This is a genomic window from Bordetella avium, assembly GCF_034424645.1.
In the GTDB taxonomy this organism is placed as follows: Bacteria; Pseudomonadota; Gammaproteobacteria; order Burkholderiales; family Burkholderiaceae_B; genus Bordetella; species Bordetella avium.
The window spans coordinates 1,025,719-1,948,464 of record NZ_CP139969.1 but is presented as its reverse complement, the minus strand read 5'-3'; the positions used below and the strand labels follow the sequence as shown (position 1 = coordinate 1,948,464).

General features: G+C 61.3%; 811 protein-coding genes, 16 tRNA genes, 7 rRNA genes and 12 pseudogenes (1 of these 846 only partly in view). 335 read left to right on the top strand and 511 right to left on the bottom strand.

The features are described from left to right. Together U0029_RS09100 and U0029_RS09095 are read left to right on the top strand one after the other, a co-directional pair. On the top strand, positions 1-761 hold the 3' portion of the coding sequence (locus tag U0029_RS09100) for a site-specific integrase (RefSeq protein WP_370510828.1). 352 nt of this gene lie to the left of the window's left edge; the window shows 761 of its 1,113 coding nt (coding positions 353-1,113); its start codon lies beyond the left edge, outside the window; its stop codon occupies positions 759-761. Positions 762-838: 77 nt separating this feature from the next. Beyond that, complete coding sequence (locus U0029_RS09095) at positions 839-1,120, top strand: peptidylprolyl isomerase (protein ID WP_012417461.1); 282 nt, start codon at positions 839-841, stop codon at positions 1,118-1,120. 111 nt (positions 1,121-1,231) lie between these two features. Here U0029_RS09095 and U0029_RS09090 read toward each other — a convergent pair whose 3' ends face one another. After that, positions 1,232-1,696 carry a GNAT family N-acetyltransferase gene (locus tag U0029_RS09090; protein ID WP_039051765.1) on the bottom strand — a complete coding sequence of 155 codons (465 nt, stop codon included), beginning with the start codon at positions 1,694-1,696 and terminating at the stop codon, positions 1,232-1,234. A 227-nt stretch (positions 1,697-1,923) separates the two neighbouring features. Beyond that, complete coding sequence (locus U0029_RS09085; protein ID WP_231838452.1) at positions 1,924-2,283, bottom strand: YunC family protein; 360 nt, start codon at positions 2,281-2,283, stop codon at positions 1,924-1,926. Here U0029_RS09085 and U0029_RS09080 point away from each other — a divergent pair. The 5 genes and pseudogenes from U0029_RS09080 to U0029_RS09060 all read left to right on the top strand — a co-directional run bounded on the left by U0029_RS09080 (position 2,282) and on the right by U0029_RS09060 (position 5,505). Further along, positions 2,282-2,500, top strand: coding sequence for a SlyX family protein (locus U0029_RS09080; protein ID WP_012417465.1), 219 nt, complete (start codon positions 2,282-2,284; stop codon positions 2,498-2,500). The genes U0029_RS09085 and U0029_RS09080 overlap by 2 nt on opposite strands. A gap of 14 nt (positions 2,501-2,514) precedes the next feature. Beyond that, positions 2,515-3,297: a deaminated glutathione amidase gene (locus tag U0029_RS09075; RefSeq protein WP_012417466.1), complete on the top strand. Its 783-nt coding sequence runs from the start codon at positions 2,515-2,517 to the stop codon at positions 3,295-3,297. A 147-nt stretch (positions 3,298-3,444) separates the two neighbouring features. Then, positions 3,445-3,737, top strand: a pseudogene (locus tag U0029_RS09070) (nucleotidyl transferase AbiEii/AbiGii toxin family protein); the annotation flags it as partial. A gap of 41 nt (positions 3,738-3,778) precedes the next feature. After that, a complete protein-coding gene (locus U0029_RS09065; protein WP_012417468.1) occupies positions 3,779-4,645 on the top strand; it encodes a GntR family transcriptional regulator in 867 nt (288 codons plus the stop codon). Positions 4,646-4,881: 236 nt separating this feature from the next. Continuing rightward, complete coding sequence (locus tag U0029_RS09060) at positions 4,882-5,505, top strand: glutamine amidotransferase (RefSeq protein WP_236824224.1); 624 nt, start codon at positions 4,882-4,884, stop codon at positions 5,503-5,505. A 5-nt stretch (positions 5,506-5,510) separates the two neighbouring features. On the opposite strand, the gene U0029_RS09055 is transcribed toward U0029_RS09060, so the two are convergent. Beyond that, the gene (locus U0029_RS09055) at positions 5,511-6,371 is read right to left on the bottom strand and encodes a LysR family transcriptional regulator (protein ID WP_012417470.1); all 861 of its coding nucleotides are present in this window, start codon (positions 6,369-6,371) and stop codon (positions 5,511-5,513) included. Positions 6,372-6,523: 152 nt separating this feature from the next. On the opposite strand from U0029_RS09055, the pseudogene U0029_RS09050 reads away from it, so the two are divergent. Further along, positions 6,524-7,897 (top strand): annotated as a pseudogene (locus U0029_RS09050) (MFS transporter). Positions 7,898-7,986: 89 nt separating this feature from the next. Here the strand turns inward: U0029_RS09050 and U0029_RS09045 are convergent. Genes U0029_RS09045 through U0029_RS09035 form a run of 3 tightly spaced genes read right to left on the bottom strand, consistent with a single transcriptional unit; the run spans position 7,987 to position 12,371 of the window. After that, the gene (locus tag U0029_RS09045; RefSeq protein ID WP_114852547.1) at positions 7,987-10,158 is read right to left on the bottom strand and encodes a phosphocholine-specific phospholipase C; all 2,172 of its coding nucleotides are present in this window, start codon (positions 10,156-10,158) and stop codon (positions 7,987-7,989) included. Positions 10,159-10,193: 35 nt separating this feature from the next. Next, a complete protein-coding gene (locus tag U0029_RS09040) occupies positions 10,194-10,370 on the bottom strand; it encodes a hypothetical protein (protein WP_164855535.1) in 177 nt (58 codons plus the stop codon). 21 nt (positions 10,371-10,391) lie between these two features. Continuing rightward, positions 10,392-12,371: an alkaline phosphatase family protein gene (locus U0029_RS09035; RefSeq protein ID WP_169507417.1), complete on the bottom strand. Its 1,980-nt coding sequence runs from the start codon at positions 12,369-12,371 to the stop codon at positions 10,392-10,394. Between the two features lie 366 nt (positions 12,372-12,737). On the opposite strand from U0029_RS09035, the gene U0029_RS09030 reads away from it, so the two are divergent. The 4 genes from U0029_RS09030 to U0029_RS09015 all read left to right on the top strand — a co-directional run bounded on the left by U0029_RS09030 (position 12,738) and on the right by U0029_RS09015 (position 16,557). Further along, the gene (locus U0029_RS09030) at positions 12,738-14,093 is read left to right on the top strand and encodes a c-type cytochrome (protein WP_114852511.1); all 1,356 of its coding nucleotides are present in this window, start codon (positions 12,738-12,740) and stop codon (positions 14,091-14,093) included. Beyond that, positions 14,086-14,994: a c-type cytochrome gene (locus U0029_RS09025; protein WP_169507419.1), complete on the top strand. Its 909-nt coding sequence runs from the start codon at positions 14,086-14,088 to the stop codon at positions 14,992-14,994. Before U0029_RS09030 ends, U0029_RS09025 begins: the two co-directional genes overlap by 8 nt. Positions 14,995-15,351: 357 nt before the next feature. Next, positions 15,352-16,065 (top strand): MgtC/SapB family protein, encoded by a 714-nt coding sequence (locus U0029_RS09020; protein WP_114852509.1) that lies wholly within the window; start codon positions 15,352-15,354, stop codon positions 16,063-16,065. A gap of 48 nt (positions 16,066-16,113) precedes the next feature. Next, the gene (locus U0029_RS09015) at positions 16,114-16,557 is read left to right on the top strand and encodes a MaoC family dehydratase (protein WP_114852508.1); all 444 of its coding nucleotides are present in this window, start codon (positions 16,114-16,116) and stop codon (positions 16,555-16,557) included. A 7-nt stretch (positions 16,558-16,564) separates the two neighbouring features. On the opposite strand, the gene U0029_RS09010 is transcribed toward U0029_RS09015, so the two are convergent. Genes U0029_RS09010 through U0029_RS09000 form a run of 3 tightly spaced genes read right to left on the bottom strand, consistent with a single transcriptional unit; the run spans position 16,565 to position 18,639 of the window. After that, positions 16,565-18,178, bottom strand: coding sequence for a VRR-NUC domain-containing protein (locus U0029_RS09010; RefSeq protein WP_114852507.1), 1,614 nt, complete (start codon positions 18,176-18,178; stop codon positions 16,565-16,567). 39 nt (positions 18,179-18,217) lie between these two features. Beyond that, positions 18,218-18,340 (bottom strand): hypothetical protein, encoded by a 123-nt coding sequence (locus U0029_RS09005; RefSeq protein ID WP_256682172.1) that lies wholly within the window; start codon positions 18,338-18,340, stop codon positions 18,218-18,220. 56 nt (positions 18,341-18,396) lie between these two features. Then, a complete protein-coding gene (locus tag U0029_RS09000; protein WP_039051766.1) occupies positions 18,397-18,639 on the bottom strand; it encodes a hypothetical protein in 243 nt (80 codons plus the stop codon). Positions 18,640-19,067: 428 nt separating this feature from the next. On the opposite strand from U0029_RS09000, the gene U0029_RS08995 reads away from it, so the two are divergent. The 6 genes from U0029_RS08995 to U0029_RS08970 all read left to right on the top strand — a co-directional run bounded on the left by U0029_RS08995 (position 19,068) and on the right by U0029_RS08970 (position 26,529). Beyond that, on the top strand, positions 19,068-20,486 hold the full coding sequence (locus U0029_RS08995) for an efflux transporter outer membrane subunit (protein WP_012417482.1): 1,419 nt from the start codon (positions 19,068-19,070) through the stop codon (positions 20,484-20,486). Continuing rightward, entirely contained in the window at positions 20,483-21,547 is a 1,065-nt protein-coding gene (locus tag U0029_RS08990) for an HlyD family secretion protein (protein ID WP_012417483.1), read from the top strand. Before U0029_RS08995 ends, U0029_RS08990 begins: the two co-directional genes overlap by 4 nt. Further along, entirely contained in the window at positions 21,547-24,267 is a 2,721-nt protein-coding gene (gene rbbA, locus U0029_RS08985) for a ribosome-associated ATPase/putative transporter RbbA (RefSeq protein WP_114852506.1), read from the top strand. The genes U0029_RS08990 and rbbA overlap by 1 nt, the downstream gene beginning before the upstream one ends. A 3-nt stretch (positions 24,268-24,270) precedes the next feature. Further along, entirely contained in the window at positions 24,271-25,398 is a 1,128-nt protein-coding gene (locus U0029_RS08980; RefSeq protein WP_114852505.1) for an ABC transporter permease, read from the top strand. A 37-nt stretch (positions 25,399-25,435) separates the two neighbouring features. Further along, entirely contained in the window at positions 25,436-25,885 is a 450-nt protein-coding gene (locus U0029_RS08975; RefSeq protein WP_114852504.1) for a hypothetical protein, read from the top strand. A gap of 236 nt (positions 25,886-26,121) precedes the next feature. After that, positions 26,122-26,529 carry a DoxX family protein gene (locus tag U0029_RS08970; protein WP_012417487.1) on the top strand — a complete coding sequence of 136 codons (408 nt, stop codon included), beginning with the start codon at positions 26,122-26,124 and terminating at the stop codon, positions 26,527-26,529. Positions 26,530-26,599: 70 nt separating this feature from the next. Here U0029_RS08970 and U0029_RS08965 read toward each other — a convergent pair whose 3' ends face one another. Beyond that, on the bottom strand, positions 26,600-27,265 hold the full coding sequence (locus U0029_RS08965) for an ankyrin repeat domain-containing protein (RefSeq protein ID WP_114852545.1): 666 nt from the start codon (positions 27,263-27,265) through the stop codon (positions 26,600-26,602). A gap of 167 nt (positions 27,266-27,432) precedes the next feature. Between U0029_RS08965 and U0029_RS08960 the strand changes: the two genes are divergently transcribed. Beyond that, positions 27,433-27,924, top strand: a complete 492-nt coding sequence (locus tag U0029_RS08960; RefSeq protein ID WP_012417489.1) for a GlcG/HbpS family heme-binding protein — start codon at positions 27,433-27,435, stop codon at positions 27,922-27,924. On the opposite strand, the pseudogene U0029_RS08955 reads toward U0029_RS08960, so the two are convergent. Further along, positions 27,887-28,681 (bottom strand): annotated as a pseudogene (locus tag U0029_RS08955) (amidohydrolase family protein). The gene U0029_RS08960 and the pseudogene U0029_RS08955 overlap by 38 nt on opposite strands. Further along, positions 28,618-29,124, bottom strand: coding sequence for an amidohydrolase family protein (locus U0029_RS08950; protein WP_236824227.1), 507 nt, complete (start codon positions 29,122-29,124; stop codon positions 28,618-28,620). Before U0029_RS08950 ends, U0029_RS08955 begins: the two are co-directional and overlap by 64 nt. Positions 29,125-29,320: 196 nt before the next feature. On the opposite strand from U0029_RS08950, the gene U0029_RS08945 reads away from it, so the two are divergent. From U0029_RS08945 to U0029_RS08925, 5 genes are all read left to right on the top strand, one after another. Beyond that, complete coding sequence (locus U0029_RS08945) at positions 29,321-30,976, top strand: MFS transporter (RefSeq protein ID WP_114852503.1); 1,656 nt, start codon at positions 29,321-29,323, stop codon at positions 30,974-30,976. Positions 30,977-31,040: 64 nt separating this feature from the next. After that, a complete protein-coding gene (locus U0029_RS08940) occupies positions 31,041-32,069 on the top strand; it encodes a carbon-nitrogen hydrolase family protein (protein ID WP_114852502.1) in 1,029 nt (342 codons plus the stop codon). Further along, entirely contained in the window at positions 32,066-32,821 is a 756-nt protein-coding gene (locus U0029_RS08935; RefSeq protein WP_114852501.1) for a maleate cis-trans isomerase family protein, read from the top strand. The genes U0029_RS08940 and U0029_RS08935 overlap by 4 nt, the downstream gene beginning before the upstream one ends. A gap of 96 nt (positions 32,822-32,917) precedes the next feature. Beyond that, a complete protein-coding gene (locus tag U0029_RS08930; RefSeq protein ID WP_114852500.1) occupies positions 32,918-33,763 on the top strand; it encodes an IclR family transcriptional regulator in 846 nt (281 codons plus the stop codon). 697 nt (positions 33,764-34,460) lie between these two features. Beyond that, a complete protein-coding gene (locus tag U0029_RS08925) occupies positions 34,461-35,840 on the top strand; it encodes a flavin-containing monooxygenase (protein ID WP_114852499.1) in 1,380 nt (459 codons plus the stop codon). A gap of 97 nt (positions 35,841-35,937) precedes the next feature. On the opposite strand, the gene U0029_RS08920 is transcribed toward U0029_RS08925, so the two are convergent. Further along, entirely contained in the window at positions 35,938-37,365 is a 1,428-nt protein-coding gene (locus U0029_RS08920; RefSeq protein WP_114852498.1) for an amidase, read from the bottom strand. A gap of 99 nt (positions 37,366-37,464) precedes the next feature. Continuing rightward, complete coding sequence (locus tag U0029_RS08915) at positions 37,465-38,769, bottom strand: MFS transporter (protein WP_012417493.1); 1,305 nt, start codon at positions 38,767-38,769, stop codon at positions 37,465-37,467. A gap of 80 nt (positions 38,770-38,849) precedes the next feature. On the opposite strand from U0029_RS08915, the gene U0029_RS08910 reads away from it, so the two are divergent. Further along, complete coding sequence (locus U0029_RS08910) at positions 38,850-39,839, top strand: Lrp/AsnC family transcriptional regulator (protein WP_114852497.1); 990 nt, start codon at positions 38,850-38,852, stop codon at positions 39,837-39,839. A 25-nt stretch (positions 39,840-39,864) separates the two neighbouring features. Here U0029_RS08910 and U0029_RS08905 read toward each other — a convergent pair whose 3' ends face one another. The 4 genes from U0029_RS08905 to U0029_RS08890 all read right to left on the bottom strand — a co-directional run bounded on the left by U0029_RS08905 (position 39,865) and on the right by U0029_RS08890 (position 43,819). Then, positions 39,865-40,971, bottom strand: coding sequence for a GTPase (locus U0029_RS08905; protein WP_114852496.1), 1,107 nt, complete (start codon positions 40,969-40,971; stop codon positions 39,865-39,867). A gap of 485 nt (positions 40,972-41,456) precedes the next feature. Further along, entirely contained in the window at positions 41,457-41,888 is a 432-nt protein-coding gene (locus U0029_RS08900; RefSeq protein WP_012417497.1) for a YgiW/YdeI family stress tolerance OB fold protein, read from the bottom strand. 85 nt (positions 41,889-41,973) lie between these two features. Further along, positions 41,974-42,330, bottom strand: coding sequence for an arsenate reductase (glutaredoxin) (arsC, locus tag U0029_RS08895; RefSeq protein WP_114852495.1), 357 nt, complete (start codon positions 42,328-42,330; stop codon positions 41,974-41,976). Between the two features lie 37 nt (positions 42,331-42,367). Then, a complete protein-coding gene (locus tag U0029_RS08890) occupies positions 42,368-43,819 on the bottom strand; it encodes a CoA transferase (RefSeq protein ID WP_114852494.1) in 1,452 nt (483 codons plus the stop codon). A gap of 212 nt (positions 43,820-44,031) precedes the next feature. On the opposite strand from U0029_RS08890, the gene phrB reads away from it, so the two are divergent. After that, positions 44,032-45,456 (top strand): deoxyribodipyrimidine photo-lyase, encoded by a 1,425-nt coding sequence (gene phrB, locus U0029_RS08885; protein WP_039051770.1) that lies wholly within the window; start codon positions 44,032-44,034, stop codon positions 45,454-45,456. Here phrB and U0029_RS08880 read toward each other — a convergent pair. Beyond that, entirely contained in the window at positions 45,453-45,776 is a 324-nt protein-coding gene (locus U0029_RS08880; protein ID WP_012417501.1) for a tetratricopeptide repeat protein, read from the bottom strand. The genes phrB and U0029_RS08880 overlap by 4 nt on opposite strands. Before the next feature lie 130 nt (positions 45,777-45,906). Between U0029_RS08880 and U0029_RS08875 the strand changes: the two genes are divergently transcribed. The 4 genes from U0029_RS08875 to U0029_RS08860 all read left to right on the top strand — a co-directional run bounded on the left by U0029_RS08875 (position 45,907) and on the right by U0029_RS08860 (position 48,405). Beyond that, positions 45,907-46,401, top strand: coding sequence for a glutathione peroxidase (locus U0029_RS08875; RefSeq protein WP_114852493.1), 495 nt, complete (start codon positions 45,907-45,909; stop codon positions 46,399-46,401). A 100-nt stretch (positions 46,402-46,501) separates the two neighbouring features. Further along, positions 46,502-46,777, top strand: a complete 276-nt coding sequence (locus U0029_RS08870) for a lipoate protein ligase C-terminal domain-containing protein (RefSeq protein WP_012417503.1) — start codon at positions 46,502-46,504, stop codon at positions 46,775-46,777. After that, positions 46,774-47,550, top strand: coding sequence for a lipoate--protein ligase family protein (locus tag U0029_RS08865; RefSeq protein WP_012417504.1), 777 nt, complete (start codon positions 46,774-46,776; stop codon positions 47,548-47,550). Before U0029_RS08870 ends, U0029_RS08865 begins: the two co-directional genes overlap by 4 nt. Positions 47,551-47,589: 39 nt before the next feature. Further along, complete coding sequence (locus tag U0029_RS08860) at positions 47,590-48,405, top strand: RsiV family protein (protein WP_114852492.1); 816 nt, start codon at positions 47,590-47,592, stop codon at positions 48,403-48,405. Positions 48,406-48,579: 174 nt separating this feature from the next. On the opposite strand, the gene U0029_RS08855 is transcribed toward U0029_RS08860, so the two are convergent. Then, a complete protein-coding gene (locus tag U0029_RS08855) occupies positions 48,580-49,869 on the bottom strand; it encodes a Glu/Leu/Phe/Val family dehydrogenase (protein ID WP_114852491.1) in 1,290 nt (429 codons plus the stop codon). Positions 49,870-50,293: 424 nt separating this feature from the next. Next, a complete protein-coding gene (locus U0029_RS08850; RefSeq protein WP_114852490.1) occupies positions 50,294-51,700 on the bottom strand; it encodes an aminotransferase-like domain-containing protein in 1,407 nt (468 codons plus the stop codon). Between the two features lie 846 nt (positions 51,701-52,546). Between U0029_RS08850 and U0029_RS08845 the strand changes: the two genes are divergently transcribed. Both U0029_RS08845 and U0029_RS08840 read left to right on the top strand, forming a co-directional pair. Then, positions 52,547-53,836, top strand: coding sequence for an MFS transporter (locus U0029_RS08845; protein ID WP_114852489.1), 1,290 nt, complete (start codon positions 52,547-52,549; stop codon positions 53,834-53,836). A 68-nt stretch (positions 53,837-53,904) separates the two neighbouring features. Beyond that, on the top strand, positions 53,905-54,027 hold the full coding sequence (locus U0029_RS08840) for a PepSY domain-containing protein (protein WP_236824228.1): 123 nt from the start codon (positions 53,905-53,907) through the stop codon (positions 54,025-54,027). Between the two features lie 24 nt (positions 54,028-54,051). Here the strand turns inward: U0029_RS08840 and ssuE are convergent, their stop codons facing one another. The 8 genes from ssuE to U0029_RS08800 form a co-directional block, all read right to left on the bottom strand. Continuing rightward, positions 54,052-54,639, bottom strand: coding sequence for an NADPH-dependent FMN reductase (ssuE, locus tag U0029_RS08835; protein ID WP_039051773.1), 588 nt, complete (start codon positions 54,637-54,639; stop codon positions 54,052-54,054). Positions 54,640-54,737: 98 nt separating this feature from the next. Further along, complete coding sequence (locus U0029_RS08830; protein WP_114852488.1) at positions 54,738-55,859, bottom strand: MsnO8 family LLM class oxidoreductase; 1,122 nt, start codon at positions 55,857-55,859, stop codon at positions 54,738-54,740. Then, a complete protein-coding gene (locus U0029_RS08825) occupies positions 55,856-57,166 on the bottom strand; it encodes an LLM class flavin-dependent oxidoreductase (protein ID WP_114852487.1) in 1,311 nt (436 codons plus the stop codon). The genes U0029_RS08830 and U0029_RS08825 overlap by 4 nt, the downstream gene beginning before the upstream one ends. A gap of 5 nt (positions 57,167-57,171) precedes the next feature. Further along, on the bottom strand, positions 57,172-58,161 hold the full coding sequence (locus tag U0029_RS08820; protein ID WP_012417516.1) for an LLM class flavin-dependent oxidoreductase: 990 nt from the start codon (positions 58,159-58,161) through the stop codon (positions 57,172-57,174). A gap of 13 nt (positions 58,162-58,174) precedes the next feature. After that, positions 58,175-59,791 (bottom strand): dipeptide ABC transporter ATP-binding protein, encoded by a 1,617-nt coding sequence (locus U0029_RS08815; RefSeq protein WP_114852486.1) that lies wholly within the window; start codon positions 59,789-59,791, stop codon positions 58,175-58,177. Then, positions 59,788-60,375, bottom strand: coding sequence for an ABC transporter permease (locus U0029_RS08810; protein ID WP_211308647.1), 588 nt, complete (start codon positions 60,373-60,375; stop codon positions 59,788-59,790). Before U0029_RS08810 ends, U0029_RS08815 begins: the two co-directional genes overlap by 4 nt. 237 nt (positions 60,376-60,612) lie before the next feature. After that, the gene (locus tag U0029_RS08805; protein ID WP_114852485.1) at positions 60,613-61,584 is read right to left on the bottom strand and encodes an ABC transporter permease; all 972 of its coding nucleotides are present in this window, start codon (positions 61,582-61,584) and stop codon (positions 60,613-60,615) included. 9 nt (positions 61,585-61,593) lie between these two features. Beyond that, positions 61,594-63,174 carry an ABC transporter substrate-binding protein gene (locus tag U0029_RS08800; protein WP_012417520.1) on the bottom strand — a complete coding sequence of 527 codons (1,581 nt, stop codon included), beginning with the start codon at positions 63,172-63,174 and terminating at the stop codon, positions 61,594-61,596. Positions 63,175-63,405: 231 nt separating this feature from the next. Between U0029_RS08800 and U0029_RS08795 the strand changes: the two genes are divergently transcribed. Together U0029_RS08795 and U0029_RS08790 are read left to right on the top strand one after the other, a co-directional pair. Beyond that, a complete protein-coding gene (locus U0029_RS08795) occupies positions 63,406-63,909 on the top strand; it encodes a PadR family transcriptional regulator (RefSeq protein WP_114852484.1) in 504 nt (167 codons plus the stop codon). A 14-nt stretch (positions 63,910-63,923) separates the two neighbouring features. Beyond that, positions 63,924-64,229 carry a DUF3861 domain-containing protein gene (locus U0029_RS08790; RefSeq protein ID WP_012417522.1) on the top strand — a complete coding sequence of 102 codons (306 nt, stop codon included), beginning with the start codon at positions 63,924-63,926 and terminating at the stop codon, positions 64,227-64,229. Positions 64,230-64,253: 24 nt separating this feature from the next. On the opposite strand, the gene U0029_RS08785 is transcribed toward U0029_RS08790, so the two are convergent. Together U0029_RS08785 and U0029_RS08780 are read right to left on the bottom strand one after the other, a co-directional pair. After that, positions 64,254-65,108, bottom strand: coding sequence for an alpha/beta hydrolase (locus tag U0029_RS08785; protein WP_114852483.1), 855 nt, complete (start codon positions 65,106-65,108; stop codon positions 64,254-64,256). Beyond that, entirely contained in the window at positions 65,108-67,315 is a 2,208-nt protein-coding gene (locus tag U0029_RS08780; protein WP_012417524.1) for a TonB-dependent siderophore receptor, read from the bottom strand. The genes U0029_RS08785 and U0029_RS08780 overlap by 1 nt, the downstream gene beginning before the upstream one ends. Before the next feature lie 118 nt (positions 67,316-67,433). On the opposite strand from U0029_RS08780, the gene U0029_RS08775 reads away from it, so the two are divergent. Continuing rightward, a complete protein-coding gene (locus U0029_RS08775; RefSeq protein ID WP_249037544.1) occupies positions 67,434-68,357 on the top strand; it encodes a helix-turn-helix transcriptional regulator in 924 nt (307 codons plus the stop codon). Here U0029_RS08775 and U0029_RS08770 read toward each other — a convergent pair. Both U0029_RS08770 and U0029_RS08765 read right to left on the bottom strand, forming a co-directional pair. After that, on the bottom strand, positions 68,354-69,382 hold the full coding sequence (locus tag U0029_RS08770; protein WP_114852482.1) for a GGDEF domain-containing protein: 1,029 nt from the start codon (positions 69,380-69,382) through the stop codon (positions 68,354-68,356). The two genes, U0029_RS08775 and U0029_RS08770, sit on opposite strands and share 4 nt — an antisense overlap. Positions 69,383-69,426: 44 nt before the next feature. Continuing rightward, positions 69,427-69,636, bottom strand: coding sequence for an Arm DNA-binding domain-containing protein (locus tag U0029_RS08765; protein ID WP_114852481.1), 210 nt, complete (start codon positions 69,634-69,636; stop codon positions 69,427-69,429). A gap of 315 nt (positions 69,637-69,951) precedes the next feature. Here U0029_RS08765 and U0029_RS08760 point away from each other — a divergent pair, with 315 nt between their 5' ends. The 6 genes from U0029_RS08760 (at position 69,952) to U0029_RS08735 (ending at position 78,518) form a co-directional block, all read left to right on the top strand. Beyond that, complete coding sequence (locus U0029_RS08760; RefSeq protein WP_114852480.1) at positions 69,952-70,836, top strand: hypothetical protein; 885 nt, start codon at positions 69,952-69,954, stop codon at positions 70,834-70,836. 302 nt (positions 70,837-71,138) lie between these two features. Then, a complete protein-coding gene (locus U0029_RS08755) occupies positions 71,139-73,367 on the top strand; it encodes an NADP-dependent isocitrate dehydrogenase (protein ID WP_114852479.1) in 2,229 nt (742 codons plus the stop codon). A gap of 276 nt (positions 73,368-73,643) precedes the next feature. Continuing rightward, the gene (locus U0029_RS08750; RefSeq protein WP_114852478.1) at positions 73,644-74,102 is read left to right on the top strand and encodes a tripartite tricarboxylate transporter TctB family protein; all 459 of its coding nucleotides are present in this window, start codon (positions 73,644-73,646) and stop codon (positions 74,100-74,102) included. A 7-nt stretch (positions 74,103-74,109) separates the two neighbouring features. After that, a complete protein-coding gene (locus tag U0029_RS08745) occupies positions 74,110-75,627 on the top strand; it encodes a tripartite tricarboxylate transporter permease (protein WP_114852477.1) in 1,518 nt (505 codons plus the stop codon). Positions 75,628-76,187: 560 nt separating this feature from the next. After that, complete coding sequence (locus U0029_RS08740; protein WP_114852476.1) at positions 76,188-76,562, top strand: hypothetical protein; 375 nt, start codon at positions 76,188-76,190, stop codon at positions 76,560-76,562. A gap of 405 nt (positions 76,563-76,967) precedes the next feature. Further along, positions 76,968-78,518, top strand: a complete 1,551-nt coding sequence (locus U0029_RS08735; protein WP_169507420.1) for an autotransporter family protein — start codon at positions 76,968-76,970, stop codon at positions 78,516-78,518. A gap of 280 nt (positions 78,519-78,798) precedes the next feature. On the opposite strand, the gene U0029_RS08730 is transcribed toward U0029_RS08735, so the two are convergent. The 3 genes from U0029_RS08730 to U0029_RS08720 are packed head-to-tail and all read right to left on the bottom strand — an operon-like array spanning position 78,799 to position 81,019. Beyond that, complete coding sequence (locus tag U0029_RS08730) at positions 78,799-79,551, bottom strand: amino acid ABC transporter ATP-binding protein (RefSeq protein ID WP_114852026.1); 753 nt, start codon at positions 79,549-79,551, stop codon at positions 78,799-78,801. A 7-nt stretch (positions 79,552-79,558) separates the two neighbouring features. Then, on the bottom strand, positions 79,559-80,212 hold the full coding sequence (locus tag U0029_RS08725) for an amino acid ABC transporter permease (RefSeq protein ID WP_012417535.1): 654 nt from the start codon (positions 80,210-80,212) through the stop codon (positions 79,559-79,561). A gap of 24 nt (positions 80,213-80,236) precedes the next feature. After that, entirely contained in the window at positions 80,237-81,019 is a 783-nt protein-coding gene (locus U0029_RS08720; protein ID WP_039052130.1) for an amino acid ABC transporter substrate-binding protein, read from the bottom strand. A 458-nt stretch (positions 81,020-81,477) separates the two neighbouring features. Between U0029_RS08720 and U0029_RS08715 the strand changes: the two genes are divergently transcribed. Next, complete coding sequence (locus tag U0029_RS08715; RefSeq protein WP_114852025.1) at positions 81,478-81,813, top strand: DUF4148 domain-containing protein; 336 nt, start codon at positions 81,478-81,480, stop codon at positions 81,811-81,813. A gap of 263 nt (positions 81,814-82,076) precedes the next feature. Here U0029_RS08715 and U0029_RS08710 read toward each other — a convergent pair whose 3' ends face one another. Next, a complete protein-coding gene (locus U0029_RS08710; protein WP_086935783.1) occupies positions 82,077-83,636 on the bottom strand; it encodes an EAL domain-containing protein in 1,560 nt (519 codons plus the stop codon). Positions 83,637-83,696: 60 nt separating this feature from the next. Beyond that, complete coding sequence (locus U0029_RS08705) at positions 83,697-84,437, bottom strand: hypothetical protein (protein ID WP_114852024.1); 741 nt, start codon at positions 84,435-84,437, stop codon at positions 83,697-83,699. A gap of 206 nt (positions 84,438-84,643) precedes the next feature. Here U0029_RS08705 and U0029_RS08700 point away from each other — a divergent pair, with 206 nt between their 5' ends. Next, the gene (locus U0029_RS08700) at positions 84,644-85,414 is read left to right on the top strand and encodes a hydratase (RefSeq protein ID WP_114852023.1); all 771 of its coding nucleotides are present in this window, start codon (positions 84,644-84,646) and stop codon (positions 85,412-85,414) included. A gap of 4 nt (positions 85,415-85,418) precedes the next feature. Here U0029_RS08700 and U0029_RS08695 read toward each other — a convergent pair whose 3' ends face one another. After that, a complete protein-coding gene (locus U0029_RS08695; protein WP_012417541.1) occupies positions 85,419-86,948 on the bottom strand; it encodes a TerC family protein in 1,530 nt (509 codons plus the stop codon). Positions 86,949-87,714: 766 nt separating this feature from the next. On the opposite strand from U0029_RS08695, the gene U0029_RS08690 reads away from it, so the two are divergent. From U0029_RS08690 to U0029_RS08650, 9 genes are all read left to right on the top strand, one after another. Beyond that, on the top strand, positions 87,715-88,914 hold the full coding sequence (locus U0029_RS08690; protein WP_114852022.1) for an EAL domain-containing response regulator: 1,200 nt from the start codon (positions 87,715-87,717) through the stop codon (positions 88,912-88,914). 426 nt (positions 88,915-89,340) lie between these two features. Further along, a complete protein-coding gene (bvgA, locus tag U0029_RS08685; protein WP_114852021.1) occupies positions 89,341-89,964 on the top strand; it encodes a virulence response regulator transcription factor BvgA in 624 nt (207 codons plus the stop codon). 117 nt (positions 89,965-90,081) lie between these two features. Further along, positions 90,082-93,624 carry a transporter substrate-binding domain-containing protein gene (locus U0029_RS08680; protein WP_249037541.1) on the top strand — a complete coding sequence of 1,181 codons (3,543 nt, stop codon included), beginning with the start codon at positions 90,082-90,084 and terminating at the stop codon, positions 93,622-93,624. Between the two features lie 66 nt (positions 93,625-93,690). Continuing rightward, positions 93,691-95,715 carry a site-specific recombinase gene (locus U0029_RS08675; protein WP_114852020.1) on the top strand — a complete coding sequence of 675 codons (2,025 nt, stop codon included), beginning with the start codon at positions 93,691-93,693 and terminating at the stop codon, positions 95,713-95,715. A gap of 253 nt (positions 95,716-95,968) precedes the next feature. Next, positions 95,969-96,694 carry a FadR/GntR family transcriptional regulator gene (locus U0029_RS08670; protein ID WP_012417547.1) on the top strand — a complete coding sequence of 242 codons (726 nt, stop codon included), beginning with the start codon at positions 95,969-95,971 and terminating at the stop codon, positions 96,692-96,694. A gap of 155 nt (positions 96,695-96,849) precedes the next feature. Next, complete coding sequence (locus U0029_RS08665) at positions 96,850-98,553, top strand: thiamine pyrophosphate-binding protein (RefSeq protein ID WP_114852019.1); 1,704 nt, start codon at positions 96,850-96,852, stop codon at positions 98,551-98,553. 153 nt (positions 98,554-98,706) lie between these two features. Then, positions 98,707-99,192, top strand: a complete 486-nt coding sequence (locus U0029_RS08660) for a hypothetical protein (RefSeq protein ID WP_114852018.1) — start codon at positions 98,707-98,709, stop codon at positions 99,190-99,192. A 76-nt stretch (positions 99,193-99,268) separates the two neighbouring features. Beyond that, positions 99,269-100,153, top strand: a complete 885-nt coding sequence (gene asd, locus U0029_RS08655; protein ID WP_114852017.1) for an archaetidylserine decarboxylase — start codon at positions 99,269-99,271, stop codon at positions 100,151-100,153. Positions 100,154-100,336: 183 nt separating this feature from the next. Then, a complete protein-coding gene (locus U0029_RS08650; protein ID WP_012417551.1) occupies positions 100,337-101,515 on the top strand; it encodes an alpha-hydroxy acid oxidase in 1,179 nt (392 codons plus the stop codon). Here the strand turns inward: U0029_RS08650 and U0029_RS08645 are convergent. The 3 genes from U0029_RS08645 to U0029_RS08635 form a co-directional block, all read right to left on the bottom strand. After that, the gene (locus U0029_RS08645; protein WP_012417552.1) at positions 101,493-102,317 is read right to left on the bottom strand and encodes a MetQ/NlpA family ABC transporter substrate-binding protein; all 825 of its coding nucleotides are present in this window, start codon (positions 102,315-102,317) and stop codon (positions 101,493-101,495) included. The genes U0029_RS08650 and U0029_RS08645 overlap by 23 nt on opposite strands. Positions 102,318-102,410: 93 nt before the next feature. Beyond that, complete coding sequence (locus U0029_RS08640) at positions 102,411-102,959, bottom strand: GNAT family N-acetyltransferase (protein ID WP_164855692.1); 549 nt, start codon at positions 102,957-102,959, stop codon at positions 102,411-102,413. 8 nt (positions 102,960-102,967) lie between these two features. Continuing rightward, on the bottom strand, positions 102,968-103,378 hold the full coding sequence (locus U0029_RS08635) for an RNA-binding S4 domain-containing protein (RefSeq protein ID WP_012417554.1): 411 nt from the start codon (positions 103,376-103,378) through the stop codon (positions 102,968-102,970). A gap of 54 nt (positions 103,379-103,432) precedes the next feature. Here U0029_RS08635 and U0029_RS08630 point away from each other — a divergent pair, with 54 nt between their 5' ends. From U0029_RS08630 to cuyB, 4 genes are all read left to right on the top strand, one after another. Beyond that, positions 103,433-103,810: a DUF423 domain-containing protein gene (locus U0029_RS08630; protein ID WP_012417555.1), complete on the top strand. Its 378-nt coding sequence runs from the start codon at positions 103,433-103,435 to the stop codon at positions 103,808-103,810. Positions 103,811-103,815: 5 nt separating this feature from the next. Then, the gene (locus U0029_RS08625) at positions 103,816-104,706 is read left to right on the top strand and encodes a DMT family transporter (RefSeq protein WP_114852015.1); all 891 of its coding nucleotides are present in this window, start codon (positions 103,816-103,818) and stop codon (positions 104,704-104,706) included. A 91-nt stretch (positions 104,707-104,797) separates the two neighbouring features. Continuing rightward, positions 104,798-105,412 carry a glutathione S-transferase family protein gene (locus U0029_RS08620; RefSeq protein ID WP_012417557.1) on the top strand — a complete coding sequence of 205 codons (615 nt, stop codon included), beginning with the start codon at positions 104,798-104,800 and terminating at the stop codon, positions 105,410-105,412. Between the two features lie 254 nt (positions 105,413-105,666). Further along, positions 105,667-106,398: a cysteate racemase gene (cuyB, locus tag U0029_RS08615; protein WP_012417558.1), complete on the top strand. Its 732-nt coding sequence runs from the start codon at positions 105,667-105,669 to the stop codon at positions 106,396-106,398. Between the two features lie 55 nt (positions 106,399-106,453). On the opposite strand, the gene U0029_RS08610 is transcribed toward cuyB, so the two are convergent. From U0029_RS08610 to proC, 8 genes are all read right to left on the bottom strand, one after another. Further along, positions 106,454-107,155: an ABC transporter ATP-binding protein gene (locus tag U0029_RS08610; protein ID WP_012417559.1), complete on the bottom strand. Its 702-nt coding sequence runs from the start codon at positions 107,153-107,155 to the stop codon at positions 106,454-106,456. Continuing rightward, positions 107,156-107,923 carry a high-affinity branched-chain amino acid ABC transporter ATP-binding protein LivG gene (gene livG / locus U0029_RS08605; RefSeq protein ID WP_012417560.1) on the bottom strand — a complete coding sequence of 256 codons (768 nt, stop codon included), beginning with the start codon at positions 107,921-107,923 and terminating at the stop codon, positions 107,156-107,158. Next, the gene (locus U0029_RS08600) at positions 107,920-109,161 is read right to left on the bottom strand and encodes a high-affinity branched-chain amino acid ABC transporter permease LivM (protein WP_012417561.1); all 1,242 of its coding nucleotides are present in this window, start codon (positions 109,159-109,161) and stop codon (positions 107,920-107,922) included. The genes livG and U0029_RS08600 overlap by 4 nt, the downstream gene beginning before the upstream one ends. Further along, positions 109,161-110,087, bottom strand: a complete 927-nt coding sequence (gene livH / locus U0029_RS08595) for a high-affinity branched-chain amino acid ABC transporter permease LivH (protein ID WP_012417562.1) — start codon at positions 110,085-110,087, stop codon at positions 109,161-109,163. Before livH ends, U0029_RS08600 begins: the two co-directional genes overlap by 1 nt. A 103-nt stretch (positions 110,088-110,190) precedes the next feature. After that, positions 110,191-111,306, bottom strand: a complete 1,116-nt coding sequence (locus U0029_RS08590; RefSeq protein WP_012417563.1) for a branched-chain amino acid ABC transporter substrate-binding protein — start codon at positions 111,304-111,306, stop codon at positions 110,191-110,193. A gap of 247 nt (positions 111,307-111,553) precedes the next feature. Beyond that, positions 111,554-111,880, bottom strand: a complete 327-nt coding sequence (locus tag U0029_RS08585) for a hypothetical protein (protein ID WP_119651591.1) — start codon at positions 111,878-111,880, stop codon at positions 111,554-111,556. Next, the gene (locus tag U0029_RS08580) at positions 111,877-112,413 is read right to left on the bottom strand and encodes a queuosine precursor transporter (protein ID WP_114852041.1); all 537 of its coding nucleotides are present in this window, start codon (positions 112,411-112,413) and stop codon (positions 111,877-111,879) included. The genes U0029_RS08585 and U0029_RS08580 overlap by 4 nt, the downstream gene beginning before the upstream one ends. Before the next feature lie 14 nt (positions 112,414-112,427). After that, complete coding sequence (gene proC, locus U0029_RS08575) at positions 112,428-113,261, bottom strand: pyrroline-5-carboxylate reductase (protein WP_114852014.1); 834 nt, start codon at positions 113,259-113,261, stop codon at positions 112,428-112,430. A gap of 194 nt (positions 113,262-113,455) precedes the next feature. On the opposite strand from proC, the gene ugpB reads away from it, so the two are divergent. The 4 genes from ugpB to U0029_RS08555 all read left to right on the top strand — a co-directional run bounded on the left by ugpB (position 113,456) and on the right by U0029_RS08555 (position 117,917). After that, a complete protein-coding gene (ugpB, locus tag U0029_RS08570) occupies positions 113,456-114,766 on the top strand; it encodes a sn-glycerol-3-phosphate ABC transporter substrate-binding protein UgpB (protein WP_114852013.1) in 1,311 nt (436 codons plus the stop codon). A gap of 258 nt (positions 114,767-115,024) precedes the next feature. Continuing rightward, positions 115,025-115,906: a sn-glycerol-3-phosphate ABC transporter permease UgpA gene (gene ugpA / locus U0029_RS08565; RefSeq protein WP_114852012.1), complete on the top strand. Its 882-nt coding sequence runs from the start codon at positions 115,025-115,027 to the stop codon at positions 115,904-115,906. Between the two features lie 27 nt (positions 115,907-115,933). Then, the gene (ugpE, locus tag U0029_RS08560; RefSeq protein WP_012417569.1) at positions 115,934-116,785 is read left to right on the top strand and encodes a sn-glycerol-3-phosphate ABC transporter permease UgpE; all 852 of its coding nucleotides are present in this window, start codon (positions 115,934-115,936) and stop codon (positions 116,783-116,785) included. A gap of 46 nt (positions 116,786-116,831) precedes the next feature. Continuing rightward, positions 116,832-117,917 carry a sn-glycerol-3-phosphate import ATP-binding protein UgpC gene (locus U0029_RS08555; protein ID WP_114852011.1) on the top strand — a complete coding sequence of 362 codons (1,086 nt, stop codon included), beginning with the start codon at positions 116,832-116,834 and terminating at the stop codon, positions 117,915-117,917. A gap of 85 nt (positions 117,918-118,002) precedes the next feature. On the opposite strand, the gene U0029_RS08550 is transcribed toward U0029_RS08555, so the two are convergent. Then, positions 118,003-119,124 (bottom strand): branched-chain amino acid ABC transporter substrate-binding protein, encoded by a 1,122-nt coding sequence (locus U0029_RS08550; protein ID WP_114852010.1) that lies wholly within the window; start codon positions 119,122-119,124, stop codon positions 118,003-118,005. A gap of 187 nt (positions 119,125-119,311) precedes the next feature. Between U0029_RS08550 and U0029_RS08545 the strand changes: the two genes are divergently transcribed. Further along, a complete protein-coding gene (locus tag U0029_RS08545; RefSeq protein ID WP_114852040.1) occupies positions 119,312-119,920 on the top strand; it encodes an RBBP9/YdeN family alpha/beta hydrolase in 609 nt (202 codons plus the stop codon). Positions 119,921-119,924: 4 nt separating this feature from the next. Here U0029_RS08545 and U0029_RS08540 read toward each other — a convergent pair whose 3' ends face one another. The 12 genes from U0029_RS08540 to U0029_RS08485 form a co-directional block, all read right to left on the bottom strand. Then, positions 119,925-120,425 (bottom strand): Dps family protein, encoded by a 501-nt coding sequence (locus U0029_RS08540; RefSeq protein WP_012417573.1) that lies wholly within the window; start codon positions 120,423-120,425, stop codon positions 119,925-119,927. A gap of 66 nt (positions 120,426-120,491) precedes the next feature. Beyond that, a complete protein-coding gene (locus U0029_RS08535) occupies positions 120,492-120,908 on the bottom strand; it encodes a hypothetical protein (RefSeq protein ID WP_012417574.1) in 417 nt (138 codons plus the stop codon). Next, the gene (locus U0029_RS08530; protein WP_114852009.1) at positions 120,905-122,518 is read right to left on the bottom strand and encodes a GMC family oxidoreductase; all 1,614 of its coding nucleotides are present in this window, start codon (positions 122,516-122,518) and stop codon (positions 120,905-120,907) included. Before U0029_RS08530 ends, U0029_RS08535 begins: the two co-directional genes overlap by 4 nt. After that, positions 122,515-124,005: an aldehyde dehydrogenase family protein gene (locus tag U0029_RS08525; RefSeq protein ID WP_114852008.1), complete on the bottom strand. Its 1,491-nt coding sequence runs from the start codon at positions 124,003-124,005 to the stop codon at positions 122,515-122,517. Before U0029_RS08525 ends, U0029_RS08530 begins: the two co-directional genes overlap by 4 nt. Positions 124,006-124,018: 13 nt before the next feature. After that, complete coding sequence (locus tag U0029_RS08520; protein ID WP_114852007.1) at positions 124,019-125,032, bottom strand: ABC transporter substrate-binding protein; 1,014 nt, start codon at positions 125,030-125,032, stop codon at positions 124,019-124,021. Between the two features lie 26 nt (positions 125,033-125,058). After that, complete coding sequence (locus U0029_RS08515) at positions 125,059-125,847, bottom strand: ABC transporter permease (protein ID WP_249037540.1); 789 nt, start codon at positions 125,845-125,847, stop codon at positions 125,059-125,061. 17 nt (positions 125,848-125,864) lie between these two features. Beyond that, positions 125,865-126,683 carry an ABC transporter ATP-binding protein gene (locus tag U0029_RS08510; RefSeq protein WP_236824151.1) on the bottom strand — a complete coding sequence of 273 codons (819 nt, stop codon included), beginning with the start codon at positions 126,681-126,683 and terminating at the stop codon, positions 125,865-125,867. Between the two features lie 8 nt (positions 126,684-126,691). After that, positions 126,692-127,294 carry a glutathione S-transferase family protein gene (locus tag U0029_RS08505; protein ID WP_114852004.1) on the bottom strand — a complete coding sequence of 201 codons (603 nt, stop codon included), beginning with the start codon at positions 127,292-127,294 and terminating at the stop codon, positions 126,692-126,694. Between the two features lie 39 nt (positions 127,295-127,333). Next, entirely contained in the window at positions 127,334-127,711 is a 378-nt protein-coding gene (locus U0029_RS08500; RefSeq protein WP_114852003.1) for a RidA family protein, read from the bottom strand. A 2-nt stretch (positions 127,712-127,713) separates the two neighbouring features. Beyond that, positions 127,714-128,850 (bottom strand): LVIVD repeat-containing protein, encoded by a 1,137-nt coding sequence (locus U0029_RS08495; RefSeq protein ID WP_012417582.1) that lies wholly within the window; start codon positions 128,848-128,850, stop codon positions 127,714-127,716. Positions 128,851-128,862: 12 nt separating this feature from the next. Beyond that, on the bottom strand, positions 128,863-129,705 hold the full coding sequence (locus U0029_RS08490) for a cupin domain-containing protein (RefSeq protein WP_211308642.1): 843 nt from the start codon (positions 129,703-129,705) through the stop codon (positions 128,863-128,865). Between the two features lie 6 nt (positions 129,706-129,711). Further along, a complete protein-coding gene (locus tag U0029_RS08485; RefSeq protein WP_211308641.1) occupies positions 129,712-129,984 on the bottom strand; it encodes a hypothetical protein in 273 nt (90 codons plus the stop codon). A gap of 263 nt (positions 129,985-130,247) precedes the next feature. On the opposite strand from U0029_RS08485, the gene U0029_RS08480 reads away from it, so the two are divergent. Beyond that, complete coding sequence (locus U0029_RS08480) at positions 130,248-130,919, top strand: FadR/GntR family transcriptional regulator (RefSeq protein WP_012417584.1); 672 nt, start codon at positions 130,248-130,250, stop codon at positions 130,917-130,919. A 2-nt stretch (positions 130,920-130,921) separates the two neighbouring features. Here U0029_RS08480 and U0029_RS08475 read toward each other — a convergent pair whose 3' ends face one another. Continuing rightward, on the bottom strand, positions 130,922-132,427 hold the full coding sequence (locus tag U0029_RS08475; protein WP_114852001.1) for a CoA-acylating methylmalonate-semialdehyde dehydrogenase: 1,506 nt from the start codon (positions 132,425-132,427) through the stop codon (positions 130,922-130,924). Positions 132,428-132,567: 140 nt separating this feature from the next. Between U0029_RS08475 and U0029_RS08470 the strand changes: the two genes are divergently transcribed. Further along, positions 132,568-133,521, top strand: coding sequence for a LysR family transcriptional regulator (locus U0029_RS08470; protein WP_012417586.1), 954 nt, complete (start codon positions 132,568-132,570; stop codon positions 133,519-133,521). Here U0029_RS08470 and U0029_RS08465 read toward each other — a convergent pair. The 4 genes from U0029_RS08465 to U0029_RS08450 all read right to left on the bottom strand — a co-directional run bounded on the left by U0029_RS08465 (position 133,443) and on the right by U0029_RS08450 (position 138,285). After that, positions 133,443-134,408 (bottom strand): LysR substrate-binding domain-containing protein, encoded by a 966-nt coding sequence (locus tag U0029_RS08465; RefSeq protein ID WP_012417587.1) that lies wholly within the window; start codon positions 134,406-134,408, stop codon positions 133,443-133,445. The genes U0029_RS08470 and U0029_RS08465 overlap by 79 nt on opposite strands. Before the next feature lie 55 nt (positions 134,409-134,463). After that, the gene (gene recG, locus U0029_RS08460; protein ID WP_115600727.1) at positions 134,464-136,518 is read right to left on the bottom strand and encodes an ATP-dependent DNA helicase RecG; all 2,055 of its coding nucleotides are present in this window, start codon (positions 136,516-136,518) and stop codon (positions 134,464-134,466) included. Positions 136,519-136,529: 11 nt separating this feature from the next. Beyond that, entirely contained in the window at positions 136,530-136,916 is a 387-nt protein-coding gene (locus U0029_RS08455; RefSeq protein ID WP_012417589.1) for a Rid family detoxifying hydrolase, read from the bottom strand. A gap of 592 nt (positions 136,917-137,508) precedes the next feature. After that, positions 137,509-138,285 (bottom strand): ferredoxin--NADP reductase, encoded by a 777-nt coding sequence (locus tag U0029_RS08450; RefSeq protein WP_114851999.1) that lies wholly within the window; start codon positions 138,283-138,285, stop codon positions 137,509-137,511. 329 nt (positions 138,286-138,614) lie between these two features. Here U0029_RS08450 and U0029_RS08445 point away from each other — a divergent pair, with 329 nt between their 5' ends. The 3 genes from U0029_RS08445 to U0029_RS08435 all read left to right on the top strand — a co-directional run bounded on the left by U0029_RS08445 (position 138,615) and on the right by U0029_RS08435 (position 142,251). After that, on the top strand, positions 138,615-139,658 hold the full coding sequence (locus tag U0029_RS08445) for a Fe(3+) ABC transporter substrate-binding protein (RefSeq protein ID WP_162790347.1): 1,044 nt from the start codon (positions 138,615-138,617) through the stop codon (positions 139,656-139,658). A 105-nt stretch (positions 139,659-139,763) separates the two neighbouring features. Then, complete coding sequence (locus tag U0029_RS08440; RefSeq protein ID WP_012417592.1) at positions 139,764-141,422, top strand: ABC transporter permease; 1,659 nt, start codon at positions 139,764-139,766, stop codon at positions 141,420-141,422. A 4-nt stretch (positions 141,423-141,426) separates the two neighbouring features. Further along, a complete protein-coding gene (locus U0029_RS08435) occupies positions 141,427-142,251 on the top strand; it encodes an ABC transporter ATP-binding protein (RefSeq protein ID WP_049794151.1) in 825 nt (274 codons plus the stop codon). Here the strand turns inward: U0029_RS08435 and U0029_RS08430 are convergent. Continuing rightward, positions 142,185-143,087 (bottom strand): pirin family protein, encoded by a 903-nt coding sequence (locus U0029_RS08430; RefSeq protein ID WP_012417594.1) that lies wholly within the window; start codon positions 143,085-143,087, stop codon positions 142,185-142,187. The two genes, U0029_RS08435 and U0029_RS08430, sit on opposite strands and share 67 nt — an antisense overlap. A 37-nt stretch (positions 143,088-143,124) precedes the next feature. After that, positions 143,125-143,823, bottom strand: coding sequence for a pirin family protein (locus tag U0029_RS08425; RefSeq protein ID WP_012417595.1), 699 nt, complete (start codon positions 143,821-143,823; stop codon positions 143,125-143,127). 146 nt (positions 143,824-143,969) lie between these two features. On the opposite strand from U0029_RS08425, the gene U0029_RS08420 reads away from it, so the two are divergent. After that, positions 143,970-144,920 (top strand): LysR family transcriptional regulator, encoded by a 951-nt coding sequence (locus tag U0029_RS08420; RefSeq protein WP_012417596.1) that lies wholly within the window; start codon positions 143,970-143,972, stop codon positions 144,918-144,920. Between the two features lie 140 nt (positions 144,921-145,060). Here the strand turns inward: U0029_RS08420 and ntrC are convergent, their stop codons facing one another. The 5 genes from ntrC to rdgB form a co-directional block, all read right to left on the bottom strand. Then, complete coding sequence (gene ntrC / locus U0029_RS08415; RefSeq protein WP_114851998.1) at positions 145,061-146,536, bottom strand: nitrogen regulation protein NR(I); 1,476 nt, start codon at positions 146,534-146,536, stop codon at positions 145,061-145,063. Next, entirely contained in the window at positions 146,536-147,597 is a 1,062-nt protein-coding gene (gene glnL, locus U0029_RS08410; protein ID WP_012417598.1) for a nitrogen regulation protein NR(II), read from the bottom strand. Before glnL ends, ntrC begins: the two co-directional genes overlap by 1 nt. A gap of 93 nt (positions 147,598-147,690) precedes the next feature. Further along, positions 147,691-149,103 carry a type I glutamate--ammonia ligase gene (glnA, locus tag U0029_RS08405; RefSeq protein WP_114851997.1) on the bottom strand — a complete coding sequence of 471 codons (1,413 nt, stop codon included), beginning with the start codon at positions 149,101-149,103 and terminating at the stop codon, positions 147,691-147,693. Between the two features lie 181 nt (positions 149,104-149,284). After that, positions 149,285-150,502 (bottom strand): radical SAM family heme chaperone HemW, encoded by a 1,218-nt coding sequence (gene hemW / locus U0029_RS08400; protein WP_012417600.1) that lies wholly within the window; start codon positions 150,500-150,502, stop codon positions 149,285-149,287. A gap of 10 nt (positions 150,503-150,512) precedes the next feature. Beyond that, positions 150,513-151,136 (bottom strand): RdgB/HAM1 family non-canonical purine NTP pyrophosphatase, encoded by a 624-nt coding sequence (gene rdgB / locus U0029_RS08395; RefSeq protein WP_039051464.1) that lies wholly within the window; start codon positions 151,134-151,136, stop codon positions 150,513-150,515. A gap of 132 nt (positions 151,137-151,268) precedes the next feature. Between rdgB and U0029_RS08390 the strand changes: the two genes are divergently transcribed. Beyond that, the gene (locus tag U0029_RS08390; protein WP_114851996.1) at positions 151,269-153,074 is read left to right on the top strand and encodes an EAL domain-containing protein; all 1,806 of its coding nucleotides are present in this window, start codon (positions 151,269-151,271) and stop codon (positions 153,072-153,074) included. Here U0029_RS08390 and U0029_RS08385 read toward each other — a convergent pair. Then, on the bottom strand, positions 152,994-154,637 hold the full coding sequence (locus U0029_RS08385; RefSeq protein WP_114851995.1) for a methyl-accepting chemotaxis protein: 1,644 nt from the start codon (positions 154,635-154,637) through the stop codon (positions 152,994-152,996). The genes U0029_RS08390 and U0029_RS08385 overlap by 81 nt on opposite strands. A gap of 271 nt (positions 154,638-154,908) precedes the next feature. Next, positions 154,909-155,643, bottom strand: a complete 735-nt coding sequence (gene rph, locus U0029_RS08380; protein WP_012417604.1) for a ribonuclease PH — start codon at positions 155,641-155,643, stop codon at positions 154,909-154,911. Between the two features lie 126 nt (positions 155,644-155,769). Between rph and U0029_RS08375 the strand changes: the two genes are divergently transcribed. The 3 genes and pseudogenes from U0029_RS08375 (at position 155,770) to U0029_RS08365 (ending at position 158,823) form a co-directional block, all read left to right on the top strand. Further along, positions 155,770-156,702 (top strand): YicC/YloC family endoribonuclease, encoded by a 933-nt coding sequence (locus U0029_RS08375; RefSeq protein WP_114851994.1) that lies wholly within the window; start codon positions 155,770-155,772, stop codon positions 156,700-156,702. A 238-nt stretch (positions 156,703-156,940) separates the two neighbouring features. Next, positions 156,941-157,639 (top strand): annotated as a pseudogene (locus U0029_RS08370) (hydroxymethylglutaryl-CoA lyase); the annotation flags it as partial. Next, the gene (locus U0029_RS08365) at positions 157,636-158,823 is read left to right on the top strand and encodes a CaiB/BaiF CoA transferase family protein (RefSeq protein ID WP_114851992.1); all 1,188 of its coding nucleotides are present in this window, start codon (positions 157,636-157,638) and stop codon (positions 158,821-158,823) included. The pseudogene U0029_RS08370 and the gene U0029_RS08365, both read left to right, overlap by 4 nt. A gap of 282 nt (positions 158,824-159,105) precedes the next feature. On the opposite strand, the gene U0029_RS08360 is transcribed toward U0029_RS08365, so the two are convergent. The 13 genes from U0029_RS08360 to U0029_RS08300 all read right to left on the bottom strand — a co-directional run bounded on the left by U0029_RS08360 (position 159,106) and on the right by U0029_RS08300 (position 207,430). Next, on the bottom strand, positions 159,106-159,891 hold the full coding sequence (locus tag U0029_RS08360) for an efflux RND transporter periplasmic adaptor subunit (RefSeq protein WP_114851991.1): 786 nt from the start codon (positions 159,889-159,891) through the stop codon (positions 159,106-159,108). A 5-nt stretch (positions 159,892-159,896) separates the two neighbouring features. Then, a complete protein-coding gene (locus tag U0029_RS08355; protein ID WP_012417608.1) occupies positions 159,897-161,879 on the bottom strand; it encodes a preprotein translocase subunit SecA in 1,983 nt (660 codons plus the stop codon). Between the two features lies 1 nt (position 161,880). Continuing rightward, positions 161,881-164,034, bottom strand: coding sequence for an HlyD family efflux transporter periplasmic adaptor subunit (locus U0029_RS08350; protein ID WP_114851990.1), 2,154 nt, complete (start codon positions 164,032-164,034; stop codon positions 161,881-161,883). A gap of 9 nt (positions 164,035-164,043) precedes the next feature. After that, the gene (locus U0029_RS08345) at positions 164,044-165,867 is read right to left on the bottom strand and encodes an HlyD family efflux transporter periplasmic adaptor subunit (protein WP_012417610.1); all 1,824 of its coding nucleotides are present in this window, start codon (positions 165,865-165,867) and stop codon (positions 164,044-164,046) included. Next, positions 165,860-190,984, bottom strand: coding sequence for a beta strand repeat-containing protein (locus U0029_RS08340; RefSeq protein ID WP_147294799.1), 25,125 nt, complete (start codon positions 190,982-190,984; stop codon positions 165,860-165,862). Before U0029_RS08340 ends, U0029_RS08345 begins: the two co-directional genes overlap by 8 nt. Continuing rightward, the gene (locus U0029_RS08335) at positions 190,926-198,278 is read right to left on the bottom strand and encodes a DUF4347 domain-containing protein (RefSeq protein ID WP_114851988.1); all 7,353 of its coding nucleotides are present in this window, start codon (positions 198,276-198,278) and stop codon (positions 190,926-190,928) included. The genes U0029_RS08340 and U0029_RS08335 overlap by 59 nt, the downstream gene beginning before the upstream one ends. Positions 198,279-198,377: 99 nt before the next feature. Then, the gene (locus tag U0029_RS08330) at positions 198,378-199,979 is read right to left on the bottom strand and encodes a TolC family outer membrane protein (RefSeq protein WP_114851987.1); all 1,602 of its coding nucleotides are present in this window, start codon (positions 199,977-199,979) and stop codon (positions 198,378-198,380) included. Next, a complete protein-coding gene (locus U0029_RS08325) occupies positions 199,972-200,814 on the bottom strand; it encodes a hypothetical protein (protein WP_012417614.1) in 843 nt (280 codons plus the stop codon). The genes U0029_RS08330 and U0029_RS08325 overlap by 8 nt, the downstream gene beginning before the upstream one ends. 11 nt (positions 200,815-200,825) lie before the next feature. Next, positions 200,826-201,593, bottom strand: coding sequence for a SapC family protein (locus U0029_RS08320; RefSeq protein ID WP_039051466.1), 768 nt, complete (start codon positions 201,591-201,593; stop codon positions 200,826-200,828). A gap of 244 nt (positions 201,594-201,837) precedes the next feature. Beyond that, positions 201,838-203,679 carry a sensor histidine kinase gene (locus U0029_RS08315; protein ID WP_114851986.1) on the bottom strand — a complete coding sequence of 614 codons (1,842 nt, stop codon included), beginning with the start codon at positions 203,677-203,679 and terminating at the stop codon, positions 201,838-201,840. Beyond that, entirely contained in the window at positions 203,676-204,353 is a 678-nt protein-coding gene (locus U0029_RS08310; RefSeq protein WP_114851985.1) for a response regulator transcription factor, read from the bottom strand. The genes U0029_RS08315 and U0029_RS08310 overlap by 4 nt, the downstream gene beginning before the upstream one ends. 252 nt (positions 204,354-204,605) lie before the next feature. Continuing rightward, complete coding sequence (locus tag U0029_RS08305) at positions 204,606-205,871, bottom strand: ParB/Srx family N-terminal domain-containing protein (RefSeq protein WP_012417618.1); 1,266 nt, start codon at positions 205,869-205,871, stop codon at positions 204,606-204,608. A gap of 68 nt (positions 205,872-205,939) precedes the next feature. Beyond that, a complete protein-coding gene (locus tag U0029_RS08300; RefSeq protein WP_114851984.1) occupies positions 205,940-207,430 on the bottom strand; it encodes an AMP nucleosidase in 1,491 nt (496 codons plus the stop codon). Between the two features lie 235 nt (positions 207,431-207,665). Between U0029_RS08300 and U0029_RS08295 the strand changes: the two genes are divergently transcribed. After that, the gene (locus U0029_RS08295; protein WP_012417620.1) at positions 207,666-208,244 is read left to right on the top strand and encodes a C40 family peptidase; all 579 of its coding nucleotides are present in this window, start codon (positions 207,666-207,668) and stop codon (positions 208,242-208,244) included. A 53-nt stretch (positions 208,245-208,297) separates the two neighbouring features. On the opposite strand, the gene U0029_RS08290 is transcribed toward U0029_RS08295, so the two are convergent. Further along, on the bottom strand, positions 208,298-209,068 hold the full coding sequence (locus U0029_RS08290) for an SDR family oxidoreductase (protein ID WP_012417621.1): 771 nt from the start codon (positions 209,066-209,068) through the stop codon (positions 208,298-208,300). Positions 209,069-209,203: 135 nt separating this feature from the next. Between U0029_RS08290 and gmk the strand changes: the two genes are divergently transcribed. The 3 genes from gmk to U0029_RS08275 are packed head-to-tail and all read left to right on the top strand — an operon-like array spanning position 209,204 to position 212,365. Then, positions 209,204-209,836: a guanylate kinase gene (gene gmk, locus U0029_RS08285; RefSeq protein ID WP_012417622.1), complete on the top strand. Its 633-nt coding sequence runs from the start codon at positions 209,204-209,206 to the stop codon at positions 209,834-209,836. A 31-nt stretch (positions 209,837-209,867) separates the two neighbouring features. Next, a complete protein-coding gene (gene rpoZ / locus U0029_RS08280; protein WP_003811126.1) occupies positions 209,868-210,071 on the top strand; it encodes a DNA-directed RNA polymerase subunit omega in 204 nt (67 codons plus the stop codon). A 23-nt stretch (positions 210,072-210,094) separates the two neighbouring features. After that, complete coding sequence (locus tag U0029_RS08275; protein ID WP_012417623.1) at positions 210,095-212,365, top strand: RelA/SpoT family protein; 2,271 nt, start codon at positions 210,095-210,097, stop codon at positions 212,363-212,365. A gap of 44 nt (positions 212,366-212,409) precedes the next feature. Here the strand turns inward: U0029_RS08275 and glnQ are convergent, their stop codons facing one another. The 10 genes from glnQ to U0029_RS08225 form a co-directional block, all read right to left on the bottom strand. Beyond that, positions 212,410-213,138, bottom strand: coding sequence for a glutamine ABC transporter ATP-binding protein GlnQ (gene glnQ / locus U0029_RS08270; protein ID WP_114851983.1), 729 nt, complete (start codon positions 213,136-213,138; stop codon positions 212,410-212,412). Next, on the bottom strand, positions 213,135-213,794 hold the full coding sequence (gene glnP, locus U0029_RS08265) for a glutamine ABC transporter permease GlnP (RefSeq protein ID WP_039051467.1): 660 nt from the start codon (positions 213,792-213,794) through the stop codon (positions 213,135-213,137). The genes glnQ and glnP overlap by 4 nt, the downstream gene beginning before the upstream one ends. A gap of 80 nt (positions 213,795-213,874) precedes the next feature. Then, entirely contained in the window at positions 213,875-214,621 is a 747-nt protein-coding gene (glnH, locus tag U0029_RS08260) for a glutamine ABC transporter substrate-binding protein GlnH (RefSeq protein WP_012417626.1), read from the bottom strand. A gap of 230 nt (positions 214,622-214,851) precedes the next feature. After that, positions 214,852-216,630 carry a ShlB/FhaC/HecB family hemolysin secretion/activation protein gene (locus U0029_RS08255; RefSeq protein WP_169507421.1) on the bottom strand — a complete coding sequence of 593 codons (1,779 nt, stop codon included), beginning with the start codon at positions 216,628-216,630 and terminating at the stop codon, positions 214,852-214,854. Next, a complete protein-coding gene (locus U0029_RS08250; RefSeq protein WP_147400050.1) occupies positions 216,623-217,747 on the bottom strand; it encodes a fimbrial protein in 1,125 nt (374 codons plus the stop codon). Before U0029_RS08250 ends, U0029_RS08255 begins: the two co-directional genes overlap by 8 nt. Beyond that, positions 217,744-220,254: a fimbria/pilus outer membrane usher protein gene (locus U0029_RS08245; protein ID WP_114851981.1), complete on the bottom strand. Its 2,511-nt coding sequence runs from the start codon at positions 220,252-220,254 to the stop codon at positions 217,744-217,746. Before U0029_RS08245 ends, U0029_RS08250 begins: the two co-directional genes overlap by 4 nt. Before the next feature lie 21 nt (positions 220,255-220,275). Next, entirely contained in the window at positions 220,276-220,989 is a 714-nt protein-coding gene (locus tag U0029_RS08240; RefSeq protein ID WP_169507422.1) for a fimbrial biogenesis chaperone, read from the bottom strand. 209 nt (positions 220,990-221,198) lie between these two features. Beyond that, positions 221,199-221,795, bottom strand: a complete 597-nt coding sequence (locus tag U0029_RS08235) for a fimbrial protein (RefSeq protein ID WP_012417631.1) — start codon at positions 221,793-221,795, stop codon at positions 221,199-221,201. A 522-nt stretch (positions 221,796-222,317) separates the two neighbouring features. Beyond that, the gene (locus tag U0029_RS08230; protein ID WP_147294798.1) at positions 222,318-230,243 is read right to left on the bottom strand and encodes a two-partner secretion domain-containing protein; all 7,926 of its coding nucleotides are present in this window, start codon (positions 230,241-230,243) and stop codon (positions 222,318-222,320) included. A 405-nt stretch (positions 230,244-230,648) separates the two neighbouring features. Then, positions 230,649-231,323 carry an ABC transporter ATP-binding protein gene (locus tag U0029_RS08225; protein WP_012417633.1) on the bottom strand — a complete coding sequence of 225 codons (675 nt, stop codon included), beginning with the start codon at positions 231,321-231,323 and terminating at the stop codon, positions 230,649-230,651. Between U0029_RS08225 and U0029_RS08220 the strand changes: the two genes are divergently transcribed. After that, the gene (locus U0029_RS08220) at positions 231,322-231,978 is read left to right on the top strand and encodes an arylesterase (RefSeq protein ID WP_039052191.1); all 657 of its coding nucleotides are present in this window, start codon (positions 231,322-231,324) and stop codon (positions 231,976-231,978) included. The two genes, U0029_RS08225 and U0029_RS08220, sit on opposite strands and share 2 nt — an antisense overlap. On the opposite strand, the gene U0029_RS08215 is transcribed toward U0029_RS08220, so the two are convergent. Continuing rightward, positions 231,963-233,909 (bottom strand): SurA N-terminal domain-containing protein, encoded by a 1,947-nt coding sequence (locus U0029_RS08215; RefSeq protein WP_012417635.1) that lies wholly within the window; start codon positions 233,907-233,909, stop codon positions 231,963-231,965. The genes U0029_RS08220 and U0029_RS08215 overlap by 16 nt on opposite strands. A 261-nt stretch (positions 233,910-234,170) precedes the next feature. Here U0029_RS08215 and ugpQ point away from each other — a divergent pair, with 261 nt between their 5' ends. Together ugpQ and U0029_RS08205 are read left to right on the top strand one after the other, a co-directional pair. After that, positions 234,171-234,920, top strand: a complete 750-nt coding sequence (gene ugpQ / locus U0029_RS08210; RefSeq protein WP_012417636.1) for a glycerophosphodiester phosphodiesterase — start codon at positions 234,171-234,173, stop codon at positions 234,918-234,920. A gap of 9 nt (positions 234,921-234,929) precedes the next feature. Further along, positions 234,930-235,793, top strand: a complete 864-nt coding sequence (locus U0029_RS08205) for a 23S rRNA (adenine(2030)-N(6))-methyltransferase RlmJ (RefSeq protein ID WP_114851979.1) — start codon at positions 234,930-234,932, stop codon at positions 235,791-235,793. A 6-nt stretch (positions 235,794-235,799) separates the two neighbouring features. On the opposite strand, the gene U0029_RS08200 is transcribed toward U0029_RS08205, so the two are convergent. The 3 genes from U0029_RS08200 to U0029_RS08190 form a co-directional block, all read right to left on the bottom strand. Further along, positions 235,800-237,194, bottom strand: coding sequence for a dihydrolipoyl dehydrogenase (locus U0029_RS08200; RefSeq protein ID WP_114851978.1), 1,395 nt, complete (start codon positions 237,192-237,194; stop codon positions 235,800-235,802). A gap of 72 nt (positions 237,195-237,266) precedes the next feature. After that, a complete protein-coding gene (locus U0029_RS08195) occupies positions 237,267-237,995 on the bottom strand; it encodes a glutathione peroxidase (protein WP_012417639.1) in 729 nt (242 codons plus the stop codon). 153 nt (positions 237,996-238,148) lie between these two features. Continuing rightward, positions 238,149-238,352, bottom strand: coding sequence for a heavy-metal-associated domain-containing protein (locus U0029_RS08190; RefSeq protein WP_012417640.1), 204 nt, complete (start codon positions 238,350-238,352; stop codon positions 238,149-238,151). Positions 238,353-238,756: 404 nt separating this feature from the next. On the opposite strand from U0029_RS08190, the gene cueR reads away from it, so the two are divergent. Then, entirely contained in the window at positions 238,757-239,152 is a 396-nt protein-coding gene (gene cueR / locus U0029_RS08185) for a Cu(I)-responsive transcriptional regulator (RefSeq protein ID WP_012417641.1), read from the top strand. Here cueR and rlmD read toward each other — a convergent pair. The 6 genes from rlmD to surE form a co-directional block, all read right to left on the bottom strand. Then, on the bottom strand, positions 239,149-240,579 hold the full coding sequence (gene rlmD, locus U0029_RS08180; RefSeq protein ID WP_114851977.1) for a 23S rRNA (uracil(1939)-C(5))-methyltransferase RlmD: 1,431 nt from the start codon (positions 240,577-240,579) through the stop codon (positions 239,149-239,151). The genes cueR and rlmD overlap by 4 nt on opposite strands. A 148-nt stretch (positions 240,580-240,727) precedes the next feature. Next, entirely contained in the window at positions 240,728-241,240 is a 513-nt protein-coding gene (locus U0029_RS08175; protein WP_114851976.1) for a Spy/CpxP family protein refolding chaperone, read from the bottom strand. Between the two features lie 103 nt (positions 241,241-241,343). Then, on the bottom strand, positions 241,344-242,123 hold the full coding sequence (locus U0029_RS08170; protein ID WP_012417644.1) for a 3'-5' exonuclease: 780 nt from the start codon (positions 242,121-242,123) through the stop codon (positions 241,344-241,346). Further along, positions 242,120-242,971, bottom strand: a complete 852-nt coding sequence (locus U0029_RS08165; protein WP_012417645.1) for a peptidoglycan DD-metalloendopeptidase family protein — start codon at positions 242,969-242,971, stop codon at positions 242,120-242,122. The genes U0029_RS08170 and U0029_RS08165 overlap by 4 nt, the downstream gene beginning before the upstream one ends. 17 nt (positions 242,972-242,988) lie before the next feature. Beyond that, a complete protein-coding gene (locus U0029_RS08160; protein ID WP_012417646.1) occupies positions 242,989-243,783 on the bottom strand; it encodes a protein-L-isoaspartate(D-aspartate) O-methyltransferase in 795 nt (264 codons plus the stop codon). Then, complete coding sequence (gene surE, locus U0029_RS08155) at positions 243,768-244,526, bottom strand: 5'/3'-nucleotidase SurE (RefSeq protein WP_012417647.1); 759 nt, start codon at positions 244,524-244,526, stop codon at positions 243,768-243,770. The genes U0029_RS08160 and surE overlap by 16 nt, the downstream gene beginning before the upstream one ends. 169 nt (positions 244,527-244,695) lie before the next feature. Here surE and plsY point away from each other — a divergent pair, with 169 nt between their 5' ends. Then, complete coding sequence (gene plsY / locus U0029_RS08150; RefSeq protein ID WP_012417648.1) at positions 244,696-245,334, top strand: glycerol-3-phosphate 1-O-acyltransferase PlsY; 639 nt, start codon at positions 244,696-244,698, stop codon at positions 245,332-245,334. 152 nt (positions 245,335-245,486) lie between these two features. Here plsY and tsaD read toward each other — a convergent pair whose 3' ends face one another. Then, the gene (gene tsaD, locus U0029_RS08145) at positions 245,487-246,524 is read right to left on the bottom strand and encodes a tRNA (adenosine(37)-N6)-threonylcarbamoyltransferase complex transferase subunit TsaD (RefSeq protein ID WP_114851975.1); all 1,038 of its coding nucleotides are present in this window, start codon (positions 246,522-246,524) and stop codon (positions 245,487-245,489) included. 98 nt (positions 246,525-246,622) lie between these two features. On the opposite strand from tsaD, the gene U0029_RS08140 reads away from it, so the two are divergent. The 3 genes from U0029_RS08140 to trxA (U0029_RS08130) all read left to right on the top strand — a co-directional run bounded on the left by U0029_RS08140 (position 246,623) and on the right by trxA (U0029_RS08130) (position 249,577). Next, positions 246,623-247,915: an NCS2 family permease gene (locus U0029_RS08140; protein ID WP_114851974.1), complete on the top strand. Its 1,293-nt coding sequence runs from the start codon at positions 246,623-246,625 to the stop codon at positions 247,913-247,915. Positions 247,916-248,068: 153 nt separating this feature from the next. Beyond that, positions 248,069-249,082 (top strand): LLM class flavin-dependent oxidoreductase, encoded by a 1,014-nt coding sequence (locus tag U0029_RS08135; RefSeq protein WP_114851973.1) that lies wholly within the window; start codon positions 248,069-248,071, stop codon positions 249,080-249,082. A gap of 111 nt (positions 249,083-249,193) precedes the next feature. Next, on the top strand, positions 249,194-249,577 hold the full coding sequence (gene trxA, locus U0029_RS08130) for a thioredoxin (RefSeq protein WP_114851972.1): 384 nt from the start codon (positions 249,194-249,196) through the stop codon (positions 249,575-249,577). A 2-nt stretch (positions 249,578-249,579) separates the two neighbouring features. On the opposite strand, the gene U0029_RS08125 is transcribed toward trxA (U0029_RS08130), so the two are convergent. The 19 genes from U0029_RS08125 to U0029_RS08035 form a co-directional block, all read right to left on the bottom strand. Next, entirely contained in the window at positions 249,580-250,182 is a 603-nt protein-coding gene (locus tag U0029_RS08125; protein WP_114852034.1) for an IMPACT family protein, read from the bottom strand. A 22-nt stretch (positions 250,183-250,204) separates the two neighbouring features. Next, entirely contained in the window at positions 250,205-250,996 is a 792-nt protein-coding gene (locus tag U0029_RS08120; RefSeq protein ID WP_114851971.1) for a type 2 periplasmic-binding domain-containing protein, read from the bottom strand. Next, positions 250,993-251,739 (bottom strand): ABC transporter permease, encoded by a 747-nt coding sequence (locus tag U0029_RS08115; RefSeq protein WP_039052188.1) that lies wholly within the window; start codon positions 251,737-251,739, stop codon positions 250,993-250,995. Before U0029_RS08115 ends, U0029_RS08120 begins: the two co-directional genes overlap by 4 nt. Positions 251,740-251,756: 17 nt before the next feature. After that, the gene (locus U0029_RS08110) at positions 251,757-252,755 is read right to left on the bottom strand and encodes an ABC transporter substrate-binding protein (protein ID WP_012417656.1); all 999 of its coding nucleotides are present in this window, start codon (positions 252,753-252,755) and stop codon (positions 251,757-251,759) included. Positions 252,756-252,783: 28 nt separating this feature from the next. After that, entirely contained in the window at positions 252,784-253,542 is a 759-nt protein-coding gene (locus U0029_RS08105; protein ID WP_012417657.1) for an ABC transporter ATP-binding protein, read from the bottom strand. A 163-nt stretch (positions 253,543-253,705) separates the two neighbouring features. After that, positions 253,706-255,310 (bottom strand): ABC-F family ATPase, encoded by a 1,605-nt coding sequence (locus U0029_RS08100; protein WP_039052187.1) that lies wholly within the window; start codon positions 255,308-255,310, stop codon positions 253,706-253,708. Between the two features lie 199 nt (positions 255,311-255,509). Then, complete coding sequence (locus U0029_RS08095; protein ID WP_114851970.1) at positions 255,510-256,469, bottom strand: LD-carboxypeptidase; 960 nt, start codon at positions 256,467-256,469, stop codon at positions 255,510-255,512. Then, positions 256,466-256,942 carry a tRNA adenosine(34) deaminase TadA gene (gene tadA, locus U0029_RS08090; protein WP_039052186.1) on the bottom strand — a complete coding sequence of 159 codons (477 nt, stop codon included), beginning with the start codon at positions 256,940-256,942 and terminating at the stop codon, positions 256,466-256,468. Before tadA ends, U0029_RS08095 begins: the two co-directional genes overlap by 4 nt. Continuing rightward, the gene (locus tag U0029_RS08085) at positions 256,932-257,780 is read right to left on the bottom strand and encodes a haloacid dehalogenase-like hydrolase (RefSeq protein ID WP_012417661.1); all 849 of its coding nucleotides are present in this window, start codon (positions 257,778-257,780) and stop codon (positions 256,932-256,934) included. Before U0029_RS08085 ends, tadA begins: the two co-directional genes overlap by 11 nt. A gap of 85 nt (positions 257,781-257,865) precedes the next feature. Further along, positions 257,866-258,291 carry a hypothetical protein gene (locus U0029_RS08080; protein ID WP_012417662.1) on the bottom strand — a complete coding sequence of 142 codons (426 nt, stop codon included), beginning with the start codon at positions 258,289-258,291 and terminating at the stop codon, positions 257,866-257,868. Between the two features lie 106 nt (positions 258,292-258,397). Continuing rightward, positions 258,398-258,751: a monovalent cation/H(+) antiporter subunit G gene (gene mnhG / locus U0029_RS08075; RefSeq protein ID WP_012417663.1), complete on the bottom strand. Its 354-nt coding sequence runs from the start codon at positions 258,749-258,751 to the stop codon at positions 258,398-258,400. After that, positions 258,748-259,029 (bottom strand): K+/H+ antiporter subunit F, encoded by a 282-nt coding sequence (locus U0029_RS08070; RefSeq protein ID WP_012417664.1) that lies wholly within the window; start codon positions 259,027-259,029, stop codon positions 258,748-258,750. Before U0029_RS08070 ends, mnhG begins: the two co-directional genes overlap by 4 nt. Continuing rightward, the gene (locus U0029_RS08065; RefSeq protein WP_012417665.1) at positions 259,029-259,511 is read right to left on the bottom strand and encodes a Na+/H+ antiporter subunit E; all 483 of its coding nucleotides are present in this window, start codon (positions 259,509-259,511) and stop codon (positions 259,029-259,031) included. The genes U0029_RS08070 and U0029_RS08065 overlap by 1 nt, the downstream gene beginning before the upstream one ends. Before the next feature lies 1 nt (position 259,512). Further along, entirely contained in the window at positions 259,513-261,135 is a 1,623-nt protein-coding gene (locus tag U0029_RS08060; protein WP_012417666.1) for a monovalent cation/H+ antiporter subunit D, read from the bottom strand. Next, positions 261,132-261,476: a Na+/H+ antiporter subunit C gene (locus tag U0029_RS08055; protein WP_012417667.1), complete on the bottom strand. Its 345-nt coding sequence runs from the start codon at positions 261,474-261,476 to the stop codon at positions 261,132-261,134. Before U0029_RS08055 ends, U0029_RS08060 begins: the two co-directional genes overlap by 4 nt. A gap of 1 nt (position 261,477) precedes the next feature. Beyond that, positions 261,478-264,405 (bottom strand): monovalent cation/H+ antiporter subunit A, encoded by a 2,928-nt coding sequence (locus U0029_RS08050; RefSeq protein WP_114851969.1) that lies wholly within the window; start codon positions 264,403-264,405, stop codon positions 261,478-261,480. Positions 264,406-264,791: 386 nt separating this feature from the next. After that, positions 264,792-267,413, bottom strand: a complete 2,622-nt coding sequence (locus U0029_RS08045) for an AAA family ATPase (protein WP_114851968.1) — start codon at positions 267,411-267,413, stop codon at positions 264,792-264,794. Next, complete coding sequence (locus U0029_RS08040; protein ID WP_012417670.1) at positions 267,410-268,525, bottom strand: metallophosphoesterase family protein; 1,116 nt, start codon at positions 268,523-268,525, stop codon at positions 267,410-267,412. Before U0029_RS08040 ends, U0029_RS08045 begins: the two co-directional genes overlap by 4 nt. 40 nt (positions 268,526-268,565) lie before the next feature. Continuing rightward, a complete protein-coding gene (locus U0029_RS08035; RefSeq protein ID WP_012417671.1) occupies positions 268,566-269,867 on the bottom strand; it encodes a D-amino acid dehydrogenase in 1,302 nt (433 codons plus the stop codon). A 138-nt stretch (positions 269,868-270,005) separates the two neighbouring features. Here U0029_RS08035 and U0029_RS08030 point away from each other — a divergent pair, with 138 nt between their 5' ends. The 9 genes from U0029_RS08030 (at position 270,006) to U0029_RS07990 (ending at position 278,452) form a co-directional block, all read left to right on the top strand. After that, positions 270,006-270,473, top strand: coding sequence for a winged helix-turn-helix transcriptional regulator (locus tag U0029_RS08030; RefSeq protein WP_012417672.1), 468 nt, complete (start codon positions 270,006-270,008; stop codon positions 270,471-270,473). 352 nt (positions 270,474-270,825) lie between these two features. Beyond that, complete coding sequence (locus U0029_RS08025) at positions 270,826-271,455, top strand: DUF502 domain-containing protein (protein WP_012417673.1); 630 nt, start codon at positions 270,826-270,828, stop codon at positions 271,453-271,455. Between the two features lie 83 nt (positions 271,456-271,538). Further along, on the top strand, positions 271,539-272,669 hold the full coding sequence (locus U0029_RS08020) for a hypothetical protein (protein WP_012417674.1): 1,131 nt from the start codon (positions 271,539-271,541) through the stop codon (positions 272,667-272,669). Positions 272,670-272,698: 29 nt separating this feature from the next. After that, positions 272,699-274,000, top strand: a complete 1,302-nt coding sequence (locus tag U0029_RS08015; RefSeq protein WP_114851967.1) for a UDP-N-acetylglucosamine 1-carboxyvinyltransferase — start codon at positions 272,699-272,701, stop codon at positions 273,998-274,000. A gap of 161 nt (positions 274,001-274,161) precedes the next feature. Further along, the gene (locus tag U0029_RS08010; RefSeq protein WP_162790345.1) at positions 274,162-274,923 is read left to right on the top strand and encodes a DeoR/GlpR family DNA-binding transcription regulator; all 762 of its coding nucleotides are present in this window, start codon (positions 274,162-274,164) and stop codon (positions 274,921-274,923) included. A 28-nt stretch (positions 274,924-274,951) separates the two neighbouring features. After that, complete coding sequence (locus tag U0029_RS08005) at positions 274,952-276,553, top strand: glycerol-3-phosphate dehydrogenase/oxidase (protein WP_114851965.1); 1,602 nt, start codon at positions 274,952-274,954, stop codon at positions 276,551-276,553. A 70-nt stretch (positions 276,554-276,623) separates the two neighbouring features. Then, positions 276,624-277,112, top strand: a complete 489-nt coding sequence (locus U0029_RS08000; protein WP_039052185.1) for a YbaK/prolyl-tRNA synthetase associated domain-containing protein — start codon at positions 276,624-276,626, stop codon at positions 277,110-277,112. A 1-nt stretch (position 277,113) separates the two neighbouring features. Continuing rightward, positions 277,114-277,881 (top strand): NRDE family protein, encoded by a 768-nt coding sequence (locus U0029_RS07995; protein ID WP_012417679.1) that lies wholly within the window; start codon positions 277,114-277,116, stop codon positions 277,879-277,881. 130 nt (positions 277,882-278,011) lie between these two features. Continuing rightward, the gene (locus U0029_RS07990) at positions 278,012-278,452 is read left to right on the top strand and encodes a carboxypeptidase-like regulatory domain-containing protein (RefSeq protein ID WP_012417680.1); all 441 of its coding nucleotides are present in this window, start codon (positions 278,012-278,014) and stop codon (positions 278,450-278,452) included. A gap of 92 nt (positions 278,453-278,544) precedes the next feature. Here the strand turns inward: U0029_RS07990 and U0029_RS07985 are convergent, their stop codons facing one another. After that, the gene (locus U0029_RS07985) at positions 278,545-278,934 is read right to left on the bottom strand and encodes an MAPEG family protein (RefSeq protein WP_012417681.1); all 390 of its coding nucleotides are present in this window, start codon (positions 278,932-278,934) and stop codon (positions 278,545-278,547) included. Between the two features lie 137 nt (positions 278,935-279,071). Here U0029_RS07985 and U0029_RS07980 point away from each other — a divergent pair, with 137 nt between their 5' ends. Further along, the gene (locus U0029_RS07980) at positions 279,072-279,893 is read left to right on the top strand and encodes a CPBP family intramembrane glutamic endopeptidase (protein WP_114851964.1); all 822 of its coding nucleotides are present in this window, start codon (positions 279,072-279,074) and stop codon (positions 279,891-279,893) included. A 161-nt stretch (positions 279,894-280,054) separates the two neighbouring features. Here U0029_RS07980 and arfB read toward each other — a convergent pair whose 3' ends face one another. Beyond that, positions 280,055-280,471 carry an alternative ribosome rescue aminoacyl-tRNA hydrolase ArfB gene (gene arfB, locus U0029_RS07975; RefSeq protein WP_114851963.1) on the bottom strand — a complete coding sequence of 139 codons (417 nt, stop codon included), beginning with the start codon at positions 280,469-280,471 and terminating at the stop codon, positions 280,055-280,057. Between the two features lie 449 nt (positions 280,472-280,920). On the opposite strand from arfB, the gene U0029_RS07970 reads away from it, so the two are divergent. The 8 genes from U0029_RS07970 (at position 280,921) to U0029_RS07935 (ending at position 288,445) form a co-directional block, all read left to right on the top strand. Next, positions 280,921-281,940, top strand: a complete 1,020-nt coding sequence (locus tag U0029_RS07970; protein ID WP_012417684.1) for a glycosyltransferase family 9 protein — start codon at positions 280,921-280,923, stop codon at positions 281,938-281,940. A gap of 88 nt (positions 281,941-282,028) precedes the next feature. Next, positions 282,029-282,661, top strand: a complete 633-nt coding sequence (queE, locus tag U0029_RS07965) for a 7-carboxy-7-deazaguanine synthase (protein ID WP_012417685.1) — start codon at positions 282,029-282,031, stop codon at positions 282,659-282,661. Between the two features lie 28 nt (positions 282,662-282,689). Then, positions 282,690-283,136: a 6-carboxytetrahydropterin synthase QueD gene (gene queD, locus U0029_RS07960; protein ID WP_039052184.1), complete on the top strand. Its 447-nt coding sequence runs from the start codon at positions 282,690-282,692 to the stop codon at positions 283,134-283,136. A gap of 224 nt (positions 283,137-283,360) precedes the next feature. Beyond that, entirely contained in the window at positions 283,361-283,828 is a 468-nt protein-coding gene (locus U0029_RS07955; RefSeq protein WP_012417687.1) for a MarR family winged helix-turn-helix transcriptional regulator, read from the top strand. Continuing rightward, a complete protein-coding gene (locus U0029_RS07950; protein ID WP_012417688.1) occupies positions 283,825-285,864 on the top strand; it encodes an FUSC family protein in 2,040 nt (679 codons plus the stop codon). The genes U0029_RS07955 and U0029_RS07950 overlap by 4 nt, the downstream gene beginning before the upstream one ends. Positions 285,865-285,869: 5 nt before the next feature. After that, entirely contained in the window at positions 285,870-286,082 is a 213-nt protein-coding gene (locus U0029_RS07945; RefSeq protein ID WP_012417689.1) for a DUF1656 domain-containing protein, read from the top strand. Between the two features lie 4 nt (positions 286,083-286,086). Continuing rightward, positions 286,087-286,977, top strand: a complete 891-nt coding sequence (locus U0029_RS07940; protein ID WP_012417690.1) for an efflux RND transporter periplasmic adaptor subunit — start codon at positions 286,087-286,089, stop codon at positions 286,975-286,977. Positions 286,978-287,005: 28 nt separating this feature from the next. Further along, a complete protein-coding gene (locus U0029_RS07935; protein WP_114851962.1) occupies positions 287,006-288,445 on the top strand; it encodes an efflux transporter outer membrane subunit in 1,440 nt (479 codons plus the stop codon). Positions 288,446-288,447: 2 nt separating this feature from the next. On the opposite strand, the gene ypfH is transcribed toward U0029_RS07935, so the two are convergent. Next, a complete protein-coding gene (gene ypfH, locus U0029_RS07930) occupies positions 288,448-289,158 on the bottom strand; it encodes an esterase (RefSeq protein WP_012417692.1) in 711 nt (236 codons plus the stop codon). Positions 289,159-289,351: 193 nt separating this feature from the next. On the opposite strand from ypfH, the gene imuA reads away from it, so the two are divergent. From imuA to U0029_RS07915, 3 genes are read left to right on the top strand one after another with little or no spacing between them, the layout of a single operon-like run. Next, positions 289,352-290,053, top strand: coding sequence for a translesion DNA synthesis-associated protein ImuA (gene imuA / locus U0029_RS07925; RefSeq protein WP_114852032.1), 702 nt, complete (start codon positions 289,352-289,354; stop codon positions 290,051-290,053). Beyond that, positions 289,986-291,437 (top strand): Y-family DNA polymerase, encoded by a 1,452-nt coding sequence (locus tag U0029_RS07920; RefSeq protein ID WP_039052183.1) that lies wholly within the window; start codon positions 289,986-289,988, stop codon positions 291,435-291,437. The genes imuA and U0029_RS07920 overlap by 68 nt, the downstream gene beginning before the upstream one ends. A 15-nt stretch (positions 291,438-291,452) precedes the next feature. Then, positions 291,453-294,599, top strand: a complete 3,147-nt coding sequence (locus U0029_RS07915) for an error-prone DNA polymerase (RefSeq protein ID WP_114852031.1) — start codon at positions 291,453-291,455, stop codon at positions 294,597-294,599. A 3-nt stretch (positions 294,600-294,602) separates the two neighbouring features. On the opposite strand, the gene U0029_RS07910 is transcribed toward U0029_RS07915, so the two are convergent. From U0029_RS07910 to hmpA, 3 genes are all read right to left on the bottom strand, one after another. Further along, complete coding sequence (locus U0029_RS07910) at positions 294,603-295,844, bottom strand: D-amino acid dehydrogenase (protein WP_012417696.1); 1,242 nt, start codon at positions 295,842-295,844, stop codon at positions 294,603-294,605. Between the two features lie 115 nt (positions 295,845-295,959). Beyond that, entirely contained in the window at positions 295,960-296,397 is a 438-nt protein-coding gene (locus tag U0029_RS07905) for an Rrf2 family transcriptional regulator (protein ID WP_114852030.1), read from the bottom strand. A gap of 25 nt (positions 296,398-296,422) precedes the next feature. After that, positions 296,423-297,649 carry an NO-inducible flavohemoprotein gene (gene hmpA / locus U0029_RS07900; RefSeq protein ID WP_012417698.1) on the bottom strand — a complete coding sequence of 409 codons (1,227 nt, stop codon included), beginning with the start codon at positions 297,647-297,649 and terminating at the stop codon, positions 296,423-296,425. A 132-nt stretch (positions 297,650-297,781) separates the two neighbouring features. On the opposite strand from hmpA, the gene U0029_RS07895 reads away from it, so the two are divergent. Continuing rightward, on the top strand, positions 297,782-298,243 hold the full coding sequence (locus U0029_RS07895) for a GatB/YqeY domain-containing protein (protein ID WP_012417699.1): 462 nt from the start codon (positions 297,782-297,784) through the stop codon (positions 298,241-298,243). Between the two features lie 5 nt (positions 298,244-298,248). Here U0029_RS07895 and dinB read toward each other — a convergent pair whose 3' ends face one another. Further along, positions 298,249-299,331 carry a DNA polymerase IV gene (gene dinB / locus U0029_RS07890; RefSeq protein WP_114851961.1) on the bottom strand — a complete coding sequence of 361 codons (1,083 nt, stop codon included), beginning with the start codon at positions 299,329-299,331 and terminating at the stop codon, positions 298,249-298,251. Positions 299,332-299,497: 166 nt separating this feature from the next. Between dinB and U0029_RS07885 the strand changes: the two genes are divergently transcribed. Continuing rightward, positions 299,498-299,896, top strand: coding sequence for a PaaI family thioesterase (locus U0029_RS07885; protein WP_114852029.1), 399 nt, complete (start codon positions 299,498-299,500; stop codon positions 299,894-299,896). A gap of 7 nt (positions 299,897-299,903) precedes the next feature. Here U0029_RS07885 and U0029_RS07880 read toward each other — a convergent pair whose 3' ends face one another. Further along, positions 299,904-300,350 (bottom strand): BPTD_2524 family lipoprotein, encoded by a 447-nt coding sequence (locus U0029_RS07880; RefSeq protein WP_012417702.1) that lies wholly within the window; start codon positions 300,348-300,350, stop codon positions 299,904-299,906. Positions 300,351-300,505: 155 nt separating this feature from the next. On the opposite strand from U0029_RS07880, the gene U0029_RS07875 reads away from it, so the two are divergent. Together U0029_RS07875 and U0029_RS07870 are read left to right on the top strand one after the other, a co-directional pair. Continuing rightward, positions 300,506-302,410 (top strand): S9 family peptidase, encoded by a 1,905-nt coding sequence (locus tag U0029_RS07875; RefSeq protein ID WP_370510840.1) that lies wholly within the window; start codon positions 300,506-300,508, stop codon positions 302,408-302,410. A gap of 121 nt (positions 302,411-302,531) precedes the next feature. Beyond that, complete coding sequence (locus tag U0029_RS07870; protein ID WP_012417704.1) at positions 302,532-305,048, top strand: penicillin-binding protein 1A; 2,517 nt, start codon at positions 302,532-302,534, stop codon at positions 305,046-305,048. A 7-nt stretch (positions 305,049-305,055) separates the two neighbouring features. Here the strand turns inward: U0029_RS07870 and U0029_RS07865 are convergent, their stop codons facing one another. Further along, positions 305,056-305,772, bottom strand: a complete 717-nt coding sequence (locus U0029_RS07865) for a serine/threonine protein phosphatase (protein ID WP_012417705.1) — start codon at positions 305,770-305,772, stop codon at positions 305,056-305,058. 129 nt (positions 305,773-305,901) lie between these two features. Here U0029_RS07865 and U0029_RS07860 point away from each other — a divergent pair, with 129 nt between their 5' ends. The 4 genes from U0029_RS07860 (at position 305,902) to U0029_RS07845 (ending at position 309,193) form a co-directional block, all read left to right on the top strand. Continuing rightward, a complete protein-coding gene (locus U0029_RS07860) occupies positions 305,902-307,068 on the top strand; it encodes a PepSY-associated TM helix domain-containing protein (RefSeq protein WP_114851960.1) in 1,167 nt (388 codons plus the stop codon). Beyond that, positions 307,065-307,247, top strand: a complete 183-nt coding sequence (locus U0029_RS07855) for a hypothetical protein (protein ID WP_012417707.1) — start codon at positions 307,065-307,067, stop codon at positions 307,245-307,247. Before U0029_RS07860 ends, U0029_RS07855 begins: the two co-directional genes overlap by 4 nt. Before the next feature lie 235 nt (positions 307,248-307,482). Continuing rightward, positions 307,483-308,538, top strand: coding sequence for a DUF2776 domain-containing protein (locus U0029_RS07850; RefSeq protein ID WP_114851959.1), 1,056 nt, complete (start codon positions 307,483-307,485; stop codon positions 308,536-308,538). A gap of 280 nt (positions 308,539-308,818) precedes the next feature. Next, a complete protein-coding gene (locus U0029_RS07845) occupies positions 308,819-309,193 on the top strand; it encodes a Rieske (2Fe-2S) protein (protein ID WP_012417709.1) in 375 nt (124 codons plus the stop codon). A gap of 57 nt (positions 309,194-309,250) precedes the next feature. Here U0029_RS07845 and U0029_RS07840 read toward each other — a convergent pair whose 3' ends face one another. The 5 genes from U0029_RS07840 to U0029_RS07820 form a co-directional block, all read right to left on the bottom strand. Then, complete coding sequence (locus tag U0029_RS07840) at positions 309,251-310,315, bottom strand: AGE family epimerase/isomerase (protein ID WP_114851958.1); 1,065 nt, start codon at positions 310,313-310,315, stop codon at positions 309,251-309,253. A 130-nt stretch (positions 310,316-310,445) separates the two neighbouring features. Continuing rightward, positions 310,446-310,658: a hypothetical protein gene (locus U0029_RS07835; protein WP_012417711.1), complete on the bottom strand. Its 213-nt coding sequence runs from the start codon at positions 310,656-310,658 to the stop codon at positions 310,446-310,448. A 157-nt stretch (positions 310,659-310,815) separates the two neighbouring features. Then, positions 310,816-311,028 carry a hypothetical protein gene (locus U0029_RS07830; protein WP_169507426.1) on the bottom strand — a complete coding sequence of 71 codons (213 nt, stop codon included), beginning with the start codon at positions 311,026-311,028 and terminating at the stop codon, positions 310,816-310,818. Between the two features lie 256 nt (positions 311,029-311,284). Beyond that, a complete protein-coding gene (locus U0029_RS07825) occupies positions 311,285-312,703 on the bottom strand; it encodes a heavy metal sensor histidine kinase (protein WP_012417713.1) in 1,419 nt (472 codons plus the stop codon). Then, a complete protein-coding gene (locus U0029_RS07820) occupies positions 312,700-313,371 on the bottom strand; it encodes a heavy metal response regulator transcription factor (RefSeq protein ID WP_039052037.1) in 672 nt (223 codons plus the stop codon). The genes U0029_RS07825 and U0029_RS07820 overlap by 4 nt, the downstream gene beginning before the upstream one ends. 147 nt (positions 313,372-313,518) lie before the next feature. Here U0029_RS07820 and U0029_RS07815 point away from each other — a divergent pair, with 147 nt between their 5' ends. Together U0029_RS07815 and uraH are read left to right on the top strand one after the other, a co-directional pair. Beyond that, positions 313,519-314,004: a GlcG/HbpS family heme-binding protein gene (locus U0029_RS07815; protein WP_012417715.1), complete on the top strand. Its 486-nt coding sequence runs from the start codon at positions 313,519-313,521 to the stop codon at positions 314,002-314,004. A gap of 13 nt (positions 314,005-314,017) precedes the next feature. After that, positions 314,018-314,437 carry a hydroxyisourate hydrolase gene (uraH, locus tag U0029_RS07810; protein WP_012417716.1) on the top strand — a complete coding sequence of 140 codons (420 nt, stop codon included), beginning with the start codon at positions 314,018-314,020 and terminating at the stop codon, positions 314,435-314,437. 52 nt (positions 314,438-314,489) lie between these two features. Here the strand turns inward: uraH and U0029_RS07805 are convergent, their stop codons facing one another. The 3 genes from U0029_RS07805 to U0029_RS07795 form a co-directional block, all read right to left on the bottom strand. Beyond that, the gene (locus U0029_RS07805) at positions 314,490-314,774 is read right to left on the bottom strand and encodes a CsbD family protein (RefSeq protein WP_039052038.1); all 285 of its coding nucleotides are present in this window, start codon (positions 314,772-314,774) and stop codon (positions 314,490-314,492) included. Positions 314,775-314,819: 45 nt separating this feature from the next. Continuing rightward, positions 314,820-315,407: a BPSL1445 family SYLF domain-containing lipoprotein gene (locus U0029_RS07800; protein ID WP_012417718.1), complete on the bottom strand. Its 588-nt coding sequence runs from the start codon at positions 315,405-315,407 to the stop codon at positions 314,820-314,822. 172 nt (positions 315,408-315,579) lie between these two features. Beyond that, entirely contained in the window at positions 315,580-316,503 is a 924-nt protein-coding gene (locus U0029_RS07795) for a DMT family transporter (RefSeq protein WP_012417719.1), read from the bottom strand. A 150-nt stretch (positions 316,504-316,653) separates the two neighbouring features. On the opposite strand from U0029_RS07795, the gene U0029_RS07790 reads away from it, so the two are divergent. From U0029_RS07790 to U0029_RS07775, 4 genes are all read left to right on the top strand, one after another. After that, entirely contained in the window at positions 316,654-317,124 is a 471-nt protein-coding gene (locus U0029_RS07790; protein ID WP_012417720.1) for an Lrp/AsnC family transcriptional regulator, read from the top strand. A 48-nt stretch (positions 317,125-317,172) separates the two neighbouring features. After that, on the top strand, positions 317,173-317,451 hold the full coding sequence (locus U0029_RS07785) for a hypothetical protein (RefSeq protein ID WP_012417721.1): 279 nt from the start codon (positions 317,173-317,175) through the stop codon (positions 317,449-317,451). A gap of 88 nt (positions 317,452-317,539) precedes the next feature. Further along, positions 317,540-317,773 (top strand): hypothetical protein, encoded by a 234-nt coding sequence (locus U0029_RS07780; protein ID WP_114851957.1) that lies wholly within the window; start codon positions 317,540-317,542, stop codon positions 317,771-317,773. A 254-nt stretch (positions 317,774-318,027) separates the two neighbouring features. Continuing rightward, positions 318,028-319,989: a BCCT family transporter gene (locus U0029_RS07775; RefSeq protein ID WP_012417723.1), complete on the top strand. Its 1,962-nt coding sequence runs from the start codon at positions 318,028-318,030 to the stop codon at positions 319,987-319,989. 183 nt (positions 319,990-320,172) lie between these two features. Here U0029_RS07775 and U0029_RS07770 read toward each other — a convergent pair whose 3' ends face one another. The 11 genes and pseudogenes from U0029_RS07770 to U0029_RS07720 all read right to left on the bottom strand — a co-directional run bounded on the left by U0029_RS07770 (position 320,173) and on the right by U0029_RS07720 (position 331,809). Further along, positions 320,173-321,054 (bottom strand): DNA/RNA non-specific endonuclease, encoded by an 882-nt coding sequence (locus U0029_RS07770; RefSeq protein ID WP_169507427.1) that lies wholly within the window; start codon positions 321,052-321,054, stop codon positions 320,173-320,175. 2,109 nt (positions 321,055-323,163) lie between these two features. Next, the gene (locus U0029_RS07765; RefSeq protein ID WP_231838483.1) at positions 323,164-323,685 is read right to left on the bottom strand and encodes a ribonuclease domain-containing protein; all 522 of its coding nucleotides are present in this window, start codon (positions 323,683-323,685) and stop codon (positions 323,164-323,166) included. Between the two features lie 393 nt (positions 323,686-324,078). Beyond that, positions 324,079-324,155, bottom strand: a tRNA-Pro gene (locus U0029_RS07760). A gap of 365 nt (positions 324,156-324,520) precedes the next feature. Then, positions 324,521-324,892 (bottom strand): MerR family transcriptional regulator, encoded by a 372-nt coding sequence (locus U0029_RS07755; protein WP_012417731.1) that lies wholly within the window; start codon positions 324,890-324,892, stop codon positions 324,521-324,523. A gap of 57 nt (positions 324,893-324,949) precedes the next feature. Then, positions 324,950-325,300, bottom strand: coding sequence for an integration host factor subunit alpha (locus U0029_RS07750; RefSeq protein ID WP_012417732.1), 351 nt, complete (start codon positions 325,298-325,300; stop codon positions 324,950-324,952). Between the two features lie 2 nt (positions 325,301-325,302). Further along, complete coding sequence (gene pheT, locus U0029_RS07745; protein ID WP_012417733.1) at positions 325,303-327,717, bottom strand: phenylalanine--tRNA ligase subunit beta; 2,415 nt, start codon at positions 327,715-327,717, stop codon at positions 325,303-325,305. A 12-nt stretch (positions 327,718-327,729) separates the two neighbouring features. Beyond that, complete coding sequence (pheS, locus tag U0029_RS07740; RefSeq protein WP_012417734.1) at positions 327,730-328,752, bottom strand: phenylalanine--tRNA ligase subunit alpha; 1,023 nt, start codon at positions 328,750-328,752, stop codon at positions 327,730-327,732. Positions 328,753-328,824: 72 nt separating this feature from the next. Next, positions 328,825-329,184 (bottom strand): 50S ribosomal protein L20, encoded by a 360-nt coding sequence (gene rplT / locus U0029_RS07735; RefSeq protein ID WP_012417735.1) that lies wholly within the window; start codon positions 329,182-329,184, stop codon positions 328,825-328,827. A 15-nt stretch (positions 329,185-329,199) separates the two neighbouring features. After that, positions 329,200-329,397 carry a 50S ribosomal protein L35 gene (gene rpmI, locus U0029_RS07730; protein ID WP_005012868.1) on the bottom strand — a complete coding sequence of 66 codons (198 nt, stop codon included), beginning with the start codon at positions 329,395-329,397 and terminating at the stop codon, positions 329,200-329,202. Between the two features lie 352 nt (positions 329,398-329,749). Beyond that, positions 329,750-331,269, bottom strand: a pseudogene (locus U0029_RS07725) (YifB family Mg chelatase-like AAA ATPase). 276 nt (positions 331,270-331,545) lie between these two features. After that, complete coding sequence (locus tag U0029_RS07720; RefSeq protein ID WP_012417737.1) at positions 331,546-331,809, bottom strand: accessory factor UbiK family protein; 264 nt, start codon at positions 331,807-331,809, stop codon at positions 331,546-331,548. Positions 331,810-332,206: 397 nt separating this feature from the next. On the opposite strand from U0029_RS07720, the gene U0029_RS07715 reads away from it, so the two are divergent. Then, on the top strand, positions 332,207-333,403 hold the full coding sequence (locus U0029_RS07715; protein ID WP_012417738.1) for an NAD(P)/FAD-dependent oxidoreductase: 1,197 nt from the start codon (positions 332,207-332,209) through the stop codon (positions 333,401-333,403). A 370-nt stretch (positions 333,404-333,773) separates the two neighbouring features. On the opposite strand, the gene U0029_RS07710 is transcribed toward U0029_RS07715, so the two are convergent. After that, positions 333,774-334,031 (bottom strand): hypothetical protein, encoded by a 258-nt coding sequence (locus U0029_RS07710; protein WP_039052041.1) that lies wholly within the window; start codon positions 334,029-334,031, stop codon positions 333,774-333,776. On the opposite strand from U0029_RS07710, the gene U0029_RS07705 reads away from it, so the two are divergent. Continuing rightward, on the top strand, positions 334,030-334,368 hold the full coding sequence (locus U0029_RS07705) for a P-II family nitrogen regulator (RefSeq protein ID WP_012417739.1): 339 nt from the start codon (positions 334,030-334,032) through the stop codon (positions 334,366-334,368). The genes U0029_RS07710 and U0029_RS07705 overlap by 2 nt on opposite strands. Before the next feature lie 35 nt (positions 334,369-334,403). Beyond that, complete coding sequence (gene amt / locus U0029_RS07700) at positions 334,404-335,642, top strand: ammonium transporter (RefSeq protein ID WP_012417740.1); 1,239 nt, start codon at positions 334,404-334,406, stop codon at positions 335,640-335,642. Between the two features lie 162 nt (positions 335,643-335,804). On the opposite strand, the gene U0029_RS07695 is transcribed toward amt, so the two are convergent. The 8 genes and pseudogenes from U0029_RS07695 to U0029_RS07660 form a co-directional block, all read right to left on the bottom strand. After that, a complete protein-coding gene (locus U0029_RS07695) occupies positions 335,805-336,293 on the bottom strand; it encodes a nuclear transport factor 2 family protein (RefSeq protein ID WP_012417741.1) in 489 nt (162 codons plus the stop codon). 2 nt (positions 336,294-336,295) lie between these two features. Then, the gene (locus tag U0029_RS07690) at positions 336,296-337,078 is read right to left on the bottom strand and encodes an SDR family NAD(P)-dependent oxidoreductase (protein WP_039052042.1); all 783 of its coding nucleotides are present in this window, start codon (positions 337,076-337,078) and stop codon (positions 336,296-336,298) included. Positions 337,079-337,082: 4 nt separating this feature from the next. Beyond that, complete coding sequence (locus tag U0029_RS07685; protein ID WP_012417743.1) at positions 337,083-337,619, bottom strand: DUF3833 domain-containing protein; 537 nt, start codon at positions 337,617-337,619, stop codon at positions 337,083-337,085. Further along, entirely contained in the window at positions 337,616-338,938 is a 1,323-nt protein-coding gene (locus U0029_RS07680) for an MFS transporter (protein ID WP_012417744.1), read from the bottom strand. Before U0029_RS07680 ends, U0029_RS07685 begins: the two co-directional genes overlap by 4 nt. Then, positions 338,935-339,513: a chalcone isomerase family protein gene (locus U0029_RS07675; protein ID WP_012417745.1), complete on the bottom strand. Its 579-nt coding sequence runs from the start codon at positions 339,511-339,513 to the stop codon at positions 338,935-338,937. Before U0029_RS07675 ends, U0029_RS07680 begins: the two co-directional genes overlap by 4 nt. Before the next feature lie 23 nt (positions 339,514-339,536). Then, a complete protein-coding gene (locus U0029_RS07670) occupies positions 339,537-340,757 on the bottom strand; it encodes an SAM-dependent methyltransferase (protein WP_012417746.1) in 1,221 nt (406 codons plus the stop codon). Between the two features lie 2 nt (positions 340,758-340,759). Next, positions 340,760-341,579: pseudogene (locus U0029_RS07665) on the bottom strand (DUF1365 domain-containing protein). Beyond that, the gene (locus U0029_RS07660) at positions 341,576-342,874 is read right to left on the bottom strand and encodes an NAD(P)/FAD-dependent oxidoreductase (RefSeq protein WP_012417748.1); all 1,299 of its coding nucleotides are present in this window, start codon (positions 342,872-342,874) and stop codon (positions 341,576-341,578) included. The pseudogene U0029_RS07665 and the gene U0029_RS07660 overlap by 4 nt, the downstream one beginning before the upstream one ends. Before the next feature lie 313 nt (positions 342,875-343,187). Between U0029_RS07660 and U0029_RS07655 the strand changes: the two genes are divergently transcribed. Next, the gene (locus U0029_RS07655) at positions 343,188-344,096 is read left to right on the top strand and encodes a TIGR01777 family oxidoreductase (protein WP_012417749.1); all 909 of its coding nucleotides are present in this window, start codon (positions 343,188-343,190) and stop codon (positions 344,094-344,096) included. A 171-nt stretch (positions 344,097-344,267) separates the two neighbouring features. Here the strand turns inward: U0029_RS07655 and putA are convergent, their stop codons facing one another. The 8 genes from putA to clpS form a co-directional block, all read right to left on the bottom strand. Further along, the gene (gene putA / locus U0029_RS07650; protein ID WP_012417750.1) at positions 344,268-348,074 is read right to left on the bottom strand and encodes a trifunctional transcriptional regulator/proline dehydrogenase/L-glutamate gamma-semialdehyde dehydrogenase; all 3,807 of its coding nucleotides are present in this window, start codon (positions 348,072-348,074) and stop codon (positions 344,268-344,270) included. Positions 348,075-348,218: 144 nt separating this feature from the next. Next, complete coding sequence (locus U0029_RS07645; RefSeq protein ID WP_012417751.1) at positions 348,219-348,869, bottom strand: PqiC family protein; 651 nt, start codon at positions 348,867-348,869, stop codon at positions 348,219-348,221. Positions 348,870-348,873: 4 nt separating this feature from the next. After that, a complete protein-coding gene (locus tag U0029_RS07640) occupies positions 348,874-350,541 on the bottom strand; it encodes a PqiB family protein (protein ID WP_012417752.1) in 1,668 nt (555 codons plus the stop codon). A 31-nt stretch (positions 350,542-350,572) separates the two neighbouring features. After that, entirely contained in the window at positions 350,573-351,874 is a 1,302-nt protein-coding gene (locus U0029_RS07635; protein WP_012417753.1) for a paraquat-inducible protein A, read from the bottom strand. Positions 351,875-351,876: 2 nt separating this feature from the next. Further along, a complete protein-coding gene (gene clpA, locus U0029_RS07630; RefSeq protein WP_114851956.1) occupies positions 351,877-354,180 on the bottom strand; it encodes an ATP-dependent Clp protease ATP-binding subunit ClpA in 2,304 nt (767 codons plus the stop codon). Positions 354,181-354,233: 53 nt separating this feature from the next. Continuing rightward, positions 354,234-356,357: a penicillin-binding protein 1C gene (gene pbpC, locus U0029_RS07625; RefSeq protein ID WP_012417755.1), complete on the bottom strand. Its 2,124-nt coding sequence runs from the start codon at positions 356,355-356,357 to the stop codon at positions 354,234-354,236. Between the two features lie 17 nt (positions 356,358-356,374). Further along, positions 356,375-361,534: an alpha-2-macroglobulin family protein gene (locus U0029_RS07620; RefSeq protein WP_114851955.1), complete on the bottom strand. Its 5,160-nt coding sequence runs from the start codon at positions 361,532-361,534 to the stop codon at positions 356,375-356,377. Between the two features lie 115 nt (positions 361,535-361,649). After that, the gene (clpS, locus tag U0029_RS07615) at positions 361,650-361,964 is read right to left on the bottom strand and encodes an ATP-dependent Clp protease adapter ClpS (RefSeq protein WP_012417757.1); all 315 of its coding nucleotides are present in this window, start codon (positions 361,962-361,964) and stop codon (positions 361,650-361,652) included. Between the two features lie 222 nt (positions 361,965-362,186). On the opposite strand from clpS, the gene U0029_RS07610 reads away from it, so the two are divergent. Both U0029_RS07610 and U0029_RS07605 read left to right on the top strand, forming a co-directional pair. Beyond that, the gene (locus tag U0029_RS07610; RefSeq protein ID WP_012417758.1) at positions 362,187-362,432 is read left to right on the top strand and encodes a cold-shock protein; all 246 of its coding nucleotides are present in this window, start codon (positions 362,187-362,189) and stop codon (positions 362,430-362,432) included. 129 nt (positions 362,433-362,561) lie between these two features. Further along, the gene (locus U0029_RS07605) at positions 362,562-363,011 is read left to right on the top strand and encodes a DUF192 domain-containing protein (RefSeq protein ID WP_012417759.1); all 450 of its coding nucleotides are present in this window, start codon (positions 362,562-362,564) and stop codon (positions 363,009-363,011) included. A gap of 109 nt (positions 363,012-363,120) precedes the next feature. Here U0029_RS07605 and pcaF read toward each other — a convergent pair whose 3' ends face one another. The 3 genes from pcaF to xseA form a co-directional block, all read right to left on the bottom strand. Further along, entirely contained in the window at positions 363,121-364,326 is a 1,206-nt protein-coding gene (gene pcaF, locus U0029_RS07600; protein WP_114851954.1) for a 3-oxoadipyl-CoA thiolase, read from the bottom strand. A gap of 185 nt (positions 364,327-364,511) precedes the next feature. Continuing rightward, entirely contained in the window at positions 364,512-365,090 is a 579-nt protein-coding gene (gene sodB, locus U0029_RS07595; RefSeq protein WP_114851953.1) for a superoxide dismutase [Fe], read from the bottom strand. Positions 365,091-365,182: 92 nt separating this feature from the next. Beyond that, positions 365,183-366,541, bottom strand: coding sequence for an exodeoxyribonuclease VII large subunit (gene xseA, locus U0029_RS07590; RefSeq protein ID WP_012417763.1), 1,359 nt, complete (start codon positions 366,539-366,541; stop codon positions 365,183-365,185). Positions 366,542-366,886: 345 nt separating this feature from the next. Here xseA and U0029_RS07585 point away from each other — a divergent pair, with 345 nt between their 5' ends. The 11 genes and pseudogenes from U0029_RS07585 to U0029_RS07535 all read left to right on the top strand — a co-directional run bounded on the left by U0029_RS07585 (position 366,887) and on the right by U0029_RS07535 (position 376,095). After that, the gene (locus U0029_RS07585; protein ID WP_012417764.1) at positions 366,887-367,483 is read left to right on the top strand and encodes a MotA/TolQ/ExbB proton channel family protein; all 597 of its coding nucleotides are present in this window, start codon (positions 366,887-366,889) and stop codon (positions 367,481-367,483) included. Then, entirely contained in the window at positions 367,480-367,887 is a 408-nt protein-coding gene (locus U0029_RS07580; RefSeq protein WP_012417765.1) for an ExbD/TolR family protein, read from the top strand. The genes U0029_RS07585 and U0029_RS07580 overlap by 4 nt, the downstream gene beginning before the upstream one ends. After that, on the top strand, positions 367,884-368,912 hold the full coding sequence (gene lpxK, locus U0029_RS07575; RefSeq protein ID WP_012417766.1) for a tetraacyldisaccharide 4'-kinase: 1,029 nt from the start codon (positions 367,884-367,886) through the stop codon (positions 368,910-368,912). The genes U0029_RS07580 and lpxK overlap by 4 nt, the downstream gene beginning before the upstream one ends. A 27-nt stretch (positions 368,913-368,939) precedes the next feature. Next, positions 368,940-369,131: a Trm112 family protein gene (locus U0029_RS07570; RefSeq protein WP_012417767.1), complete on the top strand. Its 192-nt coding sequence runs from the start codon at positions 368,940-368,942 to the stop codon at positions 369,129-369,131. After that, a complete protein-coding gene (kdsB, locus tag U0029_RS07565) occupies positions 369,128-369,952 on the top strand; it encodes a 3-deoxy-manno-octulosonate cytidylyltransferase (RefSeq protein WP_114851952.1) in 825 nt (274 codons plus the stop codon). Before U0029_RS07570 ends, kdsB begins: the two co-directional genes overlap by 4 nt. 96 nt (positions 369,953-370,048) lie before the next feature. Then, positions 370,049-370,705: an adenylate kinase gene (gene adk / locus U0029_RS07560; RefSeq protein ID WP_012417769.1), complete on the top strand. Its 657-nt coding sequence runs from the start codon at positions 370,049-370,051 to the stop codon at positions 370,703-370,705. Positions 370,706-370,784: 79 nt separating this feature from the next. Further along, positions 370,785-371,543: a 3-hydroxyacyl-CoA dehydrogenase gene (locus tag U0029_RS07555; protein WP_012417770.1), complete on the top strand. Its 759-nt coding sequence runs from the start codon at positions 370,785-370,787 to the stop codon at positions 371,541-371,543. 60 nt (positions 371,544-371,603) lie between these two features. Further along, complete coding sequence (murJ, locus tag U0029_RS07550; RefSeq protein ID WP_012417771.1) at positions 371,604-373,163, top strand: murein biosynthesis integral membrane protein MurJ; 1,560 nt, start codon at positions 371,604-371,606, stop codon at positions 373,161-373,163. Positions 373,164-373,419: 256 nt separating this feature from the next. After that, positions 373,420-374,427, top strand: coding sequence for a FecR domain-containing protein (locus U0029_RS07545; RefSeq protein WP_039051378.1), 1,008 nt, complete (start codon positions 373,420-373,422; stop codon positions 374,425-374,427). Positions 374,428-374,628: 201 nt separating this feature from the next. Continuing rightward, complete coding sequence (rpsT, locus tag U0029_RS07540; RefSeq protein ID WP_012417773.1) at positions 374,629-374,892, top strand: 30S ribosomal protein S20; 264 nt, start codon at positions 374,629-374,631, stop codon at positions 374,890-374,892. A gap of 257 nt (positions 374,893-375,149) precedes the next feature. Beyond that, positions 375,150-376,095, top strand: a pseudogene (locus tag U0029_RS07535) (2-hydroxyacid dehydrogenase). A 71-nt stretch (positions 376,096-376,166) separates the two neighbouring features. Here U0029_RS07535 and U0029_RS07530 read toward each other — a convergent pair. Further along, positions 376,167-376,457, bottom strand: coding sequence for a DUF3579 domain-containing protein (locus tag U0029_RS07530; RefSeq protein WP_012417776.1), 291 nt, complete (start codon positions 376,455-376,457; stop codon positions 376,167-376,169). A gap of 157 nt (positions 376,458-376,614) precedes the next feature. Here U0029_RS07530 and U0029_RS07525 point away from each other — a divergent pair, with 157 nt between their 5' ends. From U0029_RS07525 to argG, 3 genes are all read left to right on the top strand, one after another. Beyond that, positions 376,615-377,796 carry an acetylornithine transaminase gene (locus tag U0029_RS07525; protein ID WP_012417777.1) on the top strand — a complete coding sequence of 394 codons (1,182 nt, stop codon included), beginning with the start codon at positions 376,615-376,617 and terminating at the stop codon, positions 377,794-377,796. 53 nt (positions 377,797-377,849) lie between these two features. After that, positions 377,850-378,791, top strand: coding sequence for an ornithine carbamoyltransferase (argF, locus tag U0029_RS07520; protein ID WP_012417778.1), 942 nt, complete (start codon positions 377,850-377,852; stop codon positions 378,789-378,791). A gap of 102 nt (positions 378,792-378,893) precedes the next feature. Then, positions 378,894-380,225 carry an argininosuccinate synthase gene (gene argG, locus U0029_RS07515; RefSeq protein ID WP_012417779.1) on the top strand — a complete coding sequence of 444 codons (1,332 nt, stop codon included), beginning with the start codon at positions 378,894-378,896 and terminating at the stop codon, positions 380,223-380,225. A 69-nt stretch (positions 380,226-380,294) separates the two neighbouring features. Here the strand turns inward: argG and U0029_RS07510 are convergent, their stop codons facing one another. From U0029_RS07510 to rnr, 12 genes are all read right to left on the bottom strand, one after another. Beyond that, complete coding sequence (locus tag U0029_RS07510; protein WP_236824153.1) at positions 380,295-381,290, bottom strand: FkbM family methyltransferase; 996 nt, start codon at positions 381,288-381,290, stop codon at positions 380,295-380,297. 361 nt (positions 381,291-381,651) lie between these two features. Next, the gene (locus tag U0029_RS07505) at positions 381,652-383,532 is read right to left on the bottom strand and encodes a potassium transporter Kup (RefSeq protein WP_012417781.1); all 1,881 of its coding nucleotides are present in this window, start codon (positions 383,530-383,532) and stop codon (positions 381,652-381,654) included. Beyond that, on the bottom strand, positions 383,516-384,643 hold the full coding sequence (locus tag U0029_RS07500; protein ID WP_049794211.1) for a sensor histidine kinase: 1,128 nt from the start codon (positions 384,641-384,643) through the stop codon (positions 383,516-383,518). The genes U0029_RS07505 and U0029_RS07500 overlap by 17 nt, the downstream gene beginning before the upstream one ends. Positions 384,644-384,767: 124 nt before the next feature. After that, on the bottom strand, positions 384,768-385,439 hold the full coding sequence (locus U0029_RS07495) for a response regulator (RefSeq protein ID WP_012417783.1): 672 nt from the start codon (positions 385,437-385,439) through the stop codon (positions 384,768-384,770). A gap of 94 nt (positions 385,440-385,533) precedes the next feature. Further along, a complete protein-coding gene (locus U0029_RS07490; RefSeq protein ID WP_012417784.1) occupies positions 385,534-385,968 on the bottom strand; it encodes an ExbD/TolR family protein in 435 nt (144 codons plus the stop codon). Continuing rightward, entirely contained in the window at positions 385,968-386,882 is a 915-nt protein-coding gene (locus U0029_RS07485; RefSeq protein ID WP_114851950.1) for a MotA/TolQ/ExbB proton channel family protein, read from the bottom strand. The genes U0029_RS07490 and U0029_RS07485 overlap by 1 nt, the downstream gene beginning before the upstream one ends. A gap of 19 nt (positions 386,883-386,901) precedes the next feature. Beyond that, complete coding sequence (locus tag U0029_RS07480; RefSeq protein WP_114851949.1) at positions 386,902-387,699, bottom strand: energy transducer TonB; 798 nt, start codon at positions 387,697-387,699, stop codon at positions 386,902-386,904. A gap of 428 nt (positions 387,700-388,127) precedes the next feature. Beyond that, positions 388,128-388,203, bottom strand: a tRNA-Val gene (locus U0029_RS07475). 112 nt (positions 388,204-388,315) lie between these two features. After that, on the bottom strand, positions 388,316-388,588 hold the full coding sequence (locus U0029_RS07470) for an HU family DNA-binding protein (RefSeq protein WP_005012769.1): 273 nt from the start codon (positions 388,586-388,588) through the stop codon (positions 388,316-388,318). A gap of 315 nt (positions 388,589-388,903) precedes the next feature. Continuing rightward, the gene (locus U0029_RS07465) at positions 388,904-390,154 is read right to left on the bottom strand and encodes a cystathionine gamma-synthase family protein (protein WP_012417787.1); all 1,251 of its coding nucleotides are present in this window, start codon (positions 390,152-390,154) and stop codon (positions 388,904-388,906) included. A 45-nt stretch (positions 390,155-390,199) separates the two neighbouring features. Then, positions 390,200-390,940 carry a 23S rRNA (guanosine(2251)-2'-O)-methyltransferase RlmB gene (rlmB, locus tag U0029_RS07460; protein ID WP_012417788.1) on the bottom strand — a complete coding sequence of 247 codons (741 nt, stop codon included), beginning with the start codon at positions 390,938-390,940 and terminating at the stop codon, positions 390,200-390,202. 98 nt (positions 390,941-391,038) lie between these two features. Next, on the bottom strand, positions 391,039-393,510 hold the full coding sequence (gene rnr / locus U0029_RS07455) for a ribonuclease R (RefSeq protein ID WP_114851948.1): 2,472 nt from the start codon (positions 393,508-393,510) through the stop codon (positions 391,039-391,041). Between the two features lie 129 nt (positions 393,511-393,639). Here rnr and U0029_RS07450 point away from each other — a divergent pair. Beyond that, positions 393,640-393,724: transfer RNA gene (locus tag U0029_RS07450), tRNA-Leu, on the top strand. 124 nt (positions 393,725-393,848) lie between these two features. Here U0029_RS07450 and U0029_RS07445 read toward each other — a convergent pair. Next, on the bottom strand, positions 393,849-394,454 hold the full coding sequence (locus tag U0029_RS07445) for a tRNA-uridine aminocarboxypropyltransferase (RefSeq protein WP_012417790.1): 606 nt from the start codon (positions 394,452-394,454) through the stop codon (positions 393,849-393,851). 137 nt (positions 394,455-394,591) lie between these two features. On the opposite strand from U0029_RS07445, the gene U0029_RS07440 reads away from it, so the two are divergent. Together U0029_RS07440 and U0029_RS07435 are read left to right on the top strand one after the other, a co-directional pair. Then, a tRNA-Leu gene (locus U0029_RS07440) sits at positions 394,592-394,676 on the top strand. A 149-nt stretch (positions 394,677-394,825) separates the two neighbouring features. Further along, positions 394,826-394,910, top strand: a tRNA-Leu gene (locus U0029_RS07435). Between the two features lie 114 nt (positions 394,911-395,024). Here the strand turns inward: U0029_RS07435 and U0029_RS07430 are convergent. Further along, complete coding sequence (locus U0029_RS07430; RefSeq protein WP_012417791.1) at positions 395,025-395,465, bottom strand: GNAT family N-acetyltransferase; 441 nt, start codon at positions 395,463-395,465, stop codon at positions 395,025-395,027. A gap of 144 nt (positions 395,466-395,609) precedes the next feature. Between U0029_RS07430 and U0029_RS07425 the strand changes: the two genes are divergently transcribed. Both U0029_RS07425 and U0029_RS07420 read left to right on the top strand, forming a co-directional pair. Continuing rightward, entirely contained in the window at positions 395,610-396,893 is a 1,284-nt protein-coding gene (locus tag U0029_RS07425; RefSeq protein WP_114851947.1) for an arsenic transporter, read from the top strand. A gap of 57 nt (positions 396,894-396,950) precedes the next feature. Further along, complete coding sequence (locus U0029_RS07420) at positions 396,951-398,159, top strand: YeeE/YedE family protein (protein WP_012417793.1); 1,209 nt, start codon at positions 396,951-396,953, stop codon at positions 398,157-398,159. A gap of 74 nt (positions 398,160-398,233) precedes the next feature. Here U0029_RS07420 and U0029_RS07415 read toward each other — a convergent pair whose 3' ends face one another. Then, positions 398,234-398,752 carry a DMT family transporter gene (locus U0029_RS07415; protein WP_012417794.1) on the bottom strand — a complete coding sequence of 173 codons (519 nt, stop codon included), beginning with the start codon at positions 398,750-398,752 and terminating at the stop codon, positions 398,234-398,236. Between the two features lie 96 nt (positions 398,753-398,848). Here U0029_RS07415 and U0029_RS07410 point away from each other — a divergent pair, with 96 nt between their 5' ends. The 5 genes from U0029_RS07410 to U0029_RS07390 all read left to right on the top strand — a co-directional run bounded on the left by U0029_RS07410 (position 398,849) and on the right by U0029_RS07390 (position 405,853). Beyond that, a complete protein-coding gene (locus U0029_RS07410) occupies positions 398,849-399,760 on the top strand; it encodes a LysR family transcriptional regulator (protein ID WP_012417795.1) in 912 nt (303 codons plus the stop codon). Positions 399,761-399,816: 56 nt separating this feature from the next. After that, complete coding sequence (locus U0029_RS07405; RefSeq protein ID WP_114851946.1) at positions 399,817-401,469, top strand: FMN-binding glutamate synthase family protein; 1,653 nt, start codon at positions 399,817-399,819, stop codon at positions 401,467-401,469. A 178-nt stretch (positions 401,470-401,647) separates the two neighbouring features. Then, positions 401,648-401,724 (top strand) — tRNA-Met (locus U0029_RS07400). A 1,568-nt stretch (positions 401,725-403,292) separates the two neighbouring features. Further along, positions 403,293-404,450, top strand: a complete 1,158-nt coding sequence (locus U0029_RS07395; protein WP_147294797.1) for a GGDEF domain-containing protein — start codon at positions 403,293-403,295, stop codon at positions 404,448-404,450. Between the two features lie 50 nt (positions 404,451-404,500). Further along, complete coding sequence (locus U0029_RS07390; RefSeq protein WP_012417798.1) at positions 404,501-405,853, top strand: diguanylate cyclase; 1,353 nt, start codon at positions 404,501-404,503, stop codon at positions 405,851-405,853. Here U0029_RS07390 and U0029_RS07385 read toward each other — a convergent pair whose 3' ends face one another. Genes U0029_RS07385 through U0029_RS07370 form a run of 4 tightly spaced genes read right to left on the bottom strand, consistent with a single transcriptional unit; the run spans position 405,854 to position 408,682 of the window. Next, positions 405,854-406,231, bottom strand: coding sequence for a hypothetical protein (locus tag U0029_RS07385; protein WP_012417799.1), 378 nt, complete (start codon positions 406,229-406,231; stop codon positions 405,854-405,856). It lies immediately after the preceding gene. A gap of 51 nt (positions 406,232-406,282) precedes the next feature. After that, positions 406,283-406,867, bottom strand: coding sequence for a spermidine N1-acetyltransferase (gene speG / locus U0029_RS07380; protein WP_114851944.1), 585 nt, complete (start codon positions 406,865-406,867; stop codon positions 406,283-406,285). A 20-nt stretch (positions 406,868-406,887) separates the two neighbouring features. Then, positions 406,888-407,529, bottom strand: a complete 642-nt coding sequence (locus U0029_RS07375) for an isochorismatase family protein (protein WP_012417801.1) — start codon at positions 407,527-407,529, stop codon at positions 406,888-406,890. A gap of 28 nt (positions 407,530-407,557) precedes the next feature. After that, the gene (locus tag U0029_RS07370; protein WP_012417802.1) at positions 407,558-408,682 is read right to left on the bottom strand and encodes an AI-2E family transporter; all 1,125 of its coding nucleotides are present in this window, start codon (positions 408,680-408,682) and stop codon (positions 407,558-407,560) included. A gap of 971 nt (positions 408,683-409,653) precedes the next feature. On the opposite strand from U0029_RS07370, the gene U0029_RS07365 reads away from it, so the two are divergent. Both U0029_RS07365 and U0029_RS07360 read left to right on the top strand, forming a co-directional pair. Beyond that, positions 409,654-409,935: a hypothetical protein gene (locus U0029_RS07365; protein ID WP_012417804.1), complete on the top strand. Its 282-nt coding sequence runs from the start codon at positions 409,654-409,656 to the stop codon at positions 409,933-409,935. Between the two features lie 65 nt (positions 409,936-410,000). Then, positions 410,001-410,675 carry a cytochrome b/b6 domain-containing protein gene (locus U0029_RS07360; protein WP_012417805.1) on the top strand — a complete coding sequence of 225 codons (675 nt, stop codon included), beginning with the start codon at positions 410,001-410,003 and terminating at the stop codon, positions 410,673-410,675. 66 nt (positions 410,676-410,741) lie between these two features. Here U0029_RS07360 and U0029_RS07355 read toward each other — a convergent pair whose 3' ends face one another. Both U0029_RS07355 and purB read right to left on the bottom strand, forming a co-directional pair. Further along, the gene (locus U0029_RS07355; protein WP_012417806.1) at positions 410,742-411,185 is read right to left on the bottom strand and encodes a c-type cytochrome; all 444 of its coding nucleotides are present in this window, start codon (positions 411,183-411,185) and stop codon (positions 410,742-410,744) included. Positions 411,186-411,246: 61 nt separating this feature from the next. Beyond that, a complete protein-coding gene (purB, locus tag U0029_RS07350) occupies positions 411,247-412,623 on the bottom strand; it encodes an adenylosuccinate lyase (protein WP_012417807.1) in 1,377 nt (458 codons plus the stop codon). Between the two features lie 144 nt (positions 412,624-412,767). Here purB and U0029_RS07345 point away from each other — a divergent pair, with 144 nt between their 5' ends. Then, on the top strand, positions 412,768-413,376 hold the full coding sequence (locus U0029_RS07345; RefSeq protein WP_114851943.1) for a glutathione S-transferase: 609 nt from the start codon (positions 412,768-412,770) through the stop codon (positions 413,374-413,376). 10 nt (positions 413,377-413,386) lie between these two features. On the opposite strand, the gene U0029_RS07340 is transcribed toward U0029_RS07345, so the two are convergent. After that, entirely contained in the window at positions 413,387-414,205 is an 819-nt protein-coding gene (locus U0029_RS07340; RefSeq protein WP_039051376.1) for a sulfite exporter TauE/SafE family protein, read from the bottom strand. A 64-nt stretch (positions 414,206-414,269) separates the two neighbouring features. Beyond that, complete coding sequence (mnmA, locus tag U0029_RS07335) at positions 414,270-415,382, bottom strand: tRNA 2-thiouridine(34) synthase MnmA (RefSeq protein ID WP_012417810.1); 1,113 nt, start codon at positions 415,380-415,382, stop codon at positions 414,270-414,272. A 150-nt stretch (positions 415,383-415,532) separates the two neighbouring features. Here mnmA and U0029_RS07330 point away from each other — a divergent pair. From U0029_RS07330 to U0029_RS07320, 3 genes and pseudogenes are all read left to right on the top strand, one after another. Beyond that, positions 415,533-416,651, top strand: a pseudogene (locus U0029_RS07330) (Re/Si-specific NAD(P)(+) transhydrogenase subunit alpha). 1 nt (position 416,652) lies between these two features. Further along, complete coding sequence (locus U0029_RS07325; protein ID WP_012417811.1) at positions 416,653-416,961, top strand: NAD(P) transhydrogenase subunit alpha; 309 nt, start codon at positions 416,653-416,655, stop codon at positions 416,959-416,961. Then, a complete protein-coding gene (locus U0029_RS07320) occupies positions 416,958-418,403 on the top strand; it encodes an NAD(P)(+) transhydrogenase (Re/Si-specific) subunit beta (protein WP_114851942.1) in 1,446 nt (481 codons plus the stop codon). The genes U0029_RS07325 and U0029_RS07320 overlap by 4 nt, the downstream gene beginning before the upstream one ends. Here U0029_RS07320 and glcF read toward each other — a convergent pair. The 6 genes from glcF to tldD form a co-directional block, all read right to left on the bottom strand. Further along, the gene (gene glcF / locus U0029_RS07315; RefSeq protein ID WP_012417813.1) at positions 418,400-419,635 is read right to left on the bottom strand and encodes a glycolate oxidase subunit GlcF; all 1,236 of its coding nucleotides are present in this window, start codon (positions 419,633-419,635) and stop codon (positions 418,400-418,402) included. The genes U0029_RS07320 and glcF overlap by 4 nt on opposite strands. 10 nt (positions 419,636-419,645) lie before the next feature. Further along, on the bottom strand, positions 419,646-420,749 hold the full coding sequence (glcE, locus tag U0029_RS07310) for a glycolate oxidase subunit GlcE (protein WP_012417814.1): 1,104 nt from the start codon (positions 420,747-420,749) through the stop codon (positions 419,646-419,648). Positions 420,750-420,758: 9 nt separating this feature from the next. Further along, positions 420,759-422,258, bottom strand: a complete 1,500-nt coding sequence (locus U0029_RS07305; RefSeq protein ID WP_012417815.1) for an FAD-linked oxidase C-terminal domain-containing protein — start codon at positions 422,256-422,258, stop codon at positions 420,759-420,761. Positions 422,259-422,429: 171 nt separating this feature from the next. Next, on the bottom strand, positions 422,430-423,839 hold the full coding sequence (locus U0029_RS07300) for an FAD-binding oxidoreductase (protein WP_012417816.1): 1,410 nt from the start codon (positions 423,837-423,839) through the stop codon (positions 422,430-422,432). Between the two features lie 192 nt (positions 423,840-424,031). After that, on the bottom strand, positions 424,032-425,105 hold the full coding sequence (aroG, locus tag U0029_RS07295) for a 3-deoxy-7-phosphoheptulonate synthase AroG (protein ID WP_039051374.1): 1,074 nt from the start codon (positions 425,103-425,105) through the stop codon (positions 424,032-424,034). A gap of 263 nt (positions 425,106-425,368) precedes the next feature. After that, a complete protein-coding gene (gene tldD / locus U0029_RS07290; RefSeq protein ID WP_012417818.1) occupies positions 425,369-426,829 on the bottom strand; it encodes a metalloprotease TldD in 1,461 nt (486 codons plus the stop codon). A 544-nt stretch (positions 426,830-427,373) separates the two neighbouring features. Here tldD and U0029_RS07285 point away from each other — a divergent pair. Continuing rightward, the gene (locus U0029_RS07285) at positions 427,374-427,736 is read left to right on the top strand and encodes an H-NS histone family protein (protein ID WP_012417819.1); all 363 of its coding nucleotides are present in this window, start codon (positions 427,374-427,376) and stop codon (positions 427,734-427,736) included. Between the two features lie 60 nt (positions 427,737-427,796). Here the strand turns inward: U0029_RS07285 and U0029_RS07280 are convergent, their stop codons facing one another. Further along, a complete protein-coding gene (locus U0029_RS07280) occupies positions 427,797-428,441 on the bottom strand; it encodes a DUF4136 domain-containing protein (RefSeq protein ID WP_012417820.1) in 645 nt (214 codons plus the stop codon). A 152-nt stretch (positions 428,442-428,593) separates the two neighbouring features. Here U0029_RS07280 and pepN point away from each other — a divergent pair, with 152 nt between their 5' ends. Both pepN and U0029_RS07270 read left to right on the top strand, forming a co-directional pair. Beyond that, positions 428,594-431,290, top strand: a complete 2,697-nt coding sequence (pepN, locus tag U0029_RS07275) for an aminopeptidase N (protein ID WP_114851941.1) — start codon at positions 428,594-428,596, stop codon at positions 431,288-431,290. Between the two features lie 8 nt (positions 431,291-431,298). Then, positions 431,299-432,315, top strand: a complete 1,017-nt coding sequence (locus tag U0029_RS07270) for a class 1 fructose-bisphosphatase (RefSeq protein WP_012417822.1) — start codon at positions 431,299-431,301, stop codon at positions 432,313-432,315. A 122-nt stretch (positions 432,316-432,437) separates the two neighbouring features. On the opposite strand, the gene U0029_RS07265 is transcribed toward U0029_RS07270, so the two are convergent. The 5 genes from U0029_RS07265 to alaC all read right to left on the bottom strand — a co-directional run bounded on the left by U0029_RS07265 (position 432,438) and on the right by alaC (position 447,333). Continuing rightward, positions 432,438-442,466: a C80 family cysteine peptidase gene (locus U0029_RS07265; protein WP_115600707.1), complete on the bottom strand. Its 10,029-nt coding sequence runs from the start codon at positions 442,464-442,466 to the stop codon at positions 432,438-432,440. Positions 442,467-442,727: 261 nt separating this feature from the next. Then, complete coding sequence (locus tag U0029_RS07260; protein WP_012417823.1) at positions 442,728-442,949, bottom strand: YgdI/YgdR family lipoprotein; 222 nt, start codon at positions 442,947-442,949, stop codon at positions 442,728-442,730. Positions 442,950-443,438: 489 nt separating this feature from the next. After that, positions 443,439-444,848, bottom strand: coding sequence for a threonine synthase (gene thrC, locus U0029_RS07255; RefSeq protein WP_012417824.1), 1,410 nt, complete (start codon positions 444,846-444,848; stop codon positions 443,439-443,441). Further along, the gene (locus U0029_RS07250) at positions 444,845-446,149 is read right to left on the bottom strand and encodes a homoserine dehydrogenase (RefSeq protein ID WP_114852767.1); all 1,305 of its coding nucleotides are present in this window, start codon (positions 446,147-446,149) and stop codon (positions 444,845-444,847) included. The genes thrC and U0029_RS07250 overlap by 4 nt, the downstream gene beginning before the upstream one ends. Continuing rightward, on the bottom strand, positions 446,146-447,333 hold the full coding sequence (gene alaC / locus U0029_RS07245; protein WP_012417826.1) for an alanine transaminase: 1,188 nt from the start codon (positions 447,331-447,333) through the stop codon (positions 446,146-446,148). The genes U0029_RS07250 and alaC overlap by 4 nt, the downstream gene beginning before the upstream one ends. A 224-nt stretch (positions 447,334-447,557) precedes the next feature. Between alaC and U0029_RS07240 the strand changes: the two genes are divergently transcribed. The 5 genes from U0029_RS07240 (at position 447,558) to U0029_RS07220 (ending at position 452,341) form a co-directional block, all read left to right on the top strand. Continuing rightward, on the top strand, positions 447,558-448,019 hold the full coding sequence (locus U0029_RS07240; RefSeq protein ID WP_012417827.1) for an Mth938-like domain-containing protein: 462 nt from the start codon (positions 447,558-447,560) through the stop codon (positions 448,017-448,019). Beyond that, the gene (locus U0029_RS07235) at positions 448,016-448,480 is read left to right on the top strand and encodes a peroxiredoxin (protein WP_012417828.1); all 465 of its coding nucleotides are present in this window, start codon (positions 448,016-448,018) and stop codon (positions 448,478-448,480) included. Before U0029_RS07240 ends, U0029_RS07235 begins: the two co-directional genes overlap by 4 nt. A 49-nt stretch (positions 448,481-448,529) precedes the next feature. Beyond that, a complete protein-coding gene (locus U0029_RS07230) occupies positions 448,530-450,176 on the top strand; it encodes a PhoH family protein (RefSeq protein ID WP_114852766.1) in 1,647 nt (548 codons plus the stop codon). 150 nt (positions 450,177-450,326) lie between these two features. Next, positions 450,327-451,298 (top strand): 4-hydroxythreonine-4-phosphate dehydrogenase PdxA, encoded by a 972-nt coding sequence (gene pdxA / locus U0029_RS07225; RefSeq protein WP_012417830.1) that lies wholly within the window; start codon positions 450,327-450,329, stop codon positions 451,296-451,298. Positions 451,299-451,384: 86 nt separating this feature from the next. Continuing rightward, on the top strand, positions 451,385-452,341 hold the full coding sequence (locus U0029_RS07220) for a bile acid:sodium symporter family protein (RefSeq protein WP_012417831.1): 957 nt from the start codon (positions 451,385-451,387) through the stop codon (positions 452,339-452,341). A gap of 54 nt (positions 452,342-452,395) precedes the next feature. On the opposite strand, the gene U0029_RS07215 is transcribed toward U0029_RS07220, so the two are convergent. From U0029_RS07215 to U0029_RS07170, 10 genes are all read right to left on the bottom strand, one after another. Beyond that, positions 452,396-453,769: a replicative DNA helicase gene (locus U0029_RS07215; RefSeq protein ID WP_012417832.1), complete on the bottom strand. Its 1,374-nt coding sequence runs from the start codon at positions 453,767-453,769 to the stop codon at positions 452,396-452,398. Then, positions 453,766-454,599: a BUD32 family EKC/KEOPS complex subunit gene (locus U0029_RS07210; protein ID WP_039051944.1), complete on the bottom strand. Its 834-nt coding sequence runs from the start codon at positions 454,597-454,599 to the stop codon at positions 453,766-453,768. The genes U0029_RS07215 and U0029_RS07210 overlap by 4 nt, the downstream gene beginning before the upstream one ends. Positions 454,600-454,711: 112 nt before the next feature. Further along, positions 454,712-455,167, bottom strand: coding sequence for a 50S ribosomal protein L9 (gene rplI / locus U0029_RS07205; RefSeq protein ID WP_012417834.1), 456 nt, complete (start codon positions 455,165-455,167; stop codon positions 454,712-454,714). 14 nt (positions 455,168-455,181) lie between these two features. After that, the gene (rpsR, locus tag U0029_RS07200; RefSeq protein WP_005012641.1) at positions 455,182-455,454 is read right to left on the bottom strand and encodes a 30S ribosomal protein S18; all 273 of its coding nucleotides are present in this window, start codon (positions 455,452-455,454) and stop codon (positions 455,182-455,184) included. Between the two features lie 92 nt (positions 455,455-455,546). Next, a complete protein-coding gene (gene priB / locus U0029_RS07195) occupies positions 455,547-455,870 on the bottom strand; it encodes a primosomal replication protein N (protein ID WP_012417835.1) in 324 nt (107 codons plus the stop codon). A 52-nt stretch (positions 455,871-455,922) separates the two neighbouring features. After that, a complete protein-coding gene (gene rpsF / locus U0029_RS07190; RefSeq protein WP_012417836.1) occupies positions 455,923-456,297 on the bottom strand; it encodes a 30S ribosomal protein S6 in 375 nt (124 codons plus the stop codon). Positions 456,298-456,528: 231 nt separating this feature from the next. Then, entirely contained in the window at positions 456,529-457,326 is a 798-nt protein-coding gene (folE2, locus tag U0029_RS07185) for a GTP cyclohydrolase FolE2 (protein WP_012417837.1), read from the bottom strand. Positions 457,327-457,475: 149 nt separating this feature from the next. Next, on the bottom strand, positions 457,476-459,338 hold the full coding sequence (gene dxs / locus U0029_RS07180) for a 1-deoxy-D-xylulose-5-phosphate synthase (RefSeq protein WP_114852765.1): 1,863 nt from the start codon (positions 459,336-459,338) through the stop codon (positions 457,476-457,478). 42 nt (positions 459,339-459,380) lie between these two features. Beyond that, positions 459,381-460,292, bottom strand: coding sequence for a polyprenyl synthetase family protein (locus tag U0029_RS07175; RefSeq protein WP_012417839.1), 912 nt, complete (start codon positions 460,290-460,292; stop codon positions 459,381-459,383). An 8-nt stretch (positions 460,293-460,300) separates the two neighbouring features. Beyond that, positions 460,301-460,537: an exodeoxyribonuclease VII small subunit gene (locus U0029_RS07170; RefSeq protein ID WP_012417840.1), complete on the bottom strand. Its 237-nt coding sequence runs from the start codon at positions 460,535-460,537 to the stop codon at positions 460,301-460,303. A 321-nt stretch (positions 460,538-460,858) separates the two neighbouring features. On the opposite strand from U0029_RS07170, the gene U0029_RS07165 reads away from it, so the two are divergent. Next, a complete protein-coding gene (locus tag U0029_RS07165; protein ID WP_012417841.1) occupies positions 460,859-462,010 on the top strand; it encodes an aromatic ring-hydroxylating oxygenase subunit alpha in 1,152 nt (383 codons plus the stop codon). A gap of 119 nt (positions 462,011-462,129) precedes the next feature. After that, positions 462,130-462,699: a phosphonate degradation HD-domain oxygenase gene (locus tag U0029_RS07160; RefSeq protein WP_114852764.1), complete on the top strand. Its 570-nt coding sequence runs from the start codon at positions 462,130-462,132 to the stop codon at positions 462,697-462,699. Between the two features lie 40 nt (positions 462,700-462,739). Here U0029_RS07160 and U0029_RS07155 read toward each other — a convergent pair whose 3' ends face one another. Beyond that, complete coding sequence (locus U0029_RS07155) at positions 462,740-463,582, bottom strand: sulfurtransferase (protein ID WP_012417843.1); 843 nt, start codon at positions 463,580-463,582, stop codon at positions 462,740-462,742. A gap of 31 nt (positions 463,583-463,613) precedes the next feature. Next, positions 463,614-464,468: a DMT family transporter gene (locus U0029_RS07150; protein WP_012417844.1), complete on the bottom strand. Its 855-nt coding sequence runs from the start codon at positions 464,466-464,468 to the stop codon at positions 463,614-463,616. Positions 464,469-464,639: 171 nt separating this feature from the next. Here U0029_RS07150 and htpX point away from each other — a divergent pair, with 171 nt between their 5' ends. Continuing rightward, positions 464,640-465,521 (top strand): protease HtpX, encoded by an 882-nt coding sequence (gene htpX / locus U0029_RS07145; protein WP_012417845.1) that lies wholly within the window; start codon positions 464,640-464,642, stop codon positions 465,519-465,521. A 38-nt stretch (positions 465,522-465,559) separates the two neighbouring features. Here the strand turns inward: htpX and U0029_RS07140 are convergent, their stop codons facing one another. The 3 genes from U0029_RS07140 to U0029_RS07130 all read right to left on the bottom strand — a co-directional run bounded on the left by U0029_RS07140 (position 465,560) and on the right by U0029_RS07130 (position 469,364). Further along, positions 465,560-467,176, bottom strand: coding sequence for a DUF6065 family protein (locus tag U0029_RS07140; RefSeq protein ID WP_114852763.1), 1,617 nt, complete (start codon positions 467,174-467,176; stop codon positions 465,560-465,562). A 216-nt stretch (positions 467,177-467,392) separates the two neighbouring features. Then, the gene (locus U0029_RS07135) at positions 467,393-468,382 is read right to left on the bottom strand and encodes a quinone oxidoreductase family protein (RefSeq protein ID WP_012417847.1); all 990 of its coding nucleotides are present in this window, start codon (positions 468,380-468,382) and stop codon (positions 467,393-467,395) included. Between the two features lie 31 nt (positions 468,383-468,413). Beyond that, positions 468,414-469,364: a DMT family transporter gene (locus tag U0029_RS07130; protein WP_114852762.1), complete on the bottom strand. Its 951-nt coding sequence runs from the start codon at positions 469,362-469,364 to the stop codon at positions 468,414-468,416. Between the two features lie 99 nt (positions 469,365-469,463). Between U0029_RS07130 and U0029_RS07125 the strand changes: the two genes are divergently transcribed. From U0029_RS07125 to U0029_RS07105, 5 genes are all read left to right on the top strand, one after another. Continuing rightward, positions 469,464-470,321 (top strand): DMT family transporter, encoded by an 858-nt coding sequence (locus U0029_RS07125; protein ID WP_114852761.1) that lies wholly within the window; start codon positions 469,464-469,466, stop codon positions 470,319-470,321. Between the two features lie 52 nt (positions 470,322-470,373). After that, positions 470,374-470,874: a MarR family winged helix-turn-helix transcriptional regulator gene (locus U0029_RS07120; RefSeq protein ID WP_012417850.1), complete on the top strand. Its 501-nt coding sequence runs from the start codon at positions 470,374-470,376 to the stop codon at positions 470,872-470,874. 120 nt (positions 470,875-470,994) lie between these two features. Next, positions 470,995-472,419, top strand: coding sequence for an efflux transporter outer membrane subunit (locus tag U0029_RS07115; RefSeq protein WP_114852760.1), 1,425 nt, complete (start codon positions 470,995-470,997; stop codon positions 472,417-472,419). Between the two features lie 9 nt (positions 472,420-472,428). Then, on the top strand, positions 472,429-473,616 hold the full coding sequence (locus tag U0029_RS07110) for an HlyD family secretion protein (protein WP_114852759.1): 1,188 nt from the start codon (positions 472,429-472,431) through the stop codon (positions 473,614-473,616). Next, positions 473,613-475,199, top strand: coding sequence for a DHA2 family efflux MFS transporter permease subunit (locus U0029_RS07105; protein WP_012417853.1), 1,587 nt, complete (start codon positions 473,613-473,615; stop codon positions 475,197-475,199). Before U0029_RS07110 ends, U0029_RS07105 begins: the two co-directional genes overlap by 4 nt. A 50-nt stretch (positions 475,200-475,249) precedes the next feature. Here U0029_RS07105 and U0029_RS07100 read toward each other — a convergent pair whose 3' ends face one another. Together U0029_RS07100 and pdxR are read right to left on the bottom strand one after the other, a co-directional pair. Further along, the gene (locus tag U0029_RS07100) at positions 475,250-476,317 is read right to left on the bottom strand and encodes a tartrate dehydrogenase (protein ID WP_114852758.1); all 1,068 of its coding nucleotides are present in this window, start codon (positions 476,315-476,317) and stop codon (positions 475,250-475,252) included. Positions 476,318-476,376: 59 nt separating this feature from the next. Beyond that, positions 476,377-477,921, bottom strand: a complete 1,545-nt coding sequence (pdxR, locus tag U0029_RS07095) for a MocR-like pyridoxine biosynthesis transcription factor PdxR (RefSeq protein ID WP_082011709.1) — start codon at positions 477,919-477,921, stop codon at positions 476,377-476,379. Between the two features lie 336 nt (positions 477,922-478,257). Here pdxR and U0029_RS07090 point away from each other — a divergent pair, with 336 nt between their 5' ends. The 10 genes from U0029_RS07090 (at position 478,258) to U0029_RS07045 (ending at position 489,768) form a co-directional block, all read left to right on the top strand. Then, positions 478,258-479,850, top strand: coding sequence for an ABC transporter substrate-binding protein (locus tag U0029_RS07090; protein ID WP_086935793.1), 1,593 nt, complete (start codon positions 478,258-478,260; stop codon positions 479,848-479,850). 91 nt (positions 479,851-479,941) lie between these two features. Next, positions 479,942-480,958 carry an ABC transporter permease gene (locus U0029_RS07085; RefSeq protein WP_012417857.1) on the top strand — a complete coding sequence of 339 codons (1,017 nt, stop codon included), beginning with the start codon at positions 479,942-479,944 and terminating at the stop codon, positions 480,956-480,958. Then, positions 480,955-481,794: an ABC transporter permease gene (locus U0029_RS07080; RefSeq protein ID WP_012417858.1), complete on the top strand. Its 840-nt coding sequence runs from the start codon at positions 480,955-480,957 to the stop codon at positions 481,792-481,794. The genes U0029_RS07085 and U0029_RS07080 overlap by 4 nt, the downstream gene beginning before the upstream one ends. Before the next feature lie 10 nt (positions 481,795-481,804). Continuing rightward, the gene (locus U0029_RS07075; protein ID WP_012417859.1) at positions 481,805-483,445 is read left to right on the top strand and encodes an ABC transporter ATP-binding protein; all 1,641 of its coding nucleotides are present in this window, start codon (positions 481,805-481,807) and stop codon (positions 483,443-483,445) included. 2 nt (positions 483,446-483,447) lie between these two features. Then, positions 483,448-484,734: a 4-aminobutyrate--2-oxoglutarate transaminase gene (gene gabT / locus U0029_RS07070; protein ID WP_012417860.1), complete on the top strand. Its 1,287-nt coding sequence runs from the start codon at positions 483,448-483,450 to the stop codon at positions 484,732-484,734. An 18-nt stretch (positions 484,735-484,752) separates the two neighbouring features. Continuing rightward, a complete protein-coding gene (locus U0029_RS07065; protein ID WP_012417861.1) occupies positions 484,753-485,043 on the top strand; it encodes a cupin domain-containing protein in 291 nt (96 codons plus the stop codon). Positions 485,044-485,063: 20 nt separating this feature from the next. Continuing rightward, the gene (locus U0029_RS07060; protein WP_114852757.1) at positions 485,064-486,128 is read left to right on the top strand and encodes a histone deacetylase family protein; all 1,065 of its coding nucleotides are present in this window, start codon (positions 485,064-485,066) and stop codon (positions 486,126-486,128) included. Positions 486,129-486,143: 15 nt separating this feature from the next. Further along, entirely contained in the window at positions 486,144-487,406 is a 1,263-nt protein-coding gene (locus U0029_RS07055) for a Zn-dependent hydrolase (protein WP_114852756.1), read from the top strand. Continuing rightward, a complete protein-coding gene (locus U0029_RS07050; RefSeq protein WP_012417864.1) occupies positions 487,403-488,290 on the top strand; it encodes a DMT family transporter in 888 nt (295 codons plus the stop codon). Before U0029_RS07055 ends, U0029_RS07050 begins: the two co-directional genes overlap by 4 nt. Further along, positions 488,287-489,768: an aldehyde dehydrogenase gene (locus tag U0029_RS07045; RefSeq protein WP_012417865.1), complete on the top strand. Its 1,482-nt coding sequence runs from the start codon at positions 488,287-488,289 to the stop codon at positions 489,766-489,768. Before U0029_RS07050 ends, U0029_RS07045 begins: the two co-directional genes overlap by 4 nt. A gap of 49 nt (positions 489,769-489,817) precedes the next feature. Here the strand turns inward: U0029_RS07045 and U0029_RS07040 are convergent, their stop codons facing one another. Then, positions 489,818-490,750, bottom strand: coding sequence for a 2-hydroxyacid dehydrogenase (locus U0029_RS07040; RefSeq protein WP_114852755.1), 933 nt, complete (start codon positions 490,748-490,750; stop codon positions 489,818-489,820). Between the two features lie 113 nt (positions 490,751-490,863). Between U0029_RS07040 and U0029_RS07035 the strand changes: the two genes are divergently transcribed. Beyond that, complete coding sequence (locus U0029_RS07035) at positions 490,864-492,237, top strand: aspartate aminotransferase family protein (protein ID WP_114852754.1); 1,374 nt, start codon at positions 490,864-490,866, stop codon at positions 492,235-492,237. Positions 492,238-492,434: 197 nt separating this feature from the next. On the opposite strand, the gene U0029_RS17275 is transcribed toward U0029_RS07035, so the two are convergent. Next, positions 492,435-492,749, bottom strand: a complete 315-nt coding sequence (locus tag U0029_RS17275) for a helicase HerA-like domain-containing protein (protein WP_407655216.1) — start codon at positions 492,747-492,749, stop codon at positions 492,435-492,437. 212 nt (positions 492,750-492,961) lie between these two features. Between U0029_RS17275 and U0029_RS07030 the strand changes: the two genes are divergently transcribed. The 7 genes from U0029_RS07030 to U0029_RS07000 all read left to right on the top strand — a co-directional run bounded on the left by U0029_RS07030 (position 492,962) and on the right by U0029_RS07000 (position 498,131). Beyond that, positions 492,962-493,693, top strand: a complete 732-nt coding sequence (locus U0029_RS07030) for a YebC/PmpR family DNA-binding transcriptional regulator (protein WP_012417869.1) — start codon at positions 492,962-492,964, stop codon at positions 493,691-493,693. A 103-nt stretch (positions 493,694-493,796) separates the two neighbouring features. Beyond that, positions 493,797-495,098 (top strand): phosphoribosylamine--glycine ligase, encoded by a 1,302-nt coding sequence (gene purD / locus U0029_RS07025; protein ID WP_039051948.1) that lies wholly within the window; start codon positions 493,797-493,799, stop codon positions 495,096-495,098. Next, entirely contained in the window at positions 495,095-496,009 is a 915-nt protein-coding gene (gene hemF, locus U0029_RS07020) for an oxygen-dependent coproporphyrinogen oxidase (RefSeq protein ID WP_114852752.1), read from the top strand. The genes purD and hemF overlap by 4 nt, the downstream gene beginning before the upstream one ends. Further along, positions 496,006-496,599: a nicotinate (nicotinamide) nucleotide adenylyltransferase gene (nadD, locus tag U0029_RS07015; RefSeq protein ID WP_114852769.1), complete on the top strand. Its 594-nt coding sequence runs from the start codon at positions 496,006-496,008 to the stop codon at positions 496,597-496,599. Before hemF ends, nadD begins: the two co-directional genes overlap by 4 nt. A 37-nt stretch (positions 496,600-496,636) precedes the next feature. Beyond that, positions 496,637-497,047 carry a ribosome silencing factor gene (gene rsfS / locus U0029_RS07010; protein ID WP_012417873.1) on the top strand — a complete coding sequence of 137 codons (411 nt, stop codon included), beginning with the start codon at positions 496,637-496,639 and terminating at the stop codon, positions 497,045-497,047. Positions 497,048-497,050: 3 nt separating this feature from the next. Next, entirely contained in the window at positions 497,051-497,521 is a 471-nt protein-coding gene (rlmH, locus tag U0029_RS07005; protein WP_012417874.1) for a 23S rRNA (pseudouridine(1915)-N(3))-methyltransferase RlmH, read from the top strand. 4 nt (positions 497,522-497,525) lie between these two features. After that, positions 497,526-498,131 (top strand): Maf family protein, encoded by a 606-nt coding sequence (locus tag U0029_RS07000; RefSeq protein ID WP_012417875.1) that lies wholly within the window; start codon positions 497,526-497,528, stop codon positions 498,129-498,131. Positions 498,132-498,204: 73 nt separating this feature from the next. Here the strand turns inward: U0029_RS07000 and U0029_RS06995 are convergent, their stop codons facing one another. From U0029_RS06995 to U0029_RS06975, 5 genes are all read right to left on the bottom strand, one after another. After that, a complete protein-coding gene (locus U0029_RS06995) occupies positions 498,205-498,909 on the bottom strand; it encodes a 2OG-Fe(II) oxygenase (protein WP_039051949.1) in 705 nt (234 codons plus the stop codon). Continuing rightward, the gene (locus U0029_RS06990) at positions 498,893-499,519 is read right to left on the bottom strand and encodes a DNA-3-methyladenine glycosylase family protein (RefSeq protein ID WP_012417877.1); all 627 of its coding nucleotides are present in this window, start codon (positions 499,517-499,519) and stop codon (positions 498,893-498,895) included. Before U0029_RS06990 ends, U0029_RS06995 begins: the two co-directional genes overlap by 17 nt. A 5-nt stretch (positions 499,520-499,524) precedes the next feature. Further along, positions 499,525-500,211 carry a 2OG-Fe(II) oxygenase gene (locus tag U0029_RS06985; protein WP_012417878.1) on the bottom strand — a complete coding sequence of 229 codons (687 nt, stop codon included), beginning with the start codon at positions 500,209-500,211 and terminating at the stop codon, positions 499,525-499,527. Next, positions 500,208-500,762, bottom strand: a complete 555-nt coding sequence (locus tag U0029_RS06980; protein ID WP_114852751.1) for a methylated-DNA--[protein]-cysteine S-methyltransferase — start codon at positions 500,760-500,762, stop codon at positions 500,208-500,210. The genes U0029_RS06985 and U0029_RS06980 overlap by 4 nt, the downstream gene beginning before the upstream one ends. A gap of 163 nt (positions 500,763-500,925) precedes the next feature. Next, on the bottom strand, positions 500,926-502,263 hold the full coding sequence (locus U0029_RS06975) for a dicarboxylate/amino acid:cation symporter (protein ID WP_012417880.1): 1,338 nt from the start codon (positions 502,261-502,263) through the stop codon (positions 500,926-500,928). Between the two features lie 240 nt (positions 502,264-502,503). Here U0029_RS06975 and U0029_RS06970 point away from each other — a divergent pair, with 240 nt between their 5' ends. The 3 genes from U0029_RS06970 to U0029_RS06960 are packed head-to-tail and all read left to right on the top strand — an operon-like array spanning position 502,504 to position 505,825. Then, the gene (locus U0029_RS06970; protein ID WP_249037551.1) at positions 502,504-504,129 is read left to right on the top strand and encodes a sensor histidine kinase; all 1,626 of its coding nucleotides are present in this window, start codon (positions 502,504-502,506) and stop codon (positions 504,127-504,129) included. Continuing rightward, positions 504,099-504,428 carry an ATP-binding protein gene (locus U0029_RS06965; RefSeq protein WP_249037550.1) on the top strand — a complete coding sequence of 110 codons (330 nt, stop codon included), beginning with the start codon at positions 504,099-504,101 and terminating at the stop codon, positions 504,426-504,428. Before U0029_RS06970 ends, U0029_RS06965 begins: the two co-directional genes overlap by 31 nt. Further along, positions 504,428-505,825 (top strand): sigma-54-dependent transcriptional regulator, encoded by a 1,398-nt coding sequence (locus U0029_RS06960; RefSeq protein WP_114852750.1) that lies wholly within the window; start codon positions 504,428-504,430, stop codon positions 505,823-505,825. The genes U0029_RS06965 and U0029_RS06960 overlap by 1 nt, the downstream gene beginning before the upstream one ends. Here the strand turns inward: U0029_RS06960 and U0029_RS06955 are convergent. From U0029_RS06955 to U0029_RS06945, 3 genes are all read right to left on the bottom strand, one after another. Beyond that, complete coding sequence (locus U0029_RS06955; protein ID WP_012417883.1) at positions 505,811-506,773, bottom strand: threo-3-hydroxy-L-aspartate ammonia-lyase; 963 nt, start codon at positions 506,771-506,773, stop codon at positions 505,811-505,813. The genes U0029_RS06960 and U0029_RS06955 overlap by 15 nt on opposite strands. A 93-nt stretch (positions 506,774-506,866) precedes the next feature. Beyond that, complete coding sequence (locus U0029_RS06950; protein WP_114852749.1) at positions 506,867-507,502, bottom strand: helix-turn-helix transcriptional regulator; 636 nt, start codon at positions 507,500-507,502, stop codon at positions 506,867-506,869. 138 nt (positions 507,503-507,640) lie between these two features. Further along, the gene (locus U0029_RS06945; RefSeq protein WP_236824155.1) at positions 507,641-508,312 is read right to left on the bottom strand and encodes an HD domain-containing protein; all 672 of its coding nucleotides are present in this window, start codon (positions 508,310-508,312) and stop codon (positions 507,641-507,643) included. 163 nt (positions 508,313-508,475) lie between these two features. On the opposite strand from U0029_RS06945, the gene U0029_RS06940 reads away from it, so the two are divergent. From U0029_RS06940 to U0029_RS06925, 4 genes are all read left to right on the top strand, one after another. Continuing rightward, entirely contained in the window at positions 508,476-510,002 is a 1,527-nt protein-coding gene (locus tag U0029_RS06940; protein ID WP_236824156.1) for a class I SAM-dependent methyltransferase, read from the top strand. Positions 510,003-510,293: 291 nt separating this feature from the next. Continuing rightward, positions 510,294-511,604: an MFS transporter gene (locus U0029_RS06935; protein WP_012417886.1), complete on the top strand. Its 1,311-nt coding sequence runs from the start codon at positions 510,294-510,296 to the stop codon at positions 511,602-511,604. A 16-nt stretch (positions 511,605-511,620) separates the two neighbouring features. Next, complete coding sequence (locus U0029_RS06930; RefSeq protein ID WP_114852746.1) at positions 511,621-512,640, top strand: histone deacetylase family protein; 1,020 nt, start codon at positions 511,621-511,623, stop codon at positions 512,638-512,640. Positions 512,641-513,007: 367 nt separating this feature from the next. After that, positions 513,008-514,006: a LysR family transcriptional regulator gene (locus tag U0029_RS06925; protein WP_114852768.1), complete on the top strand. Its 999-nt coding sequence runs from the start codon at positions 513,008-513,010 to the stop codon at positions 514,004-514,006. A gap of 470 nt (positions 514,007-514,476) precedes the next feature. Here U0029_RS06925 and rrf (U0029_RS06920) read toward each other — a convergent pair. From rrf (U0029_RS06920) to U0029_RS06900, 5 genes are all read right to left on the bottom strand, one after another. Then, positions 514,477-514,589, bottom strand: a 5S ribosomal RNA gene (gene rrf, locus U0029_RS06920). Between the two features lie 136 nt (positions 514,590-514,725). Next, a 23S ribosomal RNA gene (locus tag U0029_RS06915) occupies positions 514,726-517,607 on the bottom strand. 331 nt (positions 517,608-517,938) lie between these two features. Continuing rightward, positions 517,939-518,014, bottom strand: a tRNA-Ala gene (locus tag U0029_RS06910). A gap of 7 nt (positions 518,015-518,021) precedes the next feature. Further along, positions 518,022-518,098 (bottom strand) — tRNA-Ile (locus U0029_RS06905). Between the two features lie 92 nt (positions 518,099-518,190). Further along, positions 518,191-519,721: ribosomal RNA gene (locus tag U0029_RS06900) — 16S ribosomal RNA — on the bottom strand. The 16S, 23S and 5S rRNA genes sit together here with 2 tRNA genes alongside, the layout of an rRNA operon. Before the next feature lie 973 nt (positions 519,722-520,694). Here U0029_RS06900 and rng point away from each other — a divergent pair. After that, entirely contained in the window at positions 520,695-522,158 is a 1,464-nt protein-coding gene (rng, locus tag U0029_RS06895; RefSeq protein ID WP_114852854.1) for a ribonuclease G, read from the top strand. Positions 522,159-522,317: 159 nt separating this feature from the next. Beyond that, positions 522,318-523,619, top strand: a complete 1,302-nt coding sequence (locus U0029_RS06890) for a tyrosine-type recombinase/integrase (protein WP_114852853.1) — start codon at positions 522,318-522,320, stop codon at positions 523,617-523,619. 1 nt (position 523,620) lies between these two features. Here the strand turns inward: U0029_RS06890 and U0029_RS06885 are convergent, their stop codons facing one another. From U0029_RS06885 to U0029_RS06775, 23 genes are all read right to left on the bottom strand, one after another. Further along, positions 523,621-524,085, bottom strand: coding sequence for a hypothetical protein (locus U0029_RS06885; protein WP_147294796.1), 465 nt, complete (start codon positions 524,083-524,085; stop codon positions 523,621-523,623). Further along, on the bottom strand, positions 524,064-524,519 hold the full coding sequence (locus tag U0029_RS06880) for a lysozyme (protein ID WP_114852851.1): 456 nt from the start codon (positions 524,517-524,519) through the stop codon (positions 524,064-524,066). Before U0029_RS06880 ends, U0029_RS06885 begins: the two co-directional genes overlap by 22 nt. After that, positions 524,512-524,724, bottom strand: coding sequence for a hypothetical protein (locus tag U0029_RS06875; protein WP_039051913.1), 213 nt, complete (start codon positions 524,722-524,724; stop codon positions 524,512-524,514). The genes U0029_RS06880 and U0029_RS06875 overlap by 8 nt, the downstream gene beginning before the upstream one ends. 77 nt (positions 524,725-524,801) lie before the next feature. Continuing rightward, positions 524,802-525,152, bottom strand: coding sequence for a hypothetical protein (locus U0029_RS06870; protein WP_147400178.1), 351 nt, complete (start codon positions 525,150-525,152; stop codon positions 524,802-524,804). Positions 525,153-525,190: 38 nt separating this feature from the next. Then, positions 525,191-526,906: a hypothetical protein gene (locus U0029_RS06865; RefSeq protein WP_147294795.1), complete on the bottom strand. Its 1,716-nt coding sequence runs from the start codon at positions 526,904-526,906 to the stop codon at positions 525,191-525,193. A 41-nt stretch (positions 526,907-526,947) separates the two neighbouring features. Further along, positions 526,948-528,609 (bottom strand): phage terminase large subunit, encoded by a 1,662-nt coding sequence (terL, locus tag U0029_RS06860; RefSeq protein WP_114852848.1) that lies wholly within the window; start codon positions 528,607-528,609, stop codon positions 526,948-526,950. After that, positions 528,606-528,977 (bottom strand): hypothetical protein, encoded by a 372-nt coding sequence (locus tag U0029_RS06855; RefSeq protein WP_114852847.1) that lies wholly within the window; start codon positions 528,975-528,977, stop codon positions 528,606-528,608. The genes terL (U0029_RS06860) and U0029_RS06855 overlap by 4 nt, the downstream gene beginning before the upstream one ends. A gap of 1 nt (position 528,978) precedes the next feature. Continuing rightward, complete coding sequence (locus U0029_RS06850; RefSeq protein ID WP_114852846.1) at positions 528,979-531,279, bottom strand: hypothetical protein; 2,301 nt, start codon at positions 531,277-531,279, stop codon at positions 528,979-528,981. A gap of 188 nt (positions 531,280-531,467) precedes the next feature. Next, positions 531,468-533,354: a hypothetical protein gene (locus U0029_RS06845; RefSeq protein ID WP_114852845.1), complete on the bottom strand. Its 1,887-nt coding sequence runs from the start codon at positions 533,352-533,354 to the stop codon at positions 531,468-531,470. Positions 533,355-533,357: 3 nt separating this feature from the next. Next, the gene (locus U0029_RS06840) at positions 533,358-535,358 is read right to left on the bottom strand and encodes a hypothetical protein (protein WP_114852844.1); all 2,001 of its coding nucleotides are present in this window, start codon (positions 535,356-535,358) and stop codon (positions 533,358-533,360) included. 2 nt (positions 535,359-535,360) lie between these two features. After that, positions 535,361-535,915: a hypothetical protein gene (locus U0029_RS06835; RefSeq protein ID WP_114852843.1), complete on the bottom strand. Its 555-nt coding sequence runs from the start codon at positions 535,913-535,915 to the stop codon at positions 535,361-535,363. Next, the gene (locus tag U0029_RS06830; protein WP_114852842.1) at positions 535,905-536,360 is read right to left on the bottom strand and encodes a GNAT family N-acetyltransferase; all 456 of its coding nucleotides are present in this window, start codon (positions 536,358-536,360) and stop codon (positions 535,905-535,907) included. The genes U0029_RS06835 and U0029_RS06830 overlap by 11 nt, the downstream gene beginning before the upstream one ends. Continuing rightward, positions 536,357-538,528, bottom strand: coding sequence for a hypothetical protein (locus U0029_RS06825; RefSeq protein ID WP_114852841.1), 2,172 nt, complete (start codon positions 538,526-538,528; stop codon positions 536,357-536,359). Before U0029_RS06825 ends, U0029_RS06830 begins: the two co-directional genes overlap by 4 nt. A 1-nt stretch (position 538,529) precedes the next feature. Continuing rightward, positions 538,530-539,105, bottom strand: coding sequence for a hypothetical protein (locus tag U0029_RS06820; protein ID WP_114852840.1), 576 nt, complete (start codon positions 539,103-539,105; stop codon positions 538,530-538,532). A gap of 79 nt (positions 539,106-539,184) precedes the next feature. Then, complete coding sequence (locus tag U0029_RS06815) at positions 539,185-539,643, bottom strand: hypothetical protein (RefSeq protein WP_114852839.1); 459 nt, start codon at positions 539,641-539,643, stop codon at positions 539,185-539,187. 22 nt (positions 539,644-539,665) lie between these two features. After that, on the bottom strand, positions 539,666-540,535 hold the full coding sequence (locus U0029_RS06810; protein ID WP_114852838.1) for a phage capsid protein: 870 nt from the start codon (positions 540,533-540,535) through the stop codon (positions 539,666-539,668). Positions 540,536-540,729: 194 nt separating this feature from the next. Beyond that, entirely contained in the window at positions 540,730-541,611 is an 882-nt protein-coding gene (locus U0029_RS06805) for a hypothetical protein (RefSeq protein ID WP_114852837.1), read from the bottom strand. Then, a complete protein-coding gene (locus U0029_RS06800; RefSeq protein ID WP_114852836.1) occupies positions 541,611-541,844 on the bottom strand; it encodes a Bbp19 family protein in 234 nt (77 codons plus the stop codon). The genes U0029_RS06805 and U0029_RS06800 overlap by 1 nt, the downstream gene beginning before the upstream one ends. Beyond that, complete coding sequence (locus U0029_RS06795; RefSeq protein WP_114852835.1) at positions 541,841-543,472, bottom strand: portal protein; 1,632 nt, start codon at positions 543,470-543,472, stop codon at positions 541,841-541,843. Before U0029_RS06795 ends, U0029_RS06800 begins: the two co-directional genes overlap by 4 nt. Positions 543,473-543,751: 279 nt before the next feature. Continuing rightward, entirely contained in the window at positions 543,752-544,087 is a 336-nt protein-coding gene (locus tag U0029_RS06790; protein ID WP_114852833.1) for a hypothetical protein, read from the bottom strand. Between the two features lie 337 nt (positions 544,088-544,424). After that, positions 544,425-545,141: a hypothetical protein gene (locus U0029_RS06785; RefSeq protein ID WP_114852831.1), complete on the bottom strand. Its 717-nt coding sequence runs from the start codon at positions 545,139-545,141 to the stop codon at positions 544,425-544,427. Beyond that, positions 545,138-545,620 carry a hypothetical protein gene (locus U0029_RS06780; RefSeq protein ID WP_114852830.1) on the bottom strand — a complete coding sequence of 161 codons (483 nt, stop codon included), beginning with the start codon at positions 545,618-545,620 and terminating at the stop codon, positions 545,138-545,140. Before U0029_RS06780 ends, U0029_RS06785 begins: the two co-directional genes overlap by 4 nt. Next, positions 545,617-546,573 (bottom strand): YdaU family protein, encoded by a 957-nt coding sequence (locus U0029_RS06775; protein ID WP_114852829.1) that lies wholly within the window; start codon positions 546,571-546,573, stop codon positions 545,617-545,619. The genes U0029_RS06780 and U0029_RS06775 overlap by 4 nt, the downstream gene beginning before the upstream one ends. Before the next feature lie 38 nt (positions 546,574-546,611). On the opposite strand from U0029_RS06775, the gene U0029_RS06770 reads away from it, so the two are divergent. Beyond that, positions 546,612-546,758, top strand: a complete 147-nt coding sequence (locus tag U0029_RS06770) for a hypothetical protein (protein ID WP_162790407.1) — start codon at positions 546,612-546,614, stop codon at positions 546,756-546,758. 25 nt (positions 546,759-546,783) lie between these two features. Here U0029_RS06770 and U0029_RS06765 read toward each other — a convergent pair whose 3' ends face one another. Continuing rightward, positions 546,784-547,098, bottom strand: a complete 315-nt coding sequence (locus U0029_RS06765; RefSeq protein ID WP_114852828.1) for a CII family transcriptional regulator — start codon at positions 547,096-547,098, stop codon at positions 546,784-546,786. 35 nt (positions 547,099-547,133) lie between these two features. On the opposite strand from U0029_RS06765, the gene U0029_RS06760 reads away from it, so the two are divergent. From U0029_RS06760 to U0029_RS06665, 20 genes are all read left to right on the top strand, one after another. Further along, positions 547,134-547,298: a DUF4471 domain-containing protein gene (locus U0029_RS06760; protein ID WP_162790406.1), complete on the top strand. Its 165-nt coding sequence runs from the start codon at positions 547,134-547,136 to the stop codon at positions 547,296-547,298. Positions 547,299-547,357: 59 nt separating this feature from the next. Further along, entirely contained in the window at positions 547,358-547,660 is a 303-nt protein-coding gene (locus U0029_RS06755; protein ID WP_162790405.1) for a hypothetical protein, read from the top strand. Beyond that, positions 547,657-548,061 (top strand): helix-turn-helix domain-containing protein, encoded by a 405-nt coding sequence (locus U0029_RS06750; RefSeq protein ID WP_119564455.1) that lies wholly within the window; start codon positions 547,657-547,659, stop codon positions 548,059-548,061. The genes U0029_RS06755 and U0029_RS06750 overlap by 4 nt, the downstream gene beginning before the upstream one ends. 794 nt (positions 548,062-548,855) lie before the next feature. After that, on the top strand, positions 548,856-549,059 hold the full coding sequence (locus U0029_RS06745; protein WP_114852825.1) for a hypothetical protein: 204 nt from the start codon (positions 548,856-548,858) through the stop codon (positions 549,057-549,059). A 96-nt stretch (positions 549,060-549,155) separates the two neighbouring features. Continuing rightward, positions 549,156-549,299, top strand: coding sequence for a hypothetical protein (locus U0029_RS06740; RefSeq protein ID WP_162790404.1), 144 nt, complete (start codon positions 549,156-549,158; stop codon positions 549,297-549,299). Positions 549,300-549,340: 41 nt separating this feature from the next. After that, positions 549,341-549,616 (top strand): hypothetical protein, encoded by a 276-nt coding sequence (locus tag U0029_RS06735; protein WP_114852824.1) that lies wholly within the window; start codon positions 549,341-549,343, stop codon positions 549,614-549,616. 421 nt (positions 549,617-550,037) lie between these two features. Further along, on the top strand, positions 550,038-550,364 hold the full coding sequence (locus tag U0029_RS06730) for a hypothetical protein (protein ID WP_115600706.1): 327 nt from the start codon (positions 550,038-550,040) through the stop codon (positions 550,362-550,364). A gap of 100 nt (positions 550,365-550,464) precedes the next feature. Beyond that, a complete protein-coding gene (locus U0029_RS06725) occupies positions 550,465-550,749 on the top strand; it encodes a hypothetical protein (protein WP_114852953.1) in 285 nt (94 codons plus the stop codon). Beyond that, a complete protein-coding gene (locus U0029_RS06720; protein ID WP_115600705.1) occupies positions 550,746-551,231 on the top strand; it encodes an HNH endonuclease in 486 nt (161 codons plus the stop codon). The genes U0029_RS06725 and U0029_RS06720 overlap by 4 nt, the downstream gene beginning before the upstream one ends. Beyond that, positions 551,228-551,422 (top strand): hypothetical protein, encoded by a 195-nt coding sequence (locus U0029_RS06715; protein WP_115600704.1) that lies wholly within the window; start codon positions 551,228-551,230, stop codon positions 551,420-551,422. Before U0029_RS06720 ends, U0029_RS06715 begins: the two co-directional genes overlap by 4 nt. A gap of 3 nt (positions 551,423-551,425) precedes the next feature. Next, positions 551,426-551,878 (top strand): hypothetical protein, encoded by a 453-nt coding sequence (locus U0029_RS06710; protein ID WP_115600703.1) that lies wholly within the window; start codon positions 551,426-551,428, stop codon positions 551,876-551,878. Further along, on the top strand, positions 551,875-552,729 hold the full coding sequence (locus tag U0029_RS06705) for a PD-(D/E)XK nuclease-like domain-containing protein (RefSeq protein WP_115600702.1): 855 nt from the start codon (positions 551,875-551,877) through the stop codon (positions 552,727-552,729). The genes U0029_RS06710 and U0029_RS06705 overlap by 4 nt, the downstream gene beginning before the upstream one ends. An 11-nt stretch (positions 552,730-552,740) precedes the next feature. Next, positions 552,741-553,757, top strand: coding sequence for a recombination protein RecT (gene recT, locus U0029_RS06700; RefSeq protein ID WP_115600701.1), 1,017 nt, complete (start codon positions 552,741-552,743; stop codon positions 553,755-553,757). A gap of 85 nt (positions 553,758-553,842) precedes the next feature. Further along, on the top strand, positions 553,843-554,364 hold the full coding sequence (locus U0029_RS06695) for a hypothetical protein (protein WP_114852662.1): 522 nt from the start codon (positions 553,843-553,845) through the stop codon (positions 554,362-554,364). Between the two features lie 81 nt (positions 554,365-554,445). Then, a complete protein-coding gene (locus U0029_RS06690) occupies positions 554,446-554,949 on the top strand; it encodes a hypothetical protein (protein ID WP_114852661.1) in 504 nt (167 codons plus the stop codon). After that, complete coding sequence (locus U0029_RS06685) at positions 554,946-555,806, top strand: hypothetical protein (RefSeq protein WP_174930161.1); 861 nt, start codon at positions 554,946-554,948, stop codon at positions 555,804-555,806. The genes U0029_RS06690 and U0029_RS06685 overlap by 4 nt, the downstream gene beginning before the upstream one ends. Continuing rightward, a complete protein-coding gene (locus U0029_RS06680) occupies positions 555,807-556,307 on the top strand; it encodes a class I SAM-dependent methyltransferase (RefSeq protein ID WP_012416964.1) in 501 nt (166 codons plus the stop codon). It begins immediately after the preceding gene. Positions 556,308-556,310: 3 nt separating this feature from the next. After that, complete coding sequence (locus tag U0029_RS06675; RefSeq protein WP_114852660.1) at positions 556,311-557,345, top strand: DNA cytosine methyltransferase; 1,035 nt, start codon at positions 556,311-556,313, stop codon at positions 557,343-557,345. Continuing rightward, a complete protein-coding gene (locus U0029_RS06670; RefSeq protein ID WP_114852659.1) occupies positions 557,342-557,671 on the top strand; it encodes a hypothetical protein in 330 nt (109 codons plus the stop codon). Before U0029_RS06675 ends, U0029_RS06670 begins: the two co-directional genes overlap by 4 nt. A gap of 20 nt (positions 557,672-557,691) precedes the next feature. Continuing rightward, a complete protein-coding gene (locus tag U0029_RS06665) occupies positions 557,692-557,955 on the top strand; it encodes a helix-turn-helix transcriptional regulator (protein ID WP_256682167.1) in 264 nt (87 codons plus the stop codon). Between the two features lie 134 nt (positions 557,956-558,089). On the opposite strand, the gene msbA is transcribed toward U0029_RS06665, so the two are convergent. Continuing rightward, positions 558,090-559,865: a lipid A export permease/ATP-binding protein MsbA gene (msbA, locus tag U0029_RS06660; protein ID WP_012417890.1), complete on the bottom strand. Its 1,776-nt coding sequence runs from the start codon at positions 559,863-559,865 to the stop codon at positions 558,090-558,092. A 97-nt stretch (positions 559,866-559,962) separates the two neighbouring features. Between msbA and U0029_RS06655 the strand changes: the two genes are divergently transcribed. From U0029_RS06655 to U0029_RS06645, 3 genes are read left to right on the top strand one after another with little or no spacing between them, the layout of a single operon-like run. Then, entirely contained in the window at positions 559,963-560,931 is a 969-nt protein-coding gene (locus U0029_RS06655) for a glycosyltransferase family 9 protein (protein WP_012417891.1), read from the top strand. A 13-nt stretch (positions 560,932-560,944) separates the two neighbouring features. Continuing rightward, positions 560,945-561,709: a YdcF family protein gene (locus tag U0029_RS06650; RefSeq protein WP_114852658.1), complete on the top strand. Its 765-nt coding sequence runs from the start codon at positions 560,945-560,947 to the stop codon at positions 561,707-561,709. 2 nt (positions 561,710-561,711) lie between these two features. Next, a complete protein-coding gene (locus U0029_RS06645; RefSeq protein WP_147294794.1) occupies positions 561,712-561,981 on the top strand; it encodes a YkgJ family cysteine cluster protein in 270 nt (89 codons plus the stop codon). Between the two features lie 5 nt (positions 561,982-561,986). Here the strand turns inward: U0029_RS06645 and U0029_RS06640 are convergent, their stop codons facing one another. From U0029_RS06640 to dnaE, 7 genes are read right to left on the bottom strand one after another with little or no spacing between them, the layout of a single operon-like run. After that, positions 561,987-563,123, bottom strand: a complete 1,137-nt coding sequence (locus U0029_RS06640) for a glycosyltransferase family 4 protein (protein ID WP_114852656.1) — start codon at positions 563,121-563,123, stop codon at positions 561,987-561,989. Beyond that, on the bottom strand, positions 563,101-563,826 hold the full coding sequence (locus tag U0029_RS06635; RefSeq protein ID WP_114852655.1) for a polysaccharide deacetylase family protein: 726 nt from the start codon (positions 563,824-563,826) through the stop codon (positions 563,101-563,103). The genes U0029_RS06640 and U0029_RS06635 overlap by 23 nt, the downstream gene beginning before the upstream one ends. Positions 563,827-563,853: 27 nt before the next feature. After that, on the bottom strand, positions 563,854-564,963 hold the full coding sequence (locus U0029_RS06630; RefSeq protein ID WP_114852654.1) for a glycosyltransferase family 4 protein: 1,110 nt from the start codon (positions 564,961-564,963) through the stop codon (positions 563,854-563,856). Then, positions 564,960-565,718, bottom strand: coding sequence for a glycosyltransferase family 2 protein (locus U0029_RS06625; protein ID WP_114852653.1), 759 nt, complete (start codon positions 565,716-565,718; stop codon positions 564,960-564,962). Before U0029_RS06625 ends, U0029_RS06630 begins: the two co-directional genes overlap by 4 nt. Beyond that, positions 565,715-566,563 (bottom strand): polysaccharide deacetylase family protein, encoded by an 849-nt coding sequence (locus tag U0029_RS06620; RefSeq protein WP_012417898.1) that lies wholly within the window; start codon positions 566,561-566,563, stop codon positions 565,715-565,717. The genes U0029_RS06625 and U0029_RS06620 overlap by 4 nt, the downstream gene beginning before the upstream one ends. Further along, the gene (locus U0029_RS06615) at positions 566,560-567,660 is read right to left on the bottom strand and encodes a glycosyltransferase family 4 protein (protein WP_012417899.1); all 1,101 of its coding nucleotides are present in this window, start codon (positions 567,658-567,660) and stop codon (positions 566,560-566,562) included. The genes U0029_RS06620 and U0029_RS06615 overlap by 4 nt, the downstream gene beginning before the upstream one ends. Beyond that, positions 567,660-571,151: a DNA polymerase III subunit alpha gene (dnaE, locus tag U0029_RS06610; RefSeq protein WP_012417900.1), complete on the bottom strand. Its 3,492-nt coding sequence runs from the start codon at positions 571,149-571,151 to the stop codon at positions 567,660-567,662. Before dnaE ends, U0029_RS06615 begins: the two co-directional genes overlap by 1 nt. Before the next feature lie 138 nt (positions 571,152-571,289). On the opposite strand from dnaE, the gene lpxO reads away from it, so the two are divergent. Continuing rightward, positions 571,290-572,189, top strand: coding sequence for a lipid A hydroxylase LpxO (gene lpxO / locus U0029_RS06605; protein WP_114852652.1), 900 nt, complete (start codon positions 571,290-571,292; stop codon positions 572,187-572,189). A gap of 57 nt (positions 572,190-572,246) precedes the next feature. On the opposite strand, the gene hrpA is transcribed toward lpxO, so the two are convergent. Next, positions 572,247-576,134 carry an ATP-dependent RNA helicase HrpA gene (gene hrpA / locus U0029_RS06600; RefSeq protein ID WP_114852651.1) on the bottom strand — a complete coding sequence of 1,296 codons (3,888 nt, stop codon included), beginning with the start codon at positions 576,132-576,134 and terminating at the stop codon, positions 572,247-572,249. A gap of 207 nt (positions 576,135-576,341) precedes the next feature. Here hrpA and argA point away from each other — a divergent pair, with 207 nt between their 5' ends. Beyond that, positions 576,342-577,697, top strand: a complete 1,356-nt coding sequence (gene argA / locus U0029_RS06595; RefSeq protein ID WP_012417903.1) for an amino-acid N-acetyltransferase — start codon at positions 576,342-576,344, stop codon at positions 577,695-577,697. 109 nt (positions 577,698-577,806) lie between these two features. Further along, positions 577,807-578,079 (top strand): oxidative damage protection protein, encoded by a 273-nt coding sequence (locus U0029_RS06590; protein ID WP_012417904.1) that lies wholly within the window; start codon positions 577,807-577,809, stop codon positions 578,077-578,079. A gap of 125 nt (positions 578,080-578,204) precedes the next feature. Here U0029_RS06590 and U0029_RS06585 read toward each other — a convergent pair whose 3' ends face one another. The 4 genes from U0029_RS06585 to U0029_RS06570 all read right to left on the bottom strand — a co-directional run bounded on the left by U0029_RS06585 (position 578,205) and on the right by U0029_RS06570 (position 581,718). After that, a complete protein-coding gene (locus U0029_RS06585) occupies positions 578,205-578,711 on the bottom strand; it encodes a GNAT family N-acetyltransferase (protein WP_114852650.1) in 507 nt (168 codons plus the stop codon). Positions 578,712-578,831: 120 nt separating this feature from the next. After that, positions 578,832-579,560, bottom strand: a complete 729-nt coding sequence (phoU, locus tag U0029_RS06580) for a phosphate signaling complex protein PhoU (RefSeq protein ID WP_012417906.1) — start codon at positions 579,558-579,560, stop codon at positions 578,832-578,834. Positions 579,561-579,713: 153 nt separating this feature from the next. After that, on the bottom strand, positions 579,714-580,388 hold the full coding sequence (gene rpiA / locus U0029_RS06575) for a ribose-5-phosphate isomerase RpiA (protein ID WP_012417907.1): 675 nt from the start codon (positions 580,386-580,388) through the stop codon (positions 579,714-579,716). An 85-nt stretch (positions 580,389-580,473) separates the two neighbouring features. Beyond that, positions 580,474-581,718: a DNA recombination protein RmuC gene (locus U0029_RS06570; RefSeq protein ID WP_114852649.1), complete on the bottom strand. Its 1,245-nt coding sequence runs from the start codon at positions 581,716-581,718 to the stop codon at positions 580,474-580,476. Positions 581,719-581,913: 195 nt separating this feature from the next. Between U0029_RS06570 and U0029_RS06565 the strand changes: the two genes are divergently transcribed. Next, positions 581,914-582,603 carry a PhoP regulatory network YrbL family protein gene (locus U0029_RS06565; protein ID WP_012417909.1) on the top strand — a complete coding sequence of 230 codons (690 nt, stop codon included), beginning with the start codon at positions 581,914-581,916 and terminating at the stop codon, positions 582,601-582,603. On the opposite strand, the gene U0029_RS06560 is transcribed toward U0029_RS06565, so the two are convergent. From U0029_RS06560 to U0029_RS06520, 9 genes are all read right to left on the bottom strand, one after another. Next, positions 582,604-583,296, bottom strand: coding sequence for a DNA-3-methyladenine glycosylase (locus U0029_RS06560; protein WP_114852648.1), 693 nt, complete (start codon positions 583,294-583,296; stop codon positions 582,604-582,606). It abuts the gene before it with no gap. 1 nt (position 583,297) lies between these two features. Then, entirely contained in the window at positions 583,298-583,648 is a 351-nt protein-coding gene (locus tag U0029_RS06555) for an arsenate reductase (protein ID WP_012417911.1), read from the bottom strand. Continuing rightward, positions 583,645-584,451 carry an ABC transporter permease subunit gene (locus tag U0029_RS06550; RefSeq protein WP_012417912.1) on the bottom strand — a complete coding sequence of 269 codons (807 nt, stop codon included), beginning with the start codon at positions 584,449-584,451 and terminating at the stop codon, positions 583,645-583,647. Before U0029_RS06550 ends, U0029_RS06555 begins: the two co-directional genes overlap by 4 nt. Further along, entirely contained in the window at positions 584,448-585,350 is a 903-nt protein-coding gene (locus U0029_RS06545; protein WP_012417913.1) for an ABC transporter permease subunit, read from the bottom strand. The genes U0029_RS06550 and U0029_RS06545 overlap by 4 nt, the downstream gene beginning before the upstream one ends. After that, entirely contained in the window at positions 585,347-586,474 is a 1,128-nt protein-coding gene (locus U0029_RS06540; RefSeq protein WP_012417914.1) for an ABC transporter ATP-binding protein, read from the bottom strand. Before U0029_RS06540 ends, U0029_RS06545 begins: the two co-directional genes overlap by 4 nt. A gap of 6 nt (positions 586,475-586,480) precedes the next feature. Next, complete coding sequence (locus tag U0029_RS06535) at positions 586,481-587,584, bottom strand: polyamine ABC transporter substrate-binding protein (protein WP_114852647.1); 1,104 nt, start codon at positions 587,582-587,584, stop codon at positions 586,481-586,483. A gap of 140 nt (positions 587,585-587,724) precedes the next feature. Continuing rightward, complete coding sequence (locus U0029_RS06530) at positions 587,725-588,378, bottom strand: 3-deoxy-D-manno-octulosonic acid kinase (RefSeq protein ID WP_231838749.1); 654 nt, start codon at positions 588,376-588,378, stop codon at positions 587,725-587,727. Between the two features lie 34 nt (positions 588,379-588,412). Continuing rightward, positions 588,413-588,838: a group II truncated hemoglobin gene (locus U0029_RS06525; RefSeq protein ID WP_012417917.1), complete on the bottom strand. Its 426-nt coding sequence runs from the start codon at positions 588,836-588,838 to the stop codon at positions 588,413-588,415. Further along, entirely contained in the window at positions 588,838-591,354 is a 2,517-nt protein-coding gene (locus tag U0029_RS06520) for an ABC transporter permease (protein ID WP_114852646.1), read from the bottom strand. Before U0029_RS06520 ends, U0029_RS06525 begins: the two co-directional genes overlap by 1 nt. Before the next feature lie 110 nt (positions 591,355-591,464). Here U0029_RS06520 and U0029_RS06515 point away from each other — a divergent pair, with 110 nt between their 5' ends. From U0029_RS06515 to U0029_RS06490, 6 genes are all read left to right on the top strand, one after another. Continuing rightward, entirely contained in the window at positions 591,465-592,439 is a 975-nt protein-coding gene (locus tag U0029_RS06515; protein ID WP_012417919.1) for a TRAP transporter substrate-binding protein, read from the top strand. 59 nt (positions 592,440-592,498) lie between these two features. Then, positions 592,499-592,999, top strand: a complete 501-nt coding sequence (locus U0029_RS06510) for a TRAP transporter small permease (RefSeq protein WP_012417920.1) — start codon at positions 592,499-592,501, stop codon at positions 592,997-592,999. Between the two features lie 33 nt (positions 593,000-593,032). Further along, entirely contained in the window at positions 593,033-594,310 is a 1,278-nt protein-coding gene (locus U0029_RS06505; protein ID WP_012417921.1) for a TRAP transporter large permease, read from the top strand. A gap of 304 nt (positions 594,311-594,614) precedes the next feature. Further along, positions 594,615-595,844 carry a formamidase gene (gene fmdA / locus U0029_RS06500; protein WP_012417922.1) on the top strand — a complete coding sequence of 410 codons (1,230 nt, stop codon included), beginning with the start codon at positions 594,615-594,617 and terminating at the stop codon, positions 595,842-595,844. Positions 595,845-595,854: 10 nt separating this feature from the next. Continuing rightward, positions 595,855-596,178, top strand: coding sequence for a zinc ribbon domain-containing protein (locus tag U0029_RS06495; protein ID WP_012417923.1), 324 nt, complete (start codon positions 595,855-595,857; stop codon positions 596,176-596,178). A 384-nt stretch (positions 596,179-596,562) separates the two neighbouring features. Beyond that, positions 596,563-597,561, top strand: a complete 999-nt coding sequence (locus U0029_RS06490) for an SLAC1 anion channel family protein (RefSeq protein ID WP_012417924.1) — start codon at positions 596,563-596,565, stop codon at positions 597,559-597,561. Positions 597,562-597,853: 292 nt separating this feature from the next. On the opposite strand, the gene U0029_RS06485 is transcribed toward U0029_RS06490, so the two are convergent. The 11 genes from U0029_RS06485 to U0029_RS06435 all read right to left on the bottom strand — a co-directional run bounded on the left by U0029_RS06485 (position 597,854) and on the right by U0029_RS06435 (position 609,415). Next, a tRNA-Val gene (locus U0029_RS06485) sits at positions 597,854-597,930 on the bottom strand. A gap of 132 nt (positions 597,931-598,062) precedes the next feature. Then, complete coding sequence (locus U0029_RS06480; protein ID WP_012417925.1) at positions 598,063-598,722, bottom strand: phosphoribosylanthranilate isomerase; 660 nt, start codon at positions 598,720-598,722, stop codon at positions 598,063-598,065. A 46-nt stretch (positions 598,723-598,768) separates the two neighbouring features. Then, positions 598,769-599,572, bottom strand: coding sequence for a tRNA pseudouridine(38-40) synthase TruA (gene truA / locus U0029_RS06475; protein ID WP_012417926.1), 804 nt, complete (start codon positions 599,570-599,572; stop codon positions 598,769-598,771). Positions 599,573-599,578: 6 nt separating this feature from the next. Beyond that, on the bottom strand, positions 599,579-601,093 hold the full coding sequence (locus U0029_RS06470; protein WP_114852645.1) for a type IV pilus assembly protein FimV: 1,515 nt from the start codon (positions 601,091-601,093) through the stop codon (positions 599,579-599,581). 180 nt (positions 601,094-601,273) lie between these two features. After that, positions 601,274-602,404 carry an aspartate-semialdehyde dehydrogenase gene (gene asd, locus U0029_RS06465; protein ID WP_114852644.1) on the bottom strand — a complete coding sequence of 377 codons (1,131 nt, stop codon included), beginning with the start codon at positions 602,402-602,404 and terminating at the stop codon, positions 601,274-601,276. A 132-nt stretch (positions 602,405-602,536) separates the two neighbouring features. Then, positions 602,537-603,613 (bottom strand): 3-isopropylmalate dehydrogenase, encoded by a 1,077-nt coding sequence (gene leuB / locus U0029_RS06460; RefSeq protein WP_012417929.1) that lies wholly within the window; start codon positions 603,611-603,613, stop codon positions 602,537-602,539. Between the two features lie 55 nt (positions 603,614-603,668). After that, the gene (gene leuD, locus U0029_RS06455) at positions 603,669-604,319 is read right to left on the bottom strand and encodes a 3-isopropylmalate dehydratase small subunit (RefSeq protein WP_114852643.1); all 651 of its coding nucleotides are present in this window, start codon (positions 604,317-604,319) and stop codon (positions 603,669-603,671) included. A gap of 13 nt (positions 604,320-604,332) precedes the next feature. Continuing rightward, positions 604,333-605,736, bottom strand: coding sequence for a 3-isopropylmalate dehydratase large subunit (gene leuC, locus U0029_RS06450; protein ID WP_039051934.1), 1,404 nt, complete (start codon positions 605,734-605,736; stop codon positions 604,333-604,335). Positions 605,737-606,120: 384 nt separating this feature from the next. After that, the gene (locus tag U0029_RS06445; RefSeq protein ID WP_012417933.1) at positions 606,121-606,939 is read right to left on the bottom strand and encodes a M48 family metallopeptidase; all 819 of its coding nucleotides are present in this window, start codon (positions 606,937-606,939) and stop codon (positions 606,121-606,123) included. A gap of 14 nt (positions 606,940-606,953) precedes the next feature. Further along, complete coding sequence (gene aroC, locus U0029_RS06440; protein ID WP_114852642.1) at positions 606,954-608,012, bottom strand: chorismate synthase; 1,059 nt, start codon at positions 608,010-608,012, stop codon at positions 606,954-606,956. Between the two features lie 38 nt (positions 608,013-608,050). After that, positions 608,051-609,415: a putative bifunctional diguanylate cyclase/phosphodiesterase gene (locus U0029_RS06435; RefSeq protein WP_162790386.1), complete on the bottom strand. Its 1,365-nt coding sequence runs from the start codon at positions 609,413-609,415 to the stop codon at positions 608,051-608,053. A 275-nt stretch (positions 609,416-609,690) separates the two neighbouring features. Here U0029_RS06435 and U0029_RS06430 point away from each other — a divergent pair, with 275 nt between their 5' ends. Beyond that, positions 609,691-612,363 (top strand): ATP-binding protein, encoded by a 2,673-nt coding sequence (locus U0029_RS06430; protein ID WP_370510827.1) that lies wholly within the window; start codon positions 609,691-609,693, stop codon positions 612,361-612,363. A 12-nt stretch (positions 612,364-612,375) separates the two neighbouring features. On the opposite strand, the gene U0029_RS06425 is transcribed toward U0029_RS06430, so the two are convergent. Next, a complete protein-coding gene (locus U0029_RS06425; RefSeq protein WP_012417937.1) occupies positions 612,376-613,101 on the bottom strand; it encodes a response regulator transcription factor in 726 nt (241 codons plus the stop codon). Between the two features lie 149 nt (positions 613,102-613,250). Further along, a complete protein-coding gene (locus tag U0029_RS06420) occupies positions 613,251-614,723 on the bottom strand; it encodes a protein adenylyltransferase SelO (protein ID WP_169507430.1) in 1,473 nt (490 codons plus the stop codon). A 216-nt stretch (positions 614,724-614,939) separates the two neighbouring features. On the opposite strand from U0029_RS06420, the gene U0029_RS06415 reads away from it, so the two are divergent. Continuing rightward, positions 614,940-616,256: a YihY family inner membrane protein gene (locus U0029_RS06415; RefSeq protein ID WP_012417939.1), complete on the top strand. Its 1,317-nt coding sequence runs from the start codon at positions 614,940-614,942 to the stop codon at positions 616,254-616,256. A 64-nt stretch (positions 616,257-616,320) separates the two neighbouring features. Continuing rightward, a complete protein-coding gene (locus U0029_RS06410) occupies positions 616,321-616,776 on the top strand; it encodes a CBS domain-containing protein (protein ID WP_012417940.1) in 456 nt (151 codons plus the stop codon). Between the two features lie 42 nt (positions 616,777-616,818). Here the strand turns inward: U0029_RS06410 and dusA are convergent, their stop codons facing one another. After that, the gene (dusA, locus tag U0029_RS06405; RefSeq protein ID WP_039051918.1) at positions 616,819-617,766 is read right to left on the bottom strand and encodes a tRNA dihydrouridine(20/20a) synthase DusA; all 948 of its coding nucleotides are present in this window, start codon (positions 617,764-617,766) and stop codon (positions 616,819-616,821) included. Positions 617,767-617,950: 184 nt separating this feature from the next. Here dusA and U0029_RS06400 point away from each other — a divergent pair, with 184 nt between their 5' ends. After that, positions 617,951-618,919, top strand: coding sequence for a homoserine kinase (locus tag U0029_RS06400; protein ID WP_012417942.1), 969 nt, complete (start codon positions 617,951-617,953; stop codon positions 618,917-618,919). A 66-nt stretch (positions 618,920-618,985) separates the two neighbouring features. After that, the gene (locus U0029_RS06395) at positions 618,986-619,789 is read left to right on the top strand and encodes a BPSS1780 family membrane protein (RefSeq protein ID WP_012417943.1); all 804 of its coding nucleotides are present in this window, start codon (positions 618,986-618,988) and stop codon (positions 619,787-619,789) included. Here U0029_RS06395 and U0029_RS06390 read toward each other — a convergent pair. From U0029_RS06390 to U0029_RS06345, 10 genes and pseudogenes are all read right to left on the bottom strand, one after another. Next, a pseudogene (locus U0029_RS06390) lies at positions 619,787-620,029 on the bottom strand (DUF192 domain-containing protein); the annotation flags it as partial. The gene U0029_RS06395 and the pseudogene U0029_RS06390 overlap by 3 nt on opposite strands. After that, the gene (locus tag U0029_RS06385; protein ID WP_012417944.1) at positions 620,026-620,877 is read right to left on the bottom strand and encodes a type II secretion system F family protein; all 852 of its coding nucleotides are present in this window, start codon (positions 620,875-620,877) and stop codon (positions 620,026-620,028) included. The pseudogene U0029_RS06390 and the gene U0029_RS06385, both read right to left, overlap by 4 nt. Then, the gene (locus U0029_RS06380) at positions 620,874-621,722 is read right to left on the bottom strand and encodes a type II secretion system F family protein (protein ID WP_114852638.1); all 849 of its coding nucleotides are present in this window, start codon (positions 621,720-621,722) and stop codon (positions 620,874-620,876) included. Before U0029_RS06380 ends, U0029_RS06385 begins: the two co-directional genes overlap by 4 nt. Further along, positions 621,719-623,245, bottom strand: a complete 1,527-nt coding sequence (locus U0029_RS06375) for an ATPase, T2SS/T4P/T4SS family (protein WP_114852637.1) — start codon at positions 623,243-623,245, stop codon at positions 621,719-621,721. The genes U0029_RS06380 and U0029_RS06375 overlap by 4 nt, the downstream gene beginning before the upstream one ends. Continuing rightward, positions 623,245-624,525 (bottom strand): type II and III secretion system protein family protein, encoded by a 1,281-nt coding sequence (locus U0029_RS06370; protein ID WP_012417947.1) that lies wholly within the window; start codon positions 624,523-624,525, stop codon positions 623,245-623,247. Before U0029_RS06370 ends, U0029_RS06375 begins: the two co-directional genes overlap by 1 nt. After that, positions 624,522-625,334, bottom strand: coding sequence for a Flp pilus assembly protein CpaB (cpaB, locus tag U0029_RS06365; protein WP_169507431.1), 813 nt, complete (start codon positions 625,332-625,334; stop codon positions 624,522-624,524). The genes U0029_RS06370 and cpaB overlap by 4 nt, the downstream gene beginning before the upstream one ends. Next, a complete protein-coding gene (locus U0029_RS06360) occupies positions 625,327-625,905 on the bottom strand; it encodes a hypothetical protein (RefSeq protein WP_012417949.1) in 579 nt (192 codons plus the stop codon). The genes cpaB and U0029_RS06360 overlap by 8 nt, the downstream gene beginning before the upstream one ends. Continuing rightward, a complete protein-coding gene (locus U0029_RS06355; protein WP_012417950.1) occupies positions 625,898-626,635 on the bottom strand; it encodes a hypothetical protein in 738 nt (245 codons plus the stop codon). Before U0029_RS06355 ends, U0029_RS06360 begins: the two co-directional genes overlap by 8 nt. Continuing rightward, positions 626,632-627,924: a pilus assembly protein gene (locus tag U0029_RS06350; protein WP_236824157.1), complete on the bottom strand. Its 1,293-nt coding sequence runs from the start codon at positions 627,922-627,924 to the stop codon at positions 626,632-626,634. Before U0029_RS06350 ends, U0029_RS06355 begins: the two co-directional genes overlap by 4 nt. Before the next feature lie 44 nt (positions 627,925-627,968). Next, positions 627,969-628,229, bottom strand: coding sequence for a hypothetical protein (locus U0029_RS06345; protein ID WP_039051546.1), 261 nt, complete (start codon positions 628,227-628,229; stop codon positions 627,969-627,971). A gap of 245 nt (positions 628,230-628,474) precedes the next feature. Between U0029_RS06345 and U0029_RS06340 the strand changes: the two genes are divergently transcribed. Both U0029_RS06340 and lon read left to right on the top strand, forming a co-directional pair. Then, positions 628,475-628,882 (top strand): Hsp20/alpha crystallin family protein, encoded by a 408-nt coding sequence (locus tag U0029_RS06340; protein ID WP_012417953.1) that lies wholly within the window; start codon positions 628,475-628,477, stop codon positions 628,880-628,882. After that, positions 628,879-631,206, top strand: a complete 2,328-nt coding sequence (gene lon / locus U0029_RS06335; RefSeq protein ID WP_012417954.1) for an endopeptidase La — start codon at positions 628,879-628,881, stop codon at positions 631,204-631,206. The genes U0029_RS06340 and lon overlap by 4 nt, the downstream gene beginning before the upstream one ends. Positions 631,207-631,520: 314 nt before the next feature. On the opposite strand, the gene U0029_RS06330 is transcribed toward lon, so the two are convergent. From U0029_RS06330 to metE, 14 genes are all read right to left on the bottom strand, one after another. Further along, positions 631,521-631,652 carry an entericidin A/B family lipoprotein gene (locus tag U0029_RS06330; RefSeq protein ID WP_012417955.1) on the bottom strand — a complete coding sequence of 44 codons (132 nt, stop codon included), beginning with the start codon at positions 631,650-631,652 and terminating at the stop codon, positions 631,521-631,523. Between the two features lie 19 nt (positions 631,653-631,671). Further along, on the bottom strand, positions 631,672-632,367 hold the full coding sequence (locus U0029_RS06325) for a fumarylacetoacetate hydrolase family protein (RefSeq protein ID WP_114852635.1): 696 nt from the start codon (positions 632,365-632,367) through the stop codon (positions 631,672-631,674). Positions 632,368-632,611: 244 nt separating this feature from the next. Next, positions 632,612-633,145: an inorganic diphosphatase gene (ppa, locus tag U0029_RS06320; protein ID WP_114852634.1), complete on the bottom strand. Its 534-nt coding sequence runs from the start codon at positions 633,143-633,145 to the stop codon at positions 632,612-632,614. A gap of 35 nt (positions 633,146-633,180) precedes the next feature. Continuing rightward, positions 633,181-634,737, bottom strand: a complete 1,557-nt coding sequence (locus tag U0029_RS06315) for a heme biosynthesis HemY N-terminal domain-containing protein (protein WP_114852633.1) — start codon at positions 634,735-634,737, stop codon at positions 633,181-633,183. Positions 634,738-634,741: 4 nt separating this feature from the next. After that, a complete protein-coding gene (locus U0029_RS06310) occupies positions 634,742-635,893 on the bottom strand; it encodes a uroporphyrinogen-III C-methyltransferase (protein WP_114852632.1) in 1,152 nt (383 codons plus the stop codon). A gap of 36 nt (positions 635,894-635,929) precedes the next feature. Further along, positions 635,930-636,709, bottom strand: coding sequence for a uroporphyrinogen-III synthase (locus U0029_RS06305; protein WP_039051545.1), 780 nt, complete (start codon positions 636,707-636,709; stop codon positions 635,930-635,932). A 17-nt stretch (positions 636,710-636,726) separates the two neighbouring features. Then, positions 636,727-637,671 carry a hydroxymethylbilane synthase gene (gene hemC, locus U0029_RS06300; RefSeq protein ID WP_039051544.1) on the bottom strand — a complete coding sequence of 315 codons (945 nt, stop codon included), beginning with the start codon at positions 637,669-637,671 and terminating at the stop codon, positions 636,727-636,729. A 9-nt stretch (positions 637,672-637,680) separates the two neighbouring features. Continuing rightward, positions 637,681-637,803, bottom strand: coding sequence for a hypothetical protein (locus U0029_RS06295; RefSeq protein WP_041937527.1), 123 nt, complete (start codon positions 637,801-637,803; stop codon positions 637,681-637,683). Further along, positions 637,784-638,512: a TerC family protein gene (locus tag U0029_RS06290; RefSeq protein WP_114852631.1), complete on the bottom strand. Its 729-nt coding sequence runs from the start codon at positions 638,510-638,512 to the stop codon at positions 637,784-637,786. Before U0029_RS06290 ends, U0029_RS06295 begins: the two co-directional genes overlap by 20 nt. A 125-nt stretch (positions 638,513-638,637) precedes the next feature. Further along, complete coding sequence (locus tag U0029_RS06285; protein ID WP_012417963.1) at positions 638,638-639,336, bottom strand: TerC family protein; 699 nt, start codon at positions 639,334-639,336, stop codon at positions 638,638-638,640. Positions 639,337-639,613: 277 nt separating this feature from the next. Next, positions 639,614-640,495: a succinate--CoA ligase subunit alpha gene (sucD, locus tag U0029_RS06280; protein WP_012417964.1), complete on the bottom strand. Its 882-nt coding sequence runs from the start codon at positions 640,493-640,495 to the stop codon at positions 639,614-639,616. Between the two features lie 21 nt (positions 640,496-640,516). Continuing rightward, a complete protein-coding gene (gene sucC, locus U0029_RS06275) occupies positions 640,517-641,677 on the bottom strand; it encodes an ADP-forming succinate--CoA ligase subunit beta (RefSeq protein ID WP_012417965.1) in 1,161 nt (386 codons plus the stop codon). A gap of 10 nt (positions 641,678-641,687) precedes the next feature. Further along, positions 641,688-642,290 (bottom strand): DUF2889 domain-containing protein, encoded by a 603-nt coding sequence (locus U0029_RS06270; protein WP_012417966.1) that lies wholly within the window; start codon positions 642,288-642,290, stop codon positions 641,688-641,690. Positions 642,291-642,507: 217 nt separating this feature from the next. Continuing rightward, entirely contained in the window at positions 642,508-644,808 is a 2,301-nt protein-coding gene (gene metE / locus U0029_RS06265) for a 5-methyltetrahydropteroyltriglutamate--homocysteine S-methyltransferase (RefSeq protein WP_114852630.1), read from the bottom strand. Positions 644,809-644,947: 139 nt separating this feature from the next. Here metE and U0029_RS06260 point away from each other — a divergent pair, with 139 nt between their 5' ends. After that, positions 644,948-645,868: a LysR family transcriptional regulator gene (locus U0029_RS06260; protein ID WP_012417968.1), complete on the top strand. Its 921-nt coding sequence runs from the start codon at positions 644,948-644,950 to the stop codon at positions 645,866-645,868. 12 nt (positions 645,869-645,880) lie between these two features. Here the strand turns inward: U0029_RS06260 and recX are convergent, their stop codons facing one another. Together recX and recA are read right to left on the bottom strand one after the other, a co-directional pair. After that, positions 645,881-646,420 carry a recombination regulator RecX gene (gene recX / locus U0029_RS06255; RefSeq protein WP_114852629.1) on the bottom strand — a complete coding sequence of 180 codons (540 nt, stop codon included), beginning with the start codon at positions 646,418-646,420 and terminating at the stop codon, positions 645,881-645,883. Positions 646,421-646,444: 24 nt separating this feature from the next. Further along, positions 646,445-647,506, bottom strand: a complete 1,062-nt coding sequence (gene recA / locus U0029_RS06250; protein ID WP_012417970.1) for a recombinase RecA — start codon at positions 647,504-647,506, stop codon at positions 646,445-646,447. Positions 647,507-647,838: 332 nt separating this feature from the next. On the opposite strand from recA, the gene U0029_RS06245 reads away from it, so the two are divergent. The 4 genes from U0029_RS06245 (at position 647,839) to U0029_RS06230 (ending at position 653,302) form a co-directional block, all read left to right on the top strand. Continuing rightward, a complete protein-coding gene (locus U0029_RS06245) occupies positions 647,839-648,534 on the top strand; it encodes a response regulator transcription factor (RefSeq protein ID WP_114852628.1) in 696 nt (231 codons plus the stop codon). 103 nt (positions 648,535-648,637) lie between these two features. Next, positions 648,638-650,023 (top strand): sensor histidine kinase, encoded by a 1,386-nt coding sequence (locus tag U0029_RS06240; protein ID WP_012417972.1) that lies wholly within the window; start codon positions 648,638-648,640, stop codon positions 650,021-650,023. A gap of 179 nt (positions 650,024-650,202) precedes the next feature. After that, positions 650,203-651,873, top strand: a complete 1,671-nt coding sequence (locus U0029_RS06235; RefSeq protein ID WP_012417973.1) for an MFS transporter — start codon at positions 650,203-650,205, stop codon at positions 651,871-651,873. Positions 651,874-652,399: 526 nt separating this feature from the next. After that, entirely contained in the window at positions 652,400-653,302 is a 903-nt protein-coding gene (locus U0029_RS06230) for a recombination-associated protein RdgC (protein ID WP_012417974.1), read from the top strand. 45 nt (positions 653,303-653,347) lie between these two features. Here the strand turns inward: U0029_RS06230 and U0029_RS06225 are convergent, their stop codons facing one another. From U0029_RS06225 to U0029_RS06200, 6 genes are all read right to left on the bottom strand, one after another. Further along, positions 653,348-654,643, bottom strand: coding sequence for an aspartate carbamoyltransferase (locus tag U0029_RS06225; protein WP_012417975.1), 1,296 nt, complete (start codon positions 654,641-654,643; stop codon positions 653,348-653,350). Between the two features lie 84 nt (positions 654,644-654,727). Beyond that, a complete protein-coding gene (locus U0029_RS06220) occupies positions 654,728-655,090 on the bottom strand; it encodes a hypothetical protein (protein WP_012417976.1) in 363 nt (120 codons plus the stop codon). Between the two features lie 9 nt (positions 655,091-655,099). Further along, positions 655,100-655,528 carry a BPTD_2524 family lipoprotein gene (locus U0029_RS06215; protein ID WP_012417977.1) on the bottom strand — a complete coding sequence of 143 codons (429 nt, stop codon included), beginning with the start codon at positions 655,526-655,528 and terminating at the stop codon, positions 655,100-655,102. Positions 655,529-655,625: 97 nt separating this feature from the next. After that, entirely contained in the window at positions 655,626-655,757 is a 132-nt protein-coding gene (locus U0029_RS06210) for an entericidin A/B family lipoprotein (protein WP_012417978.1), read from the bottom strand. Between the two features lie 138 nt (positions 655,758-655,895). Next, a complete protein-coding gene (locus U0029_RS06205; RefSeq protein ID WP_012417979.1) occupies positions 655,896-656,234 on the bottom strand; it encodes a hypothetical protein in 339 nt (112 codons plus the stop codon). Between the two features lie 155 nt (positions 656,235-656,389). Continuing rightward, positions 656,390-656,466: transfer RNA gene (locus U0029_RS06200), tRNA-Met, on the bottom strand. A gap of 484 nt (positions 656,467-656,950) precedes the next feature. Here U0029_RS06200 and U0029_RS06195 point away from each other — a divergent pair. Then, positions 656,951-658,387 (top strand): aminotransferase-like domain-containing protein, encoded by a 1,437-nt coding sequence (locus U0029_RS06195; RefSeq protein WP_114852627.1) that lies wholly within the window; start codon positions 656,951-656,953, stop codon positions 658,385-658,387. A 104-nt stretch (positions 658,388-658,491) separates the two neighbouring features. On the opposite strand, the gene U0029_RS06190 is transcribed toward U0029_RS06195, so the two are convergent. Next, positions 658,492-658,737, bottom strand: a complete 246-nt coding sequence (locus U0029_RS06190) for a hypothetical protein (RefSeq protein ID WP_012417982.1) — start codon at positions 658,735-658,737, stop codon at positions 658,492-658,494. 160 nt (positions 658,738-658,897) lie between these two features. On the opposite strand from U0029_RS06190, the gene U0029_RS06185 reads away from it, so the two are divergent. Then, complete coding sequence (locus U0029_RS06185; RefSeq protein WP_012417983.1) at positions 658,898-659,209, top strand: hypothetical protein; 312 nt, start codon at positions 658,898-658,900, stop codon at positions 659,207-659,209. Between the two features lie 385 nt (positions 659,210-659,594). On the opposite strand, the gene U0029_RS06180 is transcribed toward U0029_RS06185, so the two are convergent. Continuing rightward, entirely contained in the window at positions 659,595-660,236 is a 642-nt protein-coding gene (locus tag U0029_RS06180; RefSeq protein ID WP_114852626.1) for an HD-GYP domain-containing protein, read from the bottom strand. Positions 660,237-660,424: 188 nt separating this feature from the next. Here U0029_RS06180 and U0029_RS06175 point away from each other — a divergent pair, with 188 nt between their 5' ends. Both U0029_RS06175 and U0029_RS06170 read left to right on the top strand, forming a co-directional pair. Then, the gene (locus U0029_RS06175) at positions 660,425-660,685 is read left to right on the top strand and encodes a hypothetical protein (protein ID WP_012417986.1); all 261 of its coding nucleotides are present in this window, start codon (positions 660,425-660,427) and stop codon (positions 660,683-660,685) included. Between the two features lie 606 nt (positions 660,686-661,291). Further along, positions 661,292-662,011 carry a DUF2569 domain-containing protein gene (locus U0029_RS06170; protein ID WP_012417987.1) on the top strand — a complete coding sequence of 240 codons (720 nt, stop codon included), beginning with the start codon at positions 661,292-661,294 and terminating at the stop codon, positions 662,009-662,011. A 132-nt stretch (positions 662,012-662,143) separates the two neighbouring features. Here U0029_RS06170 and U0029_RS06165 read toward each other — a convergent pair whose 3' ends face one another. Together U0029_RS06165 and U0029_RS06160 are read right to left on the bottom strand one after the other, a co-directional pair. Continuing rightward, the gene (locus tag U0029_RS06165; RefSeq protein ID WP_012417988.1) at positions 662,144-662,353 is read right to left on the bottom strand and encodes a cold-shock protein; all 210 of its coding nucleotides are present in this window, start codon (positions 662,351-662,353) and stop codon (positions 662,144-662,146) included. Between the two features lie 150 nt (positions 662,354-662,503). Further along, a complete protein-coding gene (locus U0029_RS06160) occupies positions 662,504-662,932 on the bottom strand; it encodes a bleomycin resistance protein (protein WP_012417989.1) in 429 nt (142 codons plus the stop codon). A gap of 618 nt (positions 662,933-663,550) precedes the next feature. Between U0029_RS06160 and U0029_RS06155 the strand changes: the two genes are divergently transcribed. The 4 genes from U0029_RS06155 (at position 663,551) to U0029_RS06140 (ending at position 665,252) form a co-directional block, all read left to right on the top strand. Continuing rightward, positions 663,551-663,715 carry a hypothetical protein gene (locus U0029_RS06155; RefSeq protein ID WP_162790385.1) on the top strand — a complete coding sequence of 55 codons (165 nt, stop codon included), beginning with the start codon at positions 663,551-663,553 and terminating at the stop codon, positions 663,713-663,715. A 42-nt stretch (positions 663,716-663,757) separates the two neighbouring features. Continuing rightward, positions 663,758-664,042 carry an XRE family transcriptional regulator gene (locus U0029_RS06150; protein WP_114852663.1) on the top strand — a complete coding sequence of 95 codons (285 nt, stop codon included), beginning with the start codon at positions 663,758-663,760 and terminating at the stop codon, positions 664,040-664,042. Positions 664,043-664,431: 389 nt separating this feature from the next. Continuing rightward, positions 664,432-664,887 carry a Panacea domain-containing protein gene (locus U0029_RS06145; protein ID WP_114852920.1) on the top strand — a complete coding sequence of 152 codons (456 nt, stop codon included), beginning with the start codon at positions 664,432-664,434 and terminating at the stop codon, positions 664,885-664,887. Further along, a complete protein-coding gene (locus tag U0029_RS06140; RefSeq protein WP_114852919.1) occupies positions 664,884-665,252 on the top strand; it encodes a hypothetical protein in 369 nt (122 codons plus the stop codon). Before U0029_RS06145 ends, U0029_RS06140 begins: the two co-directional genes overlap by 4 nt. Before the next feature lie 326 nt (positions 665,253-665,578). Here U0029_RS06140 and U0029_RS06135 read toward each other — a convergent pair whose 3' ends face one another. The 19 genes from U0029_RS06135 to U0029_RS06045 all read right to left on the bottom strand — a co-directional run bounded on the left by U0029_RS06135 (position 665,579) and on the right by U0029_RS06045 (position 678,649). Beyond that, positions 665,579-665,932: a hypothetical protein gene (locus tag U0029_RS06135; RefSeq protein ID WP_147400054.1), complete on the bottom strand. Its 354-nt coding sequence runs from the start codon at positions 665,930-665,932 to the stop codon at positions 665,579-665,581. An 11-nt stretch (positions 665,933-665,943) separates the two neighbouring features. Next, entirely contained in the window at positions 665,944-666,486 is a 543-nt protein-coding gene (locus U0029_RS06130) for a lysozyme (protein ID WP_114852917.1), read from the bottom strand. Then, positions 666,483-666,713: a holin gene (locus tag U0029_RS06125; protein ID WP_236824158.1), complete on the bottom strand. Its 231-nt coding sequence runs from the start codon at positions 666,711-666,713 to the stop codon at positions 666,483-666,485. Before U0029_RS06125 ends, U0029_RS06130 begins: the two co-directional genes overlap by 4 nt. A gap of 262 nt (positions 666,714-666,975) precedes the next feature. Further along, positions 666,976-668,124, bottom strand: coding sequence for a glycine-rich domain-containing protein (locus tag U0029_RS06120; RefSeq protein WP_162790410.1), 1,149 nt, complete (start codon positions 668,122-668,124; stop codon positions 666,976-666,978). Positions 668,125-668,126: 2 nt separating this feature from the next. Then, positions 668,127-668,777, bottom strand: coding sequence for a DUF2612 domain-containing protein (locus U0029_RS06115; RefSeq protein WP_114852915.1), 651 nt, complete (start codon positions 668,775-668,777; stop codon positions 668,127-668,129). Beyond that, the gene (locus U0029_RS06110) at positions 668,774-669,964 is read right to left on the bottom strand and encodes a baseplate J/gp47 family protein (RefSeq protein WP_114852914.1); all 1,191 of its coding nucleotides are present in this window, start codon (positions 669,962-669,964) and stop codon (positions 668,774-668,776) included. The genes U0029_RS06115 and U0029_RS06110 overlap by 4 nt, the downstream gene beginning before the upstream one ends. Beyond that, a complete protein-coding gene (locus U0029_RS06105; protein ID WP_114852913.1) occupies positions 669,957-670,301 on the bottom strand; it encodes a hypothetical protein in 345 nt (114 codons plus the stop codon). Before U0029_RS06105 ends, U0029_RS06110 begins: the two co-directional genes overlap by 8 nt. After that, positions 670,298-671,005, bottom strand: a complete 708-nt coding sequence (locus U0029_RS06100) for a Gp138 family membrane-puncturing spike protein (RefSeq protein WP_114852912.1) — start codon at positions 671,003-671,005, stop codon at positions 670,298-670,300. The genes U0029_RS06105 and U0029_RS06100 overlap by 4 nt, the downstream gene beginning before the upstream one ends. Then, positions 670,990-671,817 (bottom strand): baseplate hub protein, encoded by an 828-nt coding sequence (locus U0029_RS06095; protein WP_114852911.1) that lies wholly within the window; start codon positions 671,815-671,817, stop codon positions 670,990-670,992. The genes U0029_RS06100 and U0029_RS06095 overlap by 16 nt, the downstream gene beginning before the upstream one ends. Next, positions 671,807-672,118: a phage baseplate plug family protein gene (locus tag U0029_RS06090; protein WP_114852910.1), complete on the bottom strand. Its 312-nt coding sequence runs from the start codon at positions 672,116-672,118 to the stop codon at positions 671,807-671,809. Before U0029_RS06090 ends, U0029_RS06095 begins: the two co-directional genes overlap by 11 nt. Next, a complete protein-coding gene (locus tag U0029_RS06085; protein ID WP_041937568.1) occupies positions 672,106-672,606 on the bottom strand; it encodes a phage baseplate protein in 501 nt (166 codons plus the stop codon). The genes U0029_RS06090 and U0029_RS06085 overlap by 13 nt, the downstream gene beginning before the upstream one ends. 47 nt (positions 672,607-672,653) lie before the next feature. Further along, positions 672,654-674,267 carry a phage tail tape measure protein gene (locus U0029_RS06080; protein ID WP_114852908.1) on the bottom strand — a complete coding sequence of 538 codons (1,614 nt, stop codon included), beginning with the start codon at positions 674,265-674,267 and terminating at the stop codon, positions 672,654-672,656. A 120-nt stretch (positions 674,268-674,387) separates the two neighbouring features. Beyond that, positions 674,388-674,813 carry a hypothetical protein gene (locus tag U0029_RS06075; protein WP_114852906.1) on the bottom strand — a complete coding sequence of 142 codons (426 nt, stop codon included), beginning with the start codon at positions 674,811-674,813 and terminating at the stop codon, positions 674,388-674,390. A gap of 11 nt (positions 674,814-674,824) precedes the next feature. Continuing rightward, positions 674,825-675,286, bottom strand: coding sequence for a phage tail fiber protein (locus U0029_RS06070; RefSeq protein WP_114852905.1), 462 nt, complete (start codon positions 675,284-675,286; stop codon positions 674,825-674,827). Positions 675,287-675,345: 59 nt separating this feature from the next. Continuing rightward, positions 675,346-676,854, bottom strand: a complete 1,509-nt coding sequence (locus U0029_RS06065) for a DUF3383 domain-containing protein (protein ID WP_114852904.1) — start codon at positions 676,852-676,854, stop codon at positions 675,346-675,348. An 8-nt stretch (positions 676,855-676,862) separates the two neighbouring features. Further along, on the bottom strand, positions 676,863-677,390 hold the full coding sequence (locus U0029_RS06060; protein WP_114852903.1) for a phage gateway protein: 528 nt from the start codon (positions 677,388-677,390) through the stop codon (positions 676,863-676,865). Further along, positions 677,371-677,754, bottom strand: a complete 384-nt coding sequence (locus U0029_RS06055) for a phage collar protein (RefSeq protein WP_114852902.1) — start codon at positions 677,752-677,754, stop codon at positions 677,371-677,373. The genes U0029_RS06060 and U0029_RS06055 overlap by 20 nt, the downstream gene beginning before the upstream one ends. Continuing rightward, positions 677,751-678,227, bottom strand: a complete 477-nt coding sequence (locus U0029_RS06050; RefSeq protein WP_114852901.1) for a phage virion morphogenesis protein — start codon at positions 678,225-678,227, stop codon at positions 677,751-677,753. The genes U0029_RS06055 and U0029_RS06050 overlap by 4 nt, the downstream gene beginning before the upstream one ends. Next, positions 678,224-678,649 (bottom strand): DUF4054 domain-containing protein, encoded by a 426-nt coding sequence (locus U0029_RS06045; protein WP_012417001.1) that lies wholly within the window; start codon positions 678,647-678,649, stop codon positions 678,224-678,226. The genes U0029_RS06050 and U0029_RS06045 overlap by 4 nt, the downstream gene beginning before the upstream one ends. On the opposite strand from U0029_RS06045, the gene U0029_RS06040 reads away from it, so the two are divergent. Beyond that, the gene (locus U0029_RS06040; protein ID WP_162790409.1) at positions 678,648-679,067 is read left to right on the top strand and encodes a hypothetical protein; all 420 of its coding nucleotides are present in this window, start codon (positions 678,648-678,650) and stop codon (positions 679,065-679,067) included. The two genes, U0029_RS06045 and U0029_RS06040, sit on opposite strands and share 2 nt — an antisense overlap. 34 nt (positions 679,068-679,101) lie before the next feature. Here the strand turns inward: U0029_RS06040 and U0029_RS06035 are convergent, their stop codons facing one another. The 9 genes from U0029_RS06035 to U0029_RS05995 form a co-directional block, all read right to left on the bottom strand. Next, positions 679,102-680,181, bottom strand: a complete 1,080-nt coding sequence (locus tag U0029_RS06035; RefSeq protein WP_012416999.1) for a major capsid family protein — start codon at positions 680,179-680,181, stop codon at positions 679,102-679,104. Positions 680,182-680,196: 15 nt separating this feature from the next. Next, complete coding sequence (locus U0029_RS06030; protein ID WP_114852899.1) at positions 680,197-680,664, bottom strand: structural cement protein Gp24; 468 nt, start codon at positions 680,662-680,664, stop codon at positions 680,197-680,199. A gap of 2 nt (positions 680,665-680,666) precedes the next feature. Next, entirely contained in the window at positions 680,667-681,917 is a 1,251-nt protein-coding gene (locus U0029_RS06025) for a DUF2213 domain-containing protein (RefSeq protein ID WP_115600699.1), read from the bottom strand. Then, a complete protein-coding gene (locus tag U0029_RS06020) occupies positions 681,910-682,758 on the bottom strand; it encodes a phage head morphogenesis protein (RefSeq protein ID WP_115600698.1) in 849 nt (282 codons plus the stop codon). Before U0029_RS06020 ends, U0029_RS06025 begins: the two co-directional genes overlap by 8 nt. Beyond that, complete coding sequence (locus U0029_RS06015) at positions 682,703-684,178, bottom strand: phage portal protein (RefSeq protein ID WP_115600697.1); 1,476 nt, start codon at positions 684,176-684,178, stop codon at positions 682,703-682,705. The genes U0029_RS06020 and U0029_RS06015 overlap by 56 nt, the downstream gene beginning before the upstream one ends. Then, the gene (gene terL, locus U0029_RS06010; protein ID WP_211435886.1) at positions 684,175-685,596 is read right to left on the bottom strand and encodes a phage terminase large subunit; all 1,422 of its coding nucleotides are present in this window, start codon (positions 685,594-685,596) and stop codon (positions 684,175-684,177) included. The genes U0029_RS06015 and terL (U0029_RS06010) overlap by 4 nt, the downstream gene beginning before the upstream one ends. Continuing rightward, entirely contained in the window at positions 685,577-686,011 is a 435-nt protein-coding gene (locus tag U0029_RS06005; protein ID WP_115600695.1) for a terminase small subunit, read from the bottom strand. Before U0029_RS06005 ends, terL (U0029_RS06010) begins: the two co-directional genes overlap by 20 nt. A 37-nt stretch (positions 686,012-686,048) precedes the next feature. Then, the gene (locus U0029_RS06000) at positions 686,049-686,417 is read right to left on the bottom strand and encodes a hypothetical protein (RefSeq protein ID WP_115600694.1); all 369 of its coding nucleotides are present in this window, start codon (positions 686,415-686,417) and stop codon (positions 686,049-686,051) included. A 74-nt stretch (positions 686,418-686,491) separates the two neighbouring features. Then, the gene (locus tag U0029_RS05995; protein WP_115600693.1) at positions 686,492-686,998 is read right to left on the bottom strand and encodes a Rha family transcriptional regulator; all 507 of its coding nucleotides are present in this window, start codon (positions 686,996-686,998) and stop codon (positions 686,492-686,494) included. A gap of 190 nt (positions 686,999-687,188) precedes the next feature. Between U0029_RS05995 and U0029_RS05990 the strand changes: the two genes are divergently transcribed. Continuing rightward, positions 687,189-687,455, top strand: coding sequence for a BrnT family toxin (locus tag U0029_RS05990; RefSeq protein WP_114852977.1), 267 nt, complete (start codon positions 687,189-687,191; stop codon positions 687,453-687,455). Continuing rightward, entirely contained in the window at positions 687,442-687,720 is a 279-nt protein-coding gene (locus U0029_RS05985) for a BrnA antitoxin family protein (RefSeq protein WP_114852978.1), read from the top strand. Before U0029_RS05990 ends, U0029_RS05985 begins: the two co-directional genes overlap by 14 nt. A gap of 654 nt (positions 687,721-688,374) precedes the next feature. On the opposite strand, the gene U0029_RS05980 is transcribed toward U0029_RS05985, so the two are convergent. From U0029_RS05980 to U0029_RS05945, 8 genes are all read right to left on the bottom strand, one after another. Next, on the bottom strand, positions 688,375-688,776 hold the full coding sequence (locus tag U0029_RS05980) for a hypothetical protein (RefSeq protein ID WP_115600692.1): 402 nt from the start codon (positions 688,774-688,776) through the stop codon (positions 688,375-688,377). Positions 688,777-689,262: 486 nt separating this feature from the next. Further along, positions 689,263-689,640 (bottom strand): endonuclease, encoded by a 378-nt coding sequence (locus U0029_RS05975; RefSeq protein ID WP_115600690.1) that lies wholly within the window; start codon positions 689,638-689,640, stop codon positions 689,263-689,265. Further along, positions 689,641-691,011, bottom strand: a complete 1,371-nt coding sequence (gene dnaB, locus U0029_RS05970; protein WP_114852951.1) for a replicative DNA helicase — start codon at positions 691,009-691,011, stop codon at positions 689,641-689,643. Between the two features lie 13 nt (positions 691,012-691,024). Continuing rightward, positions 691,025-691,258 (bottom strand): hypothetical protein, encoded by a 234-nt coding sequence (locus U0029_RS05965; RefSeq protein ID WP_115600688.1) that lies wholly within the window; start codon positions 691,256-691,258, stop codon positions 691,025-691,027. 264 nt (positions 691,259-691,522) lie between these two features. Further along, positions 691,523-692,353 (bottom strand): hypothetical protein, encoded by an 831-nt coding sequence (locus U0029_RS05960; protein WP_115600686.1) that lies wholly within the window; start codon positions 692,351-692,353, stop codon positions 691,523-691,525. Beyond that, the gene (locus tag U0029_RS05955) at positions 692,353-692,874 is read right to left on the bottom strand and encodes a hypothetical protein (RefSeq protein ID WP_174930158.1); all 522 of its coding nucleotides are present in this window, start codon (positions 692,872-692,874) and stop codon (positions 692,353-692,355) included. The genes U0029_RS05960 and U0029_RS05955 overlap by 1 nt, the downstream gene beginning before the upstream one ends. Next, on the bottom strand, positions 692,871-693,281 hold the full coding sequence (locus U0029_RS05950) for a recombination protein NinB (RefSeq protein ID WP_114852950.1): 411 nt from the start codon (positions 693,279-693,281) through the stop codon (positions 692,871-692,873). Before U0029_RS05950 ends, U0029_RS05955 begins: the two co-directional genes overlap by 4 nt. Then, positions 693,205-693,597, bottom strand: coding sequence for a hypothetical protein (locus U0029_RS05945; protein WP_147294791.1), 393 nt, complete (start codon positions 693,595-693,597; stop codon positions 693,205-693,207). Before U0029_RS05945 ends, U0029_RS05950 begins: the two co-directional genes overlap by 77 nt. Positions 693,598-693,683: 86 nt before the next feature. Here U0029_RS05945 and U0029_RS05940 point away from each other — a divergent pair, with 86 nt between their 5' ends. Further along, on the top strand, positions 693,684-693,848 hold the full coding sequence (locus U0029_RS05940) for a hypothetical protein (protein ID WP_164855672.1): 165 nt from the start codon (positions 693,684-693,686) through the stop codon (positions 693,846-693,848). A gap of 70 nt (positions 693,849-693,918) precedes the next feature. Continuing rightward, positions 693,919-694,167, top strand: a complete 249-nt coding sequence (locus U0029_RS05935; protein ID WP_114852948.1) for a hypothetical protein — start codon at positions 693,919-693,921, stop codon at positions 694,165-694,167. A gap of 128 nt (positions 694,168-694,295) precedes the next feature. On the opposite strand, the gene U0029_RS05930 is transcribed toward U0029_RS05935, so the two are convergent. Next, positions 694,296-694,577, bottom strand: a complete 282-nt coding sequence (locus tag U0029_RS05930) for a transcriptional regulator (protein ID WP_170147582.1) — start codon at positions 694,575-694,577, stop codon at positions 694,296-694,298. Positions 694,578-694,650: 73 nt separating this feature from the next. On the opposite strand from U0029_RS05930, the gene U0029_RS05925 reads away from it, so the two are divergent. The 7 genes from U0029_RS05925 (at position 694,651) to U0029_RS05895 (ending at position 699,788) form a co-directional block, all read left to right on the top strand. Further along, positions 694,651-695,691: a S24 family peptidase gene (locus U0029_RS05925; protein ID WP_115600683.1), complete on the top strand. Its 1,041-nt coding sequence runs from the start codon at positions 694,651-694,653 to the stop codon at positions 695,689-695,691. Between the two features lie 233 nt (positions 695,692-695,924). Then, the gene (locus U0029_RS05920) at positions 695,925-696,752 is read left to right on the top strand and encodes a DUF6414 family protein (protein WP_127815134.1); all 828 of its coding nucleotides are present in this window, start codon (positions 695,925-695,927) and stop codon (positions 696,750-696,752) included. Positions 696,753-697,043: 291 nt separating this feature from the next. After that, the gene (locus U0029_RS05915) at positions 697,044-697,835 is read left to right on the top strand and encodes an OB-fold protein (RefSeq protein WP_119536246.1); all 792 of its coding nucleotides are present in this window, start codon (positions 697,044-697,046) and stop codon (positions 697,833-697,835) included. A gap of 637 nt (positions 697,836-698,472) precedes the next feature. Continuing rightward, complete coding sequence (locus U0029_RS05910) at positions 698,473-698,799, top strand: hypothetical protein (RefSeq protein ID WP_039052263.1); 327 nt, start codon at positions 698,473-698,475, stop codon at positions 698,797-698,799. Between the two features lie 100 nt (positions 698,800-698,899). Beyond that, a complete protein-coding gene (locus tag U0029_RS05905; RefSeq protein WP_114852953.1) occupies positions 698,900-699,184 on the top strand; it encodes a hypothetical protein in 285 nt (94 codons plus the stop codon). Further along, complete coding sequence (locus tag U0029_RS05900; protein WP_114852954.1) at positions 699,181-699,666, top strand: HNH endonuclease; 486 nt, start codon at positions 699,181-699,183, stop codon at positions 699,664-699,666. Before U0029_RS05905 ends, U0029_RS05900 begins: the two co-directional genes overlap by 4 nt. Further along, positions 699,663-699,788 (top strand): hypothetical protein, encoded by a 126-nt coding sequence (locus U0029_RS05895; RefSeq protein WP_012416097.1) that lies wholly within the window; start codon positions 699,663-699,665, stop codon positions 699,786-699,788. The genes U0029_RS05900 and U0029_RS05895 overlap by 4 nt, the downstream gene beginning before the upstream one ends. Here U0029_RS05895 and U0029_RS05890 read toward each other — a convergent pair whose 3' ends face one another. Further along, on the bottom strand, positions 699,789-700,088 hold the full coding sequence (locus tag U0029_RS05890; protein WP_115600682.1) for a CCDC90 family protein: 300 nt from the start codon (positions 700,086-700,088) through the stop codon (positions 699,789-699,791). It lies immediately after the preceding gene. Positions 700,089-700,440: 352 nt separating this feature from the next. Here U0029_RS05890 and U0029_RS05885 point away from each other — a divergent pair, with 352 nt between their 5' ends. The 10 genes and pseudogenes from U0029_RS05885 to U0029_RS05850 all read left to right on the top strand — a co-directional run bounded on the left by U0029_RS05885 (position 700,441) and on the right by U0029_RS05850 (position 706,238). After that, the gene (locus U0029_RS05885; protein WP_115600681.1) at positions 700,441-701,187 is read left to right on the top strand and encodes a BRO-N domain-containing protein; all 747 of its coding nucleotides are present in this window, start codon (positions 700,441-700,443) and stop codon (positions 701,185-701,187) included. Between the two features lie 89 nt (positions 701,188-701,276). Beyond that, a complete protein-coding gene (locus tag U0029_RS05880; protein ID WP_114852958.1) occupies positions 701,277-701,564 on the top strand; it encodes a hypothetical protein in 288 nt (95 codons plus the stop codon). Continuing rightward, positions 701,561-701,746, top strand: a complete 186-nt coding sequence (locus U0029_RS05875; protein WP_114852959.1) for a hypothetical protein — start codon at positions 701,561-701,563, stop codon at positions 701,744-701,746. The genes U0029_RS05880 and U0029_RS05875 overlap by 4 nt, the downstream gene beginning before the upstream one ends. Before the next feature lie 3 nt (positions 701,747-701,749). Next, positions 701,750-702,604, top strand: coding sequence for a PD-(D/E)XK nuclease-like domain-containing protein (locus tag U0029_RS05870; protein WP_114852960.1), 855 nt, complete (start codon positions 701,750-701,752; stop codon positions 702,602-702,604). A gap of 11 nt (positions 702,605-702,615) precedes the next feature. Further along, positions 702,616-703,632 (top strand): recombination protein RecT, encoded by a 1,017-nt coding sequence (gene recT / locus U0029_RS05865; protein ID WP_115600680.1) that lies wholly within the window; start codon positions 702,616-702,618, stop codon positions 703,630-703,632. Positions 703,633-703,764: 132 nt separating this feature from the next. Further along, positions 703,765-704,277, top strand: coding sequence for a hypothetical protein (locus U0029_RS05860; RefSeq protein ID WP_114852552.1), 513 nt, complete (start codon positions 703,765-703,767; stop codon positions 704,275-704,277). Then, complete coding sequence (locus U0029_RS05855; RefSeq protein WP_049794114.1) at positions 704,277-704,570, top strand: hypothetical protein; 294 nt, start codon at positions 704,277-704,279, stop codon at positions 704,568-704,570. The genes U0029_RS05860 and U0029_RS05855 overlap by 1 nt, the downstream gene beginning before the upstream one ends. Before the next feature lie 167 nt (positions 704,571-704,737). Continuing rightward, a complete protein-coding gene (locus tag U0029_RS17270; protein WP_114852554.1) occupies positions 704,738-705,007 on the top strand; it encodes a Lar family restriction alleviation protein in 270 nt (89 codons plus the stop codon). An 89-nt stretch (positions 705,008-705,096) separates the two neighbouring features. After that, positions 705,097-705,192 (top strand): annotated as a pseudogene (locus U0029_RS17265) (hypothetical protein); the annotation flags it as partial. A 53-nt stretch (positions 705,193-705,245) separates the two neighbouring features. Continuing rightward, complete coding sequence (locus U0029_RS05850) at positions 705,246-706,238, top strand: tyrosine-type recombinase/integrase (protein ID WP_236824160.1); 993 nt, start codon at positions 705,246-705,248, stop codon at positions 706,236-706,238. A gap of 24 nt (positions 706,239-706,262) precedes the next feature. Here U0029_RS05850 and U0029_RS05845 read toward each other — a convergent pair. From U0029_RS05845 to ndk, 20 genes are all read right to left on the bottom strand, one after another. Beyond that, positions 706,263-706,341, bottom strand: a tRNA-Ile gene (locus tag U0029_RS05845). Positions 706,342-706,348: 7 nt separating this feature from the next. Then, positions 706,349-708,613: an RNA polymerase sigma factor RpoD gene (gene rpoD, locus U0029_RS05840; protein WP_039051541.1), complete on the bottom strand. Its 2,265-nt coding sequence runs from the start codon at positions 708,611-708,613 to the stop codon at positions 706,349-706,351. Between the two features lie 752 nt (positions 708,614-709,365). After that, positions 709,366-711,390: a DNA primase gene (dnaG, locus tag U0029_RS05835; RefSeq protein WP_114852557.1), complete on the bottom strand. Its 2,025-nt coding sequence runs from the start codon at positions 711,388-711,390 to the stop codon at positions 709,366-709,368. Positions 711,391-711,407: 17 nt separating this feature from the next. Continuing rightward, positions 711,408-711,620, bottom strand: coding sequence for a 30S ribosomal protein S21 (gene rpsU, locus U0029_RS05830; protein ID WP_012417992.1), 213 nt, complete (start codon positions 711,618-711,620; stop codon positions 711,408-711,410). A 309-nt stretch (positions 711,621-711,929) separates the two neighbouring features. Further along, complete coding sequence (locus U0029_RS05825) at positions 711,930-712,469, bottom strand: phosphoribosyltransferase (RefSeq protein ID WP_012417993.1); 540 nt, start codon at positions 712,467-712,469, stop codon at positions 711,930-711,932. Between the two features lie 126 nt (positions 712,470-712,595). Beyond that, positions 712,596-713,891, bottom strand: coding sequence for an adenylosuccinate synthase (locus tag U0029_RS05820; RefSeq protein ID WP_012417994.1), 1,296 nt, complete (start codon positions 713,889-713,891; stop codon positions 712,596-712,598). 75 nt (positions 713,892-713,966) lie between these two features. Next, positions 713,967-715,124 (bottom strand): ATP phosphoribosyltransferase regulatory subunit, encoded by a 1,158-nt coding sequence (locus U0029_RS05815; RefSeq protein WP_012417995.1) that lies wholly within the window; start codon positions 715,122-715,124, stop codon positions 713,967-713,969. A 369-nt stretch (positions 715,125-715,493) separates the two neighbouring features. Next, entirely contained in the window at positions 715,494-716,381 is an 888-nt protein-coding gene (hflC, locus tag U0029_RS05810) for a protease modulator HflC (RefSeq protein WP_012417996.1), read from the bottom strand. An 18-nt stretch (positions 716,382-716,399) separates the two neighbouring features. Then, positions 716,400-717,701 carry an FtsH protease activity modulator HflK gene (hflK, locus tag U0029_RS05805; RefSeq protein WP_012417997.1) on the bottom strand — a complete coding sequence of 434 codons (1,302 nt, stop codon included), beginning with the start codon at positions 717,699-717,701 and terminating at the stop codon, positions 716,400-716,402. Further along, positions 717,667-718,773: a GTPase HflX gene (gene hflX, locus U0029_RS05800; RefSeq protein WP_012417998.1), complete on the bottom strand. Its 1,107-nt coding sequence runs from the start codon at positions 718,771-718,773 to the stop codon at positions 717,667-717,669. The genes hflK and hflX overlap by 35 nt, the downstream gene beginning before the upstream one ends. Positions 718,774-718,860: 87 nt before the next feature. After that, on the bottom strand, positions 718,861-719,097 hold the full coding sequence (hfq, locus tag U0029_RS05795) for an RNA chaperone Hfq (RefSeq protein WP_012417999.1): 237 nt from the start codon (positions 719,095-719,097) through the stop codon (positions 718,861-718,863). A 160-nt stretch (positions 719,098-719,257) separates the two neighbouring features. Further along, positions 719,258-720,334 (bottom strand): histidinol-phosphate transaminase, encoded by a 1,077-nt coding sequence (hisC, locus tag U0029_RS05790; RefSeq protein WP_114852558.1) that lies wholly within the window; start codon positions 720,332-720,334, stop codon positions 719,258-719,260. Beyond that, positions 720,331-721,686, bottom strand: coding sequence for a ribosome biogenesis GTPase Der (der, locus tag U0029_RS05785; RefSeq protein WP_039051540.1), 1,356 nt, complete (start codon positions 721,684-721,686; stop codon positions 720,331-720,333). The genes hisC and der overlap by 4 nt, the downstream gene beginning before the upstream one ends. Positions 721,687-721,712: 26 nt before the next feature. Further along, positions 721,713-722,873: an outer membrane protein assembly factor BamB gene (bamB, locus tag U0029_RS05780; protein WP_012418002.1), complete on the bottom strand. Its 1,161-nt coding sequence runs from the start codon at positions 722,871-722,873 to the stop codon at positions 721,713-721,715. A 2-nt stretch (positions 722,874-722,875) separates the two neighbouring features. Next, on the bottom strand, positions 722,876-723,514 hold the full coding sequence (locus U0029_RS05775) for a YfgM family protein (protein WP_012418003.1): 639 nt from the start codon (positions 723,512-723,514) through the stop codon (positions 722,876-722,878). A gap of 2 nt (positions 723,515-723,516) precedes the next feature. After that, the gene (gene hisS / locus U0029_RS05770) at positions 723,517-724,803 is read right to left on the bottom strand and encodes a histidine--tRNA ligase (RefSeq protein WP_012418004.1); all 1,287 of its coding nucleotides are present in this window, start codon (positions 724,801-724,803) and stop codon (positions 723,517-723,519) included. Between the two features lie 46 nt (positions 724,804-724,849). Then, complete coding sequence (ispG, locus tag U0029_RS05765) at positions 724,850-726,136, bottom strand: flavodoxin-dependent (E)-4-hydroxy-3-methylbut-2-enyl-diphosphate synthase (RefSeq protein ID WP_012418005.1); 1,287 nt, start codon at positions 726,134-726,136, stop codon at positions 724,850-724,852. A 12-nt stretch (positions 726,137-726,148) separates the two neighbouring features. After that, positions 726,149-726,637, bottom strand: a complete 489-nt coding sequence (locus U0029_RS05760) for a helix-turn-helix domain-containing protein (protein WP_012418006.1) — start codon at positions 726,635-726,637, stop codon at positions 726,149-726,151. Next, positions 726,634-727,782, bottom strand: a complete 1,149-nt coding sequence (gene rlmN / locus U0029_RS05755; RefSeq protein ID WP_012418007.1) for a 23S rRNA (adenine(2503)-C(2))-methyltransferase RlmN — start codon at positions 727,780-727,782, stop codon at positions 726,634-726,636. Before rlmN ends, U0029_RS05760 begins: the two co-directional genes overlap by 4 nt. A gap of 35 nt (positions 727,783-727,817) precedes the next feature. Continuing rightward, on the bottom strand, positions 727,818-728,243 hold the full coding sequence (gene ndk / locus U0029_RS05750) for a nucleoside-diphosphate kinase (protein WP_012418008.1): 426 nt from the start codon (positions 728,241-728,243) through the stop codon (positions 727,818-727,820). A gap of 315 nt (positions 728,244-728,558) precedes the next feature. On the opposite strand from ndk, the gene U0029_RS05745 reads away from it, so the two are divergent. Then, positions 728,559-731,444 (top strand): valine--tRNA ligase, encoded by a 2,886-nt coding sequence (locus tag U0029_RS05745; RefSeq protein ID WP_114852559.1) that lies wholly within the window; start codon positions 728,559-728,561, stop codon positions 731,442-731,444. A gap of 379 nt (positions 731,445-731,823) precedes the next feature. On the opposite strand, the gene trmD is transcribed toward U0029_RS05745, so the two are convergent. From trmD to rpsP, 3 genes are all read right to left on the bottom strand, one after another. Next, positions 731,824-732,636 carry a tRNA (guanosine(37)-N1)-methyltransferase TrmD gene (trmD, locus tag U0029_RS05740; RefSeq protein ID WP_012418010.1) on the bottom strand — a complete coding sequence of 271 codons (813 nt, stop codon included), beginning with the start codon at positions 732,634-732,636 and terminating at the stop codon, positions 731,824-731,826. Beyond that, a complete protein-coding gene (gene rimM / locus U0029_RS05735) occupies positions 732,636-733,208 on the bottom strand; it encodes a ribosome maturation factor RimM (protein WP_012418011.1) in 573 nt (190 codons plus the stop codon). Before rimM ends, trmD begins: the two co-directional genes overlap by 1 nt. 327 nt (positions 733,209-733,535) lie before the next feature. Then, positions 733,536-733,796 carry a 30S ribosomal protein S16 gene (gene rpsP, locus U0029_RS05730; protein ID WP_012418013.1) on the bottom strand — a complete coding sequence of 87 codons (261 nt, stop codon included), beginning with the start codon at positions 733,794-733,796 and terminating at the stop codon, positions 733,536-733,538. A gap of 338 nt (positions 733,797-734,134) precedes the next feature. Between rpsP and U0029_RS05725 the strand changes: the two genes are divergently transcribed. Continuing rightward, positions 734,135-734,746, top strand: coding sequence for a hypothetical protein (locus U0029_RS05725; RefSeq protein ID WP_012418015.1), 612 nt, complete (start codon positions 734,135-734,137; stop codon positions 734,744-734,746). 100 nt (positions 734,747-734,846) lie between these two features. Here U0029_RS05725 and U0029_RS05720 read toward each other — a convergent pair whose 3' ends face one another. From U0029_RS05720 to panD, 14 genes are all read right to left on the bottom strand, one after another. Continuing rightward, positions 734,847-735,098, bottom strand: a complete 252-nt coding sequence (locus tag U0029_RS05720) for a sulfurtransferase TusA family protein (RefSeq protein WP_012418016.1) — start codon at positions 735,096-735,098, stop codon at positions 734,847-734,849. Further along, a complete protein-coding gene (gene alaS / locus U0029_RS05715) occupies positions 735,085-737,706 on the bottom strand; it encodes an alanine--tRNA ligase (protein ID WP_012418017.1) in 2,622 nt (873 codons plus the stop codon). The genes U0029_RS05720 and alaS overlap by 14 nt, the downstream gene beginning before the upstream one ends. A 77-nt stretch (positions 737,707-737,783) precedes the next feature. After that, positions 737,784-738,782 carry a PulJ/GspJ family protein gene (locus tag U0029_RS05710; protein ID WP_039051539.1) on the bottom strand — a complete coding sequence of 333 codons (999 nt, stop codon included), beginning with the start codon at positions 738,780-738,782 and terminating at the stop codon, positions 737,784-737,786. Beyond that, on the bottom strand, positions 738,779-739,372 hold the full coding sequence (locus tag U0029_RS05705; RefSeq protein WP_039051538.1) for a type 4 pilus major pilin: 594 nt from the start codon (positions 739,370-739,372) through the stop codon (positions 738,779-738,781). Before U0029_RS05705 ends, U0029_RS05710 begins: the two co-directional genes overlap by 4 nt. A gap of 26 nt (positions 739,373-739,398) precedes the next feature. Then, on the bottom strand, positions 739,399-740,499 hold the full coding sequence (locus U0029_RS05700; protein ID WP_012418020.1) for a hypothetical protein: 1,101 nt from the start codon (positions 740,497-740,499) through the stop codon (positions 739,399-739,401). Beyond that, positions 740,492-742,006: a GspE/PulE family protein gene (locus tag U0029_RS05695; RefSeq protein ID WP_012418021.1), complete on the bottom strand. Its 1,515-nt coding sequence runs from the start codon at positions 742,004-742,006 to the stop codon at positions 740,492-740,494. The genes U0029_RS05700 and U0029_RS05695 overlap by 8 nt, the downstream gene beginning before the upstream one ends. Beyond that, positions 741,999-742,421, bottom strand: a complete 423-nt coding sequence (locus tag U0029_RS05690) for a hypothetical protein (RefSeq protein WP_012418022.1) — start codon at positions 742,419-742,421, stop codon at positions 741,999-742,001. The genes U0029_RS05695 and U0029_RS05690 overlap by 8 nt, the downstream gene beginning before the upstream one ends. Continuing rightward, on the bottom strand, positions 742,405-743,502 hold the full coding sequence (locus U0029_RS05685; RefSeq protein WP_114852561.1) for a pilus assembly protein: 1,098 nt from the start codon (positions 743,500-743,502) through the stop codon (positions 742,405-742,407). The genes U0029_RS05690 and U0029_RS05685 overlap by 17 nt, the downstream gene beginning before the upstream one ends. Then, positions 743,495-745,057 (bottom strand): pilus assembly protein, encoded by a 1,563-nt coding sequence (locus U0029_RS05680; protein WP_012418024.1) that lies wholly within the window; start codon positions 745,055-745,057, stop codon positions 743,495-743,497. The genes U0029_RS05685 and U0029_RS05680 overlap by 8 nt, the downstream gene beginning before the upstream one ends. After that, positions 745,054-745,848, bottom strand: coding sequence for a TcpQ domain-containing protein (locus U0029_RS05675; protein WP_012418025.1), 795 nt, complete (start codon positions 745,846-745,848; stop codon positions 745,054-745,056). Before U0029_RS05675 ends, U0029_RS05680 begins: the two co-directional genes overlap by 4 nt. Before the next feature lie 535 nt (positions 745,849-746,383). Further along, positions 746,384-747,715 carry an extracellular solute-binding protein gene (locus tag U0029_RS05670; protein ID WP_012418026.1) on the bottom strand — a complete coding sequence of 444 codons (1,332 nt, stop codon included), beginning with the start codon at positions 747,713-747,715 and terminating at the stop codon, positions 746,384-746,386. Positions 747,716-747,719: 4 nt separating this feature from the next. Continuing rightward, entirely contained in the window at positions 747,720-748,976 is a 1,257-nt protein-coding gene (locus tag U0029_RS05665) for a D-amino acid dehydrogenase (RefSeq protein WP_012418027.1), read from the bottom strand. Positions 748,977-749,220: 244 nt separating this feature from the next. Next, the gene (locus tag U0029_RS05660; protein ID WP_012418028.1) at positions 749,221-750,264 is read right to left on the bottom strand and encodes a CDP-6-deoxy-delta-3,4-glucoseen reductase; all 1,044 of its coding nucleotides are present in this window, start codon (positions 750,262-750,264) and stop codon (positions 749,221-749,223) included. A 51-nt stretch (positions 750,265-750,315) separates the two neighbouring features. Next, positions 750,316-750,684 (bottom strand): aspartate 1-decarboxylase, encoded by a 369-nt coding sequence (gene panD / locus U0029_RS05655; RefSeq protein WP_012418029.1) that lies wholly within the window; start codon positions 750,682-750,684, stop codon positions 750,316-750,318. A 254-nt stretch (positions 750,685-750,938) separates the two neighbouring features. On the opposite strand from panD, the gene sugE reads away from it, so the two are divergent. Further along, complete coding sequence (gene sugE / locus U0029_RS05650; RefSeq protein WP_012418030.1) at positions 750,939-751,256, top strand: quaternary ammonium compound efflux SMR transporter SugE; 318 nt, start codon at positions 750,939-750,941, stop codon at positions 751,254-751,256. A 13-nt stretch (positions 751,257-751,269) separates the two neighbouring features. Here the strand turns inward: sugE and U0029_RS05645 are convergent, their stop codons facing one another. From U0029_RS05645 to parE, 9 genes are all read right to left on the bottom strand, one after another. Further along, positions 751,270-752,145, bottom strand: a complete 876-nt coding sequence (locus U0029_RS05645) for an MOSC domain-containing protein (protein WP_039051556.1) — start codon at positions 752,143-752,145, stop codon at positions 751,270-751,272. 237 nt (positions 752,146-752,382) lie between these two features. Beyond that, positions 752,383-753,309, bottom strand: coding sequence for an ectoine hydroxylase (gene thpD, locus U0029_RS05640; RefSeq protein ID WP_114852581.1), 927 nt, complete (start codon positions 753,307-753,309; stop codon positions 752,383-752,385). A gap of 14 nt (positions 753,310-753,323) precedes the next feature. Further along, on the bottom strand, positions 753,324-753,722 hold the full coding sequence (locus U0029_RS05635) for an ectoine synthase (RefSeq protein WP_012418033.1): 399 nt from the start codon (positions 753,720-753,722) through the stop codon (positions 753,324-753,326). Further along, positions 753,719-755,026 (bottom strand): diaminobutyrate--2-oxoglutarate transaminase, encoded by a 1,308-nt coding sequence (gene ectB, locus U0029_RS05630; protein WP_012418034.1) that lies wholly within the window; start codon positions 755,024-755,026, stop codon positions 753,719-753,721. The genes U0029_RS05635 and ectB overlap by 4 nt, the downstream gene beginning before the upstream one ends. Positions 755,027-755,128: 102 nt before the next feature. Next, complete coding sequence (gene ectA, locus U0029_RS05625) at positions 755,129-755,659, bottom strand: diaminobutyrate acetyltransferase (protein ID WP_370510838.1); 531 nt, start codon at positions 755,657-755,659, stop codon at positions 755,129-755,131. A 35-nt stretch (positions 755,660-755,694) separates the two neighbouring features. Next, complete coding sequence (locus tag U0029_RS05620) at positions 755,695-756,234, bottom strand: MarR family winged helix-turn-helix transcriptional regulator (protein WP_012418036.1); 540 nt, start codon at positions 756,232-756,234, stop codon at positions 755,695-755,697. 217 nt (positions 756,235-756,451) lie between these two features. Continuing rightward, a complete protein-coding gene (parC, locus tag U0029_RS05615) occupies positions 756,452-758,770 on the bottom strand; it encodes a DNA topoisomerase IV subunit A (RefSeq protein ID WP_012418037.1) in 2,319 nt (772 codons plus the stop codon). Between the two features lie 13 nt (positions 758,771-758,783). Next, entirely contained in the window at positions 758,784-759,371 is a 588-nt protein-coding gene (locus tag U0029_RS05610) for a YcxB family protein (RefSeq protein WP_012418038.1), read from the bottom strand. Next, positions 759,371-761,332, bottom strand: a complete 1,962-nt coding sequence (gene parE, locus U0029_RS05605; protein ID WP_039051536.1) for a DNA topoisomerase IV subunit B — start codon at positions 761,330-761,332, stop codon at positions 759,371-759,373. The genes U0029_RS05610 and parE overlap by 1 nt, the downstream gene beginning before the upstream one ends. Positions 761,333-761,596: 264 nt before the next feature. Between parE and trxA (U0029_RS05600) the strand changes: the two genes are divergently transcribed. Together trxA (U0029_RS05600) and rho are read left to right on the top strand one after the other, a co-directional pair. Next, positions 761,597-761,923 (top strand): thioredoxin TrxA, encoded by a 327-nt coding sequence (trxA, locus tag U0029_RS05600; protein WP_029578873.1) that lies wholly within the window; start codon positions 761,597-761,599, stop codon positions 761,921-761,923. Positions 761,924-762,036: 113 nt separating this feature from the next. After that, the gene (rho, locus tag U0029_RS05595; RefSeq protein WP_012418041.1) at positions 762,037-763,293 is read left to right on the top strand and encodes a transcription termination factor Rho; all 1,257 of its coding nucleotides are present in this window, start codon (positions 762,037-762,039) and stop codon (positions 763,291-763,293) included. An 81-nt stretch (positions 763,294-763,374) separates the two neighbouring features. Here the strand turns inward: rho and U0029_RS05590 are convergent, their stop codons facing one another. Next, entirely contained in the window at positions 763,375-766,980 is a 3,606-nt protein-coding gene (locus U0029_RS05590) for a YhdP family protein (RefSeq protein ID WP_162790379.1), read from the bottom strand. 83 nt (positions 766,981-767,063) lie between these two features. On the opposite strand from U0029_RS05590, the gene glnE reads away from it, so the two are divergent. Next, positions 767,064-769,835: a bifunctional [glutamate--ammonia ligase]-adenylyl-L-tyrosine phosphorylase/[glutamate--ammonia-ligase] adenylyltransferase gene (glnE, locus tag U0029_RS05585; RefSeq protein WP_114852582.1), complete on the top strand. Its 2,772-nt coding sequence runs from the start codon at positions 767,064-767,066 to the stop codon at positions 769,833-769,835. 54 nt (positions 769,836-769,889) lie between these two features. Continuing rightward, a complete protein-coding gene (locus U0029_RS05580) occupies positions 769,890-770,564 on the top strand; it encodes an epoxyqueuosine reductase QueH (protein ID WP_012418044.1) in 675 nt (224 codons plus the stop codon). A 33-nt stretch (positions 770,565-770,597) separates the two neighbouring features. On the opposite strand, the gene U0029_RS05575 is transcribed toward U0029_RS05580, so the two are convergent. Next, positions 770,598-771,989 (bottom strand): L-serine ammonia-lyase, encoded by a 1,392-nt coding sequence (locus U0029_RS05575; RefSeq protein ID WP_114852563.1) that lies wholly within the window; start codon positions 771,987-771,989, stop codon positions 770,598-770,600. Between the two features lie 171 nt (positions 771,990-772,160). On the opposite strand from U0029_RS05575, the gene U0029_RS05570 reads away from it, so the two are divergent. Then, positions 772,161-773,825, top strand: a complete 1,665-nt coding sequence (locus U0029_RS05570) for a Na/Pi cotransporter family protein (protein WP_012418046.1) — start codon at positions 772,161-772,163, stop codon at positions 773,823-773,825. A 38-nt stretch (positions 773,826-773,863) separates the two neighbouring features. Here the strand turns inward: U0029_RS05570 and U0029_RS05565 are convergent, their stop codons facing one another. From U0029_RS05565 to polA, 3 genes are all read right to left on the bottom strand, one after another. Next, complete coding sequence (locus tag U0029_RS05565; RefSeq protein WP_012418047.1) at positions 773,864-774,655, bottom strand: dienelactone hydrolase family protein; 792 nt, start codon at positions 774,653-774,655, stop codon at positions 773,864-773,866. Positions 774,656-774,688: 33 nt separating this feature from the next. Beyond that, on the bottom strand, positions 774,689-775,525 hold the full coding sequence (locus U0029_RS05560; protein WP_012418048.1) for a ZIP family metal transporter: 837 nt from the start codon (positions 775,523-775,525) through the stop codon (positions 774,689-774,691). A 116-nt stretch (positions 775,526-775,641) separates the two neighbouring features. Then, positions 775,642-778,356: a DNA polymerase I gene (gene polA / locus U0029_RS05555; protein WP_114852564.1), complete on the bottom strand. Its 2,715-nt coding sequence runs from the start codon at positions 778,354-778,356 to the stop codon at positions 775,642-775,644. Between polA and U0029_RS05550 the strand changes: the two genes are divergently transcribed. Together U0029_RS05550 and U0029_RS05545 are read left to right on the top strand one after the other, a co-directional pair. Further along, positions 778,355-779,038: an LOG family protein gene (locus U0029_RS05550; protein WP_445607617.1), complete on the top strand. Its 684-nt coding sequence runs from the start codon at positions 778,355-778,357 to the stop codon at positions 779,036-779,038. The genes polA and U0029_RS05550 overlap by 2 nt on opposite strands. Before the next feature lie 88 nt (positions 779,039-779,126). Further along, on the top strand, positions 779,127-779,564 hold the full coding sequence (locus U0029_RS05545; protein WP_114852565.1) for a hypothetical protein: 438 nt from the start codon (positions 779,127-779,129) through the stop codon (positions 779,562-779,564). Between the two features lie 65 nt (positions 779,565-779,629). On the opposite strand, the gene typA is transcribed toward U0029_RS05545, so the two are convergent. The 8 genes from typA to scpB form a co-directional block, all read right to left on the bottom strand. Next, a complete protein-coding gene (gene typA / locus U0029_RS05540) occupies positions 779,630-781,450 on the bottom strand; it encodes a translational GTPase TypA (protein ID WP_012418052.1) in 1,821 nt (606 codons plus the stop codon). 16 nt (positions 781,451-781,466) lie between these two features. Continuing rightward, positions 781,467-782,201, bottom strand: coding sequence for a tRNA pseudouridine(55) synthase TruB (gene truB / locus U0029_RS05535; protein ID WP_012418053.1), 735 nt, complete (start codon positions 782,199-782,201; stop codon positions 781,467-781,469). A 42-nt stretch (positions 782,202-782,243) separates the two neighbouring features. Continuing rightward, positions 782,244-782,642 (bottom strand): 30S ribosome-binding factor RbfA, encoded by a 399-nt coding sequence (gene rbfA, locus U0029_RS05530; protein WP_012418054.1) that lies wholly within the window; start codon positions 782,640-782,642, stop codon positions 782,244-782,246. Positions 782,643-782,667: 25 nt separating this feature from the next. Then, the gene (gene infB / locus U0029_RS05525) at positions 782,668-785,772 is read right to left on the bottom strand and encodes a translation initiation factor IF-2 (protein WP_114852566.1); all 3,105 of its coding nucleotides are present in this window, start codon (positions 785,770-785,772) and stop codon (positions 782,668-782,670) included. A gap of 76 nt (positions 785,773-785,848) precedes the next feature. Then, positions 785,849-787,327 carry a transcription termination factor NusA gene (gene nusA / locus U0029_RS05520; protein WP_012418056.1) on the bottom strand — a complete coding sequence of 493 codons (1,479 nt, stop codon included), beginning with the start codon at positions 787,325-787,327 and terminating at the stop codon, positions 785,849-785,851. Next, entirely contained in the window at positions 787,324-787,803 is a 480-nt protein-coding gene (gene rimP / locus U0029_RS05515; RefSeq protein WP_012418057.1) for a ribosome maturation factor RimP, read from the bottom strand. The genes nusA and rimP overlap by 4 nt, the downstream gene beginning before the upstream one ends. A gap of 449 nt (positions 787,804-788,252) precedes the next feature. Next, positions 788,253-789,935, bottom strand: a complete 1,683-nt coding sequence (gene rluB, locus U0029_RS05510; protein ID WP_039051535.1) for a 23S rRNA pseudouridine(2605) synthase RluB — start codon at positions 789,933-789,935, stop codon at positions 788,253-788,255. A gap of 41 nt (positions 789,936-789,976) precedes the next feature. Then, positions 789,977-790,972, bottom strand: a complete 996-nt coding sequence (gene scpB, locus U0029_RS05505; protein WP_012418059.1) for an SMC-Scp complex subunit ScpB — start codon at positions 790,970-790,972, stop codon at positions 789,977-789,979. Between the two features lie 69 nt (positions 790,973-791,041). On the opposite strand from scpB, the gene U0029_RS05500 reads away from it, so the two are divergent. After that, positions 791,042-791,118 (top strand) — tRNA-Met (locus U0029_RS05500). A gap of 781 nt (positions 791,119-791,899) precedes the next feature. On the opposite strand, the gene U0029_RS05495 is transcribed toward U0029_RS05500, so the two are convergent. From U0029_RS05495 to U0029_RS05470, 6 genes are all read right to left on the bottom strand, one after another. After that, positions 791,900-793,093 carry a CobW family GTP-binding protein gene (locus U0029_RS05495; RefSeq protein WP_012418062.1) on the bottom strand — a complete coding sequence of 398 codons (1,194 nt, stop codon included), beginning with the start codon at positions 793,091-793,093 and terminating at the stop codon, positions 791,900-791,902. 28 nt (positions 793,094-793,121) lie between these two features. Beyond that, positions 793,122-793,197: transfer RNA gene (locus tag U0029_RS05490), tRNA-Asn, on the bottom strand. Positions 793,198-793,386: 189 nt separating this feature from the next. Continuing rightward, positions 793,387-793,462, bottom strand: a tRNA-Thr gene (locus tag U0029_RS05485). A 112-nt stretch (positions 793,463-793,574) separates the two neighbouring features. Further along, on the bottom strand, positions 793,575-794,219 hold the full coding sequence (gene maiA, locus U0029_RS05480; protein ID WP_012418063.1) for a maleylacetoacetate isomerase: 645 nt from the start codon (positions 794,217-794,219) through the stop codon (positions 793,575-793,577). Positions 794,220-794,281: 62 nt separating this feature from the next. Next, entirely contained in the window at positions 794,282-795,259 is a 978-nt protein-coding gene (ispH, locus tag U0029_RS05475) for a 4-hydroxy-3-methylbut-2-enyl diphosphate reductase (RefSeq protein ID WP_169507468.1), read from the bottom strand. 8 nt (positions 795,260-795,267) lie between these two features. After that, positions 795,268-795,723, bottom strand: a complete 456-nt coding sequence (locus U0029_RS05470; protein WP_012418065.1) for an FKBP-type peptidyl-prolyl cis-trans isomerase — start codon at positions 795,721-795,723, stop codon at positions 795,268-795,270. A gap of 73 nt (positions 795,724-795,796) precedes the next feature. Between U0029_RS05470 and radC the strand changes: the two genes are divergently transcribed. The 6 genes from radC to U0029_RS05440 all read left to right on the top strand — a co-directional run bounded on the left by radC (position 795,797) and on the right by U0029_RS05440 (position 801,856). Then, positions 795,797-796,474 carry a RadC family protein gene (gene radC / locus U0029_RS05465; RefSeq protein ID WP_012418066.1) on the top strand — a complete coding sequence of 226 codons (678 nt, stop codon included), beginning with the start codon at positions 795,797-795,799 and terminating at the stop codon, positions 796,472-796,474. Between the two features lie 101 nt (positions 796,475-796,575). Continuing rightward, positions 796,576-797,205, top strand: a complete 630-nt coding sequence (gene kynB / locus U0029_RS05460) for an arylformamidase (RefSeq protein ID WP_114852567.1) — start codon at positions 796,576-796,578, stop codon at positions 797,203-797,205. A 92-nt stretch (positions 797,206-797,297) separates the two neighbouring features. Next, positions 797,298-798,137, top strand: a complete 840-nt coding sequence (gene kynA, locus U0029_RS05455) for a tryptophan 2,3-dioxygenase (protein WP_114852568.1) — start codon at positions 797,298-797,300, stop codon at positions 798,135-798,137. A 175-nt stretch (positions 798,138-798,312) separates the two neighbouring features. Further along, on the top strand, positions 798,313-798,576 hold the full coding sequence (locus tag U0029_RS05450; protein ID WP_012418069.1) for a type B 50S ribosomal protein L31: 264 nt from the start codon (positions 798,313-798,315) through the stop codon (positions 798,574-798,576). A 161-nt stretch (positions 798,577-798,737) separates the two neighbouring features. Beyond that, positions 798,738-800,468 carry an ArnT family glycosyltransferase gene (locus tag U0029_RS05445; RefSeq protein ID WP_114852583.1) on the top strand — a complete coding sequence of 577 codons (1,731 nt, stop codon included), beginning with the start codon at positions 798,738-798,740 and terminating at the stop codon, positions 800,466-800,468. After that, a complete protein-coding gene (locus U0029_RS05440) occupies positions 800,465-801,856 on the top strand; it encodes an MATE family efflux transporter (protein ID WP_012418071.1) in 1,392 nt (463 codons plus the stop codon). The genes U0029_RS05445 and U0029_RS05440 overlap by 4 nt, the downstream gene beginning before the upstream one ends. Before the next feature lie 56 nt (positions 801,857-801,912). Here the strand turns inward: U0029_RS05440 and U0029_RS05435 are convergent, their stop codons facing one another. From U0029_RS05435 to radA, 3 genes are all read right to left on the bottom strand, one after another. After that, a complete protein-coding gene (locus U0029_RS05435) occupies positions 801,913-802,119 on the bottom strand; it encodes a hypothetical protein (protein WP_012418072.1) in 207 nt (68 codons plus the stop codon). 159 nt (positions 802,120-802,278) lie between these two features. Beyond that, positions 802,279-803,034, bottom strand: a complete 756-nt coding sequence (locus U0029_RS05430) for a sulfite exporter TauE/SafE family protein (protein ID WP_114852584.1) — start codon at positions 803,032-803,034, stop codon at positions 802,279-802,281. 64 nt (positions 803,035-803,098) lie between these two features. Then, positions 803,099-804,457 (bottom strand): DNA repair protein RadA, encoded by a 1,359-nt coding sequence (gene radA / locus U0029_RS05425; protein ID WP_039052141.1) that lies wholly within the window; start codon positions 804,455-804,457, stop codon positions 803,099-803,101. Positions 804,458-804,620: 163 nt separating this feature from the next. Between radA and U0029_RS05420 the strand changes: the two genes are divergently transcribed. After that, positions 804,621-805,223 carry a hypothetical protein gene (locus tag U0029_RS05420; RefSeq protein WP_169507435.1) on the top strand — a complete coding sequence of 201 codons (603 nt, stop codon included), beginning with the start codon at positions 804,621-804,623 and terminating at the stop codon, positions 805,221-805,223. 16 nt (positions 805,224-805,239) lie between these two features. On the opposite strand, the gene U0029_RS05415 is transcribed toward U0029_RS05420, so the two are convergent. Beyond that, positions 805,240-805,956, bottom strand: a complete 717-nt coding sequence (locus tag U0029_RS05415; RefSeq protein ID WP_114852569.1) for an SDR family oxidoreductase — start codon at positions 805,954-805,956, stop codon at positions 805,240-805,242. 112 nt (positions 805,957-806,068) lie between these two features. Beyond that, positions 806,069-807,193, bottom strand: a complete 1,125-nt coding sequence (alr, locus tag U0029_RS05410; protein WP_012418077.1) for an alanine racemase — start codon at positions 807,191-807,193, stop codon at positions 806,069-806,071. Between the two features lie 100 nt (positions 807,194-807,293). Here alr and hpnC point away from each other — a divergent pair, with 100 nt between their 5' ends. Genes hpnC through hpnE form a run of 3 tightly spaced genes read left to right on the top strand, consistent with a single transcriptional unit; the run spans position 807,294 to position 810,282 of the window. Beyond that, positions 807,294-808,115, top strand: coding sequence for a squalene synthase HpnC (gene hpnC, locus U0029_RS05405; RefSeq protein WP_012418078.1), 822 nt, complete (start codon positions 807,294-807,296; stop codon positions 808,113-808,115). Continuing rightward, complete coding sequence (gene hpnD, locus U0029_RS05400) at positions 808,112-808,975, top strand: presqualene diphosphate synthase HpnD (RefSeq protein WP_114852570.1); 864 nt, start codon at positions 808,112-808,114, stop codon at positions 808,973-808,975. Before hpnC ends, hpnD begins: the two co-directional genes overlap by 4 nt. Beyond that, the gene (hpnE, locus tag U0029_RS05395; protein ID WP_114852571.1) at positions 808,972-810,282 is read left to right on the top strand and encodes a hydroxysqualene dehydroxylase HpnE; all 1,311 of its coding nucleotides are present in this window, start codon (positions 808,972-808,974) and stop codon (positions 810,280-810,282) included. Before hpnD ends, hpnE begins: the two co-directional genes overlap by 4 nt. Before the next feature lie 2 nt (positions 810,283-810,284). Here hpnE and crcB read toward each other — a convergent pair whose 3' ends face one another. The 3 genes from crcB to U0029_RS05380 form a co-directional block, all read right to left on the bottom strand. Further along, on the bottom strand, positions 810,285-810,665 hold the full coding sequence (gene crcB, locus U0029_RS05390; RefSeq protein ID WP_039052149.1) for a fluoride efflux transporter CrcB: 381 nt from the start codon (positions 810,663-810,665) through the stop codon (positions 810,285-810,287). 22 nt (positions 810,666-810,687) lie between these two features. After that, the gene (locus U0029_RS05385; RefSeq protein WP_012418082.1) at positions 810,688-811,248 is read right to left on the bottom strand and encodes an HdeD family acid-resistance protein; all 561 of its coding nucleotides are present in this window, start codon (positions 811,246-811,248) and stop codon (positions 810,688-810,690) included. Between the two features lie 203 nt (positions 811,249-811,451). Beyond that, positions 811,452-812,900, bottom strand: a complete 1,449-nt coding sequence (locus tag U0029_RS05380) for an N-acyl-D-amino-acid deacylase family protein (protein ID WP_012418083.1) — start codon at positions 812,898-812,900, stop codon at positions 811,452-811,454. 110 nt (positions 812,901-813,010) lie between these two features. Between U0029_RS05380 and U0029_RS05375 the strand changes: the two genes are divergently transcribed. Next, the gene (locus tag U0029_RS05375) at positions 813,011-814,021 is read left to right on the top strand and encodes a LysR family transcriptional regulator (protein WP_114852587.1); all 1,011 of its coding nucleotides are present in this window, start codon (positions 813,011-813,013) and stop codon (positions 814,019-814,021) included. On the opposite strand, the gene clpB is transcribed toward U0029_RS05375, so the two are convergent. Further along, a complete protein-coding gene (clpB, locus tag U0029_RS05370; RefSeq protein WP_039052142.1) occupies positions 814,002-816,605 on the bottom strand; it encodes an ATP-dependent chaperone ClpB in 2,604 nt (867 codons plus the stop codon). The two genes, U0029_RS05375 and clpB, sit on opposite strands and share 20 nt — an antisense overlap. Before the next feature lie 397 nt (positions 816,606-817,002). Between clpB and fnr the strand changes: the two genes are divergently transcribed. Continuing rightward, on the top strand, positions 817,003-817,731 hold the full coding sequence (fnr, locus tag U0029_RS05365) for a fumarate/nitrate reduction transcriptional regulator Fnr (RefSeq protein ID WP_012418086.1): 729 nt from the start codon (positions 817,003-817,005) through the stop codon (positions 817,729-817,731). 6 nt (positions 817,732-817,737) lie between these two features. Then, the gene (locus tag U0029_RS05360) at positions 817,738-818,853 is read left to right on the top strand and encodes a hypothetical protein (protein WP_012418087.1); all 1,116 of its coding nucleotides are present in this window, start codon (positions 817,738-817,740) and stop codon (positions 818,851-818,853) included. Here the strand turns inward: U0029_RS05360 and U0029_RS05355 are convergent. From U0029_RS05355 to U0029_RS05345, 3 genes are all read right to left on the bottom strand, one after another. Further along, positions 818,850-819,191 carry a 2Fe-2S iron-sulfur cluster-binding protein gene (locus U0029_RS05355; RefSeq protein WP_012418088.1) on the bottom strand — a complete coding sequence of 114 codons (342 nt, stop codon included), beginning with the start codon at positions 819,189-819,191 and terminating at the stop codon, positions 818,850-818,852. The genes U0029_RS05360 and U0029_RS05355 overlap by 4 nt on opposite strands. Then, positions 819,188-819,772 carry an NUDIX domain-containing protein gene (locus tag U0029_RS05350; protein WP_012418089.1) on the bottom strand — a complete coding sequence of 195 codons (585 nt, stop codon included), beginning with the start codon at positions 819,770-819,772 and terminating at the stop codon, positions 819,188-819,190. Before U0029_RS05350 ends, U0029_RS05355 begins: the two co-directional genes overlap by 4 nt. A gap of 68 nt (positions 819,773-819,840) precedes the next feature. Beyond that, the gene (locus U0029_RS05345) at positions 819,841-820,605 is read right to left on the bottom strand and encodes a sulfite exporter TauE/SafE family protein (protein WP_012418090.1); all 765 of its coding nucleotides are present in this window, start codon (positions 820,603-820,605) and stop codon (positions 819,841-819,843) included. An 83-nt stretch (positions 820,606-820,688) separates the two neighbouring features. Between U0029_RS05345 and U0029_RS05340 the strand changes: the two genes are divergently transcribed. Further along, positions 820,689-821,582: a LysR substrate-binding domain-containing protein gene (locus tag U0029_RS05340; protein ID WP_114852572.1), complete on the top strand. Its 894-nt coding sequence runs from the start codon at positions 820,689-820,691 to the stop codon at positions 821,580-821,582. Positions 821,583-821,591: 9 nt separating this feature from the next. Here U0029_RS05340 and U0029_RS05335 read toward each other — a convergent pair whose 3' ends face one another. Next, positions 821,592-821,831, bottom strand: a complete 240-nt coding sequence (locus U0029_RS05335; protein ID WP_012418092.1) for a DUF3820 family protein — start codon at positions 821,829-821,831, stop codon at positions 821,592-821,594. 70 nt (positions 821,832-821,901) lie between these two features. Then, entirely contained in the window at positions 821,902-822,222 is a 321-nt protein-coding gene (locus U0029_RS05330; RefSeq protein ID WP_012418093.1) for a hypothetical protein, read from the bottom strand. A gap of 155 nt (positions 822,223-822,377) precedes the next feature. Here U0029_RS05330 and U0029_RS05325 point away from each other — a divergent pair, with 155 nt between their 5' ends. Both U0029_RS05325 and U0029_RS05320 read left to right on the top strand, forming a co-directional pair. Further along, the gene (locus tag U0029_RS05325; RefSeq protein ID WP_039052152.1) at positions 822,378-824,087 is read left to right on the top strand and encodes a M14 family metallopeptidase; all 1,710 of its coding nucleotides are present in this window, start codon (positions 822,378-822,380) and stop codon (positions 824,085-824,087) included. Positions 824,088-824,150: 63 nt separating this feature from the next. After that, positions 824,151-824,576 (top strand): copper resistance protein NlpE, encoded by a 426-nt coding sequence (locus U0029_RS05320; RefSeq protein ID WP_012418095.1) that lies wholly within the window; start codon positions 824,151-824,153, stop codon positions 824,574-824,576. Here U0029_RS05320 and U0029_RS05315 read toward each other — a convergent pair. After that, positions 824,568-824,753 carry an oxidoreductase-like domain-containing protein gene (locus U0029_RS05315; RefSeq protein WP_114852573.1) on the bottom strand — a complete coding sequence of 62 codons (186 nt, stop codon included), beginning with the start codon at positions 824,751-824,753 and terminating at the stop codon, positions 824,568-824,570. The two genes, U0029_RS05320 and U0029_RS05315, sit on opposite strands and share 9 nt — an antisense overlap. A 115-nt stretch (positions 824,754-824,868) precedes the next feature. On the opposite strand from U0029_RS05315, the gene U0029_RS05310 reads away from it, so the two are divergent. Beyond that, positions 824,869-825,501 (top strand): hypothetical protein, encoded by a 633-nt coding sequence (locus tag U0029_RS05310; protein ID WP_114852574.1) that lies wholly within the window; start codon positions 824,869-824,871, stop codon positions 825,499-825,501. 17 nt (positions 825,502-825,518) lie between these two features. Here U0029_RS05310 and U0029_RS05305 read toward each other — a convergent pair whose 3' ends face one another. Further along, complete coding sequence (locus U0029_RS05305) at positions 825,519-826,052, bottom strand: OsmC family protein (protein WP_114852575.1); 534 nt, start codon at positions 826,050-826,052, stop codon at positions 825,519-825,521. Positions 826,053-826,326: 274 nt separating this feature from the next. Between U0029_RS05305 and U0029_RS05300 the strand changes: the two genes are divergently transcribed. Then, positions 826,327-826,539, top strand: a complete 213-nt coding sequence (locus U0029_RS05300; protein WP_012418099.1) for a YdcH family protein — start codon at positions 826,327-826,329, stop codon at positions 826,537-826,539. A 109-nt stretch (positions 826,540-826,648) separates the two neighbouring features. On the opposite strand, the gene U0029_RS05295 is transcribed toward U0029_RS05300, so the two are convergent. After that, positions 826,649-827,911: an MFS transporter gene (locus U0029_RS05295; RefSeq protein ID WP_012418100.1), complete on the bottom strand. Its 1,263-nt coding sequence runs from the start codon at positions 827,909-827,911 to the stop codon at positions 826,649-826,651. 107 nt (positions 827,912-828,018) lie between these two features. Between U0029_RS05295 and U0029_RS05290 the strand changes: the two are divergent. From U0029_RS05290 to U0029_RS05275, 4 genes and pseudogenes are all read left to right on the top strand, one after another. Next, positions 828,019-828,160 (top strand): annotated as a pseudogene (locus tag U0029_RS05290) (LysR family transcriptional regulator); the annotation flags it as partial. Between the two features lie 185 nt (positions 828,161-828,345). Then, positions 828,346-829,149, top strand: a complete 804-nt coding sequence (locus tag U0029_RS05285) for an aspartate dehydrogenase (protein ID WP_039052144.1) — start codon at positions 828,346-828,348, stop codon at positions 829,147-829,149. Between the two features lie 144 nt (positions 829,150-829,293). Further along, positions 829,294-831,372 (top strand): putative bifunctional diguanylate cyclase/phosphodiesterase, encoded by a 2,079-nt coding sequence (locus tag U0029_RS05280; protein ID WP_114852576.1) that lies wholly within the window; start codon positions 829,294-829,296, stop codon positions 831,370-831,372. Between the two features lie 93 nt (positions 831,373-831,465). Beyond that, entirely contained in the window at positions 831,466-832,581 is a 1,116-nt protein-coding gene (locus U0029_RS05275; protein ID WP_012418103.1) for an AI-2E family transporter, read from the top strand. On the opposite strand, the gene U0029_RS05270 is transcribed toward U0029_RS05275, so the two are convergent. The 5 genes from U0029_RS05270 to U0029_RS05250 all read right to left on the bottom strand — a co-directional run bounded on the left by U0029_RS05270 (position 832,553) and on the right by U0029_RS05250 (position 836,750). After that, a complete protein-coding gene (locus tag U0029_RS05270) occupies positions 832,553-833,314 on the bottom strand; it encodes an ABC transporter permease (RefSeq protein ID WP_012418104.1) in 762 nt (253 codons plus the stop codon). The genes U0029_RS05275 and U0029_RS05270 overlap by 29 nt on opposite strands. Beyond that, positions 833,311-834,243: an ABC transporter ATP-binding protein gene (locus U0029_RS05265; protein ID WP_039052145.1), complete on the bottom strand. Its 933-nt coding sequence runs from the start codon at positions 834,241-834,243 to the stop codon at positions 833,311-833,313. Before U0029_RS05265 ends, U0029_RS05270 begins: the two co-directional genes overlap by 4 nt. A 152-nt stretch (positions 834,244-834,395) precedes the next feature. Then, the gene (locus U0029_RS05260; RefSeq protein ID WP_012418106.1) at positions 834,396-834,821 is read right to left on the bottom strand and encodes an organic hydroperoxide resistance protein; all 426 of its coding nucleotides are present in this window, start codon (positions 834,819-834,821) and stop codon (positions 834,396-834,398) included. Positions 834,822-834,950: 129 nt separating this feature from the next. Then, positions 834,951-835,412 carry a MarR family winged helix-turn-helix transcriptional regulator gene (locus U0029_RS05255; protein ID WP_039052146.1) on the bottom strand — a complete coding sequence of 154 codons (462 nt, stop codon included), beginning with the start codon at positions 835,410-835,412 and terminating at the stop codon, positions 834,951-834,953. Positions 835,413-835,490: 78 nt separating this feature from the next. After that, a complete protein-coding gene (locus tag U0029_RS05250) occupies positions 835,491-836,750 on the bottom strand; it encodes an adenosylmethionine--8-amino-7-oxononanoate transaminase (protein ID WP_012418108.1) in 1,260 nt (419 codons plus the stop codon). A 95-nt stretch (positions 836,751-836,845) separates the two neighbouring features. Here U0029_RS05250 and U0029_RS05245 point away from each other — a divergent pair, with 95 nt between their 5' ends. Genes U0029_RS05245 through bioD form a run of 3 tightly spaced genes read left to right on the top strand, consistent with a single transcriptional unit; the run spans position 836,846 to position 840,029 of the window. Continuing rightward, positions 836,846-838,000 carry an aminotransferase class I/II-fold pyridoxal phosphate-dependent enzyme gene (locus U0029_RS05245; protein ID WP_114852577.1) on the top strand — a complete coding sequence of 385 codons (1,155 nt, stop codon included), beginning with the start codon at positions 836,846-836,848 and terminating at the stop codon, positions 837,998-838,000. Continuing rightward, on the top strand, positions 837,997-838,635 hold the full coding sequence (locus U0029_RS05240; protein WP_114852578.1) for an alpha/beta fold hydrolase: 639 nt from the start codon (positions 837,997-837,999) through the stop codon (positions 838,633-838,635). Before U0029_RS05245 ends, U0029_RS05240 begins: the two co-directional genes overlap by 4 nt. After that, the gene (gene bioD, locus U0029_RS05235; RefSeq protein WP_114852579.1) at positions 838,632-840,029 is read left to right on the top strand and encodes a dethiobiotin synthase; all 1,398 of its coding nucleotides are present in this window, start codon (positions 838,632-838,634) and stop codon (positions 840,027-840,029) included. Before U0029_RS05240 ends, bioD begins: the two co-directional genes overlap by 4 nt. Positions 840,030-840,122: 93 nt before the next feature. Here bioD and U0029_RS05230 read toward each other — a convergent pair whose 3' ends face one another. Next, positions 840,123-843,347 (bottom strand): autotransporter outer membrane beta-barrel domain-containing protein, encoded by a 3,225-nt coding sequence (locus U0029_RS05230; protein ID WP_115600679.1) that lies wholly within the window; start codon positions 843,345-843,347, stop codon positions 840,123-840,125. Continuing rightward, positions 843,344-845,539, bottom strand: coding sequence for an ESPR domain-containing protein (locus tag U0029_RS05225; protein WP_115600678.1), 2,196 nt, complete (start codon positions 845,537-845,539; stop codon positions 843,344-843,346). Before U0029_RS05225 ends, U0029_RS05230 begins: the two co-directional genes overlap by 4 nt. A 420-nt stretch (positions 845,540-845,959) precedes the next feature. Here U0029_RS05225 and queF point away from each other — a divergent pair, with 420 nt between their 5' ends. After that, positions 845,960-846,781: an NADPH-dependent 7-cyano-7-deazaguanine reductase QueF gene (gene queF / locus U0029_RS05220; protein WP_114852800.1), complete on the top strand. Its 822-nt coding sequence runs from the start codon at positions 845,960-845,962 to the stop codon at positions 846,779-846,781. Between the two features lie 13 nt (positions 846,782-846,794). Here the strand turns inward: queF and U0029_RS05215 are convergent, their stop codons facing one another. The 11 genes from U0029_RS05215 to U0029_RS05165 form a co-directional block, all read right to left on the bottom strand. Further along, a complete protein-coding gene (locus U0029_RS05215) occupies positions 846,795-848,024 on the bottom strand; it encodes an MFS transporter (protein ID WP_012418113.1) in 1,230 nt (409 codons plus the stop codon). Positions 848,025-848,153: 129 nt separating this feature from the next. Continuing rightward, positions 848,154-848,726: a CDP-diacylglycerol--glycerol-3-phosphate 3-phosphatidyltransferase gene (pgsA, locus tag U0029_RS05210; RefSeq protein ID WP_012418114.1), complete on the bottom strand. Its 573-nt coding sequence runs from the start codon at positions 848,724-848,726 to the stop codon at positions 848,154-848,156. A gap of 42 nt (positions 848,727-848,768) precedes the next feature. Beyond that, on the bottom strand, positions 848,769-850,592 hold the full coding sequence (gene uvrC / locus U0029_RS05205; RefSeq protein ID WP_114852799.1) for an excinuclease ABC subunit UvrC: 1,824 nt from the start codon (positions 850,590-850,592) through the stop codon (positions 848,769-848,771). After that, complete coding sequence (gene nagZ / locus U0029_RS05200; protein WP_012418116.1) at positions 850,555-851,607, bottom strand: beta-N-acetylhexosaminidase; 1,053 nt, start codon at positions 851,605-851,607, stop codon at positions 850,555-850,557. The genes uvrC and nagZ overlap by 38 nt, the downstream gene beginning before the upstream one ends. Positions 851,608-851,617: 10 nt before the next feature. Next, positions 851,618-852,061, bottom strand: coding sequence for a holo-ACP synthase (gene acpS / locus U0029_RS05195; RefSeq protein ID WP_114852798.1), 444 nt, complete (start codon positions 852,059-852,061; stop codon positions 851,618-851,620). 115 nt (positions 852,062-852,176) lie between these two features. Next, positions 852,177-852,902: a pyridoxine 5'-phosphate synthase gene (gene pdxJ / locus U0029_RS05190; protein ID WP_012418118.1), complete on the bottom strand. Its 726-nt coding sequence runs from the start codon at positions 852,900-852,902 to the stop codon at positions 852,177-852,179. Further along, entirely contained in the window at positions 852,899-854,425 is a 1,527-nt protein-coding gene (locus U0029_RS05185; RefSeq protein ID WP_012418119.1) for an efflux transporter outer membrane subunit, read from the bottom strand. Before U0029_RS05185 ends, pdxJ begins: the two co-directional genes overlap by 4 nt. Further along, positions 854,422-857,646: an efflux RND transporter permease subunit gene (locus U0029_RS05180; RefSeq protein WP_114852797.1), complete on the bottom strand. Its 3,225-nt coding sequence runs from the start codon at positions 857,644-857,646 to the stop codon at positions 854,422-854,424. Before U0029_RS05180 ends, U0029_RS05185 begins: the two co-directional genes overlap by 4 nt. 60 nt (positions 857,647-857,706) lie before the next feature. Further along, positions 857,707-858,891: an efflux RND transporter periplasmic adaptor subunit gene (locus tag U0029_RS05175; protein WP_012418121.1), complete on the bottom strand. Its 1,185-nt coding sequence runs from the start codon at positions 858,889-858,891 to the stop codon at positions 857,707-857,709. A 187-nt stretch (positions 858,892-859,078) separates the two neighbouring features. After that, the gene (locus U0029_RS05170) at positions 859,079-859,462 is read right to left on the bottom strand and encodes a helix-turn-helix domain-containing protein (RefSeq protein ID WP_012418122.1); all 384 of its coding nucleotides are present in this window, start codon (positions 859,460-859,462) and stop codon (positions 859,079-859,081) included. A 616-nt stretch (positions 859,463-860,078) separates the two neighbouring features. Continuing rightward, positions 860,079-860,669, bottom strand: a complete 591-nt coding sequence (locus tag U0029_RS05165) for a DUF4136 domain-containing protein (RefSeq protein WP_114852796.1) — start codon at positions 860,667-860,669, stop codon at positions 860,079-860,081. Positions 860,670-860,764: 95 nt separating this feature from the next. Here U0029_RS05165 and U0029_RS05160 point away from each other — a divergent pair, with 95 nt between their 5' ends. Further along, positions 860,765-861,568, top strand: coding sequence for a TOBE domain-containing protein (locus U0029_RS05160; protein WP_114852795.1), 804 nt, complete (start codon positions 860,765-860,767; stop codon positions 861,566-861,568). Here U0029_RS05160 and U0029_RS05155 read toward each other — a convergent pair. The 6 genes from U0029_RS05155 to U0029_RS05130 all read right to left on the bottom strand — a co-directional run bounded on the left by U0029_RS05155 (position 861,527) and on the right by U0029_RS05130 (position 866,542). Further along, positions 861,527-862,264, bottom strand: a complete 738-nt coding sequence (locus U0029_RS05155; protein WP_012418125.1) for an ATP-binding cassette domain-containing protein — start codon at positions 862,262-862,264, stop codon at positions 861,527-861,529. The genes U0029_RS05160 and U0029_RS05155 overlap by 42 nt on opposite strands. Continuing rightward, the gene (modB, locus tag U0029_RS05150; protein WP_012418126.1) at positions 862,261-862,935 is read right to left on the bottom strand and encodes a molybdate ABC transporter permease subunit; all 675 of its coding nucleotides are present in this window, start codon (positions 862,933-862,935) and stop codon (positions 862,261-862,263) included. The genes U0029_RS05155 and modB overlap by 4 nt, the downstream gene beginning before the upstream one ends. Positions 862,936-862,945: 10 nt before the next feature. Further along, positions 862,946-863,701: a molybdate ABC transporter substrate-binding protein gene (modA, locus tag U0029_RS05145; protein ID WP_114852794.1), complete on the bottom strand. Its 756-nt coding sequence runs from the start codon at positions 863,699-863,701 to the stop codon at positions 862,946-862,948. Between the two features lie 104 nt (positions 863,702-863,805). Continuing rightward, entirely contained in the window at positions 863,806-864,600 is a 795-nt protein-coding gene (locus U0029_RS05140) for an ABC transporter ATP-binding protein (RefSeq protein WP_012418128.1), read from the bottom strand. Position 864,601: 1 nt separating this feature from the next. Further along, positions 864,602-865,492: an ABC transporter permease gene (locus U0029_RS05135; RefSeq protein ID WP_114852793.1), complete on the bottom strand. Its 891-nt coding sequence runs from the start codon at positions 865,490-865,492 to the stop codon at positions 864,602-864,604. Positions 865,493-865,573: 81 nt separating this feature from the next. Further along, positions 865,574-866,542: an ABC transporter substrate-binding protein gene (locus U0029_RS05130; protein ID WP_012418130.1), complete on the bottom strand. Its 969-nt coding sequence runs from the start codon at positions 866,540-866,542 to the stop codon at positions 865,574-865,576. A 204-nt stretch (positions 866,543-866,746) separates the two neighbouring features. On the opposite strand from U0029_RS05130, the pseudogene U0029_RS05125 reads away from it, so the two are divergent. Next, positions 866,747-867,440, top strand: a pseudogene (locus U0029_RS05125) (aldo/keto reductase). Between the two features lie 20 nt (positions 867,441-867,460). On the opposite strand, the gene sodC reads toward U0029_RS05125, so the two are convergent. Together sodC and U0029_RS05115 are read right to left on the bottom strand one after the other, a co-directional pair. Then, positions 867,461-867,985, bottom strand: coding sequence for a superoxide dismutase family protein (gene sodC / locus U0029_RS05120; protein WP_012418132.1), 525 nt, complete (start codon positions 867,983-867,985; stop codon positions 867,461-867,463). 124 nt (positions 867,986-868,109) lie between these two features. After that, entirely contained in the window at positions 868,110-868,880 is a 771-nt protein-coding gene (locus tag U0029_RS05115; protein WP_114852792.1) for a class I SAM-dependent methyltransferase, read from the bottom strand. A gap of 37 nt (positions 868,881-868,917) precedes the next feature. Between U0029_RS05115 and U0029_RS05110 the strand changes: the two genes are divergently transcribed. Continuing rightward, entirely contained in the window at positions 868,918-870,498 is a 1,581-nt protein-coding gene (locus U0029_RS05110; protein WP_012418134.1) for a gamma-glutamyltransferase, read from the top strand. Between the two features lie 11 nt (positions 870,499-870,509). Here U0029_RS05110 and bktB read toward each other — a convergent pair whose 3' ends face one another. The 6 genes from bktB to U0029_RS05080 all read right to left on the bottom strand — a co-directional run bounded on the left by bktB (position 870,510) and on the right by U0029_RS05080 (position 877,730). Next, complete coding sequence (gene bktB / locus U0029_RS05105) at positions 870,510-871,691, bottom strand: beta-ketothiolase BktB (RefSeq protein ID WP_012418135.1); 1,182 nt, start codon at positions 871,689-871,691, stop codon at positions 870,510-870,512. A 131-nt stretch (positions 871,692-871,822) separates the two neighbouring features. Beyond that, on the bottom strand, positions 871,823-872,317 hold the full coding sequence (locus tag U0029_RS05100; protein WP_114852791.1) for a GNAT family N-acetyltransferase: 495 nt from the start codon (positions 872,315-872,317) through the stop codon (positions 871,823-871,825). Positions 872,318-872,512: 195 nt separating this feature from the next. Next, positions 872,513-873,751 (bottom strand): quaternary amine ABC transporter ATP-binding protein, encoded by a 1,239-nt coding sequence (locus U0029_RS05095; protein ID WP_012418137.1) that lies wholly within the window; start codon positions 873,749-873,751, stop codon positions 872,513-872,515. Continuing rightward, the gene (locus U0029_RS05090) at positions 873,748-874,605 is read right to left on the bottom strand and encodes an ABC transporter permease (RefSeq protein ID WP_012418138.1); all 858 of its coding nucleotides are present in this window, start codon (positions 874,603-874,605) and stop codon (positions 873,748-873,750) included. Before U0029_RS05090 ends, U0029_RS05095 begins: the two co-directional genes overlap by 4 nt. A gap of 84 nt (positions 874,606-874,689) precedes the next feature. Next, on the bottom strand, positions 874,690-875,685 hold the full coding sequence (locus tag U0029_RS05085; protein WP_012418139.1) for an ABC transporter substrate-binding protein: 996 nt from the start codon (positions 875,683-875,685) through the stop codon (positions 874,690-874,692). A gap of 788 nt (positions 875,686-876,473) precedes the next feature. Next, entirely contained in the window at positions 876,474-877,730 is a 1,257-nt protein-coding gene (locus U0029_RS05080) for a class I SAM-dependent methyltransferase (RefSeq protein WP_114852802.1), read from the bottom strand. A gap of 223 nt (positions 877,731-877,953) precedes the next feature. On the opposite strand from U0029_RS05080, the gene U0029_RS05075 reads away from it, so the two are divergent. The 4 genes from U0029_RS05075 to U0029_RS05060 all read left to right on the top strand — a co-directional run bounded on the left by U0029_RS05075 (position 877,954) and on the right by U0029_RS05060 (position 881,351). Beyond that, positions 877,954-879,120, top strand: coding sequence for a Bcr/CflA family multidrug efflux MFS transporter (locus U0029_RS05075; protein ID WP_012418143.1), 1,167 nt, complete (start codon positions 877,954-877,956; stop codon positions 879,118-879,120). Positions 879,121-879,421: 301 nt separating this feature from the next. Beyond that, complete coding sequence (gene rpmB, locus U0029_RS05070; RefSeq protein ID WP_003810297.1) at positions 879,422-879,658, top strand: 50S ribosomal protein L28; 237 nt, start codon at positions 879,422-879,424, stop codon at positions 879,656-879,658. A 77-nt stretch (positions 879,659-879,735) separates the two neighbouring features. Further along, positions 879,736-879,903: a 50S ribosomal protein L33 gene (gene rpmG / locus U0029_RS05065; RefSeq protein WP_003810296.1), complete on the top strand. Its 168-nt coding sequence runs from the start codon at positions 879,736-879,738 to the stop codon at positions 879,901-879,903. A 203-nt stretch (positions 879,904-880,106) separates the two neighbouring features. Further along, a complete protein-coding gene (locus U0029_RS05060) occupies positions 880,107-881,351 on the top strand; it encodes an ABC transporter substrate-binding protein (protein WP_162790399.1) in 1,245 nt (414 codons plus the stop codon). Here the strand turns inward: U0029_RS05060 and U0029_RS05055 are convergent. After that, entirely contained in the window at positions 881,285-882,994 is a 1,710-nt protein-coding gene (locus U0029_RS05055; protein WP_082011666.1) for a SulP family inorganic anion transporter, read from the bottom strand. The genes U0029_RS05060 and U0029_RS05055 overlap by 67 nt on opposite strands. Before the next feature lie 306 nt (positions 882,995-883,300). Between U0029_RS05055 and U0029_RS05050 the strand changes: the two genes are divergently transcribed. From U0029_RS05050 to U0029_RS05010, 9 genes are all read left to right on the top strand, one after another. Next, on the top strand, positions 883,301-883,777 hold the full coding sequence (locus U0029_RS05050) for an HU family DNA-binding protein (RefSeq protein ID WP_039051592.1): 477 nt from the start codon (positions 883,301-883,303) through the stop codon (positions 883,775-883,777). Between the two features lie 130 nt (positions 883,778-883,907). Continuing rightward, positions 883,908-884,420 (top strand): MarR family winged helix-turn-helix transcriptional regulator, encoded by a 513-nt coding sequence (locus U0029_RS05045; RefSeq protein WP_012418147.1) that lies wholly within the window; start codon positions 883,908-883,910, stop codon positions 884,418-884,420. A 20-nt stretch (positions 884,421-884,440) separates the two neighbouring features. Then, on the top strand, positions 884,441-885,607 hold the full coding sequence (locus tag U0029_RS05040; protein WP_326998538.1) for an MFS transporter: 1,167 nt from the start codon (positions 884,441-884,443) through the stop codon (positions 885,605-885,607). 75 nt (positions 885,608-885,682) lie between these two features. Further along, positions 885,683-888,340 carry a leucine--tRNA ligase gene (gene leuS, locus U0029_RS05035; RefSeq protein ID WP_114852789.1) on the top strand — a complete coding sequence of 886 codons (2,658 nt, stop codon included), beginning with the start codon at positions 885,683-885,685 and terminating at the stop codon, positions 888,338-888,340. Between the two features lie 11 nt (positions 888,341-888,351). Further along, complete coding sequence (locus U0029_RS05030; RefSeq protein WP_114852788.1) at positions 888,352-889,029, top strand: LPS-assembly lipoprotein LptE; 678 nt, start codon at positions 888,352-888,354, stop codon at positions 889,027-889,029. Beyond that, positions 889,029-890,078, top strand: coding sequence for a DNA polymerase III subunit delta (gene holA / locus U0029_RS05025; protein WP_012418151.1), 1,050 nt, complete (start codon positions 889,029-889,031; stop codon positions 890,076-890,078). The genes U0029_RS05030 and holA overlap by 1 nt, the downstream gene beginning before the upstream one ends. Before the next feature lie 28 nt (positions 890,079-890,106). Beyond that, complete coding sequence (locus tag U0029_RS05020) at positions 890,107-891,366, top strand: glutamate-5-semialdehyde dehydrogenase (protein ID WP_114852787.1); 1,260 nt, start codon at positions 890,107-890,109, stop codon at positions 891,364-891,366. Positions 891,367-891,374: 8 nt separating this feature from the next. Beyond that, on the top strand, positions 891,375-891,764 hold the full coding sequence (locus U0029_RS05015) for a hypothetical protein (protein ID WP_012418153.1): 390 nt from the start codon (positions 891,375-891,377) through the stop codon (positions 891,762-891,764). 3 nt (positions 891,765-891,767) lie between these two features. Further along, positions 891,768-892,292 (top strand): GNAT family N-acetyltransferase, encoded by a 525-nt coding sequence (locus tag U0029_RS05010; RefSeq protein WP_114852786.1) that lies wholly within the window; start codon positions 891,768-891,770, stop codon positions 892,290-892,292. Between the two features lie 4 nt (positions 892,293-892,296). Here U0029_RS05010 and U0029_RS05005 read toward each other — a convergent pair whose 3' ends face one another. Further along, positions 892,297-893,688 carry an amidase family protein gene (locus U0029_RS05005; RefSeq protein WP_114852785.1) on the bottom strand — a complete coding sequence of 464 codons (1,392 nt, stop codon included), beginning with the start codon at positions 893,686-893,688 and terminating at the stop codon, positions 892,297-892,299. Positions 893,689-893,949: 261 nt separating this feature from the next. On the opposite strand from U0029_RS05005, the gene U0029_RS05000 reads away from it, so the two are divergent. Both U0029_RS05000 and U0029_RS04995 read left to right on the top strand, forming a co-directional pair. Continuing rightward, positions 893,950-894,222 carry a GNAT family N-acetyltransferase gene (locus U0029_RS05000; protein WP_114852784.1) on the top strand — a complete coding sequence of 91 codons (273 nt, stop codon included), beginning with the start codon at positions 893,950-893,952 and terminating at the stop codon, positions 894,220-894,222. Positions 894,223-894,224: 2 nt separating this feature from the next. Continuing rightward, on the top strand, positions 894,225-894,614 hold the full coding sequence (locus U0029_RS04995) for a YchJ family protein (RefSeq protein WP_114852783.1): 390 nt from the start codon (positions 894,225-894,227) through the stop codon (positions 894,612-894,614). Positions 894,615-894,826: 212 nt separating this feature from the next. Here the strand turns inward: U0029_RS04995 and rrf (U0029_RS04990) are convergent. From rrf (U0029_RS04990) to U0029_RS04960, 7 genes are all read right to left on the bottom strand, one after another. After that, positions 894,827-894,939, bottom strand: a 5S ribosomal RNA gene (rrf, locus tag U0029_RS04990). A 174-nt stretch (positions 894,940-895,113) separates the two neighbouring features. Then, a 5S ribosomal RNA gene (rrf, locus tag U0029_RS04985) occupies positions 895,114-895,226 on the bottom strand. A 136-nt stretch (positions 895,227-895,362) separates the two neighbouring features. Further along, a 23S ribosomal RNA gene (locus U0029_RS04980) occupies positions 895,363-898,244 on the bottom strand. Between the two features lie 331 nt (positions 898,245-898,575). Further along, positions 898,576-898,651, bottom strand: a tRNA-Ala gene (locus U0029_RS04975). 7 nt (positions 898,652-898,658) lie between these two features. Beyond that, a tRNA-Ile gene (locus tag U0029_RS04970) sits at positions 898,659-898,735 on the bottom strand. A gap of 92 nt (positions 898,736-898,827) precedes the next feature. Beyond that, positions 898,828-900,358, bottom strand: a 16S ribosomal RNA gene (locus U0029_RS04965). Positions 900,359-901,459: 1,101 nt separating this feature from the next. Then, positions 901,460-902,974, bottom strand: a complete 1,515-nt coding sequence (locus U0029_RS04960; RefSeq protein ID WP_114852353.1) for an acetyl-CoA hydrolase/transferase family protein — start codon at positions 902,972-902,974, stop codon at positions 901,460-901,462. Between the two features lie 233 nt (positions 902,975-903,207). Between U0029_RS04960 and U0029_RS04955 the strand changes: the two genes are divergently transcribed. Further along, positions 903,208-904,116, top strand: coding sequence for a LysR family transcriptional regulator (locus U0029_RS04955; RefSeq protein ID WP_114852352.1), 909 nt, complete (start codon positions 903,208-903,210; stop codon positions 904,114-904,116). A gap of 88 nt (positions 904,117-904,204) precedes the next feature. Next, positions 904,205-906,520, top strand: coding sequence for a DUF3772 domain-containing protein (locus tag U0029_RS04950; RefSeq protein WP_236841016.1), 2,316 nt, complete (start codon positions 904,205-904,207; stop codon positions 906,518-906,520). A 304-nt stretch (positions 906,521-906,824) separates the two neighbouring features. Here U0029_RS04950 and U0029_RS04945 read toward each other — a convergent pair whose 3' ends face one another. Both U0029_RS04945 and U0029_RS04940 read right to left on the bottom strand, forming a co-directional pair. Beyond that, positions 906,825-907,595 carry a sulfite exporter TauE/SafE family protein gene (locus U0029_RS04945; protein ID WP_012418161.1) on the bottom strand — a complete coding sequence of 257 codons (771 nt, stop codon included), beginning with the start codon at positions 907,593-907,595 and terminating at the stop codon, positions 906,825-906,827. Beyond that, entirely contained in the window at positions 907,592-908,473 is an 882-nt protein-coding gene (locus U0029_RS04940) for an EamA family transporter (RefSeq protein WP_012418162.1), read from the bottom strand. Before U0029_RS04940 ends, U0029_RS04945 begins: the two co-directional genes overlap by 4 nt. A gap of 158 nt (positions 908,474-908,631) precedes the next feature. Between U0029_RS04940 and U0029_RS04935 the strand changes: the two genes are divergently transcribed. Then, complete coding sequence (locus U0029_RS04935; RefSeq protein WP_039052203.1) at positions 908,632-908,922, top strand: antibiotic biosynthesis monooxygenase family protein; 291 nt, start codon at positions 908,632-908,634, stop codon at positions 908,920-908,922. On the opposite strand, the gene U0029_RS04930 is transcribed toward U0029_RS04935, so the two are convergent. Both U0029_RS04930 and U0029_RS04925 read right to left on the bottom strand, forming a co-directional pair. Then, the gene (locus tag U0029_RS04930; protein ID WP_039052202.1) at positions 908,915-909,268 is read right to left on the bottom strand and encodes a nucleotide pyrophosphohydrolase; all 354 of its coding nucleotides are present in this window, start codon (positions 909,266-909,268) and stop codon (positions 908,915-908,917) included. The two genes, U0029_RS04935 and U0029_RS04930, sit on opposite strands and share 8 nt — an antisense overlap. 10 nt (positions 909,269-909,278) lie before the next feature. Next, positions 909,279-909,860, bottom strand: coding sequence for a 3'-5' exonuclease (locus U0029_RS04925; protein ID WP_169507436.1), 582 nt, complete (start codon positions 909,858-909,860; stop codon positions 909,279-909,281). 161 nt (positions 909,861-910,021) lie between these two features. Between U0029_RS04925 and acnB the strand changes: the two genes are divergently transcribed. Next, positions 910,022-912,613: a bifunctional aconitate hydratase 2/2-methylisocitrate dehydratase gene (gene acnB / locus U0029_RS04920; RefSeq protein WP_012418166.1), complete on the top strand. Its 2,592-nt coding sequence runs from the start codon at positions 910,022-910,024 to the stop codon at positions 912,611-912,613. Between the two features lie 67 nt (positions 912,614-912,680). Here acnB and U0029_RS04915 read toward each other — a convergent pair whose 3' ends face one another. Then, the gene (locus U0029_RS04915; protein ID WP_114852349.1) at positions 912,681-914,942 is read right to left on the bottom strand and encodes an FdhF/YdeP family oxidoreductase; all 2,262 of its coding nucleotides are present in this window, start codon (positions 914,940-914,942) and stop codon (positions 912,681-912,683) included. 145 nt (positions 914,943-915,087) lie between these two features. Here U0029_RS04915 and U0029_RS04910 point away from each other — a divergent pair, with 145 nt between their 5' ends. After that, positions 915,088-915,738 (top strand): YoaK family protein, encoded by a 651-nt coding sequence (locus tag U0029_RS04910; protein ID WP_114852348.1) that lies wholly within the window; start codon positions 915,088-915,090, stop codon positions 915,736-915,738. Positions 915,739-915,784: 46 nt separating this feature from the next. Here the strand turns inward: U0029_RS04910 and U0029_RS04905 are convergent, their stop codons facing one another. Next, on the bottom strand, positions 915,785-917,965 hold the full coding sequence (locus tag U0029_RS04905) for a TonB-dependent receptor (RefSeq protein ID WP_114852367.1): 2,181 nt from the start codon (positions 917,963-917,965) through the stop codon (positions 915,785-915,787). Positions 917,966-918,251: 286 nt separating this feature from the next. On the opposite strand from U0029_RS04905, the gene U0029_RS04900 reads away from it, so the two are divergent. Then, a complete protein-coding gene (locus U0029_RS04900) occupies positions 918,252-918,854 on the top strand; it encodes a transglycosylase SLT domain-containing protein (protein WP_114852366.1) in 603 nt (200 codons plus the stop codon). Positions 918,855-919,091: 237 nt separating this feature from the next. Further along, entirely contained in the window at positions 919,092-921,797 is a 2,706-nt protein-coding gene (gene acnA, locus U0029_RS04895; protein ID WP_012418170.1) for an aconitate hydratase AcnA, read from the top strand. An 89-nt stretch (positions 921,798-921,886) separates the two neighbouring features. Here the strand turns inward: acnA and U0029_RS04890 are convergent, their stop codons facing one another. After that, positions 921,887-922,663 (bottom strand): DODA-type extradiol aromatic ring-opening family dioxygenase, encoded by a 777-nt coding sequence (locus U0029_RS04890; RefSeq protein WP_114852347.1) that lies wholly within the window; start codon positions 922,661-922,663, stop codon positions 921,887-921,889. Positions 922,664-922,746 lie beyond the last annotated feature (83 nt).

The window sequence follows — 922,746 nt, the reverse complement described above, 5'->3', positions numbered from 1 at the left end:
AAGGCGCGCTCGGCCCGTTGAAACTGTCTACGGTGCGGCACCGGCTGGCGGTGCTATCGGAGGCGCATGAAACCCAGGGGCAACCCAACCCCTGCCGCGAACGCGCTGTGCGGGCCCTGATGGCGCGCAGCCGCGCCGCCTATGCCCGGCGCGGCGAGCTGCCCCAAGGCAAAGACGCCCTCACCCGTGAACCGCTGGAACAACTACTGGCCACCTGTGATGATTCGCTGATCGGCCTGCGCGACCGCGCCATGCTCTTGTTCGCCTGGGCCAGCGGCGGACGCCGCCGCTCTGAAGTGGTGGCTGCCACGATGGAGAACACGCGGCCCACGCCTGGCGGTTATCTCTATACGCTGGCGCACTCAAAAACCAATCAGGAGGGTCGGGCCCGCCCCGACATGTACAAGCCGGTCGTGGGCCGTGCCGCGCAGGCGCTGACGGCATGGCTGGAGGCTGCCGGCATCACTGAGGGCGCCCTGTTCCGGCGCGTGCGCCGTGGCGGCATCGTGGCCGAGCCGCTGGGGGCCGAAGCCCTGCGCCGCATGGTGCAGACACGCGCCCGGCAAGCGGGCCTGACAGGGGATTATGCGGCGCACAGTCTGCGCGCCGGTTTCATTACCGAAGCAGGCCGTCAGGGCCTGCCTTTGGCGGAAGTCATGGCCTTGAGCGGCCACGCCAGCGTTGCTACCGTCATGCATTACCACCGCGCCGGCGCCGCCGTGTCGTCCAAGGCTGCCCGCCTGCTCGATGAGGAAGACTGAGGACGGCTACACTATCGGTCCCGTCGGGCCTTGCCCGCATTTTTCATGCGGGCCTCAGGCCCGCTCAGGAGCACACCATGGCACAAGCCTCTGCCCGCCATATTCTCGTCTCGACCGAAGCTCGCGCTCAGGAACTCAAGACCGCTATTCAGAACGGCGCCGATTTCGCCGAAGTCGCCCGTGAAAACTCGAGCTGCCCGTCTGCCCGCCAAGGCGGCGACCTGGGTACTTTCGGCCCCGGCGAAATGGTTCGCGAATTCGACCAGGTGGTGTTCAGTGCCCCGGTGAACGAAGTGCAAGGCCCGGTCAAGACTCAGTTCGGCTATCACCTGGTCGAAGTGACCAGCCGCCGCGACTGATACGCGTCAGGGTTAGCTGGCGCCCAAGCCGGCTAAGGCCTTAAAGCGCGACGCCGCGCTTTAAGGCGATGGCCTCGGCCTGAGGCGCGATCTTGCCTGCCCTCGGCGCGCTTACAGGTCCCGGCCCAGAAACCGGGTGCCTGGCACGGGGTTTTCCGTGACCGGCTCTGCCGCCTGAAAGCCCAGGGACTCGTACAAATACTGCGCGGCCAGAAACTCTGGCAACACGTCCAGACAGATGCGACCATAGCCCGCCGCACGCGCTTCCTGCAAAATGCGCTCCATCAGTTGGCGGCCTAATTGGCGCCCACGCGCCTCGGGGCGCACATAAACCCGCTTCATCTCACAGGTGCGCGCATCCACCTCGCGAAATCCGCCACAGCCCACTACTCCCGCCTTGCTCCAGGCCATCAGCATCAGGCCGCGTGGCGCAGCATATCTGCCAGGCAGGCCATCAAGCTCTTCCTCGTAGTTTTGATACTCAAGGCTTACCCGGGTACTGCCAAGGTACTCGCGGATGATGCCGATCAAGGCATCACGGTCCTGCGGAAAACGAGCGGCTTGGATCTCAAACATGACATACCATCCAGGAGCGCTGCAAGCGCAAAGAAAACGAAAAAACCTGCGCCGTTGCCGGGGCAGGTTTTGCAACGAGCATCAGCGCGGCGCATGCCATTGTTTGACAATGGCCGACAAGAGTCCAGGCCTGCAACAGGCGAATGAGTCTGTATCGCCCGGCCCACATTGTCAAACTCCAAGCTGGCAGACGGCTGAATTCCCGCGGCCACGCCAGATTTAGCAGATTATTTGAATACAGCCAGCGCCTCGGCTCCCGTCATCCCCGTGCGCAAGCCCAGCGCCTGGGCAGCCTGACTGACGGCGATCAGTGGCGCCGCAAGCATTTGCTCATGATCGACCACGCCGGTAACGATGGCCGCAGCCTCTGCGGTTTTGTCAAAGGTCGCCACGTTCAGGTAGCCGCAGGCCAAAATGCCGCGGCTGCCCTTGAGCAGTAGCAAGGGACGGGCCAATTCATGGCGGATTTGCTCGAAGTCCTTGAGCGTGACGGTCATGGTGATCCAGGTAAAGAAGAGATCGCTCATTGTGTCATGGCGCACGGCGATTGGCGCGGCAGGCACGCTCTGCGGTTTAATAGCCACCATGGAAACTGAACAAGAACTCGCCGCGCGTGTGACCGAGCTGGAAATCAAGCTGGGCTTTGCCGAAGACCTGCTGGATCGCCTCAATCTGCTGGTATTCGAGCAGCAAAAGCAGATCGAGGCGATGGCGGGCCAGATCGGCCATTTGCGCAATCAGCAAAGCGATGGCAGCGGCGGCCCCTGGCGCAGTCTGCTCGACGAGCGCCCGCCGCATTACTGAACCTGGAGATCTTCATGAAAATTGCCATGGGGCAATTCGCTGTCCGTCCCGTCTGGGAAGAAAACGCCGTGCTCTGCCGCGAACTCATCGAGCGCGCTCGTGCCGGTGGCGCCGACGCACTGGTGCTGCCCGAGGGGGTTCTGGCGCGCGATATCACCGACCCAGACCTGGTCAAGCGTTCTGCCCAGCCCATCGATGGCCCTTTCATGTCTGCCCTGCTGCAAGCCAGCCACGGCCTGACGGTGTTTTTCTGCGTGCATATTCCGGCGGACGACGGCAAGCTCTGGAATGTGCAGTTCGCCTTGCGCGACGGCCGCATTGTGGCGCAGTACCGCAAACTGCATCTGTACGATGCCTTTAACGTGCAGGAATCGATCAATGTATCGCCCGGCGCGGACATCCCGCCGTTAGTCGAGGTCGCCGGACTGAAAATCGGCATGATGACCTGCTATGACCTGCGCTTTCCGGAGTTGGCCCGACGCCTGGCGCTGGACGGCGCCGACCTGTTGGTGGCGCCCTCGGCCTGGGTGCGCGGCCCGCTCAAGGAAATGCACTGGCAGGTGCTATGCCAGGCCCGCGCGCTGGAAAACACTTGCTACGTCGTGGCCACCGGCGAATGCGGCCCGCGCAATATCGGCGCCAGCATGACGGTCGATCCGCTGGGCGTCATCATTGCGCGCGCCGCCGAAACCGATGCGTTGGTGTTTGTGGATATCGACCCCGCCCGCATCGCGCAGGCACGCCTATCCTTGCCCGTGCTGCAAAACCGGCGCTTCGGCCGCCCGGAACTGGCCTGAGCGCCATCCGCGCAAGCACACCGCCCATCGCTTGCGCCTGACAGCGCCTGGCGAAGGGGTTCGCGACGCTTGCGCCCATGCCTGCGCTGAGGCATGGGCGCGGCTTACCGCAGCCGATGGCGAAGACCATCGGCCAGGAGACGATGCGTGGTTGAGGCCTTCTTCGGTTTAAGCAGGCAGGATCGCCTCGAATATGCCCGCGCCGAGACCGGCCGCCCCGCCCATCTGCTCGAAAAAGACATCTGGGTGGTCGCACCCTATTCGCATCCCCGCTTGCTCCGGACCTGACGTTTAAAGGCGGGACCTCCCTATCCAAGGTTATAAACTGATCGACCGTTTCTCCGAAGACGTCGATCTCAGCCTATGACATCCGCAAGCTGATCCTGGGCCTGGTCGGAGAGCGCAACGAACTGCCGGCCAGCCGCAGCCAGGCAAGCCGAAGTCCGCTACCATCTGTTTCCGCCGATGCGCTTTCCCTTCCATGGCCACTGATCTTCACCCCACCGCCCTGCAAGTTGACCTGGCGCGCCAGATTGCCGAGGATTTGGCCGGTGGCCGCTATGCGCCAGGCGATCACCTTACCGAAGCGTCGCTGGCACGGCACTACGCCGTATCGCGCACCCCCGTGCGCGGCGCGCTCAAGCTGCTGGCTGCGCAAGGACTGATCACGCACCGTCGCCACAGTGGCTACACTGCGGCGGCGCTGGCGCCGGATAGGCCAGCGCCGCGCATTCAGGGCAAGGGTCCTACGCAAGGGGAGCTCTACCGCCGGCTGATCGATGACCGGGCCCGCCGCGAGCTGCCCGAAACCTTCACCGAAAGCGAGCTGCATCAGCGTTATGGCGCCCCGCGCGCCATCCTGAGCAAGACGCTGCTGCAACTGTCGGCCGACGGTCTGCTGGAAAAACGCAAAGGCCACGGCTGGCGATTCGCGCCGTCATTGGACAGCGCCGAGGCCGTGGCCGAAAGCTATCGTTTCCGCATGACGGTGGAATGCGCCGGCCTGCTGGAACCCAGCTTCAAGATAGACCAGGCGGCCTTGAAGCGGATGCGCGCCGCGCACGAAACCCTGAGCGAGAACATTTCGGCCACCGAGTTCTTCGCGCTCAATGCCTCGTTTCATGAAATGCTGGCCCGTTTCTCGGGCAACCGCCATATCTTGCAGGCGGTGCAGCAGCAAAACCAATTGCGCCGCCTCGAAGAGCATGCAGCGTTTTACCGTCACTCGCGCTTTGTCGACTCGTCCTCGGAACATCTGCGCATCATCGAGGCGCTGGAGGCCGGCGACAACGAATGGGCCTCGCAGTTGCTGCGCCAGCATCTGAAATCCTCGCTCAAAGCCTCTTGAGCAGTGGGACGGCCGCCTCTGCCCCCAGAGCATAGGCTCAGACCATACCGCAGTAACGGTCTCGCATGCCATCCGCTATGATTGCCCTACCGATTCTGTCAATGTCGGCCTTGGCCGCGCGGCGTCATGTTCAGCACATCCCACCCCCACTCTCGCCGCAAGCGGCTGCCGCTCTTGATCGTACAGTTGGGCCGTCCGCCCGAGGATCTCGTCCGCCAAGTGGGCGAACAGGCCGATTGGTTCGCGTCCTGCCCGATGAGGCCCTGCTCGTGGCGCGGCCTCATCTGGACGAACCCTTGCCCGCAGCGGACCGCTTTCGCGGCGTCGTGCTGTCCGGTTCCTGGGATATGGTGACCGACCGCCAAACCTGGAGCGAACGCACTGGGGACTGGTTGCGCGAGATCGTACCTGCTGGCAAGCCTGTCCTGGGCGTTTGCTATGGCCATCAACTGATGGCCGATGCCCTGGGCGGTCAGGTGGACGATCACCCCGATGGCCTCGAGCTGGGCACGCATCATGTCGAGCGCCTGCAGGCCGTGGATGATGACCCGGTGCTGGGCGGGCTGCCCCCCGGTTTTTATGCCCACCTCTCTCATTCGCAAAGCGTGTTGCGCCCGCCCGAGGGCGCGGTCACCCTGGCCCGCTCGGCGCACGATGCCCATCAAATCCTGCGCTACGGCCGCCGGGCCTGGTCGCTGCAATTCCACCCCGAATTTACGGCGGACCTGCTGCGCCGCTGCATTGTCCGCCGCCGCGAGGCCCTGGCCGAAGCCGGCCACGATGCGCAGACCATGCTTGCGCGCCTGCGCGACACGCCAGAAGCACATGGCATACTGAGGCGTTTCGCCGCCCTGCCCTGACCGGCCTATACCGTCGTCCAATCGCCGCGCAATTCGCTGTCGCGCAGAATTTCCAGCAAGGTGTCGGCGGGCCGGCTCAGCTGCGCTGCGCCCAGCGCCACAAACTCTACGTCCGGCAAGGCTGGCAAACGATGGGCATTGACGGGCGGCGCCAACCCCCGGCCGCTCATGAATTGCGGCCGCACCGTCAGGCCCAGGCCGCCACGGGCGGCGGCGCTGCTGCCTGCCAGAGAGCTGCTGGTACAGACGATGCGCCAACTGGCTCCCGCCACCGCCAGCGCGTCCAGCACCACAGACCGCGTCACGCTGGGTTCGGCCGCCAGCACCAGGGGCAAGGGCTGGTCCAGCGCCACTTCGGTGCCGCTGCGCGCGATCCACTGGAGATGACTCGTGAACAGGCGCGTGCCCCGGGTTTCGCCCAAACGGCGCTTGCCCACCAGCAGATCAATGGCGCCGGCGTCCAGCAACTCATACAGCCGGCCCGTCATCGCAATGGTGATTTGTAGTTCCACATCGGGATGCGCGTTGCGAAACGCCGCAAGAATGCTCGGCAAGGGTCCGAGCGCAATATCGTCGGAACAGCCTAGCCGTACCCGGCCCCGCAAGCGCGGCGTACGGAACTGCGATTCGGCATGCGCCATGGCTTCGAGGATCAGCCGCGCATGCACCAACATGGCCTCGCCGTCTGGCGTCAGCGCCACCCTGTGCGTGTCCCGCGCCAGCAAACGCCGGCCTACGCTGCTCTCAAGGCGGCGGATATGTTCGCTGACGGTGGATTGGGTCAGGCCCAGCGTGCGGCCGGCTGCCGAAAAGCTGTGCGAGGCGGCGACGGTTGCAAAAGTGTGAAGCCAAAGGGGATTGAGCATATTCCCAGATGATGGTGTCTCTTTGCTTATCGAAATATTCGATTGCAGTCAGTGTACCTAACGAATATCCCGATAGGGTCGTAACAACTAGAATCACTCCATCGGACGCAACGTAGGCGTCGCCACCCCGCTTCTAGGAGCGCAGTTCTCCCATGCCGAATTCCACCGCCCATACCGCCATGCTATGGACCATCGCTGGCGGTTTTTTCATGCAGGCGCTGGACACCACCATCATTAACACGGCCCTGCCGTCGATGGCCGACAGTCTGGGCGTGTCAGCGCTGGAAATGCAGCCCGTGGTGGTAGCCTACACCTTGACGATGGCGCTGCTGACACCCGCCTCGGGTTGGCTGTCGGATCGTTTTGGTTCGCGGCGGGTGTATTTCGCCTCGATTCTGCTCTTCGTTCTGGGATCGCTGTTCTGTGCGGGCGCGCAGTCCTTGCCGCAGCTTATCGCGGCGCGCGTTGTGCAAGGTGTGGGAGGGGCCATGCTCTTGCCCGTCGGCCGGCTGGCCGTGCTGCGTGCGATTCGGGGTGAGGCCTATGTGGCGGCCCTGGCCATGATTTCCATTGCCGGTCAGGTCGGCCCGATTGTCGGCCCCAGCCTGGGCGGCTGGTTTGTGCAGTCCTTGAGCTGGCACGCGATTTTTCTGATCAATGTGCCGGTCGGGGCACTGGGGCTGTTGGGCGTATGGAAGTTCATGCCCGATGACGGCCTGATCGATCCCCCGCGCTTTGACTGGCTGGGGGGCGGCCTGCTTTCGCTTTGCATGGTGAGCTTTTCGCTGGCCCTGGAAAACCCTGCGCAATCGCACCGCCTGCTGGTGTCAGGGCTATTGCTGGCATGCAGTGTGGCGGCGGTGGCGGGCTATTTCATTCATGCGCGCCGTCATCCCAACCCCCTGTTTCGTATCGGTCTGCTGCGCGAACCGAATTTTGGCGTAGGTCTGGCCGGCAACCTGGTCTGCCGCATCGGCTCAAGCGCGGTCCCCTTTCTGCTGCCTCTGCTTTTGCAATTGCAACTGGGGTATAGCCCCCTGCATTCCGGCCTGATGCTGCTGCCTGCCGCCATTTCGGGCGCCATCGCCAAAGGCTGGATCGCGCCCCTGCTGAGGCGTTTCGGCTATGCGTCTTTTCTGGTATGTAACACGATCACGGTAGGCGCTTCCATCGCGGCCTTCGCCCTGTTCTCTGCAAGCACACCGCTATGGCTGGAAATTGCCATCCTCTGCGTTTTCGGCGCCAGCAACTCTATGCAGTTCGCCGCCATGAACGGGGTCACGCTTAAAGGGCTGTCAAGCAAGGACGCGGGCAGCGGCAACAGCCTGTTTTCCATGGTGTAGATGCTGGCCATCGGCCTGGGCGTATCGATCGGCGGCGGGGTGGTGTCCGGCCTTTCGGCTGATGGCGATACCGTCAATGCCTTTCGCATCGCTTTTGTGGTCACGGGCATGTTCACCCTGGCCTCGGCCTTGATATTCCGCCGTATCGACGCACAACCGGCGGCGCGCCCGCAGACTGCGTGAGCCCAAGCCGCCCGAGACGAAAAAGCCGCTTTCCTGTCAGGAAAGCGGGTCCAAGCACAGTGCAACGTGTTTCGGGATTCGCCGCCGGTTTATTGGCCCATGGCCGGGTCGGTGACCGAGGGTTTGCCGGTTTCCACGCGGCCGGCGAAACGGCGCGCATAGCTCGGGTCTTCCGTCATGCGCACGGTGAAGTCGTACCAGGCGCCGCTGTTGGCCAGAGCCCAGTGCTGATCGACCTTGCCGCCCGGGGGGACGGTCAGCGTCCAACGTTCGTTGTTGACGTAGTAGGCGTTAGGCGTGATGTCGAAATTGCAGGCGGTTTTGCCGTTGTTGCTGAGCGTGACGTAGACGTCACCATTGGCGATGTCGTAGCAGACTCGCGTTTCGGCGTCGAGCGCTGCGGTGCGCGCCAGGGCAAGATCGCCCGTGAAGTGGCGGTGATAGCCGTTGGGGCCGAGCACCCAGAGGTCGTATTTGCCGCCGTCGGCGCTAGCATCCCAACTGCCTTCCAGTTGTTTGCCAGGCTCGACCGTGTAGCGGCGCGGCAGACGGTCCAGATGCAGGCGGTCATAGACATGGAACACGCCGGTGGCCTCACCCGTATTGGCGAAGATGAGCCATATGGCGCCCGAACTGGACTGGGTTCGGGCGCTGGTGTGCAACTCGTAAGGCAAGGCGCGCGAGGGACGCACGCCCGGCTCTTGCACCGGCTTGACCTGGTTGGCTTCGGCGGGCAGCGGTACGGCAGCTTTAGCCTGTTGGTCGGCGCGCAACTGGTCAGAGCCGCCGCGAGTCAGCAGGTTCAGATTGGGCAGCGTGTCGTCATTGGGCGTCACGAAGTTGAACGCCGAGGTCAGATCACCCATCGCCGCACGGCGCCAGGGGCTGATATTCAGCTCTGCCACCCCGAAACGGGCCTCCAGGAAGCGCAACACCGACGTGTGATCGAAAGCTTGCGAGTTCACCCAACCGCCACGGCTCCACGGCGAGACCACGTACATGGGCACGCGCGGCCCGGGGCCATAAACGCGGTTGTCGGGCGCGTCCGAGGCCGAGGCGCGGGTATGGCGCTCCAGATCGGTGTTAACCGTTGAGGCGCCGGCCATAGAGCCGTCAGGATTGATCGAGGGCGCTGCCGGCGGCGGGACATGATCGAAATAGCCGTCGTTTTCGTCGAAGTTGATCAGAAATACCGTCTTGCTCCAGATGGCGGGATTGGAGGTCAAGGCATCGAGCGCGGCCTGTATATACCAGGCGCCCTGGACCGGGCTGGAGGGCCCGGGATGTTCGGAGTAATCGGCCGGCGCCACGATCCAGGAAACCTGCGGCAAGGTGCCATTGGCGACGTCGTCGCGCAAGGCTTGCAGAAATCCGCCGTCGGGCATGGTGTTGGCCACGCCTTTGTACAGCGGATTGCCGCCATCAGCGGCCGGCGTCCAGGGGGTGTAGGGCGAACCGTTTGCGCTGTTGCCGGCCAGCTCGTTGGCGCGGCGGTACTGTTGGAAACCGGCCAGCGGATTGTCGGTGAAGTTGTCCGGCAGGTTTTGGTAGACCCGCCAGCTCACGCCCGCTTCCTGCAGACGCTCGGGATAGGTTTTCCAGCTCCAACCCGCCGTCGATGCTCCGAGGCTGTCCAGACGGTTGCGAGTCGAGGGGCCGCCGCCCTGCGCCAGCGGGTCGTTGGTGCCGGTCCAGTGGAAGAGTCGGTTGGTGTTCGTCCCGCCGTGCGATGCGCAATGATAGGCGTCACACAGCGTGAAGGCTTCGGCCAGCGCAAACTGAAATTCCATTTCCGTTTGCTTGTAATAGCCCATCGATTGATTCTGCTTGTAGCGGGGCCATTGGTTCATGCGGCCGCCATCCCAGGCGTTTTGGGCATCCGGATAGTCGTGAGGCGTGCCGGCCACCCGCTGAGCATTGCCTTGCGTGCTGTCCAGGTGGTAAGGCATTACCACGCGCGTGCCATTGCTTTGCTCCCACACGCTGCGGTTGTTCGCCAGCGGGATCGTTATACGGTCGCCAAAGCCGCGCACCCCTTTATAGGTGCCGAAATACATATCAAAAGAGCGGTTCTCCTGCATCAGGATGACCACGTGTTCAACGTCGTTGATCGTGCCGGTGCGGTTGTTGGCGGGAATGGCCAGCGCGCGGCGGATCGAGGGGGGGAACATCGACAAGGCGGCCAGGCCGGCGGTGGACACCGCCGCATTACGCAGGAAGCGGCGCTTGCCAACGTGGATCAGGTCTTTTGGGGACGTCACGGATTCAATTCCTATCTTGTTCAATAAGGCGAGGCTCAGGGCGCGCAACGCAATTCAGGCTTGGCGGGCGTGGTGGGTGCGGTGGGATTGCCGGGCTGGCCACCGTTATCCGAGGATTTGTCATCGTCGCCACCGCAGGCCGTGAGGGCGGCAGCGACCATAAGGGCCGCGCCAAGGCGAAGAAAACCACGCGTAATCAAAGACTTGTACATGCTGGTTCGTTCCTTGCTCAATCAGGGAAATAGTTCGTTGATGGACTTGCCGGACATGGCGGCCGAACGAATCTCTTGCTCGGTCAGAGCGCGCGACCAGAAGGCCAGGTCGTCGTAGTACATGGTGTAAGGGCCCTTAGTGCCTGCGCAGCACACGCCATAGCTGCCGGTGCCGTCTTCGTTAAGCCCCAGAAAAGGGCCCAAGCCAGCGATCTCGTTAAAGTTGGCCAAGGTGATGGCCTTGCTAAAGCTGCGGAAACCGAATTCGGGGTCCAGGGTGTAGGCCTTCATGATCTTGGCCGTTTTGTCCACCGACATCGCGATATAGATAGGCTTATTAGGGGTGAACTTCACGCCCTCAATGTCGGTGCGCACACGGCCACTCGCCAAGTTGAAACGCAGTTCCGGACCCGCCCATTGCGCGATGGTGATCCCCGAGTTGGCGCCAGAGTTGTAGTCTTTGTTCCCGACAATGGAGCGATCATTGGCCGTGCCGTCAGATTGGTACCAAAAACCGATGGTGAATGCGTTCGGCGTGGTGAGCAGACCTGCGGTGTAGTTCAGCTTGAAGGCGCCAATCGGGTCGCCGCTGCGGTCGTTCTTGAACATCTTTCCGAATACGCCGCTATTGACGAAGGCCGGTTGCTGCACACCGTCAAAAGCCGTTATCTGGGCGCCGCTGGCGAGCTTGTCGCTCAGGTCTCCCTCGAAAGGAAAGAACATCGTTAGATCGTTGCGCAACGATGCCAGCAAGGGAACGGGCTTGGCGTAGATCACCTTGGCCTGCGTCGCCGTCACGACCTTGCCGGCGCTTACGCGATAGTTCAGCACGTGCAAGCCTTCGCTATCGAAAACGAGGTTGCTGTCTACATACTCGGATGCCGTGCCCGGCAGACGGGCGATCTCGGCGCCATCCCGGCTGATCACGATTTCGTCGGCGGGATCTCCCACACGCACCCAGCTCAAGGTGACTTTTTTGTTATCGACGGCGGTACGCGTGGACAGGCGGCGCACGGCGCGCGCTTCGCCCAATGGGGTGCCCGCCATATCGTAGTCGGCCGGGTTCGCATCCAGATGAGCCAGCACCGTGGGCAAGACATCGGCGGCGCTGGGCAAGGCGTACCAATTGTTGTCCCACACGCCATCGTAAGCGCTGTCATCGGCGCTAGCTCCCAGCATGGCGGGCAGACTCGTCGCCACGACAATGGTTTTGTTGGCCGATAGCGCCAGCCCATCGGCGGTGCCGTTACTGCCCAGACCGTGGCTGGAAACCACGACAGTCAGCCAGTTCTCTTCAGGATGGGCAGCGCGGCGATCAGCGGTCTGACGGTTCAAGGCGCCAATCGCGGCGTCTGTGCGGCGCAACACGTCTTGATAGGCGCCAGTAAAACCCACATCGCCAGCCGTTTTTTCAGGTGCGCCGAATTGAGCTACGACGACGTCATATCCTTCGTTGATGCGGTCACGTGCCTGTGAGGCCACACAATCGTCCACGCCGGCGCAATCGGTAAGCGCTTGCAAATAGCCGGCATCGCGGTCACGGCCCACCATGCTGGCGACCAGGCTCGAATTCGCTGCAAAGGCACTGCGCACCGCGGGGTGTGCGGTCTTGACTCGTTCAAACAGGCTGGGCGTTTTATAGGCCTGGCCCGCCACATTGGAGCGCACGCCGTGCTGATCTGCCCATTGCCCTGTCAGCAATGTGGCCCAGCTCGGCGCGATCAGGGTGGATTGCTGGGTGACGGCGCCGGTTTCTCCCCCCGTCCAGGCACGCGAGAGGGTCAGTGTGCCGAGATTGGCGAGCGACTTGTCGGCCACACCGCGGCGTAGCGCGTCATAGGTCAAGCCATCTACCCCGACAAACAAGACCTTGTTAGCCTTAGCCGTGCCCGGCGTCGTCGCAGGCTTAGCGTTGTCGTCATCGTCGCCACCGCCGCAGCCGGCTAGAACGCCGGTGGCCATCAACAAGGCGCACCACCTTTTCCAACTTATTCCTTTCATGCTTCTCGTCTCTCGTCAGGGTTTCCACGCACGGCGACATATTGGCCAGCCAACGTGAATCCCCCATGAAAGGAGGGCGAGAAATCCTGATCAGTCGATCAGTTTTTTTGAGTTCTATCGTCCAGACGAGAAGGGCGTGAGCCCAGGAGAACGGTGGCCTGCGCCATCTCAAGCAGAAAGCGCGACGCGAGCCCGAAGCGCGGCCGCTAGCCATACGATGCTTGCGCGGGTTAACACTTTTTTGCGTTAAATCAAGCGTCCCTGTTTTTTATATTCATGATGGGAATAAGGATATAACCCAAGCATTTAAGCTGCCACCATAGGCTGGAACCGCTCTGAACACGAGCGCCAGTGCATGAGGGTTATATGAAAAAAACGTCGAGAAAAACCAAGATACTCTGGGGCAGCGCCATCATCGCGCTAGGGATCGCAGCGGCTGTCGGTGGCGCGCACCTGATCACGGCACTGCGCGGCGATGCCGTGGACGCAAAGCCGGAAACGGACGCCGGCATGCTGGCGCGGGGCGCCTACATTGCCCGAAGCGCGGATTGCGTGGCTTGTCACAGCACGCCTGGCGGGGCGCCGTTTGCTGGCGGGCTAGCCATGCAGACGCCGGTCGGCGCGATTTATTCCACCAATATCACCCCCGACCCAGACACCGGCATAGGTCAGTATAGCTACGCCGATTTTGTGCGCGCTGTGCAGCACGGCGTGCGCAAAGACGGCACGCCGCTCTATCCGGCCATGCCCTACCCCTCTTACGTCATCATGCCGCAGGCCGATATGCAGGCGCTCTACGCCTGGTTCATGGCCGAGGTCCAACCCGTCAGCCAGGCTAATGCCAAGGCGGACATCCCCTGGCCGCTGAATATGCGCTGGCCCATGGCCTGGTGGCAGTTGCTTTTCGCGCCGGAGCGCAGTTTCACGGCGCCCGAAGCCACCGATGCGCGCATTGCGCGTGGCGCGTATCTGGTGGAAGGGCCGGGGCATTGCGGCGCCTGTCATACGCCGCGTGGTCTGGCCTATCAGGAAAAGGCCATGTCGCTCGCGGACGGCGACAGCTTTCTGAGCGGCGCGGTGATCGACGGCTGGCGTGCCAAGAGCCTACGTGGCGAAGCACAGGGTCTGCAATCCTGGGACGAGCCGGAAATCGTTGATTTTCTGCGCACGGGCCGCACCGCCAAAGTCGCCGCGTTCGGGGCGATGGCCGATGTGGTCGAGCACAGCACGCGCTACTTCACGGACGATGATTTGCAAAGTATCGCCGCCTATTTGAAACAGCTTCCGCCCACGCCGGGCAAGCTGCGCGAATTCGCACCCAAGGCCGACACCACAACAGCCAAGCTGCTCGAAGGTCGTTACGACACGCGCGGCGCGCAGCTTTATATGGAGTACTGCGTGACCTGTCACCGTGCCGACGGCCAGGGCGTGCCGCGCATCTTCCCTGCCTTGGCTGGCAATTCGGCGGTGTTCGCGCAATATCCGCAGTCCGTCATACAAATCACGCTGGAGGGCGGTCATATGCCCGCCAACGAGGTGGACCGCATGGCCTTCGCCATGCCCGCTTTCCGTTCATTGAGCGATGAAGACATCGCCTCCGTCATCAGTTTTATCCGTGCCGGCTGGACCAATCAGGCTCCCGCCGTGTCTGCCGCCGACGTCGCGCAGATCCGCGATTTCGTCGCCAACAAGAGCCCGAATGCGGGAGAACGTCATGAGTAAATCCGTCCGCGCGCTGACCGCCGCGCTTACCCTGCTCTGCCTGGGTTTTGCCCTGCCCGCATCGGGCGCCGAGATAGGAGCCGACAAGGGAGCTGGCCCCTATGCCGTGAAAGACAAGGACGGCAAGCCCCTGCCCGACTACTTCATTCCCGATGACGCCAAGATCGGGCTGGAATCCAATGCGGAACAGATCCGCTTGGGGCAGCGTCTGCTTAACGACACCGCCCGGCTGCTGCCCGGCAATGTGGGCGCTGCCATGAACTGCAATAGCTGCCACGTGCAGCAAGGCAAAAAACCGCTGGGCGCGCCTTATATCAACACATTCAATAGCTTTCCGCAGTACAACCCGCGCGCTGATCGTGTCGTCACGCTGGCGGACCGCATCAACGGCTGTTTTCAGCGCTCGATGAACGGCAAGCCCCTGGGCAAAGAATCACCAGAAATGGAGGCGATGATTGCCTATATGAAGTGGTTGGCTCAGGACGTACCGCATGGCGCCAAGGTGCAAATCGCCAATGCCTGGCCGATCGACACCGCGCTGGTGCCCGATCCCGCACGCGGCAAAACCCTGTACGGCACCTATTGCGCGGCCTGTCATGGCAGCAATGGTGAGGGTCAGAAGAATGCCGCAGGCCAGGTCGTGTTCCCGCCGCTATGGGGCGACGCGTCCTTCAACATCGGCGCGGGCCTGGCACGAACCTACAAGGCGGCCGCTTTCATACGCAACAACATGCCTATGGGAGTCCATACCCAGGGCGCATGGGGAGAGGGCGGCGGCGTGTTGAGTGATCAGGATGCCGTCGATATCGCCGAGTTCTTCACCCATATGCCGCGTCCGGATTTCGCTGGTAAGGACCGGGACTGGCCCAAGGGCAACAAGCCCAAGGATGCCCGTTATTGAGCCGTGGCGCGCTCGCATCACCGAGCCAGCGAAAACCGGGTGGCCCCGGGTTTTCGCTGGCGAAGCCGCTTGCAGCCCTCCTATAATGCCTTGACCCTAGGGCTAAGAGAGGCAGCCTGGGCTTGGACAAAAATCGCCCAGGGAAGCCTGGCCGACTACGCTGACCTCTAGCGGGCTGTACAACGCCCCGTTGCGCCTCAGGCAAGAACAGCCTCTTAAGTAGCGTTTGCCCGTCCGATCGCGCAGCGCAACAGGGCTGTCACATGGCTCGCAGACAATCCCTCACAGCCATGAGACCCAGGCCTGCGCCCTGCTACCGGCTTTCCTTACCCCTGACAGGTTGTCAGAACAACAATCATGAAAAACTTCGACAACATCCAGTGGCTCTCGCTGGCCAATACCATCGTCAGCCTCACCACGGCGTTTGTGCTGGGCTCGCTGATCGGCTTTGAACGCCAGGTTCGCCAGCGCACGGCCGGTCTGCGCACCAATGTGCTGGTATCCGTGGGCGCAGCGATCTTCGTGGACCTGGCTTTTCGCATCGGCGGCGCGGATGGCGGCGCCAGAGTGATCTCTTATGTGGTGTCCGGCGTGGGTTTTCTTGGCGCGGGCGCCATCATGCGTGAAGGCGGCAGCATACGCGGCCTGAATACGGCGGCTACCCTCTGGGGGTCGGCGGCCATCGGCGCTTGCGCTGGCGCATCCATGATGTTCGAGGCCATCATGGCGGCCTTGTTCGTATTGGCTGCCAACACACTGCTGCGCCCCGTGGTCAGCTACGTCAACCGCCAGCCGGTCGAGCCTCACCAAACCGAAGTCAGCACGGTCATCCACCTCATTACGGGCGCGGGCCAGCAGCAGCAGGCGCTGGCTCGTCTGGAGGAGGTGCTGGAGGCCGAACAACTGCCTCTGTCTGAACTGAAGATCGATCAGTTCGGCGATGCCGATGTCGAAATCGAGGCCACGCTCGCCGAAGCCTCGATTCAAGACAAGGATCTGGACCGGGTGGCCGCCATCCTGGCCGCCTCGCCGGCGATCCGGCAGGCGTTCTGGTCAGCCAACACTCTCTGACGCCAACCTTGCCTCCTATAATCGACCCACGACGTCAGGAGACAGGGCATGTCCAGCAAGCGCTATCTGGAAGACCTCGCAGTTGGTGACACCTACGTAAGCGGCGAATATACCGTCACTTACGACGACATCATTGCGTTCGCGCAACGTTACGACCCCCAGCCCTTTCATTTGAGCGAAGCGGCCGCTGCGAACTCGCTGTTCGGCGGCCTTGCGGCCAGCGGCTGGCATACGGCCGCCATCAGCATGCGTTTGCTGGTAGACAGCCTGCCTCTGGCGGGTGGCCTTATCGGCGCGGGCGCAGAGATCGTCTGGCCCCGCCCCACCCGTCCCGGCGACACCTTGCGGGTGCGTAGCGAGATCCTGCAAATCACGCCGTCGCACTCCAAGCCGGACCGCGCCATCGTGCTGATGCAAAGCGACACCCTCAATCAGAACGCTGAAGCTGTCCAGCGCTTGACCTCAAAACTGGTCGTGTTTCGACGGCCCTGACCCGGGATCAGGGGGATAGCCAACTGACATGGCAGACACGCGCGGCAATCCCATGCTGTGCGCAATAGCGCAGCCAGGCGATCTGATTGTCTTGCAAGCGGTCGCCTGGTCCTTTGACCTCGATAAGCTCGTAGCGGCGTTCGGCCGGCCAGAAACGGATCAGATCCGGCAGACCGCTACGATTTGCCCGCAAATCTGACAACAGACGCTGGAACAGGCAGCGCAAATCGGCAGATGGCAGACAATCGAGCGCCTGCTCCAGCAAGTCCGGCGCGAGCAGGGTCCATTGCACAAAGGGCGATTGCAGGCCCTGCTTCTCGGCATAGCGCTGGCGGATGACGCCACGATAGCTGCCGTCATCGAGCCGCGCCAGAGCGCGTTCGAAGAGCGCAGCGCGGCGGACAACAAAATCCGGCGCATACAAATCAGCCGGACCGCGCTGAAAGGGATGAAAAAATGCGCCTGGCAGAGGAGCAAAGATGGCCTCCCAGCACAACAGGCCAAACAGTGCGTTGATCAGCCCGCTCTCGACAAAATACACCGGACTATGTGGGCTGGTGAGATGGTCGCGCACCGCAAGCTCCACGCTCTGCGCGTGGACAGGCAAATAGAGGCGGTCGGAGACCAGGTCGGAGGGGGGGGCTTCTGGTGGCGCGGCCTGGCGCAGCGCTCGCCGCAAGCGCTTTAGCATGCGCGCCATGCGCTGGGCCTCGTTATCGTCCTCGGGCTGCCCGGCAGCCTCAAGCGCTAGTGAGTAGGCCTCTTGCAGCCTGCCCTGCTGCTCCAGCACCCGGGCCAGACGATGCCGCGCACCGCGATAGGCGCTGGCGCGGTAAGCCTCTTCGGCGCATGCCCAATCATGCTCGCGTTCGCAGGCCTGCCCGATTGCCATCAGCAGGCGGGCACGGCGGTCCATCAGCCAAGGATTGCCACTCGCCGCCTCGCGCACGGCGGCAAGCAAGGCGGGGCTGGGGCCATCGGTTTCAAGCGCCTCGCGCCAGTCATGCAGGCACAGATAGGCATCGATATCGGCCCGGCTCTGGAAAGCGCGCGAATCTCTCGAGAAGTCTACGGCCTCGTATTGGTATACGCCAAGATCGGCTAATACCAGTTCATCCCACTGCTGACGTAGATTGCCGAAGAACATCAGGCGCAGCCGCTGGCAAACCGGCCCGACCTGCACCTGCCAGACGGCTGCGCGCTCGCCCGGCCACCAGGCGCTATGCGTGCGCGCCGGCCCCAAGCTCTGCAAAAGCAGATCCTTGCGCGGCAAGGGCCCTGCCGCATGACCGGCCAGCCGGGCCAGCTCCGACTTGGTGTAGAGACGCCCCAGATCTGCCGCACTTAGTTCGGGGTTGTCGCGCAACCACCCCATTGCCAAAAGCGGCGCTGCGGCCGCCGCGATATCGCCGATTTCTTCGTACTCGAGTTTTCCCGCCCGGAAGATTTCCCCCTTGCGCGCCATCAAACGCACCAAAAGCGCCTGCGACGCTTGCGGCAAGTGGCTAAAGCGGGAGAGAAAATCGCGCTCTTGCGAGTCCAGCAGGTCATCGTAGCGGGCCGCCACCCAGGCCAGCGCCCGCTGAAAATTATGCAGGTAGTAAAAGCGGTGCGGTGGCAATCTCGGTACTGGGCAATGCGGGATGACGATAGCGTCCGATCATAGCAGCCCCTGCGCCAGCGGCCGGTTTTTGCGCGGCGTGTCGCTATCGGGCTCGGCCGGGAGGTCGCCGGGCTCGAGATCGAGCGGCGAGGCCGGGGTATGTGTGAGACGGCGGATCATGTTGAAACCTCCCGCTGCCCGCCAAGCGCGCAGCTAGCAGTTGAAATAGCCTGCGCTCAAAAAATCGAGGATCGGGCATTGCGGGCCCGCGGCTGCGGTTCGGAGCCATCCGCCCAGTTCGATTCCGTGACTTCATCGGCAGCGGCCGGCGTCGGCGAACCGGGAGGTCTCTTGGGCGGGAAGTTGGGCACATCGACCAGGCTGGTGGGAGGCAACACCTTGGCATTGATGCTGACCTGCGAGCCGGAGGCAGCGTTGGCGGACGGAGAAACGACCGTCTTGTCGGCAGGGGTATTCATGACAGCTCCTGTTCGTGGACGCCCAGGGCGGGCGCGGGCCATTCAGAATTCGTGCAACGGACCCCAGCATGACTGCCCGCCGCCGGATTGGCAATTGCGGTCAGCCCTGGCGTCAGTTTGAGACAAAACTATGAAGCTCTGTTTTAACCCAAAATCATGGCTATGCAAGAGGCATCGTGTTCTCTGCAAAGAACGCGGTGTTGGGCGCAGATGTGCGCCAGTTGCACAATTCATCCGACTCGCAGACACTAGGACATATCCTGCAAGACATCAGCGCCTAAATTTGCCGCTTAGCGGCTTGATCTCTATCAAGACCCCTCTTTCAGTACTGTAAGAAAATTGTCAGGTAGTTGAAAACTGGCCGCTGCAGATCTCGGGCGACAACGGCGGGCAGCACGGCATGCAACGTTGTTTTGGAGAAGTCACGCATGCTCTCCCGTTTGTTCGGCTTTGCGCTGGCGGCCGGCCTGCTTTCGGGTTGCCTCTCATTGGCTCCGAAGTATGAGCGTGGGCCTTTGCCGGTTCCAGCCAGCTTTGCGCACAGCACCGCAGACAGTACGCCGGTAGCCGCCCTGGCCTGGCCATCTTTTTATACTGACCCGCAACTACGCAGCCTGATCGAGCGATCGCTCGCGAACAACCGCGACCTGCGCCTGGCGGTGCTGCGGGTGGCCGAGGCACGCGCGGCGTTTGGTATTCAACGCGCCGACCAATTCCCTACCTTAGGCCTGACGGCCGAAGGGGGCCGCCAGCGCACGCCGGCCGATCTCAGCATTACGGGTCAGCCGATGGTGGCGTCGCAGTACCAGGTGGGGGTAGGTCTGGCCTCATGGGAGCTGGATTTCTGGGGCCGCGTGCGCGATCTGAAAGACGCGGCGCTAGAGAACTATCTGGCCACAGACGCAGCCCGACAAGCGGCTACGCTTTCTCTTATCAGCCAGGTGGCCGATGCCTATCTGAGCCTGCGTGCGCTGGATGAACGCCTAGCGCTGACCCGCGCCACCATCGCCAGCCGGGCGGCTTCTCTGCACATTTTCCAGCGCCGCTTCGAAGTCGGGGCGACATCCAAGCTCGATCTCACCCAGGTTGAGACGCTATGGCAACAAGCCACGGTCCTTGGCGCCGAGCTGGAACAGACGCGCGCCGCCCAGGCGCAGGTCTTGCAGCAACTGGTCGGCGAGCCCCTGGACCTGCCCCAGGCGCGCGGCGGGCTGAATGAGGTCACACTCATGCATGAACTCCCGCCCGGCTTGCCTTCGGACCTGCTTAGCAACCGGCCAGACATCGTCGCGGCGGAGCATACGCTCAAAGCGGGTAACGCCAATATCGGCGCAGCACGCGCCGCGTTTTTCCCCCGCATCACGCTGACCGGCCTGTTTGGCACAGCCAGCAATGAGTTGGACGGCCTGTTCGGAGGCGGCAGCCGAGCCTGGCAGTTTGTTCCCAACCTCAATCTGCCGATTTTCGATGCGGGACGCCGCGAGGCCAATCTCGACTTGGCCCGCGCGCGTCAGCAACAAGCCCTCGCGCAATACGAAAAAACCATACAGACCGCCTTTCGCGAGGTGGCCGACGCCCTGTCCGCCCGCCATTGGCTGACCGAGCAGGTCGATGTGCTGGCCGCGACAGTGCAAGCGCAGGCCGAACGCAAACGTCTGGCACAGCTACGTTACGACCACGGCGCTTCCCCCTTTCTTGAGGTCCTGGATGCCGAGCGGGCCTTGCTGGAAGCCCAACAACAATGGGTGCGCACCCGCCGCGCCCTGCTCGCCAGCCAGGTCGCGCTTTATGCCGCGCTGGGCGGCGGCGCTCAAGCCCTGAATGCTCCCGGAGAGACGTCCCGATGAAATCCCGCCGTAAATACTTGCCCGTCGCCATTCTTGCCCTTGTCGTCTTGGGCGGCTATTATGGCTGGATGGCCTTGCAAGCGCGCGGCCCCGGCGAGGGTTTCGCGGGAGGTAATGGCCGTATCGAGGCCACCGAAATCGACGTAGCCACCAAACTGCCCGGACGAGTCGAGGATGTTTTGGTCAATGAAGGCGATTTCGTTACGGCGGGTCAGCCCTTGGCGCGGATGCAGATCGACACGCTCAACGCGCAACGCGAAGAAGCGCGAGCCCAGCATCAACGCGCCGTCAACGCCGAGGCCAGCGCCCGTGCGCAAATCGCGCTGCGCGAAAGCGACAAGGCGGCCGCTCAGGCCGTGGTCGCACAGCGTGAGAGCGAGCTGGACGCTGCCCGGCGCCGCCTGGCCCGCTCGCAGACCCTATCCAAAGAGGGCGCCGCCTCCCTGCAAGAGCTGGATGATGACCGGGCGCGCATGAAAAGCAGCGAGGCGGCTGTCGTGGCGGCCCGAGCCCAGGTGGCGTCGGCGCAGGCCGCCATTGAAGCCGCCAAGGCCGAAGCGATCGGCGCTGCATCCGCGGTGACGGCGGCTGAGGCCACCGTGGCCCGGATTCAAGCAGACATCGCTGACAGCGAGCTGCGCGCGCCACGAGACGGCCGGGTGCAGTACCGCGTCGCCCAACCCGGCGAGGTGCTGGGTGCGGGAGGCAAGGTGCTGAATATGGTTGACCTGTCGGACGTCTACATGACCTTTTTCCTTCCCGAACAGGCCGCCGGGCAGGTCGGACTGGGCAGCGAGGTGCACATCGTGTTGGACGCCGCGCCGCAATACGTCATCCCTGCGACGATCAGCTATGTGGCCAGCACCGCGCAGTTCACGCCCAAAACCGTAGAGACCGCCAGCGAACGCCAGAAGCTGATGTTCCGCGTCAAGGCCCAGATCAGCCCCGAACTGTTGCAACGCCACCTGACCCAGGTGAAAACGGGGCTGCCCGGCATGGCCTGGGTGAAGCTGGATAAGGGCGCCGAGTGGCCTGCCGAACTGGAAGTGCGGGTGCCTTGATGAGCGCCCCGGTTGTACGCCTGGAACATGTCAGCCTGCACTACGGCAAGACCGTCGCGCTGGAAGACTTGACCCAGGATGTGCCGGCCGGCCTCATGGTCGGTCTGATCGGTCCCGATGGGGTGGGCAAATCCAGTCTGCTGTCACTGGTGTCGGGCGCGCGCGCGGTGCAGCAAGGCCGGGTCATGGTGCTGGGCGGCGATATGGCCGACGCAGGGCACCGCGAACGGGTCTGTCCGCGCATTGCCTATATGCCGCAGGGCCTGGGCAAAAATCTCTATCCCACGCTGTCCGTAGAAGAAAACCTGCAGTTTTTCGGCCGCCTCTTCGGTCATGACGCCTCCGAGCGCCGGCGCCGCATCGATGCCCTGACACGCGCCACCGGCATGGCCGCTTTCCTGGACAGACCGGCCGGCAAGCTGTCTGGCGGGATGAAGCAAAAGCTCGGGCTTTGTTGTGCGCTCATCCATGATCCGGACCTTTTGGTTCTGGACGAACCTACCACGGGCGTCGACCCGCTGGCGCGCGCCCAATTCTGGGATCTCATCTCCGAGATTCGGCAGGAACGGCCCGGGATGAGCGTTATCGTCGCCACAGCCTATATGGACGAGGCGCAGCGCTTTGACTGGCTGATTGCGATGGACGCAGGGCGCATTCTCGCCACCGGGACGCCAGCCGATCTGCTTGCCGCCAGCCAGCGTCAAACGCTGGAAGAGGCCTTTATTGCGCTCTTGCCGGACGAAAAAAAACGCGGTCACCAAGCCGTGAAGATCCGTCCGCTTGCGCTGGATGCGGATGCTGAAACCGCGATCGAGGCCCGCGACCTCACCATGCGGTTTGGCGACTTCGTGGCGGTGGACCACGTCAACTTCCGCATCCGGCGAGGCGAAATTTTCGGCTTTCTGGGTTCAAACGGCTGCGGCAAGTCAACCACCATGAAGATGTTGACCGGCCTGCTGCCAGCCAGCGAAGGCCAGGCCTGGTTATTTGGTCACGAGGTCGATCCGCGAGATATCGACACGCGCCGCCGCGTTGGCTACATGTCGCAGGCGTTCTCGCTTTATGGCGAACTTACGGTGCGCCAGAACCTGGTGCTGCACGCGAGGCTGTTCCATGTCCCTGAGGCCGACATCGATCAGCGTGTGGCCGACATGGCGGCGCGTTTCGATCTGGCCGACGTGCTGGACGTGCTGCCCGAGAATCTCCCGCTGGGCGTGCGTCAGCGCCTGTCACTGGCGGTGGCGATGGTGCACAAACCGGAGTTGCTGATTCTCGATGAGCCCACATCGGGGGTGGACCCGGTAGCGCGCGATAACTTCTGGCGCCTGCTGATCGCGCTGGCGCGCGACGATAAGGTCACGATTTTCATCTCTACCCACTTCATGAACGAGGCCCAGCGCTGCGATCGCATCTCGCTCATGCACGCAGGGCGCGTGCTGGTCAGCGACACGCCCGATGCCATCACGCGCCAGCGCGACGCCGCCACGCTGGAAGAGGCTTTTATCGCCTATCTGGTCGAGGCCGGCGCAGGCACGACACCCGAGCAAGAGCAGGCCACGCCCGATGCCGCGCCGCCTATGCCCGCCCATACCCGCGGCTTTCAGCTCGGCCGGGCGATCAGCTATATGTGGCGCGAATCCCTGGAACTGCGGCGTGACCCGGTACGCGCCACGCTGGCCCTGGTGGGTTCGCTGTTGCTGATGTTCGTCATGGGTTATGGCATCAGCATGGATGTCGAAGACCTGCGCTATGCCGTGCTGGACCGCGACCAGACCAGCCTGAGTCAGAACTACGCCCTTAACCTGTCAGGCTCGCGCTACTTTATCGAGCGCCCTCCCCTGACAGACTATGACGACCTGGACCAGCGCATGCGATCCGGCGAACTATCGCTGGCCATCGAGATCCCGCCGGGCTTCGCCCGAGATACGCAACGCGGCGCCAAGACGCAGATCGGCGTCTGGATCGACGGCGCCATGCCTCAGCGCGCCGAGACGGTGCGCGGCTATGTGCAGGGCATGCACATGGGCTGGTTGTTGAGCAAGGCGCGCGAGCAGGGCAATGGGGCGGCGGGTATGCCCGTCGATATCGAAACCCGATTCCGCTACAACCCCGATGTGCGCAGCCTGCCCGCCATGGTTCCCGCCATCATTCCGCTCTTGTTGTTGATGATGCCCGCCATGCTGACCGCACTGGCGGTCGTGCGGGAGAAAGAGCTGGGCTCCATCATCAATCTGTATGTCACGCCTGTCACCCGACTGGAATTCCTGCTCGGCAAACAGGCGCCTTACGTGGTGCTGGCCATGCTGAATTTTCTGCTCATGGTGCTGCTGGCGGTTACGGTATTCAATGTGCCGGTCACGGGCAACCTGGCCACCCTGCTGCTGGCTGCGCTGATCTATAGCGTGATTTCAACCGCCATCGGGCTGTTGGCCTCGACCTTCACGCGCAGCCAGATTGCCGCCTTGTTTTTCACCATGATAGGCACGATGGTGCCCGCCGTGCAGTTCGCCGGCCTGATCAATCCCGTGCCTTCGCTGGAAGGCGCTGGTCGGCTGATCGGGGAAATCTATCCGGCTACCCATATGCTGACCATCACGCGCGGCGTGTTCAGCAAGGCCTTGAGCCTGCCTGATCTGTACAGCGCCTTCTTGCCCCTGCTCATCGCTGTGCCCATCATTCTGGGCGCGTCGGTATTGCTGCTTAAAAAGCAGGAGAGCTGATCCATGCGCCGTCATCTGGCCAACATCTATCGTCTGGGCATCAAGGAACTGTGGAGCCTGGCGCGGGACCCCATGATGCTGATCCTGATCGTGGTGGCTTTCACCGTCATGATTTATACCGCAGCCACCGCCGTGCCCGAATCGCTGCATCATGCCACCATCGCCGTCGTCGACGAGGATGCCTCGCCGCTGTCGCAACGCATCGTCTCGGCCTTTTACCCGCCGCACTTCACCCGGCCGGCCATCGTGACGCCGGCCGAGGTCGATCGCGGCATGGATCGAGGCTTATACACTTTCGCGCTGAACATCCCGCCCAACTTTCAGCGTGACGTGCTGGCCGGCAGACCGGCCGCCATCCAGTTGAACGTGGATGCGACCCGTATGAGTCAAGCCTTTACCGGCAGCGGTTACATCCAGCAGATTATCAACGACGAGATCGAGACCTTTATCAAGCGTTACCGCCAGATTGCCGCCCCGCCCGTAGATCTGGCCGTGCGCATGCGTTTCAATCCCAACCTGACGCAATCCTGGTTCGGGGCCATGATGGAAATCATCAACAACGTCACCATGCTGTCTATCATCCTGACCGGCGCGGCACTGATCCGGGAGCGCGAGCATGGGACCATTGAGCACCTGCTGGTGATGCCCGTCACCCCGACGGAGATCATGCTCGCCAAGGTGTGGTCGATGGGGCTGGTCGTTTTGATCGCCGCCGGCCTTTCGCTCGGTCTCATCGTGCGAGCGGCGCTGCATATTCCCATCGAAGGTTCGATCGCCCTGTTCCTGACCGGCGTGGCGCTGCATTTGTTTGCTACCACCTCAATGGGGATTTTTATGGCCACGCTTGCGCGCAGCATGCCGCAGTTCGGCATGTTGCTCGTGCTGGTGCTGCTGCCGCTGCAAATGCTCTCCGGCGGCATGACGCCGCGCGAAAGCATGCCGCAGTTCGTGCAGGACATCATGCTGGCCGCGCCCACCACCCACTTCGTGGAATTGGGCCAGGCCATTCTGTACCGGGGCGCCGGCCTGAGCGTGGTGTGGCAGCCCTTTCTGGCCCTGTTCATCATCGGCAGTCTACTGTTCGCGTTTTCGCTACGGCGGTTTCGCAAAACCCTCAGCCAACTCGCCTGAGGACAGGCCCCTCTGTTTCACCCCGCAAGGAAGGTTCATGAAGCAAACACCCCGCACGCCATCGCCTGCCTCGATCGTCGAGGCCAACCTCGCCTGCTGTCAACGCCTGGCGGCTGTGGCCCAGGAAAGTCAGGCGCGCTGGACTGAGCTCGGTCAGCGCGCCTGGGCCGCTCATATTGAACGCTGTCCATCCATGTTTGCAGCGCTTACGCAAACGCGTAGCTGGCCTGATTTTGCCCCTGCGCTGGGCGCGTTGGCACGGGATTATTGGCAGGAAGGCCTGAACGCCGCCGAGGCGCTCACGCACACCGTCCTGCAAGACCAGGCCAGGTTGGCAGCAGGCTGGTCCGCAGCCTTGAATGCCTGGCTGCACGATGCCGCCCATGTCTGCCGGGGCAACACGCAAGCCAGCAAAATCTGGAGCGCGATGGCTGAGCAGATGCGCGCTGCGACCCGGTCTTTGCAGCTGGCCCCAGTGGGGCGCTGAGGGCGGTTTCCAAACGCCGCCGCGCCGGCCAAGGCAGTGATAGCGCGCAAGCCATGGAACCCGGGCGCCGTGTCGCGCCCTAGAGGCCTAGGCTGGCTGCGCGGGGCCGGCTCATTCCCAACACATGCTGACAGTTCCGGCCGTGCTTGTGTCTGACGAATGGAGTTTGTAATATGGCCCGCGCCAGCCCGCCCGGGCACTGGCTTTTCTGACTGACCTTTTCTCGCGAGACTTTTATGATCAGATCCGACGACACCGGCAAGCTCGTTTTGCGCCTCGCGCTGGGCATCATGATTCTGCTGCACGGCCTAGCCAAGTTGAGCACGGGAGTCGGCCCCATTGTAGAAATGATCAGTTCGCGTGGCTTGCCCGGCTTTCTGGCCTACGGCGTGTATGTGGGGGAAATCATTGCCCCCCTGCTGCTCATCCTCGGCCTCTACACCCGGGTGGGCGCTTTCATCATCTTCGTCAACATGGTCGTTGCCCTGATGCTGGTGCATTCCGGCCAGTTCGGCAGCATCAACCCGAAAACCGGCGGCTGGTCGCTGGAGCTGCAAGGTATGTTCCTGTTTAGCGCGCTGGCCCTGTTCTTTACTGGCGCAGGCCGCTTCAGCCTGGGCGGAGCCGGCGGACGCTGGAACTAATTGCCGCTGCGGGGCAGGCTCGCCTGGCCCAGACGCGCAAACCACGCCGCTGTCCTGGGCCAGCCCGGCTTCAGCGGCGTGCCTGCTGCAACAACTGCGCCATGCCGTCATAACCACGTTGCCGCGCATGCGCCAACGGCGTGACACCCTCGCCGTCAGCGAGCTCGGGATCAGCCCCCGCATCGAGCAGCAAACCGACGATTTGCGTATGACGCGACCCGCCATCTCCCAGCATGATGGCCTCCAGCAAGGCGGTCCAGCCCAAACGGTTGACGTGATCGACCGCCACCCCGGCCTCAAGAAGCAGGCGCACGGTCTCCACATGCCCCCGTTCTGCCGCGGGGATGAGGGCCGTGCCGCCATAGCGATTCGTGCTGTTGAGGACGGCGCCATGCGCCAAGGTCATGCGCAGGATAGCGTTCAGACCTCGCGCGCCAGCATAGAGATAGGGGCTGTCCTGGATGCCGTCTTTCGCATTGACGTCTGCGCCAGCGTCGATCAGGATGCGCGCGGCTTCCACCTGGTTATGGTGGGCCGCAAGCAGCAAGGGCGTGGCGCCCGTGGCGTCGCGCGCTTCGATGTCTGCGCCGTCATCCAGCGCTGCGCGCAAGGCCGGCAGATCGCCTTGCTCGGCAGCCCGCAGCAAGATGGCATCGCCATCGCTTGCCGCCACCGGCGCGGCGAAAGACGCCGATAGCGCCAGCGCACCGGCAACAAGTGCTTTCCACCCTGTCATCTCCACCTCCGCCCCGTTCTCGAATACGCAATCGTACAAGAGCGAATTGCCTGGCACCCAGAGAGTGTGTTATAAGCCGAGATAGCCGCCCGGCATCTGCCTAGGGACGGTCTGCGGGTCAAGCTAGCGATGCTGCACCCGGCAGATAATTTTTTCAGGAGACCTCCATGACGCTTATCCGCCCCGCCCTGTTTGCCCTGATGGCCACCGCCTTGTCGCCGATGGCCAGCGCCCAAGTACTGCAAGAAAAAAACTTGCCGCTGACAATCGCTGCCGACATCGCGCAGCAGGCCGTGCAGATCTGCCTGGCCGAAGGCTACAACGTTACGGCCGCCGTGGTTGACCGCTCCGGCACGCTGCGCGCCCTGATGCGCGCCGACAATGCCGCACCGCATACGGTCAATGCCGCACAGCGCAAGGCCTACACCTCCGCATCGACACGCAACCTGACCTCCACCGTGGCCGACAACATCCAGAAAAACCCTGCCGCCAGCCAGTTGGCCGCGGTTGAGGGCTTTCTGGTTCTGGCGGGCGGCGCGCCCATCAAGGCCGGCAATGAGGTCATCGGTGCGGTCGGCGTAGGCGGCGCTCCGGGAGGCCAGCTCGATGAGGCCTGCGCCCTCAAGGCGATTGAAAAAGTTCAGGCCAAACTGAAGTAAAACCCGCCGGCCCGTTGCGGGCCATAAGGGTGTTATGTCTGTGGCCCGTCAAACTTGACGCGCCACAGACGCCCATGGCGCACCACCGTGCGCGCCGCAGGCGCCGTCGCCAGGCCGCAGTGCCATTGGGCGCAGGCAGCACCACGAAATTCGCCACATTGCCCGGCCGCAGGCCATAGCCTTGCAGGCCCAGCACCTGGGCACCGTCCTCCGTCGCCATTTCCAGCGCCACGCGTAGCGCTTCATCGGTATAAAAGCCGCTGCGATAGGCGACCAGCATGGCTCGCTGCAACATATCGCCATTGCCGAAGGGCCACCAGGCATCCTGGATATTGTCGTTGCCGGAAAAAATCCGGACGCCCGCTTACCTCAAACGTAAAACCGGCGGAAAAGCGCGATGGCCTGGCGCATTAGTCATGATTGATACACCCGCTTCGCTTAGCAACTGCGCCAGCCGGTCCAATTCGCCGTCATCGAGATCCCCCAGGCCATAGGCATGGCTGACGGCGACACGCCCGCCCAAGCCCATTGCGCGCGTGCGCCTGGCAATACGTGTCAGTTGCGCGGCGCAGATTTCACCCGGTTTGTGCAGGTGGATGTCGATCTTTGCGCTGTGGCGATCGGCCAGGCCGAACACGACATCCAGTTGTCCATCGGCATCCCCGTCCAGCTTGCTTGGGTCTATGCCGCCGATCACTTGCGCCCCTTCACGCAGCGCCGCCTCCAGCCACTGTGCCGTACCAGGACAGGACAGCACACCTGCCTGTGGAAAGGCCACCAGCCTATGTCCATTACGCTGCGCCAGCGCTCGCAGGCACGCATTACCGCATGCAGATGTGTCAGCTCGGTCGAGGCGTCCACGTCAACATGGCTGCGCATGGCCAGGGTACCCCAACTGGCGGCTAGGCGCAGCAAGGCGTTGGCGCGCACCTCGATAGACGCTGCTGCCGCCAGTTCGCGCTTTTCGACGGCGAGACGATCACGAAATCGCTTGACTGGTTCGTGCGGATGCCATTTCTCGCCGACGAAACGCTTATCCAGATGAATGTGACCGTTCACAAAGCCGAGTAGAACCAACTGTCCCTTGAGGTCAAGCACCTCGGCCTGGGCCGTATCCGGCCGTTCGGGCCCAAAGGTCTCGATACCCGCCTCCCGCAGCACGATATGCAAGGGTTCGCCCAGCGCATCCACCCCATTCACGAAGATCTATTTGTTCATATCCCTCCCTGAGCAAGCCTCGGCCGGACCAAAGCTTGCAAGGTAAGGGGAATATGCACCAGCGACAAATTCCCCACGAATCGATCTATCCGGGCTAACCCTAGTTACTCGATCACGATTAAAAATTTGATAATGTCATGTCAGTTTGATAAAGCCAAAACTAAGCAAGGGGTTTTTAATGAGTACATTACCCGCCGCCGCACCGTCGCCCGCGGTCTTACCCGCCCTTAGCCGCAAGGAAGAGCGGCAGGTGGTCATTGCGTCCACCGTCGGCACGTTGTTCGAGTGGTATGACTTTTTCATCTACGGCGCATTGGCTGTATTCATGAGCCAGGTGCTGTTCCCGCAGGACAATCCCACGGTGTCTTTGTTGGCCGCCTTGGGCGCGTTGGCCGTAGGCTTCATCATTCGCCCCTTGGGTGCTGTGATGTTCGGCTACCTCGGTGACAAGTTGGGGCGCAAATACACTTTCCTGGTCACCGTGGTGATGATGGGCGGCGCCACCGTTTTAATCGGCTGCCTGCCGAGCTATGAAAGCGCCGGCCACCTGTCATGGATTCTGCTGCTGACCCTGCGCGTCATTCAGGGCCTGGCCGTTGGAGGAGAGTACGGCGGCGCGGTTATCTACGTGGCCGAACATTGCGAGCCCAAACGTCGCGGCCTGTTGACCGGCTGGATTCAAATCACCTCGTCGGCCGGGCTGGTGCTGTCCTTGCTGGTCATTGTGGGCACCCAGGCCAGCATGAGCGCCGAGGACTTTCGCCAGTGGGGCTGGCGTTTGCCCTTCCTGCTGTCCATCGTGATGCTGGCCATTTCCGTCTATGTGCGCGCCAAATTGCACGAATCTCCTGTATTTACCCGCATGAAGCAGCAGAATCGTCTGTCGCGTAATCCGGTCAAGGAGACATTCGGGCAATGGGCCAACCTTAAACTGGTTCTGATTGCGCTGGTCGGCGTTACCGCAGGTCAGGGAGCTACCTATTTCACTGGCCAGTTCTATGTGATGATCTTCCTGCAACAGGCAGTGCAATTGAGCCAGCAGCAAGTCAATCAATTGTTAATCATCGGTTTCCTGATCGGCGCGCCCAGCTTTGTGCTCTTTGGCTGGCTGTCCGATAAGATTGGCCGCAAATGGCTGATGATGGGTGGCCTGTTCACTGCCGCGCTGGGTTACCACCCCATGTTCAACGCGCTTCTCGAGGCCGGCAATCCTGCCCTGGCCCGCGCGATGCAAACCACGCCGGTCCTGATTCACGCGGAAACAAGCGGCGGCGCATGCGAGTTTGGTCTGCAAGCGGCGCTGGTAGGCACCCACCTGGATCACAAAAAACTCTGCGTGCAGGCCAAGAAATTCCTCGTCTCGCAAGGGATCAACTTCGAGTACGCGGTTCCCGTGCCGGGTCAGCAGATCGCCATGTCAGTGGGCGGCGCGACCGTCAATGGTTTTGATGCCGCCGCCTATCGCCAGGCGCTGACGCAGGCCGGCTATCCCAAGGGCGCGGACCCGACGGCTGTCAATCGTCTGGCCATCATCGCCATCCTGGTGTTGATGACCGCGGTGGTCGCGATGGTATACGGGCCGGTGGCCTCCTATCTGGTGGAACTGTTCCCGCCCCGCATCCGCTACACGGCGCTGTCGTTCCCCTATCACATCGGGGCCGGCATCTTCGGCGGCATCGTACCCTTTACGGCCACCTATCTGGCCCAGGCTAGCGGCAATATCTTCGGCGGCCTTATGTACCCGGTCACCGTCACCGCCGTGGTCGGCGTATTGGGGGTCATCCTGCTGCCCAACACCCGCGCCCTAGCGATCGACCACGACGCGCGCGCCTGAAGCACTCCGTCCGGGCAGGGCAAGGCCCTGCCCTTCCTCTTTCTTTCTTGAGCCTGATACTCCTATGCTAGAACTCCCCCGTTTCAAAGCGGCGGCGGTCCAGACTGCCCCGGTCTTTCTCGATACCGACGCCACCGTCGATAAAGTGCTGCGCCTGATCGCCGAAGCCGCCAGCAATGGCGCGCAACTGGTCGCTTTCCCGGAAGTATTCGTGGCCGGCTATCCCTATTGGAGCTGGATCGGCAACCCAGTGCAGGGCAGTCCCTGGTTCGAGCGCCTGGCACGCTCGGCCATCGAGCTGCCTGGCCCCGAAATCGCAAAAATCGCCGCTACTGCCGCCCGCCACCACATCAATGTCGTGGTTGGTGTCAATGAGCGCAGCCGCCACGGTATCGGCACGATCTACAACACCCTGGTCACCATCGGGGATAACGGCCGTATCCTGGGCCGCCACCGCAAGCTGGTGCCTACCTGGGCGGAAAAGCTTACCTGGACGCCTGGCGACGGCTCGGCGCTGCGCGTGCACAACACCTCGATCGGCCCGCTGGGTGCACTGGCCTGCGGAGAAAACACCAATACCCTGGCGCGCTTCGCGCTGCTGGCCCAGGGAGAACTGGTGCATGTGGCGAACTACATCGCTTTGCCTGTTGCACCGAACGACTACGACATGGCCGATGCCATCAAAGTCCGCTCCGCTGCCCATAGTTTCGAAGGCAAGTTGTTCACCATTGTGTCCTGCTCGACCATCTCAGAGGAAATTATCCGCGCGCTAGAGAGCGATTTCCCGCAGGCGCGCGAATTGTTGACACGGCGCAACAGCGCCTTCTCTGGTTTTATCGGCCCGGACGGCCGCTGCATAGGCGAGCCTCTGATCGACGACGAAGGCATCGTCTATGCCGAGATCGACTTGTCGCGCTGCATACAGCCCCGCCAGATGCATGACATCGTCGGCCATTACAACCGCTTCGACGTGTTCGATCTGCGCGTCAATCGCCGCGCCCTGTACCCAGCCCGCTTTGACGATAGCCAGGCGGCCGAAGACCTGAATATCGGCCTGCCCGCCGTCCAGTTGCCCGAGGAGCCTCAGTCATGAATGCGCGTTCCTATCGCATCGGCCAGATAGTGCCCTCGTCAAACACCACGATGGAAACCGAAATCCCAGCCATTTTGCGCGCACGCGAGGCCATCGAGCCCGAACGCTTCACCTTCCATTCCAGCCGCATGCGCATGAAGCAGGTCACCAAGGAAGAACTGGCGGCGATGGATGCGGATAGCGACCGCTGCGCGCTGGAGCTTTCCGATGCGCGTGTCGATGTGCTGGGCTATGCCTGCCTGGTGGCCATCATGAGCATGGGACGCGGCTATCACCGCGTTTCCGAGCAGCGCTTAGGACAACGCACGGCCGATAATGGCGCCGCCGCGCCCGTGGTAACCAGCGCGGGAGCCCTGGTTGACAGTCTGCATGCGCTGGGCGCCAAACGCATTTCCTTGCTCGCGCCCTATATGAAGCCGCTCACCCAACTGGTCATCGACTACATCGAGAACGAAGGCATCGAAGTCGTGGACAGCCTTTCGCTCGAGATCCCCGACAACCTGGAAGTCGGGCGTCAGGACCCGCGCGCGCCCATCGACATCACCAAGCGACTCAACACCCGTGGCGTGGATGTTGTGGTCGCCTCGGCCTGTGTGCAAATGCCTTCGCTGCCTTCGATCCAAGCCATCGAGGATCGCGTCGGTATTCCTGTCATCTCGTCATCAGTCGCCACCACGTACCAGATGCTCAAGAAGCTGCAGCTCGGCACGGCTGTCCCAGGCTTTGGCGCCCTGCTGTCGGGCCGCTATTAACGCCGTTGGCAGCCGTCGCTGTTTCGCCCGCTTTGCGGCAGGGCTGGCCGTTTGATAGTACAGTCACGGCCGGCCCGTCCAATTCCGTGAAATGCGATGTCAACGCCTGATCAAGCTGCCAAACCCGCCTACAAAGCTGCCCCGGCCGATGCTGCCAAGAAAGCAGCGCAGCGCGGCATTCAATCCGTCGAAACAGGATTCAAAATCCTCGATGTGCTGATGCGCGCCGGCTCGGCGCTGCCGCTCAGCCGCATCGCCGAGGAAAGCGCTCTGACGGTCGCCAACACGCATTACTACCTAGTCAGTTTCCAACGGGTAGGCATCGTTCAACAAGAGCCGGACACCGGTCACTATGGGCTGGGCACTTATGCGCTTAAGCTGGGCGTGGCCGCTCTGGAGCAGTTCGACGTCTATAAACTTGCCCGGCCTGCCATGATGGATATCAGCGCTCGCAGTGGACACACCGTCTTTCTGGGCGTCTGGGGCAATAAAGGCCCGACCATCGTTAATCGTGTGGAAGGCGGCAAAAGCCAGCCTCTGCTGGAGCTGCGTGTGGGCAGTGTGTTGCCCCTCTTGTCGTCGGCGCTGGGGCGCAATTTTGCCGCGCATCTGCCTGCTGCGCTCATCGCGGATCTGGTGCGCGATGAACTGGCCCTGCGCGAACCGCTGGCCGACCCGTCGCGCAACGATGTCCCCAACACTGAGGCCGAGGTAGAAGACATGCTGGCGCGCATCCGGGCGCAGGGCTTCAGCCGCTGCCGCAATACGCTACTGCCGAATTTCACCTCGCTCTCGGCGCCCGTGTTCGATCTGTCGGGCACTATCATTGCTGCGCTGACCGTCATGGGCCCCACTCATCTCATGCAGACCGAACAGCAGACCTTGGATCTGCTCAAACACCATGCTGCCGAGATTTCGCAAACCGCCGGTCTCTACGGTTGAACCCTAGGCGCGCAACGCCTGACTTGCCATCCTCGCCAAATGCGCTTATGGTGATAAGGTCTGACTCAAAACAGACTTGATCTACCGGCATTGCTCAGTTTCAGCTCAGAAGCTCTGCCATCCACCCGTATTGCAGACGACCTCGGCGCCAGCCCTGGCAGTCAGGCAAGGGAATCTATCAGAGGCCGCGCGGCTTGCGCGCTCCTCTGTCGCTTTTGTCACCGCCGGCCCGACAGCGCATGCGCCAGGGGGCTGCCTTGCAACAGGCCGCACACGGCGCGGCCCATTCCCAAACGGCCACCAGCCGTCAAGTTTGTTCTGAGCAGACGTCAACGTGGCGCTCAAGGTATTGCCCACGCATAAGAAAAGGAAAAAATCCCGTATGACAGCGAGTCATTGCATCTATAGCTTATCCGGCCCCCGCCAAGCGCAACGCAGCCGCGGACAGGGGCCGGCCCCGCACACTCCCCTCCTCACTCTCGTCACGCCCGCCTATCTGCGCCTGCTGACGCTGCTCTTCTCTGCGGCCATTCCCCCGCGCGACGTGCTTCTGGCCCAACTGCGCAAACGCCCGGTTCCTCCACCCGCGGCCTAGCGCGTCTTCCCCTGCCTTGTTGTCTCTGATTCCCGCGTTCATACGCCGGGATAGGGATCGTGTTGTCTTTTTTTCTACGAACTTCCTGTGGAGGAACTTTCTATGACGATTCGCGTAGCCATTATCGGCGCTGGCCCCAGTGGTCTGGCACAGTTGCGCGCCTTCCAAGACGCCCACGCCCAAGGCGCGGACATGCCCGAAGTCGTCTGCTATGAAAAGCAGAGCGATTGGGGAGGCATGTGGAACTACACCTGGCGCACCGGCCTGGATGAAAATGGTGAGCCGGTGCACGGCAGCATGTATCGCTACCTCTGGTCCAACGGCCCCAAGGAATGCCTGGAATTCGCCGACTACAGCTTCGACGAGCATTTCGGCCGCCCGATTTCCTCTTATCCGCCGCGCGAAGTCCTTTGGGACTATATCCAGGGCCGTGTCCAGAAGGCGGGGGTGCGCAAGTACATCCGCTTTAACACCGTCGTCAAAGCGATTACCTTCGATGAGAGCAGCCAGACCTTCACCGTGACGGCGCAGGATTACAGCAGGCAGGAAGAAACGTCGCAGGTCTTTGACTATGTCGTCGTGGCGACCGGGCATTTTTCCACGCCCAACGTCCCGGACTTCGCGGGCTTCGAGCGTTTTACCGGTCGCATTCTGCACGCCCATGACTTCCGCGATGCGGTCGAATTCCGCGATAAACAGGTGCTGATCGTGGGCAGCAGCTACTCCGCCGAAGACATCGGCTCGCAATGCTACAAGTATGGCGCCCGCTCGATCACCACGGCCTACCGCAGCCGGCCCATGGGTTACGACTGGCCCGAAGGCTGGGAGGAACGCCCGCAGTTGGAGCGCGTGAACGGCAACAAAGCCTATTTCATCGACGGATCAAGCAAAGAAGTGGACGCCATCATCCTCTGCACCGGCTACCAACATCATTTCCCCTTTCTGCCACAGGAACTGACGCTCTCGACCAACAACCGCCTTTGGCCGCTGGGCCTCTATCAGGGCGTGGTCTGGGAAGACAATCCGCGCCTGTTCTATCTCGGGATGCAGGACCTCTGGTACAGCTTCAATATGTTCGACGCCCAGGCCTGGTTCGCCCGCGACGTGATGTTGGGCCGCATTGCGTTGCCGCCGCGGCAGGCTATGCGCGCCGACAGCCAGCGCTGGCGTGACTACGAAGAAAGCCTTAGCTGCACCGCCTCCATGTACGAGTTCCAGGGGCGCTACATTAGCAACCTGATCGCCCAGACCGACTACCCGGACTTCGACATCGATGCCGTAAACACCATCTTTCTGCAGTGGAAAGAGGATAAAAAGCGCGACATCATGGGCTATCGTGACCGCTGCTACCGTTCGGTCATGACAGGAACCAAGGCCTCGCGCCACCACACCCGCTGGCTGGATGCTGTGGATGACTCACTTGACGAGTATCTGCGCGAAACCGCCCCGAGCCGGGCGCGCGCCATGGCGCAGACGCACTAAGGGCAAACCGGCCCGGCATGCCGGGCCGGTGTTCTGAGTAAGGCCGAGCGCTTAGTACGCTTACCGCGCTTGCTGCGCCGCGCTCAATGCGCGAGCCTTATAGGCCCCAGGCTGCCAGATCCGGCCGGCGCGCCGGCCCGGCCAAGACAGGTTCCAGGCTTGCCGCCCAATCCAGCAAGATCGCGTCGCCACCGGCGGGCGCCATCAATTGAACCCCGCCTGGCATGCCCTGCTCATCAAAGCCCCCGGGCAGGGAAATCGCCGCCGCGCCCAGAAAATTGGCCGGACGCAGGAGTTGGCCCAGTCCGGCATGGCGCAGGTCTTGCGGATCGAGAGCCTGCGCGGCCTGATCGCTGGCGGGCATGAGTAAGGCGCCAAACCCGTGCATCGCCTGAGAAAACGCCATCATGTCCGCCTGACGGCGGCGCAGCACGGCTTCGTATTCTGCCGGGCTGATGCGCCCGCCCGCAGCGATGCGATCACGCACAACACTCCAAAGCGGTTGCGCGGCGTCTCGCGCCAGCTCGCCGTAATAACGATAGGCCTCGTAGCCCAACACCACCGAGTTGTCTTGCGCCATGCGTGCGAAAGACAGCGACTGAGGAGGCGTCCAGGTCTCCAGGGCAATACCCGATTGAGCCAGGCGCGTCAGCGTCCGCTCCCATAGCGCGATGGTGTCCGCGTCCAGCAAGGCGGGCCAGGCCTCGGGCGCCAGCACAGCCAAAGGACCGGCAACCGGCAAAGCGGGACGCCGCAGCCCCGCCACACAAGACGGTGGCAAGGCCAGCGTGGCCTCATCGTCGATATCCGGGCCGGCCAGCGCGGTGGCCAGCGCCCGGGCATCGCTCACCGAACGCGCAATCGGACCAAGCACGTCCAGGGTATCCGAGAGCGGCAGCACACCCGCGCGGCTGATGAGACCCGACGAAGGCTTATAGCCCACTAGGCCATTCAGGGTTGCGGGCGCACGCACGGACCCCCCTGTGTCTCCGCCAAGGGCAATCGGGGCCAGGCCCGCTGCGACCGCCACGCCCGAACCGCTCGAAGAACCGCCCGGCGCGCGGGCGAGCGCCGCATCCCAGGGATTACGGGCCGTGCCCTGCGTGACGTTCTGCCCCGACAGGCCGAAGGCGAACTCAGTCATGCGGGTTTTACCCAACACCACCATGCCTTGAGCGGCCAACAGCCGCAATGCGGCTGCCGTCTGTGTGCTGATCTGCCCTGCGCGCGCCTGCGAGCCCAACGTCGCCTCGGTGCCTTCCCATTGCACGGAGTCTTTCACGGCGACCGGCACACCATGCAAAGGGCCAAGCGCGAGCCCGGCGGCCAGCAGGCGGTCTGCGGCATCTGCCTGCGCCAGGGCCCGTTCAGCGGTCACCACGGTAAAAGCCTTGAGCGCCGAGCCCCGCTCGATGCGATCCAGAAAATGCGTGGCGGCCTGACGGGCGCTCAGACGGCCTTGCCGGATCTGGCGGCCAATCTCCAGGGCGTCTTGGAAATGCAGGGCGGTATCGTGTTCAGACATGAAATTTCCTGAAAAAACCCGCTTTGCGGGTTGCCCGGAACGCCTGCAAACGGAATTCCGGGCGCTGTCCGGCCCTGGGGGCCGAAGGCCACAACTGCGTCAACGAAGCTTCTGTCCCACGGTCTCGGGCATGCGGATAAAGGTGAACAGCGTAATCACCGCGCCAGCCAGCACGTAGTAGAAGAACCAGCGTTCCATACCGTTGCTTTGCAGCCAGGTCAGCAGATAGGGCGTCGTGCCGCCCAACAAGGCCACGACCAGGTTATACGGCGTACCAATACCGACGGCGCGCACGCTGGTGGGAAACTGTTCGGACATGATGGCGGGGGCAATCGAGGTGTACATGGCGTACAGCACCAGGCCAAACAATTCCACCAAAAGGATAGAACCGAAAGACGGGCCCAGCGTGGTCATCAGCGGATAGAAAAACACCAGATAACCCGCAGCGAAGACGATAAGCTGCGGCTTACGTCCAATTCGATCCGACAAGGCGCCAAACAGGGGTTGAACCAACATGAACACGATCAGCGCGACGGTGTTGGCGGCAAATGCCACTTTGGGGTCAGCCTGCACCTGACGGATGGCGTAGGTGGGCACATAGGCCACGAATATATAGAAAGCGAAGGTCGTCAAAATGGAAAAGCCCACGATGCGCAGCACTTCCACCGGGTGCTCGCGCAACAAGGTGCGCAGCGGCTGTTTTTCCACGCCTGCCTTCTTGCTTTCCGAGAACGCCTCCGTCTCCGGAATGGCGCGGCGAATCCACAGACCTGCCAGACCACCCAGCGCGCCCAACAGGAAGGGGATGCGCCAGCCCCAGGCCGCCATGTCGGCTTTGCTCAAGGTCGAAGTGAGAAGCCAGCCTACGGCCGATGCAGCGAGAATACCGACCGCCGCGCTAAAAAACACGAAGCTAGAGTAGAACCCCCGCCGCTTGGGCGGCGCCATTTCCGCCAGGAAAGTCGTGGCCGAGGCATACTCTCCCCCGAGAGACAGGCCTTGCAACAGCCGGGCGGCCGTCAGCAACAGGGGCGCGGCCAGGCCTATCGTTGCATAGGTCGGGGTCACGGCAATAATGAGCGAGCCGCCGGCCATCATCAGAATCGTCAAACCCAGCGCCGCCTTGCGGCCGTAGCGATCCGAGAAAATGCCCAACAGCCACCCACCCACGGGCCGCATGAAAAAGCCGACGGCAAAAATGCCGAAGGTCGCCAACAAGGCGGCGGTCTCATTCCCTTCAGGAAAAAACTGGCTAGAGAAGAAAATGGCGAAAGACGCGTAAATGGTCCAGTCGAACCATTCAACGGCATTGCCTACACTGCCGGCCAGAATGGTGCGGGCGCGCGACACAGGCGCAGTGGCGGCTCCCTGCTTGGCGCGCTGGGAATGGGAGGGACTGCTCATGAAATCCTCAAATGCGGTTTATTTATCGTCAAACTAAATGCTAATTTTTAATTTTTTAGCAATCCGCGAAAGTTAATTTAATGGATATTGACACGTCAAGTAAGGGTAAGCCCTTAATGCCCCCAATAGATGACACGGATCTCGCCTGTCTGATTGCCCTACAGGCGGACCCGCGCGCCTCCTGGCGCGAGCTGGGCGCAGCCTCTGGCATCGCCGAGCGCACCGTCGCGCGGCGTATCAAGCGCCTGCTCGATACCGAAGCCTTGCGCGTCATCGCCGAAACCGATCCCCTGGCAGCCGGTCGCGGCGTGGTCCTGCATGCCTGGATGCGTTGCCGGGCCGGTTGCATACCCGATGTCGCCGAGCGGCTGGCGCGTCTCGAAAACTGCCAATTGGTCGTCACCCTCGCCGGATCGGCAGATCTGATGGCAGAACTGACACTGGCCGACGAGGCCGATATGCCTGACTTGGTGACACGCGTCCTGCCCTCCATGGCGGGCGTCGAACGGGTCGACGCGCGGTTGGTGCTGCGCGCCTTCCGGCGTGCGGGCCAATGGCGTATCCGTGCTGAAAGCTATCAGGCGCCAGACGCCATGCCCGCTGCCCCCCCCGCGGGGCTCAACGATGCGGAACAACGCATGGCCGCCTGGCTCAAGCGCGACGGACGCGCCAGCCTGGCCGAACTGGCGGAACAATGCGGAGTGAGTGAGCCGACGGCACAACGCATGCTGCAAAGCCTGGTGGAGCGGCGCGCGCTGTCTTTCCGGGTCGAGGTGGAGCCCGCACTCGTCGGTTTTCCGGTTGAAGCCGTGGTGTCAGTCCAGGTCCGCCCCCAGGCGGTCAACACGCTGGCGGATCATCTGGCCCGCGACCCCAACACCCGCTGCCTGTTCGGCACCAGCGGCGCCTCGCAACTTTTCTGGCATGTTCTGTGTCAGGACAGCGCCCAGCTCTGGGATGTCGTGACCCGCCGCCTGGGTGAGCGAGAGGGCGTGCTCAACAGTGATGTGGCGGTTGTGATGCGTGCTCACAAACGCTGCGGCATCGTCCGGGCAGACCATCCCACCTGAGCGCGGCCAGGGGGGCCAGGCAGCCTCAGAGGCCGGGCAGGCGTTGCTTCAGTGCCTGCGCGATCATTGCCAGATCGATGTCTTTGCCGGGGTGCTTCTGGCAGAAGTCATACAGCACCGCCACATAGGCATTACCCAGCAGCTTGGTAATCGTGGCGGCGGTGGTGGCGGCGATCGCGCCGCCCACCGCGCTGCCCGCGCCCGGGATGAACTTCAGCATGCCCGAAACCACCGAACGGCCGATCAGGGTTGCCGCCGATGCGCCCAAGGTGGATGTCACCAGCGTGGTGATCGCCGCCGTATCGAGCTCCATGCCGAAGGTGATACCGATCTTGGCAATCATGCCTACCTGGATAGGCACCAGTGCGAACGCATCCGAAAACGGAATAGGCGCAGCAGCGGCCGAAGCAGCCAGCCCGGCTGCGACGCTCACCTCGATGTCAGCCCGCTTTTTTTTTACTTCCAGGGCTTTTTGGTGCCGGGTGGACAGGGCATTGGCATAGGCCCGCTGCTGCCCTTCGGGAACGACAGAGGCCGTCGCTCCGATCAACTCGTCCAGTCCCATCGGTGGCAGTTCGGCGTCCAGCTCTTCGATCCATTCGGGCAAGGCGCGCACAGCCACCACTGTCCTGGCACGAGGTAAAAGACGGCGCGCCTCGGCCAGAAAAACGCTGTTTTTTCTTGCCTTGGTCAACACCACGATCACAGGTATGCCCTGATCCGCCAACATGCCGCAAAGATCCACCTCCGCGTCTTCGATACGATGGCTGCTGTCCTGAATACACAGCCAGGCGGCATGGACATGCTGGTTCGGGTCCTCTGCAGCAGCCCGCTCACGGACGAGATCCGCCAGTGCCTGGCGCGAGCCGGCGTAATCCGCCATCTCCAAGCCGCGGGTGTCGATGATGGTCAGGGGATGGCCTGGCCGGGTATAGGCCTGCGTGGACTGCGTCACCGGTTTGCCTGCGCCCGTTCGGGCCAGTTCACCGCGAAACACCGTGTTGACCAGTGTGCTCTTGCCCACGCCGGTTTTACCGGCGATCAAGAGGTTCACCCTGCCCGCCCCCTGCGTCGCCGTGCGAATGGCGTCAGCGATAGCGTCTTGCAAGGTGTCGGGGCGATAATCGGTCATAGTGTAGGAACGCGGAAAAGGCCTGTCCCGCATAATAACCCCAGGCCTTCAGTCAATTGCGTGCGCAGAACGCCTGCCGTCGGCCCGCCACGGCTCATCAAATCCAAGGGTGGACTCAGATCGACGAGTTTGTAATCAATCGACCTGACTGATGCGCTTTAATGGACAGGCTATTGGGCATTTATCCCGCCCGTATGTGGCCTAATTCCGATTAGCTTAAGAGCGATAGGACCAATAGCAGTCCCGACGGCCCGAACCGCGTCGGGGCGGCTCAGGGACGGCCAGAGCCGGCGCGCCCGACATGAAACGGGCACCGCACCACGATATGCCGACTGCGCCGGGGCTGCATCCCGATCACTCCGGCGAAAACCGCATCAATGGGGGTAAGCGGGAAAGACAGGACGGCGAACGCCCGCAGCATAGAGAGGGCCGGCCCCGTCCCGAAGGCCATGGCCCAGGCTGAAATCAATGGACGGGCCTGGCTGTTACGGAGCGGGGGCTTTGACAGCGGGTTGGGCAGCCGCCCCGTCCTGGATGATGCGCAGCGATTTCACGTCCACCTCGGATAAGCCGACAAGCTCGCGATCCAGCTCTCCCGAGACCTCAACCAAGGTCTGGGGGCCGACGGGCGTACCGCGTGGAAACAAATGGGGGTCGATTTCCACCCGGATCTGGCCGGTGCCATCGTCGAGCAGGTACTTCTCGTGATTGATCTGGCGCACCAGATGGCCGCGCAGCGTGACATGGGCATCATCCGGTGCGTTTTTCATCATCTGGCTGATGGACATATTGGGATTGACCTGGGGCCCGACATACTGCGCCGAAGCGGGCGCCAGCCATAGCAGCGCCAGCATGCCCGAGGCGAGACTGAGCCCGAGCAGCGAGGGACGAAGCAAAGATTTGCGCAAAACAGACATCACTCTCTCCTATGTGTAATAAGAGAGAGCACTCTATCCAGCGTTTTATCAGGCGATAGGCGAAAAACCGAGAATGGGACTTGCCTTACCCCAGTATGTCGTTCAAGACCTCAGCCGGACGGCAGAGGCGCACGCCCTTTTCCGTCATGACAAAGGGGCGATTGATCAAAATCGGGTTGTCGAGCATCGCATTCAGCAGATCTTCGTCCGTCAGCTGCGGATCATCCAGCTTCAACTCCTGAAAAATCGCCTCTTTGGCACGGATGGCGTCACGCACCTGCAAACCGGCTTGCTGAATCAGGCCTGCCAGCGTCTGGCGCGATGGCGGGGTTTTCAGATATTCGATCACCGTCACGTCATAGCCCGCATCCTGCAGCGCCTGCAAAGCGGTGCGCGAGGTGCCGCAACGCGGATTGTGATAAATCGTGGCGGAATGAGGCATCGGGAATCTCCAGCAACAAAGCGCTCAGTCTAGCAGTCTAGGAAGATGGCCAAGCTGCCGGATGGGTGCCCGGCGGTACGGAGGGACGCGCCCACCCTGCGGGCGTAAGCGAAAACCGGGCCGCATGTGGAACGGCGCTCAGGGTGCCAAACCCGGATGGCGAGGTTTCAAGCAGGCTGCCGATCTCGGGCATCGGACAGGATAAGCCGCCCGGCACGCGGCCCAGTCTACGCAACCACAAACCCGTTCGCGCCAGCGACACGCGCACATGCCAGCTACCGCCTTCTGTCGCCTGACGGGCCAACGCGGCCTGCACGCCAAACGCCATGAGAAAACCCGAGGCGTAATCCAGAATCTGCATCGGCAAGGGCTTGGGGCTGGACTGCCCCGCCGCCTCGGCTTCGGCCTGATTAAAACCCGTGGCCGTCTGGACCAGAGAGTCAAAGCCCCGGCGGGCAGCCCACGGACCCTGCGGACCATAGGCCGACAAGGAGGCGTAGACAATACCCGGGCGAATACGCGCAACCTCCTGCGGGCCAAACCCCAACGCCTGCATCCCGCCCGGCCGGTATCCCTGCATAAACACATGAGCGCTGCGCAAGAGATGGCCCAACGCGATACGGCCGTCTGCGGTTTCCAGATCGGCATGGGCCGAAAGCTTGCCCCGGCTCGTATCGATGATGTTGTCGATATTGGGCAGATGTGGCGAGTTGACCAGCATCACATCGGCCCCATAAGCCGCCAGGGTGCGCCCACCAACCGGGCCGGCGATGATACGGGTAAGGTCGAGCACGCGAATGCCTTGCAGGGGCCGGGCTTCGGGGCCATATTTGGGCCATGGCCGGGGATCGGCGTCGCCGATGCGCTCGATGCTGACCAAGGCCTGACCGGCCAGCGCAGCGGCCTGCGGGAGGGCATCCCACTCATGGAAGCTGCGCATGGCCGCCACCACCAGACCGGCATCGGCCGCCACCTGCTCGAATTCCAGCGCCTTCCAGCGCTGCAAGGCCTGGGCTACGTCTTCGCGTGTAGCGCCGGCCGGACATCCCAACAGCGCCAGCGCCCCATCCCGGTGATGCGCGAAATTGGCGTGAATGCGCACCCAGCCCCCGTCACCGCAGCGATAGCTGCCCGATAGCTTGTCCCAGAGATCGGGGGTTACGCCATTGATCACAAAATGGCTGCGGCACTCCTGCGCGGCCGCAAGCATATCAACCGCGACCTGCTGGCGCGGCCTGCCGCGCAAATGCCAGATCTCCGCTGCGGCCAGGCCCGCAGCAGCGATACTGACCTGAGCTGCCGTGCCCACGGCAAACGAGGAAGGCAGAACCGGCTCAGCACCACGCAGCGCGACATGCTCGAGGGAGACATCGGGCAAGCCGGCCTCACTCCAGATATCGTGCAAGGCCTCTATCGAGGCAGCCCCGCCTTTGCTTTGATTGGCTCGGGCGCGGCTGAAGCGCCGGTGCAGATCCGCTAGATGTCCCATAAAACTTGTATTCGTCTGTTCTTGGCAGGACGATTACATGATCCTGAAGCCTTAACGTCAAGCCGCAGCGCCGCCCACCTGTTTCATGGTTTGACCGCCAGGCCGGCGGCGCCACGAGATTGGCACAGTTGGTCACATCCTTCCCAGAGTCTTTCATCCTCTAGGACGCAACGGCTAGAATGACGCCCCACCCCCCTTGGCTCCTTCCGCTGATGAACACGCTGGTCTGGCTGCGCAGCGATCTGCGCCTGCATGACAACCCCGCCCTGGCCGCCGCCGCCGCGCAAGGCCACACCCACGCGCTTTTTTTCGCCGCGCCGGGCCAATGGCAATCGCATGGCGATGCCGCAATCAAAATCGATTTCTGGCGCCGCAATCTCGTGGCCCTACATCAGGCGCTGGCCGAGCTGGGCTTCGACTTGTCGGTAATCACGCTGCAAGACTGGTCAGAAGCGCCTCAAGCCCTGGCCCAATTTTGCAGGCAGCACCGGATCGAAAGCGTACATGTCAACGCCGAGTGGGGCATCAATGAGCGCCGCCGTGATGGGGCCTGCGCGCAGCGGCTGCAAGCCGAGGGCATTGCGTTCGAAGTGCATCAGGGAGGCACCCTGTTGCCCCCTGGCAGCGTGCGCAACGGCAAGGGAGACCCCTACCGGGTGTTTACCCCTTACGCGCGGGCTTGCCGCGAAAAACTGCGCGTGGCCCCGCCCGCGCCCGTGCGCGCTCCCAAAGCCCAGGGGCCTGCCTTTGCACCAGCCGAGTTCGATTGGCCCCCCAGTGCGGAATTTCCCGCTCAGGCCGCCACACTCTGGCCAGCAGGAGAAACGGCTGCGCATGAACGCCTGCGTGCCTTTCTGGACGACGGTCTGATGCGTTATCACGAACGCCGCGACCTGCCCGCCGTGCCCGGAACCAGCGCCCTTTCCCCCTATCTGGCCTGCGGCGTCCTGTCCCCTGCGCAATGCCTGCGTGCCGCGCTGCGGGCCAACCAGGGAGAAATAGATAGCGGACAGACCGGGCCTCGCGTATGGATAACCGAAATTCTCTGGCGGGAGTTCTATCAGCATCTGCTGGCAGCCTATCCGGCTCTGTCCATGCATCAGCCCATGCGTCCTGAGACCGCCTACCTCGCCTGGCGCGACGCGCCGCAGGACGCAGCGGCCTGGCGGGCAGGACGCACCGGCATTCCCATCGTTGACGCCGCTCAGCGTCAATTGCTGGCGACCGGCTGGATGCACAATCGGCTGCGCATGATCAGCGCCATGTTTCTTTCCAAGAATCTGCTGATCGACTGGCGTTTGGGCGAAGCCTGGTTCATGGCTCATCTGATCGACGGCGAACTGGCGGCCAACAATGGCGGCTGGCAATGGAGCGCCTCCACGGGCGCCGACGCCGTTCCCTATTTCCGAGTATTCAATCCGATTACGCAATCCCAGAAATTTGACCCTGACGGGGTTTTTCTTCGCCGCTGGCTGCCCGAACTCGCCAATCTGGACAGCAAATCCATTCATGAACCATCGGACGCGCAGCGACGCGCGAGCGCTTACCCAAAAGCAATCGTCGATCTGAAAAGCAGCCGCCTGCGGGCCATAGAGGCCTTCTCGCGCCTGCCCCCTGCCGCCGCGCTGGGCGACTAATAGCCCTGTTTTTCGAGGCGGCGCAGAAAGACGGTCAATTCTTTGACGACCTGCTGATCGCCATGCTCTTGGGCGGCCTGCATGCCGGCCTCCCAGGCCTGCCGTGCGCCCTGGGGGTCGCCTGCGTCGAGGAGCGCCCGGCCCAGCCACTTCCAGGCCACCGAATACTTGGGGTCAAACCCCAGGGCGGCGCGCAGATGCGTGACGGCCGCGCTCAGCTCACCTTGCTCGGCATAGGCCTTACCCAGGGAAAAGCGCAGCAGCAGATTGTCTCGGCCTTGGGCCAACATGGCCTCCAGGCGTTCAGTCAGGGCTTGCATGGGACTCCAGGGATTCAAATGAGAACAGGCGCCATGATAGCGGTTGACTACTAGCGAATGCGATTTTTGCGCCGTCGGGCGCGCTACACTGACGGCCGGGCCAGTCTGGCTCGTTTTCACCGGAGGCTGCATGACCACCTTTTATGACTTCAGCGCACCATCCCTCAGCGCCGAGCCCATTCCCTTATCGCAATGGCGTGGTCAAGTCGTGCTGGTGGTCAACGTGGCTTCCCAATGCGGTTTCACGCCGCAATACTCCGGCCTAGAGGCGCTGTATCAGCGCTTCGGAGCGCAGGGTTTCACGGTGCTGGGCTTTCCCTGCAACCAATTTGGCCGCCAGGAACCCGGCGATGCCGACGAGATCCGCCGGTTCTGCGACACCCGCTACGGCATTACCTTCCCCCTGTTCGCCAAGATCGACGTCAATGGTGGCGACGCTCACCCGCTCTTTCGCTGGCTGAAGTCGCAAAAACCCGGCGTGCTGGGCACCGAGGCTATCAAATGGAACTTCACCAAGTTCCTGATCGGCCGCGACGGACAGGTGCTGGCCCGCTACGCGCCGACTGACGCGCCCGACAGCCTTGTTGCCGATATCGAAAAAGCCCTGGCTGCACCCGCCGCCTGAACGCAGAGCGCCGCGCGACTTCTTGTTATTTTTGAGCTGGGCTTTCATGCGACGCATACGGGCATGAAACTCACGCTGCCCTAATTTTTCGGAGACAGCCATGCATGGCGAATACAAAGTTCCCGGCGGCAAACTCGTCGTCGCCGATCTGAGGGTGCATAACGGCCTGCTGACCGATGTTCGGATCAGCGGGGATTTTTTTCTTGAGCCGCCCGAAGCCCTGGACGCCATCAACCACGCCCTGAGCGGTCTGCCGGCCGAGGCAGATGAAGCGCAATTGAGCGAGGCGGTCGCCCGGGCCCTGCCCGCTGACGCCGAATTATTCGGCTTTTCGCCGGATGCCGTGGCCGTCGTCGTACGGAGGGCGCTCGCATGACTCGCCCCGACTGGAAAGACTACGACTGGCAATTGCTGCATGAAGCGCCTCAGATGCCGCTTACGCATATGGCGCTCGATGCGCTCATCACCGACGAGGTCGGGGCGGGCCTGCGTCCGCCGACGCTGCGCATCTGGGAATGGGCCGCGCCGGCCGTCGTCATCGGCCGCTTCCAATCATTGAAAAACGAAGTCGACCCCGACGGCGCCGCTCGCCACGGCGTCACCGTGGTGCGCCGCGTCAGCGGCGGCGGCGCCATGTTCATCGAGCCCGGCAACACCATTACCTACTCGCTTTCCGTTCCCCAGGATTTCGTGGCCGGCATGAGCTTCCAAGACTCCTACGCCTTTCTTGACGCTTGGGTCATCAAGGCGCTCCATGATCTGGGGATCAAAGCCTGGTATCAGCCCCTCAATGACATCGCCTCCGATGCCGGCAAAATTGGCGGCGCCGCCCAGGCGCGCCGTGGCAAAGCCGTGCTGCATCATGTCACCATGGCCTATGACATCGACGCTGACAAGCTGGTCGAGGTATTGCGCATCGGCCGCGAGAAACTCTCGGATAAGGGTACGACCAGCGCCAAAAAGCGCGTTGATCCGCTACGCAGCCAAACTGGTCTGGCGCGAGAGGTCATCATCGAGCGCATGATCCAGACCTTCCGCAATATGGCCCCACTCACCCAGGTGCCGCTAGACAGCGGCGTGCTGGCTCGGGCCCAAGCCCAAGTCGAAGAAAAATTCGGCACCCAGGAGTGGCTGACGCTGGTACCCTGAGCCGTCCCATCCGGGACAGGTATTCGCCTGCGAGGTCTTATGTTCCCTTCCTCATCCCTGCGGCTGGCGGCCTGCGCCAGCCTCGCCTTTCTGGCGGCCTGCTCCAGCGCGCCGCCGGCCACCATCAGTCTTCCTCCCGGCGCTACGGCGCAGAGCGCGCCGCAGCCTGGCGCGGCCAGCAGCATCGGGGAAGTCCGCACGCAACGCATCGAATGGAAAGGCAGCAAACCCGGCTGCGAAGGGGAGTGCCCGACCATAGAAATCGATAGCGTCGCCTTTCCCGACATTCCCAGGCTGTCGCTGGCCGTGGATGAAACCCTGGCCAGCCTCACCGGCATCGACAGTAAACTGCGTGGCCAATACAACAATCTGTCGGAATTCACTCAGTATTTCTGGCGCACGGCCCAAGGCCGCGACGCGACGGTGTTCAAGGCCAGCGTGAAAAACGTCGGACAAGGTGTGGTCTCGGTCGAGTTGCACACGGGACAGTATTTCACCGGCGCCGCCCACGGCATCCCCGCCACGGTATTCCTCAACTGGCAACTGGCCGGCGGTCATCTGTTGCAGTTGGATGACCTGCTCATTCCCGGCCGACGCGCCCAATACGTGGAAGCGCTACGCCAGGCGCACCAACAGTGGCTGGCCAGCAACGAAGACGCCAAGCGTGATCCGGTCGCCTATAACCGTATATGGCCCTTTCAGAGCACGGATAACGTCGCCTTTAGCCGCGATGGTCTGGTCGCCAAGTACGATGCCTATTCCATCGCGCCCTACTCTCAAGGTGAACCGGAACTGCTGCTGCCCTGGAGCGCGCTGCAAGGCATCATCAAACCCGAATACCTCGGCAAACCCTGAGCGCTCCCCTTAGCGGCAGCGCAGCAGGATATTGTCGCTAGCCGCCTCGCTACGCCGAACGTGCGTGAACGTTGGCCCAGTTCAGCGCATTGCGATATGGCGTCATCGCGAAAAAAAACCGCAGGGCAAGCCCTGCGGTTTTCCTGGAACAACCGGCCTGAGAGGACCGGCTAATCAGGGGTAGAGACCACGCACCTGGCGCGCTTGCAAAATGCGGGTGCAGGCCACAATGAAGGCGGCCGTGCGCAAGGTGACATTATGTTCGCGGGCCACCTGGGCGATGCCGGCATAGGCTTCACGCATAATGCGTTCCAGGCGTTGGTTGATTTCTTCCTCGCTCCAGAAAAAGCTGGAGAAATCCTGCACCCACTCGAAGTACGACACGGTCACGCCGCCAGCGTTGGCCAACACGTCGGGAACGACGTAGATGCCATTTTCGCGCAGAATGTCGTCGGCTTCGGGGGTGGTCGGGCCGTTGGCGCCTTCCACCACAATCTTAGCGCGCACCTTGGGCGCATTGACGGCCGTGATTTGCGATTCCAATGCAGCGGGGATTAGGAAGTCGGTTTCCAGCCCCCAGAACTCTGCGTTGTCGAGCGCTTGGGCACCCGCAAAGCCCCCTACACCACCCGTTGCGGCCACATGGGCCAGCAGTTTATGCACATCGAGCCCGGCCGCATGATGGACGGTGCCGGTATGGTCCTGAGCAGCGATCACTTTGGCGCCTGCCTCATGGAACAGACGGGCGGCCGTGCCGCCCACGTTGCCAAAACCTTGTACGATGACCTTGGCGCCGGCGACTTCGACGTTGCGATCACGGGCCGCCTCGCAGGCCACCACGAAAACACCGCGACCGGTCGCCTCGACACGACCGAGACTGCCGCCCAGGGCGATGGGCTTGCCTGTGACGACGCCTGTGGCCGTGGCCCCCTCGTTCATCGAGTAGGTGTCCATCATCCACGCCATGGTCTGGGCGTTGGTGTTGACGTCAGGCGCGGGAATATCCTTGGACGGCCCGATGATTACGCCGATTTCACTGGTATAGCGGCGCGTGACGCGCTCCAGCTCGGACTGCGAGAACAGCCTCGGGTCCAGGCGCACCCCCCCCTTGGCGCCGCCATAAGGCAGGTTAACGGCTGCGTTCTTGATCGACATCCAGGCGGCGAGCGCCATCACTTCCGACAGCGTCACGTCCTGATGGAAACGCACGCCGCCCTTGCCTGGACCACGCGAGGTGTTGTGCTGCACGCGATAGCCCTCGAAATGGGCAATGCGGCCGTTGTCCAGCTCGATGGGCACATCGACGACCAGGGCGCGCTTGGGACGCTTGAGCGTCTCGACCCAACGCGCCAGCGAGCCCAGGTAGGGCGTGACGCGATCGACCTGTTGCAAATAAACCCCCCAAGGACCGAGGTGCTCGGCATCGAGGTAGGACGGCAATGCATGTACTGGAGCTTGTGACATAGGAGCGCTCTCCGGGCTGAGTTTGGCGAATTTTACCCGCGACATTAATATGTCCCCTAAATTGTTGCCAATTTATTTAATGGTGACACATCTAGAACCAACAACGACGTTTCCTATAGTGGCGCTCTCCCCCTGCCTGCGCAAGAGGCCGTGAAATAACAGCCGGCGTGCGGCGCACCGCCTGCGCGCCATGACAGACCCGCGGCGACATTCCAGCCTGCGCCTCACCAAGAATCGGGTCTGTGCTGGCAGGCTGCTGGCCCGCCCAAGATTCCAGGACAGACGCTCAATAGAGGCCTGCATGGCCGCTGCTCAGAAAAGCGATAAACCGCCCGCCCGGCGCCGGCGTTTCAAGTTTGACGCGAGACAGGCAGGCCTCAAGTCAGGCCGGTCGACATCCATTCGCGCAGGGCGGCGCTTCTGCTCACACCACGCCTGAGACCCTGGGCAGGCCCGGGTCGGCGAGAATGCCTGCTAAACGGCGCAGGCCGATTTCGAGGGCGGCCAGATCAGCCGCCCCTCCCAGAGAGATGCGCACAGCGTGGGGCACGCGGTCTAGCGCGCTGAAGGCTGCCGAGGGGGTCACGCCCAGACCCTGATCCTGGGCCGCCCGGATCAAACGGTGCTCATCCCAACCCGGCGGCAAGGTCAGCCAGCGATGCAGGCCGCCAGGATGGGCCAGCGAAGCGGTCGGAAGAATACCGGCCGCCAATGTCTGACGGCGTTCCAGCTCGGCACGAACCTCTCCCAGCCATCGCTGCGCCGCGCCGCTTTCTATCATTTGGGTCGCCACCGCCGTCATCCAGGCTGAGGGCATTAGCGTGATGGAGCGCAGCGCATCGAGCAGCGGCGCTTGCGGCTCGCCGGCCGGCGTCACGATATAGGCGGTGCGCAGCCCCGGCGCCAGGGTCTTGGACAGGGTGCTGACATAGAACACCGGCGCGCCGCCTTGATAGCTGGCGAATGGCGCCGGCGCATCGCCTGCCAGCAAGTAATAGGGATCATCTTCAATAATAGCCACGCCGTGCCGGCTGGCGATGTCGTAAATCTCCGCGCGCCGCGGAGCCGACATGGTGATGGTGGTCGGGTTGTGTATCGTCGGATTGAGGTAGAGCAGCGCCGGGCGGCGCGCAACGCATGCCTGCTCCAACGCCTGCGGCAACATGCCCTGCTCATCGCCAGGCACCGGACAAATCTCCCGGCGCAAGGTGCTGGCGGCAGCCAGCAGGCCCGGATAGGTCAGCGTGTCGGTCAGCACCCCATCCCCTTCACGGCTGCGCGCCAGCATCAGCCCAGCCAGCGCCGTCTGCGCGCCCGAGCAGACAATCACCCGAGCGCGCTCGATACGACCCAAGACCGGGCGTAACCATAATGCACCGGCCTCACGGTCCAGCGCCGCACCAGGCCCGACGTGATAGCTCATCAGGGCATCTTTGGACAGGCGCGCCTGCGCATGGGCGGCCGCTAGCTGCAAGGCGCGGCCAAACGCGACACTACCGGTCAAGGGCGGGATATTCATGCTCAGATCCACGGTAGACCCGGCGTCGCCGCTGATTTCAGCAGGTAAGGCGATATAGGTCCCGCGGGCGCCATGCACGGCCAGCAGACCGGAAGCGCGCAAGGCATTGTAGGCACGGGTCACGGTCGTGAGGTCCACGCCCAACTGCTGCGCCAGTTCGCGCTGCGGGGGAAGTCGATCGCCCGGCAACAGGCGTTGCTCGCGCGCGGCATCGATCACTTGTTGCGCAATCTGCTGATAACGCGGCCCCCTGCCCGGTGACAGGGGTTTCAACCAAGACAGCTCCGCTACATTGCCCTTCTTTCTGCTCATACTGCATGTATCCTTTCTGCATGGTGGCCGGATGCCATACAAACTTATATTCGCGCCTGTATGCAATTTTTCATAGGCGAAGACCGTTTGGGCATCGCGAGTGCTGCGCCCGCTACGGCGACGCCAGCCAGCGCCGCCGGCCAAGACGGGCTCAGGATGCAAGGTCAAGCATGATGTCCGGAACCCGCCTCCCGCCGTTGTCGGCAGCATCCGGCGCAAGCTTGCCATCCCCCATCGGGGCGCGCCGAGGGTCCGGCGCGTTCCGCTGAAGCATGATGGTCACACCTTCCGTGATTGTATGGAAATCCCCTCTTGAACTCGACCCCTGACGCAGACTGAGCCTCGCGGTCTATCCTAGCCCTATCGCATCAACGCCTGCGGCCGCAAGCGGCGGTTTGCTTATGTCTATCTGGAAGCGGCCTGCAGAAAATAGGCAGATTAGCCCCTGCGCCGACATCCCGCCCCGAGCGCAGCCGCTTGAGGGCATATATCCATACATTTTTTATACAAAATACAGGGCAGCTTATATTTTGCATGGTTTGTGATGGCTCTAATGCTGCGCTACACTCTCATCGTCCCGCCATATCTGCGGCCGAGCATCGCCGAGGGCCAGCCCGCCCCGTTGCAGTACCTCCATAAGTCTGCCTCGTCATACGTCACGAGCGCGCCTCGCGTGCGCCGCGCCGCCTCTCTCAGCGTGCCTAGTTGCCACTGGCAGGCCTCCTACCCGGATCAAACCTACGCCTGCGCTGCGCATCCAAAAGCTGCACGGTGACACCCCGCGTGCCAAGAATCGCGCGCGCCCCTTTGCTGGCGCGCTGTTGTTTATTGATCGAACGAGCCTCCATGTCTTCCGCTTCTGCCCCCAGCGCTCCCGCTGGACGACGTATCAACTCCCCATTCCAGGTGTTGACCGCTAGCCTCATCGGCACCACCATCGAATTCTTCGACTTCTACGTTTACGCAACCGCCGCCGTGCTGGTGTTCCCGACGCTGTTCTTTCCCAACAGCGATCCGACGACTGCCCTGCTCGCATCGTTCGCCACCTTCTCCATCGCCTTTTTCGCTCGCCCGGTAGGCGCCCTGGTCTTTGGGCACTATGGCGATCGCATTGGCCGCAAAAAAACCCTGATCGCCGCCTTGCTAACCATGGGAATTTCCACCGTGGTCATCGGCCTGCTCCCCAGCTACGAGACCGCTGGCGTGGTCGCGCCTTTGCTGCTCGCGCTGTGCCGTTTCGGCCAGGGTTTCGGTCTGGGCGGCGAATGGGGCGGCGCGCTGCTGCTCGCCACGGAAAACGCCACCGAGAAAAACAAGAGCTGGTACGGCATGTTTCCCCAACTGGGCGCCCCAGTCGGGCTGTTTCTAGCGTCCGGCGCGTTCTGGGCGCTCATGCACTTCATTTCGCAGGAAGCCCTGCTGTCTTGGGGCTGGCGCATTCCCTTCCTGGCATCGGCCGCGTTGATCGCCGTGGGCCTGTGGGTACGCTTCTCGATCACTGAAACGCCGGAATTCGCCCGTGCCGCCGAAAAGCGCGAGCAGGTGGCCGTGCCCGCCATGGAGCTGTTCCGCCATCACAAGCGCAGCCTTTTTCTGGGTATCTTCCTGGGCCTCATGACTTTTGTCATGTTCTACATCTGCTCGGCCTATTTGCTGTCGTACAACGTCAAAACGGCCGGCATGCCCTTCATCGAGGCGCTGACCATCCAGCTCTATTCCTCGTTGTTCTTTGGCGGCGCGACCATCATCGCGGGCCTGCTGGGCGACAAGCTGGGCCGTCGCCGCGTGCTGATCGGCACCGCCTTGGCCACGGGCATTTTCGCCTTCCTGGTCGGCCCGCTGCTGACCTCGGGCGACACCGGCATCATCGTGTTCGCCATGCTGGGCATGACTATTTTCGGCGTGAACTATGGCGTGATGGGCACCGCCCTGGCCGAGCCCTTCCCCACCCGAGTGCGCTACACCGGCTCATCCATCGCTTTCAATGTGTCGGGCATTCTGGGCGCTTCGCTGGCGCCCTATATCGCCACCTGGCTGCAACTGCACTACGGCATCCAGTCGGTGGGCTACTACCTGCTCGCCGCGACCCTGATCAGCCTGTATTGCATAGTCGTCTCTCCCGCCAACAAGCTATAGGGGGCCGCGCCCACACCGCCTACCGGCCAGGGGCCGATACGGCTGCTGGACGAACTGGCGCAGGCGCGGTGATCTACCCCTTACACACGGGCGAGTTGGGCGGCGTCGCGGGCCAAGGCCTGGTGGCGCTGTTGGGCCTGGCGCGCTGGGCATCAGCGGCATCTGGCTATGGTGGCGCCGACGCGGCCTGAAGCGCCGTGCCTGAGGCCCGCAGTTCAAGCGATGGCGGCAATGGCCTCGGGCAAACGCACTTCCTGCTTGGCGGCGATACGGGGCTTGGCGCCCAAGGCCGCAAGCACCGAGGCGACGGCTTCGTTTAGCCGCTCATGAATGGCCTCCGAGATACGCAGGGCGCCCGTCTCATCAAAACCCACGTCCTGGTCCGTGGCATAGACCCCGGCCAGAATATGCCGCGCGCCCAGCGCGGACAGCACGGGTTTGAGCCCGTATTCCAGCGCCAGCAGATGCGCCGAGCTACCGCCCGTGGCGATGGGCAGCACGATCTTGCCTGCCAGGGCTTTTTCATCCAGAAGGTCCAGCAGCGCCTTTAGACCGCCCGCCAAAGAGGCCTTGTAAATCGGCGTAGAGACGACAAGAACGCGGGCGTCAGCGACCTGAGCGCGCAGGGTGCCGGCGGACGCGCCGGCATAATGCCCTTCGATCAAGTCCTGCGCGGGCACATCCCTCAGCCCGATCTCGCGGATAGCCTGCCCGTGGCGGGCGAGCGCTTGCGCGACATGACGCAGCAGCCCAGAAGAACGGGAACGAAGGGAAGGACTGCCTGCCAGAGTAAGTATCGTCATGATTGCGGCGATGGCGGCGCGAGCCGGCACATAGAGAGGAGGTAGGGGAATTCTGGCAGTGACACCGGCTCCCCGTAAAATACCGGCTTCACATGTCCTTATGCGTCCTTATGGCGTCCTTGTGCGAACCAGGCTCCCGCCAGCAAAGCAAAAGACGCCAGCCTGTCCTGGTGCCGGTAGGCATTGGTGGTGACAAGCAGCTCGTCGGCCTCGGTCGCCCTTTGCAGGACACGCAGGCTTTCAGCCACGCCCCGTGCGTCTCCCAGGAACTGGGTCTCGAGACGGTCGCGCACCAATTCGGGGTCGATCCCCGACAGATCGACCGTATCGGGCGCCGGATAGGGCTGCGCACCCTGCCCGCTGCGAATGCCGTGCACCCATGCGGCATAGGGTCTGGCCAGATAGCGGGCTTGGGCCAGGTTCTCGGCCACCAATACATCGGCCGACACCATCAAATAGGGGCGCGACAATCGCGGCGAGGGGCGGAAAGCGCTGCGATAGGCTTCGATGGCGTCGAACACGGTCGCTGGACTGACGTGATAATTGACCGCCAAAGGCAAACCCCGTTCGGCGGCCACCCGCGCTGACTCGCCCGCCGACGATCCCAGCACCCACACATCCAGGTCCGCGCCGACCCCAGGCATGGCCTGTGCAGGGCTGCCATCCTCGAATAGATAATCGCCGTTGATCAACTGAAAAATCGTCTCCACCGCCGCAGCCAGCGACAGGGGCTGCGCCCCAGGGTGCTGCAATAGCCGATCACGCGCCAGACTGCGCTGCGGCGTCATGGGTGGCGGCGCCGGCACCTTGACGCCCCGCACGATACGAGGCCCGGCCTGCTCCACGGCTTGGGCCAAGAAGGCGTGCGCCCGCTCTCGAGCAGCCAGCCCCCGGCCCAGACCCAGGTCGATCCGACCAGGATACAGCGCCTCCAGCGTGCCGAAAGACTCCACCACCGACAGCGGGGTATGGTAGCCCAACAGCGTCGCGCCCGACCCGACACGGATGCGTTCGGTCACGGCCGCTACCTGCCCGATGACCACGGGTGTGGCTGAACTGGCCAGCCCGCCTGATAGATGATGCTCGGCCAGCCAGTAGCGGTGATAACCCAGGCGCTCGGCTTGACGCGCCAGATCCAGGGTTTCGTTCAATGCGAGGCGCGCATTGCCGCCGGCGCGCACGGGGGCCAGATCCAGCACAGACAAAGGAACGACGCTCACGCCACGGCCTCCCGTTTGACCTGGCTTGAAACTGGCAAACCCAGATGGTCGCGCAGGGTCAGGCCGGTGTAATCCTGGCGGAACACGCCCCTTTCCTGCAATAGAGGCACCACCCTGTCCACAAAACCCTCCAGGCCCGAAGGGATCAGATGGGGAACGAGGATGAAACCATCGCTGGCATCGGATTGCACATAATGGTTGATGTCATCGGCCACCTGCGCGGGCGTGCCGACAAAGTCCTGACGCCCGGTGACATGGATGATGAGCTCGCGGATGCTTAGCTTGTCGCGCTGGGCAATCTCGCGCCAGCGCCGCGCCGTCTCCAACGTGTCGTCGTACTGCCTCGTGCGCCCGCGCGCCACGGTACTTTCCGAGACATCGGGCTCGATGTCTGGCAGGGGGCCGTCCGGGTCATAGGCAGACAGGTCACGGTTCCAGAGCTGCTCCAGCAACACCAGCGCCGTCTGCGGGCTGACCTGCTGGCGGCGCACGCGGGCATAGTTGTCTGCGGCCTCCTCGGGCGTATCGCCCAGCACCACCCCCACGCCAGGAAGAATCTTCAGCGCATGGTCGGCACGGCCATACTTGGGAAGACGATCTTTGACGTCCCGGTAGAAGGCCTGGCCCTTTTCCAGCGAGCCGTGGCGCGTGAAAATGGCGTCGGCCGACGCCGCCGCAAACTCGCGCCCGTCATTGGAATCACCTGCCTGGAAAATCACCGGCTGCCCCTGCGGCAAAGCGCCGGTCTGCAAACGCCCGCGAATGTCGAACTGTTTACCCTGGTAGTCGAAGCCACCCTCGCCGTCATCGCCGCCCTCCCACAGATGTCGGGCCAGCGCGACAAATTCCCGCGCGCGCTCATAGCGCTCACTATGCGGCAGATAGGCGCCACGGCGAAAGTTCTCGCCTGTAAACGCGCCGGGCGAGGTCACCACATTCCAGGCGGCACGGCCTGCAGACAGGATATCCAAGCTCGCCAGTTGGCGGGCCAGGTTATAGGGTTCATTAAACGTGGCATTGAGCGTGCCGGCCAGACCGATGCGCGAGGTGACGGCGGCCAGCGCCGCCAGCACGACTAGGGTGTTGGGACGGCCTACGACATCCAGATCATGCAAGCGGCCACGCTGCTCACGCAGGCGCAAGCCCTCGGCCAAAAAGAGAAAGTCCAGTTTTCCGCGTTCGGCCGTTTGCGCGAAACGCTCGAACGAGGCGAATTCGATCTGACTGCCCGCCTCGGGGTCGCTCCAGACAGTGTTGTGGTTCACGCCCGGAAAATGGGCGCCGAGAATCACTTGTTTCAGTGCCATGATGCTTATCCTTCAAGGGTGGCGCGATAACGATTGATGGCCGGGGGCAGGCCCAGACGCGCTCGCAAAGGACCGCTGCCGGCAGCGGGCGCACCGCGCAGCAGGGGCAGGAATTCAAGATTGATGCGGTCAAGATCGGTGTCCAGACGGCGCGGATGCAGCCGCAAACCGGCATAACCCTGCGCGATCAGGCCACGGGCCTGCTCGGCCAGTTCGGCCGGGCTGCCGCGAAACACCGGCGCGCCGTCCGCGTCTGCCGCCGACGGTTCTGTTTCAAACGCCACGGCAAGATCGGCATACAGGCGCACGCCTGCGGCATTCACCCATTGCGGGGCGAACAGAATATCGGCCTGGGCCCGCGCCCAGTCCAGATCCGCCGGTTCTCGCCAGACCACGGCTAAGGGCGGCTGCCCCTGCGGCGGGCGCGGCACGATGGACGGCCCCCTTACAAACAGGTGCTCACCCTGGTAGTCCACATAGTGCAGCTTGTCGCGATCAATGAAACGGCCCGTCGCGGCATCCCGGATAATGCTGTCTTCTTCCCAGCTATCCCACAGCCGGCGAACCACCTCGACCGCATCGGCCGCATCGTGATAGATGGCAGCGCGCTCCTGCGGCACGCCGTACAGCGTTTCGCCGGTGCGCGCGTAAAGCGCGGCCGTTTCTGCAACGGCCGGCACTGCGGGAATCACGCCCGCCCGCCCCTGGCTCACATAATCCAGCGTGGCAATCGCAGTCGAGACATGAAAGGGCTCATGCTGCGTGACCGGCGCCGTGGCGAATAGCCCGATGCGCTGGGTCAGCGGCCCCATCGCGGCCGCCAGCAGGCTGGCGTCAAGGGCTGTCTGCCCTACCCCAGCTAAAGCCTGGTCGCCCAGGGTCAGAAAGTCCAGGCCGGCTCGGTCGGCACGCAAGGCGGCCCAGATCCAGCTCTGCGGACCCGCCACGCCTTCGTGCTTGATTTCGTTCAAGGCAATGCCAATGGGAAATGTCATGATCCCTCGCGGCCTAGGCAGCCAGCGCCATCGGAAAGGTGGAAGAAAACGCATGACGGCGGCCCGGAATATCGGCCAGCAGGCTGCGCGTATACGGATGTGCGGGCGCGGAAAACAGGGTTTGCGCAGGCCCCTGCTCCACCACGCGGCCCTGACGCAGCACGACGACATGGTCGGAAACCTGGCGGATGACCGATAGGTCATGCGAAACAAAGAGATAGCTCATCCCGCGCTCTTGCTGCAGACGCTGGAGCAGCGTCAGAATGCGCGCTTGCACCGACACATCCAGCGCGGACACCGGCTCATCCAGGACGATAAGCTCGGGTTCGATGGCCAGCGCGCGGGCGATGGCCACGCGCTGGCGTTGGCCGCCCGACAAGCTCCCGGGCCTGCGATCCAGCATGGCGGGGTCCAGCTCCACGGCGGCCAACAGTTCTGCGGCGCGATCCCTCCGCGTGCGAGGCAGGCCCATTCCGAAGGCCGTCAAAGGCTCAGCGATAATCTGCGCCAGCGTCAGGCGCGGATTCAATGAAACAAAGGGGTTCTGATACATCACCTGAACACGGCGGCGGAAATCGCGCAGCGCGCGGCGGTCAAGATGCGTCACGTTCGTCCCATCAAACCAGACCTCGCCTGAGCTGGGCGCTTCCAGGCATAGCGCGATGCGCGCCGTCGTGGATTTGCCTGAACCCGACTCTCCCACCAGCCCTGTCGTTCCGTGACGCGGCACATGAAAGGACACCTCGTCCACGGCCTGAAAGGACTGCGCTCCCCGGCCAAAGCGCTTGGACAGCGCATGTAGACGCAGAATGGCATGACGGGCGGGCGCCGGTTCGCGTGTCGGGCCCTCGGTCAAACCCGGCGCGGCGGCCAGCAGGGCCCGCGTGTAGGGGTGCTGCGGAGCCTGGCGCAGTTGGCGCGACGTGCCGGCCTCAACAATGCGGCCATGCTGCATCACCAGCACCCGGTCGGCCCTGTCGAAAGCAACGCCCAGGTCATGGGTGATCAACAGTACGGCGGCCCCCCGAGCGCGTGACAGGGTCTCCAGTTGATCCAGCACCTGACGCTGGACAGTCACATCCAGGGCGCTGGTCGGTTCGTCGGCAATCAACAAGGCAGGCCGATGCGCCAACGCCATGCCGATCAGCACGCGCTGACGCTGGCCGCCGGACAACTCATGCGGATAGCGCTCCGCCACCCGCTCCGGCAAACCCACTTCGCGCAGGATTTCTGCCGCCCGCAAGAAGGCCTGCGCGCGGCCTACCCCATGCACCGTCAGCGCCTCGCGGATCTGCCGACCGATGCCTTGCACCGGGTCCAGCGACTGCGCCGGATCTTGCGGCACGAGACCAATATGGCGTCCGCGCAGCGCCTGCCAGCGCGCCTCATGCGCCTGCCCCAAGGCCTCACCATTGAGCACCACCTCACCCGCCGTCATGCGGGCATTGGCAGGCAGCAGGCCCGCCAATGCAGCGGCAGTCGTGGATTTGCCTGACCCGGACTCCCCCACCAGCGCCACAATTTCGCCAGGCTGAAGTATGAGATCCAGCTCATGAACCACCTGACGCCACACTCCGGTGGGCGCTTGATAGGACAGCGCCAAACCCTGAACCCGCAGTATTTCACTCATTGCTCCCCCTGGTCCTGCGCATAACGTGCAATACGGTTAGCCGCCAGCACAACCGCGGCGACCACGAGACCCGGCAGCGTGGTGTACCACCAGGCGCTGGCGATATAGTTGCGGCCCTCGGCGACCAACAGGCCCCATTCCGGCTGCGGCGGCGGCGCGCCGAAACCGAGAAAACTCAGCGACGAAACCGCCAGCACGGCCGCGCCGAACTCCAGGGCAGCCAGCGACAGCACCGGACCGGCCGCGTGCGGCGCGATATGGCGCAGCAACACGCCGCCCAGACCCACGCCCGAGGCGACTGCCGCCTCAACAAACAGCGCGCCGCGCCAGCGTAAAACCTCTCCGCGCATCAGGCGGGCAAAGGTCGCCACATAGGAAAAACCCACGGCAATCGCGATATGCACCGTGCCAAAACCCAGCACGGTCACAATAGCCATGGACAGCAGCAGGGTCGGAATCGCCATCAAGGTATCGGCGCAGCGCATCAGCACGGACTCAACACGCCCTCCCGCAAAGCCCGCAATCAATCCCAGGCCGCCGCCCAAAAAAAGCGCGATCAACACCGCCAGCGCGGTTGCTTGCAAGGAAAGCGCCGTGCCGTATACCGTACGGGCAATACACGTCCCGGCCCAGATGGTCCGTACCGAACCAATGCGCAAAAGAAGGCGGCTGCAAAGCCTGCTGCGGCACGCCGCGCAAGGGGTCAGCGCTGGTGAACACGCCGGGGAAGAAGGCCCAGCCCAAGACCAGCACAATCACTGCCAGACTCAGGGCTAGCGAAAGCGGCACCCGCCGTAGCGGCGTAGTGATGGTCAATAGCGTCATGCCAAGGCCCTCCCACGACTGCGGCTGATGCGCGGGTCCAGCAAGGGATAAAGCAGATCGACCGCCAGACTGACCGTGACGAAAACGGCGGCGGCGAACATCACCACGCCTTGCACCACCGGAATGTCCTTGACGGCAACGGCGCTCTGGGCGAGCCTGCCGATGCCATCGCGCGAGAACACGGTTTCCGTCACCACGGCGCCCGCCAACAAATTGCCCATCAGCACGCCCGCCATCGTGAGGACCGGAATCGCCGCGTTGGGAAACACATGACCGAGCAGCAGGCGGCGGCGCGATACGCCCTTGGCGCGCAACGCTTCGACAAAAGGCTGCCGCCGGGTCAGCGCCAGAGAGCGCGCCAACACCTGCGCCAAGGCGGCAGCGGTCGGAATCGCCAGCGTGATGGCCGGCAGCACCAAGGACTGCCAGCCCTCATTGCCCATGGCGGGAAACCAAGGCAGGCTGAAGGAAAAAGCCTGTAGCAACAAGAGGCCGACCCAAAAGGTGGGCAGGCACACGCCGATGGTCGGCAAGGACTGCAAAAAATCCTCCAGCCGACGGCCCCGCGCGCCAGCCGCCGCCAACGCCAGTCCCACGCCGACGACCAGCGCGATCAGCAATGCGGCGGCGGCAAGCGCCGCCGTGGCGGGCGCGGCATCGGCCAGCATGCTCACCACGGGCTTGCCGCTCTGAATCGAGTTGCCCAGATCCAGATGCAAGGCGCCCGATAGCGCCAGCAGGTATTGCTTCCACAAAGGATCGTCGAGGTGATACTCGGCGCGCAATGCCGCCACCTGGGCCGGATCGACCACGCTGGCATCGCTCTGGTTGAGCATGATGCTGATCGGATCGCTCGGCAAAATATAGAGAATCAGAAAACTCACGGTGTAGGCAGCCCACAGCACCAGAGCGGCCTGCGCCAGACGCCGCCCCAAGTACTGCCAATCACCCGGCTCAGCCCTGCTCATGGCGGCTCCTCAACGCTTGATCCACGTGTCATAGAACTGCAAACGCGACGAGGCGTCGTAATGCAGGCCGTGGACATGCTTGCCTAGTCCGGTCACGGTCGCCAGCTCCACCAGCGGTACGGCGTGGCCCTCTTCCACCAGCAACTCGGCGGCGCGGTTCACCAGCGCTTTACGCTCGGCGGCATCTAGCGTGGCGGCCGAGCGGGCCAGCACCTCGTCCACGTCTGCGGCCTGACGCAGGTTCACATTACGACCGCTGGCCTGGAATACGGTGCGGATAATGTCCGGATCGGCACGGGTCAGGTTATAGAACTGCAAGGGCGCTTTGCCGGTATCCCGAATCGCATTCACCTGACCGATCACACCCTTTTTTAGCTGCAAGTCCACCCCAATGGCGCGCAATTGCTGCTGGATGAGCTCCAGATAGGTCACGGACTGCCAGTAATCCAGGCGAAAGGCCAAACGTTCGCCGTTCTTCACACGAATGCCATCCGGTCCTGGCACCCAACCCTCCTCCTCCAACAGCTTGATCGCGCCTTCCGGGTCATAGGCCAGCGCCTCGGGCTGCGCCTGATAAAGCGGCGTGGTGGAAGCCAGCACCGAGCTGGCCGGACGCTGATACCGCGACAAAATGGCCTGTAATTCAGGGCGGTTGATGCCTTTTACCAAGGCGCGGCGGACAGCGCGTGATGATCCCGGACTAATGGATTCGTTCGGGAACAGGGTATAGACCAGGCCCGGATTGGCACGCGCCAACACGGGCAGTCCACGGGCCTCCAGCAAGGGCTCATCCTGGGGCGGCACCTCGGTGTTGACGTCGATCTGGCGCGACAACAGGCTGCCCGTGCGCACGCCAGACTCCGGGATTACGCGAAACTCAATGCCCTCCAGATAGGCGCGGCCTTGATGCGCAGCCAGCGATGACGGCCAGCCGTAATCATCACGACGCGACAATCTGGCGGACTGGTTTTGCGTATAGCTGTCCAGCTTGAAAGGCCCGGTGCCGATCACCTTGCCCTGGCAGCGCGCCTCATAGGACTCAGCCAAGGTGGCCTTGGAGAGCAAGCCCATGCTCATGGTCGACGTGGCTTGTAGAAACTGCGCGTTAGGGCTTTTGAAAATCACCACAACCGTGCGCGGGTCGGGGGTTTCGATCCGGTCTAGGCCCGCCAGATAGGTCGAGGCCAGCGAGGCCCGGGCGCCCATCTTCACGATGCCCTCAAAGTTAGCCTTCACAACCTCGGCATCCAGAGGCGTACCGTCGGAAAACCTCACGCCATCGCGCAATACAAAGCGAAAGCGGCGGCTATCGTCTTCCACCTCCCAATGCGTCGCCAGCCAGGGCACGACGTCCCCGGTCTTGGGGTCCTGGTCAGTCAGCGAGTCGGTGATCTGGCGGGCAATATTCAGGGCCGTGTTATTGCCGGGCTGCTGCGGGTCCACGCAAAGCGGGTCACCTGCCAGCGCCACTTTCAACACCCCACCGGATTGCGGGGCCGCCATCAGCGCCGGCGCGCACAAGGCCAGCAGCAGGGGCGCATAGCGCCATTGTCGAACGATGTCTCGCTTAGGGCTTGCAGAGAAATGCATGGGCTCTTACCTGTGTTTGAGTGACCAGGCATCACTCTAAACAGCCCTTTCTGCCGCCCTAAATACATTCTCCGGATTTAAAAATCCGGCAGTTGCTAATGCACTGCGCATATACATAAGCCGAAAAAAGCCGTCGGCGCCATGCTAAATCGCTTGACTTACGATAGATCTAAGATATATCTTTATCGTTATATTTACGATATATCTTAGATCTATCTCAAGAGACCAAACATGCACTCTCATCATGTCCGTGGCGGTGATCCTTTCGAACAAGAAGGCGGCCGCCGCCGCGAGCGTGTCTTCCCGCCAGGCGCCATCCGCCTGTTGGCGCTGTCCATATTGGCCAGCCAACCCTGCCATGGTTACGAAGTCATCCGGGCCATTGGCGCCCTGGTGGGCGGCGACTATAGCCCCAGCCCCGGCACCATCTATCCCACGCTGGCGCTACTCGAAGACATGGGCCTGGCCACGGCCAGCGTCCTAGATGATGGCCGCAAGCAATACCGCATCACCCCGGCCGGGCAGCAGCACCTCGATGCCCATGCCGAAGACCTGGAACGGGTGCGCCGCCGCCTGGCGCAAGAACGCCCTGCGCGTCCGCCCCAACTGCAACGCGCCATCGAAAACTTCCGCGCGGCGCTACGTCTGCGCCTGGAGGCCGACCGCGACGCAGCCACGCTGGAACGCCTGATTGCCATCATTGACCGCGCCGCTGTCGATATCGGCCGCGCCTAAAGAAGAGAAGCACGATGAAACAACACCGCTACCGCATCACGGTCGAACATCTGGCCGACGCCCATGGCCAGCCCTCGACCCATGCTGGCCCGCTACAGTTCGAAACCGGCAACCACGACGACATCCTGGCCATCGTGGAACGCGTCAAACAGCGCGGCGACCTCGACGCACGCTCCGCGACGGCGATGGCCGTGGGCTTGAAGCTATTCGGTGAAATCATGCTGGAAAACCGCAGCCACCCGCTTTTTGCGGCGTTTCGGCCCCACTTCGCCGATTTCATGAAACATCTTAAAAGCGGTGTGCCTCAGGCCGGCGCTTGATCCCGAGATCCGGGCGGCGTTTTGCTAAGGCCGCCCTTCGGTCAGGGTGGCCACGGCCGAGGCCGGCAACATGGGGCCATGACCCAGCTCGGGAAACTCGCGCAAGCTGACCTGTAAGCCAGGCTTGGCCGCCAACAGGCGGGCGATGGACGCCGTGTCGCCCGTGGTGGCCCGCCCGGCCATCCGCTCCTGGCCTCCTATCATCAGGCGCAAGCTCAGCGGGACTGACGGCTGCCAGGCCGCCAATCTTTCCTGCATATAGGGCGCGTTCCACCACAGGGATGGGCTGGCCGCCACATAGTGCTGGAAGCTCTCGGGGCGGGTTAGCAAGGTCTCCAGAACAAACAGCCCGCCATAAGAATGGCCATAAAGCGTCTGCCGCTCGGGATCGACCGGCACCTGGCTGGCCACCCAGGGTTTGACTTGGTCTTCAATAAAGGCCAGCCACTGCGCCGCCCCGCCGTTGCGCCGTCCCTGGGCGCGCGGGTCGGGCGTGCCTTGAGCGCCCGCGCCGGGCAGACGCGGCGTGTAATCCCAGGCCCGCGCCGCGCCGTCCACACGGCCTGGACTGTCATACGCGATGCCCACCACCACGGCCTCGGGCTTGAAGGCATCCGCCTTGGCCAACGCCTGAAACGCAGCCGTGCCGTCCAGCATATAGACCACCGGCCACCCCATTGCCGGCGCCGGCCCGAGCGGAGCCCAGAGATAGATGCGCGCGGCGGTCAGCCCCCCCTCGCGGGGCATGATCTCTTGTTGAACCAGTCCCAGAAGGCCCAGGCGGGCCCGCTCAAGCGCAGGGTCGAAATCTTGCGGCTGCGGCTGAGCCGAGACGCCCCCCGCCGCAAGCAACAGCAAGACAGCCAGCGCGCGCCGCATCAGTAACTCACCGTCATGGTCGCGTAGTAAGCGCGGCCCGGCTCGTTATAAGTCGCCGCGCCCGCGGTGGACGCATTGCCTTCACGGTACTGGCGCTTGTCGAACAGATTGCTCACACCCACCCGGAAACGCAGGTTCTTATTGACCTCGTAGCCCGTGCTCAGACCCGCGAGGGCGTAGGGGTTGACGCTTTGCAGACCATCACCCGACAGCGTGTTGCCCGTGCGCTCGTTGACCGACGGGCCCTGCTGCTTGCCGTAATAGGTCAGGTTGGCCTGGAAAGACAGCTTTTCGGTATAGAACCAGTCCAAGGTGCTGTTGATCGTGTACTTGGGAATCACGCTCAGCGGCTGCCCAGAACTCTTGTTCTTGGACGTGATCATGTAAGTGAAGTTGGTATTCCAGTCCAAGTTGGCGGCAAGCGGCACAAACAGATTGCCTTCCAAGCCTTCGACCACGGCTTTGCCGCTATTGGCCCATTGCAGCACGCGCGCGCCATTGTTCAGACGGTACAGCACGTCCGTGCTCGAGATGATTTTGTTTTTGTAATCGTTGCGGAAGTAAGCCATCGAGGTGCGCCACGTGCCCGGGTCGTACTCGAAGCCGATTTCCTTGTTGACGCTGATTTCCGGCGAAAGATTGTCATTGCCGACCAGATAGCAACCATTGGAATTAGTCTGCGAGGCCAGGCAACCCTGACCCCGGCTATAGAGCAGATAGTTCGGGTTGGACTGATACAGATTGGGGGCCTTGTAAGCGCGCGCGATACCGCCCTTGATCTTGAAGGCGTCGGTCGCGGCCCAGGAGGCGTTCAGGCTGGGACTCCAGTTATTACCGAACTTGGAGGTGTAATCCAGGCGCATCCCCGGGGTCAGGGTGACATCCTGGCTGGCTTCAATATTGTCCTCGACAAACAGCGCATAGCTGCTCTGCGTCGCCTTGGGATCGCGATTGGCCGGGCTGGTGCCGCCTATCGTGCCGCCGGTATAGGTCTGCCGCAGGCCGCTGGGGTCCTCCAGCGATTCATGCAGGTATTCCGCGCCCACCGTCAGCATCTGGCTCAAGCCCAGGTTCAAGGGCAGGTTCACTTCGCCCGCTGCGCGCCAGTTTTTCAGGCGCGCCGTTGCGAAACCATTACCGTTGGGCGCGCCTTCTGGGCCGCCCGCCAAGCCTTCCTCACGGCGGGAGTTACGGGTGTAGTCGTAGGCGATGTTGGCCCGCGTCGTTCCCCAATCGTACGCGCCGCGATGCGTCAAGGCGAAGTTGTCGCGGTACATGATGTTGGTTTCCTTGCCATACAGGGCATCGGAAATCGCCGTATTGGCGTTGTTCATGGTATCGCCCGCGAACAGATTGCCCTGGCGGCTGAAACCCGCGTCCAGATCAAAGGTGTTGCGCGAATCGGGCTTCCAAGAGAACAGCGCGTTCATGTCCTGATTGATCACGCCCTCGCGCCCTGCGGTCGTGGTCACGCCATTGGTGCCGGCCGGCGCATAACCCGCGTTGATGTCACGTGCATCCGGATTGGTCTTGTTGTAGTTGCCATAAACACGCATCGACAGCGTGTCGTTGATGGGCGTGGACAGACTCACATTGACCCGGTTGGTGTTGCCTTCCTTGCTGCTTTCGGGCTGGTTGACATAATAGGTCGCACGCGCCGTGGGTTTTTCCGCCGGGCGCTTGGTGATGATGTTCACCACCCCGCCCATCGCACCCGACCCATAACGGGCCGCGGCCGGGCCGCGTATGACCTCGATACGCTCCACGTCCTCGGCCGGCACCCAATTCGAGTCGCCACGCGTGTCGCGGTCGCCGTTCCAGCCATAGCGCACCGAGTTACGCGAACTCACCGGCTTGCCATCAATCATGATCAGGGTGTTTTCCGGACCCATGCCGCGGATATCGATCTGACGATTGTTACCCCGCGCGCCGCTGGCGCTGTTACCCGTCAGGTTCACGCCTGGTTCACGCCGAATGATGTCCGCCAAATCATTCACCGGCGGACGGCGCTGAATTTCCTCGGCGGTAATGATGGAAACCCCCAGCGATTCCTTGACCTCCTCTTCGGCCGTGCCCAAGACCTGCACAGCGGGCAGATCCTTGACCTGCGAAGGGTCGTGCAACTGGGTCTGCGCCACCGCCGAACCGGCAACCGAAAGCAGAACCACCGAACCGGCGTACTGCCGCGAAAAACGCACGAGCGACATGCAAAACTCCCGTCAGGTGACACTCCCTATCTTGAGTGTCACTTTTTATATAACAATGATTTGTATTACTATTTGTTTTCACTAATTATGTCAGTTTGTCTAGCTAGCGGTCTTTGCCGTGCCACCACAAACCTTTGCCCAAGCACCAAATGACGGAACGCTTCTGCGCCACCCCTATCTGAGCGCGCTGGCCGAAAGCCGCGCCTGCTTCGAGGGCCTGCTAGAAACCCATCAGCTCGGCTTCGGCCTGACCTTGCAGCGTGTTGACTGGCGCGACCTGCAAGGGGTGCCCATGCGCGGCCATGAAGGGCCGGGGCTGTACCTCGTGCTGATGCTGGCGGGTGGCACCGACCTGAGCGCCGAGGGCAAGCTGCTAATGCAGGCGCTCGCAGGCCACGGCGTCATCTGGGGCGCAACCGCGCGCCACGAAGTCCAGCGGCAGTCACGACGCGGCGACATCGAGCGCGGCCTCATCCTGCGCATCAGCACGTCCTGGCTGAATGAGCGCGGCTGCCGGGTGTTGCGGCAACTGGCGCAAACCCACCTGGAGCCGCGGCGCTGGCAACTCTCACGCTGCTCCCTGGCCCGGGTGCAGCAAGTGCTGCATCCTCCGAGGCAGAGCGCCGATCTGCTGCCGCTTTATCTAGAGGCGCGCGTGCTGGAGTTGCTGCGTGAATCGGCCCTGGCGCTACGCGAAGAGCGCACCGCAGAACCGCCGCTGACACAACGCAAATACCTGCGCATGGTGCAGGTGCGGGACTTACTGGAAAGCGGTCAGGCCGACGACTGGCCCTTGGCCCGCATCGCAGCCGAGCATCACCTCAGCGTCAACACCCTGCAACGGCATTTCCGCGCCGCATGGAATAGCTCGATCGCCGAGTACCGGCGAGATGCCCGTCTGCGCCGGGCCCGGGCTGCGCTGGAGCGCGAGGGTGTCAGTGTCGCGGATGCCGCCGAGATCGCGGGCTATAGCAGCCCGGCCAACTTCGCCACGGCCTTTCGCCGCGCCTACGGGATTGCGCCGCGTGGCGTGCGAACCTAGCCTGCGGCATCCAGCCTGGCGGCCTGCCGCGAGCGCTTGACCTCATACATGCGCGCATCGGCCAGGCGCACCGCCTGGTCTGCATCCAAGGCGTCGCGAGGACCGATAAGGGCCACGCCCACACTGGCGCCGTCATAGGGCAGGGTCAAGCCACCCAAGGCGTAATCCCCTGAAGAGGCATCCTGCACACGCTGTTGCAAGGCCCGGGCTGCCTGCTCGGCCTGCTCACGGCCCTGCGGGCCCGACGCCAGCAAGAGAAACTCGTCGCCGCCCAGACGGCCTAACACGTCGTCTGGACGCAATGCCCCCGCGACACGGGCGCCCAGCGCACGCAGAAAGGCATCGCCGACCTGATGGCCGTAGTTGTCATTGACCTGTTTGAACCCGTCGAGATCCATCAGCCCGACCAGCAGGGTTTCGTCTTTTACTCTGGCGCGACTCAGCATAAGCTCGAGCGCCTGGAATAAAGCACGCCGATTGGGCAGGCCTGTCAAAGCGTCATGCATGGCAAAGTCACGCAATTGCTGATTGGCGTCCTGAACCTGCGTAATCAGCATTTCGCGCTCAATAAAACTGGCCACCAGGCTAGAGAACAGGACGATCACGGCTTGGGCATCCTCGCGCATGGGCTTGATGCTGGCGCTGGCAGCACAGATGGTGCCCAGCAGATGGCCGTCTTTGGCGCGCACGGGCGCGCTGAGATAGGTCTTGATGCCCAAGGCCCGCGCGGCATCTGAATCCCCCCAACGGCTGGCGACATCATTGGTGTACATACAGCCCTCGGCCAGCGCACGGCGGCACAGGGTGTCCGACCAGCTCACTTCCAAACCTTCAGGGATCTGCATGTCCCCCGCATTGCGGGCGTAATCGACCCGCTGGCGGTTTTGGCTCAGATCAATGGATGTCAGATAGGTGGATTCCATGTCCGTGACCGTGCTCAGCATGTCGAGCAAGGGGCGCGTGAGCTGCTCCAGGGTTCCGGCGGCAGGCAAAGAGGCAGACAGTTGCGAGATGAGTGAATTCAAGGCTCAGATCACAAAGATGGGCTGGTCATCCGATCCTAGCCCGGCTATTGCGCTTTAGGCAAGTTGGCGGGCGGGCGGTACTCGCCGCGCGCGATGGCCTCGATAATGGCGGCCCGCTGCCCAGCCGCTTTTTTCAGGTTGGCGGCCGTGGGCTTAAGGCGCAATCGCTGCACATGCTGACGGCCCTCGAACACAAAGCCGATCTCGATGGACGACTCCGATGCCGGGCGCACGCCCTCAAACCCCTTGCTCATTGCTTATGCTCCTGCTCTTGCCCATCAGGCCTGAAGTGCCATTATCGCCCGTGCTTTCCATTCCCGCCCCGGCTTCGTACAATAGCCGCCCATGACCGGCCTCGCCCCCCACCTGCTCAACATTTGCACGCCCGCCCTGCCGCGCGCGCGCCAGGCCGGCGTTTCCCCAACGCTCGCCGCAGATGATTAAGCCCGGCGACCACCTCCCTCTGTTCTAAGCGCATTCATTCTAGGTCGTCGGGCACATCCCGCGCCCTCAAGCGTTCGTCTCCGACGCACGCGCAAACCCGCCAGCTGGCGGGCGGAAGGAATTGCATGGACATCACCAAAGCCTTCATCAAGGCCAAACAACCCTGCGCGGACGGCTTTCGCTGGTATGTGCGCAACGCCCGCCAGGAAAGCAGCTACCAAGAGATCCTGGACGCGCTGGTCGCGGACGGTCGGATCAACGACGCCTGTTGGCTGCTGGATCAATTCGGCCCCACCGACGCCGTGCTCACGCTCGATCACGTCGATGCTGACGCCCTGATTTTCGCGGGCACCATTCATGTGCGCGGAACGATCGAGGTAGCAACCATGCTGCGCGCCGGCCGCGATATCCGTGCCGGCGGTGGCATTGCTTCGGGCGGCAGCGTCATTGCGGGCGGCGACATCAAGAGCGGCGCTGCCCTGCGGGCCGCAGAAAAGTTACGGGCCGCAGGCCTGATCCAGGCAGAATGGAATGTGCATTCGGGCTCCGAACTGGAGTGTGAATCCCTGCGCGCCGGCTGGGACTTACTGAGTCAGGGCCCGGCCCGCATCGCGGGTGACTGTAGCCTCGGCGAAGGCCTTACTGCCCTGCAAGACTTCTATTGCGCCAAGGGTCTGCGCACCGGCGGCGCGATTGATGCCGCCCAGCGCTTGCAAACCGGCCATGGCATCGAGTGCGGCGCCGATCTGCGTGCCGGCGGCCATCTCGAGGCGGGCTGGGGGATCAAAGCACGCGGCGACATCCACGCCGAAGGCAGCATCCGGGCGGGCGAAAGTCTGTCCGCCGAGGGCCAAATCAAGGCCGGCGACGGCTATGGCGTCTATGCCGGCGTCGAAGTCAGCGAACATGCCTGGGAGTCCAGCGCCCGTGTTCATGCTAATCGCCCCCCTCAGGAACTGCGCAGCGGTTGGTGGGCCGGCCCCCTGCCCGGCCTCGGACTGGCGTTCTGAATCTTCGGCCTGCAAGCCTGGCCGATTCAGGCTCGCCCGCCGGACGGCGCAGGCATTACAATCTGAAGATGTGGCGGCCCAGCCGCTTCCCACAGGGGAGGCGCGTGCCGGCATAACCAGGCAAGACGCTGCCCGGGATGCGCCCGCTTTTCCGCTCTGACGAGCGGCCAAGCGAACGCCTCTCGGCTCGCGGCGCTCAGCGGCGGCGCGTCTACCTGCTTGAACACTCCCGACAAACTCTACCGCGCATCGCGCAAAGTATGTCCGGATGCGCGCCGCGCACACGGGCAGTCAAAAAGACTATGTCTAACACTCCCAAGATCATCTACACCTTCACCGACGAAGCGCCGGCCCTGGCCACGCGTTCGCTGCTGCCGATTATTCAAACCTTTGCCAAGCCCGCCGGTATCACCTTCGAAACCCGCGACATCTCCCTGGCAGGCCGCATCATCGCCGTGTTCCCCGAGTTCCTGACCGAGTCGCAACGCATTGGCGACGCCCTGGCCGAACTCGGCGCACTGGCGCTCAAACCCGAAGCCAACATCATCAAGCTGCCCAACATCAGCGCGTCGATGCCTCAGCTCAAGGCCGCCATCAAAGAGCTCCAGGAGCAAGGCTATAAGCTGCCCGACTATCCTGATGAGCCCAAGACCGATGCCGAGCGTGACATCAAGGCCCGCTACGACAAGGTCAAGGGCAGCGCCGTGAACCCGGTGCTGCGCGAAGGCAACTCCGACCGCCGCGCTCCGCTGTCGGTCAAGAACTACGCCCGCAAGCATCCCCACAAGATGGGCGCCTGGTCCGCCGACTCCAAGTCGCACGTCGCCAGCATGGAAAGCGGCGACTTCTACGGCTCCGAAAACTCGGTCACGCTGACCGAGGCGGGAAATCTGTCGATCGAACTAACGGCCGCTGACGGCAGCAAGACGGTCCTGAAGGACAAGGTCGCCGTCAAGGCAGGCGAAGTCATCGACAGCGCCGTGCTGTCCACCGCCAAGCTGCGCAGCTTCCTGCAAGCTCAGATCGACGATGCCCGCCAGCAAGGCGTGCTGTTCTCGGTGCACCTGAAGGCCACCATGATGAAGGTCTCCGACCCCGTCATCTTCGGCCACGTGGTTTCCGTGTTCTACAAAGAGGTGTTGGCCAAGCACGCCGACGCCCTCAAGCAGGCTGGCTTCGATCCGAATAACGGTATCGGCGACCTGTATGCCAAGCTGGGCAGCCTGAGCGCCGACCAGCAAGCCGCCATCAAGGCCGACATCGAAGCCCTGTACCAGGCTCAGCCCGGGCTGGCCATGGTGAACTCCGACAAGGGCATCACCAATCTGCATGTGCCCAGCGACGTGATCGTCGACGCCTCCATGCCGGCCATGATCCGTGACTCGGGCAAGATGTGGAATGCCGCCGGCCAACTGCAAGACACCAAGGCTGTCATCCCCGACCGCTCCTATGCCGGCGTCTACCAGGCCGTCATCGAAGACTGCAAGCGCAATGGCGCCTTCGACCCGGTAACCATGGGCAGCGTGCCCAACGTGGGCCTGATGGCCCAGGCCGCCGAAGAATACGGTTCGCACAACAAGACCTTCATCATCCCGGCCGACGGCGTGGTGCGCGTGCTCGACGCCAACGGCAAGGCCCTGCTCGAACAAACCGTCGAGGCCGGCGACATCTGGCGCATGTGCCAGACCAAGGATGCCGCCATCCAGGATTGGGTCAAGCTGGCCGTCACCCGCGCGCGCGCCTCGAATACGCCGGCCGTGTTCTGGCTCGATGAAAAGCGCGCCCACGACGCCCAATTGATCGCCAAGGTCAACACCTACCTGAAAAACCACGATACCAGCGGCCTGGATCTGCGCATCCTGCCGCCCATCGAGGCCACCCTGTTCTCAGTCGAACGCATCCGCGCCGGCAAGGACACCATCTCGGTCACCGGCAACGTGCTGCGCGACTATCTGACCGACCTGTTCCCCATCATGGAACTGGGCACCAGCGCCAAGATGTTGTCCATCGTGCCGCTGATGGCCGGCGGCGCACTGCTGGAAACCGGCGCAGGCGGTTCGGCGCCTAAGCATGTGCAGCAATTCCTCGAAGAGGGCTTCCTGCGCTGGGATTCGCTGGGCGAGTTCATGGCCCTGGCGGCCTCGTTGGAACACCTGAGCACCGCCTATGGCAATGCCCGCGCCAGCGTGTTGGCCAAAGCCCTGGATCAGGCCACTGGCAAGTTCCTGGATAACAACAAGTCGCCCGAGCGTAAGGTCGGCGGTCTGGACAACCGCGGCAGCCACTTTTATCTGGGCATGTACTGGGCGCAGGCCGTGGCGGAACAAACCGAAGATAAGGAACTGGCCGCGCTGTTCGCGCCGGTTGCCGCAGCGCTGGTCGCCAACGAAGCCAAGATTCTCGACGAACTGAAGGCCGCTCAAGGCAAGCCGGTCGATATCGGTGGCTACTACCAGCCCAATGCCGAGAAGAGCACCCAGGCCATGCGCCCGAGCGCTACGCTCAACAGCATCCTGGCGTCTATCGCCTGATCGCTTCGCGCATCATGGCAAGCGGCCTTCGGGCCGCTTTTTTTTGCGCGTCGCCCCGCCACCCGTCTTACTAGACGCAAAGCCATCCCGGCTTTCTTCTGAGAAATTCGAATGAAAGCAGAATGAAACTTAATGACGTTTTACCAGGATTTACCCGAACTTAATCATTAATTGAAAGCGGAACGGAAGTTTCGGCTTTTAGACTGCACGCCTTTTCAACCTAACGTCAGCTTTGCTTAAGACAGTCGTCAGCCAAAAATACTAGGAGACTTAAAGATGCAGCAAGACGCAAGGCCCGCCCGCCGGGAATGGGTGGCCGGCGGCACCATGATCGTGTTGGGGCTGGCGGCATTCGCCCAGGCCACGACGTATCAACTGGGCACGCTGGGTCGTATGGGGCCGGGCATGTTCCCGGCGATTCTGGGTGTGCTGCTGGCGCTGCTCGGCATAGGTATCGCTTTTAGCCGCCAGCCCGCCGAAGACGCCGCAGAGGCCACGTCGCCGCAATGGCGCGGCTGGGGCTGCATCACGGGCGGCCTGCTCGCCTTCATGCTGCTTGGGCAATATGGCGGCCTGATCCCCGCCACCCTCGCCCTGGTTTTCATCTCCGCGCTGGGCGATCGACAGCACAGCGTCAAAACCGCCGCCCTGCTCGCCGTCGGCGTGACGCTTCTTGGCGTCGCCATCTTCTCCTGGGGCCTGCAATTGCAGGTTCCTTTGCTGCGCTGGGGCTAAACACATCATGGAAATTCTGAACAACCTAGCTCAGGGCTTTACCGTCGCGTTCGCCCTCGACAACCTCATGTGGGCAGCCTTCGGCGTCTTCATGGGCAATCTCATCGGCGTGCTGCCGGGAATGGGCGTGCTGGCGGCCATCTCCATCCTGCTGCCCCTCACCTACACCATGACGCCGACGGCGGCCCTGGTTATGTTATCTGGCATCTACTACGGCTCGCAGTATGGCGGCGGCATCACCTCCATCATGCTCAATCTGCCGGGTACCGCCTCGCACGCGGTGGCTTGCCTGGACGGCAACCCACTGGCGCGCAATGGCAAGGCGGGGTCGGCGCTGTTCATGCTGATGTTCTCGTCCTTCTGCGGCGCATCCGTCGGCATTCTCGCGATGATTCTGTTCTCGCCCATGCTGGTGGACATCGCGTTCAAGTTCGGCCCTGCCGAATACTTCTCGATGATGATGCTGGGCCTCTTGGCCGGCGCCACGCTGGCCAAGGGTTCGGCGCTCAAGGGGGTGGCCATGGTGACCGTAGGCCTGCTGCTAGGCGTGGTCGGCACCGACGTTAACACCGGCACCATGCGCTTTCACTTCGGCATCCTGGAACTGAGCGACGGCCTCCAGATCGTAGCGCTCGCCATGGGCCTGTTCGGTGTGGCGGATTTTCTGAAGAACATCAACCAGATCGGCGACGGCGCGGCGATCAATACCGGCAAGATCGGTCTAAGCTCCATGCGCCCGCAGCCAGGCGATATCAAGCAATCGCGCGGCGCCCTGGTGCGCGGCACGGCGATCGGCGCCGCCTTCGGCATCCTGCCCGGGACCGGCCCCACGATCGCTTCTTTCATCTCCTATGCGACAGAAAAAAAGGTGGCGCGCGAGCCACAACGCTTTGGCCGCGGCGCAATCGAAGGCATCGCCGGCCCCGAGGCCGCCACCAGCGCCTCCACGCAGACCGGCTTTATCCCGACCATGAGCCTGGGCATCCCTGGCGATCCGGTCATGGCGCTGATGTTAGGCGCGCTTATCATTCACGGCATCCAACCCGGACCGCAAATGATGATCGAGCACGCCGATATGTTCTGGGGGCTGATCGCCAGCTTCTGGGTCGGCAACGTGCTGCTGCTGCTCTTGAACCTGCCGCTGATCGGCATGTGGGTGCGCCTACTGTCGGTGCCTTTTCGCTATCTCTTCCCCGCCGCGCTCTTCTTTGTTTGCGTGGGGGTTTACAGCACCAACAACAATCTCTTCGACGTCGGCATGGTCACCTTCTTTGGGATCGCCGGCTATCTGCTCATGCGCCTGCGCTTTGAGCCCGCGCCGCTGCTGCTCGGCTTTGTGCTGGGCCCCATGGTGGAAGAAAACTTCCGCCGCGCCCTCCTGCTGTCGCGGGGTGACCTGGCCGTCTTCGTGACGCGCCCCATCAGCCTGGGCTTTGTCATCGCCTGCGTGGCCCTGATCCTGCTGCTGGTCGTTTCCGCCGTGCGCCAACGCACCCACCAAAAAGCCCTCGCGCTGCAACACTAATCATCATGACGCTACGCCGTCCCGGCCAAGCCGGGCGGCACGTCTCTCCCACGGGGCCCAACACAGGCCATATCGCCATCCGCTCAATCAGCGCGATCCGCACATCAGTGCGTCCACCCCTACCGTTTAATATTTGAGACCTGTACGATTTTTGTGCTTCAGGAAAGAAGGTTTAATTCCTCAAAAAAACCTGTCTGCCCACATTCTTTCCTGGAAGCTCGTGCTGTGTCCGTCGCCAAAACGCCTGCCTCGAAGACCAGCCCCGACCTGCGCCACCCGCTGTCGCCACAAGCCTCCTCTCGCCGGTTGAAAGGTCAGGTAAGCACACCCTCCCCACTCACTGAGCGCAACACGCGCAAACCACGGCGGTATGCCATACGCAGTAATCACCATGGGTACAGGCCAGCAACCACCGCATCGCCGTTTGACTGTCTTTCCGGCTTATCTCTCGATTCTAGGACGGGAAGCTCGCGCTAACGCGATTCCTGAGCGCATGGGCTGCCGCGTGCTCCGCAAGTTCATACAACTAGCGTCGCATCACTGAGCGACAAGGACATTTTATGCACGCCACCCCTCTACGCGCGTTGAGTTCTGTGCAGGCTCTGCCGCACCCACAGCCGTTGATGCCCGTAATGCCCAAAAAGATGCTGGCCGTAATCCTCGCGCTGCTCGCTTGGGATCACACAATGGCGGCCCCCCTTCTGGTAAACGGAACAAACGAAGTGGCGAGTGGCGACTACACCGTAACCAGTACAGATACCAACTCTGCCGCGCTACAGGCGATTAATAGCGGATCGATCACAGCAACAAATAAAGTGTCTTCGTATGCTTCAGGTGACAACCGGTACGGCGTTTACGCCAATACCGGCGGATATATTCACCTTAACGGAGGCGTCGACGTCCAGACCAACGGTGTAAATGGCTACGGTTTCTAAGCTGAGTCAGACAGCAGTGAAATTTTCGCCACCGGCGCCAAGATATCGACCAGCGGCGATTCTGCGTTCGGGGTGTATTCCTTCAACGGCGGCGACATTCAGATGGAGAATAGCCAAATCATCACGTCAGGCAGGGGCGCTCATGCGGTACGGATTGACGATCCCGCCAACGCGGGACAGAGCAGGGTGTCAATGAAGAAAAGCACACTCAGCACAAGCGCCGACGCTACACATGGCGTCTCGTTTGGTACAGACGGCTCGTTCGACCTTTACGATGGCGCCATCACCACTCGGGGCGCAGATTCCGCCGCGATCCACATCGCGGCAGGGGCATCAGCGACCGTTATTTCGGATTCCAAACTCGTATCTGAGCGAGGAAGCGCTTTCCTGTCCGAAGGTGGTTCAATGGCGGCATTGATTGTCAAAAGTCATATTGCCGGCGCAAAGGCGCTGTGGGAACTCAATGCGCCGACGAGCGAATTGGAAATCGAAGCCGACAGCGTCGTGCTTGTCGGTCGAACGACTCAGGTCAACGGCGCTCGATCCGAGCTAAGTATGTACGGCGAGTCAACATGGTGGGTAACGGGTGACTCGCAAGTCACGGAACTTACGACAAGCTCCAGCGCCATTCGATTCACCCCAGTCAATGGTGCCAATCCTGCTTTGTATCGCACCTTGACTGTAGAACAGTATTATTCGGATGAGGGTGAGCTCACCCTCAATACACATCTCGCTGGCGACAACTCCCCCAGTGACCGGCTCGTCATCGATGGCGGCAGGGCCAGGGGCAGCACGCTGGTCCAGATCAGAAATAGCGGGGGAACGGGTGCCCAGACCAAGAACGGCATCCTGGTCATCGACGCCATCAATGGCGCCACCACCACCACCGACGCCTTCGCGCTAGAGGGCCGCGCGGTGGCCGGGCCTTACGAGTACCGCCTGCTGCGCGGCGCCACCGACGGCAGCAATGCCGAGGCCTGGTATCTGCGCTCGGAAAAAATCAATAACCAGCCGGATGAGCCCCTCTACCGCCCCGAAGTCGGCGCCTATCTGGCCAACCAGTTCTTCGCTCAGCAATTCCTGACCCACACCCTCGATGACCGGCGCGGCGATCAGCCCACCTCCCCGGCCCAAGCCACTCAGCGTCTGCCCCACGCCTCCTGGCTGCGCATGACAGGCGCCCACGCCAAGGGCAACACCGGCGACGGCAACCACAGCGCCAAGACCGACGTCTTCACCCTGCATGGCGGCGCCGACCTCTATGAACAGGCCTCCGCCGATGGCCAGGGCAAAACCTATGCCGGCCTCATGGCCAGCTATGGCGTGGGCAGCTCACGCGCCCGCGCCGACGGCAACCCCTATCGCGCCAACGGCCGCAGCCAAGCCTGGAGCCTGGGCGCCTACGGCACCTGGTATGGCAACGACTTGACCCGCCTGGGCCCCTACGTCGATACCTGGGCCCAGATCGGCACCTTCCGCAACCGCGTCGAAGGCCAGTTGCTCGAAAAAGAAAAATACCAGGCCCACGGTTGGGCCCTGTCCGCCGAAACCGGCTATGCCGCCGCCCTCAGCGGCCGCTGGGTCATCGAACCCCAGGCCCAGCTCATCTACCTGGGCTACCGCCAATCCGGCTTCACCGAAAACACCGGCGTGCGCATCGGCAGCGCCAACGCCGATGGCCTGCTCACCCGCCTGGGCGCCCGCCTCTACCACCAGGCCGACACCTTCCAGCCCTATCTTGCCGCCAACTGGTGGCGCTCCAGCATCGAGCCCACCGTCCGTATGGACGGCAAACGCATCGACAACATGTATCCCCAATCCCGCTACGAACTCAAGACAGGCCTTAACGCGCGCCTGGCCAAAAGCTGGACCGGCTGGACCAGCCTGTCAGGCAACTGGGGCAAGCAGGATTACCGCGAATACGCCCTGCGCGCAGGGGTGCAGTATCAGTTCTAAAGCGGGACAAACCGAGGCGAAGCCCCCGGCTAAGGTTACGGATGAGGTGATGGTGACGCCCGGCAGGCCAGTGTCACCTGGCTGCGCCCCGACACATAGCCGAGCACCGCCGCAAACACGGCTTGGCGGGTCCGCAACGGGGCGGCTTGGCTCAGGCAGGCGTTTCGCCCCTGCCAGCCAAGCCAGCCTGTGCAGACGCGCAGCCCGCGTCAAGATAAGTCTGCGGCGTCGGCCCACCATGCATAGTGAGCCAAAGATTGCCAATGCCGCCGGCGCAGCGCTACAGCATCTGCCCCAGAAACGCCTTGGTGCGCGCCTGTTGCGGCGCGTCGAAAAACTGCTGCGACGGCGCTTCTTCGACAATACGCCCTTGGTCCATGAAAATGACGCGATGGGCGGCCTCTCGGGCGAAACCCATTTCATGGGTGACGACCAGCATGGTCATATGTTCTTCGGCCAATTGCCGCATGGTGCGCAACACCTCGACCGTCAGCTCCGGGTCCAGCGCCGAAGTCGGCTCATCGAAGAGCATGATGTCAGGCTCCATGGCCAGCGCCCGGGCAATCGCCACCCGCTGCTTCTGACCGCCCGACAACCGCCCCGGATAATTATCGCGCTTATTGAGCAGCCCCACTTTGCGCAGCAGCTCCTCCGCCTTGGGCACAATCGCGTCGCGCTTCATGCCCTTGACGACCATCGGCGCTTCGATGACGTTCTGCAAAACCGTCATGTGCGGAAAGAGATTGAAGGACTGAAACACCATACCCATTTTGCGGCAGATGCGGCGCACCTCGGCATCGCTGACATAGATGCTGTGGCCGTCCGGCGCCCCGCGCGCGAGCATCTCGCCTTCGATGGCGATACTGCCCTGATCGATCGTCTCCAGATGATTCAGGCAGCGCAAAAACGTGCTCTTGCCCGATCCCGACGGCCCGATCACGGCCACTACCTCCCCTTGTGCAAGACTGAGCGACAGCCCATCCAGCACCCGCGTCCCGCCAAAAGATTTGACGATGCCCAGGGCATCGATCATGGGCAGATTACTCGTCATACTTGGCATAGCGTTTTTCCAGGTGCTGGAAGAACCAGGTCAGCACCAGCGTCATCAGAAGGTAAAAGGCCGCCGCCACCAGAAACGGGGTGGTGGTGAAATCCCGCTGCACGATGCCGCGCGCGGTGCGCAAAATGTCATTGAGCGCCAGCACGTAGATCAGCGACGTATCTTTGACCAGCGTGATGGTCTCATTGCTCATGGGGGGCAACACGCGCTGCACCATCTGCGGCAGTACGATACGGCGCATGGTCTGCAAATACGACATCCCCAGCACCTTGCTGCCTTCATACTGCCCACGATCCACCGATAGGATGCCCGCGCGAAAAATCTCGGCGAAATAGGCGGCGTAATTCAGGGCGAAGGCCACGATGGCGGCCGGGAAGTCAGGCAGCCGAACGCCGATCACCGGCACGAAAGGCAGAGCAAAATAGATGAACAGCAGCTGCAACATCAGCGGCGTGCCGCGCATCAGCCATATATAGGCGTTCACCAAACGCGACAGCAGCCGGAAACGGGAAAGGCGCGCCAGGGCCAGCAACAGCCCCAGCGGCACGGCCAGGGCCAGCGTGATGAAGAACAGCGACAGGGTGACCTTGGCGCCGTCGGCCATCGGCCCCAACAAAGATATTACGTAGTCCATACGGAGGTTGGGGCCCTGCCCTGCTTACTTAATGATGTCGGCGCCGAACCACTGCGTGGCGATGCGGCCCGAGGTGCCGTCCTGCTTCATGTCGGCCAGCGTGCGGTCCAGCTTGGCATGCAAGTCGGTATCGTCTTTGCGCACGCCTACGCCATAGTCTTCGGTGCCGAAGTTTTCATCCAGAACACGATACTCGCCCGGACGCTTGGAGGCCAGATAACGGCCCACCACCTCATCCACCACGACGCCATCCAGGCGGGTGGCCGACAAATCCATCAGGGCCGTCACGTTGTCGCCGAACAGCTTGAGCTCCTTCAGGCTCTTGGCCACAGCTTCCTCTTTCTTGATGGCATCGACGGCGCTGCTGCCATCTTGAGCCCCGAGAACGCGGCCGGCCAGATCGGCCTTGGTCTGAATAGGCGAGGATGCGGTCACCAGAATGATCTGGTGATTCGCCATATAGGGCTGGGTGAAAGCGATATTCTTCTTACGTTCGTCGGTGATCGTCAGGCCGTTCCAGAGCACATCCACGCGCTTGCCATTGAGCTCAGCCTCCTTGGCGCTCCAGTCAATAGGCTTGAACTCGACTTCGACGCCCATACGGCGACTGGCCTCCCGGGCCATGTCGATGTCAAAACCGACCAGTTGATTCTTCTCGTCGCGAAAACCCATGGGCGGGAAATTGTCATCCAGGCCCACCACAACCTTCTTAGGAGCGGCCGGCGCGGCGGCCTGCGGGGTGTTATCGCTCTGGCCGCAGGCGGCAAGCAAAGCGGACATCATCAAAACAGCACTGAGTTTTTTCATTTGAGATAAGCGCAAGAAGCGCGAGAACGAGAAAGGCCGGGCCGAACCCGTGATTATATCGGCACCCCTCGATCTGCGCCTTTTGCTCCCCTTCCCTGCCAGCCGGCACTGGCTGCCTCGGGCGAGGCTAAGCGGCTCGTATAGGAGAGACGCGCGTATCTGCGCGTTTTAATTCGAAAACGAACCGCTGCCCGCCTTTGTTCATGGGCAGGCATGGCGTGCTGCGAGCAATGGCTTAGGCTATCCTCCCCAAATCTCGATAGTGGAACGCGATAAAATGGGAAATAAAACCCTAGCACCCCCTATATTACATCGATAAATGGAATAATCTTTTCAAAAAATCCGGGTTTATCCTAGTCTACGTACCGCGCACAATGCAGGCATTGGGAAACACAAACGAACTTTGACGGGCTATCCGCCGGGTCCGATCCCAGGAACCCCAGACCAAAGGAAAGACTATGAAAACCCTCAGCACCGCTGTACTGATGTCCTTGACCCTATTGACCGCTGCTGCCCAGGCCTCGCAAAACATCGAGCCCAACAACATCCCCTATCAAGGCGTGTACGGCCAGCAAGACAGCCAAGCGAAAACCCGCGCCCAAGTGGCTCAGGAACTGGCCCAAGCCAAGGCCGATGGTCAGTACACTACCGGCGAACTGGACTACCCGCCCACCCTCGCAATCCAGTCCGGCAAGTCCCGCGCAGAAGTCGCCCAGGAGCTTGCCCAAGCCAAGGCAAAGGGTGAATACACCTTTGGCGAACTGGACTACCCGCCCCACGCCAACGGATTCTGATGCGGCAAAGCGCCAAAAGCTCCGCCCGAGCCGGGCCAGCGAGCGCAAGGCCATAAGAAAAGCCGGCCCTTGCGCCGGCTTTTCTTATGGCTTGCCGCCACAGCTTAGTCAGCGTCAGTTGTGCCGGCAGACAAAGAGAGCCTCCCGCTGCAGGTCCTTGCTGTCTTTCCTGGTGGCTAGTCTCTGCACGGCAAGCATCGCAAGCCGGCGACAGGCCGGGCTCGCCACCAAAGCCCGCTTCCGCAACGGACTGCGGTTTCAATTCAGCTTAAGGAAACCTGCTCCCGGTACCAGTCGGCAAATACCTGCGCCCGCATGGGCTCGGCCACCAGAAAACCCTGCACATACGCCACGTCCCGGGCCAACAGATAGTCCAACTGTCCACGCGTGCTCACGCCTTCGGCAACGACCTCCAGTTCGAGGCGACGGGCCAGCGCCAAAATCATGTCCAAAATGGGCGACTCCTGCTGCGCATTTTCAATGCCGACAATAAACGTCTTGTCGACCTTGAGGTAATCCACCGGAAACTGTTGCAGATAAGCCAGCGAACAATAGCCCGAACCGAAATCATCGATCGCGATGCTGACGCCGCTCGTGCGCACTGCTCGGATATTGCTCAAGGCCTGGGCGGCATCCTCCACCAGACTGCGCTCGGTCAACTCCAGAACCAGGTGCGGAGACCATGGCGCGATCCGGGCTGCAAACGCCGCAACATCACTCACGAACTCCCGATGCAGCAAATGCTCGGCGGCCAGGTTCACACTCAAATGAAAGCCTGCCGGCAGATTCATTTGAGGCAAGTCTTGCGCAATCAGCCCCAAGGCGTGACGGGTCAAGGGCACGATTGCCCCTTCCGCCTCCGCCGCCGCGATGAACACCTCGGGGCTGATCGCACCCGCCCCAGGATGCCGCCAACGCATCAGCGCCTCGGCTCCCTCGCAGCGCCCACTTTTGGATGAATAAATGGGTTGGTACTCCATGTGGAACTCCCCCGCCCGCATCGCACGGCGGATCTGATCCTGCACGGAAGTCTGCTGCAGCTGCAAATGGCGTAAAGCCCACACCATCAAACAGCTCACCAACAAAGCCAGCGGCAAGAAACCGATCAGAATGCGCGTCCATTCTTTGATGACCTCTGATTCGGGCAGCATCACCTCGATGCTGACTGGCACCCCTGCCGAGGTGAATGCCTCACGCGCCATCACCCCCTCATCACCGCCGGCCACCGCCGGGCGGCTAAGCAGATTGCCGCCACCCTGCATCTTGAATTCGACGCGGTGGCCACCGAGCGCCGCCACGGAGTCCAGCATCTCCTGGAGATACTGGCCGTCGACCACGGCCACGGCGCGGCGTCCGCCATGACCGGAAGCGCCGACCAGCAAAGCAGGCCGCTCCCGCATGAAAGGCATACCGTCCACCAGACGCAACCAGCGCCCCGGCGGCGCCTCCCAACGCCAGGACGGCGTATTGGCGCGCGCCACCACGAGGTTGGTGGCGCAATAAGGCTGCTGCCCCTGCAACAGTAACAAGGAGCGGAAATAGGGCTTTGTGTTGAGTGTGCGTACCAATACGGGCCGCGCTTCGGCGCAAGTGCCGCGCAACAGGGGCAACATCATGTCGACCGCCTGCCAGGCCTCATTCAGGATATGCCCGATCTGATTACGGGCCATGGCAGCCTTTGCATCGGCCTGAGCCTGGGTCAAGCGCTGCGCGGCCATCCAGCTCACGACAAGACAGACCACCAAAGGCACTAGAAACACTAGCGTTAGCGAAAAACAGCGCCACAGCTTTCCGGGCAGCACGGTAAAACTGGCATGTCGCACGCCCTTCCTCCTTGTGTGCACCCGAAATCCAGATTAATGAGCGTACCTGAGTTCCGGCGTTCAGGCTTGTTCGCGCCGGCGCAAGACCACCCAAGCGAGCAACATCAGCCCTCCCGCCCCCAACAAGCCCGCCCCCGCGTAATACACCGGACGGGCGCGGCTCGCATGTTCGGCATGCAGATCGGCGCGGGCGATGGCTTTGGCATCGGCCCCCGCCGCCAAAGACGCCGGACCCGGCGGCGCCACAATATAAGCAAAGGCCAGCAAGACCCCACCCAGCAAGATCAGAAACAGCGCCCCCCACCCCAGGGCGGCGATCCGCGGCGCACGCCCCCCTGCACGGCGGGCTGCTTTCTCGGCCTTGGCTGTTTTCTCGACCTTGGCCAGTTTGGCGCTTGCCTTACTGGAGACCGCTGGCGTTTCCGCCTTGGCTTGCGGCTCACGCAGGCGCCGCCACAAGCCCGGCATGGCCGCAGCCAAGCCTAAGGCCACGGTAGCGCCCATTAGCGCCGCAGCCGACACATGACTATTGCCCGCAAGCCAGTTGGGTTGGCCCATGGCGATGCCGCGCCCCAGCCAAGCGTGCAAAGCATGCCCGCTGGCATAACAGCCCAGCAACGCCACCACCACACACAACAGTACTGCCGCAGCACTTACCAGATCCTGATGACGCTCATCGGGCAGCGTTCGCACCGCGCGGCGCACGAAGTACAGGCACACCATGCTCACCGCAAGGAAAATTGCCGTGCACGCCAAAGCAAGAGAAAAACCAAACAGAAAGCGCGCGAGCGCCAAGGTCATCGAAGAAGCCATTATTGCAATAGAGGGCCCGCATACCTGTTGCGGCACCGTAACCTTGACTAATCAAATCAGCGGCTTGTTTACCATATCTACAATCAAAAATCTAAAAAATAAGAAAGCACGACGGGCATCAGCGCAGAAAGTGAAATCCCGCCGCGCCTTGATGGCATAGAGTCCCGGAGCGTAGACTAAGCCTTTTGCCTCTCATGTCCGAACCCATCCAGTTTTATGCTGGCGCTCCCGCTGCCGCCCGCATTCTGCGCAAGGCCCGGCATGCGCCGGGTGAGCGTTTGCCCGAGACCTGCCGCCCCGCCACTCAAGGCCAGGCGCTAGCGGTCCAGCAAGCCCAATCCGCGTTGCGATTAGTCGAAGGCGACCCCATCGCCGCATGGAAATGTGGTCTACCGCTGCCGGACAAACTACGTTTGGCGCCCATTTATGTAAGCGGCTTGCAACGTGCGGGCCCGTTAAGCTTGGGTCGAGGCCAGGTGCGCATAGAACCAGAAATCGCTTTCGAGCTGCGCCACGACCTACCGCCGCGCGCAAAGCCCTATGCGCAAGCGGAAATCGAGGCCTCGATCGGCGGCGCCCGACTAGCGCTGGAGGTGATCGGCAGCCGCTACCGTGAACCGCAACATCTGCCTCACATCGAATTACTGGCGGACCATCTCAATAATGATGGCCTCGTGTTGGGGCCCGCTATTACCCAGGCCGCGCCCGCCACGATGCCGCTTACACTGCATATCGAGGGTCAGGCCGAACGCCTGATCGACGGCCGGCATCCTGACGGCGAGCCGCTTGCCGGCCTATATTGGCTGGTCAATTATCTGCGCGAAAACGGCAAGGGTCTGGTTGCAGGCCAGCACATCATTACCGGCTCGTATGCGGGTGTCATCGATGTGCCGGCCCGAGGCCGCGTCAGCCTACGCTACGGCGACCTAGGCACGCTGGAGCTGGAACTACACGAACGCGCCTGAGCCGTCAGGCCAGCCGCCGCGCATGGACCTGGGCAATGCGGCGGCCATCCAGGCGGGTCACCTCGAACTCCCAATCGCGCCAGCGCGTCTTTCCACCAGCGATGGGCAGACTGCCTGCCGCCCGCAGCACACACCCCGCCAGCGTGGCGTCATCATCATAGTCCAGCACCAACTCCGGCGCGCCGATGATGCGTGCGGCCTCGGGCGTGGCCAACCGGCCGTCAAGCAACCAGGAACCATCCGCCATCTGCGCAGCGCCGGAGACGGTGTCGCCCGGATGTTCAGGCAGATCCCCCGCCACCGCAGTCAGCAAATCCATCGGCGTGACCAAGCCTTCGCAGACCCCGTGCTCATCGACCACGATCAACAGATGATCGCGAGATTCGCGCATGGCGGCCAGCAGCTTGATGACGGGAACGGTCTCCGGCACGTAATGCGGCTCCTGGGCCAACTCGATAAGATCCACCGCGCCCGGTACGCGCAGCGGCCCCAGCACATCTTTGAAGTGCAATACCCCCACAACATTGGCCGGATCGCCATCACACAACGGCAAGCGCGAGTGGCCCGAGGCAAATTTGTTGAGCACAGTCTGGGCGTCGTCCTTCACATCAAGCCACACCATTTCGCCACGCGGCACCATGATGCTGCGCAGATCGCGCTCACCCATCGACAACACCCCCTCGATGAGGCTGCTCTCCTCGGGTGCGAAGGCGGCTTCCTCATCCAGGCCCATATCGGGCTCGGCCGTCGACTCGCGTCCGCCGCGCAATAGCTTCAGCACCGCGCGTGCGGTGCGCTCGCGCCGTCCCAGCCCAGATACATCGCGATTACGCTGCGCCAGCTGGTTGAACACTTCGATAAGAATCGCAAAACCGATGGCGGCGTAGAGGTAGCCCTTCGGAATCTCGTACCCCAAACCTTCAGCCACGAGGCTGAAACCGATCATCAACAACAGGCCCAGACAGAGGATCACCACCGTCGGATGACGGCCGACAAAAGCCATCAGCGGCCGGCTGGCCAACATCATGACGACCATCGCCACGACCACCGCCGTCATCATGATGCTTAGATCCTGCACCATGCCCACGGCCGTAATGACCGAATCCAGCGAAAACACGGCATCCAAGACCACAATCTGCGCGATCACCTGCCAAAACACCGCATAGTGCTGGCGATCCCCGCTGACATGCGATCGGCCTTCCACGCGCTCATGCAATTCCATCGTGCCTTTGAATAGCAGAAAGAGCCCGCCAAAAATCAGGATCAGATCGCGGCCAGAAATTTCCGCGCCCAACACCGTGAACAAGGGCGCGGTCAGCGTCACGACCCAGGCGATGCTGGCCAGCAACCCCAGGCGCATCACGAGCGCCAGCGTCAGGCCCAGCATGCGTGCCTGATTGCGCTGATGCGCGGGAAGCTTGTCGGCCAAAATGGCGATGAACACAAGATTGTCGATGCCCAGCACGATCTCCAGAACGATCAGTGTGGCAAGCCCAACCCAGGCGGTAGGATCGGACATCCAATCAAATAACATCAACCAACCTCAAATAGAAACGCCCATGGCCACGCGCAGACAGGCGTAGCCATGGGCCTTTGATAGAAAGGACATTCAGCGCAGCAAGCAGCTGAATAGAAAAAGCGGGTGTCCGCAGGCGGACAAGGTATCGCGGCACAGTGCCGCATCGAGACGGAGGCTCTTCGGTCATAAATGGGGAAACATCGCGCTATGCGGCGACGGGCTTCCCGAGGCTCTTACAGGAACCTGAATATTATCAGATTCGTTTCTACAGCCTGCTCGGCGAGGCCCAAAACGGTCCAGGCAGACAACATGGCTTGACAGGTGCACCGACCGACGCCGAAGCCGCCACCCTAAAGTTGTTGGGCCGACCACCGTTAACGTCGTGGGCCACGGCTTGTGTGCAACAGTCGTCACAATCAGACTTGCCTTGGATTTCAGCATTGCCGATAGACTCCAAAGATTGTTCTGATAGTTTGAGGGATTCAGGGTGACGAATGCGGTAATAACGCGTCTCGTGCCCCGATATTTTGCCGATTCGAGTGATCGCAGACACATTATCGTTAAGGCAGCGCAGGGCCCCTCCACAGAGGCAAAGCCCCGTTGTCGACAATATACGGGGCATGATCTTGGAAATTTGTGTTCAACCAGATATAAAAAAAGATATAAATTGCAAGAATTGCATCCCCTGCAGCGCGGAGCCCGTGCTAGCCGCAGGTCTTGCTCCTCCCATCCTTCATACGCTCCTTAACGTTTGCGTCAACCCTGATTCTCACGACCCCGCATGAAACAGCCGGCCGTCCTCGTCATCGAAGACCATCCCGTGCAACGTCTGGTCCTTGTTCGAGCCCTCGAAATGCTCGGGTTCACCCGTATCATTCAAGCTCAGGAAGGTAACCATGCCCTCAGCCAGCTTGAGGAGCATGGCGTTGCCGACATTGTCATCTGCGACGTGCGCACCCCAGGCATGGACGGCACGCAGTTCCTGCGAGAGGCCAGCCAGCGAAAGCTGGTGAAGTCCGTCATCCTGAGCAGCGATGTCTCCAGCGACCTGACTGCTGCCATTCTGCATATGGCCAGCCTGTCGGGCCTTCAGGTGTTGGGCGATCTCGGAAAACCGCTCAAACTGAGCCGGCTGGAATCCTTGCTGCGCCGCTACGAAAGCGATTCCGCGCAACCCGCAGGCAATAAGGCAAGCTCCGCGCCAGAGCCGCCCAGCCCTGAGGCCATTCGTGCCGGACTCGATCGTGGCGAATTCATTCCTTACTATCAGCCCAAGTTCGATGTCCGCACGCTGCAACCGGCCGGGGCCGAAATTCTGGCGCGCTGGAACCACCCCATACTTGGCCTTTTGCCGCCCTCCTACTTCATCGAGGCCATCAAAGACTGCAACGAAATTGACCGTCTGACACTCGCCCTGGCCGACCAGGCGATGGCGCAGACCGCACGTTCGGCACTCACCGGCCGGGGTGCAAGCCTCGCCCTCAACGTCGAAACATGCCAGTTGGGTAACGCCCAGCTCCTAAATGACCTGATCGCCGCCCTCGAGCGGTATGCCCTGCCAGCCACGGCTCTCACCTTAGAGGTGACGGAAACCGGCCTGCTGTCCGTGCAGGCCGCCACACTGGAGACCCTGGTTCGTCTTCGCCTATTGGGTTGCACCGTATCGATCGACGACTTCGGCACAGGGTTCTCCTCTATGGAAAGATTGTGCAATCTGCCGTTCAATCAACTCAAGATTGACGCCTCATTCGTGCGGCGACTGCCAGGCGATGCCCGCAGTGAAAGCGTCATTGCAGCCACACTTTCCCTAGCTGAAAGCCTGGGTATCACCGTGGTCGCAGAAGGCATTGAAACCGCCGACCAGCGCAACGCGCTATTGGATATGCGTTGTGCACTGGGTCAAGGCTATTGGTATGCACGCCCAATGTCTGGCGACGAGTATGAAACCTGGTTGTTCAACCCCATGGTGGCAAATACCTGATCAGGCGCTCACCCCTGCCCGTGCGGCCCTCGACGCAAGCGGCTTTCGGTCAAGCTGAGTTTTATCGTCCTATTCGATATTGCGCTTTATCTTGCCCGGCAGGCTCGTCAAGCGCCGCTTGTCATGCTTTGTCGGTCAGGCTCGCGAGGTGAGACAGGAAGAACGCGGCTAGTCTGAGGTTGAAACGATGCCCTAGGGCATAGCCTATTAGGTCTGATTTTTAATGGTCGCACCGTAGAGGAAATTTTTGCAACATGTAGTTTTAAACACACTAAAACTGCGGCATTGTCATATAAACCGCGCCATTCTTGTTGTCTTTCTTTCGATGCGATGGATGCCTTGAATGAAATACGCGCTGGCTGACTACATCTTTTCAAACATAATAACGATCATTACAACTGAAGATTTGTGAGGCAGCGCACCGCCATGCAAAAGCTACTGATTATTGACGATCATCCCGTCATCCGCTTTGCCCTAAAAGCATTGATGGAGAAGGAAGGTTTCGAGGTCGTAGGCGAAACTGACAATGGTCTGGACGGCATCAGCATGGCGCGCGAGATGCTGCCCAACCTCGTCATCCTTGACATCGGCATCCCCAAACTGGACGGCCTAGAGGTGCTGACTCGTCTACAAGGCCTGCGCCTACCCATGCATGTATTGATACTGACCGGTCAGCAACCCGCCCTGTTTGCACGCCGATGCCTGAATGCCGGTGCGGCCGGCTTTGTCTCTAAACACGGCAACCTCCAGGAAGTGGTAGACGCCGCGAAGGCCGTGGTGGCGGGTTATACCTACTTCCCTAAAACCACGCTCACCGAGATCCGTGGCGTCGAAAGCCAGGACGACGCCATGATGATTTCGTCCTTATCCAACCGTGAGTTGGCGGTCTTGCAGCTTCTGGCGCAAGGCCTCACCAACAAAGATATCGCCGATAGCATGTTTCTCAGCAACAAGACCATCAGCACCTATAAAACCCGTTTGCTGCAAAAGCTGAACGCCACGACGCTTGTCGAGCTTATCGACATGGCTAAACGCAATAATCTGGGATAAACCGTGGGCTTAAAGAGCTGCTGGAGGCGGACATCATTTCTGCTTGCATTCCTCTTTGCCCTGCTCTGCGGCTCTCCGGCTTTCGCCGTCGTACCCTTGGCAGGAACCCCGATCCCTTTGGGTTCCGCAGCCGAAATCCCAAGACTGACCATTGCGCTCAATAACGAGGACTGGCAGTGGCTTGCCGAGAAACGCGAGTTTCGCGTAGGCATTTTTGCGCCGGATTATGCGCCATTCCAGTTTACTCAGGATGGCCGGTTTCGCGGCATAAATGCCGACTACCTGAAACTCATCAGTTATAGCCTCGGCCTTATCCCGGTCGTAATGATCTATCCGGACCGGGACAGTGCTTTGCACGCACTGGCGGATGGGAAAATCGATGCCGTCGACGATGTCGATGGCGCCGCCCTGATGGGGCAGCATTTCGTCAACACCCGGCCTTATATCAGCAATCCCGCCGTACTGGCGGTGCGGCGCTCAATGCCCCCCCTGCCTTCCGATCTCGGCAGCCTGCTCATTGCCGTCAATCCGCGTTCTCAGCCTGCAGCCATGGTGCATGAGGGGCCGCAACTCCGCTGGCAAACCTACCCCAACCCGCTGCTCGGGCTGAGCGCAGTGGCCTATGGCCAGGCAGATGCCTACATAGGCGACCCGCTCGCGATCGCCTATTACATCACCGCTGGCGTGTTCAACGATTTGCAGGTCCAGCGCCACAGCGACCTGGGCACTCGCGCCAATACCTACACCCTGTCGACAAACAGCAAGACATTGCGTGCGATCCTGAATCAGACCATCGCAAGCATTCCGGAGATCTGGCGTCAGAACGTGGTCTACCGCTGGGGCCTGCCTGGCGGAGTCCTGTTCCCTCCTCCCATGCCCGCCTTGACCGAAAGGGAGAAACGCTGGCTGCAACGGCACAAAGAAGTCCCCGTGGTGTCACTCAATGTTTTTCCGCCATTTTCGATGCAGAACCGGAATGACACCGAACTTTCCGGCATGTCGATTGATGTGTTGCGCCGGATTGGGCAGATAACCGGCCTGCGTTTCAATTTGCGCGGTGTTGATTCCAGCGCCGAAATGGAATCCGCACTCAAGGACGGCACGGCCGAAATGAGTGCTGGCCTGTTCTGGAGCGAAGAGCGCGAAGACACGCTGGATTTCAGCTCGCCCTACCTGACGACCGCATTTGTACTGGTCGGCCGACGCGATGCGGCCCACTTGCCGGCCAATACGGATCTGGCCGGTATGCGAATTGCCAGCATCAGCAGCAGCCCCGTCCTGGAGGCACTGCGCAAACACTATCCGCAAAGCGAGATCGTGCTTGTTGGCAGCCCCAATGAAGCCCTGCTTGCCGTGCTGAACGGTAAGGTCGATTACGCAGTACAGACGCAGATCGGAGCGAATTTCTATCTAAGTAACTATTTTCGCAATGAACTGGCCATCGCCACCGCCTTGAACACGCCGCCCGTGCGTCTGGCGTTTGCGTTCTCGCGCGATCAGGACGAGTTGCGCGGCATTATCGACAAAGCCATCACCAGCCTGCCAGCCGACGACCAGATTTATCTCTTGAATCGCTGGCGTATGGAGACTGCGCCCGATATCAACACCTGGTATGCCTATCGTGGCGAGATCTATCTGCTGATTGGCGCCGGCATTATTTCTTCCTTGATTTTCCTGGCCTGGATTTACTATTTGCGTCGCCAGATAGGCAAACGGCGAGCGGCGGAACGCGCCTTGAGCGATCAGCTAGCCTTCATGCGCGTGCTGATCGACGGTATCCCCAACCCCGTATTCGTGCGTGATCGGGAGGGGCGTATGGTGACCTGCAACCGCAGCTACCTCGAGACCTTTGACGTCACGCGTGATGCGGTGCAAGGGCGCACCCTGATCGACTCGCCGATCGGCCTGGAAGACCCGGAGCAGGCAAAAACCGTCCACCAGCAATATCTGGACGCCATGCAGCACAACAGCGGCGCCGTATTCCAGGATATTGAGGTCACGCTGCATGGAGAAAAGCGCTATATCTATCATTGGTTGCTGCCCTACAGCGACTCGCTCGGTCGCGTCAAAGGCCTGATCGGGGGCTGGACCGACCTCACCGAGCGCATCCGCTTACTGCGCGATCTGCATGAAGCCAAGGAAGAAGCTGACGCCGCCAACCGCGCCAAATCCACCTTCCTGGCCACCATGAGCCACGAAATCCGTACTCCGATGAATGCCATCATCGGCATGTTGGAACTGGAACTGCGCCGGCCTGCGGATCAGGCCACGGATCGCAGCGCCCTACAGATCACTTACGACTCTGCCCGCTCCCTGCTCGACCTGATCGGCGATATTCTCGATATTTCCAAGATCGAGGCAGACCGCCTGGAGCTTTCGCCTCACCCCACCGATCTGCGCAAACTGCTTGATGGGATCATCAATGTGTTCCAGGGACTGGCCCGCCAGCATGGTCTATCGCTGACCTTGCAGATCGATCCGCCTCATCCGCCACATGTCTTGCTGGACGCTACCCGCCTGAAACAGGTGATCTCCAATCTTGTCAGTAATGCCTTGAAATTCACCGAGGTCGGCGGGGTGATCGTCAGTCTGAAGGTAAGGACGGAAGAGGACGGCCGGGCGAAAATCGAGCTCGCCGTGGACGACAGCGGCCCCGGGATCAGCTCGGCCGACCGCCAGCGCCTGTTTGAACCTTTTACTCAGGTGCATGATCAGGCCAAGGCCGCGCGCGCGGCAGGTACCGGCCTGGGCCTGGTGATCAGCCGTCGCCTCATTGAGGCCATGGGCGGCCACTTCGATCTGAGCAGCATTCCTGGCAAAGGCACCCGCATCGACGTGCTTCTCAATGCCGACATCACCACTGCCGTCGAAGAAACCGCCAGTCCCGAGACCGAGCCCGCCACCACACCGGCACGCCTGAATGTGCTCGTGATCGACGACCACCCGCCTAACCGCCTGTTGATGTGCCAGCAACTGGCCTTTATCGGCCACGATGCCCAGGAGGCCGCCGACGGTCCGAAAGGGCTGGCGCTGTGGCGGCAACATGATTTCGACGTCATCCTCACTGACTGCAACATGCCTGGGATGAGCGGCTATGCCTTGGCGCGTGAGATCCGTCGCATCGAAACGGAAGAGTCCCGTCCGCGCACGCCCATCTATGCCATCACGGCCTCTGCACAGGCTGAAGAATTCGCCCGATGCGAGGCCGCAGGCATGGACGGCTGCCTGTTCAAACCGTTGGATATCGACGCACTGAGCAAGCATTTGCTTCCGATCGCCCTCGCCAAGACCTCCGCCCCAATGCAGCAAACATCCCCGTCCTCTCCCGTGACCTTTCAGCCGCAAGGCTTGCTTGACCTCACACAGGGAGACGCGGTCATGATACGCAACCTCGTCGAGACGCTCATCAATACCAATCGCGAGGATGCCGAACATCTGCTGCAATCCATCGACGATCCCGAGGCCGTCGCGGATCTGGCGCACCGCATCGCAGGCGGCGCGCGCGTGGTGGCCGCCACGCAAACCGCCGATCTGGCCGTCGCCCTGGAAGCCGACGCCCGCGGTGGCCAGACAGATAACGCACAAGCCGTGCAGGCCCTGGTCGAGGCGATGCGGCAACTGGAGGCCGAACTTCAGGCGTGGTTGGCGTCGCGTGCCTGACTATCCGGCATCATAGCCGCGTGATAGTCTCGCCCCCCTCCTTTCAGGTGTTTAGGTAATTCAGATATGTGGCGATTCTGGCAACGCTGGAAAGCCTCGCGAACAGCGGGTCAACAATTGGACAGCCTGCTGGCGGCCGCAAGACCGGACGCCGAGCTGGTGGATCGGAATCTCTGGGCTATCGAGCTCTCTCACTGGGTTCGCCGTGGCCGCGCGCCAGACGGCAGCCAGGGCATCCATCCGCAGCATGCGCGTCTGCGTTATCTGCTGCATGTTCTGGATCGTCAACCTGAGACCCGGGAGCGCTTTGCGCGAACGCTGCGGTCCATCCTGACCGACAACGATCCCACCTCTCTCTTTTGCGACACCGGAGTGGCGTCTCACCCCGGATTCTGGGGTGAGGTCTGGGAGCGTCTGCAGGCGCGCTTTGTTCCTCCCGCCCCCAATCGCAGCGACATGTTCGCCCTGTTTTCCCTGGTGTTCACCGAACCCACGGACGCAGACTGGCTGCGCGATATGGACGACGATACGCTGCAACGGCTACAAGAGTTGCTGCAATTGCCCGATGTTGGCGGCCCTTCAAACCAGGTTCCGGGTTTCGAACAAGCCCTGACCAGCAGCATGCAAGTGCTGGTGAGCCAGGTTCGCGCCACCGGCATGAGCCAAGCGATACGCTCGCGTCTGCCCGGACCGGTTGCCGAAACCCCTTTTTTTAAACTCGCCGCCGCCTGTGCCGAGCTCTGTAACCCTGCCATCTGGCGCAATCCAACCGCTTTCGGACAGGCCCTGGCCTATTTCCGCGCCTTGCTGGAGGAATGCCGCATCAGCGCTAGCAATGTTTACCAAGAGCTGGAGCAGAATGGCGTTTCAGTCGAGGTCGTATTCCAGATTGAGCGCATGAAACTGCGTCTGCACCGCATCGAATTACTGCTGGGCGTGTGGGTGGACCCGACTCAGCGCAACAAGCATATCCACCTGGTGATCGAGCTTATCCACTCCACCCAGGCAAGGCGCAGCGTACGGCATCTGGCGGCCACTTCCTTTGCGCATCTGGCCCGGCGCGTCATGGAGCGCAGCGCCCAAACGGGCGAGCACTATATTGCCCGGGACAGGCGCGAATACCGCTCGATGGTCAAGGCGGCCTTGGGCGGCGGCCTGTTCACGGTAGTCACCGTCTACCTCAAGTTCGCAATCTACGCCTTGCACGCCGGGCGCTTCATGGAGGGCTTGCTGGCCTCGCTCAATTATGCGGGGAGTTTTCTGGCCATTCATTTCGCCCACTTCACGCTTGCAACCAAACAGCCTGCCATGACCGGCCCGGCGCTGGCTCACCGGCTGGATGCCGCTGACACGCCGCAGGGCCGAGAAGCCTTCGTGAACGACACCATCGCGATGATCCGCTCCAATGCGGCAGCCATCTTCGGCAATCTGGCCGCCGTGTTCCCGGTGGCGTATGCCGTGCAATGGCTGGCCGTCAATCTGCTGCATAAACCGCTGCTCACCCCGGAAAAAGCGCAGCAAACCATAGACTCCTTCTCCCTCTTCGGCATGACGCCGCTCTACGCTGCCGCCACGGGTGTACTGCTTTGGCTGTCCAGCCTCGCTGCAGGCTGGGCGGATAACTGGTTTGCCCTGCGTCGGGTACACGATGCCATGATGTACAACCGCAGGCTTTGCTACGCCTTGGGGGAGCGCGGCGCTCAGCGCCTGGCTGGGTTCTGGCAACGCAATATTTCCGGCATCGCCGGCAATGTATCCCTGGGTCTTTTGCTTGGCCTGGGGCCGGAGATTATCGCCTTTGTGGGCCCCACTGTCGAAGTGCGGCATGTCACGCTGAGCACCGGCTCGCTCGGCGCCGCCATTGGCGTGCTTGGGTGGGGTGTCGTAGATACCGGCGCCTTCTGGCAAGCCGTGGCAGGGATCGCGCTGATGGGGGTTTTGAACGTGGCCATCTGCTTTGCGCTCGCCTTCAATCTGGCCTTACGCTCGCGCGGGCTCAAACGCAGCGATCGGCTGAGTCTCAGCCGTGCCGTGCGCCAGCGCATCTTCCAATACCCTGGCCAGCTCATCTGGCCGCCGCGCAACACCTAAGCTCCGCCGGGGTCGGACGGCATCATGGTCTCGCCCTCACGGCGGCGCTAGCTCCACTCAGGTATTGCTGGCCGGGCTCGGCGACGGCGCCATGATGTCGCCTTACTGAGGGGCTGAGAGGTCAATCCTGCCCGCCTCGGCGGCCGGATAGATAGTGGTTTTCCCTAGACTGACGATGTCGCCATTTTTTTATCAGACTCACTCGCGTATAGTCCAGTGGCCTGACCACTGAACCACCTGACATCTCAATCGCATGCCTATTTTTCAAGCGGTGGCCTCCACCCGGCTCTATCGCATGATCGCGGACCAGATTGCCGGGCGCATCCGCGCCGGAGACTTCGAAGCCGGCGGCCGCCTGCCTGCCGAACGCGATTTGGCCGAACAACTCCAGGTCAGCCGGGCTTCCGTGCGCGAAGCGCTGATCGCGCTGGAAATCGAAGGCTATGTCGAGGTGCGGGTAGGGACGGGCGTATTTGTGTGCGCTCCCCGCGAAGATGGCCAATATGGCGGCGTGCAGAACACCATCGCCGGGCAAGAACGCACCGACATCGGTCCTTTCGATCTGCTGGAAACCCGCTTGCTGCTGGAGCCTGAATGCGTCGCCCTAACGGCCGAAAAGGCATCGCCGGCGCAAATCGCAGCCATCCGCGCCGCCCACGAAGACATGTCCCTGACGGATAGCCCCAGTCTGCACGATCAGGCGTTTCATGGCGCCATCGCGGCGGCCTGCGGCAATGCGGCGCTGGCTGCGGCCATCTCGCATATCTGGCATCTGAGCACCATCAGCCCGCTGTTCAGCCGTCTGGAAACACATTTTGTGACGACAAGGGTATGGAGCGTAGCCCACGAAGAACACAGCCGCATCCTGGCTGCCATTGTCGAGCGTGATCCGCTACGAGCCCGCCATGCCATGCACGACCATCTCGTCGGCATCCTGGCGCGGCTGCGCGAGGACTTCGCCGCCGGTGCCATCCGATGACGCCCTGACGCCTCTCGTTTCCTTTCGTGCCTGGCAGGCGCCCCTTGCGACCTGCGTTTTAACTGCGGTTCCGCTACCGCCTATCCACTTACCGTCCACAAGACCTCACCGCGCGCGCCCACCGAATCAAGGGCCGCCGCCCTAGGAGATCATTCATGAGCCACACACTCGTCGAACGCAACGGAGGCCAGATTCTGATGCAGCAGTTGCGCATCCACGGCGCACGCCGCGTATTCATGATTCCGGGCGAGAGCTATCTGCCCTGCATCGACGCGCTGAACGAACATCAAGGGGTTATCGACCCCATCGTGTGCCGCCAAGAAAGCGGCGCCGCCTATATGGCGGAGGCCTATGGCAAGCTCACCGGCGAGCCGGGCATCTGTTTCGTGACGCGTGGCCCCGGCGCAACCAACGCCAGCATCGGGGTGCATACCGCCTTTCAAGACTCCACGCCGATGATTCTGTTCGTAGGCCAGGTCGGCAACGATTTCTACGAACGTGAAGCCTTGCAGGAAATCGACTATCGGCGCATGTTTGGCCAAATGGCAAAATGGGTGGCGCAGATCGACCGCACCGACCGCATACCGGAATTCATTGCACGCGCCTACACCGTAGCCACCAGCGGCCGGCCAGGCCCGGTCGTGCTGGCCCTGCCCGAGGACACGCTCTGGGGCCGCGCCACGGTCGCCGACATGCCGCGTTATCAGCGTAACCACAGCACACCGAGCGCGGCCGATCTTACCCGTATGACCGCGCTGCTGGACGTAGCCGAGCGCCCGTTTCTGCTGCTAGGCGGCACCGGCTGGGACAATACGGCCATCGCGCAGATCGCCAGCTTTGCCGAACGTTTCGAACTGCCGGTCGGCACAGCCTGGCGCCGCCTGGAGTGCTTTGACCAACGTCATCCTAATGCGGCCGGGCACGTGGGCTGGGGCATGACGCCGGCGCTGCGCGCGCGCCTGCGCGATGCGGACCTGGTGCTCGCCGTGGGCACCCGCATGGGCGAAGCCACGACTGAAGGCTACACCCTCATTGAAAGCCCGGTGCCGCGTCAGCAGTTGATCCATGTCTATCCCGACCCCTGCGAACTGGGGCGCGTATTCGCGCCGACCCAAAGCATCGTGGCAGATCCCGCCAATTTCGCCGCGGCGGTCGTCGAGTTGCGTCCTGGCCACCGCGTCTCGCGCTCGGCCCTTGTCGTGCAGGCGCATCAGGATTATCTGGATAGCACCCAGCCCCTGCCCTCCCCCGGCCCCATGAGCCTGGATGAGGCAGCCGCCGAGGTCAACGCGGCCATTCCGGAGGATGCCTGCATTACCGTGGGTGCCGGCAACTATGCCCTGTATCCACACCGCTATCGCCGCTTCACCGGACCGGGCACCAGCCTCGCACCCACCGTCGGCTCGATGGGTTACGGCCTGCCCGCCGCCATCTCCGCCAAGCTGGAAAACCCCGAGCGCACGGTAGTCTGCTACGCGGGCGACGGCTGCTTCCAGATGAATATGCAAGAGCTGGGTGTCGCGCTGCAATACCGCCTGGGCATCGTCGTTTTGGTATTCAATAATGGCATGTGGGGCACCATCCGCGCCCACCAAGAACGCGACTTTCCCGCCCGCACGATTGCGCTTACCTTCCAGAATCCCGACTTTACCCAAATCATCCGGGGCTACGGCGGCTATGGCGAAGCGGTTGATCGGAGCGCCGACTTCGCTCCGGCCCTGGAGCGCGCCCTGGCCTTTGCCCGCGACGAAAGCCTGCCAGCCTTGCTGGAGATCCGCTACGACGCCGACGGTATCGCGCCGGGTGAAACCCTGACGGCGATCCGCCAGGCCGCGCTCGCCCGCCAGGCCGCCCACTGAAGCCACCCACTAAGCTTGAAAGACGCCTCCCGGCTCTAGGGCCGGAAGGCGTCTGCTGACACAGGCGCTTAGCCGTTCGCGAGTCGCTCGGCCATAATTAGAAAGGATGAGTACAATTCAGCGCCTTGCCCATCCTGCCATTCAAGGCCCGCAATGCTCCAGCCGTTTCTGACCATTTTTCTGTACACCGAAGAGCAACGCGGCAACCAGTTGGTAGAGTCCGAAGTCATCGGTATGTTGTCTGACATCTCCGGCTCGGATAAAGTCGTGGTCATCCGTGATCCGCACACCCGCATCCAATTTGTCTATCGTGTCGAGCACGACAGCAACAACCTGGACGCCGTCGCCATCACCGAACTCGACGCCGGGCTTTTCACAGGCAAGCACACCACCCACATCAACGGTATGAGCTATCGACTTGGCCCGCCCGAGGCAGCGCTCAAACTGATGCGGGGCAAAACCCAGTGGATTCAGGACAAAGGCTCGATTCTGTCCGTGCTGCTGCATAATGCGGCGGCCCGCAGCGCCAGCTTTAGCGGACGCCGCATCCAACGCGATCGCCTGACCGTCGTACCGCCCGGCACGCTCGTCGAACGGCTGATACCCGATGGCGAAACCGAGACAGCGCCGGCCGTCTGAGGTCTAACTAACGTTACACTCCAGCCTTGTCTTGATTTGCCGGGGCGGTATGCGCCCGTCCCCCTCCAGGGTATCCATGTCCATCAAAGACCAGATCTTTATCGCCAGCCAGCATCTCGCGCCCCATCACCTTGTGTCCCGGGGCATGGGCCTATTGGCCGACAGCCGTATTCCAGCGCTGAAGAACGCCATGATCTCGCGCTTCGTGCAGCGCTATAACGTCGATATGAGCGAGGCCCTGGTCGAAGATCCATTGGCCTATCCCTGCTTCAATGATTTCTTCACCCGCGCGCTCAAGCCGGATGCGCGGCCTCTCGATGACGATAGCGCCAATGTCCTGTCTCCGGCCGATGGCACCATCAGCCAACTGGGTCCCATCCGCGAGGGCCGTATTTTCCAGGCCAAGGGGCACAGCTTCGGCCTGACCGCCCTGCTGGGCGGAGATGCAGAACGCGCCGCGCCCTTTGAAGGCGGCGATTTCGCCACCATCTACCTGTCTCCGCGCGACTATCACCGAGTGCACATGCCGGTGACGGGCACGCTGCGCGAAATGGTGCACGTGCCGGGCCGCCTGTTTTCGGTCAACCCCCTGACCGCCAACACTGTGCCCGATCTCTTTGCCCGTAACGAACGGGTCGTGTGTATTTTCGACACGGCCTATGGCCCCATGGCTGTCATACTGGTCGGCGCCATGATTGTGGCCTCGGTGGAAACGGTCTGGGCCGGACTGGTCACGCCGCACAAGCGCGAAGTCCGCAGCACGCGCTACGGCCCGCAAGAGCCCATCGTCCTGGAGCGCGGCGCCGAAATGGGCCGTTTCAAGCTCGGCTCGACTGCAATCGTGTTGTTTGGCCCTGGCCGTATCCGCTGGTTTGACACGCCTTCGGTACGCGGCCCGATCCGCATGGGTGAGACCCTGGCGCTACCCGCCAACCACCTTGAAGACGTGCCGGCGGTTTGATCCCGCCTGGCGGCGGCTCTGCCGGCTTTTGCCCGGCCAGCGGCCGCGCCAAATCCGAGCAGCTCTCGCTGCAGTTATTCTAAAAAAGCGAATAAACATTGACGTATTTATTCGCTTTTTGCCATTTCTATCCCCTGGTAGATTGCCGGTCTTTGGCGCATGTGGCGCCCGTCCGGAGTCCCGATGTCATCCCCTCTGCCCCGCGTGCTACAACGCGTCCTGTCACTCGACGATTTCGAACAGGCGGCGAAACGGACCCTGCCACGCCCCATCTTTGGCTACATCGCGGGAGCGGCTGAAAACAATCAATCGCGCGATGATAATCGCGCCGTTTTCCATGAGTTGGGCTTCGTGCCCCGCGTACTGCGCAACGTCGCGGCGCGGGATCAATCGGTAGAGCTATTCGGCACCCGTTATGCCACGCCCTTCGGGATTGCGCCCATGGGTATTACCGCGCTGTCCACCTATCGCGGCGACATCGTGCTGGCCCAGGCGGCCCGCGAAGCCGGCATCGCCGCCATCATGAGCGCCACCTCGCTCATCCGCCTGGAAGAGGTCGCACAGGCCGCACCGGACACCTGGTTTCAAGCCTATCTTCCCGGTGACGTCGAGCGCATCGACGCACTAGTGGACCGCGTCGCCGCCGCCGGCTACCGGCAGTTGGTGCTCACGGTGGATATCCCGGTGTCTGCCAACCGGGAGAATAACGTGCGCACCGGTTTCTCCACGCCGCTCAAACCCAGCTTGCGGCTGGCCTGGGACGGCATGACCCGCCCGCGCTGGACGGCAGGCGTGTTCCTGCGCACGCTGGTCCGCCACGGCATGCCGCATTTCGAGAATTCCTTCGCCACACGCGGCGCGCCCATCATGTCGGCCAGTGTGTTGCGTGATTTCAGCGCCCGGGACCATCTCAACTGGGAACACGTGGCGCGTATCCGCGCCCGCTGGAAGGGAGAGCTCATCATCAAAGGCATCATGCATCCCGCAGACGCGAGCATGGCACGCGAATACGGGGCGGACGGCATTATCGTCTCCAACCACGGCGGGCGACAACTCGATGGAGCCGTCTCGCCGATGCGCGTGCTGCCCGAGGTCGCCCGCGCCGCCGGCAAAATGGTGGTGATGATGGATAGCGGCATCCGGCGCGGCAGCGATGTGCTCAAGGCGCTGGCCCTGGGCGCGCACTTCGTCTTTGTCGGCCGGCCCTTCAACTACGCGGCGGCGGTAGGCGGCCAGGCGGGGGTCGCGCACGCTATCGAGCTGCTGCGCGCAGAGGTTGACCGCAACATGGCCATGCTGGGCATCCTCTCACCCGCAGACATGAACGCTTCCCTGCTGCTCACTCCCAGGGGAAACGGATAAGATCGCCGTACAGACGCTCGAGTGTCGCCTTGACCTCGGGAGAGCGCTGATAGATCTCGATGAACTTCAGCAGGCGCGGGTCCTGCGCCTTTTGCGGCGTGGCGACCCAACGGATTGCATAACGCTTGATGCTATCCGGGTCCGTATTGTCGAAGGCCAGCCCCTCTTTCTCGTCGATGCCTGCATGTTTGGCGAAGGTGGTGTAGGTGACGGACGCCGTCACATCGTCAAAGGTGCGGGCAGATTGAGAACCCTCTACCTGCACCAGCTTGATGCCTCGCGGATTCTCGGTCACATCTTGCAGGCCTGCCCGCTGCCCTACCCCCGGTTTCAGCTTGATGAGGCCGATATGCTCCAACAGCAGCAAGGCTCGGCCCGTGTTCACCGGGTCGTTAGGAACAGCAATCGTCGCGCCCTGCGGCACCTCATCGCCCTTCTTCAGTTTTTTGGAGAAAAGCCCTATCGTGGTCGAATAGCCGTAGGCAAGCGGCGTGAGCTGTGTACCGCGGCTTTGATTGAACAATTGCAGAAACGGTTCGTGCTGAAAAAAATTGGCATCGATGGAGCCATCGGCCACCGCGATATTCGGCAACACCCAGTCGCTAAACTCAACCAGCTTGACATCCAGGCCCTGCGCAGCAGCCTGACGCACGGCAATCTCGGCCGCCTCATTGGCCACGCTGGCAATCACGCCGATGCGCAAAGGCGGCTCGCCAGCGGCAGCCGCCACACCTGGCAACAACACCAGGGGAAACAGGCCAAGCGCCAGAACTCGCAAGGCGCGAAATAGGTTTTTGTTCATGTCCGATCCTGCCTATAACAAGGCCGCGCCGGCGGCCAACACCCGGATTGTGCCCCAAGCCGCTGAGCAACAGCGGCCTTACCCCTGGACCTCTTACGGGTTTGGACGCTCGAGCTGATACCGCACATGGCACCGCAAAGCATGGCCCGGCGGCAGCAGCGGATGCTCGAATTCGCCGGCGTAACGCATGCCCAGCGTTTCCATGACACGCCGTGAGCGCACATTGGCAGGCACCGTGAACGCATCGATGCGCGGCAGATTCAGCGTCCCGAAGCCGTGTGCCACGCAAGCGCGCGCGGCTTCGATCGCATAGCCCCGCCCCCAAAACGGCCGCGCCAAGCGCCAGGCGATCTCGACTGCGGGCGTGAAATCCGCCTCGAAAGGCACCCGGTTAAGACCCACGAAACCGATGAAATCGCCCTCTTTCCCCGTCGCCTCGAGGCATTGCACCGCCCATAGGCCAAAGCCATGATCATCCATGCGTTGGCGCAGGCGGTTCGCCAGGGCATCGCTCTGCTCACGCGTCAGCGTGGCCGGAAAATGGGCCATGACATCAGGGTCGGCATTCAAATCAGCAAATGCAGGCAGATCGGCGTCATGCCAGTTGCGCACTATCAAACGGGGAGTCTGTAATACGATCACGATAAACCTCAAGGTTTGCCACGCCAGGCGTCAATCAAACGGCGGTCGCGCTTGGTCGGACGGCCATCGCTGATGCCCTGTGCGGGCTCCGGGGCCAGACGACGCATTTCTGCCGCGCGCTCGCGCCGGGCCTGGCTCTCGGGCGTTTCTTCATAGAGCTGTCGCGCCGCCGATGCAGGCCCTCTCACGCCACTGACGCCGCGCACCCAGACCTCCATGGGCGGGTCCTCCTTGCGCACGCTCACCCGATCGCCCGCGCTCACCTCACGTGCCGGTTTGGCCAATTGATCATTAACCAGCACCCGGCCGCGCCCAATCTCGTCCGCCGCCAGACTGCGCGTTTTGTAAAAGCGCGCAGCCCAGAGCCATTTGTCCAATCTGAGCTTCTCGGTCACACTACTATCCTTGAAAATGACCATGCAATGATAGCCGTTGCGGCCACCGGCCCCGCCGCTGCTTTACCCGAGGACTTCATGCCCGACCGCCCCTTCATCATTCTTGCCGCGCTCAATATGATCATCGCCGTGGGCGCAGGGGCATTCGGCGCGCATGGTCTCAAACGGGTTCTCGATGCCGACATGCTAGCCGTCTGGCAGACCGGCGTCCTGTATCAGCTCGTCCATGCCCTCGGGCTGTTCGCCGTGGCCTGGTTGACCACCCGCTACAACGGCGCGCTGTTGCCCCTGGCCGGCTGGCTGATGTTCGCCGGCATTGTGCTGTTTAGCGGCAGCCTCTATCTGCTGGCCGTCACGGGCACGCGGCTACTTGGCGCCATCACGCCACTGGGCGGCGTGGCTTTCCTGCTTTCCTGGGCCCTGATCGCCTGGGCCGTCATCCGCAACCCTCAGTAATTCTCATGGCCTCACCCTCCCATGCGCCCGCTCAGGGCGCCAGCCCTCTTGCGGGCATCGCCTGCGTCATTGCAGGCATTTTTTGCCTGACGCTGAGCGACGCCCAGGCCAAATGGCTGGGCGATCACTATTCGCCCATACAGATTCTGTTCCTGCGCTCCTTGATCGCCATGCCCTTCGTGCTGGCGTTGGCGGTCGGCCTGGGCGGGCGGCCTGCGCTGCGCACCCAACATCTGAATGTGCACTTATTACGCGGCGCCATCAATGTCGTGTCAGCGAGCTGCTTCTACCTGGGCCTGCGTTATCTGCCCTTGGCCGAAAATACCGCTATCGCCTTTGCCGCGCCGCTGTTCGTCACCGCGCTGTCCGTGCTGATCCTGAAAGAAAAAGTGGATGCGCGCCGATGGCTGGCCGTTGGCGCAGGCTTTGCCGGCGTGGTGATCATCGTGCGCCCTGGCTCCGCAAGTTTTCAACTCGCCGCACTGCTGCCGCTGATTACCGCCCTGCTCTACGCCTTGATGATGATTACAGCGCGAGCCATCGGCAAAGGAGAGGGCATGCTGACCACGATGTTTTACATCGTCTTAGGTCAATTAGTGGCCAGCGCAGTCCTTATCCCCTGGTTCTGGGATACCCCGCGCACGCAAGATCTGCCCCTGTTCGTGGGCGTAGCACTGTTCAGCACGCTGGGGCTTACGCTGATCACACAGGGGTTTCGCATCGGACCCGCCTCTGCGGTCGCGCCTTTCGACTACACCGGGCTGCTGTGGGCCACCCTTTTAGGCTGGCTGATCTGGCGTGAAACACCCGAACTGTCTGCCGCCATCGGCGCGCTGTTCATCGCCGGCAGCGGCCTGTATATCGCCTGGGTGGAAACCCGGCGTCGCACACGATGAAGCGCATCCCGATGCGATGCCCCGCGAAGACAGCGGCAGGCGTACCATAGCGACAGGACGGATTGCGTCCGCTTTGTGGAGATCCAACTCAATGAAACTGTATTACTTGCCTGGCGCTTGCTCGCTGGCTGCGCACATCGTGCTCGAATGGATTGGCAAGCCCTATGAAACGGTCGCCGTATCCCGGGATCAGCCCAAGAGCCCCGAGTTTCTGAAGATCAGCCCCCTGGGCGCCGTCCCCGCCCTGACCGACGGCGATCTGTCGCTGACGCAAAACATCGCCATCCTCGAGTATCTGGCCGAATCCGCGCCGCAGGCTCGCCTCCTTGGCGATGGCAGCATCGCCGCCCGGGCAGAAACCCGTCGCTGGCTAGGCATGGTCAATTCGGATATTCACAAAACCTTCTCGCTGGTCTTTGGCCCGCAACGGTTTATTGACGACGAAGCCGGCCAAAAGGCCCTGGCGGCCGGCGCCGCCCGTCAGTTGCGCCTGCTCTACGGCGTGGTCAACGAGCGCCTGAACGGTAGGCCGTTCCTGACCGGCGATCATCCCGGCCTCGCCGACGCCTATCTCTTTGTCACCTTGCGCTGGGCTCAGGCCAAACAGATCGACCTCAGCGGCTACGACCAGCTGGCAGGATTCTCCGAGCGCATGGCAGCCGATCCGAAAGTACAGGCGGCCCTGAAGGCCGAAGGTCTCGCCTGAGGACTTTTGCCTGTCCGTGCTGGCCGGCCCCGTGCTGGCCAGCATTTTTTTGCTGATCTAGGGTAAACCCTGGATTAATGAGATGGTCCGCAGTATCATCAAGCTATAAATTTTTGATCGGCAAAGCCCGTCCCCGGTTTTGGCTCTGATGTTCCTATCCGTTGGCCGGCCTTAGCCGTAGAGGGTCCGGCCTTCTTCCCTGCGAATGGCCTTTTCACGACAGGCGAGCCGCCTGTCCGCTACACCGCTTTGTCATGAATTCATCCGCTTCTTGTTATCTAGGCGTTCTCGGAGGCATGGGCCCCTTGGCAGGCGCCGCCTTCGCTATGCGTCTGGCAGCCCTGACCCCCGCCAGCGTCGACCAACAACATATTCCCACCCTGCTGCTGAATGATCCGCGCATTCCGGATCGCAGCACCGCACGCCTGTTCGGCGGCGCCGATCCCTGGCCCGCCATGTTGCGCGGCATACGGATGCTTAACGCGTCTGGCGCCCGCGCCATCGCCGTGCCCTGCAACACGGCCCACCTTTGGTACGAACAGATGGCGGCTGCCTCCGATTGCGAAGTCCTGCATATCATCGAAGCCGTTGCACAAGACCTGCGCCGCCAGGGAATCCACCGAGGCCGCATCGGCTTGATGGGCACTGCCGCGACACTGAGCATGGGCCTATACCAACAGACGCTGGAAAAACACGGCTATACCTGCATCGTGCCGACCGAAGAAGAAATCGACACGCTATGCATGGCCTCGATCCGCGCGGTGAAGGCCAATCAGCTTGAAGAATCCTTCGCACCGGCAGTCGAATGTATCCAGCGGCTGCGTACGCGGGGTGCCGATGCCGTCGTGCTAGGCTGCACCGAACTACCGCTGGCCGTGCCCCACGCGCTGCGCAAAGGTCTGGGCATCCCTCTGACAGACTCGATCGACGCCCTGGCGCTCGCCGCAATCGAGCACTACCAGGCGGCCGAAGCGCTGAGCGCCTGAACACGCACAGACCCAGCCCCGGCTGCTGGAAACGGCAGCCGGGGCTGGGTCTGTGTTAAGCACCCAGATAGGCTTTGCGCACCTCGTCATTGACCAGCAGATTGGCGCCCGTGTCGTGCAACACGACCCGGCCATTCTCGAGCACATAGCCGCGGTCAGCCACTTGCAAGGCCTTGTTGGCGTTCTGTTCCACCAGAAATACCGTCACACCCTCATCGCGAATCGTGCGGATGATCTCGAAAATCTGCGCGATGATCAGCGGCGCCAGCCCCAGCGTCGGCTCATCAAGCAGCAACAGCCGTGGCCGCGTCATCAGGGCGCGGCCGATGGCCAGCATCTGCTGTTCGCCGCCTGACATGGTGCCGGCCCGCTGCGCGGCGCGCTCCTTCAAGCGCGGAAAAAGCTTGAACACATGCTCCAAGCCCTGCTCGATCTGAGCGCGGCTAGAGAAAAAACCGCCCATCATGAGATTTTCGGTGACGGTCAGGTCTTTGAATACCCGGCGTCCTTCAGGCGAAATCGCGATGCCGTTACGCATGATGAGGTGCGTAGACTCGTTGGTGATGTCCTTGCCCTCGAAGGTGATGCAGCCTTCGCGCGCGCGCGGCTCGCCGCACACCGTCATCAGCAAAGTGGTCTTGCCCGCGCCATTGGCGCCGATCAACGTGACGATCTCGCCCTTGTTGACCTCCACCGTCACGCCATCGAGCGCCTGAATGGCGCCGTAGTAAGTGTGGATGTTTTCCAGCTTGAGCATTTATTCTTCCCCCAGATAGGCCTTGATGACGCGCGGATCATTGCGCACCTCGTCGGGGGTGCCTGTCGTGATGGGCTTGCCGTGCTCCATGACCAGAATACGGTCGGAAATGCCCATGATCAGACTCATATCGTGCTCAATCAGCAATACCGCCACGCCGAACTCGCGGCGCAACTGATCGATCAGTTTTTGCAGGTCGCGTTTTTCCTGGGGATTCAGTCCGGCGGCCGGCTCGTCCAGCATGAGCAGACGCGGCTTGGTAATCATGCAGCGCGCGATCTCCAGACGACGCTGGTGGCCATACGCCAGATTTCCCGCTTCGCGGTTGGCGAACTCGCGCAGACCCATGAAGTCCAGCCATTGGGCAGCACGCGCCAGCGCATCGGCCTCGGCCTTGCGGTAAGACTTCAGCTTCAGCAGACCGGGCAGCAGCCTTGACTCCACCTGAGTATGCTGCGCCACGAGGAGGTTTTCCAGCACCGTCAACTGCTTGAACAGGCGCACGTTCTGGAATGTGCGCACCAGGCCATGATGCGCCACCTTATGGCTGGGCAAGCCATGGATGGACCGTCCATCCATGGTGATCTCGCCTGCGCTGGGCTTATAAAAGCCGCCCACGCAATTAAATACCGTGGTCTTGCCAGCGCCGTTCGGGCCGATGATGGCGAACACTTCGTCGCGCTTGACCTCGAAGGCCACACTATCGACCGCCAACAGGCCGCCAAAGCGCATCGTCAGTCCGGAGACTTTCAACAAGGTTTGACTCATTTACCCAGCTCCACGTGAGGACGCTTCATGGGCAACAACCCCTGCGGACGCCACATCATCATCAACACCATCACCAGACCGAACAAGAGCATGCGGTATTCGGCGAACTCTCGCGCCACCTCGGGCAGTACCGTCAGGAGAATCGCCGCCAGAATCACGCCAATCTGCGAACCCATGCCGCCCAACACCACGATGGCCAAAATCAGGGCCGACTCGATGAAGGTGAAAGACTCCGGGTTGACCATACCCTGGCGGGCGGCAAAAAAAGCGCCACCGAAACCGGCGAACATGGCGCCCAGCGTAAATGCCGACAATTTGATACGCGTGGGATTCAGCCCCAGCGAACGGCAGGCGATTTCATCTTCGCGCAAAGCCTCCCAGGCACGGCCCACGGGCATACGGATCAAGCGCGTGGAGACAAACAGCGTGATCAATGCCAGCGCCAGCGCCATCAGATAAAGATAGATGACCATGTGTTGATTCTGGAAGGTGAAGCCGAAGAACTCATGAAAGGTCTGCGTGCCCTCCTGGCTGGCGCGGCGCGTAAGCTCAAGGCCAAAGAACGTCGGCTTGGGGATGCCCGAAATACCGTCGGGCCCGCCCGTCACGGAACTGAGATTGATGAGCAGCAGACGGATGATCTCGCCAAAGCCCAGCGTCACGATCGCCAGATAGTCGCCTCGCAGCCGCAGCACCGGAAAACCCAGAATGAATCCGAACACGGCCGCCATCGCCCCGGACATCGGCAAGGCCTCCCAAAAACCCCAGCCCGCCCAGTGATACAACAGGGCGTAGGTATAGGCGCCCACCGCATAAAAGCCCACAAAACCCAGATCGAGCAGACCGGCGAAGCCCACCACAATATTCAGGCCCAGGCCCAGCATGACGTAAATCAGCACCAGCGTGGCAATATCGACCGAACTGCGGCCCGCAAAGAAAGGCCAGATCAATGCGGCCAGCAGCAACAGCATAAACAGCCATTTCGTGTTGCCGGCGCTAGGCGTCGACGGCAGCGTGGGCATCACCTTGCGCAATTGCCGGAAAGGCTGGGCCAGCCACGGCTTGAGCAGTTGAAAGACGAAAACCACAGCTACCGCCAGCGCCACCAGATCCCAGCGGGGCTCCAGCGTAGTGCGCGCGCCCTGACGAATGAGCTGCAAGCCGAAGACCGGCGTGATGATCACGGCCGTCAGCACAGCCGCCATCGTGGCGTTTTTGAGTGATTGATTATTGGCCATCAGACTTTCTCTACTTCAGGTTTACCGAGCAATCCGGTGGGCCGGAACAGCAAGATCAGCACCAACAGCCCAAAGGCGACAATGTCCTTGTACTGCGACGAAATATAGGCGGCGGCGAAAGTCTCGGCCAGGCCCAGCAGCACGCCGCCCAACATGGCGCCGGGAATGCTGCCAATGCCGCCCAGCACCGCAGCGGTGAAGGCTTTGATGCCCGCCAGAAACCCAATAAAGGGATTGAGCTTGCCGATCGTGATGGCGATCAGGATACCGCCCACGGCAGCCAATCCGGCACCCATCACAAACGTGAAGGAGATCACGCGGTTGGTGTCGATACCCAGCAACTTGGCCATGTGCATGTCTTGCGAGCAGGCGCGCGACGCGCGCCCCAAGCGCGAGTACTTGATGAACAGTGTCAGCGCAATCATCAGGATCACGGTCACGACGATGATCATGACGCGCGAATAAGGCACCGTCACATCAAAACCGGAGCCCATATGAAACTGCAGCGCACCCGAAATCAGCGAGGGAACCGCCATATCGCGCGCGCCCTGCCCCAGGGCAATCCAGTTCTGCAAAAAGATGGACATACCGATCGCGGAGATCAGCGCCACTAGCCTGGGGCTGCCGCGCACGGGCCGATAGGCCACGCGCTCCACGGTATAGCCATAAACGCCGGTCACCACGATTGCAACCACCAGCATGGCGGCGATGATAAAAGGCAAAGGAATGCCGCTGCTGGTGCCGATGGCCGTCAGCGTCACCAAACCTACATAGGCGCCGATCATATAGATCTCGCCATGCGCGAAGTTGATCATGCCGATGATGCCGTAGACCATTGTGTAGCCAATGGCGATCAAGGCATAGATCGCGCCCAGAGACAGTCCATTGAAGAACTGCTGGGTCAACTGGGGGATAAGATCGTGCATATTGCGAATGCTCCAAATAGCTCCGGCCCCGGTAGCGCCTAACCGGAGCCGGAAACTTTGGCTCAGCGTTGGGGACTGGCGATCAGCCAGTCACGCGGAGTGTTTACAGCTGGGTCTTCTTGCCGTTCTTGTCCCACTTGAAGACCGCGAACTCAAAATCCTTCAAATCACCCTTGGCGTCGAATTCGACTTTGCCAATGGAGGTATCGAAGGCCGATTTGTGCATATAGTCAGCCACCTTGGCGGGATCTTCACCGACGGCGTTGATGCTGTCCGCCAACACCTGGACCGCTGCATAGGCAGGCATCTGGAAGGCGCCGTCCGGATCGCGCTTGGCGTCCTTGAAAGCCTTCACGATGCCTTCGTTGCCAGGCAGTTTGGTGAAATCGGAGGGCAGCGTGACCAGCAGGCCATCGATGGCCGGACCCGCGATAGCAACCAGATCCTGGTTGGCGGTGCCCTCAGGCCCCATGAACTGCACGTTCAGGCCCTGTTCGCGCGACTGGCGAAGCAGCAGCCCCAACTCGGGGTGATAGCCGCCGAAGTATACAAAATCTACGCCCGCTGCTTTGAGTTTTGTGATGATTGCCGAGTAGTCGCTATCGCCGACGTTGATGCCCTCGTACAGCGCCACATTGACCTTGTTGCGTTCCAGCGCATCCTTGACCTGAGAGGCCACGCCCGAACCATAGGTTTGCTTGTCATGCAGCACGGCGACCTTCTTGGGTTTGACCGTGTTGGCGATGTAACGCGCCGCGAAGGGCCCCTGCTGGTCATCGCGCCCGATGGTGCGGAAGAAGTAATGCGGCTTGATGGTGTCGGTGACCAGGGGCGACGTCGCGCCCGGGGTGATGGCCACGATACCTTCCTGCTCATAGATGTTCACGGCGGGCACGGTGACCCCCGAGCAGGCATGGGCCACGGCGAACTTGGCACCCGAATTGACCACCCGGTTGGCGGCGGGCACGGCCTGTTTGGGTTCGCAACCATCATCGATGAGAATAGGCTCGAGCTTCTTGCCTTTGACCCCGCCCTTGGCATTGATGGTTTCGATGGCGGTCAGCGCGCCGGCCTGAATCTGATCGCCATACTGGGTATTAGGGCCGGTCATGGGCTGAGGAATACCGATTTTGATCGTATCGGCTGCGTGGGCGGCGCCGGCCAAAGCCAGTGCGCCAATCGCGAGAGCAAGCGGGGTAAAGCAATGCGGCAACTTCATGCAAATTCTCCCGGCAAGAGGTGTAGAGCGGATTCAACGATAGGCGAAATTTTTCTTTTTCCGCGGGCCTTGTTCACATGAGGCCTGAGTGAAGACTAGGCACACTATGTCGCCGGTATTCTGAAAGCAAGCGCCCGCAGGTGTCACTGCGTGGAATCCCCAATATTCCCACGGCGCGTTGAATCAGGGGTGGATGGCGGGAATAGCAGGCAGGTTCGGCGACGTAAGACTCACGTAAGCTTGTCACTTAGCAAACACGATTCCCACGCAAAAAGGCGAGTCCGCCTGCGCAAATGACGAAGCACGCGATGGGCAGCCACGGAAGATGCACGACATCCCAATCGGAAGGCGCCAGCACCACGATGGCCAGCACGACGATCGCGCACAAGCCACGCACACACATGACGCCTGTCACACCAGAAACCTGCTTGAGCTGCTCAGCGGAAAGACCTGCAAAGTAAAAACTCTTGGGAGCGACCGGAACGTCCGCTTGTTTTAGAAAACAAGGGATAGCACTAAGCTGAAGCAGGCGGAAGGGGAGATCGCCCGGCGAGAGCCGGGCGCCGTTGGTCAACGGGTTTGCGGCAGGTCGGAGGGGCGCGCCAGATTCCACATGAGGGCGCGGAACGGGGCCAGCATGCTGATATTGATAGCCAGCTTGATGGCAAGATCTCCCGCAAGCCAGGTGATCCAGGGTGTTCCTGTGGCGGCGAAGGCCACACTGAAGAAAATGACGGTGTCGGCGGTGGCGCCGATCACGCCGGATACCAGGGGCGCCCGCCACCAGCGCTGATCGCGCAGACGATCAAAGATTTGAATGTCGATCAATTGCGCACAGATATAGGCTAGGCCGGACGCCAGCGCAATACGGGGGGAGGCCACCCAGACGGAGATGAATAGCGCGGCCGCGAAACCGAACCAGGCCACCCGGCGGGCGGCCGCCGGCCCAAAGCGCCGGTTCAGGACATCCGTCACGAGGAAAGCCACGGGATACGACAGACCGCCCCAGGTGAGCCAGTTGTTCAGCGGCACTTGAACCAGAATATTGGAGCCGACCACGACGGCGCCCATGCAAGTGACGGCGATCAGAAACTGATAGCCGCGCATGACTTCAAAACGACTCACTGCCCGAACTCCTGAGCCAGTTCTCGCGAACGGCGGGCAGCGGCCTGCATGGCGCGCTCAACGATGGCGCGAAGATCGGCCTCGTTGAAGATATTCAGCGCGGCGGCCGTCGTACCGCCCTTGGAAGTGACGCGCTCCCGTAGCACCGAGGGCGGCTCCGTCGAGACCTGAGCCAGACGCGTGGCGCCCGCGAAGGTGCCCAAGGCCAGCTTGCGGGCCTGCTCGGGGTTCAGGCCTACCGCCAGACCGCCAGCGATGAGTGCCTCGAGAAAGAGAAAGACATAGGCCGGGCCACTGCCCGACAGCGCAGTTACCGCATCCAGCGCGGTATCGTCGGCGACCCAGACCACGTCGCCCACGGCCGCCAGCAACTGCTCGGCCAACTTGCGATCCTGCGCGTCCACGCCATCGAGCGCCGCCATGCCCGTCATGCCCTGCCCGACCAAGGCAGGCGTATTGGGCATGCAACGCACCAGCCGGCGCCACGGAAGATCCGGCCCGCCCAGCCAGCCCGCCAGCGTGTCGGCGCGCAGACCGGCCGCCACACTGATGACCAGGGTGTCCGGCGACAACCAGGGACGGGTGGCCTCGACCACCTCACGCATGACCTGGGGTTTGACCGCGTAGATCCAGACCCGGCAACGCGACAAGGCGGCATCGGGCGCAGCGGCGGCTGTCATGCCCGCCGCCAGCCAGGCGGCATGCGCGTCGGCATTGATCTCGACCACATGAATGTTGCTGGCCGGACACAGCTTGCCGACCAGACCCTGCGCCAGGGCGGAGGCCATATTGCCGCCGCCAATGAAGGCGATAGAAAGTTGCTTGTCCATGGGAAGTGATTGTAAACCGGCTCACCCGGATGCAGAATAAGACGAGCTTTTCTACCGCCCTGCCCGATCGCGCGCTAATTGACAGCCCGACTGAGCGGTGTAAAGTCACGCCTCTGTCACAAACTATTCATAAAGTGTAATGCTTCACGCGCGGCCATCCCCCGCGCGGCTGCTTAAACCGGAGGAACAACTTCATGCGACCCCAACGTCTCGCCCTTGCTGCCGCCCTTGTCGCGGCCTTTGCAAGCGCCTCGGCCCACGCGGCCACTGAAATCCAATTCTGGCATTCCATGGAAGGCGCCCTGGGCGACCGCGTCAACGGGCTGGTTGAAGAGTTCAACAAGCAAAACCCCGATTACCAGGTCAAGGCAATCTACAAAGGCAATTACGGCGAGTCCATGAACGCCGGCATCGCCGCCTTCCGCGCAGGCAACGCCCCTGACGTGCTCCAGGTCTTTGAAGTGGGCACGGCCACCATGATGAACGCCAAGGGCGCCATCAAGCCGGTCCAACAGATGTCTGAAGAGGCGGGCGAGCCGCTCAACCCCAAGGACTTCATCGGCGCAGTGGCCGGTTATTACGCCTCGCCCGAAGGCAAGCTCGTGTCGATGCCGTTCAACAGCTCGACCGTCGTGTTCTATTACAACAAAGACGCCTTCAAAAAAGCGGGGCTGGATCCCGAGAAGCCGCCCAAGACCTGGGAAGAGCTGGCCGCTGCCGGACAAAAACTGAAGGCTGCTGGCCAGGAATGCGGTTACACCACCTCGTGGCCGTCGTGGACGCAGCTTGAAACCTTCTCGGCCTGGCATAACGTGCCTTACGCCACCAAGGACAATGGCTTTGGCGGCCTTGACGCCCGCCTGAGCGTCGATACCCCCCTGCATGTCCGCCACCTGGAGAACTTGGCCAAGCTCGGCAAGGAAGGTATTTTCATGTACGGTGGCCGCGGCGATGAGCCTAACTCGCTGTTCATCAGCGGCAAGTGCGCCATGATCACGGGCTCCAGCGGTTTGCGTGCCAACATCATGAAGAACGCCAAGTTCGAGTTCGGCACCTCCACCGTGCCCTACTACGCCGACGTTAAGGGCGCACCGCAGAACGCCATCATCGGCGGCGCCTCGCTGTGGGTATTCGCCAACAAGAAGCCCGAGGTCTACAAGGGTGTCTCGAAGTTCTTCAAATTCCTGTCGAGCCCGGAAGTCGCCGCTCGCTGGCACCAGCAGACCGGTTATGTCCCCGTGACCGTGGCCGCCTACGACCTGACCCAGAAGCAGGGCTTCTACGACAAGAACCCCGGCACCGATGTGGGCGTCAAGCAGCTCAACGTCGAGACCACCGCGCAATCGCGTGGTCTGCGTCTGGGTTATCTGCCCCAGATCCGCGAAATCGAAGACGCTGAAATCGAGCGCATCGTGTCGGGCAAGGTCAGCGCCAAAGAAGGCCTGCAATCGGTCGTCAAGCGTGGCAACGATCTGCTCGAAAAATTCGAAAAAAGCGTGAAGTAAACTTGGAGCCCGACCCCTCCATTCGGTGGGGCCGGGCCAGCCATCCCTTGAGGCAAGCAACATCCTGGTTCCGCAGCAGTCCCATACAGCCTAGGCTGAGGGGGCTTTCTGCGGCCTTTGCGTTTAACGTAGTTGACCGGCTGAACCCGTGGCGGCGCGGCCGGTAGTGGTCACGAACGCTCTTCCTCTCCACCCGTCGGACTTGCCCGTCGGTTTTTTTTGCAATTCGCGGCTTTGCCGCTCTTCTCGTCCAGCCCCATGGAAAAACGTGTCGTATTCGGCCACAAGACGCTGCCCTATCTGCTGCTCGCCCCGCAGCTAATCATCACGCTGATCTTCTTCTTCCTGCCTGCCGGGCAGGCGATGTGGCAATCCCTGCGTCTCGAAGACGCGTTTGGCCTGTCATCCGAATTTGTCGGACTGGACAATTTCGCCGAACTCTTTTCTCAACCGTCCTATCTTGATTCCTTCAAGGTGACGGCGGTGTTTTCCATCCTGGTCGCTTCCGTGGGGCTGTCGGTCTCGCTGCTGCTGGCCGTGATGGCTGACCGCGTGATTCGCGGCGCAGGTCTGTACAAAACCCTGCTGATCTGGCCTTATGCCGTCGCTCCTGCCGTCGTCGGCGTGCTGTGGCTGTTCATGTTCTCTCCCTCGGTTGGCGTACTGGCCGTCGCCTTGACCAATCTGGGCGTGAACTGGAACCCCCGCCTCAACGGCAACCAGGCCATGCTACTGGTGCTGATTGCTGCCGTCTGGAAGCAGATTTCCTATAACTTCCTGTTCTTTTTGGCCGGCCTGCAATCGATCCCGCGCTCGCTGATCGAAGCCGCAGCGATTGACGGCGCCTCTCCGGTGCGCCGTTTCTGGTCTATCGTCTTCCCGCTATTGTCGCCCACCACCTTCTTCCTGCTGGTGGTCAACATCATCTACGCCTTCTTCGACACCTTCGCCGTGGTGGACACCACGACCCAGGGGGGCCCAGGCACGTCAACGGCGATTCTGGTCTACAAGGTGTATAGCGATGGCTTCCGAGGCCTGGACTTGGGCTCATCCGCCGCGCAATCCGTCGTGCTGATGCTCATCGTGATCGGCCTGACGGTAGTGCAGTTCCGCTATATCGACCGCAAAGTGCAGTACTGATTTTCGAATACAAGGTTAGCAACCATCATGGTAGAACGCCGTCCTTGGCTAGACGCTCTGGCCCACATCATCCTGCTCTGCGGGGTGATGCTGGTCGCCTTCCCGATTTACGTCACCTTCGTGGCGTCCACCCAAACCGCGCAGGAAGTGGCTTCCGCGCCCATGTCGCTTTTGCCAGGTAAGCATTTCGTCGACAACTACATGCAGGCGCTGTTCGCCGGCTCCGGCGGTGGCTCGCATGGTGCGCCGGTCGGCCGCATGATGTATGTCAGCCTCATCATGGCGCTGGGCATCGCCCTGGGCAAAATCGCCATTTCGCTACTGTCGGCCTTCGCGGTGGTGTATTTCCGCTTTCCTGGCCGCATGTTGTGCTTCTGGATGATCTTCGTCACCCTGATGCTGCCGGTCGAGGTCCGCATCGCGCCGACCTATAAGGTCGTGGCCGACCTCGGGCTGCTTAATAGCTACGCCGGGCTGACGCTGCCGCTGATTGCTTCGGCGACGGCAACCTTTTTGTTCCGGCAGTTTTTCCTGACCGTGCCCGACGAGCTGATCGAAGCCGCCCGCATCGATGGCGCAGGCCCTGTGCGTTTCTTTTTCGATGTGCTGCTGCCGCTGGCGCGCACCAGCATCGCCGCTCTCTTCGTCATCCAGTTCATCTATGGCTGGAACCAGTATCTCTGGCCCCTGCTCGTGACGACCCAGGAAGACATGTACCCTGTGGTGATCGGCATCAAGCGCATGATCAGCGGCGGTGACAGCGTGACCGAATGGAACATCACCATGGCGACTGCCATACTGGCCATGATCCCGCCCGTTCTGGTCGTGATCCTGATGCAGAAATGGTTCGTCAAGGGCCTGGTAGACACCGAAAAGTGACCGGCGCCCCGCCCTTCCGACAAGATATCGCAGACGAATAATCCGTATGACTACCCTAAGCTTCCGCAATCTCAAGAAAACCTATGCCGGCAATGTGCCGGTGATCCATGGCATCGACATGGAAATCAAGGATGGCGAGTTCATCGTCATCGTCGGCCCCTCCGGCTGCGGCAAATCGACACTGATGCGCATGGTCGCAGGCCTGGAAACCGTGACCAGCGGCGAAATTCTGATCGACGACAAACCGGTCAATGATCTGGAGCCCGCCGAACGCGATATCGCGATGGTGTTCCAGAACTACGCGCTGTATCCGCACATGAGCGTGTTCGAGAACATGGCCTATGGCCTGAAGATCCGCAAAGTGCCCAAGGCCGAAATTCAGAAACGCGTCGAAGAGGCCGCGCAGATTCTCGAACTGGGCAAGCTGCTCGACCGTCGCCCGCGTCAACTCTCGGGCGGCCAGCGCCAGCGGGTCGCCATGGGCCGCGCCATCGTGCGTGAGCCCAAGGTCTTCCTGTTCGATGAGCCGCTGTCCAACCTGGACGCCAAGCTGCGCGTAGCGATGCGCCTGGAAATCCTCAAGCTGCACCGCCGCCTGCACACCACCAGCCTCTACGTGACCCACGACCAGGTAGAGGCCATGACGCTGGCCCATCGCATGGTCGTCATGTATCAGGGTGTGCCGGAACAGATCGGCACCCCGATGGAGGTGTTCGAAAAGCCGGCATCCACATTTGTTGCCGGCTTTATCGGCTCGCCGCCGATGAACCTCATCGAGGTGGACGTCGCGGGAGACGGCACCATGACCGCCGAAGGCATGCCGCTGCAAATTTCCCCGCTGCAAGTCCCGTCGGCCGTGCGTGGCCGCAAGATCATCATGGGCCTGCGCCCCGAGCACATGCTGCTCAATGCCGAAGGCATCCCGGTCGAGATCGAGATGATCGAAACCCTGGGTTCGGAACAACTGGTCCATGGCCGCCGCGGCAAACACATGCTGGTCGTGCGCTGCACCACCCGCCAGTTATCGGAATCCACAGTCAAAGTCGGCGACACGATGAACATCGGTCCCGATGGCCGCCACGACCTGCACTGGTTCGAGCCCGATACAGGCCGCCGCGTCCAGGGCCTCTGACACCCTGCCGCCATTGCGACGCTGCGCAAAGGCGGCGCCAGAAACCACAAAGCCGCCCTATCATCGGGCGGCTTTGTGATTTGGCTTACTTGAACACGCTCTTGCTGCCGTCCTTGTGCCAGGTGTAGACCTGGAATTCAAAGTCGGTCAGGTCGCCCTGTTTGTTCCAGGCGGTTTTGCCGATCGGCGTTTCAATGGCATTGGCGTGCAAATACTTGGCCACCTTGGCGGGATCGGTGCTGCCGGCGCCCTTGATGCCATCGGCAATCGCCTGCGTGGCGGCGTAGGCCGTCAATTGGAAGGCGCCGCTCGGGTTACGCTTTTTGTCCTGGAACGCCTTCACAATGGAGGCATTGGCGGGGTTTTGAGTGAAGTCAGCCGGCAGGGTCAACAGCATGCCTTCGACGGCGTCACCGGCAATGGCGTTGATATCCGGATTACCGACGCCTTCCGGGCCCATGAAGCGGGTCTTGACGCCCTGCTCCGCCGCCTGGCGCAGCAAGAGACCCATTTCAGGGTGATAGCCGCCGAAATACACGAAATCAATACCGTTGCTCTTGAGCTTGGTAATGACGGCCGAGTAGTCGCTGTCGCCGGCATTGATGCCCTCGAACACCGGCACCTTCACGCCGCCCTTTTCGAGGTCATTTTTGACGGCGGTGGCAATGCCCTGCCCATATGACTGCTTGTCATGCAGCACCGCGACACGCTGGGGTTTGATTTTTTCCAGAATGAACTTGGCGGCAGCCGGACCTTGCTGGTCGTCGCGGCCGATGGTGCGGAAAATGAACTCGTAGCCTTTGCCATCGGTCACGGCCGGGGAGGTCGCCGACGGGGTGATCATCACCACGCCCTCATTGTTGTAGATCTCGGTCGCGGCGATCGTCGCGCCCGAGCACACATGGCCCACGACAAAACCAATCTTGGCATTGACGACGCGGTTAGCCGCCACCGGGCCCTGCTTGGGCTCGCAGCCGTCGTCGATCACGACCGCTTCAAGCTTCTGACCGTTAACGCCACCGGCGGCATTGATCTGCTCGATCGCCGTGTTGACCCCTTCGCGCACCATGTCGCCATACTGGGTCACGGGGCCCGTCGTTGGGCCGACCACGCCGATCTTGATATTCTCTGCCTGGGCGCCAGCGGCAAGACCCAAAGCCAGACCGCAGGCGGCCAGAATCGGGGTCAAACGAAATGGTGTGTTCATGGGGCTACTCCTTTCAGTGGCGTATTGTCGTTGATATACCGGCGGGCGCCAGCCCGCGCTTTTTCGCAGGGCAAGCATAACCGAAGGCTTGCGCCTTAAGCATACGGGGCATCTATACGGATGGCGATATATGCAATTGCCCATATATTCGTTGGGGCTGGATAGCCTGACAGGCAATATAGCCAGCATGAGACTCCAACCCATCATCATCCCCGGGTGGAAAGACTCCGGCCCCGGACACTGGCAGACCCTTTGGGCGGATAGCCTGCCTCATGCGCGCCGCTTATCGCAGCGCGACTGGCAGAATCCTGATCGGAATGCGTGGATCGCCGCACTCTCGACCGCCGTGAACGAGGCGACCGCGCCCGTCATGTTGATCGCACACAGCCTGGGCTGCCTGGTGGCTGCCGCGCTGCCGCCAGCCCTGCACCCGCGGGTGGCGGGTGCATTGCTCGTCGCGCCCGCAGACGTCGAGCGGCCAGACGTTCCAGATTGCCTGCGGGATTTTGCACCCGTGCCGCGCCAGCCTCTGCCTTTCCAGAGCGTCGTTGTCGCCAGCGACAACGACGCCTATTGCTCTCTGGTAAGAGCGCAAGCCTTCGCCCAGGATTGGGGCAGCCGCTTTGTGATCCTAAGTGAAGCGGGTCACATCAATGCGGAGAGCGGCCTGGGCAATTGGCCACAAGGCCTGAAGATTTTGGGCGCGCTGCGCCGCCGCTCAGTCTGGCGGGTGTCGCCACCCATCCAACGCGTCCCGCCCGTGCCAGCGCTAAGCGATAGCTTGCGGCCTGCTTGAAACATCACTCCAACAGGCTGCGCAGCATCCAGGCATTTTTTTCGTGCACATCCAGACGCTGCGTCAGCAAATCGGCAGTCGGCTGGTCATTGGCGGCATCGGCCTGTTCAAACGCGGCGCGGGCCGTTTTGGCGACCGCCTCATTGCCCTTGACCAGCAGACGCACCATTTCCATAGCCTCGGGGACTTCGGAAGGCTCTTCGATGGAAGTCAGCTTGCCATACTCGCGATAGGTGCCCGGCGCATAATGACCTAGGGCGCGAATACGTTCTGCGATGGCGTCGAGCGCGCCCCACTCTTCGGTGTACTGGCCCATAAACATGGTGTGCAGGGTATTGAACAAGGGGCCTGTCACATTCCAGTGGAAGTTGTGGGTCATCAGATAGAGCGAGTACGAATCTGCCAGCAACTTGGAAAGTTCAGCGGCAACGGCGGCGCGATCTTTGTCAGAAATACCGATATTGATACGCGGCGCGGTGCTGCTGTTTTTGGTCGATTTTGCCATGTCATGCTCCTTGCGACGGAAACAGTTTAAGAATACCACTGAGTACAGCTAGCTGGGCAGTCGCACTTAGCAGCAATCACAAAGCAGTTCGTCGTTGATGACATTACGTGGCCTGGCTCCCAAGCGGCCGAAGCCGAAAGCGGCCAGCACGTCCTGGCAGACCTCCATCGCCTGAGCTTCGTCCTCGACGTCGCTTACCTTAGGCCAGGTCACGAGAACTCGTCGTCGGCGCATATCGTCCAAAAAGGCAGCCGGCACGCTATCGCCCACCACGGTCACCGACTGCACCCCGACCGGCACACGTCCATGACATAAGCCCGTCAGGATGCCAGACGACACAATGAGCGCTGCGGTGTCGTCGGGAAGACATTCATCCGCCGCCCGGCATTCAACGGCGAAAAAGTCATCCAGGCGTTCATGAGCCGCAGCGGCCAGGGGCAAAAGACTGACACAGCGGTGCCGTTGCAAGGCAAGCCCGATCATGCGTGCGCCTCCCGTATCCAGTCGGCGGCACGCTCGGCCAACATCAGCACCGGGGCATTGATATTGCCCGAAGTCAGATCCGGCATGACTGAAGCATCCACAATCCGCAGGCCCTCGAGGCCCAGACAACGCATACGGCTATCCACCACGGCCTGCGCATCCGTCTCAGCCCCCATGCGGCAGGTCCCTCCGGGATGGTGCACGGTGATGGCCGTGCGTCGGATAAAGGCGTCCAGCGCCGCGTCGTCTTCCGTCGCCGTCCCTGGCAGCAGTTCGGCCGCGACATAATCGCCCAGCGCCGGCTGGCGCAGTAAGTCGCGAGCGATACGCACCGAGTCCCTCACCCGCTCACGATCCAAAGGACTGGCCAGAAAATTCTGGTCGATACGCGGCGCCGCCAGCGGGTCCGCGCTCGCCACCGTAATGCGTCCCCGGCTGTGAGGGTGTAAGAGCACGGTGCGCACGGCAAAGCCGTCGTCAAACGGCTTGCGCAGGGGCGGCAACCAGGGATGCGCATTAAAAGGCGCCGCGGTCAGCAAAAACTGCAAATCCGGCGTCTCGGCCCCCTCTTGTTGTACAAAACCCACCACGCCGCCGGGGACATCGCCGGCGAAACCTTCGCCGCCCAGATAGGCCCGGGCCATAGAAAGCCCTATCCGATCGGCGCGCAGCGCCCGAACAAAAGGTCCCGCCTCGCGCCGCCGCGCGGTCACAATCACCGAGATATGGTCTTGAAGATTGGCCCCCACGCCCGGCCGATCCAAGCGCAGACCAATACCGGCGGCCTCAAGCACCTTGGCCGGCCCGATCCCGGAGTGCATCAGGATGGCCGGGGTGTTGATCGCACCCGCGGATAGAATCACCTCGCAGACAGCGTGCGCTTTATGCTCGCGCCCGCCCTGCAGGTAGCGCAGACCCGTCACGCGCTCGCCTGCGAATTCCAGACCCAGCACATGAGCGCCGGTCTCCACCCTCAGATTGGGACGCGCCAGCGCAGGACGCAAGTAAGCCGTGGCAGCACTGCAACGTCGCCCGCGCCGTATCGACATCTGCAAACGAGAAAACCCGCCCTGCGGCTGCGCGTTATAGTCCTCCAGCCAGGGATGTCCCGCCTGTCGGCTCGCCAGGGCGAAGGCGTCCAGCAAGCTATCCTCGTAGCGGCAACGCTGCACGCGCAGCGGTCCGCCCGCGCCACGCGCCTCGTTACCGCCCTCCTCCCAATCCTCCAGCCGGCGAAAATAGGGCAACGTTTGCGCAAAGCGCCATTCGGGCAATTGATAATCGCGCGCCCAGCGCGCGAAATCCCCTGGATGGCCCCTCACGAAGGCCATGGCATTGGTGGAGGAGCTTCCGCCGACCACCTTGCCTCGGGCGCACTCGATGGCCCGCCCGTCCGCGTGTTCGGCGGGCTCGGCGTCATAGCCCCAATCGTGCAAGCGCTTCTGCAATATCTTTCCCCAACCCAAGGGGATATGGATCAAGGGATCGCGATCCCAGGGCCCCGCCTCCAATAGCAGGACACGCGCCTGACCGCCAGCGCTGAGGCGATTGGCCAGCACACAGCCGGCCGACCCGGCCCCTACGATGATGAAGTCATACTCCGCTGTCATTGCCTGCCCACCTGCCGTAGGTTCACATGTACGTTTTTTTCTCGGGTAAACGACAGCATTTCGCCGAAGCATTCATCGCGGCCGATGCCGGATTGCCTGACGCCGCCATAGGGAGCACCGAGAAAATGCTTGCCCACTTCGTTGATCCAAACGAAGCCGGCGTCAATCTCGCGGGCAAGGCGGTGAGCCCGCGCCAGATCGGTCGTCCAGATGGCCGCCGTCAGCCCGACATCCAAAGCCTGGATCTCGGCCAGCAGGGTGGCTTCGTCATCCCAGGGAAGAATCGCCAGCACGGGTCCGAACAATTCTTCACGGGCTAAGGCAGAGTGGGCGGCCACATCGCAGAACACGGTCGGTTCCAGATAGTGCCCTCCCGGCGGCACCCCCATTTGCGGGATGCCCCCGCCATAGAGCAGGCGCGCGCCAGCAGTGCGCGCTTCATCAATGGCTTTTTTGACTCGGTCGCGGTGCTGCGCGCTGATCATGGCGCCCATGGTGGTAGCCGGGTCTGTCGGGTCGCCCGGCACATAGGCGGCGCAAGCCTGCGCCACCTGTTCGCAGACCTCGTCATAGATCGCCCGATGAACAAAGGCGCGGCTGGTCGAGCCGCAGGACTGTCCGCACCAGGTGAAATTCATGCCATCGACAATGGCGCGCGCCGCCAGCACCGGATCGACGTCTGCGCAGGCGACAAAAGGATTCTTGCCTCCCAGCTCGAGGGCAAGGGGTTTGATGCGGTCGGCGGCGGCCTGCATGACCTTGCGTCCCGTGTCGATGCTTCCTACCAGCCCGATCATGTCCACATCGGCGCTGGCCGCCAGCGCGGCGCCAGCCGGCCCGTCGCCAGGCAGGATGGACAGCACACCGGGCGGCAATAAATCACCGATCAGTTCCGCACAGCGCAGCGCCGACAAGGGCGCCTGCGCCGGCGGCTTAATGATGACCGCATTACCGGCCGCCAAGGGAGCAGCCAGCTTGCCCATTGCAAAAAGCAAGGGATGATTAAAGGCCACGATACGGGCGACCACGCCGACGGGTTCGCGCTCGGTATAGTTTAGCGCCTCATGGCCCATGGGAATGGTGTCACCCTTGAGTTCCGTGACCAGGCCTGCGAAGAAGTCCATCAGCGCGGCGGCGACCATGACGTCTGACCCCATCTCACTCACCGGGTTGCCACAGTCCAGAGCGTCGAGCAGCGCCAGTTCTGCCGCATGCTCGCGCAGACGCTGGCCAATTCTGCGCAGCGCCGCCGCACGCGCCAGCGGCGGCGTCTTGCGCCAAATCTGGAAGCCCTCCCGGGCGGCCTTCGTCGCCAAGGCCACATCTTCGGCCGTGGCCTTGGCCACACGTGTCAGCCGCTCACCTGTGCCAGGCGCTTCAACCTCTAACCAACCGTCCGCCACCGGACGGTGCCAGCCTCCACCATAAAAAAGATCGGTGTGCGCGGGCAGGACAACCGGACCCGACGCCGTATCGTGCGTATGCATTCCCGACTCCCTCTTAACGCTTGATAGGCTGGGCCTGTTCGAGAAAACGCATGTCATAGCCTTTACTGTCGTCAAAAGATGGCGCCAGCGCACCCTGCTCCTTGTACAGCGCCGCCGTCGACTTCCACAGCCCGTCATTGATCCAGCCCAGGCCATGCCGGGCGGTGTCATCGCTAAAGAAGGTGAAGTCCAGATCGGCCTGCAATTGGGCGACCAGCATGTCTTTCTTGTCCTTGTACTCGGGGTTGTATTTGATGAGCACCTCGGCGGCGCCCTGGGGATCATTAACCACGTCGGCAAAACCCTTGATATATGCGGCTACGAAGCGCCGCACCAGATCGGGCCGCTGGGCGACTGTTTTGTCGGAGGTAAACATGCCCGAACCATAGCTCTGTATGCCCAGGTCCGCGCCATGCAGCACCGACAAAGAACCCGGCCCCCCAGCTTTGCGCTCCAGCTCTGGCACCTCGGCATCGATATAACCCGGCACCACGTTCACCCGGTTTAGCAACAGAAAATTCTCATAGGGTGGCGCCACCGTGGACTGCTTAATATCGTTGAGCGAGAGCCCGTTTTTAGCGAGTGCCGCCTTCAAAAAAATATAGGTCGAACCAGCGGGATGCACCCCGACATTGGCGCCCTTGAGCTGTTGCACATTCTGGAGGTCAAAGTTTTTTTTGACGGAAATAATGGCCAGCGGCGTTTTCTGGTTGACGGCCACCAGCGCCGTATTGGCCACACCCTGAGTACGTCCCACCATCAATGTGGGCAGATCCGAAAAGCCGAAATCCGCATTGCCATTGGCCACGAGACGCAAAGCATCGGTCGAACCCGTGCCCTTGCGTATTGCGGCCACATCGATCCCCTGCGCGTCGAAATACCCTTTGTCCTTGGCGACAAAGAACGGCGCGTGGTTGCCGCGCACCACCCAATCCAGTTGCACCGACACCGGGTCTTTGGCCTGCGCCATACCCGCCACCAGGCTCAACGCGCCCGCCAAGGCAATTTTTTTCCATCGTTTGAACATTTTTTTCCCCTTTTTAATGAGTAAGGTCAATGCACTGCCCAAGCCAGAAAGCGCGCCTCGAGCAATTCGATGATGTAGTAAAAAACCACGCCCAACACTGACACTTGCACCAGGGCCGCAAACACCAGCGCGGTGTCCATCTGACTCGATGCGAACTGGATCATGTAACCCAATCCGGCCGAAGCGCCCACAAACTCCCCCACGATGGCCCCAATCACGCTGAGCGTGATCGCCACTTTCATGCCTGCCATCAGTGCCGGGAGCGATGCAGGAATCTTCACCCGCGCCAGCACCTGATTCGGCGTCGCGCCGATGGACTGAAGCAGGGACACGAGATTGGCGTCGGCCGCCCGCAGCCCGACCAGCATGTTCAATGTCACGGGAAAGAAAGCCCTGATCACGATCAGGGCAACTTTGGGCAGCAGGTCATACCCAAACCACAGGATGAGCAGCGGCGCCAAGGCAATCTTAGGCACGTTCTGAAACAGCACAATGAGCGGATAGCTCGCGCGGCCAAACCAAGCGAATCTGTCCACCAGTAGCGCGACCGCGATGCCCACGATGCACGAGTAAACAAAACCGTAGAGAATCTCGGCCCCGGTCACCAAGGAGGCTTGCATCAGCTCTGCCTGACGCTCCAGCAGCACAGCGAAGATGCTGGACGGCGCGGGCAAGACGAAGGCAGACACGTCCAGAACCCACACGCAGACCTCCCAGACCGCCAGGATAAGCACGACCAGCATGATGCTGGGCGTGGCCGCGCGCAGGGCCTGAGACAACCGCCCTGCGGGCACCATGGTGGAATGATTTTTCATGGTTGTGCTGGTATCCATCATGCGTGGCCCTGTGCGTGTCCGGCCTTGAGCAGCTGTCGCAACTCAAAGGACTTTTGATGAAAGATCGGATCGGAAAAGGTCGATTCGTTTTTAGGCTGCGGCAAACCAATCTCCAGGCGCTGGACGATACGGGCCGGGTTGGTCGCCATGACATACACGCTGTCCGAGAGATAGACCGCCTCGTCAATGGAGTGCGTCACAAAAACAATGGTCTTGCCCGTGCGCCGCCATATATCGAGCAGAAAATCACTCATGGTCTCGCGCGTAATGGCGTCCAAAGCGCCAAAGGGCTCGTCCATCATCAATACTTCCGGGTCTAGCGCCAGCGCGCGGGCAATCGACACCCGCTGGCGCATGCCGCCGGAGAGTTGCTTGGGATACCGATCTGCGGCGTACTCCAGCCCCACCAGACTCAGCATCTCACGCCCCCGGCGCTGGATCTCTTGCTTGGGGCGAGCATGGACAAGCTCCATGAGCGAACACACATTCTCCAATGCGGTTTTCCAGGGCATCAGCGCCGCTTCCTGAAAAACCATGCCCACTCGGCGCTGGCGCACTGCCTCGGCCGGCCGGACTCCCGCTACGGAAACCTCTCCCGCGGTCGGCGGCACCAATCCGGCGAAGACCTTGAGCAAGGTGCTCTTGCCGCAGCCGGAGGGCCCGATGATGGACGTGAAGGAACCCTTGGCAATTTCCACATCAATGCCTTGCAGCACGCGCACGCGGCCGGCACGGGTATCGAAGTCGACATTCAGCCCCTGAGCCCGTATCTGCGCGCCAACAACCGGCGCGACGGGATTCGCAAGCGTCGCCATAGCCTGCCTCAACCCGCAGCTACAGCGGCGGCAAAGGCTGGCCTTTGCTCGATACGGTCCATCCATTGGCGCAAATGCGGCAGCGAGGGCTTGGCATGCGGAAACTTCAGACAGCGCCGCACCAGCGGCGCCAGACAAATATCCGCCAGCGAAAAGGACTCGCCCGCCATCCAGACCTTGTCAGCGAGATGCGCATCCAGTAGCGAGAGTTCGGCCGTCAGCAGCTTGGTGGCCGTCTCGCTGAGCTCCTGCGGCGGCAGTTTGGCTTCTTTGAAGCCAGCAAGATAGGCCACGTTCAATGAAGCCAGCGTCCAGTCCATCCAACGCTCGACCTGACTGCGCGCGACCGGCTGCTCTGGGTAGAGGTTGACAGCCTGCTTGATATTCGCCACGTAGCGAAGAATGGTGTGAGACTCCCAGATATACGACTGGCCATCGCGCAAGGTGGGCACCTTCTGCGTCGGATTCAGCGCCTTGTACTGTGGCGTGAGCGTCGTACCCTCGAAGGTCTTGCCGTAATCGAAGCGCTTGTACTCCGCCCCCAACTCTTCCAGCAGGAACAACACTTTCTGCACATTGCCCGAGGTGGCACGTCCCAAAACTTCCAACATGATCAAACTCCCTTGAAATATCGTTATCGCCGCCGTGCTTTACAGCGGCTTATAGGCAATGCATTCGATCTCGATCTTGGTATCGATGACGGCTCGCGCCTCTACCGTGGTGCGCGCCAACATGCCATCGGGAAAAAACGTCTTGAACACGCCGTTATAGCGGCCGAAATCCCGCGCATCTTCAAGATAGGTCGTGACCTTGACCACATCGCTCAACTCGCAACCGGCTTCTTGCAACACACGGCGCATCGCTTCGATCGTGACCTGCGTCAGGTGCTCTATGGTTCCATCCACCATGGCGCCGTTCTCGTCTTTGGCCACCTGGCCGGAAACAAAGACACAATCGCCGGCACGCACCGCAGGATGAAACGGCAGATTCGGGTTCTTCTTGCCAAAGGCTTGCTGGGCATAGCTCATGTTCAGGCTCCGTAGACAGTGCTTTCAATGATGTCCAGACCGCGCTGGCGGTCCAGCAGATAGATCAGGCCCCGATCGTCGGTGGTCACGTCGTTGGATGAGGCGCGCTCGCAGCCCGATGGCGGGTCGGGTTCGTAGTAACCGACCTCTCGCGGACGGAAGGGATCGCTGATATCCACTAAGCGCAGCCCTTTTGCGAACCACGCAAAGGGCAAGACCGTGCCGCTGAACTTCTCCGCAGGCTGATGGCAACCCGACATGGCTTCTCGCGGCTGCCCGTCAGGGTCAACGCCCTCGACTTGGAAGGTGGAAATGGGCATAGGCTGGTGCTCATCCGTGATGTCGAACAGCCAGGTAAACGCGGGCGGCGATGGTCGCAACTTCGCCACATCTTCGTCCGCAACGACCAGGACCTTACGACCCTTGAGCAGACCAGGGATGGGCAGTGCCGTATGGGTCGGGTGAGGATGGGCCGGCCCCGTATTGAACTGCGACACCAATTTGGGCCGCGACATATCCTCGATGTCGAGGATGAACATCCCGTGATGCCAATACGACACGTAAAGGCGGTTGCCCATGCGCAGGGGATGGTGGCAACGCGGCGGCACATAGTTGTCCCAAGGATAAATCTCGCCCCCGTCCACATGCTGCCCAGGTATCCACCAGCGGCCCACCTCCTCGGGCCGGGCCGGATCTTTCAAGTCGAGGATCTTGACGATGTTGCCGACATAGCCGGGGGCTGTTGGCGAGATATAGGCATAGCGGCCATCGAAGTCATAGCGATGGACACCCCCGCCCTGTGTGCCGGTCTTCCAATGGGTGATCAGCCGTGGCTTTTCAGGGCGGCTCACGTCGTAGATACCCAGCCCCCCGCCGAAATCGTCCGCGCCGCTGCGGAACTTCTCGTAGTTGACGATCATCAGGCCATCCTGAGACCTCACTTTATGGGAGTGCCAGCCCATCGGCACTTCCAGCGAAGCCAGCAGGCGCGGCCTGCGCGGATCGGCAACGTCATAAATCGAAGTGCCATAGGGCGGGCGCATATGGGAGACGAACATTGTCCTTCCCTCGACCCAGACCTGTCCGCCGCCCTCGCAATCGATATGGGCAAGCAGGGAGGTGTTCCATTGTTTAGCCAAGTTCCAACTCCCTCAAACCAGCTCGATCAGATCACCCTGGGGCGTGCGCGACCATTGGTGAAACAGCCCCATGGCGCGCATGACGGGCTCGTCACTGGCAATAAAGAGGATCAGCGGCTCGCTCGCATCATTGCGATAACGCACCCAGTTTTCGCTGGGCACGGCAACGGTGTCGAAAGGTTCAAGCGGATAAGTCTGCTCGCCCACTGTCATCGTGCCGCTACCGGAAAAAGGCGACACCAGTAAATTAGCGGTCTGCTTCAGGGGCAGCGTGGTTTCGCCGGGACGCACCATCTGCATGAAAAAGGTCATGGTGCGATACACCGGACCGCCGCGCAGCGGGTGGGTATACTCGATCAGCACCCCCTCATGCGGCGACTCGTCCCAGTCACGAAAGCGGTGCAGCAGTTCACGCATGGCCTCGTAGCAGTAGACGAACATGGGCGAGGAGTCGCCGCCGCCCCGGCGATGATCCAGAAAACGGGGCGTCAGACCGCCGATTCCGTAGACCATGCGTGAATACTCGGTCTGAAAACGCGCGCTTTGCTTGCGCACCACTTCGCCGTTTTCTTGGTAGTCATGCTGGAAAGACAAGGCATTGAGGTTCTCGACTAGGGGATAGTCCAGCACCGACAGATTGACGGCGGGCTCATTGCCCAGATTGCCATGGTTGTGCCAGGTGTCCCTCGGCGTGAGCACCATATCGCCAGGCAAAAAAGTGATGTCCTCGCCCTCGACGCCAGTGAAATTCTGCTTGCCGGTCAGCCCAAAGCGCACCGCGCTCGCCGTGTGGGCATGAGGCGGCATGAGTTCGTTGGGATCGTTCTGCCGGTAGGCGGTGTAGAGCGTGGACACCGTCGCTCACCGGGGCGCGAGACCAGGGTTGATCAGTATGAGCGAGCGCCGGTCCGTATTTTCCGTGGAGATCAGGCGTGCGGATTGCGCCAACAAGGGCTGGATATCATCGCGATAAGACCATCGGTGGACAACGGGTTGGGACCCATTCATCAACTGCTTGATGTCGTCGTGCTCTTGGTCTTCACGCGCCCAGAACGGGAACATGTTTTTACGCTCGATTTCGCCATACATCGACTGGAGTTCCGCCGTGCGGCTAGTCGTCGTGCTCGCTTGCATGAGATTCCCCTTGTTTGGTTATTTCCATTCAACGGGGAAAATCTAATAACAACCAATGGTTGTGTAAACATGATTATGGGTTGTTTATGGAAAACCCCTAATTAAACTGATAACTATAGATATAAACTATATTTATCTATTTAAAATCAACAAGATATACAACATCAACCATTAACAACCAATAAACAACCAATACGGGTTTACGATATTGCCCAAAACCTCTTTGGCCATAATAAGATGTAAAAAACAGGAGACGGCGCGACATGCCACGTACCAGGCAACCCGAGGTTTCGAACGATGTAGCGCGGCTGATCACTCAAGTCCGCGCCATGATCGGCAAAGGTGAGGAGTTGCCCCCCGAGCGGGAGTTGGCAGACCTATTGAATGTCAACCGGCATCGCTTGCGTCTGGCGCTGGAAACCATGCGGGAAGCCGCGGAGCTGCCGCGGCCCGTCATTCGGCGCAATGACAGCCCGGTGCTCAAAAGCGATGTCGTGGTGCAAGGCACCAATGCGCTCGAAGTGGTCGAGCTACGCATGGTGCTGGAGCCTGCGATTGCACGGCTGGCGGCCGTCCGGGCTTCGCCGGTACAGATCGCTAAAATCCAGGAAGCCGCCACCACGCCCCGTGGCGTGACGCGCACCATAGGCGATATTGCCTTCCATAAATTACTTGCGGATAGTTCAGGCAACCAACTGGCGGCGAGTCTGTACGCGTTTTTGCGGCGTGTCGGCGCAGATCATCGCCTGCATGTGCCCTCGGTCAGCGAAATCACGCGCGAGCGCATACAACAGCGCGATGCAGAACACCGCGCCATCGCCGAAGCCATCGCCGCCCGCTCGCCCGATGCGGCCGAGCAGGCCATGCGCCAACATCTACGGCGCGTGCAGCGTGAGATCGCCGACCGCTTGAGCCCTCTGGCGGCGTCGGCCTGATCTCAACCTGAACGGGGCATCGTGAGCGACAGGCCGGCAGCCTGAGCCGCCCATCGTTGCATCACGCTTTTCTGACGGGTATAGAAGCGCACCCCTTCTTCGCCATAGACATGCAAATCGCCGAATAATGACTGTTTCCAGCCGCCAAAACCCTGCCACGAAGCCGGCACCGGTATCGGCACGTTGACACCCACCATGCCGACTTCGATGCCTTGCGCGAAGGTGTGCGCAGCCGTGCCGCTGTCGGTATAGAGGCTCACACCATTGGCGAACTCATGTGAGTTAATGAGGCGGATGGCCTCCTGCAAACTATCAACATGCAGGCAGGACAGCACCGGGCCAAAGATCTCCTCGCGGTAGATACGCATCGAAGGCTGAACCGAATCAAACACCGTGGGGCCTAGCCAATAGCCATTTTCGCAGCCCGGGCCACAAGCGCGCCCATCGATGGCTCGACCATCAAGCAGCAAATCCGCCCCCTCAGCCATTCCGCAGGCAATGTAAGCCGCGATGCGATCACGCGCGGCCTCGCTGACGATCGGCCCCATGTCGGCATCTGGCTGTGTGCCTCGTGCGACTTTCAAAGCCCGCGCCCGGCTCAGGATCTGCGGCAATACCGCAGCGCCAGCCCCGCCCACGAACACCACGACAGAAGCCGCCATGCAGCGCTCTCCCGCGCTGCCAAACGCTGCGCCCACCACGGCATCCGCAGCCGCTTGCGGGTCGGCATCCGGCATGATCACCAAATGATTTTTAGCTCCGCCCAACGCCTGCACCCGTTTTCCCGCACGCGCCCCACGCTCATAGATTTTGCGGGCGATGGCAGTCGAACCCACGAAGGACAGGGCCTTGACATCAGGGTGGTCGAGCAATGCGTTGACGGCCTGCTCGCCGCCCTGAACGACACTGGCCAAACCGTCAGGCAGACCCGCTTCGCGCAGCAACGCCGCCAGCATGAGGGACGGCGAGGCATCCAGCGGGCTGGGCTTGAGCACAAAAGCGTTTCCCGTCACCAAGGCCACCGGCATCATCCAAAGCGGCACCATCACAGGAAAATTAAATGGGGTGACGCCCGCCACCACACCCAGCGGCTCACGCTGCACCCAGTTGTCGATGCCTCCGCCCACGTTGATCGACATCGCCCCCTTGAGCAGTTGGGGAGCGCCGCAGGCGAATTCGACCACCTCGATGCCCCGCATGACCTCCCCTTGGGCATCAGCATGCACCTTGCCGTGCTCTCGCGTGATGAGGCGCGCCAACTCCTCTTTATTGCGCTCGAGCAGACCCAGAAAACGCGTCAGCACTCGCGCCCGATGCAAGGGACTTTTCGCGGCCCAGGCAGGCTGCGCCGCACAGGCAGCGGCCACCGCCCGGTCAACGGCGCCCGCCCCGCCCATATCCACCTCGGCGACCACTTCAGCCGTGGCGGGATCATGAATAGACTGGTGGCCATGTTCTGCGTCGACTTCGGGCCGGCCATTGATCCAGTGTGTAACCTGAGCATCCATATTGCGCTCCCCTGTTCATAGGAAAACGTCAGTCTAGGTAAAGACCGCCTCGCCACATATCCCTTATAGTTAGACAGACTGTTTAATTAAATAAACAATTTATGCACTCCCTCCCTCTCGAGCATTTGGCAGATCTGAAAATGCTGACCGTGCTGGCGGACACCCGCAGCTTCACCGCCGCCGCGCAACGCCTGGGTGTTTCCAAGTCCTTGATCAGCCTGCGCATGAAGGCCTTGGAACAAGCGCTGGGAGTGAGCCTGCTGTTGCGCACGACGCGATCCGTACGCCCCACGGAGGCGGGGGCATTGCTGATCGACCGCTCCCGCCCTGCCCTGGACACGCTGGAAGCGAGCTTTGGAGAGGTGCGCAACCTTACCCGGGCGCCGCGCGGGCGCTTGCGGCTGACCGCACCCGTGGCGCTGGGACGCCAGCATCTGGGGCCGCTGCTGGCCCGGCTGGGGCATGCCTATCCCGATATCGCGCTCGAGGTTTATCTATCTGATCGTTTCGTGAATCTGAGGCAGGAGGGCTATGACTTCGCCTTGCGCCATGCGGATCAGGTGTCCGACGCCTATGTGAGCAAACGGCTGTGCGCCACCCGCGCCTATTTGGTTGCCAGCCCGGAATATCTGGCGCGTCAGGGACGCCCCACGCACCCCTCGGAACTGAGCCGCCACCGCTGCCTGCTTTATCGCGGCGACGAGCGTAATCCGCAGTGGTCGTTCTCACCGCGCCATGGACGCGGCGCCGCCGTGCATGTCAAACCCACGGGCAGCCTGACCATCAACAACAGCGAACTGCTGCGCGAGAGCGCAGGCAATGGACTGGGAATCGCGATGGTGCCGGATTTCAGCCTGGGCGGTGAGCTGGAGGCCGTGCTGCCCGATTGGGACTGCTATGCCGGCTTTGGCCGCTCGCTCTACCTGCTCAAGCCGTTTTCCGCGACGCCCACTGAGGCCCATCGCCTGGTCGAGCAGGCACTGATCGATTACTTCCGACCAGGGTCCGCTGGTGCTCAGGCCAGCAAGGACTCGCCCTGGGATTGGGCGGCCTCGTCATCGAGCATGGTGACGCCTGGCAAGCCGCAAGCATAAACCGCCTGGGCCAGCGCCTCGACGGCCGCCATGCGCGGAAAACTGCGCCGCCACGCCAGCACGACGCGCCGCGTCGGGGCGGCGCCCTCAAAGGGCACATAAGTAATCAGGCTTTTGCTAGTGGCCTGTTCAGGAACCGCCGTAACCGGCAATACGGTCACGCCGATGCCGGCCGCCACCATATGCCGGATAGTTTCCAGCGACGAGCCTTCGAAAGTCCGCTGAATACCATCGCTCGTCGCCGCGAAACGCGACAGCTCCGGACAGACCTCCAGCACTTGATCGCGAAAACAATGGCCGCTGCCCAGCAGCAGCATGGTCTGCTGCTTGAGGTCTTGGGCATCGATGGACTGGCGCTGCGCCCACTCGTGATCGTTCGGCACGGCCACCAGGAAGGGCTCGTCGTAAAGCGGCTGCGTAACCAGGCCCGCCTCGGGCAAGGGCAAGGCCATGATGGCGCAATCGATCTCGCCTTGGCGCAGCAGCTCCACCAGCCTCACCGTGAAATTCTCTTGCAACAACAGCGGCATTTGCGGCGTACGCTCGATCTGCAATGGCACCAGACGCGGCAGCAAATAGGGGCCTATGGTGTGAATCACCCCCACTCGCAAGGGCCCGGCCAGCGGGTCATGGCCTTGCCGCGCAATCTCTTTGATGCTGGCGCTTTCCTCGAGCACCTTTTGGGCCTGCGCGACGATGCGCTGGCCTATGGGGGTAACGCCCACCTCGGAGCCACCCCGCTCGAACAGGGTGACACCCAGCTCGTCTTCCAGTTTGCGGATCGCAACCGACAGCGTCGGCTGACTGACGAAACAGGCTTCGGCGGCGCGGCCAAAATGACGCTCCCGCGCCACTGCCACGATGTATTTGAGTTCGGTCAGCGTCATCGTGTCCGTTCCTGAAAAAGGGCTCGCTTACCGCGACCCGCGTAAAAAAACGAAATCATGTTCTGAGAAAATCCTCGCGCCCACGCATCCAGCGCGCCAGATGCGCCTGCACTGCGCCGCCGTCATGCTGGCGCAGCCACGCCGCCGTGTCGCGCGCCGCCTCCGCCAGCTCAATGTCTTGATCGATATTGGCGAACCGCAAAAGCTCCATGCCCGACTGACGCGTGCCGAGAAACTCGCCTGGCCCCCGCAGTTCGAGATCACGGCGCGCGATCTCGAACCCATCGCTGGTCTCGAACATCGCGCGCAGCCGCTCGCGCGCAACCTGGGAGAGCGGGGTCTGGTAGAGCAGCACGCAAACCGATTCGGCCTCTCCCCGCCCCACCCGCCCACGCAACTGATGCAGTTGCGCCAGACCGAAGCGCTCCGCGTGTTCGATCACCATGAGCGAGGCGTTCGGCACGTCAACCCCGACTTCGATGACGGTGGTGGCGACCAGCAAATCGACATCGCCAGCGCGAAAAGCCTCCATGACCGCCGCTTTTTCGGTCTGCGGCAAACGGCCATGCACCAGGCCGACGCGCAGATCAGGCAGTTCAACTCGCATGGTTTCGTAAGTATCGACCGCCGTCTGTAATTGCAGGGCTTCGCTTTCTTCAACCAGCGGACAGACCCAATAAGCCTGCCGTCCGGCGCGTGCCGCCTGGGCAATATGCGCGATAAGCTCATCTCGCCGCCCCTCGGAGAGCAATTTGGTGAGGACAGGCGTGCGCCCAGGCGGAAGCTCGTCGATCACGGACACGTCGAGGTCCGCGAAAAAGGTCATCGCCAGAGTGCGGGGAATGGGCGTGGCGCTCATGCTGAGTTGATGCGGCACCACCCGGCCTTCGGCCTCCTCACCCTTGCGGCTGAGGGCCAGGCGCTGGCCAACCCCAAAGCGGTGTTGCTCATCCACGATGGACAAACCCAGCCGAGGGAAGTTCACGTGATCTTGGATGAGCGCCTGCGTGCCCACCACCAATTGCACCTCCCCTGCCTCGATCGCCTCCGCCGCCTTGCGGCGGTTCTTAAGGGTCAGGCTGCCGCTCAACCAGGCCACCGATACCCCCAGCGGTTCCAGCCAGGCGGCAAGCTTGCGGAAATGCTGCTCCGCCAGAATTTCGGTCGGCGCCATCAGCGCCACCTGAAAGCCATTCGCGATGGCCTGCGCCGCCGCAACCGCGGCCACAACCGTTTTGCCGCTGCCCACATCCCCTTGCAATAAGCGGTGCATGGGATAAGGCCGCGCCAGATCCGTAGCGATCTCGGCCACGACGCGCTGCTGCGCGCCGGTCAGGGTGAACGGCAAAGCCGCATACAAACGCGCCGTCAGGCCCGCCGGCTTGGTATCAGGCGCCATGCTGGGCGCGCGTTTGTCGTGGCGAGCCGCCCGGGCGGCGGCCAATGAGAGCTGCTGCGCCAACAACTCATCGAATTTGATGCGCCGCCAGGCGGGATGGGTGCGTTCGCTCAGGTCGCGCTCGGCGATACCGGGCGGTGGCGCATGCAAGAGGCGCACCGCTTCGTTGAAAGGCAGCAGCCCATAACGTTGACGCACCGCCTCAGGCAGGGTGTCATCCAGGGCCAGGCCCGCCAAGGCCTGCGTCACGGCGCGCCGCAGCACAGGCTGGGTCAGCCCGTCGGTGCTCGGGTATACCGGCGTGAGCGCGGTCGGCAATGCGCCATCGGCATTGCTCATGCGCGGATGCACCATCTCGCGCCCGAACATGCCGCCACGCACATCCCCTCGGGCGCGCAAGCGACGCCCTGAATTCAATTGTTTTTGCTGGCTGGGATAAAAGTTCAGCCAGCGCAGATGCAATTCTCCGCTATCGTCCGCGATAACGGCCGTCAATTGCCGCCGCGGACGATACAGCACGTCGGAACGCAGGATCTCTCCCTCGACCTGGGCCGGAAAACCGGGCCGTGTCTCTGCAATCGGGATGATCCGGGTTTCATCTTCATAGCGCAGCGGCAGATGCAGCACAAAATCCTCGGGCTCGACGAGACCGAGGTTGCGAAGACGGCGTTCGATCAGCGAACCGCGGTCCGCCTTGGCCGGTGCTGGCATGCCCGCCTGGCTCACAGCACCAGAATGGCCTCGACCTCGAACTGGGCGCCCTTGGGCAAGCTCGCCACGCCTATCGTGGAACGGGCCGGAAAAGGCTGGGGAATGATTTCCGCCATGATGGCGTTGGCCGCCGCAAATTTGCCCAGATCGGTCAAGAACAAGGTGAGTTTTACGATGTTGTTCAAGCTGCCGCCGGCTTCTTTGATGACCGCTTCCATATTGGCGAATGCCTGACGCACCTGACCATCGAAGTTTTCGGACACCAGATCGCCGGTTCCGGGCTCCAGGCCGATCTGGCCGGAGAGATAAACCGTCTTCGAACCCGTAACGGCAACCGCTTGCGAATACGGGCCAACGGCGGCGGGCGCCGCATCGGTATGAATGATTTGTTTGCTCATGAGCAATTCCTTGGTGACGGATCTAATGACTATCGAAGTTTAGCCAGCAATAGACGCTTGCGAAAGTGCCGCCGCAGCCTATGCCGCTCGCTCAAGCCTGCTGAAATGCGCCGCTGCGGACATTGTTGCGACACACAACCGGACTCTCGCCCTGCCGTAGACGCTCAGAACGGCCGCTGCCCTAGCTGCGAGCGTCGAGAGGCTGATGCTGGCCTGGTTGCTGCAGGCAAGGCCTGGCCTTAGGCTATCAGGCCGGAAGCGCTATTTTTGCAATCAAGAGGCTTTTCTGCCCGCGACGACTAAGCCCGCGATGGCACTGTAGATAGACGGCGTCCAAGGCGCAGGCCTATTTAAGCCCTGACGGCGGGTATCGGACCGGCTCGCTCACTGCCGATACCGCTATCGGCCTGCGCCACACGGGCCGCAGCATCATCGCTGCCGCGTTTATCGCGACGTCGATGCACCTGGGGAAGGGGTGCTGCTCAATTGGGACGGCACCATTGACGGCACAAGGCCCGGACAAGCCTGCATTGTTGCAGGCCTTGAAGCGGCCGCGCGCGCCTGCCAAGGAGCAAGCCGCGCGCGCAAGCGCTTATTTTTCGACGAAGGCGCGTTCGTAGACGTAATCGCCGGCTTCGCCCACGCCTGCCGAGACTTCAAAGCCGCGGGCATCGAGCATGGCGCGAATATCGGTCAACATGTGCGGGCTGCCGCAAATCATGCCTCGGTCGGTTTCCGGATTCAGTGGCGGCAAGCCGATGTCCTGGAATAGCTTGCCGTTCTCGACCAGTTCCGTGATGCGGCCCTGATTGCGAAAAGGTTCGCGAGTGACCGTCGGGTAGTAAATCAGCTTGTCACGCACGAATTCGCCGAAGAATTCATTGTTCGGCAATTCGTTCTGGATGTAGTCGGCGTAGGCCAGCTCACTGACATAACGCACCCCATGGAGCAGCACGACCTTCTCGAAGCGCTCATAGACCTCGGGGTCTTTGATGATGCTCATGAAAGGCGCCAGGCCAGTGCCGGTGGCGAACAGATACAGGTTTTTCCCCGGCCGCAGATCATGGGCCACAAGCGTGCCGACCGGCTTGCGGCTGACCAGAATGTGATCGCCCTCTTTCAGATGTTGCAGGCGCGAGGTCAGGGGGCCGTCCTGGACCTTGATGCTCAGAAACTCGAGGTTTTCTTCGTAGTTGGCGCTGGCGATGCTGTAGGCGCGCATCAGCGGCTTGCCTTCGACTTCCAGGCCGATCATGACGAAATGCCCGTTATGAAAACGCAGCGCAGCGTCGCGGGTGGTCTTGAACGAAAAAAGCGTGTCGTTCCAGTGGTGCACGCTCAGGACGCGCTCGGTATTGAAAGCAGCCATATTATTTGTCGAGTTGTGGCGCCGTGGGCTCCACCAGATGGACCTAGGGTATTCACCGAGTTTACTCCATCTATCTGATAATTGCTCTCATTAGTGCTTATACCCATATCCCTCACAGACTGTTTATTGCCCGTGTTTCTGAGGGGCGGCCATGCTGCGTCAATACCGCGCGTAGCGACGTTTTGCCCGATTCGTCCTGCTAATACGCAAGAGAAAGCTTTCGTTCAGTTGAACGGCCGGACGCTTCCTGCTATCTTGCGGCTCTTGTTGATAATCATTTTCGTTATGGCTGCGTTACTGCGGCCAGCCTCTTGCTGGAGAGCCTGTTCATGAAGAAGCGTCCCGCCCTCACCTCCCTGCTGCGCGCCCTGGCACTTGCCGGCGCGGCCTCCTTCGCGACTCAGGCCGGCGCAGCCGAAGAGGTAAGCCTCTACACGACTCGCGAACCCAAACTCATTCAACCGCTGCTGGATGCCTTCACCAAGGACACCGGCATCAAGGTCAACACCGTCTTTGTCAAAGACGGTCTGCTCGAGCGCGTCAAGGCTGAAGGCGACAAATCGCCTGCCGACGTGCTCATGACCGTCGATATCGGCAACCTGATCGATCTGGTCGATGGCGGGGTCACGCAAGCGGTCAAGTCCGACACGCTCAACAGCGTCATTCCGGCCAACCTGCGCGGCGCTGATGGCAAGTGGTATGCCCTGTCGCTGCGCGACCGCGTCCTCTATGCCGAAAAAGACCTCAAACTCGACAAGATCAGCTACGAAGACCTGGCCGATCCCAAGTGGAAAGGCAAGGTTTGCATCCGCTCGGGCCAGCACCCCTACAACACCGCGCTGATCGCCTCCATGATCGCCCACGACGGCGCCGAAGCCACCGAAAAATGGCTGCGCAGCGTCAAAGCCAATCTGGCCCGCAAGGCGGCTGGCGGCGATCGCGACGTGGCGCGCGACATCCTGGGCGGCATCTGCGATATCGGCCTGGCCAATGCCTATTACGTCGGCCACATGAAAAATGCCGAGCCAGGCACCGATGCGCGCAAATGGGGCGACGCCATCAAGGTGATCCGACCGACCTTCGCCAATGGCAAGAGCCAGGGCACCCACGTTAATGTGAGCGGCGCCGCTGTGGCCGCCCATGCGCCGCACAAGGCAAATGCCGTCAAACTGCTGGAGTTCCTGGTTTCCGAGCCGGCTCAGACCCTCTACGCCCAAGCCAACTACGAGTACCCGGTTCGCAAGGGGGTGAAACTGGACCCGGTCGTGGCCAGCTTCGGGGAGTTGGTAATTGATCCGCTGCCCGTCGCCGAAGTGGCCAAGTTCCGCAAGCAGGCCAGCGAGCTGGTCGACAAGGTCGGCTTCGACAACTAAGCCGGTCTGCCGGGCTGAGTCAGCCCGGCGCTTGCGTATCTTGCGGCGATTTTCAGCACTTCCTGACAAGGCGGCCATACGGCCGCTATTTGTCTTTCTCAGATGATGTTTAAGCTCTCTCTAGCACGACCTGCTGGCGCCGCATTGCGTGGACGCGGCTGGTTACTGGCCGCCGCCCTTATCGCCCTGGCCGTTCTGGCCCCGCTGATCAGCCTGGGCTGGTGGGCCTTGCATGCTGACCTGTCGCATTGGCGTCACCTGGCCACCTATGTCTTGCCTCAGGCGCTGGCCAACACCAGCTTGTTGCTGCTCGGTGTCGGCGCCCTCGTGTGCCTGCTGGGCACAGGGGCTGCATGGCTCGTGACCGCTTATGACTTTCCCAGCCGCAAGATACTGACCTGGGCGCTCTTGCTGCCCCTGGCCGTCCCCACCTACATCATCGCGTTCGCCTACCTGGATCTGCTGCACCCTATCGGCCCAGTGCAGTCGCTCATCCGCAGCGTGCTGGGCTTTGATAGCCCGCGGCAGTTCCGGCTTCCCGATTTGCGGTCCCTGGGCGGAGCCATTTTCGTTCTGGGTTTCGTGCTCTACCCCTATGTCTACCTGAGCACCCGCGTCATGTTCATGACGCAGGCGGCCAGCCTGATAGAGGCCGCGCGCACGCTCGGCGCCTCGCGTCTGGGCGTGTTCTTCCGAGTGGCCTTGCCGCTCGCACGCCCGGCCATCGCCGTCGGCGTCAGCCTGGCCTTGCTGGAAACGCTCAACGACATCGGCGCCTCTGAATTCCTGGGCGTGCAGACGCTTACCGTGTCGGTCTACACCACCTGGATCACCCGCTCGGACCTGGCAGGCGCCGCCCAGATCGCGCTGACCATGCTGGCCTTCGTGATCGCGCTGCTCTGGCTTGAGCGACGGGGACGCAAACGCCAGCGTTACGCCAATACGCAACGCATGCGGCCCATGCAAGCGCAACGCCTGCGCGGTGCAAGCGCTTGCGCCGCCATCGTACTGGGCTGGATTCCTGTGGTGCTGGGGTTTGCCGCACCCGCGCTGTATCTGCTGGCAGAAACCTATAAACGCCTGCATCTGGTGGGCGGGGTGTCGGGACAATTGCTTAGCAGTCTGGGCAACACGCTGATGGTCGCGGCAAGCGCCACCCTCATCACCCTGCTCTGCGGTCTGACCGTGGCCTGGGCCTCGCGCAACCTGAGCGCAGGCGGCGGGCTGGCGCGGGCTGGCACTCGCATCGCCAGTCTGGGCTATGCCGTACCGGGTACTGTGCTCGCGATTGGCCTGCTCACGCCGTTTGCCTGGATAGACCGCGCGGCCGGTCAGCTACTGGGCCTGCCCGGCATGTTGCTCATGGGCAGCATGGCGGCCCTGATCTGTGCTTACACCATCCGTTTTCTGGCGATTTCAGCAGGCGGCGTCGAGGCTGGCCTGGCCCGCATACCCCCATCGTTGGAACAGGTCTCGCGCCTGCTCGGTGAGAACGCCAGCAGCACCCTGCGCCGCGTGCACCTGCCCTTATTGCGTCCTGCGCTGGCCGCCGCTGCGCTACTCGTTTTTGTCGATACCATGAAAGAGCTGCCCGCCACGCTGCTGCTGCGGCCCATGAACTTCGACACCCTGGCGACCTGGCTTTATGCCGAAGCGGCGCGCGGCACCTACGAAGAAGGCGCGGTGGCCGCCCTGGCCATCGTGCTGGCCGGTCTGGCGCCGGTTATTCTGCTTGCACGCACCCATCTCAAGATAGGACGTTGACGCTGTGCCCGATTTCCTCGAACTTGAACATCTCGTCTTGGGCTATGACACGCCGCAGGGCCTGAAAACCGTCGTTCAAGACCTCAGCTTCGGCCTGCCCGCAGGCCAGATTGGCTGCCTGCTGGGCGAATCCGGCTGCGGCAAGACCACGGCGCTGCGTGCCATCGCGGGCTTTGAACCGCTGCGCGCGGGTCGTATTTCTCTGGGGGGTCGCTTGCTGTCGTCCACCACGACACAAATCGTGCCAGAGAAACGCAATGTCGGCATGATGTTCCAGGACTACGCGCTGTTTCCACATCTGACCGTAGCGCAGAACGTGGCCTTCGGCCTGCGCCGCTTGCCCAAGGAGAAACAAGCCCAACGCGTCACGGAAATGCTGGAGCTGGTCGGACTGGAACAGGCTGCCCAGAGCTATCCCCACGAAATTTCAGGGGGTCAACAACAGCGCGTCGCGCTGGCCCGTGCGCTGGCGCCTTCGCCCGAACTGCTGTTGCTGGACGAACCTTTTTCCAATCTGGACGTCGATACCCGCGAACGCCTGGCCTTCGAGGTGCGTGACATTCTCAAGGCGACGGGCCACACCGCCATCCTGGTCACGCACAATCAGGCCGAAGCCTTCGCCATCGCTGATCGCATAGGCATCATGCAGGCCGGACGGCTGGCGCAATGGGATACGCCCTACAAGCTGCGCCATGCCCCCGCCTCCGAGTTCGTGAGCGGCTATATCCGGCGCGAAGCCCTGCAAGCCCAACGCGAAGCCGCCTACGCCCGGGGCGGGCGCGGTGAAGGTAATGGAACAAACTCCGTTTCATCGCCCGGCACGACTTGATCAAAGCGGTTGCGCAGCCAATCGGCCTTGGCTTGCTCGATACGGTCTTTGCTGCTGGACACGAAGTTCCACCAGATAAAACGCGGGCCATCCAATGGCTCGCCACCCAAGACGGCAAAGCGCGCCGCAGTGCGCGCCCGCAGAGTCACCGGACAGCCCGCCTTGAAGACTAGCAAGCGTCCTGGCTCGAATACCTGACCGTCCACCTCAAGCTCGCCCTGGACCAGATAGGCACCGCGCTCTTCATACTCGGCTGGCAGATGCAGACGGGCGCCCGCCTGCATCTGCACATCGCCATAGAACAGGGGCGATAAGGTCGGCACTTGCGAGGTCTGACCAAAGAGGCTGCCCGCCACCAGTTGCAGGTTTACCCCCTCGCCTTCGATGACTGCCTGCGCTTGGCGTCCGTAGTGAGCAAAGCCCGGCTCGCACTCTTCATGGGCCTTCATGAGCCCGACCCAAAGCTGTAGGCCGGCCAAGCGCTGGCCGGACCGGCGGCTTTGCGGCGACATGCGCTCAGAATGCACGATGCCTCGGCCCGCCGTCATCCAGTTCACCTCGCCAGGCAGAATCGTCTGGACATGGCCTGCGCTATCGCGGTGGACGATATTGCCCTCGTAGAGATAGGTCACGGTGGCGAGCCCGATGTGGGGATGGGGCCGCACATCGAGACCGGTTCCGGCCGCAAAACTGGCCGGCCCCATTTCGTCCAGAAAGACAAAGGGACCGATTGCCCGTCGCTGAGCGGAAGGCAGGGCGCGGCGCACCTCGAACCCGCCCAGATCGCTGCTGCGCGGCACGACGATCGTCTCCAGACTGTTTACAGGACCGGACATAAGCGGCTCCCTATCGAAAAGTGAAACACCCGGCTGCTCAAGGCAGATCGAACACCAGCACTTCAGCCCCATCACCATCCCGCAGGTGCACGGCGTCTTCCGCCACCAGCGCCATCCCGTCACCAGCCTGGAGCGCATGGCCATTGACCGTCAGGCTGCCCCTTGCGACCTGCACCCAGGCGCGGCGGCCGGCGGCCAGCGTCAAGCTGGCCTGTTCCGCGCCATCGAATAGCCCTGCGTACAAGCGCGCATTCTGGTGGATGCGCAACGATTCTTCAGCGCCATCGGGCGACGCCATCTGGCAGAGCCTGCCGCGCTTGCTGGCATCGTCGAAGGTCTTTTGTTCGTACTCGGGCTCAATGCCGGTCACATCCGGCTCAATCCAGATCTGGAGCAAATGCGTGGCGGCATCGGGCTGCGGATTGAACTCGGAGTGCAGCACTCCCCGGCCAGCGCTCATGCGTTGCAGATCGCCAGGGCGAATCGTCGAGCCCGATCCCATGCTGTCTTTGTGCGCTACCGCGCCTTCCAGCACATAGGTAATGATCTCCATGTCGCGATGGCCATGGGTGCCAAAGCCGCGACCGGCAGCAATGCGATCATCATTGATGACGCGCAGCGGGCCAAACCCCATATGGGCCGGATCGTAGTAGTTGGCAAACGAGAAGGAATGATGGCTGTCCAACCAGCCGTGATTGGCATGACCGCGTGCTGCGGCGGGACGAAGGGTAATCATGATGCGCTCCTTATTCCAATAATATGAACGGCCTTGACGACCGTCGCCAACCGGCGGCGTTCACTGCATGGAAACCATTGTGCGCGTTTGACTGCGACTTTTAGACCAGTAGAATTGAAGCAATCATTCAAAAATTTTGAACGATCATGACCCTTTCTCGTGTCACCCCGCCCTCCATCGGCGCCATCACCCCGGAGCTCTTGCTCATGGTCGATGCCATTGCCCGCCACGGCAGCTTTGCGCGCGCTGCGCGCGAGCTGGGCAAGGTGCCTTCGGCCGTCACCTACGCCGTGCGCAAACTCGAGGACAGCCTGGACGCCCTGCTCTTTGATCGCTCTGGCCATCGGGCTCAACTGACTCCGGCCGGGCAGATGTTGCTGCGAGACGGCCGCCACCTGCTGCACAGCCTCGATGATCTGGCTTGCCGCGTCAAGCGTATTGCCACCGGCTGGGAGGTCGAGCTGCGCATTGCCATCAGCGCCGTGCTGCCCATCGAGCCCTTATTCGATCTGATGCGAGATTTCCAGGCTTTGCAAAGCGGCACCAGTCTGCGGCTGTCTGAAGAGGTGCTAGGCGGCGCCTGGGATGCGCTGGCGGCAGGCCGCGCGGACCTCATCATCGGCGCCGATGCATCCGGCGCGCCCTCAGGCGGCTACCGCAGCGTCGCAATGGGTCAGACCCAGTTTGGCTTCTGTGTCGCACCGCAGCACCCGCTGGCCAGGCTGGGCCGCGCGCTTACCGAGCAGGATATCGCCCAATATACGGCCATTGTCGTGGCCGATACCTCACGCGACCTGCCGCCGCGCAGCCGCGGCCTCTTGCCCACCCGCGATATCATGGTCATGCCCAATATGCGCGCCAAAATCGAAGCGCAGATACGCGGACTGGGCTGCGGACACCTGCCGCTGACACGGGCGGCCAAGGCCATTACCGAGGGCCAGCTCGTCGTATGCGCCACTGAAAACCTGCCGCCTCCAACCGAACAAGTGCTTTATGCATGGCGCCCGGAGCATCCCGGTCAGGCGCTGAACTGGTGGCTGGACAAACTCAAGTCGCCCCGTCTTTGCGAACGTTTGTTGGGCGTCTCGACGGAATAAGCCTTCGCGACCGTCTGGAAGACCATCGCGGCGCCTAGCGCCAGCCTCATGCAAGCGCCCGCATACCGCCGTCTTTCACCCCGGCGCAGCAGCGCAAAGCCGCTTGGGAAGCGGCCTTGGATTGAAGGAAAGGGATGGGCTTATTCATCGGCGATGCCCAGCTCGCGCAGCTTGCGGGTGATGGTGTTGCGGCCTATGCCCAGACGGGAGGCGGCCTCGACGCGGCGGCCACGGCTGGCGTCCAGCGCGCTTTGCAGCAGGATTTTCTCGAACTGCCGCGTCAGCGTGGCCATGACGGCCGGCTCGCCGCGCTCAAGACGGAATTGCGCGTCGCGCAGCAGCGCTTCCTGCCAGTTGCGAGGAGAGGCTTCCTCAGCGGCAGGGCTGGACAGCACTGCCGAAAACTGCGGATTGGGCCGGTTACCCACGACACGCAGCGGCACATCGGGCGTAGCGTGCTCCATCGCCCGGATCTCGGGCGGCAGATCATTGCGGTCTACAGTCTGCCCCGGCGCCATGACGGTGAGCCAATGACAGAAGTTCTCCAACTGGCGCACATTGCCCGGAAAATCGAAGCGGGTGAGCGCCGTGATGGCTTCCGGTGTCAGGCGCTTGACGGGCACGCCCAGCGAACGCGCGCTGGCGATCAGAAAATGGTTGGCCAGGGCGGGAATGTCCTCGGTACGCTCACGCAGGGGAGGCAGGCGCAGCCGTATCACGTTCAGACGATGGAACAGGTCTTCGCGGAACAAGCCCTGCTCCACGCGCCGCTCCAGCGGCTGGTGCGTGGCGGCAACGATGCGCACATCTACCCGCACGGGCTGAGAGCCGCCAACACGGTAAAAGCTGCCTTCGGCCAAAACGCGCAGCAAGCGGGTTTGCAACTCGATGGGCATATCGCCGATTTCATCGAGAAAAAGCGTGCCGCCATGGGCTTCTTCAAAGCGCCCCCGACGCAAGGTATTGGCGCCGGTGAAGGCTCCGCGCTCATGGCCGAACAATTCGGCCTCCAGCAGGTCGCGCGGAATGGCGGCGGCGTTCAGCGCCACGAAGGGGCCGCTGGCGCGAGCCCCGTGGCCATGCAGAGCGCGCGCCACAAGCTCTTTACCCGTGCCGGACTCGCCCGTGATCAAGACCGTTACCTTGGACTGGGCGAGGCGACCTATGGCGCGGAACACCTCTTGCATGGCGGTCGATGACGATTGCGTCATCATGTAGCGGTCGCTGGCGACCGGCTCGGCGGCCGCTTCGGGCGCGACTTCCTGCATGGCGCGCTGGATCAGGGCGACGGCTTCGTTGACGTCAAAAGGCTTGGCTAGGTAATCAAAGGCGCCGCGCTGGAAGGCCGATACCGTGCTGTCGAGGTCCGCAAACGCGGTCATGACGATGACGGGCAGGGCCGCATGATGCTCCTTGATCCGGCGCAGCAGCTCTAGACCATCCCCGCCCGGCATGCGGATATCGGAAACCAGCACCGACGGCGTGTCGCGCTCCAAGGCGTCGAGCACATCGCCAGCCTGGGAAAAGCTGCGCGTGGGAATGCCCGCGCGGGCCAGCGCTTTCTCAAGCACCCAGCGGATGGCCTGATCGTCATCAACGATCCATACGGGTTTCATCAAAGGGGCTCCATCGGGAGGACCAGGCGGAACTCGGTATGCCGTGGCCGGGATTCAAATTCGATGATGCCGCCGTGCTGCTGCACAAAGTCCTGGGCCAGACTCAGGCCCAGGCCAGTTCCGCCCGCGCGGGCGGTGACCAAGGGGTGAAAAATACGATCACGGATATGCTCAGGCACGCCTGGACCGTTATCGATGATGGACAGCACCAGCGCCAGACGATGCTGGCGATGAGCCAGCATGACTTGACGCGCCACCCGCGTGCGCAGGGTGATCTGGCCGCGCGGTACATCGGGTCGGGCATGCTGCAACACCAGCTCCTGTGCCGCGTTACGGGCTACGTTGAGCACAGCTTGCATAAGCCGGGCCGCGTCACCCTGCAAATCCGGCACCGAGGCATCGTAATCGCGCACCAGACCGACGTCATCGCGGAACTCCGCCTGAATAAGGGCGCAAACACGCTCGCATATTTCGTGGATATTGACCGGCCGGGCATTGAGCGGAACCCGCTGCGGCCCACTCAGACGATCCACCAGCGCTTGCAGGCGATCGGCTTCCGAGATGATGACTTGCGTGTACTCGGCCAGGGCCGCGCTGGGCAATTCCGCCTCGAGCAATTGGGCCGCGCCACGCAAGCCGCCCAACGGATTTTTCACTTCGTGCGCGAGATTACGCAGCAGCTCACGGTGAGCGTCGATCTCATCGACGAGACGGTGATTACGGTCCGCCAGGACGCGCTGTTCGATTTCACGGATTTCCAGCAGCACGGGCCATTGCTGAGCAGGACAGCAAACCGTCGTGACGGTCACCTCGATGGAATCCGTGGCGCGACGCAGGGACAGGAGCTGACGCACGTCCGCAAACTTGCCGGCGACGGCACTGTCTATCGAGTTCTGAAGCGCTTGGGGCTGGTCAAAGAGTGTGGGCGCTGCGTATCCACGCAATTGCTTGCGGGAACGGCCGAACAGGTCTTCGGCGGAGGCGTTGGCATATACGATATGGCCATTTCCGTCCAACAGCAAAACGGAGGTGGCGAGCAACTCAAAAGCTTCGACATTCATTATGCACGGCTCCGGGGCGGGGCGAGCCCGCAGGCATCGCCCCTTACAGACCCGGCCGCACCAAGGCGGGCCGGGGCCTTCAGCCTTAGAGCATTACAGGCTGTAGTACATGTCGAACTCCACGGGATGGGTCGTCATGCGCAGACGCGTGACTTCACCCATCTTGAGCTCGATGTAGGCATCCAGCATTTCATTGCTGAACACGCCACCACGGGTCAGGAACTCGCGGTCCTTGTCGAGCGCAGCCAGCGCTTCTTCGAGCGAGGCGCACACGGTCGGGATCTTGGCGTCTTCTTCCGGCGGCAGATCGTACAGATTCTTGTCGGCCGGATCGCCGGGGTGAATCTTGTTCTGCACACCGTCCAGACCCGCCATCATCAGGGCCGAGAAAGCCAGGTAGGGGTTGGCCAGCGGGTCCGGGAAGCGGCTTTCGATACGGCGGGCCTTGGGGTTGCCCACGTAAGGGATGCGGATCGAAGCCGAGCGGTTGCGGGCCGAGTAAGCCAGCTTGACCGGCGCTTCGAAGTGCGGCACCAGACGCTTGTAGGAGTTCGTGCCGGGGTTGGTGATGGCGTTCAGGGCACGGGCGTGCTTGATGATGCCGCCGATGTAGTACAGGGCGAAATCAGACAAGCCAGCGTAGCCATTGCCTGCGAACAGGTTTTGGCCGTCCTTCCAGATGGACTGGTGCACGTGCATGCCGGAACCGTTGTCGCCGACGATGGGCTTGGGCATGAAGGTTGCGGTCTTGCCATAGGCATGAGCCACGTTATGAATCACGTACTTCATGATCTGGTTCCAGTCGGCGCGGGTCACCAGCGTGCTGAACTTGGTGCCGATTTCCAACTGGCCGGGGGCCGCCACTTCATGGTGGTGCACTTCGACCGGCACACCCATCTGCTCCATGAGCAGGCACATTTCGGAACGCATGTCCTGGAAGGAATCGACCGGCGGGACGGGGAAATAGCCGCCCTTGACGCCCGGACGGTGGCCCATGTTGCCGCCTTCGAATTCCAGGCCGGTCGACCAGGGGGCCTCTTCCGACTTGATCTTCACGAAGGTGCCCGACATGTCCGTGTTCCAGGTCACGCCGTCGAAGACAAAGAATTCGGGTTCCGGACCGAAGAAAGCGGTGTCGCCCAGGCCGGAGGACTTGAGATAAGCTTCGGCGCGCTTGGCGATCGAACGCGGATCGCAGTCATAGCCCTTCATGTCGGAGGGCTCGACGACGTCGCAGCTCAGGATCAGCGTCGTTTCTTCGCGGAAGGGGTCCAGATTGGCGGTGGCCACATCAGGGATGAGCAGCATGTCGGAAGCTTCGATACCCTTCCAGCCCGGAATCGACGAACCGTCGAAAGCCTGACCTGCCTCGAGCTTTTCTTCATCGACGGTGTGAGCCGGCACCGAGACGTGGTGCTCACGGCCAAGCGTGTCGGTGAATCGGAAGTCCACGAATTTGACTTCGTTGTCGGCGATCAGTTTGATTACGTCTTGGGGGCTTGCCATGTCATCTCCATTGGATAAAAGCGTCACGGGCATAGCGCCCGACAAGCATCCAGAATCAAAGCAAGATGCGTGCCAGGTTTAGTTCAAGGGCAACCCCGAGAAACAGACCATTTAACGCTCAATTAAGCACCATTATGGTGCAAAAGATAGGGCATAAACGCCCTATCGTGGTGCCAAACCATTACAGAAAGATTTCCTGCAAATCATTGAGAAAGCGCCAACCCAGTGCAGTCGCCCGCAAACGGGTCGGGTCCGCGTCGAGCAGGCCCCGCTGGCTGGCCGCATCCAGCTGGTGCGCGATAGCGGCCAAAGACAAACCGGTGCGCTCCGAAAAGCTGCTGGCCGCCACCCCGTCTTTGAGGCGCAAGGCATTGAGCATGAACTCGAAAGGCAGCTCATCAGGCCCGACCTGGCGGTTTTCAGCGACATGGCTGCCATCGCGGGCCATCGCCCGCTGCATCCAGGACTCCGGATTACGATGACGCGCTTCGCGCACGATGCGGTCATGAAAAGACAGCTTACCGTGAGCGCCCGGCCCCAGGCCGAGATAGTCGCCAAACTCCCAATAATTCACATTGTGCTTGCAGCGGGCACCCTGCCGGGCATAGGCCGAGACTTCGTAACGCGCCAGCCCCGCATCGGCCAGCGTGGCTTCGACAGCGTCTTGCATGGCGGCGCTATCATCGTCATCGGGCAGCTCGGGCGGGTACTTGGCAAATACCGTGTTCGGCTCCAGGGTCAGGTGATAGAGCGATAAATGCTCGGTGCCGAAAGACAGCGCCTCGCGCAGATCGGCCACACAGGCATTGATGTCCTGTCCCGGCAAGGCGAACATCACATCCAGATTGACCCGCGATACGGCGCGCTGCGCCATCTCGATCGCCGCGCGCGCCTGAGCCGAATCGTGAATGCGGCCCAGCTTGTGCAGCTGGGCGTCGTCAAAACTCTGGATGCCCAGGGAAAAACGCGTCACGCCGCTCGCTGCGTAATCAAGAAAACGGCTGGCTTCCGCCGTGCCGGGATTGGCCTCCATCGTGATCTCTGCATCCGGCAGCAGATTGAGACAGGCCCGCAGCATGGCGAGCAGTTCATCCAGACCGGCGGCCGACAACAGGCTGGGCGTGCCTCCGCCGATAAAAACAGAGATGACCTGACGCCCCCATACCAGCGGAACCGCCTGCTCGAGATCGGCGCGCAAGGCATCAAGATAGGCGCGTTCGGGGATGTCCTGCCCCGGCATCGCATGGGAATTGAAGTCGCAATAGGGGCATTTGCGCACACACCAGGGCACATGCACGTAAACCGATAGCGGCGGCAGGCTGGTTAGCGCGGCGCCAGCCGGCACGAGAATGGAGGACTTGAGCGGCGCAGCGCTGCGGATCGGAATGGTGATGGCCATATTGCAGCGCTCAGATCGCGCTCAGTTTGCCCAACAGCTCACGCAGGGCGCGGGCGCGGTGGCTGACAGCGTTCTTTTCTTCGGGGGGCAATTGGGCGGCGCTGCGGTCCAGATCCGGCAAATAGAAATAAGGATCGTAGCCAAAGCCATGGGCTCCGGCAGGAGCCAGCGCGATCTCGCCATGCCAATGCCCCTCCCCGATCAAAGGACAGGGGTCATCCGCATGACGCACCAGCACCAGCAAGGCGACATACCAGGCGCGCCGGTCGGCCTGACCCTGCATGCGTTCCAGCAGTAAAGCATTATTGGCGGCATCGCTCTTGGCCGCGCCTGTTTCGCGCTGCGCGAAACGGGCGGAATACACGCCGGGCGCGCCGCCCAGAGCATGTACGCACAAGCCGGAATCGTCGGCCAGGGCCGGCAAGCCGGTCGCCAGACTGGCGTGGCGCGCCTTGGCCAAGGCGTTCTCGACAAAGGTGACATGCGGCTCTTCGGCTTCGGACACGCCCAGGTCGCCCTGCGGCACGAGCTCAATGCCTAAGGGAGCAAAAAGCGCCGCGAATTCACGCAATTTGCCCGGATTATTCGACGCCAGCACAACGCGGCGCAATGGAGATGAGGTAGCTGCAAACATAGCCGCTATTGTAATCGCCGGCTAAGCCTGGGTGACTTCGCCACGAAGCATGACAAATTGAAACAAGCCGGAAATGAAGCCTAGTCATGATGCAGGCTCTGCCGCTGACAGCGGCGCTTCGCGATGCCAAGCATGAACGCCCAGCCCGCCTCGACAACATCTATTGCCCACCTGCCCTGGCTGATCCAGCGGCGCATGCTGCAACCCTGCTATCAGCCCTTGGTCGATCTGAGCCAGGGCCGGGTCCACGAGCATGAGAGCCTGATCCGAGGGCCGGCAGGCAGTCCGCTGCACCTGCCCGACGCGCTGTTCGCCGCAGCGCGCCGCACGGGCTTGCGCCATGAACTGGAGTGGGAGTGTTTTCGTGCAGGCGCGGCAAACTACGCACGCCAGACCGGAGACGGCAAACTATTCCTCAACCTGTCGGGCTCGGCCATTATCGACTATTGGGAGCGCTGGGGCCGGGATTTGCCGCAGCGTCTGCTGGGCGATACCGGCCTGACGGCTTCGCGCATCGTGATCGAACTGACCGACCATAACCCCGAATCCGAAGACCTCGCCACGCTGCGCCAGGCGCTGCAATGCCTGCGCCAATCCGGCATGAAGCTGGCGCTGGATGACTACGGCGTCGGCCACGCCTCGCTGCAACTTTGGATGGAGCTGCGCCCGGATCTGGTGAAAATCGACCGCTATTTCTTTCGCGACATCCACCGCGATGCAAACCGGCTGGCCGTTGTGCGCGGCATGGTCGCGGTTGCGCAGCAGTTGAATACCGCCATCGTCGCCGAGGGCATCGAAACTCAGGAAGACCTGCTCATCATCGGGGATCTCGGCATCCGTTACGCGCAAGGCTGGTGCCTGGGCCACCCGCAGCACGAAGCGGCCTACGGTTTGCCTGCCGCGCTGGCGTCGACATTGCCGCTTGCCCCACGCGCGGCCAACACTGCGGGCTCAGGCCGCACGGCCCTGGATCTGCGGGTCGAGGCCCCGGCCGTCTATCTGAACAGGCATAGCAATGATGACGTTCACCGCCTGTTTCAGGAACAGCGCCACCTGCACTCGCTGGCGGTGCTGGACGATCAGGACCGCCCCATCGGCATCATCAACCGCCGCGACTTTCTCGAACACTATGCGCAGCGCTACACCCGCGATCTCTTTGGCCGCAACCGCTGCGACACCTTTATGAACGCCGAGCCGGTGCTGGTCGATATCGGCGCCTCCATCGACCAGCTCAGCCACGTCTTAACCTCCGAAGACCAGCGTTATCTGGCAGATGGCTTCGTCGTCACGCGCCACAGCCGCTACGACGGCCTGGGCACGGGCGAGGCCCTGGTGCGCTCGGTGACGGAAATCCGTCTGGAGGCGGCGCGGTACGCCAATCCACTCACCGCGCTGCCCGGCAACATCCCCATCAGCAAACACATTGCCCAGTTGCTGGACAGCCCAGGCGAGTTCGTGATCGGCTATGCCGATCTGAACAATTTCAAGCCCTTCAATGACGTCTATGGCTATTGGCGCGGCGATGACATGATTCTGCTCTGCGCCGAAACCATCAAGCGCCATTGCGACGCTCAGCGCGACTTCGTGGGCCATGTGGGTGGCGACGACTTTATCGTCGCCCTGCGCAGCCCTGACTGGCAGGAACGGCTGTCACGCACAATCGAAGAATTCAATGAGCGCGCCGTCGGGCTCTATGACGGCCAGGGGCGCAAGCAAGGCGGCATCCATGCCGAAGACCGCTACGGCAGCCTGCGTTTTTTTCCCTTTGTGACGCTAGGCATCGGCGCCCTGCTGGTGCAACCCGCGCTGCTGACCGATAGGGCGAGCAGCAAGCGCGTGCGGCCTGAAGACATCGCCTCAGCGGCCGCCCACGTCAAGCACAAGGTCAAGCATGGGAACCTGCCCATGGTGTTGGAAACCTACCGCCCTCCGCGCTGAATCCTGGGATTGGCCATCGCGCAGGCGGAACACCGACACCGCCGTGCGCAACCTCTGCGCCTCGCTTTCCAGCGCCATCGCGGCCGCCGCCGTCTCTTTAGCCATCGCTGCGTTCTCCTGCGTGCCTCGATCTACCTCGGCCATGGCCAGATTCACGGCGGCGATCCCGGCAGCCTGCTCGGCGCTAGCGCGCGAAATATCCCCGACCCGCAGCATGACGCAATCCACCGCCGACACCATGGCGTCCATGGCGCTGCCGGCCTGCGAGACATGGCGCGAGCCCAGCGCCACGCGTTCGCTTGAGGCCTCGATCAGCGCTTTGATCTCGCGCGCGGCTTGCGCGCTGCGCTGCGCCAGGGCGCGGACTTCGACGGCAACGACCGCAAAACCCCTACCCTGCTCGCCGGCACGCGCCGCCTCGACAGCCGCGTTCAGAGCCAGGATATTGGTCTGGAAAGCAATGCTGTCGACCACGCCCACAATCTCGCCGATACGCTCGGCGGAGGTCGCAATTTCCTGCATGCTGCGCACGGCGTCGTTGACCGCGCCGCCGCCCTCGCGCGCCAGACGCGAGGCGCCCTCGGCCTGACGGCTAGCTTCGTCGGCGTTGTGCGCGGTCTGCCTCACCGTGTTCGCCAACCCCGACATGCTGGCGGCCGTTTCCTGCAAGGTCGCGGCCTGGCGCGCTGCGCGCGTGGACATATGGCCTGCCCCATGGGCGATCTCACTAACACCTTCGTGTATGGCCTCAACCCCGCCACGCACGCTGGCCACCGCCTGTGTCAACCCGCCCTGCATGCGATCCATGGCGCGGTACAGCACGCCCACCTCGTTGTCGCCGCGCCTGGCGATCGCGGCGGTGAGGTCACCGTCGGCCATCCGCTCGAAATGATGGCCGGCCTCGGTCAATGGCCGCAGCACCGCAAGGCGAAAGTAGAGGCGGATCAGCAGCGCCAGTGCAGCCACGGCGGCCAGCAGCAGGACAGCAGCCACCCCGGCCCGATCCACCCGCTGTCCGGCCTGGTCCAGCATCTCTCGGCCCTGCGCCCGGGCCAGTCCTTGATAAGCGTCTACGGCCGTCATATAGCTTTCGGTCGCGGCAGGCAGCGTTTTTACACTGAGCTGATTGGCCTGAATCCCGTTCCAAGCCTTGATGGCCACGGCTAGCGGTGCGAGCGCCTTGTCCGCCAGATTGACATAGGCCGCGAGCACAGCGTCATAATGCGCCTCGCCTGCATCGGGAATGGCGCGCAGGCGCCCTGCGCTCTCATTCGCCTGTTTGAGCACGGCCTCGGCGCGCGCCAATGCGGCATTACGGTCAGCTTCGAGACCGCCTTCCATATAGGTTTTGGCGTCGGTCAATAGCGCCCGCGCCTGAAACAACCGGGCCGTGGTGTCACTCAAGGCATTGGCGCGCTCAATATTGCCTCGGCCCAAAGCCGCTATCTGTGTACGGTTATCACGCAACACCACAAGCCCTGCGGCGGCGGCCACGACAAACAGCAAAACAAAGACCGCCATTGTTGAGGTCAGGGCCGTCGCGACCCGCAGATTCTTAGTCATAGCCATCCAAGGCAAAGGCCCCCTATCGTCCCGGGCGCGTTGCGCTTGATTATCCTGGTCAACAATGGCAATTTCTTGACATCAGCAGGACGGGCACTGCCGCGAACAGCTGCGGTATCACCGGCCAGGCCGGCGCCGCCACCAGGCCTTTCCCTCTTGCAGAGAGCCCCTCGCCGCCCATTTCGGGCAATATGATTCTGGCCTATGTGGCCGAGCGGGCTGAGCCTGCCGCGCTTCTTCTCGAAAAGCAGCAGGCCCGCGCAGGCCGGACCTAGGCCCGCGCCGCGCGCTGTTCGGCCACCAGCTTGGCGATGCCGCCTTCGGCCAGCGTCAGCATGGTATCGAGCTGAGCCCGCGTGAAGGTCGCCTCCTCGCCAGTGCCCTGCACTTCCACAAAGGCGCCCGCGCCGGTCATGATGACGTTCACATCCGCTTCGCAGGCCGAATCTTCTTCGTAGTTCAGGTCAAGCACGGCGCGCCCGCCCACCAGGCCCACCGACACGGCGGCCACATGATCGCGGATCGGGTTCTGCGTCAAAAGGCCACGCTCCATCAGCAAAGCCACCGCATCGGCGGCCGCCACCCAGGCGCCGGTGATGCTGGCGCAGCGCGTGCCGCCGTCGGCCTGCAACACATCGCAATCAAGATGCAGCGTGCGCTCGCCCAGCGCCTTCAGATCAAACACCGCCCTCAGACTGCGTCCGATAAGGCGCTGGATTTCCTGCGTCCGGCCGCTCTGCTTGCCGCGTGCGGCCTCGCGATCGCCGCGCGTATGGGTGGCGCGCGGCAACATACCGTATTCGGCCGTTACCCAACCCTCGCCCTTGCCCTTGAGAAAAGGCGGCACTTTTTCGAGCACGCTGGCCGTGCACAAGACCTGTGTGTTGCCCGCCACGACCAGCACGGAGCCTTCGGCATAGCGCGTGAATCCGCGCTTGAGGCTGAAGGCGCGCAGCGTATCGACAGCACGGCCATCAGCGCGCAGGGAGAGGTCGGAAGTCGTCATGGCACACTCCAAAAAAAGGCCAAAGCAGAACGGAATGGCGTGATTGTACGTGTGGGGTAAGGTTCTTCGGTTATCCTGCCGGCATCTTTCAGGGCGCATGCCCTCGTATTTCCAGGAATATCCATCATGATTCGCAGCATGACCGCGTTCGGCAACGCCCGTGTCGATCTCGAACAAGGCTCTCTCTCGCTTGAACTGCGCAGCGTAAACAGCCGGTTTCTCGATCTTTATTTCCGCCTGCCCGACGAACTGCGCCACACCGAGACTCCGCTGCGGGAATTGCTGACCAGCCAACTGGCCCGGGGCAAGGTCGAAGTCCGCGTGAGCTTCACGCGCAATGCCAGCGCCGAAGTCACACAGCTCGACCCCGAATGGCTGGGACGTCTGGCCGAACAACTGGAGGCGGCGCGGCGTGTTCTGCCCGAAGTCGGCGCCCCGCGCCTGGTGGAACTGTTCAATTGGCCTGGCCAACGCGGCAATGACGCGCTCGACCCGCAGATCTGGGGCGCCGCCTGCCTCAGCGCCGGCCAACAGGCGCTCAGCCAGTTACAGGAGGGCCGCAAGCGCGAAGGCGAGCGTCTGGCCGCCATGATGCGCGAATGCGCCGAAGGCGTCGGAGGCATCGTCGATCTCGTTGAAGCCCATCTGCCCCAATTGTTGGCTGAGCACCGCGAAAAACTCGCCACCAAACTGCGCGAAAGCCTCGAAGCCGCCTTCCCCGGCGGCTTTGCGCACATCAGCGGCGCCGAACTAAGCGAACGAGTCGCCCAGGAAGCCGGGCTGTTCGCCCTGCGCATCGACGTCGCCGAAGAACTCTCGCGCCTGCGCTCGCACCTGGACGAACTGCGTCATCTGCTGACCGAGGGCGGCGGCAAACCGGGCGGCAAAGCCCAGTCCAAGGGCAGCGCCGGCAAACGCCTGGACTTCCTGTTCCAGGAAATGAACCGTGAAGCCAATACCCTCGGCTCCAAGGCGGGCAGCCTGGAAGTCACCCGCGCTGCGATGGACCTGAAACTGCTTATCGAACAAATGCGCGAGCAGGCGCAGAACCTAGAGTGATAGAGGTAGACTGGCCTGGCGCAGCCAACCGGGCTCGTCAGGCATTCACGGGCCACTCCCCTTACCCTGGCGCCGCTTCCAACGGCTATCGGCCCTAAGCTGAGCAGGAACGCCTCGGCGATGAAGGTTTATGGCATGCCGCCGAGCTGTTCCGTCACGGCCCGCGCCGTGCGGACAACCTCGTGCACGTGCGCCATGTTCAAACGCTCTGCCGGCATGGTCAAGGTGACCGCGCCGACTAAGCGGCGCGCAGGCCGCTTTCGAGGTGGGCGTGCACAAGCTCACCATTCCCGTCTCTGTTACCGAAGCCCATAGCCTGGCGAATGTGCGCAAAACCCATAAACAGGTGTTTGCGGACCTGGCGGCCATTATCGACCTGCGCCAAACCCACTACCCGCAGATATCCGTAGAAGCCGGTCTGTCTGTCGCCTTCGGCTGCACCCTGCAAGGGCCGGTGAGCGATGACGAGACATTGCGCATCGCTTATCGCGCCGCAGCCTGCGGCGTGGACGAGGTTGGCCTGTCCGACACCAGCGGCTATGCCGAGCCACGCCAGGTCCGCCGGCTTTTCCGAAAGCTTCATGCCGCCGTTGGCGATAAAGCCGGCGGCGCGCACTTTCACAACACGCGAGGCCAGGGCCTGGCCAATGTCATGGCAGCGCTGGACGCGGGCGTCACGACCTTCGACGCCAGCCAGGGCGGCATCGGCGGCTGCCCCTATGCGCCCGGCGCCAGCGGCAACATCGTGACCGAGGATCTCGTCTTTCTGCTCGAAGCCATGGGCTTGGACACCGGCATCGACTTGCCTCGCTTGATCGCCGCACGCGACGCCTTGCGCGCCGGCCTGCCCGGCGAACCGCTCTATGGCATGGTCGCCGAGGCAGGCCTGCCCAAGGGCTTTTTGCACGCTCATCAACAATCAGGTCTTGAACCATGAATCTAAACGACCAGCCCCTGCCCTTGGCCGGCGTACATGTCATCGAATTTACGCATATGGTCATGGGGCCATCCTGCGGCATGATACTGGCCGACCTGGGCGCGGAAGTCATCAAGGTCGAGCCCCTACAGGGCGATAGCACACGCCGCCTGCTTGGTTCGGGCGTAGGCTTTTTTCCTACCTTCAACCGCAATAAAAAAAGCATTGCGATCGACGTCAAAAGCGCTCAGGGCAAGGAAATTGTCCATAAGCTGCTCGCCTGCGCCGATGTTTTCAGCGAAAACTTTAAATCCGGCGCAATGGCCGCACTGGGTTTCGATTACCCCACGCTCTCGCGCTCGAACGAAAGACTCATCTATGTCTCGCACAAGGGGTTTCTTCCGGGGCCCTACGACAAGCGCACCGCGCTAGATGAAGTGGTGCAAATGATGGGCGGCCTCGCCTATATGACCGGCCCCGTGGGCCAGCCGCTGCGAGCCGGCGCCTCCGTAAACGATATTATGGGCGGCATGTTCGGCGCGATCGGCGTGCTGGCCGCGCTGCGCGCGCGTGAATCGACAGGCAAGGGGCAAGAGGTGCTTTCTTCGCTGTTCGAAAACAATGTATTCCTCGTCGCCACGCACATGATGCAGTACGCCATGACCGGCAAGCCGGCTGCGCCGATGCCAAGCCGCATCTCGGCCTGGGGCATCTATGACGTGTTCACCGTCAAAAACGACGAGCAAATTTTCCTGGCAGTCGTGTCCGACACACAGTGGCGCCTGTTCTGCCAGACCTTCGGCTTCGACGACCTGCTGGCGGACCCGCGATTCACGACGAATAACCAGCGCGTCAGCGAGCGCTCATGGATGATGCCTGAACTACGCCAGCGCATGGCGCGATGGGAGGCTGCGCATATTGCCCAAGAGTTCGAAGCGGCAGGCCTGCCCCACGCGCCCATCAACGCGCCGCATGAGCTCTTCGACGACCCGCATCTGCTCGCAACCGGCGGCTTGGCGCGCGTCGAGGTTCCAGATGGGCCGGCAACGCTCACCCCCATGCTGCCGCTCATGTTGGATGGCAAACGCTTGCCTCTGCGCAGCCATCCGCCCGCCTTGGGCGCAGAGACCGACAATATTCTGGCGTCCCTCGGCTACAGCGGAGCCGATATCGCGGCGCTGCGCGAGGCTGGCGTGGTCGGCTGAGGCTTAGAAAACGATTAGGACCACGCGTCGCCACACCGCGGATGTGGTCCTCTCTCAACACGCACGATAGAACTCTGGGCAGGTTTACCGCTAGCGCAGCAGCGGGCCCCATGAGAGTTTCGCCTTAGCCGTTTTAGGCCATCGCGAACGACCTTAGACCCGGTGCAAGACACAAAACGATGCTCCCACCAGATACCGGCATGATGCGGCCAGGACAGACTGCGAGCCCCCAGACCACGACCGGGGTTCGCCCCCTGCGGCCTGGCGCCTACCCACCCCGGCTCAAAACCGCACCGAGCACCGTATGCCCGCCGGAATGGCATTGCCTTTGTTCGGAATAGTGAGCAAGACGATAAAGGTGCCGCTGGCCGCATCCATCACGCGGTCGATGCGCCAGACCTTGGCTTGCAGGGTCTGGCTGCTGATGGCCGGATTGATGCTGACCTGCGCGTCGGCGTCGGCCTTGATGCGGCCATACAGGCCTTCGGGGACCGCCACCTTGACCACCAGCGGGTCGATCTGAGCCAGCTTGACGATTTTATTGTCGTTGACCCGATCACCCGGCCCGGCATAGCGTTCGGCCACCACGCCGTCAAAAGGGCTTTTGATGCTGCGTTCGGCAAGAATGGCCTGTTGCAACGCCACCTGCAACTGCGCCTGCCGGCTGCGCGAGCTCATCTCATCATAGTCGCCGGCCGGCAGTAACTTGCGCTTGTAGAGATCGGCATTGCGATCCACCACCCGGCCCAGATAGGCGGCTTCGGCGCGGCGCAGGCCCAGGGTGGCCTCATCCACATGGGTATTCAATTCGGCGATCACCTGCCCTTTCTTGACGGTGTCGCCGCGTTGCACCAGGACGCGCTCGAGCACGCCCGCAGCAGGGCTGCCCAGCTCAGACACCTGAAAAGGTTCGATCAGGCAGGCCATAGGCCGGGCCAGGCCATCAGCAGGCGCGCCGTTCAAGGGCACCAGCGCAGGGTCCGGGAGCAGGCTTTGCGCTTGCGGTGCTGAAGAGACCAGCAGCAGGGCCAGGCTGGCGCAGCGCGAGAAAGAGAAGGTTTTCATCATGGAGGTCAGTCACCCTGCCCAGAAAAAGACAGCGAATTTTCGAGTTCTTCGTCCGCAGACACCATGGCGCGGCGTTCGCGGGCCAGTTTTCTTTCCGTGCGCGCCTGAGCGTGGCGCAGCCAATGCGCAGCCAGCCCGCGCCAGCCGGGGCCTTGCGCGGCCAGCAGGGTATTCATCGGCCCGGCCCAGAGGCTATTTTTGACGCTGTCGAGCACGGCATCTTCTAAAGAGAGTATCGCCTCCGTATGGCCGGGGTCGCCCTGGCGGCCGCTGCGGCCCTCCAGTTGGCGGTCGATGCGCGCCGACTCATGGCGTTCCGTCAGGATGACGTGCAGCCCCCCGGCTTGGCGGGCCGCCGCCGACAAGGGGATATCCGTACCCCGGCCGGCCATGTTGGTGGCAATCATGATGCTGCCGACTTCGCCTGCCCGCGCGATGAGGGAAGCCTCATCGGCATCCTGCTTGGCATTGAGCAGCACAACAGGCAGGGCCGCGTCGGCCAGGACACGGGCCAACTCCTCCGAAGCGGCCACCGAACGTGTGCCGATCAGCACGGGCACGCCGCGCCCGTGCAGCTCGCGGCAACGCTCGCGCACCGCCGACCATTTCTCCGCCATGGTCCGATACACACTATCGGGGGCATGTAGACGCCGCGATGGACGGTGTGTCGGAATGCGCACGACCGGCAGGTTATAGACTCGCCCGAGTTCGCCACGGATCTCGGCGGCCGTACCGGTCATGCCGGCCAGCCGCAGATAATGTTTGAAAAACCGTTGGTAGCTGATGCTTTTGAGCGTGACCCGCGGATCGCTCAGTTCCAGCCCTTCTTTGTGCTCGATCATCTGGTGCACGCCCTGCCCCCAGGATCGGTCGGGCATGACCCGCCCGGTGAATTCATCCACCACCATGACCTTGCCATCGCGCACGATGTACTGCTCATCCCGCTTGTAGAGATGCAGTACCGTCAACGCGCTCAGGATCAGCTCTTCGCGCCGAAAGGGAATGCTCCAGGGCGCGGGCCATGCCGCGCAAGCCTCGCGCAGATACGCCCGCCCGGCCTCGGTCAGCACGACGCGCCGCGCTGCGGGCTGAACACGGTAATGGCCTGCCTGCATGGCCTGAGCCAGCGCTAAGGCCTGACCCGTCACCGCGCCGCCATCCTCCTTCTGGGAGCCGGAGATGATCAGGGGGGTGCGCGCCTCATCGACCAGCACACTGTCGGCCTCATCCACAATGGCAAAGCACAGACCGCGCAGAAACAGTTCAGACAGCCGGCCTGAGCCGCCCCGCAGGCGCTCCAGGCGCAGACGGTCCTCGTCCTTGTCATCGTCCAGCACGATGAGGTCACGTAAATAGTCAAACACCAGGGTCTTGTTCGAGCAGTAGACGATGTCGGCCTGATAGGCCAGGCGGCGCTGTGCCGGCTCCATGTCCATGCTGACCCAGCGCACAGTCAGGCCCAGGGCCTCGTAGAGCGGCGACATGATCTGCGCATCACGCTCGACCAGATAGTCATTGGTGGTGATGACGTGCACGGGCAGACCGGCCAGCGCGGCGGTGGCGGCAGGCAGAGTCGCCGTCAGGGTCTTGCCTTCGCCCGTATTCATTTCGGCCACCATGCCTTGCAGCATGGCCCAGCCGCCCAGCAACTGCACATCGAAATGCGCCTTGCCCAAAGCCAGCTTACCGGCCTGACGCACCAGCGCAAAGGCGCGCGCGGCGCTAGCTTGAGTAATGCCATCGCAGCGCAGTTCGAAAGCCACCTCGTCGGCGCGCGCACGCACCCCGGCAAGGTCCAGTCCGGCCAGCAATGCCGCCTCGGCGTGAACCTGTTTCAGGATACGGCGGGTGCGCCACAGCGGCTGGCGGCGCTTGCGCGACAGCCAGCGCAAGACCGCAGTGCCCCAGGCTTCCAGTTTATTGGCATGCCGTTCGCTTTCCTTCTCGGGATAAAGCGGGTCAGGCGCGAGGGCGGAAAAACTCTCCATCTCACACCCTCAGCTGACGCAACACCATCTGGCGCACGCTGTCATAGAGCTGCGCCGCCAGAGGCCGGGGCTCATGAGAAAATTTGACATAGACCCGGGCGCCGAGATAGGCCCGCGGGGCATCCTCGGGCAGCAACAGGTCCATCACGAAGAGGTTCTCAGCCGATTTGGCGCGCCCCTCCTGGGATTTGCGCGGGTCCACACCGATGCTGCCGCCGCCCTGCAAGCTCAGGGCCAGGCTAGGCAGTTCATCGGTAGCCGCCGGCACCTCGCGTGCAATACGGGCAGAGAATTCACGGGCCGGGTCCTGAACCAGCCGGACGCGGACGTCCTTCAAAGAGCGATGGATGTGCTCCAGGCTGGATTGCGGCACGACGACCCGCACCGTCTCGGCATCGCTCAAGACATAGCCGAGCAGCTCGCCCCGCTGAACGTAGCGGCCTGTCGTGTCCTCGGGCTGAGCCGGGACATAACGCCCCGCGTGCGGGCTGCGCACCTGCTGCGAGGCCACTTCCTGGCCGATGGCCCGGCGTTCGGTCTGTAGACTCTGCCACTGATGCTGCGCGATGGCCGCCTGCACCTGATTGTGCGCATGGGCCTGAACATAGCGGGCCTGATACTCGTCCACCTGCGCGGCCAACATGGCGTCCCGTCGCAGCAGCTCATCGTTTTCCAACCGCAACAAGGGGGTGCCGGCCGACACGGGCGCGTCATCGGCGGCCTGGCGCTCGCGCACAAAGCCCGCCACCGGCGCGCGCACCTGGGCCGAAGGCGGCACCCAGACCACGCCTTCGGTATCGGTGGCCGACGGCACAGGCACGGCGCCGACCAGCCCGACGACAGCCAGCGCACAGAGTGCCGTGATGAGGTAGGAGCGGCCGCGATGGGCCTGGATTTGCGGATCGGTGAACAATTGGCGCCCCAAGCGCCACAAAGGCATGACAATGGTGCTGAACATCGCCCAGCAGGCCAGCAGAACGCCAAAGAAAAAGAACTGCCCTGCCACCAGAAAAATAGCCAAAAACATGATGAACATGCGGTAAACAAAAGACAGCACCGCATAGCCCACAAACCACAGTCGTTCGCCACGGCTGGCGCGCGGCGGCTCAACAGCGGCCAGCCGCAGCACATAGCGCTTGACCAGATAGCCCATCCAGGCATTGGCCCGCTGCCCGAGATTCGGGATCTCGATCGCATCGGATAGCACGTAGTAACCGTCATAGCGCAGCAAGGGATTGCCGTTCATGAACAGCGTGGAGACCCCGCAGAGGATGATGACGTTGTAGGCCAGTGAGCGGGCCAGGCCGGGCTCGAGCTGCGTCCAGACGATCATGGCCAGCGCGGCCAGGAAGAGCTCGACCAAAATCCCCGCTGCGCCGACTAGCATGCGCCAGCGTTTGTCAGCGAAACCGGCTGCGGCGGAGGCATCCACATACGGAATGGGCACCAGCAGCAAAAACATAACGCCGATTTCATGCACCTCGCCGCCACACGCCTTCACCGCACAGGCGTGCCCCAATTCATGGATGGCCTTGACGAAGGGATAGACCAGCGCCATGGCCAGCACATTGCCCGCCGAAAACACCTGGTCCCAGACGTTATGGGTCAAGGCCTGCCAGTTCATCGCGCCTAGCGACGCGCCATAAAGCACCACCACTAGCCATAACAAGCCGCCGATCCAGGTAAACATCCAGCGGTAATAAGGCAGGCCTGCGCTTAGCCAGCGGTCGGGGTCCACCAGCGGCAGCTTCAGCGCGCTGGGATTGCCGATGTATTGCTTGATTTTCTGGGCGCGCTGGCGCCGACGCCGCTGGACCAGATCGCGGACATCCGGGGCGCGGTCTGTGACCAGCACATCAGCCCGATGCAATTGGGCCAGCAGGCGGATAACCTCATCCTGCGGCATCGCATCGTCCTCGAACTGCTGACAGGCGAGTTCCCAGATTTCCTGCACGCTGCGCCGCCCGTCCATCAGGCTGATCAGCAAATTGGCCTCGGGCGTGTAACGGTGAAATTCGCCATTACTCTGGTCCTGCATCACGTACCAGGTCTGCCCGCGATAAACATGCCGGTGGATGTGGATGTGCGAACGTAGGCGCGGACGCAGCGTGCTGACCCGATGCCAGGAATTACTATAGAGAGCCGTCACTGCCATATGCGATGCCTATCCGAACCAGGCCCACCACTTCAGGCGCAGCCAGTCGAAAAATCCATGAGTCCAGATCCAGGCATAGCGGCGCTCGCCGATATCAATGCGGCCCACCCCCTCCATGCCGGGGCGCAGCACCGCCGGCGACTCGGCATCCAGGCTGGCCTCGAGGCGAAACACCGTCTTGCCCTCCTGCACCTGGGCCAGAGGCACGATGCGCGTCACCGTGAACGGAATTTGCCGGTCCGGCATGGCGGCCAAGGCGACCCGGCCGGTCTGCCCCACCGCCACATCATCGATCTGGCGATCCTCGACATCCAGCCACAGGCGGTATCCGCTCAGGGGCGATAGTTTGAACAGCTCCTGTCCGCGTTTGACCGACTCACCCAGTTGCTGGCTGAGATCACCACTCACCAGTACGCCATCAAACGGCGCTCGCAAACTGGCGCGGGATATCTGATCACGATAGAACTGGATTTGCGCCATCGCCTGCCGGGCCTGAGCCTGGGCGATAGCTGCTGCGGCATTGTCTCCCCGCGCCATGGCCTCCTCGGCCTGCCGGCGATACTGCACCTCGAGGTTGCCCGCGCGCAGCAGCTCCAGATCGGTATCGCGGGTGTCGAGCACGGCCAGCACCTCACCCTGCTTGACCTCGTCGCCGGCGCGCCGTTGCGCCTGCGCGATATAGCCGTCAAAGGGCGCGGCCACCACGCGCTGCACCTCGCCTTGAACGGTGGCGCTGGCTGCGACCCGGTAAGGGCCATGCGCCAGCAGCGCAAACAACGCCAGCGCCAGCGCCGCCAAGAGCAGCAGTTTACGGCCGATATGATGGGGACCAAAGAGCCGCGCGGCCTCCTGCAACAAAAAGTCGCGCCCCTTGCGCCACCAAGGCCGCTCCTGTTGGAGGCGCTGGTAGAGCACCCGGCCCGCCAACAGGGCCACGCTCTGGCAAAGCGCTATGCTTTGCCGGTCAAATGGCTGATCATCGGGGCGCTCAAAGAGCAAGGCGCCGCGTGCCTCACCCTCTGGCGCGAACGGAACGGTCAGCACATTACGATTACCGAAGCCGCGCGCGAGGCTTTGATGGGCGCGCAACTGAAGCGTCCGATCGGCGTCTTGAGGCAAGCAAATCGTCGTGTTCTGGTCGATCGCCTCGTCCATCGCTTCGGCCACGGCCTGCAGCAAATTCATGTTCTGCACCAGACGGCTGCTATGCGACAAGGCATGCACCTTGACGCGGCCGTCCTGCCGAAAGCCGATACTCACGCGGTCACAGTCCAGCCGGGTGGCCATATCGGTCACCAGCGTCAGGGCGACATCTTTGAACTTTCCTTCCTTCAGAGACCGCGCAACACTGTTGACGACATACATCAGGCGGTCGATGGTCTGGGCGCTGTCCGTGCGCTGCGCTTGCAGCAACCATGCCTGCAACACCCCCGATCCCCAGCGCAGAGCCTGCACGATAGGCTCGGGCGTCTGGGCAGCGGTTTCGAAAGCCACAACGCCGAACAGGGCTTCCCCCAACACGATCGGATAAGCCACCACCAGCTCAAGACCGTCGGCCGCAACCGCCACCTCCCGACTCTGAAGACAATCATCGACCACGCCATAGAAAGCCGCAGCCGCGTGACTGCCGGCCGGCACCTGCGCCACGGCCTCGAAAGGCCCGGTGTCCGGCTCACCCAAAACGAGGGCGCCATGGCGCACCCCGGTGAGCTGGCTGGCCTGCAAGGCCAGCCAGGCTTGCAAAAAAGCCTGGCGGTCCGTGGATGACGACAACGCCGACCACCAGGCCAGGTCCGCGCGCTTCACCTGCGCGGCAAGGAAAGGATCACTCATCCTCACTGATGGCCTGCGCCGCCTCCTCAAGTTTGCGGGTCACTCGAGGCCCGGCTTTGCGACGGACCCTCGGCTCCCAGGTATGGGTTTTGGAATTGAACACCACAGACCCCGTCATGCCGAGCGCGCCGGACAAGCCCAGTATGCCGACGCCGGCTGCCAAAGCCGCCTGTTGCTCCGGTGTCGCCTGCGACGGATCGGCAGTCTCAGCGGCTTGCTGCCCTTGGGCTTGTTGCTCCTGGACAGCGGCCTGTTCGTCGACTGGCCCCTGCTCAGTGATAGGCGCTTCCTCCGTGGCCGGGACTGGTTCCGCCGCGGAAGTCTGTGCCGTGCTTGGGGCGCTACCACCCGCCTCGGTCCCCATGTCCGTGCGCATAAACACTTCATGCGGGCTCCTGCGGCCCGAAGCATAGTCCGAAAACCCCTTACCGTGGTGGCCGACGACGATGTCTGGCGCTTGCGCGGAAGTATTGACTCGCGTTTCGGTCTGCGCTTGCGCATCCGACACGGCCCCCCCGCTAGCCGGCATCGTTGCGGTAAACACCGTAGGCGCCCCCCGCAGCAAGGCTTGAGGCCAGGAAAACAGCGATTCCATCGTCTGGGTGATGAGGTCGGGTTTATTGCTCCCCATCCCGAAACGGGCCAGGTTGAGGATGCGCCCGCTCGCCGGATCGAGATAGATCGCAGCAAAGTCGCCCACCATCACGTCCTTGTTCAGATTGCCTCTGATCAGCGCCGAGCCCAGTCCGCCCAGCATGAAGTTGCCGGCCGTGCCGCCCAACAGGATGTTATTGCCGCCAAAGGCAATATCGATGGTCTCGATCACGGCAAAGCGGTCATTGACAAAGCTCACCCTGCCATTGTCCCCAAACATGGCGTTGCTCGCCACACCGCTTTCCAGCACATCGTTGCCTACACCACCTATCATCACGCCCGCGCCATTGTTATAGAGCGAGTCGTTGCCGCCCTTGGAGGGGAGGATGGACGAGAAAGACTGGATACGGCCGGCTGCCGTAAACAGCGCCAGCCCGGCGTTGCCGGCGATGAGGTTGAAGCCGCCCGCCGCCCGGATCGTGTCATTACCCAGGCCGCCAAGCAGCACATTGCGGCCGCTGCCCACCGCAATGCTGTTATTGCCGCTTGCCGGCACATCCAGGGTTTCCAGCGCCACCAGGCCGGTGCCAGACAGATAGCGCGCCTGGCCTCCCGCTGCGGCAGCGTCGATAAAGTCTCCGCGGATACGCAGATAGTTCAGCGGCTCCACCGTCACCATACGCCCGAAGTTGGCAAAAACGATATTGTTGCCATCGCCCGCCGTGATGGTGTTGCTCCCGCCCGCAAGCAGATCCGCCGAGCGGCCGATGGCCGCTTGTGCGGCTTGCTCCGGGGTGAGCACGAGTGTCAGCGCATCCCTTGATTGCCGGTCCACCGTGGCGCGCATATCCATGGGGCGGGACAGATCAATATTCATGCCCGCATTGCCGAACACGATGTTGTTGCCCTGCCCGGCGTGGATGACGTTGTTGCCGCCGCCACCGGCAATGAGATCGTTACCCGAACCGCCGTAGATCAGCGCGTCTCCCGCGCCGCCATAAAGAATCACGCCCTGGCTGGCGCCCCGCGCATCCAGCACGCTCTTGCCTGCCTGAGCAAACTGCAAAGCCTGCCCCGCCTGCCTTTGGCCGGCTGTGGCCGTGTAATAGCGGTCATCCTGGCTGGTCGAACCGAAGAGCAAGACCGGCCGGTCATTCCCGCCCACGGTAGTGCCCGCGACCACCAGCGTATTGTTGCCTCCGCCGCCTTGCACCAGGGTTACCGTCCTTGCCGGGGCGTGCCGCACGGTGTAGCTGTCATCCCCCTGGCCCAGCAGGGTGTTCACCGACTGCACGCCATGGAACACAATGCCGCGGTCATAGGCATGAACACCGGCCTCGCTCGTCAGGCTGAAGCTGCCCGCCGCCGCACCGAGGCCTGCGGTCATACCCAGGCCGGTAATACGGCCGAAATTGCCCGCCAGCGGATTGCTGTAAACCTGGCCCAGACCGCTCATTTGCTCGGCCTGGTCCTGCATGCCGACCTGACCCGTCAACATCCCGTCATCGAACACCCGGATACGGTTATTGGCCGGTTCAGCCGAGGTCTGGCCCGCCTGGCGCGAGCCAAGCGGCGCATCCCGTTCGCTGGGCAAACTAACGCCAGCACGCAAGTTGCTGTCGTAGTCTGGCTTATCCAGTTTGCCACCCTCGATCAGCAAACCGCCTTGGATGCCGGACACATCATGAGGCTGATCCGGGTAGTTGGCATAGCCCACCTCACTTAGCGGGTCGATGCGGATCACCGGCTGATCCGTGGCGCGCGGGGTCGAAATCTTGCCAGAACCATTGACCGACCCGTTAGAAGCAGAGCCTGCAATCGGCACGACAATGGCAGGCAAGGCCACATCCTGCAAACCGGGCAAGGTGGTCAGCAAAGATGCCGACAAAGCCAAATCGCGTCCCGCCAGATCCAGCACCGGCAGACCCATGCCAGCGCCACTCTCCAGCTTGATCAGTACCTGCTGCGTCTCCCCCCAAGCCTGATTGCCCAGACCGTTTGCGTCAAAACTCAGCACCACGCTCTCGTGCCAGGTCTGGCCACCGTCGGTCGACAGCAAGAGGCCACGACCCCGCATCCCTTGCAAGACCGCAGCCAGACTGTCGCTCTGTGACAGGCCCGAGCCTTGCGCGAGCGAACCGTATAAGGCCGACGCCAGCATATTGCCGGTCAGCGACACATAGGCCTGACCGCTGGCCGGGCGCGGCAGCACACTGGGGTCCAGATTGACCGTCAGCGCCAAGCTGCCGCCCCCCTGGGCATCCAGAGCGCCGGGCTGAGTAGAGATGACGACCGGCTGACGGCCATCGAATACCCCGTGCGAACCAGCGTGACCCGACACAATGGTGTTGCGCTCGACATCACCCGACAGATCGAAGGTGTTGCTGCCGCTGCCGCCGATCAGGGTGGTGATCACATTGCTACGCGTGGACAACACATAGATATGGTCGTTACCCTCGCACGCATCGAGATTGACGCGCTGGATATTTTGATAGCTGGTGTTCAAACCGGCGCCACGGATGCCCTCCTGGGTCAGCACGAAAGCATCGTCCTCTTCGGTGCCCAGCACCGTATAGGTGTTCATGCCCTCGCCGCCATCGATGTTCAAAGGCCCGTTGATCACATAGCCACGCTTGCCATCCGCCTGCACCTGCTCTTCTTTGAAGGCATAGACCATAAAGGCGTCGTCGCGTTTGCCGCCATGCAGCGACAGGGTTGCGGCGTTGCTGTAGACGCGGAATACGTTGACGCTGTTTTGCGCACCATAAATCGTCATGCCGTAAGCATTGCCGCGCGACAAATAGCCTTGCGTGGTGCGCGCGGTGTGGATTTCATCCCCCGCCGCCAGGTTGGAAGGCAAGCGCTGCGACCCGAACAACTGACCGATCTGAAACTCGTTCTTTTTGGCGGGATCGCTGCCCAGGCCGCCGTCAATCGTAAGAGGCGCGCTGCTGCCGTCGATATAGAAACGATTGCCGCCGTCCACCCCATTCAAACGTAAGCCGCCCGTCGAGCTGCGGTCATAGTTCACACGTTGCACCTCATCGGCGTAAGCCGCGCCTTGCGGCGTCAACTTGGCAACAAAATGCTCGCGCACCAGAAAGGTCTCGTCCTGGGCCGTGCCATTGATGGTCAGCTGGTTGACCCCTGCGAGGTTTTCATTGCCCTGGCCGTCGCTATGGTGAACATTGATCACGATAGCGACCAGGGTCTCGGCCAGATTGACGATGACGCGGTTAGACCCGGCGCCGCCATCGACATCCACACGGTCAACCTGACCCGCCGTGCTCTGCTGGCTTGTCAGAGAGGGAAGCTTATCCAGCACGATTAAGTCGTTGCCGGACCCGCCGGAAATAGCGATCCCCCCCGCCAATGAGCGCGCCGACAGATAGAGGTAATCGTCGCCTTCGCCACCCAGCACGGTCGCACCGGCGCCTAGCAGAATCTGTGTCATCCAGATTTTGTCATGGCCTGCCCCGGCTTCGACGTGCAAGTGGCCGAAGAAATCCGCCCGATCCAGGGTAATGAGATCCTGGCCGTCGCCGCTCAGAATCGTGGTGGCGCCCTGCTGGCGGGTGTGAGACAGCAGTACGGTGTTTTCCCCATCGCCTGCGGTGATGTGCAAGCTGCCCAGCCCCTCGGTATGCAAGAGGGTGATCTGATCATCGCCGATGCCCGTCGTCATGGCGGTGTCGCCGCCTACGGTCACCGTCTCCAGACGGACGATGTTGTCGCCCGCGCCCGAGCTGATCGTCAGCCCACCCGTCAGGCCGCTGTCCAACAGCGTGATCTGGTCGGCGCCGATGCCCGTCGTCATGGCGGTGTCGCCGCCTACGGTCACCGTCTCCAGACGGACGAGGTTGTCGCCGTCGCCCGAGCTGATCGTCAGATCGCCCGTCAGGCCACTGTCCAGCACGGTGATCTGGTCGGCGCCGATGCCCGCCGTAATGGCGGTGTCTGCGCCGACCGTCACCGTGTCCAGACGGACGATGTTGTCGCCATCGCCCGAGCTGATCGTCAGCCCACCCGCCAAGCTGCTGTCCAACACGGTGATCTGGTCAGCGCCGATGCCCGCCGTGATGGCGGTGTCTGCGCCGACCGTCACCGTATCCAAACGAACGGTGTTGTCGCCCGCGCCCGCGCTGATCGTCAGATCGCCGCTCAGGCCGCTGTCCAACAGCGTGATCTGGTCAGCGCCGATGCCCGCCGTGATGGCGGTGTCTGCGCCAACCATCACCGTCTCCAAACGGACGATGTTGTCGCCATCGCCCGAGCTGATCGTCAGCCCACCCGCCAGGCTGCTATCCAACAGCGTGATCTGGTCAGCCCCGATGCCCGCCGTGATGGCGGTGTCCCCGCCGACCGTCACCGTGTCCAGACGGACGATGTTGTCGCCGTCGCCCGAGCTGATCGTCAGTCCACCCGTCAGGCTGCTGTCCAACACGGTGATCTGGTCAGCGCCGATGCCCGCCGTGATGGCGGTGTCTGCGCCGACCGTCACCGTATCCAAACGAACGGTGTTGTCGCCCGCGCCCGCGCTGATCGTCAGATCGCCCGTCAGGCCGCTGTCCAACAGCGTGATCTGGTCGGCGCCGATGCCCGCTGTGATGGCGGTGTCTGCGCCGACCGTCATCGTGTCCAGACGGACGATGTTGTCGCCGTCGCCCGAGCTGATCGTCAGCCCACCCGCCAGGCTGCTATCCAACAGCGTGATCTGGTCGGCGCCGATGCCCGTCGTGATGGCGGTGTCGCCACCCACGGTCACCGTGTCTAGAAGCACTACCTTCACGCCGTCGCCGGCACGGATCGTCAGATCGCCCGTCAGGCCGCTGTCCAGCACGGTGATCTGGTCGGCACCGATGCCCGTGTTGATCGCGCTATCGCCGCCGACTGTCACCGTTTCCAAACGCACGGTGTTGTCGCCCGCGCCCGCGTTGATCGTCAGGTCACCCGTCAGATCGCTGTCCAGCACGGTGATCTGGTCGGCGCCGAGACCCGTCGTGATGGCGGTATCGCCACCCACGGTCACCCTGTCCAGCAGCACGAGGTTGTCGCCATCGCCTGCCTCGATCGTCAACCGGTCAGCAATCTGCGAGGCCCGGACAACCATCGTGTCCTTGCCCGCCGCACTCGAGACGTTGACGCTGCCCCGCACCTCGGTGGCATCCAGCGTCGCCGTGTTTTCGCCCGCGGCCAGCGAAATCGTCAACTGCTGCTGTGTGATCAGCCGCGCACGGATCTGAATATCATCCTGGCCGGAGCCAGCCACGATGTCCATCAGGCGGCCCTGGGTCAGCTCCCCATTGTCAGCCAGGGCGCCGCCAACCTCGGCCGTCGCGCTCAACAAGATAGTCGTGGCGCCCGTATCGCTGCCATGAAGGCTGATCTCAGGAGCCAGCATGCGGCCTTGCACCGTGAGGGTGCTCGCCTTGCCCAGGCTGCCCCGGTCGTCCCGGTCAACGCGCATATTGATGCGCTGCCCGGCGGCAATCAGGCCCGAGGACTGCCCATTGCCCGCTACCAAGAGATTGTTGCCGGCCAGCAGGCTGGCCACAGCCGTCGCCCGCAGAACTGCATCAGCGGACAGCACCATATCGCCGCCATTGCCCGCCTGATCCGAACGCGCGGCCAGCCATACATTGCGCGCCTGGATGGCACCCACGTTCAGCCCCAAGGTGCGCACCGCACCCTGGGCGTCGCTGCCCTCTGCCATCTGAATCAGCGCCACGTCCCCAAGGGCCTGCACATTGATGGTGGACTGCGAGCCGATGGCCGCGACGATCAGCGCATCATTAGCGCTTGCCCCGGCGACATCCGCCTTTCTATAGTCGCCTACCGATCCGCCTGCCTGGAAATACAGATTACCGCCGATGACAACCGGCGTATTGCGCGCATCGGAAAGTCCGGCGTGCATGACCTTGTCATTGACGATGTCTGTCTGGCTGGAGAGCCGGATATCAGCACGGCTGCGCGACTCGATATGGGCCAGCGCCAAACGATGCGCGCCCACTTGGCTGACGGCAATCGAGCCCTGCGCCGACGCCATCAAATAGCCCGAGAGATCGGTGCGCAAGGGCTGATCCACCCCGCCGATGCGACCAGCCAGCGCGCCCAACCAGGCATTTCCGGCGGTCAAGGCCGCCTGCCCGGCTGTCGTTCCATTGACGATGTCCACCAGCGCGTACAAGCGCGCATCCCCGCGCTGGCCTTGGCTGTCCATCACCTCGACACCGCCTAGCCTCAGGCTTTGCATGCCGTACACATTCAGGCTGCTACCGGCCTGAGCCTTGAGCAGCGCTGCGGCATCGCCCGACGGCAGATCGACCAGCAGCGGCGAGCCTTCCTGGCTAAGATCCGAGCCCAGCTGCCCGACAGCATGGCCGGCAATCAGCACCACCTCGCGGGCGTAACCCAAGGCGTCCAGCGCCTGAGGCGCCAGCTCGCTCAGCGAGACGTTGGCGAACTGGCGCTGCCCCGGCGTCATGGCATTCAGGATGGACTCGCCCGCCTGCAAGCTGACGTTGCCGGCCGCGATCACCTGGCCCACGCGCAGATTCGCCTGCGCCTGGTAGCTGGACCCCGCCTGTGCCGTGCCTTGGGTATTGGCCAGCGCAAGATTGAGGTCCTCAGCGCCTTGCTGCGCCACTCTCGCGACCCCCCCTGCTTCGACATAGAGCGCATGCCCGGACTGCAAGCGCAGCTGCAAGGCCTTGCTGCCGTCGTACTGATAAACGCCATTGCCGTCGCGCGTGCCGCCCGCGATGTCCTGCTTGGCCACCAGGCTTACCTTGCCCTGGCTGATCAGCGCCCCACTGCCCGTTCCGATAATAGAACCCGATTGGGCGTTGATCGTAATGCCCTTCGCGCCCCGCACCTCACCCAAGCGGAGATTGCCCTGAGGGGAATCCAGGCCCACCGTCGTATCGCTATAGGCGGACACCACGCCGCTTACGGCCTGCACGGCTAGCGAGCGGGTCAGGTTCACGGTCAGATAGCGGGCATCGCGCATATCGCTGACCAACGCGCCGGCTTGCAGCGCAGCGCCACTCGCGCCATCGCGTGCGATGAAAGGCACCGGGACCGCTCTCCAGACCGTGTCGAGCACCCCGTTGCCAATGTCTACGATATGCAGCTTATTGGCGCGTGCGGCATCGATATTGGCTTGCAACTGCGCACGCTGCGCATCCGTTGCCGCCAGTTTGCTGTTGTACACAAACACATCGGCCGTGTTCTTAAACAAGCCGAAGTTCTCCGCGAAGAGGAATTGCAACTCGCTGCCTGCCGCCAGGGTGCTGCCCAGCAAGAGCGCTTCGTCGTTAGACAGCAGCGGATTCACGGCCTGCCAGAGACTGCTATCAGAAAAGTCTATGCTGCCGCGATCCAGCGACACCGTGCCAGCCGGGCCGATGTAGCGGTAGACCGCTCGATACACCCCGGCCAGATTAGAAGCATTGACGCGCGACAGCAGCGCTTTGTCGGCCTCCGGCAGAGAGTCAAAGATATTGGCCCTTTCCTGCTCCCCAACGGTGCTGAGGTCGGGGAGCTTCAAGGTGTACTCCCCTAGCTCCGCGCCGATAGCCCCCTGGCCCGAGGTACGCAACACAATGTCCTGACCCGCTTTGATGTTCAGGAAGCGGTCGGCCTGCGGTGCGCCTTCGGCATCGCTTTCAATGTCGAACACCTGTTCATTGATGGTGGGAGACAGCGGATACAGCAGGTTGTTTTCGATATTGCGCAGGGCCGCCGACGTGAAATAGAAGAAATATCCGGTCTGGTAAGTCGCACCGTAGCGCGCCCGCTCTTCGGCGCTCTGGGCCGGCGCCTCATCCTTCAATACATAGTTGCGCGTATAGGCCCGGGCGCCCGCAAGATCGGAGGCTTGGAAATCGAGCGTAAGGGCCTGCCCCATATTGGGATACAGGGCCAGCAAACCGTCGTTCTGACCAGCGCCGGTCTGATAGAGCATGGCGTCGCTGCGTGTCGCCGCCAGCCGGATGGTCCCATCGGCGTCAACGATGGCGTAATAGACCGTATCGGCGCGCAGGCCCCCCACCGCATCGCGGAAATAGATCTCGTCGCCTGTCACCAGTGCGCGCAAACCGCCCTGGCCATCGTCCACGATAAACCTGTCCTGAAGCTTGAAGCTGCCCGCGCCCACGGCGCTGAGGGCGGAAGAGGCCCCCGCAACCGCCGTCATGCGCTCGCGCCAGTAGCTATGATATTCGGCGGTTTGCGCCTGTTCCTGCTCGATTACGTAGTCATAGACCGCCTGGTTGCGTATCGACTTCAACAAGCCCGCCAAACCCGCCGCGTCCAGAATGGAGGGCAGGAAGTTGGGGTTATAGGCCTGCCCCTGCAACTGTCCGTGCAAGGCCAACATCTGCTCGCTCAGGCCGCCCGTTGCAAGCACGTCCTGCGTCTGAAACACCCGTGTGCTTACGGTAAACATGCCGCGCAGATCTGCGGCGGCAAAACCCGCGAGCAACTGGGGCGTAATCCCGGCATCGGTAAAGAGCGCCTTGGCCAGTGCCTGGCCTTGCGGCGTTTGCATCAGCAAGGCGATTTGTTGATGCAGCACGGCCTGTTCCTTGGAGACGAACAGGCGAATGGTGTTGCCATTTTCTATCAACACGTAATAGGCAACATTGTTTTGCAGGCTGACCGTAGAACCGTCTTTGGCCTGTACGCCATTCAGGTAAACACGGTCGTAGTTCGCCAGATTGCGATAGCCGGTCACATTGCCTTGGGCATCGAGCAGCGGCACGATATTCAGGCTGTCCAGCTTGATGACGTTATCGCTGGCAACAGAAGCGCCTGCCGCCGAGGTGTCCAAAAGCCTGACCGTCACCGCGCCGGGAGATGCCCCCGCTGATTGCAGCAATTGCTCGAGCGTGAGCGCCTTGCCATTGGCCAGGAAAGCGTTATCAACCGAGTCCGCCAGCGTCACCACACGGCCATTCACACTCTTGATGTAATACACCAGAGACTGACCCGAGCGTCCAAAACTCAACTCCACCCGCTGCCCCTGGAACAAGGCGTCATTGCCCGACAGCGTCAAGGACACCGCGCCCGATGAGGACAGCGCCTGCTGAGAGAAGCCCTTTTCGGTCAGGCGGATGCCGGCATTGATGACCATGCCGTTCAGATTGGGGGTGTAATGCTGGCGCCAGTCCGCATCGTTGATATTGGTGTTCCGATAGGCGTCCAAATTCTCCAACTGCGTTTTCTCGGCGTAGAGCTTGCCCTCGAAAACGATGCGGCCTTTCAGCCAGGCGCTGTCCGGGCTCTGCGCCGTCAGCGGGTTGCCGAATTCATCCACCACCGTCAGCACCCGCAGATCACCGCCATCGTAGAGATGCAGTTGCTGGCCTGTCGGGCCGGAACCGTCGTTGCCGATGAACAGGCCCAGGCCGGTCAAAGAGAGGTTCTGATTGCTGCTCAACAGGGTTTTAATCGTATGCAGCAGCTGCGTACGCTCGGCCTGGCTCAGGCTGGATGTGCTCAGATCCCAGGTAAAGCCATTGCCCAGATCTACGAAAGACGTGTACGCAGCACCGCTGGCGGTGTATTGGTAGTAGGTAAGGTTGCCCGTGCCATTGACGATGGAACGGCTATCGATCTGCACACTGCCCTGCTGCAAGGCCTGTGCCCCCAGGCCGCGTTGCAGCACATAGCCCACATTGGCGTCATTGCTGCCGCGTCCCAAACCAGTCAGGCCAAACACGATGGCCGGCGGCAAGGACTGGGCAAGCACGATGCCGGCGCCGTCTTTGACGTAATAGCTCGCCAGGGTGACGCTGTCGTCAAGCACCAGCGACAGATAGTTGTCGCTGCGAGACACCCCCAAGGACGCTGACCCATCGGCGCGCAGCAGATCCAGAGACTGGATGCGCCGGATAACCTCGACGCCGTCGATGGTCAGCTTGATCTCGCTGCCAACTATCCCATTGGCGGGATGGTTCAGCCATGCCACATACTCGGATACCGACAGGCCATCGGGAACCTGCCACCCCAAGGCGTTGCCCGCCAGGGCGATCGTATTGCGGGTCGTGGTGCGCTCGATGACAGAACCTGCGCTGTGCGCCCCGGTTTGAGTCAAGACATCGTAGATCGAGCCCGGGCCGGTATAGATACGCGACATAGGATTGGCCGCGTTATAGGCGTCGATCATGGCGATCACACGCGCACTGACGTCGGTATCGCCCGCGGACAGGCCCGACACCATGCTGCCGGGCTCAGGCACTGGCGGCAACAGAACACCCGTCTGGCCGCTTTGCTCCCCAGCGCTAAACTGGCCGGCATCATTGCCGAACACCAGGCTCACGCTCGTCTGGTTATTGCCCAGATTACCCACATAGGGCGCCTTAAGCGTGATCAACACCGTATCAAAGCTCTGCGACCAGGCGTAGCCTCCGCTGTCCAGCACCGGCAGAACCTGATCGATCAGCAGACGCTGGCCGCCAATTTCCACATAGCTGAACTGGCGCAGGGCCGCCAAAGCCTCCGCATCCCTGCTGCCATTGAGCATTTGGGCGAGCTGCGCGCGCTGCGCCTGCGTCAGCGTCAGTCGCAATATGGTGGAGCCCAGCACCTGACTGGCCCCCGTTGCAGGCAAGGTAAAACTAATGGGCAGGTTCTCATCGGAACGCTCGTTCACGCCGGCCAGGCCATAGGCCGGGCCATACAGCACACCCTGGCTGCCCGCGGTGTAACCCAGCGCCGCCATCGATACGGGCGCGGCAAACTGGCCCGACACCGTGTCATAGACCGCAAACTGGAAGCGATAGCTCAGCCCGTCATTGGACAGAGCAATCAGTTTGCCTAGCACTTCCTCGCGCAGATTGCCGTTCAGGCTGTTGTTATAGGCCAGCCGCACCAGGCGGCCGCTATCGACAGCGGCCTTGAGCATGGCCTCGTATTGGCCGAGGCTGTTGAAGGTCACGGTCAAATACTGGCCATCGCCTTCCAGCGCGGTGCTCAGATAGGTCCCGGCGCCGCCCAGGCTGATGTTGGCCGTCTGCAAGGCGCGCACCCCTGACCAATAGCCTTCGTATTGGGCCAGTTGCGCGGCCATATCGGCCAGAATCTTTGCCGTGACCGCCGGATAGGCCTTCTGGGTCGCCGTGCGCGTATCGGCCAGCTCGCCATCGAGCAGCGAGCCGCCGTTAAGGGTAATGCTCACGCTGCCCAACTGCGAGTACACCGATGCCTGCGGATTGGCCCAGTTCACCGGCTTGACCAGCACCAGATCGGCATTGGCGACGTTCTGCGCCACATAGATGCTCTTATCCGCACCCGCAGCCCCCCCTGCCAAACCCGCCTGGGCGGCGAAACCCTGGCGGGCCTGAATCGTCAAGGCGCGCGCCGCTGTTCCGATGGCGCCATAGCCCGCGTTCAGCTCCACCCGGTTGCCGGACACCACTGTCGCGTTGCCTGCCGACGCATGCGAGAAGATCCCGTTCAGCGCCTCGACATACACCGTGCCGGCCGACGAGGCCACTTTCTGCAAAAAGGCCTTGGAGCCTGCGCCGCCCTCCGAGAAATAGGTCAGACGGATATCGTTGCGGGCTTCGGCACGGGTATAGCCCGAAGAACCCAGGATATTGAGCTGAATTGCGCCGCTCAAGGCCAGGGCCGTCACATTGACTGTCGCCCCATCCGCAGGAATCTGGCCATCCGGCTTACGCACCAGAACACCCACATCGCCCCGGGTGGAGATCGATGTGGGCTTGGCCGCCGACACCGCCTCGATGTAGACGCTTTGACCATTGCCGACGGTGATGTTGCCCCCCAGGGTGACATCGCCATTGCTGCGGATATAGACCGCGTTGGGCTGCGTGCTGGAACCCAGGAAAGTGAGGTTGACATCCTGCGAAGCAGGCACATAGAAAGTGAAGAGCTCCTGCTGCTTTTTCTCGACAATCTGCGTCAGCGTCGTGGTCTTCACGCGCAACCAGCCCCCGCCGCTATGGTAGGGGCCTTCGTTGCGCAAAATGACGTTTGTGTTGAACTTACGATAGCTGACCACAAAGCTGGAGCTATCGATTTGCTGATTCGTGCCCGCCACATTGCCCGGCACGATTACGTCATTGAGCTTGCCGCTGCCCTGCAATTGCCCCTTCAAGACATCAGGCACGGACGAAGCATCGGTATAGGCCACGACGGTCGACACCAGCACCGGACGCGGCTGGGTGTAGATCACGGTGGGCCCGGTCTTGGTGGTGTTGCGGTCGGTCAGCCAGCCCAGCGGATCGACATTCTCGCCAATCAGGTTCAGGTTCTTGGTGACATAAATCGTGGTGGCGGTATTGCTGGAGTCCCACCCCATGACCCACACCATGACCTGACCCGCTGCGGGCTTGTAAGTGGTGGTCAAAGCATTGCCCAGGCTGCCCACCAAGGCGGTCTGGCCTTTGCCATCCCGCACGCCCTGGCCATTGTCGTAGACCCAGACCCAGCCCGGCTGGCCCAGACCCGGGTTGCTCACTTGAACGAATTTGTTCCAGACCGTGTGCACGACCTGGTTCTGGCCATTGAGTTCGTAGAGATCGCGCTGGCCGCGCGCCGTATCGACAATGTCGATGCGGCCACGGCGGTAGGTGCTTACATCGATGTCGCCCGTCACCAGGGCATAGTTGGTTTGATTATCGATATGCACTGAAGCGTAGCCATTGGCCACGATCAGATTGCCATTTCCGACGGAAACGATCTGCCCGGTCAGGGTGATACTGCCGCCCGCCAGACGCACGGGGTCGAGAATAATGGTTTGGGTGGCGTAATCGAAGCGTCCCGTGATGGCGCCAAAACGCTTCATCGAGCCATCGGCGCTGTACGACACACCACGGCTGGCATAGCCGCTGTTATCCTGCAAAGACTTGTCCCGATCGCCCTGGAACGAGGCATCGATGCGGATATAGGCATCGGTCACGCCGCTTTGGATCTTGCCGTCGATGTTCAGCGTCAGAGCCGCAATATTGACCGCGCCCAGCGCAAAGATGCGCGAATCGCGCGCCGCCGTATCCGCATTCAGATACGAAGCAAAAGACCCGAGGTTTTGATAGCCCCATTTGAGCAGCACATCCAGATCCGTCTCTTTGGCGCTGGTGCTCTGGCTATTGTTTTTGAGCGAGTTGATGACGGACTGCCAGCTGTTTTGCAACAGGGTCGGATCGGCGCCGCTATTGAACCAGCCCTCGCTTTGCAGGCTGAAATTGCCCTTGGCCTGGATGTCCAGGCTCTGCGCCGAGATGGTGCCGCTGACATTGATGCTGCCCAGCGCATTGACTACCGACACCTTACCCAGGGGGTTGACGACTGCGCCCAAGAGGTTCAGGTCTACCGGCGAACGGCCCATCAGGCTGCGCATCTCTGCGTCCAGCGCACCGCCGAAGGGATCGGCTGCCCAGCCGTTTTCCATTTGCAACACCCGGACTTCGGCGACGCCCGCGCCGCCCGAGCCCTTGACCGACAGGTCATTGACATACAGATGGCCGGTCTTGAAGACCTTCATTTCGCCATCAGACCCCGGACGAATGATGGTGCCGTCCATGACGACGGCATCCTGCACATTCATCAGCATCGGCGAATCATTGACGACGTTGATCTGGGTATTGGCCCGGGTCTCGATGCCCTGGGCCTTCACGCCGCTGACATCCGCCGCGTTGACATAGACCGAGCCCCCCGACGCGTACAGATTCGGAATCTCGACATAAAAAGTCTGGAAGGAATCGAGGTACTGCCCCTTGGCGTCCACCATCTGCAAGCTTTGCAGCTGCTGCTGCAAGGCCAGGATATTGGCCTGGTAACGCGCGACGGCCTGCGGGTCCGAGGCGTGCGAAGCCTGCATCCGCGTCAGGGTCCGTATCTGTTCGCTGATGATGTTTTGCTGGCTGCCATAGCGCAGCACGGGCTGGCCCAGATCCACCGTCTTGAGCACATAGTAAATACTGCCCACCTTGTCGGCCGCGAACTGGCCGAAATCCCAGGGCAGCGCGCCCTCGCGATCGGCGTCCTTGAGCGTAGACGGATTTTTCTTCCAATAGCTGTTGCCGAAGTTCTCGGTGGCGAGGTTCAGGTTACGACTATCCAGACTGTCGTAATAGTAATAATCGTTGCCCTTCTTGATCACCATGCCAGTGCTGACGTTGACTTCGATGTCCTCGGCACGGAAAGCGGTCAGCTCATAGCGCATGTCGATATTCACCGTGCCGCCTGCGCCGTCCAAACTGGTCGAATTCGCGCCCAGCAGCTTTTCGATGATGGCCCGCACCAGGGGCGAGTTCGCATCGAAAACCACCTTGGGATCGTTCTGCGTGGGCAATGTCAGCCCTTGCAGCCCCTTGAGCAGCTCGGCCGGGATGACAAAGATGTTGGCGGCATTATTGACCCCGGCGATGATGCGTGTCGCCGCCGAGGTGGCGACCAGGCTGGAGCGCTTGTCGACCACCCCGCTGGCCAGCTTGACCGTCGGGTTGAGGTTCAGGCCTATCACCTGCACTGAACCATTCACCTGCGCCTGATCCAGCGAAGAGGGATTGGTTTCCAGACGCACATTGCGTTGCGCCTTGATCAGGGAGCCCGTGCTCACCGCGCCATCGATCACGATGGTGTTGATCTGCCGCGCCGTCGCGCCGCTCCCGACCAGAGGCACCTGCGCCACCCCCACCATGGTGAAGGACACCGTGTCATTGGCGATGAGGTAGCCCGTGGACAGGGGATCGGTGGCCTTGCCGCTGCCGGCCAGCACCACGACATTGTCGCCCTCGATCGAGGCATTATTGACCTCGATGCTATTGCGCACCGTCAGGTTGTTATTGCTGTCCGTCTTGCTGGCGCTGGAGACCGATACGACCAGCATATCGCTGATGGTCGTGGTCACCCCGCGTGTGTTCGTCGCTAGCGTGACGTCACCAAAGGTATTGCGCAAGAAAGCGCCATTGACCTTCACCTGGGCCAGCGTCCCCTCGGTGCTCAGATGATTGCTTGACCAGGTAACGGTAAAGCCCGATACACCGGTAATCTTATTGCGCTGTACATAGGTGATGTCATTGGTCGCCACCAGATCCAACATGCCTGGGCTATCGTAATTCCCCTGGGCCTGCACCACCGTCATGCCAGCGGAATCGATCGTGTCGGAAGCCGAACGCGAGCCACTGACCTCGATGACAGACTGCGGGCGTATCGTGACCTCATGACGGCTGACATCGGCGCCTACCGCCTTGACCGAGTAAGCGCTAAGCGCCGATTCGCCCCGGATCGTCTGGTTTGCGCGGATATCCACCTTATTGCCCACGACCTGGGCGCCCGTGCTGATCCCGACATAGGCTCTGCCGCCCAGGTCCACACTGATCTTGCCCTGCCGTCCGGCAACCAGGGCAATCGTGCCCGCATCCATGCTGACGTTGACCGACTGCGACTGCGTGACAGCAAGACTCAAGAGCGCTGCTTTGACACGGGCGCCATTGCGGATCTCGACCCCGGCATCCAGATTCGTCGTCAGTTTGGCGCTATCGACCGACACCGTCAGGCCACCGACCTCCAGCGAGCGCGCCTCGGCCTGCAAGCCGGCGACGCCGTTGCGGTCGGTGCGGCTATCGACCATCACACCCACCACATCGGCGGTCAGGCTGGCGTTGTCGGCCACCGCCTTGAGCGAGCCGCCCAAGCGCGTCTCGGCGCTCATCACGCCTACGCCGACCACCCCGCCCGTGATGGACTTGGCGTAGGCGCGGCCGAAGTAACTGCCCTGCGCATGGACATTCACCATGCCAGGGCTGCTATCCTGACCCGCTGTCACCCGCACGCCATTGAGGACTGCGCCATCGCGCGCCTCGGCCAGCGTCTGGGTCGCGATATCAACCAGGGCCAGATTGGTATTGACAGCCAGCCCCGTGGTTGCCGCCACGCCGGCGGTCTGGGTGCGGCCGAAGTCCACAGCCACTCGCGCATTGACATCGACAACCGGTGCCGACACGGTAGCCTGAGCGACCCTAGCCGTTGTCTTATCGCGTGCGATATTCTCCGCAATCCCCACCCCCACGGCCGCGCCAATCGCGCCGACGGCGATGCTGACCTGGGTCAGATCGATGTTGGCCAGCACTTTGGTATCCGCCAACACCGACACCAGGCCCAAGGCACCGACCTGACCGTTGCCGGTGATCCTGGCGCTGACCTCATTGCTTGTGTTGTTGCTGACGCGCACCCCGGCGCCCGCCCCCGACAGGCTGATTGCCCCGGCCGGGCTGCTGGCAAGCGAGATCGAGGCGGTCACCGCCTCCAGATCGCGCAGCGCGACATTTTCCAGAGCCTGCACCGACAGCGTGTCGTAGGCGCCGAGCTGCTTGCCGCCTGCCGTATCCAGATAGGCCTGGATCACATTCTCGACCACCGTGTCGACCAGCGACACAACCAGCGCGACGGCGGCGCCGGGCGCCAGCACCACGGATGCCGCCACCCCATAGGCGGTGGACTTGAGGATTTTGCTATCGTCTTTGGCGCGCACGGTGAGCGATCCACCGGCGTCAGCCAGGCCTGCCATCACGGTCGAGCCCTGAATATAAGCCGAGGTCCGTGTCGCAAAGCGATTGCTGACCTGCACGCCCGATGCCGCCACGGACACCCCGGCGCCGACCACTGCCAGCGCCCCCGCGAAATTCACGCTGCTTAGCGTCTCGGACGAGCTTGCCAGGACATTCACATTGCCCTTTTTGACCTCGACCTGGCTGTCCTGGATATAGGCTTGCGCGCCATTGTGGCGCGCAAGCCCATCACCGGCATAGGCGCCGAAGCGGTTGCTGGCCAGGGACAGGCCCATGCTCCCGCCCAGACCCACGCCGCTCACGCTGGCCGACACCGCCCCCGTCACGGCCGTAATCGCCGCATGGTTATCGGCCGTCACCGACACCCCCGTGCCGGCATGGACACTGGAGGCCAGCACGCGGCTGCTTACCTCATTGGCCACCACTTGCTGACTGCCCGCCCCCGCGCCGGACAGCGCCACGCCGCCCAGCGAGCCCGCAACCGAGGCCGCCACGGCAACGCTGTTCAGGCTCGTGGTCTCGGCGGATGCGACACTCAGGCTATCCGAAACCGAGATGATGGAGCCGTCAAGCTGCGCCTGCACGCGGGACGCCGCGATATTGCTGACATCGGTGGCGCCGATCGCCACCGAGCCGCCCGTGACCGACATCGCCAGCGAAGCGCCGACCGCTTTGGCATCCAGCTTGCTGTCATTGTTGGCCGATATCGTCAGGCTCGCCATCTGCGCACCCGCGCCTGAGGACAAGATACTGTTATCGACAGAGGCCCGGACGTCGCCCAGCGACTTGTTGCGCGCCAGCGCCGCCCCCACCGACAATGCCAGATTGGAACCCGTGCCCGCCGCGCTGGCGCCGATAGCCGTCGCCTGCAAGACCGAGCTGTTTGTCGCTCGGACGGCAAGGCTGGCCGCAGCGCGCACATTGGGATCAATCTGCTTCACATCATCGACATAGGCCTGAGTCTGCGCGCGCGAAGTATTGAAAGCCGAAGCGCCGGCGCCCGCGATGGCCACCCCCTGCATGGCCACCGCCACCGCGCCAGCGCCCACCTTGGCCTGCAAGCCCTGCACGCTGTTGGCGGCGACAGACACCGCCCCCAGATTGGACAAACGGCTATGCGTCAAACCGGCTCGCGCGCCCGCCGTCTCGCTGATCACGTTCTCAGCCAGCGAAGCGCCGATGGCCAAAGAGGCGCCGGCGGCGGTAAAGCCCACACTGGCCACGACCACGGTCGCCTCGATATTGCCCTGCATGCGCGCGTCGATGACCAGCGCATTGCCGCCATTGCCGCTGATGCTGGCGCCATTGACCAGCGCGGTCGCCGACGAGCCGATCAGGTTAAAAGCATTGGCGCCGCCTCCTGCCAGCGACGCGCCGCCCAGACCGGCGCTGACGCTGACCGACACGGCCACGGACACCGTGGTGATCCGCGCCTGGCTGTCCGCCTTGACCGTCACCGCAGGCGTGCCGACCAGACTCACCCCGTCCATAGCGGCCAGGGCGGCGTTGTTGATCTCGTTCTGCGCCAGAGAAGCCGCAACCGACAGAGCCGCCGAGAGGCCCAGCGACAGAGCCGCCGTGACCGCCACGGCGGCAATCGTGCTGTGGATGGCCGCTTGATCCAAGGCTTTGATCGACACGCTGCCCGCCTTGAACGGCAAGGCCTGGCCCTGGTCGCTGATACGGGCAACGATGCGGGTCTGTATTTTGTTGACCGCGCGCGCGCCGGCGCCCGCGCCTGAAACAGACAGGCCCAAGCCATCGACCACCGGCGGCGCATAAGCCACCGACACCGCCACGGCCCCTGCCACCACGACCGCATCGATGGTCTGCTGACGCGCCACCGAGCCATCGGCGTTCAAGCGGACGTTGCGGGCGTCGACCGTCACCGCCCCGGCGATGACGCGGCTATTATCGATAGCCGCCACAATATCGTTGGCCGCGCGCGCCGCGTCTAGCGGCACCACCTGTCCGGCGCCATCGACGTCATAGCCAATCACGTTTTCGGCCATTGCGACACCGATCGCCGCGGAGGCTGCCGCGTATTGGCTGACCGACACCGAGGCCGACATGCCCAACACCACGGCATTGATGCGCGATAGCCCCAGTGCCTCGACAAGCAAGGCCCCCGGCACGCCAGCCGCGCCGCTCGTATCGATAACCGCGTTATGGATCTGGGCATGCACGCTGGCGGAAATCACGTTGCGCGCCAGCGCCCCGCCTCCCCCGATGGCCGCATTGAGGCTGCTGCCCGCCGACACGGCCACCGAAGCGCCTAGCACAACCGCCAAGATATCGGCCTGCTGGGTTGCGTTGACGACCACCTGGCCGCCGGCCGTCGCGACACTGCTGCCGGATATCGTAGCTTCAACCGTGTTGAAAATCTTATTGACCGCGACACTGGTGCCCACGGCAATCGCCACCCCGCCTGCACCGGCCTGTACGGCCACCGCGCCGCCCACGGCAATGGCCGTGATGCTGGCCGTATCCGAGGCGCTGACACGGACCCCTGAGCCGTTCAGGCGTAGCTGCGCATCCTCTACCTTGGCCCGCACGACCGTCGCAATATGGCTGATGGCCACCGAGACGCCGATGGAGGCCCCGGCGCCCACGCCGCCTGCAGAAACCGCAAGGCCCAGGGCGCCTGCCACGGTCACGATGCGGCTCCTGTTTTCGGCGCTGACCCGGACCTCGCCCTGATTCAGGGTAGCGCTCGATGGCATGTCCACCCGCGTGAGGCTCGCCTCGACCGAGCCCGCGATCGTATTGCCGCTGCCAGCGCCCGCCCCCGCGCCCGCAAAGCCCTGCCCTGCGGCGACCGAGGTGGCCACGCCTATCGTGGCCGATACGATTTGCGACGCATTGATCGCTTCCACGGCCAAGCCGGTCTGGGTACGAACCCGCGTCGTGCCGGCCGCATTGCCGGCGCCCGCGCCATGAATATAGGCCAGGGTATGGTTGGCCACCTCGTTGTCGGTGGCCGCCACCCCGGCGGCAATGCCCACGCCGCTACCGGGTGACACCGCGCCCCCCAGCCCTCCCGCGACGGCCAATACATAGCCCTCATCGCCCGCATGCACCGCCACGCCGGGCACACTGCCCGACTGCGCCAGCGATTCGATCAGGCGGGCGTTGCGGATGCCCGCTTCATTACGGCTGTTAACGCGGTTGATGGACACCGAACCGCCCACCGATACCGCCACCGTGCCCACAGCGACGCTGCCCGCCACGGTCACATTATGGATGGCGCCCGAGAACAGCGATGTCACCTGAACGTGCTCGGCCCGCACCGCGCCTTCGGTATCCCGGATGTGCGCTGTGATAGCATGGGACCGCGACACCCCCAGCGGCGAGCCGCCCACATAGTTGTACGCCAGGCTGGCGCCCACCGCGACGCTCGCCCCGCTGCTGCCCAATCCCAGGGCCACCGCGCCAGCCAGGCTGTTGATGGTGGAGCTATCGTTGGCCTGCACCAAGAGGTCACGGTCGGCGCTCACCGCCTGGTTGGCCGCTGTTTCGCCCACTTCCGCCGTAATGGTGTTGGCTATCCAGTTCAACACCGCCGAGCCGCCAAACCCGACATTGGCTCCCGAGCCGCCGACAGCGACCGCACCGCTGACGGCCATCGCCGCAATCTGCGCGTCCAGTCCGGGTGGCAGATCGTCGGGACGACCGAAAGTGGACTGCAGCACAATATCCCCGGCCGCTACCAGCGAAGAACGCAAGGCGCCGGCATACACCGTGTCGAACACCCGATTGACGGCAAAAGCCATGCCGGCCGCGACGCGGCCTCCCGCCGACACCGCGACATTGCCCGCCAGCGCCGATATGCTGGCCGTATCCCGCGCCAGAATACGGATATCGCCCGTGGTGGCGCGGATGGTGGCATCCGTGATGCTGGCCTGCACCGTGTTCTGCAGGGTGTTAACCGCCAAAGAACCGCTAACAGCCACACCCGCTCCGCCGGCCAGGCCGACCGACACGTTATAAATGCTGGCGCGCGCTTCGGCGCTGACCTGCACGGCCTGCGCCGTAAGCTGGGTGCCGCGGATGGCCGCCTTCACGCCATTGCGGATATCGGCCACGCCGACAGAAGCACCGATGGCCGCCGACGTGCCCTGCGTGAGCGACACGCCCAGCGCGCCCGTCGCCGTCACGATGCGGCTGCTATCCTGCGCCGAGACAGACAGGCGGCCCGAGGAGGCATTCACCTGAGCCGCGCTAGCCGTGTTGTCGATCACTGCCTGGACTTCAGTGCGTGACAGGTTCACACCAATCGCGCCCGCGCCGCCCAGGGACTTCCCGCCCGCGCCGGCCACGGTAATGCTTAACATGCTGTTCGTCAGACTGTGGCCCTGGGTCAGCGCGGCGATATCCAGCGTGATCAGGCCACCGCTATCCAAGCGATTGACCACCTTCTGCAAGCTGATGCCGCCGCTGCCGCTGCCCGCGCCCAGCGCGATGGCGATGCCGTCGCGGGCATTTTGCAAAGAGGAGGCCAGACGATAGCCAAAGCCACCGTCGCCGGAGACATTGATGACGTAATAACGCTCCCCGTCGACCAGGCCATCGACGACACGGCCCTGGCTGCGGTACACCACCAGATCCCCAGTCGCCAGCCCCTGGTCAGCGCCGAAGCGCAAACTGTTTTCTCCCGCCACCTGGGTTCGGATCTGCGTCGCCCTCAAGGTCGCGTCCTGAGCCTGGCCTTGGGTGATCGTGGTCTGCTCGGTGCCGTCGCTCTTGGTCGTGGTCCTTGACTCAGAGGTTTGACGCTCCACCTGCACCCGGGTAATCCCAATCAAGGCATCGGGGTTAAGCGCTATGGGCTTGCCCTGTCCGTCGAACTGCTTGTTGCCCTCGGCGTCGGTCCGGTAGTAGCTATAACGCCCTGTCGTCGTGTTGAACTCGGCGACATAGCCCAGCTCGGCCAGGCTCACCGCGCTGCCATCGAGATGGCTAAAGCGCAGCGTCACACTGTCGATGACCTGCACCACATAGACGTGATCATCATTCAGACCGGTCAGTACGCCATTGGCGCCCAGCTTGATCACCACCTTGTCGCCGTTGGCGAGACCGTGGGCCTTGGGCAGTGTCAGACTGCCGTCCGCGCTGAGCTTGCCGCCCGCCGGATTGTCCACGCTGAAACGCTGTAGCTCGCCGCCGACCGTCGCACCGCTGAGATCGACCACCTTACCCTGGCCGTCGCGCAACTGGAACGACACCTGGCCGTCGACCGTCCTGACCAGGCCGCTCACGTAATAACTGACGCCGACTGCGAGTACATCCTGGCCCTGGCGCACAATGCGATGAGCCAGAACATCTTCGAGTTTGCCATTCGCGAGAGAACCGCTATAGATAATCGCGGCGCCTTCCTGCAAACCCTCGAACGGGGCATGGATAATCAGGCGGTTATTGACCTGGTCCAGGTCCACCGTGGCATCCGCGCCATGGAAGGGCTGTAAATTCACCGTGTTCGCTTCCTGCATGCGCACATGAGCGAAGCGGATGCCCGAGACATTCTGCACGGCAGCGAATTCCAGGGCCTTGCCGCGCAGCGCGTCTTCCTGCGTAGCAGCCAGCTGGATGATGGCCTGGCCATCGGGCGCCGTGCGCCGGATGATGTAGTAAACGCGGTCAGCACTGAGGCTGCTGCCATCGGCGAGCCGGATATTGCCGGCGCCCGCGCTCAAGTAAATGCCATCTCCGGTCTGCCAACCCGAGAACTCGCCGCCTGCCGGGCTCTGCCCTCCAGGCAGCCCGGCGCTCCCGCTGACGTCCTTACCATTGATGATCTCAGCAGCCAGCCCGTCAAAAACCAGGCTGCTGCCCCCCTGGTTGATCCGGATATCACCATCGTTGACGGCCAGCACATCGCCGCCGCTCAACTGGGCGTTGCCGCCTGCGGCCAGCGGATCGACCAGGCCCGCGAAAACATTCACGTCGCCGCGCGTCGCGCGCACATCGCTGCGCACAATCGCGGCCGTCACCTTGGGGTGGGTCGCCGGATCGCCGTTTTCAGCCACATTGGCCAGCTGCACCTGCGCGCCCGAGTCCGCCAATTGCTTATCGTCGAAACTCAGCAGACTGCGGTCAAAAGCGGTGTTGCCGCCCATGATATTGACGGCCACCGCCAGGCCCGCCGCCGCGCCCTCCAGGGCGACGGCGCCCGCCACGGTAATCGCGTAAAGCGCCGAAGCATCCGACGCATTGACGCGCACGGCTTGCCCGTTAAAACCCGCGCTCTGGCCCGCCGCGACCGTGCTGTCGGAGATCCGCGCTTCGGTCGCGCCGCGCATCATATTCACATTGACGGCCCCGGCCAGGGCGAACTTCTTGGCCAGTGCGCCAGCCGCGCCGACCGATACCATGAGCGGCGAGGCGTGAGCCGACACGTCCACCTTGCCCTTCACATCGATATTGCTGTGCTCGATCAAAGCACTGGTGCGTGAACTGAATTCATTCACGCTAACCGAAGCGCCCACCGCCGCCGTGCCGCCCTGCGTCATGGCGGCGCCGCCTGTCACGGCGACCAGCGTGGCGTTTCCGGTGGCGCGGACCGTCACGGCATTCGCCTGAATGACACTGCTGCCGGGCACTGCCGTGTTATTGCTGTAGCGCGGCAGGACATAGGCCGCCACGGCCGATTGCAGGCGGTTGACCTGCACCGAACCGGCGCCGGCAAAGCCGCTCTGCCCCGTCCCCACGCCAACGCCCACCGCACCGCCGCCCAGGGCGGACCGGTCCTCGGCGGTAATGCTGAGCAGCCCGCCGCCGGCCGTGTTGACGGTCGACCCCTGGACACCAGCCAACACCGCATTCGCAATCTGGTTATAGCTGATGGCGATGCCCACGCCCGCCTTCTTGCCCACGCCCGCCGCGCCGGTAACCGCCACCAGCGTGGTTTTGTCCAGCGCCTCGACATGCACATCGCTACCGCTGGTCCGCGCGCCGCCATAGCGGACACTGCTGTTCAGGATATAGCTTTCGATGCGGTTGCCCACCACATTCACCGTCACCGATCCGCCCAGGCCCGCGCCATCGTTCGCCTTGCCCAAGGCCCCGGCAAACCCCACGATCACCTGGCTGGACTCGGCCGACACCGACACCTTGCCGGTATAGAGCAGATCCGTCGCCTGACGGATGGCCGCCTCGACCCGTGTATTGCTGACATTCACGGCCACGGCGGCGCCTACCCCCGCCTTGCCTTCGGAGACCGCGCCAGAGCCGGCCACCGTCGCCACCACACTGCTGTCCTTGGCCGTGACCTGGACATCACGCGCCTTGATCGTCGCCACATTCCCCAAACGGGCGATATTGCTGTAGTCCGCGACGGTCAGCGCGACCGACCCTGCCACCGCGATGCCCTTCTGGCCGCTCGCTCCCGCCAGACCGGCCGCCAGCGTCGCGGCCACCCCCTGGCGGCGCGCCGACAGCGCCAGATCACCCGCCACGATCAAACTGCCCGCCAACGCCACTTCGGCGCGCGCCTGTCCGCTCAGCACATTCATGCCGAACGCGCCTGCGATGCCCACATTGGTCTGCGCCGTATCGGATTTCGATTGCGCCATCGCACCGGAAAGCGCTAGCGCATGCGTCGTATTCTGGGCTTCGATGCGGGCCGCGCCGCCAATGGTGAGGGCAAGACCCGCAGCATTGACATAGGCCTGAGCAAAGTCATTCACTATGTTCGCCGCGACCGATCCGGCAAGCGCCACACCGGTCTTGGACTGCGGCTTGCTGTCTGCGCCGCCACTGCCGCCGCCGGCATCCTGCGTCAACGTCGAGGTCGACGCTCCGATCTGCTTGAGGATGTCAGACAGCGACGAGACCTCGCCGGGGTTGGCCGGGCTTGCCCCGGCTCCCGGCGTCGCGCCTCCCTGGCTAGGAGGCGCCTTGACCGACAGGACATCACCCGATGCGGCATCATCCGAACTCGGCGGCGACGTGCTGACCCGCGATCCCGATCGCAAGATTGCCGACAAAGCCCTTGTTATGCGCGCTGATCAACAGCTCTGCGGCCGAAAACTCACCGGCCGGGCCGGTCTGCGCGCGGCTATCGTCCAAACGCTGGCCGATCAAGGCCTGGGTGTCCCGAGTGATGCTATTGATGCCTACACTCATGCCGATGCCGACCGTCTCGGAGCGCGCCACGGCGCCCGCGACCGTGCCTACCCAGGTCGCGTCATTCGCCACGACAGCGGCCTTGCCCGAGGCATTCACCACCGCCCCCCGCCCGACCTGCGCCACGGTGGTGGCGCTGGTCACATTGACCAACACCACCCCGTTGACCGCCATGGTCTTAGCCTGGCCGCCCGATGCGCCCACCGTCACGGAGATCAATTCATTCGAGGCGTCGACAGTCAGATCGCCCGAACGAATACGGGCCGTGTTGCTGACCAGGGCCTGGGTGTCATGCGTCGCCACCTTGACATACACCGACACGCCGATGGCAGAACCTTCCTTGGAACCACTGCCATAGTCAAAGCCGCTGACCGTGGGCTTCAAAAAGCCCTTGGCCATTTCCTTTCCGTACGACAAACGCCCTTGATCCTCGCCTCGCGGACCCGCCTCGCTCAGAAAGCCCGTGCCGCCTATCTCCATCTGCGGCAGGATGATGTTGCCCACCAGATTCATGCGCTGGGTCGAGTTCAGGGCGGTCACATTGACCGCGCCATCCCCGGCGGCAGCCCGCGTATCCAACTCGCCCGACACGATGGCCTGTGTCTGGGTCGCCTGCACATCGATGGTAAAGGCGCCGGACAGCGCCAGTTTTTTGCTTTTGGCGGTCGCGCTGGCCCAGGTGCTGAAACTGGATGAAATCCCCCCGGTGCTCGTGAGGGTGGCCTGCAAGTTATTGAGAAACTCGAGGCCGGCGTCTTTCGCAACGCCCGCCTTTTCCTGGTTGCCATCGGCCTTGTCCCAGGCGCCCTGGATATCCTTGAACGGCGAGTACAGGTTATAGAGCCAAAGACCGTCCGGGTCGATCTGGTTCAGCGTCTGGCTGGAGACAGAGATATCACCGCCCCGGCTCACCACCACGGCCCCGCCGGCGATCTCTGCCCGGGTCTTGACGTTCTCGATGCTGATCACCACGGCGCCTGCGGCGCCCAAATCCGAACCATCGCCGCCCGGATTGCGCTGGACCTGATCCGTGGTCAAGCCATTCTTTTCTTTGAGAAAATCGCTCTTCTCTTTGATCGCCGCGTCGTCAACCCCGCTCATCACCGTGAACTGGGTGCTGTACGAGGTGAGCGCGCCAATCTCCACATCGCCACCCGCCGTGTTGATACGCGCCGTATCACCAATATGCACCGTGGTGCTGAGCGTGCTCATGGCCATGCCAAGCGCCGCCCCGACCTGGAACTCCGTCGATGACTTGCCGGATTCTTTCTCGACGGACTCGTCGTAAGCCACAATCTCTTTAGCCTGATTTTTGGCCTTGACGTCACGCATCGTCTCGCCAAAGCTGCGGCTATTGCTGTCTTCCAGCAAGGCGCCGAAAAAGGCCTTCACCAATTGTGAGCCCTTGCCTAGCCCCTGGCGCGCGGCCCCGGCAGCCGGGTCCGTCACCTTGCTCATCACCGCAGACTTGCTCTCGTTCTTGACCTGGTCGGCGTAATCGCTGCCGGTGGCGGCCTTGCCGCCCAAAATGGTCTGCACCGATATCGCACTGCCGCCATCGGCGGTCTCGGCCTGCACGATCACCTTGCCTTCGTCGCGGGCCTGAATCTTGCCGTCCATCTGAACGGAGGTGTTGATCTGGTTATAGGCAAACGCCACGGCCACACCCACCTTGGCATAGCTCGCGTTATAGCGGCCCTTCTCGGCGGTCGAGGCGGGATCGTCCGCATCCACGGCCTGGGTATCGTCACTGGAGGCCATTTCCCCCGAGGCTTCAAGCGTGATCGTCACCGTATGGTCGGTTTTGGCGAAAACGGTGATATCTCCACCCTCGCCGCTCTCGACCAGCACAATAGGGCCAGCGCCGATGTCGGCGCGCAGGCCGGTTTGCAGCACGGCCGTGCTGCCGACGTTAACCGAGGCGTCGCTGATCACCACGCTCACACCCACGGCAATCACTGCCGGCACGCTATCCAGACGGCCGGCGCTACCCAGGGAAATCCCATCACCCATATGCTCGGGTGTCAGCTCGATCGTCAGGGTCTGCTCGTTGTGTGCGCCCACGGTAATCGTCTTGGACGCCGTCAAGGAGCCATTGAGGGTGATGTGCGCAACATTCTGCAAGACCCCTACCGCCACCCCTGCCACCTTGGCAACGGTGGGGCTGAGTTCCATTTCTACGGTATTGCTCGCCAAGACCGAAATATCGCTGTTGGAAACCAGCTTGGCATTGACGCCGATGTCGATATTCGTCTTGTATGTCACGCCGGCCCAGGTCGCAATCGCACTGGCCGCATCCGCAAAAGTCTTCAGCGCCTCGAGCGCCTTGTTCTTGCCATCCAGCAAGGTGCCCAGAAAACCGCTTTGGCTTTCCCCCTTGTCCGCCGCCTGGTACGAGCCGCTATCCAGCGTGGCCTCAATGCGGATCCCGTCGCCCTCATCGTCGGTGGCCCACAGGGTCGCATTCTTGACCGTAACGTCGGCCTCGACCGTATAAATCTGGGCAAATGCACTGCGCCAGGGGCGATAGCTTTGCGCCACGACCTGGATGGCCCCGGCCGTCAGCAAAATATTGGCGCCGCTATCCTGGCCCAGGGTAATAAACTGCCCTTCCAGCCGCAGGGTATGGTCGCGATCCACCGTCACGTCATGCGTGACCGTGTACGACTTGCCGGTAATCGTCACGTTGCGGCCAGGCGCATCCAGACCAATATTGCGGTCCACGACCCCCTTGTCGCCCAGATCAAAAATGTAGTCAACGGCGTCCGTATTGGCGCCGAGCACGATGCCGTTCAGCGCGCCCCCGCTGTCCAGCATGCTGGACAGCGTAGTGACGGTCTGCCCATCTTGCTGCTTGACCATCTGCAAGCGGTTGTTGCTGCCGCCCGCTTGCGCCAGCGACACCTCCACGCCCTGCGCCGCGCCAGCCTCAGGCAGTTGCACCACAAAGCTGACGTCGCTGCGATTACCCTTGAGCACATTGCTGCCGCCGTAGCTGACCAGGCTGACCGGCGCCGTCCAGGTCGAGGCATCCAGAGTCACGCGCCCGCTTTCGTTCACCGCAATCAGGGTGGCGTCCGTCATCACTCCAGGCGCGAAATACACAATCCCGCCCTGCACGCCGCCGCTGACATAGCGCACCACCGACGGTGACAGCACGACGTCGCGAGTCGTGTTGACCACCAGATGATTAACCGCGCCCGCAAGGGCGATGATGCGGTTGCCGCCTCCTGTCTCGTTGTTTCCCGTGCCGTACTGAATGCTGAAGGTGTTCTCACCGCCGCCCGAACGGATCTGCGCATTGGCGCCCGCCAGGATAAATTCCGTGTTGTGCGCGATGGCCAGCACCGCTCCCTGGAACACCCCATTGGCGTCAGACTTGCGTTGCAGCTCACTGCCCGCCAGCAGGCCCAACTGATGGGCGGCCTGCGACAACACGACCGTAGACGACGACACCGTACCATCGGCGTTCAGCTTGGCACGCATGCCGGGCATCAAGGTGAACGCCCCGGAATAACCGGCATCGCGCGCGGCCTGGCTATAGCGGATCTCGAGGCGGCCATCGGCACTCAGCCCCGCCTCCAAGGCATAAAGATAGTCCCATCGCGTGCTCGTATCCGAAGCCGGCAGCGGCTTGCCCGCATTGGGGCCTTCCACGGCGATGCGAATGGGCTGGCCGGCCGCGTTCACCATCACGCCGGCCTTGATGGCATCAAGCAGGCCCTGAATGGTGCTCACACCCTCCAGGCCGATATCCACGCGGGCATTGCCTGCATTCGGGAAAACTACGCTCAAGGCCGGCCCCGTGCTGCTCTGGTAGCCCAAATCCTTCAAATAGCTCTGGGTCGTCAGGCCGCTAAAGCCCGTCGTGTCCACCTTGCGGCCGTCGCCCTGCACCGTGATGGAAAAATCCTTGACGCGGGTGAAGGTCGAGACCAGCACCTGCCCGCCCGTGCGGGTAAAGGTCAGTTCGCCATTGCTCAAACGCAAATCATTATTGCCCGTGGCGACCAGAATCCGGTTCTCGCCGGCCGAACCGATCACATTGCTGGCGTGGGTATTGCCGATGACAAAGGTGTTGTCCGTGCCCGCATGGGCGTCTATCGTCACCACGCCCTTGAAGGCCGAGGTGTCGATCCAATTTCGGTATTCGCCGCCCAAGACCTTGGCGGACGTGATGTTGCGGTAGTTAGAACCGCTGCTCGCGCTCGCGTCACGCTGAATCCAGCCGTCCCAGCCGCCCACGCCGCCACTATCTCGCAGCGCCAGCCAGCCCGCCCCCTGACTGGTGAGCAAGGCTGCGCGCAGCGCCTCGTCTGTCGCCCCGGTCAGACCGTCGGCCAGCACCACCAGCTCCGTGCTGGCCCCTGCCCCGCTACCTCCGGTGATGTCATAGCTGCCACCCAGCAGAATGATCTGATGCCGGCTGCCCGCGCCGCTGCCGGCCTTGATCACCCCGGCTGCCATCAGGCCGCTGACCAACACCGTATTGCCCTGAAAAGCCGAGGCATCGATTGCGCTGGCATTCAAACCGCCATTGAGCTCGGCATCCGTGAAACGGCCATACAAACGGTTCGACAACACCGGCGCAATCGCCACCGGGCTGCCATCGCCCGCATAAACCGCCGTCAGCGCCGTCTCGCTCAACTGGAAACTCCAGTTGCCCTTTTCCGAGAGGGTATTGCTTTTGGCCGCCGACTGCGCCCAGAGCTCGTTATCGCCTTGGTAGCCCGTAAAGACGTTGTGGCCCAGACCGCCGCGCAGGATGTTGTCGCCTGCGCTGCCAATCAGCGTCAGGTCGCCGCTATAGCCCGAGCCGTCTAGCGTCACGAGGGTGCGCGCATGATCCGGCGCGCCCGCCGCCGCCTGATTATTAATCGTGCGATAGTCTTGTAGGGTGACGGCATTCACACCGTAGAGTCGGACGGTCTGGGCTGTGCTGGCGCCCGGCGGCGTCGTGGTCAGCAGGGCCGAGGTGGCGCCGCCCGTGAGTACGGCGTCGCTTTTCACGCCGCCGACATACTCCGTACTGCCGCCACTCAGACTGCCGTTGCCGAAAATCAAGTCGTTGCCGCCACCGCCGGCGATGCGGTTCACCCCCCGGTTATGCGCCACGGTGATGATGTTGTCGCCCAGGCTGCCCACAATATCATTGCTGTAGAGTCCCCCCGCGCCGATGACGTTGCTGACATTCATCACCCCCGCCATGCCCGTGGCGTCATAAAGCGCGGTCGCCTCGTCCTGATAATTCAGGTTGACGGTCACATTGGCCTCATAGGCCGAGTAATCCAGCGTGGTCTTGCCCTCGACCCCGACGAAAATCTGGATATCCAGATTGCTGACCAGGGCCGTCGCGCCAGAAAAATTCCGCTGCGCTCCCGTGCTGTCGACACCCGCCCCCATGTAAACGGTCACCCCGCCCTGCGTCAGCACGCGAGCCGTGATGTCAGCGCCGAATTGGGAGAGGTCCAGGGTGTTGCCGCTTTGGCCTGCCTGCTGGGTCAGGGAAAAACCGAAGGTGTTAGCGCCGACGATGAAGGTGTTGCCGCCGCCGCTGCTTTTGATAATGTCTTGCGCGGTCGTGATCGTGACCGTGGTGCCGCCCACCACCGTGATACGGTTGCCGCCCTGCGCCGATCCCTTGATCGCGCCAATGGCCCGCACATAGCCGAAGCCGGTCGGCGGCGGCACTTCTTGGCTATTGCCGCCCGCCGTAGGCCCGGAAAGGTCGACCGTCACACCCGTGGCGTAGCCGCTGTAGTCCAGCAGGGTTTTGCCGCTTTGCGACGTGCCCACCAGATTGAAGGTCTTGTCGCCTATCTTCAGGCTTTGGCTGCCATCGGCGGACTTGAACACCACATTGACCGTATGCTCGGTCCAGTTATTGTTGCCATCAACGGTGCTGTAGCGGATCTGGTAGCTGTCCTGATTGCTGATGATGGCCGTGACATTGCCCTTGATGGCCGAGAAATCCAGCGTATTGTTGCTGTTCTCGTCGTCCGCATTGCGCACCCAGACGCCGTTTTCCTGCTTCATGCCCTGACGCAATTCAATGGTCGTCGTCGTGGCCGTGGAGCTGTTGTTAAAGACAAAGGTATTGTCGCTGCCATAGGCCAGCAGCTTGTCATGCGTTGCCACGGCCGTCAGGGTGGACCCGCCCGTCTGTAAGCCTGTCGAGGTCGCCATCAGGCCATCCCAAGGCGCCACGGTCAGCGTCGTGGCCTCGATGCTGCCATGACGGTAATCCAGCAGCCAATCGCCCCCCAGTGCCGCGCTGCCCACGCTATGCGTGGCAGCGGCCACATCCGCCCGCGTAATGGCCGACAGGCTGTCGATAAACTTCACGCCTCCCCGGCCTGCCGCCACATTACAGCCATAAAGCAGAATATCGCCACCCTCGGCCATCGCATCGCCCCAGGCGCGCAACTGATTCTTGTAAGCGTCGAGCCCGCCTTCGCCCAGGCTGGCAGAACCTAGCGAAAGCGAACCCGCGCTGCCATGGCTCATGATCTGCAAGGCCGCCAAATCTTTATGCTGCGCCAAAACCTGGGTGATCTGGTCCACGCCGTCGTAACGGCCGTCCAACACAATGATTTCCGTATCGTGGCTGCGCAAGACCTGCAACTGCGGGCCCTCGCCCGTCGGTGTGGCCAGCCCGCCCAAGCCCTCGGTCTTGCCGCTCAGCAAGCTGTAAAGCCCCTGCACCATCTGCTCTGCATTGTCGATGGACGGGTCAACAAAAATAATCTGACGCACCGGCGTTTGCGCCGACTGCGTGGTATAGCCCGCTACAGACAGCCCTGGCTCGGCCGGCAACCCGGCTTTGGCAGCCTGCGCGGCTTGAGCATACTGGCCCAGGGACATCGACTCGCCAAGTGTCCCGGACTGCTGGAAAGCCGCCCGCTCCACCAGATAGGGATGGGTCCCGGGTGCGCTTGGCTTTTTCGCCTGAGGATGGGCCTGGTCTGGATGGGCCGGCGCCACGATAGGCGCCTCATCGGAGGCCTGCGGCGCAGGCGGCAATACCAATTCGGCCGACATCAGATAGCGCCGCTCAAGAGCCTCGAACAGCGGCCGGCGGCGGAACAGCGATTGCTGCACCTCGCGAGAGGAAGCGCCAGTCCACAGTTTGCGTGCCAGTTTCTTGATGCTCATGTCGCTATCCAATACTCAATGTCGCCGGCGCCATCCCGGCCAAAAATAGGTAGTGCCATCTTTGAAGATGGCCTGTTCTTGCCACGCAGACAGCGCGCGCTACATGATTTGCTGGCTTATCGCCGCAATATCTGCCGCATTCAACATGCCTGCCGCCTGCTTGAGTTTCAAACCATCGAGCACGAAGTTGTAGCCCGCCTCGGCCTGCTGCCGCTTCGCGTTGTACAAATTACGGGTGGCGTCCAGCACGCTGACGATATCGTTCAGGCCCGCCCGAAAACCCTCTTCTTTCTGCTTGAGCGCCAGTTCAAACGACTTCACGGAACTGTCCAGCGCCTTGATGCGGTCCATGCCGATCACGATGTTCTGGAAAGAAGAAAACACCTGGCGCTGCACCTTGCGGCGGGCCAGGCTCAGCTCCGACGAGGCCGCGCCCAAACGGCTTGCCGCAGCCCGGCTCATGGCCTGGGTGTAACCGCCCTGAAAAATAGGCACGCTCAGATTGACGCTAACGCGGGTATCGCCCACCGTGCTGCCGCCACCGAAAAGACTGCCGCCGGTTTCATTGCGTCCGGTCGAGGCGCGCAAGGCGACGCTGGGATAATAGCCAGCCCGCTGTACAGAGACTTCCTTCTCCGCCACCGCCACCGCTGCCGCCGCAGCGCGGATATACCAGTTCTGCTCCAGCGCCGTGCGCAGCCAAAGCTGCGCATCATTGGGTTGCGGCAGGCTCATGGGCAGGTCTTTACGCACGCGGCGCAACTTCACATTGCCAAAGCCGATAATCTCTTGCAGCGCCTGCTGTTTGTCCAGATAGTCATGGCGGGCCAATAAGGTATTGGCCTGCTGCAAGTCCAGCCGGGCCTGCACTTCGCTCACGCCCACCTCGGTTTCCTGTCCGCTGTGATAGCGCGCCTGCACCAGCTCCATCTGCTTTTGCGTCGTATCGCGCTCGGCCTCGGTCAAGTCGATCTGGTCTTGGGAGGCCAGAATGCTCAGATAAGCGGTCGCCGTACGCAGCATCAGATCCTGCTGAGCATAGGCATAGCTGGCCACCTCTTTGCGCTCGGCTTCCTGCGCCTGGCGCCACTTGTGATACGCACCCAAATCGAAAATGGGCTGCGTCAACGTCAGCGCCCACCCGGTCTCGGTCCAATTGGCCTGTCCGGCCTGATACACGGCGTTGGCGCTATTGACCACATTCTGCTTGACCTGAGCGCGGTTGTACTCGCCGGTCACGCCAGGCAAGAGTCCCGCCCGAGAGGCCGTCACGCCATAGCCCACCGCTTGCAGCTCCTGGTAGGCGCCGCGCAGCTGCGGATCGTTCTGCAAAGCCATCAGATAGACCTGATCCAAGGTCATCGGCTCCGTCTGCGCGGGCAGCTCGGCGGCGTTATACGCCGGCATGTCATCGGCATCATAGGCCGCAGGCGCCGGAAAAGCCGTCTGCCTATCGAAGACCGGCGCGGGCACCGGCTCGATCTGATCCATGCGCGCGCTCGGCGCCGGCTGGGCAAAGCCCGAGTCCTCCTGAGGGCCGGACAGCCCCGTCTTCAAGAGCCAGGCATCGGTCCGCACCTGAGTGGGCGTCGCCTCGGCAAGATGCGATCCACCCGAGGCGCAGGCGCCCAGGCCCAGGATCGTGGCGCCCATCAGCAAGACCGTACGGGCAGGCCGTACAAAGAGATTGTTGTCAGTCATAGTAGACAGTCAGGAACTCATGGCCATCCCGCCCCGTGCCCGCAGCCAGGCTATACAAGCTGCGCGGTTCGTCGGGCACGAGAAATCCCAATACCTCGCTTGCCGGCAGCGCCAGGCTAGCGGCCAAACGCAGCAAATCGGGAATGAAACCGCGTAGCGGCAGATCCGCGCCGCGAAAGGTCACCGTGAAAGAGTCTCGCCGGGTCTCGGCTTCGTCGACTTCTAGAAACATGAAATGTCTGGGATCGGCCACCGCCGCCGCACGGGCAATGACATCGCAGGCCATGTCGCGCAGCGCCGGTCGGGTCAGACGGGCCAGATGGGCTTGCAAATAGGCGTCGAATGCTTCGGCGCTGTCCAGGTAGCGCATGCGATAGCCCGTGACGGCCGCCACGCCGGAATCGGCAGGCCGCCACTTATACCCACAGCCCAATGGCAGCACGCCAAATTGCCGCAAGGCCTCGGGCGCGGGCATGAACTCCAGGTAAATGCGATAGGTATCGCCCCCCTGGGCATCCGGCTCATAGGCAAAGAACATGGCGCGCGCCTGCTCCATGTCTTGCAGGATGCGCATCCACAAGCTCTGCGGAACCGCCAGATCTCGCGGCAGCGTGGAGAAATCCAGTCGGCCCCAGTGCTCGCGTTGCACCCCGAGCAGAAAGCGGTTGCCCACCAGCCCGGTTAGCGAGAACTTCATCGACCACTCGACGCCGTCGATCTGCTTGCCCTTGAAGACGGACAGCAAACGATCCGCCCAAAAACGCCGCTCCCCCCGCAGGGTATGCAGGGGGATGTGGATGTCGCCGGCAGCCGCCTCGGGCGTCGCAGCTTGCATATCGGCCGCCCTCAGGCCACCGATGCTTCGGGCTCAGCCGCTTGCTGCGCCGTTTGGCGGCGCTGTTCGTCGAGCATGGCAGCTAGACGCGCCACATTGCCCAGGGAGGCGCGATGCAACTCGATCAGACGCAAAATGCCCGAGCGATGCAGCTCCAGCACGCGCGCATCGTCAATACCCGCAAACTTCTGATCGTCCACGACCCAGAAACCGCTCAGGTAGCGATCACCGCCCGCTTGGGAGATCGTGATGGTCTTAGCCACCAACAGGCCCAGCTCGTTCAGACGCTGCGCCATCTGTTTAGTCAGCTCCATCTCGCCTTGGAACACGCGCAGGAACTCCATCATCTGGTTCAGATAAGCGGTTTCCTTGCCGTCCTCGAACAGGGCCACACCCTCAGCATTGTTGATCCCCGGATAGGACTCATCGATGCACACCGCAAGGCGGTCCGCCTCCGAGGTCGTGCCCAGAACAAAGGGATAGCGGCGGGCAAAAGCCGGCACATAGGTATCGGCCTTCCACAAACCGTCCGGCGTCACAAACAGGTTGGAGCGATCTTCCAGCCCCAGCAGCACGGCCACATGGAAATGACCCTGCTCATCACCCACGAAAACAATGGGGTAATGACGCCCCGCATCAGCGAACTCGCTCGCCGCGATCGGCAAAGCATTGGTCTCGCGGGCAAAGGCGTAGTGATCGGGTTGAATCTGAATTTTGGTGTCTTGGTGTGCGGCACGATCCAGGGCCACGGCGCGTTCATAAAAAACGGTTGCGGACATTGCGAGCATTCCTCCTTGAAACTGTTACCAATTCTTATAAACATCCGCAAACGCTACCGGTCCCGAGCCGACGCCAAAAGCCGTAATGGTTCTTTCGGAAACGCGGGACGTGGGAGCATCGAAGTCAGATGCTAGAAATCGAAACAATTAGACTGAATTCTGCCAATGCTCGCTATGCCTGAAACTGGGTATTTCAAAGAGGTTGAACGTAATAACTAGACACTTACCGGCATATTTGAAATTTTCAGCGCACAGGGGGTAGGCTTGCCGTCAGCAGGGTATGTCCGGGTCGCGAAGCCAGCTCCAAAAATCCGCCCACGCGGGCGATACGGGCCTGCATACTGCGCATGCCCACGCTCAGCCCAGACTGCAACACGGCCTGCACATCAAAGCCGACGCCATCGTCTTCCACACTCAACATCAGACCCTGCTCGGCCGTATGCCGCAACACCACTTTCACCTTGTTTGCCTGGCTGTGTTTGACCACATTGGTCAGGGACTCTTCGAGCAAGCGGGTCAAGGCCAGGCATTGTTTTGCGTCCGGCCGCTGTGCCCAGGCTGAGGCAATCTCCCAGGACACGGCAATATCCAAGGCCTCGAAGAGCACCGTGAAGCGGTGTCGCAGGGGCGCAATCCACTCCCCGGGCGATGCGGGCACCGGCATGTCTTCACTGGCCCCGCTATCTATGGTTTGCCGCAAATCATCCCGGATCTGCCTCAAAATGGAGAGCACCTGCTGGCTACGCAAAGGCTCGTCGGTCTGCTCCACCAGGGCCATCATGCGGACCACCGATCCGCCCGGCCCGTCATGCAAGTCATGGGCCAATTGCAAACGATCTTGTAGACGGGCATTGGCCAAGGCCAGCGAATGCTCCAGGGCCAGCGAAGCGCGCAGCTCGGCGCGAGCCTGTTGCACGCTCTGCGCCAACTCCTGGTTAAACCGCTCGACCTTGGAGATATTGCGAGAGATACGCATCCCCAACACGGCCGCCATCGACAGTGTCGCCGCAATGCTGGTGAAGGGGGTGTAAACCGTATCGGTCTGGATCAAGCCGAACGCGGACAGAAAATCATGCACACCCGCCACCAGAAACACCAGCAAACAGGCGGCCATGATCAGATGATCAGGTTCGCGGGTTTTCCAGGCATGAAAGGGAAACTGAATACAGTTGGCAAAGAACACGAAGGAAGGCAGGACCACGCTGGCGACTACGGCCGGGACCAGATAAGCGTCCGGCGCCAGGGCCAACAAGGCCAAAAGCCCCAGGTTACAGGCCCAGAGAGCGCGTTCGATGCGGGGCAAGGATTGGCCGCCGAAACGCCAGGTGAACATGCAAAAACCGGCGACGTACAACACGAGGGCCATGGTGTTGGCTCGCAGCGCCATCGCAGAATCTGCGAAAGGCCAGGGCGACGTCATCAACACATTGGCCACAAACAGCGCCCAGCACAGGGTGCAAAAGGCGTACCAGCCATAGTCGCGCTGAGAGCGCCGCACGACCCAGACGCAGAAAAACAGGCCGCTCAGCGACAGCGACACCACCAAATTCAGAATATAGCGGCTGCGTTGGCGCCAGAATGTGTCATCGTACAAAGCCTGGATCTGCGCTGCCGGCCCGATATGCACTGGCCCCAACCCTGCACCGAAGTCCGCGCGCCCGACCACCCTCACCCACAGGGTATTGACACCCTTATGCAGCGAGGAGGCGGGCAATACCCAATACCGCGGCATATTCCAGCTACGCGACAAGGGCTCGACCAGGCTCGCGTCGCGCCAAAGCAGGTCGTCGTTGCTGTAGACCTCGCCCGCCATCTTGATTGCAGGCAGCAACAGCCCCAGCGCCGCCCCACAATGCGATTGCCATTCGATGCGGTACCACACACTGCCGCGATAATCCGGCCAGCGGCTACGCCACGCATCGGGCAGGGTCACGGTTTGCCAGGTCTGTAGCTGGCTGGGCATCTGACCCTCGGCGGCCTGCGCGGCTGCTACCCGCAGGATGTCTGCACTACACTCGGAAGCCGCCAACACCCGGGCCGACACCAGGCAACTCAGCAGACAGCACAACGCCAGCAGCGTTTTCAATCCAGCAGCCCGCGCACCCTTGCGGCATGAATCGCCTGGGTTCGGGAAGACACAAGCAGTTTGCGGTAGACGTGCTTGACGTGGCGCTCGACCGTATAACGCGACAAATGCAATTGCTCCGCGATCTCGCGATTGCCCAGGCCCGACGCCACCAGACGCAAAATTTGCGCCTCGCGCGGGCTCAGCGGCCCCGTATTGTCGGCTTGTCCCACCAGCGGAATACGGAACTCATGCAAGAGGCGCCGCGCCAGGAAGGGATCGATGGGCGCTCCACCGCTCAGCACGCTGCGGATGGCGATACTCACCTCCAGATCATCACGCTCTTTGAGCACATAGCCACAGGCGCCGGCGCGCAAAGCCGCCAGGATCGCCTCTTCCGAAGTCCAGCCGGAAATCACCAAAATCGCCATCTCGGAATCGGCAGCGCGCATCTCGGCAATCAGATCCACACCGCTGCCATCAGGCAAACCTAGATCGACCAGCGCCAGGGCGACCGTTTGCCGTGCCAACTCGGTGCGCGCCTGCGCCAGCGAACCCGCGAACCTCAGCGCGGACGGGGCATAGCCCAGGCGCAGCAACACTTGCTCCAAACGCTTACAAAGCAAGGGCTCGTCCTCGATCAGCAAGACGGGAGCGCGCAGCAACGAGTCAAGAACGGGAAGCTGAAAGGACATATCGGCGGGGATGACTGCGACAAACTATTAAGATTATGCCAAATTAGGGGACTTACATCCCTATTTGCATCTCATACGCTCATAGTCTTGCATATCCTTTCACAGTACTTCTACCAAGACCTATAGGCGCCGTTTCCTCGCAATATTATTACAACGTAATAATTCCATATATCCGACAGGCCGTGGCGCCGGCCTTTCCTGGTCAAAAACGGGAGGCCAAGCCCCGCCGCGCAAGCTCAAGGCGGCCGCGCGTCACCATCCCCAGCAAGTGCCAGGCGCCGGCTTGCCGCAATGGCGGTAGCTCGCCGAATAGCGCAGTTTGCCGCCCGTGCGCGGCGAACCATCGCTCTTGACGTCCATGCGCGGCAGCTCCTCCAACGCATCGCGTGCCGCCTTGGTCGGCGTGCCGGCCTCCTGCCCCGCCAAGAGCGTGAAATGGCCTAATTGCCGAGCCGTCGTATCGCCGAACACGGCATCGCCACCGGCCAGCGTATTCATGCGCAGGGCGGCGTCCCGCACCAAGGCCGCATAACTATCATTGCTGCCCGCCACGCTCAGGTCTTTTTTCAGTGTGCTCTCCGCCAGCACGCTGGCAAGCGGCGCGGACGGGCCGGTCTTGTAGTTAGACAGCGGCGCAAGGCTGCCATTGGCGGTCTGCCGACGCAGCCAATCCCCCCAAAGAAACTCGGCAAACTCCGGCAGTCCGCCATTGGAGTACGCCACATCGCGGGTGAAATAGACCAGCGAGCGATACGGATCATCCTGCATGCCACCCGGCTCTTCAGCATGGGCCAGCCCTAGCCGTTTGGGTAACTGGTCTACCGTGATGGGCTGATTATCGCCATCGCGCAGCCAGGCCTTGCGCTCGTCAACCAGGCGTTGCCAGAAGGCCTCGCGCGTCGGGATATGGCTGTAATTGGCGTCCACCTTGACCCAGACCTTCAGCTTGGGGCCGCCGTCAGCGATCTCGCGCAGCGCCGAGAAAGAATGGTGGCCATCCGTCAGATAAAGATTGCCGTCCCAACCCACCACCACGGTTTTCAGCGCCTCGGGATGGGCGCCGGGCTCATCCAGGCAGGTGAATGTAGACGGATCATCCAGCCGCGCACGCTCCGCCTCCTGAACAGAGGCAAAAGGCTGGGCACGGGCGCTGCGTCCGGTATCTTCGCAATAGTCGTCAAATTTCTTGCCGATGGTGCGATTCAGATAATCCAGGTACGGCATCGAGTTCCGAGGCCAGGTCGGACGGCTGAAGTCGCCCTGCCAGCGGCCCAGCTTGTAATAGATCTGGTCGTAACCGATCGCGCCCTGCGTCGGGTTCAGCTCCTCGATACGCACGCCGATCACGTCGCCGGCCTGGGCTGCCAGATAAGCGCTATTACGCCCGGAAGAGGCGGCCGCCGGCTTATCATCCTCATGATCCCCGCCACCGCAGGCGGCCAGCGCGAGGGGCAAGGCCAAAACGGCGAACGCGGCCAAAGCGCGGCGATAGCGAATTCCAGAGCGCAACACGAACATATCCCTCTTCCCGGATTGAGTACAGAAGCCGGAGTATGGTCTTCGATTATTACGCCGACATAGACAGCCTATTGAAACGCCGTTTCCGTGAACGAGCGCAGCTTGCGCGAATGCAAGCGTTCGGGCGCCATCTCACGCAATAACTCCAGCGCTTTGATTCCGATCTCCAGATGCTGATTCACCTGACGGCGATAAAAGGCGCTGGCCATGCACGGCAGCTTGAGTTCGCCATGCAAGGGCTTATCGGACACGCACAACAGCGTGCCATAGGGCACCCGGAAACGGAAGCCATTCGCCGCGATCGTGGCCGACTCCATGTCCAGCGCAATCGCACGCGACTGCGCGAAGCGCTGCACCAGCTCGCCCTGGTCGCGCAACTCCCAATTGCGGTTGTCTATCGTGGCCACCGTCCCGGTGCGCATAATGCGTTTCAGATCCCAGCCCGACAGCCCGGCCACCTCCTGAACGGCCTGCTCTAGCGCCACCTGCACCTCCGCCAGCGCCGGCACCGGCACCCAGGTGGGCAAATCGGCATCCAACACATGGTCATCGCGCACATAGCCATGCGCCAACACATAATCGCCCAGACGCTGCGAATCGCGCAGGCCAGCGCAATGACCCAACATCAGCCAGGCATGCGGGCGCAGCACGGCGATATGGTCGGTAATCGTCTTGGCGTTCGAGGGTCCTACCCCAATGTTCACCAAGGTGATGCCCGAATGATTCGGTCGGATCAAATGATAGGCCGGCATTTGCGGCAAACGCTGCGAGGGATCGGGCGGCGCGGCCACTTCACCCCGCCGGGTGATGCGGTTACCCGGCTCGACCAGCGCATCGTAATCACCGCCGCCCTGGGCCATCAGCGCGCGGGCCCGGGCGCAAAATTCATCGACATAAAACTGATAATTCGTGAACAACACGAAATTCTGAAAGTGCGAAGGCGCGGTGGCCGAATAGTGCTGCAAGCGATGCAGCGAGTAATCGACCCGCGTGGCCGTGAACGGCGCAAGCGGATTCGGCTCGCCATCGCGGCCCCGCCAGGAACCATTGACGATGGCGTCGTCCGTGACGGCAAGATCAGGCACATCGAACAGATCTCGCAGCGGCCGCTTCAGGCTTTCCAGATGCTCACCCTCGACATAGGTTCCTTCCGGAAATGCAAAATGCAAGGGAATCGGCATGTCCGATTCGCCGACCTCCACGGGCACCCCGTGGTTCTGCAATAAAAGCCCGATTTGCTCGATCAGATAGTCCGTAAACAGGGCCGGCTGTGTGATGGTGGTCTGATAACGGCCCGGTTCGGCGACATGTCCATAAGACAGACGTGAATCGATGGGATCATAGGTCTGCACCGAAATCCGCACGGCGGGGTAATACGCGCGCACACGGCCGTCCAGATCACGTCCATGCAAGACATCCCGAAAGGCCTGACGCAAAAAGTCCGTATTGCGGTCATAAATCTGGGTCAGGCGCTCGACCGCCGCTTGCGCATCGTCGAAACGCTCGAAGGGCACGGGGTCCGGCCGGTAAAGAGTGGCTGCTGAATACACTGCGCTCATCTGATTTTCCTGCGCGGCCAAGGCGGCACGCTGCGCCGATTATGCCGCATCGGCCTGTAGGCCATATTGCAAGCCTAGATTCTCGCTGAAAGATGGAAAATATAATGAAACACTATTTCATAACCTATTATCCCTCCCGCTGGTAAGGTTGCGCTTTTGCCATCGGCTTAACGCCAGGAACTGCTAGCCGTTCCTGAAGCCATCCGCCCACACTTTGCTGTCCGAAAGTGCCCGCATGACTCCATCTACGCGAAAAGTACGCCGACTCAGACCCACCCTATTCTCGATTTTCTGCGCCCCATTACTGGCGCTCTGTTTTTTCGGTGCGGCGCAAGCTTCACTACCGCCCATTGCGATGGGCAGCCTTCAAGGGCTGCGCCTCAGCAACGAGCCCACCGTGCCCACACTGCGCGACCGCATCGTGCAGGCCGGTCTCGCCAAGATCGGCACGCCCTATATCTGGGGCGGCGATGACCTCGATGGCTTCGACTGCAGCGGCCTGGCGCTCTTCGTGTTCCGCGAAACGGCCGGCATCGACCTGCCGCGCACCTCACGCGCCCAGCGCCAATCGGGCCATAGTGTGAGCCGCCAGCAGTTGCGTCCTGGCGATCTGGTGTTTTTCGCGACGCACCGGCGCGGCGTCACCTCGCACGTCGGCATCTATATCGGACGTAACCAGTTTGTCCACGCTCCCTCGCGCGGCTCGCATGTCCGCATCGACAAACTCGATAATCGCTACTGGGCCAAACGCTATGTCGGCGCCCGCAGCTATCTCAAAGACGCTCCCACCCAAATGCTGGCGCACCTGCGCTAAGTCCTACGCAGCAAGACGCGAAGCCGCCCGTCGGGCGGTTTCGCCCCCTGGGATTAGCCCCGCCCCACAAAAGGCATGGTGGTCGCCATAATGGTCATGAACTGCACATTGGTGTCCAAAGGCAATTGCGCCATGGCGGCCACCGCCTGCGCTACATGCGCCACATCCATACGCGGTTCTGCGCGCGTGCTGCCATCGGCCTGCAACACCCCCTGCGCCATGCGCTCGGTCATATCGGTCGCCGCATTGCCGATATCGATTTGCCCGCAGGCGATGTCATAGGCACGGCAATCGAGCGAAATCGACTTAGTCAAGCCGGTTACCGCATGCTTGGTCGCGGTATACGCGATCGAGTTCGGGCGCGGGGTATGAGACGAGATCGAACCATTATTAATGATGCGCCCTCCTCGCGGGCTTTGCGCCTTCATCAGGCGGATCGCGGCTTGCGCGCACAAAAACATGCCGGTGAGATTGGTGTCCACCACCGAACGCCAGACTTCCACCGGCAGGTCTTCAATCGGGACCGCTGGCGCACCGCGTCCGGCATTGTTAAAGAGCACATCCAAGCGGCCGTACTCTCGTTGCGCCTCGTCGAACAAGGCACGCACTTGGGCTTCCTGCGTGACGTCGGCAGGCACCACCAGCGCACGCGCGCCATCTGCGCCCGCCGAAATACGCGTCTGCTCCAAGGGCTCACGGCGCCGCCCGGCCAGCACCACCTTATAGCCCTGCGCCAGAAACTCCAGCGCAACTGCCCGGCCAATGCCAGTACCCGCGCCGGTCACCAGCGCTACCCGCGACCCGGGCGTGAGGATTGACTGCATCGTGCTCTCCCGCATTTATCTGTAACGCGAGAATCCTACCGCAAAGCCTTATGTCGGACCGAAAGTAGGGAAAATTGGCGCGCAAGCCGCCTCTTTTGCTATGCTTCGCCTCTCACACCGTGCGTTTTTTTCCTCATGTCTGCTCATTCCGGCAATGTATTCATGGTCGTGGCCCCCAGCGGCGCCGGCAAATCCAGCCTGGTTCGCGCTTTGCTCGACCGAGACCCCTCCATCGTGCTGTCTATATCCAGCACAACGCGAGCGCCGCGCCCCGGCGAGCAGGACGGCCGCGACTATCATTTCGTGACCAAAGAAGCCTTCCTCGCCCAGCGCGAGGCCAACAACCTGCTGGAATGGGCCGAGGTGCACGGCAATTTCTACGGCACCCCACGCGGGCGCATCGACGCGGCCACTGCCGCAGGCCAGGACGTCCTGCTCGAAATCGACTGGCAAGGCGCGCGCCAGGTCAAGCAGCGCTACCCTGAAGCCATTGGCATCTTTATCTTGCCGCCATCCATCGAAGCCTTGCAGGAGCGCTTAAAAGCGCGCGGCCAGGATTCCGAGCAAGTGATTTCGCGCCGTTTGCTCGCTGCGGGCGGCGAAATCGCCCACGCGCCAGAATGCGAATATGTTATTATTAATCAAGAATTTAGCTTAGCCCTGTCGGAACTGACGCAGATCATCAGCGCCGCTCGGCTGCGTTTCTCGTCTCAGGCCGTGCGCAACGCCGAATTGTTCGCCCAGCTCGGCATCCCCGCATCGCACTGAACCCCCTCTTTTCGCACCCAGGTATTTCTCCATGGCCCGTATCACTGTCGAAGATTGTCTGAACCAGATCCCCAACCGATTCAAGCTCACGCTGGCCGCGACCTACCGCGCCCGCGAGCTGGCCCAGGGCCATGCCCCGCGCCTGGACAGCAAGGACAAGCCGACCGTGACCGCCTTGCGCGAAATCGCCTCGGGCCTCACCGGCCTGGAAATGCTCCGTAAAGTCCCGACCTGATTCGGGCCGGGGAGGCGGCTAGCATGGCTTTTCCCGGGTTGAAGTATGCCTCTTCGGGTCTGCTCGCCGCGCTGCGAGCCGGGTCTCGCCTAGGGCGGCGAAACAGCAAAAAGACGCTGGCCGACGGCGGCGGCGGTGCTCCGGAAAGTCCTCCGATCGCATCGCTGGCCCCCCTGACCGAAATCATCAGCACCTATCTCGACCCCAAAGAGGTCGAGCGTGTGCGCGAAGCCTATCGCTTCGCAGACCAGGCCCATTTGGGCCAGTTCCGGGCTTCCGGCGAGCCCTATATTTCTCATCCCATTGCCGTCACCGAGATCTGTGCAGGCTGGAAACTGGACGTGCATGCCCTGTCGGCGGCCCTGCTGCACGATGTCATCGAAGACCAGGGTGTCAGCAAACAAGAGCTAGCCGAGCGCTTCAGTCCCGAAGTCGCGGAGTTGGTTGACGGTCTGTCCAAACTCGAGCGGCTGGACTTCGCCACCAAGGCGGAGCAGCAAGCCGAGAGTTTCCGCAAAATGCTGCTGGCGATGGCGCGCGACGTGCGCGTCATTCTCATCAAGCTGGCCGACCGTCTGCACAATATGCGCACGCTGGATGCGGTCAGCGCCGAGAAGCGACGGCGCATTGCCCGCGAAACGCTCGAGATCTACGCGCCCATTGCTCACCGACTGGGTCTGAACCTGCTGTTTCGCGAGCTGCAAGACCTGTGCTTCGCAGCCATGCACCCCAATCGCTATCAAGTGCTTTACAAGGCGGTGCTGGCCGCGCGCGGCAATCGGCGCGAAGTCATCGGCAAAATTCAGGATGCCGTGCGGGCCGCCCTGCCCGCCGCCGGCATCGAGGCCGAGGTTTCCGGCCGCGAGAAAACGCTCTACGGCATCTACCGCAAAATGGCGGACCAGAAAAAGAGCTTTTCCGAGGTTCTGGATATCTACGGCTTTCGCGTGGTGGTGCACACGCTGCCGGAGTGCTATCTGGCATTGGGCACGCTGCATCAGCTATACCGCCCCGTTCCTGGCAAATTCAAAGACTACATCGCCATTCCAAAAATCAACGGCTATCAGTCCTTGCACACGACGCTGGTCGGCCCTTACGGCACCCCCGTCGAGTTCCAGGTCCGCACACGTGACATGCACCATATCGCCGAAGAAGGCGTGGCCTCGCACTGGCTGTACAAAGACGCCGATCTGACGCTCAATGATCTGCAAAAACGCACCCATCAATGGTTGCAGTCGTTGCTCGACATCCAAAGCCAAACCGGCGACTCGGGCGAGTTCCTCGAACACGTCAAGGTGGATCTCTTCCCTGACGCCGTCTATGTGTTCACCCCGCGCGGCAAAATCATTTCCCTGCCCCGAGGCGCCACGCCGGTCGATCTGGCCTATGCCATCCATACCGATATCGGCAACCAGGCTGTAGCTGCCAAGGTCAACAACGAATTCGTGCCGCTGCGCACCGAGCTGGCCAGCGGCGACACGGTCGAGATCATCACCTCGCCGGCCTCGCGCCCCAATGCGCAGTGGCTCAACTACGTGCGCACCGGCCGCGCCCGCTCTGAAATCCGCCACTTTCTGCGCACCGTCCGTTACGAAGAATCGGTCGCCTTTGGCGAGCGCCTGCTGTCCCAGACCCTGCAAGAATTACACATGCCCATGCCAGCGGCCGATGATCCTGCCTGGAGCAAGCTGGCACGCAGCACCGGCGCCAGCTCACGCGATGAAATCCTGGCCGACATCGGCCTGGGCAAACGCCTGGCCGCTGTCGTGGCGCGCCGTTTCGCGCCCGAGAATGACCTGCTCGCCACCACGGCGGCCGATGTCGATGAAATCACATCGGCCCGCGCCGCACCTATCCTGATCCAAGGCAATGAAGGCCAGGCGGTGCAATTGGCACCCTGCTGCGGGCCGCTGCCCGGCGATCCTATCATCGCCGGGATGAGACTGGGCCATGGCTTGGTCGTGCATACGGCAGACTGCCCGGTCGCCATGCGCCAGCGGCTGCGCGAACCCGAACGCTGGGTAACGGTCGCCTGGGACAAGCAAACCGCCAAGCATCTGCCCACCCGCCTGGACATCGTCACGCGTAACGAACGCGGCGTGCTGGGGCGCATCGCCGCCGAAGTCACGGCCGCCGACGCCAATATCGTGCACGTCACGATGCATGATGACGCCGTCTCCACCGTGGCCTTACATCTCACCGTGCAGGTCGACAACCGCAAGCACCTGGCTCAGGTCATACGCGCTATCCGGCACGTACCGCAGGTGCAGAAAATCGTTCGCGTCAAAGGTTGAGGCTCCGCCAAACACCCTGCCCTGCGACGGGCGCCCCGGCCTTATCAGGCCACGTGCTGTAGAAAATCTTTCAGTCGCTGGCTGGGCGGATCATTCAAAAGCGCCTCGGGCGGACCATCATGGGCCAGCTTGCCGCCATCGATAAACAGCAAACGGCTGCCCACCTTGCGCGCGAACTCCATTTCGTGGGTCACCACCACCATCGTCATCCCTTCTTCGGCCAGATCGCGCATCACCTTCAACACCTCATGACGCAATTCCGGGTCAAGTGCCGAGGTCGGTTCATCAAACAGCATCAGCTTGGGTTTGATCGCCAAGGCGCGGGCAATCGCCACGCGCTGTTGCTGGCCACCGGAAAGCTCGGAAGGATAGTGATTCATCCGCTCAGACAAGCCCACTTTGCCCAGCAGTTCACGCGCCATCTGGCGCGCTGCCTCACGGCTGAGACCGCGCGTATGCACTGGACCGAACATGACGTTCTCCAAGGCCGTCATCTGCGGAAACAGATTGAACTGCTGGAACACCATGCCCGCCTCGCGCCGGATGGTGCGCACATCTTCCTCAGAGCCCCGCACGCTAAAACCATCCACGCGCAGATCCCCGCCATCGATGGTTTCCAGCACATTGATGCAACGTAGAAAGGTGGATTTGCCGGAACCGGAAGGCCCGACCACCACGACGACCTCACCCGCATCGATATTGACCGTGATGCCATTGAGCACCGTCGCATCACCAAAGCGCTTGATGACGTCTTTGAATTCAACCATGCTCATAGTATGCGCATCCTCTTTTCCAGCAGACGCAGGCCCAACGCCATCAAACCCGTAAGAATCAAATAAACAATCGCCACCGCCGACCAGATTTCAACGGCACGGAAATTGCTCGCCATGATTTCCTGGCCCTGACGTGTGAGCTCTGCGACACCAATCACGATAAACAGCGAAGAATCCTTCAAGCTGATGATGCACTGATTGCCCAGCGAAGGAATCATGCGCCGGAAGGCGACCGGCCCGATGATATGACAGAGAATCTTCCAAAACGGCAAGCCCATGGCCTGGCCAGCTTCTTTCAGCCCTCGGGCCACCGACAGCAAAGAACCGCGCACGATTTCAGCGATGTAGGCGCCCGAATTGATCATCAGCGTCACGATGGCGGCCGACTCCGCCTCGACCCGCATCCCCGGGATCATGAGGGGCAGGGCAAAATAGATAAACATGACCTGCACGACTATCGGCGTGCCGCGAATAATCGCGACATAAATCTGCGCAATGATCGCGACCGCCCGAGGCCCGTAAGCACGGGCCACACCGGCCAGCGCTCCCAGAATAAAACCGCCGACCAAGCCCCAGAAGGTGATCTTGACGGTCATGATTGTGCCCTCAAGCAAATTGGGCAAGGCATCCCAGATTACGGCTACATCAAAATTCACGCTTCCCCCTTCAGGCAAAAGATGGCCGCCCGCGAGTCAACCCGCGCTGCGGCCACCCTGTCCTTTACACCTTAGCCATCTTAGGGCTGCTTGCCAAACCACTTGGCGTAAATCTTCTCGTATTCGCCGTTAGCCTTTAGGGTAGCCAAGGCCTTGTTCACCTCGGCAACCATCGGGCTTCCTTTGGGGAAGGCGATCCCGTAATAATCGCCGCTCTTGACCGTGCCCACGACCTTCACGCGGCCCTTGCCGGCGGTATTGGCGTAATACTGGACGTTAGGCGTGTCATGCACGGCAGCATCCACGCGACCCGTCGCCAGCTCCAGATAGGCGTTGTCGATATTGGGAAAAAGTTTGAGCTTGGCATCGGGCACCTGGCTCTTGAGGTAATCCACCGTGGCGGTGCCCGTCTTGACGGCAACCGTCTTTCCGGAGAGGTCCTTGGCGTTCTTGATGCTGTTATTGTTGTCTGCGACCAGAATAGCCAGCCCGCTTTCATAGTAGGGATCGGAGAAGTCGATCACCTTTTTGCGATCATCGCGAATGGTGATGCCAGCCAGGGCCGCATCGATGTTCTTGGTCTGCAAGCCCGGAATAATGCCGTTGAAATCCATGGGTTGCAGCTTGTACTTCAGCTTGAGTTCCTTGGCGATGGCGGACCACAGGTCAATATCAAAACCCGTATAGGTATTGCCTTGCTTGAACTCGAACGGCACAAACGCCGTATCGGTCGCAACGATCAGCTCTTTATCCTGGGCTACTGCCATCGAACCCGACATCGCAGTGGAAAAGCCTATCAGCACCGCAGCGACTTTCGTCTTGATCATGGATTTCTCCCTATGGTTCCATAGGCGGCATCCGGACTCTCCGGCGAGCCGCATTGTTGCGCCGGCCCGCCTGGCGCACGGGTTGGCTTGAAGGGATGTTAACGCATCCCTTTCCTGGCTACACAAGCAATTCGGGTAGGGTCTGCCCGGGCTGGCCTCCAGCCCAGCCTGGAACAGGCTTCGTCAATCAAGACCGTCCCGGCTAGGATGTCATGGCGAAGCATGCCCGATCAAAAGAAAATTGAGGTATTGATGTACCACACAGGCTTTTTAGATAGCCCCGCCTGCGTCACCAAGGCCTTGGAATAAGTGGCCGACATACTCCAATGAGAGGTGTTGATCCGCAGACCGGTAGCCCAGCTCGCCATACGTACCGACCGTGCGCCAGGGCTGTTTTGCTTGAGCAGGCCGCCATCCAGCCCCAGGAACGGCGCCAAGCGCACCCCTCCCCACCACGGCTGGGTAAAGGGCATGCTGACCGTATTGGTGAGATACATCCCCTTGTCGCCGCTTTGCAATGTAGAACGGTTGAAGCCTCGCACCGTGTATTCATCTCCCAGCGTCAGTTGATAGCTATTCAACAGCATCTGGCGCGACTGCTGGAAACCGAACTGCGACTGCACGCTGATAATGCGGTCGGCGGGCGCGAAATTGGCCTGCCATGAGGCCGTGCCATTCACACGCGACACATTGCCGATGGCCTCGTACTGATTGAATGCCGCGTACTGCCCGTTGTTGATGCCCAGACCACGATTCCAGGACAGGTCTGCAAACAGCGCGTACCGGCCCTGCTGCTTGCTCCACTGAATGCCCAGCGTGCCATCGCTATAGTGCTTGCTATTGACCGCCAACAGGGTATTCGCGAGATAGTTCTTGTTTTGCTGGGTTTTCAAAACACCATACACGCTGAACTGGGAAGTCGCGTCGCGGTAGAGCGTTCGAGTCAAACGTACGCTGAGTTTGCGCGAATTGCCTGTCGAGGGATAGGAATACCCCGGCCCTTTGAGCAGGCTTTTATAGTTGCTAAAACCCGCTTGCACATCGAACCGGGTATATCCGAGAGGCACACGCCAGGCCATGTCATAGGATTTCTCACCATAATTGGCCGCATCGGAATAATGCCGCTGGCTAGTCAACATCGTGAGCGTATCGTTAATTCCCAGCAAATCTCCCGCCGAGACAGAAAGATTGTATTTATCGCGACCGAGACCAGACGAGTCCTGCCCTGAATTATCGCGCCCCAAGGAAAAACGCAGCCAATCGTTACGCACCACAGTAAGGTCCAGATACGAATAACCGTAGTCCTCGGCTGGCGCCACGGTCACTGTCACCTGTTTGAACCCATTGTTCAAATTTTCGATGGCCTGATCCATATCGCGGATATTCAGGATGGCATTGCGCCAATTCGGCATGGCCCAGCCCACCATCGCGCTTTCACGCCAACCTTCGAGGGGTTTGCCGTTGATGCGCCAACCTTTGATCCTGCCCCAATTGACACGCAGCTTTAGACGACCGTCGACCACGGCGGGGTTATCCAGGGCGATATTCGATGTCACATAGCCCTGCTCATAGAGTTTCGCGCTCAGGCTACGCACCACCTCGAACACACCACGGTTGTTCAGGGGTCGGTTCAAATAAGATTTCACCAGGGTGTCGACATCGAACAGCGGCGCCACCGGGCCAAAGTCCAGGTCAACGCCGCTCAAGGACACGGTATGGCCTTCCTCTTTCAAATGCGGTGCTTGCGGCGGGGCTGGCAGCCTGAGATCTGTGCCGGGTTGCTGATTCAAGGCGCGGTCGATGCGCTGCTGCTGAAGCTCGCGCTCCATGCGATTTTGCTGAATATTGAGGTCGCGCTGGCCCGGCGTGAGCGGCTGCTGGCCAGACAATTCGGGTGGCGGCACGACCGCAGACGCAGCGCGCGGCTGAGCATAGGCCAGCCAGGGTAGAAGACATAGGAAGGCGCACTGCAGCGCACGCCGGGACATCGCGTAGAAGGGCTTAGTCATAGTTCAGAGTGACGGTGTAAATGACTTCAATCGGACCGGTCGTGACGTCCCGTTTGGTTTGGTAGTAGCGGGCGCGCAATGGCACGGAGATATGGCTGTAGCTGTCAGCGACCAGCTGGCTTTTCAGATCTCGGCGTTGAGAGAAATCCCAGGGGTGCTCGCCGCTTGAGCCATCCATCAGCTGGATGCCGACGCCGCGCGTATCTGCCGCGTCGCCAAGCCCGACACCGGGCACGGAGTCGTAAGGAAAGCCCGGCTTGATGGATAGATTGACCGGGCCGTCTCCATAACACTCGAGCGCCAGGTCAAATGGCGAGTCCGCCAATACCGTGCCGATGCCAGTGAAATCCGCACGGCGCGCATTCGCCAGACGCTTAACGATGTTGTTGTACGAGCAACCTTCTACGCGAAAGCGCAGGCTCGCGGTCAAATCAAATGAAACGGGAGTTTCGGCCAGCACAACGGCACCGGGCTCGCCGTAGTTGAGCACCAACTGCACAACCATCAAGTCGTTGTAATTGCCTATCCGCCCCGTGCCCACACGCACAGCCGGTCGTGTTTGAATAGGTTGATAACTGATGGCAATCTTGCCTGCCTCTACAGCCATAGGGATGGGATTAACATCCGTAAGATACTCAACCGTTCCGAGCACCCATCCGCCCTTGCCCTCGGAGTCGATAGGCAAAGCGCCCCCTTTCGAATCCGCGATGTGCAGGCCGAATCCGTAGTTCTCCAGTTGCGGAATGATCAAGGTCGATGTCGCGGGGTCCATGGTGAAACCCGCCCCGGGCCGAAGCACCAGCGTAACGTCGTTAAGACCGGACTGGAACTCATCATAGAGGGACGAGGGCTCCGCTACCTGGATATAACAATTGACGTAGACGGTGCCGACCGTGACATGACTGAACAGCTCCCCGACTTTCGAGCCCGGCGTGCTGCGGATCGGCGTTCCGGACGGACTCGGGATGCTAAGCGGCGTGCAACGGGACTCCTGGATATCGGGGTTCGTCACCTGGGCATGCGCGCCGCGCGCACCCAACATGCCTAACATCAGCAGGCTCAGGCAGAACCATGCCCAGGTTCGCCCGCATCGTTTTATAAGGAATAAGATATTCATTTTGTGTTCTCGCAGCGCAAGGAAATCGAGGGCAAACCACCCAGACCTGTTTTTTTGTCATCGCCCAGTTCATAAGGCGTGCGGCATACCGTGCCGTCGCTCAACACGGCCTTGAGCACGCCCTGGCTGGGCAAGCCGCGCAGCAAGGCGCGTCCCCCCTGCCCCGCCGTGCCCAGCGTTTTCCCTTCGGCGTCTGTAATGGCCGTGCCGAAGGGAAAACGTGAGCGATAGGGCTTGCCCACCACTAGCAGGGCAGACTGCTCACGGCGGGTGGAGAACACCAGGGGCACCACAGCGCCGGCGCGCGGGATCGCCTCTTCGACCGTGGATTGCAGCTCCACGTCTAGCGAGAGGTTCTCGGGGGAGATCTGCACTTCGTTAAGGGAATACGGCGACAAAGACACCAGGCCGTAGCCGTCGTCATTCAGGCTGGCATTGGCCATATTGCCGATGCTGGCCCCGCCCGCATCGCGCGCCTCGATCAGGCCGACGCTCTCAGAGAGCGTCTGCCCCAGCGTGATGCCCCCTTTATGCACCAGCAAGCCGCCGCTGCCGTTGACCGACAGCTGGGTGTTCTGCGCCTGCTGAGACAAGGTGCCACCAACACGTCCGTAGCGCCCTGCGTAGGAAGCGTTCATGCCGTAGCTCATCTCGCGGTCGCTGCGCGAGACGTCGACGCCATAAGACAGCGCGCGGTCCTCGCCCAGAACGGCGTCATAACCCACGCGCTCCACGCGATGGCCGCCCGTCTGCTGCTGCACGCTCGTTCGGATCGTGCCATTGAAGCGCGACAAGGGAATGGCAAGATTCAGCATGAACTGACGCTGCTGTCCATACTTGGAGCCGCTGTTGGTGCTGGCCTCCAAGGACAGGCCCACGCCATTGATCTGCGTGCCGTAGTTGAGCGTCCACTGCATCCTTCTGGCAGAAGAGCCCCAGTAGTCGCGCACCGAACCCGAGAGATAGAGGCTGCCGTAACGACCCAAGGGCTGGTTAAGCGCCAAACTGAATTCGCCTCGGGGCCGGCCCATCCGCCACTCGCCTGATCCGCTGGACAGCGCATCGGACAACGTCCAGAACCGTTCGGACGAGTAGCGCAAGGTCGCGAGACGCAGGACCGTGCCGGTGGGCTCCAGGGTCTTGCTATAAGACAGGCGATAGCTATTGCCGAAGTACTGGCGCCCCTGGACAGGCCTGGTCCTCGCCGAGGTCGAGTCGAGGCTGAAAGCCCCCCAAGCCGTATTGAACGCAGCGCCCATCACGACAGCGGCGTAATTCTGGCCAGCGACTAGCCCCCCGCCATAGAGATTGAAACCATCTGATACGCCCCAGCGGCCGGTCGCCTGCATAAGCAAGGGCTCCGGTCCGCCCCGATAACCGCCCTTATAGCGCCCGGCACCCACCGAGTACTGCACCGTACCGGGACGAATCAGGCGCACGGCATTGCCGAAAGGCACGCTAAAGCGCTGCACCGAACCATCGGCCTCGGTCACCGTGACATGCAGATCGCCGCCGTAGCCCACCGGCGAATAGTCGTCGATCGCGAACGGGCCGGGCGCAACCTGGCCCTGATAGATGACACTATTGGCCTGCATGATCTTGACGGTTGCCTGCGTGGACGCAACGCCCCGCACGGTAGGCCGGTAAAGACGCTCCGAATAGGGCAGCATCGCCGGATCGGTGGAAAGCAAAGCGCCGCGCATGCCATAAGTACTAAAGTACTCAGAGCCGGCATAGATATCGCCCATCACCACGCGGGCACGCCAGGCGGGCACATCGGTCTGCAGCCAGGTGCGTTGCGACCGGAACAGGGTCTTGCCGTCGCTGTGGTTCAGGAAGGCGCTATTGCGCAAATACCAGCCACCCACATTCAATCCGCTGTTGAACAAAGCCGACAGCGATTGAAACCTTCCCGATCCGTAATCGGCCCGGTGATAGCTATAGCTGTAATTGCTGCGAAATGCCGTGATACCCGTCTGCCACTGGTCCGGGGAAACATCGCGCAGCCGCTTTCTCAGCACATAAGCCTGCGGCACGCTGATGGCTAACTGGCTGGTCGAGTAATCAAAGTTCTCCAGACTGTCGGGATATATCTCGGTCACACCGACGCAATCTCCGGCAGACAGTCGTGCCTGCAAGGCCGGACTCAGCACCTTGATATTGATACCTAGCGTCTCGAGCTGCTCTTGCGAAAAACAGGCGCGCGCGTTCTCGGCCTTGCCCTCCGCTTGCTTGGCGGGCAGAAAACTCACGGTCATGGACAGCGCACGCTGGTCATTGAGCTGCACCTCAACGCGATGCACGCCAGGCTGCAGCACATTGCGCCGAGAAAAGCGCGTCAAATCCGTTTTGCTGGCCGACCCCCACAACATCATGGGGTTGAATTGCAGGTCAGCGTATTGCTCTGTGCTCGCCTGCGGATCGGTACTCGCCTGTGCGCCCCCCCACGACAAAAAGGCGGCGCTCAAGGCCAGACGCAGCAGTTTGGGCTTATGGGGGATAAACATGGGTAACACGCCTCTTGCCTTTTACTTACCGACGTCTTTCTCGTAATGCTGAATAGCGCCCAGATCGCTAATGGCGGCGTAGCGCATTTGAGTCGGCGCGGACTTGCCGATATCGAGCTTGGCGCTCGAAAAAGGTGCGATCATCAAAGCGGGAAAGCGTTGGCTCGGCGCCTCCTTGGAGCCACCGAAATTCAGTTCGCTCAGGTTCACGTAATAGGGCGTGGGATTGCTGACCTCGAGCTTGCCGGCGCCTGCCAGCTTGAAAGTCAGGTCGGCTGGCGCGGCATCGGCCGTACCGGATAAGCCCTTGGGCCGATAGAAGAACTTCAGGCGCGAACGCACACTGATTTGCAAAATCGCGCCAGCATCCTGATCACCCTGCGGCTTGGGCGGCACATCCAGCACATTCAGCCAAAAAATCGACTCTCTATCCTTGGGCAGGGCCTCGCCGCCTGCCGTATGGAAAATGCGCAAGGTTTGCCCCTTGCCCGGCTCGATGCGAGCCAAGGGCGGCGTCAGAAAAAAGGGCACCTCCATTTGATCGGGCGTCGCGTCGGCCCGACCATCATCCAGCCAGGCCTGCATCAGGGATGGCACACTGCCATCATTGGTCATCTTGACAACGACTTCCGGCGCACCCTCACGGTAGACAACGCGTGTGCCTTCGATCACCAAACTGGCTTGAGCATCCTGAGCAAAACCGGTGGCAAGAAATACCAGGCCGAGAGAGAACAAAACATGCTTTGTTCGGGAGCGAACCGCTCGGAACCCAGAGGTTCCGGGCTTGGATAACGCGCCCCAGGATGGGGTTTTCATGATGGGAATCCAAAGAAAGTCGCCCACAGCCTCTCGCCGGGGTTTCCAGAGGGGAAACCCCGAAATTCGCGTCAGGCAGGACGGGATCAAAAAAGGGCGGAGAGGCCGCAGGCCATCCCTGTTACGCCTCAGGGGTACATGACAGAGAATTGCACCGAGGTTCCAACACGACCTGCGGCGATAGCACCAGTCGATGTTCGCTTGTATCGCGCGAGAAATCGCGCGATGGCGCTGTTATCCGTCACTCGGAAGGTATTGCCGGCCAATTGCTGATCAGCGGCTACCGCACCCATCGGAATCTGCACCCCATCAAGACCTGCGATCTCGATGCGCAGATTGTCTGCCTCGGTAGCGGCGGCGCCTGCGGCAGGAATGACGGAATCTGCTGAGGCAAGCTTGTAAGGAATCAAAGTGCCGGTGGCGAAGTCCGTCGTATGGCCAGGCTCAAAATAAATATGGACATCGTTGTTATTCAGCGTGGCGGGACATTGCGTAAGCCTGATGTCGAACACCGTCGCACCTGCGGTGTCACCCACATTCTTGACTGCCGAAGTAGATATCTTCGGAAGTCGCACATCGATATTGGCGGGCGGCTGCGCGCCCTGGATCAGACATGTGCTGTCAACGATTTCACCGCGAATAGTGATCGTGCCGTCTGCCGCATGGGCGGCCCCAAAGACGCCAATCATGCCGATGAAGAATAAGGTTTTTTTGATCGTATGCATGGTATTTGTAGAGACTTAACAATAAGAATTCCACGCAAAAACGCACATAAAGTATCAAGAAAAATAGTGCTCTATTCAGAACTTCCTGATACCAAAGTGCATATATGCGTTAAACAGAATCCTATTGATATCTACCAATGCAAAATATCAGCCAAAGCCCCGATGGACGTAGGATTATTCCTAACGGCAGGACTATAAAGCGCGGCCACTTCTTTGGCTCGTTAAGCATCTGGCTAACGCTCCAGGAAGAAATGTCCCGCATGGGCCACAACACAAAACGCATAGTTATTTGAATTTCCTGCGTTGTGGCAAACACATTCGATGCTTAGCACCGAAGGGGGATGCTGATTATTTTCTGAGCATGCGCAAACCTTTCAAACCGATAACGACTTCTTGACACTTTTCGCTTCGGTATAGACAAAAACAAGGCCTGAGTTCGGCGCCATACCGAAACTCAGGCCTTAACCCTGCACAGCAGGATCAGCCTGCTAAGCCGACCCTCTGCCTCAGAGCGGACTGCAACTACTTGACCGAGCGATAGGTAACCCGGTAGTTCTGACCTCCCTCATCAATAATCTTAAGACGCAGCTCCTGCTTGGCCCCCTGAGCGGGGCTAGACATCATCAAGAAGCCATCTAACTTCATCACATCTCCGCGCTTCTTCAGCACGACAGTTGTTGGACCATCCGGGCCAACCACGGTAAGCGTTACAGGTTTTTGTAACTTCCCTCCTGGACCATCTTTCATCAAGTTCATCGCAGAAACCTTACCCTGCAAGTCCTTCACCTGCTTCTGCACCTCATAACGGGCCGTCGATGGAGAGGGCCTGGGCTGAGCCTTGGGTTTAGGCGCAGGCTTCGGACCATCCACCTCGTCCTTCGGCGGCGGATCGACCTTCTTCACCTTCGGCGGCGGCGGCGGCGGTGGCGGCGGAGGATCGACCTTCTTCACCTTCGGCGGCGGCGGCGGCGGCGGCGGCGGCGGAGGATCGACCTTCTTCACCTTCGGCGGCGGCGGCGGCGGCGGCGGCGGAGGATCGACCTTCTTCACCTTCGGCGGCGGCGGCGGCGGTGGCGGCGGAGGATCGACCTTCTTCACCTTCGGCGGCGGCGGCGGCGGCGGTGGCGGCGGAGGATCGACCTTCTTCACCTTCGGCGGTGGCGGCGGCGGCGGTGGCGGCGGAGGATCGACCTTCTTCACCTTCGGCGGCGGCGGCGGCGGCGGCGGCGGAGGATCGACCTTCTTCACCTTCGGCGGCGGCGGCGGCGGTGGCGGCGGAGGATCGACCTTCTTCACCTTCGGCGGCGGCGGCGGCGGCGGTGGCGGCGGAGGATCGACCTTCTTCACCTTCGGCGGTGGCGGCGGCGGCGGTGGCGGCGGAGGATCGACCTTCTTCACCTTCGGCGGTGGCGGTGGCGGTGGCGGTGGCGGTGGCGGCGGCGGCGGCGGATCAATCTTATTCTTCCGCTCTCTCATCAGAAATTTCGGCTTAGACGTCGGAACCGACAACACCGACTCACCGCCAGCGTAATACTCCTCCCGGGTTACGACGACTTCTTTGCTGGGATCAGTACTGACACTTCCATGAACGCCGCCGCGCGCTTTGGTACCGACGTTAATGACCACATTATTTGTGGACTCGACGTGATCGCGTGCATCACGGCCATATTCAAAGTTGACCATGGGCAGGCCAGTGGTTGGATTAACTGCAAAATTCGCACCACCCTTGCCTCCATCCTTATCGATTTTGTCGTGCAGTTTCGTGGCATTAATGCTGCCACCCACGCCAATATGTCCTTCTTTGGTGGACGACACTAAATGGGAGCCCGTCATGCCCAGACTGCCTCCGGTCTTCAGGGTAAGCGGGCCACCCGCCGTGATACCGGCCTGTTGCGTTACGACGCGGGCGTTGTCGTGGTGATGTTCAGCCGAGCCACCGAGTGAGGCTGAGGCAGAGACCAGCGTATTGCTATTAACACTTATCACTGCACCAACCGCCCAGTTGCCACCATTGGCCTCGCGCTTGATGTCATTCTGCAGGCTTTTTATCGTCGTATCCCCACCGACCACCACGTTTGCGCTGTGATCCGCTTTCACCGTGGCGCCAATCAAGCCCAGGTTCTTACCGGCTTTGATGTCGATATTCTGCGCCCCAAGGGTGGCGTTCTCATAGGTCGTCGAGTTTTCGTGGCTGACCAGATGCGTCCCCGAGAGCGTCGCCCATATGCCAGCGCCGGCTGAACGGAGTGGCGCATTGACGCCATAACTTCTGCCCACGTCCAGACCCACGCGATGATCCTCGCCGCTAGAGGTTGTCGTGGACTTGGCTGCGCGCAAGGACACGTCGCCCCTGGCATCAAGCTCCACCTTATTCCCTCCGGAGAACTGAGTTCCGACCAGATCGATATCGCCCTTTGTGGCATTGAATGAAACATTGCCGCCGATACGCTGGGTGTTCTCTTTCGTGTGGGTCGAGGATTGACGCTGCCAAAAAACGTCGGCACCGACATGCTCTCCCGCTGACACGGTATCGTCAAAAAGTAGTTGAGTCGCTTCAGTCGCCGCCATGGCAGCGGCCAGCGCCGGGTCCACCTTCCGTTTGGGATCATCCACGGTCTGGGCAATCATGTCGCCAAATCTTGAAGACGTCGTGAGGAGTGACGATTTGGCATAGGCCTGATACCCGACAGAGAAGCCGACCTTGGAATAATCGCGCTTTTCCTTATCTACGTACTTGGTGGTTTTGATTTCATTCGCCGTAAGGCTCAGCCCGCCATCCTGTTGCTGACTTTGATCGTCGCCGGCCCGGTGGTTATTAATATCGGCACCGCCGATATCCGCCATGCTGCCGACTTTGATCAAGCCATTGCCAACATTGAACACGCCATTGCTATAGGTCTCGGCCTGCCGGGTTTCCTTTTCTGAAGAAATGGAAGCGCCGAGGTTAAACGTCGCGCCACCACTATTGGGGCCTGCGCGCCCGGCATAGGTTTGCAGGCCATCTTCAGTGTCAAAGCCAGCGCTGGCCGAATACCCGCCGGCGCCAACATCCATGCCCACCAAGATCTGCCTCTTGTCTTCCTTGAAGTCGTGGTAGCTATCGTTCTTACCCGCCTCCAGCTTCAGATTGCCACCAACATCGATATCGCTGTTTGTGGCCTGGACATTGCCTCCGGTGACCGTCAGATCACCTGTTGTATTAATTTTGAGGGCCTTGGTACTGATATCGGTACCCGCCGAGTTGGCCTGAGCGCTTTTCTCTATGGTATTGGTTTGAGACAGGAAGGAGAAAAATTCACCCAAACCATTATGCACGGTGTGCCTATACTCCGATCCGACCTCTTTTACGTCGCCGAGATGGACATTGTCAGCCTTGAGAGAGACACTGCCTTGCGAGGCGATCGTTGCGCCTTCGGTGGTGATCGCCTTGGCGCTTAAATTGACGCTTTGCTGGCCGTTAACTTGATCAGCCCTTAAGTCTCGAACCAACCTGCCCTTATCGTCGTGTGTCATGCCGACGATGATTTCCAGCTTGTCTTTGGCATCCAGCGTGACGCGCTTGGCATTGATCGCGCCGCCAGAGATACGAATATTTTGGCCGTGCAAATCCACGTTTTCTTTGCTGAAAGCACCGCCCAGCACACCACCGGTGCTCGTGAAAGCGATGTTGCCGCTGTCCGCGCCAGCGCCGCGCGCATCGACATGCACCCCGGCGTCGCCCATGAAAACCGCGTTATACACGGCAACATCGGCGCCGTTGGTTTTCGCATTGATAGCGCCAGCGGAGGCGATCACCGCGCCGCCGCGCTTGCGGCTGTCTTCTGCTGCTTTCTTGCTCTGTTTGGCCAGATAGACGCGCGGCACCATAACGGGCTTACCCTCGATATTGGCCCAGACATACCAGACTATATCGTTTTCAAGACCGCTGATTTGTTTCTCGGTCAGCGCCTCACCCACCTTCAAGCCCAGCGCACCGGCCTGAGCCGCGGCGTTATCCATCATTGCCTTGACCAGCGATGCGCCTTGCAGGATGTCACGCCCTTCGGCGCCTGCCAACAAACGCGCGCGCTCGCGTTGAATCATCTGGGTGTCAAAATAATTGTCACCCAATACGCGCACGCCTTGATGCGGCTGGTAACCCACTTGCTGGAAGAAATACGAGGAGCCGTAAAACTGGCCCTGATCGATATAGGCCAGGCGAGTTTCGTAATAAGGCTTAGGCAGTGCATCGCCGCTCGCCTCGCTCGCCTGCGCGGCGAGCTTGTCGGGCGCGCGCCCGAAGACGAAGCGGTTACCCAGCAACTCCTGCAACACGGGATCTTGGGAGATCAGGTCATCCTTGCCGACATAGGACATGCCATCGCCTGACGCGAATACCGCATCCAGCGTACCGGTAACGATGGCCACATCGGCCTTGCCGATATTGGCGTGGCCACGCTGCGCTGCGGTGAGCTGCGCTTCGGAGGCGGACTGGGTAGCGTTGCCGCCCAGCATGATTTTCCCGCCCGTGATTTCCACGCCCTTGCGGCCCGCCATGACGGTTTGCGCATCAGGGTAAAAGTCCATCGCCGCACGCTTGCCCGCCTTGGCCTCGGTCCAGCGCACATGGCGCTGGGTGGCGTCAAGAGCACGCCAATCAGAGCCCATCACATGGTTGAGCATTTTGTTGAACTCGGGCGCATGGGTCATATCCGCAGACATCAACACCGTAGCGACGTCAGCGGGATGGTAGCCATAGGCAACAAAAAGCGTCACCCACCAATTCGGGTCGGAAAACACGAAGTCCAGCAGATCGTACAGGCTGGGGAATGCACGCTCATCGACGTTCGCCAGCGCTAAGGAATCCACGACGCTGGTCACATAATGGCCACCCACGTTCTGCTTGAAAAAGTCAATGACATTTAATGGCTTGGACAAGGAACGGTTATCGGTAGACCCGTCGGCTTTCAGCACTTTGCCGGCCAGCACAATGCCCTCGTTATAGATCTGGCTGCCCTGCCCCTTTTGCTCATGTTGATTGAGATGAATATCGCCGCTAGCGAGCATGAGCCCCTGTTTGACACTGAGGGTTGACATCGGGCGGCGAACAGAGAAGTCATCGATTTTCGTTCGCACCCAACGACCCACACGCCAATGCCCCAGATTCTTTTGTGTAACAACGTTTTCCGGCTTGTCGGGGCTAAAACCGCCAACCTCTCCCGACAACTCGGAAAGGTTCTCGGTGCGTGGCGCATCGATCACCAGGTTGTTGCCGGCGTCAATGCGGCCCACGCGATTCCGAACCCGGTTTGATCCTTGGAGCGTGATGTCGCCATCCTGCGTCATGATCCAGGCGTCACGCTCATTGTTGATATTCCGGCCAGACAAGCTGATATTCTGGCCGGCCCACATCAGGGCCCCGGCCTCATTGATAATATCGCCCTGAGCAGTCAGCGTCAGATTTTGCGGCGTGACAATCTGGTTATCGTTATCGATATCGCCCTGAGTGGCTTTCAATACGATATTGCCCGGGTTCTGGATGGCATCGCGCACACGCAGGGAACGGGCCTCATAGGTCAGCGTACCATTGGCTACGGCGGCCTTGCGTTCGGGATCGATTTCAAGGCCATCAGTATTGGTGACCGTGAAACTGGCATTCGCACCTGCGCTGATATGGCCGGTATTGCGATAATCACCAATGTTGGAAACGATATCATTTACAGCCGCAATTTTGCCGGCATTATTCAGCGCACTTGCATTGAGCCCAGCATCGCTGGCGCTGATGCTGCCGCTCTCGGCATTGTCAAGCTCAGCTGCTTTGACGCTCAGTTGCTGCTTGACCAATACTTCGCCTGCATTGCGCATCTGATCCCGCACATCGAAGGTGGCGGTGTCGGCCTGAAGTTTGGCGCCGAGCAGGTTATCGAGCGAGCCTGCGCTCACGGTCAGACCGGCATTGGAGCGGATGGTGCCGCCATTCCTAAACTGTTCGGCTACCTTCAGCGTGGCGCCCTTGTTGCCGATGATCGTAGCCTCGGCCTGGTTGCGCAGGTTTTGGGCTTGGACAACCAGGGCCTGGCTTTCGACGCGGCCTTCATTGTTCACATCGCCTTTCACTGTGGCGTCCAGCGAACGTGTGCCTCGCAATACGGCCGAGGAGCCCTTATTGTCCAGATGCTGCGCCTCCAGCGTGAGATTGACGCCTTGCAGCTTGCCCAGATTTTCCACCGACCCACGGGCTTGAATATTGCCTGCGCCACTAATGGAGACCGAACCCGTGTTATGCAGATTATGGGTCGACAAGGACAATTGCTTGACCGAAACCCGCCCCTTGCCATCAATATCCGTATCGCCTGCAGCGCTCAGGCTAACCTTACTGAGACTAACGAATTTGCCGCCAAGATGAATCGTGTTGGCCGTGGCTTGCACGTCACTGCCGACGCCGACCTGCACCTCACCCGTGCTGCGCAGGGCGTCTTCCACCTTAATGCTGACGCCACCGCCTCGAACAGTAAGCTTGCCCTGATTGTCGAACTGCCGCCCGCTTACGGTAAGCCCATCACTCAGAATCCTACCGGCGGAAACAATATCGGGGCTCCCCTCTTGACCTGCGTCGGCAGCGAGGCCGCCCAGCGTGAGACGGCCCCCTGCGTTCAACACACCCTGGTTGTTGATGGACGCATTCGCACCGATAAGCAAAGCCCCTTTATCCGCCAGGACGGTCCCGGTATTAGAGAACTTGCCCGCCGCCAGCAGCTGGACATCCTGATCCGACAGCACCGCAAAGGCGTTATCGATGTTCTGCCCGCTCAGCGCCAATTTATTCTTTGTCCGCAGAATCCCCTTGTTCTCGATCAGACTGGTGGCCTTGACCTCAAGACCGTGCGCGCTCAGCAGCATGCCCCCGTTGTTGTGAAGGCTGCCCGCTTTCAGTTGAATATCACCCTGGTGCGCACGGATCCCCGCGTCGGAGCTGATCTCCGCCCCCGGCAACGCTTGGCCCGTCAGGCCATCCCGTACAACAGGGACCCCATTCTCCAGCGTAATCGACGCATTATTGATGGTCTCGCCGTCGACACGTACCGCACTCAGCGTACCAGCCATCGTTATACTACCGCTCACGTCGATGGTGGCAGGTTGCTGTTCAGAGCCCTTCACGTCAATCAAGGCGTGGTTAATGTGCACATTTGAGGCTTTGAGCTCGAGGGAATCGGTGTCGATGTAGCGGCTGACGACAACACCGCCGTCGCTCGCCGCGACACTGAGCCGCCCGCCTGTAGAAGACTTTCCATCGCTGACTGCGCCAGTCTCTGGCCCCAGCCACAACACTCCCGAGACAGTCTGGAGATTGGCATCCCCCTTAACATTGAAAGCATCAATCGAGAGCCCGGATTGCGCCTTGAGCGTCAGATTCTGCCGCGCGACTGCTGTGCCAACCGAAGCGGCCGCACCCGATACGGTGCTGATATTTTTGCCCTGAGTCTTGCCGACTTGAATATTGCCGTCAGCCTGAACACTGATGTCGTTCTCTGAGCTCAAACTGCCAGGCTGGCGCACGCCCAGGCCTGCATCCGTGGCGATCAGGGTGATTGCCTTGCCGTGCATGGCGCCAGCAGCGCTGCCATCGATGGCGTACCCGCCACCATCCTGAGCCGCAGCGCGGGCAACCCGTGTTTTCGCTGTATGGGTACGCGTAGCGGTGTCAAAAACCGAAGTGCCCGCGATGGCCTTGATGTCGGACTTCTGGCCGGAGCTGCCGATAGCGCCATCAATTTGGATCAGTTTGGCGACCATGTCAAACGTTTTCAGGCCATCCGTGTTGACGCCTTCATCGCCCACAGTGAGCCTACCTTTGTCGACGGCAAGCGATACCGAGCCCCCCCGTACGGTGGGAACGCCGGTCGTCAGCGTCAAGCTACCGGCGTTCAGGGTGGTCAAGCCATTGACAGTAATGCCATTCGGATTGGCGACGATGAGATCCGCCTTATTGCCAAAGACCTCCAGCGTGCCGGCCAAAGAACTGGGACTGGTGCCCGTCACCTCTGCCAGAATAGACTTGGCGGCATGACCGCTGAGATTCGGATTGGCCAGGACTCTGCCCGCAATATGGGACTGCCCGTCGTGCAGGCTATTGTTGAATACAACGCCGGGCCGCATTACGTTCAACTGCTGCAACTGGGTATGTGAAAGCCCCTGCGCGTTGGGTGCGGCAATATTAATAACAGGCACGCCGGTACGGGCCTCGATCACCGCGCTTTTGTTATTAGCAGCGACAACCTCTGCCGCAGCAAAGTCCGGTATGGCAAAGGCAAGAAGAATCGCCGAAGATAATTGACAGGCCCTAGGCACCCCCCCTAATTTTCGGCGTGCGCGAGTGCTTTTTTTGCGCCCGGCGGTTTTGATTTCAGCAATCGGAACATACATTCCCAGTATCTTGCTGAATACAAGTCGATAAAGCGAAGCGTTCACGTTTTGCACCCGTGCTAACGATTATAGAACGTCCGGGGTATCGGTGCATCCACTATTTCTGACAGTCCGGACATGAAGTACTGTGACTGTAGGAAATATTCGTGCAGCGCAACATGCCACAACTTCTATGAGATATGTAGGAATTTTCTCTATTTAGATTTGATGAATAGCCTCAGACAGACAATCCATCTCTCTGGCGCACCCGCATGGTAAATAGCGCTTACCCAGTTGATCGCAAACTATGGATCGAGAAGAGATCAACATCCGCAGCCTAAGCCATCATTTTCAGCCGGAATTGATCGAGTGCGAGAGATTATCGGCAGAGAATATCCGCGTAAGAACCACGTCGGCTCTGCCGTGTCTGGCCTGAGCCTGCGGCGCGCTCCCAGGGTGGTAGCGGGCCGCTCAGGTTTGCAATCGGCCGGCGGCCAAGACTAGCTGGCGGTCGCAACGCCGGGCCAGGCCAGGGTCGTGGGTCACCAACACCAGGGTGGCGCCGCGCTCACGCTGTAGCTCGAACATGAGGTCGATGATGGTCTGGCCGGTCGCCACGTCTAGGCTGCCAGTCGGCTCATCGGCAAAGAGCAGATCCGGCTCGACTACGAAGGCCCTCGCCAGAGAAACGCGCTGCTGTTCGCCGCCCGAGAGGGTGCGTGGATAATGATGCAGGCGTGTGCCCAGCCCGACACGCTCCAGCATGGCTTGCGCCGCACGGCGGATCTCAGCGCGACCCGCCAGTTCCATGGGCAGCATGACATTTTCGAGCGCCGTTAAGTTGGGCAGCAATTGGAAAGACTGAAAGACAAAGCCCAAATGACGGGCGCGCAATCGGGCCCGCCCGTCTTCATCGAGCGAGAATAAATCTTGTCCAGCGAGATGAATTTTGCCCTGTGAAGGAACGTCCAACCCGGCCAGCAGTCCCAAGAGGGTGGACTTACCCGAACCCGAGCTGCCCGTAATAGCGACAGCCTCGCCAGCCCTGACCGTAAAATCAAGGCCATCGAGTAGGATGAGCTCACCTGAGGCATCGGCCACCCGCTTGCTCAAACCAACCACTTCTATCGCGTTCCTGCTATCCATGCGTTTATTTTTCCGTGTTTTGTCAGTATCGCTGTTCAGCCTGGCGATGCTGCCGCCGGCTCAAGCTCAGACTGCATCTGCTACCCAGGGTTCCCATACCATCCTGGTGGTCGGCGACAGTCTTTCTGCCGAATATGGCCTGAAACGGGGCGCGGGCTGGGTGCCGCTTCTGGCGCAGCGCGTGTCAGAACAATACCCGAATTATCGGGTGGTCAATGCGAGCATCAGCGGCGACACCACCAGCGGCGGCAAGGCGCGTCTGCCTGCTTTGCTGACTCAGCACCAACCCGCGGTGGTGGTGCTGGAACTAGGCTCCAATGACGCCCTGCGCGGCCTGCCCCTGAACATGACGCAAGACAATCTGAGCGCCATGACGCAACAGGCCAAATCGGCAGGCGCCAAAGTGCTGATCGTGGGTATGCAGATACCGCCCAACTATGGCCGCGATTACACCGAGCGTTTCGCCAAGGTGTTCCAGAATGTGGCGGAAAAAGAAAAGGCCCGGCTGGTGCCCTTCCTGATGGAAGGAATCGCAACAGACCGGGCGCTCTTTCAGGCCGATGGGATACACCCCAATGAAATGGCCCAGCCCGCATTGTTGAACAATGTATGGCCGGGCCTTCAGCCCTTGCTATCAGATCAGGCCGGAGGCTGATCCCCCTTGATGGCGAGGCCGGCAGCAGGCAGCACTTGCACCTTGTAGGCCTCGCGCAGCATCTTCAGCACGGCTTGATCTTCAGCCTCCCCCCAGGCGCTACCCAACTGGCTGGCAAGCGTGGCGGCCGCCTGAGGATCAGCTTGGCCCGCTTCGACCTTGTCCAGACGCAGCACGACGTAGTCACTACCCGATGCCACACCGGTATAGGCCGGCAGTTTGGCGGCATCCAGACGCATCACCGCCTCGAGCAGCGAACGCGGTAGGTTGCCACTGTCCTGGCGCGAAACGGTTTGGGGCGCCGAGAAACCCTGATCGCTATCCTGGGCTTGCGAAGCCTTGAGGGCTTCTTCGCCGGCCTGGCGAGCCGCCTGAGCCGAACGTTCATCGAGCAAGCGGGCACGAATGCTGTCTTTGACCTTGTCGAGCGGGGGAATATGCGACGGTTCGAGCACAGCCACTCGCAAAGCCAGCAGGGTGTCAGGCGCCAGTTCGATCACACCCGTGTTTTGCTTTTCACGCAGCACGTCGTTGGCGAACAAGGCCTGGCGTACGCGGGGATTATCCAGCAAGGCGGCATCCGGGCTTGCTGCGGCGGAACCCGCGCCCGCCTGATCGGCCGGCAACAGGCCGCTACGGCTGATGCCGGCAGCCGTGCGCAGTTTAAGGCCCAGGGCGTCCGCGGCAGGTTGCAGGCTGTCGCGCTGATCGTAGACGGCGCTTTGCAACTTGGTGGCCATTTCGGCAAAACGGGCCGAAGCGAGCTGCTTGCGAATTTCGTTGGTGATTTGTTCTTTGACTTCCGCCAGCGGTTTGATTTGCGCAGGCTTGATGTCGGTGACCTTGATGATATGGAAGCCAAAGGGGCTTTCAACCACACCTGACACGCCATCCTTGGGCAGCCCGTCAATGGCCTGTTGCACCGAAGGCGGCACCGAATTGGCGGCGATCCAACCCAGATCACCGCCGCGCGCGGCGGAACCGGCGTCTTGCGAGTCCTTCTTGGCAAGTTCAGCAAAGCTGGCCGGATTGGCCGCCGCCTCGCGGGCGATCGCTTCGGCCTTGGCTCGCGCCTTGTCGCGCGCCTCGCCGGAAGCGGGGGCTTCGATCAGGATGTGGCTGGCCCGGCGTTGCTCGGGGGTGCCGAAGCGGTTCTTGTTTTGTTCGTAGTAGCTGGCGATATCCTCGTCTTTGACCTGTACGCCCTGCGTCGCGGCGGCTTCGTCGAGCACCAGATATTGCGCCTGCACTTGCTCAGGGATGCGCAACGATTCTTTGTTGGCGTCGTACCAGGCCTGAATGTCTTGAGGGCTGACATTGACTTTGGAGCGGTAGTCCGCCGCCAGGAAGCTGCGCAACTGAATGGTGCGCTTCTGGGTCAGGGCTTGCTCGACATTGTTGACCACTTCTTGCGGCACGCGGGCGGACAAGCCAATCGGCTCGAGCACGCGGGCCACGGCCAGATCGCGGCGCAAACCGTTTTCAAAAGAGGTGGGTGACAAACCTTGAGCAGCCAGCACCTGACGATAGCGTTCTGGCGAGAAGCGGCCATCATCTTGCACCTGCGGAATCGCGGCAATCGTGTTGCGCAGCGTTTCATCTGAGACCGAAAAGCGGTTATCGGCCGCAACCATGAGCAGCAAACGCTGATCGATCAACTGGTTGAGCAGCTGCTCGCGCAGCGCCGGGGTGTCGATGACGGCCGGGTCGAACTGGCTGCCCATGCGCTGGCGGAATTGCTCCAACTGGTTGCGGTGGGCGGCGTCAAACTGCGGCTGCGTAATTCCCTGCCCTCCGATATTGGCGAGCTCAACCTCGGTATTGACGAAGCTGCTATAGCCCTGCACGCCAACAATCGCGAACGATGGCACGACCAGAACCAGCAAGATGAACTGCATCCAACGCCGATGGGTGCGAATAAATTCAAACATGTATTTCCTGTTGCCAGATTGGCGCGGCCCCGTGCCAAGCCAAACGCATAAAAAAGGGCGAAACCTATTCGCCCGGACGCTCGCCCGGACCCCACGCGTGAAAACGCGCCGGGCCAGTCGCCGGAGTTTACCATCTCCGGAGGCCCTGCCTACTGCTCTGTCAGCCAGACCGCCCGTATGATTAAAGAGTATCCTTGCAAGCCGTGAAAGCCAGCGTTTTCACAATGTTTCCGACGCGCATCCGTTATTGAGGTCTCGCACATGACGTCTCCCCTGCCGGCCTGGCCCTATTCCCCCTATATTGCTCACCGTGGCGGCGGCCATCTGGCCCCTGAAAATACCCTGGCCGCCATGCATGTCGGCGCCGCCCACGGTTTCACGATGTTCGAATTCGACGTCAAACTGAGCCGCGACAATATCGCCATCTTGTTGCATGACGACGATGTCGACCGCACCAGCAACGGCCACGGCCCCGCCAAGGACAAGACGTTCGCGGAATTGTCGCTGCTGGATGCAGGAAGCTGGCATTCGCCGGCGTATGCGGGCGAGCCCATGGCGAGTTTTGTATCAGTCGCGCGTTACACCCTTGCCAATGGCATCGCCTGCAATGTGGAGATCAAGCCCTGCCCCGGCCGCGAAGCCGAAACCGGCGCCGAGGTTGCCCGCCTGTGCGCGGAATACTGGAAAGACGCCGACGTACCGCCCCTGCTGTCTTCATTTGAAGAGCCGGCGCTGGCCGAAGCACAGCGCGTCGCACCGCATTTACCGCGTGCCTTGCTGGTCGAGAAAGTACCCGCCGATTGGCTGGAGCGTTTGAAAAAATACGAGTGCGTCGCCCTCAACATCAACCAGAAAGACGCCACACCGGAACTGATCAACGCGGTTCACGCGGCCGGCTATCGCATCGCGACCTGGACCGTGAACGACCCGACGCGCGCACGTGAGCTGCTGGACTGGGGCGTGGACGGCATTTTTACGGATAAGCTGGCCGACATCCGGCCAGCGATGTAAAGGGACGCCGTGTTCAGTTATCGCCACGCTTTTCACGCCGGCAACCATGCCGACGTTCTGAAGCACGCCATCTTGGTCCATACGCTGGATTACATGAACCGCAAGGATGCGCCTTACTGGGTGGTGGACACCCATGCCGGCGCAGGCCTGTACGCCCTGGACGGCGATTGGGCCAATAAGAACGCCGAGTACGCCGATGGTGTTGCACGCCTGTGGTCTCGCAATGACTTGCCGCCGATTCTGGCCGACTATATTCGCCGGGTACAGGACTACAACCCGAATGGTGAGCTGCGTCATTATCCCGGCTCGCCCTGGCTGACGCTGGACGCGCTGCGCGACCGCGACCGTCTGCGGATGTTCGAAATGCATCCGAGCGAATCCGAGGTCTTGGTTGGCAATCTTGAACAGCGCGATCGCCTCTCCCTGCGGCAGGCGACGGTGTACGCAAGCGATGGCTTCGAAGGCTTGAAGGCACTGTTGCCTCCCCCGACGCGCCGAGGACTGGTCCTGATTGACCCTTCTTATGAGGATAAGCAGGACTATCGCCGCACGCTCACTGCCGTCAAGGAAGGCATCAAGCGCTTTTCGACCGGCACCTATGCGGTGTGGTATCCGCTCGTGCAGCGCCGCGAAGTCGCCGACATGACGCGCCAGCTAGAACGCCTGCCGGTCAAGAGTTGGCTGCATGCTAGCCTGACCGTCAAGCGTCCGGCAGCCAATGGTTTCGGCTTGCATGGCAGCGGCATGCTGCTGATCAATCCGCCGTGGACGCTTAACGCAGCCTTGAAAGAAGCCATGCCTTTTCTGGCTCGCGAACTGGCCCAGGATGACCGGGCCGGCTTCTCGCTGCAATACGTCGAGAACCCGGCCTGACCGGACTCAGGCAGCGGCCAGACGGCTTGCCGCATCGCGTAAGGCGGTGCGCAGCCCCTCCTCGATAACCGGATGGTAGAACGGCATTTCGAGCATGCGCGCCACGGTCAATTCCTGTTGAGCAGCCCAAGCCAGCAGGTGACCGATATGCTCGGCGCTCGGACCAATCATTTCGGCGCCCAGGAATCGGCCGCTGCCGATTTCGGCATAAACGTGCAGGAGACCGCGATTCTTGCGCATAACACGCGAGCGCCCCTGATCGCTGAAGTCCACCGCTCCGGTGACGAACTCGCCAGGGCGCAGACGCGCATAAGACGTGCCGACCAGTGCGATCTGCGGATCAGAGAAAACCACAGCCAGCGGCGCGCGCCGTAAGCCCGGGCGTATGTCCGGATAGCGCGCCGCGTTGTCACCTGCGATGCGGCCCTCGTCGGCTGCTTCGTGCAACAGCGGCGCATCGGCATTGGCATCACCGGCGATGAAGATGGCGGACTGTCCGGCCTGCATGGTGAGACGGTCAAAGTGCGGCACACCCCGCGCATCGAGCTCGAGCGTCGTGTTTTCCAACCCCAGTTTATCGACGTTGGGACGCCGGCCGGTCGCCACCAGTGCATAGTCAAACCGCTCCACGCACTCGGTGTTATCGAGCGTGATGTAACGGATTTCGACTTCGTCACCGATACGGCGAGTCTCAAGAACGCGGGCATCGGGATCGAGGTAAAACTCGGACTGGAATACTTTACGGGCGGCCTGGCGCACGGCGGGATCGCTTATGCCGGCCAGGCTGCCGCTGACGCCAAACACGCGTACATGCACACCAAGACGGGCCAAAGCCTGGCCCAACTCAAGACCGATAACGCCGGGGCCGAACACCGCCACGCGGCCCGGCAGGCTGTCCCAGGCGAACACATCGTCATTGACGACGAGGCGATCGCCTAAGGCAAGAAACGGCGCCGGAATCGCGGGACGCGAGCCCGAGGCGATGACCACGCGGCAGGCATGCACCTCGGTATGGTCATCGACCCGCAGCACGGTATCGCTTAGAAAGCGGGCATACCCGTGCAACTTGTCTTGGGCGGGCAGATGTTCGACTCCTTCGACCACAAAGCCCACAAAACGGTCGCGCTCGCGCTTGACCCGCGCCATGACGGCCTGGCCGTCCACGCTTACCGGCCCGCCGATATGCACGCCGAACGCACTGGTATTTTGAGCCGCATGCGCGGCCTCCGCCGCAGCGATCAGCAATTTGGAAGGCATGCAACCCACACGGGCGCAGGTCGTGCCGTAAGGACCGCCTTCGATGATGAGGGCTTGCTTGCCCGCTGCGCGCGCGGCGCGGTAGGCGGCCAGGCCGGCGGTGCCGGCGCCGATGATAGCAATATCGGTATGCAGGATCTTCATGTGTACTCTCTGAGGCGCGTGCTGCCGCCAGTCTGGCGGCAGCGGTCCAGTGGCAGGCGGCTGCCCGGCAAATCAGGCGAAGTGCGCCTTCAAGTGATCAAGGCCGCCGATGAGCTTGCCGTTGATGAAGATCTGAGGCGCCGTCCCTGCACCCGACACCGCGCCGATCACGCGGCTGCGCACTTTGTGCTCCAGCGGAATGTCGATGGGATCGTAACCGCGCTCATCCAGCAAGGCTTTCGCTTCGATGCAGAAGGGGCAGCCGGCCTTGGAAAACACCACAACCTGATCCGGCTTTTTGGCAGCGGGCGCAATATGCGCCAGCATCGTATCCGCATCCGACACTTCGAAAGGATCGCCTTCTTTTTCAGGCTCGATGAACATTTTGCGCACCACACCGTCTTCGACCAGCATGGAATAGCGCCAACTACGCTTGCCGAAACCCAAATCACTTTTGTCAACCAGCATGCCCATGCCGGCAGTGAATTCGCCATTACCGTCGGGCAGCAGAGTGATGTGGGTGGACTCCTGATCTTTCGCCCACTCGTTCATGACGAAGCTGTCATTCACCGATACGCAGACGATGGCATCCACACCGTGGGCAAAGAAGGTCGGCGCAAGTTCGTTGTAGCGTGGCAAATGCGTTGAGGAGCAGGTAGGCGTGAATGCGCCGGGCAAGGAAAAGACCACGACCGTCTTGTTCTTGAATATATCGTCAGTGCCAACTTTCTTCCAGTTGTTCTCCTCACGCACGGGAAACATTACGTTGGGAACACGTTGGCCTTCACGATTTTGCAGCATCTCGCTCTCCGGGTACTGGGGTAGTTCAAAGTTTCTGTCTTGGTGGCGCTGCCGTCAGCGCCACCGAAAGCAAAACTATAAACTTTCACTATCAAAGAATCCAATTCAATTATTTTAATTAATTGATAGTAAATTCCAATCGCCGGCTAGCTATCAATTTATTTTCTTTGGATCATAGCCAGCGTTACGGATCGCAGCCTCAATGGCTGCCGCAGCTTCGGACGGATTGACCGAGACACGATGCGCAGAAAGATCCACACTGACTTCTGCACCAGGCACAGCGGCCTGCACAGCCTGCGTAATGGTCTTGGCACAATGACCGCAAGTCATATCGGAAACAGTGAAAACGACGCTCATGTTGAACTCCTGGAAAATGGCGGCCAACAGCCACCGTGAACCCAGCTTAAGGCTTCCCATGATGGTAAGGTCAAGCATAGAATGAAGCCCGATCCTCCCCCAACTGGAAAGATGACACTGGCTACAGCAGACTATCAGGAAGCCGCTCTCATGAGGCGGTTTTAGTTTGCTAGCGGCCGTATTGACTCCGCTACTGGCTCCACTATTGGCTCCGCTATTAACGACGCGACCTGGGCGTCATGCATCCTAGGTTGGCACAGCAGCGCGATGCGCCGCAAGCCACCCAGATCCACCATGGAAACGGCGCCAGGCGGGCGGCAAAGAGCCGAGTCAGGTGGCGGTCGTGCCGTCCATGCCGGACAAGGTCCGGCGCCAAACAACCCAGCGTGCAAGGGAATACAGCCATGAATATCGGTGAAGCCGCGCGAGCCAGCGGCATTTCGGCCAAGATGATCCGCTATTACGAGAGCATAGGCCTGATCCATGCGGTTTCGCGTAGCGAAGCCGGCTACCGCCGCTATGGCGAAGACGATCTGCACACATTGCAGTTCATCCGGCGCGCACGCAATCTGGGGTTTTCGGTAGAACAGATGCAAGAGCTGCTAGCCTTGTGGCGCGACCGCAGCCGCGCGAGCGCCGATGTCAAACGCATAGCGCTACAACATGTGGCCGAACTGGAGCGCAAGGCCGACGAACTGCGAGAAATGGCCGATACGCTCAAGCATCTGGCCCGCCATTGTCATGGCGATGGCAGGCCAGACTGCCCCATCATCGCCGGCCTGAGCCAGCTTCCTGCTTAAGCAGGCTGTTCGCTGGCAGCGCCGGCCTGGGCCGTTGCTTCGGCCGCCTCCTGCGCAGCCAGCTCTGCCTTGAGGCGAGCCTGCTGCTGCACATGCAGCACTTCGTCATCGGCTAGCGACTCGAACACGGCGATAGACTCGACGTGGCCGGTATGCGGGAACATATTGATGACGCCGGCCGCCTTTAACACGTAGCCGCCTTCATGGACCATGATAGCGGCATCGCGAGCGAGGGTTGCCGGATTACAGGACACGTACACAATGCGGCGAGGGCGCTCAGCGGGCGTGAGCTGGGACAGCGCCTGCGCCACGGCGTGCGCCCCCTCGCGCGGCGGATCGATCAGCATGCGGTCGAAATAGCCCAGGCCGCGCAGCCAGGATACATCGACCTCAAACAGATTCAGCGTTGCGAAACGGGTGCGGCCTTCGAGGCCATGGCGAGCCGCCGCTTCCAGGGCGCGATCAGTCAGCGCTTTGCTGCCCTCGACACCCACGGCTTCGCGACCCTGCGTGGCCAGCGGCAGCGTGAAGTTGCCTAGGCCGCAGAACAGATCCGCCACGCGGTCAGTGGGCTGAACTTCCAATAACTTCAGCGCACGCGACACCATCGAACGATTGATCGCGTGATTCACCTGGGTGAAGTCGGTCGGCCGATACGGCATGCGTAAACCGAACTCGGGCATGGTGTAAGCCAGAGTATCGCCATGGGCGGGATCGAGCGGATGCACCGTATCAGGCCCCTTGGACTGCAACCACCATTGCACGTTATGGCGGGCCGCAAAATCGCGCAGAACCGTGATGTCATGATCGTTGAGCGGCTCGATATGGCGCAGCACCAAGGCGGTCACCCCCTCGCCTAGCGCCACTTCGATCTGCGGTATACGCTCGGGACGCGACAGGGCTGCGATCATGGCGCGCAAGGGCAAAAGCAGATCGCTCACATGGCGCGGCAGCACATGGCATTCACGCATGTCGGCCACATAGCTGCTTTTGCGTTCGTGAAAGCCCACCAGCACGCCACCCTTCTTGGGCACCACACGCACCGACAGGCGAGCGCGATAGCGATAGCCCCATGTCGGGCCGTGCAGCGGCGGCAAGACGCGCTGAGGCCGGATCTTGCCCACATGCCAGAAAGTGTCTTCGAGCGCACGCTGCTTGATGGCCACCTGCGAGGTGGGCTCCAGATGCTGCATGGCACAGCCGCCACATACGCCGAAGTGGGGGCAGCGCGGCTCAACGCGTTGTGACGAGGGCGTGAGCACCGTCTCCACGCGCGCGATCTCATAAGAGGGTTTGCGGCGCACCGTGGCGGCGTACACCCGCTCCCCGGGCAAGGCGCCCTCGACGAACACGACTTTGCCATCGCGGCGGGCAATACCCCTGGCTTCCAGGTCCAGGGATTCGATTTTCAGAACTTCGTCGACCATCTCGCAAGCGTCCAGTTTGTAAGGCAGCCGGGCATTGTAAGCCAGCCCGCGCCCTCCCCGCCCGGAACACCGCCGAGGCAGCCGCCCTCATGGAGAGGGCGGGCCGACACGCTTAGCCGGGCTGTTTGGGCTGGGTTTGGACGCCGGGCTAGCGACGCTGATGGTCACGGCGCTCGTGCTGGCGGTCCTGGCGTTCTTTGACGAGCTGAGTGACCTGAGCGCGCTGACCATCATTCAGGCTGTCCCAAACTGCCAACCATTGATCGCGCACCTGCACGCGCTGCGCTTCGAATTGGGCGTGGCGCTTGTCTGCATCGGCCTCCAGGGCGCGGGGATCGAGCTTGCCAGCCTTAATCTGCGCATCAAGCAGTTCCTGACGGGCACGGCCGGCTTCGCGGTGATGCTGCATAGCGGCTTGCGAAGCCGCATGCGCCTTGTCGAACAGCGCCTGCTGCTTAGCATCGAGCTTGAGCCCGTCAACCTGGACTTTGGACAGCGGGCCGATGCCGGGAATCCAGATCCCATCATCCATCATGGGACCACGATGATTACCGGCATGGACCGGCCCACCAGGCGCCGCCGTCGCCGGAGCGACAGCCACGCCAGCAGCGATTGCCATGGCCAGAGCGGCCAGCGAATTACGAACAAGGGTGCGGGACATGATTTATCTCCTGAAAAAGTAGCAAGCGAAGCCATTATGCGAGTCGTCCGGTTTCATACGGGTTTCGCTGACAGCCTGTGTTGTTTCAGTTGATTGCCGGGAGTCAGGCGGCGTCCCAGGCAGCCAGATATTCTTTCCAGTGGGTCGCATCGCTGGCGGCCAGCGTGTCGCGCACCAAAGAAATCTCGGCGTCATACGATGTCTGGTCAAGCTCGCCACGCAGAAAACGGAAGCGGCAATAAACCAGCCAGGTGTTGACGACGTCGGTTTCGCAATAGGCGCGCACGGCATCTGCCTGGCCTTGGTTCCAGGCTTCCCAGACTTTACTGCCATCCATGCCGAGTTTGCCGGGAAACCCGCAGAGTTTGGCCAGATCGTCGAGCGGCGCATTGGCCCGGCCGTTGTACTTGGCCAGCACGTCCATCAGGTCGATATGGCGTGTGTGGTAACGGCTGAGGTAGTTGTTGTATTTGAAGTCGCGGTCTTCGTCGCCCCAATCCCAGTAGCGGGGCGCCGGCACGCCATGAATAAGGCTACGGTAGTGCAGCACCGGCAAGTCAAAGCCCGAGCCGTTCCAACTGACCAGACGCGGCGTGTAACGCTCGATCGTTTTGAAAAAGCCCGCCAGGAGCGCGGATTCGGGATCATCGGGCTGGCCCAGCGTCTTGACGCGAAAGCCCTGATCGTCGCGGAACACGCAGCCGATGACGGCAACGCGATGCAGATGCAGCGGCAGAAAGTCATGACCAACCGCCTCGCGCCGGGCGGCGAAAGCACGTTCGGCGACTTCGAGGTCGTTGATATCCGCGCCCCAGCCATGCAGCCGGCGCAGGCCGGCCACATCGGGCAGGGTTTCCAGATCGAAAACCAGAGTGGGCGTCATCGCGCGGGCAAATACTGCATGGGGTCAACGGGAGTGCCCTGACGGCGGATCTCGAAGTGCAGCTTGGGCGAGGAGGCGTCGGACTGGCCCAACTCGGCGACCTTGGCGCCGCGTTTGACGTCCTGGCCAGTTTTTACGAGCAGCGTCCGGTTGTGGGCATAGGCCGTAATGAAGCCGTTTTGGTGATTAATGATGATCAGATTACCCAAGCCTCGCACCCCATTGCCGCTATACATGACCTTGCCATCGGCTGCGGCCAGAACGGCATCGCCCGGATTACCGGCGAAGTCGATGCCTTTGCTGCTGCTGTTGAAGGTCTGGATGATCTGGCCATGCGAAGGCCAGCCCCAACTGATCACGTTGGCGTCTGCGGCGCGTGCAGGCTGTTTGATCTCAGCAGGCGGCGGCGTAGAGGGAGCCGGCGTAGGCTCGGACGAAACCGGCTCAGGGCTGCTTTCGACCGGTTCCAGCGGCTTGGCGGGAATTCTGCCGCCGGTAATCGCTTGCGCCCCCGAAGAGGCGACCACGGTGCCGCCACTCAGTTTCAACACCTGGCCGACGTGGATCTGATTCGGGTCGGACAGGCTGTTAAGACGCTTGATCGTGTCGATATCGACATTGTTCGAGCGCGCGATTTTGTACAGCGTGTCGCCAGGCTTGACCACATAGGAGCCCTGTGCAGGTGCGGCTGTGGCGGCGGCGGGCTGATTGGTGAGGTCGACCACGGGTGCTCGCGGACCTTTGGAGGCACAGCCAGCCAGGGCAAGCAAGCCAAGCACACCGGCCAGCCTCAAGGGCCGCTGGGGAACCGCGAAAAAAACGGCCAGTAGGGACTGCCCGTTGAGCATACGAATCTCCTGTTTGCTCAAGATTGTATTCCTGCCTTCAAAGGAACGAACCGCACGGCCTCAAGCTCCATGCGCTTCCAGCTTGCGGTGCCAGTTCGTTCTATCAATACCAGTCGTTGGCTGGTCGAGCCCTCGGGCGCGATCAGCCGGCCGCCCGGCGCCAATTGGTTCAGAAGCGCCTGGGGAATGGCCAGGCCGGCGGCTGCCACAACAATAGCATCGAATGGGGCGACGCCGGGTACGCCCTGTGTGCCATCGCCGTAGATCAGGCGCACACGTGTGGAAAGCCGCAAGGCGCGCAGATTGGCGCGGGCCAACTCGTACAGGCCGCGTATGCGCTCAATGGAGTGCACCTCGCGCACAAACTGGGCGAGCACGGCGGCCTGATAGCCGCAACCCGCGCCGACCTCAAGCACGCGAGACGGCGCCCTCGCCTCGCAGACGGCAGCAATCATGCGCGCCACGACCCAGGGCTGAGAAATGGTTTGAGAATGGCCGATGGGCAAGGCGGCATCTTCGTAGGCGCGGCTCGCCAGGGCCTCATCGACGAAAGTATGGCGAGGCACTGCGGCCATCGCGTCGAGCACACGGTCATCGGTGATGCCCATCTGACGCAAACGCTGCACCATGGCCAGGCGCAAGCGGTCGGAATTCAGGCCCAGATTGGCCGAGCTGGCCGCCGGCCTGAGGGGCTCGGGACGCGGCAGGGTCGCGGTGGAGATGCGGGTATTGCTGTTAGCCGGCGTGTAGCCATCCAAGCCCTGCCGCGAATAAACGCCAGAACCGTCTTTCGAACCTACAGGTTTGCGCATAGCGGGTCCGCCCATTGGCCCAGTTGCTCAAGCTGAGCATATTGTGTCAGGTCCAGCCGGAGTGGCGTGAGGGAAACCGCGCCATCGGCAATGGCATGAAAATCCGTACCTGGCGTGGCGTCGGCCGCCAGGCCGACCGGACCAATCCAGTACACCGTGTCGCCGTAGGGCGTGGTAGTGCGCACGACGGGCTCGGCGGGATGACGCTTGCCCAGGCGCGTGACACGCACACCGCGCAGATCTTCGTAGCGACGGTTGGGAATATTGACGTTGAGCAGGGCTGGCACGCCCAAGGGCGCAGCGATCTGGCGCTCGACGATGCGGCGCGCCGCGCGCGCGGCGGATTCGAGATGCTCCCAACCCTTATCGACCAGCGAAAAAGCGATGGCGGGAATGCCGAACAAATGCGCTTCGCTCGCGGCCGCCACCGTACCGGAATAAAGCGTGTCATCCCCCAGGTTGGCGCCATTATTGATCCCTGACACCACCAGATCGGGTCGGGTGTCCATCAGGCCGGTCAGGGCAACGTGAACGCAATCGGTAGGCGTGCCATTGACGTAAAGGAAACCGTTGGCGGCCTGACGCACCGACAGAGGCCGGTTAAGGGTAAGCGAATTGGATGCGCCGCTATGGTTGGTTTCTGGCGCGACCACGGTCAACTCACCCAGATCCGACAAGGCCTCGACCAGCGCCTCCAGCCCAGGGGCGTTATAGCCATCGTCGTTGGAAACCAGAATACGCATCATTTCTCCGTGAAACGGCCCGACGGCCGGCAGGCTGGGATTGTACCGTCAGCGCGGTGACAATCGGCGCAATAACGAGTGGACAGGGCGCGTGAGCGGGGTAGAATCGCCAGCCACAACAATATGCGGCGCGCACGCGCGCCGTCTAGCAGAGGACATCCGATACGCCATGATTCTGACCGAGCCCTCGCCGCTGTTCGCAGCGCTCCTGATCGTGCTGGCCTATCTTATCGGCTGCGTGCCGTTCGCCGTCGTCGTCAGCAAGCTGATGGGCTTGAAAGATCCGCGCAGCTATGGATCGAAAAATCCAGGCGCCACCAACGTGCTGCGTACGGGCAATAAAACCGCCGCCGCCCTCACGCTGCTGGGCGATGCCGCCAAAGGCTGGTTCGCGCTCTGGCTGGCGCTCAAGCTTGCGCCCGGCCTGTCGTCCTTGGGCTACGGCCTGGTGCTGATTGCCGTGTTTCTGGGCCATCTTTATCCCGTTTCCCTGGGCTTCAAGGGCGGCAAGGGGGTGGCGACGGCGCTGGGCGTTCTGTTTGCGGTCAGCCCCTGGCTGGCGCTGGCGACCGTGGCGACCTGGCTTCTGGTCGCCGTGGTAACGCGCTATTCGTCGCTAGCGGCATTGGTGGCCGCCTTTCTCGCCCCCGTGTATTACTTTTTCGGCGGCGGCACGATCTGGCCCTTGAACGCGCCGACAGCGGCGGCGCTGGTCGGCGTGAGCGCCCTGCTTTTTTATCGGCACAGCGCCAATATCGACCGCCTGATCAAAGGCAAGGAAAGCCGCATCGGCAGCAAAAAAGCCTGAACGGGCAGGCCGGACTTCAAACCTGCAGCACAGCGCGAAAAGCGGGCTAAACCACAAAGCACCGTCTGCCGCACGCACCGAGGTCCAGGGCTCGAAGCCGCCGCGCCGCCCGTCGCGGCGTGAGGCCTGCTCTGGCATGAGCGTTCAAGGGCTCAGCCCCTCTCCAGTTCCGCCAGATCCCAACGTGGGCGCACAGTGAAGGCGTGATCACCCTGTTCGAGATTGGCCAGACCGGCCTTGACGCGCTCGGCGGCGGCAAAGGCGATCATGGCGCCGTTGTCGGTGCACAGCGAAAGCGGCGGGAAATAGGCAGTGGCTTTCATGCGCGGCAACACCTCGGCCAGACGCTGGCGCAGCAGGCTGTTGGCCCCTACGCCGCCCGCCACCACAAGCCGCTTCAGGCCAGTCTGCTTGAGTGCACGGATGGATTTGGCCGCCAGCACTTCAATAATGGCGGCCTGCGTTGCGGCGGCCAGATCGGCCCGGGCCTGCTCGTCCAGCGCACCCTCGCGCGTGGCGGCCTTGACCCGCGTCAACACGGCGGTCTTGAGACCGCTGAAACTGAAATCCAGATCACCACTGTGCAACATGGGCCGGGGCAGATCGAAACGGCTGGCGTCGCCCTGCTCGGCCAGACGCGATAGCGCCGGGCCGCCCGGATAGCCCAGCCCCATCAGCTTGGCGGATTTATCAAAAGCCTCGCCAGCGGCATCGTCCAGTGTTTCGCCCAGCAAGACATAACGGCCCACGCCGTCCACCCGCATCAATTGGGTATGACCGCCCGACACCAGCAGGGCCACGAAGGGGAATTCGGGGCGCGGGTCAGCCAACAGCGGAGACAACAGATGTCCTTCCAGATGGTGGATGGCAATGGCCGGCAGGCCCAATGACCAGGCCAAAGACTGCGCCACGCTGGCGCCAACCAGCAGCGCGCCAGCCAGCCCAGGCCCGGCGGTATAGGCCACGGCGCCGACATCTTCGCGGCGCAGACCGGCCTGCGCCAGCACTTCGCGGGTAAGGGGGACGATACGGCGGATGTGGTCACGCGAGGCCAGCTCTGGCACGACACCGCCGTATTCCTGATGCATGGCGATCTGGGAATGCAGCGCGTGGGCCAGCAGGCCGCGTTGCGTACAAACGGCAGCGACGCCCGTTTCGTCGCAGGAGCTTTCAAAACCGAGAATAATCATGGCTCTGGAGTTTACACGGTGCGAAAATACGCCCGCACGCGGCAAGCCGCGTTTTTTTCTTTGACTATACAGCGCTGCATATACAGCCGGGGATACTAATGCTGGAGAAGCTATTCAAACTGCGTGAGCATGGCACCACGCCAAAAACAGAGGTGGTGGCCGGGCTGACGACCTTCCTGACGATGTCATACATCATCTTCGTCAACCCGGACATTCTGTCTGCGACCGGCATGGACCGCGACGCCATTTTTGTGGCGACCTGTCTGGCTGCCGCACTGGGCTCGCTGATCATGGCGCTGGTGGCGAACTGGCCTATCGGCATGGCGCCGGGCATGGGTCTGAACGCCTTTTTCGCCTTTACCGTGGTCAAGGCCATGGGTTATAGCTGGGAACAGGCGCTGGGCGCGGTGTTCATTTCGGGCATTATCTTCCTCATTCTGACCATTTCCGGTATTCGCGCCTGGCTGATCCGCGGCATTCCGCATTCATTGCGCAGCGCCATTGCAGCCGGTATCGGCCTGTTTCTGGCCATCATCGCGCTGTCGAGCGCCGGCATCGTCGTGGCGAACCCCGCCACCAAGGTCGCCTTGGGCGATCTGCGGGGCCACGGCCCCCTGTTCGCGATCCTGGGCTTTTTCATCATTGCCGTACTGGACGCCCTGCGCGTGCGCGGAGCCATCCTGATCGGCATTCTGGTCGTGACGGTGTTGTCGATGGCCTTGGGCTATAACGAATTCCGAGGCGTGTTCTCCGCCCCGCCCAGCCTCGCGCCGACCTTTATGAAACTGGACATCATGGGCGCGCTGCACACCGGTCTGGTGAACGTGATCCTGGTGTTTGTGCTGGTTGAGGTCTTCGATGCCACTGGCACGCTGATGGGTGTGGCCAAACGCGCCGGCCTGGTCCCCGAGGACCGTCCCAACAATCTGGGCCGCGCGCTGTTCGCCGACAGTACCGCCATCGTGGCCGGCTCCGTGCTTGGCACCAGCAGCACCACCGCCTTCGTCGAAAGCGCCTCGGGCGTACAGGCTGGCGGACGCACCGGCATGACGGCGCTGGTCGTGGCCTTGCTGTTCCTGGCCGCCCTGTTCATTTCGCCGCTGGCCAGTTCCGTGCCCGCCTACGCCACAGCGCCTGCCCTGCTCTACGTGGCCGGCCTGATGATGCGCGAACTGATCGAGATCGATTGGAACGAGGTGTCGGAAGCCACGCCAGCGGCCTTGACGGCCCTGGTGATGCCCTTTACCTACTCGATCGCCAACGGCCTGGCCTTCGGCTTCATCAGCTACGTCGTGCTCAAGACCTTCACGGGTCGCCTGCGCGAAGTGCATCCGGCGACCTGGCTGGTGGCGGCGCTCTTCGTGATCCGCTACGCCTTCTTCCCCACCTAAGCAGGCGGCATCGGGTCGATATAGGCAAACTATCGACCCGACCGGCGGCAAGGTTGCTCGGACCCTGGCTCGAAAAGGCCGATACACTTCGTGGATAGCAAACCATCTTTCCATGGCTGACGCCGCGTCAGCATGACGACGGAGTCTGTATCCATGAGCCCCTTGGCCGCCATTCCCTTTTCGGTCCTTGACCTTGCCCCCATCGTTCAGGGCCGCACGGCCGCTGACGCGTTCCGCAACACGGTGGATCTGGCGCAGCATGTCGAGCGGCTGGGCTATCAGCGCTTCTGGCTGGCCGAACATCACAACATCACCGGCGTGGCCAGCAGCGCCACCGCCGTACTGATCGGCCTGGTGGCCGGCAAAACCCATACCCTGCGCGTCGGCTCGGGCGGCATCATGCTGCCCAACCACGCGCCGCTCATCATCGCCGAACAGTTCGGCACGCTGGAAAGCCTCTACCCGGGCCGCATCGACCTGGGCCTGGGCCGCGCGCCCGGCAGCGATGGCGCAACACAGCATGCTTTGCGGCGCAGCCCGCGCAGCGGGCTGGAGTTTCCGGCACTGGTCGAAGAGCTGCGCGCCCTGCTGGGGCCCGAGCGTCCCGGCCAGACCGTGCGCGCCATCCCTGGCGCCGGACTGAACGTGCCGATCTGGCTGTTGGGTTCGAGCGATTTTTCGGCCCGCATGGCTGCCGAACTGGGCCTGCCCTTCTCGTTCGCAGGACACTTCTCGCCCGAAGGCATGGCCGCCATGCGCCTGTACCGCCACCTGTTCAAGCCGTCGGCCGCCCTACCGCGCCCGCACGCCATGATAGGCGTGCCCGTGGTCGCGGCCCCCACCGATGAAGAAGCGCAGTTCCTGTCCACGACCCAACAACTCAAGTTTCTGTCTCTTGTGCGCGGCCATCGCCTGCCATTGCACCCCCCCGTCGAAACCATGGACGGGCACTGGAACGAATGGGAGCGCGCAGCCGTCGAGCAGAAGCTTGCGGCGGCCATCGTGGGCGGCCCCGATACGGTAAAACGCAAACTGGAAGACCTGATCGCACGCACCGAGGCCGATGAGGTCATGATTGTTTCAGATTTCTATCGCCATGAAGACCGGCTGCGCTCTTATGAGATCGTGGCTTCCCTGAAGCAGGCTGGCGTCGGCCGTCCTGTCTGAACACAACACGCGGGGTCCGCGTTTGGCGGACCCGCACTTGAATCGCGGTCCTGAATCGCGCAAACTGGGTAACACTCGCCCTTACCGCCGTCACCCGGCAAGGACTACGCCATGAGCATCGTCGAACTTAGCAAAGATTCTTTCCAGGAAGCCATCAAGCCTGATGGCACGCTGATTATCGATTTCTGGGCCCCCTGGTGCGGCCCCTGCCGTGGCTTTGCTCCGGTATTTGAACAGGCCGCAGAAAAGCACCCCGACGTCACCTTCGCCAAGGTCAACACTGACGTCGAACAGGAACTGGCCGGTGCGCTGGGCATCCGTTCCATTCCGACCCTGATGGTCTTCCGCGAAAAAGTGCTGCTATTCTCGCAAGCCGGCGCCCTGAGCGCGGGCCAGCTCGAAGAATTGCTGACCAAGGTCAAAGAAGTCGATATGGCCCAGGTTCACCGCGACATCGCACAAGCTCGCGAAAAGCCCGAAGGCGAACAGGCCTGAGATCAGTCAAGCGCGGCCTGCGGCAGCGCTTCCCACCCGGATTGCCCCCGGGTAATGTTGGCGGCGGCGCGAGCCAATTCGGCTTGCACTGCGGCTGGCATTTCCAGCGTCAGCGCCACCCCCAGCTCATCGAACACCTCATCGAGCACAACGGCGCCCGCCGACCCGAGTCGAGCGCGCAACAAGGCCAGCTCGGCGAAACCGCAGCGGCAGCGCACACGCACCATCGGAATAATGTCTAGATACATCCCGGCGCGCAGGCAATTTGCGGCGCAACCGCCGTAAGCGCGCACCAGACCGCCCGCCCCCAGCTTGATTCCCCCGAACCAACGCACCACCAGCACCGCCACGCGGTCCAGACCCTGGCCGTCTATGGCCTGCAAGATCGGCCGCCCGGCCGTGCCTCCTGGCTCGCCATCATCGTTGTAGCGATATTCGTTGCCGATGCGATAAGCCCAGCAATTATGGGTCGCCTCGGCCACCGTGTGGGCCGCGAAAAACGCCATCGCCTCGGCCACGCTTGCCACCGGCGCGGCATGCGCGGCAAAACGGCTTTTCTTGATGTCTTCTTCGAAGGAGCAGGCGGCGGCGAGAGTCTGGAGCATACCCCCGGATTGTACCGGCGCTTCAGCCATGGCAGTCGGCCACTTCCTGGTCCAGATACACATCGAAGGCTAGGTCGCGAGCCCATTTATTTGCCAGCGCCGTCCAAAAACCCGTCGCCCGCCAGGCGCGCATCTCCAGCCTTAGCCAATCGGCCTCGGCCGGCGCAGCCAGCCAGCCCAGTTCGGCCCGGCCTCCCTCTGCCGGCAGAGAAAACGCAAACTTGCGCCACTCCGGCAAACGCATCAGCGGCGCCCACACACTATCGTCGATCAGACCGATATCGCAACGGCCTTCGCGAACGCCCACCAAGGCATCGGATGGGGCGGCATAGGTTTGCACAGTGGCGCCATAACGCCGGGCCAGCGCCTCGGCTCGGTTGTTGCTTTGCGCCATGCAAACACGCTTGCCGGCCACTTCCGACCATTGGCGCAGGGGGGTGTCGTTGCGGATGACGGCTTTGGGCTGGCCGCTATAACCGCTGCCTACCCAATACGGTCCCATCGGCGCGGTATCGACACGATCGGCTAGCACGACGTCGGCGCGCCCCTGGGCCAACGCCTCGCTGGCCTGCTCAGCCGGCACCACAACCAGCACCAAGGGCAGACCGAGCCGCTCGGCCAGCTTGGCCGCCACCGGCATATCGAGACGCTCGGGCGTGCGGACTTTCGCGCCCGCAGGCAAGTCCGCCGTCTGGGCCGGTATGCCCACGCGTAGCTCGCCGCGCGCCCGGGCCTGGGAGAACGCCACATCCGCCTGAGCCGCCCAAGGCGCGGCGGCAAGACAAAGCAGCAATCCCGTAATGAGCCGTCTCATACGTATTGGTAGCGCAGCAAGCGCTGCTTGAGCTTTTCGAGTACGAGCTGATCAATCAACGCGGCCAGTACGGCGATGACCAAAATATTAGTCATGACGCCGGTCATATCGGCAATCTCACCCGAGTAAGACAGCGAACGACCCAGGCCTTTGCCAAAGCCGATCAGCATTTCCGCCGAGATCAGTGCACGCCAGGCGTTGCCGAAAGCCAGTTGCGCGCCGGTGATCAGTTCCGGCATGACGGCCGGCAGATAAACGCGCTTGACCAAACCCCAGGGCGTGGCGCCCATCACGCGAGCCGCCGATACGTGCACACGCTGCACCGATTCGGTCGCGTTCATCACACTGAGGGCCGCCGGGAAGAAGGCCGACAGCGCCACCACGACAATAATGGGCGTATTGCCGAAACCCATCACGATGAGAAAGAGCGGCACCCAGGCAATAGAAGGGATGGACTGCAAAATGACAATGGCGCTGCGCAGCACTTCACGGAAGAAGAACAGCAAGGCGGCGATCAGGCCAAAGCCTATACCCGCCAGCAGCGCCAGCCCATAGCCTGCGCCAAGGCGCATCAAGGTGCCGGTCAGCGACTGATGGAAGCTGGGTTTGCCGACTTCCTCGGTCAGACGATGCAGCACCGTGGGCACGCCGGGCATGAGAAAGTCGGGAAGTATCCAGGCCGCGACCTGCCAAATCAAGAGGATGAAAAGCACGCCAAGCCCCCCCGCAAGGTGCTTGCGCATACCCGTGACACGTGAGTTCAAAGCTTACGAGCCTCTTGCCAGGACAGATCAACGATGGAAGACACGTCATAAGGCTTGCCATCACGGGTCTTGAGCGAGCCCTGGGCCTGCAGAATATCGGCGATTTCCTGCATGCGTCGGGTGTCCTTGTCGGTCAGGGCCGGCGTGAACACCTGGGTGCGGATCGCCTCGCTAATGACTGTTTCTCGCGGCAGTTCACCGCGCGTCAGGGTTTTGAGCGTGGGTTCGGCGATAAAGTAAGAAGCGATCAGCTTAGAGGCCTCATCCGGCCGCTGTTGCAACAGATCAATGGCCGCCCTTTGGGCATCCAGGGCCTTCCAGACATCATCCTTGCGTTTGTTCAGCGTGTCGCCCGAGGTGATCACCACCATGCAGGGGAAAGGCCAGGCCTGGCCGACCTCATAAATCTGCTTGACCGGCGCCACCAACTGCGCAATACGGTCATAGGGTTCAAACAGAAAGGCCGCGTCCACCCGCTTGCCGACCAGTGATTGCACCGCCACCGCCGGGCTCACACCCATGACGTTGACATCGCCCTCACCCAGCTTGCCTTCCTTGAGCACCACGCCCTTGAGCACCACGTCGGCCGTGCTGCCTTCGGCCTGCGAGGCCAGCGTCTTGCCCTTCAGGCCGGCAATGTCCTTGATGCCCGAGTCGTCACGCACCAGCAGGGAGTGGTAACCCTGTTGCGCACCGCCGACCACCTTCAGATCCGCCCCCTTGGAAGCCCAGGCTACGGCATTGGTGAAGCCCAGCACACCAATATCGAGCTGACCGCCGACGATGGCCTTGATGAGGTCTGTGCCTGACTTGAATTCAATGAGTTCGGTGTCCAGACCGGCGTTTTTGTAAAAACCGCCCTCTTGAGCGACGATGGCCTGCGCATCATCCATGACACGCAGATAGCCTACGCGGAATTTTTCGGCCGCCATGGCGGGCGCGGCTGCCAGAAGCGCTGCGGCCAGCGGCAGGGTTAGCCATTGCTTGAATTTCATGATGGAGCTCCAGTTACAGGGCACGGGCTTACGCCGCCTGAGCGACGTGGTCTTGACCCACGGCAATGCCCAAAAGGCGCAAAATTTCGCGTTTTTCGTCGACCAGACCCGACAAATCATGGGTTTTGCTGCGATGCGCGAGGTTGAACTCACGCAATACCCGCGCCGGACGGGGCGAGAAGACCACAATACGGTCGGCCAGGAACAAAGCCTCATCGACGTCGTGGGTAACGAGCAGCACCGTGGGTTTTTCCTCGAGGATCAACTGCCGCAGCACATCCTGGAGACTCAGACGGGTCAAGGCATCCAGGGCGCCGAAGGGCTCGTCCATCAACAAGGTTTGCGGCTGGGCGATAAACGCCCGCGCCAGCGCGGCGCGTTGGCGCATTCCGCCCGAAACCTGGTGCGGGTAATAGGCTTCAAAACCACCCAGTCCGACGCGGTCCAGCCAGGCCTGTGCGCCAGCGCGGGCCTCGCGCTTGGGGGTTTTCTGAAATTCCAGCGCCAGCGCAACGTTGTCACGCAGGGTCAGCCAGGGATAGAGCGCATGTTCCTGAAAGACCAGCGTGCGACTGGGATGCGGCCCGCTCACGGGCAGACCATCTGCCAGCACACGCCCCTGATTTGCCTGTTCAAGACCGGCAGCCAAATGCAGCAAGGTGGATTTGCCGCAGCCCGAAGGTCCGACCAGAGCCACGAGTTCGCCAGACGTGAATTCACTGCTGAAGCCATCGACGACACGCAGGTCGCCGAATTGCTTGTAGACGTGATCGAAGGTCAGATTCATGAATGCGGGTGCCAGACAGATAAGCGCCTAATCTAGCAATCCGCTATATAAATCCAAACGATATTTATCTAATTTTTTAAAAACTTTTAGTTATAAAAATACAAAACGGCACGGGGTCACCGTGCCGTCTGGACCACACCGGGGCGCTCACCCCGGAAAGGATTCAGCTTTCGATACCGCGCGATGCGAGGTAGTCTTCATAGCCGCCGCGGTAATCGACGATCTCGCCAGAGGGCAGGATTTCAATCACGCGCGTGGCCAGCCCCGATACGAACTCGCGGTCATGCGAGACAAACACCAAGGTCCCCTCGAACTTCTCTAACGCAAATTGCAGCGATTCGATGGACTCCATATCGAGGTGATTGGTGGGCTCGTCCAGCAACAACACGTTGTGGCGGCCCAGCATCAAACGACCAAAAGTCATGCGGTTTTTTTCGCCGCCCGACAGCACTTTGGGCGCCTTGGGCAAGTCATCGCTGGAGAACAGCAGACGGCCCAGTGCCGAACGAATGGCCTGATCGTCATCGCCGGGCTGGCGGTAATTCGCCATCCAGTCAAACAGATTGATATCGGTTTGCAGGAATTGATCGGAAACATCCTGAGCCATGTAACCGATATCTGCGTTGTCCGACCACTTCACCGAACCCGAGTCGGGCGCGACGTCCCCGGCCAATAAACGCAGCAGGGTCGTCTTGCCGACACCGTTGGCGCCGATGATGGCGATTTTTTCGCCGGCTTCGACCATCGCCGAAAAATCACGGATGACGGGCGCATCATAGCTCTTGCTCAGGCGCTCGAGCGTGACCGCTTGACGGTGCATGACCTTGTTTTGCTCGAAGCGGATGTAGGGGTTCTGGCGCGACGACGGCTTGACCACGACCTGCTCCGCCTTGATGCGGTCGATCTGCTTGAGACGCGACGTGGCCTGGCGTGACTTGGACTTGTTGGCGGCAAAGCGGCGAACGAAGTCCTGCAATTCGGTGATGCGTTCCTTGGCCTTGGCGTTATTGGCCGTCAGACGCTCACGGGCCTGGGTCGAGGCCAGCATGTAATCGTCGTAGTTGCCGGGATAGATGCGGATGTCACCGTAATCCACATCGGCCATGTGGGTGCAAACCTGGTTCAGGAAGTGACGATCATGGCTGATGATGATCATGGTGCTCTGATAACCGTTGAGCACGTTTTCCAGCCAGCGGATGGTGTTGATGTCCAGGTTGTTGGTCGGCTCATCCAGCAGCAGCACATCGGGATTGGAGAACAGCGCCTGCGCCAGCAGGACGCGCAGTTTCCAGCCCGGCGCGACTTCGCGCATCAGCAGATTGTGCTGATCGACGCCGATTTCCAAACCCAGCAACAATTCGCCCGCGCGCGCCTCGGCGGTATAACCGTCGTACTCGGCGAACTTGGCTTCAAGCTCGGCCGCGCGCATGTAGTCGTCTTCGGTCGCTTCGGGATTGGCGTAGATGGCGTCACGCTCGGACATGGCGCCCCACATCTCGGTGTGGCCCATCATGACCACATCGAGCACGCGCACATCTTCAAATGCGAACTGATCCTGGCGCAGCTTGCCCAGGCGCACGCCTGGGTCCAGGGATACATTACCGGCGGAGGCTTCGAGGTCGCCACCGATGATCTTCATGAAGGTGGACTTACCCGAACCGTTGGCCCCGATCAGGCCGTACCGGTTACCTTCGCCGAACTTGACGCTGACGTTCTCGAAAAGCGGTTTGGGCCCAAACTGAATGGTGAGATTGGCGGTAGAGATCACGGTGGCTGATTAGACTGGTGCTGGCTGCGAACGACTGGACACCCGTAACGGGCGAAGAGGCATCATGGCCTAAAAAAGGCCATAAGCGAGAGGGGTAAACCCGGTAGTGTACCAAGCCCGATGAATTTTCGCTCCCGCCCGAGACGAAAGGCCCGCGACACCCGGCCCTGAGGGCCAGGCGCCAACCGGACCAAGGCGCTTAGTGGTGGTGCTCGTCGATCACCAGATGGGCGAGGCCGCGCTCGGTGGCCAGGCCAACCTTTTTGCCTATGGGCAAGGTGGCCTTGGTATCGCCATGACCGTAAGGCAGGCCCGTGATGACAGGCACCTTGGCTTCACGGCGCAGCCATTTAATAACCTCAGACAAGTCATAGCCGCCATCGTGCGCGGCCAGCTTGTATTCGGTGAAAGTGCCTAGCACGATGGCTTTCTGACGCTGCAAAACACCGGCCATCAAGAGCTGGGCCAACATGCGCTCGATGCGGTAAGGATGCTCGGCCACGTCTTCCAGCACCAGGATGCCGCCGCGCACCTTGGGAAAGTAAGGGGTGCCCATGAGGGACATCATGGTGGCGAGATTACCGCCCCACAGCACACCACGCGCATCGACCGGATCAGCATCCTGGGTTTCAAAACTGAGGATTTCCAGCTCACCGCGCATGATTTCACCGAACAACGCCACGGTCAGTTCATCGGCGCGCTTACCGCCGAAATCCCGCACAGCGGTCGCACCGGTATAGCTCACCGCCCCTGTCTGCGCCAGCAGAGCCAGGTTGAAGGCCGTAAAGTCGCTCATGCCGACAAAACGCTTGCCGCTGTCGGCCACCGCCTTCCAGTCGATATGCGGTAAGAGGCGCGACAGGCCATAGCCGCCACGGGTGGCCATCACGATGGGCTGCTTTTGCTTGAGCGCGCGCGCCAAGCCGGCCAAACGCTGTTTGTCGGTGCCGGCAAAACGCTGATGAACGGCCAGCGCGGCCCGGTCTACCGCCGTTTTGAAACCTTCGGCCGCGAGGCGCTCGCGGGCCCGCTCCACCGTCTGCGGATCACTCACGGCCGATGAAGGCGAAATCAGATAAATGCCAGTTGCCGCCTCAGGCTGGTGGGTGCATGCCGCGCTGCAAGTATGGTCGTGCTCGTGGGGGATATTTTTCTTCATGCCGGAATTTCCTTTTTGCGACGTTCGCGAAAGAACGCCCGCAGCAGATCGCCGCAGGGCGGCGCGAGCACCCCCCCCACGACCGTAGTGTGATGATTGAGTTGGGCAACCGCGCCGACATCGAGAACGCTGCCGCAGGCACCGGTTTTTGGATCATGCGCACCGAATACCACGCGTGTCAGGCGCGCATGCAACATGGCGCCGATGCACATGACACAGGGCTCCAGCGTGACATAGAGCGTCAAGCCGGGCAGGCGGTAGTTGGCCAGATGGCGGCTCGCTGCTCTCAAGGCCATGACTTCAGCGTGCGCCGTGGGATCGGAATCGAGGATGGTGCGGTTGTAACCCGCCCCCAGCACCCTGCCCTCGCCATCGACCACCACGGCGCCGACCGGCACCTCGCCCTGATCGTAAGCCAGGCGGGCCTGCTCGAGCGCCATGTGCATATAGATTTCGTCGGCGTCAACCACCATAAGCCCTCGACTTCAAGGACACACTGCCCGCCAGACTCACGAGGGCCGCCTCCAGCAATTGATACAGCTCGGCCTCTTCGTCGTAGCGGGCGAAATTAAGATTGGACACCCGGCCGTCTTCGACAAAACCCCAGGCACGGCTGCGTTTGTCACGGTGATTGGGGTCCCAGACGCCGAAGGCATAGCCGCCCGCACGACGGATCAGGGAAAAACAGGGAATATCCGTGTAGCCGTCACCCACGAAAACCATCTGATCAAAGGGGACGCGCAGCCGATCGCCAGGCACCTTGCGGTTGACTTCGAAGGGTTTGTTGCGAAACTCCGGGCCGACCAGGCCTTTCTGGATGTGAAACAGGTAGCGCGTCTTGTCGGTAAAACTGACAATGCGGCGCGGGAAACAGATACCGCCCATCTCATCGTAAATAAATTCCGAAGCCCAGATATCGGTGAAGGCGGCTGCGATAGGCGTCGCACGCACGATATCGCCGATACCGCTGGAAATGAGATAGAACTCCAGCTGGATGCGGGGATGCGCGGCGCGCACGGCATCACGCAGCCGATCGAACAGGGTGGTGACGCCCTTGTGCAGCGGCAGCCGCGCGCCCCACTGCTGTAAGCGCTCACGCGTGATGGCGCCATGCGTGCCACGACGCGATAGCGCTATCATCTGATACAGATAGGCGGGCACCGGGTCCCAATCGCCTTGCGAGAGCAAGGGATCGACCGCATCTTTCCAGAACGAGGCCGTATCGACGCCTATGCTCTCCAGAAAGCCGGTCGTGCTGTCCGGGGCCAGCGTGTCGTCGAAGTCGAATACCAGGGCAATGACGTCGGACATTCAGAGAGGACTCAAGTGGGCAAGCCAACATTTTGCCTGAATGCGGCGAGGGACGCTGCAAGCAGGCTGCTGGCGTGCCAGGCCATCAGGGCGCGGAGCCCGACGCCCCGGCGGGGATGGGTATGACGGTTTCACGCAAGATTGCGCCGCTGGACACGCTGCCCCGTGTAGTCGTTACCGCAGGGTTATTCATCTGCGTCAGGCAGTCCCGGCGCTGCGTGTCGGGCAGGCTGTCGCAGCGCCGCGTGCGATTACGTGCGAAATCGCCGCTGCCATTGCTCAGCCCCTGGTTCTTGGCCGCCTCCCGTGCTGCCGCCGCCTCGCGCAGACAGGCCTGCCGGTCACCGGCGTCTAGGCCCGCGTTGCAGCGCGCCACTTCGCGTTGATAGACCGCGCCAGGAGAGTCATCGGGCGCCGCATGCGCGGCGGTCCACGCCGCAGCGCCTAGCAAGAGCAACGCGCGCAGCGCGGCGCGCAGGGAAACACGGCTCATGGCGATGGCATACCTCATGGTTTTCTCCCGTCAGAATGCAAAAATCCGTCGCGCGTTTCAGGCGCCAGCTAGCAACATAGCACGAGCGTCGCTGCGCTATAGTGCCGGGCCGCTGGGCCGATCATCATGGCTCGCTGCTGTTATGCGGGCTATTGGGTCCGACCTCAGCATCCCGATTGCGATAGACGGCGGCGCGCATCAGCAACATTCCGGTGACTGGCGACGTCAATACCAGCAGGATGACGATGACGACTTCATGAAATACCGGCCGCGAGGCTTGGTAAGAAAAGACCAGCATGGAGGCCAGCAGCACGCTGCAAGCGCCCAGGGTATTGGCCAGCGTCGGGGCATGGATGCGTGCATAAAAATGCCCGAAACGCAGCAGGCCGACCGCACCGGTCAGGGCCAGCATGCCGCCTGCGATCAACAACAGGCTGGCCGGCACGGCGATCCACCAGGGGATGTCAGCGGGAATCATGGTTCGATCACTTCCCCGCGCAGCAGAAACTTGGCCATTGCGGTTGAGCCGACAAAGCCGAACAGCGCAATCAAAAGCGCAATGTCGAAATACACGCCGGTGCCGACGCGGATACCGAACACCAGCATGATGAGCATGGCCTGGATATAAACCGCGTCCAGTCCCAGCACACGATCCTGGGCGGTGGGGCCGCGCAACACACGAATCACCGCGCAGCCCAGCCCCACGGCGAAACAAATCAGCGCGAACGACGCGGACCAATACAACAGAACGTCCATTATTCGAATACCTCCATCAACGTGCGCTCATAGCGCCCCTTGACCAGCGCTACCCATTCGTCCTCGTTCTGCAGGTCCAGCACGTGCAGGGTCAGGCCTTTGCTATCCGAAATATCGACCAGCACCGTGCCGGGCGTGTAGGTCAGGATGCAGGCCAGCATGGCGATGCCATGGGGATCGCGCATCGTCAGGGGAATCGTCAGAAAACCGGGTGACATCTCGGCGCGGGGACGCCAGATCAGCAGCGTGACCGCCCAGTTGGAACGAATGATGTCTATCAGCACCCGGCAAAACAGGCCAGGCAGCAGGTAAAAGCGGCGCGGCCTGGACTTCAAAGGCCGCAGACGCGTGGAGGCCCAGCCCAACCAGATGGCCAAAGCCGCGCCAAAAGCTATCTGGCCCAGCGAAAGCGATTGGTTGAGCAAGAGCCAGAGGAAAAACATACCCAGCGGCAAGAGCATTTTGCTGAAAACGTCACGCATCTCAGTGCCCTCCCCCCAACACACGCACAGGCTGCTTGGACAGCACCGCATTGACATAGTCGGCCGGCGCATCCAGCGATTGCGCCGCAGCGTCCAAATAGGCCGAGACCGGACCCGCGCCCGCAGCAAGGGCAACGCAAAGCAGAATCAGCACGGCAACCGGGCCGGCCTCCAGCAAGCGCAAACGGGGAGTGCTGCGGTCTTCGCTGCTCCAGAAAACGCGGATGCCCGTGCGCCCCAACGCGATCAGACCCGCCAGACCCGACAGCAATACCCCCGCCACCAGCAACCAGGCATCCATGGGCGGCGCCGAGGTATTGGCCGCCGACACGGCCGCCGAAAGCAGCGAAAACTTGGCCACGAAACCCGACAAGGGCGGCAACCCCGTCACCAGCAAAGCGCAGGCAACAAAGGCCAGACCGAGAAAGGCCATCGCGGCCGGAATGGCAACGCCCACCACATCGTCGGAACGCGAGGCGGGATCATCGAGGTCGAAATTGTCCATCGTGACAGCCAGCACATTCGCCCCGAAGCTGCGCGTGCGCTCGATGAGCTCCACCAACAGGAAGAAGGCCGAGGTCCCCAGCACCGAGCTGATCAGATAAAACAGCGCGGGTCCGGTCAAGGTGACGCCTGGCATACCTAATGCGGTGAGCAGGGTTCCGGCGGAAACGATGACGCAATAGCCCACCAATTTCTCGAGTTGCTGCGACGCCAGAATCCCCACCCCGCCGAAAATCAGCGTGGCCAGCCCTACGGCGAACATCCAATCCAGGCTGAAGGCCGCGGGCGCGCCTGTAGGCAGCAGCAAAGATCCAATGCGCAACAGCGAATAAATACCGACCTTGGTCATGATGGAGAACATGGCCGCTACGGGCGGGCAAGCCGACCCGTAGCCGCTGACCAGCCAGAAGTTCAGCGGCCAGGCCCCCGCCTTGACCAAAAAGGCCACGCCCAGAATGGCGGCCCCGGCCTCGAACAGACGGCGGTCGCTACCTACGAGTTGGCCGGCGCGCACCGCCAGGTCCGCCATATTCAGTGTCCCAGTCACCCCGTAAATCAGCGCGATACTGATCAGAAGCAGGAAGGACGCAACGAGATTGACGGCAATGTATTGCAGACCTGCGCTCACGCGGGCGCCGCCCGAACCATGCAGCAGCAAACCATAGGATGCCGCCAGCAGCACCTCGAAGAACACGAAGAGATTGAACAGATCGCCCGTCAGGAAGGCGCCATTGAGGCCCATGAGCAGGAACTGGAACAGCGAATGAAAATGCACGCCCGCCCGGTCCCAGCGAGCCAGCGAATAGACGAGCGTCGCCAGACCCAGCGTCGCCGTGAGTGTGAGCATGATGGCCGCGAGACGGTCGACCACCAGCACGATGCCAAACGGTGCAGGCCAGTCGCCGGGCAGATAGACACCAATGCCATCAGGCCAGATGTCATAGGCGCCCGCCGCCAAGGCCAGCAGCGCGATGGCGCTGAGCAGTTGCACCAGGGTGGAAGCAACTGCGATAAAAGCCCGCTCGCGCCGCCGCGTATCCGCCAGCAGCAGCATAAGGGCGCCAGCCACCAACGGTACCGCTATGGGATAGATAGGGAGATGTTGCTGCCAATCGATCAAGATTCGGGCTCCCGGCCGTCAACGTGGTCGGTGCCCCTGAAGCCGCGCGAGGCCAACAGCACCACAAGAAACAAGGCCGTCGTCGCAAAGCCGATAACGATGGCGGTCAGAACCAGCGCCTGCGGCAAAGGGTCCGCGTAGGCGCCGGGGTCTGGCGGCGCCAGCGGGTCGACCACCGGAGGACGCCCCACCGTCAGACGCCCCATGCCGAAAATGAAGAGATTGACGGCATAGGAAATGAGCGACAGGCCCATGATGACCTGGAAGGTTCGTGGCCGCAGCAGCAGCCACACGCCTGAACCTACCAGCACGCCGACGGCGACTGCGTATATCCATTCCATCTCAAACTCCTTTCATCGCGGCCTCGGCCTCGGCCTGCGCCTCGGACACCAGCTTGCGCTGGGCGCGCAAGGATTGGTGCGCCAGGGCGACCAGCACCAGTACCGTTGCGCCCACGACCAACATATAAACGCCCAGATCGAACAACAACACGCTGGAGAGATGAACCTCGCCGATCAGCGGCACGTGGACATCCCAGGCCAGCGCGGACATGAAGGGCCGTAAAGCGAACCAGGACGACATGGCAGCCGCCCCCGCCGCCAACAGGCCCAGACCGACCCAGCGCTGCGGATTCAGGCGGCTGCGCGACTCGACCCAGTACACCCCGCCCACCATGTATTGCAGAATGACCGAGGTCGCCATGACCAGGCCGCCGACGAAACCGCCGCCCGGCAGATTATGGCCACGCAACAGCAAATAGACCGAGATCAGCACTGCCACTGGCAAGAGCAGACGCACCAGCACGGCCGGAATCCGCATGACACCCTGAGGCAGCGGGGCTTTGACATCGGGACTGGCTGGCGGCTGACCGGGCTCCAAACCATCCTGCTCACGCTGCTGACGCGGCATTTCGATACTTTCCTGAGCCGGCCGAAAACGGCGCAACAGTGCATAGACCGTCAGCGCCACAATGCCAAGCACAGTGATTTCACCCAGGGTGTCGAAGCCCCGGAAATCCACCAGCAGCACATTCACGACATTGGTGCCGCCCCCCTCAGGCAGAGCCTGCTCGACGAAAAACGACGAAATCGTGTCGCCCACCGGGCGGGTCAGCATGGCATAGGTGATGGCGCTCATGGAGATGCCCGCCAGCGCCGCCAGGCCCAAATCGCGCGTGCGCCGGGCGCGCGCCTTCCAGTCCGGACGTTCATCGTCGCTTTCGCTCACGATACGGCGCGGCAGCCAGCGCAACCCCAACAGCAACAGCACCACCGTCACGACCTCCACGGCCAATTGAGTCAGGGCCAGATCGGGAGCGGAAAACCACACAAAGGTCAGGCAGGTGACGATGCCCGCGCCGCCCGACAGCGTGAGCGAAGCCAGCCGATGGTATTTGGCCTGATAGGCCGCGCCCAGTGCGCAGGCGCCGCCAGCCAGCCACAGAATCAAAAAGACGGGATCGGCGGGCGTACGCGGCCCCATGCCATCTAGCCAGCCGGACACCCGCAAGGGCATCCAGGCAACCAACAGCGTGGCGCTCACAATGACTAGCATCTGCACCTGCAGGCGCGGCGAAGACGCCCGGCGCAGCAGCCAACGCGCGCCCATGGCACTGACTTCGAGCAGATACTCAAAAGTGCGCCGCCCGTCCAGGCGGTAAATAAAGGGCACTTTACCCGGATTGGCCGCCTGATGAGCGCGCAGGACCAGATACAACAACACCCCGGCCGACATCGCGACCAGACTCATAACCAGCGGCAGATTGAAGCCATGCCAGACAGCCAGGCTGAACTGCGGCATGCCTGGACCCAGAATGCTCTGTGCGGCGATGTGCAAAACCGGCCCGACAGTCAGTCCGGGCAATACGCCGATCACCAGGCACAGCAATACCAGCAAGGCACTGGGCAACAGCATCCAGCGCGGCGGCTCATGCGGCGCGCGCGGCAGATCCGTCGCCGGTGGGCCGAAAAACACCTGCACGATAAAGCGCAGCGAATAGGCCACGCTAAAGGCGCCCGCGATAGTGGCCATCAGCGGCAAGCCATACTCCAGGAAGCGGTCGCCGGTGATGAAGGTGGTTTCGGCGAAGAACATTTCCTTGGACAGAAAGCCATTGAGCAGCGGCACGCCCGCCATGGACGCGGCCGCCACCATGGCCATGGTGGCGGTAAGCGGCATGGCCGAGTACAGGCCGCTCAGGCGACTGATATCGCGGGTGCCGGTTTCGTGGTCCACGATGCCGGCGGCCATGAACAGCGAGGCCTTGAAAATAGCGTGATTGACCATGTGAAAGACCGCCGCCACCAGGGCCAGCGGACTATTCAGGCCCAGCAGCAGCGTGATCAAACCCAAATGACTGATGGTGGAGTACGCCAGCACCCCTTTCATATCTTGCTGGAAAATAGCGGCATACGCGCCCAAAACCAGCGAGATCAAGCCCGCACCGCCAATGATCCAGAACCAGGCATCGGTGCCGGCCAGGAGTGGCCAGAAACGCGCCAGCAGAAACACGCCGGCCTTCACCATCGTGGCCGAATGCAAATAGGCCGACACCGGCGTAGGCGCCGCCATCGCATTGGGCAGCCAAAACTGGAACGGGAATTGCGCGCTCTTGGTGAGCGCGCCCAGGGCCACCAGGGCCAGCGCAGCCGGATACCAGGGGTGGGCGCGCACGATGTCGCCCGCACGCAGCACCACATCCATGTCATAGCTGCCGACGATATGGCCCAGCAGCAACACCCCGCCCAACAGGCAGAGTCCGCCTGCGCCGGTGACGGTCAGAGCCATGCGTGCGCCGCGCCGCGCGTCGGCGCGGTGGTGCCAATAGGCGATCAGCATGAAGGATGCCAGGCTGGTCATTTCCCAGAACAGGACAAGCTGGATCAGGTTGCCCGACAGCACCACGCCCAGCATGGCGGCCATAAAGGCTTGGAAAAACGAGAAAAAGCGCGGCACCGGGTCTTGCGGTGACATGTAGTAGCGCGCATAGAGCACAACCAGCGTGCCTATGAGCGACACAATCAGAGAAAACAGCCAGGCAAAGCCGTCCATGCGCAACGCGAACTGCAAGCCCAAGGCGGGAGCCCAGGGAATATCGACGCGTATCACCTCTCCCGCCGCGATCTGGGGATAGAGGCTGGCTACCAGCAAGGTGGAACCCAATGCAACGAGACCTGCCAGCCAGGCCTCGGCATTACGGGCATTGGCAGGCAACAACGCTGCGCACAGACTGCCAACAAAGGGCAGAGCGAGTATGAGTATTAGCGACATGGCGCTCCGGGATAGGTCCGGCTCAACCCTGCCACGGAACGCGACAGAAAAGCCTGAAGCCAAGTTGGCGATCGGCCCTGACGCGACCCATCAGCGCTAACCGCCGTCTTGAAAGACAACAAGTCCAACCGGGCGGCGGGCGCACCGATTGGGTAGTACGGAAGGGGTTGCTGGCAAAATCGGCCAGGAGACTCAGACGAAAAATATCAGATTATTGTAAGTTTCGCACGATTCACAGCACGTACCGCGAGGATACTTGCAGATTGATAACGCAATCGCAGAAATTTGCTGCGCCGCGATATTTATCCATTTTGCTGTCTTCTTCGCTTAACTTGCAGGGGCGGTCTTTACGACCCAGACCGCCCGGCGCCAGAAATCGGGAAATATCAGGGCAACTCGCGCAGGACGACACCCATGTCTTGCCAGGCGTCGGCGTGACAGGTGAACAGCAGGATTTGATGGCGGGTCGCGGCGTCGAACAAGGCCCGTTTGACCAGATCGCGCCGCCTGCTGTCGGCATGCACCAGCGCGTCATCGAGCACCAGCAAGGTAGGCCGGCCCGCCTCGCGCAGCAGGTCAGCATAGGCCAGGCGCGCCAGCAAGCCCAGTTGCTCACGAGTGCCGAAACTTAAGGCCTCCAGCGCGTCATGCGTTCCCCCTCGGACCAAGGCCAGGGGCTGCAACTGCTCATCCAGACTCAGGTCTGCACCGGGAAACAACAGCGCCAGATAATGCGCCAAACGCTCAGACAAAGGCCGCAGCAGACGCCGGGTTGCGGTGTCACGCTGCTCGCCAAGCAGACGCCAGAGCAAATCCAATGCTGCGGCGCGGCGTTCATAGTCGGCTCGCAAGCGGCCAGCCCGCTGCCAGGCGGCCTCGGTTTCGGCCAGCCGCTCGCCAACGGCCTGCGCCCCGGCCTGCTCCAGCTTGCCTTGCAGGCTCAATAAGCGGGCATGGCGTTCTTGCTGGGCCTGCCGCGCCAGTTCGGCAGAGCGCGCATAGCGCTCGGCATCCTGTTTCAGCAACTCCGGCCGATGCGCGGCCAGGGCCGACTCGGCCTCGCGCGCCTGCAGCGCACGCTCCTGCTCGGTTTGTTCGGCCTGGGCGAATTGCGCCGCCCGCAGCGCCCGGCGCGCTGCCTGCGCAGCGTCGTCAAACGCCGACTGGCGGCTCTGATACTGCTCCTGCAGCAAGGCTGCCCGGCTGGACGCCTGAGCCTGGCCGGCATCCGCCTCGCGCGCCTGCCGCTCGGCGGCCTGCGCCGCCGCCGTCGTCCGCTGTACGGCATCCTTGGCCGCAGGCAGGCGCGCATCCAGATCGGCCTCGCCGCCCAGGTCGGCGCCATGCAGTTGTGCTTGCAGGCGTTCGCGGGTTTGCCGCGCTTGAGCCAAAGCGGCCTGCAAGGCAGCCCCCCCTTGAGGGGCCAGGGCATGAAGCGCCTGCTTCGCCTGCGCCAGCTCACGCTCGAGTTGTGTAGCATGCGCCAACCGTGCTTCGGCCTGAGCCAGGCTGCCGGCAGCCAATGCTGTCAGCCCTTGCTCCAGACGGGCCTGGACCTCGGCACGCTCACGCCTTAAGGCCGGCAGATCCTGGCCACCCGGCTCAATAATGAGCCGGCCCAAACCCGGCAAAGACAACTCGGCCGCCTCGGCCAAGAGCGTCTCCCCCTCTCCTTGCAGCATTTGCTGCCCCAAGGACAGGCTCACACCGGCGTCAAGCAGATGGCGAATGCGGGTGGCGCCTGCCTCCAGACGCAGACGCAGCGCCTCTTCTTCGCGCTGCAGCTGGCGCAATGCCGTCACCGCCTGGGCATCAATGCGCACCTCCTGCCACTCAGCCAGCAAAGCCGCCACCTGGGATTCGCCCGTCTGCACCGCCGCCAGCGCCGCGCCCAGGCGCTCTTCTTCCGCACACGCTTGCCGCAGCCAGTCGCGGGCCTGTCGCAGACGCTGCTGTTCCTGCACGGCCTCAAGCGCCGCGCGGGCGCTTTGCAACGCCGCCTCGGCATGCACGCGGGCTTGAGCCATGCGGGCGCCTGTGTCGTTATGCTGGGCCAACTCACGCGCCGCCGCCTGCGACTGGGCATGCAGGTGGCGTAACTCTTCTTCGTCGCGCCGATCGCGAGCCGCCTGATCCCGCAACGCCTGGGCCAGCCTCGCAGCCTCATTGGCCTCTTGGCGAAGGCGCTGGACCCGCTCTTGTTCGATGGCCAAGGCCTGGAGTTGGGCGCGGGCCTGGGCGGCCTGCTGCTCCAGGGCGACCCAAGGCGCTTCGCGCTCGGCGCGCTCGTACTCGGCGCGCCACTGCGCCAGCCGGTCTACATCGGCATCCAGCTCGGCGCGTTCGCGCAACAGGGCCTCACGCGCCTCTCCCAAACGGACATAGGCCTCCTCGGCAGCCTTGTACACGCCCTTGGGCTTGCCGCCCCGGGCATCCAGCAGGGCGGCGCGGGCCTCCTGCACCTGGGCAAAAAGACGATCACCGTCCGTGCTGGCCAGTTCGCCGCTGATCTGCGTAAGCGCCTCCCGCACTTGCCCATCGGCGTGGCGCGCGGGTTCGGCAATATCCTGCCCACTGCCTTGAGTGATCCACAGCAGTCCGGGCACCCCTGCATGCTCGGGCTTGCTCTGCCCCCGCCCCGGAATCTCGAAGCCCAACAAGCGCGCCAGCGTCTGCTCGGCCTCTTCACCCTCCAGACGGCTGCCGTCGATCCGCAGCTCGCAACGGGCCTTATGTAAAAAATGCTTTTGCAGCGCATAGTGGCGCCCGCCATGCTCGAACTCGATGCAGACGGTCGGACGCGCGCCCGCCATGCCATAAGGGGCCAAGTCCGCCACCTTGCTGGTGTTGTAGCGCTCGAGAAACGCGGCTCGCAAGGCCATCGCGTAAGTCGATTTCCCGGCCTCGTTCGGCCCGGCGATGATGTTGAGCCCGGCATCCAGACCATCGAGCACAACCGGCTCACGGAATTTACGGAACTCTTGCAAAGCGATGCGATGCAGCCTCATGCCCCGCCCTCCTCACGCGCCATGCGAAGTAAGAGCTGCATAGCTTCCCGGGCTACCGGCGCGGTTTGCGGGTCGGCCTGCATGGCACGCAAGCGCGCCGCCACATCACTCAGATAACCGCCGCCGTCCAGCAGGGAGAAATCGGCGTCGTCGGGCTCCAGGCTCAAGGCATCCGGCTCCAGGCGCAAGGCGCGCAAATGCGCTTCGGCTCGGCCTATAGACTGCGTCAAACGCTCCCAAGCGGCAAGCGACACACGACCGCGCAGCGTCAGGCGCAAGACGTCATCGGCCTGCAGCGTCTGCAAACGGGCCTCCAGCATCTCGGCATCGGCCGGCAATTCCAGGTCGACATCCCAGGCCTGCCAGCGGTAACGCCCGACCCGCACCGCCTCGACTTCGGGCTGCGCGCCGCCCAGCCGAACGTGCAGCGCATAGCCCGGCTCATTGCCGCGAAAACGGTCGGTCTCGGGCGTGCCCGCATACCAACAGCGGTCTGTCACGCGCAGGCAGCCGTGCCAATCACCCAGCGCCAGATAGTCCAGGCGGGCCGTGTCGGCGCGGTCAGGGGCAATCGGATTGGCCGCATCGGCCGAGTCGGGCAAACGGCCCGTCACGCTGCCATGGGCCAAGCCGACACGCGGCAACCCGGCCGGCGTTTCAAGGCTGTCGAACCCCCGTGTGACGTCGTCATAGGTGTGCCGTTGCGTGAGCGGCGCAGCCAGCACCGCCAACTCAGGCAAGAGCACGACGCCAGGCTCCAGCGCCAGATGCACATTGGCCGGAATGCAAGCGAGTTTGCGCGCGCGGGTCCACACACTCTCGGCCAGCGCGGCATCATGATTGCCAGGAATCATGACCCAGGGCCCGGCATAGCCCTCCAGCGCACCGAAGAGTCTTCTAATCAGGCGGTCCGAAACCGCCTGTGTGTCGAACACATCGCCGGCCACCAGCACGGCGCACACGCCGCGCTCGCGGGCGATCGCGGCCAGGCGCGCGACGGCCTCCAGCCTGGCCTCGGCCAGCACTGCGGCATCGTCGTCATCGAATTGGCCGTATTGCCGGCCGATCTGCCAATCGGCAGTATGCAGAAAAGAAGGCGGACGGGAGCTCATGGCCGGATTGTGGCACAAGCCCCGCCTCAGGATGAACGCGTCAGGCGCGGCCCTGCTTCAGGTCCAACCCGCCTGCAGGCGAAGCTTTGCCCTGGTAACGCGACAACGCCAGGTCGTCGGCGCGGATGGCCGGCTGATGGCCCATCACGATGTCCGCCATGAGCTTGCCGGAGCCGCAGGCCATGGTCCAACCCAGGGTGCCATGACCGGTATTCAGGAAGAGATTGTCATAACGGGTGGCGCCAACGATGGGCGTACTGTCCGGTGTCATGGGACGCAGGCCTGTCCAGAACTCGGCCGCAGCCACATCTCCGCACCCAGGGAAGAGATCCTGCACCACCATTTCGAGCGTGGCGCGGCGCTGCGGACGCAGCGTCAGATCGAAACCGGCCAGTTCCGCCATGCCCCCCACGCGGATGCGCTGGTCGAAACGGGTAATCGCGATCTTGTAGGTTTCATCCAAAACCGTCGAAACAGGCGAGGCCTGCGCGTCGCGCATGGGAATAGTGAGCGAATAGCCCTTGACCGGATAAACCGGCAGATCCAGACCGAGCGGGCCGAGGAAGCCGCGCGTGTAGCTGCCGAAGGCCGCCACATAAGCGTCGGCCTGCATAGGCTCGCCGCCGACCCGCACGCCCGTCACGCGGCCATTCTCCAGCACCATGCCTTCGACTGCCTGATTGAAGTGAAAACGTGCACCCAGATTCGCGGCGGCTTCGGCCAGCGCGCGCGTAAACAGGCGACAATCGCCCGTTTCGTCATTGGGCAGGCGCAAGCCGCCAGCCAACTTGTGCAGCGAACGCGCCAGGGCAGGCTCGGCGCCCGGCAGCGCATCGCGGTCCAGCACTTCGTAAGGCACGCCCACCTCTTCAAGCACGGCGATATCGCGCCGCGCCGCCTCGAGTTGCGCCTCGGTGCGGAAAAGCTGCAATGTGCCCTGGGTGCGCTGTTCGTACTGAATGCCGGTGCTGTCACGCAGCTCGCGTAGGCAATCGCGGCTGTATTCGGCCAGGCGCAACATGCGTTCTTTGTTGACGGTATAGCGGTCTGCCGTGCAATTGGCCAGCATGGCCGCCATCCAGCGCCATTGCCACAGGCTGCCGTCGGCTCGAAGAGCCAGCGGCGCATGTTTCTGGAACAGCCATTTCAAGGCCTTGAGCGGGATGCCAGGCGCTGCCCAAGGCGTGGAATAGCCCGGCGACACCTGACCGGCATTGGCGTAACTGGTCTCGTCGGCGGGTCCGGGCTGGCGGTCCAACACGGTGACCTGCGCCCCCTGCCGAGCCAGATAAAAAGCGGTTGTGGTGCCGATAACGCCGCTGCCCAGAACGATGATATGCATGAGGATCCCCGTGATCTCGCTCGAACTCCAAGAATCCGGGTAGTGTAAAACCCCGTTAGCAGTGAAAATCACTAAAATCTTTAGATTGATATCAGATTTTCACTTCTTATCCCTTTGTTTTTGCCTCGCCTAAGTGAAATGCGTGAACTCGACCGCACCGACCGCAAAATCCTCGACATACTGCAACGCAACGGGCGTATATCCATCACCGAACTGGCCGAACAGGTCAACCTGTCGGCCACGCCCTGCTCCGAGCGCGTCAAACGCCTGGAACGCGATGGCGTGATCGCCGGCTACCACGCGCGCCTCAACCCGGTGGCACTGGGCAAAAACCTGCTGGTCTTTCTCGAAATCCGGCTGTCCGCCAAATCGGGCGATGTCTTCGATAAAGTCAAAAAAGAGCTGATGTACGTGCCCGAAGTGATGGAATGCCATCTGGTGTCTGGCGACTTTGACTATCTGGTCAAGGCCCGCCTGACGGAAATGGCCGAGTACCGCCGCCTGCTGGGCGAGATTCTCAAGCGCCTGCCCGCATCCGCCGAATCGCACAGCTACGTCGTCATGGAAGAAATCAAGGAATCCCTCTACCTGCCCCTCGATCCCTGACCCCCGCATTGAACACCCAGCAAACACGCCGCATCCGTCCTCTCCCTTGGTGATGGCGGCAAAACATCCCACGACGCGCGCCCTCGGGGGCAGCAAGCGCCCCGGGCGCACGCAGCGTGGGGGGCTTGCCCCGCCGCCGAGCCGTCCCGAGGCGGGCAGCGCCCCCCTCGGGGGGCAGCAAGCGCGCCAAGCGCGCGCAGCGTGGGGGTTTGCCCCGCCGCCGGGCCGCCCCAAGGCGGGTAGCGCCCCCTCGGGGGGCAGCAAGCGCGCCAAGCGCGCGCAGCGTGGGGGGTTTTTTTTGTACCATTGGCGCCTGACATGGGCAGGCAAACCGCCCGCCCGGAGCTTTTTTATGACCCGACGCCTTTACCGCTATTTCTTTCTCGGGCTGATCACGATTTTGCCGATCGCGCTCACGCTCTATCTGCTCTTTGTTTTCCTGGCGTGGACGGAAGCCATCGCGCTGACTTTCGTTCGCCCTTTTATCGGCGACTTCTATATACCTGGCCTGGGCCTGCTGTTGGGCATACTCGTCATTCTGGCCATCGGCTATCTGGTTTCCAAAGAAAGAGTCCAGCGGCTGCTGCTGTTGGTGGAAATGCCTTTTACCAACCTGCCAGTCATCAAGAGCATCTACTCGTCGATTAAGAGTTTTGCCGACTATTTTTCGTCCGGGTCCAAGGCCACTTCGCAGCAGGTGGTCATATTGCGCATACCCGGTCAGGCCCTGGAGCTGGTCGGTCTGGTGACCCGGCGCGGCATGGAAGGCTTGCCTGCGGGGTTTCTGCCCGGCGAACGGGTGGCGGTCTATCTGCCCATGGGGTATATGATCGGCGGCTATACCGTTTTCGTGCCCACCGAATGGGTCGTACCCATCAATATGTCGGTCGAAGAAGCCATGCGCTCCTCGCTCATCGCCTGGATGGCCCGCGCGGAGCATCAAACACCGCCGACTCCGCCCCACACGGATCAGCCCTCCTGATTTATGCTTGACGGACAGACAAGGCGCTTCGCCCTGTCTGCTCCCGCCGCCCGGCCGGCGTTTGTCACCCAGGTGCGTTATCCATGCAGCACAATGATGTCTCTTCCTTCCGAGATGCGGGCGGCATCCGCATTTTCCCCAGCTCGCCCGCCGCCTTGAGCCAGGCGCAGGCGTTTCTGTACTCGCGCGATTTACAAGCCTATGCCACGAGCCGCCTCGCGCCCGATGGCGCCGTCTGCATCCAAGCCCTGCCTGATTTCGCCCGGCAGCATCTGCCTCAAGGTGACACGACCGGCCTGGTTCACGACCTGAAGCTGGATACCGCTGGCAGCGATGCTGCCCTTGAAACGGAAATCGTGCTGGCCATGCTGGCTTGTCCCGTCGCCTTTCCCTTTCCTGATGTGGCCGAGCTGGAAGCGGCCCTGCGCATCCGGCGCAACATCGTGCGCGCGGCAACGCGCACCGCGCTGGCCTTCGACACGGAAAAGGCCGAACGGCCTGCCGATTACTGGGCCTACGATGAAGCGACCGGCTTCACCATCGTGCCAGGCCGCTCGCTCATCGATGGCCTGACCCTCGCCACCCAGCCGCAGGTCTCTGGCCAGACTTACTCCTTCTCTTGCTACCGGGCAACCGAATACGTGACCGTGCTCGGGATTGCGCTGGAAGTGCGCGATAGCCATCCGGCGCTGTACACGCGCCTGCAGCGCCAATGGGAAACCCGAGCCGTGATGTCGGGCCGCTTTCATGAAGCCTTTTTGCGTGAATACGGCTCGATGGACGCGCCCCTGCCGCCCCGCTTTTATGTCCCGGGCGACCGCCTTTGGTTCCGCAACCCCGACGCCCACTCCTCGAATGTCGAAGGCTATGAGGGCTCTTGGGTGTTTTACCTGGGGTCGGGTCTGTTCAATAATTTCTGGAAACGCGATCAGCCTTATACGCTGACGCACAAATGCCTGGAAATCTTCCATTGGCGCGACGGCGCTCAGGTCGACGCCGGGGGCAAGCTTTTTATCAACGAAGATATCGTCGAAGCCCGGGTCCGCGAAACCCAAGCCGATCCCGCGGCCCGGCAAGCCGTGCTCGAGCGCATGCTGCGCATCCGTGACCCACAAGGGGTTTACGCGGAGGGCGGCTGTATCGACGCCACCCGGGAATGCGCCCGCTGGGTGCTCCCGGGTCACGCCGAGATCGCGCTGCCTGAGTTCCCCTGATCCGGGCCTGCCTTTTTTATCCGAGAACAATGTCCAATCTCATCGTCCACGGCGGTACGCCGCTAAGCGGAAAAATCGTCCCTTCAGCCAACAAAAACGCCGTTCTGCCCATCCTTTGCGCCACGCTCCTCACGGATCAACCGCTGCGGCTGATCGGCGTGCCGGAAATCACGGACGTCAAGAAAATCCTCGACATCTTCCGCATGCTAGGCAGCGAGGTGTCCGTCGATTACGCCACCGGCGTGCTCGAGCTGCACCATCGCGACACCTGCTTCGATCCGGCACAGCATCATCTGCCCGAAGAAATGCGCTCGTCCATCATGCTCGTGCCCCCGCTGCTGGCGCGTTTCGGCGTGGCGCGCCTGGAAAATGACGTCAAGGGCTGCACGCTGGGCGTGCGCGAGATCGATCCCCACGTCGAAGTCTTCGAGCGCTTTGGCGCCCGCGTCGAGCGAGCCCCTGACTCTTTGATTGCACGTGCCGATGGCCAGATGCGCGCTAACCAGCATTGGCTGGATTACGCCTCGGTCACGACCACCGAAAATTTTGCGCTTTGCGCCGCGTCAGCCGCAGGGGTATCTACCCTGGTCAATGCAGCCTCCGAGCCGCATGTCCAAGAGTTTTGCCGCTTTCTGGAAATGCTGGGCGTGCCCATCGAAGGCATCGGCACCTCGCATCTGCGCATCGAGGGCGGCCGAAAACTGAAGGGCGGCGAGTTCCGTTTCGATGAAGACTTTCACGAAATCGCCACCTTTCTCGCGCTCGGCGCTATCACTGGCGGCTCGATCATTGTCAAAAACTCCGCGCCCGCGCAGTTCCCGCTGATCGACCGCACTTTCGCCAAATTCGGTGTCGAGGTGGAGCATCGCGATGGCTGGTCGCAGGCCCACAGCGATGGACCGCTGCGCGTACGCCGCCCCTTCACGCAAAACATCCTGACCAAGGTCGAGGCGGCGCCCTGGCCCTATCTCCCCGTCGATCTGCTGCCTATTTTCATCGCGCTCGGCGTACGCGCCGAGGGTAGCGCCATGTTCTGGAACAAAGTCTACGACGGCGCGATGGGCTGGTCGGTCGAACTCTCGAAATTTGGCGCACACGTTTTTCTGTCGGACCCGCACCGCCTCATCACCTTTGGCGGCCTGCCGCTCAGCCCAGCCAAGGTCGAAAGCCCCTACATCATCCGCGTCGCCATTGCACTGTTGATGCTGGCGGCCAGCATCGAGGGCCGCTCCGAGATCACCAATGCGCTGCCCATCCGCCGCGCGCATCCGAATTTCGTGGAAAACCTTTGCTCGGTCGGCGCCCGAGTCGAATGGACCCACGGCGACTGAACGCAAGCCGGCTAAGCTCACCCACAGGGGACGGACCTAAAATCCGCCCCTTTTTTTGCCTAAACACGACGCGATCTTGTTCGAATTTTTGCAAAAAAGAAAACAAAAGAATTTTCTCTTGGGATTGTTGATTTTCGATTTTGTTGTTTTATCATAAGACCATGACACTGAATCCACGCCAAAGCGCTTTGCTCGAACAGGTCCGCTCCCAGGGATCGGCCTCCATCGAGGAATTGGCGCGCGCCTTCGACGTCACGCTGCAAACCGTGCGGCGGGACGTCAATCTGCTTGCCGAGGCGGGGATGCTGTCGCGCTTTCATGGCGGTGTGCGCAGTGAACCATCCACCATCGAGAACATCACCTATCGCCAGCGCCAGGGCCTGCATGCCGAAGGCAAACGGCGCATCGCCGAAGCCGTGGCGCGACAGGTTCCTGATGGCTGCTCGCTGCTGATCAATATCGGCACCACCACCGAGGCCATTGCGCGTGCGCTGCTACAGCATCGCGGGCTGCGTGTCATCACCAATAATCTGCATGTGGCCGACATTTTGTCGGATAACCCGGATTGCGAGGTCATTGTGGCCGGCGGCGTCGTGCGCTCGCGCGATCGCGGCATCACCGGCGAAGCCACCATCGATTTCATCCGACAGTTCAAGGTCGATATCGGCCTGATCGGCATTTCCGGCATCGAAGCCGACGGTACGCTACGCGACTACGATTTCCGCGAAGTGCTCGTGGCCCGCACGATCATCGAACAGTCACGCGAAGTCTGGCTGGCCGCCGACAGCAGTAAGTTCCAGCGCCAGGCCATGGTCGAACTGGCCCCCATCTCCCGCATCAGCCGTTTTTTCACCGACGCCGAACCCGCGCCTCAGTTGGCCCAGGTCCTGCACGATGCGGGCGTGCATGTGTCGGCTTCCTGAACACGCTTTTCCTTTCTCTCCCTACACCATGAACTCCACCACCTCTGCCGCCATGCCCCCCCGCGCCGACCTGCTGGCCCGCATGGATGCGGCCGACTCCTGGGACGTCATCGTCATCGGCGGCGGCGCAACCGGCCTGGGCACCGCTGTTGACGCGGCGGCGCGCGGCTTTCGCACGCTGCTCATCGAAGCTGCGGACTTCGCCAAAGGCACCTCGAGCAAAGCGACCAAGCTGGTTCACGGCGGGGTGCGCTATCTGGCCCAGGGCAACATCAGCCTGGTGCGCGAAGCCCTGCACGAGCGAGGCCTGCTCAGCCGCAATGCCCCCCATCTGGCCTGGCCTCTGGGCTTTGTCGTGCCCGCCTACACACTGCTCGACCAGCCCTTCTACGGCATCGGCCTGAAGATGTACGACCTGCTGGCCGGAAAACTCAATCTGGCCTCCAGCCGCCTGCTGTCGCGCATAGAAACGCTGCGTCACGCCAGCACGCTGGCGCCCGTGGTGCAGGGCAAGCGCCTGCGTGGCGGCGTGCTCTATTACGATGGCCAATTCGATGACGCCCGCCTTGCGGTGGCGCTCATGCGCACGCTGTTCGATCTGGGCGGAACGGCTGTCAACTATGTGCGCGTCACCGGCCTGACCCGCGATGCGCAAGGCAAGATTGATGGGGTGGAAACCGAAGACACCCTTAGCGGGGCACGCCACACGCTGCATGCCAAATGCGTCGTCAACGCCACGGGTGTTTGGGTGGACGCCGTGCGCCGCATGGATGATCCGGCCGCGCAGGCCATCGTCTCCCCCAGCCAGGGCGTGCACCTGACCCTGCCGCGCGATTTCCTGCCCGGCGATGACGCCATTCTGGTGCCCAAGACGGACGATGGCCGAGTGCTCTTCATGGTGCCCTGGAACGGCCACACCATCGTTGGCACGACCGACACGGCCCGCCAGGATCTGCCGACCGATCCGCGCCCCTTACCGGGCGAGGTCGATTTCATTCTGGAAACGGCCGGCCGCTATCTTACGCGCCAACCCACGCGTGCCGATGTCACCAGCGTCTGGGCCGGCCTGCGCCCGCTGGTCAAAGCCAGTGGAGATGCCTCCACCAAATCGCTGTCGCGCGAGCACACGATTCTGGTTGCACAGAGCGGCCTCATCACCGTTACCGGCGGCAAATGGACCACCTACCGGCGTATGGCGCAGGATGTGGTCGATACCGCCATCGAAAAACGCCTCTTGCCGCAAGCTGCCTGCCGCAGCGCCGAACTGCCCTTGCACGGTGCGCCGGCTCCGGGCGCCGGCCTGCTGGCGCCGCAGGGCACGCCCGACAGTTACTACGGCACCGATCTGCCTGTTCTGCGGGCCTTACCAGGCGCCGACCGCATTCTCGTGCAGGCCAGCGGCCTGAGCGAAGCCCATGTGCGTTATGCGGCCCGCTACGAACTCGCCCGCACGGTCGAAGACGTGCTGGCGCGCCGTAATCGCGCGCTGTTCCTGGATGCCGCCGCTGCTCAGGCAGCCGCGCCGGAGGTCGCCCGCATTCTGGCCGAAGAGCTCGGCCATGATGCCGATTGGCAAACCCGCACGCTGGCTGACTTCCAGGCCATCGCCGAGAGTTTCAAACTGGCCTGAACCGCCTACGCCCGCGGCCAAGCGAAGCCGCGGGCGTATGATGACGCTTTGCCACGCCCTTCCTGATTTCATGGACGTTTTCCAGCAACTGCAAAACCTGCTGAGCGCGCAGGCGGCCGATTTTCGCCTTTTGCGTCATCCCGCCGCCGGCAAATCCGTCGAAGTGGCCGCGATACGCGGCACCGAAGTCAGCCAGGGCGCCAAGGCGCTGGTCTGCCGCGTAAAAATCAGCGCCAAGCAACGCAAACACGTGCTGGCGGTGTTCCCGGCCGACGGCCAGGCCGACCTGGATGCGATCGCCTTAGCAGCGGGCGGTAAAAAGGCCGCGTTGGCCACCCACGAACTGGCTCGCGAACTGACCGGCTGCGAGATCGGCGCCATCCCGCCTTTCTCATTCAACACCGAGCTGCATCTCATCGTGGACCCATCGCTGCGACAGCGCCACGACGAGATCGTGTTCAACGCCGGCCGCCTCGACGCCTCCATCATCATGCGCACCGAAGATTATTTCCGCATCGCGCAGCCCGAGCTGGCCCGTTTCGTGCGAACAGCCGACTGACATGTGCCTGGCCGTCCTTGCCCTGAACGCCCTGCCCGGCCTGCCGGTGCTGATCGCAGCGAATCGCGACGAGTTCCACGCCCGGCCCGCAGCACCGGCTGCGGCCTGGCCCAGCGGCATCTATGCGGGCCGCGACCTGCTGGCGGGCGGAACCTGGATGGGCGCAGCCCGCAATGGCCATTACGCCATCCTCACCAACTACCGCGAAGTGGGCCGGCACCTGCCTGACGCCCCCTCGCGCGGCAAGCTGGCCGAACACTTTCTGGCCGGCGATTTGCCCGCGCGCGATTACATCGCCAGCGTGGCTCGCGAGGGCGGGCGTTACAACGGCTTCAACCTTATCGTGGGCGACAGGCAAGACGCCTGGTACTACGGCAATCGTGGCGGCGAACCGCGCCTGCTGAAGGACGGACTTTATGCGCTGTCCAACCATCTGCTGGACAGCCCCTGGCCCAAGTCACTGCGGCTCAAACATGCCGTTAGGCAAACATTCGAACATGGGCTGGATCTGCCCGCCCTGTTCGCCGCGCTTGGCGATCGCACGGTTGCCGAGGATGCCTCGCTGCCGGACACCGGTCTGCCGCGGGAGCGCGAACGTCTGTTGAGCAGCCCCTTTATCGTCAGCGCCGACTACGGCACGCGCTGCTCCACCGTTTTGCTATGGCGGGCCAATGGCCAGGGCGAACTGGTCGAGCGGCGTTTCGATTCCGCCGCCCGCTTGACAGGCGAAACCGCGTTGCATTTTCATCTGCCAGGCACCGTAAGTTGATCCGTATCAGGGCATCCAGCCCGGGTCAGCTTCCAGAGCCAAGCATTATGTCGTAGCATCGCCCGAGAGGATTGCGCAGGCCTGCGCAATCCTTATCGTTTCCCCATTTCCCTGGTAAGGAGTGTCTGTCATGAAGAAAATCCACGAACGTTCGCTGCTCGCCGCATTGCTGATGGCCGGCGCGATGACGGTCAGCGGCGCAGCGCTGGCACAGGACTTGCCTCTGCTGCCCCAGACCCAGCAACAGGGCGACGTTCAATTCTTGTCGGGCGGTATCGGCGACGGCCAATCGGGCGCCATCAAGGCCGCCGCCAGCAAGTACCGCCTGATGCTCACCTTCGTCCAGCGCGGCCCAGGCGGCGTTGGCGAATACCTGGCCGACATCCCGGTCGATATCGTCAATGCCAAGGGCCAGTCCGTTCTCAAGACCGTGGCGCAAGGGCCCTTCCTGCTGGCCAATCTGCCGGCGGGCAGCTACACCGTGAAAGCCAGCTCCAATGGCGCCGAAAAATCCACCCGCGTCACGATCGGCAAATCGGGCACCGCGCGCGCCATCTTCGAGTGGCGTTAAGCCACGAGGCCGGCCCGGCCCTGACAGCTGCCGGCACGACCCGGCTGGGCTGTCGAGATATCAGCAGGGCTGTGCCGGGGGCACTGCCCCCGCTACCCCCCGGCAGCCTGCAGCCCGGCATACAGGATCAGCAGGTTGAGCGCGAATGCCGCCACCCAGCTCAGTGAGCGCAGGCTGCCATAACCGCCCACATACAGCGCCAGATACACCAGGCGCACGGTCACCCAGGCCCCCATCAGCACCGCCAGATGCGCCAGGGGCGCCTGCGCATACAGGGCGAACAGCACCGCCGCATAGAAGAAAGGCAGCGCCTCATAACTGTTAGCCTGCGCCGCATTGGCGCGCGCGCGCCAGCCCTTCTGCGCTTGCAGCCAAAGCCGCGGCTCACGGTTGTCGAACCCCTCGCCCCCCAACTTGCTAGAAATCGATGCCACCAAAGGCAGCAAGGCAGCCGCCACCATCAACGCCACGATATGTATCATGCCTCTCCCCTCGGCCAGCCACACGCCGGCCCTGCGCGACCTTAGCATCCCGCCTCTCGGATTTCACGCGTATTTGTAGGCCGCTAAGCGGGCGATGCATGCCATGCTTACAATCCGCGCATTCAACGAGGCGCTGCATGACCGACTCCCTGACCTGGATATTCATCTTCTGCGCTTACGCGCTCTTGTGGTGGCCGGCGGCGCGCAAAGCCGGGCTGGCGCTGCTGATCTGCGGCCTGGGCCTCGCGGCAGCACAGAGCGCGCTCACACTGCCGTCGCTACTGGCCTTTGCTCTCCTGATTGCCAGCGGATGGCTGGTGCGCGGCACAAGGCAGGCCTGGCTCGGCCACCTGATCTTCATCATCACGGCCATCGCCCTGGCCTTACATCTGCTGCCTGGTTTCCATAACCCGCTCATCATCGACAGCACCGCGCTCAAACCCGGCTCCACGCCGATGCGTCTTTATTTCAACCTCGATAAACCCCTGATCGCCTGGTGGGTGCTGCTGGTCATGGCGCCCCCTTTTCTGCGCTTTGGCTGGCAGGACAGCCTGCGCACCGGGCTGCAAGCCGGTATCGCGGCGGCCATCTGCTGCCTGGGGCTGGCCTGGGTGCTGGGCGCGCTCGCCTGGTCACCGGGCTGGCCAAGCCAGGGATGGCCATGGCTGCTTAATAATGCCCTGCTCGTCACCATGGCAGAAGAGGCGTTTTTCCGCGCTTATATTCAACGCGGGCTTGCCCTGCGCCTGGGGCCTGCACCAGCCTGCCTCCTCGCCGCGCTGCTATTCGGCCTGGCGCATTTCGCGGGGGGGCCTGCCCTCATCGGATTAGCCGCGCTCGCCGGCCTTTTCTACGGCTGGGCGTTTCATCGCGGCGGCCTCGCCGCCGCCGTGCTGGCCCATCTGCTGCTGAACACCCTGCATCTGGCCTTGTTCAGCTATCCCGCTCTGGCGCACTGAAGCGCGCCGGAGAGCTGGCCCGCCTGCAAGGGCCGCGCACTCAATACGGATCCGAAACACCGCCTGAAGCCGTCAGGCGCCAGCCCTTGCTGACCTCGATTTCGGATTGCAGACCGGCGTGGGGTGGATGAGCGTCGCGGGCCTGTCCAAGGTGACCCGGCTCACTCCTGCCCCACCCGCCCTCGCAAGCGCTTGACGTCGCCGCGCTGCACTTTACGCTGCACGCGGCGGCGCTGCGAGGCCCTGGTGGGCCGCGTCGCGCGGCGCGGCGGGTCTTTGAACAGGGCTTGCCGCAACACCGCCAAGAGGCGTTCGATGGCGTCGGCGCGATTTTTGTCCTGGCTGCGAAAGGCCTGCGCCTTGATGACCAATACCCCTTCTTTGGACAGGCGGCTATCGGGCAAGGCCAGTACGGCCTGCTTGACCGCATCGGGCAAAGACGATGCGGGCACGTCGAAGCGCAGATGCACCGCGCTCGACACCTTATTGACATTTTGTCCCCCTGCACCCTGGGCACGGATCATTCCAAAGTCCAGCTCGCGTTCATCGAGGTAAAGGGAGTCTTTGATGTGGAGCATAGTTTTTTAAATCGATCAATTGGGCTGTGATGAAGCCAGCGCATAGAAAAAGAAAGTTTGCAGGAGGGCGCCGGGGCAGGAGCATAAAGCGCGAGCAAAAAATCTGCGCTCAAGGCTGGTTTCCCAAGCACTAAAAGCTAGCCAGCCCTAAGGGGAATGGGCTATCGTCCGAGCCATTGCGAGCGGTCTGCCGGTAACACGCGCCTCCCATGGCCTGCCCGCCCTTACAGGGAACACCCGAACCAATGTCCTGATGCTCATATTTTCAGCCACAGGCTTATGACCTGGGCTAGGCAGACGCATGGGCTGCGCGGCTGATGTGAGGAATAGATAATCTTGCAAACTTTCTGATATATATCGAGACAACAAGGTCTCCGTTAGTCTCGCGCAAGAGAATCTGCGGTCCAAAAATTTTCAATCGATAGCGAACACCTTCTTCATCAAACATCATGTTCAAACCGTCTCCCGGCTCTCGTACTGCTGCGCGCAATTGCGCCATTTATCTTTCTGGCGGCATTGGTGACGGCGTGCTCGGCATGATGTTCGCCCAGGCCCTGGCGGAACAAACCGGCGGCAAAGTGTCCTTGCTGATGACTCAAGCCGAGCCGGCACTGGAGCTATTTCGCGCTCAGCCCTATGTGCGAGAGGTGGTATCACTCCAAGCCGTGCATCAGTCACGCGGCTGGAAGCGCATCTCAGATCTGCAGCAAGTACTGAAGAGCAAGAACTACGACGCACTGTTTTTATTCTCGTTTCGCAACCATGTGGCCTTGGCGGCCCGCCTGGCGGGGATTCCTCAGCGTGTGGGTTTCGTACGTTACCACCAGCCGCATCTCGCGGCCCTGCTCACGCATCGGACTTGGGTGCGTCGCAAGGGAACGCCACATCCAGATACCTATACCTGGTTGCCTTTAGTGTTTGCCAAGGCCGGATATCGGTTTGAACCCCGTTACCCTGCATTATTTTGCAAACCCTCGGCTAAGGCCAAGGCAGAGCAGTTACTCGGGAAGATGCCCCGTATCGTCGGATTCGGTTTGAACGGCTCTCAGCCTTATAAGCGTTACAGCAGCCAGGGGTTTGCCGAGGTCGCTCGGCTGCTGCACGAGCGCGACGCCGGACTCAGCTTCTTGTTGATCGGCGGCAGCGATGTCGCGCATATTGCGCAGGATATCCGTGCCCTGCTGCCAGATACCATCACCGTGCTGGACGCGACGCAACAGGACGCGGAAATCTGCGATAGCCAGGCGCTCATCGCGCGTTGCACCGTGTTTGCTTCCAACGATAGTATGGGCATGCATATCGCAGTCGCCCATGGTGTGCCCACGATCGGGCTTTTCGGCGCTACACCCGCAATGCGTTACGCCCCCTGGTTGCACGTCATCGAACCCGTCGGAGATAAACACATGGACGCGATTGCGCCAGCGGTAGTAGCCGATGCGGTCTGGGATTGTCTGGCATCCTGTCGTTGAGAGACCGGGCGGGGAGGAGTTGGACGGGTCCAACACCCGCTAAAATGCCATGTCTCTCCCCCCAACCGGCGCTTCCGGCCGGCTGTTCATGACTTACTCCGCCAAAGAAATTTTCAAGACGCTGCAGGGCGAAGGCGCCCAGGCGGGCCGGGCGGCGGTCTTTTGCCGTTTTTCCGGCTGCAACCTATGGTCGGGCCGCGAAAGCGATCGCGCGGCAGCGGCCTGCACCTTCTGTGACACCGATTTTGTCGGTAGCGATGGCGAGGGCGGAGGCAAGTTCCGTGACGCGCAAGCCCTGGCCGACACGATTGCCCGCACCTGGGGCCCGGACAGGGCCGGGCGTTATGTGGTGTTCACGGGCGGCGAGCCTTTGCTCCAGTTGGATGAAGCCTTGATCGACGCCGTGCATGCCCAGGGTTTCACGATCGCCATCGAAACCAATGGCACGCTGCCTGTGCCAGCGGGCGTGGATTGGATCTGTGTCAGTCCCAAAGGCCGCGCACCGGTGGTGCAAACCCGTGGCCAGGAGCTCAAGCTGGTGTTCCCTCAGGTCGAAGCGCCGCCCGAAGCCTTTGCCGGGCTGGATTTCGAGCACTTTTTTTTGCAGCCGCTGGATAGCCCATTGCGCCGCGCGCATACCGAGGCGGCAGTGCAGTACTGCATGGCGCATCCGCAATGGCGCTTGAGTGTGCAGACCCATAAATACATAGGCATTCCATGATTGTTCGTTTTATCTGCGGGGTTCGCCCGTGATTGCTGTCACCCGCAAGCTGGAGTTCGACGCCGGCCACCGCATTCCCGACCACCGTAGCCAATGCCGCAATCTACACGGCCATCGCTATGTGCTAGAGATCACCTTGAGCGGCGATGTTGTCGAGGCGCCCGGCCAGTCCGACACGGGGATGGTGATGGATTTCTCGGAAATCAAACACATTGCCAAGACACATATCGTGGACGTCTGGGACCATGCTTTTCTGGTCTATGAGGGCGATACTGCCGTGCGGGAGTTTCTGGCCACCCTGCCCGGGCACAAGACGGTAGTGTTGGACCGTATCCCGACGGCTGAAAACCTGGCCGCCATTATTTTTGCGCGGCTCGCGCCGCACTATCAGAGCGCCTACGGCAATGCACTGCGCCTGTCACGCGTTCGACTCTACGAAACGCCCAACTGCTGGGCGGATTGCGACGGCCACTGATTTCTCTTCGGCAAGGCCCTCCCCCTTTTCTTGCGGATAGTCCGTCCGGCCTTAGCGGCCGGGTGCGGCCCACCCTGTGCGTTCAAGACGGCGGCTACCGCCTCGACGAGACGGGCCTCCGTGCGGCGCAATTATTAGCAAGCCATTGATATAAGTAGAATCCCTAGCAATACTAGTGTAAGCTATCTATTAGCTTCCTACTTAATAGCTTGTGATGGATTCCCATGAACACGCCCACCGACTCTCAGCTCATGAACATGACCGCGAACCTCATGGTGTTGTCGCGGGCCTACCGCAGCGCGGCCGACAAGGCCCTGGTGGATTTTGGTTTGTCACAGGCCACGGCCTGGCCGGTGATTCTGACTGGCCGCCTGGGTGACGGTGTGCGCCAGGGCGCGCTGGCCGAAGCGCTGGGTGTGGAAGGCCCGTCGCTGGTACGGGTGCTGGATCAGTTGGTAGCGGCCGGTCTGATGGAGCGGCGCGAAGCCACCCAAGATCGGCGAGCCAAGACGATACATCTGACCGCCTCGGGCAAGGCGCTGTGCGAGCAGGTCGAAGCAGTGCTGGTGCAGTTACGCCGCCAACTGTTTAAGGACGTGCCACAGGAAGATTTGACGGTTTGCCTGAGCGTGCTGGAACAGTTGAAGACTGCCTTGGGCCGTGAGTCCGCCGCGGCGGGTTTCAAGCCATGAAACCGCCTACGCTGGAAGAAGCGCTATTCTCGCTAAAGAGTTTTATGGGCGCCATGGCCGCTTTATATCTCTCTTACAGCATCGGCCTGCCAAGACCGTTCTGGGCCATGACGACCGCCTATATTGTGTCGCAACCCTGGTCCGGCGCGGTGCGCTCCAAGGCAGTTTACCGCCTGGGCGGGACCTTCTTCGGCTCAGCGATGACGGTCTATACCGTGCCCCGGCTGGCCAACTATCCCGTGCTGATGACACTGGTGATGGTGTTGTGGGTGGGCATCTGCCTCTATGTGGCCTTGCTGGACCGCACACCGCGCTCCTACCTTTTTATGCTGGCGGGCTATACGGCCGCGATGATCGGCTTTCCCAGCGTCAGCGACCCGGCCACCGTATTTGACACGGCGCTGGCGCGGGTGGAGGAAATCAGCCTTGGCATCATCTGCGCCACGCTGGCACATAGCCTGGTGCTGCCGCGCGGCATCGGGCGGCCCTTGATGAGCCGGCTGGACGCCACGGTACGCGACGCCCGCATTTGGGTGCAGGAAGTGCTCAAGACACTGGGCCTGGGCGGCAAAGAGGCCAAAGACCGCCGCACATTGGCCAACGACATCACGCAACTGCGCTTGATGGCCACGCACGTGCCTTTTGACACGGGCAATATCCGCTGGACAGCGAATGCGCTGCGAGCCATGCAAGATCACATCGTCGCCATCACGCCGACCGTGTCGGCCATCGAGGACCGGCTACAGGCGCTGGCGGCCAGCGGCCGTGAGCTGCCGGCGCCGGTACGCGCCGTGATGGATGATATTTCAGCGTGGATGGACAACAGTGCCAGCGCCACCCGCGAACAGGCTGCGCAGTTGCGCGCCCGGCTGGTGGCGCTGACGCCGCCCATGCGTGCGGAATCGAGCTGGAACGAGGCCTTGCTGGCCAGCCTGCTGACCCGACTGCGCGAACTGGTGGAAAGCTATGACGCCTGCCTGGTCGTGCGGCTAGACATCCGGGACGGCCTGCAAGGCCGTCCGCGTCCGGCGCCGCGCCGCCTGACACGCGGTCCGGCCCTGCACCGCGATCATCAACTGGCCCTGCTATCGGCGCTGGGCGCAGGCCTGGCGATTTCCGTCTGCTGCCTGTTCTGGATCGGCACGGCCTGGACCAATGGCGCGACCGCAGCGCTAATGGCGGCTATTGCGAGCTGTTTTTTCGCCGCGCAGGACGACCCGGTGCCCGGCATCATGCAGTTTTTGAAATACACCATTGCGTCGATCCCGCTGTCGGCCTTGTATCTGCTGGGCATCATGCCGGCGCTGCACTCGTTTGAAATGCTGGCGCTGACGCTGTTTCCGGTCGCCTTTGTGGTCGGCATCCTGCTCACACGGCCAGCCTCGGTAGGCAAGGCCATGGCGGTGTTTTTCGGCTTGAGCGGCACCCTGGCCCTGCATGACACCCATACCGCCGACATCGTGTCCTTTCTGGATACGACGCTGGCGCAATGTATCGGCGTGGCGCTGGCGGCCATCATCACCGCCATTTTCCGTTCGGTAAGCGTGGAATGGAGCGCTCGCCGTCTGCAAAGCGCCAACTGGAAAGAACTCGCCACGCTGGCCCGCGGTCAGCGCGTCCTGAACCGGCAGGCCTTTGCGGCACGCCTGCTGGACCGCATCGGCCTGCTGCAACCACGGCTGGCCATCACGCAGCGCCAGGACGATCAATTCGCCAGTGACGCATTGAAGGATCTGCGCGTGGGCAAAGACATCGCCGAATTGCAACGCGCCCGGCCTCATATGCCGGTAGCAGATGCGGCCATTGAGCCGGTGCTGCGCGGCCTGGCGGACTGTTTTGAAGCGCGTCTGGCCGGTAAAAGCAAAGCGCGTCCGGCCGATCTGCTGGCCCGCATCGACCGCGCCTTGCAAAGCGTATGCGCCACGCCGGACGCTGGCGAAACGGCCCGGGAGCGTGCCGTGGTGGCCTTGGTGGGCATCCGCCGCGCCTTTTATCCGGATGCCCAGGTCTACCGCCCTGTGTTCCAGGAGGCCTGAGCACCATGATTGGCGAATTCAACTTCTACGGCGTTTATTTTCCCTGGCTGCTGGTGCTGGCCCTGCCAGCGCTGGGCCTGAGCTGGATGTTGCGGCGCCTGCTGGCGCGCGCGGGTCTTTACCGTTTTGTGTGGCATCCGGCGCTGTTCGACCTCGCGCTGACGGTCGTGCTGCTGTATGGCGTTTTTTTGATTTCCCCATATTTTTTTCAGGGATAGCAGTATGAAACTTCCCAACTCGCTCCGCCCGGCCGCGCTGGGCAAGTACGCAGTCACCGCGCTGGCCATTCTCGCGGCGCTGTTTGCCGGTTGGCAGCTTTGGGTGCATTACGAGCTTGAGCCCTGGACGCGTGACGGCCGGGTGAAGGCCAATATCGTGCAGGTGGCGCCTGATGTGTCCGGCCTGGTTACCGCCGTGCCCGTACGCGATAACCAGAGCGTCAAGGCAGGCGATACGCTGTTTGAGATCGACCGCGCACGCTTTCAACTGGCCTTTGATCAGGCCGAGGCCGCCTTGCAGGCCCAGCAGGTGGCGCGCGACCAGGCTGCGCGCGATGTCAAACGCAATCGTGCGCTGGGCCAGCTGGTTTCAGCCGAAATACGGGAGCAAAGCGAGACCCGCCTGCATCAAAGCGAGGCCGCGCTGGCGCAGGCCGAGGTGCAATTGAATCTGGCCCGCCTGAACCTGGAGCGCAGCCGCGTGGTAGCGGCAAGCGATGGCCGCGTCACCAATCTTGATCTGCGCGTGGGATCTTATGCCAACGCCGGCCGAGCCGTCATGGCCCTGGTGGATGCCGGCTCCTTCTACATCGAAGGCTATTTCGAAGAAACCAAACTGCCCCGCATCCACGAAGGAGACCCGGTTCTGGTGACCCTGATGGGCGATTCTCGACAAATCCAGGGCCATGTGGAAAGCGTAGCGATGGGGATTGCCGATCGCGATCGCAGCACCAGCGCCAACCTGCTGCCCAACGTCAACCCGACTTTCAACTGGGTGCGTCTGGCCCAGCGCATTCCGGTACGCGTGAAGATAGATCAGGCTCCCGACGACCTAAGGCTGGTGGCCGGCCAGACCGCGACCGTGGCCATCGATACCGCCTCCGCCAAGCACTGATTCCCCCCTCTTTTCTGGACTCGACGCCATGCCCATTCGCACCCTGACTTCGCTGACATTGGCGCTCGCGCTGGCGGGTTGCGGCGCCGTGGGCAGGGACTACCGCCTGCCCGCAGACGCCGTGGCGCAACGCGCGGCAGCCCAAGCCCCCTTCGCCCAGGCCGACGCGCATCGCTATCAATCAAATGAACTGCCGCCGCACTGGTGGCGGCTGTATAAAGACCCGGTGCTCGATCAATTGATAACATCCGCCTTCACGGCCAATACCGATCTGCGCGCAGCGGCAGCCAATCTGGAACGCGCCCAGGCCATGACGCGCGAAGCTCAGGCGCAGCAGTTGCCAACGGTGGGGGTGAACGCTGCACCGACTTTCGGCCATGTCTCCGGCGTCCAGGAACTGCAACCCGATGTCCGTCCGCAAGACCGCTGGTCATACGCTGCCGGCGCCAGCATTTCCTATCAGATTGATTTGTTCGGGCAAATCCGCCGCGCCATCGAAGCCGCACGCGACGATGCCCAGGCAGCGCAGGCAGCCTATGACGCCACCCGTGTGACCGTCGCAGCCGAGACCGCCCGTGCCTATGCGGACCTGTGCTCGGCAGGGATGCAACTGGCCTCGGCGCGGCGATCGGTCGCTGTGCAACAAGAGTCGGTCAATGCGGTTCAACGCCTGCAAAACGCCGGACGCGGCACCGCGCTGGATCTATCTCGCGCCAGCAGCCAGCTCGCGCAATTGCAGGCCGAACTGCCGCCTTTCGAGGCGCGGCAACGCAGCGCGTTTTATCGATTGGCCGCCCTCACGGGGCGGCTGCCCGCTGAGTTGCCGCAAAAGCTGATGCAATGCGCGCAGGCACCGCGCCTGACGCAAGCCATTCCGGTGGGCGACGGCGCGGCGCTGCTGCGCCGGCGCCCGGATATCCGTCAGGCCGAGCGCAGCCTGGCGGCGGCCACCGCTCGCGTCGGCGTGGCCACAGCGGATCTTTACCCCAAGATTTCATTAGGTTTGTCGGGGGCCTCGGGCGGTCCCGCCACGCGCTTTGGCGATCGCGGCACCTTAAGCTGGAGCATCGGGCCTTTGATCACCTGGACGCTGCCCAATACTGGCGCGGCGCAGGCCCGTATTGCCCAAGCCGAAGCATCCACCAAGGCGGCCTTGGCGCGCTTTGACGGTACGGTGCTCAATGCGCTGCGCGAAACCGAAAGCGCCCTAGTCAGCTATGCCCGGCAACTGGACCGCGACAGCGCCCTGCGCGCCGCGCGCGACCAAAGCGTCCTGGCCGCCCGACAGGCGCGCCAACTCTTCCAGATAGGCAAGACCGACTATCTGAGCGTGCTGGATGCCGAACGCACGCTGGCTGGCAATGAAAGCGCACTGGCGGCGTCGCAAGCGGCTCTGTCCGACGATCAGATCGAACTGTTTCTTACGCTGGGCGGGGGCTGGGAAGACCCGGCGCCCGCCATGCCTTGATCTCAATGTACGGAACTGCCTTCGGGCGGCGTCTGATTCAGGCCGAGCGCAGCCTCCCAACTGCGCAAAGGCACACAGGTTTTGAGGCGCACGATGGCACGCTCAATAAGCGCCGGATGCAACTCATGGCCCACCGAGCTGGCGATATCAATCGTGGCATCGCCATGCAGTTCGGCAAGCCGGGCCTGGGCAGCCTGGGCATGCACGGCCTCAATCACCGGGTCGGCCGCGCCATGCAGGATATGGATGGTGGTGTATTGCGGCGGCGCCTTGGGCAAGCTGGCGTAGCGGCCTGAAAACGCCATGACCCGACCGGCCAGCCCATCATGGGCCTGCACAGCCTCCAAGGCCATGATGGCGCCTTGCGAGAAACCGGCTAGGGCGGTGTCCGACTGCAACAGGCCCAAACGCTGCTGCTGAGCCTGGATATAGCTCACCAGGGACGGCAAGGCGGCGGCCACCCGCTCAGGACGGTTGGTTTCGGTCACGCCACGAATAGAGAACCACTGACGGCCCTCGCCGCCGCCGTCAAACGGCTGGGCGCCCGCAGGAATCAGCACAGCCGAAGCCGGAAAGGCCTGGCGCAAGGCCTGGGCCAGATTCTCCAAGCTGGCGGGCGTGCCGCCGACGCCATGCAACAGAATAAAGAGCTGCTTGATTTCGATTTCGGGTTCGGGCAACAGCTCAATAGCGGTAGTAATGGTTGTACTCATGATGCGTATCCGGTGAGATGGCGGGTCTGGCCCGCCCTGCTTGCATTCTAGGCGCTGTCAGGTTTTCACGCGCAGCAAACGGCAGCCGACGCAGGTCCAGCCCTCTGACGCACGACTTGCCGCCTAGGGGCGCTGGGAAATTTCCGGTATGATCTACTGTATATTAATACAGTATATTTCCGCTATTCCGGCCATGCCCGCACCCGAACATATCCACCCCGCCCTCTGGAGGGCCACGCAACTGGCTCGGGCCAGCGCACGCGTCGTCCCCACGGGCTATGCCGACTTATCGGCCCAATTGCCCGAGGGCGGCTGGCCGGTGGGCAGCCTGACCGAATTGCTCTTGCCCCATCCGGGCAGTGGCGAATTACGTCTGCTGTCCACGGCCTTGCGCGGCCAGCAAGACAGCCGCCCGGTCGCGCTGGTGCAGCCCCCTTTCACGCCACATATCGCGGCCTGGCGGCAATGGCGCATCGCGCCCGAACGCCTGCTCTGGATCGCGCCCGCCAAACTGGCCGACACGCTCTGGGCTACCGAACAGGTGCTCAAACACGCCAGTTGCACGGCGTTGTTGTGCTGGCTGCCGCAAGTGCGGCCCGAGTCTTTGCGCCGGCTGCATTTGGCCGCCCAGGCCAGCGACACGCTGTTTTTCGTGTTGCGCCCGGCCCAGGCGGCGCACGGCGCCTCACCCGCGCCTTTGCGCCTGGCCCTAGCCCCCGCTCAGGACGGTCTGTCGGTGCAGATTCTCAAACGCCGTGGCCCGGTGTGCGAAAACCCGGTCTTTCTGTCTTTCGACGCACCTGTCCAAGCCATCGCTCTAGCTGCCCATGCGACTCTGGATCGCCATTCATCTTCATCACCTGTCGCTGGACAGCACGCATACCCGGTGGCATGAGCCGGAACGCTGCTGCGCCGTCATCGAACAGGAACGCATCGCCGCACTATCGCCCGCCGCACGCGCGCGGGGCCTGACGCCCGGCATGCGGCGCGCCAGCGCCCTGGCCCTGGCGCCCGACGCCGAGTTGCAGGTCCGCGATCCCGCTGCCGAAACAAGCCGCCTCCACGAGGCTGCGCTGGCGCTGCTGCAATACACCCCGCAACTGGCTTTGCGCGAACCCGATGCGCTGCTGCTCGACGTGGGCGCCAGCCTGCAACTGTTTCGAGGTCCGCGCGCCCTGGCCAGGCGGGTGCGCGCCACGCTGGCCGCGCTGAACCTGAGTGCCCGGCTGGGTATGGCGCCCACCGCGCAGGGCGCCTGGCTGCTGGCGCTGGGCAAAGCGCCGCCCGCCCTGCATATGGACAGCCTGATCCGGCGGCTGGACCGCCTGCCCCTGACCCTGCTAGCCGAAGCCGCCTCGCAGGCCTCCTGGCTGCAAGGCCTGGGCTGCGCTACCTTGGCCGACACACGTGCCCTGCCCAGGGGCGGTTTACAACGCCGCGCCGGCACGGCCTTGCTGCTGGCGCTGGACCGCGCCTATGGCCTAGCCAATGAAGCGCACCGCTGGCACGAACCGCCGCCGCGCTTTGCCGCTCGCATCGAATTCATGGACTACGTTGAGCAGGCCGACGCCCTGATGAGCGTGGCTGCACGCCTGACCGAACAATTAAGCGGCTGGCTGCATGCCCGCCGCCGCGCTGTGCGCAGCATGACGCTGTCCCTGGAACACGAACGCGGCCGCCGCGCCCGCGAGCCCTCCTTGCTCACACTGGCCATGGCTGAACCGATCTGGCATAACAGCCACCTCCTGGGCTTGTTGCGCGAGCGCCTGGCGCGTTTTGAACTGGCTGCGCCAGTCATTGCCGTGGTTTTGTCGGCACAGGAAACCGAAACGCCCGTCGTCGCCAGCCAGACATTATTCCCCGAGCCAGGCGGCAATGCCGCCGACCATGCCCGCCTGCTGGATCTGCTGGCGGCGCGTCTGGGCCCGGCTGCTGTGCGGCAGGCCTATCCTCAAGCGGATCACCGCCCCGAAGTCGCCAATCAGTGGCAGCCCGCACATCAGGGCCTACGTCTGCGCGACACTCCGCCTGCCGGGCCGCTGGACCGTCCGTTCTGGCTGGTCGAGCCCGCCCGCGCCCTGCAAGAGCGGGGCCATCGCCCGATTTATCAGGGCCAGCCGCTACGCCTGCTGCGGGGGCCCGAACGCATCGAAAGCGGCTGGTGGGACGCCACGCTTACCCAGCGCGATTATTTTGTGGCCGAAGACGAGGCGGGCGCCCGCTACTGGCTGTATCGCGAGCATGGCGAACATTGGTTTCTTCACGGGCTGTACGCCTGAGACAACATGGCCATGATGTCTGCCCTGCTACCCGGCTATGCCGAACTGGATTGTCAATCCAACTTCAGCTTCCTGACCGGCGCTTCGCATCCCGAAGAGTTGGTCGAGCGCGCCGCAAAACTGGGCTATGCCGCATTGGCAATCACCGACGAATGCTCGCTGGCCGGGGTGGTGCGCGCCCATGTCGAGGCAGGCAAGCATCCTGGGCTGAAACTCTTGATCGGCAGCCGCCTGCGTTTGGACAACGGGACGCATACCCCCATCGAGCTGGTATTGCTGGCCTGTGACAAAGAAGGCTATGGCAATCTGGCCGAACTGATCACCCTGGGCCGAACCCGCGCCGTGAAAGGCCAGTATCTGCTGCGCCCGGCCGATCTGACCGCCCAAGGCCCGGAAGGCGGCGTGCCGGGTTGCCTGGCTATTCTCACACCGGCCTATGGCCAGGCGCCCGCCGAAATGGCCGCGCAAGCGCAATGGCTGGCCCGTCACTTTCCAGGGCGGGCCTGGGTGGGCCTGGCGCAATTGCAGCGCTCTCGTGATGACCTGCACCGCGCCGCCGTGCAGGCTGCCGCGCAAGCGGCCAATCTGCCGCTGGCCGCCATCAGCCAGGCGCAGATGCATGTGCGCTCACGTAAACCGCTGCACGATACCTTGGCGGCGATCCGCAGCGGGCGCAGCGTTGCCGAGTGCGGCTACGATCTGGCCGCCAACGCCGAACGCCACCTGCGTTCGCGGCTGCGTCTGGCCGGCCTCTACCCCGCTTCGGCGCTGCATCAAACCCTGGCCATCGCTGAGCGCTGCACCTTCTCTCTCGATGAAATCTGCTACGAATATCCCGACGAGATCGTACCAGCGGGTGAAACCCCCGCATCTTATCTGCGCCGCGCCACCTATGAAGGCGCGGCCGCGCGCTTTCCTGATGGCATTCCGGCACAGGTTCGCAAGCTCATCGAAAAGGAACTGGCCCTTATCATCGAGCTGCGCTACGAAGCCTATTTTCTGACCGTACACGACATCGTGCGCTTTGCCCGCAGCGCCGGCATTCTTTGCCAAGGGCGGGGTTCGGCGGCCAATTCGGCGGTCTGCTTCTGTCTGGGCATCACGGCGGTCGATCCCAGCAATGGCAATGCGCTGTTCGAACGCTTCATCAGCAAAGAACGCAACGAACCGCCCGACATCGACGTCGATTTCGAACACCAGCGCCGCGAAGAAGTCATTCAATACATTTATCGCAAATACGGCCGCCCGCGCGCCGCGCTCACGGCCGTGGTGATCTCGTACCGGCCGCGCAGTGTGCTGCGCGACACCGGACGCGCTCTGGGCCTGGATCAAGCCCTCATCGACGCTGTGGCGCGCGCCCATCAGTGGTGGGACGGCAAGAAAGAAATGCTGCGCACCCTGGGCCAATGCGGGCTCGACCCCGGCTCGCGGGTGGCGCGGCAGTGGGCCATTCTTGCCGAAACCCTGATCGGCTTTCCGCGCCATCTGTCCCAACATCCGGGTGGCTTCGTGATTTCGCGCGGGAAACTGTCGCGCCTGGTGCCGATTGAAAATGCAACCATGGAGGACCGCAGTGTCGTGCAATGGGATAAAGATGATCTCGATGCCCTAGGTCTGCTCAAGGTGGACGTGCTGGCGCTAGGCATGCTGTCAGCGCTGCGGCGCGCGCTTGAGCTGGTCAGCCAGCGGCGCGCCCAGCCCCTGGCTCTGCATCAGATTCCGCCCGATGACCGCGCCACCTACGACATGATTTGCCGCGCCGACACCGTCGGCGTGTTCCAAATCGAATCGCGCGCGCAAATGAGCATGCTGCCGCGCTTGCAGCCCCGCGCCTATTACGATCTGGTGGTGCAGGTCGCCATCGTGCGCCCCGGCCCCATCCAGGGGGGCATGGTGCATCCCTATCTGCGCCGGCGCCAGGGCAAAGAGCCCATCAGCTATCCCGGCAAGGCGATCGAAAAAGTACTGGAACGTACCCAGGGCGTGCCCATCTTCCAAGAGCAGGTCATGCAGATCGCCGTGGAGGCCGCCGGCTTCACTCCCGGCGAGGCTGACCAGCTGCGCCGCTCGATGGCGGCCTGGCGGCGCAAAGGCGGGGTCGATAAATTCCGTCTCAAACTGATCGGCGGCCTGCTGGCTCACGGTTATGGCCTGGACTTCGCCGAAGCCCTGTTCCGCCAGATCGAAGGTTTTGGCGAATACGGCTTTCCCGAAAGCCACGCCGCCAGCTTCGCGCAGCTTGCCTATGCCAGCGCCTGGATCAAATGCCACGAGCCCGAGGCCTTTCTGGCGGCCTTGCTGAACTCACAGCCCATGGGGTTTTATGCGCCCGCGCAATTGGTGCAAGACGCCCGCCGCCACGGGGTCGTCGTGCTGCCGGTGGATATCACGCGCAGTCGCTGGGAGGCGGGATTCGAAACACTGCCCGGCCAATCGCGTCCCGCTGTCCGCCTGGGCTTGAATCAAATCCGGGGACTCAAACAAGAGGCCGGGGAACGCATCGCAGCCGCGCACCGTGAACAGCCTTACCGCGATGTCGCCGACCTGGGCCGGCGCGCGCGCCTGAACCGTCAGGAACTCGATGCCCTGGCCGCCGCCGATGCTTTGCGGCCTCTGGCCGGCCACCGGCGGCAGGCGCGCTGGCAGGCCGCAAGCGGCGTGTATCGCCGCGACCTGCTGCATGAGGCGCCCGTGATCGAAACCGAGCACCCTGCCCTGCCCGCGCCCAGCGAAGGCCAGACTGTCGTGGCCGATTACGAGAGCCTGGGCTTGAGCCTGCGCCGCCATCCCTTGTCATTGTTGCGCGCCGAACTGGCCGAGCGCCGTTTCGAACCGGCCAGCGTGCTCAACACCTATCCCGACCGCCGGCTGGCGCGGGCCTGCGGCATCGTCACCGTGCGCCAGCGGCCGCAAACGGCCAAAGGCACGATCTTCGTCACCATCGAAGATGAGACCGGCCCGGTCCATGTGGTGGTACGCAAAGAGCTAATGGAGCGCCAGCGTCGCGAACTATTGAGCGCCGTGTTGCTCGGGGTCTACGGCACCTGGCAGAACATCGACAATGTGCGCAATCTGGTAGCGCAGCGGCTGGTGGATCTGTCGCCGCTGCTGCGCCGGCTCGATGAGGATGGCCTGTCCGCGCGCAGCCGCGACTTCCATTGATGCTCAGGGCTGGAACGGCCGAGGATCGATGGGCGGCTCCAGATTGTTCATCAGCGAGTTCAGAAGCGCCGCACTGCCGCAGGCCATCGTAAAGCCCAGCGCGCCCTGGCCGATATTGAGCCAGAGATTATCGGCCACGCGAGCCCGACCGATGAGCGGCTTGCCGGTCGGCGTTGCCGGCCGCAACCCCGCCCAAGGCTCGGCCTGACTCAGATCCAGCGAGGGGAACGTCTCGGCAACCTGCCGCTTGAGCAGGGCGATACGCGCCGGATCGATACCGCGGTCATGGCTGCCGATATCCACCATAGCCGCCATGCGCAGCGCCTGGCCCACGCGGGCATAGACGATGCGGCGTTCATAGTCGGTCACGCTGATCGAGGGCCCTACACCAGGCTCCACGGGTACCGTCAAGCTATAGCCCTTCAAGGGATATAGCGGCACGTCCTGACCCAGGGGCTTGAGCAAGGCTCGCGTACCCACCCCCGTCGCCAGCACGACCGTGTCAGCGCGAATATCACCCTGCTTGCTATGCAGCGCCACCACGCGCCGACCCTCGCGCCGCAAGCCCGAGACCGTGGTGCTCATCAGGCATTCGACATTGCTGAAACGCTGCAAACGCTCGAACAAAGACACCGTGAACTGGTGACAATCGCCTGCCTCTTCGCTGGGGGTATAGACCGCGCCTGCCAGGCTGCTTCCCATGCCCGCCAATGCCGGTTCCAAGGCCAGGGTCTCGGCGGCATCCAGCACGCGCTGCTCGGCGCCGAGGCTGGCCTGATACTCCGCCAGCTTGCGCGCCTTGTCCAAGAGCTCGGGGCTGCGGTAGGCGATCAACTTACCGTTGCGCAGATGACCGAATTCGATGTTTTCTTCATCAAGCAGGCGGTGCAGCACATCGCGGCTCAGATAAGACAGCGTTTGCAACTCGGCCGTCGAGCGCCGCGCCGTACCGGCGTTGCAGGCCAGCGCGAACTGCAAACACCAGCGCCATTGGTGCGGATCGAGACGCGGTCGAAAACGCAGAGGCGAATCCGCATGCAACAGCCAACCCGGCACGCTAGGCAGCACGCCCGGCCCGGCCAAGGGTGCGACATAGCTATAACTGAGCTGACCGCCATTGGCGTGGCTGGACACCTCGGCCGGACGGGACTCGCTATCGATCAACACGACCTCATGGCCTTCGCGCGCCAGAAAGTAGGCCGTGGTAACGCCGATGACCCCGGCGCCCATCACACATACCCGCATAACCTTGTTACCCGCTCAAGACAAAGCGTCATTCTGCGAACGGGGTGCGCCCGCCGCAAATGCCTATCTGGCGGGCAGCCATAACCTAAGGTTGGGCCTGAGCGCCCCAGCCGCTTCAAGCCGCCCGGTGCAGGCGGATGAGGGCCTCTGACGTGGGCAGGCCTACCAATTCGGCCAGGCTGTGCTGATTCAAGCTGTCGTAAAACCCCCGCAGGCTGTCATTGAGCACGCCGGCCAGCCGGCACACACCTTGCAGCGCACAGGGCGGTTCGGCGCAGTCCACCAGGCTGCCCTGGTGTTCCAGCACCCTCAGCAGATCGCCCAAGCGATAGCTTGCGGCCGGACGGGCCAGCGCCAGCCCGCCCCCCTTGCCCCGGGTGGCGGCAACCCAGCCCTGCTGCGACATGAAATGGACCACCTTCACCAGATGATTGCGTGAAATCGCAAAGCGTTCGGCGATCTCAGGGATCGTCACGGTTTTTTCGCGGTCGCGGCATTGCGTCAGATACATCAGGACGCGCAGGCCAAAATCGGTGAATCGGGTCAGTTGCATGGCGGGTGTAAAAATGTCGACGGCCTTAGCAGCCGGGCCCGCCCGTGCCGAACGCTTCGGCATGGATGCGCCCTGCCGGCACGCCCAGCGCGCTCAGGGCATCGAACTGCTCACGCATGAAGGGTAGCGGGCCGCAGAGATAATAATCGGCATCGGGCAAGATCACATCGGCGGCAATGCGCCGCCAGTCTATACGGCCCTCGTAATCGTAGTCCACGCCCGGACGGTCCGATGCCGCCACCCGCTCGTAAAACACATGCCGGCGCACATTGGCATATCGCGCCACAGCCACGTTGACCGCATCGCGCATGGCATGCACCGCTTTTTCGCGGCAGGCGTGCACAAAGCGCAGCTCACGCGCCGGCTCACCGGCTGTCTGACACCCCAGCACCGTATTGAGCATGGCCATCATCGGCGTGATACCCACCCCCCCGGAAATCAGCACGACCGGTGTGGTCGCCTTCGTGTCGAGCACAAACTCGCCCTGCGGCGGCGCCACATCCAGCACATCCCCCTCCTCGATGTGATCGTGCAAATGCGTCGACACCTGCCCGGCCGGGCCGGCGCCGCCCGCTTCGCGCTTGACTGAAATGCGCAGGCTGTCCTTGCCCGGCGCATCCGACAGACTGTATTGGCGCGGCTGCATCAGGCCCAGCTCGGGCAGATAGAGACGCACCGACAGATATTGACCCGGCAGAAAGCTGGGCAGCGGGCCGCCATCGGCCGGGCGGAGATAGAACGAGGTGATTTCCGCACTCTCCACGACCTTGCCCACCACCTTGAAGCCGCGCCAGCCCGTCCAGCCGCCAGGCTGAGCGGCCGAAGCGGCATAGCGCGCCGACTCCATGCCAATCAGCACATCGGCCAATTGTCCATAAGCCGCCGCCCAGGCCTCGATCAGCGCGTCACTGGCCGCCTCGCCCAAAACCTCGCGGATCGAGGCCAGCAAATGCCTGCCGACGATGGCGTAATGCTCCGGCCTAATCCCTAAGCTGACGTGCTTGTGCGCCACCCGTTCAAGCACCGGAGCTAGCACGGATGGGTCATCGATATGCTCGGCGTAGGCCGCTACCGCCAGCGCCAAGGCCTGCTGCTGCTGGCCGTTGTGCTGATGCCCCAGGTTGAACACCTGCTTGAGTTCCGGGTTGCCACTTAACATGCGGGTATAAAAATGACGCGTGAGGGCTTCGCCCTGGGTTTTCAGGACAGGCGCGCTGGATTTGACCAGTTCTCGGACGCTTGCGGACAACATGGAGGACTCCTCGTAAAACACGGGATAGATCGGTTAAAGATGTATTTATTTTACACCTTTAAAACTGACTTGCACCGCTACCAGGCGGGCGGTTAAAACACGGGCTTTGCTGCAACCCTCAAGGACCCCGCCATGAGCACCGACTCGCTCAAGACCGCATTACTCGACGCCCAGAAACAGGCCATGCGCGCCAAAGACAGCGCCCGCCTGGCCACCCTGCGTTTTCTGCTGGCCGCGGTCAAGCAGAAAGAAGTCGATGAGCGCCGCGACGTCAGCGACGCCGAGATCACCGCCATCATCGAAAAACAGGTCAAGCAGCGGCGTGAATCCATCGCCGCCTTCGAGGCCGCCGGCCGCACGGAAACCGCAGAACAGGAAAAGGCCGAACTGTTGGTGCTGCAAGAGTTCCTGCCTCAAGCCGCCAGCGCAGAAGAGGTCGAAGCCGCCATTGCCGCCGCCCTGGCTGAGGTGCAGGCTCAGGGTGTGACCGGCCCTGCTGTCATGGGCAAGGTGATGGCGATTCTCAAGGCTGCCCTGGCAGGCCGCGCCGACATGTCGCAGTTGTCGCAACAGGTCAAGGCCCGTCTGTCCTGAGCCGGCTAGAAAGCGCCGCCAAACAAATCAGGCTGGCGCGCGCTTTGAGCGGGGTCGGTGAAATTGCTCATGCCGACCCCCGCCAGCCGGTAGCGTGTATGCGCCGGCAAATCCACGCGCGCGCATAGGCGGCGCGCAATCGCCGCCAGCTCTTCGGCCGACGACGGCGGCTGCGACAGTGTGAGGCTGCGTGTAAGCAAACGGAAACGATCGGTTTTGAGCTTGAGCACTGCCGTTCGCCCCAACTGGCCTTTTTTGCGCGCCTGCTCCCACACCCGCGCCGCAAGGCGGTCCAGCGCCTCACCCAGGTCGGCCAGGCGCAGATCGCGCTCAAAAGTATTCTCGGCGGACACCTGCTGCAGCGGCTGATCGGGCTGCACCTCGCGCTCGTCCAGGCCCCGCGCCAGCTCATGGAGCCGCAAGCCGTGCCGACCGAAGTGATGCTCCAGCTCGGCTGGCGCGCACGTGGCCAGATCACCGACGGTGTGAATGCCCAAGGACTCCAGCCGGGCCTGCGTTACCCGGCCCACGCCAGGCACCTTGCGCACCGGCAGCGGCTGGAGAAACTCCAGCACCTTGGCCGGCCGCAGCACGAACAGACCGTCGGGCTTGTTCCAGTCAGAAGCGATCTTGGCCAGAAATTTATTCGGCGCCACCCCTGCTGAAGCCGTCAGGCCGGTTTCGCGCTGGATCTGGGCACGGATGGCCTCGGCGACTGCGGTCGCCGAGGGCAAACCCAACTTGTTGACCGTAACATCCAGGTAAGCCTCGTCGAGCGACAGCGGCTCGATCAAGTCGGTATGGCGCGAAAAAATCTCGCGTACCTGGCGCGACACCGCCCGATAACGGTTGAAATCCGGCGGCACATACACCGCGTCCGGACAGAGCCGCTGAGCCCGCGACACGGCCATGGCGGAATGCACGCCGAAGTGCCGCGCTTCATAAGAGGCCGCGCACACCACCGAACGCGCGCCCGTCCAGGCCACCACGACCGGCTGGCCGCGTAACTCGGGGCGGTCGCGCTGCTCGACGGATGCATAAAACGCATCCATGTCGATATGCACGATTTTTCGGATTTCTGACGGCATGGCGGCGCCCTGGCCCAGACAAACTACTGGATAAATATACGGTATCGCTATTATGACCCGAGTCGCCCCGCCGCGCAGCCCCGGCCCGTTGCCGGCCATGCAAAGTCCAGGCCCGGCCAGCTTTTCGCGCTACATTCTAGGCCCCACGCGGCACCTAACCATAAGCATGAACGAGACAACACACGATTACTTCGGCCTCAGCATTCCTCTGATGGATTACCTGGGCCTCATCCCTGAGTCTGCCGAAAACGGCGTGGCGCGCTGCCGCCTGCCCTGGCGGCGAGAACTGACCAACAGCCGCGGCCACGTCCATGGCGGCACGATGATGGCGGTGCTGGATTTCACCCTGAGCGCAGCCGCGCGCGGTGATCGGCTTGATCTGGGCATGGCGACGATAGACATGAGCACCAGCTTTATGACGCCCGGCATGGGCGATCTGGTGATCGAGGCCCGCTGTCTGCGCAAAGGCAGTTCCATCGCCTTCTGCGAGGGCGAAATCCGCGAACTGGTGGCCAAGGCGTCGGCCACCTTCAAGCTGGTCCGGCAGCGGCCGGGCAGCGACTAAGCCGGGATCAGCGCGGCCGGGGCAGCTTCCAGACCTCTTCCTTGGGCTGCGGCGAACCCGGCATATAAGCCACACAAGACGGCAGGCCATAGGTAATGGCGTCTTTCATGGCGCGCACGGCATCGCTGTTCCAGATGCTGCGCCCCCACATATTGATATGGGCGGTCGAAGACTGCGGGCCGGTGGATTTGATTTCCACCCGTGCCATTTCATTGCTGCCAAAGGGGGGAAGCACGCGCATCACGGCCGTCGTCTCATTGAGCTGCCCCTCCACGCGATAGCCCCCCTGCCCGACCAAGCAGCGCTGCGCCTGTGCGACGGCGGCGTCATAGGCTGCCTTAAGGGGCACCTGAGCCTGCACCTCGCCGGATACGGCGCCGTCATTGGGGCCGGTGCCGACCGCGCATCCAGCCAGAGCCAGGACAAGGCTGGCGAGAGAGATGGCTTTGAACATGATTCCTCCGAGAAACTGCGCCGCATTATCCCGCATTCAGACCGGTTCGACACCTGCCAAAATCCTGTGGCATGATCGAAAGCCTCTGGCGCCTGCACGGTGCCTGTCGCCGCCGTTCCCGGCGGCGCAAGATGACGGAGGTAATTGTGTTCAAAATGCTAACCCGCGCCCTGCTGACAGCAGGCATGATCGGCACCGCGCTAGGCGCCTCGGCCCAGCCGCCGCGCCAATACCCTCTGAAAGATTTCTTCCGCAATCCCGAGCGCGGTTTTTTCCGCTTGGCCGATGACGGCCAGACGCTGGGCTTTATGCAGCCAGTCAGCGTTGATGGCCATCCGCCGCGCATGAATATCTATGTGCAGGCGCTCGCCGATGGGCGCCCGCAGGGCGAAGCGCGCAAACTGACTACCGAAACCGCGCGTGATATCAGCAACTTCTTCTGGAAAGGCGGGGATACCGTCCTCTATCAGAAGGACTTCGGCGGCGATGAGAATTTCCACGTCGTGGCGGTCGACACTATCAGCGGAAAAATTACCGATCTCACCCCCTTTGACGGCGTTCGTGCTGACATCATCGACGAACTGGCCGATGATCCCGACCATGTTCTCATCTCGCACAACCAGCGTGACCCGCAGGTCTTTGACGTCTACCGAGTCAACGTGCGCACCGGTCAATCCACGCAGGTCGCCCAGAATCCAGGCAATGTGGTCGGCTGGCAGACCGACCATGCGGGCCGTGTACGGGCGGCTATCGTCAGCGACGGCCTGAACACCACCCTGCTCTACCGAGACGACGAAGCCTCACCCTTCCGTCCCTTGATCACCACCGACTACCGCACCAGCGTCAGTCCTGCTTTTTTCACCTTCGACGACAAAAAGCTCTACGCCCTGTCCAACCGGGGCCGCGATCGCCAGGCGCTGGTCGTGATCGACCCGGCCCAGCCCGACGTCGAAGAAAAAATCTTCGAAGCCGACACGGTAGACCTCGATGGCGCCGGCTTCTCGCGCAAGCGCAAGGTACTCACACTGGCCGCCTACCAGACCGACAAGCCGCAGCACCGTTTCTTCGACGAAGACACCCGCAAGCTGTTCGACGATCTGCAAGGTCATCTGCCGGGCTATGAGGTCAGCGTGCAAAGCTGGAACTTGGACGAAGATCGCTTCATCGTCGCCGCCTACAACGACCGCACGCCGGGCGCCCGCTACCTGTACGACGCCCGAAAAGACACGCTGCACAAGCTGGCCGATATCAATCCCTCTCTGCCCGAGGCCGACATGGCCACGGTCCAGCCCATCCAATACACCGCCCGTGACGGCCTGACCATCCACGGTTATCTGACCCTGCCTAAAGGGCGGGACCCCAAAAACCTGGCGTGCATTGTGAACCCGCACGGCGGCCCCTGGGCGCGCGACGGTTGGGGCTATAACCCCGAAGTGCAATTCCTCGCCAACCGGGGCTTCTGCATATTGCAGATGAATTTCCGAGGCTCCACCGGCTATGGCCGCAAATTTTGGGAAGCCAGCTTCGGCCAATGGGGCCTGGCCATGCAGGATGACATCACGGATGGCGTCAAATGGCTGATCGACCAGGGCATCGCCGATCCCAAGCGCATCGGCATCTACGGCGGCAGCTATGGCGGCTATGCCACGCTGGCGGGTATTACTTTCACACCGGATCTGTACGCTGCCGCAGTCGATTACGTTGGGGTGTCCAACCTCTTTACCTTCATGCAGACCATTCCGCCCTACTGGAAGCCCATGCTCGCAAAGATGCAAGACATGGTCGGCGACCCGGTACAAGACAAGGACCGTCTGACAGCCACCTCGCCAGCCCTGCACGTTGACCGCATCAAAACGCCGCTCTTTATCGCCCAGGGCGCCAAAGACCCCCGCGTGAACAAAGCCGAAAGCGACCAGGTCGTCGAGGCTTTGCGACGCCGGGGTGTCGAGGTGGAATACATGGTGAAAGACAACGAAGGGCACGGTTTCCACAACGAAGAGAACAAATTCGAGTTCTACGACGCCATGGAAAAATTCTTCGTCCAACATCTGAAACCTTGACGACTGTCCCGCCTTGAATCAGGGACAGACTTGACATGGCGGGCTCGCCCGCCATGTTTGGTTACGGAAACCTTTGCACCATCAGACCGGTCTATACAGTTCTGCCATAGAATCGGCTCCGATGAATCACGCACCACAACCCTCTGACCGCCCGGCCAAGACCGGCCGCATTCGCCGCATCCTCCTGCAGGCCGCCGTCGCGGCCGGCGGTCTTGCCGTCTGCGGGGCCATCACCCTGGGACTGGCCATCGCGCTGGCCTGGCCCAGTCTGCCCGAACTGCACGCCATGACGGACTATCGCCCCAGGGTGCCGCTGCGCGTCTACACCGCCGACAAGGTCTTGATCGGCGAGTTCGGCGAAGAGCATCGCAACGTGCTGCGGTTTGACGAAATCCCCAAAGTCATGCGTGACGCCGTGCTGGCTGCCGAAGACGATCGCTTCTATACGCACAGCGGCATCGATTGGACGGGCGTGCTGCGGGCTGGCCTGACCAACCTGGTCAAAATGTCCAAAACACAAGGCGCCAGCACCATCACTATGCAGGTGGCGCGTAACTTCTATCTTTCCTCAGAGAAAACCTATTCGCGCAAGTTCTACGAACTGCTGCTGACCTACAAAATTGAATCCGAGCTCACCAAGGATCAAATTCTTGAGCTCTACATGAACCAGATTTACCTGGGCCACCGCGCCTACGGTTTCGCCGCGGCCGCCCGGACCTATTTCGGCAAGCCGCTGGCTGACATCACGCCGGCCGAAGCGGCCATGCTGGCCGGCATTCCCAAGGCCCCCTCGCGCTCCAATCCCCTGTCCAACTTCAGCCGCGCCAAGGCCCGCCAGGGTTATGTGCTGAGCCGCATGCAGGCCCTGGGCTACCTCACGCCGCAACAGGTCGAAGCCGCACGCGCCGAAAAAATCGTGGTGCGCGGCGCCGAAGGCGGGCCCGAACGCGGCTTCAAGGTGCACGGCGAGTACCCCGCCGAACTGGTGCGCCAACTCATGTACGGCGTTTTCCAGGAAGACGCCTATACGCATGGCTTCGATGTCTATACCACCATCGACTCCAAGGCCCAGGAAGCGGCCTATAACGCTGTACGCGAGGGCGTGCTCGACTACACCCGGCGTGCGCCCTACCCTGGCCCCGAGGGCCAGGTCGATCTGCCGGCGGATGTACCGCGCGAAGAACTGGACGAAATCCTCGACGGCGTTCAGGAAGAACACCCTGACAGCGATGGCCTTTATGCCGCCGTCGTGCTCTCGGCCAGCCCCACTGAAATCAAGGTAGCGCGCAGCGGCAACGACATCATCACCATCAACGACAAAAAAGCGCTGGCGGTGGTGGCGCGCGCCCTCAACCCCAAGGCCAGCGCCCAACAGCGTCTGCAGCGAGGCTCAGTGGTCTACATCCACCAGAACGGCGATAGCTGGGAAATCATCAATATGCCCGCCCTGCAAGCCGCGCTGGTATCGCTTAACCCCCAGGACGGCGCCATACGCGCCATGATCGGCGGCTTCGATTACTACCGCGGTTCCTTTAACCGCGTCACGCAGGCCTGGCGCCAGCCGGGCTCGACGATCAAGCCCTTTATCTACGCAGCGGCGCTGGAGCGCGGCTTCACACCAGGCACGCAGATCTCCGACCAACCGTTCATGCAGACCGCCGCGCAAACCGGCTCGCGTGACTGGCAGCCCAAGAACGACGGCGACCGCTACGAGCCCATGCTGACCCTGCGCGAAGGGCTTTACCGTTCCAAAAACATGGTGTCGATCCGTCTGCTACAGGCCATCACGCCGCAGTACGGCCAGGACTATCTCTCGCGCTTTGGCTTTGACAGCAAACGCTGGCCCGCCGTGCTGCCGATCGCCCTCGGGGCCGGCTCAGCCACCCCATTGCAGGTGGCTAATGCCTATAGCGTGTTCGCCAACGGCGGCTATCTGCTCAATCCCTATTTGATCGATCGCGTGACGGACTCCTCGGGCAAGGTACTCATGCAGGCCAAGCCTCTGGTGGCTGGAGACGAAAGCGCCCGTGCGATCGACCCACGCACGGCCTGGGTGATCGATGACATCATGCACGACACCACGGTCAAAGGCACGGCCGCGCGCGTCTATCGCACGCTCAAGCGCAATGACCTCGCGGGCAAGACGGGCACCACTAACGGCGCGGTAGATGTCTGGTTTTCTGGCTATAACCGCGACATGGTCACGACAGTCTGGATGGGCTTCGATCAGCCTCGCAGCCTCGGCACCAATGAGTTCGGTAGCGGGCTGGCCCTGACCACCTGGCTAGACTATGCCACCCCCATGCTCAAAGGCGTGGCGCAGACACCGCGCGCGCCCATGCCACAAGGCCTGATTGCGGATAAGGGCAACTACTATTTCAGTGAATTCCCGCCAGGGCAATCCATCGCCGCCCTAGACCTGAGCACGGGGGACGCGCTCTCCGACTTCCTGAACAACTACCGCCCCTCAGAGGACAGCAACACACGTGTGCGCCAGCCAGGACAGACGCCGGACTCCTCGTTAAGCATTCCTGTGCCGGCCGCGCCGCCCCTGTCCGCGGCACCGCCGACCGTCAAGCCAACGACCAACGTCGGCGCCGTCAGCCAGCCCAGGGCGCTGCCCCCTCAACCCCTCTGAACGCCGATCAAGATCCGCCCACCCGGACCGGGCGTGGCCAAGCAGATAGGCTGTCCAGCGCCAGCAGGGTGAAATACCCCTCATCCTGCCAACCAGCCGTATCAATATGATAGACATTGCCCAAAACCAGCGGCTCAGGCACCACCGTGTGCCCAGTAACAACCGCCCGCACATTGGCGACACCCGCCGTGTTATGGGTCTGCAAACGTTCACGAGACCATTGCGCCCGTGCGCGGTCCTCCGGGGTCAACGCCACTAAGCAAGACCAATCCTGCACCGGGCTGTCGGCATGGACCAACACCACCGGCCCGGCCTGAGTGGCCACCTCGATCAAGACCGGCAAGGCCTCATAGCATTGAGCCAGGACGCGCTGCCGTTCAGGCGGCAAATCCAGAAACCAGCCTCCGCCATTACGCCGCCAGATGTTCTGATCCAACATGCCACTGCGCACATGGCGGATCGCCATATCTTCATGATTGCCCTGCACCGCAAAAAACCACGGGGCTTGCAGCCAGACGGCCGCCGCCAGGCTGTCCGGCCCGCGGTCAATGAGGTCGCCCACCGAAAACAGGCGGTCACGCCCCGACTCAAAGCCCATCTCGTCTAGCGCCTGCTGCAAGCGGCAAAAATGGCCGTGAATATCGCCCACGGCGAAATCCCTGCCGCGCAGATTGCGCGGCAGGCGCAATACGCCATCCGGGCCAAGGGAAACGCAAGAAGACATAAGCAGAATTAAAGCACTTTGACGGTGTTGCGGGCAGCGATATTGCACTATGATGTTGAGAATAAATACCATTCGCAGCATCATGCGAGCTTTCCATTCCGATGACCTGCCGGAACTCCCATCCGCGCCATGACCTCCGCCGCAAAAATCAAAACTTGGTATTGGGTCCACAAATGGACCAGCCTGGTCTGCACACTGTTCCTGCTCATTATCTGTGTGACGGGGCTGCCGCTAATCTTTCATCACGAGATCGATGACTGGCTCAATGAGGGCAAGCCCGCCGCAGAACTCCCTGCCGGCACACCGCGCGCCAGCGCGGACCAGCTCGCCGCAACCGCCCAGGCGCTCTACCCCAACGAGCGGATCGACTATATCTACTTCGATCCCGAAGCGCCCGAACAGGTCTACGTCGGCATGACACCCGACCCACAAAAATCCGCGGAGCTCGGCCACGCGGTGCGCCTCGACAGCCGCAGCGCCGAATTGCTGCGCGACGGCCCGCTCTACAGCGCCGATCGTTTCTCGTTCACCGGCATCATGCTGGCGCTGCATACCGACCTGTACGCAGGGCTGGGCGGCGAACTGTTTCTCGGCTTCATGGGCCTGTTGTTCTGCATCGCCCTCATCTCAGGCGCTGTGCTCTACGGCCCCTTCATGAAAAAACTCGAGTTCGGCACGGTGCGCGCCGGACGTTCGTCCCGTATCAAATGGCTAGATCTGCACAACCTCCTCGGTATCGTCACCCTGGTCTGGGCGCTTGTCGTCGGTTTCACCGGCGTGATCAACGAATTGTCTACGCCGCTGTTCCGCCTATGGCAGCTCAATACGCTGACCTCGCTGCTCGAACCCTATCGAGGCAAGCCGGTTCCACAGCAAGTCGCCTCGCCCCAAGCCGTCGCCGAAGCCGCTGCCCAGGCGCTGCCCGGCAATACCATCACCAATATCGCCTACCCCGGCAATCTGTACGGTAGCCCTCAGCATTTCACTGTCTGGATGCGGGGCGACACCCCCCTCACCTCCAAACTGCATACCCCCGTGTTGGTTGATGCCGTCAGCGGCGAACTCACCACGGTCGCCGCCATGCCCTGGTATCTGACCATGCTGGAACTCTCCCGGCCCCTGCATTTTGGCGATTACGGCGGCCTGCCTTTGAAGATCATCTGGGCACTGCTCGATCTGATCGCCATCGTGGTGCTCGCCAGCGGCCTCTATCTCTGGATCGCACGCCGTAAAACAAACGATGCCCGGGTGGCCGAGCTGCTGCGCAAACACCAAACCCAAAGGACGCCCACATGAACCCGCGCCCGCACTTCTGGTTTGTCTGGCGCGCACCGCTCTATCTTGGCCTGCTGACCCTCTTCGGCCTGCTCTCGGCGCTGCTGGGCACCGGCATTTGGCACTGGGCCTCCTGGATCGCCCTATCCTGGCTTTTGCTTGTCATGGGCTGGCACTGGCTGCGGCAGCCCCAAAGCTAGCAGCCCAGCCCCCGCTGCGCTCCACGGATCGCGGCAAGGGCTTGTCGGCCTGTGCACGGCAAGGCGTAAAAATTCATGCCGCCTGCTATCTGACCTGTCCGAAACTATGGGGGTATACGCTTAAGGCCGCTACCATCAGTCGTTTTTCGAAATAAAGACCTCTAAAATCTTTCGAACCGATAACGTAGCGTTACCAAATGAACGCTGCGCCTGCAACGATTTAATAGGTGAGGTCATGAATTACGGCATCAGCGTGCTCTTCAGACTAATCCCTCTGGTCATGGGTGTGATTTGCCTGTGCCTCGGATTGCTCGTGCTGCGCGACAGCACCAACCCAGGCGGCTACACGGCCGGTCATGTCCTGATTTCCTTGACTGCCATTTGCTACGCCTTGTTCACGACGGCTAGCGTAATCATTTTGCAGCTACTAGGAAATTTCAACCGTTCCTGGCTATTCCTTCTGCCCTTCAGCGGCTATGCCCTGGCTGCCCTGACCATGGGCTGGGGCTTGTCGATCACCAGCATTCCCCGCCCTGCCGACGCCTTCGTGTCCGGGCATGTCGTGTTCGGCGTGGGCATGATTGCGGCCTGCGTCGCCACGGTCGCGGCCGCTTCGGTGCGCTTCACCCTGATTCCCAAAAACTCCGCCGGCACACACGCTAGCGGCGTCCCTGCGGCGGCTTATTCGCGCGGCGCGGCGCTCATCCTGATGGCCGTGCCCTTGGTCTGCACCCTAATCGGGGCCATCTGGGGTGGCAGTTTGCTCGCCGACCAGGACACCATGGAAAACGTGGTGGCGGGCCATGTACTAATAGGCATCGCCATGGTCTGCGCCAGCCTGATCGCCCTGGTCGCCACCGTCGCCCGTCAGACTCGCAACCTCTTTGACGAAAAAGAGCGTTGGTACTGGACGGCGTGGGTGCTGGTGATGGGCACCGCCGCCCTCTTGCTGGGCATCTACGTTCTCTCGACCGGCACGCAAGGCTACCGCCTGGCTCCCGGCATCGTGCTGGTCGGCCTGGGCATGATTTGCTACAGCATTGTCTCCAAGGTCTTGCTTTTGGCCCTGGTCTGGCGGCGCGAAAGCAAGCTGGCCAACCGCGTCCCGCTGATCCCGGTGCTCACTTGTCTGGCCTGCCTGTTCTGCGCCGCCTTCCTGGCGGAGGCCAACGTAACCGACCCGAACTATTTCATCGCCTCGCGCATTCTGACGGGCCTGGGCGCGGTGTGCTTCACGCTGTTTTCCATCGTGTCCATCCTGGAAGCCGGCACGTCGAAAAAGTCGGCCTGAGCGGTCCGCCCACCTACGCAGTAGCTCGGGATCAGAAGCCAGTCAACTGACCCGGGCAGCCTGCCCGCTACTGCGTAAGCCGGCCACATCCAGATCCGGCGTCAGATAGCCGTTAACGGGATAATGCTCTGGTTGGCCAGGCTAGCTTCCTGATTGCCATCGGCACGCCGCCCGACCGAAAAGGCTCCGGACTCGCACAACGAAGACTCGGGCTTTGCGCAGCCCCCCGCCGCGCAGGCGCCCGTGGCAAAATGAGCGCCCGTCTTCCTTGGAAACCCGCATGTCGTCTGCCGTCTATGTTTGCGATGCCCCCGCCCTGAGCAATGGCGGCCTGGGCGTAAAACTGCCCGTCACCGACGGCTCGGGCCGCACGACAGTTTTTTTCGTGCGCTATCAAAACAAGGTATATGGCTATCTCAACCGCTGCACCCACGTGGGGGTAGAAATGGATTGGGAGAGCAGCTTTTTCACACGGGCAGGCGATCTCATCATGTGCGCGCGCCACGGCGCCACCTACCACCCCGACACAGGGGTTTGCGCAGGCGGTGCCTGCCGAAACAGCCGACTGACCGCGCTGCAAGTAGAAGAGCGGGACAACGCTGTCTACTGGCTACCTTCTGGCAAGATTCGGCCCGTGGACGACAACGTCGGCTAAAGGCAAGGCGGTCACAAGCCCATGCGCTGGAATCACGACGCATCGACAACGCGGGCTTTAGCCGAGATAGCCCGTCCAGAGATGATAGGGTGTCGTGCTCGGCATATCGGCCCGCAGCACCTTGCCCTCCGGGCTCAACACCTCATGCCACCCTCCCGCATGCAGAAAGCGCTCACGAAGCGCCTGTAACTGCCGCAGCCGTTGCGGGCTGTGGATCAGCCCTAGGTAGCGCGCGTATTCGGTCTGAGCCCAGATCCGCTCCTGCGCATCCAGCACCGAGCCATCCGGCGCCAGCGCAGCGCAAACGCCGCAACTTTGCGGCGACACCCCATGCGCTTGCCCCCAAGCCGCTGCAAGCGGCGCGGCCGATGCCAGCTCCAGGCCGTCAAAAACCTCGGGAGCACTATCCAGCAAGGCGTACCACTCGAATTGATGGCCAGGCTCGATGCGGTTACCCGGCTGTCCGCTGGGCAGTTCCAACACGCAATGCGTCTCGGGATCGACATAAACATCAAAAACCTGCCGCGCCAGATCGCGCAGCCGCTCGGCAAACCAAGCCGGCTCCACCAGACAGGCCGCGGCAAGATAGGCCTCGGTCAGGTGCATGACGGGATTCTGTTCCGGGCCACGTACTGTCCGGCCCTGCTCGTCGCGGGCAGCGATATACAGACCATCGCGGTCACGAAACCGGCCTTCGATATCGCGTGCGGTGGCCAGCAAAAGCTTGTGCGCATCGGCACGCCTCGTACGCTCGAACCATGCCGCACAGGCCAAGAGCACAAACGCGTGGGTGTAAAGATCTTGCGTGGCATCCAGTGGCTGGCCGTCGGCGTCGACGCTGTAGTACCAGCCGCCCGAAGGATTGCGAAAGTAAGTGCGCAAGGCGTCGAACAATCGGCCAGCATGCTGCTCGCCCCCTGGCGTGCGCGCATAAACAAACACCTGACGGGCACAGGCCATCGCCCGATAACGCGTGACCGGCAAAGGCCCCGCCTCGGTCAAGGCCTCGAAAGGCAGGTCAAGCTCAGTATTGAACCCGGTGCTGCGCCACAGGGGCAGCACCACATCGTCAAAATGCTGGCGCAAAGCGGATTGGATTTCAGCGAGTGCGGAGAGAGACATACCTGCTGGCTAGAATAGGCACGTTGCGGTCAAACGGCAGCATAACTCAAGTCCCGCGGCAAGCTGCGTCATACTAAAAGACAGGGGCCAGCCTATTAGCGGCTGGCCCGGATGTCGACAAGCGTCAAGTTTAACGATAGACGTTTTCGCGTAACCAATCTTGTGCGAACGACTCTGCGCGATCACGCGCCTCATCGAGCGAGGCACATGTGCCGAGGTAAGAAAACGCGGCGTCGATCTCAGTTCCGCCCTCGGCCGTGACAGTCAGCAAAACACCGTACCCGCCCGTGTCCATCGCTGCGGTGGACAGATCTATCAGTACTTCCTGGTCGCGAAGCTGCATGGCGTCCTCCCAGTGCGCTCAAGTCGGCCGGATGGCCGTCTTGTCAACAAAGAGCGGGGGGTTAATCAGACTAATCCCCGCCTTTAGTAGTTCGACTGCCCTGTTTCTTACAAGTTCAATCTTTTATTCAGCGCAACAGCCTGTTCCATTGGCGCGCCTAATGGCGGTGAATCGCCCCCGGCCCTTCCATATGCAATGCCAGCCTTCCTTTCTCAGTGATTAGCAGTTGGCCATCGGCAGCGCGTTCGACGCAACGCAGGGTCAGCAAAGCATCGGCGAAACTCTCGGGCACCTGCGCTTGCGCGCCCTGTTCGGCGATGATCTGCAACCAATACGCCAGCTCGCCCTGTTGAAACTGATGCCTTGCCATGTTGACGCAAACCTCACTATGGAAAGAGCAGACCATATCATGCTCCGGGAAAGTGCGGCCCAATAACTCGTATCTGCTCGATTCCCCGTCATCGCTCAGCTTGCGAAACAGCGCAAGCGCGGCATGCCGGCTGTCCTCTACAAGAACAGGTTCGCTTCTGTCTCCCCGGGCCTTGCCTAGCGGTAAAGAGCCGGCCATTCATCAAGGCCGCTATCGATACGAACATAAGCCCTGCGCCGCCATGCTTAGTTTTTTATCACACCCCCGACAGATTGTCTGATCTTTTCTCGGGTATCGCGCCGGTCTTGAGAGGCATCGAAGCCCCCGGCAGATACAGAAAAATAACCGTACCGGCCTCATCACTCGTCGCCCAGACTCGGCCGCCATGCTGCTCGGCAATCGCACGAACAATGGCCAAGCCCAGGCCGCTACCCTCCCGAGACCCGGCGCGCGACGGATCGCAACGATAAAAGCGCTCGAAAATGCGTGACAAGTCTTCCCGAGCGATCGCCTCCCCCTTGCTGTGAACCGATATTTCCGCCCCCTGCCCGCGGCACTGGACGGATAACACCACCTCTGTTCCCGCCTCACCATAGCGAATGGCGTTCGCCAGCAAATTCGCCAAGGCCCGCCGCAGCAAGACACTGTCGGCACGGACATCGCAGGCGACAAGGTAGCGCAGGACCATTCCCCGCTCCTGGGCCATGCCCTCGAAATACGCGCATAGCTGCTGCGACAACTGACACATATCCACCAGGGCACAATCCGGTGCGGATTCACAGGCACGCACCCGCGCCAAAAACAGCATGCCGTCAATCAAGCGGTTCAGGCGTTCATACTCTTCCAGATGCGACAGCAGCACCTCCTCGTAGACCGCCGCCTCGCGGGGCCGCTGCACCGTGCGCTGCGTCTGCCCCATCAAAATGCTCAAGGGAGTGCGCAACTCATGAGCCAGGTCCTCCGAGTAGCGCGACAAGCGTTCGAAACCTTCCTGCAAACGGTCCAGCATGCCATCCAGCGCGCGGGCCATCTGGCCCAGTTCCAGGTAGGCATCATCGTCATGCAAACGCTCGCGCAAGCCAGTCACGTTGATGCCTGACACCTTGCCTGCCAACACGCGCAGACCCCTCAACCCCCGCCAGCTCAGTGCGTAGGCCAGAGCAAAAGCCACCACGCCTCCCGCCAGAAGCGCAACCAGCAAGCGTTGGCGATACATCGCGAGCATGGCATCGCGTTCCTGAAGATCCAGAGCCGCAACCAGCATCCCCGCGCCTTTGGACCTGGGACGCCAAGCCAGCCGCAAATGCCTCGCACCAACGATATCGGTACGGAAACCCACCATGGCGCCGATCGCAGACAAATCGGGGGTAGGCAAGCCTCGGCCATTAATGGTCAGCAGCACCTCACCCGAGATACCCAGCACCCACAGCACGCTGTCGCGGCGACCCATCATGCTGTCGAAAATCAGGGGCCGCTTGCGCAGCAAATCCAGGCTTTCCGCGTCCTGCAGCAGGCCGTCCATGCGCGCCAGACGCCGCTCCAGCGCCTGGTCATCGCTGGCTGCGAGTTGCCGCGCCAAGCCATAGTAGAGATAGGCCCCCAGACCCCCCAACACCACCAGACTGAGCAAGGCGAACGCCAGGCTCAGATGCAGACGTAGCGAACGCGGCCTCATTCGCACAATGCCAGCCGATAGCCCATCCCCCGAACGGTATGAATGAGCCGGTCGGGATAGGGCTCGTCAATTTTCATGCGCAAGCGCCGGATCGCGACATCCACGACATTCGTGTCGCAATCAAAGTTCATCAACCATACATGCGAGGCAATCATGGTGCGCGTCAGCACCTCGCCCTGACGCTCCAACAATAAGCGCAGCAAGACAAACTCTTTGGCAGTCAGACGGATCAAGCGGCCAGCACGGCGTACCTCAAAGCGACCGACGACCATCTCCAGATCGCCGAGGCGCAGGACATCCTGGCACTGCACAGGCCCCCTACGCAACAAAGATCGGACACGCGCCAGCAATTCAGCGTAGGAAAACGGCTTAATCAGATAGTCGTCACCCCCCAGCTCCAGACCTTTGACACGATCCTGGACACTGTCACGCGCACTCAAAAACAAAACTGGCGTGCTGGCCCTGCGTCGGATGACACGCAAGACTTCCCACCCATCCATGCCGGGCAGCATCACATCAAGCAGCACCAGATCAAAAAGCGCCGATTCAAAACAATGCTGAGCGCTGCGGCCGTCACGGGCTACAGTCACGGCATAGCCGGACTCAGCCAGCCCCCCTGCAAGATAGTCGGCTGTCTTAGGCTCATCCTCGACGATCAATATCCGCACGCGCCCTCCTGCTCTCCCTCCGGAAAGAGAAACAATCTAGCGCGCAGTCTAGGCCGTCGGGATTACAGAATTGTCATTTTCCTGCCATTTGGGTGAGCGCCCCTACAGCTTATCTTATGCATGTGCAAGGTGTAGATAGGAGAGCACATGCCTTTAAAACTGTTCATTTGCCTGCTTGGCCTGGTCAGCCTACCCACCCTCGCGGCCCCGCCAGTACTACAGCAGCAAGAGGTATCCCTGGCGCTGGCGCAAGATCTCATCAACGAAACGCTGCGCCAATGCCAGGCGCAAGGACGCGATGCCGTGGTTGCCGTCGTGGACCGTGGCGGCAATCTGGTGGCCCTGCAACGCGCCGACAATATCGGACCGCACAACAGCTTGGCGGCCCAGCGCAAAGCCTATACCGCGCTATCGACCAAGACCAAAACAAGCGAGCTTGCGGAACGTGCGCGAACCACGCCCACGGCGCAAAACCTCGTGACGCTGCCAGAACTGCTCTTGCTGGGCGGTGGTCTGCCCCTCAAGGTTCAGGGACAAGTCATCGGCGCCATTGGCGTCGCCGGCACGGGCAGCGCCGACGCTGACGATCAATGCGCGCTGCGCGCGATTGCGAAACTCCTTCCCAACTCATGACACAGGAATCACCATGAAAACCATCGCTCTGATCCGTGCTTCTGTTTTGAGCGCCAGCCTGTTGATTGCCGGCCAAGCCATGGCCGAGGGCAATCCGCTCAGCGTCCATGTGCTGAATCTTGAAACCGGACTGCCTTCGTCGGGCGTCGCCGTCACGCTGGAAAAAGCCCAAGGCGAGCAGCAATGGAAGCTGTTGTCCTCGGGCGTCACCAACGAGGTTGGCCGCATCTCGGCGCTGTTTCCTGCCGGGGCCAGCCTGGAACCAGGCACCTACAAAGTCACATTCAAGACCGGAAAATGGTTTGCCGAGCATCAAGGCAAAACCTTCTTTCCCGAAGTGCCCGTCATCTTCTCTGTAGACGGTTCGGTCAAGCACTATCACATCCCGCTTTTGCTAAGCCCTTATGGCTTCTCCACCTACCGGGGTAATTGAACCCGGCGGGCATGCCTGCCTGCGGCGGATGCGCAGGCAGGCAGGCGGGCAATCAGTGACGTCGCTGGATCGACCCGGCAACGCGGCCCAGCAGATAGGCGAGCGCCCCCACGACGAGCAGCGAACCCACAGGGTGGCGGCGCACCACCGACTGCACGGTATCGGCCACGTCGTCATAGCTGTCGCTCACGCAGCCGGCAACACCCTGGATCTTGCCTTCGACCTGCCGCGCCAGACCCCTGGCGCGCAAACCGACGTCCTCGGCCACCACACCCAAAGCCTCCTCACCGCGTCCTGCCAACTCCTTGACCTTGCCGGCCACCGTATCGTTCGCCATCGTGCGCTCCTTGTCGTGGTTGAGTATCAAGCCCTGCAGAAAGGCTTAGAGATTGAGCTTGTTGATCTTGGTGCCTTCGAGCGAGATGCCCGCCATCAGGCCCGCGTTATTCAGCACAAAGCCGATCACCGGCTGTTGCGCAGTACGGGTGTCGATATGACCATTCGCGCCGATCGTAGCGACCGCAACAAAGGCGTCAACGCCGGCGGTCCAGCCGTCACTGTTGCGGAATTTGTTCAAGGCATCCTGTGTCATGAAGAGCACGACGATAGCCTTGGATTGCGCCCCCGCCTGAAAACCGACCGAGCCGCCTGCCGTGCTGTAGTAGGCCGTATCTACCCCGCCGACGCGCAACACCCCCTTGCCGTATTGCGCTCCGACGATAAAGCCCGCGCTCACCACCGAGGGGAACACCAGCACACCCTTGGCTTCCCGAACCAGCGCGCGCGCATCTGGCGAAGCCTCATACAGCCGCGACAGCGTTGCATCAGCGCCGGCATCGATCTGCTGGCGTTGGCTTTGCGCCGAACCGCTGTCCTGTGCATTGGTCGCGGTGCAGCCGGAAAAGACCAGGCCTGCCAAAGCCACCGTCGCGGCGGCCATGCCGATGCGTTTGAAGCGAGCGTTAAACATGGGAAGTCTCCGTGCCAGGGTTGATATGCCCTTAACCTTATACAAACTCCCGCACCCTGACTTGGCGCCCAGGCATTCTGCGAAGCAAAAAATGGCACCAGCTGTAACTCGTACTACTACGAAACCCCGAATGAAAGCGCGAATACTCTCGTGCCTTTGCAGAAACATTTTGTCATTCTTGCGCCCGCACAAAAAAACCCGTCAGTCGAGGGAGGCATTTTTCTCCTAAGGCCGACACCATCACACTGGCGCCAATAAAGACCAGCCCCCAGAGCAAATCGGCAGACAGGCGCTCCTTAAACACCCAGGACGACACCACCAGACCGATCAGCGGCACGCAGAGCATGGCGATTGACGTCGCCACAGGGGGCATGCGCTGCGTCATGGTCAGCACCACGATAAAGGTCAAGGCGGTGGCCAGCGGCCCCGTGTAGGCAATCAAGGGCCAGACCTCGGGCTGCGCCAGAAACACCGGCGCGCCATCGCGCAGCCAGGCCAACGCGATAAGAGGCAGGCAAGCCAGGCCGGTCTGCCAGGGAATCATCTCTACACCCAGCCTGACGGAGCGCCCCGCGCGCAGTTGCACGATATTGCAAGCCCAAGCGAAGGAGGCGCCCAGCAACATACCCAGTCCCACGACCAACTGCGGCTGCCATGGGCTGAAGGCGGGTGCCACAATCATGCCGATACCGGCATAGCTCAACAAGGTGGCCAGCCATTGGACGGCTGACAAACGCTCCTTGAGCCACAATGCCGACAGGGGAATGACCCAGACAGAAGTCGCATAGGCAATGATGGAGGCGCGTCCGGGCGGCACATATTGCAAAGCCCAGAGAGCAAGGGCGGTGAAAGCGGCCATCTGCAACAAACCCACGCCGGCGACCAGCGGCCATTGCGCTGCGCTCGGGCGGCGCAAACGGCCCAGCGCGCCCAGTACTAACAGGCTCACCAGCGTCGCCGAACCAAAACGGCAGGCCGCCAGCCACAGCGGGCTCATGTGAGCCAGGCCCAATTTCATGATCGGCCAATTCCCCCCCCACACGAACACCGCGCAAATCAGGGGAAGAAGCTTGCGGGCCGATTGAAACTGATGCATGAATCCAGACTGCCGAAACCCGCCTCGGAAAGAAGCGGTGAACGAGCGACAGTCTATCGGCGGCCCCCTGTTCGGAGCTGCTGCAATACGCGGCCATCCGCTATGATGGCAGCATGTTCGAGCTGTTTTTTAAACAACAACCATCCAATCATGCCTGACATCACGCTAGACGCCACAGACATCCGGATTTTGAACGAATTGCAGCGCGATGCGCGCCTGTCCAATGTCGAGTTGGCCCAGCGCGTCAACCTTTCCCCCTCCCCCTGCCTGGCGCGGGTGCGAAAACTGGAAAACGACGGCCTTATCGACCGACGCGTCACCCTGCTCAATGCCCGCAAGCTGGGCTTGAAGGTCAATGTATTCATTCAGATCTCGCTCGATAAGCAGCGCAAAGCCACGCTCGATGTTTTTGAGCGCGAAATCGCCGTACTGCCGGAAATCATGGAGTGTTATCTCATGTCGGGCGATGCCGATTATCTGGTGCGAGCCCTGGTCGAAGACGTCGATGCGCTGGAGCGCCTGATCGTCGAACGCATCACCCGCATTCCTGGTGTGGCCAGCATTCGTTCCAGCTTCGCGCTCAAGCAAGTGCTCTACACCACGGCCGTGCCCTTGCGCTGAAGCTGCCCGGGCAATCGCCTACACTGCCGGTTTAGCTCTGGAAATCACATGGAAAATCAAGAAGTCCTCGTCGCTTTCGCTCAAGCCATCCAGGAATTGGCCGCCAAGACCGCAACGGCCGAGTCCGCCCTGCACTGCCTCATCGAAGCACAAGACCCCGACACCCGCGCCCGTTTCGGCGCAGCGTTCGAGACCATCGCCGCCGGCCTGATCGCGCCGCGCGCCGACCGGCCGCTCACCGGTCATGCGCTCGGCCAGCTCAACCTGGCCGTCAATGCCTATCTGGAAGCGGCAGGCCGCGATCCCATCACGCCGCCCGAAGCTTGAAGCGCGTCGGGGGCTGCACAAAAAAAGGTTTCGCGGTAGCATCAGACAAACGGCAGAGACCCTCCGCTCGGCCCTTCAAGGGGATGACATGAGCAAGATCAACGTACTGCGCTTGCTACACCTTTCCGACACCAATCCCGTCGTGGCCGAACGGCTTCGGCCCTTCGAAGGCTGCAGCGTCATGGCGGTGCTCGACACCCTCGCAGGTCTTTCTTCCGAGTTCGGCCTGCCCTTCACGAGCGATGAAGCCCGTGCCGTGCTGACCAGCCACGAGGGTTTGCCGCGCTATTTGGCCGGCGGCTACAACGACGGCCTGGGCTGACCCGCAGCGCCTTCCTTTCCCAAGCTCCCCCTGGCCTGCCTTCAACACACCCTAGGCGGCCTACCGTCCGCGCCCGGCCGCAGAGCGAACGGGGTAGCGCTTAAAAACCAGACACATCGAAAGACCTAAGACATGCAAAATTCGATCCGCGTTCGGCGAGGCATGAATGACGCAAGGCCTTTGCTTTGGTGCGCATAGTGACCCCCTAGGGTTAGCTAAGGTAATAATCGGGATACAAGGCTCCGGGAGGGCATATGACACAACAGGCGCGCATTCAGATCATTAAGCCCGTTTTCTTTACATCGGGGGCCATCATCCTGGCCCTCGTGTTGTTCGCTGTCATTACGCCAGGCCATGCGCAACGCGTCTTCGGCGCGGTACAAGCCTGGATTTTCGGCAATGCCAGTTGGTTTTATATGCTGGCCGTGGCCACGGTGCTCGTCACGATGGTGCTGATCGCGTTCAGCCGCTACGGCGACATCAAGCTTGGCCCGGACCACAGCCAGCCGGACTATCGCGACCCCACCTGGTACGCCATGCTCTTCGCAGCCGGCATGGGTATCGGTCTGATGTTCTTCGGCGTGGCCGAACCGGTCATGCATTTTCTCGATCCGCCGCTGGGTGAGGGCGGCACGCCGGAAGCCGCGCGCGAAGCAATGAGCATCACCTTTTTCCACTGGGGCCTGCACGGTTGGGCGGTCTATGCGGCCGTGGCGCTCATCCTGGCGTACTTTTCTTTCCGCCACGGTCTGCCGCTCACCCTGCGTTCGGCGCTCTACCCCATCTTGGGCGACCGCATCTACGGCCCCATCGGCCACGCGGTCGATATCTTCGCCATCATCGGCACGGTGCTGGGCGTAGCCACCTCGCTCGGCCTGGGCGTGGCGCAGATGAACGCAGGCCTGAACTATCTGTTTGGCCTGCCCATCAGCACGCCGGTGCAGATCGTGCTCATCGTGATCGCCTGCGGCATGGCCACGCTCTCGGCCGCCAGCGGCCTGAACAAGGGCGTTCGCTATCTGTCCGAAGCCAATATGGTCATGGCAGTTCTGCTGCTGCTATTCGTGCTGTTTACGGGCCCCACCGTCTTTCTGCTGCAAGCCTTTGTTGAAAACGTCGGGGTTTATCTCTCGGGCATTGTCGCCCGCACCTTCAACCTGTACGCCTACGAGAAAACCGACTGGATCGGCGGCTGGACGCTGTTCTACTGGGGCTGGTGGATATCCTGGTCGCCCTTTGTCGGCGTATTCGTAGCGCGTATTTCGCGTGGGCGCACCATCCGGCAATTCCTGGCCGGCATGCTGCTGATGCCTACGGGCTTCACCTTTCTGTGGATGACGGTGTTCGGCGACAGCGCCATCTACCATATCCTCACCGGCGGGATGTCTGACTTCGGCCAGGCCATACGCGCCGACAGCTCGCTGGCGCTATTCGTCTTCCTAGAGCAGTTCCCATGGACGAGCGTGATCTCCTTTTTCTGCGTGATCATGGTGCTGATCTTCTTCGTCACCTCCGCAGACACGGGCGCCCTGGTCGTGGACATGCTGGCATCGGGCAAAGATAACGCGCCTGTCTGGCAACGTGTGTTCTGGTCAGTGCTAATGGGCGCGCTCGCCATCGCCCTGCTGCTGGCGGACGGGCTCAAAGCCCTGCAAACGGCCACCATCGCCAGCGCCCTGCCCTTCTCCATCGTCATTCTGGTGTCCGTTTACGGGCTAATTAAGGCGCTGAGGCTGGACAGCGCCAAACGGCGTTTGCGCTACCATCGCACCAGCCGGGGCGCGGTGCGCCCCAATGCCGAAAACTGGCAGCGCCGCATTCGCAACATGGTCATGATGCCGCGCCGTGCCCACGTGCAGCGTTTCATTTCCGATGTGGCGCGCCCCGCCATGGACGATGTCGCCGAAGAACTCGGCAAAGAAGGCTATGTCTGCAAAGTGGAAGACGGCGCTGAGGGCCAGGTCAGTCTGCATGTCGCCCACCACGGGGAATACCTCGACTTCAGCTACTCCGTCATTCCCGTAGCAGAAATCCGCCCCAGCCTGACGCCGGAGGACGCGCTCGACGAAGAAGAGCGCCGCTACTTCCGGGCCGAGGTTCACCTCGGTGAAGGCGGGCAGGACTACGACATCATGGGCTGGAGCCGCGCTGAAGTCATCGGCGATATCCTCGACCAGTACGAGCGCCACCGCCATTATCTGCATGTCGTAAGCTGACCCGTCCCAGCCTCGGTGGTCCGGCGCCATCCCGGTACTGCCTAGGCTGCTGGAGAAGCAGAATCAGTCTGCGGCGCAACAGCCCAAGCGGCCGCGTTGAAGTCAGGCCCATCGCGGGGAGCAACTGGGGCAGCCTGAACAAAGCCGCCCGCACAACAAGGACTGAAGCCCGCCCGGGGCGGCTCAGCCCTTGGGCAGCAGACGCATCCCGGTCCGTTTTACAAACTCTTCATAGCTGATCGGATCGGGAACCTTGCTCACATCGGGGCTATTGGCCTGCCAATGCACCCAGGAGCGACCCGTCGTGGCGTCGTATACCAGCTTGAAGATCTCGCTTGGCACCGCCACGCCCGAACCACCTATGGTCTTGGGCTTATCCCGATATACCGGCCCGGTAAACACATAGACATCCCCGCCAGCGCGCATCGCATAACGGCGGGTGTCCTGCTCGACGCGGCTCCAGGGGCCGGCGTTGTGCTTCTGATCCTGGGGCACCATATTGGCCAGAGAAAAACTCTGCGCCATAGCTTCCTTGGTCGCCATATCGCCCGCAGGCGCCATATGCCCGCGCGAGTACCCCGAACCTCGATAGTCATTTAGTTCCGCACGCTCTGCGCTCGGCAAACGCGCCTCGGCGTAGAACTTGTCGGTACGCGCCATGCCCTGCGCCTGCTGCAAACTGTCACGATTCAGACGCTCGACCACCACCACCGGCGTCTTGGTCTGACCGTTGTGCAAAATGGCGAAGGCGGAAAAACACAGCTCGCGCAGCCCCTTGCTGGCGGGCACCAGCGGCGTTTGGCCCTGCGGGAAAAACTGCGGACAGTCAGCGAACCGGGTCTGCACCATCTCCCCGACAGGCGCAGCAAGGGGGGCCGTCTGTGTCGACGTGGACCAGCCCAGGCGGTGCAACACCTCGGCAGGCGAGATCCCGAGCTCGGGCGCCAGCGCATAAGTCGCGGCGCCAAAACTGACCAAAGAAGAAACGATCAAAGCCCGGAGAAAGCCCTTGGGCTTATTGGCGGATCGGGAAGTACGTCGTGGGGCTGAGGTTCGGCGCGTCATTGTTACTTAAGTCTGGCTTGCCGGGCTGCTTATTGCCGGCTTGGACCAGGATTGTAGATGACACACAAATAGCATCAGGCCGGACTAATACCTGTAGACACCTCTGCTCACCAACCCACGCCCCCATCACAGAGACGCCCGCCACACTCACTTATTGACGCTCTCTCTACGCACATTGCCACCATGGCAACTTGCGGACCTGCCATTGACTAGGCGCCTCGCGCATTTTGGACGACCACAGGGACAGCGATACAAGCACCCTGGCCGACTGATCATGGACCGGGCCAAGCTGCGACAAGATGTATGGACCCAAAGAAAATCTGCTCACGCCAGAATCGAAGAATCTGATGTGAGCATGAAGAGGAAATACGACACTAAATGTTGGACGGCCAAGCACCAAAACGCGCGAGTGCTGGGAATCACCCAGGACATGGGTTACCCCGCGAGCATGAGGCCAGGTTAGGTGGCGCTTTAAACACAACAGATATTTAGCCCTCTATCTCGCTCATTTCACATATCGCTTGTTACCGCCACTCGTAACGCAATACCGCCCTCCCCGCGGCCCCGTACATACTGAACCAGAGCCACAAGAGCAGGAGGATGAGGTGGCGTCAGAAGGAGATGTAGGCTTCTTGCCTATCGAAGGCTGCGCCCCTCCCGATGCAGCCGGAGAAACTGATGACTGGCTTCGCGCCAGCGAGTCATAACATTTAAGCCTCGCTTCATTCGCCTGTCGCACCGCACAGGCCTGAAGATCCGTTGCCAAGTCAGCCTGAACCACCTGTGACAACGTAAGGCTTAAGAAAACAAACATACTCAACAGCAGGCGCATACTCATCTCCAACAGTCGATTGACTCTAAAAATTACTCGAATATATTTCCACTCACTTAAATACAGGCTAAAAATCAAAGGAGCAGCCAACAAAAACTCTGCACTTTTGCACGGATTTTTCTTTTTGTATTGAGCTTTGCAGCACGCAGCGCCAGCAGAACACCTTAAAGAGCACTGAAGCTCAGCTCAAACCGAGCCATCTGGTCCTGAAACTCGACCATGCATGATTGCTTTGTCGTAACAAACTCCAAAAACGGCGCACACTTCGAGGCCCGACAAGTTCAAACGAAAAAAATAACTGCAGCTAACGGGTAACGGTTGAGGAGGAAACGGCAAAGTTGATGGCACGACACCGTGCAGATCACCATCTAGACCCGCTGGCATCCCCCGGTAATCGGCACAGCATTCTCCACCGCAATAAAAAACATCACGAAACTCTTCCTCTAACAAAACTGGCCCCCGCGAAAGCGGGGGGTCGCCATGAAAGGCTTTCGCAACGACATCGCACCGAGCACCGCTGACCTGATACGGCTGAACACTGATCTGGCCATGACGTGCCACGATCTTGCTGACCTGTCCGCAGTTTCTGGCCATCGTCCCTAGCGAAAGTACAGAGGTGGCGCGTCGTCCCGGGAAATGAGCGCACTGATGCGCTTCCTTCTGGCATCGCTTGACGCTGCCAGAGTCAGAAATAGAAGCCGTCCTGGCAAAGATGCGGGAAATCGGCGCAGAGCTCGACTTCAGGGAAGCCGGCGTAACACTTGGCGTATCGCCATCGGTGCGTCCGCCTTTCAGCGCGGCGCTATGAAGCGCCTGAATATTGGTCTACACTTTCTGGGCCTGTAGGGCGAGCTGTGTCACCCCTACGCGAAAGTCCGATAGTGTCGAGAGTCGTATCGGAGGCCAAAGTCCCGCCTTGTGCGGGGCTTTGTTATTTGCGCTAGACAAGCGCCGATTTGCTCAAGCCATCTTAGGCAGGCTCGCCCGTCAGCCCCGCTATTCGGGCGCGCCCAACGCCTGCACATAGCCCAGAAGCCCATTCAACGGGTCAGCCCATCCCGCAGCATCCGCTACCACCTTAGCAAGGCTTAGCAAAGCGCGCGCGGGCAGATGGAGCCGCCAATCGATCACGGAATCTTGAACAGGCCGCGGATCTAGCGCGAAAGCTGCCGAGATTGCGCAGGATTCCAGCTACGTCGTATACGGCGTGACTATGACCAGGTGACAGCCCCGGCTCATGAATAGAACACGAGACCTGGCCCGAGGTAGCGTTGCCTTCAATCGCAGGCATCCATCTCAACAAAGTGCGCATAGAGGTCTGTGCTAATAAACATCTGGCGGCTGCGCAGGTTGTAAACAAGCCGCTTGGAACTCCGATAGCCTTTCACAACATCTAAATCTGCGCTGTACCACTTTTCATTACCGGGAAGCGATGGGTTGCGATAAACATCGCCGCCGATCCACTTCTGGTCCGTGAGCTTAATCCCCCACAGGGACTCAGAGCTTTTCCCGGACCAGCCAAGTCGCTTCGCTTCATCGGAGGTTATGTACACCGAAGGCAGTCTCCCTAACTTTCCAATATGCCGAACGGTACGCGCTAGCGACGCAATCGATTCAATCTGCGCCACGCCGCTATCGGCTAAAAATTTGTTGATGGCTTTGATCTCAGCTTCACACGTATTTAGCCCGCGAGCCTGCGCACTTCCTACCGTTATGAACATGGCTATTGCAGCTGAAACCGCCACTATTCTTGCCCCCATTGTTTTTTCTCCTCGATCAAAAGCGGCGAACTGTAGCACCGATTAAGCACCACCTTTATCTGCACCGGGTAGCCGAATCTGAACAAGAACCCCCGAAAGGCAATAGCACGACCAAAAACGGAAGTCATGCCTATCGAGAACGAGGTAATAAACGAGGGCACCACCACCGGCCTTCCGCTCCGAAGCGGGCTCTGGCACATTGACCCGCAGGTCAAAGGGTATGGATGCCTTTGCGAGAGCACTGCCGCAGGGCAAAACGCCGAAATGTGGGGCAGATCAACCGAAGACAAGCCTGCAAAGACTTAGCCGATAGCGCAGGCCCCAGGTCCTGCCCTCACGCTGCTAAAGCGCGGCTCAGTATCTGAAATCAGGCAAAAATCACGCACATAGGAAAGGGGCCAGTGATTTTCATCACTGGCCCCTCGATCTTTCTGGTCGGGACGGCGGGATTCGAACTCGCGACCCCTTGCACCCCATGCAAGTGCGCTACCAGGCTGCGCTACGCCCCGAAAGAGAACGTAACTATAGCAGGAAAATTTTGGTTTTGCACCTGCAACGTCACTTTTTTCATGAAATTGGCATTATTTTTTATAGACCGCTCATTAATTGAGCAAGATATCGACCCCTATCTGCGGCCATTGCGCAGTTCTTGCGCAAATTTCAGGCTTGACCGCCTGCATCGCCCCCGTAACGCCGTTTGGCCCGCCCGATAGGATGAAGCAATATCGCCAACTGGCTAAGGGATACTCGCCCACGATCCTGGATGAGCGCCAAATCCCTACCGGCCTACGAGGCAGATATGGCTTGATGCAGACAAGAAAAAACCCCGCCGGTGTGGGCGGGGTCATCCATGGCTGCGGCCAGCCGGCGAGGCTTAGAGGCTGGCGGCCAGGCTGGCTGAGATATCGTGCAGCTCATTGCGCAGCGCCTGCAACTCCGCCGCGGACAGACGCACCGCCGAGGCCTCGGTGCTGGACGCATCGCCTCCCAGCCGGTTGCGCGCGCCGCTGATCGTAAAGCCCTGCTCGTAGAGCAAGGAACGGATGCGGCGGATCAGCAGCACTTCGTGATGCTGGTAATAGCGGCGGTTACCGCGCCGTTTGACAGGTTTGAGTTGAGTGAATTCCTGTTCCCAGTACCGCAGCACATGGGGCTTCACACCACACAGCTCACTGACCTCGCCGATGGTGAAGTAACGTTTGGCGGGAATGGGCGGTAGCGTGACAGTCGATTCAGTTTTAGTCATGGATGAATTTTATGCCGCGTAACGTCAGGGACCGTTAACAATTACCGACAAAGCGTATCACTCCGCCGCTTCGTCATCAGAGACCTCGGCGGGATTGCCGCTTTGCTCGACCGTGCTCTTTAATTTCTGGCTGGCATGAAAGGTCACCACTCGTCTCGCAGCGATAGGAATGGTCTCGCCGGTTTTGGGATTGCGCCCAGGACGCGGCGGTTTGTCGCGGACCTGGAAATTTCCGAAACCGGAGAGTTTGACCGAATCGCCACGCGCCAGAGCTTCGCGGATTTCTTCGAAGAAGGTATCCACGATGTCCTTGGCTTCGCGCTTGTTCAGGCCGACCCGCTCAAAGAGCAGTTCGGCCAGCTCAGCCTTCGTTAAGGTGCGCGGTTCGGCAAGCATAGCGTTTCCCATGATCAAACCCGCTGGCGCGCACCATGCGCGCTGATCAAAGCATCCCTGATACGGCTGATGCAGTCTGACACTCGCGCCTCGTCCAGGGTCACAGCGCTGTCCTGAAGCCAGAAGCGGAAGGCAAGGCTTTTCTCGGCAGCGACCCCTTGCTGGGGCTTGTCGCGCCAGACATCGAACAGACGCACGTCCTGCACGACAGCCAGTTGCGGATCGGCCTTGATCAACGAGGCAACCGTATCAAGCATAGCCTGAAGACTGACGGACTCGTCAACCCACAAAGCCAGGTCTCGCTGGACAAGCGGCTGGCGCGACAGTTCGCGCACAACCGGCAACTGCCCTTCGGACAGCACGCCTGCGTCGATTTCAAACACCACGGGCGCCTGAGCCAGATCGGCCTGACGCGCCCATTGCGGATGCAACTCGCCCACCCAGCCCACGGTCTGGCCGGCAAGCTCGATGCGAGCCGCACGTCCGGGGTGCAGCGCGGGATGGCGGTCGGCCACGAAACGCAGTTCGCTGGCGCGAATGCCGAACAGGCTTTCCACGTCCATCTTGACGTCGTAGAAATCCACCGCACGGGTCGGTTCGCCCCACTGCTCTTCGTTGGCGGGGCCCCAAGCAGCGCCAGCCAGCTTAAGCGGCTGGCGCACACCCGCGACTTCGAGCGGGCCATCGGCCAACTGCGCATCGCGCATAAACACTCGGCCCAGCTCGAACAAACGCACCCGCGACTGCTTACGGTTGGCGTTGTGACGGATGATGGCCACCAGACCCGCGATCAGGCTGGAGCGCATGACCGACAGATGGCTGGCGATCGGGTTGAGCAGGCGCACAGGATGTTGGTTGCCGGCGTAATCGCGCTCCCAGTCGGCTTCAACAAAGCTGTAGTTCACCACTTCCTGGTAGTCACGTGCGGCAACCGCGCGACGCAGCGCATGCGGCCCGCGGCGTACTTCGGCTTGCGCGTGCATGCTGGCGCGCGCCACGGGCGGCTCGCTCGGAATGCGCTCGAAACCGTAAATGCGGGCAACCTCTTCGATGAGGTCCTCTTCGATCTCGATGTCGAAACGATAGGAGGGTGGCGTGACGATGAAATCATCGCCCTCGGTCGTGAAGACCAGACCAAGACGGGTGAAGATCTGCGCCACCTCGTCATGCGACACGGGCACGCCCAGCACGCGGTGACAGCGCGCCAGACGCATGCGCACCGGCGGACGCGCCGGCAGATTTACGATCTGGTCATCGATGGGACCCGCCTGACCGCCGCAGATATCCAGAATCAGCGCGGTGATGAGTTCGATATGTTCGGGGATGTTGCCGAAGTCCACACCGCGTTCGAAACGGTGGCTGGCTTCGGAGCTGAACTTGTAGCGTCGGGCGCGGCCGGCGATCGCGCCGGGCCACCAAAAAGCCGCCTCAAGATAGATGTTCTGGGTGTCGAGCGTGACCGAGGTGGCTTCGCCGCCCATGATGCCGGCCAGGCTTTCCACCACATCGCCCGCCGTGATGACGCCGACTTTTTCGTCGAGTTCGATATGCGTGCCGCTCAGAAGCTCGAGTTTCTCGCCCTTGCGCGCCCAGCGCACGGTCAAGTCGCCGTCGATCTTGTCCAGATCGAAGACATGCGAAGGACGGCCGACTTCGAGCATGACGTAGTTGGAGATATCCACCAAGGCGGACACCGAACGCTGACCGGCCCGCTCCAGGCGCGTCTTCATCCAGTCTGGCGTGGCGGCGCGGGCATTGACGCCCCGGATCACACGGCCGGCAAAGCGGCCGCATAGCTCGGGCGCCTCAATGCGCACCGGCAGGCGGGCATCGATCTGCACCGGTACGGCCTGGGCCTGAGGCGCGTTGAGCGGCGCGCCCGTCAAGGCAGCGACTTCGCGGGCGACCCCCAGAATGGAAAGGCAGTCGGCGCGGTTGGGCGTGAGCTTGAGAACGAAGAGCGTGTCATCGAGGTCGAGCGCCTGCCGGATATCCGTGCCCGGCGTAAAGCGATCGGGCAATTCCAGCAGACCGCCGTGGTCTTGCGACAAACCCAATTCCCGAGCTGAACACAACATGCCCGACGAGGCGACGCCCCGCATTTTGGCTACGCCGATCTTGATGTTGCCCGGCAGTTGCGCTCCCACCCGTGCCAAGGGCACCAGCAGGCCAGCGGCCGCATTGGGCGCTCCGCAAACGATTTGCAGCAGCTCGCCGCTGCCATCATCGACCTTGCAAACGCGCAGTTTGTCTGCGTCAGGGTGTGCTGCGGCCTCGACGATGCGCGCTACGACCACGCCGCTGAAAGGCGGCGCGGCGGTCTGGGTTTCTTCGACTTCCAGACCCGCCATCGTGAGCTGATGCGCGAGTTCTTCGGTACCAATGGCCGGATTGACCAGCGTGCGCAGCCAGGATTCGGAAAATTGCATGATCAGCCGTCTTTATTCGTTGAACTGGCGCAGGAAGCGCAAATCGCCTTCGTAGAACTGGCGCAGGTCGTTCACGCCATAACGCAGCATGGTCAGACGCTCCAGCCCGGAGCCGAAGGCAAAGCCGATATAGCGTTCCGGGTCCAGGCCGAAGTTGCGCACCACTTGGGGATGCACTTGACCCGACCCCGAGATTTCCAGCCAGCGGCCACGATTGGGTCCGGAGGTGAACATCATGTCGATTTCGGCCGACGGTTCGGTAAAGGGGAAGAATGAAGGGCGGAAACGCACGACCAGGTCGTCGCTTTCAAAAAAGCAGCGCAGGAAGTCGGTATAGACGCCTTTCAAATCCGCGAAAGAAATGTCTTCGGCGATCCACAGACCCTCGACCTGGTGAAACATGGGAGAGTGCGTGGCGTCGCTATCCACACGATAGGTCCGCCCCGGGGCGATGACCTTGATCGGCGGCTTGTGCATGCGCGCATAGCGCACCTGCATGGGGCTAGTGTGCGTGCGCAGCAGCAGCGGCAGGCCCTCGGCGTCTTGCATATCGACGTAGAAGGTGTCCTGCATAGACCGCGCTGGATGGTCCAGCGGATTGTTCAGCGCGGTGAAATTGGTCCAGTCGTTTTCAACTTCGGGGCCATCGGCCACATCGAAGCCGATCGAGCGGAAGATGGCTTCAACCCGTTCCCAGGTGCGGATCACCGGATGAATGCCGCCTGCGGCGCGTCCGCGGCCGGGCAAGGTGACATCGATGGTTTCCGAGGCCAGGCGGGCATCAAGCTCGGCCTGCGCGAGTTCGGCGCGGCGGGCATTGAGCAGTTCCTCGACCTTTTGCTTGGCCTGATTGATACGGCCGCCGGCTTCGCGCTTGGCAACCGGATCGAGCTGCGCCAGCCCTTTGAGCAGGAGGGTCAGCGCGCCCTCTTTGCCCAGGAAACGCGCTTTGGCGTTTTCCAGCGCGGCCGCATCAGTCGCGGCGGCGAATCGTTCTTGAGCCTGGGAAACCAGGTCGTCAACCGGTAAAGTCATGAGAATAAGCCTTCAAAACGCAAACGGGGCCCATCGAGCCCCGTTTGCAGCGATCCGCGAGAATGAACGCGATCAGGCAGCCAACGCAGCCTTGGCTTGTTGCACGATAGCGGCAAAGCCAGCCTTGTCACGCACGGCCAGATCGGCCAGCACCTTGCGGTCGAGTTCGATCGCAGCCTTCTTCAGACCGGCGATGAACACGCTGTAGCTCAGGCCCTGTTCACGCACAGCGGCGTTGATACGGGTGATCCACAGAGCGCGGAAGGTGCGCTTCTTGTTGCGGCGGTCACGGTAGGCGTACTGACCAGCACGCATGACCGCCTGCTTGGCGATACGGAACACATTGCCACGGCGGCCACGGTAACCCTTGGCGGCGGCAATGACTTTCTTGTGACGAGCGCGGGCGGTAACGCCACGTTTAACGCGAGGCATAGTAAATCTCCCTTATCAAGCGAAAGGCATCATCGCCTTGACGGAGGCGATGTTGGTTTCATGGACCGCAGCCGAACCGCGCAGCTGGCGCTTGTTCTTGGTGGTCTTCTTGGTCAGGATATGACGCTTGAACGCCTGACCGCGCTTGATGGAGCCGCTGCCGCGGACCTGAAAACGCTTGGCAGCGCTTTTCTTGGTCTTCATCTTGGGCATGATGATTCCTAAAACAATTTGTTGATATTCATGGCAACAGGTGGTCAACCGCCCAAGAGGATTCGGCCAACACTTGGCATACCCGCGCCACTTCTCTTTTGCACTACTTACTTTTTGCTTACTTTCTTACTTACTACTTTCTGAACCACGTCTTTCCCCTACGCCTTGTCCGCCAGCAAAGCTGCCTGACAAATGTGGGAAAGCCTTTGATTATATGGCGATTTCTGTTGGCTTGTCGAGTAGCATGCCAATTTGGCGCCCGGAAAACGCACTCGCCTGCCCCACACGCCCTGGTAAGCGCCCGACCACAGCCGCGCGCGCCCAGGCAGCGCCGCCCTATCCCGCCCCCGAGCTAGCGCCGCAACGCCGAGCCTTCCGCAGCCGCCCGATACTGCAAGGCTTCGGCCAAATGGGTTTGCGCGATGGCCTCCTCTGCAGCGAGATCGGCCACGCTGCGAGCGATGCGCAGCACGCGGTGGCTAGCCCGAGCCGAGCTGCCCAGGTGGCGCATGGCTTGCCCGAACCATCGCCCAGTTTTGTCGTCGAGCGCGGCGTGGCGGGCCAGTGCCGAGACGGGCAGCTGCCCGTTCAGCCCGCCCTGACGCCGCCATTGCCGCTGCCGGCAGGCGATAACGCGCTGCCGCACGGTGGCGGAAGCCTCGCCGGGCGGGCCGGCCAGGCAATCGGGGTCAACGGGAGGCAACCACAGGTGCAGATCGATGCGGTCGCGTAAGGGACCGCCGATGCGGTCGACATAACGGGCCACCTGATCCGGTGCACACGCGTAGGATGGCCGCGCCAGCCGCAAGGGCAGGGATTCATGGCAGCCACCAACTGGAAACGCGCCGGATAGCGCAGACTGGCGGCGGCCCGCGCAATGACCACCTCGCCGGATTCCATCGGCTCGCGCAGCGCCTGCAAAGCACGGCGCTCGAACTCGGGCAGCTCATCGAGAAACAGCACGCCCTGATGGGCGCGCGAGATTTCACCGGGCCGGGGCGGTGAGCCGCCGCCAATCAGGGCGGCGGCGGTTGCGCCATGATGCGGCGCACGGAAAGGCGGCACGCCAAAGGGCGGCTCATCGCCGCCTGCCAGCCGGGCAATGGCGGCCGCCTCCAGCGCAGCCCTATCGTCGAGTTCGGGCAGCAGGCCCGGCAGACGCTGCGCCAACATACTCTTACCGGCCCCTGGCGGCCCGCACATAAGCATGCTGTGCCCCCCTGCCGCCGCGATTTCCAGCGCCCGCCGCGCCCCCGGCTGTCCTCGCACCTCTGACAGACAGAGGCCTGGCGGCGCGAGCGGCCGGGCCGGCGCCTGGGCAGACGGCAACGGCGCCTGCCCGGCAAGATGGGCGGCCACTTCGGCCAGGCAACGCGCCGACAAGACAGACAGGCCGGGCACCCGTGCGGCCTGGGCGGCGCTTTCTTCGGGAAGAATCAGTATCGGCTTGCGCTGCGCCGCCTTGCACTGCGCACCTGCCACACCCAAGGCGAGCGCCAGCGGGTCGGCCACCGGCACCAAGGCACCGGACAGGGACAGCTCACCGGCCAGCACCAGATTGTCATCGGGCGGCAACAGGGCAATCTGCCCCGAGGCCATGAGCAGGCACAGGGCAATGGGCAGATCGAAGCGCGAGGAAGCCTTGGGCAGATCGGCCGGCGACAGATTAATGGTGATACGCCCGCCCGACGGAAACTCGAAGCCGCTGTTAATAATGGCCGCCCTGACCCGCTCTCGGCTTTCGCGGACTTCGAGATCAGGCAGGCCCACTACAGTAAAGGCGGGCAGGCCCGGCCCCAGATGGGCTTCGACACGCACGGCAAGCGTCTGCAAACCCAGGAGGGCGCGGCTGGAAAGCACGGCTAAGGTCATGAGGCAAGGGCGTAAAAGCAAGGCCCTCAGTATGCGTGCCGCCGTGGAAAAAGACCGGCCAGGGTGACAGGGCGGCCCCTTGGGGATAGTCCCTGTGATCAGCCGGACTCTTGATCAAGCTCGCATCAAACCAAGCAGGAAGGTGAAGCATCCGGGATACGCCCGGAATTTGCCTGGCGCGTTGTGCGCGCTTGTCGTGTCACAGGCACCCGCCTTGCGCGGCGATCGAAACGCCGGACAAGCTGATCCGGCGCTGCCTCTGCAGACCCTGGGAACTCAGTCTTTGGACTGATCGTTGATCAGGGCATTGACGCGCTCTTCGAGTTGCTGCACCTGCGCCGACAACTGGTCGATGCGCGTGCGTGCGCGGGCCAGCAGATCGGCCTGCACGTCGAATTCTTCACGGGTGATCAGATCCAGCCGCGCAAAGCCCTGCGTGAGCATGGCGCGCACATTGCGCTCGACGTCGGCAGCAGGGCTGCGGGCGATGAGATCCGAGAGGTTTTTTTGGATGTCTTCCATCCATTGGGTGCGATTCATGATGCCCTCGCTAAAATAGTCATAAGCTAAGTGTAGTCTGGGATGGAAAAAAAAGCGGGCCGCGCTGGCGCCGTGCGGCGGTCACCAGGCCGACGTCATCAAAGGCGGACCGGACCCGCGCCGGAAAATCAACGTCAACGCGGGGTTTCAGGTAGAGTTCGCGGCTTAGGTAAAGCAGCGTGTCAGGCGTGCTGCGCACGTAAGCGGCCTTATCGATACCTCTGCGCAGGCCCGTGGCCAGGCGGGCTTGCCATGGTGCGTACCGCGCTGGCCCCTGTCCGCGAGGCCGGGCAGGCGCCGAGTTCGCAGCCGCAACATCAGCGCGCCTGACCAGGGCGCAAGCTGCGGCGGACCACCGCGGCGCAGATCTGACAAGACAAGGACTCACGGAACACCCATGCGCAACATCGTCATCATCGGCGGCGGACACGCCGCAGCACAGCTTTGCAGCGGCCTGACAGGGGCGGCCATCACGCTGATCAGCGAAGAGGCCCATTTGCCCTATCATCGGCCGCCCCTGTCCAAGACCTTTATCAAGGACGAGGAGGCCGAGCTCAATCCGCTGCGTCCGGCCAACGCCTATGAGGAGGCAGGTGTGCGCCTGCTGCTGGGCAAGACGGCCATAGCCATTGACCCGGCTGCGCGCACCGTCACACTGGGCTGCGGCGATGTCGTCGCCTATGACGAGCTGGTGCTGGCCACTGGCGCACGCCCCCGTCGCATCGCCGCGCTGGAGCCCGCCCCCGCCAATCTGCACTATCTGCGCAACGCCGCAGACGCGCGGGCGCTGCGCGTCGCCCTGCAAGCCGCCCAGCACGTCACCGTGCTGGGCGGCGGCTTCATCGGCCTGGAAATCGCGGCCACCGCCGCCGCACTGGGCAAGGCGGTCACCGTATTTGAAAGCCAGCCCCGCTTGCTAGCCCGCTCCACCTCGCAAGAAGCATCCGAACACATCCGCGCCAATCTGGAAGCCGCAGGTGTCACGCTGCATCTGAATGCGCATGTGGAAGGCTTCGAGCTTGCCGGCGGTCTGGTCACGGCGCTGCACGCCAACGGGCAGACCCATCCTGTCGAGGTTCTGGTCGCAGGCATCGGGGCCGTACCGGAGACGCGGCTGGCCGAGGCCGCCGGCCTGGCGGTAGACAATGGCATCATCGTCGATAGCCTGATGCGCACGTCCCTGCCCCACATCTACGCCATCGGCGACTGTTCAGCCTTTCCCTATGCACGAGAGGGCCGGCCCCTGCGCCTCGAATCGGTGCAAAACGCCAACGACCAAGCGCGTACACTCGCCGCCGTCCTTTCTGGCGCACCTGCCGAATACACCGCCCTGCCCTGGTTCTGGTCAGATCAAGGCGCGCTGCGCCTGCAGATAGCGGGCCTGGCCCCCGCAGGCACGCAACGCCGTCTGCGTCCGGGCGCCAAACCCGGCAGCCTGTCCATTTTGCATTTCCTGGACGGCCGGCTGGTGTGCGTTGAATCTATCAACGCACCGCTCGATCACATGGCCGCCCGCAAGCTGCTCGAACTCCCCGAGCATCCGCCCGCCGAGGTATTGCTCGACCCTGGGATTGCACTCAAAACCCATTGCTGAGCCCGCCTGGCAAGCCTGATCATTGCCGCGCCGGCCACGCAGCCGGCGTTTTTTAGCTGTTTGCCCTGCTGCAACAAAAAAAAGCGGCCCGCAAGCGGCGCCGCCTTCTAAAGCACAGGAGAAAAACAGAATCGCCGGGGAAAGCGATCCGGAGCTGGCCGCCCTAGGCCAACTCCCCTGGCATGGCGGACACCGATTGCCGCGGCCCCCACCATTGCCGCAGACAAAGCCCGCAGCGCGTCAATTCTTCCCGAGGCCTCCCCAGGCGGCAAGCCATGAGCTGTAAAGCAGAATTTCAGTCGTGACAGGGTGTTCCAGCACCCGAGCAAGAAATGCCCGCTAAAAGGCGGCATCCCTGAGGAAGCTGTCCCTAAATTTCTGTTGCCGCCGACTCGCCAGCCATCGCAATTCGCAACACTTTTGCAAAACCGCTGGCTGCCTGCTGCCCGCCGCAAGCGCCCGCCTTGGCATGCACCATTTTAATGCGCCGCGCCTTCTGTTTTGCCCCACGATGGAGCAGCCGCACCGTTTTGCCTGCACGGCGTCTGCCGCTGCCCGCTGGCAACAAGGTGGCACGGAACTTGCTTGAATGCTGATGCCCAGGTGCAACCATAAAAGGAATAGCCATGAAACTTGTCATCGCCATCATCAAGCCATTCAAGCTGGACGAAGTGCGCGTGGCGCTGTCGGACATCGGCATCCAAGGACTGACGGTGACCGAAGTCAAAGGCTTCGGACGCCAGAAAGGTCATACGGAGCTTTATCGCGGAGCCGAATACGCCGTCGATTTTCTGCCCAAACTGCGTGTAGAAGCTGCCGTGCCCGACCACATCGTCGATCAGGTGGTGGAGGCCATCGAACAGGCCGCTCGCACCGGCAAGATCGGCGACGGCAAGATTTTCACCTCTCCGCTGGAACAGGTGATCCGCATCCGCACCGGCGAATCGGGCGAGAACGCGCTCTGAACACTCGGCGCAACAGACTATTGGAGCCATGAAAAATGGATAAAGCAGATGTTTCCTGGCTGCTGGTTTCGACCCTGCTCGTATTGATGATGGCAGTGCCGGGCCTGGCCTTGTTTTACGGCGGATTGGTGCGCAGCAAAAACGTGTTGTCCGTGCTGATTCAAGTGCTTTGCACCTTCGCGCTAGCGGTGGTGCTGTGGTTTATCTACGGTTATTCGCTGGCCTTCACCCAAGGCAATGCCTTTGTGGGCGGGCTGTCGAGGATGTTTTTCTCGGGGATGTTCAACCCTGCGGATGGCAGCTACACCATGACAGGCACGTTGCCGGAACTGCTGTTCGCGTCGTTCCAGGCCACTTTCGCAGGCATTACCTGCGCACTGGTTGTGGGCAGCTTCGCTGAACGGGCGCGCTTTTCGGCCGTGCTGGTGTTCACGGTAATCTGGTTCACCTTTGCCTACATCCCGATCGCACATATGGTGTGGTTCGCCTCTGAAACGGCGCCTGGCCTCTTGAACGCTCAAGGCGCGCTGGATTATGCAGGCGGCACCGTGGTGCATATCAACGCTGGCGTGGCTGGGTTGGTGGGCGCCTATGTCATCGGCAAGCGCGTGGGCTATGGCCGCGAAGCGATGCAGCCCCACAATCTGCCCATGACCTACATCGGCGCCATGCTGTTGTGGGTAGGTTGGTTCGGCTTTAACGCGGGCTCGGCATTGGCCGCCAATGAAGGCGCAACCCTTGCGCTGTTCAATACGATGGTAGCCACCGCCGCCGCCGTGCTGGCCTGGACGTTCACCGAATGGTCCATCAAGGGCAAGCCCTCCATGCTGGGTGCGGCCTCGGGCGCAGTGGCCGGCCTGGTCGGAATTACGCCAGCGGCCGGCCTGGTAGGTCCGGTGGGCGCATTCGTGATTGGTCTGCTCGCTGGCATGATCTGCGTCTGGGGCGTCAATGGCCTGAAGCGCATGCTGCGCGCCGATGATTCGCTGGATGTGTTCGGCGTGCATGGCGTGGGCGGCATCGTCGGCGCGCTCCTGACGGGCGTGTTCAACGCCAAAGTCCTGGGCGGGCCCGGCCTCGATAGCGCCAGCCTGATCCCCGGCCAGGTCTGGGTGCAGCTCGAAGGTGTGTTGCTGACTGTGGTGTGGTCGGCCGTGGTGGCCCTGGTAGCCTACAAAATTGCAGACAAACTCTGCGGTCTGCGCGTACCCGAGGACCAGGAACGTGAAGGGCTGGATGTCACCAGCCACGGCGAGTCGGCTTATCACAGCTGATCGCTTTCCCGTCGACACAAACGGCGCCGCAAGGCGCCGTTTGTCATAGGATGCGCTGGATCATGGGGCGGATACGGGAATATCGCACGCCGTCTTCACGGCGGGTTTACCCAAGCGTGGCGCGCGGAAGATACCCGCCAGCATCGCGGCCGAGGCGGCAGCTCAAGACGATGAGCGACGCGCCGGGCCGCTGGCGCAGGCCGATCTGCGCAACCAGCGCATCAGGCTACCCAGGACAGGCAGTTTTTCATAGAGCTCTTCAGCGGCATCCCAGTAATCGCGATGCATTGCCACGCGGCCCTGAGCGTCAAAACGCACCAAGGTGGCGCCCTGAATGCATTGTTCCACCTGCGGCCGCCAGCGGCGCATGCGGAAACGGAACTCCCAACCAAGAAAAGCCTGATCCCCCTGCACCATGTTGTGGATGACGGTAAAACGCGGCTGATCTAATGTGGCGAACATATGCTCGAAGATTCGCGCAATAGCTGCCAGGCCCCGCACATCGTTGAAGGGATCTTTGAAATGCGCATCAGGCGCGTAATACGCATCTAGGCTGGCTAGCCGTTCCGGCGAGAGCTGCTCGTAAAACGCAATCAGCCGCTGAGCGGCGGCGGCCACATCGCCACTAACGGCAGGAAGTTGTGTAGACATGCTCACAGGCCCGTCACGCGGTGCACGATTGAGAAATACCAGCGGTAGGGCAGGCAGCGCAGCAACCTGAGCACACGCGTGAAGCGTTTGGGAAAGTGCATCTCGAACGCTCCCTTTTCCCAACCGCGCACGATGGCGGCGGCCGCCTGCGGGGGAGTAAGCAGGGCCGGCATGGGAAAGGTGTTTTGTGCGGTGAGCGGGGTGTCGACGAAACCCGGATTGACCAGGCTGACCCCTACGCCTTTGGGACGCAGATCGAGAAACAGGTTTTCCGCAAGATTGATCAATGCCGCCTTGGTGGGCCCGTAGGCCAGACTTTGGGGCAGACCGCGCCAACCGGCCACACTCGCGACCAGACTCAGGTGCGCCCCGCGCCCCGCGCCTGCCGCTTGCAACATCGCGGGCAACACGGCGGCCAGCACATGCAGCGCGCCTGCGACATTCACCTGTTGGTGCCGCAGCAGCTCAGGCAGGTCTAGCGCTTGCGCGGACATCGGACGAAAATAGCCAGCGCAGTAACACACCAGATCCAGCGGGCCACCTGCCAGAAGCTGCTTCGCCGCATCGGCGCTCGCCTGGGCATCCGTCACATCGAAGGCCAGCGCCTGGCTGCCGGGGTGATCGCGCACGAAGCCGTCCAGCAGGGCTTGCTGGCGCGCCGAAACACATACCTGCGCGCCACGTTCGTGCAGTAAGGCTGCGACGGCGCGCCCGATGCCGCTGGACGCGCCTATCAACCACACACGTTTGCCGCGCCAGTCGGTAATGGGGGGATTGAGCGGCACGGTTTTATTCCTTGCTAAAGGACAGCAGCACCTCACCCAGCTTGAAGCCGAATTTGCTCATGGTGGCGCGGTTAATCATCACCTGCTCATTGATCAGGAACATCCAGTCATCGAACTGCACGTCGTAGGTCTTGCCGTCCACCGGCAGGCGCAGCGTGTAGTTCCAGCGAAAGGCATTCCCTGCGGTCTGCCCCTGGGCCTCTCCCACCACATCATCGGCGCGGCCGGTATAACGCCCGTCCGCATGCTTAGTCAGGCGCCAGACTCGACGCTCGGTCGTGCCATCGGAATAGGTGAAAGCCTCGTCCAATACGCCCTGATTCCCTTCCCAGTGGCAATCCATCACCACCGTGAAACGGCGAGCCACCTCACCACTGCGCTTTTGAAAAATGCCATAGGCATGAATGCGGCCATTGAAGTACTTATCAAGCTCCAGCAGCGGACGCTGCTGTGCATAGTCGCTGACCTGGGGACCGGAGCAGCCCATCAAAGCAGCAGCGCTGGCAAACAGGGCCATCAAGGCGAAGCGGCGGGTAGTCATGGTGTGAGCCCTCGAGAGAGGTTGGACGGTACGATCAACAGCCGGTGCAGCAGCCCGGCGGCGATCAGCTTAAAAGCACAAGGCACTAAGGCGTAGATCCAGACCAGGCGGTGTAAGGCTTGCGTGTCCTGGCTGCCGGGCACATAGCCCAGCCACTGCAAAAGCGGCAGCATCGCCCCTGCGGCCAAGGCCAGATTGAGCTTGGTGGCCAGATTCCACCATCCCAGGTAGCTGCCATCATGCACGCCTTGCGCGCCATGGCGCTCGATCAGCAAAGCCAGCAAGGCGCCGGGCACGGCGAGGTCAGCTCCAAGCGCCGCGCCCGACAGCACACAGATCAGGGCAAAGGCCGCCACCTGCCCGCTGCTCAAGGCGGCCGCCCAGCTAAAACAGGCCACGGCCAGCAACATGCCGGCAAGCCAGCTGCGTTCCAGCCCGAATCGGCGGACCACCCGCAACCAAGCGGGCAAAGACAGGGCGGCGCTGACAAAATACAGCACCAAAAACCCGGCAATCTGCGCTGAAGTGGCCAATAGCCAATCCTGGGCAAAAAACAGCATCAGGGCGGAGGGAATGGCGCTGGCGATGCCATTGCACAAAAACACCGCCAGCAAGCGCCGGAAAGATGCATCGCTCAATGGCTGCCACAGAGGCGGCTTCTGTCCTGGCCCCACGGATGACAATGGCGGCGCCTCTGCGAACGGTGGGCGCGGCGCCTGCCAAAGCGCCAACCATCCGACCAGCAGCGCGAGCGTGAACACCCCCAACATGAGGCCGGCCCCCCAGGCTACCGACAACGCACTGGCCGTGACTACCCCGATCAGGCTCGGCCCCTCGCGCCAGGCGACAATGCGGCTGCGCTGAACGGCGTCGCCGCCCAGGCGCACACCCCAGGCCTGATGGGCGATGAGCAACAGGCTATGCGCGAGACAGGTTAATAAAAGCCCCGCCACCATCCACAGCGCCAGCGCCCCCGCTCCCTGCACACGGGGGAAAAACAGCCCCGCCATGCCCGCGCCGAGGACTACAGCGGAAATCCCGATCACCCCAAGCACCGCCCCCAGCGTACGGCGGAACAAAAAGTCGCTCAGACGTCCCAACAAGGGCTCGGCGCCGGCATCGATCAGCCGCACCAACATCAGCAAAGCGCCCACTGTGGCCAGTGGCAGACCCAGCTCGCTGGCGTAGAAATGCGGCAACACCACATACAAGGGCAGCGCGGCGAAAGCCAGCGGCAAACCTAGCAGACCATAGGACAGCCCGGCGCGCCAAGAAAGCGGCAGCGAGGGATTCCACGGTCGTGTTGGATTGGGAATCATGATTTGGGCGCCAGCAAGGCGCTGCGCAGGCCGGGTTCCGAAGTACGGGGGGACAACCAGATATCGAAAAAACGGCGCGCCAGCTCAGCATCCTCACTCATGCCCAGAAACTCATCGCCACGCCAAAGCATCATGCCCTGCCCTGGCTGATACAGGCCCGTTAAGCGCTCACCTGCCTGTACGTCGGGAAACAGGGCCGTCAGCGCAGTTGACCAGCGCTGCACCTGTTCAGCCGGCAGGCTGCCCTGGCGTTCGATTTCCTCAATGGAACGCCTGGCGATATCGGCGCCCTTGAAAGCGCGGTGATACGTGAGTTCCAACGCCAGGGGTTGGGCGGCAATGTCAGCCGCATCAAACTGCGGGCCCACCCACAGACGGGCATCGTAAATACGCAGCCCCCATATACGCAGTTGTCCCTGCCCCCAGACCCCGGCGCCGGGTAGCACCTGCTGCATGAAGGCGGGAGGCGCGTCCTGCGCCGCCATTGCGGGGGCTACACTGGCCCAGGCTAACCAAAGAGCCACGCCCAAAGCGCTGAGGTGGCATTGCAGGGAGGAAAAGAGGCGATCAGTCATGGGCACCTCGCGCAGGCAACAAATCAGTCTTTCACCAAGATGTACTGCGCAACATCGATGTTCCCGCTATCGAAGGCGGCCTCGCAGTACGCCAGATAAAACTCCCAGGTGCGCAGAAACTGGGTATCGAAGCCGAGCGCTAGCACCTGAGCGCCCTGCTGCATGAACTGCTGCCGCCAGCGGCGCAGCGTTTCGGCGTAGTCGGGACCGAAAGAAAAAGCCTCGACCACGCGCAGACCCGCTTGCTGCGCCTCGGCCCGAAAACGCGCGGGACTGGGCAGGCAGCCACCGGGAAAGACATATTGCTGAATGAAGTCCGTGCCCCGCACATAGCGCTCGAACAGGGCATCGTCGATGACGATGCTTTGCACGCAAGCACGTCCGCCGGGCTTGAGCAGACGCGCCAATGTGGAAAAATAGCTGGGCCAATAAGCCTGACCCACGGCTTCCACCATTTCGATGGAACAAATGGCGTCAAAAGGCGGGTCTTGAATGTCGCGGTAATCCTGCAGGCGCAGATCCGCCTGAGATGCCAGGCCAGCCTGATGCAGGCGCTGCTGGGCATAGGCCAGTTGTTCGGAAGACAGGGTCACCCCCGTGACATGGGCCTGGAACTCGCCGGCCGCCATCTCGGCCAGCGCCCCCCAGCCGCAGCCGATCTCCAGCAAGCGGCAGCCCGGCCGCAGCTCGGCGCCATGTAAGGCGCGGCGCACCTTGGCGTGTTGGGCCTGCGTCAAATCCCCCGCCAGATTGCCCTGAAACCAGGCCGAGGAATAATTCATGCTCGGGTCCAGCCACAATCGGTAGAAGGCATTGCCCAGATCGTAGTGGGCGTGAATGTTGCGCCGGCTGCCGGCGCGGGTGTTGCGGTTGAGCAGATGTTTGAGCCGGTAGGCCAGGCGCCCCCACCAGCTGCCGTACACTAGAGACTCTAGCGCCTGGCGGTTGGCCAACATGAGACGCAGCAGGTCAGCCACGTTCGGCGTGCTCCAGTCTCCGGCGATATAGGCTTCGGCCAGGCCAATATCACCCGAACGCAGCACCGCGGCGAACACCCCCCAATCGCGCAGAACCAAGCTGGCATGCGGTTGTCCACCTTGACCCAGTTGCAGCGTACTGCCGTCGGGCAGCTCCAGATGCAGCGTGCCCTGCTGCAAACGCTGCAATACACGCAGGCAGTGACGCGCCACGCTGGGCAATCCGGCCGGCAACGATAAGGGGAGCGAAGCGGGGGAAGTGTTCATGATCAAGAGTCGGTTGCAGAGGAACGAGACACAGGCTGGGCGGGCGCCCGGGGCTTGGAATGAAACGGCACCCGCTTCAAGTACAACAGGAAAGCATGCCAGAGAATGCGAGTCATCACGCCTAGCGTGAGCAAGGGGTATCGCCACAGAGCGCGGCGACGGCTGGCGGCAGTGAGCGGCTCCAGCCGCCCCGCCATGCCGGTCAGCAGCAGTGGACCTTGCGCGTCGTGATAGTCGATGCGCACCCTCGCGGCATCCAGGCCCTCTGCGCCCACCCGACGAAACTCAAAGTGATAGGCGCCCTCCACGACGCAAAAAGGCGAGACATGAAACCTCTTGCAGGCCTGCAGCGTCTGACCATAGCGCGGATGATCTAGCAGATAGGCATGACGCTCGCCAAAGGTGTTGTTCACCTCTGCCACAATGGCGCGCAAGCTGCCATCCTTGCGGTGGCAGTACCAGAAACTCACGGGCTTGAAGCTGTAACCCAGCACCCGCGGATAGCACTGTAACCAGACTTCTCCCTGAGCATCGTTAATGCCCTCGGCTTGCAGCAAAGCCTCGAGCCAGGCCAGTGCCCCGCCCTCTTGCGGGCCGATGCCATGATCCCTGTCGTGAAACGAGAGCGCCCCGGCGCGATTGAGCGCCAACACCCCTGCGGCCTCGGGCCGTTCTCGCAGGGTACGCATGGGCAGCATCAAAAAAAAAAGTGGGAACGATGAAGCGGTGGCGACGGGGCCGAAGACGGGTATGCCACACATGCCCGAAGCCGATGTGCGGCACAGCGGCCTGTGGCGCCTCGCGGGATGTTGGGTGATTCATACGGCCCGCTGCCAGTGGGCCAGCAGGGCGTCAGCCGCACGGTAGCCCGACTGCAGACCGTCTTCATGAAAACCATAGCCCGTCCAGGCGCCGGCATACCAGGTGTGTTGGCCGCCTTGCAACTGCGGCACCTGCTTCTGCGCGGCCAAGGCCGCCAGATCGAACACCGGATGCTCGTAATCAAACTCGCCCAGCACAAGCGAGGATTCGATGCGGCTCACCGGATTGAGCGACACCAGCACCGGCTGCGCAAAGGGCAGCGGCTGTAAACGGTTGATCCAGTAATGCAAACAAACGCGTGCTGACTCTTGCCTATCGTCCGCCGCACGCTCGTAGTTCCAGGCTGCCCACGCCGCGCGGCGCCGGGGCATCACCCTGGTGTCTGTGTGCAACACGGCGCGATTGGGCTGATAGCGGATGGCGCCCAACACCTGCTGTTCAAGCACGCTGGGCTGAGCCAGCAGACGCAAAGCCTGATCGCTGTGCACGGCCAGCACCACGGCGTCAAAATGCTCCGCACCGCTGCTGGAGCGAATAAGCACGCCGCCGGCATGACGTTCGATGCGCATGACCGGAGTGGCCAGGCGGGCATCCAAGCCCGGCAACAGGGCGCTCACGTATTGCCGCGCGCCACCGGCCACCGTGCGCCACTGTGGCCGGTTCTGCACTTGAATCAGGCCATGGTTGTGGCAAAAGCGCACCATCGTCGCCACAGGAAAGCGCAGCATCTGGTCAGTCGGGCAGCTCCAGATACAGCCCAGCATCGGCAGAAAATACCAGTGGCGAAACGCCGCGCCAAAGCCATGCTGATCCAGAAACTCCCCCAAGGGCTGCGCCAGCGCCTGCTCTTGGCCCCCTTCTGCCAGCGCGGTGCACAGACGGTTAAAACGCAGCAGCTCAGCGAGCATCCCCAAAAAACGCGGGCGCAACAGGTTCCGCTTCTGGGCAAACACTGTCGCTAGGTTAGAGCCATTCCATTCCAACGCCTGCGCGCCCAAGGCGCCCGCACCCGGCACCTGGACAGAAAACGACATGTCTGAAGGAACGGTGCGCACCTGCAAGGCATCGAGCAGTGCTATCAAGCCGGGATAGGTACGCTCGTTTAACACCAGAAAGCCGGTGTCCACACCCTGTGTCACAGGTTGACCCCGGGCATCGGGCAGGCTCACATCGACGGTGTGAGTGTGCCCGCCAAAATAGGCTTGCGCCTCGAACAACGTGACATGCGCCTGACCACGCAGCCGATGAGCGGCTGCCAAACCCGAGATACCCGACCCGATTACTGCAACTTTCATAGCTTGGGCAATGCCTGGTGGTGACGGACGCCGCACAACTGTGCCGTCCTTGTACGGTGGCGTAATCTACCTTATAAAACAAAAACAATCTTGTTATTAATAATTATTGCAATAAATCGCGTGCTCTGAACAGCCCGATGATGCGTCAGATCGAGTTAGCCAAAGGGTGGCTCTGCGGGCCGCTGGCGTGATCGGCCTGGGGGCTGCGATACTTGAAAAATGATCGATAAAAAGTCCGTGGCGTCCAGGCGAGCCAGACGGTTTACCTGAATCTCAGGCGGACGCCCCCTGCGACGCATTCAAGGAAGACATCATGCGCATCCTGCTCACTGGCGGCACCGGCCTCATCGGCCAGGCTTTATGCCGGCACTGGCAAAGCCAGGGCCACACCCTAAGCGTCTGGAGCCGCGACCCGCAGAAAGTCGCGCAGCTGTGCAGCGGCGCGCAGGGAGTCGCACAATTGCCAGCGCTTGATGACGGTCCGCCAATCGATGCCGTCGTCAATCTGGCAGGCGCCCCGATCGCGGATCGCCCCTGGACGGCAGCACGGCGCAATGTGCTGTGGCGCAGCCGTATCGACCTGACGCATACCCTGGTTGACTGGATGGGGCGGCAATCCAGCCCTCCTGGCATACTGCTTTCAGCCTCGGCAGTCGGCTGGTATGGAGACCGGGGAGACACCCTGCTCGATGAGTTCAATCCGCCCGGAAATAACGACTTCGGCAGCCGCTTATGCATGGCCTGGGAACAAGAGGCGGAGCGTGCCCGCAGCCATGGCGTGCGAGTGGCCTGTTTGCGGATTGCGCCAGTATTGGCCTCAAAAGGCGGCATGCTGGCGCGCTTACTCCCGGTATACCGGCTGGGTCTAGGCGGGCGCCTGGGTAGCGGCCAGCAATGGATGCCCTGGATACACCTGGACGATCTGGTCAACCTGTTTGACCATCTGCTACACGCAAGCCATGCCAGCGGCCCCTTCAATGCCTGCTCGCCGCAGGCCACGCGCAACATTAGCTTCACCCGGACGCTGGCGGGCGCACTTCACCGCCCGGCGCTATTCCCTGTGCCCGCCTGGACCTTGCGCCTGGGGCTGGGCGAGATGTCGGTGTTGCTGCTCGGCGGCCAGCGCCTGGCGCCGCGCCGCACCCAGGACTCGGGCTTCATCTGGCAATACCCCGAGCTGTCCGATGCGCTGGAGCAGGTGTTGCGCGGCTCGCGGCATTAAGCCGCGCTCCCTCTTTCCAGCGCCCTGACAGCCGGCCGGCACAGGGGCAAGCATCCGTTTTCGGCGGCTAGGGCCCGCCAAATCTGGCTGGCGAGCGCAAGCGCATAGCCCTCACCGTCCCCCCCCCCTTTTGAAGATGAGCCGAGACGCCTTCTCGGCTTGCCTCAGCGCTTAACCGATAGTCATCAGGCTGGCGTTACCTCCAGCAGCAGCCGTATTCACGCTGCATGAACGCTCGTTGAGCAGGCGTTCGGCCACATAGCTCGCGCCTGCAGCCAACTCGTCGGGACTCAAACCATGTACAGCCAAAATAGGCCCTTCACGGCGGGCAATACGCTGGTTCAGCGCTTTAAGCGCGTCGCCATCGCCCTCAAAAAGCACGGCCTGAAAGTCTGCGGCATCCACCTCGGCATCCTCGAGCAAGGCAACCTGGCCCTCGCGCGCGGCGCTCTCCAGCGTCGCCAGCAGCTCGCGGGCCGCAGGCGTATCAGCGAACCACGCCAGATTGCCCGTGGCCTGAGCCGCCGCCCATTGCGCCCGGGCCCCCGCCGCCGTGGCAGCCACGCAATACACGGCGCCACGCGGCTCGACCCGATAGGTGTTGGTTTCTCCGGTGGGCCCCGGCAGCGTGAGGGTCAGGGGCATCTGCCCTTCCAGACCCGGCGGCAGGCCGGCAGGACGCATCGACAGCAAACGGTAGAGATACAGCGGACCGCCCGCCTTGGGACCGGTGCCCGACAGATGCTCACCACCGAACGGCTGCACACCCACTACGGCGCCCACGATATTGCGGTTGACATAAATATTGCCTGCCTGGACCGACTCGGTCACGCGGGCTACCGTTTCGTCGATGCGAGTATGCACACCGAAGGTCAGGCCATAGCCGGTGCCATTGATGGACTCGATGACGCGATCCAGGTCATCGCGTGCGTAGCGCACCACATGCAGCACCGGACCGAATACTTCGCGTTTAAGCTCGGCGATATCATTAATTTCGATCAGCGTGGGCGGCACGAAGGTACCGAAACGGCACTCGGCGCCGCCTTCAATCTGAACGATCTCATGGCCGGCGGCCCGCATGCTCTCAATGTGACGCAGAATGTTCTGGCGCGCTTCGGCATCAATCACCGGCCCCACATCCGTGGATAGACGATCGGGGTTGCCCATACGCAGCTCGCGCATCGCGCCGCGCAACATCGTCAATACATGATCGGCATTATCTTCCTGCACGCAAAGCACGCGCAGAGCCGAACAACGCTGACCCGCCGAATCAAAGGCCGAGGACAGCACATCGAACACCACCTGCTCGGACAGCGCGGAGGAGTCCACCACCATGGCATTCTGCCCCCCCGTCTCGGCAATAAGCGGAATGGTGTGGCCACGATCATCCAGACGATCGGCCAGATTACGGGCGATCAAACGCGCCACCTCGGTCGAGCCCGTGAACATCACACCGCGCACGGACGCGTGCGCCACCAGTTGGGCGCCCACGGTTTCGCCTTTGCCCGGCAGCAATTGCACTGCCCCCGCCGGCACCCCGGCGGCGCGCAGAATGGCGACGGCCTGGGCTGCGATCAGCGGCGTCTGTTCCGCCGGCTTGGCCAGCACGGTATTACCGGCCGCCAGGGCCGCCGCCACCTGCCCCGTAAAAATAGCCAGCGGGAAGTTCCAGGGGCTGATACACAGCACGCTACCCAGCGGGCGGTGCGTGTCATTGTCAAACTCGCGCTCGGCCTGATCCGCGTAATAACGCAGAAAATCTACGGCCTCACGGACTTCAGCAATGGCATTAGGCAGGGTCTTGCCCGCCTCGCGCACGATCAGACCCAGCAGCGTCTGCATCTGTTCTTCGAGCAGTTGCGCGGCACGGCGCAGACACTGTGCACGCTCGGCAACCGGGGTGGCTTGCCAGATGGGCGCGGTATTCGCAGCGGCGCGCAGCGCGGCTTCGACATCATGGCTGTCGGCCTCGATGAGGCGCCCAACCCCATCGCGCTGATCTGCCGGGTTCAAGACATCTTGAGCCCGGGACTCATCCCAGACGAACTCGCTTTCACCCAACATGGGCGCCGCACGCCAGGGCATGCCTGCACTGGCCAGCAGGGCCGCCGACAACGAGCCCAGGCGATGCTCGTTGGACAGGTCCAGGCCCGCCGAATTGGCCCGGGCATGACCGTAGAGCTCACGCGGCAGGGGGATCTTGTCGTGCGGCGCTCCCAGAGGCACGATGCGTGCAGCGGCTTCCACCGGGTCGGCCACCAATTGCTCTACCGGAATGCTGTCATCGCCAATCAGGTTGACAAAAGAGGTGTTGGCGCCGTTTTCGAGCAGGCGGCGCACCAAATAGGCCAGCAGCGTCTCATGCGTGCCCACCGGCGCGTAAATACGGCAGGGGCGGTTCAGCTTGCCCTGCGCGAGCGGGCCCACCACCTCGTCGTACAGCGGCTCGCCCATGCCATGCAGGCACTGGAACTCATACTGGCCCGGGTAGTAGTTCTGCCCGGCCAAATGATAGATCGCCGCGAGGGTATAGGCGTTATGCGTGGCGAACTGGGGGTAGACGGCCTCGGGAACGGCCAGCAATTTGCGGGCGCAGGCCAGATAGGCCACATCGGTGTAAAGCTTGCGGGTGTAGACCGGATAGCCCTCCAGGCCATCCACCTGGGCGCGCTTGATCTCACTATCCCAATAAGCGCCTTTGACCAGGCGCACCATGATGCGGTGGCCGCTGCGGCGAGCCAGATCGATCACGTAGTCGATCACGAAGGGCGCGCGCTTCTGGTAGGCCTGGATCACAAAGCCGATGCCGTTCCAACCCTCGAGTTCGGGGGTAAAACACAGTGCTTCCAGCAAATCGAGCGAAATCTCCAGACGATCAGCTTCTTCGGCATCGATATTCAGGCCGATATCGTACTGGCGCGCCAAAATGGCGAGCTTCTTCACGCGAGGCAACAGTTCACTCATCACGCGCTCGCGCTGTGCGCGCGAATAACGCGGATGCAGGGCCGAGAGCTTGATGGAAATGCCCGGCCCCTCGTAGATACCCCGTCCGGCCGCAGCTTTGCCGATGGCATGGATGGCCTGCTCATACGCCGCGTTGTAACGCTCGGCATCCTGGGCGGTGGTGGCCGCCTCGCCCAACATATCGTAGGAGTACCGAAAGCCCCGGCTCTCCATTTTGCGGTTGTTGGCCAGGGCTTCAGAAATGGTCTGGCCGGAGACGAACTGCTCACCCATCATGCGCATGGCCATATTCACGCCCTTGCGCACCAGGGGCTCGCCGCCCTTGCCGATCAGACGGGTCAGCGCCTTGGACAGGGATTGCTCGCTGCTTACGGCCACCAGCTTGCCGGTGATCATCAAACCCCAGGTCGCCGCATTGACGAACAAGGATTGCGAACCGCCCATGTGCGACTTCCAGTCGCCGCGCGACACCTTGTCGCGGATCAGGGCATCGCGCGTGGCCCGGTCCGGGATGCGCAGCAAAGCCTCGGCCAGGCACATCAGGGCCACCCCTTCCTGGCTGGACAGAGAGAACTCCTGGATCAGCCCCTCTACGCCCCCGCCCGTGCGCTTGGCGCGCAGCGTCTGGACCAGCTTGGCGGCCATGGCATGGATTTTTTCCAAGTGCGGCATGCGCGCCTGACCCAGCAACAGGGGCACGCACTCGGGCTCAGGCCGACGATAGGCGGCAGTAATGGCGGCCCGCAACACCGACTGCGGTTGCACGTCCTGGCCGAACTCGTAAAAAGGCGGCGTGGCTCCCGCTTGGCCGCCGGCATCTTCCTCGGCGCCGTCTTCTCCCGAGCCGAGATGCGCCATCTCGGGGGGCAAATGGCCGCGTTCGATTTTTTCCAGATAGGCCACCAGAGCCTGTTTGTGCAACCAGTGCGGAGTGCACTGGAGCTTTTGTGCTGCCGCCTTGAGGCGATCCCGCAACGCGTCATCGACCTTGACGCCCAGGGTCGTGCTAGCCATAGCGATTTGGATTCCTTGAAATTGCACGGTAGGCGGCCGCCTGGCCGCCCCAACCGGCGGAACCCGATGCTAAAGAAGTTGCACCCCTCAATATATTAAGGTTAACCCTTATAAAAATAGGTTAACCTTCAGATTAGACAGCGCTTATCGGCTTTCATCCGCCAGAACCGTGCACACAGGGATATGAACCTCCGGACCTGCCGCATCGGCCCGCTGGCCACCATGACGAATGCCCGAGGCTATCGTACGGGCCAAGAGCGCAACCGCCTGCTGCTGCGCTGTTACCAATGAGGCCACATCTTCGGCCCCCACCGGCATTGTCACGACAGTGCGGCACAATAAGGCCCCACCCTTGAGGCTGACCGGCCGCACGCGCCACGTTACATCCAGCACCGTCGGACCTTTATCGCTCATATCGAAGCGCTGCACGTCGGTCTGAACCCGCCAAAGCGGCGTGCCCAAGGGAGGCCGCAGCACACCCGCATCCAGGGCACCCAGGTCACGCGTCAGGCCATCCACCAGCGCCGAACGCAATTCATCGCCAAGCGGCGCACTCCAGCGGTCAGAGTAGAGCGGCGCAATACTGCCCGTGCCGGTACGCAACATGATTTGCGGCTGATCAGCCTGAGGCGTCACGGCCACCGGCAGCACCTCGACCATGAAGCCAGCATCGCCTTTGATAGGCGTCGCTGCCGGCGGCGCCTGCAAGGTGTAATACCGCGCTGGCGGCGAAGCCCCGCAGGCGACCAGGAGTGATAGCAGAGAGAGGGCAAGCGCCGGACGGATGTATTTCATGAAATCAGTTCCTGACAGACCCGAAGCCGGGGATGGGGTCCTTGCCCCGGCCACGCAGCAAGGCCTCGGGGTTGGCCTGGAGATAATCCGCCAGATTACGCAGGGCACGCGCCGCCTGCGACATCTCACGCATGGAACGCTCGGCATTGATAGGCAGGGAAGCATCCGGCGAGAACAACTCATTGAGCTGCGCCAGCGAGCGGCGGGCTTCCTTCAGCACCGCTGCCGTATCAGGTGCGACGGTCTTATCCAGGCGCTCCATGAGCTTCGAGGTGTTGGCCAGCGTCAAACGCAAGTCCTGACCGATCTGGTCGAAGGGGATTTTCTCGATCTTGGACACAATGCTGCCGATCTGATCCTGCAACTGATCGAACTGCCCCGGAATGGTCGGGATAGTGGCCGGATCGGTCTGCACATACTTGACGGGCGGAACCTTGGAAAAATGGTCAAGCACGATATACATCTGACCGGTCAGCAAATTGCTCGAACGCAGTTGCGCCCTCAAACCGTACTCGACCAGCACCGCCAGAGTGCGGCTCGGTGCCAGATCGCGTGTGCCGGTATCGCGTTCCAGCCCCTTGACGATCTCATCAAACAAACCGCCCAGACGTTCTGGATAGATGGTCGCATCGACCAAGCCAAAGAAGCGCTTGTTTTTGGCGTCGAAATCGATGGCCACATTGGTGACATCACCCAAGGTAATCCCCTGGAAGTCGATAGGTGCGCCCACTGCCAGACCGCGCACCGACTGGTCAAACCGCATACGAATGTGGAAGGGGGTACCGTCGGTGTTGACCTTGGCAGCCTGCTCGCCGCCATACAGCTTGAAGCGGCTGTCCGCCTTGGCCGGCTCGGCGTCGCGCCGCACCACGTTCTCGAAGGCGACCCCGCCCAGTAGCAGCGACACCATGGATTGGGTGCGCACCTTGAGGCCGGAGGCATCGAGCGAAAAATCCACCCCGCTCGCATTCCAAAAACGCGCGCCCTCGGTCACGAAGCGGTCATTGGGCGCGTCGATAAAGACCTGCACGTCAACCGATTTGCCATCGTCGCTGAGTGCATAGGCGATGACCCGCCCGACATTAATGCGCCGGTAATAAACCGGCGAACCGATATCCAGCGAACCCAGATTCTCGGCGCGCAGCGTGAAGCGTTTTCCCGGCCTGTCGTACTCGACGGCGGGCGGCGTCTCCAAGCCCACGAAAAACGCTTTAACAGGTTTTCTGTCCAGCTCCTCGGGGTTGCCGATGGCGTCCACACCGATATAGGCGCCCGACAGCAAAGTACCCAGACCCGATACGCCGCTCAAGCCCAAGCGCGGGCGCACCACCCAGAAATTCGTGCCCTCGCGCGCCATATTGGCGACCTCTTTCACGAGCTCCGCCTTGACCAACACTTTGCTGCGGTCCGTATTGAAATGAATGCCGGTGACCGTGCCCACCACGACGTCCTTGTAGCGCAGCTGAGTCTTGCCCACCTCCAAGCCTTCGGCCGTGTTGAACTCGATGGTGATGTCCGGCCCGGCCTGCATCCAAGTGCGCACGACCAGGGACAAGCCGGCCAGCGCCGCCACCAGCGGCACCAGCCAGATCCAGGAGATACGCGAACGCTCTTTCCTGCTCAGTTTGACCCGGCCCAACGGGGTACCCGGCGATTCAGTCGGCTCCGCCATACTGCGCACTTCCTTGTAATAAACCTGCCATTCAGGACTTGGACGCGCTAAGCGCGGCGTCCGGCTGGGCGGCAGGCCATTCAGCCTGCTGTTCGAGATCCCAGGCGCAACGCAAGTCAAAACTCATCGCGGATAACATGGTCAGCACCACGACCAGGCCGAACGAGGTCGCCCCTGCGCCGGCGCTGATCGCCATCAGCCCCGGGAAATCCGCCAGCGCGGCCAGAATAATGACCACGAAAACGTCGAGCATGGACCACTGCCCGATGAACTCTACCATTTGATAAAGACGCGTGCGTTGCCGCAGATTGGTGGTGCTGCGCCATTGCAATGTCAAGGCCAAAAAGGCCAGCGACAACAGCTTGGTGAGCGGCACTGCGATACTGGCAATAAAAACGATCATGGCAATATCCCAAGAGCCCATCTCCCAGAGTTCGACCACGCCGCCCAGAATAGTGTGTGAACTATCGCCCGTAATGGAACTGATCTGCATCACCGGCAAGACATTGGCCGGAATATAAAGAATGGCCGCCGCCAGCAGCAAGGCCCAGGTGCGCGCCAGCGTCTCGGGCTTACGGTAATGCAGCACGGCATCGCAGCGGCAGCAGTGCCCGTCAAATCCGGCATTCAGCGCCTGCACCTGCCCGCAAACATGGCAATCGGCCAACACGGTATCCGCATCCATGGACGGGATATGCACCGGCACTACCCCAGCGCGCTCGGCCAGACGCCAAATCTCTGGCGTAGACAGTCGGCTTAACATGGTGAGCAACACCGTCAGGCAGGCAAGGGCTAAAAGCCCTATGCGCGGCTCGACCACCGCCATGCTCGCCAACTTGACTGCCGACACCACCACGCCCAGCAGAAAAACCGGCACCATGCTCCAGGGACGCAACAAGCCCAGGCCGCGAACCACTCGACGAAACCCGACTGGCAGGCTGGCGCGCGACAAGGGACCCAGCACCCACAAGAGCCCGAAAAGCTGCAACAAGGGAATAAGAAAACCCACCGCACCTGTCATGATGGCCACGGCGTAATGCCCCTGCCGCCATGTGATGCCCACGGCATCGAGCAGGGTCGCTTCTCTTGTCATGCCTTGCACAGACAAGGCCGCCACCGGATAGGCATTGGCCACCACGAACAGGGTAAAACCCGTGATCGCCAGCGCCAGCCAACTCGACAGCGTCAGCCTGCTATAACGCCAAAGCGTAGCGTCACAGCGCTCGCATGCCGCTTTCTCGCCCGGGTCGAGACTATGCCAACGGTAAACGCTGGCACAGTGCTCGCAGGCGATAAGAGAATGGCGCGGCGTATCGGCGCGCTGGCCGGCCAAGATCAGTCAACCAGCTCGACTTGTGGATTGTCCTTGGCAGTGGGCTCGGGTTTACCCGCGTCATCAAAAGACAGCACCACTTTGTCGTCCTCGTTCAGATCCACCGTGACATTGCCGCCATCAACCAGACGGCCAAAAAGCAGCTCGTCTGCCAGCGCGCGGCGTATCGTGTCCTGGATAAGGCGTTGCATAGGTCGCGCGCCCATCAGAGGATCGAAGCCATGCTTGGCCAGATAGTCGCGCAGCTTCTCGGTAAACACCGCCTCTACCCGGCGCTCATGCAACTGGTCTTCGAGCTGCATGAGGAATTTGTCGACCACCCGCAGAATGATGTCGCGGTTCAGTGCGGCAAAGGGGATGATGGCATCCAGACGGTTGCGGAACTCCGGCGTGAACATCCGGCGGATTTCCGCCATTTCGTCGCCCGCCACGCGGCTGTTGGTAAAACCGATCGCTGCGCGGTTAAGCGTTTCGGCGCCGGCATTCGTGGTCATAATGAGAATGACGTTGCGGAAATCGGCCTTGCGTCCATTGTTGTCCGTCAGGGTGCCGTGATCCATGACCTGCAACAGGATATTGAAAATATCCGGGTGAGCTTTTTCGATTTCATCGAGCAGCAGCACACAATGCGGCTGCTTGGTGATGGCTTCAGTCAGCAGACCGCCCTGGTCGAAACCCACATAGCCCGGCGGCGCGCCGATCAGGCGCGACACCGCGTGGCGCTCCATGTACTCGGACATATCAAAACGCAGCAGTTCCACGCCCAGGGTGAAGGCGAGCTGGCGGGCGACCTCGGTCTTGCCCACGCCCGTGGGTCCAGAGAACAGGAAGGCACCGATGGGTTTTTCAGGACGACCCAGACCAGAACGCGCCATTTTGATAGAAGCCGCCAAGGCATCGATCGCCTGATCCTGCCCGAACACGACGGTTTTCAGATCGCGGTCCAAAGTGGCGAGCCTGCTGCGGTCATCGTTGGAAACCGACTGCGGCGGAATGCGCGCAATCTTGGAAACGATGGCTTCGATCTCGGCCTTGCCAATGACTTTCTTCTGGCGCGAGCGCGGCAACAGACGCTGAGCCACACCCGCCTCGTCGATGACGTCGATGGCCTTGTCCGGCAGGTGGCGGTCGTTGATGTAACGCGCCGAGAGTTCGGCGGCCGCGCTCAGCGCCGCTGCCGAATACCGCACGCTGTGATGCTCTTCGAACCGGCTTTTCAAGCCGCGCAGAATCTGGACGGTCTGCTCGACGCTGGGCTCGGGCACATCGATTTTCTGGAAGCGGCGCGACAGAGCGTGGTCTTTCTCAAACACGCCACGATACTCGGTGTAAGTGGTCGCGCCGATGCACTTCAACTGCCCCGACGACAAAGCGGGCTTGAGCAGATTGGAGGCATCCAGCGTGCCGCCCGACGCCGATCCGGCGCCGATCAGGGTATGGATTTCGTCGATGAACAGAATTGCGTCAGGATTCCCGCGAATCTGTTTGAGCACACCCTTGAGACGCTGTTCAAAATCGCCGCGATACTTGGTGCCGGCCAACAAGGCGCCCATATCCAGCGAATAAACGTGGGCCGACTGCAAAATCTCGGGCACTTCGCCGCGCGTGATGCGCCAAGCCAGGCCTTCCGCGATGGCGGTCTTGCCGACACCGGCCTCTCCGACCAGCAGCGGATTGTTCTTGCGCCGGCGGCACAGCACCTGAATCACACGCTCAACCTCGTGTTCGCGACCGATCAGGGGATCGATGCGGCCCGCCTCGGCGGCCGCGTTCAGATCGTTGGCATACTGATCGAGTGGCGACTGGCGGGCTTCGCTGCCCTCCTCGCTGGCGCTCTGCGGTTCTTTCTGCACGGGCTCATCCTGCGGCTGCTTGGTGATGCCATGCGACAGAAAATTGACGACATCCAGCCGCGTCACACCCTGCTGCTGCAGGTAATAAACCGCGTGAGAGTCTTTCTCGCCAAAAATGGCGACCAGCACGTTGGCGCCGGTAACCGGCTTTTTGCCCGTGCCGCCTGCCGAGACATGCATGATGGCACGCTGAATCACGCGCTGAAAACCCAGCGTAGGCTGCGTATCGACCTCGGCGCCACTCGGAATGACGGGCGTATTTTCCGTGACAAACTGACGCAGGTTACGGCGCAAGTCATCCAGATTGGCAGCGCAGGCGCGCAGCACCTCCACCGCCGAGGCGTTGTCCAGCAACGCGAGCAGGAGATGCTCGACAGTAATAAATTCATGTCGGGCCGACCGGGCCTCGACAAAGGCCATATGCAGGCTGACTTCAAGCTCTTGGGAAATCACGCTTCCTCCGTAACGCACGAAGCGGCAAGTACACGCTTCATATTCTATGCCGATCAGGGCGTAACACCAGCGATTTCAAACTCTAGACCAGTGTATCGCCCCGCCTCGTCCATAACCGTCAACCGATGACGCCCATTGTGCGACAGAGACAGACTCTGTGTTTCACCAGCCCGGCCTGGGCGATAAAGCCCGCCGTCCAACATCCACCAAACCTGACCTTCAGCCCCTTGCACCCCCACATCGAGGGTGACCACGCGAGACCCTGGCACAGGCCGCAATACCGCTCCCTGAGCCACGCCTTCAATCTGCATGGCGCCGCGATCAGCATACCCTGCAAATGAGGGCGGAACGGTTTCGTTCAAGACCCACGCCACACGTTGCTCCGGGCAGACCCCGCCCGGCGCGCTTTCCAGACGCCAGCCCAAAGGCCAGCATGTCACGGCCACCTGCACCGAATCGGGACGCTGACGCGCGCGCGGCGCACCCGCCGGCAGCGCCGACACGACATCGCGCAACAGCGGCGCCGCCACATTGGCCCCGAAAAAACCGGGGTTTGGCGTACCATCGGGCCGCCCGACCCAGACGCCCAGCGTCCACTGATCTGTCACCCCGATCGCCCAGGCATCACGAAATCCAAAGCTGGTGCCCGTTTTCCAGGCCAAGGCCCTCTCGGGCCCGCCCTGCTCGAACAAGGGTCTTTCAGGATGGCCGCCTGATTCGAGAATATCGCGGATAATCCAGGCTGCGCCTGCGCTCATGGCGCGGTTCTCGCGCTTGGGATCGGCAGGCGACAACCTGGCCTGGCCCGACACCCCGCCACGCGCCAGCGCACGATAAGCGCCCACCAACTCTTCGAGCGTAGTGCCACCGCCGCCCAGGATCAGGCTCAGATTGGGGGTGGCGCCCGCAGGTAAACGCAAGCGCACGCCAGCATTGAGCATAACCGAAGAAAAGCGCGCCGGCCCGACACGGTCCAGCAGATCCACCGCCGGCACATTCAAGGAACGCTGCAAGGCGCTGGAAACACTCACCGGACCGGAAAACGAAGCCTGAAAATTACCCGGAGCATAGCCGCCGAAGGACATCGGCACATCCATGAGCAGGCTTTCTGAATGCACTAAGCCATCATCCAGCGCCAAGGCATAAAGAAACGGCTTGAGCGTCGAGCCGGGCGAGCGCACGGCACGCACCATATCCACATGCGCATAGCGCGAATCATCGGAAAAATCTGCCGAACCCGCATACGCCTTAATCTCCAGGCTGTCGTTGTCCATCACCAACACGGCCATCGACACTTTCGGCGGCAGGCCGTCGATACGATCGAGCAGCATGCGCTCAACGGTCGCCTGCATGTCCGCATCCAGCGTGCTTTCAACGACTGTCTGCCGGCTTGCGGCGAGTAAGCGTTGCGCGGCCAGCGGCGCGAGCCAGCGAGCCCGCAAAGGTGGCGCGACGACGTTCTCGATACGCGCATCGGCCACGCGCGCCGGCGTCCAGACCGACAACTCGGCCATGCGTGCCAGCACCTTGTCCCGCGCCACGCGAGCCGCCTCGGGATGCCGGTCCGGACGCAAACGGGACGGCGCCTGAGGCAAAGCGGTGAGCAAGGCTGCTTCGGCATCGCTCAAGTCCCGCGCTGACTTGCCCAGCCACATCCGCGAGCCCATCTCGACCCCCTCGACAATGCCCCCCATCGGCGCATGGGCCAGATACATGGCCAGAATCTCATCTTTGCCGTAATGCCATTCGAGCTGCAAAGCACGCCAGACCTGCCTCAGCTTGGCGCGCATACTGCGCGAGGGCTGCCCGGCGAGCGCCGGGTCCAGCATGCGCGCCACCTGCATGGTGAGCGTCGAACCTCCCGACACAATGCGGCCATGGGCCACCCATTGCCATGCCGCCCGCGCCAAGGCCCAGGGATTGATTCCGGGATGCGCGTAGAACCAACGATCTTCGTAAGTAAGCAGGGTCTGCACATAGCGGGGCGACACCTGATCCGGCGTCACCGGATAGCGCCACACGCCATCGCGGCTGGGATAGGTGCGCAAAGGTGTGCCGTCGGCGGCGACCACCACGCGCGCCCCTGCCGATCCGATAGGCGGCAGGGGATAGGCGCGATCGAGCGCCAGAAAAGCCGCCAACAGCAGGGCCACGGCGACAGCGCTGGCCAGGGCCAAGCGCCGCCACCGCGGCTTTAGTTGCGAGGTTTGCGGTCGCGGATCTCGATGTTGTTCCACGTGTCGCCCACACCGCGCAGTCCAGGCCGGTACATATCTTCGGCCACGACGGGCGGCACACTGTAGCGACCCGGCGTGACCACGCGCGCCAGATAAAAGATATCAACCTTACCCCGGCCCAGCGCTGCAGCCGCTACATAACGGTCATCACGGAACTCGCGATGCTTGATATTGGGGTTGGCCATCGCATCCGCCACGCGGCGGCCGCCTATCTCCCAATCCTGCATCTCAGGACTTTGCATGAGATTGAGATTCTCCACTTCGAAACCCGCCGGCACGCGATCCACCAACAAGGCATCAGGTACGTACTGCGTGGCGTCCGCCTGAATCCAGACCACCAGCATGTCGCCAGTCTGCAAAGTGCCGCCATCCCAGGCGCTGCCATCCGGGCGATACCAGCCGCGCATCAAGCCAATGACATCGTTGCGCGGCTTGGGCGCAGCCAGCGGCGTGCCCTGCGCATCGATCTCGACAAACAGCGATTGATTACCCGTGTTGCGCAAGCGGGTCGTGGCTAGCTCGCTAGGTTTCAGCGCCAGCGTCTGATCCTGCGAGCCCGTCAGATTGCGGCTGCCCGCCTGTTGCAGCGATGCCTCCCAGGGCCTGCTGCGGTCACCCCCCGCAGCATTGGCAGCCAGCAGCAAAGCCATCTGCTCCTGCGTGGACAGATAGGGGCGGTTGCCCAAACGCGCCGAGGCCTGCTCCAGCAAGGTTTCATTGCGCGGGTCACGCAAGCCGTACTGATTGACCAAGGCATAGGCCTGCGCGTAATCGCGCACACCGCTGCCATAGTCACCCAGCCACTCATCGTAATTGCCCGAGCCACGGCGCGTGATGCCGTAGGCCCGTGTCAAACCCTGATCCAGGGCCGCCTTCATGCGGCCTTCGTCACCCAGCAGTTTGAAAGCCGCCGCCAACTGAATGAGCGGCAGCGGCGAACGGGCGCGCTCACCATAGTTGTCGAACAACTGGCGCACGGTCGACAAGGGGGCTTTGCCGTCACGCGCGAGCACTAGCGCCGTGGCGGCCAGACCAGCAAAACGGCGGTGGTCGTTGCGCAACACCTCGACGCTGCCGCTATCGATACGGCCGCTTTCCAGGCCCTTGCGCAGATTGGCCGACCAGTTGCCGAAGCTGTTGGACGTTTGCTGCAACTGCTCCAACAACCATTGGCGTGTGCGCTCCAAGCTATCGTCGGAGACGCTAAAGCCGCGATCGCGAGCATCCTGCATAAAGCCCAAGGCGTAGGCGCTCAGCCAGGTATCGCGGTTGCTGTAATCACCCCAAAGCGAATAGGCGCCTGTCGTGCCGCGCATCCCCGACAACCGGGCCAGCGCGCCATCGATCTTGGCCTGACGCTCGGCTATCGTGCGCAGCGGCAGGCTGAATCGATTGGCCGCCGCCTCATCGAGCATGACCCAGGGCATAGTGGCGCTGATGGTCTGCTCGGTGCAGCCATAGGGATAGTTCAACAGCCCTTCCACCAAACGATTGACGTTCAGCGGCGGTCGGTTGGACAGGGTCAGCGAAATCGTCGCCGAATCGGCATGCCAGCCCGCGAGCTGTTCGGCCGGCGGCGTCCATTCCTCGCCGGGATTCAGACGCATGCGCCGGACCCGGCGCTCCGACGCATAGGCCGGTTGCACCTGCAAAACCGACTCACGGGTGATGTTCAAACCATCGCCCTCAACCACCAGGCGCATAAGCCCCAGCCCATAAGAGCCTGTCGTAGTGGCCACAAAACGCAGCGTCGTGCGCTCCTTGTCTTTCAGCGTGACCGTGCGGGTGCTGTCATTGATCGCCAGCGGGTCCAGTGCCTGAAGCTTGACCGTCAGCTTGCGCGTCGCGCCGCTAAGATTGGTCAAGTCCAGCGCCACGGCTGCCTGGTCGCCCGGCGTGATGAAACGCGGCATATTCAGCTCAGCCACCACGGGCGCGGCCACCTGCATTTCGGTGTCGGCGCTCCCATAACGCTCGCCCGTGAACGCCACTGCCATCAAGCGCAGGGTCCCATTGAAGTCCGGCAGATCCAGCTTGATATCGGCTTCGCCCTTGGCATCGAGCGCCACGACACCCGAGAACAGATCTACCAGCTTGACCTTTTTGGGCAGGCTGCGGCTATCGCCGCGCATCGCCGCGTCGCCGCCCCACTTGAGTCTGCCCTGCGTGCCATCCATTTTCTCGATGAGCTTGCCATACATGTCCAGCAGCTCCGGCGCATAGCGATGCTTGCCGAAAAAGAAATCCATCGGATCTGGCGTGGCGTACTGATTGATGTTGAGAATGCCGACATCGACCGCCGACAACGTGACATAGGCCTTGCCGGCGCCAGCGCCGTCAACCTTGACGCGCACCGTAATGGGCTTTTCCGGCTCGACCTTGGCCGGGGCGTTGAGGCTCACGGCCAGCTTGCGATCGGCGCTGGCTATAGGCAGATAGGCCAAACCGAGCGCGCGCGCCGGCGTGATACGGTCACCCTCGCTGCCAGGACGGAAGACCGTTGCCGACACATAGAGGTCGTGGCGCTTCCAGGCCGCGTCCACCGGGATTTCCACGTCCGTGCCCGTAGCCTTGACCGGCACCCATTGCGACCACAGCATGCGGTCACCTTCCACCGTGACAAGGGCCTGCCCGTCATGTGGCGGGACCACTGTCATGCGAACTTTGTCGCCCGGCTTGGCCGGCAAATCCTGCATTTTCAGTTGGACCCGATCCGGACGATTGCCCACGGCGTCGGAGTCCTGTGCGTTCCAACCTGCGTAGAAGCGGTAACGTGCCACCTGTCCCGTCTGCGGATCGACGATCTCCAGACGATAGCGGCCCCACTTCACTTCCACGCTGACATTCCCCCGCTCACCGATATCGATGGCGCGCGAGTCCGTCAGCTCTTCAGTTTCGGTATAGCCACTATTCCAGCCTCGCTGATCATCGAAACGCCAGTAATACTGACGCTCTTCGCGAAACAGACGTAGCTGGGCGCCATTGACAGGCTGGGGCTTACCCGTCGCATCAACGCGGATAATCTCGAAGCCTGCGGGTGCGCCCTCACGCGCCACGTCGCGGTCAAACAAGGGGCGCAGGCCAATCAGTGTTTCAGCGGGCCAGACACTGCGTTCGATCGAACGCACGACGGGACGCCCGCCGGACTCCAGCAAACTCACCGACAGGCGCACCTTCATGGGGGAATGGCTGCCTTCGACCTGAGGATCGACCGTGATCTCACCCCTGCCCTGCCCGTCCAGTTCGGTATCGGGCAATTCTTCAAAGCGGCGGCGCGTATCGTCGGCCACATCGCCAAAAATGAAGCCTGGCCACTGCTGCGGCAAGGCGAAGCGGTCACGCTTGACCTGGAAACTGGACAGCACCCGGTTGCCCGCCGCGGGTGCGCCATACAGGTAGTCCCCCTGCATATCCACCTGCCAGGCTTCGTCAGGCGACAAAACCGGCTGATCGGAACTGAGAGCCAGCTTCATGCGCTCCGGCAAAAACTCCTCAACTTGGAAGGACCAGGTGCTATCCGCCACCTTGGCGGCCGGATCGACGCGCAACTCCAGCAACCAGGTGCCGGTTTGCGCATCCAGAGGAAGATCGACGGCCTGCTCGACATAGTTCGGCAGGCCTTGGGAGGGATGCCACAGACTCGTGCGCGTGACGCGGCCATCGGGCCGCTTGATCGTGGCCGTCAGCGGGCTCAAAGGCAAGGGCCGGCCGTCCAGGTCGCGGGATAGCACCGACACGTGGAATTGCTCGCCTGGGCGGTAAAGATTACGGCCTGCGTAAACGAAAAGATTGTTGCTGCGCGCAGGATAGCCACCGATGTCGTACTCTGACAAATCGAGTGCCGGGTCACCCAGGGCCAACACCGTCATTTCCTTGCCGCGCGTGGCGCGCATGACGCGAGCGTTGGCGTGCGAACCGTCAAAGCGCACATGCCCCTTGGCATCAGCCTCAGCCTGCGCCAGCGTCTTGCCCGAACCGTCGAGCAGCTCGATCCTTACCCCCGGCAGTGGCTGCCCGGTCTTGAGCGACACGGCGTAGGCCTCGCTACGATCCGAGTAACGGCGCGCATGCAGCCCCACGTCGCTGACGTAAAAATAGGTCGTCTGATACTCATAGCGGAAGCGGCCCGGCTGGCTCATTACGGCAACATAAATGCCCGGCTCCTGCAATGCCTCGATGTGTTCGACCGGCAGGAAGGTCACATGCCGCCGATTAGGCTTTTCATCGGTAAGGAAACGCCCCTGATAGACGCTGGTGGTCAGGGTATTGAGGCGATCCAGATCCCAGGTGCTGACTGTGCCCTTGAGGCTGCGGTTATCGGCATAACGCCAGTCATCCTCGTCCTCGTCGTGGGACGCTTTACCCACGCCCAGCACGGTATCGAAAAACTCGGGTACGCGCTGCGGTTCAACGCGCAGAAATTGCACATCCACTTCGGGCATATTGACCGTGGCCACCGGCAAACCGCCATTCTGGCCTGCGGGCAACACAACGCCACGACTGGCGAAATAGAACGAGGGCGGCATGGCCTGCGTCGCCACATCGCAACGCGCGTCCTGCGGCAACGCGCCAGCCGCGCCTGGCAACCCCTCCCGCACGGCAATCGCATAGCGTTTTAGCGGCTGCACATAAGGGAAATACACCACGCGCGGGTTATCGCCCACCACCCAACCGCCTTGCACCACCTTGCCTTGCGGCGCATCAGGACGGCCGTTGGCCGCCTGACGCTGGCCGCCGGAGTCCTGCGCGCCGTCCTGGTCTGGCGCGAGCGCGCCCAACTCCGTCACCTGAAGATAGCGGTTGAGATCCGCCTTGCGGTCAACCGGCTGCGTAAAAGTCAGCGCCAGCGCCAGCGTATCGTTGTACTGGCGTGGCTGGCAGCTCAAGGCCGCGAAAGGATCGGGTTTTCCGAGCATGGCCTGACCGGCGGGCTGAGGCGCAGCAGACTGCGGCACACTCTGCGCGGCTTTCTCGACATCCCTGAGCACCGCCTGCTCTGCCTTGTGCGTCGCCTCTGGCGCAAGTGAGCGTGGTGCGGCCCACCAGCCCAAACCCACAGCGCCGGCCAGCACAGCCGCCGCTCCCAGTCCTAGCCAGACCTTTTTGTTACTCGCCAAGGCTCACCTCAATCAGCGACTTCTCAGACCTCCGCGCCACGATACTTACTAGCCACGATAGGCCTTACTAATAAATTTTTGAATATGAAAAAATACAGCAGAGGCAAACGGCGGCCTAAACCGGTTCCATAATGCATTGCAAGGGATGCTGCCGTGCCCGCGCATACTGCGCGACCTGCGCAATGCGCGTAGCCGCCACATCACGCACATAAACACCACAAATACCGCGGCCTTCGTGATGCACTTGCAGCATGATGCGGGTTGCTTCTTCCTGGTTTTTGCCGAAAAACTTCTGCAAAACCTTCACCACGAATTCCATCGGGGTGTAATCGTCATTCAAAAGCACAACCTGGTACATAGGTGGCGGCGCGGTGCGCGCCGACTGTTTTTCGGCAACCAAATCGTGTTGCGAATCTAAGGTAGAACTCATAGGGCGGCTATTCTATTTAATCGTCCAAATATTCGCGTCGCGCTTACTCAAAATTACACACGGACATGCGTAGTTTCCATACTTGACGCCAGAAAGAAAAGGGGCGCATTATCCAGACATTCGGTGCCTTTCAGCTTGCTGCGAGTGCCACCGTTTCCGGATGGGCCGCAGGCCAGGCCTCGGCCCTTTCGTCCAACATACGATTCAAAAGAGGCAGTCCGCATGTCTGACACGACCGCAACCGCCGTCCAAGGGGACAATCCGAAATCCACCGGCACCGTCAAATGGTTTAACGACGCCAAGGGATTTGGCTTCATTACACCCGATGATGGCGGTGAAGATCTGTTCGCGCATTTTTCGTCGATCCAGATGAACGGTTTCAAAACCCTGAAAGAAGGTCAGAAAGTCTCATTTGAGATTATCCAAGGCCCAAAGGGCAAGCAAGCACTGAATATTACGTCAGCCTGAAGCAGCGGACACCCGCTATTATGCAGGCGGAGCCCCAGGCTCCGCCTTTTCATTTGCCAGCGCCTAAGCTACAACATCCGCTCGGCCTTGCTGCCACTCCCAGACAACGTCGCCATCCTCAAGCCTTACATGCAGAACTTCTCCGCCCGCCTGGCCGCCTGGGCCGTCCTGTCCCTTACAGCATCTCTGGCCATGGCGCAGCAGGGCCCCCACCAGAACACCCTGCCGACCACCCAGCTCTCGACAGGCATCCATGTGATTCAGGCCGAGGTCGCCCATACCGAGCAAGAACGCCAGGTCGGCCTCATGAACCGCACGGAGTTGCCCGGCAACAGCGGCATGCTCTTTGTATTCGAGGCGCCTGATGTGCAATGCTTCTGGATGCGCAACACGCCCCTGCCGCTCTCGATCGCGTTTATCGCCGATAACGGCACCATCACGAACATCGAAGACATGGCGCCTCAAACCGATGATGCCCATTGCTCGCGCAAGCCAGTGCGTTACGCCCTGGAAATGAGCCAGGGCTGGTTCGCCCAGCGCGGCGTGAAGGCCGGCTCAAAGATAGACGGCCTACCCTGACTTGCCTCAGGGGCGCGAACCCGGCCAGCGCCGGGCCCGCAAGCTGCGCCACCCTGTGGCAACAGCCTGACAGCGTCCCATCGAGGAGCGCTTGTCTGCCCTGATGGCTTCAAACCCGCTCGATAATCAGCGCGATACCCTGACCCACACCGATGCACATGGTGCACAAGGCATAGCGGCCACCAGTGCGATGCAACTGGTTGATGGCCGTCGTGGCCAGACGAGCGCCGCTGGCGCCCAAAGGATGTCCCAGAGCAATCGCGCCGCCGTTCGGATTGACGCGGGCATCATCATCATCGATGCCCAGATCACGCAGCACGGCCAAACCCTGAGCGGCAAAGGCTTCGTTCAACTCGATCACATCCATCTGCGCCAAGGTCAGGCCGGTATGGGCCAATACCTTGCGCGTCGCGGGTGCCGGACCCATGCCCATGATACGCGGCGCAACGCCAGCGGTAGCCATGCCAACCACGCGGGCACGGGGCGTCAGGCCATGACGGGCAGCGGCCTTTTCATCGGCCAACAGCAAAGCAGCGGCACCATCATTCACACCCGAAGCATTGCCGGCCGTGACGCTGCCACCCTCACGCACCACACCCTTGAGCCTGCCCAAGGCTTCCAGGCTGGTTTCGCGCGGGTGCTCGTCCTTGTCGACCACGATGGCATCCCCCTTTTTCTGGGGGATGATTACCAGCGTGATTTCGGCATCGAAATAACCAGCCTTCTGCGCGCTGGCCGTTTTCTGCTGGCTGGCCAAGGCGAATTTGTCCTGGTCCGCGCGCGAAATCTTGAAATCATCAGCCACGTTTTCCGCCGTTTCGGGCATGGAATCCACGCCGTACTGGGCTTTCATCAGTTTGTTGATGAAACGCCAGCCGATGGTGGTGTCATAAATAGCGGCGCTGCGCGAAAAAGCGCTGTCAGCCTTGCCCATCACAAAGGGCGCACGGCTCATGCTCTCCACGCCGCCAGCCAACATCAGGCCCGCCTCGCCGGCGCGGATAGCGCGCGCAGCCGTACCGATCGCGTCCAAACCCGAACCGCAGAGGCGATTCAACGTAGAACCCGGCACTTCGATGGGCAAACCCGCCAGCAGCGTCGCCATGCGCGCCACATTCCGGTTATCTTCGCCGGCCTGATTGGCGCAACCGAAGATGGCGTCATCCAACTCTTCCCAGCGCACATGCGGATTGCGCGCCATGAGCGCCTTGATCGGAATAGCGGCCAGATCATCGGCCCTTACCGAAGCCAGGGCGCCGCCATAACGGCCAAAAGGAGTACGGATCGCATCACAGATAAAGGCTTGCTGGGTCATGGCTCGTCAGAAAATGGATGGAAGAAAAAGGATGACGGCCATGTTACCGCAGGGTCCGCCGCCTCACCGGGGTGCAACACCTTGGTGTCCAGGCTGCGGACGTCGTCCACCTTATGGACAAAAAACAGCCCGGCGAATGCCGGGCTGTTCGATCGTGCTTGGCGCGAACGCCAATCGCCTGTTTATCAGGCGAAGTTCTTCGCGGCGAATTCCCAGTTCACCAGAGCCCAGAAGTTTTCCAGGTACTTGGGACGGGCGTTGCGGTAATCGATGTAATAGGCGTGCTCCCAGACGTCACAGGTCAGGAGCGCCTTGTCAGCGGTGGTCAGGGGGGTGACGGCATTGCTGGTGTTGACGATGTCCAGGCTGCCGTCAGCCTTCTTGACCAGCCAGGTCCAGCCCGAGCCGAAGTTGCCGGCGGCCGATTTGTTGAAGGCTTCCTTGAAAGCCTCAACGCTGCCCCACTTGGCCTTGATGGCGTCTGCCAGGGCGCCGCTGGGCTCGCCGCCGCCATTGGGCGAGAGGCTGTTCCAGTAGAAGGTGTGGTTCCAGACCTGGGCGGCGTTGTTGAAAATGCCACCCGAGGACTTCTTGACGATGTCTTCCAGCGAGGCGTTCTCGAACTCGGTGCCCGGAACCAGATTGTTCAGGTTGGTGACGTAGGTCTGATGGTGCTTGCCGTAGTGGAACTCCAGCGTCTCTTTAGAGATGCGGGGGGCCAGCGCGTCCAGCGCATAAGGCAGAGGGGGAAGAGTATGTGCCATAGTCGATTCCTTCTTTGTTGAATGCACGATCAAGCCGTTTCATTGTATCGGCTCTTTCGGCGGGTTCGCTTTAATCCTGGCTCGGCGCGGGGTTAACGGCGGGGCTGAACGTCAGTAATGTCTGCCTGCACGCGCCCCTGGGCCAGATCGATGCGGACACCCTCGCCCACCACCAGCGCCGAGGCATTGCTCACGACTCGCCCCTGCGCATCGCGCAGCACGGCATAACCACGCGCCAGGGTGTGCTCGGGGTCCAAAGCGCGCAGTTGCGCCGCCAGCGCCTGAAGCCGAACTCCCCGCTCAGCCAAGCCGGCTTGCTGCCCCCGCAGCAGGCGCTGCGCCAGGCTTTGCACTCTATCCTGTACCCGTGCAGTCTGAGGCGCTCGGCGCGCCAGGCGCTGCGCCAGGCCCGTCAGGCGTGCAGCGCTGGCCGCCAAAGGACGCTGCGCCGATGCGGCCAGCCGGTGCCGCAGGGTATTGAGACGTTCACACTGATGCGCCAATCGTTGGGCAGGCGACACCAATTGCGCACTGGCACGATCCAGACGCTGCGCCGCCAGATCCAGACGCCTTTGCTGGGCACGGGACAAACGCGAGGCCGCATGCCCCAGAGCGCTCAACAGCTCAGCGCGCGGGACGCAGGCCAACTCGGCCGCCGCAGTCGGCGTAGGCGCCCTCAGGTCTGCGACGAAGTCCGCAATGGTGAAGTCTGTTTCGTGCCCGACCCCGCTGATGACGGGGATGGCGCAATCCGCAACGGCACGAGCCAGATCCTCGTCATTGAAACTCCACAGGTCTTCGATGCTGCCGCCACCACGCACCAGCAAGAGCGTATCGACCTCACGACGCGCACTGGCCTGGCGCACCTGGGCCGCCAACCGAGAGGCTGCATCGGCCCCCTGAACCGGGGCCGGATAGATCACGATCTCCACTTGAGGCGCCCTGCGCGCCAGCGCCGAAAGCACGTCGCGCAACGCCGCCGCCTGCAAAGACGTCACCACACCGATGGCACGCGGCAGGCGCAGCGGCACGCGTTTGCGGCTGGCGTCAAACAGGCCTTCGGAGGCCAGCTTGTCCTTCAGGCGCGAAAAGGCCTCGAACAGATTCCCCACACCCGCCCGACGCATGGCATCGGCCTGCAACTGGTAATCGCCCCGGGGTTCATAGAGGGAAACTCGGCCCCGGATCTCGACCTCATCACCCGGGCGCGGCACAAAACCGACCATCGAAGCACGGCCGCGAAACATCACCGTGCGCACAGCGGCACCTGCGTCCTTGAGTGTGAAATACCAATGCCCGGAGGCGGCCTGCGTAAAGTTCGAGACTTCGCCGCGAACCCATAAGGGCGGGATGCTGCGCTCCATCAACTGCCCCACGGCTTGGTTTAGCTGGGCGACAGACAGGATATCCCGCGCAAATACGTCATCTTTGGCAGCGAATCCAGTTGTCATAGGGCTCCGGAGTGCGAAATATGTCCACAGGGCTTGAAAATGCGGGCTCGCATGATACCGCAAAGCGCTTTTTCATGCCGGCCACCCCGCAAGCCCTTGATTATCCGTACAAGTGATTGATTTATAAAGAATTAACATCATTTTCACATTGCACAAAATAGAAGCAAACCACCCTAAACCTATGATGGGCGTAGGTTTATCGGAAGTTTTGCACAGAATTATCCACAAAAAATGTGGATAATTCAGCCTCAAACCTGACTTGCCACCGGCGCAGGCGGGCCGTTACATTGCCGGCTCACAACGCCGCGCGTCCACCAGGGCGCGTTCCCACCAGGAGCATCCGTCTTGCTATCCCTCTTGCGTGATGCCGGCTGGCCGATCTGGCCCCTGCTGGCGACCTCCGTCCTCGGCCTGGCCCTCATTCTCGAGCGGCTGCTATCGCTGCGCCGCTCGCTGGTCTTGCCAAGCGGCCTGAGCGAACAGGTCAACGAAATGGCGCGCCTGCAAGAAGACAGCCCCGAGGCGCTCAACCGCCTGGAACGCAATTCACCCTTGGGCCGCATCCTGGCCGAAGTGCTGCGCATGCGCCATGCCCCGCGCGAGGCCCTGCGCGACGCCGTGGAAACGGCAGGCCAGGGCATTGCACAGGAATTGAACCGCTACATCCCGGCCATCGGCACCGTCGCCATGGTGGCGCCGCTGATGGGGCTCTTTGGCACCGTGGTCGGCATGATCGAGATTTTCGGCGCCTACAACCCAGGCAGCACCGATCCCGCCCAACTGGCTCACGGCATTTCAGTAGCCCTGTACAACACTGGCTTCGGCATTCTGATCGCCATACCGGCTACGATCGCGCACCGTTTTTTCCGCAGCCGCGTGGACAGTTATCTGAACACGATGGAGCAACTGGCCGCCCGCCTGGCGCGTGGAGTGCAAGCATGAATTTCCGGCGCCACCGCCGACAGCAGGATGAACTGGATCTGAACTTCATCCCGCTCATCGATGTGCTGCTCGTGATGCTGATCTTCCTGGCCGCCACCACCACGTTCGCGCGCTACAGCCAGTTGCGGGTAAGCCTGCCGCAAGCCCAGGCCGAGGCACAGGCCCGTGCCCACCTGGAAGTGGCCATCAGCCAGGATGGCCATTACGCCCTCAACGGCCAACTGATCGACAGCGTCGCCGATATGGCGCCGGCGCTGCGCCAGGCGGCCGACGGCCAGCCGGACGCCGTGCTCGTCATCAATGCGGATGCCCAGGCTTCGCATCAATCTGTCGTCAATGTCATGGAAGCCGCGCGCGAGGCAGGCATAGTCCGCGTCAATTTCGCGGCGCAGCGCTCACCATGAGCTTGAACAACTACTGGAGCCGCCTGCTGCAAACCCAGTGGCGCGACGGCGGCTGGCTATCCCGTCTGCTACACCCGCTGTCCAGACTCGTAGACCGATCTGTCCGGCTTAAACGCGAAGCCTACCGGGATGGGCGCAAACAAGCCTGGCGCGCGCCCGTGCCAGTCGTCGTGGTCGGCAACATCTACGTGGGCGGCACCGGCAAGACGCCAGTCGTGGTGGCGGTGCTCGAAGGCCTGCGCGCCCGAGGCTACACGCCCGGCATGGTGAGCCGGGGTTACGGTGCGCGCATCCAAGGGCCGCCCAGGGTAGGCCAGGGCCAACTCGATCCGGCAGCCTTCGGCGACGAACCCGCCCTGATCGCTGCGGCCACCGGCGCGCCAGTGGCTGTTCACCCGCGCCGCGCCCTTGCAGCCCAAGCTCTGCTTGCTGCGCACCCGGAAATCGACGTCATCATTGCTGATGACGGACTGCAGCATCTGGCCCTGGCGCGCGATATCGAAATCGTGGTGCAGGATGAGCGCGGCACCGGCAACGGCCTGTTACTGCCGGCCGGCCCACTACGCGAGCCGCCCGCCCGTCTGAACGAAGTCGATGCCATCATCACCAACCTCAATACGGGTCCCGCTCAAGTGGCACAGACCGGAGCGGCGCGCCATTGGGCGATGTGGCTGGAGCCGCTAGACGCCCAGCGCGTCACGGACGGCAAGCGGCAAGCGCTCTCGGCCTTTCGCGGTAAAAAAATCGCAGCCGCCGCCGGCATTGGCAATCCCGGCCGCTTTTTCCGCACGCTGGAATCAGCCGGGCTTTCCCCGTCGCCGCGGCTGGCCCTGCCCGACCACTACGACTTTAGCCGCTCCCCCTTCCACGACGTGCGCGCCGAAGCCATCTTCATCACGGCCAAAGACGCCATCAAGTGCGCTCGGCTTAAGGACACCCGCCTATGGTCTGTACAGGTCAGGGCATGCTTCTCTGACCCGGATTTTCTCGACTGGCTGGATGCGCGACTGCGCAATCTGCCTTAGCACGCGCTTCTGCTTTAGAATTCGCTCATGGAATCCCGCTTACTCGACATCCTCGTGTGCCCGCTTTGCAAGGGCCGTCTCGAATTTCTGCGTGCCCAAGACGAACTCGTCTGCCACGCCGACCGGCTCGCCTTTCCGGTGCGTGACGGCATTCCCGTCATGCTCGAGAGTGCCGCCCGGCCGCTTGACGCGCCTGCCGATACCGCTCACGCATCTTGAGCTTCGTCGCCCTCATCCCCGCACGCGCCGCGTCCATCCGGCTGCCCGATAAGCCGCTAGCGGATATCGCTGGCAAGCCGATGGTGGTGCGGGTCGCCGAACGCGCCGCCCTGTCCGGCGCGAGTCTGGTCTGCGTCGCCACGGACGACGCCCGGGTTGAGAGAGCCGTCACAGAGCATGGTTTTCCTGCGGTCCGGACGCTGTCCAGCCACCCGACCGGCACCGATCGCCTGGCCGAGGCGGTGCGTATCCTCGGACTGCCCGGCGATGCCATCGTGGTCAACGTGCAGGGTGACGAGCCTCTGATTGAACCGACCCTTATTGACGGCGTGGCGCAATTGCTGGCCGACAATCCGCAGGCTGACATCGCCACCTGCGCCTGCCCGCTGACCGATGCCCAGGCCCTATTCAATCCCAACGTCGTCAAAGTGGTCTGCGGCAACGATGGCCGAGCGCTGTACTTCTCTCGCGCTCCTATTCCCTGGGCACGTGACGCCCTGGCGGGTGGCGAGCGTATGCTGGCGCCAGGCCTGCCCGCCTGGCACCACATCGGCCTGTACGCTTACCGCGTCAGTTTTTTGCAGCGTTTCCCCACCCTGGCGCAGGGCGAGCTGGAACGTTTCGAATCGCTGGAGCAGTTGCGCGCCATGGAACATGGGCACACGATTGTGGTCTCGCGCATTTCGGCAGCACCAGCGGCTGGCGTCGATACGCCTGCCGACCTGGATCGCGTGCGCGCCATTTACCTTCAAGCGCCGAAAACCGAGGCAAACCAAGGCTTGATTCAGGTTCAATCCGACCAAGGAAACGACGGGCGATAAGGGTTACTTCCAATAGCGCAAGCCCACATCGGCTGCTGCATTGCGGCATAATCGCCCCCGACCACAAAAAAAAATCATCTCAATTCAGGAGCTTTTATGCGTCTTATCCTGCTCGGCCCCCCGGGCGCTGGCAAAGGCACCCAGGCCACGTTCATCACGCAGACCTACGGTATTCCGCAAATCTCCACTGGCGATATGCTGCGCGCGGCCGTCAAGGCGGGCACCCCCCTGGGCATCGAAGCCAAAAAGGTCATGGACGCGGGCGGCCTGATGCCGGATGAGATCATCATTGGCCTGGTCAAGGACCGCCTGGCACAGCCTGACTGCGCCAACGGCTACCTGTTTGACGGCTACCCCCGCACCATTCCGCAGGCCGACGCCCTCAAGGATGCTGGCGTGAAGCTCGATTACGTCATCGAGATCGCCGTTCCCGACGAAGACATCGTCAAGCGCATGAGCGGTCGTTGGGTGCACCTGGCTAGCGGCCGCAGCTACAACACGCAATCTAACCCGCCCAAGGTCGCCGGCCAAGACGACATCACCGGCGAAGCCCTGATCCAGCGCGACGACGACCGCGAAGAAACCGTACGTCACCGCCTGGGCATTTACCAGCAGCAGACCCGCCCGTTGGTCGATTATTACTCGAGCTGGGCCGCGCAAGACCCCGCCAACGCCCCGAAGTACCGCAAGATTTCCGGCGTGGGCAGCGTCGAGGAAATCAAGGCGCGCGCCGCCGCTGCGCTGCAAAGCTAACGCCCGCCACCGGCTGCCGGACCGCGGCCGGTTTTCTGTGCCCGCCACGGTTTGCGGGCCGAACCTCGAGAGATCAAAGATGGAAATCGCCAACAAGGTATTTATCGTCACTGGCGGTGCATCAGGCCTGGGCGCCGGCACCGCGCGCATGCTGGTCGCCAATGGCGCGAAAGTCGTCATCGCCGACGTCCAGGACGAGCCGGGCCAGGCCTTGGCCGAAGAACTGGGCCAACGCTATGTGCGTTGCGATGTCACGCAGGAATCCGACGGCAAGGCTGCGGTGGCTGCCGCCCTCGCGCTGGGCCCGCTGTTCGGCCTGGTGAACTGTGCCGGCGTCGCTCCCGCCGCCAAGATCGTTGGTAAAAATGGCGCGCATCCGCTGGACCTGTTCCAGAAGGTGGTGTCGATCAATCTGATCGGCAGCTTCAACATGATGCGCCTTGCCGCCGAAGCCATGAGCCAAAACACGCCCGAGCCCACCGGCGAGCGTGGCGTGCTGATCAATACCGCCTCGGTCGCCGCCTTCGACGGCCAGATTGGCCAGGCCGCCTATGCCGCATCCAAGGCGGGGGTAGCCGGCATGACCCTGCCCATCGCGCGCGATCTCGCCAAAACGGGCATTCGCTGCATGACTATTGCACCCGGCATCTTCGGCACGCCCATGATTTTTGGCATGCCTCAGGAAGTGCAGGACTCGCTGGCTGCCAGCATCCCCTTCCCGGCCCGCCTCGGCCGTCCGGAAGATTACGCCAAGCTGGTGTACAGCATCATCACCAACGAGATGCTCAATGGCGAAACCATCCGTCTGGATGGCGCTATTCGCATGCCGCCGAAGTAAACTCGCAAGCTGTTGCACGTGCCGGCGTCCGTCGGCACGTTTTTTTGCTCAAGTTTCCTCATGGCATTGTTCCGCTCGGCCGCAACGGTCAGCAGTTTCACGCTGCTATCGCGTATCACAGGGCTGGTCCGCGACATTCTGATTGCGAGGGCATTCGGCGCTGGCGCGCTGACCGATGCCTTCTGGATCGCATTCCGTATTCCCAATTTGCTGCGGCGGCTATTCGCCGAAGGTGCTTTTGCCCAGGCCTTCGTGCCCATTCTGGGGGCTGCGCGTACTCAGCATGGCGATGATGGGGTACGCGTCTTGCTCGACCGCGTCGCCCTGATCCTGACTCTGGCGCTCATGAGCGTGACTTTGCTCGGCATCGTCGCCGCTCCCTGGGTCGTCAGCGCCATGGCCAGCGGCCTGCGCGGGGCAGACCGCGGCGCAGAATTCGGCGCTGCGGTCTGGATGACGCGGGTGATGTTCCCCTACATCCTATGTATGTCTTTGGTGGCTTTCGCCTCTGGCGTACTGAACACCTGGCGTAAGTTCGCCGTGCCCGCTTTCACGCCGGTACTGCTCAATCTCTCCATGATTGGGGCGGCCATCTGGCTGGCGCCGCGCCTGGAAGTTCCGATTTACGCCCTGGCCGCCGGCGTCATGGCGGGCGGCATTTTGCAACTGCTCATCCAATGGATGGCGCTCGCCCGGCTGGGCATGCTGCCGCGCTTTACCTTACGCGTACGCGACGCCTGGAGCGATCCCACGGTGCGCCACATTCTGCGTCAGATGGCGCCTGCCACCCTAGGGGTGTCGGTAGCGCAGATCTCGCTGCTCATCAATACCAATATCGCAACCTGGCTCACCCCGGGAAGCGTGACCTGGCTGTCTTTCGCCGACCGCCTGATGGAATTCCCCACCGCCCTGCTCGGCGTGGCATTGGGCACCGTGTTACTGCCCAGCCTGTCTGCCGCTCACGCACGCGAAGATCGCGCCGCTTACAGCGCGCTCCTGGATTGGGGGCTGCGCATGACCCTCTTGCTGGGCCTGCCCGCCGCACTGGGCATGATGCTGCTGTCCGATGGTCTGGTCGCCACCCTATTTCACTATGGCGCCTTCCAGGCCAGCGATGTCCAGCAGACACGGCTGGCTGTCATCGCCTATTCGGTAGGCTTGATCGGCCTGCTATCGGTCAAGATTCTCGCCCCAGGTTTTTACGCCAAGCAAGACATTCGCACACCCGTGAAAATCGCGGTGCTGGTGCTGGTGCTCACTCAGGTCATGAACGCCATCTTCGTGCCTTTGCTGGCCCATGCCGGTCTGGCGCTGGCGATCGGCCTCGGCGCCTGCATTAACGCCCTGCTGCTGCTGATCGGCCTGCGCCGCCGGGACGTCTATCAACCGGACAAACAATGGCTGGGCTTTCTGCTGCGCATTGTCCCTGCCCTGCTGGCGCTGGCCGCCGTGCTGCTCTGGGCCGACCACCACCTGAACTGGATCGCCCTGAGGGACACGCCGTGGCTGCGAGCCGGCTGGCTGGCAGCCGTTCTGGCCGCCTGTGGCGCCGCCTATTTCGGCGTGCTTTTCATCATGGGCATGCGCCCCCGCGATTTCACCCGCCGGTCTCTCAACTGATTACGCGCCAGCTCGACGCCTGAGATTGCTAGGCCCGACCCGATGCGCTGTCGCCCCCTGCGCTTTGAAACATTTTTGAACTTAAGATACTATATTTCTTAGTATTGCAACAAAACGAAATGGCTAGGAAAAAAAGTGGCCGAGTCCATTGGTGTAACGGACAGACCCTGCTACGCTAGCGTAAGTTTTGGTAAAAAACACTATGATTTGCTAACTGCATTACTGAGGCCCCGCGGGGTCCAGCGTGGAAAAAGAAGTGAGATCCACCGACATACCGCCGCTCTCGGACCAGGTCATTGATTGGTTGCTCCTGTTGCGTTCAGGCCGAGCAACCCGGCGTGATTACGCCAATTTCATGGCATGGCGTGAAGCCAGCCCCGAGCATGAGAGCGCCTGGCAGCAAGTTTCCCATACCTTGGGCAACTCGATGGCCGGCCGTCTTGGCGATGCCTACCCCCTGGGTTACCAGCGCACGCCGTCCAGCCCGGTGGCGCCCGCCCAGACGCATCATCCCGCTCATGAAGAGGCAGCGCCGCCGCGCCGTCGTTTTCTGGCCAGCGCCCTCGCCCTCACGGCAGCAGCAGGCGCCGGAGCGCTGATGGCGATCCGCGATTTTTATCCGCTCTCCAGCGTGGCCGCCGATACCGCGACCGCAACAGGAGAGCGTCGCCGCTATCAACTCACAGACGGTACCGAACTGCTGCTCGACGCACGCAGCCGGGTCAATCTCGAGTTCACCGCCACCTCCCGGCGCTTGATGCTGCTTGAGGGCGCCGTCTCCGTGACCGCCCCTGATGATCCGAACCGGCCCTTTGTCGTTGAAACGGCCGAAGGCCTAGTGCAATCGAACGGCAAACGCTATATGGTGCGTCAGCAGGTCCGCCGCACACTGGTTGTCGCCCATGAGGGTGACCTGGTGGTTGAAACCGTTGACGGCGCACGAGGTCATATTCCGCAAGGCTTCGGCGCGCGCTTTGACGCCGCCCGGCTCGACGCCGCGCGCCCCGAGCTCGCCGCCGAGGCGGCGTGGGAAGGCGGCTGGATCAATGCCAATGGCCGCCCATTGGCCGAAATTGTCGCGGCATTGCGCCCCTACCGTCATGGAACGCTGCGCGTATCGATGGCCGCTGGCGGATTACCTGTAACGGGCATGTATCCCCTGGATGACTCCGATGCGGCCCTGCAAGCGCTAAGCGAGCGCATGCCTATTGCCATCCAGCGCCTCACGCCTTGGTTCGTGGCGATCGATATTGCGTCCGCCTGAACCACAGCAGAACATTCATTTGCATTCATTTGCGCATTAATGCCTGCATTTGTTCCAGTACGCGTTACACTACGGCCCTGCTCCCACTTGGTCATCGCCTCGGTACTCCTCCCGCCGTAAGCCTTGCGCCAAGTGACTTGCATTTTCCGCTCAGCTTGATAAAATAGCTGACTTTGCCGAATTCACTAACTTCTAAGCAACATGGCCAATACCGCCCAAGCTCGCAAGCGCGCTCGCCAATCGGTTGAGCGTAACAAGCACAACTCCAGCCTGCGCTCGATGCTGCGTACCGCTATCAAGCGCGTCCGTCAGGCCATCGCTACCGGCGACAAGGCTGTGGCTGGCGAAACGCTGCGTAAAGCCAGCAGCGTTATCGACCGCGTGGCTGACAAAAACATCATCCACAAGAACAAGGCTGCTCGCCACAAGAGCCGTCTGGCCGCCGCTGTCAAGGCGCTCGCCTAAGCAGCATGCCGCCCTGCGCCTCAGCTTGAGGCTTGGGCAGCATACGAATACGGCAATAAAAAAGGGATGCCTCACCGGGCATCCTTTTTTTATTGGGGCGCAACTATTGAGCGCAACTACTGCGTGCAACTACTGAGCGCAAAAGCCCAAATGCCTCACCACGCTTGCGGCGCCCCCCTTGATGAACGCAGTGCGTCCCCGAACCAGCGCCGAATCGAGTAGCATTTTTGCTTTGCCACTCAACTACGTCGGACGCCATGATAGGCAAACATCGCATCATCCAGGTGGGCTCACTAGCCGGCTCGCCTTCGGCCAATCAACGTCTGGCTGAGGCCTATGACGTCATCGAACTATGGAAACACGCAGACCGCCCTCTGACTGAGCTGGGCCGCGGCGTGACGGCGCTGGTCACCTCGGCAAGCACAGGAGCGTCAGCCGAACTGATCAACGCCCTGCCCGATCTGAAAGCGATTTGCAGTTGGGGCGTGGGCTACGAAACCATTAATGTCGAAGCGGCCCATCGACGCGGCGTGCAAGTCAGCAACACGCCCGACGTGTTGACCGATTGCGTCGCCGATCTTGCCTGGGGCCTGCTGATCTCGGCCGCACGCCGCATGGGTCAGGGCGAACGCTTTGTCCGCGCAGGCCAGTGGGGCCAGGTGCACGGCAGCCTCCCGCTAGGCATGCGAGTCAGCGGCAAGAAACTAGGCGTGATCGGACTGGGCCGTATTGGCGAAGCCATCGCCCGGCGTGGCGCAGGCTTTGACATGGAAGTGCGTTATCACAACCGCCGCCAGCGCACTGATGTGAGCTATGGCTATGCCGCCAACCTAAGCGAACTGGCCGAGTGGGCCGATCCTGATCGTCGCCACGGTGGGTGGCCCCGGCACACGCCATCTGGTCAGTCGCGAAGTCATGAAAGCGCTCGGCCCCAAAGGCATCATCGTCAACATTGCGCGCGGGCCGGTCATCGACGAAACGGCGCTGGTGTCTCTGCTGGAATCCGGCGAGCTGGGCTTCGCCGCCCTGGATGTGTTCGAACACGAACCCAAAGTACCTGACTTCCTGAAAACCACCGATCAGACCGTTGTACTGCCGCACCTCGGCAGCGCAACCTTCGAGACAAGGCTGGCGATGGAGGACTTGATGCTTGAGAACCTGGCCGCCTGGTTTGCCGACGGCAAAGTCATTACCCCCGTCTAAGCCCAGGCTGCTCTGGGCGCAGCACGACAGGCATCCGCCCGCACAGGGGGCAGATGCCTGCGCACCCGGACTCAGACTTCCCTTTCTTCCGTCCTGAGGCCATTGTCGCGGGCGAAATCGACCACGAACTTATAAGCCAGCGGCTCAAGTTCGCGCAAACGGAGATCGACCACGATACCCCGCACGCCGTCGATCACCACCGGCAGCACATACGGCGAATAAGTGAGGTGGTTGCCCGCGCTGCCGGGCGGCCTGAACTGGGCCATCACGCCAGCCAGACGCTCTGCCCAATCGCTGGGCCGAAAACGCGCACCACTCTCGGTAACGCCGTGAATTACGAATTGTTTGACGCGAGTTGCCATGGAACCTTCACAACGGGCTGCGCGCGCGGACGCCAGATCGGCCGCGTCTCAAACATGCGACCCGCGCCGCGAATTGTATATGATTGACCCTTTAGTCCGCTTCCCTCGCCGAGGATGACGCGGCCGCCCCCGGGCTTTTCTCATGGATCACGCCACGATGCACTCGCCTTTGGCCAATATCTACTCACGCCTGCCCGTGTCCTTCACGCACGGTGAAGGCGTATGGTTATGGGACCCTGAGGGTCGCCAATACCTTGATGCACTGGCAGGCATCGGCGTGTCCTGCCTGGGGCACGGTCATCCGCGCCTGGTGCGCGCCATCTCGGAGCAGGCCGCCCGACTCATTCATACCTCCAACCTCTACGACATTCCGCAGCAGACCGCACTGGCGACAAAGCTGACGACCCTGTCAGGCATGCAGGAAGTGGCGTTTTGCAACAGCGGCTCGGAAGCAAACGAAGCCGCCATCAAGCTGGCCCGTTACTATGCCTGGCAACAGGGCAATACCCACGCCCATATCATCACGATGGAATCGTCGTGGCATGGCCGAACGCTGGGCACGCTCGCCGCCACAGGCAGTGAAAAAGCACGCAAAGGCTTTGAACCACTGCCCACGGGCTTCATTCAGGTACCTTATAACGATCTGAACGCCGTGCGCGAGGCCGGTGATCGCGAGGGCCGAGTGGCGGCAGTGCTGCTGGAAGTCCTGCAAGGCGAAGGCGGCATACGGCCTTCCGATATCGAATACCTACAAGGTCTGCGCGAACTCTGCACGGAGCGCGGATGGCTGCTCATGATCGACGAGGTGCAATCCGGTATCGGCCGCACCGGCAGGTGGTTTGCTCATCAATGGGCAGGCATCCAACCTGATGTCATGACGCTGGCCAAGGGCCTCGCTGGCGGCGTGCCGATCGGCGCGATGCTGGCAAGCGGTCCGGCCGCTGGCGTGCTGACCCCGGGCAGCCATGGCACAACCTTTGGCGGCGGGCCGCTCGCCTGCGCTGCCGGCCTGGCCGTACTCGACGCGCTCGAACAGGACGGCCTGTTGAATAACGCCGAACAGGTGGGCGCCCACCTCAAAAACGCCCTGACCCTGGCGCTGGCAGACACCCCCGGCGTCGAAGAAGTCCGTGGGCGCGGCCTGATGCTCGGCATCGCGCTCAACCGCCCTTGCGGCGTGTTGGCGCTGCGCGCCCTGGAGGCCGGCCTGCTCATCAACGTGACACGAGACCGCGTGGTCCGCCTGCTGCCGCCACTCATCCTGAGCCAGGCAGAAGCAGACCGCATCGTGGCTCTTCTCGTACCCCTCATCAAAACATTCCTGGCCGAACAAGCATAATTACCGGCGGCACGGCTTCATCCACGCTACCGCCAACGACCTGCGACATCAACATGACCCTTCCCACTACGCAAAACGGCCCCCTGCGGCATTTCCTGCAGTTCAAAGACCTCACCGCCAGCGAGATCGGCTATGTCCTGGACCGCGCCCGCATCATCAAAGACAAATTCAAGCGCTACGAACCCCATATGCCGCTGCACGACCGCACGCTGGCGATGGTGTTCGAGAAAGCCAGCACACGCACACGTGTGTCATTCGAAGCAGGCATGTATCAGATGGGCGGCTCGGTCATCAATCTGACCTCGAACGACTCCCAACTGGGGCGCTCCGAGCCCATCGAAGACACTGCGCGCGTCGTCTCACGCATGGTTGATATCGTGATGATCCGCACCTTCGAGCAAACCCGCATCGAACGGTTCGCTGCGCACTCTCGCGTGCCCGTCATCAATGGCCTGACCAACGAATACCACCCCTGCCAGATTCTGGCGGACATCTTCACCTATATCGAACACCGCGGGTCCATCGCCGGCAGGATCGTCGCCTGGGTAGGCGACGCCAATAATATGTCCTACACCTGGCTGCAGGCAGCGGAAATGCTGGGCTTCACGCTACATGTGTCCACCCCTGCCGGCTACCAACTTGACCCCGCCCGCATCGGCAATCCCCCGCCGTCGGTGCTCAAGCAATTCAAAGATCCCATGCAAGCCTGCCAGGGCGCGCATCTGGTCACCACCGACGTCTGGACCAGCATGGGCTACGAGGCTGAAAACGAAGAGCGCCGCAAGGCCTTCGCGGACTGGTGCGTAGACGCCGAAATGATGGCCGCCGCAGATCCGAACGCCGTTTTCATGCACTGCCTGCCGGCCCACCGGGGCGAGGAAGTCACCGGCGAAGTCATTGATGGCCCGCAAAGCGTGGTCTGGGATGAAGCCGAAAACCGCATGCATGCGCAAAAAGCCCTGATGGAGTTCCTGCTCCTGGGCGAAATCCACTGACCCGCCTTACGGCCTGCCGACTGCCGGCGAGGGAAAGCAAACGCGCTAAAATAGCGTGTTGAAGTCCTCGCCGTCAGTCTCATAGACGCTTTCGAACACACAATGACTACCATTCTCCCGAACCTTCCCACCGGCCAGAAGGTCGGCATTGCCTTCTCTGGCGGCCTGGACACCAGCGCGGCTCTGCTCTGGATGCGCGAAAAAGGCGCCATTCCTTATGCCTATACCGCCAATCTGGGCCAGCCCGACGAGCCCGATTACGACGAAATCCCCCGTCGTGCCCTGCAATACGGCGCCGAAAATGCGCGTCTCATCGACTGCCGAGCACAACTGGTTGCCGAAGGTCTGGCCGCGCTGCAAAGCGGCGCCTTCCACATCTCCACGGGTGGCCTGACCTATTTCAACACCACGCCCATCGGCCGTGCCGTCACCGGCACCATGCTGGTGGCCGCCATGAAGGAAGACGGCGTCAACATCTGGGGGGACGGCAGCACCTTCAAGGGTAATGACATCGAGCGCTTCTACCGCTACGGTCTGCTGACCAATCCGGATCTGAAGATCTACAAACCCTGGCTCGATCAAACCTTTATTGATGAGCTTGGCGGCCGTGCCGAAATGTCCGAGTACATGCGCCGCTCCGGCTTCGACTACAAAATGTCAGCCGAAAAAGCCTACTCGACCGACTCCAATATGCTGGGCGCCACGCACGAAGCCAAGGATCTGGAGTTCCTGAACTCCGGCATTCGCATCGTCAAACCCATCATGGGCGTAGCCTTCTGGCGCGATGACGTCCAAGTCAAGGCTGAAGAAGTCCGCGTGCGCTTTGAGGAAGGCCGTCCGGTCGCCCTGAACGGCGTCGAATACACCGACCCGGTCGAACTGCTGCTCGAAGCCAACCGCATCGGCGGCCGTCATGGTCTGGGCATGAGCGACCAGATCGAAAACCGCATCATCGAAGCCAAGAGCCGCGGCATCTACGAAGCCCCAGGCCTGGCCCTGCTCTTCATCGCCTACGAACGCCTGGTCACTGGCATTCACAACGAAGACACCATCGAACAGTACCGCGAAAACGGCCGTAAACTGGGCCGCTTGCTCTACCAAGGCCGCTGGTTCGACCCGCAAGCCATCATGCTGCGCGAAACCGCTCAGCGCTGGGTCGCACGCGCCGTCACGGGCGAGGTCACCCTCGAGCTGCGCCGCGGCAACGACTATTCGCTGCTGAACACCGAATCGCCCAACCTGACCTACGCGCCCGAGCGTCTGTCCATGGAAAAGGTCGAAAACGCACCGTTCACCCCGGCGGACCGCATTGGTCAACTGACCATGCGCAACCTCGACATCACCGACACGCGCGACAAGCTCTTCACCTACGTGAAGGCCGGCCTGCTGACACCGTCGGGCGGCGCGCTGCCGCAACTGAAAGACGACAAATAATAAGCTAGGCCAAACTGGCTGCCTTGACGGGCAGCCAGTTTTTTTCGCCATGAGAAACGCGGGAAATGCCTAGCCCTCCTCCTCGTGCGCGTAAAGCACCATATCCCAGAGCGTAGGATGGTGGCCTCGTACCGAAAAGCGCTTGCGACCCAGACTACTCATCAAATCCGTAATAGCGAGCAGATCCTCGGGCTGATGATAAGCCGCGATAGCCAGCCGGCATTGCGGGCGCTCAAGATGACGGGTCGCACCCTGGAGCACCGACAACTCGCCCCCTTCGACATCGGCCTTGAGCATGGTGATCGGATCAGCTATGTAGTGATCGAGCGTCACCTGCGGCAGCACGTCGATCCAGTCGGCATGCGCCGCACGCCATTCCGGACTCGCCGATGGCGACACGAAGTGCGAACCGTGTGAATAATTCGGGTTAGTGTAGAAATCGACACTACCACCCTGCTCGGCCCCAACTACAACACGCTCGGCTTTTAAAGGAACCAGGGCCGCCAGCTTGCGCAGGCTGTTGTAATCCATCCGGTTAGGCTCAAAGGCCCAGAGCTGAGAGCCGGAGTCCATGGGCAATAGGGCATCCATGCGGGCCAGCACCTCGCCTTGGCTGGCGCCGATATCGGCATAGACCTCACGCGATCGCGGCACAAAAGACGATTGCGGATTAGAGCCATTGAAATACTGGGTCTCGACCGGCATCATGCTCTGCAATAAAAAACCGCGATCCCATTCCAGCAACGTCCGGATGCGTGCCGCAACGGTGTTGCGAGATAGCGCATCCATGCCTTGCACCAAGCGCCGGTAGCGATCCAGATTGTGCAGCATGTATTCGCGCTCACGCCCAATTGGCACGCCACAAGTATGCGGCGCATCACGGGCGGCCATTAGTGCCAGGAAATCATACAGACCACTGAAGCGCCGCCAGGCTCCCCATTCATCGACCGTTCCTGACATATGAACCAGGCCGATATTGGGATTTCTGGAGCGCAATTTGAGGAAATCCATCATTGAGATGCCCCCCTCCTGAACCGGCATGACAGGCACCATGGCACCTTTCATGGAGGGCTCATCCCCGACGACGCAGTAGCCAAGAAAGCGGGGATCGTCCCGGTACACAAACCCTAGCACCTCGTGCAAATGCAGGGTCCAGTCACTGGTGTAACGCGGCCAAAGAACGTAATAACCATCTAGAGACTGAATGCGTGCAAGCCGTTCATCGCCAATACGAGCGGATTCCCGCCACGCATCATCTCTCGCCCACCACTCGTCCTGCCCTCTGCCCTCTGCCCTCATTATATTCACCCACCATATGTCAGCCTTAACTCGGATCACCCCTCATATAGGGTCTCCAAAAGTATGCAAAACAGGGCGGGCCGCGTAAACCAGAAAGTGCTGAGAATAAGGTAGGGCCTGAGTCAACTCACAGCTCGATCTGCATGCCCATCTCCACCACGCGGTTAGGGGGAATCTTGAAAAACTTGGTACTGCGCGTCGAATTGCGCGCCATGAAAGAAAACACGGTGCGACGCCAACGCGACATGGCAGGACGCCGGGCGGCAACCACAGCCTGGCGCGACAGGAAAAACGAGGTGCGCATAGGCTCGAGGTCAATTTCCGGATAGGCCTCAGCTACCAGGCGCAACGCCTCCGGCACATCGGGATCTTCCTTAAAACCGTAATGAATGACCGCTTGCCAACTCGATGCGCTGACCCGTTTGACCGAGAAGCGGTCCTGCTCGGCGATATAAGGCACATCGGCCACACGGATGGACAAAAACAGCACGTGATCATGCAGCACTTTGTTGTGCTTGAGGTTGTGCAACAACGCCGGCGGCACATTGTCATTGTTCAAGGTCATGAACACGGCCGTGCCCGGCACGCGCGCGGGCGGATAGCTCTCGAGCTGATCCATGAATTCCTGTAGCGGCTGACGATCCCGGGCCTGGATATCAGCCAGCAGTTGGCGGCCACGCCGCCAGGTCATCATGAGCGTAAAAACAACCACCCCGACCAACAGCGGCATCCAGCCCCCTTCGTGAATCTTGAAAATATTGGCGCTGAACAGCAACACATCGATGATCAGCAACACGCCCAATACAAGCATCCAGCCCAGACGCTTGGCCCCGGTTGATCCGCGAGGCAATACCGCGAAGGCCAAGATCGAGGTCATCAACATGGTTCCCGTCACGGCAAAACCATAGGCGGCGGCGAGGTTCTCAGAATTGCGAAACGTTATCACCAGCACCAACACGGCACACAAGAGCAGCGCATTGACCTGCGGCAGATAGATCTGGCCTTTCTCGACCGCCGAAGTGTGCAGAATCTGCATGCGCGGCCAGAAACCCAATTGCACTGCCTGGCGCGTCACGGAGAAAGCGCCAGAAATCACGGCCTGGGAAGCCACGACGGTGGCCACCGTCGCCAGCCCGACCAAGGCGGCCAGCCCCCATTCTGGGGCCATCAGAAAGAAAGGATTGCGAATCGCGCTGGGATCGCGCAGCAGCAAAGCACCTTGCCCCAGATAACAAAGTGTGAGCGACGGCAGCACCATGCTGAACCAGGCTCGCCGGATAGCTGGACGCCCGAAATGGCCCATATCGGCGTAGAGAGCCTCGGCGCCGGTCAAAGCCAGCACGACCGCACCGAGCAGCAGAAAGCTCATCACGGGAAACTCAAAAACAAAACGCAGCGCCCATATCGGATTGAGCGCCACCAGCACCTCGGGCGTCTGCCAGACCTGCCAGCCTCCGAGCACGCCCAGCGTGGCAAACCACACAACCATCACCGGACCAAACAGCTTGCCGACTGTACCCGTGCCGCGCGACTGAATGGCGAACAGCGCGAGCAGCACCAAGAGCGCAAGCGGCACGATCCACGGATCCAGCGTATGAGACACCACGCCGATGCCTTCGATCGCGGACAAGACTGAAATGGCGGGTGTGATCATGCTGTCACCATAGAAAAGCGCAGCGCCGAAAATACCTAGCACCACAAAAAAGGTGCGCAGCCTTCCGCTACGCCCGCGCACAGCAAGTTCCAACAGCGCCAGCGTGCCGCCCTCGCCCTGGTTGTCTGCCCGCAGGATCAACAACACATACTTAAAGGACACCACCACCATCAACAGCCAGAACAGAATCGACAACACCCCGAGGATGTGGGCGGGTTGAAGATCGGCGAATTCGGTGAGGCAGGCACGCAGCGTGTATAACGGACTGGTGCCGATGTCCCCATAGACAACGCCCAGGGCGCCCATCATTAAGGCAACGGGCCGGGAGGCGCCTTGCTCAGAGGTGTGACTCATAAGGAGGTTCGTGACGAGAAAGTTGAGCGCCCTTGCGCGGACCGGGAAACACGACGGATATCCGAGTACCGCTATAAACAGGCCGACTGATAAGTTTGCACCAGGCACCATGGGCGCCGGCGATTTCGCGCACGATAGCCAGACCCAGACCCGACCCATCAGCGGCTGCCGATGGCGACCGGTAAAACGCCTCGAATACCCGTTTGCTTTCCTCGGCATCAATACCGGGACCATCGTCCTCGACAGTCAGCAGGGGGGGATTGTCGTCAACAGTCAGCGTGATACGCCCCTGTGGCCGGCCATAACGCAGCGCGTTATCGATTAAATTACCCAGGAGCTCATCCAGCAACAAGGGATCGCCGTCGATCCAGACGGGCTGATCCGGCGCCAACAGGGCAATCTCGACCTGCAGGGCACGGGCACGAGGAATCCACTCCGCGCCGCTGGCGCGCACCCACTCACACAAATCCAGACGCAGAAAACGGTCCTGTGGCCGCGTATTGGGGTCAGCCTTGGCCAGCACCAACAATTGCTGACCCAGGCGGATCATGCGGTCGCTCACAACCTTGATGCGTTCGGCGCGGGCACGCACATCCTCGGGCAAGGGACGCGCCAGCATCAGCTCGGACTCAAGCCTTAGACCGCTTAAAGGAGTGCGCAGTTGATGAGCGGCATGGCCGATAAAGCGCCGTTGTGCGGCCAGCGAGGCATCAAGCCGCAGCAGCAAATCATTGATATGCGTGACCAGAGGGGCAATCTCGGCCGGCAAGCCACGTACCGCCAGCGATTGCATATCGTCGATGGAACGCTGCCTGATCTCTTCGGACAACAAGTTAACCGAGCGAAGCCCCGAACGCACCCCCTGGATAATGACGCCGGCGAACAAGGCGATCAGCAATACCTGCCCGACGACCATCAACCAGAAGAAATCCTCCAGCATCCAGGCCGACATATCGATCTTGTGCGTGATCACCCAGGTGGCGGCCAGGTCCAGCAGCACCAAGAGGAGAATCGGCGGCATCAAACGCACCACGAGATGGCGCGCCAGAGAGCCTTGCTGCAACTTCCAGCCGTTTTGTTGCGGCAAAGATTCGGTTGTAGAGTCCGGCATCATGGGTGAGCGGCTCATGATCACCCTCGCGAGCGTGCGCCCGTTGTCATCGGGTTAAACAGATTGCTAGCGCGACCCGCCCTATCGCACAGGCTCCGCCTGCAGGCGGGGCGGCGGCAGGCGATCACGCGCCTTCGACGTCCAGCATATAGCCAAAACCACGCACCGTCTGGATGCTGGCCCCTGTACCCTCAAGCCGCTTGCGCAGCCGGTAGACATAGACCTCTACCGCATTTTCACTGAAATCGGCATCCCAGGCAGAGAGCGAATTGACGATCTGACGTTTTGTGATCACGCGGCCAACCCGCGCCATCAGCATTTCCAGCACTGACAGCTCTCGCACCGACAAGGAAAGGCGCTGCCCGTTAACACGCACTTCGCGGCCAACCGTATCGAACACCAACGGACCGACTTCGATGAGCGGCTGGGCCTGGCCGGTACGACGGCGACCCAAAGCACGCACTCGGGCAGCCAGTTCTGGCAGATCGAACGGCTTGGTGACGTAGTCATCTGCGCCCGCATCCAGCCCAGCCACACGGTCATCCAAACCATCGCGGGCCGTCAGGATGAGCACCGGCACCTGGTTGCCTTCCTGGCGCAACTGGCGCAACACCTCCAGACCGCTTTGGCCCGGCAGGTTGAGATCCAGCAAAAGGAGTTCATAAGGCTGACCCGCCAGTGCCCCCTGAACCTTGTCACCTTCGGTGAGCCAGTCCACGGCATAGCCCTGATCGGACAGAAATTCCTGGAGCGCATGGCCCAGAGTTGTGTCATCTTCAATTACGAGTACGCGCATGCAGCGATTCTAGCGCGAACCTGGGTAGGACAAGCAAACGTTTTGCGATGCCCCATAGACAACGGGCCTGCTTATCGCAGGCCCGACGGGAACATCACGGAGCGGGGCTGGCTGGCGCCGGTGTCGTCACGAAACCGATACGGCTCATGCCCGAGCGTCGGGCCGATGCCATCACCTTGGCCAGCGTTTCGTAGCGCGTGTTCTGGTCAGCGCGGATACGAATTTCCGGTTGCGGTTTATCCCCCGAGATAAGCTTGAAACGATAAGGTAGGTCCTCCAGCGTGACGGGCTGCTCATCCCAAAAGAGGGTGCCGTTGGCATCGATCGCCAGATCGACCGTTTTGGGGTCCTCCTGGATCTGTTCGGCCGTCACCTGCGGCATATTGATCTTGATGGAGTGCGCCAGCAGCGGCGCCGTGATGATGAAGATCACCAACAGCACCAGCATCACGTCGATAAGGGGCACCATGTTGATCTCGGACACGGTGTGGCCGCCCGACCCCTTGTTGTCGAAGCTGCCGAAGGCCATTATTCACCCCCTCGCGCTTGCTCGGTCTGTCCCTGGCGGCGCAATGCGCGGATCTTGCCATCCGACACCGCGACCTGCTGGCCCGTCGTCAGGAAAGCAAACAGGTCATGCGCGAACGCATCAAGACGCGACAGAAAGACGCGGTTGTTGCGCACAAAAGCGTTGTATGCCAGCACTGCCGGGATGGCCACGGCCAGACCCAGACCCGTCATGATGAGGGCCTCGCCCACCGGACCCGCGATGCGGTTGATGGTCACGCCATCGGACAGCCCAATGCCGACCAGTGCGTGGTACACACCCCATACCGTGCCGAACAAGCCGACAAATGGAGCCGTCGAACCCACCGAGGCGAGCACAGTCAAGCCGTTTTCCAGCTTGGCGGTTTCTTCGTCAATGACTTTGCGCATCGTGCGCGTCACAAACTCGCCGTTGCTGCCGGCCTCTTCCAGTTTGGTCGCGCCGAACTTGGCGTGATGGCTCTGCGCATGAATGGCATGAATGGCCAGATGCGAGAAAGGATCACGCGCGCCGTGAGTCACGATTTCGTTCTCGACCTGTTTGAGCGAACTGGCATTCCAGAAATGGTTCAGGAAGTTGGCTGCACGCTTGCGCATGCTCAGGTTGCTCAGCGTCTTGACCACAATGAGATACCAGGTCACCAGCGACATCAGGATGAGGATGACGAACAAGGCCTTGCCCACAAAATCGCTTTGCGCAACAAAGTGCATAAAGCCCATATCAGGGACGGCTGCTGCGGGCGGCGGCAAACCGGCGGCCGGAGCCGCGAGCGCATCGGCTGCCTGTTGCAGGGGCTGGGCAACCGCAGGCGCTGCGGGCGCCGTCTCGCCTGCGCCTGCCGCAGGGCTCACCGCCTGGGCCACGACCATCATGGCGTTTTGAATTGCGTTGAACATCTCAGTTCCCTTTGCTTAATTACTTAAGTCCAAAATCGAACGGAATCCTGGCCATCGCCGTTTGAGGAATACCGTTACGGGTCAGTGGTTTGAATCTTGCCGCGCGCACAGCCTCTACGGCCGCATTGTCCAATCGCCGGAAACCCGAAGACGAATCAATGACGGCCTTATCGACGTAGCCTTGCGGATTGATCGTCACCAGTACGATCACGCGGCCTTGTTCGCGGCGGCGCACCGAATCCGGCGGATAACGCGGCGAAGGCCGGGTACCCAGATACTCCACGCTCGACATGAATACCGGCTCATCCGGCGCGGGCCCCTGCTTAGGCGCCTGTGTGACCTGCTCCCCGTCCGTCGCGCCGGCAGGCGGGGTAGCCGGCTTCGGCTCGGCCTTGACCTCGGTTTTAGGCTGAGGTTGCGGTTTCGGCTGTGGTTTCGGCTGTGGTTTGGGCTTGGGCTTGGGTGCAGGCTCCGGCGCTTTCTCGATCACTGGCTCAGGCTCAGGCTCAGGGTCCGGCTCAGGTTCGACTTCGGGTTCCGGGTCTGGCGGCGGCGGTTCAACCACGGGTTCTGGAGGCGGCGTCTCTTCGACGGCTTGGTCGGGATTGGGTTCGGCCTTTGCCACCTGTGGAACCGGCGCCTCGATCACGCTCACCATGACAGGCTCCTGGTCAAACATGACAGGCGGCTCGGAATCACTGAAAAATATGGCACCGATCACCGCCACATGCACGGCGACTACGGCGATGCCGGCACCTACACGCAACCCCGTCGACGCCGGCGAAGTAGAAGTCCAACCGTATTGAAGGCTAGGCATGAATCAGCCAGAAACTATTGACAAGTTCGCCAGCTCGCAACCCATAGTGCTGGTCACTCGCTGGCGTTTCCAAGTCCAGCACGATATATCAAATGCGAATGATTCGCAAGTTTAATCAGGGTCTAGTGAGATCGCTTGGCGATTGCAAAGCGGGATGACCACAAAATGAAAACCCCTGCGTCGTGCAATCTGTTGGTGGACTCGCACAACGGGCATCCCCTCCCGCATTCCAATATCTGGGCCAAGCCAACTGCAAGAAACGATGGGCCAGCCTCGGAGCCCCGGCCAAGAACGGAAGACGTCGAGGCCTATTTGTGGCGTTGATACGGTCTTTGCCGCCATATCGGAAGTGGCGGGCCGTGTTTTGAAGGGAGAAACAAAAAAGGCACTTAGATTTCTCTAAGTGCCTGATTTGCAAAGACTTTGATTGGTGGGTGCTACAGGGGTCGAACCTGTGACCTACGCCTTGTAAGGGCGCCGCTCTACCAACTGAGCTAAGCACCCATTTCGGGGCCACTCAAAGTCTTGCGCGGCCCGAATTATATACCAAGCACGCGACAATCGGCAAATCGCAATGCAGGCATCACCACCGCACCGTCGATTTGCCCTGCCGTCATCAGTTGACGGCGTCCTTCAGGGCTTTGCCCGGACGGAACTTCGGCACCTTGGCCTTTTTGATTTTGATGGTTTCGCCAGTACGCGGATTACGGCCAGTGCGGGCGGCGCGCGAAGACACAGCGAAAGTGCCAAAGCCAACCAAAGTGACCGTGCCACCCTTTTTCAGGGTGGTTTTAACGGCACCGATCAGCGCGTCCAGCGTACGGCCTGCAGCCGCCTTGGAGATATCGGCCTTGCTGGCAATGTGATCGATGAGTTCGGTTTTGTTCATTCAGTATTACCCCTCACAAGGTATGAATTTCGCGCGGCACGGCGCGAAAGCGCAGCGTGGGAACGCGCCAGAACAGGCGAGTGACGAATTACTATTTCTTGCGCTGCATAAGCACAACTTTTTGACCGCTGCATCGCAGACATCGAGCACTCATTTTCAGGACGATTCGACATTGCGATGCAGAGATGTAGTAAACCCCGCAGGTCTGCGGCTGTCAAGCGACAGGCTCGTGCGAAGCCGCGCCAATACTAACTTTTGCTGCTTCGCACAATAACCGAAAACGCTTAGACAAGGCCAATTTTGGAAGTGCTGCGATCAGGCGACGCTCATCGAGCCCTTCAGTGCCTGATCGAAGTCTTGCAAAAGATCGGCTTCGTCCTCGATTCCTACCGAGACACGAATCAGGCTGTCCGCAATACCCATTTGCGCACGGCGCTCAGGACCCATTTCGTAGTAAATGGTGTGTGCAGCAGGCAGGGCCAGACTGCGGGTATCCCCCAGGTGAGTGGCATTGAGCACGATATTCAAGCGGTTCAGAAAATCGAAGCAATCGATACCCTCTGCAAGCTCGACACCCAACAGGCCGCCAAACCGCCCCTGGCGGAACAAGGCTGCCGAACGCTCGTGCTGAGGATGCGAGGCCAGTCCCGGATAATGCACCTTGGCTACGCCCGGATGTCTTTCCAGAAAACGCGCCAGCGCCAATGCGTTGCTGCAATGACGATCCATGCGCAAGGCCAGCGTCTCGGCACCGATGGCAATGCGATGCGCAGGCTCTGCCGCCAATGTGCCGCCCATGTCACGCAGGCCCTTTTTCTTGATCTGCGTCAAGCCCCAGCTGCTGGGCGCCCCACTGCGATAAGCGTCAAAGATGTTGGCGTAGGCCGACCAGTCAAACAAGCCGGTGTTCGTGACCGCCCCTCCCAAGGCATGACCATGGCCCGCAATGTATTTGGACAAGGAGTTCATCACCAGCGACGCACCCACATCACGCGGCTGGAACAGCCAGGGCGACGTAAGGGTGTTATCCACCACATAGACTAGACCATGCTCGCGGCAGATTTCACCGAGCGCGGCCAGATCGGCCACCTGTGTGCCGGGGTTGGCGATGGTTTCAGCGAACACCATGCGAGTGTTGGGACGTAATGCAGCACGCACCCTGCTGGCGTCCGTAGCGTCAACCAAGGTGATCTCCACCCCCAGCTCAGCAAGCGTGCTCAGCAGACTATTGGTATTGCCAAAAATGAATTGGCTGGACACCAGATGATCCCCCCGGCGCAGCAGGGTCGTGAAGATCGCGGCGATCGCGGCCATGCCCGTAGCAAAACTCACCGTAGCGGTGCCGGCTTCCATCTGCGTGATCTTGGCTTCGAGCGCCGTCGTCGTCGGCGTTCCCTGCCGCGCATAGGTAAAGCCTGCTTTACCCTGAAACACGGCGGCCAACTCGCGCGAGTCCTCGTAAGCGTACTCCGACGAAGGATGCATGGGCTTGTGCACGGCGCCGTGTTCGACGGATTGCGTGCGATCGGAATGAAGAATCGTAGTCGTGAAGCCGTTCTGGTGCATGGTAAAAAACCGCTGGCAAACGCCGGAGACCCGGCTTGAAAACAGTTATTGGGTACGGCGCTGGCGCACAGTCTCGTAAAGACACACAGCACTGGCGACACTGACGTTCAAACTTTCGACCGAACCCAACATGGGGATGTTGACCAATTCATCGCAGGTCTCGCGCGTGAGCCTGCGCATGCCCTCGCCCTCTGCCCCCATGACCCAGGCCATGGGCTGGCGAGCGTCGATGGCATGCATATCATGGCTGGCCTGGTCATCGGTACCCACCAGCCAAACGCCGCGCTCTTTAAGTTCGCGCATGGTGCGCGCCAGATTGGTGACCGTAATGTAGGGCACCGTATCGGCTGCGCCGCAGGCCACGCGCTGGACGGTGCTGTTCAAACCCACCGCACGATCGCGCGGTGCGATGACCGCATGCACACCCGCCGCATCGGCGGTGCGCAGACAGGCGCCCAGGTTGTGCGGATCGGTCACGCCATCCAGAATGAGCAGAAAGGCCGGCCCAACGATTTCGTCGAGCACTTCGTCGATCCCCACTGCCAACTGGCGTTCGTCGGCAACGGCTAGCACCCCTTGATGACGCGTGCCGCGCGCCAGGCCATCAAGCCGCTCGACAGGCACCGGGTGCACACGCCGACCGGCGCGCTCGGCCTGCTCGATAAGCGTCTGCATGCGTTTATCGCGGCGTGAAGCCTCGACATAAATTTCCTTGATGGACTCGGGCGCGTGGCGCAAACGCGCGACGACTGCATGAAAGCCCGCCAGGACTTGGGTCGACGCCATGTTGATGACTACCTCAGAAAAACAGAACAACCCGCCGCACACGCGGCGGGCCGGAGCGATCGCCCCTGCAATGACGCAATGTTACCGCGCCAGGCCACTCAACGGCGGCCACGCGCTGCCTTCTTAGCGGGCGCCTTCTTAGCCGCCGCCACAGGCGCCGGCTTGCTGGCCTTCTTGGCTTCTGCGCGGCGTTGCTTGGCCGTTTGCCCCTTTAAGGCAGCAGGCTTGGGCGCGGCGGCCTTTTTAATGCGGCGCGGCTCCTCAGGATTACGAGCGCTCTGTTTGCGCAGCGACTCGTAACTCGTGCCCTTGACCAGACGGAACTCAATACGCCGCGCCTCCAGGTCAACGCGCGCCACCTGCACTTGCACCTTATCGGTCAAACGATAACGCATGCCCGTGCGCTCGCCGCGCAGCTCATGCAGAGCATCATTGAACTGGAAATACTCGCCACCCAGCTCCGACACATGCACCAGGCCCTCGACGTGCAGCGTATCCAGCGTAACGAAAATGCCGAAACTGGCCACGCCAGTGACAGTGCCACTGAAGTCTTCGCCGACCCGCTCCTTAACGAACCAGCACTTCAGCCAAGCCTCGACATCGCGCGAAGCCTCGTCTGCACGGCGCTCACTGGCCGACAGGATGATGCCGAGCTTCTCCCAGATGGCGTGCTCATGCTCGCGCTGCCCGCGGCCAACCACCACCGGTTGCCCCTCGAGCTCGGGCACATAACGCTGACCCGCGAGCAGGGCCTTGATCACCCGGTGCGTGAGCAAATCGGGATAGCGCCGGATGGGCGACGTGAAATGCGAATACCCCGGATAAGCCAAACCGAAATGACCCATATTGTCCGGACTGTAGACGGCCTGCTGCATCGAACGCAGGCTCATGGTTTGCAGCAGCGGGAAATCCGGGCGGCCACGCACGGCATCAAGAAACTCGCCGTAGTCTTTCGCAGTCGGCGTTTCTCCGCCCCCCAGCGACAAGGCCATGGTGCGCAGAAAATCGCGCAGCGCCTGCAGACGCTCGGGGGTCGGCCCCTCATGGATGCGGTACAGGCCGGGGTGCTTGCTGCGCAACATGAAATCCGCCGCGCAGGTGTTGGCCGCCAACATGCACTCTTCGATGAGCTTGTGGGCATCATTGCGCACCGCCGGCACGATCTGCTCGATACGGCCTAACTCATTGCAGACGATCTTTGTCTCGACGGTATCAAAGTCGATGGCGCCGCGTTTTTTGCGTTGCTGGGAGAGCAGTTGATAAAGCTCGTAGAGATGCTGCACGCTGGGCAACAGATTACCGAGCGCCGCAGCAGCCGGGCCGCCCGGCTGCTGCAGGGCTTCCCAGATGCTCGTGTAGGTCGTGCGGGCATGCGAATGCATGACCGCGTTATAGAACTGATAAGCCGTAACCGTGCCGGCCTTGGCCCCCGTTGCGGGAATCACCATATCGCAGACCAGTACTAGCCGGTCGACGTTGGGGTTGAGTGAACACAGGCCGTTGGACAGGGATTCCGGCAGCATCGGAATCACGCGGCGCGGAAAATACACGCTGGTGCCGCGCTCCAGCGCGTCCTCGTCCAGGGCGTCGCCCGGCCTCACATAATGGCTGACGTCAGCGATTGCCACCAAAAGACGCCAGCCGGGGCGTTTGCGTTGCCCCGTGCCCAGGTCGACCGGCTGGCAGTAAACGGCGTCGTCAAAATCGCGCGCGTCTTCGCCGTCAATCGTGATCAGCGGCACATCGCGCAGATCGACACGCTGCTTGAGATCGCTTTTACGCACCACGTCGGGCAGGCGTGCCGCCTGTTTGCGGGCGGCCTCGGAGAAATCCACCGGCACGTCGAATTTACGCACGGCGATTTCGATTTCCATACCGGGATCATCAATCTCGCCCAGCACCTCGGACACCTTGCCCAAAGGCTGCGTGTGACGCGTCGGCTGCTCAATGATTTCGACCGATACGACCTGGCCATGCTGCGCACCGTTGGTGTCGCCCGGCGGGATCAGGATGTCGTGTTTGATGCGCTGATCTTCGGGCACAACGATGGACAAGCCGTGCTCATGCAAAAAGCGGCCCACCAACTTGTTTGTGCGACGTTCGATCACCTCAACGATGGTGCCATCGGGCTTGCCGCGGTACTCACCCGAAGGCTTGACCAACACGCGATCGCCATGCAGCACCTTAAGCATTTCACGCGGCGACAAGAAGATGTCCGACCCGCCCTCGTCGCGCACCAGAAAACCAAAACCGTCACGGTGCCCCTGCACTCGGCCCGCCACGAAATCGAGCTTAGTCGCCAGCAGCAACACGCCCTTTCGGTTGGGCAGCAACTGGCCGTCGCGCTCCATCGCAGCTAGGCGGCGATCGAAACCCACCCGGGTAGCGTCTTTTTCCACGCCCATGCGTTGAGCGAGTTCCTCAGGCGACAGCGGCCCACCCGCCGAGCGCAGCGCCTTCAATATTTCTTCGCGCGACGGGACGTCCGGGTCGAAATCCGGCGGAGTATCGTGCAGGACCGATGTAGATCTATTATTGCTTTTCGTGTCGTTGTTCGATCGTTTTGCCAAAGGTGAAAATCCCGTATATAATGCTCAGCTTCTGTGGTCAGCCCGGTGCGACACTGAAAGCCAAATATTAGTTTTTGCGAAGTAGTTAGTCTACGTGAAATCCAGCGCAAAAATTTGATCAGGCACAGTGCCCAGGTGGCGGAATTGGTAGACGCGCATGGTTCAGGTCCATGTGCCGCAAGGTGTGGAGGTTCGAGTCCTCTCCTGGGCACCACAGTTTTTTTCTGCCAGTTTTAAACTAGCAGTCATGCAAGACAGCAGTGCCAAAAACCCCGGATCGCACAAGCGCCGGGGTTTTTTTCTGGCTGCCGCCCTCGCCGGCCATGTTTTTTGCATTTTCACTCCCCGGACCGGCTACCCTGACGCTTGACGTGATGGGCCTCGTAGCGCGTGCGGCCCATCCCTTCGATCTGCCCCTGCACCATACGCTCCAGCGGGGCCAGCAAGGCATCAAAACGCTGCGTGCTCTCCAGCGCATTCAAGGCAGCCGCGATAGCCTCCACCGTAGACACCGCCCCCGGCAAATCCGCATGACGCACGCGATATCGCCCCTGCGCAGGCGCCGGGAAACTCAACCTCGGCAAGGCCGCGAGAGACGGATGACGGGCCAGCATTGCACGCGCGCCACGCCAGGTCGCATCCGGCACGACAAGCAGACGCGGCTCCGGCACTGCCGGGCCGGCCTCCTGCGCGCCATCTCCAGGAAACAGCAGATAGGCCTGCACGCCCGGACGGACCCATAACCCAGGGTCGAAATCATCCGCCACCACGCGCACCGCGCTCGCCAGACCCAGCCAGGCCAAGCGGGCGGTATTCAAGGCATGGCCCGCCTCACGAGGATCCTGCAGAATCAGCACCTGAGTACGGGAATGAAGCTTGGGCAACACCACGCACAAGCAATGCGAAGCGGGACGTTCGCAACGGGCACAACGCAGACGGGGCATAACAGCAAAAACAACGAGACAGGAGTCACACAGGATACGCCACCATCAGGCAGCCCGTTTTTTTCCGGCTTGCACACATTTTAAAAAATGTGCATAATTCGCGTCCTGCTGATGCGCGGCAACGCAAAGTCAACAGAGCCCAGGTGGCGGAATTGGTAGACGCGCATGGTTCAGGTCCATGTGCCGCAAGGTGTGGAGGTTCGAGTCCTCTCCTGGGCACCAATACAACATCGTGATGATCCGCACGATGCGCCAAAAAACCCGGTTATTTCCGGGTTTTGTTTTCAGGATCACCGGCTCATGCCCGGCAATAAAACAGCATGGCCTTTCGTTTGACTGTGAACGAAACGGTGCAGGCAATCACAGCTCATGCCCAGGTGGCGGAATTGGTAGACGCGCATGGTTCAGGTCCATGTGCCGCAAGGTGTGGAGGTTCGAGTCCTCTCCTGGGCACCAATATCAACATCGTGGTTTCCTATCACGATGCGCCAAAAAACCCGAATGCTCAGGCATTCGGTTTTTTTTGTCCGGCGACCCTGACAGAGAAGGCAGACCGCTTCGACGCCCCAATCAGCCGCGCGCCAGCTCCCGCGTCATCACAACGTGCGGGATACCCGCCTCGAGGAACTCCTCGCCAGCCGCCTGAAAGCCATGCGCCTCATAAAAAGAGCGGGCATGCGTCTGCGCATGCAGCACCAGCATACGGTGGCCATCGCCATGACCCTGCTCGATCAGCGCATCGAGGATCTGACCACCGACCCCCTGGCCACGAGCAAGCTTGCGCACCGCCATGCGCCCGATATGCCCGTCTTGCAGCAAACGGCCCGTGCCAATAGGCTCACCCTGAGCATCGTAGGCCACAGCATGGACAGACACCGCATCCTCGTCATCGAGTTCGATCTCTGGCGACACGCCCTGCTCAAGTACAAACACTTCGTGGCGCACACGAGCCGCATGCTCGCGCAGGCGATCCCAGGTGCCAATGACAATACGCAAGGAGTTCTGATTCATGTTTGAGATATCCGGCAAAACTTTGCCCGGATTGTCTCAGGCCGCGCGCGGCTCTCCAAGCCCCCGGACTCCTTAAGTAGAATGGCGCTTTCCCGCTGCCGGGCCGAGGCAAGCCGAATACATCAGGCTTGCAGGCCTTCAACCATGCTCGCCCTTGCCCTGTTTGCCTTCACCCTCTTGCTTGTCATCTGGCAGCCCCGCGGCCTAAATGTCGGCTGGAGCGCCTGCATAGGCGCAGGCCTTGCACTGATCACCGGTGTCGTCCAGTTCTCGGATATCGGCGTGGTGTGGCATATCGTCTGGAATGCCACCGCCACCTTCATCGCCATCATCATCACCAGCCTCATCCTCGACGAGGCTGGCTTCTTTGAATGGGCGGCGCTCCACGTGGCGCGCTGGGGTCAAGGAGCGGGCCACCGTCTTTTCCTGCTTATCGTATTGCTCGGCGCTGCCGTGACTGCACTCTTCGCCAACGACGGCGCCGCACTCATTCTCACGCCCATCGTTATGGAAATGCTGCTCGCACTGGGCTTCGGACCGGCCGCCACGCTCGCTTTTGTGATGGCTGCGGGCTTTATCGCCGACACGGCCAGCATCCCGCTCATCGTTTCCAACCTCGTCAACATCGTGTCGGCCGACTTCTTCGGCTTGAGCTTTGCCCAATATGCCTCAGTCATGGCGCCAGTTAATGTCGTGACGGTAGGCGCCTCGCTTGGCATGCTCTGGCTATTCTTCCGCCGCGACATCCCGGCTCGCTATGACCTGCGCTCGCTGCCGTCACCGCGCAGCGCCATCCGCGACGACCTGACCTTTCGCGCAGGCTGGATCGTGCTGACGCTTCTGCTGGCTGGGTTCTTCCTGCTTGAGCCGCTGGGCGTACCCGTCAGCGCGATCGCCGCGCTGGGCGCGGCCGGCCTGCTCATCGTCGCGGGACGCCGCCACATTGTCGGCACCCGACGCATCATGCGCGAGGCCCCCTGGCATATCGTGGTCTTCTCTCTAGGCATGTATTTGGTGGTTTACGGCCTGCGCAATGCCGGCCTTACCACCCACCTCACCGCCTTGCTGGAGTATTGCGCCGAAGCTGGCGTCTGGGGTGCGGCGTTCGGCACCGGCATCGCCACGGCGCTGCTGTCTTCCATCATGAATAATCTGCCCACCGTGCTTGTGGGCGCGCTCTCCATTGCCGACGTCCAGGCCGCCGATCCGGCCATCCGCAATGCGATGATCTACGCCAACGTCATCGGCAGCGACCTCGGCCCCAAAATTACGCCCATAGGCAGCCTGGCCACTTTGCTCTGGTTGCATGTGCTGGCGCGCAAAGGACTGGTGATTTCCTGGGGCTATTACTTCCGCGTCGGCCTGGTGCTGACGGTACCGGTTCTGCTGGCCACGCTAGCAGCGCTGGCCTGGCGGCTGACCCTTTGACGATCAGCCGCGCCGCAAACACAATAAATCCCTTGACCGCTTTCACCCAGACCGTCCATGAGCACAGCTACTCTGCAACTGCCCGCCAACCCCGTCAACCGCAAGCCTTTATGGTTTGCTTCCTTGCTGGTGTTAGCAGGCGCCGCCTATCTGCTTGAAACCGTAAGCTGGAAGCAGAGCGCGCTCTGGATCGTGGGCGCGCTGCTGGGCGTGACGCTTTATCACGCCTCTTTTGGATTCACCCAGGCCTGGCGCGTCTTTGTCTCCGACCGCCGCGGCGCCGGCCTGCGCGGCCAGATGGCCATGCTGGCCTTTGGCGTCGTGTTGTTTTTTCCTTTCCTGGCCGCGGGCTCCCTCTTTGGCCAACCGGTAAACGGCCTGGTCTCTCCGCCCGGCCTATCCGTGTTGTTGGGCGCCTTTCTGTTTGGCATCGGTATGCAATTGGGCGGCGGCTGCGCCTCGGGCACGCTATTCGCCGTCGGCGGCGGCAACACCCGTATGGTTGTCACCCTGCTTTTCTTTATCGTAGGCTCGGTCTTCGCAACCGCAAATTTCCCTTGGTGGTCCAGCCTGCCCGCCCTGCCGCCAACGTCCCTGATCAAAACCTGGGGACTCCCGACAGCACTGATCGTCAACCTGGCCGTCTTCAGCCTCATCGCATGGCTGACAACCGTGTTCGAAAAACGCCGTCATGGACAGCTCATTTCTTCGGCAACGCACACTGATCGGCCGGCTACCCTGTTGCGCGGTCCTTGGCCGCTGATCTGGGGGGGCCTGGCACTGGTTGTGCTTAACTTCGCCACCCTGGCGCTGGCCGGACGCCCCTGGGGCATCACATCCGCCTTCGCGCTCTGGGGTGCCAAAACACTCGACGCCCTGGGTAGCGATGTCGCCAGCTGGGCTTATTGGAGCAAACAGCAGGCGGCGCTGGCCGCCCCGGTAAGCCGCGACGTAACCTCGGTAATGGATATCGGCCTAATGCTGGGCGCACTGGCCGCCGCCTCGTCGGCAGGCAAATTTGCCCCCGTCTGGAAAGTGCCGCTGCGCTCATTGGCGGGCGCAATCATCGGCGGCCTCTTGCTCGGCTACGGCTCACGCATCTCCTTCGGCTGCAATATCGGCGCCTATTTCAGCGGCATTTTGTCGGGCAGCCTGCATGCATGGCTGTGGCTGCCCGCCGCTTTTCTGGGCAGCGCGCTGGGCGTACAACTGCGCCCCCTGTTTGGTCTGGCCGTCGAAAAAAACCCTGCGCCATCGAGCTGCTGAGCCAGCGGCAGACAGGCAGGGCTATACAGCCCTCCAGCGAGGCCGGACACTATCCCGGCTTCGCTGAGCTATCCCTACTCAAGCGCCACCGTGCTTGATTGAACCGCCGCCACTCGCGGCACGGTCTTGCTGTTCAGCTGCACCACGACCATACCGATCACGATGAGCGCCACACCGGCCACTCGTCCAAGCCCCACCGGCCGAGCCAGCAAACCCATCAAACCGAAGTGGTCGATCAACAAGGATGCCATCACCTGACCGGCGACCACACACACAATAAAGCTGGCTGCGCCGAGCTTGGGCGTCAAGACCAAGGCTGCCGTAATATAGGCCACACCGACCAGCCCCCCCATCCATAACCAGATCGGACCGCGCAGCGCCAGACTCAGGCTGGGCATCGGCACGCGCATGGCGAACAGCATCGGCAGCAAAACCAGCACACTGACAGCCAAAGAGGCGAGCGTAGCCCATAAGGGATGGCCCAACGCGCGGCCGAGCGCAGCGTTACCGGCACCCTGAAAGGGAACGGCGGCACCGGCGAGCAGGGCGATCAGCATGGGCAGCAAACCGGCTAGCGAGACAGGCAGATTCATGACGAACACTCCATCAACATCAATTACGATGACGTCATGATCAATTATCTATGAAAAGAATGGAAATTCTTAATAATCACATCTATTATTCATTTCATGGATGATTTGCGCCGTATTGATCTGAACCTGCTTTTGGCCTTGCATGCCTTGCTAGCCGAAAAGCACGTCACCCGGGCCGCTCTGAGGCTGTCGCGCAGCCAGCCTGCGGTCAGCCATGCGCTCGCACAGCTACGAGACATTTTTCAAGATCCCTTGCTGATCCGACGCGGTCCCGGCATGGTGCTCACCCCTCGCGCCCAGGAACTGCTACATCCCCTGGACGCCGCGCTGAACCAGTTGAATGCCTTGCTCGGCACGCCCGGCTTCGATCCGGCGCAGGCCCGGCGGCGCTTCCGCCTGGCCATGTCCGACTACGCCGCCCATCTCATTTTGCCCTCGCTGACACAACAACTGCGCAGCCAGGCACCGGGCATCACCCTGGCCATCAGCCAGATCAGCCGCGATGCGGTGCAAATACAACTTATCGACGGTGAAGTAGATCTGGCCTTGGGCGTATTCCCCGACGCGCCAAACGAGATCCAGCTGGAAACCCTGTTTGACGAGAACTTCGTCAGTGTAGCCGACACACACAGCCTGCCCGCGCGAGGAGGACTGTCACTCTCCGATTGGCTGGCTCGACCGCATGTACTGGTGGCGACAGAAACGGGCGCAGACAATGAAATCGACGCCGCTCTTGCCGCTCGCGGCCTGCGCCGGCATGTTGCCTTGGTGCTACCACACTGGGGCGCCTCGGCGCGAATACTGACCGGCACCGATTTACTCCTCACGGTGGCCCGTCGCAGCCTGGAAGGCATGCCACGCGACAACAGCCTGCGCGCCTTCCCACCCCCCCTACCCTTGCCGGGGTTTGCCTTCCAGCAGGCCTGGCATGAGCGCCGCACAAACGATGCTGCCCACCGTTGGCTGCGGCATCTGCTGCACAGCTGTGGCCAGCCAAAACAGTCCTAGAGCCCAATAGGGCGATTCTGGTATGGTGAGCACGACCCAGTTTCCCGGAGAGGCAAATGCATTGGATCGCTGGCCGCTACACGGCCTTCGCCCTGGTTCTTATCGGCACGATCGTTACCCTGGCGCTTAGCATCTTGCACAGTCCCGGCTGGCTCTGGGCCGCACTGCCTCTGGCCGCCCTAAGCCTGCTGGGCTTTTATGACATAGCGCAGTCTCGCCACGCCATCCGGCGTAATTACCCCATCATCGGCAACCTGCGTTTTCTGTTCGAATTCATCCGCCCCGAAATCCGCCAATACTTCCTAGAAGACGACACCAAGCCCACGCCATTCTCTCGCGCCCAACGCTCCATCGTCTATCAACGGGCTAAACAGGAAATCGACAAACGCCCCTTCGGCACCCAGGAAGATGTCTACGGCGACCGCTACGAATGGATTAACCATTCCATGCTGCCTTCCCATGTGACAGACCCCGAGTTCCGCATTCAGATAGGCGGCCCCACCTGTACCCAGCCCTATTCGATGTCGGTTTTCAATGTGTCAGCCATGAGTTTCGGCGCGCTATCCGCCAATGCCGTGCTTGCACTCAATGAGGGAGCACGCATCGGCAATTTCGCGCACGACACCGGTGAGGGTGGCATCAGCCGTTATCACCGCGAACCCGGCGGCGCTCTCATATGGAATATCGGCTCGGGCTATTTCGGATGCCGCGATGAGCAAGGCCGCTTTTCCGAGGAGGCCTTTGTCCGTAATGCCTGCACCCCGCAGGTCAAGATGATAGAGATCAAGCTGTCGCAAGGCGCTAAACCCGGACATGGCGGCATTCTGCCCGCAGGCAAGGTCACGCCCGAAATTGCCGAAGCGCGAGGCGTAGCGCCCTGGCAGGACTGCAACTCCCCCGCCAGCCATAGCGCCTTTGACAGCCCGATAGGCCTGATGCATTTCGTGGCACGTCTGCGAGAGCTGTCCGGCGGCAAGCCAGTGGGCTTCAAGTTCTGTATGGGCCATCCCTGGGAATGGTTCGCCATCGTGAAAGCCATGCTGAAAACCGGCATCACACCGGACTTCATTGTCGTTGATGGCGCCGAAGGCGGCACGGGCGCCGCCCCCGTGGAATTCGTCGACCACGTAGGCACCCCGCTGCGCGAAGCCCTTCGCCTGGTCCACAACACGCTCGTCGGTGTTGACCTGCGCGACCGCATCCGCATTGGCGCATCAGGCAAGATCATCACCGCCTTCGACATGGCCCGCGTCATGGCCTTGGGCGCTGACTGGTGCAACTCGGCGCGCGGCTTCATGTTCGCCATCGGGTGCATCCAGGCCCAGGCCTGCCATACCGGCAAATGCCCGACTGGCGTCACCACACAAGACCCCCTGCGCCAACGCGCGCTGGTTGTACCGGACAAAGCACAACGCGTGGCCCATTTCCACAAAAATACACTGCATGCCCTGGCCGAACTGCTCGAAGCCGCAGGCCTCAGCCACCCTGAGCAATTACGCCCGCACCACATCGCACGGCGTATTTCGTCCAGCGAAGTCCGCTTGCTGTCCGCGCTGTTCCCGGACCTCAAGCCCGGAGAACTACTGCGCGGCGAATTCCGCCACAATGTTTTCCGCGTGGGCTGGCACATGGCATCCCCAGACTCCTTCCAACCGGTTGCAGACATCGACACCGCGCTGGCCGAGTTCTCCGAGCCTCAACCGGCCTGACGCATCAAGATAAGTTTGATTCTGCCGACGGTTCCGGCGTAAAGCATAAATTTTTTCGCAGCCTTGTTGCACCAATAAAAAAGACTGTGCTAGAATTTTGTTCTTCGCTGCTGACACAGCATCGAATGAAGTGGTGAATAAACACTTCTAGCAATAGTATTAAAGCAGTACCCCGTGTGGCGCATTAGCTCAGCCGGTTAGAGCGACGGAATCATAATCCGCAGGTCCCCTGTTCGAATCAGGGATGCGCCACCAAAGAATACCGAGGCCCGCAAGCAATTGCGGGCCTTTTGTTTTGCTCCGCAATCTTGCAGCCTCTTCGCCGGGTTGACCGCAGGGTTGACTTTACCGAACCTCCAGCGGCATGACGCTCCTGCATTGCACATAGTTGCGCTCAACCTCTCTCTTTGAACAGGCATTGGCCTATACTAACCCTGCCCGCAGAGCGAGCTGTGTCACCTCTGCGCAAAAGTCCGGTAGTGTCCATAGTCGTATCGGAGGCCAGAGCCCTGCCTTGTGCGGGGCTTTGTTTTTTGCCCCCCCCCCCCTGCACCCAGCGCATACCGCCCCCGCGCTTAACAGACTCTCAACAACGCCGAGATTTGCCACTGAGGCTTTTTGCCCCTGTCCCAGCGCGCTTGACGTACCGGTGCGGCCCCCACTTGAGGGCCTGTGGATAACGCAAGGATGTGATCCCCCTTGCAACCGACGGGTCAAGCGCGCTTTTTTCTGTCTGTCAGGAAAAATAGGCATAGCCGCCTCCCAACGAACGCGGGGATAGCACTTCTCGCTCCCCTCTCGCCACCAGCCTCCACCAGGCAGTGCGCCTGCCAACGCCAAGTGCCGTGCTGCTAGTGGCGTCAAACACCCCCTCGGCAAGTGCTGACCAGAATACCAGCGGCAAGGCCGCACTGCCCTCCACCGAAAATGGCCTTTTGCGTCCGGCCAAAGAGCCCGGCGCATATCGCAGTCGCGAGGAGGGAGCACTTAACTTTCACACTCGTTTGCTTGCGCATGTATGGCGGCTTTACCTGCACCGAGATGCGCCACAACCGGCTCGCCGGGCATAGCGGCTTTGTGCCGGACCATGCGCCCTGCACCCCGAAAAGGCGCAGTTTATTAATAGTTCTAAGTAAGGAATGTCAGCTTTGTTACATCGCGGGACGCCCCACCCCACCCTACACCGCTAATCATGATGCTTTAGCTATGAATCATTTAATCTGGGCACTTTTTTCTAAATTATTTCCAATTTTTCGCACATACACCTGCCTCACCAAAGAACAAATTATTGAAATAATAATACTTTGAATTAATTGTAATTATTGAAATAATACCTATAAAACAACGGCTTAAGAAAATAAAAATTTCAGCAATCAATCAAAATTTAATATACATCTCAAGCTTCTATGTAAAATTAGCGACGACTGGGCTACGATACGCAACAGCGCGACCACGATCGGCCAAGCCATCCCGCAATCTTTATCGCGGAACAAATAATATGGAGGGCAGGCTTGAGCATGCGGACCGCCGCGCCAGCTTTTGGACATAATCCAGCCTAAAGCAAATGCCACGATTTTTCATGAGGCCATGCTTCGGAAATCGCAGGCATTGCTGTCCAGACCGAGCACTTATCAGGCACGTTTGCACATCTACTCTGGGAGTCATTGATGGATCGTTACCCTCCGGTTCAAGAGAACTTGACAGGCGCACCAGGTGCAAACGGTCCAACGTATTCGCGTCCAACCCGAAGCCATTCCACGCCAAGCGCGTAAACCTATCACCGCAACACGGGCCATCCATCGGCCTCTCCTTGGTTCGTTGCCTTGACTTCGACTATCAACGCGACTCAGATTCTCACACTGGGTAGCCCAGCTATCGCCCTGGTTATTTCTGGAAGCTTCCTTTGTATCTGGAAGTTTTTCGACCGACGCGCCTATCTGGTCTTGCTGGCCTGCGCCTTCCTGCTCTACGCGAGCGCTTCATCCATGCAAATTCTGCATTGGCCCAATGAGGAGCGCCTAAACACCGTTATCTCCGCCGCCATTTATCTTGCGAGCATCGCTTGCATGGCCGAAGGGCTGATGCGGCGTTATTGCCTGAAAGGCAGCTATCCGCTGGCAATCGCCTGCCTGCTGACCTGGCTGGCGGTCGCTTACTTTTGCTATGCCCAACCTAGCGTCGACGCAGGCAGCCATAGCTTGAACTTCGGCATCGGCACGATTCTATGCATGGCATCGTGGCAGATTCGCCGAGCGCGCCGCGCCGGCGGCCTAGACAGCACGATTTTCTGGGTATTTGCTTTTCTTTCGTGCAGCTTTTTTGTCCGCTCGCTGCTCACGCTAGCACTGCCCCAGTACTTTGTGCCTCAAGCATTCGGCAGTCTGGCTTTTTGGTTCGTACTGCAGCTTGCACTGGTGCTGACCGGGCTGATTCTGGCATTGCTGCTCTTTGCCGCAAGCCTCACAGACATGATTGCGCGCCTGCGCGACGATCGTGATGTAGACGGCCTAACCGGTTTATGGAATCGCCGCTCTTTTGACGAGCGCCTCGAAAGGCTGATCGCCCGGGTGGCGAGCGAGCCCCATGCCTTGCTGCTCATCGACATTGGCCACTTCAAGTCCATCAATGATCGTTATGGCCACGCCGTCGGCGACAAAGTGCTCAGAATTGTGAGCAAGCTGATTCAAGGTTGTGCGGGCAGCCAAGCGCTGACGGGGCGCGTGGGTGGCGAAGAATTCGCCATCGTCGTGCCAGCCGGACTCGCCGAAGCGCATGAGTTGGCCCGACGCCTGAATCGTTTGCTAACCGAAACACTCGTCTCTGATCTGGACGAGGGGCATGTCATCACCCTCAGCACCGGCCTGACTATGCTACAACTCGGCGACACCGTCTCTTCATGGATGCGACGTGCCGACACGTTGCTCTATCAAGCCAAACGCGACGGCCGCAATCGTATCGTGCAGCAGGCCGCCACGGCCTGATAATCGTCTCCCACCGCGCATCTGATCCACTCTACTGTAGATTCACTGTCTTGAAACTCGATATCTTCGTGCAGCGCTGGAAGGATACCTGCGCACCCTACTCCCCTGAAATTCATGCGCTGGCCCTAGACCGCATCAACGCTTATGCCCCAATGTTGGCCGACAGTTTCTACCAGGGCATGCTGGCGGACGAGTCCGCCGCTTTTTTTCTCTCCAGCCAACTTGTGCGAGACAGGCTGCACGCCTCGCTACAGGCCTGGCTGCGGTCGGCCTTTGGCGCTGCGGTCAATCAGGACTTTGAAAACGTCGTCGCTTTTCAGCAACGTGTAGGCGAAGTCCACGCCCGCATCAACATTCCGGTGCATCTGGTGCTGCAAGGCACCCGCCGCCTCACGCGCAGCCTGCGCGAGCTGGTGACCCGCGACAGCGATGTCAGCAGCGAACTGAGCTGGCCGCTATCCAACTACTTCAGTGAAGTCATGCTGTTTGCGATCGAACTCATGTCACTGGCCTACGCTGCTTCACACGATCGCAACTCGCGCGCCGAAGAAGGCTACCGACTCCTGAGTTTGTCGCAGAATATCGGCACAGAAAAAGAACGCCAGCGCGCCGCCCTCCTCGACTGGGAAAATCAGTTGCTATTCGACTTGTCCACTGGCCAGGACAGCGGCAAATTGCCCCGCCTGCGCAAGTCCGAGTTCGGGCTATGGTTCACGCACAAGGCGGCTCATGCTTTCGAGGGCGCCAAAGAAGCCGAGGCAGCCCGTTCGCAAATCGAAACCGTGGACAGATTGCTCAGCGAAACGCCGGTGACTGAGGGCCGCATGCAGCTCTTGCACGCCGTGCGTGACGCAACCAAAACTCTCGCCTATCTGATGGACGCCTTGTTCGAACGAGCCAGCCATCTTGAATCCGGGCGCGATACGCTCACACATCTGCTCAACCGCAAATACTTGCATGTCGTGATGAGCAAAGAGGTCGCTTATGCACGCAAAACGAGTTCGCCATTAGCCGTGCTGATGGTCGATGTCGATCACTTCAAACGCGTCAATGATGAACACGGCCATGACGCCGGGGATCTCGTGCTGCAGCAGGTAGGCGGCATGATCGCCACTTACAGCCGGGGGGGAGACTACACCTTCCGTCTGGGCGGCGAGGAGTTTCTCGTGGTGCTGGTTGATGCCACCGCCACACAGGCGCTGAACATCGCGGAAAACTTGCGCCAACGTATTGCCGAAAAACCCTTGACCCTGCCGGATGGCCTGCACCGGCGGATAAGCGTGAGCATCGGGGTAGCTGCTCACGACAGCCATCCCGATTATCAACGGCTGCTCAAGCGCGCCGATATTGCGCTTTATGCCGCCAAGACGCGAGGCCGCAACACCTGCGTCCTGGCCGACTGATCAATTGCTGCTGGCACGCCAGCCACCGGACGGCTGCTGGCAAAACCAGAACGTCCAGCCTTCCTTGCCCGCGCCCTGGCTGACCTGGGCTTCGAGTAAGCGGCAGCGCCGGCTCGTGTCAGTGTAAGTCGTCTGAATCGGTGTTAGGCGCACCGCAATCGCCGGCTGGCGGCGAGTCGCAGTGCTGGTCCAGGTTGTGGTCTGCCCTTCTGCGGATTGCTCCAGCACATCAGCCACGGCCGCCTGAAATTGCGGGCGATCCGCCTTGGGAATATTGTTGATGATGGTCTGATTGAGAAACACGGGCGCGGCGGCATGCGCCACCGTGAGGCCCGACAAAACCAGAGCAGATCCTGCAAAAAAACGGGCAATACGCATATAGTTCTCCTAGGAATTATCAATAGCGGAATATACCAAGGGGCTTCGCCCTCAGGCTGAAGCTCCCGGCGACCAATTGCGCAGCACCGAGGCATGATCCGGAATGCTGCCATAGTCGCGCAAATACTCGGCCTGCAGAATACTCATACGGTAGGCATCACGGTAACGGCCATTGGAGAAAAACTCCTCCCGCAGCTCGCCCTCAACTGAAAAACCGCAAGAACGATAGATATGGACAGCCGCCAGATTGTCTTTATCGACTAGCAAATAGACCTTATGCAGGTTGAGCACGCGGAAGGCGTAACCGATGGCGACCCTTGTTGCCGCCTTGGCAAAACCCTGTCCCTGGAAATCAGGTGCAATGATGATCTGAAATTCGGCGCGGCGGTGGATATGATTGATTTCCACCAACTCGACCAAGCCCACCATCTGACCCGCGGCATGCTCGATAATGAAGCGCCGCTCGTACTGATCATGAATATGCCGGTCGTAAAGCGCAATGAGCTCGTCGTAAGCCTCATAAGGCTCTTCGAACCAATAACGCATGATGGCATCGTTGTTATTCATCGCGTGCACGAAGTGCAGATCACCCCGCTCCAGCGGACGCAATTGAATATCGCTGGCTGTCGCTGTCATGGCCATTCTCCTTGTTTTGGTCAAACTTGCTGCAACGCTTGGGCATGCTCTACCGTGCGCACGCCGGCGCTGGCAAACAGATCAAGCGCAGCACGCGCACTACCAGGCGCGATAGCCCGACAAGCGGCAAGATTGACGATCACGTCCAACCCCGCACGCCGTAATTGCAATGCGGTAGTCTTGACGCAGTAATCGAGCGCGAGGCCGCCCACGATAACGGCAACGATATTTCTGGATTGCAGAAATTCGATAACGCCGGTCGTACGACGCTCAGCGAGGTCGTGATAGCAAGCCCCATAGGGATGCATATCCGGCTCCACCCCTTTCCAGACGAAAAAATCATAGTCAACCGGACGCGGCAGACCGTCGAGCAGTTCAAAACCCTGTGTGCCTGGCACGCAATGCATATTCCAATGCAGATCGGCATTCGGCGCATCCAGCGGCGTCAGCGTCGGTTTATCCGGGGTCGCACGCCAAAGCGCATGAGGGCTGTGCGCGTCTTTGGAGCCCACACGCCAAGCTGCGTACCCTGCCTGAGCATTAAGCTCGGCAACGATCTCATCACCGTGAGGAACGGGTAGTTCTTCTGGACACATCGGTGTAAAGCCCTTTTGGGCATCGACATCGAAAGTGGCCACGTGGACGGGCAGCGGCAGCAGCATCTGCCGGACTCCTAAGCTACTGAGATTGCTACATTGTCTCGCTGTCGCGTGGCTCGCTGCAAGTCTCGCACCTCGGGGCTTCCTCGGGTTCGTCGGCCGCCTGCAAACCCGCAGCGGGCTGGGAAAACAGATCCCAGCAAGCCACGAACAGGGCCGCGATCAAGGGGCCGATTACAAAACCGTTCAGGCCGAATAACGCCATTCCGCCGAGGGTGGAGATCAAAATCACATAATCGGGCAGCTTGGTGTCTTTTCCGACAAGAACCGGCCGCAAGACATTATCGACCATGCCAATGACCAGCATGCCGAACAGAATAAGCACCACGCCCTGCCAGATTGCGCCCGTTACCAGGAAGTAAATGGCAACAGGAAGCCAGATCAGCCCCGCGCCAACAGCCGGCAGCAAGGACAGAAAAGCCATGACGACGCCCCAAAGCAAGGCCCCCTGAATGCCCAATACCCAGAAAATAACCCCGCCCAGCGCACCCTGAATCGCGGCAACTGCAATATTGCCCTTTACCGTGGCGCGCACGACCGTCGTGAACTTGCGAAACAGATGCCGCTTGTACTCTTCCTCGAGCGGCAAGGCGAGCAGCAGCCGGCTCGACAAGATGGGCCCGTCTCGCAACAGAAAAAACAGCAAATACAGCATGACGCCGAAGCTCACGAGGAACTGCGCGGTGTCTTGCCCGACGTTGAGTAGCTGCGTGGCCATAAACTGGCTCAACTGCATGGCGCCGTTAGACAATTTAGCCTGAACACTGCCCAGCTCGGTGAGATCGAAACGGGCCAGCAGGCTATGCACCATCGGCGGCATAGCATTCATCACCTGCTGAAAATATAAACCGAAATCCACAGATCCAGAACGCATGCGCTGATAAAGACCCGCCCCCTCCTGGATGAGAGAACCGGTAATCAGGATCAACGGGATGATCGCCACCAGCAACACGACGAGCAGCGAAATAAAGGCCGCCAGATTACCGCGCGGCGCCAGGCGTCGCGCCAGCCTGCGGTGCAGCGGCGCAAAGACAACTGCAAGAATAGTCCCCCAGAACACCGCGCCATAAAACGGCCACAGCAACCAGATGAACGCGATAGAAACAGCAATCAGTAACGCGATAAAAGACCTGCTGTGCTGAAGGCGCTGTTGCATCGTAAGTGGTCCTAATTTGGGGCGTGATCCGCATTGTAGGTGCTGGATAGCCGCGGCGAGGCCAACATGGTAACAAGTCTTAGTCGTGCGGCCCGCTAAACCCATGGCGACAAATCGAAAACAAGGCTTGACAAAACAATAACTTAGCAATAAGATCGATAAGTTGGCACAATGCAGAATAGCTTGGCGCCCTTACTGTTCGTGAGTTTTACTGTTCGTAAGTTGCTCATGACGGTTAGGGGCAAGACTAGAAGCAAGGTTACAAGCACGATTAAAAGCAGTCGTGCTGGCGGAGCGTACGAAAGCAGTCCAGCCACCAGGTGAGCCCAACCAACAAGTGACCGGCCAGCAAGCTCAACAAACTACGAAAAATTGCACTGAGCTACGTAAAAACAAGGCGCAAAGCAAGGCCAAAGGCGCAAGACCGAACACACAAGGCAAAACGCGAGAGCACACCTTGGTTTTCAGACCAGCGTCCATATGTATAACGACGTTGTCGTTATAGACTGGCAAATTGAGCTATCCAATGTCTGCCGCCACGCCACTTAACACTGGCACCAGGCAGATGTGCACTGCAAATTTCAAGGGTGCAATACCCTGCAGTTGAGTCCTCCGGCGTGATAGCCGAAGAACCCGCATGAGGCTGCACTCACGCACCCGAGCCAAAACATGCGTCTCTTGAGTGTCCGATCACCCAGAGCGCCGGGCAAGAACCGCCCATCCTTAAATCTGGCAAGTATTTGCTGACGCCGTGTCAGCACCCAGGTTCTGCTGCTTGCCATCACGCAGATATTCGCCGGCCGGTGTGCCGCGCGTAACACCGAAGGGGACGTCCCTGCCCGCCCGCTCCTGCGGGCCAGCCGCCACATCCCTGCGGTTTACGGATATGCCTGACGCATATCCGTCCTGAAGTACGATGCCCGGATAACCGGAGCCGTGTTTCCATAAAACAACTTGAACGAGGAAAACATATGAATACGCAGTTCAACATTCGCAATCTGGTACGCCGACCCGCCCACTCCAAACTGGACGAAATGCCCATCAATGTGGGTGATGTGGTGCACCTCAAGCTGGCCGACGGCAAGGCGATTCGCGCCGCCGTCATTTTCAACGCGCCGATCAACGGCACGACCACCTACACGACTGAAATGATCCGCCCCTGCGGCACGACTCAGGGCGCGCGCATCCGTTTTCGCCATGAACATGTGCATCGCATCGAGCCGGTTGCGCCCATGCGCAAGCTCGACGCCTGAAACGTGTCCGGCGTGGTGTCGGCCGTGCTACATTGGCCGCGTCAAAATCGCCCGTTTCAGTCATTATGCCCCGCACCCTACGCATCTGGGATCTGCCCACCCGACTCTTTCACTGGGCGCTGGTAGCCTGCGTAACGGGCGCTTTCATCACCGTAAAGCTGGGCGGTCTTTACATGGATTGGCATGTGCGCTTCGGGCTGGTCACGGTCGGCCTGATCGCCTTTCGCTTGCTGTGGGGCTTTGCAGGCCCCCGCTACGCCCGCTTTTCTCAATTCCTGCGTGGTCCGGCCACGATCATCGCCTACCTGCGCGGGCGCTTGCGTACGGTCGGCCATAACCCATTAGGCGCCCTGTCAGTCATGGCCATGCTGCTGTCCATAGGCTTTCAGGCAGCAAGCGGCCTGTTCGTCAGCGATGACATCCTGATCCAGGGACCGCTCAACAGCTACGTCAGCGAAGGGGTAGCCAACACGCTCACCCGTCTGCACAAAGCCAATGAATGGATCATGATCATCTTGGTGGCCTTGCATTTGCTTGCCCTGCTCTGGTATGGCCTGGTCAAGCGCCAGCCCCTGGTACGCGCCATGATCACCGGCGACGCGCCTGCCTGCGAATTGCCCGGCGACGCCGCCCCGGCTCGCGACGACCTCACTCTGCGCCTGCGCGCCCTGGTCCTGGCGCTCTGCTGCGCCGCGCTGGTGCTCTGGCTCGACAGCCTGGAAACCCTCCCCAGCTTTTGATCCGAAACCGCCAGCCCAAAGCAAACGCCCCTTTCGGGGCGTTTGCTTAGAAACGGACAACCTAGTTTATTTCTTACGGTAGGCGTCGTGACAGGCCTTGCAGCTTGCACCCACATCACCAAATGCGGCGCGCACTTTGGCGAGGTCACCGCTATCTGCAGCAACAGCGAGTTTGTCGACGCTATCAATCAGACGCTGTTCCTTTGCCTTGAAGTCCGCCGCATTGGTCCAGATTTCAGGCTTTGCGTCGCCGCCTTCAGTACCCGGCCCGAAGGCCTGCCACGGCAAAGCTGCCAGCGTCTTGAGCACATCGACGTTAGCCTTGATCTGGGCGGCGTCATACGGGGCCTGACCACGCACCACCGGCTGCATGCGGCTAAACTGCGAAGCCATCACCGTCAGAGCGGCCTGGCGATACTTGATCGCGTCTTCGGGCTTGACAAACTGAGCGGCGGCTGGCGCGGCCACGGCCGCACAGGCCAGGGCAATGATGACGGTCAACTTCTTCATGGGTCTCTCCTGGGATGAACGGCGCCGGCAAGCTCGGAAGCGCGTTGCCAGCGTGCCGCCACTATACCGCCCGTGCGAGGCTGGCCGCCAGCCCTACATAGGAGCGCGGCGTCATATCCAGCAGCCGCTGCTTGGCGTCTGCCGGCAGTTCAAGACCAGCGATGAACTCGCGCAAGGCGGTTTCCGTAATGCCCTTACCCCGGGTGAGCGCCTTGAGTTGCTCGTAAGGCTGCGGCAGGCCATAACGGCGCATTACCGTTTGCACCGGCTCGGCCAGCACTTCCCAGCAGGCATCGATATCGGCGTCGATAGCGGCCACGTTGACTTCCAGCTTGTTCAGACCGCGCAGGCAGGCATCCCAAGCCACCAGGCAATAGCCCAAAGCCACGCCAAGATTGCGCAGCACGGTTGAGTCGGTCAGGTCGCGCTGCCAGCGCGACACCGGCAATTTATCCGAAAGGTGACGCAATACCGCGTTGGCCAAGCCGAGGTTGCCTTCAGAGTTTTCGAAATCGATCGGGTTGACCTTGTGCGGCATGGTCGAAGAGCCCACCTCGCCGTCCTTCAGGCGTTGCTTGAAGTAGCCCAGTGCGATGTAACCCCAAATATCACGATCGAGATCCAGCACGATGATATTGGCGCGCGCAATGGCGTCAAACAACGCGGACATCCAGTCATGCGGCTCGATCTGGATGGTGTGGCGGTTCTGGGTCAAACCCAGACCGGCCAACACCTTGCGGCTGAACTCGGGCCAATCGATTTCCGGATAGGCCGACAAGTGTGCGTTGTAGTTACCGGTAGCGCCGTTAAGCTTGGCCAGCGGCTCCACCGCTTCAATCGCGGCGATGGCCCGCGCCAGGCGGGCCGCCACGTTGGCGAATTCTTTACCCAGCGTAGTGGGACTGGCCGGCTGGCCATGCGTGCGCGACAACAGTGGCTGATCTGCGTTGGTCTGCGCCAGATCATTGAGCTTGGCAAACACTTCCCGCAGACGCGGCAACACGACCTGATCGCGGGCACGGCTGAGCATCAATGCATGCGAAGTGTTGTTGATGTCTTCGGAGGTGCAGGCGAAATGAATGAACTCCGCCGCCTGGGCCAGCTCGGCATCATCCGCGACACGCTCTTTGAGCCAATACTCAACCGCCTTGACATCATGGTTGGTCACACGCTCGATTTCCTTGATGCGCTCGGCATCCGTCTCGGAAAAGTCGCGCACCAGCTGCGCCAGACGTGCCCGGCCGCTCTCGGAAAAAGCCTTCAGTTCGGGCAGGCCTGCCTCTGACAAGGCCACCAGCCATGCCACTTCAACCTCGACCCGATGCGCCATAAAGCCTGCCTCGGACAGCAAACCCCGCAAGGCATCGCCGCGCGATGCGTAGCGCCCATCCAGTGGCGAAAGGGCATTGAGTTGGGTAAGCTGGTCGGCAATCTGCATGATCGGAAGAAAAATAGCGGTTAAAAGCGGATACCGATTTTATCATCTGCGCTTTTATAACGCCGAGCACGACCCTACCCCCCGCAGGAGCAGCACCGTCCTCCTGCTATACTGCGGCCGCTTTTTGACTACACCCCTGACCCCATGAAACTTATCGGTTCGCTCACCAGCCCCTACGTGCGCAAAGTCCGCGTCGTGATGGCCGAGAAAAAGCTGGACTACCAGCTTGAACTCGAAAATGTCTGGTCCCCCGATACGAAGATCCAGCAGTTCAACCCACTGGGCAAGATCCCCTGCCTGGTCATGGAGGATGGCGGAGCGTTGTTCGATTCGCGAGTCATCGTGGAATACCTGGATACGCTGTCGCCCGTTGCACGCCTCATTCCGCAATCAGGCCGCGAACGCGCCGCCGTGAAGTCCTGGGAAGCGATTGCCGACGGCGTGCTGGACGCCTGCCTGGCAATCGTCAAGGAAAAGCAGCGCGCGGAAGACCGCCGCAGCCCCGAATGGATTGAGCGCCAGTACGGAAAAATCCATGCAGCCCTGCGCGCGATGGACGGCAGCCTGGGAGACAACGTGCATTGCATGGGCGTGAACTACACCCTGGCCGACATTGCGGTAGGCTGCGCGCTAGGTTATCTGGATCTGCGTTTTGCCGATCTGAACTGGCGCGCCGATCACCCCAACCTGACGCGCCTGCACGACAAACTTTCTCTGCGCGCGTCCTTCGCCGAGACCAAGCCAGCCGGCTGAAGACGCCGCCTCAGGCCAAGAAGGCCTGCCAAGTCTTGGACAGCATATAGGCGGCCAGCAGAAACAACAGGCCGGCGAACACTTTTTTCAGCGTGGCGACCGGCAATCGGTATGCCATGCGGGCGCCCATCGGAGCAGTCAGAACACTGGTGCAGATCAGAGCCAGCAGCCCCGGCCAATAAATAAAGCCCAGCATTCCCGGCTGATCCACGTTTTCGGCCAAGCCCGAAAACACATAGCCTATGCTGTTGGCCAGCGCGATGGGAAAACCGAGGGCAGCCGACGTGGCGACAGCGCTGTGCAAGGCGACATTGCACCAGACCATGAAAGGCACGGACAGAAAACCGCCGCCTGCCCCCACCAGACCGGAAGCAAAGCCAATCACAGCGCCCACAGCGCTCGTGCCGGCGACGCCAGGCATCTGGCGGCTGGGTTTGGGCTTTTTGCTGCGCAGCATGTTCCAGCCAGAATAAGCCACGAAAACCGCGAAGAACAGTGACAACCAAGCTGTACTGATCGCCGCGAAGACCGCGCCCCCCGACAGCAGACCGCCGACGATAATGCCTGGCGCCATCGTCATGACGATCTTCCAGTTGATCGTTCCCTTCTTTTGGTGGGCATGCATACTGGAAAGAGAGGTAAAGAGAATCGAGGTCATGGAGGTGGCAATCGCCACATGCACAACGAGGTCGCCCGGCATGCCCTGCCAGGTAAACAGCATGGTAAGAAAGGGGACCAACAACATGCCCCCGCCTATGCCCAACAAACCTGCAGCAAAACCGACCAAGCCGCCCAGCCCGAGCAGGCAGATCATCAACGTTATGTCCATGCCTTATTCCCCTCTTTTTGATTTGATTTCTTCCCACCTTCCTGAAGGCGGGAGCACCACCACGTCAGATAATGATGCCTCCTCCCAGGCAAACATCGCCGTCATACAACACGGCCGACTGGCCCGGCGTGACAGCCCATTGCGCCTGCGCGAACGACAGGTCAAAACCGGCTTCATCGGCCCGCAACTCGCAGGGCGCATCAGCCTGACGGTAGCGGGTCTTGGCCGCATAGGCGCCCGCCGCAGGCGCCTCGCCATCGACCCAGTTCACATCCTGCGCACGCAGGGTATCCGATAGCAACCAGGGATGATCATGCCCCTGAACGACGTAGAGCGCGTTGTTCTTGAGATCCTTGCGGGCGCTATACCAGGCGTCGGCAGTACCGTCCTCACGCTGCTGGCCTTTAACGCCACCGATGCCCAAACCCTTACGCTGGCCCAAGGTATAGAAAGCCAGACCATGATGCTGACCCAAGCGTCTACCTTCCGGCGTCAGGATAGGGCCAGGCGCCGTCGGCAGATAACGGTTGAGAAACTCACGGAACGGACGTTCGCCAATAAAGCAAATACCCGTGGAGTCCTTTTTAGCAGCGTTATGCAGACCGATCTCATGCGCGATGCGGCGTACTTCCGTTTTGTGCAACTCGCCCAAGGGAAACAGGGTGCGCGACAACTGCGCCTGATTGAGACGGTGCAGGAAATAGCTCTGGTCCTTGGAAGCGTCGAGAGCCTTTAGCAACTGGAAGCGCTGCCCGCGCGCCGTATCGACCGCGCGCACCCGGGCGTAATGACCGGTGGCGATGTGCTCGGCCCCCAGCGACATAGCGTGGTCAAGAAAGGCCTTGAACTTGATTTCGGCATTGCACAGCACGTCCGGATTGGGTGTGCGGCCAGCCGAATACTCGCGTAGAAAATCCGCAAATACCCGGTCTTTGTATTCCGACGCGAAATTAACGTACTCGAACTCCACACCGATCAGGTCGGCGACACTGGCCGCATCCAGCAGATCCTGCCGGGTCGAACAATATTCCGAATCATCGTCGTCTTCCCAGTTCTTCATGAACAAGCCGACGACTTCATAACCTTGCTGCTTGAGCAACCACGCGGTGACCGACGAATCGACACCGCCCGACATGCCGACCACGACGCGGCCTTTCTTTTGTAATGTCTGAACCATGATGCCCCCTATTCTAATGCCGCGACGTCATCCGGCACCTGTTCTCCCGTGTTGCCATCAGGGTTGAACATCCTATTCGGGATCATTTAACCCTGCGCGTGTCCTGGGCTTTCGTGTATAAGAGATCAAGCCCTCCCAGGAGAAGCGTCGATGCGAATCGGGATACCCAAAGAGACCCGGGACGGGGAAACCCGTGTTGCGGCCACGCCCGAGACGGTTAAGAAGTATGTGACCGTCGGCCATGCTGTCGTTGTTGAGCAGGGCGCAGGGGAGCGGGCTCGCTACCGTGATGAAGATTACGCCGCCGCCGGCGCGAGCCTGACAGACCGAGCCGCCGCGCTTGGTTCGGAGCTTGTGCTCAAGGTGCGCGCCCCCGACGCTGACGAACTGCGCCTCATGCGCCGAGGTGCCGTGCTGGTGGGCATGCTGGACCCCTTCGACGCCGCCGGCCTGGCGCGCATCGCCGCCGCCGGGCTGACGGCTTTCGCGCTGGAGGCCGCGCCACGCATCACCCGGGCCCAAAATCTGGATGTGCTGTCATCGCAGGCCAATCTTGCGGGCTACAAGGCGGTGCTGCTCGCCGCGGACCACAGCACCCGGATCTTTCCCATGATGATGACGGCGGCGGGCACATTGAAAGCGGCGCGGGTTGTCGTGCTCGGCGCCGGGGTGGCCGGCCTGCAGGCCATCGCCACCGCGAAGCGCCTGGGCGCCATCGTCGAAGCCTCCGATGTGCGTCCCGCCGCCAAGGAGTAGATCGAATCCCTGGGCGCCAGGTTCATCGATGTGCCTTTCGAAACTGAGGAAGAACGCGATATTGCCCAAGGCAGCGGCGGTTATGCCCGTCCCATGCCTGCCGCATGGATGGCACGCCAGGCCGCGCTGGTCGCGCAACGCTGCCAGCAGGCCGACGTCGTAATCACCACCGCCCTCATTCCCGGCAGGCCGGCCCCACAGTTGATCAGCACCGACACGGTGGCCGGCATGAAAGCCGGCGCAGTGCTGGTCGACCTTGCCATCGAACATGGCGGCAATTGCCCGCTGACCGAAAAGGGAAGCGTCGTTGAGAAACACGGCGTCACGCTGATCGGCCTGCTTAACCTGCCGGGCATGCTGGCCACGGATGCTTCAGCGCTCTACGCGCGCAACCTGATGGATTTTCTCAAGCTCATCATCGGCGAAGACGCCGCGCTCAATCTGCGACGTGAAGACGATATCGTCGCGGCCTGCCTGGTCTGCCAAGACGGCCAGATCCTGCGGAGGTTCTGACATGGAAACGATCAGCCCCACCCTGATCAACCTGATCATCTTTGTGCTGGCCATTTACGTCGGGTACCACGTCGTGTGGAATGTCACGCCCGCCCTGCACACTCCTCTCATGGCAGTAACCAATGCCATCTCGGCCATCATCATCGTCGGCGCGATGCTAGCCGCCGCCCTCACCGAGGGCAGCCTTGGACGCGCCATGGGCGTGCTTGCCGTGACCCTAGCCGCGGTGAATGTCTTCGGCGGATTCCTGGTCACTCGCCGCATGCTGGAGATGTTCCGCAAGCGCTCCACCAAGGAGAACGGCCCATGATCTCGCTCAATCTGGTCACGCTGTTCTATCTGATCGCCTCGGTATGCTTTATCCAGGCGCTCAAGGGTCTTTCACATCCGGCCAGTTCACGCCGGGGCAATGCTTTCGGCATGGCAGGCATGCTCATCGCCGTGCTGACCACGGCTGCGCTCATCATCGGGCTGTCCGGCGACAATGGCGCTGGCGCTGGCGCTGGCGCCGGCCTTGGCCGGGTCTTGCTGGGGCTGCTGATCGGTGGCGCTATCGGCACGCTGATGGCGCGCCGCGTCGAAATGACCAAGATGCCGGAACTGGTCGCCTTCATGCACAGCATGATTGGCCTGGCTGCCGTAGCCATCGCCGTGGCCGTGGTGACCGAACCCCACGCCTTTGGTATTGCCGCAGCGGGTTCACCCATCCCCATGGGCAACCGCCTTGAGCTTTTCATCGGCACCTTTGTCGGTGCGATCACCTTTTCCGGATCAGTGATCGCATTCGGAAAACTGTCTGGGAAATATAAATTCCGGCTGTTTCAAGGAGCGCCCGTCACCTTTAAAGGGCAGCACTCGCTCAACCTGCTGCTGGCCATTCTGATGCTGGCTTGCGGCTTCTGGTTCATGGGCAGCCAGGCCTGGACACCCTTTGTGATCATGACACTGCTAGCCTTCATGCTGGGCGTGCTGATCATCATCCCCATCGGCGGGGCGGACATGCCCGTGGTCGTGTCCATGCTCAACAGCTATTCCGGCTGGGCTGCGACCGGCATCGGCTTCTCGCTCAACAACCCCATGCTCATCATCGCGGGATCTCTGGTGGGGTCTTCTGGCGCCATCCTGTCATACATTATGTGCCGCGCCATGAACCGCTCGTTCTTTAATGTCATTCTGGGCGGCTTCGGGGGCAAAACGGCGCAGGCGCCCAACGAGCAGATCCAGCGGCCCGTCAAGTCAGGCAGCCCGGAAGACGCGGCCTTTCTGCTGGCCAATGCCGAGAGCGTCATCATTGTGCCTGGCTACGGGCTGGCGGTAGCGCGCGCGCAGCATGCGCTCAAAGAGTTGGCGGACAAACTCGTGGCCAAAGGCGTTACCGTCAAATACGCGATTCATCCGGTGGCCGGGCGCATGCCCGGCCACATGAACGTGCTCCTGGCCGAAGCCGAAGTACCCTACGATCAGGTGTTCGAGATGGATGAAATCAACGGTGAATTCGGCCAGACGGACGTCGTGCTCGTGCTGGGCGCCAACGACGTCGTCAACCCAGCCGCCAAGAATGATCCGTCTTCGCCTATCGCCGGCATGCCCATTCTGGAGGCCTACAAAGCCCGCAACGTCATTGTGAACAAGCGTTCGATGGCCGCCGGCTATGCCGGGCTGGACAACGAATTGTTTTACATGGACCGCTGCATGATGATTTTCGGCGATGCCAAAAAAGTCGTGGAAAACATGGGCAAGGCAATAGATTAAGCTTGGCGTGGCGAACTCAGACGCTCATCAAGCACCTCGATCCAGTGATGCACGGGTATTCGAGTGCCCCCTTGCAAGTGGGCAATGCAGCCCATATTGGCCGACATGATGACATCGGTCTGGGCATCACTCAGTGCCGCGAGCTTACGATCACGCAAGGTCTGGGAAAGCAGCGGATTCAGGACTGAATACGTACCCGCCGAACCGCAACACAAATGGCTATCGGCAAAGGGCTGCAAGGTGAACCCCAGGTCAGCCAGCAACTGCTCGTTGAGCGCGCGCAGGCCCTGCCAATGCTGCAAGGTGCAGGGGGGATGAAACACAGCACGCGGCGCAGGCCCCAGACGCTCTGCCAACCCCTTCGCATGCGGAGCCAGCAACTCGGCCACATCCTTTACTCTGGACACCACAAACACCGCTTTATCGGCGTAGTCCGGATCATGGCGCAGATGATGCGCATAGTCCTTGACGGTACCGCCGCAGCCCGAGGCATTCATGACGATGGCTTCCACACCGCCCTCGTTCAACAACGGCCACCAAGCATCAATATTGCTACGCATCTGCGCCAAGGCGGCATCCTGCGCATCCAGATGAAAATTGACCGCGCCGCAGCAACCTGAGCCAGTCAGCAACATTGCGCCGACCCCTACGGCATCCAGCACCCGAATCGTAGCCGCGTCGATAGCCGGCATCATGCTTGCCTGCACACAGCCCAGAGGCATCAACACCTGCCGCGCATGACGCACTCCCTCAGGCACAGGCCCTGCCGGGCGACGCACGGGCACTTTTCGCTTGAGCGCCGCTGGCAGCATCGGCCTGACAGCCTGGGCCAGCCGCATCACGGGCCCGAACCAAGACGAGTTCATACTCTTGCGCAACAGCCTCCGACGCAAGCGGTCAGGCCAGGTACGGCGCACCCGCGCATCCACCACCTTGCGGCCCAGATCGATCAAATGCCCGTACTCGACCCCCGAGGGACAGGTCGTTTCACAGTTCCTGCATGTCAGGCAGCGATCCAGATGGGTTTGGGTCGCCTGGGTCGGCGACGCCCCTTCCATCACTTGCTTGATCAGATAAATCCGTCCGCGTGGACTGTCGCGCTCATCTCCCAACACCTGATAAGTCGGGCAAGTCGCGCTGCAAAAGCCACAATGCACGCAGCGGCGCAACATGGCGTCTACCTCCCGACCAAGATCCGTACCGCGCGCCCAGGAAGCAAGTTCGGTTTGCATCGAGATCCGCCTAGAGGTCCGGCGTCATGCGGCCAGGATTGAACAGACCGGCAGGGTCCAGCGCATGCTTGAGCCGGCGTGTAATCTGCGCCACGCCCGGCGCCATGGGATGAAAGACGCCGTCGTCCGGCACTGCAGCACCCCGGGCACGAAACAACGTGGCATGTCCGCCGGCAGCCTGTGCTACCTCACGCACCAGGCGGGCATCTTCGCGGGCGCTCAGCCAGCGCTGGCCACCGCCCCACTCCAACAACATCGGCCCGAGCGCCAACGGCGGCGAGACAGGAGCCACCGCAAGCCTCCAGAGTGGCGTGCCTGCCTGAAAAAAGACGTGCGTTTGCTCGCGGAGAGAACGCCAGAACGTCCTGGCCTCGACGCTTTCCAGCACTTCGCCCCCCATGCGCCCTCGCGCCGCCTGGAGCGCGACGGGTGCGCCTGATAGGCGCGCCAGCCATCGCCCCCCCTCTCCTGCCTCGGTGTCGGGAACCCATGCACTGGCCGTTATAGGCAGCGGCAGCGCACGCCATCTCGCGAAGCACTGCAAGGCCTCTGCCTGCGAAGCCTGCCCCTGCAAGGTCAACTCGGCTGCCGGCAGGGGCACGACCTTGAGCGAAACCTCCACGATGGCACCAAAAATACCGAGCGAGCCGCTCAACAGGCGCGAAACGTCATAACCCGCCACGTTCTTCATGACCTCTCCGCCGAACGAGAGCCAGCGGCCCTGCGAATCAAGCAAACGGGCGCCCAGCACATAATCCCGCACGCCGCCGCTGGCGACGCGGCGCGGACCAGCCAGCCCTGCCGCGACACAGCCGCCCACCGTTGCGCGATCATTAAAATGCGGAGGCTCAAACGCCAGCATCTGGCCCCGATCGGCCAAGATAGACTCCAGCTCGGCGAGCGGCGTCCCCGCTCGCACAGTCACCACGAGCTCCGATGGGTAATAGCTCACGATGCCGCGATAGGCCGTCATGTCGAGTACGAAATGACTTTCGCGCAACGCAGACGTATTGCCATAAAAGTGTTTGCTGCCGCCCCCGGCGATGAACACCGACTTATGGGCCGCATGCGCCGTCAAGACCTGATCGCACAACTCCGCCAGCACAAACTTCATCAGCGGGCCTCAGAAACGAGCCAGATCGGGAAAGCGCAGCGCACCTGCATGCACATGCATCTTGCCGTACTCGGCACAGCGCGCCAGCGTCGGAATCATCTTCTCGGGGTTTAACAAGCCAGGCGGATCGAAGGCGCGCTTGACCTCGAAAAAAGCGTCCAACTCCTCACGCGAAAACTGCACGCACATCTGATTTATTTTCTCTATGCCCACGCCGTGCTCTCCCGTCACGGTACCGCCGACCTGAACACACAATTCGAGGATGGCCGCGCCGAACTTGTCGGCCCGCTCCACCTCTTCCGGCTTATTGGAGTCGAACAGAATCAGGGGGTGGAGATTCCCATCGCCCGCATGGAAGACATTGGCGCAACGCAGGCCAAACTCGTCTTCCATATGCTCGATGGCATTGAGCACCTGGGCCAGATGCCGGCGCGGAATCGTGCCATCCATGCAGTAATAATCTGGCGAGACGCGTCCCGCCGCAGGAAAGGCGTTTTTGCGGCCGGCCCAGAAGCGCAAACGCTCAGCCTCGGACTCGGACACCTGAGATCGTGTTGCTCCCGCCGCCCGGAATACCTCTTCCATGCGCCCGATCTCGTGCGCGACCTCTTCTGGCGTGCCGTCAGACTCGCAGAGCAATATTGCCTGCGCGTCGAGATCGTAGCCGGCCTGCACGAACGGCTCGACCATATGCGTGGCTTGCCGGTCCATCATTTCCAGACCAGCAGGGATAATGCCCGCGGCAATGATCTGGGTTACGGCATTACCCGCAGCCTCCACACTGGCGAAGCTGGCCATCACCACCTGTGCGCAGGCCGGCTTGGGTATGAGCTTGACCGTGACCTCGGTCACGACCCCCAACATACCCTCGGAACCGATAAACAGAGGCAGCAACTCGGGCCCCGGCGCATCAGGGGCATCGCCGCCCAACTCCACTACCTCGCCGTCAATTGTCACCACCCGCAGCTTGAGCACATTGTGTACGGTAAGCCCATACTTCAAACAGTGCACGCCACCCGCATTCTCTGCCACGTTACCGCCTATCGAACAGGCGATCTGGCTGGAGGGATCGGGTGCGTAATAAAGACCGAACGGTGCGGCAGCCTCCGAAATGGACAGATTACGCACCCCCGGCTCGACGACGGCTACACCGGCGTCAGGATCAATGCGCTTGATGCGATTAAGCTTGGACAAACCGAGCAGCACACCCTGCTTATGCGGCATCGCGCCGCCCGACAGGCCCGTACCCGCACCCCGGGCCACCAAGGGCACATTCAAGCGTTTACAGACTCGTAATACCTGGCACACCTGCGCCTCGGTTTCGGGCAGCGCCACGACCGCCGGCAGCGCACGATACAAAGACAGGCCATCGCACTCATAAGGCCGCGTATCCTCCTCGCGGTACAGCACACAGTGATGCGGCAGAACAGTCCGCAAGACCTGAACCAGCTCGCGCTGAGAAAACGGCGCCTGGATAGGGCTCAGGCCGGCTGCAATGAGTGGAGTCATGAAGGAAAGATAGCCTGAGCATCTGCTTTGATCATGCCGGGACTTACCCGCAGACGGGCCCAGTGCCCAGCGTCTACATGCAGCCCATGACCGAGCTTTTCACCAAACGCTAGACCTGACACGCAAAAAAAAAGCGCCCATCGGGGCGCTTGCAGATTAAACCCTAGCTTGTTACCAGGAAAAAATCTTGCCGGGGTTGAGAATATTGTTGGGATCGAAGGCATGCTTCAGGCTGCGCATCAGGGCGAGGGCATCCTCGCCATGCTCCTCGACCATGAACTGCATCTTGTGCAAACCCACGCCATGCTCGCCAGTACTCGTGCCATCGGCAGCAATCGCACGACGAACCAGGTTGTGGTTGATGGTCTCGGATTCCTGCCACTCGGCCTCGCTTTCGCTGTCCAGCAGCATCAGCACGTGGAAATTCCCATCTCCGACGTGGCCTACGATGGTGTACGGGAAGCTGGCGCGATCCAGCTCATCGACGGTGTCACGCACGCAATCGGCCAGGCGCGAAATCGGCACGCAGACATCGGTCGTGCTGGCACGGCATCCCGGTCGCAATTGCAGGCCGGCGAAATAGGCATTGTGTCGCGCCGTCCAGAGACGGTTGCGATCCTCAGGCCGTTCCGCCCATTCGAAATCCATGCCGCCATGCTCGGAGGTGATGGCCTGCACGGTTTCGGCCTGTTCCTGCACTCCCGCCGGGCTGCCGTGGAACTCGAACACAAGCATGGGCGTTTCGCGCAGCGTCAGCTTACTATAGAGATTGACTGCCTTGACGGCTGCCGCATCCATAAACTCGACTCGCGCGACCTGCACACCCATCTGGATGATTTCTATAACGCTCTGTACGGCAGCGTCCAGATTGGGGAAATTGCAAACGGCGGCCGACACGGCCTCTGGTTGCGGATACAACCGGATCGTAACCTCCGTGATGATCCCCAGCGTGCCTTCGCTACCCACGAAAATGCGCGTGAGGTCGTAACCGGCGGAAGACTTGCGCGCCCGGCCAGACGTACGCACGATGCGGCCATCGGCAGTCACCACCGTAAGCGATACGACGTTCTCGCGCATGGTGCCGTAACGAACCGCATTGGTGCCTGAAGCGCGCGTGGCGGCCATGCCACCCAGACTGGCGTCGGCGCCCGGATCGATTGGAAAGAACAGGCCCGTATTGCGGATTTCTTCGTTAAGCTGCTTGCGCGTCACGCCGGCCTGCACCGTCGCAGTAAGGTCTTCGGCATTGACCGACAGCACCTGATTCATCTGCGAGAGATCGAGGCTGATGCCCCCCTGGATGGCCAACAACTGACCCTCCAGCGACGAGCCGGATCCGTAAGGAATCAGAGGAACGAGATATTCATTACAGACACGGGCAAGCTCAGCTACCTCTTGCGTCGTGTGCGCGAACACAACGGCATCCGGCAACATGGGCGGGTAAGGCGACTCATCCCGGCCGTGATGCTCGCGCACAGCGGCCGACACCGAAAAGCGATCACCGAAAATCGCCTTCAGCGCATCCAGGCAGGCAGCAGGCACAGGACGACGCAGGGATTCGGGATGCGAGGGAGCATTCATGACTGAGAAGTGTATGAGGTTATAAACAGGCTTATTCTACGCCGCAGCACCTCAAATGATATAGAGGGAAGCCACTGCCCCGAAAAGAAAATACTTTGACGCTGCCCATCCCGGATTTCAAGAGGCCTTTCAAAACTGAAGCTGCAAAAAAACCCGGCCATGATGACCGGGTTTCCTTGCAAGCCTTAGCATTCATTTTCCGCTGGCAAGTGCAACACGGCGGCGCTGACGCACACCCTGCGCCAGGCGCTCCAGCGTCTGCACGGAAGTATCCCAATCAATGCAGCCATCCGTAATGCTCTGGCCATAGGTCAGCGCCTGGCCGGCTAACAAATCCTGGCGCCCGCCGACGAGATGGCTCTCGATCATGACGCCGACAATGCGCTGATCACCACTCTCCATCTGGCGAGCCAGATCGTCAGCCACCAAGGGCTGGTTCTGCGGATTTTTGCTGCTATTGGCATGACTGGCGTCCACCATCACGCGTTGCGCCAATCCGGCTTTGGACAGGTCCTGGCAGGCCGCGTCGACACTGGCGGCGTCATAATTGGGCGTCTTGCCGCCGCGCAGAATGACATGGCAGTCCTCGTTGCCCGCCGTGGAAACGATGGCGGAATGACCACCCTTGGTCACGGACAGGAAATGATGAGGTTGTGAAGCGGCCTTGATGGCGTCAACCGCGATTTTCACATTGCCGTCCGTACCGTTTTTAAAGCCCACCGGACACGACAGACCCGAGGCCAGTTCACGGTGCACCTGACTTTCCGTAGTCCGCGCCCCAATTGCGCCCCAGGCAACCAGATCCGCAATGTATTGCGGGGTGATCATATCCAGGAATTCGCAGCCGGCAGGCAAGCCCATGCTATTGATCTCAAGCAGCAACTCTCGGGCGACGCGCACACCCTTATTGATGTCGAAGCTGCCATCCAGGTTCGGATCATTGATCAAGCCCTTCCAGCCCACCGTGGTGCGCGGCTTTTCGAAATAGACCCGCATCACAATTTCGAGGTCCGCAGACAGTTTGTCGCGCAAGGGCTTAAGGCGACTGGCGTATTCCAGTGCGGCGCGAGTGTCGTGAATCGAGCACGGACCAATGACGACAATCAAACGATCATCCATGCCGTGCAGAATCCGATGCATGGCATTGCGCGAGGAAAATACGGTTTCGGAGACGTCCTTGCTGCAGGGGAACTCGCGCATGACATGCGCGGGCGGGGTCAGCTCTTTGATTTCACGGATGCGAAGGTCGTCGGTATTGTGTGACACGGTGATGCTCCAGGGGTGATGGCTAAGGCTTGCTAGGGTCGTAGCCGAAAACCCACCAGGCTGACGGCAACAAAAAAGCCGCCAATTACGCTGGCGGCTTTTTCGGGGGGATTCTGTACTAGGTTGAGCGCGTCCCTTCCTCCGCCAGCGGCTTCAGAAAACCATAAAAATAAAAGTAAAAAGCGGGGGACGCGAATTTCATAGTGAAAAACTCTAGCACAAAAAAAAAACGTCCGTCATCCAGATGACTGTTTATCGGACGCTCAGGCAGTACCTCCGACCGTCAGACCGTCCATGCGCAGCGTCGGCATGCCCACGCCGACCGGCACGCTCTGGCCCTCTTTGCCACAGGTGCCAACACCGGAATCCAGGCGCATGTCGTTGCCGATCATGCTCACACGATTCATGGCGTCTGGACCATTGCCGATCAAGGTTGCGCCCTTGACGGGGTAGGTGACCTTGCCGTTTTCGATCATATAGGCCTCAGACGCCGAGAACACGAACTTACCGCTCGTGATATCGACCTGCCCACCGCCGAAATTGACGGCATACAAGCCTTTTTTCACGGAAGCGATGATCTCTTCGGGCACCTTGTCGCCGCCCAGCATATAGGTGTTGGTCATGCGAGGCATAGGCAAGTGCGCGAAGGATTCACGCCGACCATTGCCGGTGGCCTGGGTTTTCATGAGGCGCGCATTTAGGGTGTCTTGCATGTAGCCGCGCAGAATTCCATCTTCGATCAACACATTGCGCTGGGAAGCATTGCCCTCGTCGTCAATGTTGAGCGAGCCGCGCCGGCCCTGCAAGGTACCGTCATCGATGACCGTGACGCCTTTAGACGCCACACGCTGACCGATACGCCCAGAAAAGATGCTGGACCCCTTGCGGTTGAAATCGCCCTCAAGACCATGCCCAACGGCTTCATGAAGCAGGATGCCGGGCCAGCCCGAGCCCAGCACGACCGGCATTTCCCCGGCAGGCGCCGGACGAGCCTCAAGATTCGTCATGGCTTCGTGAACCGCCCGCTCAACGTAATCACGGAGAATTTCGTCGGAGAAATAATCCAGGCCACTGCGGCCGCCGCCGCCTGCATGGCCCATTTCACGGCGTCCGTTACGCTCGGCGATCACGGTCAGTGACAGACGCACCAAAGGCCTGACATCGGCGGCAAGACGGCCATCGCTACCCGCAACTAGTACGACGTCATACTCCGCGCCGAGGCCCGCCATGACCTGGATGATGTGCGGATCGCGCGCGCGCGCCAGGCCTTCCAGACGTTCCAGCAGGGCGACCTTATCGGCGGCACTCAGGGTGGCAAGCGGATCGATATCGGCATAGAGGCTGCGACCGTCATCAGCCGGACGATAAGCCGCCACCTTGACCTTGCCTGCGCCTTGACGCGCAATCCCTCTCACCGTGCGGGCCGAAGAGAGCAAGGCTTCCGGCGACAGGGAGTCGGAATAGGCGAAAGCGGTTTTCTCGCCGCTGATCGCACGCACACCCACGCCCTGCCCGATCGAAAAACTGCCCGTTTTGACAATACCCTCTTCCAAGCTCCAGCCTTCGCTGCGCGTGTATTGGAAGTAGAGATCCGCGTAATCGACCTTATGGGCAAATATTTCTCCCAAAGCCCGCGCCAGATCGGCTTCGGTCAGACCCCAAGGGTCAAGCAGCAGGGATTTGGCGGTAGCCAGGGATTGAATCGCGGGATCGATCAGTTTCATGGAGTTCCGTATCTATGGCCCGGCGGCGACAGGCGATCAGAAAGGCCCGCGCTCCGCCGAAGCGTTCAGCCTATATCGTAACGCCGAACCGCCAGCCGGGGGAGCCAGCCGGGCAAGAAATGCTGACAATCCATGACGCAAAATAGTTCATTTTGGCAGGCTAAAAAACCACGCCCAACTCATCATATGACCCGAGAAAACTGCGCGCACAACAAACTCGTAGCATTTTTTATTACGACATATCGCCGCATAAAACCTAGAACTGACTGCGGCCCCTTCTAACCTTTCTGACTAAAAAGTGAGGGAACATCCTTCAAAAATAAAATATTTTCTTATCGGAACCCTGAACAACAGACGCTGTCGAAGCTGACGGAACGGCTATGGTTCTGATTCTGTCGTTCCGCTGACAGAAATGTTCGAGTCCTGAAACAATTACCCACTGCAAAATTCAAAGACTGATGGTGATAATTTCTGTATTATTGAAAAGCAACAAGACCATATAACAAGCAAGCCGGCGAATCAAAGTCCATTACCAGGAACAAACATGCCCCGAGAGACTTACGCAGCACAGCAAGCCAAGATCGAAAAAGAAATCAGCCGACTCCAAAAGCGTGCCGAAGCCCTGCAAACGCGGCGGCGCAAGCCGGTTATCGCTTCGATTGTGAAGTCGATGCGTGAATACAATATCACCCCCGAAGAGATCATCGCTGCGCTGGGTAGTGCCAAATCAACGCGTGCAGCCGCTCCTCGCCGCAAAGCGACGTCCGATGGCTCCAAAAGAGCCGTCGCTCCGAAGTATCTCCACCCGCAGACCGGTGAAACCTGGAGCGGACGAGGCAAAGCGCCGCGCTGGCTGGTTGCAGAAGAAGGCAACGGGGCCAGCCGCGACAGTTTTCTCATTAAATGATAATGTGGCAAAAAAAAAGCGCACCTGAAAGGCGCGCTTTTTCTATTTAGGGACGCATTATTAATTTAGTGGAAGTTCGACTTCCCTTTCCGAACCATTATTGCCCGGAAAGTTATCGAATATCGCCTGCACCAGATAGGGCATGGCACGCAGCAGATCTTCACGCTGGCTGACAATATAGGCCGTGGAGCGATAGACCTCAGCATTCCCCTTGGCGGCATCCTTGATCTGCAAGCTCAGGTCATTACGGAAAGCAAGGGTGGGAACATCTACCCACTCTGGCCCCCAGAAAGGCCCTCCCCCGAATGGCCCACCCCAGCCACGCGGACCATAATAGCCATAGCCCGCTGAAAAAAATGGATCATAGGCACGGCGCACCATGATCTGGGTTTGCTTGGAACCGTAGGTAAAACTGACCGTGAAGCGGGCTTTCTGACCGTCGCGCGCTTCGACTAGACCGGTCGGGCCGATACCCGCACGAACCATATCCTGGAAAGACTGATATTCCAGATTGTTTACCTGAGCGGCGTTGGCCGGCTCAAAACGATAGGTCTGCCCCTCGACGCCCTGCGGCCATTGCTGAAACGATGTCACCCTGGCGGCGACGGTAGGCGCCGCGCATCCACTGACCAGCGCGGCCGCCAAAAGGCTGAACGACACTGCCGTCAAACGCCCCCACCGGACCGCACCCAAAACACTCGACATATCGGGACTCCTCGGACTTGCCTCGCAATCATAGTTGGACATGGCCAAAAGCAGAAAGGTTTCTGGTATCCATGTAAGACTTGTGTATCGTCGTCGCCAGGCTGGCAACTACTACAATAGTGAGGTTCTCGACTGTCTACACAAGGGATGCCATGCGCACCGATACGCCGGTCACCGTTTACCGCAAAGATTATCTTCCCTACCCTTACGCCATTCCCGAGGTTGCGCTCAGTTTCGACCTTGATCCGGAAAGCACGCTGGTCACATCCCGCTTGCGCCTAGAGCGCAAGCCCGAGGCAGCCGTCGATGCCCCGCTGGAACTGGACGGCGAAGAGCTGGCGCTGCAATCCCTGCGCGTGGACGGCCAGGACTGGACGGACTATCAACTCGACGAGCAGCGGCTGGTCATACGCGGCCTGCCGGCACTATGCACGCTGGAAATTGGCGCGCGCTGCCGTCCTTCGGCCAACTCGTCGTTGATGGGCCTATATGTCTCAGGGGGCAATTTCTTCACGCAATGCGAGGCCGAAGGCTTTCGCCGCATCACTTGGTTTGCCGACCGGCCCGATGTGATGTCGCGCTACCGCGTGACCCTGCGCGCCGACGCGCGCTATCCGGTGCTGCTCTCCAATGGCAATCTGCTGTCCACGCGTCAGTTGCCCGACGGCCGCCAGGAAGCCCAGTGGGAAGATCCCTTCCTGAAGCCCTGCTATCTGTTCGCCCTGGTGGCGGGCAATCTCACGCACCGGGAAAAACAGGTGCGCACCCGATCCGGCCGCGAGGTCCTGCTTCAGGTCTATAGCGACCCGGGCTCCGAGTCGCGCACCGCCTGGGCGCTTGAGTCGCTGGAGCGCGCCCTGCGCTGGGATGAAACCCGTTTTGGCCTCGAGTTGGATCTTGACCGTTTCATGGTCGTCGCCGTGCGCGACTTCAATATGGGCGCCATGGAAAACAAGGGCTTGAATATTTTCAATGCGGCCTATGTGTTGGCCGATCCGCAGACCGCCACCGATGTCAATTACGAAGGCATCGAATCTGTGATCGGGCATGAGTACTTCCATAACTGGACCGGCAACCGCGTCACCTGCCGCGATTGGTTTCAACTGAGTCTGAAAGAGGGCTTGACCGTTTTTCGCGACCAGGAATTCAGCGCCGACATGATGGCGCATGGCCTGGACCCTGCGGCGGCGGCCAGCGCCCGCGCGGTCAAGCGCATTGACGACGTCGCCACGCTGCGCGCCGCGCAGTTCCCGGAAGATGCCGGGCCGATGGCCCACCCCATCCGCCCCGACAGCTATCAGGAAATCGGCAATTTCTATACCGCCACGGTTTATGAGAAAGGCGCCGAAGTCATTCGCATGCAGCACACCCTGCTAGGCGAAGCGGGTTTCCGTGCCGGCATGGACGAGTATTTTCGCCGTCACGACGGCCAAGCCGTGACCTGCGATGACTTCGTTAACGCCATGGACTCGGTCTACCAGCAATTGAATCCGGGCCGTGACCTGTCCGTGTTTCGCAATTGGTATCGTCAGGCAGGCACGCCACGCGTAGCTGTCACGCTGCACCAGGACGGCGACCGCCTGACGGTCACGCTCAAGCAGCATTGCGCACCGGTTGGCGTCGAAAAGCAGGCCGGCGTCAACGCGGTCAAGCAGCCTTTTCATATTCCCTTCGCCTTCGGCCTGCTGGATCGCCAAGGCCGTCCTCTGTCGCTGAAACTGAACGGCGTCGAGATCGGCGAGACTGCCCTGCTCGAACTGCGTGAAACCAGTAAAAGCTGGGTTTTCGAGGATGTGCCAGAGGGCGTGCTGCCTTCCCTTTTGCGAGGCTTCTCAGCACCGGTCATCGTCGAGTACAACTGGACAGAAGCCGAACTCGCACTGCTCTGCGCCCACGATAGGGACCCATTCGCCCGCTGGGAAGCCGGCCAAGAACTCGCCAGCCGCCAGTTGCTGGCCTTGGCGGCCAGCCACCAGGCGCAACAACCCTTGACCGTAAATCAGGGCTTTATCGCTGCCTGGCGCACCCAACTGACGGACCCGGCGCTAGACGCTGCTTATCGGGCGCGTGCCCTGGCGCTGCCCGCAGAAAAAACACTGGCGGAGCGTATGCCTGCCATCGATCCGCCCGCGCTGGCCGTGGCGCGCGATTTTCTGCGCGCAGAGCTGGGGCGCCAATTGGCTGCCGAATGGCAAGCGATATTTGAAGCCAATCAAGAGGAAGGCCCCTACAGCCCGGCTCCGGGCCCGGCAGGGAAACGCGCCTTGAAGAACCTGGCCCTGGCGTATCTGATGGCGAACGAGTCGGCGCAGGCCCTGCGCCTGGCGCAGCATCAATACGATAACGCCGACAATATGACCGACAGCATGGCGGCTCTCGCTTGCCTGGTGAACTACGCGCCGCGCCCCATCGCTCAGGCCGCACTCGATCATTTCTATGCCCGCTGGCAGAACGACCCCTTAGTGGTGGACAAGTGGTTCACGCTACAGGCGGCCGCCCGCTCGTCGGGCCTGCCGGAAATCCGCGCCCTGATGGCCCACCCCGCCTTCACGCTGCGCAATCCCAATCGCGCTCGCGCCCTGGTGTTCCAGTTCTGCCTCAACAATGCGCGCAGCATGCATGCCGCCGATGGCTCGGGCCATGCTTTCTGGGCGGAACAGGTGCTTGCGCTGGACGCTTTAAACCCTGAAATCGCCGCACGCCTGGCTCGCGCGATGGACAACTGGTCACGCTTCACGCCCGCGCTGCGTGGCAGTATGCAGGCCGCATTGCAAGGCGTGCGCAGCCACGAAGGGCTATCACGCAACGTCACCGAGATCGTATCTAAAGCACTGGAATTCTCCGCCTAGGAAACCGCATGAAACGTAAAACCCTTACCCAATATCTGGTCGAGCAGCAGCGCTCGGCCCAGGCGCTCGCGCCCGAAGTACGCCTGCTGATCGAAGTCGTGGCGCGCGCCTGCAAGGCCATCAGCCATGCGGTCGGCAAAGGTGCGCTGGGCGGCGTGCTGGGCAGCCTCGAAAGTGAAAATGTCCAGGGCGAAGTGCAGAAAAAGCTGGACGTCCTGTCCAACGAAATTCTGCTGGAAGCCAATGAATGGGGGGGCCATCTGGCGGCCATGGCTTCCGAAGAAATGGAAACCATCCATCGCATACCCAACCGCTACCCCAAGGGTGAATACCTGCTGCTGTTCGATCCGCTGGACGGCTCGTCCAACATTGACGTCAACGTGTCGATCGGCACCATTTTCTCTGTCCTGCGCGCGCCGCATCATGTTTCCGGCGCCGAAGTCAGCGAGGCAGACTTCCTGCAACCCGGTCGTGATCAAGTCGCCGCCGGCTATGCCGTGTATGGTCCGCAAACCATGCTGGTCCTGACCATTGGCCAGGGTGTGGTGGGCTTCACCTTGGACCGCGAAATGGGTTCCTGGGTACTCACGCACGAGAAAATCAGCATTCCCGCCGATACCAAAGAGTTCGCCATCAACATGTCGAACATGCGCCATTGGGATGCGCCAGTCAAACGCTATATCGACGAATGCCTGGCCGGCAAGACCGGCCCCTTGGGCAAAGACTACAACATGCGCTGGATCGCCTCGATGGTAGCGGACGTGCATCGCATCCTGACCCGTGGCGGCATCTTTATGTATCCCTGGGATGCCCGCGAACCGGGCAAGGCAGGCAAACTGCGCCTGATGTATGAAGCCAATCCGATGAGCTTTATCGTCGAGCAGGCCGGCGGCGCCTCCATCAATGGCACTCAGCGCATTCTGGATATTCAGCCCGAGCAACTGCACCAGCGCGTGAGCGTCATTCTTGGCTCAAAGAATGAAGTCGAACGCGTGGGCCGCTACCACAGCGAAAGTCTAACCTGACATCTTCAGGCCAGCCCCCGATAGTCCGGGGATTAAGCGCCCTCGAGCCTGAATCGGCTTTCTAGCGCCCTCCCCTCGACCGCAAGCATGACCCCGATTCTGGGGTCATGCGCTGTCCTGACTCATTGCGCAAAATCCAACCCACCATGCAGGACGGGTATCTTGTGCCCGCCCGGCGCAACATCGACCCCTCCAGGATAGCCTTGCACCTGCGGCGACGCCCCTATCGGGTTCAGCAGCTGTTTCATCAAGTTTTCGCGCAAATCATTCCCTTCGCAATGGGCTGTTTCACATCCCACTAGCGTCACTTTTTCCAGTACTGATCCCGCGACATGTCGCTTGATTTCCCTGATGTAGATCGCCGCTTCGCGGGCATTGACGCCACCGATAATCGGTGTGCCTTTATAAGTACCTCCGTGACCGACAAGCTGGATTTTCTGCGGGCCTGAAGCCACTTGGGGTCCCCGGTAAACGGTGTGTAGCCGGTCGCCTGGGCGCAACTGCATCCAGACGGTGTTATCCGCATGTTTTCCAGCCAACCGGCCCGCAGCGATATCCGATTGTTGATCGGCATCGACCTGAAGAATCACGCGCGAACCATAGCGATCAGGGGTCTCCTCGGCCGGCGAGGCCAAGAGCGAACCCAGGGACGACATTGTTGCGATACTGTCGACCGTTTGTAGGCTATCAATACTTTCCCCTGTATGTATGAGCTGCCCTGACCCATCGAAACAATTTCTGCAAGTGATCATGTGCATTGCTGCGTATTGATCGCTATGACCCGTTGCGGCCACAAAATTCACGATATCCGAGAACCGCACTATTTTTTGATCTATCTGAGGAAGCGGCGTGACGATGTCGAAACGCGGGTAAGCATTGCCGTTATGGACTAGGTGCAAGTCGGCGGTCGTCTCGGGGTCCAAACGATAGTTTTTCATCAACCCCCCCGGGGTAATGACCTCCATACGTTGACTTGTTTTCTCTAGAAAGTCTCGAAATCTGCCAAACGACCATCTCGCCAGCAGAGCGTTATTTTGAATGGATGTACGGTCTCTAAAATTGATGGCCGGCATGCCTTGCAAAGCAAGATCGGGAGCTCTAAGCAAATTGGAGAACACGGAATCATAAGTGCTGACTCCGTCCGTACTATAGAAATACACAGGCACGTCTGACGGAGCTAGGGTATATCCGTCATACTCATTAGGTACGACTGGGTTGTAATCAACCCATAGCCCGTGAGCCGAAACGATTAATTGATCCGCGCTGCCGCTTTGCGAGATTTGTGCGATATCGTTGGCCAGCAGACGGCGGCCCGACTTTGTGCTGTAGCTCTCGTACTTGACGACTGAGGGATCGAAGGGGCGAAAACCCCGAGCTTGGGCACTTGAGTCCACGTCATCATCAGAATCCGAGTCATCATCAACGTGCGGTGCAAAGCATCCCTGCCCCCGATGACATGACCAGCCACCGCCCAGACCGCCGTCTTGCACCTGCAATTTGCGCCCATTAGCATCGACGTCTACCTGCCCAGCGTATCCCACAATCCGAGGCATCGTCCCCTCGCCCGAACCCACCCAAGCATGCGCGAACTCCGCAGCCAGGGAGCCGCTAGCACAATCGGCAGTATTGCAGCCAACCAAGCTGACCTTGGCGACGCGCCCAGGATCGACCTGGAGCTGCTGCAACGCCTGACGAGTCAAGTCGCTTAATTCACGCGCATCACTCCCCCCTAAAATCGGCTGTCGCCTGAATTCGCTGCCATGCCCGACCAACTGGATTTTGACGCTGCCCGTAGACAGTTTGTCGCCGTGCCGCAGCAATTGCAGCTGTTCATGCTCATCCTGCATGACCACCGTACTGTTGTGCGGATGTTTGCCGAACAAGCGCCTGGCAGCCCGGGCCGTCATATCGTCATTACCGTGCTGGATGATTAGACGCTGACCATAGATATCCTGTTTGTCCGCTAGCGGGCGGACAGGACCCGTGTTTGGGGCTGCCCACTCAAACAGGGGTTGTTGCTGTGCCGGTGTTGCAGACGAGCAGGATCGGCAAGCCACGAAATGCATGATAGGGTAGTGATGCCCTGCCTGCTCAACAAGTTCGAAGATGTCGCTCAAGCGTGCCGACGTCACGCCCTGCCTGATAACAGCCAAATCCACCTCTTTGCTGGGCGGATGCTGATGATAAGAACTGATGTGCTCTTCCGTTGTGGCAACCGGAATCAGGCGGTAATTTTTGACAAGATCCCCCCATGCTACTTCTTTGCGCCTTGCAGCTTCCCCTTGCTGCTTAAGAATTTCGCCAAAACTTTTGTGTTGCTGGAGGGCTTTTTTCCGATAGTACTGCCGGCTATCTGGCGTAATAGCTGGGAAACCAAGCTCAGCAAACAGGGGATATTGAGGGATCAAAAACCGCGGCAACGCGGTGGATACATCCCCCTCTTTTGCATAAAAGTCCATGCGCGTATCGGCAGGCAGCATGATCTCAGCCTGCACGGACTCATCAGGATCGTAAGCCCCGTGGGCACAGATGAGGAGTTGTTTGGCTGTACCGCTTTGTGAAAGCGAGGCATGAGCGTTTTGATGTAGCTTGCGAGCACCCTGACCTTCAACCAGCCTCGGCGCAGCTCCCTCAACCGACTGATGCTTCATCTTTCCGGCAGCGTTACCAAGACCGCCCTCTTGCACCCGGCGCTTTGCGCCCTTCTCGTTCACCTCTATCCTGGAGGCATACCCTCGGATATCGGGCATGGCATAGAGGAGCTGCGACTGCAATTGGCGGCGCAAGGCCTCATCCAAACCGCCGCAGTCGCTTGTGTGGCAGCCGACCAGGGCCACCTTGGCGGATGGCCATTTGGGGCTTCCTACCCCCAGGTGCAACAAGGTGGCGGCCACGCCCTCAACATCCACGCCGCCCAGGCCAGGACGCCCCTGATCGTCGCGCATGCCATGACCAAGCAGTTGCACTTTGACTCGCCCATCCTTGGCCGCAGACGCCTGCGATAGCATCTGCAACTCACCCGTCGGTAAGCGTCGCATCAAATCGGTATTGTCGGGATGCTTGCGCGCTAAACGCCGGGCTGCTTGCTCTACCAATGGGTCATCGTGCATGACAACCACCGAGCGCCGGTCGTATTTGTCTGTACTGTCGCGGCATGTGCGACATGCCGCGAAGTGCACGACCTCATAAGGCCCGTGGGAGGCGTGCGCCACGTCCAGCAGATGCTTGAGCGACACTTTGTGTCTGGGGTCTGTGACGATGGCCAGATCGATGTCGGGATTACGTCCCCCCTCATGATGCTGAGCCAGCACCTTGCGGTCGACCTCAGGATGCCGATAAAGCGCATAGTTTTTGATATGCGAACCGCCCTGCGCACTTTCCCCGCGCCTCACCGTCCACGCCTCAACAAGGGCCTGGACTTTTTCTAAGGGTCTGTCTCTGGACTGCGACAGTTGCACCACTTCTTCAGGGGTGAACGGTGGCACAGGCTCAAGTCCGACCTTTGCGCTATGCGGCCGCTTCGTGACTTCGTCATAGACCCACTTACCGGCCGTGACCGATCCATCCTGGCTATAAAAGTCGATTCGGCTTGTATCAGGCAGGCTAAAATAACCATCGCCCTTCTGCCGGGAAAACCGTGTTTTCTCTCGGGTTTTTGCTTTCCAGCCGCCATGTGCGAGGACAACAAGCTGTGTGGCCGAATCATTTTGCGCGATCGCCACGCCGCCACGCCTCACAATACGCGCCTCTGGCATCGCGGCAGCGCCCGCGGCTTGGGTCACTATCGTGCCGTCCTGATGCCGCTCATTCCGAGCAAGATTTAGGTTAATGGCTGGAGTCGGATGTACCGGGCCCGCGCGCGCTTCGTCAGCGGACGAGCCCATAACATCTGCGCCGCTGGCGCTGGAAGTCTTGGTCACCACTGAGGCGGGTGACGCCTCTGTCCGGTTGACGTCGCGCTGGGGCCCGAGCCCAGCGTCGCGGAGATAAAGCTCCGGCCTTTCAAGAGTCGCTTCGGCACGGCCCATATCGCTCCTTTCCACATCAGGTGATGAGGAGCGCAGCACGGTTCCCGCGCCGGCTGGCCCGGCCTTATCCGGAACGGGCGCGCGCAGGGCGGCGCTCATGCCGTCATGATCAGAGGCCATACCGGCTGGGGCGATTTTGCCGACCCGGTTACGTTTGAGGTCCATAGCCGTGAGGCCATCGAGCTCGCCCCGGGCCATTTTCTGTTTGGCTTGCTTGCTGCCTACATCCAGCTTGGAGAAGGTGATCTGGATGTCGTTCTGGGCCCAGCGCCGCTTGTGCTGGACGACCTCTTGTTGAGTGGCCTGCTGCATGAGCGGCCCTTCGGTGGCGGCCTGTAGTGTGCCGTTGCCCCGCGTTTGACCTATATCCACGGTCGCGTTCAAAGTAGCGGCGTAGTGCTCGCCCGCGATGCGGCCCGCATTGAGTGTGAGGGTGGGCAGGCTGCTCGATTGCGAGATGCCGGCCGAAGCCCCGCCGTAGCCGCCGTCATGATCGCGGGATGCTTGCAGGGTCCGGGCGATCAGCTTGCCCCCGATGTCTACCGAGGAGCCCGGGCCCGCCGCCGTGATGGCCGCGCCGGTGAGGGCGGCGTCGCGCCCGACCCGCATCGTCAGGCGCTGGCCGGCGTGCAGGCCGGCGGCCTGTGTGGTGGTGTCGTAGTTGTCGTGTTCGTGATGCACCGTGACGCCGGCATTGAAGAGGACCGCGCCCAGGGTGCGGGTGTTCACGCCCGCGCCTGCCGACAGGCTCCAGTCTCCGCCGTTGGAGGCGCTGCGCTGATGGTCTTGCAGGGTGTCGAGACGCAGCGACCCGCCGGCTTGCACCGTGAGCGCTTGATCGGCCTGCGCGCGTGTGCCGATCAAGTTCGTGTCGCCGCCGGATTTCAGGGTGATGTGCTGAGCCTGGATTTGGCTGTTGGCATAGCGCCGTGCCTCGAGTTGGCTGGTGGTGTGCGAGCCGCCCAGGCTGACATTGCCGCTGGCGCCGCAGGCGCCCTGGACCGCATTGCAACTGGCGCTGTAGTTCATATAGCCCGACAGGCTATGGGACTGGCTGCTGGCGGACTCGGTGCTTTGCGCGCTGCGGATGTGCAGGGCGTGGGCGGCATCGAGCACCACCGACTCGCCGCCCGCAAAGCGCGCGCCCACGAGCTCGATGTCGCCCTGTGTGCTGGTGAGGTGCAGGTTGCCGCCCAGGATGTGGCTGTTCTCGCTTTGCTGGTGGTGGTCGCTGCGGCCGTAACTCAGCTCGGCGCCCAGGCTGGCCGAGACCTCGCCGGTGTCGTTGAGCACCAGATTGCTCACATCGCCGACGGCCTGCAAGGCGGTCAGCCCGGGGTCCACCTCGGCCTGCTGGCCCTGCTGCGCGGTGGTGCCGATATGGGTGGCGACATCGAGCAGGGAGGATCGGGCATTGGCCTTGAGCCCCACGAAGAAGCCGCCGCTTTCTTCCTGCGAGCTTGCCGTGTCGAGGTAGCGGGTGCTCTCGATGGCCTGGGCCGAGATCGCCAGGGTGCCGGCGTGGGCGGCGGTGTCCTGGGCGCGATCGGCGTTGATATCGGCGCCGCCCAGGTCCAGGCGCCCGCCGACTTCGAGCCTGCCCGCACCGAGGTTGAGCTGGGCATTGTGATGGGTTGTCGCCTGGGAGTGGGCGTGCGCGTAGGAGAAACTGATCCCGGTGCGCGCCTCGGCGCCCGACATCGCGCCCTGACCGGCCGCGCTCTTGTGGCCCGAGTACTGATTGGCCGTGGCGCTGGCTTCCTGGCCGCCGGCGCCCGCGCGCGCGCCGATCATGAGTTCGAAGGCTATATCTTGCTGCGTGGACATGGTGTGGCGGGCCGAGGCCACGGCCACCATGTCCCCGCCGATCTGGCCCGTGGTGCGGCGGGCCTGTATCTGGCCGCCGAGCAGGCCCAGGTCATGACCGATATTCAAATCCAGCGTGTCGGCCTGTATCGTGCTGCCGGCCCCCTGGTTCTGGGTGTGGCGGGCATTGGACTCGGCAAAAAACAGCGTCAGAAAGTCGCTGTTGAAATGGTGTTCGCGTTGGCCCGAGGCTTGGCGCACTTCGCCCAGGTAAGCATTATTGGCCTGGAGAGCGACGCGCTCGCCCGCGAGCTGGGCGCCGCGCATAAGGAGGTCTTGTCCGGCCTGCGCGGACAGGCTGTCGCCCGCGAACACGCCGGTGTGCGTATCGCGGCGGAACTGGCCCTGGCCGTCGGCGGCGCGCCCGGTGACGATCTCCAGCCTGTGCTGCGCCGCCAGCGTCACGGTCTTGCCCTGGATGACGCCGCCCTTGATATAGAGATTGCGCCCGGCGATGTCCACCGCCTCATCGGCCTGCACGCCGCCCCGTACGCCGTCGCTATTGACGATTTGCACATCGTTCGCCCCGGCCTGCAAGCGCACGGTGCGGCCCGCGATCCAGGCGTTATTCTGCTGGATAGCGCCGCCCTCGACCCGGATATCGCCTGCCGAGGCCAGCGCTGCGCCGACCGCGGGCTGGGCGCGCGTCCCTTGGCCGAGATAGACCTGGGGCATCAACACGGACTGGCCGTCGATCTCGTGCCAGGTATACCAAACGATATCGTCCTGAAGCCGGGCCAGTTGCTCGGCCGTGGGCGCCACGCCCACTTGCAGCCCGAGCGCCGCCTGCGCCTGCGCGGCGTTGTCCATCAACTGCCGGGCGAGGTTCGTGTGCGGCATACGCGAGAGCTGCGCGCCCATCAGCCGCTCGGCCTGACGCCGGATAAAGCGGTCATCAAAATAGTTATCGCCTGCGACATACATCGGGGCCTGGGGCCGATAGCCGACGCGCTCAAAGAAGTAGGCCGAGCCATAGAACCGGCTCGGGTCCACGAACGGCACCCGGGTCTCGTAATAGGGCGTGGGCACGGCGCCTACAGGGCCCGCATGGCCGAACAGATGGTTGTTGGCTAGCAGTTGCGCCAGCGTGTCGGCAAAGTCGTCGGCCTCCTGGGCGGGCAAGGCCGGTGAGGGCGTTCCGCTTGGCGTGGCGTGGTTCGCACCCTCCGGCGGCGTGGCAGGGTCGGCTTGTGGATGCTGTGTGTTGGCCTGCGTCGGTGCTGGCGATGGGCTCAACGATGTTGCAGGCGTTGCTGGCAGCGGCTTCCACCCCTGTTTGGCCGTTTGCATGGCGGCGCGCAACGCCGGGTCCAGGCCCGCCTCCAAATGAGCGGGCATGGCCTCGCCGTTTTGCAGGCCGCCCTGTATCGTCACCCCCTGGTTGCCGCCGATGACGGCCGTCTGCGCGGGATAGATGGGCAGGATGCCGCCGCGCTCGCCCTGGATCAAGGCCTGCCAGCGTTGGCTGCGCTCGTCCTCGCTCAGGCCGCGCCAGTCACCGCCCAGCGCCTGCGCCAGCGCGCTGGAGAGCGCGGGCGCCTGGCGCATATCGGTCAGCGCCAGGGCGGTGCCCAGCCAGGCGTTTTTGTAGTCGTAAAGCCCCCAGATCTTGTACCAGTTGTCGCTCTCCTTGGGATGCCGGGTCAGGGCATGGTCGAGCAAGGCGTACAGGCTTTGCTTGCGTACGATGGGGCTCAGGCTGGCCGCGCTGTCCCATATCTCGTACGGGACCGGGATGCGCTGGAAGTAATCGATGAGCGACAGCGGCTTGAAGGGGGAGGTGTTGCGCACCTGGGCGTCGATGTCCTGCTGGCCCTGGGCGGTCAAGCGGCCCTGGTTCAAAACCTGGTTGGGCTGGCCGTGGCGAGCGCCCTGGTTCACGGCCATGGCCCCGCCGGCGTGAATGACGCCCTGCTCGGCCTGCAAGGTCGAGACGATGTCGCCGCCGGAGAAATCGCCGATCTGGAGATGGGCCGAACGCAGAAACCGTCCCACCGAATACCTCGCGCCCCGCACCCGGCCGCCCTGGCTGGGATCGACCCGGACATCGCCGCTGACCTCGGCCAGGTTTTGCAAATCGGGCGTGTCGATCTGCATTGCCGCGCCGCTCTCGATGCGGCCCAGGCGGTTGATCAGCTGACCCCGCGCTTCGATGGCCATGGCCCCCTGGGCATAGATCAGGCCATGGCGTGCGTTCAGGAGATCCTGGCTGGCCAGCCCCAGGTCTTGCGCGCTCCAGATCAGCGCGCCCGTCCGGTTGCGGATGGCGCCTTGGGCGCGCAGCACCAGGGTCTGGCCGGCGGTGATGGCGCTGGCGTTGTCCAGATCGCTTTCGGTGGCCTGCAGGGTGAGGGCGGCGGGCGAGGCGAGCGGGGCGGCCACGGTGATCGCGGGGCTGCTGATGCGCAGGGCGCTGCTCGCCTGGGGCGCGGCGGCGCGGGCGTCCAGGGTCAGTGGCTGCGAGGTGCTGAGTCGGGTGTTCTGACCTGCCATCACGCCGGTGTTGGCATACGTGCCCGTGGCGATATCCAGCCTGCGCTGCGCCTCGATGCGCCCCGTGTTGGCCAGCGCGCCGGGGGTTTGCGCCAACAGGTCTTGCGCTTGCAACGCGCCGCTGTTGTCCAGATGGTTGGCCTGCACGGCTAGCAACTGGCCGCCGACGATCTGGCCGGTGTTGAGGAGCGCGCCTAGGCTGTGCGCGCGGAGTTCGCCTTGGCTTCTGATCCGGCCGCTATTGCGCAGCGTGGTCTGGCTCAAGAGCCTCAGATCGCCCGCAACCGTTTGCATTGCGCCGCTGTTTTGCAGCGCGGCCGCTTCGGCCTGCAAGCGCTGGCCGCGTAACTCGCCGGCATTGTCCAGCGTGGCGGGTGTCTTGATCACCAGCGCCCGGCTGGCCTCGATGCGGCCGGCATTGTGAGCCGCCCCGCCGAGCTGCAACTGGATCTCCCCATCGCGGGCCGCAAGCAGGCCGGCCTGCGCCAGGCTGCCCGCTCGCAGGCGCGCATGGCCTTGATCCAGGGTTAGCGTGGCGGCCTTGGCGCTGCGATACCCCTGGGCCAGTGTGATGCGGATCGCCTCGTGCTCCGGGACGCCCCGCACGCGCCATACGCCCGCATCCCAACTCAGGCTGCGCCCCTCGATGGTGAGCCTGCCCGCCTGCCCCTGGCCCTGCACCTGAATCGCGCCGCCTGCGTGCAACGCGAGCGCCTGCCTGGCCAGGGTCTGGCTATCGGCTGCGCCCAACTCCAGGTCCTGGCCCGCCTGGACACGGATCTCGCCCCGCGCGGCGCTTGTGCGCAGGCTGACCTGGCCGTCGGCCTGCACGATGAGGTCCTGGGCCGAGGCCAGCACCCCTTGCATGCGCACCCCGGCGCCCGAGCCGCTGGCGCGCAAGCGGATGTAGGCCCCGTGCATGGCGCCCAGCGCCGAGCCGGCGATCAAGGCCGGCGTTGCCGTCTCCAGCGTCTGGGGCATGACCTCCCGCAGAGCCGCATCGTAGCGGCTCGCGCCCGCTTGCAGCCGCAGCGCGGCGGGCGCGCCGCCCGAGCCCGGGGCGATCGCGCCCTGGACCCGAATCGTGTGGGCGACCACATCAAAGGCGGCAAGCCCATCGGTGTTGACGCCCTGCGCGCCAAGGGTGACCTCGCCCTGGCGCACGTCCAGCAACAGCCTGGGCGCGCCCTCGAGCACCCGGCCCGTGGACAGGGTCAGGGCCGAGACATTGATCGTTGACAGACCGTCGGCCTGGATGCCGTTGGGGTTGGCGATGACCAGGGCCGCGCGCGGACCGAAGACCTCCAGCGCCCCGCTCAGATGGCTGGGCGCCAGCCCCTGCACCTCGGCGAGAATCAGGGCGGCCGAGGGGCCGCCGCTCAGCCGCGGGTTGCGTAACAACTGCCCGGCCAGCTGCGAGCGCCCGTCGCGGGTGCTGTTATTGAACACCGCGCCCGGCTGCCGGGTGTCAAAAGAGGGAAAGGGATTGCGCGAGACGCCTTGGGCATCGGGCGGCGCGATAGCGATCACCGCCACGCCATTGGGCGCGGTATCGATCGATACCCGGCCATCGGCCGCTAGTTGCTGCGCCAGCGCCGAGTCCAGACCGGCGAAAACCAGGCTGGCCGCCAGGGGCAGCAAACGCCAGCGTTGGCGCCGCCCGCCCCGCCGGCCTGAAGCGCCCACGCTGCAAAGGATTTCAGCGACGGGCACACATTGACGGGTATGGTGACTCCAGCGCAGACGGTAGCAATGTTTGTTCATCTCGGCGAATTAAGGCGCAAGAAAAAATGTGCGGAACTGCGCACGTATGCACCTTAAACGCAGGTCGGATAAACGCTTGTAGCTGATTTCCGAATATAGAGACGAGCAAGCTGATACTGCTGGGCAGCAAAAAAATCCACCTCGCGAGGTGGATTCAAAGCCCTGCCAAATGCTTTATGCCCTGAGCATGGCTAAAACATGCTCATAATTCTTAACGCGCCAAAAAGGGCAAATATCTAGCATGAATGTCGTCTATCGGATTTATTTGATTTCTTCTATCGACTTTACGTCATCCTTGTTAATCTGCACCTTGCGTCCATCCTGCTCGTACTGATACATGCCGGATTTCTTGTCATACTCGGGTTCGTCAGGCGTGACGACTTGGCTGCCATCGGATTTTTGGACGACCGACGGCGAGGAACACCCCGCCAAGACGCCAAAACCACTCACAGCCAGGGCAAGAGTCAGGTGTTTAAGGCTCATCGCTATCCTCCCTTAGTCAATCAAAGCGGTGATTCCACTTTATGTCGACCGGTCGTCCGATACCGTGACGGAGTGTCGGCAAAATGCGTAGGACTGTAAGTAGAGCAACCCCTATCCGCCAAAAATGTAACAATGCTGAGAAAATATCCCTAAGCGTAATTTTCAAAATCATTGGATAGGCATTCAGGCTGCACAAAACTGAAAAACTCAGTCGAACACGCCAAATTTAAGTCTGATACCCGCACATCCTTCCTGGCCGCGCAATACCGGCGATTCAATTCCGTACCGATTCAGGCATGCATCGCGCAATAATTCATTTTCGATCAGACTGATATCCTCAGGCTGAACGTAATTCGAACCACGGGGTTCTCTACCTATGCAAACAAAAGCCCGCGCAAAGTAAACTGCCCCCCGACAGTTGGATGTTGTCCAACATTCGGGGGGCAGTTAAACCACAGGCAGCTTTTTCCAACTGCCGTAGCGGACAGCTCAGACTTTGGCGTGCTTCTCGATAAAAGCCCGCACCTGGTCAACATCGCAATCCATCACGGTCACGCGCTGCGGCAAGGACTCCAGATCCGCCAACTCGCCCGGCGGCGGCACGCTGCGACCCAGAGCCTCTTCAATGGTATCGGAGAACTTGGCGGGCAAAGCCGTCTCGAGGACCAGCATCGGAACCCCCGGCTCGACGAAGTCACGCGCCACTTTCACGCCATCGGCGGTATGCGGATCGATCAGCACGCCGGTCTCGTCGAAGATGGTACGTATCGTGGCCAGGCGATCTTCGTGCGTGCTCACGCCCGACACAAATCCATATCGGGTCAGGAAGTCGTCTCGATAGGCCGACAGATCGAAGCTGCCCTTCTGCGCCAACTCATTCCAGAGCGCGCGCACACGCTCACCGTCGCCATCTAGCAGATCGTAGATGAAACGCTCGAAATTGGAAGCGCGCGAAATGTCCATGGAGGGGCTGGACGTCGCGTAGGTCTGCTCTGGCCCGCGCGGGCGGTAAACCCCGGTGCGGAAGAACTCTTCCAGCACATTATTCTCGTTGGTAGCCAGCACGAGGCGTCGAACCGGCAAACCCATGCGGCGGGCGATATGACCCGAGAGAATATTGCCAAAATTGCCAGAGGGCACGGCAAAAGACACTTCCTGACCCGCTGTGCGGGTAGCGCGCAGCCAGCCATGGAAGTAGTACACCACCTGAGAGGCGATACGCGCCCAGTTGATCGAGTTCACGGCGCCGATGCGGTAGCGCGCCTTGAAAGCCAGATCGCCGGCCAGAGCCTTGACGATATCCTGGGCCTGATCGAAAACACCCTTGACCGCAATATTGTGGATGTTCTCATCTTGCAAGGAGTACATCTGGGCGCGCTGGAAAGCGCTCATCCGGCCATGCGGAGAAAGCATGAACACGCCTACGCCACGCTTGCCGCGCAAGGCATACTCGGCGGCGGAGCCCGTATCGCCGGAGGTGGCCCCGACGATATTCAGCGTCGTGCCGCGCTTGGTCAGCACGTATTCGAAGACCTGGCCGAGAAACTGCATGGCCATGTCCTTGAAAGCCAGCGTCGGGCCTTCAGACAAACCCAGCAATTGCAGGCCATCGGCGAGCGGCCGCAAGGGCACGATCTCATCACTGGAAAAAACCCTGCCGTTATAGGCAGCGGCCGTCAGCTGACACAGATCATCCTTGGGAATATCGGTGGCAAAACGCGACAGAACTTCCAGGGCTAACTCGGCATAAGACAGCCCGCGCCAGGACTCTAGCGTGGCGGCATCGATGTGAGGCAGTTCCTGCGGCACGGCCAGACCGCCGTCCGGCGCCAGACCCTCAAGCAGAATGTCGGAGAAGTCCAGGGGCGCCATGCCGCCCCGGGTCGATACATACTTCATGTGAGATTCTCCATGCGCAGGCGGGTTACCTTGGAGCGCACGAAGGGCAGCGACTCGATGCTGGCGATCGCCTGGTTCACATTGCCCTCCAGCGCCTCATGGGTCAGGAAAATGATATCAGCGCCGCCCACGTTGGACGGCTCCTGGATCATGGAACCGATGGAAATGGCGCGATCCGCCAGAATGCGTGCGATGTCGGCAAGCACGCCCGGCCGGTCATCCACGCGCAGGCGCAGGTAGTAAGAGGTGTGAATCTGCTCGATCGGCAAAATGGGCAGATCCGACATGGCATCGGGCTGGAAGGCCAGATGCGGCACGCGATTGCCCGGATCGGCGGTGTGCAGACGGGTGACGTCGACCAGATCGGCCACCACGGCCGAGGCGGTCGGCTCTTCACCCGCCCCCTGACCGTAGTACAGCGTCGGGCCCACGGCATCGCCGCGCACCAGCACGGCATTCATTGCGCCCTCGACATTGGCCAGCAGGCGCTCAGCCGGGACCAGAGCCGGATGCACGCGCAGTTCGATGCCATCAGGGCGGCGTTTGGTGATGCCCAGCAGTTTGATACGATAGCCCAGGCGCTCGGCATGGGCGATATCTTCCTGGGCCAACTGCGAAATGCCTTCGATATAGGCGCGATCAAACTGCACCGGAATACCGAAAGCCAGCGAGGCCAGCAACGTCAGCTTGTGGGCGGCATCCACGCCTTCGACGTCAAAGGTGGGATCGGCTTCGGCATAACCCAGGCGCTGCGCCTCGGCCAGCACCTCTGCAAACGGCAGACCACGCGAGCGCATCTCGGAAAGAATGAAATTGGTGGTGCCGTTGATAATGCCGGCCAGCCATTCGATGCGGTTGGCGGTCAGACCTTCGCGAATGGCCTTGATGATGGGAATGCCACCCGCCACGGCCGCCTCGAAAGCCACCATCACACCGCGCTCGGAGGCGGCGGCGAAAATTTCATTGCCGTGTTTGGCGAGCAAGGCCTTGTTGGCGGTCACCACGTGCTTGCCCTGGGCAATGGCCTCCAGCACCAGTTCGCGGGCAAGCGTGTCGCCGCCGATCAGTTCGACCACGATATCGATATCCGGGTCGCGCACCAGCGCATGAACATCGGTCGAGACGGCCATGCTCTCGCCCAGGCGCGCGCGCGCCTTGGCTACGTCGCGCACCGCAACCCGGGTGACTTCGATGCGCCGTCCTGCGCGGCGCGCTATTTCTTCGGCGTTACGGGTCAACACGCTCCAGGTACCGCCACCCACCACACCCAGGCCCAACAGGCCTACCTTCATCGGATTCATTTCAACAAACCGTCCTTGCGGAACATATCTTTGATGCCTCGCACCGCCTGACGCGTGCGCTGCTCGTTCTCGATAAGAGCGAAGCGAACATAATCGTCGCCGTACTCGCCGAAGCCGATCCCGGGGGAGACGGCCACTTTCGCATCCGACAGGACACGTTTGGAGAATTCCAAAGAGCCCATCGCCCTGTAGGGTTCGGGGATCTGCGCCCATATGTACATGGACGCCTTCGGAATTTCCACATTCCAACCTGCTTCGTGCAGGCCGCGCGCCAACACATCGCGGCGGCTCTGATACTGCTGCACGATTTCCGACACGCAATCCTGCGAACCGTCCAGGGCAGCGATGGATGCCACCTGAATGGGCGTGAAGGTGCCGTAATCGTGATAACTCTTGATGCGCGCCAGCGCGCCCACCAATTCGCGGTTGCCCACCATATAGCCAATGCGCCAGCCCGCCATGTTGTAGCTCTTGCTCATGGTGAAGAACTCGACGGCGACATCGCGCGCGCCGGGCACCTGCATGATAGAAGGCGCGACATAGCCATCAAAGCAGATGTCCGCGTAGGCGAGATCATGCACCACGAGGATGTCATGCTCTTTGGCCAGGGCCACGACCCGCTCAAAAAAAGACAGATCAACACATTGCGCCGTAGGATTGCTGGGAAAGCCCAAAATCATCATCTTGGGCTTGGGAATGGACTCGCGCACGGCGCGTTCCAGCTCCTCGAAGAAATCCACACCCGGCGTCATGCGCACAGAGCGGATGTTGGCGCCTGCGATGACCGCGCCGTAAATATGGATCGGGTAGCTCGGATTGGGCACCAGCACGGTATCGCCCCGATCCAGCGTGGCCAGCATCAAGTGCGCCAGGCCTTCCTTGGAACCAATGGTGACAATCGCTTCGGAGTCGGGATCAAGCTCGACGTCGTAACGGCGCTGATACCAGTCACAGATCGCCTTGCGCAGACGGGGGATGCCCTTGGAGACAGAATAGCCATGCGTTGTCGGTCGGGCCGAAACCTCGATCAGCTTGTCAACGATATGTTGCGGCGTGGCGCCATCCGGGTTGCCCATCGACATATCGATAATATCTTCCCCGCGCCGCCGTGCCGCCATCTTGAGCTCACCGGTGATATTAAAAACATAGGGCGGCAGACGCTCAATGCGCGAGAACTTCCTCATGGTGGGCGGATCCTAAATTGGCGAGGGGAAAAGAGGCGGGAAAAATGACGCGGCGCAATATGAAGGCTTGCTCCGCATGCTTGCAGGCCGACAAAACCTTGTAATCTATCGCAAGCCTGGCTGCCCGGCAAATGAGGGCTGCTCTGTCCCCCCACGCAGTGGACGCCCAGCAACATCGCTAAAGTCTGATGCGCTATCATGGGACGCGTATACCGGAGTGTTTATTGAAGCTGCATACCGACTCTACGACGGCCCTCAATACCGTCACCGCTTACGGTGAAGGCTATATTGAGGTCAATCTGGCAAGATTTTCCCACGCGGTCGCCTTTGGCCCTGAAGGCGACATCACCGAATGGCCGGTGCGCACACCGGCCGACATCTCGTCCGTGCGCCTACAAGAGGCGGCCCGCCTGGTCGCCGGCAAGCGCGACCCGCTGGCCTTTCTGGACGAGCCGGAAACGCCCGCTTTACAGCGCTCGGCCGATACGCCTGAAGTGCTCATTGTCGGCACCGGGCTCAAGCAAAGGCTGCTGCCTCAAGAAGTATTGCGCCCCCTGTTGATGGCCGGCGTGGGTGTCGAGGTCATGGATACGCAGGCCGCCGCGCGCACCTACAATATTTTGATGGCCGAAGGCCGGCGTGTAGTCGTCGCCCTGCTGCCCACAGACGGAGATTCCCCCGCATGACTGCACTTATCGGCAAACCCGCCCCGCAATTCACCGCGGAAAGCACCATCGGCCCGATCGATCTGGAGCAATGCCAGGGCCGCGCCGTCGTGCTGTATTTCTACCCCAAGGACAACACGCCGGGCTGCACCACCGAAAGCCAGGACTTCCGTGATCTCCATGCGGATTTTCTGGCCGCCAGTACGATTGTGATCGGAATTTCGCGCGACTCGCTCAAGTCACACGAGAACTTCAAAACCAAGTACCAGCTTCCCTTCCCTCTGATCTCCGACGCCGACGAAACCGTATGCAATCTGTACGGTGTCATCAAGCAGAAGACGATGTATGGCAAACAGGTGCGCGGCATCGAACGCAGCACCTTTCTCATCGATGCCTATGGGGTTCTGGTGCAGGAATGGCGGGGGCTGAAAGTGCCCGGCCATGCCAAGGAAGTGCTCCAGGCCGCAAAAAGCATCGGTTGATCCTCGGACAACCGATTCAGATACCGGCTCACACAGGAGATTGACCTTTATGCCGCTTCCGAAGATGCCTAGCCGTCCGGCAGCCATTCTGAGCTTCCCCGCAGACGAAGACGCCCCGCGCCAAAACAGCGCGCAGCTGCAACCGGAACTCGAGGGAATCAGCCCAGCCCCCACTCCCGCGCTGGCCAAAGCGCCTAACATCAAGCCCGCCACGCCACCCAAGCCGGCCGAGGCCAGCGCCAAGCCTGCGGCGCCCAAGGCCTCTCGCGGCGCCAAAACAGCGGCGCCACGCCGGGGGAAGGCTGCCGCGCAAGCCGAGCACAAACTCTTTGTGCTGGACACCAACGTTTTGCTGCATGACCCCTCGTCGCTGTTCCGCTTTGAAGAACACGACATCTTCCTGCCCATGATGACGCTGGAAGAACTGGATCATCAGAAGAAGGGCATGTCGGAAGTGGCGCGCAATGCGCGCCAGGTCAGCCGTTCGCTGGATTCCCTGGTGCAGGACACGACACAGCTCGACGAGGGCATTCCTCTGAGCAAGCTGGGCAACAAGGACGCCGTGGGCCGGTTGATGCTGCAAACGACGGCTATCCACAGCACCCTGCCCTCCGACCTGCCTATGGGCAAGGCCGACAACCAGATCCTGGGCGTGGTGCGCGCACTGGCCGAAAAGTATCCGCAGCGCGAAGTAGTGCTGGTGTCCAAGGACATCAATATGCGTCTGAAGGCGCGCGCGCTGGGCCTGGCCGCCGAAGACTATTACAACGACCATGTCCTTGAGGACACGGACCTGATGTATTCGGGCGTCATGGCGCTGCCCGACGACTTCTGGAACCGCCATGGCAAGGATGTCGAATCCTGGCAGCAAGGCGGCACCACCTTCTACCGCATCCGCGGTCCGCTCTGCGCCCAGTTCGTAGTCAATCAGTTCGTCTACTTTGAAGGCCAGATGCCGCTCTACGCGCAGGTGCGCGAAGTCAGCGGCAAGACGGCCGTGCTGGCGACGCTGCGCGACTACACCCACGGCAAGAATAATGTGTGGGGCATCACCGCCCGCAACCGCGAACAGAATTTCGCGCTCAATCTGCTGATGAACCCGGAGTGCGACTTCGTCTCGCTGCTCGGCCAAGCCGGCACGGGTAAAACGCTGCTCGCCCTGGCTGCCGGCATCACTCAGGTGCTCGAAACCAAGCGCTACACCGAGATCATCATGACCCGCGTCACGGTTCCGGTCGGCGAAGACATCGGCTTTCTGCCCGGCACGGAGGAAGAAAAAATGCTGCCCTGGATGGGCGCGCTCGAAGACAACCTCGACGTGCTCAATATGGGCGATGGCAAAGGCGGCGCTGATTGGGGCCGGGCCGCCACGATGGAGTTGATCCGTTCGCGCATCAAAGTGAAGTCGCTGAACTTTATGCGCGGCCGCACTTTCCTGAATAAATATCTCATCATCGACGAGGCGCAAAACCTGACGCCCAAGCAGATGAAAACCCTGGTCACCCGCGCCGGCCCTGGCACTAAGGTGGTCTGCCTGGGGAATATCGCCCAGATCGACACACCCTATCTCACCGAAGGCAGCTCGGGCCTGACCTTTGTGGTTGACCGCTTCAAAGGCTGGCCACATTCCGGCCACGTGACACTGCAACGCGGCGAGCGTTCGCGACTTGCCGATTACGCCGGCGACGTGCTCTGAACGCCTCCTAGCAAGCTCCAGGCCCTGCCCAAGCAGGGCCTTTTTTCATCGCGGGCCGGACAACAAGCCCCCTTGCAAACCGCGCAGAAGAAACTGGCGCCCAGTCGCGGTGTAGCATGGCGGCTTGGCCTATCTTTCCTATCCTTCCCCATGATTGTTCCCCTTGGCTTCACCATGGGCGATGCTGCAGGCATCGGCCCGGAAATCATCGTCAAAGCCTTCGCAGCAGGCCTGAGAGCCCCCGCCATCGTCTTTGGGGATTACGGCTGGATGCAGGCCGCAGCGCAGCGCTGGGGCACGGCGCTGAAGGTGCGGCGCATCGAAGACCCTCGCGAGGCAAGCGGCCTGCCCGGCAGGATCGAAGTCGTACAGGCCGGCGCGCCACTGCCCGCAGATTTGCCCATGGGGCGCGTCAGCGCACAGGCCGGTCAAGGTGCTTACGACTATCTATGCCAGGCGATAGACGCCGCCATGGCAGGCAAGATCCGCGCCATCGTGACCGCGCCGCTGAACAAGCACTCTATGCATTTGGCCGATATCGATCAGCCGGGCCACACTGAAATTCTGGCTCAACGCTCGGGCACCGAGCACTACGCCATGATGTTGGCCAATGACGAGCTGCGCGTGCTGCTTGCGACCATTCATATTGCGCTGAGCGAGGTGCCCGCCCGCATTACCCCCGAGGCAGAGTTGCGCGCTATCCGGCTGGCCGAGCGTGCCTGTCGGCAGATGGGTATTACGCAGCCTCGTGTGGCGGTCGCCGGCCTCAACCCGCATGCAGGCGAAGACGGCAAGTTCGGCCGCGAAGACCTAGACATCATTGCGCCGGCCATCGCGCAGGCCCGGGCCGAGGGCATCGATGCCTCGGGCCCCTGGCCGGGCGATACGATTTTCATGCGCGCACGACGTGGCGAGTTCGACATCGTCGTAGCGCAGTATCACGATCAGGGACTCATCCCGGTCAAGTATTTGGGCATTGATCATGGCGTCAACGTTACGGTAGGCCTGCCTTTCGTACGCACCAGCGTCGATCATGGCACGGCCTTCGATATAGCCGGCCAAGGCATCGCAGACGCCCGCTCCTTGGTCGCCGCCTTTGATCTGGCCGTGGCCATGACCTGACATTTCACTGACCAAACCTCGCCGAAAACAGCGATTTAGTCCGACTACAATAAGCCCGCCTTTCGTTTCCCACTCTCTCCAACACCATGCGTTTTCTGCCTGATCGCTTTACCCTGTTGCTGATCACAACCGTCATCATCGCAAGTCTGCTGCCTGCCCATGGGCAGGGCATGCAGACTTTCGAATGGATCACGAATATCGCGATCGCGCTCTTATTCTTTCTGCATGGTGCGCGTTTGTCGCGCGACGCCATCGTGGCCGGCATCACTCATTGGCGTTTGCACCTGACCATTTTTTCGGCCACCTTCATCATGTTCCCGATTCTGGGTTTGATTCTGCGGCCGGTGCTGGAGCCGCTGGTCACGCCCGAACTCTATCTGGGCATCCTCTTCCTGTGCTGCCTGCCGGCCACCGTGCAATCCTCGATCGCCTTCACCTCGATGGCGCGCGGCAACGTACCCGCCGCAGTGTGCAGCGCCTCGGCATCCAGCCTGCTGGGTATTTTCATTACGCCTTTGCTGGTGGGGATTGTCGTGGTCAGCACTGCAGCGGCGCCCATTTCCTTTGATGCCGTGGGCAAGATCATGCTGCAATTGCTGCTGCCCTTCGTACTCGGTCAGGTGCTGCGGCCCTGGATTGGCGCCTGGGTGCATCGCCGCAAGGCGCTCCTGAAATGGGTGGACCAGGGCTCGATCCTGCTCGTGGTCTATACCGCGTTCTCCGAGGCTGTCAACGAAGGTCTGTGGCACAACACGCCCATCCCGGCGCTGGTGGGCCTCTTGTGCGCCTGCATACTGATTCTGGCGCTGGCGCTTGGCGGCTCACAACTGCTGGGCAAAGTGTTCAAGTTTGATGTCGAAGACCGCATCACGCTGCTGTTCTGCGGCTCCAAGAAGAGCCTGGCCAGCGGCATCCCGATGGCCCAGGTGATCTTCGCAGGCCAGGCAGTCGGGGCCATCGTGCTACCCCTGATGCTCTTTCACCAGATCCAATTGATGGTTTGCGCCGTGCTGGCCGCGCGTTATGCGCGTCGGCCCGAGTAAAGTTCTGCTGCAAACGAAAAACCCAGGCTAGGCCTGGGTTTTTTGAGGTAACGCTCAGTACTGCGGCGCGGACGTGAAGTTGAGAAAACGCGTGCTCATGCCCTGGAAAGTCAGGCGCACCGTACCGATAGGGCCGTTACGCTGCTTACCGATAATGATCTCGGCCGTACCCTTGTCAGGGGAATCGGGGTTGTAGACTTCGTCGCGATAGATGAAGAGAATGACGTCGGCGTCCTGTTCGATAGCGCCCGACTCGCGCAAATCGCTCATCACAGGACGCTTGTTGGGACGCTGCTCCAGACTGCGGTTGAGCTGAGACAAGGCAATCAGCGGGCAATTCAACTCTTTGGCGAGCCCCTTGAGCGAACGGCTGATTTCCGACACTTCGGTGGCGCGGTTCTCGCCCGCCGAACTGGCCGACATCAACTGAATATAGTCGATGATGATCAGGCCAAGCTGCCCGCACTGCCGCGCCAAGCGCCGAGCCCGGGCGCGGACCTCCATCGCAGACAACGCCGGGGTCTCGTCGATATAGACCTGAGCCTCCTGCATGAGCTGCACGGCATGCGTCACACGCGGCCAGTCCTCGGCAATCAGTTTTCCCGTGCGCATGCGATGCTGATCCAACATCCCCACCGAACCCAGCATACGCATGGCAAGCTGCACCGCGCCCATTTCCATCGAAAACACCGCCACAGGCAGGCCCTGCTCGATGGCCACATGCTCACCGATGTTCATCGAGAACGAGGTTTTACCCATCGAGGGCCGGCCGGCCACGATGACCAGATCGCCCGGCTGCAGCCCGGAGGTCATCTTGTCGAGGTCGGTGAAACCCGTGGGCACCCCCGTCACATCGGATTCCGATTCGCGGTGATAAAGCTCGTCGATGCGTTCGACCACCTGGGTGAGCAGCGGCTGAATCTCCTGAAAGCCCCCCGACCCGCGGGCGCCTTCCTGGGCGATCTTGAATACTTTGGACTCCGCCTCGTCGAGCAGCTGTCGCGCTTCCTTGCCCTGCGGGTTCAGGGCAGCGGCCGAAATTTCGTCAGCGATCGTCACCAGCTTGCGCAGGGTGGCGCGCTCGGCCACGATTTCAGCGTAACGCCGGATATTCGCCGCTGACGGTGTGTTGTGCGCCAGCGCATTCAGATAGGCCAGCCCCCCCACTTCTTCGGACTTGCCAGCGCTGACCAAAGACTCGTTGACCGTGATCACGTCCGCCGGACGCGCCAAACCAATCAGGCGGGCGATATGCTGCCAGATAATACGGTGGTCATGGCGATAGAAGTCCTCTTCGCCCAGCACGTCGGCAATGCGGTCCCAGGCGGCATTATCCAGCAGCAGGCCGCCTAGCACAGATTGCTCGGCCTCGATGGAATGCGGCGGTACGCGCAGGTATTCGAGCTGGGAGTCGGCAGGAGTATTCATTGCTGTACTAACCTCAGAATATCGGCCACCTGGAAAAAAGTGCGCACATCGCGCCACGGCAGTTTGCCGGCCAGGGGATTCAAGACCCGCGCCAAACCACAAACCACACGCGCCAGACGTCGCAGAGCAGCGCGCACAGCCGGGTCCGGGTTGATCTCGAAATACACGTCTAGGATCAGTTTACCTATGACCGGCACCTCTTCGCGCGGTATCTTGCGCAAAGCGACAATCGAACTAATGGTTTGAAAGACATCGTAGGCCTGTGTCAATGGCAAGGACAAGGCGGCGCCGATGTTTTCTTCGAAATCGATACGCCACAAGCAGCCTTCGCGCAGCGTGACATTGCGCACCTGCGCCCCGCCATGCCATAAACCCCGCTGATGGAAGCGGGCCAAGTCTTCGGCCAGCCTGCGGATCAGATCCAGACGTTCGGCTGTATCGACGCGACGCAGAAAATACGGCAAATCATCACCGACATGCTCCAGCACCAGCAAACCGGGCTGCTGCCACCACACCTCGGGAACACGGCAACCCGCCTGCAGCAAATGGCGCAGACGCTCCGCTTCATAGGCCAGACCATTACGCAGCAAAATACCGGGACGGGGAAACTCGCCCAGAGATATTTTGCAAGCCAGGGCAAGCAGCAAGGCGCGCAGATAGCGCAGCACATAACTGATGCCGCGTCCGAGACCGGGCTCACGACGCTTGATGACGCAGTGCTCGCCGCCTATGACGACCTCTTTCACCGATTTCACCGCCGCCGCCTCGGGGCTGTCCAGCCATGCCCTCAAGCCAGGCGGCGCTTTGTGATGTAACGGCGTTTGTGTCACGCAATCCCTCGGTATCTATTTTCGGTGCGCATCTAGGCGCAAACCAGGCCGAATCTTAAAGAAAAAAGCCGGCACAGCAGGCCGGCTTTTTTCATGTAGCGGCTTGAACCGGTTAGTTCATTTCGCCTTCAACGAGCACCGTCACATCAACCAGCACGTCAGCGTGCAGGCCAACTTGAATCGGGAACTCGCCAACCGTCTTGAGCTGGCCGTTCGGCAGGCGAACCTGCGACTTCTCGACACCTTCGAAACCGGCGGTACGCAGGCCTTCGGCGATGTCAGCGTTAGTGACCGAGCCGAACAGACGGCCATCGACACCCGCCTTCTGGGCGACCTTCAGCTGATAGCCATTCAGGCGCTCGCCCAGAGCTTGGGCAGCGGCCAGCTTCTCGGCCTGGATCTTTTCCAGTTCGACACGGCGGGCTTCGAATTCCTTCAGCGCGGCGTCGGTCGCGCGGCGGGCCTTTTTCTGGGGGATCAGGAAGTTGCGGGCGTAACCATCACGCACACGAACGACTTCACCGAGGTTGCCCAGGTTGGAAACTTTTTCGAGCAGGATAACTTGCATGACGTTGCCCCGGATTAGTTGTGGTTGTCGGTGTAGGGCAGCAGAGCCAGGAAGCGCGCGCGCTTGATGGCGGAGTCCAGCTGACGCTGGTAGATTGCCCGGGTGCCGGTCAAACGAGCCGGAATGATCTTGCCGTTTTCTTGCACGAAATCGCGCAGGGTGTCGAGATCCTTGTAGTCGATCTCTTCAACGCCGGCGGCGGTGAAGCGGCAGAACTTGCGGCGCTTGAACAGCGGGTTCTGCTGCGTAAACTTGCGTTTTTCTTTGCGTTTTCCGAAGAAAGCCATGATATGTGCCTCTATGTTGTGTGGGACCGATCCATGTCATCCATGAACCTGCCGCCGAAATCTGTGCTTGGATCAGAGCAGCGCTTGCGTCCTCAGGCAAGGACGGGATCGCTGCCGGTGCTGCCGCCCGTTTTCCGGGCACGCTGCAAATGCAGCTTCAGCTTTACCGAGTCTTTGCGGGCCGGAGCCAGAAAGCCCTCCACCTGCATCTCGGTACCCAGCGCAACACCCGCCAGCATCTGCGCCAGATCGCCCAGCGCAACCGCAGTGATCGTCAGTTCTACGCGGCGGGGATGCCCCGCCTCGATGACTTCGGACCCATGGCCAAGGAGCATTTCCAAGGCCGCCACTCCTGCCGGAGTGTGCCGCAGCGGTTCGCATTCAAGAACGCGGACGCTGAGGTGCAGTTGATTCATGCCAGAATGATTTGCGCGATAACGGCAGCTGCCGTGTCTGAACCGTTTCTACTTACTCGGCCTGCACGGCAGCGGCTTCAGCCGACGCCTTGCGGGCTTCTTCACGCTCGACCGACTTCATCATGATCGAAGCGCCGACCGGGGCCTTCTTGGTCTTGATGACCAAGTGGCGCAGCACGGCGTCGTTGTAGCGGAAGGAATGTTCGAGTTCGTCCAGGGTGGCCTGGTTGCACTCGATGTTCATGCAAACATAGTGCGCCTTGACCAGCTTCTGGATCGGGTAGGCCAGTTGACGGCGGCCCCAGTCTTCCAGGCGATGCACCGCACCGTTTTGACCGGTGACAAGCGATTGGTAGCGCTCGACCATGGCGGGCACCTGCTCGCTTTGGTCGGGGTGAACAATAAACACTACTTCGTAGTGACGCATGTATTACTCCTTGTGGATGTCTTGCGCGAGGAACATGTAAAACCTACGCGAAGGGTCAGCCCGCCATCGAAATGGAGCGAGCAAGAAAGCCCTCGATTATCGCCCAAGGAGCTGATATATGCAAGTTTTGCGACAGCAGCGCTCAAGCTGAGCACATAGACGGCGCCAGCAAGACGCCAAATAAAACGGCCGCAGCAGGTGCTGCGGCCGTCTCGCTAGCAATCAGAACGCTCAGCCTTCCACCACCGCGTAAGCGGAATGGTTGTGGATGGACTCGAAGTTTTCGGCCTCGACACAGAAGCGCGCCACAGAGGGATGCGCCTTCAGGCGGGCGGCGACATCACGCACCAAATCCTCGACGAACTTGGGGTTGTCGTAAGCGCGTTCGGTGACGTATTTTTCGTCGGGGCGCTTGAGCAGCCCCCACAACTCGCAGGAGCCCTCATCTTCGACCAGACGGATGATGGCGTCCATGGCCACATCCCCTTCCATCACGGCGGACACGGTGACGTGCGAACGCTGATTGTGCGCGCCGTACTCGGAGATGGCCTTGGAACACGGGCACAGGCTGGTCACGGGCACCTGCACACGCAGCTCGAACTCGACCTCGTCGCCAGCGGCGCGCGCCGTCCAGATGACTTCATAGTCAAGCAGGCTTTGCACGCCGGACACGGGCGCCGACTTATTGATGAAATAAGGGAAGGCGGCAGTCAGGTCGCCACGCTCGGCGTGCAGCAGCGGCAGCATCTCGCGCGCCATCTGCGAAAACAGGGCCGGGGTCATCGGTGTCGCGCGATACTTTTCAAGCAGCGCCACGAAGCGGGACATGTGCGTACCCTTTTCTTCAGCCGGCAGTGCGACGGTGAGGGTCCAGTTGGCTACCGTAGCCTGCGCAGAACCGTCGCCGGCCACGACCAGCATAGGATGACGCACGCCACGTATGCCCACACGCTGAATCTGGATGTGACGCGTGTCAGCCGAGCTCTGGACGTCGGGCATCACGATGGCAGGATCGATCGGGGAATTCATTTCGCTTACCTATCAGAGGATGGGATACAGCCAACCCTGGAATTAAGAACCGGGCAGCCATTATCTATCAAACGGTGGGACCGGGCCGCTAAGACCCTGTTAAGCTCATGCCACCCGGATGGGACAGATCGTTCCATCCGGGAAAGCATTCAGCCCAGCAAAGACGAAAAGCGCTCACGCACCGAACGCTCGATACCCGCCGCATCCAGGCCCACGCCGGCCAGCAGCGCCGCCTGGTCTCCATGATCAATGAATACATCGGGCAAGCCGAGCTGCAGCACCGGCAGCGTCAGGCCCGCCATATTCAGCGCCTCGGTCACGGCGCTGCCCGCCCCCCCCATGACGGCCGCATCTTCGAGCGTAACCAGGGCCTCATGAGTGGCGGCCAGCTCACGCAGCAGCTCGACATCCAGCGGTTTGACGAAACGCATGTCAGCCACCGTGGCATCGAGTTTTTCGGCAGCGGCCAGGGCCGCCGGCACCAAGGTGCCAAAACCCATGATGGCGATGCGCGCGCCACGGCGGCGCACCACGCCCTTGCCCAGGGGAACCGTATCAAGACCGGCAGACACGGCGGCACCACAGCCCGCGCCGCGCGGATAGCGCACCGAGGCCGGCCCCGGATAGGCGTAACAGGTTGAGAGCAACAAACGGGTTTCGTTTTCGTCGGAGGGCGTAGCAATGACCATATTGGGCACGCAACGCAGGAAAGCGATGTCATAGTTGCCCGCATGGGTGGCGCCGTCCGCGCCCACCAGCCCGGCGCGGTCCAGCGCGAAGGTGACGTCCAGATTTTGCAGCGCGACATCATGCACCACCTGATCGTAGCCGCGTTGCAGGAAGGTGGAGTAGATGGCCACCACGGGTTTCTGGCCCTCGCAAGCCAGGCCAGCCGCAAAGGTGACAGCGTGCTGCTCGGCAATGCCGACATCGAAATAACGCTTGGGAAAACGCTGCTCGAACTCGACCAGGCCACTCCCCTCGCGCATGGCGGGCGTGATGCCCACTAGTCGCGGATCGGCCTCGGCCTGGTCGCAAAGCCATGCACCGAAAACCTGAGTGAAAGTGCGTTTCGCCGGGGTTTTGGCTGCCTGAATGCCCACGGCAGGGTCGAATTTGCCAGGACCGTGATACAGCACCGGATCCACCTCAGCCAGCTTATAGCCCCGCCCCTTGCGAGTCACGACGTGCAAAAACTGCAAACCCTGCAAGGTCTTGAGGTTTTGCAGCGTGGGGATCAAGGCGTCGAGATCGTGGCCATCGATAGGCCCGACGTAGTTGAAGCCGAACTCTTCGAACATCGTCGCCGAGGTGATCATGCCCTTGGCATGCTCCTCGAAGCGACGGGCAAGCTCCAGCACGGGCGGCACATGCTGCAGGACGGCCTTGCCCATATTCTTGGCCGCCGCGTAAAAACGGCCCGACATCAAACGGGCCAGATAGCGATTCAGGGCGCCGACCGGCGGCGAGATCGACATATCGTTGTCATTCAAAATGACCAAGAGATTGATGTCGGAGGTGACGCCCGCATTGTTCATGGCCTCGAAAGCCATGCCTGCGGACATCGCTCCGTCACCGATCACGGCGATATGCTGTCGCGCCACGCCAGCATTGCGCGATGCCACGGCCATACCTAAAGCGGCGGAAATAGAGGTCGACGAGTGGGCTGTGCCGAAATCGTCGTACTCGGATTCGCTACGCTTGGGAAAACCGGAGATCCCGCCTTCCTGGCGCAGCGTGGCCATTCTGTCACGACGGCCGGTCAGAATTTTGTGCGGATAGGTTTGATGGCCGACGTCCCAGACAATGCGGTCATGGGGCGTATCGAAAACGTAATGCAGCGCCAGGGTAAGCTCGACCGTACCCAGATTGGACGACAAGTGCCCCCCCGTCTTGGAGACCGATTCGAGCACGAAAGCCCGCAGCTCATCCGCGATAGGCTTGAGATCGCGCCTGTCCAGCTTACGCAGGTCGGCCGGCGAATGGATACGGTCCAGATGTTCTGTCGTCATTTGAAACTTACGTTAGTTAGGCTGCGCACCGCGCATGGGTAATCAACGGTCACGCAACACGATAAAGTCCGCCAGCTGAGCCAGCCGCGCGCCCGAATCGCCCAATGGCCCCAGCGCCTGATGCGCGGCCAGACGCAGCTCTTCGGCCAGTTCGCGCGCAGGCTCCAGGCCCAGCAGCGAGACATAAGTAGGCTTGTTTTCAACCGCGTCCTTGCCCGCCGTCTTGCCCAGACTGGCGCTGTCGGCGGTCACATCGAGGATATCGTCCACAACCTGGAAGGCTAATCCCACCGCCTGCGCGTAGGCGTCCAGCGCCTGCCGAACGGCGGAGCTTGCACCGGCCACGACCCCGCCCAAGGTAACGCTGGCAGCCAGCATGGCGCCCGTTTTCATGCTGTGCATGGTCTGCAGCTCATCGCGAGTAAGCCGCTTGCCCACGCTGTGCAGATCGATGGCCTGCCCCCCCGCCATGCCCAGGCTGCCCGCCGCACGAGCCAAGACCTGAGTAGCCTGAACCACGAGCGCCGGCGCGATCGGCATGCCCGCCAGCAATTCGAAAGCCAAGGGTTGCAGCGCATCGCCCGCCAGCATAGCTGTGGCCTCGTCGAACTGCACATGCGTCGTCGGGCGCCCACGCCGAAGCGTGTCGTCATCCATGCACGGAAGATCATCGTGCACCAGCGAGTAAGCATGGATCAGTTCGACGGCAGCTGCCGCGCGATCCATTGAGGCCTCGATGGCCAACAAACTGCTGTTGACGGGACAAGCCTGGCCCGCCGCATAGACCAGGGCGGCGCGCACGCGCTTGCCCCCGCCCAGGACGGCATAGCGCATCGCCTCGTGCAAGCGGGCAGGCGCGATGTCGGCCGCAGGCATCAAGGTTTCAAGAACCTGCTCGATATGTAGCGCGCGATCATGGAGCCAGTCCGCGCAAGCGATAGGGGGTTGCTTCATGCCTGTATTTATTCTTCGTCCAGAGCGCCTGCCTGCATGGGACGCAGTAATTCGCCCTCCAGCACCTTGACCTGTTGCTCGGCCTCAGAGAGACGGTCCTGGCAGACCCGGGTGAGCTCGACACCGCGTCGATAAGCCGCCAGGGATTGTTCAAGCGGCAGCGAGCCATTTTCCATGGCCTGCACCAGCGTCTCCAATTCGGCTAACGCGGTTTCGAAATCTTGAGGCAAGGGAGTTGAGGCCAAGCAGGTCTCCAAGGCGCAGAAAGGATTTGATCGGGTAATGCTGAATTGTACGAGATCGCGCCGCGCCTGGCGTTCGCGGGTCCGCAACCCTCTCGAACAGCGTGCTTACAGGGGTGGCCACTCATAAAATGTCACACATCGGCGAGATCAAAGATGCCACGCTTCCCAATCCGAAGCGCGGAAGCGCATCCACGCCCGCGAAACAGGGGGATGGGGTACAATTTATGTTTGGGATCGGCCAGTCCGATTTTTCTTCGCGCCAGTACAGGGCTAATAATGAATCCCCCCTGCAATGGCTTTTTGATCTGAGCGGAGGGAATCATGACCGACATTGGTCGGATGGCGCATGTGACGCCAGCTCGCACCCAGCTTCCGGTAAGCGCTTATTTCGACGAAGCCCGCTTTGCTCGCGAGCAAGAACTCATTTTCAAGCAATCCTCCTTGTATGTGGGCCACGAAAAACTCGTGCCCGAGATCGGAGATTGGCGCAGCCTCGTTCAAGAGAACGGAGGACGCGTTTTGGTTCGCAACCAGAACGGCGTAGAACTCATTTCAAATGTCTGCCGCCACCGTCAGGCGCTCATGCTTGGCGGCCAAACAGGCAATGTCAGCGGCAACGTCAATACAAGCGGTTCCCTGCAAAATACGGGCGGCAATATCGTCTGCCCGCTGCATCGCTGGACCTACAACAATCGCGGCGAACTGCTGGGCGCGCCTCAATTCGAGGCCACGCCCTGCATGAATCTGCAGCGCTTTCGCCTGCGCGATTGCCACGGCCTGCTGTTCGAAGGCCCCCGCGATCCCGCTGTCGATATGGCGCCGCTGTTCACGCGCCCCGAGTTCGACTTCGGCGACTACGTGCTAGACCATGTCGAGGTACACCAGTGCAATTACAACTGGAAAACCTTCATCGAGGTCTATCTCGAGGACTATCACGTCGGCCCCTTCCATCCCGGCCTGGGGCGCTTTGTCACTTGCGACGACCTGAGTTGGGAATTCAACGACTGGTACAGCCTACAGAAAGTCGGCGTGCACCAGGCTCTGGCGCAACCCGGTTCGGATGTGTACCGGCAATGGCATGACCGCTTGCTGGCATTCCGCTCCGGGCAGGCGCCCGACTTCGGCGCGGTTTGGGTGACGTATTTCCCGACCCACATGATCGAGCTCTACCCCCATGTTGTGGTCCTGTCCACGCTCTATCCCAAGAGCCCGCAGGAAACCGTCAATGTGGTCGAGTTCTATTATCCCGAGGAGATCGTCGCTTTCGAGCGCGAGTTCGTCGAAGCACAGCGCGCAGCCTATATGGAAACCGCCGTCGAAGACGACGAAATCGCAGAGCGCATGGACGCGGGCCGCCGTGCGCTGATGCTGCGCGGCGTGAGCGAAACAGGCCCCTACCAATCGCCCATGGAAGACGGCATGCAGCACTTCCACGAATGGTATCGGCGCATCATGCAAGAACAGGGGGAGTGACCCCACGCTCGAAACCCGGCCTAGGCCGGGTTTTTTGCTTGAGCCCAGCGTCATCAAACGGTCAAATCTATCTGTTTCACTAGGGCTCGCTGCCGCCGCATGGATCACACGAGAACCACATGCCTCTGAGCCTGCACGACATAGAACAGATATTCCTTGAACGCGGCCACCGGGCCTACGATGGCGAGCCCGTCGGCCACCTCAAGCACGCCCTGCAAACGGCCACACTGGCCGAAAACTCGGGCGCGTCGGCGCACTTGATCACGGCCTGTCTGCTGCATGATCTGGGCCACTTGATCGCCGATCATCCGGAAACGCCTACGCTACGCGGGCTGGATGACAAACACCAGTATTTCGTACTGCCGTTTCTGCGCGGCCTATTCGATGCGCGCGTTCTGGACGCGATCCGTCTGCATGTCGAGGCCAAACGTTATCTCTGCTATATCGAACCGGATTATCCCTTGATGCTATCCGATGATTCGCGCCACAGCCTCAAGCTGCAAGGCGGCAGCTTTGATGCAAGCCAGGCGCTGGAGTTCGCCGCCATGCAGGGGGCCGCGGATGCGATCCGGCTGCGCCGCTGGGACGATCAGGCCAAATCTCCAGGAATGGCGACCGGATCGCTGGGCCATTTCCTGGCGCTGGCCGACAGTATTTCCTTGCGCCCCAAACTGACAGCCATGCTTTGACCACGGCCCCTGTGGGCCGCCATTGGTTCAAGCGCTGCCATCAACCCTTGGCAACGGGTCGCGCCGGATCGGCACACCACTCGCTCCAGGAGCCGGGATAAAGCCGAGAGCCGCTCAGACCCGCCACTTCCATCGACAACAGGTTGTGCGAAGCGGTGATGCCCGAACCGCACTGATGCACGATGGACTCGGGAGCCCGGCCATCCAGCAGAGCCGTGAACTCGGCTCGCAGTTGCTCCGGGCTCTTGAAGCGCCCTTCCTGGGTGAGGTTCTCGACATTCGGACGATTCAAGGCGCCCGGAATATGGCCTGCCACCGGGTCCATGGGCTCGACCTCGCCGCGATAGCGATTGGCAGCGCGGGCATCGATCACGGTAAAAGCCTGAACCGGAATATTGGCCAGCACTGCCTGGACATCAACAGACGCCACCTGCGGCGCGCCGGCATGAACCCCGGCCAGCGGCGCCACAGACTCGCCTGCCCCGGACTGTGTCGGCAGCCCAGCAGCCGTCCAGGCCTGCCAGCCGCCATCGAGCACGGCGACACGATCATGGCCGATCCAGCGCAACATCCACCACAAATGTGCCGCATAGATGCCGCCGCTGGCGTCATACGCAACAACCAGGGTCTCGGGTGTGACGCCATGCGCTGCCATCAGGCCGGCGAACAGATCACGATCTGGCAAAGGATGGCGACCGTTCTTGCCCGTACGGGTGGCCGACAGCTCAGTTTCATGATTGAGGTAACGGGCGCCCGGGATATGCGCCTGCGCATAGGCACGGGCGCCCGCCGAGTGATCCATCAGATCGTGGCGCAGATCAAAAATGCGCACCGCTGCGCCACGCGCCGCCAGGTCCGCCACGGAAATCAGTGTCATGGTCATTGAAGCTTCCTTTACAACAGGCAACAGGGCATCAGCCTCGCGCCGGATCTTTCATGGTACGCCAGACGGATAGCAGGCCGGCGGCGATGATAAGCCCCATACCGGCCCAGGCCAGCCCATCGAGCATATCGCCCCAGGCCAAAGTGCCGATCAAGGCCGCAAAGATAATGGTGGAGTATTGCAAGGCCGCCGTCAGCAGGGCCGAGCCATGCCCGAACGCGCGCGTCATGGCCAGTTGGCCGACCAGACCGGCCGTGCCCACTCCCACGAGGGCAGCATAGCCAAGCAAATCTGCCTGCCCCCAGCCATCGAGCAAAAGGCCGGCTGCGCTGCTCAGGCAGACGACGACCGAAAAAAGCAGCACCGTGCGCCACTCAGGCTCGCCCACGCGGCCCAATTGGCGAATCTGCATCATGGCAACGGCAGACAGCGCGCCAGCGCCCAGGCCCAACAAGGCGGCGAGCCATTGATCGTCGGCGATGCTGGGCCGCAGCACCGCGATAACGCCGATAAAGCCCAATGCCACGGAGACAATACGCACCAGATCGCGTTGCGCGCCCCCCCAGCCCAACATCCAACAGGCAATAAACAGCGGCGCGGTGTAATTCAGGCTGGTCGCCGTGGCGAGAGGCAGATGCGCAATGGCGAAAAATCCCAGCCACATCGACGTCACACCCGACACATTGCGCCAGACATGCAAACGCCAGGAAGTTGGCACGATGGACTGACGCCCGGCGCGAGCCCAGATCAGCAGGAGGACAACCGATGGTAAGCCGCGAAACAGCACCACCTGCGGCAAGGACGCGCCATGCTCTGCCGATAGCTTCACGAAGGCCCCCATGACGGCGAACATGGCCGATGCCAATAACATCCAGAGTGCCTGCATTGGGGGCCCGACGAAAAGGAAAAGATGGGAGAAAAAGGCGGAAGCGATACTATACTCCCCATCCCGCGTGCTCTGCTCCAGTCGGGCGCGCCATAAGGAACCGATCAGCGCGGGGCTGGTCGAAACAAAGCTTATAAATCGTTTTCCCGCTCGCAGAGGAAACCCAATCGAATGAAACGCGTCATCCTGTTCCTGATCACCAACCTGGCCGTAATGCTGGTGCTATCGGCCACCTTGCGCATCCTGGGCCTGGATCGCTTTATTACCGCCGAGGGCCTGAATCTCAACGCTTTGTTGATGTTCTCCCTGGTGGTGGGCTTTACCGGCTCGTTCATCTCGCTGCTTATCAGCAAGCCGATGGCCAAGTACAGCACCGGGGCGCAAGTCATTGACCCCAACGCCCCGCGCAGCCAGCGCGAAGCTTGGCTGCTGGACACCGTCTATCAGTTGGCGGATCGCGCCGGCATTGGCCGCCCCGAGGTGGCCATCTACGAAGGTGCGCCCAACGCCTTTGCAACCGGCGCCTTCAAGAACGACGCGCTGGTGGCCGTGTCCACCGGACTGCTCGAAAGCATGCGCGAAGAAGAAGTCGCCGCCGTGTTGGGCCACGAAGTGGCCCACATCGCCAACGGCGATATGGTCACGCTCACGCTGATCCAGGGCGTGGTCAACACCTTCGTGGTGTTTCTGGCGCGTGTGGTCGGCTATTTCGTGGACCGCACCATTTTCCGCACCGAGCGCGGTGTCGGCCCAGGCTATTACGTCACGGTCATCGTCTGTGAAATCGTGTTTGGGGTGTTGGCCTCTATCATCGTTGCCTGGTTTTCGCGCCAGCGCGAGTATCGCGCCGATGCCGGCGCTGCCCAATTGCTCGGCGCACGCGAACCCATGATCCATGCGCTGGCCCGCCTGGGCGGCCTGGAGCCGGGCGATTTGCCCAAGTCTTTCCAGGCTTCAGGCATTGCAGGCGGCGGCGCGATTTCGGCGCTGTTCTCCTCGCACCCACCCATTCCGGCCCGTATTGCAGCCTTGCAGCAAATGCGTCTGTCCTGATCCCAGACCAGGCCCGCCACCCCAAAAGAACCCGCCGCTCAGGCGGGTTCTTTTAGCTCCGGACGCACAGCCTCGTTGCCGTATGCCTCGTTAGGCCAAAGAAACTGCTCAAAACTGAATGCCGCACAAAAACCTTCGGCACGCGCCTGCAGCCACCAGCCCACCGGAATGAACACCACATCGCCCGGCTCCATGGTCAGGTGATAGAAACGCTGCACATCCGGGCCATCTTGAAGATCCGGTTTGGTGATATCAGGAATGTGCGCCCAACCCTTGCCGAGACGCTGGAACTCACCGGATCGGCCAGGCGCACCGACAACCAGATGCCGCCTGCCCTTGATCTGTACAAACACACGATTGCAGGGCAAACGATGCATGGGGAGTAAAGACTGGTCAGCGCCCAGACTCAACTGGCCATGCGGCGCATGGTCGTCGCGCGCGAGCAGCGCGTCGAGCGGCGCGATATCCTCGCGCAAGCTATCCACATCAGGATCATCCCAGCTTGGCAGGCGCGCCAGCCCGCGACTGACCGGATCATGCGGCTTGCGGCCGAGGAATACCTTCAGCGCCTCGACGCCTTCGCGAGGCAGATCGTAGTGGGGAGCGCTTTCATTGAAATGCAGCACCTCGACGCGCTTGTCTCCCAGACGTTCAAGCAGGCTTTCCCGAGTCCAGGCAGATAGCGCCGGCCAATTGCTCGCCAGCCCTTCAAATAGGGCCGGGCGCCCAGGAGCGTAGAACTCGGCCAGAAAGCGCTGCGCGGAAATCTGCTTACAGCGCGCAAAACCGCAAGCCTCGTGAGCCAGCCCCCGCAGGCGTTCCTGAGCGCCCAGCAACCACTCATCTTCGGCCTTAAACAAGCGATCCAAATCACGGCGGGCTGCGCGCTGCCGAAAGAGGCGGCTGCGGGAGCAGGACTGCACCTCGGGGATAGCGACCGTCTCGCCGGTGAACTCGGCGGCCCGCACTTTCTGGCGGTGATCGGGAATATGGGCCTTGCCCTCCATATCGGTGCCCCGCAGGTAGTGCAATGAGGTTTGCGCCGTGCGTTCCACCGTTCCATTATTGACGGCCTGGCGCGTTGCCGCCCAGGCCGAATGACGCTCAAGCAGCCCCTCCTCCTCCTCGATCAGCTTCATGACGGGCTGCGCTTGCGAGATCGTGTCGCGCAACACCGGAAAAACAAAGCATATGGGTTCGTTTTCATCAAAACGCACCCACTGGCCAGGCCGGGTGAAACGCCAATTCATCGTGAAGGTGTAGGGCGACCAGTCTGTTTCGACAATGCCGGTCAGGGGCGCGATACCGTCTTTGAAGCGATTGGGCGAGCCGCCGACCCAGAGATTCCAGCCGGGCTCGGTGCGCATGATGGCAGACACGTGAAAGGTCAGAATGCCATGACCAAAAACACTGGCCACATCATGTAAGGGCTCCCCGTTATCTGACACGATTTCCAGGGCATCTTTCCCGGTGTCGCCATTCCAGCGCACCTCGAAGCCCCTGTTGTTGAGAAACTCCCAGCCGTGGGCATTGGCAATGGTCAGGGGCAGGCAACGGTAAGCATGGCCGTTGGTCTCGTCCATCCAGGCGCGCCGGGACGGCGCGGGCCGCACACGGGGCTTCCAGCCCGCTTGGCGATAGGCGATCAGTTTCATACTGGGGCTCCGGTCGACAAGAGAAAGCGTCTACGCCATGGCTTGAGGCAGCCCTGCCTGAAAATCACGCTTTCTTAATCAATGTTGCCGAAATTTTGCCCGGAGACGGGACTCGGTGAACGTCGCCCCTACGAAAAAAGAAATTTCCTACTTGAGGCCACGCCGGAAAAAGGCCAAGCTGGCCACCCGATGGCGGCCAGCCTCGGACAAGCGATATCAGTCCAGGGTCAAGATGGTGGCACCCGTGGTCTTGCGTCCCGCCAGCGCAGCATGCGCCTCAGCCGCCTGCGCCAGACTGTAACGATGGTCGAGACGAACCTTGATCTTCTTCTTTTGCACCAGGCCAAACAGCTCATCGGCGGCGGCCTTGAGCTTTGCCGGGGTATTGATGTGCAGGCCCAAGGACGGACGCGTCACGTAGAGGCAGCCCTTCTGATTGAGAATGCCGAGGTTCACGCCCGTGACCGGACCCGAAGCATTACCGAAGCTGACCATCAGACCGCGCGGCTCCAGGCTGTCCAACGAGGTTTCCCAGGTATCTTTGCCCACGCCATCGTACACCACCGGCACCTTTTTGCCGCCGGTCAGTTCGAGCACACGCTCGGCCACGTTCTCACGCGAATAGTCGATGGTTTCCCAGGCGCCATAGGCGCGCGCCAGCTCGGCTTTTTCCGGGCTGGACACCGTGCCGATCAGCTTGACGCCCAGGGCCTTGGCCCATTGGCAGGCGATCAGGCCTACGCCGCCGGCCGCAGCATGGAACAGAATCGTTTCCCCACCTTGCAGACGGTATGTCTGGCGGAACAGATACTGCACCGTCAGGCCTTTGAGCATCAGGGCGGCGGCCTCTTCGAAGCTCACGCCTTTGGGCAGCTTGACGACTTGGTCAGCGGGTACGTTGCGCGCCTGGGCATAAGCGCCAAGCGGGCTCTGGCCATAGGCGACGCGGTCGCCCACCTTGATATGCTTGACGTCGGCGCCGACCGCTTCGACTTCGCCTGCCCCTTCGAAACCCAGGCCATGCGGCAAGGGATGCGGGTACAGGCCGGTACGGTAATAAATATCGATGAAATTCAGGCCAGCAGCATGCTGGCGGATGGTGACTTCATTGGCGGCGGGCGGAAGGACTTCCACCTCGACGAGCTTCAGGACCTCGGGACCGCCATGTTGTTCGATGCGAATTGCCTTGACGAGTTTGCTGGCCATGCTGGCCTCCTTTGTACTTTGAATAAAAACCTCAGCCGGGCTGGACAGCACGCCTGCCGGTCAATACGACAACTCCTGCGAGCACCAACGCCGTACCTGCCAACTGCCAGACAGTGATCGGTTCTGCCAATAACCAGGCCGCGAGAAACAATACCGACACAGGCCCAAGCATCCCCAGCAGCGATGCGGTGGGCGCACCGATCAATGCGACGGCCCACATCATCATGAAGACCGGCAACACCGTATTCAACGTCGCATGAACCAAGGAATAACCGTAGACCCCCGCAGGCTGGAGCAAGACCGACGGGGGATGCACAACGAAGAACTGAATGACGCAGGCCACGCAGGACACCAACATGGCATAAGCGACCAGGCGCGTCGCACCGACGCGCTTGACCAGCTCTCCGGAGCAAATCAGGTAAACAGAATAGCTCAGCGCCGATCCAAAAACGAACAAAGACCCTCTTATGACATCGGAGCCGGCACGGGCATCCGAGAGATCATGGGCAAAAACAAGCACGACACCTAAATAAGAGAGCACCATCGCCCAGGCCTGGCGCCGTGTCACTGCGCGCTTGAGCCACCAGGCGGACAGCAGCACGACCAGCGAAGGCGAGAGGAAAAGGATAAGACGCTCCAGACTGGCGCTGACATACTGCAAGCCGACAAAATCCAGCAGACTGGAGAGGTAATAGCCAAGCAGGCCCAACACACCTATCTGCCAGCGCTGGGTCACAGTCAATGCAGCGATGTCTCCGCGCTTGACGCGGCGCATCTGCCACCAGGCGACCGCCGCAAAAAAAGGCATCGCAAAAAGCATGCGAAAGGCGATCAGCGTCACCGCATCAATGCCATAACGATAGGTGAACTTGACCACGACCGCCTTGGCCGAGAACAAAATGGCACCTAGACCGGCCAGGAAATATCCCGCCATGATCTGTCTCTGGCGGGAAGGCGAACGGAACTGATAAAAGCGATTCATGCGATGATTTTAGTTTGCCCCGCATCTTGCGCATGCGACATGCGGCCGGCGCACCAAGACAGCCGCAGCTTGCACTCCATTGACCCTCCCTGCCCTACCATGACCCGCCAACGCGCTCTTGCTTATATCCATATCGCCGCCGTGCTGTTTGGCCTGACCGGCGTATTTGGCGAACTGATACAGGCGGGCGCCGCCGTCATTACCCTAGGCCGGGCCATCTTCGCCGTGGGCGCGCTGGCCTTTTTCGCGCGCCTGCGCCGCCGCTCCCTGCTGGGCGTGCTCACGCCCGCGCAAATGTTCGTGCTGGTGGTGGCCGGCGCCCTGCTGGCGACGCATTGGGTGACGTTCTTCATTTCTGTGAAGGCCGGCGGCATTGCCATCGCGACACTGGGCTTCGCCAGCTTCCCGGCTTTTATCACCTTGTTTGAGGGCCTGCTGTTCAGGGAAAAAATCCGGGCAGCGGAGTGGTGGGTGCTGGCCTTGGTGACGGCCGGCCTGGTACTGGTCACGCCGGCGTTCAGCCTTGCCGATCAGGGGACGATCGGTCTGGCCTGGGGACTGCTGTCCGGCCTGTCTTTCGCGCTATTGGCATTGACCAACCGCCGCGCCGCCTCCGGCATGGACCCCATGCAGGTTTCCTGCTGGCAGAACGCTATCGTGGCCTTGATGGTGCTGCCTTTCGCCGCCGACGCCTTGCCCGACGTGGCCGCTCTGGACTGGTTCTGGCTGGCCTTGCTGGGTGTGTTCTGCACCGGGCTGTCACACTATCTATTCGTTTCCTCGCTAAGCAAACTCAAGGCGCGCAGCGCTGGCCTGGTGATCGCCTTGGAGCCGGTCTATGCCATTGGTTTTGCCTGGGTGCTGTTCTCACAGCAGCCGACGCCGCGCATGCTCTCGGGCGCCGCCCTGATCGTGGCGGCCATCGTCGGGTCGGGCCTGCGCAAACCCTCTGACTAAGCCGCCAAACCTAACATTGACAATTACTGCCTAAGCAGTAAACTACCGCCCCATGAATCCCGTAAAGCCCGACCCCTCCGCGCCTAGCAACATTCATTACCGTGCCGATAATGTGGCGATGAGTGAGGACAATTGCGGTTTCATAATAAAACTCGTTCATCAGTCCATCAACCGCATGCTGGATCAGGAAATGGCGCCACTGGACCTCACCGCCATGCAATGGCGTCCTTTGGCCATGATCCACAAAGGCCGCGCGGACACCTCGGCCGAACTGGCCCGTGTCATCGGCGTGGACACGGGCGCCATGACCCGCACCCTGGATCGCCTCGAGGCCAAAGGCCTGCTGCGACGCGTGCGCAGCAGCGAGGACCGGCGCGTCGTCAAACTTGAACTGACCGAAGCCGGCCTGAACAAGGCGCGCGAAATCCCTGCCTATATCGCCAAGGCGCTCAATTCGCATTTGCGTGGTTTCAGCCAGGAAGAGGTCCGCCAGTTGCGCCACCTGCTATCTCGCATGCTGGCTAATGGGTCATCCAACGGTGCTGCCCCCTGAGCGCTGAGCGCTCTTAACCTTTCGGCCTGCCGGGTTGTTCTGAACCTCGCGGCGAAATTGCGCTCTAATAGCTGCCTAGTCAATAACAGACCAATCAATTACTTTCAGAATATTGTCAGGATGAATCGCCTACTTTCCACCACACTAGTGCTGGCCTTGGCAGGTTGTGCGCTGATGGAGCCGGCCCCCAAGCCGGTCGCGACACTCACACCCGCCCAATTGGGCTTGAACGACGCGCAAACCGCCTGGCCCGCCACGCAATGGTGGCAAGGCTATGGTGATCCGCAGTTGAACCGTCTGGTCGATATGGCATTGGCCAACAGCCCCTCCCTGACTGCGGCCCAAGCACGGTTGGCACAGGCTAATGCAGCCGTCGCGGGTGCCCGCGCGCCGCTCATGCCGCGTGTGGATGCCAATTATTCGCTCTCACGCGAACACCTGTCCGGCAACTACATCTACCCCGCCCCGCTGGGCGGTTCGGTCGCTTCCAACAACCGTTTGGCGCTGGATTTCAGCTATGAACTGGATTTCTGGGGAAAAAACCGTTCGCGCCTGAAGGCGGCGGTTTCGCAGCGCGACGCGGCACAGGCTGACACCCAGGCCGCGCGCAACCTGCTGGCGCGCTCCGTAGCGCGTGCCTATCTCAATTTACAGAACGCCTTCGCGCAGCAAGCGGTCATTCAGCGCATCATCGCGCAACGCGAACAAGTCCAGAAACTCACGCAAAGCCGCAAGCAGGCAGGCCTGGATACCGAGGTGGAAGTCAAGCAGGCGGAATCGGCCACCGCAGCCGCACGCGTGGATTTGACCCAGGTAGAGACCACCCTAGCCCAGTTGCGCAATCAACTGGCAGCCCTGACGGCGTCCAGCCCGGCGCAAATGCAGGCCCTCACGCCGGTCAGGCTAAGCTCCGCCAGCGGCGTACTGCCGAAATCGCTGCCCTTGGAGCTGTTGGGCCATCGCCCCGACGTGGTCGCGGCACGCTGGCGCGCCGAAGCCGCCCGCCAGCAGATCGAGAGCGCCAAAGCCGAGTTCTATCCCAACGTGAATATCGTGGCCTTCGCCGGCGTTCAGGCGCTGGGCACCAATATGCTGCTCGACAGCTTTAGCCGCACCGCAGGCATCGGACCTGCGATCAGTCTGCCGATTTTTCACGGCGGAGAGCTGAACGCGAATCTGGCTGGCCGCCGCGCCGATGCCGATCTGGCCGTCTCCGACTACAACCAGACCGTACTTACCGCCGTGCAGCAAGTGGCAGATGCCATCGATGCGCTACGCCTGATAGACCGCGAAAAAACAGAACGCAAGCAAGCGCATGAAGCCATCGAGGCGGCGTATGAGCTAGCGCTCAAGCGTTATCGCAACGGTCTGGGCAACTATTTGTCGGTGCTGATCGCTCAAGACGGCGTATTGGCCCAGGCACGCCTACAGACAGATTTGCAGTATCGCACCTATCAGCTCGACGCCGATCTGGCTTATGCGCTGGGCGGCGGCTACACCGCCAGCACAGCCCAAACCACGGATCAACCTTCCAATAATCATTGATCGCTAGCCATGACCACCCCTACCACCCATCCCGCACGCAAACGCCTGCTATTGTCGGCCGGCGGCGTCTTTCTCGTTCTGGCCTTGGGCTACGGCGCCTGGTGGGCGCTTTACGGCTCGCACTTTGAAAGCACCGATGATGCTTATGTGCGCGGCAACCTGGTGCAAATCACCCCCCAGGTGCCGGGCACGGTAATCGCCATCGAGACTGACGACACGGACAAGGTCGAGGCGGGGCAGCCGCTCGTGCGTCTGGACCCTTCGGATACCGACATCGCCTTGCAAGATGCCGAAGCGCGCTTGGCGCAAACCGTGCGCAAAGTTCACACGCTATACGTGCAAAACGACAGCCTGGCCGCTGATGTCGAAGTACGGCAGGCGGAAATCGCTCGCGCCCAGGCCGATCTCAACCGCGCGCAAAGCGATTTGAAGCGCCGCCAGGCGCTGTCTGCTTCCGGCGGCGTGAGCGGCGAGGAGCTCCTGCATGCCGAGACGATGGTGAAAACGGCGCAATCCGGTCTGGCGCAAGCCCGCGCTGCCCTGGCTTCGGCCCAGGCCAAGCTCACGACCAACCAATCGCTGACCCGTGGCACGACGGTGGAAAACCATCCCGACGTGCTTCAGGCAGCCGCCAATCTGCGTAATGCCTGGCTCGCCAGCTCGCGCACCGTGCTGCCCGCCCCGGTCGATGGCCTGGTCGCTCGCCGCAGCGTGCAGGTCGGACAGCGTGTGGCGCCAGGCGCGGTGCTGATGAATGTCGTGCCGCTCGACCAGGTGTGGGTTGACGCCAACTTCAAAGAAGGTCAGCTACGCCATATGCGAGTGGGCCAGCCCGTCACGATGACGGCCGATCTGTATGGCAGCTCGGTTCAGTATCACGGCAAGATTGTCGGTATGGACGCGGGTACGGGCAGCGCCTTCGCGCTACTGCCGGCGCAGAATGCCACGGGCAACTGGATCAAGGTGGTGCAGCGCGTACCGGTCCGTATTGCACTCGATCCCGAAGAACTGAAAAAGCATCCCTTGCGCGTGGGCCTGTCGATGAATGTGGAGGTGGACGTGGGCAAGGCCGAAGGCGAGCCCCTGATAAGCGCCGCGCGCGCGGAACCGGCCTGGTCGACCCGGGCCTTCGAGCCGGCGCATGACGAAGCCGATGCGCTGATCACCAAGATTATCAAAGACAATCTGCAATCATGAGCGACACCGCCCGTACCCCTGCGACCGGAGGGCCCTACCCGCCCCTGGAAGGGGTCACCCGCATCATCGGTTCGATTGCGCTGTCGACTGCGGTGTTTATGAATGTGCTGGACACTTCCATCGCCAACGTCTCTATCCCGACGATATCCGGCGACCTGGGAGTGAGCACCAGCCAGGGCACCTGGGTCATCACTTCGTTTGCGGTCGCCAATGCGATTACGGTGCCGCTGACGGGCTGGTTGACACAGCGCTTCGGCCAGGTCCGGCTTTTCCTGATTTCTACGCTGCTGTTTGTACTGGCCTCGTGGCTGTGCGGATTTTCGCCCACGCTGGAAGCTCTGATCGGCTTTCGGGTACTGCAAGGTGCGGTCGCAGGCCCGATGATCCCGCTTTCACAGGCCCTGATGCTGGCGGCCTTCCCGCGCGAGAAATCGGGCATGGCGCTCGCCATCTGGTCCATGACGACCCTAGTCGCTCCGGTGGCGGGTCCGCTGCTGGGCGGCTGGATTTCCGACAATTATTCCTGGCCCTGGATTTTCTACATCAACGTGCCGGTTGGCCTGCTGGCAGCCTGGGTGAGCTGGCGTATTTTCCGCGATCGCGAATCGCTTACGCGCAAGCTGCCGATCGACAAGGTGGGCCTGGGGCTGCTGGTGGTCTGGGTGGGCTCGCTTCAAATCATGCTGGATAAGGGCAAAGAACTGGATTGGTTCGCCAGCCCGACCATCATCGCGCTGGCCGCCGTGGCGCTCGTGGCTTTTGTGATCTTCCTGATCTGGGAGCTGACAGACGCCCATCCGGTAGTAGATCTGCGCCTGTTCAAGGAGCGCAATTTCACTGTGGGCGCACTGACGCTGGCCGTTGCCTATGGCGTGTTTTTCGGCAATGTGGTGTTGCTGCCGCTCTGGCTGCAAAGCAATATGGGTTACACCGCCACCTATGCGGGCTTTGTGACCGCGCCGGTGGGTATCCTGGCGATTCTGCTCACGCCTATTGTGGGCAAGATGATCGCCACGCGTGATCCACGCCAGATCGTGACCGCAGCCTTCGTGATTTTCGCGCTGGTGTGCTTGATGCGCTCGGGTTTCAACACCCAGACCGATGTGCGCACGCTGATGATTCCGACCATCATCCAAGGCGCGGCAATGGCGATGTTCTTCGTGCCGCTCACCTCGATTACGCTGTCGGGCCTGGACCCTTCACGCATTCCTGCGGCTTCTGGCCTGTCGAATTTCGCCCGCCTGACGGCAGGCGCCTTCGGCACGTCGATCGCAACGACGGTATGGGATGACCGCGCCACCCTGCACCATGCTCAGCTCACGGAAGTGGCTCGCCCCGGACAGCAGGCCTTTGACCAGATGCTAGGCAGCTTGCAGAACACCCTGGGCCTAGGCCATCAACAAGCGCTGACGGTGATCGATGGGATGGTCAACACGCAGGCTTACACCTTGGCCGCCACGGATGTGTTCCACGCCTCGGCCATCATTTTTGTGCTGCTGATAGGCACGGTGTGGTTCGCCCGGCCCAAGTCGTCCAAAGGCAAGGGCGGCGGCGCAGCCGAAGCCGCGGCCGGCGCCCACTGAAAAACGGCGCGCCCGCCCTGACCGGGTAGGCGCGCCGCATCACAAGACCTTCAGCCCTGCGCCACGAGCTGCGCAATGGCGCGGCCCACATCGGCCGTACTGGCCTGACCCTTCATATCGGGCGTGCGGGGCCCTTCGGCCAGCACGGTTTCAATGGCTTTTACCACGGCATTGGCAGCATCTTGATACCCCAGGAAGTCCAGCATCAGGGCACCGCTCCAGATCTGGCCGATGGGATTGGCGATGCCCTTCCCGTAGATGTCTGGCGCCGACCCGTGCACCGGCTCGAACAGAGAGGGAAACTTGCGCTCTGGGTTCAGGTTGGCCGAGGACGCAATGCCTATGGTGCCGGTGCAAGCGGGGCCGAGATCCGAAAGGATATCGCCAAACAAATTCGACGCCACCACCACATCAAACCAATCCGGGTGCTGCACGAAGTGCGCGCACAGAATATCGATGTGATACTTATCCCAGCGCACGTCGGGATATTGCGTGGCGATATCGGCCACGCGCTCATCCCACCAGGGCATGGAAATCGAAATGCCATTGGACTTGGTTGCGGCGGTCAGGTGCTTGCCGCGTTTACGAGCCAGTTCGAAAGCGAACTTCAGCACGCGATCGGCGCCGACGCGGGTGAACACGCTTTCCTGGATCACCACCTCACGCTCAGTACCGGCAAAGAGGCGGCCGCCGCTGTTGGAGTACTCGCCTTCCGTGTTTTCGCGCACGATGAAGAAATCGATCTCGCCCGGCTTGCGGTTAGCCAGCGGCGAAGGCACGCCAGGCATCAGGCGCACCGGACGCAGATTGATGTATTGATCGAAATCGCGGCGAAAGCGGAACAGGGAGCCCCACAGCGCTTCGTGGTCGGGAACCGTGGCCGGCCAGCCGATCGCGCCAAAAAAGATGGCTTCGTGACCTCCGATCTGCTGCGCCCAGTCATCCGGCATCATTTTGCCGTGCTTGGCGTAGTAATCGCAGCTCCAGTCGAAATGATCCCACTGAAAGTCGATGCCAAAACGCGCGGCTGCGGCGTCCAGCACGCGCAGGCCCTCAGGCACGACTTCCTTGCCAATGCCATCGCCGGGAATGACGGCGATCTTGTGTTTTGTTGCCACCCTAAGTCTCCAAGGTAGCGCGCCCACGTGGCGCGCCTGCCCTGCATCATATAGTGGCCTCAGGCGCCGCTCCAGGCCTGTTCGTTCAAACGCTCGCTCTGAACCACGGTCTCCCGCGTACGCCGCACATGTTCCAGTGCGGGCGTGATGACCTGCATGAGAAGGTCGAAAGCCGGGTCGATTTCATCCTCAGGCACACAGGCATAACCCAGCAAGATGCCCGGGCGCGCTTTCTGTTCGTCGGCGTAATAGCGCGACAGCGGACGGGCGGTTAGGCCGAGTGTTCGCGCGGCGATGGAGATGCCAAGGTCGTCGGTGCCCTCGGGCAGATGCAGCACCAGATGCAGCCCCGCCTCATGAGTAGAAATGGGCCAGTCCGCGCCCAGATGCTTGGCGATGGCGGCCCTGAGCAGGGTCTGGCGCACGGCATAGCGCTGTTTCATGCGGCGGATATGGCTGGCGTAATGGCCTCCCTCGATAAAATCCGCCAGCACTGCCTGGTCCATCAGCCGCCCCTCGCGATAAAGCTCCGCCAGTCCCGTCGCGAAATGCGCGGCCAGCCGGCGCGGCAACACCATGTAACCCATCCGAAAACCAGGGAACAGGGTTTTGGAGAAGGTGCCCAGGTAAAGCACGCGATCATGGGCGTCCAGACCCTGCAAGGACCCGATGGGGCGGCCGTCGAAGCGGAATTCGCTGTCGTAATCATCTTCAACGATCCAGGCGCCGCGCTTGTGTGCGTACTCGAGCAGCATGCGCCGCCGCGCCAGGCTCATGACCATGCCCAGGGGATATTGATGCGAAGGCGTCACGAAGATAAAACGCGGCGGCTCTTGCATCTGGGCCGCGTCAGGCGCCATGCCTTCCTCGTCGACCGGCACTGGCACCGGCGTGATGCCGCAGGCCACCAGGGTGGAGCGCGCGCCCCAATAACCCGGATCTTCCATCCAGGCGGTGTTACCGGTGTCGCCCAGCAAGCGGGACAGCAGGCTGATCGATTGATGGATACCCGTGGTGATAACGATCTGATCCGGCTCGCAACGCACCGAACGCGCCAGGCGCAGATGTCCGGCGATGGCCCGGCGCAGGGGCGCGTAGCCCGCGCCATAGGCATAGGTCAGCAACTCGGGAGACTGCTGGCGCCAGCGGCGGCTTAACAGCCGGTTCCAGGTCGCGCGCGGAAACAGGGAGAGGTCGGGCACACCCGAGACGAAGGCGCCCCACTGACGGTCGGAGGCCGAGGCGCCCTGCACCAGCTTGCTGCCGCGCCGCGATAACAAAAAAGGCGTGGCAGGCGCATCTGCATCCGCGCCGTTCAAGGGCTCATCTGGCTCCGGCACGGTATCGGAAACGAAGGTACCACTTCCGAAGGCGGAGACCAGATATCCCTCGGCAAGAAGCTGATCGTAGGCATGCAAAATAGTATTGCGGGATAACCCTGTGTCGTTTGCCAGCACACGGGTGGCGGGCAGCTTGGTTCCTGCGGGCAGCTCGCCGGCGAGAATCAAACTGCGCAAGGTGTCACAGATCTGCCGGGACAGCGAGGTACTTCCTTGTCGGTCCAAACGCAGCAATAAGCGTTCCGACAGAATCAACTCTTTCAAAGTGGCACCTGAAATTCGAATCAATTTGGATCTATTGAGAGTACCAAATATTCGATACGCTCCTCCAGCATCAAAAAGTCCAAATAAATGCAAAGGGGAAAAACTTGCAGCCGGACACAAAAGCAGCCATTCACAAGACAACGATGACGGCGCTCGCGGCGGTCAATCTGTCGCGCACACGGCATTTTCGACTTGGCTGAATAAACACTGTCGTGGTGCATGAGCGTGCACCACGATGCAGCATCCGGCGGGCCTCAACCGCGTCCGCCGGCTAAGACATCCGCAATGGCATGAAGTTTGCTTGAGTTACTCAGGCGCTTCGCGCCCACTTATCTCATGACCGCCGGGAGGCCTGCAGTGAAACTGAAACACGCCATCAAACTCTCCGCTTGCGCGCTTGCTTTGGCCCTGCCTTTGGGCACGGCCCTGGCACAAACCAAGGGCGGCACCCTCAATATGATCGTGCAGCCTGAGCCGCCCATCCTGATTCCAGCGATGAACCAACAGGCGCCCACGCAGTTTGTGGCCGGCAAGATCTATGAAAGCCTGCTGACCTATGGCTTTGACCTCAAACCGCAGCCAGGCCTGGCCAAGTCCTGGGAAGCCAGCCCGGACGGCCTGTCGTACACCTTCCATCTCCAAGACAACGTCAAGTGGCATGATGGCAAGCCGTTCTCGGCCGATGACGTGGTGTTCTCGCTGACCGAACTGCTGCCCAAGGTGCATGCCCGCGCCCGCGTGATTCTTGGCAAATACATCGACAAGGTCGAGAAGGTCGACGACAAGACGGTCAAAATTTCGCTCAAAGAGTCCTTCCCGGCCTTCATGCTGATGTTTGAGCCCGGTTTCGCGCCCATGATGCCCAAGCACATCTATGCGGGCACCGATTACGCCAGCAACCCGGCCAACCAGAAGCCCGTAGGCACCGGCCCCTTCAAGCTGAAGGAATGGAAACGCGGCGAATACATCAAGCTTGAGCGCAACCCCGACTACTGGAAGCCCGGCAAGCCCTACCTGGACGAGCTGATCTTCAATGTGATTCCGGATTCCGCCTCGCGCGCCGTGGCCTACGAGCGCGGCAGCGTGGACGTGCTGCGTGGCGGCGACGTCGATAACGTTGACGTCAAGCGCCTGCGCGCCCTGCCCAACACCAACTACACCACCCAGGGCTGGGAAATGTTCTCGCCCCAGGCCTACTTGATCTTCAACATGCGCAAGCCGCCCTTTGACAACGTCAAGGTGCGTCAGGCCGTAATGTCGGCGATGAACCGCAAAATGGTGGTGGACAACATTTTCTTTGGCCAGGGCAAGGTCTCGACCAGCCCCTTCGCCGCCACTGAAATGTTCCACGACAAGAACCTTGCGGCCCAGTCGTTCGACATGAAGAAGGCGCGCGAGCTGATCAAGGAATCCGGCATCAAGCCTCAGGATTACACCATTCGCCAACTGAGCTTCCCCTATGGCTCCACCTGGGACCGCCTGGGCGAGTACACCAAGCAATCGCTGGAACAGCTGGGCTTCAAGGTTCAACTGGAATCCACCGATGCGGGCGGCTGGGCCTCGCGCACCGGCAACTGGGACTTTGACCTGACGACGACCTACTCCTACCAATACGGTGATCCGGCGCTGGGTGTGCAGCGTCTGTACGCCACCTCGAACATCGTCAAGGGCTCGCCTTTCGCCAACGTGCAAGGCTATAGCAACCCCGCAACCGATGTGCTGTGGGAACAGGCCGCCGCCGAAGTCGATCCGGCCAAGCGCGAAGCCATTTACGCCAAGATCCAGAAAACCCTGGTCGACGAAGTGGGCAACGGCTACCTGGTCGACATGGAGTTCCCGACCATTTACCGCGACAAGGTCAAGAACCTCGTGAAGACCGCCATCGGCCTGAACGAAACGTTCGACGACGTCTACATCGAGAAGAAGTAACCCTGACGCGGCCTCTGCCGCGACAGGCCGGAACCGCCTTATGGCGGTTCCGGGCCTTATCCCTCAGAACGGCGCGCGCCGTTGCCTGGAGATGCAACACATGAAATTCCTGTCTTTCCTCGCCTCGCGGTTGAGCAAGGCCCTCGTGGTCGTGTTCGGCGTGGTGATCATCAATTTCTTCCTGATCCGCCTGGCACCTGGCGATCCGGCCGCCGTGCTGGCCGGCGAAGCCGGCGCAGGCGATCCGGCCTATATTGAACAGCTACGCACGCAATTCGGGCTTGACCAGCCTGTGCTGACGCAGCTCGGGCTTTACCTGAAAGGCGTGGTCCAACTGGATCTGGGCTATTCCTATCGCAATCATCTGCCGGTGCTGGACCTCATCGTCGAGCGTTTGCCCGCCACCTTTCTCTTGATGATTTGCGCCTTCCTGTTTTCCATCATCCTTGGCGTATGGCTGGGCGTGGTGGCTGCCAAAGCGCGCTACTCCAACAAGCGGCGCTGGATCGACAGCAGTGTCATGACCGGCGCTCTGCTGCTCTATGCAACGCCGCTGTTCTGGCTGTCGCTAATGGGCATTCTGCTGTTCTCCGTGATGCTGGGCTGGCTCCCCGCCTTCGGCATGGAGACGGTAGGTTCCAACCTGACCGGTCTGGCCCGCGTCTGGGATATCGCCCAACACCTGGTACTGCCGACAGTCACCCTGGGCTGTTTCTTCATGGCTGTGTACGTGCGCCTGACGCGCGCCTCCATGCTTGAAGTGATCGGCATGGACTTCGTGAAAACGGCCCGCGCCAAAGGCGTGCCGCCCGACCGCGTGATTCGCTCCCATGTGCTGCGCAATGCGCTCTTGCCCGTCATTACCTTCGCCGGCATCCAGCTGGGCCAGATGGCCGGTGGCGCCGTGCTGACCGAAACCGTGTTCGCCTGGCCGGGAATCGGCCGGCTGATGTTCGATGCGCTCTTGCAGCGCGACTACCAGCTGCTGCTCGGCATCTTCCTGATTACCTCCATCATGGTCGTCGCGTTCAACCTCATCACCGACATCATCTACCGCTTTATCGACCCCCGCATCGCCGCGGGCGGCAACCAAGGAGCCGCCGCATGAAAGGCTTCATCAAACGCTATATGCGCAACTATGGCGCGGTCGCCGGCCTGATCATCGTGGCGATCGTGGTTTTCCTCGCCCTGGCTGCACCGCTGCTTTATGAAGAATCGCCCTGGATGATGGTGGCCGCGCCCCTGATTCCGCCCTTCACGGATGCCGCCTATCCTTTCGGTACCGACATGCTGGGCCGCGACATCACCGCCGGCCTGGTATGGGGCGCCCGCGTCTCGCTGATGGTGGGTCTGCTCTCGACTGGCGTTGCGCTGCTGTTCGGCATCCTGGTGGGCGCCGCGGCGGGCTATTGTGGCGGTCGGGTTGACGACGCGTTGATGCGCTTCACCGAATTTTTCCAGACCATCCCGCAACTGGCCATGGCCGTGGTGCTGGTGGCGGTGCTGGGCCCGTCGGTGTATTCCATCATGGGCGCTATCGCCGTCGTCTCGTGGCCGCCGGCCGCGCGTCTGGTGCGCTCTGAGTTCATGACGCTCAAGCAACGCGAGTTCGTACAGGCCGCCATCGTGATCGGGCAAACGCCGGGCCGCATCGTCTGCTCGCAAATTCTGCCCAATGCCATGTCGCCCATCATCGTTTCAGCCTCTTTCATGGTGGCCACGGCCATTCTGACCGAGGCCTCCCTGTCCTTTCTGGGCCTGGGCGACCGCAACATGATGAGCTGGGGTTTCATGATCGGCGCGGCGCGCACCATGATCCGTGAAGCCTGGTGGATGAGCGTCTGGCCGGGCATGGCAATTCTGCTGACCGTGCTGGCGATCAATCTGATCGGTGAAGGCTTGAATGACGCCCTCAACCCGCAACTGCGCAAACGCGGCGAATAGGAGGCCGGACATGACTACCGAAAACACGACGCCGCTTTTGTCGGTCCGCAATCTGAGCATCGCCCTGCCCGCTGGTGGTGACCGTCCCTTCGCTGTGCAGAATGTTTCGTATGACATCCGCGCAGGCGAGATTCTCTGCATTGTCGGCGAGTCCGGCTCCGGCAAGTCCATGAGCGCCAACGCCATCATGGGCCTGCTGCCCGACTACCTCAAGCCGCAGGGCGGGCAGATCCTGTTCAAGGGCATGGATCTGCTTACCCAGACGGAGGACAAGCTGCTGTCCATGCGTGGCAAGGACATGGGCATGATCTTCCAGGAGCCGCTATCGGCCTTGAACCCCCTCATGACGGTGGGCGATCAAATCGCTGAAGTCATGCGGGTGCACAACGCCTATCCGGGCGAGGCGCGCCAGCGCCGCGTGCTGGATTTGCTGGCCTTCGTGGGCCTGCCCGACCCGGCGACGCTCTACCACGTCTACCCCTTCCGTCTTTCCGGCGGTCAACGCCAGCGCGTCATGATCGCGATGGCGCTGGCGCTCGAACCGGCCTTCCTGATCGCTGACGAGCCCACCACGGCTCTGGACGTCACCACGCAGGCGCAGATTCTGGCGCTGATCGCCCGCATCCAGAAAGAAAAAGGCATGGGGGTGATGTTCGTCACCCATGACTTCGGCGTGGTGGCCGAGATCGCCCATCGCGTTGCGGTGATGGAGAAAGGCGTGCTGGTCGAAGAGGGTCCGGCGGATCAGGTGCTGAACCGTCCTCAACACCCCTATACCCGCCGCCTGATCGCCGCGGTTCCGCACCGCCGGGCCGAAGATCGCGATGCCGTCAGCACGGAAGCGCCCGTGCTCGCGGTGCGCAATCTGAAGAAAACCTATGTCACCGGCCACAGCGGCCTGTTCGGCAAGAAACGCGTCGTTAACGCCGTGGACGGGGTCAGCTTCGACGTAAGGCGTGGCGAAACCCTGGGCATCGTGGGCGAATCCGGCTCGGGCAAATCCACCATCGGCAAATGTCTGCTCAAGCTGATTGGTATCGACGGTGGCGAACTGATCTTCAACGGCCGCGATATCGCCGGCCTGAGCGAAGGTCAGTTCAGGCCCATCCGCAAAGACATCCAGATGATTTTCCAGGACCCGTTTGCCTCGCTCAACCCGAGGCAAACGGTGGGCCGCATCATCAGCGACGGCCCGGTCGCCAACGGTACGCCGCGCGCCGAAGCCGATAAACGCACGCGCGAATTGCTGGCCCTGGTCGGCCTTGACGTCTCCGCCTTTGACCGTTATCCGAACCAATTCTCGGGCGGCCAGCGCCAACGCATCGGCATTGCTCGGGCGCTGGCGCTGGAGCCCAAGGTACTGGTGGCCGATGAATCGGTATCCGCCTTGGACGTGTCAGTACAGGCCCAGGTATTGCAATTGCTGCAAGATCTGCAAAAGCGGCTGCGCATCGCCTTGATCTTCATTACCCACGATTTGCGGGTGGCCGCGCAGATCTGCAATTCGGTGCTTGTGATGCATCGCGGCAAGGTGGTGGAACACGGCAGCCCCGGCCAGATTTTCGACCGGCCGCAGAACGCTTACACACAGCAACTGATCGCCGCCGTCCCGGGCCAGCATTGGGACCCGACCAAAGCGCAGACAGCCTAGCTATGAGCCAAACCATCGACCCGTCCGCCGACTGGAATGCACGCCGCGCCGCCGCCACCCCGCGAGGGGTGGGCGTGATGTGCAACTTCTATGCCGACCGGGCGGAAAACGCCGAAATCTGGGATCTGGAGGGACGCCGCTATATTGATTTCGCGGGCGGCATCGCCGTGCTCAATACCGGCCATCGCCATCCTTCGGTGATGCATGCCGTGAACGCACAAATGGCGCGATTCACCCACACGGCATACCAGATCGTTCCCTACACCAGCTATGTCGAGCTGGCCGAGCAGATCAATGCCCGGGCGCCGGGAGATTTCGCCAAAAAAACGGCGCTTTTCACCACGGGTGCGGAAGCCGTCGAAAACGCCGTGAAAATCGCCCGCGCCGCCACAGGCAGGCCCGGCGTGATTGCCTTTGGTTCCTCTTTCCATGGCCGCACCCTGCTAGGCATGGCGCTGACCGGCAAGGTCGTCCCTTACAAGCTGGGTTTTGGCCCCTTCCCTGCCGACATCTACCACGCGCCTTATCCCAATGCCCTGCATGGCGTGACCAGCGAAGACTCGCTGGCCGGCATCAAGACCTTGTTCAAGACCGTGGTGGACCCGCGCAGCGTCGCGGCCATCATCATTGAGCCAGTGCAGGGGGAAGGCGGCTTCAATGTCTGCCCGCCCGAGTTTATGCGCGCCCTGCGCGCGCTGTGCGACGACCACGGCATCCTGTTAATTGCCGATGAAGTTCAGACTGGCTTTGGCCGCACCGGGCGTATTTTCGCCATGGAACATTATGGCGTGGCTCCCGACCTGACCGCCATGGCTAAAAGCCTGGCGGGCGGGCTGCCCCTGTCGGCAGTCTGCGGCCGAGCCGAGGTCATGGATGCGCCGGCGCCGGGCGGTTTGGGCGGCACCTATGCCGGCAACCCGCTCGCGGTGGCGGCGGCGCTGGAAGTGTTGCGCGTCATCGACGAAGAAGACCTGCTGGCGCGTAGCTGGCAATTGGGAGAGCGCCTGAGCGCACGGCTGCGCGAGCTGGGCAGCGAAGTGCCCGAGCTGGCCGAAGTGCGCGCACTGGGCGCAATGGTGGCCGCCGAGTTCAATCAACCGGGATCGAACGCCCCGAGCCCTGCCTTCGCACGCCGTGTCCAGGCGCAGGCGCTTGAACTTGGCTTGCTGCTGCTGACCTGTGGCAGCGAAGGCAACGTGATCCGCTTTCTCTTTCCTCTCACCATCAGCACGGAATTGATGGATGAGGCCCTAGACATTCTAGGTAAAGCCATGCGTGGCCAACCCTGACAGAACGAGGAGACGCAAATGCAACGACCCGCCGCCATCCCTACCGTACAGATCGACAACGAGCACGTTACCGTCACCGAGTGGCGCTTCCCGCCGGGTGCCGAAACGGGTTGGCATCGCCACGGCATGCACTATGTCGTGGTGCCGCAGACGACGGGCAAGCTATTGCTCGATACCCCTGAGGGCCAGCGCGAAAGCCAGCTGACCACGGGCATCGCCTACACCCGCCCCGAAGGCGTTGAGCACAACGTCATCAATCCCAATGATACCGAATTCGTCTTTGTCGAGATCGAGATCAAAAAGGCCTGACATCGTCAGCGAGGATAGAAATGAAGGCTTTTTTTTCTGAAGAGCAACTACAACACCAGCCCCAGCAATTCATGCGCCTGGGCCGTCTCAGCTCTCCCACCGATGTGCCGGCGCGCGCGCAAACCCTGCGCGCCATGCTGCAATCGCGCGGCATCACGGTGGAAAGCCCGCCGGACTTCGGCCGGGAACCGCTGACAGGCATCCACAGCAGCGCCTATCTGGACTATCTCGAGCACGCTTACGAGCGTTGGCAGGCCTTGCGCGAGGAAGGACTTGACCCGGGCCCCGAAGTCCTGCCCAACCTGTCGCCCTACTACAGCGGCCGCCATGAGCTGCCCTCGCGCCCGGCCTGCCTGTCGACATCCATCGTCGCGCAGACCGGCTATTACCTGAGCGACCTGTCCTGCCCCATCGGCCCGAACACCTGGCGTGCCGCTCTGCGCTCGACGCACAACGCCGTCGCCGCCGCCGACTGGGTGCGCCAGCACCAAGGCGCCGCCTACGCGCTATGCCGTCCTTCGGGGCATCACGCCCACAACGACCGCGCCGGCGGCTTTTGCTATCTGAACAGCAGCGCGGCGGCTGCGCAACGCTTGACCCAGACGTGGAAGCGCGTCGCCGTTCTGGATGTGGACGCGCATCATGGCGATGGCACGCAAAACATCTTTTATCAGCGCTCCGATGTCATGACGTTGTCGCTGCACGCCGACCCGACGGGCTATTACCCCTTCTATACCGGCTACGCCCATGAGCGCGGCTATGGCAGCGGCCACGGCTACAACCTCAATTTTCCACTACCGCACGGTTCGGGCAATGAGGTGTTTTTGCAAAACCTGGACAATGCGCTGATCGCCCTGCGCGACTATCGCCCCCAGGCACTGGTGCTGGCCCTCGGTTTCGACACCTACAAAGACGACCCCATCAGCGTGCTCAAACTGGACCTGGATGCCTACCGCTACATCGGCGAGCGCATCCAATCTCTGGCGCTGCCCACCGTGGTGGTGCAGGAAGGTGGTTATATGGTAGAGAGCATCGGACCCGCGCTGGACGCCTTTTTGCAAGGCATGGCGCTGACCAAGGCATAAGCAAAGGAATTCATGATGAGCAATATTTCGGATATCTCGATCAACGGCGAACGCCTGTGGCAATCCCTGATGGAACTGGCCCGTATCGGCGCCACTGAAAAAGGCGGCAACTGCCGCCTTGCGCTGACGGATCTCGACCGCCAAGGCCGCGACCTGGTGTCGGGCTGGATGCGCGAAGCCGGTCTGGAAGTCACCGTTGACCAAGTGGGCAACATCTTCGGCCGTCGTCCGGGCACGGACCCGTCCAAACTGTCTGTCGCCACCGGCAGCCATATCGACACGCAACCCACCGGCGGCAAGTTCGACGGCTGCTTCGGCGTCATGGCTGGCCTGGAAGTGATGCGCACGCTGCAAGAGCGCGGCATCCAGACCGAAGCCCCCATGGAGCTGGTCATCTGGACCAATGAAGAAGGCACGCGCTTCGTTCCCGTCATGATGGGTTCGGGCGTTTTCTGCAATGTATTCCCCCTGGAAACCGCCCTGTCGGCCACCGATCTGGAAGGCAAGTCGGTGCGCGACGAACTGGCCCGCATCGGCTACGCTGGCAGCGAGCCGGTCGGGCAGCGCAAGCTGGGCAAATACTTCGAAGCCCACATCGAGCAAGGCCCTATTCTTGAAGCCGAGGACAAGGTGATCGGCGTGGTGACAGGCTCGCTTGGCCTGCGCTGGTACGACGTCACGGTCACTGGCATGGAAGCCCATGCAGGCCCCACGCCCATGCCGCTGCGCCGTGATGCGCTGTACGCATCCACCCACTTGATGCAGGAAGTCATTCGCATCGCACTGGACTACGCCCCGCAGGGCCGTGGCACGGTCGGCGTGGCCAATGTCTACCCCTCTTCGCGTAACGTCATTCCCGGCAAGGTATCGTTCTCCGTCGATCTGCGCCATGAAAACGCTGAGCTTCTGGCCGAAATGGATGCCCGCCTGCGCCGCGCCTGCGAAGCGCTGGCCTCGGGTGCGACCACCGGCTATCCGGTCCAGGTGGAGCTAGAAGACGTGCAGCACTTCCCGCCGACGCCCTTCGCGCCCGAGCTGGTCGAGGCCGTGCGCGATCAGGCCCGCGCCCGCGGCCTGTCGGAAATGGACATCGTGACCGGCGCAGGCCACGATGCCGTCTATGTCGCCACCGTCACCCCGACCGCCATGATTTTCGTGCCATGCAAGGATGGCATCAGCCATAACGAGGTTGAAGACGCCAAGCCCGAGCATCTCGAAGCCGGCGCCAATGTGCTGCTGGGCGCCATGCTCAGTCACGCGGGGATCGCCAAGTCATGAGCCCGGACAAGGCGGCGTCACCACGCGCCGCCGGGATATTGTGCTTTCTGGCCGCGCTCGTCGCCCTGGCGAGCTTCGACGCGGCCTCCAAGCATATGCTTGCCTACTACCCGGCGCCCTTTCTGAACGTGATGCGCTATGGCGTGGTGGCAAGCATCGCGCTGTATCTGCTGCTAAGGCGCGGCGCGCCCAGTTGGTCCCGCCAGCCGTACAAGCCGCTATTGCTGGCGCGTGGTCTGGCGCTGGGTACGGTCGGCACCTGTTTCATGACTGCGCTGATCTGGATGCCATTGTCGGAAGCCACGGCCATCTACTTCACGTCGCCCCTCATCATGGTGGCGCTGTCGCCCTGGCTATTGGGTGAGCACGTGGGCCGGGCCAAATGGCTGGCGGTATTCGCCGGTTTTGGCGGCATGCTGCTCATCGTGCGCCCCGGCTCGGACCTCCCGCCTTTGGGCACCGCGCTAATGGCTGTTTCGGCCGTTGCCTACGCCATTTTTCAGGTACTCACGCGCAAGCTGGCGGGCAAGGTCGACAGCCAGGTGCAATACGCCTATACGGCTTTCGTCTGCCTGGCGATGACCGCGCTGCCCGCCCCCTTTTTTCTGCCGGACCCCTGGCCTGGCCTGAGCGACAGCCTGTTCATCCTGGGCATGGGGCTCAGCAACGGTATTGCGCAAATACTGCTGATCGCCGCCTTTCAACGCGTGGAAGCCTCCACCCTGGCGCCGCTGAACTACTTCCATCTGCTGATGGCGATGGCCTTCAGCACTTTTCTTTTCAACCGCCCGCCTGACGGCCTGGCGGTAGCCGGCATGATATTGATCGTAGGCGCCGGTATTTTTCTCGTGACTCGGCGCGCTGCGCCAAGGAAAAAATCATGACCACACTCGCAGACTGGGAAGCACGCGCCAAAGCCGTGCGCCTGCAGAACAAGGCCTATATCGACGGCCAGTGGGTTGAGGGCGGTGAAACGCCTATTGACGCCATCAACCCGGCGACTGGCGAGCGCCTGACCCAGGTGGCTTCTTGCTCGGCTGCCGACATCGACCGTGCTGTCGCTGCAGCACGCCGTGCCTTCGAGGCTGGCGTATGGTCGCGCCTGCCCCGGCGGGAACGCAAGGCCCGCCTGCTCAAACTGGCGCAACTGATACGCGACAACACCGAAGAACTGGCACTGATCGAAACCCTGGACATGGGCAAGCCCATCTCCGACACCTTGGCCTACGACATTCCGGAATCGGCCACGACCTATGCCTGGTACGCCGAAGCCATCGATAAGCAGTATGACGAGATCGCTCCGACCGATGGCGATTCCTTGGCCATGATTACCCGCGAACCGCTGGGCGTGGTGGCCGCCGTCGTACCCTGGAACTACCCGCTGCTGATGGCGAGCTGGAAAGTGGCGCCCGCCCTGGCTGCCGGCAACAGCGTCATCCTGAAACCGGCCGAACAGTCCTCGCTAACCGCCCTGCGGCTGGCGGAGCTGGTCGAAGAAGCCGGCATCCCTGCTGGGGTGTTCAACGTCACTCCCGGCACTGGCCCGGTTGCTGGCCGTGCGCTGGGCCTGCATATGGATATCGATTGCCTGGCCTTCACCGGCTCGACCGCAACCGGCAAACGCTTTATGGAGTATTCGGGCCAATCCAACCTCAAACAGATCTGGCTGGAATGCGGCGGCAAATCGCCCCACATCATCTTCGATGACTGCCCCGACCTGGACCGCGCAGCCCTGGCTGCGGCCGTGGGCATCTTCAATAATCAGGGTGAAGTCTGCATCGCCGGCTCGCGTCTCTACGTGCATAGCGCCATTTACGAACGCTTCATGGAAAAGCTGGAAGCCTGGGCCTCGAAAATGCAGCCTGGCAACCCGCTCGATCCTGCATCGGCCATGGGCGCCATCGTTGACGAGCGCCAACTGGCCCGCGTCATGCACTATGTGGACACCGGCAGCCGCGAAGCCCACTTGCGGGTAGGCGGCAAGCGGGTGCGCAGCGAAACGGGCGGCTATTACCTCGAACCCACCATCTTCGAATGCGCCAGCGCCGATCTGACCATCATCAAGGAAGAGATCTTCGGCCCCGTGCTGGCGGTCACACGCTTTGAAAGCGAAGAAGAAGTCGTCGCGCTAGCCAACCAGTCGGAATACGGGCTGGGCTCTGGTCTGTGGACGGCCAATCTGTCACGCGCCCATCGCGTATCGCGCCAGTTGCGTGCGGGCCTGGTATGGGTGAACTGCTATTTCGATGGAGATGTGAGCGTGCCTTTCGGCGGCGTGAAGCAATCGGGCTTTGGACGCGACAAGTCCTTGCATGCGCTGGAAAAGTACACCTCGATCAAATCCACCTGGATCAAGCTGTAAGACCATGCAGGCCATGCGGCTTGCCCGCATGGCCTGTTTTTAGCTGCTCTCAATAACCGCGTTCGCGCGAGACGGTGCCCGACATAGTCTCGCCGCGCAAATAAGCGCGGATCTTGGACGCTACCTGAGCAATCGTTTCGCGGCGCAGGCTGAGCGCGGCGATATGCGGCGTGATGCTCACCTGGGGGTGCGTCCAGAACGGATGTCCGGCCGGCAGCGGCTCAGTCCGGAACACATCCAGTGTTGCCCCCGCCATCTGACCGCTTTCCAGCAGCGCCAGCAGATCTTCTTCGACCAGATGCGCCCCGCGCCCCATATTGATGAGGTAGGCGCCCGGCAGCAGCTTGGACAAGGTGTCGCGGCACAACAGATCACGCGTGTCATCGGTAAGCGGCAGCGTATTGATCAGCACACGCGTGCGGGCGAGAAAATCACCGAGCGTCTCGCGGCCGCCAAAGGCCTCAACGCCTTGCGGCGCCTTGCCGCTGCGCGACCAGCCCGCCACCGGATAATCCATGCCGGCCAGCGTGCTCGCCACGCGCGCGCCCATCACCCCCATGCCCAGCACGCCCACCGGCCACTCGCTACGATCGAGTTCGGGCAAAGCGACCCACTTGCCTTCGCGCTGCAAACGTTCGTATTGATCGAACTGGCGGCTGGCGCGCACCAAGGCATGCGCAGCGTACTCGGCCATCTGCACCGCCATCCCGGCATCTTCCAGACGCACGATAGGCAGATCCGCCGGCAAAGTCGGCAAACGGAACAGCGCATCCACGCCCGCGCCGAGATTGAAAGCCACCCGCAATTTGCGCTCGCGCTCGAACAGGGCTGCGGGCGGGTTCCAAACTACGGCAATCTCGGCATCCTGCACCGGCTGGTCTTCACGCCACAGAACCACTTCGGTGCCGGGCAGTTCCTTCGCCAAAGGAGTCAACCATTCAGCGGGATCGAGGTCATGACTGGAGGAGAAAATGATCTTCACGTTCGGGCTCTGCCTGCGTAGGATTGGTGGATAATGCTTCGATGATATATCAGCGCGCAAAGCCCTGATTCATTTAAAGCACCGCACCGTGCGGCCGTTTTCGGAACTCCTTCATGTCCAAGCTCAGCCAGGCCCAACAGCAAGACGTTCAGTACCAACTCCACTCCTACACCAATGGCGTGAAACACGCCCAGGTCGGGCCGCGCATCATGACCCGCGGCGAGGGCATCTATGTCTACGATGACCAGGGCAAGCGCTATCTGGAGGGCATGGCGGGGTTATGGAGCGTCGCGGTGGGCTTTGGCGAACCACGCCTGGTCGATGCCGCCACTCGGCAGATGCAAGAGCTTCCTTACTACCACACCTTCACGCATAAATCGCATCCCAGCGTGATCGAGCTGGCCGAGCGCCTCATAGGCTATACCGATGGCCGCATGGCCCGCGCCTATTTCACCAACTCCGGCTCCGAAGCCAACGACACCGTCGTGAAGCTGGTCTGGTACTACAACAATGCGCTGGGCCGCAGCAACAAAAAGAAAATCATCGCCCGCCAACGCGCCTATCACGGCGTGACGGTGGCCTCGGCCAGCATGACCGGCCTGCCGGGCAATCACAAGGGCTTTGATTTGCCGCTGCCGCAGATTCTGCATACGGCCTGTCCGCACTATTACCGCAATGCGCTGCCCGGCGAAAGCGAGGAAGACTTCGCCAGCCGTCTGGCTGCTGAGCTCGAAACCCTCATCCGCGAAGAAGGCCCCGACACCGTGGCCGCCTTCATCGGCGAACCCGTCATGGGCGCCGGCGGCGTCATCGTCCCGCCGCGCACCTATTGGCAGAAAATCCAGGCCGTCTGCCGCAAGTACGACATCCTCCTGATTGCCGACGAGGTGATCACAGGTTTTGGCCGCCTGGGCAAACGCTTCGGCTGCGAGGTCTTTGATATCGAACCCGACATGATGGTGCTGTCCAAACAGATCACCTCATCGTATCAACCCCTGGGCGCGGTGCTGCTCAACGCCAAGGTGGCGGACGTCGTTCAAGAATACAGCGGCCGCCTGGGCAGCTTCGGTCACGGTTACACCGCCAGCGGCCATCCCGTCGCCACCGCCGTCGCCCTCGAAAACCTCAAGATCATCGACGAGCGCGGCCTGATCTCGCACGCCGCCGAAATGGGCGAGATCCTGCGTCAGGAGCTCGATGCGCTGGCGGGTCACCCCTTGATCGGAGAAATCCGCAGCGTCGGCCTGATCGCCGGCGTGGAACTGGTGGCCGACAAAACCACGCGCGCGCCCTTTGCCCCCCTGGGCCGGGCTGGCGCCTACGCCTACGAGCGCGCGCATGACCACGGCCTGATCGTGCGCGGCATCCAGGACACCGTGGCCTTCTGCCCGCCGCTCATCATTACGGCCGCCCAAGTGCGCGATATGGTCTCGCGCTTTGCCCGCGTGCTGGACGACACGGCCGCCCACCTCGCGAATCAGCCCTGATACCCCGGGCGGGCTCGCAGCAGAATGCGCGCCCGCCAAGACCCATCAGGGCGCCCGACGAATCGCACGAGGCGCGGCTGCCCGGTTCGACTGAGTAGGGGAGCGGCAGCCGCCGCGTTTTACACCATTGGCGGCAGATCTTTCAGATCAAGCGCTGGCGGCCCATCGTCGGACAGCGAGAGTTATGTCGGCCTGTCTTACTGAGTGGCGCCGAGCGTCAACAGACAGGCCACAATCCTAGACTGGATGCCGAGGCAAGCATGGGCCCGCCCCGCTCGCCAAACGCATCCTATACGCCGGGCTCGCCCCCCGCTATGGCTCGGACAGCCCAGGCTTGCACAGGCGTTCCTGCCTCCTGAGCGACGGTGACCCGGCCCCCTGGAAAAATCGCCCTTTACATCGGCCATGAATACCGGGACAGCCGTACGCGCCACCACTTCGGCCGACACCGCAAGCGTAAGAGTCTTAGCTGCCCCCGTGTCAGCCGTGACATCACGATGGTGCTTGGCCATGCCCGGCGACGGGGTGAGTTCCGCCTTGGGGCTCTTGGCTATGGCGAGAGGCTCGGACATCAGCAGGCTGCGGAATTCCCGGCGCGAAGGACCGATTTAGGGCCATAACCGGCCTCGCAGGCGTGGCGCCTGAGACACAGATGCGTAACGCTGCGGCGGCCCCGCCCTGGGCACGGTAAAATAACGGTTTGACGATCTTTCATCGGGACACCATGGCCGGACACAGTAAATGGGCCAATATCCAGCACCGCAAAGGCCGGCAAGACGCCAAGCGCGGTAAGCTCTGGACCAAAATCATCCGCGAAATCACGGTCGCCGCGCGAGCCGGCGGCGCTGATCCGGACAGCAATCCACGCCTGCGTCTGGCCTGGGACAAGGCCACCGACGCCAATATGCCCAAGGACAATGTCCAGCGCGCCATCCAGCGTGGCGCGGGCGGCGCTGACGGCGACAACTACGAAGAAGTCCGCTACGAAGGCTACGGCATCGGCGGCGCGGCGGTCATCGTCGATTGCATGACCGACAATCGCACCCGCACCGTGGCCGAAGTACGCCACGCCTTCGCCAAAAACGGCGGCAACCTGGGCCAGGAAGGCTCGGTGGCCTTTATGTTCAAGCATTGCGGCCAATTCCTGTTCGCCCCCGGTAGCTCCGAAGACAAGGTCATGGAAGTCGCTCTGGACGCAGGCGCTGAAGACGTCATCACCGACGACGAGGGCGGCATCGAGGTCATTTGCGCGCCGGCCGACTATCCCGCGCTGCGCCAGGCCTTTGAAGCCGCTGGCCTGAAGGCCGAAGTCGACGCCGTCATCATGAAGGCCCAAAGCGAAACCGAACTGACCGGCGACGACGCCATCAAGATGCAGAAACTGCTCGACGCCCTGGAAGGCCTGGACGACGTGCAGGAGGTCTATACCAACGTCGTCTTCGACGAAGCGCAGTAATCCCTATGCCCCGGCCTGGCCTTGCTGGCCCGGACGGGGCGTTTTATCCGACCTGGCACCCGCGCCTTTGCCGGGCGGCAACATCTTTCAGACTCACCGCACAATGAAACTCCTGGTAATCGGCTCGGGCGGCCGCGAACACGCTCTCGCATGGCGTCTTGCCCGCTCGCCGCGAGTGCACAAGGTCTATGTAGCACCTGGCAACGGCGGCACGCAAACGGGTGATCTACTCGAAAACATCCCGCTCACCCAAGCCGAGGAGCTCGCGGACTTCGTACAACGCGAAGGTGTGTCACTGACTGTCGTCGGCCCCGAAGCCCCTCTGGCCGCCGGTGTCGTCGATGTGTTCCGCGCCCGCAATCTGAAGATATTCGGACCGACCAAGGCCGCTGCCCAACTCGAAAGCTCGAAGGACTTCGCCAAGGCCTTCATGGTGCGCCACAACATCCCGACAGCGCGCTACCAAACCTTCACTGATCCTGCGCTGGCCCATGCCTATGTCGATCAGGAGGGCGCGCCTATTGTCATCAAGGCAGATGGCCTGGCCGCCGGCAAGGGCGTCGTCGTGGCGGCAACGCTCGAAGAAGCGCACGCCGCGATCGATGCCATGCTGGGCGACGGCTCGCTTGGCCACGCGGGCGCCCGCGTTGTCATCGAAGAATGCCTGCAAGGCGAAGAAGCCAGCTTCATCGTCATGGTCGATGGCCGTAATGTGCTCGCCCTGGCCACCAGCCAGGACCACAAACGGCTGCAAGACGGCGATCAAGGCCCGAACACGGGCGGCATGGGCGCCTACTCGCCCGCCCCCATCGTGACGCCCGAGCTGCATCACCGCATCATGCGCGAAATCATTTTGCCGACCGTACAGGGCATGGCCCGCGACGGCATCCCCTATACCGGTTTCCTGTATGCCGGCCTGATGATCGCCCCTGGCGACGATCCCGATCGCGCCATCAAGACGCTCGAATTCAATTGCCGCATGGGCGACCCGGAAACCCAGCCCATCATGATGCGCGTCAAGAGCGACCTGCTCGATGCGCTGGAGCACGCCGTCGATGGCACGCTGGACCAGGCCGACATCATCTGGGACCGCCGCACCGCCCTGGGCGTGGTGCTGGCTGCCCCCAACTACCCTGGCACGCCGCGCACCGGTGGCGTCATCAACGGCCTGCCCGCGGAAACCGCTGATTGCATGGTTTTCCATGCGGCCACCGAACGCGATGGCGATCAGGTCAAGACCACCGGCGGACGCGTATTGTGCGTCACGGCGTTGGGCGATTCGGTTCGCATGGCGCGTGAGCGCGCCTATGAAGCGGTCAATCAGATTCACTTCGATGGCCGCCAGTACCGCAGCGACATCGGCTGGCGCGCCCTGAAACCTTCGCAACAAAAGCCCAAGGTATGAGCGCCTTCGTAGACACCTCCGCCGTCAGCCAATATCTGCTGAACCTGCAGAACCGCATCGTCACGTCGCTGGAGGCCACCGGCGGCGAGTCCTTCCGCAGTGACGCATGGGAACGCCCCGAAGGCGGCGGCGGTCTGTCGCGACTGATCGAGGGCGGCCAACTCCTCGAGCGCGGCGGCGTGCTTTTCAGCCACGTTACCGGCACGCGCTTGCCCCCCTCGGCCAGCGCCCACCGACCCGAACTCGCGGGCCGCTCCTGGGAGGCGATGGGTGTGTCGCTGGTGCTGCATCCGCGCAATCCCTATGTGCCAACCACGCACATGAATGTGCGCATGTTCGTGGCCGCGGCGCGCCCCGGCCACGATGAGCAAGATGTATTCTGGTTTGGCGGCGGACTGGATCTCACGCCCTATTACGCCTACGAAGACGACGCGCGCCATTTTCACACCGTGTGCCGCGATGCGCTGGCCCAACACGGCCCGGACTACTATCCGCGCTTCAAGCGCTGGTGCGACGAGTATTTCTATCTCAAGCACCGCAAAGAAACGCGTGGCGTGGGCGGCATCTTTTTTGATGACCTCAATGAGGCCGGTTTCCCCGCCTCCTTCGCCTTGATGCGCTCAGTCGGCGACAGCTTTCTCGACGCCTATCTGCCCATCGTCGAACGCCGCCGGGCGCAAGCCTATGGCGAACGCGAGCGCGACTTCCAGGCTTACCGGCGCGGCCGCTATGTCGAATTCAACCTGGTGTATGACCGGGGTACGCTATTCGGCCTGCAATCGGGCGGGCGCACCGAATCGATTCTGCTGTCCATGCCGCCGGCCGCCCATTGGCGCTACGACTGGCAGCCGCAGCCCGGCACGCCAGAGGCCGAACTGTCTGCTTACCTCACGCCCCGGGAATGGGTTTGAAACGCATCGGCTTGCTGGGGGGCAGCTTCGACCCCATTCATGTCGCCCATGTGACGCTGGCGCAAAGCGCCCTCGCCCATCTGCAACTCGATGAGGTGCAGCTCGTCCCGGCAGCCAATCCGTGGCAGCGCGCGCCGCTCGCTGCCACCGCCCAAGACCGGCTGGCCATGATCAACGCCGCCATTGCCGGCCTGCCGGGCCTAGCGGTCAACACCAGTGAAATTCAGCGCGGCGGCGCCACCTATACCGTCGACACCATCCTCGCCCTACCCCAGGACGCGCGCTACACCTGGATTCTCGGAGCGGATCAACTGGCCAATTTCTGCACCTGGCGAGACTGGGAAACCATTGTCCGCCATGTGGATCTCGCCGTGGCGACAAGGCCGGGAAGCACGCTGCAAGCGGCGCCCGAACTGGCGCAAGCACTGCTCGAGGCAGGCCGGTCGCTGCGCGAACTGCCTTTCACGCCCATGCCGGTCTCTGCCTCCGAGATCCGTCAACGCCTGGCTCAGGGCCAGAACACCGAGGGTCTGCTGCCCGAAGGCGTAGCCCGTCATATCGCCGAACACGGCCTTTACCGTCCCGCATAAGCGGCGGCCAATTCCCTCGCGGGTTATCATTTCATTCATGGATATTCAAAAACTACAACGCGCCGTCATCGACGCCCTGGAAGACGTCAAAGCCCAGGACATCAAGGTGTTCAGCACCACGCACCTGACCAGCCTGTTCGATCGCGTCATCATCGCCAGCGCCACCTCCAACCGCCAAACCCGCGCGCTGGCCTCCAGCGTGGCCGATTGCGGCCGCGCGCTCGGCCTGAGCGGCGTCACCGTTGAAGGCGAAGACACTGGCGAATGGGTCGTGGTCGACCTCGGCTACATCGTCGTGCACCTCATGCAGCCGGCGATTCGACAGTACTACAACCTCGAAGAAATCTGGGGTGACAAGCCGGTGCGCGTCAAGCTGCTCCCTGAGTCCACCCGGCCCGCCCCCATCATGGGCAGCTACGATGCCGTCGGCGACGACGAAAACGAGTAAGCCTTGAAACTCATTGTCGCGGCAGTCGGAACCCGCATGCCGGATTGGGTCGAGACCGCCTGGGACGATTACGCCAAGCGGCTGCCGGCCGACTGCGCGCTGGAACTGCGCGAAATCAAGCCGGAACCGCGCACCAGCGGTAAAACGCCGGCTCAAATGATGGCCGCCGAGGCGCGCCGCATCGAAGCAGCGCTGCCTGCGGGCGCCTTGCGTATCGCACTGGACGAGCGCGGCCGCGACCTCACGACCGTGGGTTTGTCGCAGCAGCTCGAAAAATGGCGTGGCGAAGGCCGTGACGTGGCCTTTCTGGTCGGCGGCCCCGATGGGCTGGACGCCCAGCTGAAAGCCAGTTGCGGTGGCCTGATCCGTCTGTCCTCGCTGACGCTGCCGCATCCCATGGTGCGCGTCCTGCTCTCCGAGCAGCTCTACCGCGCATGGGCCATCCTGACCAACCATCCCTATCACCGTGCCTGAGCCCATGGACCATTGCCCGCGTCTTTATTTGGCTTCGGCCAGTCCACGCCGGCGCGAACTGCTGACGCAGGTCGGTCTGGCCCATACCGTACTGCACCTACCCGCCCCGCCCGGCGAAGACGAACCGCAATGGCCCGGAGAAGCCGCGGCCGACTACGTTCTGCGCACTGCGCGCGACAAGGCGCAGCGGGGCCAGATCTGGATGCGCGAGCAAAACCTGCCCGCACTGCCCCTACTGGCGGCCGACACCACCGTCATCCTGGATGGCCGGGTCCTGGGCAAGCCTGCGGACCGCAGCGACGCAGTAGCCATGCTGGCCGCCCTGTCCGGCACCAAGCATGAAGTGCGCACCGCAGTCGTCTTGGTCCATGAAGATCGGCTATACGAAGCCGTTTCCATCACCCATGTCAGCATGAGAGCGCTGACGGCTGCCGAACGCGAGCGCTATTGCGATAGCGGCGAACCCTACGGCAAGGCGGGCGCTTACGGCATCCAGGGTCTGGCTGGCAGTTTCATCAGCCATATCGACGGCAGCTATAGCGGCGTCATGGGCCTGCCCCTTTTCGAAACTGCCGAACTGCTGCGGCGAGCGGGCATCGCGCTACCCTGATAAGTCGCCGCGGCGCAGCGCTCAGCCTCCTCTTGGCCGCCAGGATGGCCGACGGTAGGCATGCCCTGCCCCGTCAAGCTCGGCCTTTCTCCAAGAGACCGGAACAGACCTCTGCTGCTCCATCATGAAAATGCAGTGTCAAACCCAGACGGCGCCCGCTGCGCACAGGGCTGATCGCCTGCTTTATGCTGACGCGGTAATCCGCGCGCTTCCCTTGGCATGGGCGCAGCCCCCCGCAGAGAATGGCAGCATCGCCCTGCCGCAAAGGGACGACCATCGGCCGGGATTGCATGCGCGGCCGCTGCTCAACCAGCACCAGCTCGCCCCCCGTGAAATCCTCCCCTGGCATGGACAACAGGCCGGCCAGCTGTAGCGGGAAACCGGCAGCGCCGTTCGTACCCGGATGTAAACCCATATAGTCCGACTGATACAGCTCAGTCAGATGGCTCATCTGCGCTTGCGACACAGGCGCCTGAGAGGAGAGCCGATAACGGTGAGGCTGCCCCAGTCGCGCATTCCAACGATTGGCGATTGCCTCCAAAGGCGCATGGCAGGCCGCGCTCAGCGCCGCCAATGCCGGCGGTAAAGCCGACGGAAAATAATGCAGCCTGCCCTGGCCAGCCGCGCCGAGCGGCGCTCGGCGCAGACCGTCCAGCGTCAATGCCATCAAGGCAGGATCGGCCCTCAGCAGACCCGGAATCAGGGCATAGCCCTCTTCATCCAACTGAGCGCCTATCCGCCCCCAATCCAGCACGAACATATCAGCCTCGCCAACCATGAGCCGGCATGCGCCACAAATACCAGGTTGCTGCCGTGCGCCAAGGTTGCCAGTCCTGCCCGATCTCGCGCATGGCGCGCGGTGTGGGCGCCTGGGCCAGTCGCTTGAGACGGCGATAGCCTTCACGCACACCGAAATCATCGGCCGGCAAAATATCGGGGCGCTCCAGGGTATAGATCAATAACATCTCCACCGTCCATCTTCCCACTCCCTTGAGCGTGACCAGACGCTCGATCAGGCTTTCATCATCCAGCCGCAACGCCTCCTCACGGGTGGGCACCAGACCATCCAAGGCCGCCTGAGCAATGCCACGCACTGTGGCCAGCTTGGCCGCCGAGAAACCGCAGGCACGCAGCAACTCGGGCTTTGTTGCGAGCAATTGCGCAGGCCTTGGAAAACACCCAGCCAGCGCCTGTAATCGCAACAAGATCGCGTCACCCGCCTTGGCATGCAATTGCTGATAAGCAATCGCCCGCAGCAAGGCCTCATAAGGCTCACGATCTGGCCTTGTCTCGAGCCGGCAAGGGCCGACAGTGCAGACAAGCCGCGCCCAATCCTCGTCAAGACTGGCCAGAAAGCGGCTTGCCCGAGCAGGGCTTTGTTCGCTCATGGTGTTCAGCACGCATCATGGAAAATCAGGCCGACCGTGTGCCGGCGGCCACTCAGCACACGGCTCACGCCATGCCGCATGGCGGCGCGGCGAAAGCCGCCGCGTTTGCCGGGCAGGGGCCGCTGATTGACGGCAAATACCACAGCATCTCCTTGATTCAGAGGGACAAGCTCGACGCGTTGCGCCTTGCCGCAGGTCTCGGTCATGACAAACTCGCCGCCCTCGAAATCCCGCCCTGGCTCGGACAGCAAAATCGCCAGCTGCAAGGGAAACACCAACTCGCCATAGAGGTCTTGATGCAGACAGTTATAGTCATTCGGACCGTACTGAAGCATCAAGGGCGTCGGGCGCCGCTGTCCCGCCGCATGGCATTGCGCAAGAAACGTGGCGAGGTGGTCCGGATACCGGGTTGCCAGACCCAAATGCCGGTTCCATCGATTGGCGATAGGCGCCAGGCGCTGATAAAGCCCGTGGCGCAAACCATCGAGCAGATCAGGCAAGGGATAAGCAAAATACTTGTACTCTCCCCGCCCAAAACCATGCCGGGCCATGACCACCCGGCTGCGATAGCCCGTCTTGTGCGAGTAGGTCGCCGCCAACGCTTGGCAAGCGGCGGGGTCCAGCAACCCCGGCAACACGGCATAGCCACTGGCATCCAACTCGCGCTCGGCGGCATCCCAACCGGACCTCATCGGGCACGCTCCTGCTCCAGCAATAGACGCTTGCGCTCAATACCCCAACGGTAACCCGTCAGGCTGGCATCCTGACGCAACACCCGATGGCAGGGGATAAGCACCGCCAGCACATTCGCGGCACAGGCGCCCGCCACAGCGCGTACGGCCTCGGGCCTCTTCAAGCCCTGCGCCACCTCGGTATAACTGCGCGTCTGCCCGGCCGGAATGTCGCACAAGGCCTGCCAGACCGACTGCTGAAACGACGTGCCCCCCACATCAAGCTCGATGTGTCCCGCCGCCCGACCCAGGTCAAGAAAATCCGTGATCAGCGCCAGTTCAGGCGCATGCTCGACCGGCACAAGCGGCACCGTCGAAAACACCGACTCAAGTTGCAGCCGCAGCGCTGCGTCGCTATCACCGATGAAAATACAGCAGACCCCCTCCAGGCTAAGGCCGATCAGCACACGGCCCAGCCTTATCGGGCCGCAGACATAACGGATGGGGCCCGCCACTGGCTGCCCCGGCGCACGCAGTTTGAGTTGAAAAAAAGGAGGGCTGCAGGTAGACATGATGGCGGCTCCGAAGCCTGTGACATGCCCTCAGTCTAAGCATGGTTTGAGCCACGCAAACCCCGTTTCTTGCGCTCGAAATTCGCCCCCAAAAAAAACCGGGCGCTATGCCCGGTCTTTTCACTGGCATCCGGCCCGCGCCAAGGCGCGGCCGCTGCCCTCATCAATGGCCCTGCCGGGCCGGACTCGTCGGGTCCGTGGAGGGCAGTTCGCCATCGCTATTGAGCGCGACATGCAAGGCCGTCTTGTCCAGCTCGCCTTCCCAGCGCGCCACCACGATCGAAGCCGTGGCATTACCCACCAGATTGGTCAAGGCGCGGCACTCGGACATAAAGCGGTCCACACCCAGGATAAGCGCCATCCCCGCGACCGGCACCGTCGGCACGACAGACAGCGTTGCCGCCAACGTAATGAAGCCTGCGCCGGTAACACCCGCCGCCCCCTTGGAGCTCAGCATCGCCACTAAGAGCAGGAGAATCTGATCTCCCAACGACAGCGGGATATCGCAAGCCTGGGCGATGAAAAGCGCGGCCATCGTCATATAGATATTGGTGCCGTCCAGGTTGAAGGAATAACCCGTGGGGACCACCAGGCCGACCACCGACTTCGAACACCCGGCGCGCTCCATTTTCTCCATCAGCGTGGGCAGCGCCGCTTCCGACGAGCTAGTGCCCAGCACCAGTAGCAGTTCTTCGCGGATGTAACGCACCAGCTTGATAATGGAGAAGCCGTTGTAGCGTGCCACCATACCCAGCACGACCACCACAAACAGCACCGACGTGGCGTAGAAGGTACCGACCAACATCGCCAGGTTGACGATGGACTTGATACCGTACTTGCCAATGGTGAAAGCCATGGCGCCAAAGGCACCAATAGGCGCGGCCTTCATCAAGATGGCAACCAGCTTGAACACCGGCGCCGACAAGGCGTTGAAGAAGTCCGTGATGGGCTGCGCACGCGGACCAACCATGGCCAGCGACAGACCGAATAGCACCGCCACGAACAAGACCTGCAGAATGTCCCCCCCGACGAAGGGGCTGAGCATGGTCGCCGGAATGATGTTGAGCAGGAAGCCCGTGATCGTCGAGTCATGCGCCTTAGTCACATAACCGGCCACCGACTTCTGGTCCAGCGATGCCGGATCGATGTGCAGGCCCGCGCCCGGCTGAACGATATGGCTCACCACCATGCCAATGATCAGGGCCAGGGTCGAGAACACCAGAAAGTACACCATCGCCTTGCCTGCCACGCGGCCGACTTTTTTCAAGTCGCTCATGGCGGCGATACCCGTGGTCACCGTCAGAAAGATCACCGGCGCGATGATCATCTTCACCAGCTTGATGAAGCCATCGCCCAGCGGCTTCATCGCCTCGCCCAAATCCGGCTTGAAATAGCCCAATAACACGCCAATCACGATGGCGACGAGTACCTGCACATACAGAATTTGATAGAACTTATGCTTACGCACCGGAGCGCCGGCGCTTTGATCCACTTCAATCATCGGGTGTCCCCACCAGTATTCCCGGCACTTATTGCACTGCAGCAGCCCTGAGCCGGGATTGTTTTGCCATGGTTTGCCCACGCATATTGCGTGGCGCCACCCTAGTTATTTGCAAATTCCATGCCAACTTCAGGCGTCCAAAAGACAGATCCAAACAATTGATCTATCTGTCTTTTTTTGATGCATCCGATAGCGCCGAAAACACCATGGGCGGCAAAGCGCACAAGCAGGCGCTAAAATGTGCGAAATCCCGCACACTTTCGCATCGTGAAAGCCCGCCCCTCTCCGCCACCCCCTACCCCAAAGCCGCGCATCGATGCTGCGACGCAACGAAAAAAACGTTGGTCCAGCGCCGCAGCCTGGACACTGTCCGCGCTGGCCTTGCTGATCGTGGTAATGCTGCTGGCCACGCAATGGGCGGAAAACCGCGCGCTAAACGAAATGGCAGAGCGCGCCGACGCGTCGGCGCAGCTGAACACCGTGGCGCTACGCAGCAGCCTGGAAAAATTCCGCGCCGTGCCCGATGTGCTGGCGCGCGACTCCGAAGTGCGCGATGTCCTGGCCTTGCCCGATGCGCAGGCCATCGAAGCCCTGGACGGCAAACTCGATGAGCTGAGCCGCAGCGTCGGCGCCTCGGTCATCTACTTGCTTAACAGGCAGGGGCTGGCCATTGCCGCCAGCAACTGGCGCGAGCCGCTGACCTTTCAGGGCATGGACTACCGATTTCGCCCTTACTTCACCCGCGCGCTGCACGAAGGGCAGGCAGAGTACTTTGCCCTGGGCACCACCAGCCACGAGGCCGGACTGTATCTGTCACGGCGCGTTGAAGATCGGGCTGGGCGCCCCTTAGGTGTGATTGTGCTGAAAATGGAGTTTGGCCAGCAGGAAGCCGATTGGCGTGCGCTGCCCAATCCCTTGTTCGTGACAGACGAACAAGGGATTGTCCTGATCGGCAATGTGCCGCAATGGCAGTTCCGCTCGCTGGCGCCGTTGCCTCCCGAGCAGGCGCAAACCTTGCGTAACAGCCTGCAGTTCGGAGAAGCCACGCTGGCCGCCCTGCCGCTCGCCCCCAGCCTGGCTCATGCTCCGCCTCACGCCCTCACCCGGATCACCACAGCCTTACCAACACTGCCAGCCGGCACCTTGCTGATGCACAGCGCCATGCCTGTCCCTGCCTCGCCCCGCTGGACACTGCATACGCTAATGCCTGTGCAAGCCAACGTGCGGCGCGTCGTCTCCAATGTGCAACTGACCGTATTGCTGCTCATGGCTGCCCTCTATGCGGCCAGCGCCATCATCTATTACCGACGCCGCCTATCGCATGAACGGGTGCGCGCGCAATCTGCCGCTAAAACCCGGCTGGAACGGCGGGTGCACATCCGCACCCGGCAATTACGCAGCAGCAATGAACAACTACTTGCCCAGATAGACGAACGCGAGCGCGCCGAAACAAGGCTGCACGAGATGCAGGATGAACTCGTGCAGGCCAATAAACTGGCCTTGCTGGGCCAGGTCGCCGCCGGTGTCGCCCACGAGATCAACCAGCCGCTTTCGGCCATCCGCGCCTATGCCGATAATGCCGGAACCTTTCTGGAGCGCGGCGACGGTAGCAGCGCCCTCAAGAATCTGCGCACCATCGCGCAGCTAACCGAACGCATCGGCGGCATCACCGGCGAGCTACGAGCGTTTTCTCGCAAGGCGGCTGCCCATATTGCACCGCTAGCCTTGCGCGATGCGGTAGGCGGCGCCTTGCTGCTCATGAGCCCTCGCCTACAGCGTCAGAATGCCGTTCTCGATTACACGCCCCCGCCTGCCTGCGCGTCTGGGCTGACCGCATGCGCCTGGAACAGGTGCTGGTCAACCTGATGCAGAATGCGCTAGACGCAACGCTTCACGCGCCACGCCTGAGCCTGCGTATTACGGCGAGCGAAGATAGCGTCGAACTTGCCCTGACCGACAATGGGCCCGGCATCCCGGCTCATGTGCTGGAAAAACTTTTCACACCCTTCCAGACCACCAAGCCCGAAGGCCTGGGCCTGGGCTTGGTGATCTGCCGTGACATTCTGACCGAATGCGGCGGCACCCTGGCCGCCCGCAACGGCGCCCAAGGTGGCGCAACTTTTCTGATGCGCCTGCGCCGCGCCCCCGACACGGACTCCGCTTGATGAACACACCGCCCAACCTCAGCCAGGTACCGGATACATCGGCCGCAGCTACCGTCATTTTGGTGGATGACGACCCCGATGCGCTGGACGCCGGCATGCAAACGCTGCTGCTGCATGGCATGCGGGCTCAGGGTTATGGTTCCGCCCAGGCGGCGCTGGCTCAGATCGATGCCCAGTTCGGCGGCGTGGTCGTCACCGACGTTCGTATGCCCGGTATCGACGGGTTGGCGTTTTTCCAACGTCTGCGCGACATCGATCCCGACATACCTGTCATTCTGGTCACGGGTCATGGCGATATCCCCATGGCTGTGCAGGCCATGCGCGACGGCGCTTACGACTTTCTTTCCAAGCCCTATCCTGCCGACTTGCTGGTGGCTGCCATACACCGCGCTGCCGAAAAGCGCAGGCTCGTGCTGGCCAACCGGCAACTCCGCGCAGCCGCCACGCAAGCCGATGCCGATGAAACGCCCTTCATCGGCATCACCCCGGCCATTCAACGCATCAAGCAAACGCTGCGGCATATTGCCGACGCCGATGTAGATGTCCTGATAGAAGGCGAAACCGGCACGGGTAAAGAGGTCGTCGCTACCCTGCTACATCGGCTATCGCGCCGTCGCAGCCATCCCTTTGTGGCCATCAATTGCGGCGCGCTGCCCGAAACCGTCATCGAATCCGAACTCTTTGGCCATGAGCCGGGCGCCTTTACCGGCGCGCACAAAAAACGCATCGGCCGTATCGAGTACGCCAGTGGCGGCACCCTGTTCCTGGATGAAATCGAGAGCATGCCGCTAACCGTGCAGGTCAAGCTGCTGCGTGTGCTGGAGACCCGCCAGGTCACCCCCCTGGGTACCAATGAGGTTCGCAAGGTGGATTTGCGCGTAGTGGCCGCCACCAAGACCGACCTCGGTGACCCCTCCATGCGGACCAGCTTTCGGGAAGACCTGTTCTATCGCCTGAATGTCGTTACCATCCATCTGCCGCCGCTGCGCGAGCGGCGCGACGATATCCCGCTATTATTCGCGCATTTCGTCGGTCAGGCGGCGCGCCGCTTTCATTGCGAGGTGCCGCCCGTCACAGATGCCATCCGCGATCATCTGCACACGCACAACTGGCCGGGCAATATCCGCGAACTGGCGCACTTTGCAGAGCGTTTCGTACTGGGCGTACTCAATCCGGCCCCGGCCGCAGCTGCGGCCGAAAGCCAGCTGCCGCTGCCGCTGCCGCAGAGGCTGGAGCGCTACGAGGCGGAAATCATCCGCCAAACACTCGCCGCCCATCACGGCGAGGTCAAGGCCACACTCGATGCCCTGGGCCTGCCGCGCAAAACCTTTTACGACAAGCTGCAAAGACATGGCATCGACCGCCAGGACTATCTCCGCGGATCAGGCGCTCAATAGCGCGCAAAAACGCGCCATATCTACGTTGCCGCCGCTAATGAGCACGCCCACGCGTTTGCCGGCAAACTGCTCGCGCGCCTGGCGCGCGGCAGCCATCGCCAGGCAGCCCGTCGGCTCGGCAACCAACTTCAGGAATTGCGCCAGATAGCGCATCTCGGCCACCAATTGCTCGTCGCTCACCGTCACGATATCGCTCACATCTCGGCGGATGATGGCAAACGGCAATTGACCCAGATGCTGCGTCTGCGCACCGTCAGCAATGGTTTTAGGCGTGTCGATATGCACGATCTCGCCGCTGCGCAAAGAACGCTGCCCGTCATTACCCGCTTCAGGCTCCACACCATAGACCTTGCAAGCGGGCGATAGCGCCTTGGCCGCCAGCAAAGAGCCCGCCAGCAAGCCGCCCCCTCCCAGGCAAACGAACAAAGCATCAAGCTCACCCACCTCTTCGAACAGTTCTTTGGCCGCCGTACCTTGGCCTGCGATCACGTCGGGATGATCGTAAGGAGGGATCAAGGTCAAGCCTTTTTCTTCGGACAATTTGCGGCTGATGGCCTCGCGATCTTCGGTATAGCGGTTATAGAACACGACATTGCCGCCATAACCTTGGGTCGCAGCAACCTTCGAAGCCGGTGCGTCCTCCGGCATGATGATGGTGGCCGGAATCCCCAACAGCGCGGCGGACAGCGCCACGGCCTGTGCATGATTGCCCGAGGAGAAAGCCACCACACCCGCACGGCGCTGCGCCTCATTGAGCCGCGACAAGGCATTGAACCCGCCACGGAACTTGAAGGCCCCCATACGCTGCAGGTTCTCGCACTTCATGAACAACTCTAGGCCAAGCTCCTGGTTCAAGCGGCGCGATGTAGCGACCGGCGTGCGGTGCGCATGGCCTTCGATACGGGCGGCGGCGGCAATGACATCATCATAGGTGGGAAGTGTTTGCATGATCAGCGTTGTGGAGGCGGATTGAAGAAAAAGGCCTGGGCGGGCAGGCAGAGAGATGACCGTACAGAACGGTCTTGGGGAATCAGTCGAGCATCATTTGGCATCGCTGTACACCGTCGCACGCGAGACGCCCAAATGCAAAGCCACGGCCTCCATCGCCCGGCGCACATCCATATAGCCCTCCTCCCTCAACTCGCGCAGCAGTTGCCGGCGGTCTTCGGGCTTGAGCGAACGAGGCGTGCATGCCAGGCGGGCGGCATATTGATCGATACGGGTGCGCAACGCCTGCACACCGGGCGCATCCAGCGACTCTTGAGGCGCCGCGCCACTCGTCACGGCGCTAAACTGCCCCAACATACGCTCCATACTGCGGAACAGCGTCAGGTCCACATTCAAGCACAAGGCCGCAACATAGCGGCCGCTGCTGTCCTTGATGCCTATGGAACTGCTCTTTGCCTGACGCCCGTCTGCGAATTGATTCGCATAGTTGGTCAGCAACTGCGGATATTCCGGATCGGCAATGCGCGCTAACCCAAGCTCCGTGCTGGGGTCGCCCTTCTGCCGGCCGGAAAGATTGTTGTGAATGGCCAGAATCGAATGCTGCGGGTCACGCAAATCGTGCACCACCACCTCGCAAAAAGGCGCGAAAGTCTGGCTGATGCCGAGGGCAATCTGTTCTAGCTGACCGAGCAGGGCCTCATGCTCGGTCACGCTTGCGGGCTTAGACATTTGGAAATTTTGTCCAATACTGGACTTTTTGTCAAATATTAGCCCGCTGCCAAGCAAGACGCAGCAAAGCCTGGCGGCGAAAGCCGGCTCCCAGCAGCGGCCGCTCAGCGGTTCATCACACCCGCGTTTTGGCCGTGATCAAACGCCGCTATCAATATGCGGCTGCGCCGAAACACCGACGCTCTGAGCGACGCCCTCGCCAGCGCGATACCCCGCCTGCTCTTCGGATAGCCATTCTCGTGCGAAGGCCGCGCGGAACTCTCGCAAGCACGCCAAGCGCTGCGCGCCCAGTCGCCGCCCTGCCTCAGTGCCCATACTGGCGGGCAAACCCGCCAGCTTCAGCTCGATATGATCCAGTGTGTAGCGGCCATCATCGAGCTCTCTCGCCCTGGCCAGCGGGTCTGTCGGGTGGGCCAGTGCCCGCCCGAGCGCGCCACCGATCGAAAACATCCGGGCAAGGCCCACCGCGCCCAACGCATCCAACCGGTCGGCATCCTGCACGATCCAAGCTTCCACGCTGCGGGGTGTCACCGCCGCCGAATAACTATGCGCGGTAATCGCATGCTCGACCGCCTGAATGCGCAGCTCGTCCAGACCTGCCGGCACAAGCAATACGCGCGCGCGATCCGCCGACAGCGCTGATGCCTGGGCCCTGCGAGGATTGTTTTTAGGCAGGTTCACCAAATCATGCAGGTAACAGGCAATCGCCACGACAACGGCGTCCGCCTCGGGATGTGACAGCAACAACTGCCGGGCCGTTGACCAGACCCGGTCCAAATGATTCAGATCGTGCGCGGGGTCCTGCGCCATCTCCGCATCCGCCAAGCGACGCGCCCGGGCCGCCCAGCCCTGCGCGGTAGTCCGAGATTTCACCATCCCGTCAGGCCTTAGCGATTACGTCTGAATTATCTCGCATGTCATCCCCCCCTCTGTTCAGCACGTCATGCTGCCCTATTTTTTATCGCGAACCACAATGCAAAATTGGACTGCAGGCTACACCGTCGACATCCCCTATGTCCACGGCTATTACCGTGAACTCAATCCGCTCTGGCTGAAGCAGGTCATGCTACAGGCTGGCGTCGCCTTCCCGGAATGCGGCGTAGCCTGCGAACTCGGCTTCGGGCAAGGACTGGGCATCAATATCCACGCCAGCGCTTCTTGCTGGCAATGGTATGGCACTGACTTCAATCCCGAGCATGCGGCTTTTGCCCAGGCTCTGGCCAGGGAAAGCGGCAATCCCGCCGTGCTGCGCGATGACGCTTTCGATGCTTACGCACAGCGCGACGATCTACCCGACTTTGACTTTATTGCCCTGCACGGCATCTGGTCCTGGATCTCCGACGATAACCGGCAGGTCATCGTGGATTTCATCCGCCGCAAGCTGAAACTGGGCGGCGTCGTCTATATCAGCTACAACACCTTGCCCGGATGGGCGCCCTTCATCCCGCTGCGACAGCTGCTCACCAACCACGCCCGCTACATGGGTCACGGCACTTGGCCCGAACGCGCCCATCAAGCCCTGGATTTCACCGAAAAACTCCTCGCCAGCGATCCGCTCTATCTGCGCGCCGCGCCGCTGCTTACGTCCCGCACCCAGGACATGCGCAAGCATGATGTGCACTATCTGCTGCACGAGTACTTCAATCGCGACTGGACTCCTACGTCTTTCTCACAGCTTGCAGACTGGATGCGCTCGGCCAAACTTGATTTCGTCTGCAGTGCCGACCCGCTCGACCAAATAGAAGCCCTGAGCACCACTGAAGAGCAAAGAGCCCTGCTGGCCGAGGTCCACGATCGCACCTTTTACCAGGATGTGCGGGACCTCATGGTCAGCCGCAACTTCCGCAAGGATTACTGGGTCAAGGGGCCTCGTGTATTACCCGCTGCGGAACAAAGCGAACAGATCGCCGCCCAACGGGTCATTCTGACCAGCCTGCGCGAGAGCATTTCCACAACGGTGAGCGGCGGAGTGCGTGAAGCCACCCTGCGCGAATCCATCGCAGGCCCGGTGCTAGACATCCTTCAAGACCATAAAGCGCATCGCATTGGCAAGCTGCAAGCCCAGCTTGCAGGCCACAACATTACCGGCGCCCAACTGCATGAGACCCTGCTCATCCTGATGGCCGCTGGCCATCTCTCGCCTGCCCAGGAGGACTCGCAAATCGAACAAACCCTGGCGCGAACGCAGGCCATCAACCGGCTTATTCTGCGCCAAGCAAAGCACAACGATGCGCTGCAGTATCTGGCCAACCCGGCCACAGGCGGGGGCTTCTCCATCGACCGCATCGCACGTCTGCTGATCCTGGCGCGAGAAACAAGCAGCCATCCCGAAGACTGGGTGCAAGCCACCTGGAGCATACTCAAGCAAAACGGCCAAAGGCTGCTCAAAGAGGGTGAGGCCCTGGAGACCGAAGACGACAACATCGAGCATCTGCGTTCGATAGCCCAGCATTTCGAGCGCAATCGCCTGCCTCTTCTGCGCGCAATGGGCATACTCTGACCCCCGGGATTTCACTAATACAGCAAACGTTTTTACCGCGCTCTCAGCGCGGCAAACGCCTTGTTGGGCATGCTGCAAATCCCTCTCAGCGTTTATTAACCCACTGATAAAAAAAGATTTTCTGAAACCCTAGCCGCGTCGGCTTGCCGGGAATCTGTTCTGACCGGCATCACCCATAAGCCACATGAATATGAAGAATAAATAAATACGATTTTTCTTATGCTCGAGGACAGCCGTATAAAGAGGCCGATTACGCCGCAATCCTGCGGTCAGTCTGTTATCGAGAGAGAAATGAAGGGGAATCAACAAACGGCCACGCACCAACCCGTGCGTGCGTCCGTCGCAGCTTTCGTCGGCACCATGATCGAGTGGTACGACTTCTACATTTACGCCACCGCCGCCGCGCTGGTATTCGGCAAACTCTTCTTCCCTTCGGTTGACGGTTTCTACGGCACCCTGGCCGCCTTTGGCACCTTCGCTGTCGGCTTTTTCGCACGCCCCTTGGGTGGCGCCGTATTCGGCCACATCGGCGACCGCATCGGCCGCAAAAAATCCCTGGTCATCACCTTGCTCATGATGGGCACGGTCACCGTGCTGATCGGCCTCTTGCCGACCTATGCGCAAATCGGCGTCTGGGCCCCTGTGCTGCTGGTTGTACTGCGCTTTATTCAAGGTATCGCCGTAGGCGGTGAATGGGGCGGTGCGGTATTGATGGCCGGAGAACACTCTCCCGACCAGAAAAAACGCACCTTCTTCGCCTCTTTCGCCCAATTGGGCAGCCCGGCCGGTCTCATCCTGTCGATGCTGATGTTCAAGCTGGTCACCTCGATGGATGACGCGGCGTTCATGAGCTGGGGTTGGCGTGTGCCCTTCCTGTTCAGCGCCGCCCTGCTGATCGTGGGTTTTGCCATCCGCATGAGCGTCAAAGAGTCGCCCGACTTTCTGGCGGAACAGGAAAAAAAGGCCAAACTCAGCAAAGCCAGCCAGGACAAAGCACCGCTCATGGAAGTCCTGCGCGGCGCTCCTGGCATGTTGGCCTTGGCGGTCGGCTCCAACGTGCTGGGCATTGCCGGCTTCTATTTCACTAGCACCTTCATGATCGCCTACACCACACAATATGTAGGCCTGTCGCGCGCCGTCGTGCTGGACTCGCTCCTGCTGGTGTCGGTCATGCAATTCTTCATCACGCCGATTTCCGCCTACATCGCCACGCGGATCGGCAACCAGCGTTTCTTGGTAATCACCTCCTTCCTGTCGGTGTTCACGCCCTATCTGATGTTCAATCTGGTGGACATGGGTACGCGCACCTCTCTGACCCTGGGCGTGGGTTCGGCCGTGCTCTTCATTGGCGCCTTCTACGCCGTGATCGCAGGCTATGTGAGCGACAGCTTCCCGACCCGCATTCGCTATACGGGTATCTCGATGGCCTATCAGCTCTCGGGCGCTATCTTCGGTGGCCTCACCCCCATCATCGGCACCATTCTCGCCCAGGAGTTCAAGGGGCAATGGTGGCCGCTGGCACTGCTGTTCTCCGGCATCTCCTTGCTGTCCATGGTGTCGGTACTTTTCCTCGCCAATCGCCGCCAAGGCGGCGCGGCTTGAGCCGTAGGGACTACTCATGAAAACGTTCTACCACCCCGATCAAAAACTGCATCACCCGCAAACGTATTTTTCGCGGGGCATGATGCGCAAACCCCAAGAAGTCCCGCTACGTCTGGACGCGCTGGTCGAAGGCGTGCGCAAGCTCAATTTCGACATCATTGAGCCGACCGATGCCGGCGCAGGCGCCATCAGCGCCGTGCACTCCCTGGACTATCTGCGTTTTCTGCAAGAAGCCCATACGCGCTGGAAAGAACTGCCGGATGATTGGGGCAACGAAGTGGTTTCTAACATCTTCGTGCGTGAACCCAACGCCCTGCGTGGCGTGCTGGCGCAAGCCGCGCGCTACCTGGCCGATGGCAGCTGCCCGGTCGGTCCCAATACGTGGCGCTCGGCCTACTGGGCTGCGCAATGTGCGATCGGCAGCGCCCAGGCTCTGCTTGACGGTGATCGCCATGCCTACGCCCTCTGCCGTCCTCCAGGCCATCACGCCCGGCGCGATGCCGCTGGCGGCTTCTGCTATCTGAACAACGCCGCCATCGCGGCGCAAATGCTCACTCAGAAGTTCAAGCGCGTCGCCATTCTGGATACCGACATGCACCATGGCCAAGGCATCCAGGAGATCTTCTACGAGCGCAGCGATGTACTCTACGTCTCGATCCACGGAGACCCTGAAAACTTCTACCCGGTCGTCGCCGGTTTCGAAGATGAGCGTGGCGCCGGCGAGGGCCTGGGTTTCAACGTGAATCTGCCCATGCCGCATGGCTCGCCCGAAGGCGTGTTCTTCGACCGTCTGCACCAGGCTCGCCGCGCCATCGAGCTATTCCAACCTGATGCGCTGGTGCTCTCACTGGGTTTTGACGTATTCGAGAAAGACCCGCAAGCCATGGTGGCGGTCAGTTCCGACGGGTTTGAGCGTCTGGGTCACACCATCGGCAGCCTTGGTCTGCCCACCATCATCGTTCAAGAAGGCGGCTATTACATCGAAGGCCTCGAAGACAACGCCGAACGCTTCTTCAACGGCATGGCGCGCGCCTAAGCCAGGCCGGCCTAGCCTAGGCCAAGCTGCCCCCCTGCTTTGTTAAAGCAGGGGGGTTTTTCATTGCACGCCCTCAGCGCGCAAAGATCCGGGCCCGCCGACAGCTGCCGGCGTATGCGCATGCCTTAATCGATCACCGCAGCAAGCCCGAACATTGGTCAGAATAGGCAACGCGCCGCGGCGCATGCCCAGATTGCGCCCCGGTCTTCCAAACCCCGCTGTGCCTTCAGCCATGCGCCGTCTCCGGCCACGAGCCAGCGCAACAGCGTCTGGCTCGGTTTGATGCCTATTTCCTCAGTTTGCTATGCTGGCCGCAGAACACATTTACTGCGGTCCCAAGACTGCGGCTCAAGGAAGTTTCCTTTTCATGTCCACCGCTATCGCTCGTAAAACCAGTTCATCAACCTTGGCTCCCGAGCGCATGGACTGGAATCTGCTGCGCACTTTCATGTTCGTTGTGCAAGAACGCGGCGTCGGCCGTGCGGCGACCGCTTTGCACTTGAGCCAGCCCGCCGTGAGTCAGGCCCTCAAACGGCTTGAAGAAGCCGTCGGCGGCCTGCTCCTTTATCGCCGTAACGGAGAATTCCGCCTGACCGGCCTGGGCGAAGAAATCTATCAACTGGCGCGCGAGATGTACTCCATGGTGGCGCGTATCGACGAGGCCGTAACCCAAGAGGAGGATGAAGTCGCCGGAGTGCTGCGCCTGATGGTGATGAGCCGAATTCAGAGCGCAGCCTATGACGATTTTTTATGCCAATTCCATCGCCGCTATCCCAAGGTGGAATTCCACGTCGATGTCATGCAAAGCTCGGCGATTCTGGATGCCTTGAGCAAACGTGTACCCGCGCTGGGTATATGCCTCTGTCGTAAAGCCATAGACGGTAATCTCGACCATCGCCTATTACTGCGGCATCGCTATGTACTCGTATGCGGGCGCAACCATCCACTTTTTTCGCGCCGTAAGATACGGCTGGACGATCTGCGAGACCAAAACTTCATATGCTTCGCCAGTGACCAACTGGGTGACACGCTCTCGCCCCTCACGATTTTCCGTGATCAGGAAGGATTCACCGGGCGCATCGTGGGCACCTCCGCCTATGTCGAAGAAATCCGCCGCATGGTCATCGCCGGCATGGGCTTGAGTTGCCTGCCCGAACACCTCATCAGCCAGGATGTGATCGCGGGAGACCTCAAGCGTCTGCCCCCTGAACATCCCATCGCCGAGATCGACGTATTTTTGGCCTGGCATAAAGAACGCAAACTGAATTCCGCCGAACAAGCCTTCCTGGACTCGTTCGAACGATTCCTGGAGCGTGCCCCAATCGAACGCCAGTTGCCGGCCAATCCCATTCTCATCAGCTCTTGAATCAAGCGACATCGTCGTCCAGAAGCGCCCTTGACACTGTTCAAGGCCCTCCGCCCTACTCGGTATACCCACGCTTTCCCAGCCGATCCAGCCCCCAAGCAGCCCGGCCTCATCGCAAACGATTTTTGTGCGGCATCGTCATGCGTAGTCTAGCGGGCCAAAGCATGAGTAGACGGATACCAACCGCTCAACATAATGTTGAAACTGGCATTTCCGGTTCGGCTCCAAGCTCCGGATAAGCGTTCTGCGCACCGCCCAAGATCCCCACAAGCTCTCGCCCTCTCCCTCCCGGCCCAAATAGGGCGGCGCCGAGCAGGCACCGGGTTTTCGCAGGCTGAGAGGGTGTTGGGGCGTGGCGCCTGGGGGAAGGCGAGCCGCGCAGGCAGGGGGTGCGGCAAGGGCCAGCGCAAGGGTGAAGCGCAAAAACAAAACCCCACAAGCGGTAGCTTGTGGGGTTTTGAGGGATAAAAGCCTGACGATGACCTACTTTCACAGGCGTAAACCAACTATCATCGGCGCGAAGGCGTTTCACTGTCCTGTTCGGGATGGGAAGGAGTGGGGCCACCTTGCTATGGTCGTCAGGCGTAACTGGCTAAGCAGTTGACGCTGTTGTCAACAGCTTGAATTTGGAAGAAGCGTCACGCGGGTTGCGTTGATGTATGTTCAGACGGCACTGGCGCGTATGGCCAGCAATCGTATATGTAAGACTAAAGAGTTATAGGATCAAGCCGCACGGGCAATTAGTATCGGTTAGCTTAACGCATTACTGCGCTTCCACACCCGACCTATCAACGTCCTGGTCTTGAACGACCCTTTAGAGAGATCTAGTCTCTGGGATACCTAATCTTCAGACGAGTTTCCCGCTTAGATGCCTTCAGCGGTTATCTCTTCCGTACTTAGCTACCCGGCAATGCCATTGGCATGACAACCGGTACACCAGAGGTACGTCCACTCCGGTCCTCTCGTACTAGGAGCAGGCTCCGTCAAGTATCCAACGCCCACGGCAGATAGGGACCAAACTGTCTCACGACGTTTTAAACCCAGCTCACGTACCTCTTTAAATGGCGAACAGCCATACCCTTGGGACCGGCTACAGCCCCAGGATGAGATGAGCCGACATCGAGGTGCCAAACACCGCCGTCGATATGAACTCTTGGGCGGTATCAGCCTGTTATCCCCAGAGTACCTTTTATCCGTTGAGCGATGGCCCTTCCATTCAGAACCACCGGATCACTATGTCCTGCTTTCGCACCTGTTCGACTTGTCAGTCTCACAGTCAAGCACGCTTATGCCATTGCACTATCAGCACGATTTCCGACCGTACCTAGCGTACCTTCGAGCTCCTCCGTTACACTTTGGGAGGAGACCGCCCCAGTCAAACTGCCCACCATGCACTGTCCCCGATCCGGATAACGGACCAAGGTTAGAACCGCAAACAAACCAGGGTGGTATTTCAAGGACGGCTCCCTCGAATCTGGCGACTCGAGTTCTGCGCCTCCCACCTATCCTACACAGGCCGGTTCACAGTTCAATGCAAAGCTACAGTAAAGGTTCATGGGGTCTTTCCGTCTAGCCGCGGGTAGATTGCATCATCACAAACACTTCAACTTCGCTGAGTCTCGGGAGGAGACAGTGTGGCCATCGTTACGCCATTCGTGCAGGTCGGAACTTACCCGACAAGGAATTTCGCTACCTTAGGACCGTTATAGTTACGGCCGCCGTTTACCGGGGCTTCGATCAAGAGCTTGCACCCCATCACTTAACCTTCCGGCACCGGGCAGGCGTCACACCCTATACGTCGACTTTCGTCTTTGCAGAGTGCTGTGTTTTTAATAAACAGTCGCAGCCACCGATTCTCTGCGACCCCATCATGCTCAGCGCGCAGGCGCCTCACACTACCGGGGCATACCTTCTCCCGAAGTTACGGTATTAATTTGCCGAGTTCCTTCTCCCGAGTTCTCTCAAGCGCCTTGGAATATTCATCCCGTCCACCTGTGTCGGTTTGCGGTACGGTCTCGTACAGCTGAAGCTTAGAGGCTTTTCTTGGAACCACTTCCAATCACTTCGCGAGACATGCTCGCTCGAGCCACACCCTTGATTTACGCGCCCGGATTTGCCTAAGCGCCATCTTCAATGCAGCAACAGGGACATCCAACACCCTGATGATCTTCCGCGATCCGTCCCCCCATCGCACTGTACGACGGTGCTGGAATATTAACCAGCTTCCCATCAGCTACGCATCTCTGCCTCGCCTTAGGGGCCGACTCACCCTGCGCCGATGAACGTTGCGCAGGAAACCTTGGACTTACGGCGAGGGGGCTTTTCACCCCCTTTATCGCTACTCATGTCAGCATTCGCACTTCTGATACCTCCAGCAGCCTTCACAAGCCACCTTCGCAGGCTTACAGAACGCTCTCCTACCGCGTGTACTCAAAGTACACACCCGCAGCTTCGGTTTATCACTTAGCCCCGTTACATCTTCCGCGCAGGACGACTCGATCAGTGAGCTATTACGCTTTCTTTAAAGGGTGGCTGCTTCTAAGCCAACCTCCTGACTGTCTATGCCTTCCCACTTCGTTTCCCACTTAGTGATAATTTGGGACCTTAGCTGGCGGTCTGGGTTGTTTCCCTCTTGAGTCCGGACGTTAGCACCCGGTGCTCTGTCTCCCAAGCTGTACTTGCGGGTATTCGGAGTTTGCCATGGTTTGGTAAGTCGCCATGACCCCCTAGCCATAACAGTGCTCTACCCCCCGCAGTAATACTTGAGGCACTACCTAAATAGTTTTCGGAGAGAACCAGCTATTTCCAGATTTGTTTAGCCTTTCACCCCTATCCACAGCTCATCCCCTAGTTTTTCAACACTAGTGGGTTCGGTCCTCCAGCACGTGTTACCGTGCCTTCAACCTGGCCATGGGTAGATCATCTGGTTTCGGGTCTACACCCAGCGACTCAACGCCCTATTCGGACTCGCTTTCGCTACGCCTTCCCTATTCGGTTAAGCTTGCCACTGAATGTAAGTCGCTGACCCATTATACAAAAGGTACGCCGTCACCCCACAAGGAGGCTCCGACTGTTTGTATGCACACGGTTTCAGGATCTATTTCACTCCCCTTCCGGGGTTCTTTTCGCCTTTCCCTCACGGTACTGGTTCACTATCGGTCGATCACGAGTATTTAGCCTTGGAGGATGGTCCCCCCATCTTCAAACAGGATTTCACGTGTCCCGCCCTACTTCTCTTACGCTTAGTTCCACCACCCGCATTTCATCTACAGGGCTATCACCTGCTACGGCCAGACTTTCCAGACTGTTCGATTATACGGATGGCTAAATCGTAAAGGCTCTTCCGATTTCGCTCGCCACTACTATCGGAATCTCGGTTGATTTCTTTTCCTCGAGCTACTGAGATGTTTCAGTTCACCCGGTTCGCTTCCACTGACCTATGTATTCAGTCAGGGATACTGCTTGCGCAGTGGGTTTCCCCATTCGGACATCTACGGATCAAAGCTTGTTTGCCAGCTCCCCGTAGCTTTTCGCAGGCTACCACGTCCTTCATCGCCTGTGATCGCCAAGGCATCCACCATGTGCACTTAGTCGCTTGATCCTATAACACTTGAGTCTTATAGGTTGCTGTCATTTCGCGTTTGTGCCGTTCTTAAGTTCAAAAGCTCTGACCATCTCTGGTCAGCTTGAGACTTGGAACATAATCATGCAATCACAACCCGTATTCATCTTCGTCAAGTTCCCTTGATTACTCGATAAACACTTTACGTTGTGCTTCTTCCAAATTGTTAAAGAACATATATAGCTGTCAGGCCTAAACCTAACGATTAAGACTGCTCGCAACCTTAACCGTTAACCTCAGACTCGCGAAGGATGAAACCTCTCTCTAACCGCCTCACTTCCAATCCGGCATCAACCGAATCAAAAGTAACTGGTGGAGGTGAACGGGATCGAACCGATGACATCCTGCTTGCAAAGCAGGCGCTCTCCCAGCTGAGCTACACCCCCGTATTCGTGGTGGGTCTGGTTGGATTCGAACCAACGACCCCCGCCTTATCAAGACGGTGCTCTAACCGACTGAGCTACAGACCCCAGACTTCAAATCTTCCGGATCTGTTCGATCCTTCGCAGCTATATTCAAACAACCGATAAGCGTGGACACTTAATGCGAGCACTTAGCTCTTAAAGGAGGTGATCCAGCCGCACCTTCCGATACGGCTACCTTGTTACGACTTCACCCCAGTCATGAATCCTACCGTGGTAATCGCCCCCCTTGCGGTTAGGCTAACTACTTCTGGTAAAACCCACTCCCATGGTGTGACGGGCGGTGTGTACAAGACCCGGGAACGTATTCACCGCGACATGCTGATCCGCGATTACTAGCGATTCCGACTTCACGCAGTCGAGTTGCAGACTGCGATCCGGACTACGATCGGGTTTCTGGGATTGGCTCCCCCTCGCGGGTTGGCGACCCTCTGTCCCGACCATTGTATGACGTGTGAAGCCCTACCCATAAGGGCCATGAGGACTTGACGTCATCCCCACCTTCCTCCGGTTTGTCACCGGCAGTCTCATTAGAGTGCCCTTTCGTAGCAACTAATGACAAGGGTTGCGCTCGTTGCGGGACTTAACCCAACATCTCACGACACGAGCTGACGACAGCCATGCAGCACCTGTGTTCCGGTTCTCTTGCGAGCACTCCCAAATCTCTTCGGGATTCCAGACATGTCAAGGGTAGGTAAGGTTTTTCGCGTTGCATCGAATTAATCCACATCATCCACCGCTTGTGCGGGTCCCCGTCAATTCCTTTGAGTTTTAATCTTGCGACCGTACTCCCCAGGCGGTCAACTTCACGCGTTAGCTGCGCTACTAAGGCCCGAAGGCCCCAACAGCTAGTTGACATCGTTTAGGGCGTGGACTACCAGGGTATCTAATCCTGTTTGCTCCCCACGCTTTCGTGCATGAGCGTCAGTGTTATCCCAGGAGGCTGCCTTCGCCATCGGTGTTCCTCCGCATATCTACGCATTTCACTGCTACACGCGGAATTCCACCTCCCTCTGACACACTCTAGCTCGGTAGTTAAAAATGCAGTTCCAAAGTTAAGCTCTGGGATTTCACATCTTTCTTTCCGAACCGCCTGCGCACGCTTTACGCCCAGTAATTCCGATTAACGCTTGCACCCTACGTATTACCGCGGCTGCTGGCACGTAGTTAGCCGGTGCTTATTCTGCAGGTACCGTCATTTGCGCAAGGTATTAGCCTGCGCCTTTTCTTTCCTGCCAAAAGTGCTTTACAACCCGAAGGCCTTCATCGCACACGCGGGATGGCTGGATCAGGGTTTCCCCCATTGTCCAAAATTCCCCACTGCTGCCTCCCGTAGGAGTCTGGGCCGTGTCTCAGTCCCAGTGTGGCTGGTCGTCCTCTCAAACCAGCTACGGATCGTCGCCTTGGTGAGCCGTTACCCCACCAACTAGCTAATCCGATATCGGCCGCTCTAATAGTGCGAGGCCCGAAGGTCCCCCGCTTTCCCCCGTAGGGCGTATGCGGTATTAGCTACGCTTTCGCGTAGTTATCCCCCGCTACTAGGCACGTTCCGATACATTACTCACCCGTTCGCCACTCGCCACCAGACCGAAGTCCGTGCTGCCGTTCGACTTGCATGTGTAAAGCATCCCGCCAGCGTTCAATCTGAGCCAGGATCAAACTCTTCAGTTTAATCTCTGTGTTGCGCCGTTAATCTCTTAACGACGACTTTCGCTTGCTCAAAGGAAGTGAGGTGATAGTTTCGAAAAACTAAACCTTACTTCTATATGAGCACTTGATAGTTTCGCTTCCCGTCAGACCTAAGCCTGACGTTGCGCACTCACACCAAGTGCCCACACTTATCGGTTGTTTAATTGTTAAAGAGCGGTCTTGCTAATTCTGTACTACCTTACTGCTTCGCTTCTCACTTACCGCGTCGCTCGGCTTATCTGCCGTTCGTCGCTGCATCGTTGTCAGCAGCAGAGAAACGAGATTATGAAGGAGTTTTTTTCGTTTGTCAACTCAGCTTCGCTTTTTTCGTATCGCTTGCGAAGATTTTTTTCTCCACTCACGCTACCGGCGAAACACCGAGTTGGCAACTTACTCACCACCTCACAGCAACCTAAGTCACTGCTCACCTCTTATCTCACTTCCTTGCTCTAGCAGCTCTCGAAACACCCTGCCGTTTTGCAGATCCGGGTAAACCCGAATGTTTCGATAACTGCCAAGCCCGAAACTATAACACAACTTTTTGGAATTTTGCAAGTCACTCGCAATTTTTTATTCCCCGTCGTGCCGCACTGGAATCCGGGCCGGCTATCGCCTTAACCTCTCTCCCCGTGCCTGACGCCTATCTGCTCTTCCCACGTTTCGCTTTGCGATAACCGCTTTGGAATCAAACACATAAACCTCAATTCCGGCTTCACTTCACTGACTGCGCCGCGTCTGCGTTGCTGTCTGTGCTGCGAAGGAGGCGAACTATAGCACAGCTTTTTTCGCCCTGTCTCGGCTTTGACTCTTTTTTTAAAGAAAAATGAAAAAATCCGGCGATAGGACGGATTTAGCGGGCTTGCGCCCCCGGAATACGCGGTCTCGCTGGCGCGCAGGACGTCGGCACGCCAGACTTACGCTACCCTAGCGCATCCCTATATATAGACGCACAACAATGACCGAAGACATTCTGATCAACATCACGCCTTTCGAAACCCGCGTGGCCATCGTCGCGCAGGGCTCGGTCCAGGAGTTGCATGTTGAACGCAGCATTCAGCGCGGACACGTCGGCAATATTTACCTGGGACGGGTGGTCCGGGTATTGCCTGGGATGCAGAGTGCCTTCGCCGATATCGGGCTTGAGCGTGCCGCCTTTATACATATTGCAGATCTGCGCGAGAACCGGCAGGAACGCAGCCAGGGCCAGAATCCGACACCCATAGAAAAGCTGTTGTTCGAAGGCCAGACCCTGATGGTCCAGGTCATTAAGGACCCACTGGGCACCAAAGGAGCCCGCCTGTCGACCCAGATCAGCATTGCGGGTCGCATGCTGGTGTATCTGCCTCATGACCCGCATATCGGTATTTCACAGAAGATCGACTCCGAGGCGGAGCGGACCCAGCTACGCGAACGTTTGCAAGCCTTGGTGCCCGGCGAAGAAAAAGGGGGGTTTATCGTTCGCACTCAGGCCGAGGGGGCCGCCGACGAGGAGCTGTCCGCCGACCTGGAGTATTTGCGCAAGCTTTGGGCTAGCGTCCAGATGGCTGCACGCAGCCAGCCCGCCCCGACCTTGCTGCACCAGGACCTAACTCTTGCGCAGCGAGTTCTGCGCGATATGGTCGGGCCTTATACGGGTGTAATTCAGGTGGACTCGCGCAGCACGACGGCCGCGCTACAAGAGTGGGGCAAGGTGTACACCCCTTCCGTCGTGCCTCGTATCCGTCATTACAGCGGCGAGCGGCCGCTATTCGATACCGCGAACGTCGATGAAGAGATAGCCCGCGCCTTGTCGCGCCGGGTTGATCTGAAATCGGGCGGGTATTTGATCGTTGACCAAACCGAAGCACTGACCACCGTAGACGTGAATACGGGAGGCTTTGTCGGTGGGCGCAATTTCGACGACACCATCTTCAAGACCAATCTGGAAGCCGCCCAGGCGATTGCCCGGCAACTGCGTTTACGCAATCTGGGAGGCATCGTAATTCTGGACTTCATCGACATGGAGGACAGCGGGCACCGCGACACGGTGCTCGCCGAACTCAAAAAGGCCCTGTCACGTGATCGCACCCGTATGACGGTCAATGGCTTTACGCAACTGGGACTGGTCGAGATGACGCGCAAGCGTACCCGGGACTCTCTGGCCCATCAGCTTTGCGAGCCCTGCCCTATGTGTCAGGCGCGCGGCAATGTGCGTACGGCCCGCACGGTCTGTTATGAGATTTTGCGCGAGATTCTGCGCGAAGCCCGGCAGTTCAATCCAAAAGAGTTCCGGGTGTTGGCTGCCCAGAGCGTCGTGGATCTGTTTCTGGAAGAGGAAAGCCAGCACCTGGCAATGCTGGGCGACTTTGTCGGCAAGCCCATCTCCTTAGAGGTAGAGGGCAGCTATTCTCAAGAACAATACGACATCATCCTGATCTGATTATCAGGACTTGTCTGCTTTTCTCATTATCTCTACGATACCTCGGCGTTGCTGGGGGTTTTTTTATCTTGAGTTCTCCACAGCCATCTCAGAATCTCATAAATATTGGGTAGCTAGATGGGTAGCTGCGCCAATTAGCTACCCAAGCAGACAAGATCTATGGCGACAAAACGAGTTTTACAAGGCCTGTTGACCGATCTACAGATAAAGAGCCTAACCCGCACTGGAGAGCCCACAGCAAAGTCAGATGGCGGCGGTTTGACATTTACGCTATCCAAGGCGGGTACCGCCTCATGGGTCTTGCGATATAGGGTAGGCGGGCGCCGTCGAGAGCTAACCCTCGGGAACTACCCGGATATCAGTCTCTCTGACGCCAGGAGGATGGCCAGGGAAAAGCGCGTCGATGTTGATCAGGGCATTGATCCTGCTGGGCTGAAAGCGTCGGCCAAATTGGAAGCCAAGACGGCCAAGCTGGTAAAGGATGTCATCGCGGACTATCGCAGCAAGCGTTTGCAGCATCTGGCTAACAACACCATACGCACCTACTCCCGCCAGCTAACAATCGTCGATAGATCAATCGGCGCCAGGCCAATCAAGGATGTAACGCCCGAAGATATCGTCGGAATTATCGAGAGAAGGAAAGCGAACTGGACCACCCCATCGGGAGGATGGAGGGAAACAGAGACTCTATATATAGTAATACGCGAAATCTTCAAGTTCGCCGCTGGCCAACGCCTGATCACTGTCAACCCAGCCGTCGGCATTAGCCTTGAGGCGGTCATCGGCACCCGGCCAAAAAGCAAGACGCGCCTGATGTTGACCCCCAGCGAGTTGCGCGAGGTCATGAACGCCAGGATGAACCGACAAAACCAGTTGTCGATCTGGATCTTAATGGCCACTGCCGTTCGCGTTTCGGAGCTATACACGGCCAAGCGCGAGAATATATTCCTGGACGAGTACACGATAAAGCGGCTAGGGGCTGGTCGCTGGCATATCCCAGCAAGCAAGATGGGGCCGGGAATCGACATACCCTTAGCACCGCCAGTAGTCGAATGGTTCAAAGAATTGTCATCGCTCGCCCTGGACTCTGCCTATATTCTTCCGGCCAGAACAGCGGGACGCCTTGAGCGCGGTGGCGGCGACAACTATTTAGATGAAAACACCATCGCATTTTGCATTGACTCCTGGATTGACGGGCACAAGCCGGACGTTCGCCGGTTCACGCCGCATGATCTGCGGTCAACCGCAAGGTCCTATTTGCGAGCATTGGGCACACCGCGTGACATTGCCGAGATGTGCCTTAACCACAAGCTACGCGGCGTTGAAGGTATTTACGATCAGTACACCTATTGGCCGGAACGGCTGGAAGCCCTGACAAAGCTCGCCGATTTCTACGTCAGTCATCAGGGTGAAGCGCAGGCCACGGGGCTGGCCAGAAACGCCTTGCGCCTCGTGGGCTAAGTCAGCGCGAGGAGCCCAGCCCCCGCACATACCCCTGTAGCCCGTTCACCTGGTCGGCCCATCCCGCAGCATCTCGGCCCAGCTGCTCATATGCTCCGACACACGCCCCAATAACTCCGATCCAGTCGGGGCTGGTCGCATCAGATCGGCCGCTGGCGTCGGCAGTCGTGGCTCTCCGCTGGGCGGCAAGCTGGCGCAGCAGCCCGTCAATGCGGCCACGCTGATCAGCGACAGCCTTTTCAGCAGCCTGACGCGCCAGCACGGCACCACGGTATTCAGCATCAGCACGATCCCTCTCCTCTTGCCAGCCGCGCGCTATAGCGACCTGGCGCTTCTCGATCTCGGCCACCTTGGCCGCAGCACCCGCCCTGTACTGGCCAGCGCCGTAATAATGGCGCTCGGCTAGCACGCCTGCCAGCAGCAGCGCACCGGCAACAATCCCAATCACTGAAGTTCGGACAGACATATCCGCATCTCCGCATCGCGCCGCCGCTCAAGGCCGCGCAGCTTGGTTCCGCCCGCGTAAACCCATCGCGGCAGCTCACGGCAAGCCCCGGCCAGATCACCAGCGCGCAACTTGCGCGTCAGCGTAGACCCGCCGTATGCACCAGGCCCGACGTTGTACACAAAGCTGGCCAGCGCCACCCGCACGCTGTCCGGCAACGGGCGCGGCACAGATCCGTCCACTACGGCGAGCGCCCGGCGCACCTCCTGCTCAGTCAGCGCATCGCATCGTTCAGGCGTGGCCACATCCCCCAACTTCACCCCATGAGTAAATCCCTCGCAGATCGTCGGGATGCCGACCGGATCGGCATACGCGATCAGTGAGCGCCCCTCCCAGGCGGCCACCAGGGCGACGGCTGCCGACACAACGCCTGCGGCGATCTTCCCCTTATCCATGGCGACCCCGGCGCACAATGGATACCACCCATGCGCAGGCTCTGCGGAACAGTGCGTTTTTTTCGTGTAGCTCCGGCAGCTTGATAGCGATCAGGATCAGCACATAGACCCCCCATAACACGGGCACTACCGCGCTAAATGTCGCCAGCCAAGCAGCAACGCCAGTCCCCGCGCTGATTGCCAAATTCAGCCCATCATTGTTCATTCGGATTGTCCTTTGGGGCATGGCTGCCTCTCTGCGGCAAAACCCGCTCTATGGCGGGCGTCTAAAACAACTTGAAGTTAAGACCGGATCTCGGCAGCTCGAATAAAAAGGTCATCCATTTGCTCATCGCTGATGCCAGCTGCCTGAGCGATAAACCCCAACGATGGGCTGCTGCGCTCCCAGATGGTGGCGCGATCCCAGGCCCATTTATGCGCGGCGGGTAGTTCCGGGCTGCTGACGACTGCCATAACGGCGTCCATCAAGCCAGCCTCGATAAGCGCCATACCGCCCTGGGCAGACGTTACCGACTGCGGGACATAACGCACCTCGACCCACTCCCCGCTCTCGGTCGCAATGAAGTTTTCGCCAGGACGCTCTCCGCGCATTTCTACCCATCCTGGCGGGCATTCGCCTCCACGCTGCTGCATTGATTTCCCAGGTTGGCAGTAGGTTTTAATTTCCATGCTCAGGCAGCTCCAATTTTCCAGACGCGGACGCGGGCGGGGGTGGGCGTGGTGATGTTTGGCCGGGTTGCACCGGAGTAGCCATGCAGCACAAGCGATGAGACGAATGCGCTGATACCAGTCTCAACCATCAATCGCCCGTCTTGGAGCTGTGTGACTGCGATGCCAAGAGAGTTGGTTGAGGCGTAGGCAGAGAAACCCACCTGCTGCCACTCACCGCTTACTAGGATTTCTCCGACTGCGCTAACTCGGTAGCCGGGGAAGGGATTCGCCTCAACGTAGCGGCTATTTATAGCCAGACTCGCTGGAGACGCCGCGCTACCGCCGTTAGGGTAGATGAGGGTCGAGCCAACCTTGGCCTGCAATGCTTGCAGCCCAGACGCAAGCGCCGCGTAATCCGTCGCAAGCTGCGCAGCGTCGGCGCTGCCGGGATTGGCCACGACACCAAACAGCCGAATGACCCAACAGCCGGTTGCGTTCAGGGCTCGGGTTTCTCCGGCCGTGCGCGCAACCAAGGCAGAATCAAAATTAATGGCTTTTGTGCCTGCCGCAGATACACCATCACCGTTTGCCAGGTATCGACTTGTCGCGGCAGTTTCGAGCGTAAAACTGCCGCTCGCCGTGCCTGATATCAGATAGGACGTGTTGTTACCAACCCCGGGCGAAACTGAGCCAGTAATGCGTTGCATCGCATCGCGCTGGATAACGCCATCGACGCCCGCAGACAGCGCACCGTCGCCCCTCATGACAAGCGCGCCAAGGGAGCCAGGAGACTTGCCGTTGTAATCGGGCATGCGAATCGTGTTCGACCCATCCCCAGGGGTGTACGACGCTCGCAGCTCGGGATTGGCGAGCCACTGTGCATCGGTCACAACGGGAGCGCCAGGAGTGGGACCCGTGATGTTTGCAGCGGCGTCCGGGAACAGTGCCCGGGGCAGCAATTGCCCGTCAGCAGGTACACAGCCAGGCCAGATAGCGTCTCGCGTGGGGCACCAGATCGGCTGTAGCATATAGCCGCCGCCCAGTAATGCCATGGTCTCTAAAGCTTGTTGCACATTCTGTGCATCCAGCCCCGGGATTGGATCCACAGTCACGTAGCTAGCCATGTTTTTGAGTGCCGCCTCTGCCTGATCCTTTGAGGCAGAAGCGGCCGCCGCAGACTGTGCAGCTCCCGCCCGGCTGAGCTCAGCGTTGCGTGCCGCCTGCTCAGATGCCTGCGCCGCAGCACTGGCAATGGCCGCCTGATCGTTGTAGTTGTCTTGCGAAGGCTCTGGCTTTCCGATAACCGGATTGAATATCAGCGCCTTGCCTTTGCGCGCATCGATCGGCGGAAGATATCCAGGCTGTTCGCCAGGGGGGAAGCGAAGTGAACTTGATGCCTTACCGTCCACCCCCTGCAAAGCCAGCCACAGGCGATCAAAGTCATTATTTACGGTCGGCGCTTGGAAATCGCCGTTGTACTGATAGTCGGTTTGCCGCTCAAGAACCACATCTAGCGTGAGGATTACCGACACACCCGATGCCGGCGGGACATCGAAAACCACAGTCCCGCCGACTTTGCTGCCCAGGCCTTGGATAACGAACCCACTCACTACCCTCTCATAGTTAATGAGCACCGTCATGTCCTTGGCTGCCAAGCACATGAAGCCATAAGAAAATGCTGTGGAAACACCGTTTCCTACGTGCGAGCTGACTGGATTTTGATTCGGGACTGTCACGCTGAACTCTCCGGCTTCTAGGCTGCCGGACCGGCCGGCTCCTAAGTCTCGAAGGTGACCTCATGAACACCCCCGCTTGGGCGCCAATCTTCGCCCTGAGCGGCTGTCGGAATCCCGACTTTTTCTTTTACCAAGCGCCCTATTCGAGTCGGCGCTTGCAAGATTGCACCCGCCCCGCTGTCGAGGCAATCGTCCGGCTGCTCCCTGATGCTTGGGTCCCACTGCGTCATCTGATCCCAAAGTGGACCGTCAAGCACGTCAATATGCGCCCACATCACCCCTGACTTAATCGGCGGCTCCAATCCCTCAAGGATGCGGGCATTTTTATTGCCACTGACTTGGATATCCTCCACGGCGCACCGTAGCCGTTCCTGCTTGATGGCCTGGCGCAGCAGTTGCGGGACAAACGCACCGATCCCGTTTGTCTCTACGTACACATTCGGGATGTTGAATCGCTCAATCAACCTGCATGCCTGCAAAACTTGCCCGTCGATGATCGTCGTGTTCCTGTCATCGGAGAACACCGCAAAGTCGCCAGTCAGCCCCTCACACACATGCCAGTAGATGTTCCCGGCAGCATCATCCAGTATCAAGCTGAAGGCCGAGGTGTCGCCCTTCACTCTGCCGAGCGCGCAATCCCAGTACGCTCTGGCGCTCACAATCTGCGCTTGACCAAGCATCATGCGGACAGACCGATTGGCGGTTTCTATGCGGGGATGGACGTCATACGCCTTGATAAGGTTAGGGTCTAGTCGGGATTCCTTCAGCGGCTTGGCGTGCAGTTGGTACTGTGAATCCCAGTAATTGAGCGTGCGTGTCTTGCGCCGGCGCAGCTCGACCTCTGCCCTGGTGAATCGCTGAGGCCAGGCGCAGCGCGCATATATGTCGAGCACGGTCCCGCCTGGAGGGCTTGCAAAAACAACTCTGCCGCCCTCAAACCGATAGTCTCGGTCCTGCACCAGCAGGCGCGCGTGCTTGTAGATGCCGAGGAACACATACAGCCCGTCCGGCCCCGGCTCAAAAGGCACCGGATAAGACATCTCTTGATCTGTCTTTTCATAGCGCACCGAGTCCTCAAACAGCGGGATTGTCAGTGATGCCGCGCCGGCGGCAATCATTTCCGGGTAGATCGAGTCGTGCGTGTGTGGCGTGCCGATGTAGGTTTCCTGCCCGCCTGGAATCAGAATGAATGTGGCCTCCTGAATTTTCGCGCGCAAGTTCTCCCGCGCCTCCGGCGTCTTGATGTTCTTCGGCACCTCAACGTCGTCATAATCAATATCGCGGGCGCGGGCACTGGTCACGTTCTGATTCACGCCGACTGCCGTCATGCTGGCGTTTCGCGGATCGACAGACCCCGATACCCAGAAAGCCTGAGAGCCCGGCTTTGTCGGGAGCATGCCGCCACAGAGAGGATGCCGGCGCAATACGTTGATGGCATCGCGCGTTAGCTTTTTGGCCAGCTGGCCATCTGCCGCCCAGATAAGCGACACCCAGGTGCCATCGCAATACAACTGCCATGCCTTGTAGACGGCATACAGCGTGGACTTCGCCGCGCCACGGAACACCTGTAACACCCGTACAGGGTCGCGGCAGTGCTCCAACCAGTGGCAGACGCGGACGTGCAGGTCTGGAACCTCCCACCCCTGGATCTTGGCCCAGATGAGAAAGAAGGCCAGGAAAGAAATCCGCTTACGCTGGCTCACCGGGTACCCGCCACCTTTTGCACGCGCGCCAGGACACGCGCCGCCTCCCTCTCAGCGTTTTGGATTTCCGCGTCCAGTCCCCCATCGTCGGCGGCTGGCTGGCCCTCAGTCACCTCAGCCCCCCCTCCTGGGACATTGCCCGCCGTCTGGCGCTGCACCACCCCGATCAGACTGGCATTGCGCATCACCACGGACTGCGTGGCGGCCAAATTCTTTTTGGCCCAATAGCGATCACCCCGCGTCTGCTGATCCATTGCGCTCGGCAACATCCCCGCGCCCGGCCAGGTATCAGGGTCCATTTCCAACACCAGGGCATCAATCAGCTTTTCCTGCAACGCCAGCAGGCGTTCATATTGGTCTTGACGCATATCAGCCTCCAAACATGCGCGAAAGATCAGGGCCACGATCAGGCATTCCCGATCCAAGCCGCCACCAGTAATCCTGGTCATTTTGACGCATAGACCGTGCTTCCATACGTGACAGGTAGCCTGGGCTCAGGTTTTCTTGTAGCGCGTGGAAAAACGAATGGTCGATAGCGCCGGAAAGCCACCAGAGATTGCCGTAAGGGATGGTGCTGCGCACCGTGCGTGCCGCGCCTGCGCCGAAGTTGACCTCATCGCCGCTGGCCGCGCGCCAGGAGTTTTCTACGGCGAGGCCAAGCAGATCGGCGGCCGTGCCCATCGAGGGGCCGCCAAATGTCCCGGCCATCGTCCCCGCGAATCCCCCCGGCGTTTCGCGCGGATCTTGGAAAAGCAGATCGCCAATGATCGACAGACCGCCGCCCTGCATAACGGCCTCAGTCCAGAAGCGCCCAGTATCAAGCCCAATCGGATCGCGGCCCGACAGCATCTCTTTGATTTGGAACGCAATGCCACCCGCTATAGTCGTGCCGATCATGGTGGCAGCGCCGTAGGCCAGACGGTTTGCGATAGCAGGAGCGCCGTCTACACCACGTGGAGCCTCGATCATCCGCCGGTAGTGCCGCGAGATCATGGCAAAAGGGAAGCTCTTGAACTGCATCACCGAGCGCGCTAGCTCGCCGCCGATGGTGCCCGCCTGCTGGCCGCCCCAGGTCTGGAATGCGCGCGTCGCAAGATCAGGGTTGATGACGGCATACTCGGACTCATCCCGGATAAGACCAAGAACCTTAGACACCAGTTGCTCAGCATTCGGCGCGTTTGTTCCCATGATCGCCTCGGGCGTCAGGTACCGCTGCCCACGGAACTCAGTGGTCTGCGCCTGGGAAATCACTGCCCAATCGTCCGCCGTGATCCCTTTTCTTTGAAGGTGGCTCCGGTCCCATTCGGTCAAAGCGCCCCACTCCTTCCCGGCCATTTTCCCCAGGCCGCCCATCATGGTCATCTGGAAAGCCCGGCGCATGCTATCCGTCCAGGCATTCATGAGGGACAGCTTCATGACGCTGTTGGCCACCTTGCCGGACCAGTTGTTACGAATATGGTCGCCAGAAAACCGGTTTAGATCGGACACGACAGACTCAGCAATGAGTCCATGCGTGCTCAGGAATTCCCGCGTTTCACTGTTGAACTGTGCGCCGATATTCTTCAGCGCCTGCCAGTATGGGAGGCGGTTATACCCGACGGTGACAAAGTAAGTCGGCAGGTCAGATATAGAGGCCCAAACGGCGCGGCCTAACTTTGCGGCTACCTGGATGTTCCGCGTGTCCGCTCCAAGCCGCGCCAAGCTAGCGTTCTGCATCTGCCCGGCCTTGCCAGACAGGACGTTCCAGTAGCCGGCGGGGTCATTCAGCAATGTACGCTTCAGCCCGCCGTCCTCCTTTGCTGCTAAATCCATCTGGACGCGCATCTGGTGATCCGGGTTCGGGCCGTACCGCTCAAGCAATGCAATATCCCGCGCCAAACCCGAGATATGGCCAGTCATGGCCTCGTACATGCTGCCAGAGCCGAACTCGCCCATGTACTCGACATAGGCTTGCCCGTCCTTGAAGTGCAGCTGGCGCGGGTCGCTGCCGCTGTTTGCGCGCGCACTGCTACCCTGAAAGCGCCCAGGCTCCAATTTGTTGAGCCCGCCAGTGGCCAGCGTATCCCATGCAGCCCCCAGAAACTTTGTCAGCTCGGCATCGCTCATGAGCCTGCCGTCCGGATGCAAGTAACGGGATCGATTGAGCTTGGGTAGGGTTTTCTGAATCCAGGCATCTTTACCGGCTGAGCGCACGCGTGCTTGATCGCTGCTTTGCGGGACATAGCCATACTCAAGGCTGCCTATGTCGCCGCCTGCATTGTTGAACCGCGCACGCATCGCTTCAATTGTTTGGCCCCAAGCCTTGGCCGCCTGTACAGCCAGCGCGTTCCCTGTCCCGCCTTCGCCACGCGCAAATACTTCTATGGCAAGGTCGCGCGTCATGCGTGGGTTTTCCACATCGAAAAGCATCCCCAAAGCACGCTGACCAAGGCTCTGCCCATCCTTTGACATGACCGCATCAAACAGGCCGCGTAGCTGCGACCAATATTGGTCCTTGATACCTTTTTCCAGCGAAGCGGTTTCGTCCATGTGGCGCACCAATGCCTTAGATCGACCGAACCCAAGATCGTCCTGGATGGCTACGATCCTGTCGCCAACCTCAGCCGTCTTGATGATCTGCAAATGCTTGTTGCGCAAGTCCCTTTGCGCCTCTGCGCGGATATCCTGCATGGCTCGCTCTGCCGCTAAGAGCGTGCGCTGGCTCTCAGGCAATGCGCTCCAAGTCGCCCGATCCTGCCGGGCAAGGCTGCTGGCTGTGGAACGGATACGGTCCTCAATATCCCGGATCTGGGCATCCGTTAGCGTTCGGCCTGCTGCCGCGTTCACTTTGGCGATGCACTTTGGTTCCATGTCTATCCTCAGATTGCGCCGATGGCGCAGGTAGCTGCAACGCGGAGCAAGTCGGCGTCAGCAATGGCTTGGGAGGCTCGTTCATCGAGCAAACGAAGGGCTTCGGTCAGCGGGATGTCCCCCTCTATCCCATCCAGGCGAACGAGCGCGTCAGGTCGGTTGGTAGCCAACTCGGCAATTCGTCCAGCTACGGCGCCTTCTGCGGCAGCCTGCACGGTGGCGGGAGACAACTTTGCTGGACTTGCGGTGGCCCCCTCCGAGCTGCCGGTACTACGGGTGGCGACCTGCTCGGGCGAGGTCGGTCTCGGCTGTTGGTCGGCCCGTTGGGATTGCTGCCCAGTCTGGCCAGCGCGGGGGGTGCGGTCCTGGCGAGAGGCGGCCCCCTGCTCGCCCATCATCTGGCGCACCGCTCCAGCAATCGCCGTCGCCTCAGTGGCCGGCGCACTGATCGCCGCGCGCTCGGCCTTCATGGCGGCGATTTTCGCATCAAGAATTTTCAACGCACGCTGCGCTTCAACCGCGTTGGCGTTTGCATCGATGGCATCCTCTAGCCGAGCAATAGCGGCCATTGCTTCCGATGACACCTGATCGGCCTGGCGCTTTGCCTCGGACAACGCTTGCTTGTAACTGAGGCGTGGGTTATCAGATTTAAGCTGCCTCGCCAATTCCTTGACAGCCGCCTCATCAGACGCGCGTGCGCGCTCAGACAGCCCGGCGATTTCGCTGCGCATAGCAGAAATGCTCCCTCGCTCGGCTACTCGGTCCGCCTCAGATAGCAGCGCGGCCCGCTCTGCCTCGCTACGGGCGATCATCCGCTCCAAGGCAAGCGCGCCTTGCGCTTCGCTGATCGGTATAGAGTCCAGGACCGAGACGTGGGAGCCACTCGCAAGCTGATCGGCAGCCCGCATCACTGACAGCAATGCGTCATTCGCGGCGCGCACGTTACCGGGATCTTCTAGCTTCCAGGAGTCCACCAGCTCCCGAACAGCATTCACGCGCGCAGCATCCGCCACTTCAGAGTCGTGCGCAACATTTGGCTGGCCAGCATCTTTCCCAGGAGCGTCACCCTTGGCGCTGCGGCTTCGAGCCCGAAGAGCCCACCCGCCAAAGGCAGCCGGCAAAAGGGTTGATACGGCGAGGCCAACCGGGTCGAACGGGTCATACTGCATCGCCTGCTGGTCATAGTTCGCGTTCTGCAAAATATCCCGCGACAGCTGATTTTGGGCAATGAACAGGCCAGGCCCGCCGGCCGCGATGAGCGCCGCCGTCGATTTAATGCCGGAGCCAGCCACGGGCAATGCCACTCCCACCCCCGTCGCCACACCAGCAAGTGCGCCGATTTTCGTACGCGTCTGGGTATCGACCCCCTCCCGGCGCAACTCATCGGAGACGGTCACACCCTCATCAACCCCAGTCAGCAATGCGCCGGTGGCTGGGTTGCCGGTTGCAACCGAGTATCCAACAGCCTTCGTGACCATACGGCTGAAATTGAATACGGTCTGCTCAGCGAAGCCCGCGGTCTCTGGATTTGGGCCTAACCACCTGGAGGAACGGCGCAAATCGTCCCCCACCTCTGTGCTGTAGCCATCGCCGTCCTCAACCTTCTTGCGAGCTGCCGCAGCACCCTGCTCCCGCCAGGCTCGCTGCTCGTCTGTTTCTGCGAACGGCAGCACGCCAGTGGTCCCATAAGCCGCCGTGACCGTGCCAAATGCTCCGGCCATGTCGGACAAAAATGCGGCGGATTCGAGAGAGCCAGCGGCAACGCCTGTAAATGGTGCAGCCGCGGTCCCCCAAAAGCTAAAACCTCGCTCTGTCTTTGGCCCTATCGGGTCGATCTGCTGCCGATTGTCCAGGGCTGCCTTCAGCGAGTCAGCGTACATTTCATCGAGCGCCACTGGTCACTCCTTCGACTTTGCAGGAATAGGCGAGGAAACCCGGACCAGGATCAACTGACCATCTTTGTTGCGCACAGACCCCATGCCGGCCGACACCGTGTAGCGACCCTGGTCTACATATCGCAGGGCAGCGTCCGGTAGACCGCGCAGAAACTGGCTGATGGGCATGGGCGTCTTGCCCACATACACATTCCCGTCTGGAATTGGCGTTTCAATTATGGACGGGTCCGCCTGCTTAAGAACACGCTTGAATGAGGACTCATCCATCCCGCGCGGAAGTGGGTAACGGCTGCCGTTCAAATCCACGATTTCACCAATTACCGCTTTGATTGCTTCGTCGCCACTCATTCGTTTGCCGTTTGCCCGTTCGCTCGCTCGCAATAAAACGGAGGCGTCAATGACCGCATCCTCGACAGTGGGGCTGCCTATCGTGCCTCGGACCTTTTTGGCCAATTCCCCGCGCCATAGGTTTGTTTCTGTCTCCGGGACGCGCTTGTCCTTGATAGCCTGCTCTCCGCGCAGCACCTGCTCCGCAACAAGACCACCGTTAGGCATTCGGGCATCCCCCAGCCCGGCGCTGAGCGCCAGAGTTCTGTCTTTCTGATCCAGCTGCGTAGCCAGCGCACCCATCGAACGCGATCCGATGACATTGCTGATTCCTGACAGCGTAGCGGCGCGCTGATCCGCCGGTAGTGCCGTCAATACATCGGCCAACTTTCCAGCCTCGGCAGCAGTAAATGGCGACGCAGGAATGCCGCTCCAGGTTTCGACAACACTCGCCTGGGTCGCCCGAGACTCTAGGCTCTTGAGAATCGCAGGGAGCCCGCCAGCCATATCGATAGGAGTGACTGAATCAATGACACCGCGCTCGGCAGCAGCATTAAGCGGATCAGCCCTGACATCGCGCAGCGCCGCCTCGTGTACCTTGTGCATCGTTTCAGCCTGACGGGACAGCTCAGGGGTCCAGCCTTTTTCATTCCCGCGTGCGGTGAGCGCCTGCAATATCGCTTTTTGCGTATCCAGCGGCTGGGTGGCAAACGCAGCGCCATCCCCTGCGGTTTTAACCAGGCCTTCAAGCATCGGTGCGTAAGATGTGCCCTGCACCGCCTGCGCGACCCTAGCGGCATACTCCGGATCAAGCCGCTTACCCTCTGTGACCATATTGAAAATTTCGGTGGTCAGTTGCCCCGCCTTACGCTCTTTGGCCTGCGCTTGAAGCTCGGCCCTTTGCTGGGCAGCAACGGCCCGCTGCTCAAGGGTAGTTTGATAGCCCGTGATGGTGGCCATCAACTGAGCGCGGCGTTGAGGATCTAGCGCAGCAAACTCGTCGGAGGCCAGACGATTTTCCACTTTACGCAGGTCAGACGCGCTGTTTTTTGCATCATGGACAAGGGAGTAGGCCAGCGTGCCGTAGACGCGTTCCCTGAACGTGTTGACAGATCGCTCGACCTGCGCGGGACTCATACCGGCTGTAGGCCCAAGCTTGCGCACTGCCGCATCGTAGATGTGGGATGCCTTAGTCGGGTCGTTCTCCCGCTCAAGTGACACCCCAAGCGCTTCCAGCTCACCAGCGATATTGGCCTGTGTGCGCTTATGCGCTAACTCACCCAAACGCCTCCCCAGGGTGCCGGATACCTCGCTTAACTGTGCCCCGACAACCTCCCGCTCGGATCCACTCAAGCCCTGGAGCCTTTCTTCGGATAGCTTGGTTGCTTGCTCGCGCCAAGCTGCTGCGGCAGCGTTAGGGTCAAGCTGACCATCCTCAACCTGGCGCGCGATCACGTCATGCGCGTCAGCAAGGGCCAGCTTCGATTCCGACATAACGCGCAGAGAGCGCGCGCGCCGCAGGTCTTGCATCAGATCAGCGCCAATGCCTCCAAGATCCTTCCCAATGCCGGCCATCGCCTGATTTGCGCCGGAGACAAATGCACCGACCGGAACTTCTGTCTGCGGTCCTGGCGCGGCCACCACCTGGCCAAAGTTACCAACTGGAATCTTAGCCATTGTTACCCTCCCCAAATGCCGGAAGCGCCAGGAACTGAGTTCAAAGCGCTGCCACCAGAGACAAAACCCTTCGATACGGAAAGTCCGCTCCCGCCCTTGTTAAGTCCCCACATGCCATATGACGCTGCACCCCGAAGCACACTGCCGAATGCTCCAGCAATGCCCGCGCTGCGGGCGTTTGATCCTGCTTGGCGGCGCAATGCTGCCTGAGTGTCCAGAGCACGACCCCGGCGCTCGCCGGTCAAGATCGACATGTACGCGTCCTCTTCTGAATCGCGCGTTATCTGTTCATTGATCAGAACCGGCGTCCCTTCCCCAATGGCAACCCCGGACGCGGCAAATGCGGCATCGGCGGCGGCGGACTGCTGCCGCCCAGCGCGGCGAATCTTTTCCGCCTGGGCTACGGCAGCGTCTCGCTCCTGCGCTGCCTGCTCCTGCTCCTGTCGGGCCATCTCGCGCTGGTACTGATCTTCCTGGCGGCCTTGAGATATTGACGACAGGCCACCGATTACTGTGCTACCTGCTAGCGCGCTCAACGCAATCGTTTCAATTCCCATATTCGTGCTCCAGTCCAACCATGTGAGGGATAAAGCCAAGCGTCTTGTAGAGTCCAGCGGTTCGCTCCGGGTGGACTCCAGACGCTATGCCCGCCTCAACCCACCGGCAACCCTTCCCTTTCGCCCAGGCAACCATTGCCGCAATCAGTCGCGCAGGGATGATCGAGGCCCGGTATTGCGGGTGCATAAACAGCACGTGCTCCTCTGCCACCAATTCATCAGACAGCCACGGCTGCCCCACGGAGGCCACAATGCCGCCCACCACCAACCCCTGTCGGCGCGCGATCAGGACGAGCCCGCTCGGTGATTCGATCAGCGCAGTCAGGGTGTTACCCACGCGCTCGGGGCTGTACCTGAGACGGCGCCAGCGCGGGCTTTCTTCGACCATCAACCGGCCAAGCTCGACCATTGCCGGAACGTCATCTTTCTTTGCGGGCTCAATCATTCGTTGCTCGTCCAGTGGCGGACCACCGCCAAAATGTGAAAAGGCAGGGGGTCGTCTTGCCTAATTTCTACGGGTAAGCTGCCGTCAGACCATCCCCATTCGCCCACTGATTTCCAGCCCGAATATTCAGGCGGAGGCTTATCAAGCAGATCGGAACCAAATTGCCGAAACGCAACTGGACGGTCATTGATCACTGCGGCGCCTGTGTTCAGCACGAGTAGGCTGAATTTGTGCGTTCTCATTTGATTGGACTGGGCAGTCCCGGTTTGGGTCTGAATTTCAGGACGCAGCAAGCGGACCCTGGGAACAACAGGGATACCGATCTGTACGTCCTTGGCTCCCCGGGCTAGCGTCACATTTCCGCTGGCAACCGTTTGTTTTGCCTGCGGTACCCCGTCAGCCAGGATTGCCACCTCCTTACCTTCCAGATGGCTAAGTCCGCCCCATACCGTCTTTGGCTCGATGGAAGTACCAACGATGCCGCAATGCACAAGGCTCTCTGTTGAAAATCTCTCCAGATACCGGACTTGCTGGCCATTGATCGTGCGGCGCACCACCGCCACAAGATCGTCGTACTCGCCGGCGGGCGCGGCGCTTATCGACTCATAGAAGCCATCTGTGACATGGGAATGCCACGCTGTCACACCTTCATCGCGGTCAATCGTCAGCCCCGCCATGCGCCCGTTTGCCAAGATGCACCAGAGCACAGAATCCGGCTCTTGCTGATAGGCCATTTGCACAACACCGGATTTCGTGATGTGTTCGGCGAGAGTCGTGAGGTTCGGGGCCGCGTAAGCGTCATTCTCGACGCGGTAACCCATTGCCCGGACCTTGCGCCCGGATCGCTGCACGAATATCAGCTCATCCCCTATGCGAACTGGCTTTACAGGCCCGCAGCCGTAGACGGACTGATCCTTTGCTTGCACATTAGTCGGCGTTAGCCCTTTTTCCACGCCTCCGGACAAGGTCCATTCAGTTCCTGGAGTGAGGGCCATCAAGACCCTGACAGATGCCAGATGCCCGACTCCGTTGCTCTCACCATCGAGCCGGTAGAAATAGCCATCGGTATCTTGGCTTCCCTGGGTGAAATCGAGATACAAGGCGGATCGGCTTCCCCACACGCCATTTGGATATCGCTTGCTACCCCCGGCAACCAGTCGCTGCTGGTAAATCCCAACCGCCGAAGGGTATCCATTGGCTTGACTCCATACCGACGCTTGAAGCTTCCATGCACCTGCTTGTGCGGCGACATTTGAATCAAGATCCGCCTTCACAACACCTGACGCAATCCGAGCGCTCGTTACTGCTGTTATCTGAACTAGACCCCGATTTACTTCAACCCATCGGCCCACATCAGTGCTTGCACGCCACCCATCCAGATTGAGCGTGAGGGTGATGGATTGACCGATAGTGCCCTTTGCACTCGGGGTTAGCGTCGCTTGCGGAGAGTCGTCGAGAGTCCATTCACTGGCAGGCAGAACTGTCCCGGTGAACGGGCTTGTAATTTCTATGTTCACCGTAGACGTGGTTGGCACCGAGGTCACCACCGCCACACCTGAGAGATAGGTGATACGGCGGCCAACATCTGACTCCAGAAATACGGGGAACGATGCCGTCGCAGACCTGCCTGTTCCGACGCTGGCCGCTGACAGGGTAAGGGAGGCGCCAAAAGCATGCCCGGTTTCCCCAAACGGCAGCACAGAGAACGGTGCAGGTGCGATCTGCCAGTTGTCGTCCGCCAGGCGGCGCAGGGTATGTATGGGGTGATCCGGGTGCGCGATAAACATCGTGTCACCGGCCTTAGCCCAGGTTAGGGCATCCAGTTCGGCATCGGAGAATGGAAAACTGACCTCGTAGGGCACCCCGTTCTTTAGCACAATGCCAGCCCCGGCACGGATTACCCGCATCTTCCCACCCGACCATTCAAGGTGATAGGAGGCACTTCTGCTTGAGGTAAACGGCACAAGCAAGCTGCGCCGGTCATTGCTGATAGCCGCGCCAATAAACATTGACCCAGGCGCACGCACAACGCCGCCATATATGTCGCAGATCGCGTTTTCGATCAGCTCAGCGCCGTTCTGATATCGGCTGATATCCACCCTGCCGCGCACCCGCGGAGAGATTTCACCTGCCGTGAAGTTGGTTTGGATGGTGCTTACTCGCGGCATATCACCCCCCGAACCGAGCCGCCAGCAAGGGCGAATCTGGGAACTGTTCGGGAGACCCATCCTGTCCATCCAGGGACTTTGCTCGGGCCAGCATGACGTCAGCCTCTTGGTTGTAGCTGTCGCGCAGAGACGTAGATGCGGTAACCAGGTAGGCCAATGCGGCCGCCATTTTCAGCTCGGCCACCTCGACCACCGCATCATCCCAGGTAGAGGTTTCGTCATTGCGAAAAATGTACACGAGCGGCAGCGGGTTGATATTGGCGAGGATCGAGCGGCCCTCTTTTTGAAATTCATGAGCCCAGCCCGCTTGGCCAACCTGAAGTGTCCTCAGCCAATCGCCCGGCACATCAAAGGCAAATCGGTAATCGAAGGCTGGAGCGTCGGCACGCGGCGCGAGCAAAACGCGCTTGGTTGCGAAGTTCCAGTAATGCGCCCGAAGAATGGCGTCCCGCACAGTGGGCCAAATATTCCCGGCGGCTGGTGCGTACTTGGAAGGATCTTCAAAGCTGGATATTGGGCTGCCACCAAGACGCAGCAGCGCATTGGAACAGATGGAGATGGGGCTAGAACTGGACATTCGGGCACCTAAAAAGAAAACCGGGGGACAAGCCTCCGGCGCTTCCACCTGGAATCCAGGGGGTCAGTGATGTTTTGCCTTAGTCGGTGACATAGGGCACTTCAACGCGCAGACGCTGGCCAGCCGCCAACTCCGCGCCTTTCACAGTGGCGAACACCTCCACGTCCACAGGGGTGATGTAGTCCGCAGCGCCGGCGATCAGAGCGCCGGTATCAGCCGCCACCGTCGCAGCAGCAGACAAGGCAGCAGCAACTGCCAGCCCCTCCGCGTCGATCACCTCTTGCGTGACAAGCTTGCGAATACCAATAGCAAGCGTTGAGCTGGCCGTGCCACCACCGGCGACAGAAATTTTTGCTCCTGCCAAAAAGCGAGAGTTGACGGGCACATGGCCAAGCAAGATCGTGGTCCCGACCGGATAGGCCGGATGGCCATCGGTCAGGGTGGCCACCAATACGCGCTGGCGCCCATGAGACTCGGCGGGCATCAGCTTCTTACGATTCGCCATTTTCTGCGCTTGCGCGCTATTAACTTCGGGCATGTTTCTCTCCTGTTGATTGGGCTTAGATCAGGTAGTCAATAGCGACAACCTTGGATTCCTCGGCACGGGCCGCGCCGTGCGAAGCCGCCATATCGACTTGCATCAGGTTCTTTTTGTCTTTGCGGCGGCCAGCCGTACCCTCGACATAGCCAGAGCCGAAATGAATGGCGCTGTTCGTCCATGCAACAGTGCGCGCGGTGTTGCCGCCGGTGATCTTCAGCGCCTCATAGGGGATCCAGCGGAACCCCATCCAGTTACCCGAGACATCGCCGTCCTGAAGCATCTTGACGGCCATGTGGTCGATGCTGGTAAGGGTCGTATCCGCCAAAATGGCTTCCAGCATGTCAGCCGTGTAGATGATGTTCAGCGTTTCGCCGTTGTGCTTGTCGGCCTCGTTCTTGCGGAAAATCTTGCGCGCAACCAAAAGCTTGCTTTTGGTGAAGGTCGCGCCGCCGGCCGCGACAATCTGCGAAGCGGGAAGTGCGATTTGCCCACCCTCTTTGGTCTGCGTGGTACCGATCAACGCGTTGTAGATGATCGAATCCTTGCGGCGATTGTGGGCGGCAATCAAGCTTTGGTTGTAGGATCCGCTCAACGGGTTAGCCAGCAGCTTGGGCTCATCGTTGCGGTCAACAGGTAGCGCCTGGAAGAAATCGCGCATGAGCGCCACGCGGGTGCTGTGCTCAGCCTCCGAGAAAACGGTATCACCATGACGCACGGTGTTTTCCGGCATATCGCCCAGAGGGGCCAGCAGGTTGACGGTGAAGCTCTCGCCCGTGATCGTGCCGCGATCAGTGACCGCGCCCGCAAGGCGGGATTCGGTCTGCTGTGCCTGCATACGGATGGCGTTATCCCACTGGATAACAAAGGCTTGGGTAATCGTGTTGGACATGGATAACTCCAAAGGGATTGAATTCAGGTCGCCTTTTGGGGTGTCCGGAAATCCGGGCCCAGGAGTTCTACCCACTGCTGCCGGCTACCGCACCATTGGGAGGGCTGTTACCGGGTGTCCGCGCGCCAATGCGGGCCGGTGATTGCCCGCAATGGTCGCGCTGCTTGGCTGTCGGAATCCCGACAATTTGAGATTTAGCCCACGGGAGCCGTGCCGTGCTTACGCTCGTAATATCGGCGGACTTGCTCGCTCACCTTCGCGTGGTCGTGGTGGCGAGGATTGCGGTAAGCCTCGGAGAGCTCAAGCTCGCGGATGCGATCCTCACCGGACAACTGAGGCACTGCGCCGCCGGCAGGGGTGCTGTCCTCTTGAAACTCTGCGCCAATCGCTGCCAGCAGCCGCATCGCGGTCGGGTTGTTACCAATGGCGGAATACACCTGTTCCATGTCGAGCCCGGCGCGAGACGCGCCAAAGGATGCCGCAGCGTGGGCCATCCCGATATTGCGCGTGAAATCCGCATCGTTTGCCCAAGTGGCTTTAAGCTCCGCCGCGGCACCCTGTTCGTCTAGGGTCGCGGCACCCTGCGCCAGCATCGGGGCGAGGCGGAAATACTCGCCCATCACCAAATCCATCTGTTTTTGCGTGATGCCGGCCGCATGTGCCTTTTCCAAAAACGATGCCATATCAGCATCGCCGCGCAAGTCCAGATCTTTCATGCCCTCGGGCGGGTCGATGCTGTAATCAGCTGATGACTTAGGAGGCAGATCACCCTGGCCGATACGCTTCTCAAGATGACCATGCGCCTCAGCCATCTTGCGGGCGGATGCTTCCAGATCGAAAGTGCCATCTTCCTTGCTTACCCGGTATTTCTCGGGGATGAAGTCCTGCGACAAAGGCTCTGCGCCACCCTCACCCTGTTTCAACAGGGAGCCGGTTCGCTGTGACGCACCAGCGTCATTGTTCAGACCTTCATCATTGCCGCCGGAGCCATCGGCCCCTGTGACGCCACCACCGCCGCCACCACCCTCCACGCCAGCTTCCTGCATGGCTCGGTACATCAGCCCGCGAATCCACATTACAAATCTCCTTGATCGGCGTTCGGATCGGGCACGCCAGAAGCCCGGTTTATTTGGTTGACGATGTGCTCGATAACTCTGCGCATGCCGTCGCGCTGGTACGTCTGCAAGACCGCATCAATGCCGCCGGTGACCACTGCGGGCCGGGCAAATCTCGCGGTCAAGTCCTCAAGAATTGCCGCGCCTCGGCGGTCATCCTCGAATATTTCTTTGTAGGCCTGGGGATCAATCACGCCGCCCTCGCTGCACGTTGGATGCCGGCAGACGCGGCTTCAGCGGCCAGGGCTTGCTGCATGCCTTGCTGCTGTTGTGCGGCCTGCTGCTGCTCTCTTGCCTCACGCAACTCGGCCACCTGATCCGCCGACCGGACCAGCTTGGCAGGTATGCCACGTCCGTCTGCGGCCATACGAACACCTTCGTCGCGGTCAAAGTTGTCCCACACCGATGGATCTCCGGTAGCCGCCGCCAGCTGCGCGGCTGCTGCAAACGTGCTCTCTATCGCGCTTACCTCCTCCATTTTTTGGCTTTTTGCCATAGGAGAGAGATAAACCACCGTAAATGGACGGTCAGCCAAAGATTCTGGAGGTTGATCAAACAAACCAGCGCGCATGGCCAGGCCAAAACAACGCTCAATTAGGGGCTGCAAGTACTCTGCCTGGAGCCGCCCGTACACCGGGCCAAGCAACTGCCGGATAAGCTGCACCCGCACATGCACCTCTGTAGCAGTCATTGCCGGTCCGTCTTGAGGCTGCAATTGGTCCGCCATCATGATCTTTCTGATCTGGGCCGTAAGTTGCTCGCGCTTGGTGAACGAAATACCGAAGTTGGCCCCAGTGGTCAGCGGCTTCATGCTGTCGGTATCGTTGGCCACCACGACACGGCGAGGGCCGATCTTTACCGTTCTTGGGTTGAGTACGCCGTCATCCTTGGCAATCCACATGCCAGAGATGGCCACGTCTGCGGCAGCAAGCTCCATCCGGCAAATCTCGTTGAGCGTGCGCGCATCCGGCAGCGCATCAAAGAGCGGCCCTGTTGCATAGACAGTGTTGGGAATAACCGTCCAGCGGGGCGCGACAAATGGGCGCTCGTGGTAGCCAGATTCGCGCAGCACCGCCTTACCATCACACTCGATATGCACCGAGGCATAAGGCAAATTCTTGGCTCGACGGGCACCTACAGCAGAGATTCGGCGCGGATAGATAGCATGCAGCAGGTTGAACCGCTGGTCATACTTGCCGTCGTGGTAGCAATCGCGCACCTTATCGCTTACGCGATCAATGCCAAATTCCGCGACCATTTGCTCAGCAGTCAGCGTGTAGCTTCGGTAGAGCGTGTCAACCTGACCAGATGCCGTGGACGCTGCGAGATAGCAGGTGCTTATCGGGTATTGGATAAAGCGCAACCCGTCAGGTCGGCCGTCCTGGTCTTTGTTTTCCTCGATCATGAGGACGAACCACCCAGCAACCACCACATCAAGATTGCACTCGAAAGAGTCCGCGTCGAAGTTGCTGGAATGAATGGCGCGCCAAAGCCGGTCTGCCGAATTATCAAGCCATCTACGCTCACCGTCTGTTTGGTCCCACACCTGCATGCCAAACCAACGAGAGTTTGCGGGCGTCATGCCTGACTGGATCCCGCTTGCCAGGATGCGGGCCGAGTCCGTGGTAGTGCTGTCGTACAGTCTTGCCTGCTTAGTCTGCACGGCAGAAATCGTTTCACCATCACCGCTAAACCCCTGGGAGCGGGCTGGGAAGGAGTGGTCGTAACAGTCGCGCCAAGTTTGCTCATGCGAGCTACGCGCGCCCTTTAGCGCGGCATAACGCCGGAGAATTTCGTGGGCTATGCCCTGGTGTTCGGCCATGCCTAATCCCCTAATCGGCCTTTGCCGTAGGCCAGCACAGATGACGTTTTAGCCTCCCCCCCTGCGCTACCAGATGCAAGCAAGCTGCCCGCTCGTCGCTGTCGAGTGAGTTCTGCCGTCTTGGCGTTGGCCGCCGTAGCCGCCTCGTTTTCGGCCTTGCGGCGCTCGGCCTCGGGGTCAGCCTTAGGTTCTGCCTTAGGCGCAGCTTCAACCTTCGCGGCACTTCCGCCTATTCCGATGACGGAACCGACGGCCCCGAGAATTCCTTTTTTGCCCATATCAGCCTCGCTCCGCGCTGCGCACCGGCACTACCCAACCATCGCGGGACAGCACAGGAGCAATCAGGGTCGTGGGGTCTATCGCAGCAGCAGCCATGCTGGCGTAATCGGTTTTGGTCGGGCGTGACGGCTCGACCTGCGCAGTTTCCACCGGAGTAGCAGCCACGACCGGCGCGGCAGCGGCCGTGTCCGTGGCATCCGGCGCTGGCGCGGGATCGCCTACGGTCGTCACAGGCTCGGGGGGGGATTGGGTTTGATCCGCCAGATTGGCGTCTGGCGTGGTGGCGGGAGTGGGCGCGGCGCCCGGCTCCAGAATGGCTTTCTTGCTACGTGACATGATCGGCTCCGACTGTGAATAGTCGGGCCGATTGTTGACCCCAAGCGGTGTCGGAATCCCGACTTTTTAGGCTCTAGCTTGGCCTAGCCGACTGCCGGCACGGTTGCTTTCAAGGGTAGGCAATGCCTCGCGTGGGAGTTGCATCACCTCAGACCAGAATTTGATAACCGTCTCGCCGTCCTGATGGCGAGGCTCTGCGCCTTGAGCCCATCCGATCATTGTTGCCCGCGGGATCTGCGCGTAATGCGAAACGTCCCCCATCGTGTAACCCTCCCGCCTCAGGGCAAGAAAAACGCCGCTCCAGTCCACGGCAGGCGCCGGGGTCAATTGCTCCATATCACCCCCTGCCAGAACTGCGCTCCCGCGCCACAGCCCAATCCAGAATCGCCAGCGCGTCCGCGTCGTTGTCCGTCTCTGGCCGATAGCCCCGCGCCTTGGCCTGGGCTACCATCGCGGCCTTGTCGGCGTTGCCCTTGCCCGTCCAATGCTTTTTGACCACGCCTACACCCACTGGGACTAGCTCGATGTTGTGCTGGTCGGCCACCATTTCGAGCATCGCCCGGTAGCCGCCGTAAGCATGCGCGGCCAGTACGCCGCTCTTGCCGTGGGCCTTCACGTCCTCGAAGGCGATGATGCCGACGGCGTGATCGGTAATCATGCGAGACAGCCAAGCCCGGTACCGCTGCCATTTCTGGCCCGGAGTCCATGAGCTACGCGGGGTGAATACCTCGGTGCCGTGGGTGATCCGGCCATCGCGGCGGCGCAGGGCATAGCCGGTCTTGGTGCCAAGGTCGAGGGCAAGCAGGCCGATGTTAATTTTTTCGACCACGATTGAGGTCGGCGAAACGTGCGCGCGCGCGTGACTTTCAATGCGGTCAAATTCGCCCTTTTGAGCCGCGAACGAGTCACCCCGCTGGGTATGTGCCACCCCAAAGCCATTCGCGCCATTACGGACCGGGAAAGTGCCTTCCTGGAGGTTTAATGCAGCCACCGTCCCCGCCATCGGGTCAAGCGCGATATCCGCCTGCGCGGCGGCAAAGTCAATCTGAGTCATGCGAGTCCTCCAAGGAATGCGCGGGCGGCATCGGCTGCCGGGCTCCAGCTATCGGGCTTTCGGCTGTCCTTGGTGCTGTTGCCCATGCGCGCCTGCGGTGCCCTGCATTCGTCAGCGAGGATTCGCAACATGGACGATCCAAGGTGGCGGCAGGTAGCGGGCCCACTGGGCAAAAGATCACCCCGCCCTTGCGCCTTGATCCAGGCCGTGACCTGTTCGGGCACGGGGTCGGCGGTACCAGCGTTTGACAGACGCTGCGCAAGGATCAGCAGCTTTCGGCGGTTGCCCATGCGCGCGCTGATCCCGGCGTATTCGCTGTGCGGCGCGCCGTGGTGCAGCGAGCACAACCAGTCAACGGTGCCGGTCGTGCTATCGGAAATCGTGCCCGGCAGTACGCAGCCAGGGGCGCTACAAAGCCGGTGATCGTGTTGTGGCGCTTGGCCGTGGCTCACGGCTGCGGCGGCTTCTGCGTAGCTCATGCGGTTTGCTCCTGTGCAGCTGCGTCACGACGGCGCAGCGCCTCAAAAATGCGGTCTTTGAAGTCGAGGTAGCTTTCGCCGCCACGGGCGAACAAGCCAAGCTCTCGGCCCTTGCGATCAATGCCGGCGTTGTTGAGCCACCAGCGGTCGTCTGTCTGGGTGGGTTTCGCAGATTGCGCGGCCTTGTCGGGCACAGCGGCGGCTTTGGCCCGAAGGGTTTCGAGCGTCTTGGACAGGTAGGCCCAAGGGATGGCCTCGGGGGCAGGCTTGGCCAGCCGTGCGGCCTCGATGCCTGCCAGGGCTTCCTCCTCGGTCAAGCCCTTGTCCACCCAGGCCCGCATGTGCGGGTTCCCTGCGGCGACATCGACCCCACGAGAGCGCAGCAGCTTTGCCATCTGGCCGTAAACCGTGCCGCTGGGCAGGTAGTCCGCTTGGGAAATTTCATCCGGGGATTTTGATCCGTCTCGTGCGGCCTCCGCGCCTTCTGTTCCAGACGAGAGATATTCTTTTTCTTTTGGTTCTTGGTTATTGGTTATTGGGTAAGCATTGCCTTCGCTATGCGTTGGCATTGCAGGCTCTGATGCGTTCGCATGTGCGTTCGCATGTGCGTTTGCATGTGCGTTTGCATTGCCCTCCTTATGCCAACGCTTTGCCGCGGACTTGCTGGCCTTGTCCGATTTCTCGCGGCTTTTCTCGATTTCGGAGTCACACCTACGATGCGTCCAGCCTGCGTCCGTCAGAGCGAAATACTCACTCAATATGATGTCTACGGCCTTGCGCTCGGCGGTGCTGGCAGCCCTGGACAGACGGTAAATCTGACGCTTTTCAACAGGCAACGGCTGCTCGTGCTGGTAGTACAGATCAAGCAGGCGACGGTATGCGCCGTCCTCGATCATCGTCAGGTGCGCGGTGTCCTTCAGGTAGTCACCGATGTGATGCGGGTAATAGTTCATCGGCCCGTCCTATAAGCAAACGGCCTGCGGATCAGCTCGTGAAAGCGGTCGCGTGCCTGGGGGTTGTGGTCAAGCTCGCGGCGCGATTCGATGCAGCAAACGCGGCGAATATAGGCGGCGGCCTCGTCGGCAGTGGCAGCGCCACAGAAGGCGCGAAAGTCGGCGCGAGCGCAAAGCTGGCCTGATAGGCGGGCGAGTTGGTGCGTCATGTCAGCCACGCCTCCGGGCTTCGACCTTCGGCCGCAGGTACTCGTAGGCGAACTCCTCGTAGGCCTCAAGTTGCGCCTTGCTCACCACCATTGCGTCAATCGGCGCGAACTGCCAGCCAATGGCCGCCATCAGATGGCACACCTTGTCCAGATCATCCGCAACGATTCGGTTCACGGTGCTGGCTGATATGCCCATGAAATCGGCTGCACGAGCCTGGGTAAACAGTGAAATCGCGCGGCCGATATCGCTGCGAAGTCTTTCAGCGATCTTGCGAGTGTTTTCTACCTCGTCGGTAGAAACTGTTTGGGTGCTCATCGAGTACTTCCTTGTTTACAAAGAGCGATTGGCCCATGACCGATACCGAAAAACTGCTTGAAACCGCCGAAGGCATCGCCCGCCGGCGCTTTACCGATCCATCCGAAAAAACGGTGATGGAGCTTTTCCAGGAGCTGGCCGCAGAGCGCGACCGGCGCGCACTTGAGAGCGCCGAGGCCTTTTGCGCGACAGTGCATTGATGAATCACGCATCGGTCGGCCCAATCGGAATGCGCTCGTCATCGGGGGTGGGATTACGCATGGCCCGCCTCCACTGCCCTGGCGGCCTCAGCGAATACTTCCGGGTAATCAATACGAACTTGCGCAGGTATGCCGCGCCGCTTCCAATTGCTCACGCGCTGAACGGCACCCGGCTCATCAAGGAGTTTCAGGCGCTCAGCTACAGCGGTAGGACCGCCAAGGGCGTCAATCAAAGCTGCATGGGGGTGTTGATCTGGGGACATAGGTTCTCCGGTTTTCCCCAATTAAACAACATGTTTAATAATTGGGTCAACACGGCGTGTATCAACAGCCCGTTTACACGCTGCACAATCGCGCCATGAAATCCATGCATGCCCAAATGGGGCGACTTTATGAGGCCGCCCGCGCAGCAGGCAGGCTTAGCGGTGAAGCGGATCAAACAGATATGGCCCGCTTGCTCAACGTCGCCCCGCAGAACGTCAATAACTGGGAGAAGCGCGGCCCGTCAAAAGAAGCGTTACTCGATGCGCAGGCCGCTTTTGGGGTTAACGCAACATGGGCCGCTACAGGCACCGGGCCGATGTTTATTGGCGGGAGCCCGCCCGACCAGGGCGATCACTGGCCATTTGCGCGGATTGATGTACGGCGAATACAACGCCTCAGCACTGACGAGCGCGCATATGTCGAAGGGAAGCTGGAGGCCGTGATTGAGGCGGTAGAGGCTCGCATTCAAGAGCAGAAAAGCGGAAAACAAGCCGCTTAGGCCGCGACACCTGCGGCTGGTTGTCTAATACTTCTCACCACCGGAGGCCGCGTGGCGCTCGATGAAATGTACGCTGACTCGCTGAAGGCAGCTTTAGATAACCGCCAGCAGCTGGAGTCGATAACAGGCAGCCCTCCGGCTCTTGAGGTCGTGCCGCCCCAAAACTTGAACGAATGGTACGAATTTGGCGCCGTCTGGCTTATTGTGCTGGCAGCAATGGTTGCTTTATTCATCGCACACCGAGGGGCATCTCGGTCAGTCCCCATCTGGATACGCAGACTTCTTACTGCATGGGTGTGTGTTTGCCTGTTCGGTTCCTTAGTATCAACCCGCGAAGGCTCCCCAGACTATTCGGCTTGGATTTTGGGGGCCGCTTGGCCGCCGCTCGTAATTTTGGCGGGCTGGGCTCTGATAAATGCGTGGCGGCGACGCGCCACATAGGCTTATGCCTATCCAGCCCCGAACCCCACCGGGGTTTTTTTTCGCCCAAAATTAAACATGGTGTTGACTTTAAATAAACACTATGTTTAAATCTATCCCATCGCATCCCCACCAGCCAAGGCCAGCGGGGAGCGACAGGGAAGGTTTACGGCGAACCCTGCGCCCGGATGCCCAGACCGTGAGAGGGGAATGCTGCCAAGGCTGCAACTTGGTGACCGGATGACCTGGCGAACTGTTGAAACGGAGCCAGCGACGCGAGAGGCCGGCCCACCTCGGGCACACAGAGATAACCCTTCGGGGTCATCTGATTGCGCCGTGACAGGGTGCAGCCACATGACAAAGGAGATCAAACAATGAACGCACTCGACACCATCACCAAGATTGCCGGCCGCGCCGTTGAACTGACGATTCGCGGTGAAAAGAGCTTCACCTTCAGCTTTGACGGCCGCGATGACAGCGCGAGCGCCCGGCTGATGGACTTCTTCCGCAGCGCCGGAAAAGTCGCGAGTGACTACGACGCGGAATGCGACCACACCTGCGTCTACGTAGACGCCTGATCCCAAGCAAGCACAGCCCCGCCGGGCGTAAGGATTGCCCGGCCATCTGCCTGCGCTTTCCAGAGAGAGCGCAGACCGATGAACAAGGAGAACAGCATGAACCGAAAGTACATCGTCATGTTTTGGGACGCGGCGGGCAACGCGCGCCAGTCCGACAAGATGGACAAGACTACCGCTCAGGCATTCGCAGCCAGCATGCTGCCTGAGCAAGAGGCTCGTGTTGTTCTGGTTTCTGCCTAAACACCCCCCCGCCCCGCCGGGGATGCACTGAGGAAATGACTATGAGCAAAATATCGATGCCGGAGCCAGTGGCGTGGATGACCCACCACGATGAGCCGATGATCTTTCTGTCCGCCATCGAATGCGCGCATTACTGCGACGAGGGAGAGATCCCCATACCACTCATTGTCGGTATCCAGGCCGAAGCATACGCCTCCGCCAAGGTGCGTGAGGCGCTGGAAGATCTTCTGAATACGCTCGAAACTCGGGAATTCGATGGCGGGCAGAGGCAAATAACAACACACATCCGATCTCTAACCCCCTCAACGCCTGCATAGCTGGGATATGAGCAGTACCCAGGCTCAGGCGGCATCACCTTAACCTCTGCCGGGTCAGTGCAGAGGGCCATCACATAGGCGGCGGCGTGGATGGACACGCGAAGCTGTAGCAGTGGCGTGTAGGCACAAGATGCCGAACGAAGCCACTGGAGCCGGTATCAAGCCCGGCCCGCCTATGTGATGGTGAGCAGTAAACCAGCAGGCACCGGATCTTGTAATCCGGCGAGCCAGGGTCAACGGGGATGATGTGCCGCTGGCCTCCCCGCCGCTGGCATACGGGTAGCACCCGGCCACCATCACCCCTCTTTCGCAGCACCCCTCCCCCTCCAAGCCTCCCCGCCCATACCGCTTGATTGCGCAGTCAGCGTGGTGGCGGCTGGCCGTGAGTACGGTTGGGTGCTGCCCTTATTCGGAGTTCAACATGCAAGTAACCATGCAAGGCGGGAGGGTTGTTGTTGAGCCCACCCCGACCTCCCGCCGCGTTCCATTGGGCGCGGGCTCCACGCTCTGCGAAACGCTCCCTCTCACCCAGGCGCAGCGCCTTCAGGCCATTTATGAGGCGATCAAGATCAACGGCTACGCCTTCGGGCACCACGCCACAGAGTACCTGGAGGACGCGTTTAACCACATTGTTCGGACGGATGCAGACACCCAGGCGCTCATCGCCCTAGGCGTTGGTGTTAACCGCGACGAGATCCGCCAGCGCATCGAGGCCCGGCTGCTTGAGCTTTCGGAGCGCAGCCAGTGACCGCCCTGCAATCCACCCTTTTCATCTTGTGCGGCCTTGCTGCCGCTTACCCAATGGCCCTGGCCGGTGATCGCGCTATGGCGTTTCTGAGAGAGGCGGTATGACGACGAAACATACGAAGGGTCCGTGGCGTTACGACTACGAGCCAGGCTATTGCGGCGAACTGATCGCGGCTGATGGCAGCGTAGTTTGCGTCTTTACCGAAGAGCCAGGGCTAGACGATGCAAAGGTGCTCGCCGCCGCGCCCGATCTGTTGGAGGCGCTGCAAGAAACGCAGAGCCTCTTGACAGCGATGTTGCATGAGCAACGGCCGCAGAGCGAGGTTGAGGCTCAGATTGCCGAGAATCGCGCCGCAATCGCCAAAGCCACCGGGGGGCAGCCATGACCCCGAGCCGAAAGCAGGTTGAAGCCGCCCGCCCCAAGTTCCTCGAATGGCTCGTAGCTCGCGGTGCCCAGGTGCTTCGCCCGACAAGTGAATGGGAGCTGGTGCGTTTCGACTGCGCATCGGGCGTGGCGATCATCTACAGCAATGCCAAAGGCAGCACCACTTTCACCGGCCAAGCCTTAGCGGCCTGGAGCGCTTACAAAGGCGCGATGCCCTGGGATGCTGGCGTCCGTACAAAGAGGGCCAAGGTCAGCCCGCTGATCCGCACCCTGCTGGAGCGAGACGGCGACCGCTGCTTTTTCTGTCATGGGCACACCTCCGACGATGACCGCAGCGCCGAGCATTTGGTACCGGTTGCCCACGGTGGCCCGAACCACATCAGCAATCTGGTACTGGCCCACAGGGCATGCAATGCGCGAGCAGGCCACCTGAGCGCGATGGAGAAAATCCGCATACGCGACCAATCAAGGGAGCAGCCATGACCCGCCGCCTCTCCACTCTCTGGCGCCGAGCCCGCCGCACCGGCCAAGACCTCGATTACGTGGGCTACCTGAGCGGCCTGATTGGCGCCCTGGCCCTGCTGATCGCCACCTCAGTCATCGGGCCGACCCTCGATGCCAATGACCAGATCGCAAACGACGGGCGCAAGACCGCGTATGCGGCGAAGGATTGAGACATGAACGCCATCACCATCAACATCGACGACTATCTGACCGCCGAAGAAAAACGTCAGATAGCCCGCGAAGAGTTCCGATCCGCCTGCGCCCGTCGATCGGCAGAGGAATTCGAACGAATCCTAAGCAATGCCGCGTATGACCTGGTTCACAAGGAAGTGGACGCGGCCTTCAGCGGCGACATGGTGGAAACCGTGCGCACTCAGGCCATGAAAGTCATCAACAGCATGTCCAGCCATACCGTGTTCTCGCCGCCCAACGCATGGGATCGTGCGCCCAGTAAAGGGTATCTGTATCTTCAAGAAGCGATTGAGGCGGCCCGACCGGCAGTAGCTGAGCGCGTTCTCGCCATCATCGACACCATGTCGGCCATTGACCTGCGCGAACGCATCGAGGATCTGGTGTGCGATGCCATCATCGGCAAGCTGACGGCGCCGTCGAAGGTGGCCACATGAACGCCATCACCGAAGCCACCCGCCTGATTGACGCCCCGTGCGTGATAGAAGGCCAGCCCATCGAGCAGTACCACGGCGGGCCGGGAATCAGCAAAACGGGCCTTGATCGCATCAATGTCTCGCCGGCCAATTTCTATGACCTGACCATGAACCCGGCGCGGCCGCCTGAGCCGGAGCGTAAGGGCCAGCTGGAGGGCCAGCTTGCGCACTGCGCGATTCTGGAGCCTGAAAAGTTTGCCACGCGGTATGCAGTCGGCCCCGATGTGATCCGTTCGACCAAGGAATGGAAAGCCTTCGAGGCGGCGCTACCCGCTGGCGTCATCGGCATCAAACCAGACCAGAGAGAGACGGCAATGCGGCAGGCCGAAGCCGTGCGCCGCCTGCCGGACGTGGCCGAGGCGCTGGCCGCTGGCGTGGCCGAATCATCCGCCTACTGGATCGACCAGGAAACCGGCGTCCTGTGTCGGTGCCGCCCTGACTGGTGCCACCCGGCGGGCGAGTCCGGCGTGATCTTGTTGGACGTGAAAACCTTCAGCGATGCAAGCCCGCATGAGTTTTCGCGCCAGATCGCCCGAAAGCGTTACCACGTCCAAGACGCCTTTTACACGGACGGCTACGCGGCTGCCAGCGGTACGACCGTGCTGGCCTTCATCTTTGTTGCCGTCCAGGATGCCTGGCCGTTCGCCGCCAGCGCCGTGATGCTCGATCCGCGAAGCCAGGACCAGGGGCGCCGCGACTATCGCCGCAATCTCGTCACCTATGCCGACTGCCTGACCTCGGGCAACTGGCCCGGTTTCGGCCAGGGTATCCACCTCGCATCTCTGCCCAACTGGGCATTCAACGACGAATGACAGGACCAACCATGTCGCAAACAACCTCCCTCGCTGACCTCAAGAAAACATCCAAGATGGTCGCCTCGCAGGCCGGCATCGGCCAGGTAAAGGCGTTTTTTGATTCCCAAAAGTCCACGCTGGCCGCCGTGCTGCCGCGCCACGTCAGCGCCGACCGCATGCTGAAGATCGCCCTTGGTGCGCTGCGCACCACGCCGAAGCTGATGGGTTGCACGGTCGAATCCTTGATGGGCGCGGTTGTGCAGTGCTCGCAGCTTGGTCTGGAGCCGAACACCCCCCTTGGCCATGCCTACTTGATCCCCTTCGAGAAGCGCCGCAAGCAAGGGAATGATTGGGTGACAGACAAGATCGAGGTTCAGATTGTCCTGGGCTACAAGGGACTGATCGACCTCGCCCGCCGATCCGGCCAGATCGTGAGCATCGCCGCCCATGCCGTACACGAGAACGATCATTTTGAATATGCCTACGGCCTGGATGAAAAGCTGGAGCACAAGCCGGCCATGGGCGAACGCGGCGCCATCATCGCTTTCTATGCAGTCGCCAAGCTGGTCGGTGGCGGCCACGCCTTCGAGGTGATGAGCGAGCAGCAGATCATCGAGATTCGCAACGCCTCGCAAGGCTGGCAGCAGGCCGTGCGCGCTAAAAAGACTGACGCTAGCCCCTGGGGTGCGCACTTTGCAGAGATGGGCCGCAAGACCGTGCTGCGCCGCCTCTTTAAATATCTGCCTGTCAGCATTGAGCTGGCCAACGCCGCCGCACTGGACGAGCTGAACGCTCGCGGCGAATCTCAAGCACTGGACAGCGTTCTGGAAGGCGAATACATCACGCCCGCACCGGGCGATGACGACGCCGCGCATCCCGCGATTGCCTACGACCCCTCCCCCCTGTTCCAGCAGATCGCAGACGCGGCGAACCTCGACGCGCTCGACCTGGTTGGCGACAGCTTGCGCGACGTGCCTGACGAGCATTACGACGCGCTGCAACGCGCCTACCAGAACCGCCGCGCCGAGCTGACCCCGGCGGACTGATCCCCCAGGGCGGCGCCACAACCAACGGAGGCCATCCACTGGCGCCGCCCTTTCTATTCCAACGTAGCCCCAAGGAGACTGACGAATGTTCAGCCTGGATAGCCAGAAAGTGACCCTCGCCCATCTGAACGTCCGCCCCGAGAACCACGGCGACGAGAAGGTGGGTGGCGCAGACCTGAAGATCGCTTTCACCGAAAGCAACGGCCTGCTGGCCATGTTCCACCCCGTGCTGCGCGATGCCCTGTACCGCAAGGAAGAAACGCCGCCCAATCAGGAAGAAATCTTCCAGGGCAGCCCGGCCGACCAACTGACCGTGCGCAAGTTTGGCGACCTGATCTGCCCGCTGCGCTTGAAATACGAGCTGAAAGGTGCGTCCGTCGTGATCGGCTTTGGCCTGGGCGGTGCATCGAACATCGACTTTGAGACGGCCGACGTTGACCACTTTTCTGTCGAGCTGATGGAGGGCGGCAGCGCCCGCTACGGCTTCCGCGTGAAGTGCAACCCGACCGGCGAGCAGATCAAGCGCCTATACGAAGTCCTCGGCGGCGAGGTGGATATCACCGTCACCCCTGCCGTGGACAAACAGGGCTCGCTGCTCAACGACTGACCAATGGCTGGCCCGGTGGCGACTCCCTCCCTTACCCCTCCCGCAATGCTGCCAGTGCCGGCCGCCCCTATAGAGATAGACATGACCCCCGCCCCTCTCAACCGCCAGCAGCGCCGCCAGATGGAGCGGCAGCAGGCCCGCCAGCGTGCGCAGCGCCGCGTCGAGCGGCCCGTCCATATTCCGATGATGGTCAAGGCTCAATACACACTTGAGCCGCTTGAGGCTGTCATAGACCAGATTGAGCGCACGGGCGCCGTCGATACCGACCAGCGCGGCACGCCGATTTTCTTCTGCAACTCTGACGGCGGCTGGTACGAGAGCGCCTCGGCCATCGACGGTATGGCGGACTTTTTCGATATGTGGGCGATCCGTCACGCCCGCACCCTTGACGTCACGCCGCTGCGCCAGCTCGCCGCCCGACTATCCGCCGGCATGCTGCTTGATGCGCCGCTCATGACCGCTGTGCGTCACTTGCTGCCGATCCTGCGCCGCGTGGCATCCACCCTTGACCGCGACGAAGCCATCGACCTGCTGCGCGGCACTCAGATAAACGAAGCACGGCAGAAACTGGAGCAACGAGCATGACCAATCAAGCATGGCAGCCGATAGCGACGGCGCCGAAGAATCAGCTGGTCATGGTGTACACGCCGCCGCAGCCGAGCGACTGGCCGGACAGCGTTCGCATAGGCTTCGATTACATCGATCCCGAGGTTGCGGACGACTACTGGTACAACCACGGCGAGCATTACGAGCACTACTGCTGCGTAGCCAAACCGGAGAACTGCACGGGGCCGGGAGAGCGCGCCCCGTACACCCACTGGATGCCCATCCCCCCTGCTCCCGGCGCGGATACTGAAGCCAGTGTCCAGTTATCCGGGAATTCCGGGGAGCTGGACGAAAGCCTGCGTTTCAGCGCACAGCGCATTCTTGACGCAGCCTTCCATTGGGCCGAACAGCGACAAATCGGACCGGCCCAGGCGAAGAGCGCTTGGGTCGGCCTTGAGCGCCACGTTCTTATGCAGCTCCGCTCTCAACGCGACGACCGCGCCCGCCGGCCCGCTCCCCCTGCCGCACACGAGCGCGCCCCTGTTGGCGATGAGCGGGCGGCGTTTGAGGCTTGGGCAACGGCAAAGAAAATGCCGCTGACTCTCATTGGGGAGCAGTACGACGATTTTTGGGTGGACCACGCCTGGAATGGCTGGAAAGCCCGCGCCGCCCTGGCAAGCGCCCATGCCGCAGATGCGCGGGATGCCGCTATCGAGGCCGTCCGCCTGCAGGTGTGCAAATTGCAACGCTACAGCTTTTTGCTGAATAAGTCGGGCGGGGTACACCGAGCTAACGACCGTAGCGGTAACTGGGTCGAGTTCGACGCCGTGCATGAACTGTTTGACCCGGTTTCGGTTGATGCCGCCATTGCCGCCCAGCAGGGCGAAGGGGGGTAGATGATGGATGCAACAGTGCTCGATCCCTGCTGCGGCGGCCGAATGATGTGGTTCGACCGCCAAGACCAGCGCGCCCTGTTTGGTGACATCCGCAGCGAGCAGCACACCCTCTGCGATGGCCGGGCCTTCAACATCACGCCCGATCTGAATATGGACTTCCGGGCGATCCCGTTTGCGAACGACACCTTTGCCTTGGTGGTGTTCGACCCGCCACACCTGCGGCGCGCCGGCGTCGATTCGTGGCTGCGCGCCAAGTACGGAATCTTGACCAACGACTGGCGCGATGATTTGCGGCGCGGCCTCGCTGAGTGCTTCCGCGTCCTGCGTCCCGAGGGTGTGCTGATCTTCAAGTGGGCAGAGGTGCAAATCCCGGTGAGCCAGATTCTTGCTCTGACGGATCACCGGCCGTTGTTTGGCCACAAGTCGGGCAAGCGGGAGAAAACACACTGGCTGACGTTTCTGAAGCCAGCCGCCCCATCCATCCAGGGCGAAGGGAGGTAGGGGATGGCAGCGCCTGCCGCCTACTACAACGAGATCGACCCTTATGCAGCGCAATGGCTGCGCAACCTTATCGCCGCCGGACACATTGCACCCGGCGACGTAGACGAGCGGAGTATCGAAGATGTACACCCCGACGACTTGCGCGGATACACGCAGGCGCACTGGTTTGCCGGTATCGGCGTCTGGTCGCTCGCCCTTCGCCGCGCCGGATGGCCCGATGATCGACCTGTTTGGACCGGTTCCTGTCCGTGCCAACCTTTCAGCGCGGCAGGCAAAGGCATTGCGTTTGATGATGAGCGGCACTTATGGCCCGCGTTCTTCCATCTCATCCAAGAGTGCCGCCCTCCAGTCCTCTTTGGAGAGCAGGTTGCGAGCAAGGACGCAGACTCTTGGATCGACCTTGTACAAGCTGACTTGGAAGGAGTGGGTTACGCCGTCGGGGCGGTCCCGTTTCCGTCTGCGAGCATCGGTGCGCCGCACATCCGCGACCGACTCTACTGGTTGGCCAACGCCGCAGGCCAGGGATTACAAGGGCGCGAACTCGTCGGGAAACGAGTTAGATCACAACTCGCGGCCGCTCAACGAAGTGGCACGGCTGGCGGGCTGGCCCACGCCGACCACGACCGACGCGCTGCGCCATCCTTCGATCAAGGCGACGACGCAAAACATCACGCTCAATCATGCGGCGAACCTGGCGGGATGGAACGCCCCCTGCACATCGGACGGCAGCGGCGGGAAACGGCCGCATCCGGATACCACAATGACCGGAAAACATCCGAGCGGTCGCAAGGTGAACATGGGCTTGGCGTCACAGGCTCACATAGGCTTTCTCAACACCAAGCCGGCCCGGTTAACGGCTTCTGGCGAGCTTCTGACTGGCTCCTCTGCCGGGATGGTAAATGGAGGCCAGTTGAACCCGGAACATCCCCGCTGGCTCATGGGGCTGCCGCCCGAGTGGGACGATTGCGCGCCTACGGAAACGCGATCAATGCGGTCCAAGCGCAAATCTTTGTCGAAGAATCAATGAGGTGTCTATGACCCCCAACACCAAACAGACCGTACTGACTGACCCACTCCGGGCGGCCATCCAGTTTCTGACCGAAGAAGCTGACGAGCTGCGCGAGTGCTGCACCATGCACTCTGAAGACTGGGCCGACGAACCGGAAGCCAAGGCAGCCTATGACCGCATCCTGGCGGTGGTGGCGGGGCTTGAGGCGATGCGCCAGGAAGGCGCGAAAGGTGCCATAGGAATTTCCATAGCCAATCTGGCGGAATCCCCCCAAGTTAACTCCCTCGAATTCGGGGGAATTAAACCCAAACAACATCCCGCACCCACCGGCATCGTCGCGGACGAGTACTGCTGACAGCAACAAAGGAGGATCAAATGCAGCCAACGCAAAAACTGATTTACCGAGTCTCCGATGTTCGGAAGGCGCTCGGCGTATCTACCGCCACGATTTATCGGATGTGCCTCAGGGGTGAGCTGGTCAAGGGTAAGATCGGCACAACGCGCAGCGTCGGGATAACAGCTGAATCCGTCGAGGCAATGGCGGCTCGCATGGGCCTGCGGGCAGCGTCAGCCGAGCATGCTCTCGATCAAATGGGTAGCCAAGTGGGTAGCCACGCAAAAACTCACGCGCAAAACTGAATTTAACTTACTGTTTTATAAGAAGAATAAAAAATACACGCAAACAGTACGACATCATCCTCATTTAAAACACTTGCCCCCCAAAGCAAAACGCCACCCGCAGAGGTGGCGTTTTGCTTTGGGCCGGAAAACAATCAGTCTTCGCGGAACTGCATGTTGTATAGCGTGGCGTACAGCCCCCCCGCAGCGAGCAGCTCGGTATGCGCGCCATGCTCCACGATACGCCCCGCATCCAGAACGATGATGCGGTCTGCGTTCTGAACGGTGGACAGGCGATGGGCAATCACCAGCGTGGTGCGGCCGCGCATCAGGCGGTCGAGCGAACTTTGCACCTGCCGCTCGGATTCATTATCGAGCGCCGAAGTGGCTTCGTCGAGAATGAGAATGGGCGCATTCTTGATCAGCGCGCGGGCAATGGCCAGACGCTGACGCTGGCCGCCGGACAGGCGGGCCGCATTTTCACCCACGGGCGTATGAATTCCCTTGGGCAGACTGTCAACAAAGTCTCGCAGATTGGCAGCAGCCAGCGCATCGTGGATGCGCTGATCATCGGCTTTACCCAAGGCGCCATAGCCCACATTAGCGGCAATCGTATCGTCGAACAGCACAACATCCTGGCTCACGAGCGAGAGGTGGGAGCGCAGGCTGTTCAACTGCACGTCGTTAATGGGCACGTCATCGATAAGAATGCTGCCCTCGGTCGGCAAGACAAAACGGGGCAGCATATTGACCAGGGTGGTCTTGCCGCTGCCCGAGCGGCCCACAAGCGCCACGGTCTGGCCCGGCTCGACGGTAAAACTCACATCGGAGATGGTATTGCGGTCGGCTTCGGGAAAACGATGGCCAATTTGGCGGAACTCGATCTTGCCGCGCACCGGCTCGGCCAGTGTGCGCTGCCCCTCATCGACTTCCGGAATCTGATCAACCAGCGTGAATACGCTTTCCGCCGACACCAGCATTTTTTGCATCTTGCTGGCGAGATTGGTCAGGCGCTTGATGGGATCGAAGATCTGGGCCAGCGCGCTCATGAAGGCGGCGAAAGCGCCTGCCGTGAGTGTGCCGGCGTTGGCCTGCCCCAAGGCTACGGCGATCACGGCGCCCACGGCAACGGCAATACAGACCTGAGTCAGCGGCGTCAGCGCGGCATCGGCCACAGCGGTGCGCATGGCGAAGCGGCGCAGGCGGGCGTTGACATAGGCGAACCGGCCCCGCTCGGCTTCGTAGCCATCAAACAGTTTGATCACGCGCTGGCCGTCGATGCCTTCACTCACCACGCGGGTCAGTTCGGCGTTCATGTTGACGGTCTCGCGGTTGATACGGCGCAGTCTGCGTGCGAAGGAACGGGCAATCCAGACGGAAATCGGCATCACCACCAGGATGATGACCGTCAACAGCCAGGACATATACAGCAGCACGGCGATCAGCGAAATCACCACCAGGGTTTCACGCACGAGGACGGTGATGACGTCAGTGGCATAGCCGGTGACATTGCCCGCATCGATGGTGAAACGATTGAGCAGACGCCCGGTGTCGCCTCGCTTGAAGTCTGCGTCCGGCAGGCCCAGAAGGCGGTCAAACATCTCGCGCCGTATGCCCAGCAGCACGTTGTTAGCCACCCAGGCCAGCAGATAGTCGCTGAAAAAATTACACACGCCGCGCAGCAGAATCAGGCCGATCACCGCCAGGGGTACAGACCAGATATATTGCGGCTTATCACCTGCGAAGCCGCCATCGATCAGCGGCTTCATGATCACAGCAAGCGTCGGTTGCGTGGCTGCAGCACCCGCCATCAGCAGGACGGCCAAGATGAGGCCCTTCCAATGGGAGCCCACACGGCTGTAGATACGCTTCCACAACTCGGCTTTGACCGGTTCGTGGCCGGCGGTTGCTTCTCGGACGCCAGGAATCAAGGATGCACTCTCTTTAATACAATTATGTCGGGATTGTACCCGCCGCCACCGGCCCCTGAACGATACTCAGCCTTTGAAGGCTTACCGGTCTTTTTTCATGTCCGCTCTCTCAGCCATTTATGTACGCGTGCCCAACTGGGTGGGCGATGTCTGTATGAGCCTGCCCAGCCTGAGGCTGCTGCAGGCCAGCGGGCAAGCTCTGGTGATTTGCGCCCGCCCCTGGGCCCGCGATTTGCTGGACGGCCTGCCCAAGGCCGGCTTCCTGCCCATGACGGGCAAATGGCGGGTCGACCGCAACACCGTCGCGCAGCACCGCAGCGCCCTGCCCTCGGGCGCCACGCGCGGCTTGCTCTTACCCGATTCGCTGTCCAGTGCTGCGGTATTCCGCCTGGCAGGCGTACCCAGCGCGGGCTACCGAGATGACGGGCGCAGCCTGCTGCTACGCTGGCCGGTGGACAAGCCTGCCGCGCCGCTGCATGCGGTGCAGTCCTGGTACTTCCTGACTCGGGAAGCGCTTGGCGCCTGGGGCCTGCCGCAGGGAGCCGCCGATCCGGCACCCTCGCTGAATCTGCCTCTGACCGAACGCCACCAGCATGATTGCGATGCCGCCCTAGCGCAAGCCGGCCTGCAGGGCCGCGACTTTGTACTGATCGCCCCGACGGCAACGGGCCTGCACAGAGGTCGCGTCAAGGTGTGGCCCCATTTCGACGCCCTGACCCGTTCCTTGCAAGCGCAGGGCCATACCGTGGTAATGTGCCCACCGGCCTCGGAAATCGAGGAAGCGCGCCGCAATGCGCCCACCGCGCAATTGCTGCCGCCTCTGGGGCTGGGCGCTTTTGCCTGCCTGACCACCCGCGCATCCCTCGTGATATGTAATGATTCAGGGGTATCGCATGTGGCGGCGGCCGCAGGCGCAAGAGAGTTGACGCTGTTTGGCGTCACGCGCCGCGAACGAACCGGCCCCTGGTCGGATCGGGCGGTCTGCCTGGGCGGCGAAGACGCCTGGCCCGCGCAAAATGACGTCGAGCGCTCAGCGCTTGCGCTGCTGCAAGGCGGCGCTCCGTAGCAAAAGTTCGGATATGGCTATCAATAGTTACCTGACCAACCTCATCATCCCCTTCAACCTCTGCATCGCCCTGCTGGTGCTGGGCTTGGTGGTCGGACTCCTTCGCTGGCGCAAAACGGCCGGCGCACTAATCGCGACAGGCCTGATCTGGGTCCTGGTCTGGTCATTACCTGCAACCTCGCTATGGCTGGGCGGCGCACTGGAACACCGCTACCCCTATCTGGAACCGGCCTCTGCGCCGACAGCCGATGCCATTGTCGTGCTCGGGGGCAACACGGCGAACGGCCGCGCCAACTGGTTTTTACCCTATGACAAGGACACCGCCGTGGTGCGTGTGGATACCGCCACCGATTTGTATCTGGCGGGCCGGGCGCCCAAGGTGGTGCTTTCCGGAGGCGCGCTGGAGGGCAATGTCAGCGAAGCGCAGGGTATGGCGCACCGCATGCGCCAGCGGGGGGTGCCGGATTCGGCCCTGGTTCTGGAGAATGCCAGCCGCAATACCTATGAAAACGCCGCCCTGACCGAAGACACGCTACGCGCCAACCATATCAGTAAAGTGCTGCTGGTGACCTCTGCGCTGCATATGCCGCGCGCCATGGCTGCATTTTCGAAGCAGGGCGTGGAGGCCATCGCCGCCCCCACCCCGCCCCAGATCGTGCCGCCCACCGATGGCAGCCTTTCGCCCTGGGTGCCGGATATGCGCACCCTGGACGCCAGCCGCTCTATCATCAAGGAATACGCTGGGCTGCTGGTTTACTGGCTGCGCGGCTGGGTTTGACCATGCAGTGCCGCACCGCTTGCGCAGCCTGTTGCATCGCGCCCTCGATTTCCAGTCCGATTCCGGGCATGCCGCAAGGCAAGCCCGCAGGCGTCCCCTGCATCCAACTCGATGAAGCCTTGCGCTGCCGCATTTTTGGCCAGCCGGGGCGGCCTGCCGTCTGCGGATCGCTTTCCCCCAGCGAGGAAATGTGCGGAGCTAGCCGCGAGCAGGCGCTACGCTGGCTGGGGCATATAGAGCAGTTCACGGCTCCGGCCCCTTGCGCTGGATAGCGCCCTCAACGGGCCGAGAGAATCTGCTCGTAGAGCGCTTCGTAGCGGCCCGCCACCGCCTCCCAGCTTTGCTGCTGCGCCAGACTGCGTCCGCCCTGAATCAGGCGGGCGCGCAAGCCTGCATCCTCGCCCAGCGTCTGGATAGCCCGGGCCAAACCAACGCCATCATGGGGGTCACGCAATATGAGGGCATCCACGCCATCCGAAAGATAGCGCGAGAAACCGCAATAGGCCGGCGGACTGATTACGACGGGCAGACCATGGGCCATGGCCTCAAGCGGCGCCATGCCAAAGCTGTCATTGAGCGTCGGATGCACATAGAGATCGGCGGCCTCGTAGTAACGCCCGACGTCCGGGGTAGGCGATACGAGGCTGACACGCGCCGCGGCCGAGCTAGCCATCACAGCCTCGCGCGTCGGGCCGTCAGCCCCCACCACCAACAGACGGTAGCGCGCCGGCAGGCAGGCCAGCGCTTCCACAAGCGCGGGCAGACCTTTGCGCAGCGGATTGCGAGCCACCAGCAGGCAGGCAATGTCATCTTCGCTCAGGCCCAGTTCTTGACGGGTGACCCGCCGTTGCGCGGCGTCGATCGGCGGGGCGCTATGCACGCCCGGCAAAATCGTATCTACGCGCAGAGACGGGCCATAAGCATCATGCAGTTGTTCGACGATGAGTTGCGACACCGCCACAACCCGCTTGCCCGGCGCGACACGCTGGCGCTCCAGCCAGAGGTAGGTCGCCAGACGAGGGCTGAGCCAGGTGGCGAGCCGGCGCAATGGCCCCAGGCCATGCAGCCGGCTGTAACGCACCGGCGTGACGTGCATGACCTGCACCTCGCCAGACCAGCCATTCATGTGCGAATGCACGATATCGAAACGCCCGCCGCGGGTGTAGCGCGCCGCCCGGCAGGCGAAATACAGCACGCGCATCCAACTGGGCAGACGGGCGCTAACCTTCACAGGCAGGTAGTCCAGGCGCAGATCGCTATCGTAGTCGCGCGCGATGATGGTGATGTCGTGCCGGCAGGCCAGCACGCGCATCAGCTCCACGCCATAAGCTTCTGCCCCGCCGAAACGCTTGCCGAAACGATCAACCAGCAGCGCGATGCGCAAGCGCCGCTCAGCGCCGGCGGAGGTCTTCATAGCGCGTCAGAGTCTTTTGCAGGAATTGCAGCAAATGGGTGGAACGCGAGACGGTGACCCGCGGCAGGCCGAAGGGATCATCGGCTGCCGATGCCAGACCGCGCACGGTCAGGGTGGCGTTGTCGTAGCCCGCCTCGCGCACCATCGCCCTATGCTCGGGGCCGTGATCACCATAGGGATAGCAAAAAGCAGTAACGGGCGCCCCCAGCACCTGCTCCAGCGTGTCCTTGGACAGCCGGATCTGGCGGCGGGCCTCTTCCGGCGAGACCTGCGGCAGATGCACGTGATCCAACGTGTGCGAGCCGACTTCATTGCCTGCATCATGCCATTGGCGCATTTCGGCCGCGCTCATGAGACCCGAATAGGGAATGCCTTTTTCGATGTCCCAGACATTACCGCCATCGAGCTGATGAGCGACGAAATAATTCGTCCCGGTGAACCCCAGTTCTTGGAGCACCGGCGCCGCGTTCTCGAGCACATTGCGATAGCCGTCATCGAAGGTGACGCCAAAAACCTTGCCGGTTTTTTCGCCGCGCAGATAAGGCATGAGGTCACGCATCGACAGACCGCGATATCCGAAGCGGCGCATCCAGGTCATCTGGCGACGGAAACTGGCGGGATGTACCGTCAAGCCACGATACGGCGTGCCTTTGGCTGCGGGCGTGCCGATCTGGTGGTACATGAGGATGGGGATGGATGTCATGGCCGGATTATAGAGCCCCCGAGGGCGCTAAGCCGCCAGCGCACGCACGTAAACGTCGAGCGTAGCCTGGGCAAAATCATGCAGGTTGAACTCGCGCACGGCCTTCTCGCGGGCGGCCTGACCCATGCGGCGTAATGCGGCCGGGTCATTCAGCATAAAACGCAAAACGTCGGCAATCGCGGCCACATCACGCGCCGGAACCACCCAGCCATCACGGCCCGGCGTGATGTTTTCAGGCAGTCCGCCCGCGTCGCTGGCCAGCACAGGCCGTCCGATGGCCATCATTTCGCGGCAGGCAAAGGACAATGCCTCCCGGTAAGAGAGGACATAGCCCACATGGCAGGCCGCGAGCGCAGCACGCACATCGTCTAGCAAGCCCGGAAACACGACCTGCTGTTCCATGCCGGCCTCACGCACCCGCGCCAATTTGGCTTCATTGGGCGGATCGCCGGCCACGAGGATGCGGATGCGTTCGCGCTGTTCGGGCGGCAGGCTGCCGGCCGCGTCGACCAGATCCAGCCAACCCTTGTCGAAGTCTGTGCCGCCCGCGCTGCCGAGCAGCAACTTGCCCTGCCAATCCGGGCCGAAAAATAGTTCGTGGAGCTTGTCTTCACTGCCGCTGGCGGGCGGGGCGTAGAAATGCGTGTCGATCCCGTGCCGGATGGTGGTAATGGGCAGCCGGCCATAGGGCGAAGCCTCAAGCAGATGCCGGACGTAGTCACTGACGGCGATGACCTGATCGGTCGCCAGCCGCGCACGCAAGGTATTGCCCAGGCTGGAGAGCGAATGATCGTTGTGTTTGGTGAGAATGATGCGCGGACGGCGCATGCCCAGCGTCGCCACCATGACCTGCTTATGATCGGCGCTGCCATTGCAATGAATGACATCGAACTTTTCTCGTGCGATCAGCCGTTTAAGCTGAACCCGCTCTCCGAACCACGAAGAAAGACGCGTGGTGAAGGTCATGGGCGCCACGCGCACGCCGGGGATGGTTTGGGCGTAACGATACAGCCGGCTGGTCTCTGGCGTGGCCACGACGATTTCGTGGTCGGGCGCCAGCGCACGCGCCAGATTGATGATGTAAGTAACATGCCCGCCGCCATTGCGGGGATGGAAGTTGGTGTAAAGAATCTTCACTTGGGCGGCTCGGGTTCGGATTTGAACATCAGTTTGGCGTAACGAAAAAAACTGCCTGCGGCCGCGGTCACGGCCAGCACCAGCCCATGGCGGCCGTCGAGAAAACCGCGCCGGATCAGATAGATGCGCACAAAGGTCCAAAAACTGTGGCCCAGGGCGGTAAAAACGTTGGCGCGCCGGCCTTTGGCATACATCATGGCCGCGGCATCCGAGGAATAACGGTTGGCCTTGGTGACCAAGGTATCGAGATCGGGATAGGGATAGTGCTCGAGATGCGGGGCGAGCCTGAACACCTGACCGTCATGGGGCACAACCCGTTCATGCACGGCGGCGTCGGTGAAACGCGCCGTGCCGCGCTTCCAGAGGCGCAGCACGTAATCCGGCCACCAACCGCTATGCCGGATGAAGCGGCCGCAAAACCAGGATAGCCGCGGCATCTCGTAAGCAGTGGCCTGCGGACTGGCCATCGCCGTGCGGATGGCCTGCGCCAGTTCAGGCGTCAGGCGCTCATCCGCATCGATGGACAACACCCAGTCGCCGGTCGCCAGGTCAAGCGCGCGGTTTTTCTGCACACCGAAGCCCGGCCAATCCGGCGTGATGCTGACCCTGGCGCCAAAGTCGCGCGCCAGTTCGACGGTATTGTCGGTGCTGCCCGAATCCACGACGATGAACTCATCGGCGAAGGCCACCGACTCCAGACAACCCCGGATATTGGCGGCCTCATTCTTGGTGATGATGATGACCGATAGCGTCATGCACGCCTCCTAAGACGCTTTTTGAGTTTTTTCCAGGCGTGAAAAACGGGTCCGACCAAACGACCCCGGGATTGCCAGATACGCCGCTTGAGCCACCCGCCTGCGCGATTGCGCACCGCAAAACGATAAATATGGGCAGGATCGGAGCCAGGCCGGTTTTGTCCGAGCGGGTCCGTGGTGTAAAGATGCCGAAAACCCGCTTCGCGGGCCGCCTGCAGGTAGTCAGCATCGAAATAACCTTGCGGCCAGCAGAGGTGGTCGCTTACGCTGCCCAGACGCTCGATCAGGGTGGCGCGGGAATCATCCAGCTCTTGCGCGATGTGGCGGCGCTTGGCGCTGACATCAGCGCCACATTCTTTATCCCAGCGGGTATGGGTGTGGGTATGCGAGTGGAACTCAAAGGTGCCGGCCTCGATCATGGCCCTTACCTCACTCCAGCGCAGCATGACTTCGTCGGCGCGGCCGGCGGCGATAAGGCGCTTGCTTGTGTCGTGATCGACATCGGCCGGCAGCGCTTGGCCGGGGCTGGGCCGCGCCGGACCGTCGCCAATCAGGCCGGTGATGAGAAAGATGACGGCCTTCATGCCGTGGCGTTTGAGCACCGGATGCGCGTGCACCCAGTTATTGAGGTAGCCGTCGTCAAACGTGATCAGCACGGATTTCTCCGGCACCTCGCCACCGGCAAGATAGGCGGCGAACTGATCGGCCGACAAGGATTGGTAGCCGGCAGCCGCCAGACTGGCAATCTGCGCCTCGAAAACCTCGGGCGTGGCAGCAATCATGCCGCCCTCCGGCGTAATGTGGTGATACATCAGCACCGGAACACTGGGGGCATTTTTTCTCATTGTTTGCGTTCTTCCAGCCACTTGCGATAAACGGTTTCGGTGTTTTCGGCCAAGCGCTCGGGTGAAAACACGCCCTCTTCGCGAATCATGCGCCATCCGGCCTGCCCCATGCGGCGGCGCAGGGCGGGATCATCGATCAGACGGCGCAGCGCGTCGGTCAAGGCAGCGCCGTCTTTGGCCGGCACCAGAAAACCCGTCACGCCATCGCGCATCATTTCGGAAACACCGCCGACATTCGTGCCCACAACCGGAACGCCGCTGGCCTCGGCCTCGACATAGACCGTGCCCGACGCCTCCTGTTGTGTTGCGAGAGCGAAGATATCGAATCCGGCAAGCAGATTGGGCACATCACGGCGCGTCCCCATCAGGTGCACGCGGGACTGCAACCCCAGTTCGGCGACATAGGCCTGGGTCTGCTCAAAGACCGGTGACCCGCCCCCCACGAAAACCAGGTGTAAAGCATCGTGCGCGGCGATCAAGGGCCTCATGGCGTCAATCAGATCTTTGTGGCCTTTGCTGGCGCGCATCACGGCCACGCAACCCACAACCAGATCACGCTCCGACAGACCCAACTCGTCGCGTAAGGTCGAGCGCTCGACCGGCGGCGGCAGCGTAATGGGCGAATAAAGCGTGGCGATATGGTCTTCGGGCACGCCTCGCGCGATCAGCCCTTCGCGCACATGATCGCTGACGGTGGTGACGCGATGAGGTAAGCCGGTATAGCTCCAGAGCGAGCCGACCTTGTTGGACAGGTGCCGGGTGCGCACGATCAGCGGCGTACCCGCCAGCCGGCCTGCCGCAGCGGCGATAACGGTATCGCGCCGGCTATGGGTATTGAGCACGTCGTATTGCCCGCGCTTGAGCAGCTTGCGCAGGGCGAGCACGCCCTTCAGATAATTCAGCGGCCCATCCATATAAAGGGTGTGCACGGTAAATCCGGCATCGCGCAAGCGCTCGCCCAGTTGAGCATCGGGCTGAACAATGGCCTCCATCTGATGGCCACGCGCTCGCATGGCCTGCATTTCCTTGAAAATACGGCCTTCCTGGCCGCCAAAGCTGGTGGCGGCCTCAGAGTGGATGATACGAAGCGGACGCATCAGTAGCTTACCTCTACGCCTTCGGGCTTGACCCAGGCCGAAAGATTTTCCAGCAAGGCATCGGCCATGCGCACACGCCATGCCTCGCCCAGCCTCACGGTGCAGGAAAAATTGTCTTTACGGTAGATGACATCAACCGGCACGCCGGGCACGCCGTTTTCCGGCTCGGCACGGAAGGGATTGAGCATCTGCCGCAGACGGGCGGCGTCGGCCTCATTGTTGACGGTAATGCGCAGGGCACGAGCCCGGGCTTCACGCGCCAGCTGCAGATCAAAAAGATTCTCGGCCACGATACGCATGCCGCCGGAATACTCGTCGTTGCTGACCTTGCCTTGCACGATGAGCAATTGATCTTCTTTCAGGCGGTTGCGGTGTTTCTCGAACAATTCGTTAAAGACCGAGATCTCGACCTGGGCCGTACCGTCATCGAGCACCGCAAACACCATCTTACCGCGCCGGGTCATCATGACGCGCACACTGGCCAGCACGCCACACATCCATTGCAAATCGCGCTGCGGCTCGATACGAGCCAAGGGCATCGGCACGATGCGGCGCACTTCATCGCGCCAGGCATCAAAGAGGTGGCCGCTGAAGTAATAACCCAGCGCCGCCTTCTCTTCTGTGAGCTGGGTGTGCAAATTCCAGGGCGCGACCTTGGTCAGTTCGCCGGCGACCACTTCGCTGCTGTCATCACCAAAGAGCGAAGCCTGGTTGGCGCTGCGCGCGGCCTGCTCGGCGGCTTCCATGGCCGTGCCGACCGAGGCCAGCATGGCCGCCCGGTTGGATTCGATGGTATCGAAAGCGCCCGCACGGATCAGCGCTTCGATGGTCCGCCGGTTGACGGCATGCTTACCTACCCGGCGGCAAAAATCGAACAAATTGACAAAGGGGCCATCGGCTTCGCGGGCGCGCAGGATTTCCTCGACCGCTCCCTGCCCCGTCCCCTTGACCGCCCCCAGGCCATAACGCATGGTGCGCGGCGGCTTGCCGCGCGCGGTGTGCTCATCTTCAACGGGCGCGAAACGGTAACCCGATGCATTGACATCGGGCGGGAGCACCTCCACCCCGTTGTCCTGGGCATCGCGGCAAAAAATCTGCACCTTGTCAGTGTCATCCATATCGGAGGACAGCGTCGCGGCCAGGAATTCCGCCGGGTGATAGGCCTTGAGCCAGGCGGTTTGATAGGCGATGAGCGCATAAGCCGCCGAGTGCGACTTGTTAAAGCCGTAGCCGGCGAATTTCTCCATCAGGTCGAACAGCTTGACCGCCAGATCCGGATCATGGCCCTTATCCACCGCGCCCTTCTGGAACAGCTCGCGGTGCTTGGCCATTTCTTCAGGCTTTTTCTTACCCATGGCGCGGCGCAGCAGGTCGGCGCCGCCCAGCGAATAGCCACCGATGATCTGCGAGATCAGCATCACCTGTTCTTGGTAGACGATGACCCCGTATGTGCTTTTGAGCGTGCCTTCCAGATCGGGGTGGAAATAATCCACGGCTGCTCGCCCGTGCTTGCGATTGACGAAGTCATCGACCATGCCAGACTCAAGCGGCCCCGGACGATAGAGGGCCAGCATGGCGATGATGTCTTCGAAAGTATTGGGCCGCAGCTTCTTGAGCAGCTCTTTCATGCCACGGGATTCGAGCTGGAATACCGCCGTGGTGTTGGCATCGCACAAGACCTTGTAGGCCGCCGGATCATCCAGCGACAAGGCCATGATGTCGAAGTCGCGCTGATCGGGGTTGAACTGGCGCACGTAGCGCACGGCCCAATCCAGAATGGTCAGGTTGCGCAAGCCCAGAAAGTCGAACTTCACCAGACCGGCGGCTTCGACGTCATCTTTGTCGAACTGCGAAACCGCGTAATTCTCCTGGCCCGGCTGGCAATACAGTGGGCAAAAATCCGTGAGCTTGCCGGGCGCGATCAACACGCCGCCTGCATGCATGCCGATGTTGCGCGTCAAACCCTCGAGCGGCTGAGCAAGATCGACTAGAGCGCGGACCTCCTCTTCCTGCTCATAGCGATCCCTGAACGCCGGCTCTTCTTTCAAGGTGCGTTCCAGCGACCAGGGATCGGCCGGATTGAAGGGAATCAACTTGGACAGGCCATCGCAGAACATATAAGGCATGTCCAGCACACGGCCGGCATCACGCACCACCGCCTTGGCGCCCAAGGTGCCGAACGTGGCGATCTGGCTCACTGCCGCGCGGCCGTACTTGAGTTTGACGTATTCAATGACCCGTTCGCGGTTGTCCTGGCAGAAGTCGATATCGAAGTCGGGCATGGACACCCGCTCCGGATTCAGGAAGCGCTCGAACAGCAGGTCATAGCGGATGGGGTCAAGATCGGTGATGCCCAAGGCATAGGCCACGAGCGACCCGGCTCCCGACCCCCGGCCGGGCCCAACGGGCACGCCGTTATTCTTGCCCCAATTGATGAAGTCCTGAACGATGAGGAAGTAGCCCGGAAAGCCCATCTGAATGATGGTCGAACACTCCCAGCGCAAACGCTGGTAGTAGCTGTCGCGCTGCCGAGCGCGCTCGGCCTCGTCGGGGTAAAGAAAGGCCAGCCGCTTTTCCAGCCCCTCTTCGGAAAGCTGCACCAGATAGTCATCGAGCGACACGCCCTCGGGCGTGGGGAAATCCGGCAAACGCGGCTTGCCCAACACCAAGGATAGATTGCAGCGCTTTGCAATCTCGACGGTGTTGGCCAGGGCTGAGGGCACATCGGCGAAACGCTGATGCATTTCTTCCGAGCTTTGCAGATACTGCTGTGGTGAAAAGCGTCTGACGCGGCGCGGATCGGCCAGAATTTCGCCTTCGGCGATGCACACCCGTGCTTCATGCGCCTGGAACTCGTCCTGGTCGAGAAATTGCACTGGGTGCGTGGCCACGACGGGCAGACCCGCTTCAGCAGCCAGACGCATCGCGGCCTGGGTGTAAGTTTCGTCGCCGTCCATGCCAGCGCGCTGCAATTCGATGTAGAAGGCCCCAGGAAACATGGCAGCCCACTGGCGCGCCAAGGCTAGCGCCCCCGCCGTATTACCTGCATCCAGCGCATGACCGATATCACCCGCCCTGCCGCCCGACAACAGGATCAGGCCCTCCTGGCCCTGTAGCCACTCGCGCCGCACCTCGGCACGGCCCTTATATTGGTTGACCAGAAAAGCCTGCGACAACAGCTCGCAGAGATTCAGATAGCCCTGGTTGTTGCGCACCAGAATCAGGGCACGGAAAGGCTTGTCACGATCTTCGTCATTGCTGAGCCAGACATCCGCCCCGGCAATGGGCTTGATCCCGGCGCCCCGGGCGCTTTTGTAAAATTTGATCAGACCGAACAAATTGGACAGGTCTGTCAGGGCGACGGCGGGCTGGCCGAGTTTGGCCACGCGCTTGATCAGGCCAGGAATACGCACGATCCCGTCCACCACCGAAAATTCGGAGTGAACGCGCAAATGTACAAAAGGGGGGGGAGTTGTTACGGCTTCAGACATCTGGGAATTGTACCCGCGCACCTCTGGCTTGCCCCCGGTCTCGGGGCGGCTTACGCAATTTGGAGACGAGCAAAAACCAGCTGGCGCGGGGATATGGGACAATGAATGCAATCGTACCGCTAAGCTATCCGTCCCCAAATGAAATGGCTGATTCCCGGCCTTTGGCTGGCTTCTATCCTATTCGTGCATTTTCGTGGCCGCGTGCGTCTACCGCTGTCACGTCAATTTCTCGATCATTCCGTCCTGCTGGCGCCGATCAACGCCTTCATGGTGTTGTGTTCCCGGGTACCGACCACCCCTTACCTCACCAGCCGCGAAATTCCCGAGCTTCAGGCGCTGGACGACAATTGGGAGATGATCCGAGACGAGGCCCTCAAAATGGCCGAGCTGCGCCGCATCAGGGCGGCAGACCGGCACGACGACATCGGCTTCAATTCGTTTTTCAAGTACGGCTGGAAGCGCTTTTACCTGAAATGGTATGAGGCCCGTCATCCGTCCGCCGAAGAGCTATGCCCTAAAACCGTGGCGCTGCTCAAAAGCCTGCCCAAGGTCAAGGCGGCAATGTTTGCCGAACTGCCTGCAGGCGGCAAGCTGAACGCTCACCGTGACCCCTTCGCCGGCTCCCTGCGCTATCACCTGGGTCTGGCCACCCCCAACGACGACCGCTGCTACATCGTGGTTGACGGCGACCGTTACAGCTGGCGCGACGGAGAGAGCGTGGTGTTCGACGAAACCTATGTGCACGAAGCCCATAATAAAAGCGAAGGCAACCGCATCATTCTGTTCTGCGACGTCGAACGCCCCCTGCGCTGGCGCTGGGCCGAGGCCGTCAACCACTGGTTCGGCCGAAAGGTGATGTCAGCGGCCAGTTCTCCCAACGACTCGAGCGACCAGACCGGCGCGATCAACAAGCTCACGCATCTGCACTGGAAACTGGACCAGAAACGCAAGCAGTTCAAGGCCTGGAACAAAACCGCCTACAAGGCCGCGAAATGGGGGCTCATCATTCTTGTCATAGCGGCTTTCCTGGCCTGGTAAACAAGCGCTCCCCAGCGAGAACAGGGCCCGCATCGCGGGCCCTGTTTCATACTGCACTCAACGCCGCAAAGACTCCCAAGTCTTCATCAGTCGCTTGACCGACACTGGCATGGGCGTGCGCAGCTCCTGCGCGAACAAGGCCACGCGCAACTCCTCCAGCATCCAGCGAAACTCGTCCAGACGCGGATCGGGCGCCCCCTTCAGCGCGCTACGTGCACGTTGATACTGCGTGAGCAGCGGCGCCATGTCAGCGACCAGGCGCGCATCGCGGGCAGGGTCGGCACGCAGCTTGTCAATCCGTGCGACGGCGGCCTTGAGGTAGCGCGGGTAATGCGCCAACTGGCTATAGGGAATCTCGCGCACAAACCATTTGGGCATGAGTGCGCCGATCTGCTGTTGCAGATCGGCGTAGGCCGCCCCGTGGGCCTTAGCCTGCGGCAGCTTGCGCAGCAGCGCCGCGTACTCCGTCAGGATAGCCATCGACAGCCGCGCGACCTCCTGAGCCAGCAAGCCCAGACGCCCCTTACCATCTTGACGCCTCGCCTCGAACTGCTGCTCGTTCGCCGGCCAGGGATCTCCCAGGCAGGCCTGCGCCAGCGCGCAATCGATGATCTGGTCGCGCAGTTCATCCTGCGTGCCCAGCGTCATGTAGAACATGCTCATTTTGGTGAGATCGGTCAGGTTCTTTTCCAGGAACTTGACCTGCTCTCGCAGCCCGATGCGAAACAGGCGCAGCAGACCGGCGCGGTGATGACGACTGGCCTCTTCGGGGTCATCGAATACATCGAGGTCACAATGCGCGCCCCGATCGACCAAGGCGGGATAGCCAATCACCGATTTCGCGCCACGCCGGATCTCCATGATTTCCGGCAAGGGGCCAAACGTCCAGGCCGTGAGGTTTTCATGGGCCAGCGCCTGCGCCACATCGCTGTCGCGCGCGGCCAACTGCTGAAAGGTCGCCTGGGCCTGCTTGCCCAGCTCCGCCTTCAGTTGCGCAAGATTGCGCCCCGCACCCAACATACGGCCATGTTCGTCCACCACCTTGAAATTCATAAACAGATGAGCGGGCAGCGTTTCTAGCTTGAAGTCCGTGGGCAAGGGGCGCTGCTGCACCTGCTTCCACATATCTTCGATCAGCGCGTCGGTCAGGCTCCGTTGCGGATCGGCGGCGCGCTCGAACCAGCGCTCGTAAAAGCCGGCGGCATAGTCCGGCAAAGGCACGCAATGGCGGCGGATTTTCTGCGGCAATGACTTCAGCAGCAGATGCACCTTTTCCTTGAGCATGCCCGGCACCAGCCATTCGCAGCGTTGGGCGTCGATCTGGTTCAACGCAAACAGCGGCAGCGACAGCGTCACGCCGTCGCGCGGCGAGCCCGGTTCGAAATGGTAGTCGAGCGCCATGCTCACCCCCTGCCACTCGACCTGCTTCGGGAAAACTTCCGTGGTGACGCCCGCGGCCTCATGGCGCATCAATTCGTCACGCGTGAGCATCAGCCGCCCTGCCGTCTCCTTGTCCAGACCATTGACCCATTTTTCTAGCGTGGCGGTCTGCGATACACCGGCGGGAATCTGCCGGTCATAAAAGGCGTAGATCAACTCATCATCGACCAGAATGTCCGGTCGGCGGGTTTGATGCTCCAGTTTTTCGATACCGGCAATCAGCTTGCGATTGTGCGCCACGAAGGCCAGCCGGGTATCGATCTCGCCCGGCACCAGGGCTTGGCGGATAAATAGTTCACGCGCGTGCTCGGGGTTGATGCGGCCATAGTGGACCCGGCGGCCGCTATAGATCGCCAAGCCATAAAGCGTGGCGCGCTCATTGGCGACGACCTGCCCGGCCTTTTTCTCCCAGCGCGGGTCCGACCAATTGCGGCGCAGCAGGTGGGCTGCAACGCGCTCGACCCACACGGGTTCGATACGGGCCACGCAGCGGGCGTAGAGCCGGGTTGTTTCCACCAGCTCGGCGGCAACGATCCAACGGCCTGCTTTTTTCACCAGGCGTGAGCCCGGATGGATATGGAAGCGGATGTCCCGCGTGCCGAGATAACTGCCGCTTTCTTCGCTTTTGAAACCGATATTGCCCAGCAGGCCGGTCAGTAAGGCCAGATGTAGTTGCTCGAAGGTGGCCTCGCTCTGGTTCAGGCGCCAGCCCTGCTCGCCCACCAAAGCGAGCAGCTGCGTGTGCACATCATGCCATTCGCGCAAACGGACGGGCGACAGAAAGTTCTGCCGCAACAGACTCACCAGCTTGCGCTGCGAGGCCTTGTGCTGCACCTGCTCGCCATACCAGCGCCAGAGTTTGAGAAACGACAGAAACTCGGACTTGTCATCAGCGAACTTGGCATGAGCGGCCTCCGAGGCCTCGCGCTCATGCATGGGGCGATCGCGCGGGTCCTGCACGGACAGCGCCGCGGCAATAATGAGAATTTCTTCCAGACATTGCTGCTCGCGCGCAGCCAGGACCATGCGCCCGATACGCGGGTCCACGGGAAGACGAGCCAGCTCCTGGCCCGTGCGCGTCAGCACGAAGTTACGCTTGCCGTCTTCGGCCTCGTCGTCCGCCATTTCAATGGCGCCCAGCTCTTGCAACAGGTGGTAGCCATCCGCCACGGCCCGCCCGGGAGGGGCTTCGACAAAGGGAAACTGCTCGATGTCGTCGAGCTTGAGCGCTTTCATGCGCAAGATCACGGAGGCCAGCGAAGAACGCAGCACCTCGGGATCGGTAAAGGGTGCACGCGCATTAAAGTCCGTCTCGTCGTAGAGGCGGATACACAAACCCGGGCCGATACGGCCGCAACGACCCGCGCGCTGATTGGCCGAAGCGCGGCTGATCGGTTCGATGCGTAACTGTTCGACCTTGTTGCGCCAGGAATAACGCTTGATGCGCGCCAGGCCGCTGTCGATTACGAAGCGGATGCCCGGCACGGTGAGGGAGGTTTCCGCCACGTTGGTCGCAAGCACCACCCTTCGGCTATTGCCACGCGGATGGAAAATCTGCTCCTGCTCGGCCTGCGACAGACGTGCATACAGCGGCAGAATTTCGGTGCCGGCCGGATGGCGCTTGCGCAAGGCCTCCAAGGCCTCGCGGATTTCCCGCTCGCCCGGCAGAAACACCAGCACATCGCCCGGACCGTGGCGTGCGCACTCGTCCACCGCGTCCACGATGGCATCGATAAGATCGCGCTCTTCGTCGCCGCGTCCAGCCTTGGCCGACGTGGCGGCACTCGCCGCCTCATCGGATTGCGGCGGCACAACAGGCCGGTAGCGGATCTCGACCGGGTACAAACGACCCGAAACCTCGATAACCGGCGCGGGCTTGCCCTGGCTGTCGGCGAAATGCTGCGCGAAACGCTCGGCATCGATGGTCGCCGAGGTGATGACAACTTTCAGATCCGGGCGGCGTGGCAGCAATTGCCTGAGATAGCCCAGCAGAAAATCGATGTTCAGGCTGCGCTCGTGAGCCTCATCGATGATGATGGTGTCATAGCGCCGCAGCAGGGGGTCGCGTTGCGACTCGGCCAGCAAAATGCCGTCTGTCATCAGTTTGATGGCAGCATTGGGGCCCGTGCGGTCATTAAAGCGCACCTGATAGCCCACGACCTCGCCCATAGGCGTGTTGAGCTCTTCGGCGATGCGTTTGGCGACCGACGTGGCGGCCAGCCGTCTCGGCTGGGTATGGCCAATCATGGCGCGCCTTCCGCGCCCTAGTTCCAGGCAGATCTTGGGCAACTGGGTGGTTTTACCGGAGCCGGTTTCGCCGCTGACGATAACCACCTGATGGCTGGCAATGGCGCGCGCGATTTCCTCGCGCCGCGCACTGACGGGCAGGTCCTCGGGATAAGAGATGGCAGGGATGGGCCGCTCGGGGCGGTCGGCGCGCTCCGGGCGATCCGGGCGATCCGGCGCAGGCCAGCGCGACGCGGCCGGACGAGGCGTTTCGGGCATGAGTGATGGGTCCTTTGAAACAGCATTATAAATTTGCCGGGCCGAATACGCCGCCGACCCGCCTGTTCCTGTGCGCAACAGCGTCGAAATCAATGCCTCACAGCTTGCCGTAGCCGCCCTATAATTTCCCGAACCGCCTATGCGGCCTGTCGCGCCGCAAGCAAAGCGGCGCCCTTGTTTTCTTTACCCTGGATCAATCACCTCATCATGCCCGACCTGGAAGCCGACACCGTCTCAGCACTCGAAGCGCCCGAATTCGCCCCTGCGCAGTTCGTGCGATGGTTTCGAGAGGTGGCGCCCTATGTGCATGCTTTCCGAGGCAAGACGTTTGTGGTGGCTTTTGGCGGTGATCTGGTGCAGGCCGGCGCGCTAAACACGCTGGTGCAAGATTTATCGCTGTTGTCGGCGCTAGGCATTCATCTGGTGCTGGTGCACGGCTCACGGCCGCAGGTCAACGAGCAACTGCACTTGAAAGGCTTCTCGCAGCAGTTCGGACGCGGCCTGGCCCCCACCGATGCGGCTGCGCTGGAATGCGCCAAGGAAGCCGCAGGCGAAATCCGCTTGGACATCGAAGCCGCTTTTAGCCAGGGTCTGCCTAACACGCCCATGTCCAATGCGCATGTGCGCATCATCTCCGGCAATTTCGTCACGGCCCGTCCGGCGGGCGTGATCGAAGGCGTGGACTACCGGCACACCGGCCATGTGCGCAAGATCGATATCGAGGCGCTCAAGTTCGCGATTGAACGCGGCTCTATCGTGCTGCTGTCGCCGCTGGGCTTTTCACCCACCGGCGAAGCCTTCAATCTCGCAATGGAAGACCTGGCCACCAGCGTAGCGGTGGCCCTGCGTGCGGAAAAACTCATCTTCCTGTCCGGCTCGCCTGGCGTGCTGAACGCAGACGGCACGGTGGATACCGAATTGGCGCGGATCGATGCCGACGCGCTGCTGGCCACCGGCGAGCTCGAAGAAGACACGGCGTTTTTCCTGCGCCATGCCTCATTAGCGGTCAAGCGCGGCGTCGCCCGCGCCCACGTCGTACCCTACGACCTGGACGGCAGCGTGCTGCTGGAAATTTTCACCCATGATGGCGTGGGCACCATGGTGGTCGAAGACACGCTGGACGATCTGCGCCCGGCTACGCTGGACGATGTGGGCGCCATCCTGAGCCTGATCGAGCCGCTGGAAGCCGACGGCACGCTGGTGCCTCGGCCGCGCGGCGTGATCGAACGTGACGTCGATCATTTCACCGTGCTGGAGCACGATGGCGTGATTTACGGTTGCGCGGCGCTCTACCCCTATCCGGAAGACGGCATGGCGGAAATGGCCTGCCTGATTGTCCATCCTGAATGGCAGGGATCGGGCGAAGGAGAAATGTTGTTGCGTCACATGGAGTCGCGTGCCCGCGCTCTGGGTTTGAAACGCATTTTCGTGCTGACCACCCGCACCTCGCACTGGTTTATGAAACGCGGCTTCGTCCAGGGCGGTGTCGCCGACATGCCGCTTGACCGCCAGCACCATTACAACCGCTCGCGCAACAGCCTGGTTTTCATCAAGAAGCTGTAAAGCAAGCAGACAAACCCAATAGACCCTGCACAACGCAGGGTCTATTGGGTCGGCAGCGAGGGCCAAGCCCGCTAAAATGGGGCATTCCTAACTTAGCGGCAGCAGAAAAATGGCCCGTACCGTCAACTGTGTGAAACTCAAACGCGAAGCCGAAGGCCTGGACTATCCGCCCTACCCCGGCGAACTGGGAGCGCGCATCTGGCGTGAAATTTCCAAAGAATCCTGGGAAGAATGGAAGCAAATCCAGACGCGGCTGGTCAATGAAAACCGCCTGAACCTGGCCGATGCCCGCGCCCGCAAGTATCTGCAACAGCAGATGGAACGCTTTTTGTTCGAAGACGGTACGGTCGAAGCACAGGGTTACGTCCCGCCTTCGGCCTAAAGCGCTAGGCCCGCGTTTTCAGGGCAGGCCCTCCCGGGATCTGCCCGGCGCAGCGCTTGAAGCAAGCAGGCCGCCGCGCCTCCTGACAACAATCCAGGCAGATCGAGCATCGGGCTGTCTTCGGCTCATTCCCTGACAGGAATGCGGTAAATAAGGGCCAGGTATTTGGCTTTTTGTTCATGCGCGAACACCTGCCCGCCCAAACGCTCGGCGATACGACGACTAGGAAGGTTCTTCTCGGCTACCGGATAGCGCAAGGCCCGCGCGGCAAATGCCGCGCCTGCCCAGGCGGCGACGGCGGCAACGGCCTCCTTGCCATAGCCCTGGCGGTGTTCGCTTTCGCGCACCCAGATTCCCAGTTCCGGTTCGGGGTCGCCCGTGCGATGCAGACCCGCCAGGCCAATAAAGCGCCCGTCTGAGCGGAGGGTAAATGTGAAATCAGTGCCTGCCGCGATCGCCGGCAACCAGGCCCGCCAGACTGTCTCGAAATCCGCAGCGCTGGGCGCGGGCTCAAACGTCATATAGCGCGTCAGCGTTGGGGTGATACAGGAGAACGCCTCGGCGGCATCGGACGGCGCAAAGGGACGCAGACGCAGACGCGCTGTGACGATCTCGATAGTCGTCCATGACATGGGCAGTCTCCCAGGCGAAAAAGGCATTCTCGCACTACGCCCCGGACGCATCCCGCAAAAGCAGGCATCAAGAAGAAAAAAACCCGGCACAAAGCCGGGTTTTGCTGTGCTCGCCCTGCGTCAGCCAGCCTGCTGTTCGCCACTGTCCTGCTCGCCACGAGCCTGGCGTTCTGTGTTCTTCACCCCGGTATGACGGACGTCGGCGCCCTTGACCATATAGATCACGCGTTCAGCCATGTTTTTGGCGTGATCGCCGATACGTTCGAGGGCACGGGCTACAAACACCATGTCGATGGCGCGCGAAATAGTGCGCGGATCTTCCATCATATAGGTGATGAGGTTGCGCAGCGCAGCCTTCCACTCTTTATCGACTTCTTTGTCGCTACGCACGACATGCGCGGCCAAAATGGGATCGAGACGTGCGAAGGCATCGAGGGCCTGATGCAGCATATTGCCAACATTGACCGACATATGACGCAGCTCAATCAGAGGAATCTGCTGGTGGTTGTGCTCATACATGCGGCGCACGGCGGTGGCGATTTTCTCGGCCTCATCCCCCGAACGCTCCATGTCGGTCAACATCTTGGAGACAGCCAGCAAAGTACGCAGATCGATCGCGGTCGGCTGGTGACGGGCGAGGATGAGGCTGATGCGCTCGTCGATCTCCACTTCGTGGCGATTGACTTCTTTTTCGCGCTCGCGGACCTTCTCGACCAGCGCCATATCGCCTGCCGCCAACGCCTCGATGGCTTCGTGGATCATGGCCTCGACCACGCCGCCCATCTGCAAAAACTGCGAACGGACTGCGCCCAGATCGGCGTCGAACTGTTTATTAGTGTGCTCCGTCATCCGGACTCCCTGCGATTGTGGTCTCATGACTGTGTCCCCTTATGACCTTCCGTGATGACGAGTGACACGGGGGACCTGCCGATGCGCAAGGTTATGACCCGAGTGTGACAGGATTATGAATGCCGCCTCCCTCGCCGGGCAAGCGGCCCTCCTTCAGCGCGATAGACGGCGGATGCCGTTCTGGGTTGCGAGCAAGGCAACATCGGCGCCGGCCAGCGAGAACAGGCCGCAGGTGACCACGCCCGGAATATTGTTCACGCGGGCCTCCAGCGCGGGAGCATCGTTGATGCTCAGGCCATGCACGTCAAGAATGATATTGCCGTTATCGGTCACGAAACCTTCGCGCAGACGGGGTTCGCCGCCCAACGCCGCCAAGCTGCGCGCCACGGCTGCGCGAGCCATGGGAATCACCTCCAGCGGCAGCGGAAAGGCACCCAGGCGATCGACAAGCTTGGACTCATCTGCAATGCAGATGAAGCGCTCGGCCACGGACGCCACGATTTTTTCGCGGGTCAGGGCGCCACCACCGCCTTTAATCATATGCAGATTGGCATCGATCTCGTCCGCGCCGTCGACATAAATCGGCATGTACTGGACATCGTTTAGGTCCAGCACGAGCAAACCGTGCGAAGCCAGGCGCTGGGCGCTGCGCTCTGAACTGGCGACCGTGCCGCGGATGCGCCCGGCGAAACGGGCCAGCCCGTCAATGAAGAGATCGGCGGTCGAGCCAGTGCCCACCCCGATGATGACATCGGGGCCGGCGACCTGTTCCACGAATTCAAGCGCCGCGTCGGCAGCCTGTTGTTTGAGCTGTTGCTGAGTAAGCATGATGAGAAAAAACGGCGCGCAAAACACCGAAATGAAAGGAGCAGACGGCAATTTAGCAGATACCGCTGCGTTGACGCCTGCGCGCCTAGGATTCTGCAGGATCGGCCGTCTCGCCACCGTTGGCAAGCAGGCGCTCGGCCTCTTCGCCAGACAGGGCTTCCACCGCTTTCAGATTGCGCAGCATGACTCGGGTGCGCGTTTCGGTCTGGCCGATCTTGCTGCTTGCGTTATCGAGGGATTTCTTGACGCTGGCGAGTGAATCGCCAAATTTGTTGAACTCCGTCTTGACCGCGCGCAGCACCTGCCACACTTCGGAAGAACGCCGTTCGATAGCCAGGGTACGGAAACCCATTTGCAGGCTGTTCAAGAGCGCAGCCAGATTGGTCGGGCCGGCGACATTGACACGCAAGGCCTGCAATTTGTCGATCAGGCCAGGCTGGCGCAGCACTTCGGCATACAAGCCTTCTGTCGGCAAGAACATGATGGCGAAGTCTGTCGTGTGCGGCGGCGACACATATTTGGCTGCGATAAGACGACCTTGTGCTTCCACGGCGCGGGCCAGCGCCAGACCCGCGCTGCGGGCAGCCTCGTGATCGGCTGCGTCCTGAGCTGCCAACAGGCGCTCATATTCTTCTTTGGGAAACTTGGCATCGATCGGCAGCCAGACCGGCTCGGCATCACGCCCGGGCAACCGGATGGCGAACTCGACGATGTCGTTACTGCCGGGTATCGGCTTGATGTTGCGCCCATACTGCTCAGCCGTCATGCTGTCTTCGATGAGGCGGGCCAATTGCACCTCGCCCCAGGTGCCGCGCGACTTGACGTTGGTCAGCACACGCTTGAGATCACCCACACCGGCGGCCAGGCTTTGCATCTCCCCCAGTCCCTTATGCACCGCCTCCAGACGCTCGGATACCAGCCGGAAAGATTCGCCGAGGCGCTGCTCCAGCGTGGCGTGCAGTTTTTCGTCCACCGTACGGCGCATTTCTTCCAGCCGCGCGCCATTATCCGCCTGCAAGGTCTGCAAACGCTGGTCCACGGTATGACGGATATCCTGCATGCGCCGATCGTTGATTTCGACCAGCCCCTGCAAACGCTCGCCGAACTGGCTGCCGAAGCGGCCTAGCGATTCCGCAGCCTCGCGGCGGCCCTCTCGATGACTTTCCGCCAGCTCGGCGCGCAGGCCTCGCTCGACCCGCTCCAAGGCCTCATGCAGAGACTGCAACTGCACTTGATTGGCGGCCGATCGCAGAGCGGCCCACCCCGCGGCCAGCGCCGCCAGCACGCCGCCGCCGGCAGCAGCCCAGAGCAAAACATCCTGTAACACCACGAAACTCTCTCCCCAAACGCAGAGTAAAAAAAACAGGCGCGGAAACGCCTCGGCAATTCATTCTGCAAAAAAAACTGTCAATACTGCAACACATCGAAACTCTTTCGGCGCTTTGTCAGCCCTGCTTAAGCTGGAAAAAGATAAGATGAAATGAAGGCATCAACCCAAAAAGGCGAGTACTGGCTGCCTGGATACATGTTACTGACATCCCCCCGCTTCGCGCTGGCCCCTGAGAAATCCCATTTTCACGAAGTCTTCGGACCCATCGACCTCAATGACGCGTCATTGCTGGCTCATGGTGGCGACCGTTACGTCTTCGAACACCCGAACGATTCCTGCCTACTGATCAAAGTCATGGACATGCAGGCCCGCGGTGTCTATCTTGCCTCGCGCCCGTTCAAACGCTGGTACAAGCAATTCCAGCGCGAAAGCGCCTATCGCGTCTATCTGAACGAATTCAATGAATACGTAACAAGCACCACCCGTCCCTCCGGTATCTGGCAGGTGCCGCTGGCGCGGGTGATGGGCGTGGCCCAGACCAATCTGGGCCTGGGTCTGCTGGTCGAAAAAATACGCGACAAAAACGGCAATATGGCGCCCTCGCTTAAGGACTTGATCAAACAAGGCCTGTATACCCAGGACATTGCCCGGCAGATGGATCAGCTGTTCGAAGATCTGGCAGACGCCCACGTCGTGGCGCACGACATTTCGGCGGGCAACGTGGTGATGGGCTATAACGCCGAAGGCCGCCATGGGCTGTTTCTGGTGGACGGGTTTGGCGTACAGCCCTTGATCCCGGCCTATGCCTGGAGCCGCCGCCTCAACCGCCGCCGCCTGCTTAAAAAATACCGCAACATGCGGGCCAAGCTGCCTGTTCCGCTCTGATCAGGCGGGCAGCTCGCGCCCTTCGCGATCTATCCACATATAGTCACGACCCGCCTGCTGACCGCGCCGCAAGGGATTGCGTGTGCAGAACCGGGCATAGGCCGGATCAACGAAACGGTAAGGCAGATGTTCGTCGCGACCGTCCGGAATGCCAAGACGCGCGCAACGAATCATGCGCGGCACCTCCAGCCCGGCATCCTGCACGAAGAACTCATCAATATCGAAACGCGCTGCATCCCAGTCAGGGACTTTCAAGTGCAGAGCACGGCATAAGAGCGTCTGGCCCGCGCAGAGTCTTTCGCGAGGCCGGGCAGCGCCCCGGGCATCCGGGTTGAGCGTTTGCATGAGAGCCAGCGCCTCTTCGCCCGACACCTCATCCAGCCAGGGATAAGCCGACTTGATGAGTACCGCATTGCCTGGCCCCTGGGCGCTGAAGTTCAGCGAATCGCCGCCTCTTGCGTAATACATGTAGAGGGTGCCGCCCCCCATGAATAGCGCCCGCCGTTTGTGGGTATAGCCCAAGGAGGCGTGGCTGCCTTTTTCATGGAGGTAATAGGCTTCGGTTTCGATGATGCGCGCCGAGAGCCAGAGCGAACCCAGACGCCGGCGCAAGACCTTGCCAAGCAGATCCCGCGCCAGGGTCGCGGCGTCCCGATCAAAAAAAGCATCGGGCAGACGCTGCAGCGCTTGCATATCAGGCAAAACGTTCGGCGAACCGCTTTTCGGAGAAACCGACACTGACCTCGCCGTCAGCCGTGACCACCACCGGGCGGCGGACCAGCGCCGGATACTCGGCGATAAGCCGGGTCCATTGAGCGGGCGTGCTGGCGGCTTTCTGGTCATCGGAAAGACCGCGCCAGGTCATAGAGGCGCGGTTGACCAGTTTTTCCCACCCCCCGAGCTTGCCGGCCCAGGCCTGCAGCGTGGTGGCCGGTACGGGGTGGTCGCGATAGTCGATGAAATCATGTTTGACGCCGTGGGCGCTCAGCCATTCACGCGCCTTGACGCAGGTGCTGCATTTGCTCAGTCCATAAAGCGTAGTCATGATGGGTTCTCCCGTCGGGATTGCATGCGGTTGGCGATGATCACGCAGGTGCCCACGACCAAGATGAAAAGCGTGGCCAAGGCATTGACCTCAGGCTTGAGCCCCAGACGCACGCGAGAGAAAATTTCCATCGGCAGCGTCGTATAGCCCGGCCCCGACAAAAAGGAAGCCAGCACCACATCATCCAAGGACAAAGTGAATGACAGCAGCCAGGCCGAAGCCAGCGCCGGCGCAATAAGCGGCAGCGTGATCGCGAAAAATACCTTGATGGGCGTGGCGCCGAGATCGAGCGCGGCCTCTTCGAGCGACCTGTCCATGTCGCGGATGCGCGACTGGATGACCACGGCGACGAAAGCCATGCATAGCGTCACATGCCCTACCCAGATGGTGAATATGCCATTCTGCGCAGGCCAGCCCAGTTGGCCACGCATTTCGACGAACATCAGCAAAAGCGAAATGCCCAGCACCACCTCGGGAATGACCAGGGGCGCACTCAACATGCCGATATACAGGCCGAAGCCCTTGAAACGACCCATGCGGGCAAGCACATACCCTGCCCAGGTACCGATGACCGTGGCGGCCGTCGCCGTGAGCGCGGCGATCTTGAACGACAACCAAGCCGCGCGCAGCAGGGTGTCGTCATTGAAGAGCGAGTGATACCACCGGAAGGAAAAGCCGGTCCAGGACGTAACCAGAGGGGAATCGTTGAACGAGAACACCATCAGGCTCAGGATGGGCACATACAGAAAGAAGTAACCCAGGCCCAGCGCGGCGGCACGCAGGGTTTTGTTAGGCCCCTTCATGCCCGGCCTCCGGCTTCCTGTTGCTTGACCTGGTTGTACTGGAACAACGCCAGGGGCACCAACAGCAGCAACACCATGACGCAGGTGACGGCGGAGGCCATCGGCCAATCGGTGTTATTGAAAAACTCGTTCCACATGACGCGGCCCATCATCAGCGTATCGGCGCCCCCCAGCATTTCCGGAATCACGTACTCACCCACCGCCGGAATGAATACCAGCATGGCGCCAGCGATCACGCCGGGACGCGAGAGCGGCACGGTGATGCGCCAGAAGGCCTGCCAGGGCCTCGCGCCGAGATCGTAGGCCGCTTCGAGCAGACGCAAATCCATTTTGACCAGGCTCGCATACAGCGGCAGGATGAAAAACGGCAAATAGGCGTAGACCATGCCGATATAAACCGCCAGGTCCGTGCGGTAGATTTCCAGCGGCGAGGAAATGATGCCCAGACTCATGAGCACTTTGTTCAGCAGGCCGTCATTGCGCAAAATGCCGACCCAGGCATACACACGCAACAGCAGAGAGGTCCAGAACGGCAGAATCACACCCAGCAGCAGCAGGTTGCGGTAGCGCGGCGCGCTGCGCGCGATGTAATACGCCATCGGATAGCCGATCAGAATGCAGCATGCGGTCGTAATCGCCGCCATCTTGACCGAATTGAGGTAGGTGGCGAAATACAGACTGTCGGTAAACAACAGAATGTAGCCGCGCAGATGCAAGCTGAACTGCACCGCCTCGTCCTGGAACTCGGCTAAAGGCGTATAGGGCGGGATGCCGAACTTCAGTTCGGCAAAACTGATCTTCAGAACGAGCAGAAAGGGGATCAGCAGAAAGACCAGCAGCCATATGAAGGGCGGCAAAATGGCCAGGCTGCGTCCCGATGGCAGACGCAGCCGCGTCATGATGCCAACACCGTAGCGCTGTCGGCGTCCCAGCTGACAAAGATTTCTTCATCGATGCCGGGCGCGTCCATATTGGAGAGTTGCAGACTGGGCACGCTGGCCTCGACTGTCTTGCCCGAGTCAAGCCGGATCTGATAGAGACCATAGCTGCCCATCCAGGCCATATGACTCACCATGCCATGCGCCCAGTTGTAATCGCCCTCGGGCTGCTCGCGCGAGACCACCAGGCGTTCGGGCCGGATAGACACATGCACCTCCATGCCCAGCGGCTCGCTCACGCCGTGGTTGACAAACAAAGGGCGTGTCAGCGCCTCGCTCTCGATGGAGACATGGTCGGGTTCATCGACGACAATGGTGCCGGTAAACAGGTTGGTCGTGCCAATAAAGCCCGCCACGAACCGCGAATTCGGGAAGTTATAGACCTCCTGTGGCGTACCGCACTGGATGATCTGGCCGTCGGTCATGACCGCCAACCGATGCGCCATTGTCATGGCCTCTTCCTGATCGTGGGTGACCATGATGCAGGTCACACCGACCTGTTCAAGAATCTTGACCAGCTCGATCTGAGTTTTCTGGCGAATCTGTTTGTCCAGGGCCGACATCGGCTCGTCAAGGAGCAGCAGCTTGGGGCGCTTGACCAGACTGCGAGCCAAGGCGATGCGTTGCTGCTGGCCGCCGGAGAGCTGATGCGGCTTGCGCCGCGCATAGCCCGCCATCTGGACCAGATCCAGCGCTTCGAACACGCGGTCATGGATTTCGGCGCGATCCACCCCCTCCTGCTTGAGACCGAAGGCCACATTGGCCTCGACCGTCATGTGCGGAAAGAGTGCATAGGACTGGAACATCATGTTCACGGGCCGCCGATAGGGCGGCACGCTGGTGATGTCTTCGCCATCGAGCAGAATCTGGCCTGATGTGGCGTCTTCGAAACCGGCCAGCATGCGCAGCAGGGTGGACTTGCCGCTGCCCGAACTGCCCAGCAAGGCGAAAATCTCGTTGCGGCGCACAGCCAGATTGACCGAGCGCACCGCAACGGTATCGCCAAAAATCTTGACCACATCGACGACCTTGACGAACTCGTCAGGGTCGGCGGAGTGCTGTGCCGTGTAACGGCTATCGCTCATGATGGCTTATCTTCCCGACTTCAGTTCAGCCCACAAACGCGTCTGCAGACGCTGGATGGCCAAGGGCTGCGCCTTGATCACGTACAGCGACTTGGACACCTCGGGCGAGGGATAGATCATCGGGTTGTCCGCGACTTCCTTGACCACGTGCTTGCGCGCCTCTTTATTGGCGTTCGGATAGAACATGGTGTTGGTAATGGCCGCGTGCACTTCCGGCGTTTCGATGTAGTTGATGAAGGCATGCGCCTCATCGGGGTGCGGCGCATCCTTGGGGATGACCATCAGGTCGAACCAGGCCGGCGCGCCACCCTTGGGGATGAAGTAGTTGATTTCGTAGGGCTTTTTGGCTTCGTTCGCGCGATGGCGAGAAATCATGACGTCACCCGAGAAACCGTAGACCATGCACAGATCGCCCACGGCCAGCTCATCGATATAGCCCGAAGAACTGAACTGGCGAATGTAAGGACGGATTTTCTTGAGCGCTTCCAGCGCAGCTTTGTAATCCTCGGGCTTGTCGCTATTGGGGTCTTTGCCCAGATACTTCAACACCGCAGGGAAAACCTGGGCGGCCTCGTCCAGCATGGAAATGCCGCACTCTTTGAGCTTGGCTGCGTTCTCAGGGTTGAACAGCATGTCCCAATTGGCCAGATCGACGTTGTCGCCCATGATCTGCTTGACCTTGGAAACGTTGTAGCCGAGACCGTTGGTGCCATAGCCCCAGGGCACGGCATACTGGTTGCCCGGATCGACCTGGGCGACCAGCGCCATGATGTCGGGGTCGAGGTATTTCAGATTGGGGAGATTGGATTTATCCAGTTTCTGGAACAAACCACCTTCGATCTGGCGCGAGGCGTAATGGGTGGACGGCACGACGATGTCGTAGCCGGATTTGCCCGTCAGCAGTTTGGCCTGCAAGGTGTCATTGTTGTCGTAGACGTCATAACGCGCTTTGATGCCGGTTTCACGCTCGAAACCCGGAATCGTATCGGGCGCGGTGTACTCCGCCCAGTTATAGACATTGACGACCTTGTTCTGCGCCAGCGCAGGCGCGGCTGCCGCTGCTGCCAGCGCCAGCCCTGCCGCCACACGCACTCCGGCCGAGGATTTCATCGCGAGCCCCTTTGTCGAATTCGAGAATTGCCAAAAGGCAAAATGATAAAGCCTTTTTAAAGGGGGGTTACCAAGCAACTGACTAGATAATCCGCGAATTTGCACGAAGTTGACGGGACGCCACACATTCCTGCCCCCGGCTAGGCGCCCGCAGCCTCGTAGGCAGCGCGAATCCGCCGCCAGGCAGGCTCGCCCGCCGCGCCCGCCACCTTGACGAGCGAGCGCAGCAAACGCTGCATATTGGCTGCGCGCTGCGCGGCCGACAGACCGCCACCCCGACCGCGATCGAAATCGATCAACCAGGCCTTTCCCGCCGTATCGAGCAAAATATTGAAGGCATTGAGGTCGGCGTGCCATACCCCTGCCCGGTGCATAGCGGCAATAGCCTGTCCGGCCGACACGCAGGCAGCCTCGGAGAGATCCGCCGCCAAAGCCCGGGCACCCGGCACGCGCTCGACAAGAATGGCGGCACGATAACTAAGGCCATCCCGCCAATAGGCTGCGGCCAGCGGGGCGGGCACGGGTAGACCCGCCGCCTTCATGCTTGCCAACAACCTGAACTCGCGAAAGGCCCGGGTACGCGCCTCCCCCGTCCACACATAAGCCTGGCGCGCAATGCGTGCGATCAGGCCGCCGCGCCGATAGCCACGCAACACGCCCTCCCAGCCCGCGCCTTGCACAAACCAGGCTGCCTGCCGTCCCCCCGCCTGCACCGGATGGGCCTGCCGGCCATAGCTGAGCGGGTCCAGCACGGCGGGGTCGGGCGGCGCAAGCCGCCGCGTTTCGAATAGCATGGCGCCGCCTTGAAAGGCGAAACGGTCATAGGCTTCAACCGGCACGATTGCGCATCCAGTCAGCCACGCCGAAGAAAGAATGCAACAAGCGCTCGACCAGCGCCGGCGCGATTTCCTGGTCTTGCATGGCGCGGCCCATGCAGGCCACCCATTGATCGCGTTCGATCTCGCCGATGGCAAACGGCAGGTGCCGGGCCCGCAGGCGTGGATGGCCGAAACGCTGAATATAGTGGTCCGGGCCGCCGAAATAGCCGCATAGAAACCAAAACAGCTTGTCGCGAGCGCCATCCAGGCTATCGCCATGTACGGCGCGCAGCGCCTGGAAATCCGATTCCAAATCCATCAGATCATAGAAACGGTCTACCAACGCCCGCACACCGGACTCGCCGCCGAGCAGTTCAAAAATGGTTTTGCTAGTATCCAGCGGTTCGAAGACCGCCTCCACGCGTGTGGTCGTCATCAAGCATCTCGTAAAGTCACCAGGGGCGGTGTGCGCAGCACGCCACGCAATGCCAGCGCGCCGCCCGCCCAAGCGCCGGCCATGCCGGCGACCGCCCCTGCTCCCCAAGGCCAAAGGCTCAGGGATATGGCGAAATCAAATACCTGGGTGGACAACACCCAGGCCACTGCGGTGGCACCGGCAGCGGCCAGCAGCCCGGCCAGCGCGCCCACCGCGAGCAACTCCAGACGCTGCGCCCGCGCCAACTGCGCCCGCGTCGCACCCAGCGCGCGCAACACCGCCGCCTCGCGCACACGCTCATCGCGCGTGGCCGACAGGGCCGTGGCCAGCACCAGCACGCCTGCGCTTAGCGTAAAGATAAAGAGCAACTGCACCGCCTTGACCACTTCGTCGAGCACCGTTTGCAACTGCGACAGAATGGCCCCCACATCAAAGACCGTCAGATTGGGATAGTCCTTGACCAGATCACGCAGCAAAGCCACCTTGGCAGGCGGCAAATAAAACGAGGTGATCCAGCTTTGCGGCATCTGCGCCAGAACCTGGGGCGACAGAATGGCAAAGAAGTTCACGCGCATCGTATCCCAATCCACCTTGCGCGTGCCGGCGACGGCAACACGCGCAGTCTGGCCGGCAATGTCGAAATCCAGGGTGTCTCCCACTTTCAGGCCCAGGGAGGCCGCCAGACCGGCCTCCAGCGACACTTCCGCCCTGGCCGGATCGAGCCAGCGGCCGGTCTCGATACGATTACCCTCAGGCGCCTGATCGGCATAGGAGAGGTTGAACTCACGGTCCACGAGACGCTTGGCGCGCGGGTCCTGATAGTCGTCGGGCCCCACCGCTTTATCGTTAATAGCGACCAGACGGCCGCGCACCATGGGCCACAGCCTGATCTGATCGAGACCCTCGGCGCGCAAGCGCTCAAACACCGCTTCACGCTGGTCGGGTTGAATATTGATCAAAAATCGGTTTGGCGCATCGAGCGGCACCGTACGGCGCCAACCGTCAACGAGATCACTGCGCGTCATAGCGAGCAGCAACAGCGCCATCAGGCCAATGGCCAGCACGCAGACCTGGGTGATCGTCGCCATACGCCGCCGCACCACGCCCGCCAGCGCCAGCCGCAGCGCAGGCATGCCCTGCGGTCGCACGTGCCGCAAGGCTTGGACGCAAAGCGCAGCCACACCCGCGAAAACGGCGGCCGCGCCCAGAAAACCACCAGCCACCACTGCTGCCAGGCGCAGATCGCCGGCAAACCACCAGATCAACAACACCATGCCTGCCGCCCCCAGCGCATAGGCAGCCATGCCACGGGCCTGTACACCCCCCTCCTCACGTCGCAACACCCTCGCCGGAGGGACGTGGCGCAGACGGGACAAAGACGGCAGCGCAAAACCCAGCAACATCAACAGGCCTGTCAGCAGGCCTTGCAGTGCGGGCAGCACAGAGGCCGCCGGGAGCTGCGTGTCGATGAGATTGGCCAGCGCGCTCACTAGCGCCTGATGCACCGCAAAGCCCACCAAGCATCCCAGTGCCGAAGCCACCAGCCCCAGCACTGCGAACTCCACCCAGAGCGAACGCGCCACCAGGGACTGGCTTGCGCCCAGGCAACGCATGACCGCCACGCCATCGCGATGACGGGCCATGAAGCGCCCTGCGGCCAATGCCACGGCAACTGCGGAAATCAGCACTGCAAGCAAGGCCACCAGCGACAGAAAACGCTGGGCGCGATCCAGCGTGCGCCGCATTTCCGGACGGCCGGACTCCAGCGTGGCGATCCGCTGACCGCGTTGCAGATGATCAGTCAGCCAGGCCTGGAACTGACCCACGGCCTGTCCTTCACCCGCCGCCAGCAGGGCATAGCCGACACGGCTGCCGGTCGTGACCAGCCCGGTGCCCGCCAGATCGTCGCCACGCAGCATCAGGCGCGGCGCGACATTGATGAACTGCATGCCGCGGTCCGGCTCATAGGTGAGCACGCGGGATACCGTGAATCGGGCATCGCCCAGTTTCACGCTATCGCCCACGCTCAAGCCCAGCAGGGCGAGCAATTGCGGATCGACCCAGACCGTGCCAGGCGCCGGGATATCGCTCGCTGGCGCATCGGGTTCGAAGGCCGCAGGCGCTACGCGCAGGCTGCCGCGCAAAGGATAGCCTGGGTCCACCGCCTTAACCGACACCAACTGCGCGGCATCGCCCGCCGTAGCCATAGAGGGGAATTGCAAAGTACGGGTCACCGTCAGGCCGCGTTGCTCGGCCTGTGCGGCAACCTCGGCACGGATGGGCTCGTCGGCCTCCAGCACCAGGTCGGCACCCAACATTTGCGCCGCATCGCGCTCCAGCGCACGCGAAACGCGATCCGCCAGAAACCCAACGCTGGTGACGGCAGCCACCGCCACAATCAGCGCAAAAGCCAGCAGCCGCAGCTCTCCGGCCCGGGCATCGCGCCGCAACATGCCGAGCCCAAGCGTCAGAGCCACACGCCAATCTGCCCGTTTCTTATCAGGGAAATCCATCATCCACCTAGTGTCAGCAAGCGCGCGTCAAACGATCGAATCCCGCTATCATGCCCGGGGGATGGCCCAGGCGGCCATCCACGAAAAACACAAAAACTATTCGGAGAAGACCCATGCGCAAATCCTGGATCACCGCAGGCTTGTTATCGGCCTGCGCTATTGCTTTCTCTCTGCCCGCCATGGCGCAGAACTCCCTCAAGATGGCCTATGCCCTGTCGCCGACTTCGCACTATGGCGCGGGCGCAGACGCCTTTGCCAAATCGCTTGAAAACAGCTCGCAAGGCAAATACAAGATCCAGCAGTTTGCCAATAGCGCGCTAGGCGGTGAACGCGAAGTCATCGAAGGCCTGCAAATCGGCACTATCGATCTGGCCATCGTATCGACGGGCGCCACGCTGAACTTCGTGCCGGAAACCGGCGTATTCGACATCCCCTTCCTGCTGCGCGACCTGCCCCATGCACGCAAAGTCCTGGACAGCAAGATAGGCCAAGATATGCTTGCGAAGTTCCCCAATCGCGGCATTATCGCCCTGGCCTGGGGTGAGCAGGGCTTTCGCCACCTGACGAATAATATCCGCCCTGTGCAAACCCCGGCCGACGCCAAGGGGCTGAAGATCCGCACCACGGAAAACCCCATCCATATCACGGCCTTCCGCCAGATCGGCGTTCTGCCGACGCCGATGGCCTGGCCTGAAGTCGCCACGGCCCTGCAACAGGGCACGATCGACGGGCAGGAAAACCCGCTTTCCGTCATTACTTCGGCCAAGCTGTCACAGATACAGAAACATCTGGCCCTGACGGGCCACGTCTATGGCCCGGCCTTGGTACTGATGTCGGCCAACGTCTATAACAGCCTCTCGCCTGCCGAGAAGGCGCAGTTCGACCAGGCCGGTAAAGCATCCGCTCAGGCCATGCGCGATTACGTCGACAACATCGAGAAAACCGGCGTCGAGCAGCTCAAAAAAGAAGGCATGCAGGTCACTAACGTGGATCGCGCAGCCTTTGCCGCAGCCGTCGAGCCGGCCTACCCCGAGTACTACAAGAAATTCGACAAAAAGCTGATCGAAGCGATCCGCGACACCAAGTAAGCCGTCTCTCCGATCGGCCGCCCAACGGGCGGCCGGTCTGTTTTCGTCCGGAATTCATCATGTATCTGCTCTGCGCCGCAGAACGCGGCCTGTTCAAGCTGGTCTCCATCGTGGCCCAGTTGCTGTTGGTCGCCTCGGCCCTATGCGCTTTTTATCAAGTGATCGCACGCTTCGTGCTGCAGTCTCCGGCAGACTGGAGCGAGGTCGCCACCCGCGCCCTGCTGATCTGGACCGTGTTGCTGGGCATATCCCTGGCTTTTCGCTATGGCGCGATGATTAGCGTGGAAATGCTACGCAACAGCCTCAAAGGACGAGCCCGCCGTGCCCTGGAGCATCTGATCGCCCTGGTGTGTGCTAGCTTCATGATCGCGCTGGCCTGGATAGGCGGCCAAATGACCTGGCGGGTGCGTTTCCAAACCGTCCCCAGCCTGGATATTTCAATTTCCTGGATTTACCTCTCCATCCCGGTCGGAGCCACGTTGGCTGCGCTGGCCATCCTCGCGCGCTGGGTGCGCAACGAAGAAGACGACACGCTGGCGCGCAATGACGCGCAGGGCTGAGCTCTCCCTTTGCATCGTTTCAGGCGGTAAACCATGTCGCAGTTGATGATTTTATCGATGCTGATTTTCTTCGGCCTGTCGGTTCCGGTGGCAGTGGCCATCGGCCTGGCCGCGATGACCGGCATCTCGGTGGGCGGCCTGCCCTGGCTTGTTTTCGCGCAGCAAATCTATGCGGCGCTAGACAAATATCCGCTGGTCGCCGTTCCCTTTTTTATTCTTGCCGGCAACCTGATGGAGGCGGGCGGCATCTCCGAACGCATGGTCGACTTCGCCAAGAGCATCGTGGGCGGCGTACAAGGCGGGCTGGCCTGCACCTGTGTGCTGACCTGCATGATCTTCGCGGCAGTAGCCGGCTCCAGCGTGGCCACCACCTTCGCGGTCGGCGCCATCCTGATCCCGGCCATGGTGCGCCACGGCTACCCCGCCCCCTTCGCCGCCTCGCTCCAAGCTAGCGCGGCGGAGCTTGGCGTCATCATTCCGCCATCCATTCCGATGATTTTGTTTGCCGTCTCGACCGAAACCTCGACCGGCGAACTCTTCATCGCCGGGGTGGTGCCCGGCATCCTGATCGGCCTGGCCCTGATGTTCTATGTCTGGCTCTATGCGCGCCGCAATGGCCTGGGCAAGCATGACGGCGAAGGCCGACTGCCGCTCTGGCCGGCCTTCAAGCGCGCCTGGCTGGCCCTACTCATGCCGGTGATTATTCTGGGCGGTATCTATGGCGGAGTCTTCACCCCCACCGAAGCCTCCGTGGTCGCCGTCATCTACGCCGTCATCGTGGGCAGGTTCGTTTATCGCCGTCTGCGGCTTCCAGACCTGTCGCTGACACTGCACAAATCCGTAATCTCGACCGCGGTCATCATGTTCCTGATCGCCAATGCCGGCGTATTCAGCTTCTTGCTCAATCGCGCCGGCATCCCGGATGCGCTAGGCTCCTGGCTGTCGCAGTTCTTCGACACCAAGACGGGCTTTCTGGTCGGCATCAACGTGGCGCTGTTCTTCATCGGCATGTTCATCGAGACCTCGGCCTCCATCGTGGTGCTTGCTCCGCTCTTGCTGCCGGTAGCCATCACCTTTGGTGTGGAGCCAGTGCATTTCGGCATCATCATGGTGGTGAACCTGGCCCTGGGCATGGTGACCCCGCCTTTCGGCGTCAATCTGTTCGCCGCCTGCGCCGTAGCTAAGCTGTCGGTCGAGAAGTTGATCAAACCCCTACTTCCCTTCGTGCTCGTCGTGCTGATCTGCCTGGCGCTGATCACTTATTGGCCAGGGCTATCGCTGGGCCTGCGCGACCTGGTATACGCAAAGTAGGCGCCGCACCAGCCGTAAACGCGCGCAAACCGGCTTAGCCATAGGGCGCTTCCCGTCAAGGGAAGCGCCCTATTTGCATGCCTGCACGCCCGCCATCCGCAACAGCCGGGGGGGCTCCGGGCTTCACAAGCGGGATAGCCGCTTGTATAACGGATACATCACCGCAAGGCTTAGGAACACGGCGAGCTGATAGCGACACCCGTAATAGCGCGTCGGCACGCGCGCCCTAACAGACGCGAATCTGCGAAACCCCAAGGACTCAAAGAAACCCATTCCCACGCAGTGTCCAACCAAGGAGCATGCAATGCCTGAAACCCTGATCAAAGTCGATCTGGCTCAATCTCCCTACGAGAACGAAGGCGTCCATAACCGCTGGCATCCCGACATTCCGATGGCCGTCTGGGTCAACCCTGGCGATGACTTCGTGCTCGAAACGTATGACTGGACGGGCGGCGCGATCAAGAACAATGACGACGCCTCCGACGTGCGTGACGTGGATCTGACCACGGTGCATTTCCTGTCGGGCCCGGTCGGCGTCAAAGGGGCTGAGCCCGGTGATCTGCTCGTCGTGGACCTGCTGGACATCGGTGCCAAGTCGGAGAGTCTTTGGGGCTTCAACGGCTTTTTCAGCAAACAGAATGGCGGCGGCTTTCTAACCGAACACTTCCCTCATGCGCAGAAGTCCATCTGGGACTTCGATGGGATGTTCACTTCCTCGCGTCACATCCCGGGGGTGCGTTTCGCCGGCCTCATCCATCCCGGCCTCATCGGCTGCCTGCCCGACCCGGCCCTGCTCGAAACCTGGAACCGGCGCGAACAGGGTCTGATCGATACCGACCCGCAGCGCGTGCCGCCGCTGGCCAATCCTCCTGCGCCTAAAACGGCGCATATGGGCAAACTCAAAGGCGCGGAACGAGACCGCGCTGCGGCAACCGGCGCGCGCACGGTGCCGCCACGTGAGCACGGCGGCAATTGCGATATCAAAGACCTGTCGCGCGGCGCCCGCGTATTTTTCCCGGTCTATGTGCAAGGCGCCGGCCTGTCCGTGGGCGACCTGCACTTCTCGCAAGGGGATGGCGAAATCACCTTCTGCGGCGCCATCGAAATGGCTGGCTGGGTGCATATGCGCGTTTCGCTCATCAAGGGCGGCATGGCCAAATACGGTATTCGCAACCCCATTTTCAAACCGAGTCCCATTACTCCCAACTACAAGGACTACCTCATTTTCGAAGGCATATCCGTCGACGAGGGCGGCAAGCAGCATTATCTCGACGTGCACATCGCTTATCGCCAGGCCTGCCTGAACGCCATCGAGTATCTAAAAAAGTTCGGCTATTCCGGCGCGCAGGCCTATTCGATTCTCGGCACTGCGCCCGTGCAAGGCCACATCAGCGGCGTGGTCGATATCCCCAATGCCTGCGCGACACTGTGGCTGCCGACCGAAATCTTCGAAATCGACATCCAGCCCAATGCCTCCGGCGCCATTCCGCAAATTCAGCGCGGCATGGACCTGCCGATCGCCAAAGACCGCTGAGGAGATCGTCATGCCCCTGTATGACTACCGTTGCGAAGCCTGCGGCGACTTCACCGCCTTGCGCTCCCTGGCGCAATGGCGCGACCCCGCCCCCTGCCCCGATTGCGGCCAAAGCTGTAGCCGCTTTCTGAGCGGCGCGCCCGCCGTATCGGCCCTGTCGTCGACCGCCAACCGCGCGCATGCCGTCAATGAGCGCGCCAGCCACGAACCTCGCCGCAGCGGCCACGGCATGGCTTGTGCCTGTTGCAAAGGCGGCAGCAAAACGGGAGGCCGCACACAGGCCGACGGCACCAAATCCTTCCTGGGCGCCAGGCCCTGGATGATCAGCCACTGACCAAGGGGCCAGGTCGGCAACCTTCCGGCCGCCCACAAGAAGCGGGCGCGGGCAGGGGCGAAGAAAACCGCCTGAGCCCGCCGCTTGCACAAGCCTACGCTATACCTATCCCGGCAAGTACATCAACGACTTGCCCGTAGGCAACCGCTACGGGCTATCCGGCCTGGCTTGCTTCGAGTCTCCCGAGCACATTTAGGGCAGCGCTATGCCTGAGCGTTTGACTGACTCCGGCCTGGCTTGAATCAACGGCACTGCCCTCGGCTGATGACGCTGTCTCGCGAAGGGAATCAGCAAAGTATCAGACCTATTGATCTGCAAATACTTTCTACTGCTCGGAATAATGCGCGGTTACTCATAGCCAGCCATACGCCAGCCCTACCTCTCATGTCAGCCCCCGCTTCCCACGATGCTCCCACCTGCCCCCGGGCCGCCTTCGACTATCTGCCCGTCGGCTTTTTCAGTTCTTCCATGGGGCTGGCCGGACTGTCCGTCGCCTGGCACGAAGCTTCCAATCATTATGGCGTGCCGCTTTGGATCGCCCATGCCATCGGCATCCTGGCGGTTCTGGCCTTTCTCGCTGTGCTGTGCGGCTACGGCTGCAAGGTGTTGAGTTCTTGGCAGGTGGTCAAGGAGGAGTTCCTGCATCCGGTGGGTGGCAGCCTGTTCGCCACGCTTTGGATCGCCCTTTTATTGCTACCCATCATCGTGGAACCCTGGAGCCGCGATCTGGCGCTGGCACTCTGGGTCATCGGCGCTTGCGGCATGACGCTCTTCGCCGTAGTGACCGTCAATCGTTGGATCAGCAATCGCCAGCAGCTTGCCCATGCCACCCCTGCCTGGATCATCCCCGTCGTCGGCATGCTGGACTTACCCCTGGCCATGCCGACTCTTGGCCTCCAAGCCGATGCCGACATCGCCCTGTTCGCGTTGGCGCTGGGGCTGTTCTTCAGCCTGCCGTTATTCACCATGATTTTTTCCCGCTTGCTGTTCGAAGCCCCCATGCCAGACGGCGCCCGCCCCTCTTTGCTCATCCTGGTTGCTCCCTTCGCCGTCGGCTACTCGGCCTATGTCACGGTCAGCGGCGGGCATGACCGCTTCTCCGAATCCCTCTACATGCTGATGCTATTCATGCTGCTAGCGCTGCTGCGGCAAATGCGCAATTTGATAAGCTGCTGCCCCTTTCGCATCTCCTGGTGGGCCGTGGGATTTCCACTGGCGGCATCGGCCATCTGTGCACTGCGCGAGGCGGCCATCCGGCCGGGGTTGTTCACGAATGGCGTGGCTATCCTGCTGCTCGCCATCGCCACCATCGCCATCCTGGGCTTGTTGTGGCGCACCCTCAAAGGCATGGCGCAAGGCGAGCTGCGTGCGCTGAGCGCCTAGAGCCCGATCAGACCCAAGGGCAGCAAGGCTGAGACCGTCGCGTCGTCGCGTAATGAAGCGCATCATGGAGATCCGCAGCGAACCCGATCACAAGGCCACACTGAGAGCGATCTCCCGACTCATGGAAAGTGAGCCGCAGATTGCCCGTTGGCCGAGCCGGGCCTACCCTCAAGCCTACCCTTAAATAGCTTTGCGCTAGTTGGCACTGCTTGGCAGCAAGAAAAGAAAAAAGCCGGTAAGTCATGGACTTAACCGGCTTTCTGAGCTGTGCTTGGCACAGCTTTCAAGTATTTGGTAGGCGGTATTGGAATCGAACCAACGACCTCTACGATGTCAACGTAGCGCTCTAACCATCTGAGCTAACCGCCTGAATTTGCATTCTTGTTAATGCAAGGCTTCGCTTTGAAAGCGTTGCAATATTTGCAGCACTTCTGAATTTAGCTGGCTTTTTAGTGCCGTTGCGTTCGTTCAGCGAAGAAAAAGAATTATATAGATGTTTTTTTAGGCGTGCAAGTCATCGTCCACTTTTTTTATCCGCTTCAGGAATTCTTTCATCTTGTCGGCGGATTTGAGGCCTGGCCCGGACTCTACGCCGCTGCTGACGTCTACTGCCCAGGGCTGTACGAGGGCCAAAGCCTGGGCGATATTGTCCGGGTTCAGACCACCAGCCAGCACCAACGGCCGGCTGCCGGCATCGGCCTGCACCTCGGCCAGCAAGCTATGGTCGAAGGTAAGCCCACTGCCACCATAGCCTGAGCTATAGCTGTCGAAGAGCCAACCCGCCGCCTCGTGATAAGGGCGGCAGGCGGCGGCGATTGCCCCAGCGCTGTCCAAGCCTGCAGCGCCGACACGGAAGGCCCGCATAAAACGATGGCCATAACGGGTGCAGTCCTCAGGGCTTTCATCGCCATGAAATTGCAGCAGGTCCGGGCCGACATGATCGAGCACCGCCCGCACCTCGTCAGGCGCGGGGTTGACGAAAAGCGTCACGACACTAACGAAGGCTGGCACCTCACGGCGCAATCGCGCGGCTCGCGCCAGATCGACATAACGTTTGCTGCCGGCATAACAGATAAGGCCAATGGCGTCGACGCCAGCCTCGATAGCTTGAGCAATGTCGGCTTCGCGGGTCAGGCCGCATATTTTCACGCGGGTACGCATCAAAACACTCGCAAGGAATTCCCTGGAGCGGGCTCCAGGGCAGAAATCAGGCCGTAAACGGCGCAAGCAAGCTGCTGCCGCCATCCAGATCAGGCAGCTCGAAGAGGGTGGGATAGTCGATCGCAGACAGGTAAAGACCATCCGGGGAAAAAGTGGGTGCGCCCAGGCGACGATCACGCGCACGTAGCAAGCTGGCCATCCAGTCCACCGATTCGCGCCCCTGACCGATCTGCAAAAGCGCGCCCATGATGTTGCGCACCATGTGGTGCAAAAACGCATTGGCCTGCAGGGTGAACACCAGAAAAGAACCCCGCTCCGCAATATCGAGCCGGGTCAGGTGGCGCACCGGGTGGCGCGCCTGACATTGCGAAGAACGGAAACTGGAGAAGTCATGCTCACCGAGCAGCGCCTGTGCCGCCTGACGCATCGCCGTCACATCCAGCGGCTGAAAGCACCAGCCCGCGCGATGGGCCCATAGCGCCGGGCGGACCCGGCCGCGCCACAAGAGATAGACGTAGGTGCGCGAACGCGCCGAAAAGCGCGCATGGAAGTCTTCCCCGACTTCCTTGGCCCAGTGAATAGAAATGCTCGATGGCAAAAATGCATTGACGCCGCGCACCCAGGACTCGGCACGCCGGTTCAAATGGGTATCGACATGCACGACTTGCATAGCGGCGTGCACACCCGTATCGGTACGCCCGGCGCACAGGGTATCGAGCGGCGCCCCAGTGCCGGAAAACTGGCCCAGCGCAGCCTCCAGGGTGTCCTGCACGGTTTGACCGTGCGGCTGGGTCTGCCAACCCTGCCAGCTGGACCCGTCATACGACAGCCCCAATGCAATACGTGTCATGAAAACTCAGGTTTTACGTCCTGGCTCGTCCGAAGGCGGCTGATCCAGGTCAAGATTAATCGTGTTCAGACGCTTGTCCAGCGCATCATGGCTCAGACGGGGCATCTCGGTGATATAGGGACTTTCTTCGTTGTCTTCGTCGCGGCGAATACCGGCGCGCCGCAAAGCAAAGGCAATAATGAGCACCAGCAATGCCAGCACGACCGTCACGATGATCAGCAGATTATCCGCCAACCATCCCGGCATACCGCGCGTGGACCCCGCGTCCTTGCCTACTTGCGAGGCTTGCTCCGCCGCCTTGCCAGAAGATGCCGACTCGGCTTGCGCAGCGCCAGGCGCTGCCCCAGCGGCGGCACCGGCGCCGGCCGGGATGGAAACCGCCGGGCCCGGCCGATCTGCGGACGGCGCAGCACCATCTGTTGTCCCCGACGCAACAGCGGCGTCACCCACAGCAGGCTTGGCTGCGACGCCATCCGAACTACCGCCAGCCGCCGTGTTCAAGGCTGTCTGCGCACTGGCCTCGCCACCTGCCGCAGCACCTTGCGCCGCCTGTTTGAGCGCATCCACATTGGACTTCAGCACCTCGACGCGCTCACGGGCATCCGCCAAAGCGCGCGCATCCGACACGCTGGCATCGCCCCTGGCATCGGCAGCCCCCGACAAACGCAGACGATCTTGAGCCGATTCCAAGGTAGCGCCGGCAGGTGTTTCAGCACTGCTGACTTTGCCAGATGAGGCAGATGCGGCGCTGACCTTAGACGCGCCCGCTGCACGACCCAGACCCGCACGATAGCGGGCATAGGTCTCGATGTGCTCAAGATAGATACGACGCGCCTCGTTAGCATCGATGGCCCGCACCGTGTCGGCATCCGGCAGCGTCAGCTGGGCTCTCGCCTTGAGCCGGTTCATATTGCCGCCCGAGAATGCATCGGGGTTGGCCCGCCACAATGCCACCAAGGTCTGGTGCAGGGTTGCCCCTCCGACGGGGTGCCGCCGCGCAATCCCGTAAAGCGTATCTCCCTGGCGTACCGGCACAGTGGCCTCGCGAGATGGCGTACCCACCGTGGCGGGCTGCACGACCGGCGCGCCGCGCTGCGCAAGCACAGTCACCTGGGCAAGACGCTGCCCCGCGCTGGAGCGCAGATTGAGCAGCACATCGACGGCATCGCCCCGAAAGGGCTCAGAAGACTGCAACAAAAGAGTACGGCGCCCCGCATCAGTCGAGGCCTGAGTCTGCAAACTCAGATCAGACAAGGGCGCGGGCGGAGTCAGGCCGGCGCGCTGCCAATCGGCGGCATCTGCCAGCGTCACCTGCAGGTTTTGCGCCTCTTCGGGAGTGAGTTCAGTCAGGGGCAGCAACACACGCAAGGGCTGTCCCGGCGCCGAAACCACACTGGCATGCCCGAGCCTGGCCGCCTCTGCCCCGGTATTTGCGCCGAAAACGGCAAGCAAGGCAATCAGCAGCAGGTGGTTGCGGGAAATCAGGGAAATGCGGCGGGGCTGCGAATGGCGCGAACTCATGTCGTGGTATTCCGTGTTCTGGACCAGGGCAATACAGGCGAAAAGTGTAATGGATCAATGTAGATTCATAAACCAAACATATTGCTGCCCGATACAAAATCGCAAATACCGCCGCCATGACGAACGAAAGGCGCCTTGCGGCGCCCCTTGTTCATTGCCGGCAAAGCTAAGACGCGAGTCTCAAGCCTCGGCCAAAGCGATGCGCAACATGCGGCGCAGCGGTTCGGCAGCGCCCCACAGGAGCTGGTCGCCCACCGTAAAGGCGCCCAGGTATTGCGGCCCCATGGAAAGCTTGCGCAAGCGACCGACCGGAATGTCCAGGGTGCCTGTCACGGCGACCGGGGTCAGTTGCTCGATGGTCGCTTCCTTGGTGTTGGGAACCACCTTGGCCCACTGCGTGCCGGCGGCGATGATGTCTTCGATCTCGTCGATCGGCACATCGCGCTTGAGCTTGATGGTAAGAGCCTGGCTGTGGCAGCGCATGGCGCCGATGCGCACGCACAAACCATCGACCGGGGTGGCCGGCGTACCGAAGGCTTCACCTCGGCCGAGAATCTTGTTGGTCTCGGCCTCGCCCTTCCACTCTTCGCGCGACATGCCATTACCCAGATCCTTGTCGATCCAGGGAATAAGGCTGCCGCCCAGCGGCACACCGAAGTGTTCGTGGGGCAGGCTGGCATCTTTCTGCTTGGCCAGAATGCCGCGATCGATGTCCAGAATGGCAGCGGCCGGATCGTCAAGCAAGGGCTTGACGGCCTGGTTCAGGAGACCGAACTGGTTCAGCAGTTCGCGCATGTGCTGCGCGCCACCGCCCGAAGCAGCCTGATAGGTCATGGAGGTCATCCATTCGACCAGGTCGTTGTTGAACAGACCGGCTAGGCCCATCAACATGCAGCTTACGGTGCAGTTGCCGCCGATGAAATTGCGCACGCCGCGCTTGAGCGCGGCATCGATGACCGGGCGGTTGACCGGGTCCAGCACGATGATGGCGTCATTGGCCATGCGCAGCGTGCTGGCCGCATCGATCCAGATGCCATTCCAACCCGCAGCACGCAGCTTGGGATAGACCTCGGTGGTGTAATCGCCACCTTGCGCAGTCACGATAATCGGCAGTTTTTTGAGGGCCTCAATATCGGTTGCGTCTTGCAGCGGACCGGCGCCTTCGGCCCATTTGGGCGCGGCGCCACCGGCGTTGCTGGTGGAGAAGAACACGGGGTCGATAAGTGCGAAGTCGTTCTCCTCACGCATGCGCTGCATGAGTACCGAACCGACCATGCCGCGCCAACCGACGAGGCCTACTGCTTGCGTCATTTCAGGGCTCTTTAGGGGTCTGGGAAAAAATACGGATATTGATAAGTTACAGCAATTTATCAGAATGCGCGGCGCGATGCTGCATTGCAACCAGGCTATGCAGCGGCTTGTCGCGCCGAACCTACGGACAAATCAGGCGAGCGCCTTGAGAACGGCATCACCCATTTGGGACGTACTTACCTTGGTCGTGCCTGCTTCATGGATGTCGGCAGTGCGCAGCCCCTGGGCCAGCACCTTGCGCACGGCAGCCTCAATGCGATCGGCCTGAGCGGGCTGATTCAGCGAGTAGCGCAGCAACATCGCCGCCGACAGAATCGTCGCCAGCGGATTGGCGATGCCCTGACCGGCAATATCCGGCGCCGAACCGTGGCTGGGCTCATACAGACCCTGACCGCTGGCATTGAGCGAAGCGGACGGCAGCATGCCGATGGAACCGGTGAGCATGGCCGCCTCATCCGACAGGATGTCGCCAAACAGATTGCCTGTCACGATGACGTCGAACTGGCGCGGGTTGCGCACCAATTGCATGGCGGCGTTATCGACATACATATGCGACAACTCGACGTCCGGATACTCACGGGCGACTTCGATCACGATATCGCGCCAGAATTGCGAGGTTTCCAGTACGTTGGCCTTGTCCACGCTGCACAGTTTTTTGTTGCGCTTGCGGGCAGTTTCGAAGCCGACATGGGCGATGCGGCGCACTTCAGATTCCGCATAACGCATGGTGTCGTAGCCTTCGCGCTCACCCGAGAACACGCCATCCGGGGCACTGCGCACGCCGCGCGGCGTGCCGAAATAGATGTCGCCCGTCAGCTCGCGGATAATGATGATGTCCAGGCCGGCCACGATCTCGGGCTTGAGCGAAGAAGCGCTGGCCAGCTCAGGATACAAAATGGCCGGGCGCAAGTTGGCGAACAGACCCAGGGCACGGCGCAGGCCCAGGATTGCCTGCTCCGGACGGAACTCGCGCGGCAGACTATCGTATTTCCAATCGCCCACCGCGCCGAACAACACGGCGTGCGACGACTTGGCCAAGCCCAGCGTGGCCGGCGGCAGAGGATGCTCGAAGGCATCAAATGCCGCGCCACCCACCTTGGCCTCTTGCAACTCCAGCGGCAGGTTCAAGGCCTGCAACACCCGCACGGCCTGCTCGACGATTTCCGGGCCGATCCCGTCACCGGGAAGCACTGCGATTTTTTGAGTCATGGAATTTCCTGTAGGGAATCAAAGAGCCGGCGCGGCGCCGGCCCTGCCTTGATAATCAGGCCACCGGACGGCTTTCCAGCCAGGGGTGGCGCGCCAGACGTTCGGCCTCGAACGCGCGAATCTTGTCCGATTGACGCAACGTCAAACCAATATCGTCAAAACCGTTGAGCAGACAATATTTGCGGAAGGCATCGACCTCGAAAGCCATTTCACGGCCGTCGGCGGCAATCACCACCTGACGCTCGAGATCGACCTTGAGTTTGTAGCCTGGGAACGCCTTGACCTCGTCGAACAGACGGGCCACTTCAAGCTCGGTCAGCACAATGGGCAAAAGGCCGTTCTTGAAGCTGTTGTTAAAGAAAATATCGGCATACGACGGCGCGATGATGGCGCGGAAACCATATTGCTGCAAAGCCCAGGGGGCGTGCTCGCGGCTGGAGCCGCAACCGAAATTCTTGCGGCCCAGCAGGATGGATGCGCCCTGGTAGCGCGGCTGGTTCAGCACGAAATCCGGGTTCAGCGGACGCTTGCTGTTGTCCATGCCCGGTTCGCCGTGGTCCAGGTAGCGCAGCTCATCGAACAGGTTGGGGCCGAAGCCCGTTCGCTTGATCGACTTCAGGAACTGCTTGGGAACGATGAGGTCGGTGTCGACGTTCTCGCGGTCCAGCGGCGCGACCAACCCTTCGTGAAAAGTGAATGCTTGCATGAATATTCCCCGCTCAGCGGAAGCTGCGCACGTCAACGAAATGGCCTGCCACCGCGGCGGCGGCGGCCATGGCCGGACTCACCAGATGGGTACGGCCGCCCTGCCCCTGGCGCCCCTCGAAATTGCGGTTCGACGTCGACGCGCAACGCTCGCCGGGCTCAAGGCGGTCGGCGTTCATGGCCAGACACATCGAACAACCCGGCTCGCGCCATTCAAAGCCCGCTTCGATGAAAATCTTGTCCAGGCCTTCGCGCTCGGCCTGCTGCTTGACCAGCCCCGAACCCGGCACCACCATGGCCTGGCGGACATTGGCGGCCACGCGCTTGCCTCGCGCCACGGCCGCAGCCGCGCGCAAATCCTCGATGCGCGAGTTGGTGCACGACCCGATGAAAACGCGGTCAATGCGGATATCGGTCAAGGGGGTGTTGGGCGTAAGGCCCATGTATTGCAGGGCGCGCTCCATGCCGCTGCGTTTGACCTCGTCTTTCTCGCGCTCTGGGTCGGGCACACGGCCATCCACCGGCAACACCATCTCGGGCGAGGTGCCCCAGGTCAGCTGCGGCTTGATTTCCCCGGCATCGATCTTGACGACGCGGTCAAAGCTGGCGCCCGCATCGGAGTGCAGCGTGCGCCAGTACGAAACGGCCTGATCCCACAGCACCCCCACCGGCGAGAAGGGACGATTACGGAAGTATTCGATGGTTTTCTCGTCGACCGCCACCATGCCGGAACGCGCGCCGGCTTCGATTGCCATATTGCACACCGTCATGCGGCCTTCGAGCGACAGGCCGCGTATCGCGCTGCCCGCAAACTCGATCGCATAACCCGTGCCCCCGGCCGTGCCGATAACGCCGATGATATGCAGCACCACGTCCTTGGCCGTGCAGCCAAAGGGCAAATCGCCGTCGACGGTGATCAGCATGCTCTTGGCTTTCTTCATCAAGAGCGTCTGGGTCGCCAGCACATGCTCGACCTCGGAAGTGCCGATCCCGAAAGCCAAGGCCCCCATGGCGCCGTGCGTGCTGGTGTGCGAATCGCCACAGACTACGGTCATGCCCGGCAAGGTCGCGCCCTGCTCCGGCCCGATGACGTGCACGATGCCCTGACGCAGGTCATTCATGCGGAACTCGGTAATGCCGTATTTATCGCAATTGGCGTCCAGGGTGTCGACTTGCAGACGCGACACCGGATCTTCGATGCCTTGCGCACGGTTCAGCGTGGGCACGTTGTGGTCTGCCACCGCCAGGTTGGCGCCAATGCGCCAGGGCTTGCGGCCGGCTATCGCCAGGCCTTCGAAAGCCTGCGGGCTAGTCACTTCATGCAGGAGGTGACGATCGATATAGAGCAGACAGGTGCCGTCTGTTTCCTGATGGACGACATGGGCGTCCCAGAGTTTGTCGTAGAGGGTTTGGGCCATGATTGCGCTCTGTTGGGTAGGCGAACCGCCTTGGGTCAGAAGACCGGGCGGCATGAGGCGATTATGCCCAGCCTTCAAAGCTAGTACAATCCAAGCACTTATCCTAGTATAAACACTACCCCCCTGAGGGATATCCGTTCAAATCATTGAACCTGGCGACGCACAGCAGTCTCGCCGACCTCATGCTCGGCAATCCGTGACATATCGGTAAACATCAGCAGCGGCGTGGATCTGGCGAGCAAAGCCGAATCTTGGCTAAGACGCGATGATGTGGTCACGATGGATGCCTCGCGGGCATCCACCCTCCCGGCCCCGAACACCACAAAACACACAGAAACAAGCGCGGAGAACCCTGTGGTGAAAGGCTAGCGCATGGATTCGTGCTTAACGCTTTGCCTGTTCGTAGAGGGGCAAAACGCGTTGCGAAGCCTGCTGCAAATCCGCGATCCGGGTGCTGGCTGAGGGATGCGTGGAGAGGAATTCCGGCGGCGTGTTGCCTTTTTCGGCTGTCCCCATCTTTTGCCATAAGGAAACCGCAGCGCGAGGGTCATAGCCCGCGCGAGCCGCCAGCTCCACGCCCATCAGGTCAGCCTCGCTTTCATGGGTGCGGCTGTTGGGCAAAATGAACATCACATTGCTCAAGCGACCGCCCAAATCGGCGGTTTGCTGTGACCCGGTTGCCATCGACAAAATCGACAAGCCGATGCCGGTGACCATTTGCTGCGACACCCGCTCGCGCGCATGCTCGCGCAAAGCATGGGCGATTTCGTGGCCCAACACCGCCGCCAATTCGGCATCGGTGGGCTTGATCTGGTTGAGCAGGCCGGTGTAGACCGCGATCTTGCCGCCCGGCATGCACCAGGCGTTCACCTCATCGGATGAAAGAACGTGCACCTCCCAGTTCCATTTCGCGGCGTCGGGCCGAAAAATAGCGGTCTGGGCAATCAGGCGCTGCGCGATCGCGTTGACGCGCTTGACCTGAGCCGCATCCTTATCCAACTGCCCTTTGGACTTGGCCTGCGCGATGAGCTGGTCGTACTGCTGCTTGGCCTCCTGTTCCAGCTGAGCCTCTGGGACCAAACTGGACATGTATTGCGTGCGATTGACGCCGACCGCACCCGATTGCGTAGTACTCATGCCCGCGCAACCAGCCAACACCGCAAGTGCCGCAGCCGCACACAGTCTCGACAGAAAGCGCAACATAAGGCCTCCAGGTATCAACCGCACTGGCCGCGATGACGCAGCGCATGATCAATCAGAACCAGCGCCAGCAAAGCCTCGGCGATGGGTGTGGCGCGAATGCCGACACAAGGATCGTGACGTCCCAGCGTTTGCGCATTGACCGGCTCGCCCGCCCGATTGACCGAGCGTCGCTCGACCCGGATGCTGGACGTCGGCTTGATAGCCAGGGACACCGTGACAGGCTGGCCCGTCGAGATGCCGCCCAAGACACCGCCTGCGTGATTGCTCAGAAAACCATCGGGCGTGATCTCGTCACCGTGTTCGGAACCGCGCTGCGTGATACTGCCAAAGCCCGCACCGATCGATACGCCCTTGACTGCATTCAAACCCATCATGGCATGCGCAATATCGGCATCCAGACGGTCATAAATAGGCTCGCCCCAACCCGCTGGCAGATGTTCGGCCACCACTTCGATGCGCGCGCCGATGGAATCGCCGTCGCGACGCAATGCGTCCATATAGGCTTCCAGCTCGGGCACGATGGCGGCATTGGGGGCATAAAAGGGATTGTTCGGCACCTCATCCCAGGAGACAAAGGGGATTTCAATCGGGCCCAATTGGCTCATGTAGCCGCGCACGATCGTGCCGTGCTGCTGAGCCAACCATTTCTTGGCGATGGCGCCGGCCGCTACGGTAGGCGCCGTCAGGCGGGCCGAGGAACGGCCGCCGCCACGCGGGTCGCGCTGCCCAAATTTCTTCCAATAGCTGTAATCGGCATGGCCGGGGCGGAAAGTATCGGCGATATTGGAGTAATCCTTGCTGCGGGCATCGATATTGCGAATCAGCAAACCGATGGGCGTACCGGTGGTCACGCCCTCGTAGACGCCCGACAGGATTTCAACCTGGTCGGCTTCCTGCCTCTGGGTCACATGACGCGACGTGCCCGGACGGCGGCGGTCCAGTTCTCGCTGGATATCAGCGGCGTCCAGCGGCAGACCCGGCGGACAGCCATCGACAACACAACCAATGGCGGGGCCATGAGATTCACCAAAGTTGGTGACACGGAACAAGGAACCAAGCGTATTGCCAGACATAGCGGATCAGCGCAGAGCGGATATTGGTCAGGGCTCGATTATGACACCGAAGCCGCCAGAAGCCGGATCTCCTGCACGGGCACCGGCCTGCCCAGCAGGAAACCCTGCATATAACGGCAACCCAGTCGATTAAGAATATCGCGCTGAGCCACGGTCTCGATGCCTTCGGCGACCACCATCAAACCCAGGGCGTGACACATGCCCATCAGCGCCGAAACCACTTCCTGGCTGACGGGGTCCGACTCCAGCTCAGCGATGAAACCACGATCTACCTTGACCCAATCTATGGGCAGGCGGCGCAGATGGGTGAGACTGGAATAGCCCACGCCGAAATCATCGAGCGCAACCTGCACCCCCCGAGCGCGCAGCCCATTGAGCGTGGCAACATGGCGCTCGTACTGCAAGATGAACACCGATTCGGTGATTTCCAGCACAAGGCGATGCGGCGCCAGACGGGTGTTGGCCAGCGTATGCGCCACCTGCATCGAAAGCTCCTCGGCATACATCTGCCGCACCGACAGATTGACATGCAAACGCCAATGCTCAGGCCAGGTGACGGCACGCGCGCAGGCGGTGTCCAGAACCCAGGCGCCCAGGGCCACGATCAGCCCAGTGCGCTCCGCGAGCTCGATGGCGGTGGCGGGCGAAACATTGCCATGTACGGGATGATGCCAGCGCAACAAGGCTTCACAGCCTTCGATATTGCCGGTGTTAGTGTCAAACACCGGTTGATAATGAATGTCGAACTGATCCATCGAGGACGAGGCCAAGGCCACCCGCAGATCGTGCTCGAGGCTTTGATAATGCCGCTGGCGCTCTAGCATGGCCGGCTCGAAAACATTCCAGTGCGGGCCATCCTCATCCATCTGCATCAAGGCAATCTGCACGCCACGCTCCAGCTCATCGAAGCTGTTGCCGTGATCCGGATAGACCGACGACGCGATGCGGAAATCGACAATCAGAGGCTGGCCACGCAAATCGTAAGGCCAAGACAACTGCTCGAGAATATACGGCGCAAACTCCGAGATTTCGCTGGCAGAGGTGGCCGGCGCCCAGATCAGAAAAGAATCCGAGGCATAACGCGCCACGAGAAAATCCTCGGACTGCTGCTGTAAACGTTCAGCCACCATGGCCAGCAAGGCGCGGTTATCCGCCACCGACAGCATCGCGCTCAGCGCAGGATGGTGAATCAGCTTGACCAGAAATAATGCCCCCTGCTTCGCGCGCCGCATGGAGGTTTGGGCACGTGCTCGCAGGCTGTCGGGAGTAAGGGCATTCGTAGATGAGTCGCGGGCGAGGCGACGGCGCAAACGGCGCTCCCGAAATGCGAATACCAGGAAAATGACACTCAGCGTCACGGCTTGCAGCAGCAGGCACTGACTCATCAGGTCATTCAAGCCCACGGAGCCCCCTTGTTTAGCGAGCACAGTGTCCGTTTCCAGGAGACGGACTTCACCCCTGTACCCCTAAGCGGGTATCAGCGCGATTATGCATGATTTGTCTTAAATCGGACTGGGTATTTGTCCCTAAATCTATCTCCCCAATCTGCCCAAACGTTATTAGACAATACAATCAGTAATGTTTTGATTCTTTAGCGTCGCAGCCCTAGCGGCGCATCATGGACCTCTTCCCAACTTTTATGCGTCTCTCACAGCATCTCCTGGTCAGCATCGTTCTCATGATGGGATTGCTGCTGTTCGGCACCCAGGTCGTGGGTCTATGGACCACGCGGCATGACATGGAGATGTATCAACGCAAGCGCGCTCGTGATGCCGCGGATCACATGGCCTGGGCGATTGGCCGCTTCGAGGGCACGGCTCAGCAGTGGATTTCCCGCCTGCCCAAACCAGACCCCGACGGCCCCAGGCTGCGCCTCGATGAAACCTCGCAAGGACGCAGCATCACCTTGTGGCCCGCCGACGTGGAGCCGGCGCCCGGCCTGCCCGTGCTTGCGCGCCGCCCTTATCAGAGCGCGGACGGTGCGAGCCGGGGGGATGTTGTGGCTTATGCGGCTCCGGGAGGCAGACTTCCTGATGCCTACCTGACCGGCGCCTTGTTGCAAAGCGCCCTCTTTGTGCTGGCCTCTCTGGCCTGGTGCTTTTATGTGCTGCGACTGATGCAATGGGTGCGTCGCGGCCCGCTACGATCGCTGGCGCGGGCTGCGCTCGGCAATGACGACGGCCAGAGTGCCGCCCTGCTCGAATTGCGCCCCGTTCACGAGGCCTTGACACAAAACCGCCTGGAACAGGAACAGGTAGTCGCGCGGCTGCAGCAGCGCATCGCCACCCTCGAAAATGAAACCATGCGCGACGCGGTCACCCGGCTGCCTAACCGCCGAACTTTCTTCGACACCTTCCGCGAAACACTCCGCAGCACAGACCCTCTCACGACCGGCCATGTGCTGATTTTCCGCCAGCGCGACATGGCGGAACTCAATCGCCGCATGCACCACGAGGCCACCGACCAATGGCTGCGCCTGAGCGCCGCCCAACTGCAACAGACGATTCTGGAACAGGCGGGTACGCAAGCCATGCTGGCGCGCCTGAACGGCTCGGACTTCGCCGCATTGCTGCCGGGCCTGGCCGCCCAACCGGCCATGGCCCTGGCTGAACGGATACGCCGTGAACTCCGGCTGCGCCGTCTGCCCTTACGCCAGCAGGAATGGTGCCGCTGGGCCATCGCGCTGGGCAGTTATAAAACCGGCGAGCAAGTCGGCACGGTGCTCGCCCGCCTGGACAATGCACTCATGCGGGCCGAGACGGACAATAACGACGCGCTGCACATGGCCAACGACTGCGATACGCATCACATAGACGGCGAATACCGTTGGCAGGGCCTCATCACCCGCGCGCTCGAAGAACACCGCTTTTATCTTGACGTGCTGGAACGCCGTGACAGCAGCGGCCAGGTATTACACGAAGAAGCGCGGCTGGCTTTGCGCGGCGACGAGTCCATCCCGGCACCTGCTTTCATGCCCGCAGCGGCGCGCCTCGGACTGGCAGGCGATTGCGATATCCAGGCACTGCGCCTGGCCCTGGACACACGAGCCAAAACGCCAGGCCCGATCGTCGTCCCAGTGGCGCTGGCCTCACTGGCTCAGCAGCACTTTCTGTCCCGGCTGGAGCGGCTCTTAGGGGATAGACCCGCGCTAAGCCGGATGCTGACGCTCGAAATCGACGCCACCGGATTGGTCGATTACAAGGATTGCCTACACACCCTGTGCGCCATCACCGCCGGCGTTGGTGCGCGCATAGGCGTGCAAAGGCTATCCGATCAGTTCGCCGCTCTCGAAAAACTGCATCAAATGCCGCTTGCTTACCTGAAAGTGGGTGGCAGCTTCGTGCGCAACCTGGCTGACAGCCCCGGCAATCGCCAACTGGCAGCGACGGTCGCACGCAGCGCAGCGGCCCTGAACGTGCCTGCCTACGCCTGCGACGCCGACACCCAAACCCTAGAACCCTTGCTGCGCTCTTTGGGTTTCGTCGTTCTGCAACCCTTACCGGACGAGCCCCTCAGCACCAGAGAGGTGGCGGCGCAGCCCCCTCCGACAGAACTCCCGAAACTGCCTGCCGCCAGCGCCTTGCGCAAGCGGCAGGAACAGAGCGAGCAACGCCTGACCGAAATGGCGGGAGCGCTGCAATCGCACCGGCAGCTGCAATCCCTACTTTCCCATGAGCTGCGCACGCCCGCTGCCACCATCAGCGCCGCCGTGCAGTCGCTGGAAACGATACTGGCCGGCAGCGGTGAAGAGGTGGACAGCCGCCTGGCCCGCATCCGCCGTGCAGTCGGCCGCATGATCGCAATGCTGGACACGATGTTGAGCCCCGAACGCCGAGGCGACCAGGCCATGGTGCCGCGCCTAGAGGTGGTCGACTTGGGCGAGCTGGCGCAAGACGTATGCACCAGCATGCAAATCGACAGCGCTCATGTGCTGCTCGCCCATACCGAAGGTCCGGTTCCTGCCATCTGCGATCCGCTGCTCACCGCTTTGGTGTTACGCAACCTGATCCAGAACGCCATCAAGTACTCGCCGGCCAATCAACCCGTGCAGATCGATGCTGGCCTGGCAACCACCGGCGAACAGCAGGCCATGGCCTGGCTGGCCGTCACCGATCGCGGATCAGGTCTGGACGAAAACGACGTGGATGCGATTTTCGAACCCTACTTCCGGCGCCCGGCACATCGCGAAACACCCGGTAGCGGTCTGGGCCTGCATCTGGCGCGCGAAATTTGCATCAGCCAGGGAGGCGCTCTGACGGCCCAGGCTCAGCCCGGCCAAGGCGCACGCTTTGTCATCACCCTGCCCGCTGCCGGCCTGGCAGCCCTGAGAGCGGACAATGAGCCTTTGTAAGAACGCCGCGCCTCAGGCGACGAACACATACCCCTGGCCGCGAACAGACAGCACGGGCAGCTTGAAACCCGCCGATTGCGCCTTGGCGCGCAGGCGGCTCACCATGACATCGACCCGGCGCGGCTCGAACTCAGCGGGATTGTGGGGCTGGATAATTTCCGCCAGCACCTGACGCGTCACGGCTTCGCCGGCGCTTTGCATCAGCGTCATGAGAAACGCTCGCTCTTGGGCATTGAGATGCAATGCCCCCCCGTCCGGGCAGGCTAGCACCCAGCCGCCATCAAGCAAAGACCATTGCTGGCCAGCCTGCCGCAGTGGCGGCACCGGCGCGGTTTCTGCGGCGGCAGGCCGGGCCAATCTCATCCGGCGCGCCAGACTGCGGATAACGGAACTGAGCTCCAGCAAATCCACCGGCTTGGTCAGATAAACGTCAGCGCCGCCCTCCAGACCACGCACCCGATCTTCCAGGGCTCCGCGACCCGTCAACATCACGATGCCGAGATGGCTGTGCGCACGCAAACGCGTGGCGACCGAAAAACCATCTTCTCCGGGCACATTCGCATCAATGATGACGATATCGCATCGCTGCGACTGCAATGCTTCCTGAAAGGATGCCGAATCTCCGCGGCCAAACACCACCTTAAAACCATAGCCTTCCAGCCCGAGGGTCAGCTCCTCGCGAAAGTCTTCATCATCTTCCAGCAGTCCAATACGCAGCAGCCCGTCCACTGACAACATGCCCTTCCCCCAAACTTCGATGATTGGAAATGACGACCCCCGCAGTTCGGCATCACCAAATAACATAGTGTTTCTAAATTCTACCCTGTGACCGAGAGATTTTCCCATCGCTGCGATAGGAGAACGACGCGTGAAAGCGCCTGGCGGAATCAGGATGAACAACTGACGGACAGACCGGCCGCCCAACCCGGCGGCAAGGCGGCATAGGCCTCAGCCCCCGGTTGAAGGTCATAAGGACGCCTGAGCAAACCGAGTAAACGGTCGATTTCCGAGGCGTCGCCCTGCTGTGCGGCTCGGATCGCTTGCTCTGCCAAATGATTGCGCAAGACATATAAGGGGTTGACGCGATCCATGCCCTCGGCGCGCACCGCCGCCGCGCGGCCATCGCAAGCGTGCCTGGCCGCCAAGCGTGACCACCAGGCCTGCGCTGCCTCTCGATCGATGAAGTAATCCAGAAATGGCTGCGTCTGTCCGCGCACGGCCTGCGCCAATGCCCGGAAAGTCAAGGTGAAGTCGGCCCGGCTGTCATGCATCAAGCGCAGCAGATCATCGAGCAAAGCCTCATCATCGCTTTGCCAGACAGACAGCCCGAGCTTGGCCCCCATGCGAGCATGAAAAGCCTGAGTAAACAGGGTTTCATATTCGGCCAGCACGCCGCGCAGCGCATCGGCGTCCGGCACCAGACCATGCAGGCTGCCGCCCAAGCGATACAGATTCCAGAGGGCGACTGAAGGCTGGCGGTTCCAGGCATAGCGCCCTTCACTATCTGAGTGATTGCACACATGCCCGAGCTGGAAAGCATCCATAAAACCGAAGGGGCCATAATCCAAGGTCAGGCCAAGAATCGACATATTGTCGGTGTTCATCACGCCATGACAAAAGCCCACAGACTGCCAGTCCGCCATGAGGTGGGCGGTGCGCTGGCTGACTTCGCGCAACAGCGCAAGCACATCGCCATGCTCGCCGTTCGCCTCGCGGCACTGCGGATAAAAGCGGTCGATCACATAGTCGGCCAAGATACGCAGCCGCTCCCCGTCACGCCGCGAAGACCAATGTTCGAAAGAACCGAATCGCACAAAACTGGGCGACATACGTGTCACGATGGCCGCTGTTTCGCGCGTCTCACGCATGACAGGATCATCCGAGACCACCAAGGCCAGCGCACGCGTCGTCGGGATTCCCAAGCCGTGCATGGCCTCGCTCGCTAGGTACTCCCTTACCGATGAGCGCAACACCGCGCGGCCATCGCCCATGCGGGAATACGGCGTAAGCCCGGCCCCCTTGAGCTGCAACTCCCAGGAGCCTCCCGGACCGCGCACCTCGCCTAGCAAATGGGCGCGGCCGTCGCCCAACTGCCCTGCCCAGACGCCAAACTGATGGCCGCTATAAACCGCCGCCAGCGTGTCCCCGCCAGGTAAGGGACGCTGGCCGGACGCCACTTCAAGAAAGGCCTGTGTGTGCAGTTCGGCAGGGTCCAGCCCGATCAGCGCGGCGGCCTCGGCGTTGGCGTGCAACAGCCTGGGCCGCCCTAGCGGCTGCGCAGCAAGACGGGTGTAAAAAGTGTCGGGCAGCGCCGCGAAACTATTGTCGAGTGTCAGTGCATCCAGTTTGCTCAACATCATGCGCGCTCCTGCCGGGCAGCCCATTTGGCCGGCCAGACATAAAAAAATTGCCAAGAGAAAAAACAGCCGCCTGCATCGCTTCGGTGACGCCTGGGGCCGCCGTCAGCGGCGCAGCAATGCATACCCCATCACCTCAAGCAGGTGACGGCAGACTGGCCCTGATCAGACGGCGCAGATTTGGATTGAGTTCAGGGTCCACACTGCTATTATCACCCGATGGACCCTACCGCCGATACCGCCGCTGGGGATTCCCCTCCCCGACACCGATCCTGGCTCGAGCGCTTGGCGCGAGCCTTCCGCTTCGCCCTCAGCCGCGCCGATAAGGAACGGCTGCTGGAGGTCGCATCCAGCCTCACCTTCACCACGGTGCTGGCCATCGTGCCGATGTTGGCGGTCGGGCTTTCGCTATTCACCGCCTTTCCGGTTTTCCAGGATTTCCGCCTTGCACTCGAAGACTTCCTGGCAAACAACCTGATGCCGCCGGAAGTCTCGGACAACATCATGGATTACCTCAACCAGTTCGCCCGGCAGGCCTCGCGCCTGACGGCGATTGGTGGCGCCTTTCTCGTCGTGACCTCGTTGCTACTCATCATGACGATAGACAAAACCTTCAACGATATCTGGCATGTCGGCCGGCAACGTCCCTGGCCTCAGCGCGCGCTGGTGTATTGGGCGGTCCTGACACTTGGGCCAGTCGCCACGGGTGCCAGTCTTTGGGCCACCTCTTTCGTCGCTCGAGAATCAATGGGGCTGATCAGCGACGTGCCGGAAATCGTCAGCCTGGGGATCTCGCTCGTCCCCCTGCTGCTCACCGGCCTGGGTTTTTCGGCCCTGTTTGTCGTAGTGCCCAACTGCCGGGTCTATTGGCGCGACGCGCTGACCGGCGGCTTTTGCACCGCCTTCGCTCTGGAGGCGATGAAAGCCGGTTTTGCTCTCTATCTGAACCGATTCCCGGCTTATACCGTCATCTACGGCGCCTTCGCCACCCTACCCATTTTTCTGCTCTGGATCTATCTCTCCTGGCTGGCCGTGCTGCTGGGCGCCAGCATCGCCGCCAACGTGCCGCGGGTTCGCCTGGGCCGCTGGGAAGTCAACCGAGCGCCAGGCGCCCAATTCATCGATGCCATCGGCGTACTGAGCGAATTGCTGGCCGCCTTTGGCCAGCCGCCCATCAGCACCACCACACTCGCACAACGGCTTGAGCTGCACCACGACGAGCTCAGCGCCGTGCTAGAGGCGCTCAGCCGCCTCGCGCTGATCGCACCCACGGGCGACGACGGCTGGGTACTCGCCTGTGACCCGCGCACCACAGAGCTGAGCCCGCTCTATGACCACTTCCTCCTTGACCGGCAACAACGCCTGCTGCGCCGCGACCCACGTCTGGCAGACCTCGCCGAACGGCTGGCCGGCCGAAAGAACATTCCGAAACTGGAAGAACTCGCCTGCCTGTCGCACAATAGCGGCATCGAGTCGCAGGGTCAGACGCGCTCTGCCGCCGCCCCACTGCCGGAAAATGCCAAAAAAATCCTATGACAGGATCGCGGCGGACACCAACCATTGCCAGCGGAGTGCACAATGCGCCCCCAGGAGGAACATCATGTTGAAAGTCAGCGAAATTCTGCGGGTCAAGGGTGACACGCTATACACCGCAACCCCCGACACCCTCGTGTCGGTCGCCATCCGCACCATGAGCGAACAAGACATCGGCTCGCTAGTCATCATGGAATCCGGCATGCTTGCCGGCATGCTGACCTTCCGTGAAATCATGCGCCACCTTGAGCAAACGGGCGGCCAAGTGGGTGAAAGCACGATTCGCGCCATTATGGACGACGCGCCGGTCAGTGTGTCGCCCAACACCAGCGCCGATGAGGTGCAGCGCCTGATGCTGGACAAGCATGCCCGCTACATCCCGGTCATGGACGGCCCCACGCTGATGGGCGTCATCTCTTTCTATGACATGGCGCAGGCCATCGTCGCTGCGCAGCAGTTCGAAAATAATATGCTCAAAGCCTATATTCGCGACTGGCCGCAAGACAGCGCACCCAACGCCTGAGTCCAGCGCCCGATGGCTATGCCGGCGTGCTCAGGGCGCTGTCTAGGCAAGTTCTGAGCGCGGCCGCAGGCTGCGCCAGGCCTCATAAATAAGGGCCGGGTCATTTTCGGCCAAACGGTGATGATCCGACAGCAGGCGGCGCCATCCGCGCGCCCCGCTCTGATTATTGACCAGACCCAGCAGGGGCCGCAGCATCACGCGCAGTGGCACTCCCCGGGCCACCTGGCGCGTGGTGTATTCCACCATCGCATCCACCACCTGAGCATCAGTCGGCAACCGTGTCGATGGCCACAGGCGCAAAGACAGCTCAGACAACACGCGAGGCGTATGCCAGGCTGCGCGGCCCAGCATCACTCCATCAAAACGGCTGGCGGCGTCCAGCGCCTGGGTGGCATCAGCCAAACCGCCATTGAGTACGATGGTGGCCTCTGGAAAATCATGCTTGAGTTGTGCGGCTACGTCGTAGCGCAAAGGCGGAATCTCACGATTATCTTTGGGAGACAAGCCTTTGAGTACGGCATTACGGGCGTGAACAACGAACACCCTGCAGCCTGTGTCATAGATTTTCCCGACGAAATCGCGCACAAATGCATACGACTCGTTGTAGTCCAGCCCGAGGCGATGCTTGACGGTCACGGGAATATCTACGGCATCTTGCATGGCCTTCATGCAATCCGCCACCAAATCCGGCTCAGCCATTAGACAGGCGCCAAATGCCCCGCGCTGTACTCGCTCGGAAGGACAACCGCAGTTCAAATTGACTTCGTCGTAACCCCATTGGCGGCCCAACCGCGCCGCCGCAGCCAATGCATCCGGTTCGCTACCACCCAATTGCAAAGCCACCGGATGCTCGGTTTCGTCAAAGTCCAGGTGACGCTCCACGTTGCCGTGCATCAAGGCGCCGGTCGTGATCATCTCGGTGTACAGCCGTGCATGCGGCGCCAACAGCCGGTGAAAATAGCGGCAGTGACGATCCGTGACGTCAATCATGGGGGCAACGCAAAGTCGCCAATCGGGCGGGGTCAAGAAGAATTCTTCCAAGCTTAGGGTCAAAGTTACCCTTATTTTACGACCCTAGCCCCCCCACTCCCGAAAGGACCCCGGCGCGGGTCTAAAATTGTGCGACTTTGCCACGCTGGCATGCCCTTACACCCACCCCCACCACACTTCATCAATGGCCGTTTTCACTCCCGTATCCGACCAAGACGCCCGTGCCCTGCTCGCAAATTATGACCTCGGAGAGTTCATCTCCCTGCGGGGCATTACCGCCGGGATTGAAAACACCAACTTTTTCCTGCATACGACGCGGGGCGAGTACATCCTGACCTTGTTTGAGGTATTGACGCAGCAGCAACTGCCGTTTTACATCGAACTGATGCATCATCTTGCCGAGCGCGGGATTCCCGTACCTCAGCCCCAGACGCTGAGTTCGGGCAGCCGCCTGACCCTATTGCAAGGTAAGCCGACCGCCATCGTGACCCGTCTGCCGGGTGGTTACGAACCTGCTCCCGGCGCCAAGCATTGCGCGCTGGCAGGCGCCACCCTGGCCCGCGTTCACCTCGCAGCCGCCGACTTTCCCCTGCGCCAGCCCAATCTGCGTGGGCTGCCGTGGTGGCTGGAAACTGCACCCAAGGTCATGCCCTTCCTGACGCCGGAGCAAGCCACGCTGCTGTCCCAGGAAATTACGGCGCAACAGGCTGCGGCCGCACAGCCCGAACGCGCCGAGCTGCCCTTCGGCCCCGCACACTGCGACCTGTTCCGCGACAATGTTCTGTTTGCCGGGACTTTCGACAACCCGCTGATGGGCGGATTCATCGACTTTTACTTCGCGGGCTGCGACACCTGGCTTTTCGACGTGGCCGTTGCCGTGAATGACTGGTGTATCGATCGTGATACCGGCGAACTCATACCCGAGCTGGTTGACGCCTGGCTGGCGGCTTATGCCCAAGTGCGTCCTTTCACCGAAGCCGAGCGCCGCGCTTGGCCGCTCATGTTGCGTGCCGCCGCCTTGCGCTTCTGGCTGTCGCGTCTGTACGACTACTTCCTCCCCCGGCCAGCTCAGACACTCAAACCCCATGATCCGCGGCACTTCGAAAGAGTGTTGCAGGCACGCCACCAAAGTGCGCTTGCTGTCTTGCCCTGACCTTGTGCGCACGCATAATTGATTGTGTACGAGCCATCTGTCCCCAGCGAACTTTTGACGAGACCTATGCAAGCAGCAACCCTACCTGCATCCTATGGCTGGCAATGGGTGAAAACCGGGTTCAGGATTTTTGCCAAACAGCCCCTGCCCATGTTCTTCTGGGCCATGGCTCTCAGCCTGTTTGTCCTATTCGCCAGCCTGACCCCCCCCGTCGGGCCCTTGTTATTCGTCGCCTTGATGCCGGTGTTCACGCTCATGACGCTGGCAGCCTGCAAACACGTCGAGGCAGGCCGGATCATGCTGCCCTCGATGTGGCCCAAGCCGCTGATGCGGCCCGGCGTGTTTCGCAAGCTCTTCCTGATGGGCCTGTTATACGCAGGCTTGAGCCTGCTGGCGGGCCTTATCGCTTTCCTGCCGTTTTCAAGCGACCTGATCGCGGGCATGCGTGCGGTTCAGGTCGAGCAGGACATCATGCCCTTCATCCTGGCGGTGCGCGCGCCCCTGTTCATCTTCGTGGTGCTGTACGTCATCATTGCCGCACTGTTCTGGCATGCCCCAGTACTGGTGTCGTGGCACAGCCTGCGCCTGGTACAGGCGCTGTTTTTTTCGGGCGTGGCCTGCTGGCGCAACAAATGGCCGTTTTTGGTCTACGGCGCAGCCTGGATTCTGATCTTTCTTCTCATTGATCTGGCAGCAGGGCTGCTGGTGGCGATCGGCATTCCCGGCTCATTCGCCAACCTTGTGCTGATTCCCGTGAAAGTGGCGGCTGGCGCAGTGCTTTACTGCAGCTTCTACCCGGTCTACACCACCATCTTCGGCATCGAGGACGTCCAGACTGGTCTCGACCACCGCGACAGCGCCACGGCATGAGGCCCAGCGCCAGGGGGGCAAGCGCCTCACCTGAAGCACCCTACCATCGCGGCCAATAAACCAGGCCGCGATGGGGTAGGACATGCCCACCGTATGAACCGCCCGGCATGGGACGATCAACAAACCGGAATGGCCTCCCAAGGGACGGCGCCGGCCCAACAAGCCACGCAGACGGCGCAAGCAGGTATGCGCTAGCCGCAACCTCAACCCCGGAAGTGTCCGACTCGCCAGGGGATTCATAAGGCAGGCGCCAAATCCACCACCAGCGGGAAGGCCAGAATCAGAAATGTGCAGGGAAACATGCAGGTCACCAGGGGAAACAACATCTTGACGGGTGCTCGCATCGCGGCCTCTTCGGCCCGCTGAAAAGCCTCTTCGCGCAACTGACTCGCCAAGGCCCGCAATACGCCGCCCGCCCCGCCGCCCAGGCGGTCCGCCTGCGTCAAAGCGGCTACCCAGGCATGCACCCCCGCCACATCGAGGCGGGCAGCCATGGCCAGCAAGGCTTCGCGCTGCGATCGTCCAGCCCGCATCTCGTTCAAGGCCTGCCGTAGCGCCGTCGTCAACAATCCAGGGGGACAATGTCTCGCGGCCAGATACATGGCGTTAACCATCCCCTGCCCCGCCTCCAGGCAAAGCGTCATCACATCCAGCAAAAAAGGAAGATCCGCCGCGACTCGGACACGATTAAGGCGGATGCGCGCACCTAGCTGCCATACCGGGCACAAGACTCCCGCCAAAACGCAGGGCCCCAACAAGATCAAGCCCACCTGCACATCAACAAGCATCAGCAAACCCGCAGCCAGCAGCGCCACGCAGACAGCGAGCACTATTTGCGCGGGCAGCCAGGCCACGGGAACCTCGGCAGGCCAGGCTGCACGCCAGGCCAGCCGTGTCAGGCGATCACGCGATCCACGGGCCAGCAGGCGCTCCAGACGATGCGCCAGGCGCCACGCACAAGACCAACACAGACGGCCCACAGGTGAAAGTCCGGACGGCGCAGGCGGAGCCTCGCCCCGTAATAAGGCCGCTAGCCCCAATACCAGACAGAATGCAGCAAACCCGGCCAAAGCGACATGCAGATTCATGGCAAAGGCGCCAAAATGCGGCGTATCAAAAACCAGCCCAAGACCTGCAGCGCCATCACGAGCGCTATCAGAATCCAGCCCGCCTCGGTCTGCCACAGACGCGCCATCTGCTCGGGGCGCAAGAGATACAACACAACCGCCAGCACCAGGGGCAAGGCGCTCAGCACCCAGGCCTGCATCCGCCCTTGTGCCGTAAGCGCCTTGAGCCGGCCTTCGGCCAACAACTGACCGCGTAAAGCCTGCGCGATCCCCTCCAGGGTCTGTGCCAGATTGCCGCCCGCGCTGCCGGCCACCCGGAACGCGGCTGTCATCAAGCGAACGGACGGCAGATCGACGCGACATTCGAGCCTGTGCAGTGCATCATCGAAAGATACGCCGAGACGCTGCTCACGTAGCATCAAACCTATTTCCTGAGCTAGCGGCGGTTGAGCGAGATCCGCCAACTGCCGTAAGGCGGCAGGCAGGCTGGCCCCAGCCCTCAGCGCCGAGGCCAAGCTCAATAAGCCGGCTGGCAATTGCGCCTGCAGACGTTCAAGGCGACGCTGCCGCAAACGTCGCAAGGAGATCGCAGGCAACCTCCAGGCGAAAGCAGCAGCGGCCAGCGCCATGGCGGGGTGGCCGCCGGCAGCGAGAATGACGCCCAAGGTCAGGCCCGCGCATATCATGGCCATCCCCCATAGTTGCGTGGGGTCCAGAAAAAGAAAGACCTCACGCAGACCATGGCGGGCATCCTGTATATAAGTGTCGCGGTAACGCTGCCAGGCCGGTCCCAGACTGCGCTGAAGCTGCCAAGCGCTCAGGGCAGCCGCCAATGGAGCAAGCATCACGGCGATCAGCGCCGTCATGCCCCTTCCTCCTGCCAGGCCTGCCATTCAGCCGCCATAAAGCCGCGTTGCGGCTCATAACGAAACAACTCCTGCAATTGGATCGTGCCGCTCTCAATGCCGCACACCTCCGAGATCGCGACCACGCGCCGCACGCCATCAGTCCCGCGCGCCTGCTGCACAATCAGGTCGATACAAGAGGCCAGATACTCGCGTATGGCGGGCATGGGCAAATCCAGGCCCGCCATCAGCACCATCGACTCAAGACGCCCCAGAGCGTCTCGGGGAGAGTTGGCGTGCAGCGTCGTCAATGACCCTTCGTGCCCCGTATTCATGGCCGTCAACATGTCAAAGGCTTCTTTACCTCGGCACTCGCCCACCACGATGCGGTCAGGACGCATGCGCAGCGCGTTGCGCACGAGATCACGGATCTCCACGCTGCCGCGACCCTCCATGTTTGCAGGCCGGGCCTCCAGCGCCACGAGATGCTCATGCGACAGACGCAATTCGGCAGCATCTTCGATCGTGATAATGCGCTCGTGCTCGGGGATGGCGCTGGACAGGACATTGAGCAAGGTGGTTTTCCCGGCGCCCGTACCGCCCGACACCACGATATTGCGCCGTTGCACGACGGCGTGTTCAAGATAGGCAGCCATTCCGGCGCTCAAGGCCTGCGCCTGCAGCAGATCGCTCATGCTGAGGCGACGGTGGGGGAACTTGCGAATGGTCAGGCAAGTGCCGCGTGTAGCGATAGGAGGAATCACGGCATTGACCCTCGCCCCGCCAGCCAGACGCGCATCGACCATCGGGGCAGCCTCGTCGATACGCCTGCCCAGAGGAGCCACAATGCGCTCCAGCACATGCCGAAGCGCCTGCTCACTACTGAACGACCCGTCGTGCCGTTGGAGACGCCCGTCACACTCGACATAGATGCGGTCGGGTCCATTGACCATGATTTCAGTCACTGCAGCGTCTTCCAGCAAAGGCTCCAGCGCCCCCAGGCCGACCGCTTCGTCTAGCACACTCTGGCATAGCTGCTCACGATTTACGCTATCCGGTACATCCAGCCCCCCCTCTTGCAACAAACGGCCCAACAACTCCGCTGCCTCCTGGCGCAGCATGGCGTCGCTCATCGCAGCCACATCCCGCCGACGCAAATCGAGCACCTGAATCAAGGCCTCATGCAGCGCGACCCGGCAAGACAGCAATGCGGCATCACAGACAGGGCGAATGTCCGGCAGGACAGCCCCGGCCGACGGCTTCAAATGTAATTGCAGACGGCAAGGCCCGATGACGATATCGTCAGAGGCCGACAACGGCCCGTGCAGCACCACGCGCGCGCCATTGACATAAGTGCCTCCCAGGCCACCGAGATCCTCGATGAGCCATCCTTCGGCTCCCAGACGCAAGCGTGCATGCTCTCGGGCAACACGCCAGTTGGCAATGCGCACGCCACAGTGTGGGCCCCGGCCCACCAGTACAGGCGCGGAAAGCTTCAGGGTCTGCTTGCGCCCGTCTTCATAGTGCAGCGTGAGTTCCAGCATCATGGCTCCTGATCAGACCATTGCGATCCCGATGCGCCGGGCTGGCTCCAGTCGTCCGCCCGAAGCTCGGACAGCATCTCCGGCGCTTCAGGAAACGCCTGCTGCAATACCTGCCTGCCCCGCCGCGCCTCGCGGGCCAGGGCGGGATCGTCTGGCCGGACGATGGTCGGGGTAACGAAGATAGCGAGCTCCGTGTCGCGGTTTTGCTGGCGACGCTCGCCAAACAACAGGCCCAGCACGGGAATATCGCTCAGCCAGGGCACCCCCCTGGTCTCGCTCGACAATTCGCGCCCAAGAAATCCACCCAGCACCAATGTTTGCCCGGACGGCACATTGAACTCGGTTTCGGCACGGCGCGTGCGCATGGCGGGCCCGGCTGGAACGGTCAAGGTCGGGTCGATGGAGCTGGACTCGACCTCAATATGCGAACGTATGGTGCCGCGCGGATCGATACGCGGCGTAATCTTGAGTGACACGCCATAAGGCTTAAACACCGTGCTCGCCTCACTCTCGGCGCCCCGATACGGAACCTCGCCCCCGGCCAGGAAGGAAGCGGCCGAGCCGCTGCGCGCCAGCAGCCTAGGACGCGCGAGAAATACGGCCTCGCCCCGCTGCGCCAGCGCCTGCAAGCGTGCCCCGATAGCCGCGCCCGACCATTGCAGACTCCCCCAGACACCCGCATGGGACCGGACAGGATGACTGCCCTCTGCACCCATGCTCCAATGCATGCCCAGTTCCGTCAGGCGAGCGCGCGGCAACTCCACCACCTGAACATCCAGCAAGACCATCTGCTCCCAACCGACATCTCCAGTGAGATCGAGGACCTCGGGATAGCGTTGTGCCAAGGCGCTGATACGCTGCTTGTCGTGATCGGGCAGACCGCTGCCTTCAATCACCAGATGGTGGCCCACCACACTGAGCCGCAAAGCCGGCATGGCGGCGAGTAACTGCTCAACCTCTGCCCGAATATGGCCAAAGCCTGCCGGCATGACGCGCAGCGCATAAGCCCTGACACCGCTCTGCCCCCTCCAGACATGCACCGAAGACACACCCTCTTTACGGGCAAACAGAATGACCTCTTTGCCATCTACGGCCTGCGCTTGCACCACCTGCCCGCTGCCCACGGCGATACGTGTCACGCCCGGCGCATCCAGCACACGGGTTTCACCGACCTCCAACACCAGCTCGTGCTGGGTTCGGGCAGCGGAATACGCTGGCGACAGCAGCGTCAGCCCTGATAAGGCCAACAGCAGACGAACCCCGCTCAAAGTCAGACTCATTGGGCCTCCAGCGTCGGCACATCATTGCTCTCATCGCCATACAGAACGGGAACCCCTGCGTCACCCTCCTCAGCCAAGCCGAGAATGTCGGCGAGCGCGCCTCCGGGCTCATCATGGGCTGGATACGCTGCGTCTTCCGGGGAGCGTAGGGCGAGGGTCAAAGAACCGGCCTGACGCGCTGCGATCACTCTTGTGACATCCTGCGCATCAGCCTCCAACACCACCTGAGCAGATTCCGGGCCCGGCGCAGCCAGCACTTTGCCGTTTTGCAATAGAGGTAGGGTCAGCCGCTTATCATGGTGCGTAAGCGAAACATAGATGTCCAGGCGATCGCCCTCACGCATATCGGGGGGCATGTCGGCCAGCTCGCGCACAGGCAAGGTCAGCGCCCGTTTGCCCACGCCTAACCGAGCCGCCGTACCCGGCGAGACGAACTCGATGTCGGCCTGCAGAATCGGCTGTCCTGCCATGACGGGCACCTTGAGACGACTGCCTATGAGCAAACCTGTCTGTTCGGGTGATAAGGATTGGTGGGGAGCCCAATTCTTAGGGATTTCGCGCGAGGCGATATCGTCCTCAGTCAAAAGCTGCCCGGCCTCCAGATCGGCCCATGCGACCAGACGCGTCACCATGACGACCTGGTTACGATGCTGCAAATCGCGCTCCTTAGCTTGAATATGCAAGTGAGCGGCCCAGGCCGCGCCCAGCGCAGCGAACAGCGCGAGCAACCATACGCCGTATGTCTGGCTCCAATGAGCCCACAGCCTACGCAGAAAAGACATAGACGCCGTGCTGGACTCGTCAGTCATGGCGACGCACCAACAGCAGCCCGCTTATTGCATCAAGCGGCGTCAGGTATGCCTCAAGCTGCTGCTCACCTTTTACCCAGGCAAGACTGTCCCCTGCCTGCCAACCCTGAGACGCGAGTTCGGCCTCCAACCATTGCCGCGCCAACTCAGGCGCGTGCTGGATCGACCAGACCGAAAGCGCCAACTGATCCTCGGCATGTGCATGAAGCAATAGCGCGGCAGATCCAAGCATGGGATCTGTATCGGATGCAGCGGCACATAAGCGCGAATGGCTTCCGCCGGTCGTACCCGATGGAGTGCTATGCAGACTCAGCAGCGTATGACAATCCCCCTCTTGTTGCGCCCACAGCAGTTGGCCATTCACAATCAGGGGATCGTCGGGCCACTGCAAGGACAAGCCTTCATAGACCTGCGCAAGCCCCTGCGGTGAATCGAAATGGCTCAGCTGCAGTTTGGCGCCTGAGGCCAAGACCGCGGACAACATCGGCACGGCAGACGGTGGGGGAACGGCATGCGCAGATGCTGCCGCCAGCATGCAGCCCACCATGACGGCAAGCCCATAATTAGTCATGAGCACCACCCGAACTGCGTCGATTCACAGCTAGGGCATCAGCCCAGGGGGTCAGCCAATCGCTCATCGCCTGCCTCCCGCCCCAGGGCATATCCTGAACGCGAAGACGCTGATTGATGGCTTGCGCTTGCCGTTGAGATTGACTGGCAGTCTGTCTCCACCCCAGGTCGGAACCCGCGACACGGCGCTGCGCGTTCAGGCTATTGACCGCATGACCATCTCCAGCCGCCACCAAGGTATGACGCACAAGGCCATCAGGCCCCGGAGCCTGAGCCCTGACCATGGCCCAATGCTCGGGCAGTTGCAACCAATCTCGGACCAAGGTCTGAGCCGAATGGGATACCCCTGTATCGACGGCTGTGGGCGGATGACCGACACTGAGCGCAAGCTCTCGCTCGAACGGCGGCGGCACCGCGCCGCGGGCCACCGCGAATGCCCAACTGCGGCTGGCCTGCGCGGAGGCCAAAGCAGCCATACGCGTGTCGGCTAGTTGATCTATGCCCAGCCATAGCAGGCCCAAGGCACTGGTAATGAGCAGCACCTCGGGCAGCGCCTGCCCGGTCTGGTACCGGATCCAGGAACCATGCCGGCGCAAACGCCATATCGGACCGCCACGGCATTGCAGCCTGGGCGGCGGCATGTCGGCATCGATAGGCAAGGGCTTGCCTTGCACACTCAAAAGGCGCAAACGGCGGGCACTGCGGCAACGGCGGACTCTGGTGGACCTCATGGTTGAACTCCGGTCGTAGCAGGCATGGCGATCAACCTGGCCTGCCAATAGGGATGAAACAAAGAAGGGGTCTCGCTGCCGGCCCCAGGCGCGACGAAATAGGTCTCGGCCGCGGCGCTGCGTTTGAAAACCAGCGCTCGCCACCAAGCATCGTCCAAATGCCTGGCGCTCCAATTCAGGCCCAGGTCGGAAACCGCCAAATTGGTGCTCAGTCTGACCGAGAACCGGGCAACGGCGTCCGGTCGGGCGAGGCCAAGGACATCGGGTAGCCCCGCGCCGCCCGCATGAGCGATGTGGTCTCGCATGGCATAAGAATTGGCCAGGAAGTTTCCGCTCCCCGCATGCAGGCCGGACTTTTGCTGCAGCCAGCGCCAGAATTCCTGGGATGAAAAATCCGGGGGAGGACGATCGACATAGTGCCGACCCGACTGCCAGGCCGAAGCGCCATTGGCGGCCCAACCCATGGGATATTCTCTGAAGTAGCAGCCTATCCAGCGATTGCTGCGCAACGCATGAAAAGACAGGGTGTCGTGGGCGCCCCAGCGGCCCTGCGCATCAAGAAAGGTCTTACCTCGCCGGCGCAGATGATGGCGTTGCCAGGGACAAAGCGGTTGAGTGATCCAGCCACTGGTTTCGGTAAGGTCGCGGGGGCCAAGAAAAGCAAAGCGCCGCATGATAGCCAAAGTGGGAGCCAGCAAGCCCTGGTACTGACGCGGCGACCGCCATGCCAGCAACCGAGAAAAGTTGTCATCAAGGACTTGCATGGTGGGAACCCCGATGCCTGGCGCATAGTTGGCCCGCAGAATGCGGATCATGTGTTCATCGCGAACCCGAGTTGCCTGCCCCCATTGCTGCCTGGCGGCGTCAGCCAGTATCCGATGAACGACTGCATCATGCCGTTTCAATGAGGCCTGCAAGGCAGCCGCATTGTAGGAAGAGGACGTATTTCCAGAAGGTGTGACACCGTAGGCACGGGCAAAACGCGAGCCAAACAAGCGCCTGATCAGGAATGCCGGGGGATTGCCGGTGAGCCGTCTGCGCCCCTGTGTGGATGCCAGTTGGCCCCAGGCAATGAGCGTGACCAAATGGGCCATGGCAACCTGGTGACCGAGCTGGGCACGATGAATATAGGCCAGCAGATTCAGTTGGCGGGCCTGCATGAGCGCCCCGCTGTAAGCCACCGCATCCGCCACATGGGTGAGCCGTGCGCGCGCCGCAACCAGCCGCGCAGTCCAGTTTGCCGATATCCAGGCCGCCAGCAACAGGCTAAGCAGGAGCAGCCCCAGCACGAGCGCCTGCCCGCCCTGCGCGTGTAGCCGCTGGCAGGCCCGAATCATTTGGCCCCCGCGTTACCCGTGAAAGTTTTCAGGGACCGGGCCTTGACCTGAGAGGCGGCTTTACTCGCCGCGCCACTGGCCTGTTTGACCTGCGCGCCGCCATCCTCGCCAGCGAGCTCGCGCGCCATGGCGGCAGTTTGCGCGCGCAGCACCTGCCCGAAATATTGATAAACCGCGATAGCCGCAACGGCCACCAACGCCACCACTATGATGTACTCCGTCATGGCCTGACCACGCTGGCGTCGTGTCTTTTGCATCTTGCACCTCATCGTCCAGAAACAGGAGCCGCCAGTCTGAACACGACTAGCGATCTGGCCAATTCGTAGAAGCCGATGTATGACAGCCCGAGCAAGCGCATACCGGACGACAGGGCCGCTGAGGTATATTGATCTGCGCAGGGTCAGCCTCGCTGGCCTGCATGCTTGAGTCCATCCTCCGCCTCCGGGCAATGAGATCGCGCCGCGGCACTGCCCGGCAGAACCTGAATGGGGCTTCAAGAGCAATGAAATCGCGCGACTTTTCTTCCTGGATCTGGGGTGATGCGCTAGCGCTTTTGCACCATGCGGAACGCCTGCAGCGTCAGGTTCTGCGGTCCACCCACCCCAAGGCACACGCCTGGGAACCTCCCGTGGATATTGTTGAAAGCACGGACGCCGTACAGGTCATCGTGGCACTGCCTGGTGTTCGGCCCGATGATGTCGTCGTGCGCTTCGATCCCCAGGGCATTACTGTCACCGGCCTGCGCCCCGTCCCTGCCGCCCACAACACCCGCATCCATCAGCTGGAAATACCCTACGGCCAGTTTTTGCGCCGCATCAACTTGCCGCTGCATGCGCTGGAGCCCGGCACGCCGCAGCTCGCCAACGGCTGCCTGCTCCTGACCCTGAACAAACTTAGGGAGATCCCATGACCGAATTGCGCTCGCTGCCCGAAGATGCCCGCATCATCATCCCCCTGCGCGACGCGGTGCTGTTTCCTGGCGTTCTGAATCCGGTGACAGTCGCGCGGCAGATCGCCGTCGAAGCTGCGCAGGAGGCAGTCAAGACAGAGCGCCCTGTCGGCTTTCTGCTGCAACGCGATGCCAAGAAAGATGAGGTCGGCCCCGACGATCTCTACTGGGTGGGCACACAAGGCCCCATCGCACGCTACCTCACCGGCCAGGATGGCGCACATCATCTGCTGGTTCAAGGGCAAAGCCGTTTTCGCGTGCTGGAATTTCTCGAGGGCTGGCCCTACATGGTGGCTCGGGTCAGCCTGATCGAGGAAACCCAGGACAGCAACAGCGAGGTGGAAGCGCGTTTCCTGCAACTGAAGCAGCAGACGCTGGAGGCTATCAAGCTGTTGCCCAATGTGCCTGACGAACTCGGCGCCGTCGTGCAAGGCATCGAATCAGCCGGGTTATTGGCCGATATGGTCACCAATCTGGTGGATATCAAGCCAGACGAGAAACAGGCCATTCTTGAAACTTTCGATCTGTCTCTCCGACTCGACAGAGTCATCGAACTCTTGGCCTCGCGCATCGAGGTGCTGCGTCTATCCAAGGAAATTGGCGAGCGCACCCGCGCACAGTTCGATGAGCGGCAACGAGAAACCATGCTGCGCGAGCAACTTCGTCAGATACAGAAAGAACTCGGCGATACGGAAGACACGGCTGCCGAGCTCGAAGAGCTCAAGAATGCCATCGAAGCCGCCAGCATGCCCGAAGAGGTGCTTCGCCATGCGCGCAAAGAATTCAGCCGCCTGCAACGCATGGGGGAATCCAGCAACGAAAGCGCCATGCTGCGCACCTATCTTGAATGGATTACCGAGCTGCCCTGGAAGCAGGAGCCGCAAAAAGCGATTGATCTGGCCGAGGCGCGGACTATCCTCGACCAAGACCATTTCGGACTGGACAAGGTCAAGCGTCGTATCCTCGAGTATCTGGCTGTGCGCAAACTCAATCCACAGGGCCGCAGCCCCATTCTCTGCTTTGCCGGTCCGCCGGGTGTGGGCAAGACCTCCCTGGGGCAATCCATCGCCCGCGCCACCGGCCGCGCCTTTCAGCGCGTTGCGCTAGGCGGCGTACATGACGAAGCCGAAATCCGCGGGCACCGTCGCACCTATCTTGGCGCCCTGCCGGGCAATATCATCCAAGCCATGCGCCGCGCGGGCACCAGCAATGCCGTCATCATGCTCGATGAAATCGACAAGCTGGGCTCGGGCGGCTTTCATGGCGATCCTGGCAGTGCCCTGCTCGAAGTGCTGGACCCCGAACAGAATCACAAATTCCGCGACAACTATCTGGCCGTGGACTTCGATCTGTCGCACGTCATGTTCATCTGCACCGCCAATGCGCTGGACACCATACCGGGGCCGCTGCGTGATCGGATGGAGATCATCCAGTTACCCGGTTACACCGAGGAAGAAAAGATACAGATTGCGCGGCGCTATCTTGTGCGTCGCCAGCTCGAGGCCAACGGCCTTACGCAGGAGCAGGCCAGCATCAGCGATGCCGCCTTGGCCTCCATTGTTGGTAACTACACCCGCGAGGCCGGCGTGCGCGGCCTGGAACGGGAAATCGGTTCCGTGCTGCGACAAGTCGCCATGCGCATCGCCGAAGGCCAGGCAGAACGCGTAGCCATTGATGCCGATGATCTGGCAGCCATTTTAGGCCCGCCACGATTCGAAAACGAGGTGGCCTTGCGCACCAGCGTGCCGGGTGTCGCCACCGGCTTGGCCTGGACGCCTGTGGGCGGCGATATTCTTTTCATCGAAGCCAGCAAAGTGCCAGGAAACGGGCGTCTCATCCTCACCGGACAGTTGGGCGACGTCATGAAAGAGTCTGCCCAAACGGCCCTGACACTGGCCAAAACCTGGAGTGGCGACTCCCTCGAGAAACTGGATATTCATATCCATGTCCCGGCAGGCGCCACCCCGAAAGACGGCCCTAGCGCGGGGGTGGCAATGTTTGTGGCGCTGGCCTCACTCTTAAGCGAAAAGCCCGTCAGTGCCGAGGTCGCCATGACAGGAGAGGTCAGTTTGCGAGGCCTGGTGCTGCCCATCGGCGGCGTCAAAGAGAAAACCTTGGCAGCGCTGCGAGCGGGTATCAAGGTGGTCATGCTGCCTCGGCGCAATCAACGCGATCTGGACGACGTGCCCGCCGAGGCGCGCAAAAAACTGCGCTTTGTGCTGCTTGACCGTGTTGAGGACGCGGTGGCCTGCGCGATAGACGGGGATTTGCCGCCGCTATCCTGAAGCGACGGCAAACACAGGCCTGGCCTGCTTCGATTGAAGCAGGCCAGGCCTGACGACCGGCAAAAAACGGCTACTCACCCTATGCGCGACCAGCCACTGCCGTAGCCACTGCCATACGATACATTGCGCCGCCGCAAACCCGAGGTCTGCTTGCACGGCTACCCGCTGCCGCCCTGCCCCAGCTGCGGGCGAGTTGCTCGCGAAGGCCGTGCTCATAACAAACTAAAGGCCCGTGTCCGGGGCTGCCGGACTCGGGCCCTTGCTGTCAACGCTTATGTTGTAGCCCCCGCTCGCCGGGCCCACAGGACCGCCGATTACTTTTCCGCGGCGTTGGTAATGGCGTTACCTGCGCGTGAAACGTCTTTGCCCATGCCAGCCATCGTGTTGCAGCCTTGCAGAACAAATCCAAACACCACGAAAGCGGCCAGCACTATCTTACTGCGCATGAATACTCCTTGATGCCTTTCAGATGATGCGAAGGCGCAGTTCGCCCAGGCCGTCTACGCCGCCTATGATTTCATCACCTTTGACGACGGCGCCCACCCCTTCCGGCGTGCCAGTAAAGATGAGGTCGCCCGCGTGCAACTCAAACAGCGTGGACAGATAAGCGATGGTTTCAGGAATGTTCCAGATCATCTGCGAAATATCGCTGGACTGCTTGCGCTCGCCATTGACGTCCAACCAGATTGCCGCCTTCTCTAGCGTGCCTACCACACTGCGCGGATGGATCGGACCTATCGGTGCCGACAAATCAAAGGCTTTGCCGACCTCCCAAGGACGGCCCTGCTTTTTAGCGTCGCCCTGCAAATCACGGCGCGTCATATCCAGGCCCAAGGCATAACCCCATACGCAGTCACCAGCCTGATCGACCGGGATATCCCGCCCGCCCTTGGCCAAGGCCACGACCAGTTCCATTTCATAATGCAGATTGCTGCTGCGCGGCGGATATGGCATCTCGCCCGTTTCTCCGTCAGCGACGGACAGCACCGTATCGGCAGGCTTATTGAAAAAGAACGGGTCTTCGCGCCCCGTAAAGCCCATTTCCTTGGCGTGCTCGGCATAGTTCCGGCCAACGCAATACACGCGGCGAACCGGAAATTGGGCATTGCTGCCCGCCACCGGCACGGAGACCGTCGGCATCGGGGGAATCACATAGTCCATGATGATGAAACCTCGTTGAACATATTGCCGGCCAGGCCGGTTTGTACTCACTGGCAATTCGCGAGTTTATCCGCTTTTCCGCGGGATTCCCTACGCCCTCTGGACCGTCACAACGATTACAGCGGACTCTGACGGCCTGCGCCCATCCGAGTTCGAAAGAGCAGGCGCAAAAAAGGCCGCGCCGGGCATCATGCCGTCGCGGCCCCGCTGCGGCCACCTGCGCGCAAACAGCCGCGCGGCGGTATCAGCCTTGCTGGCTGTAGCGCTCAGCGCTGCGCAGAATTTCTTCGTGAGCAGCCTCAACACCCTTCCAACCCTTGACCTTCACCCATTTGCCCTTTTCGAGGTCTTTGTAATGCTCGAAAAAGTGTTGAATACGGGCGACATCCTCAGCCGGGAGGTCTTCGTAGGACTTGATATGGCGGTAGGGCGGATAAAGTTTGTCCACCGACACGGCCAGCAGCTTGGCGTCGCCGCCCGACTCGTCGTCCATCTCCAGTACGCCCAGAGCCCGGCAGCGCACGACGGCGCCAATCTGGATCGGGAAAGGCGTGATCACCAGCACATCGGCGGGGTCCCCATCTTCAGAGAGCGTTTGGGGAATGTAGCCATAGTTGCAGGGATAGTGCATCGCCGTCAGCATGAAGCGATCAACGAAGATCGCATCACTTTCCTTGTCGATTTCGTACTTGACGGGATCGGCATTCATCGGGATTTCAATGATGACGTTGAAATCTTCCGGCAGGTTCTTGCCGGCGGGAACACGCTCAAAACTCATAATGAAACCTTGCGGAGTAAATGTCTTGAAGGAAATCAGGCTTTATCTGCGGGCTTGACCTCGGCGCGGCCCACCGCGGGATCTGCCTCGGTTTTGAAGCCGCTAACCGGTGCCTCAAAGGCAGCCTGGGGTATGGGTGCACTGTCGAAATACTCTTCGATATCGATGGCCGACCGCAGCGGAACAGCAGCTCCGGCGACGGGTGGCACGCCAGGCTCGCGGCTGTCCAGCACATAGTCGACGGCCACGACGGGCGGTTCTGCCTGGGGTTCCGGCGGCATCGCGGCAGCGCTATAGACCTCGGGCTCTTCACCGTTGCCATAAGCCCCTTCGGCGTCCAGACGATGCGGATCAGCTTGCGTATCCGCCGCAGGCAATGCCGCATCGGTAGCCAGCGTAGGCAGCGCCATGGTGGCGGCCGTGGCCAGACGCCAATGACGCGCGGCATCTGATGGACGGTTCAGCCGATCATAAAGGCTGCCCAGCAAGGCATGGGTTTGCGCATCGTTACGGCGCGACACACCTCGCTGCAAATAACGCTCAGCTTGCCCCCAAAGCTGGCCGTTCAGACACAGCAATCCCAGGGCGGTCAGCATTTCGGCGTCCGCAGGCCGCTGCTGCAACCAGGTTTCAGCCTTGGCCAGACGGCGCGGCACCTGCTCGGCGTCGCAACGCGCATAGGCAGCCACCAGAGTGTGGTTGAATTTCTGGGCAATGGCCGCTTCAAGGACGCGAGCAGCCTCGTTGTAATCGCCCGCGGCCTCGAAGGCGGCAGCACCAGCAAGAGCAATATTGGGCAGCGTGCGCTCGTCGGCCTTCAGGTCTTTCCAGATCCCTCGCCAGGCATCACTGCCCAAAGCAGCGCGCAAACGAGCCGCGCCCGAACTGTCGATCAATTGGGCAGCCTCGGTCTTGTTCAAGGCGTTACGGCGCGCCAATCCGCGCGCAAGCACGAAAACGCGCTCTTGGTGACCCAAGGCCGTCTCGGCGCGCAGCAACAGACGCAGGGTATGCAAATGACGGGCGCCACCATCTTGAAGGGGCGCCAGCACTTCCAGCGCGCGGGCAGGCTGGCCCTGATCGAGCAACATGTCCGCCGCCACGGTAGCCGTGGCCTCCTGCAGCCCTGCATCTTCGCCCGCCTCTTCGCGGGCCTTGGCCAGCATCTGATCGCGGCGCTCGAACTCGCTCAGGCCATGCTCGGCACGGGCAGCTGACAAGGCGGCCAACACACGCCGTCCGGGCTCCTTGGTTTGCTCCAGCAGCTTGACCAAATCTTTCCCGGCATGAGAGAAACGCCCCTCAAGCAGGCTGATCCAGCCGCGCTCGAGCAGTTCGTGGTCACGGGCCTGAGCACGACGGCCACGCCAGGCCCGCACGCGGTCAGGAATGGCGACCAACCAGGCCAACACACGCAGCCCCACATACAGCGCGGCAAACAGCGCCACCAGCAGCAGCACCGCCAACGTCAGCGATACTTCGATGCGCCAGGGCGACACGAGGATCAACACATTGCCCGGATGAGCGCGCAACACCACCGCCAGCGCCACGGCGGCGCAGGCCAGAAGAAGCGTCCAGAACCAAGTACGCATGGGTTCAGTCCTGCTCGTCAGGCTTGAAGCCGGCGGCGCGCAGCGACGCGATACCGTTCAAGCTGTCAGCGACATCGGGCACGCGCACGGCGATGTCAGTACGGGCCAGCTCACGCGTCAGGGCCAGTGCGGCCTGGGTATCGGCAGAGCGGCCATCGAAATACTTGCTCAGCGTGTCCGCGATGTGATCGAGCTCGCTTTTCCAGATGGCCGGCTGACGCATCAGCAAGGCCAATTGCAGCGACAACAGACGTTGACGCAATACAGAGCGCAGATCAGCGGCCTGATCTGTGGAAAGCAGCAAGGCGGCGGGCTGATCCACGCGTTGTACGCGAACGAGATCACCCATCTCGCTGGCGAGCGCGGCACCGGCTCGGCCTGGCCAGGAGGCAATCTCGGCACGCCACCGTTCCCACCAGGCGGCATCCGCCGGCAGGGGCAACGGCGACGAAGGCGGCACGGCTAGGGCGGTGGCAGCTTGCTCGGCCACACCGGGTGCAGCGCCATCGGGCACCAGCAGGGAGGCACGCCCTACCAGGCCGACCAGGCGCTCGATACGGGCCGACACAGCCGGCACATCGACGGTATTGACGGCCCGCAGACGATCCAGGTCGCCGTTGATAGCCTGTTGCAGGCTGGCAAAGCGCGGGCGGTCGGCACGGGCCAGACGGGCCTGAGCGGTTTCCAGCGCCACAACGGCATTATTGACATTGCCCGCCAGACGCAGTTGCTGGCTCGCAATGGTGATCAGGCGTTCGATGTCGTTGGCGAGCATTTCGTCGCTGGCGCCATCGTTGAGGTTTTGCATAGCCTGCTGGAGCACGTGGTACTGGCTCTGCGCCTCGCGAATCTTGCCCTCCAGATCGGCGACACGACCGCTTTGCGCCTGCGCCAGCGACAAGGCCTCGCGTACATCGTTGCGGGCCTGAGCGAGTTCGCCGTTCAGGCGATCCAGACGGCTGGCAACCTCTCGCCCAGCCCGGCCGGACTGCTCACGGAGGTTCCACAGGGCCGCCCCCAAGCCGATGGCGATCAGTAAGACGATAATGAGCGCCGTGGACAACCAGCCGCGGGAGGACTTGACGGTTTCCGGCGCGCGCTCCGCAGCGGCGCCCGCCGGCGGGTTCGGCGGAAGAGAAGTTGTATTGTCTGTCATGACGCGATTGTATTCGTTGATGGCATGAAACGACGACTACGCAGCACCAAAGGCCTCGAATATCGCCTCATCAGCAGGCATGCATTCTTTTACCATTGCGGCACTGCCCTCGCCAGCGAAGGACAGTGTGAGCCGGCCGCGCAATACCGGATGTGTAATGACGTAACGGCAGTTGCGCCACCATGACAGCAAATCCGCCCGTGCTATCTGAGCGGCCACCGCATCGATACTCTCGCCGCTGGTCAACAACCACGTGGCCACACGGCCTTGTCGCGCCCAGGCGCGCAGGGCGTCTAGCGTGGCGGCGTCCCATTGGGCGGGCAAACGCTGATAGGCAGCGTAAGCCGTGACCTGCGCGCCGGCCTCACGCAAACGCTCCGCCAGCCAATTCCGGCCCTGCGTGCCCCGCACCAGCAAAACTCGGCGCGGCAGAGCGCCCTGCGCTGACAAAACCTGCCATAGCGCTTCGGAATCGTGCGTCGGCGCGCTGATATCGGGATACAAAACTGTTGTATTCGCGCCAAAATATCCCGACTCAAACAGGGCCTGAGCGCTGCCTGGGCCCACCGTGGCGGCCACCGTGGCGGCCGGCCAGGCGCCGGCGCTGGCATACACCTGCTTGAGATAAAGCCTTGCGGCGTTCCCGGAGACAAACACCACTAGGTCGTAGTCTTCCGGGCGTGGCGCCCGCGGCGCCGGCAGAGCCACGATCCGCAAGGCGGGCAGCACGCACACCTCCCAGCCAGCCGCGCGCAGACGCCCAGCCAGGGCTTCGTTGCGGCCCTCGGGCCGAGTTAGCACCGCCAAAGGTGACATCACGCCCCCTGAAGCCGTCAAGACGCTGCGTCGTCCTGTAGCAGCTCGGCAAGAATGGCGTCGCCGCCCTGAGCCAACAAATCATGGGCTACCGCCATACCCAGAGAATCGGCCTCGGCCACAGGCCCTAGCCGCGAAGCCCTCAGGATGCGGCGGCCATCGGGAGAGGCAACCAGGGCATCGATACGCAGGGTCTGCCCATGCAACTCGGCATAAGCGCCGATAGGCACCTGGCAGGAGCCGCCCAAGGCGCGCGAGACCGCACGCTCGGCGCTGACGCAGGCGGTAGTGCTGGCATCGGACAGAGGGGCCAGCCACGCTCGCATGTCGTCACGGTCATCGCGGATTTCGATACCCAGCGCGCCCTGTCCGGCGGCAGGCAAACTTTGAGCAGGCGCCAGACGTGCGCGAATACGATCGCCATAACCGATGCGCTCCAGGCCCGCTGCCGCCAAAACGACGGCATCGTATTCGCCGCGATCCAGCTTGCCCAGCCGGGTATCAAGATTGCCACGCAAAGGCCTGACGACCAGATCCGGACGAGCCGCTCGGATCTGCGCCTCTCGGCGCAGGCTGGAGGTTCCCACGACAGCCCCGACAGGCAAAGCGTCGAGCGAAGCATAGCGCGCTGAAACAAAGGCATCGCGCGGATCGGCACGCTCGAGCACGGTGCTCAGGGCGAAAGGCGCTTGTATATCGACCGGCACATCCTTCAGAGAATGCACGGCCAGATCGGCGCGGCCGTCAAGCAAAGCATGCTCGAGCTCTTTGACGAACAAGCCCTTACCCCCCACTTTGGAGAGCGAGCGATCAAGAATCTGATCGCCCCGGGTGGTCAGGGTAAGAAGCTCGACGGCACAGGCCGGATACAAGTCACGCAGTCTGTCACGCACATGCTCGGCTTGCCATAGGGCAAGCCGGCTGGCGCGGGTAGCAATTACCAGGCGTTGGGGCAGGGTCACGTGTCGACTTCAGAGGAAAGACGAGACGATGACGGTAGTCACCACACCAATGATTGCCAGAACGAACAGACCTTGTAGCAAGCTCAGGCCTGATTCGGATTGTTGCTGATTTTCAGTCTTGCGTAGACTCATGAGTGGCTTCCTTGGCAAGGTGTTGCTTGCGGCTTGCCAGCCAGCGTCCAATGACAATGACCAGCAGAGCGCCGATGACTTCTACGGCGATTTTAACCATCTGCGGCTGTTCGCCAATTTGATTCACCACAAAGACGTCTGTAATCAGCATGCCGCCGGCAATCCAACCCAGCAGCGCAGCGCCAAACATGACAACCATCGGGAAGCGGTCAATGAGCTTGAGGACCAGCGTACTGCCCCAGATGATGATGGGCACACTGACGATCAAACCGAATGCCACCAGACCGATCTGGTGGTCGGCATGGGCGTTTTGAGCCGCGCCGGCGATGGCAATCACATTGTCCAGGCTCATGACGAAGTCCGCCACGATAATGGTCTTGACCGCCGCCCAGATCGAGGTGCCACCCTTGATGTTGCCGTGGCCATCCTCTTCAGGCACCAGCAACTTGATGCCGATCCAGAGCAACAGAAGGCCTCCGACAATCTTCAGGAAAGGAATATTGAGCAGGGTCAGGGCGAAGCCGATCAGCACCACGCGCAAGATGATGGCGCCTGCAGTCCCCCACAATATGCCCTGCATGCGTTGCTTGTGCGGCAAATTGCGGCAAGCGAGCGCGATGACCACCGCGTTATCGCCGCCCAGCAGAATATCGATCAGGATGATCTGAAAGACAGCTGCCCAACTAAGGGTCTGGAAAAACTCAAGCACTTGTCGCTCCCATTGGCGTTCTTAGATATATGTCACCAGTCACCGCCACACAGACAAAATACCGGCCGGGGCGGCCGCCCTCCCCACGGGAAGGCTAGGCTCAACCCTCTATTGTAGTTCAGCTTTCAGTCAGCTTGCTGGCGCATGAGGAAAAACTTTCCTATTGCCAAAACAAGCACTGCTCCGACAGCGCCGCACATCAAGGCAAATTGATGTTGCGTTACGCCCAGGACAGCGTCAATACGCTCAACCGCATCATGCAGAGCCGGATCGCCAACCAGCAACTCACCCGCGATAAAGCCAAGAAGCGCGGCGCCCACCCAGACGATAAGCGGAAAGCGCTCGATGACCTTGAGCAACAGGGTGCTGCCGAAAATCACCAATGGAATACTGATCGCCAAGCCTAGCACCAGCAGGGTCGTGTCGCCCATGGCCGCCGCAGCGACGGCAACGACGTTGTCCAGGCTCATGACGAGGTCGGCAATCATGATGGTGCGGATCGCGGTGAGCAGGTTGCCGTTCTCTTTGCCAGCCCCGTCTTCATCCCCCTCGGGCAGCAGCAAGGTGACGCCAATATAGACCAGCAACAGCGCGCCGATCAGCTTCAACCAGGGCAGCAACAGCAGTTGCGCCGCCACGAGCGTGAGCACGATACGCATGATGATCGCCGCGGCCGAACCAACGACGATCGCTTTTTTCTGCTGATGCGGCGGCAGCGAGCGGGCTGCGAGCGCGATCACCACGGCGTTGTCGCCCGACAGCAGAATATTGACCCAAATGATCTGGAGCAATGCGATCCAGAATGCAGCAGAACTGAGTTCCATGCCTCTCTTTCCTAGAATGATCCCCTAGGAGTTATAAGTGTCCAACATGCGCCCGCCATCCCTCTTTCCCACGAGCCAGGACAGCCTTGTTTTTCAGTGCGCGAATGAATGAGGCGCATAACGCCGCAACCTTTCATTATAGTTTCTAAGTTCTGTCTTAAAACTTTCTTTGGCCTAGGAAATGGCAAGAGCCGCCAGCCCATGGGAGCACAAGCCCTAAGCGCCAAAAAAAACCCGCCACATGGGCGGGTTTCCTGCGCAATGCGCTTGAGCCGAATTACAGCACCGACTTCAGCAGCTTGCCCATTTCAGAGGGGTTGCGCGTGGTCTTGATGCCGCAGGCTTCCATGACTTCCAGCTTGGCATCGGCCGTGTCGGCGCCACCTGAGATCAGTGCGCCAGCGTGACCCATGCGCTTTCCCGGAGGGGCGGTAACGCCAGCGATAAAGCCAACCACCGGTTTCTTCATGTTGTCCTTGGCCCACTCGGCCGCAGCAACTTCATCCGGACCACCGATTTCACCGATCATGATGACAGCGTCGGTTTCGGGATCGTCATTGAAGAGCTTGAGCACATCAACGTGCTTCAGACCGTTGATCGGGTCACCACCGATACCCACGGCGCTGGATTGGCCCAGGCCCAGTTCAGTGACTTGCGCCACGGCTTCGTACGTCAGCGTGCCGGAGCGGCTGACGATGCCGATACGACCCTTGCGGTGGATGTGACCGGGCATGATGCCGATCTTGATTTCGTCAGGCGTGATCAGGCCGGGGCAGTTGGGGCCCAGCAGCAGCGTCTTGCTGCCCTTTTCGCGCATGCGGTTCTTGACTTCCAGCATGTCACGGACCGGGATGCCTTCGGTAATGCAAACCACCAGAGCCAGTTCGGCTTCGACAGCTTCCCAGATGGCGGCAGCGGCGCCCGCGGGCGGCACATAGATGACCGACACGGTGGCGCCGGTATCGTCCTTGGCATCCTTCACCGAGGCGTAGATGGGAATGCCTTCAAAGTCTTCGCCGGCCTTCTTGGGGTTCACACCCGCCACAAAAGCGGCCTTGCCATTGGCATAGTCACGGCACATACGGGTGTGGAACTGCCCCGTCTTGCCCGTGATGCCCTGGGTGATGACTTTGGTGTCCTTGTTGATCAGAATCGACATTTGTGAATCCTTGGCAATTTATTACTTAGCGGCAGCAACGACTTTGGTCGCGGCTTCAGCCATGGTGTCGGCGCTGATGATGGGCAGGCCGGACTCGGCGAGCATCTTCTTGCCGAGTTCTTCGTTGGTGCCCTTCATGCGCACAACCAGCGGCACGCTGAGGTTGACGGCCTTGCACGCGGAGATCACGCCTTCGGCGATGACGTCGCAGCGCATGATGCCGCCGAAAATGTTGACCAGGATCGCCTTCACACCCTTGTTCTTGAGCATGATCTTGAAGGCTTCAGTCACCTTCTCTGCCGTGGCGCCGCCGCCGACGTCCAGGAAGTTGGCCGGCTCGCCGCCGAACAGCTTGATGGTGTCCATGGTCGCCATGGCCAGGCCAGCGCCGTTCACCAGGCAGCCGATGTTGCCGTCGAGCTGAATATAGGCCAGGTCAAACTTGGAGGCTTCGATTTCCGCCGGGTCTTCTTCGTCCAGATCGCGGTAGGCCACGATTTCCGGGTGACGGAACAGCGCGTTCGAATCAAAGTTGAACTTGGCGTCAAGGGCGATGATATTGCCCTTGCTGTCGCGGTTCAGGGGATTGATTTCGACCAGCGAAGCATCGGTGTCCATGTAGCACTGATACAGCTTCTTGAACACGTCCACGGCCTGGGCGGTCGAGTCGGCAGGCATGCCGATGGCGTCCGCGACCTTCTTGGCCTGAGCGTCGGTCAGGCCAACGATCGGGTCGATGTACTCGGTGATGATCTTCTCGGGGGTGGAGTGCGCCACCTCTTCGATGTCCATGCCGCCTTCGCTCGAGGCGATCAGGGCAACCTTCTGGGTGCCACGGTCGGTAACCAGCGAAACGTAGTATTCCTTCTGGATGTCGGCGCCGTCTTCGATGTACAGACGGTTGACCTTCTGGCCTTGCGCGCCGGTCTGGTGCGTGACCAGTTGCATGCCCAGGATCTGCGAAGCCAGTTGACGGACTTCATCCAGCGAGCGGGCCAACTTCACGCCGCCGCCCTTGCCGCGGCCACCGGCGTGGATCTGCGCCTTGACGACCCAGACCGGGCCGCCCAGCTTCTCGGCAGCTGCCACAGCCTCTTCTACGGAAAAAGCGGGAATACCGCGCGGCACTGGGACGCCAAATTGCTTCAGCAATTCCTTGCCTTGATACTCGTGGATTTTCATGTGTTACCTGTCAGGACGAATGAGAAAAAGAAGGTGACTCGGATGTCGCGTCAGCCATATCTTGCGCGTCATCCCCCGTGTACCACCGGGGATAGTACTCAAGCACGACGATCCCGTCTGTGCGCAATGCATGACAGCCATCCAACTGGAAGGGACGCTGATCCTCATTGACGGTTTCGCGCCGGCGGTTGGCCATCGTCTGAACCGCTGCCGTGGGCAAGACCTGGGAAAGCTCGGTCATGTGGGTACAACCCTGCACACGCCCGAAACGCTCTTTGACCCGGTTACGAAACCCTTTCAGGAGGTTCAAGCCAACCAGGCCGCCATAAGCCTCGTCTATCTCCGTACAGGCGGCGCCATAGGGAGCGGCATCGTAGACAGCGATGGCCGCCACGATATTGAATTGCTCGTCTATGGTGATGCGCAAATGCAAGTGATGGATCGGGTCGCCCGCCTTGAAGATCTCTCCATTGCGCTTCGGAAAATCGTAGCCCTTGATGTCGATGAGCTCGGCTTCGAGGTCATACAGCCCATCTTCGCGCCCATAGCTCTGCACGCGTATAGAACGCGTGTGCAAAGGATGACGAGAGACATCGGGCGAAGGCAAAGGCATGGAGGGCCTGTAGGCAGCTTTGAGCTTAAGGCAGCAAAACCCCCAAAGTATAACGCAGCCCCTCCCAATGACGCGACGTCATTGCGCAGTGCAAAAAAAGCGATTCCGGCAAGCGGTTTAAGCTCGCATGCCAGGAAACCGGCTAAACCACCGTCCCGCTGGCGGCAATGGCCCACGCCGGACGGCGTGGGCCATGCAAAACCGTCAAGCCAAGCAATCAGGAAGTCGCCTGGCGCAGCGTGCGAGCCGCCTGAACCATGCTGATTAGGGCAGCCTCGGTTTCAGGCCAGGCACGGGTCTTCAAACCGCAATCAGGATTGACCCACAAACGCTCCTTGGACAGGTTGGCCCCCGCCTTTTGCATGAGGCCAACCATCCAGTCCACGTCAGGTACGTTGGGCGAATGAATGTCATACACACCAGGACCGATATCGTTGGGATAATGGAAATCCTCAAAGGCCTTTAGCAGCTCCATATTGGAGCGCGAGGTCTCGATCGTGATCACGTCGGCATCCATCGCAGCAATGGATTCGATAATGTCGTTGAACTCCGAGTAGCACATATGCGTGTGGATCTGGGTATCATCCGCCACGCCGGCCGTGCTCAATCGGAAGCAATCTACGGCCCAGTCCAGGTAGGCTTGCCAATCGGCGCGACGCAGCGGCAGACCTTCCCGGATCGCAGGCTCGTCGATCTGGATCACCTTGACGCCCGCCTTTTCCAGATCGAGCACTTCGTCGCGCAAGGCCAGCGCCAACTGGCGACATGTGGCCTCGCGCGGCTGGTCGTCACGGACGAAGGACCATTGCAAAATGGTGACCGGGCCCGTCAACATGCCCTTGACAGGTTTGTCGGTCAACGACTGCGCATACGAAGACCACCCCACTGTCATCGGCGCGGGGCGGGCCACGTCACCGAAAATGATCGGCGGCTTCACGCAACGCGATCCATAGCTTTGCACCCAACCGTTCTTGGTGAAGGCAAAACCGGCCAGCAGCTCGCCGAAGTACTCGACCATATCATTACGCTCGGGTTCGCCATGAACCAGAACGTCCAGCCCTACTTTCTCCTGAAAACGAATGACCGCTTCGATTTCCTTGCGAATCAGGGCTTCGTAAGTGGAATCGCTCAAGGCGCCCGACTTCCAGTCACGGCGCAACCCACGGATTTCCGCCGTCTGCGGGAAGGAACCGATGGTGGTGGTCGGGAAGGGGGGCAAATTCAAACGCGCCTGCTGCTGCCGGATACGCTCTGCGAACGGCGCGCGGTCACGTGAGACCTGCTCCGAAGCCGCCATGCGGCGACCGACAGCCGGATTATGAATCCGTGGCGACGAGCGGCGAGCGGCCAGCGCGGCACGCTGCGCCGCCAGCCCCTCTTGCACCGCTTGCGAACTGTCGCCATCCAGCGCACGGCCCAACAAGCTCAACTCGTCGAGCTTTTGAGAGGCGAACGACAGCCAGCTTTTGAGCTCGGCATCTAGTTCGGTCTCGGCAAGCAGATCGACCGGCACATGCAAGAGCGAGCACGACGGCGCCAGCCAGAGGCGGTCGCCGAGTTGCCTGACCACCGGCTCCAGCTTCCTCAGTGCCTGATCCAGATCGGTGCGCCAGACATTGCGGCCATTGATGACTCCTGCGGACAGCACCTGATCGGCATGCAGCGCCTCGACCACGTCGTCCAGTTGCTCCGGTGCGCGCACCAAGTCCACATGCAGACCGGCAACAGGCAGTTTGGCCACGGTGGACAGATTGTCCTTGAGGCCGTCAAAGTAAGTCGCCAGCAGAACCTTGACCGGGCTGCCCGCCAATTGCGCATAGGCTAGACCAAAAGCATCACGCCACGCGGCGGGCAGATCCAGAGCCAGAATGGGCTCATCGATCTGGACCCACTCCACCCCCTGATCGGCCAGACGCTTCAGAACCTGCTGGTAGACGGGCAGAAGATTGGCCAGCAGCTTGAGCTTGTCTTCATCGGAAGCGCCTTGCTGGAAGGCGTCGCCCTTGCCCAGGTAGAGCCAGGTCAGCGGACCGGGAATGACGGGCTTGACGGCATAGCCGAGCGCCTGTGCTTCCCGGACCTGTTCAAACAGATCCTCACGGGCGATACGATAGGTCTGACCCGGAACGAGTTCCGGCACGATGTAGTGATAGTTGGTATCGAACCACTTGGTCATTTCGCAGGCCGCAGCGGGTTTGCCGCTCGGCGCCCGGCCACGCCCCATGCGAAACAGGGTGTCCAGACTGACCGCCTGCGTTTCAGGCTGAGCAAAACGGGCAGGTACAGCGCCCAACAGCGTCGTCCACTCCAGGATATGGTCGTACCAGGCAAAATCGCCAACCGGCACGAAACGCAGGCCGCTATCCGCCTGACGCCGCCAATGCGCAGCACGCAAGGCACGACCAGTGGCCAACAATTCGTCTGCGGTTTGCTTGCCGGCCCAATAGGCTTCGACGGCGCGTTTCAGCTCACGCTGGGCGCCTATCCTCGGAAAACCCAAATTATGAGTAATAGTCATATGAATACCTGGTCAAGACAAAGCACATTCAAGTCGTGCCGGTATTCTGCGGGTAAATCTCCGCTAATAAAAATCAATGTTGACAAGCATTACTTGAGAAGTATTCATACAATAAGGGTTTCGTCCCAACGATAAGCGCATGCTTGAAATCCGCCACCTCGAAACGCTCTCCGCCATCCGCGACGGCGGCAGCCTGCAAGAAGCCGCTGACCGGCTGCATTTGACGCAATCTGCACTCTCGCACCAGCTGCGCGACCTCGAAACCCGCCTGGGCACCCCCCTGCTCAACCGCCGCACCCGTCCTGCCCGCTTGACCACGGCCGGCTTGCGCGTAGTCGCGCTAGCGGATGAAGTGCTGCCACGCCTGCGCGCGACCGAACGAGAGTTGCAGCGCCTGGCCGCCGGGCGCACCGGCCGCCTGCATATGGCGATCGATTGCCACTCCTGCTTTCAATGGCTGATGCCCGCCCTAGACGCCTTTCGACTGCAATGGCCCGATGTCGCGCTGGACTTATCCGCAGCCTTCTCTTTCGCTCCTCTCCCGGCTCTGGTCCGGGGCGATCTTGATCTGGTCATCACGTCAGATCCGCAAGCGCTGGACTCCATCGAGTACTTGCCACTCTTTCGCTATGAGCTGGTCCTGGCCGTATCGGAAAACAACCCTCTCGCCGAACTCAAGCACGTCACACCGGAACAACTGGCCGACCAGACTCTCATCACCTATCCGGTAGACCGGCAGCGGCTCGACATCTTTACCGTGTTTCTTGACCCGGCCGATATCGAGCCCGCAGCACTGCGGCGGGCGGAACTCACCCCCATCATCGTGCAACTGGTCAACAGTAATCGGGGCGTGGCCGCCTTACCCAACTGGGCCGTCACCGAATACGTGAATCACGCCCCCCTGAAACTCCTGCGCCTGGGACCTCAAGGCGTTTGGCGCACGCTGTACGCCACCGTGCGCAGCGAAGACCGGGAGGCCTCTTATATCGGAGAGTTTCTGACGATTGCCCGCGAGGTTTGCTTCAGGACGCTCTCAGGCATCAAAAGCGTCAAACACTGAGGCAAGAAAACCTTATTCGTCTTGCGAGTCGCCCAGAAGACGCCGGATGACGTCATGGGCAAAGCCGCGTGACGCGAGAAAACGGGCCTGTTTAGCGTAAGCGTTGCGATCCTGGGGTTTCTCATCGTAGCGGCGACACCAAACCTCCCGCGCACGCTCGTACTCCGTGGCGCGCAAAGCTGCGCTGGCCGCGGCAATCTCGGCATCGTCAACACCGCTTTGGCGCAATTCCTGGACAATGCGCGCCGTTCCCTGGCGCGGCGCACGACGGTGCACCAGGCTTTGTGCAAAACGCGCATTGGATTGCCAGCCCTCTTTTTGCAAGGCGTCGAGCACCGTCTCGATGTCTTCGGCGCTTTCGGCATAGGGGCGCAGTTTGCGCGCTAACTCAGCACGCGAATGTTCTCGACGCGACAAATAGCCGACCGCACGCGCCTTGAGACTGAGGCCCTTGCGCGCTGCCGGCACTTCGGCAGGCTCGCTGGCCAGCGTTTCAAACTCGTCTTCGAGGCGCGCGCGCTGCCGTTCTTTGGCGGTCGGGAAAGCACACATAGGGAAAGCGAATGAGGAGGGGCCTCAGTCTTCCGCGCTTTCTTCGGCCGTCGGAGCGAACTCCGCCGCACGGGCTACGATGCCTTGGTTATCGCGGATCTTGTTTTCGATCTCGATGGCCATGGCACGGTTTTCCTTGAGGTACTCGCGCACATTGTCCTTGCCCTGGCCGATGCGGTTACCGCTGTAGCTATACCAGGCACCGGATTTTTCAATCACGTTGGCCGCCACACCCAGATCGATGATTTCGCCTTCGCGAGAAATACCGGCGCCGTACATGATGTCGAACTCGGCCTGCTTGAACGGCGGCGCCACCTTGTTCTTGACGACCTTGACGCGCGTTTCGTTGCCGACCACCTCGTCGCCTTTCTTGATGGAACCGATACGACGGATGTCCAAACGCACGGAAGAATAAAACTTCAGTGCGTTGCCGCCGGTGGTGGTTTCAGGGTTGCCGAACATCACGCCGATCTTCATGCGGATCTGATTGATGAAGATCACCATGCAATTGGTGCGCTTGATCGTGGCGGTCAGTTTGCGCAGCGCCTGGCTCATCAGGCGGGCCTGCAGACCAGGCAGGGCATCGCCCATCTCACCTTCGATTTCGGCCTTCGGCACCAGCGCGGCGACAGAGTCAATCACGATCAGATCAACAGAGCCAGAACGCACCAGCGCGTCGGTGATCTCGAGCGCCTGCTCGCCCGTGTCGGGCTGGGAGATCAGGAGATCGCCGAGATTGACGCCCAGCTTGGAAGCGTACTGGACATCGAGCGCATGCTCGGCGTCGACGAAGGCGCAGGTGCCGCCCACTTTCTGCATTTCGGCGATGACCTGCAGGGTGAGCGTCGTTTTACCCGACGATTCCGGACCATAGATTTCAACCACGCGGCCACGCGGCAGCCCGCCGACACCCAGCGCGATGTCCAAGCCCAGCGAACCGGTCGAAACAACCTGGATATCGTGCTCAACCTCGTTATCGCCGTAGCGCATGATCGAGCCTTTGCCGAACTGCTTTTCGATCTGGGAAAGCGCGGCAGCCAGGGCTTTAGCTTTTTCCGACGCAGCCTTGCTGGTTTTTTCGTCCATGGAGAGTCCTATGTAAGTGCGCCCTCAGGCCGGGCAAGCGGTTCATGCACAAGCAGTAATGCTTAAGCGATCATGCTTAAACGGTCATGCATAAGCGGTTCATGCTGCGTGGGGCATTGTCCACGCGGACGTGGAATTATGGCATCGGATTATACTGTACAAACAAACAGCATGTCTAAGTTTTCCACGTATTCCCTGAGTGGCAAGGCGGAAGGCCTGTGACAGAATGCGCCGCACAAGACGAAGGGGCAACCCGCCAGCGCCAAACAGACGCCAAGAGTGGCCGCTCCGATACACGCCCCGGCACGCGCCGGACAAACCCACGGTGTCGCATGCGCATCCTGATTGCCGAAGATGACAGTATTCTTGCCGACGGGCTGTCGCGCTCGCTGCGGCACAACGGCTACGCCGTCGATGCCGTGCGCGACGGCATGGCGGCAGACTCCGCGCTAGCCGCACAGCCCTTTGACCTTCTCATTCTCGATCTCGGCCTGCCTCAAGTCACGGGGCTGGAAGTGTTGCGCCGTTTACGGGCGCGCAATTCTTTGTTGCCTGTACTCATTCTGACGGCGGCCGACAGTGTCGAACAGCGCGTCAAAGGCCTGGACCTGGGGGCCGACGATTACATGGCCAAACCCTTCGCGCTATCGGAACTCGAGGCAAGGGTAAGAGCCCTGACACGCCGTGGCGCCGGCGGTGGCTCGACCCTTATCCGCCATGGCCGTCTGGTCTTTGACCAGACGGGACGCGTGGCCACGGTGGATGACCATGCCCTGGACCTATCGGCCCGCGAAGTCAGCCTGCTGGAAATTTTGCTAAGCCGCAGCGGCCGCATGGTCAGCAAAACGCAGTTGGTCGACCACCTTTGCGAATGGGGCGAAGAAGTCAGCACCAATGCAATCGAAGTCTACGTCCATCGTCTGCGTAAAAAGCTTGAGCCCAGCGGAGTCAAGATCATTACTGTGCGTGGACTGGGTTATTGCCTGGAACGCGATCAGGGTGCCGCCACCTACCCCCTCGCCAGCTGATCCGGCCATCGACGAAGCCGCACTCCAGGCGCTGCGCGAAAACGCCCAGGGACCGAGTTTCGCGCAGCCGCAACGCTCATTGCTGGGCGAAATCCTGGACTGGATGCTGGCGCCGCTGTTTCTCCTGTGGCCCATGAGCGTGGCCATCACCTATGTGGTGGCGCAAAACATCGCCAACGTTCCTTACGATCGTGCGCTGGCCAATAATTTAAGCCTCATCGCCAGCCAAGTGCAGGCCGAGAATGGCAGAGCCGCTCTCCACATGAGCCGCGCCGCGCGCGAGCTCTTGCGTGCGGATGAAACCGATAGCGTGTTCTGGCTGGTGCTGGGCAGCCATGGCGAGTACCTAGGCGGCGACCGTGCCCTGCCCTTGCCGCCCCTGGCCGGCCAAGCCCGCCCAGGGCAAGTGCGGTATGCCGACGATACCTTGCGCGGATTCAACGTCCGGATGGCCTACACCTGGGTCGATCTGCACCTGCCCGGCAGCCAGCCGCCGCTGCTGATCGTGGCCGAGACCAGCGAGAAACGCGCGCAACTGGCCAACGACATCATCAAGGGCGTGATCATTCCTCAATTCGTGGTGCTGCCGGTGGCCGTACTGCTGGTATGGTTCGGCCTGTCGCGCGGCGTCGCGCCGCTGAATGCCCTGCAACAGCGACTGCGGGCGCGGCGACCAGACGATTTATCCCCCATCGACGAGCGCGCCGCCCCTTCCGAAATCGCGCCTCTGGTCGGCGCCATGAATGAACTGTTGAACCGACTTTCGGCCAACGTCGAAGCGCAGCGACGCTTTGTCGCCGATGCGGCGCACCAGCTAAAGACACCGCTGGCCGGGCTACGCACTCAGGCCGAACTGGCGCTGCGCGACGCCAGTCCCGATGAAATGCAATCCAGCTTGAGGCAGCTTGTCGCGAGTTCGGAACGCGCCACCCGCCTGGTCAATCAGTTACTGCTACTCGCTCGAGCAGAAACGCCGGACGCCACCGGACTGGCGCCAGTGGATATCAATGCCATCGCCTCGGAACAGACCATGAACTGGGTTCCCCAGGCGTTGTCGCTGAATGCAGACCTTGGTTTTGAAGGGTGCGACGCTCCCGTGGAAATCATGGGCAATCCGATTCTGCTGGGTGAAATGATCAACAATCTTGTCGATAACGCGCTGCGTTACACCCCTAGCGGTGGCCATATCACAGTACGTGTGCGCCAAACGGCCGAGCACGCCGTGCTGGAAGTCGAGGACAGTGGCCCCGGCATCCCCCCCGAAGAACGCGAGCGCGTCTTTGACCGCTTCTACCGCGTGCTAGGCACCCTGTCGGATGGCAGTGGGCTGGGCTTGGCCATCGTGCGCGAAATTGCGCAGAAACACCGTGCCGGCGTACACATCGAATCTCACCCCAGCCGGCACTCCGACCTTCCCGGCACGCGTATCGTCGTCACCTTCAACTATTACGGCACCTATCCTGCCGATGAGCCCGAAACCCTGACCTAGGGAATGCCCGCAAGCTCCCAAGCGAGTGATGCATTAAGTTACATAATTAAGGTTCAGGTAAGGGTTACGTCAGAACCCCGTCAGTCTCGCTCCTTACTTTGGCAGTCATGCCCTGCGCCGCCATAAGCCCAGGGTACCGAGCACGGTGGAACACCACCGGCCGATAACGAGGAGACATCATGAGTACAACAACCGTGTCAGGCCCCAAGACGGAGCCCAGGCCCATGACCAAGGACGAACGTCGGGTGATTTTCGCCTCGTCGTTGGGGACCGTCTTTGAATGGTATGACTTCTATCTATACGGCTCGCTGGCCGCCATCATCGCGCAGCACTTTTTCTCGGGCGTGAATCCCACAGCGGCCTTCATCTTCGCGCTGTTGGCCTTTGCTGCGGGTTTCGCCGTGCGCCCGTTCGGCGCCCTGGTGTTTGGCCGTCTTGGCGACCTGGTAGGCCGCAAATACACCTTCCTGGTGACTATTGTCCTAATGGGTCTGTCGACCTTTCTGGTCGGCGTTCTGCCCAGCTACAGCACGATCGGCATTGCGGCACCCGCCATTCTGATTGTGCTGCGCCTGCTGCAAGGTCTGGCGCTCGGGGGCGAGTACGGTGGGGCGGCAACCTACGTGGCTGAACACGCCCCCCATGGCCGACGCGGCTTCTACACTAGCTGGATTCAAACCACGGCGACGCTCGGCCTGTTTCTGTCACTGCTGGTCATTCTCGGCGTGCGCAACTACATCGGCGAAGAAGCCTTCCGAGACTGGGGCTGGCGTATCCCCTTCCTGATCTCGGTCGTGCTCTTGGGCATCTCGGTCTGGATTCGGATGCAGTTGAACGAGTCGCCGACCTTCCAGCGCATGAAAGAAGAAGGGAAAGGCTCCAAGGCGCCGATCGCCGAATCATTCGGCCAATGGCGCAACCTCAAGGTGGTGTTGCTCGCGCTGCTGGGCCTGACTGCCGGCCAGGCCGTGGTGTGGTACACCGGGCAGTTCTACGCCCTGTTCTTCCTCACCCAAACGCTGAAGGTCGATCCGAACACGGCCAACATCATGATTGCGCTCGCGTTGCTGATCGCCACGCCTTTCTTTGTGATCTTCGGCGCGCTATCTGACCGGGTCGGCCGCAAACCCATCATTCTGGCCGGTTGCCTGATTGCCGCTCTGACCTACTTCCCTATCTTCAAGGCGATCACCAACTATGCCAACCCGGCCCTTGCCCAGGCCCAGGCCTCTGCCCCGGTCACGGTGATTGCGGACCCGGCCACCTGCTCCTTCCAGTTCAATCCCGTTGGCACCTCTTCGTTCACCAGCTCTTGCGACGTGGTCAAGTCCTTCATGGCCCGCAACTCGGTGAACTATGAAAACCAAAAGGCAGCCCCCGGCTCCGTGGCCACGGTCAAGATAGGCAATGACGAGTTCTCGTCGTTTGACGGTAAGGCACTGAGCCCGGCCGAATTCAAAGCCAAGGCCGCCGAATTGGACAAAGCGCTCACCACCGCGATCCGCGCTCACGGCTATCCCGCCAAAGCTGACCCGGCACAAACCAACAATGTGATGGTCGTCGTACTGCTGACCATCCTGGTGCTCTACGTGACGATGGTGTACGGCCCCATTGCCGCCATGCTGGTCGAAATGTTTCCGACCCGCATCCGTTACACGTCCATGAGTTTGCCGTACCACATCGGCAACGGCTGGTTCGGCGGCTTCTTGCCCCCTGTCGCCTTTGCCGTGGTCGCGGCGACCGGCAACATCTACGATGGCCTGTGGTACCCCATCATCATCGCCGTCATGACGCTCGTCATCGGCGCCCTGTTTGTACGCGAAACCAAAGACAACGACATCAACGCGTAAGCCCCATCCCCGCCGGGTTGGACCGCTGCGCCAATCCGGCTCTTTCAAGCTCCTTAGGGAGCTTTTTTTTTGGCCAGCTTGCGCCAAAGCCAGAGCGTGGACTCATTGAACAGGCCTGCCGGCGTTGCAAGCGGCTGCTCACCAAGACATACAGGCCCGCGCCACGGTCTCAAATCATGCCGCCACAGCCCCCCTTTCAGGACACTGTCAGACCAACCCTATTAGACTGAGCAATCAGATAGCGGTCTTGCACGACACCCACGGACAAACGATCCCCTGGACGTAGGTCGCAGGGCCAGCAATTTGACACCGATAGCGCGTTCCCCGCGAGCATTTTTTGACGCGCTATTGTGTGCACCGTATCGGCCCGGCCTATGCCGGGCCGTCTTTTTCTGAGCTCGCGCAGCCTTACCCCTCTTCCCCCGCTTGAACAAGTCAGAATGACAGCCCCTCTGCGCACTATGCGTGGATTATTCAATGCGGTCGTCCCTACCCTCGTATAGAATCTACGCTTTTGCCCGACGCCATGTGGTTCAAGAATCTCAAGATCTATCGACTGTCCGCTCCCTGGACGCTGACCGGCGAACAGCTTGAAGAAAGCCTTGCGCGGCACGCCTATCAAAACGGCAACAACCTCGAAATGCAGAGCCTGGGCTGGATCTCGCCATGTGAGAACGCCAGTCTGGCGCACAGCCTCAACGGCCAGATCCTGCTGTCTCTGCGAGCCGAGAAGAAACTGCTGCCGACCACGGTCGTCAACCAGGTTGCACGCGCCCGCGCCCAGGAAATCGAAGAGCAGCAGGGCTACAAGCCCGGCCGCAAACAGATGAAAGAAATCAAGGAGCGCGTCACCGAAGAGCTCCTGCCTAGGGCCTTCAGCGTCTATCGCGACACGCGCGTCTGGATCGATACCCGCAACCATTGGCTGGTCATCGACGCCGCTGCCTCGGCCAAAGCTGACGAAGTCATAGGCATGCTGGTCAAAACAGTAGACCCGCTTCCCCTAGAGAACCTCTACGTGGCGCAATCGCCTGCCGCAGCCATGACAGGCTGGCTGGCCAACGATGAAGCTCCGGCGAATTTCTCCATTGATCAAGATACGGAATTGCGCGCCTCTGGCGAAAGCCGTGCAGCGATCCGCTACGTCAAGCACAGCATCGATGCCGATGACGTGCGCCGCCATATTCAGTCTGGCAAGCAATGCACGCGCCTCGCCATGACCTGGGCCGATCGCGTGTCTTTCGTGCTGACCGAATCCCTGGACATCAAGCGCGTCGCCCCACTGGACGTCCTCAAAGAAAACCCCGACAACCACATCGCCGGCAATGAGGACGAAAAGTTTGACTCCGACATGGCCCTCATGACAGGCGAACTGGCCAAGATGCTGGCCGACCTGGTCGAAGCCTTGGGTGGTGAAAAGCGGGGCTGACCTTTTCAAGAACCAGCGCCGCCGGCGCTGGTTCAAGCGTAGCGATTAGTCCAGACCGTGAAACACGGAGTCATCAGGACCGATGTGCGATGGATGACGCCAGGTGACGTCCCTCATCGAATGCTGCACCAGACCCTCAACCCCCAGCAACACGGCGAAGATGGCCATGCGCACGGGGATGCCATTGTCCGTCTGCCGGAAAATGGCCATGCGCGGGTCATCATTGAGATCCACGCTCAAATCATTAGCGCCAGGGCGGCTATCGCGCGGCAAGGGATGCATCACAATCGTGTCCGGCCCGCAATAGCGGTCAACCATGGCGCGGTTGATCTGGAACTCTGAGGTATAGCCCTCGCTTGCCTCTTCACTGGCAAAACGCTCTTTCTGCACCCGCGTGGCGTAAATCACGTCTGCGCCTGGCAGACCATCGGCCAGAGACGACTTCTGCTCAATCGTATTGTCGTTGCGCGCAGCCTGCTCAAGCACATAGTCGGGCATCTCCAACCCTGGCGGCGCGATCAGGGTAAAACGCAAACCCTTGTAGAGCGACAACAGCTTGATCAGCGAATGCACGGTTCGGCCGTATTTCAGATCCCCCACCATGGCGATATGCGCACCATCGAGCAGTTTGCCCAAACGCGAGAACTCCGTCAGGATGGTGTAGAGATCCAGCAAAGCCTGACTGGGATGTTCACCCGGGCCGTCGCCGCCATTGACCACAGGAATATTCGTGGCTGCGGCAAACTCGGCAACTGAACCCTTGTCGGGATGGCGAACCACCATCGCATCCACATAGCCGCTCATCACGCGGCTGGTGTCATAGATGGATTCGCCCTTTGCCATGGACGAAAACGTAAAGCCCGTCGTGTCGCACACCGAGCCGCCCAGGCGGCAAAATGCCGAACCGAAGCTCACCCGCGTGCGCGTGCTGGCCTCGAAAAAAAGATTGCCCAACACCGCACCTTCCAATACACGAGACACTTTCTGGCGCCGTGCGATGGGCTGCATCATGTCGGCAACACGGAAGAGTTCTTCGACGGACTCACGTGTGAACTGATCGACCGAGATCAGTTGATGCTTACCGTTGTAGGCAATTCGATCACGCAAGGGACCTGCCTGTGCGCTTTGCGTATATTTTTCCAGCAGATCGCGATTCTGCACAATTTCGCTGACAAAACGCTCGACCACCTCGGGCATCGCGCGAAACTCTTGCGAACCCTCTGGCAACAACCAGGTATCAAGCGCGCGGCGTTTGACACCGATGCGGGCAGCGAACACGTCGCGAGTAAGATTGAGACGACGCATTGCGTCTCGAAGAAAAGCTTGCTGGGAAATGGACATGGCGGGCAGCCTAAATAAATATACGCATTGCGCATATTATTCCAGCCAACATCCACAGTAAAGCCGATTGCGCAAAAACGACGCTCAAGACCAGCCGCCGTCCGGGATGGCAGATGCATCTCCAAGCGTCAGCCAACAGCCCGCAGCAAAACCCAGTACGGCAACCCCATAGCTCGCTACCGCCACCCCCAGCACCGGCCAGAACAACCAAGTCTTGCCGCGCAGCGCCTGAGTGGCGGCAAACAGCAGATACGCCAACGCAACCGCCAGCACACCCGCCAAAAAACAGGATAAAGGCCAGGACAGATCAGTTGGCGCCACTTCGGCACCCACGATACCCAGCGAGAACGCCGCCAGCAACAAGCTGGCCATACTGTTTAACCAGGCCAGCCAGCGCAAAGCAGGCGCCAGCAGCAAAGCGGCGCCATTCTCGACACAACTTACCATGGCCCCGCCCTACTCCAGCGCCCGGCAGACCGGCGTGGACGACTCGATAGACTGCTTGGCCGCGGCGATCTCGGCACCATCCCACACACCGCCACCCAATACGATCACCTTGACGCGCGCCTGGCTGGCCCGCTCGGCCTCCTGGACTTGAATGCGCTCAAGAATCTTAGCCTCTTCGCCAAGCTGATGAACCAGCACCTCGTGCGGCAGTCCGCGTTGGCCGATGACACGCTTACCGCCGTATTCGACCTGATAAGGATGAGCGCGAACCTCATGACAGACCCGCACATACTCGCTAGCACGGCGGAATGCCGCCATCGGATCTGCATTAACAAGAAACTCCTGGGAAACCCCCTGGGCACCCGGCTCCATCAGGCCCTTGCTCGCGCAGCCGCTCAACGCAATGGCGATAGCTGCCACCCCCAGTCCTAAGCGCATGACACAGCCCCTCTGTCGCAAAAACATCGAAGCGAAGATTATGCAACAGCTTTAGCGCGACAAGGCCTGTGCGCCTTGCCGCAGACCTGCCTGAATCTTATTTCTTGGCAGCACCCTGAATCGCCTCGCCGCCCCGCTCAATATCCTTCCCGGCGCCAGCGATCGTATTACAACCTGCAGACACCACCGCCAACGCCAAAACAATAACCATCAAGGCTTTCTGTTTCATGAGGATCTCCTTCGTTTTCGGATAAGAACAGCAGATCACAAATTGAATCCGGGCAAGCCAGACGCAGCCAGAATACTCCAGCCCCGAAGCTTTGTCTTAAGCGAGACAGCCGGGAAAAACGCCTGACAGCAGGCGGACTCAAGCGGGAATCAAGGGTTGCAGAGGCCCAGCCCACGGGACCGCGTCGATACGGAAGCGGGTTTCCTGGTAGGCGCCATCCACATCGATCAGGAGGTTTTCTTCGATGGCCTGGCCCAACGCTCGGCGACAGAGTTTTTCCATGTCATCAGAGATGGACTGAAAAACCCCATCAGGAATGCGCAGGCGCAAATTGGGTTCCGCCGGCGCCCCCGGCCTGAAACGCCCGATATGAATGTGGGCCGGAAAGCCATGCGGGCACCACACACCAATCACGAACCTGCCTTGCACGCCGGTATCCGCGACAAAGCCGGGATGATCGTATTTTGCCGTTCCCATCTTTTGCTCCCCTCTAGGCTGCTTGTGGGGGAATGGTAGCGCAAGGGACCGGGCTCGCAAACCAATACCGAGCGATACCGAGCTGAAGGCAAAAAAATACCCGACGCAGAAAACAAAAACCCCCAGCTTCATGGAAGCCGGGGGTTTTTTAAATTTGGTTGCGGGGGCAGGATTTGAACCTACGACCTTCGGGTTATGAGCCCGACGAGCTGCCAGACTGCTCCACCCCGCGTCTGATGAAACGAATAGTACACCATTTTGAAATACTCTGCACGGCGCACGATAGTTTTCTACGCAAAACCGGTTGTGTACGCAAATAAACGACCAGGCTGTTGCGTTCGCCCCGCAGCTCGAACAGCCCTCCCGCCTGAAAACAATACGACTCGCCCGCACGCAACACGGCATCGTAGAGGCAGGGCTGATGCACCGACAGGCCAAGCCATTCCTCCAGACAAATGATCTGGTCCCCGGCACGGGCGTAGTGCGTTTCATACTGCCCGCGAGCCAGCGCTCGCGGGTACGAAAAATCGTGTTCGGACGGCATGCCACTCTCCTTATCAGACATAACGCCAGCTTGCGCGGTCCGGGCAATGGAAAACAGTCACACGCCACCGAGATTTGCGACACAACAGACGGCCTGGACGCGTTCTGTTATGGTGCTTTTCTCGATAGCCTGTGTCTGTGCGGCTTGAACGCTGCCCGGCATCATCCGCCCCATGCACGCCCAGCCGCTTTACCAACGCCTCGCCGATTACTATCGCGATGCCATCCGATCCGGCGCACTGGCGCCCGCCACGCGCCTGCCATCCGTACGCACGCTAGTGCGCACACACCAGGTCAGTCTCGGCACCGCCCTGCAAGTCTGCCGCAGCCTGGAAGACGACGGCCTCGTGGAGGCCCGCCCACGTTCCGGCTATTTTGTCCGGCGTCTGTCCACGACGCACCTGACGCCCGCCACGGAACCCGATATGCGTGCGGCGGCCGACCCGGCTCGCTATGTCGGCATTCATGCCCGCGTGTCCAATTTCATTGCACGGTGCGAGCAAGCGCCTCTGGCCATCAATTTTGCGCTGGCCTCCGCCCAGCCGGCCGCCTTCCCGCATAAGGCCCTGCGCGAAGCCATGAGCCGCAGTTTGCGCATGGACCCGGAAATCCTGACCCGCACCCCGCCACCGCAAGGCGCGCCAGCGTTGCGCGCCGTGCTGGCGCGCCGCGCGATGGACTGCGGCATCCGGGCAACCGCCGGCGACATCATCGTGACCCATGGCTGTATCGAAGCACTGAATCTGGCGCTGCGCGCCGTCACCCAGCCTGGCGATACGATCGCGATCGAATCACCGGCCTATTTTGGCTTGCTGCAAATACTCGAAAGCCTGGGGCTGCGCGCACTGGAAATCCCTACCAGTCCGCAGCGCGGCCTTTCGGTCGAAGCCTTGGAATTCGCGCTGCGCGGACAAACGGACATCCGCGCCGTTGTGGTTGTGCCCAATCTGCAAAATCCGCTGGGATGTGTCATGCCGGATGCCGACAAGCAAGGGCTGCTGCAAGTGTGCACAGCGCATCAGATCGCCCTCATCGAAGATGACACCTATGGCGCGCTGGCCGACAACGGCCCGCAACGCGCCATCAAACATTGGGATCGCGAAGGCCGCGTGATTTACTGCTCGTCCCTGCATAAAACCCTGGCGCCGGGAATGCGTCTAGGCTGGATGATGGGAGGCCGCTGGCAGGCCCGCATCGATATGCTGAAATACGCCCAGAGCCGCCCTAATGAGGCAGCAGGCCAGGTGGCCGCAGCCAGCTATATGGCAACCAAAGCCTATGACAGACACCTCCTGCGCCTGCGTTCGCAACTGACACGGCAGCGCCAGCATGCTGCGGAATGCATCGCCCGCGAATTTCCTGCTGGCACCCGCTTGAGCTTGCCTCCAGGAGGCATGCTGCTATGGGTAGAGCTGCCCGAAGGCAGTTCAGGCATGGCCATCTTTGAGCAGGCCCTGAACGCTGGCATCAGGGTCGCACCCGGGGCCATTTTCTCGAACTCCGGTCGATACGACCATTATCTGCGCCTGTCCTGCGCCGAGCCGGACGCGGAAAAAGCGGCGCAAGCCTTGCGCAAGCTGGGCGCCATCATTGCATCGCACCAGAATTGACCCGAAGCCACAAGTCCTTGTCACACAAAAGAAATGTAGGCTTATCTAGCGGCTATCCCAAGACTTATCCACAAAAGCAGTGGATAAGTCTTTATCAAAGTCATTTACTTCAAAGCAGCCAACACCGTTTCCCGCACACTTTCAAAACCTGCCACATATTGAGGGTTCTCTGAGCGGGACAACAGCGTGGAATAGTTTTTTTCGAGCTGAGCCTCGATCGCCTGCTTCAGACCGGGCGACTCTTTGACCAAATGCAGCGTCGTGGCCAGCGCAGCATTCAACGCGTCGATGCGGCCGCCTTGATGAGATACCGTATGCACGATAACGGCAATCTGTTCCTGAATATCCATGAAGCACCTCTATGTGAAACACCGCTCGCGCGGCAGATGGGCGGATGCTAGCACGCGCCTTTTGCACACCGGGCAGAGCCCCTCCCCCCTACAAAGGCCGACCCGGGAATAAGCTCTGACATAAAATAAGGGAATTCGACTCTCGCCTCCGGAAACCGACATGCTTTTTCGTTTTGCCCTGCCGCTTTGCGCGCTTGCTCTGCTTTCCGCTTGTGGCGCCAGCAGCGAGATCAAGCGCGTGGACAAAGACCGCTATCAAGTCCGCTACAACGCCGGCATCGAGGCCATGACCTGGGTGGAAATCAAAAACCAGGCGCGCAAGCAGGCAGAGGACTACTGCAGCACCCTGGAGCGGCGCTACGCACGCCCGGACATCAGTTCCAACCATGCCACCGGCCTGATGCCCAAAGAGGCAATCGTTACCTTCAGCTGCGATCTGCCACCCAACCGGCCCGCCAAAAACGCCAACTGACCCCGTCCTTTGATTAGGTCCGGCACGACAGCTTGATGCTTTCTCGATGACAGCCGGTCTAGGCATGACGATGTGTGCACTACAGGCATCGTCATGTCTCGCAACCGCCTTCCTAGCGGCCTCAAGTCCTTTACCCTGCTCTACACGTGGGTCTGCCCTGCCTGCTCGCCTTGCTGGCATTATTTGCCCAGCACAGCGGCCTGGCGCTGTTGGCAGCAGATGCTGCCCGGCCACCGTCGTTTTCTAAGCAATAGCTCAACCGAACACTGCCTGTGATCCGCACGATCTCGCAGCGCGAAATGGACATGGACGCCAAGAGACAGTGGAATGACAAACCGCCGGAAACCCAAGTGACGGGCGCAGGCCAGTTTCAACGCTACGCCGCTCAGTGCTGGGCGGCGAGGTAGGCTTCGATCGGCTCCCAGACGGCGCGATCCTCGTCAGGCCAAGGCCACGACTGCCGCAGGCACGGCTCGACCTCATGCCGAAAGCGCTCGAATACGCCCGCATCACATTTGCGACCCACCTCTCTGGACAGAATCCCCATCGTCTCATCATGCGTACGGTCGCGATGGTAAGCGCGCGCCGAAGAAATGGCGTCATAGGCATCAGCCAGGCAAATAATGCGCCCGGCCAGCGAGATTTGCTCTCCGGCCAAGCCATCGGGATAGCCGCTGCCATCCACATTCTCATGGTGATGCCGCACGGCGAGCGCAATTTCATCCCCCAGTGGGAGTCCAGCCATGCGCACGAGGCGCGCACTCATCGCAGAGTGGCCTTGCATGCGCGTCCAGTCCTCGGCGCTCAAGCGTCCCTTGAAGTTCAGAATCCGCATCGGAATCGACAGTTTGCCAATGTCGTGCAACAACGACGCAACTGCCAGCACATAAAGTTCGGCGGGATTCATGCCTGCGCCCATTGCGACGGCGATTTGTGCGGTACGCTGGGAATGAGCCGCCGAATGCGGGTCTCTTAGCGCTAACGCGGCGTACAGGTCACGGATGCGGTCGATCGGTTTCGCCGGCATCAGTGAACCTGCGTCAAGGCCAAGGCCCTGCGCCCCTGCGGTGCAAAGGAGGAGACTGACATAACAGCAGCGTAACAGCATAGAAGAGATAAATTGTAGCAGAGTATGACAACGTACCGTCCCCATTCACTTTGATGGCCCGACCCATATAGGCCGGGATAAGATAAAGGCTTCTACCTGGAGGCAATATGAGCGCTGACAAATGGGATTTCCGTGTTGAACAGCCAAGCGGCAGTGATGGCAACTGGAGCATCAGCTATCTGCTTGTGTCTCCCGGCCAGGCTGGGCAAAGAATAGAGGTCCAGGAACGCTTTCCCTCCGCTCAGAACGCTATCGATGAAGCAACCCGCCTGGCCCAGATCCAGATCGCCAGCCTGAATGGCGAACCGCCCGAACTCCATGCCCCCAACCTGGAACAGGCTCCCTTCGACCAACACAGCCGCTTCTGATTTCGCCAGAAGTACTCAGGCTTTTTTGATAGCCGCCGGGCACAGCCCGGCCGCCGACTCAGGCGCGCCGGCCTCCTTGAGCCTTGATCGCCAGAACCCTGGATACGATACGGCCTACTGAGAACGCCACCGTTTTCTCCTGCGACAGCGCCGCAGACCCTGCCGCCTGAAAGCGCAGATCAGGGTCGACCCATCGGCCCTATGCGGCGGCCCCGCACTGCTCGCAGCAATCGTGAAACAGCTGGCTGCATAGGTCTGTGGACACCAGGCAAAGCCTGCCAAGGCCTATCGCCAAACCTGCGGTTTCGCACCTAATGATTACCTTAACCTCGAGAATACGCCCTGATCTAGCCCGGCATTCAGGCGGAATCAAGCCGTCTTGCGCGGTATCGATCAGGTAGACGAGACACACCGCCTATTGCGCAATCTTCCAAGAAGCATTTTGCTCCCCTTAGCGCCATTGGTGATGGCTATAGGGAAAAACTCTAAAAATACGATGTTTTACGGCAACTAAGCCTAGGCACGAGCGGCGAAGAGAGGCCCCCCCGCTTAGTGTGACAAAATGTTTGGGTTAATGCCTGCACATGCCACGCTGATAATCAAAAAATGCCTATCAATCACGGACTTCGAATCGTCGCCAGGGTATTGTCAATCCTGGCCTGGCTGGCATTGACCGTCTGCATACTGGTGGCCATGGGCAACCCTCGGGCTATCGGGATAGTCATAGGCAACCTCGGACTGGGCATCGTGAGCTTCGCTATCTTGCAGGGGATAGCATGGGGAATCGCCAGACTGTCCGGCAATGCCAAATCAGATAACGGCCGCCTGCCCTTTTTGCGGCGCACAGACTCCGTGCCCACGGCGGGCCCCAAAGGCGTCGGCGGCTGGCTGCTTCTCTTCATCATCGTACTGATGCTGTTCTCGCCACTGAGAAACATCGCTTCTACCGCGATCGAACTCAACGAAGCAGAAAAACAGTACCCAGAGCTGCTTTCCATTGCAAAGTGGTCGACCTACAAGATCACGATGTGGTGCATTGTCTTGACGAGTGTTGCCTTGAACCTCTTCGCCGGACAGCGTCTGCGCAAACACCATGCTCCCGACTCCGTGACGCTGGCCATCAAGGCGCTGTGGTTCTCGGGCCCGTTTTGCCAGATTCTCGTCGCCTTGGCAGGCATTTTCATCCTTGAGGTGTCGATCCCAACGTATCTTGACACTGGTGCCATGGGGCCATTCCTCAGCAGCATCCTGGGCGCCATTCTCTGGACGGCGTACCTGAAAAAATCGCGTCGGGTTCGGAATACCTATTTCGGACAACTGTACTGAAACCGCTGGCAAGCCAGCCTCCTCGATAAGCCCTGCTCGCCCCGCCCAAACACCAAACAAAAAGAAAGGGCTGACCCGATACAACCCAAGGTCAGCCCTAGCTTTGGCGTAAAACCGCCAAATGCGATCGCTTTAGATCACTTCAATTTTCGTCGCGCACGGACCTTTGGGGCCCATGCCTTCCACAAAGGAGACGCGTTGGTTCTCTTCGAGCGACTTGAAGCCCGTGCCAACGATCTCGGAGAAGTGCGCGAAGAGGTCTTTGCCGCCAGACTCCGGAGCGATGAAACCAAAGCCTTTTTCGCTGTTAAACCACTTCACTACACCAGTTTCAGTTTTCAATGTTCGTCCTAAATTTACAGGGAAATTTGCTCCCTTGAGTACTATGAACCTCTCCTGCCAATAAAGATATACCTGTTACCAAATAGCAGCCATTTGGCCACAGATTCATCAAAAACCCCCGCTCCCGGGCAGGACAGAGGGTGAGCACAATCACCCGCTCACCGAGCGGCTCCCCAGACTTGCCTGAAAACGGATCAGATACCCATCGGGGTCCTGCACAAGAAACTGCCGAACACCCGACTCGACCCCACCCCTGCGGTACCACTTGTCTTCCGGCTCCATAAACAGGGAACACCCTGACGCACGCAGCCTGACAAGTAGCGGCTGAACGTCAGAGACCGCTACCTGGAAATTGACCCCTCTACCCAGGGGAGCGTCAAGCATCGAGGTAATCCAGTTTCTTCCGTGCCCCAACTCCTCCAGCATGATCTGGGCTCCATCAAGATCCAGATAAACAAACCCCTCGTCTCTACGCTCATAGGCCACGGAAAATCCGCAGGTATCAACCCAGAAACCGAGGCTGGCGGAAATATCGCGGACCAACAACTCAGGCACCAGCTTCGCACCACGAAACGCCATACGCCCCTCCCGAAGCTATCGAAAACACAAGCAAGACCACCACCAGAAAAAGACTGAAGGCGGCGTTACCAAGCCCCCCCCCTTTATTTTGCGGCAACTCTCTTGCCCCGCGGCATGGAATCCCAGGAAAACCAAAGATGGGAGAGCGAGAACAGCAGGCGCTAGAAACAAAACAGCCGCCATTGCTGGCGGCTGTAACGACCTGATTAAACAGGATTTTTTGGTAGGCCCCCCGAGAGTCGAACTCGGCACCAACGGATTATGAGTCAATTAACGCACCATGCGCGATACGGTAGAGGATTGATTTTTCAGGACTTTATTGTCGCGCCAGTCGCGCCAAATTAGCCTTCTCGCGCCTGGTATGTCGAAAAATCCCCAGACACACCCCCTCCAATATCGAGGTTGCTGCTGCCCCTTTTGGCCGGCTTGTGCCGTATGATCAAAGAAAGCGCAGCAAGCATTGATTGGCTATCGTGCAGGATGGCCCCCGCCCACGGAGCGAAGCAAACATTTAGTGCAAAACCTCACATTTCCCTCTTGACAATTAGGCCCAATGGGCCTAATATACACACATGGCCTTGCAACACGTGAGGCCCCAACCCCAAGAGGGAGTAAGAAATGGAAAAGCAAATGACCGAAGCGCAACTGGCAAAGATTCAAGCCGAAATCTCAAAGCTGATGGCTGAGACGGTAAAGATCAACGCCGAAGCCCGCTGGTATCCCCTGGTGATCGGAGCGGCGCTGGCAACAGCAGTAGTGACCCTCACCAAGCTGTTCCTCTAATAACAAGGCCCCTTCCGCGAAAGCGGGAGGGGGATGTGGACTATGAAAGGCTTTCGCAACTACACGCCGCCAGACATTGATGACCTTGCAAGGCTAAAAGAAAGTCTAGGCCTGACAGGCAACCAGTTGGCCGACCTTGCAGGAGTCTCCGATGGGCGGCAATGGCGAAAGTACACGGGCGGCGCGTCGCCCAGGGAAATGAACCCGACGATGCTCTTTTTGCTCGCCGCCCGTCTGTCCCTCTCGGATGAGCAGATAGAAACCGTGCTGGAGAAAATGAGGGAGATCGGAGCAGACTTCGAGTTTGCCGAACCGCTCCGCGATTGATCTATACTGATTCCGCCTGCAAAGCGAGCTGTGTCACCTTTGCGCTGAAGTCCGATAGTGTCAGCACTCGTATCGGAGGCCAGAGCCCCGCCTTGTGCGGGGCTTTGTTATTTGCGCTAGAGAAGCGCCGATTTGCTCGAGCCATCTTGGGCACTCTCGCCCGTCAGCCCCTCTATTCGGGCACGCCCAACGCCTGCACACAGCCCAGAAGCCCGTTCACTTGGTCAGCCTACCCCGCAGCGTCGGGACATACTCACCGAGGCCGTGCTAGGCGAGACTAGATGTGTCCGAGCAACAGCCGTATCCAACAACTAGATTGCACCTAGTTGCTGTATTAAAGTACAGTTGACAGGTTTAGCGTTAATTTTTCACAACAATTGGAGGCAACTATGAGCGTGACTGCTTTGGAAGCAGCAAAGTACGCTTGCAGGGCGTCTGATTGGACGCTAACAAATCTGCAACTGCAGAAAATTCTCTACATCGCCCACATGATCCACTTGGGCAGGACTGGGCGCCCGCTGATCCACGACGAGATGTTTGAAGCGTGGGACTATGGCCCCGTACTGCCAAGTGTCTATCGGCGTGCTTCATCGTTTGGTGCAGACACCGTCAAAGATGTATTTCACTCCGTCCAAGATTTGGAGCCATTCCTGGACAGCGAAGAAATGGATACATTGAACGAGGCCGTCGACAAGCTTCGCAACGTTCCCGCATTCCGCTTAGTTGAGATGGTCCATGATGAGCGTGGCGCCTGGGGACGCGTTTACGATCCATACTTCCGCAACCTCATCATTCCTGACGAACTCATTGCTAACGAGTACAAAGAGCGTTTCGGCAACCGATGAGCACTGACGGCAAAAGCGAGTTCGACAATCTTATTGACGACTCTCTGAAGGAGAGTGAGCGGTCAGTCAGTCAGGACAAGGCCATGGCACAGCTATCTGCGAGCCTGGAGAAGGAACGAGATCAGCGCCGGGAAGAACGCTTTCTTTTTGTCGCCATCATTGTTGTCTTGGTCGATGGCTATCTTTTCAGCAAGATGCCGGGCTGGGCCGGACAAATTGTCATCGGACTAATCCAAGTATTCGGCCTAACTGTTTATGCACGCCACTGCGGCGTCCAAGAAGTCGAACGCATCATTGACAAGCTTTTGAGCTTCTCGCCATTTCACAGGAAGAAGAGTGAGAATCTCGAACACAAGACCGACTAACTTCGGCTCCGCACTCCGAAACGATCTGGAGCGATTTCGTCGACTTTAGATATGTTACAGCCGATGACTTCAGTCGCACGTCAAGGCGCGGCATGATCATCGGTATCTTCAATAACAAAGTTGGCGTTGGAAAGACCACGCAGCCGCAACAAGTCTCGACGGATCTGTCCTGAAGATAGAGAACAGCTCTCCGCCCTCATGCTGGCCACGCCCCCACCGTCGCCCGGTGCCGCGCCGCACACACCCCATACGCCACCAGCACCTGATCCTGCACCCACGCTTGCCAGGCGTCATAGTCGGCGGGATTCTGCGGCGGCTCGGGCAGCTCAGGGCAAGGCGTCGCCAACTGACTGTCCAGCGGCGGCACGATTCGCGGCACGTACAGCGTCGGTGAGGCCGCGCACCCGGTCAGCATCAGGGCGACAACCAGCAGGCAGAGGATTCGCATTTTCGAGCGCCTTTGAAATTTCCTTCATTTGGGCAGTAAGGGCCGGGGCCGTTCGCGCAGCAGCGCGGGCAGCTTCGGCCATTTTTTTTATGTCCGCCTCGGTTGTGGCCAGCGCCTGACGCATCACCGATAGGTCCGCCTCGGCGCGATCCAGTCGCAGATCGGCTATCACGGCATCCTTGCGCCAGCCCTGGGCCATCCAAGCGGCGCCAGCGGCCAGCGCAGCAATCAACACCATCGCAATCACTGCAAATCGGACAGGCATAGCCGCCTCCGATCAAGCGCACGGTTGTAGAGCCCCCGATAAAACTTGTCTCCCACATACGACCACACCGGCCTGCCATCTGGCGCATGTGCGAAGGCATCGCAGGCCTCGCGCCACTTTCCCGCCCACATAAGGCCCACCGCACGGCTTGCGCAAACGCGCGGATTGCCGAAGTGGTGGCCCATGTCGCTAGCAGCATCAAACGCCCCTTGTCGGATGGCGGCGGGCAGGCAGCTCGCCAATTCGATCTGCGTACCCTCCACAATGGCCTTTTCGACTTCGGCGCATTTCTCCGGTGACCAGTAATCGCCTACCACCAATGGCTCTTTGACCGTGTGCTTGGTCAGACCACGGCAAACCGTGGGTAAGCCGCCCACCAGCTTATCAGCGTAGACGACATGCTGGCCCTCCCCCTCCCAACGGCTGAGCATGCGCTCCAGATCGGGAGACAGCAGCGCGAGCGCACCAGAAGCCACGAGCCCCGCCGCAGTAGCTGCGCCCGCCCTTGCCCATTTGCTCATCGCTCACACCCCGCCCGGATTGATTCCATGCGCGCCTCATGCTCAGTTTTTTCGCGTCGGTCGCGACGGCGCTGATAAAAGAGGTTGGCGAACAGACCGCCAAGGGCGATCACCACCCCCGCCCAGCCGATCCAGTTGACCTGCGTTGCCCATCCGAGCACACCAGTGGCAGCACCCGCTTCGGTTGCACGATTTGCTGCCGTGATGGCCGCATCTTCCAGCTTCATTTTTTCTTTCCTTTGTTGTGGCATGGCTGCCTCTTTGTGGGCGTAAAAAAGCCCGCTCTAGGGCGGGCTCGGAAACAGCAAAAACACACAGGCTACTGAGCCTGCGTTTTAACGGGCGGCCGGAAAGTACCGGCGACATAGGTCCATTCAGCCTCAACGTCGTCGCCGCATTCAATCCAGTGGAACAAGGCGGCTACTGGGAAGGGGGTAGCCCCAACTTGGGCAACCCTTCCAAGGGGCTCCACAAGCGCGTATTTAGCCATCAGTAGTACTCCGTGACGATCACGACGCCCGGAGACCCGCTGCCACCAGGACGACCGCTATCACTGCCGGACGGCGATCCAGAGCACCCCCCAGACCCGCCCGCACCATAGCCAGATGCGTTCAAGCCAGGGCTGCCCTCGGCAACCGACGGGCCTCCAACCCCTAGATGCGACGACCCTCCGTTGCCAGAAATTCCGGCGCCTGCGGCCGCGAAGGAGAAGCCAATGCCACCACTTTCCCCGCCATAAGAAAGGGCGCCGATCGCGGACGCGCTCGTGGCACCTGCCACCCCGCCCGCAGCGAGTCCGCGAGTTACAGCGGCCTGTTGCACCTGCCCCGCACCTCCGCCACCGCCGCCGCTCGCGGTTAGGATTGCCCCAAAGCTGGACGCGCCTCCCGCTGCGCCCGAGCCAGATACGGCGCCGCCACCGCCCGAAGCGCCGTGAGTAACAAGAACCTCCGCGGGCAGCGCGTCAGCGCTGATGAGCGCCTCGACATACCCCCCAGCGCCTCCGCCCGCTCCAATCACTGCCCGATTGGTAGCCGTTGTACTGATCGTTCCGCCGCCACCGCCGCCACCGCCCTGCACCTGTACAAGAGCGGACTTGAGGCCTGCCGGTTTCTTCCACGTCGCATTCGACGTATAAACGCGGCGCACGACGCCCGGAATGTCTTTAATGGCTCGGGTCAGCTCTTGCGCTACAAACTCGGTAGTGGCGATGCGAGTGCTGACGTTGCCCGGCGCCTGTGTCGGCGCCGTGGGGTTTCCGGTAAGGGCGGCCGAATGCCAGAAAGCAAGTTCCCACTTAGCACCAGGGGAGCCGGGCTGAGTGGTGTTCGCCCCATCAGTGGATTTGTAGACTGCGCCGCCGTGGTACGCCATTGCGCCCAGCGGCCAGCCGCCCACAACCGCCTGCCACTTAGCAAACCCGAACAACTGCAACTCACCAAGCGCTTCCGTGACACCGTGGAGCACCCCGTTCATTTCCTGCCGTCCAACGGGGCGGGAATTGGGGTTGTCGCTCGGGAGCTCGTAATCCGGGGTCCAGCCAGCGTCCCACGATGCCTTGCCGTCCGGCTGATCCGATACAGGCAAATCTTCGCGGTCGCCGGTCGTCGCAAAAGGTCGGTTGAAAATCTTTGCCATTGTTACGCTCCAAAGCTTCCGTTTTCAAAATTCAAATGGTTAGGGCCAAAGCCCCAGGCGGGTCGTGTTTGCACTTGCCACGCAACCCCTACCGTTGACGGCCGGGGCAAAATGTCCGTGCGCTCAAGCAGCCTGCGCAGTCGGTAATCCGGTGCGGCGCTGAACATAAACGTGACGATGCTCATGTCGTAGCTATCGACCACAAAGGCCGCGCCAGGGCCGAACACGTCCTCGATCGCCTTATTGATGTTTGGCACGGTCGGCCGCATCGTGAGCTGAAACCAGCGCAACTTGAGAAGCTTTCGCGCCGACTCTTTATCTAGCCTTGTGTCGCCGTCGCGGGCGGTGCCGAAATTCCCGTTATCGAAATTCCGGTTGCTCACCCCAAACCCGAACACGCCATCAACGCGCCGCCTCTCGGAAACCTCGATCGAAACCCCGAGGATCCGCGCCCACACTGAAAGCCCAAACTCGTTGGCGGTGTCCAGGTCAAAAACGTCCTGACGCCAGTCATGCCAGAACTTGGTTTGGCTGGCATCAATCCACGCCTGATCATTGCGAGCAAGCTGCACCGCCATCGGCGCTCCCTCGTACTGCCAGAGGATCGAGGCCAGCAGGTCAACCGAGAAATCGAACTCCTGTACGCCGCTCATGCGATCACCACCTGTACAGAGCTGCGCTGAGTAATGGCGATTTTGTTGGGCGGGATCTTCAGCGTGTCGGCCGACCATACGCCCGAACCGACAACAGACCACTCAACCTTGATCACCATGATTGACGGCTCCTGCTGTCGGATAGCGCCCGCGATTTCGAATGTCGAGACATCGCTGCCCACCACAAAGCTGACATCCCCCTCGACCTCGCCATTCACGTAGCGCATGACCAAATCAGGAATGAGCGCCTGAAGGTCAAGACTGCTATCCCTGGCCGTTACGCGGATGAAAATAGGCACATCAACCGGGCGATCAAAACGCACTTCGTAGGGGCGGCCATTATTGGGGTCGCTTACCGTCACCGCTACCGCACCGTTGTAGCCACCGCCTACCGTCTTGGTCTCAAAGAGCGCGGCCGCCACCTCCGCATCTGTTCCGCCGCGCACACAAGCCCAAATGCTGTGCTTGCGCATCGGTATGCCATCAATGACAGTGTCCTGATCCGAGTAGTTTTCGAGGTAGTAGCATGACTGCACCGATTCAATGTCGTAAAGCCTGCTGACAATGGCCTCGTTGATCGAGGTCGTCTGGAGAGCCAGCGTCTTTGCCCGGCGCCTACGCAGCGCCACATCGGTTTCCTGCAACTGGCCAATCGTCGCCGCTGTCGGATTCTCAACCCTTTCCCAGCCGAGCACACTCGACGCTACCGAGTTAAGCGCCCCTGGCGGCACCGCAATCGCACCGTCAAGCGTGGCGCGGAAATTTCCCTTTGCTATGCCTTGCGCGTTGAGCACTACAGGACTCACCAGCGCGAATTGCTCGCCTGATGTGGTTTCCGCCAGAGACCCGACCGGCACGGTTGTTCCGGGCACCCCGCTGAGATTGACGCCGGTAAGCAACGACCGGATGCTGCTTCGCCGCCTGCCGCCGGTCAGCGCGACCAATGAATCAAGAAAAACCCCGCCAGCTTGGGCGGGGTTGATTTGGTTTGCCAGCTCGGCATTATTGCGCGCTATGGCGTCTCGCTCCTCGACAATCCGAGTGATTAGCTTGCCCTGGGGCGTTGCGGGATCGGTCGGCATGTCATCACCAAACACAGCCCGAAACTCTGACTCTACCTGCGCCCGCGTGTCGGCCGTATCTGCAATGACGACGCCGCGCGAGCTGATGAATTTGTAATCAGCCATCTAGTGTCACCACTCCGTAAGCCGTATTCAGAACGGCGGTGTATTTCAGCGATTCGCCATCAATGGCAACATCAAGGCTTTGCACTTCGTCCACCTCATCCAACTCCAGCAGCCGACGCCGCAGCGCGGCCTCAAACTGCGCTAGATTTGGCTGTTTGCTGAACGCCTCGCGCAGAAACGGGATGCCTTGATCGAAGGCGTGGATCATTTCGCGCTTGGCGGTGGCAGCAAAGTGCCGGGCCTCCTGAGCAACGGCGTCGATGCCAGTTTCAAGCGCTAGGTTGCCGTTGGGCAAAACAACGAAGTCGTTGTTATCTCCAGTTTTGAAGGTGATCACGCCGGGCCTCCCGTGCTGTCGTTTCCGCGCTGAACGCCTGTGTGGCTATGGTCGCTGCCTATGTTCTTGCCGTTGTGCCTGAGCGACCCGCCTGACATGTCCACGTTGCCGCCGCTTGTGGACACATTGCCCTTAATGGCGAGATTCCCGATCCACTCGGTATCAGGGATCTCGACCTTCGCCTTGGGAGCCTTAAATCGCAGCTCCCCCTCATGCAGCGATACGCAGACAGCGCCTGTCATGGACTGGATCACCAGGGCGTCGGAGTTTTCGCCGTCAATTGCCCAATCCTTGAGCGTGTCCGGGAAAAACATCGCGTCTGAAAACGAGTGCAGCCGCTCGGTGTTCGGCCAGTCCTCCTGGCCGCCACGCTGAAACATCAGCGACACGTCCCGGTCGTTGGCCTTGATCCATCCAAAGTCCCCCGGCTTGATCGGAAAGCGCACAAAGAACCCGCCGCCGCCAAACCGAAATACCGGAATATTGGGGATAGCACCCCGAGAAATCTTTCTTCCGTCAGTCGTACCCACCATGATCAGAGGCCTGACCACAGCCCGATTTATCGCGTCGTCGTAGGAGACTACGGTCGCGGGCAGCATGTCGTCGTGGTGCTCGCGGATGTAACCCTTGAGCCACGACTTAAGCACCCCGGCCAGGCTGCCCTCGTCGGCCGGGTCAATGTTTGGGCTTACAGTCTGCTGCATAGCGCGGTGTAGAAAAATGGATCTTCGTGGCTTGCCACGTCGAATTTGAGTTGGTCAACCTTGTAGCTGCCGTTAAGCGCCCGGTTGAACTTGCTCTCTAGGATCAGCTTGCCGCCAAGCACCGATTCGCCATCGATCAGGTATGTCACATCGACCCCCTTGTCGTTGGCCTTCGGTATCCCGACTAGGCCACTATTCAGGTTGAGCACCTTGACGCGGCCCGCCGTCGCTTTGCCGAAATCCTGCACGATCAGACGGTCGTCATCCAGAAACGCCCGAACGCCACCGGCTTCAGCCAGCCTGTTGATCTGCCCAAGAGCCCCGCCTGTATAGGTGTAGTTCGCGATGAGTTTGTCTAGAGCCTGGAAGTCCAACGTTGCACCTACATCCGAGGCGATGCCCGCCGCGATCTGTGACAACTTAGAAAGCGCCTGAGCGCTCTTTGAAACCACATCGCCACTTGACGCATTGCCCGTCTTTGACTTGAGGACAATGTCCACGTCTGGCGGGCTGCTCGGCTCCGCGCTGGTAATGTCACCGACGTAGATCCTAAACAATCCGGTCGATACCCGGCCCACCTCCACCACAAGCCGCTTGGGCTTGCGGTTTTTGTTGTACGGGCTCGTTTCTGTCAGCAGAAAGTCCCGCGTCTCCCGCTTGAGATTGGAGATCGTGACCGTGCATTCGTTTTGGGTGGCGTTGGCGAACTTGGTGCCGCTCGCCTTAATCCGCATCCCATCGGTGGCGCTGTAATAGTGCATCCGGCCGGAAACCTCGATCCCGACACGGATTGCCCGGAGATCAATCGTCATTGATGCCCACCTCTGCGGCTGTCAGATAAACCAGGGACTGCGAGCGCCCGAACTCCTCCCACCATGGCAAGTCATCATCACGGGTCAGGATCGCAAAATTTCCGCGCAAGCTCAGATGACGGTATGGCAGGATCGGGGCGTCCGCAATAATGCGCTGACCCTGAACCAACACCTCGCCATCCCGCGTGATGTCAGCACACATGACCGCCCTGGCGGTCTTGATAGCAAGCTCCCACAGAACGCCGTCTATCACGACGGAAAACGCCTGATTCGGGGCGCGGATAAGGTCTAGCTGAACCATTTCCGCGCCCCCCTCGCGCCACGTCCCAAAATACTGCTTTCTTCCCTCTCGCTGCCCGTCTGCTGCCCGCGCTGCACCGTGCTCGACTGGTTCTTCTTCGCCACCTTTTCAGGCGGCAAAGTCCCGTACTCTGGCTTCACCTGCAAAAACTCCTGAAGTCTGACCGGCACAGCGATAGCCATCCCAAGCTCCGGCGTCTCGTCGTGCGGTATGTCGGTAATCAGCAGGTTTTCGTATAGCCGGACTTTGGTCTGAACCGACACCAGCTTGTTTTGCTCGTGCGCCTGTCGCAGCGACTGAAAAGCATTGCGGACATCAGCCGTCAGAACAAAGTCGATCTGTACCTCGATCAGCTCACGAACAACATGATCTGATCGTTCCGTGCCATCCTCAACGGCAAACTTTGTGGCGCGCTTGCTCTCCTTGACGGACACCCGCATAGGAGAGGCGGCCTGAAACAGCACCTCTAACGTATTGGCATCCAACACAGAAACCCGCTCTTGCGTTGAGGTCGATAAGGAGTCATTTAGTCGGATCATCTAGCCACCCCGCTTGCCGAATCAGCCTGCACATTCTTCAGTTGGTCTTTGAGCTCTCCGCCAATGTCCTTACTGATGCCCTGGGCGTCTGTCGCCTGCGTCTGTACCGTCACCTGCCCCACCTGAACGTTTGTTTCTGTGCGCGAAGCAGCGGTGTTAGATATAGCATTCGACGTAACCGAGTTAACCGGGCTGGCGGCCGCCTGATTAAGCTGCGCCTGAGCCGCCCGCATGTTCTCGTTAGCCTGGGCCTCTGCGCCGTCCAGCCCCTTCGACACTGCGGTTTGAGTGACCTCGATGTCATCGCCACCGCCGAACCCGAGCCACTTGCCGATCTTCTTGATAACGCCTGAAACGTTCTCAAATACCTTGCCGATATAGGCCCAGGCATTTTTGACGACTGCCACGATGGACTCAAAAATCGAACTGATCGACTTGCCCATCGTGCCAAACGCCTGAACTGCGTTTTTGGCAAATGCGCCGATAGCACCCCAGGCAAAGTTGACTGCTTCAAGAATCCATCCGAAAGCCGTCTTGATCGCCTCGGCCATGGCCTTAACAGTCTCGCCAATGGCCGGGTAGTCTTCAGAAATCTGACCGATCAGTGAGTCATTCCCGTCAAGGAAATTCATCACGTCGTCGTACAGCAGCGCGAACAGCGTTACCAGCGCCGCAATAGGCAATGCCACCGCCAGAATTGGCGCTATGAGCGCCCACACTGCTGTAGCTGCCGCCCACGCAGCAGGCGCGAACATGACGGCCAGCACGGTCGATACGCCGATGAAGAAGCCTTTTACGAACGTCTCGTGCCGCCTGAACCAGCTCACGAACACATCGAACTTCTCTATCACCCACGTCAGCACAGGCAACAACATGTCGGAAAACGCATCACGGACGGCCCCCGTGTTTTGCTTAAGGCTGATCATCGCCTCGGTGTACCGCTGCGCACGCTCGACCGACTCTTTGGACGCCACGCCCTGCTCTTTCTGGGAGCGCATGAGCCTATCTAGCTCTTGCCGCCCCTTGTAGATCAGGTCGATGGTCGCCTTATCGGTAATGCCTGCGCCAGCCAGAAGGCTATCTGCCTTGCGCCGGTCCTTGCCCTTTACGGCGTCGGCCAGGTCGCCCATCAGTTGCATGGTCGATTTGATCTGGCCGTCCGTCGTCTTGAGCGAAACCTTCAGGTCTTTAAATGCCTTGGCCTGCGAGCTGTTGACGTCCTGCATCGCCGCGTAGGCGGTGCTGGCCAGCCCCTCAAGGGCCGACCTCGCGCCCTCCGAAGTCCCGCCAAGAAGCTCTACAGACCTGCCAAGAGCGTCAACATCGCCCACGGCAACACCAGCCGCCTCGCTGGTCGCCCGGATTTGCTCCAGAAACTGCGCCCGCTCGGCGGTGGCCTGAAGCGCTTTGGAGGCGGCAACAGCGGCAATAATCGCGCCGCCGATGCGCGTAAAGGCGCCCTTGATCTTGTCCTCCATGATCTGCGCGCGGCCTTCCGCCGTCAGCATGGACTTGCCGAACTCGTCGGTCTTTTGCTTGGACTTATCGACCGCCTTGTCCAGCTTGGAGTTGTCTGCGTCGATGATGTAGGTCAGTGCATCGAGCAACATCCTACCTCCCCTTCCCGGCCTCCAGGGCGCGGATTTCGTTGACCTTGTTGGTGGTGGCGATTTCCCATAAATCCATCGCCTCCTCAAGATCGATCAAGGTTTTCAGCTCGGAGAGCGTGGCTAGTCCCGAGCTGACGATGGCTCCAAGAAACGGGTCAGCATTGGCATAGCTGATTGGAGTAACTTTTCCAGCAGGCAATCCAGGAAACCGCGTTGCCCGCCGCGACCGAAAAAACCCGTGTTTTCCTCGATCATTTCGACTTCCAGTTTCAGGAGTTGGATGCCATCGACAACGTGGTTATCGATCAACGCCTGTGTGGTCAGCCGCAGCTCGCGGCCATCCACATTGACGGCCACGTAGCTCATGAGCTTCTTCATGACCTCTTCCGAAGTTGCGTAGTCGCCCAGCTTCGGAATGTTCGACAACGGGTATTTGGCGATCACCTCACGCGCCGCCGTGGCGGGCAGGCGGGAAATGATGAACTCCTTCTCTACGCCGTCGCGGTCGGCGATCATCACCGAGCGAGGTTTAATCAGATCGGCCATGCTCCACCCCCTTAAGCAGCGGACGCCGCACGAGTGCGGGCGATGTTTTGGAAAGCAAAGGCGTAGGCCTTCGACTTGATGCGGCCAGCGGACGCGGGCGAACTGCCGGGCATACCGTTCGTCATCTTCCCTTCGCTCAGGGTGATGGTGGAGCCGTCTGGATAGGTGCCCACCAGGGTGATCACATCCCCGGCGTGACGCTTATTCTTGCCAGGCCGGTTAGCGTCGAAGATCACGGCAAGGTTCTCATCGTCCTCGCTGCCGGGAATCACATTCAGAGTGATAGTCACGGGCACCGGAGCGCTGAACACCACCAGATCACCGTTCACATTCATCGCGGGTGTGGCAATGTCGATAGCGGGCAGATCAAACGGGTCAGCATCATCAGCGAATGCCGTAACAGTGAACCCGGAGGGGAAGGACACGCTGGCGGTGCAGCGCAGCGCCACACCGATTGCAGATACGTCGTGCATGTTTGGGCCTCAAATGAAAAAAGCGCCGCTTTGGCGCTTTGTTGTGTTGGTGTTGCGGCTTAGATCAGGTTGTGCGAGCCCTCGACCTTGCGAATCATGTCGCCCTTGCTGTAGACCAGCAGGTACTTGACCGCGTATTCGGTCGCGCCCGACTCATCTGTCGATTGCGTCACGTCTGCCGTGTGCCAATAGCCTTTGTTCTTCACGTCGTGCCAAGCTAAGGGATCATTCGTCATCTGGCCGATAGCCACTTTTTGCAACGCGGTGAGCGTCTTGCCCACGACCACCGTGCCATTGCGCAGCCCCTTATCGACACCACCCTGAACCAAGCTCATAACCATGCCCTTACCGTCATTGTTGGCAGGGATGCGGCCGACCGTGAGGAACAGGCTCATGATCTCGCTGGTGAGGTAGGCTTTGAGCCATTGCTCGTTTGCGTGGACCGACATATCCAGGGGCGCAGTGGCGCCGCCCATCAGGTAGCCACGCTGGAAAAACGACAGGCTCTGACCGGCATTCGCCGTCTGCCCGTAATAGTTCACGCGCCGCGCATCATAGAAATCCGCCATAGGATCGGTGGACACGTCGGCCGTCATCGTCACGCCGGGCTGGCGGAACATATAGTTGATGGTGGCGTTGACCCGCGTGTAATCCGTCGCGGCCAAGACCGCCATCGGAATGGATTCTTTGTATTCGCCCGCCGTGCCGTTCAGGATCAGCCCATTGGATGCCGTGCTAAGCAGCGCAGCGCTCCATTGATCCGCTGTCGTGGCAGACACCGGCCAATACATCTGATACTTGACGTTCTCGCCCGATACGTACTCGGCAAGCGGGAGGGCGTCCGCCAGCGCCACGGCCGCGCCGAACGAGGCAGAGCCGAACGAGTCGGTAACGTTCTCGGCTGCGCGGAACGCCTCCAGCGGGGAAAGCGCTGCTGAGCCGGGCGACTGGATCGCCTGCGGGCCTTGCAACGCCATGAGATCGCCGATATCCGGGGCAGCAGCCTTCTGGATGGAGACAGCGCCCGGCCCTGCAACAGCCGAAACAACAGTAAACGCGCCAGTGAGGGCGTCATAAGAGACCGTCGCGCTCTGGCCAGACTGCTCGTTTGCGGCGGCCGCAATCGCCGCCGTCACAAGCTGGGCGACATTGGTCAGGCTCGTTGCCGCAGACAGATTTATGCCGGTAAGCACATAGGCATTTTCGCCCACGTTAACAGACAGGTTGCCGCTCAGGACTTCTTTAAATTCTTGCAGCGTGGTGGCGCTTCGGTAGCCGTACACGCGACCAGGCCGAGCTACGTCGGGGTAGGCGGCGAACTGGAGTTCAGGAGCCTGCGATGCAGGCGCCGGGCTGATATAGGAAAAATACTGGAGCGCAAACGCCGCCTCGGGCGAGCCGCTGCCGAAATAATCTTCTGCGCCGCCAGGCTTGACCGAAATGATCTTGCCAACCGGCACACGTGGGTCAGTGGTAAATCGGCGCCCGACGAGCTGGCGTTGAGCGACGGCATTCGCGCCCGAGACCGAGCTGATGATCCGCACATAGCGGGACATTTTGATAGACATAGCTTTCCTCAGAGGCGATGGATGCTGGACTGCACCCGCGTAACGTGGGGCGTTTCCTGCGTGATGCTTCTCTTGTGGGTGAATATGACGGTGAAATTCGGGTTGAATTCGAAGTCGTCGCGCTCGTTGAGAAACGACGGCTGAAGGATTTCGGAGGGACGCTGCACACCTACGCCGACAGCGGACATGCGCTGAAGGAAACGCATCGACTGGATAAGCCCGCGCACCAGCGCGACAACGTCTGAGGCCAGGAGCTGCGCATCGTTTCGCACGTCGTCCATAACGAACGCCTGAAACTGATACATCGGCGCGTCAATCTGGGTTTCTTTGGCGACTAGGCCATGAGCGTGATCAAGGTACTTACGCGACTGCCAGCCATGTTGCCCGGTACCCACCGGAAAGAAATACACGCCATCGTCAACGCGCCCTTGCTTGGATGGCTCAAAGGCGGCCAGCACTGGGAGCGTTACACCTTGCTCGCGCAACAGGTCGATCAGCGCTAGGCGTACTGCCGCTTCAAGCTCTTTCTGGGTCATAAGGCCCGGCCTCCACGCAAAGAATGCCCTTCCAGCCATCGAGCGCATGCCAGTCAGTCACGCCGATAACGTCATAGCGTTTGCCGCCGAGTACCAGCAAGTCCGGCGCCGCGCCGCGCTGAACGCCGCTGATATCCCGAGCTGTGTATAGGTTGAAATATCGTTGCGAAGCGTCCAGCCCAAGATTGCGAATGGTCGATTCAGACGCGGGCTGCCAGGAGCCCTGTATGGTCTCGACGGGGTAGTACTCGTTGATATGCTGCCCCCGAGCATTCTGGAATCGCGCCTTAAAGCGCAGAAGCCCTACGGATTGCATCTGAATGACACTTGCTGCCAGGCCCAGCAAGTTAATGCCTGGGATCATGATTTTTCCTCCACCTGGTAGGTGACGGACTGGATCATCAGCCCGGTATCGACCAGCGGTTTTTTCGACACGCCAGGGGTTTTCTTTCTGGATTGCCGCGCCTGCAACGTGGACTTCTCCAAAGGTGGCGAGACAACTTTGCTGATCGCTCTAGCAATGTCCCCCGCAGCCAGGGCGCCGACTTGCTCGAAGCCATGTTGCGCTGTGACCTCTCCCTTGATGACGCCCATCATTACCCCGGCGACTTGCTTCGCCCAGGGCAGCTCACGGGCTTTCACGGTAGGCCGCATAAACGGGCGAGCCGGGATGTTCCCCTGCGGATAACCGAACTCTTGGATTGCAGCCACGTAAGCGACAGGCGTACCGTCCGGGTACTGCGCGGTATCGAAAAAGCCAACCTGCACGCTCTTAGCGGACACTTCTGCCAGCGCCCTCTTCAGCCGCTCAGTACCGCCCGCGGACTTGGTTTTCATCGCACGCGCCCGCCGCGCACAGACAGCCCGCCAACATTGCGAAAGGCCGCCCGCTCAGGCAGACCGCCGACGTACATGCCGCCCGCCGAACATGCGCGGCTGAGCGCCTGAAATTGCTGGCCGTAGGGTGTCTGATTAAGCCAGTGCGCCCAGGAGCTGCCCGCAGGAGGCGCCTGAAACGAAACGCTTACCTTATCGATGGTGGCTGAAGCCAGTGCGCCGGGGGCCGAGTTTCCTACCTCTGCATTAGCCCGCAGTTGCAGCAGGTGCGCCGTGACCAGCATCCAAAGCTTGTCATTGCAGTCGCACCCGTGACTACTGACGTAGCACTGCCCCCAATCCGCCACCGCAATAACCACCTCGTCCGTAACGCTGGCGAACGCCGGAAAAATGGCGCGAAACTGCGTAAGCGGAAAGGTCATGTTATTCAGCCTTGGGAGCGGCTGCTTTGGGATTGCGCTTCTGCACCGTCGCGGCGGTATCCTGGGCGCCCTTGTCGGCGGCCTCAAGGTTCTTTTCCGCGAAGCGCTCGGGGTCGCTCTGGCCGTGGTCAGCGGTGACGAACCCGTTTTTCGCGTGAGCCTGGAAAATGATGTTCTGCTGGAGCAGCTCAAAATCATTCTCTTCAATCCGCGTGACTTTGCCCTTGGGCGTGACAAGCCGCTTGTCCGCAACGTTCGCGCCGCCGTTGATCTTGATATTGCGGCCGTCAGCCAGTGCGTAAAGCTGATCGGCGCTCAGAGTGCTGTAGATGTAGATGCTCATTTCGGCCTCAATATGAAAAAGGCCGGAGCAAAAGCCCCGGCCAAGCCAGTTTCTGAACGAAAAAAAACCGGTTAACCCGGTCCGTTATCGTCTGTGGTCGCCAGCCCTATTAGGCGCTGATGGTGCGGCGAGCAAACGCCCAGGGACGCAAAACGAAGATGCCCGCTGTGGCGTTGATCGCGTCCTCGATATAGCCCTTGATGCGGTTCTCGCTGCCCAGCACCTGATAGCGCACCGGCACAGCCTGTATCAAGCTGGCGCCAGTGATGTCGGATTCGTCGGCGTCGCCTGCGTTTTCGACAAAGAGGTACACCACGTCCAGGCCACCGTTCGCGCCCTTGAATTCAGGCGTAGTGACGATGTTCAGCTTCGGGAAATTCTCGGTGAGCCATTGGCGGAAGGTCATGCCAGAGGCGGCCGGGCTGTACTTGCTGAAAATCGCCCGGTAGCCCAGCGGCAGCACCAGCTTCAGCGTCATCGAGTCCTGGAAGTTGCCGCCGAATTGCGACTCCAGGGTGTTGATCATCTGAGTGAACTCGGTTACGAGCTCGTCGAAAGTCGCGGTAAGCCAGGGCTTCGCGGCAGTCGAATAAGGCGGCAGGCTCGGATCGTTCAGGAGACCATAGACGTTGGTTTCGGGATCGCGGAAGCCATAGAAGCCGACTTGGTTGCGGCTGATGTCCAGGGACTCTGCCGATGCCTTGCGCTTTTCGTCGGCGGTTTGATAGCCGATACGGCCCTGGCGCTCTTCTTCCAGCTTGCCAACCGAGAAGCCCTGTTCGAAGCGCACGAGGCCGCGCGATTCGATGGACTGTCGGTAGTCGGCCAGAGGGATGTTCGTGGTGTCGCCGTACAGCTCAGCATTGGCGGCGGGCTCAGCAACGCGCACGTTGATCGTGTCGTCCGACCAGCTACCGACGGTCGTAATGCCTGCGATCTCGTCAATGTTGCGGATTTGGGTGACGACGCGGACGGTTCCCGGCAGCCACGTTTGCAGCATGTGCGCAAACATAACGCCATTGTTCGCAGCCGGGCCAGTGAGTGCCGAGTCCATCGCACGGATGCCGATGCCCAGGTGCCCCAGTTCTTCAAAACCAACCTGACTGTCACGGGTCAGTTTGACCGGGCCACGTTTGACAGCAAGCGAGCCGGTCATGTGCATGTGCACAGCGGATTGAGTCTTTGCCATGTTTATTCCTTTTTCTTAGGCAGGCGCGTTAACCTGGCCGTTGAGGGCGATCACCGCCAGGCGCGGCGTTTCGGCGCTCGGAGCGTGACGAGCGATGTAGGCGCCGGGGATCTGCGTACCGGCAGTCCCGGCCGAGATCGTGCCGTCAGCGCCGAAGGAAACCGGGTCGCCAACCTTGCCAGCGTTCGCCAGCTCGACATACACCTCACCCATCGAGAGAAACTCACCCACGCTCGCATTGCGGGCGTAGGCAACGTCTACCGCGTAGGTCTTGGGGCTGATCAGGATGCCAGCGAATACACCAGCGCCGCCGACTTGAACCGTGTCGGTACCGGCCTTGTGGGTAAAGGCGCGGCCAAACAGATTCTTGGATTCGTCTGCGGAGTTGATCACCGCAGCGATGGCTCGCGTAGGGCCGTCATGGCTAAGGTTGCCGGGCAGGCCGGAGATCAGGACGGATCGTGCTTGATACGGGATGGTCATGATTATTCGCTCCCCCAGAGTTTGGCGGCGGTGTTGGTGGCGGAGCCCGTCTTACTGTCGGACACCCGTTTTTCGCTGTCGGGTTTGGCGCCTTGCAGATAGCCGTTCAGGACATGCAACGCGCTATCGCTCGTCACGCTCAGGCCGAGTTTCTTGGCTGCGTAAGTCGCAACCTCTTGGGCCGACGCCATCGAGCTATGGTCGAACACTCCAATGTGCGGCGTCACACGCTGAGCCAACTTATCGCGCTCAGCGATTTGCTTGACGATGGCATCGGCGCTCGTCACGGGCGCGGCGGGCTTGGCCTGGGCGCGTTTGATGACGGCTGTAGCGGCATCGGCCGCAGCCTTGGAGTGCTTGGTCTGGATGCCAGCGAGGCGGGCTTGCGCGGAGCGAAGTTTGGCGATGCTGTCAGCGGTCGGCGCGGCTTGCACTTCCTCGGCGGCCGCTTGGACTTCCTCCACGGCAGCTTGCGCTTCGGTGACGGCCTCCTGAGCGGCAGCGACGGCTTGCGTGGCCTGCTCAGCCGATGCGGCGGTCTGCTCGGCTGCGCTCTGCGCTTCCGGCGTCACGGCGTCCGGCGTTTCGTATTCGGGCTTCTTGGTGGGGTCTGCTTCCGGGTCGTCGTCCGAGCCAGCGGGGGCTTTTTCCGCCAGTGCTTGCACGATCAACTCCCGGATCTGCTGAATGTTTTCGGGGGTCAATTCCATGTTGATGAACTCCGCTGAGTCGTAGGTTATGGTTAGGCAGTCCTGTACAGCCAAGTCCGGCCCCGTCCTGCCCTCTTTCACGGTTGCCAGATGATTAAATCGAAGGTCGCGCTGAATGGCGTGATATCGCTTGCCATCAAACGTACCCTCGGTGAATTCGTACCGACAGCGGTAGCTCGGCGAAAGCTCCACCTTGCCGCGGTCGATCAGGTCTTTCATGAACTCCGAATAGACCTTGATGCTGTTGCGCAGATATGGGTACTCGAACCGCGCCGTCTCGCCCGTGGTTCCCTGCACTCCCTTCTTTTCGGCCGGCGTCCCGTCCTTGCCCAAGAACTCGTGCTCATCGATCCAGGGCACCAGATTGGCCGATGCGATGGTCTCCGGCTTCTCCAGCTCTTCCTGGGGCCGGTACACCTGGTAGATGCGGTCAGGATCCGACGCTCCGATCTCGCGCCCCAAATACGGGAAGACCCCCACCTTGGTGATAGGGTTGTCCCTAACCAGCAAAAAGCCGTTTACGTCAGTTTGTCGATTACTCATTGAGATACCCGCTGAAGTCGATAACGGGGCGCATCCGGCATTTGCAATTGATGAGCTGGCCCGGTAGGCCGCGCTCGCCGGTTGTCTTGTCGATAATGGGCGGGTTATCCATGTCGAACACCTGCCCGTCGTATTCCACATGCAGCGACCTGGGTTCAAAGCCCCCGCCGCTGTGTATCCACTCGAATTGCCGGACGCCCGCTGATTTCATACGCTCGTTGTTGATCGCGGTGCTCACCTTGCGCGTCTGGTCTACGGCGATCAGGCGGGCGCGGTCTTTCGTGACCTGCCCGAGCTTCTGGATTTCCTCGAAGATCGTCGCCGTGCCCTGCCCGCCCGATTGGATCGACCGCAGCACAATGCCCTGTATCCGCTCTTGGAACTTAGCCGGGATGCTCTTGATCAAGCCGACATTCTCGGCGGTGCTCGCCTGCATCTTGACCGCTAAATTGGCGGGCATCTGAGGCGTCTTGATTGTGAGCCCGCCCGACATTTCGCGCAGAGAGGCGGCTAGGTTCTGCTTGGCGAATCTGTCAACCCGGCCGAGGAACTGGTCAACAATTGAGCCCGCACGACTGCCAAACTCGCGGCTCCACTTTTTGCCGAGCGAGGCCAGCAGCCGCGTGGCGTAGGTCGTGGGGCTTGCGTCCTGCGTGATCTCAGGATTCTTTGCGTACAGGCGCTTTAATTCGCGCCCGTACTCCTCGATCATCTCGGCAATAAGGCGGCTCATTCGCTCTCTGTACTGCAACTCCGCTGATAGCGGGTGAGCGAGCGCCGCGCCCTTAAATTGCTGCGCCTGGCGCTCCTGGCCCCACTGCTGGCGGCGTTTGGTTAGCATTTTCTTCGCCATCCGTGAACTCTGCCGCCTCTATGTTGTGGTAATCGTTGTCCCGGTCATTGCGAACGCGCTCGCGGATGTCAGCCGCATCGATGGCTCCTGTGCCGATCAACACCGCGTCCCTGTCCGCCTTGATCTTCTCGATCTCGGCCGACTCCTTGCCGGTCGGGCTATCGAGCGGGAGCCACTGAATGGAAATCTTCGAGGGCAGATCAATACTGTGCGACTTGGCGACGAGCGCGTAATGCCGCTCGAGAAGCGGGCTCATATCGTTGGCCTGGATGCTCTCCAGATCCTCCCGATAGACCGCATGCTCGTAGTCCCCCGTGGCGTTAAAACCCTTGGGCTGAGTGCCGAGCAGCTTGGTGGCTGGCACGTTGGCCACAGACGCAGAGAGCTGATACTGCGTCATGATTACCGCGTCCACATCGCCTAGCGCTGTGTCGAACTGCTGGATGGTTTCATCCGCGCCGCCGACCTTTACACCGTAGTTGTCACGAATGGACGCCCAAGCAGCCAGGCTCTCCTCAAGCTTTTCTCTGTTCGCAAGCGCGTCATCAGACACGCCTACCGAGGTCAGTCGCTTGGTCATCAGCAACTGCGGACCTTCGTTGGCGCTGCGCTCGGCGCAGTAGGCCCGCTCCATCATCCGCTGCGGAACGCTCACGCCCATGAAACGGTACGTGGGCTTGAGAAAGTCCGGCACCGGATAAGGGACGAATATCCGCAGATGCGACTTGTGATAGACCCTGTCCTTGATCCGCCAATAGGTGGGCTCGTAATAGCTCTGAGAGGCCGGATCGGAAAGGTTATCTTCGGTCAGCTCAGGCGCAACCCAATTGGGGTCAATCTGAGACATGCCCATGTAAGAGCCGGGCGCTACGCCATCCAGGTTGAACGGGTTCTTGTAATACTCGTCCGGGTTTTCCGTGCGCACTTCAAACAGCACGATCCGTCCGCCGTAGACGCGGCCAAAGTGGATCATTTCGCGCAGGTTCTGCGTCACCTTAAAGCGCCCGTCACTATCCCGCAGCGATTCCGACACTTCATCGGAGCCGCAGGTGAGCAAATAGCCCTTGCGCACCGCGTCACGCGCTGGCATCCCGCAGGCCTTATCAATCAGCCAGTTGGTGGCCAGCATCGCGCAGACTTGATAGCCGATGAAATGGCTGCCGACCGCGAAAAATCCAAGCTGAGCCTCGTTCGCGCCTATCGACATCCCGGGCTTCGGGGATGGCGCTGGGCCAATGTCGGCGCTGTCAGACGACACACCAGGAGCGCCGTGAGGCTGCACAAACTCCGGCATCACGAACAGATTGCGGACTTTCTTGCCTAGCGGGTGCTCGGGCAGCCCCCGGCGCTTTGCTGGCTTTGCCGCCTCGGCGGCGGGCTTGCGCTTGAAAAATTTGGGGAGTTTCATCCGAAGAATCCGCGTTTCATTGCATTGAGTTCGTTGAACGCCCTGGAGGCGGCATCGACTTGATCGTCATATTTCCCAAACGGGAAGTAGCGGCATTCTTCGGTGAAAGCCCGGTTCCACTCCCCACGAAGAAGAAGCACATTGCCCGCGTTAATCTGGGAGGCAAGCGGCGTTGCTCGCGTCACCTTGTCGCCGCTCTCGGGGCTGAACCTGACGCTATGCCCAGCAAGCAGCTTTGTAAATGCCACTACCTGGCTCTTACCGGCCTGCCCAGGATCTTGAGGCAATGACTGCCTGACCTTGTTCATGCCGTCGCCGTCCGCCGTGTTCTTTATCAGCGCGTCACGCTTGTTTGTCTCGTACTGCTCGCGGCGGCAATCGGCAATGATGAATCTCCCGTCGCTCAGCTTTCCGATCTTTACGCCCGCCGTGAAGTCTCCAGACGTTGATGCGCCCAAATCCCAACCGCGAACCCAAGACACACCGCCTGCGGGAACCGCGTCCACCACCGGCATGATGTCGGGCTGTATCGTCCCGCCAGATGGCGGCGTCGGGGTCTGCCGGTACTGCCCCGCAAACACATACGGGGCGGCCTTTTCCATGCGGGCCAAATCTTCTGCGCTGTGCTTCTCGGGCCAAAGTGGCGTACCGTCATCATTCCAGGCGGATAGACACAGGTGATCCCATACCTCACCGTTTCCGCCCGCTACCGGATCGCCCCGTCCGTTTGGGCCTCTATCGCCCAATAGCCAGCCTGCCAAGTCCTCTTCATGCAACCGTTGCATGATGATGATGATTGGAGTGTCCGGGCTGTTCTTGCGGCTCTCTACGGTATTCTGAAACCAGTCAATGACGTTTTTCCGCATGACGCCGGAATTTGCCTCGTCGGCCTTGTGGGGGTCATCAATGATGATTGCCCCGCCGAAGCCATCCCGAAGCTTGCCAGCGCCAAAGCCGGTAATGGTGCCCCCGGCGCCCGTGGCGTACATCACGCCGCCCTGCTCTGTTTTCCAGTGATGTTGCGCATCACTTGCCAGAGCCACGCCGGGGAATACTTCCGCATACGCCTCATGCTGGATAACGCCGCGCACATTGGCGCTATTGTTTACGGCAAGGGCGCTCGAATAGCTTGCATGGATAAACTCGCAGTCAGGCGAGCGACCGAAGCACCACGCAATGAAGTTCACCACCGCCAGCTCGGTCTTAGAGTAGCGAGGCGGAACGTTGATGATTAGGCGCTTCGTCTTACCCTGATAGACACGCATCAGCGCATCGCATATCAGCTTATGGTGCGCCGCCTTCTGCCACAGATACCCCTTGCGCTGAAGGAACATCCACCGGCTGAAGCTGTACAAATCCTCGCGTGACCAGCCGATTGCAGCGATTCGATCAGCAGGGCTAAAACTTGTCTTGGACACTTTGAACGGCCTTCCTCAGCTCTTCCGGGCTAACCGTCACCGTGGCTATGGGCCCGCCACCAGGGCCGGAATGCTCGATCACCTGCTTATCCAGTCCGAGCAGCTTTGCCTTCCCCATCGTCGCCGCGACAGCAGCAGACGATTGCGCCGTCTCAGCAGACAGGGCGGCTTGGCGGGCTTCTTCCAGCTCAGCCAGGAGGTCATCCACAGTCAACTTGTGGCGCTCGACGTGCGCGGCCTGTATCTCCGCAACCCTTGCGGCAATCTTGCGGTTGTCCAACAGATCCTTCGCTGTGCGGTTAACCGTCTCCGGCTTCATTCTCTCGGCGCTATACGCTCGCCGGTACGCCTCGGAGGCATTGCCCGTCTCCACATAAGCAAGGGCAAAGGCCTCCTGCTTTGGTGTCAGGGCCATTTGTAATGCTCCAAATAAAACCCGGCGCTTGGCCGGGTCAGTGAATTACTTGCCGCAGCGCAGCGAGTTGATCGCCTGCATCCTTCATGTCAGCCATAGCGTGGGCCGTGAAAATTGCCAAGTCGCGGCAGCCGCGATCAAAGTTCGGCAAGCCACTTGCCCACTGGAACGCAAAATCCGCGTCGCCCACCTTACGACCAAGCCGTTCAGCCATCGCATCACTAAAGTTCGCCAGTGCCATGTACACCAGCACAATCGGCAGGTCATCGCCTTCGATCTTCATCTGTGCCCGATCAGCCGCCGTGTGCCACAGAGCCTCAATCTCCTCGGTAGGCAGGTCGATGCCGTCGTCAAACAGGTCAAAGTGCATTTCACTGGCAACGCCAACTAGACTGAGCGAGTCCATGATTCACACCTCAAAGCGGACTGGAAATAAAAAAGCCCGCACGCAGCGGGCAAACCCATGAGAGGCGGGTAAATCTATGCGAGTCGTAACGGGTGCTGGATGCGGGCCATCAGATCGGCACATCGCTGTTCAAGCACGGGCTTTTCTCGCTTGCGATCCAGCATCAGCCGGGAACCCAGCGAGGCGCGAGCCTTGGAGTCTGCATCGGTAGCCAGCAAGGCGTGCATCTGCTGCCACAGCCCCTCACGGCCCGACCGGATGTACTCAGCCATCGAATTGAACGCCTCGATGAACGACTCCTTGACGGCGGCGGCTGCGCGACCCGTGAAGCCCATCACCAGGAACATAAACCCGTCCTTGGTCATCTGGACAACTGGCTCGGGCTTTCCGTTCGCTAACCCATTGATTTCAAAGCACTGCGCAAAATTGCGCGCCCTGAAGTCAGCACTACATTCCAGCAGCCGAATGGCTCGCAGCACGTCGCGGTGCCGCTTTTTGAATCTTTCGGCCACGCGGCGGGAGTCGGTCACGAGCCGATCACCGGCCAGCGAGACCATATCTTGCACTTGAGTCAAATCCATATCGCACCTCTCAGGCGTAGAAAAACAAAAACCCGCCGAAGCGGGTTCTCATGCCGGTCTTTGCCGACTGGAATATTTTTGTTTGCGGCGAATGGTGGCGAAACTGCACCATCGTCATACCAAACAACACAACTAAATGTATGCACAAAAAATGATTGCATTCCTTATTTAATGTGCATACAATAACTACATGAACATCACATTCGACCCCGCCAAAGACCAGAGCAATCAGCGCAAGCACGGTGTTTCTTTGGCGGCTGCTGAAGCGTTCGAGTGGGACGGTGCCCTGGTGCGCGAAGATATGCGCCGCGAGTATGGCGAAAGCCGCATGATCGCCCTGGGCTATATCGATGTCCGCCTGTACTGCGTCGTATACGTGGACCGTAACAACGAAAGGCGCATCATCAGCCTGCGCAAGGCAAATTCAAGAGAGGTGAATCTTTATGCCCAAGCTTAAGCCAGGGACGGTCGTCCCCACCCGCGAAGAAGATGAGGCTATCAACCGAGGCATAGCCGCCGATCCTGACACCTACGAGCTCAGCGCCGCCGATCTGAAGCAGATGAAGCGCATGGGGCGCCCAAAGGCCGAAGTCACGAAGGAGCGAATCACCATTCGCTTGTCGCCCGACGTGCTGGAAAGCTTCCGCGCTACAGGTGCAGGCTGGCAAACTCGCGTTGATGCCGCGCTGCGCGACTGGCTAAAGACGCATGCGCCTAGTTGATCTCTACAGCACCGGCCGGCGATAAGCAGTCACTTTCTCATAAGGCGTGGAGGCACATCGCATCCCCAATACTTTTTCCCGTCCTTGCTGAGATTCCAGGCGTGCGCACCAAACTCAAGGGGATGACGTGGCATTGAGTAAGGATCGGTTTGCAACCGTTGGCGCTCCGCTTTTCGATAAGCGCGATGCCACCGTTGCTTATCGAACTTTTCACTACGCGCTGTAGTGATGCCTGTTATCGGCGTATTCCGCCTGCTTCTGCTCATTCCGCGCTCCATTTTCATATGCCAAGCGCAGCAAAGCCCGCGAACCTTTCGGCTGGCGGGCTGCAATTTGTTGGGACGTAGTAATCCGTGCGTGTATTTTACGGTTTTTGATACGGTTGCGCCAAACTTGATGTTACGGTTTTCGAGCAGCTGATAGCCGTGACATCCACCCACCAGTACTCGCCATCAGCCCCGTACTCTACCTCTCCCCTCGTGCTGCAAACCTGCCCAGACAGTTCTAGCGATTTCAGAACCCGATGAACACCGATGCGGACAGAAGATCTCTGTTGAGCTGTCGCTCGGGGGGCCGCATGGTTAACGATTTGCCGAACTTTGAACCTGCGCCCTGGAAACGCTGCCATCAAGTCAATCACCTCCCGCGCATACTTCATTCAAACATCCTCCACACCTGAATCTTGAAACTGCCCAGCGCAATCTTGTAATAGGCCGCCGGAATGCCGATGAGCTGGCTCGCTGCCTCCTGCCGCTCCTTGATGGTCATGTCGCCGTATTCCCGTCTGCGCGTGTACTCGGCCTGGATGACGCGCCGCTCGATCAGTGGCAAGGCTTCATACAGCGCGTGTACCTTATGGGCCCGGTCGTAGCAGATCGGGATTAGCCCATCGCTGCCCTCGTCGTCTGGCTGCCGCGGAAATTCGCAAACCACGGGTGCGCCGTGATCCGGGCGGCCAGGCCCAGGCCACTCTCCCTCCCACTGCGAACGCGCCCAGTTGTGCAGCTCGTCCTCGACCCAGCGCGGGATAGCCGAATCTGCGGCGGTTCTACGCATTACGGATAACTCCGCACAGAGGGCGAGCCCAAAGCTTTCAAGCTCGGCTCAGCCTGCTGGCTGCGCAGCGCCGCGAATCGCATAGCTGCGCTGGGCGTATAGATTCGGCGTTGCACTTCCACTTTCGGCGCGGCGGCAGCTCCCATCCAGGCGCGGATCACAAGGTTAGGATCGCCGCCCCGGTACGCTGGCTCAATCCTGCGGATCTCTGAAGCTACGCCCTCAGCGTTCTGGCGGAATCGGTTGAGCTTGATGCCCATACCGCGCAGCCGCTCTACCGCCGCCTGGCGCCAATAGCGGTCAGATTGCTCAACTGTTCTCGGGTGTCCCATTACGCCGCTCCGATATTTGAGTGATTGATGCCCCGCCGCGTAGCCCAGGCCCGGTATGCCTCGTCGAACGTCGCCCGAGGACTGGGGCCGATATGGGCGCACCAGACGAGCCACATGCCGCGCTCCTGCCGTGCTCGGGGTTTCTGGATGATCGTCATACGCCCTCCTTGAGCGATTCAATAGTTACGCGGACAAGCCCGCCCTTCTCCTTGGCTCCGAGCACCACGGGCGCGAAGTGAAAGCCACGGTCATTCATACCTAGCGCGTCCGAGATTCCGTCTGTGGCCGCCTTCATCCGTGCGGCCAAGTTGTCCCGGTCGTAGGCTCTCGCAGTCGGCGGGCAAAACTCGTAGGTGATGCGCACACCTCCGAGGCGGTCAAAGCTCTCTGCGTGGCGCAGCGCCCTCATGGTCGTCAGGCACGCCGCGATGCGGTAGACTTTCTTCGCTCGGGAAATAGACGCCCAATGGCCCCGGAAGTTGGGGCTCAGCTCTTTGGGCGGCCAGGAAAGTTCAATCTGTATCTGTTCCATTCAATCCCTCAGTGCGCTGTATCTGGCTGCCGGTCGCGTGGGCTGGCTGTTCTTGGCTTGGGCCACCGTCTGATGGTCGGCATCCAGGAAGCGGGAGTGCTGCCCCTGGAACACCAGGAACACCTCACCCAGCGGACCCATACGTTGTTTGCGAATCAGCACTTCGGCTAAGCCCTTAAAGGCGCTGTCCGGGTTGTAGTAGTCGTCCCGGTAGGCCATGAGGATTACGTCCGCGTCCTGCTCAATGGCGCCCGATTCGCGCAGGTCGCTCATGATCGGGCGCTTGTCGGGCCGCTCCTCGACCTTGCGCGAGAGTTGGGATAGCAGGATCACCGGACAGCTCATTTCGCGGGCCAGAAGCTTGAGCGAGCGAGTAATGCCGCCCAGCTCCTCATTGCGGTTGCCGCCCTCGCCCCGCATCAGTTGCAGGTAGTCGATCACGATCAGATCCAGCTTCCCTTGGCGCTGGCGCACTTTGCGGGCAGCAAGCCGGATTCGTGCAACGCTGGCCATGCCAGGATCGTCAGCTATCACCAGTCGCTGATCCTGCAATCGCCCGAGCGCGCCGGTCAGCCGCGTGTAGTCATCCGGGCTCAGGCGGCCGGAACGGATGCGCTGCGTGTCGATCTCGCCAAAGCGAGCAACGCTGCGCTCTGCCAATTGCTTGGCGTCCATTTCCAGGCTGACTACCAGGGCCACGCCGCCAGCTATCGCTACGTTTTCGGCAATGTTCACGGCCAACGTGGTCTTGCCCATAGAGGGTCGGCCCGCCACGATAATGAGGTCTCCCGCTTGCAAGCCGCTGGTCTTGTGGTCAAGGTCGGCATAGCCGGTAGACAGCCCTGACAAGCCGCCTTCACGATCCTGCCGGGCCTCGATAGAATCAAGCACGCCGGTCAGCAAGTCGCCAATTTCCACCGGCTCCCGGCCAGCCACTCGGCTATCTGCAAGAGCCATCACCATGCTGGTGGCTTGCTCTACCAGTGCCTCTGGCTCTGCGCCGCTCTCTGCTGCCAGGGTGGAAATGTCGCTGCCCAGTTCGGCCACCGACCGACGGATGCGGTGGGCACGGACAATCTCCCCGTACCGGCGCACGTTCGCCGCGCTGGGTACGCTGTGGGTAATCGCATCAAGGTAGGCAAAGCCCCCTGCCGCCTCACTGTTGCCCGCAGCGCTCAAGGCTTCGAACACTGTCACCGGGTCGGCAGGCAAGCCACGATCCAACAGGCCAGATGCCGCACTGAAGATCAGCCTGTGGTCGTGCCGGTAAAAATCGTCAGCGGTCAGCAGGCCGTCGAGGCGCTCCCAGGCCCGGTTATCCAGCAGCAAGCCTCCCAAAACGCATTGCTCGGCGTCGGACGAGTAGGACAATGCGCAGGATTCGTCAGTTGCCATCCGTCTGCCCCTGGGTGGCTGCCAGAACTGCATTGAAAGTAGCGCCTTTTGTGGTGCCAAACAGGTTCTTCAGCACCACCCCTCGATGCAGCACGATATCTGCTGTCAACGAAGCATCCGCTGGCCCCTCCTTGAGCTTCCCACCCCAAGAGATGCTATCGTCGTCAACCGCCTCCGGGCGGAAATCATCATCGTGCAAATCCAATACAACGCCGAGACGCATGGCTATTCCTTTAAACGAAATCTGGCTGGTGACCGTAGACAACTACGAAGATCCAACGTCCTACGGGGTGTCGGTTTCTACGGCGGAAAACATTCGAGAGGCTGGCCTTCGAGCTTTTGCGGCTGGCGTTCGCTTGGAGAGCTTCGCAGTGCACTTCTGCTCGAATGAGCAAGAGGCAAGGGCATTCGCCCGTGCGCTCCAAGAAACCAGAAACATGTCGAGCGATGCGATCCTGAAAGCCGCCAGACGGCCGACATAGCGCAGTCATGCCGCCTCCTTGAGGTGAATTTTCTTGGCCTGGATGCCCACGGTCGTCAGGCTGAAATTGCCCTCGGCAGTTGCGTACCAAAGCCGGTAGTAGCCCTTGGTCACGTAGTTCAGAAAATGGCGTCGCCAGTCAGCCTGCAAGCGGCGTTCGTTCGCCCCTCCGGCCAGATGCTCGCCCTTGAAAACCTCCCAGGCCAGTTGCACAAAGTCCATCGGCAGACCCGTACCGTCCACGTACTCCAGCAAGGGCTGGTAGCCACTGATCGCCGTCTCGCCTGCCTCACGGCATTGGTCGATGAAGGTTTTCAGAGTGCAGCGAACCTTGCGTTCCCGCTTGGGTTTGCCAGCCGAAGGCAGGCCGGGCTCATCACCCCCCGGCGACGGGGGGTTGGGGGGTATTTCTTTGGATTCAGGATTCAGGAATCCGGAATCAGGAATCAGCCCGGCTGGTTCCGGTTCGGGGTGTTTCTCGCACTGTTCTTGCATGGTGCTTGCACAGTGCTGGACAGGTGCCGGTATTTGGCTGGCAGATTCTTTAATGTGTGGGTTCTGGTGCTTAGTGAAGTTCCGAACCTGAATGAACCGATCACCGCCCACTTCGTACCGCAGAATGAAACCGTGCTTACTTAAGTCTTGCAGCAAGCTATCGACATCACAGTCGTCATACGGCAGAACCTCGGCCTTGATGCGGCGGGGACGATCTTCCAACCGCCCCTCTCGATCCGCCATCGTCCAGAGGCCGATAAACAACAGCCGGCCTAACGGGTTGATATCCGCCAAATCATCGTTCGCAAAGAAACTGGGCTTGATGTTGCGTGCTCTTGCCATTAAAATTTCTCCATCAGTGCAGTACCGAGGCCGCTCTTGCCAGCGGCCTTTTCTTTTTCTGCGTCGCCATTTACCAAGCGACACAGGGGCTCAATCGCATTCCGAAAGTGCAACTCCAGCTCGGGAGACCATTGCGCTGCCTTCATCAGATCCGCACGCACCCCGTCCAGGTACACCCACTCACGGCGCCATCGCTCCTCTTTAGGAATGCCCCCTTGGTCGTGGTGCCGATGGCAGGCCGGGCACAGCGGAAACACCAAGCTGTCGCATGCCTTCAGCCCCATACCTTTGGTGATATTTGCGTGTGCCACTTGGCATGGCCCATTTCGGCCGCAGTTGGCACACTTCATCTTTGCCACTCGCCGACGGTGTTCCTCGCTGCGCAGCAATGATGGGATCTTGTGACCCGGCGGGCGGTAATAGCCCATGACGATCTCGACCTTGCGGCCAAGACCTTCGCCCCGGTCAGCCTTGGTGCGCTTCATTGGTGCCTTGCGCTGAAGGGTGGAGTTGCGAATCACGCGCCTCTCCCCAAACTCGTGGGCGACCAATGGACGCCCTTCTCGTTGCCAAAGGCGTAAGCAAGATCAATAACGTCTGCCATCTGGCGAACGGTCATCTTGCTGGTACGCTGGCCAAGCAAAACCATCCCGCCATCAATCCCCATTGCCATCCTGGTTTCTCGGCGCAGACTGGCCGTAAGGATGTCCTTGACCTCTTCAGGCTCCACCTTCACCAAAGCACCGTTCACGACAAAATCAACTTGGCGGCTGATGTCCGTCAGGATCGACCACATCATGTCGTTCTGGGCCAGGGTGCGCGTGCGCGGCTTGATCTCCACTCGCCAGCCTTCAGGGGCGGTCGAGCAAGCTTGGGCAGCATTGCGGCGCGCAGCATCGTGCGAGAGGACATAGACCTGTTTGTCCATCAATGCGCCCCGCACGTCCCTGGCTCAATCGTGCCCGGCAACAGTTGGCGCCAATGGAGTTGCCTCGGGCCAGATAGTCCATGTACCACTGCTCAACGAGGGCCATTCCAAACACCTTCAAGATGGCGTCCAGCTGCCAAATCTTGATTCCAACGGTGCCGTTGATGATCTGGGTGATAGACGACTCGTCCTTCCAACCGCACTCCTTCATGATTTCCAGCTTCTGGGCCTTCGTCATGTTGGCCAGCGCCTTGCGAAGAAGCGTTTCCCCCTCTTCAGTGCTGGCGGGAAGGATGGGGATTTCAGGTGCGTTCATGCCGCTTCAACACCTTTAAAGTGAAAGTGAATGCCGCTGAACGCGGCTCCGTTCAAACTGGAGGCATCCAATTCAGGAGTGCCAACATGTCCGAAACCGAAAAACTGCTTAACGCCGCTGCCGACATGGCAAAGCGCCGCTTTATTGATCCGTCCGAAAGTGCAGTAATGGATCTGTTCCGCGAGCTGTGCGCGGAACGTGAACGCACCGCCTACGACGAGCCGGAACATGTGGGCGCTACGCTGCATTGATTGGGTGGCCAGTCCCAGACGGATATGATCGTGTTTCCACAAACTCAACCCGACCCGAAAGGAACTAGCCTTGAGCGAGAAATTCAATCCGGTGAACGTCAAGTCTTTGACCATCACGCCCCACCTTGCCCACGAAGCGTTTCCGACCGTCCGAGTCGATATCCCTCTCGAACACACTCAGTCACTAGGGACAGAAACGATTTCCCTGTCTCTTCTGCTGCCGCTAGAGAAGCAAGACTGGACGGAAGTTCAAAGAAAAGCGGTAGAGCGGGCAATAGCGATACTTCAATCTGCGCTTGCACACGACCAGCAACGCTAAGGGACAAGACCAGGCGAGCGACCGGCAGCGCATCAGTAACGCCCAATCGCTCGCCTGCCTCTTCGCTCGAAATCAGCCCAGTCTTCGTAAGGCGGTCAGTAGCAGCGGATGACAACGAGTCGCTGTTGTTACGCATGGCTGGCCTCTTGTTTGGGAGTGGATTGATTCGCAAGCTCGGGCCATATCAAATGCCAATCTGCCGGGCGCAAATCCTGGCGCGTCACGGCGCCACCTGTCGCGAGCTCAAGCCCGACGCAGTAGCCGGGCTTGGGCATCCGGCCCATATAGCGGGTGCGCCACTGACGGATTTGCGCATCGCTTTTAACTTCGAAGCCGAGCTCCACCATTCGGGCACGAAGCTCGGAAACGGTAGGGGCGCCAGGGGTAGACAAAAATGAGTTCAGGTCCATACCGAAATACTAGTAGCGATTGCTACGCATTGCAAGTAGCAAATGCACCCGTAGCGCATGCTACTTTTCGCGAATGAACGACGTGGAACTGAACGAGCATCGAGTGGCGCGTCTTGCCGCTGCCATCGACAAACTCTCTCGCGGAAATAAAACTGACTTTGGGCGCCGACTTGGCTACAAAGACGGGGCATTTGTTCGCCAAATGCTTGCAGGGTTGCGCCCAGTGTCAGAGAAAACCGTTAGGGCCATCGAAGATATGCCCGGCATGCGCTCCTGGTTTTCTACAGACGAAGAGCCCAAGCCCAAAGATACGGACGCTGCTCCACCATGGCCCTTCCCGTCCATCCCCGAAGATAAAGTCCGCAGCCTCTCGCCTACTCAGTTAAGCAAGCTGGAAGGGGCATTGGCGCTGGCGCTGGGGCAGATGGAAATTGGGCTTGAGGTGTCGCGCCCATCGGTCAGCCAGGCTCAGAAGCGCGGCGGCCTGGTAAACATGGATACGGCGGCCGATGAATTTTCCATGCGCATTCCTGGCCTGCCACCAGGCCCGAGCCAGATCAAAGAGCCAGTCCCGGCATACGTTACTCCGCGCTTGAGCCTCGCGCAGGCAACCGCGGTTAATGTCGTAGCCGCCGAGCAGCATGCAGATAATGATGAATGGGAATCGGTGCCTGAGATGGCGGATGTTCGCCTTGCCGCTGGCGAAGGTATCGAGAACCACACCGAAGAAATGACCGGCTACGTGTATTTCCGTCGTTCTTTTCTGCGCTCGGTCGGCGCGGACGGCCAGCGCGGGCGAATGGTTTACGCCAAAGGCGACAGCATGGAGCCGGTTATCCGAGATGGAGCGGCACTGCTTGTTGTGCCCGATCTGGGGTTGACCCTGCATGACCTGGCCGCCGGCGGCGTCTACGCCATCAACTATGACGGGAAGATGCTCGTCAAGACGGTAGCTAAGGATCGGCTAACGGGGCGCTGGGTGGCCCGGTCGTTCAATGCGCGGCATCCGGATATTCCCCTGGAAGATGGGGCCTCGGTCAGAGTGCTGGGGCGCGTGGTGTGGGCTGGCGCTCAGTTGGGGGAGGATGAGCAGGGGCAGTGGGTGCGGCGGTAAAAAAGAGCCTACAACTCAGCATGCTGATGCTTAAAATCAGATTTGCGCGTTCAGGAACTTTCAATACAATGTGCTGATGAGCCAAGACCAAGAGAAAATTTTGAAGGCCGCACGTTCTGCAGCAAAAGCTGCGGAACCCTTGCGGCTGTCACTTTTGGCACTTGGAAATAGCCTGCTGCAACGCCAAAAAAAAGTCGAAGAACGAAAAGCCCGTGTTGAAGAGGAGATGCGGCGTGGGTCAAGAGTCACCAAGCATAGATTTTCTCTATGATTTTCTGTATCTAGATAAGCCCAGGGCCCAGTCGTGGCTAGCGCAACTCGTAGCGGACGGCGTACCTCTTTCTACGAAGTACCAAAGCAGCTCAACTGATAGCAGCAAAGTAAATGCAGCCGGCGGAATTCCGGGCGTTCTAAAAGGGGGCGGGTCTTCCGTCGAGTCAGTTACAGAAACTATGGAGCGTAGTTTCAATACTGAATGGAGCATACCCCTTAATTTGCTGGATACGCTATCTGAGGCTAACTACGTCTCGAAAGGCCTGAACGGAGCGCCAATTGGGTCGGTGATCCACATCCACGGCCAAGCCAACATTATTGACATTAGCTTCATGCAAGCTGGGTGGAGTGCATTCACCGACCTCATGCTTGGCCAAGTGAAGACAACACACTCCAACAAAGCGGCAAAGGCTGCTGAGAAAACGGAGGTTGCCCAGCTTGGGGCGGCTCTGAAGGTCATGCCGCCCATGCCGCAGCTTTACTTGAGCACAGTCGGAGGGGAAGTAGCTTGGTCAGTGCTTCACGAGGACCATATGCTCATCGATCCGTCCGCGCTGACACTTACATACGGGGCAAACATCAAAGGGGACTGGCATGTGCTTGCGGTACTTGATGCATTGCCTGATGGGAACGACACGCCAGGCACTTCTATCAAAATAGGCAAACCCATTTCGGATGGTTTGCTCCCCGTAATGGAAGCCATCCGAGAAGCGATGGGCCGCCCCGGCGATGCTTATGCGGTTAACCCAATTGCGATCTTTCGGGCCATCAAGCCCAGCACACGCTAATTCCAGGAAATCCCAAGCACAAAGCCCCCCCCTCTCAAGGGGCTTTGTGCTTTCTGGGCAGGCCACCCCTTCCCCCCTGGAAACTCAGGTGGCAGCATCGGGCGCCAGGGTGGGCTGCGACTGGTGCCCCAACTTCCGGCCGCAAGATACTCGACCGGTGGATCAGGCCGACTCCAAACGCGAACGGCTCTATGCGCAGGAAGTTGAAATTCAAGACAAGCAGGGCAATGTGAAGTCCTTATACACGGCTTTACAATCAGGCCACCTACAGCCAATAGAAGGACGTGAGACGTGAAACTCCCCCGCAATCAGTTAGGACTTGCATTATTCGGCGCGACGCTCGTGCTGTCACCCATGGCAGCATCAGCGCAAGAGAAAGTGGTTAGCGAGTTTTCCGCAGGAAAATCACATCGATACGAGCTTTCGAAACTTGAATACAGCGTCTTCAAGACGCTTGTTGATGATGACGCCAACAACCTTGCCTCTGGCAACGACAGCCTGCTTGGCGAGCGGATGGGCCTGACCGACACTACCGCCTCGGAATTAGCGAAGGCGTACTCCGATAATGAAGTGGCAGCCGATAAGCGGTTCAAAAAGAAACCACTTTTGATCAACGGAAAAATCGGCAGCATCAACTCCGGCATAGGCGGAGCGCCATACCTCGCGCTTGGTACGCAACCATCATCACCACACGCAAGGCTGCATAAAAGCGCCCTGGATTTCGCAGCAAGTGCGAAAAAAGGGCAATCCGTTTCACTGATCTGCACCGGCGCAGGCGCGACCATTACGATCCCCATGCTGGACGATTGCAGGCCCGCACGCGCCGTCGCGGACGAGGAGGCCACCAAATTGACGCGCAGGGTAGACCGCGTGCTTAAAGGCCTTGGCAGCGACGAGTCGGCGCAACAATTACTCGCCATTTCAATTTATGCGGCTAGCACCATCAAGGGCGACTCCTGCGGCCCAAATGCAGCCGCCTGCTTAAAAAATGTGAAAACCGCCATGAAGGCGCCGGGCGCAAAGGAAGGGATTCTCAAGGCGATGGAAACATTGAAACTGGCCGGAATATCATTGGCCAAGTAATGCGCTAGCGCAGATCGCCCCGCCTTAGAGCGGGGCTTTTTTTCGCCTGTTACAAAAAAGCGTAGCTTTTGCTATTGCATCGATGCGTAGCGATTGCTACTATTCATCCCATGCACTCACCCACCGCTTAGGCCAAGGCCAGCAAGGGATAGCGCAAACGCTCTTTAACAACCCGCTAGCCGATGTTGCTCACCCTACCTGTGGGGTGTTCGTCCGGCTCAATCGCACCTACGGGCATGGCCGTAGCTCTGCGCGGCATCCCTGCCGTATCCAGTCCGCCAAGCGCGGTACACGGTGAAACGGGTGAGGCGTAGACGGCCAAAAACGGAAACGGTCACGCCGATTGGAATCTCGGCACCGCCTGCCCTGAGCGCATCAGGGCGACGACATTCCGGGCCAACCGGAGTACGCCGTGCAAGTCGGCAGCCCGCGCCAAGCCATCGTGGTTTCTTGGCTGGCGCGGATTCATCTGCCTGCGCTTTCCAGAGAGAGCGCAGACCGATGAACACCATCACCCCTCTTTCGCAGCACCCCTCCCCCTCCAAGCCTCCCCGCCCATACCGCTTGATTGCGCAGTCAGCGTGGTGGCGGCTGGCCGTGAGTGAGACCGGGTGCTGCTCCTTATTCGGAGTTCAACATGCAAGTGACCATGCAAGGCGGGAGGGTTGTTGTTGAGCCCACCCCGACCTCCCGCCGCGTTCCATTGGGCGCTGGCTCCACGCTCTGCGAAACGCTCCCTCTTACCGAAACCCAGCGCCTTCAGGTCATCTACCGGGCTATCAAGCTGGATGGCTACGCCTTCGGGCGCCACGCCACCGAGTACCTGGAGGATGTGTTTAACCACGTCGTTCGGGCAGATGCAGACACCCAGGCGCTCATCGCCCTAGGCGTTGGTGTTAACCGCGACGAGATCCGCCAGCGCATCGAGGCCCGGCTGCTTGAGCTTTCGGAGCGCAGCCAGTGACCGCCCTGCAATCCACCCTTTTCATCTTGTGCGGCCTTGCTGCCGCTTACCCAATGGCCCTGGCCGGTGATCGCGCTATGGCGTTTCTGAGAGAGGCGGTATGACGACGAAACATACGAAGGGTCCGTGGCGTTACGACTACGAGCCAGGCTATTGCGGCGAACTGATCGCGGCTGATGGCAGCGTAGTTTGCGTCTTTACCGAAGAGCCAGGGCTAGACGATGCAAAGGTGCTCGCCGCCGCGCCCGATCTGTTGGAGGCGCTGCAAGAAACGCAGAGTCTCTTGACAGCGATGTTGCATGAGCAACGGCCGCAGAGCGAGGTTGAGGCTCAGATTGCCGAGAATCGCGCCGCAATCGCCAAAGCCACCGGGGGGCAGCCATGACCCCGAGCCGAAAGCAGGTTGAAGCCGCCCGCCCCAAGTTCCTCGAATGGCTCGTAGCTCGCGGTGCCCAGGTGCTTCGCCCGACAAGTGAATGGGAGCTGGTGCGTTTCGACTGCGCATCGGGCGTGGCGATCATCTACAGCAATGCCAAAGGCAGCACTACTTTCACCGGCCAAGCCTTAGCGGCCTGGAGCGCTTACAAAGGCGCGATGGCCTGGGACGCTGGCGTCCGGACAAAGAGGGCCAAGGTCAGCCCGCTGATCCGCACCCTGCTGGAGCGAGACGGCGACCGCTGCTTTTTCTGCCATGAGCACACATCCGACGATGACCGCAGCGCCGAGCATTTGGTACCGGTTGCCCACGGTGGCCCGAACCACATCAGCAATCTGGTACTGGCCCACAAGGCATGCAATGCGCGAGCAGGCCACCTGAGCGCGATGGAGAAAATCCGCATACGCGACCAATCAAGGGAGCAGCCATGACCAAGATCAACGACGGCGGCCCGGCGTTTCCTCGTGACGAACGCTACCTGGGGCACAACCGTGGCGATCTACGCCAGCGCATCGAGCGCAGGCTGATCGACCTGGCTAAGGATGCCGCTTGATCAGAAAAACGCCTTCAGGATCAGTGAGGCAATACCCGCAATGACCAACCCGAGCATCCATTTGAGCAAGGTGAGTTCGCCTTCAACTTTGGCGAAGCGGATATTCATCTCGTGGCGCAGATCAACGGTTTCGCCAATGAGCTTGGATTCGACATCGCGCAAATCCGCCTTGGTCGCCAGTTCTGCACCCTCGTGGGAATCCTTGACGGCGGTGGCCATAGCAGACGCTTGCTCACGGCTAACCCCGGCCTTTTCCAAGGTCTCGACAAACTTCAGGGTGTCAAATGTAACAATGCTCATGGTCACTCCTTTGCCCCGATTGTAGCCATGTAGCAGCGGGGCGCAATGACTATGAGAATAGTCCGATTACAATAGCCAACGCTGACACGCGAACCGCGCCAGGGATATCTTGATCCCGTCCCGAGAGGGATGGAGCGTAAGAACTCCCGAAAGTAGCGGTATCCGCACCCGTCAGCAGCGGTATTTTTGCGCCCGGACATTGAGCTATGGCCGGGAGGGCGACGGATACAACACCCGAAAGGGAAAGAAGTCCGCTCGACTGCTTTCGAGTTCTTAACCTCCCGGCCACCTTGCTGGATGTGCGTAAGAACACTTCGGCAGGGTCTGTAAGACTCAAGCAGGAGTGTTCATCATGTCGCAATCCGCCCTGGCTTTTCAGCCTGATTCCACCGCATTCAACTTTGAATCCCATGTTGTACGGGTCGTCGTCATCAATGGCGAACCATGGTTCATTGCTGCCGATCTGTGCAAAGCGCTGAAGCTCAGCAATCCGAGTGAGTCGTTAAAAGCGCTGGATGACGATGAAAAAATGACCCTAAGTTCAACTGAGGGTCATTCCGGTAAACGGGGTGGTGCTCAATTCCAATCTGTAATCAGTGAATCCGGCATGTACACCCTGGTGCTGCGGTGCCGGGATGCTGTCAAGCCAGGGACACTACCTCACAGATTCCGCAAGTGGGTCACGGCCGAGGTCCTACCCACCATCCGCAAGACGGGCAGCTACGGCACGCCGCGCATCGACCCCGCCGAGCTGCTGCTCTCTGGCCAGTCAGACCTCACCATCGAGCTACCTGAGCACATCCAAGCTGCACTGAATGCGCGCGCGGGCGTCCTCGCTGGCGAGGCATTTGTACTCATCCGTGAGCATCTGCGCCGACGCATCGCGTTCGGCGCCGTCAACGGCCATCACCAACTGCTGCGCGATGATCTCGTGCTCAACCTGATTGCAGACGGCGACCTCGGCGATGCCTTGGCCCATGAGTACATCACGAAAATTCGGAACCTATTCAGTTACTTGAACGGGATCGCCGACGCCGCTTGCCGCTCCCGTGACCAAGCAGGCGAGCACCTCAAGGCACTGCACACCACGCATTGGTAGTGCCGGCTGGCCTTTAACCCACCACTGACTCACCCCTGTCCCCCGCATCCCTTGCGATGCGGGTCGGACTCCCTTTGCCTGGAGAAATCATGCTGCATTACCCCGAGCTAACTGACCAGCAGATTATCGACGCACTGTATGAGCTATTTGCTGGAGAGGCCGACATCGCTTTCGGTCAAGACCGTGAGTGGTGGGCGGATGCCATTATCGACGGAGGCCATGACGCGCTGTGCCGGATCGCATTAACGGCTCTCAGCACAACGCCGGTACCAGAATACGTAACCCAAACACAACGCGAACTGCGCGCCGATCTTATCGGCATCGCACGGCTCCTCATGGGCAAGGCCCACGCCGAGGGCCGGGAGATACATGCATGATCCGCCGCGCCCTCGCCTACCTGCACGCCAAGCGCCTGGACCTCGACCTGGCCGGATACGCCGCCATGGTCGCCGCGCTGGCGATGGCCACTGGGCTGATCGGCCCGACCCTCGACGCCCACCCATCCACCCTCACCGCCTGCGAAGGCTGCGGCAAGACCGCGTATGCGGCTAAGGATTGAGACATGAACGCCATCACCGAAGCCACCCGCCTGATTGATGCCCCGTGCGTGATCGAAGGCCAGCCGATTGAGCAGTACCACGGCGGCCCAGGTATCAGCAAAACGGGCCTTGATCGCATCAATGTCTCGCCGGCCAATTTCTATGACCTGACCCTGAACCCGGTGCGCCCGCCTGAGCCGGAGCGTAAGGGCCAGCTGGAGGGCCAGCTTGCGCACTGCGCAATTCTGGAGCCTGAAGAATTTGCCAAGCGGTACGCAGTCGGCCCGGATGTGACCCGTTCGACTAAGGAATGGAAAGCCTTCGAGGCGGCGCTACCCGCTGGCGTCATCGGCATCAAGCCAGACCAGAGAGAGACGGCAATGCGGCAGGCCGAAGCCGTGCGCCGCCTGCCGGACGTGGCCGAGGCGCTGGCCGCTGGCGTGGCCGAATCATCCGCCTACTGGATCGACCAGGAAACCGGCGTCCTGTGTCGGTGCCGCCCTGACTGGTGCCACCCGGCGGGCGAGTCCGGCGTGATCTTGCTGGACGTGAAAACCTTCAGCGATGCAAGCCCACATGAGTTTTCGCACCAGATCGCCCGAAAGCGGTACCACGTCCAAGACGCCTTTTATACGGACGGCTACGCGGCTGCCAGCGGTAAGACCGTGCTGGCCTTCATCTTTGTTGCCGTCCAGGATGCCTGGCCGTTCGCCGCCAGCGCCGTGATGCTCGATCCGCGAAGCCAGGACCAGGGGCGCCGCGACTATCGCCGCAATCTCAGCACCTATGCCGAATGCCTGACCTCGGGCAACTGGCCCGGTTTCGGCCAGGGTGTCCACCTCGCATCCCTGCCCAACTGGGCATTCAACGACGAATGACAGGACCAACCATGTCGCAAACCACCTCCCTCGCTGACCTCAAGAAAACATCCAAGATGGTCGCCTCGCAGGCCGGCATCGGCCAGGTAAAGGCATTTTTTGATTCCCAAAAGTCCACGCTGGCCGCCGTGCTACCGCGCCACGTCAGCGCCGACCGTATGCTGAAAATCGCACTGGGCGCGCTACGCACCACGCCGAAGCTGATGGGTTGCACGGTCGAATCCTTGATGGGCGCGGTTGTGCAGTGCTCGCAGCTTGGTCTGGAGCCGAACACCCCCCTTGGCCACGCCTACTTGATCCCCTTCGAGAAGCGCCGCAAGCAAGGGAATGATTGGGTGACAGACAAGATCGAGGTTCAGATTGTCCTGGGCTACAAGGGACTGATCGACCTCGCCCGCCGATCCGGCCAGATCGTGAGCATCGCCGCCCATGCCGTACACGAGAACGATCATTTTGAATATGCCTACGGCCTGGATGAAAAGCTGGAGCACAAGCCGGCCATGGGCGAACGCGGCGCCATCATCGCTTTCTATGCAGTCGCCAAGCTGGTCGGTGGCGGCCACGCCTTCGAGGTGATGAGCGAGCAGCAGATCATCGAGATTCGCAACGCCTCGCAAGGCTGGCAGCAGGCCGTGCGGGCCAAAAAGACCGACGCTAGCCCCTGGGGTGCGCACTTTGCAGAGATGGGCCGCAAGACCGTACTGCGCCGCCTGTTCAAGTATCTGCCCGTGAGCATTGAGCTGGCCAACGCCGCCGCACTGGACGAGCTGAACGCTCGCGGCGAATCGCAAGCACTGGACAACGTTCTGGAGGGCGAATACATCACGCCCGCACCGGGTGATGACGACGCCGCGCCGGCGGCGATCACCTACGACCCCTCCCCCCTGTTCCCGCAGATCGCAGACGCGGCAAGCCTCGACGCGCTCGACCTGGTTGGCGACAGCCTGCGCGATGCCCCGGATGAGCATTACGACGCACTGCAACGCGCCTACCAGAACCGCCGCGCCAAGCTGACCTCGGCGGACTGATCCCCCAGGGCGGCGCCACAACCAACGGAGGCCATCTACTGGCGCTGCCCTCCCCCTCTTCCCACCTGGAGTCCCGATATGCCTGGATTTGTCGTCTTAGGTGTCCGCCCTGGGCGGAGAAAAGGAATTCACATGACCAATCAAGTTATCCCTCAAGGCTGGCAACTCCCACTGGATCTCGCAATCGACGCAATCGAGAACGCCGCGCCGATGGGCCAGGATTGGCCCGTCAACTGGCCGCTCGTCCTGCACGGCCTGAAAGAACTGCGCTCCGCCCTGGCAAGCGCACCCGATGCTGACGGGTGTCGACATGTCGACACATCCGAGACGAGCGCGGAGCCGGTGGCGTGGATGATGGCAAAGCGAGAAAGAAACTCTGACCCGAAATTCACTTTTGCCGACCCGTCTGGTGTGTACCAGTCAGAGTATTTGGCACTCTACACCGCGCCCCAGGCCAGCCCTGCCGCAGATGCGCGGGATGCCAAGGACGCGGCACGGTATCGATGGCTGCGCTCGCTCGAATCCTTCCGAGAGCATGACGACTGGACGATATATGACGGCGGTGGTCACGCGGCCCGAGGACAGTCGCTCGATGCCGCCATCGACGCCGCCATTGCCGCCCAGCAGGGCAAAGGTGGTGAGTGATGGGCAAGGACTTCATCCCCAGGCCAGCCTGCACCGTGGCCAGCGGCGATTGTCTCTACGCTGGCCGATGCCTGCTGCAATGCACTACGCGCCTGACAGCCGCCGCCGCAAACGAAAAGCTGACGGAAGCCCTGGCCCTACTGAGCAAGCTGCGAGAGTACACGATCAGTTTCCGCAGCGTGACGCTGTACGTTGACGGGTCTGAGATAGACGCGGCCGTTCGCAAGGCCGGGCAATTGCTCAATGCCTCGCGCCGGTCTGCCGCCCCATCCATCCAGGGCGAAGGGAGGTAGGGGATGTGGCCAGGAATTAACCCCTTACCGATGCGATCAATCAGGTTTGTCACAGGCGGAGCAATCTCCACGAACATCGAAGCCCACGGCATAGACGGCTACTTTCGCGCAGGCAGGTACTGGAGCCGAGACGGCGCGGACCACTGGGAGACCCACGAAATAAAAGCATGGAGGTATCAAGCATGACCCCCAACACCAAACAGACCGTACTTGAGCCGTGCCCATTCTGCGGGTGTGCCTCTGCATATTTTGAGCGCATTGGAACACCGTTCCAATCCTGCGTTGTGGAGTGTGGCGACTGCGGAGCCCGGCTCGAAACAGGCGAGGAAGGCCAGGACTGCGGCTGCGCGTGGAATCACCGCGCTGCGCCAGCGCCAGTTATCCGAAATCCTCGAACAACTGAGACGCCCGGCATCGTCGCGGACGAGCACTGCTGATCATGATCGATGACGCTATCCAGCGACTGCTGGACACCACACGTAATGCTTGGAGGCCCGCCTAGCGCGGGTTTATTTTTGGAGGCGATATGTTGAGCGTCGCAGAGGCGGCCGCTGTTTTGTGCGTGGCACAGCGCACCGTCTATGATCTTGCCGCCCCTGGCGGGCCAATCCCTTGCCACAGGTTCGGGCGCCGCATCCTCTTTACAAAAGAAGATCTCACCGAGTACATAGCATCATGCCGATATATCGAGACAAAGCGCGCGGTTGTTTCGTCTTTGAGTTCGACCGCGCCATTGAAGGCAAGCGAGTCCGCACTTCCAAGCTTCTTCCGAAGTCGTGGAGTCGTGCCCAGGCAGACGCCTACGACCGCCAAGAAGCCGCGCGCCTCTACGCCGTTGCAACTCGTGTCGAGCGCCCGCAATTCCTGATTGAGGATGCTGTCACGATCTATCTAAAAGAGCGGGCGCCGCACCTCAAGTCGGGCGACATAATCATTCGAGAGCTGGGCCTGATGTACTGGGCCTACCGAGGCAAGCCGATAAGCGAATTGGCTGAGGCCTGCAAGCTTTACGGCGAAAAGGCTATTCGGGACGACGGGTCAGAACTGGCGCCAGCCACGAAAAGAAACCGCATCCGATACTTGGTCAGCGCCTGCCGCTATGCCTGGAAGCGCCACGGCATGTCTGAGCACGACCCCGGCGCCCGCGTTCTCACGCCGACTGTACGCAATGAACGCCAGTTCTACACCGACCGGCGTGGAATGCTGTTGATTGCAAAAGCTTGCACTTGCAAAGCTACTCGGGCGGCGATCCGAATCTCTTTTTATAGCGGAATGCGGCTTGGCGAAGTTGTTGCCGCTGTGCGGGAGGACGGCTTATTCAAGCTGCCCGACACCAAAAATGGGTTGCCCCGCTTTGTGCCGATCCACCCGAAGGCAAATGCTGCGGCCAAAGTCCGAATGCGTGACAAATGGACAATGAGCAAGAATTTCAAAAAAGCCGCCAGGGCCGTCGGCATGGGACACCTTCGCTTCCACGACCTGCGGCACAGCGCTGCCAGCGAAATGATCAATGCTTCAGTCGATTTGTATACCGTCGGGGCGGTTCTGGGGCACAAGTCAGCGACCAGCACCAAGCGCTACGCCCACTTAGCAACCGAGACCATCGGGGGTGCCCTTGCCAACATTGGCAGAAAATCCCCAGACGCAAAAAAACAAAGGGTTGCGTGATCACACGCAACCCTTTGATTTTGCTGGTAGGCCCCCCGAGAGTCGAACTCGGCACCAACGGATTATGAGTCCGCTGCTCTAACCAGGCATGAGCTAGAGGCCCTTAAAACTTATTGCCCTTCGAGGAAGCTCTTGAGCTTGTCTGCGCGACTGGGATGACGCAGCTTGCGCAAGGCCTTGGCTTCAATCTGACGAATCCGTTCGCGGGTAACGTCAAACTGTTTGCCGACTTCCTCCAGCGTTTGATCGGTGCTCATTTCAATACCGAAACGCATGCGCAAAACCTTGGCTTCACGCGGGGTGAGGGAGTCTAGCACTTCTTTCACAACATCGCGCATGGAACCGTGCAAAGCGGCATCAGACGGTGCCAGCGTGGACGTGTCTTCGATGAAGTCGCCCAGATGGGAATCATCATCGTCGCCGATCGGCGTTTCCATGGAGATCGGCTCTTTGGCGATCTTCAAGATCTTGCGAATCTTGTCCTCGGGCATGTCCATCTTCTGCGCCAGGGTCGCAGGATCGGGTTCGGCGCCGGTTTCCTGCAGAATCTGACGGCTGATCCGGTTCATCTTGTTGATCGTTTCGATCATGTGAACCGGGATACGGATGGTGCGAGCCTGGTCCGCGATAGAACGGGTAATGGCCTGGCGAATCCACCAAGTTGCATAGGTCGAGAATTTATAGCCGCGACGATATTCGAACTTATCGACCGCCTTCATCAGACCGATATTACCTTCCTGGATAAGATCCAGGAACTGCAGACCGCGGTTGGTGTACTTCTTGGCAATAGAGATCACCAGACGCAGGTTGGCCTCAGTCATTTCGCGCTTGGCCTTGCGAGCCTTGGCTTCACCCGTGGCCATGCGCTTGTTGACGTCTTTGAGATCCTTCAGCGGCAGCACGACGCGAGTTTGCAGGTCGATCAGCTTTTGCTGCAACTCTTGCACGGCCGGAATCTGACGCTCAAGGGTTTCAGCGTAGGGGTGGCCTGCGGCCACTTCTTCGACGACCCACTGCAAATTGGTTTCGTTGCCCGGGAACACCTTGAGGAAGTGCGAGCGCGGCATGCCTGCGCGATCCACGCAGGTGTGCAGCACAGCGCGTTCGAGCTGTCGCACTTCTTCAACTTGATTACGCAGGGTGTCAGCCAGCTTCTCGACCATTTTGGCCGTGAAACGAATGCCCATCAGTTCGTTCTGGATGGTTTCCTGAGCGCTGATGTAGATATCCGAACGATAGCCATCCTTTTCGTAGGAATTGCGCATCTTGTCGAACTGGCGCGAGACCTCGTCGAACTTGGCCAGGGCCTTGACGCGCAGGTCTTCGAGCTGTTTGCTCGACATGCCGCCAGCCGGACCGTCATCGCCCTCCTCTTCGTCGGCGCTGACACCGGCACCGGCGTACTCTTCACCATCTTCCGGGTCAACCAGACCATCGACGACTTCGTCGATCTGGTTTTGACCTTCTCGTACACGCGTGGCGTGGGCGAGGATTTCGTTGATGGTGGTCGGACATGCCGAGATGGCCATGACCATGTGCTTCAGACCGTCTTCGATACGCTTGGCGATTTCGATTTCACCTTCGCGCGTGAGCAACTCGACCGAGCCCATTTCGCGCATATACATACGTACGGGATCGGTGGTGCGGCCGAAATCGGAATCAACGGTGGTAAGCGCCGCCTCGGCCTCGTCCTCGACATCATCATCGTTGGAAGCGACTGGCGCGTTCTCGCTCATGAGCAGCGTTTCAGCATCAGGGGCCTGGTCATAGACCGAGATACCCATATCGCTGAAGGTGCTGATAATGCCGTCGATGGCTTCGGCGTCGACCAGATCGTCGGGCAAATGGTCGTTGATTTCGCCGTAAGTCAGGTAGCCGCGATCCTTGCCCAGCTTGATCAGCTGCTTCAGGCGATTACGGCGGGCCTCGTATTCTTCGGGCGACACGGGGCCACGGGCGATCAGATCTTTAGGATCGCCTTTGCCGCGCTTGCCGCCACGCTTGACGGGTTTAAAATCAGGCACGACTTCGCCTTCGCCGTCCATCGGATCATCGAAGGTATCGCTATCGTTGTTGGCATTCTTGGCCGGACGGCCAGGACGACGGCCGCTGGGCACGCGTGCGGCGCCGCCCACCAGATCGGCCAGCTTGTCCTCGGCCTTCTTGACACGGGTCTTGGTGGTCTTTTCGCCTGCGGCCGCAGCCGGCTTGGCGGCTTTTTTCGCCGCAGTTTTGGTTGCGGTCTTGGCAACCTTCACCACTGTCTTGGCGGGCGTTTTTTCCGCCGCCATGCTGATGGCACGCTTTTTGGCCATCGTGGGGCTGGCGTCTGCCGCTTCGATTGCAGAGGAGGTTTTGCCGGTGGATTTGGTCATAGTCGCTTCCGTAGTCGTCGCAACCCGTTGGGGTTTGTTGCACCGCGCGCCGGTTGCGGCCGGCGGGCGGGTATAACTGGCGGGTTGGCGGAAACCGCGCGTCCGCGTTGGGCGCGGAACTGGTGTAAGCCCCTGGCAGCGCCCTCTGGCCCTCAAGCCCGGGGACTGCCTGTGTCGCGGTTTCATCCAGGACCATCAGGTCGGGACATCGGGAATGCTGTCGTTGCCTGCAACAGGCGGGGCTAAGCGGGTAATCCTCGCTTGCCATACGGACTCAACACCCTACTCAATGCCGCCAGCCGAATGATCGTGGACTGCACGACCCACCTTCTAGCTATCTGTACTGCTTACAACGGTTCGGTGCGGCGCCATCCCCTTGATCAGGGAGGAATATCCATACAGGATAATCAGGTTCGCATCACTTTAGTATGCGCACTTCGGTGACGCAATACCAGCCTGCCGCACAAAAAAAGAGCCGATCTCCTACACCACGTCACAGGATCAATCCCGCGACGCACTTCATTCTTTACGGCAGACTTGCCGCCGCCAAGGTGATGACTCACTACCGCGCATCATCACCGCCTGATATTACCGAGCGCTCTCGCGCCCGGCGCGCCACGTCCTGACATCGATAACAATCGAGCCACAACCCGCCCGCTGCAACACGCCGTGGCGCACCCGCTGACAACCGGCCTGTGCCGCCCATACCCGGCCTGCCATGCCTGGAAAAACCCTAAAGTGTACCGTACTTTTCAACGCAAACCGGATGTACTTAAGACCGTCAAACGCTGCCGGAGTTCGCCGTAACGCCGGCGCGCCTCCTCTGTAAGCAGGCCCTCGGTAGCTAATCGGGCCATTTCGGCGCGCAAGCCGTCAATTTCGATGCGGCGCAAAGCGTCGTCCCACTCGACCTGGGGCTCAGGAAGATCTTCCTGCGCCATCATATCCGCCCGTAAACCCTTGAGCAGCACAAAGAGATCCGAGTCTGGATCTGCCGCCTCCATGAGAGCACCGACATGACGAGCGCCACTCGTTTGCGCCAACACGATCAAGTCCCGCACCAACCCTAGATTGGGGCCATGGTCAATGACTTCAAGTTGTTGGTCGCCCATGGTGTCGACCAACTCCGGGTGGGCGAGCAGCAAACAAAGCAGGCGACGGGCCAGCGATGGCATGACACGTCGACCTTCGTAGCCGCCGGTTTCGTCACGACGTTTTTTGCCCTTCCAGTCGCCTTTGCCTTTCCAGTCACCCTTGCCCTTCCAAGCCGGCTTGTCTTGAGACTTGCCACGCCAATCCAGGCCGTCGGATTCCTGCCAAGAAGGGCCTGCCGCGCCCACCGAATAAATATCGTGTTCGTCATCGGAAAGCGGCTGATTCGCCCAATCCGGTGGAGGATCATCCCCCGCCGGCGCCACAGGCGTGAGGGCCGCGGACGGCGACTGCACTTGCTGACGGGCAGCGGCCTGCGCCTGCATCTGGGCAGCGTGCTGGGCCAAGGCCTGCGCCATTTCTTCAGGTGTGAGCTGGACCAGCTTGGCCATCTCACGTTCAATCTGAGTCTTGAGCCCGCACTCGGGAATCTCGGCCAAAAGGGGCTTGGCCTCATGCAGACAACTGGCGCGGCCTTCGGCCTCGCCAAGGTTATGCCGGGAGGCCAGCTCATCGAGCAGAAAGCGCGACAGCGCGCTGGCCTGCGCCATCTGGCCTCGAAAAGCCTCAGCACCGAACTCACGCACATAAGAGTCCGGATCGTGCTCAGACGGCAAAAACAGGAAGCGAATGGAAATATCGTCGCGCAACACGGGCAGGCAAGCCTGCAAAGCCCGCCATGCCGCCCGACGCCCCGCACTATCGCCATCAAAACTAAAAACCACCTTGTCGCTGGCGCGCAGGAGTTTTTTGACGTGATCGGGCGTGGTTGAGGTGCCTAAGGTGGCCACCGCATTGCCGATGCCCAATTGCGCCAGCCCGACGACGTCCATATAGCCTTCGACCACGATGACCACACCCGCCTGGCGTATGGCCAAGCGTCCTTCCCAAAGGCCGTAAAGCTCATGGCCTTTGCTGAAAATTGGCGTTTCGGGCGAGTTCAGATATTTGGGCTCCCCCTTGCCAATAATGCGTCCGCCAAAACCGATCAGGCTGCCCCTCGCGTTACGGATGGGGAACATGATGCGTTCGCGGAAACGGTCGTAGCGGCGGCCGTCTTCAGACTCGATAACCAGACCCGCCTCGACCAGCGTGGGGTCATCGTAATTATCGAAAACCTTGGCCAAACCATGCCGGTCCGTGCCAGACCAACCCAGGCCGAAGGTCTTGGCCACTGCACCAGTCAGGCCACGCTGTTTAAGGTAGGCAATAGCCTCGGGGGACGAACGCAGCCATTGCAGATACTGCGCCTGCGCAGCATCCAGCACTTGGGTATGGCGAGACACCTCGGCCTTGCGGCGCACCGATTCGGCTTGCTGGCGAGGACTGCGAGGCTCTTCGGGGACCGTCATTCCCACCGAGCCGGCGAGCGAGCGCACGGCCTCGGGGAAACTTGCACCCGTGTGCTCCATCATAAAAGTGATGGCGCTGCCATGGGCTCCACAACCGAAACAGTGATAAAACTGCTTAGTTGGGCTGACGGTAAAAGAGGGGCTTTTTTCGTTGTGAAAGGGGCACAGGCCAAGAAGATTGGCCCCGCCCTTGCGCAGCTGCACATAGCGCCCGACGACGTCGACTACGTCGACTCGGGCGAGCAAATCTTGTATGAACGACTCAGGAATCAATAGATTCGGGAATCAGATCAATACATGCGCGGAGGCAGTTGCTGGCTACGAATCCGCTTGTAGTGGCGCTTCACCGCGGCGGCGTGCTTGCGCTTGCGCTCTGCCGTGGGCTTCTCGTAGAACTCGCGCGAACGCAGTTCGGTGAGCAAACCGGTTTTTTCGATGGTGCGCTTGAAGCGACGCAGAGCGGCTTCAAACGGTTCGTTTTCCTTCAGTCGAACGATAGGCATAAATTCAGTGTCTTGGGTAACAGTGATTGATTAACAAACCTGGCTAAACCGGTTTTCTTAGCCTTATGCAGACTACAGCTCCGCAACGGGCAGGCAAAAACCGGCATCCCGGGTAAGCCGGGCCGCTTCCGGCGCTTCAGATGTAGCGAAACCCGCAACACCCGCATCGCCGCAGTTTCCTTGGCGTTGTCACCCAAGTGAATACCGAAAAATCGGTACGCGGGAAACGAGCGCCAGGTTCGGTTTAGCGATAACCAGCGATTCTAGCATGATTGCGCCAAACTTGACCAGAGGCTGGCAGCCCTGCCTCTAGCGTGAACCTTTCCGAATCCAAGCCTCGAGCTGATGCGGCCGCAGGCTGTCGTAATCTTCGAAGGGCTGATGTATCCAGGGATTGGTCGGCAGCTTGTCGACGAAATAGTCGGGCGTTACCTGAGAATGCCCCTTCCACCAGAGCACCGCGCTGCGCAGCTCGGTAATGGCGGGGAACTGTTCTTTAAGGTGATTAAAGACCCTGTTGAAGGTCATGCCGGTATCGACCATGTCGTCTACCAACAACACTCGACCGGATAAGGTACCCCGAGTAATCGTAATGAACTGCGCAATATCCAGTTCACCCTGCTTGGTGCCTGCGGCCTCGCGATAGCTGCTGGTGGCCAGAATGCCCAGCGGCACATCATAAATACGGGACATGACATCGCCGACACGGACACCACCACGCGCCAGGCACAGAATCTGGTCGAACTCCCAACCCGATTGGTATACCTGCAGGGCCAGCTTCTCGATTAATCGGTTGTAGTCGTCCCAAGTCACCCATACGTGGCTGTCGTCGTTGTTTGGCGAGCTCATAGGCGCTTAAACTCCTGCTGGAAAATACGAAAAGGCCACCGGCGGCATCATGCCGCGGCGGCCGTATATATCATAACCCGCCATGCGCTTACTTGGACATGGCGAATTATCTGCTGAAACCTCTGCTCAACCCTTCAGGGGATGACGCAGCACGATGGTTTCATTGCGATCCGGACCGGTCGACACGAGGTCGATCGGCACACCGCAAACTTCGGCAACACGCTCCAGATAGCGGCGAGCATTGAGCGGCAGCTTGCTGTACTCGGTAACGCCAACCGTGGACTCAGACCAACCCGGCAGCTCTTCCAGCACGGGCTCAGCCTGAGCAACAGCGTGGGCGCCATAGGGCAGCACATCGCGGAACTCGCCATTGACGCGATAACCAACGCCCAACTGGAGTTTTTCCAGCCCATCGAGCACGTCCAGCTTGGTGATGCACAGGCCGGAAATGCCATTCAGACGCACCGAACGCTTCAAGGCGGCGCCATCGAACCAGCCGCAACGACGCGGACGACCGGTCACCGAACCAAACTCCTTGCCGACCGTGGCCAAACGGCTGCCGACTTCGTCGAGCAGCTCGGTCGGGAACGGACCGGAACCGACGCGCGTCGTGTAAGCCTTGGTGATGCCCAACACGTAATCAAGCGACTGCGGACCCACACCCGCACCGGCCGACGCCGCACCCGCCACGCAATTGCTGCTGGTGACGTAGGGATAGGTGCCATGATCCACATCGAGCAATGCGCCTTGCGCACCTTCGAACAGGAAGCGGGCGCCCTGCTGCTGAGCCAGGAAAATACTGCTAGAGACGTCGCGCACCATCGGCTTGATCGCCGGAGCCAGGGCCATTGCCTGATCTCGCACCTCATTGGCCGAGACAGCTTGCGCACCCAGATACTGGGTGAGCACGAAGTTATGGTAGTCCAGCACTTCGTCCAGCTTGGCGTCGAAAATATCGGGCGTGAACAAATCCTGCACGCGCAGCGCGCGGCGAGCGACCTTGTCTTCGTAGGCCGGGCCGATGCCACGACCGGTCGTGCCAATCTTGCTCTCGCCCTTGCGTGCTTCGCGCGCCTTGTCGACGGCGACGTGGTACGGAAGAATCAGAGGGCAGATTTCAGAGATCTGCAGACGCGAGCGCACATCCAGGCCAGCCGCTTCGAGCTCTTCGATTTCCTTGAGCAGCGCTTCGGGCGACAGCACGACGCCATTGCCGATATAGCAGGTCACGCCGGGGTGCATGATGCCCGACGGAATCAAACGCAGAATCGTCTTCTTGCCGTTGATCCACAGCGTATGACCCGCATTGTGGCCGCCCTGAAAGCGCACCACGCCTTGAACGGATTCAGCCAGCCAATCGACGATCTTACCCTTGCCTTCGTCACCCCATTGGGTGCCGATCACCACTACATTCTTGCTCATGTTTTGAATCAGTATCGAGTTTCTCGGGAAATCCGGAAATCTCCCCGCGGCCCTCCCAGACAGGGAGGGAGTTAGTCACAAGGTCTTGACCGTCCAGGCGCCATCTTGCAGCACAAGCTCGCGGTCACAAACGAATTCGTCCTGGTCATGCTCGTGGCCGGGCAAAACCTGAACGACGATTTCACCCGTATGGCGCAGCGCACGCACGGCGCCAACCAGGGCGGGGTCCTGCCCCCAGGGCGCGCGGATGGCGCGCCCGGGCTCGGCCGGACTCAATCCGGCCGCGAGCTTGCGCAAATCCAGGCTAAAGCCCGTGGCCGGGCGAGCCCGGCCGAATGCGCGGCCGACGTCATCGTAGCGACCGCCGCGCACCAAGGCATCGTGCCAACCCTGGGCGTACAGCTCAAAGGTCACGCCTGAGTGATAGCCATAGCCGCCGACATCCGCCAGATCCAGGCCGAGCGCCACATCGGGCACAGCCCGGGCTAGACGCTCCAACTCATCTAGCGCTAGCACCAGCGCAGGCAAAGCCGGCAGCTCTTGGCGCGCGCGATCGATGACATCGATCTCGCCATACAGACGCACCAAAGCGCCCAAGGCAGCAAGCGTATCCGCCCGCAGGGCCGGCTCAACGCCGGCCAGCTCCGCCAAACCCGCCACGTCTTTTTCACGCAGCAACATGATGATGCGGCCGGAAATGGCGGCCGCCGCAGGGTCGGCATCAAACAGGGCCTTAACCACCCCGGGATGACTGAGATCCAGCCTGGGACGCGACACCCCCGCGATGGCAACGGTTTCCAACACCAACTGCAAAATTTCGAGGTCAGCCTCGAAACCGACATGACCGTAGATTTCGGCACCAATCTGCAGCAGCTCGCGGCTGGACAGCAGATCGGCTGGGCGAGCGTGCAACACCGTGCCGCAATAGCACAAGCGAGTTACGCTGTTGCGATTCAGCAGGTGAGCATCGATGCGGCTGACCTGAGTCGTCATGTCCGCGCGCACTCCCAGAGTGCGACCGGAGAGCTGATCGATCAGCTTGCAGGTGTACAGATTCAGATCGCCACCCATGCCGGATAGCAATGAATCGATATACTCAACCAACGGCGGCGCGACCAGCTCGAATCCGTAAGTACGATACAGATCGAGCAGCTCACGACGCAACTCCTCGATGCGCCGGGCCTCGGCCGGCAATACGTCGGCCAGGCCTTCGGGCAGCAACCAGTTACCCATGAATATGCACTCTGAAAACGCCTCGACTTCGCGAAAGCGTCGCCCAAACGAAAAAAGACTGAGGGGGGCGTAAGCCCGCTCAGTCTTTGCGGAAAGTTTTCTAGCTTACGAGGTATTGTACATGGATCAGGGGGCATGTCCTAGCACGCGGCATAAAGGCCACATTCAAGCCAGATTCGCAGATAGCCACGCCGCGTCATGCTACAGCGCATCCTGCTAAAAACGACGAAGTAGCCCCACGCTGCGCAGGCGTGGCGCGCTTGCCGCGCCAAAGAGGACTCCGCGCTTTAGGGCGGCTCGGACAAAAAAAACCGGCGCCTTTACAGGGCGCCGGTTTTATCAAGACCGACAGGCGTTTACTTTGGGCGTTTACTTTGCCGGGGCGGCCTGACCCTCGGGACTTTTCAGGAACTGGAAAAATTCCGAGGATGGGTCGACCAGCAGCACATCGCTGGGCTTGGAGAATGCAGAGCGATAACCTTCGAGGCTCTTGTAAAAATTGAAGAACTCGGGGTTTTTGCCATAGGCGTCTGCATAGATAGCGCTGGCCTGGGCATCACCCTGCCCCATCACGCTCTGGGCTTTGGAATAGGCCTCGGCCACAATCACTTCACGCTGACGGTCGGCCTCGGCGCGGATGCGTTCGCTTTCGGCTGCACCGATCGAGCGCAATTCGTTGGCTACGCGGGTGCGCTCCGCCTCCATACGGCGATAGACCGACTCGGAAATCTCGGGCGCAAACTCAATGCGGCGCAGACGCACATCGACGATCTGCACACCCAAAGGCTCAGCACGCTTAGCCACATTGGTCAGAATCTCCGACATGATCTTGTCACGCTCGGTAGACACAACGTCCTTAACAGTACGTACGTTGACCGACGCGTTCAGCGCATCACGGATCTGGGCTTGCAGACGCTCCTGGGCGGCGCGTTCATTACCACCGAAAGTCACGTAGAACAGGCGCGGATCAGCGATACGCCACTTCACGTAGGAATCGATCAGCAGATTCTTCTTTTCAGAAGTCTGGATACGTTCAGCATCGTTCGATTCGATCGTGAGAATACGCTTGTCGAGCGTCACCACGTTCTGAAACGGCGGCGGGGCCTTGAAATACAGACCCGGTTCGCTGATGACCTTGCGCACTTCACCCAGCGAGAACAGCAGGGCGGAATCGCGCTCGCGCACGACGAAAACGCAGGAAGAAAGAACGGCCAGGATAATGAGCAGGCCGATCAGATAAGGCATGAAACGTTGCATGATCAGGACTCCTCCGGGTTAGCGCGACAGACGGTCGCGGGGCAGCGTGTTGATATTCACGTTGCTACTACCGGATGAAACAGGCGCGGGACGGGCTGGCGCGGCCGGCACCGCCGGCTGCGCGCTGCCCTGTGCGCCCAGAGAAGCGGGCTGCGTATTGCGCCCGGCATCCTGAACAGCCTGCTGCATGATCTTGTCCAGCGGCAGGTACAACATATTGTTGGACTTGCCGGCATCGACCATGACCTTGCTCGCGTGCGAGAAAATCTGCTGCATGGTTTCCAGGTACATGCGGTTACGCATGACCTGTGGTGACTTCTCGTACTCGGTCAGGATGGCAGAGAAGCGCGCGGTGTTACCTTGCGCGTCGCCCACCACCTTGGCCTTGTAACCCTCTGCCTGCTCGAGCATGCGCGAAGCCTGGCCACCGGCAAGCGGCACCACCTGATTGGCATAGGCCTGGCCTTCGTTGATCTGACGCTCCCGATCCTGGCCTGCCTTGACAGCATCATCGAAGGCCGCCTGCACCTGCTCGGGCGGTTGCACGTTCTGGATCGCCACGGTGCTGATCTGGATGCCGGCGCTATAGCGGTCAAGAATCTGCTGCATGAGCGCCTGCACTTCGCTGGCGACTTCAGTACGGCCCTCGTAAAGCACGAAGTCCATAGGTTTTCTGCCGACGATTTCGCGCATGGCGGTCTCTGCCGCCTGGCGCACGGACTCATCGGGATCGCGCATCTTGAACAGGTAGTCCGGCGCCCCATCGGCGCGCAGGCGGTACTGCACCACGAACTGCATATCGACGATGTTCTCGTCCGTGGTGAGCATCAAAGCCTCAGGCAGCACCTTGTTGCGCGCGCCGCCACGAAAGCCCACCTCGAAAGTGCGCAACTGGGAGATGTTTACCAGTTCCTGGCTCTGGATGGGATAGGGCAGACGCCACTGAAAGCCAGCCTGCGCTGTGCTCTTGTATTTGCCGAACTGGGTGACGACAGCGACCTGGCCTTCCTGCACGATGTAGAAGCCGCTGGCCAACCACACACCCACTGCGACCAGGACGACAACGCCCAGCCCGATACGGGCGCTTTTAGGAGATGGCGGCGTGAAATTGCCGCGCGGCGCGTTGGGTCGATTTCCGCCCCCGCCGCCTTTGCGTCCGAATAGAGCGCCCAGACGATTGTTGAAGTCGCGCCAGACCTCGTCGAGGTCTGGTGGACCGTCTCCATTGCCTTGCGGCCGCTTGGGCGGCTCGGAGCCGTTATTGTTTCCACGACCCCAGCCGGGGTCATTCAGGTTGAAGATTCTGGTGATTCGAGGCATTGTTTCCCACAATCTGACCGATCTCTGCAATTGCCCCGCGCAACGCATCCAGACCGGCGCGCTCGGTAGCGCTTACAAACACTCGCGCAATCGTACCATGGGCATCTCGCTCCACCCTGGGCTCTAATCCAGCGCGATCGATCTTGTTGTACACCAGAATGGTAGGGATGTCCGCAGCGCCGATTTCGGCCAACACCTTGTTGACCTCGAAAATCTGCTCTTCGCGTTGCGGACTTGCCGCATCAACCACATGCAGCAATAAATCCGCATGCACGGTTTCTTCGAGGGTAGCCCGGAAAGCGGCGATCAGATTGGGGGGTAATTCGCGAATAAACCCCACCGTATCGGATAACACAACCGACCCGGCACCTTCGATCCAGAAGCGCCGCGTGGTGGTGTCCAACGTGGCGAATAACTGGTCGGCGGCATAGGCCCCGGCCCGCGTCAGCGCATTGAACAGCGTAGATTTGCCGGCGTTGGTATACCCGACCAGGGACACCGACAAAGCGCCTCCGCGCGCGCGGGCCCGGCGCTGCGTGACGCGCTGGCGTTCGACGCGCTCCAGGCGTTCGCGCAGCATCTTGACTTTGGCACCTATCATGCGGCGGTCCATTTCGAGCTGCGATTCACCCGGGCCGCGCATGCCGATACCGCCGCGCTGGCGCTCCAGATGGCTCCAGAGGCGTGTCAGGCGCGTGGACAGATGCTGCAACTGCGCCAATTCGACCTGCAACTTGCCTTCGTGACTTTTTGCACGCAACGCGAAAATATCGAGAATCAGTGCGACACGATCCACCACACGCAAATTGAATTCGCGTTCGAGATTGCGCTGCTGAGCAGGCGACAGGGGCTGATCGAAAAGCACAATATCGGCCAGCGAGGCGCCGGCAAGGGCTACCCCCTCTTCGACCTTGCCCGATCCGATGAAAAACTTCGCGTCAGGGCGGTCACGGCGAGCATTCAAGGTTGCGACGATTTCGGCGCCCGCCCCTTCGGCCAGCATGACGAACTCTTCGGCATGAGCCTGATGATCCGGATCTCCGAGATCGACGCTGATGATCAACGCGCGCATAGGTGCACCATTTTGGAGCTACAGCGAAAATGCCCGCCGGCGCAAAACGCGCGGCGGGCAACAAAAGGTACTGCTGGAGCCAGACAATTATTCAGCGGGGACTTCCACCTGAAAGCTGACGGCGCGTGCCGGCACGACTGTCGAGATGGCGTGCTTGTAGACCATCTGGGTAACCGTATTGCGCAGAAGCACGACGTACTGGTCGAAAGACTCGATCTGCCCTTGAAGCTTGATGCCGTTTACCAGATAGATCGACACCGGCACATGTTCCTTGCGCAGGGTGTTCAGAAACGGATCTTGCAAAGTTTGCCCTTTATTGCTCATTGGCCAGGCTCCATTTGTTTGTTTTGAGTGGTGACAAACGCCGAAAGATGTACTCTACAGGGTTTTCCCTGGCCGTGCTACTTGGTCCGGCGTGGAATTGCCACGAGAAATTTCACTGCACCAGCCAGGTGTCCAAGGCTAAGCTTCACCGGCTGGACAATCACTTGCCGAGTATTACCTTCAGTGCCGCGATCAAGCTGCCGCACTCGGTGTCAGTACCCACCGTAATGCGTAAAAATCGGTCGATACGCGGACGATTGAAATGCCGGACGATGATGCTGCGCTCACGCAGCTTGGCCGCCAGTTCCGCACCGCTGCACTCCGGATGCCTTGTAAACACAAAATTGGCCGCGGAAGGCAATACCTCGAACCCCAGTTCGACCAGGGAGCCCACCAAACGTTCCCGCGTGGCCATCACGGCCTGGCGGGTACGTTCGAAGTGGGGCGCGTCCTGGAGTGCGGCAATAGCGCCAACACTGGCGAGCCGATCGATGGGATAGGAATTGAAACTGTCTTTGACCCGGTTCAAACCCTCGATGAGCGCAGGATGACCCATGGCGAAACCCACGCGCAAACCGGCCAGCGAGCGCGACTTGGACAGGGTCTGCACCACGAGCAGATTGGGGTGACGATCCAGCAGAACGACAGCAGACTCGGCGCCGAAATCGACATAAGCCTCGTCGATGACCACCACGCACTGCGGGTTGCCCGCAGCCAGACGGTCAATGTCGGCCAAAGGCAAAGCACGGCCAGTAGGCGCGTTGGGATTGGGAAGAATCACCCCACCGGCCTGACGGTCTGGACGGGGCAGATAATCATCGACCACCACACCGAAAGAGGCATCCAACGCGACGGCCTGATGCTCGATCTGGTAGAGCCCGCAATACACCGGATAAAAGCTGTAGCTGATATCCGGAAACAAGAGGGGCCGGCCTTCGTGCTTGAAAAAGGCCTGAAAAACATGCGCCAACACTTCATCGGAACCATTACCGACAAAAACCTGCTCGGCCCGCACGTTCAGGGCATTGGCCACGGCCTGACACAACGCTTCGGAAGACGGGTCCGGATAGAGTTTGAGCGTGTCATTCGTCGCCGCGCGGATCGCTTCCAGCGCTTTGAGCGAGGGGGGATAAGGATTCTCGTTGGTATTGAGCTTGACCAGGTTTTGCAGCTTAGGCTGCTCGCCAGGCACATAAGGGCTCAGCGAAGCAAGCACGGGACTCCAGTATTGACTCATTCCTTGTCCTGCACGTAAGGATTGTGCGATGACTTGAACTCGATGCGCAGCGGCGTGCCGGCCAGATCAAAGGCATTGCGGAAACGCGTTTCGAGATAACGGCGATAAGAGTCCGGTATCGCGTCAAGCGCGCTGCCATGCACAATGATGAGCGGCGGATTTTGCCCCCCCTGATGCGCGTAACGCATCTTGGGCCGGAAAATCCCTTTGCGCGGAGGCTGCTGCTGCTCAACAGCCGCCTGCAGTTCACGCGTGAGCTTGGGCGTAGAGAGTTTGGCAAAGGCCGCCGCATGGGCCGCGTTGACGGACTTCAGCAAAGGCCGGATGCCCTGCCCCTTGAGGGCGGAAATCGTGTGCATGCGCGCGAAAGTCAGGAAACGCAGCTTACGCTGAAACTCACGCTCGATACGCTCGCGCTGATCATCATCCAGGCCATCCCATTTGTTGATGGCCACAACCACGGCGCGTCCGGTTTCCAGCACAAAGCCTGCGATGTGGGCATCTTGTTCGGAGATTTCGGATTGCGCATCCAGCATCAGGAGGACCACATTGCTGGCCTCGATGGCCTGCAATGTCTTGATGACCGAGAACTTCTCGACGGCCTCGAACACCTTGCCGCGCTTACGCAGGCCTGCGGTGTCAATCAAGGTGTATTGGCGCCCGTCGCGCTCGAATTCGATTTCAATCGCATCGCGGGTCGTGCCCGGCATATCAAAGGCGATAACGCGCTCCTCACCCATGAGCGTGTTGATCAGCGTGGACTTGCCGACATTCGGCCGGCCGACGATGGCGAGCTTGATGCGGTGCTGCACCTCGCCCTCTTCGGCATCCGCGATTTCGTCCGCCGGAGGTACGAGGTCGGCCAAGGCGCTTTCGATCAAATCGACCACGCCGTCACCATGCGCGGCGGAAATCGGATGCGGCTCGCCCAGCCCGAGCTCGAAGAAATCGCTCGTGGCCTTGCCTTCGTTCATGCCCTCGGCCTTGTTGACCGCCAGCAGCACGCGCTGCTGCCCGGACTTGCGCAACAGGCGGGCGATTTCGTGATCATGGGCGTTGATACCGGCGCGGGCATCCACGAGAAACACCACGACATCGGCTTCGGCAATGGCCTGACGGGTCTGGCGCGCCATCTCGGCCAGGATGCCATCCTTGGCCACCGGCTCGAAGCCGCCCGTGTCGATCACGATGAACGGGATGTCGCCCACCCTGCCCTCACCGTAATGTCGGTCACGGGTCAGGCCGGAATAGTCGGCGACCAGCGCAGCGCGGGAGCGCGTCAGACGGTTAAAGAGGGTGGACTTGCCCACATTGGGACGGCCCACCAGGGCAACAACAGGCTTGAAGGACACGGTGTAAGGCTTTGTTCTAAGAGGTTCTAGTTAGTGCCGATAAGGACCAGATTGCCGTTGCCGGTCTGGACCAGGACACCTTGCGAGGTCGTTTGCGGCGGCGAAACAATGGCCCCGCCGCCGACGGACAGGCGAGCCAACAGATGGCCATCGCCGCGCGAGAGGAAGTGCACATAACCATCGAGATCGCCGACGGCCAGCGCCTCGCCCAGGAAGGCAGGCGCCGTCAGTGCGCGATTTTTCAGGGCCGATTGCTTCCAGACATTGGCACCATTGGCCAGATCAAATGCATGGACCACGCTGTATTGGTCGGAAGCGAAAGCGAAACGCTGATCGATGCTCAGGCCGGTGGAGCTGGAAAAATCTTTGGCCCAAACAGGACGGCCGCCCTGGGTCACATCGAAGCAGACGATGCGGCCCTGATAAGCCACGGCACACAGCAGCGGGCCTGCGACACGGGGCTGCCCCACGACGTCGGTCAGGCGCTCCAGATCGCTGGCGCCCTTAGGCGTGGCGACCGTGCCTTCCCACTGGACGTTACCCGAGGCGGCGTTGATGGCCAGGAGCTTGCCACCCGGCAAGCCGGTAATGACCAGACCTTCGGCCATGATCATTTGCGCAACGCTGCGCAGCGCCAGCGCCGGACCAGGCCGTTGCAAGCTCCAGAGCCGCTCGCCGCTGTTGACATCGAAGGCCTGAATACGATAATCGCCGCTACGCACGACGACCACGCCATAACCTACCACCGGCGGGATGGCGACGTCGCTACTGGCCTGAGCGCGCCACTTGATTTTGCCGCTTTCATCGAAGGCAATGATCTGGCCGGTCGGCGAGGCCACTGCGGTCGTGCTGCCGTCGCTACCGGCGCCGGCGGAAAGTTTGGTTTCCGCCGAGGCTTTCCAGATGAGGCGGCCACTGGGCAGATCGACTTTGGCGACCGAGCCGTCCGGCGTGGCGGCATAGACCGCCTCACCGACTACGGTAGGCGCAAAACCCAGACCGGAGCCGCTACCGATCGACTGCGACCACACAGAGCGCACCGACATACCTGCGGCGTACTCGGTCAGCGGAGCCGGATCATAGCGTGTGTCGGAGCTGGAAAACAATGAGCAGCCCGAAAGGGCAAGCAAGCCGCAAACCACTGCGGCGCCGCGCCAGGCACGGCCAGAAATAGAGATGCGCATCAAGATCAGGCTCCGGTCAAAGCATCGAGTTTCAGTTGCACAACCTGAGTCAGCGGATTACCGGTACCCAGGCCATCAATCGCTTGTTGCCAGGCTGCGCGCGCTTCGTCGCGCTTGCCCTGCGCGGCAAGGATATCGCCACGGCGGTCAGCAAACAACGCAGCGAAAGGAGCCGGAGGATTATCCAGTTGCGCCAACGCGGCGTCATAGTGTTTTTGATCCAGCAACAGACCCGCCAGACGCAAACGGGCAACCGGCTGCAAAGCGGGCTGCTTGGATTGAGCGGCCAGCCATTCGAGCTGCTGGCGGGCGCCGTCAATATCTTTCTGCTCTAGCAGTGCCTGAGCGGCAATCAAGATGCCGCGCCCGGCATAGCCCGTATGGGGATAGTCTTCACGCAGGGTTGCGGCAGCCGCCTTGATCCGCGCGGCCGAATCCGGGCCGCCCAGACGAGCCGCATCTTCGAGGGCTTCGAAATACCCCATCGCCTGATTGGCGCGGTAGGCCTGATATCCCTTCCAGCCGCTCCAGCCGCCCCAGGCTACGACCACCACGGTTACCAAGACGAGGAGCAACGTGCCGTAGCGTGCCCACCAGGCCTTGATTGCGTCGAGTTTTTCCTGTTCTTCGAGATCGTATGCCATGCTTAACCCTTGGATTTCAACACGCTGGCCAGCGTCGCCAACGCTACTTTGTCCTGCGCGCCTTCGCCGGCAGCATCGGCACGCAGATATTTGACGCTTGCGGTCTTAGTGGCCACTTCATCGTCGCCAAGAATAACCGCAACACGGGCACCGCTGGCATCGGCGCGCTTGAACTGAGATTTAAAGCTGGCGGCCCCAGCGTGCACGATGACCGAAAGACCCGCGTCGCGCAGATCTTCGCCCACCCGGGCAGCCAGGCGCTGCGCGCCTTCGCCTTGATGCACCACATAGACCTCGCACTCGGGCGGCGTCTGCTGCCCGGCGCTTTGTTCCCAGAGGTCAAGCAGGCGCTCGACACCGATGGCAAAGCCGACGGCGGGTGCAGGCTTGCCACCCAGCAGCTCAATCAGACCGTCGTAACGGCCACCGCCGCAAACCGTGCCTTGCGAACCCAAACGATCCGTCACCCACTCAAACACGGTCAGGTTGTAATAGTCCAAGCCGCGCACCAGACGGGGGTTAAGACTGTAGCCTATCCCGGCGTCATCGAGACGCTGACACACCCCATCAAAGTGAGCGCGCGATGCTTCGCCCAGGAAGTCAAAGAGACGCGGCGCAGCATTGGCCATCTCCTGCAGCGCGGGATTCTTGGTATCGAGAACTCGCAGCGGATTGGTGTAGAGACGGCGCTTCCCATCCTCGTCGAGGATATCGACGTGCTTTTCCAGATATTCGATCAGGGCGGCGCGATGCGCCGCGCGCTCGGCGGGCTGCCCCAGCGAGTTGAGCTCCAGCCGGATGTCGGCCAGACCCAGCGTATTCCAGAGACGGCCCAGCATGACGATGAGTTCGGCGTCGATATCGGGGCCGGCAAAACCCAGCGCTTCGACGTCGATCTGGTGGAACTGACGATAGCGGCCTCGCTGCGGGCGTTCGTGGCGGAATACCGGACCGATAGAGTACACGCGGTGGGGGCGCTCATAGAGCATATTGTGCTCAATGGCGGCACGCACGACACCCGCGGTCATTTCTGGGCGCATGGTCAACGACTCGCCATTGAGCGCATCGGTGAAGGTGTACATCTCTTTTTCGACGATGTCGGTGACTTCGCCGATGCCGCGCGTAAACAGACGCGTCTGCTCAAGAATGGGGGTGCGCACATTGCGATAGCCATAGCCCTGAAGCCAGGCGCGCACGATCTCTTCGAAACGCTCCCATTGAGCGCTGGGACCGGGCAAGACATCGTTCATGCCGCGAATGGCGGAGACTTTCTGGAAAGCTTGCGTCATATTCGTCGTGCCGGCGGCATGCTGCCCCGCCGGCCTGTCCTTGTACTTAGTGGGAAACATCGGCGCCATAACGGCGCGCAACGTAATCTTCGACAATGGCCTGGAACTCTTCGGCGATATGATCGCCTTTGAGCGTGACCGTACGCTCGCCATCGATAAATACGGGGGCGGCGGGCACTTCACCGGTGCCGGGCAGGCTGATGCCGATGTCGGCATGACGGCTTTCGCCCGGACCGTTGACCACACAGCCCATGACGGCCACGTTCATGCTTTCGACCCCAGGGTAACGGCTGCGCCAGACCGGCATCTGGCGACGCAGATAGGTCTGGATGCTGTCAGCCAGCTCCTGAAAGAAGGTGCTGCTGGTACGGCCGCAGCCGGGGCAGGCCACCACCATAGGCGTGAAGGCGCGCAGGCCCATCGTTTGCAGGATTTCCTGCGCCACGATGGACTCGCGGCCGCGATCGCCGCCCGGCTCAGGAGTCAGGGAAATCCGGATCGTGTCGCCTATGCCTTCCTGAAGCAGCACGGCCAGGGCAGCCGTGGAAGCGACAATGCCTTTGCTACCCATGCCGGCTTCGGTCAGCCCAAGGTGCAGCGGATAATCGCAACGCGACGACAGATCGCGGTATACGGCGATCAAGTCTTGCACATGGCTGACCTTACACGACAGGATGATGGCATCGCCGCGCAGGCCGAGCTCTTCGGCGCGCTGCGCATTACTGATGGCGGACACCACCAGCGCATCGCGCATCACAGCCTGAGCCTCCCAGGGCTGCGCGCGCCGGCTGTTCTCATCCATTTTGCGCGCCATCAGTTCATGGTCGAGACTGCCCCAGTTGACACCGATACGCACGGGTTTGTCGTAGCGGCAAGCCACCTCGATCATCTGGGCAAAATTATCGTCGCGCCGTTTGCCACCGCCCATATTGCCCGGATTAATGCGGTACTTGGACAGGGCCTGGGCGCAGTCCGGGAACTGGGTAAGCAGCTTGTGGCCGTTGTAATGAAAATCGCCTACCAGCGGCACCGACACATTCATCCGGTCGAGCTGCTCACGTATGGCAATAACTTCACGCGCGGCTTCGGGCGTATTAACCGTGATACGGACAATCTCGGAACCCGATTGCACCAGTTCTTTGACCTGGATGGCGGTCGCGATGGCATCGGCGGTGTCGGTGTTGGTCATGGACTGCACCACGACCGGATGACCACCGCCTACGGTGACAACCCGTTCACCCCATTTGACCTGCACGGCCCGGGTCGAACGGCGGGACAAAGGCGCGGCCGGCGGCGGCGGCGCGTCCTGGCAAGGCTTGGACAATTCTTGCATGTTGGTCCGGTATTACTGGCTCAACTTGGAAAACCACTGAGTGGGTAGCCACTGCTGCGGCAACCAGCCCTGCCAAAAGGCATAAGCGACACCCACGACCAGCAGTGCGATGATGACGAGAATCCACCCCCAGGAACTCGACGAACGCTCTTCGTCGACGGGCAGACCTCCTCCATGCAGGGAACGGCTTGCGCCCAGCTTGGCCGACGCCGGCGCCCGCGCCTCGCCATCCAGCGAGGCCACGATAGCCGCACCATCCGCGCCAAGCAGGCGGGCGTAGTTGCGGATCAGGCCACGCAGGGAGACCCCCGAGGGCAGCTCGTCCCATTGTTCTTGCTCCAGAGCCTCGATCTGCCGCGGAGAAAACTTGATGCGGCTGGAGACTTCCTGCAAAGACCAGCCCTTGGCCTGACGCAAACCTCGCAAGGCCTCCCCCACACTGCCGCTCTGTGCGAGCGTTGCCTGAGTGGATGTAGCGGCCGAAGCGAGATCCTGCGTCATGCGTGCACCTGTCTGATTGGGATGGAGCGAGAGGCGGCGTTACGTTCGGTGATGCGGGTACGATCCTTGACTTCGCCAGCCAACTGGCCACAGGCGGCATCGATATCGTCGCCACGCGTCTTGCGCACCGTGGTGATGATGCCCGCGTCCATCAGACGCTGAGCAAACACCTTGACTCTCGGTGCCGCCGAACGCTTCAGCCCGGAGGCTGGGAAAGGATTGAAAGGAATGAGATTCAGTTTGCAGCGCACCTGACGGGCCAGCTGAATCAGTTCCTTGGCGTGCTGGTCGGTATCGTTGATGCCATCCAGCATGCAGTATTCAAAGGTGATGAAATCGCGCGGCGCATGAGCGAGATATCGCTCGCAGGCGGCCAGCAGCTCTTTCAAGGGGTATTTCTTGTTGAGCGGCACCAGGTCGTCACGCAAGGCGTCGTTGGGCGCATGGAGCGAGACCGCCAGGGCCACAGGGCAATCCTGCGCCAAGCGATCCATCATGGGCACCACGCCCGAGGTGGAGACGGTAACACGACGGCGCGACAGGCCGTAGCCGTTGTCGTCCAGCATCAGCCGTAAAGCCGGCAGCACCTGGTCATAATTGAGCAAGGGCTCGCCCATACCCATCATGACGACATTGCTGATGACGCGGGTGTCTTCTGCGCCGGCATTCGCCAGGCGTGCGCTGCCGATGTCGGCCTCAAGCACGCGCTTGGCCCACCAGAGCTGACCGATGATCTCGCTGGTGCGCAGATTACGGTTGAAACCCTGATGCCCGGTAGAACAGAAACGGCAATTGACGACACAGCCGGCCTGGCTGGAAATACACAGGGTGCCGCGGTCATCCTCGGGGATGAAAACGGTTTCGATGGCATTGCCCTGGCCAACGTCAAACAGCCATTTGCGCGTGCCATCCGAGGACCGCTGCTCGATATTGACCGGCAGCGCCTCGATGATGGCGCGCTCTGACAGTTGCGCGCGGAAATCGCGCGCAAGGTCGGTCATGGCGTCGAACGAATCCACGCTGCGCTGGTGCACCCAGCGCTGCAATTGACGGGCACGAAACGGCTTGCCGCCCCATTGGCCGACCAGGTCGGTCAATGCCTTGGCATCCAGGCCCAGCAGGTTGATCGGTTCGACGGTATCCATGACCTACAGACTGACAGAAAAACAGCGGTTGAGAATCAACGGCTGTGGATGTTGATTTCGGGGAAGAAGAAAGCCACTTCCACGGCGGCGGTTTCCGGAGCGTCGGAACCGTGCACGGCATTGGCGTCGATGCTGTCGGCGAAGTCGGCGCGGATGGTGCCCGGAGCGGCCTTTTTGGGATCGGTGGCGCCCATCAGGTCACGGTTGACCTGAATGGCGTTCTCGCCTTCCAGGACTTGCACGAACACGGGACCCGAGACCATGAAGTCAACCAGGTCCTTGAAGAAGGGGCGCTCTTTGTGAACGGCGTAGAAACGCTCGGCGTCAGCGCGCGACAGTTGTTGCAGGCGGGCGGCGATGACCTTCAGGCCGGCTTGCTCAAAACGGGCAACGATCTGGCCGATGACGTTCTTGGCGACAGCGTCGGGCTTGATGATCGAGAGGGTACGTTGAATCGACATGGAAACTCCAAAGTCTGCTGAGACAGTTTGATGCTGAGAGGGGGGGGGGCGAGTCCGGCGCTCCGCGAATGACCTGACTTCACGGAAGTCTCGCGCTTGGCCACTTGCGCAGCCAAAAGGCGCAATTTTGTGCCTGAACACGTCAAAACCCGGATTCGGCACTGTCAACCAGTCAGATTTCTCCAATAAAAACAGGGACTTCTAAAAGGTTTACAGTAACCCGGCATTCTAGCACGGCAAGAAGAAGCTTTTACATCTTAAAATCAACGGTTTGCCTGGCTGCGTTTCAGGCCCCATGTCCGCCGGAATCACGTAATGACTCAAGCTGCCGATCCCAAGAACGATACACCGGAGCTCTCCAAGAGCTTCGAGCCCTCCGATATTGAATCCCGCTGGTACGACGAATGGAATCGGCGCGGTTACTTCCAAGCTGGCCGGCACGTAGAAACCGGGACCGACCCCAAACCTTATTGCATTCAGTTCCCGCCACCGAACGTGACGGGCACCTTGCACATGGGCCACGCCTTTAACCAGACCATCATGGATGGTCTGATCCGCTATCACCGCATGTCGGGTGACGACACCGTCTTTATCCCGGGCACCGATCATGCAGGCATCGCCACGCAAATCGTGGTCGAACGGCAGTTGGATGCCCAGAAGCTTTCGCGCCACGACCTGGGCCGCGAACGCTTCGTGGAAAAAGTCTGGGAATGGAAAGAGCAGTCGGGTAACACCATCACCAACCAGGTGCGCCGCCTGGGAGCCTCGGCCGACTGGCCGCGCGAATACTTCACCATGGACGAGCGCATGTCGCGCGGCGTGGCAGAGACCTTTGTTCAGCTCTATCGCCAGGGCCTGATCTACCGCGGCAAGCGCCTGGTCAACTGGGACCCCAAACTGCTGACCGCCGTGTCGGACCTCGAAGTGCAGTCGGAAGAAACCGACGGCTTCATGTGGCACATCCTCTACCCCTTCGTGGACGGCCCGCAGACCATCATCGACAAAGATGGCAATACGGTCACGCTGCGCGGCATGACCATCGCCACCACCCGGCCGGAAACCATGCTGGCCGATGGCGCGCTCTGTGTACACCCGGAAGATCCGCGCTACCAGCACCTGATCGGCAAACAGGTGGAACTGCCGCTGTGCAACCGCAACATCCCCATTATTGCGGACGACTTTGTCGACCCGGCATTTGGCACGGGCTGCGTAAAAATTACTGGCGCGCATGATTTCAATGACTATGCCTGCGCGCTGCGCCACGATCTGCCGCTGATCGTCATTTTCACGCTGGATGCGCACATCAACGAGAACGGCCCCGAGCAATTCCGCGGCCTGGAGCGCTACGAAGCCCGCAAAGCCGTGGTTGCCGAGCTCGAAGAGAAAGGCTATTTGGTCAAGATCGAACCGCACAAGATGATGCAGCCCAAGGGCGACCGCACCGGCGTGGTGCTAGAGCCCATGCTGACGGATCAGTGGTTCGTGGCCATGAGCCGGCCCGCCCCCGAAGGCACGCTCAATCCGGGCAAGAGCATCACCGAGGTGGCGCTGGAAGCCGTGGCCGATGGCCGCATCCAGTTCTATCCCGAAAACTGGACCACCACCTATAACCAGTGGCTGAACAATATCCAGGACTGGTGCATTTCGCGCCAGCTCTGGTGGGGGCACCAGATTCCCGCCTGGTATGCCGAGGATGGCCAATGCTTTGTGGCGCTGTCCGAAGACGACGCGCTCGAACAGGCTCGTGCAGCCGGCGTCACCGGCCCGCTGACCCGCGACGCCGACGTGCTGGACACCTGGTTCTCCTCCGCTCTGGTGCCCTTCACCACACTGGGATGGCCCGAAAAGACGGCCGACCTGGCGCGCTATCTGCCCTCCAGCGTCCTGGTGACGGGCTTTGACATTATTTTCTTCTGGGTCGCCCGCATGGTGATGCTCACCATGCACATGACCGGCAGCATTCCGTTCAAACATGTCTATGTGCACGGACTGATCCGCGACGCCGACGGCCAGAAGATGAGCAAGTCCAAGGGCAACACCCTGGACCCGGTGGATTTGATCGACGGCATTGACCTCGAACAACTGGTGACCAAGCGCACGTTCGGGCTGATGAACCCGAAGCAGGCCGGCGCTATCGAAAAAGCCACACGCCGCCAATATGCGGACGGCATCCCGGCGTTCGGCACGGACGCGCTGCGCTTCACGATGGCCGCCTATGCGACGCTGGGCCGCAACATCAACTTCGATCTCAAGCGCTGCGAAGGCTACCGCAATTTCTGCAACAAGCTGTGGAACGCCACACGCTTTGTGCTGATGAACACGGAAGGCCATGCGCTGCACGGCGCCGAGCAGGGCGAGCTTTCTTTCGCCGACCGCTGGATCGTCAGCCAGTTGCAGGCACTGGAGACCGAGGTCGAGCGCGGCTTCGCCGACTATCGTTTCGACAACGTGGCCAATGCGCTCTACCGCTACGTATGGGATGAATATTGCGACTGGTACCTGGAACTGGCCAAGGTCCAGATCCAGACCGGCACGCCCGCCCAACAGCTTGGCACGCGCCGCACTCTGATCCGCGTGCTGGAGGTCGCGCTGCGACTGGCCCACCCCATCATTCCCTTTATCACGGAAGAACTGTGGCAAAAGGTGTCGGTGGTAGCCGGCAAACGGGATGCCGGCAAGACAGATAGCGTCAGCGTGCAGCCTTATCCGCGCGCCAACCCCGATGCCGTAGACACGCAAGCCGAAGCCGAAGTCGCCGAGCTGAAAGCCCAGGTCGAGGCGGTGCGCGCGCTGCGCGGCGAAATGAATCTCTCGCCCGCCCAGCGCGTGCCGCTGATCGCCCAAGGCGATGACGTCACGCTGCGCCGCAATGCGCCCTATCTTGCCGCACTCGCGAAATTGAGCCAGGTAGATGTGACGGACACCCTGCCCGACGCGGGCGCGCCGGTACAGGTGGTGGGTGACGCACGCCTGATGCTGCATGTCGAGGTGGACGTTGCAGCGGAGCGCGTACGCCTGGACAAGGAAATCGCCCGCCTGGAAGGCGAAATCGCCAAGGCGAACGGCAAGCTCAACAACCCGAGCTTTGTCGAACGTGCGCCAGCCGCCGTGGTCGAGCAGGAAAAAGCCCGCGTAGCCCAGTTCAATGAAACCTTGAACAAGGTGCGCGACCAGCGCAGCAAGCTGGGCGGCACAGCCTAATTAAGCACAGAGCGCCCCTGGAGCAATCCTGGGGCGCCGTCGCTTAAGCGGATGCCGAGGCGTAAGCTTGCCTAGCCCCCCCACGCCCTCCTCTCTTTCACGTCCTGCGAATGCCCTACCCATCCCGGGAAGATAGCGGCGCGCCTGAACGCAGCACCGCGCCAGATGGGAGTGAGCATGCCAGCACGGATTATCAAGAACCTCTGATGCGCGTCATCAGGCGAAAAAACGCCCGACAACGGCCCGCGACACATTCAGGAGAACCGTTCAACCAGGCACGGCAAGAGAGCCAGGAATGACGCTATCGTCGCGATAAGCGACGCATCGAATCGACTTGGAAAGCATGGGCCCACAAGCCCTGCGCACCGAAAAACGGCGCTCAAGCCGCAGGCTTGCGCCGGCGTTTTTTTCGCGGATCGGGCGGCGCAACGACACCTTGGAGCTCAGCCAGAACGCATTCGTCGGCATAACTCAGCCATCCTTGGGTCCGTGCACGGTCGATGAGTTCAGGGCGGCGCGCCAGCGTCAAACGCAGAGATTGGTCACGGCGCCAACGGGCAATACGGGCATGATGCCCGCTGAGTAGCTCGGCTGGCACAGCCTGATCTTCGTACACCTCGGGGCGGGTGTAATGCGGACTGTCGAGCAGACCCGACAACGTGTCGTTAAAAGAATCCTGCAGCGCCGAATCGCCATCACCCAAGGCGCCTGGCAGCAGACGGACCGCCGCATCAATGACGGCCAGGGCCGCGATCTCTCCACCTGAGAGCACGAAATCGCCCAGCGAAATTTCTAGTGTCACGCAACGATCGATGAAGCGCTGATCCAAGCCCTCGTAGCGCCCGCATATCAGAACGAGGCCATCACTGGAAGCCAGCTGCTGCGCGGCGCCCTGATCATAGCGCCTGCCCACTGGCGAGAGGAGCGCCACCGGAGCAGGCGGTAAATGCTGCGCGGCGCGAGCGGCCTGCGCGGCCTTAACTGCAGCCTCTAAGGGAGCCGCCATCATGACCATACCCGGCCCGCCACCATAGGGGCGATCATCCACAGTACGATGCACGTCCGTCGTGAAATCACGCGGATTCCAGGCATGCAAGGACCACAGCCCTTGCGCGTGCGCACGACCCGTGACGCCGAGGTCGCGCACCACCCCGAACATTTCGGGAAACAGGGTGATGACGTCGATCCGCATCAATCTTCCAGCGGCCAGTCGCTATCGATGCGCCGCGCCGCAATATCCACAGCCTGAATATGCGCGCTGACAAAAGGCACTAGCATTTCGCGGGCCCGCCCTTTGGCGTCGAGCAAAGCCTTGCCCTCGGCATCCTGGCAGACCACACGCAAAATGGCGTGTGCCGGATTGTCGAACACCTCTTCGACCACCCCTACGCGCACATCACTGCCACTGACGCTCGAATAGAAGGCGCAACCCACCAGATCGATCCAGTAATACTCATCTTCGGCAGCGGCGGGAAAGAGCGCACGCGACACCCAGACGGTGGCGCCACGCAGCGCCTCAGCCTGGTCGCGATCCGCGATGCCTTCCAATTGCGCCACAGCCGTCGCGCCATGAACGCGGCATTGCTGCACGGCATAGACACGCGGCGCACTCTTGGGCGTTGCCGCCAGCCACCATTGCTTGGCAGCGCGCAACACATCCGCCTGGGCAGAGTGAGGCTGTACCTTGATCCAGCCCTTGACGCCGTAAGCCGACGCCACGCGCCCCAGCTCCACGAGGTCGTCGGGCAATGTGCGTTCAGACATGAAGATCCCAATATTCGACGCCCAAGCGCCCTGCCCGATGGCAAGGCGCGGCGTTTTGACAAGCTGCGCAGAAGACAAAGCCACGCCCAAGGCGTGGCCAAGTCTACTTGCGAGCGTAGCCGCAATGCAAAAGCAAAAAGCGCGACAAGCGCTTTGGGGCCAAGCGAAAAAATAGCGCCCAGGATGCTGCGGCGATATTTTCAGACCTGCAAGGCCGGCGCTTTCAAGCTTTTACGACGCGACGACGCCAGACCTGACAGGATAACCTGCTTTGTCTGGCGCAGGTTTGATCTGGCCAGCAGGCCAGTCAAGCCGGGCAATCAGGGCTTAGGCAGCAGCCGAAACCTTGGCCGAGTGTTCCTTGACCAGACGCTCAACGGCGGGCGACAGCTGAGCGCCGTTGTCGACCCAGTACTTCACGCGGTCCAGCGCAATGCGCAGGTTTTCCGAGCCTTCGCTGCCCACGGGGTTGTAGAAACCCACGCGCTCAACGAAACGGCCATCGCGGCGATTGCGCGAATCGGTAGCCACCAGATTGTAAAACGGACGCTTCTTCGAGCCGCCACGGGCCAGACGAATCACCACCATAGGTAATCCCTTGAATTAGATGTGAAAAACGGGAAATTCTAGCATCCAAACCGCAGACCTGGCAAACATAGTGCCGTTTTTTACCGACAAAACATGTTTTGCCGCCGCGACAGGCTCCAATGCGCACTGGCACAGCGTATGCTGAGTTGGTGCAATCTGGGGTCAGACACCGGGACAGACACAGAGCCCGACACCGGAAACCGGAAGGATAGCAAGACCTGAACCGGCCCTCACTGCTCTGGCCAGTTGTACGAAGAGCTAGCGCGTAGCGCCAACTCCGCAAGGCGAAGCATACACCCTAACGGCACTCTACCGCATCCCGCAAGGAGATCTTGGTTATGAAAGTCCGCAAGTTGTTTGGCCTGCCCACCCATGTACGCGCCGTCGCGCTGCTCGGCGCCGCCTTAGCGATGAGCGCTCCGCTGCTGACGGCGCCCGCGCAGGCCCGCGTGATCGACGCCGCTGTGCTGAACATCATTGGCGACATCACGGCCCTGGATGCTGCGAACCGGATCGTCACCATCAAAGAACGCAATGGCGAGACGCTGTCTTTGAAGGCGGGGCCCGAGATCCGGAACTTCGACCGCATCAAGATCGGCGACACCCTGCGCCTGCGCTATTACGAATCACTTGCCATCACGACCCGACCCAAGGGCTCGGGGGTACCGGAAGTGCGCACGGAAACGGCTCAGGCCCAATCAGAACCGGGGCAGATGCCCGGCGGCGGCGCCGCCGTGCAGACCGTCATCACGGCTGAAATCTGGCACATCAATCGCGCCACCAACACGGTTATCCTCCAAGGCCCCTCCGGCAAGCGGGAAACCATCGTCGTGCGTGACCCTCTGGCCATCAAGAAGCTGGGCGAACTGAAAGAAGGCGATCTGGTGGACTTTACGTTTACCCGCACCATGGCCGGCGCTGTAATCGCACCAGCCAGCAGCAAGCCTTAAAACAGCAAGACCCGCCCTGGCGGCCCGGGCCGGGCTAAAGAAAACGAAAGCCCCCGGATTCATCAATCCGGGGGCTTTCTCATTGGCCAGGCCCGATGACTTAACGCCGGCGCAGATAGTGCTCGACGCGATCAGCCTGCGCGATCTGAGCCAGCAGCGCATTACCGGACTGCGTCGCAAAAGCCTGAAAGTCACGTTCGGCTTTTACGTCAGTCGTGATGACGCGCAAGATCTGGCCGCTGACCAATTGCGCGAGGGCTTTCTTGGCGCGCAGAATGGGCAGCGGACAGTTCAGTCCGCTGGCATCGACCTCCAGATCGAAGGGGGGCGCGGCGGTGTCAAAGACGCTCATTGACCCAGTCCTGAACGCTGGCAATGGCTGCAGGCAGCGCCGCCACATCCGTGCCGCCGCCCATGGCCATATCGGGACGGCCGCCGCCCTTGCCTCCCACCTGAGCCGCCACGAAACCCACCAGATCGCCCGCCTTGACCTTGGCGGTCTGGTCGGCGGTGACACCACCCACCAGGCTGATCTTGCCGTCAGCGCTGGCGGCAAGCAGCACAATAGCCGGCTTAAGCTTGTCCTTGAGGTTGTCGACCATGCCACGAAGCGCCTTGGGATCGACATCATTGATGACGGCAGCCAGCACCTTCACACCCTTGATCTCAACGGCAGATTTGTCGGCCAGATCATTGCCCGCGCTGGCGGCCAACTTGGCGCGCGCCTGCTCCAGGTCTTTCTCGAGAGCTTTGACCTGATCCTGAACCTGGGCGATGCGTTCGGGCAGCTCGGCTACCGGGGAACGCAGCACGCCAGCCGCACGTTGCAGCAACGCGTTTTGCTCCTGAACCCAAACCAGCGCGTTATCGCCGGTGATCGCTTCGACACGGCGCACGCCCGCCGCCACCCCCCCCTCGGACACGATCTTGAACAAGCCGATATCGCCCGTGCGACTGACATGGGTGCCGCCGCACAGCTCACGCGAGAAGCCGATATCGAGCACACGCACCGTATCGCCGTACTTCTCGCCGAACAAAGCCATGGCCCCGCCCTTGACAGCGTCGTCATAGGCCATGACGCGGGCCTGGGCAGCCTGATTGGCGAGCACTTCGGCGTTAACTATGGCTTCCACGCGGGCGATCTGCTCGGCCGTCATGGGGGCATCATGCGCGAAGTCAAAACGGGTCTTGTCGGGATCGACCAGGGAACCGCGCTGTTGCACATGCGCGCCCAGCACTTCGCGCAAGGCCTTGTGCATCAAGTGCGTGGCGGAGTGGTTGCGCACCGTGCGCGCGCGGCGCACCGCATCGACGCGGGCCAGCAGGGTATCACCCACCTTGAGCACGCCCTCTTCGAGCAGACCATGGTGACCAAACACCCCTGCCTGAACCTTCAGGGTGTCCGCCACGGCGAAACGTAACCCGTCAGCCACGAGCAGGCCGGTGTCGCCCACCTGACCACCCGACTCGGCATAGAAAGGCGTGGCGTCGAGCACGACGACGGCCTGCTGGCCTGCCCGGACCTGATCGGTCTGGGTGCCATCCACATACAAGGCCGTTACCTTGGCGCCGCTGAGCTCGAGCTGCTCATAGCCCTCAAAACGGGTCTGAGCGCCCTCATAGTTCAGGCCTTCGGCCATCTTGAACTTGCCGGCCGCACGGGCCTGATCGCGCTGACGCTCCATGGCGGCCTCAAAGCCCGCCATGTCGATCTCGACTTCGCGCTCACGACAGATGTCGGCGGTGAGGTCGACCGGGAAACCATAGGTGTCATACAGGGTGAACAGCGTATTGCCGTCAAGCAGCCCACCCTTGGGCACCTGGGCCAGCGCGACATCGAGAATCTTCATGCCGTGCTCTAGCGTTTCACCGAAACGCTCTTCTTCTTGCTTGAGCACCTGCCCCACACGCTCGGCCATATTGGCAAGCTCGGGATAGGCCTCGCCCATTTGAGCGACCAGATCGGGCACCAGGCGATAAAAGAACGGTTTGGTCTGGCCCAATTTGTAACCATGACGCAAGGCGCGGCGCACGATGCGGCGCAGCACATAACCCCGGCCCTCATTGCTGGGAATGACGCCATCGACGATCAGGAAGGAGCAGGCGCGGATATGGTCAGCAATGACCTTGAGCGAGTTGTCATGCAGATCTTGCACGCCGGTTTCGCGGGCCGCAGCGGTGATCAGCTTCTGAAACAGATCGATTTCGTAGTTGGAATGCACGCCTTGCAATACGGCGGCAATACGCTCCAGCCCCATGCCGGTATCTACGCAGGGCTTGGGCAGCGGCGTCATATTGCCTGCGGCGTCTCGCTCGAACTGCATGAACACGAGGTTCCAGATTTCGATATAGCGGTCGCCGTCTTCTTCGGGCGATCCCGGGGGACCGCCCCAGATATCGGGGCCGTGGTCATAGAAAATTTCGGTACACGGGCCGCAGGGGCCGGTGTCGCCCATTTGCCAGAAGTTGTCCGAAGCGTAGCGCGCGCCCTTGTTATCGCCGATGCGGATGATGCGCTCGGTAGGCACGCCGACCTCCTTGGCCCAGATGTCATAGGCCTCGTCGTCTTCCTGGTAAACCGTCACCCACAGCTTCTCGACCGGGAGCTTGTACACCGTAGTCAGCAATTCCCAGGCAAAACGGATGGCGTCTTGCTTGAAGTAGTCTCCGAAGCTGAAGTTGCCCAGCATCTCGAAGAAGGTATGGTGGCGAGCGGTGTAACCGACGTTTTCCAGGTCGTTATGTTTGCCGCCCGCGCGCACGCTGCGCTGCGAGGACGTAGCTCGGGTGTATGGGCGTTTTTCCTTGCCGGTAAAGACGTCCTTGAACTGCACCATACCGGAGTTGGTAAAGAGCAGCGTCGGATCATTGCCGGGCACCAGCGAAGACGACGGCACGATGCTGTGCCCCTTGGACTGGAAGAACTGCAGGAACTTCTGGCGAATCTCGGAGGATTTCATCGTGGATGAATCAGGATTTTGGCGAATCTTTGATTATAGAGGCTGGACGCCCACTTGCCAGACACCGCCCTCCCCTGCTACGAATCCTCGCTAATGCAGACGTAGCCGTAAGTCCAACCCTCGGTCTCCAACCATTTACCCCCGTAAGCGACCAGCGTGGGCGCATATCCCTTAGCGCAGGAGCATTCCCCGGTAAGCGGGTTTTTGGTGCTTTTTCCGTTGTGCATGCGGCAGCCATAAATATTGTTGTGCGCATAGGCGCCACCAAACCGACCCTCCACCGGACGCCAACGAGATTGCTGGCAATGCAGCAGCTTTCCGTTTGCGTCCTGCGCCAGCGCCCCCTTTTCACCTGGCTGACAAAACCCGCCCTGCTGACGTCGCGCCTCAGCGCGAACCACCCCGCCCGCAAGCAGGCTTCCAGCCGCCTGGATGGCGCCGCCCACGCTCAGGCCGGCCTTCAGTTGAGGGTCTCGGTCATCGCCAACGCGCACATAGCGGGGGTCCAGACCGCCATGCGTCCCCGCCCAGGCAAAGGGCGTTCCCGGCTTTAAGGCAGCCATACCGGGCACCGGCGGGTTGGGATAGCGGAATTGCGCGCCACTTAAGCTGGCGTCCGCATAACCGCCCTCCGCGCCCAGAGGCTGTAGCAAAGGCGAGAGCCGCATCAGGTCAGGCTCACCCGATGGCGTTTGCAAAGCCTGATCTGCAATGACTAGACCGTCCACTCGGCAGGCGCCATCTGTGCAGCCAGCCGTGGGCAACACGCGCAGACTGACGCCAAAACCCGCAGGAGAGCGCAGCGGAAAACCGGGCGGTAAAAAGCCCGCTCGGACCAGCTCGGCCAGGGTGGGCGCGGCAGGATCGCCAAACGGCGATGCGCTGCCGGACTGCCTCTTCAGTAAAGCCTGCTCCAACGCCAGGCGAAGCTGCGCCATCCATTGGCCGCTCGCACGCAGGGCCAGATCATCAGCCTCCCTGGCCCACTTGCCAGCAGCCAGGACGCTCAGCAGCAAGCCGATCGCCAAAGCGACCATCAGTTCGAGCAGGGCATAGCCTTGTTGTCTGCGCTTCACGGCAGCGTAAACACAAAGGTGTTGCGATCGGCACATTGCGCCGAGGCTCGCAGGGCATCATAGGCTTTGGCCGGGCTGGCCTCGGCATCCTTGACCACCACGGCCTCCCCCTGTCCCTGCACACTGACACGTGAGGCCAGGCTTTGCAAGGCGGTGGCGATACCAGGGCAGGCTGCCGCATGCACCCGGTCCAGCTTGAGTGTGAAGGCCGAGCCTGCGGCCCCACCTGCCCGGGAAGCGCTCGTCAGGGTGATCCCCCCATCACCCAGGCCATGGCTCACCACGGCGCCCTGTCCTTGCCCGGAGACCGTCACGGCATTCGAGTCACGCATTGCGGCCGCCAGGGTAGCCGTGTTTACGCCCGCATAGGGCGTCGCGGATCCACCGAGGCCGAGCACACGCATGCGCACCACGAAACGTTGCAGCTCTTCGGCGAGCCTGGGGACACGGCTTTCGACGACGTAAGCCTGGATGGACGGCACGCTAATGATGGCCACGACCAGCAGGATGGCCGCAACAACAGAGACTTCGATCAAAGAAAAACCGCTCTGCCGGGCGGCCCGGCTGGCGGCAGGTGGTAGATGACGCATGAGTACTCCTCTGCTGAAAAAACCGCTCAATGACTGGAATAGAAATGGCCCAGACCGCGCCTGAGTTCGTCGATGACCCCGTAGTGCCAAAACACCAAAGCCAGCATGCACAGCACGGTGCCCAGCAGCAGCAACCAACGCCAGAACAGCACCTGGGCAGCCAACTGCGGAAGCCAGGCCTGCTCGATGCGCTGGCGTGCGCGCGACAAGCCAGCCTCGATGCCATGCGCGGCCATCATGTCACTCATAAACCACCACAGCTGTCTGTCGAGCAAGCCCGTGTTGAAGGTGCTGGCCTGCACCTCCCCTCGGTCGATACGCGCTAGCATTTCGTCGATATGTCCGGCCAACCAGGGCAAGGCATATTGCCGCAAGGCCTTCAAGGCCGCTCTCAAGCGCGCATCGATAGCGCCACGGTCGCGGATCAGCACCTCGAGCAGACTCAGAAAGCGGATGGCCTGCGAATCGCGGTAAAGACGCCAGGGCCCTACTCTGTCGAAACGGCTGCGCAAGGCCCCGCGCCAACGCCCAAAAGACCAAAGCCAGACAGCAAGACTAGCCGCCGCCAGCACTGCGGACAGCGGCCCTGCCCAGACCATATGCCCGGCGAAACGCGTCAGCGCGCGCGTCCAGGGACCGTAATAAGCCGCAGGCAGATCGGCAAACACCTGAACCAAGTGGGGCACGGTAAAAAGCGGCAGCGCCCATAACGTGGCAATGAGCACGGTCAGCGCTAGCGCAACGGCCAGCACCGCGCCTTTTATCTGCCGCCAGGCATCATCCGCAAGACGGCTGGCCTGTGCGAGATCGAGCAGGCTTTGCGCCAAGGCAGCGCTGCCCGCCGATTGCGCGGTCGCGAGCAAGAGGCAATCCTGGGCGGGTGCGACGCCGGTCCAAAGCACCGCCAAATCTCCGCCGTGCGTGCCGCAAGCGCTGGCCCAGCGTGCGCCCAAGCGACCCCGGTAATTCCCTGGGCCATAACGCAGCAGATCGTTGGCGAAAATATCGCGCAGGGCGACACGCCCCTCGCTGGCCTGCAGCAAGGCACCCAGGTAGGCGTAGTAATCGGCTCTGGCTCGCTGGAAGCGCCAGGCGTCCAGCCTTAATTGAATCCAGGATTCACGCATGGCCAGCCTCCATGTGACGTGCCAGCGCCTCGACACCCCCCATGCGGACGGCCCACAAACGGGGATCGATATCACCACGCAAGACCTTGGCTGCCAACACTTGCGGCCAGGAGGCCTTGCCAAGCCCCTGGCCTGACAGAATTTCGGCAGCGACGCTGCGCCCGAGATAGCCAGGCAGCGCACCCTGCCCACAATGACGGCAGCCTGCCGGATTACGCAAACGCAGGCCGGCCTCGACAGGCAAGGCGCGCAGCACCCTGGACCAGGCAGCCGCCCGGGCGCCCCGATAGAGCACGCCGGCATCCCGAGCGCAGTGCGGGCAGGGACGCGGCAACAGTTCTTGATAAACCAAGAGTTTGAGCGCGCCCTCCGTGCGAAGAAAATCGAGCGGAACCCCGATGAAGTCGGAGGCGAGCCGGGCCACGATGGCATGCGCCGAGCCGGCATGAACCGTGGTGTAGACACTGACGCCCGACCCCACAAGGTCCATGAAAGCACGCCCGGTTTCCTGGTCCCGAACTTCGCCCAGGTAGACATCATTCATGGCGCTGCGCTTGAGCGTTTTCAGTTTGGCATCAAAGACACCATCGTGGTCGGCATCCAGACCTCGCCCCACGGTATTTTGCAAGGCGTGATTGATACGCAGTTCAACTGGGTCTTCGAGCGTGACGATTTTTCGGCTGGAAGAAAGCCCTCTGAGCAAGGTCGCCAAAGTGGTGGATTTGCCGGACCCCACCCTGCCCGCCACTACGATGGCCCCACCCTCGCGAGCGCAAGCCTGCCGCAACAACCTCGCCTGAGAGGCATCAAAGCCCAGATCGATCAGGCTGGAGCCCACCGCAGCATCTCGCCGCAGAATCCTCAGGCAGACAGAAGGGCCGTTATCGGTGGCGAGCGAAGCCCAGCGCAACATCCATTCCTGCCCATCTATCCGGCAGACAATCCGGCCCTGCTGCTCTTGTCGCGGATCAAACACCGCGCCATTGCCACCTGCGACATCCATCCAAACGACGGCAAGCATATCCATCAGCGTGGCTCTCGCCAGCGACGAAACTTCGGGCAGCCTGACATAGCGCCCATCGATGCTGTAGCGCACCTGGGCAGCATCTTCGGCCATCGCATTGAGATGAATGTCGCTTGCGCCAGCGCGCAGACCGGCCCGCACGATGTCTTCAAAGAGCATTGCCAACGCAGGACGGCCTGTTGCGGGTCTGACGGGAGCGGCGTTCGATTCGCGCAACAGACTCAGAAGCAAGGCAGCATCGACCTGATAGCAGGCGGGGCTGGCGAGCGGATAACCACGCTCGCGCAACAGACGCAACAGCTCTGCGGCCCAGGCGCCACGGGCGTAGCGGGCCTGCGCAAAAAGCGCTGCATGGCCGTCCTCCAACAGCACCGGACATATTTGCCCTGTCAGGCCGCCCAGATCAAACTCATGTTGCAGCACGCGCGAAAACGCGGGTTGCAGATCCGAGAGCGAACGCAGAGTGACGACCGTGTCAATCATGGGCGGCCTGCGCCGGCAAGATGCAGCGCCGAGACAGCCGCGCATCTTGCAGCTTGAGCTGCACGCAAGGCGGCTGGATGCTATGCAGGGTGACGGACGAATCATGGTCGCCGAGCAGGCGTGCTTGACCTCGTTGCGCGAGATAGCGCTCGCCCTGACCATTGTCCAGCTCCGCCTTGATGCCTGCGCCCACGCCGTAGAGCGCCCGTAACGCCAGCGGAGCCTGAACCTGCCCAGATAATGCGTCGCTTGTGGCGGATGGCGGCGCAGCAGCGGCCGGCGCTAGAGGCGGCGGAGTTTCGATCTCTTGCTGCAACCAGTCCTTCACGCTCTGATCTAGCTCGGCGAAGCCTGGCGGCGACGCAAACAGAAGCACTAAGGCTAGTGCAACGCGGTAATTAGGGGATGACGGCATGAAGATCTCCTTCAACGAGCAGGGTGAGCCCGCTGCTGCGTGCAGACGGGGGGCGAGACAGATCAACGTGGAGTTGCACGCGGCTCCAATACGCAGGCAGCCTGCGCCAGGGAGGGAGCGAGTAAGAACGCAGAGGCCCACTCAGACGTAAGGCCCGCGCCTGCACCTCATCCTTGGGCATCCAGGGACCCATATGGATTTCATCGAAAGCGCCTCGCCATGGCTGCATGGCCTGCATCCAGCGCAGGTCCGGTGGCTGCCCGCTAAGACTGACCTCACACTGGCCAGGAGCCTGCCAACTGAGCGCGATGTCATCCATGCCGGATAGTGCTAGCGTCCAGGGCCCGTCTGTCCGGAAGGCGCTGCTCAGCGCGCTGGAGGTTTCTGGCTGATAACGCGCATGGCATGACCAGCTCCGCAGCCCTGCCTGGCATTGGGCTTCAGCCAAAAGCCAACCCGCCTGACGCATGGGAATCTTCTGCAGGCTCGCTAGCACATCGGCCAGACATAATTCGGCCGGCTTCTCGGTTTGTGCAAGCGGTGCTGGCGCCTGCGCTGTGGGCCAAAGCCACAGACCTAGTCCCGCAGTCAACACCGCCAACACCAACCAGCCCGACGGGCGGGGCGGTAAGGCATGCAGACGCGTGGCTTTGCCGGGAAGGGCCTGCAAGGCCTGCTCAGCGTCTTCGGAATTGCCCGTAAAGTCGGGGCCCAAGCGATCAAGCGCGGCCTCGGCGTCGGCATAGCGGGCGAATAGCTGATCACCCCCGGACAAGACCGCACCCTCCTGCACCGCGACCAGCCAGTGAGAATCGTCGAGAGCAAGAATGGCTGCGAAGGAGGCGGGGGCGAAGTGCGAAGCCACTTGCTGCGCGGCGGAATGGAAAACGCCACGGCCCCGCAAACGCGAGCAACCCACGGTCAACGCCTGCTCACCACCCAGCAGGTAATGACTGGCCCCCATTTGACGGGCGCGCAGCCGCGCCATGCGCGGCGCGTGGCTGCCAACCACAGCGAACCAGGCCATGCCGTACACCCAGCGCCCGCCGCCCTTGGCGGCCTTGAGGATCGTATCAGCCATCGGCCTCTTCCAATTGGGCGCTAAGCACAATGACGGTGAGCAGACGCTCTTGACTGGCGGCGTCATGGCCACCTGTCAACAAGGGCGCATCGGGAGTAAAACGCTGACGGTCATAGCTATCGATACTGCGATCGAAACCCGAGAGGACCACCGGCTGCCCAGGCCGCACCCTCACCTGCTGCACACTGCCATTGCCGTCGAGGTTGAGCTGTTGCACCTGCAGCGGCTGGCTGTTGCTGCCAAAAGCCAGGGCCTTGAGCGGCTGAGCAACCGTGCTGTCATAGCCAATGGACAGCAGAATACTGCCGTCATCCTGAGCATCTGGAAGCAAAGTGAGGAAGGTCCCTACCGTGACACGCTTCTGGTTGATCGCGACACCGCTTGCCTTATCATCCGCGGCGCGCAGACTTTCAACCTGATCGACATAGGAGAAAGTGTTGTGCACGGCATAGGTGACCGGCCGGCGGTTTAACGTCAAGAGAGGAATGGATCGCTGATGACTGATGGCGCCGTATTGCGCCAGCATCTTGATCAGGGCTTGCGAACCGTCCCAACCCGTCTTGTCTGCGCCAGGAATGGCTGCGCTCAGTCCTGTGGGCAACATGCCTTGAGCGGCAACGCGGGCGCTGTTGTGCAACAGACGCCAGTCGATCGCGCCTTCGGAGCGAGTATTCATGCGCAGCGTGATCTCTTGAAACAGCAAACGCACGCGACGGCCTGCCCGGGCATTTTCCTGTTTGATAAAGGCCTCGATCCGCGACAGCACATAGGGGGTGTCTGTCACCACCAAGGCCTCGCCCTCCTCGGCCACCACCCCGGAACGGGTCAGAAAGGGTTGGATCTGCGTGCGCAACACCCGACCGGGCTCGGCTTGATTAAGCGTGGCGCGGGCCTGTATGACGTTGTCAAAACCCTCGCCCTCCGAGGCCTGACGCCCCAACTGCGTTTGAGCCTGGGCGCTGATAGGCAAAGCCCTCAGGTCGAATACGCGCGTCTGGCTGCGATAAAACTCGATCGCGCCGTTTTCATAGCGCCACCAGACCAGCAGGCGTGCCGCCAGGGAGTCGAGGATATCGGCCAAGGGACGCGGCCCTTCTTGCAACTCGACCTGCGCCAGAGCGGCTTCGACGAAAGCGCCGGCTTCTGTCAGGCGGGGCAAAAAATGCTGTACCGGCAACAGGGCTTCGGGCTGTACGCGCACCGCGATACCCGTTGCGCGCTGCAAGCGCTCGGCGATCTGGGACAGACCGGCCCGGTCGCTGAAAATCAGGGTGGTGTCGACTCGGGCACGCAGGGGAGCTGGCAGGGCCACCTCGCGCGCCAGCGCCTGAGCCGGACCGGCCAGCCAGGGTTTATCAACCTCTTGTGCCGCCTCCCGCGCGGCACGGGACGCCCGGGCATCCTGCGCCTTGACCTCGTTGTCATGCAAGGCCTGCGCTTTGTCGCGAGCCTGGCTCAACACATCGCGCAAAGCCTGCCATTGCGCCTGAAGCGCGCAACCGCCAAGTATCAAGCAGGACAGAAGCAATACCGCTGTTTTCGCAACGCCCTTCATGTTGCCGCCCCGGCGCTGCGATCGCAGCTTTGCGCCAGCGGCACCACGCGCAGCACGCGATTGGCATAGAAGCAGGGCTGTAAAGGCCGGTCGGCCAGTTCGGTGGCGCGCAACAGGCTGCGCACTACCTGTTTGAAATCTCCTTCGAAATGCGCTTGCCCCTGCAAGGGAATATCTGCATTGAGGGCCCAGTGCTCCGGCGCAAAATCCCACCCGGCCTGAAGCGCCCAACGGCTGAGCACGGCGCGCAAAGTCAGGTCGGGCGGGCCCGCGAAGAAAACGGGTGCCCCGGGTTTGATTTCAAGGGGCAACGGTGTCTTGCCAGGAGCGCTTGCGGGCGGACTGAGCGCAGAATCCGCAGCGTGCCGGGTGTCGGCCTCGATAGACCGGGGCGGAATGAGCGGCGCCGGGATGGTCTCTGAAATGGGAGGAGAGACTGGCTGCGGCGGTTCAGCCTTGCTGCGCCGGACGTGGGCGACGCGATGGGCGCCGCGTAAGGTCAGCGCCGGCCATACCCCAGGCGCAATAATGTAAGGATCACGCTGTTGAATGGCCAACGGTTGTTCACCCGAGACGGTGCTGGCGAAAATCGCCGGCACGCGCTGACCTGGGGCGAACTGGAGCCAGATTTCATGCGGACTGCTGAACACCTGCAAAGGCGCAACATCAGGGTCGCCACTGAGTTGCCAGTCGAAATCAAACTGGCTGGCAGCGACCTGCCAGGACTGCGGGGAGGTCGTATGGCAAGCGGCGAGCAGCGGCAAACCGAGAATCGGAAAGAGTAGACGCATTCTGTGGGCCTTGCTTTGCGGAACGGCTCCATGATGAGGAGCCGCCGGCCCTTCCGGTAGATCGGCATCTACGCAGGGAGAAAATCATCATGGAGACGGAGAGTGGGTTGCCTCCCACGCTGCGCACTTCCTGCTTGCTGCCCTCCCGAGGAGGGCGTCCCCGCCTTGGGAGCGGCCCGGCGGCGGGGGGACTCCCACTCCGCGTCCTGCTTGCTGCCCTCCCGAGGAGAGCGTCCCCGGCCTTGCATGGCACTCGATCGCGGCAGCGCCAGAAACCGCGCTCAGGAAATCCGAGAAGCGCCGCCTAGCAACAGGGCGAGCTTCGGACCCATGACACTGCCACCACTGCACGCTATCGACCTAGGCCGGTCCTGGCTGCCAGCGACATCACGCCGTCGGAGAGGATCTGATCGAAGGTCTGGAGACGGTGGCCGCCCCCTCGATAGGCTTGACTCAGCGGAACGAATGGGAAGCCATATCAGACGACAGACCCGCAGCAGGCAGCAAAAACAACAAGCCGGCAGAACGATGAAGATCAGCGTTGCGCCGCGAGGTTGCGAGCCTGCCCAAGCGCGTTGTTCAAGGCCGCCACGGGAGGCGTCTTGCCGTCAAGCGCATCGGTGAGTTGCACATTCAAGACGTTCTCGATGCGATCGTAGTTGGCGATGCGAAAGCCACGGCTGTTGGCCGCAATAGGGTTGCGCAGCGAGGCAACGACTTGTTGGGCCCCCGGGATCTTGTCGTAGAACGACACGTCCGAGGCACGGAAAGCCGCTTCCGTAAGGGGCAGATAGCCGGTGCGCTGATGCCACTCGGCCGCGATCACCGGCTTGGACAGCCAGGCGAGGAATTGCGCCGTGGCCTTTTCCTGGGCGACCGGCTTGCCTTCCATCGCCCACAGGGCCGAACCGCTCACGAAGGGACGGCCAGCCGTCTTGGTGACCTGGTCGTAGTAAGGCAAGGGCGCCACGCCGAAAGACAGGCCGCGCGTGTTGTTGAAATTGCCGAAGGCCGAGGACTCAGCCGTCAACACACCGCACTCACCCTTTGCGAAGTTCTGATTCGACTTGTTGTCATTTGAATAAGCCGTAAGCAGCAGCGAACGCTTCCAGCTCACCATGAGCGAAATATGGCGCATGTAGAGCGAATCAAACTGCATAGCAGTGGCCTGCTTGGACGCCGTCAGACCATTGCCGTTGCTGGCATAGAGCTGATTGTTGACGGGCGCCAGGTTTTCCAGGTGCACTGACACTTGATTGCTGGAGGCATAGGGGCAATCGATATCTGCCACGTCACGCAGCTTGAGCAGCTCAGCCTGCAGATCCGTCCAGGTACGAGCTGGCTGATTGGGATTCAGGCCTGCTTTTTTGTACAAGGTGGTGTTGTAGAACATGACCGGCACTTCCGCCATCCAGGGGAAGGCCAGCAGCCGGCCCTTGGCGTCACGGGTGAAGCTCGCGGTATCGGGCAAGAACCAGTTCAGGTCCTTGATCGGGTACTTGGCCAGCAATTGATACAAGGGCAGGATGGCTTTGTGCTCAGCAACCACTTCCGGCGAGTGGTTATCGGCCAGTTGAATCAGGTTGGGAGTCTTCTTGGCTCGGACGGCAGCCGCAGCTTCCTGACGCAAGGCTTCTTGCGAAGGAAAGTCGCGTAGTTGAACCTCAACGTCTTTCTGTTCTTTGTTGTACTGCTTGGCCAGTTTTTCAAACTCGGCCTTGTTGGCTCCCGAAAGCGTATGCCAGACCTGAATCTGCACCGGGTCGGCGTGGGCCACGCCCACAGCCGCCAGCGCAAGACTGAACACCCAAGCACGCCGGCTGGCGATCATGACACGGGCAACGCCCGTCATTTGCAATGTCTTCATAGGTTCATAGACCAAGAAAAGGGAATTCCGGCTCTGGCCGGCGCCCACTCAACAGATCGGCCAGCGCTCGGCCCGAACCCACCCCCATCGTCCACCCCAGCGTGCCATGTCCGGTATTCAAATACAGGTTGGAAATGCGGGTACGGCCGATGAGCGGTACGTTCGAAGGCGTGGAAGGACGCAGGCCAGACCAATAACTGACACCCTCGAAATCGAGGGCATCGGGAAAAATTTCACGCGCCAGCGCGGTCAATGCCGCGCAGCGGCCGGTATTGAGCTCGCGGGAATATCCGGAAAGCTCCGCCGTGCCTGCCATGCGCAGACGGTTGCCCAGACGCGAGAACACCACCTTGTGGCTGCTATCGGTCAGACTGACCGTGGGCGCAGCCTCAGGATTGAGTATAGGATAAGTCGCCGAATACCCCTTGGCGGGGTAGACATTGCAAGGTACGCCCAGCGGGCGGACCAGGTGGGGGCTATAGCTACCCAGCGCAACGACAAAGGCGTCGGCATTGACACGGTCATAACGGCCATCAGGGCCGATCACCTCGACGCCCTGAACCTGCCCCCCTTCGCTCAGCAAGCGCGTGATGCGGGTGCAGAAACGGAATTGCACGCCCGCCGCCTCGCAATGCTGCGCCAGCCCGACGGTGAACAAATGCACATCGCCGCTTTCGTCTTCCGGGGTGTAATCGCCGCCCACGATATTGGCGCGCTGCGGTGCCAGCGCAGGCTCGATCGCGATCACTTCATCGGCATTGACGACACGGCGCTCGACGCCGAAGTCACGCATCAGCCCCGCGGCGCGCTGCGACGTTTCGAATTCCTGCGGATCGCGGTAGAAATTGAGAATGCCGCGCTCGAGATGATCATACTGAATGCCCAGATCCGCACGCATGCCGCGCAGCGTGGCGCGGCTGTATTCCGCCATGCGCACCATCGCGCGGATATTGGGCGCCAGGCGCGAGGGCAGACATTCGCGCAGAAAGGCCAGGCCCCACATCCACTGCCGCCAATCGAGCTGCGGGCGAAACAGCAGGGGAGCGTCGTCCTGGAACATCCATTTCAGCAGCTTGAGCGGCGCCTGGGGATTGGCCCAGGGTTCGGCATAGGACACCGAAATCTGCGAGCCATTGGCCAAGCTGGTTTCTTGGGCAGGCCCGGTGGAACGATCAATGACGACGACCTCATGGCCTGCCTGGCTAAGCCACCAGGCACTGGAAATTCCGATGATGCCGCTGCCCAAAACCGCTACTTTCATGCCCCGATCGCTCCCTGTTCATCCCGCCGAGATGATGGTCTTGCGAACGGGATACGGCTGAAATACTGGTTGAGCAGTTTACTCTTGCCGCGCCCCGCCCGCCTATACCCGCCAGGCAGGCGAAGCAAGAAAAAGGCCCGCCCCGGCTGTCACGCCGGACTCGGGCCCACGGGCTTTACAGCGCTGCGGAACAAGCCGCTGACCACCCCGAAGCGGCATCGCTTCTATTGCCGTTTGTTGCGACTCAGGCCTTGGCAGCCAGATCCGCCTCGGAAGTGAACGAATCCGCATAGAACTCAGCTTCGGGCAAACCGCATTGCGTGCTGAATTCGCGTCGGGCGGCATCCACCATCAGCGGCGTGCCGCAGGCATAAACCTGGTAAGCGGAAAGATCGGGAATATCCCGCATGACCGCCTCATGCACAAAGCCTGTGCGGCCGGCCCAGGCGTCTTCCTCAAGCGCATTGGAAACCACGGGTACGAAACGGAAGTCCGGCAGAGTGTCGGCCCAGGACTGCGCCAGCTCGCTCATGTACAGATCCCGAGGACGACGTCCGCCCCAATAAAGCGTGACCGGACGCCGGATCTCCTTATGCGCCATATGCTCGACAATGGCTTTGACCGGCGCAAAACCTGTGCCGCTGGCCAGCAGCACAATGGGTTTATCGGAGTCTTCTCGCAGGAAAAAAGACCCGAAAGGACCTTCAAGACGCAAAATTTCGCGTTCTTTCATCTGCGTGGCTCCGGCCCCGAAAACATGATCGGTAAACACACCACCCGGCATGTGACGGATATGCAGCTCAAGCGGGCTGCCTTTGTGCGGCGCACCGGCCATGGAGTAACTGCGGCGCCGACCGTCTTTCAGAATGATCTCAACGTATTGCCCGGCGTAATACCGGAATTGCTCGGAAGCGGGCAATTGCAGCTTGATCTCAACGACATCCGGTGCGAACGGAGTGATCGTCTGCACACGCGATGGCATTTTGCGAATCTGGATGTCAGTAGCCAGGCGCACTTCCGTAGATTCGATCACCAGATCGGTCTGCGCATACGCCTGGCAGAACAGCGTATAACCCTCGGCCAGTTGCTCGGGCGACAAAATTTGAGCTGGCGTATTGCCCGCCTCGAACTCGCCCGCCACCACCCGCCCCTTGCAGGTCGAGCAGGCGCCGGTGCGACAGCTGTAAGGCAGCACGATGCCTGCGGCCAAGGCCGCGTCAAGCACGGTCTGCCCAGGCTCTATCTGAAATTGATGCTGACTGGGTTGGATGGTGACCTGAAAACTCATAAGGGATAAACATCGAAAATGAGAAGGCGCCTAATGGCGCCAGGGGCCCCGTCAGGCGGGGAACTTGCGGATTTCCTTGACGCGATTGGCGTCGTCAACCAGCACCACCTTAGGTTTGTGGGTGGCGGACTCTTCTTCCGACATCGGGCCATAGGTGCAGATGATCATCAGATCGCCGACCTGAGCCCGGCGAGCCGCCGCGCCATTGAGGGAGATCGCGCCACTGCCACGTGCGGCCTTGATGATATAGGTGTCAAAGCGCTCGCCATTGGTGACGTTATAGAGTTCGATGCGTTCGAACTCGCGCATGCCGGCAGCGTCAAGCAGGTCCTCGTCGATGCCACAAGACCCTTCGTAATGGAGGTCGGCTTCGGTGACGGTGACGCGGTGCAGCTTCGCCCGCAGCATAATGCGTTGCATAACAGTGATTCCTGGGTGTGCGGACCGGTCCGCAAGTGTTGCGAGGCCTGCCAACAGAACAGGCCATCCTGGCCAGGAGATTCCGGTTTCATCCCCGGCCGGAGCGTATTTTATAATCTTTGCGCGCCGGGACAGCCCGGCGTTGCCAGATCCATTCGGGTCGGCACGCATCGCTATCGCGGATACCGCAGCGCCTCACGAGGACAGCCTCTCTGTTCTGGCGGCTTTCGCCACTATTGCAAAAAAGACCAGCCATGACCTGGATTATCCTCGTTTCTGCGGGCCTGCTCGAAGTCGTCTGGGCCGTCGGGCTCAAGTACACCGAAGGTTTCACACGGCTCTGGCCATCGCTCATTACGATACTGGGCATGGTGGGAAGCTTTTGGCTGCTAGCCACCGCCATGAAAACACTGCCTTTGGGTACGGCTTACGCCGTATGGGTCGGCATCGGCACCATCGGCGCCTTCGTAGCCGGCATCGTGCTGTTCGGCGAAACGCTGAATGCACTGCGCGTTCTGAGCGTGCTGCTCATTGTTGCGGGCCTGCTGGGCCTGAAACTCGCCAGCGCCTGAGCCGCCCACCCGCTCAAAAATCGAGCTCGACCTCAGCCTGTCCGCCAACGCGCAGCATGGTGCTTTTCTGCGCGTCTACGATACCGTTCTGGCCGAAAACCACGCCAATCTCAAGATTGCGATAGGCGGCCAGGGTCCGGCCCGGTTCCTGATGCACGGCGGCACTATCCTGATCCACATCGGGGATGGTGCAACGGGTGCAAGGCTTAACCAGCGCCACCCGCAAACCGTCAAAATCCACCGTAACGGTCAGGTCCTCGTCGAAGGCCGCCCAGTCGTCGCCAGCCAGGACGATATTGGCCCGGAAGCGGTCCATCGGCACCGGCTCCGCCCCTTTGGCTGCGAGCCGGGCGTTGAGGTCATCCAGCGAAGCCTGGTTGGCCAAGAGCAAGGGAAACCCGTCGGCAAAGCCAAAGAAATGATCGCCTTCGAAGCCTGCCGCCGCATCAGGATGACGCTCGCGCCACTGCGCTACCCAATCGAGTTTTGCAGAGCGGCGCGCCTGCGCATCCACTTTCATCAGGCGGCAGGGTTCGTTCAGAAACCGGCTCAACCAGTCGGCGACAGCCGCAGCCTCGGCCCTGGCCGGCACCGTGTCGCGCCAGACAGCCACGGTCTCCGGGGTTTCCGACAATTGGCTACCATCTAGCGGCACCTCGATGTCGTCCATATCCGGCGCGCTCAAGTGCAGAGCGCCCGTCGTCAAGGCAGTACGGATCAGGGCCATGCGCGGCCAGTGGCGCTGCGTCATGAACTGCCCTGAAGCGCTCACGATCATCCAACGGCGATCATAGGCCAGCCCCGCACGATCCACCTGCGCCTCGGAGAGGTCAATACCATGGCAGGACTTGATGGGATACACATGCAGACTGCGGATGGTAAGCGACATGATGGCGGCACGATCAGGCAAGAGATGCGGCAAGAATAACAGAAGCCTATGGAGCCACATCGCTCGAAAATATGGTGCCATGCGCAGGCTTTGGAGCGCACCGTCTTCTTGGGAATATCGCCCCATAGATCGGCGTCTGACATCGTCTGCCGACCCGCCAGCCTGCCCTGGCTGGCGGTATTCCGAGATTGCTGTTCGATAAGGCCAGCCTGCTACCCAAGCCAGGCCGGCGCAGGATCAACGCTCGACCAGCTTGAGCGCGTCTCGGGGCGTGACGGCGGAAACGGCTTTGCGCGTGGCGACGTGCTCGGGCCTGGGGTCCAGTCCGTACTTGGGCGGATTGAGCTGGTTCTCCATGCTGTTATAGACCATGAACACATTGGCGCGCGGCCAGGGCGAAATATTGCTATTAGAGCCATGCATGGTGTTGCAATCGAAAAATACCACCGAACCCGCAGGCGCAGTCATGGTGCGTATGCCCCCCTGCTCGGCCAGCAGTTGCAGACTCACCGGGTCCGGCACGCCGTACTCCTGCTTTTTGAGCGATTGCTTGTAATGGTCGTTCGGCGTTGCGCCCACGCAAGAGATGAACTGCCTGTGCGAGCCGGGCACCAGCATCAGCGGGCCATTGGTTTCGTTATTGTCCGACAACAGCACCGAGCAGCTGAGCGCTCGCATGGCTGGCATGCCGTCTTCAACATGCCAGGTTTCAAAGTCAGAATGCCAATAAAACTCCTTGCCCTTGAAACCCGGCTTCATATTGGCACGCGACTGATGGATATAGACCTCGGAACCCAGGATCTGACGGGCCACATTGGCCACACGCGGGTCACGCGACAGTCGCGCCAGCATCGGGCTCAACACATGCACCATGAAAATCGAGCGCACGGCATTGCTGCCAGGTTCGGTGATGGCCTCTTTGCGGCGCACGATGGCGGGATCGCGCGTCATGCGTTCGACTTCGGCCAGCAGGCCGGCCACTTCCTCAGCCGAAAACAGGTTTTCCAACAGAAGAAAGCCGTCGCGCTCGTAGGCCTGCACCTGATCGGCGTTCAAGGCGTCGGCATAGGCGCCCTCCCCATAAACGACCGGGTCTTGTCTCGCAATGATGGCGGCCGCGCGGTCAGTGCGCGACGCGTAGGGATCTTGCGCAGTGGATAGCATCATAGATCTCCCGTTCAGGCGGTCTCGGCCTGGGGCAGCGCGTACACGCCATCGGCGTCATGCACTTCCTGGCCGGTCAGCGGCGGGTTGAACACGCAGATCACGCGCAAGGGCTCCTTGCCGCCGCACAACCAATGCTCGTCGTGCTCATTCAGGGCATAGACCACACCCGGACCCAGGTCATAGCGCTTGCCGTCAGCGATCGTCTCGATCGAACCGTCGCCTTCAATGCACCACACCGCCTCGAGATGATTTTTGTAATGGATATGGGTACGGGTTCCAGGAAAGATCGTCGTCTCGTGAAACGAGAAACCCATCTTGTCTTTCTTAAGCAGCACACGGCGGCTGACCCAGGTGTCGGTGCGCACTTCGTCGGGCGTGCCGATAACATCTTTCACGTTGCGAACGATCATTTGCGTTTTCCTCCAAACTTGAGAACACGGGCCGAAGATTGCTTCTCACCCAGCGCATCGGCCACGCTGGCCTCGATCACATCCAGCCCGCGCGTGAGCAACTCATCTTCGATGGTCAAAGCGGGCAGCAACTTGAGCACTTCGTCGTGCGCGCCAGCGGTTTCGATCACCACGCCGCGCTCGAACGCTTTGCGGGCGATCTCGTTGGCCAACTCCGGCGCCGCCGTGGCGACCAGGCCTTGAATAAGACCTCGGCCCCGCGCCGCCAGACCGGCATTGGGATAACTGTGAGCCAGGTTTTCCAGCCAGTCTCGCACCATGCGCTCCTTGCGCTGCACGTCGGTGGAAAAAGCGTCGCTGGCCCAATAACTGTCCAGCGCCTCTGCCGCCGTAACAAAGGCCAGGTTATTGCCCCGGAACGTGCCGCTATGGGCACCAGGCTTCCAGACATCCAGCTCCGGCTTCATCAGGACTAGCGACATGGGAAGGCCAAAACCAGAGAGCGACTTGGACAAGGTGATGATGTCCGGACGGATACCCGCCGACTCGAAACTGAAAAAACTGCCGGTACGGCCGCAGCCCACCTGGATGTCATCGACAATCAACAGCATGTCGTGCCGGCGGCAGAGCTTTTCGAGATCCTTCAGCCAGCGCAGCGTGGCGACGTTGACGCCGCCCTCGCCTTGCACGGTTTCGACAATGACGCCGGCCGGCTTGTCCAAACCGCTACTGGGATCTTCCAGCATGCGTTCCAGATAGGCGATGGTGTCAACGTCAGGACCGAAGTAGCCGTCATAGGGCATGAAGGTCGTGTTGGCAAGCGCATGCCCGGCCGCATTGCGGAACTTGACATTGGCCGTCGCGGCGAGCGACCCGCCGCTGACGCCGTGAAAGCCGTGAGTAAATGAAATGATGTTGGGGCGGCCCTTGACCTGACGCGCAATCTTCAGCGCCGCCTCGACTGCATTAGTCCCGGTGGGACCGGTGAACTGTAACGTGTACTTCCAATTACGCGGTTTGAGCAGCACGCGCTCGAAAGTCTCAAGAAAGCGCTTCTTGGCGCTGGTGGCCATATCCAGGCCATGCACCACGCCATCCTCTGCCAGATAATCCAGCAATTTTTGCTTGAAAATGGGATTGTTGTGGCCGTAGTTCAGTGTGCCCGCGCCACTGAAGAAGTCGATGTACTCTCGGCCTTCCTCATCGATCAGCACAGACCCGCGAGCCTGGCTGAATATCACCGGAAAGGACCGGATGTAGCCTCGCACCTCTGACTCCATCCGGTCAAAAATCTTTAAATCCATGTGATCCTCCCTATCAAGGTTGAGGGACGACAAAACCCGCGCCGCGCCCTTTCGGGCGCTGCAAGATCGTCATCCAGGGGTGTTGCTGGGCTTGTCGGCCCGTCAGCGCTTACGAGACACGGGCTCAAATGGCCCGATTTTCAACAACATCTCGTCATCGTGGTCTGCGCCGCCAAACACACTGCGGTCAAAATACGGCCGCTCGGCAATGTGAGCGCCGAGATCGGCCGCCAGGCTGGCGAAGGTGCGGCGGGAAGCCTGGTTATCAGGCCCCACCGTCGTTTCCAGATGGCGTACCGAGTTCAGCCCGGCACGTTGCAACAAAGCATTCAGCATGGCGCGCGCCAGCTTCTGGCCGCGCGCCCTTTCATGCACCGCGACCTGCCAGATAAACAGCACATCAGGCCGAGCAGGCGGTTGATAAGCAGAGATAAAGCCATCGATGCGCCCGCCATGGCTTTCAGCAACGACGCAGGTCGCGCTGTGGTGCTCGCACAAGAGCAGATAGGCGTAGCGTGAATTCAGATCCAGCGGCGGGCAATCGGCGATCAGCCGGTGAATCGCGGCGCCATCGGCAAGACGCGGAGGCCGCATCTGATGGCGCTTTGCTTGAGGAGCCGCCGAGGCGGCCATTTGAGGGGTGTGTCGAGCGAGTGTCTGTATCTGCGTCATACCACCAACCCCGATTCAGGCGGCGCGCCGCCCGTCGGCACTTCCAAAATGGCCGAAGCAGGCTCGGCTTCCACCGCCTGCCCCTCGTCTTCCATCAAGGACACGATGCGTTCCAGAGACAGCGTGATCGTGGCCTGCTCCAGTTCGGGCAAGGCATTGAGCGCGTCGGCCAAATGCTTTTGTAAGGGAGACGGCGCCTCGCTCGCCAACGCCCGGCCGGCCGGCGTCGCCGTGACAAACACAATGCGGCGATCCTCGCGGCCACGCTCGCGGCGGATCAAGCCCTTGTCTTCGAGACGGTCGAGAATGCCGACCACGGTGCTCGGACTGACATGAATTTCGCGGCTGATGGCCGTGGCCGTCGAGGGCCCGCTGGCGATCACCGCGCGCAAACACATTAGCTGCGGCGCGGTGATATGGCTGACCGCGGCCAACTGGCGCGAATGCAGGGCGATCGAGCGCGTAATGCGGCGCAGGGCGCGCAGGATACGCAAGTCGTACTGCTGTGAGGATTCCGTCGTATTGACGCTGTTCATGTTCGAGGCTTTAAAAATTAATTTCTATACGAATGATATGTATCGATCAAATTCAAGTCAAATCATAATTCCATGCATGATGTAATCAAATGAACTCAATTTGCCGAAAGATCACAAGCGTTAACGCTCAACCCCTGCCCGGCAAGCCATAGATCAGCGTGCAAGGCATCCGGCCAAAAAAAAGGCGGCCATCAAGGCCGCCGTAAACATTTCCGGGTCAAAGCACCGGAGAAAGCACGGGCTGCTTGGGCCGCACCTCAAGGACACGGCCTTTGCGAGCACGCTTGCCCACATAGGGCGCCAGAGTGGCTCCAACGAGGATGTCTTCAGTGGGCTTGTTACGGTAAATACCTGCCGCGCGCAGGCCGCCCGCAGCGATGGGCACGGCCTGATCCAGGCGATCATTGGCGTCCAGGCCCATCAGGATGGTGCCGCGCCCGCCTCCCGACAGGCTCTTGAGCTCGTCCAGGCCGAAGACCAGCAACTTGGCCTTGGAAGACAGCAAAGCCAGTTGCACCGCCCCTTCAAACAGAGGCACCGGGCGCAGCAAAACGTCGCCCTTATCCAGCGTGACGAATTGCTTGCCCGCGCGCTGACGGCTGCTCATGTCGGACAGACGGGTAGCAAAGCCATAAGCGCTTTGAGTCGCCAGCAACCAACGGCTATCCGCTGCGGCCGCGATGGTGTGCACGATGCGCGTACCCGCTTCCAGGTCAATCATGGTGGTGACGGGCTGGCCATCGCCACGCGCCGAGGGCAGCGCGGAGACCGCCACGGTATAGACGCGCCCGTTATCACCCACGGCGATCAGGCTGTCGGTGGTACGACATTCGAAGGCGCCGTAAAGATCATCGCCCTGCTTGAACGTAAACTGGGCCGCATCGTGGCCATGCCCTTGGCGCGCGCGCAACCAGCCATTGCGCGAGACGACAACGGTCACTGGCTCGTCGAGCACCTTGGTTTCGAGCACGGCGCGCTCCGCACTCTCGATCAGGGTGCGGCGCTCATCACCATGCTGTTTGGCGTCAGCCTCGATTTCCTTGATGAGCAGACGCTTGAGCGAACCGGGATTGTCGAGCAGGTCTTGCAGGCGCGACTGCTCTTCGCGCTTGTCCGCCAGCTCCTGCTCGATCTTGAAACCTTCCAGACGCGCCAATTGGCGCAGACGCATTTCCAGAATGTCTTCGGCCTGACGTTCGGTCAGCGCAAAGCGGTCCATCAGCGCCGGCTTGGGCTCATCGGAATCCCGGATGGTCTGAATGACCTCATCGACGTTGAGGTAGACCACCATGCGGCCTTCCAGAACGTGGATGCGGTCCAGCACCTTGTCGAGACGGTAGCGTGTGCGGCGCACGACGGTTTCGCTACGAAAGGCCAGCCACTCATCGAGAACGCTGCGCAGGCCCTTCTGGCGAGGCCTGCTGTCAGTGCCGATACACACCAGGTTGACGGGCACATTGCATTCCATGCTGGTCTGGGCCAGCAGGATATTGACGAATTCGTCCCGGTCGACACGCGAGGTCTTGGGCTCGAACACGAGGCGCACGGCGGCATCTTTGCCCGACTCGTCGCGCACCGCGTCCAGCAGCGCCAGCATCATGGCCTTGCTCTGTTGCTGATCCGGCGTGAGAGACTTCTTTCCTGCCTTGACCTTGGGATTGGTCAGCTCCTCGATTTCTTCGAGGACCTTCTGGCAGGAGGTGCCAGGGGGCAGTTCATGCACGACCAATTGCCACTGGCCACGAGCCATTTCTTCGAACTGCCAGCGCGCGCGCGCCTTGAGCGAACCCCGGCCCGTCGCATAGATATGAGCGATATCGGCAGCCGGCGTGATGATCTGTCCGCCGCCCGCGAAATCCGGCCCCGGGATGAGGGCGAGCAGATCTTCGTCGGGCAGTTGCGGATTGCGGATCAGCGCCACGCAAGCCTGGGCCACCTCGCGCAGGTTGTGCGACGGAATTTCCGTTGCCATGCCCACCGCGATGCCCGATGCGCCGTTGAGCAGCATGACGGGCAGGCGAGCCGGCAACATCTGTGGTTCTTGCTGGCTGCCATCATAATTGGGCACGAAATCGACGGTGCCTTCGTCCAGCTCTTCGAGCAGGAGACGGGCAATCGGTGTCAGCCGCGCCTCGGTATAACGCATAGCGGCCGCATTGTCGCCATCCCGCGAACCGAAATTGCCTTGGCCATCGATAAGCGGATAACGCAGCGAAAAATCCTGCGCCATGCGCACCATGGCGTCATAGGCGGCCTGATCTCCGTGCGGATGATATTTACCCAGCACATCGCCGACCACACGGGCCGATTTCACCGGTTTGGCGCCGCTGGTCAGACCCATGTCCTGCATGGCGTACAGAATGCGACGCTGAACGGGTTTCTGTCCGTCGCCGACATCGGGCAGCGCCCGACCGCGCACGACAGAAACGGCGTAGTCGAGATAGGCCTGTTCGGCGTATAGGCCCAGCGTGAGGGCGGCATTGTCGCCGCCATCCGAAGGGGCGTCGAACAAGCCGGCTTGATTGCTGTCAGTCATGGTATGTGTTGTCTCAAGAACTCAGGCCTGCGTTGGGCACATAGGTACGCATCACGGCACGCACGGCCTGCAAATCTTCTTCGCGCTGGCCTCGCTTGGGGATGATGACGCCCTGCAAGGGAGCAATGAACAGAAAAAGATACTCCTCGGTTTCTTCGGCGTCGCGCACCAGGTCCCAGGGCAGGCTGCCTGTTTCCCGTTCGCCAGTATCCCTTACGCCCTCCGCGCTGAAGTCCAGGCGATGTCGGCCCAAAAAGGGATTTTCCGGCGCCTGTTTGAGCGCGCGGCGCACGTTGCTGCGCCCCAGCGCCGGAATCAGACGCTCGAACGACAGGCTCAGGAGCGCCAGCACGACGATCGCCACGACCGCCCACTCGAGAAACGTAGGCATGGCGGCAGCCCAGTCCATATGACCCTCGGCATCGCGGGTGCGCGCAACCGCCAGGAGCAAAAGCCCGACCAGAATGGTGGCGGCAAAGCGCAGATGCCCGCGCAGGCGCCGCCGCTTAAGCGGCGCACGCCGGTGCGCATAGGAAACAAAATCCTCATAGTCCTGGAGGGTAAGGTCCACCTGAAGGCTGACCGTTTTATCCGCGCTCATCAGATATCCAGTTCTGCCAGATTGCCCTTATCCTCGATCCAGGCACGCCGCTGGGCTGACTCGCCCTTGCCCATCAGCATGTCGAACATGCGCGTGGTGTCGGCCGGCGACAAATCGCCATAAGCCACGGGCAAGAGGCGTCGGGTATCGGGATTCATGGTGGTTTCCCACAGCTGGGCGGGGTTCATTTCGCCCAGACCCTTGAAGCGGCTCACGCTCAAAGCGTTGTCGCGCACGCCCTCTTTGCGCAGCTTGTCTTGAGCGGCGGCAAGCTCGCCATCATCGAGACAATAAATCTTGCGAGCGGGCCGTTTACCCTGGGCCGGGACATCCAGCCGGTAAAGAGGCGGCCGCGCCACGTAAACATGTCCGGCCTCGACGAGCTTGGGAAAATGCTTGAAAAACAGCGTGAGCAGCAGCACCTGGATATGGGAGCCATCTACGTCTGCATCCGAGAGAATGCAGATGCGGCCATAACGCAGGCCCGACAGATCGGGCGTATCACCCGGTCCATGAGGGTCCACGCCGATGGCCACGGCGATATCGTGGATTTCATTGTTGGCGAACAGACGGTCGCGATCGACCTCCCAGGAATTGAGCACCTTGCCTCGCAAGGGGAGAATGGCCTGGAACTCTTTATCGCGCCCCATCTTGGCCGAGCCGCCCGCAGAATCCCCCTCGACCAAAAAGATTTCGGTGCGGCTGGCATCGCTCGCCTCGCAATCGGTCAGCTTGCCCGGCAGCACCGCCACACCTGAACTCTTGCGCTTCTCGACCTTCTGGGCCGAGCGGGCGCGGGCTTGCGCCTGCCGGATGGCCAGCTCTGCGAGTTTCTTGCCATATTCGACATTGCTGTGCAGCCAGAGATCCAGTGCGCTCTTGGAAAAACCGCCGACCAGACGCACGGCGTCACGGCTATTAAGCCGCTCTTTTATCTGCCCCTGAAATTGCGGGTCCAGCACCTTGGCCGACAACACGAAGCTGGCGCGAGCGAAGACGTCCTCGGGCAGTAGCTTCACCCCTTTGGGCAGCAGGCTGTGCAACTCGGCGAAGCTCTTGACCGCCCCGAACAGGCCTTCACGCAGGCCCGATTCGTGGGTACCGCCGGCTGGCGTAGGGATCAGGTTGACATAGGATTCTCGAACGACGTTGCCGTCCTCGGCCCAGGCGACGACCCATTGCGCGCCCTCGCCTTCGGCGAAGGTCTCATGATCGGCCCCGGCGTACTGCTCGCCTTCGAAAAACGGCACCATCAGCTCAGCGCCCGCCAGCGCCTCCGACAGATAGCCACGCAGACCATCCTGGTATTGCCAGGTTTTCGTATCGCCCGTCTTTTCGTTGACCAGCACCACCTTCACGCCCGACAGCAAAACCGCTTTGCTGCGCAGCAAATGCGTCAGCTCGCCCATCGGGATGTTGGGGCTGTCGAAATACTTCGGGTCCGGCCAGACGCGCACGCGTGTGCCAGACTTCTTACGCCCGCCTTCGGGGTAAGGGGCCAGGGCCTCGATGACGTCGCCTCCGGCAAATACCAGACGGTGCACGCCGCCCTCGCGCCAGACGACGACTTCCAAACGCTTGGCCAGCGCATTGGTGACGGATACGCCGACACCATGAAGGCCGCCGGAAAAGGCATAGGCGCCGCCGCCCTGCTTATCAAACTTGCCGCCGGCGTGCAGCCGGGTGAATACCAGCTCGACGACGGGGGCGTTTTCTTCGGGATGCAGACCGACCGGGATGCCCCGGCCGTCATCCTCGACGGAAATGCTGCCATCTGCATGCAGCGTGACCTGAATTTGCTTGCCGTGGCCGGCCAGTGCTTCGTCGGCCGCGTTGTCGATGACCTCCTGCACGATATGCAGAGGGTTTTCGGTACGGGTATACATACCCGGGCGCTGGCGCACAGGCTCCAGCCCCTTCAGAACGCGGATCGACGATTCGGTGTAACGTGGAGTGGCCAAGTTATCCCCAACATCTGTGGAAAAAACCTACATTTTACGGATAAGCCCATATTCGGCGCGGCTTTTGGTGGGATGCGCACACCCTGAGCAGGTCCAGATTCGGTAGGATGAAAAAAAACGCAGCCCGCCAGGGCCGCGCACCATGCTACACAAAACCGGCACATCCTGTTGTTATCGACAGTGGTATGCTTTAATCCTTCAATCAAACAAGTAACAAAGGCCCCGGCCCTCTTTCGGCCCGAGGCTATGTCGGATATCCCCATCATGAGCGAGCAAATCAAGAACGTCAGCGACGCCAGCTTTGAAGGCGATGTGCTGAAGTCCAGCCAACCCGTGCTGGTCGACTACTGGGCTGCCTGGTGCGGTCCCTGCAAGATGATTGCCCCCATCCTGGAAGAAGTCGCTTCCGAGTACGCAGGTCGCCTGACTGTCGCCAAGCTCAATGTCGACGAAAATCAGGGCACGGCCGCCAAGTACGGCATCCGTGGTATTCCGACGCTCATGCTCTTCAAGGATGGCCAGGCCGCCGCGACCAAGGTCGGCGCACTCTCGAAGTCTCAGCTCACCGCATTTCTGGATAGCGCGTTGTAAAATACGCCTAGCGGACAGCGCGCAGCCCACGGCAGCGCGCCAAGAGTACCGCGCGGGCCCGTCCGTGGCCCGCCGCCAGATCCCATCTTCTCTCTCTCCCCCTCATCACCACGATGCACCTCAATGAACTGAAGGCGCTGCACGTGTCGCAGTTGCTGGAAATGGCCGCCGGCCTGGAAATCGAGAACGCCAACCGACTGCGCAAGCAGGAGTTGATGTTCGCCATCATGAAGCGGCGCGCCAAACAAGGCGAGCAGATCTTTGGCGACGGCGTGCTGGAAGTCCTGCCTGACGGCTTCGGTTTCCTGCGCTCGCCCGAAACCTCGTATCTGGCCAGTACGGACGACATCTATATTTCGCCGTCGCAGATCCGCCGCTTCAATCTGCACACAGGCGATTCCATCGAAGGCGAAGTCCGCACGCCCAAAGACGGCGAGCGCTATTTCGCCCTCGTCAAGGTGGACAAAGTCAACGGCGTCACGCCCGAGACCATCAAGCACCGCATCATGTTCGAGAACCTGACGCCGCTGCACCCTAACCAGGTGATGCGCCTCGAACGCGACATCAAGAGCGAAGAAAACCTCACGGGCCGGATTCTCGACGTCTTCGCCCCGATCGGCAAAGGCCAGCGCGGCCTGATCGTGGCCCCGCCGAAGTCCGGCAAGACCGTGATGATGCAGCACATCGCGCATGCCATCACGACCAACTACCCGGACGCCGTCATGATCGTCCTGCTGGTTGATGAACGTCCCGAAGAAGTCACCGAAATGCAGCGCACCGTGCGCGGTGAAGTCGTGGCCTCGACCTTCGACGAGCCTGCCACCCGTCATGTGCAGGTCGCTGAAATGGTGATCGAAAAGGCCAAACGCCTGGTCGAAATGAAAAAAGACGTGGTCATCCTGCTGGATTCGATCACCCGTCTGGCGCGTGCCTACAACACCGTCGTTCCCGCTTCGGGCAAGGTGCTGACCGGCGGCGTGGACGCCAATGCCCTGCAACGCCCCAAGCGCTTCTTCGGCGCAGCGCGCAATCTCGAAGAAGGCGGCTCACTCACCATTCTGGGTACCGCGCTGATCGAGACCGGCAGCCGCATGGATGAAGTCATCTATGAAGAATTCAAGGGCACCGGCAACTCCGAAGTGCACCTGGAGCGCCGCCTGGCCGAAAAGCGTGTCTACCCGGCCATCAATCTGAACAAGTCGGGCACCCGCCGCGAAGAGCTGCTGATCAAGCCCGAATTGCTGCAGAAGGTGTGGGTACTGCGCAAGTTCATCCACGACATGGACGAGATCCAGGCCATGGAGTTCATCGTGGACAAGATGCGCGCCACCAAGACCAATGGCGAATTCTTCGACATGATGAAGAAGTAAACCTGGCTTACTCCTATGAAAACGGCCGCCTCCGACGGGAAGCGGCCGTTTTTAATGGGCATGCAGAAAACGAGGCCAGATTCAGTGACTGGTCTCGAACTTCGGCGCCGGCGCGTTCGGCAATTGCACGGGCTCGACCTTGGGCTCATCCCAAGAACCCGTCACCTTGTATTCCAGCGTCATAGCGCGGGCCAAGGGCTGCTTGAGCAGCCACTGCGTAACAAAGGCGCCCAAACCGATCAAGGGGTTGACCAGCGCCGCCGTCGCCACCGCAGCACCGCTGGCGTCGAGATTGGGCACCACCACGGCCTTCAGATCCCAGCGCTCGCTGATGATATTCGTATTGCCAGCCAGCACGATGGCCGCCACCGGACCATTGACCTTATAGCCCTCGGTCTTCAGCACGCCGCGCTCAAGAGCCATTTCTCCGCTCACCGTATCAAAGGGGAAACCATCGCGCAGCAGATTCGCCGGATTGAAGTCCAGCTTCGCAATGCGCTGCAACGACTGAAAAGACAGCAATTCCAACAAGCGCGCCGTGCGTGAATTGACGCTCAAAAAGCGCCCTTTTTCAAGGCTCAGTGACGCGTGCCCGCTGATATCGACAAGGGAATGGGTCCAGGGCAGATTGCGCCAGGACAGATTCGCCTCGACGCTGCCCGAACCACCGCTCATTACCTGTTTGAGGCCGACGCGATCCAGAAACTTGCCCGCATCCTTGAATTCGGCCTTGGCCTGCACGGTCAGACCGCGCTGCTCACCAGCTAGACGCCATTCGCCCGTGGCGTTAAGCGTGGCGTCGTCGTTGCGAATCTGTAGCTTGTCGAGACGCCAACGATGGCCTACCTCGGTATTGGTGCCCAGTAATTGCAGCTCGCCCAAGGGCTTGCCATAGAGCGAGAAATGCTGTGCCTGCAAATCGATGGCGGGAAGGTCAGAGAGATCATTACCCGAAGCCGGGCTAGCCTTGGCCGGGTTTCCGTCGGAGGCTTCCCCAAGCGATAAATGCTTCAGACGCGCCACGATGTGTCCGGCAATCGCCCCCGAAGCCTCGGTCCACTCAAGCATGCCAGTGGCCTGATGCGAGGCCAGATCGACCCGCCATTGAGACGGCGCCGGCCGCTGAGCGAACAACTTAAGATCGGTGAGATCCAGGCTGGCAGTCCGCAGACGAGCCGTCGCCAGATTGACCTGCCTGAGGTCTGGCATGGTCGGCTGGGCATTTTTACGCACGGCGCTGCGAATCGCGGGCTGATCGAACTCATCCAGCACCTTATCCCAAGCCGGCATGTCGAGCTCCGGCAGCGAAGCCGCCAGACTCAGGCCCTGGCCGGGTAGCGTGGCGGCACGGTTGATGCCCAGTGCGCCGCGCGCGAAATAACTTCCGGACTTATCCGCCTGATCGCGCTCCAGGAGCACATTGATGTTTTCGCCCAAACTGCCGGTCAGCCAGCGGCGATTGCGGCTGCCCGCATCGGTGGCTGGACTCCATTGGAGGGCGAGCGGCAAAGCCGTTTGCGCCCGCTTGCCCACCGGCGCGGGCATATTAATGGCCATGCCTGTCAGATCCGAGCGCACCGAGATATCGATCGAGCCGCCTCGTTGATAAACCAGCCTACCGCGATAAGCCGTCTTTCCAGAAAAACGCGTCATGGCACGCGCATTGATCACCTGGGTAAGCGCGTTGCCGGCCAGCGTGCCTTCAAACTGCAAGGGCTCGCTGCCTTTTTGCATCTTGCCCCAGATACGCGCCGGCCCGCCCAGAAACTGGCCCTTGATATCCTTGACCTCGATACCCTGCTCGGAAAAATCGAGCGCGCCATGGATCTGGTCCATCACGGGAATGTCCGGCATGAAGCGAAAGCTGTTGCCGGCAAAGAGGATCTGGCCTTGCACCGACGTGTCTTCCGCGTTGAGCAGCGGCACCTCCAGCTTGAGCGGCACACGCCAATCACCCGTGCCCGATGCCTCGCTCAGGGCGTCATCGAGCAGCCCTCCCAAGGGCGAATTGGCCGCCAGCGCCAGATAGGCTGGCACCGGCCCGCTGCTCACGCCATCGACGAAGAGTGTTGAATCATGCTCCATATCGGGGATGCGCGCGCTAATAGCGCCCAGCGTCACCCACTGCTGGGGGCCAGTCGGTATCCTGCCGCCGCCGGGACTGTCGAGCGCCAGGCTGGCCTTGTCGATAACAAAACTGCCGCCGAGCTTTTCCAGGCGCGGCCAGGCCTTGCGGCCTGGACCCGCCGGGGCATAATCCACGGTAGCATCGCTGAATTTCCCCGCCAGACGGAACACGCCCTGCGCCCCCTCGGCTGAGTAGGGAAACGCTTCCAGATCCCCCCGGATCGTAATTGCAGCATCACTTATCTCGCCTGCCGGCAGACCGATGGCCAGCCATTCCCGTGCATCGGCGTTGACCTCCAAGGGCAGATAGCGATGGATGGCGTTCATATGGGCACGGGTCAGTGCGCCGCGCAGATCCGCGCTGCCGGCGGGCGTCTTGCCCTCAGCCCGCCAATCCCCATACAAACGTAGCTCCAGGTCTTCATTGGCCAGACGCAATTGCCCCAGATTCATACGCAGCGGCTGCCCGGCAGGATGATCAAACCGACTGTCCAGATCGATCTCGTTCAAGCTCAGGTCGGGCTGCTCAAAGAGGCCGGGCAAATGCGCCTGCACCTCTCGCGCCTGCATCGTCAGGCTCAGGCCCGTGCCTTCGGGGCTTTTCATGAGAGGCAGTCCGGGCAACTGCAGTAAGTCTCCGGGAGCGCCTTGCAGGCGGCCGCTCATGTCCCGCACCGCCACGCCCAGCGACGCTTGACCCGGCTCACGCCAGCCCAGCCCCCGGGCGGCGGCATCCAGCGTAAGCTCGGCCAATTGGCCTTTTTCGATTTGCCACCAGGCTCGTGCGGCCATACGTCCCTGCACCAGCGGTATGTCCAACCAAGGGCGCCAGGCTTGCGGCTCGGCATCCCCCAATTCGGCGTAAAGCTGGCCGCTCCAGGTCGCCAGCTTATGCGGATCGCCGCTGAATACGCCCCGATTCAACTCCCCGCGCAGCACCAGACTGGCGGCGAGTTCCGGCGGAGGCTGGGCCCGCAGAGAAAACCGATGCGAAAGACGGCCATTACGCACCAGTAGATCCAGTTTGCGTAAGGCAATTTCGGGAGCGCCGCGCGCCTCGTCGAGCCAGCGCACCGTGGTGTCATGCAAAGAAAGCTCGCGCAGCCGCTCAAGGTCCAGCAGCCAAGGACTATCGCCCGGGCCGCCGTCCAGATCGAGGGCTTGACCCGCCACCCAGAACCGGCCTTCGACATCGCGCCGCAAGGCGATATCGGCGCCATCGATCTGCAGGCTTAGCAAAGCGGGGGACATCTGCAAAACGCTGCGCCAGGCCAGCACGGCGCTGACGGACGGCAGCGTAAGAACCGGACCGTCCGCGGTGTGAATACGCACGCCCTCAAGCTTCAAACGCGGATTAAGGCCGCGCCAATTCGCACTCAAATGATCGACGCTGACGCGCGCGCCCAGCTCCTCGCTGGCATACTGCACAATGCGCGGACGCCATTCATCCGCGCGCGGCAGCACCCAGTACCGCAAACCCAGCAAGCCGACCGCCGCCACGCAGTACAGAGCCAAAAGGCCCCAGAAAATCCAGCGGAGGATGGCGGAGGGAGCAGGCACGGGGCTATCGGCAATTGACGCATCTTGGGGTATCGTCCCCTTATACCTGAAACCGGCCCTGCCGTCTGCCCGAAACTCGCCACATGTCGTCACCAACTTCTTCCTTCGATCAGGCATTGGCCTGGTCTGGTCATCTGCGCCGCCGCCTGGACGCGCATCCCGATTTGACCGCCTGGCTTATGCAGGCAGCCACTGAGCCGCTGACCGAAGCTAGGCTGCAGGCCTGGATGTTCGAGTTGGCAGGCGCTGACGCATCGTTACCAGTGGATACAACTCGGATCGCTCTGCGCAAGCTGCGCGAACGGGTATTCCTCGCCCTGATCGTGCGCGATCTGGGCGGACAGGCAGACCTCGGCGAGGTCGTCACCGCCATGACCTCGCTGGCCGATCTCTCGGTCGCCGCCGCCTACCGCTGTGTGGCCGACGAGTTAGAGCAGGTCCACGGCATGCCGCGCGAAACCAGTGGCGCGCCGCAGGAAATGCTGATCGTCGGAATGGGAAAACTCGGCGGACGCGAACTGAATGTATCCTCGGACATCGATCTGGTCATGCTTTATGGCGACGAAGGCGATACCGATGGGCCGCGCCGCATCAGCAACCATGAGTTCTACGGCCGCCTCACGCGCCGTATGATGCCTGTGCTGTCCGAAGTGGACGCCAATGGACAGGTGTTCCGCACCGATCTGCGCCTGCGGCCCGATGGCGATGCCGGCCCTCTGGCCTGGAGCCTGGATGCCTTGGAGCACTATCTGATCGGCCAGGGACGGGAATGGGAACGCTATGCCTGGCTCAAGGCGCGGCTTATCCCGGCCCAGGCCTTCGCCGGGAGCGACAGCCGCCAGCAGGCCCAGCAACTGGAAAGCTTGCGCGTACCGTTTGTGTACCGCAAATACTTCGACTTCGACGCCTTGGCGGCATTGCGCGCCCTGCGCGAACGCATCCGCCAAGACTGGCAGCGCCGTGCGCTGGCGCGCAACGGCGTGGATAGCGCCAACAATATCAAGCTGGGCGATGGCGGCATCCGCGAAATCGAATTCGTGGTGCAGTTATCGCAGCTTATCCGCGGCGGACGCATGCCCACGCTGCAACAGCGCGGCCTCATTGAGGCGCTGCATGCCGAACGGGATGCAGGCCTGCTTCCCGCCGAGGATACCGCCCGCCTGGAGGCTGCTTACCGCTTTTTGCGCCGTACCGAACATGCTTTGCAGTACCGCGAAGACGAGCAGACCCACTTGCTGCCGGGCGAGGCCAGCCAGCGGCAGGCCTTGGCGCGAGCGCTGGGCTACACCCCGGCAGAATTCGAGGATGCGCTGGCCGGCCACCGCGAATTCGTATCGCGCACCTTCCGTAACGCCTTCCGCCTGGCCGGCATGGGGGAGGAGGAAGAAACCCCTAGGCGAGGCAAGAGCGCCGATGCCGGCGAACAGCTTGGCCAGCAAATCCGAGAGGCTTTCGGCGAGCAGGCGGCTGACCTCGAAAGCCGCACTGAATCACTGCTGCTCAGCCACCGCATACGCAGCCTGCCTGAAAGCAGCCGCCGGCGCCTGGAAGCCCTGCTGCCCGCCGCCCTGCAGGCGGCGGCACAGACCAATGCCCCCCTGGAGGCCGCCACGCGGCTGTTTGACCTGATCGAGGCCATCGCGCAGCGTAGCGCCTATCTGGCCTTGTTAGCGGAATACCCCGATACGCTGGCGCGCGTCGCGCGCATGGTGGCCGCCAGCCCCTGGGCCGCGCAATACCTCACGCAGCATCCCCTGCTGCTGGACAGCCTGATCGACTGGCGCACCCTGTTTGAGCCGCTGGATTTCAACCAGATTGCACGTCAGTTGAGCGCTGACCTGGACGCCTGCCGCCTGCCCGATGGCAGCGCGGACGTCGAGCGGCAGATGAACCTCATGCGCGATGTGCAACGGCAGGCGAGCTTTCAATTGCTGGCCCAGGATCTCGAAGGCAGCCTGACCGTCGAAGCGCTGGCAGACCAATTATCCGCCCTGGCGGATTTGCTGCTGGCCGAAATCATCCGCCGCGTCTGGCCGCTGGTGAACCGCCTGCCGGGCGCCGAACCCCGCTTTGCCATCATTGCCTACGGCAAACTGGGCGGCAAAGAGCTCGGCTACGCTTCGGATCTGGACCTGGTCTATGTCTTTGACGATAAGCGCGAGGATGCCGCCGAAATCTACGCAAAACTCGGGCGCCGCATGACATCCTGGCTTTCCACCATGACCTCGTCCGGCCGCCTGTACGAAATCGACTTGCGCCTGCGTCCCGATGGCGACGCAGGATTGCTGGCCGTCTCACTGGAAGCTTTCGAGCAATACCAGCGCAAACATGCCTGGCCCTGGGAACATCAGGCGCTCACTCGCGCCCGCTACGCGGCGGGAGATACCCAGGTGGGGGCGGCATTCGAACGCATACGCGGCGACATCCTGGTCATGCCTCGCGACCCGGCCGTGCTGCGCGCCGAGGTGCTGGCCATGCGCGAGAAGATCAGTGCCGGACACCCCAACCACAGCGAACTGTTCGATCTCAAGCACGATCGTGGCGGCATGGTGGATGTCGAGTTCGTTACCCAATATCTGGTGCTTTGCCATGCGGGCGACCATCGCGTGCTGGTCAACAATTTGGGCAATATCGCCTTGTTGCGCCTGGCCGGCGAGGCTGGCCTGATCCCTGCCGATCTGGGCCTGGCCGCGGGCGATGCCTACCGCACCTTGCGGCGCGTACAGCACCAGATGCGTTTGAAAGGCATAGATCGCGCCAGAGTCATCCCTGATATCCTGAGTGCCGAACGCGCTGCGGTCAGCGCCCTATGGCGCACGGTATTTGGGGACGATACCCTGCCGGAAACCCACTGACGCCAGACATCGTAAAATAGGCGCTTACGCTGCTACTTATTGCCGGTTTTGTCCATGTCCGAACTCGTCCGCCCCAAGCTTGAACTGCCCTCCGGCCACGGCAAGGTGCTGATGCACTCTTGCTGCGCGCCCTGTTCCGGCGAAGTCATGGAAGCCATGACGGCCTCCGGTATCGACTACGACATTTATTTCTACAACCCGAATATCCATCCGGTCAAAGAGTACGAGATCCGCAAACAGGAGAACATCCGTTTCGCGCAAAAGCACGGCATCAAATTCATCGATGCCGACTACGACATGGACAACTGGTTCGACCGGGTCAAAGGCCTGGAAGACTCGCCCGAGCGCGGCGAGCGCTGCACAGTCTGCTTCGATATGCGTTTTGAACGCACTGCGCTCTACGCCCACGAGCATGGCTACGACACAATCACCAGCTCCCTAGGCATTTCGCGCTGGAAAGATATGAACCAGATCAACGGCTGCGGCGAGCGGGCCGCTGGCCGCTACGAAGGCCTGCTCTACTGGACCTACAACTGGCGCAAAGGCGGTGGTTCTCAGCGCATGATCGAAATCAGCAAGCGCGAGAACTTCTATCAGCAGGAATACTGCGGATGCGTGTATTCGCTGCGCGACACTAATCGCCATCGCCGTGAGCAGGGGCGCGAACGCATCCACATCGGTGTGAAGTTCTATGGCAAGGAAGACCTCATCAACGAGGAATCCCTCTAAGGCCTCCAAACCCTAGAAACGGCGGCGCCCGCCTCAGCACTCCACGATATTGACGGCCAGACCGCCGCGCGCCGTTTCCTTGTACTTGGTTTTCATGTCAGCACCGGTTTCGCGCATCGTCTTGATGACCGAATCCAGCGACACATAATGATGGCCATCGCCACGCAAGGCCATGCGCGCCGCATTGACGGCCTTCACCGACGCCATCGCATTGCGCTCGATGCAAGGAATCTGCACGAGGCCGCCGACCGGATCGCAGGTCAGTCCAAGATTGTGCTCCATGCCGATTTCGGCGGCGTTTTCGACCTGGGCCACCGAACCACCCAGCACGGCGGCCAGTGCGCCTGCCGCCATCGAACAGGCCACGCCCACTTCCCCTTGGCATCCGACCTCGGCTCCCGAAATCGAAGCGTTGTACTTGTAAAGCAAACCGATGGCTGCGGCCGTAAGCAAGAAATCACGGATGCCCTGCCGATTGGCCTGCGGCACGAAACGGTCGTAGTAATGCATGACCGCCGGAATGATGCCGGCCGCGCCATTGGTCGGGGCGGTGACGACGCGCCCGCCTGCTGCGTTTTCTTCGTTGACGGCCATCGCATACAGATTGACCCAATCCATCACGGACAAGGGATCGGATAGCGCGCGTTCGGCGTGTTGCGTCAGGCTACGGTACAAATCAGGGGCACGCCGACGCACGCGCAATGGGCCGGGCAGATCGCCATCGGCCTCGGGATAGGCGATGCCGCAGCCCCGCTTGACGCAGTCCTGCATAACCTGCCAGATACGATCCAGCCCGGCATCGACCGTGGCCTGATCATTCCAGGTCAGTTCATTGCGCATCATCAGACCGGCCACCGACAGGCCGCTCTCCTGGCACATGCGCAGCAACTCGCGCCCAGTGCGGAAAGGAAAAGGCATTTGATCGTGCGCCGCAATCACCTGTGAGTTGGCCGCGCCGGAGGTCACGACGAAACCGCCGCCCACGGATAAATAGCGCGACTCGCGCAGGAGCGCTCCCGCCGCGTCGAAAGCATGGAACTTCATGCCATTGGGATGTTCCGCCAGCGCTTCACGGCGATAAAAAATCAGATGCTCTTTTTCAATGAATGGCACCGGATGACGGCCCAGCAAAGACAGACTGCGATTGGCTCGCACCGCCTGCAGCAAGCTGCCTACCGCAGAGGGATCGACGGTGTCGGGCGCCTCGCCCATCAAGCCCAGCATGACCCCCTTGTCAGTACCGTGGCCCTTGCCCGTCGCGCCCAGCGAGCCATATAGCTCACAACGCACCGCAGCCACCTTGAGCAGCAGCCCGTCGCGCTCCAACCCTTGCACATAGAGCAGCGCCGCGCGCATGGGCCCCACCGTATGCGAACTCGACGGACCGATGCCGATTTTGAACAGATCAAACACGGAAACTGCCATCTGAATCTCCTACGGGACGGGCCCGGGCCATAATGGGCGCATGATACGCGCAAGAATGGCCGCTTTGGGAGGATGCGCTCCTGCGATTCACCCGCTAAGGCTAGGACGTGAGATTATTTCAAACTTGCCCGTTGTCGTCGTTGTACGAGGCCGCTGTGCCCGAGGAGGATCATGTCAGCTTTGCTGCCCATGCTGGATTTTGCCGGCTATGTCGCCTTATTGCTCTGGGGTGTACACATGGTGCAAACCGGCGTGCAGCGCGCCTTTGGCGCCGCCTTGAGCGCCGTGCTCGGCCGCGCGCTCGGCACGCGCGCGCGCGCCTTCGTGGCGGGCCTGGGCATCACCGCCGCACTGCAAAGCAGTACCGCAACCGGACTGATGATTACTGGCTTCGCTGCGGGCGGCCTGGTCGGACTGGTTCCCGCCTTGGCGGCCATGCTGGGCGCCAATGTGGGCACGACGCTCATCGTGCAACTGCTGTCCTTCGACCTAACGTCGCTGGCGCCGATTCTCATGCTGATCGGTGTCTGGATGTTCCGCCGTTACCCGCCAGGCAGAACCCGGGATCTCGGGCGGGTGTTCATCGGCCTGGGCCTGCTGCTACTGTCCCTGCATGCGCTGGTAGCCCTGTTCGAACCCATCGAACATGCGCCGCTGATGTCCATCATCCTGCAATCGCTGGCCTCGCAACCGGTGCTGGCCGTATTGATCGCGGCCATCATCACCTGGGCGGCGCACTCCAGCGTAGCGGTCGTGGTGCTGGTCATGTCGCTGGTCAGCCACGAGGTTGTATCGCTGGATGTCGCCATGGCCCTGGTGCTGGGCGCCAATCTGGGCACCGCGATCAACCCCATGCTGGAAGGTGTCACCGGCGATGACCCCGCCGCGCGCCGGCTGCCCGTGGGCAATCTGCTGACCCGTGTGGTGGGCGTCGTGATCGGCTTGGTGGTTTTACCCTTCGTCGTGCCGCTGTTCGCCCATTTGGATAGCGATGCCAGCCGCGCGGTGGCCAATTTCCACACCATTTTCAATATCGTGGTGGCTTTGATCTTCCTGCCGCTGCTCACACCCTACGGCGCCCTGCTGACGCGCTGGCTGCCCAAACGCAGCGACCCTAACGATCCGGCCCGCCCCCAGTATCTTGACGAATGGGCGCACGATGTCCCCGCCGTCGCGCTGGGCAATGCCCGGCGCGAAGCCTTGCGCATGACCGACATGCTGCAAACACTGCTGCTCTATGCCCGCGCCGGCTTCAAGCGCGATAACCGCCACCGTCTGATTCAAGCGCGTCAGCTCGACACGGCCCTGGACAAGCTCGAAAACGCCATCACCACCTATGTGGCCACCTTGGACCAGGAAAACTTTACCCAGGCAGACCGTCAGCAGCTCGATAGCATTCTGGCCTTCACGAGCAATATCGGCCATGCGGGCGACATCGCTTTCCAGGGCCTACTCGGTCATATCTCGCGTCTGCGCAAGCAGGGGCTGCTCCTGTCTCCGGAACAGCTCGCGCACGTCGACACGATGCTGAGCTGGCTGATTGCAAATCAGCGCCAGGCCGCTGCCCTGTTCGTCAACGACGACCTGCGTCAGGCGAGGGCCCTGGCGGGAGAGAAATCGCGCTTCCGCGCCCTGGAATCCGAGGCAGCAGAGGAACACCTGGGCAAAATCAAGAGGGGTGAGGTCGATGCGGCGGAAGCCGGCTCGCTCTATCTGGATATCCTGCGCGACATGAAAAGCATCAATTCGCATCTGGTAGGCGCGGCCGCCTACCCCTTGCTGGCCCGGCACGGCGAGCTATTGCCCAGCCGCTTGCGCGACACCAACGGCGACTGAAAATCGCTGCGGCGCCATTCCGGGGCCGCAGCACCCTATCAGGCCAGATAACGGCCAAACCAGCCCAGCATCCGCTCCCAACCATCTTTGGCGTCGACGGCGTTGTAACTGGGGCGATAGTCGGCCAGGAAGGCATGACCTGAATCGGGATACACCACGAAGCGCGAGGCCCTGGCAGCGTCGCTGCCGGCGGCCAGCTTGGCCTCCATGGCGCGCACATCCTCGAGCGGAATGCTTTGATCCTGCGCGCCGTACAGCCCAAGCACGGGGCCATGCAGTTCAGCTGCAATGTCCAGCGGCAGGGATTTGATCAAGGGCCCGTGGCCGCTGGCCAATTTACCGTACCAGGCCACGCCAGCCCTGACCTTGGGGTTATGCGCGGCATACATCCAGGTCGCGCGGCCGCCCCAGCAAAAACCGGTGATGCCCAGACGCGACGCATCGGCGCCCTGCGCACCGGCCCAGGCGACGGCGGCGTCCAAATCGCCATAAACCTGTTCATCCGGCACCTTAGCGACGATATCGGCAATCAGCTTGCCGATATCGGTGTAGCGTGAAGCATCGCCCTGGCGTTGATACAGATTGCTGGCGACCGCGAAATAACCGGCGTGGGCCAAACGGCGGCAAATGTCTTTGATGTGTTCATGCACGCCAAAGATCTCTTGCACGACCAGCACCAGCGGCGCGCCTTTCAGCCCCTCAGGCGCAGCGTAATAGGCCTCCTGAGTACCTCCCGGCACGGGCAATTGGAAATCCCCGTGGATCAGGCCCTCGGCACTAGTGTGCACCGTGGTGGAAGCCGGCGTACCGGCGGCGGCAGCGTAATTCATGGATGAACTCCGAAGGACGGCCGCACTTAAGAGTCAATGACGATGACGGCCCGCTTCGACGGCCGTTCCCGCAGGCACATGACCCGAGTGGGCTTCATGGTGCATGAATGACGTCACGCCGTAAATGATGGCCACGCCCACACCCACCAGCAAAAGCTGCGGAACAGCATCGGAAAGGGTCACGCGCTCGTGCATCTGCGGCATAAGGTCGGCAACCGAGATATAGAGAAAGCTGCTGGCCGCAATCACCAGAACATAAGGAACCAGCGCCTGCGCTTCCTGCAACAGGAAATATCCTACACCGCCGCCAATAGCCGTGCATAGGCTGGTAAACAGAATGAGCCCGAAGGCGCGCTTACGTTCCAGGCCCGCATTGATGAGCACCACGAAATCACCCAGCTTATGCGGTACCTCGTGCACGATGATGGAAGCGGCCGTCAATACCCCCAGAAGCGGATCGGTCAGAAAAGCCGCTGCGACCAATACACCATCGCAAAGATTGTGCAGCGAGCTGCCCACCAGAATTAGCATACCGCCCCGACCGGCCTCATGGCGGTCGTGCCCCTTATGGTGGTGATGCCCATCATGCTCGTGATGGTGGTTATGCCGCAGCAGAGAGATTTTCTCCAGCACGAAGAAACCGATCAGACCCGCCAGCATCAGCCCGAACAGCTGATGCGGGTCCGCATCGCTGGACTCGAACGCCTCCGGCAGCAGATGCAAAAGCGCGACCGATAACAGCACCCCCACCGAAAGGCTCACCATATGGTGCAAATACTGCACAAAAACCCGGTAAGCCAGCCAATGAGCAATGCACACCGAAATCAGGCCGCCAGCGATCGTCGCCAGAATGATCCAGAGGAGCAACATGGGAAAGGGGTGCGAGGGAAAACGCTATATTATATTGTTTCAATAACGTTTTAAACCGGACGTATGCCTATTGCTAAGCACCCGTTCCGGTGTGCGCTGATGGTGCGCACGGCTCGCTAGTGCGCCTGTTCCCAGTTGTGGCCCACGCCCACCTCAGCGATCAGCGGCACGCGCAGCGCAGCCACCTCGCTCATGAGACGCGGCACCGTTTCACGCACCAAGTCCAGCTCCACCGCCGGAACCTCCAGCACCAGTTCATCGTGCACCTGCATGATGAGACGGGCAGACAGGCGCTGCGATACCAGCCAGTCCTGTACCGCCACCATGGCCATCTTGATGAGATCGGCGGCAGTCCCTTGCATGGGGGCATTGATGGCGGCGCGTTCGGCCCCTTGTCGCCTCGGGCCCGAGGCCGCGCGAATATCGGGCAATTGCAGCCTACGGCCGAACACCGTTTCAACATAGCCTTGTTCGCGGGCCAGACGGCGCGTGTCGTCCATATAGCGCGCCACGCCCGGATAACGCGCGAAATAACGGTCGATATAAGCTTGCGCGGCATCACGCGTGATGCCCAGGTTGGACGCCAGCCCGAACACCCCCATCCCATAGATCAAACCAAAGTTGATCGCCTTGGCTGCCCGGCGCTGCTCGCTTGTCACCTCAGGCAGCGGCACACCAAACACTTCCGCAGCCGTGGCGCGGTGAATGTCCTCGCCAGCTGCGAAAGCACGCTGCAGATTCGCGTCATCGGAGACGTGCGCCATGATGCGCAATTCAATCTGGGAATAATCTGCCGACACCAACAGCCCGTCGCCGTCGGCCACAAAGGCTTCGCGCACCCGGCGTCCGGCGAGCGTACGCACCGGGATATTCTGCAAATTGGGGTCAGATGATGCCAGCCGGCCCGTGATCACGGCGGCTTGCGAATAATGCGTGTGCACCCTTCCCGTTGCCGGATTGATCATGCGCGGCAGCTTATCGGTATAGGTGGACTTCAGCTTTGACAGACCACGATACTCAAGCAGCACCTGCGGCAGCGGGTAATCCTGGGCCAGCTTGGAGAGCACCTCTTCGTCGGTCGAGGGCGCGCCGCCTGCGGTCTTGCGCACCACCGGCAAACCCATGCGCCCGAAGAGAATCTCGCCTAGCTGCTTGGGCGAATTGAGGTTGAACGGTTGGCCCGCCAGCTCATAGGCGCGCTGCTCCAGGGCCAGCATCTCACGGCCCAGCTCATGGCTCTGGCGGCCCAGCTCCTCAGCATCCACCTTGACACCGTTGCGTTCGATCGCGACCAGCACACGCGAGACTTCCAGCTCCAGTTTGTAGATACGCTCAAGCTCGCCGGTCACACCAGGGCGCAAAGCTCGATGCAGCTGCAAAGTGAAGTCTGCGTCTTCGGCGGCGTAAAAACCCGCCCTGTCGACCGCCACCTCATCGAAACCGATCTGCTTGGCCCCCTTGCCGCACAGGTCTTCATAATTGACCCCACTGCGGCCGAGGTAACGCTGCGCTAAATCATTCAGCCCCACACCGCGATGCGACTCCAGCACATAAGCCTGCAACATGGTGTCTTCCGTGACGCCACGCAGCGCAATGCCCTCGTTGGCAAACACATGGGTATCGTATTTAGCGTGATGCAGCAGCTTGCTTCGCGTGGCGTCTTCAAGCCAGCCGCGCAAGCGCTCCAACACCTCCTGCTTGGGTAGTTGCGTGCCGGCCTCCGGGCCGCGATGCGCCAGCGGAATGTAGCAAGCCACACCGGGCTCCACGGCCATCGACAGCCCAACCAAACGAGCTTGCATTTCGTCGAGCGAGGTCGTTTCGGTATCCAGCGCTACCAAAGGCGTGGCCTCTGCACGCGCCATCCAGGCATCGAAAGCAGGCCATTCCGTGATGATCTGATATTGCTGTTCGACCGGCGCCGCGTGCGCCACCTCCGCCACGCGCGCATCGCCTGCGGGCACGCGTTCGGCGTCGCCCGACAATTCGCGCAGCCAGGTACGAAAACCATAGCGGTCATAGAGGCGGTTGAGCGTGTCGCGGTCAAGCTCGGTCGGTTTCAAATCTTCAAGCGAGGTCAGGAATGCGCTGAGATCGCAATCGTCCTTGACGGTCAGCAACTGCCGGGTCATTGGAAAATTCGGAATCGCTTCACGCAGATTGTTACCCGCCACGCCTTTGATGCCGTCAGCGTTCTGGATCAGATGCTCGATGGACCCGAACTCGCTCAGCCACTTGACGGCCGTCTTGGGACCGACTTTGGTCACGCCGGGCACGTTGTCAACCGTATCCCCCACCAACATGAGGTAATCGACGATACGATCGGCGGGCACGCCAAACTTATTGACCACCCCCGTCTCGTCCAGCACTTCACCGGTCATGGTGTTGACCAGCGTGACCTGCGGGTTGACCAATTGAGCGAGATCTTTGTCGCCCGTGGAGACGATGGTATGCAAGCCCGCTTCCGTGGCGCGGCGCGCCAACGTGGCGATCACATCATCGGCTTCGACACCCTCCACGGCCAGCACCGGCCAGCCCAAAGCGCGGATCGCGGCATGGATGGGCTCGACCTGGGCAGCCAGATCCTCGGGCATCGAGGGCCGATGCGCTTTATATTCCGGGTAGATGTCGTCGCGGAACGTGCCGCCACGCGCATCGAATACACATGCGGCATACTCTGCTTTGTGGTCCAGGACCAACTTGCGCAGCATGTTGATCACACCATAAAGCGCCCCGGTCGGTTCTCCCTGGGCGTTGCGCAAATCCGGCATGGCATGGAAAGCGCGGTACAAGTAGCTCGAACCGTCTACCAGCAACAAGGTTTTTTTCATGATGACTAAGGCAGAGATGGACACACCCGCCGGCAAACAAATTCCGGTGATTATGTCAGAGATAAGGACTGCGGCAGAAAGACTGGCAGACATCGGCCCTGCCGTGAGCGTGTTCGGCAGCGCCCGCATTCGCCGCGACTCCCCCTATTATGCGACCAGTGTGGCGATTGCGGCGGCTCTGGCGCGTGAAGGTTTCGCCGTCATCGCAGGCGGCGGCCCCGGCATCATGGAGGCCGCCAACAAAGGCGCATTCGAGGCTGGCGGCACCAGCGTCGGCTTGAATATCAGCTTACCCCACGAGAAACACGACAACGGTTTCCAGACCATCAGCCTGTCCTTCGAATACTTCTCGTCGCGCAAAGTGGCTTTTTTCATGCACAGCATGGCTTATGTGTCGCTGCCGGGCGGCTTCGGCACCCTGGACGAGCTGTTCGAGGCCTTGACGCTCATCCAGACGGGCAAAGTGCCGCCCGCGCCAGTCGTGCTAGTGGGCAGCGAATATTGGCACGGCCTGATCGACTGGCTGGGCGAACAGCTGCGGGACCAAGGCATGATTGGCCCGCGCGATCTGGATCTTTTCATCGTCGAAGACGACCCGGAAAAAGTCGTCCGCCATATCGTTGATTTCCACCGCAATAAGCATACGCATCAAGAGGAATACGCGCCCTCCTTGCCAGCCTAAAGCACTTCGTCTGAGAAATGGCGCCTGACGCGCCGTGGCGTCCACCTCTGAGTATGGTCAGAAATTTTCTGCTGGAGGAAAAGCGCCAATGCGATGGTTGCCACTCATTTTTCTCGCGCTGACCGCCGGTTCGGCCAGCGCCTTCCCCTCCTTCGAGGACGCCCGCGACGGCTGGCCGCCAGACTGGGTTACCGGGTTTCCGGACAGCGACTTCTTCCACTTCAAACACGGCAACGGCAGCTCTAGCATCACGACGATAGACACACGCAAAGTCGATGCCCAAGGCATAGGCTGGTACTCCAATGTCCGGGTATCGCTGCTAGAACGCCGCGACGCTCTCATCTGCGCCGTATTCGGTCGTGACGGCACGCTGGTCGTTGCAGGCTGCGGCAAGCCACAAGAGCTCATGCCGCTCGCGCAGCACCTGATCAGCAACAAACCCTTTCGCGTCTACCTCAATCACCGCATCCGCTACGCGCCGCTACAGGGCCTAGACACCTTCCGCATCACCCGCATCAGCCCCTGAGCCGCTCTCCGAAAAGCAAAACGCCCCGAAACGGGGCGTTTTGCGACCTGCTGCCTGACGACAACTTATGCGCCATCACGGGCGGCGCGGCGGCGCTCGTGCTCTTGCAGATAACGCTTACGCAGACGAATGGACTTGGGCGTGATCTCAACCAGTTCATCATCGTCGATGAATTCCACCGCGTACTCCAGGGTGAGCTGGATGGGCGGAACCAGGCGCACGGCTTCGTCGGTGCCGGAGGCGCGCACGTTGGTCAGTTGCTTGCCCTTGATCGGGTTAACCACCAGATCATTGTCACGGCTATGGATGCCAATGATCATGCCTTCATACAGCGGCTCGCCGGGGCTCACGAACATACGGCCGCGATCTTGCAGCTTCCAGAGCGCGTAGGCCACGGCGTCGCCGTTATCCTGGCTGATCAGCACGCCATTGCGACGCTCGCCGATCGAGCCTTCGCGCACGGGGGCATACTCGTGGAAAGTGTGGCTCATCAGGCCCGTGCCACGGGTGAGCGTCAAGAATTCGTTCTGGAAACCAATCAGGCCACGGGCCGGAATAATGTATTCCAAGCGGGTACGGCCACGGCCGTCCGGCTGCATATCTTGCAGATCGCCCTTGCGGCGGCCCAGCTCTTCCATCACGCCACCCTGATGCGGGTCTTCGACGTCAACCGTCAAGGCCTCGAAGGGCTCGCACTTCACGCCATCGACTTCCTTGAACACCACGCGCGGACGCGACACGGCCAGCTCATAGCCTTCGCGGCGCATCGTTTCCAGCAGAATCGTCAGATGCAGTTCGCCACGGCCCGACACTTCAAACACCGTGTCATCACCCGTGTCGCGCACACGCAGCGCCACGTTGGACTTCAGTTCACGATCCAGACGATCGCGCAGCTGGCGGCTCGTCACGAACTTGCCTTCACGACCGGCCAGAGGCGAAGTATTGACCATGAAGTTCATGGTCAGAGTGGGTTCGTCAATACGCAACACCGGCAGGGCTTCCGGGGTGGCAACCTCGGTGACGGTGGTGCCGATGTTCAGGTCTTCGATGCCGTTGATCAGAACGATATCGCCGGCTTCGGCTTCGTCAACCAGCACGCGCTCCAGACCGCTGAACTTCAACACCTGGTTGATGCGGCCGCGTTGCACCTGGCCTTCAGGACCAAAGCGGAAGGCGACATCCATGCCGGGACGCATGCGGCCACGATTGACGCGGCCCACACCGATCTTGCCGACGTAGCTGTTGTAATCCAGCGAGATGATCTGCATTTGCAGCGGCGCGTTGGGATCATCATCACGCTGCGGCACGTGCTTCAGAATGGCCTCGAACAAGGGGCGCATATCGCCCTCGCGCACGTCCTGGGTCAAACCGGCATAACCCGACAGACCCGATGCGTAGATCACCGGGAAATCGAGCTGTTCTTCGGTAGCGCCCAGCTTGTCGAACAATTCGAAGGTCGCGTTGATGACGTGATCGGGACGAGCGCCCGGACGGTCGATCTTGTTGACCACGACAATGGGCTTGAGGCCCAAGGCCAGCGCCTTGCGGGTCACGAAAATGGTCTGCGGCATCGGGCCTTCCACGGCATCGACCAGCAGCAGCACGCCGTCGACCATCGACAACACGCGCTCGACTTCGCCACCGAAGTCAGCGTGTCCCGGGGTATCGACGATGTTGATGTGGGTGCCTTCGTATTCGACGGCGCAGTTCTTGGCCAGAATCGTGATGCCGCGTTCTTTTTCCAGATCGTTCGAGTCCATGACCCGTTCGGCAACCGCCTGGTGTTCGCGGAAAGTGCCGGATTGGCGCAGCAATTGGTCGACCAGGGTCGTCTTGCCGTGGTCCACGTGGGCGATGATGGCGACGTTGCGCAATGCGCGGGTCATAGCAGATCCTTTAAGTTCAGGTGGCAGGTAGCAAACCTGCCGGCAATTCATTGAGCGCAAGCAAGGCCGCCTTGGGATCGGTCATCGCTTGCAGGGCATCCAGGGTTACCGCGCGGTCCAGGGAAAACGGGCCGACCTGAGTGCGCCGCAAGGCAAACAGGTGGGCATAGCATCCCAGCGCGCGCCCGATATCCTGGGCCAGCGTACGGATGTAGGTCCCTTTACTGCACGCCACATCGATCTCCGCCTGGTGCCCTGTAAACGACAGCAGTTCGATGCGATAAATCATGACCCGCCGGGGCGGGCGTTCCAACTCGATACCGGCGCGGGCATACTCGTAAAGCGGTTTGCCATCACGCTTGAGCGCGGAATACATGGGCGGAATCTGCTCGATGCTGCCTTGGAAACGTGACAGCACTTCGCGCAGATTCGCTTCTTCCACGCCAGGAAAATCTTCGGGCGCGCGCGCCACGATATTGCCGGTGAGATCACCGCTATCGGTTTCTTCGCCAAATTGCAGCGTCGCCCGATAGGTTTTGTCGGCGTTGAGCATCGCACCGGAAATTTTGGTCGCCCGGCCCATACAGCACAAAAGCAGACCCGTAGCGAACGGGTCCAGCGTACCGGTATGGCCCGCTTTTGCAGCGTCCAGGGTGCGCTTGGCGCGCTGGAGCGCATGATTACTCGACAAACCCACAGGTTTATCGAGCAACAGCACACCGTCGAGCGGCTGCCCGCGTCGTTTAGCCATCGTCGGAATCCGAAACAGAGAAAAAAAGCGACGACAGCCCGATCAGGACTGGTCTTCAGGCTCGTCAGGCACGCCGGAATGCGGACCGCGATTGGCGCGATCGATCAGCATCGACATTTCGATGCCGCGCTCCAGTTGCGGATCGTGCACGAAACGCAGCGTGGGAACCGTATGAATATGCAGGAGTTTATAAAGCTGCGAGTGCAGCCAGCCAGCCTTTTCGTTCAGCAAGGCGGCAGCGGTGTCAGGCTCAGCGCCCAACACCGTGAAATACACCTTGGCATGCGCGTAGTCGGCCGACAATTCCACCCCCGATAGCGTGATCAGGCCAGCGCGAGTCATGTCGATCTCGCGCTGAATGATCCCGGCCAGATCCTTCTGGATCTGTTCGGCCAGCCGCAAATTGCGGCCGGGGATGGATTTGGACTTGTGACGGCTCATGTAACAACCTGTGCGAGCATCTGTATTACAGAGTACGCGCAATTTCCTTGATTTCAAAGACCTCGAGCTGGTCACCCATCTGGAGATCGTTATTACCGCGCAGCGTCAGACCGCAGTCGAAGCCGGACTTGACTTCCTTGACGTCGTCCTTGAAGCGGCGCAGAGAATCGAGCTGGCCGGTCCAGGTGACCACGTTGTTGCGCAGCAGACGAACCTGCGAGTCGCGACGGACCAGGCCGTCGAGCACCATACAACCCGCCACCGTACCGATACGGGAAATGGTGTAGACCTCACGCACTTCGACCAGGCCGATGATTTCTTCCCGCTTCTCGGGCGCCAACATGCCCGACATGGCCGCCTTCACCTCATCGACGGCGTCGTAGATGATGTTGTAGTAGCGCAGATCGATGCCATTGTTATCGGCGAGCTTCTTGGCGCTCTGGTCGGCACGGACATTAAAGCCGATGACCACGGCATTGGAGGCGATAGCCAGGTTGACGTCGCTTTCCGAGATACCGCCCACGGCCGCATGCACAACCTGCACACGCACCTCGTCGGTCGAGAGCTTGGTAAGCGCGGCGACCAGGGCTTCCTGCGAACCTTGCACGTCGGTCTTGACGATAAGCGGCAGCGTTTGCGTGCCTTCGCCCATATTGTCAAACATGGATTCCAGCTTGGCGGCTTGCTGGCGAGCCAGCTTGACGTCGCGGAACTTGCCTTGACGGAACAGTGCGATTTCACGCGCCCTGCGTTCGTCGCTCAGGGAGATCAGTTCGTCGCCGGCGGCGGGAACTTCGGTCAGACCCTGGATTTCAACCGGGATGGAGGGACCCGCAGATTGAACCTGCTTGCCATTTTCGTCCAGCATGGCGCGCACGCGGCCGAAGCTGGCGCCTGCCAGCACGACGTCGCCGCGCTTGAGCGTGCCGCTCTGAACCAGAATGGTAGCGACCGGACCGCGGCCTTTGTCCAGACGGGCTTCGATGACGATGCCCTTGGCAGCAGCTTCCACCGGAGCGGTCAGCTCCAGAATTTCGGCTTGCAGCAGGACGTTTTCGAGAAGATCGTCGATACCGGCGCCGGTCTTGGCCGAAACGGGCACGAAAGGCACGTCGCCGCCGTATTCTTCAGGCACGACCTGCTCGGCCACGAGCTCCTGCTTGACGCGATCCGGATTGGCTTCCGGCTTATCGATCTTATTGACGGCCACCACCAGCGGCACACCCGCCGCCTTGGCGTGGTGAATGGCTTCGCGGGTCTGGGGCATGACGCCGTCGTCGGCAGCCACGACCAGAATCACGATGTCTGTCGCCTTGGCGCCGCGGGCACGCATGGCCGTGAAAGCCTCGTGACCCGGGGTATCCAGGAAGGTGACGCTGCCACGGTCGGTCTCGACGTGGTAGGCGCCAATGTGCTGCGTAATGCCGCCCGCCTCGCCAGCGGCAACCTTGGCGCGCCGGATGTAATCCAGCAGCGAGGTCTTGCCGTGGTCAACGTGGCCCATGACGGTAACAACCGGCGCGCGCGGCAGTGCTTCCGCTTCGGACACGCCCGGGGTTTCGTCCAGGAAGGCTTCCGGATCATCCAGTTTGGCAGCGATCGCCACGTGGCCCAGTTCCTCGACGACGATCATCGCGGTTTCCTGGTCCAGCACCTGGTTGATGGTGACCATCTGGCCCAATTTCATCAATTGCTTGATGACCTCAGCAGCCTTGACGGACATCTTGTGCGCCAAATCGGCCACAGAGATGGTCTCAGGCACGTGAATTTCACGGGCAATGAATTCCTGGGCAGCGGACTCGTTGCGACGGTCTTGATGCTGATTGCGGCCGTTGCGCGAATTTTTGCCACCACCCTTGCCGCCGGAGCGCCAACCATCGCGGGAATTACCGCCAGGCGCCGCTGCCTTGTCGGCAGGCTTCTTGCGCGAGGCGTCATCGTTCCAAGTGGAAGAGACTTCTGCGGTCTTGATGACTTTCTTGCCACCGGCTCCCGCGGCGGCGGGCTTATTACCCCCCTCTTTCTTGGGAGCAGCGGCAGGCGCGGCAGCCGCGTCTTTCTTGCCCGCAGGCTTGTGCAAGGTGCCGGACAAAGCAGCATTATTCGTGCCCGCGGGCTCCGGCTCGGGAGCGCGCAATACCTTGCGCGGACGATTCAGCATTTCGCGCAAAGCGGCCGCTTCGGCCTCTGCAGCGCGGCGAGCGTCTTCACGGGCGCGATCATTGACCACAGGCAGACGGGCCGCCTCGGCAACTTGCGGTCGTCCCTGCGCGGCCTTGGGCGCGGACGGAGCGGTTTCGGATTTGGCCACCGGGGCGGGAGTTTTAGAGTTCAGGTCAGTTTGAGCGTGCACAACGGATTCGGGCCCGGCTTCTTGAGTCTTGGGCGCAGCAACAGATTCTTTCTTGGCTTCGGGCTCGACCGGCTGTGCCGTGGATTGCTCGCGGGAAGCCGCAGGTTGGGCGGACTGGGGCTCTGCTTCAGCCTTGACCGCGGGAACAGGCTCCGGCGTTTCCGCCGGTGCCGGGGTTTCTTCGACGGCTTGCGCCGTCTGGGTCTGGACAGGCTCGGCAGGCGCCTCGCTAGCCTCGATCTTGGGCGCAGCAGCTTCGACCGCTTCCACCGCTGGCGTTTCCACCGGCGGCGTTTCGATCTTAGGCGCTTCGGCCTCAACCGGCTTTACCGCTTCGACCGGCGCTTGCGCCAAGGCCTCAACGGACTGCGGAGCAGGAGCTTGAGCCTCGACAGACTCAGGCTGCATATCCACAGCTTCGGCGGCGGCCTGTTCGGCAGCAGCCTTGGCTTCGGCAGCGGCTTCCGCGGCCAGTTCGGCCGGGTCGCGTTTGACGAAAACACGTTTTTTACGCACTTCAACCTGAATGGTCCGCGAACGCCCTGTGGCATCGGCTTGACGGATTTCAGAAGTCTGGCGACGCGTAAGTGTAATTTTTTTACCGTCGGTCGCCCCGTGCGCGCGCCGCAGCGAGTCGAGCAATTTCGCCTTGTCGCTGTCGGTGACGGAATCGTCGACCGATTTGAGGTCAACGCCAGCCGCACGCAGCTGCTCCAGCAGCACGTTGGCAGGCATTTTCAGCTCGGTAGCGAACTGGGCGACAGTATTACTCGACATTAGGCTCTCTTCCCTATCTGCAGCTATTTACAAACTTGAATTCGCGGCGGACCAGCAACGCCAGGAGATGGCGCGCTCATTCCTCGTCGAACCAGTGGGCGCGCGCACGCATGATGAGGTCACTGGCTTCCTGTTCACTCATGCCGGCGATTTCCGCCAGCTCGTCAGTCGCCAGTTCGGCCAAATCATCACGGGTATGCACGTTACGCTCGGCCAGCTTGGCAGCCAGATCCGGCGTCACGCCTTCGAGCTCGAGCAGATCCTGCGCCGTTTCCAGCCGCTCTTCCTGGGCAATCGCCTCAGTCAGCAGGGCATTGCGGGCGCGCACGCGCAGCTCGTTGATCGTATCTTCATCAAAGGCCTCGATCTCCAGCAGCTCCTGCATGGGGACATAGGCAATTTCTTCCAGCCCGGTGAAACCTTCATCAATCAGGATGTCGGCGACCTCTTCGTCCACATCCAGCTTGTCCATGAAGGTGGCGCGCAGCGAAACGCGCTCATTCTCCTGGCGATTCAGGCTTTCTTCCGGCGTCATGATATTGATCTGCCAGCCGGTCAGCTCGGAAGCCAGACGCACATTCTGGCCCTTGGCGCCGATGGCCTTGGGCAGGTTTTCTTCGTCAACGACGACGTCCATCGCGTGCTTGTCTTCATCGACCACGATGGATTCGACATTAGCCGGCGCCAAAGCACCGATCACGAACTGAGCCGGATCTTCCGACCAGAGCACGATATCGACCTGTTCGCCGCCCAGCTCGTTGCGCACCGCCGTCACGCGCGAACCGCGCATTCCGACGCAAGTGCCGATGGGATCGATGCGCTTGTCATAGGCCACCACGGCAATCTTGGCGCGCACACCCGGGTCGCGGGCAGCCGCCTTGATTTCGAGCAGACCCTGCTCGATTTCGGGCACTTCGTTCTCGAACAACTGACGGATGAACTCCGGCGAGGTACGCGACAGAATAACCTGTTGGCCACGCGCAGCGTGATCGACACGCAGCACGAAAGCACGCACGCGGTCGCCCACGCGCAGGTTTTCCTTAGGGATCATTTCCGTGCGTGGCAGACGGGCTTCGATCTTGCCGGTTTCGACAATGTAATCGCCCTTGTCCATCCGCTTGATCGTGCCGGAGATGATGGTCTCGCCACGATCGAGGAAGTCGTTCAGCACCTGCTCGCGCTCAGCGTCGCGGATCTTCTGCAAAATAGCCTGCTTGGCAGCCTGCGCGCCAATACGGCCGAACTCAACCGGCTCCAACGGCTCTTCGATGAAATCACCGACTTCCAGATCTGGAGAGATCTCGTGCGCATCAGACAGCAGTTCCTGCTTGTCGGGTTCTTGCAAACCCGCTTCGTCAGGCACCACGAGCCACCGGCGAAACCCTTCGTGGCCGCCCGTTTCACGGTCGATCGAGACGCGGATATCAGCGTCTTCCTTGAAGCGCTTTTTCATGGCCGAAGCCAGCGCGCTTTCCAGCGCCCCGAACACAACCTCACGCGTCACGTTCTTTTCACGCGCCAGTGCGTCGACCAACAGAAGAATTTCGCGACTCATCGCTTTTTGCCCTTGAAATCCAGAACGGGATCCAGCTTGGCGCGCTCGATGTCATCGAGCGTGAAGCTCAGTACCTGAATATCGTCCTTCTTTGCCTCAAATTCGAGACCGAACACCGTCTTATCGTCAGCAGACGTGTCCGCCTCTTGCAGGATGCCGGTAAACACTTTGCGCCCGTCGACTGCCTCACGCAGCTTGATCTCGATACGTTCACCCGCGAAACGACGGAATTCCGCCTCGTTGCGCAAGGGGCGATCCACGCCCGGCGAGCCAACTTCCAGACGTTTGTAATCGATGTTCTCGACCTCGTAGACGCGCGACAATTGCCGGGACACCTGCTCACAATCTTCGATGCGAACACCGTCCTCACGGTCTATGGTCACGCGCAACAAGCCTAAGGCGGCACGTTCGACATCGACCAACTCGATGCCCATGCCCGCCAACGCTTCTTCGGTCAATGCGAATAAATCAGCCATACGCTCAAAAAAAATGGGCTGCATGCCCAGCCCATCGTGGCATCCAGCCTGCCTATCCTGCCGCACATCGCAGCCAGACCCGGGCAAACCAGACTCTATGTGACCTTGAACGCCGCCGCACGCCTAACTTACTGCGCGTAAACAGCAACGCCGCCCGCCATTTCCTGCCACCCCGACCAGACCCCAGGCAGTTTTGCACCGAAACCATCACAACCGATGCCAAAACCCTAACAGCCCAACCTGGATCACACCCTTAAACGCCAGTTGCCCCGGCCCCGCTCAGCGACCTTGCGGGCAAGCGGGTGAAGGGCAACTACGGGCCAAGCAAGGAAAGACGCGCTCAGAAAACAATCGATTTTACCAGATAACCTGGAATTTTTCCTGATTGATCGAGGGTTTACGCGATAAAGGGACGTTGCCCATACCGATAAGACGCGCCCCCACGACACTCAACGGTCTCCGCGACCGCCGCGACCACCCATAAAACCCAAACGGGACTCATGGGCCGCCGGACCCTTGGGCTGCCAGTCATCGCCACGACCCGCGCCCGAGCGGCGCGCGCGCGGCTTGGCTTCCGGCTTGCCCGCCGCCTTGACGTCCGATCTGGGCGCAGTTTTTGCCGCGGACTTACCCGCCGGCCGGCCGCCCTGAGTCCGCGGCGACGCCGGTTTGCCAGCGGCGGCTGCCGTTGCAGACTTACCACGCCCACCTGCTGCTGCGCGTGGGCCCGCCGGCTTTCCCGCTGCCCGAGCGCCGGCCGCAGCAGGCTTGGCCCCCTGCGTCCCCCCGCCAGAACCCGGCTTGCGACCACGCGCAGGCTTGCTCGCACCCGCCGGCTTGGCCTTGCTCGGCGCATCGTTACCCAGCGGATGGCCGTTGGCGTAGCCACCGGCAAACATCAGCCCGGTGCCGAACGGATCGGACGGCGAAGTGGCTGACGAAGCGCTGCGGCCACCCTGCAACTTGCCGCGGCGGCCGATACGGGCGCCATTCATGCCATTGCGCTCCATCGTGCCAAAACCCGGCGGCAACGCGCTATCGTGAGACTGCGGCTGGCGCGACTTGCGGCGCCCCCCCGACTCTTCCTCATCACGCAGCAGACCCAATTGCACCATCAGGGCCGACACGAGCGAAGCATCCAGCTCCTCCCAGCGGCCGCGACGCAGCGAGCGCGGCAGCACCAGGTCGCCGAAGCGGGTACGGATCAGGCGGCTGACGGTCACACCCACCGCCTCGAACATACGGCGCACCTCCCGGTTACGCCCTTCTTGCAGCGTGACGCGATACCAGCGGTTGCTGCCGTCGCCACCGAGATAATCAAACGAGCCGAACGCCGCCTTGCCATCATCGAGATCAATCCCCTCGACCAGCGAGGTGCGCTGCGCCTCATCCATCTCGCCCAGCACGCGCACCGCATATTCACGCTCCGTGCCATAACGGGGATGCATGATGCGGTTGGCCATATCACCAGAGGTCGTGAAAATCAGCAGACCCTCTGTATTCAGATCCAGCCGACCCACCGACAGCCATTTCCCGGTTCGCAACTTAGGCAGCCGGGTAAACACATTGGCACGGCCATTCGGGTCATCGTGACTGACGATTTCTCCAGCAGGCTTGTGATAGAGGATCACACGAGGCGGCTTTTTGGCATTGGGGCGCGAAATGAGCTTGCCATTCACACGCACCTGATCATTGGCCGCAACACGCTGGCCAATATGCGCCGGCTCGCCGTTGACGGACACACGACCCGCCACAATGAGCTCTTCCATTTCACGGCGCGAACCAATGCCGGCGTCTGCGAGCACTTTGTGCAGCTTGGGCATGATGGCCTCGCTGTTCAAGTACTTGCCCAGACGCTGCTCGCTGCGCGCCGCCTGGTCCAGATAGGACAACGCTTCATCAGCATCCCGCTCGGACTGACGACTATTCTCGACAAACCGCCTACTTGCGGCGGCATCAGCAGCGGGCGCTTCGCCCCCTTTGCTTTCTTTGCCCTCTTCGCCAGCCTGAGCCGCATCGGCGCGGCGGCGGCGGAAAGGCGTGCGCAGCTTGCGGCCCCGGCCTCGGGCTGCGCCCTCGCCTTCAGCGGCCTGCGCGCCAGTGGGCTCAACGGTGGAATTGTCGTCCTGCATCGTTGTCGTTGTATTGGTTGTCACTGGGACAGCTCCGGATTTCAAACTGGCTCAGGCTTGCCTTGAGCAAGCCCATCATCATCTTGGTCTTGAGGCCGCTGCGGCAGCTCCGGCATATCGGAGACGACCACTTGCGGCAGCAGTACGATTTCGGGTTCGGGCTGAGCCTGCTCCACTTCGGGAGTCGACGGCGGGACCGTCGCGTCAGGCTCAAGCACAGGCACCTCAGGTGGCGCCTCGGCGGGAGGTTGACCCCCGCCAGCCAGGGCGATGGGATCATCCAACCCCCCTGAAACAAAGGCTTGCGGCGCGGCAATCTCGGCCGCAGATTCGCAAACGATTCGAGATTCTACGCCATCCAAGGCCGGCGCGTCAGCGTCCGGTGCAACAAGCTGCGCCTGACCACCGCTCAAGCCCCCCTCCGGCGCCGCCCCATCCCCCGGCGACAGGACCGCCGCGATTTCTTCCAACTGAATCTCGGTGCCCCCCAGATCCAGCCCTGCCAGAGCCGCCGCGGCCTGAGACGACTCGAGAGGAGGCAGCTCATCCAGCGCCCGCAACCCCAGATCGTCGAGAAAGTGGCGCGTCGTGCCAAACAAGGCCGGACGCCCAGGGGCGTCCCGATGACCGATCACCTCGATCCAGCCCCGATCTTCAAGCGCCTTGACGATTTGCGAGGACACCGTCACACCACGGATATCTTCGATATCGCCGCGAGTGACGGGCTGGCGCCAGGCCACAATGGCCAGAGTCTCCAACACAGCGCGGGAGTACTTCGGCGGCCTCTCAGGATTGAGCCGCTCGAGATAACGCTGCATTGATGGGCGACTCTGAAACCGCCATCCGCTGGCCAGTTGGGCCAACTCCATGCCCCGATCAGACCACTGAGCCTGCAATGCTTCCAGCCAGCCACGCAAAACGCTGTTCTGCAACGCCGGATCGTCGCCGAAAAGCTTGCGCATCTCGGTCAGCTGCATAGGCTGGCTGGCACACAAAAGCGCCGTTTCCAGCACGAGAATCGCCTCGCTATCGTTCATTGATACCTGACAGAAAAAACGGCCAACTTGCGCCGGGTTGAATTTCAGATTAAACTTCTTTTTCTCAGACGCGGGGTGGAGCAGTCTGGCAGCTCGTCGGGCTCATAACCCGAAGGTCGTAGGTTCAAATCCTGCCCCCGCAACCAGTTTTTCGAGTCTTGATTTAGGCCTGGCATCCGCCAGGCCTTTTTCGTTTTCCGCCCGATGTTCGACAACGCATCCACCCGCAACAACAAGCGGGAACACGGCAAACGACGCGGCAAACGACAAGGCAAGCAGACCCGCACTCAGCGCCACGCAGATCGCTCGCAAACCTAAGCCGCGCCGCACAGCCGCACGATCGCCCCACGCGCCTGCGGCCAACGGACCTGCGAATGCCAGGGCACCTCTTTGCAAAATCATTTATTCCTTTTCGCCCATCCCCGGCTGGCACAGCACAAAGCCCGCCCTAGACATGGGGGTAGCAACACCAAGGCTTACGCGCCGCCACGAGCACCGAGCCACAGAAGCAGACGATTCAGGGGCAGTCAAACACGTTCAAGCACGTTTGAACACGTTTGAACAAGCTTGACCTCGCCACCCATTACAGCGGGTGGCATCACCACTGGCTGAATACCCGCGTGAACACAAAGCTGGGAGCCCTTGCTACAAAGAGGCCATTCCCGGAAAAGCTACTGCGGCCTGCCGCAGCTGCCCGCATCCGCCATCACGAGTGAACGGCGCGAGCGAGTGAGCGCCATAGCCAAACATCATAGCCAAACGCCACAAACGGGCGCCACAACTCGAGCCCCACGGCAGAAAGCCAAACAGCCTGACACTGGCGGGCCACTCAAAACCAAGCCACCCCGATGGGACGGGCGCTTTCGCGGCATTATAGCCCCATCAATTTCAGCCAGCCAGCGCGCCCGCAGCCGGAAAAACCGGAGCTTAGCCACAGAGCGCCTGGCCTAAGGCCTGGCGCGCCATGGCCTCCACTTCGACGCGATCGAGACCGCGCAGAATGAACACCAGCCGCGAAACACGGCAATCGCCCGGCCATCGAGCCAAAGGCTGCAAGGGGTACAGCTGACGGTGCACGCCATGCACCGCGCAAGGGTGCTCATCACCCTCGAAGCCGACCACTCCCTTTATTCGCAACAAACCCTGATCATAGCGGGCCTGGATCTCGTGCATGCCGGAGAAAAAAACGCCTCGGCTCAACGGCGCCGTCATGTCCAGCACAAAATGCGCCACCCCGGCATGACGCCCGACCCCGAGATTCGCACCATAGGCCGACAACCATTGCCGCAAGGGGGCAGCCTGCGTCCGCTCGGCTTGCAGGGTCAGCTCCGCCAAGCCGGAGGGCAAGGGCCCACAAGGCGCCAAAGCGATGAGCGGCACCCCAGGATGGATGGCCGCAACCGCTTCCCGCACCACCTGCAATTGCCCCTCACCAACCAGGTCGACCTTGCTGACTGCCACCACATCGGCCAGCGCCAATTGCTGCACCAGCTCCGATTGCACCAGCCCTGCCCCCTCTCTCGCCCCACCCCCCGTCCCTTCACCCTCGGCAAAACTAGCGCCCAACTGCTGCGGCAGATGCAGCGCATCAGCCACGGCAATCGCGCCACGATAGACGTAGCGGGCCGCAAGAAAGGGGTCGTTACGCAAGGTGAACAAAATGGAGGCCGGACTCGCCATGCCGGTGGTTTCGATCAACACCCGCCGAAACCGCTTGATGCGCCGCTGCAGTGCCGCCATAAACACGTCACGCAAGGTTGCAACAAGCCCTCCCGCCACCGTGCAACAAATACAGCCGCCCTCAAGCAGCACGATGCGATCATCGGCCGTGCGCACCAACCCATGATCCACACCGATCTCGCCCAACTCATTGACGATCACAAGCGCATCGGCATAGGTCGGATCACGCAAAAGCCGGTTCAAAAGCGTCGTCTTGCCGCTACCCAAAAACCCGGTGAGGACCGTGACACCGATACGGGCATCTGCAACAAGATCAGACCCTTGCTCAATCACGCCACACCCCTCCCTCGTGCAACACAATCGCCCCACCCCACAAAGCGCGAACCCGTAGAGACAGACAAAAAATGCTGAAAAATGCCGGAAAAATGCCAAAAGGGCCATTCACTTCCGTGAATGGCCCTAAATTCTTTGGCTCCCCGAGCTGGGCTCGAACCAGCGACCTGCGGATTAACAGTCCGTCGCTCTACCGACTGAGCTATCGGGGAACTGCTAAGAAATGAGATTATGTATGTTTTTTTTAAAGTGCGCAAGTCTGCGCCTAAATTTGGTCTGCCTTAGCCTGAATTTAGCCCACAGCCCAACCCTGCTAAAACTTAGATCCCGCCATTACTGCTATTACCGCCATCCAATAGCCGCAAAGAAAAGGGCAGCCACAAGGGCTGCCCTTTGAATTCTGGTGCCGGCAAGAGGAGTCGAACCCCCGACCTTCGCATTACGAATGCGCTGCTCTACCAACTGAGCTATGCCGGCAACACGTCTTTTTTTATCGTTGCAGCGCATGGCTTAGCACCGATGAAAGAAGACCGCGATCATAGCAGAATTTTTTATGGGTACGCAAGCGGCTTTTATGCTTGCGCGCCGTTTATTCCGCATCGGGCTGATTTTCGGGCAAAGCCTGCTGAAAAGCGGGCAAGGCGTTGCAGGCTTCCTCAATACGCAGGATGGTCGGCATAGCGCTCAGGTCGCAGCCGAAACGGCGCGCATTGAATACCTGCGGCACGAGACACAGATCAGCCTGGGTGGGCTTGTCTCCGTGACAAAAGCGACCTGTCTGCGGCGATTGCGACAGCATCGTTTCCACTGCCGTCAGGCCCACATCGATCCAATGGCGGTACCAGGCGTTTTTGACCTCTTCTTCCGCCTTTACCTGATGCTTGAGATATTTGAGAACACGCAGGTTATTGAGCGGGTGGATGTCGCAGGCGATGCTCTGGGCGATGGCGCGCACGCGGGCACGCTCGGCCGGCGTAGCGGGGAGCAAGGGCGTGTCGGGGTAGACCTCATCGAGGTATTCGATGATGGCCAACGATTGGCCCAGAACATTATCGCCATCGACCAGTGTGGGCACGAGAGCGCTGGGATTCAACTCCCGGTAGGCCGGCAGCAACTGCTGCCCCCCGTCCTTGAGCAAATGCACGGGCATATAGTCGTAGGACAGGCCTTTTAGAGCGAGCGCGATGCGCACCCGGTAAGCCGCCGAACTGCGAAAGTAGCTGAACAACTGCATGATGTCTCCTGCCGGCAGCCAAGCTGCCAGATAGCTTGCCGCGAGAATCGCGAACGAGTTTTTTATTCAAGCGTTTCTATCTGCGCAGCTTTGCGCGACAAACCCTTGGGCAGCGGGAAAGCCACATTTTCTTCCAGCCCTGGCATGGTGCGCACCGACAGCGCCCCCAACTCCTTGACGCGATCAATCACCTGATTGACCAGCACCTCGGGCGCGGAGGCACCCGCCGTAATGCCGATGCGGCGCCGCTCACGCAACCAGGCCGGATCGATGGACGAGGCGCCATCCACCAGGTAGGCCTCGACACCGATACGCTCGGCCACTTCACGCAGGCGATTGGAGTTGGAACTATTGGGACTACCCACCACCAGCACGAGGTCACATTCGGGCGCCAGCACCTTGACCGCATCCTGACGGTTTTGGGTGGCATAGCAGATATCACTCTTTTTGGGCTCGACAATGCCGGGGAAACGGGCTTTTAGCGCACGCGAGACCGCCGCCGCGTCATCGACGGACAGCGTAGTCTGGGTAACGAAGGCCAGATTGTCGGGATCAGTCACGATCAAGCCCTCCACATCGGCCACCGTCTCGACCAGATACATGCCGCTCTGGGCCTGACCCAGGGTACCTTCGACCTCAGGATGCCCTTTGTGGCCGATCATGATGATTTCGCGCCCGGCAGCGCGCATGCGCGCCACTTCAATATGGACCTTGGTCACCAAAGGGCAGGTCGCATCGAACACCCGCAGACCACGCGCTTCGGCCTCGGCGCGCACCGCCTTGGATACGCCATGGGCGGAAAACACGACGATGGAGCCTGTCGGCGCCTGATCCAGCTCATCGATGAAAATGGCCCCCTTGGCGCGCAAATCCTCCACGACATAACGGTTATGGACGATTTCATGGCGCACGTAGATCGGCGCGCCATGCAACTCCAGAGCGCGCTCGACGATTTCGATAGCGCGATCAACGCCCGCACAAAAGCCGCGCGGCTGCGCCAGCAGCACTTCGGCATCCGCAGCGGTTACAGGCTGGAGAATCCGGCTCATCAAAGCACTCCGAGAATATCGACATCGACCCTCAGCCGGGTGCCGGCCAGAGGATGGTTGAAATCAAACAAGGCCCATTCATCATTGATTTCTTTCAGAACGCCGGAATAGCGACCACCATTAGGAGCGGCAAACTCGACCAGATCGCCAGGACTGAAGCTGGCGTCCTCCCCCGCGTGCTGCGACAACATGCTGCGCGTGACTTTCTGAAGCAGATCAGGATTACGGTCGCCGTAAGCCTGCGCGGGCTCAAGCGTGAAGCTGAATTTCTCACCTTCGGCGCGGCCCAGCAAAGCGGCTTCCATACCCGGAGCCCATTGGCCCGTGCCCATCTGCAAAGTGGCCGGACGGCCATCAAAGGTATCGCTGAAGACCGAGCCTTCGGCCGGGCCTGAGGCCAAGACGACACGATAGTGCAGGGTCAAGTAGGAGTCCGAATGGATCGAAACAGTCATAGTGAGGGGTATCGGGCGCCAGGCAGCGCCATCATGTCAGCAACCGAGAATCAGACATTTTAGAGCCTACCGCATGAACCTGCCCGATACCCTGCTCCCCTGCCAGCGCCCGAGAGAACGGCTGCTGCGTCTGGGCGCGCCATTATTGAACGATGCCGAACTGCTTGCGCTCTGCCTGCGCACCGGCAGACATGGGTGCAACGCCCTGGAATTGGCCCAGCGCCTGCTCACCCGCCATGGGGGGCTGCGCGGGATATTTGCCCTTTCCGCACAAGAGTTATGCACCGAACCCGGGCTGGGGGTGGCCAAGGCCTGCTCGCTGCTGGTGGCGCCTGAGCTGTCACGCCGCAGCATCGAAGAAACCCTGCTCGGGCGCCAGGCCATGAAACACCCGGAAGAGGTGCGGCGCTATTGCCTCACCGCCCTGGCCCACCAGCCAGTGGAACACTGCATTGCCCTTTATCTCGACCAGCAACTGCAATTGCTGGCCTGCGGCGAACTGGAGCGCGGCACCCTGGGACGCGCCTCGGTTTTTCCGCGGGAAGTGGTTCGTGAAGCGCTGCGGCTGCATGCCGGCGCGATCATCCTGGCGCACAACCACCCTTCCGGCAATCCGCAGCCCAGCGCCGCCGATTGCGCCTTTACGCAGCAATTGAGCCAGGCCCTGGCCCTGGTGGACATCCGGCTCGTGGACCACATCATCGTAGCGCGAGACCAGGCCCTATCGATGGCCGAGCGCGGCCTGATCTGAGCAGCCGCCCCCGACATTCGAGCCTGCCGGCACAAAAAAGCCGCTAGGCCGACAGCGTACGGTTCGGTAGACTACGCGACGGATAGTTATACCGAGCTTTCATGAAGCGCCTTTGGGACATTTCGCCGCCGATTTCAAGCCAGTCGCCCATTTTTCCGGGCGATACGCCCTATCGTCAGCAATGGAAATGGCAACTCTCGCCCGAATGTCCGGTCAATGTCAGTGAAATCACCATGTCGCCCCATATCGGCGCTCATGCCGATGCCCCGCTGCATTATGCCAACGGTGCGGCGGCGGCCGGCTGCCTGCCGCTGGAACCTTTCCTGGGCCCCTGCCGCGTTATTCATGCGCTCGACTGCGGCCCCTTGATCCTGCCCGAGCACCTGGCTCACGCAGCCGATGATATGCCCGAGCGTGTGCTGGTACGGACAGCGCAGCACGCGGCTGTCCATTGGTGGACGGATGATTTCTCGGCCTACGCCCCGCAAACCATCGAATGGCTGGCAAGCCTCGGGGTCCGCCTGATCGGCATCGATACGCCCAGCATCGACCCCGCCACCAGCAAAACCCTGGACAGCCACCACGTCATTCTGCGGCGCGATATCCGCGTTCTGGAAAACCTGGTGCTCGACACGGTCGAGCCGGGCGACTACGAATTGATCGCCCTGCCGCTCGCGCTGGTTCAGGCTGATGCCAGTCCGGTGCGCGCCGTGTTGCGCGAACTGGGCTGATCCCCCGCCCAACGCCAGACTCGCAAGCCCTCCTCACCCCGCCTGCCGCCCCTGCGCCGCAGGCGGGGTAGACCCGACCACGAGACCCTGCCATGAGCAAGCCCGAAGACATCGTCCACCAGGAAAACGCCCAGCTCGATTTCCGCAAAGACATGACCTATGGTGATTATCTGGATCTTGACGCGCTCTTGAGCGCCCAGCATCCGATGTCGCCCGAACACAACGAGATGCTGTTCATCATTCAGCACCAGACCAGTGAACTCTGGATGAAGCTGATGCTGCATGAATTGCGCGCCGCCATCCGCCAGATTCGCAACGATCAACTGCCACCTGCCTTCAAAATGCTGGCCCGTGTGAGCAAAATCATGGAGCAGTTGGTCCATGCCTGGGATGTGCTGGCCACCATGACGCCGCCGGAATACTCGGCGCTGCGCCCCTATCTGGCGCGCTCCAGTGGGTTTCAGAGCTATCAATATCGCGAAATCGAGTTTGCCCTGGGCAACAAGAACGCCGCCATGCTTCGCCCCCACGCACACCGGGCCGACTTGCTGGCCGAAGTGCAGGCCGCTTACGAAGCCCCGTCGCTCTACGATGAAGCCCTGCGCCTGCTCGCTCGCGAAGGGCTGCCCATTCCGGCCGGCCACCTGGAACGCGACTGGACCCAGCCCTATCAAGCCAGCCCGGAGGTCGAGGCCGCGTGGCTGACGGTTTACCGTGAGCCCGATCGCTACTGGAATCTCTACCAATTGGGCGAAAAGCTGACGGATCTGGAAGACGCCTTCCGTCTGTGGCGCTTTCGCCACGTAACCACGGTGGAACGTGTCATAGGATTCAAAAAGGGGACAGGAGGAACATCGGGTGTCGGCTATCTGCGCAAGATGCTCGAGGTGGTGTTGTTCCCGGAGATCTGGACCCTGCGCACCGACCTGTAACTGAGAGAACCTGTTCAGGCATGGCAGGCCATGCTAGAATGCGTGGTTACTTTTTGGATACGTGGCAAGCTTTGCCACTTGACAGCTTAGTGGGCGGCGCGCGCACCGTGTGCCGCCACGCGGCAAGTCAGGCGGCTTGGATTTGTTGGCGACCCGCAAACCCAGGGAATCTCTCATGAAAGAAGGCATTCACCCCGAATACCGCGAAGTGGTGTTCTTGGACGTGCAAACGGGCGGCAAGATCATCACCCGCTCGACCGTTCACACCCGCGAAAACATCGAGCTGGACGGCAAGACCTACCCGCTCTTTAAGTGCGACGTGACCTCCGAATCGCACCCGTTCTACACCGGCGCTCAAACGCGTATCGTTGAAACCGGTCGCGTTGAAAAATTCCGCGCCCGCTTCGCCCGTACTGCTGGCACGGTCAAGGCTTCCTGATCCGACGCCGCTCGCCGTCGCCTCCCCTGGCATCTCCCTCGGGAGGCGCGGAAAAAAAGCAGCCTTCGGGCTGCTTTTTTTTCCTCCGCCTCTTTCCTTGTCTGGCGGGTAACCCATCAGTGAAAACAGCCGGTGTCATGCCGGTCGGTTACATTACCTCCGTGTCCCCCGTTACGCGCTCCACTCCCGCCCGGCTGACCATACTAGCCACTGCCAAGCTGCCCCGTCTGGTGCTGCTGGGCTTGTCGCTCGCCTATATCGTGGCCGGGCTGTTCATGCGCGACCCCTGGAAAACCGATGACGCGGTCGGCATGGCAACGATGGTGACCACGCTGCGCGAGGGCGGCGTGACGTGGCTGCTGCCGCAGGTGGGTCATCTGGCCCACGCCGAGGAAGGCCCCATGCTGGCCTGGATCGGCGCCATCTGCATATGGCTGTTCGGCCCCTTGCTGGGAGACATCACGGCCGCTCGCCTGCCCAATCTGCTGTGGTTCGCGATGTGCACGATGAGCGTCTGGTACGGCACCTATCTATTGGGTCGGCGCCAGGAGGCCCAGCCTTTGGCACTGCCTTTCGGAGGCGAGCCGCCGCCGCGAGACTATGGCCGCATGCTGGCGGATGCGGCGCTCTTGCTGCTGATCGCAACCGTGGGCATCTTGCAGCGGGTGCACGAAACCTCGGTCGTGCCCGCCATCATGGCCTGGCAGGCCTTGACCTTCTACGCCCTGGCGCGCACGCTGGACCGCCCCCTGCTGGGCGCGGTCACGCTGGGCATTGCGCTGGCAGGGGGGGTTCTCACGCGCGGCTGGTTGGGCGGCGCGCCCATCATGCTGGCAGCCCTTCTGGCCTTCGTGCCACGCAGCGCACTATGGCAACGCCTGCGCTGGTTGCCGCTGGCAGCACTGCTCGCCACCGCCTTGATCCTGGCCTGGTGGATTCCGGCATCGCAAGGCAGCGGCTACTGGATACGCAACTGGAAAACCTGGAATATCACGTCCTTTTCGCTGCCTGAACTGAGCTTGTCAGCGCGTACGCTGCGCGATCTGCCCTGGTATCTCTGGCCGACCTGGCCTCTTGCGGTGGTGTCGATCTGGCGCTGGCGCAGCTGGCTGTTCTCGCCGCATATCTGGCTGCCCCTGATGCTGCTGGCCACGTCGGGTCTGATGCTGTTCTTTCTCGAAGACCCCAACGATGCCGAGTACATTTTGTTGGCTGTGCCTTGCGCCGTGTTGAGCGCGTTCGCGCTGCCCACGCTGCGCCGGGGCGTGGTCAACACCCTCGACTGGTTCGCAGTGATGTGTTTTTCACTTACCGTCGCCACGGCATGGCTGGGCTGGGTCGCGCTGCATTTTGGCTGGCCAGCCCAAATCGCCCGGAATATCGCACGGCAAACGACAGGCTATCAGCCGGTCATCTCGTGGACGGCTTTCGCGCTGGCCTTGGCTGTCACGGCAGCATGGGCTTTGCTCGTGATATGGCGGCTGCGGGTCAAGCCGGCGGCGCTGTGGCGCGGCACGGTGCTTTCCGCGGGTGGCTTGACCGCGACATGGTTGCTGCTGGTGCTGCTATGGCAGCCCGCCGTGGACTATGCCCGCAGCTACCGCACGGTTTCAGGAGAACTCGCCGCGGCCATCGAGAAATACCGCCAACCCGGAGAGTGCCTGCGAGGTCTGAGCCTGGGAAGCGGGCAGCGCGCCTCCTTCCTCATTTTCGACAACCTCACCTTCAGCTACGACTCGCGCTGCACACTGGTGCTGCAACAAACCACCAATAGCAGTCTGCGCGACGGCACTGCGGCTTATACCGACGGCGCCCAGGAATTGTGGCGTGGCGGCAGGAATGCCGACCGCCATGAGGTGTTTCGTCTCTTGCGCCTGCCCTCTTCCCGATGAACACTGCGGCCCGCGCCGGCATCGGCGCGACGATGCGAAGCATCGCGCGCCAAGCCTGGCCTGTCCTGATCAGTCAATGGGCCGGCATTTCTTTTGGCGTGCTCGACACCGCCATGACGGGCCACGCTAGCCCGCGCGATCTCGCGGCGATGTCGCTGTCGGCCTCGGTTTACATCACGGTTTTTGTTGGCTTGATGGGCGTGCTGCATGCCTTGATCCCCATCGCGGCCCAGAACTATGGCGCAGGCCGCATGCGCGAGGTCGGGCATGTCTGGGGTCAGGGCGTCTGGCTGGCACTGGGCCTGTCGGTAATCGGCGCCCTGTTGTTATGCTTTCCAGACATGTGGCTGGCGTTTTCGGGCGATGTCGATCCCGAAGTACGCAGCCGCATCGCCTGGTATTTGCGCGCCCTGGTGCTGGCCTTGCCCAGCGCCCTGGTGTTTCGCACCATCTACGCGCTAGGCACTGCCGTATCGCGACCCAAGGTGGTGATGACCATCAATCTGGCGGCAATTGGCTTCAAGGCGCTGTTCAACTGGATATTCATCTACGGCAAGTTCGGCCTGCCTGCCCTGGGTGCGGCTGGCGCCGGCCTAGCAACCGCTCTGGTATCGGCCCTGAGCCTGAGCGCCGGGTGGTGGCTGATCCGCCATGACCGCTATTTCAAGCAATTCGATCTGCGCCTGAGCCGTCCCGATCCCAAGGTGCTAAAGGAGTTGCTGCGCCTGGGCCTGCCCATGGGCGGTTCTTATCTGGTTGAAGTATCGGCCTTCACCTTTATGGCGCTGCTGGTGGCGCGCGAAGGCACGCTGGTATCCGGCGGACATCAGATCATGTCCAACGTTGCTGCCCTATGCTACATGATGCCCATGGCGCTAGGCGTCGCGAGCGCGGCCATCGCCGCCCAAGCCATCGGCGCCGGCCAATACGAACGGGCGCGCCGTGTCGGCACGGCCGGCCTGCTGCTGGGTCTGCTAGGCGCAACCATGACTGCGGCCATACTGCTTTTTGGCCGACCGCTCATCATCTCCGCCTATACCGATGACATCGGCGTCGCCGCCGTCGCGGGCTCGTTAATGGCGCTGATTCCGCTGTTCCATTTCTTCGATTCCATGCAGTGCATCAACTCTTACCTGCTGCGCGCCTACAAAATCGCGGTAGTGCCGCTGATTTTGCAAACGGTTGCGCTGGCCGGCGTGGGCTTGTTCGGTGGCTGGTGGTTCGGCTTCGGTCCGGGCAAGGGCGGCCTGGAATGGCTGCGCGCACCGCTGCTGCCGGGTACGCCAGTGGGCGCGGCCACCATGTGGTTGATGGCCATGATGGGATTGGGCCTATCGGCGCTGCTGCTGCAGCTTTGGTATCGACGCATTCTGCGCCGCTACGCCTGAAAAGCAAAAAGCCAAGCCTGGCCCGGCCCGACCCGGCCTAGCGGCAACTCAGAGGATTACTTGGTTTGCTTGCCCATCGGCTTGGCGTGGTGATGCGTCTTGCCCTTGGCGTGCTTGTGCTGGCCGGCCTTGCCGCTCTCGCTAGTGGTGGCGGACGATGTGCCGACGGGATCGGCCGGTGCCGCGAAAGAGGGTGCAGCAACCAGACCCAGACACAGGGCAGAGGTGGACAGAAAGGCAGCAATGCGGGAATGGGTCGTCATGATGTGAACTCCTCGGGGCAAATCTCCCCTTGCAAGACGCGGCAAAACGCCGTGCTTCTTGTACCGGATTGGAGAGTCTCGCCTCGCAAAAGGTTCATGACTGCATTCTTTTTTTTCCTGCGTAAAGCTTGGTCATACCCGCGACAGAAGCCTGAAAGATCAAGCTTCAAATATCAGCAACAAAACAGTCACCATCAGCATGGCGGCAAAGATGGCGCGCAAGCGCTTTTCCGGCAGCCGGTAGGCCAACCTCACGCCCACCGGCACAAACAACAGGCTTCCCACTGCCAAGGGCAGCCCGATGCGCCAATCCGTCTCGCCCGCCCAGCCATAAGTGATGAGCGCGATGGTGGACCCCGGGATCACCATTGACAGTGCGAGGGCCTGCGCGCTGGTCTGAGGCAGGCGGAACATCGTCGTAAGCAGCGGCACCGCAAGCACGGCGCCGCCTACGCCGAAGAAACCACCCAACATGCCGCACACCACGCCCAAGACAACGGCGGCCGGCGGGGTAAATGGGCGTGCGCCGCCTGAGGGTGCAGGCTTGCGCAAGGTCTTGTACAGATAAAACAGGGCGATACAAAACAAAAAGGCCGCAAACCCCAAACGCAAGGTGCGTGAGGGGATGTCCAGCGCCAAGCGCGCGCCGACCCAGGTCGAGAACACCGCGCCCGCTGCGCCGGCGATGGCCACGCGCCTATCCAGCCGCACATGCTGGTTATATTTGCGCACCGCCATCACGATGGTGGGCAGCACCATGATGAGCGCCGTGCCCTGCGCCAGTTGTTGCGACATGCCCAATAACAATCCCAGCGCAGGAATGGCAATCAGGCCTCCGCCTATGCCCAGCACCCCGCCCAGAAACCCGATTGCCCCGCCAGCGGCCAGACAGGCCGCCATCACCAGCACGCTCAACAATGCTCTCCCCTGCCCTGTTCCAGGAAACAGAAACCCACCACACCCGGCCCGTCGGGCCGCGTCAACGCAATTTGTCCAAGGCTTCTTCCAGCCGGTCAACCGCCCAGATTTCCAGGCCCTCGACCGGTTGACGCGGGGCATTGGCCTTCGGGATGAGCGCGATAGAGAATCCCAGTTTGGCGGCCTCGCGCAAGCGCTCCTGGCCGCGCGGCGCGGGCCGGATCTCCCCCGCCAAACCGATTTCGCCGAAAGTAATCAGCCCCTTGGGCAAGGGCCTGTCACGCAGGGACGACATGATGGCCAACAACACCGGAAGATCGGCGGCAGGCTCGGTGATACGCACGCCACCGACCGCGTTGACGAACACGTCCTGGTCGTAAGTGCTGACACCGGCATGGCGGTGCATGACCGCCAGCAGCATTGCCAGCCGGTTGCTTTCAAGGCCAACCGTCAGGCGTTTGGGATTGGGCGCATGGGAGGTGTCGACCAGCGCCTGAATCTCCACCAGCATGGGCCGAGTGCCTTCCTGAGTCGCCATGACGCAGGAACCTGCAACCTGCTCCTGGTGCTGAGACAAAAACAAGGCCGAAGGATTGGCCACGCCACGCAGACCGCGATCCGTCATGGCGAAGACCCCCAGCTCATTGACCGCGCCGAAACGGTTTTTGAAAGCGCGCACAAGCCGGAAGGAAGAATGCGTATCGCCTTCGAAATACAGCACGGTATCGACAATATGCTCCAGCACACGCGGCCCGGCCAGCGCGCCATCCTTGGTGACATGGCCAATCATGACGATGGCGATACCGGTCTGTTTGGCCAGCCGTGTAAGCTGCGCCGCGCATTCACGCACTTGGGATACCGAGCCCGGCGCGGCGGTCAGTTCGCCGCTGTAGAGTGTTTGAATGGAATCAATGACCGCAACCGCAGGCTTTTGCTGCGAAACAGCAGCCTGGATAGCCTCAAGCCGGATTTCCGCCAACAGATTGACCGCACCGGTCTGCAAGCCGAGACGCCGGGCCCGCAAAGCGACCTGTTCCGCAGATTCCTCGCCGGTGACATAGAGCACGGGCACACTGGCCGACAGCGAGGCCAGGGCCTGCAAGAGCAGGGTGGATTTGCCGATGCCCGGATCGCCGCCGATGAGCACGACAGCGCCTTCAACCAGACCGCCACCCAGAACGCGGTCAAACTCGTCCAGACCGGTAGGCTGGCGCGGCGTTTCACGCGCCTCGATATCGGCCAGACTGCGTACGGGACTGGCCGAGGCCAGTGGCGCATAGCGGTGCGCTGCTGCCGGCGCGGCAGACTCGACCGTCTCTTCAAGCGTATTCCAGGCAGAGCAATGGGGACATTTTCCCTGCCATTTCAAACTGGTGCCGCCGCATTCGGCGCATACATAAACGGTTCGCGATTTAGCCATGGCGCGAGTTTACCGGCAAGCTGAGGCGCCGAGTGCGGCCCCGGTTTAGCAAAAAAATATTTCAAGAAGCATCCGCCACTGGCGCCGCCGAGGTAGACAAGGCTATTCTGTGCCATGATGCGCCGCAGTATTTCATTCTGCCGGCCCGCTAGGAGTCAGTTGCATGTGCCCTCACCTGTCGCCCGATGACGACGCCGAAGACCTGGACCTGCGCGCGCACTACCGCAGCACGGTCTCGCCGGAGCTGGCCACCGCTTCCGGGGCCTCCTTGCGCCGCCAGCACGGCACCTGGCATCCCGGCTGGGGTATTGCGGGTTCAGTCGCTGTGGTGTTCGGCCTGCTGGTTCTGACCGACTACAGCAGCTTCGACGACGCCTCCAGCATGGATGACGAGGAGATCGTAGCGCAGGCTGACCTGCCCGAACCTGATGAGGCACTGACCCAGCCCCCCGCCATCGGCAGTTACACGGCCATGTCCGCGCCCGCCCTGCCCGCGTCGCTTACCGTGCCGGAAAACGGCAGCCCCCTGCTGAAGCAAACCCTGCCTCCCGCCGGCCCGGACGCCACCTCGCGCATCGAATACATCCGCAATCTGCTGCGCAATAACCAACAGGAGGCTGCGGTGGTGCAACTGGCCGCGCTACATCGCGACGAAGCGCAGCTCGAACTGCCTCCGGACCTGCAAGTGCTGCTACCCGCCGCCGAAGCCCTGCCCGAGCCGGACCAAACAGAGTCTGGCTCCGCATCCGCCTCGGGCGGCCAGTAAGCCCGGGCCTGAGGAATCAGCGGCCGCCCAGACTGCCACCGCCATCCACGCCCAGCACCTGGCCGGTGATAAAACTGGCGTCATCCGAAAGCAGAAAGGCAATGGCGGCCGCCACATCGGCCGGTGCACCGATGCGCCTCATAGGAATCGAGGCGAGCGTGCGTTTCTCGGCCTCGCTGCCGGCAGGATGACCGCGACGGAACAGTTCGGTTTCGATCGGACCAGGCGCCACAGCGTTGACGGTCACGCCGTATTCGGCCAGCTCCAGCGCCCAGGTGCGCGTCATGCCCACGAGCGCGCTCTTGGCGGCCGAGTAAGCGCTGCGATCCATGGCGCCCTGAATGGAGCGGCTCACGATGTTGATGATGCGTCCGGAGCGACGCACCTTCATGGATTCGACAAAAGCCTGCGTCACCTGGACGGCAACGCGCACATTGAGATCAAGCACGCTGTACAAAGTGGCGAGATCGATTTCACCCAAAGGCTGCGGCGACACCACGCCCACATTGTTGACGACGGCATCGACCGGATATTTCTCGCGAATGTCACGCAACACCTCTTCGGTACGGCCCGCATCTGCGAGGTCACAGGCGTAGAGATAACCTGGAAAATCCACGTCCGCCGTGTTGCGCGCAATACCGACCACATGACAGCCCAGGTCGGTCAGCCGCTGGGTGAGCGCCCAGCCTATGCCCTTGGTTGCGCCCGTCACGAGCACGCATTTGTCCTTCATGGATTCCAACCTCGCTTATCAATACCCAGGGCCGAAGCGGCCCAAGCCGTCTTGTAACTTGACTGGTGCTTCTTGGCTAGCGTCTTGACAGCGCAACAGCGCCGGCCCGGTTTCAGGAAGCGTCGCGGACCGGCACACGCGCGGCCAGGGCGGTCAGCAATTCGTAACCGATCGTGCCGCCTGCTGCCGCCACCGCATCGACGTCGGGACCGCCCTCGCCCCACAGCACGACGGGCGCCCCCACACCCGCCGCGGGCACAGGGTCGAGGTCCACCATCATCATATCCATGGACACACGCCCCAGCAGACGGGTCGCTACGCCGTTCACCGTAACCGGTGTGCCCGTTGCGCAGTGGCGCGGATAGCCATCGGCATAACCGCAGGAAACGACTCCCACCCGCATCGCTTTGGATGCGGCGAAGGTCGCGCCATAGCCCACCGTCTGGCCGGGCGACACCTGCTGCACACCGATGATTTCGGCGCGCAAGGTCATGGCAGGACGCAGACCGAATGCCGCGGCCGGGGTATCGGAAAATGGGGATGCGCCATAGAGACAGATACCGGGCCGCACCCAATGCGTGGCGCCTGGGCCTGCGGCCAGTTCGGGATAGCGCAATGTGGCAGCCGAATTGCACACGCTGACCGGTCCGGGCAGCCCCTGAGTGGCCGCCTGGAATACCTCCCACTGCCATTGCGGGCCCTGGGGCCCGTCGGCAGTGGCGAAATGGGTCATCTTGCCGACGCTGCCCAGGACCCCATCACGCATCAGCGCCTGAGCGGCTTCAAAGGCCGCGCCATAGGCTTGCGGCGAGAAGCCTAGCCGGTTCATCCCGCTGTTGAGCTTGACCATGGCGTTGATGCGATGCGAGGGCCTGGCACGCGCAAGCATGTCCAGTTGCTCCTGACAATGCACCGCCGTACTGATGTGATAGCGGTCCAGCAGGTCAATATCCTGAGGGGTGAAAAACCCTTCGAGCAACAAGATGGGGCCGGCCCAGCCCGCTTCGCGGCAGCGCACGGCCTCTTCGATATCCAGCATAGCCAGCCCTTGGGCCTCGGAGAAGGCCCGCAGCGCCCGCTCGATACCGTGTCCGTAAGCATTTGCCTTAATCACGGCCCAGATGGAGGGCGGCACGCCACCGGCCGCCACAGCCGCTCGATTCAGATGCTGACGCACCACAGAAAGGTTATGACGCAAAGCAGTCGGGGAAATCAGCGCGAAAATGGGACGGGGCATGGTAGCTTTCTTCCTGAGACGGATAGTCTAACGTATCCGGACTGCCCTTCCGGCATGGCTCTACAATAGTTTGTCCGGCGTGTTTTTTTCGCATGACAACATGGCTGTCGATCACTACGAGAACTTCCCCGTTGCTTCTGTGTTGCTGCCCCGGCGCCTGCGTCCGGCGGTTCGCGACATCTATCGCTATGCCCGCAGCGCGGACGACATCGCCGATGAGGGCGAAGCCAGCCCCAGCGAAAGAGTGGCCGAGTTGGAACGCTTTCGCGCGGAATTGCATCACCTGGGCGCCGGCCTGCCGGGCGACCCCGCGCTTGCCCCCATCTTCGAGCCGCTGGCTGCCACCATCCGGCAGCATCAACTGCCCATCACGCCGTTTTTTGATCTGCTGTCCGCCTTCGAGCAAGACGTGGGCACGCTGCGTTACGCCGATTTCCTGAGCCTGCGGGATTACTGCTCGCGATCGGCCGACCCTGTCGGCCGCCTGATGCTGCATCTCTATCAGGCCGCCACGCCCGAGAACATCCGCGATGCCGATGCGATCTGCACGGGGCTGCAGCTCACCAACTTCTGGCAGGACGTGCAAGTAGATTGGCGCAAAGGCCGTGTTTATCTGCCTGAAGAAGACCTGATCCGCTTCGGCGTCAGCGAGGAGGACCTCGCCGCCTGCCGCTTGACCCCGGCCTGGCGCGCGCTGATGGCCTTCGAGATCGATCGCACCCGAGCGCTGTTACACTCAGGCGCTGCGCTGCCACGCCGCCTGCCCGGCCGCATCGGTCTCGAACTGAGATTGGTGATCCAGGGCGGCCTGCGCATCCTGCAACGCATCGAGCAGGCCGACTACGATGTATTCATGAACCGCCCACAACTGGGTGCCCGAGACTGGGCCATCCTGGCCTGGCGCGCGCTAACTTCAAGATGACCCCTGACGAATACTGCCAGGACAAAGCTGCCAAAAGCGGCTCCAGTTTCTACTACGCTTTCCTATTCCTGCCGCCGGAGCGGCGGCGCGCCATCACGGCCCTGTATGCCTTTTGCCGGGAGGTCGATGACGTCGTGGACGAAAGCTCCGATCCGCAACTGGCGCGTGTCAAACTCGGCTGGTGGCGCACACAGATCGACGCCATGTTCGCTGGCAATCCGGAACATCCCGTCACGCGGGCATTGCAGCCCCATCTTCAGGCCTACGGCATCAGCCGCGCGCGTCTGCTGGCCGTGATCGATGGTATGGAAATGGATCTCGACCAGACGCGCTATCTCGACTGGCCCGGGCTGCGCAAATATTGCTGGCACGTGGCCGCAGTGGTGGGCGAAATATCCGCAGGCATTTTCGGCTACACCGATGAGGCGACGCTCGACTACGCCGCCAAGCTGGGTCTGGCGTTTCAACTCACGAACATCATCCGCGACGTCGGAGATGATGCACGGCGCGGGCGCATCTATCTGCCCATCAATGATTTGCAGAAGTTCGAAGTCAAGGCCAGCGACATTCTCAACGGCACTTACTCCGAAGGCTTTTCCGCCCTGATGTCCTTTCAGGCGGCAAGGGCGCGTGAGCTCTATCGCGAGGCGATGCAGGCGCTGCCGAACGCCGATGTCCGCGCACAACGGCCCGGCCTGATGATGGCAAGCATCTACTACGCCCTGCTCGACGAAATCGAGCGCGACAACTGGCAGGTCCTGCATCAGCGCATCTCGCTTACCCCCTTGCGCAAACTCTGGTTGGCCTGGAAAACCTGGGTTGGGGGCGGCCAGGGCGTCAAACGCAGGTTGGGCCAATGAAAGTTGCCGTCATCGGAGCCGGGTGGGCAGGTCTGGCGGCTGCCGCCAGCTTGCGCGAAGCCGACGCCAAGGTCACCGTATTCGAGGCCGGCCGCACGCCGGGCGGACGCGCACGGCGCGTCGTGCATCCCGCTTTCGGCGCCGATCTCGACAATGGCCAGCATGTCCTGCTGGGCGCCTACACCGAAACGCTGGCCCTGATGCGCCGATTGGGCCGCAACCCTGATGCGCTGCTGATGCGCCGGCCCCTGCGGCTGGCCAGCCTGGATCGCAGCTTTTTGTTTTCTGCCGCCCCTCTGCCCGCACCGCTGCACGCCGCCGTTGGCCTGCTGCTGGCGCGAGGACTGAGCCTGAGCGACAAGCTTGCCGCCTTACGACTGGTCCGCGCCCTGCAACACTGTCATTGGCAGCCGCCACGCGACTGGACGGTCGCCAGCCTGCTCGATTATCACGCGCAGTCCGAAACCGTGGTGCGCAACATCTGGGCCCCCCTGTGCCTGGCCGCCCTGAACACGCCGCTGGTTCAGGCCAGCGCTTCGCTCTTTGCCGCCGTGCTGCGAGATACGCTCAGCGGCAACCGCCGCAATAGCGATGTGCTCATGCCCTGCGTGGACCTCTCCGCGCTGTGGCCAGACCTGGTCGCGCTGCAAGTCAAGATGCGTTATGGCGACACGGTGCGCCGCCTGCAACCGTCAGAGGCGGGCGTGGATGTCAACGACGAACGCTTTGATGCCGCGGTGCTGGCCGTGCCGCCCGCCATCGCCGCACGGCTGCTGGGTAACGCCCTGCGCACCGCGAATGCGCCAGGTTTGCTGCGGGCCATGCAAGCCTTTGAGTATCAGCCGATTGCGACCCTGAACCTACGCCTTGCCGCGCCCTGGCCTTTGCCTGAACCCATGATGATGCTGCGTGAAGACCCCCATCGTGGCCAGATGGGCCAATGGCTGTTCGACCGCGCCCGCCTGACCGGCAATGCCCAAAAGGGTGAATTGGCCCTGGTCTGCAGCGCCGCTGCCGTCGTGGCCAATATGGAAAGGCAGGACGCCATTGATGCGCTGGTCGGGCAGATCAGCGAACAGGCCGCGCGCGCCGGCTTACCGCCTTTGCCCGCCATCGAAGTCGCCGAATTGTTCGTCGAGAAGCGCGCAACCTTCGCCGCCCTGCCCAAGCTGGCCCGGCCGCTGAATACCACGCCCTGGCCGACACTGGCGCTGGCCGGTGACTGGACCGACACCGGCTATCCCGGCGTGCTGGAAGGCGCACTGCGCAGCGGTCTGGCCGCTGCGCGGGTGCTGCTGTCAGCCTGAGCCTAGCGGCCCATCAAGTGGGCTGTGGCCAGCCCCAGCGCTGTCAGGCAGAGCGAGCCGGCCAAACTGACCACGGCATAGCCGGCCGCATGACCGAACTGCCCCCGCTCAAGGTACTGCACCACTTCGGCTGAAAAAGTCGAAAACGTGGTCAAGCCGCCCAGAAAGCCCGTTACCAGCGCCAATCGTACCCAGGCAGGCCATTCGGGATGCAGGGTGATCAGGCCCAGAATCAGGCCGATCAGATAGCCGCCCCCGAGATTGGCAGCCAGAGTGCCCCAGGGCCAGCCGCTGACATTGAATTTCAGGCCAAGCAGCCAGCGCAGCCACGCGCCGGCTGCGGCGCCAACGCCGACGGCAAGAAAATGCAGCGGAACAAGCATCTGAGACATAGGCGCGACAGGATCAGGCCGTGGTGGCGTGATGGCGCTTGAGCCGCAAGGCGAGCACCAGCAGCACGACGCCAAAGATCACGGCATAGATGCCGATCACCCAGACCAAGGCCAGCGCGCCTGCGCCCGGCTGCATGATCAGCAAGGCACCGAACAGCATGGAGATCAGGCCTGAAAAACCCTGTAACCACTCGTTCTGTATTTCCTTGCGGAAGCGGATTGCAGCGATGATCTGGAACACGCCGATAAAAATTGCCCAGAACGCGATGATGTAAAGCAGCACCAAGGTGGTAAGACCGGGCCAGAGAAAGGTCACGACACCTGCCAGCAAACCGGCAATCCCGACCAGCACCAGCGGCCACAATGGTTTGTTCTGATCACGGATGCGCCAACCGGCAGCCAAGGCGAAAACGCCATCCACCAGCGCGTAAGCTCCCCATACCAGCACCAGGGCTTCGAGTGTCACGCCTGGCATGAACAGGGCCAGCAGGCCGAATACCACCGCGACGACACCGCGCAAAGCGACCCAGCCCCACTGTTTTCCCACGCCTTGCAAAAAATCTTGCTGACTCAAGGTTCTCTCCTCAGAAAAGGCCCGCGTAGCGGGGGTGAGCTATCTTATCCCCCGCTCCGTCCCCTTGTCATGGGTGCAAACCGAAACAAGCCGAAATATTCTCGGCATCAGACCGCATGAGAGAACCCGTTCAGGATGCAGCAAGAACCCAACACCGCAGCGGGCGCGCAAGACGCGAGAGGCTCAAGGGCTGCGGACCGGCATCAGACGGACTCGCGTTTGAGTACCCGGCCAGGACGGCGGGCTAGCGGTTCGGGAAACACCGCTTCGCCATTGACCCAGACACTGTCCACCCCGACGGAAGGTCTGGTGGGTGCATCCCAGGTCGCGCAATCGGCCACGGTTTCGGGATCGAAAATAACCAGGTCGGCGTAGGCCCCTACTCGCAGCTCACCCCGATCCTGCAAGCCATAGACCCTGGCGGGCAAGGCGGTCATACGGGCCACTGCGGCCTCAAGCGTCATCAGCCCTGCCTCGCGCACAAAGCGGCCCAAGACGCGGGTGAACGAGCCCCACAGCCTGGGGTGCGGATGGGCATCGTTGGGCAAGCCATCCGAGCCCACCATACAACCCGGATGTTGGAAAATGCGCTGCACTTCCGCCTCATCCATCGCGAAATAAATGGCCCCTGCCGGAAGAAGACGGCGTGCTGCCGTGGTTTTGTCGCAGCCCCACTCGCGAGCGATATCGGCCAGATCGCGCCCGCCGCACTCGGGGTGCGGCACAGACCAGGTGATGCGGATGGCTTCGATCTGCTCGGCGCGCTCAGGGATGAGAATGGTGGAGCTGCCCGGATAAGGATAAATATCCAGGCCGACTTCCAAGCCTTCGGCGCGCGCCCGATCGATATTGGCCAGTGTGGCGCGGCTCTTGCCCCAATTGGCCGGCATCATGCATTTGTGATGCGACACCACGGTCGCGCAGCCCGTGGCGCGGCCCATTTCCAGCACCTCCTCGACGGCCTCCTCCACTGCGTCTCCCTCGTTGCGGATATGGCTGGTATGCAGCCGGCGGTGACGCGCTGCAACACCAGCCAGGCCATGCAATTCGGCCGGCTGGGCCCGCCCGCCCGGCTCGTACGCAAGCCCCGTGCTAAAGCCAACCGCCCCCGCCAGCAAAGACGATTGCAGCAAAGCCTCCATGGCGGCCTGCTCTTCGGCGCTGGGGGTGGCCGTGGCGTCCTCCATGACGGCCAGCCGCAAATTGGCGTGCCCGACGAGCGCGGCGACGTTAATCATGGGCTCTTGCCGCTCCAGTTCGGCCAGATAGCTGCCCATGTCGGCGAATAGCGGCGTCTCTCCCAGCAGCGCGAGCGCCGCAGCGGTATTACCGGGCTTGGGCGCAGGGGCGCCGCTCACGCCGCAATTCCCCACCACGACGGTGGTAATGCCCTGGCTGGTTTTCCATTGCAGGCCGGGCTTCTCGACGAACATCAGATCGTCATGCCCGTGCACATCGATAAACCCCGGCGCCAGCACGCGTCCTCGCGCGTCGATCTCACGAGCGGCCGTCATCGCACTCAGATCGCCGATCGCGACAATGCGGTCGCCTCGCACGGCAAGGTCTGCGCGTCGGCGCGGCTCGCCGCTGCCGTCGATGAGGTCCGCGCCGCGGATGATGAGGTCTGCCACGTCAGAACAGGATTGGGTCATAGATTTTCATTGGCCATCGCGCCGGCCGATCCGGCGTGTCTTCGCGCAGTATCGGCCGTAGCATCAATCTGGGAAAATTATTTTTGTTGATCCATCTATCGGATTTTGCAATGCATCGCCTGCCCAAGCACGTTACGCTCAAACACCTCAACGCCTTCGTAGCCGTGGCCCAGGAGAGCAGTTTCACCCACGCGGCCAAACGCCTGTTCCAGACACAGTCTTCGGTCACCACACTGATACGGCAGTTGGAATCAGCCCTGGGAGCGGCCTTGTTCGAACGCACCAGCCGCCGCGTCTTGCTGACCCCGCTGGGCCTGGACTTCCTGCCGCGCGTGCTGCGCCTGCTGGCTGACTTTGACGGCGCCATCGACGATGCGGTGCGTTATGGATCATTGCAACGCGGCCGCGTAAGCGTGGCTGCAGCCCCCTCCGCCATTAGCGAAATCATCGCACCGGCTGCCGCTGGCTACGCCGCCAACTACCCCGGCATCCGGCTCTATCTGCGCGATGACAATTCGGGCAGCATCCAGCGCCTGGTTAGCGCCGGCGACGTAGATTTTGGCCTCACCAGCCCCTGGACAGATGCGCCGCGCCTGGATTTTGCGCCCTTGCTGGAAGACCGTTTCGGTGTGCTCTATCGCAGCGACGACCCGGGCATCAAGCCCGGCAAAGATGGGCATGTCCGATGGCGCATGCTGGCCGGACACAAGCTGGTGGGCGTCGCGGATGAAACCGGCATCATGGCTTTGTTGCGCGCGCGGGCCGATCTGCCCATCGAGGCCGCCAGCCCTTTTTATGAGGCCTCGAGCACGACCACCCAAGCGGCGCTGGTGCAGGCCGGTCTGGGAGTGGCGCTGCTGCCCGCACTAGCCGCGCATCGCGTGATGCTGCCCGGCCTCTCTTATGCGCTGCTGTCGCACCCCAATGTGACGCGCGCACTATGCATCGTCCGCGACCGCGACCGCGCATTGAGCCCGGCGGCCGCCGCGCTCATTGAGGCCCTCCGCAACCATGTGCGGCAGGCCAGCCTGCCCCCCGGCTGCCGCCGCACGCGACAGACAGACGGGGCCGGCCTCACGGCCGGCCCAAGCCTCTCGGGCTTTACTGCAAGGTGCGGGTAAAAACGAACTTGCCATCCTGATAGTCGACCGGCACCACATCGCGAGGGCCGAACACCCCCTGAAGAATGAGTTTGGCGACCGGATTCTCGATCTGTTGCTGGATGGCGCGCTTGAGCGGGCGAGCGCCAAACACCGGATCGAAACCCACGAGAGCGATCTCGCTCAACGCCGCATCGCTCACATCCAGACGCATTTCCTGCTTTTCCAGACGGCTGGCCAGACGCTTGATCTGAATACGCGCGATCGACTCGATGTGCTGCGCATCCAGGCCATGGAACACCACAACCTCATCGATGCGGTTCAGGAACTCGGGGCGCAATGTCTGCTTGAGCTCTTCCATCACCACGTCCTTGATCACCTCGTAGGGCTTGCCAGACATGCTCTGGATTTGCTGCGAACCCAGGTTGGACGTCATTACGATGACCGTATTGCGGAAATCCACCGTGCGCCCCTGCCCGTCAGTCAGACGGCCGTCGTCTAAGACCTGCAACAAGACGTTGAACACATCCGGATGCGCTTTTTCGACTTCGTCGAGCAGCACCACGCTGTAAGGCTTGCGGCGTACGGCCTCGGTCAGATACCCCCCCTCTTCATAGCCGACATATCCCGGCGGCGCGCCGATCAGGCGGGATACCGAGTGCTTCTCCATGAATTCGCTCATATCGATGCGAATCAGGTGCTCTTCCGAATCAAACAGGAAATCGGCCAGCGCACGAGTGAGCTCGGTCTTGCCCACCCCGGTCGGGCCCAGGAAAAGGAAAGAACCATAGGGCTTGGACGGATCGGCAAGACCCGCACGAGAACGGCGTATGGCGTCAGCAACCAGACTGACCGCCTCATCCTGACCCACCACGCGCTTGTGCAGGGCATCTTCCATGTGCAGCAGCTTGTCGCGCTCACCTTCCATCATCTTGGACACCGGAATGCCAGTGGCACGCGACACGACTTCGGCGATCTCTTCCGCGCCCACCTGGGTGCGCAACAATTTGGGCTTGCCGCTCTTGGCCTCGGCGCGCTCGATATCGCTCTCGGCCATATCAGCCGCCTTCAGACGTGCCTCCAGCTCAGGCAGCTTGCCATATTGCAGCTCGGCCAGCTTGTCGAATTGGCCCTTACGCTGAAGTTCGGCCATTTCGGCGCGCACTCGGTCAATTTCTTCCTTGATGGATTGCGCGCCCTGCACGGCGGCCTTTTCGGCCTTCCAGACCTCTTCGTAGTCGTTGTACTCGCGTTGCAAGCGTTCGAGCTCTTCCTCGATTGCAGCCAGACGGCGCAGCGACGCATCATCAGTTTCTTTTTTGACCGCCTCGCGCTCGATCTTGAGCTGGATGATGCGACGGTCGAGCTTGTCCATGACTTCCGGCTTGGAGTCGATCTCCATGCGGATGCGCGATGCCGCCTCATCGATCAGATCGATGGCCTTGTCCGGCAGAAAACGATCGGTAATGTAGCGGTGAGAGAGCTCAGCCGCCGCCACGATGGCCGGGTCGGTAATATCCACGCCGTGGTGGATTTCATAGCGCTCCTGCAGGCCTCGCAAAATGGCGATGGTTGATTCGACGTCGGGCTCGCCCACCAGTACTTTCTGGAAACGGCGCTCCAGCGCGGCATCTTTCTCGATGTATTTGCGGTATTCGTCGAGCGTGGTGGCGCCGATGCAATGCAACTCGCCGCGCGCCAGCGCCGGCTTGAGCATATTGCCCGCATCCATCGCGCCCTCGGCCTTGCCGGCACCCACCATCGTGTGCAGCTCATCGATGAATACGATGTTCTGTCCGTCATCCTGCGACAACTCTTTCAATACTGCCTTGAGCCGCTCTTCGAACTCGCCCCGGAACTTGGCGCCGGCCAGCAGGCCCGCCAGATCCAGCGACAGCACGCGTTTGCCGCGCAATGTCTCGGGCACCTCGTCGTTGACGATGCGCTGGGCCAGCCCCTCGACGATGGCGGTTTTACCCACGCCAGGCTCGCCGATCAGCACCGGATTGTTCTTGGTGCGGCGCTGCAAGATCTGAATGGTGCGGCGGATTTCATCGTCGCGGCCGATCACCGGATCGAGCTTGCCCTCACGGGCGCGCTCGGTGAGATCCAGCGTGTATTTGGACAGGGCTTCGCGGTTGGACTCGCCCTCGGCGGCAGAGACTTTTTCTCCACCGCGCACGGCGTCGATCGCGGTTTCCAGGGCTTTTTTCTGGAGCCCGGCTTCGCGCAGAATGCGGCCCGCCTCGCCCTTGTCGTCGGCCAACGCCCACAGGAAGAGCTCACTGGCGATAAAGGTGTCACCGCGGCGCGCGGCCTCTTTGTCGGTGCGCGTGAATACGCCCTGCAGATCGCGGCTCACCTGTACATTGTCGCTGCCCGCTACCTGTGGCAAGGCGCGGATGGCGGCATCCAGGGCAGGTTGCAGCCGGTTGACGGCCACGCCGGCGCGCGCCAGAAGACTGGCCGCGCCACTGTCGGCGTCTGCGAGCAGCGCGGACAGCACGTGTACCGGCTCGATATAGGGGTTGTCGTTACGGGCGGCGAGGCTCTGCGCGTCCGCCAGTGCTTGCTGGAACTTGGTCGTAAGTTTGTCGAATCGCATAAAGGTCGGTTGGCAGTTGAGTGAGCCAGCCCGAAACCACATTCAGCTGGCCTGATCACAAGAATGTGTGGACGGAAAGGGACATTTCAAGCCCCCAACCACACGCCGAAAATCGACTTGCAAGGACTTACGCGGCCACTCTTGCGCGCGGCCGTCCTGATCAGCATATACGTTTTTTGGCGCCGGTGAACGGCCGTCTCCCCCAGAAAAGGCCGTAGCCCGGATGAAAGGAAAGCGCGCGCCGCGCCTGTCAAGGTCAAACGTTGTCGTTTGCCACCCTGTTTGCACGCGGCTTAGGACGGTTCGACGAGGCTCGGGAGGGAGTACTACAATGCTGGCAATCAAAAATAAACCGAGCCACTTCATAGAGCCGGTGCATTACCACACGAGGTCAAGAATGCTTAAACGGGTTCCCATTCCGCCTGATGCGGCGCATTGCTCTACTTGCATGCTCGGCCATGTTTGCATTCCGATTGGCATGGCTGCCGCCGAAGTCGAGAAACTTGACGATCTCGTCAAAGAGCGCGTGCGCATAGAAAAAGGCCATACGCTCTACGAACTGGGCACCCCGCTGGATGCCGTGTACGGCGTGCGCTATGGTTCGCTCAAGACGCAACTCGAAGATGCCTCGGGCCAGTTGCAAATCACCGGCTTTCATTTGCCAGGCGAGATCATCGGCATGGACGGTATGCTGGAATCCCAGCATATCTCGAACGCCGTGGCGCTCGAAGACTCGGAGGTCTGCGTCATCCGCCTCAACGAAATCGACCGGGTATCCGCGCATCTGCCCAGCCTGCAACAGCAGTTCCGCCGCCTCATGAGCCGCGAAATCAACCGCTCGCACCAGATGCTGGCCTCCTTGGGTTCGATGCGCTCTGAGCAGCGTCTGGCGGCATTTTTGCTAAATATGTCGCAGCGCTATGCGACCCTGGGCTACTCATCAACCGAATTTGTGCTGCGCATGAGCCGCGAAGAAATCGGTAATTATCTGGGCCTGACGCTGGAGACGGTCAGCCGCCTATTCTCGCGCTTCGGACGCGAGGGGCTGATCCGCATCAGCCAGCGGGAGGTACGCCTGCTCGATCTGGCCGGCCTGCGGCAATTGCTCGGCCACGAGCACTGCTAAGCCGCGATGACGCTGCGCCGTGGCTTGCTCGCCCTCGCAGTGGCCACGGCCGGCATGCATGCGGCCGCCGCACAGACCACTGCGCCAGCCGATCCCTACCAAGACGCCGTCGCGGCGTCTCCGGCACGCACCCCGCCCTGGCGCACGATAGAACTGGGTCGCAGCCCCTATCCCTTCCCGGTTTACACCAGCAAAAATCTGCAGCAAGACGATCTGCGAGGCATTCGCCGCCTGGTCATCATCGTGCATGGCGTCAAACGTGATGCGTCGCGCTATTACGATGCGGTTGCCTCCCTGACAGGCAGCAACCCCGCCCGCCTGAACGACACGCTAATCGTCGCGCCCAGGTTTTCCAGCAGCATCGACACCAGCTTTAGCCATATGCCTGCCTGGCGCCGCTCTGGCTGGGAATATGGCGAGCCCAGCATGGCAGCCAAGGGCCGACCCGCGCCCGTGGGCTCCATGCAGGTCCTGGATGATCTTTTGCATGAGCTCACCAGCAGCGCACGCCTGCCGGCCTTGCGCTCGGTGGTCATCGCGGGCCACTCGGGCGGCGCTCAACTGGTTCAGCGCTATGCCGTGCTGAACAATCTGGACGAAAACCTGCGCGAGAAAGGACTGGATGTGCGCTATGTGGTCGCCAATCCGTCTTCCTATCTCTACCTGAGCGCTGAGCGGCCCCACGCCGATGGCTTCGCCCCCTACGAGCGAGGCATCTGTCCCACCTATAACCAATACAAATACGGCCTGGATCAATTGCCGCCGTTTTTGCACGAGGTTAATCGCTCGACACTCGCCGCCCGCTATGCCGACCGGCAAGTGACATATCTATTGGGCTCGGCCGACAATAATCCTGAGCATCAATCGCTGGACAAGAGTTGCGGCGCGGAAGCCCAGGGCGCCACGCGCTGGGCGCGCGGGCTCGGTTATTGGCGCTACGAACAACTCAGCCTGCATCGCCACCCCGAATGGCCCAAGCTCAAGCACGACGCACAGGAGGTCGTGGGCGTGGGACATGACGCGGCCGCGATGTTCGGTTCGACCTGCGGCGCACGCGCCTTGCTGGGTGAAACAAGCGCGCCGCTGCCACAGGGTGCGCCCTGCCTGCCCCTTGCGCGCTAAGCCCGCCGCGCCCCAGTCAACAAGCGTCTTTCGGGCTCGGCTGCCTCAGGGCCTATGCGTTGCGCCTGTGGCGCATGCACCTCGAGATCGGATTCAGCATAGGCGACGCAAGGCAGTATCCAGCCCTCGGCCTGCTCGTCACTCGCCACGCCTGGCCATTCGATGCGGTAACTAACCTCGCCCGAACGCATCTGGCACAGGCAACTGCGGCAGGTGCCGTTGCGACAGGAACTGGGCATGCGTATGCCCGCCGCCTTGGCCGCAAGCAACAAGGGCGTATCCGGCGTGGTGCGAAAACGCCAGCCCGCAGGCAGCAGCAGGACCTCAAAGCCGCTCATGCCGACTGCCAATCTAGCTTCCAGGCGCCCGACATCGCATTCTGCAGCCACAGCATGCATGTCAGGGTTTTCGCATCGGTGACTTCGCCCCGCTGGCAGGCCGCAAGCAAGTCCGGCAGCGCGGCACTGCGCACATCCAGAAACTCATCCTCGTCCAGTTGACGCTCGCCAGCCGACAAGCCTCGGGCGAAATAGATATGAATGATCTCGGTCGAATAAGCGATCGCCAGATGCAGCGCTCCCGCCTTAGCCCATTCGGCGGCGGTATAGCCGGTTTCCTCGAAAAGCTCACGCTTGGCACAGGCCAAGGGGTCTTCGCCCGGGTCAAGCTTGCCCGCTGGAAACTCCGTCATGACCCGCTCTACGGGGTAGCGGAACTGGCGCTCCAGCAATACACGGCCGTCATCAAGCAGGGGAATCACCACCACGGCGCCCGGATGCACCACGTACTCGCGCGAGGCCAGGCGGCCATTGGGCAGGCGCACCCTATCGTGCCGGATCTTCAGAAAGCGGCCGTCATAGACCAGTTCGCTGCTCTCCCGGACTTCGGCCAGGTGCTGTTCTTGGGGATCAATGGACATGATGCTCGCGATAAAAAGTCAGGCGCCGCAGGGCCGGCGCGCGCTCAATTTACCACCTGCGCCTGTCCTTAAGCCAAGATCACGAGATTCACGCCCAAGAGCGCCAACGCCAAAAAAAATCCTCGCTTGAATGCCTTTTCGCCGATACGTCGACGCAGATGCTGGCCTGCCCACATGCCGACCAGCGCAGGAAACAAGGCCAGGATAGACGCGCCGGCCTCGTCCGGCCCCAGTGATCCGCCATAGGCCAGTCCGCCCGCCATCGCCAGCGTGGAAACCATAAAGGCAATCCCCATCGCCTGGACCAGCCCATTGCGATCCAGGCCAAGCGCCTGGAGATACGGCACGGACGGCAATACGAACACTCCCGTTACCGCCGTGATCAAGCCCGTTGCCGCGCCGCACAGGGCGCCTATCCAGCCCTCTTGGTGCGACGGCAGGCGCAACTTGACCGTAGACAGACCCAAAGCGGCATAACAAAGGAGCGCAACGCCCAACAAGCTGACAGCGCCATGACTACTGACGTCTGCAAACAGCCAGGCACCCAGGCTATTGCCAAGGCAAATCGCGATCAGAAAAGGGGCCAACCTGCGAATCAAGGCGACAAACTGCCCTCCCACTGCCAATTGCCAGATATTGGTAATGATGGCCGGCACCACCAGCAAGGCGGCTGCCTGCGGCGCAGGCATAGCCAGACAGAGCAAACCCACCGACACCGTCGGCAGACCCAGGCCGATGCAGCCCTTGACGAAGCCAGCCAGCAGAAAAACGCCAAAGATCAGGACAGTGAGAGAAACGCCAGCCTGGAGATAGAAATCGGTAAAAGTACGCATGGTGGCGGCATCTTGCGCTGCCCGGCCCGTCTTGAAAATGTGGAATACACTGACCCAGCCTATGTCTATAACAGAGTCTGCGCATGCATTTCGATCTGACCGACCTGCGGCTGTTCTTGCATATCTGCGAAAAAGGCAGCATCACAGCGGGTGCGCAGGCCAGCCATCTGGCCCTGCCCTCGGCCAGCGCACGCCTGCGCGGCCTGGAGGCCCCTCTGGGCACCGCCCTATTTTTGCGCGAACGGCGCGGCGTCGCGCCAACACCGGCTGGCCTGGCGCTGGCCCATCATGCCCGCCTGGTCTTGCAGCATGTGACGCATCTGCAAGAAGACTTGAGCGAATATGCGCTCGGTTTCAAAGGCCAGGTGCGGCTGCTATGCAACACCGCCGCCATCTCGGAGTTTTTGCCGGACCCGCTGGGAGCCTTCCTGATGGCGCATCCCAATGTGGATATCGATGTCCAGGAAGAGCCGAGCTACCGCATCGTGCCGGCACTGATGCAGGGCGCGGCGGATGTCGGCATCGTTTCCGATGCCGTCGATCTGACCGGCATGGATGTGCGCCCATTTCGCGCCGACCGGCTGGATTTGCTGGTACCCGCTGGCCACCCTCTGATCGGCTGCGAGCCCTTACGCTTTGCCGAAACGCTGGACTATGACTATGTCGCGCTGGAGAGCGGCAGCGCCTTGACGGCCCATCTGGACGACCAGGCCGCGCGGGCCGGACGACGCATGCGCGCCCGGGTCCGTATGCGTACTTTTGCATCGATCGCAAGAATGGTGGAGCAAGGCGTCGGCGTGGCGGTCATTCCTCAATCTGCCGCAAGACGCCTGCGTCTGGGCGGCAGCCTGCGCCGTCTGGCGCTGGCCGATGACTGGGCGGACCGCCGTCTGGTGCTGTGCGCGCGCGGCCTCGCTCACGCCCCTGCCTACGTGCAGTCGCTCGTGGCCGCGCTAACCTCATCGCCCACAGACTGAGCGCTGCCGTCAGGACTCGGGCTTGGCAGGTGCAGGCCGGGGCTTGCGTAAAGGATCGAGCAAAGGCCGCAAACCGTTGTGATCCAGCTCATGCATCAAGGCCAGCAGACGGCCAATCTCGCCTTTGGGAAAGCCATTCCGGGCGAACCAGGTGAGGTAATGTCCGGGCAGATCGGCGATCAAGCGCCCCTCGTACTTCCCGAAGGGCATTTCGCGGCGCACGAGCAGATCCAGTAATTCGGGGTTCATGGCATGTCACGGAAAAACCATGACTTTACCCTGCCGCCTAGCCTATGCAGCCCGGCGTGAAGACAGTCGCTCAAGGGCTGACGCGGCGCTCCTGTAACGCTCTCAGACAAGCTTCCACGCCAGCCGTGCGCTGCGCATTCGAGACCGCCGCGCGATCTGAGACCGTGCGGCAACGCTGATACTCGGCGATGCTTTCCGGGGTATCGTGAATTGGGGCGGGAGGCGGCGTAACGGTCTCGACGGTCATGGTCAAGGTGGAGGGCGGTGACCAGTTGGCCGATGACTTTGGCTGAAGGCCGGGAAATTGCAGTGCCTCGGTGGTGGTAGTGGCCGAGGCCGTGGCGGCCAGACACAAGGCGGCTATCGCAAGTAGGGGACGGGTGAATGTCATGCGCTCTCCTGAATCAATGCCGAATCGGCGTCTGAGTATGGTAGTCCTGCGCAGCGATTCCAAGACGCAACATTCGCAACAGGCCGATAACGTCCGAGGCGGAGTAAGCTCTGCCTACTGCTGGCTTTCGGACTCCTATCGTGATCTTGCTGGATATGCCTTTCTCGCGCCTGATCGAAGACTGGCTAGCACGCTATACCCAAGCCCAATGGCGCGGCTGCCGTCTGGAGGGGTGGCTGTTCGAAGGCCTCGAGGCACGCCGGCAGGCCGAGGCGAAACTGGCCGAGGCCGGCGTGAGCGCCCGCCTGCACAGCGCCTACAAGCCCCTGGTTCACGCCATACTGGAAGATATTGATACAAACGGCGTGGTCGGCGCTGAGATTCGCTACCCTGTGCTGCCTGGTCTGTCCGCTGAACGCTTTCTGCTGGAGGCCTATCCACTGGCCGACCTGCTGCCCGGCCTGCGCTTTATCGCCGAGAAAGGGGAGCATCCGGTTTACACCGTCACGCTGCGGCGGGCCGGCGGGATACAGACCCTGCGCATCGAAGCGCCCAACACTTGGGCGGCAGACCACCAGGGGCTAAGCGCCTACTCCCCCTGCGCCTGGCTGCGCATCACCCGCCCGAACGGAGAAATCAGCGTAGACCAGGCAGAGCGCGCCGAGTACCAGCGCTTGTTCGACACGGCCATGGATTGCATCGCCCAGCATCCCTGGGGCAAGACCGAGCCTTATTTCGAGCGCCTGAGCCTGAGGGCGGACATCCCGCCCCTGGAAACCCCCTTGCCGGGAGGAGAAACCGCCAGCACCAGTGAAGCACTGCACGAAGACCTCTACTTTTCGGTACTCGAGTTTTTCCAACACTACTCCGGCCGGCCGCCAGGCGACCGCGGCCTGCAGCCGGGCCAAATCGTGCCGGATATACGTCTTGCCGAGCAGCCCCGGCTGCGCATCACCATCGAAGCTTTCACCCCGGCCGGCAGACTGACGCCACGTCAGCCTGAACGGGCCCTGAACGAATGCGCCGAACCGCTGACATTGAGCGAAGTCGCCCATACGCTTGCCACCCTAGGAGGACAGGAATATGAAGCGCCGACGCGTCAGGGACGGCGCGTCCTGTGGCGCTATTTCGAAGGCCGGGAAACGCCGGTGTTGATTTCCGCCGCTCAGCATGCCAACGAAACCTCGGGCGTTATCGGCGCCTTGCGCGCCGCGCCTAAACTGCAAGGCGCCTTCGCCCTGCTGCCGCTTGAGAACCCCGACGGCTATGCCTTGTTCGAAGACTTACGCGCCTGGCATCCCAACCATATGCACCACGCGGCGCGCTATAGCGCGCTTGGCGACGACGTGGCCTTTCGCGAGGGACCGCCCGCAGGCGAGAGTGTGGCGCGCCATGAGGCCATCGCGCGCTCTGGCGCGCAGTTGCATATCAATCTGCATGGCTACCCCTCTCACGAATGGACCCGGCCCCTAAGAGGCTACCTGCCCCGTGGTTTTGAGTCCTGGACCCTGCCCAAAGGATTTTTCTGGGTACTGCAATACCACCCAGGGTGGGCAGGCCAGGCGCAACGGCTGGCGAAAACGGCCACGGCAAAACTGGCGCAAGCAGTCCCGGCCCTAGCAGGCTTCAATCGCTCACAACGGGCCCGCCGCGCGGTCTACGCCGCCAGCGACAACTGGCCGCTTTTCAATGGGATACCGGTCATGCTGCGTGAAAGCGGGCGCGAGCTGGCGCCTGTGTCGCTCATCACGGAATTTCCTGACGAAACGCTGTATGGCGCAGCCTACCGTTTCGCACATACTGTACAGATGCATACCGTGCTGGCAGCTACCGCAGCCTGGCGCGAAATCAACGTAGTTGGCTGAGGCCACGCGGCAAACCATTAGGGCTAAAGTGTAGGTTCTTAACAAGCAATGGAGATACGAGAGATGTTCCGTTTTCTTGCGCCCATAGCCACCTTGGCAGTACTGACGGCTTGCAGCAGCCCCGCTCCCTCAACGCATTTTTCACCTGTGCCCGCCCCGCCGGATATGCACACTTCACGCGGCGCGGTGGATTGGGCAGGCAGCTATGCGGGCACACTGCCCTGCGCGGACTGCCCCGGCATCCGCATCACACTTACGCTGAAAGACACGGGGCAATACGAGCTGAGCGAGCAGTACCTGGACCGTCAACCCAAACCCCAGATAACACAGGGCACCTTCCGCTGGCTGCCAGACAATGGCCGTATTCAACTCAGCGGCGACAACAGCCTCTGGCGCGTAGGTGAAAACGAACTGACCAGCCTCAGCCCTGAGGGAGAAATGCCTACCGGCTCGCTGGCCAAGCTGTACGTGCTCAAGCGCCTACCTTGACGCGGCCTGCCTGGCCTGCCATGCCTTCAGGTCTTGCCGGTACTGTTCCATGGCCTCGGCGAAGAGGTCGTGGACACAGGGGATACAGCCGCTTTCGCAGCATTCGTTAGGGCCCGGCGCCTCGGGCGCTTGCGGCCGAGGGTCCGTACTGGCGTCATTGGGTGCTGATATCTGCATATTCTGATTAGTACGACACTGCTAATACATTGTCCCGCAAACGGCTTTCTTTGACATAATGGGCCAGCACACCCGCCGCTTGCGGAAGTTTTTCCCATAAAGGTTTTACCAGGCAATGTCGAATTTCAAGCTGGACCTCCAGGCCCAGGGAGTGCGATTCAAAGTATTGGCTCACATGTTCCCGGCGCTACGGCACAGTGTCATCGTTCCGCTCTCCAATGTGGGCTTAGCCGCTGCACTATTGCATAACCCACCTGCCGATGAGCGCATCCCACAGCGACGACACCTGATCGGTGAAATGCAAAGCTTGCTCGAAGACAGCGTCTCCAGTCTGCGCGAGCTGGACGAATGGCTGATCGATCGCGAAAGGCAAAATGACGCCCACAGTGTATTCGAAGACTGTCGCCGTCTAGTGGCCTACCGCCTGCTCGCCTCAGGCAAACAGGTCTCCCTGCCCCAACTGCCCATCGTGCCCGACCTGCGTCTGTTTAGTTCGCGCTACGTCATTCTGGCCTGGCTGCTTTGCCTGCTGGACACGGTGGCAGATGGCGAAGAGCTGCGTGTGCACGCGCCTTCGGCCTGCATCTGGACCGCGGAGCCGGGACTGCTTATGGCGTCGCCGGCCTGGCCCGGCCAGCCTGAACCCATCCTGCCCGACGAACTGAGTCTGCTGGCCGCCGCCAGCGGCTGGCAGGCCGATTGCGCACCGGAGCGCTGGACGCTGCGCGGCCCGCTGGAGCACAGCTAAGTCGATACCCCGAAGATTCAGTGCGGCGCAGACTGAGTGTGCCGCAAGGTAGCATGCACGGGCTGTCCCTGCTTGAGCAGGTTGAGAATGGGACACCAGGCTTGAACCGCCTCATGCACCGCCTTGACCTCTGCCTCGCTGGCGGGCGACACAAGATGAGCGGTGTAACGGATGTTGTGGGGATAAAAAGGCAGAGTCTCGTAACCCGGCTTGCCCCCGCGCGGGTCCAGATCGCCTTCGATGTCGACGTCCAACGCGTCCAGCGGCAATTGCGCCTCGGCAGCCTTGATCAAAAAAATATGGGTCAGACAACTGCCCAGACAACCCAACAACAGCTCCGGGGAGGATGGGCCAAGGTCATAGCCCGCGTAATCCGCCGGACTATCACTCAAAACCTGATGGTCACGGATGCGAATGCGGCGCACGCCGCTGCGTCCCTCGGCGCTCACATGCGCCTTGAGCCGCGCCGGCTCAATCGTGAGGGGATCGCGTGCATGGCGGATCAGCACGGCTTCGCGTTTTTGCTTCAAGTATTCGTTCAGATTGTTCATGGTCTTAGTCCAACGAGAAAGAAACCCTGGCATCATCGGCTGAGGAGGCCTGCGCGCCAAATACTTGATTGCCATAACAACAAAGCTGCCCGCCTTAGCTGCTTATGCCCTCAAAGTCTGAAGGCGATCGACGACGCGCGGACACGCCCCATTTGACGCTCGAAACAGCATCGCTATACTGAAGTCATGCATGGACACCGGCACTATTTTCTGCCGCGCCATAGCGAGCTCCCCAGCTCCGAAGCGCGGTCTTTCCACCACGGAGGTCCCCTTTATGTTTCCTGAGTATCGCGAACAGATTTCCCGTCTCAAGACCGAAAACCCGCATTTCGTGAAGTTGTTCGATAAACATAATGAGCTTGATCAGCAGATCCAAAACATGGAAGCTGGCCGGGAAGCCGGCACCGCGTTTGACATCGAAAAGCTGAAAAAAGAAAAACTTCTCCTGAAAGACCAGCTTTACGCCATCCTCAAAGACGCTGGCTGATCGCGCTTAGCACAGACCTGCCCGCAAGCTGAACATCAAGGGCAGATCGGGGTGCCTCGGGCGTTGCACAGCGGCGCCCGCCCAATTCCTTCATCCGCCAGAAAGGCGCTCAGACCTGAGCCTGTTTCGCCAGGTTCCGTGCCGCACGCAAAGCCAACCCCCCACTCAGCGCCAACGCTATCAACAGCAGCGCACCGGACAGCTCTGTCACCCCGGCCCAACCGCCGGACTGCCAGCTTTTCCCTCCGAGGGAACCCAGCACACTGGCCCCGGTGTAATAAGACAGCAAATAGAGCGACGAAGCCTGTGCCTTATAGCCCCTCGCCATTTGGCCCACCCAGCCGCTGGCGACGGCGTGAGAACCAAAAAAACCGAAGGTGAAGACGATGATGCCTGCCACCAGCATCGTCAGATTGTCGGGTAGCGTCAACAACAGCCCGGCCAAGGTCAACACCGTGCCCACAACCAGCATGACGCTGCGGCCGTGCTTATCGGCCAGCCTGCCAAACAGGGTCGAAGCAAAAATGCCTACCAGATACACCACGAAGATAGCGCCGATAAAAGCCTGGCTTAGAGAAAAAGGCTGTTGCAACAGGCGAAAGCCGACATAGTTGTAGACTGTCACGAAAGCGCCCATCAACAGGCCACCCATTACAAACAGGCAGACCAGAGGACCATTACGCAGATGTTCGGCCAGGCCCGCGCGCGCGGCCTGCCAGCTATTGCCGCGCTGGGGCTTAAAGCGGCGCGAAGGCGGCAGCAGCCACAGGAACAGCCCGGCAGCAATCAGTCCCAGCAATCCCAACAGGCCTAGCGCTGCCCGCCAGCCAGCCACATCGGCAACCAGACCGGTCATGACACGGCCGCTCAGCCCGCCAAAGGCGCTGCCGCTGATATACAGACCCATTGCCAAGCCCAGTGTCTGCGGCTCCACCTCTTCAGCCAGATAGGCCATCGCCACCGCAGGCACGCCACCCAAGGCAATCCCTTGCAAAGCGCGCAGGGCGAGCAGGCTATACCAATCCGGCGCGCAGGCAGCCAGGATGCCCAGCACGGCCGAGGCAAACAGCGAGGCGGCCATGATGCCTTTGCGCGGCAGCGCCTGCGATCTCAGGCCAACCAGGAAAATCGCCAGCGCTAACAAGCCCGTGCCCAGCGACAGGGACAGACTGCTCTGTGCGGGCGTGACATGGAAAGTCTCGGTAAATAGCGGCAGCAGCGGCTGGATGCAATACAGGAGCGAAAACGTGGCGAAACCCGCTGCGAACAAAGCCCATTGCGCCCGATGCAAAGCTGGGCTGCCGCGCCGCAAATACCCCGGGTCATCCTGCTGTGCGATCGTGGACAACTCGGGAGCGGCGGGGGCGGACATAGTCAATCTCTCAGAAACGGCAGGCTATCGGGCCAGGGTTCGAAAGTTAGACTTTCATTGCACATTTGTCCAATATGTGGAAACGCGATTAATCATTTTTTAAAACAATAGAATTGCGCCATCTGCGCTATTTCCTAGCGGTCGCACTGCATTTCACCCGGGCGGCCGCCCGACTGGGCATCGGCCAAGCGCCCCTGAGCTTGCAACCAGCAGTTGGAACGCGAAATCGCCACGCCCTTGCTATTGCGCCCGCCACGCGACGATGCGCCACATGCCCGGCTCGACATGGTTTTCCGGCGTCGAGAACACTCGAACGCGGCCAGCAACGCCCCTGCCTTGCTGCGTGAACTCGCGCCCCCGCCTGCCTGCTCCCGCCGTGTGCGGGAGGTCTGTCATACACTTTGCCATTCGTACTAATTCCAACGAGAAAAAACATGCCAGCCTTAAAAGTCGGAATCGCCGGGTTCGGCGCCATTGGTCAGCGTGTCGCCCAAGCGCTGGATGATGGCCTGCCAGGCCTGCAACTGGCCGCTATCGCCGTACGCGAGCCGCAACGCTATGCCGATCGAATCTGGCAAGGGCAGCCTCCGGTTTTCACCGACCTGGCTCAGCTCGCCACGCTGTGCGACATCGTGGTTGAGGCGGCCCCCGCCTCCGTATTCCGCGAACTGGCGAAACCCGTGCTGGCCGCGGGCAAGAAACTGCTCTTGCTCAGCTCGGGGGCCCTGCTGCGCAATGAAGACCTGATCGAACTGGCCCGCCAGACGGGTGGGCAGATCATCGTTCCTTCGGGCGCCATTCTGGGCCTGGATGCACTGACGGCTGCCGCCGAAGGCCAGATCCATTCAGTCAAGATGATCACCCGCAAGCCGCCTCGCGGCCTGGCGGGCGCGCCCTATCTGGAAACCCACCGCATCAATGTCGAAGACATCACTCAGCCCACCCTGATTTTCCGGGGCTCTCCTCGGGATGCCGCCATCGGGTTTCCCGCCAACCTCAACGTCGCCGTCAGCGTGTCGCTAGCCGGTATCGGCCCTGATCTCACCACGCTGGAAATCTGGGCGGACCCCGGTGTCAGCCGGAATGTCCATCGTGTCGAGGTGGACGCCGACTCGGCCAGTTTTTCGATGGAAATCCAGAACATCCCCTCTGAGAACCCAAAGACCGGCCGCATCACCGCGCAAAGCGTCGTGGCCGCGCTGCGCAAGCTGACCGCGCCGATCAGAGTCGGAACCTGAGCGCACCGAAAAATTAGTCAGCGCGAGACCGTCAAACGCTGAAAAAATCGGATACGCTTTCACGCGTCTGATTTCAATTTTCCGCTTCTTTCGCGCCGGCGTTACCTTCCCACGCCCGTCTTACCTGCCTCCTGGAGGCTTTTGATGCTTGTTGGAAACTACGACCCATCCTTGGTGCTGGTCTCTTTAGGCGTCGCCATTCTGGCGTCCTATACAGCGCTGGGCATGGCGGGCAGGGTCAGCTCGGCGCAGGGAACAGCCGCGCGCTTCTGGTTGTTTGGCGGCGCTTGCGCGATGGGCCTGGGCATCTGGTCCATGCATTTCGTCGGCATGTTGGCCTTTAGCCTGCCCATTCCCCTGGGCTATAACCTGCCCCTGACCGTGCTTTCGCTGCTGATCGCCATCATCTGCTCGGCGTTCGCGCTTTGGGTTGTCACGCGCCGCACATTCCCGATCTCGCGGCTGGTCGGCGCCGCCTTGTTGATGGGCTGCGGCATTGCCGCCATGCACTACGTGGGCATGGAAGCAATGAATATGTACCCTGCCATCGAGTACTCGCCCTGGCTGTTCGCGCTGTCCGTGCTGGTTGCCATTCTTGCGTCAGGCGCCGCGCTCTGGATCACGCATCACCTGCGCTACCACCGGCCCGGCGCGCCAGCTTACCGGATCTGCGCTGCGATCGTCATGGGTCTGGCCATCGTCGGCATGCACTACACCGGCATGGCGGCCGCCCGATTCGCCGAGAACAGCGTCTGTATGGCCGTGCTGCATGGCATCAGCGCAGGCTGGCTGGCCGCCTGCATCACGGCCATTACACTGAGCGTACTGGCGATCGCGCTGGTGGTGGCGGTGCTGGACACGCGCCTGGAGGCGCGTACCTCTGCCCTGGCGAGCTCCTTGGCCGAAGCCAACCAGGAGCTCTTGCATCTCGCGCTGCACGACGCCCTCACACAACTGCCCAATCGCGCCCTGCTCGATGAGCGCCTGGCCCAGGCAGTATCACGAGCTAACGCCAACCGTAGCCAGTTCGCTGTCCTCTTCATCGACCTGGATGGGTTCAAGGCCGTCAACGACGCCTACGGCCATCAAAACGGCGACAGTCTGTTGCGAGCGCTGGCGCGTCGCATCGAAGACGAGGTGTTGCGGCCCGGCGATCTAGTAGCCCGTCTGGGCGGGGATGAGTTTATCGTGGTGTCTGATGTCATCGAACCCACCGATGCCGCCAACGTCGCGGAACGGCTTATCGACGTACTCTCGCGCGAAATCACGATCGACGGTCACAGCCTGTCGGTCACAGCCAGCGTGGGTATTTCCATTTTTCCAGGTGATGGGGGCGATGGCCATACGCTGCTTACCCATGCCGACGCGGCGATGTATCACGCCAAACGCCTAGGTAGCGCACGCCGTTACAGCTACTTCGAACCGGCCATGAACGAAAACGCGCGCGAGCAGCTGCAACTTCTGCAAGATCTGCGCCAAGCGCGGTCACGCAACGAGCTTGTGCTGCACTACCAGCCCAAGTTCATCGCACCGGCCGGACCGGTAGTGGGCGCAGAAGCCTTATTACGCTGGAACCACCCTCAGCGCGGTCTCATACCTCCGGCCGAATTCATTCCCATTGCTGAACGCACCGGCCTGATTTATTCCATCGGGGAGTGGGTGCTAGACGAGGCTTGCAGGCAGATGCGTATCTGGCGCGACCTCGGGCACACCACGTGGACCGTAGCGGTCAACCTGTCGGCCATGCAGTTTTCGCAGGTCGGCCTGACGAACAACATCCGCGAGACGCTGGAACGCCATCTCTTGCCCGCCTCCTGCCTGGCCATCGAAATCACCGAGACCACGGCCATGCGCGACGCCGAAGGCAGCCTCACTGTGTTGCGCGAGCTGTCTGCGCTGGGTGTCTCGATTTCCATCGACGATTTCGGCACAGGCTATTCCAGCCTGCTATACCTCAAGCGCCTGCCCGCCAACGAGTTGAAAATCGACAGGGGATTCATCAGCCAGCTTGAGCACGATCAGGAAGACGCGGCGATTGTGTCGGCCATCATTGCATTGGGCCAGCAGCTAAACCTCAAAATCGTGGCCGAAGGCGTGGAAACCGCTGCTCAGCAGCGCTTTCTGACCGAGCTTGGCTGCGACTCGCTGCAAGGCTTTCTGCTTGGCAAACCGCTGTCAGCCAGTGAATTTCTCAAGGCCGATTTCGCGCATGCCAACAACTGAGGCGCCGCACCTTGCCATGCGGCGGTCTGATCCGCTACAAGATGACAGGCTGGCATTCGGGCCAGCCGCCTTTTCTCGCGGAGAACCTCGTCCATGCGCCTGCGTTCCGATGTCGATTTTCAACAGCTACTCTCACGCAGCCTGCTCGATCTGATTATCCGCGTCAGCCTCATTGGTGGGCTGGTTTACTGGTGTTACCGGGTCGCTGAGCCCTTTATCGGCCTCCTGCTCTGGTCCATGATTCTGGCCGTCACCCTGGCGCCTATCCATGAGCGCCTCGCTCGTTGGCTGGGAGGGCGACCAAAGTCGGCCTCCCTGCTGCTGGTGGTGCTCACCATGCTGGCATTCATGATTCCTGGCGCCCTGCTGGCCAGCTCGCTGGCCGAGACGGTGCCGCGCCTGTTTCATCAAGCCGAAGGCGAGCCCGCCTTGCGTATTCCCGACCCTCCGGCCTTCATTTCCAACCTGCCTCTGGTCGGCGGACAACTGCACGACGCCTGGGCGGCGGCGACCGAAAACATCGAGACCGTGCTAAAGCCCTTGCAGCCCGCTCTGACCGGCGCGGCCAAGTGGCTGCTCAATAGCGCTACCAGCGCCGGTGCAGGGTTTCTGATTTTCCTGGCGGCTATCGCGATCGCCGGTCTGGTGCTGATTTATGGGCCGCACAGCAAACGATTCGCGGATGATATCGCCAGCCGCATCGCCGGCCCTCAACGCGGCCACGATCTAATCCTGCTCACCGTCAGCACCATCCGCGCCGTCGCGCAGGGCGTCATCGGTGTGGCGCTGATACAGGCGGCATTGGGGGGACTGGGCATGCTGCTGGCCGGCGTTCCTGGCGCGGGGATCTGGGCCATCGTGGCGCTCGCCGTGTGCATCGTGCAGCTTCCCATTCTGGCGGTCCTCGGGCCGGTGGCGATCTATGTCTTTCTGAACAACAGCACACCCGTCGCGATCATCTTCGCCATATGGAGCGTAATCGTGGCGCTGTTGGAGAATGTTCTGAAGCCCTTGATGCTGGCGCGCGGCATCAGCATCCCCCTGCCGATTATTCTGATCGGCGCGCTCGGCGGCGTGCTCGCCGCCGGCCTGGTGGGGCTGTTTCTGGGGCCGGTGGGGTTCGCGCTGGGCTATGTGCTGTTCATGCAGTGGGTGCGCGAACCCCTGGCCGGTCCGCCTGTCATGTCTTCAAACGATAACCCGTCTTGAAAATCCAGCGCACCGTCAGCAGACAAGCCAACAAAAACACTAGCGTCATGCCAATACTGACCGACAGGCTGACATCCGCCGTGCCGAAGAAACTCCAGCGAAAACCGCTTACCAGATACACCACCGGATTAAACAGCGTCACGGTCTGCCAGAACGGCGGCAACATATGAATGGAGTAAAAGGTGCCGCCCAGAAAAGTCAGCGGCGTGATGATCATCAAGGGGATGATCTGTAGCTTCTCGAAGCCGTCCGCCCAGACGCCAATGATGAAACCGAACAGGCTGAAGGTCACGGCGGTGAACACCAGGAACACCAGCATCCACACCGGATGCTGGATTTCGTAGGCCACGAAAAGACGCGCGGTCACCAGCATGATGATGCCCAGCAAAATGGATTTGCTGGCCGCCGCACCGACATAGCCCATGATGATCTCCACATAGGAAATCGGCGCTGAATGGATTTCGTATATCGTGCCCGAGAAGCGCGGCATGTAAATACCGAATGAGGCATTGGCCACGCTTTGGGTCAACAGCGACAGCATGATCATGCCCGGCACAATGAAAGCGCCATAGCTCACGCCATCGATGGCGACCATGTGCGAGCCGATGGCTGAGCCGAACACCACGAAATACAGAGAGGTCGAAATGACCGGCGAGGCGACACTTTGCATGAGCGTGCGCCAGGCACGGGCCATTTCAAACAGATAGATGGCGCGAACCGCGTACCAATTCATGATTGTGCACTCACCAGGCTGACAAAAATCTCCTCCAGCGTGCTCTCGGAGGACTGCAAGTCATTGAAGCCGATACCTTGAGCGTCGAGCTCGCGCAACAAGGGTTGCACCGGGTTGTCCTCGCCCTGGCTGTCATAGGTGTATACCAGGCATCGGCCATCTTCGGTCAGCTCCAGGTCGTAGGGCCTGAGGCTGGCGGGAATCTGGGACAGTGGCGCGGTCAGGGAGAAGCTGAGTTGTTTCTTGCCCAGCTTGCGCATCAGGGTGTGGGTCTGTTCGACCAGAATGATTTCACCCTTGCGGATGACGCCGACCCGGTCGGCCATCTCCTGAGCCTCTTCGATATAGTGGGTGGTGAGGATGATCGTGACGCCCTGCTCGCGCAAGCGGCGCACCATCTCCCACATGCCACGACGCAATTCGACGTCCACGCCAGCGGTCGGCTCATCCAGAAAGAGAATGCGCGGCTCATGCGACAGCGCCTTGGCGATCATGACGCGACGCTTCATGCCACCCGACAGCGCCATGATGCGGCTGTCTTTCTTGTCCCAAAGCGACAGATCGCGCAGAATGCGCTCGACCAGCCCGGGATTGGCAGGCTTACCGAACAGACCACGGCTGAACATAACCGTATTCCAGACCGTCTCGAATGCGTCGGTGGTCAGCTCCTGCGGCACCAAACCGATGACCTGGCGCGCGGCGCGGTAGGCTTTGACATTGTCATGGCCGTCTGCGAACACACGGCCGCTACTGGCATTGACGATGCCGCAAATAATGCTGATCAGCGTTGTCTTGCCGGCGCCGTTGGGCCCGAGCAAGGCGAAAATCTCGCCGCGCTGAATATCCAGATTGATATTTTTCAGGGCCTGATGCCCCGAGGCATAGACCTTGGACAGGTCTTGTACGGAAATCACACTATCGCCGCGCACGGCAACCTCGCTTGTTGTTCTGGACGGGCAGTCCTAAAGATAACCCGCATCACGGGGCCGTTTGGTCAATGCATACGAAAACTGTCGTCATTGCCAACGACCCATTGGAACACAAGCGCAAAGCGGGTGCCCCAAGGCACCCGCTGAACCCCTTAGACCAGAGTCAGAGTCACATCAATATTGCCTTGGGTGGCGTTCGAATAGGGGCACACGATATGCGCACGCTCGATCAGCTGCTGCGCGGCGGCGCGATCCATGCCCGGCAGAGAAATCTTCAGTTCGGCTTCGATGCCAAAACCCGTGGGCAGCGGGCCGATGCCCACCGAACCCACAATCGACACATCATGCGGAATGGCGATCTTGTCGCGGGCGGCAACGAACTTCATCGCACCCATAAAGCATGCGGCATAACCGGCGGCAAACAGTTGCTCGGGGTTGGTGCCCGCGCCGCCTGCCCCGCCCAGTTCCTTGGGCGTGGTCAGCTTGATATCCAGATGCTTGTCGTCAGAAACGGCAGCGCCGTCACGACCACCAGTCACGCTGACGTGGCTGCGATACAGAACTTTTTCGAGAGACATGATGCGCTTCCTTATCGAAGATCCGTGCGGGGCACGGGAGACGGAGATCCGCCGGGTTAAAATCGCTTACGATTAAATCGTGCACTAATTAAATTGCAATCAAAGCGCATTGACAATATTCATTAGGTCTTAATTCGCTTCGGCGACGGCCAAGGCCTCGCGCAGGCGCTCTAGGTGGGCTTTCAACAATTCGACCTCTTCGGAAGAACAGGCTGCGGCGCGCGCAATGCCCTGGGGCACACTCTGAGCTTGCTCTTGCAGCGCCCGGCCTCGAGGTGTGAGACTGACAATGACCTGCCGTTCATCAGACGGATCACGTTGCCGCAGCAGCAAACCGGCGCCTTCCATACGCTTGAGCAAGGGCGTCAGAGTGGCCGAATCCAGAAATAAACGGCGCCCAATATCAGACAAAATTAATCCGTCCTGCTCCCAAAGCACCATCATGACAAGATACTGGGAGTAAGTAAGCCCAAGCGGACCCAGCAACTTGCGGTAGACCTTGCTCATTGCAAGCGAGGTCGAATGCAACGCAAAGCAGAGCTGCTTGTCGAGCAATGGCCCACGCGAAGAATGAGAGGTCTTGGTTTTCATGATGGACAAATATTAAATCGTGCACTATTTAATAGCAAGCAATTCTTGAAAGACCTGGGATCAGGCTGCCTGACGGCCTCAGGGCGCACGCCGACGCAGTACCTGGCACACAGCGCCAGTCAGGCTGGCCAGATCATCGGCAGCTATCGTAAATGCCGGTGTCAGGTAAACGATGCGACCAAAAGGCCGCACCCAGACGCCGGCATCGATCAGGCCCTGTTTAAGCCGCGCCATATCGTGAATCGTCTTCAGTTCCACCGCGCCAATGGCGCCCAGCACGCGCACCTGCGCCACCCAGGGCAGCTCGGCGCAAGGCGCCAAGCCAGCACGCAAACCGGCCTCAATCGCCCGCACCTGCGCCAGTCTGGGCTCGCGCTCGAATAAATCCAGTGACGCATTCGCCGCCGCGCAGGCCAGGGCATTCGCCATAAAGGTCGGACCATGCATCAGGGCATGATCCGGGTCATCCGACAGAAACCCTTCGAACACCCGGGCGCTCGCCACCGTGGCCGCCAACGGCAGCGTGCCCCCGGTCAAGGCCTTGGACAGCGTGATGATGTCGGGACGGATACCGGCTTGCTCAAACGCATACATCGTGCCCGTGCGCCCGAAGCCTGTGAAAATCTCATCGAAAATCAAAAGGAGGTCAAACTCATCGGCCAGGGCTCGCAAGCGGCGCAACACCTCCGGGTCATGCATGAGCATGCCGCCCGCTCCCTGCACCAGCGGCTCGACCAGAATACCGGCCAGCTCTGCGGCATGGCGCTCGAGCAGGGCTCGCAAAACCTGCAACGACATCTCATCACGGGGCAGATCGGCAATCAGATGATCGGCCAGCATGCCGCGAAAGCGCGCGTGCATGCCCTCGTCCGGATCGCAGACCGCCATCGTGCCAAAGGTGTCGCCATGATAGCCGCCCCGGAAGGCCAGAAAACGCTGACGGCGCCCCCCCTGATTGAGCCAATATTGCAGGGCCATTTTCATGGCGACCTCGACAGCCACCGAGCCGGAATCGGTGTAGAACACGCGCTCCAGGCCCACGCTGGCGCTGAGTCTTGCGGCAAGTGTCAGCGCCGGCTCATGGGTCAGTCCACCAAACATGACATGGGGCATGTCTTGCAATTGTCGCGTCACGGCCTGAGCAATATGCGGATGGTTGTAACCATGGCAGGCGGTCCACCATGACGCCACGCCATCGATCAGACGACGGCCATCGGCCAGCGTCAGACGCGAACCTTGCGTCGCGATCACCGGCAAAGGCTGCGGCGCCGTTTTCATCTGCGCATAGGGTAACCAGATATGGGGGGAGCCCTGGCGCATCCATTCGGGTTGGGTCATAACACGCTCCTGAACAGCGGACTGCAAGCCCGCTCTACTACAATGGCCCGCATTCTACGGCCGGGACCGCCCGGCCCGGTATTGCCGGATTGTTCATGTCCAAGCTGGATTCTCTTTTTCTTGACGCGCTGCAGACGGCGCGTGCCGCGCATCGCTTACGCGAACTGCGCCCGGTGCAAATGCGCGGTGCAGGACACATCCATCGCGACGGCCGAGCGCTGCTCAATTTTTCCAGCAATGACTATCTGGGTCTGGCTCACCACCCGGCATTGATCCGCCGCTCACGCGACTGGACGCAAACCACGGGAAGTGGGGCATCCCGTCTGGTCTGTGGCACGCTGGATTTGCACCAAAGGGTCGAAACCAAGCTGGCCCACGCCAAAGGCACCGAAGCAGCGCTGCTGCTGGCCTCGGGCTGGCAGGCCAACGCCGCCGTGCTGCCCGCTTTGTTTCAGGCTGTCGGCCAAGCCAGGCTCTACACTGACCGGCTCAATCACGCCAGCCTGCATCAGGGCTGCCAGACGCAGCGCCAGATGCGCTACCGGCACAATGATCTGAACCACCTGGAAAGCCTGCTCAGGCGAGACCGTGATAAACCCGGCACCCCGTTCATCATTACGGAAAGCGTATTCAGCATGGACGGCGACCGCAGCGACATCGTGGCGCTTGCCGATCTCGCAGAACGCTACAACGCCTTTCTATATCTTGATGAAGCGCACGCAACCGGTGTGCTGGGTCCCTCAGGCATGGGCCTGGCCGGCCTGGCCCCCGGGCGCGTCGATCTCATCATGGGCACCTTCAGCAAGGCGCTGGGCGGGTTTGGCGCCTATGTCGCGGGCTCGCGTGCGCTATGCGACTACCTCATCAACCATTGCTCTGGTCTGATCTACACGACGGCGCTGCCGCCCTCGGTGCTGGGCGCCATGGATGCCGCGCTGGACCTGGTGCCGCAGATGGATGCCGAGCGCAGGCATCTGCATGCCAATGCCCAGCGTCTGCGTCAGGCCTTGGCTTGCCTCGGCCTCGATACGGCCGGCTCCTCGACACAAATCGTGCCCGCCATTGTCGGCGCGGCGGATGAAGCGCTGACGCTGGCCCGCCGACTCGAAGCCGCGGGCCTGCTGGCCGTAGCCATCCGTCCGCCCACCGTGCCGGAAGGCAGCAGCCGCCTGCGCTTCGCCCTGAGCGCCGCGCATCGCGACCAAGACATCGATCGCCTCATTACTGCGCTGGAGGCCGCGCTCTCATGACACGCCCCACCCTGTATTTCGTGCACGGCTGGGCCTGTGACGCCCATTTCTGGGACAGCCTGCGCGCGCGCCTGCATGACTGGCCGCAAACCGTGGCTGACGCCGGCTATTTCGGCGCGCCCGCTGAAACGCCTCCGCCAGGCCCGGTAGTGGCCATCGGTCATTCGCTCGGCGGCATGAAGCTGTTGGCCGATCCGCCCGCCCATTGCCAGGCCTTGATACTCATCAACAGTTTCGGGCGTTTTGGCGCAGGACAGGGATTCACACAGGGTGTTGCGCCGCGCCTGCTGGACCGCATGCGCACGCAGTTACGCGCCCGCCCGCAAGCCGTCCTCAAAGACTTCCGCCTGCGCGCGGCCAATGGCCGCACGCTGCCCGCCGCGCAGGGCGTCCCGGATATCCAGCGGCTGGATACCGACTTGCTGCGGCTGCGCGACGAGAACCGCCTGACCGAACTGCATCATTGGGCCCGCCCTTTGCTCAGCCTGGGCGCTGGGGCCGATGCCATCCTGCCCCTTGATGCGCAAGCGCCTGCCACCCATTTTTTCCCGGATGGCGACCACATGCTGCCACTGTCCGATCCGGATGGGTGCGCCCAAGCTATCCTGACTTTTCTGAAGGCTTTACCCGCTTGACCCCTTTCTTGCCAGACCGATCCATCGCCAAACGCTTCGACGCCGCCGCCGACCGTTACGAGCATCATGCCTGGGCACAGCGCCATGCCGCCGAAGCCCTGGCCGAACGCATCGCCGCCTTAGCCCTGCCAGCCAAGCCCCGCATTCTGGAAATCGGCTGCGGCACAGGCCTGCTAACTCGTGCGCTGGCGCGCCGTCTAGGTCCGGCAGACTGGACCTTGAGCGACATCGCCCCCGATATGCTGCGGCAGGCTCGCGCCAATCTGAATCTGCCCGCGCGCTATCTACGCATGGATGGCGAGCACCCCGCAGGCCTAGATGGTCAGTACGACCTCATCTGCTCCAGTCTTGCCGTACAGTGGTTCGGTGATCTGAACGCCGGGCTTGCCCGGCTGACACGCTGGCTTAGGCCCGGCGGCCATCTGGCCATCGCCACACTGGCGCAAGAAAGCTTCAAGGAATGGCATCAAGCCCATGCCGTTCTGTCGCTGAAGGCAGCGACACCAGAATATCCGCCAGTGGCCGACATCCGTGCAGGCCTCTTGCCCGGCCGGGTAGACAGCGAGCAGCATGTCCAAAGCCATCACAGTGGCCTGGCCTTTCTGCGAGGTCTCAAAGGCATCGGCGCCACCGCGCCGCGCGCCGGGCACCAGCCGCTGAACACCGCGCAACTGCGCGCCGTGCTGCGGCAATTCGACCGACAAGGAGCGTGTGTGACCTATCAATTCGCCTATGGACAATGGCGCAAACCTCGGGGCGTCTTCGTGACCGGCACCGATACCGGCGTGGGCAAGACGCTGGTGTCCGCACTGCTCACCCGCGCCTGGCAGGCTGATTACTGGAAACCGCTGCAAACCGGCCTGGCCGAGGAAAGCGGCGACAGCGCCACCGTTGCGGCACTGGCCCGCCTGCCGCCAGAACGTCTGCACGCCCCCGCCTACGCCCTGCAAGCGCCGCTCGCCCCCTGGGCCGCCGCCAGCCTTGAAAACACCTGCATCGACGCGACGCGATTAACCCTGCCCGAGACGGCTGCGCCGCTGGTGGTCGAAGGGGCGGGCGGACTTTACGTCCCCATCGATGAGCGCAGCCTGATCATCGACCTGATCGACAATCTTGGCCTGCCGGTCGTACTGGCCGCGCGCAGCGGTCTGGGCACGATCAACCACACTTTGCTGAGCCTGGAAGCCCTGCGGGCACGCAAGCTGCCTGTGCTTGGCGTCATCATGAGCGGTCCGCCTTCGGACGACAATCGCCGGGCTATCGAACACTTTGGCCGCATCCCGGTGCTGGCGCAGATTCCGCAACTGGACGTGGTCGATGCCCAGGCGGTCGATCTCTGGTCCAGGCAGATCCCCACGCTGGATAGCCTGCTGTCATCGAACGCGAGCCGCTGAGATAGACACGGTGCGCCCCCGTGTTCGCGCGAGCGCTCGCCTTCAATCGCCTCGGAGTGGGGGAGAGCTGTGACGCCCTCCCCCTGGCTAGGATCAGAACCGGTAGCGCACGTCCAGCGTGCCCGAGTGCTGCTGGCTGCCCTCACCGAACTGCCCGCCGTAGATCACGCCTACCGTAGTGCGCTTGCTGACGGCCATGTTCACACCAAGCTCGACCAGCGCCGTATCCCGTGCGATCGGCGCGCCGTTGGTCGTGAAGGACGCGCCGCCCTGCACGAACGACATCGTGCTGGACGGATCGACATCGCCAAAGGCGTGGCGCCAACCCAGCGTGCCGAACAACTGGCCCTGGGCGCCGGCGCTTTCAAAGGCCTGCCGGGCGTGCAAGCCCAGCGTCGTGGTCGTGACGTTGTTACGGTTGGCCTCGCCGCGCAGCGCGGCGTCGCCGCCGGACTCGCTAAAGGCGCCGGTGCGCAGGCTGCTGAAGCCGGCGCCCACAAAGGGCTCCAGCGTGACACGCTCGGTCAGCGGCATGGCATAGCCGAGTTCGCCGAACACCTGAGACGTGTTGCCCTTGTAATCGGCCTTTAGCGTCTGCGGCAACCCTGCGGCGTCAGCGTAGCGCTGCGTCTTCATATCGTGCCAGGTGTAAGACGCCCCCAGGCTCAGATTGAGCTTGGCGCTGCCAGCGTCAAACGCCTTGCCGCCGTAGACCGTCAGGCTATAGCTGTCGGCCTGCGAGTTAGACGCGCGGTCGCTGGTGCGGCTGCGGCTATTGGAATAACCGGCCGCCCCACCCAGGCGCCAGCCTGCGCCGACCGCAACGTCGCCGCCTGCCGACACCCCATTGTCGCTCTGCGTGGTGCGGGCGGCATTGCCGTTGCCGCGCACCGAACCCCAGTTGCCAAAAACCTGAGCCCACAACGGCTGCGCAGCCGATTGCGGCAAGGCGGCGGCACTGCCCAGGCCCAGTTGGGCGGTAGGCACACCGGGCAACATGCCCGCACCCAAGTTGGCGCGCAAGCGGTTCAAGGGAATCTGCACAAAGCTGTTGGCCACGCCCTGCGCCATCGATACGGTACTCGCGTGCGCTTCGCCCGACAGGCCATTGAACACCTCAGCCGGCACGCCGTTGGGAAGATTCAGCACGCGACGAAACAGCGCGCTGTCGGCAGACAAGCTTTGCAGCGCCCGCGCAACCGAACGCTGGTTGCCGGTGAAAGCCGCGTCGGCAAACTCGATCGGCCGCGTGCCGCCCCCCCCATCGGGCACCTGCTTGCGCTGCACCGTCAAATCCACCTGCTTACTGCCATAGGCCAGCGAGGGCGTCAGGAAGGCCAGATTGCTGGAGACCGAATCAAACCTCCCCTGTACACCGCCGTCAGCGCTCAGGATCGTGTAGGTGGTGGACGGCGCATAAGAACCGTTCTGGCCCATGTGCAGCACCGACCCCGCCACATTGGCGACACCCGTGACCTTGACGCGGCTATGCTGGCCATCCGCCGCAGCGGCCACGCGGTATGACGCCCCGGGCAACATCACCAGATTACCCAGCACGCTCAACTGCCCAAATGGCGTCGCGGCGTTACCTGGCGCCAACGTGCCCCCTGACCCCACGATCAGATCCTGCAAGGACCCGGTGCCGGACACCGTCGCGTCAGACGTGGGGGCCAACGGTGTGGCGCTCGGCGCGGACGCCAACAGCATGGCGCCAGACGTGGCCACCCACAGCGCTCCGCCCAGCTTGCCATCGACCTGCAAGCCGCCGGCCAGCAAGCTCGTGGCACCCGTGTAGGCGCTACTATCGCCGGTAAGCGTCAAAACGCCCGCCCCCAGCTTAGACACGGCTCCCCCACCAGCAAGCACGCCCGCGAACACCGAATCGGTGGCGCGGTTGAACGTCAGATTACCGTTATTGATGATGGTGCCGCCCAGCGTACCGCGATTGCCCCCGTCGCCGACCTGCAGCGAGCCCGAGGCAATGGTGGTGGTGCCCGTAAACGCACTGTCGCCCGTCAACACCAGCGTGCCGCTGCCCTCTTGGCGCAATTGGCCCGAACCGGAAATCGCGCCGCCATAGACCACCTGGTCGATGCGCTTGAACGCCAGTGTGCCGCCGGCCTGGATGTCCGCGTCACCCGCAATGCTGCCCTGCGTCACGCCATCGCCAACCTGCAGGCGGCCAGCGCTCACTGTGGTGGTTCCCTGGTAAGTGTTCGAACCGGTCAGCACCAAGGCGCCCGCGCCCAGCTTGGCCAGACCGCCATTGCCGGACAGGGCTTGCGACACCGTGAACGTGTTGCCGGCATCCGCGATGTCCAGACCGCCGCCGGCCGCGCCAAGCGTGATCGCACGCGCGGTGCTCTCGAAAGCGGTGCCCGTGACCCGCAGCGTCCCGCCCTGGAAGTCCAGCCCCCCCGAGGCCGCGCCCAGATTGGCGTCTGACGACACCGGCAGCGTGCCTGCGGAAAGCCGCGTCTGCGCATAGGTGTTGGTGCCGTTGAGCACCAGGGTGCCCAGGCCCGTCTTGTCGAGGCCATTGCCCGCCACGACAGTGTCCAAGGTGGCGGTCCAGTCCGCCGACGCGGCACTGCCGTCGCCCACGCGCACTTCGCTCAAGGCGCCGGCCGACGGCGCCACCAGGTTGAGCGCATCGCCGTTCAGGCGGTAGCCATCGCTGAGAAACTGCGCGCCGCTGGTGCTGACATTGCCAGCGCTGCCATCGACCGTAACCGTACCCGCCGTGCCGCCGAAAATGGCGAACGCATTGCTGGGCGAGAACGCCGATGTGACAGTGACGTCTACGTCCGTCCAGTTAGCGCTATTCTTGGACCAGACGCCGGAACCGCCGCCCTGTTGCGTGGCCGTCGCCGTGCGATCCGCGTTCCAGAGATTGAGCGTCAAGTTCCTTGCATTGATCAGGTTGATCTGCCCGTTGTACACCTGCACGGTCTGCCCCACCGCCAGGCCGGTGAAGCCGCCGTTGCCCGTCGTCAGCGAACCGGTGTAGTCGAACAGCCGGTACACGCCAACGCCATAGCCGCCCGCATCATTGACGGAGAGCCGCACGCCGTTGAGCGCCAGGCTGCCGTTGACCTGCACGCTATGGCCGGCGCCCGCAGCGCCCGAACTGCCGGGCTGACCGAAGGAAAAGTCCATTGCGCTACCCTGGGCCAGCGTCAGGTCGCCATTGACGACGAAAGTGCCTCCCGGCGCGCCGGGCGCCAAGCTGCCGCCCGCCTGCACCACCACATTGCCGTTCACCGTACCAAAGCCGCCGATCGAGGCGCCGCTGGCCACCGTCACCGAGCTGTTCAAGCGGGCGCGGAGGTCGGCGGCGCCCCCCCCCCCACCACCAGCGCACCGCCGGCCACCCGGGTGGCCCCCGTATAGCTGTTCTCGCCATTGAGTACCAGGCTACCCGCCGTGTTCTTGGTGAGACCGCCGGTGCCGGCGATCACGCCACCATAATTGCCCGACCCCAGCGTAAGGGTGTTGGCGCCCAAGGCCACGTTACCGCCCGAGCCGTTGAGCGTCGCCAACTCCATGTTAGAAGCTGCCGAGATATCGAACGTGCCCTGCGTGCCCACCGTTATCACAGAGCTGGCGGCCAGGCTGCTACCCGTACCCAGCGCCAACCTGCCAGCCACGATGTTCACGCCGCCGGAGAAGGTACTGCGGCCCGTCAGAGTCTGCGTCTGAAGCCCATTTTTGATCAAGCCGCCGCTGCCTTGGATCACACCGCCGAAAACCGCGTCGTTCTGATTGAACAAACTTAGCGTATTCGCGCCAAGTGTTACCGTACCGCCCGTGCCGGACAACCCACCGAGGCTCTGATTCGGGCTCTCCCCCAGATCCAGTGTCGCGCCAGGGCTCAGAATCATACTCGTTGATGAATTCAGCACTCCTCCCGGGCCAAGCTGCAGAGTGCCGGCCTGGATGGCCGTACTGCCCGTATGGCCCAGGAGGCCACGAACCTCCAAGATACCGCTGCCTTGCTTGACCAGATTGCCGCTGCCTGACAGGCTGCCGTTAAAGCTGCCATTCTCGGCGCCGGAAAAAGTCACCGTGCCATGGTTAGCGATATTGCCCTGCAGGCTGCTGGCATTACCCACGAGCTCGGCCAAGGGGAAGACGGTTGTGTCGCCCTTGTAATCATTGGCGCCCGTCAAGCTGACCGCCTGCGTGCCCCTCACCGACAAGCCTCCCGAGCCCGTCAACCGCCCCGACAGCGTTAAGGGATGAGCACTATTTACCACCAGGCCGCTCCCCACCAAGTTGAAGCTGCTGCCTAGCGATACGCCCGGTGCTGACGCGCCAATGGCGCCGCCCGACGCAGAGATCTGGCCAACACCCAAGGCACCGCTGGCGTCGACCAACACGGTGCCCCCATTGAGCGAGATGGAGCTACCCGAGGGCAATAAGGGGCCGCCCAACAGCGTCCAGCTGCCCCCGGTAACGGTCAGGCTGTTGAAATTCAGGTAGGTGCCGGCGGCGACGCTGGTGAGCAGGCCTCGGCTGAACGTGTCGGCGAAGACCAGGGAATTGTTGCCCCCGAAGCCGCCATCCACCGTGCCCGGTCTGGCGAACAGCAGACCCGGCACGGAGGTAACGCCGATCATTTCGCCCGTCTGGCCGGTCGCGCTGATCGCGGAGCCGGACTCGGCAACGAACGTATTTCTGCTACCCGCCCCCAGCGACACGCTGCCATCGATGAGTCCGCCGTTCCTAAAGTAGTGGCCGATAAGGGAGCCGGCCGACTCAAACGCCACCCGGCCGACAATGGTGCCAGTGCTGCTGTTGGTGAAATTCACCATTCCGCCGCCATAGATCGCTACGGCCGCGATATCCGCGCCGGATCGACTACCGTAGGCCACCGGCGCGGCGCGGATGATGCCGTTGTTGGTGACGTTGGTCACGCCGCCCGTGCCGTTGTGGATGGACAGCGCCATCCCGGTCAGATTGGCCAGTTGCGCTTCGTAAATATCCCGGCCCGAGCCACCGATAAGGCCAGAAGCCTCGTTCTGGATGGTATAGGTGCTGACCCCGGGCACACTCCCATCCGCCTGGCCCAAGACAAGGCCCGATGACACCACGCTCAAACCGCTGCCCAACGCAAAGGCATCGATGACGCCCTGGTTGGTCACCGCCACATTACCGCCCCGCAGCGTCATCGCCGTGCCGCCTGCGCCCAACAGCACGCCCAACGTGCCTCCCGCCCCTACCGTCACGGTCAACCCGTTTTGCGAGTTGGTATAACTCGGGTTCAGAGGATTGACGGGCGTGTCGCAGGTCACCTGCGTAGGATTGCTAGCGCAGATCGCCATGGCGGTCTGCGTCCACGCGGCGAGCCCCAGCCCCAGGGCAACAGCTATCCCATGCAAACGCCACCGCACCGCAACGTAGACCGCCGAGGGAGCCGCCCCGCCGCGCGACTGGGCTGCCAGCTCAGAGACAGGCTGCCACAGGCGCATCGTGCGGTTCCATACCAGGCGGTAAACGTGATTCAAGATCTGCTCCTAAAAAGTTGGACGGTGTTCGCGCTGCCGATCCGTCCAGGGTGCGACGGCAGACCGGTATCTAGTCTCCACCAAGATATGAGGAACTGTATCAGTTAGCAATATTTATTTATGAGAATCATGCGCCATAACACCGCCACGTGAACCGCAGCATGCCGGCCACCCCGCCCACAGCGGCGTCTCGCTGACGCAAGCTTGGGCCGACGTTTGCGAATAGATTTGCGGCTCCCAGGAATGGGCGGCCTAGTCGGCCAGCAGGGTGGCGCAAGCATCCGGCAGCCGGTGTCGGAGCAAACGTTTGCAGGAGGGATTTCCCGCAAACAAGGCGCGGCCCCTATCAAGGCGTATGCCCCCCTGAGAAGAGGGCGCACCCTCTACAATGAGACATTGCCTCGATCTGCTTATCTCGCCATGCCGCTTTCTGATGCACCGCTAGGCCATAACGTCGCCTACCCCTCCGAATACAATGCCGCGCTGCTCTTTCCCATCGCCCGCGCCGAAAACCGGGCGGGCCTGGGCCTGGATGGCGCCCTGCCCTTTGACGGCACCGATATCTGGAACGCCTACGAGCTCTCATGGTTAGATGCCAAGGGTAAGCCGCGCATTGCCATGGCCAGTTTTCGCATCCCGGCCAGCAGCCCCAACATCATCGAGTCCAAATCCTTCAAGCTCTACCTGAACTCGTTCAACCAGACGCGCCTGCCCAATGCCCAGACCCTGCGCGATCTGCTCGAAAAAGACCTGTCGGCCGCTGCAGGTGCGCCCGTCGACATGGACTTCATCTTGCCGCAGCGCTTTGACACCCTGCGCATCCAGGAACTGAGCGGCATCAATCTAGACAAGCTGGATGTAGAAGTCGATCGCTATGAGCCCGCCCCCGAACTATTGGGCTGCAGCGGGACCGGGATCATCGAAGAAACGCTGATGTCACGCCTGCTGAAGTCCAATTGCCCCGTGACAGGCCAACCCGATTGGGCCAGCGTGCAGATCGCCTATCGAGGCCGTCCGATCGACCGGGCCGGCCTGCTCAAATACATCATTTCTTTCCGGCAACACGCCGAATTCCATGAGCATTGCGTAGAGCGCATTTTTTGCGATCTGATGCAAGCCTGCCAGCCCGAACAACTGACGGTCTATGCCCGCTATACCCGCCGCGGCGGGCTGGACATCAACCCCTGGCGCAGCAACGCTGGCGCCAGCGCGCCGGCCGATCTGCGCGGCGCGCGTCAATAACACCGGGCCGTTCTCAAGTGGGTCGCCGCGCCTGTACGGCGATCCACTGCGCCAAAAGAGCACCGATGGCAAAGGCCAAACCTGCGCCTATCCATGGCCCCTTGGCCAGCCCGGCGTCGAGCAGCAGGCCAAAACCCAGCGGTCCCAGTGCCGACCCCACATCCATGCCGGAATACACCAGGCCATAGACTGAGCCTGTCGCTCCCTTGGGCGTCACCTTGCGGATCAACATATCGCGCGACGGCGCCGCTACCCCGGCACAAAAGCCAGCCAGCGCGACGACAAACGCCGCCAGCGAGGCAGGCACCCAACCCATGGCCAACACCACCAACGTCAGGCCTGCCAAAATAAGCGCGGCGGTAACGGTGCGCTCGGTGCGCGGCGTGGCCGAGACCAGGAATCCCCCTGCCGCCATGCCGACCGCCGACGCCACCATATAGCCAGACAAGGCCGAGCTCGCCACCACGCGGGACAGATCGTAAAGCTCCGCCAGCAAGGGAATGGTGTAGTTCTGCACGGAAGACAAGGCCACCGAGGTAAAGGCGAAAAACAGAAAAGCCCCCCACAAGGCGGGCTTGGCCAACAAGGCCTTGAGCGTCTGCCAGGCATTGCCCTGCGGTGCTTTTTCATCGCTGTGCTGCGTCAACGGCCCGCCGATCAAATGGCGGCCAACGACCGTCATCAGCAAGACCAGCGCGACCAACGCACCAGCCGAAAAGGCCGCCACGCGCCAATTCGATAGCAGCGTGATGGTGGTGATGAACACCGGCGTAAGCGCCCATCCCAGATTACCGGTCAGACCATGCGTGGAATAAGCATGGCCTAATCTAGCTGGGCTGACCCGGTGATTGATGATGGAGTAGTCAGCCGGATGGAAAATGGAATTACCCACCCCACCGATAGCAGCGGCCAGTATCAGCATCGGATAGCCATTGGCCGCGCCAATGATGACCGCCGACAGCACAAAACAAGACAGGCCAAACCACAGCACCGGGCGGGCGCCGACCCGGTCTACGACGAAACCCGACGAAGCCTGACCCAAGCCTGATACGACATAAAACACCGACACGAGCAAACCCAATCGCGCGAAGTCGAGGTCAAACTCCTGGCCTAGCGACACATATAGCGAAGGCAGGAGCAACTGAAAAAAGTGGGAGCTGGCATGCGCAATACCGATGAGAAGAATGATTTGCCAATCGCGGCGGCGCAGAGCGGGGGAGTCGATAGATACGGCGGTATTCATGCGAAAAGGGCTAGAACAGCCCTGAGTAGATTGTCTCCGGTACGTGGCAGCGGTCTGCCACGCTCATCGGGCCGCTTTGACGGCCTCTTGCTGTGCAAAATGAAGGGCTCCCCCGCGAGAGCGCATCATTCAACCCGCTTTTTCGCGGATGGCAGGCCAGGCGCGGCGCAGGTAGTAAAGCATCGACCACACCGTCAGGATGGCCGCCACAAAAATTAGCCAGTTGCCGAGCAGGCGCGTATCAACGCCAAACAGTTGTTGGTTATACAAGAGGCAAGGGATGGCCACCATTTGCGCCGCCGTCTTGAATTTACCCAGGCGATGCACCGCCACGCTGGCGCTGGCGCCAATCTGGGCCATCCATTCGCGCAGCGCGGAAATCGTGATTTCACGGCCGATAATGATGAGAGAAATAAACGCATCCACCCGGCTCAGATCCAGCAACACGATCAGCGCCGCGCAAACCATGAGCTTGTCGGCCACCGGGTCCAGAAAAGCGCCGAAGGCGGAAGTCTGGTTCCAGCGCCGCGCCAGCCAGCCATCGAACCAATCCGTCAGTGCGGCCACGATAAAGGCCACAGCGGCGAAGGTGTCACGCGCCCCGACCGAGATCCAGGCATCGGGCAAATAGAACAGCCCGACCACCAGAGGAATCATGGCGATGCGCAGCCAGGTCAAAAAAATGGGTACGTTTATCGGCATAGTGCCAGTATGCTACATCAGCCGCGCGACGGATGCCCGCCGTCAGTGCAAGGCGTCATAGATCCGCTCGGCCAAATCCATTGAAATCCCGTCCACCGAGGCCAGATCCTCGATGCTGGCCGAGGTCACGCCCGACAAGCCGCCGAAGCGGGCCAGCAGCCGTTGGCGGCGCTTGGCCCCCACACCCTCGATTTCCTCCAAACGCGAAACATTACGCGTCTTGGCGCGCTTGGCGCGCATACCCGTAATGGCGAAACGGTGCGCCTCATCTCGCACCTGCGCAATCAACATGAGCGCTGCGGACGCTTTCCCAAGGGCAAGCGGCGCCCGGGCATCGGCAAACACCAGGGTTTCCAGCCCCACCTTGCGGCCCTCCCCCTTGGCTACTCCGACCAAGGCGCCGATGTCCAGCCCTAGCTCGACAAAGACCTGACGCGCCACTTCCACCTGCCCCTTACCCCCGTCGATCAGCACCAGGCCCGGCATCGGCGCCTCGCCATCGGCCACCTTAGCAAAGCGGCGCGTGAGCACCTGCCGCATCGCCGCATAGTCATCGCCCGGCGTGATGCCGACGATGTTATAGCGGCGGTACAGCGACGGCTGCATATCGTGATGCAGAAAGACCACGCAAGAGGCCTGTGTGGCCTCACCCGCGGTATGACTGATATCGAAACACTCGATGCGCAGCGCGTCCAGCGCCGCCTCGTCGGTGTCAAGATCCAAGGCTTCGGCCAAAGACAACGTACGCGCGGCGCGGGCGCCCGATTCGGTAAGCGCCCGGGCCAAGGCCATTTCCGCGTTCTTCTGAGCCTGCTCCAGCCAGGAACGGCGTACGCCCTGCGGCCGCGTCAGCACACGGCAGCGTGTGCCCGCCTGCTCCGACAAAAGACCGATAAGATCGACATCGGGCAAGGCGTGAGAACACACCAGCACTGGCGGCAATACATTATCGGCATAATGCTGAGCGATAAAAGCTTCCTGCACCTGAGCGGCTTCTTCGCCATCCGCATGGCTGGGAAAAAACGGCTTGTCGCCCAAATGACGCCCGCCACGCACCATGGCCAGGTTGACACAGACCTTGCCCCCCGCCGACGCCACGGCAATCACATCCGTATCTTCGCCGCCGACGTTTTCCATGGTCTGCTGATGCAGCACCTTGGAGAGCGAGCCCATCTGGTCGCGCAGCACCGCAGCCTCTTCAAAGCGCAGCTCGCCCGAGGCCTGCTGCATGCGAGCCTCGATTTCATCCATGACCTCGCGCGCCTCGCCATTGAGAAAACGTGCGGCGCGCTGCACATCACGCCGGTAATCCTCAGCATCGATCGCCTGGACACAGGGCCCCGAACAGCGGCCGATCTGGTACAGCAGACAGGGCCGCGAACGATTGGCGAACACCGTGTCTTCGCAGGTCCGCAAGCGAAAAACCTTTTGCAGAATCTGTATCGTCTCGCGCACGGCCCAGCTATTGGGATAGGGGCCGAAATACTGGCCCCGCTTGCTGGTGGAGCCACGGTAATAGGCGATACGCGGCCACTCGTGAGCGGTAATCAGCAAATAGGGATATGACTTGTCGTCGCGGAACAGAATGTTGTAGCGGGGGCGCAGACTCTTGATCAGATTATTTTCAAGAATCAGCGCCTCGGCTTCCGAACGCGTGACCGTCACCTCCAGGCGCACCACCTTGGACACCATTTGGGCAATGCGCGGGCTCGCCAGCGTTTTCTGGAAGTATGAGGACACGCGCTTTTTCAGATCGCGAGCCTTGCCGACATACATCACCTCCCCGGCGGCATCCAGATGCCGGTAAACGCCGGGAAGATGCGGCAGATCAGCCAGAAATGATTTGAGATTGAATTCGTCGGGCATGTTGATAGCGCGAATCGGCTTGCAGGCTGTCCCAATCAGGTGCGGCATAAGCCGGCATCAAACGGCGGATGCGGTCCACGGCCGGCGGCGTGAAACTCAAACGCTCCAGCAAGTCGTCGGCCAGATCAGGGCGATTGCAGACCAGCACCATGTCGCAGCCTGCCGACAGCGCGGCCTGCGCGCGTGCCAGAATATCGCCGGCCACCGATGCCCCCTCCATCGTCAGATCATCCGAAAACACCACACCGTCGTAGCCCAACTGTCCACGCAAAATCTCGCTCACCCAGCGGCGCGAAAAACCGGCAGGCTGGCTGTCAACTTCGGGGTAGATCACATGCGCAGGCATCACCGATGGCAGAATCTGGTCACCCAGCCAGCCATAAGGCGCGGCATCATCCTTCAGGATGTCGGCCAGTGTGCGGGTATCGACCGGAATTTCATGATGCGAATCCGCCTCGACATAGCCGTGCCCAGGAAAATGCTTGCCGCAAGCCGCCATACCCGTCAAAGCCAGGCCTTGAACCAGGGCGCGCGCCAGCATGGCCACCACACGCGGATCGGCATGAAAAGCACGATTGCCGATCACCTTGCTCACCCCATAATCCAGATCCAGGACGGGCGTAAAACTCATGTCCACACCGCAGGCGCGTAACTCTGCCGCCAGCACATAGCCGGTCTGTGTGGCCAATTGCATGGCGGCCAGCGGATCGCGGTCCCAGACCTCGCCCAGGGTACGCATAGCCGGCAGCGCGGTGAAGCCGTCTTCGCGGAAACGCTGCACCCGCCCGCCCTCGTGATCGACCGCGATCAGCAAAGGTTCGCCCCGCGCCGCATGAATATCCTGTGTGAGCGCAGTCAATTGGGCGCGGTTTTCGAAATTGCGTGCGAACAGAATCACGCCACCCACCAGCGGATGACGCAAGCGCTGTTTTTCCTGCTCGGTGAGCTGCCCGCCTGCCACGTCAACCATGACAGGACCCGGAGGAAGTAAAGAAGGCTTTCTGGACTTCGACATAGATAGTTTTTCAAGAGATGGCGGGCGCAGCCAACAGGGGCCGCGCCTCGACGATGACATAAGCGGCCGCCATATCCGACTCGTCGGTAATGGATACATAGGCCGCCCCAAAGCGTTCGTCATACCAGGGGCGTAAAGCCTGATCGATCACCAACAACGGCCGCCCCCCGGGCGCATTCAACGTTTGCACCCGCGTCCAGGTCATGGGCATGCGCATCCCCAGACCGATGGCTTTGGAAAAGGCTTCTTTGGCTGCAAAGCGGGTAGCCAGAAAACGTATGCCGCGCACCGTGTCGCGAGCGCTGCGAGCAAGGAATTTTTCCATTTCCTGCTCCCCCAGAACTTTCCGGGCGAATCGCTCGCCATGACGCTCCAGCGCATGCGCGATACGCTCGATACGAATCAAGTCCAAACCAATACCGGCAATGGCGCCCGCGGTGGGAACAGTAAGCATCACGACACCCTGATAAGGCTGACGCCCGAAAGCGCCCCAATAGCGAAATCATACGCGAGCGCCCGCCAGAGAAAAGGCCGCCTCGATAGGCGGCCTTTTCTCTGGCGGCAACCGCTCAGCGCGCGCGCGCCTGGATCATCAAGGCCTTCATATCGCGGATTGCTTTTTCCCAGCCGTCAAAGACGGCCTGGGCCACGATGGCGTGACCGATATTGAGTTCGGAAATACCATCGATGGCGGCCACCGCTTGCACATTGCCATAATGCAGACCGTGACCCGCGTTCACACGCAGCCCATGAAGCAGCCCCACATCGACGGCCGCACGGATACGCTCGAGCTCGCGCTCGGCAAGCTCACCCTCCGCCTCGGCGTAAGCGCCTGTGTGCAACTCAATGACCGGCGCCTGGGCTCGGGCAGCCGCCTCGATCTGGGCCGCATCCGGGTCGATGAACAGCGATACGCGGATGCCTGCCTCGGTCAGCAGCGCCACGGCATCGGCTACCGCATCGAACTGCCCCAACACATCCAGCCCGCCTTCGGTCGTCAGTTCGGCGCGCTTTTCCGGCACCAGGCAGACATCGCTGGGCTTGACCGCGCAGGCGATCTCCAGCATTTCCGGCGTCAGCGCACACTCGAGATTCATGCGCGTGCGCAAACGCGGGCGGATGGCGTAAACATCCGCATCCTGGATATGACGACGGTCTTCGCGCAAATGCAGGGTGATCAGATCCGCGCCGGCGTCTTCGGCGCGCACCGCCGCCGCTAAAGGATCCGGGTAGGCCGTGTGGCGCTGCTGACGCAGCGTAGCCACATGATCAATATTGATGCCGAGTTCAATCATTTTGCTTGGCTGGTATTAGGTTGAGCCTGGGTAAGCGCCGTATTCTCCACCCATCCGCCGCCGAGCGCTTTATAAAGCTCGACGCGGTTGATGAGCGAGGCCAAGCCAGTCTGCACCAGGGCGATCTGGGCATTGAAGAAGTCCACCTGGGACGTCTGCACCTGAAGATAGCTGTCCACGCCATTCACGTAGCGCAGATTAGACAATTCCAGCGTGCGCGCCGATGAGGCCTCCAGACCCCGCTGCGCTTCCAACTGGGCGCTATATGTCGCCTCGCCAGCCAGCGCATCCGACACTTCCCGGAAAGCCTGCTGAATGGTCTGCTCATATTGCGCCACGGCGATATTGTCGCGAGCCTTCGCCAGATTCAGACCCTCGACAATGCTGCCGCCCGAGAACAGCGGCATGCTCAGTTGCGGCGAAAAACTCCAATAGCCCTGTCCGCCCTTGAAGAGGTTGCCCAGAGAGGGGCTGGCGGCCCCCAATAAACCAGTCAGCGAGATTGTCGGAAAAAAAGCCGCCCGCGCCGCGCCGATATTGGCATTGGCCGAAAGCAGTTGATGCTCGGCGGCCAGGATATCGGGCCGGCGCTCTAGCAAATCGGAAGGCAGGCCGGCCGGCACCGTGGCCAGCATCTGGTCACGGCCAAAAGGCGCTGGCGCCGGCAAATCTGCCGGCAGCGTCGCCACGCCTAGCAGCACGGTCAGGGCGTTAGTGGCCTGGGCCTGGGAGCGGGCCAGTTGCGCCAGATCGGCCGAGGCCGAATCCAACAGCGACTTGGCCTGATTCAGATCCAACTCGGAAGCCACGCCCCCGTCAAAACGGGTTTTGACGAGGTTGTAAGACTCCTGACGAGATTGCAGCGTCTTGCGCACCAGATCGAGCTGCACCTCTGCTGCGCGCAGATTGAAGTACGCCTGCGCCACTGCGCCCACCAGCGTGATCTGCACCGCGCGCTGCGCCTGCTCGGTGGACAGATACTGCTGATATGCCGCCTCAGACAAGCTGCGCAGACGGCCGAACAGATCGATCTCGAACGTGGTCAGGCCTATGCCGGCCTGATATTGGCTGCTGATAGACGAGGAATCGGGTCCGCCCGCACGCATATTGCGCGGCAAATGCTGACGGGTGCCCTGCGCGCCCACACCGATCGATGGCCATTGTGCGCCGCGCTGGATGCCATATTGGGCTCGCGCTTCTTCGACGCGCAGCACCGCCACACGCAGATCTCGGCTGTTGTTCAACGCCAGCCCGATCAAGGCCTGAAGGCGCGGATCGAGAAACACATTGCGCCAGCCGATGTCGGCGGCGGCAACGCCGGACTGCGGTGCGACCGCAGCCGCAGGCTGCGAACCCAACTCCGAAGGCCGGCTGTAAGCGCCGTAATGGATTTTGGGCTGGTCCGGCCAATTGGCCGACACCGGCGCCTGCGGACGATGATAATCCGGGGCAAGCGAGCAGCCGGCCAGGCCGGCCGCCAGCAGCGCCATCAGGGCGCCGCGTTTAAGCATCAGGGCCGTCATTCCTTATTCTCCTGACTGCCTTGGTTTTGAGTCGTGCCAGTCTGGCCGGCTTGTTTTTCCTCTTCGGCCTTCTTGGCAGCCTGCTCGGCCTGGAAAGCGCGAAGTTCGGCGCCCAGCAGGCGCGGACGGGTCTTGACCAGGGTCATGACCACCACGAAGAAGCTAGGCACAAAGATCACGGCAAACGGCGTCGCGGCAAGCATCCCGCCCAACACCCCCAAACCGACAGCTCGCTGGCTGGCGGCGCTGGCGCCGGTGGCCAACGCAAGCGGCAGCACACCCAGAATGAAAGCCATCGACGTCATCAGAATGGGTCGGAATCGCAGACGTGCCGCCTCCACTGCCGACTCGTACAGACCATTGCCGCGGGCATAGTGGTCCTTGGCAAACTCGATGATCAGAATGGCGTTCTTGGCCGCCAGCCCGATCACGGTCACCATCCCCACCTGGAAATACACGTCGTTGGACATGCCCATCAGCGAGACCAGACCCACGGCGCCCAGCATGCCCAGTGGCACCACCAGCATCACCGAGGCCGGAATGGCCCAGCTTTCGTACAGAGCCGCCAACACCATGAATACGACCAGCAACGCCAGCGCCATCAGGATCACGGCCTGGTTGCCGGCCAGACGCTCCTGATACGACAGACCATTCCACTCGTAACCAAAGCCCGGCGGAAGCTTGGCGACCAGGTTTTCCATCTCGGTCATGGCTTCGCCAGTCGAGTAGCCCGCGGCGGCACTGCCGCCGATACGAACCGACTCATAGCTGTTGTAGCGCACCACCTGGGTCGGCCCTTGCGACCACTTGGCGGTCACGAAGGACGACAGAGGCACCATGCCGCCATCCTTGTTGCGGGCGTTCAGGTTGAGCACGTCCTCCATATGCATGCGGTAGGGCGCATCGGCCTGCACCCAAATGTTCTGCATCCGGCCCAGATTGGGAAACTTGCTCAGGTAAGCCGAACCCACGGCGGTGGAGATGAGCGAAGCCGCTTCGGAAAAATCCACCCCCAGCGCGGCCGCTTTGTCGCGGTCTATGGTCAAGGCGAGTTGCGCGCCCGGTCCCAGGCCGGTAATACGCACCTGCGACAACACCGGACTCTGCATCGCCATACCCATCAACTGACCCGTCGCGGCGGCAAGCGCCTCCGAACCCGCCGCTGAACGGTCTTGCAGCCGGAAGTCAAAACCGGATGCATTACCCAAGGAAGAAATGGCCGGCGGCACCACGGTGAACACCATGGCGTCCTTGATACCCATGAACAGCCGCTGGAAAGCGGCGCCCGCAATGGCCTGAGCCGAATCCTGCGGCGCCTTGCGGTCCGCAAAGTCTTTCAGGGTGGTAAACACCAGCGCCGTATTCAAGCCGTTGCCGTTAAAGGAAAAACCCTGAACAGCTACGATATTCTGCGTGGTGGGCAGTTTGCTGAAATAGTCTTCGACCTCTTCAATCACCTCGATCGTACGATTGGCCGAAGCGCCGGAGGGCAGCTCGATGTTGCTGATCACATAGCCTTGATCTTCCTCGGGCAGGAAGGACGAGGGCAGGCGGATGTACAACCAGCCCAGCAGCACGACCAGCAGCGCGAACACCAACATCATGCGGCCGCCCTTGTGCAGAACGCGCGAAATCCAGTTCTGGTAGTGATGCGTGGTGGCTTCAAAGTTGCGGTTGAACCAGCCGAAGAAACCCTTCTTCTCGTTGGGATGCCCTTTCGGGATAGGCTTGAGCAGCGTGGCGCACAAAGCAGGCGTGAAGCTCAAGGCCAGGAAGGCCGAAAAGAAGATCGACACGGACATCGCCACAGCGAACTGACGATAGATCACGCCCACCGAGCCGCTCATGAAGGCCAGCGGCAGAAACACAGTCACCAGCACCAGCGTGATGCCGACAATGGCGCCCGTGATCTGCGGCATGGCCTTGGCCGTGGCCTCCTTGGGCGGCAGGCCTTCGGTCGCCATGATGCGCTCGACGTTCTCGACCACCACGATAGCGTCATCAACCAGAATGCCGATGGCCAGCACCATCGCGAACATGGTCAAAACGTTGATGGACAGCCCCAGCACCAGCATCACCGCGAACGCCCCCATCATGGCCACCGGCACCACCAGCGCCGGAATCAGGGTGTAGCGCACGTTCTGCAAGAACAGGAACATCACCAGGAACACCAGCACCATGGCCTCGACCAGGGTGTGGATCACCTTTTCGATCGACACCTTCACATAGGGCGCCGTGTCGTAAGGAATCTCGTACTTGATGTTGTCCGGGAAATACCGGGCCAGTTGGGCCATTTCCTTGCGAATGCCCTCGGCCGTCTGCAAGGCATTCGCGTCAGGCGACAGCACGATGGCGAAGGCCGCCGTCGGCTTGCCGTTCAGACGCGCACCGAACTGGTAGTTGTCCGAACCCACCTCGATACGAGCGACATCGCGCAGCAACACCCTGGAGCCGTCGGTATTGGCCCGCAGCACGATGCCGCCAAACCCCTCGACCGTGCTCAACTGACCGTTGGCCGTCACGGTGGCCGTCACACGGACCGCAGCCGGATTAGGCGGCGCGCCGATGGTGCCGCCCGACACCAGGACGTTCTGGCTCGCAATGGCCTGGTTGACGTCCTGCATGCTCAGGTTATAGCCCACCAGCTTCTGCGGATCGACCCAGATACGCATAGCGCGCGGCGCCGCAAAGAGCTGGAACTGACCGACACCCGGCACCCGGGAGATCGGGTTCTTGATATTGCGGGTGATGTAATCCGCCAACGCCGCCTGATCCAGCGAACCGTCAGTCGAGGACAGCGTCACGAACAACAGAAAGCCCGCGCTGGTCTGCTCGTACTTGAGGCCTTGCTGCGTCACCGCAGCGGGCAACTGCGCCGTCACGTTGGAGATACGGTTTTGCACGTCCACCTGCGCCAGATCGGGATCGGTACCCGGACGGAAGGTGGCCGTAATCTGCGCTTGGCCATTGGAATCGCTGACGGACTCGTAATACAGCAGACCTTTGGCGCCGTTGAGTTCGTCTTCGATGATGCTGGTTACCGTCTCGGCCACTTCCTTGGCCGAAGCGCCAGGATAGGTGGCGGTGATGGAAATGGCGGGCGGTGCCACGTCCGGATACTGCGAAACAGGCATATTGGGGATAGCCAATATGCCCGCCAGCAGTATGAACAGCGCAACCACCCAGGCGAAAATGGGTCGATCAATAAAAAATTGCGGCATGTGGGCTGACTCTGAAAGCGATGCTCACGAACGAGGAACGCGGCTTACGCCGCGTGCCGCTCAAGACTTTGGCTCTTGCTTGGCAGGCTGCGCCTGCCCCGGCTTGGCTTTGGGGTCCCAGGGGGAGGTTTGCACGGGCGCGCCCGGGCGGATCTTCTGGAAACCCTCGACAACGACCATATCTCCCGCCGACAGGCCGCTGGTGACGACCCATTGATTGTTGATCGCGGCGGGACTCGTCGTGATGGGCACCTGCTGAACCTTGCCATCTTTGACCACCATCAGGCTTTGCATGCCGTCAGCAGTGCGTTGCAAGGCTTGCTGCGGCACCATCAGGGCCTTGTCGTCCACCCCCTCATCCAGACGCACACGCACATACATGCCGGGCAGCAGGATTTCATCAGGGTTGGGAACCTCGGCACGCAGCACGACGTTGCCGGTCGACGGGTCTACCGTAATGCCGGTGAAGAGCAACTTGCCCGGATGGTTGTAGATTGCACCATTCTCCAGCACGATGGACACGCGTGCGGTGTCGGGGCCGAGCTTCTGCAACTGGCCCGATGCAAAGGCCTCGCGCAGACGCGCCAGGTCGGTCGTGGACTGCGTAAAGTCGATATAAACGGGGTCGAGCTGCTGCACCAGAGCCATTTGCGTAGCCGAGGCGGCATCAACGAGCGCGCCCTCGGTCACTAGCGGTCGGCCTATGCGCCCCGTAATCGGCGAAGTGACATTGGTGTAGCCCAGGTTGATGCTTGCCGCAGTCTGAGCGGCCTTGGCTGCAGCCACGGCGGCATCGGCCTGACGATAAGCCGCCACCGCGTTGTCATACTCCTGCTTGCTGACGGCATTTGCCTTCACCAGCGGCGCATAGCGGTCTGCCAGCAGCTTTGCGCTGTACAGGTCAGCCTGCGCCTGCTTCAATTGCGCGGTCGCCTGATCGTAACTCGCCTTGTAAGGCGCCGGATCGATCTTGAACAGAACCTGGTTTTCTTTGACCTCACCGCCCTGTTGAAACTGGACTTTCTGCACGATACCCGTGACACGGGCACGGATCTGCGCATCACGGACAGCATCTACGCGGCCGGGCAGATCGGAGATGATCGAGGTTTTTTGGGGCTGTACAGTCAGGACAGCGACCTGAGGCATGCCCGGATTCATCTGAGGCTGTTCGCCGCACCCGGACAATATAAAAGCAATCGCCACGGCCAAGCCAAAACCCGAGACACGCTGAGGTGAAAAACGCATGAATCCCTCACGGAGTGAAAGCACGTCGCCCCCACTGCCGCCGTGTAGCGGATATTGTCATAGGGTGAGGGGGGACGCGAACTCGCGTACTTTAGCGCATTTTTGCGGGGAAACCCTGAAGTTTGTGCCAAAAACCACTAGCAAATGCCTGATTGTTGACAAAAAACGTTGAATGCAACGACCGCTCTCAGGAGGGCTGGACGTTCAGATGGCCTAAAAACACATACCCCATACCGTGTACCGTATGCAAGGGCAGTTCGGCACCGACCTCGCTGACTTTTTTGCGCAAACGACTGATGGCAACATTGAGCGTGCGCAGACTGGAGCCTGGCAAGGCTTTCATCAACGCATCACGTGAGAGCTCCCTTCCGGGATGTTCGACGATAGCCAGAAAACACACTCGTTCAAGCGCGGTAAGGCTGATGCGCACCCCTCGCGGCGTACTCAGCACCCAGCCACGGTAGAGCAGATTCCAGGTCTCATCCGAGTTGGCTGATGCATGAGGCGCCGCGCCGTCGTCGGTGGCGACGACGTCAGCGGGCAAGTCTGAAGCGTAAGAGTGTTGGGTCATGGCAGCATGGACAGGAGAGACGGCAAACGTGCGCAGGCTTGTTGGCCACTCCTGTTGCCGCGGCTTGCGGAAGGATCAGGATCTGCCCCCTCTGGCCCAAATACAGACCGCGAGAGATCGAGCGCATGCCTACGCGCCAGCTTGCTCAATTGCACGACAGATTACGGCGGCTTGCGTTAGCCTCCAGCTTGCTTGCACATAAATCAGACCTACCTTACCTATCTTTAGCGACTTCTCGCGCCATGACTACCCACGGTTCGGTCCTGTGCGCCAGCATACAGAGGGAAAACGAGGAGCCCAACCCATCAGACGCCCCAACACCGGGCGCACGGCAGGGAAAGCCCATTTATTGACGAAAGGCGGGTCTTTAATCTTGCGCAAAGACATCAGGATCTACGGTAGCCCCTGCCGGGGCAGGCCCCATGGTGGATCGGGTCGCACGAGTATTGCTGCCACGGCGCGCCCAAAACCGCGGCGCCTAAAGCCGGAGCAGGACATCGTAACCATGATGCAGCCCGCCTCAGCAGCCCGACCCAGGCCGCCAAGCCGCCAGCGCCCCGCAAGCCCGCAACCGAGAACCCAGGCCCTGCCCAGTATCACTGGACCGCATTCATGGCTACTTGGGCATGGCAGGCCTGCCTACCCCGGCGCGGAAGGGATATTGGCTGAAGATCTGGCCCATCACCTTTTGAATCAGCTCAACGCTGGGCGTGCCCTGCGGATTATTGACTTCTCCAACGGCTACGCCTTCCCACACTAGCTGGCGCAGACGCGGATCGATCAAATCGACATTGAGCGTGCCCTCCGTATATTGATAGACATCATCGCCCCATCCATAGCCCTGCCAAGGACCATAAAAACCCGTACGGTAGCCATAATAGGGCCAGACGGCGGGAGGCGCTGCGGGCGTAACCAGCAGTTTGTTCTGCAATTTGGCGCCAAAATTCACGAGCAAATCCGGCTTTTGAGCGTCATAGACATAGCCCCGGTCCTCCATCTGCAGGCGGGCGGCATTTTTCAAGCGCTCTGTCAGCAGATTGGTATACCCGGCGGTGTCCGTGCCCAGCGGGCTCATGAAAGCAAAGCTACGATACTGAGCAAAATTCACCTGGTGGTCGTAGTCGCTACGCACCATAGGCCCGCTTGCGCAGGCGCTCAGTAAAGCCGCCAATCCCAGCACACTCAACATCCGTGGCAACGCCAGCATCGCTCTCTCCGATTGAAAGTGTAGGTAGTTGATCTTGCACTGAATACAAACAACTTGCAATAAACTCCCCCCTCCCCCTTTTTTGGCCTGAACGCATGACCTCCTCTCCCGATCTGGAACTCGATGGCTCCATCTGGCTGCGCAGCGGCGGACAGACCTGGGGCGGCGCGCAACGCATCGCCCTGTTAAGCCAGATCGGCATAACCGGCTCCATCACTGCGGCCGCGAAAGCGGTGGGCATGAGCTATAAAGGAGCGTGGGACGCTATCGACACCATGAACAATCTCGCCGGGCTGCCCTTGATGGAGCGCGCGGCGGGAGGCAAAGGCGGCGGCGGCACTCGCCTCACGCCCCAGGCCGAACGCCTAATTTCGGCTTTCAATCAGTTGCAGCAGGCGCACGGCCGCTTCCTGCAACACCTCGCCAGCCAAGGCCTGACGGGTGACCTCGACATCATGAGACGCCTTATGTTCAAAACCAGTGCGCGCAACCGCCTGTTAGGCATAGTCACGGACATCCTTCCGGGTGCTGTCAACGATGAGATAAGGCTGAACCTGGCGGGGGGACAAGCCTTGCGCGTCACCATTACGCGAGAAAGCACACGGGAGCTGGAACTCGCGCCCGGGCGCGAGGTGATCGCGCTTATCAAAGCGTCGGCCGTCCTCATCGGCCTGCCGGGTTCCGGCCTACGCCTGTCGGCAGACAATCAATTGCCGGGCCATATCGCTCAGATACGTCCCGGTGCAGTCAACGATGAGATCGTGATCGACCTGCAAGGCGGCGGCACACTGGTCTGCGTCATCACCCGCGACAGCCAGCGTGAGCTTGGCCTGACCGAAGGCAGCGAAGTGCAGGCGCTATTTAGCGCCGCCAGCGTCATTCTGGGCGTGACCGACTAAGCACGCCTCGCTGCCTGACGCCGTACACCTCTCGCTTTTGGCGACCCGACCGTCACGCAGATAAAACACCGCATCGCCCAGGGCATCGATATCTGCGGGATCGTGCGTGATGAGCATCATCGGCACCGGCAGCCCGTCAAGCAACTGCCGCAGCTCGGCGCGCATCTTGTCGCGCAACTGAGAATCCAGCGCCGAAAAGGGCTCGTCCAACAAGAGCAGCGCGGGTTCCGAAGCCAGCGCCCGCGCCAATGCCGTGCGCTGCTTCTGCCCGCCCGAGATCTGGGCGGGGTAGCTATTGATAATAGGGCCCAATTCGAAGGCATCAATCCAGCGCCGCGCCTGCGGCGAAACACCCCGGCGGCGTGGATTGAACCAACCCTGACTCAGCGCAAAGGCCACGTTCTGCCCCACGGTCAGATGAGGAAACAGCGCATAGTCCTGGAACAGATAGGCAACACGCCGGGCCTGGGGCGGGAGAAACAGCGTCTGCTCGCTGTCATAGAACACCCGCCCATCGACCGCGATATGGCCAGCATCGGGTCGAAGAAGCCCCGCCACTGCCCGCAAAGTCATGCTTTTACCGGCCCCTGACGGGCCAAATAGCACAACACGGCGCGACGCCGTGCGCAAGCGTACATCCATCTCGAAACGCCGGTCTTGCGCCACCAAGGTCTTACGCAATGCGATATCTATCATGTCGCCACTCCTCGGCGCCTGGGCATGAGCCAACTGGCCAGCAACAAAGCCGCCACGCAGGTCACGGAGGTGATCAGCACCAGCAGGTTCGCCGTGCCATCGTCACCTGCCTGCACCGCCTCGTAGATGGCGATGGACAGGGTCTGGGTGCGGCCCGGCAGATTGCCCGCCACCATCAAGGTGGCGCCGAATTCTCCCAAGGCGCGGGCAAAGGCCAGCAAAACACCCGCCATGATGCCCCGCAGGGCCAAAGGCAGTGTGACGCGGAAAAACACGGACGACTCACGCAGACCCAATACGCGGGCCGCGGCTTCGAGCTGTGGGTCCACCTGCTCGAATGCGGTGCGCGCCCCTTTGAGCACCAGCGGAAAGGCCACTACGGCGGCCGCGATGACAGCGCCCTGCCAGGTAAACACCAGCTCGATGCCCCATTTGGCCAGCACCTCTCCCAACAAGCCCCGCCTACCCAGCAGCACCAAAAGGTAGTAACCCAGCACGGTGGGCGGCAGCACCATCGGCAGCGTCAGGATGGAGTCCACCAGTTCTCGGGCTGGCGAGCGCCAGCGCGAGAGCCAGAAACCCACTGCCGTGCCGCTGATGGCGCTAATGACGGTGGCCCAGCCCGCCACCTTCAGCGACAGCAGCAGCGGGACCCATACCGGGTCAGTCATGCGAATGTCCTCAAGGCTTTTTGAAGCCGTAACGCGCCAGGATCTGCTGACCCTCTTCGGAACGGGCGAAGTCGATAAAGGCCTGCGCGGCCTCCTTGTTGGCGTCGCGAGTCGTCCGCGCAATGGGATAGGTGATAGCTTGCGGCGTAGGCACCGTGGTCACAACCTTGACCTTGTCAGGCATGACGATCGCATCGGTGGCGAACACAAAACCCGCATCGACTTCACCGCGCGCCACATAATCAAGACTTTGACGCACGTTCTGCGCCGGAACGCCCTTGGCGGAAACGGTATTCCACAAGCCCTGCTGCTCGAGCGCAGACTGGGTGTAACGACCTACCGGCACAGACGCCGGATTGCCATAAGCCACACGCTTGACGCGATCGGACTTGAGATCCTCTGTGCTCTTGACGTCAGGCCCGCCCGTGGCCGGCACAATCAACACCAGCGCATTGGCGGCGAAATTCGCGCGCGTATCAGGAAGCACGGCCTTTTGCGCAACCGCCCGATCCATCGCCGCCTGGTCAGCCGAAGCGAACACATCTGCAGGCGCCCCCTGCTCGATCTGGCGCAACAGGACATCCGAAGCCGCGAAATTCAACACCACCTTGTTGCCAGGGTGCTTGGCTTCATAGGCCTGACCCAGCTCCTTGAAAGCGTTGGTCAGGCTGGCAGCGGCCGAAACGGTCAGGTCGGCGGCGTGTGCGGCGCCAGCGGAAAACATGGCGGTCAAAACCGAAAACACGATCTTGCTGCAAATCTTCATTGTCTATCCCTGTTGATGCGCACGATAGCGCCGTGGCATCGAAATATAGCCTTGTATATAACGATGGTCAAAAACAAGGGCCGTAGCAGCACGGCCCTTGCTCATCAACCCAGCAACAAGGCGTCGTCTGACAGCTTTTCGCCGCGGACGCGCTCAAACATGGCCAGCAAGTCCGGCACATCCATCCCTTGACGGGCATCGCCGGAAACATCGAGCACGACCTGCCCCTGATGCAGCATGACGGTACGGTCACCGACGTCCAGCGCCTGCCTCATGCTGTGCGTCACCATCATAGCGGTCAGCTTGTTCTCGGCCACGATGCGCGCAGTCAGTTGCAGCACGAAATCCGCCGTGCGCGGGTCCAGCGCGGCGGTATGTTCGTCGAGCAAGAGAATGCGCGAAGGTTGCAGCGCGGCCATCAGCAGGCTGACTGCTTGGCGCTGACCACCGGACAACAAACCGATACGATCACTCAGGCGGTTTTCCAGACCCAGCCCCAGAGTAGCCAGACGCTCGCGGAAACCCTCACGCATCGACGCCTTGACGGCGCGGCCAAAGCCACGGCCTGCGCCGCGCCGCTCTGCCAGCGCCATATTTTCTTCGATGGTGAGATCCTCACAGGTGCCCGCCATGGGGTCCTGAAACACGCGCGCCACCTGCCCGGCGCGCTCCCAGACCGGCTGGCGCGTGACATCCTTGCCATTGATCTGAATGCTGCCGGAGTCCACCGGCAGATCACCCGAGATGGCGTTCAGGAAGGTTGATTTCCCCGCCCCATTGGACCCGATCACGGTCACAAACTGACCCGTCGGAATATCCAGCGACAGCCCGCGCAGCGCCCGAGTCTCGATAGGCGTGCCCGCATTGAAGGTAATGAAAAGATCCTGTGCACGCAACATATCAGCACCCCTTTTTGCCGAGCAGACGGCGCTTGAGCATGGGGATTACCAAGGCAACCGTCACCAGCAGCGCGGTGACAAGATTCAGGTCCTGGGCCTGCAATCCGATGAAATCGCTGTTCAGCGCCAAGGCGATGAAGAAGCGGTACACGATGGCGCCGATGATGACGGCCAGCGTAGCGAGCACCATGCGGCGCGAAGGCAGAATACTTTCACCCACGATCACGGCCGCCAGGCCGATCACAATCGTGCCAATGCCCATCGAGATATCCGCACCGCCCTGGGTCTGGGCAAAGAGCGCGCCCGCCAGGCCGACCAGCGCATTGGACAACGCCATGCCGCCCAGCACCATCCAGCCGGTATTGACGCCTTGCGCCCGAGCCATGCGGCCGTTGGAACCGGTCGCACGCATAGCCAGCCCGCTTTGCGTCGAAAAATACCAATCCAGAGCAAACTTGACCACCAGCACCACGACCAGGAGTATCAACGGACGAGCGATATAGTCGCTCATCCAATCAGGCTGAAGAATCGTGAAAATAGTGGGCTCAGTGATCAGCGGCACATTGGGCCGCCCCATGATGCGCAGATTGATCGAGTACAACGCGATCATCATCAGGATGCTGGCCAGCAAATCCATGATGCGCAGCCGCACATTAAGCCAGCCGGTAATCAGACCCGCCACCGCGCCGGCCAGCGTCGCAGCCAGCGTCGACGTGAACGGATCAACCCCCATCGCAATAAAGGTCGCGGCAACGGCGCCGCCCAGAGGAAAGCTGCCATCAACCGTCAGATCGGGAAAGCGCAGCAGGCGAAACGATATGAAAACGCCCAGGGCGACCAGGCTGAAGATCAGGCCGATTTCCAGCGCGCCGAGCAATGAGAACAGAGACATGAGGAACCTAGGCCACCCCAGTCTCGTGAACCAGGGTAGCGCTTGAACGTGGATATCAGGGCCTTGCAGCCCGGTAAAAACTTATTTGATGACTTGTGCGGCCGACTTCAGCAGCGACTCGGGCAGCGTCACACCTTGCTTGGCTGCGGCATCCGGATTGACATAGAGTTCCAGCTTGTTACTGGTTTCGGAAGCGATGTCGCCCGGCTTTTCTCCCTTGAGAATGCGCACCGCAATCTTGCCGGTCTGCACACCCAGATCACGATAGTTAATGCCCAGGGCGGCGATCGCACCACGCTTGACGCTGTCGGTGTCCGAGGCAATCAGCGGAATCTTGGCGTCGTTGCCCACTTTGACCAAGGCCTCATAGGCCGACACGACATTATTGTCGGTATTGGTGTAGATCACATCGACCTTACCGATCAGGCTGCGTGCTGCCGAACCCACGTCCACCGTACGGGGCGCCGCAGCCTCGACCAGGGTCAAGCCATGCTTGGGCAGCAACTCCTGCAACTGCTTGACCACCACGACGGAATTGGCCTCGCCCGGGTTGTAGACCATGCCGACGCGCTTGGCATCAGGCACCACCTTTTTGATCAGATCGATTTGTTTATCCAGCGCCAAGAGGTCGGAGACGCCGGTCACGTTGGTGCCGGACGGGCCCATCGTGGGCACCAGTTGCGCGGCAACTGGATCGGTAACGGCCGAATAGACCACCGGCACGCTCTTGGTGGCGGCCACCACGGCCTGCGCCGATGGCGTGGCGATGGCGACGATGACATCCGGTTTGTCGCCCACAAACTTTCGAGCAATCTGCGCAGCGGTGCCCGTATTGCCCTGAGCGCTCTGATATTGCCACTTGAGATTCTTATCGGCGTCGTAGCCTGCCTGCTTGAGCGCTTCCCGGACCCCGTCGCGTACAGCGTCGAGCGCGGGGTGTTCAACAATGGCCGTCACGGCGACCGACTTCTGTTGCGCCATTGCTGAACCGGCCGCGAGGGCCAAGGCCAGCGCGCCCACGGTCAGAAAGTGTTTTTTTCCCATCAGCATAGGAATGCTCCTTCCAGCAGGTTGATCTGTTTGGTTGTCATGGGTCGGAGGCCTTGCGCCCATGCGTTCCGAACCAAGAAACCCCGTAGTCTAACGTGCAGCCCAAGGGTTGTGGCGGCCTAGGGGGCACGGGATATCCCTCAAAAGCTTCTGGGAGCCCGCGTCGCGCCTTATACTCGAGACGCCCGCAAACAAGGATGCGTCATGCAGCGTCGCTCCTTAGGCCGTTCCGGCCTACTCGTCCCCCGGTGGTTTTCGGCGGTAATGTTTTTGGCTGAACGGTTGACGAAGCCGGCACTTTCTCCCTGCTCGACGCCATGGTCGAGGCCGGCCTGTACTGCATCGACACCGCCGACGTTTATTCACGCTGGGCGCCGCCCAAGCAAGGTGGAGAGTCCGAGACGCTGATCGGAAAATGGCTCAAACGAACGGGAAAACGCGACCGCATCGTACTCGCCACCAAAGTCGGCATGGAAATGGGAGCGGCCTCGATCCGGCCTATATCCGCCGCGCCGTGGAAGACTCGTTACGGCGGCTGCAAACCGATCATATCGACCTGCACACCGAGACGCCCCGAATACCCCGCTGGCAGATACGCTGGAAGCCTTTGCCGACCTGATCAGAGAAGGGAAGAGTACCGCAGCACCCGCGACGCGGCCAAGAACGTGCGCAGCGCCAAGATTGTCGAACAATACCTGGAGGCTCGCGGCGAACGCATTTTGAACGCCCTGGACGAGGTCGCCAGCGCCCCCCACTCGACACCGACGCAGGTCGCGCTGGCCTGGCAGATAGCCCAACCCGGCATTACCTCCCCCATCGCCAGCGCCATCACCCTACTGCAGCACATCTGCAACTCAGCGCAGGGCAACGCCAGCTCCTCAGCGAGGCCAGCGCCTGAAGGCGCGGCCTACAGGAAAGTTATTTCACGACACCGCAGACGATGCGCGCCCCGCCGCCGCCCAAGGCGTGGGGATGGTCGCTGTAGTTATCCCCCCCGAGGTGAATCATCAAGGCGTGTCCGGGAAAATCGCTTGCCTTCAGACGGGGTGCCAGCACGGGAACTTCCGCCTTGCCGTCCGCTGTGACATAGAGGGCTGGCAAATCTCCCTTATGACCATGATCATCATAAGGGCCCTTGTGCGCATGCGTGTTTTGAGGGTCCCAGTGCCCGCCTGCCCCTCCGGCCGGGACCGGTTTGCCATCAACCATGCTGGGGTCGCAAGAAGGTTTTTCATGCAGATGGAAACCATGCACCCCCGGCGGCAGACCGGCAAGCTTGGGAATAAGCAAGGCGCCATATTTGTTTTGCTCAATCTGGATGGTGCCCACCTTCTGTTGCGGTCCGTCCGGTCCCGCGACATACATATCGACAGTCTGGGCCATCGCACCGCCGGCGAGCGCCAGCAAGGCTGCACACAAGCTTGATTGCACAAGCAATTTCATAAACCTATCCTCCCGAAAAAGAAGTAGCGCCAAGGTGTGGATCTGACCTAGCCTGAATCAGTGTAGGTGACTCAGGCCCGCAGAACCTCCACGCCCCCTTCGGTCCGGACCGATTCGCTTTTTGTCAGAAATGCAGCATGCCATTGACCGCATGGCCAACCAGCGAACGCGCCCAGCGCCGTGCCGGCAAACCATATTGCGACTCCACCTCCTCGGCGCGCGCCAACAGCTCGGCTGGCGTCACCGCCAAGAGAGGGCCGGAGAAGGCCAGCACGATTTGATTGCCCGCGTCGATCTCGGGCAACAGCACGATGCGATCATCAAAAGCCTTGGACAGATTATCGATATTGCGCCCAAAACTGTCGTGGCGACCGAATAGGTTGACTGCCAGGACGCCGACTTCGCCCAACACCCGTCGGCAATCACGATAAAAGGTCACGCTGTCACGCACCGGGCCTTCCGCCTTGGCGTCATAGAGATCCACCATCAGCACCGGGCTGCGCCCGGCATTGATCGGATCCGCCACCCAGACCGCAGCGTCCTCATGGTGCACCGACAGACGGGCTGGCGTGGGCAGTTTGAAAAACATCTGGCAGACCGCCGTGACCTGCGGATTCCACTCGACCACGTCGAGTGTGCTGCGCGTGTGCTTCAGGCAGAAACGGGTCAGCGATCCCGCCCCCAGCCCCAGCAGCCCGATGGACTGCTCGCGCGGCGGCTCCAGAAACAACAGCCAGGCCATCATCTGAGCGGTGTATTCCAGAACCAGCTCGGCAGGGTTTTTAATGCGCATGGCGCCCTGGACCCATTCGCTGCCGAAATGGAGATAGCGCACGCCATCGGCCTCTGACAGAGAGGGCTGATCGAGAACAGAAGGTTGATTACGTCGGGACATCCGGGCATTGTAGCGATAGCCAACTGGAGACAAAAAGATGCGCGATAACTTTTCGAACACCCAGCTCACTCGCAAGATCGTGCTGCGCAGCGCCGACGGCGTCGTGGCATCGCAACATCGTAAAGCCGCCGAGGCAGGCGCCGCCATCCTTGCCGCAGGCGGCGATGCCGTCGATGCGGCCGTGGCCACTTCGTTCGCTGCGGGCGTGGCGGAACCCTGGATGAGCGGCCCGATGGGGGGCGGTGCGATGGTGATCTACCGCGCCGACACGCAGAAAGCCCATGTCGTGCACTTTGGCATGCGCTCACCGGCCGCGCTGGACCCCACCGACTATCCTCTGGCGAGCGACGGCCGCGTCTCGGCCGATTTGTTTCCTTGGCCCGCCGTCATCGATGACCGCAATTGCCGCGGCGCCACCGCCGTGGCCGTACCAGGCACGGTGGCCGGCATGGCGGCCGCCCACAAAGCTTACGGCAGACTGCCCTGGCGCGACACACTGCAAGACGCCATCGCGTTGGCCGAAGAGGGTCCGCTCATCGATTGGTACACCACGCTCATGATCGCGGGGTCGGCGCGTTGGCTGGCTCGCGACCCTGACGCCGCCGCCCTGTTTCTCGATGACGGATGCTGGCCCAAGGCCAGCGGCTGGACGGCCACGGCAGGGGCGCGGCTGAACTTCCAGCAAGCGGCGCAAACCCTGCGGCAACTGGCGGAAGAAGGCGCACAGGCGCTCTATGGCGGCGATATCGGCCGCGCGCTGGCACGGGACATACAGGCAAAGGGCGGTCGGCTGTCGCTGGCCGACCTGCAAACCTACGAAGCGCAATGGCTGGAGCCTCTGGCCATCCCCTATCGTGGCGGCACGGTATACGCCACACCGCAAATGACGGCGGGCCCCAACCTCGCGCGCTGCCTGCACCGCCTTGAAAACGTGCTACGCCCGGAAGGCCGCCCCGGCAGCGCCGCCTTCGAGGCCTATGCCCAGGTACTGCTGGACGAGTACCAATGGCGCTTACAGCATATGGGCGACAACGAAGATCCCCGCGCGCCGGCCTGCACCACGCATTTCAGTGTCGTAGACCGTCAAGGCAATATGTGCTCGGTCACGCAGACCCTGCTCTCGGCCTTTGGTTCGCACATTGTCTCGCCCTCGACAGGAATGCTGCTCAACAACGGCATCATGTGGTTCGACCCCGAGCCCGGAAAGCCCAATTCGCTGGCCCCAGACAAACGCTGCCTGATGAATATCTGCCCGGTCATAGGCAGCACGGACGGACGTCGATTCGCCATCGGCGCATCAGGCGGACGCAAAATTCTGCCCGCCGTGCTGCAACTCACGTCATTCCTGATGGACTACGGCATGTCGCTCGAAGAAGCCTTCCACCATCCGCGGATCGACGCCAGCACCGGCTCGCTGATTATCGACCCGGCCTTGGGCGAACTGAGCGTTGCCGCGCTGGCGGGCCGCTTTCCGCACGAGCTGGCCCGGCGTGGCGTCTACCCCTTTGCCTATGCCTGCCCGGCCGGCGTTCAACACGACGCGGGCGGCAACCAGGGATGCACCGAAATCATGTCTCCCTGGGGCGATACGGCGCTGGCGGAACACCAGCGCCGCTGAACGACGAGAGTTCAGAGACGCTCGAACACGGCGGCGATACCTTGGCCGCCGCCGATGCACATCGTCACCAGCGCATAGCGGCCCTGCACCCGCTGCAACTCATACAGCGCCTTGACAGTAATGATGGCGCCAGTTGCACCGATGGGGTGGCCCAGACTGATACCGCTGCCATTGGGATTGACCTTGGCCGGGTCGAGCTTGAGTTCGCGCGTCACGGCACAGGCCTGAGCGGCGAATGCTTCATTGGCCTCGATCACATCAAGCTGATCCACAGTCAGGCCTGCACGCTTTAGCACGGCCTGTGTCGCAGGAACCGGGCCAATGCCCATGATTTCCGGATCGACACCGGCATGGGCATAAGCCACCAGCCGGGCCAGCGGCTTGACGCCGCGCCGCTCGGCGACGCTGCGCTCCATCAGCACCAGTGCGGCGGCGCCATCGTTCAAGCCCGAAGCATTGCCCGCCGTCACCGTTCCACTTTCTTTCTGGAATACCGGCTTGAGACGGCCGAGGTCTGTAGCCGTGACGTCGTCGCGCACATGCTCATCCCGCTCAAAGACGACCTCACCCTTACGCGTCTTGATCGTGACCGGAACAATCTGGTCCTTGAAATAGCCTGCTGCGATGGCCGCGCTGGCACGGCGATGTGACTCGACCGCCAGCGCATCCTGGTCGGCGCGGCTGACACCGAAGCGGGCTGCCACATTCTCGGCAGTCACGCCCATATGCATGCGTCCGAACGGGTCGGTGAGCGCACCGGTCATCATATCGATCATCACGCTATCTCCCATGCGCGCGCCCCAGCGCTGGGAAGGAGCGATATAAGGCGCACGGCTCATACTCTCGGCACCTGCCGCCACGGCAATTTCGGCGTCGCCCAGCATAATGCCTTGCGCTGCCGACACGACGGCCTGCAGACCGGAACCACACAGCCGGTTAACATTGAAAGCCGGCGTTTCCTTGCCTATGCCCGCGTTGATCGCAGCCACGCGCGACAGATACATATCACGCGCTTCGGTGTTGATCACATGACCAACGGCGACATGCCCGACCTCATCTCCCCGGACACCGGCGCGGTTGAGCGCTTCCCGGATTACGGTCGTGCCGAGATCACAGGGCGTCACGTCTTTCAACGCGCCCCCGAAATCTCCGATTGCGGTACGCACGCCTGCGGCAATGATGACCTCTTTCATAATGTTCGTCCTTGAAGATGGATGTTGTAAGACGGCAGTCTGCTGAACACGCTAACTATAGTGCCGTCAGACCGTCATCGCTCACTTGGAATACATCATAGAAAGGCCACTATGTGAGCAGCGGTCGACGTTTATAGCACCATCAGCATTTCGTGCCAGGCCATGCCGCCATGATCCGACTCAGACGGCTTAACATATTGATAGCCAAACCTGCGGTACAGCTCAATATGATGCGCCTTGCACATCAGATGAATCGTCGCCTTGCCCTGATCTCGCATCCTCTGGACAAAAGTCGCCATCAAGCGTGTTGAATAGCCCCGGCCCTGCTCTGCCGGATCAAGCACGACGGACATGATCACAACGTTGACCGCCTCCGGGTCATGGCCGAGCAACTGCTTGAACGCTTCATCCGACATGACCACGTCGTGGGCGCAACCGGAATTGATAAAACCCATGATCCGGCCTGCCCTTTCCATGATCAAGAAGCCTTGCGGACACTGATCGATGCGCAAGGCGATTTTCTCGCGTGTCGCCGCCTCATCACCTTCGTAGGCGGCTATCTCGATCTCATAGCAACGATCGGCGTCTTCAGGCCTGGCCTGGCGAAAGGAAATGTCGAAAGTCATGGCGCAGCGGCTCGATAAGAAAAACCTAAATCGCCGATGGTAGCCAAGTATTCTTGGGCCGGCATTCGCACCCGCTTTCCGGCAGCCCCGTCCTCCCAGGGCCAGGGACATCCCTGGCATGCTAAGAACAGCGCGATCCGGGCAAAGCCGCCTCGCCCCTAGCCGGGAACGGCCAGACCTTGCAACAGCCCGAACTCAGTTGCGCCCCTCGGGCTCGGCGGCAGCCTCCAGAGCCTGCGCGGCGGCCTCGTTGTTGTCGGCCACAACCGGAGCGACCAGATCGACGACTTTTTTGCGTGACAACATGCCGATGAACTCATCATCCTCGCCCGTCACGGCCACAGGCTGGTCGCTATGCACCAGATGCTGCAACACCTCATCGAGGCCTGCCGTCGCAGGCACGGAGGCCAGGTCCTCGACATAACGGGATACGTCTCGCGCGCCCTCGCTCTGGGCCTGCAAGGCCGCCGCTTCAGTCAGGACACCGGCAAGCCGCTTACCATCCAGCACAGGCGCATACTCGTAACTAAGCGCCCGCATGCGATCCAAGGCATGGCCGGGACGCGAGCGCATGGTCAGGGTCAAACGCGCCGGATTGACCGCATGCGCGGCGTTCAAGACCTTGGTGCGATTCACGTCCTGAAGAAAGGCCTGAACATAATCATCAGCCGGGCTGAGCAGAATATCTTCCGGCGTGCCCTCCTGCACCAGCTCCCCATCCTTGAGAATCGCAATGCGGTTGCCCAGGCGCAAGGCCTCATCAAGATCGTGCGTGATGAATACTATCGTCTTGTTGAGTTTGGCCTGCAATTGCAGCAAATGATCTTGCATCTCACGGCGGATCAGGGGATCGAGCGCGGAAAAAGCCTCATCCATCAAGAGGATTTCGGCGTCAGTGGCCAGCGCTCGCGCCAAGCCGACGCGCTGCTGCATCCCCCCCGAAAGCTGATGGGGATGCTGGGACTCGAAACCACTCAGACCCACCTGCTCCAACCAATGGCGAGCACGCTGTTCGCGTTCGGCGCGCGACACCCCCTGCACGGCCAGTCCATAGGCCGCGTTATCCAGCACCGTGCGGTGCGGAAACAGGCCAAAGCGCTGAAACACCATACTCATTTTCTTCTGGCGGAATGTTTCCAGATCGCGCTTGTTAAGGCTGACCACATCCACCCCATCGACCAAGATCTGCCCGGCGCTCGGCTCGATCAGACGATTGAAATGGCGAATCAAGGTGGATTTCCCGGAACCCGACAGCCCCATGATGACGAAGATGCTGCCTTCTTCGATCGACAGGCTGATATTGCGCAGACCCAGGGTGTGCCCCGTTTCGGCCAGCAAAGCTTCTTTGCTGACGCCATCCTGCGCAGCCTGCAGGCATTGCTTTGGATGAGGACCAAAGATCTTGTAGATATTCTTGACTTCAATCTTGCTCATCGCTGGCCTCCTACCCGCACGCGCTGCCCATACGATTGCGTGATGCGGTCGAACAGCACTGCCAGCACCACAATGCCCAGCCCTGCCACCAGGCCACGGCCGACTTCCAGACGATTGATACCCAGCAACACCTCATAGCCCAGCCCACGCGCACCAATCATGGACGCGATGACCACCATCGAAAGCGCCATCATCGTGGTCTGGTTCACGCCAGCCATGATATTGGGCAAAGCCAGCGGCAGTTGCACGCCGAATAATTGTTGGCGCGAATTGGCGCCGAAGGCACGAGACGCCTCAAGCACCTCTCTGTCCACCAAGCGGATGCCCAGATCAGTGAGGCGGATCAAGGGCGGGACGGCATAGATCACCGTGGCGATCAGGGCGGGGATTTTGCCCAGGCCAAACAGCATGACAACCGGAATCAGATAAACAAAACTCGGCATGGTCTGCATCACGTCCAGCACCGGCAACATGATCGAGCGCAACCAGTTCACACGCGCCATCACGATCCCCACCGGGATACCGATCATCACCGAAAGCCCGGCGGCCATGATCATCAGCGCCAGCGTCTGCATCCCGGCATCCCACAGGCCAAGTAAACCCAGCACGCACAGCAGCGCCCCCATGGCCAGGCTAAAGCCGATACGCCGGCTCACCAGCCAGGCGATGACGATGGTGGCCAGCACGACAGACCACCAGGGCGACGTGCGCAGCAGTTGTTCAAGCCAGATCAGCACCTTGAGCACCGGACTGGCCAGGGCTTCAAGGGTATCGGCGTAATTCGTAACCAGATGATCGACGAAACCGTCGATTGCCCCGCGCACAGCTTTGGCGGGTATCCATTCAGGAAACATCAAACAGCTCCTTTTGGAGAAAGACTGCGGCCCCGCCGCGCCAGATCATGCGTGAGGCATGAGCACGGGGGGACCGCTGGAACATCAAAGTGCAGATTGCACTCGGGCAGCCACCTCGGTGGGCACCCACTTCTTCCAGACTTCAGCCTTGTTCTTGAGGAACCATTGAGCCACTTCGGAAGCGTCGTCGCCGGAGGACTCCATATGTGCAAGCGTTTCGTCCATCTGCTCACGCGGTAGCGATACTTTGGAGAAAAACTCGGTCAACTGCGGCGCCTTCTTGGCGAAATTGCTATTAAGCGCCGTAAACACCGGATTCTCGGGATAGGCGCTGGCCTCGGGTTTTTCGCACTTGGGCGAGGTCAGGCACTTATGCTTTTCCGCGTCATAAGGCGGCATTTCAAGCTTTACCAGGTCCATCGAGCCCACCAAGGGCGTCGGATACCAGTAGTAAAACACCACGTCCTGCTTGCGTTTGTACGCCGACGTCAACGCCGCCTTCTGTGCGGCGCCGGTACCGGGCGAATACAGCGTGAAGCTGTCGTCCAGTTTGAGCGCATGGAACAGGTTGTTGCTGGTGACCTCGCATCCCCAACCCGCCGGGCAGCCATAAAAGCGGCCTTTACCCGGCTCTTCGGGATCTTTGAACTTGTCTTTGAACTTAGGCAGATCGGCCGCCGACTTCAGCTCCGGATAACGTTCGGCCGTGTAACGGGGAATAAACCAGCCCTCCCCTCCCATGTAGAGATCGCCCACCCGCTTGACCTTGCCGGTTTTTTCGGCCTTTTCCCAGGGATCGGCCACGCTGTTAAGCCAGATCTCGGTATTGATGTCCAGATCGCCACGCTCCAGAGCCGCCAGAGCGGGCAAGGTTTCCGTAGGCAGCACTTCGGTTTGGCAGCCGTAACCTTTTTCGAGGATGAAACGCTCGACATCGACCAGAACCAGGTTGGATTCCCAGTTCATGCCGCCGAACTTGACGGGGCCTTTCACTTCACATTGGGGCGCGGCATGAACTGCGCCAGCGAACACAGAAAGAACGGCCGTTGCGGCCAGGGCTTTCAGGGGGGTAACACGCATGGCTTTTGCCTCCATAGGTTCAAGGACACAGCCGGAAACTGCCGACCATGCCGTGTAGCTAAGGGGGTTGTGCGGAAGACGGGCAAAACCGCCAATACAAACCGACACTCATAGAAGAAAGCGCAGCCCGTAGGGCAGGCTTTCCAGATGGCAACGTAAGCACTTCGGGCATCACCCGAAATTCATCACGAAGAAAATTGAACGAAACTCAATGAAGAAGCCAGCATGTTAGACGATCTTGCACTACAAACCAAGATTAGCCAGACACATTTCGTATCATTTGTCCTACTCATAACCTAGGGAAAATCCTGAGCCTCAGGCGCCAGAGCGGGAAATCCCCCTCCTATTGCGATGCAACAAAAGTTTTGCGCCAAAGTCGTATTTAGTTACTAAATTAATGTATTTTGATCAGGGTAAAGCACCGCCAAGCCCTATTCCAGCCCGACACAGGGCCTGCCTCTGGCGAACAGCCCATGAAAAGCCTGCCTTTCTCCCGCGCAGACCTATTGTCGTAAATCGGGCTCTGCTCAACGCTGCGCAGCGTCGGTCGAAGATCTGTCGCCGCCTGCGTGCCGCCCCCGACAAGCATGAACTCTCGGCGCAGGGAGCGATCTCGCTGCCGGGGCCTGCCTGGGCAGCGAAAGGCCATGCTTGTCCAGATCAAGGCCCACAAACACAACGGCATTCGGTCTCCCGAAAAGATAATCCCCACTCAGCGCAGCGCTTCGCGGGGATCGGGCACGCCTTCGCGAACACCGGTAAACGGCGTTCGTCGGGGACTATCGGCGTCAGGCCTTGGGCGATTCGAACATATATTCGCGCCGCCACGGATACTGGCGATCAGGCGGGTAATCCAACTCGTTGGGCGCGCCGCTTGCGGGCGTACTCACCAGCACCTGGTGCAAGGCGATCCAACCATATTGGAACGCCATCGCGCAACCTGCGAGATAGAGCCGATAGGCGCGCAAGGAACGGGCCCCCTGCTCGCCAGAGAGTATCTGGCGCGCCTCGTCCAGCCGCACCTCGAGTTCGTCACTCCACGCCCAGAGGGTGCGCGCATAATGCGGACGCAGATTCTCGACATCGCAAGCCTCTAGCCCCCCTGCCGTGACCGCTTCCAGGACGCTGCTGATATGCGTCAACTCGCCGCCAGGAAAGATATATTTCTCGATGAATTCGCCCATACCGCTGCCCAGCTCCGCGTTATAAACGCCCGCAGCAGTAATGCCGTGATTCATGATGAGGCCGCCCGGCTTGACCAGGCTGCGCAATTTGGTGAAATAGGCGGGCAGTTGCGCACGGCCCACGTGCTCGAACATGCCCACCGAAGCAATCTTGTCGTAGGGCTTGCTGACGTCGAGCTTGCGATAATCCAGCAACTCCATGCGCACCCGGCCAGATAGCCCTTTGGCTTCAATCAGACGGTTTACATGGGCATGCTGGTTACGTGAAAGCGTAATGCCGGTGGCATCCACGCCGTAATTCTCGGCAGCCCAGAGAAGCAGGCCGCCCCAGCCGGCGCCAACATCCAGAAAACGCTCGCCCTCATGCAGACGCAGCTTGCGGCAGATGAGGTCCAGCTTGGCCTCTTGCGCCTGGGCCAGCGTCATATCTGGTTCGCGATAGTAAGCGCAGGAGTAGACGCGGCGCGGGTCTAGCCACAGCGCATAAAAATCATCCGAAAGATCGTAATGAAATTCGATCTGTTTGGCGTCGCGCTCGACAGAGTGCCGCCATACCGACGTCACTTTGCGTATCAGGTCGGTCAGCCAACCACCACGCGCTGCCTCGACGGGAGAGCCCGGGAGCAGCGCAGCAGCGGCATCCATGACATCTCGCATACTGCCCTGAATTTCAACACGGCCCTCGACATAATCCTGGCCCAATACGCCAACCGCCCCTTCGGCCAAGTGAGCGAGCGCCCCCTTGTCGCGAGCGGTAAAGCGCACCTTGGCATCAGGCGGCCCCAAAACAGTTCCATCAGGCATTTGCAATTGCACGGACACCGGCAGAGCGGTGAGCTTGCGTTCGACTACAGAAAGCAAAGGATTTACCAATTCCCTCTCCACTGGACATGAACGACAGGACAACGTTATGGGAAAACACTTGCAATGTGTGCGTAAGGCAGCGCGTGCTACATTCACCGGCTCCGCCCCCCATTCTGCAACAAAAACCGGCAAATGCCGAATGCGCAGCCGCCGCGCTTTCCACGACATGTCCCTACCCCCGTCAACACCCTCGCCACGCTCCGACAACCTGGACGGGGGCATGCCCGGCTGGCTGATCCTGATGGGCGCCCTGACTGCAATCGGACCGTTCTCCATCGATATGTATCTGCCGGCGTTTCCCACGATCGCCCAGAGCATGGAGGTGCCGCGCGGCGATGTCGAGCGCACGCTGGCTGCCTATCTCATAGGCATGGCCATGGCGCAGATCGTGTATGGCCCGCTTGCAGATCGTTTCGGACGCAAACTGCCCATGATGGTAGGGCTCGCGCTTTACATCTTGGCTTCAGTAGCTTGTGCACTCGCGGGAAATATCGAAGCCCTGACAGGTTGGCGTGTGATCCAGGCTTTAGGCGGTGCGGCTGGCGTCGTGATTCCGCGCGCCGTGATCCGCGACCACTACGATACCCAGGACGCTGCGCGGGCCATGTCCTTGCTCATGCTGATCATGGGCCTTGCGCCTATTCTTGCGCCCTTGGCTGGCGGGCAATTACTGGCGTTCGTGGGCTGGCGCAGCCTGTTCTGGCTGATGGCCCTGGCGGGCGCGGCCATGCTGATCAGTGTCATCGGCATCATGAAAGAATCCCTGCCCGCCGAACGCGCAATACCACTGCGCTGGGGCACGATTCTGGGCAATTACGCCGCCCTGCTCTCGCACCGCTCATTTATTGCGCACAGCCTGGCAGGCGGGCTGGGCCAGGCCGGAATGTTCGCCTATATTGTGGGCTCGCCACAGATATTCATCGAATTGTATGGCGTGCCGCCGCAGTATTACGGCCTGCTGTTCGGCGCGAATGCGGCCGCTCTCATTATTGGCTCCCAGGTCAGCGCGCGCCTTTTGCGCCGGCTTGCTCCCCCCACCTTGCAACGCCGCGCGCAGAACGCCCTGGCACTGGCCAGCCTGGCTGCGGTCGCGTTCACCCTGGGCGGCCTCATGAGCTTGCCGCTTTTAATGGCCTGTCTGATCGGCTATATGTTCAGCCAGGGTTTCGTGAACCCTAACTCTGCCGCGCTGGCGCTTTCCGAACAGGGGCGACGCCTAGGCGCCGCGTCCGCCATGCTGGGCACGCTGCAATTGTCTTGTGGCGCGCTGGCGGGCCTGCTGATCAGTATCTGGCAGATGCAAAGCGCCTTGCCCCTGACCACGGTGCTCGCCGCCTGCGCCTGCCTCTCCTGGGTGGCCGGACGCGTGGCCCGGCACGGCACTTGACGAGCTATTTATTTTCATCATATAGTAGCTGACTCAGTATCCATCCCGTTTTGCGGCTACTATGCTTTGTAGTTGCGACATTACTTACTCTGCCAGGGCGTTAACCGGCCAGATGCTAAGCGGGTATAAGCACGGGCCAGTCGCATTGGCCAGCGCGGTTACATGCCAAGACGCATGCAAATGTGCAACCCTCAGTGCGGCGGCTCTCATCCAGGCAATGGGTGACTGGCAAATGCCGGTGCGAATATCCCTGCTGCCTCGGCCAAGCGACATCCCCGGCGAATAAACAAAGAGGTGCATCATGGCACGTGTTTGCCAAGTAACCGGCAAAGGCCCGATGGTGGGCAACAACGTTTCGCACGCCAACAACAAGACCAAGCGTCGCTTCCTGCCCAACCTGCAGTCGCGCCGTTTCTGGGTTGAGAGCGAAAACCGCTGGGTTCGTCTGCGCGTGACGGCCAAGGCCATCCGCACGATCGACAAGAACGGCATCGACGCCGTGCTGGCCGACCTGCGCGCTCGCGGCGAAGCAGTCTAAACGACTCGCCGACCCCCACGCCTTCATCCGTGCGCCCTATCGCGCCACGAACCGCAAATTCATACTAGGAGCCCGACATGGCCAAAGGTATCCGCGAAAAGATCAAGCTCGAGTCGACCGCCGGCACGGGCCATTTCTACACGACCACCAAGAACAAGCGCAACATGCCCGAGAAGATGCTGATCAAGAAATTTGATCCGGTCGCTCGCAAGCACGTCGACTACAAGGAAACCAAGCTGAAGTAATGCAGCTTGGCGCCAGTCCGCCGCCCTGAGCGCGGATTGCCCTGCAAACCCTCCCGCATCCAGGTGCCGGAGGGTTTTGTTTTTTGCAACCCTAGCCGCCCAAACCCCGGATTACGGCGGCATTTACCGGCAGATCATAGCCCTGCTGCCCAATGCAGGCCACTACACTCTGGGCCGCCCCTGTCTTTTCCGCGCCTGCCCTTATGCGCTTACTCTTGCTGCTCTGCCTCTTGCTGTCGACGCTCGCCCGTGCCGACAATGCTGCACCCATTCTTGTGGGAGAACTCCCTGACGATGGACCGGACGCCGGTTTTCAGGCCGGCTGGCGTCTGGCGCTCGATGACATCAACCGCGCTGGCGGCGTCATGGGACGGCCGCTTACGGTAAAACCTCTGGACCCGAACAGCGGACCCGGCGATGCGGTGGCGCTATTTGACGGCGCAGGCTCCGCACAGGCCCTCGCGCACGCCCGGCAAGCCGCCGCCTGGCGCCTGCCCTATCTCGCCGCCGCCGCCAGCAGCGACCGCCTGGTCTGGCAGGAGGGCAACCCCTACACCTTCCGCCTGCCACCCTCCACGCGCATGCGCGTCGCCGCACTGGCGCCGCGCGCGCTCGGCCTGCGCCAAAAACGCTGGGCCATCGTCTACCCGACAACCCTTCCAGGCGAAGAAGCCGCGGCCACCTTCGGCGCGATGATGACGGCATTCCAATCCAAGACCGAAGTCGTGAGCAGACTGCCCGTTGAACCATCGGGCATCAACCCTCAGCTGATGCAGACGCTTGCCGAAAGCCGCCCCCAAGCCCTGATGGTCGCTTTGCGGGGCCAGGATTTGGCGCAATTCCTTCATCTGCTGGCGAAAGCGCCCCTACCGGCTGTCGTCATACTGCACGGCGAAGACCTGCCCGCAGACTCCCCCCCTGGCTGGATAAGCGCTACCTACAGCCACAGGCTGCCGGAAAGCCAGGCAGCCTTTAGCGCCGCCTACCAGGCTGCACAAGGCCAGACGCCCACCAAACGGGCACTCCAAGGCTATATCGCCTTGCATAGCCTGGCCGAAGCGCTGCGGGCCGCGCAATCCACCGATGCCGAAAAGCTCATTGAAGCGCTGGAGGGCCTCAAACTCGACACCCCGGCTGGCCCTATTCAGTACCGCAAGATCGACCATCAAGCCACCCTCGGTCTGCACCTGGCGGTGACCGGCGACAACGGGGAGCCGGAACAACTGCAATTTATCGACGGTGTCAGGCTACAACTGCCCGATACCCTGGCGCGCCGCATGCGCGAGCCTGCCAGGCCGCCCGTGGAGGAACATACCGCCGCCGGACATGCACCACCCGTTGCGCCGAAAACGGTTTCCGATCTGACAGGAGCGGCGGCCGATCAGGCCCGCTTCGGCGTCTCACCCTCGATGACGGGCGGCGCCGCTTTGCCGATCTGGCCAGACTGAACATCGGAGCACTCGAGAAAACAGCGTGCCCGACAGGTCTTGCATACCTCAGGATCAAGTCGGCGATAAATACTGGCGATGGCCGTCGTCTTGTCGGGAAAAACATGATCCTCGCCCAAGCGTTGGAGAAAGCCCGTGCGCTGCCAGGTGGCAATGACCTCGGGGCGAGGACGATGAAAATACAAATCGCCCCCCATCGCACGACGACGCTTAAGTTCATCCTCCCAAACCTGGGCCCCGGCCTGATCAATAAAATTCATGCTCTTGGTCATGACCAGTAGATGGTGTTGACCGCTGGCACGCAGATCGGCCAAGCGGTCTTCAACATAAGCTGCCGCACCAAAGTACACCGATCCCTCCATACGCAACAGGCAGAGCTGGGGACACTCCGGCAAGGCGGAGGCGTTTCCTTCGCGCACGATGAAATGGCGTGCGGGATCGTTGGCATCAATACCCATCACGCGCATCGCCGGGCGCGACGTGCGATAAAGATAGGCCGTCACAGATAGCAGGGCGCCCAACAAAATGGCGACCTCCATGCGAATGAACAGCGTCGCGGCCAAGGTGGCGGCAGCGATTGCCGCTTCGTTGCGGTTCACGCGGGCCAACCAACGCCAGCGAGCAACATCCAGCAGTGTCCAGGCCACCAGAATCAGCAGCCCGGCAATCGCGGCATAAGGAATATGGGCGAGCAAGGGGGCACTGAGAAACACCAGCGCCACCAGGATCAATGCCGAGAACACGGCAGCCAAAGGCGTACGCGCGCCGGCCTCGTAATTCGGCATTGAACGGTTCAATGAGCCGCAAGACAGATAACAGGAGAAAAAGCCTCCCACCACATTGGACAAGCCCTGCCCGAAAAACTCGCGATTCGGATCGATAGTTTGCCCAGAGCGTTGCGCAACCGCCTTGGCAATCGAGATCGATTGCGCCAACGCGACGATAGTCAGCGGCACCGCCACACCCAGCATATCCGGCAGGCGCTGCCAATCCACATCGGGAACGTGCAGGGGCGGCAGCGGCCGGGCGATCGGCCCCAGAGCGGTCACATCGAAACCATAGCGCTGCGCCAACCACCCGGCGGCCGTTCCGGCGATCAGGCCGGCCAACATATGCGGTCGCCGCCGGTCCCAGCGGCGCACTGCAAGCGCGCAGGTCATCGTGACCAGGGTGACGACGACAGCGCCAATGCTGACCTGCCCTGCGAACAAGGCGCTAAACGTTTCCGCCAGACCATGCCCGCCAGCGATGCCAAAAGCGTCTTTCACGGCATGCAGTGCGATCAATATCGCCGCGCCGCTGGTGAAACCGAACAAGGCCGCCGGCGAAATGAAATTGGCCAAGCCGCCCAGACGCAGCAAACTCACGGCCAATTGCAAAAGACCGACCATCACCGTGACGGCGAGCGCCAACTCGATATAGCCTGGTGAACCCGGCACCGCCATCGGCGCAAGCACCGCAAATAAAGCGAGCGAGTTGGCGTTTGTGGGACCCGACAAGACATGCCGGCTGGAACCAAACAAGCCTGCAATCACACAAGGCACGATGGCGGTGTAAAGACCGTATTGCGGCGGCAATCCAGCCAGAAGCGCGAAGGCCATGCCCTGCGGCAGCACCAGCAAGGCGCCAAGCAGACCGGCCATCGCATCGCCTCGCACGACTGCGGGCGTGATGTCCCGCACCCAGCCTCCTTTCCATCCGCTCACACGCTCTCTCCCGACCACGCATCAAGGCGCTTAGCGTAACGCAATGCGCTGACGCATCGCAAAAGCCCTGTAAACAAGGACTCTCATGATGTCTGACTTGAGGTTTCTCGCGAAAACAACATCTGGCAAGCATTATTCGCCCCAAAAAAACGCTGCACCAGCTCAAGTTTCCGCTATCATCGGGCGCGTGGTGCCGGACATCCGTCGCAAGCGCCGCTCATTACCAACATACGGATTTTGACCATGGCTACCAAAGCAAAAACTCCTGCCAAGAAAGTCACCAAAACTGCCGTCAAGGCACCGGCTAAGGCACCCGCGAAAGCCCCTGCCAAGAAAGCTGCCCCCGCCAAGAAGGCTGTCGCCACCAAGCCGGCCGTGAAAAAGACTGCCGCCACCGCTGTCGTGCGCCCGATCAAGGAAGCGCTGAACAAGTCGCAGCTGGTTGCTCACCTGGTTGAGAACACGGGCGTTGAGGCAAAGACGGTCAAGACGGTTCTGGCCGGTCTGGAATCCGCCGTGCTGGGCTCGGTCGACAAGAAGGGCGCTGGCGAATTCACGCTTGCCGGCCTGTTCAAGGTTTCCGTGCAAAAGGTTCCCGCCAAAGCCAAGCGTTTCGGCAAAGATCCGTTCACTGGCGAAGAGCGCTGGTTCCCGGCCAAGCCCGCTTCGGTAAAGGTCAAGGTCCGCCCGCTCAAGAAGCTGAAAGACGCCGCTCAATAAACGGCGTCTTGCGGTCAAACCGGGAAGAGCCCGCCAAATGGCGGGCTCTTTTTTTGGCTGGCGCAACCACGCGATTTGCATGGCCCATATTTATCTTGATATAAAGATACTTTAGATCAAGATAAAATCCATGAAAGACCACGTCGATTTCGTTCTCTCCCAATGGGCCGACGAACGTCCTGACCTGGACGTTTCTCCCATGGCGGTCTGCGCCCGCCTCTTCCGCGTGAATGTGCTCGCCACGCGTAACGCCGAACGCGCCTTTCGCGCGCACGGCCTGCACCAAGGCGAATTCGACCTGCTCGCCACACTGGCCCGGTCCGGCCCGCCTTATGCCTTGTGTCCGCAGCAATTGATCTGCGCCCTGCTTCTTTCGTCCGGCGCCATGACCCATCGCCTGGACCGCCTGGAAGCCGCCGGCTTCGTCGAACGCAGCCCCAACCCGAACGACCGCCGCGGGGTCATCGTCTCGCTGACCGATCTCGGCCAGCACACGCTGCAGCAGGTGATGGCTGACTATCTCGCCGAACTGAATCACACGCTGGCGCCGCTCAACCCCGCCGAACGCCGTCAACTCGCCAGCCTGCTCAAGCGCTTGCTGATCGAGCACGATCAGCAAGCGCCCGGAGGACTTTCATTTTGACCACCCGACTTACCCCGACCATGGTTTTCCTGATGTCGGTGGCCACCGGCCTGGCCGTGGCCAGCAACTATTACGCCCAGCCCCTGCTGCAAATTATCGGCGAGCAATTCCAGGCTTCCCATGCCATCATGGGCAGCATCGTTACCGTCGCCCAACTGAGTTACGCGATCGGTCTCGTGCTGCTCGTCCCGCTGGGCGACATGGTCGAACGGCGCCGCCTCATCGTCTTCATGACGGCCTTATCCGCCGGCGGCCTGTTGATCTCGGCCAACGCACCCGGCATCGGCTGGCTGATGCTGGGCACATTCCTGACCGGCGTGCTGTCGGTCGTGGCCCAAGTACTGGTGCCCTTTGGCGCCTCTCTTGCCGAACCGGCTCAACGCGGCCGCATCGTCGGCACCTTGATGAGCGGCCTGCTGCTAGGCATTCTGCTGGCCCGGACGGTCGCTGGCGCGCTGGCTGACCTCGGCGGCTGGCGCACCGTTTATTGGGTCGCCGCTGGCTTGATGCTGCTCATGTCGGCCGTACTGTGGCGCATCCTGCCCGATCACCGCGGCGATACCAGACTGAGCTACCCCCGCCTGTTGCTAACCATTCTGCATCTTTACCGGGACGAGCCGCTGCTGCGCGCCAGATCCCTGATCGGCGCGTTGATCTTCGCCTGCTTCAGCATGCTCTGGACACCGCTCACATTCCTGCTCTCGAACCCGCCCTACGACTACAACCCAACCACCATAGGCCTGTTTGGTCTTGCCGGCGTCATGGGCGCCTACGCTGCCCGCCGTTTCGGCCGCATGGCGGATCAGGGGCTGGGCAACCGCGCAACCATCGCCGGACTGCTGCTGCTGTTGGGCTCCTGGGGTCTGGTCGCGTGGGGAGCCCACGCCGTGATTCCGCTGCTCATTGGCATCCTGATCCAGGACATGGCCATCCAGGGCGTACATGTCACCAACCAAAGCTCCGTCTATCGTCTGCGCCCGGAAGCCCGCAGCCGTCTGACCGCAGGATATATGACCTCTTACTTTATTGGCGGCGCTGCCGGATCGCTCGCATCGGCCTGGATTTATGAGCATTGGGGCTGGTATGGCGTGACAGGCGCGGGCGCCGCGATCGGCCTCATTGCCCTGGCTTATGGCAAGTTCGCACCGAGTGCGCGCATCCCCGGAAACCCGCCCTCACCCTCCTGAGCGTCGCACCTCCTATAATCTAAGGTTTCGAGCGCCCGCTCACCGGGCGCACCCACCCTCTTTTCGCACGAGTCCATGCAGGAACGCTACCAACCCAACCTCGTCGAGGCGGCTGCCCAACAAGACTGGCAGGCCCGTGACGCTTATCTCGTCCATGAATCCGCCAAAAATGCGGACGGCTCGGAAAAGCCGAAGTTCTATGCTTGCTCCATGCTGCCCTACCCCAGCGGCAAGCTACACATGGGCCACGTGCGCAACTACACGATCAACGACATGATGGCGCGCCAGCTGCGCATGCGCGGCTACAACGTGCTGATGCCGATGGGCTGGGACGCTTTCGGCATGCCTGCGGAAAACGCAGCCATTAAGTCCAAGGTGCCGCCCGCCAAATGGACCTACGACAACATCGCCTACATGAAAAAGCAGATGAAGGCGATGGGTCTGGCGATCGACTGGTCACGCGAGATGTGCGCCTGCGATCCCGCTTATTACAAATGGAACCAGTGGCTGTTCCTGAAGATGCTCGAAAAGGGTATCGCCTACCGCAAAACCCAGGTCGTCAATTGGGACCCGGTCGACCAGACCGTGCTGGCCAACGAACAGGTCATCGACGGACGCGGCTGGCGTTCCGGCGCCCCCGTTGAAAAACGCGAAATCCCAGGTTATTACCTGCGCATCACCGACTACGCCGACGAACTGCTCGATCAGGTCAAAAACGGCCTGCCAGGCTGGCCGGAACGCGTGCGCGTCATGCAGGAAAACTGGATCGGCAAGTCCGAAGGCGTACGCCTTGCCTTCCCGCATGACATCAAAGATGAAAACGGCCAGCTCATCCAGGATGGCAAACTGTTCGTGTTCACGACGCGCGCCGACACCGTCATGGGCGTGACCTTCTGCGCCGTAGCGCCGGAACATCCTTTGGCGACCCTGGCAGCACGCAACAATCCTGCTCTGGCCACCTTCATCGAGCAATGCAAACTCGGCGGCACGACCGAAGCAGAAATCGCCACTCGTGAAAAAGAAGGCATGCCCACCGGCCTGAGCGTCAAGCATCCGCTCACCGGTCAGGCAGTCGATCTGTGGGTCGGCAACTACGTGCTCATGAGCTACGGTGACGGCGCCGTCATGGGCGTACCCGCCCATGACGAACGCGACTTCGCGTTTGCTCGCAAATATGGCCTGACCATCCGCCAGGTCATTGCCCAGGAAGGCAAGACCTACTCCGACCAAGCCTGGCAAGAATGGTACGGCGACAAGCAAACCGGCCGCACCATCAATTCCGGCAAGTATGACGGCTTGAGCACCGCCGAAGCCGTCGACGCCATCGCCGCCGATCTGAACGCCCTGGGTCTGGGCGAGAAGCAAACCACTTACCGCCTGCGTGACTGGGGCATTTCTCGCCAGCGCTACTGGGGCACGCCTATCCCCATCATCCACTGCCAGGATTGCGGCCCCGTGCCCGTGCCCGAGCAAGACCTGCCGGTCGTGCTGCCAGATGACCTCATCCCGGACGGTTCGGGCAATCCGCTGGCCAAAAATGAAGCCTTCCTCTCGTGCTCCTGCCCCGCTTGCGGCAAGCCAGCGCGCCGAGAAACCGACACCATGGACACCTTTGTGGATTCGTCCTGGTACTTCATGCGCTACACCTCCCCGGGCAACGATCAGGCCATGGTCGACAAACGCAACGATTACTGGATGCCAATGGACCAGTACATCGGCGGTATCGAGCATGCAGTGCTGCATCTGCTCTACGCACGTTTCTGGACCAAGGTCATGCGTGACCTGGGCATGCTCAAGTTCGACGAACCCTTCACCCGCCTGCTGTGCCAGGGCATGGTGCTCAACCACATCTACTCGCGCCGTACTCCGCAAGGAGGGATCGAGTATTTCTGGCCCGAAGAAGTCGAAAACATCTACGACGCCAAGGGAGCCATCGTCGGCGCCCGACTGAAATCCGACGGCTCGGAAATCACCTACGGCGGCGTAGGCACCATGTCCAAGTCGAAGAACAACGGTGTCGATCCGCAATCGCTGATCGACACGCTGGGTGCCGATACCGCGCGCTTGTTCGTGATGTTCGCTAGCCCCCCGGAACAGACCCTTGAGTGGTCTGACTCGGGCGTTGATGGCGCCAACCGCTTCCTGCGCCGCCTCTGGGCGCTGGCCTATGACCGCCGTGCAGCCGTCGCCCGGGGCCTGGCCTCGGGCTATGCCTGGCAAGACGCGCCCGCGCCGGTCAAGGATTTGCGCCGCGAGCTCTACGGCCTGCTCAAGCAAGCCGAATACGACTACCAACGCATCCAGTACAACACCGTCGTATCGGCCAGCATGAAGATGCTCAACGCCATCGACAATGCCCAATTGCCCGAAGGTCCGGCCGCCGATGCCGCCATCGCCGAAGGCCTGGGCCTGTTGCTGCGCGTGCTGTATCCGGTTGTACCGCATGTCACTTGGCATATCTGGCGTGACCTGGGCTACGCTGCCAAGCTTGGCGACCTGCTCGACGCGCCCTGGCCGCATGTCGACGAGGCCGCGCTGATCGCTGACGAAATCGAGCTTATGCTCCAGGTCAACGGCAAGCTGCGCGGAGCCATCCGGGTCGCCGCCCAGGCCGCCAAAGAAGATATCGAAAAGATCGCCGTGGCCCAGGAAGAGGTTGCCCGCTTCCTGGAGGGCCGTCCGCCCAAGCGTGTGATCGTGGTTCCGGGCAAGCTGGTCAACGTCGTAGGCTGATAAGGATGCGCATGAACCTCGCCGGGCTTTTCCTGCCGTTTTCCAAAGGATCACGCTGGCTCAAGGCCGCGGGCCTGGCTTCGGTCATGCTCCTGAGCGCCTGCGGCTTCAAAATGCAGGGGGAAACCCCCCTGCCCTTCAAAACGCTCTATGTGGGCATCCCTGACAACACGCGCTTTGGCGCCGACGTACGCCGTGCCATCCGCGCTGCCTCGCCCGGCACGCGCATCGTCAATGATCCCAAGATTGCGGCGGCCAATCTGCAACAGGTGCAAAACTCACGCAGCCTGCGTGACGTAGCCCTGAACGCCCAAGGCCGCGTCGAAGAATACGAGCTGGGCCTGGTGTTTACCTTCCGCGTGATCGATCCCAGCGGACGGGCCATCATTCCAGACACCACCTACACCATCTATCGCGACATGCCTTACGACGATGGCGTAGTGCAAGCCAAGCAGTCACAGATCGAAGTGCTGTATGAATACATGCAGCAAACGCTGGTCAGCCGCATCGTGCGCCGCATGACGGCGCCCGACGTCTTCTTGACCATGGACCGTCTGGAAAAAACCAAGGACGACGTGCTGGAAGAAACACCGCTCTACAACCCGAACGAGCGTACCGATCAGCGCAACACGCCGGCCCCCTGGAATACGCCCAACATCACGCCGGGCCTGCCCGTACAACCTGAGTAATGGCGCAACACCTGGACGGAGACGGCCTGCTCGATCATCTGCGGCGCGGACCGCTGGCGGGGCTCTACACGCTCTCTGGCGACGAACCGCTGCTGGTCATCGAGGCCGGTGACGCTCTGCGCGCCGCTGCCCGCCAGGCCGGCTATACCGACCGTACCACCCTGGTCATGGACGCGCGGGGCGACTGGAGCGCCGTACTCGCGGCAACACAGACCGTATCGCTATTCGGCGACCGCAGCCTCCTCGAGATCAAAATCCCCACAGGCAAACCCGGTAAAACCGGCGCCGACACCCTCATCCGCCTGGCCGAGCAGGCCGGGCGGCAGACCCAGGCCGAGACACTGGTCGTCGTCTCTTTGCCGCGACTGGACCGCGCCACGCGCGAATCTAAATGGGCGCTGGCGCTGGCTCGCAGCGGCGTGATCGCCGAGATTCCCACCATCGAACGCGCCCGCCTGCCGGCCTGGATCGGCGCCCGGCTGGCGCGCCAGAATCAGCGCGTAGACGGTGCTACCTTGCAATGGATGGCCGACAAGGTCGAAGGCAATCTGCTCGCGGCACACCAGGAAATCCTCAAACTCGGCCTGCTCTACCCCGAGGGTGAGCTGGCCGCTGACGACGTCGAGCGTGCCGTGCTCAACGTCGCCCGCTACGATGTCTTCGGCTTGCGCGACGCCATGCTGGCAGGCGATATCGGCCGCACCGTGCGCATGCTCGACGGCCTGCGCGCAGAAGGCGAAGCCCTGCCCCTGGTTCTCTGGGCAGTCGGCGAAGAAATCCGCTTGCTGGCGCGCATTGCCCAGGCCCGTCAACAAAAGCAGGATGTCGGCGCCCTGATGCGCCGCCTGCGCATATTCGGTGCGCACGAACGCCTGGCCCTGCAGGCCTTGGGTCGTGTGCCGCCTCAAGCCTGGCCTGCTGCGGTACAACACGCTCACGAAGTCGACCGGCTGATCAAAGGCTTGAGCGTACCCGGGCGCCTGTCTGACCCCTGGGAAGAAATGACACGCTTGGCGCTGCGCGTAGCCGCAGCGGGCGCGCGTGGCTGACCCCCTTACCTGAAACGGATAATCCGTCATGTCCTCGATCGAACAAATCATGCTGACCCTGGGTGAAAACGCCCGCCAGGCCTCCCGCGCCATGATGCGAGCCAGCGGTACCGCCAAGAACCGTGCGCTCTTGGCGATGGCCGAGTTGATCATCGACGGTAAAGCCGCCTTGCAGGCCGCCAATGCGCTCGACCTGGAGGCGGCTCGCGCCAACGGCCTGGAACCCGCACTGCTAGACCGGCTTACGCTCTCTGACCGCAGCGTGCAGCTCATGGCCGAAGGTCTGCGCCAGATTGCCGCGCTGCCCGACCCGGTCGGCAGTCTGGGCCCGACCCAAGTACGGCCCAATGGCATGCGTGTGGCGCAAATGCGGGTGCCGCTGGGCGTGATCGGCATCATTTACGAGTCGCGGCCCAACGTGACCATCGACGCAGCGGCGCTTTGCCTGAAATCCGGCAATGCCACGATTTTGCGTGGCGGCAGCGAAGCCCTGCACTCCAATCTTGCATTGGGCGCTATTGTTCAAGCCGGACTGGCGGCGGCTGAGTTGCCTCCGGCTGCCGTACAGGTGGTTAGCACCACGGATCGCGCCGCCGTCGGCAAACTGGTCACTATGACCGAACACATCGACGTCATCGTGCCCCGAGGCGGTAAAGGGCTGATCGCCCGTCTGGCGCAAGAAGCCCGCGTACCGCTCATCAAGCACCTGGATGGCAATTGTCACGTTTATATCGATGCCGCCGCCGACCCGGATCGTGCGCTGGAAATCGCCTTCAACGCCAAGACCTACCGCTATAGCGTCTGCGGTTCGATGGAAACCCTGCTCGTGCATCGAGCAATCGCGCCTACTCAATTGCCACGCATCGCCCGTGCACTCATCGAGCACGGCGTCGAGCTGCGTGGCTGCGAACGCAGTCAGGCCATCGTGCCCGGCATGGCCGCCGCCAGCGAAGAGGATTGGGGAACCGAGTATCTCGGCCCCGTCTTGGCAGTGCGTGTCGTGGATGACCTGGACCAGGCGATGGAACACATCGCCCGCTGGGGTTCCGGCCACACCGACGCCATCGTCACCGAAAACCTCGCCGCAGCGCAGCGTTTTCAGCGCGAAGTGGACTCTAGCTCGGTCTACGTCAACCTACCCACCGTTTTCGCCGATGGTTTCGAATATGGTCTGGGCGCCGAAATCGGCATTTCCACCAATCGCCTGCATGCCCGTGGCCCGGTTGGCCTAGAGGGGCTCACCACCTATAAATGGGTATTAACCGGCGAAGGCCAAACCCGCGGATAACACACACCATGCCGGCCTTCTACTCCCAGACCTTCGTCTTCGTATTCAGCCTGTTCGTGCTGTGCTTCATTACCTGCACGCTATGCGGCCTGGTGTTGTTCTTCTGGAAAGCACCACGCGTCAATGCCGTACTGAAGCACCCACTGCTCGAACACCGCCCCTTCCGGCAGCAGCCCCTCTCTGTCCAGGCCGCCATTTTTCTCGACTATTTTCTGCGCCTGACCATGCCAGGCGGCAAGCGCTGGGTCGCAGGTTACGCCAATCAACTACTCAAACACGTCGATCCCAAGCAAGTCCCACTGGACGTCAAATGGCCGCTCATTGGATTCTGGGGCGGATGCTGGGTCGGCCTGATTGCCATGGTGGCACTGTGGGCCATGGTCCTGATCGGTCGATAAACCATGCGCCTCATCCCCTTCGGTCTAGACCATTTCGTTCAGCTCGCCAGTTGGCTCCCAGATCAGCGCGGCGCTGCGCAATGGGGCGGCTCGCTGGTCCGCTACCCCTTGGATGCGCCGCAATTCGAGAACATGCTGGCTGAAAACAAAGGCGATTATCCCGCCCGCCGCTGCTGGATGGCCGAAGAAAACGGCGATCTCGTCGGGCACGGCCAACTTGCCTTCGAATGGCACGATGGCAATGCGCGGCTCGGTCGCATCGTGATCGCACCTGAAGCGCGAGGCCAGGGCATGGCCAAGATCATGCTGCGGCAACTGATCGATCACGCCTTCTCACACCCAGAGATTCAGCGTGTCGAACTGAATGTCTACACGTTTAATACCGGGGCCATCAGCGTCTATCGCAGCCTCGGTTTTGTATGGGAAGGCGTGCGCCGGTCTGCCACTCCCAGCGGCGTCGGCGACGAGCGCTGGGATACCGGCATCATGGCCGTGCTGCGCCCAGAATGGGCGCAGCAGCAGGATTAAGGCTCTAGGCGGCTATGCTCACTGGCGGGCCGGCCTCCTCGATCAATTGCCCGGCATCCAACAAGATATCTTCACGATAGCGCGCCGCCAGCAACTGCACGCCCACGGGAGCGCCCTTTACCTCGCCCGTCGCCACGGCAAGGCCAGGCAAACCCATGAAGGGCAGGCCAATCTGGGTCATTTGCGCCTCCCATACCCGCCGGTAAGCCGCCTCCCCCTGCTTGTCCAGGCCATCCGCAAAAGGCAGCTCGGCCGACACAGGGGTCAGCATGAGCGGATAGGTATCGAAAAAGCACTGCCAGTCGCGCACCAGCGTGGCTCGTCGCGTCAACGTCGCCTGATACGTGGACAGATCCAGACCGCGAAAGGCCTCGCCCTGCCCCCGCAGGGCAATCAATGCGCCCTCATCCTCCTCGCGTTCGGCCGCTGCAAGCATGGCTTCATAACCATCGGCGAGCCACATACGTAGCTGTAGTTGCGCCGCCTCACGCATCGGCGGACCTTGTTCGATTTCGTCGACTTGCCAGCCCGCATCCCGCAAGCGCGCGGCCGCCTGCCGCAATGCGTCTTCGACCGCAGGCACGATATCAAGCCCATCCGGGCGCAGCCACAGCGCCGCCTTTCTCTCGTAGCCAGGCCCCTCGAGGGGAGCGGGAACATACCAGGGGTCTCGTGAATCGGGGGCCGCCAGTGCCAGCAAGCCCAGGCGTACATCGGCGATGCGCCGGGCCAAGGGACCCGATACCGCCGTAATCTGCCCGCCCAAGCCCCTTTCCGGCAAGGCCGCGTTGAATGCCGGCACTCGCCCCAATGACGGACGCAGGCCATGAACACCGCAAGCATATGCCGGATAGCGGATAGAGCCCGCGATATCGGTGCCGTGCGCCAAATGGCCAATGCCCGCCGCCACTGCCGAAGCGGCCCCGCCCGACGAGCCGCCCGGCGTCAACGCCACATTGCGAGGATTACGGGTGGCGCCATAAAGCTGATTATCGGTAAACCAGCGCAGCGAAAATGCCGGCGTATTCGTGCGGCCCAGAATCACCGCCCCGGCTCGCAGCAGATTATCGACAACCGGGCTGTTACGCTGCGCGATGAGATCCCGTTGCAAGCGCACCCCATTGCTCGTAGCAAACCCTTGCTGGTCTACATTGATCTTCACCGTGACTGGCACTCCCCCCAACAGCCCCAGAGCATCGCCTCGGGCACGCCTGGCATCGCACTGCCGAGCGGCGGCCAAGACGGCTTCAGGATCGAAGTCGACCACCGCATTGAGCGTCGGGTTCACCATCTCCAGCCGTTTCAAGGCGGATTGGGCAGCCTCCAAGGCCGAAAACTCGCCCCGCCACACACCATCTGCCACCTCACCTGCCGACAACCGCCAAATCTCTGTCACGAGCTCTTCCTTTTGTAGCGCCCCGCACACGGGGTGGACGACAGACACCTTAGCCCTCGACGAGCGGTGGAACAAGCTGGCATTGACACCTAGTGCGACCGTCCATCACCGCACAGCGCTGGAGCTACGCTCATGCGATCGCCACCGACGATGTAGACAGACATAAATGCACGAATGACCGCAGCCTGACCTCGGCAAGAATAAGCAAGCAGGGCAGATCCATGCCAAAATGTCCGCATCTCAGGCCTGCGCGAAAAGACCATGACTTCAATTACTCACCGGACCGAGCAAGCCCGTTTTGAACTCATCGTAGACGGGCGTGCCTGCGTGCTGGACTACCAGCTTCGCGATGGCGTCATGGCCATTTTGCATACCGGCGTGCCTGCAGAGGTGGGCGGGCGCAGCATCGCCGGCCAGCTCACCGAATTCGCGCTGCAAACCGCTCGTGAGCGTGGCTGGAAAGTACGCCCGCTCTGCAGCTATGCCGCAGCCTTCTTCAAGCGCCACCCTGAGTACAACGATCTCCTGCGCTAACCGTGAAGAAGTCCCCGATCCACACCGCCTGCCCTTGTGGCAGCGGTGCCGACTACACCGTTTGCTGCGAGCGCTGGCAACAGACTCCCGCACCTGACGCCGCGCATCTCATGCGCTCGCGTTATAGCGCTTACACGCGCAACGATATCGACTACGTGCTTCGAACCTGGCATCCCGATACCCGGCCTGCCACGCTGGAAACCAATCCGCCCGATCTGAAATGGTTAGGGCTCGAAGTACGGCGGCACCAGCAACAGGACGACAATCGAGCCATCGTCGAATTTATCGCTCGTTACCGTCAGGCCGGCCGGGCCGTTCGCATGCATGAAATCAGTCGTTTTGAAAAAATCGACGGCCAATGGTATTACCTGGACGGCGAATTTCCAGCCTGACTGTTGCACGTCAAAATGCTCTCCATCGCGCATTCGCAAACACCTTGAATCCGTAGCAGCCCTAGCCGGAATAAATCCCGTGCATTGGGCCTGCTTCGTCATTTTCTAAGCAGCCACGCCCCGTCATCAAGGCTCCCTGGCACGTCCTGGCGAGCCGCGCGCCAAAAACAAAACCCCGCAAGCACGAGCTTGCGGGGTTTTGAGGGATAAAAGCCTAACGATGACCTACTTTCACAGGCGTAAACCAACTATCATCGGCGCGAAGGCGTTTCACTGTCCTGTTCGGGATGGGAAGGAGTGGGGCCACCTTGCTATGGTCGTCAGGCGTAAACGGCACAGTGGCTGACAGAATCAACCACTTGAAAGCGATGTTAACAACAGCTTAGGCGGGCTTAGCTTAAACCGCTCCCTGGTTTGCTCAAGCACAGGGCTTGTGCGAGCGACACTCAGGAAAACAAAACCCCACAAGCGGTAGCTTGTGGGGTTTTGAGGGATAAAAGCCTGACGATGACCTACTTTCACAGGCGTAAACCAACTATCATCGGCGCGAAGGCGTTTCACTGTCCTGTTCGGGATGGGAAGGAGTGGGGCCACCTTGCTATGGTCGTCAGGCGTAACTGGCTAAGCAGTTGACGCTGTTGTCAACAGCTTGAATTTGGAAGAAGCGTCACGCGGGTTGCGTTGATGTATGTTCAGACGGCACTGGCGCGTATGGCCAGCAATCGTATATGTAAGACTAAAGAGTTATAGGATCAAGCCGCACGGGCAATTAGTATCGGTTAGCTTAACGCATTACTGCGCTTCCACACCCGACCTATCAACGTCCTGGTCTTGAACGACCCTTTAGAGAGATCTAGTCTCTGGGATACCTAATCTTCAGACGAGTTTCCCGCTTAGATGCCTTCAGCGGTTATCTCTTCCGTACTTAGCTACCCGGCAATGCCATTGGCATGACAACCGGTACACCAGAGGTACGTCCACTCCGGTCCTCTCGTACTAGGAGCAGGCTCCGTCAAGTATCCAACGCCCACGGCAGATAGGGACCAAACTGTCTCACGACGTTTTAAACCCAGCTCACGTACCTCTTTAAATGGCGAACAGCCATACCCTTGGGACCGGCTACAGCCCCAGGATGAGATGAGCCGACATCGAGGTGCCAAACACCGCCGTCGATATGAACTCTTGGGCGGTATCAGCCTGTTATCCCCAGAGTACCTTTTATCCGTTGAGCGATGGCCCTTCCATTCAGAACCACCGGATCACTATGTCCTGCTTTCGCACCTGTTCGACTTGTCAGTCTCACAGTCAAGCACGCTTATGCCATTGCACTATCAGCACGATTTCCGACCGTACCTAGCGTACCTTCGAGCTCCTCCGTTACACTTTGGGAGGAGACCGCCCCAGTCAAACTGCCCACCATGCACTGTCCCCGATCCGGATAACGGACCAAGGTTAGAACCGCAAACAAACCAGGGTGGTATTTCAAGGACGGCTCCCTCGAATCTGGCGACTCGAGTTCTGCGCCTCCCACCTATCCTACACAGGCCGGTTCACAGTTCAATGCAAAGCTACAGTAAAGGTTCATGGGGTCTTTCCGTCTAGCCGCGGGTAGATTGCATCATCACAAACACTTCAACTTCGCTGAGTCTCGGGAGGAGACAGTGTGGCCATCGTTACGCCATTCGTGCAGGTCGGAACTTACCCGACAAGGAATTTCGCTACCTTAGGACCGTTATAGTTACGGCCGCCGTTTACCGGGGCTTCGATCAAGAGCTTGCACCCCATCACTTAACCTTCCGGCACCGGGCAGGCGTCACACCCTATACGTCGACTTTCGTCTTTGCAGAGTGCTGTGTTTTTAATAAACAGTCGCAGCCACCGATTCTCTGCGACCCCATCATGCTCAGCGCGCAGGCGCCTCACACTACCGGGGCATACCTTCTCCCGAAGTTACGGTATTAATTTGCCGAGTTCCTTCTCCCGAGTTCTCTCAAGCGCCTTGGAATATTCATCCCGTCCACCTGTGTCGGTTTGCGGTACGGTCTCGTACAGCTGAAGCTTAGAGGCTTTTCTTGGAACCACTTCCAATCACTTCGCGAGACATGCTCGCTCGAGCCACACCCTTGATTTACGCGCCCGGATTTGCCTAAGCGCCATCTTCAATGCAGCAACAGGGACATCCAACACCCTGATGATCTTCCGCGATCCGTCCCCCCATCGCACTGTACGACGGTGCTGGAATATTAACCAGCTTCCCATCAGCTACGCATCTCTGCCTCGCCTTAGGGGCCGACTCACCCTGCGCCGATGAACGTTGCGCAGGAAACCTTGGACTTACGGCGAGGGGGCTTTTCACCCCCTTTATCGCTACTCATGTCAGCATTCGCACTTCTGATACCTCCAGCAGCCTTCACAAGCCACCTTCGCAGGCTTACAGAACGCTCTCCTACCGCGTGTACTCAAAGTACACACCCGCAGCTTCGGTTTATCACTTAGCCCCGTTACATCTTCCGCGCAGGACGACTCGATCAGTGAGCTATTACGCTTTCTTTAAAGGGTGGCTGCTTCTAAGCCAACCTCCTGACTGTCTATGCCTTCCCACTTCGTTTCCCACTTAGTGATAATTTGGGACCTTAGCTGGCGGTCTGGGTTGTTTCCCTCTTGAGTCCGGACGTTAGCACCCGGTGCTCTGTCTCCCAAGCTGTACTTGCGGGTATTCGGAGTTTGCCATGGTTTGGTAAGTCGCCATGACCCCCTAGCCATAACAGTGCTCTACCCCCCGCAGTAATACTTGAGGCACTACCTAAATAGTTTTCGGAGAGAACCAGCTATTTCCAGATTTGTTTAGCCTTTCACCCCTATCCACAGCTCATCCCCTAGTTTTTCAACACTAGTGGGTTCGGTCCTCCAGCACGTGTTACCGTGCCTTCAACCTGGCCATGGGTAGATCATCTGGTTTCGGGTCTACACCCAGCGACTCAACGCCCTATTCGGACTCGCTTTCGCTACGCCTTCCCTATTCGGTTAAGCTTGCCACTGAATGTAAGTCGCTGACCCATTATACAAAAGGTACGCCGTCACCCCACAAGGAGGCTCCGACTGTTTGTATGCACACGGTTTCAGGATCTATTTCACTCCCCTTCCGGGGTTCTTTTCGCCTTTCCCTCACGGTACTGGTTCACTATCGGTCGATCACGAGTATTTAGCCTTGGAGGATGGTCCCCCCATCTTCAAACAGGATTTCACGTGTCCCGCCCTACTTCTCTTACGCTTAGTTCCACCACCCGCATTTCATCTACAGGGCTATCACCTGCTACGGCCAGACTTTCCAGACTGTTCGATTATACGGATGGCTAAATCGTAAAGGCTCTTCCGATTTCGCTCGCCACTACTATCGGAATCTCGGTTGATTTCTTTTCCTCGAGCTACTGAGATGTTTCAGTTCACCCGGTTCGCTTCCACTGACCTATGTATTCAGTCAGGGATACTGCTTGCGCAGTGGGTTTCCCCATTCGGACATCTACGGATCAAAGCTTGTTTGCCAGCTCCCCGTAGCTTTTCGCAGGCTACCACGTCCTTCATCGCCTGTGATCGCCAAGGCATCCACCATGTGCACTTAGTCGCTTGATCCTATAACACTTGAGTCTTATAGGTTGCTGTCATTTCGCGTTTGTGCCGTTCTTAAGTTCAAAAGCTCTGACCATCTCTGGTCAGCTTGAGACTTGGAACATAATCATGCAATCACAACCCGTATTCATCTTCGTCAAGTTCCCTTGATTACTCGATAAACACTTTACGTTGTGCTTCTTCCAAATTGTTAAAGAACATATATAGCTGTCAGGCCTAAACCTAACGATTAAGACTGCTCGCAACCTTAACCGTTAACCTCAGACTCGCGAAGGATGAAACCTCTCTCTAACCGCCTCACTTCCAATCCGGCATCAACCGAATCAAAAGTAACTGGTGGAGGTGAACGGGATCGAACCGATGACATCCTGCTTGCAAAGCAGGCGCTCTCCCAGCTGAGCTACACCCCCGTATTCGTGGTGGGTCTGGTTGGATTCGAACCAACGACCCCCGCCTTATCAAGACGGTGCTCTAACCGACTGAGCTACAGACCCCAGACTTCAAATCTTCCGGATCTGTTCGATCCTTCGCAGCTATATTCAAACAACCGATAAGCGTGGACACTTAATGCGAGCACTTAGCTCTTAAAGGAGGTGATCCAGCCGCACCTTCCGATACGGCTACCTTGTTACGACTTCACCCCAGTCATGAATCCTACCGTGGTAATCGCCCCCCTTGCGGTTAGGCTAACTACTTCTGGTAAAACCCACTCCCATGGTGTGACGGGCGGTGTGTACAAGACCCGGGAACGTATTCACCGCGACATGCTGATCCGCGATTACTAGCGATTCCGACTTCACGCAGTCGAGTTGCAGACTGCGATCCGGACTACGATCGGGTTTCTGGGATTGGCTCCCCCTCGCGGGTTGGCGACCCTCTGTCCCGACCATTGTATGACGTGTGAAGCCCTACCCATAAGGGCCATGAGGACTTGACGTCATCCCCACCTTCCTCCGGTTTGTCACCGGCAGTCTCATTAGAGTGCCCTTTCGTAGCAACTAATGACAAGGGTTGCGCTCGTTGCGGGACTTAACCCAACATCTCACGACACGAGCTGACGACAGCCATGCAGCACCTGTGTTCCGGTTCTCTTGCGAGCACTCCCAAATCTCTTCGGGATTCCAGACATGTCAAGGGTAGGTAAGGTTTTTCGCGTTGCATCGAATTAATCCACATCATCCACCGCTTGTGCGGGTCCCCGTCAATTCCTTTGAGTTTTAATCTTGCGACCGTACTCCCCAGGCGGTCAACTTCACGCGTTAGCTGCGCTACTAAGGCCCGAAGGCCCCAACAGCTAGTTGACATCGTTTAGGGCGTGGACTACCAGGGTATCTAATCCTGTTTGCTCCCCACGCTTTCGTGCATGAGCGTCAGTGTTATCCCAGGAGGCTGCCTTCGCCATCGGTGTTCCTCCGCATATCTACGCATTTCACTGCTACACGCGGAATTCCACCTCCCTCTGACACACTCTAGCTCGGTAGTTAAAAATGCAGTTCCAAAGTTAAGCTCTGGGATTTCACATCTTTCTTTCCGAACCGCCTGCGCACGCTTTACGCCCAGTAATTCCGATTAACGCTTGCACCCTACGTATTACCGCGGCTGCTGGCACGTAGTTAGCCGGTGCTTATTCTGCAGGTACCGTCATTTGCGCAAGGTATTAGCCTGCGCCTTTTCTTTCCTGCCAAAAGTGCTTTACAACCCGAAGGCCTTCATCGCACACGCGGGATGGCTGGATCAGGGTTTCCCCCATTGTCCAAAATTCCCCACTGCTGCCTCCCGTAGGAGTCTGGGCCGTGTCTCAGTCCCAGTGTGGCTGGTCGTCCTCTCAAACCAGCTACGGATCGTCGCCTTGGTGAGCCGTTACCCCACCAACTAGCTAATCCGATATCGGCCGCTCTAATAGTGCGAGGCCCGAAGGTCCCCCGCTTTCCCCCGTAGGGCGTATGCGGTATTAGCTACGCTTTCGCGTAGTTATCCCCCGCTACTAGGCACGTTCCGATACATTACTCACCCGTTCGCCACTCGCCACCAGACCGAAGTCCGTGCTGCCGTTCGACTTGCATGTGTAAAGCATCCCGCCAGCGTTCAATCTGAGCCAGGATCAAACTCTTCAGTTTAATCTCTGTGTTGCGCCGTTAATCTCTTAACGACGACTTTCGCTTGCTCAAAGGAAGTGAGGTGATAGTTTCGAAAAACTAAACCTTACTTCTATATGAGCACTTGATAGTTTCGCTTCCCGTCAGACCTAAGCCTGACGTTGCGCACTCACACCAAGTGCCCACACTTATCGGTTGTTTAATTGTTAAAGAGCGGTCTTGCTAATTCTGTACTACCTTACTGCTTCGCTTCTCACTTACCGCGTCGCTCGGCTTATCTGCCGTTCGTCGCTGCATCGTTGTCAGCAGCAGAGAAACGAGATTATGAAGGAGTTTTTTTCGTTTGTCAACTCAGCTTCGCTTTTTTCGTATCGCTTGCGAAGATTTTTTTCTCCACTCACGCTACCGGCGAAACACCGAGTTGGCAACTTACTCACCACCTCACAGCAACCTAAGTCACTGCTCACCTCTTATCTCACTTCCTTGCTCTAGCAGCTCTCGAAACACCCTGCCGTTTTGCAGATCCGGGTAAACCCGAATGTTTCGATAACTGCCAAGCCCGAAACTATAACACAACTTTTTGGAATTTTGCAAGTCACTCGCAATTTTTTATTCCCCGTCGTGCCGCACTGGAATCCGGGCCGGCTATCGCCTTAACCTCTCTCCCCGTGCCTGACGCCTATCTGCTCTTCCCACGTTTCGCTTTGCGATAACCGCTTTGGAATCAAACACATAAACCTCAATTCCGGCTTCACTTCACTGACTGCGCCGCGTCTGCGTTGCTGTCTGTGCTGCGAAGGAGGCGAACTATAGCACAGCTTTTTTCGCCCTGTCTCGGCTTTGACTCTTTTTTTAAAGAAAAATGAAAAATAATCCTGCACCCGAGCAAATCGAGGCAGTTCGTCCAATAAATTCAGCGCTTGCCTATATGGACAGCCCTCCACCTATGACAGCCCCCCCTTCTAATAGGTAGCGTACTTTCTTAGCCTATATATTCTTAGCCTATATATAGCTGCTCCCCTCCCCCCATGTCTCAGCACTCGTTCTCTCTTTTGGCGATGATGGGCCAATAAAAAAGCCCCCAAAGATTGGAGGCCGGAATGTACAGGTGAGGCAGGAGGCTCAGGCGGCTCGCAGCGCTTTGGCTACAGGCTGCATCGAGCCGGTCTCCTTGTGACGCAGGTGCCAGGAGAACGCTTCTTCCAGCAAATGCGGTGTTTGCCCGCCATGCTGACAGGCGCGGTCGAAGTAATCCTGTAAGGCATTCCGGTAGGAAGGGTGCACACAGTTGTCGATAATGGCTTGCGCCCGCTCGCGAGGCGACAGACCCCGAAGATCCGCCAGACCGCACTCAGTCACCAGAATGTCCACATCGTGCTCGTTGTGATCCACATGGGTAATCATGGGGACGACGCTGGAAATATCGCCCCCCTTGGCCACGGACTTGGTGACAAAGATGGCCAGGTGGGCATTTCGGGCGAAATCTCCCGAGCCGCCGATGCCGTTCATCATATGGGTGCCGCCAACATGGGTGGAGTTCACATTGCCATAGATATCGAACTCCAAGGCGGTGTTGATGGCGATGATGCCAAGCCGGCGAACGATCTCGGGCGCATTGCTGATTTCTTGGGGCCGCAGCACCAGGCGCTCACGGTAATGATCGATGTTACCCAGCAGGCGTTGATGCACGGTTTCAGACACCGTGATGGACGAAGCCGAGGCAAAAGCCAGTTTGCCGCTATCCAGTAAGGCAATGGCGCTGTCTTGCAGCACTTCGGAGTACATCGTCAAGCCTTCGAAATCAGCCTGCCCGAAGCCATGCAACACCGCATTGGCGATGGTTCCAATACCTGCCTGCAGGGGCAGTAGCGAACGAGTCAGGCGGCCCGCCGCGACTTCTGCTTCCAGGAAATGCACGATATGGCCGGCAATCATGGCAGTGTCGTCATCCGGGGGCAGCGCATTCGAGGGACTGTCCGGGTCACGCGTGAATACGATGGCCGCGATCTTTTCCGGATCGACCGCAATCGCCGCGGCGCCAATCCGCTGCTCGGGGCTCACGAGCGGAATGGGCGCCCGGACGCCGTGAGCGGCAGGTACATAGATGTCGTGCAGGCCTTCAATGCTGGCGGGCACGCTTTGATTGATTTCGATGATGACGACTTTAGCCTGATCGACAAAGGAAGCCGAGTTGCCGACCGACATCGTAGGTATGATGCCGCCGTCTTCGGTGATGGCCGCCGCCTCGATGATAGCGACATCGATAGGATGCACGTGGCCGGCTCGAAGTTGCTCAACAGTCTCTGACAAATGCTGGTCAATGAAGCGGATCTCTCCCTGATTGATCTTGCGGCGCAACGTGGTGTCAACCTGGAAGGGCATCCGGCGAGCCAGCACATTAGCCTGCGCCAGCAACTTGTCGGTGTCATGCCCAAGCGATGCGCCGGTGATGAGGGTAATCTGGAGAGGATGCTCCGCCGCGCGCTCAGCCAGCGCGGCAGGCACGGCTTTACAGTCGCCCGCACGCGTGAAGCCGCTCATGCCGACGGTCATGCCGTTTTGAATCAGTTGTGCGGCTTCCTGAGCCGTCGTTACGCGAGAGCGCAGGCCCGCATGCCGGATACGATCGAGGTCCATGGTGTCTCCAGACTTCTGAAGCCGCCGACACATGCCCAGGGCATGTTGCTGATAGACCTTGTCTCTACATGCCTGGACACCGTCTGCTGCGGCGTTTTCGATTCGTCATCGACGATGCTCTTGGCGTCCTCGTGACGGGTTGGGCGCAGTATAGGAAGACGAGACAGAATCTCGTAATGACTTAAAATCATCAATATCAGTCGTTTTTTTCATTATTTACGGAGATAGCGGAAATGGATGTTCGCGCCCTGCGCTATTTTTCGGAGACCGTGCGTTGCGCCAGTTTTACTGAGGCGGCCAGGCATTTGTTCGTAACGCAATCCACCGTCAGCAAGATGATCCGCCAGCTTGAAGAAGAAGTCGGCACCCCTTTGCTGATACGGGACGGCCATACCGCACGGCCGACCGACACCGGCCGCATCGTCTATGAGCGCAGCCTGCAGATTCTGGCCGCAATGCGGCAACTGAGTGCCGAGGTCAAGGAGGCTGCCGACCTGGAGCGCGGCGAATTGGAGGTGGGCATTCCTCCGATGATCAACCTGCTTTTCATTCCCGTGGTGCGGCAATTCCGCGAACGCTATCCGCGAATCCAGCTCAGTCTGCGCGAGGGTGCCGGTCAGGAGGTGGAGCGGCTGGTGGCCGCAGGCGAGCTTGAGGTCGGTGCGACCGTGCTGCCGGTGGCGGCCGGCGGCCCGCTGGAATCGCGACGCTTTGGGCTTTATTCGCTCTGGGCGCTCGGTCCATCCAATGCCCCCTGGGCCAACCGGACCACATTGCCGCTAAGCGCCCTGCGAGACGTCCCTTTATTGATCCCCACCGAGGACTTCGCACTTACGCGCCGCTTGAGACAGGCCTGCGAGTCCGCCGGCTTCGATCCGCGAATCGCCGCGCAAAGCGCGCATTGGGACTTTCTGGCAGCCATGGCCTCATCCGGTCTAGGCACGGCCATCCTGCCCGAACCCTTGGTGCAGCGTTTGAAAACCCGCGGCCTGAGCACAGCCAGGCTGGCGCGATCCGGCGTGCAATGGGAGGTGGGCCATATCTGGGTGCGAGACCGCTATCTATCTCACGCGGCACGGGCCTGGCTGGAGATCTGCTCGGCGGTACTGACCCCGCCAGCAACCCTGGCCGCTCAGGCGTAAACTGCTACCGCACGGCCCCGGCGGCCTTGCCTCCTCTCACCTAGCATCGACGATGAATCCGACTGCACATTTCTGGCGCCTGTGTTGCATGCGTCTGTTTCTGATTCTCTCTCTGGTCTTGGGCTGTACGACCTGGGCGCAGCCGCCGCAGGCCAATGTCGAAGCGGCCTTGACAGAGGCGCGCAAGGAGATCGACACCCTGCGCAAAGGCCTGAATGAGCAGACCGATGACAATGAACTCGTGCAACGTCGCACCGCTGCCCTGGATATCCGCACTCAGGCCAATGAGGCGGCAGATGCCCTGGCGCCCCAGTTGTCGAGCGTCGCGGCCAGGTTGACCGAACTGGGCGCGGCGTCGCCGGCCGGCAAAGAGACGCCCGATGTCGCCGCGCAACGCGCCCAGCTAGAGAAAGACAGCCGCAACCTGGATTCGCAGTTAAAGCTAGCCCGCCTACTGGCCGTTGACGCAGCGCAGACGGCTGAACAGATTTCCGCATTGCGCCGCACGCGGTTCCAGGCACAGCTCGGAGAACGCAGCGGTTCGCCGCTGTCCGCGGCGTTCTGGTCAGATCTCAATGGCGAACTGCCGCGCGATCTGAAGCAACTATACGAGTTAGGCGATGAGGTGCGAGAGAGGGTCGCCGACACGCCCGCCTGGGTATGGACGGTGCTGGTGATGCTGGCTGGCGCAGTCGTCGGCCTGCGTTACTGGGCAGGCCAACGCATCATGAAGCTGACTGCAATGCGCGTGCCCGCCGGACGGCTTCGGCGCTCCATTTTAGCGATGACGGTCGTTGCGCTATCAACGCTGGCCCCCGCACTGGTTGCCGAGCTCTTGGTGGTCGGACTGAGCTGGAATGGGGATATTTCAAATGACACCCAGACACTGCTTGCCAGCCTAGTCGAAATCGCCGCCGCTGGCGGCTTTGTCGCCGGTCTGGGTTACGCCCTGCTTTCGACACACCGCCCATCGTGGCGCCTGGTGCCGCTGCCCGATTCCGTAGCCGACGGCCTGCGCTGGCTGCCTCTCACGCTCGGCGTACTGGTGGTGGCGGCCCGGCTGGCCGAGCGCCTGCCCGTGCTGATCAACGCCAGCCTGACCAGCACGATTGCACTCAACACCCTGGTCATCGCAGTCATGATCGTGGCCCTGTTCGCCGCCCTGATCTATGCCGAACATGTACGCCGCCGGGAGGCGCCGCAACCCCGGCCCCTGTGGCTGGTCGCGTTCAATACGGCGGCCTGGATCGTCCTGCCGCTCAGCACGCTGGCATTACTGATCGGGTATATCGCTTTGGGCAGCTTTTTGGTGCGCCAGGCGCTCTGGACCCTCGCCGTAGTGGCTTCGGTCTATCTGCTATCGGCCTTGATCGATGACGCTTGCACCACGCTACTCGGCGGCACGCACAAAGACGAAGCCACAAGCCCTCAAAAACGCCTGCGCGGGCAGGCTGCGGTGCTGCTTTCAGGCATGCTGCGCTTGATGCTGATCCTGAGCGCGATCATTCTGTTGCTGGCTCCATTTGGCGAGGCTCCTGCCGATCTGCTGCATCGCCTGGATCTGCTTTACCAGGGTCTGCAGATCGGCGAAGTGCAGATCCGGCCTGGCGCGTTGGCGCAGGCCTTCCTGGTTCTGGCGCTGGCTTTGCTATCCGTACGCCTGCTCAAACATTGGCTTGCCAGCCGTTATCTTCCGACGACTGAGCTGGACCCCGGCATGCAGACCTCGGCCGCCACCCTGTTCGGCTATGCGGGTTTCGTTCTGGCTATCGCCCTGTCGCTGTCAGCCCTGGGCATAGGACTGGAGCGTGTGGCCTGGATCGCCAGCGCGCTCTCGGTGGGTATCGGTTTTGGTCTGCAGGCGGTGGTGCAGAATTTTGTCTCCGGGCTGATCCTGCTCGCGGAGCGGCCTGTGAAGGTAGGCGATTGGGTCTCGCTCGGCGGCATCGAGGGCGATATTCAGCGCATTAATGTGCGCGCCACCGAAATCCAGATGAGCGACCGCTCAACAGTCATCGTTCCCAACTCAGAATTCATCACCAAGACGGTGCGCAACGTGACGCACGCCAATCCGCAAGGCGTGGTGCAGATCAAACTGCCCATGCCCTTGTCGACCGATGCGCGGCGGGTACGCGAGGTCATGCTTCAGGTCTTCCGCGACCATGAATCCATTTTGGAGGCCCCCGCCCCCGACGTGTATCTCGACGGCATCGATAATGGCCGCCTGGTGTTCAATGCCAAGGGCTATGTGAGTTCACCGCGCAACGCTTATAGCGTGCGCAGCGCCTTGCTATTCGAAGTGCTGCATCGCCTGCCGCAGGCCGGACTGGACATTTCTCCGCCCAGCACCATGGTGTTGCAAGCCGCCCCGGCAAACCCGGCTGGCGAACCAACACAGCAGTAATCGACGCCCGCACCGTGGTTGCAATCTGCGGCGCTAGACCAAACCCGCAGGACCTCGCGCCTAAGCCGCCGGCCAGGAAAGCCGGTCTCCCTCGCCATGGTTTCCAGCGGATGGCGGCCGGCCCTCAAACGAGCCACAGTCTTTGAGGCCCCAGGCCCCGTAGACGGCCCTGTGTGCTCGCCGAACACGGGGCTGAATGGGCGTGGACTCCGATTGGGCACTGCCGCCAGCGCTTTAGCGGAGCGCGCGCCGGCCAGACACTGCGGGCTGACATCCGCCTATTCTGCATCCGCTCAGCGCTGCGTCAGAACAGCGCTTGCAGCAGTTGCTGCGAGGTCGGCAGGAACAAACCTAGGCCTGCCGCGATCAGCAGCACAAAAACCATACGTTTGACGGTCTTGATCGAGTCTGCCGAGGCAAAGCGACGCACTAGCCAGGTCAACAACACCACGACGGGAAAGGCTTCCAGACTCATCCACAGGGTGTTGAGATGCAGACTGCCCTGCGCGCTCACCAGCCCCAGGCGCACGACAGAATTGACGGCAAAAATGACCAGCAAGGAATTACGAATGACGGCCAAAGGCAGCGGCTGGCGGTAAAGATGGTAAACCATAGGCGGTCCGGCGCTGGAAAAGAGGCCTCCCAGCAAGCCGGAGATCAGGCCGAAGAAAACAAAGACCGGCTTGCCTGAAACCTGTTTCAATTGGCGGGCCTGCAAGACCAGCATGAAAGCGCAGCCCAGAATCGTCAGGCCCAGCAGCCATTGCAGCCAGATTGACGTGCCGCTATCGATGAAGCCCAGCGCCGCCACACCCAGCGCCACACCGATCAGGCTGCTGCACAAGGCCGGACGCAACAAAGACCAATCGACCTGCGGCCGGTTTCGGCCGATCGCGACCAGCGCATTGATGAGCGTGAGAATGCTGACGGTATTCGACATATCCGGCAGCGGCGCCAGCGCAAACAGGCTGGCCAGCCCGAGCAGCACCAAACCGAAAGCAAAGCCGGTCATGGTTTGCGCGTAGGTTGCCAGCGCGACGGCCAAGAGAAAAATCACATGCTGGCTTGCGGTCATGCGCGGGCACTCCGCCAACCCGCATAAACATTCAGCGCCAGGCCGCTCAACACCAGTGCCGCCGCGCCCAGTTTCCAGCCAGGCAGCGGCTCATCCAGCAACAGCGCCGCCGACAGCATACCGAATACGGGCACAAGCAGAGCAAGAGGCGTGACCTGACTGGCGCGATGACGCACCAACAGCCAGTTCCATATTCCGAAGCCCAATAGCGTGTTGCCCAAAGCCTGCCAGAGCGTTGCGGCCCAGCCCGACCAAGTGGCGTCGCGCAAGGCATCCGCGATCTGTACCGGCCCATCGAGCAGCAGACTCAGCAAGGCTAGGGGCAGCGTAGCGAAGAGGCTGCTCCAGATGATGAAGCCCCCCATATTCACCCGCCCGACGCGGCGGACCACCGTGTTAGCGCAAGCCCAGCAACAGGCGGCAGCCAGCACCAGCCCCAAACCGCCAGGCGTCACAGCCGCCCCCGGATCGGCCACGCTGTGCCAACCCACGAGAATATAACCGCCGACCGCTAACAGCATGGCAAGATATTGCAGCGCGCGCAGCCTCTCACCGTTCAGGACAACGGCGATCAGAATAGTAAAGAACACTTGCGACTGTATGACCAGGGACGCCAGACCCGGCGAAATGCTGCCTTGCATCGCCCAGTAAAGCAGGCCGAACTGTCCAACCCCCAGCAGCATGCCGACCGAGGCCAGAGAGGTCCACGAGACCTGCGGCCTGCGCACGAGGAACAGCCAGGGCAACACGCTCAGCACAAAGCGCAGCGTCGCAAACAGAAAAGGGGGGAAGTCGGCCAAACCCCATTTGATGACGACGAAGTTGGTCCCCCAGATAAAGACCACAAAGACAGCCAACAACAAATGGGGCAATGGCATGGCGGCGCGGGGCAATGAGGAAAGTTCCCGAGTGTACCGAAGTGCACCAAGCCACGCTGAGCGCGCATTCAGCCAAGATTCAGCCTGTGACCGGAACGCGGCTTCGCGCTAGTATTTGGCAGCGCCCACACATGGGCGCTCACTATTGGAGAGTTGCCGTGATTCAAGAAATTGCCAAGATCCGTGTCAAACCAGGCCACGAGGCCGCCTTTGAGGCCGCCGTGCAGACGGCCCTGCCTTTGTTCGCACGCGCCAAAGGCTGCCACGGCGCCGCCCTGCATCGCGGAATTGAATCCCCGCAGGATTATGCGCTGGTCGTGCAGTGGGAAACGCTGGAGAACCACATGGTGGACTTCCGTAACTCGGCGGACTTCCAAGAGTGGCGCAAACTGGTGGGCGACCACTTCGCCGCTCCGCCGCAAGTGCACCACGAAACCAAGGTCATTTAGGCGCTTCGTTGTACTTGCGAGCGCTGCCCCGGAATACCCCCGCCGGATATTTGGCAGCGTTTTTCCGCATTTTGCGCTCGACCGCCTGGGCGATATCCATGTCCAGTTGGTCGGCCAGTGCAACCAGATACATCTGCACATCAGCAATTTCGTCCATCACGGCCTCGCGCTGACGATCATCCAGTTCGCGGGATTGCGCCTCGGTCAGCCATTGAAAAATGGCCACCAGCTCTCCGGCCTCGCCGGCCAGGGCCATCGCCAGATTCTTGGGTGTATGAAAAGGCTGCCACGCTCGTTCGGCACTAAAACGGCGCAAAGCCTGTTTGATATTTTCAAAATCTGACATCAGCACTCCCTCAATGACCCAGACGCGCCCGGGCGGCCAGGGCTACCGCGACCGTCGCACGCACGTCGGCCAGGGCCCGGTGAGTCGGCGTGGCAGCCCCCAGGTGTTCGGCAAGCATGCCGAGTTTGTGCGAGCGCAACTCTGGCCAGGCGCGGCGGGCGAGCAACAGTGTGCAATGCGTGTCGTTGTCGAAGGCTTGCCCACAGCGCGAGGCCGTGGCGCGCAGAAAACGGGTGTCAAAGGACGCATTGTGGAAAAACACGGGCGTCGTCCCGACAAAATCGCAAAAGGCCCGGAAAGCCTCATCAATAGGCTTGCCATCACGGATGACCTCCTGCTGAGAAATGCCGGTGAGCCGCGCAATAAAGCTAGGCACCCGGCCGTTGATGCGCACAAGCTGGCTGTACTCGCTGGCAATCTGCCCCTCGGTGTCGACCCGCACTGCAGCGAACTCGAGGATCTCACAGGCGTGCGCCGATAAACCGGTGGTTTCCAGGTCAGCGACGACAAAGGCGCTGCCCAAGGCGGTCAAGGCGCGGGAAGTGGTATCACTCTGGCGAGATTGACGATGAGCTGCGGAGAAATATGACAAGCCTGGCCCCGGCTAATTTAGAAGAGTTCTCATTGTAGGCCGCCGGGACGGCGTAACACTCAGACCACAGGTCTTATATAAGATATAAGACATTTGCCTGTAGCCGCTGTTGGTTCTAAAATGCGCACACTTCCTACCAACCGACACTACGCAGGCTTCTCATGCTGGAAACGTACCGCCAACAGGTGGCCGAACGCGCCGCACTGGGCATCCCCCCGCTGCCGCTTTCCGCCCAACAAACCGCCGACCTGATCGAGCTGCTGAAAAACCCGCCCGCCGGCGACGAACAGTTCCTGCTGGATCTGTTGACGCACCGCGTGCCCGCTGGCGTAGACGACGCCGCCAAGGTCAAGGCCTCTTATCTGGCCGCTGTCGCGCTGGGCAAGGAGTCGTGTGCACTGATCAGCCGCGCCAAGGCAACCGAACTGCTGGGCACCATGCTCGGCGGCTACAACATCGGTCCGCTGATCGAACTGCTGGATGACGCCGAGGTCGGCACGGTTGCCGCCGAAGGCCTGAAGAAAACCCTGCTGATGTTCGACGCCTTCCACGACGTGAAGGAAAAGGCCGACAAGGGTAACGCTAACGCCCGCGCCGTGCTGCAAAGCTGGGCAGACGCCGAATGGTTCACCAGCCGCCCCGAAGTGCCGGAAAGCCTGACCATTACGGTTTTCAAGGTTCCGGGCGAAACCAACACCGACGACCTGTCGCCGGCGCCTGACGCCACGACCCGCCCGGACATCCCGCTGCACGCGCTGGCGATGCTGAAGAACAAGCGTGAAGGCGCTAACTTCCAGCCCGAAGAAGACGGCAAGCGCGGTCCGGTCCGCTTCATCGAGTCGCTAAAAGAAAAGGGCCACCTGGTTGCTTACGTGGGCGACGTGGTCGGCACCGGCTCCTCGCGCAAGTCGGCCACCAATTCGGTGCTGTGGTTCACCGGCCAAGATATCCCCTTCGTGCCGAACAAGCGCTTTGGCGGTGTCTGCCTGGGCGGCAAAATTGCCCCCATCTTCTACAACACGATGGAAGATGCCGGCGCCCTGCCGATCGAGCTGGACGTTTCCAACATGGAAATGGGCGATGTGATCGAGCTGCGCCCCTACGACGGCAAGGCCCTGAAGAACGGCGAGGTAATCGCCGAGTTCGAAGTCAAATCGGATGTCCTGTTTGACGAAGTACGCGCCGGCGGCCGTATTCCGCTGATCATTGGCCGTGGCCTGACCGCTAAGGCTCGCGAAGCCCTGGGCCTGGCGCCCTCCACGCTGTTCCGCCTGCCCAAGAACCCGGTCGACACCGGCCGCGGTTTCAGCCTGGCCCAGAAGATGGTCGGCCGCGCCTGCGGTCTGCCGGAAGGCCAGGGCATCCGCCCGGGCACCTACTGCGAACCGAAGATGACTTCGGTGGGCAGCCAGGACACGACCGGCCCCATGACCCGCGACGAGCTCAAGGATCTGGCCTGCCTGGGCTTCTCGGCCGATCTGGTGATGCAGTCCTTCTGCCACACCGCTGCCTATCCCAAGCCGGTTGATGTCAAGACGCACCACACGCTGCCGCAGTTCATCAGCACCCGTGGCGGCATTTCGCTGCGCCCTGGCGACGGCGTGATCCATTCCTGGCTCAACCGCATGCTGTTGCCCGACACGGTGGGCACTGGCGGCGACTCGCACACCCGCTTCCCGATCGGCATCTCGTTCCCGGCAGGTTCCGGCCTAGTGGCATTCGCCGCCGCTACCGGCGTCATGCCGCTGGACATGCCGGAATCGGTGCTGGTGCGCTTCAAGGGCAAGATGCAGCCCGGCGTCACCCTGCGCGATCTGGTCAACGCCATTCCCTTGTACGCCATCAAGCAAGGCATGTTGACGGTGGCCAAGCAAGGCAAGAAGAACATCTTCTCCGGCCGCATTCTGGAAATCGAAGGTCTGCCCGATCTCAAGGTCGAGCAAGCCTTTGAGCTGTCCGACGCTTCCGCCGAACGTTCGGCGGCCGGCTGCTCGGTGCGCCTCAACAAAGAGCCGATCATCGAGTACATCAACAGCAACATCGTGATGTTGAAGTGGATGATCGCCAACGGCTATGAAGACGAACGCTCGATTACCCGCCGTATCAAGGCCATGGAAGCCTGGCTGGCAGACCCCAAGCTGCTGGAACCGGATGCCGACGCCGACTATGCGGCCGTGATCGAAATCGATCTGGCCGATATCCACGAACCCATCGTTGCATGCCCGAACGACCCCGACGACGTCAAGACGCTGAGCGATGTGGCCGGCGCCAAGATCGACGAAGTGTTTATCGGTAGCTGCATGACCAACATCGGCCATTTCCGCGCGGCATCCAAGCTGCTGGAAGGCAAGCGCGATATTCCGGTCAAGCTGTGGGTGGCTCCCCCGACCAAGATGGACGCTCAGCAACTGACGGAAGAAGGCCATTACGGCGTCTTCGGCACCGCTGGCGCCCGTACGGAAATGCCGGGCTGCTCGCTGTGCATGGGCAACCAGGCGCAGGTGCGCGAAGGCGCGACCGTCATGTCGACTAGCACCCGCAACTTCCCGAACCGTTTGGGCAAGAACACCAACGTGTATCTGGGCTCTGCCGAACTGGCCGCCATCTGCTCGCGTCTGGGCCGCATCCCGACGAAGGAAGAGTACATGTCGGATATGGGCGTCATCAACAAGAGCGGCGACCAGATCTACAAGTACCTGAACTTCGATCAGATCGCTGACTACAAGGACGTCGCGGACTCGGTTCCGGTCTAAGCCGTCTCGCAAAAGCAAAAAGCCCGCCAGTCTGTGACTGGCGGGCTTTTTGTTGTGCCGCGGCAGACTAGGCGGTCTTGCGGATCTGCACGGGCACGGATTTATAGCAGGGGATGCCGCTTAAAGGGTCCTGATAATCCAGCGGGCACAGATTATTGGCTTCGGGGAAGTAAGCGGCAGCCGATCCCGCCGAAATGTCGTGGCGGATGGCGGTCAATGTCAGGCGACGGTGTGTTTGACCGGTAAGCGCGGTGTTGATCTCGACTTTATCGCCATGCGCCAACCCCAAGCGCTGCATATCCTCTTCGTTCATGAACAGCACGTCGCGGCGCCCGAACACGCCCCGATAGCGATCGTCCATGCCATAGATCGTCGTGTTGTACTGATCGTGGCTGCGCACGGTCGTGAGTTTGAGCGTGTCCTTGAATTCGGGGTCTTCCTCCAAGCCAGGAAAAATCAAGAACTCGGCCTTGCCAGAGGCGGTTTTCCAGACGCGCTGCGCGGCAGCCAGCGTCAGGCGGAACCCACCCGGCACACGGATACGCGCGTTGTAGTCATGAAAATCAGGATAGATGCGCTCGATCAGGTCACGAATGCGGTCGTAGTCTTCGATCAGATGCAACCACGGCACGCGACTGTGGGGCAATGTGGCCTGCGCCATCCCGGCGATGATGGCCGGCTCGGAACGCAGATGGGCCGAAGCCGGCGGCAATTTGCCGCGTGAGGCATGCACCATGGACATCGAGTCTTCCACCGTGATGGCCTGAGCGCCGCTGGCCTGCACGTCGCTCTCGGTTCTGCCCAGCACGGGCAACACGATGACCTCCTTGCCAATCAGTAAGTGCGAACGGTTGAGTTTGGTGTTCAGATGCACCGCCAGCGTCAGGCCACGCATGCCTTGCGCGCAACGCTCGGTATCGGGCATAGCGATGGCGAAATTGCCGCCCAGGCAGATCAATACCTTGCTACGCCCGTCGCTGATGGCCCGCATGGCATTGCCGGCATTGTGGCCGGGGCGCTCTGGCGGGCGGAAACCAAAGGTTTTCTCGATATTGTCGAACATCACCGGATCAATGAGTTCGGTAATGCCGACCGAGCGGTTGCCTTGCACATTGGAGTGACCGCGCAAAGGACAGATACCTGCGCCGGGCTTGCCGATATTGCCGCGCAGCAGCAGCAGGGCCGCAGTCTGCTGCACATTGTGCGCGCCGGTGCTGTGCTGGGTAATGCCCATGCCATAGCTGATGATGGTCGCCTTGGACTTGGCGTAGGCCTGAGCCACGGCCTGCATGTCATCACGGCTCAGGCCGCTATGCCGCTCCAGTTCATCCCAGGACGTGGCTTCGAGATCCGCTCGAAACTCCTCGAAACCATGGGTATGCTGGGCAATGAAGTCCCGGTCCAGGGTGCCCGGATGCTGCGCGTCTCGCTCCACCAGCGCCTTCATGATGCCCTTGAGTGCGGCGGCGTCGCCCCCCACCTTCACCTGGTAGTAGCTGGAGGCGATGCGTGTAGAGGTCAGCGTCGCCATTTCGGTGGGGCTTTGCGGATCAGCGAAGCGCTCCAGCGCTCGTTCCCGCAAAGGGTTGAGCACAATAATCGGAACGCCACGCTGGGAACAGTCATGCAGGGTGCCCATCATGCGCGGGTGATTGGTGCCTGGGTTGTGACCGATGCAGATAATCAGCTCGCACTGGTCAAAGTCATCCAGAGAAACCGTACCCTTACCTATGCCGATGGTCTTAGGCAGGCCCACGCTGGTGGGCTCGTGGCACATATTCGAGCAATCGGCAAGATTGTTAGTGCCGTACTCTCGCGCAAAAATATTGAACAGGAAGGAGCTCTCGTTCGACGCGCGCCCCGAGGTGTAAAACTCCACCGCATCCGGAGTGGCCTGCGCCTGCAACACCTGTGCAATCCGCGCATAGGCCGCATCCCATTCAATCGGTACGAACTTGTCGCTGGCCGCGTCATAAGTCATGGGATGTGTCAGCCGGCCGGCATCCTCCAGGGCATGATCGCTCCAGCCTAAGAGCTCGGTCACGGTGTGCTGGGCAAAAAACGCCGGATCGACGCGGCGCTGTGTCGCCTCCCAGGTGACGGCCTTGGCGCCGTTTTCACAGAACTCGAATGTGGAGGTGTATTTCTTGTCCGGCCAGGCACAGCCTGGACAATCGAATCCATCCGGCTTATTGGCGCGCAGCAGCAGCTCGGACCCCTCGGCGACACGCATCTGCTCTGCAATCGTGGCAGCGGTGGCTTTCAGAGCCCCCCAACCGCCCGCAGGCATGTGATAGGTGCGTACACCAGCGACTTTACGTTCGGTCATACGGAAGCTCTCCTCTCAACAATCGACGCGCCCTGCGGGCACAGATGGCACATGAGTTTTGGACACCTCCCCGACAGATATAACGTAGTTTGCAGGGCTGAGGCAAACCGGACGGCCCTGCACAGGCCTACGTTATGCTGCCGCGATGGATACACATCTGCGCTGCACGTCCTCCCTCCCCCTTCCCTTGGTGCTGCTGTGCCTGGCTTCCGGCTATATCGACGCGCTTGGCTACGCTTACCACGGCGTATTCGCAGCCAATATGACGGGCAATATCGTGCTGGTGGGCATGTCGCTGGCCCAGCATCAATGGACGACCGCAGTCAGCGGACTCTCGACGCTCGTACTGTTTTTTTTGGGAGCCCTGGCTGGCGGCTGCTTTACGCCGCAGCGCCAATGGTCGTATCAGCTGCCTCTGTTTACCGAGTGCGCGCTGCTGGTGGCGGCCTCTTGCCTTGATCCCGCCAGCTCGCTGTGGCTGGCCCTCACCGCCACGGCAATGGGCTTACAGGCCAGCGTGATCGTCGGCGTGGGAGGCAGTACTGTCAGCACAGTAGTCCTTACCAGCACCCTGGCGAAATTGGCCCGGCTGTCTGCGCGAGCCCTCTTCCTTGCCCCGTTTTTTGGCGCATCCAGCACGCCAAACGGTTCGCGCCTGCCACTGCTCATGGCCTGGAGCGCCTATTTTCTGGGGGCGGTGGCTGCGGGTCTATTGTTGACGGCAGATTGGGCCATGTGGGCGGGCACCGCCGCCGTCGCGGTGCTGCCGCTACAGCAATGGCGCTATCGCGGCTGAACGCCAGGCGCGGCGATGGCTTCGACCATCGCCGCGCCATGCAGCCTTAGAACTCTATCGCGGCCGTGAGCGTGAACGTGCGGGGCGCGCCCTGCACCAGATAACCGTTGTTGGGGTATCCCCCCACCGACGACCAATAGCCACGATTCGCGATGTTTTCGACGCGGGCGCGCCAGATGACGCTGTGGCCGCTGATGTCGGTCGAGTAGCGCAAGCCGGCATCAACGCGAGTCCAGCCAGGCACTTTTAGCCTGTTGGCGGCATCGGCATAAGAGGCGCCGGTGTACACCAGGCGGCTATCGAGCGTCAGCCCTTCGACGCCCGGAATATCCCACTCGGCGCCCAGATTGGCCTGGTATTGCGGCACACCGATGACACGCTTGCCATCGGTGGTGGCGCTGCCGGTGTCGCGCTGCTTGGCATTGAGCCAGGTCATGCCGCCCAACAAACGCACGCTTTGGGTAGCCTGGCCATAAAAGGTGAGCTCAAGACCATCGTGCCGATCGCGGCCAGCCTCGCTGAAGACTTGATCACTGTTGACATAGGCCCGGGGCTTTTCTGTCGTGAATACCGCAATGCCTGCGCCCAGGCCATCGCGCTCAACCTTAAGACCAAGCTCTTTCTGTTTGGCGACATAGGGTGACAACATCTCTCCGGCATTGCGGACCGGCAGACCATTGCTGTTATTGGGCGCGGTTTCGCCGGCTGTCAAGGCCTCGATGTAGTTGGCGTACAGCGACACCTCGGGGGTCAGGCGCCAGACGATGCCGGCGGCCGGCGAGTTGCGGCTTTGATCGTAGGCCTTGCCGCCCACACCGGTGTTATAGGCAAAATCACGGCTGTACAAGCGCTGATGGCGCACGCCTAACGTCAATTGCACGCGGTCGTCCAACACCGACAGGGTGTCGCCCAGCGCCAGGCTGGTCATCCGGACCCGGCCGGACAAGGCCGGATCGCCCAGGTCATTGCCAAACAGGGTGTTAGGGCTGAAAGCGGGTTGAGGAATACGCACAGGATGGTAGATATTGGTGGCCGTGGTGTTGCGCCAGTCCATTGCGTAGGCGTTTTTCTTTTCCAACTCGAAGTAAGAACCCGACACCACCAGATCATGTTTGACCGGACCGGTCTCCAGCTTGGCGCGCAGGCCGAGCTCTCCCGTATTGACGGTGTCTTTGCGCACATTGTCGAAGCGGTAGAACGTGCCATTGCCAGAGGCATCGACGCTGCCGATATTGGCCAGCGAGTTCTTCTCCTTGCTGTTGCGGTGGCCGTAGGCCGCGTAGGCGGTCAGCTTATCGGAGATATCGTATTCACCGCGCAAGGTGCCAAACACATCCCGCTCGTTGGAGTACGTCCAGTCCTGGGCATAGTTGGTGGTGGAGGACGGCGCGCTGGGCACCGACTTGATGCTTGAGTTCAGCGTGACATTCGGACGACCGCGCTTGATGCGATTGAACTGATAACCGATATCGGCCGAGAGACGGGCACGATCGTTGTGCCAGTCGAGCCCGAGCAGCGCAGCCGTAGTACGGCCGAATTCGCCGTCAACGGCGCTTTCGCCCCCACGCTGGCCTACGTTGATGCGAATGCCGGTGCTGTCATCGGGGCCGAAACGACGGGCGATATCGGCTGCGGTCTGGGCCGCGCCGCTCGAGGAAATGCCAGTCGTGAAACGGGTGAGCGGCTCGTTCGGAGCGCGCTTGGGCACCAGATTGATAGCGCCACCGATCCCCCCGCCCGTGGGCGGCGTGCCGGTCAGAAAGTTAGAAGCGCCACGCAGCACCTCGACCCGCTCGAAAAACTCGGAAGAGATGTACTGCCGCGGCATCAGACCATATAGCCCGTTATAGGCAATATCTTCGGAGCTGAGCAGGAAGCCGCGCACAAAGTACGACTCCTGAAAATTACCGAAACCCCGCGCCACCCGCACGCCCGGATCATTCTGCAAGACATCCGCGACGCTGCGCGCCTGGCGATCCGCGATCAGATCGCTGGTATAGCTGGTGATGGAAAACGGTGTCGCGAGGTTTTCCTTGGTGCCCAGGATGCCCGCGCGCGCCCCCGTAGCCACCTGGCCGCCAGCAAAAGCCGGGGCCAACCCCTGCGCGGAGGCATCAGCGCTCGCCTCCACCTTGATGGAGCCCAGAGTGACGGAAGGATCAGTTTGCGCGACGGCACTCAAAGGCAAGGCCACCGCCAGATAGGCGGCACTGGGGAGTTTCTTCATCATTCGTCCGTTCAATAGGAAAGTTCTGTCTTGACGCCCCACCCAGCCGCGGTGCTGCGCGGGGCAGGCGGAACCGATGCGATATCGGTGCGAGTTGAATAATAAACACGAATAACAATGATTCTTGTTATTAAGCTTATTTTCAGTATTTCGTCGCTCGCGCACAACATTTCCCGCCCCTCGGGCCGGCAGGGCAAAGATCGCAATGGGAGGCGATTGCGCTCAGATCAAGCCGTAAAATCCGGTAAAAATCCGATGACAGGGAAAAGCCAGATTGAAAACAATGATGCTCGGACGCTGGGGCGTGTTGCTATGCCTTGCGGCCCTGGCGGGCTGCGCCAGCACACGGCCCCCTGGCAATCCTGAAGATATCTGCGCCATTTTCCGCGAGAAGCCGCAATGGCATAACGCCGCCCTCAAGGCACAGGAAAAATGGGAGACGCCAGTACAAGTGCCGATCGCGATGATGTATCAGGAGTCAAGCTTCAAGCATGACGCCCTGCCCCCCCGCTACTATTTCCTGGGTTTCATACCCTGGGGCAGGGTTAGTTCGGCCTATGGTTACGCACAGGCCAAAGATGAAACCTGGGCGGATTACAAACGCGAGGCCGGGGGCTGGTTGTCGAGCCGGGACGATTTCGCAGACGCGATCGATTTCATGGCTTGGTATATGAGTAAAACCCAGCGCATCAACGGCGTGTCTAAATGGGATGCCTATGGCCAGTACCTGAACTATCACGAAGGCTGGACCGGCTATCGCAACCGCAGTTACGACCGCAAAACCTGGCTGCTGCGGGTGGCGCGGCAGGTACAGGTGCGCGCTGAGCGCTTCGCCGCCCAGTACCAAGGTTGCGAACGCGAACTTGGCCGTGGCGGCTGGTTGTTTTAGCGTAAAAACCCAGACTCCGGACAGGCGCAGGCTGTCGAAACTTGGTAATAATAGACATGAGGGACAGGCTCTGGCTGAACATGGCGGATAGGCTTTTGAACCTTTGACCGCCTTCCCTGGTCTTATATAAGATAAAAGACACCGCGATACGCGGGGCCTGTCGCCCGCAGCACTATGACCAACGCGCTAACCGTTGCAAAGAGGCGGTCTGGCGCAGCCACACAACCGGAGTTCGTCATGCCGCACAATACGCTCGACACCCTGAAGACCTTCAAGATCGGGAAGAATACCTGTCAGTACTACTCATTGCCGGCACTGGGCAAATCGCTGGGCATTGATGTTTCTCGCCTGCCGGTATCCATCCGTATCGTGCTGGAGTCCGTGCTGCGCAACTGTGATGGCCAAAAAGTCACCGAAGCCCATGTCCGCCAATTGGCCAATTGGCAGCCCAATGCACACCGCGAAGACGAAATCCCTTTTGTGGTCGCCCGTGTAGTGCTGCAGGATTTCACCGGCGTACCGCTGCTTGCCGATATTGCGGCCATGCGCTCGGTCGCCGAAAAAATGGGCAAGTCGCCCAAGCGCATCGAACCGCTGGTGCCGGTGGATCTGGTCGTAGATCACTCGGTCATGATCGACTATTTCGGCACCAAGCAGGCGCTCGATCTGAACATGAAGCTGGAGTTCCAGCGCAATCGCGAGCGCTACCAGTTCATGAAATGGGGCATGCAGGCTTTCGACACCTTTGGCGTCGTGCCGCCGGGATTCGGCATCGTGCACCAGGTCAACCTCGAATACCTGGCGCGCGGCGTGCACCAGGATAAAAAAACCGGCGTCTATTACCCCGACTCGCTGGTAGGCACCGATAGCCACACCACCATGATCAACGGCATTGGCGTGGTGGGCTGGGGCGTGGGCGGCATTGAAGCCGAGGCCGGTATGCTGGGTCAGCCGGTTTATTTCCTGACACCGGATGTGGTGGGCGTCGAACTCAAGGGGCAGTTGCGTGGCGGCGTGACGGCCACCGACCTGGTGCTGACAATTACCGAAATGCTGCGCCGCGAGAAGGTGGTGGGCAAATTCGTCGAGTTCTGCGGCCCGGGCACCGCCAGCCTGTCGGTGACCGACCGCGCCACTATCGGCAACATGGCCCCCGAATACGGGGCGACGATGGGCTTTTTCCCGGTCGACGAGCGCACTATCGATTATTTCAAGGGCACTGGCCGCAGCGAAGAGGAAATCGCCGCCTTCGAGGCCTATTTCAAAGCCCAGAAGATGTTCGGCGTGCCCAAGGCCAAGGATATCGGCTACAGCAAGCTGCTGACGCTGGATCTTTCTACGGTGACCCCCTCGCTTGCCGGCCCCAAGCGCCCGCAAGACCGCATCGAAATCGGCAAGGTCAAAAACACCTTCATCGACCTGTTCTCCAAACCGGTGTCCGAAAACGGCTTCAACCAGCCGGCGGCAAAGCTGGCCGAAGTGTTCCCGACCAGCAAGGGCACCAAAATCAAGAATGGCGACATCCTGATTGCCGCCATTACGTCTTGCACCAACACCTCCAACCCGAGCGTGCTGCTGGCCGCCGGCCTGTTGGCCAAGAAGGCCGTCGAAGCCGGCCTGAAGGTGCCCAAGCACATCAAAACCTCGTTGGCCCCCGGATCGCGCGTGGTGACCGAATACCTGACCAAGACAGGCCTGCTGCCCTACCTGGAGAAGCTGGGTTTTGACGTTGCGGCCTATGGTTGCACCACCTGCATCGGCAACGCCGGCGATCTCACGCCCGACCTCAACGAGGCCATCGTCAACAATGACCTCGTGTGCGCGGCCGTGTTGTCTGGCAACCGCAACTTCGAAGCCCGCATTCACCCGAACATCAAGGCCAACTTCCTGGCCTCGCCGCCGCTGGTCGTCGCGTACGCGCTGGCCGGCACCATCACCCGCGACCTGATGACCGAGCCCGTGGGCCGAGGCAAAAATGGCGATGTCTGGCTGGGCGATATCTGGCCCTCGACAGAGGAAATCGACGCACTGCTGAAGTACGCCATGAACCCCGAGGTGTTCAAGGAGAACTACAGCCAGGTCAAGAGCAAGCCGGGCAAATTGTGGGAGAACATCCAAGGCGTCACGGGCGAGACCTATAACTGGCCCGCCTCGACCTATATCGCCGAACCGCCCTTCTTCCAGGATTTCAGCATGACGCCGGGGTCGATCCCGGTGATCAAGGGCGCGCGCGCGCTGGGCATTTTCGGCGACTCAGTCACGACCGACCACATTTCACCGGCCGGCTCCATTAAGGAAACCTCACCCGCAGGCAAGTGGCTCAAAGAACATGGCGTGCAAAAAGCCGATTTCAACAGCTATGGCTCGCGCCGCGGCAACCATGAAATCATGATGCGCGGCACCTTCGCCAACGTGCGGATCAAGAACCTAATGATTCCGCCGCGCGCCGACGGCAGCCGCTTCGAAGGCGGCGAGACGCTGTTGCAGCCCTCGGGCGAGCAGATGTCCATCTATGACGCGGCCATGGCCTATGTCAGCCAGGGCACCCCCTCCGTGGTGTTCGGCGGTGAAGAATACGGCACAGGTTCTTCGCGCGACTGGGCGGCCAAGGGCACGCAATTGCTAGGCGTGAAAGCCGTCATCGCCCGCAGCTTCGAGCGCATTCATCGCAGCAATCTGGTCGGCATGGGCGTGCTGCCCCTGCAATTCAAGGGCGACGACAGCGCGCAGTCGCTGGGCATCAAGGGCGATGAAACCTTTGATATCTCGGGCCTGGAAAACGGGATCAAGCCCATGCAAGATGTCACGCTGACCATTCACCGCCACGACGGCAGCACACAGCAAGTCACTCTGCTGTTGCGCATCGATACGCCGATCGAGGTGGACTACTACCTGCACGGCGGCATTCTGCCCTTCGTGCTGCGTCAATTGCTGGCCGACTGACCCGGCTGCGCCCGAGCTGCGATCAACGCCCCGGACGCTGGATACCAGCGTCCGGGGCGTTTTCAAGTGCGGCCCCATGCCGCCGTGAACTAAACGCCAAACTGATAGGCGTCCATCGCCAGCGCCGCGTAGGTCACCTCATCGTTCAGCCGCTGCGCAGGCATGCCGCCCGCACCGAGCGCCACATACAGCGGCATCAGATGATCGTCATGCGGATGGGCCTGGTGGGCGCCCGGCGCGCGCACCTGCCAATCGAACAAGGCATCCAGATTTTCCGTTTCCAGATGCTGCGCGAACCATTGCTGGAAGGCCGTGACATAGGGCGCAGGCGGCGCCGTTTGCGGCATGCGCACGTCGCGCAGATTATGGGTCAAAGAACCCGAGCCGATAATCAGCACGCCCTGCTCCCGTAAGGGCGCCAGCGCGCGGCCTAGCTCATATTGCGCCCGGGCATCGCGTCCGGCATCCAGGGAGAGCTGTACCACAGGCACATCCGCCTGCGGATACAGGTAGCGCAGCGGCACCCAGGCGCCGTGATCCAGCGGACGGCGGGGGTCATCCACCGCATCGACCGAGGACGCGGCCAGCGCCTCACGCACGCGGGCGGCCAACGCAGGCGAGCCGGGCGGGCTGTATTGCAAGGCATAGAGTTCGGGCGGGAAGCCGCCAAAATCGTGCCAGGCGATCTGGCGATCGCGCGTAGACACGGCCAGCCCCTGCCCCATCCAATGAGGCGAAACCACCAGAATGCCGCTAGGTTTGCCCGCTTGACGGGCAGACCATTGGGCCAGGACAGCGCCAGTGCGGCCAGGGTCCACCGCGAGCATGGGCGATCCGTGGGAAACGAAGAGCACAGGCCAGGACATGGCTTTTCCTCCAACAAAATGATGTTGTTATTGTGATCGCACTGACTTTAGCAATAAATACCCTGTTTATTTATGATCTATTC

Excerpts from the sequence above, each read along its gene's own strand:
- U0029_RS08665 (WP_114852019.1), top strand. The coding sequence starts at position 96,850 with ATGAGCCACACACTCGTCGAACGCAACGGAGGCCAGATTCTGATGCAG.
- U0029_RS05775 (WP_012418003.1), bottom strand. The coding sequence starts at position 723,514 with ATGGCATACGATCTCGAAGAACAGGAAAAACTCGACGCAATCAAGGCC.
- U0029_RS08470 (WP_012417586.1), top strand. The coding sequence starts at position 132,568 with ATGCTGACCGTGCTGGCGGACACCCGCAGCTTCACCGCCGCCGCGCAA.
- U0029_RS08220 (WP_039052191.1), top strand. The coding sequence starts at position 231,322 with ATGCGTTTATTTTTCCGTGTTTTGTCAGTATCGCTGTTCAGCCTGGCG.
- U0029_RS07405 (WP_114851946.1), top strand. The coding sequence starts at position 399,817 with ATGCATTGGATCGCTGGCCGCTACACGGCCTTCGCCCTGGTTCTTATC.
- U0029_RS05255 (WP_039052146.1), bottom strand. The coding sequence starts at position 835,412 with ATGAAAACCAAGACCTCTCATTCTTCGCGTGGGCCATTGCTCGACAAG.
- U0029_RS07085 (WP_012417857.1), top strand. The coding sequence starts at position 479,942 with ATGCAACACATGAAATTCCTGTCTTTCCTCGCCTCGCGGTTGAGCAAG.
- U0029_RS07785 (WP_012417721.1), top strand. The coding sequence starts at position 317,173 with ATGGAAAATCAAGAAGTCCTCGTCGCTTTCGCTCAAGCCATCCAGGAA.
- U0029_RS05905 (WP_114852953.1), top strand. The coding sequence starts at position 698,900 with ATGACGACGAAACATACGAAGGGTCCGTGGCGTTACGACTACGAGCCA.
- U0029_RS04905 (WP_114852367.1), bottom strand. The coding sequence starts at position 917,965 with ATGAAGAAACTCCCCAGTGCCGCCTATCTGGCGGTGGCCTTGCCTTTG.
- rpmB (WP_003810297.1), top strand. The coding sequence starts at position 879,422 with ATGGCACGTGTTTGCCAAGTAACCGGCAAAGGCCCGATGGTGGGCAAC.
- U0029_RS07110 (WP_114852759.1), top strand. The coding sequence starts at position 472,429 with ATGACCACCCCTACCACCCATCCCGCACGCAAACGCCTGCTATTGTCG.
- U0029_RS04900 (WP_114852366.1), top strand. The coding sequence starts at position 918,252 with ATGCTCGGACGCTGGGGCGTGTTGCTATGCCTTGCGGCCCTGGCGGGC.
- U0029_RS06100 (WP_114852912.1), bottom strand. The coding sequence starts at position 671,005 with ATGCAGCAGACTGTAAGCCCAAACATTGACCCGGCCGACGAGGGCAGC.
- U0029_RS05075 (WP_012418143.1), top strand. The coding sequence starts at position 877,954 with ATGCCCGGCTGGCTGATCCTGATGGGCGCCCTGACTGCAATCGGACCG.
- U0029_RS08805 (WP_114852485.1), bottom strand. The coding sequence starts at position 61,584 with ATGAGCAGGGCTGAGCCGGGTGATTGGCAGTACTTGGGGCGGCGTCTG.
- U0029_RS08430 (WP_012417594.1), bottom strand. The coding sequence starts at position 143,087 with ATGTCCGGTCCTGTAAACAGTCTGGAGACGATCGTCGTGCCGCGCAGC.
- U0029_RS08990 (WP_012417483.1), top strand. The coding sequence starts at position 20,483 with ATGAAATCCCGCCGTAAATACTTGCCCGTCGCCATTCTTGCCCTTGTC.
- U0029_RS06120 (WP_162790410.1), bottom strand. The coding sequence starts at position 668,124 with ATGGCAAAGATTTTCAACCGACCTTTTGCGACGACCGGCGACCGCGAA.
- asd (WP_114852017.1), top strand. The coding sequence starts at position 99,269 with ATGTCCATCAAAGACCAGATCTTTATCGCCAGCCAGCATCTCGCGCCC.
- U0029_RS06685 (WP_174930161.1), top strand. The coding sequence starts at position 554,946 with ATGACCAATCAAGCATGGCAGCCGATAGCGACGGCGCCGAAGAATCAG.
- U0029_RS08020 (WP_012417674.1), top strand. The coding sequence starts at position 271,539 with ATGCAGCACAATGATGTCTCTTCCTTCCGAGATGCGGGCGGCATCCGC.
- U0029_RS06215 (WP_012417977.1), bottom strand. The coding sequence starts at position 655,528 with ATGCGCTTAGGACTGGGGGTGGCAGCTATCGCCATTGCGTTGAGCGGC.
- rlmD (WP_114851977.1), bottom strand. The coding sequence starts at position 240,579 with ATGGTCGACGAAGTTCTGAAAATCGAATCCCTGGACCTGGAAGCCAGG.
- U0029_RS05020 (WP_114852787.1), top strand. The coding sequence starts at position 890,107 with ATGTCCTCGATCGAACAAATCATGCTGACCCTGGGTGAAAACGCCCGC.
- clpS (WP_012417757.1), bottom strand. The coding sequence starts at position 361,964 with ATGAGTTCTACCTTAGATTCGCAACACGATTTGGTTGCCGAAAAACAG.
- U0029_RS06870 (WP_147400178.1), bottom strand. The coding sequence starts at position 525,152 with ATGCAGCAGCGTGGAGGCGAATGCCCGCCAGGATGGGTAGAAATGCGC.
- U0029_RS06535 (WP_114852647.1), bottom strand. The coding sequence starts at position 587,584 with ATGAAATCCTCGGCCGGAGTGCGTGTGGCGGCAGGGCTGGCGCTGGCA.
- U0029_RS06545 (WP_012417913.1), bottom strand. The coding sequence starts at position 585,350 with ATGACGCGGCTGCGTCTGCCATCGGGACGCAGCCTGGCCATTTTGCCG.
- U0029_RS07525 (WP_012417777.1), top strand. The coding sequence starts at position 376,615 with ATGCACTCGCCTTTGGCCAATATCTACTCACGCCTGCCCGTGTCCTTC.
- U0029_RS06805 (WP_114852837.1), bottom strand. The coding sequence starts at position 541,611 with ATGTGGATTCGCGGGCTGATGTACCGAGCCATGCAGGAAGCTGGCGTG.
- U0029_RS05350 (WP_012418089.1), bottom strand. The coding sequence starts at position 819,772 with ATGTCCATTGATCCCCAAGAACAGCACCTGGCCGAAGTCCGGGAGAGC.
- U0029_RS06930 (WP_114852746.1), top strand. The coding sequence starts at position 511,621 with ATGAAAACGTTCTACCACCCCGATCAAAAACTGCATCACCCGCAAACG.
- U0029_RS07985 (WP_012417681.1), bottom strand. The coding sequence starts at position 278,934 with ATGATACATATCGTGGCGTTGATGGTGGCGGCTGCCTTGCTGCCTTTG.
- U0029_RS06030 (WP_114852899.1), bottom strand. The coding sequence starts at position 680,664 with ATGACCATCCCGTATCAAGCACGATCCGTCCTGATCTCCGGCCTGCCC.
- U0029_RS07285 (WP_012417819.1), top strand. The coding sequence starts at position 427,374 with ATGCCCCGAGAGACTTACGCAGCACAGCAAGCCAAGATCGAAAAAGAA.
- U0029_RS06645 (WP_147294794.1), top strand. The coding sequence starts at position 561,712 with ATGCAGTGCCGCACCGCTTGCGCAGCCTGTTGCATCGCGCCCTCGATT.
- U0029_RS06635 (WP_114852655.1), bottom strand. The coding sequence starts at position 563,826 with ATGACATCCATCCCCATCCTCATGTACCACCAGATCGGCACGCCCGCA.
- U0029_RS05695 (WP_012418021.1), bottom strand. The coding sequence starts at position 742,006 with ATGATTGACACGGTCGTCACTCTGCGTTCGCTCTCGGATCTGCAACCC.
- U0029_RS08485 (WP_211308641.1), bottom strand. The coding sequence starts at position 129,984 with ATGCAAGCGAGCACGACGACTAGCCGCACGGCGGAACTCCAGTCGATG.
- U0029_RS05545 (WP_114852565.1), top strand. The coding sequence starts at position 779,127 with ATGCGATGGTTGCCACTCATTTTTCTCGCGCTGACCGCCGGTTCGGCC.
- hisC (WP_114852558.1), bottom strand. The coding sequence starts at position 720,334 with ATGAGTCAATACTGGAGTCCCGTGCTTGCTTCGCTGAGCCCTTATGTG.
- rplI (WP_012417834.1), bottom strand. The coding sequence starts at position 455,167 with ATGCAAGTTATCCTGCTCGAAAAAGTTTCCAACCTGGGCAACCTCGGT.
- arfB (WP_114851963.1), bottom strand. The coding sequence starts at position 280,471 with ATGCTCCACATCAAAGACTCCCTTTACCTCGATGAACGCGAGCTGGAC.
- U0029_RS06590 (WP_012417904.1), top strand. The coding sequence starts at position 577,807 with ATGGCCCGTACCGTCAACTGTGTGAAACTCAAACGCGAAGCCGAAGGC.
- U0029_RS06730 (WP_115600706.1), top strand. The coding sequence starts at position 550,038 with ATGCAAGTAACCATGCAAGGCGGGAGGGTTGTTGTTGAGCCCACCCCG.
- U0029_RS06125 (WP_236824158.1), bottom strand. The coding sequence starts at position 666,713 with ATGAAGCTGGAAGATGCGGCCATCACGGCAGCAAATCGTGCAACCGAA.
- U0029_RS05335 (WP_012418092.1), bottom strand. The coding sequence starts at position 821,831 with ATGAACCCCGAATTACTGGATCTGCTCGTGCGCCGCGAAATGCCCTTC.
- U0029_RS07415 (WP_012417794.1), bottom strand. The coding sequence starts at position 398,752 with ATGAATCTGCCTGTCTCGCTAGCCGGTTTGCTGCCCATGCTGATCGCC.
- U0029_RS08175 (WP_114851976.1), bottom strand. The coding sequence starts at position 241,240 with ATGTCCCGCACCCTTGTTCGTAATTCGCTGGCCGCTCTGGCCATGGCA.
- U0029_RS05060 (WP_162790399.1), top strand. The coding sequence starts at position 880,107 with ATGCGCTTACTCTTGCTGCTCTGCCTCTTGCTGTCGACGCTCGCCCGT.
- U0029_RS07035 (WP_114852754.1), top strand. The coding sequence starts at position 490,864 with ATGTCCAAGCTCAGCCAGGCCCAACAGCAAGACGTTCAGTACCAACTC.
- ugpQ (WP_012417636.1), top strand. The coding sequence starts at position 234,171 with ATGACGTCTCCCCTGCCGGCCTGGCCCTATTCCCCCTATATTGCTCAC.
- U0029_RS06050 (WP_114852901.1), bottom strand. The coding sequence starts at position 678,227 with ATGAAAACCAAGTCCGCGGGCGGTACTGAGCGGCTGAAGAGGGCGCTG.
- U0029_RS05975 (WP_115600690.1), bottom strand. The coding sequence starts at position 689,640 with ATGGAACAGATACAGATTGAACTTTCCTGGCCGCCCAAAGAGCTGAGC.
- U0029_RS06035 (WP_012416999.1), bottom strand. The coding sequence starts at position 680,181 with ATGGCAAAGACTCAATCCGCTGTGCACATGCACATGACCGGCTCGCTT.
- U0029_RS07375 (WP_012417801.1), bottom strand. The coding sequence starts at position 407,529 with ATGCTGCTGCCGCTGCCCGTCCACGTGGCCACTTTCGATGTCGATGCC.
- U0029_RS07230 (WP_114852766.1), top strand. The coding sequence starts at position 448,530 with ATGCCGCTTCCGAAGATGCCTAGCCGTCCGGCAGCCATTCTGAGCTTC.
- U0029_RS05285 (WP_039052144.1), top strand. The coding sequence starts at position 828,346 with ATGCCAGCCTTAAAAGTCGGAATCGCCGGGTTCGGCGCCATTGGTCAG.
- U0029_RS06955 (WP_012417883.1), bottom strand. The coding sequence starts at position 506,773 with ATGCAAACACTTCCCACCTATGATGATGTCATTGCCGCCGCCGCCCGT.
- U0029_RS07675 (WP_012417745.1), bottom strand. The coding sequence starts at position 339,513 with ATGACTGATCGCCTCTTTTCCTCCCTGCAATGCCACCTCAGCGCTTTG.
- U0029_RS07365 (WP_012417804.1), top strand. The coding sequence starts at position 409,654 with ATGAATACGCAGTTCAACATTCGCAATCTGGTACGCCGACCCGCCCAC.
- U0029_RS05745 (WP_114852559.1), top strand. The coding sequence starts at position 728,559 with ATGACTCAAGCTGCCGATCCCAAGAACGATACACCGGAGCTCTCCAAG.
- U0029_RS08160 (WP_012417646.1), bottom strand. The coding sequence starts at position 243,783 with ATGCGCAAACCTGTAGGTTCGAAAGACGGTTCTGGCGTTTATTCGCGG.
- U0029_RS07065 (WP_012417861.1), top strand. The coding sequence starts at position 484,753 with ATGCAACGACCCGCCGCCATCCCTACCGTACAGATCGACAACGAGCAC.
- U0029_RS09020 (WP_114852509.1), top strand. The coding sequence starts at position 15,352 with ATGAAAAACTTCGACAACATCCAGTGGCTCTCGCTGGCCAATACCATC.
- U0029_RS07445 (WP_012417790.1), bottom strand. The coding sequence starts at position 394,454 with ATGCCCCGTCTGCGTTGTGCCCGTTGCGAACGTCCCGCTTCGCATTGC.
- purB (WP_012417807.1), bottom strand. The coding sequence starts at position 412,623 with ATGCAGATTGCCGACCAGCTTACCCAACTCAATGCCCTTTCGCCACTG.
- U0029_RS08545 (WP_114852040.1), top strand. The coding sequence starts at position 119,312 with ATGAGACTCCAACCCATCATCATCCCCGGGTGGAAAGACTCCGGCCCC.
- U0029_RS07325 (WP_012417811.1), top strand. The coding sequence starts at position 416,653 with ATGGAAACGATCAGCCCCACCCTGATCAACCTGATCATCTTTGTGCTG.
- rsfS (WP_012417873.1), top strand. The coding sequence starts at position 496,637 with ATGGATATTCAAAAACTACAACGCGCCGTCATCGACGCCCTGGAAGAC.
- U0029_RS05305 (WP_114852575.1), bottom strand. The coding sequence starts at position 826,052 with ATGAACAATCTGAACGAATACTTGAAGCAAAAACGCGAAGCCGTGCTG.
- U0029_RS07000 (WP_012417875.1), top strand. The coding sequence starts at position 497,526 with ATGGACCATTGCCCGCGTCTTTATTTGGCTTCGGCCAGTCCACGCCGG.
- hpnC (WP_012418078.1), top strand. The coding sequence starts at position 807,294 with ATGGCTGTCGATCACTACGAGAACTTCCCCGTTGCTTCTGTGTTGCTG.
- U0029_RS09085 (WP_231838452.1), bottom strand. The coding sequence starts at position 2,283 with ATGGTGGCTATTAAACCGCAGAGCGTGCCTGCCGCGCCAATCGCCGTG.
- glcE (WP_012417814.1), bottom strand. The coding sequence starts at position 420,749 with ATGAAGTTTGTGCTGGCGGAGTTGTGCGATCAGGTCTTGACGGCGCAT.
- U0029_RS07845 (WP_012417709.1), top strand. The coding sequence starts at position 308,819 with ATGTCGTCTGCCGTCTATGTTTGCGATGCCCCCGCCCTGAGCAATGGC.
- U0029_RS05360 (WP_012418087.1), top strand. The coding sequence starts at position 817,738 with ATGACGCTGCGCCGTGGCTTGCTCGCCCTCGCAGTGGCCACGGCCGGC.
- U0029_RS05870 (WP_114852960.1), top strand. The coding sequence starts at position 701,750 with ATGAACGCCATCACCGAAGCCACCCGCCTGATTGATGCCCCGTGCGTG.
- U0029_RS05470 (WP_012418065.1), bottom strand. The coding sequence starts at position 795,723 with ATGACTGTTTCGATCCATTCGGACTCCTACTTGACCCTGCACTATCGT.
- U0029_RS07370 (WP_012417802.1), bottom strand. The coding sequence starts at position 408,682 with ATGCAACAGCGCCTTCAGCACAGCAGGTCTTTTATCGCGTTACTGATT.
- U0029_RS06835 (WP_114852843.1), bottom strand. The coding sequence starts at position 535,915 with ATGGGAATTGAAACGATTGCGTTGAGCGCGCTAGCAGGTAGCACAGTA.
- U0029_RS07895 (WP_012417699.1), top strand. The coding sequence starts at position 297,782 with ATGAGCACCGACTCGCTCAAGACCGCATTACTCGACGCCCAGAAACAG.
- U0029_RS05175 (WP_012418121.1), bottom strand. The coding sequence starts at position 858,891 with ATGCGTTTTTCACCTCAGCGTGTCTCGGGTTTTGGCTTGGCCGTGGCG.
- radC (WP_012418066.1), top strand. The coding sequence starts at position 795,797 with ATGAACCTGCCCGATACCCTGCTCCCCTGCCAGCGCCCGAGAGAACGG.
- U0029_RS04890 (WP_114852347.1), bottom strand. The coding sequence starts at position 922,663 with ATGTCCTGGCCTGTGCTCTTCGTTTCCCACGGATCGCCCATGCTCGCG.
- U0029_RS05910 (WP_039052263.1), top strand. The coding sequence starts at position 698,473 with ATGCAAGTGACCATGCAAGGCGGGAGGGTTGTTGTTGAGCCCACCCCG.
- U0029_RS07120 (WP_012417850.1), top strand. The coding sequence starts at position 470,374 with ATGAATCCCGTAAAGCCCGACCCCTCCGCGCCTAGCAACATTCATTAC.
- U0029_RS08600 (WP_012417561.1), bottom strand. The coding sequence starts at position 109,161 with ATGGCCAATAATCAATCACTCAAAAACGCCACGATGGCGGCTGTGCTG.
- U0029_RS08740 (WP_114852476.1), top strand. The coding sequence starts at position 76,188 with ATGCACGCCACCCCTCTACGCGCGTTGAGTTCTGTGCAGGCTCTGCCG.
- U0029_RS07115 (WP_114852760.1), top strand. The coding sequence starts at position 470,995 with ATGAATCGCCTACTTTCCACCACACTAGTGCTGGCCTTGGCAGGTTGT.
- glnH (WP_012417626.1), bottom strand. The coding sequence starts at position 214,621 with ATGATCAAGACGAAAGTCGCTGCGGTGCTGATAGGCTTTTCCACTGCG.
- U0029_RS08225 (WP_012417633.1), bottom strand. The coding sequence starts at position 231,323 with ATGGATAGCAGGAACGCGATAGAAGTGGTTGGTTTGAGCAAGCGGGTG.
- U0029_RS05875 (WP_114852959.1), top strand. The coding sequence starts at position 701,561 with ATGATCCGCCGCGCCCTCGCCTACCTGCACGCCAAGCGCCTGGACCTC.
- U0029_RS07770 (WP_169507427.1), bottom strand. The coding sequence starts at position 321,054 with ATGACGCGCCGAACCTCAGCCCCACGACGTACTTCCCGATCCGCCAAT.
- rlmB (WP_012417788.1), bottom strand. The coding sequence starts at position 390,940 with ATGGCGTCGACCCAAGTCCTGGCGGGCTTTCATGCAGTCGTCGCGCGT.
- U0029_RS08760 (WP_114852480.1), top strand. The coding sequence starts at position 69,952 with ATGGACATCACCAAAGCCTTCATCAAGGCCAAACAACCCTGCGCGGAC.
- U0029_RS07750 (WP_012417732.1), bottom strand. The coding sequence starts at position 325,300 with ATGGGAAACGCTATGCTTGCCGAACCGCGCACCTTAACGAAGGCTGAG.
- U0029_RS06145 (WP_114852920.1), top strand. The coding sequence starts at position 664,432 with ATGAGCGTGACTGCTTTGGAAGCAGCAAAGTACGCTTGCAGGGCGTCT.
- glnL (WP_012417598.1), bottom strand. The coding sequence starts at position 147,597 with ATGAATGTCGAAGCTTTTGAGTTGCTCGCCACCTCCGTTTTGCTGTTG.
- U0029_RS05045 (WP_012418147.1), top strand. The coding sequence starts at position 883,908 with ATGAAAGACCACGTCGATTTCGTTCTCTCCCAATGGGCCGACGAACGT.
- rph (WP_012417604.1), bottom strand. The coding sequence starts at position 155,643 with ATGACGACTTCCGACCTCTCCCTGCGCGCTGATGGCCGTGCTGTCGAT.
- U0029_RS08070 (WP_012417664.1), bottom strand. The coding sequence starts at position 259,029 with ATGGACGTTCTGTTGTATTGGTCCGCGTCGTTCGCGCTGATTTGTTTC.
- U0029_RS07695 (WP_012417741.1), bottom strand. The coding sequence starts at position 336,293 with ATGTCTACACAACTTCCTGCCGTTAGTGGCGATGTGGCCGCCGCCGCT.
- holA (WP_012418151.1), top strand. The coding sequence starts at position 889,029 with ATGGCGCAACACCTGGACGGAGACGGCCTGCTCGATCATCTGCGGCGC.
- U0029_RS06060 (WP_114852903.1), bottom strand. The coding sequence starts at position 677,390 with ATGACCCAGAAAGAGCTTGAAGCGGCAGTACGCCTAGCGCTGATCGAC.
- U0029_RS08000 (WP_039052185.1), top strand. The coding sequence starts at position 276,624 with ATGGACGTTTTCCAGCAACTGCAAAACCTGCTGAGCGCGCAGGCGGCC.
- U0029_RS08465 (WP_012417587.1), bottom strand. The coding sequence starts at position 134,408 with ATGACGCTGACCGAACTCAAATACATCGTGGCAGTGGCGCGGGAGCGT.
- imuA (WP_114852032.1), top strand. The coding sequence starts at position 289,352 with ATGCCCGCACCCGAACATATCCACCCCGCCCTCTGGAGGGCCACGCAA.
- U0029_RS09005 (WP_256682172.1), bottom strand. The coding sequence starts at position 18,340 with ATGATCCGCCGTCTCACACATACCCCGGCCTCGCCGCTCGATCTCGAG.
- acpS (WP_114852798.1), bottom strand. The coding sequence starts at position 852,061 with ATGCTTACTGTTCCCACCGCGGGCGCCATTGCCGGTATTGGTTTGGAC.
- lon (WP_012417954.1), top strand. The coding sequence starts at position 628,879 with ATGACCGAATTGCGCTCGCTGCCCGAAGATGCCCGCATCATCATCCCC.
- U0029_RS05165 (WP_114852796.1), bottom strand. The coding sequence starts at position 860,669 with ATGCTGGCGTTGCCACGGATGTTGAGTGTGCTGGGATTGGCGGCTTTA.
- U0029_RS06615 (WP_012417899.1), bottom strand. The coding sequence starts at position 567,660 with ATGCGTCCGCTTCGTATCATCCACTCTGAGGCCGCCACCAGCTTTGGC.
- U0029_RS07865 (WP_012417705.1), bottom strand. The coding sequence starts at position 305,772 with ATGTCTTCTTGCGTTTCCCTTGGCCCGGATGGCGTATTGCGCCTGCCG.
- pheT (WP_012417733.1), bottom strand. The coding sequence starts at position 327,717 with ATGCAATTTTCCGAATCCTGGCTGCGCACGCTGGTCAATCCGGCCATT.
- U0029_RS05645 (WP_039051556.1), bottom strand. The coding sequence starts at position 752,145 with ATGTCGCTTACCATCCGCAGTCTGCATGTGTATCCCATCAAGTCCTGC.
- U0029_RS04910 (WP_114852348.1), top strand. The coding sequence starts at position 915,088 with ATGGATACACATCTGCGCTGCACGTCCTCCCTCCCCCTTCCCTTGGTG.
- hflX (WP_012417998.1), bottom strand. The coding sequence starts at position 718,773 with ATGCGCGCGTTGATCATCAGCGTCGATCTCGGAGATCCGGATCATCAG.
- U0029_RS06235 (WP_012417973.1), top strand. The coding sequence starts at position 650,203 with ATGAGTACAACAACCGTGTCAGGCCCCAAGACGGAGCCCAGGCCCATG.
- U0029_RS07995 (WP_012417679.1), top strand. The coding sequence starts at position 277,114 with ATGTGCCTGGCCGTCCTTGCCCTGAACGCCCTGCCCGGCCTGCCGGTG.
- U0029_RS07465 (WP_012417787.1), bottom strand. The coding sequence starts at position 390,154 with ATGCACCAGAACGGCTTCACGACTACGATTCTTCATTCCGATCGCACG.
- U0029_RS06825 (WP_114852841.1), bottom strand. The coding sequence starts at position 538,528 with ATGCCGCGAGTAAGCACCATCCAAACCAACTTCACGGCAGGTGAAATC.
- U0029_RS06395 (WP_012417943.1), top strand. The coding sequence starts at position 618,986 with ATGCAAGCAGCAACCCTACCTGCATCCTATGGCTGGCAATGGGTGAAA.
- U0029_RS06695 (WP_114852662.1), top strand. The coding sequence starts at position 553,843 with ATGTTCAGCCTGGATAGCCAGAAAGTGACCCTCGCCCATCTGAACGTC.
- U0029_RS07385 (WP_012417799.1), bottom strand. The coding sequence starts at position 406,231 with ATGCGTATTGCCCGTTTTTTTGCAGGATCTGCTCTGGTTTTGTCGGGC.
- U0029_RS07920 (WP_039052183.1), top strand. The coding sequence starts at position 289,986 with ATGCGACTCTGGATCGCCATTCATCTTCATCACCTGTCGCTGGACAGC.
- U0029_RS08580 (WP_114852041.1), bottom strand. The coding sequence starts at position 112,413 with ATGCGCGGCTATCAGTTTCTGATCGCCGTCACTTGCATGGGCGCCGTC.
- U0029_RS06425 (WP_012417937.1), bottom strand. The coding sequence starts at position 613,101 with ATGTTGTCAGTGGACGGGCTGCTGCGTATTGGACTGCTGGAAGATGAT.
- U0029_RS08780 (WP_012417524.1), bottom strand. The coding sequence starts at position 67,315 with ATGTCGCTCGTGCGTTTTTCGCGGCAGTACGCCGGTTCGGTGGTTCTG.
- U0029_RS08660 (WP_114852018.1), top strand. The coding sequence starts at position 98,707 with ATGCTCCAGCCGTTTCTGACCATTTTTCTGTACACCGAAGAGCAACGC.
- U0029_RS05380 (WP_012418083.1), bottom strand. The coding sequence starts at position 812,900 with ATGACCCAATCCTGTTCTGACGTGGCAGACCTCATCATCCGCGGCGCG.
- U0029_RS06690 (WP_114852661.1), top strand. The coding sequence starts at position 554,446 with ATGACCCCCGCCCCTCTCAACCGCCAGCAGCGCCGCCAGATGGAGCGG.
- U0029_RS07915 (WP_114852031.1), top strand. The coding sequence starts at position 291,453 with ATGTCTGCCCTGCTACCCGGCTATGCCGAACTGGATTGTCAATCCAAC.
- rplT (WP_012417735.1), bottom strand. The coding sequence starts at position 329,184 with ATGCCTCGCGTTAAACGTGGCGTTACCGCCCGCGCTCGTCACAAGAAA.
- U0029_RS07280 (WP_012417820.1), bottom strand. The coding sequence starts at position 428,441 with ATGTCGAGTGTTTTGGGTGCGGTCCGGTGGGGGCGTTTGACGGCAGTG.
- U0029_RS06995 (WP_039051949.1), bottom strand. The coding sequence starts at position 498,909 with ATGGTTGGCGAGGCTGATATGTTCGTGCTGGATTGGGGGCGGATAGGC.
- U0029_RS06345 (WP_039051546.1), bottom strand. The coding sequence starts at position 628,229 with ATGCAAAAGACACGACGCCAGCGTGGTCAGGCCATGACGGAGTACATC.
- bvgA (WP_114852021.1), top strand. The coding sequence starts at position 89,341 with ATGCAAAAGCTACTGATTATTGACGATCATCCCGTCATCCGCTTTGCC.
- hpnE (WP_114852571.1), top strand. The coding sequence starts at position 808,972 with ATGAAAGTTGCCGTCATCGGAGCCGGGTGGGCAGGTCTGGCGGCTGCC.
- U0029_RS08940 (WP_114852502.1), top strand. The coding sequence starts at position 31,041 with ATGCTAGAACTCCCCCGTTTCAAAGCGGCGGCGGTCCAGACTGCCCCG.
- U0029_RS06470 (WP_114852645.1), bottom strand. The coding sequence starts at position 601,093 with ATGAGTTCGCGCCATTCGCAGCCCCGCCGCATTTCCCTGATTTCCCGC.
- recT (WP_115600701.1), top strand. The coding sequence starts at position 552,741 with ATGTCGCAAACAACCTCCCTCGCTGACCTCAAGAAAACATCCAAGATG.
- U0029_RS04940 (WP_012418162.1), bottom strand. The coding sequence starts at position 908,473 with ATGCCATTGCCCCATTTGTTGTTGGCTGTCTTTGTGGTCTTTATCTGG.
- purD (WP_039051948.1), top strand. The coding sequence starts at position 493,797 with ATGAAACTCCTGGTAATCGGCTCGGGCGGCCGCGAACACGCTCTCGCA.
- U0029_RS06495 (WP_012417923.1), top strand. The coding sequence starts at position 595,855 with ATGCCCCTGTATGACTACCGTTGCGAAGCCTGCGGCGACTTCACCGCC.
- U0029_RS07090 (WP_086935793.1), top strand. The coding sequence starts at position 478,258 with ATGACCGCCGGGAGGCCTGCAGTGAAACTGAAACACGCCATCAAACTC.
- U0029_RS08625 (WP_114852015.1), top strand. The coding sequence starts at position 103,816 with ATGGCCTCACCCTCCCATGCGCCCGCTCAGGGCGCCAGCCCTCTTGCG.
- proC (WP_114852014.1), bottom strand. The coding sequence starts at position 113,261 with ATGGACAAGCAACTTTCTATCGCCTTCATTGGCGGCGGCAATATGGCC.
- U0029_RS05345 (WP_012418090.1), bottom strand. The coding sequence starts at position 820,605 with ATGCGTACTTTTACCGATTTCTATCTCCAGGCTGGCGTTTCTCTCACT.
- U0029_RS05980 (WP_115600692.1), bottom strand. The coding sequence starts at position 688,776 with ATGCGTAGAACCGCCGCAGATTCGGCTATCCCGCGCTGGGTCGAGGAC.
- U0029_RS06655 (WP_012417891.1), top strand. The coding sequence starts at position 559,963 with ATGTCCGCTCTCTCAGCCATTTATGTACGCGTGCCCAACTGGGTGGGC.
- U0029_RS06185 (WP_012417983.1), top strand. The coding sequence starts at position 658,898 with ATGCTTTTTCGTTTTGCCCTGCCGCTTTGCGCGCTTGCTCTGCTTTCC.
- U0029_RS07050 (WP_012417864.1), top strand. The coding sequence starts at position 487,403 with ATGAGCCCGGACAAGGCGGCGTCACCACGCGCCGCCGGGATATTGTGC.
- U0029_RS08115 (WP_039052188.1), bottom strand. The coding sequence starts at position 251,739 with ATGCGCAAGCACCTTGCGGGGGGGCTTGGCGTGCTTTTCATCCTCTTG.
- U0029_RS06305 (WP_039051545.1), bottom strand. The coding sequence starts at position 636,709 with ATGTCACCTTTGGCGGTGCTAACTCGGCCCGAGGGCCGCAACGAAGCC.
- U0029_RS08030 (WP_012417672.1), top strand. The coding sequence starts at position 270,006 with ATGCGTGAACTCGACCGCACCGACCGCAAAATCCTCGACATACTGCAA.
- U0029_RS05325 (WP_039052152.1), top strand. The coding sequence starts at position 822,378 with ATGCCTTTCTCGCGCCTGATCGAAGACTGGCTAGCACGCTATACCCAA.
- U0029_RS07510 (WP_236824153.1), bottom strand. The coding sequence starts at position 381,290 with ATGAAAGGTGCCATGGTGCCTGTCATGCCGGTTCAGGAGGGGGGCATC.
- hisS (WP_012418004.1), bottom strand. The coding sequence starts at position 724,803 with ATGACGCAAGCTTTCCAGAAAGTCTCCGCCATTCGCGGCATGAACGAT.
- U0029_RS06505 (WP_012417921.1), top strand. The coding sequence starts at position 593,033 with ATGTCGCAGTTGATGATTTTATCGATGCTGATTTTCTTCGGCCTGTCG.
- U0029_RS06000 (WP_115600694.1), bottom strand. The coding sequence starts at position 686,417 with ATGGACTCGCTCAGTCTAGTTGGCGTTGCCAGTGAAATGCACTTTGAC.
- U0029_RS06025 (WP_115600699.1), bottom strand. The coding sequence starts at position 681,917 with ATGAGTAATCGACAAACTGACGTAAACGGCTTTTTGCTGGTTAGGGAC.
- U0029_RS06880 (WP_114852851.1), bottom strand. The coding sequence starts at position 524,519 with ATGGATAAGGGGAAGATCGCCGCAGGCGTTGTGTCGGCAGCCGTCGCC.
- U0029_RS08800 (WP_012417520.1), bottom strand. The coding sequence starts at position 63,174 with ATGCATTTCTCTGCAAGCCCTAAGCGAGACATCGTTCGACAATGGCGC.
- U0029_RS04960 (WP_114852353.1), bottom strand. The coding sequence starts at position 902,974 with ATGGACCTCGATCGTATCCGGCATGCGGGCCTGCGCTCTCGCGTAACG.
- U0029_RS07425 (WP_114851947.1), top strand. The coding sequence starts at position 395,610 with ATGCTCGCCCTTGCCCTGTTTGCCTTCACCCTCTTGCTTGTCATCTGG.
- U0029_RS08275 (WP_012417623.1), top strand. The coding sequence starts at position 210,095 with ATGGCTTTTCCCGGGTTGAAGTATGCCTCTTCGGGTCTGCTCGCCGCG.
- U0029_RS07670 (WP_012417746.1), bottom strand. The coding sequence starts at position 340,757 with ATGAACACTTCCCCCGCTTCGCTCCCCTTATCGTTGCCGGCCGGATTG.
- U0029_RS08135 (WP_114851973.1), top strand. The coding sequence starts at position 248,069 with ATGAGCCCCTTGGCCGCCATTCCCTTTTCGGTCCTTGACCTTGCCCCC.
- U0029_RS06285 (WP_012417963.1), bottom strand. The coding sequence starts at position 639,336 with ATGGAACTCAGTTCTGCTGCATTCTGGATCGCATTGCTCCAGATCATT.
- U0029_RS07305 (WP_012417815.1), bottom strand. The coding sequence starts at position 422,258 with ATGACTCCACTCATTGCAGCCGGCCTGAGCCCTATCCAGGCGCCGTTT.
- U0029_RS05155 (WP_012418125.1), bottom strand. The coding sequence starts at position 862,264 with ATGATAGATATCGCATTGCGTAAGACCTTGGTGGCGCAAGACCGGCGT.
- alaC (WP_012417826.1), bottom strand. The coding sequence starts at position 447,333 with ATGAGGAAGTTCTCGCGCATTGAGCGTCTGCCGCCCTATGTTTTTAAT.
- rng (WP_114852854.1), top strand. The coding sequence starts at position 520,695 with ATGACCGAAGACATTCTGATCAACATCACGCCTTTCGAAACCCGCGTG.
- U0029_RS07655 (WP_012417749.1), top strand. The coding sequence starts at position 343,188 with ATGCGCATCCTGCTCACTGGCGGCACCGGCCTCATCGGCCAGGCTTTA.
- kynB (WP_114852567.1), top strand. The coding sequence starts at position 796,576 with ATGAAGCGCCTTTGGGACATTTCGCCGCCGATTTCAAGCCAGTCGCCC.
- phoU (WP_012417906.1), bottom strand. The coding sequence starts at position 579,560 with ATGACGGAGCACACTAATAAACAGTTCGACGCCGATCTGGGCGCAGTC.
- U0029_RS06515 (WP_012417919.1), top strand. The coding sequence starts at position 591,465 with ATGCGCAAATCCTGGATCACCGCAGGCTTGTTATCGGCCTGCGCTATT.
- U0029_RS06975 (WP_012417880.1), bottom strand. The coding sequence starts at position 502,263 with ATGATTGAAGTGGATCAAAGCGCCGGCGCTCCGGTGCGTAAGCATAAG.
- U0029_RS08505 (WP_114852004.1), bottom strand. The coding sequence starts at position 127,294 with ATGTTGGAAGTTTTGGGACGTGCCACCTCGGGCAATGTGCAGAAAGTG.
- U0029_RS08215 (WP_012417635.1), bottom strand. The coding sequence starts at position 233,909 with ATGTTTGAATTTATTCGCACCCATCGGCGTTGGATGCAGTTCATCTTG.
- surE (WP_012417647.1), bottom strand. The coding sequence starts at position 244,526 with ATGCGTATTCTGGTTTCCAACGACGATGGCTATAACGCCCCTGGGCTG.
- U0029_RS08195 (WP_012417639.1), bottom strand. The coding sequence starts at position 237,995 with ATGCTGCAAAATCGTGAAGGCCAACGTGTTCCCAACGTAATGTTTCCC.
- U0029_RS06195 (WP_114852627.1), top strand. The coding sequence starts at position 656,951 with ATGCACGCCCAGCCGCTTTACCAACGCCTCGCCGATTACTATCGCGAT.
- U0029_RS07885 (WP_114852029.1), top strand. The coding sequence starts at position 299,498 with ATGAACGAGACAACACACGATTACTTCGGCCTCAGCATTCCTCTGATG.
- U0029_RS07940 (WP_012417690.1), top strand. The coding sequence starts at position 286,087 with ATGAAACTTCCCAACTCGCTCCGCCCGGCCGCGCTGGGCAAGTACGCA.
- U0029_RS08900 (WP_012417497.1), bottom strand. The coding sequence starts at position 41,888 with ATGTCTGTTTTGCGCAAATCTTTGCTTCGTCCCTCGCTGCTCGGGCTC.
- U0029_RS05890 (WP_115600682.1), bottom strand. The coding sequence starts at position 700,088 with ATGAGCATTGTTACATTTGACACCCTGAAGTTTGTCGAGACCTTGGAA.
- ndk (WP_012418008.1), bottom strand. The coding sequence starts at position 728,243 with ATGTCGATTCAACGTACCCTCTCGATCATCAAGCCCGACGCTGTCGCC.
- fmdA (WP_012417922.1), top strand. The coding sequence starts at position 594,615 with ATGCCTGAAACCCTGATCAAAGTCGATCTGGCTCAATCTCCCTACGAG.
- U0029_RS06675 (WP_114852660.1), top strand. The coding sequence starts at position 556,311 with ATGGCAGCGCCTGCCGCCTACTACAACGAGATCGACCCTTATGCAGCG.
- pdxA (WP_012417830.1), top strand. The coding sequence starts at position 450,327 with ATGATTGTTCCCCTTGGCTTCACCATGGGCGATGCTGCAGGCATCGGC.
- U0029_RS08050 (WP_114851969.1), bottom strand. The coding sequence starts at position 264,405 with ATGTCGCTAATACTCATACTCGCTCTGCCCTTTGTTGGCAGTCTGTGC.
- U0029_RS07470 (WP_005012769.1), bottom strand. The coding sequence starts at position 388,588 with ATGAACAAAACCGAACTCATCGATCACATTGCCAGCAAGGCCGATATC.
- U0029_RS06960 (WP_114852750.1), top strand. The coding sequence starts at position 504,428 with ATGAACACACCGCCCAACCTCAGCCAGGTACCGGATACATCGGCCGCA.
- U0029_RS05440 (WP_012418071.1), top strand. The coding sequence starts at position 800,465 with ATGAACACTGCGGCCCGCGCCGGCATCGGCGCGACGATGCGAAGCATC.
- U0029_RS05275 (WP_012418103.1), top strand. The coding sequence starts at position 831,466 with ATGCGCCTGCGTTCCGATGTCGATTTTCAACAGCTACTCTCACGCAGC.
- rimP (WP_012418057.1), bottom strand. The coding sequence starts at position 787,803 with ATGGCTGATTTATTCGCATTGACCGAAGAAGCGTTGGCGGGCATGGGC.
- ectB (WP_012418034.1), bottom strand. The coding sequence starts at position 755,026 with ATGGATTTAAAGATTTTTGACCGGATGGAGTCAGAGGTGCGAGGCTAC.
- ugpE (WP_012417569.1), top strand. The coding sequence starts at position 115,934 with ATGGTAGAACGCCGTCCTTGGCTAGACGCTCTGGCCCACATCATCCTG.
- U0029_RS05250 (WP_012418108.1), bottom strand. The coding sequence starts at position 836,750 with ATGACCCAACCCGAATGGATGCGCCAGGGCTCCCCCCATATCTGGTTA.
- U0029_RS08500 (WP_114852003.1), bottom strand. The coding sequence starts at position 127,711 with ATGAGCTATGCCCAGCAAGCCTTTGGCAAGAAGAACCCGAATCTGCCG.
- U0029_RS07680 (WP_012417744.1), bottom strand. The coding sequence starts at position 338,938 with ATGATTCCCAATCCAACACGACCGTGGAATCCCTCGCTGCCGCTTTCT.
- U0029_RS04915 (WP_114852349.1), bottom strand. The coding sequence starts at position 914,942 with ATGACCGAACGTAAAGTCGCTGGTGTACGCACCTATCACATGCCTGCG.
- trxA (WP_029578873.1), top strand. The coding sequence starts at position 761,597 with ATGAGCGAGCAAATCAAGAACGTCAGCGACGCCAGCTTTGAAGGCGAT.
- U0029_RS07640 (WP_012417752.1), bottom strand. The coding sequence starts at position 350,541 with ATGGCGGAGCCGACTGAATCGCCGGGTACCCCGTTGGGCCGGGTCAAA.
- U0029_RS06885 (WP_147294796.1), bottom strand. The coding sequence starts at position 524,085 with ATGTCTGTCCGAACTTCAGTGATTGGGATTGTTGCCGGTGCGCTGCTG.
- U0029_RS06875 (WP_039051913.1), bottom strand. The coding sequence starts at position 524,724 with ATGAACAATGATGGGCTGAATTTGGCAATCAGCGCGGGGACTGGCGTT.
- U0029_RS08700 (WP_114852023.1), top strand. The coding sequence starts at position 84,644 with ATGTCCGAACCCATCCAGTTTTATGCTGGCGCTCCCGCTGCCGCCCGC.
- rpoD (WP_039051541.1), bottom strand. The coding sequence starts at position 708,613 with ATGACCAAATCCACCGGCAAAACCTCCTCTGCAATCGAAGCGGCAGAC.
- clpB (WP_039052142.1), bottom strand. The coding sequence starts at position 816,605 with ATGCGATTCGACAAACTTACGACCAAGTTCCAGCAAGCACTGGCGGAC.
- thrC (WP_012417824.1), bottom strand. The coding sequence starts at position 444,848 with ATGAAGTATGTATCGACCCGGGGCGGCATGGCGCCCCTGGACTTCTCC.
- U0029_RS08250 (WP_147400050.1), bottom strand. The coding sequence starts at position 217,747 with ATGAATATCTTATTCCTTATAAAACGATGCGGGCGAACCTGGGCATGG.
- asd (WP_114852644.1), bottom strand. The coding sequence starts at position 602,404 with ATGACGCAAGCAGTAGGCCTCGTCGGTTGGCGCGGCATGGTCGGTTCG.
- amt (WP_012417740.1), top strand. The coding sequence starts at position 334,404 with ATGGATAAAGCAGATGTTTCCTGGCTGCTGGTTTCGACCCTGCTCGTA.
- plsY (WP_012417648.1), top strand. The coding sequence starts at position 244,696 with ATGATTCTGACCGAGCCCTCGCCGCTGTTCGCAGCGCTCCTGATCGTG.
- U0029_RS07710 (WP_039052041.1), bottom strand. The coding sequence starts at position 334,031 with ATGGCTATTCCTTTTATGGTTGCACCTGGGCATCAGCATTCAAGCAAG.
- panD (WP_012418029.1), bottom strand. The coding sequence starts at position 750,684 with ATGCAACGCATTATGCTGCGGGCGAAGCTGCACCGCGTCACCGTCACC.
- scpB (WP_012418059.1), bottom strand. The coding sequence starts at position 790,972 with ATGAACGATAGCGAGGCGATTCTCGTGCTGGAAACGGCGCTTTTGTGT.
- U0029_RS08855 (WP_114852491.1), bottom strand. The coding sequence starts at position 49,869 with ATGTCACAAGCTCCAGTACATGCATTGCCGTCCTACCTCGATGCCGAG.
- U0029_RS06090 (WP_114852910.1), bottom strand. The coding sequence starts at position 672,118 with ATGGTTCAGCTAGACCTTATCCGCGCCCCGAATCAGGCGTTTTCCGTC.
- U0029_RS05170 (WP_012418122.1), bottom strand. The coding sequence starts at position 859,462 with ATGACCCAACACTCTTACGCTTCAGACTTGCCCGCTGACGTCGTCGCC.
- U0029_RS05050 (WP_039051592.1), top strand. The coding sequence starts at position 883,301 with ATGGCTACCAAAGCAAAAACTCCTGCCAAGAAAGTCACCAAAACTGCC.
- U0029_RS06720 (WP_115600705.1), top strand. The coding sequence starts at position 550,746 with ATGACCCCGAGCCGAAAGCAGGTTGAAGCCGCCCGCCCCAAGTTCCTC.
- U0029_RS08905 (WP_114852496.1), bottom strand. The coding sequence starts at position 40,971 with ATGACCGATTATCGCCCCGACACCTTGCAAGACGCTATCGCTGACGCC.
- truB (WP_012418053.1), bottom strand. The coding sequence starts at position 782,201 with ATGGCTAAACGACGCGGGCAGCCGCTCGACGGTGTGCTGTTGCTCGAT.
- U0029_RS05030 (WP_114852788.1), top strand. The coding sequence starts at position 888,352 with ATGAACCTCGCCGGGCTTTTCCTGCCGTTTTCCAAAGGATCACGCTGG.
- U0029_RS06385 (WP_012417944.1), bottom strand. The coding sequence starts at position 620,877 with ATGAATCTGCATGTCGCTTTGGCCGGGTTTGCTGCATTCTGTCTGGTA.
- U0029_RS05690 (WP_012418022.1), bottom strand. The coding sequence starts at position 742,421 with ATGCCGTCATCCCCTAATTACCGCGTTGCACTAGCCTTAGTGCTTCTG.
- U0029_RS08825 (WP_114852487.1), bottom strand. The coding sequence starts at position 57,166 with ATGGCACTGAAACAAGTGATTCTCGGCGCCCATTTTCCGGGCGTGAAC.
- U0029_RS06370 (WP_012417947.1), bottom strand. The coding sequence starts at position 624,525 with ATGAGTCTGACTTTGAGCGGGGTTCGTCTGCTGTTGGCCTTATCAGGG.
- U0029_RS05560 (WP_012418048.1), bottom strand. The coding sequence starts at position 775,525 with ATGTTGCTCCTCTGGATCATTCTGGCGACGATCGCTGGCGGCCTGATT.
- U0029_RS06065 (WP_114852904.1), bottom strand. The coding sequence starts at position 676,854 with ATGTCTATCAAAATGTCCCGCTATGTGCGGATCATCAGCTCGGTCTCG.
- U0029_RS09095 (WP_012417461.1), top strand. The coding sequence starts at position 839 with ATGGCACAAGCCTCTGCCCGCCATATTCTCGTCTCGACCGAAGCTCGC.
- U0029_RS06755 (WP_162790405.1), top strand. The coding sequence starts at position 547,358 with ATGGCCCGCCTCCACTGCCCTGGCGGCCTCAGCGAATACTTCCGGGTA.
- U0029_RS07610 (WP_012417758.1), top strand. The coding sequence starts at position 362,187 with ATGTCTGACACGACCGCAACCGCCGTCCAAGGGGACAATCCGAAATCC.
- U0029_RS05855 (WP_049794114.1), top strand. The coding sequence starts at position 704,277 with ATGGGCAAGGACTTCATCCCCAGGCCAGCCTGCACCGTGGCCAGCGGC.
- U0029_RS06585 (WP_114852650.1), bottom strand. The coding sequence starts at position 578,711 with ATGTCATGGACGACTATCGAGATCGTCACAGCGCGTCTGCGTCTGCGT.
- U0029_RS07055 (WP_114852756.1), top strand. The coding sequence starts at position 486,144 with ATGAGCAATATTTCGGATATCTCGATCAACGGCGAACGCCTGTGGCAA.
- rpsT (WP_012417773.1), top strand. The coding sequence starts at position 374,629 with ATGGCCAATACCGCCCAAGCTCGCAAGCGCGCTCGCCAATCGGTTGAG.
- U0029_RS08690 (WP_114852022.1), top strand. The coding sequence starts at position 87,715 with ATGAAACAGCCGGCCGTCCTCGTCATCGAAGACCATCCCGTGCAACGT.
- U0029_RS07880 (WP_012417702.1), bottom strand. The coding sequence starts at position 300,350 with ATGTTCAAAGCCATCTCTCTCGCCAGCCTTGTCCTGGCTCTGGCTGGA.
- argF (WP_012417778.1), top strand. The coding sequence starts at position 377,850 with ATGACCCTTCCCACTACGCAAAACGGCCCCCTGCGGCATTTCCTGCAG.
- U0029_RS08650 (WP_012417551.1), top strand. The coding sequence starts at position 100,337 with ATGTCATCCCCTCTGCCCCGCGTGCTACAACGCGTCCTGTCACTCGAC.
- U0029_RS05700 (WP_012418020.1), bottom strand. The coding sequence starts at position 740,499 with ATGCGTGAATCCTGGATTCAATTAAGGCTGGACGCCTGGCGCTTCCAG.
- lpxK (WP_012417766.1), top strand. The coding sequence starts at position 367,884 with ATGAGCTTGAACAACTACTGGAGCCGCCTGCTGCAAACCCAGTGGCGC.
- U0029_RS06160 (WP_012417989.1), bottom strand. The coding sequence starts at position 662,932 with ATGGCGTTTCGTGGTGCGAAGCTGGTGCCTGAGTTGTTGGTCCGCGAT.
- U0029_RS07530 (WP_012417776.1), bottom strand. The coding sequence starts at position 376,457 with ATGGCAACTCGCGTCAAACAATTCGTAATTCACGGCGTTACCGAGAGT.
- rpiA (WP_012417907.1), bottom strand. The coding sequence starts at position 580,388 with ATGCTTACTCAGCAACAGCTCAAACAACAGGCTGCCGACGCGGCGCTT.
- U0029_RS07505 (WP_012417781.1), bottom strand. The coding sequence starts at position 383,532 with ATGAGTCACACCTCTGAGCAAGGCGCCTCCCGGCCCGTTGCCTTAATG.
- U0029_RS07135 (WP_012417847.1), bottom strand. The coding sequence starts at position 468,382 with ATGGCCAGCAAACTCGTCAAGGCAATTCGCATCGAACAACATGGCGGT.
- U0029_RS07815 (WP_012417715.1), top strand. The coding sequence starts at position 313,519 with ATGCCTTTAAAACTGTTCATTTGCCTGCTTGGCCTGGTCAGCCTACCC.
- U0029_RS06480 (WP_012417925.1), bottom strand. The coding sequence starts at position 598,722 with ATGCGTACCCGCGTGAAAATATGCGGCCTGACCCGCGAAGCCGACATT.
- U0029_RS05355 (WP_012418088.1), bottom strand. The coding sequence starts at position 819,191 with ATGAGCGGCTTTGAGGTCCTGCTGCTGCCTGCGGGCTGGCGTTTTCGC.
- U0029_RS07485 (WP_114851950.1), bottom strand. The coding sequence starts at position 386,882 with ATGTTCAACGCAATTCAAAACGCCATGATGGTCGTGGCCCAGGCGGTG.
- U0029_RS06785 (WP_114852831.1), bottom strand. The coding sequence starts at position 545,141 with ATGACTCAGATTGACTTTGCCGCCGCGCAGGCGGATATCGCGCTTGAC.
- U0029_RS06040 (WP_162790409.1), top strand. The coding sequence starts at position 678,648 with ATGTTATTCAGCCTTGGGAGCGGCTGCTTTGGGATTGCGCTTCTGCAC.
- U0029_RS07320 (WP_114851942.1), top strand. The coding sequence starts at position 416,958 with ATGATCTCGCTCAATCTGGTCACGCTGTTCTATCTGATCGCCTCGGTA.
- U0029_RS05610 (WP_012418038.1), bottom strand. The coding sequence starts at position 759,371 with ATGAGCGCGGATAAAACGGTCAGCCTTCAGGTGGACCTTACCCTCCAG.
- U0029_RS07125 (WP_114852761.1), top strand. The coding sequence starts at position 469,464 with ATGACCCGCCAACGCGCTCTTGCTTATATCCATATCGCCGCCGTGCTG.
- pepN (WP_114851941.1), top strand. The coding sequence starts at position 428,594 with ATGCGCACCGATACGCCGGTCACCGTTTACCGCAAAGATTATCTTCCC.
- U0029_RS08960 (WP_012417489.1), top strand. The coding sequence starts at position 27,433 with ATGACGCTTATCCGCCCCGCCCTGTTTGCCCTGATGGCCACCGCCTTG.
- acnA (WP_012418170.1), top strand. The coding sequence starts at position 919,092 with ATGCCGCACAATACGCTCGACACCCTGAAGACCTTCAAGATCGGGAAG.
- U0029_RS06925 (WP_114852768.1), top strand. The coding sequence starts at position 513,008 with ATGTCCACCGCTATCGCTCGTAAAACCAGTTCATCAACCTTGGCTCCC.
- U0029_RS08085 (WP_012417661.1), bottom strand. The coding sequence starts at position 257,780 with ATGTCCGACGTCATTGCCCTGGTATTCGACTTCGACGACACGCTGGCC.
- U0029_RS05415 (WP_114852569.1), bottom strand. The coding sequence starts at position 805,956 with ATGAAGGACAAATGCGTGCTCGTGACGGGCGCAACCAAGGGCATAGGC.
- U0029_RS05375 (WP_114852587.1), top strand. The coding sequence starts at position 813,011 with ATGCATCGCCTGCCCAAGCACGTTACGCTCAAACACCTCAACGCCTTC.
- U0029_RS07160 (WP_114852764.1), top strand. The coding sequence starts at position 462,130 with ATGCCTCTGAGCCTGCACGACATAGAACAGATATTCCTTGAACGCGGC.
- U0029_RS05435 (WP_012418072.1), bottom strand. The coding sequence starts at position 802,119 with ATGACGACCCATTCCCGCATTGCTGCCTTTCTGTCCACCTCTGCCCTG.
- leuS (WP_114852789.1), top strand. The coding sequence starts at position 885,683 with ATGCAGGAACGCTACCAACCCAACCTCGTCGAGGCGGCTGCCCAACAA.
- U0029_RS05950 (WP_114852950.1), bottom strand. The coding sequence starts at position 693,281 with ATGGACAAACAGGTCTATGTCCTCTCGCACGATGCTGCGCGCCGCAAT.
- U0029_RS05260 (WP_012418106.1), bottom strand. The coding sequence starts at position 834,821 with ATGTCTCTCGAAAAAGTTCTGTATCGCAGCCACGTCAGCGTGACTGGT.
- rpsR (WP_005012641.1), bottom strand. The coding sequence starts at position 455,454 with ATGGCTTTCTTCGGAAAACGCAAAGAAAAACGCAAGTTTACGCAGCAG.
- rpsU (WP_012417992.1), bottom strand. The coding sequence starts at position 711,620 with ATGCCTATCGTTCGACTGAAGGAAAACGAACCGTTTGAAGCCGCTCTG.
- U0029_RS08420 (WP_012417596.1), top strand. The coding sequence starts at position 143,970 with ATGACCCTTTCTCGTGTCACCCCGCCCTCCATCGGCGCCATCACCCCG.
- U0029_RS07060 (WP_114852757.1), top strand. The coding sequence starts at position 485,064 with ATGAAGGCTTTTTTTTCTGAAGAGCAACTACAACACCAGCCCCAGCAA.
- leuD (WP_114852643.1), bottom strand. The coding sequence starts at position 604,319 with ATGCAAGCATTCACTTTTCACGAAGGGTTGGTCGCGCCGCTGGACCGC.
- U0029_RS06945 (WP_236824155.1), bottom strand. The coding sequence starts at position 508,312 with ATGGCGCAGGACCCCGCGCACGATCTGAATCATTTGGACCGGGTCTGG.
- U0029_RS08935 (WP_114852501.1), top strand. The coding sequence starts at position 32,066 with ATGAATGCGCGTTCCTATCGCATCGGCCAGATAGTGCCCTCGTCAAAC.
- U0029_RS06985 (WP_012417878.1), bottom strand. The coding sequence starts at position 500,211 with ATGAGGTCCGGTTGGGATGCCGCCGAGCGCGAGTTGGATGCCAGTGGC.
- U0029_RS08190 (WP_012417640.1), bottom strand. The coding sequence starts at position 238,352 with ATGAGCGTCGTTTTCACTGTTTCCGATATGACTTGCGGTCATTGTGCC.
- infB (WP_114852566.1), bottom strand. The coding sequence starts at position 785,772 with ATGTCGAGTAATACTGTCGCCCAGTTCGCTACCGAGCTGAAAATGCCT.
- U0029_RS05720 (WP_012418016.1), bottom strand. The coding sequence starts at position 735,098 with ATGAGCGTCTTTGACACCGCCGCGCCCCCCTTCGATCTGGAGGTCGAT.
- U0029_RS06325 (WP_114852635.1), bottom strand. The coding sequence starts at position 632,367 with ATGGACTATGTGATTCCCCCGATGCCGACGGTCTCCGTGCCGGTGGCG.
- U0029_RS08645 (WP_012417552.1), bottom strand. The coding sequence starts at position 102,317 with ATGAACAAAAACCTATTTCGCGCCTTGCGAGTTCTGGCGCTTGGCCTG.
- recA (WP_012417970.1), bottom strand. The coding sequence starts at position 647,506 with ATGGACGAAAAAACCAGCAAGGCTGCGTCGGAAAAAGCTAAAGCCCTG.
- U0029_RS05130 (WP_012418130.1), bottom strand. The coding sequence starts at position 866,542 with ATGCTGATGGGAAAAAAACACTTTCTGACCGTGGGCGCGCTGGCCTTG.
- U0029_RS05420 (WP_169507435.1), top strand. The coding sequence starts at position 804,621 with ATGTGCCCTCACCTGTCGCCCGATGACGACGCCGAAGACCTGGACCTG.
- U0029_RS08970 (WP_012417487.1), top strand. The coding sequence starts at position 26,122 with ATGATCAGATCCGACGACACCGGCAAGCTCGTTTTGCGCCTCGCGCTG.
- U0029_RS06270 (WP_012417966.1), bottom strand. The coding sequence starts at position 642,290 with ATGCCTTTGCCTTCGCCCGATGTCTCTCGTCATCCTTTGCACACGCGT.
- U0029_RS06240 (WP_012417972.1), top strand. The coding sequence starts at position 648,638 with ATGCTGGCGCCGCTGTTTCTCCTGTGGCCCATGAGCGTGGCCATCACC.
- U0029_RS05215 (WP_012418113.1), bottom strand. The coding sequence starts at position 848,024 with ATGAATACCGCCGTATCTATCGACTCCCCCGCTCTGCGCCGCCGCGAT.
- U0029_RS07075 (WP_012417859.1), top strand. The coding sequence starts at position 481,805 with ATGACTACCGAAAACACGACGCCGCTTTTGTCGGTCCGCAATCTGAGC.
- U0029_RS08550 (WP_114852010.1), bottom strand. The coding sequence starts at position 119,124 with ATGAACACACCATTTCGTTTGACCCCGATTCTGGCCGCCTGCGGTCTG.
- U0029_RS07570 (WP_012417767.1), top strand. The coding sequence starts at position 368,940 with ATGGAATCCCGCTTACTCGACATCCTCGTGTGCCCGCTTTGCAAGGGC.
- U0029_RS08375 (WP_114851994.1), top strand. The coding sequence starts at position 155,770 with ATGATTCGCAGCATGACCGCGTTCGGCAACGCCCGTGTCGATCTCGAA.
- U0029_RS06075 (WP_114852906.1), bottom strand. The coding sequence starts at position 674,813 with ATGGCCGATCTGATTAAACCTCGCTCGGTGATGATCGCCGACCGCGAC.
- U0029_RS05620 (WP_012418036.1), bottom strand. The coding sequence starts at position 756,234 with ATGAACAGCGTCAATACGACGGAATCCTCACAGCAGTACGACTTGCGT.
- U0029_RS07800 (WP_012417718.1), bottom strand. The coding sequence starts at position 315,407 with ATGTTTAACGCTCGCTTCAAACGCATCGGCATGGCCGCCGCGACGGTG.
- U0029_RS04955 (WP_114852352.1), top strand. The coding sequence starts at position 903,208 with ATGGATGTTCGCGCCCTGCGCTATTTTTCGGAGACCGTGCGTTGCGCC.
- U0029_RS08925 (WP_114852499.1), top strand. The coding sequence starts at position 34,461 with ATGACGATTCGCGTAGCCATTATCGGCGCTGGCCCCAGTGGTCTGGCA.
- U0029_RS05570 (WP_012418046.1), top strand. The coding sequence starts at position 772,161 with ATGTCAGCTTTGCTGCCCATGCTGGATTTTGCCGGCTATGTCGCCTTA.
- U0029_RS05160 (WP_114852795.1), top strand. The coding sequence starts at position 860,765 with ATGACCTCCTCTCCCGATCTGGAACTCGATGGCTCCATCTGGCTGCGC.
- hmpA (WP_012417698.1), bottom strand. The coding sequence starts at position 297,649 with ATGTTGTCCGCAAGCGTCCGAGAACTGGTCAAATCCAGCGCGCCTGTC.
- U0029_RS08765 (WP_114852481.1), bottom strand. The coding sequence starts at position 69,636 with ATGAGCAAGGGGTTTGAGGGCGTGCGCCCGGCATCGGAGTCGTCCATC.
- rlmN (WP_012418007.1), bottom strand. The coding sequence starts at position 727,782 with ATGGATACCGTCGAACCGATCAACCTGCTGGGCCTGGATGCCAAGGCA.
- U0029_RS06710 (WP_115600703.1), top strand. The coding sequence starts at position 551,426 with ATGAACGCCATCACCATCAACATCGACGACTATCTGACCGCCGAAGAA.
- U0029_RS07215 (WP_012417832.1), bottom strand. The coding sequence starts at position 453,769 with ATGAATACTCCTGCCGACTCCCAGCTCGAATACCTGCGCGTACCGCCG.
- U0029_RS08890 (WP_114852494.1), bottom strand. The coding sequence starts at position 43,819 with ATGGGACATCTAGCGGATCTGCACCGGCGCTTCAGCCGCGCCCGAGCC.
- U0029_RS05010 (WP_114852786.1), top strand. The coding sequence starts at position 891,768 with ATGCGCCTCATCCCCTTCGGTCTAGACCATTTCGTTCAGCTCGCCAGT.
- U0029_RS17275 (WP_407655216.1), bottom strand. The coding sequence starts at position 492,749 with ATGGCCAAGCACCATCGTGATGTCACGGCTGACACGGGGGCAGCTAAG.
- U0029_RS08080 (WP_012417662.1), bottom strand. The coding sequence starts at position 258,291 with ATGAGGTATGCCATCGCCATGAGCCGTGTTTCCCTGCGCGCCGCGCTG.
- U0029_RS07645 (WP_012417751.1), bottom strand. The coding sequence starts at position 348,869 with ATGAAATACATCCGTCCGGCGCTTGCCCTCTCTCTGCTATCACTCCTG.
- U0029_RS08845 (WP_114852489.1), top strand. The coding sequence starts at position 52,547 with ATGTCTTCCGCTTCTGCCCCCAGCGCTCCCGCTGGACGACGTATCAAC.
- U0029_RS06180 (WP_114852626.1), bottom strand. The coding sequence starts at position 660,236 with ATGCCGGCGAAACCGATCGACCGCATCCGTGACCTGTACGCCGCGTTA.
- U0029_RS08920 (WP_114852498.1), bottom strand. The coding sequence starts at position 37,365 with ATGTCTGAACACGATACCGCCCTGCATTTCCAAGACGCCCTGGAGATT.
- U0029_RS07430 (WP_012417791.1), bottom strand. The coding sequence starts at position 395,465 with ATGAATCAGAACTCCTTGCGTATTGTCATTGGCACCTGGGATCGCCTG.
- U0029_RS08105 (WP_012417657.1), bottom strand. The coding sequence starts at position 253,542 with ATGAATCTGACCTTCGATCACGTCTACAAGCAATTCGGCGACCTGCGT.
- U0029_RS08695 (WP_012417541.1), bottom strand. The coding sequence starts at position 86,948 with ATGTTATTTGATTGGATGTCCGATCCTACCGCCTGGGTTGGGCTTGCC.
- U0029_RS06815 (WP_114852839.1), bottom strand. The coding sequence starts at position 539,643 with ATGCCCGAAGTTAATAGCGCGCAAGCGCAGAAAATGGCGAATCGTAAG.
- kynA (WP_114852568.1), top strand. The coding sequence starts at position 797,298 with ATGAGCAAGCCCGAAGACATCGTCCACCAGGAAAACGCCCAGCTCGAT.
- U0029_RS06555 (WP_012417911.1), bottom strand. The coding sequence starts at position 583,648 with ATGACTACGCTTTATGGACTGAGCAAATGCAGCACCTGCGTCAAGGCG.
- U0029_RS08975 (WP_114852504.1), top strand. The coding sequence starts at position 25,436 with ATGAAGCAAACACCCCGCACGCCATCGCCTGCCTCGATCGTCGAGGCC.
- U0029_RS07270 (WP_012417822.1), top strand. The coding sequence starts at position 431,299 with ATGAAACGTAAAACCCTTACCCAATATCTGGTCGAGCAGCAGCGCTCG.
- crcB (WP_039052149.1), bottom strand. The coding sequence starts at position 810,665 with ATGCTTGTTCCGCTGCATTTTCTTGCCGTCGGCGTTGGCGCCGCAGCC.
- U0029_RS08745 (WP_114852477.1), top strand. The coding sequence starts at position 74,110 with ATGGAAATTCTGAACAACCTAGCTCAGGGCTTTACCGTCGCGTTCGCC.
- parC (WP_012418037.1), bottom strand. The coding sequence starts at position 758,770 with ATGACTGACAGCAATCAAGCCGGCTTGTTCGACGCCCCTTCGGATGGC.
- U0029_RS06245 (WP_114852628.1), top strand. The coding sequence starts at position 647,839 with ATGCGCATCCTGATTGCCGAAGATGACAGTATTCTTGCCGACGGGCTG.
- U0029_RS06015 (WP_115600697.1), bottom strand. The coding sequence starts at position 684,178 with ATGAAACTCCCCAAATTTTTCAAGCGCAAGCCCGCCGCCGAGGCGGCA.
- ypfH (WP_012417692.1), bottom strand. The coding sequence starts at position 289,158 with ATGAGTACAACCATTACTACCGCTATTGAGCTGTTGCCCGAACCCGAA.
- U0029_RS06950 (WP_114852749.1), bottom strand. The coding sequence starts at position 507,502 with ATGTCTAAGCCCGCAAGCGTGACCGAGCATGAGGCCCTGCTCGGTCAG.
- U0029_RS05085 (WP_012418139.1), bottom strand. The coding sequence starts at position 875,685 with ATGCGTGTTACCCCCCTGAAAGCCCTGGCCGCAACGGCCGTTCTTTCT.
- U0029_RS06375 (WP_114852637.1), bottom strand. The coding sequence starts at position 623,245 with ATGCTGGAACTCACGCTGCACTATGAAGACGGGCGCAAGCAGACCCTG.
- cueR (WP_012417641.1), top strand. The coding sequence starts at position 238,757 with ATGAATATCGGTGAAGCCGCGCGAGCCAGCGGCATTTCGGCCAAGATG.
- pheS (WP_012417734.1), bottom strand. The coding sequence starts at position 328,752 with ATGACTTTACCGGTTGACGACCTGGTTTCCCAGGCTCAAGAACGATTC.
- U0029_RS08305 (WP_012417618.1), bottom strand. The coding sequence starts at position 205,871 with ATGTTCGTGTTGCGCTCTGGAATTCGCTATCGCCGCGCTTTGGCCGCG.
- U0029_RS08390 (WP_114851996.1), top strand. The coding sequence starts at position 151,269 with ATGAACGCCCAGCCCGCCTCGACAACATCTATTGCCCACCTGCCCTGG.
- U0029_RS06705 (WP_115600702.1), top strand. The coding sequence starts at position 551,875 with ATGAACGCCATCACCGAAGCCACCCGCCTGATTGACGCCCCGTGCGTG.
- U0029_RS06080 (WP_114852908.1), bottom strand. The coding sequence starts at position 674,267 with ATGTTGCTCGATGCACTGACCTACATCATCGACGCAGACAACTCCAAG.
- U0029_RS05000 (WP_114852784.1), top strand. The coding sequence starts at position 893,950 with ATGACTTCAATTACTCACCGGACCGAGCAAGCCCGTTTTGAACTCATC.
- U0029_RS07045 (WP_012417865.1), top strand. The coding sequence starts at position 488,287 with ATGACCACACTCGCAGACTGGGAAGCACGCGCCAAAGCCGTGCGCCTG.
- U0029_RS05240 (WP_114852578.1), top strand. The coding sequence starts at position 837,997 with ATGACACGCCCCACCCTGTATTTCGTGCACGGCTGGGCCTGTGACGCC.
- U0029_RS07500 (WP_049794211.1), bottom strand. The coding sequence starts at position 384,643 with ATGCCGGACTCTACAACCGAATCTTTGCCGCAACAAAACGGCTGGAAG.
- U0029_RS09030 (WP_114852511.1), top strand. The coding sequence starts at position 12,738 with ATGAAAAAAACGTCGAGAAAAACCAAGATACTCTGGGGCAGCGCCATC.
- recG (WP_115600727.1), bottom strand. The coding sequence starts at position 136,518 with ATGCCAGCACCGGCCAAGGCGGACCGCGGTTCGCTGATCGAACGCCGT.
- uvrC (WP_114852799.1), bottom strand. The coding sequence starts at position 850,592 with ATGCCCGACGAATTCAATCTCAAATCATTTCTGGCTGATCTGCCGCAT.
- U0029_RS06560 (WP_114852648.1), bottom strand. The coding sequence starts at position 583,296 with ATGCAAGCGCTGCAGCGTCTGCCCGATGCTTTTTTTGATCGGGACGCC.
- U0029_RS05665 (WP_012418027.1), bottom strand. The coding sequence starts at position 748,976 with ATGAAAGTAGCGGTTTTGGGCAGCGGCATCATCGGAATTTCCAGTGCC.
- U0029_RS08735 (WP_169507420.1), top strand. The coding sequence starts at position 76,968 with ATGGCGGCATTGATTGTCAAAAGTCATATTGCCGGCGCAAAGGCGCTG.
- U0029_RS06400 (WP_012417942.1), top strand. The coding sequence starts at position 617,951 with ATGGCCGTTTTCACTCCCGTATCCGACCAAGACGCCCGTGCCCTGCTC.
- U0029_RS07970 (WP_012417684.1), top strand. The coding sequence starts at position 280,921 with ATGTTCAAACCGTCTCCCGGCTCTCGTACTGCTGCGCGCAATTGCGCC.
- U0029_RS08355 (WP_012417608.1), bottom strand. The coding sequence starts at position 161,879 with ATGGAGAGTTTTTCCGCCCTCGCGCCTGACCCGCTTTATCCCGAGAAG.
- typA (WP_012418052.1), bottom strand. The coding sequence starts at position 781,450 with ATGACCCGCGCATTGCGCAACGTCGCCATCATCGCCCACGTGGACCAC.
- U0029_RS08365 (WP_114851992.1), top strand. The coding sequence starts at position 157,636 with ATGAATCTAAACGACCAGCCCCTGCCCTTGGCCGGCGTACATGTCATC.
- U0029_RS05185 (WP_012418119.1), bottom strand. The coding sequence starts at position 854,425 with ATGACGGCCCTGATGCTTAAACGCGGCGCCCTGATGGCGCTGCTGGCG.
- U0029_RS08675 (WP_114852020.1), top strand. The coding sequence starts at position 93,691 with ATGTGGCGATTCTGGCAACGCTGGAAAGCCTCGCGAACAGCGGGTCAA.
- glnA (WP_114851997.1), bottom strand. The coding sequence starts at position 149,103 with ATGGCAAGCCCCCAAGACGTAATCAAACTGATCGCCGACAACGAAGTC.
- U0029_RS06680 (WP_012416964.1), top strand. The coding sequence starts at position 555,807 with ATGATGGATGCAACAGTGCTCGATCCCTGCTGCGGCGGCCGAATGATG.
- lpxO (WP_114852652.1), top strand. The coding sequence starts at position 571,290 with ATGAAATGGCTGATTCCCGGCCTTTGGCTGGCTTCTATCCTATTCGTG.
- U0029_RS06725 (WP_114852953.1), top strand. The coding sequence starts at position 550,465 with ATGACGACGAAACATACGAAGGGTCCGTGGCGTTACGACTACGAGCCA.
- ectA (WP_370510838.1), bottom strand. The coding sequence starts at position 755,659 with ATGGCCGCCTCGGCGGCTCCTCAAGCAAAGCGCCATCAGATGCGGCCT.
- U0029_RS05965 (WP_115600688.1), bottom strand. The coding sequence starts at position 691,258 with ATGCGTCTCGGCGTTGTATTGGATTTGCACGATGATGATTTCCGCCCG.
- cpaB (WP_169507431.1), bottom strand. The coding sequence starts at position 625,334 with ATGACTGACGAGTCCAGCACGGCGTCTATGTCTTTTCTGCGTAGGCTG.
- U0029_RS08010 (WP_162790345.1), top strand. The coding sequence starts at position 274,162 with ATGACACTGAATCCACGCCAAAGCGCTTTGCTCGAACAGGTCCGCTCC.
- glnQ (WP_114851983.1), bottom strand. The coding sequence starts at position 213,138 with ATGAGCATGGTTGAATTCAAAGACGTCATCAAGCGCTTTGGTGATGCG.
- modA (WP_114852794.1), bottom strand. The coding sequence starts at position 863,701 with ATGAAGATTTGCAGCAAGATCGTGTTTTCGGTTTTGACCGCCATGTTT.
- U0029_RS05685 (WP_114852561.1), bottom strand. The coding sequence starts at position 743,502 with ATGGCTGATACGATCCTCAAGGCCGCCAAGGGCGGCGGGCGCTGGGTG.
- U0029_RS07660 (WP_012417748.1), bottom strand. The coding sequence starts at position 342,874 with ATGAAAGTTGCAGTAATCGGGTCGGGTATCTCGGGTTTGGCAGCCGCT.
- U0029_RS06715 (WP_115600704.1), top strand. The coding sequence starts at position 551,228 with ATGACCCGCCGCCTCTCCACTCTCTGGCGCCGAGCCCGCCGCACCGGC.
- U0029_RS07830 (WP_169507426.1), bottom strand. The coding sequence starts at position 311,028 with ATGGCAAGGCATCAGTTTCAACAGGGCGAGCTGGCGTATTGGTTGCAG.
- sucC (WP_012417965.1), bottom strand. The coding sequence starts at position 641,677 with ATGAAAATCCACGAGTATCAAGGCAAGGAATTGCTGAAGCAATTTGGC.
- U0029_RS08445 (WP_162790347.1), top strand. The coding sequence starts at position 138,615 with ATGAAGAAGCGTCCCGCCCTCACCTCCCTGCTGCGCGCCCTGGCACTT.
- U0029_RS06935 (WP_012417886.1), top strand. The coding sequence starts at position 510,294 with ATGAAGGGGAATCAACAAACGGCCACGCACCAACCCGTGCGTGCGTCC.
- U0029_RS08850 (WP_114852490.1), bottom strand. The coding sequence starts at position 51,700 with ATGAGCAGAAAGAAGGGCAATGTAGCGGAGCTGTCTTGGTTGAAACCC.
- U0029_RS05680 (WP_012418024.1), bottom strand. The coding sequence starts at position 745,057 with ATGAAGGGCGTTGCGAAAACAGCGGTATTGCTTCTGTCCTGCTTGATA.
- U0029_RS08590 (WP_012417563.1), bottom strand. The coding sequence starts at position 111,306 with ATGAAGTTGCCGCATTGCTTTACCCCGCTTGCTCTCGCGATTGGCGCA.
- U0029_RS06170 (WP_012417987.1), top strand. The coding sequence starts at position 661,292 with ATGCCTATCAATCACGGACTTCGAATCGTCGCCAGGGTATTGTCAATC.
- U0029_RS06130 (WP_114852917.1), bottom strand. The coding sequence starts at position 666,486 with ATGAGCAAATGGGCAAGGGCGGGCGCAGCTACTGCGGCGGGGCTCGTG.
- U0029_RS05450 (WP_012418069.1), top strand. The coding sequence starts at position 798,313 with ATGAAAGAAGGCATTCACCCCGAATACCGCGAAGTGGTGTTCTTGGAC.
- pgsA (WP_012418114.1), bottom strand. The coding sequence starts at position 848,726 with ATGCCGATAAACGTACCCATTTTTTTGACCTGGCTGCGCATCGCCATG.
- modB (WP_012418126.1), bottom strand. The coding sequence starts at position 862,935 with ATGACTGACCCGGTATGGGTCCCGCTGCTGCTGTCGCTGAAGGTGGCG.
- U0029_RS06095 (WP_114852911.1), bottom strand. The coding sequence starts at position 671,817 with ATGACGATTGATCTCCGGGCAATCCGTGTCGGGATCGAGGTTTCCGGC.
- U0029_RS06890 (WP_114852853.1), top strand. The coding sequence starts at position 522,318 with ATGGCGACAAAACGAGTTTTACAAGGCCTGTTGACCGATCTACAGATA.
- U0029_RS08440 (WP_012417592.1), top strand. The coding sequence starts at position 139,764 with ATGTTTAAGCTCTCTCTAGCACGACCTGCTGGCGCCGCATTGCGTGGA.
- U0029_RS06510 (WP_012417920.1), top strand. The coding sequence starts at position 592,499 with ATGTATCTGCTCTGCGCCGCAGAACGCGGCCTGTTCAAGCTGGTCTCC.
- U0029_RS08335 (WP_114851988.1), bottom strand. The coding sequence starts at position 198,278 with ATGAGCATCAAGAAACTGGCACGCAAACTGTGGACTGGCGCTTCCTCT.
- U0029_RS07490 (WP_012417784.1), bottom strand. The coding sequence starts at position 385,968 with ATGGCCTTCGGCAGCTTCGACAACAAGGGGTCGGGCGGCCACACCGTG.
- U0029_RS08120 (WP_114851971.1), bottom strand. The coding sequence starts at position 250,996 with ATGAGACGGCTCATTACGGGATTGCTGCTTTGTCTTGCCGCCGCGCCT.
- U0029_RS08110 (WP_012417656.1), bottom strand. The coding sequence starts at position 252,755 with ATGAAATTCAAGCAATGGCTAACCCTGCCGCTGGCCGCAGCGCTTCTG.
- U0029_RS07910 (WP_012417696.1), bottom strand. The coding sequence starts at position 295,844 with ATGCGGGTATGTGTGATGGGCGCCGGGGTCATCGGCGTTACCACGGCC.
- adk (WP_012417769.1), top strand. The coding sequence starts at position 370,049 with ATGCGTCTTATCCTGCTCGGCCCCCCGGGCGCTGGCAAAGGCACCCAG.
- U0029_RS06140 (WP_114852919.1), top strand. The coding sequence starts at position 664,884 with ATGAGCACTGACGGCAAAAGCGAGTTCGACAATCTTATTGACGACTCT.
- U0029_RS07840 (WP_114851958.1), bottom strand. The coding sequence starts at position 310,315 with ATGTCTCTCTCCGCACTCGCTGAAATCCAATCCGCTTTGCGCCAGCAT.
- U0029_RS05635 (WP_012418033.1), bottom strand. The coding sequence starts at position 753,722 with ATGATCGTTCGCAACGTGAAAGATGTTATCGGCACGCCCGACGAAGTG.
- xseA (WP_012417763.1), bottom strand. The coding sequence starts at position 366,541 with ATGACAACTGGATTCGCTGCCAAAGATGACGTATTTGCGCGGGATATC.
- tadA (WP_039052186.1), bottom strand. The coding sequence starts at position 256,942 with ATGGTGGTTGACGCCGACGAAATCTATATGCACATGGCGCTCGAGCAG.
- U0029_RS07420 (WP_012417793.1), top strand. The coding sequence starts at position 396,951 with ATGAGCACAGCTACTCTGCAACTGCCCGCCAACCCCGTCAACCGCAAG.
- U0029_RS08980 (WP_114852505.1), top strand. The coding sequence starts at position 24,271 with ATGCGCCGTCATCTGGCCAACATCTATCGTCTGGGCATCAAGGAACTG.
- U0029_RS06550 (WP_012417912.1), bottom strand. The coding sequence starts at position 584,451 with ATGAAGGGGCCTAACAAAACCCTGCGTGCCGCCGCGCTGGGCCTGGGT.
- rpsP (WP_012418013.1), bottom strand. The coding sequence starts at position 733,796 with ATGGTGGTGATTCGTCTGGCCCGTGGCGGCTCGAAGAAGCGTCCGTTT.
- U0029_RS05140 (WP_012418128.1), bottom strand. The coding sequence starts at position 864,600 with ATGTTGCGTGCACAGGATCTTTTCATTACCTTCAATGCGGGCACGCCT.
- U0029_RS06005 (WP_115600695.1), bottom strand. The coding sequence starts at position 686,011 with ATGGCCCTGACACCAAAGCAGGAGGCCTTTGCCCTTGCTTATGTGGAG.
- U0029_RS08320 (WP_039051466.1), bottom strand. The coding sequence starts at position 201,593 with ATGTCCGCAACCGTTTTTTATGAACGCGCCGTGGCCCTGGATCGTGCC.
- U0029_RS05985 (WP_114852978.1), top strand. The coding sequence starts at position 687,442 with ATGCCCAAGCTTAAGCCAGGGACGGTCGTCCCCACCCGCGAAGAAGAT.
- U0029_RS06150 (WP_114852663.1), top strand. The coding sequence starts at position 663,758 with ATGAAAGGCTTTCGCAACTACACGCCGCCAGACATTGATGACCTTGCA.
- sodB (WP_114851953.1), bottom strand. The coding sequence starts at position 365,090 with ATGGCACATACTCTTCCCCCTCTGCCTTATGCGCTGGACGCGCTGGCC.
- maiA (WP_012418063.1), bottom strand. The coding sequence starts at position 794,219 with ATGCAGTTGTTCAGCTACTTTCGCAGTTCGGCGGCTTACCGGGTGCGC.
- U0029_RS05565 (WP_012418047.1), bottom strand. The coding sequence starts at position 774,655 with ATGAATTACGCTGCCGCCGCCGGTACGCCGGCTTCCACCACGGTGCAC.
- sugE (WP_012418030.1), top strand. The coding sequence starts at position 750,939 with ATGACCTGGATTATCCTCGTTTCTGCGGGCCTGCTCGAAGTCGTCTGG.
- U0029_RS06830 (WP_114852842.1), bottom strand. The coding sequence starts at position 536,360 with ATGATTGAGCCCGCAAAGAAAGATGACGTTCCGGCAATGGTCGAGCTT.
- U0029_RS07875 (WP_370510840.1), top strand. The coding sequence starts at position 300,506 with ATGCTAACCCGCGCCCTGCTGACAGCAGGCATGATCGGCACCGCGCTA.
- U0029_RS06765 (WP_114852828.1), bottom strand. The coding sequence starts at position 547,098 with ATGAGCACCCAAACAGTTTCTACCGACGAGGTAGAAAACACTCGCAAG.
- U0029_RS08005 (WP_114851965.1), top strand. The coding sequence starts at position 274,952 with ATGAACTCCACCACCTCTGCCGCCATGCCCCCCCGCGCCGACCTGCTG.
- U0029_RS05880 (WP_114852958.1), top strand. The coding sequence starts at position 701,277 with ATGCTGCATTACCCCGAGCTAACTGACCAGCAGATTATCGACGCACTG.
- tsaD (WP_114851975.1), bottom strand. The coding sequence starts at position 246,524 with ATGATTATTCTCGGTTTTGAAAGCTCCTGCGACGAAACGGGCGTCGCT.
- U0029_RS06190 (WP_012417982.1), bottom strand. The coding sequence starts at position 658,737 with ATGGATATTCAGGAACAGATTGCCGTTATCGTGCATACGGTATCTCAT.
- U0029_RS09055 (WP_012417470.1), bottom strand. The coding sequence starts at position 6,371 with ATGCTCAATCCCCTTTGGCTTCACACTTTTGCAACCGTCGCCGCCTCG.
- U0029_RS06740 (WP_162790404.1), top strand. The coding sequence starts at position 549,156 with ATGAACCGAAAGTACATCGTCATGTTTTGGGACGCGGCGGGCAACGCG.
- U0029_RS07775 (WP_012417723.1), top strand. The coding sequence starts at position 318,028 with ATGACACAACAGGCGCGCATTCAGATCATTAAGCCCGTTTTCTTTACA.
- fnr (WP_012418086.1), top strand. The coding sequence starts at position 817,003 with ATGCTTAAACGGGTTCCCATTCCGCCTGATGCGGCGCATTGCTCTACT.
- U0029_RS06625 (WP_114852653.1), bottom strand. The coding sequence starts at position 565,718 with ATGACGCTATCGGTCATCATCATCACCAAGAATGAGGCCGCCAATATC.
- U0029_RS06840 (WP_114852844.1), bottom strand. The coding sequence starts at position 535,358 with ATGGCTAAGATTCCAGTTGGTAACTTTGGCCAGGTGGTGGCCGCGCCA.
- U0029_RS05110 (WP_012418134.1), top strand. The coding sequence starts at position 868,918 with ATGCGCGATAACTTTTCGAACACCCAGCTCACTCGCAAGATCGTGCTG.
- U0029_RS05760 (WP_012418006.1), bottom strand. The coding sequence starts at position 726,637 with ATGACGCAGGATCTCGCTTCGGCCGCTACATCCACTCAGGCAACGCTC.
- U0029_RS05895 (WP_012416097.1), top strand. The coding sequence starts at position 699,663 with ATGACCAAGATCAACGACGGCGGCCCGGCGTTTCCTCGTGACGAACGC.
- U0029_RS08815 (WP_114852486.1), bottom strand. The coding sequence starts at position 59,791 with ATGAGTGAAATACTGCGGGTTCAGGGTTTGGCGCTGTCCTATCAAGCG.
- U0029_RS06540 (WP_012417914.1), bottom strand. The coding sequence starts at position 586,474 with ATGAGCGATAGCCGTTACACGGCACAGCACTCCGCCGACCCTGACGAG.
- arsC (WP_114852495.1), bottom strand. The coding sequence starts at position 42,330 with ATGCCTCATTCCGCCACGATTTATCACAATCCGCGTTGCGGCACCTCG.
- U0029_RS06260 (WP_012417968.1), top strand. The coding sequence starts at position 644,948 with ATGCTTGAAATCCGCCACCTCGAAACGCTCTCCGCCATCCGCGACGGC.
- U0029_RS06210 (WP_012417978.1), bottom strand. The coding sequence starts at position 655,757 with ATGAAACAGAAAGCCTTGATGGTTATTGTTTTGGCGTTGGCGGTGGTG.
- U0029_RS09025 (WP_169507419.1), top strand. The coding sequence starts at position 14,086 with ATGAGTAAATCCGTCCGCGCGCTGACCGCCGCGCTTACCCTGCTCTGC.
- U0029_RS08065 (WP_012417665.1), bottom strand. The coding sequence starts at position 259,511 with ATGCGTGACGTTTTCAGCAAAATGCTCTTGCCGCTGGGTATGTTTTTC.
- U0029_RS06790 (WP_114852833.1), bottom strand. The coding sequence starts at position 544,087 with ATGTCACGTAGCAAGAAAGCCATTCTGGAGCCGGGCGCCGCGCCCACT.
- U0029_RS06525 (WP_012417917.1), bottom strand. The coding sequence starts at position 588,838 with ATGACGACCACACGCGTGGAGGCGGTCTTCGAACCGCTGGATACTAGC.
- U0029_RS07715 (WP_012417738.1), top strand. The coding sequence starts at position 332,207 with ATGCGCAACATCGTCATCATCGGCGGCGGACACGCCGCAGCACAGCTT.
- U0029_RS06310 (WP_114852632.1), bottom strand. The coding sequence starts at position 635,893 with ATGACAGACAATACAACTTCTCTTCCGCCGAACCCGCCGGCGGGCGCC.
- U0029_RS06795 (WP_114852835.1), bottom strand. The coding sequence starts at position 543,472 with ATGGCCGAACACCAGGGCATAGCCCACGAAATTCTCCGGCGTTATGCC.
- U0029_RS06020 (WP_115600698.1), bottom strand. The coding sequence starts at position 682,758 with ATGCTAACCAAACGCCGCCAGCAGTGGGGCCAGGAGCGCCAGGCGCAG.
- rpmG (WP_003810296.1), top strand. The coding sequence starts at position 879,736 with ATGGCCAAAGGTATCCGCGAAAAGATCAAGCTCGAGTCGACCGCCGGC.
- U0029_RS07755 (WP_012417731.1), bottom strand. The coding sequence starts at position 324,892 with ATGACTAAAACTGAATCGACTGTCACGCTACCGCCCATTCCCGCCAAA.
- U0029_RS05300 (WP_012418099.1), top strand. The coding sequence starts at position 826,327 with ATGTTTCCTGAGTATCGCGAACAGATTTCCCGTCTCAAGACCGAAAAC.
- sucD (WP_012417964.1), bottom strand. The coding sequence starts at position 640,495 with ATGTCGATTCTGATCAACAAGGACACCAAAGTCATCACCCAGGGCATC.
- U0029_RS06380 (WP_114852638.1), bottom strand. The coding sequence starts at position 621,722 with ATGACGGCGCTGATCGCCGTGATGCTTGCTCCATTGGCGGCTGCCCTG.
- U0029_RS04950 (WP_236841016.1), top strand. The coding sequence starts at position 904,205 with ATGCGTCTGTTTCTGATTCTCTCTCTGGTCTTGGGCTGTACGACCTGG.
- hpnD (WP_114852570.1), top strand. The coding sequence starts at position 808,112 with ATGACCCCTGACGAATACTGCCAGGACAAAGCTGCCAAAAGCGGCTCC.
- U0029_RS07480 (WP_114851949.1), bottom strand. The coding sequence starts at position 387,699 with ATGCCTAGCCTTCAATACGGTTGGACTTCTACTTCGCCGGCGTCGACG.
- U0029_RS07345 (WP_114851943.1), top strand. The coding sequence starts at position 412,768 with ATGAAACTTATCGGTTCGCTCACCAGCCCCTACGTGCGCAAAGTCCGC.
- U0029_RS05180 (WP_114852797.1), bottom strand. The coding sequence starts at position 857,646 with ATGCCGCAATTTTTTATTGATCGACCCATTTTCGCCTGGGTGGTTGCG.
- ispG (WP_012418005.1), bottom strand. The coding sequence starts at position 726,136 with ATGCAAGAATTGTCCAAGCCTTGCCAGGACGCGCCGCCGCCGCCGGCC.
- U0029_RS06760 (WP_162790406.1), top strand. The coding sequence starts at position 547,134 with ATGACCGATACCGAAAAACTGCTTGAAACCGCCGAAGGCATCGCCCGC.
- U0029_RS08200 (WP_114851978.1), bottom strand. The coding sequence starts at position 237,194 with ATGAAGATCCTGCATACCGATATTGCTATCATCGGCGCCGGCACCGCC.
- folE2 (WP_012417837.1), bottom strand. The coding sequence starts at position 457,326 with ATGAATTCCCCGATCGATCCTGCCATCGTGATGCCCGACGTCCAGAGC.
- argG (WP_012417779.1), top strand. The coding sequence starts at position 378,894 with ATGACTACCATTCTCCCGAACCTTCCCACCGGCCAGAAGGTCGGCATT.
- U0029_RS08755 (WP_114852479.1), top strand. The coding sequence starts at position 71,139 with ATGTCTAACACTCCCAAGATCATCTACACCTTCACCGACGAAGCGCCG.
- rho (WP_012418041.1), top strand. The coding sequence starts at position 762,037 with ATGCACCTCAATGAACTGAAGGCGCTGCACGTGTCGCAGTTGCTGGAA.
- U0029_RS07155 (WP_012417843.1), bottom strand. The coding sequence starts at position 463,582 with ATGACCATGACACTGATTTCCGTGGCGGACCTGGCGGCGCGTGGCGCA.
- hfq (WP_012417999.1), bottom strand. The coding sequence starts at position 719,097 with ATGAGCAATAAAGGGCAAACTTTGCAAGATCCGTTTCTGAACACCCTG.
- U0029_RS08055 (WP_012417667.1), bottom strand. The coding sequence starts at position 261,476 with ATGGAATGGATATACGCAGTCGCCGTCGGCGTGCTGGTAGGTTCAGGC.
- polA (WP_114852564.1), bottom strand. The coding sequence starts at position 778,356 with ATGAAAAAAACCTTGTTGCTGGTAGACGGTTCGAGCTACTTGTACCGC.
- U0029_RS07855 (WP_012417707.1), top strand. The coding sequence starts at position 307,065 with ATGAACCCGCGCCCGCACTTCTGGTTTGTCTGGCGCGCACCGCTCTAT.
- U0029_RS08515 (WP_249037540.1), bottom strand. The coding sequence starts at position 125,847 with ATGAAAAATCATTCCACCATGGTGCCCGCAGGGCGGTTGTCTCAGGCC.
- U0029_RS08525 (WP_114852008.1), bottom strand. The coding sequence starts at position 124,005 with ATGCATACGCACGATACGGCGTCGGGTCCGGTTGTCCTGCCCGCGCAC.
- U0029_RS08510 (WP_236824151.1), bottom strand. The coding sequence starts at position 126,683 with ATGGCGACGCTTGCGAATCCCGTCGCGCCGGTTGTTGGCGCGCAGATA.
- argA (WP_012417903.1), top strand. The coding sequence starts at position 576,342 with ATGCCCGACCTGGAAGCCGACACCGTCTCAGCACTCGAAGCGCCCGAA.
- U0029_RS06110 (WP_114852914.1), bottom strand. The coding sequence starts at position 669,964 with ATGGCTGATTACAAATTCATCAGCTCGCGCGGCGTCGTCATTGCAGAT.
- U0029_RS05675 (WP_012418025.1), bottom strand. The coding sequence starts at position 745,848 with ATGCGTCTACTCTTTCCGATTCTCGGTTTGCCGCTGCTCGCCGCTTGC.
- U0029_RS05820 (WP_012417994.1), bottom strand. The coding sequence starts at position 713,891 with ATGAGCAAGAATGTAGTGGTGATCGGCACCCAATGGGGTGACGAAGGC.
- U0029_RS05900 (WP_114852954.1), top strand. The coding sequence starts at position 699,181 with ATGACCCCGAGCCGAAAGCAGGTTGAAGCCGCCCGCCCCAAGTTCCTC.
- glnE (WP_114852582.1), top strand. The coding sequence starts at position 767,064 with ATGTCGTCACCAACTTCTTCCTTCGATCAGGCATTGGCCTGGTCTGGT.
- U0029_RS06810 (WP_114852838.1), bottom strand. The coding sequence starts at position 540,535 with ATGTCCAACACGATTACCCAAGCCTTTGTTATCCAGTGGGATAACGCC.
- U0029_RS06855 (WP_114852847.1), bottom strand. The coding sequence starts at position 528,977 with ATGCGTCAAGACCAATATGAACGCCTGCTGGCGTTGCAGGAAAAGCTG.
- U0029_RS05850 (WP_236824160.1), top strand. The coding sequence starts at position 705,246 with ATGCCGATATATCGAGACAAAGCGCGCGGTTGTTTCGTCTTTGAGTTC.
- U0029_RS05995 (WP_115600693.1), bottom strand. The coding sequence starts at position 686,998 with ATGGATTTGACTCAAGTGCAAGATATGGTCTCGCTGGCCGGTGATCGG.
- U0029_RS06340 (WP_012417953.1), top strand. The coding sequence starts at position 628,475 with ATGAAATCGCGCGACTTTTCTTCCTGGATCTGGGGTGATGCGCTAGCG.
- U0029_RS07685 (WP_012417743.1), bottom strand. The coding sequence starts at position 337,619 with ATGACTACCCGCCGCTTCGCCTTGATGGCCCTGTTTGCCAGCGCTGCT.
- U0029_RS08290 (WP_012417621.1), bottom strand. The coding sequence starts at position 209,068 with ATGCAGTCAATCCTCACGCCCGGGTCGCGGGTAGCGCTGGTGACCGGC.
- trxA (WP_114851972.1), top strand. The coding sequence starts at position 249,194 with ATGAGCATCGTCGAACTTAGCAAAGATTCTTTCCAGGAAGCCATCAAG.
- U0029_RS08535 (WP_012417574.1), bottom strand. The coding sequence starts at position 120,908 with ATGATCGGGCTTGCCTTGCAACGGCACCGCTGTGTCAGTCTTTTGCCC.
- U0029_RS08385 (WP_114851995.1), bottom strand. The coding sequence starts at position 154,637 with ATGACTAAGAATCTGCGGGTCGCGACGGCCCTGACCTCAACAATGGCG.
- U0029_RS06445 (WP_012417933.1), bottom strand. The coding sequence starts at position 606,939 with ATGTTGCGCTTTCTGTCGAGACTGTGTGCGGCTGCGGCACTTGCGGTG.
- truA (WP_012417926.1), bottom strand. The coding sequence starts at position 599,572 with ATGACACGTATTGCATTGGGGCTGTCGTATGACGGGTCCAGCTGGCAG.
- mnmA (WP_012417810.1), bottom strand. The coding sequence starts at position 415,382 with ATGGTTCAGACATTACAAAAGAAAGGCCGCGTCGTGGTCGGCATGTCG.
- U0029_RS06980 (WP_114852751.1), bottom strand. The coding sequence starts at position 500,762 with ATGTCTACCTGCAGCCCTCCTTTTTTTCAACTCAAACTGCGTGCGCCG.
- U0029_RS08910 (WP_114852497.1), top strand. The coding sequence starts at position 38,850 with ATGGATATTGACACGTCAAGTAAGGGTAAGCCCTTAATGCCCCCAATA.
- U0029_RS06940 (WP_236824156.1), top strand. The coding sequence starts at position 508,476 with ATGCAAAATTGGACTGCAGGCTACACCGTCGACATCCCCTATGTCCAC.
- U0029_RS05095 (WP_012418137.1), bottom strand. The coding sequence starts at position 873,751 with ATGAGCAAGATTGAAGTCAAGAATATCTACAAGATCTTTGGTCCTCAT.
- hemF (WP_114852752.1), top strand. The coding sequence starts at position 495,095 with ATGAGCGCCTTCGTAGACACCTCCGCCGTCAGCCAATATCTGCTGAAC.
- rpmI (WP_005012868.1), bottom strand. The coding sequence starts at position 329,397 with ATGCCCAAGATGAAGACCAAGAAAAGCGCTGCCAAGCGTTTTCAGGTC.
- U0029_RS06820 (WP_114852840.1), bottom strand. The coding sequence starts at position 539,105 with ATGTCCAGTTCTAGCCCCATCTCCATCTGTTCCAATGCGCTGCTGCGT.
- U0029_RS08310 (WP_114851985.1), bottom strand. The coding sequence starts at position 204,353 with ATGTCCTTTCAGCTTCCCGTTCTTGACTCGTTGCTGCGCGCTCCCGTC.
- U0029_RS05115 (WP_114852792.1), bottom strand. The coding sequence starts at position 868,880 with ATGTCCCGACGTAATCAACCTTCTGTTCTCGATCAGCCCTCTCTGTCA.
- speG (WP_114851944.1), bottom strand. The coding sequence starts at position 406,867 with ATGACAGCGACAGCCAGCGATATTCAATTGCGTCCGCTGGAGCGGGGT.
- U0029_RS07950 (WP_012417688.1), top strand. The coding sequence starts at position 283,825 with ATGAAACCGCCTACGCTGGAAGAAGCGCTATTCTCGCTAAAGAGTTTT.
- U0029_RS05705 (WP_039051538.1), bottom strand. The coding sequence starts at position 739,372 with ATGCGTCATCTACCACCTGCCGCCAGCCGGGCCGCCCGGCAGAGCGGT.
- U0029_RS07030 (WP_012417869.1), top strand. The coding sequence starts at position 492,962 with ATGGCCGGACACAGTAAATGGGCCAATATCCAGCACCGCAAAGGCCGG.
- U0029_RS06360 (WP_012417949.1), bottom strand. The coding sequence starts at position 625,905 with ATGACTAATTATGGGCTTGCCGTCATGGTGGGCTGCATGCTGGCGGCA.
- U0029_RS08630 (WP_012417555.1), top strand. The coding sequence starts at position 103,433 with ATGCCCGACCGCCCCTTCATCATTCTTGCCGCGCTCAATATGATCATC.
- ugpA (WP_114852012.1), top strand. The coding sequence starts at position 115,025 with ATGGAAAAACGTGTCGTATTCGGCCACAAGACGCTGCCCTATCTGCTG.
- U0029_RS07150 (WP_012417844.1), bottom strand. The coding sequence starts at position 464,468 with ATGCAGGCACTCTGGATGTTATTGGCATCGGCCATGTTCGCCGTCATG.
- rbfA (WP_012418054.1), bottom strand. The coding sequence starts at position 782,642 with ATGAGCCGTCACAAGTCCAAATCCATCCCCGGCCGCAATTTGCGGCTG.
- U0029_RS08610 (WP_012417559.1), bottom strand. The coding sequence starts at position 107,155 with ATGCTCAAGCTGGAAAACATCCACACTTACTACGGCGCCATTCAGGCG.
- U0029_RS08235 (WP_012417631.1), bottom strand. The coding sequence starts at position 221,795 with ATGCATACGATCAAAAAAACCTTATTCTTCATCGGCATGATTGGCGTC.
- U0029_RS07140 (WP_114852763.1), bottom strand. The coding sequence starts at position 467,176 with ATGAAACTGATCGCCTATCGCCAAGCGGGCTGGAAGCCCCGTGTGCGG.
- U0029_RS08095 (WP_114851970.1), bottom strand. The coding sequence starts at position 256,469 with ATGAAGAAAAATATCCCCCACGAGCACGACCATACTTGCAGCGCGGCA.
- U0029_RS07130 (WP_114852762.1), bottom strand. The coding sequence starts at position 469,364 with ATGAATCGCTTTTATCAGTTCCGTTCGCCTTCCCGCCAGAGACAGATC.
- U0029_RS07860 (WP_114851960.1), top strand. The coding sequence starts at position 305,902 with ATGACCTCCGCCGCAAAAATCAAAACTTGGTATTGGGTCCACAAATGG.
- U0029_RS07905 (WP_114852030.1), bottom strand. The coding sequence starts at position 296,397 with ATGCAACTGACCCGATTCACCGATTTTGGCCTGCGCGTCCTGATGTAT.
- U0029_RS07945 (WP_012417689.1), top strand. The coding sequence starts at position 285,870 with ATGATTGGCGAATTCAACTTCTACGGCGTTTATTTTCCCTGGCTGCTG.
- U0029_RS07955 (WP_012417687.1), top strand. The coding sequence starts at position 283,361 with ATGAACACGCCCACCGACTCTCAGCTCATGAACATGACCGCGAACCTC.
- U0029_RS06115 (WP_114852915.1), bottom strand. The coding sequence starts at position 668,777 with ATGAGCGGCGTACAGGAGTTCGATTTCTCGGTTGACCTGCTGGCCTCG.
- phrB (WP_039051770.1), top strand. The coding sequence starts at position 44,032 with ATGAACACGCTGGTCTGGCTGCGCAGCGATCTGCGCCTGCATGACAAC.
- U0029_RS07935 (WP_114851962.1), top strand. The coding sequence starts at position 287,006 with ATGCCCATTCGCACCCTGACTTCGCTGACATTGGCGCTCGCGCTGGCG.
- U0029_RS08945 (WP_114852503.1), top strand. The coding sequence starts at position 29,321 with ATGAGTACATTACCCGCCGCCGCACCGTCGCCCGCGGTCTTACCCGCC.
- pcaF (WP_114851954.1), bottom strand. The coding sequence starts at position 364,326 with ATGACCCAGCAAGCCTTTATCTGTGATGCGATCCGTACTCCTTTTGGC.
- U0029_RS09075 (WP_012417466.1), top strand. The coding sequence starts at position 2,515 with ATGAAAATTGCCATGGGGCAATTCGCTGTCCGTCCCGTCTGGGAAGAA.
- U0029_RS06750 (WP_119564455.1), top strand. The coding sequence starts at position 547,657 with ATGAAATCCATGCATGCCCAAATGGGGCGACTTTATGAGGCCGCCCGC.
- recX (WP_114852629.1), bottom strand. The coding sequence starts at position 646,420 with ATGTGTGCTTTCCCGACCGCCAAAGAACGGCAGCGCGCGCGCCTCGAA.
- U0029_RS05245 (WP_114852577.1), top strand. The coding sequence starts at position 836,846 with ATGTCCAAGCTGGATTCTCTTTTTCTTGACGCGCTGCAGACGGCGCGT.
- cuyB (WP_012417558.1), top strand. The coding sequence starts at position 105,667 with ATGAATTCATCCGCTTCTTGTTATCTAGGCGTTCTCGGAGGCATGGGC.
- U0029_RS08670 (WP_012417547.1), top strand. The coding sequence starts at position 95,969 with ATGCCTATTTTTCAAGCGGTGGCCTCCACCCGGCTCTATCGCATGATC.
- dinB (WP_114851961.1), bottom strand. The coding sequence starts at position 299,331 with ATGCCGTCAGAAATCCGAAAAATCGTGCATATCGACATGGATGCGTTT.
- U0029_RS06220 (WP_012417976.1), bottom strand. The coding sequence starts at position 655,090 with ATGGTAAGTTGTGTCGAGAATGGCGCCGCTTTGCTGCTGGCGCCTGCT.
- livG (WP_012417560.1), bottom strand. The coding sequence starts at position 107,923 with ATGAGTCAAACCTTGTTGAAAGTCTCCGGACTGACGATGCGCTTTGGC.
- U0029_RS05330 (WP_012418093.1), bottom strand. The coding sequence starts at position 822,222 with ATGACATTCACCCGTCCCCTACTTGCGATAGCCGCCTTGTGTCTGGCC.
- U0029_RS05135 (WP_114852793.1), bottom strand. The coding sequence starts at position 865,492 with ATGTCTCTGTTCTCATTGCTCGGCGCGCTGGAAATCGGCCTGATCTTC.
- U0029_RS08040 (WP_012417670.1), bottom strand. The coding sequence starts at position 268,525 with ATGAGCTCCCGTCCGCCTTCTTTTCTGCATACTGCCGATTGGCAGATC.
- U0029_RS07220 (WP_012417831.1), top strand. The coding sequence starts at position 451,385 with ATGCGTTTTCTGCCTGATCGCTTTACCCTGTTGCTGATCACAACCGTC.
- U0029_RS07300 (WP_012417816.1), bottom strand. The coding sequence starts at position 423,839 with ATGAATGCTCCCTCGCATCCCGAATCCCTGCGTCGTCCTGTGCCTGCT.
- U0029_RS05825 (WP_012417993.1), bottom strand. The coding sequence starts at position 712,469 with ATGAGCTCGCCAAACAACGACGACAGCCACGTATGGGTGACTTGGGAC.
- priB (WP_012417835.1), bottom strand. The coding sequence starts at position 455,870 with ATGAATCAACTGCACCTCAGCGTCCGCGTTCTTGAATGCGAACCGCTG.
- U0029_RS05670 (WP_012418026.1), bottom strand. The coding sequence starts at position 747,715 with ATGAAGACATTGCAAATGACGGGCGTTGCCCGTGTCATGATCGCCAGC.
- U0029_RS06965 (WP_249037550.1), top strand. The coding sequence starts at position 504,099 with ATGCGCCTGGAACAGGTGCTGGTCAACCTGATGCAGAATGCGCTAGAC.
- U0029_RS07410 (WP_012417795.1), top strand. The coding sequence starts at position 398,849 with ATGGATGATTTGCGCCGTATTGATCTGAACCTGCTTTTGGCCTTGCAT.
- recT (WP_115600680.1), top strand. The coding sequence starts at position 702,616 with ATGTCGCAAACCACCTCCCTCGCTGACCTCAAGAAAACATCCAAGATG.
- U0029_RS05580 (WP_012418044.1), top strand. The coding sequence starts at position 769,890 with ATGTCCGAACTCGTCCGCCCCAAGCTTGAACTGCCCTCCGGCCACGGC.
- U0029_RS05055 (WP_082011666.1), bottom strand. The coding sequence starts at position 882,994 with ATGGCCGGTCTGCTTGGCGCCTTGCTGGTGCTGCCGCAGGGCATGGCC.
- rpoZ (WP_003811126.1), top strand. The coding sequence starts at position 209,868 with ATGGCCCGTATCACTGTCGAAGATTGTCTGAACCAGATCCCCAACCGA.
- U0029_RS08620 (WP_012417557.1), top strand. The coding sequence starts at position 104,798 with ATGAAACTGTATTACTTGCCTGGCGCTTGCTCGCTGGCTGCGCACATC.
- htpX (WP_012417845.1), top strand. The coding sequence starts at position 464,640 with ATGAAACGCGTCATCCTGTTCCTGATCACCAACCTGGCCGTAATGCTG.
- U0029_RS08350 (WP_114851990.1), bottom strand. The coding sequence starts at position 164,034 with ATGGCAGTGACGGCTCTCTATAGTAATTCCTGGCATCGGGTCAGCACG.
- U0029_RS06990 (WP_012417877.1), bottom strand. The coding sequence starts at position 499,519 with ATGAGCGAACAAAGCCCTGCTCGGGCAAGCCGCTTTCTGGCCAGTCTT.
- ssuE (WP_039051773.1), bottom strand. The coding sequence starts at position 54,639 with ATGACGATACTTACTCTGGCAGGCAGTCCTTCCCTTCGTTCCCGTTCT.
- U0029_RS07360 (WP_012417805.1), top strand. The coding sequence starts at position 410,001 with ATGCCCCGCACCCTACGCATCTGGGATCTGCCCACCCGACTCTTTCAC.
- U0029_RS17270 (WP_114852554.1), top strand. The coding sequence starts at position 704,738 with ATGGAGGTATCAAGCATGACCCCCAACACCAAACAGACCGTACTTGAG.
- U0029_RS07105 (WP_012417853.1), top strand. The coding sequence starts at position 473,613 with ATGAGCGACACCGCCCGTACCCCTGCGACCGGAGGGCCCTACCCGCCC.
- U0029_RS08720 (WP_039052130.1), bottom strand. The coding sequence starts at position 81,019 with ATGAAAAAACTCAGTGCTGTTTTGATGATGTCCGCTTTGCTTGCCGCC.
- U0029_RS05015 (WP_012418153.1), top strand. The coding sequence starts at position 891,375 with ATGCCGGCCTTCTACTCCCAGACCTTCGTCTTCGTATTCAGCCTGTTC.
- thpD (WP_114852581.1), bottom strand. The coding sequence starts at position 753,309 with ATGCTATCCACTGCGCAAGATCCCTACGCGTCGCGCACTGACCGCGCG.
- U0029_RS08165 (WP_012417645.1), bottom strand. The coding sequence starts at position 242,971 with ATGCTCAACGGGCAGTCCCTACTGGCCGTTTTTTTCGCGGTTCCCCAG.
- U0029_RS05340 (WP_114852572.1), top strand. The coding sequence starts at position 820,689 with ATGCATTTCGATCTGACCGACCTGCGGCTGTTCTTGCATATCTGCGAA.
- U0029_RS08025 (WP_012417673.1), top strand. The coding sequence starts at position 270,826 with ATGACCCGACGCCTTTACCGCTATTTCTTTCTCGGGCTGATCACGATT.
- U0029_RS08330 (WP_114851987.1), bottom strand. The coding sequence starts at position 199,979 with ATGACTGACAACAATCTCTTTGTACGGCCTGCCCGTACGGTCTTGCTG.
- U0029_RS07165 (WP_012417841.1), top strand. The coding sequence starts at position 460,859 with ATGACCGACATTGGTCGGATGGCGCATGTGACGCCAGCTCGCACCCAG.
- U0029_RS07720 (WP_012417737.1), bottom strand. The coding sequence starts at position 331,809 with ATGAATCGCACCCAATGGATGGAAGACATCCAAAAAAACCTCTCGGAT.
- U0029_RS08715 (WP_114852025.1), top strand. The coding sequence starts at position 81,478 with ATGAAAACCCTCAGCACCGCTGTACTGATGTCCTTGACCCTATTGACC.
- nusA (WP_012418056.1), bottom strand. The coding sequence starts at position 787,327 with ATGAGTCGCGAAATTCTTCTGTTGGTCGACGCACTGGCGCGTGAAAAG.
- mnhG (WP_012417663.1), bottom strand. The coding sequence starts at position 258,751 with ATGATTCCCGCTGACATCCCCTGGTGGATCGCCGTGCCGGCCAGCCTG.
- U0029_RS08345 (WP_012417610.1), bottom strand. The coding sequence starts at position 165,867 with ATGAGTGATCCTTTCCTTGCCGCGCAGGTGAAGCGCGCGGACCTGGCC.
- U0029_RS08295 (WP_012417620.1), top strand. The coding sequence starts at position 207,666 with ATGACTCCATCTACGCGAAAAGTACGCCGACTCAGACCCACCCTATTC.
- U0029_RS06780 (WP_114852830.1), bottom strand. The coding sequence starts at position 545,620 with ATGAGCTACGCAGAAGCCGCCGCAGCCGTGAGCCACGGCCAAGCGCCA.
- U0029_RS05990 (WP_114852977.1), top strand. The coding sequence starts at position 687,189 with ATGAACATCACATTCGACCCCGCCAAAGACCAGAGCAATCAGCGCAAG.
- U0029_RS08725 (WP_012417535.1), bottom strand. The coding sequence starts at position 80,212 with ATGGACTACGTAATATCTTTGTTGGGGCCGATGGCCGACGGCGCCAAG.
- U0029_RS07825 (WP_012417713.1), bottom strand. The coding sequence starts at position 312,703 with ATGAGGCCGCGTTCGCTACGTCTGCATCTGAGCCTGGCGTTCGCCTTG.
- U0029_RS06490 (WP_012417924.1), top strand. The coding sequence starts at position 596,563 with ATGTCAGCCCCCGCTTCCCACGATGCTCCCACCTGCCCCCGGGCCGCC.
- U0029_RS08245 (WP_114851981.1), bottom strand. The coding sequence starts at position 220,254 with ATGTTTATCCCCCATAAGCCCAAACTGCTGCGTCTGGCCTTGAGCGCC.
- pdxJ (WP_012418118.1), bottom strand. The coding sequence starts at position 852,902 with ATGATTGAACTCGGCATCAATATTGATCATGTGGCTACGCTGCGTCAG.
- U0029_RS09015 (WP_114852508.1), top strand. The coding sequence starts at position 16,114 with ATGTCCAGCAAGCGCTATCTGGAAGACCTCGCAGTTGGTGACACCTAC.
- U0029_RS06775 (WP_114852829.1), bottom strand. The coding sequence starts at position 546,573 with ATGAACTATTACCCGCATCACATCGGTGACTACCTGAAGGACACCGCG.
- U0029_RS08140 (WP_114851974.1), top strand. The coding sequence starts at position 246,623 with ATGCTGGAGAAGCTATTCAAACTGCGTGAGCATGGCACCACGCCAAAA.
- dxs (WP_114852765.1), bottom strand. The coding sequence starts at position 459,338 with ATGACGACAGAACATCTGGACCGTATCCATTCGCCGGCCGACCTGCGT.
- U0029_RS06415 (WP_012417939.1), top strand. The coding sequence starts at position 614,940 with ATGGACCCTACCGCCGATACCGCCGCTGGGGATTCCCCTCCCCGACAC.
- U0029_RS09065 (WP_012417468.1), top strand. The coding sequence starts at position 3,779 with ATGGCCACTGATCTTCACCCCACCGCCCTGCAAGTTGACCTGGCGCGC.
- hrpA (WP_114852651.1), bottom strand. The coding sequence starts at position 576,134 with ATGCCCGAAACGCCTCGTCCGGCCGCGTCGCGCTGGCCTGCGCCGGAT.
- U0029_RS04945 (WP_012418161.1), bottom strand. The coding sequence starts at position 907,595 with ATGACCGCAAGCCAGCATGTGATTTTTCTCTTGGCCGTCGCGCTGGCA.
- U0029_RS06530 (WP_231838749.1), bottom strand. The coding sequence starts at position 588,378 with ATGCTATTCGAAACGCGGCGGCTTGCGCCGCCCGACCCCGCCGTGCTG.
- U0029_RS05660 (WP_012418028.1), bottom strand. The coding sequence starts at position 750,264 with ATGAGTTTTCAGGTCACCATCCAACCCAGTCAGCATCAATTTCAGATA.
- U0029_RS06745 (WP_114852825.1), top strand. The coding sequence starts at position 548,856 with ATGAACGCACTCGACACCATCACCAAGATTGCCGGCCGCGCCGTTGAA.
- U0029_RS08170 (WP_012417644.1), bottom strand. The coding sequence starts at position 242,123 with ATGACGCCCACTCTGGTTTTCGATCTGGAAACCCTGCCCGATGTGGCC.
- gabT (WP_012417860.1), top strand. The coding sequence starts at position 483,448 with ATGAGCCAAACCATCGACCCGTCCGCCGACTGGAATGCACGCCGCGCC.
- ppa (WP_114852634.1), bottom strand. The coding sequence starts at position 633,145 with ATGAGTTTTGAGCGTGTTCCCGCCGGCAAGAACCTGCCGGAAGATTTC.
- U0029_RS07605 (WP_012417759.1), top strand. The coding sequence starts at position 362,562 with ATGCAGAACTTCTCCGCCCGCCTGGCCGCCTGGGCCGTCCTGTCCCTT.
- hemW (WP_012417600.1), bottom strand. The coding sequence starts at position 150,502 with ATGGCCATCACCATTCCGATCCGCAGCGCTGCGCCGCTCAAGTCCTCC.
- U0029_RS05925 (WP_115600683.1), top strand. The coding sequence starts at position 694,651 with ATGAACGACGTGGAACTGAACGAGCATCGAGTGGCGCGTCTTGCCGCT.
- U0029_RS08555 (WP_114852011.1), top strand. The coding sequence starts at position 116,832 with ATGACTACCCTAAGCTTCCGCAATCTCAAGAAAACCTATGCCGGCAAT.
- U0029_RS05295 (WP_012418100.1), bottom strand. The coding sequence starts at position 827,911 with ATGTCCGCCCCCGCCGCTCCCGAGTTGTCCACGATCGCACAGCAGGAT.
- U0029_RS08730 (WP_114852026.1), bottom strand. The coding sequence starts at position 79,551 with ATGATCGATGCCCTGGGCATCGTCAAATCTTTTGGCGGGACGCGGGTG.
- U0029_RS06410 (WP_012417940.1), top strand. The coding sequence starts at position 616,321 with ATGTTGAAAGTCAGCGAAATTCTGCGGGTCAAGGGTGACACGCTATAC.
- U0029_RS05575 (WP_114852563.1), bottom strand. The coding sequence starts at position 771,989 with ATGGCAGTTTCCGTGTTTGATCTGTTCAAAATCGGCATCGGTCCGTCG.
- U0029_RS07080 (WP_012417858.1), top strand. The coding sequence starts at position 480,955 with ATGAAAGGCTTCATCAAACGCTATATGCGCAACTATGGCGCGGTCGCC.
- U0029_RS08875 (WP_114852493.1), top strand. The coding sequence starts at position 45,907 with ATGACCACCTTTTATGACTTCAGCGCACCATCCCTCAGCGCCGAGCCC.
- U0029_RS08705 (WP_114852024.1), bottom strand. The coding sequence starts at position 84,437 with ATGACCTTGGCGCTCGCGCGCTTTCTGTTTGGTTTTTCTCTTGCTTTG.
- U0029_RS05860 (WP_114852552.1), top strand. The coding sequence starts at position 703,765 with ATGACCAATCAAGTTATCCCTCAAGGCTGGCAACTCCCACTGGATCTC.
- U0029_RS07175 (WP_012417839.1), bottom strand. The coding sequence starts at position 460,292 with ATGAAGCAACCCCCTATCGCTTGCGCGGACTGGCTCCATGATCGCGCG.
- U0029_RS07980 (WP_114851964.1), top strand. The coding sequence starts at position 279,072 with ATGACCGACTCCCTGACCTGGATATTCATCTTCTGCGCTTACGCGCTC.
- U0029_RS07250 (WP_114852767.1), bottom strand. The coding sequence starts at position 446,149 with ATGAATCCGATGAAGGTAGGCCTGTTGGGCCTGGGTGTGGTGGGTGGC.
- U0029_RS09035 (WP_169507417.1), bottom strand. The coding sequence starts at position 12,371 with ATGAAAGGAATAAGTTGGAAAAGGTGGTGCGCCTTGTTGATGGCCACC.
- U0029_RS08125 (WP_114852034.1), bottom strand. The coding sequence starts at position 250,182 with ATGCTCCAGACTCTCGCCGCCGCCTGCTCCTTCGAAGAAGACATCAAG.
- leuC (WP_039051934.1), bottom strand. The coding sequence starts at position 605,736 with ATGGCCCAAACCCTCTACGACAAACTCTGGGACGCCCATGTCGTCCAT.
- U0029_RS09080 (WP_012417465.1), top strand. The coding sequence starts at position 2,282 with ATGGAAACTGAACAAGAACTCGCCGCGCGTGTGACCGAGCTGGAAATC.
- U0029_RS06295 (WP_041937527.1), bottom strand. The coding sequence starts at position 637,803 with ATGAGTCTACGCAAGACTGAAAATCAGCAACAATCCGAATCAGGCCTG.
- U0029_RS05100 (WP_114852791.1), bottom strand. The coding sequence starts at position 872,317 with ATGACTTTCGACATTTCCTTTCGCCAGGCCAGGCCTGAAGACGCCGAT.
- U0029_RS08520 (WP_114852007.1), bottom strand. The coding sequence starts at position 125,032 with ATGTTCAAACGATGGAAAAAAATTGCCTTGGCGGGCGCGTTGAGCCTG.
- U0029_RS07870 (WP_012417704.1), top strand. The coding sequence starts at position 302,532 with ATGAATCACGCACCACAACCCTCTGACCGCCCGGCCAAGACCGGCCGC.
- U0029_RS08475 (WP_114852001.1), bottom strand. The coding sequence starts at position 132,427 with ATGGATGCTCAGGTTACACACTGGATCAATGGCCGGCCCGAAGTCGAC.
- U0029_RS06665 (WP_256682167.1), top strand. The coding sequence starts at position 557,692 with ATGCAGCCAACGCAAAAACTGATTTACCGAGTCTCCGATGTTCGGAAG.
- U0029_RS08795 (WP_114852484.1), top strand. The coding sequence starts at position 63,406 with ATGCACTCTCATCATGTCCGTGGCGGTGATCCTTTCGAACAAGAAGGC.
- U0029_RS07790 (WP_012417720.1), top strand. The coding sequence starts at position 316,654 with ATGCCTGACATCACGCTAGACGCCACAGACATCCGGATTTTGAACGAA.
- U0029_RS09000 (WP_039051766.1), bottom strand. The coding sequence starts at position 18,639 with ATGAATACCCCTGCCGACAAGACGGTCGTTTCTCCGTCCGCCAACGCT.
- U0029_RS07555 (WP_012417770.1), top strand. The coding sequence starts at position 370,785 with ATGGAAATCGCCAACAAGGTATTTATCGTCACTGGCGGTGCATCAGGC.
- U0029_RS06155 (WP_162790385.1), top strand. The coding sequence starts at position 663,551 with ATGGAAAAGCAAATGACCGAAGCGCAACTGGCAAAGATTCAAGCCGAA.
- U0029_RS07990 (WP_012417680.1), top strand. The coding sequence starts at position 278,012 with ATGAAGAAAATCCACGAACGTTCGCTGCTCGCCGCATTGCTGATGGCC.
- U0029_RS08865 (WP_012417504.1), top strand. The coding sequence starts at position 46,774 with ATGACTCGCCCCGACTGGAAAGACTACGACTGGCAATTGCTGCATGAA.
- uraH (WP_012417716.1), top strand. The coding sequence starts at position 314,018 with ATGAAAACCATCGCTCTGATCCGTGCTTCTGTTTTGAGCGCCAGCCTG.
- U0029_RS08045 (WP_114851968.1), bottom strand. The coding sequence starts at position 267,413 with ATGAGGCTGCATCGCATCGCTTTGCAAGAGTTCCGTAAATTCCGTGAG.
- U0029_RS05550 (WP_445607617.1), top strand. The coding sequence starts at position 778,355 with ATGATGACTAAGGCAGAGATGGACACACCCGCCGGCAAACAAATTCCG.
- U0029_RS07580 (WP_012417765.1), top strand. The coding sequence starts at position 367,480 with ATGAATTTCCGGCGCCACCGCCGACAGCAGGATGAACTGGATCTGAAC.
- U0029_RS06520 (WP_114852646.1), bottom strand. The coding sequence starts at position 591,354 with ATGATGGATTTCCCTGATAAGAAACGGGCAGATTGGCGTGTGGCTCTG.
- rdgB (WP_039051464.1), bottom strand. The coding sequence starts at position 151,136 with ATGTTTGCAGCTACCTCATCTCCATTGCGCCGCGTTGTGCTGGCGTCG.
- U0029_RS07265 (WP_115600707.1), bottom strand. The coding sequence starts at position 442,466 with ATGAACAAACATTGCTACCGTCTGCGCTGGAGTCACCATACCCGTCAA.
- U0029_RS08995 (WP_012417482.1), top strand. The coding sequence starts at position 19,068 with ATGCTCTCCCGTTTGTTCGGCTTTGCGCTGGCGGCCGGCCTGCTTTCG.
- metE (WP_114852630.1), bottom strand. The coding sequence starts at position 644,808 with ATGACTATTACTCATAATTTGGGTTTTCCGAGGATAGGCGCCCAGCGT.
- ntrC (WP_114851998.1), bottom strand. The coding sequence starts at position 146,536 with ATGAAACCCGTATGGATCGTTGATGACGATCAGGCCATCCGCTGGGTG.
- U0029_RS08930 (WP_114852500.1), top strand. The coding sequence starts at position 32,918 with ATGTCAACGCCTGATCAAGCTGCCAAACCCGCCTACAAAGCTGCCCCG.
- U0029_RS08300 (WP_114851984.1), bottom strand. The coding sequence starts at position 207,430 with ATGAGCGCAGTGTATTCAGCAGCCACTCTTTACCGGCCGGACCCCGTG.
- rluB (WP_039051535.1), bottom strand. The coding sequence starts at position 789,935 with ATGCAGGACGACAATTCCACCGTTGAGCCCACTGGCGCGCAGGCCGCT.
- U0029_RS08255 (WP_169507421.1), bottom strand. The coding sequence starts at position 216,630 with ATGACTAAGCCCTTCTACGCGATGTCCCGGCGTGCGCTGCAGTGCGCC.
- U0029_RS06225 (WP_012417975.1), bottom strand. The coding sequence starts at position 654,643 with ATGTCCATTTCCCAGCAAGCTTTTCTTCGAGACGCAATGCGTCGTCTC.
- U0029_RS06670 (WP_114852659.1), top strand. The coding sequence starts at position 557,342 with ATGACCCCCAACACCAAACAGACCGTACTGACTGACCCACTCCGGGCG.
- queF (WP_114852800.1), top strand. The coding sequence starts at position 845,960 with ATGCCGCTTTCTGATGCACCGCTAGGCCATAACGTCGCCTACCCCTCC.
- U0029_RS08860 (WP_114852492.1), top strand. The coding sequence starts at position 47,590 with ATGTTCCCTTCCTCATCCCTGCGGCTGGCGGCCTGCGCCAGCCTCGCC.
- U0029_RS05040 (WP_326998538.1), top strand. The coding sequence starts at position 884,441 with ATGGTTTTCCTGATGTCGGTGGCCACCGGCCTGGCCGTGGCCAGCAAC.
- hflK (WP_012417997.1), bottom strand. The coding sequence starts at position 717,701 with ATGCCTCGAATCACCAGAATCTTCAACCTGAATGACCCCGGCTGGGGT.
- U0029_RS05270 (WP_012418104.1), bottom strand. The coding sequence starts at position 833,314 with ATGAATTGGTACGCGGTTCGCGCCATCTATCTGTTTGAAATGGCCCGT.
- U0029_RS06315 (WP_114852633.1), bottom strand. The coding sequence starts at position 634,737 with ATGCGTACTTGGTTCTGGACGCTTCTTCTGGCCTGCGCCGCCGTGGCG.
- U0029_RS06175 (WP_012417986.1), top strand. The coding sequence starts at position 660,425 with ATGAGCGCTGACAAATGGGATTTCCGTGTTGAACAGCCAAGCGGCAGT.
- radA (WP_039052141.1), bottom strand. The coding sequence starts at position 804,457 with ATGGCTAAATCGCGAACCGTTTATGTATGCGCCGAATGCGGCGGCACC.
- U0029_RS07340 (WP_039051376.1), bottom strand. The coding sequence starts at position 414,205 with ATGGACATAACGTTGATGATCTGCCTGCTCGGGCTGGGCGGCTTGGTC.
- U0029_RS07705 (WP_012417739.1), top strand. The coding sequence starts at position 334,030 with ATGAAACTTGTCATCGCCATCATCAAGCCATTCAAGCTGGACGAAGTG.
- ugpB (WP_114852013.1), top strand. The coding sequence starts at position 113,456 with ATGCGACCCCAACGTCTCGCCCTTGCTGCCGCCCTTGTCGCGGCCTTT.
- U0029_RS07355 (WP_012417806.1), bottom strand. The coding sequence starts at position 411,185 with ATGAAGAAGTTGACCGTCATCATTGCCCTGGCCTGTGCGGCCGTGGCC.
- glcF (WP_012417813.1), bottom strand. The coding sequence starts at position 419,635 with ATGCAAACCGAACTTGCTTCCTGGGCGCGCGGTACGGATCTTGGTCGG.
- tldD (WP_012417818.1), bottom strand. The coding sequence starts at position 426,829 with ATGAAACTGATCGATCCCGCGATTCAATCCCTGGCTACCGCCAAATCC.
- U0029_RS05320 (WP_012418095.1), top strand. The coding sequence starts at position 824,151 with ATGTTCCGTTTTCTTGCGCCCATAGCCACCTTGGCAGTACTGACGGCT.
- U0029_RS06850 (WP_114852846.1), bottom strand. The coding sequence starts at position 531,279 with ATGCAGGATATCCGCGCAGAGGCGCAAAGGGACTTGCGCAACAAGCAT.
- U0029_RS06735 (WP_114852824.1), top strand. The coding sequence starts at position 549,341 with ATGAGCAAAATATCGATGCCGGAGCCAGTGGCGTGGATGACCCACCAC.
- U0029_RS08790 (WP_012417522.1), top strand. The coding sequence starts at position 63,924 with ATGAAACAACACCGCTACCGCATCACGGTCGAACATCTGGCCGACGCC.
- U0029_RS08635 (WP_012417554.1), bottom strand. The coding sequence starts at position 103,378 with ATGGTCATTTTCAAGGATAGTAGTGTGACCGAGAAGCTCAGATTGGAC.
- U0029_RS08530 (WP_114852009.1), bottom strand. The coding sequence starts at position 122,518 with ATGACAGCGGAGTATGACTTCATCATCGTAGGGGCCGGGTCGGCCGGC.
- U0029_RS06230 (WP_012417974.1), top strand. The coding sequence starts at position 652,400 with ATGTGGTTCAAGAATCTCAAGATCTATCGACTGTCCGCTCCCTGGACG.
- U0029_RS08870 (WP_012417503.1), top strand. The coding sequence starts at position 46,502 with ATGCATGGCGAATACAAAGTTCCCGGCGGCAAACTCGTCGTCGCCGAT.
- U0029_RS05310 (WP_114852574.1), top strand. The coding sequence starts at position 824,869 with ATGTCGAATTTCAAGCTGGACCTCCAGGCCCAGGGAGTGCGATTCAAA.
- U0029_RS06420 (WP_169507430.1), bottom strand. The coding sequence starts at position 614,723 with ATGATGTTGAGCAAACTGGATGCACTGACACTCGACAATAGTTTCGCG.
- U0029_RS05940 (WP_164855672.1), top strand. The coding sequence starts at position 693,684 with ATGTCCGAAACCGAAAAACTGCTTAACGCCGCTGCCGACATGGCAAAG.
- U0029_RS07260 (WP_012417823.1), bottom strand. The coding sequence starts at position 442,949 with ATGAGCCTTAAACACCTGACTCTTGCCCTGGCTGTGAGTGGTTTTGGC.
- U0029_RS07235 (WP_012417828.1), top strand. The coding sequence starts at position 448,016 with ATGACTGCACTTATCGGCAAACCCGCCCCGCAATTCACCGCGGAAAGC.
- U0029_RS06620 (WP_012417898.1), bottom strand. The coding sequence starts at position 566,563 with ATGAGAAAAAATGCCCCCAGTGTTCCGGTGCTGATGTATCACCACATT.
- rbbA (WP_114852506.1), top strand. The coding sequence starts at position 21,547 with ATGAGCGCCCCGGTTGTACGCCTGGAACATGTCAGCCTGCACTACGGC.
- U0029_RS07850 (WP_114851959.1), top strand. The coding sequence starts at position 307,483 with ATGAATTACGGCATCAGCGTGCTCTTCAGACTAATCCCTCTGGTCATG.
- U0029_RS09090 (WP_039051765.1), bottom strand. The coding sequence starts at position 1,696 with ATGTTTGAGATCCAAGCCGCTCGTTTTCCGCAGGACCGTGATGCCTTG.
- U0029_RS08360 (WP_114851991.1), bottom strand. The coding sequence starts at position 159,891 with ATGATGAAAACCTTCTCTTTCTCGCGCTGCGCCAGCCTGGCCCTGCTG.
- U0029_RS06430 (WP_370510827.1), top strand. The coding sequence starts at position 609,691 with ATGATGGGATTGCTGCTGTTCGGCACCCAGGTCGTGGGTCTATGGACC.
- U0029_RS05725 (WP_012418015.1), top strand. The coding sequence starts at position 734,135 with ATGAAAGTCCGCAAGTTGTTTGGCCTGCCCACCCATGTACGCGCCGTC.
- U0029_RS08035 (WP_012417671.1), bottom strand. The coding sequence starts at position 269,867 with ATGCATATCATCGTTCTGGGCAGCGGCGTTATCGGCACCACAACCGCT.
- U0029_RS08820 (WP_012417516.1), bottom strand. The coding sequence starts at position 58,161 with ATGACATTTCCCATTGGCATTGCCTTGAACGAAATCAAGCACGAAGGC.
- sodC (WP_012418132.1), bottom strand. The coding sequence starts at position 867,985 with ATGAAATTGCTTGTGCAATCAAGCTTGTGTGCAGCCTTGCTGGCGCTC.
- U0029_RS05815 (WP_012417995.1), bottom strand. The coding sequence starts at position 715,124 with ATGGGTAACTGGTTGCTGCCCGAAGGCCTGGCCGACGTATTGCCGGCC.
- queE (WP_012417685.1), top strand. The coding sequence starts at position 282,029 with ATGACTTACTCCGCCAAAGAAATTTTCAAGACGCTGCAGGGCGAAGGC.
- U0029_RS05930 (WP_170147582.1), bottom strand. The coding sequence starts at position 694,577 with ATGGACCTGAACTCATTTTTGTCTACCCCTGGCGCCCCTACCGTTTCC.
- U0029_RS08750 (WP_114852478.1), top strand. The coding sequence starts at position 73,644 with ATGCAGCAAGACGCAAGGCCCGCCCGCCGGGAATGGGTGGCCGGCGGC.
- alr (WP_012418077.1), bottom strand. The coding sequence starts at position 807,193 with ATGCCCCGTCCCATTTTCGCGCTGATTTCCCCGACTGCTTTGCGTCAT.
- U0029_RS05280 (WP_114852576.1), top strand. The coding sequence starts at position 829,294 with ATGCTTGTTGGAAACTACGACCCATCCTTGGTGCTGGTCTCTTTAGGC.
- U0029_RS08455 (WP_012417589.1), bottom strand. The coding sequence starts at position 136,916 with ATGAGCAAACAAATCATTCATACCGATGCGGCGCCCGCCGCCGTTGGC.
- U0029_RS04930 (WP_039052202.1), bottom strand. The coding sequence starts at position 909,268 with ATGTCAGATTTTGAAAATATCAAACAGGCTTTGCGCCGTTTTAGTGCC.
- U0029_RS06205 (WP_012417979.1), bottom strand. The coding sequence starts at position 656,234 with ATGGGAACGGCAAAATACGATCATCCCGGCTTTGTCGCGGATACCGGC.
- U0029_RS08965 (WP_114852545.1), bottom strand. The coding sequence starts at position 27,265 with ATGACAGGGTGGAAAGCACTTGTTGCCGGTGCGCTGGCGCTATCGGCG.
- U0029_RS08480 (WP_012417584.1), top strand. The coding sequence starts at position 130,248 with ATGCCACGTACCAGGCAACCCGAGGTTTCGAACGATGTAGCGCGGCTG.
- rimM (WP_012418011.1), bottom strand. The coding sequence starts at position 733,208 with ATGTCTGAACGCACATTGCCCGACGACCTCGTGGAGCTGGGGCGCGTG.
- U0029_RS05960 (WP_115600686.1), bottom strand. The coding sequence starts at position 692,353 with ATGGCAAGAGCACGCAACATCAAGCCCAGTTTCTTTGCGAACGATGAT.
- murJ (WP_012417771.1), top strand. The coding sequence starts at position 371,604 with ATGGCATTGTTCCGCTCGGCCGCAACGGTCAGCAGTTTCACGCTGCTA.
- livH (WP_012417562.1), bottom strand. The coding sequence starts at position 110,087 with ATGCACGATCTTATCCCCCAGTTGACCCAGCAGTTCTTCAATGGACTG.
- U0029_RS09040 (WP_164855535.1), bottom strand. The coding sequence starts at position 10,370 with ATGTACAAGTCTTTGATTACGCGTGGTTTTCTTCGCCTTGGCGCGGCC.
- U0029_RS05495 (WP_012418062.1), bottom strand. The coding sequence starts at position 793,093 with ATGGCCCTTTTGGCATTTTTCCGGCATTTTTCAGCATTTTTTGTCTGT.
- trmD (WP_012418010.1), bottom strand. The coding sequence starts at position 732,636 with ATGCGGATCGACGTCATCACCCTGTTTCCCGAAATGTTCGGGGTGGTG.
- aroC (WP_114852642.1), bottom strand. The coding sequence starts at position 608,012 with ATGTCTGGCAATACGCTTGGTTCCTTGTTCCGTGTCACCAACTTTGGT.
- U0029_RS05885 (WP_115600681.1), top strand. The coding sequence starts at position 700,441 with ATGTCGCAATCCGCCCTGGCTTTTCAGCCTGATTCCACCGCATTCAAC.
- dusA (WP_039051918.1), bottom strand. The coding sequence starts at position 617,766 with ATGATTGACGTCACGGATCGTCACTGCCGCTATTTTCACCGGCTGTTG.
- U0029_RS08785 (WP_114852483.1), bottom strand. The coding sequence starts at position 65,108 with ATGCGGCGCGCGCTGGCTGTCTTGCTGTTGCTTGCGGCGGGGGGCGTC.
- U0029_RS06045 (WP_012417001.1), bottom strand. The coding sequence starts at position 678,649 with ATGACCTTTCCGCTTACGCAGTTTCGCGCCATTTTTCCGGCGTTCGCC.
- U0029_RS07835 (WP_012417711.1), bottom strand. The coding sequence starts at position 310,658 with ATGCAGCTTCGCGACCAGGAAGTACTGATAGATCTGTCCACCGCAGCG.
- hflC (WP_012417996.1), bottom strand. The coding sequence starts at position 716,381 with ATGCAACGTTTCATGCCTTATCTGATCGGCCTGCTCATTATCCTGGCC.
- gmk (WP_012417622.1), top strand. The coding sequence starts at position 209,204 with ATGTCTGCTCATTCCGGCAATGTATTCATGGTCGTGGCCCCCAGCGGC.
- acnB (WP_012418166.1), top strand. The coding sequence starts at position 910,022 with ATGCTGGAAACGTACCGCCAACAGGTGGCCGAACGCGCCGCACTGGGC.
- bktB (WP_012418135.1), bottom strand. The coding sequence starts at position 871,691 with ATGAAAGAGGTCATCATTGCCGCAGGCGTGCGTACCGCAATCGGAGAT.
- U0029_RS07780 (WP_114851957.1), top strand. The coding sequence starts at position 317,540 with ATGAGCAAGATCAACGTACTGCGCTTGCTACACCTTTCCGACACCAAT.
- leuB (WP_012417929.1), bottom strand. The coding sequence starts at position 603,613 with ATGACTCAAAAAATCGCAGTGCTTCCCGGTGACGGGATCGGCCCGGAA.
- U0029_RS07795 (WP_012417719.1), bottom strand. The coding sequence starts at position 316,503 with ATGCATCAGTTTCAATCGGCCCGCAAGCTTCTTCCCCTGATTTGCGCG.
- U0029_RS06565 (WP_012417909.1), top strand. The coding sequence starts at position 581,914 with ATGTTACTGACATCCCCCCGCTTCGCGCTGGCCCCTGAGAAATCCCAT.
- U0029_RS07805 (WP_039052038.1), bottom strand. The coding sequence starts at position 314,774 with ATGGCGAACGATACGGTGGCCGGCAAGGTCAAGGAGTTGGCAGGACGC.
- U0029_RS07495 (WP_012417783.1), bottom strand. The coding sequence starts at position 385,439 with ATGCGCGTACTCGTAATTGAAGATGACACAACTCTGGGCCATGCGCTC.
- U0029_RS08425 (WP_012417595.1), bottom strand. The coding sequence starts at position 143,823 with ATGATTACCCTTCGTCCCGCCGCAGCACGCGGTCATGCCAATCACGGC.
- U0029_RS08540 (WP_012417573.1), bottom strand. The coding sequence starts at position 120,425 with ATGGCAAAATCGACCAAAAACAGCAGCACCGCGCCGCGTATCAATATC.
- rpsF (WP_012417836.1), bottom strand. The coding sequence starts at position 456,297 with ATGCGTCACTACGAAGTAGTGTTTATTGTTCACCCCGACCAAAGCGAG.
- nagZ (WP_012418116.1), bottom strand. The coding sequence starts at position 851,607 with ATGTCGAAGTCCAGAAAGCCTTCTTTACTTCCTCCGGGTCCTGTCATG.
- alaS (WP_012418017.1), bottom strand. The coding sequence starts at position 737,706 with ATGAAATCCTCCGAGATTCGCCAGAAGTTCCTGCAGTTCTTCCAGTCC.
- U0029_RS06055 (WP_114852902.1), bottom strand. The coding sequence starts at position 677,754 with ATGATCCCAGGCATTAACTTGCTGGGCCTGGCAGCAAGTGTCATTCAG.
- U0029_RS06640 (WP_114852656.1), bottom strand. The coding sequence starts at position 563,123 with ATGAAGACCTCCGCCGGCGCTGAGCGGCGCTTGCGCATCGCGCTGCTG.
- U0029_RS08325 (WP_012417614.1), bottom strand. The coding sequence starts at position 200,814 with ATGCAAGCTGCGACGCCCGAGGCGGCTGCCGGCGACATCCACATCCCC.
- U0029_RS08015 (WP_114851967.1), top strand. The coding sequence starts at position 272,699 with ATGTCCAATCTCATCGTCCACGGCGGTACGCCGCTAAGCGGAAAAATC.
- dnaE (WP_012417900.1), bottom strand. The coding sequence starts at position 571,151 with ATGTCTGAAGCCGTAACAACTCCCCCCCCTTTTGTACATTTGCGCGTT.
- U0029_RS06355 (WP_012417950.1), bottom strand. The coding sequence starts at position 626,635 with ATGAGGTCCACCAGAGTCCGCCGTTGCCGCAGTGCCCGCCGTTTGCGC.
- U0029_RS08450 (WP_114851999.1), bottom strand. The coding sequence starts at position 138,285 with ATGGCTGCTTTCAATACCGAGCGCGTCCTGAGCGTGCACCACTGGAAC.
- U0029_RS08880 (WP_012417501.1), bottom strand. The coding sequence starts at position 45,776 with ATGCAAGCCCTGACTGAACGCCTGGAGGCCATGTTGGCCCAAGGCCGA.
- putA (WP_012417750.1), bottom strand. The coding sequence starts at position 348,074 with ATGGCTAGCACGACCCTGGGCGTCAAGGTCGATGACGCGTTGCGGGAT.
- U0029_RS06070 (WP_114852905.1), bottom strand. The coding sequence starts at position 675,286 with ATGCACGACGTATCTGCAATCGGTGTGGCGCTGCGCTGCACCGCCAGC.
- U0029_RS05945 (WP_147294791.1), bottom strand. The coding sequence starts at position 693,597 with ATGAACGCACCTGAAATCCCCATCCTTCCCGCCAGCACTGAAGAGGGG.
- U0029_RS05315 (WP_114852573.1), bottom strand. The coding sequence starts at position 824,753 with ATGCAGATATCAGCACCCAATGACGCCAGTACGGACCCTCGGCCGCAA.
- U0029_RS06330 (WP_012417955.1), bottom strand. The coding sequence starts at position 631,652 with ATGCGCAGTAAGATAGTGCTGGCCGCTTTCGTGGTGTTTGGATTTGTT.
- U0029_RS05090 (WP_012418138.1), bottom strand. The coding sequence starts at position 874,605 with ATGTTTCCTGAATGGATACCCGCCAAAGCTGTGCGCGGGGCAATCGAC.
- U0029_RS08915 (WP_012417493.1), bottom strand. The coding sequence starts at position 38,769 with ATGAGCAGTCCCTCCCATTCCCAGCGCGCCAAGCAGGGAGCCGCCACT.
- U0029_RS06650 (WP_114852658.1), top strand. The coding sequence starts at position 560,945 with ATGGCTATCAATAGTTACCTGACCAACCTCATCATCCCCTTCAACCTC.